This window comes from Sphingomonas sp. BT-65, from assembly GCF_026107375.2.
Lineage (GTDB): Bacteria > Pseudomonadota > Alphaproteobacteria > Sphingomonadales > Sphingomonadaceae > Sphingomonas.
In genome coordinates, this window is the sequence record NZ_JAPCIA010000001.1 from 391,202 (window position 1) to 1,302,168 (window position 910,967).

General features: G+C 67.4%; 855 protein-coding genes, 8 tRNA genes, 5 pseudogenes and 1 riboswitch (2 of these 869 running past the window's edge). Of the genes and pseudogenes, 417 read left to right on the forward strand and 451 right to left on the reverse strand.

What is annotated here, in order from left to right; genetic code table 11:
- A protein-coding gene (locus OK349_RS01930; RefSeq protein WP_265116148.1) for a prolyl hydroxylase family protein crosses the window boundary here: on the reverse strand, window positions 1-239 show its beginning. It extends 406 nt beyond the left edge of the window; the window shows 239 of its 645 coding nt (coding positions 1-239); the start codon lies at window positions 237-239; the stop codon falls past the left edge of the window.
- 108 nt (window positions 240-347) lie between these two features.
- Between OK349_RS01930 and OK349_RS01935 the strand changes: the two genes are divergently transcribed.
- The 4 genes from OK349_RS01935 (at window position 348) to OK349_RS01950 (ending at window position 4,356) form a co-directional block, all read left to right on the forward strand.
- The gene (locus tag OK349_RS01935) at window positions 348-1,445 is read left to right on the forward strand and encodes an ATPase, T2SS/T4P/T4SS family (protein WP_265116149.1); all 1,098 of its coding nucleotides are present in this window, start codon (window positions 348-350) and stop codon (window positions 1,443-1,445) included.
- Window positions 1,423-1,499 (forward strand) — tRNA-His (locus tag OK349_RS01940). Before OK349_RS01935 ends, OK349_RS01940 begins: the two co-directional genes overlap by 23 nt.
- A gap of 103 nt (window positions 1,500-1,602) precedes the next feature.
- Complete coding sequence (locus OK349_RS01945) at window positions 1,603-2,655, forward strand: Leu/Phe/Val dehydrogenase (protein WP_265116150.1); 1,053 nt, start codon at window positions 1,603-1,605, stop codon at window positions 2,653-2,655.
- Window positions 2,656-2,859: 204 nt separating this feature from the next.
- On the forward strand, window positions 2,860-4,356 hold the full coding sequence (locus OK349_RS01950; RefSeq protein WP_265116151.1) for a PQQ-dependent sugar dehydrogenase: 1,497 nt from the start codon (window positions 2,860-2,862) through the stop codon (window positions 4,354-4,356).
- An 84-nt stretch (window positions 4,357-4,440) separates the two neighbouring features.
- On the opposite strand, the gene OK349_RS01955 is transcribed toward OK349_RS01950, so the two are convergent.
- A complete protein-coding gene (locus OK349_RS01955) occupies window positions 4,441-4,845 on the reverse strand; it encodes a hypothetical protein (protein ID WP_265118509.1) in 405 nt (134 codons plus the stop codon).
- 166 nt (window positions 4,846-5,011) lie between these two features.
- Here OK349_RS01955 and OK349_RS01960 point away from each other — a divergent pair, with 166 nt between their 5' ends.
- The 3 genes from OK349_RS01960 to OK349_RS01970 all read left to right on the forward strand — a co-directional run bounded on the left by OK349_RS01960 (window position 5,012) and on the right by OK349_RS01970 (window position 7,055).
- Window positions 5,012-5,215, forward strand: a complete 204-nt coding sequence (locus OK349_RS01960; protein ID WP_265116152.1) for a hypothetical protein — start codon at window positions 5,012-5,014, stop codon at window positions 5,213-5,215.
- Between the two features lie 456 nt (window positions 5,216-5,671).
- Window positions 5,672-6,145, forward strand: coding sequence for a hypothetical protein (locus tag OK349_RS01965; RefSeq protein ID WP_265116153.1), 474 nt, complete (start codon window positions 5,672-5,674; stop codon window positions 6,143-6,145).
- Window positions 6,146-6,314: 169 nt separating this feature from the next.
- Complete coding sequence (locus OK349_RS01970) at window positions 6,315-7,055, forward strand: hypothetical protein (RefSeq protein WP_265116154.1); 741 nt, start codon at window positions 6,315-6,317, stop codon at window positions 7,053-7,055.
- A 7-nt stretch (window positions 7,056-7,062) separates the two neighbouring features.
- Here the strand turns inward: OK349_RS01970 and OK349_RS01975 are convergent.
- A tRNA-Ser gene (locus tag OK349_RS01975) sits at window positions 7,063-7,152 on the reverse strand.
- Window positions 7,153-7,420: 268 nt separating this feature from the next.
- Between OK349_RS01975 and OK349_RS01980 the strand changes: the two genes are divergently transcribed.
- The 10 genes from OK349_RS01980 (at window position 7,421) to mazG (ending at window position 16,792) form a co-directional block, all read left to right on the forward strand.
- Window positions 7,421-8,473 (forward strand): lytic murein transglycosylase, encoded by a 1,053-nt coding sequence (locus OK349_RS01980; RefSeq protein WP_265116155.1) that lies wholly within the window; start codon window positions 7,421-7,423, stop codon window positions 8,471-8,473.
- Between the two features lies 1 nt (window position 8,474).
- Window positions 8,475-9,314 carry an SPOR domain-containing protein gene (locus tag OK349_RS01985; protein WP_265116156.1) on the forward strand — a complete coding sequence of 280 codons (840 nt, stop codon included), beginning with the start codon at window positions 8,475-8,477 and terminating at the stop codon, window positions 9,312-9,314.
- A gap of 28 nt (window positions 9,315-9,342) precedes the next feature.
- Window positions 9,343-10,521: a D-alanyl-D-alanine carboxypeptidase family protein gene (locus OK349_RS01990; RefSeq protein WP_265116157.1), complete on the forward strand. Its 1,179-nt coding sequence runs from the start codon at window positions 9,343-9,345 to the stop codon at window positions 10,519-10,521.
- Window positions 10,518-11,141, forward strand: coding sequence for a dTMP kinase (tmk, locus tag OK349_RS01995; protein WP_265116158.1), 624 nt, complete (start codon window positions 10,518-10,520; stop codon window positions 11,139-11,141). Before OK349_RS01990 ends, tmk begins: the two co-directional genes overlap by 4 nt.
- Window positions 11,138-12,121, forward strand: a complete 984-nt coding sequence (locus tag OK349_RS02000) for a DNA polymerase III subunit delta' (RefSeq protein WP_265116159.1) — start codon at window positions 11,138-11,140, stop codon at window positions 12,119-12,121. The genes tmk and OK349_RS02000 overlap by 4 nt, the downstream gene beginning before the upstream one ends.
- A gap of 132 nt (window positions 12,122-12,253) precedes the next feature.
- A complete protein-coding gene (gene metG, locus OK349_RS02005) occupies window positions 12,254-13,807 on the forward strand; it encodes a methionine--tRNA ligase (RefSeq protein ID WP_265116160.1) in 1,554 nt (517 codons plus the stop codon).
- A complete protein-coding gene (locus tag OK349_RS02010) occupies window positions 13,804-14,583 on the forward strand; it encodes a TatD family hydrolase (RefSeq protein WP_265116161.1) in 780 nt (259 codons plus the stop codon). Before metG ends, OK349_RS02010 begins: the two co-directional genes overlap by 4 nt.
- Window positions 14,584-14,592: 9 nt before the next feature.
- Complete coding sequence (locus tag OK349_RS02015) at window positions 14,593-15,357, forward strand: MBL fold metallo-hydrolase (RefSeq protein ID WP_265116162.1); 765 nt, start codon at window positions 14,593-14,595, stop codon at window positions 15,355-15,357.
- The gene (locus OK349_RS02020; RefSeq protein WP_265116163.1) at window positions 15,354-15,971 is read left to right on the forward strand and encodes a retropepsin-like aspartic protease family protein; all 618 of its coding nucleotides are present in this window, start codon (window positions 15,354-15,356) and stop codon (window positions 15,969-15,971) included. The genes OK349_RS02015 and OK349_RS02020 overlap by 4 nt, the downstream gene beginning before the upstream one ends.
- A 32-nt stretch (window positions 15,972-16,003) precedes the next feature.
- A complete protein-coding gene (gene mazG / locus OK349_RS02025) occupies window positions 16,004-16,792 on the forward strand; it encodes a nucleoside triphosphate pyrophosphohydrolase (protein ID WP_265116164.1) in 789 nt (262 codons plus the stop codon).
- Here mazG and OK349_RS02030 read toward each other — a convergent pair.
- The 11 genes from OK349_RS02030 to OK349_RS02080 all read right to left on the reverse strand — a co-directional run bounded on the left by OK349_RS02030 (window position 16,779) and on the right by OK349_RS02080 (window position 28,142).
- A complete protein-coding gene (locus OK349_RS02030) occupies window positions 16,779-17,132 on the reverse strand; it encodes a WYL domain-containing protein (RefSeq protein ID WP_265116165.1) in 354 nt (117 codons plus the stop codon). The two genes, mazG and OK349_RS02030, sit on opposite strands and share 14 nt — an antisense overlap.
- Window positions 17,133-17,207: 75 nt before the next feature.
- Window positions 17,208-17,858, reverse strand: a complete 651-nt coding sequence (locus tag OK349_RS02035) for a peptidylprolyl isomerase (protein ID WP_265116166.1) — start codon at window positions 17,856-17,858, stop codon at window positions 17,208-17,210.
- Complete coding sequence (gene hflX, locus OK349_RS02040; protein ID WP_265116167.1) at window positions 17,855-19,147, reverse strand: GTPase HflX; 1,293 nt, start codon at window positions 19,145-19,147, stop codon at window positions 17,855-17,857. Before hflX ends, OK349_RS02035 begins: the two co-directional genes overlap by 4 nt.
- A 24-nt stretch (window positions 19,148-19,171) precedes the next feature.
- On the reverse strand, window positions 19,172-19,654 hold the full coding sequence (gene hfq / locus OK349_RS02045; protein WP_372340530.1) for an RNA chaperone Hfq: 483 nt from the start codon (window positions 19,652-19,654) through the stop codon (window positions 19,172-19,174).
- A gap of 267 nt (window positions 19,655-19,921) precedes the next feature.
- Entirely contained in the window at window positions 19,922-21,298 is a 1,377-nt protein-coding gene (locus OK349_RS02050) for a nitrogen assimilation response regulator NtrX (RefSeq protein WP_265116169.1), read from the reverse strand.
- Between the two features lie 5 nt (window positions 21,299-21,303).
- Window positions 21,304-23,553: a sensor histidine kinase gene (locus OK349_RS02055; RefSeq protein ID WP_265116170.1), complete on the reverse strand. Its 2,250-nt coding sequence runs from the start codon at window positions 23,551-23,553 to the stop codon at window positions 21,304-21,306.
- Between the two features lie 60 nt (window positions 23,554-23,613).
- Complete coding sequence (gene ntrC / locus OK349_RS02060) at window positions 23,614-25,059, reverse strand: nitrogen regulation protein NR(I) (RefSeq protein ID WP_265116171.1); 1,446 nt, start codon at window positions 25,057-25,059, stop codon at window positions 23,614-23,616.
- The gene (locus tag OK349_RS02065; RefSeq protein ID WP_265116172.1) at window positions 25,056-25,307 is read right to left on the reverse strand and encodes a CBU_0592 family membrane protein; all 252 of its coding nucleotides are present in this window, start codon (window positions 25,305-25,307) and stop codon (window positions 25,056-25,058) included. The genes ntrC and OK349_RS02065 overlap by 4 nt, the downstream gene beginning before the upstream one ends.
- Window positions 25,308-25,309: 2 nt before the next feature.
- Window positions 25,310-26,410 carry a two-component system sensor histidine kinase NtrB gene (locus OK349_RS02070; RefSeq protein WP_265116173.1) on the reverse strand — a complete coding sequence of 367 codons (1,101 nt, stop codon included), beginning with the start codon at window positions 26,408-26,410 and terminating at the stop codon, window positions 25,310-25,312.
- A complete protein-coding gene (gene dusB / locus OK349_RS02075) occupies window positions 26,386-27,423 on the reverse strand; it encodes a tRNA dihydrouridine synthase DusB (protein ID WP_265116174.1) in 1,038 nt (345 codons plus the stop codon). The genes OK349_RS02070 and dusB overlap by 25 nt, the downstream gene beginning before the upstream one ends.
- A gap of 62 nt (window positions 27,424-27,485) precedes the next feature.
- Complete coding sequence (locus OK349_RS02080; RefSeq protein WP_265116175.1) at window positions 27,486-28,142, reverse strand: trimeric intracellular cation channel family protein; 657 nt, start codon at window positions 28,140-28,142, stop codon at window positions 27,486-27,488.
- Window positions 28,143-28,399: 257 nt separating this feature from the next.
- Between OK349_RS02080 and OK349_RS02085 the strand changes: the two genes are divergently transcribed.
- The 3 genes from OK349_RS02085 to OK349_RS02095 are packed head-to-tail and all read left to right on the forward strand — an operon-like array spanning window position 28,400 to window position 30,601.
- Window positions 28,400-29,542 carry a bifunctional 2-C-methyl-D-erythritol 4-phosphate cytidylyltransferase/2-C-methyl-D-erythritol 2,4-cyclodiphosphate synthase gene (locus OK349_RS02085; protein ID WP_265116176.1) on the forward strand — a complete coding sequence of 381 codons (1,143 nt, stop codon included), beginning with the start codon at window positions 28,400-28,402 and terminating at the stop codon, window positions 29,540-29,542.
- Window positions 29,543-29,546: 4 nt separating this feature from the next.
- The gene (locus OK349_RS02090; RefSeq protein ID WP_265116177.1) at window positions 29,547-30,068 is read left to right on the forward strand and encodes a hypothetical protein; all 522 of its coding nucleotides are present in this window, start codon (window positions 29,547-29,549) and stop codon (window positions 30,066-30,068) included.
- Window positions 30,065-30,601 carry a CinA family protein gene (locus tag OK349_RS02095; protein WP_265118510.1) on the forward strand — a complete coding sequence of 179 codons (537 nt, stop codon included), beginning with the start codon at window positions 30,065-30,067 and terminating at the stop codon, window positions 30,599-30,601. The genes OK349_RS02090 and OK349_RS02095 overlap by 4 nt, the downstream gene beginning before the upstream one ends.
- Here OK349_RS02095 and OK349_RS02100 read toward each other — a convergent pair.
- Together OK349_RS02100 and lipA are read right to left on the reverse strand one after the other, a co-directional pair.
- Window positions 30,529-31,023 (reverse strand): type II toxin-antitoxin system RatA family toxin, encoded by a 495-nt coding sequence (locus tag OK349_RS02100; RefSeq protein WP_265116178.1) that lies wholly within the window; start codon window positions 31,021-31,023, stop codon window positions 30,529-30,531. The two genes, OK349_RS02095 and OK349_RS02100, sit on opposite strands and share 73 nt — an antisense overlap.
- Window positions 31,023-31,961, reverse strand: a complete 939-nt coding sequence (gene lipA / locus OK349_RS02105) for a lipoyl synthase (protein WP_265116179.1) — start codon at window positions 31,959-31,961, stop codon at window positions 31,023-31,025. Before lipA ends, OK349_RS02100 begins: the two co-directional genes overlap by 1 nt.
- 65 nt (window positions 31,962-32,026) lie before the next feature.
- Between lipA and OK349_RS02110 the strand changes: the two genes are divergently transcribed.
- From OK349_RS02110 to OK349_RS02120, 3 genes are read left to right on the forward strand one after another with little or no spacing between them, the layout of a single operon-like run.
- The gene (locus OK349_RS02110) at window positions 32,027-32,662 is read left to right on the forward strand and encodes a carbonic anhydrase (protein ID WP_265116180.1); all 636 of its coding nucleotides are present in this window, start codon (window positions 32,027-32,029) and stop codon (window positions 32,660-32,662) included.
- 55 nt (window positions 32,663-32,717) lie between these two features.
- Window positions 32,718-33,056: a hypothetical protein gene (locus OK349_RS02115; protein ID WP_265116181.1), complete on the forward strand. Its 339-nt coding sequence runs from the start codon at window positions 32,718-32,720 to the stop codon at window positions 33,054-33,056.
- Between the two features lie 39 nt (window positions 33,057-33,095).
- Window positions 33,096-33,257 carry a hypothetical protein gene (locus OK349_RS02120; RefSeq protein ID WP_265116182.1) on the forward strand — a complete coding sequence of 54 codons (162 nt, stop codon included), beginning with the start codon at window positions 33,096-33,098 and terminating at the stop codon, window positions 33,255-33,257.
- A gap of 69 nt (window positions 33,258-33,326) precedes the next feature.
- Here OK349_RS02120 and OK349_RS02125 read toward each other — a convergent pair whose 3' ends face one another.
- Window positions 33,327-34,103, reverse strand: coding sequence for a polyphosphate kinase 2 family protein (locus tag OK349_RS02125; RefSeq protein WP_265116183.1), 777 nt, complete (start codon window positions 34,101-34,103; stop codon window positions 33,327-33,329).
- A 137-nt stretch (window positions 34,104-34,240) separates the two neighbouring features.
- Between OK349_RS02125 and OK349_RS02130 the strand changes: the two genes are divergently transcribed.
- A complete protein-coding gene (locus OK349_RS02130; RefSeq protein ID WP_265116184.1) occupies window positions 34,241-34,516 on the forward strand; it encodes an acylphosphatase in 276 nt (91 codons plus the stop codon).
- A gap of 13 nt (window positions 34,517-34,529) precedes the next feature.
- Here OK349_RS02130 and OK349_RS02135 read toward each other — a convergent pair whose 3' ends face one another.
- Window positions 34,530-34,871: a DUF2794 domain-containing protein gene (locus OK349_RS02135; protein ID WP_265116185.1), complete on the reverse strand. Its 342-nt coding sequence runs from the start codon at window positions 34,869-34,871 to the stop codon at window positions 34,530-34,532.
- Window positions 34,868-35,566 carry a serine O-acetyltransferase EpsC gene (gene epsC / locus OK349_RS02140; protein ID WP_265116186.1) on the reverse strand — a complete coding sequence of 233 codons (699 nt, stop codon included), beginning with the start codon at window positions 35,564-35,566 and terminating at the stop codon, window positions 34,868-34,870. Before epsC ends, OK349_RS02135 begins: the two co-directional genes overlap by 4 nt.
- Window positions 35,567-35,727: 161 nt before the next feature.
- Between epsC and OK349_RS02145 the strand changes: the two genes are divergently transcribed.
- From OK349_RS02145 to OK349_RS02160, 4 genes are all read left to right on the forward strand, one after another.
- Window positions 35,728-36,492 carry a sulfite exporter TauE/SafE family protein gene (locus OK349_RS02145; RefSeq protein ID WP_265116187.1) on the forward strand — a complete coding sequence of 255 codons (765 nt, stop codon included), beginning with the start codon at window positions 35,728-35,730 and terminating at the stop codon, window positions 36,490-36,492.
- 137 nt (window positions 36,493-36,629) lie between these two features.
- Complete coding sequence (ahpC, locus tag OK349_RS02150; RefSeq protein WP_265116188.1) at window positions 36,630-37,193, forward strand: alkyl hydroperoxide reductase subunit C; 564 nt, start codon at window positions 36,630-36,632, stop codon at window positions 37,191-37,193.
- 103 nt (window positions 37,194-37,296) lie between these two features.
- Complete coding sequence (ahpF, locus tag OK349_RS02155) at window positions 37,297-38,874, forward strand: alkyl hydroperoxide reductase subunit F (protein WP_265116189.1); 1,578 nt, start codon at window positions 37,297-37,299, stop codon at window positions 38,872-38,874.
- 98 nt (window positions 38,875-38,972) lie between these two features.
- Window positions 38,973-39,908: a hydrogen peroxide-inducible genes activator gene (locus tag OK349_RS02160; protein WP_265116190.1), complete on the forward strand. Its 936-nt coding sequence runs from the start codon at window positions 38,973-38,975 to the stop codon at window positions 39,906-39,908.
- On the opposite strand, the gene OK349_RS02165 is transcribed toward OK349_RS02160, so the two are convergent.
- Genes OK349_RS02165 through pgsA form a run of 3 tightly spaced genes read right to left on the reverse strand, consistent with a single transcriptional unit; the run spans window position 39,863 to window position 41,123 of the window.
- Window positions 39,863-40,321 (reverse strand): molybdenum cofactor biosynthesis protein MoaE, encoded by a 459-nt coding sequence (locus OK349_RS02165; protein ID WP_265116191.1) that lies wholly within the window; start codon window positions 40,319-40,321, stop codon window positions 39,863-39,865. The two genes, OK349_RS02160 and OK349_RS02165, sit on opposite strands and share 46 nt — an antisense overlap.
- Window positions 40,318-40,569 (reverse strand): molybdopterin converting factor subunit 1, encoded by a 252-nt coding sequence (moaD, locus tag OK349_RS02170; protein ID WP_265116192.1) that lies wholly within the window; start codon window positions 40,567-40,569, stop codon window positions 40,318-40,320. The genes OK349_RS02165 and moaD overlap by 4 nt, the downstream gene beginning before the upstream one ends.
- Complete coding sequence (pgsA, locus tag OK349_RS02175) at window positions 40,569-41,123, reverse strand: CDP-diacylglycerol--glycerol-3-phosphate 3-phosphatidyltransferase (RefSeq protein WP_265116193.1); 555 nt, start codon at window positions 41,121-41,123, stop codon at window positions 40,569-40,571. Before pgsA ends, moaD begins: the two co-directional genes overlap by 1 nt.
- A 156-nt stretch (window positions 41,124-41,279) precedes the next feature.
- On the opposite strand from pgsA, the gene OK349_RS02180 reads away from it, so the two are divergent.
- Window positions 41,280-42,569 (forward strand): MFS transporter, encoded by a 1,290-nt coding sequence (locus tag OK349_RS02180; protein WP_265116194.1) that lies wholly within the window; start codon window positions 41,280-41,282, stop codon window positions 42,567-42,569.
- Window positions 42,570-42,588: 19 nt separating this feature from the next.
- Here OK349_RS02180 and OK349_RS02185 read toward each other — a convergent pair whose 3' ends face one another.
- Window positions 42,589-42,756, reverse strand: coding sequence for a hypothetical protein (locus tag OK349_RS02185; protein ID WP_265116195.1), 168 nt, complete (start codon window positions 42,754-42,756; stop codon window positions 42,589-42,591).
- Between the two features lie 177 nt (window positions 42,757-42,933).
- On the opposite strand from OK349_RS02185, the gene OK349_RS02190 reads away from it, so the two are divergent.
- On the forward strand, window positions 42,934-45,027 hold the full coding sequence (locus tag OK349_RS02190; RefSeq protein WP_265116196.1) for a TonB-dependent receptor domain-containing protein: 2,094 nt from the start codon (window positions 42,934-42,936) through the stop codon (window positions 45,025-45,027).
- The gene (locus OK349_RS02195) at window positions 45,027-45,800 is read left to right on the forward strand and encodes a hypothetical protein (RefSeq protein WP_265116197.1); all 774 of its coding nucleotides are present in this window, start codon (window positions 45,027-45,029) and stop codon (window positions 45,798-45,800) included. Before OK349_RS02190 ends, OK349_RS02195 begins: the two co-directional genes overlap by 1 nt.
- Window positions 45,801-45,861: 61 nt before the next feature.
- Here the strand turns inward: OK349_RS02195 and OK349_RS02200 are convergent.
- Both OK349_RS02200 and OK349_RS02205 read right to left on the reverse strand, forming a co-directional pair.
- A tRNA-Ala gene (locus tag OK349_RS02200) sits at window positions 45,862-45,937 on the reverse strand.
- A 76-nt stretch (window positions 45,938-46,013) separates the two neighbouring features.
- On the reverse strand, window positions 46,014-46,334 hold the full coding sequence (locus OK349_RS02205; protein ID WP_265116198.1) for a TIGR02300 family protein: 321 nt from the start codon (window positions 46,332-46,334) through the stop codon (window positions 46,014-46,016).
- 109 nt (window positions 46,335-46,443) lie between these two features.
- Here OK349_RS02205 and aroA point away from each other — a divergent pair, with 109 nt between their 5' ends.
- A complete protein-coding gene (gene aroA, locus OK349_RS02210; RefSeq protein ID WP_265116199.1) occupies window positions 46,444-47,781 on the forward strand; it encodes a 3-phosphoshikimate 1-carboxyvinyltransferase in 1,338 nt (445 codons plus the stop codon).
- Complete coding sequence (gene cmk / locus OK349_RS02215) at window positions 47,778-48,422, forward strand: (d)CMP kinase (RefSeq protein ID WP_265116200.1); 645 nt, start codon at window positions 47,778-47,780, stop codon at window positions 48,420-48,422. The genes aroA and cmk overlap by 4 nt, the downstream gene beginning before the upstream one ends.
- Here cmk and OK349_RS02220 read toward each other — a convergent pair whose 3' ends face one another.
- The 19 genes from OK349_RS02220 to pyrH form a co-directional block, all read right to left on the reverse strand.
- Window positions 48,423-49,079 carry a tetratricopeptide repeat protein gene (locus tag OK349_RS02220; RefSeq protein WP_265116201.1) on the reverse strand — a complete coding sequence of 219 codons (657 nt, stop codon included), beginning with the start codon at window positions 49,077-49,079 and terminating at the stop codon, window positions 48,423-48,425.
- Window positions 49,076-49,453, reverse strand: a complete 378-nt coding sequence (locus OK349_RS02225) for a cytochrome c-type biogenesis protein (RefSeq protein WP_265116202.1) — start codon at window positions 49,451-49,453, stop codon at window positions 49,076-49,078. Before OK349_RS02225 ends, OK349_RS02220 begins: the two co-directional genes overlap by 4 nt.
- Entirely contained in the window at window positions 49,450-49,977 is a 528-nt protein-coding gene (locus OK349_RS02230; RefSeq protein ID WP_265116203.1) for a DsbE family thiol:disulfide interchange protein, read from the reverse strand. Before OK349_RS02230 ends, OK349_RS02225 begins: the two co-directional genes overlap by 4 nt.
- Window positions 49,974-51,908, reverse strand: a complete 1,935-nt coding sequence (locus OK349_RS02235; RefSeq protein ID WP_265116204.1) for a heme lyase CcmF/NrfE family subunit — start codon at window positions 51,906-51,908, stop codon at window positions 49,974-49,976. Before OK349_RS02235 ends, OK349_RS02230 begins: the two co-directional genes overlap by 4 nt.
- Window positions 51,905-52,339, reverse strand: coding sequence for a cytochrome c maturation protein CcmE (gene ccmE / locus OK349_RS02240; protein ID WP_265116205.1), 435 nt, complete (start codon window positions 52,337-52,339; stop codon window positions 51,905-51,907). The genes OK349_RS02235 and ccmE overlap by 4 nt, the downstream gene beginning before the upstream one ends.
- Window positions 52,336-52,467, reverse strand: a complete 132-nt coding sequence (gene ccmD / locus OK349_RS02245) for a heme exporter protein CcmD (RefSeq protein ID WP_265116206.1) — start codon at window positions 52,465-52,467, stop codon at window positions 52,336-52,338. The genes ccmE and ccmD overlap by 4 nt, the downstream gene beginning before the upstream one ends.
- Entirely contained in the window at window positions 52,464-53,180 is a 717-nt protein-coding gene (ccmC, locus tag OK349_RS02250) for a heme ABC transporter permease CcmC (protein WP_265116207.1), read from the reverse strand. Before ccmC ends, ccmD begins: the two co-directional genes overlap by 4 nt.
- A gap of 56 nt (window positions 53,181-53,236) precedes the next feature.
- Window positions 53,237-53,653, reverse strand: a complete 417-nt coding sequence (locus OK349_RS02255) for a hypothetical protein (RefSeq protein ID WP_265116208.1) — start codon at window positions 53,651-53,653, stop codon at window positions 53,237-53,239.
- A 64-nt stretch (window positions 53,654-53,717) separates the two neighbouring features.
- Complete coding sequence (locus OK349_RS02260) at window positions 53,718-54,044, reverse strand: PilZ domain-containing protein (protein WP_265116209.1); 327 nt, start codon at window positions 54,042-54,044, stop codon at window positions 53,718-53,720.
- A 57-nt stretch (window positions 54,045-54,101) separates the two neighbouring features.
- Window positions 54,102-54,332, reverse strand: a complete 231-nt coding sequence (gene rpmE / locus OK349_RS02265; protein WP_265116210.1) for a 50S ribosomal protein L31 — start codon at window positions 54,330-54,332, stop codon at window positions 54,102-54,104.
- A gap of 95 nt (window positions 54,333-54,427) precedes the next feature.
- Window positions 54,428-54,922 carry a 3-hydroxyacyl-ACP dehydratase FabZ gene (fabZ, locus tag OK349_RS02270; protein WP_265116211.1) on the reverse strand — a complete coding sequence of 165 codons (495 nt, stop codon included), beginning with the start codon at window positions 54,920-54,922 and terminating at the stop codon, window positions 54,428-54,430.
- Window positions 54,919-55,533, reverse strand: a complete 615-nt coding sequence (locus OK349_RS02275) for an OmpH/Skp family outer membrane protein (RefSeq protein WP_265116212.1) — start codon at window positions 55,531-55,533, stop codon at window positions 54,919-54,921. The genes fabZ and OK349_RS02275 overlap by 4 nt, the downstream gene beginning before the upstream one ends.
- Window positions 55,533-58,313 (reverse strand): outer membrane protein assembly factor BamA, encoded by a 2,781-nt coding sequence (gene bamA, locus OK349_RS02280; RefSeq protein ID WP_265116213.1) that lies wholly within the window; start codon window positions 58,311-58,313, stop codon window positions 55,533-55,535. Before bamA ends, OK349_RS02275 begins: the two co-directional genes overlap by 1 nt.
- Before the next feature lie 68 nt (window positions 58,314-58,381).
- Entirely contained in the window at window positions 58,382-59,515 is a 1,134-nt protein-coding gene (gene rseP / locus OK349_RS02285; protein WP_265116214.1) for an RIP metalloprotease RseP, read from the reverse strand.
- Window positions 59,512-60,669 carry a 1-deoxy-D-xylulose-5-phosphate reductoisomerase gene (locus tag OK349_RS02290; RefSeq protein ID WP_265116215.1) on the reverse strand — a complete coding sequence of 386 codons (1,158 nt, stop codon included), beginning with the start codon at window positions 60,667-60,669 and terminating at the stop codon, window positions 59,512-59,514. Before OK349_RS02290 ends, rseP begins: the two co-directional genes overlap by 4 nt.
- Window positions 60,666-61,373 carry a phosphatidate cytidylyltransferase gene (locus OK349_RS02295; protein ID WP_372340564.1) on the reverse strand — a complete coding sequence of 236 codons (708 nt, stop codon included), beginning with the start codon at window positions 61,371-61,373 and terminating at the stop codon, window positions 60,666-60,668. The genes OK349_RS02290 and OK349_RS02295 overlap by 4 nt, the downstream gene beginning before the upstream one ends.
- 68 nt (window positions 61,374-61,441) lie before the next feature.
- Window positions 61,442-62,182 carry an isoprenyl transferase gene (locus OK349_RS02300; RefSeq protein ID WP_265116217.1) on the reverse strand — a complete coding sequence of 247 codons (741 nt, stop codon included), beginning with the start codon at window positions 62,180-62,182 and terminating at the stop codon, window positions 61,442-61,444.
- Entirely contained in the window at window positions 62,179-62,736 is a 558-nt protein-coding gene (frr, locus tag OK349_RS02305) for a ribosome recycling factor (RefSeq protein ID WP_265116218.1), read from the reverse strand. Before frr ends, OK349_RS02300 begins: the two co-directional genes overlap by 4 nt.
- 13 nt (window positions 62,737-62,749) lie before the next feature.
- Window positions 62,750-63,478, reverse strand: a complete 729-nt coding sequence (pyrH, locus tag OK349_RS02310) for a UMP kinase (protein WP_265116219.1) — start codon at window positions 63,476-63,478, stop codon at window positions 62,750-62,752.
- A gap of 259 nt (window positions 63,479-63,737) precedes the next feature.
- On the opposite strand from pyrH, the gene OK349_RS02315 reads away from it, so the two are divergent.
- Entirely contained in the window at window positions 63,738-63,926 is a 189-nt protein-coding gene (locus OK349_RS02315) for a hypothetical protein (protein ID WP_265116220.1), read from the forward strand.
- Between the two features lie 60 nt (window positions 63,927-63,986).
- On the opposite strand, the gene tsf is transcribed toward OK349_RS02315, so the two are convergent.
- Both tsf and rpsB read right to left on the reverse strand, forming a co-directional pair.
- Window positions 63,987-64,919 (reverse strand): translation elongation factor Ts, encoded by a 933-nt coding sequence (tsf, locus tag OK349_RS02320; RefSeq protein WP_265116221.1) that lies wholly within the window; start codon window positions 64,917-64,919, stop codon window positions 63,987-63,989.
- Between the two features lie 113 nt (window positions 64,920-65,032).
- On the reverse strand, window positions 65,033-65,929 hold the full coding sequence (rpsB, locus tag OK349_RS02325) for a 30S ribosomal protein S2 (protein ID WP_265116222.1): 897 nt from the start codon (window positions 65,927-65,929) through the stop codon (window positions 65,033-65,035).
- Window positions 65,930-66,228: 299 nt separating this feature from the next.
- On the opposite strand from rpsB, the gene OK349_RS02330 reads away from it, so the two are divergent.
- Both OK349_RS02330 and OK349_RS02335 read left to right on the forward strand, forming a co-directional pair.
- On the forward strand, window positions 66,229-66,450 hold the full coding sequence (locus OK349_RS02330; RefSeq protein WP_265116223.1) for a hypothetical protein: 222 nt from the start codon (window positions 66,229-66,231) through the stop codon (window positions 66,448-66,450).
- A 66-nt stretch (window positions 66,451-66,516) separates the two neighbouring features.
- Window positions 66,517-66,927 carry an endonuclease domain-containing protein gene (locus OK349_RS02335; RefSeq protein WP_265116224.1) on the forward strand — a complete coding sequence of 137 codons (411 nt, stop codon included), beginning with the start codon at window positions 66,517-66,519 and terminating at the stop codon, window positions 66,925-66,927.
- Window positions 66,928-66,979: 52 nt separating this feature from the next.
- On the opposite strand, the gene OK349_RS02340 is transcribed toward OK349_RS02335, so the two are convergent.
- The gene (locus tag OK349_RS02340) at window positions 66,980-67,735 is read right to left on the reverse strand and encodes a CDP-alcohol phosphatidyltransferase family protein (protein WP_265116225.1); all 756 of its coding nucleotides are present in this window, start codon (window positions 67,733-67,735) and stop codon (window positions 66,980-66,982) included.
- Window positions 67,736-67,759: 24 nt separating this feature from the next.
- Window positions 67,760-68,491 carry a phosphatidylserine decarboxylase gene (locus tag OK349_RS02345; protein WP_265116226.1) on the reverse strand — a complete coding sequence of 244 codons (732 nt, stop codon included), beginning with the start codon at window positions 68,489-68,491 and terminating at the stop codon, window positions 67,760-67,762.
- 303 nt (window positions 68,492-68,794) lie between these two features.
- Here OK349_RS02345 and OK349_RS02350 point away from each other — a divergent pair, with 303 nt between their 5' ends.
- Both OK349_RS02350 and OK349_RS02355 read left to right on the forward strand, forming a co-directional pair.
- Entirely contained in the window at window positions 68,795-70,018 is a 1,224-nt protein-coding gene (locus OK349_RS02350) for an NADP-dependent isocitrate dehydrogenase (protein ID WP_265116227.1), read from the forward strand.
- A gap of 124 nt (window positions 70,019-70,142) precedes the next feature.
- Window positions 70,143-71,915, forward strand: a complete 1,773-nt coding sequence (locus tag OK349_RS02355) for a cation:proton antiporter domain-containing protein (RefSeq protein ID WP_265116228.1) — start codon at window positions 70,143-70,145, stop codon at window positions 71,913-71,915.
- Here OK349_RS02355 and OK349_RS02360 read toward each other — a convergent pair.
- The 5 genes from OK349_RS02360 to OK349_RS02380 form a co-directional block, all read right to left on the reverse strand.
- Entirely contained in the window at window positions 71,912-73,726 is a 1,815-nt protein-coding gene (locus OK349_RS02360) for a DUF885 domain-containing protein (RefSeq protein WP_265118511.1), read from the reverse strand. The two genes, OK349_RS02355 and OK349_RS02360, sit on opposite strands and share 4 nt — an antisense overlap.
- A 29-nt stretch (window positions 73,727-73,755) precedes the next feature.
- Window positions 73,756-74,037, reverse strand: a complete 282-nt coding sequence (locus OK349_RS02365) for a hypothetical protein (RefSeq protein ID WP_265116229.1) — start codon at window positions 74,035-74,037, stop codon at window positions 73,756-73,758.
- 85 nt (window positions 74,038-74,122) lie between these two features.
- A complete protein-coding gene (alaS, locus tag OK349_RS02370) occupies window positions 74,123-76,783 on the reverse strand; it encodes an alanine--tRNA ligase (RefSeq protein ID WP_265116230.1) in 2,661 nt (886 codons plus the stop codon).
- An 88-nt stretch (window positions 76,784-76,871) separates the two neighbouring features.
- Window positions 76,872-77,201, reverse strand: a complete 330-nt coding sequence (locus OK349_RS02375) for a low molecular weight protein tyrosine phosphatase family protein (protein WP_265116231.1) — start codon at window positions 77,199-77,201, stop codon at window positions 76,872-76,874.
- Between the two features lie 8 nt (window positions 77,202-77,209).
- Entirely contained in the window at window positions 77,210-78,466 is a 1,257-nt protein-coding gene (locus OK349_RS02380) for a M24 family metallopeptidase (RefSeq protein ID WP_265116232.1), read from the reverse strand.
- Between the two features lie 72 nt (window positions 78,467-78,538).
- Between OK349_RS02380 and OK349_RS02385 the strand changes: the two genes are divergently transcribed.
- The gene (locus OK349_RS02385) at window positions 78,539-79,918 is read left to right on the forward strand and encodes a dicarboxylate/amino acid:cation symporter (RefSeq protein ID WP_265116233.1); all 1,380 of its coding nucleotides are present in this window, start codon (window positions 78,539-78,541) and stop codon (window positions 79,916-79,918) included.
- Here the strand turns inward: OK349_RS02385 and OK349_RS02390 are convergent.
- From OK349_RS02390 to recA, 3 genes are all read right to left on the reverse strand, one after another.
- Window positions 79,909-80,550: a glutathione S-transferase family protein gene (locus OK349_RS02390; RefSeq protein WP_265116234.1), complete on the reverse strand. Its 642-nt coding sequence runs from the start codon at window positions 80,548-80,550 to the stop codon at window positions 79,909-79,911. The two genes, OK349_RS02385 and OK349_RS02390, sit on opposite strands and share 10 nt — an antisense overlap.
- A gap of 60 nt (window positions 80,551-80,610) precedes the next feature.
- On the reverse strand, window positions 80,611-81,138 hold the full coding sequence (locus OK349_RS02395; RefSeq protein ID WP_265116235.1) for an FKBP-type peptidyl-prolyl cis-trans isomerase: 528 nt from the start codon (window positions 81,136-81,138) through the stop codon (window positions 80,611-80,613).
- Window positions 81,139-81,365: 227 nt separating this feature from the next.
- Entirely contained in the window at window positions 81,366-82,445 is a 1,080-nt protein-coding gene (gene recA, locus OK349_RS02400) for a recombinase RecA (protein ID WP_301531109.1), read from the reverse strand.
- 143 nt (window positions 82,446-82,588) lie between these two features.
- Here recA and OK349_RS02405 point away from each other — a divergent pair, with 143 nt between their 5' ends.
- The 5 genes from OK349_RS02405 to OK349_RS02425 are packed head-to-tail and all read left to right on the forward strand — an operon-like array spanning window position 82,589 to window position 85,923.
- Window positions 82,589-83,146, forward strand: a complete 558-nt coding sequence (locus OK349_RS02405) for a DNA-3-methyladenine glycosylase I (protein ID WP_265116236.1) — start codon at window positions 82,589-82,591, stop codon at window positions 83,144-83,146.
- Window positions 83,147-83,190: 44 nt separating this feature from the next.
- Complete coding sequence (locus OK349_RS02410) at window positions 83,191-83,655, forward strand: Rrf2 family transcriptional regulator (RefSeq protein WP_265116237.1); 465 nt, start codon at window positions 83,191-83,193, stop codon at window positions 83,653-83,655.
- Window positions 83,645-84,340: a class I SAM-dependent methyltransferase gene (locus OK349_RS02415; RefSeq protein WP_265116238.1), complete on the forward strand. Its 696-nt coding sequence runs from the start codon at window positions 83,645-83,647 to the stop codon at window positions 84,338-84,340. The genes OK349_RS02410 and OK349_RS02415 overlap by 11 nt, the downstream gene beginning before the upstream one ends.
- Before the next feature lie 51 nt (window positions 84,341-84,391).
- A complete protein-coding gene (locus OK349_RS02420) occupies window positions 84,392-85,405 on the forward strand; it encodes an adenosine deaminase (RefSeq protein WP_265116239.1) in 1,014 nt (337 codons plus the stop codon).
- Window positions 85,405-85,923 carry a phosphoribosyltransferase gene (locus OK349_RS02425; protein ID WP_265116240.1) on the forward strand — a complete coding sequence of 173 codons (519 nt, stop codon included), beginning with the start codon at window positions 85,405-85,407 and terminating at the stop codon, window positions 85,921-85,923. The genes OK349_RS02420 and OK349_RS02425 overlap by 1 nt, the downstream gene beginning before the upstream one ends.
- Here OK349_RS02425 and OK349_RS02430 read toward each other — a convergent pair.
- The 6 genes from OK349_RS02430 to dapA all read right to left on the reverse strand — a co-directional run bounded on the left by OK349_RS02430 (window position 85,920) and on the right by dapA (window position 92,829).
- Complete coding sequence (locus OK349_RS02430; protein ID WP_265116241.1) at window positions 85,920-86,270, reverse strand: response regulator; 351 nt, start codon at window positions 86,268-86,270, stop codon at window positions 85,920-85,922. The two genes, OK349_RS02425 and OK349_RS02430, sit on opposite strands and share 4 nt — an antisense overlap.
- Window positions 86,271-86,311: 41 nt before the next feature.
- Window positions 86,312-88,699, reverse strand: a complete 2,388-nt coding sequence (locus OK349_RS02435; protein WP_265116242.1) for a hybrid sensor histidine kinase/response regulator — start codon at window positions 88,697-88,699, stop codon at window positions 86,312-86,314.
- Between the two features lie 38 nt (window positions 88,700-88,737).
- Complete coding sequence (locus OK349_RS02440; protein WP_265116243.1) at window positions 88,738-90,792, reverse strand: M13 family metallopeptidase; 2,055 nt, start codon at window positions 90,790-90,792, stop codon at window positions 88,738-88,740.
- A 70-nt stretch (window positions 90,793-90,862) separates the two neighbouring features.
- Window positions 90,863-91,372, reverse strand: a complete 510-nt coding sequence (locus OK349_RS02445; RefSeq protein ID WP_265118513.1) for a DUF2062 domain-containing protein — start codon at window positions 91,370-91,372, stop codon at window positions 90,863-90,865.
- 43 nt (window positions 91,373-91,415) lie between these two features.
- Window positions 91,416-91,898 carry an SsrA-binding protein SmpB gene (gene smpB / locus OK349_RS02450; protein WP_066575278.1) on the reverse strand — a complete coding sequence of 161 codons (483 nt, stop codon included), beginning with the start codon at window positions 91,896-91,898 and terminating at the stop codon, window positions 91,416-91,418.
- A 49-nt stretch (window positions 91,899-91,947) separates the two neighbouring features.
- Window positions 91,948-92,829 carry a 4-hydroxy-tetrahydrodipicolinate synthase gene (gene dapA, locus OK349_RS02455; protein ID WP_265116244.1) on the reverse strand — a complete coding sequence of 294 codons (882 nt, stop codon included), beginning with the start codon at window positions 92,827-92,829 and terminating at the stop codon, window positions 91,948-91,950.
- Between the two features lie 71 nt (window positions 92,830-92,900).
- Between dapA and OK349_RS02460 the strand changes: the two genes are divergently transcribed.
- The 4 genes from OK349_RS02460 (at window position 92,901) to OK349_RS02475 (ending at window position 98,070) form a co-directional block, all read left to right on the forward strand.
- Window positions 92,901-94,910, forward strand: coding sequence for a lytic transglycosylase domain-containing protein (locus OK349_RS02460; protein ID WP_265118514.1), 2,010 nt, complete (start codon window positions 92,901-92,903; stop codon window positions 94,908-94,910).
- A 1-nt stretch (window position 94,911) separates the two neighbouring features.
- The gene (locus tag OK349_RS02465) at window positions 94,912-95,328 is read left to right on the forward strand and encodes a GNAT family acetyltransferase (protein WP_265116245.1); all 417 of its coding nucleotides are present in this window, start codon (window positions 94,912-94,914) and stop codon (window positions 95,326-95,328) included.
- Window positions 95,325-95,807 (forward strand): transcription elongation factor GreB, encoded by a 483-nt coding sequence (gene greB / locus OK349_RS02470; protein ID WP_265116246.1) that lies wholly within the window; start codon window positions 95,325-95,327, stop codon window positions 95,805-95,807. Before OK349_RS02465 ends, greB begins: the two co-directional genes overlap by 4 nt.
- Window positions 95,808-95,940: 133 nt before the next feature.
- Entirely contained in the window at window positions 95,941-98,070 is a 2,130-nt protein-coding gene (locus tag OK349_RS02475) for a TonB-dependent siderophore receptor (RefSeq protein WP_265116247.1), read from the forward strand.
- Between the two features lie 41 nt (window positions 98,071-98,111).
- Here OK349_RS02475 and OK349_RS02480 read toward each other — a convergent pair whose 3' ends face one another.
- From OK349_RS02480 to aspS, 4 genes are read right to left on the reverse strand one after another with little or no spacing between them, the layout of a single operon-like run.
- Window positions 98,112-98,630: a CPBP family glutamic-type intramembrane protease gene (locus OK349_RS02480; protein ID WP_265116248.1), complete on the reverse strand. Its 519-nt coding sequence runs from the start codon at window positions 98,628-98,630 to the stop codon at window positions 98,112-98,114.
- Between the two features lie 6 nt (window positions 98,631-98,636).
- Window positions 98,637-99,287 carry a DUF2971 domain-containing protein gene (locus tag OK349_RS02485; protein ID WP_265116249.1) on the reverse strand — a complete coding sequence of 217 codons (651 nt, stop codon included), beginning with the start codon at window positions 99,285-99,287 and terminating at the stop codon, window positions 98,637-98,639.
- Window positions 99,288-99,290: 3 nt separating this feature from the next.
- The gene (locus tag OK349_RS02490) at window positions 99,291-100,664 is read right to left on the reverse strand and encodes an L-serine ammonia-lyase (RefSeq protein ID WP_265116250.1); all 1,374 of its coding nucleotides are present in this window, start codon (window positions 100,662-100,664) and stop codon (window positions 99,291-99,293) included.
- A gap of 27 nt (window positions 100,665-100,691) precedes the next feature.
- Window positions 100,692-102,485 (reverse strand): aspartate--tRNA ligase, encoded by a 1,794-nt coding sequence (gene aspS / locus OK349_RS02495; RefSeq protein ID WP_265118515.1) that lies wholly within the window; start codon window positions 102,483-102,485, stop codon window positions 100,692-100,694.
- An 89-nt stretch (window positions 102,486-102,574) separates the two neighbouring features.
- Between aspS and rnd the strand changes: the two genes are divergently transcribed.
- Together rnd and OK349_RS02505 are read left to right on the forward strand one after the other, a co-directional pair.
- Window positions 102,575-103,753, forward strand: a complete 1,179-nt coding sequence (gene rnd / locus OK349_RS02500; RefSeq protein ID WP_265116251.1) for a ribonuclease D — start codon at window positions 102,575-102,577, stop codon at window positions 103,751-103,753.
- 11 nt (window positions 103,754-103,764) lie between these two features.
- Entirely contained in the window at window positions 103,765-104,046 is a 282-nt protein-coding gene (locus OK349_RS02505) for an I78 family peptidase inhibitor (RefSeq protein ID WP_265116252.1), read from the forward strand.
- 16 nt (window positions 104,047-104,062) lie between these two features.
- On the opposite strand, the gene OK349_RS02510 is transcribed toward OK349_RS02505, so the two are convergent.
- The 5 genes from OK349_RS02510 to OK349_RS02530 form a co-directional block, all read right to left on the reverse strand.
- Entirely contained in the window at window positions 104,063-105,085 is a 1,023-nt protein-coding gene (locus tag OK349_RS02510) for a serine hydrolase domain-containing protein (protein ID WP_265116253.1), read from the reverse strand.
- Between the two features lie 138 nt (window positions 105,086-105,223).
- Window positions 105,224-106,708, reverse strand: a complete 1,485-nt coding sequence (locus tag OK349_RS02515) for a Ppx/GppA family phosphatase (RefSeq protein ID WP_265116254.1) — start codon at window positions 106,706-106,708, stop codon at window positions 105,224-105,226.
- Between the two features lie 14 nt (window positions 106,709-106,722).
- Window positions 106,723-108,888: an RNA degradosome polyphosphate kinase gene (locus OK349_RS02520; RefSeq protein ID WP_265116255.1), complete on the reverse strand. Its 2,166-nt coding sequence runs from the start codon at window positions 108,886-108,888 to the stop codon at window positions 106,723-106,725.
- 9 nt (window positions 108,889-108,897) lie between these two features.
- Window positions 108,898-109,521: a P-loop NTPase family protein gene (locus tag OK349_RS02525; protein ID WP_265116256.1), complete on the reverse strand. Its 624-nt coding sequence runs from the start codon at window positions 109,519-109,521 to the stop codon at window positions 108,898-108,900.
- Window positions 109,518-110,795 carry a heavy-metal-associated domain-containing protein gene (locus tag OK349_RS02530; protein ID WP_265116257.1) on the reverse strand — a complete coding sequence of 426 codons (1,278 nt, stop codon included), beginning with the start codon at window positions 110,793-110,795 and terminating at the stop codon, window positions 109,518-109,520. The genes OK349_RS02525 and OK349_RS02530 overlap by 4 nt, the downstream gene beginning before the upstream one ends.
- 62 nt (window positions 110,796-110,857) lie before the next feature.
- Between OK349_RS02530 and purM the strand changes: the two genes are divergently transcribed.
- From purM to OK349_RS02610, 16 genes are all read left to right on the forward strand, one after another.
- The gene (gene purM / locus OK349_RS02535; protein ID WP_265116258.1) at window positions 110,858-111,952 is read left to right on the forward strand and encodes a phosphoribosylformylglycinamidine cyclo-ligase; all 1,095 of its coding nucleotides are present in this window, start codon (window positions 110,858-110,860) and stop codon (window positions 111,950-111,952) included.
- A gap of 165 nt (window positions 111,953-112,117) precedes the next feature.
- Window positions 112,118-112,639: a phosphoribosylglycinamide formyltransferase gene (gene purN, locus OK349_RS02540; protein ID WP_265118516.1), complete on the forward strand. Its 522-nt coding sequence runs from the start codon at window positions 112,118-112,120 to the stop codon at window positions 112,637-112,639.
- A complete protein-coding gene (locus OK349_RS02545) occupies window positions 112,624-113,013 on the forward strand; it encodes an MmcQ/YjbR family DNA-binding protein (protein WP_265116259.1) in 390 nt (129 codons plus the stop codon). Before purN ends, OK349_RS02545 begins: the two co-directional genes overlap by 16 nt.
- 274 nt (window positions 113,014-113,287) lie before the next feature.
- Window positions 113,288-113,983 (forward strand): endonuclease/exonuclease/phosphatase family protein, encoded by a 696-nt coding sequence (locus tag OK349_RS02550; protein WP_265116260.1) that lies wholly within the window; start codon window positions 113,288-113,290, stop codon window positions 113,981-113,983.
- Between the two features lies 1 nt (window position 113,984).
- On the forward strand, window positions 113,985-116,276 hold the full coding sequence (locus tag OK349_RS02555; RefSeq protein ID WP_265116261.1) for a patatin-like protein: 2,292 nt from the start codon (window positions 113,985-113,987) through the stop codon (window positions 116,274-116,276).
- A gap of 68 nt (window positions 116,277-116,344) precedes the next feature.
- Window positions 116,345-116,695 carry a LapA family protein gene (locus OK349_RS02560; protein ID WP_265116262.1) on the forward strand — a complete coding sequence of 117 codons (351 nt, stop codon included), beginning with the start codon at window positions 116,345-116,347 and terminating at the stop codon, window positions 116,693-116,695.
- Entirely contained in the window at window positions 116,692-117,366 is a 675-nt protein-coding gene (gene pyrF, locus OK349_RS02565; protein WP_265116263.1) for an orotidine-5'-phosphate decarboxylase, read from the forward strand. The genes OK349_RS02560 and pyrF overlap by 4 nt, the downstream gene beginning before the upstream one ends.
- A 20-nt stretch (window positions 117,367-117,386) precedes the next feature.
- On the forward strand, window positions 117,387-117,839 hold the full coding sequence (locus OK349_RS02570; protein ID WP_265116264.1) for a hypothetical protein: 453 nt from the start codon (window positions 117,387-117,389) through the stop codon (window positions 117,837-117,839).
- A gap of 10 nt (window positions 117,840-117,849) precedes the next feature.
- The gene (locus OK349_RS02575; RefSeq protein WP_265116265.1) at window positions 117,850-118,350 is read left to right on the forward strand and encodes a GNAT family N-acetyltransferase; all 501 of its coding nucleotides are present in this window, start codon (window positions 117,850-117,852) and stop codon (window positions 118,348-118,350) included.
- Between the two features lie 59 nt (window positions 118,351-118,409).
- Window positions 118,410-119,048 (forward strand): phosphoribosylanthranilate isomerase, encoded by a 639-nt coding sequence (locus tag OK349_RS02580; protein ID WP_265116266.1) that lies wholly within the window; start codon window positions 118,410-118,412, stop codon window positions 119,046-119,048.
- A gap of 42 nt (window positions 119,049-119,090) precedes the next feature.
- Window positions 119,091-120,302 (forward strand): tryptophan synthase subunit beta, encoded by a 1,212-nt coding sequence (trpB, locus tag OK349_RS02585; RefSeq protein ID WP_265116267.1) that lies wholly within the window; start codon window positions 119,091-119,093, stop codon window positions 120,300-120,302.
- Window positions 120,299-120,511 (forward strand): hypothetical protein, encoded by a 213-nt coding sequence (locus OK349_RS02590; protein WP_265116268.1) that lies wholly within the window; start codon window positions 120,299-120,301, stop codon window positions 120,509-120,511. Before trpB ends, OK349_RS02590 begins: the two co-directional genes overlap by 4 nt.
- Window positions 120,508-121,311 carry a tryptophan synthase subunit alpha gene (gene trpA, locus OK349_RS02595; RefSeq protein ID WP_265116269.1) on the forward strand — a complete coding sequence of 268 codons (804 nt, stop codon included), beginning with the start codon at window positions 120,508-120,510 and terminating at the stop codon, window positions 121,309-121,311. The genes OK349_RS02590 and trpA overlap by 4 nt, the downstream gene beginning before the upstream one ends.
- Before the next feature lie 12 nt (window positions 121,312-121,323).
- Window positions 121,324-122,184, forward strand: coding sequence for an acetyl-CoA carboxylase, carboxyltransferase subunit beta (gene accD / locus OK349_RS02600; RefSeq protein ID WP_265116270.1), 861 nt, complete (start codon window positions 121,324-121,326; stop codon window positions 122,182-122,184).
- Window positions 122,185-122,198: 14 nt separating this feature from the next.
- Window positions 122,199-123,530 carry a bifunctional folylpolyglutamate synthase/dihydrofolate synthase gene (locus OK349_RS02605; RefSeq protein WP_265118517.1) on the forward strand — a complete coding sequence of 444 codons (1,332 nt, stop codon included), beginning with the start codon at window positions 122,199-122,201 and terminating at the stop codon, window positions 123,528-123,530.
- A 69-nt stretch (window positions 123,531-123,599) separates the two neighbouring features.
- Window positions 123,600-124,028, forward strand: a complete 429-nt coding sequence (locus tag OK349_RS02610; RefSeq protein ID WP_265116271.1) for a DUF6628 family protein — start codon at window positions 123,600-123,602, stop codon at window positions 124,026-124,028.
- Here OK349_RS02610 and OK349_RS02615 read toward each other — a convergent pair.
- The 3 genes from OK349_RS02615 to OK349_RS02625 all read right to left on the reverse strand — a co-directional run bounded on the left by OK349_RS02615 (window position 124,025) and on the right by OK349_RS02625 (window position 127,076).
- On the reverse strand, window positions 124,025-124,777 hold the full coding sequence (locus OK349_RS02615; RefSeq protein ID WP_265116272.1) for a tetratricopeptide repeat protein: 753 nt from the start codon (window positions 124,775-124,777) through the stop codon (window positions 124,025-124,027). The two genes, OK349_RS02610 and OK349_RS02615, sit on opposite strands and share 4 nt — an antisense overlap.
- A complete protein-coding gene (locus OK349_RS02620; protein ID WP_372340565.1) occupies window positions 124,774-126,171 on the reverse strand; it encodes an AmpG family muropeptide MFS transporter in 1,398 nt (465 codons plus the stop codon). Before OK349_RS02620 ends, OK349_RS02615 begins: the two co-directional genes overlap by 4 nt.
- 473 nt (window positions 126,172-126,644) lie before the next feature.
- Window positions 126,645-127,076, reverse strand: coding sequence for a response regulator (locus OK349_RS02625; protein ID WP_265116273.1), 432 nt, complete (start codon window positions 127,074-127,076; stop codon window positions 126,645-126,647).
- Between the two features lie 114 nt (window positions 127,077-127,190).
- Here OK349_RS02625 and OK349_RS02630 point away from each other — a divergent pair, with 114 nt between their 5' ends.
- From OK349_RS02630 to OK349_RS02650, 5 genes are all read left to right on the forward strand, one after another.
- Complete coding sequence (locus OK349_RS02630) at window positions 127,191-128,393, forward strand: pseudouridine synthase (RefSeq protein WP_265116274.1); 1,203 nt, start codon at window positions 127,191-127,193, stop codon at window positions 128,391-128,393.
- Window positions 128,390-128,929 (forward strand): 16S rRNA (guanine(966)-N(2))-methyltransferase RsmD, encoded by a 540-nt coding sequence (gene rsmD, locus OK349_RS02635; protein WP_265116275.1) that lies wholly within the window; start codon window positions 128,390-128,392, stop codon window positions 128,927-128,929. Before OK349_RS02630 ends, rsmD begins: the two co-directional genes overlap by 4 nt.
- Before the next feature lie 17 nt (window positions 128,930-128,946).
- Complete coding sequence (locus OK349_RS02640; RefSeq protein WP_265116276.1) at window positions 128,947-129,141, forward strand: type II toxin-antitoxin system RelB family antitoxin; 195 nt, start codon at window positions 128,947-128,949, stop codon at window positions 129,139-129,141.
- Window positions 129,116-129,391 carry a type II toxin-antitoxin system RelE/ParE family toxin gene (locus OK349_RS02645; RefSeq protein WP_265116277.1) on the forward strand — a complete coding sequence of 92 codons (276 nt, stop codon included), beginning with the start codon at window positions 129,116-129,118 and terminating at the stop codon, window positions 129,389-129,391. The genes OK349_RS02640 and OK349_RS02645 overlap by 26 nt, the downstream gene beginning before the upstream one ends.
- A gap of 101 nt (window positions 129,392-129,492) precedes the next feature.
- Complete coding sequence (locus OK349_RS02650) at window positions 129,493-129,768, forward strand: hypothetical protein (protein ID WP_265116278.1); 276 nt, start codon at window positions 129,493-129,495, stop codon at window positions 129,766-129,768.
- Here the strand turns inward: OK349_RS02650 and OK349_RS02655 are convergent.
- From OK349_RS02655 to OK349_RS02665, 3 genes are read right to left on the reverse strand one after another with little or no spacing between them, the layout of a single operon-like run.
- Entirely contained in the window at window positions 129,765-131,033 is a 1,269-nt protein-coding gene (locus tag OK349_RS02655) for an MFS transporter (RefSeq protein WP_265116279.1), read from the reverse strand. The two genes, OK349_RS02650 and OK349_RS02655, sit on opposite strands and share 4 nt — an antisense overlap.
- 34 nt (window positions 131,034-131,067) lie before the next feature.
- Complete coding sequence (locus OK349_RS02660; protein ID WP_265116280.1) at window positions 131,068-131,280, reverse strand: hypothetical protein; 213 nt, start codon at window positions 131,278-131,280, stop codon at window positions 131,068-131,070.
- A gap of 33 nt (window positions 131,281-131,313) precedes the next feature.
- The gene (locus tag OK349_RS02665; RefSeq protein ID WP_265116281.1) at window positions 131,314-132,417 is read right to left on the reverse strand and encodes a retropepsin-like aspartic protease; all 1,104 of its coding nucleotides are present in this window, start codon (window positions 132,415-132,417) and stop codon (window positions 131,314-131,316) included.
- Between the two features lie 130 nt (window positions 132,418-132,547).
- Between OK349_RS02665 and OK349_RS02670 the strand changes: the two genes are divergently transcribed.
- The 4 genes from OK349_RS02670 to OK349_RS02685 all read left to right on the forward strand — a co-directional run bounded on the left by OK349_RS02670 (window position 132,548) and on the right by OK349_RS02685 (window position 137,016).
- Window positions 132,548-134,830, forward strand: coding sequence for an ATP-dependent helicase (locus tag OK349_RS02670; protein ID WP_265116282.1), 2,283 nt, complete (start codon window positions 132,548-132,550; stop codon window positions 134,828-134,830).
- Window positions 134,831-134,840: 10 nt separating this feature from the next.
- Complete coding sequence (locus OK349_RS02675; protein ID WP_265116283.1) at window positions 134,841-135,605, forward strand: hypothetical protein; 765 nt, start codon at window positions 134,841-134,843, stop codon at window positions 135,603-135,605.
- A 260-nt stretch (window positions 135,606-135,865) separates the two neighbouring features.
- Window positions 135,866-136,255 carry a SpoIIAA family protein gene (locus OK349_RS02680; RefSeq protein WP_265116284.1) on the forward strand — a complete coding sequence of 130 codons (390 nt, stop codon included), beginning with the start codon at window positions 135,866-135,868 and terminating at the stop codon, window positions 136,253-136,255.
- A 311-nt stretch (window positions 136,256-136,566) separates the two neighbouring features.
- Window positions 136,567-137,016 carry a hypothetical protein gene (locus OK349_RS02685; protein WP_265116285.1) on the forward strand — a complete coding sequence of 150 codons (450 nt, stop codon included), beginning with the start codon at window positions 136,567-136,569 and terminating at the stop codon, window positions 137,014-137,016.
- Between the two features lie 21 nt (window positions 137,017-137,037).
- Here OK349_RS02685 and OK349_RS02690 read toward each other — a convergent pair whose 3' ends face one another.
- Together OK349_RS02690 and tpiA are read right to left on the reverse strand one after the other, a co-directional pair.
- Window positions 137,038-137,439 (reverse strand): GFA family protein, encoded by a 402-nt coding sequence (locus tag OK349_RS02690; protein ID WP_265118519.1) that lies wholly within the window; start codon window positions 137,437-137,439, stop codon window positions 137,038-137,040.
- A 5-nt stretch (window positions 137,440-137,444) separates the two neighbouring features.
- On the reverse strand, window positions 137,445-138,191 hold the full coding sequence (gene tpiA, locus OK349_RS02695) for a triose-phosphate isomerase (protein ID WP_265116286.1): 747 nt from the start codon (window positions 138,189-138,191) through the stop codon (window positions 137,445-137,447).
- 125 nt (window positions 138,192-138,316) lie between these two features.
- Here tpiA and OK349_RS02700 point away from each other — a divergent pair, with 125 nt between their 5' ends.
- Window positions 138,317-140,278 carry a peptidylprolyl isomerase gene (locus tag OK349_RS02700; RefSeq protein ID WP_265116287.1) on the forward strand — a complete coding sequence of 654 codons (1,962 nt, stop codon included), beginning with the start codon at window positions 138,317-138,319 and terminating at the stop codon, window positions 140,276-140,278.
- 5 nt (window positions 140,279-140,283) lie between these two features.
- Window positions 140,284-141,798, forward strand: a complete 1,515-nt coding sequence (trpE, locus tag OK349_RS02705) for an anthranilate synthase component I (protein WP_265116288.1) — start codon at window positions 140,284-140,286, stop codon at window positions 141,796-141,798.
- Window positions 141,799-141,801: 3 nt separating this feature from the next.
- Here trpE and OK349_RS02710 read toward each other — a convergent pair whose 3' ends face one another.
- Window positions 141,802-142,215 carry a hypothetical protein gene (locus OK349_RS02710; RefSeq protein WP_265116289.1) on the reverse strand — a complete coding sequence of 138 codons (414 nt, stop codon included), beginning with the start codon at window positions 142,213-142,215 and terminating at the stop codon, window positions 141,802-141,804.
- Window positions 142,216-142,591: 376 nt separating this feature from the next.
- Here OK349_RS02710 and OK349_RS02715 point away from each other — a divergent pair, with 376 nt between their 5' ends.
- The gene (locus OK349_RS02715) at window positions 142,592-143,956 is read left to right on the forward strand and encodes a class II 3-deoxy-7-phosphoheptulonate synthase (protein WP_265118520.1); all 1,365 of its coding nucleotides are present in this window, start codon (window positions 142,592-142,594) and stop codon (window positions 143,954-143,956) included.
- A gap of 4 nt (window positions 143,957-143,960) precedes the next feature.
- On the opposite strand, the gene OK349_RS02720 is transcribed toward OK349_RS02715, so the two are convergent.
- Window positions 143,961-144,548, reverse strand: coding sequence for a DUF1579 domain-containing protein (locus OK349_RS02720; protein WP_265116290.1), 588 nt, complete (start codon window positions 144,546-144,548; stop codon window positions 143,961-143,963).
- Window positions 144,548-145,630, reverse strand: a complete 1,083-nt coding sequence (locus tag OK349_RS02725; protein WP_265116291.1) for a hypothetical protein — start codon at window positions 145,628-145,630, stop codon at window positions 144,548-144,550. The genes OK349_RS02720 and OK349_RS02725 overlap by 1 nt, the downstream gene beginning before the upstream one ends.
- Window positions 145,631-145,777: 147 nt before the next feature.
- Between OK349_RS02725 and OK349_RS02730 the strand changes: the two genes are divergently transcribed.
- Window positions 145,778-146,671, forward strand: a complete 894-nt coding sequence (locus tag OK349_RS02730; protein WP_265116292.1) for a LysR substrate-binding domain-containing protein — start codon at window positions 145,778-145,780, stop codon at window positions 146,669-146,671.
- A gap of 4 nt (window positions 146,672-146,675) precedes the next feature.
- On the opposite strand, the gene OK349_RS02735 is transcribed toward OK349_RS02730, so the two are convergent.
- From OK349_RS02735 to OK349_RS02745, 3 genes are read right to left on the reverse strand one after another with little or no spacing between them, the layout of a single operon-like run.
- Window positions 146,676-147,326 (reverse strand): CoA transferase subunit B, encoded by a 651-nt coding sequence (locus tag OK349_RS02735; protein WP_265116293.1) that lies wholly within the window; start codon window positions 147,324-147,326, stop codon window positions 146,676-146,678.
- Between the two features lie 18 nt (window positions 147,327-147,344).
- The gene (locus OK349_RS02740; protein WP_265116294.1) at window positions 147,345-148,337 is read right to left on the reverse strand and encodes an HAD family acid phosphatase; all 993 of its coding nucleotides are present in this window, start codon (window positions 148,335-148,337) and stop codon (window positions 147,345-147,347) included.
- On the reverse strand, window positions 148,334-149,053 hold the full coding sequence (locus tag OK349_RS02745) for a CoA transferase subunit A (protein WP_265116295.1): 720 nt from the start codon (window positions 149,051-149,053) through the stop codon (window positions 148,334-148,336). The genes OK349_RS02740 and OK349_RS02745 overlap by 4 nt, the downstream gene beginning before the upstream one ends.
- 203 nt (window positions 149,054-149,256) lie before the next feature.
- Between OK349_RS02745 and OK349_RS02750 the strand changes: the two genes are divergently transcribed.
- Window positions 149,257-149,481, forward strand: a complete 225-nt coding sequence (locus tag OK349_RS02750) for a hypothetical protein (protein WP_265116296.1) — start codon at window positions 149,257-149,259, stop codon at window positions 149,479-149,481.
- Between the two features lie 54 nt (window positions 149,482-149,535).
- Here the strand turns inward: OK349_RS02750 and OK349_RS02755 are convergent, their stop codons facing one another.
- Window positions 149,536-149,808, reverse strand: coding sequence for a GlsB/YeaQ/YmgE family stress response membrane protein (locus OK349_RS02755; protein ID WP_372340531.1), 273 nt, complete (start codon window positions 149,806-149,808; stop codon window positions 149,536-149,538).
- A 108-nt stretch (window positions 149,809-149,916) separates the two neighbouring features.
- On the opposite strand from OK349_RS02755, the gene OK349_RS02760 reads away from it, so the two are divergent.
- Window positions 149,917-150,441: a gamma carbonic anhydrase family protein gene (locus OK349_RS02760; protein ID WP_265116297.1), complete on the forward strand. Its 525-nt coding sequence runs from the start codon at window positions 149,917-149,919 to the stop codon at window positions 150,439-150,441.
- An 84-nt stretch (window positions 150,442-150,525) separates the two neighbouring features.
- Window positions 150,526-151,530 (forward strand): NAD(P)H-dependent flavin oxidoreductase, encoded by a 1,005-nt coding sequence (locus tag OK349_RS02765; RefSeq protein WP_265116298.1) that lies wholly within the window; start codon window positions 150,526-150,528, stop codon window positions 151,528-151,530.
- On the opposite strand, the gene OK349_RS02770 is transcribed toward OK349_RS02765, so the two are convergent.
- Together OK349_RS02770 and OK349_RS02775 are read right to left on the reverse strand one after the other, a co-directional pair.
- A complete protein-coding gene (locus OK349_RS02770; protein WP_265116299.1) occupies window positions 151,513-151,977 on the reverse strand; it encodes a DUF1465 family protein in 465 nt (154 codons plus the stop codon). The genes OK349_RS02765 and OK349_RS02770 overlap by 18 nt on opposite strands.
- A gap of 92 nt (window positions 151,978-152,069) precedes the next feature.
- The gene (locus tag OK349_RS02775) at window positions 152,070-152,267 is read right to left on the reverse strand and encodes a YdcH family protein (RefSeq protein WP_265118522.1); all 198 of its coding nucleotides are present in this window, start codon (window positions 152,265-152,267) and stop codon (window positions 152,070-152,072) included.
- Between the two features lie 171 nt (window positions 152,268-152,438).
- Between OK349_RS02775 and OK349_RS02780 the strand changes: the two genes are divergently transcribed.
- Window positions 152,439-152,594 carry a YdcH family protein gene (locus OK349_RS02780; RefSeq protein WP_265116300.1) on the forward strand — a complete coding sequence of 52 codons (156 nt, stop codon included), beginning with the start codon at window positions 152,439-152,441 and terminating at the stop codon, window positions 152,592-152,594.
- Between the two features lie 86 nt (window positions 152,595-152,680).
- Here OK349_RS02780 and OK349_RS02785 read toward each other — a convergent pair whose 3' ends face one another.
- The 4 genes from OK349_RS02785 to OK349_RS02800 all read right to left on the reverse strand — a co-directional run bounded on the left by OK349_RS02785 (window position 152,681) and on the right by OK349_RS02800 (window position 155,474).
- Window positions 152,681-153,082 (reverse strand): PilZ domain-containing protein, encoded by a 402-nt coding sequence (locus OK349_RS02785; RefSeq protein WP_265116301.1) that lies wholly within the window; start codon window positions 153,080-153,082, stop codon window positions 152,681-152,683.
- A 91-nt stretch (window positions 153,083-153,173) separates the two neighbouring features.
- Window positions 153,174-153,638, reverse strand: coding sequence for an RNA polymerase-binding protein DksA (gene dksA, locus OK349_RS02790; protein WP_265116302.1), 465 nt, complete (start codon window positions 153,636-153,638; stop codon window positions 153,174-153,176).
- A gap of 686 nt (window positions 153,639-154,324) precedes the next feature.
- Complete coding sequence (locus OK349_RS02795) at window positions 154,325-154,897, reverse strand: hypothetical protein (protein WP_265116303.1); 573 nt, start codon at window positions 154,895-154,897, stop codon at window positions 154,325-154,327.
- Window positions 154,898-155,030: 133 nt separating this feature from the next.
- Window positions 155,031-155,474 (reverse strand): host attachment family protein, encoded by a 444-nt coding sequence (locus OK349_RS02800; RefSeq protein ID WP_265116304.1) that lies wholly within the window; start codon window positions 155,472-155,474, stop codon window positions 155,031-155,033.
- Between the two features lie 89 nt (window positions 155,475-155,563).
- Here OK349_RS02800 and serS point away from each other — a divergent pair, with 89 nt between their 5' ends.
- From serS to OK349_RS02820, 4 genes are all read left to right on the forward strand, one after another.
- On the forward strand, window positions 155,564-156,838 hold the full coding sequence (gene serS / locus OK349_RS02805; protein WP_265116305.1) for a serine--tRNA ligase: 1,275 nt from the start codon (window positions 155,564-155,566) through the stop codon (window positions 156,836-156,838).
- Window positions 156,835-157,599, forward strand: coding sequence for a 5'/3'-nucleotidase SurE (gene surE / locus OK349_RS02810; RefSeq protein ID WP_265116306.1), 765 nt, complete (start codon window positions 156,835-156,837; stop codon window positions 157,597-157,599). The genes serS and surE overlap by 4 nt, the downstream gene beginning before the upstream one ends.
- A gap of 11 nt (window positions 157,600-157,610) precedes the next feature.
- Window positions 157,611-158,678 (forward strand): M23 family metallopeptidase, encoded by a 1,068-nt coding sequence (locus tag OK349_RS02815; protein ID WP_265116307.1) that lies wholly within the window; start codon window positions 157,611-157,613, stop codon window positions 158,676-158,678.
- An 83-nt stretch (window positions 158,679-158,761) separates the two neighbouring features.
- The gene (locus tag OK349_RS02820; protein ID WP_265116308.1) at window positions 158,762-159,781 is read left to right on the forward strand and encodes an NADP-dependent oxidoreductase; all 1,020 of its coding nucleotides are present in this window, start codon (window positions 158,762-158,764) and stop codon (window positions 159,779-159,781) included.
- A gap of 34 nt (window positions 159,782-159,815) precedes the next feature.
- Here OK349_RS02820 and OK349_RS02825 read toward each other — a convergent pair whose 3' ends face one another.
- On the reverse strand, window positions 159,816-160,220 hold the full coding sequence (locus tag OK349_RS02825; RefSeq protein ID WP_265116309.1) for a DUF1761 domain-containing protein: 405 nt from the start codon (window positions 160,218-160,220) through the stop codon (window positions 159,816-159,818).
- 75 nt (window positions 160,221-160,295) lie between these two features.
- Entirely contained in the window at window positions 160,296-161,030 is a 735-nt protein-coding gene (locus OK349_RS02830) for a DUF1980 domain-containing protein (protein ID WP_265116310.1), read from the reverse strand.
- A gap of 440 nt (window positions 161,031-161,470) precedes the next feature.
- Between OK349_RS02830 and rimO the strand changes: the two genes are divergently transcribed.
- Genes rimO through OK349_RS02850 form a run of 4 tightly spaced genes read left to right on the forward strand, consistent with a single transcriptional unit; the run spans window position 161,471 to window position 166,893 of the window.
- Window positions 161,471-162,799 carry a 30S ribosomal protein S12 methylthiotransferase RimO gene (gene rimO / locus OK349_RS02835; RefSeq protein WP_265116311.1) on the forward strand — a complete coding sequence of 443 codons (1,329 nt, stop codon included), beginning with the start codon at window positions 161,471-161,473 and terminating at the stop codon, window positions 162,797-162,799.
- 53 nt (window positions 162,800-162,852) lie between these two features.
- On the forward strand, window positions 162,853-163,764 hold the full coding sequence (locus tag OK349_RS02840) for a hypothetical protein (RefSeq protein ID WP_265116312.1): 912 nt from the start codon (window positions 162,853-162,855) through the stop codon (window positions 163,762-163,764).
- 40 nt (window positions 163,765-163,804) lie between these two features.
- On the forward strand, window positions 163,805-165,190 hold the full coding sequence (locus tag OK349_RS02845) for a leucyl aminopeptidase family protein (protein WP_265116313.1): 1,386 nt from the start codon (window positions 163,805-163,807) through the stop codon (window positions 165,188-165,190).
- Window positions 165,187-166,893, forward strand: coding sequence for a thiamine pyrophosphate-binding protein (locus OK349_RS02850; protein WP_265116314.1), 1,707 nt, complete (start codon window positions 165,187-165,189; stop codon window positions 166,891-166,893). The genes OK349_RS02845 and OK349_RS02850 overlap by 4 nt, the downstream gene beginning before the upstream one ends.
- Window positions 166,894-166,901: 8 nt before the next feature.
- On the opposite strand, the gene OK349_RS02855 is transcribed toward OK349_RS02850, so the two are convergent.
- Window positions 166,902-167,168: a helix-turn-helix domain-containing protein gene (locus OK349_RS02855; RefSeq protein ID WP_265116315.1), complete on the reverse strand. Its 267-nt coding sequence runs from the start codon at window positions 167,166-167,168 to the stop codon at window positions 166,902-166,904.
- Between the two features lie 337 nt (window positions 167,169-167,505).
- Here OK349_RS02855 and OK349_RS02860 point away from each other — a divergent pair, with 337 nt between their 5' ends.
- Window positions 167,506-168,102: a class I SAM-dependent DNA methyltransferase gene (locus OK349_RS02860; RefSeq protein ID WP_265116316.1), complete on the forward strand. Its 597-nt coding sequence runs from the start codon at window positions 167,506-167,508 to the stop codon at window positions 168,100-168,102.
- Here the strand turns inward: OK349_RS02860 and thiS are convergent.
- Complete coding sequence (gene thiS, locus OK349_RS02865; RefSeq protein ID WP_301531110.1) at window positions 168,099-169,109, reverse strand: sulfur carrier protein ThiS; 1,011 nt, start codon at window positions 169,107-169,109, stop codon at window positions 168,099-168,101. The two genes, OK349_RS02860 and thiS, sit on opposite strands and share 4 nt — an antisense overlap.
- Window positions 169,110-169,171: 62 nt before the next feature.
- Here thiS and aroQ point away from each other — a divergent pair, with 62 nt between their 5' ends.
- The 3 genes from aroQ to accC all read left to right on the forward strand — a co-directional run bounded on the left by aroQ (window position 169,172) and on the right by accC (window position 171,545).
- A complete protein-coding gene (gene aroQ / locus OK349_RS02870) occupies window positions 169,172-169,606 on the forward strand; it encodes a type II 3-dehydroquinate dehydratase (protein WP_265116317.1) in 435 nt (144 codons plus the stop codon).
- A gap of 99 nt (window positions 169,607-169,705) precedes the next feature.
- Window positions 169,706-170,182, forward strand: a complete 477-nt coding sequence (gene accB / locus OK349_RS02875; protein ID WP_265116318.1) for an acetyl-CoA carboxylase biotin carboxyl carrier protein — start codon at window positions 169,706-169,708, stop codon at window positions 170,180-170,182.
- 4 nt (window positions 170,183-170,186) lie between these two features.
- Complete coding sequence (accC, locus tag OK349_RS02880) at window positions 170,187-171,545, forward strand: acetyl-CoA carboxylase biotin carboxylase subunit (RefSeq protein WP_265116319.1); 1,359 nt, start codon at window positions 170,187-170,189, stop codon at window positions 171,543-171,545.
- Window positions 171,546-171,590: 45 nt separating this feature from the next.
- Here the strand turns inward: accC and OK349_RS02885 are convergent, their stop codons facing one another.
- Entirely contained in the window at window positions 171,591-172,490 is a 900-nt protein-coding gene (locus OK349_RS02885) for a cyclase family protein (RefSeq protein WP_265116320.1), read from the reverse strand.
- A 74-nt stretch (window positions 172,491-172,564) separates the two neighbouring features.
- On the opposite strand from OK349_RS02885, the gene arsC reads away from it, so the two are divergent.
- Entirely contained in the window at window positions 172,565-172,900 is a 336-nt protein-coding gene (arsC, locus tag OK349_RS02890; protein WP_265116321.1) for an arsenate reductase (glutaredoxin), read from the forward strand.
- Here arsC and OK349_RS02895 read toward each other — a convergent pair.
- Together OK349_RS02895 and OK349_RS02900 are read right to left on the reverse strand one after the other, a co-directional pair.
- Window positions 172,897-173,274 (reverse strand): PAS domain-containing protein, encoded by a 378-nt coding sequence (locus OK349_RS02895; protein WP_265116322.1) that lies wholly within the window; start codon window positions 173,272-173,274, stop codon window positions 172,897-172,899. The genes arsC and OK349_RS02895 overlap by 4 nt on opposite strands.
- A gap of 67 nt (window positions 173,275-173,341) precedes the next feature.
- Complete coding sequence (locus tag OK349_RS02900; protein WP_265116323.1) at window positions 173,342-174,097, reverse strand: energy transducer TonB; 756 nt, start codon at window positions 174,095-174,097, stop codon at window positions 173,342-173,344.
- A gap of 95 nt (window positions 174,098-174,192) precedes the next feature.
- On the opposite strand from OK349_RS02900, the gene purL reads away from it, so the two are divergent.
- Entirely contained in the window at window positions 174,193-176,454 is a 2,262-nt protein-coding gene (purL, locus tag OK349_RS02905) for a phosphoribosylformylglycinamidine synthase subunit PurL (protein ID WP_265116324.1), read from the forward strand.
- Here purL and OK349_RS02910 read toward each other — a convergent pair.
- Window positions 176,446-177,972: a GGDEF domain-containing protein gene (locus OK349_RS02910; protein ID WP_265116325.1), complete on the reverse strand. Its 1,527-nt coding sequence runs from the start codon at window positions 177,970-177,972 to the stop codon at window positions 176,446-176,448. The genes purL and OK349_RS02910 overlap by 9 nt on opposite strands.
- Before the next feature lie 217 nt (window positions 177,973-178,189).
- Here OK349_RS02910 and OK349_RS02915 point away from each other — a divergent pair, with 217 nt between their 5' ends.
- From OK349_RS02915 to bfr, 5 genes are all read left to right on the forward strand, one after another.
- On the forward strand, window positions 178,190-178,606 hold the full coding sequence (locus OK349_RS02915; RefSeq protein ID WP_265116326.1) for a DUF3052 domain-containing protein: 417 nt from the start codon (window positions 178,190-178,192) through the stop codon (window positions 178,604-178,606).
- A gap of 16 nt (window positions 178,607-178,622) precedes the next feature.
- The gene (locus tag OK349_RS02920; protein WP_265116327.1) at window positions 178,623-179,063 is read left to right on the forward strand and encodes a hypothetical protein; all 441 of its coding nucleotides are present in this window, start codon (window positions 178,623-178,625) and stop codon (window positions 179,061-179,063) included.
- Window positions 179,064-179,086: 23 nt separating this feature from the next.
- On the forward strand, window positions 179,087-180,346 hold the full coding sequence (locus tag OK349_RS02925; RefSeq protein WP_265116328.1) for a DUF418 domain-containing protein: 1,260 nt from the start codon (window positions 179,087-179,089) through the stop codon (window positions 180,344-180,346).
- 55 nt (window positions 180,347-180,401) lie between these two features.
- Window positions 180,402-180,572 carry a (2Fe-2S)-binding protein gene (locus OK349_RS02930; protein WP_265116329.1) on the forward strand — a complete coding sequence of 57 codons (171 nt, stop codon included), beginning with the start codon at window positions 180,402-180,404 and terminating at the stop codon, window positions 180,570-180,572.
- Window positions 180,573-180,675: 103 nt separating this feature from the next.
- Window positions 180,676-181,158, forward strand: a complete 483-nt coding sequence (bfr, locus tag OK349_RS02935) for a bacterioferritin (RefSeq protein ID WP_265116330.1) — start codon at window positions 180,676-180,678, stop codon at window positions 181,156-181,158.
- A gap of 15 nt (window positions 181,159-181,173) precedes the next feature.
- Here bfr and OK349_RS02940 read toward each other — a convergent pair whose 3' ends face one another.
- The 6 genes from OK349_RS02940 to panB all read right to left on the reverse strand — a co-directional run bounded on the left by OK349_RS02940 (window position 181,174) and on the right by panB (window position 186,213).
- Window positions 181,174-181,566 carry an Hpt domain-containing protein gene (locus OK349_RS02940; RefSeq protein WP_265118524.1) on the reverse strand — a complete coding sequence of 131 codons (393 nt, stop codon included), beginning with the start codon at window positions 181,564-181,566 and terminating at the stop codon, window positions 181,174-181,176.
- A gap of 103 nt (window positions 181,567-181,669) precedes the next feature.
- Window positions 181,670-181,873, reverse strand: coding sequence for a sulfurtransferase TusA family protein (locus OK349_RS02945; RefSeq protein WP_265116331.1), 204 nt, complete (start codon window positions 181,871-181,873; stop codon window positions 181,670-181,672).
- Window position 181,874: 1 nt separating this feature from the next.
- Entirely contained in the window at window positions 181,875-183,230 is a 1,356-nt protein-coding gene (gene der / locus OK349_RS02950; RefSeq protein WP_265116332.1) for a ribosome biogenesis GTPase Der, read from the reverse strand.
- 26 nt (window positions 183,231-183,256) lie between these two features.
- On the reverse strand, window positions 183,257-184,579 hold the full coding sequence (locus tag OK349_RS02955) for a PQQ-like beta-propeller repeat protein (RefSeq protein ID WP_265116333.1): 1,323 nt from the start codon (window positions 184,577-184,579) through the stop codon (window positions 183,257-183,259).
- Window positions 184,576-185,247 carry a tetratricopeptide repeat protein gene (locus OK349_RS02960; protein WP_265116334.1) on the reverse strand — a complete coding sequence of 224 codons (672 nt, stop codon included), beginning with the start codon at window positions 185,245-185,247 and terminating at the stop codon, window positions 184,576-184,578. The genes OK349_RS02955 and OK349_RS02960 overlap by 4 nt, the downstream gene beginning before the upstream one ends.
- Window positions 185,248-185,352: 105 nt before the next feature.
- Window positions 185,353-186,213, reverse strand: coding sequence for a 3-methyl-2-oxobutanoate hydroxymethyltransferase (panB, locus tag OK349_RS02965; RefSeq protein WP_265116335.1), 861 nt, complete (start codon window positions 186,211-186,213; stop codon window positions 185,353-185,355).
- A 126-nt stretch (window positions 186,214-186,339) separates the two neighbouring features.
- Between panB and OK349_RS02970 the strand changes: the two genes are divergently transcribed.
- Both OK349_RS02970 and OK349_RS02975 read left to right on the forward strand, forming a co-directional pair.
- On the forward strand, window positions 186,340-186,804 hold the full coding sequence (locus OK349_RS02970) for a hypothetical protein (RefSeq protein ID WP_265116336.1): 465 nt from the start codon (window positions 186,340-186,342) through the stop codon (window positions 186,802-186,804).
- A 7-nt stretch (window positions 186,805-186,811) separates the two neighbouring features.
- A complete protein-coding gene (locus tag OK349_RS02975; RefSeq protein WP_265116337.1) occupies window positions 186,812-187,027 on the forward strand; it encodes a helix-turn-helix transcriptional regulator in 216 nt (71 codons plus the stop codon).
- A 3-nt stretch (window positions 187,028-187,030) separates the two neighbouring features.
- On the opposite strand, the gene OK349_RS02980 is transcribed toward OK349_RS02975, so the two are convergent.
- The 17 genes and pseudogenes from OK349_RS02980 to OK349_RS03060 all read right to left on the reverse strand — a co-directional run bounded on the left by OK349_RS02980 (window position 187,031) and on the right by OK349_RS03060 (window position 213,209).
- Window positions 187,031-187,468: a hypothetical protein gene (locus OK349_RS02980; RefSeq protein ID WP_265116338.1), complete on the reverse strand. Its 438-nt coding sequence runs from the start codon at window positions 187,466-187,468 to the stop codon at window positions 187,031-187,033.
- A gap of 70 nt (window positions 187,469-187,538) precedes the next feature.
- Window positions 187,539-187,886 (reverse strand): ArsC family reductase, encoded by a 348-nt coding sequence (locus OK349_RS02985; RefSeq protein ID WP_265116339.1) that lies wholly within the window; start codon window positions 187,884-187,886, stop codon window positions 187,539-187,541.
- Window positions 187,883-188,491 carry a hypothetical protein gene (locus OK349_RS02990; RefSeq protein WP_265116340.1) on the reverse strand — a complete coding sequence of 203 codons (609 nt, stop codon included), beginning with the start codon at window positions 188,489-188,491 and terminating at the stop codon, window positions 187,883-187,885. The genes OK349_RS02985 and OK349_RS02990 overlap by 4 nt, the downstream gene beginning before the upstream one ends.
- A 102-nt stretch (window positions 188,492-188,593) precedes the next feature.
- Window positions 188,594-189,654 (reverse strand): annotated as a pseudogene (locus OK349_RS02995) (substrate-binding domain-containing protein).
- On the reverse strand, window positions 189,651-190,067 hold the full coding sequence (locus OK349_RS03000) for a hypothetical protein (RefSeq protein ID WP_265116341.1): 417 nt from the start codon (window positions 190,065-190,067) through the stop codon (window positions 189,651-189,653). Before OK349_RS03000 ends, OK349_RS02995 begins: the two are co-directional and overlap by 4 nt.
- 8 nt (window positions 190,068-190,075) lie before the next feature.
- Entirely contained in the window at window positions 190,076-190,654 is a 579-nt protein-coding gene (locus tag OK349_RS03005; RefSeq protein ID WP_265116342.1) for an OmpH/Skp family outer membrane protein, read from the reverse strand.
- On the reverse strand, window positions 190,651-191,412 hold the full coding sequence (locus OK349_RS03010) for a SapC family protein (protein WP_265116343.1): 762 nt from the start codon (window positions 191,410-191,412) through the stop codon (window positions 190,651-190,653). Before OK349_RS03010 ends, OK349_RS03005 begins: the two co-directional genes overlap by 4 nt.
- On the reverse strand, window positions 191,409-203,819 hold the full coding sequence (locus OK349_RS03015) for a filamentous haemagglutinin family protein (protein ID WP_265116344.1): 12,411 nt from the start codon (window positions 203,817-203,819) through the stop codon (window positions 191,409-191,411). Before OK349_RS03015 ends, OK349_RS03010 begins: the two co-directional genes overlap by 4 nt.
- Before the next feature lie 29 nt (window positions 203,820-203,848).
- Entirely contained in the window at window positions 203,849-204,418 is a 570-nt protein-coding gene (locus OK349_RS03020; protein ID WP_265116345.1) for a nucleotide exchange factor GrpE, read from the reverse strand.
- 13 nt (window positions 204,419-204,431) lie between these two features.
- Entirely contained in the window at window positions 204,432-205,985 is a 1,554-nt protein-coding gene (locus OK349_RS03025; protein ID WP_265116346.1) for a putative porin, read from the reverse strand.
- A 40-nt stretch (window positions 205,986-206,025) separates the two neighbouring features.
- On the reverse strand, window positions 206,026-206,739 hold the full coding sequence (locus OK349_RS03030; RefSeq protein WP_265116347.1) for an energy transducer TonB: 714 nt from the start codon (window positions 206,737-206,739) through the stop codon (window positions 206,026-206,028).
- Between the two features lie 3 nt (window positions 206,740-206,742).
- On the reverse strand, window positions 206,743-207,150 hold the full coding sequence (locus OK349_RS03035; protein WP_265116348.1) for an ExbD/TolR family protein: 408 nt from the start codon (window positions 207,148-207,150) through the stop codon (window positions 206,743-206,745).
- Between the two features lie 10 nt (window positions 207,151-207,160).
- Window positions 207,161-208,975 (reverse strand): DUF2341 domain-containing protein, encoded by a 1,815-nt coding sequence (locus OK349_RS03040; protein ID WP_265116349.1) that lies wholly within the window; start codon window positions 208,973-208,975, stop codon window positions 207,161-207,163.
- Between the two features lie 22 nt (window positions 208,976-208,997).
- Window positions 208,998-210,584 (reverse strand): ShlB/FhaC/HecB family hemolysin secretion/activation protein, encoded by a 1,587-nt coding sequence (locus tag OK349_RS03045; RefSeq protein WP_265116350.1) that lies wholly within the window; start codon window positions 210,582-210,584, stop codon window positions 208,998-209,000.
- A 381-nt stretch (window positions 210,585-210,965) separates the two neighbouring features.
- The gene (locus tag OK349_RS03050) at window positions 210,966-211,919 is read right to left on the reverse strand and encodes a FecR family protein (RefSeq protein ID WP_265116351.1); all 954 of its coding nucleotides are present in this window, start codon (window positions 211,917-211,919) and stop codon (window positions 210,966-210,968) included.
- Window positions 211,916-212,392 carry an RNA polymerase sigma factor gene (locus OK349_RS03055; protein WP_265116352.1) on the reverse strand — a complete coding sequence of 159 codons (477 nt, stop codon included), beginning with the start codon at window positions 212,390-212,392 and terminating at the stop codon, window positions 211,916-211,918. Before OK349_RS03055 ends, OK349_RS03050 begins: the two co-directional genes overlap by 4 nt.
- A 148-nt stretch (window positions 212,393-212,540) precedes the next feature.
- Window positions 212,541-213,209, reverse strand: a complete 669-nt coding sequence (locus tag OK349_RS03060) for a hypothetical protein (protein ID WP_265116353.1) — start codon at window positions 213,207-213,209, stop codon at window positions 212,541-212,543.
- A gap of 283 nt (window positions 213,210-213,492) precedes the next feature.
- On the opposite strand from OK349_RS03060, the gene OK349_RS03065 reads away from it, so the two are divergent.
- From OK349_RS03065 to OK349_RS03090, 6 genes are all read left to right on the forward strand, one after another.
- Window positions 213,493-214,248: a response regulator gene (locus tag OK349_RS03065; RefSeq protein ID WP_265116354.1), complete on the forward strand. Its 756-nt coding sequence runs from the start codon at window positions 213,493-213,495 to the stop codon at window positions 214,246-214,248.
- On the forward strand, window positions 214,248-215,501 hold the full coding sequence (locus OK349_RS03070; RefSeq protein WP_265116355.1) for a HAMP domain-containing sensor histidine kinase: 1,254 nt from the start codon (window positions 214,248-214,250) through the stop codon (window positions 215,499-215,501). The genes OK349_RS03065 and OK349_RS03070 overlap by 1 nt, the downstream gene beginning before the upstream one ends.
- A 137-nt stretch (window positions 215,502-215,638) precedes the next feature.
- Window positions 215,639-216,463 (forward strand): MipA/OmpV family protein, encoded by an 825-nt coding sequence (locus OK349_RS03075; protein ID WP_265116356.1) that lies wholly within the window; start codon window positions 215,639-215,641, stop codon window positions 216,461-216,463.
- Window positions 216,460-217,596 (forward strand): efflux RND transporter periplasmic adaptor subunit, encoded by a 1,137-nt coding sequence (locus tag OK349_RS03080; protein WP_265116357.1) that lies wholly within the window; start codon window positions 216,460-216,462, stop codon window positions 217,594-217,596. Before OK349_RS03075 ends, OK349_RS03080 begins: the two co-directional genes overlap by 4 nt.
- Window positions 217,593-220,739 carry an efflux RND transporter permease subunit gene (locus OK349_RS03085; RefSeq protein ID WP_265116358.1) on the forward strand — a complete coding sequence of 1,049 codons (3,147 nt, stop codon included), beginning with the start codon at window positions 217,593-217,595 and terminating at the stop codon, window positions 220,737-220,739. Before OK349_RS03080 ends, OK349_RS03085 begins: the two co-directional genes overlap by 4 nt.
- Entirely contained in the window at window positions 220,732-221,154 is a 423-nt protein-coding gene (locus OK349_RS03090; RefSeq protein WP_265116359.1) for an EF-hand domain-containing protein, read from the forward strand. Before OK349_RS03085 ends, OK349_RS03090 begins: the two co-directional genes overlap by 8 nt.
- Window positions 221,155-221,462: 308 nt before the next feature.
- Here the strand turns inward: OK349_RS03090 and OK349_RS03095 are convergent, their stop codons facing one another.
- From OK349_RS03095 to OK349_RS03130, 8 genes are all read right to left on the reverse strand, one after another.
- Window positions 221,463-222,986, reverse strand: a complete 1,524-nt coding sequence (locus OK349_RS03095; protein ID WP_265118525.1) for an amidase — start codon at window positions 222,984-222,986, stop codon at window positions 221,463-221,465.
- Between the two features lie 2 nt (window positions 222,987-222,988).
- Complete coding sequence (locus OK349_RS03100) at window positions 222,989-226,210, reverse strand: amidohydrolase family protein (RefSeq protein WP_265116360.1); 3,222 nt, start codon at window positions 226,208-226,210, stop codon at window positions 222,989-222,991.
- A gap of 11 nt (window positions 226,211-226,221) precedes the next feature.
- Window positions 226,222-229,161, reverse strand: coding sequence for a TonB-dependent receptor (locus OK349_RS03105; protein ID WP_265116361.1), 2,940 nt, complete (start codon window positions 229,159-229,161; stop codon window positions 226,222-226,224).
- A gap of 162 nt (window positions 229,162-229,323) precedes the next feature.
- Window positions 229,324-230,349, reverse strand: a complete 1,026-nt coding sequence (locus OK349_RS03110; protein WP_265116362.1) for a FecR family protein — start codon at window positions 230,347-230,349, stop codon at window positions 229,324-229,326.
- Window positions 230,346-230,855, reverse strand: a complete 510-nt coding sequence (locus OK349_RS03115) for an RNA polymerase sigma factor (RefSeq protein ID WP_265116363.1) — start codon at window positions 230,853-230,855, stop codon at window positions 230,346-230,348. The genes OK349_RS03110 and OK349_RS03115 overlap by 4 nt, the downstream gene beginning before the upstream one ends.
- A gap of 170 nt (window positions 230,856-231,025) precedes the next feature.
- Window positions 231,026-232,354: a cytosine permease gene (locus tag OK349_RS03120; protein WP_265116364.1), complete on the reverse strand. Its 1,329-nt coding sequence runs from the start codon at window positions 232,352-232,354 to the stop codon at window positions 231,026-231,028.
- Window positions 232,351-233,454, reverse strand: coding sequence for a DUF917 domain-containing protein (locus tag OK349_RS03125; protein WP_265116365.1), 1,104 nt, complete (start codon window positions 233,452-233,454; stop codon window positions 232,351-232,353). Before OK349_RS03125 ends, OK349_RS03120 begins: the two co-directional genes overlap by 4 nt.
- Window positions 233,444-235,066, reverse strand: coding sequence for a hydantoinase/oxoprolinase family protein (locus OK349_RS03130; RefSeq protein WP_265116366.1), 1,623 nt, complete (start codon window positions 235,064-235,066; stop codon window positions 233,444-233,446). The genes OK349_RS03125 and OK349_RS03130 overlap by 11 nt, the downstream gene beginning before the upstream one ends.
- 228 nt (window positions 235,067-235,294) lie before the next feature.
- Here OK349_RS03130 and OK349_RS03135 point away from each other — a divergent pair, with 228 nt between their 5' ends.
- From OK349_RS03135 to OK349_RS03145, 3 genes are all read left to right on the forward strand, one after another.
- Entirely contained in the window at window positions 235,295-237,994 is a 2,700-nt protein-coding gene (locus OK349_RS03135) for a helix-turn-helix transcriptional regulator (protein WP_265116367.1), read from the forward strand.
- Window positions 237,995-238,172: 178 nt separating this feature from the next.
- Window positions 238,173-240,272, forward strand: coding sequence for a TonB-dependent siderophore receptor (locus OK349_RS03140; protein WP_265116368.1), 2,100 nt, complete (start codon window positions 238,173-238,175; stop codon window positions 240,270-240,272).
- Between the two features lie 60 nt (window positions 240,273-240,332).
- Window positions 240,333-242,066 (forward strand): amidohydrolase, encoded by a 1,734-nt coding sequence (locus tag OK349_RS03145; RefSeq protein ID WP_265116369.1) that lies wholly within the window; start codon window positions 240,333-240,335, stop codon window positions 242,064-242,066.
- A 57-nt stretch (window positions 242,067-242,123) separates the two neighbouring features.
- Here OK349_RS03145 and OK349_RS03150 read toward each other — a convergent pair whose 3' ends face one another.
- Complete coding sequence (locus tag OK349_RS03150) at window positions 242,124-242,993, reverse strand: alpha/beta hydrolase (protein ID WP_265116370.1); 870 nt, start codon at window positions 242,991-242,993, stop codon at window positions 242,124-242,126.
- A gap of 246 nt (window positions 242,994-243,239) precedes the next feature.
- Here OK349_RS03150 and OK349_RS03155 point away from each other — a divergent pair, with 246 nt between their 5' ends.
- Entirely contained in the window at window positions 243,240-243,866 is a 627-nt protein-coding gene (locus OK349_RS03155; protein WP_265116371.1) for a hypothetical protein, read from the forward strand.
- Between the two features lie 11 nt (window positions 243,867-243,877).
- A complete protein-coding gene (locus OK349_RS03160; RefSeq protein ID WP_265116372.1) occupies window positions 243,878-244,549 on the forward strand; it encodes a Fe2+-dependent dioxygenase in 672 nt (223 codons plus the stop codon).
- Here the strand turns inward: OK349_RS03160 and OK349_RS03165 are convergent.
- Window positions 244,546-245,934, reverse strand: coding sequence for an amidase family protein (locus OK349_RS03165; RefSeq protein ID WP_265116373.1), 1,389 nt, complete (start codon window positions 245,932-245,934; stop codon window positions 244,546-244,548). The genes OK349_RS03160 and OK349_RS03165 overlap by 4 nt on opposite strands.
- A 91-nt stretch (window positions 245,935-246,025) precedes the next feature.
- A complete protein-coding gene (locus OK349_RS03170) occupies window positions 246,026-247,066 on the reverse strand; it encodes an ornithine cyclodeaminase (RefSeq protein ID WP_265116374.1) in 1,041 nt (346 codons plus the stop codon).
- Window positions 247,067-247,251: 185 nt separating this feature from the next.
- Between OK349_RS03170 and OK349_RS03175 the strand changes: the two genes are divergently transcribed.
- On the forward strand, window positions 247,252-247,671 hold the full coding sequence (locus OK349_RS03175; RefSeq protein ID WP_265116375.1) for an Lrp/AsnC family transcriptional regulator: 420 nt from the start codon (window positions 247,252-247,254) through the stop codon (window positions 247,669-247,671).
- On the opposite strand, the gene OK349_RS03180 is transcribed toward OK349_RS03175, so the two are convergent.
- The 4 genes from OK349_RS03180 to OK349_RS03195 all read right to left on the reverse strand — a co-directional run bounded on the left by OK349_RS03180 (window position 247,668) and on the right by OK349_RS03195 (window position 252,100).
- Window positions 247,668-248,981: an MFS transporter gene (locus OK349_RS03180; RefSeq protein WP_265116376.1), complete on the reverse strand. Its 1,314-nt coding sequence runs from the start codon at window positions 248,979-248,981 to the stop codon at window positions 247,668-247,670. The two genes, OK349_RS03175 and OK349_RS03180, sit on opposite strands and share 4 nt — an antisense overlap.
- Window positions 248,982-249,048: 67 nt before the next feature.
- Window positions 249,049-249,777, reverse strand: coding sequence for an IclR family transcriptional regulator (locus OK349_RS03185; RefSeq protein ID WP_265116377.1), 729 nt, complete (start codon window positions 249,775-249,777; stop codon window positions 249,049-249,051).
- Between the two features lie 66 nt (window positions 249,778-249,843).
- Complete coding sequence (locus tag OK349_RS03190) at window positions 249,844-250,608, reverse strand: SDR family NAD(P)-dependent oxidoreductase (RefSeq protein ID WP_265116378.1); 765 nt, start codon at window positions 250,606-250,608, stop codon at window positions 249,844-249,846.
- 10 nt (window positions 250,609-250,618) lie between these two features.
- Entirely contained in the window at window positions 250,619-252,100 is a 1,482-nt protein-coding gene (locus OK349_RS03195; protein WP_265116379.1) for an aldehyde dehydrogenase, read from the reverse strand.
- A gap of 168 nt (window positions 252,101-252,268) precedes the next feature.
- Here OK349_RS03195 and OK349_RS03200 point away from each other — a divergent pair, with 168 nt between their 5' ends.
- Complete coding sequence (locus tag OK349_RS03200; RefSeq protein WP_265116380.1) at window positions 252,269-252,700, forward strand: CoA transferase; 432 nt, start codon at window positions 252,269-252,271, stop codon at window positions 252,698-252,700.
- Here OK349_RS03200 and OK349_RS03205 read toward each other — a convergent pair.
- From OK349_RS03205 to OK349_RS03230, 6 genes are read right to left on the reverse strand one after another with little or no spacing between them, the layout of a single operon-like run.
- Window positions 252,690-253,655, reverse strand: coding sequence for an alpha/beta hydrolase (locus tag OK349_RS03205; RefSeq protein ID WP_265116381.1), 966 nt, complete (start codon window positions 253,653-253,655; stop codon window positions 252,690-252,692). The two genes, OK349_RS03200 and OK349_RS03205, sit on opposite strands and share 11 nt — an antisense overlap.
- Window positions 253,637-256,828 carry an amidohydrolase family protein gene (locus OK349_RS03210; protein ID WP_265116382.1) on the reverse strand — a complete coding sequence of 1,064 codons (3,192 nt, stop codon included), beginning with the start codon at window positions 256,826-256,828 and terminating at the stop codon, window positions 253,637-253,639. The genes OK349_RS03205 and OK349_RS03210 overlap by 19 nt, the downstream gene beginning before the upstream one ends.
- 38 nt (window positions 256,829-256,866) lie before the next feature.
- Window positions 256,867-257,646 (reverse strand): pyrroline-5-carboxylate reductase, encoded by a 780-nt coding sequence (proC, locus tag OK349_RS03215; protein WP_265116383.1) that lies wholly within the window; start codon window positions 257,644-257,646, stop codon window positions 256,867-256,869.
- On the reverse strand, window positions 257,646-258,902 hold the full coding sequence (locus OK349_RS03220; RefSeq protein WP_265118526.1) for an amidohydrolase family protein: 1,257 nt from the start codon (window positions 258,900-258,902) through the stop codon (window positions 257,646-257,648). Before OK349_RS03220 ends, proC begins: the two co-directional genes overlap by 1 nt.
- A complete protein-coding gene (locus OK349_RS03225) occupies window positions 258,902-260,296 on the reverse strand; it encodes an amidohydrolase family protein (RefSeq protein ID WP_265116384.1) in 1,395 nt (464 codons plus the stop codon). The genes OK349_RS03220 and OK349_RS03225 overlap by 1 nt, the downstream gene beginning before the upstream one ends.
- A complete protein-coding gene (locus OK349_RS03230; RefSeq protein ID WP_265116385.1) occupies window positions 260,266-260,880 on the reverse strand; it encodes an FMN-binding negative transcriptional regulator in 615 nt (204 codons plus the stop codon). Before OK349_RS03230 ends, OK349_RS03225 begins: the two co-directional genes overlap by 31 nt.
- A 197-nt stretch (window positions 260,881-261,077) precedes the next feature.
- On the opposite strand from OK349_RS03230, the gene OK349_RS03235 reads away from it, so the two are divergent.
- From OK349_RS03235 to OK349_RS03265, 7 genes are all read left to right on the forward strand, one after another.
- Window positions 261,078-262,538 carry a MocR-like pyridoxine biosynthesis transcription factor PdxR gene (locus tag OK349_RS03235; protein WP_265116386.1) on the forward strand — a complete coding sequence of 487 codons (1,461 nt, stop codon included), beginning with the start codon at window positions 261,078-261,080 and terminating at the stop codon, window positions 262,536-262,538.
- Between the two features lie 82 nt (window positions 262,539-262,620).
- Window positions 262,621-263,115 carry a hypothetical protein gene (locus OK349_RS03240; RefSeq protein WP_265116387.1) on the forward strand — a complete coding sequence of 165 codons (495 nt, stop codon included), beginning with the start codon at window positions 262,621-262,623 and terminating at the stop codon, window positions 263,113-263,115.
- Window positions 263,115-264,779 (forward strand): amidohydrolase, encoded by a 1,665-nt coding sequence (locus OK349_RS03245; protein ID WP_265116388.1) that lies wholly within the window; start codon window positions 263,115-263,117, stop codon window positions 264,777-264,779. Before OK349_RS03240 ends, OK349_RS03245 begins: the two co-directional genes overlap by 1 nt.
- Before the next feature lie 239 nt (window positions 264,780-265,018).
- Window positions 265,019-267,121, forward strand: a complete 2,103-nt coding sequence (locus OK349_RS03250) for a TonB-dependent receptor (protein WP_265116389.1) — start codon at window positions 265,019-265,021, stop codon at window positions 267,119-267,121.
- A 289-nt stretch (window positions 267,122-267,410) separates the two neighbouring features.
- Window positions 267,411-268,499 carry a PepSY-associated TM helix domain-containing protein gene (locus OK349_RS03255; protein ID WP_265116390.1) on the forward strand — a complete coding sequence of 363 codons (1,089 nt, stop codon included), beginning with the start codon at window positions 267,411-267,413 and terminating at the stop codon, window positions 268,497-268,499.
- On the forward strand, window positions 268,496-269,764 hold the full coding sequence (locus OK349_RS03260; protein WP_265116391.1) for a putative porin: 1,269 nt from the start codon (window positions 268,496-268,498) through the stop codon (window positions 269,762-269,764). The genes OK349_RS03255 and OK349_RS03260 overlap by 4 nt, the downstream gene beginning before the upstream one ends.
- Window positions 269,764-270,963: a carbohydrate porin gene (locus OK349_RS03265; protein WP_265116392.1), complete on the forward strand. Its 1,200-nt coding sequence runs from the start codon at window positions 269,764-269,766 to the stop codon at window positions 270,961-270,963. The genes OK349_RS03260 and OK349_RS03265 overlap by 1 nt, the downstream gene beginning before the upstream one ends.
- Before the next feature lie 24 nt (window positions 270,964-270,987).
- Here OK349_RS03265 and OK349_RS03270 read toward each other — a convergent pair whose 3' ends face one another.
- Complete coding sequence (locus OK349_RS03270) at window positions 270,988-272,292, reverse strand: MFS family transporter (protein WP_265116393.1); 1,305 nt, start codon at window positions 272,290-272,292, stop codon at window positions 270,988-270,990.
- Window positions 272,289-273,536: a CaiB/BaiF CoA transferase family protein gene (locus OK349_RS03275; RefSeq protein ID WP_265116394.1), complete on the reverse strand. Its 1,248-nt coding sequence runs from the start codon at window positions 273,534-273,536 to the stop codon at window positions 272,289-272,291. Before OK349_RS03275 ends, OK349_RS03270 begins: the two co-directional genes overlap by 4 nt.
- Window positions 273,537-273,701: 165 nt before the next feature.
- Here OK349_RS03275 and OK349_RS03280 point away from each other — a divergent pair, with 165 nt between their 5' ends.
- The 5 genes from OK349_RS03280 to OK349_RS03300 all read left to right on the forward strand — a co-directional run bounded on the left by OK349_RS03280 (window position 273,702) and on the right by OK349_RS03300 (window position 277,789).
- The gene (locus OK349_RS03280) at window positions 273,702-274,622 is read left to right on the forward strand and encodes a LysR family transcriptional regulator (RefSeq protein WP_265116395.1); all 921 of its coding nucleotides are present in this window, start codon (window positions 273,702-273,704) and stop codon (window positions 274,620-274,622) included.
- 32 nt (window positions 274,623-274,654) lie between these two features.
- A complete protein-coding gene (locus OK349_RS03285; RefSeq protein WP_265116396.1) occupies window positions 274,655-274,969 on the forward strand; it encodes a hypothetical protein in 315 nt (104 codons plus the stop codon).
- A gap of 117 nt (window positions 274,970-275,086) precedes the next feature.
- Window positions 275,087-275,983 carry a CDP-alcohol phosphatidyltransferase family protein gene (locus OK349_RS03290; protein WP_265116397.1) on the forward strand — a complete coding sequence of 299 codons (897 nt, stop codon included), beginning with the start codon at window positions 275,087-275,089 and terminating at the stop codon, window positions 275,981-275,983.
- The gene (locus OK349_RS03295; RefSeq protein WP_265116398.1) at window positions 275,983-277,074 is read left to right on the forward strand and encodes an inositol-3-phosphate synthase; all 1,092 of its coding nucleotides are present in this window, start codon (window positions 275,983-275,985) and stop codon (window positions 277,072-277,074) included. Before OK349_RS03290 ends, OK349_RS03295 begins: the two co-directional genes overlap by 1 nt.
- Window positions 277,028-277,789 (forward strand): phosphocholine cytidylyltransferase family protein, encoded by a 762-nt coding sequence (locus OK349_RS03300; RefSeq protein WP_265116399.1) that lies wholly within the window; start codon window positions 277,028-277,030, stop codon window positions 277,787-277,789. The genes OK349_RS03295 and OK349_RS03300 overlap by 47 nt, the downstream gene beginning before the upstream one ends.
- A 244-nt stretch (window positions 277,790-278,033) precedes the next feature.
- On the opposite strand, the gene OK349_RS19510 is transcribed toward OK349_RS03300, so the two are convergent.
- The 5 genes from OK349_RS19510 to OK349_RS03320 all read right to left on the reverse strand — a co-directional run bounded on the left by OK349_RS19510 (window position 278,034) and on the right by OK349_RS03320 (window position 281,460).
- The gene (locus OK349_RS19510; RefSeq protein ID WP_372340532.1) at window positions 278,034-278,306 is read right to left on the reverse strand and encodes a GNAT family N-acetyltransferase; all 273 of its coding nucleotides are present in this window, start codon (window positions 278,304-278,306) and stop codon (window positions 278,034-278,036) included.
- Window positions 278,293-279,153: an SDR family oxidoreductase gene (locus OK349_RS03305; protein WP_265116400.1), complete on the reverse strand. Its 861-nt coding sequence runs from the start codon at window positions 279,151-279,153 to the stop codon at window positions 278,293-278,295. The genes OK349_RS19510 and OK349_RS03305 overlap by 14 nt, the downstream gene beginning before the upstream one ends.
- Before the next feature lie 9 nt (window positions 279,154-279,162).
- Window positions 279,163-279,930 carry an SDR family NAD(P)-dependent oxidoreductase gene (locus tag OK349_RS03310; protein WP_265116401.1) on the reverse strand — a complete coding sequence of 256 codons (768 nt, stop codon included), beginning with the start codon at window positions 279,928-279,930 and terminating at the stop codon, window positions 279,163-279,165.
- A 63-nt stretch (window positions 279,931-279,993) separates the two neighbouring features.
- Window positions 279,994-280,551 (reverse strand): nuclear transport factor 2 family protein, encoded by a 558-nt coding sequence (locus OK349_RS03315; protein WP_265116402.1) that lies wholly within the window; start codon window positions 280,549-280,551, stop codon window positions 279,994-279,996.
- 72 nt (window positions 280,552-280,623) lie between these two features.
- Complete coding sequence (locus OK349_RS03320) at window positions 280,624-281,460, reverse strand: helix-turn-helix domain-containing protein (protein WP_265116403.1); 837 nt, start codon at window positions 281,458-281,460, stop codon at window positions 280,624-280,626.
- 106 nt (window positions 281,461-281,566) lie between these two features.
- Here OK349_RS03320 and OK349_RS03325 point away from each other — a divergent pair, with 106 nt between their 5' ends.
- Window positions 281,567-282,469: an alpha/beta hydrolase gene (locus OK349_RS03325; RefSeq protein WP_265116404.1), complete on the forward strand. Its 903-nt coding sequence runs from the start codon at window positions 281,567-281,569 to the stop codon at window positions 282,467-282,469.
- A gap of 93 nt (window positions 282,470-282,562) precedes the next feature.
- Here OK349_RS03325 and OK349_RS03330 read toward each other — a convergent pair whose 3' ends face one another.
- Window positions 282,563-283,423, reverse strand: coding sequence for an aldo/keto reductase (locus OK349_RS03330; RefSeq protein WP_265116405.1), 861 nt, complete (start codon window positions 283,421-283,423; stop codon window positions 282,563-282,565).
- Between OK349_RS03330 and OK349_RS03335 the strand changes: the two genes are divergently transcribed.
- On the forward strand, window positions 283,385-283,627 hold the full coding sequence (locus tag OK349_RS03335; RefSeq protein ID WP_265116406.1) for a hypothetical protein: 243 nt from the start codon (window positions 283,385-283,387) through the stop codon (window positions 283,625-283,627). The genes OK349_RS03330 and OK349_RS03335 overlap by 39 nt on opposite strands.
- A gap of 105 nt (window positions 283,628-283,732) precedes the next feature.
- A complete protein-coding gene (locus OK349_RS03340) occupies window positions 283,733-284,608 on the forward strand; it encodes an AraC family transcriptional regulator (RefSeq protein WP_265116407.1) in 876 nt (291 codons plus the stop codon).
- Window positions 284,609-284,961: 353 nt separating this feature from the next.
- On the opposite strand, the gene guaA is transcribed toward OK349_RS03340, so the two are convergent.
- The gene (guaA, locus tag OK349_RS03345; RefSeq protein ID WP_265116408.1) at window positions 284,962-286,518 is read right to left on the reverse strand and encodes a glutamine-hydrolyzing GMP synthase; all 1,557 of its coding nucleotides are present in this window, start codon (window positions 286,516-286,518) and stop codon (window positions 284,962-284,964) included.
- Between the two features lie 145 nt (window positions 286,519-286,663).
- On the opposite strand from guaA, the gene OK349_RS03350 reads away from it, so the two are divergent.
- The 4 genes from OK349_RS03350 to OK349_RS03365 are packed head-to-tail and all read left to right on the forward strand — an operon-like array spanning window position 286,664 to window position 289,639.
- The gene (locus OK349_RS03350) at window positions 286,664-287,242 is read left to right on the forward strand and encodes a CHAP domain-containing protein (protein ID WP_265116409.1); all 579 of its coding nucleotides are present in this window, start codon (window positions 286,664-286,666) and stop codon (window positions 287,240-287,242) included.
- Window positions 287,243-287,280: 38 nt separating this feature from the next.
- Complete coding sequence (locus OK349_RS03355) at window positions 287,281-288,459, forward strand: vWA domain-containing protein (RefSeq protein ID WP_265116410.1); 1,179 nt, start codon at window positions 287,281-287,283, stop codon at window positions 288,457-288,459.
- Window positions 288,456-289,160 carry an immunity protein Imm33 domain-containing protein gene (locus OK349_RS03360; RefSeq protein ID WP_265116411.1) on the forward strand — a complete coding sequence of 235 codons (705 nt, stop codon included), beginning with the start codon at window positions 288,456-288,458 and terminating at the stop codon, window positions 289,158-289,160. The genes OK349_RS03355 and OK349_RS03360 overlap by 4 nt, the downstream gene beginning before the upstream one ends.
- 14 nt (window positions 289,161-289,174) lie before the next feature.
- Window positions 289,175-289,639, forward strand: a complete 465-nt coding sequence (locus OK349_RS03365; protein ID WP_265116412.1) for a nuclear transport factor 2 family protein — start codon at window positions 289,175-289,177, stop codon at window positions 289,637-289,639.
- A 147-nt stretch (window positions 289,640-289,786) separates the two neighbouring features.
- Here the strand turns inward: OK349_RS03365 and OK349_RS03370 are convergent, their stop codons facing one another.
- Complete coding sequence (locus tag OK349_RS03370) at window positions 289,787-290,080, reverse strand: Hpt domain-containing protein (RefSeq protein WP_265116413.1); 294 nt, start codon at window positions 290,078-290,080, stop codon at window positions 289,787-289,789.
- 81 nt (window positions 290,081-290,161) lie between these two features.
- Between OK349_RS03370 and OK349_RS03375 the strand changes: the two genes are divergently transcribed.
- Complete coding sequence (locus tag OK349_RS03375; protein ID WP_265116414.1) at window positions 290,162-292,462, forward strand: hypothetical protein; 2,301 nt, start codon at window positions 290,162-290,164, stop codon at window positions 292,460-292,462.
- Between the two features lie 3 nt (window positions 292,463-292,465).
- Here the strand turns inward: OK349_RS03375 and OK349_RS03380 are convergent, their stop codons facing one another.
- From OK349_RS03380 to OK349_RS03415, 8 genes are all read right to left on the reverse strand, one after another.
- Window positions 292,466-293,632 (reverse strand): serine hydrolase domain-containing protein, encoded by a 1,167-nt coding sequence (locus OK349_RS03380; RefSeq protein ID WP_265116415.1) that lies wholly within the window; start codon window positions 293,630-293,632, stop codon window positions 292,466-292,468.
- A gap of 12 nt (window positions 293,633-293,644) precedes the next feature.
- Window positions 293,645-294,904 carry a class I SAM-dependent methyltransferase gene (locus OK349_RS03385; RefSeq protein ID WP_372340566.1) on the reverse strand — a complete coding sequence of 420 codons (1,260 nt, stop codon included), beginning with the start codon at window positions 294,902-294,904 and terminating at the stop codon, window positions 293,645-293,647.
- A gap of 62 nt (window positions 294,905-294,966) precedes the next feature.
- Complete coding sequence (locus tag OK349_RS03390) at window positions 294,967-295,998, reverse strand: 2-oxoacid:ferredoxin oxidoreductase subunit beta (protein WP_265116417.1); 1,032 nt, start codon at window positions 295,996-295,998, stop codon at window positions 294,967-294,969.
- Window positions 295,995-296,288 (reverse strand): hypothetical protein, encoded by a 294-nt coding sequence (locus tag OK349_RS03395; protein ID WP_265116418.1) that lies wholly within the window; start codon window positions 296,286-296,288, stop codon window positions 295,995-295,997. The genes OK349_RS03390 and OK349_RS03395 overlap by 4 nt, the downstream gene beginning before the upstream one ends.
- Entirely contained in the window at window positions 296,278-298,161 is a 1,884-nt protein-coding gene (locus OK349_RS03400) for a 2-oxoacid:acceptor oxidoreductase subunit alpha (protein WP_265116419.1), read from the reverse strand. Before OK349_RS03400 ends, OK349_RS03395 begins: the two co-directional genes overlap by 11 nt.
- Window positions 298,162-298,755: 594 nt before the next feature.
- On the reverse strand, window positions 298,756-300,624 hold the full coding sequence (locus OK349_RS03405) for an ABC-F family ATP-binding cassette domain-containing protein (protein ID WP_265116420.1): 1,869 nt from the start codon (window positions 300,622-300,624) through the stop codon (window positions 298,756-298,758).
- Between the two features lie 124 nt (window positions 300,625-300,748).
- Window positions 300,749-301,918, reverse strand: a complete 1,170-nt coding sequence (locus tag OK349_RS03410) for a carboxynorspermidine decarboxylase (RefSeq protein ID WP_265118527.1) — start codon at window positions 301,916-301,918, stop codon at window positions 300,749-300,751.
- A 196-nt stretch (window positions 301,919-302,114) separates the two neighbouring features.
- Window positions 302,115-303,320 (reverse strand): saccharopine dehydrogenase family protein, encoded by a 1,206-nt coding sequence (locus tag OK349_RS03415; protein WP_265116421.1) that lies wholly within the window; start codon window positions 303,318-303,320, stop codon window positions 302,115-302,117.
- 97 nt (window positions 303,321-303,417) lie between these two features.
- Here OK349_RS03415 and OK349_RS03420 point away from each other — a divergent pair, with 97 nt between their 5' ends.
- The 5 genes from OK349_RS03420 (at window position 303,418) to OK349_RS03440 (ending at window position 307,009) form a co-directional block, all read left to right on the forward strand.
- Window positions 303,418-304,410, forward strand: a complete 993-nt coding sequence (locus tag OK349_RS03420; RefSeq protein ID WP_265116422.1) for an alpha/beta hydrolase — start codon at window positions 303,418-303,420, stop codon at window positions 304,408-304,410.
- 46 nt (window positions 304,411-304,456) lie between these two features.
- Complete coding sequence (locus OK349_RS03425; protein WP_265116423.1) at window positions 304,457-305,527, forward strand: PA0069 family radical SAM protein; 1,071 nt, start codon at window positions 304,457-304,459, stop codon at window positions 305,525-305,527.
- A gap of 45 nt (window positions 305,528-305,572) precedes the next feature.
- On the forward strand, window positions 305,573-306,001 hold the full coding sequence (locus tag OK349_RS03430; protein ID WP_265116424.1) for a response regulator transcription factor: 429 nt from the start codon (window positions 305,573-305,575) through the stop codon (window positions 305,999-306,001).
- Between the two features lie 48 nt (window positions 306,002-306,049).
- A complete protein-coding gene (locus OK349_RS03435) occupies window positions 306,050-306,325 on the forward strand; it encodes a hypothetical protein (RefSeq protein ID WP_265116425.1) in 276 nt (91 codons plus the stop codon).
- A gap of 114 nt (window positions 306,326-306,439) precedes the next feature.
- On the forward strand, window positions 306,440-307,009 hold the full coding sequence (locus OK349_RS03440; RefSeq protein WP_265116426.1) for a DUF4199 domain-containing protein: 570 nt from the start codon (window positions 306,440-306,442) through the stop codon (window positions 307,007-307,009).
- Here OK349_RS03440 and OK349_RS03445 read toward each other — a convergent pair.
- Window positions 306,957-308,552 carry a long-chain fatty acid--CoA ligase gene (locus tag OK349_RS03445; protein WP_265116427.1) on the reverse strand — a complete coding sequence of 532 codons (1,596 nt, stop codon included), beginning with the start codon at window positions 308,550-308,552 and terminating at the stop codon, window positions 306,957-306,959. The two genes, OK349_RS03440 and OK349_RS03445, sit on opposite strands and share 53 nt — an antisense overlap.
- 214 nt (window positions 308,553-308,766) lie before the next feature.
- Window positions 308,767-312,249 (reverse strand): DNA polymerase III subunit alpha, encoded by a 3,483-nt coding sequence (dnaE, locus tag OK349_RS03450; protein ID WP_265116428.1) that lies wholly within the window; start codon window positions 312,247-312,249, stop codon window positions 308,767-308,769.
- 179 nt (window positions 312,250-312,428) lie between these two features.
- Here dnaE and OK349_RS03455 point away from each other — a divergent pair, with 179 nt between their 5' ends.
- Entirely contained in the window at window positions 312,429-313,949 is a 1,521-nt protein-coding gene (locus OK349_RS03455) for a calcium-binding protein (RefSeq protein ID WP_265116429.1), read from the forward strand.
- A gap of 43 nt (window positions 313,950-313,992) precedes the next feature.
- On the opposite strand, the gene OK349_RS03460 is transcribed toward OK349_RS03455, so the two are convergent.
- The 7 genes from OK349_RS03460 to OK349_RS03490 all read right to left on the reverse strand — a co-directional run bounded on the left by OK349_RS03460 (window position 313,993) and on the right by OK349_RS03490 (window position 321,254).
- Window positions 313,993-314,472, reverse strand: a complete 480-nt coding sequence (locus OK349_RS03460) for a glutathione peroxidase (protein WP_265116430.1) — start codon at window positions 314,470-314,472, stop codon at window positions 313,993-313,995.
- Complete coding sequence (locus OK349_RS03465) at window positions 314,472-315,068, reverse strand: DUF937 domain-containing protein (protein WP_265116431.1); 597 nt, start codon at window positions 315,066-315,068, stop codon at window positions 314,472-314,474. Before OK349_RS03465 ends, OK349_RS03460 begins: the two co-directional genes overlap by 1 nt.
- 99 nt (window positions 315,069-315,167) lie before the next feature.
- The gene (locus OK349_RS03470; RefSeq protein ID WP_265116432.1) at window positions 315,168-315,701 is read right to left on the reverse strand and encodes a hypothetical protein; all 534 of its coding nucleotides are present in this window, start codon (window positions 315,699-315,701) and stop codon (window positions 315,168-315,170) included.
- A gap of 17 nt (window positions 315,702-315,718) precedes the next feature.
- A complete protein-coding gene (gene lepB, locus OK349_RS03475) occupies window positions 315,719-316,327 on the reverse strand; it encodes a signal peptidase I (RefSeq protein ID WP_265116433.1) in 609 nt (202 codons plus the stop codon).
- Entirely contained in the window at window positions 316,324-316,998 is a 675-nt protein-coding gene (locus OK349_RS03480) for an ABC transporter ATP-binding protein (protein ID WP_265116434.1), read from the reverse strand. The genes lepB and OK349_RS03480 overlap by 4 nt, the downstream gene beginning before the upstream one ends.
- Window positions 316,991-318,241, reverse strand: a complete 1,251-nt coding sequence (locus OK349_RS03485) for a lipoprotein-releasing ABC transporter permease subunit (protein ID WP_265116435.1) — start codon at window positions 318,239-318,241, stop codon at window positions 316,991-316,993. Before OK349_RS03485 ends, OK349_RS03480 begins: the two co-directional genes overlap by 8 nt.
- A gap of 565 nt (window positions 318,242-318,806) precedes the next feature.
- Entirely contained in the window at window positions 318,807-321,254 is a 2,448-nt protein-coding gene (locus tag OK349_RS03490; protein ID WP_372340567.1) for a TonB-dependent receptor, read from the reverse strand.
- Between the two features lie 272 nt (window positions 321,255-321,526).
- On the opposite strand from OK349_RS03490, the gene OK349_RS03495 reads away from it, so the two are divergent.
- Window positions 321,527-322,000 (forward strand): Hsp20 family protein, encoded by a 474-nt coding sequence (locus OK349_RS03495; RefSeq protein ID WP_265116437.1) that lies wholly within the window; start codon window positions 321,527-321,529, stop codon window positions 321,998-322,000.
- Between the two features lie 225 nt (window positions 322,001-322,225).
- Complete coding sequence (locus OK349_RS03500) at window positions 322,226-323,296, forward strand: winged helix-turn-helix domain-containing protein (protein ID WP_265116438.1); 1,071 nt, start codon at window positions 322,226-322,228, stop codon at window positions 323,294-323,296.
- Window positions 323,297-323,433: 137 nt separating this feature from the next.
- Here the strand turns inward: OK349_RS03500 and OK349_RS03505 are convergent, their stop codons facing one another.
- Both OK349_RS03505 and secG read right to left on the reverse strand, forming a co-directional pair.
- Window positions 323,434-325,071, reverse strand: a complete 1,638-nt coding sequence (locus tag OK349_RS03505) for a CTP synthase (protein WP_265116439.1) — start codon at window positions 325,069-325,071, stop codon at window positions 323,434-323,436.
- Between the two features lie 83 nt (window positions 325,072-325,154).
- On the reverse strand, window positions 325,155-325,523 hold the full coding sequence (gene secG / locus OK349_RS03510; RefSeq protein ID WP_265118528.1) for a preprotein translocase subunit SecG: 369 nt from the start codon (window positions 325,521-325,523) through the stop codon (window positions 325,155-325,157).
- Window positions 325,524-325,722: 199 nt separating this feature from the next.
- Between secG and OK349_RS03515 the strand changes: the two genes are divergently transcribed.
- The 8 genes from OK349_RS03515 (at window position 325,723) to eda (ending at window position 333,278) form a co-directional block, all read left to right on the forward strand.
- Window positions 325,723-326,073 carry a MarR family transcriptional regulator gene (locus OK349_RS03515; RefSeq protein WP_265116440.1) on the forward strand — a complete coding sequence of 117 codons (351 nt, stop codon included), beginning with the start codon at window positions 325,723-325,725 and terminating at the stop codon, window positions 326,071-326,073.
- Window positions 326,030-326,383, forward strand: coding sequence for an SH3 domain-containing protein (locus tag OK349_RS03520; protein ID WP_306310655.1), 354 nt, complete (start codon window positions 326,030-326,032; stop codon window positions 326,381-326,383). Before OK349_RS03515 ends, OK349_RS03520 begins: the two co-directional genes overlap by 44 nt.
- Window positions 326,380-327,312, forward strand: a complete 933-nt coding sequence (gene argC / locus OK349_RS03525) for an N-acetyl-gamma-glutamyl-phosphate reductase (RefSeq protein WP_265116441.1) — start codon at window positions 326,380-326,382, stop codon at window positions 327,310-327,312. The genes OK349_RS03520 and argC overlap by 4 nt, the downstream gene beginning before the upstream one ends.
- Before the next feature lie 75 nt (window positions 327,313-327,387).
- Window positions 327,388-328,845: a glucose-6-phosphate dehydrogenase gene (gene zwf, locus OK349_RS03530; protein ID WP_265116442.1), complete on the forward strand. Its 1,458-nt coding sequence runs from the start codon at window positions 327,388-327,390 to the stop codon at window positions 328,843-328,845.
- 171 nt (window positions 328,846-329,016) lie between these two features.
- Window positions 329,017-329,724 (forward strand): 6-phosphogluconolactonase, encoded by a 708-nt coding sequence (pgl, locus tag OK349_RS03535; protein ID WP_265116443.1) that lies wholly within the window; start codon window positions 329,017-329,019, stop codon window positions 329,722-329,724.
- A 130-nt stretch (window positions 329,725-329,854) separates the two neighbouring features.
- Complete coding sequence (gene edd, locus OK349_RS03540; protein WP_265116444.1) at window positions 329,855-331,681, forward strand: phosphogluconate dehydratase; 1,827 nt, start codon at window positions 329,855-329,857, stop codon at window positions 331,679-331,681.
- Between the two features lie 20 nt (window positions 331,682-331,701).
- Window positions 331,702-332,673, forward strand: coding sequence for a glucokinase (gene glk / locus OK349_RS03545; RefSeq protein WP_265116445.1), 972 nt, complete (start codon window positions 331,702-331,704; stop codon window positions 332,671-332,673).
- 14 nt (window positions 332,674-332,687) lie between these two features.
- Entirely contained in the window at window positions 332,688-333,278 is a 591-nt protein-coding gene (eda, locus tag OK349_RS03550) for a bifunctional 4-hydroxy-2-oxoglutarate aldolase/2-dehydro-3-deoxy-phosphogluconate aldolase (RefSeq protein ID WP_265118530.1), read from the forward strand.
- 9 nt (window positions 333,279-333,287) lie between these two features.
- Here the strand turns inward: eda and OK349_RS03555 are convergent, their stop codons facing one another.
- Window positions 333,288-333,695, reverse strand: coding sequence for a winged helix-turn-helix transcriptional regulator (locus tag OK349_RS03555; protein ID WP_265116446.1), 408 nt, complete (start codon window positions 333,693-333,695; stop codon window positions 333,288-333,290).
- A gap of 57 nt (window positions 333,696-333,752) precedes the next feature.
- Between OK349_RS03555 and OK349_RS03560 the strand changes: the two genes are divergently transcribed.
- Window positions 333,753-334,361 (forward strand): NAD(P)-dependent oxidoreductase, encoded by a 609-nt coding sequence (locus tag OK349_RS03560; protein ID WP_265116447.1) that lies wholly within the window; start codon window positions 333,753-333,755, stop codon window positions 334,359-334,361.
- A gap of 43 nt (window positions 334,362-334,404) precedes the next feature.
- Here the strand turns inward: OK349_RS03560 and OK349_RS03565 are convergent, their stop codons facing one another.
- The 7 genes from OK349_RS03565 to fabD form a co-directional block, all read right to left on the reverse strand.
- Window positions 334,405-336,159 carry a cellulase family glycosylhydrolase gene (locus OK349_RS03565; RefSeq protein WP_265116448.1) on the reverse strand — a complete coding sequence of 585 codons (1,755 nt, stop codon included), beginning with the start codon at window positions 336,157-336,159 and terminating at the stop codon, window positions 334,405-334,407.
- Between the two features lie 89 nt (window positions 336,160-336,248).
- Complete coding sequence (gene mltG, locus OK349_RS03570; protein WP_265118531.1) at window positions 336,249-337,217, reverse strand: endolytic transglycosylase MltG; 969 nt, start codon at window positions 337,215-337,217, stop codon at window positions 336,249-336,251.
- A 27-nt stretch (window positions 337,218-337,244) separates the two neighbouring features.
- The gene (fabF, locus tag OK349_RS03575; RefSeq protein WP_265116449.1) at window positions 337,245-338,504 is read right to left on the reverse strand and encodes a beta-ketoacyl-ACP synthase II; all 1,260 of its coding nucleotides are present in this window, start codon (window positions 338,502-338,504) and stop codon (window positions 337,245-337,247) included.
- Window positions 338,505-338,669: 165 nt separating this feature from the next.
- Window positions 338,670-338,906: an acyl carrier protein gene (locus OK349_RS03580; RefSeq protein WP_066575645.1), complete on the reverse strand. Its 237-nt coding sequence runs from the start codon at window positions 338,904-338,906 to the stop codon at window positions 338,670-338,672.
- Between the two features lie 102 nt (window positions 338,907-339,008).
- Window positions 339,009-339,746 carry a 3-oxoacyl-[acyl-carrier-protein] reductase gene (gene fabG / locus OK349_RS03585; protein WP_265116450.1) on the reverse strand — a complete coding sequence of 246 codons (738 nt, stop codon included), beginning with the start codon at window positions 339,744-339,746 and terminating at the stop codon, window positions 339,009-339,011.
- On the reverse strand, window positions 339,746-340,180 hold the full coding sequence (locus tag OK349_RS03590) for a GxxExxY protein (protein WP_265116451.1): 435 nt from the start codon (window positions 340,178-340,180) through the stop codon (window positions 339,746-339,748). The genes fabG and OK349_RS03590 overlap by 1 nt, the downstream gene beginning before the upstream one ends.
- Before the next feature lie 48 nt (window positions 340,181-340,228).
- Window positions 340,229-341,164, reverse strand: a complete 936-nt coding sequence (gene fabD / locus OK349_RS03595) for an ACP S-malonyltransferase (RefSeq protein ID WP_265116452.1) — start codon at window positions 341,162-341,164, stop codon at window positions 340,229-340,231.
- A gap of 192 nt (window positions 341,165-341,356) precedes the next feature.
- Here fabD and OK349_RS03600 point away from each other — a divergent pair, with 192 nt between their 5' ends.
- From OK349_RS03600 to OK349_RS03620, 5 genes are all read left to right on the forward strand, one after another.
- Window positions 341,357-341,722 carry an RcnB family protein gene (locus OK349_RS03600; RefSeq protein WP_265116453.1) on the forward strand — a complete coding sequence of 122 codons (366 nt, stop codon included), beginning with the start codon at window positions 341,357-341,359 and terminating at the stop codon, window positions 341,720-341,722.
- A 362-nt stretch (window positions 341,723-342,084) separates the two neighbouring features.
- Complete coding sequence (gene rpsF / locus OK349_RS03605; protein WP_265116454.1) at window positions 342,085-342,483, forward strand: 30S ribosomal protein S6; 399 nt, start codon at window positions 342,085-342,087, stop codon at window positions 342,481-342,483.
- 12 nt (window positions 342,484-342,495) lie between these two features.
- Entirely contained in the window at window positions 342,496-342,720 is a 225-nt protein-coding gene (gene rpsR / locus OK349_RS03610) for a 30S ribosomal protein S18 (RefSeq protein ID WP_066575653.1), read from the forward strand.
- 11 nt (window positions 342,721-342,731) lie between these two features.
- Window positions 342,732-343,331 carry a 50S ribosomal protein L9 gene (rplI, locus tag OK349_RS03615; protein WP_265116455.1) on the forward strand — a complete coding sequence of 200 codons (600 nt, stop codon included), beginning with the start codon at window positions 342,732-342,734 and terminating at the stop codon, window positions 343,329-343,331.
- Window positions 343,332-343,694: 363 nt separating this feature from the next.
- Window positions 343,695-344,093, forward strand: a complete 399-nt coding sequence (locus tag OK349_RS03620; protein ID WP_265116456.1) for a CAP domain-containing protein — start codon at window positions 343,695-343,697, stop codon at window positions 344,091-344,093.
- A 5-nt stretch (window positions 344,094-344,098) separates the two neighbouring features.
- Here the strand turns inward: OK349_RS03620 and mutL are convergent, their stop codons facing one another.
- The gene (gene mutL, locus OK349_RS03625) at window positions 344,099-345,877 is read right to left on the reverse strand and encodes a DNA mismatch repair endonuclease MutL (protein ID WP_265116457.1); all 1,779 of its coding nucleotides are present in this window, start codon (window positions 345,875-345,877) and stop codon (window positions 344,099-344,101) included.
- Window positions 345,878-346,027: 150 nt separating this feature from the next.
- On the opposite strand from mutL, the gene OK349_RS03630 reads away from it, so the two are divergent.
- The 6 genes from OK349_RS03630 to OK349_RS03655 all read left to right on the forward strand — a co-directional run bounded on the left by OK349_RS03630 (window position 346,028) and on the right by OK349_RS03655 (window position 351,812).
- Window positions 346,028-347,068 (forward strand): rod shape-determining protein, encoded by a 1,041-nt coding sequence (locus OK349_RS03630; protein ID WP_265116458.1) that lies wholly within the window; start codon window positions 346,028-346,030, stop codon window positions 347,066-347,068.
- Between the two features lie 15 nt (window positions 347,069-347,083).
- Window positions 347,084-347,965, forward strand: coding sequence for a rod shape-determining protein MreC (gene mreC, locus OK349_RS03635; protein WP_265116459.1), 882 nt, complete (start codon window positions 347,084-347,086; stop codon window positions 347,963-347,965).
- Window positions 347,962-348,474, forward strand: a complete 513-nt coding sequence (gene mreD, locus OK349_RS03640) for a rod shape-determining protein MreD (protein WP_265116460.1) — start codon at window positions 347,962-347,964, stop codon at window positions 348,472-348,474. The genes mreC and mreD overlap by 4 nt, the downstream gene beginning before the upstream one ends.
- Entirely contained in the window at window positions 348,471-350,504 is a 2,034-nt protein-coding gene (mrdA, locus tag OK349_RS03645; protein WP_265116461.1) for a penicillin-binding protein 2, read from the forward strand. Before mreD ends, mrdA begins: the two co-directional genes overlap by 4 nt.
- Window positions 350,501-351,634: a rod shape-determining protein RodA gene (gene rodA / locus OK349_RS03650; RefSeq protein ID WP_265116462.1), complete on the forward strand. Its 1,134-nt coding sequence runs from the start codon at window positions 350,501-350,503 to the stop codon at window positions 351,632-351,634. Before mrdA ends, rodA begins: the two co-directional genes overlap by 4 nt.
- 102 nt (window positions 351,635-351,736) lie before the next feature.
- Window positions 351,737-351,812, forward strand: a tRNA-Lys gene (locus tag OK349_RS03655).
- Between the two features lie 144 nt (window positions 351,813-351,956).
- Here OK349_RS03655 and OK349_RS03660 read toward each other — a convergent pair.
- The 3 genes from OK349_RS03660 to OK349_RS03670 form a co-directional block, all read right to left on the reverse strand.
- On the reverse strand, window positions 351,957-352,406 hold the full coding sequence (locus tag OK349_RS03660; protein WP_265116463.1) for a hypothetical protein: 450 nt from the start codon (window positions 352,404-352,406) through the stop codon (window positions 351,957-351,959).
- 115 nt (window positions 352,407-352,521) lie between these two features.
- Window positions 352,522-353,376 (reverse strand): hypothetical protein, encoded by an 855-nt coding sequence (locus OK349_RS03665; protein ID WP_265116464.1) that lies wholly within the window; start codon window positions 353,374-353,376, stop codon window positions 352,522-352,524.
- A gap of 89 nt (window positions 353,377-353,465) precedes the next feature.
- Window positions 353,466-354,335, reverse strand: a complete 870-nt coding sequence (locus OK349_RS03670; RefSeq protein WP_265116465.1) for a glycosyltransferase family 61 protein — start codon at window positions 354,333-354,335, stop codon at window positions 353,466-353,468.
- Between the two features lie 562 nt (window positions 354,336-354,897).
- Between OK349_RS03670 and OK349_RS03675 the strand changes: the two genes are divergently transcribed.
- Window positions 354,898-356,907 (forward strand): ParB/RepB/Spo0J family partition protein, encoded by a 2,010-nt coding sequence (locus tag OK349_RS03675; protein ID WP_265116466.1) that lies wholly within the window; start codon window positions 354,898-354,900, stop codon window positions 356,905-356,907.
- Between the two features lie 40 nt (window positions 356,908-356,947).
- On the opposite strand, the gene OK349_RS03680 is transcribed toward OK349_RS03675, so the two are convergent.
- The gene (locus tag OK349_RS03680) at window positions 356,948-358,126 is read right to left on the reverse strand and encodes a PLP-dependent cysteine synthase family protein (RefSeq protein ID WP_265116467.1); all 1,179 of its coding nucleotides are present in this window, start codon (window positions 358,124-358,126) and stop codon (window positions 356,948-356,950) included.
- Between the two features lie 381 nt (window positions 358,127-358,507).
- Here OK349_RS03680 and OK349_RS03685 point away from each other — a divergent pair, with 381 nt between their 5' ends.
- From OK349_RS03685 to OK349_RS03810, 25 genes and pseudogenes are all read left to right on the forward strand, one after another.
- The gene (locus OK349_RS03685) at window positions 358,508-358,804 is read left to right on the forward strand and encodes a DUF736 domain-containing protein (RefSeq protein ID WP_265116468.1); all 297 of its coding nucleotides are present in this window, start codon (window positions 358,508-358,510) and stop codon (window positions 358,802-358,804) included.
- Between the two features lie 51 nt (window positions 358,805-358,855).
- Window positions 358,856-359,200, forward strand: coding sequence for a DUF2958 domain-containing protein (locus OK349_RS03690; RefSeq protein WP_265116469.1), 345 nt, complete (start codon window positions 358,856-358,858; stop codon window positions 359,198-359,200).
- Between the two features lie 192 nt (window positions 359,201-359,392).
- Entirely contained in the window at window positions 359,393-360,127 is a 735-nt protein-coding gene (locus tag OK349_RS03695; protein WP_265116470.1) for a DUF2285 domain-containing protein, read from the forward strand.
- 84 nt (window positions 360,128-360,211) lie between these two features.
- On the forward strand, window positions 360,212-360,433 hold the full coding sequence (locus OK349_RS03700) for a helix-turn-helix transcriptional regulator (RefSeq protein WP_265116471.1): 222 nt from the start codon (window positions 360,212-360,214) through the stop codon (window positions 360,431-360,433).
- Window positions 360,434-360,439: 6 nt separating this feature from the next.
- Complete coding sequence (locus tag OK349_RS03705; RefSeq protein WP_265116472.1) at window positions 360,440-361,312, forward strand: replication initiator protein A; 873 nt, start codon at window positions 360,440-360,442, stop codon at window positions 361,310-361,312.
- 187 nt (window positions 361,313-361,499) lie between these two features.
- Window positions 361,500-362,138, forward strand: coding sequence for a ParA family partition ATPase (gene parA / locus OK349_RS03710; protein ID WP_265116473.1), 639 nt, complete (start codon window positions 361,500-361,502; stop codon window positions 362,136-362,138).
- Window positions 362,135-362,377: a ribbon-helix-helix protein gene (locus OK349_RS03715; protein ID WP_265116474.1), complete on the forward strand. Its 243-nt coding sequence runs from the start codon at window positions 362,135-362,137 to the stop codon at window positions 362,375-362,377. The genes parA and OK349_RS03715 overlap by 4 nt, the downstream gene beginning before the upstream one ends.
- Window positions 362,374-362,838, forward strand: coding sequence for a DUF2840 domain-containing protein (locus OK349_RS03720; RefSeq protein WP_265116475.1), 465 nt, complete (start codon window positions 362,374-362,376; stop codon window positions 362,836-362,838). Before OK349_RS03715 ends, OK349_RS03720 begins: the two co-directional genes overlap by 4 nt.
- Window positions 362,835-363,335, forward strand: a complete 501-nt coding sequence (locus tag OK349_RS03725; RefSeq protein ID WP_265116476.1) for a S26 family signal peptidase — start codon at window positions 362,835-362,837, stop codon at window positions 363,333-363,335. Before OK349_RS03720 ends, OK349_RS03725 begins: the two co-directional genes overlap by 4 nt.
- On the forward strand, window positions 363,329-363,946 hold the full coding sequence (locus tag OK349_RS03730; protein ID WP_372340533.1) for a lytic transglycosylase domain-containing protein: 618 nt from the start codon (window positions 363,329-363,331) through the stop codon (window positions 363,944-363,946). Before OK349_RS03725 ends, OK349_RS03730 begins: the two co-directional genes overlap by 7 nt.
- A 179-nt stretch (window positions 363,947-364,125) precedes the next feature.
- A complete protein-coding gene (locus OK349_RS03735; RefSeq protein WP_265116477.1) occupies window positions 364,126-366,033 on the forward strand; it encodes a DUF3363 domain-containing protein in 1,908 nt (635 codons plus the stop codon).
- Between the two features lie 122 nt (window positions 366,034-366,155).
- Window positions 366,156-366,665, forward strand: coding sequence for an RNA polymerase sigma factor (locus tag OK349_RS03740; RefSeq protein WP_265116478.1), 510 nt, complete (start codon window positions 366,156-366,158; stop codon window positions 366,663-366,665).
- A complete protein-coding gene (locus OK349_RS03745; protein ID WP_265116479.1) occupies window positions 366,662-367,711 on the forward strand; it encodes a FecR family protein in 1,050 nt (349 codons plus the stop codon). The genes OK349_RS03740 and OK349_RS03745 overlap by 4 nt, the downstream gene beginning before the upstream one ends.
- Window positions 367,712-367,818: 107 nt before the next feature.
- The gene (locus OK349_RS03750) at window positions 367,819-370,995 is read left to right on the forward strand and encodes a TonB-dependent receptor (protein ID WP_265116480.1); all 3,177 of its coding nucleotides are present in this window, start codon (window positions 367,819-367,821) and stop codon (window positions 370,993-370,995) included.
- A gap of 25 nt (window positions 370,996-371,020) precedes the next feature.
- Window positions 371,021-373,369, forward strand: coding sequence for a S9 family peptidase (locus tag OK349_RS03755; RefSeq protein WP_265116481.1), 2,349 nt, complete (start codon window positions 371,021-371,023; stop codon window positions 373,367-373,369).
- 545 nt (window positions 373,370-373,914) lie between these two features.
- Window positions 373,915-375,657: pseudogene (gene traG, locus OK349_RS03760) on the forward strand (IncP-type conjugal transfer protein TraG); the annotation flags it as partial.
- A 119-nt stretch (window positions 375,658-375,776) separates the two neighbouring features.
- Window positions 375,777-376,136 carry a TrbC/VirB2 family type IV secretion system protein gene (locus tag OK349_RS03770; protein WP_265116482.1) on the forward strand — a complete coding sequence of 120 codons (360 nt, stop codon included), beginning with the start codon at window positions 375,777-375,779 and terminating at the stop codon, window positions 376,134-376,136.
- Window positions 376,133-376,396, forward strand: a complete 264-nt coding sequence (locus OK349_RS03775) for a VirB3 family type IV secretion system protein (RefSeq protein ID WP_265116483.1) — start codon at window positions 376,133-376,135, stop codon at window positions 376,394-376,396. Before OK349_RS03770 ends, OK349_RS03775 begins: the two co-directional genes overlap by 4 nt.
- Complete coding sequence (gene trbE, locus OK349_RS03780) at window positions 376,396-378,849, forward strand: conjugal transfer protein TrbE (RefSeq protein ID WP_265116484.1); 2,454 nt, start codon at window positions 376,396-376,398, stop codon at window positions 378,847-378,849. The genes OK349_RS03775 and trbE overlap by 1 nt, the downstream gene beginning before the upstream one ends.
- Window positions 378,846-379,568: a P-type conjugative transfer protein TrbJ gene (gene trbJ / locus OK349_RS03785; protein WP_265116485.1), complete on the forward strand. Its 723-nt coding sequence runs from the start codon at window positions 378,846-378,848 to the stop codon at window positions 379,566-379,568. Before trbE ends, trbJ begins: the two co-directional genes overlap by 4 nt.
- Before the next feature lie 11 nt (window positions 379,569-379,579).
- Window positions 379,580-379,846 carry an EexN family lipoprotein gene (locus tag OK349_RS03790; RefSeq protein WP_265116486.1) on the forward strand — a complete coding sequence of 89 codons (267 nt, stop codon included), beginning with the start codon at window positions 379,580-379,582 and terminating at the stop codon, window positions 379,844-379,846.
- 5 nt (window positions 379,847-379,851) lie between these two features.
- Entirely contained in the window at window positions 379,852-381,057 is a 1,206-nt protein-coding gene (gene trbL, locus OK349_RS03795; RefSeq protein ID WP_265116487.1) for a P-type conjugative transfer protein TrbL, read from the forward strand.
- Between the two features lie 3 nt (window positions 381,058-381,060).
- Window positions 381,061-381,780 carry a conjugal transfer protein TrbF gene (trbF, locus tag OK349_RS03800; RefSeq protein ID WP_265116488.1) on the forward strand — a complete coding sequence of 240 codons (720 nt, stop codon included), beginning with the start codon at window positions 381,061-381,063 and terminating at the stop codon, window positions 381,778-381,780.
- The gene (gene trbG / locus OK349_RS03805) at window positions 381,777-382,757 is read left to right on the forward strand and encodes a P-type conjugative transfer protein TrbG (protein ID WP_265116489.1); all 981 of its coding nucleotides are present in this window, start codon (window positions 381,777-381,779) and stop codon (window positions 382,755-382,757) included. Before trbF ends, trbG begins: the two co-directional genes overlap by 4 nt.
- Window positions 382,754-383,980: a TraB/TrbI/VirB10 family type IV secretion system protein gene (locus tag OK349_RS03810; protein WP_265116490.1), complete on the forward strand. Its 1,227-nt coding sequence runs from the start codon at window positions 382,754-382,756 to the stop codon at window positions 383,978-383,980. The genes trbG and OK349_RS03810 overlap by 4 nt, the downstream gene beginning before the upstream one ends.
- Window positions 383,981-384,007: 27 nt before the next feature.
- Here the strand turns inward: OK349_RS03810 and OK349_RS03815 are convergent, their stop codons facing one another.
- Entirely contained in the window at window positions 384,008-384,517 is a 510-nt protein-coding gene (locus OK349_RS03815) for a hypothetical protein (RefSeq protein ID WP_265116491.1), read from the reverse strand.
- A gap of 79 nt (window positions 384,518-384,596) precedes the next feature.
- On the opposite strand from OK349_RS03815, the gene OK349_RS03820 reads away from it, so the two are divergent.
- Complete coding sequence (locus OK349_RS03820) at window positions 384,597-385,616, forward strand: LysR family transcriptional regulator (protein WP_265116492.1); 1,020 nt, start codon at window positions 384,597-384,599, stop codon at window positions 385,614-385,616.
- A gap of 148 nt (window positions 385,617-385,764) precedes the next feature.
- Here OK349_RS03820 and OK349_RS03825 read toward each other — a convergent pair whose 3' ends face one another.
- From OK349_RS03825 to OK349_RS03860, 8 genes are all read right to left on the reverse strand, one after another.
- Entirely contained in the window at window positions 385,765-386,913 is a 1,149-nt protein-coding gene (locus tag OK349_RS03825; RefSeq protein WP_265116493.1) for a DNA cytosine methyltransferase, read from the reverse strand.
- Window positions 386,914-386,987: 74 nt separating this feature from the next.
- Window positions 386,988-389,177 (reverse strand): ATP-binding protein, encoded by a 2,190-nt coding sequence (locus tag OK349_RS03830; RefSeq protein ID WP_265116494.1) that lies wholly within the window; start codon window positions 389,175-389,177, stop codon window positions 386,988-386,990.
- Window position 389,178: 1 nt separating this feature from the next.
- Complete coding sequence (locus OK349_RS03835) at window positions 389,179-389,913, reverse strand: hypothetical protein (protein ID WP_265116495.1); 735 nt, start codon at window positions 389,911-389,913, stop codon at window positions 389,179-389,181.
- A gap of 1 nt (window position 389,914) precedes the next feature.
- Window positions 389,915-390,730, reverse strand: a complete 816-nt coding sequence (locus OK349_RS03840; protein WP_265116496.1) for a hypothetical protein — start codon at window positions 390,728-390,730, stop codon at window positions 389,915-389,917.
- Window positions 390,720-392,534 carry a hypothetical protein gene (locus OK349_RS03845; RefSeq protein WP_265116497.1) on the reverse strand — a complete coding sequence of 605 codons (1,815 nt, stop codon included), beginning with the start codon at window positions 392,532-392,534 and terminating at the stop codon, window positions 390,720-390,722. Before OK349_RS03845 ends, OK349_RS03840 begins: the two co-directional genes overlap by 11 nt.
- A 2-nt stretch (window positions 392,535-392,536) precedes the next feature.
- Entirely contained in the window at window positions 392,537-392,791 is a 255-nt protein-coding gene (locus OK349_RS03850; protein WP_265116498.1) for a hypothetical protein, read from the reverse strand.
- A gap of 178 nt (window positions 392,792-392,969) precedes the next feature.
- A complete protein-coding gene (locus tag OK349_RS03855; RefSeq protein ID WP_265116499.1) occupies window positions 392,970-393,392 on the reverse strand; it encodes a very short patch repair endonuclease in 423 nt (140 codons plus the stop codon).
- A 57-nt stretch (window positions 393,393-393,449) separates the two neighbouring features.
- A complete protein-coding gene (locus OK349_RS03860) occupies window positions 393,450-394,001 on the reverse strand; it encodes a hypothetical protein (RefSeq protein WP_265116500.1) in 552 nt (183 codons plus the stop codon).
- On the opposite strand from OK349_RS03860, the gene OK349_RS03865 reads away from it, so the two are divergent.
- A complete protein-coding gene (locus OK349_RS03865; protein WP_265116501.1) occupies window positions 393,985-394,275 on the forward strand; it encodes a hypothetical protein in 291 nt (96 codons plus the stop codon). The genes OK349_RS03860 and OK349_RS03865 overlap by 17 nt on opposite strands.
- Window positions 394,276-394,339: 64 nt before the next feature.
- Here OK349_RS03865 and OK349_RS03870 read toward each other — a convergent pair whose 3' ends face one another.
- The 6 genes and pseudogenes from OK349_RS03870 to OK349_RS03890 all read right to left on the reverse strand — a co-directional run.
- Window positions 394,340-395,605: a tyrosine-type recombinase/integrase gene (locus tag OK349_RS03870; RefSeq protein WP_265116502.1), complete on the reverse strand. Its 1,266-nt coding sequence runs from the start codon at window positions 395,603-395,605 to the stop codon at window positions 394,340-394,342.
- A 211-nt stretch (window positions 395,606-395,816) separates the two neighbouring features.
- The gene (locus OK349_RS03875; protein WP_265116503.1) at window positions 395,817-396,917 is read right to left on the reverse strand and encodes a tyrosine-type recombinase/integrase; all 1,101 of its coding nucleotides are present in this window, start codon (window positions 396,915-396,917) and stop codon (window positions 395,817-395,819) included.
- A 77-nt stretch (window positions 396,918-396,994) separates the two neighbouring features.
- Window positions 396,995-397,123: pseudogene (locus tag OK349_RS19515) on the reverse strand (helix-turn-helix domain-containing protein); the annotation flags it as partial.
- Window positions 397,124-397,130: 7 nt separating this feature from the next.
- Window positions 397,131-397,361: a DUF2274 domain-containing protein gene (locus OK349_RS03880; protein ID WP_265116504.1), complete on the reverse strand. Its 231-nt coding sequence runs from the start codon at window positions 397,359-397,361 to the stop codon at window positions 397,131-397,133.
- Between the two features lie 2 nt (window positions 397,362-397,363).
- On the reverse strand, window positions 397,364-398,593 hold the full coding sequence (locus OK349_RS03885) for a TraB/TrbI/VirB10 family type IV secretion system protein (RefSeq protein ID WP_265116505.1): 1,230 nt from the start codon (window positions 398,591-398,593) through the stop codon (window positions 397,364-397,366).
- Window positions 398,590-399,000, reverse strand: a pseudogene (locus OK349_RS03890) (TrbG/VirB9 family P-type conjugative transfer protein); the annotation flags it as partial. The pseudogene OK349_RS03890 and the gene OK349_RS03885, both read right to left, overlap by 4 nt.
- Before the next feature lie 36 nt (window positions 399,001-399,036).
- Between OK349_RS03890 and OK349_RS03895 the strand changes: the two are divergent.
- Window positions 399,037-399,810, forward strand: a complete 774-nt coding sequence (locus tag OK349_RS03895) for a TonB-dependent receptor domain-containing protein (RefSeq protein ID WP_265118533.1) — start codon at window positions 399,037-399,039, stop codon at window positions 399,808-399,810.
- Entirely contained in the window at window positions 399,804-401,933 is a 2,130-nt protein-coding gene (locus OK349_RS03900; RefSeq protein WP_265116506.1) for an Atxe2 family lasso peptide isopeptidase, read from the forward strand. The genes OK349_RS03895 and OK349_RS03900 overlap by 7 nt, the downstream gene beginning before the upstream one ends.
- On the opposite strand, the gene OK349_RS03905 is transcribed toward OK349_RS03900, so the two are convergent.
- The 10 genes from OK349_RS03905 to OK349_RS03950 all read right to left on the reverse strand — a co-directional run bounded on the left by OK349_RS03905 (window position 401,854) and on the right by OK349_RS03950 (window position 410,036).
- Window positions 401,854-403,647 (reverse strand): asparagine synthase-related protein, encoded by a 1,794-nt coding sequence (locus OK349_RS03905; RefSeq protein ID WP_265116507.1) that lies wholly within the window; start codon window positions 403,645-403,647, stop codon window positions 401,854-401,856. The genes OK349_RS03900 and OK349_RS03905 overlap by 80 nt on opposite strands.
- Window positions 403,644-404,312, reverse strand: a complete 669-nt coding sequence (locus OK349_RS03910; RefSeq protein ID WP_265116508.1) for a lasso peptide biosynthesis B2 protein — start codon at window positions 404,310-404,312, stop codon at window positions 403,644-403,646. Before OK349_RS03910 ends, OK349_RS03905 begins: the two co-directional genes overlap by 4 nt.
- A gap of 61 nt (window positions 404,313-404,373) precedes the next feature.
- Window positions 404,374-404,499, reverse strand: a complete 126-nt coding sequence (locus OK349_RS03915) for a benenodin family lasso peptide (protein WP_265116509.1) — start codon at window positions 404,497-404,499, stop codon at window positions 404,374-404,376.
- 335 nt (window positions 404,500-404,834) lie between these two features.
- Window positions 404,835-405,821: a hypothetical protein gene (locus OK349_RS03920; RefSeq protein ID WP_265116510.1), complete on the reverse strand. Its 987-nt coding sequence runs from the start codon at window positions 405,819-405,821 to the stop codon at window positions 404,835-404,837.
- A 19-nt stretch (window positions 405,822-405,840) separates the two neighbouring features.
- Window positions 405,841-406,290, reverse strand: coding sequence for an OsmC family protein (locus tag OK349_RS03925; protein WP_265116511.1), 450 nt, complete (start codon window positions 406,288-406,290; stop codon window positions 405,841-405,843).
- A gap of 150 nt (window positions 406,291-406,440) precedes the next feature.
- On the reverse strand, window positions 406,441-407,145 hold the full coding sequence (locus tag OK349_RS03930; protein WP_265116512.1) for a glutathione S-transferase family protein: 705 nt from the start codon (window positions 407,143-407,145) through the stop codon (window positions 406,441-406,443).
- A 25-nt stretch (window positions 407,146-407,170) separates the two neighbouring features.
- Window positions 407,171-407,452 carry a GNAT family N-acetyltransferase gene (locus OK349_RS03935; protein ID WP_265116513.1) on the reverse strand — a complete coding sequence of 94 codons (282 nt, stop codon included), beginning with the start codon at window positions 407,450-407,452 and terminating at the stop codon, window positions 407,171-407,173.
- Window positions 407,449-408,291, reverse strand: coding sequence for an alpha/beta fold hydrolase (locus OK349_RS03940; protein ID WP_265116514.1), 843 nt, complete (start codon window positions 408,289-408,291; stop codon window positions 407,449-407,451). The genes OK349_RS03935 and OK349_RS03940 overlap by 4 nt, the downstream gene beginning before the upstream one ends.
- Before the next feature lie 115 nt (window positions 408,292-408,406).
- Window positions 408,407-409,042: a hydrolase gene (locus OK349_RS03945; RefSeq protein WP_265116515.1), complete on the reverse strand. Its 636-nt coding sequence runs from the start codon at window positions 409,040-409,042 to the stop codon at window positions 408,407-408,409.
- A 127-nt stretch (window positions 409,043-409,169) separates the two neighbouring features.
- Window positions 409,170-410,036: a pirin family protein gene (locus OK349_RS03950; RefSeq protein ID WP_265116516.1), complete on the reverse strand. Its 867-nt coding sequence runs from the start codon at window positions 410,034-410,036 to the stop codon at window positions 409,170-409,172.
- A 117-nt stretch (window positions 410,037-410,153) separates the two neighbouring features.
- On the opposite strand from OK349_RS03950, the gene OK349_RS03955 reads away from it, so the two are divergent.
- Window positions 410,154-411,182, forward strand: coding sequence for a LysR substrate-binding domain-containing protein (locus tag OK349_RS03955; protein WP_265116517.1), 1,029 nt, complete (start codon window positions 410,154-410,156; stop codon window positions 411,180-411,182).
- Between the two features lie 199 nt (window positions 411,183-411,381).
- Window positions 411,382-412,290 (forward strand): LysR family transcriptional regulator, encoded by a 909-nt coding sequence (locus OK349_RS03960; RefSeq protein WP_265116518.1) that lies wholly within the window; start codon window positions 411,382-411,384, stop codon window positions 412,288-412,290.
- A gap of 299 nt (window positions 412,291-412,589) precedes the next feature.
- Here OK349_RS03960 and OK349_RS03965 read toward each other — a convergent pair whose 3' ends face one another.
- Window positions 412,590-413,087: a nuclear transport factor 2 family protein gene (locus OK349_RS03965; RefSeq protein ID WP_265116519.1), complete on the reverse strand. Its 498-nt coding sequence runs from the start codon at window positions 413,085-413,087 to the stop codon at window positions 412,590-412,592.
- A gap of 512 nt (window positions 413,088-413,599) precedes the next feature.
- On the opposite strand from OK349_RS03965, the gene OK349_RS03970 reads away from it, so the two are divergent.
- A complete protein-coding gene (locus OK349_RS03970; RefSeq protein WP_265116520.1) occupies window positions 413,600-414,340 on the forward strand; it encodes an SDR family NAD(P)-dependent oxidoreductase in 741 nt (246 codons plus the stop codon).
- A gap of 117 nt (window positions 414,341-414,457) precedes the next feature.
- Complete coding sequence (locus OK349_RS03975) at window positions 414,458-415,726, forward strand: alpha/beta fold hydrolase (RefSeq protein ID WP_265116521.1); 1,269 nt, start codon at window positions 414,458-414,460, stop codon at window positions 415,724-415,726.
- A 41-nt stretch (window positions 415,727-415,767) separates the two neighbouring features.
- Here OK349_RS03975 and OK349_RS03980 read toward each other — a convergent pair whose 3' ends face one another.
- The 7 genes from OK349_RS03980 to OK349_RS04010 all read right to left on the reverse strand — a co-directional run bounded on the left by OK349_RS03980 (window position 415,768) and on the right by OK349_RS04010 (window position 421,100).
- Window positions 415,768-416,169 carry a RidA family protein gene (locus OK349_RS03980; RefSeq protein WP_265116522.1) on the reverse strand — a complete coding sequence of 134 codons (402 nt, stop codon included), beginning with the start codon at window positions 416,167-416,169 and terminating at the stop codon, window positions 415,768-415,770.
- Window positions 416,170-416,227: 58 nt separating this feature from the next.
- Window positions 416,228-417,121, reverse strand: coding sequence for a pirin family protein (locus OK349_RS03985; RefSeq protein WP_265116523.1), 894 nt, complete (start codon window positions 417,119-417,121; stop codon window positions 416,228-416,230).
- An 8-nt stretch (window positions 417,122-417,129) separates the two neighbouring features.
- Entirely contained in the window at window positions 417,130-417,420 is a 291-nt protein-coding gene (locus OK349_RS03990; protein WP_265116524.1) for a GNAT family N-acetyltransferase, read from the reverse strand.
- A gap of 33 nt (window positions 417,421-417,453) precedes the next feature.
- Complete coding sequence (locus OK349_RS03995; protein WP_265116525.1) at window positions 417,454-418,323, reverse strand: SDR family NAD(P)-dependent oxidoreductase; 870 nt, start codon at window positions 418,321-418,323, stop codon at window positions 417,454-417,456.
- Complete coding sequence (locus tag OK349_RS04000; protein WP_265116526.1) at window positions 418,323-419,393, reverse strand: LLM class flavin-dependent oxidoreductase; 1,071 nt, start codon at window positions 419,391-419,393, stop codon at window positions 418,323-418,325. Before OK349_RS04000 ends, OK349_RS03995 begins: the two co-directional genes overlap by 1 nt.
- A 35-nt stretch (window positions 419,394-419,428) precedes the next feature.
- Window positions 419,429-420,163, reverse strand: a complete 735-nt coding sequence (locus OK349_RS04005) for a nuclear transport factor 2 family protein (protein WP_265116527.1) — start codon at window positions 420,161-420,163, stop codon at window positions 419,429-419,431.
- Window positions 420,164-420,449: 286 nt separating this feature from the next.
- Window positions 420,450-421,100: a hydrolase gene (locus OK349_RS04010; protein ID WP_265116528.1), complete on the reverse strand. Its 651-nt coding sequence runs from the start codon at window positions 421,098-421,100 to the stop codon at window positions 420,450-420,452.
- Window positions 421,101-421,237: 137 nt separating this feature from the next.
- Between OK349_RS04010 and OK349_RS04015 the strand changes: the two genes are divergently transcribed.
- The 4 genes from OK349_RS04015 (at window position 421,238) to OK349_RS04030 (ending at window position 425,151) form a co-directional block, all read left to right on the forward strand.
- The gene (locus tag OK349_RS04015) at window positions 421,238-422,131 is read left to right on the forward strand and encodes a LysR family transcriptional regulator (RefSeq protein ID WP_265116529.1); all 894 of its coding nucleotides are present in this window, start codon (window positions 421,238-421,240) and stop codon (window positions 422,129-422,131) included.
- 216 nt (window positions 422,132-422,347) lie between these two features.
- Entirely contained in the window at window positions 422,348-423,328 is a 981-nt protein-coding gene (locus tag OK349_RS04020; RefSeq protein ID WP_265116530.1) for a retropepsin-like aspartic protease, read from the forward strand.
- A gap of 167 nt (window positions 423,329-423,495) precedes the next feature.
- Window positions 423,496-424,077, forward strand: a complete 582-nt coding sequence (locus OK349_RS04025) for an LOG family protein (protein WP_265116531.1) — start codon at window positions 423,496-423,498, stop codon at window positions 424,075-424,077.
- A gap of 87 nt (window positions 424,078-424,164) precedes the next feature.
- On the forward strand, window positions 424,165-425,151 hold the full coding sequence (locus OK349_RS04030) for an alpha/beta hydrolase (protein ID WP_265116532.1): 987 nt from the start codon (window positions 424,165-424,167) through the stop codon (window positions 425,149-425,151).
- A gap of 481 nt (window positions 425,152-425,632) precedes the next feature.
- On the opposite strand, the gene OK349_RS04035 is transcribed toward OK349_RS04030, so the two are convergent.
- From OK349_RS04035 to OK349_RS04050, 4 genes are all read right to left on the reverse strand, one after another.
- Window positions 425,633-426,364: a class I SAM-dependent methyltransferase gene (locus OK349_RS04035; protein WP_265116533.1), complete on the reverse strand. Its 732-nt coding sequence runs from the start codon at window positions 426,362-426,364 to the stop codon at window positions 425,633-425,635.
- A 137-nt stretch (window positions 426,365-426,501) separates the two neighbouring features.
- Window positions 426,502-427,350 (reverse strand): NAD(P)-dependent oxidoreductase, encoded by an 849-nt coding sequence (locus tag OK349_RS04040; RefSeq protein ID WP_265116534.1) that lies wholly within the window; start codon window positions 427,348-427,350, stop codon window positions 426,502-426,504.
- A 69-nt stretch (window positions 427,351-427,419) separates the two neighbouring features.
- On the reverse strand, window positions 427,420-428,202 hold the full coding sequence (locus OK349_RS04045) for an NAD(P)H-dependent oxidoreductase (RefSeq protein WP_265116535.1): 783 nt from the start codon (window positions 428,200-428,202) through the stop codon (window positions 427,420-427,422).
- Window positions 428,203-428,232: 30 nt separating this feature from the next.
- Window positions 428,233-429,240, reverse strand: a complete 1,008-nt coding sequence (locus OK349_RS04050) for a zinc-dependent alcohol dehydrogenase family protein (RefSeq protein WP_265116536.1) — start codon at window positions 429,238-429,240, stop codon at window positions 428,233-428,235.
- A 120-nt stretch (window positions 429,241-429,360) separates the two neighbouring features.
- On the opposite strand from OK349_RS04050, the gene OK349_RS04055 reads away from it, so the two are divergent.
- Window positions 429,361-430,254 carry a LysR family transcriptional regulator gene (locus OK349_RS04055; RefSeq protein ID WP_265116537.1) on the forward strand — a complete coding sequence of 298 codons (894 nt, stop codon included), beginning with the start codon at window positions 429,361-429,363 and terminating at the stop codon, window positions 430,252-430,254.
- A 403-nt stretch (window positions 430,255-430,657) separates the two neighbouring features.
- Here the strand turns inward: OK349_RS04055 and OK349_RS04060 are convergent, their stop codons facing one another.
- From OK349_RS04060 to OK349_RS04080, 5 genes are all read right to left on the reverse strand, one after another.
- Window positions 430,658-431,419 (reverse strand): HvfC/BufC N-terminal domain-containing protein, encoded by a 762-nt coding sequence (locus OK349_RS04060; protein ID WP_265116538.1) that lies wholly within the window; start codon window positions 431,417-431,419, stop codon window positions 430,658-430,660.
- Window positions 431,416-432,246, reverse strand: a complete 831-nt coding sequence (locus OK349_RS04065; RefSeq protein ID WP_265116539.1) for an MNIO family bufferin maturase — start codon at window positions 432,244-432,246, stop codon at window positions 431,416-431,418. The genes OK349_RS04060 and OK349_RS04065 overlap by 4 nt, the downstream gene beginning before the upstream one ends.
- 58 nt (window positions 432,247-432,304) lie before the next feature.
- Complete coding sequence (locus tag OK349_RS04070; protein ID WP_265116540.1) at window positions 432,305-432,577, reverse strand: BufA2 family periplasmic bufferin-type metallophore; 273 nt, start codon at window positions 432,575-432,577, stop codon at window positions 432,305-432,307.
- Between the two features lie 83 nt (window positions 432,578-432,660).
- Complete coding sequence (locus OK349_RS04075) at window positions 432,661-433,302, reverse strand: DUF1109 domain-containing protein (RefSeq protein ID WP_265116541.1); 642 nt, start codon at window positions 433,300-433,302, stop codon at window positions 432,661-432,663.
- Window positions 433,299-433,838: a sigma-70 family RNA polymerase sigma factor gene (locus OK349_RS04080; RefSeq protein ID WP_265116542.1), complete on the reverse strand. Its 540-nt coding sequence runs from the start codon at window positions 433,836-433,838 to the stop codon at window positions 433,299-433,301. The genes OK349_RS04075 and OK349_RS04080 overlap by 4 nt, the downstream gene beginning before the upstream one ends.
- Before the next feature lie 205 nt (window positions 433,839-434,043).
- Here OK349_RS04080 and OK349_RS04085 point away from each other — a divergent pair, with 205 nt between their 5' ends.
- From OK349_RS04085 to OK349_RS04095, 3 genes are all read left to right on the forward strand, one after another.
- Window positions 434,044-434,319, forward strand: a complete 276-nt coding sequence (locus OK349_RS04085; protein WP_265116543.1) for a BufA1 family periplasmic bufferin-type metallophore — start codon at window positions 434,044-434,046, stop codon at window positions 434,317-434,319.
- A 54-nt stretch (window positions 434,320-434,373) separates the two neighbouring features.
- A complete protein-coding gene (locus OK349_RS04090) occupies window positions 434,374-434,850 on the forward strand; it encodes a DoxX family protein (protein WP_265116544.1) in 477 nt (158 codons plus the stop codon).
- A 73-nt stretch (window positions 434,851-434,923) separates the two neighbouring features.
- A complete protein-coding gene (locus tag OK349_RS04095) occupies window positions 434,924-435,976 on the forward strand; it encodes an alpha/beta fold hydrolase (protein WP_265116545.1) in 1,053 nt (350 codons plus the stop codon).
- Window positions 435,977-436,075: 99 nt separating this feature from the next.
- Here OK349_RS04095 and OK349_RS04100 read toward each other — a convergent pair whose 3' ends face one another.
- The 4 genes from OK349_RS04100 to OK349_RS04115 form a co-directional block, all read right to left on the reverse strand.
- A complete protein-coding gene (locus OK349_RS04100; protein WP_265116546.1) occupies window positions 436,076-436,321 on the reverse strand; it encodes an Arm DNA-binding domain-containing protein in 246 nt (81 codons plus the stop codon).
- Between the two features lie 485 nt (window positions 436,322-436,806).
- A complete protein-coding gene (locus OK349_RS04105; protein ID WP_265116547.1) occupies window positions 436,807-437,811 on the reverse strand; it encodes a zinc-dependent alcohol dehydrogenase family protein in 1,005 nt (334 codons plus the stop codon).
- Between the two features lie 59 nt (window positions 437,812-437,870).
- Window positions 437,871-438,827 carry a zinc-binding dehydrogenase gene (locus OK349_RS04110; RefSeq protein WP_265116548.1) on the reverse strand — a complete coding sequence of 319 codons (957 nt, stop codon included), beginning with the start codon at window positions 438,825-438,827 and terminating at the stop codon, window positions 437,871-437,873.
- A gap of 26 nt (window positions 438,828-438,853) precedes the next feature.
- The gene (locus tag OK349_RS04115) at window positions 438,854-439,714 is read right to left on the reverse strand and encodes a pirin family protein (RefSeq protein ID WP_265116549.1); all 861 of its coding nucleotides are present in this window, start codon (window positions 439,712-439,714) and stop codon (window positions 438,854-438,856) included.
- Between OK349_RS04115 and OK349_RS04120 the strand changes: the two genes are divergently transcribed.
- Window positions 439,713-440,102, forward strand: a complete 390-nt coding sequence (locus OK349_RS04120) for a hypothetical protein (protein ID WP_265116550.1) — start codon at window positions 439,713-439,715, stop codon at window positions 440,100-440,102. The two genes, OK349_RS04115 and OK349_RS04120, sit on opposite strands and share 2 nt — an antisense overlap.
- Window positions 440,103-440,110: 8 nt before the next feature.
- Here OK349_RS04120 and OK349_RS04125 read toward each other — a convergent pair whose 3' ends face one another.
- A complete protein-coding gene (locus OK349_RS04125) occupies window positions 440,111-441,010 on the reverse strand; it encodes a LysR family transcriptional regulator (RefSeq protein WP_265116551.1) in 900 nt (299 codons plus the stop codon).
- A gap of 105 nt (window positions 441,011-441,115) precedes the next feature.
- On the opposite strand from OK349_RS04125, the gene OK349_RS04130 reads away from it, so the two are divergent.
- From OK349_RS04130 to OK349_RS04160, 7 genes are all read left to right on the forward strand, one after another.
- Complete coding sequence (locus OK349_RS04130) at window positions 441,116-442,276, forward strand: NAD(P)-dependent alcohol dehydrogenase (RefSeq protein WP_265116552.1); 1,161 nt, start codon at window positions 441,116-441,118, stop codon at window positions 442,274-442,276.
- A 27-nt stretch (window positions 442,277-442,303) separates the two neighbouring features.
- Window positions 442,304-443,383: an MBL fold metallo-hydrolase gene (locus tag OK349_RS04135; RefSeq protein ID WP_265116553.1), complete on the forward strand. Its 1,080-nt coding sequence runs from the start codon at window positions 442,304-442,306 to the stop codon at window positions 443,381-443,383.
- A 454-nt stretch (window positions 443,384-443,837) separates the two neighbouring features.
- Window positions 443,838-444,794 (forward strand): LysR family transcriptional regulator, encoded by a 957-nt coding sequence (locus OK349_RS04140; protein ID WP_265116554.1) that lies wholly within the window; start codon window positions 443,838-443,840, stop codon window positions 444,792-444,794.
- Window positions 444,795-444,879: 85 nt separating this feature from the next.
- Complete coding sequence (locus tag OK349_RS04145; protein ID WP_265116555.1) at window positions 444,880-446,028, forward strand: Gfo/Idh/MocA family protein; 1,149 nt, start codon at window positions 444,880-444,882, stop codon at window positions 446,026-446,028.
- Between the two features lie 16 nt (window positions 446,029-446,044).
- Complete coding sequence (locus OK349_RS04150) at window positions 446,045-447,061, forward strand: aldo/keto reductase (protein WP_265116556.1); 1,017 nt, start codon at window positions 446,045-446,047, stop codon at window positions 447,059-447,061.
- 137 nt (window positions 447,062-447,198) lie between these two features.
- Window positions 447,199-447,921, forward strand: coding sequence for an alpha/beta fold hydrolase (locus OK349_RS04155; RefSeq protein ID WP_265116557.1), 723 nt, complete (start codon window positions 447,199-447,201; stop codon window positions 447,919-447,921).
- 156 nt (window positions 447,922-448,077) lie between these two features.
- Window positions 448,078-449,235, forward strand: a complete 1,158-nt coding sequence (locus OK349_RS04160) for a Gfo/Idh/MocA family protein (protein WP_265116558.1) — start codon at window positions 448,078-448,080, stop codon at window positions 449,233-449,235.
- Here the strand turns inward: OK349_RS04160 and OK349_RS04165 are convergent.
- From OK349_RS04165 to OK349_RS04175, 3 genes are read right to left on the reverse strand one after another with little or no spacing between them, the layout of a single operon-like run.
- Entirely contained in the window at window positions 449,147-449,473 is a 327-nt protein-coding gene (locus OK349_RS04165) for a LysR family transcriptional regulator (protein WP_306310657.1), read from the reverse strand. The genes OK349_RS04160 and OK349_RS04165 overlap by 89 nt on opposite strands.
- Before the next feature lie 53 nt (window positions 449,474-449,526).
- Entirely contained in the window at window positions 449,527-449,652 is a 126-nt protein-coding gene (locus tag OK349_RS04170; RefSeq protein WP_265116560.1) for a hypothetical protein, read from the reverse strand.
- Between the two features lie 22 nt (window positions 449,653-449,674).
- Window positions 449,675-450,139 (reverse strand): NADPH-dependent F420 reductase, encoded by a 465-nt coding sequence (locus OK349_RS04175; protein WP_265116561.1) that lies wholly within the window; start codon window positions 450,137-450,139, stop codon window positions 449,675-449,677.
- Between the two features lie 100 nt (window positions 450,140-450,239).
- On the opposite strand from OK349_RS04175, the gene OK349_RS04180 reads away from it, so the two are divergent.
- Window positions 450,240-451,169 (forward strand): LysR family transcriptional regulator, encoded by a 930-nt coding sequence (locus tag OK349_RS04180; RefSeq protein WP_265116562.1) that lies wholly within the window; start codon window positions 450,240-450,242, stop codon window positions 451,167-451,169.
- A 294-nt stretch (window positions 451,170-451,463) separates the two neighbouring features.
- Here OK349_RS04180 and OK349_RS04185 read toward each other — a convergent pair whose 3' ends face one another.
- Both OK349_RS04185 and OK349_RS04190 read right to left on the reverse strand, forming a co-directional pair.
- A complete protein-coding gene (locus OK349_RS04185) occupies window positions 451,464-452,264 on the reverse strand; it encodes an SDR family NAD(P)-dependent oxidoreductase (RefSeq protein WP_265118534.1) in 801 nt (266 codons plus the stop codon).
- Between the two features lie 497 nt (window positions 452,265-452,761).
- Window positions 452,762-453,430: a helix-turn-helix domain-containing protein gene (locus OK349_RS04190; RefSeq protein ID WP_265116563.1), complete on the reverse strand. Its 669-nt coding sequence runs from the start codon at window positions 453,428-453,430 to the stop codon at window positions 452,762-452,764.
- Between the two features lie 223 nt (window positions 453,431-453,653).
- Here OK349_RS04190 and OK349_RS04195 point away from each other — a divergent pair, with 223 nt between their 5' ends.
- The 7 genes from OK349_RS04195 to OK349_RS04225 all read left to right on the forward strand — a co-directional run bounded on the left by OK349_RS04195 (window position 453,654) and on the right by OK349_RS04225 (window position 463,990).
- Window positions 453,654-454,487: a PhzF family phenazine biosynthesis protein gene (locus OK349_RS04195; RefSeq protein WP_265116564.1), complete on the forward strand. Its 834-nt coding sequence runs from the start codon at window positions 453,654-453,656 to the stop codon at window positions 454,485-454,487.
- A gap of 140 nt (window positions 454,488-454,627) precedes the next feature.
- Complete coding sequence (locus OK349_RS04200; protein ID WP_265116565.1) at window positions 454,628-456,808, forward strand: TonB-dependent receptor; 2,181 nt, start codon at window positions 454,628-454,630, stop codon at window positions 456,806-456,808.
- Window positions 456,809-456,958: 150 nt separating this feature from the next.
- A complete protein-coding gene (locus OK349_RS04205; RefSeq protein WP_265116566.1) occupies window positions 456,959-458,359 on the forward strand; it encodes an MFS transporter in 1,401 nt (466 codons plus the stop codon).
- Window positions 458,356-459,315, forward strand: a complete 960-nt coding sequence (locus OK349_RS04210) for an ornithine cyclodeaminase family protein (RefSeq protein WP_265116567.1) — start codon at window positions 458,356-458,358, stop codon at window positions 459,313-459,315. The genes OK349_RS04205 and OK349_RS04210 overlap by 4 nt, the downstream gene beginning before the upstream one ends.
- A 7-nt stretch (window positions 459,316-459,322) precedes the next feature.
- The gene (locus OK349_RS04215) at window positions 459,323-460,831 is read left to right on the forward strand and encodes a S10 family peptidase (RefSeq protein WP_265116568.1); all 1,509 of its coding nucleotides are present in this window, start codon (window positions 459,323-459,325) and stop codon (window positions 460,829-460,831) included.
- A gap of 58 nt (window positions 460,832-460,889) precedes the next feature.
- Window positions 460,890-462,542: a S10 family peptidase gene (locus OK349_RS04220; protein ID WP_265116569.1), complete on the forward strand. Its 1,653-nt coding sequence runs from the start codon at window positions 460,890-460,892 to the stop codon at window positions 462,540-462,542.
- A gap of 11 nt (window positions 462,543-462,553) precedes the next feature.
- The gene (locus tag OK349_RS04225; RefSeq protein WP_265116570.1) at window positions 462,554-463,990 is read left to right on the forward strand and encodes an alpha/beta fold hydrolase; all 1,437 of its coding nucleotides are present in this window, start codon (window positions 462,554-462,556) and stop codon (window positions 463,988-463,990) included.
- Window positions 463,991-464,346: 356 nt separating this feature from the next.
- On the opposite strand, the gene OK349_RS04230 is transcribed toward OK349_RS04225, so the two are convergent.
- Window positions 464,347-464,817 (reverse strand): Lrp/AsnC family transcriptional regulator, encoded by a 471-nt coding sequence (locus OK349_RS04230; protein WP_265116571.1) that lies wholly within the window; start codon window positions 464,815-464,817, stop codon window positions 464,347-464,349.
- A gap of 96 nt (window positions 464,818-464,913) precedes the next feature.
- Between OK349_RS04230 and phhA the strand changes: the two genes are divergently transcribed.
- Genes phhA through OK349_RS04275 form a run of 9 tightly spaced genes read left to right on the forward strand, consistent with a single transcriptional unit; the run spans window position 464,914 to window position 472,727 of the window.
- Window positions 464,914-465,777, forward strand: coding sequence for a phenylalanine 4-monooxygenase (gene phhA, locus OK349_RS04235; RefSeq protein WP_265116572.1), 864 nt, complete (start codon window positions 464,914-464,916; stop codon window positions 465,775-465,777).
- Window positions 465,774-466,985: an aromatic amino acid transaminase gene (locus OK349_RS04240; RefSeq protein WP_301531111.1), complete on the forward strand. Its 1,212-nt coding sequence runs from the start codon at window positions 465,774-465,776 to the stop codon at window positions 466,983-466,985. The genes phhA and OK349_RS04240 overlap by 4 nt, the downstream gene beginning before the upstream one ends.
- 12 nt (window positions 466,986-466,997) lie before the next feature.
- Window positions 466,998-468,056 (forward strand): 4-hydroxyphenylpyruvate dioxygenase, encoded by a 1,059-nt coding sequence (gene hppD, locus OK349_RS04245; RefSeq protein ID WP_265116573.1) that lies wholly within the window; start codon window positions 466,998-467,000, stop codon window positions 468,054-468,056.
- A 53-nt stretch (window positions 468,057-468,109) separates the two neighbouring features.
- Window positions 468,110-469,426, forward strand: a complete 1,317-nt coding sequence (gene hmgA / locus OK349_RS04250) for a homogentisate 1,2-dioxygenase (protein WP_265116574.1) — start codon at window positions 468,110-468,112, stop codon at window positions 469,424-469,426.
- Entirely contained in the window at window positions 469,423-470,739 is a 1,317-nt protein-coding gene (gene fahA, locus OK349_RS04255; protein ID WP_265116575.1) for a fumarylacetoacetase, read from the forward strand. The genes hmgA and fahA overlap by 4 nt, the downstream gene beginning before the upstream one ends.
- The gene (gene maiA / locus OK349_RS04260; RefSeq protein ID WP_265116576.1) at window positions 470,739-471,377 is read left to right on the forward strand and encodes a maleylacetoacetate isomerase; all 639 of its coding nucleotides are present in this window, start codon (window positions 470,739-470,741) and stop codon (window positions 471,375-471,377) included. The genes fahA and maiA overlap by 1 nt, the downstream gene beginning before the upstream one ends.
- Window positions 471,374-471,760, forward strand: coding sequence for a Rieske (2Fe-2S) protein (locus tag OK349_RS04265; protein WP_265116577.1), 387 nt, complete (start codon window positions 471,374-471,376; stop codon window positions 471,758-471,760). The genes maiA and OK349_RS04265 overlap by 4 nt, the downstream gene beginning before the upstream one ends.
- Window positions 471,751-472,410 carry an SDR family oxidoreductase gene (locus OK349_RS04270; protein WP_265116578.1) on the forward strand — a complete coding sequence of 220 codons (660 nt, stop codon included), beginning with the start codon at window positions 471,751-471,753 and terminating at the stop codon, window positions 472,408-472,410. The genes OK349_RS04265 and OK349_RS04270 overlap by 10 nt, the downstream gene beginning before the upstream one ends.
- Before the next feature lie 11 nt (window positions 472,411-472,421).
- Complete coding sequence (locus tag OK349_RS04275) at window positions 472,422-472,727, forward strand: 4a-hydroxytetrahydrobiopterin dehydratase (RefSeq protein ID WP_265116579.1); 306 nt, start codon at window positions 472,422-472,424, stop codon at window positions 472,725-472,727.
- Here OK349_RS04275 and OK349_RS04280 read toward each other — a convergent pair.
- The gene (locus tag OK349_RS04280) at window positions 472,714-472,935 is read right to left on the reverse strand and encodes an Lrp/AsnC ligand binding domain-containing protein (RefSeq protein WP_265116580.1); all 222 of its coding nucleotides are present in this window, start codon (window positions 472,933-472,935) and stop codon (window positions 472,714-472,716) included. The two genes, OK349_RS04275 and OK349_RS04280, sit on opposite strands and share 14 nt — an antisense overlap.
- Between OK349_RS04280 and OK349_RS04285 the strand changes: the two genes are divergently transcribed.
- On the forward strand, window positions 472,925-473,107 hold the full coding sequence (locus tag OK349_RS04285; protein WP_265116581.1) for a hypothetical protein: 183 nt from the start codon (window positions 472,925-472,927) through the stop codon (window positions 473,105-473,107). The two genes, OK349_RS04280 and OK349_RS04285, sit on opposite strands and share 11 nt — an antisense overlap.
- A 261-nt stretch (window positions 473,108-473,368) precedes the next feature.
- On the opposite strand, the gene OK349_RS04290 is transcribed toward OK349_RS04285, so the two are convergent.
- Entirely contained in the window at window positions 473,369-474,271 is a 903-nt protein-coding gene (locus OK349_RS04290; protein ID WP_265116582.1) for a LysR family transcriptional regulator, read from the reverse strand.
- A 167-nt stretch (window positions 474,272-474,438) separates the two neighbouring features.
- On the opposite strand from OK349_RS04290, the gene OK349_RS04295 reads away from it, so the two are divergent.
- The 6 genes from OK349_RS04295 (at window position 474,439) to OK349_RS04320 (ending at window position 481,619) form a co-directional block, all read left to right on the forward strand.
- Window positions 474,439-476,757 (forward strand): TonB-dependent receptor, encoded by a 2,319-nt coding sequence (locus OK349_RS04295; protein WP_265116583.1) that lies wholly within the window; start codon window positions 474,439-474,441, stop codon window positions 476,755-476,757.
- An 84-nt stretch (window positions 476,758-476,841) separates the two neighbouring features.
- Window positions 476,842-477,318, forward strand: coding sequence for a hypothetical protein (locus OK349_RS04300; RefSeq protein WP_265116584.1), 477 nt, complete (start codon window positions 476,842-476,844; stop codon window positions 477,316-477,318).
- Window positions 477,318-477,779, forward strand: coding sequence for a hypothetical protein (locus OK349_RS04305; RefSeq protein ID WP_265116585.1), 462 nt, complete (start codon window positions 477,318-477,320; stop codon window positions 477,777-477,779). The genes OK349_RS04300 and OK349_RS04305 overlap by 1 nt, the downstream gene beginning before the upstream one ends.
- A 46-nt stretch (window positions 477,780-477,825) precedes the next feature.
- On the forward strand, window positions 477,826-479,181 hold the full coding sequence (locus OK349_RS04310) for an amidohydrolase (protein ID WP_265116586.1): 1,356 nt from the start codon (window positions 477,826-477,828) through the stop codon (window positions 479,179-479,181).
- Window positions 479,171-480,484: an MFS transporter gene (locus OK349_RS04315; RefSeq protein ID WP_265116587.1), complete on the forward strand. Its 1,314-nt coding sequence runs from the start codon at window positions 479,171-479,173 to the stop codon at window positions 480,482-480,484. The genes OK349_RS04310 and OK349_RS04315 overlap by 11 nt, the downstream gene beginning before the upstream one ends.
- Before the next feature lie 13 nt (window positions 480,485-480,497).
- On the forward strand, window positions 480,498-481,619 hold the full coding sequence (locus OK349_RS04320; protein ID WP_265116588.1) for a M14 family metallopeptidase: 1,122 nt from the start codon (window positions 480,498-480,500) through the stop codon (window positions 481,617-481,619).
- 233 nt (window positions 481,620-481,852) lie between these two features.
- On the opposite strand, the gene OK349_RS04325 is transcribed toward OK349_RS04320, so the two are convergent.
- Window positions 481,853-482,473, reverse strand: coding sequence for a gamma-glutamyltransferase (locus OK349_RS04325; RefSeq protein WP_265116589.1), 621 nt, complete (start codon window positions 482,471-482,473; stop codon window positions 481,853-481,855).
- 581 nt (window positions 482,474-483,054) lie between these two features.
- Between OK349_RS04325 and OK349_RS04330 the strand changes: the two genes are divergently transcribed.
- Complete coding sequence (locus OK349_RS04330; protein ID WP_265116590.1) at window positions 483,055-484,344, forward strand: hypothetical protein; 1,290 nt, start codon at window positions 483,055-483,057, stop codon at window positions 484,342-484,344.
- A gap of 540 nt (window positions 484,345-484,884) precedes the next feature.
- Window positions 484,885-485,259, forward strand: a complete 375-nt coding sequence (locus tag OK349_RS04335) for a MarR family transcriptional regulator (RefSeq protein WP_265116591.1) — start codon at window positions 484,885-484,887, stop codon at window positions 485,257-485,259.
- A gap of 58 nt (window positions 485,260-485,317) precedes the next feature.
- Here the strand turns inward: OK349_RS04335 and OK349_RS04340 are convergent, their stop codons facing one another.
- Window positions 485,318-486,106 (reverse strand): SDR family oxidoreductase, encoded by a 789-nt coding sequence (locus OK349_RS04340; RefSeq protein WP_265116592.1) that lies wholly within the window; start codon window positions 486,104-486,106, stop codon window positions 485,318-485,320.
- Window positions 486,103-486,432: a YybH family protein gene (locus OK349_RS04345; protein ID WP_265116593.1), complete on the reverse strand. Its 330-nt coding sequence runs from the start codon at window positions 486,430-486,432 to the stop codon at window positions 486,103-486,105. Before OK349_RS04345 ends, OK349_RS04340 begins: the two co-directional genes overlap by 4 nt.
- Before the next feature lie 96 nt (window positions 486,433-486,528).
- Between OK349_RS04345 and OK349_RS04350 the strand changes: the two genes are divergently transcribed.
- Window positions 486,529-487,440 carry a LysR family transcriptional regulator gene (locus OK349_RS04350; RefSeq protein ID WP_265116594.1) on the forward strand — a complete coding sequence of 304 codons (912 nt, stop codon included), beginning with the start codon at window positions 486,529-486,531 and terminating at the stop codon, window positions 487,438-487,440.
- An 834-nt stretch (window positions 487,441-488,274) separates the two neighbouring features.
- Window positions 488,275-490,458, forward strand: a complete 2,184-nt coding sequence (locus OK349_RS04355; protein ID WP_265116595.1) for a calcium-binding protein — start codon at window positions 488,275-488,277, stop codon at window positions 490,456-490,458.
- 8 nt (window positions 490,459-490,466) lie between these two features.
- Here OK349_RS04355 and OK349_RS04360 read toward each other — a convergent pair whose 3' ends face one another.
- Window positions 490,467-495,332 (reverse strand): beta strand repeat-containing protein, encoded by a 4,866-nt coding sequence (locus OK349_RS04360; protein WP_265116596.1) that lies wholly within the window; start codon window positions 495,330-495,332, stop codon window positions 490,467-490,469.
- 364 nt (window positions 495,333-495,696) lie between these two features.
- Here OK349_RS04360 and OK349_RS04365 point away from each other — a divergent pair, with 364 nt between their 5' ends.
- From OK349_RS04365 to OK349_RS04380, 4 genes are all read left to right on the forward strand, one after another.
- The gene (locus OK349_RS04365; protein ID WP_265116597.1) at window positions 495,697-497,850 is read left to right on the forward strand and encodes a type I secretion system permease/ATPase; all 2,154 of its coding nucleotides are present in this window, start codon (window positions 495,697-495,699) and stop codon (window positions 497,848-497,850) included.
- Window positions 497,847-499,238 (forward strand): HlyD family type I secretion periplasmic adaptor subunit, encoded by a 1,392-nt coding sequence (locus tag OK349_RS04370; protein ID WP_265116598.1) that lies wholly within the window; start codon window positions 497,847-497,849, stop codon window positions 499,236-499,238. Before OK349_RS04365 ends, OK349_RS04370 begins: the two co-directional genes overlap by 4 nt.
- A 457-nt stretch (window positions 499,239-499,695) precedes the next feature.
- Window positions 499,696-501,273 (forward strand): patatin-like phospholipase family protein, encoded by a 1,578-nt coding sequence (locus OK349_RS04375; RefSeq protein ID WP_265116599.1) that lies wholly within the window; start codon window positions 499,696-499,698, stop codon window positions 501,271-501,273.
- A complete protein-coding gene (locus tag OK349_RS04380; protein WP_265116600.1) occupies window positions 501,227-503,146 on the forward strand; it encodes an amidohydrolase family protein in 1,920 nt (639 codons plus the stop codon). Before OK349_RS04375 ends, OK349_RS04380 begins: the two co-directional genes overlap by 47 nt.
- A 138-nt stretch (window positions 503,147-503,284) precedes the next feature.
- On the opposite strand, the gene mtnA is transcribed toward OK349_RS04380, so the two are convergent.
- The 10 genes from mtnA to OK349_RS04430 form a co-directional block, all read right to left on the reverse strand.
- Window positions 503,285-504,352 (reverse strand): S-methyl-5-thioribose-1-phosphate isomerase, encoded by a 1,068-nt coding sequence (mtnA, locus tag OK349_RS04385; RefSeq protein WP_265116601.1) that lies wholly within the window; start codon window positions 504,350-504,352, stop codon window positions 503,285-503,287.
- Window positions 504,349-505,035 carry an acireductone synthase gene (gene mtnC, locus OK349_RS04390; protein WP_265116602.1) on the reverse strand — a complete coding sequence of 229 codons (687 nt, stop codon included), beginning with the start codon at window positions 505,033-505,035 and terminating at the stop codon, window positions 504,349-504,351. The genes mtnA and mtnC overlap by 4 nt, the downstream gene beginning before the upstream one ends.
- Window positions 505,032-505,580 (reverse strand): 1,2-dihydroxy-3-keto-5-methylthiopentene dioxygenase, encoded by a 549-nt coding sequence (locus OK349_RS04395; RefSeq protein ID WP_265116603.1) that lies wholly within the window; start codon window positions 505,578-505,580, stop codon window positions 505,032-505,034. The genes mtnC and OK349_RS04395 overlap by 4 nt, the downstream gene beginning before the upstream one ends.
- Window positions 505,577-506,203 carry a methylthioribulose 1-phosphate dehydratase gene (gene mtnB / locus OK349_RS04400; RefSeq protein ID WP_265116604.1) on the reverse strand — a complete coding sequence of 209 codons (627 nt, stop codon included), beginning with the start codon at window positions 506,201-506,203 and terminating at the stop codon, window positions 505,577-505,579. Before mtnB ends, OK349_RS04395 begins: the two co-directional genes overlap by 4 nt.
- Window positions 506,200-507,357, reverse strand: coding sequence for an aminotransferase (locus OK349_RS04405; RefSeq protein ID WP_265116605.1), 1,158 nt, complete (start codon window positions 507,355-507,357; stop codon window positions 506,200-506,202). Before OK349_RS04405 ends, mtnB begins: the two co-directional genes overlap by 4 nt.
- Window positions 507,358-507,421: 64 nt before the next feature.
- Window positions 507,422-507,925 (reverse strand): hypothetical protein, encoded by a 504-nt coding sequence (locus OK349_RS04410; RefSeq protein ID WP_265116606.1) that lies wholly within the window; start codon window positions 507,923-507,925, stop codon window positions 507,422-507,424.
- Window positions 507,926-508,004: 79 nt separating this feature from the next.
- Complete coding sequence (locus tag OK349_RS04415) at window positions 508,005-508,862, reverse strand: NPP1 family protein (protein ID WP_265116607.1); 858 nt, start codon at window positions 508,860-508,862, stop codon at window positions 508,005-508,007.
- Window positions 508,863-509,072: 210 nt separating this feature from the next.
- The gene (locus OK349_RS04420; RefSeq protein WP_265116608.1) at window positions 509,073-512,087 is read right to left on the reverse strand and encodes a TonB-dependent receptor; all 3,015 of its coding nucleotides are present in this window, start codon (window positions 512,085-512,087) and stop codon (window positions 509,073-509,075) included.
- Window positions 512,088-512,177: 90 nt separating this feature from the next.
- The gene (locus tag OK349_RS04425) at window positions 512,178-513,134 is read right to left on the reverse strand and encodes a FecR family protein (protein WP_265116609.1); all 957 of its coding nucleotides are present in this window, start codon (window positions 513,132-513,134) and stop codon (window positions 512,178-512,180) included.
- Complete coding sequence (locus OK349_RS04430) at window positions 513,131-513,667, reverse strand: RNA polymerase sigma factor (RefSeq protein ID WP_265116610.1); 537 nt, start codon at window positions 513,665-513,667, stop codon at window positions 513,131-513,133. Before OK349_RS04430 ends, OK349_RS04425 begins: the two co-directional genes overlap by 4 nt.
- A gap of 802 nt (window positions 513,668-514,469) precedes the next feature.
- Here OK349_RS04430 and OK349_RS04435 point away from each other — a divergent pair.
- The 21 genes from OK349_RS04435 (at window position 514,470) to OK349_RS04535 (ending at window position 542,647) form a co-directional block, all read left to right on the forward strand.
- Window positions 514,470-516,422, forward strand: a complete 1,953-nt coding sequence (locus tag OK349_RS04435) for a phage tail sheath C-terminal domain-containing protein (protein WP_265116611.1) — start codon at window positions 514,470-514,472, stop codon at window positions 516,420-516,422.
- A 10-nt stretch (window positions 516,423-516,432) separates the two neighbouring features.
- Entirely contained in the window at window positions 516,433-516,960 is a 528-nt protein-coding gene (locus OK349_RS04440; RefSeq protein WP_265116612.1) for a phage tail protein, read from the forward strand.
- A gap of 5 nt (window positions 516,961-516,965) precedes the next feature.
- On the forward strand, window positions 516,966-517,637 hold the full coding sequence (locus OK349_RS04445; RefSeq protein ID WP_265116613.1) for a hypothetical protein: 672 nt from the start codon (window positions 516,966-516,968) through the stop codon (window positions 517,635-517,637).
- On the forward strand, window positions 517,634-518,398 hold the full coding sequence (locus OK349_RS04450) for a hypothetical protein (protein ID WP_265116614.1): 765 nt from the start codon (window positions 517,634-517,636) through the stop codon (window positions 518,396-518,398). Before OK349_RS04445 ends, OK349_RS04450 begins: the two co-directional genes overlap by 4 nt.
- Window positions 518,395-519,711, forward strand: coding sequence for a Pvc16 family protein (locus tag OK349_RS04455; protein ID WP_265116615.1), 1,317 nt, complete (start codon window positions 518,395-518,397; stop codon window positions 519,709-519,711). The genes OK349_RS04450 and OK349_RS04455 overlap by 4 nt, the downstream gene beginning before the upstream one ends.
- Entirely contained in the window at window positions 519,708-519,911 is a 204-nt protein-coding gene (locus OK349_RS04460) for a hypothetical protein (protein WP_265116616.1), read from the forward strand. The genes OK349_RS04455 and OK349_RS04460 overlap by 4 nt, the downstream gene beginning before the upstream one ends.
- Window positions 519,908-520,579 carry a hypothetical protein gene (locus OK349_RS04465; RefSeq protein ID WP_265116617.1) on the forward strand — a complete coding sequence of 224 codons (672 nt, stop codon included), beginning with the start codon at window positions 519,908-519,910 and terminating at the stop codon, window positions 520,577-520,579. The genes OK349_RS04460 and OK349_RS04465 overlap by 4 nt, the downstream gene beginning before the upstream one ends.
- Complete coding sequence (locus OK349_RS04470; protein WP_265116618.1) at window positions 520,576-520,929, forward strand: hypothetical protein; 354 nt, start codon at window positions 520,576-520,578, stop codon at window positions 520,927-520,929. The genes OK349_RS04465 and OK349_RS04470 overlap by 4 nt, the downstream gene beginning before the upstream one ends.
- Before the next feature lie 4 nt (window positions 520,930-520,933).
- A complete protein-coding gene (locus OK349_RS04475; RefSeq protein WP_265116619.1) occupies window positions 520,934-522,061 on the forward strand; it encodes a hypothetical protein in 1,128 nt (375 codons plus the stop codon).
- Complete coding sequence (locus OK349_RS04480) at window positions 522,058-522,573, forward strand: phage baseplate assembly protein V (RefSeq protein WP_265116620.1); 516 nt, start codon at window positions 522,058-522,060, stop codon at window positions 522,571-522,573. Before OK349_RS04475 ends, OK349_RS04480 begins: the two co-directional genes overlap by 4 nt.
- On the forward strand, window positions 522,573-522,896 hold the full coding sequence (locus OK349_RS04485) for a hypothetical protein (RefSeq protein WP_265116621.1): 324 nt from the start codon (window positions 522,573-522,575) through the stop codon (window positions 522,894-522,896). Before OK349_RS04480 ends, OK349_RS04485 begins: the two co-directional genes overlap by 1 nt.
- Complete coding sequence (locus OK349_RS04490; RefSeq protein WP_265116622.1) at window positions 522,893-523,267, forward strand: GPW/gp25 family protein; 375 nt, start codon at window positions 522,893-522,895, stop codon at window positions 523,265-523,267. Before OK349_RS04485 ends, OK349_RS04490 begins: the two co-directional genes overlap by 4 nt.
- Complete coding sequence (locus OK349_RS04495; RefSeq protein WP_265116623.1) at window positions 523,264-525,795, forward strand: baseplate J/gp47 family protein; 2,532 nt, start codon at window positions 523,264-523,266, stop codon at window positions 525,793-525,795. Before OK349_RS04490 ends, OK349_RS04495 begins: the two co-directional genes overlap by 4 nt.
- Window positions 525,795-528,491, forward strand: a complete 2,697-nt coding sequence (locus OK349_RS04500; RefSeq protein ID WP_265116624.1) for a putative baseplate assembly protein — start codon at window positions 525,795-525,797, stop codon at window positions 528,489-528,491. The genes OK349_RS04495 and OK349_RS04500 overlap by 1 nt, the downstream gene beginning before the upstream one ends.
- Window positions 528,488-530,575 carry a hypothetical protein gene (locus OK349_RS04505; protein WP_265116625.1) on the forward strand — a complete coding sequence of 696 codons (2,088 nt, stop codon included), beginning with the start codon at window positions 528,488-528,490 and terminating at the stop codon, window positions 530,573-530,575. The genes OK349_RS04500 and OK349_RS04505 overlap by 4 nt, the downstream gene beginning before the upstream one ends.
- A gap of 36 nt (window positions 530,576-530,611) precedes the next feature.
- On the forward strand, window positions 530,612-533,917 hold the full coding sequence (locus OK349_RS04510; protein WP_265116626.1) for a DUF6519 domain-containing protein: 3,306 nt from the start codon (window positions 530,612-530,614) through the stop codon (window positions 533,915-533,917).
- A gap of 26 nt (window positions 533,918-533,943) precedes the next feature.
- Window positions 533,944-534,330, forward strand: coding sequence for a hypothetical protein (locus OK349_RS04515; RefSeq protein WP_265116627.1), 387 nt, complete (start codon window positions 533,944-533,946; stop codon window positions 534,328-534,330).
- A gap of 3 nt (window positions 534,331-534,333) precedes the next feature.
- Window positions 534,334-536,265: an ATP-binding protein gene (locus tag OK349_RS04520; protein WP_265116628.1), complete on the forward strand. Its 1,932-nt coding sequence runs from the start codon at window positions 534,334-534,336 to the stop codon at window positions 536,263-536,265.
- On the forward strand, window positions 536,265-538,973 hold the full coding sequence (locus OK349_RS04525; protein ID WP_265116629.1) for an eCIS core domain-containing protein: 2,709 nt from the start codon (window positions 536,265-536,267) through the stop codon (window positions 538,971-538,973). The genes OK349_RS04520 and OK349_RS04525 overlap by 1 nt, the downstream gene beginning before the upstream one ends.
- Window positions 538,974-539,146: 173 nt before the next feature.
- Entirely contained in the window at window positions 539,147-539,626 is a 480-nt protein-coding gene (locus OK349_RS04530) for a hypothetical protein (RefSeq protein WP_265116630.1), read from the forward strand.
- A gap of 27 nt (window positions 539,627-539,653) precedes the next feature.
- A complete protein-coding gene (locus tag OK349_RS04535; protein ID WP_265116631.1) occupies window positions 539,654-542,647 on the forward strand; it encodes an eCIS core domain-containing protein in 2,994 nt (997 codons plus the stop codon).
- A gap of 10 nt (window positions 542,648-542,657) precedes the next feature.
- Here OK349_RS04535 and OK349_RS04540 read toward each other — a convergent pair whose 3' ends face one another.
- Window positions 542,658-543,605 (reverse strand): hypothetical protein, encoded by a 948-nt coding sequence (locus tag OK349_RS04540; RefSeq protein WP_265116632.1) that lies wholly within the window; start codon window positions 543,603-543,605, stop codon window positions 542,658-542,660.
- A gap of 77 nt (window positions 543,606-543,682) precedes the next feature.
- Between OK349_RS04540 and OK349_RS04545 the strand changes: the two genes are divergently transcribed.
- A complete protein-coding gene (locus tag OK349_RS04545) occupies window positions 543,683-548,926 on the forward strand; it encodes a hypothetical protein (RefSeq protein WP_265116633.1) in 5,244 nt (1,747 codons plus the stop codon).
- A 60-nt stretch (window positions 548,927-548,986) separates the two neighbouring features.
- Here OK349_RS04545 and OK349_RS04550 read toward each other — a convergent pair whose 3' ends face one another.
- Window positions 548,987-550,579, reverse strand: a complete 1,593-nt coding sequence (locus OK349_RS04550; protein WP_265116634.1) for an amidohydrolase — start codon at window positions 550,577-550,579, stop codon at window positions 548,987-548,989.
- A 93-nt stretch (window positions 550,580-550,672) separates the two neighbouring features.
- The gene (locus OK349_RS04555; protein WP_265116635.1) at window positions 550,673-553,696 is read right to left on the reverse strand and encodes a TonB-dependent receptor domain-containing protein; all 3,024 of its coding nucleotides are present in this window, start codon (window positions 553,694-553,696) and stop codon (window positions 550,673-550,675) included.
- Between the two features lie 147 nt (window positions 553,697-553,843).
- On the opposite strand from OK349_RS04555, the gene OK349_RS04560 reads away from it, so the two are divergent.
- Together OK349_RS04560 and OK349_RS04565 are read left to right on the forward strand one after the other, a co-directional pair.
- Complete coding sequence (locus tag OK349_RS04560) at window positions 553,844-554,494, forward strand: Lrp/AsnC family transcriptional regulator (RefSeq protein WP_265116636.1); 651 nt, start codon at window positions 553,844-553,846, stop codon at window positions 554,492-554,494.
- A 41-nt stretch (window positions 554,495-554,535) separates the two neighbouring features.
- Window positions 554,536-557,034 carry a zinc-dependent metalloprotease gene (locus tag OK349_RS04565; RefSeq protein WP_265116637.1) on the forward strand — a complete coding sequence of 833 codons (2,499 nt, stop codon included), beginning with the start codon at window positions 554,536-554,538 and terminating at the stop codon, window positions 557,032-557,034.
- A gap of 4 nt (window positions 557,035-557,038) precedes the next feature.
- Here OK349_RS04565 and OK349_RS04570 read toward each other — a convergent pair whose 3' ends face one another.
- The 13 genes from OK349_RS04570 to OK349_RS04630 all read right to left on the reverse strand — a co-directional run bounded on the left by OK349_RS04570 (window position 557,039) and on the right by OK349_RS04630 (window position 568,216).
- Window positions 557,039-557,386, reverse strand: a complete 348-nt coding sequence (locus OK349_RS04570; protein ID WP_265116638.1) for a UrcA family protein — start codon at window positions 557,384-557,386, stop codon at window positions 557,039-557,041.
- A 224-nt stretch (window positions 557,387-557,610) separates the two neighbouring features.
- Complete coding sequence (locus OK349_RS04575) at window positions 557,611-558,195, reverse strand: hypothetical protein (RefSeq protein WP_265116639.1); 585 nt, start codon at window positions 558,193-558,195, stop codon at window positions 557,611-557,613.
- On the reverse strand, window positions 558,186-558,641 hold the full coding sequence (locus tag OK349_RS04580; protein WP_265116640.1) for a hypothetical protein: 456 nt from the start codon (window positions 558,639-558,641) through the stop codon (window positions 558,186-558,188). The genes OK349_RS04575 and OK349_RS04580 overlap by 10 nt, the downstream gene beginning before the upstream one ends.
- Window positions 558,642-558,649: 8 nt before the next feature.
- Window positions 558,650-559,963, reverse strand: coding sequence for a FliI/YscN family ATPase (locus tag OK349_RS04585; protein ID WP_265116641.1), 1,314 nt, complete (start codon window positions 559,961-559,963; stop codon window positions 558,650-558,652).
- Window positions 559,953-560,558 (reverse strand): FliH/SctL family protein, encoded by a 606-nt coding sequence (locus tag OK349_RS04590; protein WP_265116642.1) that lies wholly within the window; start codon window positions 560,556-560,558, stop codon window positions 559,953-559,955. Before OK349_RS04590 ends, OK349_RS04585 begins: the two co-directional genes overlap by 11 nt.
- Window positions 560,555-561,049, reverse strand: a complete 495-nt coding sequence (locus tag OK349_RS04595) for a hypothetical protein (RefSeq protein ID WP_265116643.1) — start codon at window positions 561,047-561,049, stop codon at window positions 560,555-560,557. Before OK349_RS04595 ends, OK349_RS04590 begins: the two co-directional genes overlap by 4 nt.
- The gene (gene sctJ / locus OK349_RS04600; protein WP_265116644.1) at window positions 561,046-561,786 is read right to left on the reverse strand and encodes a type III secretion system inner membrane ring lipoprotein SctJ; all 741 of its coding nucleotides are present in this window, start codon (window positions 561,784-561,786) and stop codon (window positions 561,046-561,048) included. The genes OK349_RS04595 and sctJ overlap by 4 nt, the downstream gene beginning before the upstream one ends.
- Window positions 561,787-561,805: 19 nt before the next feature.
- On the reverse strand, window positions 561,806-562,207 hold the full coding sequence (locus OK349_RS04605; RefSeq protein WP_265116645.1) for a hypothetical protein: 402 nt from the start codon (window positions 562,205-562,207) through the stop codon (window positions 561,806-561,808).
- Window positions 562,208-562,212: 5 nt separating this feature from the next.
- Window positions 562,213-562,533, reverse strand: coding sequence for a hypothetical protein (locus OK349_RS04610; RefSeq protein ID WP_265116646.1), 321 nt, complete (start codon window positions 562,531-562,533; stop codon window positions 562,213-562,215).
- 34 nt (window positions 562,534-562,567) lie between these two features.
- Entirely contained in the window at window positions 562,568-563,704 is a 1,137-nt protein-coding gene (locus OK349_RS04615; protein WP_265116647.1) for a hypothetical protein, read from the reverse strand.
- Window positions 563,701-565,500, reverse strand: coding sequence for a type III secretion system outer membrane ring subunit SctC (gene sctC, locus OK349_RS04620; protein ID WP_265116648.1), 1,800 nt, complete (start codon window positions 565,498-565,500; stop codon window positions 563,701-563,703). The genes OK349_RS04615 and sctC overlap by 4 nt, the downstream gene beginning before the upstream one ends.
- Before the next feature lie 59 nt (window positions 565,501-565,559).
- Window positions 565,560-567,530 carry a flagellar biosynthesis protein FlhA gene (locus tag OK349_RS04625; RefSeq protein WP_265116649.1) on the reverse strand — a complete coding sequence of 657 codons (1,971 nt, stop codon included), beginning with the start codon at window positions 567,528-567,530 and terminating at the stop codon, window positions 565,560-565,562.
- The gene (locus tag OK349_RS04630) at window positions 567,527-568,216 is read right to left on the reverse strand and encodes a lytic transglycosylase domain-containing protein (RefSeq protein ID WP_265116650.1); all 690 of its coding nucleotides are present in this window, start codon (window positions 568,214-568,216) and stop codon (window positions 567,527-567,529) included. The genes OK349_RS04625 and OK349_RS04630 overlap by 4 nt, the downstream gene beginning before the upstream one ends.
- A 499-nt stretch (window positions 568,217-568,715) precedes the next feature.
- Here OK349_RS04630 and OK349_RS04635 point away from each other — a divergent pair, with 499 nt between their 5' ends.
- The 17 genes from OK349_RS04635 (at window position 568,716) to OK349_RS04715 (ending at window position 580,125) form a co-directional block, all read left to right on the forward strand.
- Window positions 568,716-569,843, forward strand: a complete 1,128-nt coding sequence (locus tag OK349_RS04635; protein WP_265116651.1) for an EscU/YscU/HrcU family type III secretion system export apparatus switch protein — start codon at window positions 568,716-568,718, stop codon at window positions 569,841-569,843.
- Window positions 569,840-570,154, forward strand: a complete 315-nt coding sequence (gene fliO / locus OK349_RS04640) for a flagellar biosynthetic protein FliO (RefSeq protein WP_265116652.1) — start codon at window positions 569,840-569,842, stop codon at window positions 570,152-570,154. Before OK349_RS04635 ends, fliO begins: the two co-directional genes overlap by 4 nt.
- Entirely contained in the window at window positions 570,151-570,786 is a 636-nt protein-coding gene (locus tag OK349_RS04645) for a hypothetical protein (RefSeq protein WP_265116653.1), read from the forward strand. Before fliO ends, OK349_RS04645 begins: the two co-directional genes overlap by 4 nt.
- 14 nt (window positions 570,787-570,800) lie before the next feature.
- On the forward strand, window positions 570,801-571,130 hold the full coding sequence (locus OK349_RS04650; RefSeq protein ID WP_265116654.1) for a FliM/FliN family flagellar motor C-terminal domain-containing protein: 330 nt from the start codon (window positions 570,801-570,803) through the stop codon (window positions 571,128-571,130).
- A 4-nt stretch (window positions 571,131-571,134) separates the two neighbouring features.
- Window positions 571,135-571,785, forward strand: coding sequence for a type III secretion system export apparatus subunit SctR (gene sctR, locus OK349_RS04655; protein ID WP_265116655.1), 651 nt, complete (start codon window positions 571,135-571,137; stop codon window positions 571,783-571,785).
- 27 nt (window positions 571,786-571,812) lie between these two features.
- Entirely contained in the window at window positions 571,813-572,079 is a 267-nt protein-coding gene (gene sctS, locus OK349_RS04660; RefSeq protein WP_265116656.1) for a type III secretion system export apparatus subunit SctS, read from the forward strand.
- Window positions 572,079-572,867 (forward strand): type III secretion system export apparatus subunit SctT, encoded by a 789-nt coding sequence (sctT, locus tag OK349_RS04665; RefSeq protein ID WP_265116657.1) that lies wholly within the window; start codon window positions 572,079-572,081, stop codon window positions 572,865-572,867. Before sctS ends, sctT begins: the two co-directional genes overlap by 1 nt.
- A complete protein-coding gene (locus OK349_RS04670) occupies window positions 572,864-573,226 on the forward strand; it encodes a helix-turn-helix domain-containing protein (protein WP_265116658.1) in 363 nt (120 codons plus the stop codon). The genes sctT and OK349_RS04670 overlap by 4 nt, the downstream gene beginning before the upstream one ends.
- A gap of 282 nt (window positions 573,227-573,508) precedes the next feature.
- Window positions 573,509-574,108, forward strand: coding sequence for a hypothetical protein (locus OK349_RS04675; protein ID WP_265116659.1), 600 nt, complete (start codon window positions 573,509-573,511; stop codon window positions 574,106-574,108).
- A 93-nt stretch (window positions 574,109-574,201) separates the two neighbouring features.
- Window positions 574,202-574,519: a hypothetical protein gene (locus OK349_RS04680; protein ID WP_265116660.1), complete on the forward strand. Its 318-nt coding sequence runs from the start codon at window positions 574,202-574,204 to the stop codon at window positions 574,517-574,519.
- A gap of 33 nt (window positions 574,520-574,552) precedes the next feature.
- Window positions 574,553-574,837: a hypothetical protein gene (locus tag OK349_RS04685; protein ID WP_265116661.1), complete on the forward strand. Its 285-nt coding sequence runs from the start codon at window positions 574,553-574,555 to the stop codon at window positions 574,835-574,837.
- A gap of 221 nt (window positions 574,838-575,058) precedes the next feature.
- Window positions 575,059-575,496 carry a hypothetical protein gene (locus OK349_RS04690; RefSeq protein ID WP_265116662.1) on the forward strand — a complete coding sequence of 146 codons (438 nt, stop codon included), beginning with the start codon at window positions 575,059-575,061 and terminating at the stop codon, window positions 575,494-575,496.
- Between the two features lie 41 nt (window positions 575,497-575,537).
- Window positions 575,538-576,410, forward strand: coding sequence for a DUF1521 domain-containing protein (locus tag OK349_RS04695; protein WP_265116663.1), 873 nt, complete (start codon window positions 575,538-575,540; stop codon window positions 576,408-576,410).
- A 32-nt stretch (window positions 576,411-576,442) separates the two neighbouring features.
- Window positions 576,443-577,639 (forward strand): DNA/RNA non-specific endonuclease, encoded by a 1,197-nt coding sequence (locus OK349_RS04700; protein ID WP_265116664.1) that lies wholly within the window; start codon window positions 576,443-576,445, stop codon window positions 577,637-577,639.
- Window positions 577,636-578,040 (forward strand): hypothetical protein, encoded by a 405-nt coding sequence (locus tag OK349_RS04705; protein WP_265116665.1) that lies wholly within the window; start codon window positions 577,636-577,638, stop codon window positions 578,038-578,040. The genes OK349_RS04700 and OK349_RS04705 overlap by 4 nt, the downstream gene beginning before the upstream one ends.
- Window positions 578,041-578,264: 224 nt before the next feature.
- Window positions 578,265-579,686, forward strand: coding sequence for a hypothetical protein (locus tag OK349_RS04710; protein WP_265116666.1), 1,422 nt, complete (start codon window positions 578,265-578,267; stop codon window positions 579,684-579,686).
- A 10-nt stretch (window positions 579,687-579,696) separates the two neighbouring features.
- Window positions 579,697-580,125: a hypothetical protein gene (locus OK349_RS04715; RefSeq protein ID WP_265116667.1), complete on the forward strand. Its 429-nt coding sequence runs from the start codon at window positions 579,697-579,699 to the stop codon at window positions 580,123-580,125.
- A gap of 276 nt (window positions 580,126-580,401) precedes the next feature.
- Here the strand turns inward: OK349_RS04715 and OK349_RS04720 are convergent, their stop codons facing one another.
- Both OK349_RS04720 and OK349_RS04725 read right to left on the reverse strand, forming a co-directional pair.
- Complete coding sequence (locus OK349_RS04720; RefSeq protein ID WP_265116668.1) at window positions 580,402-581,274, reverse strand: ankyrin repeat domain-containing protein; 873 nt, start codon at window positions 581,272-581,274, stop codon at window positions 580,402-580,404.
- Window positions 581,275-581,303: 29 nt separating this feature from the next.
- Window positions 581,304-582,191 (reverse strand): Tle-like phospholipase domain-containing protein, encoded by an 888-nt coding sequence (locus tag OK349_RS04725; RefSeq protein WP_265116669.1) that lies wholly within the window; start codon window positions 582,189-582,191, stop codon window positions 581,304-581,306.
- Window positions 582,192-582,349: 158 nt separating this feature from the next.
- Here OK349_RS04725 and OK349_RS04730 point away from each other — a divergent pair, with 158 nt between their 5' ends.
- Window positions 582,350-583,669 carry a phage tail tip lysozyme gene (locus OK349_RS04730; protein WP_265116670.1) on the forward strand — a complete coding sequence of 440 codons (1,320 nt, stop codon included), beginning with the start codon at window positions 582,350-582,352 and terminating at the stop codon, window positions 583,667-583,669.
- A gap of 24 nt (window positions 583,670-583,693) precedes the next feature.
- Window positions 583,694-584,038 (forward strand): hypothetical protein, encoded by a 345-nt coding sequence (locus tag OK349_RS04735; protein WP_265116671.1) that lies wholly within the window; start codon window positions 583,694-583,696, stop codon window positions 584,036-584,038.
- On the opposite strand, the gene OK349_RS04740 is transcribed toward OK349_RS04735, so the two are convergent.
- From OK349_RS04740 to OK349_RS04755, 4 genes are all read right to left on the reverse strand, one after another.
- Window positions 584,032-584,415, reverse strand: coding sequence for a hypothetical protein (locus OK349_RS04740; protein ID WP_265116672.1), 384 nt, complete (start codon window positions 584,413-584,415; stop codon window positions 584,032-584,034). The two genes, OK349_RS04735 and OK349_RS04740, sit on opposite strands and share 7 nt — an antisense overlap.
- Window positions 584,416-584,520: 105 nt before the next feature.
- Entirely contained in the window at window positions 584,521-586,302 is a 1,782-nt protein-coding gene (locus OK349_RS04745; protein WP_265116673.1) for a D-apionate lactonase family protein, read from the reverse strand.
- A 13-nt stretch (window positions 586,303-586,315) separates the two neighbouring features.
- Window positions 586,316-587,143: a phosphogluconate dehydrogenase C-terminal domain-containing protein gene (locus OK349_RS04750; RefSeq protein ID WP_265116674.1), complete on the reverse strand. Its 828-nt coding sequence runs from the start codon at window positions 587,141-587,143 to the stop codon at window positions 586,316-586,318.
- Window positions 587,144-587,250: 107 nt separating this feature from the next.
- On the reverse strand, window positions 587,251-590,766 hold the full coding sequence (locus OK349_RS04755) for a malectin domain-containing carbohydrate-binding protein (protein ID WP_265116675.1): 3,516 nt from the start codon (window positions 590,764-590,766) through the stop codon (window positions 587,251-587,253).
- A gap of 96 nt (window positions 590,767-590,862) precedes the next feature.
- On the opposite strand from OK349_RS04755, the gene OK349_RS04760 reads away from it, so the two are divergent.
- Window positions 590,863-593,208, forward strand: coding sequence for a glycoside hydrolase family 95 protein (locus OK349_RS04760; protein ID WP_265116676.1), 2,346 nt, complete (start codon window positions 590,863-590,865; stop codon window positions 593,206-593,208).
- A 63-nt stretch (window positions 593,209-593,271) separates the two neighbouring features.
- On the opposite strand, the gene OK349_RS04765 is transcribed toward OK349_RS04760, so the two are convergent.
- The 5 genes from OK349_RS04765 to OK349_RS04785 all read right to left on the reverse strand — a co-directional run bounded on the left by OK349_RS04765 (window position 593,272) and on the right by OK349_RS04785 (window position 601,724).
- A complete protein-coding gene (locus OK349_RS04765; RefSeq protein ID WP_265116677.1) occupies window positions 593,272-594,567 on the reverse strand; it encodes an oligogalacturonate lyase family protein in 1,296 nt (431 codons plus the stop codon).
- 59 nt (window positions 594,568-594,626) lie between these two features.
- Window positions 594,627-597,551, reverse strand: coding sequence for a TonB-dependent receptor (locus OK349_RS04770; protein ID WP_265116678.1), 2,925 nt, complete (start codon window positions 597,549-597,551; stop codon window positions 594,627-594,629).
- Between the two features lie 156 nt (window positions 597,552-597,707).
- Window positions 597,708-599,123, reverse strand: coding sequence for a glycoside hydrolase family 28 protein (locus OK349_RS04775; RefSeq protein WP_265116679.1), 1,416 nt, complete (start codon window positions 599,121-599,123; stop codon window positions 597,708-597,710).
- Window positions 599,120-600,205 (reverse strand): PKD domain-containing protein, encoded by a 1,086-nt coding sequence (locus tag OK349_RS04780; RefSeq protein WP_265116680.1) that lies wholly within the window; start codon window positions 600,203-600,205, stop codon window positions 599,120-599,122. The genes OK349_RS04775 and OK349_RS04780 overlap by 4 nt, the downstream gene beginning before the upstream one ends.
- Before the next feature lie 178 nt (window positions 600,206-600,383).
- The gene (locus OK349_RS04785) at window positions 600,384-601,724 is read right to left on the reverse strand and encodes an oligogalacturonate lyase family protein (protein ID WP_265116681.1); all 1,341 of its coding nucleotides are present in this window, start codon (window positions 601,722-601,724) and stop codon (window positions 600,384-600,386) included.
- A 181-nt stretch (window positions 601,725-601,905) separates the two neighbouring features.
- On the opposite strand from OK349_RS04785, the gene OK349_RS04790 reads away from it, so the two are divergent.
- The 5 genes from OK349_RS04790 to OK349_RS04810 are packed head-to-tail and all read left to right on the forward strand — an operon-like array spanning window position 601,906 to window position 603,901.
- On the forward strand, window positions 601,906-602,739 hold the full coding sequence (locus tag OK349_RS04790; protein ID WP_265116682.1) for a caspase family protein: 834 nt from the start codon (window positions 601,906-601,908) through the stop codon (window positions 602,737-602,739).
- 10 nt (window positions 602,740-602,749) lie between these two features.
- Entirely contained in the window at window positions 602,750-603,004 is a 255-nt protein-coding gene (locus OK349_RS04795) for a hypothetical protein (RefSeq protein ID WP_265116683.1), read from the forward strand.
- A 27-nt stretch (window positions 603,005-603,031) separates the two neighbouring features.
- Window positions 603,032-603,277 (forward strand): hypothetical protein, encoded by a 246-nt coding sequence (locus OK349_RS04800; protein ID WP_265116684.1) that lies wholly within the window; start codon window positions 603,032-603,034, stop codon window positions 603,275-603,277.
- A 16-nt stretch (window positions 603,278-603,293) separates the two neighbouring features.
- The gene (locus tag OK349_RS04805; RefSeq protein ID WP_265116685.1) at window positions 603,294-603,524 is read left to right on the forward strand and encodes a hypothetical protein; all 231 of its coding nucleotides are present in this window, start codon (window positions 603,294-603,296) and stop codon (window positions 603,522-603,524) included.
- Window positions 603,521-603,901 carry a hypothetical protein gene (locus OK349_RS04810; protein WP_265116686.1) on the forward strand — a complete coding sequence of 127 codons (381 nt, stop codon included), beginning with the start codon at window positions 603,521-603,523 and terminating at the stop codon, window positions 603,899-603,901. The genes OK349_RS04805 and OK349_RS04810 overlap by 4 nt, the downstream gene beginning before the upstream one ends.
- 40 nt (window positions 603,902-603,941) lie before the next feature.
- Here the strand turns inward: OK349_RS04810 and OK349_RS04815 are convergent, their stop codons facing one another.
- Both OK349_RS04815 and OK349_RS04820 read right to left on the reverse strand, forming a co-directional pair.
- A complete protein-coding gene (locus tag OK349_RS04815) occupies window positions 603,942-605,774 on the reverse strand; it encodes an FAD-binding protein (RefSeq protein ID WP_265116687.1) in 1,833 nt (610 codons plus the stop codon).
- A gap of 146 nt (window positions 605,775-605,920) precedes the next feature.
- Window positions 605,921-606,106, reverse strand: coding sequence for a hypothetical protein (locus OK349_RS04820; protein ID WP_265116688.1), 186 nt, complete (start codon window positions 606,104-606,106; stop codon window positions 605,921-605,923).
- Window positions 606,107-606,304: 198 nt separating this feature from the next.
- On the opposite strand from OK349_RS04820, the gene OK349_RS04825 reads away from it, so the two are divergent.
- On the forward strand, window positions 606,305-608,077 hold the full coding sequence (locus tag OK349_RS04825; protein ID WP_265116689.1) for a hypothetical protein: 1,773 nt from the start codon (window positions 606,305-606,307) through the stop codon (window positions 608,075-608,077).
- On the opposite strand, the gene OK349_RS04830 is transcribed toward OK349_RS04825, so the two are convergent.
- The 6 genes from OK349_RS04830 to OK349_RS04855 form a co-directional block, all read right to left on the reverse strand.
- Window positions 608,070-609,038 (reverse strand): nitroreductase family protein, encoded by a 969-nt coding sequence (locus OK349_RS04830; RefSeq protein ID WP_265116690.1) that lies wholly within the window; start codon window positions 609,036-609,038, stop codon window positions 608,070-608,072. The two genes, OK349_RS04825 and OK349_RS04830, sit on opposite strands and share 8 nt — an antisense overlap.
- Window positions 609,031-610,146 (reverse strand): GNAT family N-acetyltransferase, encoded by a 1,116-nt coding sequence (locus tag OK349_RS04835; protein WP_265116691.1) that lies wholly within the window; start codon window positions 610,144-610,146, stop codon window positions 609,031-609,033. The genes OK349_RS04830 and OK349_RS04835 overlap by 8 nt, the downstream gene beginning before the upstream one ends.
- On the reverse strand, window positions 610,143-611,312 hold the full coding sequence (locus tag OK349_RS04840; RefSeq protein WP_265116692.1) for a hypothetical protein: 1,170 nt from the start codon (window positions 611,310-611,312) through the stop codon (window positions 610,143-610,145). Before OK349_RS04840 ends, OK349_RS04835 begins: the two co-directional genes overlap by 4 nt.
- Window positions 611,309-612,184: a ThiF family adenylyltransferase gene (locus OK349_RS04845; protein WP_265116693.1), complete on the reverse strand. Its 876-nt coding sequence runs from the start codon at window positions 612,182-612,184 to the stop codon at window positions 611,309-611,311. The genes OK349_RS04840 and OK349_RS04845 overlap by 4 nt, the downstream gene beginning before the upstream one ends.
- Window positions 612,171-613,121 carry a hypothetical protein gene (locus OK349_RS04850; RefSeq protein ID WP_265116694.1) on the reverse strand — a complete coding sequence of 317 codons (951 nt, stop codon included), beginning with the start codon at window positions 613,119-613,121 and terminating at the stop codon, window positions 612,171-612,173. Before OK349_RS04850 ends, OK349_RS04845 begins: the two co-directional genes overlap by 14 nt.
- A gap of 117 nt (window positions 613,122-613,238) precedes the next feature.
- Window positions 613,239-614,885 carry an ArnT family glycosyltransferase gene (locus OK349_RS04855; protein WP_265116695.1) on the reverse strand — a complete coding sequence of 549 codons (1,647 nt, stop codon included), beginning with the start codon at window positions 614,883-614,885 and terminating at the stop codon, window positions 613,239-613,241.
- Between the two features lie 29 nt (window positions 614,886-614,914).
- Here OK349_RS04855 and rfbF point away from each other — a divergent pair, with 29 nt between their 5' ends.
- Window positions 614,915-615,688: a glucose-1-phosphate cytidylyltransferase gene (gene rfbF / locus OK349_RS04860; RefSeq protein ID WP_265116696.1), complete on the forward strand. Its 774-nt coding sequence runs from the start codon at window positions 614,915-614,917 to the stop codon at window positions 615,686-615,688.
- A complete protein-coding gene (gene rfbG / locus OK349_RS04865; protein ID WP_265116697.1) occupies window positions 615,673-616,758 on the forward strand; it encodes a CDP-glucose 4,6-dehydratase in 1,086 nt (361 codons plus the stop codon). The genes rfbF and rfbG overlap by 16 nt, the downstream gene beginning before the upstream one ends.
- Here rfbG and OK349_RS04870 read toward each other — a convergent pair.
- From OK349_RS04870 to OK349_RS04915, 10 genes are all read right to left on the reverse strand, one after another.
- Window positions 616,716-617,666 (reverse strand): class I SAM-dependent methyltransferase, encoded by a 951-nt coding sequence (locus OK349_RS04870; RefSeq protein WP_265116698.1) that lies wholly within the window; start codon window positions 617,664-617,666, stop codon window positions 616,716-616,718. The genes rfbG and OK349_RS04870 overlap by 43 nt on opposite strands.
- Window positions 617,663-618,070 (reverse strand): GtrA family protein, encoded by a 408-nt coding sequence (locus OK349_RS04875; protein ID WP_265116699.1) that lies wholly within the window; start codon window positions 618,068-618,070, stop codon window positions 617,663-617,665. The genes OK349_RS04870 and OK349_RS04875 overlap by 4 nt, the downstream gene beginning before the upstream one ends.
- A 178-nt stretch (window positions 618,071-618,248) precedes the next feature.
- The gene (locus OK349_RS04880; RefSeq protein WP_265116700.1) at window positions 618,249-620,072 is read right to left on the reverse strand and encodes a thiamine pyrophosphate-binding protein; all 1,824 of its coding nucleotides are present in this window, start codon (window positions 620,070-620,072) and stop codon (window positions 618,249-618,251) included.
- A complete protein-coding gene (locus OK349_RS04885) occupies window positions 620,069-621,082 on the reverse strand; it encodes an NAD-dependent epimerase/dehydratase family protein (RefSeq protein ID WP_265116701.1) in 1,014 nt (337 codons plus the stop codon). Before OK349_RS04885 ends, OK349_RS04880 begins: the two co-directional genes overlap by 4 nt.
- Window positions 621,079-622,371 carry a hypothetical protein gene (locus OK349_RS04890; RefSeq protein WP_265116702.1) on the reverse strand — a complete coding sequence of 431 codons (1,293 nt, stop codon included), beginning with the start codon at window positions 622,369-622,371 and terminating at the stop codon, window positions 621,079-621,081. Before OK349_RS04890 ends, OK349_RS04885 begins: the two co-directional genes overlap by 4 nt.
- Window positions 622,368-623,315, reverse strand: coding sequence for a glycosyltransferase family 2 protein (locus tag OK349_RS04895; RefSeq protein WP_265116703.1), 948 nt, complete (start codon window positions 623,313-623,315; stop codon window positions 622,368-622,370). The genes OK349_RS04890 and OK349_RS04895 overlap by 4 nt, the downstream gene beginning before the upstream one ends.
- Window positions 623,312-624,415 carry a capsule biosynthesis protein gene (locus OK349_RS04900; RefSeq protein WP_265116704.1) on the reverse strand — a complete coding sequence of 368 codons (1,104 nt, stop codon included), beginning with the start codon at window positions 624,413-624,415 and terminating at the stop codon, window positions 623,312-623,314. The genes OK349_RS04895 and OK349_RS04900 overlap by 4 nt, the downstream gene beginning before the upstream one ends.
- Complete coding sequence (locus tag OK349_RS04905; RefSeq protein ID WP_265116705.1) at window positions 624,412-626,265, reverse strand: polysaccharide biosynthesis/export family protein; 1,854 nt, start codon at window positions 626,263-626,265, stop codon at window positions 624,412-624,414. The genes OK349_RS04900 and OK349_RS04905 overlap by 4 nt, the downstream gene beginning before the upstream one ends.
- Window positions 626,262-627,092, reverse strand: a complete 831-nt coding sequence (locus OK349_RS04910) for an inositol monophosphatase family protein (RefSeq protein WP_265116706.1) — start codon at window positions 627,090-627,092, stop codon at window positions 626,262-626,264. The genes OK349_RS04905 and OK349_RS04910 overlap by 4 nt, the downstream gene beginning before the upstream one ends.
- 5 nt (window positions 627,093-627,097) lie before the next feature.
- Window positions 627,098-627,910 (reverse strand): HpcH/HpaI aldolase/citrate lyase family protein, encoded by an 813-nt coding sequence (locus OK349_RS04915; protein WP_265116707.1) that lies wholly within the window; start codon window positions 627,908-627,910, stop codon window positions 627,098-627,100.
- A gap of 141 nt (window positions 627,911-628,051) precedes the next feature.
- Here OK349_RS04915 and OK349_RS04920 point away from each other — a divergent pair, with 141 nt between their 5' ends.
- From OK349_RS04920 to OK349_RS04940, 5 genes are all read left to right on the forward strand, one after another.
- Window positions 628,052-628,720: a M23 family metallopeptidase gene (locus OK349_RS04920; protein ID WP_265116708.1), complete on the forward strand. Its 669-nt coding sequence runs from the start codon at window positions 628,052-628,054 to the stop codon at window positions 628,718-628,720.
- 103 nt (window positions 628,721-628,823) lie between these two features.
- On the forward strand, window positions 628,824-629,339 hold the full coding sequence (locus OK349_RS04925) for an RNA polymerase sigma factor (RefSeq protein ID WP_265116709.1): 516 nt from the start codon (window positions 628,824-628,826) through the stop codon (window positions 629,337-629,339).
- 33 nt (window positions 629,340-629,372) lie between these two features.
- Window positions 629,373-630,341 (forward strand): FecR family protein, encoded by a 969-nt coding sequence (locus OK349_RS04930; protein WP_265116710.1) that lies wholly within the window; start codon window positions 629,373-629,375, stop codon window positions 630,339-630,341.
- 37 nt (window positions 630,342-630,378) lie between these two features.
- Window positions 630,379-632,811: a TonB-dependent receptor gene (locus OK349_RS04935; RefSeq protein WP_265116711.1), complete on the forward strand. Its 2,433-nt coding sequence runs from the start codon at window positions 630,379-630,381 to the stop codon at window positions 632,809-632,811.
- Between the two features lie 56 nt (window positions 632,812-632,867).
- Window positions 632,868-633,087, forward strand: a riboswitch (cobalamin riboswitch).
- A gap of 184 nt (window positions 633,088-633,271) precedes the next feature.
- Window positions 633,272-635,146 (forward strand): TonB-dependent receptor plug domain-containing protein, encoded by a 1,875-nt coding sequence (locus OK349_RS04940; protein ID WP_265116712.1) that lies wholly within the window; start codon window positions 633,272-633,274, stop codon window positions 635,144-635,146.
- A 185-nt stretch (window positions 635,147-635,331) separates the two neighbouring features.
- Here the strand turns inward: OK349_RS04940 and OK349_RS04945 are convergent, their stop codons facing one another.
- Window positions 635,332-636,171 carry an ABC transporter substrate-binding protein gene (locus tag OK349_RS04945; RefSeq protein ID WP_265116713.1) on the reverse strand — a complete coding sequence of 280 codons (840 nt, stop codon included), beginning with the start codon at window positions 636,169-636,171 and terminating at the stop codon, window positions 635,332-635,334.
- Window positions 636,172-636,224: 53 nt separating this feature from the next.
- Here OK349_RS04945 and OK349_RS04950 point away from each other — a divergent pair, with 53 nt between their 5' ends.
- Genes OK349_RS04950 through cobU form a run of 5 tightly spaced genes read left to right on the forward strand, consistent with a single transcriptional unit; the run spans window position 636,225 to window position 640,239 of the window.
- A complete protein-coding gene (locus tag OK349_RS04950) occupies window positions 636,225-637,217 on the forward strand; it encodes a FecCD family ABC transporter permease (protein WP_265116714.1) in 993 nt (330 codons plus the stop codon).
- Window positions 637,211-637,996 (forward strand): ABC transporter ATP-binding protein, encoded by a 786-nt coding sequence (locus tag OK349_RS04955; protein ID WP_265116715.1) that lies wholly within the window; start codon window positions 637,211-637,213, stop codon window positions 637,994-637,996. Before OK349_RS04950 ends, OK349_RS04955 begins: the two co-directional genes overlap by 7 nt.
- On the forward strand, window positions 637,993-639,009 hold the full coding sequence (gene cobT / locus OK349_RS04960; RefSeq protein ID WP_265116716.1) for a nicotinate-nucleotide--dimethylbenzimidazole phosphoribosyltransferase: 1,017 nt from the start codon (window positions 637,993-637,995) through the stop codon (window positions 639,007-639,009). The genes OK349_RS04955 and cobT overlap by 4 nt, the downstream gene beginning before the upstream one ends.
- Window positions 639,010-639,016: 7 nt before the next feature.
- On the forward strand, window positions 639,017-639,736 hold the full coding sequence (cobS, locus tag OK349_RS04965; RefSeq protein ID WP_265116717.1) for an adenosylcobinamide-GDP ribazoletransferase: 720 nt from the start codon (window positions 639,017-639,019) through the stop codon (window positions 639,734-639,736).
- Window positions 639,733-640,239: a bifunctional adenosylcobinamide kinase/adenosylcobinamide-phosphate guanylyltransferase gene (gene cobU, locus OK349_RS04970; RefSeq protein WP_265116718.1), complete on the forward strand. Its 507-nt coding sequence runs from the start codon at window positions 639,733-639,735 to the stop codon at window positions 640,237-640,239. Before cobS ends, cobU begins: the two co-directional genes overlap by 4 nt.
- Window positions 640,240-640,244: 5 nt before the next feature.
- Here cobU and OK349_RS04975 read toward each other — a convergent pair whose 3' ends face one another.
- The 8 genes from OK349_RS04975 to OK349_RS05010 all read right to left on the reverse strand — a co-directional run bounded on the left by OK349_RS04975 (window position 640,245) and on the right by OK349_RS05010 (window position 651,237).
- Window positions 640,245-642,512 carry a fused MFS/spermidine synthase gene (locus OK349_RS04975; protein ID WP_265116719.1) on the reverse strand — a complete coding sequence of 756 codons (2,268 nt, stop codon included), beginning with the start codon at window positions 642,510-642,512 and terminating at the stop codon, window positions 640,245-640,247.
- Window positions 642,513-642,536: 24 nt separating this feature from the next.
- On the reverse strand, window positions 642,537-643,064 hold the full coding sequence (locus tag OK349_RS04980) for a GNAT family N-acetyltransferase (RefSeq protein ID WP_265116720.1): 528 nt from the start codon (window positions 643,062-643,064) through the stop codon (window positions 642,537-642,539).
- A gap of 12 nt (window positions 643,065-643,076) precedes the next feature.
- The gene (hemB, locus tag OK349_RS04985; protein WP_265116721.1) at window positions 643,077-644,066 is read right to left on the reverse strand and encodes a porphobilinogen synthase; all 990 of its coding nucleotides are present in this window, start codon (window positions 644,064-644,066) and stop codon (window positions 643,077-643,079) included.
- A gap of 17 nt (window positions 644,067-644,083) precedes the next feature.
- Window positions 644,084-645,532, reverse strand: coding sequence for an MATE family efflux transporter (locus OK349_RS04990; RefSeq protein WP_265116722.1), 1,449 nt, complete (start codon window positions 645,530-645,532; stop codon window positions 644,084-644,086).
- A 135-nt stretch (window positions 645,533-645,667) separates the two neighbouring features.
- On the reverse strand, window positions 645,668-648,460 hold the full coding sequence (locus tag OK349_RS04995) for a valine--tRNA ligase (protein ID WP_265116723.1): 2,793 nt from the start codon (window positions 648,458-648,460) through the stop codon (window positions 645,668-645,670).
- 47 nt (window positions 648,461-648,507) lie between these two features.
- Window positions 648,508-648,984: a DUF2497 domain-containing protein gene (locus tag OK349_RS05000; RefSeq protein WP_265116724.1), complete on the reverse strand. Its 477-nt coding sequence runs from the start codon at window positions 648,982-648,984 to the stop codon at window positions 648,508-648,510.
- Window positions 648,985-649,051: 67 nt separating this feature from the next.
- Window positions 649,052-650,560 carry a TolC family outer membrane protein gene (locus OK349_RS05005; RefSeq protein ID WP_265116725.1) on the reverse strand — a complete coding sequence of 503 codons (1,509 nt, stop codon included), beginning with the start codon at window positions 650,558-650,560 and terminating at the stop codon, window positions 649,052-649,054.
- A gap of 14 nt (window positions 650,561-650,574) precedes the next feature.
- Window positions 650,575-651,237 (reverse strand): protein-L-isoaspartate O-methyltransferase family protein, encoded by a 663-nt coding sequence (locus OK349_RS05010; protein ID WP_265116726.1) that lies wholly within the window; start codon window positions 651,235-651,237, stop codon window positions 650,575-650,577.
- A 165-nt stretch (window positions 651,238-651,402) separates the two neighbouring features.
- Between OK349_RS05010 and OK349_RS05015 the strand changes: the two genes are divergently transcribed.
- Window positions 651,403-651,476: transfer RNA gene (locus OK349_RS05015), tRNA-Cys, on the forward strand.
- Between the two features lie 6 nt (window positions 651,477-651,482).
- On the opposite strand, the gene OK349_RS05020 is transcribed toward OK349_RS05015, so the two are convergent.
- From OK349_RS05020 to recR, 5 genes are all read right to left on the reverse strand, one after another.
- Window positions 651,483-651,743: a hypothetical protein gene (locus tag OK349_RS05020; protein ID WP_265116727.1), complete on the reverse strand. Its 261-nt coding sequence runs from the start codon at window positions 651,741-651,743 to the stop codon at window positions 651,483-651,485.
- A gap of 18 nt (window positions 651,744-651,761) precedes the next feature.
- Complete coding sequence (locus tag OK349_RS05025) at window positions 651,762-652,634, reverse strand: DUF3011 domain-containing protein (RefSeq protein WP_265116728.1); 873 nt, start codon at window positions 652,632-652,634, stop codon at window positions 651,762-651,764.
- A 107-nt stretch (window positions 652,635-652,741) separates the two neighbouring features.
- Window positions 652,742-654,097, reverse strand: coding sequence for a DNA recombination protein RmuC (locus OK349_RS05030; protein WP_265116729.1), 1,356 nt, complete (start codon window positions 654,095-654,097; stop codon window positions 652,742-652,744).
- A gap of 350 nt (window positions 654,098-654,447) precedes the next feature.
- Complete coding sequence (gene def / locus OK349_RS05035) at window positions 654,448-654,975, reverse strand: peptide deformylase (protein WP_265116730.1); 528 nt, start codon at window positions 654,973-654,975, stop codon at window positions 654,448-654,450.
- Between the two features lie 143 nt (window positions 654,976-655,118).
- A complete protein-coding gene (recR, locus tag OK349_RS05040; protein ID WP_265116731.1) occupies window positions 655,119-655,715 on the reverse strand; it encodes a recombination mediator RecR in 597 nt (198 codons plus the stop codon).
- A gap of 76 nt (window positions 655,716-655,791) precedes the next feature.
- On the opposite strand from recR, the gene fmt reads away from it, so the two are divergent.
- Window positions 655,792-656,754 (forward strand): methionyl-tRNA formyltransferase, encoded by a 963-nt coding sequence (gene fmt / locus OK349_RS05045; protein WP_265116732.1) that lies wholly within the window; start codon window positions 655,792-655,794, stop codon window positions 656,752-656,754.
- On the forward strand, window positions 656,751-657,491 hold the full coding sequence (gene truA / locus OK349_RS05050; RefSeq protein WP_265116733.1) for a tRNA pseudouridine(38-40) synthase TruA: 741 nt from the start codon (window positions 656,751-656,753) through the stop codon (window positions 657,489-657,491). The genes fmt and truA overlap by 4 nt, the downstream gene beginning before the upstream one ends.
- Here the strand turns inward: truA and OK349_RS05055 are convergent.
- The 8 genes from OK349_RS05055 to OK349_RS05090 all read right to left on the reverse strand — a co-directional run bounded on the left by OK349_RS05055 (window position 657,488) and on the right by OK349_RS05090 (window position 665,997).
- Entirely contained in the window at window positions 657,488-658,684 is a 1,197-nt protein-coding gene (locus OK349_RS05055) for a class I SAM-dependent RNA methyltransferase (RefSeq protein ID WP_265116734.1), read from the reverse strand. The two genes, truA and OK349_RS05055, sit on opposite strands and share 4 nt — an antisense overlap.
- On the reverse strand, window positions 658,681-660,099 hold the full coding sequence (locus tag OK349_RS05060; RefSeq protein ID WP_265116735.1) for an NAD(P)H-hydrate dehydratase: 1,419 nt from the start codon (window positions 660,097-660,099) through the stop codon (window positions 658,681-658,683). The genes OK349_RS05055 and OK349_RS05060 overlap by 4 nt, the downstream gene beginning before the upstream one ends.
- The gene (locus OK349_RS05065) at window positions 660,099-660,806 is read right to left on the reverse strand and encodes an N-acetylmuramoyl-L-alanine amidase (protein WP_372340535.1); all 708 of its coding nucleotides are present in this window, start codon (window positions 660,804-660,806) and stop codon (window positions 660,099-660,101) included. Before OK349_RS05065 ends, OK349_RS05060 begins: the two co-directional genes overlap by 1 nt.
- Before the next feature lie 78 nt (window positions 660,807-660,884).
- On the reverse strand, window positions 660,885-661,751 hold the full coding sequence (locus OK349_RS05070; protein ID WP_265116737.1) for a CheR family methyltransferase: 867 nt from the start codon (window positions 661,749-661,751) through the stop codon (window positions 660,885-660,887).
- Window positions 661,748-662,806 (reverse strand): chemotaxis protein CheB, encoded by a 1,059-nt coding sequence (locus tag OK349_RS05075; RefSeq protein ID WP_265116738.1) that lies wholly within the window; start codon window positions 662,804-662,806, stop codon window positions 661,748-661,750. Before OK349_RS05075 ends, OK349_RS05070 begins: the two co-directional genes overlap by 4 nt.
- 11 nt (window positions 662,807-662,817) lie before the next feature.
- Entirely contained in the window at window positions 662,818-663,183 is a 366-nt protein-coding gene (locus OK349_RS05080; protein ID WP_265116739.1) for a response regulator, read from the reverse strand.
- Window positions 663,184-663,259: 76 nt separating this feature from the next.
- On the reverse strand, window positions 663,260-663,691 hold the full coding sequence (locus OK349_RS05085; protein WP_265118536.1) for a chemotaxis protein CheW: 432 nt from the start codon (window positions 663,689-663,691) through the stop codon (window positions 663,260-663,262).
- Window positions 663,691-665,997 carry a chemotaxis protein CheA gene (locus OK349_RS05090; RefSeq protein ID WP_265116740.1) on the reverse strand — a complete coding sequence of 769 codons (2,307 nt, stop codon included), beginning with the start codon at window positions 665,995-665,997 and terminating at the stop codon, window positions 663,691-663,693. Before OK349_RS05090 ends, OK349_RS05085 begins: the two co-directional genes overlap by 1 nt.
- 241 nt (window positions 665,998-666,238) lie before the next feature.
- On the opposite strand from OK349_RS05090, the gene OK349_RS05095 reads away from it, so the two are divergent.
- On the forward strand, window positions 666,239-667,147 hold the full coding sequence (locus OK349_RS05095) for a cobaltochelatase CobT-related protein (RefSeq protein ID WP_265116741.1): 909 nt from the start codon (window positions 666,239-666,241) through the stop codon (window positions 667,145-667,147).
- Window positions 667,148-667,155: 8 nt separating this feature from the next.
- Here the strand turns inward: OK349_RS05095 and OK349_RS05100 are convergent, their stop codons facing one another.
- Complete coding sequence (locus OK349_RS05100; RefSeq protein ID WP_265116742.1) at window positions 667,156-668,178, reverse strand: oxidoreductase; 1,023 nt, start codon at window positions 668,176-668,178, stop codon at window positions 667,156-667,158.
- Window positions 668,179-668,204: 26 nt separating this feature from the next.
- Window positions 668,205-668,849, reverse strand: coding sequence for a histidine phosphotransferase family protein (locus OK349_RS05105; RefSeq protein ID WP_265116743.1), 645 nt, complete (start codon window positions 668,847-668,849; stop codon window positions 668,205-668,207).
- Window positions 668,850-668,966: 117 nt separating this feature from the next.
- On the opposite strand from OK349_RS05105, the gene OK349_RS05110 reads away from it, so the two are divergent.
- Window positions 668,967-670,244, forward strand: coding sequence for a serine hydrolase domain-containing protein (locus OK349_RS05110; protein ID WP_265116744.1), 1,278 nt, complete (start codon window positions 668,967-668,969; stop codon window positions 670,242-670,244).
- Window positions 670,245-670,247: 3 nt separating this feature from the next.
- Here the strand turns inward: OK349_RS05110 and OK349_RS05115 are convergent, their stop codons facing one another.
- Window positions 670,248-670,631, reverse strand: coding sequence for a winged helix-turn-helix transcriptional regulator (locus tag OK349_RS05115; protein ID WP_265116745.1), 384 nt, complete (start codon window positions 670,629-670,631; stop codon window positions 670,248-670,250).
- Window positions 670,632-670,731: 100 nt separating this feature from the next.
- On the opposite strand from OK349_RS05115, the gene OK349_RS05120 reads away from it, so the two are divergent.
- A complete protein-coding gene (locus tag OK349_RS05120; RefSeq protein ID WP_265116746.1) occupies window positions 670,732-671,493 on the forward strand; it encodes an SDR family oxidoreductase in 762 nt (253 codons plus the stop codon).
- Window positions 671,494-671,511: 18 nt separating this feature from the next.
- On the opposite strand, the gene OK349_RS05125 is transcribed toward OK349_RS05120, so the two are convergent.
- Window positions 671,512-671,913: a M67 family metallopeptidase gene (locus tag OK349_RS05125; protein WP_265118537.1), complete on the reverse strand. Its 402-nt coding sequence runs from the start codon at window positions 671,911-671,913 to the stop codon at window positions 671,512-671,514.
- A 22-nt stretch (window positions 671,914-671,935) separates the two neighbouring features.
- Between OK349_RS05125 and OK349_RS05130 the strand changes: the two genes are divergently transcribed.
- The 3 genes from OK349_RS05130 (at window position 671,936) to mtgA (ending at window position 674,606) form a co-directional block, all read left to right on the forward strand.
- Complete coding sequence (locus OK349_RS05130) at window positions 671,936-672,889, forward strand: RluA family pseudouridine synthase (protein WP_265116747.1); 954 nt, start codon at window positions 671,936-671,938, stop codon at window positions 672,887-672,889.
- An 83-nt stretch (window positions 672,890-672,972) separates the two neighbouring features.
- On the forward strand, window positions 672,973-673,878 hold the full coding sequence (rpoH, locus tag OK349_RS05135) for an RNA polymerase sigma factor RpoH (RefSeq protein ID WP_265116748.1): 906 nt from the start codon (window positions 672,973-672,975) through the stop codon (window positions 673,876-673,878).
- 77 nt (window positions 673,879-673,955) lie between these two features.
- Window positions 673,956-674,606, forward strand: a complete 651-nt coding sequence (mtgA, locus tag OK349_RS05140; protein WP_265116749.1) for a monofunctional biosynthetic peptidoglycan transglycosylase — start codon at window positions 673,956-673,958, stop codon at window positions 674,604-674,606.
- 82 nt (window positions 674,607-674,688) lie between these two features.
- Here the strand turns inward: mtgA and OK349_RS05145 are convergent, their stop codons facing one another.
- From OK349_RS05145 to OK349_RS05160, 4 genes are all read right to left on the reverse strand, one after another.
- Entirely contained in the window at window positions 674,689-675,003 is a 315-nt protein-coding gene (locus OK349_RS05145; protein WP_265116750.1) for a hypothetical protein, read from the reverse strand.
- A 73-nt stretch (window positions 675,004-675,076) separates the two neighbouring features.
- Complete coding sequence (locus OK349_RS05150) at window positions 675,077-675,400, reverse strand: YbaB/EbfC family nucleoid-associated protein (RefSeq protein ID WP_265116751.1); 324 nt, start codon at window positions 675,398-675,400, stop codon at window positions 675,077-675,079.
- Complete coding sequence (locus OK349_RS05155; RefSeq protein WP_265116752.1) at window positions 675,397-677,010, reverse strand: DNA polymerase III subunit gamma/tau; 1,614 nt, start codon at window positions 677,008-677,010, stop codon at window positions 675,397-675,399. Before OK349_RS05155 ends, OK349_RS05150 begins: the two co-directional genes overlap by 4 nt.
- A gap of 64 nt (window positions 677,011-677,074) precedes the next feature.
- A complete protein-coding gene (locus OK349_RS05160) occupies window positions 677,075-678,217 on the reverse strand; it encodes a hypothetical protein (RefSeq protein WP_265116753.1) in 1,143 nt (380 codons plus the stop codon).
- 171 nt (window positions 678,218-678,388) lie between these two features.
- Between OK349_RS05160 and OK349_RS05165 the strand changes: the two genes are divergently transcribed.
- From OK349_RS05165 to OK349_RS05175, 3 genes are all read left to right on the forward strand, one after another.
- Window positions 678,389-678,673: a type II toxin-antitoxin system Phd/YefM family antitoxin gene (locus tag OK349_RS05165; RefSeq protein WP_265116754.1), complete on the forward strand. Its 285-nt coding sequence runs from the start codon at window positions 678,389-678,391 to the stop codon at window positions 678,671-678,673.
- Window positions 678,633-679,064: a hypothetical protein gene (locus OK349_RS05170; protein ID WP_265116755.1), complete on the forward strand. Its 432-nt coding sequence runs from the start codon at window positions 678,633-678,635 to the stop codon at window positions 679,062-679,064. The genes OK349_RS05165 and OK349_RS05170 overlap by 41 nt, the downstream gene beginning before the upstream one ends.
- A gap of 63 nt (window positions 679,065-679,127) precedes the next feature.
- Window positions 679,128-679,337, forward strand: coding sequence for a DUF433 domain-containing protein (locus tag OK349_RS05175; protein WP_265116756.1), 210 nt, complete (start codon window positions 679,128-679,130; stop codon window positions 679,335-679,337).
- Window positions 679,338-679,422: 85 nt separating this feature from the next.
- On the opposite strand, the gene OK349_RS05180 is transcribed toward OK349_RS05175, so the two are convergent.
- Together OK349_RS05180 and uvrA are read right to left on the reverse strand one after the other, a co-directional pair.
- On the reverse strand, window positions 679,423-680,988 hold the full coding sequence (locus OK349_RS05180) for a hypothetical protein (RefSeq protein WP_265116757.1): 1,566 nt from the start codon (window positions 680,986-680,988) through the stop codon (window positions 679,423-679,425).
- A 76-nt stretch (window positions 680,989-681,064) separates the two neighbouring features.
- Window positions 681,065-684,103 carry an excinuclease ABC subunit UvrA gene (gene uvrA, locus OK349_RS05185; protein ID WP_265116758.1) on the reverse strand — a complete coding sequence of 1,013 codons (3,039 nt, stop codon included), beginning with the start codon at window positions 684,101-684,103 and terminating at the stop codon, window positions 681,065-681,067.
- Window positions 684,104-684,406: 303 nt separating this feature from the next.
- On the opposite strand from uvrA, the gene OK349_RS05190 reads away from it, so the two are divergent.
- Window positions 684,407-685,162, forward strand: coding sequence for a 3-keto-disaccharide hydrolase (locus OK349_RS05190; protein WP_265116759.1), 756 nt, complete (start codon window positions 684,407-684,409; stop codon window positions 685,160-685,162).
- 12 nt (window positions 685,163-685,174) lie between these two features.
- Here OK349_RS05190 and OK349_RS05195 read toward each other — a convergent pair whose 3' ends face one another.
- Together OK349_RS05195 and OK349_RS05200 are read right to left on the reverse strand one after the other, a co-directional pair.
- Entirely contained in the window at window positions 685,175-686,356 is a 1,182-nt protein-coding gene (locus tag OK349_RS05195) for a serine hydrolase domain-containing protein (RefSeq protein ID WP_265116760.1), read from the reverse strand.
- A 14-nt stretch (window positions 686,357-686,370) separates the two neighbouring features.
- A complete protein-coding gene (locus OK349_RS05200) occupies window positions 686,371-688,776 on the reverse strand; it encodes a penicillin acylase family protein (protein ID WP_265118538.1) in 2,406 nt (801 codons plus the stop codon).
- A gap of 256 nt (window positions 688,777-689,032) precedes the next feature.
- On the opposite strand from OK349_RS05200, the gene OK349_RS05205 reads away from it, so the two are divergent.
- The 5 genes from OK349_RS05205 (at window position 689,033) to OK349_RS05225 (ending at window position 697,241) form a co-directional block, all read left to right on the forward strand.
- On the forward strand, window positions 689,033-689,650 hold the full coding sequence (locus OK349_RS05205; protein WP_265116761.1) for an RNA polymerase sigma factor: 618 nt from the start codon (window positions 689,033-689,035) through the stop codon (window positions 689,648-689,650).
- Window positions 689,651-689,872: 222 nt separating this feature from the next.
- Window positions 689,873-690,859, forward strand: coding sequence for a FecR family protein (locus OK349_RS05210; protein WP_265116762.1), 987 nt, complete (start codon window positions 689,873-689,875; stop codon window positions 690,857-690,859).
- 286 nt (window positions 690,860-691,145) lie between these two features.
- Entirely contained in the window at window positions 691,146-694,397 is a 3,252-nt protein-coding gene (locus tag OK349_RS05215; RefSeq protein WP_265116763.1) for a TonB-dependent receptor domain-containing protein, read from the forward strand.
- Between the two features lie 73 nt (window positions 694,398-694,470).
- Window positions 694,471-696,096 (forward strand): alkaline phosphatase D family protein, encoded by a 1,626-nt coding sequence (locus tag OK349_RS05220; RefSeq protein ID WP_265116764.1) that lies wholly within the window; start codon window positions 694,471-694,473, stop codon window positions 696,094-696,096.
- Window positions 696,093-697,241, forward strand: a complete 1,149-nt coding sequence (locus OK349_RS05225; RefSeq protein WP_265116765.1) for a hypothetical protein — start codon at window positions 696,093-696,095, stop codon at window positions 697,239-697,241. Before OK349_RS05220 ends, OK349_RS05225 begins: the two co-directional genes overlap by 4 nt.
- 34 nt (window positions 697,242-697,275) lie before the next feature.
- Here OK349_RS05225 and OK349_RS05230 read toward each other — a convergent pair whose 3' ends face one another.
- Both OK349_RS05230 and OK349_RS05235 read right to left on the reverse strand, forming a co-directional pair.
- Window positions 697,276-699,984 (reverse strand): TonB-dependent receptor, encoded by a 2,709-nt coding sequence (locus OK349_RS05230; RefSeq protein ID WP_265116766.1) that lies wholly within the window; start codon window positions 699,982-699,984, stop codon window positions 697,276-697,278.
- A 316-nt stretch (window positions 699,985-700,300) separates the two neighbouring features.
- Entirely contained in the window at window positions 700,301-700,690 is a 390-nt protein-coding gene (locus tag OK349_RS05235; RefSeq protein ID WP_265116767.1) for a DUF1244 domain-containing protein, read from the reverse strand.
- Between the two features lie 167 nt (window positions 700,691-700,857).
- Here OK349_RS05235 and pyk point away from each other — a divergent pair, with 167 nt between their 5' ends.
- On the forward strand, window positions 700,858-702,312 hold the full coding sequence (pyk, locus tag OK349_RS05240; RefSeq protein WP_265116768.1) for a pyruvate kinase: 1,455 nt from the start codon (window positions 700,858-700,860) through the stop codon (window positions 702,310-702,312).
- Here the strand turns inward: pyk and OK349_RS05245 are convergent.
- The 3 genes from OK349_RS05245 to OK349_RS05255 all read right to left on the reverse strand — a co-directional run bounded on the left by OK349_RS05245 (window position 702,309) and on the right by OK349_RS05255 (window position 703,590).
- Entirely contained in the window at window positions 702,309-702,926 is a 618-nt protein-coding gene (locus OK349_RS05245) for an HAD family hydrolase (RefSeq protein WP_265116769.1), read from the reverse strand. The genes pyk and OK349_RS05245 overlap by 4 nt on opposite strands.
- Window positions 702,927-702,937: 11 nt before the next feature.
- Complete coding sequence (gene ykgO / locus OK349_RS05250; protein ID WP_066575973.1) at window positions 702,938-703,063, reverse strand: type B 50S ribosomal protein L36; 126 nt, start codon at window positions 703,061-703,063, stop codon at window positions 702,938-702,940.
- A gap of 113 nt (window positions 703,064-703,176) precedes the next feature.
- The gene (locus OK349_RS05255; protein WP_265116770.1) at window positions 703,177-703,590 is read right to left on the reverse strand and encodes a VOC family protein; all 414 of its coding nucleotides are present in this window, start codon (window positions 703,588-703,590) and stop codon (window positions 703,177-703,179) included.
- 106 nt (window positions 703,591-703,696) lie between these two features.
- On the opposite strand from OK349_RS05255, the gene OK349_RS05260 reads away from it, so the two are divergent.
- From OK349_RS05260 to OK349_RS05280, 5 genes are all read left to right on the forward strand, one after another.
- On the forward strand, window positions 703,697-704,293 hold the full coding sequence (locus OK349_RS05260; RefSeq protein WP_265116771.1) for a DUF4136 domain-containing protein: 597 nt from the start codon (window positions 703,697-703,699) through the stop codon (window positions 704,291-704,293).
- Entirely contained in the window at window positions 704,290-705,408 is a 1,119-nt protein-coding gene (locus tag OK349_RS05265) for a M14 family metallopeptidase (RefSeq protein ID WP_265116772.1), read from the forward strand. The genes OK349_RS05260 and OK349_RS05265 overlap by 4 nt, the downstream gene beginning before the upstream one ends.
- A gap of 4 nt (window positions 705,409-705,412) precedes the next feature.
- A complete protein-coding gene (locus tag OK349_RS05270) occupies window positions 705,413-705,985 on the forward strand; it encodes an AlbA family DNA-binding domain-containing protein (RefSeq protein ID WP_265116773.1) in 573 nt (190 codons plus the stop codon).
- The gene (locus OK349_RS05275) at window positions 705,982-706,455 is read left to right on the forward strand and encodes a GNAT family N-acetyltransferase (RefSeq protein ID WP_265116774.1); all 474 of its coding nucleotides are present in this window, start codon (window positions 705,982-705,984) and stop codon (window positions 706,453-706,455) included. Before OK349_RS05270 ends, OK349_RS05275 begins: the two co-directional genes overlap by 4 nt.
- 87 nt (window positions 706,456-706,542) lie before the next feature.
- Complete coding sequence (locus OK349_RS05280; RefSeq protein WP_265116775.1) at window positions 706,543-707,190, forward strand: hypothetical protein; 648 nt, start codon at window positions 706,543-706,545, stop codon at window positions 707,188-707,190.
- On the opposite strand, the gene OK349_RS05285 is transcribed toward OK349_RS05280, so the two are convergent.
- From OK349_RS05285 to ndhC, 24 genes are all read right to left on the reverse strand, one after another.
- On the reverse strand, window positions 707,178-707,438 hold the full coding sequence (locus OK349_RS05285; RefSeq protein ID WP_265116776.1) for a DUF1467 family protein: 261 nt from the start codon (window positions 707,436-707,438) through the stop codon (window positions 707,178-707,180). The two genes, OK349_RS05280 and OK349_RS05285, sit on opposite strands and share 13 nt — an antisense overlap.
- 4 nt (window positions 707,439-707,442) lie before the next feature.
- Complete coding sequence (locus OK349_RS05290; protein ID WP_265116777.1) at window positions 707,443-709,080, reverse strand: ribonuclease J; 1,638 nt, start codon at window positions 709,078-709,080, stop codon at window positions 707,443-707,445.
- 24 nt (window positions 709,081-709,104) lie between these two features.
- Window positions 709,105-709,893, reverse strand: coding sequence for a type III pantothenate kinase (locus OK349_RS05295; protein WP_265116778.1), 789 nt, complete (start codon window positions 709,891-709,893; stop codon window positions 709,105-709,107).
- Between the two features lie 10 nt (window positions 709,894-709,903).
- Window positions 709,904-710,599 (reverse strand): biotin--[acetyl-CoA-carboxylase] ligase, encoded by a 696-nt coding sequence (locus tag OK349_RS05300; protein WP_372340568.1) that lies wholly within the window; start codon window positions 710,597-710,599, stop codon window positions 709,904-709,906.
- A gap of 8 nt (window positions 710,600-710,607) precedes the next feature.
- Window positions 710,608-712,062: an NADH-quinone oxidoreductase subunit NuoN gene (nuoN, locus tag OK349_RS05305; RefSeq protein WP_265116779.1), complete on the reverse strand. Its 1,455-nt coding sequence runs from the start codon at window positions 712,060-712,062 to the stop codon at window positions 710,608-710,610.
- The gene (locus OK349_RS05310; protein WP_265116780.1) at window positions 712,062-713,621 is read right to left on the reverse strand and encodes an NADH-quinone oxidoreductase subunit M; all 1,560 of its coding nucleotides are present in this window, start codon (window positions 713,619-713,621) and stop codon (window positions 712,062-712,064) included. Before OK349_RS05310 ends, nuoN begins: the two co-directional genes overlap by 1 nt.
- Window positions 713,618-715,690 (reverse strand): NADH-quinone oxidoreductase subunit L, encoded by a 2,073-nt coding sequence (gene nuoL, locus OK349_RS05315; RefSeq protein ID WP_265116781.1) that lies wholly within the window; start codon window positions 715,688-715,690, stop codon window positions 713,618-713,620. The genes OK349_RS05310 and nuoL overlap by 4 nt, the downstream gene beginning before the upstream one ends.
- Complete coding sequence (gene nuoK / locus OK349_RS05320) at window positions 715,690-715,995, reverse strand: NADH-quinone oxidoreductase subunit NuoK (RefSeq protein WP_265116782.1); 306 nt, start codon at window positions 715,993-715,995, stop codon at window positions 715,690-715,692. The genes nuoL and nuoK overlap by 1 nt, the downstream gene beginning before the upstream one ends.
- Window positions 715,992-716,618, reverse strand: coding sequence for an NADH-quinone oxidoreductase subunit J (locus OK349_RS05325; RefSeq protein WP_265116783.1), 627 nt, complete (start codon window positions 716,616-716,618; stop codon window positions 715,992-715,994). Before OK349_RS05325 ends, nuoK begins: the two co-directional genes overlap by 4 nt.
- A gap of 30 nt (window positions 716,619-716,648) precedes the next feature.
- On the reverse strand, window positions 716,649-717,134 hold the full coding sequence (nuoI, locus tag OK349_RS05330; RefSeq protein ID WP_265116784.1) for an NADH-quinone oxidoreductase subunit NuoI: 486 nt from the start codon (window positions 717,132-717,134) through the stop codon (window positions 716,649-716,651).
- On the reverse strand, window positions 717,131-717,607 hold the full coding sequence (locus OK349_RS05335) for a hypothetical protein (RefSeq protein ID WP_265116785.1): 477 nt from the start codon (window positions 717,605-717,607) through the stop codon (window positions 717,131-717,133). The genes nuoI and OK349_RS05335 overlap by 4 nt, the downstream gene beginning before the upstream one ends.
- A complete protein-coding gene (nuoH, locus tag OK349_RS05340) occupies window positions 717,604-718,653 on the reverse strand; it encodes an NADH-quinone oxidoreductase subunit NuoH (RefSeq protein WP_265116786.1) in 1,050 nt (349 codons plus the stop codon). The genes OK349_RS05335 and nuoH overlap by 4 nt, the downstream gene beginning before the upstream one ends.
- Before the next feature lie 161 nt (window positions 718,654-718,814).
- Window positions 718,815-720,821, reverse strand: coding sequence for an NADH-quinone oxidoreductase subunit NuoG (gene nuoG / locus OK349_RS05345; RefSeq protein WP_265116787.1), 2,007 nt, complete (start codon window positions 720,819-720,821; stop codon window positions 718,815-718,817).
- Between the two features lies 1 nt (window position 720,822).
- Entirely contained in the window at window positions 720,823-721,491 is a 669-nt protein-coding gene (locus tag OK349_RS05350) for a hypothetical protein (RefSeq protein WP_265116788.1), read from the reverse strand.
- A 2-nt stretch (window positions 721,492-721,493) separates the two neighbouring features.
- Complete coding sequence (gene nuoF, locus OK349_RS05355; protein ID WP_265118540.1) at window positions 721,494-722,798, reverse strand: NADH-quinone oxidoreductase subunit NuoF; 1,305 nt, start codon at window positions 722,796-722,798, stop codon at window positions 721,494-721,496.
- A 144-nt stretch (window positions 722,799-722,942) separates the two neighbouring features.
- Window positions 722,943-723,113 (reverse strand): hypothetical protein, encoded by a 171-nt coding sequence (locus OK349_RS05360; RefSeq protein WP_265116789.1) that lies wholly within the window; start codon window positions 723,111-723,113, stop codon window positions 722,943-722,945.
- Window positions 723,110-723,292 carry a hypothetical protein gene (locus tag OK349_RS05365; protein ID WP_265116790.1) on the reverse strand — a complete coding sequence of 61 codons (183 nt, stop codon included), beginning with the start codon at window positions 723,290-723,292 and terminating at the stop codon, window positions 723,110-723,112. Before OK349_RS05365 ends, OK349_RS05360 begins: the two co-directional genes overlap by 4 nt.
- Window positions 723,285-723,959: a complex I 24 kDa subunit family protein gene (locus OK349_RS05370; protein ID WP_265116791.1), complete on the reverse strand. Its 675-nt coding sequence runs from the start codon at window positions 723,957-723,959 to the stop codon at window positions 723,285-723,287. The genes OK349_RS05365 and OK349_RS05370 overlap by 8 nt, the downstream gene beginning before the upstream one ends.
- On the reverse strand, window positions 723,959-724,303 hold the full coding sequence (locus tag OK349_RS05375) for a nuclear transport factor 2 family protein (protein WP_265116792.1): 345 nt from the start codon (window positions 724,301-724,303) through the stop codon (window positions 723,959-723,961). The genes OK349_RS05370 and OK349_RS05375 overlap by 1 nt, the downstream gene beginning before the upstream one ends.
- A complete protein-coding gene (locus OK349_RS05380) occupies window positions 724,296-724,616 on the reverse strand; it encodes a hypothetical protein (RefSeq protein ID WP_265116793.1) in 321 nt (106 codons plus the stop codon). The genes OK349_RS05375 and OK349_RS05380 overlap by 8 nt, the downstream gene beginning before the upstream one ends.
- Window positions 724,613-725,848 (reverse strand): NADH-quinone oxidoreductase subunit D, encoded by a 1,236-nt coding sequence (locus OK349_RS05385; protein ID WP_265116794.1) that lies wholly within the window; start codon window positions 725,846-725,848, stop codon window positions 724,613-724,615. The genes OK349_RS05380 and OK349_RS05385 overlap by 4 nt, the downstream gene beginning before the upstream one ends.
- Window positions 725,848-726,756, reverse strand: a complete 909-nt coding sequence (locus tag OK349_RS05390) for an NADH-quinone oxidoreductase subunit C (RefSeq protein ID WP_265116795.1) — start codon at window positions 726,754-726,756, stop codon at window positions 725,848-725,850. The genes OK349_RS05385 and OK349_RS05390 overlap by 1 nt, the downstream gene beginning before the upstream one ends.
- A complete protein-coding gene (locus tag OK349_RS05395) occupies window positions 726,753-727,274 on the reverse strand; it encodes a NuoB/complex I 20 kDa subunit family protein (protein ID WP_265118541.1) in 522 nt (173 codons plus the stop codon). Before OK349_RS05395 ends, OK349_RS05390 begins: the two co-directional genes overlap by 4 nt.
- 47 nt (window positions 727,275-727,321) lie before the next feature.
- Window positions 727,322-727,696, reverse strand: a complete 375-nt coding sequence (gene ndhC / locus OK349_RS05400; RefSeq protein WP_265116796.1) for an NADH-quinone oxidoreductase subunit A — start codon at window positions 727,694-727,696, stop codon at window positions 727,322-727,324.
- Between the two features lie 400 nt (window positions 727,697-728,096).
- Here ndhC and OK349_RS05405 point away from each other — a divergent pair, with 400 nt between their 5' ends.
- Window positions 728,097-728,327, forward strand: coding sequence for a YbjN domain-containing protein (locus tag OK349_RS05405; protein ID WP_265116797.1), 231 nt, complete (start codon window positions 728,097-728,099; stop codon window positions 728,325-728,327).
- 20 nt (window positions 728,328-728,347) lie between these two features.
- Here the strand turns inward: OK349_RS05405 and OK349_RS05410 are convergent, their stop codons facing one another.
- From OK349_RS05410 to OK349_RS05440, 7 genes are all read right to left on the reverse strand, one after another.
- Window positions 728,348-729,163, reverse strand: a complete 816-nt coding sequence (locus OK349_RS05410; protein ID WP_265116798.1) for an inositol monophosphatase family protein — start codon at window positions 729,161-729,163, stop codon at window positions 728,348-728,350.
- Window positions 729,164-729,323: 160 nt separating this feature from the next.
- Window positions 729,324-729,887, reverse strand: coding sequence for an elongation factor P (gene efp / locus OK349_RS05415; protein WP_265116799.1), 564 nt, complete (start codon window positions 729,885-729,887; stop codon window positions 729,324-729,326).
- A gap of 41 nt (window positions 729,888-729,928) precedes the next feature.
- Window positions 729,929-730,528 carry a M23 family metallopeptidase gene (locus OK349_RS05420; RefSeq protein ID WP_265116800.1) on the reverse strand — a complete coding sequence of 200 codons (600 nt, stop codon included), beginning with the start codon at window positions 730,526-730,528 and terminating at the stop codon, window positions 729,929-729,931.
- Window positions 730,525-731,556, reverse strand: coding sequence for a L,D-transpeptidase family protein (locus OK349_RS05425; RefSeq protein WP_372340536.1), 1,032 nt, complete (start codon window positions 731,554-731,556; stop codon window positions 730,525-730,527). Before OK349_RS05425 ends, OK349_RS05420 begins: the two co-directional genes overlap by 4 nt.
- 57 nt (window positions 731,557-731,613) lie before the next feature.
- Window positions 731,614-732,042 (reverse strand): low affinity iron permease family protein, encoded by a 429-nt coding sequence (locus OK349_RS05430; RefSeq protein WP_265116801.1) that lies wholly within the window; start codon window positions 732,040-732,042, stop codon window positions 731,614-731,616.
- A 15-nt stretch (window positions 732,043-732,057) separates the two neighbouring features.
- On the reverse strand, window positions 732,058-732,741 hold the full coding sequence (thiE, locus tag OK349_RS05435) for a thiamine phosphate synthase (protein WP_265116802.1): 684 nt from the start codon (window positions 732,739-732,741) through the stop codon (window positions 732,058-732,060).
- 15 nt (window positions 732,742-732,756) lie between these two features.
- Complete coding sequence (locus OK349_RS05440; RefSeq protein ID WP_265116803.1) at window positions 732,757-734,337, reverse strand: MFS transporter; 1,581 nt, start codon at window positions 734,335-734,337, stop codon at window positions 732,757-732,759.
- Window positions 734,338-734,412: 75 nt separating this feature from the next.
- On the opposite strand from OK349_RS05440, the gene OK349_RS05445 reads away from it, so the two are divergent.
- Entirely contained in the window at window positions 734,413-734,793 is a 381-nt protein-coding gene (locus tag OK349_RS05445; RefSeq protein ID WP_265116804.1) for a hypothetical protein, read from the forward strand.
- Here OK349_RS05445 and OK349_RS05450 read toward each other — a convergent pair.
- Together OK349_RS05450 and OK349_RS05455 are read right to left on the reverse strand one after the other, a co-directional pair.
- Window positions 734,771-735,295, reverse strand: a complete 525-nt coding sequence (locus OK349_RS05450; protein ID WP_265116805.1) for a hypothetical protein — start codon at window positions 735,293-735,295, stop codon at window positions 734,771-734,773. The two genes, OK349_RS05445 and OK349_RS05450, sit on opposite strands and share 23 nt — an antisense overlap.
- 23 nt (window positions 735,296-735,318) lie before the next feature.
- Window positions 735,319-736,224: a fructose bisphosphate aldolase gene (locus OK349_RS05455; protein ID WP_265116806.1), complete on the reverse strand. Its 906-nt coding sequence runs from the start codon at window positions 736,222-736,224 to the stop codon at window positions 735,319-735,321.
- Between the two features lie 231 nt (window positions 736,225-736,455).
- On the opposite strand from OK349_RS05455, the gene OK349_RS05460 reads away from it, so the two are divergent.
- Together OK349_RS05460 and OK349_RS05465 are read left to right on the forward strand one after the other, a co-directional pair.
- Complete coding sequence (locus tag OK349_RS05460) at window positions 736,456-737,757, forward strand: hypothetical protein (protein ID WP_265116807.1); 1,302 nt, start codon at window positions 736,456-736,458, stop codon at window positions 737,755-737,757.
- Window positions 737,758-737,760: 3 nt separating this feature from the next.
- Window positions 737,761-738,219 carry an immunity 70 family protein gene (locus tag OK349_RS05465; RefSeq protein ID WP_265116808.1) on the forward strand — a complete coding sequence of 153 codons (459 nt, stop codon included), beginning with the start codon at window positions 737,761-737,763 and terminating at the stop codon, window positions 738,217-738,219.
- A gap of 16 nt (window positions 738,220-738,235) precedes the next feature.
- On the opposite strand, the gene pgk is transcribed toward OK349_RS05465, so the two are convergent.
- From pgk to tkt, 4 genes are read right to left on the reverse strand one after another with little or no spacing between them, the layout of a single operon-like run.
- The gene (pgk, locus tag OK349_RS05470) at window positions 738,236-739,429 is read right to left on the reverse strand and encodes a phosphoglycerate kinase (protein ID WP_265116809.1); all 1,194 of its coding nucleotides are present in this window, start codon (window positions 739,427-739,429) and stop codon (window positions 738,236-738,238) included.
- Window positions 739,426-739,878 (reverse strand): MOSC domain-containing protein, encoded by a 453-nt coding sequence (locus tag OK349_RS05475; RefSeq protein ID WP_265116810.1) that lies wholly within the window; start codon window positions 739,876-739,878, stop codon window positions 739,426-739,428. Before OK349_RS05475 ends, pgk begins: the two co-directional genes overlap by 4 nt.
- Window positions 739,878-740,888: a type I glyceraldehyde-3-phosphate dehydrogenase gene (gene gap, locus OK349_RS05480; protein WP_265116811.1), complete on the reverse strand. Its 1,011-nt coding sequence runs from the start codon at window positions 740,886-740,888 to the stop codon at window positions 739,878-739,880. Before gap ends, OK349_RS05475 begins: the two co-directional genes overlap by 1 nt.
- 14 nt (window positions 740,889-740,902) lie before the next feature.
- On the reverse strand, window positions 740,903-742,879 hold the full coding sequence (gene tkt, locus OK349_RS05485) for a transketolase (RefSeq protein WP_265116812.1): 1,977 nt from the start codon (window positions 742,877-742,879) through the stop codon (window positions 740,903-740,905).
- Between the two features lie 134 nt (window positions 742,880-743,013).
- Between tkt and OK349_RS05490 the strand changes: the two genes are divergently transcribed.
- The 4 genes from OK349_RS05490 to OK349_RS05505 all read left to right on the forward strand — a co-directional run bounded on the left by OK349_RS05490 (window position 743,014) and on the right by OK349_RS05505 (window position 744,464).
- Window positions 743,014-743,199 (forward strand): hypothetical protein, encoded by a 186-nt coding sequence (locus tag OK349_RS05490; RefSeq protein WP_265116813.1) that lies wholly within the window; start codon window positions 743,014-743,016, stop codon window positions 743,197-743,199.
- On the forward strand, window positions 743,199-743,501 hold the full coding sequence (locus OK349_RS05495; RefSeq protein WP_265116814.1) for a cell division protein ZapA: 303 nt from the start codon (window positions 743,199-743,201) through the stop codon (window positions 743,499-743,501). Before OK349_RS05490 ends, OK349_RS05495 begins: the two co-directional genes overlap by 1 nt.
- A gap of 196 nt (window positions 743,502-743,697) precedes the next feature.
- Entirely contained in the window at window positions 743,698-744,249 is a 552-nt protein-coding gene (locus OK349_RS05500; protein ID WP_265116815.1) for a 5-formyltetrahydrofolate cyclo-ligase, read from the forward strand.
- Window positions 744,246-744,464, forward strand: coding sequence for a DUF2842 domain-containing protein (locus OK349_RS05505; RefSeq protein WP_265116816.1), 219 nt, complete (start codon window positions 744,246-744,248; stop codon window positions 744,462-744,464). The genes OK349_RS05500 and OK349_RS05505 overlap by 4 nt, the downstream gene beginning before the upstream one ends.
- Before the next feature lie 108 nt (window positions 744,465-744,572).
- On the opposite strand, the gene OK349_RS05510 is transcribed toward OK349_RS05505, so the two are convergent.
- A complete protein-coding gene (locus tag OK349_RS05510; RefSeq protein ID WP_265116817.1) occupies window positions 744,573-744,935 on the reverse strand; it encodes a PRC-barrel domain-containing protein in 363 nt (120 codons plus the stop codon).
- A gap of 45 nt (window positions 744,936-744,980) precedes the next feature.
- Entirely contained in the window at window positions 744,981-745,784 is an 804-nt protein-coding gene (locus OK349_RS05515) for a helix-turn-helix domain-containing protein (protein WP_265116818.1), read from the reverse strand.
- Window positions 745,785-745,867: 83 nt separating this feature from the next.
- Here OK349_RS05515 and OK349_RS05520 point away from each other — a divergent pair, with 83 nt between their 5' ends.
- Complete coding sequence (locus OK349_RS05520) at window positions 745,868-747,739, forward strand: M1 family metallopeptidase (RefSeq protein ID WP_265116819.1); 1,872 nt, start codon at window positions 745,868-745,870, stop codon at window positions 747,737-747,739.
- Between the two features lie 6 nt (window positions 747,740-747,745).
- On the opposite strand, the gene OK349_RS05525 is transcribed toward OK349_RS05520, so the two are convergent.
- From OK349_RS05525 to OK349_RS05555, 7 genes are read right to left on the reverse strand one after another with little or no spacing between them, the layout of a single operon-like run.
- The gene (locus tag OK349_RS05525; protein WP_265116820.1) at window positions 747,746-749,368 is read right to left on the reverse strand and encodes an acyl-CoA dehydrogenase family protein; all 1,623 of its coding nucleotides are present in this window, start codon (window positions 749,366-749,368) and stop codon (window positions 747,746-747,748) included.
- A 27-nt stretch (window positions 749,369-749,395) separates the two neighbouring features.
- A complete protein-coding gene (locus OK349_RS05530; RefSeq protein WP_265116821.1) occupies window positions 749,396-750,910 on the reverse strand; it encodes a DUF4403 family protein in 1,515 nt (504 codons plus the stop codon).
- A 17-nt stretch (window positions 750,911-750,927) separates the two neighbouring features.
- On the reverse strand, window positions 750,928-751,431 hold the full coding sequence (locus OK349_RS05535; protein ID WP_265116822.1) for a hypothetical protein: 504 nt from the start codon (window positions 751,429-751,431) through the stop codon (window positions 750,928-750,930).
- A gap of 9 nt (window positions 751,432-751,440) precedes the next feature.
- On the reverse strand, window positions 751,441-751,773 hold the full coding sequence (locus OK349_RS05540; RefSeq protein ID WP_265116823.1) for a DUF423 domain-containing protein: 333 nt from the start codon (window positions 751,771-751,773) through the stop codon (window positions 751,441-751,443).
- Window positions 751,774-751,783: 10 nt separating this feature from the next.
- Window positions 751,784-753,601, reverse strand: a complete 1,818-nt coding sequence (locus OK349_RS05545) for a cation:proton antiporter domain-containing protein (protein ID WP_265116824.1) — start codon at window positions 753,599-753,601, stop codon at window positions 751,784-751,786.
- A complete protein-coding gene (locus tag OK349_RS05550) occupies window positions 753,601-754,035 on the reverse strand; it encodes an iron-sulfur cluster assembly scaffold protein (RefSeq protein ID WP_265116825.1) in 435 nt (144 codons plus the stop codon). Before OK349_RS05550 ends, OK349_RS05545 begins: the two co-directional genes overlap by 1 nt.
- Complete coding sequence (locus OK349_RS05555) at window positions 754,032-754,607, reverse strand: CvpA family protein (protein WP_265116826.1); 576 nt, start codon at window positions 754,605-754,607, stop codon at window positions 754,032-754,034. The genes OK349_RS05550 and OK349_RS05555 overlap by 4 nt, the downstream gene beginning before the upstream one ends.
- Window positions 754,608-754,769: 162 nt before the next feature.
- Here OK349_RS05555 and OK349_RS05560 point away from each other — a divergent pair, with 162 nt between their 5' ends.
- A complete protein-coding gene (locus OK349_RS05560; RefSeq protein WP_265116827.1) occupies window positions 754,770-755,285 on the forward strand; it encodes a DUF2975 domain-containing protein in 516 nt (171 codons plus the stop codon).
- Complete coding sequence (locus OK349_RS05565) at window positions 755,285-755,494, forward strand: helix-turn-helix domain-containing protein (protein WP_265116828.1); 210 nt, start codon at window positions 755,285-755,287, stop codon at window positions 755,492-755,494. Before OK349_RS05560 ends, OK349_RS05565 begins: the two co-directional genes overlap by 1 nt.
- A 203-nt stretch (window positions 755,495-755,697) precedes the next feature.
- Here the strand turns inward: OK349_RS05565 and radA are convergent, their stop codons facing one another.
- Together radA and OK349_RS05575 are read right to left on the reverse strand one after the other, a co-directional pair.
- Entirely contained in the window at window positions 755,698-757,065 is a 1,368-nt protein-coding gene (gene radA, locus OK349_RS05570) for a DNA repair protein RadA (RefSeq protein ID WP_265116829.1), read from the reverse strand.
- 29 nt (window positions 757,066-757,094) lie between these two features.
- Window positions 757,095-757,787, reverse strand: a complete 693-nt coding sequence (locus OK349_RS05575; protein WP_265116830.1) for a helix-turn-helix transcriptional regulator — start codon at window positions 757,785-757,787, stop codon at window positions 757,095-757,097.
- 273 nt (window positions 757,788-758,060) lie between these two features.
- Here OK349_RS05575 and OK349_RS05580 point away from each other — a divergent pair, with 273 nt between their 5' ends.
- On the forward strand, window positions 758,061-758,660 hold the full coding sequence (locus tag OK349_RS05580) for a glutathione S-transferase family protein (protein WP_265116831.1): 600 nt from the start codon (window positions 758,061-758,063) through the stop codon (window positions 758,658-758,660).
- Between the two features lie 210 nt (window positions 758,661-758,870).
- On the opposite strand, the gene OK349_RS05585 is transcribed toward OK349_RS05580, so the two are convergent.
- Window positions 758,871-759,566: a glutathione S-transferase N-terminal domain-containing protein gene (locus tag OK349_RS05585; RefSeq protein ID WP_265116832.1), complete on the reverse strand. Its 696-nt coding sequence runs from the start codon at window positions 759,564-759,566 to the stop codon at window positions 758,871-758,873.
- A gap of 66 nt (window positions 759,567-759,632) precedes the next feature.
- Between OK349_RS05585 and OK349_RS05590 the strand changes: the two genes are divergently transcribed.
- Window positions 759,633-760,787, forward strand: coding sequence for a glycosyltransferase family 4 protein (locus tag OK349_RS05590; protein ID WP_265116833.1), 1,155 nt, complete (start codon window positions 759,633-759,635; stop codon window positions 760,785-760,787).
- Window positions 760,788-760,907: 120 nt separating this feature from the next.
- On the opposite strand, the gene OK349_RS05595 is transcribed toward OK349_RS05590, so the two are convergent.
- A complete protein-coding gene (locus OK349_RS05595; protein ID WP_265116834.1) occupies window positions 760,908-761,222 on the reverse strand; it encodes a DUF2218 domain-containing protein in 315 nt (104 codons plus the stop codon).
- Between the two features lie 2 nt (window positions 761,223-761,224).
- Complete coding sequence (locus OK349_RS05600; RefSeq protein WP_265116835.1) at window positions 761,225-761,785, reverse strand: PadR family transcriptional regulator; 561 nt, start codon at window positions 761,783-761,785, stop codon at window positions 761,225-761,227.
- 145 nt (window positions 761,786-761,930) lie between these two features.
- Here OK349_RS05600 and OK349_RS05605 point away from each other — a divergent pair, with 145 nt between their 5' ends.
- Entirely contained in the window at window positions 761,931-763,253 is a 1,323-nt protein-coding gene (locus OK349_RS05605) for a replication-associated recombination protein A (RefSeq protein ID WP_265116836.1), read from the forward strand.
- Between the two features lie 8 nt (window positions 763,254-763,261).
- Here OK349_RS05605 and OK349_RS05610 read toward each other — a convergent pair whose 3' ends face one another.
- Complete coding sequence (locus tag OK349_RS05610) at window positions 763,262-763,654, reverse strand: RidA family protein (RefSeq protein ID WP_265116837.1); 393 nt, start codon at window positions 763,652-763,654, stop codon at window positions 763,262-763,264.
- Between the two features lie 128 nt (window positions 763,655-763,782).
- Window positions 763,783-764,151 (reverse strand): OmpA family protein, encoded by a 369-nt coding sequence (locus tag OK349_RS05615; RefSeq protein WP_265116838.1) that lies wholly within the window; start codon window positions 764,149-764,151, stop codon window positions 763,783-763,785.
- 194 nt (window positions 764,152-764,345) lie between these two features.
- Here OK349_RS05615 and OK349_RS05620 point away from each other — a divergent pair, with 194 nt between their 5' ends.
- The 6 genes from OK349_RS05620 (at window position 764,346) to OK349_RS05645 (ending at window position 769,771) form a co-directional block, all read left to right on the forward strand.
- Window positions 764,346-765,713, forward strand: coding sequence for a serine hydrolase domain-containing protein (locus tag OK349_RS05620; protein WP_265116839.1), 1,368 nt, complete (start codon window positions 764,346-764,348; stop codon window positions 765,711-765,713).
- 10 nt (window positions 765,714-765,723) lie between these two features.
- A complete protein-coding gene (locus OK349_RS05625) occupies window positions 765,724-766,065 on the forward strand; it encodes an MmcQ/YjbR family DNA-binding protein (protein WP_265116840.1) in 342 nt (113 codons plus the stop codon).
- Window positions 766,065-766,925: a hypothetical protein gene (locus OK349_RS05630; RefSeq protein ID WP_265116841.1), complete on the forward strand. Its 861-nt coding sequence runs from the start codon at window positions 766,065-766,067 to the stop codon at window positions 766,923-766,925. Before OK349_RS05625 ends, OK349_RS05630 begins: the two co-directional genes overlap by 1 nt.
- A gap of 66 nt (window positions 766,926-766,991) precedes the next feature.
- The gene (locus OK349_RS05635) at window positions 766,992-768,194 is read left to right on the forward strand and encodes a GGDEF domain-containing protein (RefSeq protein WP_301531112.1); all 1,203 of its coding nucleotides are present in this window, start codon (window positions 766,992-766,994) and stop codon (window positions 768,192-768,194) included.
- 88 nt (window positions 768,195-768,282) lie between these two features.
- Window positions 768,283-768,358: transfer RNA gene (locus OK349_RS05640), tRNA-Thr, on the forward strand.
- A 99-nt stretch (window positions 768,359-768,457) separates the two neighbouring features.
- Window positions 768,458-769,771 carry a sugar MFS transporter gene (locus OK349_RS05645; protein ID WP_265116842.1) on the forward strand — a complete coding sequence of 438 codons (1,314 nt, stop codon included), beginning with the start codon at window positions 768,458-768,460 and terminating at the stop codon, window positions 769,769-769,771.
- A gap of 58 nt (window positions 769,772-769,829) precedes the next feature.
- On the opposite strand, the gene OK349_RS05650 is transcribed toward OK349_RS05645, so the two are convergent.
- Window positions 769,830-769,916 (reverse strand) — tRNA-Leu (locus OK349_RS05650).
- A 317-nt stretch (window positions 769,917-770,233) separates the two neighbouring features.
- Here OK349_RS05650 and OK349_RS05655 point away from each other — a divergent pair.
- Together OK349_RS05655 and OK349_RS05660 are read left to right on the forward strand one after the other, a co-directional pair.
- Entirely contained in the window at window positions 770,234-773,257 is a 3,024-nt protein-coding gene (locus OK349_RS05655; protein ID WP_265116843.1) for a glycosyl hydrolase, read from the forward strand.
- Window positions 773,258-773,515: 258 nt separating this feature from the next.
- Window positions 773,516-774,727: a hypothetical protein gene (locus tag OK349_RS05660; protein ID WP_265116844.1), complete on the forward strand. Its 1,212-nt coding sequence runs from the start codon at window positions 773,516-773,518 to the stop codon at window positions 774,725-774,727.
- Between the two features lie 27 nt (window positions 774,728-774,754).
- On the opposite strand, the gene OK349_RS05665 is transcribed toward OK349_RS05660, so the two are convergent.
- The 6 genes from OK349_RS05665 to OK349_RS05690 are packed head-to-tail and all read right to left on the reverse strand — an operon-like array spanning window position 774,755 to window position 780,538.
- A complete protein-coding gene (locus OK349_RS05665; RefSeq protein WP_265116845.1) occupies window positions 774,755-775,954 on the reverse strand; it encodes a GDSL-type esterase/lipase family protein in 1,200 nt (399 codons plus the stop codon).
- The gene (locus OK349_RS05670; RefSeq protein ID WP_265116846.1) at window positions 775,951-776,592 is read right to left on the reverse strand and encodes a 2-dehydro-3-deoxy-6-phosphogalactonate aldolase; all 642 of its coding nucleotides are present in this window, start codon (window positions 776,590-776,592) and stop codon (window positions 775,951-775,953) included. Before OK349_RS05670 ends, OK349_RS05665 begins: the two co-directional genes overlap by 4 nt.
- Window positions 776,589-777,320 (reverse strand): SDR family NAD(P)-dependent oxidoreductase, encoded by a 732-nt coding sequence (locus tag OK349_RS05675; RefSeq protein ID WP_265116847.1) that lies wholly within the window; start codon window positions 777,318-777,320, stop codon window positions 776,589-776,591. Before OK349_RS05675 ends, OK349_RS05670 begins: the two co-directional genes overlap by 4 nt.
- The gene (locus OK349_RS05680) at window positions 777,310-778,377 is read right to left on the reverse strand and encodes a DUF4432 family protein (RefSeq protein ID WP_265116848.1); all 1,068 of its coding nucleotides are present in this window, start codon (window positions 778,375-778,377) and stop codon (window positions 777,310-777,312) included. The genes OK349_RS05675 and OK349_RS05680 overlap by 11 nt, the downstream gene beginning before the upstream one ends.
- Window positions 778,374-779,594, reverse strand: coding sequence for an MFS transporter (locus tag OK349_RS05685; protein ID WP_265116849.1), 1,221 nt, complete (start codon window positions 779,592-779,594; stop codon window positions 778,374-778,376). Before OK349_RS05685 ends, OK349_RS05680 begins: the two co-directional genes overlap by 4 nt.
- Window positions 779,591-780,538: a 2-dehydro-3-deoxygalactonokinase gene (locus OK349_RS05690; protein ID WP_265116850.1), complete on the reverse strand. Its 948-nt coding sequence runs from the start codon at window positions 780,536-780,538 to the stop codon at window positions 779,591-779,593. The genes OK349_RS05685 and OK349_RS05690 overlap by 4 nt, the downstream gene beginning before the upstream one ends.
- 157 nt (window positions 780,539-780,695) lie before the next feature.
- Between OK349_RS05690 and OK349_RS05695 the strand changes: the two genes are divergently transcribed.
- From OK349_RS05695 to OK349_RS05705, 3 genes are all read left to right on the forward strand, one after another.
- Window positions 780,696-781,418 carry an IclR family transcriptional regulator gene (locus tag OK349_RS05695; RefSeq protein ID WP_265116851.1) on the forward strand — a complete coding sequence of 241 codons (723 nt, stop codon included), beginning with the start codon at window positions 780,696-780,698 and terminating at the stop codon, window positions 781,416-781,418.
- Window positions 781,419-781,518: 100 nt separating this feature from the next.
- A complete protein-coding gene (locus OK349_RS05700; protein ID WP_265116852.1) occupies window positions 781,519-782,445 on the forward strand; it encodes a dihydrodipicolinate synthase family protein in 927 nt (308 codons plus the stop codon).
- A 16-nt stretch (window positions 782,446-782,461) separates the two neighbouring features.
- Complete coding sequence (locus OK349_RS05705; RefSeq protein WP_265116853.1) at window positions 782,462-783,631, forward strand: mandelate racemase/muconate lactonizing enzyme family protein; 1,170 nt, start codon at window positions 782,462-782,464, stop codon at window positions 783,629-783,631.
- A gap of 186 nt (window positions 783,632-783,817) precedes the next feature.
- On the opposite strand, the gene OK349_RS05710 is transcribed toward OK349_RS05705, so the two are convergent.
- The 4 genes from OK349_RS05710 to OK349_RS05725 all read right to left on the reverse strand — a co-directional run bounded on the left by OK349_RS05710 (window position 783,818) and on the right by OK349_RS05725 (window position 791,173).
- Window positions 783,818-786,628: a hypothetical protein gene (locus OK349_RS05710; RefSeq protein WP_265116854.1), complete on the reverse strand. Its 2,811-nt coding sequence runs from the start codon at window positions 786,626-786,628 to the stop codon at window positions 783,818-783,820.
- 58 nt (window positions 786,629-786,686) lie between these two features.
- A complete protein-coding gene (locus tag OK349_RS05715; protein WP_265116855.1) occupies window positions 786,687-789,422 on the reverse strand; it encodes a TonB-dependent receptor in 2,736 nt (911 codons plus the stop codon).
- 300 nt (window positions 789,423-789,722) lie between these two features.
- Window positions 789,723-790,310 (reverse strand): TetR/AcrR family transcriptional regulator, encoded by a 588-nt coding sequence (locus OK349_RS05720; RefSeq protein ID WP_265116856.1) that lies wholly within the window; start codon window positions 790,308-790,310, stop codon window positions 789,723-789,725.
- Window positions 790,311-790,375: 65 nt separating this feature from the next.
- Window positions 790,376-791,173, reverse strand: a complete 798-nt coding sequence (locus tag OK349_RS05725; protein WP_265116857.1) for a LytTR family DNA-binding domain-containing protein — start codon at window positions 791,171-791,173, stop codon at window positions 790,376-790,378.
- 131 nt (window positions 791,174-791,304) lie between these two features.
- On the opposite strand from OK349_RS05725, the gene OK349_RS05730 reads away from it, so the two are divergent.
- The 8 genes from OK349_RS05730 (at window position 791,305) to OK349_RS05765 (ending at window position 810,056) form a co-directional block, all read left to right on the forward strand.
- Entirely contained in the window at window positions 791,305-792,123 is an 819-nt protein-coding gene (locus OK349_RS05730; RefSeq protein ID WP_265116858.1) for a MipA/OmpV family protein, read from the forward strand.
- A 133-nt stretch (window positions 792,124-792,256) separates the two neighbouring features.
- Window positions 792,257-793,294: an efflux RND transporter periplasmic adaptor subunit gene (locus OK349_RS05735; RefSeq protein WP_265116859.1), complete on the forward strand. Its 1,038-nt coding sequence runs from the start codon at window positions 792,257-792,259 to the stop codon at window positions 793,292-793,294.
- A complete protein-coding gene (locus OK349_RS05740) occupies window positions 793,294-796,350 on the forward strand; it encodes an efflux RND transporter permease subunit (protein WP_265116860.1) in 3,057 nt (1,018 codons plus the stop codon). The genes OK349_RS05735 and OK349_RS05740 overlap by 1 nt, the downstream gene beginning before the upstream one ends.
- Complete coding sequence (locus OK349_RS05745) at window positions 796,347-797,735, forward strand: efflux transporter outer membrane subunit (protein ID WP_265116861.1); 1,389 nt, start codon at window positions 796,347-796,349, stop codon at window positions 797,733-797,735. The genes OK349_RS05740 and OK349_RS05745 overlap by 4 nt, the downstream gene beginning before the upstream one ends.
- 298 nt (window positions 797,736-798,033) lie before the next feature.
- Window positions 798,034-802,188: a DNA-directed RNA polymerase subunit beta gene (rpoB, locus tag OK349_RS05750; protein ID WP_265116862.1), complete on the forward strand. Its 4,155-nt coding sequence runs from the start codon at window positions 798,034-798,036 to the stop codon at window positions 802,186-802,188.
- An 83-nt stretch (window positions 802,189-802,271) separates the two neighbouring features.
- The gene (gene rpoC, locus OK349_RS05755; protein WP_265116863.1) at window positions 802,272-806,552 is read left to right on the forward strand and encodes a DNA-directed RNA polymerase subunit beta'; all 4,281 of its coding nucleotides are present in this window, start codon (window positions 802,272-802,274) and stop codon (window positions 806,550-806,552) included.
- 181 nt (window positions 806,553-806,733) lie between these two features.
- Entirely contained in the window at window positions 806,734-808,962 is a 2,229-nt protein-coding gene (locus OK349_RS05760) for a TonB-dependent receptor (protein WP_265116864.1), read from the forward strand.
- Window positions 808,963-808,967: 5 nt separating this feature from the next.
- Entirely contained in the window at window positions 808,968-810,056 is a 1,089-nt protein-coding gene (locus tag OK349_RS05765) for a PepSY-associated TM helix domain-containing protein (protein ID WP_306310658.1), read from the forward strand.
- 9 nt (window positions 810,057-810,065) lie between these two features.
- On the opposite strand, the gene OK349_RS05770 is transcribed toward OK349_RS05765, so the two are convergent.
- Window positions 810,066-811,574 (reverse strand): YifB family Mg chelatase-like AAA ATPase, encoded by a 1,509-nt coding sequence (locus tag OK349_RS05770; protein ID WP_265116865.1) that lies wholly within the window; start codon window positions 811,572-811,574, stop codon window positions 810,066-810,068.
- A gap of 126 nt (window positions 811,575-811,700) precedes the next feature.
- Here OK349_RS05770 and OK349_RS05775 point away from each other — a divergent pair, with 126 nt between their 5' ends.
- From OK349_RS05775 to yihA, 6 genes are all read left to right on the forward strand, one after another.
- Window positions 811,701-811,961, forward strand: coding sequence for a hypothetical protein (locus OK349_RS05775; protein WP_265116866.1), 261 nt, complete (start codon window positions 811,701-811,703; stop codon window positions 811,959-811,961).
- Window positions 811,962-812,048: 87 nt separating this feature from the next.
- Window positions 812,049-812,183 carry a 50S ribosomal protein L34 gene (gene rpmH / locus OK349_RS05780; RefSeq protein WP_219239405.1) on the forward strand — a complete coding sequence of 45 codons (135 nt, stop codon included), beginning with the start codon at window positions 812,049-812,051 and terminating at the stop codon, window positions 812,181-812,183.
- Entirely contained in the window at window positions 812,180-812,521 is a 342-nt protein-coding gene (gene rnpA / locus OK349_RS05785) for a ribonuclease P protein component (protein ID WP_265118545.1), read from the forward strand. The genes rpmH and rnpA overlap by 4 nt, the downstream gene beginning before the upstream one ends.
- Entirely contained in the window at window positions 812,518-812,730 is a 213-nt protein-coding gene (gene yidD, locus OK349_RS05790; protein WP_265116867.1) for a membrane protein insertion efficiency factor YidD, read from the forward strand. Before rnpA ends, yidD begins: the two co-directional genes overlap by 4 nt.
- Window positions 812,731-812,751: 21 nt before the next feature.
- Window positions 812,752-814,497 (forward strand): membrane protein insertase YidC, encoded by a 1,746-nt coding sequence (gene yidC, locus OK349_RS05795; protein WP_265116868.1) that lies wholly within the window; start codon window positions 812,752-812,754, stop codon window positions 814,495-814,497.
- Window positions 814,494-815,135 carry a ribosome biogenesis GTP-binding protein YihA/YsxC gene (gene yihA / locus OK349_RS05800; RefSeq protein WP_265116869.1) on the forward strand — a complete coding sequence of 214 codons (642 nt, stop codon included), beginning with the start codon at window positions 814,494-814,496 and terminating at the stop codon, window positions 815,133-815,135. Before yidC ends, yihA begins: the two co-directional genes overlap by 4 nt.
- Window positions 815,136-815,147: 12 nt before the next feature.
- On the opposite strand, the gene OK349_RS05805 is transcribed toward yihA, so the two are convergent.
- Window positions 815,148-817,070, reverse strand: a complete 1,923-nt coding sequence (locus tag OK349_RS05805; protein WP_265116870.1) for an alpha/beta hydrolase family protein — start codon at window positions 817,068-817,070, stop codon at window positions 815,148-815,150.
- A 103-nt stretch (window positions 817,071-817,173) separates the two neighbouring features.
- On the opposite strand from OK349_RS05805, the gene OK349_RS05810 reads away from it, so the two are divergent.
- A complete protein-coding gene (locus OK349_RS05810) occupies window positions 817,174-817,839 on the forward strand; it encodes a glutathione S-transferase family protein (protein ID WP_265116871.1) in 666 nt (221 codons plus the stop codon).
- Here OK349_RS05810 and OK349_RS05815 read toward each other — a convergent pair.
- Window positions 817,836-818,282 carry a cupin domain-containing protein gene (locus OK349_RS05815; RefSeq protein WP_265116872.1) on the reverse strand — a complete coding sequence of 149 codons (447 nt, stop codon included), beginning with the start codon at window positions 818,280-818,282 and terminating at the stop codon, window positions 817,836-817,838. The two genes, OK349_RS05810 and OK349_RS05815, sit on opposite strands and share 4 nt — an antisense overlap.
- Window positions 818,283-818,312: 30 nt before the next feature.
- Between OK349_RS05815 and dapE the strand changes: the two genes are divergently transcribed.
- Entirely contained in the window at window positions 818,313-819,434 is a 1,122-nt protein-coding gene (dapE, locus tag OK349_RS05820) for a succinyl-diaminopimelate desuccinylase (RefSeq protein ID WP_265116873.1), read from the forward strand.
- Here the strand turns inward: dapE and OK349_RS05825 are convergent.
- The 4 genes from OK349_RS05825 to OK349_RS05840 all read right to left on the reverse strand — a co-directional run bounded on the left by OK349_RS05825 (window position 819,431) and on the right by OK349_RS05840 (window position 823,671).
- Entirely contained in the window at window positions 819,431-821,116 is a 1,686-nt protein-coding gene (locus OK349_RS05825; RefSeq protein ID WP_265116874.1) for a putative bifunctional diguanylate cyclase/phosphodiesterase, read from the reverse strand. The two genes, dapE and OK349_RS05825, sit on opposite strands and share 4 nt — an antisense overlap.
- A 67-nt stretch (window positions 821,117-821,183) precedes the next feature.
- Complete coding sequence (locus tag OK349_RS05830; protein WP_265116875.1) at window positions 821,184-821,747, reverse strand: Smr/MutS family protein; 564 nt, start codon at window positions 821,745-821,747, stop codon at window positions 821,184-821,186.
- A gap of 19 nt (window positions 821,748-821,766) precedes the next feature.
- Window positions 821,767-822,999, reverse strand: coding sequence for a murein transglycosylase A (locus tag OK349_RS05835; RefSeq protein ID WP_265116876.1), 1,233 nt, complete (start codon window positions 822,997-822,999; stop codon window positions 821,767-821,769).
- Window positions 823,000-823,023: 24 nt separating this feature from the next.
- Window positions 823,024-823,671 carry a Tim44/TimA family putative adaptor protein gene (locus tag OK349_RS05840; protein ID WP_265118546.1) on the reverse strand — a complete coding sequence of 216 codons (648 nt, stop codon included), beginning with the start codon at window positions 823,669-823,671 and terminating at the stop codon, window positions 823,024-823,026.
- A 188-nt stretch (window positions 823,672-823,859) separates the two neighbouring features.
- On the opposite strand from OK349_RS05840, the gene secB reads away from it, so the two are divergent.
- From secB to trpS, 3 genes are read left to right on the forward strand one after another with little or no spacing between them, the layout of a single operon-like run.
- Window positions 823,860-824,372 carry a protein-export chaperone SecB gene (secB, locus tag OK349_RS05845; RefSeq protein WP_265116877.1) on the forward strand — a complete coding sequence of 171 codons (513 nt, stop codon included), beginning with the start codon at window positions 823,860-823,862 and terminating at the stop codon, window positions 824,370-824,372.
- Window positions 824,373-824,394: 22 nt separating this feature from the next.
- Window positions 824,395-825,960 (forward strand): murein biosynthesis integral membrane protein MurJ, encoded by a 1,566-nt coding sequence (gene murJ, locus OK349_RS05850; protein ID WP_265116878.1) that lies wholly within the window; start codon window positions 824,395-824,397, stop codon window positions 825,958-825,960.
- 23 nt (window positions 825,961-825,983) lie between these two features.
- The gene (trpS, locus tag OK349_RS05855) at window positions 825,984-826,991 is read left to right on the forward strand and encodes a tryptophan--tRNA ligase (protein ID WP_265116879.1); all 1,008 of its coding nucleotides are present in this window, start codon (window positions 825,984-825,986) and stop codon (window positions 826,989-826,991) included.
- Window positions 826,992-826,995: 4 nt separating this feature from the next.
- Here the strand turns inward: trpS and OK349_RS05860 are convergent, their stop codons facing one another.
- The gene (locus OK349_RS05860; RefSeq protein ID WP_265116880.1) at window positions 826,996-828,324 is read right to left on the reverse strand and encodes an alginate export family protein; all 1,329 of its coding nucleotides are present in this window, start codon (window positions 828,322-828,324) and stop codon (window positions 826,996-826,998) included.
- A gap of 183 nt (window positions 828,325-828,507) precedes the next feature.
- Between OK349_RS05860 and gntA the strand changes: the two genes are divergently transcribed.
- On the forward strand, window positions 828,508-829,203 hold the full coding sequence (gene gntA / locus OK349_RS05865; RefSeq protein ID WP_265116881.1) for a guanitoxin biosynthesis heme-dependent pre-guanitoxin N-hydroxylase GntA: 696 nt from the start codon (window positions 828,508-828,510) through the stop codon (window positions 829,201-829,203).
- Window positions 829,193-829,774, forward strand: coding sequence for an urea carboxylase-associated family protein (locus tag OK349_RS05870; RefSeq protein ID WP_265116882.1), 582 nt, complete (start codon window positions 829,193-829,195; stop codon window positions 829,772-829,774). The genes gntA and OK349_RS05870 overlap by 11 nt, the downstream gene beginning before the upstream one ends.
- On the opposite strand, the gene OK349_RS05875 is transcribed toward OK349_RS05870, so the two are convergent.
- Window positions 829,771-831,144, reverse strand: coding sequence for a glutamate--cysteine ligase (locus OK349_RS05875; RefSeq protein WP_265116883.1), 1,374 nt, complete (start codon window positions 831,142-831,144; stop codon window positions 829,771-829,773). The two genes, OK349_RS05870 and OK349_RS05875, sit on opposite strands and share 4 nt — an antisense overlap.
- A 168-nt stretch (window positions 831,145-831,312) precedes the next feature.
- Window positions 831,313-832,056, reverse strand: a complete 744-nt coding sequence (locus OK349_RS05880; protein ID WP_265116884.1) for a 16S rRNA (uracil(1498)-N(3))-methyltransferase — start codon at window positions 832,054-832,056, stop codon at window positions 831,313-831,315.
- Window positions 832,057-832,134: 78 nt separating this feature from the next.
- On the opposite strand from OK349_RS05880, the gene OK349_RS05885 reads away from it, so the two are divergent.
- Genes OK349_RS05885 through OK349_RS05900 form a run of 4 tightly spaced genes read left to right on the forward strand, consistent with a single transcriptional unit; the run spans window position 832,135 to window position 835,389 of the window.
- A complete protein-coding gene (locus OK349_RS05885; protein ID WP_265116885.1) occupies window positions 832,135-832,317 on the forward strand; it encodes a hypothetical protein in 183 nt (60 codons plus the stop codon).
- A complete protein-coding gene (gene ubiA, locus OK349_RS05890; RefSeq protein ID WP_265116886.1) occupies window positions 832,310-833,227 on the forward strand; it encodes a 4-hydroxybenzoate octaprenyltransferase in 918 nt (305 codons plus the stop codon). The genes OK349_RS05885 and ubiA overlap by 8 nt, the downstream gene beginning before the upstream one ends.
- Before the next feature lie 31 nt (window positions 833,228-833,258).
- A complete protein-coding gene (locus OK349_RS05895) occupies window positions 833,259-834,605 on the forward strand; it encodes a TldD/PmbA family protein (RefSeq protein WP_265116887.1) in 1,347 nt (448 codons plus the stop codon).
- Window positions 834,598-835,389, forward strand: a complete 792-nt coding sequence (locus tag OK349_RS05900; RefSeq protein ID WP_265116888.1) for an inositol monophosphatase family protein — start codon at window positions 834,598-834,600, stop codon at window positions 835,387-835,389. Before OK349_RS05895 ends, OK349_RS05900 begins: the two co-directional genes overlap by 8 nt.
- Here the strand turns inward: OK349_RS05900 and OK349_RS05905 are convergent.
- Both OK349_RS05905 and OK349_RS05910 read right to left on the reverse strand, forming a co-directional pair.
- The gene (locus OK349_RS05905) at window positions 835,379-836,092 is read right to left on the reverse strand and encodes a hypothetical protein (RefSeq protein ID WP_265116889.1); all 714 of its coding nucleotides are present in this window, start codon (window positions 836,090-836,092) and stop codon (window positions 835,379-835,381) included. The two genes, OK349_RS05900 and OK349_RS05905, sit on opposite strands and share 11 nt — an antisense overlap.
- 6 nt (window positions 836,093-836,098) lie before the next feature.
- On the reverse strand, window positions 836,099-837,307 hold the full coding sequence (locus tag OK349_RS05910) for a toxic anion resistance protein (RefSeq protein WP_265116890.1): 1,209 nt from the start codon (window positions 837,305-837,307) through the stop codon (window positions 836,099-836,101).
- Between the two features lie 174 nt (window positions 837,308-837,481).
- On the opposite strand from OK349_RS05910, the gene OK349_RS05915 reads away from it, so the two are divergent.
- The 3 genes from OK349_RS05915 (at window position 837,482) to OK349_RS05925 (ending at window position 840,809) form a co-directional block, all read left to right on the forward strand.
- Window positions 837,482-837,652 carry a hypothetical protein gene (locus OK349_RS05915; RefSeq protein WP_265116891.1) on the forward strand — a complete coding sequence of 57 codons (171 nt, stop codon included), beginning with the start codon at window positions 837,482-837,484 and terminating at the stop codon, window positions 837,650-837,652.
- Window positions 837,653-837,694: 42 nt separating this feature from the next.
- Entirely contained in the window at window positions 837,695-839,509 is a 1,815-nt protein-coding gene (typA, locus tag OK349_RS05920; protein WP_265116892.1) for a translational GTPase TypA, read from the forward strand.
- A 376-nt stretch (window positions 839,510-839,885) separates the two neighbouring features.
- Window positions 839,886-840,809 carry an OmpA family protein gene (locus OK349_RS05925; RefSeq protein WP_265116893.1) on the forward strand — a complete coding sequence of 308 codons (924 nt, stop codon included), beginning with the start codon at window positions 839,886-839,888 and terminating at the stop codon, window positions 840,807-840,809.
- A 194-nt stretch (window positions 840,810-841,003) separates the two neighbouring features.
- Here OK349_RS05925 and OK349_RS05930 read toward each other — a convergent pair whose 3' ends face one another.
- The 11 genes and pseudogenes from OK349_RS05930 to OK349_RS05980 form a co-directional block, all read right to left on the reverse strand.
- A complete protein-coding gene (locus OK349_RS05930) occupies window positions 841,004-841,264 on the reverse strand; it encodes a hypothetical protein (protein WP_265116894.1) in 261 nt (86 codons plus the stop codon).
- Between the two features lie 144 nt (window positions 841,265-841,408).
- Window positions 841,409-842,140 carry a DUF6683 family protein gene (locus tag OK349_RS05935; protein ID WP_265116895.1) on the reverse strand — a complete coding sequence of 244 codons (732 nt, stop codon included), beginning with the start codon at window positions 842,138-842,140 and terminating at the stop codon, window positions 841,409-841,411.
- Between the two features lie 638 nt (window positions 842,141-842,778).
- Entirely contained in the window at window positions 842,779-844,581 is a 1,803-nt protein-coding gene (locus OK349_RS05940; RefSeq protein WP_265116896.1) for a serine hydrolase, read from the reverse strand.
- A 518-nt stretch (window positions 844,582-845,099) separates the two neighbouring features.
- A complete protein-coding gene (ruvB, locus tag OK349_RS05945) occupies window positions 845,100-846,128 on the reverse strand; it encodes a Holliday junction branch migration DNA helicase RuvB (protein ID WP_265116897.1) in 1,029 nt (342 codons plus the stop codon).
- Between the two features lie 34 nt (window positions 846,129-846,162).
- A pseudogene (locus tag OK349_RS05950) lies at window positions 846,163-846,492 on the reverse strand (GIY-YIG nuclease family protein).
- A 102-nt stretch (window positions 846,493-846,594) separates the two neighbouring features.
- Complete coding sequence (gene ruvA, locus OK349_RS05955) at window positions 846,595-847,191, reverse strand: Holliday junction branch migration protein RuvA (RefSeq protein ID WP_265116898.1); 597 nt, start codon at window positions 847,189-847,191, stop codon at window positions 846,595-846,597.
- A 207-nt stretch (window positions 847,192-847,398) separates the two neighbouring features.
- Complete coding sequence (gene ruvC / locus OK349_RS05960; RefSeq protein WP_265118547.1) at window positions 847,399-847,884, reverse strand: crossover junction endodeoxyribonuclease RuvC; 486 nt, start codon at window positions 847,882-847,884, stop codon at window positions 847,399-847,401.
- An 11-nt stretch (window positions 847,885-847,895) separates the two neighbouring features.
- Window positions 847,896-848,432: a hypothetical protein gene (locus OK349_RS05965; RefSeq protein ID WP_265116899.1), complete on the reverse strand. Its 537-nt coding sequence runs from the start codon at window positions 848,430-848,432 to the stop codon at window positions 847,896-847,898.
- A 59-nt stretch (window positions 848,433-848,491) separates the two neighbouring features.
- Entirely contained in the window at window positions 848,492-849,235 is a 744-nt protein-coding gene (locus OK349_RS05970; RefSeq protein ID WP_265116900.1) for a YebC/PmpR family DNA-binding transcriptional regulator, read from the reverse strand.
- A 177-nt stretch (window positions 849,236-849,412) separates the two neighbouring features.
- Window positions 849,413-849,739 (reverse strand): heavy metal-binding domain-containing protein, encoded by a 327-nt coding sequence (locus tag OK349_RS05975; RefSeq protein WP_265116901.1) that lies wholly within the window; start codon window positions 849,737-849,739, stop codon window positions 849,413-849,415.
- Between the two features lie 30 nt (window positions 849,740-849,769).
- Window positions 849,770-850,009, reverse strand: coding sequence for a DUF2312 domain-containing protein (locus OK349_RS05980; protein ID WP_265116902.1), 240 nt, complete (start codon window positions 850,007-850,009; stop codon window positions 849,770-849,772).
- A gap of 200 nt (window positions 850,010-850,209) precedes the next feature.
- On the opposite strand from OK349_RS05980, the gene OK349_RS05985 reads away from it, so the two are divergent.
- Complete coding sequence (locus tag OK349_RS05985; RefSeq protein WP_265116903.1) at window positions 850,210-850,605, forward strand: hypothetical protein; 396 nt, start codon at window positions 850,210-850,212, stop codon at window positions 850,603-850,605.
- Between the two features lie 148 nt (window positions 850,606-850,753).
- On the opposite strand, the gene OK349_RS05990 is transcribed toward OK349_RS05985, so the two are convergent.
- Window positions 850,754-851,857: a S41 family peptidase gene (locus OK349_RS05990; protein ID WP_265116904.1), complete on the reverse strand. Its 1,104-nt coding sequence runs from the start codon at window positions 851,855-851,857 to the stop codon at window positions 850,754-850,756.
- A 75-nt stretch (window positions 851,858-851,932) separates the two neighbouring features.
- On the opposite strand from OK349_RS05990, the gene OK349_RS05995 reads away from it, so the two are divergent.
- Together OK349_RS05995 and OK349_RS06000 are read left to right on the forward strand one after the other, a co-directional pair.
- On the forward strand, window positions 851,933-852,457 hold the full coding sequence (locus OK349_RS05995; RefSeq protein ID WP_265116905.1) for an Lrp/AsnC family transcriptional regulator: 525 nt from the start codon (window positions 851,933-851,935) through the stop codon (window positions 852,455-852,457).
- 11 nt (window positions 852,458-852,468) lie between these two features.
- Complete coding sequence (locus OK349_RS06000; RefSeq protein ID WP_265116906.1) at window positions 852,469-852,918, forward strand: DoxX family protein; 450 nt, start codon at window positions 852,469-852,471, stop codon at window positions 852,916-852,918.
- Here the strand turns inward: OK349_RS06000 and OK349_RS06005 are convergent.
- Window positions 852,907-852,983 (reverse strand) — tRNA-Asp (locus OK349_RS06005). The genes OK349_RS06000 and OK349_RS06005 overlap by 12 nt on opposite strands.
- 44 nt (window positions 852,984-853,027) lie before the next feature.
- Window positions 853,028-854,275: an AI-2E family transporter gene (locus OK349_RS06010; RefSeq protein WP_265116907.1), complete on the reverse strand. Its 1,248-nt coding sequence runs from the start codon at window positions 854,273-854,275 to the stop codon at window positions 853,028-853,030.
- Window positions 854,276-854,370: 95 nt separating this feature from the next.
- Here OK349_RS06010 and OK349_RS06015 point away from each other — a divergent pair, with 95 nt between their 5' ends.
- Entirely contained in the window at window positions 854,371-855,843 is a 1,473-nt protein-coding gene (locus OK349_RS06015) for a glycerol kinase (protein WP_265116908.1), read from the forward strand.
- Here OK349_RS06015 and OK349_RS06020 read toward each other — a convergent pair whose 3' ends face one another.
- Window positions 855,844-856,380, reverse strand: coding sequence for a TetR/AcrR family transcriptional regulator (locus OK349_RS06020; RefSeq protein ID WP_265116909.1), 537 nt, complete (start codon window positions 856,378-856,380; stop codon window positions 855,844-855,846).
- A gap of 134 nt (window positions 856,381-856,514) precedes the next feature.
- Between OK349_RS06020 and OK349_RS06025 the strand changes: the two genes are divergently transcribed.
- Window positions 856,515-857,429, forward strand: a complete 915-nt coding sequence (locus tag OK349_RS06025) for an SDR family oxidoreductase (protein WP_265116910.1) — start codon at window positions 856,515-856,517, stop codon at window positions 857,427-857,429.
- Window positions 857,430-857,537: 108 nt separating this feature from the next.
- Here OK349_RS06025 and OK349_RS06030 read toward each other — a convergent pair whose 3' ends face one another.
- Together OK349_RS06030 and OK349_RS06035 are read right to left on the reverse strand one after the other, a co-directional pair.
- Window positions 857,538-858,404 carry an oxidoreductase gene (locus tag OK349_RS06030; RefSeq protein WP_265116911.1) on the reverse strand — a complete coding sequence of 289 codons (867 nt, stop codon included), beginning with the start codon at window positions 858,402-858,404 and terminating at the stop codon, window positions 857,538-857,540.
- 55 nt (window positions 858,405-858,459) lie between these two features.
- Window positions 858,460-860,214: a class I adenylate-forming enzyme family protein gene (locus tag OK349_RS06035; protein ID WP_265118548.1), complete on the reverse strand. Its 1,755-nt coding sequence runs from the start codon at window positions 860,212-860,214 to the stop codon at window positions 858,460-858,462.
- Between the two features lie 299 nt (window positions 860,215-860,513).
- On the opposite strand from OK349_RS06035, the gene OK349_RS06040 reads away from it, so the two are divergent.
- The 6 genes from OK349_RS06040 (at window position 860,514) to OK349_RS06065 (ending at window position 867,512) form a co-directional block, all read left to right on the forward strand.
- Window positions 860,514-862,544: a 3-hydroxyacyl-CoA dehydrogenase NAD-binding domain-containing protein gene (locus tag OK349_RS06040; protein WP_265116912.1), complete on the forward strand. Its 2,031-nt coding sequence runs from the start codon at window positions 860,514-860,516 to the stop codon at window positions 862,542-862,544.
- The gene (locus OK349_RS06045; RefSeq protein WP_265116913.1) at window positions 862,537-863,889 is read left to right on the forward strand and encodes an amidase family protein; all 1,353 of its coding nucleotides are present in this window, start codon (window positions 862,537-862,539) and stop codon (window positions 863,887-863,889) included. Before OK349_RS06040 ends, OK349_RS06045 begins: the two co-directional genes overlap by 8 nt.
- Window positions 863,886-865,067: an acyl-CoA dehydrogenase family protein gene (locus OK349_RS06050; protein WP_265116914.1), complete on the forward strand. Its 1,182-nt coding sequence runs from the start codon at window positions 863,886-863,888 to the stop codon at window positions 865,065-865,067. Before OK349_RS06045 ends, OK349_RS06050 begins: the two co-directional genes overlap by 4 nt.
- A gap of 89 nt (window positions 865,068-865,156) precedes the next feature.
- Entirely contained in the window at window positions 865,157-866,284 is a 1,128-nt protein-coding gene (locus tag OK349_RS06055; protein WP_265116915.1) for an acyl-CoA dehydrogenase family protein, read from the forward strand.
- The gene (locus tag OK349_RS06060) at window positions 866,284-867,177 is read left to right on the forward strand and encodes an acyl-CoA thioesterase (RefSeq protein WP_265116916.1); all 894 of its coding nucleotides are present in this window, start codon (window positions 866,284-866,286) and stop codon (window positions 867,175-867,177) included. The genes OK349_RS06055 and OK349_RS06060 overlap by 1 nt, the downstream gene beginning before the upstream one ends.
- A gap of 98 nt (window positions 867,178-867,275) precedes the next feature.
- On the forward strand, window positions 867,276-867,512 hold the full coding sequence (locus OK349_RS06065; RefSeq protein WP_265116917.1) for a DUF6894 family protein: 237 nt from the start codon (window positions 867,276-867,278) through the stop codon (window positions 867,510-867,512).
- A gap of 11 nt (window positions 867,513-867,523) precedes the next feature.
- On the opposite strand, the gene OK349_RS06070 is transcribed toward OK349_RS06065, so the two are convergent.
- From OK349_RS06070 to OK349_RS06095, 6 genes are all read right to left on the reverse strand, one after another.
- Window positions 867,524-868,252 (reverse strand): TonB-dependent receptor, encoded by a 729-nt coding sequence (locus tag OK349_RS06070; protein WP_265116918.1) that lies wholly within the window; start codon window positions 868,250-868,252, stop codon window positions 867,524-867,526.
- A 19-nt stretch (window positions 868,253-868,271) separates the two neighbouring features.
- On the reverse strand, window positions 868,272-869,009 hold the full coding sequence (locus OK349_RS06075) for a TonB-dependent receptor (RefSeq protein ID WP_265116919.1): 738 nt from the start codon (window positions 869,007-869,009) through the stop codon (window positions 868,272-868,274).
- Between the two features lie 50 nt (window positions 869,010-869,059).
- Complete coding sequence (locus OK349_RS06080; protein WP_265118549.1) at window positions 869,060-869,860, reverse strand: SDR family NAD(P)-dependent oxidoreductase; 801 nt, start codon at window positions 869,858-869,860, stop codon at window positions 869,060-869,062.
- On the reverse strand, window positions 869,857-870,921 hold the full coding sequence (locus tag OK349_RS06085) for a phosphotransferase family protein (protein ID WP_265116920.1): 1,065 nt from the start codon (window positions 870,919-870,921) through the stop codon (window positions 869,857-869,859). The genes OK349_RS06080 and OK349_RS06085 overlap by 4 nt, the downstream gene beginning before the upstream one ends.
- Entirely contained in the window at window positions 870,918-872,003 is a 1,086-nt protein-coding gene (locus OK349_RS06090) for a Zn-dependent alcohol dehydrogenase (RefSeq protein WP_265116921.1), read from the reverse strand. The genes OK349_RS06085 and OK349_RS06090 overlap by 4 nt, the downstream gene beginning before the upstream one ends.
- 117 nt (window positions 872,004-872,120) lie before the next feature.
- Window positions 872,121-873,404: an acyl-CoA dehydrogenase family protein gene (locus OK349_RS06095; protein WP_265116922.1), complete on the reverse strand. Its 1,284-nt coding sequence runs from the start codon at window positions 873,402-873,404 to the stop codon at window positions 872,121-872,123.
- Window positions 873,405-873,560: 156 nt separating this feature from the next.
- Between OK349_RS06095 and OK349_RS06100 the strand changes: the two genes are divergently transcribed.
- The 3 genes from OK349_RS06100 (at window position 873,561) to OK349_RS06110 (ending at window position 876,306) form a co-directional block, all read left to right on the forward strand.
- On the forward strand, window positions 873,561-874,805 hold the full coding sequence (locus OK349_RS06100) for a TetR/AcrR family transcriptional regulator (RefSeq protein WP_265116923.1): 1,245 nt from the start codon (window positions 873,561-873,563) through the stop codon (window positions 874,803-874,805).
- A gap of 223 nt (window positions 874,806-875,028) precedes the next feature.
- Window positions 875,029-875,178 (forward strand): hypothetical protein, encoded by a 150-nt coding sequence (locus OK349_RS06105; protein WP_265116924.1) that lies wholly within the window; start codon window positions 875,029-875,031, stop codon window positions 875,176-875,178.
- Between the two features lie 54 nt (window positions 875,179-875,232).
- Window positions 875,233-876,306 (forward strand): alpha/beta hydrolase family protein, encoded by a 1,074-nt coding sequence (locus OK349_RS06110; protein WP_265116925.1) that lies wholly within the window; start codon window positions 875,233-875,235, stop codon window positions 876,304-876,306.
- Here the strand turns inward: OK349_RS06110 and OK349_RS06115 are convergent.
- Both OK349_RS06115 and OK349_RS06120 read right to left on the reverse strand, forming a co-directional pair.
- On the reverse strand, window positions 876,285-877,475 hold the full coding sequence (locus tag OK349_RS06115; RefSeq protein ID WP_265116926.1) for an adenylosuccinate synthetase: 1,191 nt from the start codon (window positions 877,473-877,475) through the stop codon (window positions 876,285-876,287). The genes OK349_RS06110 and OK349_RS06115 overlap by 22 nt on opposite strands.
- Window position 877,476: 1 nt before the next feature.
- A complete protein-coding gene (locus OK349_RS06120; RefSeq protein WP_265116927.1) occupies window positions 877,477-878,367 on the reverse strand; it encodes a hypothetical protein in 891 nt (296 codons plus the stop codon).
- Window positions 878,368-878,457: 90 nt separating this feature from the next.
- Here OK349_RS06120 and OK349_RS06125 point away from each other — a divergent pair, with 90 nt between their 5' ends.
- On the forward strand, window positions 878,458-879,126 hold the full coding sequence (locus OK349_RS06125) for an NUDIX hydrolase (protein ID WP_265116928.1): 669 nt from the start codon (window positions 878,458-878,460) through the stop codon (window positions 879,124-879,126).
- 81 nt (window positions 879,127-879,207) lie between these two features.
- Entirely contained in the window at window positions 879,208-880,740 is a 1,533-nt protein-coding gene (locus tag OK349_RS06130) for a hypothetical protein (RefSeq protein WP_265116929.1), read from the forward strand.
- A gap of 34 nt (window positions 880,741-880,774) precedes the next feature.
- Here OK349_RS06130 and OK349_RS06135 read toward each other — a convergent pair whose 3' ends face one another.
- Window positions 880,775-882,049, reverse strand: coding sequence for a spinster family MFS transporter (locus tag OK349_RS06135; RefSeq protein WP_265116930.1), 1,275 nt, complete (start codon window positions 882,047-882,049; stop codon window positions 880,775-880,777).
- Window positions 882,050-882,326: 277 nt separating this feature from the next.
- Window positions 882,327-885,176, reverse strand: coding sequence for a TonB-dependent receptor (locus OK349_RS06140; RefSeq protein WP_372340537.1), 2,850 nt, complete (start codon window positions 885,174-885,176; stop codon window positions 882,327-882,329).
- A gap of 404 nt (window positions 885,177-885,580) precedes the next feature.
- On the opposite strand from OK349_RS06140, the gene OK349_RS06145 reads away from it, so the two are divergent.
- Window positions 885,581-886,375, forward strand: a complete 795-nt coding sequence (locus OK349_RS06145; protein WP_265116932.1) for a phytanoyl-CoA dioxygenase family protein — start codon at window positions 885,581-885,583, stop codon at window positions 886,373-886,375.
- A gap of 123 nt (window positions 886,376-886,498) precedes the next feature.
- Here the strand turns inward: OK349_RS06145 and OK349_RS06150 are convergent, their stop codons facing one another.
- Both OK349_RS06150 and OK349_RS06155 read right to left on the reverse strand, forming a co-directional pair.
- Window positions 886,499-887,581, reverse strand: a complete 1,083-nt coding sequence (locus OK349_RS06150; RefSeq protein WP_265116933.1) for an acyl-CoA dehydrogenase family protein — start codon at window positions 887,579-887,581, stop codon at window positions 886,499-886,501.
- Window positions 887,582-887,632: 51 nt separating this feature from the next.
- Complete coding sequence (locus tag OK349_RS06155; protein ID WP_265116934.1) at window positions 887,633-888,844, reverse strand: acyl-CoA dehydrogenase family protein; 1,212 nt, start codon at window positions 888,842-888,844, stop codon at window positions 887,633-887,635.
- Between the two features lie 237 nt (window positions 888,845-889,081).
- Between OK349_RS06155 and OK349_RS06160 the strand changes: the two genes are divergently transcribed.
- Together OK349_RS06160 and OK349_RS06165 are read left to right on the forward strand one after the other, a co-directional pair.
- Window positions 889,082-890,314, forward strand: coding sequence for a TCR/Tet family MFS transporter (locus OK349_RS06160; RefSeq protein WP_265116935.1), 1,233 nt, complete (start codon window positions 889,082-889,084; stop codon window positions 890,312-890,314).
- 68 nt (window positions 890,315-890,382) lie between these two features.
- Entirely contained in the window at window positions 890,383-891,090 is a 708-nt protein-coding gene (locus tag OK349_RS06165; RefSeq protein ID WP_265116936.1) for a glutathione binding-like protein, read from the forward strand.
- A gap of 138 nt (window positions 891,091-891,228) precedes the next feature.
- Here the strand turns inward: OK349_RS06165 and OK349_RS06170 are convergent, their stop codons facing one another.
- Window positions 891,229-892,020, reverse strand: a complete 792-nt coding sequence (locus tag OK349_RS06170) for an SDR family NAD(P)-dependent oxidoreductase (RefSeq protein ID WP_265116937.1) — start codon at window positions 892,018-892,020, stop codon at window positions 891,229-891,231.
- An 81-nt stretch (window positions 892,021-892,101) separates the two neighbouring features.
- On the opposite strand from OK349_RS06170, the gene OK349_RS06175 reads away from it, so the two are divergent.
- From OK349_RS06175 to OK349_RS06200, 6 genes are all read left to right on the forward strand, one after another.
- Window positions 892,102-893,616, forward strand: a complete 1,515-nt coding sequence (locus tag OK349_RS06175; RefSeq protein ID WP_265116938.1) for a class I adenylate-forming enzyme family protein — start codon at window positions 892,102-892,104, stop codon at window positions 893,614-893,616.
- Window positions 893,613-894,383 carry a thioesterase family protein gene (locus tag OK349_RS06180; protein WP_265116939.1) on the forward strand — a complete coding sequence of 257 codons (771 nt, stop codon included), beginning with the start codon at window positions 893,613-893,615 and terminating at the stop codon, window positions 894,381-894,383. Before OK349_RS06175 ends, OK349_RS06180 begins: the two co-directional genes overlap by 4 nt.
- A 174-nt stretch (window positions 894,384-894,557) precedes the next feature.
- Entirely contained in the window at window positions 894,558-895,274 is a 717-nt protein-coding gene (locus tag OK349_RS06185) for an EF-hand domain-containing protein (RefSeq protein ID WP_265116940.1), read from the forward strand.
- A gap of 116 nt (window positions 895,275-895,390) precedes the next feature.
- Entirely contained in the window at window positions 895,391-896,113 is a 723-nt protein-coding gene (locus tag OK349_RS06190) for a response regulator (protein WP_265116941.1), read from the forward strand.
- Window positions 896,110-897,474 (forward strand): sensor histidine kinase, encoded by a 1,365-nt coding sequence (locus OK349_RS06195; RefSeq protein WP_265116942.1) that lies wholly within the window; start codon window positions 896,110-896,112, stop codon window positions 897,472-897,474. The genes OK349_RS06190 and OK349_RS06195 overlap by 4 nt, the downstream gene beginning before the upstream one ends.
- A 32-nt stretch (window positions 897,475-897,506) precedes the next feature.
- Window positions 897,507-898,118: a hypothetical protein gene (locus OK349_RS06200; RefSeq protein ID WP_265116943.1), complete on the forward strand. Its 612-nt coding sequence runs from the start codon at window positions 897,507-897,509 to the stop codon at window positions 898,116-898,118.
- Window positions 898,119-898,189: 71 nt separating this feature from the next.
- On the opposite strand, the gene ndk is transcribed toward OK349_RS06200, so the two are convergent.
- Window positions 898,190-898,612 (reverse strand): nucleoside-diphosphate kinase, encoded by a 423-nt coding sequence (gene ndk, locus OK349_RS06205; protein WP_265116944.1) that lies wholly within the window; start codon window positions 898,610-898,612, stop codon window positions 898,190-898,192.
- A gap of 137 nt (window positions 898,613-898,749) precedes the next feature.
- Here ndk and OK349_RS06210 point away from each other — a divergent pair, with 137 nt between their 5' ends.
- A complete protein-coding gene (locus OK349_RS06210; protein WP_265116945.1) occupies window positions 898,750-899,781 on the forward strand; it encodes an SMP-30/gluconolactonase/LRE family protein in 1,032 nt (343 codons plus the stop codon).
- Here OK349_RS06210 and OK349_RS06215 read toward each other — a convergent pair.
- Both OK349_RS06215 and OK349_RS06220 read right to left on the reverse strand, forming a co-directional pair.
- The gene (locus OK349_RS06215; protein WP_265116946.1) at window positions 899,778-900,218 is read right to left on the reverse strand and encodes a DNA polymerase III subunit chi; all 441 of its coding nucleotides are present in this window, start codon (window positions 900,216-900,218) and stop codon (window positions 899,778-899,780) included. The two genes, OK349_RS06210 and OK349_RS06215, sit on opposite strands and share 4 nt — an antisense overlap.
- Before the next feature lie 8 nt (window positions 900,219-900,226).
- A complete protein-coding gene (locus tag OK349_RS06220) occupies window positions 900,227-901,714 on the reverse strand; it encodes a leucyl aminopeptidase (RefSeq protein WP_265116947.1) in 1,488 nt (495 codons plus the stop codon).
- Window positions 901,715-901,872: 158 nt separating this feature from the next.
- On the opposite strand from OK349_RS06220, the gene OK349_RS06225 reads away from it, so the two are divergent.
- From OK349_RS06225 to rsmA, 4 genes are all read left to right on the forward strand, one after another.
- The gene (locus tag OK349_RS06225; protein ID WP_372340538.1) at window positions 901,873-904,125 is read left to right on the forward strand and encodes an LPS-assembly protein LptD; all 2,253 of its coding nucleotides are present in this window, start codon (window positions 901,873-901,875) and stop codon (window positions 904,123-904,125) included.
- Window positions 904,126-904,392: 267 nt separating this feature from the next.
- The gene (locus OK349_RS06230) at window positions 904,393-905,658 is read left to right on the forward strand and encodes a peptidylprolyl isomerase (protein WP_265116948.1); all 1,266 of its coding nucleotides are present in this window, start codon (window positions 904,393-904,395) and stop codon (window positions 905,656-905,658) included.
- Window positions 905,659-905,669: 11 nt separating this feature from the next.
- Window positions 905,670-906,668, forward strand: a complete 999-nt coding sequence (pdxA, locus tag OK349_RS06235; RefSeq protein WP_265116949.1) for a 4-hydroxythreonine-4-phosphate dehydrogenase PdxA — start codon at window positions 905,670-905,672, stop codon at window positions 906,666-906,668.
- The gene (gene rsmA, locus OK349_RS06240) at window positions 906,665-907,483 is read left to right on the forward strand and encodes a 16S rRNA (adenine(1518)-N(6)/adenine(1519)-N(6))-dimethyltransferase RsmA (RefSeq protein WP_265116950.1); all 819 of its coding nucleotides are present in this window, start codon (window positions 906,665-906,667) and stop codon (window positions 907,481-907,483) included. The genes pdxA and rsmA overlap by 4 nt, the downstream gene beginning before the upstream one ends.
- Here rsmA and OK349_RS06245 read toward each other — a convergent pair.
- Complete coding sequence (locus tag OK349_RS06245) at window positions 907,480-908,001, reverse strand: tetratricopeptide repeat protein (RefSeq protein ID WP_265116951.1); 522 nt, start codon at window positions 907,999-908,001, stop codon at window positions 907,480-907,482. The two genes, rsmA and OK349_RS06245, sit on opposite strands and share 4 nt — an antisense overlap.
- 29 nt (window positions 908,002-908,030) lie before the next feature.
- On the reverse strand, window positions 908,031-909,215 hold the full coding sequence (locus tag OK349_RS06250; protein ID WP_265116952.1) for an RsmB/NOP family class I SAM-dependent RNA methyltransferase: 1,185 nt from the start codon (window positions 909,213-909,215) through the stop codon (window positions 908,031-908,033).
- Between the two features lie 137 nt (window positions 909,216-909,352).
- Between OK349_RS06250 and OK349_RS06255 the strand changes: the two genes are divergently transcribed.
- The gene (locus tag OK349_RS06255; protein WP_265116953.1) at window positions 909,353-910,528 is read left to right on the forward strand and encodes a low temperature requirement protein A; all 1,176 of its coding nucleotides are present in this window, start codon (window positions 909,353-909,355) and stop codon (window positions 910,526-910,528) included.
- Here the strand turns inward: OK349_RS06255 and OK349_RS06260 are convergent.
- Window positions 910,503-910,967, reverse strand: partial view of a hypothetical protein gene (locus OK349_RS06260; RefSeq protein ID WP_265116954.1) — the 3' portion only. Its footprint extends 297 nt past the window's final position; the window shows 465 of its 762 coding nt (coding positions 298-762); its start codon lies beyond the right edge, outside the window; the stop codon is at window positions 910,503-910,505. The two genes, OK349_RS06255 and OK349_RS06260, sit on opposite strands and share 26 nt — an antisense overlap.

The following is a 910,967-nucleotide window of genomic DNA, read 5'->3' on the forward strand; positions in this document are numbered from 1 at the left end:
CTGGCCGAGAGGTCGCAGGTCTCGCTCGTCCGGAACGCATTGTCGCCATTATAGTCGGACACCAGCGACGGCCGCCGGTCGTGGTCGATCAGCGCCATCAGTTCGGCGCATAGTTCCGGCTCGAGGAAGTTCTTGCGGACGAACAGCGTGAGCTTGGGGCTCGGCACTTTCTGGATACCCGGCTGGCGCGACAGGCGCTCGATGACCGGTTCAATGGGAAAGCCGGAGGGGGTGATCATGGGAGGCTAGATGCCAGAAGCTTCCCTGGATCGCCAGTCGCAGCAATCGTCTCAAAAGAGTCATGAAATAGAAGTCAAATTGTCACTCAAGCGACATAGCTGCGACACATGACACCTGCTCCGGCTCTGGAAGACCTGATCGGCGCCGCGGCGCGGGATGGCGCGACCGCACTGCATCTGCAGATCCAGCGTAACTCCGTCGCGGCGATGGCGCGGCAGGGCCAGGCACTCGCGCCGCTCGGCAGCTTCCGGGCGCCCGGTGGCTGGCTCAATCAGGCGGCCGCGCACCCGCGGGCGACGCGGATGGCGGACCGGATCGTGATCCGGATCGAGCCGCATTTCATTCCGCATGACATGCTGGCGCGGCTCGGCATGCCAGGCGCTATGCGCGATAGGCTCGCCCCGGTCCTCGCGCTGCCGGGCGGTGTGGTCCTCGCTGCTTCCCCTTCGCGCGACGATCGGCTTCGCCTGGCCGAAGCGCTTGCCGGCAGGGCAAGCTATGCGCCCGTGGTGACCGGTCAGCGGCAGGCGTTGCAGGCGGCGGCGGGCATGGATTGCGACGCGATCCTGCTCGACGGTCTCGCCGACCGCGATACCGCCGTGCTCGCGTTCGACCTGGCCCGTGCCGGACAACGGATCGTGATCGCGGTCGATGCGATCAGCGCGATCGCGGCGATCGGTGAATTGCGCGCACTGCGTGTCGAGCGCCACCTCCTCGGGGCAGGGCTGCGTGCGGCGGTCGCGGTTCACGGCGCGCAGCGGCTATGCCCCGGCTGCCGCTTGCCGGCCCAGGCGCGCGCGTCCGAGTCCGCGCTGCTCGGGATCGATCCCGGAACCGTGATCCACCGCCCGGCGGGTTGCGGTGGTTGCGACGGCACTGGCTATGTCGGCACCGCGCTGGTGTTTGAGGCGATCGCGGTGGACGGCGCATTGCATGGGCTGCTGGCGAAGGGCGCCGATGCAGCGTTGCTCGCGCGGCACGCGTTCGTTGCCGCGCCGACCCTGGCGGCTTCGGCGCGCATCCTGGCGCGTGAAGGCCGGATCACGCCGGAAGAAGCGATTCGAATCACCCGAACCACCGCGGCGGCGGTAGGGGCGGAGGCGCCGCATCCGCACATTTTGCCATCGTCGGGGGATTTGCTTGACGATAGGGGCCTCGCTTCGCTAAGCGCGCGCCTCCACGGCGACCGTAGTTCAATTGGTTAGAGCACCGGCTTGTGATGCCGGGGGTTGCGGGTTCAAGTCCCGTCGGTCGCCCCATTTCTTCCATCGGTGACTTTAGGGCTGGCGCTCCGCCGCGCGGAACAATATTACGCGCTTCGGAAATTTTGTTAGCCCGGAAATTTGGGCGCTGGAGCGGTGTATGAGCGCGGTTTGGGACCTCCCCGATTTCGACGAGCACGAGGGCGTGCACCTGATCTGCGATCCGCAGAGCGGACTCAAGGCGGTGATCGCGATCCACTCGACCAAGCTCGGCCCGGCGGCGGGTGGCGTGCGCTTCTGGCACTATGCCGATAGCGGCGCGGCGGTCACCGATGCGCTGCGCCTGTCGCGCGGCATGTCGTTCAAGAACGCGATGGCCGGGCTCCCGCTCGGCGGCGGTAAGGGCGTGGTGCTCGCGCCCGAGCGCGGCGCGACGATCAGCGAGGCGCAGCTCCTCGCATTTGGCGAGGCGGTCGAATCGCTCGGCGGCCGCTACGTCACGGCCGAGGATGTCGGCATGTCCGAGGCGCGAATGAAGGTCATCGCGACGCGCACGCGCCACGTCTCGGGCTTGCCGGTGCAGGGCGGCAATGCCGGGGGCGATCCCGGCCCGTTCACCGCACTCGGCATCTATCTCGGCGTCAAGGCCGCGGCGAAGCGCGCGCTCGGCGCGGACAACATGGCCGGCATCCATGTCGCGATCCAGGGCGTCGGCAGCGTCGGCGGCGGCCTTGCCCGCCGGCTCGCGGCCGATGGCGCGAAGCTGACGCTGGCCGACGTCAACGCCGACAAGGCCGCCGCGCTCGCGAAAGAGCTCGGCGCCGACACGGTAGCCGCCAACGAGATCCTGCGCGTCTCGGCCGATGTCGTCAGCCCCAATGCGCTTGGCGCGATCCTGACCGAAGCGTCGATCGCCGCGCTCGACTGCAAGGTCGTGGCGGGCGGCGCCAACAATCAGCTCGCCACCCCGGCGGACGGCGCGCGCATCCATGCCCGCGGCATCCTCTACGCGCCCGATTACGTCATCAACGCCGGCGGCATCATCAATGTCGGCCTGGAGTATCTCGGCAAAGGCGACCGCGCCGAGGTCGAGGCGCGGATCGCCAAAATCCCCGCGCGGCTCGACGAGGTGTGGGACGAAAGCGCCCGCACCGGCGCGCCGTCGAGCGAGGTGGCGGACACGATCGCCAAGCGGCTGATCGGGCGGGGGTAACCGGCACCACGCACGTTCCGCACCCCACGCGACGCGACCCATTTCGGTTGGCGCCGCCACGCCGTGGCGAACGCGTGTAAGCCGATGATCGGCATGCCGGAGCTCGCCAACTCCCTATCCTGGATCAACTTGCCGCATCCTGGTCATTGACCATCCCGCAAGGGCTTGAGACAGCTGATGCTGCGGCCTGCAAGAGGGATTCCGATGCGTAACATTGCCCTAGTCGTGATGCTCGGCCTCACCGCTTGCGGGGGCAATGGAGGCGGCGGCACTCCGACGCCAACGCCAACACCCGTCAATGCAGCGCCCGTCTTCACCTCGGCCGCGACCGCGAGCGTTGCGGAGAACGGCACGGGCGTCCAGTATCAAGCCGCAGCGACCGACGCGAATGGCGATGCAATCACCTTCTCGATTGCTGGCGGCGCGGATGCCGCGCGCTTCGGCATCACGACGGGCGGCGCGCTCAGCTTTTCCGCAATCCCCAATTATGACCTTCCGGCGGACGCGAATGGCGACAATATCTACGAGGTCCAACTCCGCGCCAGCGACGGCACGCTGTCAAACACGCTCAATCTGCAGATAACCGTCACCAACAGCGTTGAGGGCATACGCGTCCGCCGCATTTTGGGTGCCCTTTGGGAACCGTTCTTCGCCGCTCCCGATCCCAGGGATAGTGGGCGTCTCCTCTTGGGTAGTCACGGGGGTCGCGCCTATCTGATCTACCCTGCTACCGGCGGGCGTGCTGATTACACTGGTCCTTCGGGCGGTTCTGGCGCTGGAAACCAGGAGATGGGCCTGCTGGCGGTGGCTGGGTTTCCCAACCCTGCATCGTCTCGCTGGATCATGGTTCATCGGACACAAACGGATTTTTCGTCCGAGATCATCGAATTCAATATTGATACGCGAATCCAGCGCCAGATAATGGTGATCCCGCATCGTGCGGGGAGCCCGAACAACTATGGCGGGTGGATGGCGTTCGGACCAGACGGCTTTCTCTATATCGCAACGGGCGATGGCGGCGGTCTCGGCGACCCGGACAACAATGCGCAGAATCCAAACAGCCTTCTCGGCAAAATTTTGCGCGTCAAGGTCGAGGGGACGGGGGGATCAACGAGCTTCTCGCCCGCCCCCGGCAATCCGTTCATCGGTGGAGGGGGCAACCCGTTCGTATTCGCCATGGGCCTGCAGAATCCCCGCCGGGCCGCCTTTGACGGGAACCGGCTCATCATCACCGATCTCAGCGAAGTGGGGTTCGAAGAGGTCAATCTGATGCCGCTCGACCAGCCCGGCATCAATTTCGGCTGGCCCTATCTGGATGGAACCACAGCCTATAAGGGCACCGCGCCGTCCGGTCTCACGCCTCCCGTGTTGCTGTATCCGCATAGCGCCGGTCCCTGGCGGGCTGATTCCGACATCGGTTCGATCGTCGGCGGCTTCGTCTATCGCGGACCGATCGCATCCCTGCAGGGACACTATGTCTTCGCGGATTACTGGTTTGAGAACGTATACAGCATTCCAGTGAGTTCATTCGTCCAGGGCCAGACCTTGCCCTTTACCAGCGTGGAGCGCCGCACCGCGGACTTCAGACCGGATGCAGGGACGTCGCTCCAGCAGATTACGGGATTCGGTATGGATGGCGCCGGCAATCTCTATGTTCTCGATCTGCTCGGTGGTGAAATCTATATCGTCGAGCCTCGCTGACGCCGCGTCCGCCTATGGCGGGCCATTCGCTGGCGTTGGCGGACCATGCCCGATGATGATGAGCACTATGCCTGCGCTGTAGCGCTACGATCGGCCCGCAATGCGTGGAAGCGGACCTGCATCTGGCAGGCTCGCGGCCTCGTGATGGCCTGAACGCGATGCTGCGAGATAGGCGTGGCACATACGCGGCAGTTCGCGACGCAGGCATGCCAGATCAACTTGCGAACCCTTGCCCTCCATGACCACGCGCACCGAGCCCCCCAGCAAGGCCGCCAGCATGAAGGCAACGGCGTCGCGATCGGCAAAGCGCGCGTCAGGAATGGTGCCGAGCAAGGCGCCGATCAACTGCGTCATACGGGTCGCGGCCCGGCTGAGCGGCTCTGAAAGGTCGAACTCGGCAGCAATGCCGTAGATCGCGCGCGAGGCGACAATGTCTGCCGTCTTGGCGTCGAGCCAGCTCAGGGCCAAGCCCTCCGCGACCGTTGCCAGGTCGCATCCGCCAAGACGCCCGCGAGGTGGCGACGCAACGCGAAATCCAAGACGGCTTCACCCGCCGCCACCTCGCCGAAGCGGCGTTCGCGCGGACCTACCTCGCGATTCCTCCGCGCGGGACCGACGTTCGCTGCGAAGCTGCGCGGCGGCTGACCACGTGGCGGTGCGCAGCCTCCTGTCGCGCGTCGCGAAGCTGGAACAGTCTCGGAGTCCCGCCTCGCCAATCGAGCTTTGGTTCGGGTCGCTCGGAGCCTTCAGCGACGGTCTGCGCGCCGGGATCGCGGCGGGCGAGTACGACCCGGCCGACATGCCGGTGGTCATGGCTGGCATCGAACGCTGGCACCGCGACGGAGCTTGGGCGCGGTGAGCCAGTCGGTCCCCGCGTGGCTGGCAGCTTGGCGCGCCGGGCAGCAGCCGCTGAATCAACGCGAGCAGCCCGCAGCACCGTCCGCCGCGCCCACCGTCGCAGCAGCCCCGGCGCAGGTGGCCCCATCACCAGCCCCGCCCAAGGTGCACCCGCTGTCGAAGGGCTTCTCCGAGCCGCAGCCGTGGGAGTTCGACGGTTGCGCGCGGCGAGAGGCCGTCCTTGACCACGACCATCACCCGCCTCGCGTCGTCAGGCGAGTCGGCTGGCAGCGGTGCATGAGGTGCAGGGATCCTTTTTGGTCCGAGGACGTGATCAGGCTGCGCCTGTGCAGTGCGGGCCACGGGTGCCGCGAGAACGAGGACCGGTTCGCGCAGGGCGAGCGGGGCGGGTCTTACCGACAGGCTCGCCGCTGACGACCGCGTGGCTTTCGCGCCGTCCGCTTGATATGTCTGCCGGATGGCATTCTCGAACCCCCAAGTGTACCTAAGCGATCTCGCGCTACCTCTCTGTCGTCGCTTCGAAGCTGAGCCGACGAGCTACGAACTGGCGATTTCGAGCTGCATCATCCTGTACCATTTCGCTGACGTGGTTGCCCATGTCCGGGGCCGCAAAGCTCATGAGGTGGCGGACGAGATTTCGGCGACCATTCCCGAGTTCCATACCGTTCGGGCGATTGCGAACGCGGGCAAGCACGTCGAACTCATACGTCATCCGAAGTCCGCGCTTGTGGGACTTCGCGCGGAGCATCTCACGAGGGGCAAGGGCGCAGCCTTCAGCGATGGCTCGTACTTCTCGGATGGGACGACTTGGTCGGATATGCCGGAGACCGTGGTGGTGGAGACACCGGACGGTACGAAGCATGACGTCTTGCACGTGTGCCGTTCAGTCCTGAAATCCTTGGGCGAAAATCCAGAGTATTTTCAGGTCTAGCGCCGAACCAGCCTTCTCCGACAAATATCATAGCTGCTGCTGGACCCGCTTAAGCGAGTTCAACCGCTGCGCATTGATGCCCGATGGTCGCAAGCGTAAGCATGTCGTAAGCCATATGTTACCACACGACTCCCAACTGCGCCGCCTACCAGCGGCAGTCGCACCTGACTTGCGTATCAGGCTTGAGACGCTGGTGTTTGCGCACGACCAGATGGAAATCGCATATCGGAGGTTGTTCCAACACCTGAGCGATCTTGTCGGTGCGCCGCCATACGATATTCGCGCGCTGCTTTTTTCGGATGCTTGGACAATTGTGAGCCAAGTCCATGTCGTGCGGAAGATATTAAAATCGCTTACGGATGAAGAGAGGAGCGTGGAGGTCCAATCCTACCTCGACGACTTTCAGAGCGCGAAGCACCTTAGAGACAAAATCAGCCATTTGAACGAGCAAATTCCGAACTTAGTGAATGGACAAGGGAACAGCGACTCCATCTTCGGAACCATTAGCTTTTTCCGACCGGACCCAGAAAGATGCGTATTGAATTTGCCCTCCTCGGCTCATCTTGAGGGAAGTTTAGTTCTGATACCCAGCGGAACGTCCCCAAGAAATCTCGTCTCTAAGATTTCGACGGATGAGATGGATTACGGCCTGCCCGTCTGCGGGTTAAGATTGCTGGCATTTGACACGATGCTACGTCTCAATGAGCCGGTGCTACGCTTGCGAGGGATAATGGCGCGCATCTCGGAGCAGACAGCCACGCAACTGGAAGCGCATTTCGAAATGCTGGAAGCAGAAGGGGGTAGCGACATCCCGGCGTTGCGAGCGGCGGTACCTGGGGGGCAGTTCATTATGGGTCTGGAGATGCAATTGGACTACACCGATGGCCGCGAAGACGGGCCATCGAGATAGCTAGCGTTGGCGGAAGAGGTGGGATTCGAACCCACGGACGGCTTGCACCGTCGCTGGTTTTCAAGACCAGTTCCTTAAACCACTCGGACACTCTTCCATACCGATCACCGGCGTGCAGCTTACGACAGGCTTACGGGCGAACCCACCGCCCGAATCGGACTGTCGCTAACCGGCTGTAACATTTCTCCATTCCTGCACCTGCGACGGCAAGCTCCAGCAGCTTTCAAGACCGCTGCCTTAAACCACTCGGCCACCCTTCCGCACCGGGGCACGCCTTTGGGCGTTTGCCGTGTTTTCTGCAAGGGGCCTGCGTTTTCGCCAAGCAGGGGGTTCATGCCCGCGAAACGCTGTGGCAGAGAAGCGGAATGCGGGAAATCAAGGGCCTGTTACGGCGTATCGGTTTGGCGGGAACGGTGGTTGCGGCGTGTACGCTCGCAGGTGCCCCCGCCGCAGCTCAGGACGAGGCGGGGTTCCAGGCCTATATCAACGGCCCCCTCCGCCAGCAGGCACTGCGCGAGGGGGTGAGCGCGCGGACGCTCGACCGGGTGCTCCCGACGCTCACCTACAATCCGCGCGTGGTCGAGCTCGACCGCGACCAGCCCGGCGGCACCAATCCCAACGCGCCGATTCCCAGTTTCGCGCCCTACAAGGCGCGCCATGTCGATGCCGCGCGGATCAGCCGCGGCCGCGCGACCTATCGCCGCTTGCGTCCGCTGCTCGCTCGCGTCGAGCGCGAGACGGGGGTACCCGAATCGATCATGGTCGCGATCTTCGGGCACGAGACCAATTATGGCAGCTACACTGGCGGTTTCGACCTCCCGCGCAGCCTGGCGACGCTCGCTTATGAGGGCCGCCGCCGCACGCTGTTCGCGGGTGAGTTCATCGCGACGATGAAGATGGTCGACCGCGGCGTGCCGCGCGAGCGGCTGCTGGGCAGCTGGGCCGGGGCGTTCGGCTATCCGCAATTCCTGCCCTCGATCTATCTCCGCCTCGCGCGCGATGGCGATGGCGATGGCGTCGCGAACATCTGGTCGAACGAGGCGGACACGCTCGCGTCGATCGCCAATTATTTCGTCAACGCCGGATGGCGGCCCGGCCAGCCCTGGGGCGTCGCGGTCAACGTACCGTCGGGCTTCGATCGCACGCGGATCGTCAACCGCACCAGCTCGCCGCGCTGCGGGCGCGTGTTCGACCGGCATTCGGGCTGGAAGACGATGGCCGAATGGCGCGCGCTCGGCATCGTCCCGCAATCGGGAAGCTGGCCCGACGCCAATATCCAGGCGACCTTGCTCGAGCCCGACGGTCCGGGCAGGACCGCCTATCTGCTCACCGGAAACTATCGCGTGATCCTCGACTATAACTGCTCGAATTTCTATGCGTTGTCCGTGGGGTTGCTCGCCGATGAAGTCGAACTTTAGCTTGGTCCTGCCATTGGCGCTGCTCGCCGCATGCAGCGGGAGCGGGGGGAGTCTCGATGAGCTTCCGCCGGCGCCCGTCGCCGATGCCGGGCCCCAGGCGCAGCTTCCGCCGGCAACGGCCGGGGAGGGCGCGCCGCCGCCGATGGAGGGGCCGCAGGGCTCCTCGCAGCTTCGCCCCGGCGAAGACCGTTACGATCGCGTCGGTTATGCCGGCTATGCGGGAGCGGGCGAGGGGGTGTTCGCGCTGAGCGGTGAATTGCAGCCGGGCAGCTTCGCCGAGGTCACCGCGCTCGATACCGGCAGAACAATCCTGGTGCAGGTCCGCGGCGAGGGGCGTGGGCTGCTGGAGCTGTCCGGCGGTGCCGCAAAGCAGCTCGGCGTCACTGGCAATCCGGCCGTGCGCGTCCGCCGGGTGACCGTCACGCCGCAGGATTCGGCGCTGCTCTCGACCGGACAGGCCGCGCCGACGCGCGCCGATGCGCCGCAAGCGTTGCTCGTCGGCCTGCGCAAGCAGCTCGCCGAGCGCGTTCCGGCCGAAACCAAGCCCGCTCCCGTCGCAGCACAGCCGCGCCCGCCGCGCCGCGCTGCCCCGCCTGCAAAGACACCCGCACAGACCCAGCCAGCCCGTGCCGCGCGCGGCCTGTTCGTGCAGGTCGCCGCGCTGTCCAACGCCCAGCGCGCCCGCGCCCTCGCCGGGCAGCTCGGCGGCACCGTCCGCAGTGCGGGCAGCCTTCACCGCGTCCAGCTCGGCCCGTTCCCCAACCGTACCGCCGCCGAACGCGCACGTGCCGATGCCGCAAAACGTGGCTATGGCGATGCCCGCGTGATTTCCGTTCCCTGAACCCCTGCTTTCGGACTTGAAGAGATCCATGAAGAAGTTCCTGCTTACCTCCGCTGCCGCCTCTGTTCTTGTTGGGGCCACTGTCATCGCGCCGACCGCAGCGCAGACCCCGCCGTTCGAGACCGCGGCGCCGGTCGCGTTCATGGAGGATCTCTCCTCGGGCGCGGTGCTCTATGCGAAGGACGCCGATCGCCGCATGCCGCCCGCTTCGATGGCGAAGATGATGACCGCCTATGTCGCGTTCGACCTCATTAAGCAGGGCAAGCTCAAGCTCGACCAGATGGTCGATGTGCGGCCAGAGACCTGGGCGAAATGGCATGGTCCTTCAGCAGGTTCGACGATGTTCCTGTCACCGGGTCAGAAGGTCAGCGTCGAGAATCTGCTCAACGGCATCGTTGTCGTTTCGGGCAATGACGCGTGCGTCGTGCTGGCCGAGGCGGTCGCGGGGACCGAGCCGGCCTTCGTCAACCTGATGAACCAGAAGGCGCAGGAGCTCGGCCTGTCGAACAGCCGCTTCGGCACCTCGAACGGCTGGCCTGACGAGGGGCGCACCTATGTTACTGCGCGCGACCTCGCCAAGCTCGCCAAGGCGACGATTTCCAACCATCCCGACCTCTACAAACGCTTCTACTCGCGCGAGAGCTTCACTTTCGGCACCACCATGGGCGGCGCGCCGATCACCCAGGCCAATCGCGATCCGCTGCTCGGCAAGGTGCAGGGCGCCGACGGGCTCAAGACCGGGCATACCGAGGAGGCGGGCTATGGCTTCACCGGCTCGGCGCAGCAGAATGGCCGCCGTCTTGTGATGGTCGTCGCGGGGCTCGGCAGCTTCAACCAGCGCATCGACGAATCGGTCAAGTTCATGAACTGGGGCTTCCGCGCCTGGTCCTCGCAGAAGGTGGTGAGCAAGGGCCGCAAGGTCGACGCCGCGCAGGTCCAGCTCGGCGACGCCTCCGAGGTCGGCCTGGTCGCCCCGCGCGACCTCGCCATTGCGATCCCCGCCGGCACCAGCCCGCAGCTCAGCGCCAAGGTCGTCTATCAGGGCCCGATCAAGGCGCCGATCAAGGCCGGCACCCACATCGCCGATCTCGTCGTCACCGCGCCCGGCCTGCCCGAGCAGCGCATGCCGCTGGTTGCCGATGCAGATGTCGGTGAGGCGGGCTTCTTCGGCCGCGCCTGGGCCGGCCTCATGTCGCTGTTCGCGTGAGAGGGCGCTTCCTCAGCCTCGAGGGCGGGGAGGGCGCCGGCAAATCCACCCAGGCACGCCGGCTGGCGGAGGCGCTGGAGCAGCGCGGCATCCCCGTGGTGCTGACCCGTGAGCCGGGCGGTACCGAAGGGGCGGAGGCGATCCGCGGCCTGCTGATGCAGGGTGCGATCAACCGCTGGAGCGCGCATGCCGAGGCCCTTCTTTTCGCAGCGGCGCGCGCGGATCATGTCGAGAAGCTAATCCGCCCCTCGGTCGAATCCGGCAGCTGGGTGATCTGCGACCGCTATATCGATTCGACCCGCGCCTATCAGGGGGCGCAGGATATCGACGACGCCGCGATCCTGGCGTTGCACGGCTTCGGCTCCAAGGGCCTGTTGCCCGACCGCACCTTCATCCTCGACCTGCCCCAGGGGGCGGGGGCGGCGCGCGCGCTGGCGCGGGACGGCGGCGCGAACGACCGGTTCGGCGCGCGCGGTCCGGACTTCCACACTGCCGTCGCCGCGCACTTCCGCCGGATCGCCGCAGCCGAGCCCGATCGTGTCCGCGTGATCGATGCCACGCGCGACAAGGATGACGTCACGACGTCACTTCTCGACGCGCTCGCTGACCTGCTGCCATGACGTCACTTGCCGGCAATGCCGCGGCAAAGGCCGCGTTCCGCGCTGCCATGTCCGGCGCGCAGCTCCACCATGCCTGGTTGTTCGCGGGACCGGAGGGCGTGGGCAAGGCGAGCTTCGCGCGCCAGGCGGCGATGCGCATGCTGGCAGAGGCGGCGGGGAAGGGGGACCTCTCCGGCGAGTTCGACGTGCCCGAGGATCATCCCACACGGCGGATGATCGAGGCTGGGTCGCATCCCGATTATCGCGAGATGGCGCGGCTGCCCAAGGATCCCGACAAGCCCGGCGAGAATCTCGCGCGCTCGATTCCGATCGCGCAGGTCCGTGGCCTGGGGCCGATGTTCGCGACCAAGCCGAGCATGTCGGCGCGTCGCGTGGTGGTGATCGACTCGATCGACGACGTCGAACGCCCCGGCGCCGCCAACGCGCTGCTCAAGAATCTCGAAGAGCCGCCCCAGGGGACGATCTTCCTGCTCGTCAGCCATTCGCCGGGCCGGCTGCTCCCCACGATCCGCTCGCGCTGCCGCCTGTTGCGCTTCGATCCGCTGAGCGACGCCGAGGTGGGCGCGGTGCTGCGCGCAGAACTGCCCCAGGCCAGCGCGGCCGAGATCGACGCGCTGGTCAAGGCGGGCGGGGGCTCGCCAGGCAAGGCGCTGGGCTTCGCGGGGCTCGATCTCGCCACGCTCGATACCGAGATGTCGGCGATCGCCGCGCGCGGCGACCCTGACAATATGATCCGCTCGCGCCTCGCCAAGACGCTCGGGCCCAAGGCCGCGCAGCCGCGCTACGAAGCTTTCCTCGCCCGCGTCCCTGCCTTCATCGCCGCCGAGGCGCGGGGCAAGCAGGGAAGGGCCCTCGCCGACGCGCTCGATGCCTATGAGCAGGCAGCGCAGCTCGGCCCGCTCGCGCTCGCTCAGTCACTCGACGCGCAGGCGACGGTGTTCGAGATGGGCGGCATCCTCGCGCGATTGGCGGCGCGCTAGTCACCCTCACCCTCCGCGGCTTCGCCGCTCCTCCCTCTCCCATTGGGAGAGGGAAGGGGCCCGCGAGCGTAGCGAGTGGGAAGGGTGAGGGTGAGCCTTCTATCCGATCGCGCATTGCTCTAGAGCCCCCGCATGGCCGAACCCTATTACATCACCACCGCGATCCATTACCCCAACGGCAAGCCGCATATCGGCCACGCCTATGAGATGATCGCCGCCGACGCGATCGCGCGCTTTCAGCGCCAGGCGGGGCGCGACGTGCGGTTCATGACCGGCACCGATGAGCATGGCCTCAAGATGGCGCAGACCGCGCGCGCCCGCGACCTGACGGCGCGCCAGCTTGCAGATGAAATGTCAGCCTATTTCAGTGATATGGCGCGCGACCTGAATATCTCATATGATCGCTTCATCCGTACTGTCGACCCCGATCACTATGCCGCCAGCCAGGCGATTTGGAAGGCGATGGAGGCCAATGGCGACCTTTATCTCGATCGCTACGAGGGCTGGTATTCGGTCCGCGACGAAGCGTTTTACGAGGAGAAGGAGCTGACCGAGGGGGAAGGGGGCGTCAAGCTCTCGCCCCAGGGAACGCCGGTCGAATGGACCGCCGAGGAGACCTGGTTCTTCAAGCTCTCCAACTACCAGCAGAAGCTGCTCGACCTCTATACCGCACAGCCCGACTTCATCCGGCCCGAGCGGTCGCGCAACGAGATCGTGAAGTTCGTCGAGGGCGGGCTGGTCGACCTGTCGATCTCGCGCACCAGCTTCGACTGGGGTGTGCCGGTGCCGGATGCGCCGGGCCATGTCATGTATGTCTGGGTCGATGCGCTGACCAACTATCTCACCGGCATCGGCTATCCCGACGCAAGCAGCGCGCTCGCACATTACTGGCCGGCGAACCTGCACCTGATCGGCAAGGACATCACCCGGTTCCACACCGTCTACTGGCCGGCCTTCCTGATGTCCGCCGGCATCGCCTTGCCCAAGCAGGTGTTCGCGCATGGCTTCATCCTCAACCGCGGGGAGAAGATGTCGAAATCGACTGGCAACGTCGTCGATCCGATGGAGCTGGCGCGGCTCTACGGGGTGGATGCGCTGCGCTACTTCCTGCTGCGCGAGGTCAATTTCGGCAGCGACGGCAGCTTCAGCGACGAGGCGATCGTCACCCGCGCCAATGCCGACCTCGCCAACAGCTTCGGCAACCTGGCTCAGCGCACCCTCGCGTTCATCGCCAAGAACCTCGAGGGCGAACTGCCCGACAACGGCCGCGGCGAGGCGGCGGATGCCGAACTGCTGATCGCGGTTGCCGACGCCGGCCGCGAGTTCCGCGAGGCGTTCGAGGCGCTCGCGCTCGGCCAGGCGCTCGAGGCATGGATGCGCGCCGTCTTCGCTTGCAACCAATATATCGACGCCCAGGCGCCTTGGGCGCTGCGCAAGACTGATCCCGAACGGATGCACGCCGTGCTCGGCACCTTGGTCCGCGCGATCCGCGATCTCGCCATCCTCGTGCTGCCGGTGATCCCCGAATCCGCCGGCAAGATCCTCGATCAGCTCGGTCAGGATGCGCGCGACCATGCGGCCCTCGAGGACAGGAGCTGGTACGACGCCTTGACGTCCTCGGGCTTCCGCCTAGCACCGCCGACCGGCGTGTTCCCGCGGCTCGAGCTCGCGGAGGCGGCCGTATGAGGCTCGCCGACAGCCATTGCCACTTGAACTACAAGGGGCTGGGCGAGCAGCAGCCCGAAGTGCTGGCCCGCGCTCGCGAGAGCGGCGTGGTCGCGATGCTCAACATCGCCACGCGCGAGCGCGAATGGGACGAGGTGCTCGCCACCGCCGAGCGCGAGCCGGACGTCTGGGCGACGGTCGGCATCCACCCGCATGAGGCCGACGAGCATCCGCACATCGACACCGCCAAGCTCGTCGACCGCGCCCGGCATCCGCGCGTCGTCGGCATCGGCGAGACCGGGCTCGACTATTATTACGACCACAGCGACCGCGCGCGCCAGCAGGCGAGCTTCCGCGCCCATATCGCCGCGAGCCGCGAGACCGGCCTGCCGCTGATCGTCCACACCCGCGATGCCGAGCAGGACACGGCGAACATTCTCGCCGAGGAGATGGGGAAGGGCGCCTATCCCGGCGTGATCCATTGCTTCACCGCCAGCGGCGGCTTTGCCGACAAGGCGATGGCGCTCGGCCTCTACATCTCGATCTCGGGCATCGTGACCTTCAAGAATGCCCGCGACCTGCAGGAAACCGCCGCCCGCCTGCCGCTCGATCGCCTGCTGATCGAGACTGACGCGCCCTTTCTCGCTCCCGTTCCGCACCGGGGGAAGACCGGCGAGCCGGCCTTCGTCGCCGATACCTGCCGCTTCCTCGCGCAGCTGCGCGGCGAGGATCCCGAGGAGCTGGCCGACGCGACGCGCGCCAACTTCCACAAATTGTTCACGAAAACCCTGGCGTAGGGCGGGGGCGTGAAGGTCCGCATCCTCGGTTCCGGGACTTCCTCGGGCGTACCGCGGATCGGCGACGACTGGGGGGCATGCGATCCCGCCGAACCACGCAACCGCCGCACCCGCGCCTCGATCCTGGTCGAGAGCGCAACGACCCGTATCCTGGTCGACACCAGTCCCGACATGCGCGAGCAGTTGCTTGCCGCCAATGTCGCCGATGTCGACGCGGTGATCTGGACGCATGAGCATGCCGATCACACCCACGGAATCGACGATCTGCGTCAGCTGATGCATGCGCGCGGGGAACCCGTGCCTGGTTTCGCGCCGGAGGCGACGATACGTGGCCTATCCGAGCGCTTCCGCTACGTGTTCGAAGGCGGGGGGCCATATCGTGCGACCGCGACGATGGACCTGCTCGTCGACGGCATGACGATCGGCGACATCCGTGTCCGCACGGTGGATCAGCCGCATGGCGGCATCACCTCGGCCGGCCTGCGCTTCGAGCATGATGGAAAGTCGGTCGGATATGCGACTGATTTCAATGAATTTACACTGGATATGGAACGCCTCTACACCGGCCTCGACCTGTGGGTCGCCGACGCGCTCCGGCACGAACCGCATCCCACCCATCCGCATCTTGCCCAGACGCTCGCCTGGGCGCGCAAATGCGGTGCACGTCACACCGTCCTCGTGCATATGGACAAGACGATGGACTATAGAAGGCTGCTGGCCGAGCTGCCCCACGGGGTCGAGCCCGGCTATGACGGCATGGAGATGCAGGTTTGAACGAATCGCAGATCGTTCAGCTCGTCGCGCTGGTCGGGTTTCTGGTGCTGGTGCTGGGTTCGCTCAGCATCCGGCGGCTGCCCTTGGGCTTCATCCTCAAGACAATCATCGGCTGGGCGGTGATCGGCGGTCTGCTCTACCTCCTGGTCGTCAACCGCCACGCGATCCTCGATCAGCTCAACACGCTCGGTGCGCAGATCGGCGTGTCCGAGGCGCCGCAGGTCGCCGAGGGCGAGACGGTGCGCATCCGCCTGTCGCCCGACGGCCATTTCTGGGCGCGCGCGACGATCAACGGGATCGAACGCCGGATGTTGATCGACAGCGGCGCCACGGTGAGCGCGATCAGCGCGACCACTGCGCAGGCCGCCGGCATCGACTATGACCGCGGTGCGCCGGTTCGCGTCTCGACGGCCAACGGCATGGTCGAGGCACGCCGCGCACGCGCCGAGCGAGTCGAGGTCGGGCCGCTCGGCACCGACGATCTCGTCGTGTTCGTTGCGCCGAGCTTCGGCGATCTCGACGTGCTGGGGATGAACTTCCTGTCGCGGCTGCGTTCGTGGCGGGTGGAAGGGAACGTCCTGATCCTCGAGCCGCAACCGCGAACCACAGTGTGATTTAACATAATGTATATTATCGGACTTACGGAATGAGTGATCGGGAGGACTCCCCCGCAATCCAATTCGCCGCGATCGAGCCCCCCGGCATCGAGCGGCTGATGGCGATCATGGCGCGGCTGCGCGATCCAGTGACTGGCTGCGAATGGGATACCGTCCAGACCTTCGCGACGATCGCGCCGTACACGATCGAGGAGGCCTATGAGGTCGCCGACGCGATCGCGCGCCACGACATGCCCGACCTCAAGGACGAGCTTGGCGACCTGCTGCTCCAGGTGATCTTCCACAGCCGCATGGCGCAGGAAGCCGGACATTTCGCGCTGGCGGACGTCATCGCCGGCATCTGCGACAAGATGGAACGCCGCCACCCGCACATTTTCCGCGGCGCGGTCGAGGGCGGCCATCATCTGTGGGAACAAATCAAGGCCGCGGAGCGGGGGAATAAGGGGGCGGCGGGCGCGCTCGACGGCGTGGCGATCGGCCTCCCCGCCCTCACCCGCGCCGAAAAGCTCCAGAAGCGCGCCGCGCGCACTGGTTTCGACTGGCCCGATCCCAGCGGCGCGCGCGCCAAGATCGACGAGGAACTCGCCGAGGTCGAGGACGCGGACGACAACGAGCGCGCCGAGGAGATCGGCGACCTGCTGTTCGCCGTGGTCAACTGGTCGCGCAAACTGGGCATCGATCCGGAAGCGGCCTTGCGTGCGGCCAACGCCAAGTTCGAGCGCCGATTCCGATCGATGGAAGCCGAGGCTGGCGATGCCTTCGCCGGACTCTCGCTCGACGCGAAGGAGGAATTGTGGATAGCCGCTAAGCGGCGCTAACCGCCACCGCGTTGGGGTCCACCGCCATCAGCGCGGTTCCGGCATATTTCTCGGCTTCCGGCTCGAACAGCTTGCTGATCGCAAAGCTGCGCTCGGTTAGCGTCAGCCCCTTGAGCCCGTCAATCTTGAACGTGCCGATCTTCTCCTCGCGCGGGATCACGAAATCGCGCGACACGACCTGCGCGTCGACATAGAGCGCCCCGCCCCGCTGGTACAGGATGTGCGGTGCCAGCACCATGCGCGTGCGGTTATAGATCGCGGTCAGGCAGAGCTGCCTGACGATCCCCTCCAGCACGATCGGCGTCGGGTTGGCCGGCGAGTCGGCCCCGTTGGTATCCATCACGACAATCTGCCGACGATGCTGCGTTGCAGCAAGGAAAAATCGCCAGATCGGGTGGAAAAGCTGACAATTGGGTCAGTTGTCCCGCCATGGCATCTTGATCAGCCATGGCTTGGGCCGCCCGCTCGGGCGCGGTGTGCCGTCGAGCCGCTCGGCGCGCAGGATGCGGACTGACTTGAGGATCATCTGCCCGCGCATCACCCCGCGCCCGCCGCCGCTGGGCAGCGCGAGGATGCGACGCACCACATCCATCCCGCCCACGACCTTGCCGAACGCCGCGAAGCCCGGATTGCCCGGCCGCGCGTCGAGCGCGGGATTGTCGCCGACCATGATCGAGAAATTGCCGTTCGCCGAATTGGGATCGAGCCCGTGCGCCATCGAGATCGCGCCGCTCAGATGCTTGATGCCGGTGCGACTGGTGGACTCGAGCGGCAATGCCGGCAAGATCCGCCGGGCATCGGTGCCGATCCCGCCCTGGACGAAGCCCAGCTTGGGATCGCCCTTGCGCCGCGCCGCGCGGTAGAAGGTCGTTCCCTCGAGCCGCCCGTCGTCGACATAGAGCAGGAAATTGGCGACCGTCCTTGGCGCGCGCCGTGCATCCAGCGCCAGCGTGATGTTCCCCGCCGAGGTCACCAGCCGGACCCGGACGGTCGCGGGTTCGGGCGGCGCGGCGGCGAGCAGCGCGGCACCAGCCAGCACAAGAAACGCACGACGTTTCAACGTCATCCGCCCCGAACCTCGAACCTCTCATGATCCTTGGGCGCCATCCGCACTTCATAGATGGCGCGGTCGCCGTCCATCCAGTGCTCGACGACGTCGCCATGCTGGTGAAGCCATGCCGCGCCGGCGCCATCGCTCGGGTCGAGCGTGATCGTGTAGCGGCGGTGGCCCTGGGTGAGCAGCCCCGCGACTTTGTCGATCAGCGTAGCGATCCCCTCCCCGCTCAGTGCCGACACCGCCACGACATCCTCGCGCTTCGCCGCCTCGGCGAGCAGCTCGTCGCGGCGCTCGCCGTCGATCAGGTCGAGCTTGTTCCACGCCTCGAACCGTGGTGTGGCGGGATCGACTCCGATCTCGCCCAGCACCTGCTCGACATCGTCCTTCTGCGCCTGGCTGTCGGGATGCGCGATGTCGCGGACATGGATCAGCAGGTCGGCCGACACCACTTCCTCCAGCGTCGCCTTGAACGCCGCGACGAGCTGGGTGGGCAGCGCGGAGACGAAGCCCACCGTGTCCGAGATGATCGCCTTGTCGATCCCGGGCAGCGAGATCTGCCGCAGCGTCGGGTCGAGCGTCGCGAACAGCAGGTTCTCCGCCATGACGTCTGCGCCGGTCAGGCGATTGAAAAGCGTGGACTTTCCGGCGTTGGTATAGCCGACCAGCGCGATCACCGGCCACGGCGCACGCTGGCGCCGGCCGCGGTGCAGCCCGCGCGTGCGGCTGACCGATTCGAGCTCGCGCTTCAGCCGCGCCATCCGGTCGCGGATCAGCCGGCGGTCGGCCTCGATCTGCGTCTCGCCCGGGCCGCCGAGGAAACCGAAGCCGCCGCGCTGGCGCTCGAGGTGGGTCCAGCTGCGCACCAGCCGGCCCGCCTGATAGTCGAGATGCGCGAGCTCGACCTGCAGCCGGCCCTCGGCCGTTCGCGCCCGCTCGCCGAAGATCTCGAGGATCAGACCAGTGCGGTCGATCACCTTGCAGCCGAGCCCGGTCTCCAGATTGCGCTGCTGCACCGGGGTCAGCGCCGCGTCGAACACGGCAAGCCCCAGCTCGCGGTCGCGCACCGTCTCGGCCAGCGCCTGGACCTGACCCGATCCGATCAGCGTGCCTGGCTTGGGCGCGCGGATGCGCAAGGGCACGCGCTCGACCACCTCGACGCCGATCGCGAGCGCGAGGCCAGCGGTCTCCTCCAGCCGCGCCTCGGCGTCGCGCGTGCTGCCGCCGAGGTCGGGATAGACCACGACCGCGCGTGCACCGCGCGCAAACTCGTCCTGGTCGCGATCGAAGCCAGTACTCATGGGTTGCCTAGGCGGGTCCGCCCCTCACGCCTCCTCGCCGTCGTCGGCGAGGTTCAGCGGATGCGCCGGCTGGATGGTGGACACCGCGTGCTTGTAGACCAGCTGATAGACCCCGTCGCGCTGGAGCAGCATGCAGAACAGGTCGAACGCCGCGATCCCGCCCTGCAGCATCACGCCGTTGACCAGGAACATCGTCACATTCTCCTGCTGCCGCTTGACGGCGTTCAGGAAAATCTCCTGCAGGACCGGGTTCTTGGAGGCGTTCTCGGGCACGGCGTCGACGATCGACGCGACATCGACCGAGCCCGAAGGCATGATCGTCGAGATGGCGTGCTTGTAGATCAGCTGCGACTGGCCGTCGCGGCGCAGCAGCACGGAGAAATTGTCGAACCAGGTGACGATGCCCTGGAGCTTGACGCCCTTGACCAGGAACATCGTGACGGGGGTCTTGGATTTGCGGAGCGCGTTCAGGAAGAGATCCTGGAGCGAGGTCTGCTTGTCGGCCATATTTACGGTCCTGTTCTTGGCGGAATTTTTCCCGCAATGGCGCCGTTTCCCGGCGTCGGAGCGCGCCACCCGAGGCGCGTACGGCAATGTAGGGCGTCGGGGTACGAAGGTCTATAGCATTGCCCTCTCCCATCGGGAGAGGGAGGGGCCCGCGAGCGCAGCGAGTGGGAGGGTGAGGGCGACGCGCGTCAACGCGTCAACATGAATCGCCCTCACCCTTCCGCGCCTTCGGCGCTCCCTCCCTCTCCCAATGGGAGAGGGAAAGACCTATTCCTCGCGGCCCTCGTGGATGCCGAGCAGCTTGAGTTTCCGGTGCAGCGCCGAACGCTCCATGCCGATGAAGTGTGCGGTGCGCGAGATGTTGCCCGAGAAGCGCCGGATCTGGATGCGCAGATATTCGCGCTCGAACGTCTCGCGCGCTTCTTTTAGCGGCGCGCCCATCATCGCCGTCGCGCCGGCGCCATCGCCCTCGCCGCTGCGCCGGCCGAGCACTTCGGTCGGCAGCATGTCGATGTCGATCCGCCCGATCCGGTCCCCCGGCGCGAGGATCACCGTTGCCTCGACCACGTTGCGCAACTGGCGGACATTGCCCGGCCATTCATAGCTTTGCAGCGCGACCATCGCATCGGGCGCGACCTCGGGGGTCGGTACCCGGCGCTCATTGGCGTAATGCGCCACGAAATGCTCGACCAGCGGCGGGATGTCCTCGCGCCGCTCGGTCAGATGGGGGATCGCGACGGGCACGACGTTGAGCCGGTAGAACAGGTCCTCGCGGAACCGCCCCTCACCGATCTCCTCCATCAGGTCGCGCGCCGTGGCTGAGACCACGCGGACATCGACCTTGACCTGGCGCTGTCCGCCGACGCGGTTGAACTTCTGCTCGGTCAGCACGCGCAGGATGCGGCCCTGCGTCGCCATCGGCATGTCGGCGATCTCGTCGAGGAACAGCGTGCCGCCATGCGCCTGCTCGAGCAGCCCGGGATGGACCAGATCGCCATCCTCGACCCCGAACAGCTCCTCCTCGACCCGCTCGGGCGTCATCCGCGCCGCGCTGACGATCACGAACGGCCCCGTGACCCGGTTGCTCCATTCGTGGAGCAGCCGCGCAGCGACTTCCTTGCCGGTGCCCGGCCCGCCAGTGATCATCACCCGGCTGCCCGTCGCCGCCACGCGCTTGAGCGTCGCGCGCACTCCGTTGATCGAGCCCGAATTGCCGGTGAGGTCGGTCTCGCGCCCCACGCTGGCGCGCAGCGAGGCGACCTCGCGCCGCAGCCGCTCGGTCTCGGTCGCGCGTTCGACCAGCAGCAGCAGCCGCTCGGCCTCGAACGGCTTCTCGATAAAATCCGATGCGCCGCGCCGGATCGCCGCCACCGCGGTGTCGAGATTGCCATGGCCCGAGATCACCAGCACCGGGATCGACGCGTCGCGCCGCTTGATCTCGTCGAGCAGTTCGAGCCCGTCGAGCCGCGATCCCTGCAGCCACACGTCGAGCAGCACCAGGCTCGGCCGCCGCTGCGCGATCGCCTCGAGCGCTGCGTCGCTGTCCGCCGCGCCACGCGTCTCATAGCCCTCGTCCTCGAGCACGCCCGCGACCAGCTCGCGGATGTCGCTCTCGTCGTCGACGACCAGAATGTCCAACGTCATACGCTTTATCCGTTCTTCGTTCTTGTAAGTGCGGCGGGCACGGCGCCTCCCGGCGCCTCTCCGTCCTCGCCGCCGGTTCCCGTCAGCCGCTCGAGCGTCGCCGTGTCGAAGCAGAGCGTGACGAGCGTGCCGCCGCCCGGCCGGTCGGCGAACGCCATCGTCCCGAAATGTTCCTCGACGATCTTCTTGACGATCGCGAGCCCCAGCCCTGTGCCCCGCGCGCGCGTCGTCATATAGGGCTCGACGATCCGCTCGCGCTCGGCGGGCAGGCCGATGCCATTGTCGGCCACGTCGATGAACAGCTGCCCCTCCTCGCCTTCGCGGATCGTCATCGCGACCTCTTTCGCCTCGCCGTCTTCACGCGCTTCCACCGCCTCGATCGCGTTCTTGACGAGGTTGGTCAGCGCCTGGCCCAGCTGGCGGCGGTCGCACACCAATGTCGGCACCGGGTCCGGATGGGTAAGCGTGAAGCGGATCTCGGGCTTCGCGACCTCGTGCAGGAACATCGTTTGCCGCGCGATGTCGAGCAGCGATTCCTCGCGGAAGACCGGCTTGGGCATCCGCGCGAAGGACGAGAATTCGTCGACCATGCGCCGCAGGTCGCCGACCTGCCGCACGATCGTGTCGGTCAGCTTGGCGAAGGTGCCGTCCTCGGCATCGACCTGCTTGCCATAGCGGCGCTGGAGCCGCTCGGCAGCGAGCTGGATCGGGGTCAGCGGGTTCTTGATCTCGTGCGCGATGCGGCGCGCGACGTCGGACCAGGCCGCGCGCCGCTGGTCGAGCAGCTGCTGGGTGATGTCGTCGAAGGTCAGCACCTGCCCCGCCTCGTCGTGGGTGATCTTCACCGCCAGCGTGCGCGCCTCGCCACCGCTGGTGAGCTGGACGATATCCTCGTGCGCCTCGCCGTCGAGCATCCCGTCGAGCTCGGGCGACACCTCCGCGAGCAGCCGCCCGACCGGCGCCTCGCCCGGATTGAGCAGCGCCATGGCGCTGCTGTTGATCAGGCGGATGCGGCGCTTGGCATCGATCGACAGCACGCCCGCGGTGACGCCCGACATCACCGCCTCGATCAGCGCGCGGCGGCTCTCCGACTGGGCATTGGCGTCGACCAGCGCGTTGGTCTGGTCCTGCAAGCGGTCGGTCATGCGGTTGAACGCGGTGGCGAGGATGCCAAGCTCGTCCTGGGACTTCGGCGTCGGCACGCGCGTGCCGAGATCGCCTTCCGCCACGTCATGCGCTGCCTTGACCAGGTCGCCCACCGGCCGAACGAGGCGGTCGGCGATCTCCAGCGCCACCCACACCGCCAACCCCACAATCAGCAGCGACAGCACCAGCAGCGCAACGTTGAACTGGAGCTGCAGTGATCGCGACCGCTCCGTGAGCGAAGTGAAGTCCCGCACCACGGATTCCGAGCGAGTCTTGCGGTCAAGTAGAATGGGATCAATGACGCGGGCCGCGTACAGATAGGTATTGTCACTTCCCGGGAAACGCGTGAGCGCCCGGAACCGTCCCCCGGCGTCCTCGACTACCACCGCTGTGGTGCCAGCCTTCAACTGCCGGATCGCGCTCGGACTAATTTGTTCTTCAATCAATCGGTCATACGGATTGAGAATGACAACAGTCAGGATTTCCCCTGAATCCGCCTGACGAACAATAGCGGCCTCAGATAGCTCGCGCTGTGTTGTCTGGACGAACAGATAGTTGAAAAACTCTCGACTCTCGATCGGCACACCCTCCGAGATCGCTCCCGCGAGGTCCAACGACATCTTCTCCGCGTTCGCGCCTACACGTTGCTTAAGGTCCTCTAGGCTCCCTGCTGCTATCGTCGACGCATTCTCCAGCATCGAGCGAGCGCGGTCGGAGTACCAGAACTCGACGCCGTACTGGAACAGCAGCGAGGCAACGATCGACACGAAGATGGTCGGCACGCTGGCGAGGATCGAGAAGATCGCCACCAGCCGTACGTGCAGCCGCGCCCGTCCCCCGAGTGGCGAGCGCGCCGCGCGCCGCATCGCGATGCGGCGGCCCATCAGCACGATCAGCGCGACCAATGGGACGAGGTTCGACACCAGCAGCAGCGCGACCAGCGGCGGGGTGAGCAGGCGCTGCGATCCGGTATTGCCGCTGATCACGAGATAGGTGGTCAGCATCACGCCGACCGCGATCCCGAACACCGCCAGCTCAAGGATCGGCGTAACCGAGAAGCGCCGCGCGGGCGCTTCAGTCTCGGCAATCGGCTTGGCGACGGCGGTCATCGTTGCATGGCTACAACAAGACCGTTGCCTTGAAAACACACTTATTCGAACAGGCTGCCGCTAGGGCATATCGTCCTGCCGCGCACCGCCGACATCGATCCCCAGCGTATCGAGCCGCTTGCGCAGCGTATTGCGGTTGATCCCCAGCGCCCGCGCCGCGCGCAGCTGGTTCTGGCCGTGGCGCGCGAGCATCGCTTCGATCAGCGGCCGCTCGACCTCGCCGATGATGCGGTCGTAGAGCGTGCCGTCCTCCAACACGTGCGGCTCCTCGATCGCGATCCGCGCCAGCCGCGCATGCACCGCCGCCTCGATCCCCTCGTCGCGCGCCGCCGGAAGCAGCGCCGCCCCCTCGCCCAGCATCGTGCGCACCGCGGCGGCGTCGATCCACTCGTCGCGGTGGAGCGCGGCCATCCGCCGCATCAGATTCTCGAGCTCGCGGACATTTCCCGGCCAGTCATGCGCCTCGAGCGCCGCGATCGCGTCGTCGCCGATCGCCTTGCGCGGCAGCCCGTCCTCCACCGCCCGATCGAGGAAATGGCGCGCGAGCAGCTTGATGTCCTGCCGCCGCTCGCGCAGCGCCGGCAGCGCGATCGGCACCACGTTCAAGCGGTAGAACAGATCCTCGCGGAACGCCCCGGCCACCACCTGGCTCATCAGGTCCTTGTTGGTCGCCGCGACGATGCGCACGTCCGCACGGATCGCCCGCGCCCCGCCCACCGTGGTGAACTCGCCCGATTGCAGCACCCGCAGCAGCCGCGTCTGCGCCTCCATCGGCATGTCGCCGATCTCGTCGAGGAACAGCGTGCCGCCCGACGCCTGCTCGAACTTGCCCGCAACCCGCGCCGCCGCACCGGTGAACGCGCCCTTCTCGTGTCCGAACAACTCGGCCTCGATCAGCTCGCGCGGGATCGCCGCCATGTTGAGCGCGACGAACGGCGCACGGCGCCTTGGCCCCAGGTCGTGGATCGCCTGCGCCACCAGCTCCTTGCCGGTGCCGCTCTCGCCGCTGATCAGCACGGTCAGTTCGTTGGAGACGACGCGCGCGATCACGCGATACACGTCCTGCATCGCCGGCGAACGCCCGATCAGCGACAGCGCATGATCCTCCGCCGCGGGCAGATCGTCGACCAGCCGCCGCCCCCGCGCCAGCGCGCTCCCGACCGCGGTGGTCAGCGCGTCGAGGTCGAACGGCTTGGGGAGATAGTCGAACGCCCCCGCCTCGGTCGCGCGCACCGCGGTCGCCAGCGTGTTCTGCGCCGACAGCACGATCACCGGCAGGTCGGGATATTCCCCGGTCAGCGTCGCCACGAAGTCGAGCCCGTTGCCGTCGGGCAGCACCACGTCGGTGATCACCACGTCGGGGATCGCGCTGCGCATCTCGCGCTTGAGCTCGCCGAGCGACGCGGCGGCGGTCACGCGATGCCCCGCACGGCGCAGCGCCTGGGTCACCACCGTGCGGATCGCGGCATCGTCATCGCAGATCAGGATGGCGCCGGTCACGCTCATGCGTCGCGCTCCCGCCGGCGCCAGACCTTGGCCAGCACGTAAACCCCCAGCCCGATCCAGATCACATTGACCGCCGCCGAAGGCAGCGCGCCGCGGACATAGGTGTTGATCAGCATCCCCGCGGCGCCCAGGACGTTCATCGTCTGATAGATGACGCTCTCCCCATCGAGCCGTTTGGTCGAAACCAGGCCATAGGCCGCCAGCACCAGCACCGCGCCCGCCCAGCCGACGATATCGACCCAGTCCATTGTCATCCGTCGGCCCTCGGCAAATTGACGCGGAACACGGTCATCTCGGGGTCTCCGGCGCGCGCATATTCGACCACCCCGCCCATGTCGCGCACCAGCTTCTCGACCAGCGGCAGCCCCAGCCCCTTGCCCTCGGGCTTGCCCGACACGAACGGCTCGAACAAATGGCTGGCGATGTCCGCCGGCGCGCCGGGGCCGTTGTCGCTCACCGAGAATTCGATCGGCAGCCAGCGCCGCGGCTGGTCGGGCGCGGGCCGCATCGCGACGCCATGCCGGTACTGCGTCGTCAGCACGATCTTCGGCTCGGGCGTGTCCTTGAGTGCTTCGGCGGCATTCTTGAGCAGGTTCATCGCCACCTGCTGGAACGCGTCCTTGTCCATCATCACCGGGGGCAGCGAGGGGTCGAACCGCTCCTCGATCATGATCCCGCGCGCGAACCCGGCCAGCGCCACCCGCCGCGCATGGTCGAGCAGCGGATAGATATTGTGCGGCGCCAGCTTGGGCGGGCGGGTATCGGTGAAGTCCTGCATCCGGTCGATCAGCGCGGCGATGCGATCGACCTCGGTGGTGATCAGCTGGGTGAGCTCCGCCCTGCCTTCTCCACTGTCATCGGCCAGCAGCTGCGCTGCCCCGCGGATACCTGAAAGGGGGTTCTTGATCTCGTGCGCCAGCATCGCCGCCGCGCCGATCGCCGCGCGCGCGCCCGCACTGCGATCCGCCCCCACCGACAGCCGGCGCGAGGTCGGCGCCTGGTGCAGCGTCACGATCCGCCAGCCGGGATGCTCGGCGATCGGTTGCTCGACGAAGTCGACGCGGGTGCGCGGGCTCCGCGTCGGCTCGATCTCGACGTCGAACGCGGCAAAGCCATGCCCGTCGCGCCGCCCGGCATAGCCCTCGGGCGGAGTCACGATGCGGTCGAGCCGCTGGCCGAGCATCGCCTTTTCGCTATGGTTGAGCAGATGCTCGCACGCCATGTTGGCGCGCACCACCCGGTCCTGCGGATCGAGCACCAGAGCGGCCACCGGCAGGCCGCCGAAAATCTCGGTCAGGTCGGGCTCGCCGGGCTGCGGCGGTGGCCTCAGGCCGCTTCTTGGCGGGGCCATGCTTCTTGCGGCTGCCCGCGGAACTGCGCATAGAATTCGTCGAGCATCGCCAGCACCGTTGCCGCCTTCGGCTCCTGGTTCACCTTGTTGCGGAACTCGGCCGAGCCGTGCAGCCCCTTGGTGTACCAGCCAATATGCTTGCGCATCATGTTGACGCCGGTCTCTTCGCCATAGTGGTCGAGCATCATCGCGTAATGCTCTGCGATCAGGGCATATTGCTCGTCGATGCTCGGGTCCGGCCGTTCGCGCGCCTTTTGCTCATCTGGCCCGGACAGCGCGTCCATCACCTGGCGCAACAGCCACGGCTTGCCATAGGCGCCGCGCCCGATCATCACGCCATCCGCGCCGGATTGCTCGAGCGCCATGCGCGCATCGTCGGGCGAACAGATGTCGCCATTGACGATCACCGGGATCGACACCGCGTCCTTGACCTTGCGGACAAAGGCCCAGTCCGCCGATCCCTTGTACATCTGGTTACGGGTGCGCCCGTGAACCGTGATCATCTTCGCGCCGATATCCTCGGCGACGCGCGCCAGTTCGGGCGCGTTGAGGCTGTCATGGCACCAGCCCATGCGCATCTTGACCGTCACCGGCACCTTGACCGCCTTGACGCATGCCTCGATCAGTTGCGCGGCAAGCTCCGGCACGCGCATCAGCGCCGACCCGGCATCGCCATTGGTCACCTTGCGCACCGGGCAGCCCATGTTGATGTCGATGATCGCAGCGCCGCGGTCCTCGTTGAGCTTCGCCGCCTCGCCCATCTCATAGGGGGTGCAGCCGACCAGCTGCATCGACACCGGCTCCTCGATCGGGTCCCATGCCGCCTTCTGGATCGACTGGCGCGTCTCACGGATCGCCGCCTGGCTCGCGATCATCTCGGTGACGTTGAGCCCGGAGCCGTAACGGCGCACGAGCCGGCGGAACGGCAGGTCGGTGACCCCCGTCATCGGCGCGAGCAGCACCGGCGTCTCGATCCGCACCGGGCCGATCTGGATGGGCTTCAACATCGTCATGATTGCCTGAAAAATAGGCAGTGGCCTCTACAGGCGCAATGGCATTGATGCAAGAGAAGGCGCTAGCGCAGATGCGGCAGCCGCCATTCGCCGATCAATGCGGCGGTGCGCAGCGCGAAGATCGTGACGCCGGCAATTGGTTCGGCGACGTCCTGGCGAACCTCGAACCGCCTGACCAGCAGGACGAGCAGGATCGCCCCGGCGACCGCGGCGGTGGCGTAGAAATCCTCGTGCAGGACCGAGGGGACGCGCGCCGTGAGCACGTCGCGAAGCATGCCCCCGCCGCATCCATTGACCGTGGCGATCACCACCACGGCCGCGCTGTTGAGCTTGTAGTCGAGCGACTTGCGGGCGCCCGCCACCGCTGCCAGTGCGAGGCCGACCGCTTCGAAGACGTCGACCGCAAGCGGCGGGGTGAAATCGCCGACATGACCCAGCATCAGCGATGCGGTGATAACCCCCAGTGTCGCCGCCACCGCCAATGCCGCATAGCGCCAGTCGCGGAAGGGAGCCGGCGGATGCTCGCCAAGAAGGAGGTCGCGAATGACCGCTCCGCCGACCGAACCGACGAACGACAGCACGAGGATGCCGAACAGATCCAGATCCGCCTGAACCCCCTTCAGGGCGCATTCGGTCGCCAGCACGAAGGTCGCGGCGAGATCCACACCGTCGAGCACCTTGTCGCGAATGCGATCAGTGGCGGAGTCGTCGGCCTTCATCGTGGCGCCGGCCGGCCGTTGATCTGCGCCATCTTTGCCCTCCACAAAATGTCGCGTTCCTTGCGGTCGAAGCTACTTGGGTGCGCAAGCCGCGCAAGGCCCTAACAACTTTCCTACACGTCCCCCAATCGCTACGCAGCACCGATGCGAAGCGCTGCCTCCCGTTCCTCACGCCACGCCCCGCGACCGCCCTCGCAGCTTCGCGCGCGCGGAGGTGTGACTTTTGGGACTTTCCGTACCGCGACGGTCCGCGCGCCGTGACAACCGCCGCGCTCATTGTTGCTGCCGGAAAGGGCGAACGCGCCGGCGGGACTGTCCCCAAGCAGTTCACCCAACTCTGTGGAAAACCTATGCTTGTGCATAGTGTTACTGCCATGTCCTCGCACCCGGCGATAACCGAAACCACCGTCGTCATCGGCGAGGGGCAGGAAGATCAGGCCCGCTCGGCGTTCGGGGAATCTGTCAACTTCGTCACCGGCGGCGCCGAACGCCGCGACTCGGTCCGCGCCGGCCTTGAGGCGCTGGTCGGCAAGGGCGTCACCCGCGTCCTCATCCACGACGCCGCCCGTCCCTTCCTCCCCGCCGCCGTCATCGACGCCTTGCTCGAAGCGCTCGATCGCGCTCCTGGCGCCGTTCCCGTCCTCCCCGTCGCCGACACGCTCGCGAAAGGCGACACCATTTTGGGCGACAATGTCCCCCGCGCTGGCCTCAACCGCATCCAGACGCCCCAGGCCTTCCACTTTGACGCCATCCTCGCCGCGCACCGCGCCTGGCCCGCAGGCGAGGAAGCCACCGACGACGCCCAGATGCTCCGCCGCATGGGCCAGGACGTCATGCTGGTGCCCGGAGACCCGATGCTCGAAAAGATCACCCACCCAGCTGATTTCGCTGCTGCCGAGGCGCGCCATGCCGCCACCTTGATCTCCCGCAGCGCGACCGGTTTCGACGTCCACCGGTTCGAGGCCGGTCAGGAACTCTGGCTCGGCGGCATCCTCATTCCCCACGACAAGGGCCTGTCGGGCCATAGCGACGCCGATGTCGCGCTCCATGCGATCACCGATGCGCTGCTCGGCACCATCGGCGCGGGCGATATCGGCATGCACTTCCCGCCCGGCGACCCCAAATGGCGCGGCGCCGCCTCGGCGCAGTTCCTCGAGCACGCCGCGGGCCTGGTGCGCGAACAGGGCGGGATCATCGATTTCATCGACCTCACCCTAATCTGCGAGGCACCCAAGATCGGCCCGCACCGCGAGGCGATCCGCGCCAGCATCGCCGCGATCTTGAGCCTGCCGGTGTCGCGGGTTAGCCTCAAGGCGACCACCACCGAGCGCCTTGGTTTCACCGGCCGCGGCGAAGGCATGGCCGCCCAGGCCACCGCCACGGTCCGTTTGCCGGAGTAACCCTATGCGTATCCCCCGTCTCGCCGCCACGGCCCTGCTCTGGGCCGGCCTCGCCGCGTCCACCGCCGCCTCGGCTCAGTCCGCCCGTCCCTGCCTCACCGACAGCGAGGCCGAAGCGCTGTTCCAGGTGATGCTGCCCGACGTGATTCGCGAGCTGGGCCGCGCCTGCCCGCAGCAGCGCTTTCTGCGCCAGCCGAGCGCTGCCTTCATGGCACGGATCAATGCCGGCGTGGCACCCGCGATGCCCGCGGCGCAGGGCGGCATCCGCAAGCTGCTCGGACCCGAAGGCCAGTTCATCGCCGAATCACAGCTCGCGATCCCCGCCGTGCGTTCGATCGTCGTCCCCGCGATCGCCCAGCAGATCCAGCCCGCCGACTGCCCGGGACTCGACAAGATCGTGAGCAATCTCGCACCACTTCCGCCGCGCAATCTCGCCGCCGTGTTCGCCGCGTTGCTCCAGCTCAGTCAGAACGACGAAAAGCGCGCGCCAAGGCTTCCGATATGCCCTATGGCCCGCCCGCGATGATGGACACGATTCTCCCGAGCCAACTGGTCGAGGCCGGCCGCAAGGTCGTCGACGCGAACCGGCTCGCCGGCCGCACCGTGGCGGTCGCCGAAAGCTGCACTGGCGGCCTGGTCTGTGCTGCGATCACCGAAATCCCCGGTTCGTCCGAAGTGCTGACCGGCGGCTTCGTCACCTATTCGAACGACGCCAAGATGGCCGAGCTCAAGGTCAGCCGCGACGTGCTGGAGACCTTCGGTGCGGTCTCGGTGGCCACGGCCTGGAGCATGGCGCAGGGTGCGCTTGAGGAAAGCGGCGCCGATGTCGCGGTGGCGATCACCGGCATCGCCGGTCCCGGCGGCGGGAGCGACAAGAAGCCGGTCGGCCATGTCGTCTTCGCCCGAGCCGAGAAGAATGCCGATCCTGATGTGATCGTCGCGGACACCCGCGAATTCGGCGATATCGGCCGCGGCGGCGTGCGGCTTCAGGCGGCGCTGTGCGCGCTCGAGCTGCTGCTGCCCGGCGAGCCCGCCGCACCCGACGCCGAATCGCCATAGAGCCGCGCCGCGCGCTCCTCGAACGCGTTGATCATCATCCGCAGCGCACGGTCGAACACCTGCCCCGCCAGCATCTCGAACACCCGGCTCTTGAAAGCGAAGTCGACCTCGAAATCGACCAGGCAGCCGCCCTGCCCGTCCGGCCGGAACTGCCAGTCATTGTGCAGATGCCTGAGCGGCCCGTCGAGATAGTCGACCCGGATATGCCCCGGCCGCTGCTTCTCGACGCGGCTGCTGAACGTCTCGCGCAGCCCCTTGAAGCCGACGATCAGGTCCGCGACCATCTCGGTCTCGCTGTCCGAACGGACGCGCACTGCGCTGACCCAGGGCAGGAACTCGCTATAGCGCCCGACATCGGCGACCAGGTCGAACATCTGCTCCGGCGTATAGGGCAGCCGCCGGGTCTCCGAGTGCTTCGGCATCAGGCCGGAACCGCCGCCTTCGCCAGCTTGGCCTCTCGTGCGGCCCTCATCTTCGCGAAGTCGTCGCCGGCGTGATAGCTCGACCGCGTCAGCGGCGAGGACGCGACCAGCAGGAAGCCCTTGGCACGCGCGATCGCGGCATAGGCATCGAACGCCTGCGGGGTGACGAAATCCTGCACCTTGGCGTGACGCGGCGTTGGCTGAAGATACTGGCCCATCGTCAGGAAATCGATGTCGGCCGAGCGCATGTCGTCCATCACCTGGTGCACTTCCAGCCGCTCCTCGCCGAGCCCGAGCATCACGCCCGACTTGGTGAAGATCGACGGATCCAGCTTCTTGACCGTCTCCAGCAGCCGGATCGAGGCATAATAGCGCGCGCCGGGGCGGATCGTCGGATAGAGCCTAGGCACCGTTTCCAGGTTGTGGTTGTAGACGTCGGGCCGCGCCGCGACGATCATCTCGATCGCCTGCTCATGCTTGTTACGGAAATCGGGGGTCAGGATCTCGATCGTGGTCGCCGGGCTCGCCTTGCGGATCGCCTCGATCACCTTGACGAACTGCTTCGCCCCGCCGTCGGGCAGGTCGTCGCGGTCGACCGAGGTGATCACGATATGCTCAAGCCCCATCTGCACCGCCGCTTCGGCGACGTTGTTGGGCTCCATCGGATCGACGGCGCGCGGCATGCCGGTCTTGACGTTGCAGAAGGCGCAGGCGCGGGTGCAGGTGTCGCCCAGGATCATCACCGTCGCGTGCTTCTTGCTCCAGCACTCGCCGATGTTCGGGCAGGCCGCTTCCTCGCACACCGTGGTCAGGCTCTTCGATCGCATCAGCGCGCGGGTTGCTGCAAAGCCGGCCGAAGTCGGCGCTTTCACGCGGATCCAGTCGGGCTTGCGCTGGCGTTCTGGACGGGCTTCGGGGATCGGGGCCATTTCGCTCATGGCGCGCAGATAGCGATCCCGCCCGCGGCTTGCCAGCCCCCACGGCCTGCGCCAATGGGACGCGCATGACTCACACCCACTTCTCCGATCTCATCGCCGGCTATCACCGGTTCCGCGCCGAGGAGTGGCCGCGCGAACATGCGCGCTGGGCGGAACTCAGCCGCGGCCAGAGCCCCAAGGTCATGGTCATCGCCTGCTCGGACAGCCGCGTCGATCCCGCTACGATCTTCGGCACGCACCCCGGCGAGGTGTTCGTGGTGCGCAACGTCGCCAACCTCGTGCCGCCGTTCGAGCTCGGCGGCGGACGCCACGGCGTCAGCGCGGCGCTCGAATTCGCGGTGACCCAGCTCGAGGTGGAGGAGATCGTGGTGATGGGCCATGGCGCGTGCGGCGGCGTCCATGCCGCCTTCTCGCGCCGCTTCGCGGGGGCTGCGCCCGGCGCGGGCGGCTTCATCGACCATTGGGTCGATCTGCTCGACGATGCGCGTACCCGGATCGTGGCCAAGCATGGCCATGGCGCCGAAGCGATCCACGAGCTGGAGCTCGAGACCGTCCGCGTCTCGATCGCCAATCTGCGCACCTTCCCCTGCATCCCCGAGCGCGAGTCGAAGGGATTGCTCACCATCCACGGCGCCTATTTCGCGATCACCGATGGTGTGCTTCACGTCATGGACGAGGGCGGAGCCTTCGCCCCGGCCTGAGCGTCCGCGCACAAAGCATGTGCGAAAAGAACACGGTTCGCGTACGGTCGCCGCGATGACGCAACCTGCGTGGACTCGTCCCTTGTTGTGGGTGCTGCTCGGCATTCTCATCGTCGTGCGGGCCGGGCCGCTTTGTGCGCCGGCCGCCGCGATGACACCGATCGCGCAGGGCACTCTCTCGGAAAGCGCCTGCCATGACGCGCCGGCAAAGCCACAGCCCGATCATCGCACGCCGGACGAGGCGAGATGCAATTCGATCTGCGCTCCGCTTCCCGCACCGATGGCGGCGTTCACGCCCCTGATCATGCCGCCCGCGGCACCCGTCGCGTACATGCCCCCGTTGCTGACCGGCCAGTCGCAGGCTCCGCCACTGCCGCCTCCTCGAACCGCCTAGATCCTCAAAATCGGTTCATTCAACGAAGGACTAGGCAACATGAAGATGATCAAGCTCGCCGGCGCTGCGCTGGCGCTCACCCTTTCGACCACTGCGATGGCCGCCTCCGGCGAGATGGCCTGCTGCAAGGACGGCAAGTGCTGCTGCTGTCAGGAAAAGAAGGAGCAACCCGGCGATCACAAGGATCACCGGGGTAAATAACCCAAGCGTGTGACTGGATGGGTGTCGCGGCCGGACGGCGGCGGCACCCATCTTTTCCGCGGCGTCAAGCTACTTCCCCGCCAGCGCCGCCAGCGCCATCTTCTCGAACGCGAGGTCGATCGCAGGCGGCTTCATCGGCACCTTGGCCTCCAGCTGGTCGGCGATCGCGGTGAGCGCGGCGATCCGCGCCGCCTTGCGGCTGTTGCCGTCGATCACCGTCCATGGCGCGTGCCGGGTGCTCGTCCGCTCGAACATCTCCTCGATCGCGTCGAGATAGTCCGCCCGCCGCGCGCGGTTGCGGAAATCGTCGGGGCCCGTTTTCCAGCGTTTCCACGGATCGTCGAGCCGCTCCGTCAGCTCCTTGTCCTGCTTCTCCTGCGTAATATGAACGAACAGCTTCACCATCGTCGCGCCAGCCTCGATCTGCTGCGCCTCGAAGTCGTTGATCTCGTCATAGCCGCGCTGCCACTCGGCTTTGCTGGCGTAGCCTTCGACCCGCTCGACCAGCACGCGGCCGTACCAGCTGCGATCGAAGATCGCGATGTGGCCCTTGGCCGGCAGCCGCGTCCAGAAGCGCCACAGGAAATGATGCGCCAGCTCATTCTCGCTCGGCGCGCTGATCGGCATCACCTCGAAGAAGCGCGGGTCCCATTGCCCGGTCAGCCGCTTGATGATCCCGCCCTTCCCCGCCGCGTCCCACCCTTCGAGCACCAGGATCGCGGCGCGCTCGTGCACGATATGCGCCACCTGGATGCGCTCCAGCCGCTCCTGCACCTCGGCCAGGGCCTGGTCATAGTCGCCGACGAACTTGTCGCCCTTTTCATAGTCGCTGAGATCGATTTTCATGCGCGGCACCCTAACATCCCTGAATCCGCGCTGAAATGCCCTGCATTTGCGCCTGAGCGGCCTTCGCAGCCGCCCCTTCCCTGAATTATGACAGTTGCATGCGCCGCATTGGTGCATGTGTGCGGGGTTAAGCGAATATGAGTGCTCAGCGTTTGGTGATCGAGGGGCGCGTGCAGCGCGTCGGCTATCGGGATTGGGCAGTGCGCACTGCGCACCAGCTCGGCGTGATCGGGTGGGTCCGCAATCTTCAGGACGGGCGGGTCGAGATTCTGGCGGACGGCGAGGACATGGCGCTCGACACCTTTGTCGACCGCTGCCGCGAAGGGCCGGTGATGGCGCATGTCGAGCGGGTCGACGCGATGCCGGCGGAAGCGGGTAATGTGAAGGGCTTCACCAAGCGCTTCACCGCCTGACGGGTATAGGCCCCTAATCCTCGACCAGTTTCAGCAACCTGCGCTCGACCGGGGCAAGCACCGGGCCGAGCTCGTGTCCGCGCTTGAGCACCGCGCCGGCTTCGTTGACCAGCGCCCACATGCCCTGGCGGTTGCGCAGCGCGGGACGCTTCTCGACGCGGAACTCGGGGCGCTCGGCGGCACGGCGGAAGGCGGCGAAGATCGCGGCGTCGCGGCCGAGTTGGATGGCATAATCCCGCCAGTGCCCGGCTGCGACCATGCGGCCGTAAAGATCGAGGATGCGGGTCAGCTCGACGCGCTCGAACCCCACTTGAGCGGGGCCGCGGAGCGGGAAAGGCGTTACGATCCCCGTCACGCGCGGTCGCGCTGCTCCTCGGTGCCGCGCGTGGTTTCGCGCTCGGCGAGCAGCTCGTCGACGCGCTTGCGCATCGCCTCCAGCTCGCAGCGCATAAGCTCGAGCTTCTGGGTCGCCGGATCGTAGAGCTCGCTGCACGGCGTGCCATAGGGCACGAAGTCCTTCTTCCACTTGCCCGCCTCGACCAAAGTCGCCTTGGCGGGGATGCCGACCATCACCGCGCCCTCGGGCACGTCCCTGGTTACCACCGCATTGGCGCCGATCCGCGCGCGCGCGCTCACCGTGATCGGCCCCAGCACTTGCGCGCCCGATCCGATGATCACGCCGTCCCTCAGCGTCGGATGCCGCTTGCCCGCGACGCCGTTATCGGGGCTAGTGCCGCCCAGCGTCACGCATTGGTAGATGGTCACGTCGTCGCCGATCTCGGCGGTCTCGCCGATCACCACGAAGCCATGGTCGATGAAGAAATTGCGCCCGATCTTCGCACCCGGATGGATGTCGATCCCGGTCAGCCAGCGCGAGGTGTGATTGACGAAGCGCGCGAGGAAGAACAGGTCGGCGCGATACAGCCGGTGCGCGACGCGGTGCCAGAACACCGCCCAAACGCCTGGATAGAGCAGGATTTCCGCACGACTCCGTGGCGCGGGATCCCGCGCGCGAATCGAATCGAGATAGGCTCCGAGACGACGGAACATGCAACAGGCCCCTTTGGTCTGTTCAGCTATTTAGGCTCGGAATGCTGGCTTTTCCAGCTTGGCGCATTTTTCCCGCTTGTCTCGTCTAAACACGATGTATCTTGTAGGGATTGAAACGCCGGGCCACACCCCGGGGCCGCAACCAGCGTGAAAGAGGATTGATGTTCGAAGCCATCGACTTCCAGGCATTGCTTCCCTTCATCGCAGTCGGTTTCGCCGCGCAGATCGTCGACGGCGCGCTGGGCATGGCGTTCGGGGTGATCTCCAGCACCTTGCTGGTCAGCGTTCTCGGCGTTCCGCCCGCCACCGCATCGGCCGGCGTCCACCTCGCGGAATGCTTCACCACCGGCGTTTCGGGCATCAGCCACGCGATTCACAAGAATGTGAACTGGAAGCTGTTCTTCCGCCTCCTCATCCCGGGGGTGATCGGCGGCGTCACCGGCGCTTACCTCCTCACCTCGCTCGACGCCTCGGTCACGCGGCCGTTCGTGATGACCTATCTCGCCGCAATCGGACTCTATCTGCTGTGGCGCGGAATCAGCTTTCCGACCCGCCACCACAAGGAGCCCAGGATCGTCGAGCCGCTCGGCCTCGCTGGCGGTTTCCTCGATGCGGCGGGCGGCGGCGGCTGGGGCCCGGTCGTCACCAGCAACCTGCTGATTCAGGGAACGCAGCCGCGCTACGTGATCGGTACGGTCAACAGCGTCGAGTTCTTCCTGACGCTGTCGGTGTCGATCACCTTCATCCTCCATCTCGGCTTCGCGGCCTTCACCGAAGCCGTGGTGGGGCTGCTGATCGGCGGCGTGATGGCGGCGCCCTTCGGGGCATTCCTCGCCAAGCGCGTACCGACCAAGACGCTGCTGATCCTTGTCGGCATCGTGCTGACGGTCACCAGCAGCTACAGCGTCTATCGCGCTCTCGTCTGATCCGCTCGATCAAATTTAAATCATTGAGTGATTGTCTCGATCAAACCGAACGAGACTTCCTGTTTCACTTGTGCGGCGCTGCAACGTAGATGCGGCGCTGCACAAGCTGCACTGCATCATAACGGAGACACCAGAACATGGCCCTCATCGGAAGCTCGCTCAAGCCGTTCACCGCGACCGCCTTCAAGGAAGGCAAGTTCGTCGACGTCACCGACGCCGACGTGCGCGGCAAATGGGCCGTTTTCTTCTTCTATCCGGCCGACTTCACCTTCGTCTGCCCGACCGAGCTCGAGGACCTCGCCGACGTCTACCCGACTCTCCAGAAGATGGGCGTCGAGGTATATTCGGTCTCGACCGACACGCATTTCAGCCACAAGGCATGGCACGACACCTCGCCCGCGATCGGCAAGATCAACTATTACATGCTGGGTGATCAGAACCACACGCTGTCGACCAATTTCGACGTGCTGCGCGAAGGCCAGGGCCTCGCCGATCGCGGCACCTTCGTGATCGATCCGGAGGGCGTGATCCAGATCGTCGAGATCACCAGCGAGGGCGTCGGCCGCAACGCGCAGGAGCTGCTGCGCAAGATCAAGGCGGCGCAGTATGTTGCAGCGCACCCCGGCGAAGTCTGCCCGGCCAAGTGGGAAGAGGGTGAAGAGACCCTCGCCCCGTCGCTCGACCTCGTCGGCAAGATCTAACACTTCGGCGCCCGCCCCCTCCCCTTGTGCGGGCGCCCAAGCGGCCCAGGGCTAACTTCCCGTAGCCCTGGGCCGTATTGTTTCTGGAATTCAGGAGATTCCGATGCTCGACGCACATCTCAAGCAGCAGCTCGAGGGCTACCTCGTGCACATCCGCGAGTCGGTGGAGCTCGTCGCCAGCCTGGGTGACGATGCCAAGTCGCGCGAGCTCGAAACCCTGCTCACCGAGATCGCCGAGCTGAGCGGCAAGATCACGCTCGTCCGCAGCGACGACAAGCGCAAGCCCAGCTTCATGATCCGCCGCGCTGGCACCGATATCGGCGTCCGCTTCGCCGGCATCCCGATGGGGCACGAATTCACCAGTCTCGTCCTCGCCCTGCTCCAGGTCGGTGGCCATCCGTCCAAGGCGGCGCAGGACGTGATCGAGCAAGTGAAGGGGCTCGAGGGCGAACTGCACTTCGAGACCTATTTCTCGCTGTCGTGCCAGAACTGCCCGGACGTGGTGCAGGCGCTCAACCTGATGGCGGTGCTCAACCCGAACGTCAGCCACGTCGCGATCGACGGCGCGCTGTTCAAGGACGAGGTCGATGCCCGCCAGGTGCTCGCCGTCCCTACCGTGTTCCTCAACGGTGAGCCGTTCGGCTCGGGCCGCATGGAGCTCGAGCAGATCGTGGCGAGGCTCGACAGCGGCGCCGAGGCCAAGGCCGCGGCAAAGCTCGAGGCCAAGGAGCCGTTCGACGTGCTCGTCGTCGGCGGCGGTCCCGCCGGCTCGGCCGCGGCGATCTACACCGCGCGTAAGGGGCTTCGCGTCGGCATCGCCGCCGAGCGCTTCGGTGGCCAGGTGCTCGACACGATGGGCATCGAGAACTTCATCTCGGTCCCCTACACCGAAGGCCCCAAGCTCGCCGCCCAGCTCGAAGGCCACGTCAAGGAAAACGAAGTCGACATCATGAACCTCCAGCGCGCCGACAAGCTGATCCCGGCAACGCGCGAAGGCGGGCTGCACGAGGTCGTGCTGGCCAATGGCGCCAGGCTCAAGGCGAAGACCGTCATCCTCTCCACCGGCGCGCGCTGGCGGCAGATGGGCGTGCCCGGCGAGGACGCGTATCGCAACAAGGGCGTCGCCTATTGCCCGCACTGCGACGGGCCGTTGTTCAAGGGCAAGCGCGTCGCGGTGATCGGCGGCGGCAATTCCGGCGTCGAGGCGGCGATCGATCTCGCCGGGATCGTCGCACACGTCACGCTGATCGAATATGACAGCCAGCTGCGCGCCGACGCGGTGCTCCAGCGCAAGCTCGGCAGCCTGCCCAACGTCAAGGTCATCACCTCGGCGCTCACCACCCGCGTGAACGGCGGCGAGAAGGTGACCGGCCTCACCTACAAGGACCGCAACTCGGGCGCGGAGCACGACATCGAGCTGGAGGGTATCTTCGTCCAGATCGGCCTGGTGCCCAACACCGAGTGGCTCAAGGATTCGATCGCCCTTACCTCGCGTGGCGAGATCGAGATCGACGCGCGCGGCGAGACAAGCCAGCCCGGCATCTTCGCGGCAGGCGACGCGACCACCGTGCCCTACAAGCAGATCGTGATCGCGATGGGCGCCGGCTCGACCGCCGCGCTCTCGGCCTTCGACTATCTCATCCGCCTGCCTGCGGAGGAGATCGAGGCGGCCGCGGCTTGAGTTTCCGGCCGCCGTCCCGGTGCGAAACCGGGACGGCGGCTCTGGAATATATTCACCGCCCCACTTATATCGGCGCCATTCATCGCTTGGATCGATCAATGGCGCAGACCTATCTCCCCACGCTCAAGCAGCTTCAATATCTGGTCGCGCTCAAGGATCACGGCCATTTCGGCCGCGCGGCAGAGGCCAGCTATGTCACCCAGTCCACCCTGTCCGCGGGCCTGCGCGAGCTCGAGACGCTGATCGGCGTCGTCCTGGTCGAGCGCACCCGCCGCGTCGTCCGCTTCACGCCGCTCGGCGAACGGATCGTCGACAAGGCCCGCCGCGTACTGCGCGAGGCGGAAGAACTCGCCGATCTCGCTCGCGCCGCCGGGCGCCCGCTGTCGGGCGAGATGCGGATGAGCGTCATCCCCACTATCGCGCCTTTCCTGCTCCCACGCATCCTCCCTCGGCTCCGCGCCGACTATCCTGATCTCAAGCTGTTCCTGCGTGAGGAGCCGAGCGGGGCGGCGTGCGAGAGCCTGCACACCGGTCGCACCGATTGCGTGCTGCTGGCCCTCCCCTACGCCTGTGGCGACGTCGAGACCGCGCCTTTGTTCGACGACAGGCTGTTCGTCGCCTTCCCCGAGGGCGAGTATGAGCCGGATCACGCCTCGGTCACCCCGGGCGAGATCGACGAGACGCGCCTGCTCCTTCTCGAGGACGGTCATTGCCTCAAGGATCACGCGCTCGCCGCGTGCAACCGGCCCGAATTGCGCGCCGAGGCGACGATGCTCGGCACCTCGCTCCACACCATGGTGCAGATGGTCGACAATGGCCTCGGCGTGACGATGCTCCCCGAAATGGCGCTCGACGCGGGCATCCTCGACCACACCCATGTCGCCGCGCGCCCACTTCAGGCCGACAACCCCGCGCGCCGCATCGCCCTGGTGTGGCGCAAGGCGTCTCCGCGCGAGCGCGATTTCCGCTTGCTCGCCGAGGTGCTGGCTCAGTCGGGCTTGCCGTCCGATCCGCTCCAGCGCGCCGCGGCCTGATCGTCGCCCGCCCGGGCTTCGACCCAGTTCGCCGTCCCGCCGCGCGTTTCGCGCTTCCAGAACGGCGCCTCTGTTTTCAATCGGTCGATCAGGAAGGCGCAGGCATCCAGCGCCTCGCGCCGGTGCGTCGCTGCGGTCGCGACCAGCACCACCCGGTCGCCGGGTTCCATCGGCCCGATTCGATGCACGATCACCGCCGAGAGCAGGCTCCAGCGCGTCATCGCCTGCTCGGCGAGGTCGCACAGCACGCCCTCGGTCATCCCGGGATAATGTTCCAGCTCGAGTCCCGTCACGCCGTCATCGGCGCGCACGATCCCGATGAAGCTCGCCACCGCCCCCGCCCCGGTCTCCTCGATCCCGGCGAGTTCGGTGCCGATATCGATCGGCGCGGGATCGACCGAGACGCGGATCATCCGCCGGTCACCGGCGGGAAGAAGGCCACTTCCGCGACATTGCCCAGCTCGCTGTCGGGCGGCACGAAGCGCTGGTCCACGGCAGCGCGCAGCTTCGTAAGGTCGCCTAGCGCGTCGGCGTGGCCGTCGCTCCGTCCCTTCAGCCAATCCGCGAGATCCGCGACGGTGCGCACGGCCTCGGGCGGCTCGACCGTCTCCTCTCCGGTGCCGATGCGCTCGCGAACCCAGGCGAAATAGAGCAGCCGCATCAGCTGTCCATATGCTTCAGGCCGACGCGGAGGTAATCCCAGCCGGTGATCAGCGTCAGCAGCGCCGCAGCCCACAACATCACCAGGCTCACGTCATGCACCCATGGCCAGCCGGGCACTGCCCCCGCCAGCACCAGCCCGCCGAGCGACGCCAGCTGCAACGCCGTCTTCCACTTGGCCAGCGCCGAGACGGGCACCGACACCTGGATTCCGCCCAGGAACTCGCGCAGCCCAGACACCGCGATCTCGCGCAGCAGGATGACCAGCGCGGCGATCATGTGCAGGTCGGCGATGATCCCCTTGGCGCACAGGATCAGGATCACCGCCGCGACCATGATCTTGTCGGCGATCGGATCGAGGAAGATGCCGAGCTTCGACACCGTCCCGCGCGAGCGCGCGAGATAGCCGTCGAAATAGTCGGTGATCCCCATCAGGCAGTAGGTCGCGAAGGCGAGCGCATAGCCCGTCTCCCATTCCCGCCACCACAGGAAGAAGACGAGCAGCGGCACGGTGACGATCCGCGACAGGGTCAGGATATTGGGCAGGGTCAGCATCGGCCCCTGCTCTAGCATCGCCGGCGCCCGCAATCATCCCCCGGGATGCGCGGGCGCTGACACCGGTTTGTCACATCGCGCCGATAGCGGTTGCCGCCACCTGCCCCGCCCGGCTATGCCCGGCTCAGTTTCGACGGACGAAGGCCCGCCAACCACATGATCAACGCGCTCGGATTGCTCAAGGAGCGCCGGTTTCTCCCCCTTTTCACCACGCAGTTCCTGGGGGCGTTCAACGACAATCTGTTCAAGACCGCGCTGGTTCTGTTCGCCACCTATCAGGTGTTCAACGATCCCCAGCAGGAAAGCTATTTCAACGCGCTGGCGACGGGCCTCGCGATCCTGCCCTTCTTCGTCCTCTCCGCGCTCTCGGGGCAGCTCGCCGACACCTATGACAAGGCGCGCATCATCCGCATCGTCAAGACGGTCGAGATCGGCATCATGCTGTTCGGCGGCGCGGGCATCTATGTCGCGAAGATCGGCTACACCAATCTCGGCATCGGCATGATGCTCGGCGCGGTGTTCATGCTCGGCACCCACTCGACCTTTTTCGGCCCGATCAAATACGCGATCCTGCCCCAGCATCTGAAGGATGACGAGGTGCTCGGCGGCACCGGCCTGGTCGAGGCCGCGACCTATCTCTCGATCCTGCTGGGTACGGTGATTGCGGGCTGGGTCTCGGTCGAAACCGCGGGATTCCTGACGCTGGCGGTCGCCGCGATCGGCTGGTTCACCGGACGCCTTGTGCCGCCCGCGCCGCGCGCCGGACCGATGCTCGACATCAACTACAACCCGGTCACCTCCTCGTGGCGCCTGGTCGCCGCGACGATGCACATCCCGCGCCTGTTCCTCGCGATCTGCGCGATCAGCTTCTTCTGGACGATCGGATCGGTGCTGATCGTGATCTTCCCCCCGCTCGCCAAGAACCTGCTCACCGCCGACGAGCGCGTCGCTAGCCTGATGATCGCGATCTTCTCGGTCGGCGTCGCGATCGGATCGATCATCATCAACGCCATGCTCAAGGGCAAGATCTCCGCCAAATACTCGCCGATGTCGGTGATCCTGATGGCGGTGATCGTCGGCATCCTCTCGATCGAGGCGCGCTTCTGGGTGCCGGCGCCCAATGGCGGCCTCTACGGCGTGCTCGAATTCGTGGTGATGCCGCAGGCCTGGCTGTTGCTGCTGACGCTGATGGGCATCTCGATCACCGGCGGCATGTTCGTGGTGCCGCTCTACGCCTTCCTCACCACCACCGTGACCAAGGACCAGACTGCGCGCACCGTCGCCGCCAACAACATCGTCAACGCCGGTGCGATGACGATCGGCGCGATTGTGGTGATCGCGATCACCGCCGCCGGGGTTGGACCCGAGGATATGCTGCTACTGGTGTGCGCCATGTGCCTCGTCTCCGCCTGGATCGCGCAGAAGCTGCACCTCGCCTGCGACTAGGCGGCGTGGACGACCTTCTTCAGAGGAAGAAGGTGTAGAAGCAGACGAAGAACGCGCAGTAGCTCAGCACGAACAGCTTGAGGTCGCTGTCGTCCTCGCGCTTGCGGACGTTCGCGCGGATCACGGGCAGCGTGGCCCGGAACGGGTGCCCTTCGCTCGGGCGGCCGAGGATCGCCTGGTCTCGCATCGCCGACAGTTAACGTTTTGTTTACGATTTCGGCCATGCCGGATGATGGTTAACGCCGTCCGGATTTGGGACGCGAGGCGCCGTCCCCTGTCCAACCCGTCAATCTTCGCCAGCCTATTGCGTGATGTTATACTATATCCTATCCGGCTCACGGTTCAGACAGCAAATGGGGTAATCGTGATCAGTCGCATCCATCTCTACAGCGCAGCCTCGTTCCTCGCGTTCGCGCCGGGCGAAGCGCTCGCCAACAGCAGTGCCAGCACCGCCGGCCAGGCAGGCAGCCATGCTGAGGGCGAGGTGGTGATCACCGCCTCGCCGCTGCAGCAGACCGCCGACGAGACCGCGACTCCCGTGATCACGCTGAGCGGCGAGGAACTGGTCCATCGCCGCCAGGCGACGCTCGGCGAGACGCTCGCTGGCCAGCCTGGCATCCAGGTCGAGAATTTCGGCGGCGGCGCCAGTCGGCCGGTGATTCGCGGCCAGACCGCACCGCGCGTCCAGGCGCTGAGCGACAGCTCGGCGATCATGGATGCCTCGACCATCTCGCCCGATCACAATGTCACCACCGAGCCGCTGCTGCTGCGCGGGATCGAGGTGCTGCGCGGCCCCGCCACCCTGCTCTACGGCAGCGGCGCTGCGGGCGGCGCGATCAACCTGCTCGACGACAAGGTGCCGACCGAACTGCCCAAGGGCGGAATCTCCGGCGTTGCCGAAGGCCGGCTCGGCACCGCCGACGCGGAACGCGCGATCGTCGGCGGCGTCACCGCGGGCCTCGGGCCCTTCGCCTTCCGCGTCGAAGGCGTGCGTCGCAAGTCGGACGACTATCGCGTGCCCGATGCATTCGGCAGCGACCATGTCGAAGGCTCGTACAATGACACTTCGACGCTCAGCGCCGGCCTCTCCTGGATCGGGCCGCGCGGCTATCTCGGCGTCGCCTATACCCGCCAGCGCAGCGAATATGGCCTCCCCGGCCATAGCCACGAGTATGAGGACTGCCACCCGCACGGCACCAGCCTGCACTGCGGCGGTCACGGCCATGACGACGGCGATCACGATCATGATCATGACCATGATCACGGCGCGCCTTATGTGAAGCTGCGCAGCGACCGCTTCGACATCCGCAGCGACTATCGTGATCCCCTGCCAGGGTTCGAGAAGATGCGCTTCCGGATGTCCTTCACCGATTACGAGCATGACGAGCTCGACGACGGCGAGGTCGCCACGACCTTCCGCAACAAGGGTTTCGACGGGCGTTTCGAGCTCACTCACAAGCCGATCGCGGGCCTGCGCGGCGTGATCGGGGTACAGCATTGGGAGAGTGAGTTCAGCGCCGAAGGTGCCGAAGCGTTCCTGATCAGCACCGAGACCAGGAACACCGCGCTCTTCCTGATGGAAACGCTCTCGCTCGGACCGGTGCGGCTCGAGCTCGCGGCGCGACAGGAATGGCAGCAAGTCGAGCCGGCGGGGACGCGTTATCCCGGGATCAAGCACAGCCCCTTCTCGGCTTCAGGCGCGGCGATCTGGGATGTGGACGGCGACTATTCGGTCGCGCTGTCGCTTGCCCGGTCGCAGCGCGCGCCCAGCGTGCAGGAGCTTTACGCCTATGGTGTCCACCTCGCGACCAACACGTTCGAGATTGGGATGGTCACCGGCAACACCCGCCTGCCCGACGACGTCTCGCTCGGCGTGGAGACCTCGAACTCGATCAACCTGACGCTGCGCAAGACGCGCGGGCCGACCACCTTCACGATCGGCGCCTACCACCAGGATTTCGATAACTATATCTACGCCAAGACGCTCGACCAGTTCGAGGATTTCCGCCTGATCCGCTATGTCGGCGCCGACGCGACCTTCACTGGCGTCGACGGCGAGATCCGCCACGAGTTCACCCCCCAGTTCGCCGCGTCGATCTTCGGCGACTATGTCCGCGCCGAGCTCAAGGACGGGCTCGGCAACCTGCCGCGCATCCCCGCCGGTCGGCTCGGCGGCCGCGTCGACGCGCATGTCGGCCCGCTCACCTTCGATGCGGAATATTATCATGTGTTCGAGCAGGGTAAGGTCGCCGCGTTCGAGACCAGCACCCCGGGCTACGACATGGTCAACGCAACCCTTGCCTACCGGCTCGAGCTGGGCGGATCGGCCAATGCCGAGCTGTTCGTGCGCGGTACCAACCTCACCAACGAGCTGGCCTATAACCATGCCTCGTTCATCCGCGACGCGGCGCCGCTGCGCGGTCGCAACCTTGTGTTCGGCCTGCGCACCGCATTCTGATGGCAGAGGGAGCCGGCGCCGGATCCTCGCTGTTCGCGCATATCGAGGATCTCCAGGGCGATCTGCCTTGGGGATCTCTGCTCGATGCCGGCACCGGCACGCATTCGGTCCGCTGGGTCTCCTCGATCGCGACCGATCGCTGGGTCGCGGTCACCGGTGCCACCGCGCATGCGGTGCAGGTGCGCGACGCCGTTGAAGCCGCCCGCCGGCCGCAGGATCGGCTCATCGCAGCCAATTGGGCGGATCCCGAGCTGCTCAAGGGCGAGCGCTTCGATACCGTGCTCGCCGACTATCTAATCGGCGCAGTCGAGGGCTTCGCGCCTTATTTCCAGGGCGCGATGTTCGCCCGGCTGCGCGCGCTCACCGCCCGCCGCTTCTATCTCGTCGGGCTCGAACCCTATGTCACGCACGATCCAGCCACCGAAGCCGGGCGGTTGGTCTGGGAGATCGGGCGCTTCCGTGACGCTTGCCTGCTGCTTGCCGGCGAGCGGCCCTATCGCGAATATCCGATGGGCTGGGTGCTCGATCGCATGGCCGAAGCGGGCTTCAAGCCGATCGCCGCGCGGCGCTTCCCGATCCGCTACAAGGCGCGCTTCGTGAACAGCCAGATCGACATGTGCGCCGCGCGAATCGCCCGGCTCGGCGACCCGGCGCTGACGTCCGCGCTCACCGCGCGTGGCGAGGAGCTGCGCGCCCGTGCACTCGCCTTCGCTGCGCGCAAGGACGGCATCCGTCACGGTTTCGACTATGTGATCGCCGCCGAGCCGGGCTGAGCGTTAGTCATACGAAAAAGGACGGCTTTCGCCGCCCTTGCCTCGTCCCGTTTGGAAGGAATGGTGGAGCCGAGGGGGATCGAACCCCTGACCTTCGCAATGCCATTGCGACGCTCTCCCAGCTGAGCTACGGCCCCATCCGTTCCGGGAAGGCGATGGCCTCTAGCAGCCATCGCGTGGTTTGCAACCGGGTTTTTTTCGAGTTTCCGGTTCTCAGGTCTCTTCGTCGTCGTCGCCGGTGTCGACCCCCAGGTCGTCGTCGCCGCCCAGGTCGACATCGTCGTCGGGCGAGCCCTCAGCGTCCTCATCGACGTCCAGATCCTCATCGCCCAGATCCGCGTCCTCGACCTTGACCTTGTCGACCTCGCTCTTCACCACCTCGAACGGCAGCGGCTGCTTCGACTTGAGGACCGGCTCCGGCTCCCAGGCAAAGCCGCAGCTGATGCAGGTGACCGGCTCGTCCTTGGTCAGGTCATAGAAGCGCGTCGCGCATTTCGGGCAGGTCCGTTTCGTGCCCCATTCCGGCTTCACCATGTGCCGCTCTTACCTTTTCTTCGATTTAGCAGGGTGACGGGAAGCTTGTCCCCGTTTGAAGTGGCGCGCGCCTTGCCATAGCGCAAGCCCCCTGTCAAAGCCGCCGCCAATGAGCGCTGCAACACCCCTCCCTCTCGCCGTTTCCGCCCGCGGTCCACTGCGCGGTACTCTCACGGTGCCCGGCGACAAGTCGATCAGCCACCGCTCGCTGATGTTTGCCGGCCTTGCCGTCGGAGAAAGCCGGATCGAGGGACTGCTGGAGGGCGAGGATGTGCTCGCCACTGCCGCGGCGATGCGAGCGATGGGCACCACGATCGAGCGCCGCGACGACGGCGTATGGCACGTCTGGGGCGTCGGCGTCGGCGGGCTGCTCCAGCCCGAGATGGCGCTGGAGATGGGCAATTCGGGTACTTCAACGCGGCTGCTGATGGGCCTCGTCGCCAGCCACCCGATCACCGCGACCTTCACCGGCGATGCCTCGCTCTCCAAGCGCCCGATGGGCCGGGTGATCGATCCACTGTCGCGGATGGGCGCTGATTTCACATCGAGTCCCGGCGGCCGCCTCCCGCTCACCATGCGCGGCCTCTGCCCCGCGGTGCCGATCGAATACACGCTCCCCGTCGCCTCGGCCCAGGTCAAGTCGGCGGTGCTGCTCGCGGGGCTCAACACGCCGGGCATCACCCGCGTGATCGAGCCGGTCCCGACGCGCGACCATAGCGAACGCATGCTCACCGGCTTCGGCGCTGATCTGACCGTCGAGGAGACGCTGCAGGGCCGAATCATCTCGATCCGCGGTGAGGCCGAGCTCAGACCCCAGCAGATCACCGTCCCCGGCGACCCTTCCTCCGCCGCCTTCTGGATGGTCGCCGCCTCGATCGCCCCCGGCTCGGACATCACCATCGCCAATGTCGGCCTCAACCCGACGCGCACCGGGCTGATCACTGCGCTCAAGATGATGGGCGCTGACATCGCCCAGGTGAACCCGCGCATCGTCGGCGGCGAGCCGGTCGCCGACCTGCGCGTGCGCCACGCACCGCTCAAGGCGATCGAGGTGCCGCACGATCTCGCGCCGAGCATGATCGACGAATATCCCGTGCTGTTCGTCGCCGCTTCCTTTGCCGAGGGCCGCACCGTCGCACGCGGTGCCGATGAGCTCCGCGTCAAGGAATCGGACCGCATCGCCGCGATGGTCGCTGCGCTCCGGCCCAACGGCGTCGCACTCGAGGAGTATGAGGATGGCCTCGCCATCACCGGCACCGGCGGCGATCCTATCCCCGGCGGCGCTCCGGTCGCCTCGAAACTCGACCATCGTATCGCGATGAGCATGGCGGTGGCTGGACTCGGCGCGAAGGCCGACGTGAGCATCGACGACATTGCCCCGGTCGCCACCAGCTATCCGGGGTTCTTCTCGACCCTCGATTCGCTTACCGGCCGCACCGAACCATGATCATCGCCGTCGACGGACCCGCAGCATCGGGCAAGGGCACCATCGCCCGTGCCCTCGCGCGTCATTACGAGCTTCCCCATCTCGACACCGGGCTGCTCTACCGTGCGGTCGCCGCCACCGTACTGCGCGAGGAGCTGAACCCGGAGAAGGAAGCCGACGCCGTCGCCGCGACCGGGTTCGACGACCTGCTGCTTGCCGACGAATGGCTGCGCACCGATGAAGTGGGCAAGATCGCGTCCGTCGTATCAGCCCACCCGCTGGTCCGCGCCGCGCTGCTTCAGCGCCAGAAGCGTTTCGCCCACCAGCCCGGCGGCGCGATCCTCGATGGGCGCGATATCGGCACGGTGATCGCGCCCGACGCTGACGCCAAGCTGTTCGTCAAGGCGACTCCCACGATCCGTGCCCAGCGCCGCCACGCCGAGCTGCGCCGCAACGGCATCATGGCAAGCCTCGACAAGGTGCTTGCCGACATCCGTGCGCGCGACGAGCGCGACACCAAGCGCGCTGACGCGCCGCTGGTCGCCGCGCCCGATGCCGCGGTGCTCGACACCAGCTTCCTATCGATCGAGGCCGCCGTGCAGAAGGCGATCCAGCTAGTCGAGACGCAACGCGCGAAGAAGGCGGCCGCAACCGCCCGCTGATCAGCTGGCCGGGGGCGTCCCCTGCCCTTCGCTCGCCTGGATCGCCAGGAACTGCTCGAGCAGCGCCACCCGCGTCGCGATGTCCTTGCGATAGCTTGCATCGGGCGGGGTCAGCGTCAGCGCGCGCTTCCACCACGGCAACGCCGCGGCGAACTGCCCGGCGCGCACATGCGCGAGGCCATAGAAGAACGCCGGCCCCGGATGCTTCGGCGCCAGCGCCACCGCGCGCCGGAACGCCACCCCCGCCGCTGGCGACACCGTTCGCCCGTCGGCCTCGACCAACGTCATGCCGTACCAGGTCCACAGCGCGGCGTCGTTCGGCGAGGAGCGCACCCCGCCCTGCATGAACCTGGCGGCCTTCTCGGGATCGCCCCCACGGACCAGCGCATCGGCCGCGAAGAAATAGCCGTCAATATAGGTGAAGCGGCCGAACATCGCGCCGCGCAGGTCGCGCAGCATCGGCTCGTCGGGCTGCGCCTTCTTCGCTGCCTCGACCAGGGCGCCGGAGAGCTCGGGCCGCGCCTGCAGCGCATAGCCCGCTGCGCCCAGCATCAGCGCCGCGCCGGCGAACGACCACAAGGTCCGCGGCAGCCCGAGCAGCCACAGCAGCGCGAACGCCGCCGCACCAATCCCGGCGAGCACGATCCAGCCTATCATTTGCGCCGCCTCCGCAGCGTGCTACGCGCCAGCCACAGCCCGGCACCCAGCAACAACAAGGGCGCCAGCCACAGCGGCGCGGTCATCCAGCTCAGCGGCGGGTCATAGGTCACATAGCTGCCATAGCGCTCGACCAGCCAGTCGCGCACCGCTCCGGGCTTCTCCCCCGCCGCGATCTTCTGGCGCACGATTCGCCGCATATCGGCCGCCATGTCGACGTCGCTGTCGGCGATCGACTGGCCCTGGCAGACCAGGCAGCGCAGCGTCTCCATCAGCGCCGCGGCCTCCGCCTCTTTCGCGGCATCGGGCAACTGTGCATAGCCCAGATTCGCAGGCACGCTCGCGGCCAGCGCCACACCGAGCAACAGGCTCATCGCGCCGCCTCCAGCGCCTTGAGCAGCTTCGGCACATCCTCCGCGCGGATGTCGCCGATATGCTGCGCCGCGATCCGCCCCTGGCCGTCGATCACGAAGGTCTCGGGAACGCCCGCCGACCCGATCCCGATCTGCACCCGCCGCTCCTGATCGTTGCCGATCCGCGCGTAAGGATCGCCGTTCCGCGCCAGGAACGCCGCCACCGCCTCGGGCCGGTCCCTGATCGCCACCGCATCGATCTCGACGCCTGCCTGTTTGAGCCGCATCAGCTGAGGCGCCTCGGCGATGCACGGCACGCACCAGCTCGCGAAGACGTTGAGCAGCCGCGGCTTGCCGGTCGCGAGATCGGCGCGGCTGAGCCCCGGCTTGCCCTCGACCATCGCCGGCAGGCTGAATTCGGGCAGCGGCTTGCCGACCAGCGCGGACTTGACCACCGTCTCGCTCGTGCCGGTCAGCCGCCACGCCCCGAGCGCGACGACGCCCAGGAACACCACCAGCGGCACCCAAAGAGCCCAGCACCTCACCACTCCGCCTCCTCGCGCCGCCGCGCATTGCGCCGCTCGCGCTTCACCCGCCCGAGCAGCGAGAGCGCACCGCCGAGCGCGACCAGCCCGCCGCCGAACCAGATCAGCGTTACGAACGGCTTCCACCACAGCCGCAGCTGCCAGCGCCCCTGCGCATCCTGCTGCCCGAGCACGGCATAGAGCTGCCCATCGATCCGGGTCGAGATCGAGGCCTCGGCGGTGTCCGTCGGCGGCGAGGAATAATAGCGCCGCTGCGGACGTAACAGGAGCATCGGCCCGTCCACCGGCCCGCGCGAGGCTGTCACCCGCCCCTCGACCGCCGACCAGTTGTCACCGATCACCGGCGCTACACCGTTCAGAACCACGCGCCACGGCCCGACATAATAAGGCTGGCCATAGCGCGCCGCGACCAGCCGCTCGCTGGTGAAGGCGCTGTCTGCCGCCATCCCCGCGACGCTCACCGCCACCCCGAAATGCGCGATCATCATGCCCCAGGTGAACAGCGGCACGCGGCGCAGCTTGCGCTTCCACAGCGGCGCGAAGCTCGCCACCGCGAGCCCCGCGGCAAGCCCCAGACCGACGATCTCCATCCACCCGGCGTCCGGCGCCGCCGCGAACGTTCCGGCCATCACCAGCACCGCCAGCGTCGCCGGCACGGTCAGCTTGGCCAGCAGCGGGTTGAGATGATCCCGCCGCCAGTTGAGCAGCGGCCCCGCCGCCATCGCCGCCACCAGCGCCAGCGCGATCGGCCCCGCCGCCTTGTTGAAGAAGGGCGGCCCGACCGAGAGCTGCTCGCCCATCGCTTGCGCGACGATCGGATAGAGCGTCCCGATCAGCACGATGCCGAGGATCACGCTGAGCAGCAGATTGTTGAGCACCAGCCCGCCCTCGCGGCTGAGCAGGTCGAACCCCTGCCCCGCTTTCACCCGCCCGACCCGCAGGCCGTAGAGCGCCAGCGCACCGCCGATATAGAGGGCGAGCAGCACGAGGATGAAGCTCCCCCGTGTCGGATCGACCGCGAAGGCATGCACGCTGGTCAGGATGCCCGAGCGGACGAGGAAGGTCCCGACCATCGACATCGAGAAGGCCACGACGGCCAGCATCAGCGTCCAGGCGCGCAGCCCATCGCGCGCCGCCAGCACGTTGACCGAATGAAGCAATGCCGTCGCCGCGAGCCACGGCATCAGCGAGGCATTCTCGACCGGATCCCAGAACCACCAGCCGCCCCAGCCCAGCTCGTAATAGGCCCAATAGCTACCCGCGGTGATGCCGATCGTCAGGAACACCCAGGCGCCCAGCACCCAGGGCCGCATCGCCCGCGCGAACGCCGCGCCCACCTCGCCCGTCAGCATCGCGCCGACCGCGAAGGAGAAAGCGATCGAGAGCCCGACATAGCCGAAATAGAGCGTCGGTGGATGGAAGGCCAAGCCCGGGTCCTGCAGCAGCGGATTAAGCCCCATCCCGTCCAATGCCGGCGGATCGAGCCGGGTGAACGGGCTCGAAGCGATCAGCAGGAAGGCATAGAAACCGAGCGCGATGAAGGCCTGCGCGCCCAATGTCGCGGTCAGCGTCGCACGGTCGAGCTTCTTCTCCAGCAGCGCGATCGCCGCCCCGGCCAGCGCCAGCACCGTGACCCACAGCAGCATCGAGCCTTCATGGTTCCCCCACGCGCCCGCGAACTTGTAGAGCCACGGCTTGGCCGAATGGCTGTTCTGCGCGACCAGCAGCACCGACATGTCGGACCGCAGGAACAGCAGGATCAGCAGGCCGAACGACAGCGCCGCCAGCGCGCCCTGTACGATCGCCACCGGCCGCACCGCTTCGACCAACTGGTCCTGCTTGAGCCGCAACCCCAGCGCGGCCATCGCCAGCTGCATCAGCGCCATCGCCGCGGCGAACCACAGCGCCGCCAGCCCCGCCTCGGCGATCATTTAACGAGCGTGTCCGGCGATGGCATCTTGTCGGCGATCTCGGGCGGCATGTAGCGCTCGTCATGCTTGGCGAGCAGATTGTCCGCCACGAAGCCGCCATCGCTGGTGAACTTGCCCTCGGCGACCACGCCCGAACCTTCCTTGAACAGGTCGGGGGCGACGCCGGTGAAGCGCACCGGTACCTTCGCGTCCTTGTCGGCCACGACGAAGCTGATCGTCACGCCATCGGAAAGCCGCTTGAGCGACCCCGTCTCGACCATCCCGCCCAGCCGCACCGCCCTGCCGGCCGGGGGTTTCTTGGTCGCGACATCGCCGGGCGTATAGAAGAACGCCGCCTGGTCCTGGAGCGCGGAGAGCGCCAGCCCGCTCGCCCCGCCGATCGCGACGAGCGCGACGAGGCCAAGGATCAGCCGTTGATGCTTGCGCTTCATCGCCGGTCTCGCAGCGCGTCGGCCGCTTGCTCGGCCTTGCGCATCGCACGCCAGCTCGCCAGCGAAATCCCGCCGACGCCCGCGACGACCACCGCATAGGCGGCAAGGATGAACGGCCAATGGTTCATGCCGCCATCCGCCGCAGCCGCGCCTCGACGCGCTGGTTGGCCAGCGCCGCGCGCATCCGCATCAGCACGATCCCGCCGAACAACAGGCTAAAGCCGGGCAGCGTCAGCAGCAGCGGCCACAGCATCGAATCGTCGATGGTCGACTTGGTCAGCGTCAGGCTCTGTCCCTGGTGCAGCGTATTCCACCAAACCACGGAGTAGCGGATCACCGGCAGCAGCACCGTCCCCGCGATCCCGAACAGCGCCGGGATGCGCCCGTCCCCGCCGCGCTCGCGGTCGGCGCGCTCGAGCGCGATCCACGCGATGTAGATGAAGAACAGCAGCAGCATCGAGGTCAGCCGCCCGTCCCACTGCCACCAGGTGCCCCAGGTCGGCCGCCCCCAGATCGATCCGGTGATCAGGCACAGCGCGGCAAAGGTCGCCCCCACCGGTGCGATCGCGCGCGCGGCGACATTCGCCAGCGGGTGCCGCCACACGAGATAGGCGAAGCAGGCGATCGCCAGGCTGGTCCACCCGCCCATCCCCAGCCACGCGCTCGGCACATGGATATATAGGATCCGCACGCTCTCCTTCTGGAGATAGTCGGGCGGCGTCTGCGTGAGGCCACCCCAGCAACCCACGAGCACCAGCAGCAGCCCGCTCCAGAACAGGATGGGCGTCAGCGGTCGCGCGATCTTGAGGAAGCGCGTGGGGTTGGCGAGTGCGTGGATCACGGCGTTTCGCCGCCTTTAGGCGGATTCGCCCGCCAAGTCCAAATCCTTCCCGCCCCTCAGCGCTGCCTGGATGCCCCGAGCAGTCTGGGCGCGATCCCGCCGACGCGCGCGGGCGCATCCAGATCGTTCGTATCGAAGGTAAGCGACATCATCGGGCGGAAGGCAAAAGCGCGTGGCCGGCGCCCGACCATTGCCTCCACTTCCGATCGCATCCGGTTCTCGGCGAATGGCGCTCTGGCCACGCGGAAATCCTCCGCTCCCCCTCGATTCAGCCGCCCGGCGGCCGCGGGACGGGCCGGCAGGGCGGACTGCAGGGGTGCGGGCAAGTTGATGTACACGGGCTGGCGGGCAGCTCCGGTCGCCGCTGGCCGGTCCGCGATGATCAGGGCGCGCGCGTCGGAGCGGTCTTGTGCTGCCGTATCGGCGGCACCTGGACCGGTTGCGATCAGGCCGGCCAGCAACCAGGCACGCATCGCTCATCCCCTTCGCCGCGAAGCATGAGGGATTTGCGCGGAGCTGGCAAGTTTGTTGCGCCCCTTAGTTTTCGACCAGCTTCTCGAACTCGTCCTCGGTCAGCGGGATCTGGAATTCGAGGCCGGCCTCGAAGTCGCTGGCCCAGGCGACGCGCGCGGCCCAGTGGCCGAGATGCGGCAGCGTCAGCCAGATCATGGAGTCGCGGCGCAGCGCCGAGAAGGTCTCGATCTTGGCGCCGTGGATCGACAGGTCGACCACCTTGCACAGCGCGCGGTCGAGGCCGCCCCGGCCCACCTTCGCATCGAGCGAGACCGGCGCACGCGGAGCGCGCCGCCGGCCGAGCACCGCGGGTTCAAATTCGGCTGCAAAGCTGCGTCCCGATGACATCATCGGGCAAGCCTAGGCTGCGATGGCTAACGGCGCGTTAATGCCGTTAGCCTGCCCGCCTTACTTCTTGGAGAGCGAAAGCCCGCCGAAGCGCTTGTTGAAGCGCGCCACCTGACCGCCGGTATCCAGCATGGTGCCGCGGCCGCCGGTCCAGGCCGGGTGCGCCAGCGGATCGATGTCGAGCTGCATCGTGTCGCCTTCCTTGCCCCAGGTGGAGCGGGTTTCGAACACGGTGCCGTCGGTCATCTGCACCTTGATCATGTGATAGTCGGGGTGCGTGTCTTTCTTCACGGGTCAGTTCCTTGCGATACGCCGCCGGTTTCCGACCGGCAGCAAGAGGCGCGGCCCCTAACAGAGCCGCGCCGATGTTGCAATGCGAAGGGTGTTCAGGCTGAGGGCGGGTCCGCGATCATCGCGGTGAACTCGCACTCGGTGGCGAGATCGTCGCCGAGATATGCCTTGCCGGCGAACTTGCAGATGCGCGCGCGTTTCTGCAGGAACTCGACCTCGAGCCGCAGCAGCACGCCGGGCTCGACCGGCTTGCGGAACTTCACGCCGTCGATCGACATGAAATAGACGAGCTTGCCTGACCCCGCGAGGCCCAGGCTCTCGACCGCGAGCACGCCCGCCGCCTGCGCCAGCGCCTCGACCTGGAGCACGCCGGGCATGATCGGCCTTCCCGGGAAATGCCCCTGGAAGAACTCCTCGTTGATGCTCACCGCCTTGATCGCGACGATGCGCTGGTCGGGGATCAGTTCCTCGACCCGGTCGACCAGCAGCATCGGGTAGCGGTGCGGGAGCGCCGCCATGACCCGCCCGATATCGAGCGGGGCCCCGGCGGAGGCCGGGGTGGAGCCTCCCGTCACTGCCGGATCGCTCACCGGCCCGGCGTTGCGGGCTGCGTGGGCTGCTGCGCCGGCTGCTGCGGCGGCGGCGGGGCGGTGGTGCTCACGCTCGGCAGCTGCTGGTTGAGCGTAGTCAGCACCGCATCGGTGATGTCGACCGACGCCGCCGAGAAGAGCAGGCTCTCCTTGGCGATCGCCGCGCTCGCGCCGCGCTGCTGGGCGATCTGCTGGACCACCGGCACCATGCGCTGCGCGATCTGCTGCTGCACGAACTGCACGTTGCGCTGGAAAGTCTGCTCGCGCTCGGAGACTTGGCGCTGGGCGCCCTGCGCCTTGGTCTGGAACGCCTGCACGCGCTGCTGAAGCGCCGCGTCGGGCTTGCCGGCGGCGGCCTTGAGCGCGGCTTCGAGCGAGCTCTGCTCGGTCTGCAGCGGCTGGCCCTGCTGCTGCGCGAACTGCTGGAGCGCGGTGCGCTGCTGCTGGAGCTGGGTGTTGGCCGCGACACAGGCGGTGCACTGGCTCATCACGCGATCGACGTCGACGACGGCGATCTTGGCATCCGCCAGCGCCTGCGCCGCGGCGGTACCGGCGCCCAGGGTCGCACCGGCGACCGCGAGCGCGGCGAGAATGGTCTTGGTGTTAGACATCAGAATGCAGTCCCTACGTTGAAGCTGAAGAGTTTGTCGTCGTCGCCCTCTAGCTTGGTGAGGGCGTAGGCGAGATCGAGCCGCAGCGGGCCGAACGGTGAGTTCCAGTTGGCGCCGATGCCGACCGCCACGCGCGGCCTGGGCGAGTTGCCCAGGAAGCGTTCGACGAATGGATCGGTCGTGACGTTATAGACCGCGTTGATCGACGTGCCCGAACAGGCGCCGCCCGCCGTGGACGAATAGCCCACCGAACAGGTGGTGAGCTGACCCGGCGCGACCGCGTCGGTGAGCGGAACCTGGAAGAGCGGGCGGCCTTCCGAATCGAACTGCGGCGTCAGGATCGGCAGCAGCGAGGGCGAGCCGTCGGCGTTGAACAGCGGGTTGCCGCTGCCGTCGGTCGCCTGGGTGAAGTTCGCGGTCGGGTTGGGCCGCCGCACGCCCCAGTTCGCGCCCGCCATCGCGAAGATCGACGGGCGAATGCCCATCTCGCGCGCACCCGCGCCGAGCGGGATCTCGAGTTCGAGCTTGGCCAGATAATAGGCGCGGCCGCCGATCGCGTCGTCGAAGATCTGGTCCTCGTCGGTGATCAGCGTCTGGTTGCCCGCGGCGACGCTGCCGGTGAAGCCGATGCGCTGGATACGCGGGCCCACACCGCGGATGTCGAAGCCGCGGAACTGCGGCTCGCCGAGGAAGAAGCGGTCGGTGATGCGCACCGGATCGACGCCCGCCGCGGAGCTCTCCAGGCTGTGGATATAGCCGCCCTCGAGCCCGGCCGAGAAGACCCAGCCGCCGCCGATGTTCCAGTATTTGTCGGCGTCGAAGCGCCCGCGCAGATAGCGCACGTCGCCGCCCAGACCTGCGAAGTCGCCGCCGATCACCAGCCGCTGGCCCGCGGTCGGGCGCAGTCGGCTGTTGAGGCTGTCATAGATCAGCGACAGGCCGACCGCCGACGTCCAGCGCTTGCCCAGCGCCTCGCAGAGATAGCGCCCGGCCTTGAGCGGGTCGCACGCGCCGTTGGTGAAGAAGGTGCTCTCGTCGAGGCCGACCGAATCATGGGTGAGCGAATAGCGGCCCGAAGCGGTCCAATATTCGGTCAGCGGCACGCCGAGCACGAGCTGCCCGCCGGTCGACACCTGCTCATAGGTGGTGCGGCGATCGGTGCCGAGATAGTTGAACGAATTATAGTCGCGCCGGAAGATCGTGCCGCCGAGCGCGATGTTCTGGTCGAACAGATAGGGCTCGGTGAAGCCGACCTCGACCGACTTCGAATAGCTCGAATAGTCGGCGGAGAGCCGCAGGTCCTGGCCCCTGCCGCGGAAGTTGCGCTGGCGGATCGAGCCCTGGAAGATGAACCGCTCGAGGCTCGAGAAGCCCGCCGAGAGCGTCAGCTCGCCGGTCGATTTCTCCTCGACATTGGCGGTCAGGATCACACGGTCGGGCGCCGAGCCTTCCTTCTGCTCGATCTCGAACTTGTCCTGGAAATAGCCGAGCGAGTTGATGCGGTCCTGCGAACGCTTGACCAGGAAAGTGTTGAACGCGTCGCCTTCCGCCAGGCGCATCTCGCGGCGGATCACCTTGTCCTGGGTCTGGGTGTTGCCGGTGATGTCGATTCGCTCGACATAGGTGCGGCGCGCCTCGGCGATGTTGAAGTTGATCGTCATCGTCAACTTGTCGCGGTCGCGCTGGAACTCGGGCGAGACGTTGGCGAAGGCATAGCCGAACATGCCGGCGGTTTCGGACAGGCTGTCGACCGTGTCCTCGACCAGCTTGGCGTTGTACCAGGCGCCTTCCTTGATCGTCAGGTTGGAAGCGAGGCGCTTGTCGTCGAAGTCGCGGATGTTGCTGTCGACCGTGACCGGACCGAATTTGTAGCGCGGCCCCTCCTCGACGACATAGGTGATGATGAAGTCGCGCTTGTCCGGCGTCAGCTCGGCGACCGCGGAGACCACGCGGAAATCGGCATAGCCCTGGGTCAGGTAGAATTGGCGCAGCTTCTGCTGGTCGTAGGCCAGCCGGTCCTGGTCATAGCTGGTGTTCGAGCTGAAGATGCTGGTGAGGCGCGCCTGCTTGGTCGCCATCTCGCCGCGCAGCTTGCCGTCGCTGAACACCTCGTTGCCGATGATGTTGATCTGGCGGACCTTCGACTTCGGGCCCTCCTGGATCTCGAAGATGATGTCGACGCGATTCTGGTCGAGGCTCACCATCTTGGGCTCGACGCTCGCGGCGAAGCGGCCCTGGCGGCGATACAGCTCGACGATGCGCGCGACGTCCGCGCGCACCGCGGTGCGGGTGAACATCTGGCGCGGCGCCAGCTTGATTTCCTTGACGATCTTGTCGTTCTTCAGCCGCTTGTTGCCCTCCAGCACCACGCGGTTGATGATCGGGTTCTCGCGCACGCGAACGACGATGTCGCCGGTCTCGACGCCCTCGATCGTCACGTCGGCGAGCAGCTCGCTCGCCAGCAGGTCGCGGATCGCCTGGTCGAGGCTCTCGGTGGTGTAGGACTGGCCCACGCGCAGGCGGGTATAGGACAGCACCGTCTCGGGCTCGAGCCGCTGGGTGCCCTCGACGCGCAGCGTGCGCACGGTACGCACCGGCGCGGGAATCGCCACCGGCGTCACCGGCTGCTGCGCGGCGGGCGCGGGTTGCTGCGCTGCCGGGGCTGGCTGCTGCTGCGCGGGCGCCTGCTGCGCACAGGCCACGCCCGACAGAATCGTGCCCGTCAGGAGCAGCGCGGTGGCGCGCACGCCGAGAGTTGTCACCTTGATTGCAGTCACCATCCTACCCCAGGATTCGAGAATATTTCAGGCCGAAGCTCGGGTCGGCGAACCGCCCTGCCCCAACCGCGTCAGCCGATCAACCCGGCCAGATTCCTCCACACGCCAAAGGCGCCCAGATCGTTGAACGTCACCATCAAAAACAGCGCCAGGATCGCCACCATCCCGCCGCGGAACGCCCATTCCATCACCTCCGGCTCCACGGGTTTCCGGCGCACCGCCTCGATCGCATAGAACAGAAGATGGCCGCCATCCAGCACCGGGACTGGCAACAGGTTAATGAATCCCAGATTAATCGACACGAGCGCGATCAGGAACACGAACTCCACCGGTCCCAGGACGAAGCGCTCGCCGGAAACCTGTGCGATTCGCAGCGGTCCGCCCAATTCCTTCACTGACCGGCGGCCGGTGATGATCTGACCGAGCCCATCGATCTGCATCTGGATGACCCGGCCGGTATCGCGAATGCCGGCCATCGGGGCTTCCCACAGGCTGACCGGCACCAGCTCGACCGGGCCGGAGCGCACGCCCAGCACACCCAGTCGATACACGTTGCCGAAGCGGTCCTTTTCCTCACGCACGCCGGTGGTGATGTTGAGGTCGAGCCTGCGGCCGTCGCGCTCGATCCCGATACGGATTGGCTCGGCAGGGCGCATGATCACATAGCGCGCGATCTCGTTGAAGCCTTCGACGGAACGCCCGCCGACCGAGAGGATCCGGTCCCCCGGCTGAAGTCCCGCGGCTGCCGCGACGCTTCCCTTGTCGACCGTTCCGATCACCGGCGCCGTGCTGGGCCGGCCATAGGCGACGGCGAACGCTGCCAGAATCAGGATCGCCACCACGAAATTGGTCACCGGCCCCGCCACCACCACGATCGCGCGCTGCCACACGGGCTTGGCCTGGAAGGTCCGCGCACGCTCGGCGGCGGGCAGCGACAGCCATTCGGGGCTGGGCTGGCTCGCCGGGTTCATGTCGCCGGCGAACTTCACATAGCCGCCGAGCGGCAGCCAGCCGAACTTCCAGCGCGTGCCGCGCTTGTCGGTGAACCCCGCGATCTCGCGCCCGAACCCGATCGAGAAGATGTCGGCCTTGATCCCGAACAGGCGTCCCGCCGCGTAATGACCCAGCTCGTGCACAAAGACGAGCGGCCCGATCACCAACAGGAAGGCGAGGATGTAGAGAAAGAAACCGGGATTCTCGGTCAAGCTACGCAGTCCTTCACACGCTCGCCCGCAATGTTCCGCGCCTCCGCGTCGATCGCAAGCACTTGATCGAGCGTCGCCGGTGCGGCCGGATCATAGCGTTCAAGCGTATCCGCGACGATTGCGGCAATTTCAAGAAAGCCGATACGCCGTGCGAGGAACGCGGCAACCGCCACTTCGTTCGCCGCGTTGAGCACCGCCGGGCGCGCCCCGCCTGCCGCCAGTGCCTCGCGCGCCAGGCGAAGGCATGGAAAACGCGCATGGTCGGGCGCCTCGAAATCCAGCCGCCCGATCCTGGTCAGGTCGAGCCGCTGGCACGGCGTCGCCATCCGCCGCGGCCAGGCGAGCGCGTGCGCGATCGGCACGCGCATGTCAGGGGAGCCGAGCTGCGCCAGCACCGAGCCGTCGGCATATTCGACCATCGAATGGATCACCGACTGGCGGTGCACGATCACATCCAGCTGCTCGGGCGCCACCGGGAACAGGTGGAACGCCTCGATCAGCTCCAGCCCCTTGTTCATCAGCGTCGCCGAATCGACGCTGATCTTCGCGCCCATCGACCAGTTGGGATGCGCCACCGCCTGCTCGGGCGTGATGCCGCGCATCTCGTCGAGGCTGCGCTCGCGGAACGGTCCGCCGCTCGCGGTCAGGATGATTCTTGATACTTGATCGGCGTTATCGGACTCAAAGCACTGGAAAATAGCGTTATGTTCCGAATCGACCGGGAGCAACGTGGCGCCGTGCCGTGCGACTTCGCGTGTCACCACCTCGCCTGCCGAGACGAGCGATTCCTTGTTGGCGAGTGCGACCGTGCCGCCGCCTTCGAGCGCCGCCAGCGCCGGCTTCAGGCCCGCGGTGCCGACAATCGCCGCCATCGTCCAGTCCGCGTCCATGCGCGCGGCCTCGCACACCGCCCGCGCGCCGCCCGCCGCCTCGACCCCGCTCCCCGCCAGCGCCTCGCGCAGCGCGGGCAGACAGGTCTCGTCTGCCACCACCGCCAGCTTCGCCCGCACCCGGCGCGCCGCCGCCGCCAGCCGCCCGACGTCGCAATTGGCGGTCAGCGCCACCACCTCGAACGCGTCGGGTTCGCGCTCGATCAGGTCGAGTGTCGAGGTGCCGACCGATCCGGTCGCGCCGAGGATCGACACGCGCCTCATCGGATCGCCAGTACCAGCAATGCCGCGAGCGGCGCCACCGGCACCAGCCCGTCGAGCCGGTCGAGCAGGCCGCCGTGACCCGGCAGCAGATTGCCCGAATCCTTGACCCCCGCACACCGCTTGAGCCAGCTCTCATAGAGGTCGCCCGCCTGCGCCAGCGCCGCCAGCAACGGCGTCGCCGCCGCGAGCCGCCAGTCGAGCCCCAGGCCGATCAGAACGAACGCGAACAGCCCTGCCGCCGTCACCCCGCCGAAGAAGCCGGCCCAGGTCTTGTTGGGGCTCACCGCGGGCAGCAGCTTGGGCCCGCCGATCGCGCGTCCCGCGAAATAGGCGCCGATGTCGCACGCCCAGACCAGCGCCATCGCCCAGAAGGCGAGCAGCAAGCCCTGATCCTGCGCGCGCAGCACCAGCAAAGCGAGCACCGGCAGCCCGACATAGACCTCGCCCGCGCCCAGCATCCCGTTGCGCGTGACGATCGCGACGAAGAACATCGCCCCGAGCACCAGCCCGAAGGCGAGGAACCCCGGCCCTGCCGCGATCGGCGCCATGATCGCGAGCGGCACGGTCAGCGCATATTGCGCGAGCTTGCGCTGCCGGGCATCCGCGCCGTGCAGCCCGCCCCATTCGTGGATCATCAGGATCCCGACGACCGCCAGCAGCAGCCAGAAGGCGAAGCCGCCCCACCACAGCGCGGTCGCCGCCATCGCGACCAGCACCGCGCCGACCAGCGCGCGCGTCGGCAGATCGGCATTCTTCCGGGGCGGAACTTCGTTCACAAGCCTCCGAACCGGCGCTGCCGCTTGCCGAACTGCGCGATCGCATCGGCCAGCGCGGCACCGTCGAAATCGGGCCACAGCGTATCGACGAACAGCAGCTCGGCATAGGCCGCCTGCCACAGCAGGAAATTGGACAGCCGCTGCTCGCCTGAGGTACGGATCAGCAGGTCGAGCGGGGGCAGTCCGTGCGTGGTCAGCGCGTCGCCGAACATCGCGTCGTCGATCTGCGCCGGATCGAGCTCCCCGGCCTTGGCCGCCACCGCCAGCCGCCGCGCCGCCGCCACGATCTCGGCCTGCGCGCCATAGTTGAGCGCGATCACCAGCGTCGCCCCGCTATTCGCCGCCGTGCGCGCGATCGCATCGTCGATCATCGCCACCAGGTCGTCCGACAGCGCATGATAGTCGCCGATCACGCGCAGCCGGACATTCTCGCCGACCAGGTCGCGCAGCTCGTTCTTGAGGAAGTGGCGCAGCAGGCCCATCAGGTCGCGCACTTCCTCCTCTGGCCGCCGCCAATTCTCCGACGAGAAGGCATAGAGCGTCAGCACCTCGATGCCGAGCTCGCGCGCCGCCTTGGACACGCGCCGCACCGCCTCCACGCCTTGCTTGTGCCCGGCGAGCCGCGGCAGCCGCTTGGCCTTCGCCCAGCGGCCGTTGCCGTCCATGATGATCGCGACGTGGCGGGGAATCGCTTCGCCTTCCGGGTTGGCCGGGGCAGGCGCGGAGAGTGCGGTCACTTGCCGAGAATTTCCTTTTCCTTGGCCGCCGCCGCCGCGTCGATCTCGGCGATCGTGCTGTCGGTCAGCTTCTGCACGTCGCCCTCGTGGCGCTTGCGGTCGTCCTCGCCGAATTCGCCCTTCTTCTCGTCGTTCTTGAGGTTGTCCATGCCGTCGCGGCGCACGTTGCGCGCGGCGATACGGGCCTTCTCGGCATATTGGCCGGCGAGCTTGGCCAGCTCCTTGCGGCGCTCCTCGGTCAGGTCCGGGATCGGCAGGCGCAGATTCTGCCCGTCGACGATCGGGTTGAGGCCGAGCCCGGCCGAACGGATCGCCTTGTCGACCGGCCCGACATTGGACTTGTCCCACACCTGCACGCTCAGCATGCGCGGCTCGGGTGCGGAAACCGTCGCCACCTGGTTCAGCGGCATCATCGCGCCATAGACCTCGACCGTCACCGGATCGAGCAGCGACACGTTGGCGCGGCCCGTGCGCAGGCCGGAAAGGTCGTGTTTCAGCGCCTCGACCGCGCCGTGCATGCGGCGCTCGAGGTCGGCCTTGTCATATGCGGCCATTGTCAGGCTCCTCTTATACAGATTGCGGATTGCGGACGATCGTCGAGGTGCCCTGTCCCTGCAGCACCGCCGCCAGATTGCCCTCGTCGCGGATGTTGAACACCACGATCGGAATGTCGTTGTCGCGGCACAAGGCCACCGCGGTCGCGTCCATGACCTTGAGGTTGTCGACCAGCACGCGGTCGAAGCTCAGCTCGTCGTAACGCGTCGCGTCGGGCACCTTCTTGGGGTCGGCATTGTACACGCCGTCGACACTGGTGCCCTTGAACAGCGCGTCGCAGTTCATCTCGGCCGCGCGCAGCGCCGCGGTGGTGTCGGTGGTGAAGAACGGCAGGCCGGTGCCCGCGGCGAAGATCACCACGCGGCCCTTCTCCATGTGCCGCATCGCCTTGCGCCGGATATACGGCTCGGACACGCTCGCCATCGGGATCGCCGACTGGACGCGCGTGTCGACGCCGAGCCTTTCCAGCGTGTTCTGCATCGCCAGCGCGTTCATCACCGTCGCCAGCATGCCCATGTAATCGGCGCTCGCCCGCTCGAAGCCCTGCGCCGCGCCGGCGAGGCCGCGGAAGATGTTGCCCCCGCCCACCACCATGCAGATCTCGAGGCCGGTCTCGGTCGCCGCCTTCACCTCGCGCGCGACGCGCTCGCAGGTTGCGGGGTCGATGCCGAACTGGCCCTGACCCATCAGCACCTCGCCCGACAGCTTGAGCAGGATTCGTTTGAAGCGCGGAGCGGTCATCTGGCCCTTGATTCTGTGGGTTGGTGGGAAGCGGCGCGGACCTTAGATGCGGCCTCGCGCAAAGCCAAGCGCAAGCCCGATTATTTGATCGCGGCCAGGGTGCGCCGATGCTAGCTTCCCGGCAGGGAGACTATCCGGATGATCCGCCAGCTGCTCGCCGTCTCGATGCTGTTCGCCGCCACGCCGCTCCTCGCGCAGCACGGCAAGAACGAGATCGCGCGCTGCACGCTGGCGATCGGCATCCAGTAGGAGCGGCGTGATGCCCACCCACGCCCAGCTCGCCGCCAAGCTCCTGCGCGATGCCGCCACCTTCTTCCGCAACGTCGGCGCGCAGAACCCCGATCTCGCCGAGGCGATGGACGAGAATGCCGCGGTCTATGAGCAGGTGGCCGACCTCACCGAAGCCGATCCCCTGCGCGAGCTGCCGCTCGACGACGATCCGGACTGACGCAAAAAGGGCGCAGCCGCCGCAGCGGCCACGCCCCTCTTGTTCGCAAGCGAAGAGAGCTTAGCGGGTGATGCCCGCCGTCGCCGCGACTTCCGCGGCGAAGTCGCTCTCTTCCTTCTCGATGCCTTCGCCGAGCTGGAAGCGGACATAGTCCTTGAGCACGATCGAGGTGCCCGCGTCCTTGCCCGCCTTGGCGATGACGTCGGCGACCGGGGTCTTGCCGTCCATCACGAACAGCTGGCTGAGCAGCGCGTTCTCCTTGGCGAACTTCTTGACCGCGCCCTCGACCATCTTCTCGATGATGTCGGCGGGCTTGCCGCTCTCCGCTGCCTTCTCGCGGCCGATCGCGCGCTCGCGCTCGAGCACGTCCTGGTCGAGGCCGCTCTCGTCGAGCGCCAGCGGGAAGGCCGCGGCGATGTGCATCGCGATCTGCTTGCCCAGCGGCTCGAGCACGTCGACGCCGGCGTCGCTCTCGAGCGCGACCAGCACGCCGATCTTGCCGAGGCCCGGGGCAGCCGCGTTGTGGACGTACGGGATCACCGCGCCGTTGGTCACGTCGACCTTCTTCGCGCGGCGCAGCACCTGGTTCTCGCCGATCGTCGAGATGTTGGCGGTCAGCACGTCCTCGACCGTGCCGCCCTGCGGCAGCGCGGCCGCCTTGAGCGCGTCGATGTCGTCGATGCCCTGCTCCAGCGCCACCGCGGTCACGTCGCGCACGAAGCCCTGGAAGATCTCGTTCTTGGCGACGAAGTCGGTCTGCGAGTTGACCTCGACCGCCACGCCCTTGGTGCCCGCGACGGCGACGCCGACCAGGCCTTCCGCGGCAGTGCGGCTCGACTTCTTGGCGGCAGCGGCCAGGCCCTTGGCGCGCAGCCAGTCGGCCGCGGCCTCGATGTCGCCATTGGTTTCCGCAAGCGCCTTCTTGCAGTCCATCATGCCGGCGCCGCTCTTCTCGCGCAGTTCCTTGACGGCTGCTGCAGTGATCTCGGCCATGTCTAGTTCCTTGAGGTTAGCTGTTTGCTTCGAATATGGTGCGGGCGGGGCATTGCGAAAACCGCCCTGCCCCGCCCCCATTACGGTTCGATGACGTGGTAGGCGCCGGGCGCTTACGCGTCGATCTGGCGCTCGCCCTCGGCGGCCGTCTCCGGCTCGGTCGAGGCGGCCGGGGCTTCCGGCTCGGCTTCGACAACCGGGGCCGGCTCGGCCACCGCCTCGGCGGCAGGCGCCGCTTCCGGCTCGGCAGCCGCGGGCTCGGCCAGCGCGGCCTCGACCGGCGGCTCTTCCGCCGCGCCGAAGTCGGCGCCGCTCACCACCTGGGCGTGCTGGTTGCCGCGGGTCGCCGCGATGGCGATCGCTTCGCAGTACAGGCGGATCGCACGGCTGGCGTCGTCATTCGCCGGAACCGGGAAGGCGATGCCGTCGGGCGACACGTTCGAATCGAGGATCGCGACGACCGGGATGCCCAGCGTGTTGGCTTCCTTGATCGCCAGCTCTTCCTTGTTGGCGTCGATCACGAACATGATGTCGGGGATGCCGCCCAGGTCGCGGATGCCGCCGAGCGACAGCTCGAGCTTGTCCTTCTCGCGGGTCAGGTTCAGCACTTCCTTCTTGGTCAGGCCGTGCGTGTCGCCCGAAAGCTGCTCCTCGAGCGTCTTGAGGCGCTTGATCGACTGGCTGATCGTCTTCCAGTTGGTGAGCATGCCGCCCAGCCAGCGGTGGTTGACGAAATGCTGGTTCGACTTGCGCGCCGCCTCGGCGATCGCGTCCTGCGCCTGGCGCTTGGTGCCGACGAACAGCACCTTGCCGCCGGCCGCGACGGTCGAGCTCACGAACTCCAGCGCGCGCGCGAACAGCGGCACGGTCTGCGAGAGGTCGATGATGTGGACGCCGTTGCGCTCGCCGAAGATGTAGGGCTTCATCTTCGGGTTCCAGCGGTGGGTCTGGTGACCGAAGTGCGCGCCCGATTCGAGCAGCTGCTGCATGGTGACGACAGGTGCCGCCATAGGGATAACTCCTTCCGGTTGAGCCTCTGGGAAGCGAGTGACCGTGAGCCGAACGGCTCGCAGCACCGGGTTATGATGCTTCCCATGTGGGGTTGAGGCGGCGCCCTTAGCGGAGGCGGCGGAGAAAGGCAAGCGGGGCGCGCCACTCACGGCGATCCACTTTTGTTCCAAATCCGCATTGACATTGGAACATCAGCGGAACATAACGCGTCCAACAGGCGGACATGGAACATGCGCCGCGCTCGAGCCCTCGGAGACCTTCAGGGATTCCAATGGCTTGATGAATCCGGGAGGCTCACATGGTCGCGCTGCTCGTTGCCCTGCTCTTCACCGCCGCCTTCGCGGTTTCGCTGTGGTCGATGTGGATCACGATCCAGCCGCGCCTCTCCTATATGCGTGCGCTGCTCGCCGGCGACACCGTCCCGGCCCTCGCGCCTGCCGTGGCGCCACGCGTCCGCGCGGTCACGCGCCCTGTCACGGTCTCGACCATCGGCGCCCGCCCGCTCCGCGCGGCCGCCTGATTCCCCTCCCTGGAAGGGAGGGGTTAGGGGTGGGTTGGCGCGCAGCGCCATTCGGAGGCTGGTTTCATGCTCCGCCGCATCGATCCAGAGCTAACCCGCCGCGCCCGCGAACTGCGCAACAACCCAACACCGACCGAACTCGCCGTCTGGCATCGCATCTCCCGCTACCGCCCAGCCTTCACCCGACAGCTCGTCGTAGCGCCATTCATCATCGACCTCGTTTGCCGTTCCGCGCGTCTGGGAATCGAATTTGATGGCAGCCAACATCGCGATATGGCCGAAGCCGACGCCCGGCGAACCCGCTATCTCCAACGCAAGGGCTGGCGCATCATCCGCCTCTGGAATTCGGACGTTCTCGCCAATCCCGACGGCGCGACCCTGCACATTCTGGCGCAAGCCGCCGAGTGCCTCGGCGGTACCCACCCCCTACCCCTCCCTTCCAGGGAGGGGAGAGTCAGAGTTCCGCGTTACAAGTAATCGCTCCCCTCCCTGAAAGGGAGGGGCCGGGGATGGGTTGGCGCGCAGCTCCTTAACCGCTCGCCACCCGCCCACTCCGCCGATACGCCCGTACGCTGAACGGCAGCGTCACCAGATAGGCCACCGACACCACCGTCAGCGTCTGCCACGGCGCCGTCACCAGCGCCGCGAGCAGGATCGCGAGCCCCACCAGCGCCTCGAACCGCACATTGCGCCGCAGCCGCAGCGACTTCCACGAATAGGTGGCGAGGCTCGAGACCATCAGCAGCCCGACGAATGCCACCCACGGCGTGACGATCCATGGCGAGCGCGCCAGCTCCTCGCCGCTCCACAGCCACACATAGAGCGGCAGCATCGCTAGCGCCGCGCCCGCCGGCGCCGGGATGCCCGTGAGATATCCCGCCAGCTTGCGCGGCTGCTCGGAGTCGATCTGCGAGTTGAACCGCGCCAGCCGCAATGCGCAGAACACGGCGAACAGCAACGCGATGATCCAGCCCAGCCGCGGCACGACCATCAGCGACCATAGATAGAGAATCAGCGCCGGCGCCACGCCGAACGAGATCGCGTCGGACAGGCTGTCGAGCTCCGCCCCGAACTTGCTCTCGCCATGCATCATCCGCGCGATCTGGCCGTCGATGCCATCGAGCGCGGCGGCAAGCATGATCATCAACACCGCGCGTTCCCAATCCTCCGCGATCGCGAAACGCACCCCGGTCAGGCCCGAGCACAGCGCCAGCGCGGTGATCGCATTGGGAAGCACCGCGCGCAGCGGAATGCCGCGCCGTTGCGATCGCGCCCTCAAAGCCATCGGCGCAAGCTCATCGAAGCTGCCTCACTGGGCGATGCCCTCGGCCACGATGCCGCCCTTGCGGCCGACCACCGTCTCGCCCGCGATGCAACGCTGGCCCAGCGCCACTTGCGCCGCATAGTCGTCGGGCAGGAACACGTCGACGCGGCTGCCGAAGCGGATCAGGCCGATGCGCTGCCCGGCCGCGACCATGTCGCCGGTCTTGACGAAGGTCACGATGCGCCGCGCCACCAGGCCGGCGATCTGGGTGAAGCCGACGCGCAGCCCGTCGCGGGTCTCGACCACGAAATGCTGGCGCTCATTCTCCTCGCTCGCCTTGTCGAGGTCGGCGTTGAGGAACTTGCCCGCGATATACACCACCTGGCGGATAGTCCCCGCTACGGGCGTGCGGTTGATGTGCACGTCGAACACGCTCATGAAGATCGAAACGCGCACCCGCGTCGCTTCGTTCAACCCGTCGGGTCCGGCGATCTCGCGCGGCACCGGCACGCGCTCGATCATCGTGACGAGGCCGTCGGCGGGCGAGACGATCAGCCCCTCCCCCTGCGGCGTCACGCGCACCGGATCGCGGAAGAACGCCGCGACCCAGATGGTCACGCCGACCAGCAGGAATCCGAGCTCGTCCCAGATCGCGAACAGGAACAGCAGGGTGACCGCGGCGGAGATAAGGACGTATTTGCGCCCCTCGGGGTGCACGGCGGGAAAGCGCCACTTGACCGTGTTGGTGACGACGGGCGGCTTGTCGAGTGAAGGCATGCTGGGGCTTTAGCCGCGTTCGCCTCCGCCTGACAATCGCTCGTCCCAACTTCCCTGTGCATGCCGCGGCTTGCAATGTTGGATTTGGCTTGCTTGGCTCGCCGCGCGGACGGCCGTGTCCGCCGCTCTTTGATATTCGAATGCGGATCAAGGCACGCTTGACGCCCGCGTTTAACCCCCGCGTTTTCGTCAACCTTGTCAATTTACTGAACGCTTGCGTATGTCAATTACCACTGGCTTGATCGCCCCGCCCCTTCCTCCTAGACGCACGGCCAAACCTCCCTCACGAACAGGAAAGCGAGCATGGCGAAGATCAAGGTGAAGAACCCGGTCGTCGAGATCGATGGCGACGAAATGACGCGGATCATCTGGGAATGGATCCGCGAGCGCCTGATCAAGCCCTATCTCGACATCGACCTCAAATATTACGATCTCGGCGTCGAGAAGCGCGACGAGACCAACGACCAGATCACGATCGATGCCGCCAACGCGATCAAGGAGTTCGGCGTCGGCGTGAAGTGCGCCACGATCACCCCGGACGAGGCGCGTGTCGAGGAATTCAACCTCAAGGAGATGTGGAAGTCGCCCAACGGCACGATCCGCAACATCCTGGGCGGCGTCGTGTTCCGCGAGCCGATCGTGATCTCCAACGTGCCCCGCCTGATCCCGGGCTGGACCAAGCCGATCGTCGTCGGCCGCCACGCGTTTGGCGACCAGTATCGCGCGACCGACTTCAAGGTCCCCGGCGCCGGCAAGCTGCGCCTCGTGTTCGAGGGCGCCGACGGCCAGGTGATTGACCGCGAGGTGTTCAACTTCCCCGGCTCGGGCGTCGCGATGGCGATGTACAATCTCGACGATTCGATCCGCGACTTCGCCCGCGCCTCGTTCAACTACGGCCTCAACCTGAAGTGGCCGGTCTATCTCTCGACCAAGAACACCATCCTCAAGGCCTATGACGGCCGCTTCAAGGACCTGTTCCAGGAAGTGTTCGAGACCGAGGGCTTCGCCGAGAAGTTCAAGGAAGCCGGCATCGTCTATGAGCATCGCCTGATCGACGACATGGTCGCCTCGGCGCTCAAGTGGAGCGGCGAGTTCGTCTGGGCCTGCAAGAACTATGACGGCGACGTCCAGTCGGACCAGGTCGCGCAGGGCTTCGGTTCGCTCGGCCTGATGACCTCGGTCCTGCTCTCGCCGGACGGCAAGACCGTCGAGGCCGAGGCGGCGCACGGCACCGTCACGCGCCACTATCGCCAGCACCAGCAGGGCAAGGCGACCTCGACCAACCCGATCGCCTCGATCTTCGCCTGGACCGGCGGCCTCAAGTTCCGCGGCAAGTTCGACGACACGCCCGATGTGGTGCGCTTCGCCGAGACGCTCGAGAAGGTCTGCATCGCGACCGTCGAGAGCGGCAAGATGACCAAGGACCTGGCATTGCTGATCGGCCCCGACCAGCCGTGGATGACCACCGAGCAATTCTTCGAGGCGATCCGCGCAAATCTCGAAGTCGAAATGGGAAAATGGCAGTAAGCCGCTGAAATTCCGGCCCGGGCGCCAAGACCGGCACCCGGGCCGATTTCATTTTCCTACAGCGGTGCAAATCGGCATAGACTTGCCGGTGACAAACCATTCCACCGCTGCTTAGAGTGCCGATATGGCGCTCGATCTATCAAATAGTGGCTTCAGCGACGCGCTGGTGATTCTCGGCGCGGCGGGCATCGTCATCCCCGCCTTCGCCCGCTTCCGGATCAGTCCGGTGATCGGCTTCATCCTCGTCGGCGCACTGGTCGGCCCCGCGGGGCTAGGCCAGCTCGTGCAGCAATTCCCCTGGCTCTACTATCTCACCATCACCAACCCGCATTCGATCGAGCCATTCGCCGAATTCGGCATCATCCTGCTGCTCTTCTCGATCGGGCTCGAACTCTCCTTCCGGCGATTATGGACGATGCGGACGTTGGTGTTCGGAGTCGGCGCCGCCGAACTGCTCGGTGCCGGACTGCTGATCGGCGCGGGCCTTTATTTCCTCGGTCAAAGCTGGTCCGGCGCGCTGGGCCTTGGCCTTGCGCTCGCGCTTTCCTCCACCGCGCTCGTCCTGCCCATTGCCGGCACCACCAGCCCCGTCGGCCGGTCGAGCTTCGCGATGCTGCTGTTCGAGGATCTGGCGCTGGTCCCTATCATCTTCCTCCTCGGCGCGCTCGCGCCCGCCGCCGGGAATGTCGGGATCGGCGAGTTGGCCGGCGTCCTCGGCCGCGGTGCGATCATCGTCGCGCTCCTCTATCTCGGCGGCCGGCTCTATCTGCCGCGCCTGTTCGGCCAGGCCGCGCGCACCAAGTCGCCCGAGCTGTTCCTCGCCGCCAGCCTGCTCGTCGTCATCGTCGCGAGCATGGCCACCACTGCGGTCGGCCTCTCGCCGATCGTCGGTGCGCTGCTCGCCGGACTGCTGATCGCCGAGACCGAATATCATAGCGAGGTCGAGGTCATCACTGCGCCGTTCAAGGGCCTCGCACTCGGCGTCTTCCTGATCACCGTCGGCATGCGGCTCGATTTGCGCATGGTGGTGCAGGATTGGCCGCTGCTGCTCGCCGCGATCCTCGGCGTGATGACGGTCAAGGTCGCGGTGACGACCCTGTTGCTCAAGCTGTCGGGTGCGCGCACCGCCACCGCGGCCGAGGCCGGGGTGCTGATGGCGAGCCCGTCCGAGACCACGCTGATCGTGCTGGGCGTCGCGGCGGCGGCCGGCCTGATCCTCCCTTCGACCGCCGCCTTCTGGACCACCGTCACCGCGATCGGCCTCACCATCACCCCGCTGCTCGCCAAGGCCGGGCGCTTCGCCTCGCGCAAGATCGAGGATCGCGACCACGAGAAGACCGTCGACCTGCAGGAAGTGACGATCGGCGGCTCGGTGATCATCGGCTTCGGCCGGGTCGGCCGCACGGTCGCTGACATGCTGCACGCGCATGGCAAGCCCTACATCGCGGTCGACGCCGATATCGACGGCGTCGCCGAGGCGCGGCGCGAGGGCTATACCGTGATGTTCGGCGACGTTTCGCGCAGCGAACTGGTCGATCGGCTCAACCTCGGCCATGCCGACGCGCTGATCCTGACGATGGATGACCCCGTCCTCACCGTGCGCCTCACCCGTCGCGTGCGCAGTTGGGTGCCCGACATCCCGATCATCGCCCGCGCCCGCGACGCCGCGCACGCCGCCGAGCTCTACAAGGCCGGCGCTACCGACGCGGTGCCCGAGACGCTCGAAAGTTCGCTGCAATTGTCCGAGGCGGTGCTGGTCGATCTCGGCGTCGCGGTCGGCCCGGTCATCGCCTCGATCCACGAGAAGCGCGACGAGATGCGCAAGTCGATCAAGGAAGCCGCCGCCCTCGAACGCGAACCCCGCCTGCGCCGGGTACGCAAGGAGGCGGAGGCCTAGGCCATCCGCGCCTTCACCACTCGTTCCAGCACGTCGAGCGGCATCGCGCCCTTGCGCAGCACCTCGTGGAACTGACGCGGATCCCAGTTCGCGCCCGCCTTCGCCTTGGCCTCGTCGCGCAGCCGCACCCAGACGGTGTGTCCGATCTTGTAGCTGCAGGCCTGGCCCGGCCACACCGTGTAGCGATCAATCTCGCCCTGGCTGCGGCCGCGGGCGATGCCGGTGGTGGCGATGAAATAGTCGGTCGCCTTCTCGCGGCTCCAGCGCTTGGCGTGCATGCCGCTATCGACTACCAGCCGCGTCGCCCGGAACAGCAGCGACTGGAGATAGCCGACCTGCCCCAGCGGGTCGCCTTCGAACATCCCCATCTCGTCGGCGAGCTGCTCGGTATAGAGCGCCCAGCCCTCGCTATAGGCGCTGAAGCCGCCGCGCCGCCGGATCAGCGGAATGTCGGGCGATTCGAGCGCGAGCATCACCTGCAGATGATGCCCCGGCACCGCCTCGTGGTGCGTCAGCGTCGCCAGTCCGAACTTGGGCCGGTCGAACGTGTCGCGCAGGTTGATGTAATAGATGCCCGGCCGCGAGCCATCGAGCGTCGCCGCCTGGTAATAGCCGCCCGGCGATCCCGCCTGGATCGCCGGCGGCACCCGGCGGACCTCGACCGGCGCCTTGGGCAAGGTCGCGAACTGCTCGGACAGCCGCGTCTCCATCGCCCGGATCTGCTTGTTGAGCTCGGCGAGCAGCGCCTCGCGCCCCGGATCGGTGTTGGGGAAGAGCTGGTCGGGCCGCTCGTTCAATGCCACGAGCCGCGCGCCGACGGCGCCCTCGCCCATCCCCTGCGCCTTGAGAATCGTATCGATCCGCGCGCTGATCTCGGCGACCTGCTCCAGACCCAATTTGTGGATCTCGTCCCCCGACAGCCGGGTGGTAGTCGCAGCCTCCGCCGCAGCTGCATAGTAAGCCTCGCCGTCGGGCAGCCGCCACACGCCCGCATCATGCACCGCCTTGCCGCGCAGCTCGGTCACCAGCGCGCGCTGGCGGTCGAGCGCGGGGAACACCTTCTCCGTCACGATTGTCGCCGCCGCACCGGCGCGCTCGGGCGGCAGGTTCGCCGCCTTGAGCTTCGCCGCAAAGCCGGTGACCAGCCCCGTCTCCGCCGCCGGCTTGTCGCGCAGCGCCGCATATTGCTTGAGCGCGGTGTCGAGGACATAGTCGGGCGCGAACACGCCCTTCGCCGCGTCGGTGCGCTGGCGCTCGGTCTCCTGGTCGATCACCGTCGCGAAGGCGCCGAGGCGCGCGAGATAGGCGTCGGCGTCCGCCGCGTCCTTCACCCGGTGCTGCGTGTCGAGGAAATCGGGCACATCCTGATAGGCGCCCGAGAGCTGGCTCAGCCGATAGGGGATGAAGCGCCCGCCGGTCTCACCATAGGCGAAGCGTTCGCGCCCGGCGATGCCGCGCTCGAGCTGATAGGCGACCACATCCTGGTCGAGCCGCGCATCCTCGCCGAGCGTTCCTGGATCGATCGCGCGGATCGCGGCCAGCTCGCGCTTCGAACGGGCGAGGTCGCGCGAGCTGTCCGCCGGGCTGCGTCCCGACAGCCGCGACTTGAGTGCGGCGTTCTTGCCGGTGTCGAGCCCGAGCGCGGTCGCGCCCTCCGGATTCTCCGCCAGGCGATCGGCGAAGATCTGGTCGAGCAGCGTCCGCAGCCTCGCATCACCCGCGCCCGCGGAACTCGCCTGCACGGCCCGGGCCGGAACAACACCAGCCAGCGCCGCTGCGCCAACCGAACATACGAACGAACGGCGGCGCATCGGCATCAGGCTTCCCCCTTTGTTTCGGATCAGTCGTTGAGCGCGGGAACGCGGCGGACACAGTCTGCCAGTGCCGCGGCGGTCGCGCCATCCTGCGAACGCAGCCGCGCCTCGGCCGCGGTCGAATCGCGTCCGACCTCGGTGTCGACGGCCCGCGCCGCCTTGCCCGCCGCGCGGCCCGAATCGGCGGCGGCCATGCTCCAGTAGATCTGGTGGTCGAACAGCTGCGACGCCTGTGGCGTGCCCTTGCCGAGCTTCGCGGCGGCGCTGGTCAAGGCGGCGCAGCGCAGCGCCTCGGGATAGGGCGGCAATTTCCCCTGCGGCGCTCCAGCAGAAGCCAGGGCGCCGGGGCTCACGAACAGGGCCGCAGCGGCAGCGGCGGCCAATAGAACACGATCAGGCAGCTTCTTTCTCCTCGGCAAGCGCCCCCTTCACGGCATCGATCGCGGCGGGGCCGTTTCCGCCCTCCGGTCCGCCACCCTGCGCCATGTCCGGGCGCCCGCCACCGCCCTGCCCGCCCAGTGCGGCAACGCCGCGCTTGACGAGTTCGACTGCGCTCAGGCTCCCAGTCAGGTCGTCGGTGACGCCGACCGCGATCGCTGCACGCCCTTCATTTACCGCGACAAAAGCTACCACACCTGAACCGATGCGGCCCTTGGCCTCGTCCACCGCGCCGCGCAGCGCCTTGGGATCAAGCCCATCGAGGATCTGGCCGATGAAGTTGACACCGCCGACCTGCTCGGGCCCGGCCTGCGCCGCCGCGCCACCGCCTCCGCCAAGCGCCAGCGCCTTCTTCGCCTCGGCCAGCTCCTTCTCGAGCCGCCGCCGCTCCTCGACCAGCGACAGCACGCGCGCCGGCACCTCGTCGGGCGACGCCTTGAGCGCCGCGGCGACCTCGCGCAGTTTCTCGTCGCGACCCTGCAGCCACAGCCGCGCCGCCTCGCCGGTCAGCGCCTCGATCCGCCGCACGCCGCTCGACACCGCGCTCTCGCTCACGATCTTGAAGATGGCGATGTCGCCGAGCGCCCGCACATGCGTGCCACCACACAGCTCGACCGAATAGGTCCGGTCGGCGTCATGACCCATCGAGAGCACGCGCACTTCGTCACCATATTTCTCACCGAACAGCGCAAGCGCGCCCGCCGCCACCGCATCGTCCGGAGTCATCAGCCGCGTGCCGACCGCATCATTCTCGCGGATATGGCGGTTCACGTCCGCCTCGATGTCCGCGATCTCTTGAGCGCTCAGCGCCGACGGATGCGAGAAATCGAAGCGCAGTCGATCCGGCGCCACCAGGCTGCCCTTCTGCGTGACGTGCGGCCCGAGCCGTTCGCGCAGCGCCGCATGCAGCAGGTGCGTGGCGCTGTGGTTGGCCCGCAGCTGATCGCGCCGCGCCACATCGATGGCGAGCTTCACCGTATCGCCAACCGCGATCTCGCCGGTCTCGATCGTTGCATGATGCGCATGCAGCCGGCCGAGCGGCTTGGAGGTGTCGTTGACCACCGCCCGCGCCTTGTCGCTGGCGATCAGGCCGGCATCGCCCATCTGGCCACCGCTCTCGCCGTAGAAGGGAGTCTGGTTGGTCAGGATCACGACCTCGTCGCCCTGCCCGACCTTCTCAACCCGCGCGCCTTCCTTGACGATCGCCACGACCTGGCCCTCGCCATCGGTCGCGGTGTAGCCGGTAAACTCGGTGCCGCCGAGTTCCTCGGCGATGTCGAACCACACATCGTCCGAAGCCTTGGCGCCCGAACCCTTCCACGCCGCGCGCGCCGCCGCCTTCTGCTGCGCCATCGCCGCGTCGAAGCCCTCGCGGTCGACGCTCATGCCCTGCGGGCGCAGCGCGTCCTCGGTCAGGTCATAGGGGAAGCCGAACGTGTCGTAGAGCTTGAACGCGGTCTCGCCGGGCAGCGTGTCGCCCTCGCCCATCCCCGCCGTCGCCTCGTCGAGCAGCTTGAGGCCGTTCGCCAGCGTCTGGCGGAACCGCGTCTCCTCCTGCAGCAACGTCGCCTCGATCAGCGGCTGCGCGCGGACCAGCTCGGGATAGGCGCCGCCCATCTCCGCGACCAGGCTCGGCACCATGCGGTGCATCAACGGCTCCTTGGCACCCAGGATATGCGCATGGCGCATCGCACGGCGCATGATCCGCCGCAGCACATAGCCGCGGCCCTCGTTCGCGGGCAGCACGCCGTCCGCGACCAGGAAGCCCGACGAGCGCAGATGGTCGGCGATCACGCGATGGCTCGCCTGATGCTCGCCCGTGGTCGAGGCACCGGTCAGCGCCCCGCTCTCGGCGATCAGCGCCTTGAACGTGTCGGTGTCGTAATTGTCGTGCACGCCCTGCAGCACCGCCGCGACGCGCTCCAGCCCCATGCCGGTATCGATGCTCGGCTTGGGCAGCTCGCTGACGATCTCGTCATTCTCCTGCAGATACTGCATGAAGACGAGGTTCCAGATCTCGACGAAGCGGTCGCCATCCTCCTCGGGCGAACCCGGCGGGCCGCCCCAGATATGGTCGCCATGGTCGTAGAAGATTTCCGAGCACGGCCCGCACGGCCCGTCCGATCCCATCGCCCAGAAATTGTCCTTGGTCGCGATGCGGATGATCCGCTCTTCGGGCAGGCCCGCGATCTTCCGCCACAGGTCGAACGCCTGGTCGTCGGTGTGATAGACGGTCGCGGTCAGCTTGTCGGGCGACAGGCCCCATTCCTTCGTCAGCAGCGTCCACGCATGCGTGATCGCCTGCTCTTTGAAATAGTCGCCGAACGAGAAGTTGCCGAGCATCTCGAAGAAGGTGTGGTGGCGCGCAGTGTACCCCACATTGTCGAGATCATTGTGCTTGCCGCCCGCGCGGACGCACTTCTGGCTCGACGCAGCGGTCTTGTACGGCCGCGTCTCCAGGCCGGTGAACACGTTCTTGAACGGCACCATACCGGCGTTGACGAACATAAGCGTCGGATCATTGTGCGGCACCAGCGGCGCCGACTGCACGCGCGCATGCCCCTGGTCCTCGAAATAGTCGAGGAAGCTGCGGCGGATATCGTTGGTCGAGGTCATGGCTGCGACTTAGGGGGTGAGCGGGTTCCGCTCAAGCGAAACGGTTCGATCAGGGTGATTGGGCAATCGCCGCCTTGAAACGAACATCTCACGAAGTGGGAAGATATCGGGCCATACGCGCTTCGAGCAGACGGACGAGGACCGGATCCATGTATTCATACTCGTCGGGAATATCGAGGCACACGATCCTTTGGCGGTCCAACGAAGAACGAAAATGCTTCTGGATCTTGTTTCGGTGAGCCCTTTCCATAACGAAGATGTAATCGGCCCATTCAACGAGTTCGGGGGTAAGTGGATTTTCAGCGTCGTGATTGGTACCGGCCGACGCGACGCGAATACCCTCACGACCTGCAAATAGCTGTTCGGCGGTCGGACTTCGGAGCCGGTTCTGACTGCAAACGAAGAGAAAATTCTTCATTTCAGCCCTCACCCGATCGGCTCTTCAAGCGACCTGGGCGGCACGCTGAACCATTTCGGCCCACTCGCGGTCATATGGAAGCAATCCTCCAGCCGCACCCCGAACTTGCCCGGGAGATAGATGCCCGGCTCGTTCGAGAAGCACATCCCCGGCGCCAACTTCGTCGTCTCGCCGCGCACCAGGTTGATCGGCTCATGCCCGTCCATCCCGATGCCGTGCCCGGTGCGGTGCGACAGGCCGGGCAGCTTGTAGTCCGGCCCATAGCCAAGCGATTCGTAGTAGCGCCGCACCGCGTCATCCACCGCTCCCGCCGGCGTGCCGATCTTCGCCGTGGCGAAGGCGATGTCCTGCCCCTTCCGCATCTCGTCCCACACCTTGCGCTGCTCGGCGGCCGGCTCGCCATGGACGAAGGTGCGCGAGATGTCGCTCTCATAGCCATGGACCCGCGCGCCGCAGTCCATCAGCACCACCTCATCCTTCACCACCCTCTGCGGCTTGCCGGTGCCGTGCGGATAGGCCGAAGCCTCGCCGAGCAGGATCAGGTTGAACGCCACCTCCCCGCCCAGCTTGCGCGTCGCGGCGGTCATCAGCGCGGCGATGTCCGGCGGCGTCATCCCCGCCTCGACCCGCGGATAGGTCCAGCGATAGGCCGCCATCGTCACATCCGCCGCCTTCTGCATCAGCGCGAGCTCGGCCGGGGTCTTGATCATCCGGCACCCGCGCACCACCGAATTGGCCGAAACGATCAGCCGCGCGTCCCCGATCGCCTCCGCCAGCCCCGCGACCGCGAAATGGCGCACCGTCTCCTCGATCCCAATACGGTGGTTATGCAGCTTCTTCTCGCGCAGCCAGCCCGCGATCACCGCGAACGGGCTCTCATGCTCCTGCCACACCCGGACCTGCGCCGGCACGCCGAGCGATTCGCGCACCGACGGTTCCTCGAAGAAGGGCGTGACGATCATCGGATCGCCCTCGATCGGGATCACCGCCGCGGTCAGCCGCTCGCTGCGGCTCCAGCGCACCCCGGTGAAGTAGAGCAGGCTCGCCCCAGGCTCGATCAGCACCGCGCCGATCCCGTTCGCCTTCATCAGCGCCTGCGCCCGGGCAAGCCGCGCGCGCCGCTCGTCCAACCCGATCGGCTTCACGTCGCCGGTGATGTTCGAGAGTGCCGACAAATCGGGCTCGGCGGCGCGGAGCACCCCGGCGTGCGCGGCGAGCGGGGCGACGGCGGCTGCGGCCAGCAGCGAACGGCGGGACAGGATCATGGTCGCCAGCGATACGGCCCTTGACCCGCGCGCCGCAATCCCCTGTCTAGGCGCCGCAACGAGGGGAGCCCAATGGCCAAGAGACTGACGACCTTCATCCTGATCGCACTGGTACTGGGCGCGATCCTTGGCCTGGGGCTGCATTACGGCGTCCACAATAGCTACGGCGCCGATTCGGCGGGTGCCGAGGCGCAGCTCAAGACGCTCGCCGGTTATTTTTCGATCGTCACCACGATCTTCCTGCGCCTGATCAAGATGATCATCGCCCCGCTGGTGTTCGCGACGCTCGTCGCCGGCATCGCGCATATGGGCGACACCGCGGCGCTCGGCCGCGTCGGTGGCCGCGCGGTCGGCTGGTTCATCTGCGCCAGCCTCGTCTCGCTCACGCTGGGCTTGATCCTCGTCAACCTGTTCCAGCCCGGCGTCGGGCTCAACTTCCCGCTGCCCCCCAGCGATGCCGTGAGCGGAGTCGAGAAGGCCGCTTTCAACCTCAAGGACTTCTTCACCCACGTCTTCCCTGCCTCGGGGGTCGAGGCGATGGCAAAGAACGAGATCCTCCAGATCGTGATCTTCTCGCTGTTCATCGGCGTGGCGATCACCGCGGTGGGCGAGAAAGCCAAGCCGCTGGTCAGTGCGATCGAGGCGCTGGTGCACGTGATGCTGCAGGTGACCAACTACGTCATGCGCTTCGCCCCGGTCGCGGTGTTCGCGGCGGTGGCGGGCACGCTGGCCGAGCGCGGACCGACGATCATCGGCAACCTCGCCTATTTCATGGGCACCTTTTACCTTGCGATGTTCCTGCTATGGGCGGTGCTCATCGCCGTCTGCTTCCTGATCGTCGGCAAGCGCACCGGGCTGCTCGTCCGTTACATCCGCGATCCGCTGCTGCTCGCCTTCTCCACCGCCTCGTCCGAAGCCGCCTATCCGCGCACGCTCGAGGCGCTCGACCGGTTCGGCGTGCCGCCGCGCATCGCCAGCTTCGTGCTGCCCTTGGGCTACAGCTTCAACCTCGACGGCTCGATGATTTACATGACCTTCGCGACGATCTTCATCGCGCAGGCCTATGGCATCGATCTGACCCTCGGGCAGGAAATCACGATGCTGCTGGTGCTGATGATCACCAGCAAGGGCATCGCCGGCGTTCCGCGCGCCAGCCTGGTGGTGATCGCCGCGACGCTGAGCTTCTTCGACATTCCCGAGGCCGGCCTGCTGCTGATCCTCGGCATCGACCATTTCCTCGACATGGGCCGTTCGGCGACCAACGTCGTCGGCAATGCAGTGGCGAGCGCGGTGGTCGCGAAATGGGAGGGCGGCCGCCTCGACCCGATCGAGCCCGCCGATATCGAGCCGCCGCACGCACCGACCGGCCATGGTCCGGCGGAGGATGTGCAGAGCTTCAGCGAGGTCGGCGAGCACCCACCCCGGCATCAGGCCCCCGAAAATCAGGCATAGGCATAGGGCCCGCCCGCGGCGACCGCGGCCTGATAGGCCGGGCGGGCATGCACTTTGTTCAGCCACGCGATCGTCGCGGGGCGCGACCCGTCAAGTCCCGCGCGGCTGCGCGCCGCCTCGAGCGGAAAGCTCATCATCACATCGGCGGCGCTGAACTCGTCCCCCGCGAACCAGTCATGCTCGGCGAGATGCGCCTCGACATAATCGAGATGCACGTCGATCATCGGCTGGATCTTCTTCTGCGCGGTCTTGCCGAGCAGCGGCACGCGGCCGAGCACCAGCTTGACCAGCAAGGGCGGCATCAGCGAACCTTCGGCATAGTGAAGGAAGTGGCGGTAGCGCAGCACGGACTCGCGATGCGCGGGTGGGCCGAGTCTGCCATCGGCCTTCTCGACCAGATACTCGATGATCGCGCCGGTCTCGGCGATCGTCCGGCCAAGCCCGCCATCGGCCTCGTCATCGACGATCACCGGCGACTTGCCGAGCGGATGCACCGCCCGCAGCTCTGGCGGCGCGAGCATCGTCGCCTTGTTCCGCTGGTAGAACTCGATTCGGTACGGCAGTCCGAGTTCCTCGAGCAGCCACAGGACACGTTGCGAGCGCGAATTCTCCAGATGGTGGACGGTGATCATCGTCAGCCTCTCCTCATTGATCTCCGCCTGCCCGCTGCGCCGCTGGCCGCAGCAGGTCCCTCAAGAACCCCCGGCCGGATCGATCGCGATCAACTCCACGGTGAACAGCAAGGTCGCGCCGCCCGGAATCGGGCTTCTCCCCTTCGGCCCATAGCCAAGCTCCTGCGGAATCGCGAACTCGACCTTGTCGCCGATGCCCATCAGCTGAACGCCCTCCTGCCACCCCCGGATCACGCGATTGAGCGGGAACGTCGCGGGCTCGCCGCGTTTGACCGAGCTGTCGAACTCCGCGCCGTCGCTGAAGGTGCCGACATAGTGCACGGTCACCTCATCGCTCGGGCCTGGCCGCGTGCCGCTGCCATTGCCGGCAATGCGGCGCCATCGCAGCCCGCTCGCAGTGACGTGCCATCCTGTGGCGCCCTGGCGCTCGGCGAGCGCAAGCATCTGCCGGTTATGCCAGGCCGTATCCTGCGAAAGGTCGGGCACGGCGGCATCTTGACCGGCAACGGAGGCCGGAATGGCGGCAAGCGCATAACCAAACGCAAGCAAGGAAGCTCCTGAAATCCCCCGTCCCAACCCGTTCTCCATTCTTCGCAGTTGTTTCGTCCGAGCAGCTATCACATCGTGCGGTCAATCACATCCTCGTGAAACCGAAAGACCCGGCGCGTGGGGCGCCGGGCCTTCCGATGGGAAACTAGTCCCGTGACCGCCGCCGCTCCATCTCGGTGCGGCGCGGCCCAATCCTGTTCGCGCGGGCCTGTCATCGCCCGAAGTTGACCAAGTTACGCGTAACGGCGCGCAACCTGTCGCCTTTGTCAGAGCTCGCCGTCGTCGTCCTCGGCGTCTGGTCCGGTCATCATCTCCTCGGCGACCTGCTCGGTGCGGTTGCGGATCGCGGCCTCGAGCCGGGCGCAGAGGTCCGCATTCTCCTTGAGGAAGGTCTTGGCGTTCTCGCGGCCCTGGCCGATCCGGACGCTGTCATAGCTGAACCACGCGCCCGACTTCTCGACCAGCCCGGCCTTGACGCCGAGATCGAGGATCTCGCCGATCTTGGAAATGCCCTCGCCATACATGATGTCGAACTCGACCTGCTTGAACGGCGGTGCGACCTTGTTCTTCACCACCTTCACGCGGGTGGTGTTGCCGATGATGTCGTCACGGTCCTTGATCTGGCCGGTGCGGCGGATGTCGAGGCGGACCGAGGCGTAGAATTTCAGCGCATTGCCGCCGGTCGTGGTCTCGGGGTTGCCGTACATCACGCCGATCTTCATGCGCAGCTGGTTGATGAAGATCACCATGCAGCGCGAGCGGCTGATCGAACCGGTGAGCTTGCGCAGCGACTGCGACATCAGCCGCGCCTGCAGGCCGACATGGCTGTCGCCCATCTCGCCCTCGATCTCGGCACGGGGCACCAGCGCGGCCACCGAATCGACCACCAGCACGTCGATCGCGTTCGAGCGCACCAGCGTGTCGACGATCTCGAGCGCCTGCTCGCCGGTGTCGGGCTGCGAGACGATCAGCTCGTCGATATCGACGCCGAGCTTCTTGGCATAGACTGGATCGAGCGCATGCTCGGCGTCGACGAATGCGGCGACGCCGCCATTCCGCTGCGCTTCGGCGATCACGTGCAGCGCGAGCGTGGTCTTGCCCGAGCTTTCGGGGCCGTACACCTCGATCACGCGGCCGCGCGGCAGCCCGCCAACGCCCAGCGCGATATCGAGCCCGAGCGAACCGGTCGAGATCGCCTCGACCTGCATCGTCTCCTTCGAGCCCAGCCGCATGGCGCTGCCCTTGCCGAAGGCGCGGTCGATCTGCGCGAGTGCGGCGTCGAGCGCCTTCTGCTTGTCCGAAGAAATCGCCATGTTTCCGTCGATCACCTTGAGGGAAGCTGCCATCCGAAGTCTCCGTCGCTAGAGGCTTTGCGTGTCCTCTTCAACACGCTCTGTTCAATCTCTGTCTGCCACTTGTGTATATCGTTTGTTCCGATAGAACAAGAGTGGAACGATCTTTTTTTGTTCTCCTTTTCGGAGTGCCGCCGATGACCGAGCCGAAACGCTGCCGCTGGGCCGAGGGCGATCCGCTGATGACGGCCTATCATGACGCCGAATGGGGCGTGCCCGTGCGCGATTCGCGCCTGTTGTGGGAGATGCTGATGCTGGAGGGGTTCCAGGCCGGCCTGTCCTGGTCGATCATCCTCAAGCGCCGCGAGAGTTTCCGCGCTGCGTTTGCCAACTGGGATCCGGCGAAGGTCGCCGCATTCGGCCCGGCGGACATCGAACGCCTGATGGCCGACCCCGGCATCATCCGCGCCCGCACCAAGATCGAGGCGGCGACCGGCAATGCCAAGGCCTATCTCGCCTTTGCCGAGCGGGGCGAGGATTTCGGCGCCTGGGCGTGGGAGCTGGCGGGCGGTGCGCCGGTGAAAGGCGACGGCATCAGCCTTCCCGCCAAGACGGAGACGTCCGAGGCGATTTCCAGGGCATTGAAGAAGCGCGGGTTCAAGTTCGTGGGACCGGTGATCGTCTATGCCTGGATGCAGGCGGTGGGGATGGTCAACGACCATGCGAAGGACTGCTTCCGGCGAAACGCGGTGTGACCGGCGGGTTGACGCGCGCCATTTCATGCATCATTTAAAGTTACATGATTCGTGACAGCCGCCTGTCGGGCGTTCTTCATCTACTATTGCATCTCGCCGACCATGACGGGCCGATGCCGTCGGAACTGCTGGCCAAGGCGATGGACACGAATCCCGTGGTCATCCGCCGCATCCTCGCTGGCTTGCGTGAGCGCGGCCATGTGCGCTCCGAGAAGGGCCATGGCGGCGGCTGGACACTCGCAAGGGGGCTCGACGAGCTTACCCTGCTCGATGTCTATGAAGCGCTGGGCCGCCCTGCCCTGCTCGCCATCGGCAACCGGTCGGCACAGCCCCGCTGTCTGGTCGAGCAGGCGGTCAATGCAGCGCTGGACGAGACGTTCGCCGCCGCCGAGGCGCTGATGCTGGCGCGATTGAAGCACGTAACGCTGGCTGATCTCCAGGACGATTTCCGCGCCCGTCTCGCGGCGCTTCCCATGCCTTGCGAAAAGGATCACCCCCATGACCACTGACGGCGCCCAGCAGTTCCTCGACAAGTTCGCCGATCCCGCCGCCGTCGCCAACTATGCCGAGAACCCGCCGCGCTACGTGCCCGGCTTCGCCGACCTCCACCGCATGACCGGCATCCTGCTCGCCGAGCGGGTGCCGGGGGACGCGCATATCCTGGTGCTAGGCGCGGGCGGCGGGCTGGAACTCAAGGCGCTTGCAGCGGCTTATCCCGGCTGGTGCTTCACCGGGGTCGATCCCGCCGCGGCAATGCTCGACCTGGCGGCGAGGACCCTCGGACCCGATACGCACCGCGCCGAGCTGATCGACGGCTATATCGACGATGCCCCGCCCGGCCCGTTCGACGGCGCGGTGTGCCTGCTGACATTGCACTTCCTCCCCGCGGACGAACGCTCGCGCACCGCCGCCGCGATCCGTGCCCGGCTCAAGCCCGGCGCGCCGTTCGTCGTGGCGCACAGCAGCTTCCCGCAGGATGCCGAGCGCGGGCGATGGCTGGACCGCTATGCCGCCTTCGCCATCGCCTCCAGCGCGGATCCGGAACAGGCGCGCGGCGCGCGAAACGCGGTCGATACCAGCCTCAACATGCTCTCGCCCGAGGCGGACGAGGCCGTGCTCAACGTTGCAGGGTTTCATGACGTGACGCTCTTCTACGCAGCGTTCACCTGGCGTGGCTGGGTCGGCTACGCCTGATCGCAACTAGGCGCTTGCCCTGCCCCCGGCTTGAGGCGATCCTGCGCGGCCATGAGCGACCTCTCCGCCTTCATCGCGGGCCTGCCCAAGGCCGAGCTGCACCTGCATATCGAGGGCAGCCTCGAGCCCGAGCTGATGTTCGCGCTGGCGAAGCGCAACAGGGTCGCGATCCCGTTCGACAGTGTGGAGGCGGTCCGCGCCGCCTACAGCTTCTCGCGGCTGCAGGATTTTCTCGACATCTACTATGCCGGCGCCGACGTGCTGCGGACCGAGCAGGACTTCTATGACCTTGCCGATGCCTATTTCGCGCGCGCCGCGGTGGACGGCGTGGTGCATGCCGAGATCTTCTTCGATCCGCAGACCCACACCGATCGCGGCATCCCGTTCCAGGTCGTGGCCGACGGCCTGCTCGCGGCGATGCATGATGCGGAGGCCCGGCATGGGCTCAGCTCGAAGCTGATCCTGTGCTTCCTGCGCCACCTCGACGAAGAGGCGGCGTTCGCCACGCTGAACGCGGCAGAGCCCTGGCTCGACCGGATCGAAGGCGTCGGTCTCGATTCGTCCGAAGTTGGACATCCGCCCGAAAAATTCGCGCGCGTGTTCGCCGCGGCGGGCGACATGGGCCTCAAGCGCGTCGCGCATGCCGGCGAAGAGGGGCCGCCCGATTATGTGTGGCAGGCACTCGACCTGCTCAACATCGACCGGCTCGACCATGGCAACCGCAGCCTCGAGGACCCGGCGCTGGTGCGGCGGCTGGCGGACGAGGGGATGACTCTCACCGTGTGCCCGCTCTCCAATCTGAAGCTGTGCGTGGTGGGCGACATGGCCAGCCATCCGCTCGACCGGATGCTCGCGGAAGGTCTCAACGCCACGGTCAATTCGGACGATCCGGCCTATTTCGGGGGCTATGTCGCGGACAATTACCGCGCGGTCGCCGCTGCACGCGGCCTGGGCAAGGCCGAGCTGGTCACGCTGGCGCGCAACAGCTTCACCGGTTCGTTCCTCGACGATGCGGCCAAGGCCGCACACCTCGCCCTTCTCGACGCGTTCGTGGCGGCGCATTGATGCCGGTCTTCACCCCGATCCCGCACGAGCAGTTCGTCGCCGACGTGCTCGCCATTGCCGCGGCAATCCATGCGGACGTGGAGTGGAAGCCCGACTTCATCATCGGTATCGGCCGCGGCGGTCTCGCGCCGGCGGTCTATCTGAGCCACGCGACGGGCATGTCGATGCTTTCGGTCGACCACAGTTCGCAAGTCCACGACTTCGCTGATGCCCCGCTCGAGCGGCTCGCGGCACGCACCCGGGCTGGCGAGCGGCTGCTGTTCCTCGACGACATCAACGACAGCGGCGCGACGATCGCCAAGCTGCGCGCCAAACTCGCCACGGCTGGCGCGGCGCCGGGGGCGGTGCGCTTCGCGACGCTGCTCGACAATGCGACCTCCAGCCAGCGCGTCGAATATGCGGCGCGGACGATCGACCGTGCGGTGACCAAGGACTGGTTCGTCTTCCCCTGGGAAGCGGTGGCCCCCGCCGCCGCCATTGCGGCGGACGCTGCGGAAGTGCCCGAGCGAACCGCCTAGAGCGCGTCGAACGCCTGTTCGATCGCATCCATGGTGAAGGGCTTGGCCAGCACCGGGCGGTGCTTGTGCCCGGCGGCGATCGTGTCGTCACTGCCCCCGGTCGCGACGAGGAACGGGATCCCCGCTTCCGCCAGCGCGTCGGCGACGGGCCAGCATTTCTCGCCGCCGTTCAGGTGGACGTCGACGATCGCCGCATCGATGCCGCCCGCGGCCACCAAAGGCAGCGCGGTCGAGACGCTGTCGGCGACGCCCGCGACCTGCTTGCCGAGGATGCCGAGGAAATCCTCGAGCATCATGGCAATCAGCGGTTCGTCCTCGACGACAAGGATGCGTAACGGGGCGGTCATCGCGCTCGGCTTTGCCGGAAAAATCGCCTTATGCCAAGAACTTATTTCGTAGTCAGCGCGGCGCGCGCGGCCTCCGCAAGCTGCTGTACCGAAAAGGGTTTGGGGAGGAACGCGACATTGTCGAGGTCGATCGACTTGCGCAGCTGCTCCTCGGCATAGCCCGACATGAAGACGATCTTGAGATCGGGATAACGCTTGCGCGCGTGGCGCACCATCGTCGGCCCGTCCATCGTCGGCATCACCACGTCGGTGATGAGCAGGTCGGGCTTCTGGCTGGTGGCGAGGAGTTCGAGCGCGGCCTCGCCATTCTCGGCGGTGAGCACGGTATAGCCCTGCCGCGCCAGCGCGCGCTCGGCGACGGCGCGGACCATCGCCTCGTCCTCGACCAGCAGCACGGTGCCGCTGCCCCACAGGTCGCCCTGGACGGGCTTGGCTGCCGGGACCTTGGCGGCGACATCCCCCGCTGCGTTGGCGGGCAGGTAGATGGTGAACACCGCCCCCTTCCCCTTGGGACTTTCGGCGAAGATGAACCCGCCCGACTGTTTGATGATGCCATAGACGGTCGACAGGCCGAGCCCGGTGCCCTTCCCCACTTCCTTGGTGGTGAAGAACGGCTCCCAGATATGCGCGAGCACGTCGGCGGGAATGCCGGTGCCGGTGTCGGAGATGCGCAGCGCGGTATAGTCGCCGACCGGCAGCACATCATCGTCCATCGCGCGGACTTCGTGCGCGGGAACGCCGAAGGTCTCGATGGTGAGCGTGCCGCCGCCGTTCGGGCTCTTGGTCAGCATCGCATCGCGCGCGTTAACGGCGAGGTTCACCACGACCTGCTCGAGCTGGCCCGGGTCGGCGCGCACCGGCCCCAGGTTGCGGCCGTGGCTCACCACCAGATCGACCGTCTCGCCGAGCAGGCGCTTCAAGAGGTTCGAAACCTCCGAGATCACGTCGGGCAGCTGCAGCACCTGCGGGCGCAGCGTCTGCTGGCGCGAGAAGGCGAGCAGCTGGCGGGTGAGCGCGGCGGCGCGGTTCGAGTTGATCAGGATCTGCTGGATGTCGTCATAGTCGCTGTCGCCCGGCGCGTGGCGCATCAGCATCAGGTCGCAATGGCCGATGATCGCGGTGAGGATGTTGTTGAAATCGTGCGCCACGCCGCCGGCGAGCTGGCCCACCGCCTGCATCTTGGTCGCCTGCGCCACCTGGCGCTTGAGGCGCCCCTCCTCGCCCGCATCCTTGAGGCTGAGCAGCACCGCCGCCTCGCCGAGCCCGCGCGCGGCGGCGATCGAGATCGCGACCCCCTCGTCGGGCGCATCGGCGAATCGCACCGTCATGTCCATCGAATGCACCGCCCCCGCGGCGAAACGGCGGATCGCGTCGGCCAGCGCGGTCTTGTCCTCGCGCACCACCAGGTCGCCGGGATAGAGCGGCGGGTTGGCGGGGTTGACGTGCGCGGCGCGGACGAACGCGTCGTTCATGTGCACGAAGCGCCCGTCGCCGCCGACCAGCGCGATGCCCGAGGGCAGCAGCGAGATCAGCGAGCGGACATGCGCGCCGGCGGTATCGCCGATCGCCGGATGCGGGATCGCCAGCTCGTCGTCGAGCAGCGCGACCAGCATCGGCGCGTTCTCGCCATCGAGGAAGGGGATCTCGAGCACGCGCAGCGGCGTGCCCGACAGGCCCTCGCGCTCAAAGCGCACGATGCCGAGATTGTCGGTGATCAGGAAGCGCGTGAAGTCGCGCCCCTCGATCATCGCATTCTCGTCGCCCATCGCGCGCTGGCGCACCACGCGGTTGGCGGCGCGCACGCGGCCGTCGCCGCCGAGCAGCGCCATCATGATCCCGGCGCTGCCCAGGCGGTCGCCCGAAGCGCCTGCGACCAGCGACTGCGCCTGCTTGGTCAGGTCGACCACGTCGGTGCCGGCGAAGCGCCACACCAGCATCGAATCGCCCACGCGCGTGATGTGGGCGGTGAGCTTGGTGCCCGCCGTCTCGAACGTGCCGCTCGAGGCGTTGCCGTCGCGCCACGCCGCGCGCCCTGCGGTGCCGAGCTGCGCCGAGACCCATTCGCTCGGCACCACGCCCGGCGGGGCGGGATAGCTGGGGAACAGCGCGCCGAACCGCTCATTGGCGCAGACCAGGCGCCCGGCACGATCGGTGACGGCGAGCGCGTCATTGCTCATCGACGCCAGCGTATGCGCGACCGACCAGTCGACCGCCGGTTCGTCGGCCTTCGCGGAGGGAAGCAGACGCACGGCGAGGAACACGGCGCCCGCGATCACCAGCGCCCCCGCGAGGAACCCCGCCGCAACCAGCGTCGAACCGGTCAGCCAGAGGATGATCCCGGCCGCCGCCGCGCCTGCCGCAAGCGCGACGATCAGCGGCGGGAGGGCGGAGCGGCGGTCTTCATCGGAGGGAGCGGGACGCGAGGCCATCGTTCCCTTTCCCGCCCCCCTGTCAAACCGTCAAGCACTCACCAGATACGAACGCGCTTTGCCGGGTCGAGATACAGCTTCTGCCCGTCCTTGGCGCCGAACGCGCCGTACCAGGGGTCGAGGTTGCGCACGACCCAGGCGCGCTGGATCGACGGCGCGTGCGGATCAGTCAGCAGCCGCTGGCGCAGATTCGCCTCGCGATAGTTGCGCCGCCAGATCTGCGCCCAGCCGAGATAGAAGCGCTGATCCGCCGAGAAGCCGTCGATCACCGGCGGCTTCTTCCCGCCCAGCGAATGCTGGTAGGCGTCATAGGCGATGGTGAGGCCGGCGAGGTCGCCGATATTCTCGCCCAGCGTGAACTCGCCCTTCACATGCTCGCCCGGCAGCGCCTCATAGGCGTCGTACTGCGCGACCAGCGCCTTGCTCGCCGCCTCGAACGCCTTGGTGTCCTCGGGCGTCCACCAGTCGGCGAGCTCGCCCTTCTCGTTATACTTGGCGCCCTGGTCGTCGAAATGGTGGCTGATCTCGTGGCCGATCACCGCGCCGATGCCGCCATAGTTGACCGCCGGATCGGCCTTGGGGTCGAAGAAGGGCGGCTGCAGGATCGCGGCCGGGAACACCACCTCCATCATGCCGAAATTGGCATAGGCGTTGATAGTCTGGGGCAGCATCCCCCATTCCCATTTGCGCACCGGCCCGCCCAGCTTGTCGATCATGTACTGGAAGTCGAACTGGTTCGAGCGCACCGCGTTGCCGAACAGGTCGTCGGCCTTGACCTCCAGGCCCGTATAGTCGCGCCAGCGGTCGGGATAGCCGACCTTGACGGTGAAGTTCTTGAGCTTGGCCTTGGCGCGCGCCTTGGTCTGCGGCTGCATCCATTCGAGCGCGTCGATCCGCCGGCCCATCGCGTCGAGCACGTTGGCGACCAGCTTGTTCATCTCCGCCTTGTATTCGGGCGGGAAGTAGCGCGCGGCATATTCCTTGCCGACCGCCTCACCCAGCGCGCCCTCGGTGAAGCCCACCGCGCGCTTCCAACGCTCCTCGCGCTGTGGCGTGCCCTGCAGTGCGGTACCGTAGAAAGCGAAATTCTCGTTCGCCACCGCATCGGGCAGATAGTTGGAGAGGCCGTCGAGGCTGCGCAGCAGCATCTGGTCCTTGAGCACCTCGAGCGGCGCCTTGTCGAGGATCTCGGCGGTGCCCTTCACCGCGCTCGGCTGGCCGATCAGCACCTCGGTGATCTTCGGGCTGATCGCTTTGAGCATTGCCGGCATGTCGAGCGTCGGGCTGGAGAACTCGGCGGTCTGCGCCAGCGTGAACTTGTTGTAGGCCTTGACTGCGTCCGAGGCATCCTCGCGGGTCCACTGGACCTTGGCGATCTGCGTCTCCAGGTCCATCACCGCCTTGGCGCGCGCCTCGCCATTGCCCTCGCCCGCCAGCGTCAGCATCCTGGCGAGATGCGCCACGTAAGCGGTGCGGAGCGCCGCCATCTTGGGATTGTCGACCAGGTACATGTCACGGTCGGGAAGGCCGGTGCCGCCCTGGTAGATGGTGAAGATGTAGTTCTCGGGAAGCTTGTCGTCCTGGCCGACATAGCCGCCGAACGGGCCGTTGATCCCCATCTTCGCAGCTTCGACCACCAGCGCCGGATAGCCGGCCTTGCTGTCGAGCGCCTTGACCTTGCCGAGCCAGGGTTGGATCGGCGCCAGCCCCCTGGCCTCGACCGCCGCGGTGTCGAGATAGCTCGTATAGGCGCGGCCGATCGCGCTGTTCTTGTCATCCTTCACTGCATCGAGAATGCCGCGTACGCGCTGCTTCGACAGGTCGTCGAGCGCGGTGAACATGCCGTAGTTGGACTTGTCGGCCGGGATCGGCGTGGCCTTGGCCCACGCCCCATTCGCGAACGTGTAGAAATCGTCGCCCGGTGCGACAGCCTTGTCCATGCCCTTCTCGTCGAAGCCGAAGCTGCCGAGCTGCGGCTTGGAGCCGGTTTCCGCGGCGGGAGCCGGCGCAGGCGCCTCGCGCGCCGAAAGCGCGGTGGCGGTGCCGGCCAGCGCAGTGCCGGCGAGGAGGACAGACGTGAGGAAGAGACGCATCGATGCACCTTTCGGGAGAGTCGGATGCGCGTGTCTTACGCCGATGATACGCCCGATCAAGTGTCGGCGGTTACTTCCCCGCCCGCGCCGCGATCCGCTTGCGCCATTTGCGCGCGATCCACAGCCGCCAGCCCACTGCGCTCAGCACATAACCCAGGATCGAGGCGATGATCGTGATCGTCACCAGCCCGGTGATCAGCGCAGGCCCCGCCTCCGACCACAGCCAGTTGAGCCAGCTGTCGTTCGCGACATGAGTCGCGATCGGCTGGCCCGGCACGGTGGCGTCGAAATGCAGGATCTTGCGCCCGACCCAATAGGCGAAGGCCCAGAGCGGCGGGGTAGTGAATGGATTGGTGAGGAAGGTGGTCAGCGACGCGACCGGAATGTTGGCGCGGAACGGCAGCGCGAGCAGCGCGGAGAAGAAGATCTGCGCGACCGGGATCATGATCCCCGTCACCATGCCCAGCGCTACGCCGCGCGGCACCGAGCGGCGGGTGAAGCGCCAGAGCTCCGGGGCGAGCACGCGATGCGCGACGGGGCGGAGCCACTTGTTCTGCTCCATCGACTCGCGCGTCGGCATGTTGCGGTCCGCCCAGGCCCGCATGCGGTCCCAGAAGGTCGGCTTAGCCACGGTCGCGGAGGAGCCTTCCCTGTTCACGCTTCCAGTCCCGCTCCTTGATCGACTCGCGCTTGTCGTGAGTCTTCTTGCCCTTCGCCAATGCCAGCTCCACTTTCGCGCGGCCGCGCGAGTTGAAGTAGATCGACAGCGGCACCAGGGTCATCCCCTCGCGTGCTACCGCGCCGTGAAGCTTCTCTATCTGCCGCAGATGAAGGAGCAATTTACGGGGCCGCTTGGGTTCGTGGTTGAAGCGGTTGCCGTGGCTGAATTCGGGGATGTTGGCGTTGACCAGCCAGGCCTGCTCGCCGCGGATCTCGGCATAGCTCTCAGCGATCGAGCCCTCGCCGAAGCGCAGCGCCTTCACCTCGGTGCCCTGCAGCGCGATGCCGGCCTCGTACACGTCCTCGATGAAATATTCGAAGCGAGCCTTGCGGTTCTCGGCGACGATCTTCTTCTTGTCGAATTCGGTGGGACGCGGGCGGGCCATAAGGAGGCGCGATGTAGGCCTGCGCGCGCTTAAAGGGAAGCGGACGGCGTCAGATAATCCCCGCCGCCGCCATCGCCGCGTCGACCGCCGCCTTGCTCGCCGCGCTCGGCTCGACCATCGGCAGACGCAGCTCGGCCGAGATCTCGGGTCGCAGCTTGTTCACCGCATACTTCACCGGCCCGGGCGAGGCATCGGTGAACAGCGCGAGATGCAGCGCGAACAGACGGTCGTGCAGCGCCAGCGCGACCGCGGTGTCGCCCTGCGCCCAGGCCGCCTGGAACTGCGCGCACAGTCTGGGCGCGACATTGGCAGCGACCGAGATGCACCCCACGCCGCCCATCGCGTTGAACGCGAGCGCGGTCTCGTCATTGCCCGATAGCTGGGCGAAGCCGGCCCGCAGTGCTGCGCGGTGCTTCGACACGCGCGCGAGATCACCGGTAGCGTCCTTGATCGCGACGAACTTGCCCGGGAACGCCTGGACGATGCGGATCACCGTCTCGGGCTGGATGTCGGTCGCGGTGCGGCCGGGGACGTTGTAGAGGATGATCGGCAGCTCGCACGCTGCAGCCACCGCCTCGAAATGGCGGAAGATGCCTTCCTGGCTCGGGCGGTTGTAATAGGGCGGCACCATCAGCACCGCATCGGCTCCAGCTTCCTTCGCGGCCTTGACGTTGCCGATCGCGACGCGCGTGTCGTTGGAGCCCGTCCCCGCGATCACCGGCACGCGTCCACGCACCTGATCGGCGCACACGCGCACGACCTCGAAATGCTCGTCCTTGGTCAGCGTCGCCGCCTCGCCCGTGGTGCCGACCGGCACCAGCGCGGACGAGCCCTCGGCGATCTGCCACTCGACGAAATCGCGGAACACGTCCTCGGCGAAGTCGCCATTACGGAAAGGGGTAATCAGGGCGGGGATCGATCCGGTGAACATCTGCGCGAAAAAGCCCCAATCGTCCGAAATTCGGGGTGGCCAATAGGCTTGGCTTGCGTATCATGTCCAGCATGCTTGCCTCTTTGTTCAGAAGCGGGCTTCTGCTCGCCGGCGTATCGGGTGTCGCGGTCTCATCCCAGGTCGTGCAGGACGGAGTCGAATTGTACGGGGCGCAGCTCGCCGGGCTGACCGCCTCGCAGCAGTTCGTCCCTGCGGCCGGGTCCTCGCTCCAGTATAATCTCGACCAGTGGAAGCGGCTGCAGCAGTCCGACCGCTGGCCGTTCACCGACTATGCGAATTTCCTGCTCGCGCATCCCGGCTGGCCGGGCGAGACGAGCCGGCGCGCGGCAGCGGAGACCGCGCTGGCTTCGGGCGCCGAGGCACCTGCCCTCGTTGTTCGATTCTTCGAGCGTTTCCCGCCCCTCACCGCCGCGGGCCGGGTGCGTTTCGCCGAGGCGCTCGCCGTCTCCAGCCGCCGCGCCGACGCCGACGAGCAGGCGCGCCGGGCGTGGCGCAGCGGGGCGTTGCGGCCGACCGACGAGAGCGCGATCCTCTCGGGCTTCCCGGGCGCGCTGACCGCCGCCGATCACGACGCGCGCATGGACGCGCTGCTCTGGCAGGACGCCCGCACCGCCGCCGCGCGCCAGGTCGCCTTCACCTCGCCGCAGAACCGCGCGCTGTTCGATGCGCGACTGGCGATGCAGAACAACTGGCCCGACGCGGCGTCCCGAGCGGCGGCGGTCGAGGCGGCCGGCGCGCGCGATCCCGGCTTCATCGCCGACCGCGCGATGTGGTTCCGCAACAACGGCGCCAGCGGCTCGGCGCGCTCGCTGCTCGCCCGCCCCCGCACCCTCGCCACCCTGCCGAGCAATGTCGGGGAATGGTACGAGGTGCTGCTCGTCAACGCCCGCGCGGCGGAGAGCGATGGCCAGTACAGCATCGCCTACGCCATCGCCTCACAGGTCGACGATGCGCTCCCGCCCGGCGCCGACGTCGCGGCGATGGGGCTCGGCATCCGCGACGACTATACCAGCCTCGTGTGGCTCGCCGGCACGGTCGCGATGCAGAAGCTGCGGCGACCCGCTGACGCGGTGATGATGTTCGACCGCTATTCGCGCGGCAGCCGCACACCGACCACGCAGTCCAAGGGCCTCTACTGGGCCGGCCGCGCCGCCGAAGCCGCGGGGCAGAGCGACGCCGCGCAGGGCTATTACCGGCGCGCGACGGCGTTCTCCGACCTCTATTACGGCCAGCTTGCCGCCGAACGGCTCGGCCTGGTGTTCAAGGCGCCGCCACCCGTGGATCTCACCCGCGCAACCCCGGCGGGGCGCAGTGCCTTCTACAATCGCGAGGTCGTCCGCGCCGCGCAGATGCTCGGCACGCTCGGCCGCTGGCAGGACCAGAGCCTGTTCGTCCGCCAGATCGCCGCGGACGCCACCACCGGCGAGGATCACGCCCTCGCCACCGAGCTCTCGCGCACGCTAGGCCGTCCCGATCTCGGCGTGATGGTCGGGCGCAGCGCGCTGCTCAACGGGCTCACCGACTATACCGTCGCCGGCTACCCGTCGGTGCGCGTGCCCTCGGGCCAGGAAAGCTATTTCACGATCATCCACGCCATCGCGCGGCAGGAGAGCCAGTTCGACAAGGCGGCGGTGAGCCATGCCGGGGCGCGCGGCCTGATGCAGCTGATGCCGGGCACCGCACGCGAGACCGCGGGCAAGCTCGGCCTTGGCTACAACATGGCCTCGCTCACCAGCGATACCGATTACAACATCCGGCTCGGCTCGACCTATTTCCAGCGCATGCTGAGCTATTATGGCGGCAGCTATCCGCTCGCGGTCGCCGCCTATAATGCCGGGCCCGGCAATGTGAACAAATGGCTGCGCGCCAATGGCGATCCGCGCACCGGCAGCATCGCGATGGTCGACTGGGTCGAGGCGATCCCGATCTACGAGACCAAGAACTATGTTCAGCGCGTGCTCGAGAATGCGGTGGTCTACGACCTGCTCCACCCCAATTACGCCCGGTCGCGCGGCCCGGCGCATCTGAGCTGGTATCTCGGCAAGAGCCGCCCGGGATGACGTGATCGAGGTCCTTCCGTATCAGGAGGCGCAGTTCGGCGAGGTCGATGCGCTGTGGCGCGCCGTCTTTCCCGAGGACCCGCCGCACAGCCACGCCGCCGCCGCGGTGCCACAGAAGCTCGCTGTGCAGCGTGAGCTGTTCCTCGTCGCGGTCGAGAGCGGGCGTGTGCTCGGCACGATCCTCGCCGGCTATGACGGGCACCGCGGCTGGCTCTACAAGCTCGCGGTCCACCCCAATGCCCGCCGCTGCGGGATCGGCGAGAAGCTGGTCCGCGCCGCCGAGAGGCGCCTCGCCGTGCTGGGCTGCGCCAAGGTCAACCTCCAGGTCCGCGACACCAACCACGAAGCTGCGCGCTTCTGGGCGCACATGGGCTATGCCGAGGAACCGCGCATCTCTATGGGCCGCAACCTCGCATGACCGACCGCCCAAACTACATCACCCCCGCCGGCTATACCGCGCTCAAGGCCGAGTATGACGCGCTGTTCGGCGGCGAGCGGCCCAAGCTGGTCGAGACGATCGCCTGGGCTGCAGGCAATGGCGACCGCTCGGAGAATGGCGACTATATCTACGGCCGCAAGCGGCTGCGTGAGATCGACCGGCGGCTCGGCTGGCTGTCCAAGCGGATGAAGGCGGCCAAGGTGATCGACCCGTCGCGCCAGGAGGACAGGACGCGCGTCTGGTTCGGCGCCACCGTCATCATCGCCGACGAGGATGACAATCACCGCACCCTGACCTTCGTCGGCGACGACGAGGCCGATGCCGGCAAGGGCCGCGTCGGCTGGAACGCTCCACTCGCCCGCGCCCTGCGGGGCGCAGCGATCGGCGACCTCCGCCGCGTGACGCTGCCGGCGGGCGAGAAGGAATATGAGGTGATGGAGATCACCTACCCCGTCTGATTTGAAGGGGAAATTCCTGCAAATAATATTGACTCGCAATAGCGGTCATGCTGTGGGCGCCCGCATCGCGCCGCGCTGACCCGCACCCCGACCCCGTGACGGTGATCCGGCGCCGACCTGGAAGGGGAATTTCATGAAGACGACGTATCGCTTTCTCACCACCGCGGCGCTGGTGCTGATCCCGACCGGCGCGCTGGCCCAGGAGGAAGCGGCGGACGAGAAAGCGAAGACCGACGAGATCGTCGTCTATGGCCGCGGCGAGCAGGACAATAATCTCGCCACCGGGCTCTCGCTCTCGCCGCGCGAAACGCCGCAGTCGATCAGCGTCATCACCCGCGAGCAGATGGAGGACCAGGCGGCTACCAACATCGCCGACGCGCTCGCCTACACCACCGGCATCTCGGTCAAGGCGGTCGATCGCGGCCGCAACATGCTCGCCGCACGCGGCTTCGAGATCACCAACTTCCAGATCGACGGCGCCCCCTTCACCACCGGCAATATCGGGCTCGAGGAGAATAGCAGCGCGATCTACGAGCGGATCGAGGTGATCCGCGGCGCCAACGGCCTGACCCAAGGCGCGGGCGAGCCTTCCGCGACGATCAACCTGGTGCGCAAGCACGCCGATTCGCGCGAGCTCGCGCTCGATTTCAGCCTGGAGGCCGGGTCGTGGGGCCGGATGGCGGTCACCGGCGACATCAGCACGCCGCTCACCAGGGACGGATCGGTGCGCGGGCGCCTGGTCGCGCAATATTACACGCAGGACTCGTTCATCGATATCGAGCAGACCGACGGCTATCTGCTCTACGGCGTGATCGACGCCGACCTCGGCGCCAACACGCGCATCAGCCTGGGCGCGAGCTATTCGCGCGACGATCGCGACGGCATCCTGTGGGGCCAGCTCCCCTATTGGCACAGCGACGGTTCGCGCACCGACTGGCCGCGTTCCAAGACCACCGGCGCGCAGTGGAATCTGTGGAACACGATCGAGACCACCGCCTTCCTGACGGTCGAGCAGCGGCTGGGCAGCGACTGGTCGCTGCGCGGCGACGTCAGCTATCACCAGCAGGACGAGGAATCGAAGCTGCTGTGGACCACCGGCTATCCCGATCCGGTCACCGGCATCGGCATCGACGCATCGGCTTATTGGTACAAGTCCAAGCCCAAGCAGTGGCACGCCAGCGCCTCGCTCAAGGGTGGCTTCAACCTGTTCGGGCAGCGGCACGAGCTGATCCTGGGCGGCACCTATCGCCACCTCACGGGCGGCTGGACCAATCGCGATCCCGATCCGGCAACCGTCGCGCCGATCGGCGACTTCAACCTGTGGGACGGCAACACCTATCCCGAGCCTTCATGGGGCGACCGCTACCGCATGAGCGGCTTCGGCACGACCGAGCAATATGCAGTCTATGGCGCCACCCGCCTGCAACTGCTCGACCAGCTCAAGCTGATCGCGGGCGGCCGGTTCAGCTGGTGGGAGCGCAATGAGGAAGTGGCGCTCTACACGCCCGCCCCGTTCACGATCAGCCACAAGGCCCGTTTCACGCCCTATGCCGGCCTGATCCTCGACGTGACGCGCAACATCTCCGCCTATGTGAGCTACACCAGCATCTTCAATCCGCAGGATTACAAGGACGTCAACCGCGACTACCTCCCTCCGCTCGTCGGCAACAATTACGAGGCCGGGCTGAAGGGCGAGTGGATGGGCGGGCGGCTGCGCGCCTCGGCGGCGATCTTCCGCATCGAGCAGGACAATTTCGCGCGGTTCGCCGGGAATTATCCCGGCACTGCCGACCCCTATTACGAGCCCGCGCAGGGCACGGTGTCAGAAGGCTATGAAGCCGAGATCGCGGGCGAGATCGTCAAGGGCTGGGACCTGAGCCTGGGCTGGAGCGCCTTCCGCGCCGAGGATGCCGACAGATTGCCGGTCCAGGCGCATCACCCGCGCAAGGTGCTGCGCATGGCGACGCGCTACGATTTCCGCGGTGCGCTCGAGGGGTTCAGCCTCGGCGGTTCGGCACGCTGGGAGAGCCGCCCGCCCAAGACCGCGGTCAACCCCGCGACCAACGCGACCGAGAATGTCGGGCAGCCGGCCTATCTGCTGGTCAACGCCATGGCGCGTTACGCGCTGGACGAGCATGTCTCGCTCCAGCTCAACATCAACAACCTGTTCGACAAGCATTATTTCAACAATAATTTCTGGTTCGACGGCTTCGTCTATGGCGAGCCGCGCAATGTCCGTGCGACGCTGCGCTTCACCTTCTGACCGGCCCGCCGGGCGCCGCGGTACGGCGCCCGGTGCGGTTGCTAGCCGTTCCACGGCGACGGCGCACCGAACAACGATTTCCACAGGACGACGATGGTCCAGTGCAGCAGGACCGCGGGCCAGATTGACGCCGTCTTCCAGTACAGCCGTGCGCAGGCCAGCCCCAGCGCGCCGGCCGACAACAGAAACCACGGATTGAGCACAAGTTCGGACCAGCGCGGTCCGAACAAGGGAGCTTGCAGGGGGTGCCACAGGACGAAGAGCAGCGTGGAAATCGCCGCAGCCCGCCACGGGAAGCGCTTCGGCGGATCCGGCGATGGCAGGAGCGCCGCGCGGAAGAATAACTCCTCGCCGAGCGACGGCACGGCAATGGCGAGCAGCGCGAGCTTCAGTGTGGCGACATTGAGAGCGGGTGCCCAGTTCAGCAACCCGCCTGCCGTCCCCAGAACCGCCAGCAGCGGAACCAGCCATGCCAGCTCGATCAGGCAAAGCCCGAGATGCGTTCGTGCGGGCGGCGTGGAGAGAGCCGCAGCCACCTTGCGAGTGATCCGATTGAGCATGGCGCGCTATGTCGCTGCCGCGATCTTCTTCCCCGCCGCCTTCCACCGGTCGCTGTTGGTCAGCGCCGAAGCCTCGATCTTGAGCTTGGCGCAGCCGGGCAGGCCGCGGATGATCGCGCGCAGATTGTCCGCCAGCACCGGCGGCATCCAGGGATTGAGCACCAGCCGCGTGATCGAGCCGAGGTCGATTCCGATCGGCAGCGAGAGCTTGGGCTCGTCGAAACAGGTCGCGACGATCCGCCATTCGCGCTCGTCGCTATAGCCCTCGCGCTTGACGAACGGCAGCCGGTGCGCGTCGGCCGGCGTCAGCTCTTCCAGTTGCTTGACCTGCAGATAGTCGACCGGCCGGGCGACAAGGCGAGGACCAGCGCCCACCGCGGTTTCGAGCGCGGCCTTTTCGAACTCGATGCACACGCCCTCCATCCCCTGGGTGAAGACGCGCCAGTGATGATAGGTCTCGCTCGCCATCGCGAAGCACAAAGCCAGCACCGACTTGGCGTCGGCATGCGCACGGTAGAGCTCCATGAACTCGACGTCGTTGGTGTCGTCCCATTTGGCAGGGCTGAGCAGCACGAGCCGCTGGTGGACGAGCGAGTCGAGCGCGCTCGACAGTGTCGTGTAGCGCCGCACGAACTTGTCGAGCGTCCGCGTGGCCATGCCTCAGCAGGCCACCACGTTCACTGCCAGTCCGCCCTGCGCGGTCTCCTTGTATTTGGAGCGCATGTCCTCGCCGGTCTGGCGCATCGTCTCGATCACCGCGTCGAGGCTGACGACATGGCTGCCGTCGCCGTGCATCGCGAGATAGGCGGCATTGATCGCCTTGATCGCGCCCATCGTGTTGCGCTCGATGCACGGGATCTGGACGAGCCCGCCGATCGGGTCGCAGGTGAGGCCGAGATTATGCTCCATCCCGATCTCGGCGGCATTCTCGATCTGGGCATTGGTCGCGCCGAGCGCCGCCGCCAGGCCCGCCGCCGCCATCGAGCAGGCGACGCCGACCTCGCCCTGGCAACCCATCTCGGCGGCCGAGATCGACGCGCGCTTCTTGTAGAGGAAGCCGATCGCCGCCGTGGTGAGCAGGAAGGTGCGCGCGCCCGCGGGCGTGGGTGAGGCGCAGAAGGTCTCGTAATAGCGCAGCACCGCCGGGATCACGCCCGCCGCGCCATTGGTCGGCGCGGTGACGACGCGGCCGCCCGCGGCATTCTCCTCGTTCACCGCCAGCGCCCACAGGCTCACCCAGTCGAACACCAGCGAGGGATCGGACCGCGGGCCGCGCGCGATCAGCCGGTTGTGCAGGTCGCGCGCGCGCCGCTTGACGTTGAGCCCGCCCGGCAACTCGCCCTCGCCGCGCATCCCGCGCTCGATGCACGCCGACATCGCCGCGCGCAGCGAATCGAGGAACGCGTCGGTCTCGGCATCGTCGCGCCATGCCGCCTCATTGGCGCGGACGATGTCGGCGATCGTCGCGCCCTTCTCCTCCGCCACCGCGAGCAGCTCCGCGCCCGAGGAGAAGTTCATCGGCAGCGTCACGTTCGAGCGCGGCGGCTCGCACCCGCCCTCGACCACCGCGCCGCCGCCGATCGAGTACCAGAAGGTCTCGTAGGGCTCGCCATCGGGATAGTGCGCGACGAAGCGCATGCCGTTGGGGTGCGCGGGCAGAAACTTGTCGGCGCGGAAGATCAGGTGCGTGCCCTCGACGAACGGCACCGGCACCAGGCCGCCAAGCGACAGCCGCCGTTCGGACCGGATCGTCGCCACGATGCTCGCCACCGCGTCGGGGTCGACGTTCTCGGGCTGATGCCCGGCGAGTCCGAGGATGATCGCGGTGTCGGTCGCGTGCCCCTTGCCGGTCAGCGCGAGCGAGCCGAACAGCTCGCACGACACCGACACCGGCGTGCCGCGATCGAGCGCCGCATCGGCGAAGGCATGGGCGGCGCGCATCGGCCCCACGGTATGCGAGCTCGACGGGCCGATGCCGATCGTGAACAGATCGGCCAGGCCGATCGTCGCCTCGACGCGCGAACGCGCCGCCATTCCTGAACCGTCGAGCATTCCGCCTTATCAGGCGGGATCGACGCCCGGCGCAAGGCGAATGTGAAGCTCCTTCAGCTGCTTGTCGCTCACCGTCGAGGGTGCCTGCATCATCAGGTCCTCGGCCTTCTGGTTCATCGGGAAGACGATCACCTCGCGGATGTTGGGCTGGTCGGCCAGCAGCATGACGATGCGGTCCACGCCCGGCGCCGAACCGCCGTGCGGCGGCGCGCCATATTTGAACGCGTTGATCATGCCCGCGAAGTTGGTGTCGACCTGCTCCTTGGAGTAGCCGGCGATCTCGAACGCCTTGTACATGATCTCCGGCCGGTGGTTGCGGATCGCGCCCGACGACAGCTCAATGCCGTTGCAGACGATGTCATACTGCCAGGCGAGGATGTCGAGCGGGTCCTTGGTCTCCAGCGCCTCCAGCTCGCCCTGCGGCATGCTGAACGGGTTGTGGCTGAAGTCGACCTTCTTGGCGTCCTCGTCATATTCGAACATCGGGAAGTCGACGATCCAGCAGAATTCGAAGCGGCTCTTGTCGATCAGCTCGAGCTGCTCGCCGACGCGGGTGCGGGCGAGGCCGGCGAGCTTCGCCGCCTGCGCTTCCTTGCCCGCGGCGAAGAAGATGCCGTCGTTGGGGCCGAGGCCGAGCGCATCGGCGATCGCCTTCATGCCCTCCTGGCCGTGGTTGTTGGCGATCGGTCCGCCGAACACGCCGTCCTTCTGCGTCGCATAGCCGAGTCCCGGGAAGCCCTCGCTCTGCGCCCAGCTGTTCATGTCGTCGAAGAATTTGCGGCTCTTCTCGTGCGTCCCCGGCGCGGGGATCGCGCGCACCACGTCGCCCGCCTCGACCATCGAAGCGAAGCGGCTGAAGCCCGAGCCCTTGAAGAAGCCGGAGACGTCGCCGATCACGATCGGGTTGCGCAGATCGGGCTTGTCGTTGCCGTATTTCAGCATCGATTCGCGATACGGAATGCGCTTGAACGGCAGCGGGCTGACGGTACGGCCCTTGCCCTGCCAGTCGGCGAACTCCTCGAACACGCCGTGCAGCACCGGCTCGATCGCCGCGAACACGTCGTCCTGCGTGACATAGCTCATCTCGAAGTCGAGCTGGTAGAATTCGCCCGGCGAGCGGTCGGCGCGCGCATCCTCGTCGCGGAAGCAGGGCGCGATCTGGAAGTAACGGTCGAAGCCCGCGACCATCAGCAGCTGCTTGAACATCTGCGGCGCCTGTGGGAGCGCGTAGAACTTGCCTGGATGCACGCGGCTCGGCACCAGATAGTCGCGCGCGCCTTCCGGCGACGACGCGGTCAGGATCGGCGTCTGGAACTCGGTGAAGCCCTGCTCGACCATGCGCTTGCGGATCGACGCGATGACATGGCTGCGCAGCAGTATGTTGGCGTGCAGCTGCTCGCGGCGCAGGTCGAGGAAACGGTAGCGCAGGCGGATATCCTCGGGATATTCGCTGTCGCCGAACACCGGCATCGGCAGTTCCTGTGCATGGCTCTGCACCGTCACGCCCTTGGCGAACACCTCGATCTCGCCGGTGGCAAGGTTCGCGTTCACCGTCGCGTCCGACCGCGCCTTGACCACGCCATCGATCGTCACGACCGATTCGACGCGCAGCCCCTCCAGCACCGGAAGCGCGGGCGAATCGCTGTCGGCGACGATCTGGGTCACGCCGTAGTGATCGCGCAGATCGACGAACAGCACGCCGCCGTGATCGCGCTTGCGGTGGATCCAGCCCGAAAGGCGGACGGTCTCACCGACCTGCGCGGCGTTGAGCTGGCCGCAAGTATGCGAACGATAGGCGTGCATGGTGACTTTCAACATCTTTGGTGAAAGTGGCGCGCTTCCCCTCCACACAGCCCTTTGTCAACCCGCGCGCACGCGTCTATGGGCCTGCGATGCACATTCACGGCCTGATCGAAGACTCAGCAAGTCTCGCCAATCTCTGCACCCGCCTCGCGCAGCAACCGTTCATCACGGTCGATACCGAATTCATGCGCGAGAACACCTTCTGGCCCGAGCTGTGCCTGATCCAGATCGCCGACACCAACGAGGCGGCGGCGATCGATCCGATGGCGGATGGCATCGACCTCGCCCCCCTGCTCGACCTGCTCGTCAACAACGAGGAGGTGCTCAAGGTCTTTCACGCCGGCGGGCAGGACATCGAGATCGTCTACAACCTCACCGGCAAGACCCCGCACCCGCTGTTCGACACCCAGGTCGCGGCGATGGCGCTCGGCCAGGGCGAGCAGATCGGTTACTCGAACCTGGTCGAGACCTATCTCGGCATCACGGTCGACAAGGGCGCGCGCTTCACCGACTGGAGCCGCCGCCCGCTCGACAAGCGCCAGATCGACTATGCCATCGCGGACGTGACGCATCTCTCCGAAATCTTCCCCAAGATGCTGGAGAAGCTGCGCAAGACCGGCCGCGGCGGCTGGCTCGACGAGGAGATGGAGCGGATCGCCGATCCCGAGAACTACCGCAACGACCCCGACAAGGCCTGGCAGCGCATCCGCGTCTCCAGCCGCAAGGCCGATGTGCTCGGGCGCCTCAAGGCGCTGGCGGCGTGGCGCGAGAAGGAAGCGCAGGGCAAGAACCTGCCGCGCGGCCGCATCGTCAAGGACGAGACGATCGCCGATCTCGCCGCCAACCCGCCGCGCAAGCAGGGCGACCTCACCCGCGTCCGCGGCCTCTCCGCCTCATGGGGCGGCAACGATATCGGCGGCCGGCTGATGGCGGCGCTCGAGGGCGCGACCGCGATGTCAGCGTCCGAGATGCCCGCGCGCGACGACCGCAAGCTCCCGCTCGGCAAGGAAGGCGCGCTGGTCGCCGACCTATTGAAGCTGCTGCTCAAGATCCGCTCGCGCGATATCAATGTCGCCGCGCGCCTGCTCGCCCGCTCGGACGATCTCGAGGCGCTCGCCGCGGGCCAGCGCGACGGGCTCTCGATCCTCGAGGGGTGGCGGTTCGAGCAGTTCGGGCGCGACGCGCTCGCGCTCGTTGAGGGTCAGTTAGGATTTACAGTGCGCAATGGTAAGCTCAAAATGACTCGGACCGAACAGCCACAAGAGTAGGAGAAGACGCCATGATCCGCTTCACCGTTCTGCTGTTGCCCGTCAGCCTGATTGCCTGCACGTCTTACCCCCGACCGCTCCCCGGCCCGGTCCGCTGCGACGCCGGCCGCGTGCAGGCCCTGGTCGGACGCGAGGCGCGTCCGGGTGTCGTCCAGCGTGCTCGGGTCCGCGCCGGCGCCCGCGACGTCCGCCTGATCCGTCCCGGCCAGCCCGTGACGATGGATTTCCGTTCGGACCGGCTGAACATCGAGGTCGATCACCGCAACCGGATCCGCTCGGCGCGCTGCGGGTGATGCGGACTGCCCGGCTTCAGGCCGGTCGGGGCGCAGCGCCGAACATCTGATCGGCGAAATCGTCGAGCAGCTTCTGTGACAGGCCGGTGTTGTTGAGGATGACCACGGTCGAGCCGTCGTCATAGCGATGACCGAGAACCGACCGGAATCCGGCGGTTCGGCCGGTCTCCCACGCTGCCTGGACCGGCTTGCCGGCAATCGTCAACATCCGCACCCGGCCGCCCAGCGAATAATCCTGCTCCGGCACGCGGATCATCCGCAGCGCGGCCAGCGATTCGGGCCTGAGAAACCCGAGGTCGAACACCCCGTGCGCCGCGCGCACCAGATCGCCGGCATTGCTGAAATAGCCGCCTCCGGCAGCCATCACCGGCGTGCGCGGGTCGGGCCATATGACTGGCGGTTCGGTCGTGCGATAGGACAATGCCGTGCCCGGCGCGGCCGGTGCGGCGGCATCGGCACGGGTGTGGCGCAGCCCGAGCGGATCGAGGGTGATCGCGCGCATTGCGTCCTGGAACGCCTTGCCGGTGAGCCGCTCGACGATCGCCACGAGCAGGAACCAGTTGGTCATCGCATAATCGAACCTGCTCCCCGGCTCGAACACCAGATCGCCCTGGCAGAAGCGGCGCACCGATTCGGCAGTCCCCAGATCGGTGGTGACCAGCGAGGAATCGAGCTTCGCGGCGGCGATGAAGCCATTTGGAATGCCGCTGGTGTTGGAGAGCAGGTGGACGAGCTTCACCCGCGCACCGGTATCGGCGCGAAACTCCGGCAACAGCGCGGAGATCGGGGTTTCGAGGGTCATGCGCCCCTGCTCGACCAGCTTGAGCGCCGTCACGCTGGTCAGCCATTTCGAGATCGAGGCGATCCCGTAGATCGTGTCCACCGTCGCCGGCCGCCCGGCTGCGATGTCCGCCATGCCGAATGCGCGGGCATAGGTGATGCGCCCCCCGCGCGCGGTGACAACCACGCCATGGAAGTTGTTGGCGCGCACGAAGCTGTCGACGCGTGGATCGTCCTCTCCTGCGGCAGGAAACGCCATGGCGGATCGGAATGCGGCGGCGCCGCAGAGGCAGCCGGCCAGCATGGTGCGGCGGTCGAACATGCAAACCCTTTCGGCTTCAAACGCTAGGTTCGTTTCGGATGAGAAACATGAATGACACCTGACGGCCGTGGCCGGCTAGACGTCCACCGCCGCGGTCAGCCCGAGCGCGCCCGCCAGCGCGCGATGGCGCTTCTCGACTGCCTCGCCGTAGAGTGCAGCATCGTCACCTTCGAGCCGCAGCACCAGCGCCTCATCCTCGATCGCCAGCGCCGAGCGCTTGAGCGGCCCGGCGACACCGCCGCTCAGCCGCTGGCCCAGGCGCATCGCCAGGCCCCACAGCTTGGCGTGCTCGAGATCGTCGAGACCGGCGAGCTGGCTGATCGGCGACGGCGATTCGAGTCCGCCGCCCAATGAGGTGAACAGCGCCTGCGCCAGCAGCGCCCGCCCGCGCGCGTCGATCCCGACCCAGTTGCCGTGCAGCGCGATCTCGAGGCCGCGCTCGGCACGGAACTCGGGGTTGGCGCGCCAGCCGACATCGGCGAGCAGGCATGCCGCGTGCCGCAGCCGCGCCAGATCGTCGTGATCCTCGAACAGCGGCGCGATCCATGCGTCGAGCAGGTCACCATGCTCGGGAAAGCGGCCCGATCGTTGCGCTTCGTCGCGCGCGGCGGCGATCAGCGGGTCCTCGCGGCGTTCCTCCGCCGTCAGGTCGCTGAACAACAGGCCTTCGCGCAGCCCGAAGGCGGACGCCACCGTCTCGCTGCTGCCGAGATGCTTGATCAGCACGCCGAGCAGCGCGGCCGCATCCTCCATCGTCGCGACACGCCCGGACGAAAGGTTGGGCACCGCGCGGATCTTGCCCTTGCCGAGTTGCGCGATCGTGCGCTGGAGCCGCGCCACGGTCGCCGCCGGCATGGTGTATTCGTGGATCACGGGCAGCGGATAGCCGGTGAGGTGCATGTCGAGCCGCGCCAGCGCGCGCCACGACCCGCCGACGAGGTAGAAGGGCAGCCCGCTCCCTCGCCCCGCCCAGCCCGCATCATCGAGCAGCTTCGCCACGATGCGGTCGAGCGTTCCCTTGCCCTTCGCGCGAATCGCGCCGATCCGCAGCACGCCGAGCGGGAAGGACGCGCGGTCGGTCACCGTCCCCGCCACCACGCGCACCAGTTCGAGCGAGCCGCCGCCCAGGTCGCCGACGATCCCGTCCGCCTCGGGGAGGCCCGACAGCACGCCATAGCCCGCCGCCAACGCCTCCGACTCGCCCGAGAGCAACTCGACCTCGAGCCCGAGCCGCCGCGCGATCGCGATCAGTTGCGTGCCGTTGGAGGCTTCGCGCACCGCGGCGGTCGCGACGGTGCGCAGCGAATCGACTTCCATCTCGCGCGCCAGGCTGGCGAAGCGGGCGAGCGCGGTGGCCGCGATCACCAGCGCCGCCTCGTCGATCGCGCCGGTCTCGGCGAGCGAGCTGCCAAGGCCCGCCATCACCTTCTCGTTGAACAGGATCGCGGGCAGCCGCGCCGCGCCGTCATAGACGACGAGGCGGATCGAGTTGGAGCCGATGTCGATGATGCCGGTGCGACGCGTGACGGGCGCGACTTCGGCGCGGGGTTTGCGGAGCAACAGCGTGGACACGCTCACCCGCTACGCTCGGCGCGCCAGCGACGCAACGACAGCTTGGGCACCGCCTCGCTCGTCTCGAGCGCCGCGCCGCGGCCCGAGAGCGACGGGTTGGTCATGAAATAGCGGTGCAGGTTGAACGGCTTGGGGCCGGGATCTTCGCGCACGTAGCGGCCATCGCTTTCCAGCTCCCAGCTCTGCTCGGTGTCGATCAGATTGGCGACCATCACCTGGTCGAGCACCTGATCATGCACCGTCGGGTTGAGGATCGGTAGCATGAACTCCACGCGCCGGTCGAAGTTGCGCGGCATCCAGTCGGCCGACGAGATGAACATCCTGGCACCGTCATTGGGCAATGCCTTGCCGTTGCCGAATGCCCAGATGCGGCTGTGCTCGAGGAAGCGGCCGACCACCGACTTGACCGTGATGTTCTCCGACATGCCCGGAATGCCCGGGCGCAGGCAGCAGATGCCGCGGATGATCAGGTCGACCTCGACCCCGGCATTGCTCGCCTCATACAGCTTCTCGATCATCGCCGGGTCGACCAGGCTGTTCATCTTGCCCCAGATCGCCGCCGGCTTGCCCGCCAGCGCGTTGGCGATCTCGGCATCGACCAGCTCGATCAGCCGGTCGCGCAGGTGCCGCGGCGAGACGGTGAGCAGCTCCAGGTCCTCCGGCTCGACATAGCCGGTGACGTAGTTGAAGATCTTGGCCGCATCGCGCCCGATCCGCGGATCGGCGGTGAAGAAGCTCAAATCGGTATAGATCCGCGCGGTCACCGGGTGATAATTGCCCGTGCCGAAATGGCAGTAGGTGCGGAACTCGTCGCCCTCGCGCCGCACCACCATCGAGACCTTGGCGTGGGTCTTCCAGGTGGTGAAGCCATAGATCACCTGAACGCCCGCGCGCTCGAGCGCTGAGGCCCAGAGCAGGTTCTGTTCCTCGTCGAACCGCGCCTTGAGCTCGACCACCGCGGTCACCGACTTGCCCGCCTCGGCCGCGGCGATCAGCGCCTGGATCACCGCCGACTGCTTGCCCGCGCGGTAGAGGGTCTGCTTGATCGCGAGCACATCGGGATCGCTCGCCGCCTGCTTCAAGAAGGCGAGCACCACGTCGAACGTCTCGTACGGGTGGTGGACGACGATGTCCTTGGCCTTGATCGCCGCGAAACAGTCGCCGCCGAACTCGCGGATCCGCTCGGGGAAGCGCGGCGAATAGGGCGGGAATTTGAGGTCGGGTCGGTCTTCCTCGACGATCATCGAAAGGTCGCCGACGCCGAGGAACCCACCGGTCTCGGTCAGCAGCGCCTCGCTCCCGCCCAGCTCTTCCTTGAGCACCGCCTCGAGCTCGGGATGGATGCCTTCCTCCATCTCGAGACGGATGACGCGCCCGCGCCGCCGCCGCTTGATCGCGGTGCGGAAGTAGAGGACCAGATCCTCGGCCTCTTCCTCCAGCTCGATATCGCTGTCGCGCAGCACCCGGAAGGTCGCTGCCCCCTTGATGTCATATCCAGGAAAAAGCAGCGGTGAGAAGCGCTTGAGCAGCGTTTCTACCGGCACGTAGCAGGCCCGATCGCCCGGCACGCGCACGAAGCGGGGGCTCGCCGGAGGCAGCAGCACCAGTTCGCGGATCGGCTCGCCGTCGCTCTGGCGGACAAGGTCGAAGATCACGCTCAATCCCTTGTTGGGGATGAACGGGAACGGATGCGCCGGGTCGAGCGCCTGGGGGGTCAGGATCGGGAAGATCTGGGTGCGGAAATGCGCCTCGACCCATTCGGCGACGTCACCGGTGATCGCATCGGCGTCGAGCACCTTGATCCCGCGCTCGCCAACTTCGCGGCGGATGTCGTTCCACACCGCCTGCTGGCTGTCGACCAGGTCGCTCGCATCCTCGACGATCGCGATGAGTTGCTGCGCCGGGGTCAGCCCGTCAGCGGAATGCGCCTCCACTTCCTGCATCTGCTGGCCCTTGAGGCCGGCGACGCGCACCATGAAGAATTCGTCGAGGTTGGAGCCCGAGATCGACAGGAAGCGCAGCCGTTCGAGCAGCGGATGCGCGGTGTTGCACGCTTCCTCCATCACCCGCCGGTTGAACGCCAGCCACGACAGCTCGCGGTTGAAATAGCGCGCGCCCGGTTCTGCGGGAGATTCATCTTCGGTCTTGATTTGCGCGCGGCTGGACATGGTTCCTCGTCAGGGTTGCGCGCCCGGTTCCTTGAGCAGGCCGGACGCGGTCAATGTGGCCTTCGCCGCCGGGATCGACAAGCGCCGGTTGCGGCGGCGGCTGGCATCCTCCTCCAGCGCCTCCGCGGTGCGCAGGATTGTCAGATAGTCCCGCTCGATCCGCCGCATCACCCAAGCCACTACATCGGGATTTGCGACGATCTCGTGACGATCGAGCAACTGTTGCAGGATGTCCGATGCCAACGCGTCATCAGGCTGCTCGATCCGTGCGATCGGGCTGGCATTGAGCCGCGAGCGCAGGTCGGGCAGCTTGACCTGCCAGATTGGCGGCGCATCGTCGGCGACCAGGAACAGCGGCCGATGCGCCGCCTGCGCGTCGTTCCAGGCATGGAACAGCAACGTCTCGCTCTGCCGGTCGGCCTCGTCGATCATCGTCCCGCCGCTGCGCACCGCCATGGTCCGCGCGAGCAGGCTGCGGCCGGACTTGCGCGGGCCGGTGATGATCGCCGCCATCACCGGCCAGGTCGCCCAGTGCTCGAGGATATGGACGGCTTTGGCGTTGCCCTCACCGACCAGGAACTTGTCCTCACGCGCGCCGGCCGGCCGGTCGAGCGGCAGAGCAAACTGGCTCATCCGTCGCTGTCGTTCCCGGCTTCGGCCGGTGGCGTCGCGGCCGCCGCCGGCGCGCTGCCCCCGCCCCGGCGGATGCGCAGCACGCCCGGCCCTTCCTCGACCTGCCAGCCGCGCGCCCGCAATGCCGCGGTCAGCGACGCCTGATTGCCCTCGAAGGTCACGCGCATCACCGAGATCCCGCCCAGCGCCATGCTAGTGGTGCTCGCGGACGTGACGCCGGGCACGCCGCGCACCGCCGATTCGCCGCTGGTCAGCGCCGCGACGTTGGGCGTGTCGAACTGGACGGTAAAGGCCGCCCCGGCGGTCGCCCCCGCGACGATCTCGCCGGTATCGACCAGCGCTTCCTCGCCGGTCTCCTCCACTGGCAGCTCGGGCCTGGGCGGCTCGGTGACGAGCAGCCGGTCGGTGCGCAGCAGCCCGGCGCGCATCGCGTCCTGATAGGCCTTGTCGATCCGCTGGATCCCGGCATCGATCAGCGCGGGCAGCGCATTGCCGTCGTTCACGCGCAGCACGAACTGCGCGATGCGGCGATTGTCGGGCCCGTGCCCCGCGGTGAACACCCCGACGATCGGCCCGCCGGGATAGCTCCGGCGCAGCTCCACGGTCGGGATCAGCACGTCGTCGGCGCCATATTGGTCGAGGATCGCGCGCCACCAGCCGCGCCCGCGCCGCGCCGTCTGCCCGGCGTTCATCAGCAGCCGGTCGGGCCCGCCGCCCGCCGGACGCACATAGTCGATCGCGCTGTTGCCGGTGCGGAATCGCTTCCACCCGTCGAGGAACACGCTGTTCCCCTCGAACACGCGATGCGCGCCGCCCGAGACCTGCACCGGGATCAGCAGCATCGGCGGCGAGCGCGTCATCTGTGCCGCGACGCCGAGCAGCGATGCCGCGCGGTTGCGGTCGAACAGCACGCCGAGCTTCGCGACATAGCGGTTGGGGCCGATCTGCTCGCGCTCGACGATGATCCCGGTGACCATCCCATCGAGCGCCGAATCGCCCAGGGTGGAACCATGCCCGGTGAGCCGTTGGGCGAGCATGCCCCACGCCTTGCGCTGCGCCAGCCGCCAGCCGCCGAGCCGCGCCGACTCCGCGTCCTTGGCGCGGACATCGACGGTGACGCCGCTCACCTCGAAGCTGCCCGAGCTGTCGCCCGAAGCGGGCCCCGCCTCGGCCTTGCCCGTGCTCTTGCCGACTTGCGCGAGGGCAAAACCTGCCGTCGCGAGCAGGGCAACCGCGGCCGTGGCGGCGAAAACGGGGGAGATGCGACGCGACATTCGCCGCCCTTTTGGCGAAGCAGGCGTGGAAATCCAAGCGCGATATCGCTAGGCGCACGCGCATGACCGATCCCAAGCCCTATACCTATGCCCAGGCGGGCGTCTCGATCGATGCCGGCAACGCGCTGGTCAAGGCGATCGCCCCGCTCGCCCGCTCCACCCGCCGCCCTGGCGCCGACGCCGATCTCGGCGGGTTTGGCGGGTTGTTCGACTTGAAGGCCGCAGGCTTCACCGATCCGCTGCTGGTCGCGGCGAACGACGGCGTCGGTACCAAGCTCAAGCTCGCGATCGAGCATGACCACCACGACGGTGTGGGGATCGATCTGGTCGCGATGTGCGCCAACGACCTGGTCGTGCAGGGCGCCGAGCCGCTGTTCTTTCTCGACTATTACGCCTCGGGCAAGCTCGTCCCCGGCGTCGCCGAGCGCGTGATCGCCTCGATCGCCGAGGGCTGCCGCCAGGCCGGCTGCGCGCTGATCGGCGGCGAGACCGCCGAGATGCCCGGCATGTACGCCGATGGCGACTATGACCTCGCCGGCTTCTGCGTCGGCGCGGTCGAGCGCGACCGGCTGCTCGACGGCACGAAGATCGCGCCGGGCGACGTCCTGCTCGGCCTCGCCTCGACCGGCGTGCATTCGAACGGCTATTCGCTGGTCCGCCGCCTCGCCGCGGACAAAGGCTGGAAGCTCGATCGCCCCGCGCTGTTCGACCAGGAGACGCTCCTGCTCGACGCGCTGATGGCGCCGACCCGCATCTATGTGAAGAGCCTGCTCCCGCTGCTGCGCGACGGCGCGATCAACGGGCTCGCCCATATCACCGGCGGCGGCCTGCTCGAGAATATCCCGCGCGTGCTGCCCGAGGGCTGCCATGCCCGGGCCGACGCCGACGCCTGGACCCAGCCGCGGCTGATGGCCTTCCTCCAGGCGCAGGGCAGCATCGAGCCCGAGGAAATGGCGCGCACCTTCAACTGCGGGATCGGCATGGTCGCGGTGGTTTCACCCGACAAGGCCGACGCGGTCGAGCAAGCGCTCGAAGCCGCGGGCGAGACCGTCCACCGCATCGGCACGATCGAGGCGGGCCAGCGCGGCTGCACTGTCGCCGGCAGCGCCGAGACTTGGAGCGCCCGCGCGGCCTGGTCCGCCACGCATAATGCCTAAGCGACATAATCTCCCCTCCCGCTTGCGGGAGGGGTCGGGGGAGGGTCTGTCCTCCTTCCTTCCGTTCGCCGCTTGCCGACACGCCCTCCCCCAGCCCCTCCCCCAAGCGGGAGGGGGGCGGTGAAGCGCCGTCTCGGTATCCTGATCTCCGGCCGCGGCTCCAATATGATGGCGCTGGCCGAGTTCGCGCGCGACCCGGCCAACCCCTACACAGTCGCGCTGGTCGCCTCGGACAAGCCCGAAGCCCCCGGCCTCGCCTGGGCCGAAACGAACGGCATCGCCACCTTCGCGCAATCGCCCAAGGGCATGCCCAAGGCCGAGTACGAGGCGAAGATCGACGCCGCGCTCCGCGAAGCCGGCGTCGAAGCCATCGCCCTCGCCGGCTATATGCGCCTGCTCAGCGACGCGTTCGTCGCGCGCTGGCGCGGGCGGATCGTCAACATCCACCCCTCGCTGCTGCCTAAATACAAGGGCCTCGACACCCACGCCCGCGCCATCGAGGCGGGCGACGCTGCGGGCGGCTGCTCGGTCCATATCGTCACCGAGGAGCTCGACGGGGGCGAGGTGCTCGGCCAGGCTGAAGTGCTGATCCTCCCCGGCGACACGCCCGACAGCCTCGCGCAGCGCGTACTCGCCGAGGAACATCGGCTCTATCCCCGCATTGTCGCGGAATGGCTGAGCAGATGAACCCCGAGGCGGCAGCGGCGCTCGACAAGCTCCGCGCCGCCGCGCTCGCACTGCCCGAGAGCGACGAGAAGCTGTCGCACGGCATGCCCGCCTTCTTCATCCAGAAGGGCAAGATGTTCGCCTATTTCTGGCACCATCATCACGGCGACGACGTCACCGCGGCGATCGTCAAGACCAGCGGGCCGGAGGAACAGGCGATGCTGATCGAGATGGAGCCGGACCTCTATTATCGCCCGCCCTATTTCGGCCCGTCGGGCTGGGTCGGTATGCATCTCGACCGAGACGCCACCGACTGGGACCGCGTCGCCGATCGCGTCGCGATCAGCTGGGAACTCGTCGCCCCGCGCCGCCTGTTAGAGGTTGGCGGACGTTAGATGGTTCACGCGAAGGCGCTACGGCGCGAAGAAGGGTAGTTCGCGCAGAGCCGCGGAGACGCAGAGGTGTTCAGAGCTTGGCGCGAAGCGCCGAACATCACCAATGGAACGGAAAGCGGCATCGTTGGAAGAATGAGAGCCGCTGACGCGGCGGCGTAAGCTCTCCGCGTCTCCGCGGCTCTGCGCGAGCAATTTCTTGCTTCTCTTCGCGCCTTAGCGCCTTCGCGTGAACCACTCTCTTGCTCTCTTAGCCCCCGCCCCCCAAACAGGGCCGATGCTGAAGGTCGCCAGCTACAATATGCGCAAGTCGATCGGCACCGACCGGCGGCGGCGGCCCGAGCGCACGCTGGAAGTGCTGCGCGAGATCGACGCCGACGTGGTCGCGCTGCAGGAGGCCGACCGCCGCTTCGGCGCCAAACAGGGGGTCATCACCCCGCACCTGCTCGAGGAACACAGCCCGTGGAAAGCGGTGCAGTTCGGCGTCCGCACGGGCAGCATGGGCTGGCACGGCAATGCGATCCTGGTGCGCAAGGAGGCGCAGGTCCTCGATTGCGAGATCCTGCACCTGCCCGCGCTGGAGCCGCGCGGCGCGGTGATGGCTGACCTGCGCGTCAATGGCGAACTGCTCCGCGTGGTCGGCATGCACCTCGACCTGTCAGGCCTGTGGCGCCGGCGTCAGGCGCACGCGATCCTCGCCCATCTCGACGCCAGCGCGCGACGGTTGCCGACGGTGATGATGGGCGACCTCAACGACTGGACCGCCCAGTCGGGCTGCCTGCGCGATTTCGGCCGGCATTTCACCTTCGCCGAGACCGGCCGCTCGTTCCACGCCCGCCGTCCGGTGGCGCGGCTCGACCGGATCATGGTTTCATCCGAGCTGTCGGTGTCCGAGAGCGGCGTGCATGACAGCGCCGCGGCGCGCACCGCATCCGATCATTTGCCCGTCTGGGCAGCTGTGGCACGGAGCTGAGATGCGCGACCGCGAACTCCGCCTCGCCCTGGTCTGCTATGGCGGCATCAGCCTCGCCGTCTACATGCACGGCATCACCAAGGAGATCTGGCACCTCGCCCGTGCCAGCCGCGCGCATCATGACGGCGACGCGCCGGGAACGGGGACCGAGGCAATCTATCACGCGCTGTTCGACGAGATCGGCGAGGCGACCGGTATCCGCTTGCGCACGATCGTCGACATCGTCGCCGGAGCGAGCGCGGGCGGCATCAACGGCATCTTTCTGGCCCAGGCGATCGCCACTGGCCAGTCGCTCGACCCGCTCACCGATCTGTGGCTCGAGGTCGCCGATGTCGAGGCGCTGCTCAACCCCGAGCACGGCCCCTCCCACAAGCTCGCCAAGATCTGGGCGCTGCCGATCGCCTGGATGCTCGCGCGCGACGGTTCGACCGTCGACCAGACCGTCGAGAGCGGCGCGCGCGAGGAGGTCCGCGCCAAGCTCGAGAAGTTCGTCCGCTCGCGCTGGTTCGAACCGCCCTTCGGCGGCAAGGAACTGCTCGGCATGATGCTCGACGCGCTCGACGCGATGGCGAAGACGCCCGCCGGCCCGCGGCTGCTGCCGGCCGGACAGCCGCTCGACCTGTTCGTCACCGTCACCGATTTCCGCGGCCATCCCGAGCGGCTCAAGCTCAACTCGCCGCCTGAGGTGGTCGAGACCGAGCACCGCCTCGTCTTCTCCTTCAGCGATCATGGCGATGCGGCGGCCGAGCTCGCGCATCCCGCCGAACTCGCCTTCGCCGCGCGCGCCACCTCCAGCTTCCCCGGCGCCTTCCCGCCCGCGACCGTCGGCGAGCTCGACGCGCTGCTCGCCGCGCGCAGCATGGCCTGGCCGGGCCGCGAGGCGTTCCTCGAACATGTCCTGCCGCGCCAGTACGCCGCCGGTGCCGCGGACAAGGCCGCGCTGATCGACGGCTCAGTGCTCGCCAACGCGCCCTTCCGTCCGGCGATCGACGCGCTCAAGGAACGCCCGGCGCGCCGCCAGATCGACCGCCGCTTCGTGTTCGTCGACCCGACGCCCGGCCACCGCCTCGGCTTCTACAGCGAGGCGCCGGACAATCCCGGCTTCTTCCAGACGATCATCGGCGCGCTCTCCGAACTGCCCCGCCAGCAGCCGATCCGCGACAATCTCGAAGCGCTCAGCCTGCGCTCGGCGCGGATCGAGCGCATGCTGGCGATCGTCGAGCGCATCCGCGCCGAGGTCGAGGGGCAGGTCGAATCGCTGTTCGGCTACACGCTGTTCCTCGACTATCCGACACCCAAGCGCCTCGCCGCCTGGCGCAGCCGCGCGCAGGTCGCCGCGGCGGCCAAGGCCGGCTATGGCCATGCCGCCTATGGCATGCTCAAGGTCGAGGGGGTCGCCGACCGCATCGCGACGCATCTCCACCAGATCGGCGACCAGCCCGGCCCCGACCGCTGGCGGCGCCTGCGCGACGCGGTCGGCGCGGAGATCCTGCGCCGCCGCGCCGACGATTTCGGCACCAGCCACCCCGGTTCGGCCAGCCCGGCGACGCTCGACCTGCTGCGCGCGCACGATCTCGGTTTCCGCATCCGCCGCCTGCGTCTGCTCGCGCGGCGCATGACCGAGCTCGACCAGGAGCATGAGAATGCCGAGCTGACCCCGATGCGCGACGCGATCTACGAATCGCTCGCCGCCTATCTCGAATGCCAGCGCGCCGATCCGTTCCTCGGGCTGCGCGAGGCGGTGCGCGCCGCCGATCTCGACATCGCCGCGCTGCTCGACGCGCTCGCCGGCCGGATGGAGCTGCGCACGCTCGACCGCGAGACCGACGAGCGCCTCTCCGCCGGCCTTTCCGCGCTGTCGAAGGACATGCGTCGCCCGATGCTGCTCGCATATCTCGGTTTCCCCTTCTTCGACATCGCGACGCTGCCGCTGCTCCAGGGCGAGGGGCTCAACGAATTCGACCCGATCCGCGTCGACCGCATCTCGCCCGACGACGCCACCTCGATCCGCAAGGGCGGGGCGCAGGCGACCTTGAAGGGCATCCAGTTCAACAATTTCGGCGCCTTCTTCAGCCGCGCCTATCGGGAGAATGACTATCTCTGGGGACGCCTCCACGGTGCCGAGCGGCTCGTCGACATCCTGCTCTCGACTCTCCCCGCCAATACGACGCTCGAGCCCGGCCGGGTCGCCTCGGTCAAGCGCGAGATCTTCCTGGCGATTCTCGATGAGGAGGAACCGCGTCTGAAATCGATCCCCTCGCTCTTTGCGCAACTGCGCGCCGAGATCGGCTGAGGCTGGCCAATCCGCTGCGCCCAGCTTAAAGCTACCCGAAACGACAAGAACAAGGGCGCGCACCGCGAATGCAGTTTCTCAAGGCATTGTTCTGGTTCCTGATCCTCGGTCTCGTCGCGGCCTTTGCGGTGACCAACTGGCATCCGGTCGAAATCCAGCTGTGGAGCGGCCTCGTCGCCGATGTGAACCTGCCGTTCCTGCTGTTCGTCGTGTTCCTCGCCGGCTTCCTGCCCATGCTGCTGCTGTTCCACACGGTGCGCTGGCGGCTGCGCCAGCGGATCGGGATGCTCGAACGGACGGTCGAGGAGATGCGCAACCTCCATGCCGCTTCGCCCGCCGCATCGGGCATGCCGATCCAGCCCGATCCCGGGCTTGAGCCGGCAGAAACCCCCGCCGCCCCGCCGCTGGTGGCGCCATGAGCTCCCCGATCTACGTCGCCCTCGACACTCCCGATCTCGACCGCGCCAAGGCGATCGCCAAGCGCGTCCGCCACCATGTCGGCGGGATCAAGCTCGGGCTCGAATTCTTCATGGCCAATGGCCGCGCCGGCGTGCACGAGATGGCCGATATCGGCCTGCCGATCTTCCTCGACCTGAAGTTCCACGACATCCCCAACACCGTCGGCAAGGCGGTGCAGGCCCTGCGCCCGCTCGAGCCCGCGATCATCACCGTCCACGCCGCCGGCGGCCGCGCGATGCTGGAGGACGCCAAGGCCGCCGCGCCCAACGGCACCAAGGTGGTCGCGGTGACGATGCTCACCAGCCTCGACGCCAGCGACTTGCGCTCGATCGGCCTTTCGCCCGATCCGCATGAGCAGGTCGTGCGCCTCGCCGAGCTCGCCAGATCGGCGGGCGTCGACGGCATCGTCTGCTCGGGCGCGGAAGTGAAAGCCGCACACGATGCATGGAAGGACGGCTTCTTCGTCATCCCCGGCGTGCGCCCGTCGAACGGCAATTCGGGCGACCAGAAGCGCGTCGTCACGCCACGCGCCGCGCTCGACGCCGGCGCCTCGATCCTCGTCATCGGCCGCCCGATCACCCAGGCGGCCGATCCCGACCTCGCCGCACGCGAGATCGAGGCGACGCTTTGAGGCTCGCGCTGGCTGGGCCGGTGCTGCTCACCGCCTGCGCTCACGGCACGACAGGCGGCCAGGCAATAGGGGCGGATATTGCCATTCTCCCGCCAGCGACCATTGCCGAGATGTTGCACCAGTGCTCTCGCGAAGCTCCCGCCAGCGGTACCGGCAGCTGGCAACCTACAATATCCGACATTGCGAAGCTTGAAGCCGCCCTGCCTGATGCGCTTGCATCTACAAACCCTCGGGGCGGTGAGGATCTTCGCAACGCGCCAACCGGCTGGAGGCGCCAATATGTCGGTATCGTTCGTGATGGACGTCGTTACATCTATGGCAACTTCATACCGAAGGGTGTCGTTGAGCCGTCGATGATGAACTGGCGGCGCGAGCCCGTGCGAATCTGCGATGGTGGCCCAACGTTCTTTGGGGTCGAGTATGATGTTGCGAACGCGCGAGTCACTCACTTGGCCTTTAATGGTGCTATCTGAAAATCATCTGATGGAAATTCGCCCCGCGACCCCGGCCGATCTCTCGCGCCTCCACCCGGTCGTCGAGCGCGCCTATCGCGGCGACAGCGCCCGTGCCGGCTGGACGCATGAAGCCGATCTCGTCTCGGGTGAGCGCACCGATCTCGAAACCCTCCGCTCGCTGCTCGACGGCGACAGCCGCCTGCTGATCGCGCTCGACGAGGATACGATCCTCGGCTGCGTCAACGTCGCGAACCGTGGCGACGGCCTCGCCTATCTCGGCCTGCTCTGCGTCGATCCGCAGCTCCAGGCCGGCGGCATCGGCAAGCAGCTGGTCGCCGCCGCCGAAGCCACCGCGCGCGATAGCTTCGCCGCGACCCGTATCGAGATGACGGTGATCGAGCGCCGCGCCGAACTGATCGCCTGGTATCTCCGCCATGGCTATGCCGCTTCGGGCGAGATCCGTCCCTTCCCGGTCCCGCTCGATCCACCGCTGTCGATGACCGTGCTGGTCAAGCAATTGGCCGCCTGAGCCGCCCCGCACCAACTTCCGCTTGCCGAATCGCCTCCGCCGCCCGATGGACGGTGGCAATGCCGGTCACCGCCAAGATCTGTGGCCTCTCCACGCCCGCGACGCTCGATGCGGCCGTGGCCGGCGGCGCGAGCCATGTCGGCTTGGTCTTCTTCCCGCCCTCGCCGCGCCACGTGACCTTCGACCAGGCCGCCGCGCTCGCCGCGCGCGTGCCGGCGCAGGTGGGCAAGGTCGGCGTGTTCGTCGATCCCGAGGATGCGCTGCTCGACCAGGCGATCCGCGCCGCCCGGCTCGACGCGATCCAGCTCCACCGCACCACCCCCGAGCGCGCCGCAGAGATCGGTGCCCGCACGCGCCTGCCCGTCTGGGCGGCCGTCGCGGTCAAGACCCGCGCCGATCTCGACATCGCCAACGCCTATCGCGGCGCCGTCCAGCGGTTGCTCTACGACGCCAAGGTGCCCGACGACGCCAAGCTCCCCGGCGGCATGGGGCTGCGCTTCGACTGGACCTTGCTCCAGGGCTTCACCCACCCGTTGCCCTGGGCGCTGTCCGGCGGGCTCGACCCCACGAACGTCGCCGAAGCGGTGGGGATCACCGGCGCGCGGCTGGTCGACGTCTCGTCCGGAGTCGAGTCCGCGCCGGGCGTCAAGGACGAGGCGAAGATCGCGGCGTTCCTCAAAACCGTCGCGTCACTGTAACGGCTTGGCGCAGCGCGAGGACGCGCCTAAACGCCCTTCACGATGAACGTCCCCAACTCCCTTCGCGCCCAGCCTGACGAGCGCGGGCATTTCGGCCAGTTCGGCGGCCGCTACGTCGCCGAGACACTGATGCCGCTGATCCTCGACCTCGAGCGCGAGTATCGTGCGGCCAAGGTCGATCCGGCATTCAAGGCGCAGTTCGACGGCCTCATGACACATTATGTCGGCCGCCCCTCGCCGCTCTACTTCGCCGAGCGGCTGACCGCGCATTACGGCGGCGCGAAGATCTACTTCAAGCGCGAGGAGCTCAACCACACCGGCGCGCACAAGATCAACAACTGCATCGGCCAGATCCTGCTCGCCATCCGCATGGGCAAGACGCGGATCATCGCCGAGACCGGCGCGGGCCAGCATGGCGTCGCTACCGCCACTGTCGCCGCGCGCTTCGGGCTGCCCTGCACCATCTTCATGGGCGCCAAGGATATCGAGCGTCAGCAGCCCAACGTGTTCCGCATGAAGCTGCTCGGCGCCGAGGTGCGGCCCGTCACCAGCGGTTCGCAAAGCCTCAAGGATGCGATGAACGAGGCGCTGCGCGACTGGGTCGCGACCGTCCACGACACCTTCTACATCATCGGCACGGCGGCAGGCCCGCACCCCTACCCTGAGCTGGTACGCGATTTCCAGAGCGTGATCGGCACCGAGAGCCGCGCGCAGATGCTCGAGGCCGAGGGTCGCCTGCCCGACCTGCTGATCGCCGCGGTCGGCGGGGGCAGCAACGCGATCGGCCTGTTCCACCCCTTCCTCGACGATCCCGACGTCGCGATGATCGGCGTCGAGGCCGCGGGCAAGGGCATCGATACCAATGAGCATGCCGCCAGCCTCACCGGCGGCGCGCCGGGCATCCTCCACGGCAACAAGACCTATCTGCTGCAGGACGAGGACGGCCAGATCACCGAGGCGCATTCGATCAGCGCCGGCCTCGACTATCCCGGCATCGGCCCCGAGCATAGCTGGCTGCACGAGAGCGGCCGGGTGGAATATCTGCCGATCACCGACACCCAGGCGCTCGACGCGTTCCAGCTCTGCTGCAAGCTCGAAGGCATCATCCCCGCGCTCGAAAGCTCGCATGCGCTGGCAGCATTGGAGCTCAAGGCACGGGAAATGAACGAGGATCAGATCATCCTGGTCAACGTCTCGGGCCGCGGCGACAAGGATATCTACACCGTCGCGCAGGCGATGGGGGCGGAGATATGAAGAGCAGGATTGCCGCTGAATCTGCATTTCAGATCGGGCTGTTTTTGGGAATCGTTACAATTGGCTTTGCGGTTTCGACGATACTCGCACGCGCTGAAGTGCCAGGCGCTCGACTGATCGGAACCGCAGTGACGATAACGCTGATTTTCACAATCCTGTTAAAGTGGGAGCGTTTCTTCAACCGCTTCTGGCCGCGAGCGAAGAGATGACCCGCCTTACCTCCGCCTTCGCCGCTGCCGCGTCCCAGCATCGAGCCGCTCTCGTCACCTTCGTCACCGCGGGTGACGGCGATACCGCCGCGATCCTCGACGCGCTCGTTGCGGGCGGCGCCGATGTGATCGAGCTCGGCATGCCCTTCACCGATCCGATGGCCGATGGCCCGGCGATCCAGGCCGCCAACCTGCGCAGCCTCGCCGCGGGCACGCGCACCGCCGACGTGCTCGCCATCGCCGCCGCCTTCCGTCAGCGGCACCCGGAGGTGCCGCTGGTGCTGATGGGCTATGCCAACACCATGACCCGCCCGACGCCTGAGGCTTTCGCCCAGAGCGCCGCGGACGCGGGGGTGGACGGCACGATCATCGTCGATATCCCGCCCGAGGAGGCCGACGAGATCGCGCCCTTCGCCGCGCACGGCATCGCCACGATTCGCCTCGCCACCCCGACCACCGACGCCGCACGCCTGCCCGCAGTGCTGAACGGCGCGAGCGGCTTCCTCTACTACGTCTCGGTCGCGGGCATCACCGGCCTGCAACAGGCCGCGCAGGACAGCATCGAGGCCGCGGTCGCGAAGCTCAAGGCCGCCACCGACCTGCCCGTCGCAGTCGGTTTCGGCGTGCGCACCCCCGAGCAGGCCGCGGCGATCGGCCGCGTCGCCGATGGCGTCGTCGTCGGCTCGGCGATCATCGACCTGATCGCGCAGCACGGCGCCGATGCGCCCGCCGCGGTCCGCACCTATATCGAATCTCTCGGCGACGCCTTGAAGGCCGCCCGAAAGGACGCTTATGTTTAAGGAGAATTGGGCATGAGCTGGCTCACCCGCGTCCGCAACGCGATCTCCCTCGTCATCCCCAACAAGGCGGAGACGCCCGACAATCTCTGGCACAAGTGCAAGGGCTGCGGGCAGATGGTGTTCACCAAGGAACTCCAGGAAAATCTCTCGGTCTGCCCGATCTGCGACCATCATGAGCGCATCGGCGGCAAGACGCGCTTCGACCAGCTGTTCGACCCGGGCTACACGGTGCTGCCGAGCCCGCGCGCGACCGAGGACCCGCTCAAGTTCCGCGACCAGAAACCCTATCCCGCGCGCCTCAAGGCCGCGCGCGCCAGCACCGGCGAGCAGGACGCCTTCCTCAACGCCAGCGGCACGATCCTCGGCCACAAGGCGGTGGTCGGCGTGCAGGATTTCGCCTTCATGGGCGGATCGATGGGCCAGGCGGTGGGCGAGGCGTTCATCGCCGGTGTCGAGGCCGCGATCGCCGCACGCGCGCCGTACATCGTGTTCACCGCCAGCGGCGGTGCGCGCATGCAGGAGGGCATTCTCAGCCTGATGCAGATGCCGCGCAGCACCGTCGCCATCTCGATGCTCCACGATGCGGGCCTGCCCTATATCGTGGTGCTCACCGACCCGACTTCGGGCGGCGTGATGGCGGCGTACGCGATGCTCGGCGACGTCCAGATCGCCGAGCCCAAGGCGACCCTCGCCTTCACCGGCCGCCGCGTGATCGAGAACACGATCCGCGAGAAGCTGCCCGACGATTTCCAGACGTCGGAATATTATCTCGACCACGGCCTGATCGACATGGTCGTCCACCGCAAGGCGCTACGCGAGAAGCTGGGCCAGCTGATCGGGCTGCTGTGCGGCAAGGAGAAGGCGGCGGCCTGACCCTCGCGGCGCATATGCCCGACCACGCCACCTCCACCCATTCCGGTGTCCAGCGCCAGCTCGATCGCCTCTGGGCGCTCGGCCCCGGCGCCGACATCCTCGGGCTCGAGCGCATCACGCAATTGCTCGATCGCGTCGGCAACCCGCACCTCGCGCTCCCGCCGGTGCTCCATGTCGCGGGCACCAACGGCAAGGGCTCGACCTGCGCCTTTCTCCGCGCGGCGATCGAAGCCGCCAGCCTCACCGCGCACGTCTATTCGAGCCCGCACCTCGTCCGCTTCAACGAGCGCATCCGCCTCGCCGGCAAGCTGATCGACGACGACGCGCTCGCCGCGCTGCTCGAGGAAGTGCTCGATACCGGCGGCGATATCGGCGCCAGCTTCTTCGAAGTCACCACCGCCGCCGCCTTCCTCGCCTTCTCGCGCACGCCGGCCGACGCCTGCGTGATCGAGGTCGGCCTCGGCGGCCGGCTCGATGCCACCAACGTGATCCCCGCCCCCGCCGCTTGCGCGATCGCCCAGCTCGGCATCGACCATCAGGCGTTCCTGGGCGACACCGCCGAAGCCATCGCCGCAGAGAAGGCCGGCATCGCCAAGCCCGGCATCCCGCTCGTCACCATGTCCTATCCCGGCCTGGTCGCCGCCCGCATCGCCGAGGTCGCGACGGCCGCGGGCGCTCCACTGCTCGCACGCGGCGAGGCCTGGGACTTCGAGATCGCAAACGACCGCCTCCGCTATCGCGACGCCAGCGGCTCCCTCGAAACGCCGCTCCCCACCCTCGCCGGTCCGCACCAGCCCGCCAATCTCGCACTCGCCCTCGCCACGCTGCGCCACCAGCGGCGGCTCCAGCTCCCGCCCGCCGCGCTCATCGCGGCCGCAACCACCGCCCGCTGGCCCGCGCGCATGCAGCGCCTGACCGATGGCCCCTTGCTCGCCCTGCTCCCGCCCGGCAGCCAGTTGTGGCTCGACGGCGGCCACAACGAGGCCGCGGCCCACTCGGTCAGCGCCGCGCTCGCCGAGGTCGCGGGCGAGCGCCCCGTCCACCTCGTCCTCGGCATGCTGTCCAACAAGGACGCGACCGGCCTGCTCGCCCCCTTTGTCCCGCTGGCTGGATCGCTCACCGCGATTCCCGTGCCGGGCCACGCGCATCACCCGCCGGCGGACCTCGCCGAAGCCGCCCGCCGGCTCGGCATCGCGACCGCCGACACCGCCGAAAGCCCCGAATCCGCCCTCCACCTGATCGCATCCCGGCTTCCTCCACGCGAAGCACCGCCGGTCATCCTCATCCTCGGCTCGCTCTACCTCGCAGGTGAAGTGCTCCGCGCGAACGATGAGCTGCCCGACTGATCCTTATTGCGATTGACTATCAATAACAGCCTGTCAGGATAGCCGGACGAATCGACTCCGGAGTCCCGCATGACCGCACTCGCCACGCTTGGCCACGCCCTGCCCCGCATCCAGCCGGAGGATCCGGGCGCGCGGCTGTTGCTGTTCGGCATCCGTCAGCTCGGCGCCAACGGCCTGTCGGACGCCGCCGCGGCGCACGCCTTCGTCACCGCCTTTGGCAAGGGTTTCCGCCGCCCGCTCCTGCTGCTGCGCACCCTGATGGCCGAGATGTCGGCGGCCTCGTCGGGCCCGATCCAGATCGCGCCCTGGTGCTGCGCGCGGATGACCGGGGCCGAGGGCGCGCTGCTCGACGTCATCGCCTGCGCCCCGCTCGATCCCGAGCGTGCACGCCTGCTCCTCGCCGACCTGCTCGGCGCGCGGCGCGTCGACGGGGTGCTCGCCACCGCCCACGCACTGTCCAACGCCTTCGCCGACGCCGGGCTTCCGCTCGAAGCCTAGCCCGCCTTCGCGCGCAGCCGCGCCAGCGTGTCCGCGACCCAGCGGTACATCTCGGCCTCCGCCGCGCGCTGCTGCCGGTCGAGCCGCTTGGCCCGCACCTCGACCTCCTCCAGCACCTTGCGTGCCTTGTTCTCCCAGCCCTCGGCGAGCAGCAGCGCGGCATAGCGGCACCGCGCCTCCTCGCCCGGGAGTCGGGTCACGACATCGGCATAGAGCGCCAGCGCCTCCGCGTTGCGTCCGACATGCTCGAGCATCCGCGCGCGCAGCAGTCCCTGCCGGTCGCGCTCGCTCTGCCCGGCGGGCGGCTCCAGTGCATCGAGCAGCGCCAGCGCCTCACCCGCATGCCCCTGCTCGAAGATCGTGCGCGCCAGCTTGGCCTGCGTCCGCGCGTCGGGCGGTGCCTTGGCCACCGCTGCACGATAAGCCGCCTCCGCCTCGCTCCACCGGCCGAGATCGCTCGCGGCGTCGCCCAGGCGCACCTGGTTCGCGGCGGTATCGGTCAGTTCCAGCGCCTCACGCGCCGCGCGCAGCTCGCGCTCGGGGTCGAGCGCCGCGGCCGCCTTGGCCTGCACCGTGCGCACATGCCGGTTGCCCTGCAGCCCGGGCAGGATCTCGACGATGAAATAGGCGATCGCGCCGACCATCGGCAGGAAGATCAGCGCGGTCAGCCACAGCGGGTTGCGCCCGGTCTTCACTAGATGCACCACGCATGCGACCTGGATCGCGATGATGCCGAGCCAGGCGATCATGCCGGGTTGCGGATCACCGGCGGCTCGGGCGCGTCCGGTTCCGCGTCGGCGCGCGCGTCGCCCTCGCCCGCGGTCCCGGCGTCGCCGATCGAGCGGTCGACCAGCCCGGTGCGCATCATCCACCAGAAGATGACGATCCCCGGCACCGCCACCAGTCCGGTGAGCAGGTAGAAGTTCACATAGCCCATCGCCTCGATCAGCGATCCCGCGCTGGTCCCGGTGATGAAGCGCCCGACGATGCTCGCCGCGGCCGAGATCAGCGCGTACTGCGCCGCCGTGTAGCGCAGATCGGTCAGCGCCGAGAAATAGGCGACCAGCACCACGCCGCCGATGCCGCTCGCGAAATTCTCGAAGCACATCGATGCCGCCATCACCACGTTGGAATGGCCGATCGCGGCAAGCCCGGCGAAGGAGAGGTTCGAGATCGCCATCAGCACCAGGCTGATCAGCACCGACCGCTTCATCCCGATCCGGACATAGAGGATGCCCCCCACGAAAATGCCGATCATCAGCGCGAAGAAGCCGAGCCCGACATCGTAGAAAGCGATCTCGTCGTTGCTGAAGCCAAGGTCGTCGAACAGCAGCCGCACGGTGAGCTGGCTCAGCGTGTCGCCGAGCTTGTGGACGAGAATGAACAGCAGCACGATCAGCGCACCCTCGCGCGTGAAGAACTGCTGGAAGGGTCCCCAGATCGACTTGGCGACCTGGCCGATACCCTTCCGCTCGGCGGGGGCGCGATGGCGCGGCGGCTCGCCGACCACCAACCCGGCGATCACCGCGGGCAGGACGAACAGCGCGCAGGCGATATAGGCCGCCTCCCAGCCCGCGCGCGCCGCGATCACCAGCGCCAGCGCGCCGGCGCTCGCCGATCCGATCCGCCAGCCATATTGCGACATGCCCGAGCCGACGCCGAGCTGGCGCGGCTCGAGGATCTCGATGCGGAAACCGTCGATCACGATGTCATAGGTCGCGCCCGCCACACCGACCAGGATCGCCGCGGTGATGATCGGCATGATGTTGCTGGGGTCGGGCGGCGTCAGCGCCAGGTTGATCACGGCCGCGGCGACCAGCACCGCCGAGACGATCAGCCACGACACGCGCTGGCCCAGCCGGCCGAGCAGCGGAATGCGCACGCCGTCGACCACCCATGCCCAGATCCATTTGAGGTTGTAGACCAGGATCGCCAGCGTGAAGGCGGTGATGGTCGACTTGTCGATCCCCTCCTGCGCCAGCCGCGAGGTCAGCGTCGCGCCGATCATCGCATAGGGAAAGCCCGACGAGATGCCGAGCGCCAGCGCGGCGAGCGGCGCGGTCTCGAAATAAGGGCGCACGGCATCGGGCAGCTCCTCGCGCCAGCTCGCCGGCGCCGCGGCGCGCGCGGCGAGGAACGCCACGATCAGCGCACCCGCGCCGACGAACAGGCCGAAGGACGGCGCGAACACCGCACCCGCCTCGCGCAGCGCCTTGGGCGGGGCATAGATCGTGTAGAGCGATGCGATCAGCACCAGCGCCAGCGCGACGACGCTGCCCGCCACCAGCATCGATGCACCGCCGCGCCGCCGCCACACCAGGCTCGCACCCAGCGTGATCAGGATGATCAGCAGCGCGATGTTGAAGGTCATCGACGGGGCGAGCGTCACGCCGGGCCCGGTCACCCCGCGCGCGATGTCGAACCCGCGGCCGACGATCGCCTGCGCGCCCTGCAGCGTCACTGACATCCACGGCAGCAGCAGCGATGCCAGCGCGCCGAGCAGCGCGAGCTGCGCGATCACATAGCCGAAGCCGCTCTTGTCCTCAGTCCGCTCCATCCCCGCCCCTTTTTTCGACAAGCGCCGACCCTAGCGGCAAAAACGGCGAAGCAAAGCCCTCAGGCGGCGGGCTGAAACAGCTTCATGCTGGCGGGCAGGCGGCGCGGCGGCTTGCCGTCGAGCAATGCCTCGATCGCGGCGATCGCGGCGAGCAGGTGACGTTGCGGATAGGGCTTGGAGAGGCACCCGATCGCGATCGCCTCGACCTCGTCGAGCGGCCGGCCGGTCACCAGCAGCGCCGGTACGTTCCGTGCCCGCGCCGCATGCGCGACATCCGCGCCGTTGCCGTCGCGCAGGCCGAGGTCGACCAGCACCAGGTCGATCGCGTTCGGCGCGATGATGTGGCCGATCGCCTCGCCCACCGAATCGGTGGTGGCGACCACCACGAACCCCTCCTCGGTCAGGAAATGCTCGGTGTCGAACGCGAGCAGCGGCTCGTCCTCGACGATGAGGAGCCGCGTGATCCGCCGCTTCTTCTTCCCGAACAACATACGCCACCCACCTTGCGGTTCGACGAGAAGCTACGCCCGCCGCCCGGTTCCGCCGCACAAGAATTTTTACGGTCCAGCTACAAAGACGCGCCGACCCGCTGTATCCCGCCGCAAATGCCCACCTCATCGCCCACCCCGCCGCCCAAGCAAGGCGAGCGCATCGCAAAGCTGCTCGCCCGTGCCGGAATCGCGTCGCGCCGCGAGGTCGAGCGCATGATCGCCGAGGGCCGCGTCGCGATCGACGGCGAGGTGCTGACCACGCCCGCCACCGTGCTCCCCTCGCTGCGCGGCGTCACCGTCGACGGCAATCCCGTCGCCGCTGCCGCCCCCGCGCGCCTGTTCCGCTTCCACAAGCCCGCCGGCCTGCTCACCACCGAGCGCGATCCCGCCGGCCGCCCGACGATCTACAGCAAGCTGCCCAAGGGCTTGCCGCGCCTGATGCCGGTCGGCCGCCTCGATCTTTCGACCGAAGGCCTGTTGCTGATGACCACCGACGGCGAGCTCAAGCGCCAGCTCGAGCTCCCCGCCACCGGGGTCGAGCGCAGCTACCGCGCCCGCGCCTACGGCAATGTCAGCCAGGACCAGCTCGAAGATCTCATGCTGGGCGTGGAGATCGAGGGGGTGCGCTACGGCTCGATCGACGCCAATCTCGAACGCCGCACCGGCGCCAATGTCTGGATCGAGCTCACCCTGACCGAGGGCAAGAACCGCGAGGTGCGCCGCGTGCTCGAGCATCTCGGCCTCAAGGTCAGCCGCCTGATCCGCACGCGCTACGGCCCGTTCCACCTCGCCGACATGCCGGTCGGGGCGGTCGACGAGGTGCGCCAGCACGACCTCATCCTGTTCCGCAAGGCGCTCGCCGGCCCTGGCGGCGGCAAGGCCGCGTCGAGCCTGCAATTGTCGAGCAAGGTGAAGGCGGTCGCGACGGAAGCCCCGGCCGAAACTGCGCCCGCGCCCGCGCCTGTGACGGTTCCGAACCGCGCCGAACGCCGCAAGGCGGTCGCGCAGCAGGCTCCAGTCAGGAAGGACGGCGCACCAAAGGAGGAGCGGGCAAGGCCCGCGCTCCGCTCGAAGCCCGCCGGACCGGAGAAGTTCGGCGTCGGCCAACGGCGGCGCCAGCGCGCGGCCTCCAGCAGTGCGTCAAAGCGTGAGACCGATCCCCGCGGCGGCTCCGCCCCGGCAAAGGCAGCCAAGCCGAAACCCGCCCGTCCCCGCGTGGATGACGATGCCGGCCCGCTGCTCGATCGCCCCAAGCGCCGCTATCGTTCCAGTGACCGCCGCCCGCGTCCTCCCGCCAAGCGGGGTCCGCGCAAATGAGGATCATCGCCGGCCAGTGGCGCGGCCGTCCGCTCGTCGCGCCCAAGGGCGACGCCACCCGCCCCACCGCCGACCGCACGCGCGAGGCGCTGTTCTCGATGCTCGCCAGCCGCATCGGCAGCTTTGAGGGACTTGCCGTCGCTGATCTCTTCGCCGGCTCGGGTGCGCTGGGGCTCGAGGCGCTGTCGCGCGGCGCCGCCTCGTGCCTGTTCGTCGAGCAGGATCGCGCCGCGCTCGACGCGCTGCGCGCCAATGCCGAGAAGCTCGGGGTGCGCGCCGATGTCCGCGCCACCTCGGTCCTCGCGCTCGGGCCCGCGCCGAAACCGATGGACTTGATCCTGATGGACCCGCCCTATGGCACCGGCGCAGGATCGGTCGCGCTCGACAAGCTCGCCCGGCTCGGCTGGACCAGCCCCGCCACTTGGATCAGCATCGAGACCGCCAAGGCCGAAACCGTCGAAGTGGCGGGATTTATCTCCGAAACGGAGAGAATCCACGGCAAGGCCAAGCTCACGATCTTGCGCGCGGCGAACTAGCGGCGCATATTTGGGGCATGGGAAAGCTCGACCCAATCTACTCGGAATTCGAGACCGACGAGGAAGCGGAAGCCCACGACAAGTGGTTCCGCGCCCAGGTCGAAGCTGCGCTCGCGTCGAACAAGCCGCGGATTCCGCATGCGGAGGTGATGGCGAGGGCCGAAGCGATCATCGAGAAGCATCGGCGTGCGCAAGCCAAATTGGGAAGCTGACGCCGAGCTTCAGCTCCTCAATCTCCTGGAATTCGTTGGCGAACGAAATGCCTCGGCGGCTGCGCGGCTCAAGGCCACCATTGATGAAGCCATCGGAAGGAGCTGCCAGTTCCCCGAAATAGGTCGTCCTGGCCGAGTGGCAGGCACCCGCGAACTGATCGTCCATCCCAACTACATTGTCGTCTATCAGATCACTGAAACCGCAATCGATGTGCTGCGCCTGCTTCACGCTCGCCAGCTTTACCCCTGAGCCGTTGACGGAACCAAATCAGGCCCCGCGTCATTGTCTCCCGACAAACGGGAGGAGCCCCAGCGATGACAGGCAAGTTTCTAGCGATTTGCGCAGCCGCCATGCTCTTCGCCGGCCCCGCGCCGGCACAGGCGCAATGGCTCGATTCACATCTCGAGGCGCAACGCTGGAATAATCTGCGCAAGCACCAGCAGCGCCAGCGGCAGCGCGCGCAGCAGAAGCACAGGCGGGGCCAGCAATCCTCCCGCGTCACCCTCGCCGAGCGTCAATCCGCCTGGTCGCGCAACAAGGCCGAGTATCGCCGCCGCATGCTGCGCAACGGCACTGCCAGCGCCGACCGCTGGCTCGACAGCCTCGTCCTGGCGAGCCGCCGCTAGACCGCTTGGCGCCGTTCCCGGAGCAGCAGCAGCGCCACCAGACTCAGCGCCGCCGCCGCGCTCAGATACCAGCCGACCGGCATCAGCCCACCCCGCAGCGCCAGTGCCTGCGCGATCAGCGGGGTCAGCCCGCCGCCGATCACGCCCGCGATGTTGAAGGTCATCGACGCGCCGGTGTAGCGCACGCGCGGCGGGAACAGGTCGGTCAGCCACGCGCTCAGCGGCCCGTACACGAAGCCCATCGCGAACAACAGCAGCGCCAGGAACACGAACACCCCGCTCAGGCCACCCGCCATCAGCGGTGCCATCACGAACCCGCTCGCCGCGACCAGCACGCAGCCACCCGTCAGCACGCGCCGCGGATCATATCTCGCGTCCGCCATCCACGCCGCGAGATAGATGCCGCCGGCCATGAACAGGATCGCGACCAGCTGCACGCCCAGGAAAGCCCCCATCGGATAGCCGAGCGACTTGGTCCCCCAGCCGAGCAGGAACGCCGTCGCGATATAATAGGTCGCGAAGCACGCCACCGCGCCGATCGTCCCGCCGAGCAGCGCGCCGCCATGCCGCGTGAGGACCTCGCCCAGCGGCACCTTGGGCGGCGGCGCCTCGGCGAGGCTCGCCTTGAATTCGGGCGTCTCGCCCAGCTTGAGCCGCACCCACAGTCCCACCGCGACCAGCCCCGCCGAGAGTAGGAACGGGATTCGCCAGCCCCAATCGGCGAACTGCTCGGATGTCATCACCGAGCACAGGATCAGGAAGAGGCCATTGGCAGCGATGAATCCCGCCGGCGCGCCCATCTGCGGCGCGCTCCCGAATCGCGCGCGCCAGCCCGGCGGCGCATTCTCCACCGCCAGCAGCGCCGCCCCGCCCCATTCGCCGCCCAGCCCGAAGCCCTGCCCGAAGCGCAGCACGCACAGCGCGAATGGCGCGATCCACCCCGCCATCTCATAGGTCGGCAGGAACGCCACCAATGTCGTCGAAAGCCCCATCGTCAGCAGCGACGCGACCAATGTCGCCTTGCGCCCGATGCGGTCGCCATAATGGCCGAACACCGCCGCCCCCACCGGCCGCGCGAAGAATGCCACCGCCAGCGTCGCGAACGCCGCCATCTGCTGCACGCCGGGGTCGCCCTTGGGGAAGAAGATCTGACCGAACACCAGGCTCGCGGCGGTCGCGTAGATGTAGAAGTCGTAGAACTCGATCCCCGTCCCCACGAAGCTCGCCCAGAGCGCGCGGCGTTGCCGTGCCCGGTCAGCGTCCATCAAGCATCCCCACCAGACCGGCGCGCCCCCGCGCCTACTTCTTCGCGTCGAAGCAGGTCGTGCGAGTCACCTGCACCACCTTGCCCTTGTCGTCCTTGACCTCGTTGCGCCCCGCGACGCACGGCTTCTCTTCGGGTTTCTGCTCGAACCCGCCGGTGCGCCACCCGACATAGAGCGCCACCCCGGCCAGCGCGGCGAGCAGCACCAGACGGCGCTTGTCGAACCGGCTCTTGATCTTGTCCCACATGCCGCCCCTCCTGCATCAACCCGCGCGCCCGCGCTACAGGAAATCGGCGAGCGTGAGATCGACCGAACGCGCGCTTCCGCCGCTCTCGACCGTAAGCGGAATTACCGTGCCCGGAGCGCCATAGGTCCGCTCGATCAGCACCTCGAACGCCGGTGCCGTGATCCGGTCGCCCGGCTTGATGCCCGCGGCGGCCGCCGGGCTGCCCGGCCCGACCACCGCCACGACCGACGCCGTCCCTGCCCGATCGACCCACATGCCCCCGCGATTGTAGCTTTCCCCCTGCGGCGCCTGCCGGTTGCGCTTCAGCAGGAGCGCGCCGTCGCGATTGCTCGTCGCGAGGTTGAACAGGCGCAGGATCGGCAAGCCGATCAGGCCGGTATCGAATTCCTTCCAGTCCACCTCCTCGCGGATCTGGATCAGCGGACGCGGGATCGTCGCCCCGGCAATCTCGAAGCTGTCGGGGCGGACCAGCCGCGTCTTGCCGCCCGGCGCCCCCGGGGACCAGCGCGGCGCATTCCACAGCCCCGCCGCCTCGGCCGTCTTGCGGTAGATACGCATCATGCTCGGCATGCCGGTGTCGAGCCCGAAGCGGAGCGATTTACCGTTGATCGTCGCGTCGGCGAACAGGAACCGCGTGTCGTCGTTCTTGCCGCGCTGCACGATTGCCTTCTCGAACCGCGTCCAGCCCGAAAGCTCGCTCAGCCCCTCCGGGTGGATGCGCCACGCCCCGGCGTCGAGGTCGAGTTCGCCGTCGGTCACCGTCAGCACGCGTGCGGGCAGCGCCCCCACCGCGCCGTTACCCAGCTTGCGCTCGATCCCGCCAAGCGCGAGCACCGGCATCAGGAACCGCCCGCCCAGCAAGACTTCGGATGCCTGGAAGATCGGATAGTTCTTGTCGCCGAACGAGAGTCGCAGCCGGCGGGTACCCACTTGCCGCAGCTTCAGCTTCTCCGCGGCAGCAAGATCGATCAGCCCGATCTCGCCGCCCGTATCGAGCACGAACGGCATCATCGCGCTTCCCCCGATCGATCCGCCGACCACGATCCGGTTGTCGGTCAGGGTGATCGGAATGCTGGCCGCATCGGGCGCCGCCAGCGCCCGCCCGCCCCACAGTGCCGCCACGCTGGCCCCGATCATAGCTTGCCGCCGTCCGATCCGCATCGCCGTCTCCCGCCTCGGGAATCGATCATCCCGATCGCGATGATGGCCGAACATGCGGCCTTAAGCCAGCTTGCCCGCAGCGCCCACGTTCTCTAACTGTTCACCGATGTCCGTACCCGTGCCTTCACCCGACGACCCTCCCTATCTGCGCGGCCTCAACGCCCCGCAGCGCGAAGCCGTGCTCACCACCGACGGCCCGGTCCTCGTCCTTGCCGGCGCGGGCACGGGCAAGACCGCCGCGCTCACCGCGCGCCTCGCCCATCTCCTCTGGACCCGCCGCGCCTACCCGTCGGAGATCCTCAGCGTCACCTTCACCAACAAGGCCGCGCGCGAGATGCGCGAGCGAGTCCGCGGCCTGGTCGGCGACGCGGTCGAGGGCATGCCGTGGCTCGGCACCTTCCACGCGATCGGCGCCAAGATGCTGCGCCGCCACGCCGAGCTCGCCGGCCTGCAGACCAACTTCACCATCCTCGACACCGACGACCAGCTGCGCCTGTTGAAGCAGCTCATCCAGGCCAACGACCTCGACGAGAAGCGCTGGCCTGCGCGCCAGCTCGGCGGGCTGATCGACCAGTGGAAGAACAAGGGCCTCACCCCCGACATGCTCGAAGCCGGCGACTCCGAGGCATTCGCCAACGGCCGCGGCCAGTCGCTCTACCAGCAATATCAGGACCGCCTGCGCACCCTCAACGCCTGCGACTTCGGCGACCTGCTGCTCCACATGCTGACGATCCTGCGCAAGCACCGCGACGTGCTCGAACAATATCAGCAGCGCTTCCGCTACATCATGGTCGACGAGTATCAGGACACCAACACCGTCCAGTATCTCTGGCTCCGCCTGCTCGCGCAGGAGCGCAGGAACATCTGCTGCGTCGGCGACGACGACCAGTCGATCTATTCGTGGCGCGGCGCGCAGGTCGAGAATATCCTGAAGTTCGAGAAGGATTTCCCCGGCGCGAAGGTGATCCGCCTCGAGCAGAATTACCGCTCGACCCCGCACATCCTCGCCGCCGCCAGCGGCGTCATCGCCAACAATGGCGGCCGCCTCGGCAAGACCTTGTGGACCGAGGCCGACGAGGGCGAGAAGGTCCGCGTCGTCGGCGTGTGGGACGGCCCGGAAGAAGCCCGCCGCGTCGGCGAGGAGATCGAATCCGCCCAGATCCGCGAGGGCAAGTCCCTCGAAGCCTTCGCCATCCTCGTCCGCGCCCAGCACCAGACGCGCGAGTTCGAGGACCGCTTCATCGCCACCGGCCTGCCCTATCGCATCGTCGGCGGCTTCCGCTTCTACGAGCGCGCCGAGATCCGCGACGCGCTCGCCTATCTCCGCCTCGTCCACCAGGGCGCCGACGATCTCGCCTTCGAGCGCATCGTCAACGTCCCCAAGCGCGGCCTCGGCGACAAGGCGATCGCCCGCATCCACATGCTCGCCCGGGCCGAGGGCATCCCCCTGCTCGCCGCCGCCGCGCGCATCCTCGACACCGACGAGCTGACGCCCCAGGCCCGCCGCGCGCTCGGCAGCTTCGTCGGCGACGTCGCGCGCTGGCGCGACCGCGCGAGCCAGCTCCCGCATACCGAGCTCGCCCAGATCATCCTCGACGAAAGCGGCTACACCGCGATGTGGCAGGCCGACCGCACCGCCGAAGCCGCCGGCCGCCTCGAAAACCTCTCCGAGCTGGTACGCGCGATGGAGGAGTACGAGACGCTCGGCGCCTTCCTCGAGCATGTCAGCCTCGTCATGGACAACGACGCATCCGCAGACGAGCCCAAGGTCACGATCATGACCATCCACGCCGCCAAGGGGCTCGAGTTCGACACCGTCTTCCTCGCCGGCTGGGAGGAAGGCCTGTTCCCCAGCCAGCGCGCGCTCGACGAAGGCGGCCTCGCCAGCCTCGAGGAGGAACGCCGCCTCGCCTATGTCGCGATCACTCGCGCCCGCCGCCTCGCCGTGATCCTCCACGCCGCCAACCGCCGCATCTACGGCCAGTGGACCAGCTCGATCCCCAGCCGCTTCGTCGGCGAGCTGCCCAAGGCGCATGTCGAGGAGGAATCGACCATGACCGGCGGCGCCTCGCTATGGCGCGCCAACTGGAGCGAGCACGCCGACCCCTTCGCCAACGTGGGCAGAGGCACCGGCCGAGGCCCCGGCTGGCAACGCGCCGCCGCCCCGTCGTCGAGCTTCACCACCGCCCCCAAGCGGGTGGTCGAGAGCCGCGCCAGCGCGGTAAGTTTAGGGAACAAGGGCCGCGACGACCTGTCGCTCGGCATGCGCGTCTTCCACCAGAAGTTCGGCTATGGCGAAATCGTCGAGATCGAAGGCAACAAGCTGGAGATCGAGTTCGAAGCCGCCGGGCGGAAGCGGGTGATGGATAGTTTTGTGTCGGTGGGGTGAGGGGGAATCAGTGGCGGATTGGTTGAGAAGGCTCATCGGCCCGCATGCAGAAACTACAGCTACGGACGACAGATCACCGTCTGTTTTTACGAAGGATTCCAACGAGTTTCTTGAGGCGACAGCCAAGGATTTCTACAAATCTCAGACCGACCTAGACGAATCGATATGGCGCTCCCTGCCATTCTTCGCAGCAGCGTTCATATTTGTTGCAACTGTGATCGGTCAGTCGGCCACTAGGCTTCCAAAGCTGGCTACGAACTTTTTCGAGATCGTAACTCACCTTCTGTTTCTTGTTTCCTGCTTGCTTTGTGCGTGGGTGTTGCGTTGGTTTTACACGCTGTTGAAGCCAAGGGAGTATGAATTCCCTGCTAGTTTTGAGAGCCTCAAATCATATGCTACGGAGCTAGAAAATTACCATTCTTCTAATGGACTTAGCGACGAATCTCGTGATGCAGCCGTAACTAACGATTTGCGGGAGTTTCTGGCGGAGCAATATGGTACGGGTGCTAGCGCGAACCTGCGGCACAATGCGGAGCGACTCAAAGCGAGAAGCAAAGTGCTGCTATTCATGCTTCTCGCCTTTCTGCTCGCATTTTTATGCCATGCTACTATCTTCATAGTGGAGCGTTATCGAACCGCCTCGTTGGAGCGGAGAACTGTAAGCGATGAGCAACAAAGCAACCGAGCAAAAGCGGAAAGCTCCGACAAACGGCACGGTTCTCCACGTGCCAAAAGCGGGCCCGCCCCCAAAGCCTCCCAAAGCTCTTCTCGTTAGAGACGGTGCAGGGTTCTGGGGTGTCAAATCGGATAATCCGGTGAGGGTGAAAGCGTGACTAAACCGCCAACCACGTCGAAGCCAGGAATCGGACCTCAACGGCCACTCCCTCCTACAAATCAGGTGGTTATGAAAGGGTCTCGGGAACTTGGAACGACTCGCCCGTCCTTTAATCAAGCGCGGCCGCCCGCACCTAAAAAGTGATCGGGCATGATCGGCGCCGTACGAAGAGCCGCTCCGATTAGTCTCGTGCATTCCCCATGCTAACCTTCACCCCCCTCTCCCCCCGCGCCATCGCCATCGTTGCGGAAGGCCATTTCACCGCCGCCGACGTCGCGCCTGCGCTCGACAGGCTCGCCGCGATCCTCGACACCACGCCACAGCTCGATATCCTCGCCGATGTCCGCGGCTCGCCTTCGGTCGCGCTCGGCGCGATCGTCGAGGAGCTGAAGCACCTCCCCCTGCTCATCCGCCTGATCCGCGCGGTCGATCGCGTCGCGATCGTCGCCGATGCGGAGTGGGTGCGCACCGCCAGCCGGATCGAGGGCGCGCTGATCCCCGGCGTCCATTACGAGGTGTACGAGCGCAAGGACGAAGCCCATGCCCGCGCCTGGCTGCTCCGCGAGACCGACCGGCCGCGGCCCTCCTAGAAGAGTTGGTTCACGCGAAGGCGCGGAGGCGCGAAGAAGGTTTTTCGCGCAGAGACGCAGAGATGATGCGCCCGCCGCGCTAGCGGCTCTCAACCCGGGTCGGCGCGACAAACATCTATGTCGAGGATGAGCTGGCGCTTCGCGCGGCAGAACGCCCTCTCTGCGTCTCCGCGTCTCCGCGCGAACCAACTTCCTTCTTCTTTGCGCCCCCGCGCCTTCGCGTGAACCAATCTCATCCACGCCCGGAAAGGAACACACCAGGAACAAAAACAACTTTCCTACACGCCCGCCATATGCCCATAGACTGGCGGATGAACGACTCACGCACCCCGCCCGCCGCGTCAGACGAGGCCGATATCCTCGCCTTCACGCCCGTCCCCACGTCCAAACGCTATGACGGCTGGACCCCGCGCCGCCAGCGTGACTTCATCGATGCGCTCGCCGTGATGGGCGTGGTCCGCCGCGCCGCCCGCGCCGTCGGCATGAGCCGCCAGTCCGCCTACAACCTGCGCGAGCGTCCCGGCGCGGAGAGCTTCGCCGCCGCCTGGGACAATGCCCTGTCGCTGAGCTACGACCGCACCTTCGCGATGGCGATGGACCGCGCGATCAACGGCATCACCATTCCGCGCTACTACAAGGGGCGGCAAGTCGGCACGATCACCCGCCCCGACCTGCGCCTCGCCATGGCCGTCCTCGCCGAGCGCCCGGCGGCGCCATCCAAGGCACCGCCCCCGACAAAGCCGACCAAGTTGACAGGATGAGGCGCGTCACGCGCAACTTGGTCAACTTGTGCGGGCGCCCGGTGCCTCGCCCGTCGCCACCTCGACCCAGCCGAACTTGCGCTCCCGATACACCTCCGCCCACGGCGCCGGGAACGCGTCGGGATCGGCAAAGGCCCCGATCGGCACCGCGACCACATCGGGGATCTCGCGCTGGACATAGGCGACCGTCGATCCGCATCCGGGGCAAAAGCGATAGTCGATCGCCGCCCCGCTATCCCCGGTCCGCGCCCACACCCGCGTCTCCCCGGTCACCGTCACCCGCTCCGCTGGAAACCGCACCTGCGCAGCGAAGGCGCTGCCCGTGCGCTGCTGGCAGGCGAGGCAATGGCAGACCGAGATGCGCACGGGCTCGCCCTCGCACGCAACGCGCACTGCGCCGCAGCGGCAGCTCGCCTCACGCATGTTGGTCACAGCCCCGCCGCCGCCTCGATGATCGGCACGAACTTCTCCGCGGTCAGGCTCGCCCCGCCGACCAGCGCGCCGTCCACGTCCGCGCAGCCGAGCAGCGAAGCCGCATTGGCCCCGTTCACCGACCCGCCATACAGCACCCGCATCGCCGCCGCGGTCTCGCCGCCGAGCAGTTCGGCCAGCTTCGCCCGGATCGCCCCGTGCATCGCCGCGACATCGGCCGCGGTCGGCGTCCGTCCCGTGCCGATCGCCCAGACCGGCTCATAGGAGATCGCAAGCCAGTCCGCCGCCGCGCCGTCCGGCAACGATCCGGTGAGCTGCGCGGTCACCACCGCCTCGGCCTGCCCCGCGTCGCGCTGCTCCAGCGTCTCGCCGACGCACAGGATCGCGTTGAGGCCATGCCGGTGCGCCGCCTCGGCCTTGCCCTTGACGTCGGCATCGGTTTCGCCCTGGTCGGCGCGCCGCTCGCTATGCCCGACGATGGTCAGCGCAGCGCCCGCCTCGGCCAGCATCGCGGCGGAGATGCAGCCGGTATGCGCGCCCTGGTCCGCCGCGTGGCAATCCTGCCCCCCGACCGGCATGCGGCCCGCGACCTCGACCGCCGAAGCGATCAGCGTCGCCGGCACGCACAGCGCGACATCCACCCCGGGGTTTGCCACCGCGGCGCGTGCGATCGCCGCCACTTCGGGCAGCGCGGCCTTGAGGCCGTGCATCTTCCAGTTCCCCACCACCAGCTTGCGCCGCATCCCCTGCTCCCTGCTGTCCACTATTGGACAAGGCCGATACGCAGCCCCTGCACGCTGCACAAGCTTGATGGCAGCGCATTGGGACCCTAAAGCACCGTTCCATCTTTCCCATCGAACGGGTCTTCATGCTCACCTTCCTCCGCCGCGTCCTCTTCTCGACCGCCGGCAAGATCATCGCCCTGGCGCTGCTCGTCATCATCGCCGTCGCCTTCGCGCTCGGCGACATCACCAATCTCGGTGGAGGCGGCGGCCCGACCGGCGGGGCGCTGGTCCAAGTCGGCAACCGCAAGGTGACCGAGGCGGAGCTGCAGCAGCGGCTCAAGAACGCGCTGGAGCGCGCGCGCCAGCAGCAGCCGACGCTCGACATGGGACAGTTCGTCGCGATGGGCGGGTTCGACCAGGTGCTCGACGATATCATCAGCCGCCTCGCGCTCGAACAATATGCCACCGAGCATGGCATGGCGGTGTCGAAGGCCGCGGTCGACGGCGAGATCGCCAGCAGCCCGGCCTTCGCCGATCCGATCACCGGCCAGTTCAACCAGAAGGCGTTCGATCAGCTGCTCGCCCGCCAGGGCGTCACCGCCGATCAGGTCCGCGCCGATATCCGCCAGGGCACGCTCGCCCAGTGGGTCGCCGCCCCCGCGCTCGGCGCCGGCTATGTGCCGTCGGAACTGGTGATGCCCTATGCCTCGCTCCTGCTCGAGCGGCGCAAGGGCTCGGTCGGCTATGTCCCGATCACCGCGATCGACAAGGGCGCCGCGCCGACCGACGCCGAGCTCACCGGCTTCTACAACCGCCACCGCGCCCGCTACACGCTGCCCGAGCGCCGCGTGATCCGCTACGCCGTGGTCCGCCCCGAGCAGTTCGCCGGGAGCGCCAAGGCGACCGAGGTCGAGATCGCCGCCGCCTACAAGCAGGACGCGGCGAAATACGCCGCCTCGACCAAGCGCACGCTAGCGCAGCTGATCGTCGCCGATCAGAACGCCGCCAACGCGCTCGCCGCGAAGATCAAGGGTGGCGCGACGCTCGCCGCCGCGGCGGCTGGCGCAGGGCTCCAGCCCTCGACCATCGACAATGCCGAGAAGGAGAGCTTCGCCCGCGCGAGCAGCCCGCAGATCGCCGACGCCGCCTTCGCCGCGGCGCCGGGTGGGGTGGTCGGCCCGCTGCGCTCGCCGCTCGGCTGGCACATCGTCCGCGTCGAGAAGATCGAGCAGATCGCGGGCAAGTCGCTCGATCAGGTCCGCGGCGAGATCGCGGCCGAGATCACCAAGCGCAAGGAGGCCGAGGCGCTCGCCAATCTGCGCAGCCAGATCGACAGCGCGATCGCGGGCAACGCCACCTTCGACGAGGCGGTCGCCGACGCCAAGCTCAAGGCCGAGACCAGCCCGCCGCTGTTTGGCGACGGCCGTGTCGATCAGAACAATCAGGGCGCCGAGCCGACGCCGCCCGATCCGGTGCTGGCGCAGGTCGCACAGGGCGGGTTCGCGATGGAGACGAGCGACGATCCCCAGCTCGTGCCCGTCGGTCAGGACGGCAGCTTCGCGCTGATCAAGACCGAGCGCGTGGTCGCCGCCGCGCCGCGTCCGCTCGCACAGATCCGCGAGTTGGTCGCCGCCGACTTCATCCGCGACCGCCAGCTCCAGGCCGCGCGCAAGGCCGCCGTCGCCATCCTCGCCGACGTCAACAAGGGCACGCCGATCACCGACGCGATGAAGAAGACCGGCCTCGCGCTCCCGCCGCTTCAGCCGCTCGACGCGGTGCGCGGCCAGCTCTCGCAGGCCAGGATGCAGATCCCGCCGCCGGTGCAGCTGATGTTCAGCATCGCAGCGAAGAAGGCCAAGATGACCGAAGCGCCCAATGGCGGTGGTTACTGGGTGGTGTGGCTCGACGAGATCCAGCCGGGCAATGCCCGCGGCAACCAGGGGCTGGTCGCGCAGACCCGCAGCGGCCTGTCGCAGATGATCGGCTCCGAATATCTTGAGCAGTTCGTCGCCGCGGCGCGCAAGTCGGTCAACGTCAAGCGCGACGAGGCGGCGATCGCGCGATTGAAGGCGCAGCTCGGCGGCCAGTCGACCGGCGGCAACTGATCGCGATGGCGCCGGGAGTAGAGGGCCTCGATGCCGCACGCGCGGCGCTTGCCGAGGGCCGTCCGGCGCTGGTCTGGCGGCGGCAGCTCGCCGACACCGACACGCCGGTGGCGGCGGCGCTCAAGCTGATCGAGCCCGGCCGCGGCGATTTCCTGCTGGAGTCGGTCGAGGGCGGCGCAGTGCGCGGCCGCCACAGCCTGATCGGCCTCGCCCCCGACCTCGTCTTCCGCGCGCAGGGCGAGGCGGCGGAGATCAACGCGAACTGGCTCACCGACCGCGCGGTCTTCGCTCCGGCGGCCCAGCCGACGCTCGACGCCTTCCGCGCGCTCGTCCAGAGCTGCCGCATGGAGGTCCCGGCCGAGCTCCCTCGTGCGCTCGCCTGCCTCGTCGGCTATTTCGGTTACGAGACGATCGGGCTGGTCGAGAGGCTGCCGCGCGCCGCCAACGACGCGCTCGGCCTGCCCGACATGATCTTCGTGCGGCCGACGGTGATCCTGATCTTCGACCGGCTGGCGGATTCGCTGTTCCTCGTCGCTCCGGTCTGGCCCGATGCGGCGCGCGATGCCGAGACGCTGCTGGCGACCGCCGCCGAGCGCCTCGACGCCACCGCAGCGCGCCTCGCATCCGCGCCATTGCCTCCCAAGGCAGCCGCCGATGCCGCGGAGGTCGCCGCGCAGCCGACGATCCCCGCCCTCGACTATGCCGCGATGGTGGCACGCGCGAAGGACTATATCGCCGCCGGCGACATCTTTCAGGTCGTGCTCGCCCAACGCTTCACCGCACCCTTCGCGCTGCCGCCGATCGAGCTCTACCGCGCGCTGCGCCGGGTGAACCCCTCGCCCTTCCTCTATTTCCTCGACCTGCCCGGCTTCGCGCTCACCGGATCGAGCCCGGAGATCCTGGTCCGCGTCCGCGACGGCGACGTCACCATCCGCCCGATCGCCGGCACCCGACCGCGCGGCAAGACCCCGGCCGAGGACGAGGCCAACCGCTTGAGCCTGCTCGCCGATCCCAAGGAACGTGCCGAGCATCTGATGCTGCTCGATCTCGGCCGCAACGACACCGGCCGCGTCGCCGAGGCGGGCACGGTCAAGGTCACCGACAGCTACACCGTCGAATTCTATAGCCACGTGATGCACATCGTCTCGAACGTGGTGGGCAGGCTGCGTCCCGACGCCGATGCGCTCGACGCGCTGTTCGCCGGGTTTCCCGCGGGCACCGTCAGCGGCGCGCCCAAGGTGCGGGCATGCGAGATCATCGCCGAGCTCGAGCGCGACCAGCGCGGTCCCTATGCCGGCGGCGTCGGCTATTTCTCGCCCGACGGGTCGATGGACAGCTGCATCGTCCTGCGCACCGCGATTGTGAAGGACGGCACGATGCACGTCACCGCGGGCGCGGGCATCGTCGCCGACAGCGATCCAGCCTATGAGCAGCGCGAATGCGAGGCCAAGGCCGGCGCGCTGTTCGCCGCCGCGCGCGAAGCGATCGCGCGCGCGGCAGAACCCGGCTTCGGCCAGTAAAGCCTAGTCCTCGCCGCCCGGGATCGCCGCTTCCGCGGCCTTCTGCTCGGCGCGTTCGGCGCGCCATTGCTGAAGCATCTGGATCGTGCAGCCGGTGTGACCGAAGCTGCCGATCGGCGAACAGCTGCCGGGCAGCGTCACGCGGTTCACCTCGTCGACCAGCTCGGCGCGCCGCGTCCAGCTCACGCTGTCCGGCGAAAACTTGCTCTTCCGCAGCTTCTTGGGGATGCGATAGGGCGACTCCCCGACCTTCGAGCAGATGACGACCTCGTCCTCGCTCTCCGCCTTGGGGCACTGATCGTCGCCATAGAGCAGCACGCTGCGCACGCGCTGCGGCGGCGCGTTCCCGTCTTCCGCTTCCTGCGCCAGCACGGGGGTCGCGACGACCAGTGTCGCCAGCAGCATCATCCGGATCATCACGCAACTCCCGTACAAGCAAGACGCCCGATATAGGTATCGCACGGGGCCGCATTAAGGCGGGCTGAACCGTTACGGCCACGCAATTCGTGATTTACCCCATGAGGGTGAATTTAGCGCTTGCCTCGATTTACCCGGCAGGGGTAAGGGCACCGCTATGACGACTTTAGCCGGTTCCAAAATCCGCCGCTTCCGCGAGGAACGCTCCCTTTCCCGCGCCGCCTTCGGCGCCTGGTTCGATACGCCCGGCTCGACCGTCCAGGGCTGGGAGGAGGACGGCAAGCGCGCCTCCCCCGCGGTGCTCAACCAGATCGCGGCCAACGGCATCGCGCATCATCAGGACTGGTACGTCCATGTCCGCAACCTGGAGCAGGACATGGGATGGAGCCCTGACAGCTGGAAGAACGCCGAAGCGCGCCAGCTCCCGATTTACCCCGATGCCGCCGCACTCGACGCCGCGACCACGCAGCTGTCCAGCTTCCCGCCGCTCGTCTTCGCCGGCGAGGCGCGCGCGCTGACGCAGGAGCTGGCCAAGGTTGCGCGCGGTGAGGCCTTCCTGCTGCAAGGCGGCGACTGCGCCGAGAGCTTCGCCGAGTTCCACCCCAACAACATCCGCGACACGTTCCGCGTCATCCTGCAGATGGCGGTGGTGCTCACCTTCGCCTCGAAGCTGCCGACGGTGAAGCTCGGCCGCATGGCCGGCCAGTTCGCCAAGCCGCGCTCGGCCGATACCGAGACGATCGATGGCGTCACCCTGCCGAGCTACCGCGGCGACAACGTCAACGACATCGCCTTCACCCCCGAGGCACGAATCCCCGATCCGCAGCGGATGATCCAGGGCTACAGCCAGTCCGCCGCGACGCTCAACCTGCTGCGCGCCTTCGCCAGCGGCGGTTATGCCAATCTGCACCAGGTCCACAAATGGACGCTCGACTTCATGGGCAAGAGCCCATGGAGCGCCAAGTTCGCCGACGTCGCCGACCGCATCGGCGAGGCGCTGGACTTCATGCAGGCCTGCGGCATCGACGCCGACAGCGTCCCCCAGCTCAAGGGCACCGATTTCTACACCAGCCACGAGGCGCTGCTGCTCCCCTATGAGCAGGCGCTGACCCGGCAGGATTCGCTCACCGGCGACTGGTACGACACCAGCGCGCACTTCCTGTGGATCGGCGACCGCACGCGGTTCGACGGCTCGGCGCATGTCGAGTTCCTGCGCGGTATCGGCAATCCGATCGGCATGAAATGCGGCCCGAGCCTCGAGCCCGACGCGCTCATCCGCCTGCTCGACACGCTCAACCCGGCGCGCACGCCGGGCCGCATCACGCTCATCACCCGCTACGGTCACGACAAGATCGAGGACGGACTCCCCAAGCTGGTCCGCGCGGTGAAGCGCGAGGGACATCCGGTGGTGTGGAGCTGCGACCCGATGCACGGCAACGTCGTCAAGGCCGCCAATGGCTACAAGACCCGCCCGTTCGAGCGCATCCTCGCCGAGGTCCGCGGCTTCTTCGCCGTGCACCGTGCCGAGGGCACCTATGCCGGCGGCATCCATGCCGAGATGACCGGCCAGAACGTGACCGAGTGCACCGGCGGCATGATCGACATCGGCGAGCACGACCTTGCCGATCGCTACCACACGCATTGCGACCCGCGGCTCAACGCCGGGCAGAGCCTCGAGCTGGCGTTCCTGCTGGCGGAGATGCTCAACGACGAGATGGCGGAGCGGCGCAAGGCGGCGTGAGGGTTCAGCTTGGGGGCGCGGTGCGAAGGTAGCGCATCACCCAGTTGGTCTCCCAGCTCGCACCATCGTCGGTCGAGAATGCCTGTTCCCAGCGTGCCTCGTCGCGATTGACCGACGAGAAGCGGCCCCGCACCAGCACCGGCCGCCCCTCGAAGGTCTCGCGCGCGTAGAAGGTGCCGACGCCGTCGGCGAAGCGGCCGTAGAGCGGCGGATCGATCTTGCTGAGGTCGCTTGCCGCCAGATACCAGTCGGCCCAGCGCCCGCCCGGCTCGTCGAGTGCCCGCAGACCCATGCCGTAGGACGTCCTTCCGCCCCGGTAGGAGACGCTCTCGTTCAGATTGACCAGTCCGCCGAACAGCTGCTGGCAATGCGTGCGGCCCGCGAACTCTTCCCAGTCATTGCTGCCCGCGAGGCGCTTGCGCAGGCGGCGATGCTCGACGCGCCAACTGCCGAGGAAATAGTCGAAATCATGCTTGGATGCGGCACCGTCGGGCAGCGGCACCGGCGCCTCCTGCGCCAGCGCTCCGCGTGTTCCCGCGGCCGTAATCATCAGTGCCACGCCCTTCATCAGCGCGCGCCGGTTGCTCTGCATCACGCGATCCTCGTGAAATCGGAGGTCCAGTTGACCTCCCAGCTCTGTCCACCGTCTGCCGAGAAGGCCTGTTCCCACCGCGCGGTCTTGCCGGTGATCCGCGACCAGGTGACGCGCGCCTTGACCGGGCGGCCCTCATGGACGTCATCGGACAGATAGATCCCGATCCCATCGACGAACCGCCCACGCAGCGGCGCGCCGATCCGCGAGGGATCGCGCCCGTCAAGCCACCAGCTCAGCCATTCGCCCGTCGCCGGATCCCAGGCGCGGAAGCCGACCCCGCGAAATGCACCCGTCGGCGCTTCCATCAGATTGTCGCCGACATTGCCGTTGCCGCCCAGCACCGGCCAGTTGACGAAGGTCCCGCCGAACTCGTCCCAGTCGCGGGTGCCCGCCAATCTCCGGCGCAGCTTGCGGTGATGCACCTTCCAGCGCCCGGCGAGGAACGCCCAGTCGTCCGGTGCCCTTGCCGCATCTCCCCGCGGCAGCAGTGGCAAGGGCTCAGGCGCAGTGGAGGTGCGCGTGAAGAAATTCTCCCAGTTCATCTCCCAGGTCGCGCCGCCATCGGGCGAGAAGCTCTGCTGCCAGTGCGGCCGCGCGCCGTGGATCGCCTGCCAGTGGAAGCGCACGTCGATCGGCCGCCCTTCGAACGTGTCCGTGCCGGTGAAAGTGCCGGTATCGCCGTCGAACCGGCCCGTGACCGGCGGGTCGATCCGCGTCGGGTTGCGCCCGTCGAGCCACCAGATCGACCAGCGATCGCTCGCCGGATCATAGGCACGGATCCCCATCGCGCGATAATCCCCGCCCGGCAGGTGAAGCAGGTTGTCGTCGATCGTGCCCAACCCATCCAGCGTCATCCACACCGCACTGGTGCCGGCGAAGCGATCCCAATGCGTGTCCTGCGCCAGCCGCCGTCGCAACCGGCGGTGCTCGACTCGCCAATTGCCCTCGAGCCATGCCCAGTCGCGGCGCCGGTCCGCCGCCTGTGGCATCGCGCGGCCGCGCGAGCCCGCCAGGATCAGCCCCGAGCAACCCAGGCCAGCCAACACCCCGCGCCGATCCATGTTGCCGAACATCCGCATCGCACTCGCCCTTCTGAAGAGACACGCAAACTCTGCTGCCTTCGTGGCCCCTGCGGGACTCGAAAAATGGCAGTCCAGACTCAGTTTGACTTAGGGTATTGTGGCGCAGCTCTATCTTAACGGACACTGAGACAATAAGCTGAACTCATGGTAGCGCCCGGCCTTCCTTCATTGATCGCGATCCGCGCCTTCGAGGCGGCCGCGCGGCTCGGCGGCTTTGCGCCTGCCGCGCGCGAGCTGCAGACCACCGCCGCCGCGGTCAGCTATCATGTCCGCCAGCTCGAGACGCATCTGGGGGTCGCCCTGTTCCAGCGGCACGCCCAACGCGTCGAGCTGACCGCGGCGGGCGAGGTGCTCGCCGCTGACGCCCTCGCGGCGTTCGCGACGCTCCGCGCGGGCTTCGCGCGCGCGATCGATGCCGATCAGACTCGGCTCCGCGTCACCGCCTTGCCCACATTCGGAACCGTCTGGCTCGCGCCCCGCCTCGGCCGTTTCCGGGCGCTTCACCCCGAATTGCGCGTCGAGCTCGACCTCTCGCCGGACCCGCGCGACCTCTCCGGCGGCGGCTATGACATTGCGATCCGCAACGGGCATGGCAGCTGGCCGGGCCTGCGTACCGTGCCGCTCTTCCCCAGCGTATTTACGCCCTTGTGCGCGCCTGGGCTGGTCGAGGCGGTGCGCGGCCTCGATGATCCCCGCCACGCCCTCCGCGCGCCGCTGCTTGGCCGTCCGGACTGGTGGGAGCTCTGGTACAGGGATCTGGGCCACCCGGCAGGCCCGGGGCCGGAACGCTTTGGCACCACCTTCTCCGCCGAGCATCTCGATATCGCCGCAGCGATCGCCGGTCATGGCATTGCGATCGGCTCGCCGATCCTGTTCGCCGCCGATCTCGCTGCCGGCCGCCTCGCGCGCGTTCACCCGCATGCCGCCACCGACGGGCGCGCCTTCTGGCTCGCCTATCCCGCGATGCACCAGCCCAGTTCGAAGGTCATCGCCTTCCGGGACTGGATCGTGTCCGAAGTCTCGACGGCGAGCGTTTGAAGGCTCAGGCGGTGACCAGCGCCACCTCGTAGCTCGCGGTCGTCTTCGCCGCGACCTCTTCCTCGGTCACGCCCGGCGCCAGTTCGATCAGGCGGAAGGGCGAGCCGTGATCCAGGCGCTGGAACACCGCCAGGTCGGTGATGATCATGTCGACCACGTTCTTGCCGGTCAGCGGCAGCGTGCACTCGGGAATGAACTTGGGGCTGCCGTCCTTGGCGTTGTGCTCCATCACCACGATGATCTTCTTGACACCGGCGACCAGGTCCATCGCGCCGCCCATGCCCTTGATCATCTTGCCGGGGATCATCCAGTTGGCGATGTCGCCATTCTGCGCGACCTCCATCGCGCCCAGCACGGTCAGGTCGATATGCCCGCCGCGGATCATCGCGAAGCTGTCCGCGCTGCTGAAATAGACCGACTGAGGAAGCTCGCTGATCGTCTGTTTGCCCGCGTTGATCAGGTCGGGATCCTCCTCGCCCTCATAGGGGAAGGGGCCGATGCCGAGCATGCCGTTCTCCGACTGCAACGTCACCTCGACGCCTGCGGGGATGTGGTTGGCCACCAGCGTGGGGATACCGATGCCGAGATTCACGTAGAAGCCGTCGCGCAGTTCCTGCGCGGCGCGAGCGGCCATTTCATCGCGAGTCCAGGGCATCAAGTCTCTCCGTCAGGGTCACTGGGATGGGGTTGCGGCGGTGCTGCGCACGGGGTTAGGCAGGATGAACCAGCCCGCGCCCCATAACGGCGCCACCATCGTCTCGGTTGCCGCGGTCTGGCGCTTGCCGGAATCGCCGACCGCCTCGAACTGGCTGCTGAAGTCATTGAGCGAGTCGCCGACCAAGGCGACCACGCAATAGCCTGCCGCGATCACCTGGCGGACCTGCTCGTCGCCCTTCCCGGCTTCAGCATCTCCGCGCAGGATCAGCGTGCGGCCCGGCTGGAAACCGTCAAAACCGAGCCGGTCGAGCAATGCAGTCACGCCGGGGGCGCTCTCGGGCGAGCGGTGGCTGGTGAAGATCACCGCGATGCCTTCGCGCCGCGCGGCGTCGACCCCCTCGACCGCGCCGGGCGTCGCTGCGACCAGATCGGTCCCGTCGCCTTTCCAGCGGCGCCAGGGCGCACCGGGATCCGCCGCCTTCTCGGCGCTTTCATCGATGTCGAACACCACCGCCAGTGGCTTGCCGTCGCAGCTGGCATAGCGCGGCGCGTCCAGCGTCGTGCCCGGCGCAAGCACCACCGACTGGAGCGGTTCGCCGCGCTGGCGCCGGCCGGCCTGCGCGGCAAGGTGGTTCCACAGCGCTTGATAGGCCTGCAGGCTGAAGGCGGCGGCTTCGCCCGCACCTGCGCCGCCGATACCGGGATTTGCCGCCCCGTTCGCGATGGGCGGCAGTGCGCCACTCGGCGGGGGCAACTCGCCAGGCTGGGGCTGGCTCGCTCGCCGCGCCTCGATCGCGCGCATCATCGCCTGCCCCTCGGCGGTCTTGAGCTCACTCGGTGCCCGCTGCGCCTGCTCGGCTTCCTTGCGCTTTTCCGGCCCGCGCTTGCCGAACCCGATCTTGTCGCGCGCGATCATGCCGCCCGCGGCAATCGGGATCGCCGCCGCAACGCAGCCGCCCACCGCCACCGGCAGCAGCGCCAGCAAGGCGGCGGCGCACAGCCGGCTCACGCCGCCCCGGCGCTTTCGGCCCGCGGGCGCACGGTGCGGAACTCGATCTTCTTGTCGTACGGTGCGCCGACGATCATCCGCTTCACATAGATGCCGGGGAGATGCACCGCATCGGGGTCGAGCGTGCCGACCGGCACCACTTCCTCGACCTCTGCGACGCAGATGTTCGCCGCGGTCGCCATCGGCTGGTTGAAGTTGCGCGCCGTCTTGCGGAAGATCAGGTTGCCGGCCTCGTCCGCTTTCCACCCCTTGATGATCGCGATGTCGGCGCGGATGCCACGCTCCAGGATGTATTCCTCGCCGTCGAACACCTTGACCTCCTTGCCCTCGGCCACCTTCGTGCCGACGCCGGTCTTGGTGTAGAAGCCCGGGATCCCCGCCCCACCTGCGCGGCAGCGCTCGGCGAGCGTACCCTGGGGGCAGAATTCGACCTCGAGCTCGCCCGCCAGATACTGCCGCTCGAACTCCTTGTTCTCGCCGACATAGGAGGAGATCATTTTCCTGACCTGGCGGCTGCGCAGCAGCTTGCCGAGCCCTTCATTGTCGATCCCGGCATTGTTGCTCGCGATGGTCAGATCCTTGACGCCCGCCGCCTGGATCGCATCGATCAGCCGCTCCGGGATGCCGCACAGCCCGAACCCGCCGGCGCAGATCGTCATGCCGTCGTGGAGCAGTCCCTCGAGCGCGGCTCCAGCACTGGGATAGAGCTTCTTCATCGCGGCGATTCTCTCCTATATGCTGTCGCCCGTGGCGATAGTCACGCGATCCACTGTCGGTCAAGCGAACCTGAATCGACTTTCAACTCCAATCGATCCGGCAGTAAACGCGCTGCGTTGCAGCAAGAATGCGGCGGGCTGCGTTGAAGCGTTAACCTTCCCGACTTAGAGATGACGATGAACCCGGGGCGGGATTGCGCGCAATGATCGAGTTTTCCGTTTTCATCTATGGGCTGCTGTCGGCCTTCGTCCTGCTCTCCGCCGAGCAGAATCGCCGCCTTGCCCGCCCCAATCCCGCAATGGTCACCGCAGTCGGCTGGGGCCTGTTCTCGATGTCCTCGACGCTCGCGGTGCTGCTTGGCGGCGTCGCGCTCGCGCTGGTGCTGGGGGTCAACGTCCCCGAACTCGCCCAGTCCGCGCTTCGCTGACGCACAAAAATAGGGCGGCCGGAGCCGCCCAGTTGCTTGGGAAGGTTATCAGGTTCAGCGCACGGAACCGCGGCGCACCAGGTTGACGATCGCCAGCAGCACGACCGCGCCCAGGAACGAGATCAGCAGCGAAGTGATGCTGAACGAACCTTGGGTGATCGTTCCGCCGCCGACCAGCGGCGTGATGAGAAGCCCTGCCAGCAACGCGCCGACGACCCCAACCACGATGTTGAGGAATAGGCCCTGCTGGGCATCGGTGCGCATGACGATGCTGGCCAGCCAGCCGAGCACGCCGCCCACGATAAGAAGCACGATGAGGTTGATCATCCGTCGTCTCCCGCAATCCGGCTCGGCACTACCGAGTCATGCGGATATACGGTTGAAACGGCGGGACGTTCCGCCTGCGGACAATTTAGCCTGGGATAGGAAGCGGCGATGGCGATCTATGCATTCGACGGCATCGAACCCTCCATCGACGCCGACGCCTGGATCGCGCCGAGCGCCGATGTGATCGGCGACGCGCGCCTCGCGGCCGGCGCCAGCCTGTGGTTCGGCGCGGTCATCCGTGCCGACAACACGCCGATCATCGTCGGTGAGCGCAGCAACATCCAGGAAGGCGCGATGCTCCATTCCGATCCCGGTATCCCGCTCACCATCGGCGCCGACTGCACGATCGGCCATCACGCGATCCTGCACGGCTGCACGCTCGGCGACCGCGTGCTGGTCGGCATGGGCGCGATCGTCCTCAACCGCGCGGAGATCGGCGACGATTGCCTGATCGGCGCTGGCGCGCTCGTCACCGAGGGCAAGATCTTCCCGCCCGGGAGCCTGATCGTCGGCAGCCCGGCCCGCGCGGTGCGCGAGCTCGACGCTACGGCACGCGCCACCTTGCTCATCTCCGCACACAGCTACGCCGATCGCCAGCGCCGCTTCCGCGCCGGCCTGACCCGCATCGACTAGCGATTTCAAAGATCGGGTATGGCGATCCATGCCCGGTTGCGGTGCGCCGCTGGACAGGAACATCAGTTCGGGTATGAAACGCGAATGGCCCTACCCGCACTCTTCGACCGCCTGCGCCTGCCCGTCATCGGCTCGCCGCTGTTCATCGTCTCCGGCCCCGAGCTGGTGATCGCCCAATGCAAGGCGGGGATCGTCGGCTCGTTCCCCGCGCTCAACGCGCGACCGCAGAGCCAGCTCGACGAATGGCTCCACCAGATCACCGAGGAACTCGCGGCGTGGAACCGCGACAATCCGGGCCGCCCCGCCGCGCCCTACGCGGTCAACCAGATCGTCCACCGCTCGAACGACCGGCTCGAAGCCGACCTGACGACTTGCGCCAAGTGGCAGGTGCCGATCGTCATCACCTCACTGGGCGCGCAGGAGGCGGTCAACCAGGCGGTGCACGGCTGGGGCGGCATCACGCTACATGACGTGATCAACGAGCGGTTCGCGCACAAGGCGGTGGAAAAGGGCGCCGACGGCCTGATCCTCGTCTGCACCGGCGCGGGCGGCCATGCCGGTCAGCTCAGCCCCTTCGCCTTCATCCAGGAAACACGATCGTGGTTCGACGGCCCGGTCATCCTCTCGGGCGCGATCGCCAATGGCGGGGCGATCCTTGCGGCGCAGGCGATGGGCGCCGACCTCGCCTATATCGGCTCCCCCTTCATCGCGACCGCGGAGGCCAATGCCGGCGAGGCCTATAAGAACGGCATCGTCGAGGGTTCGGCGTCGGATATCGTCTACACCAACCTCTTCACTGGCGTGCATGGCAACTATCTGCGCGCTTCGATCACGAGCGCCGGCCTCGACCCGGACAATCTGCCCGTGAGCGATCCGAGCACGATGAACTTCGGCTCGGGCGGTAACCAGAAAGCCAAGGCATGGCGCGACATTTGGGGCTCGGGCCAGGGCATCGGCGCGGTCCACGCGGTGACCCCGGTCGCAGAATATGTCGACCGGCTGGACGGGGAGTATCGCGCGGCGCGCGCGCGAATCGCGTCGCTCCCCGAAGGCGGCTGGGCCGGGGCCGCGCTAGAAGGCGTGGGATAAGCGGTCGAGCATCCGCCGCGCCGGGCTGACCGGCACCGGCGCATCGTCGTCCTGAGTCGAGTCGATCCGCGCCACGCGGCGATACAGGTCCTGGCTCGCCGCGATCAGCCCCTGCGCGGCGAGCGGCATCGCGTCGAACGAAGCGCTGTCGGTCTCGGGTGCCTGGCCGAGCCGCCGCGACGGATCGAGCGCGTCGCCGAGCGCGATCTCCCCGGCATTCACCGCACGCTGGGTCAGCAGCCAGGCGATGACGTGCATCAGCCGCGTCGTCACCTTGAGCGACTCGCACGAGAAAACGACTCGCGTCATCGCATCGAGCGTATCCCGCTCGTCGCGCCCCATTTCGTCGAAATAGCCGCGCGCCTCGTCCGCCAGCAGCATCGCCTCGGTATAAAGCGAGTCGATCAGGCGCTGATGGATCTGCGCGGTAGTCTTGCCCCCAGTCATAATGAGCAACGCTGACAGAAACCTCCCGAGAGCGGAATAGCCAATCCGCGCAAGGCGATGTCCCAAAGCGATGCGCTGTGGATAGCGCAGGCTCAAGCGATGATGTCAGGGATCAGCCGGTCCTCGAGCATCGAGATCTCGTCGCGCAGCCGCAGCTTGCGTTTCTTGAGCCGCGCGATCTGGAGCTGGTCCGGCGCATTGCCGCTCGCCAGCGCCTCGATCGCCGCGTCAAGATCGCGATGCTCGATGCGCAGCAGTTCGAGGCGGCGCAGAATCTCGGTCTCGTCCATCACGCCACCCCATCCCCGGGCCATCCCCGGCATCCGTCATCCGGACCGGCCGGATCGGCCTGTCGCAGTTCGCCGTTGCCCCGTCGATGCCGTGATTCGCAAGGGGCGACAAGCGCCGCGAATCGTGATTTACTCCTTGATCCCCCAACCCTGAGCAGGAGGATTGCTTCCATGCAAAACGCGCATCTCTCGGCACTCGCGGCCAAGCACGCGACTCTCGATCGCAGGATCAGCGCCGAGTCGCAACGGCCCCTTCCCGATCAGATGATCATCGCCGACCTGAAGCGCCAGAAGCTCCGCGTAAAGGAGGAAATCGCGCACCTGTAAAGCGCGCTGTCACGGTGTCGCCCTGGCGCCCGCCAGGGTGACGCCCTAGCGACTCGCCGGTTGTTCAATACCGGCAAGCACGCACATCATTTTCGAAAGAGCGGACGGGACGGCGGCGGCGCGGTCTCCGTGGCCTTTGCATAACGCGGCGTCCGGGTGCCGTTTCCAACCGGCTTGCGCGCGGACATCGGGTCGATCTCGCGGTCGAACGCGATCCCGATCCGGCCCTCCGCCGACCAGGCAATTCGCCCACCGATCCAGCCCACGCCGCGCACATCGACCTGGACGCGCGTGCCGGTGGTCACCGGCTCGGCATATTCCGCCATCAGCCCGCCGGAGGAGAGATTGCGGACCCGCACCGTCACTTCCGGCTCGTCGTCGATGCGCAGCTGCGCGGAGAGCAGCAGGCTGTCGCGCGAGCCGCTGCGCTGGCTCGACGGATCGTCGCTGGTAATGGCGTTCAGGGGGTTGTTGGAAAACTGGTCCATCTGCCGCTCTGCAATTCACCTGCGCGCGGATTAGAGCAGGTAGGGCTATCCAAAGCGTTAATCGGCGCGGCGATTCGCAGCCATTCCGGCGCTATTCGTCGCGCGAAACCTTTTCGTTGCGCTCGTGACGTTCCTGCGCCTCGACGGTCATCGTCGCGATCGGCCGCGCTTCGAGGCGGCCGAGGCTGATCGGCTCGCCGGTCACTTCGCAATAGCCGTATTCGCCATCCTCGATCCGGCGCAACGCCGCATCGATCTTGGCGATCAGCTTGCGCTGGCGATCGCGCGTGCGCAGCTCGATCGACCAGTCGGTCTCGCTCGACGCGCGGTCGGTGAGGTCCGCCTCGCGCAGCGAATCAACCTGGAGCTGCGAGAGCGTGCCCGCGGCCTCGCGATGGATCGCGTCCTTCCAGGCGAGCAGCTTCTCGCGGAAATACTGGAGCTGGCGCGGGTTCATGAAGGGCTCGTCGGCGCTCGGCCGATAGCCATCGGGCAGATCATTGGCCGCCGGCGGGGCCTTTTCGGGGTCGTCGCGATGCTCGTAAACCGTCGCCATGCCACTCTCCACACCGGACTGCGACGGCAATGCCTATCGAAATCCGACTTTTGCCCGACGGCGCTATAGGGAGGTGCGCCCGGCTCCACAAGCGTCCGAATCCACAGATTCAAGCGCCAAGCCGTTCTTGCTGTGGAGGAAATTGCGCGAGACTGAACCAACCCGCACACTGACGTTCATATTAACCATATTCGTTAAGTAAAACGCGGGGCATTCAGCAAGATTTGTCCCTCTGCGGAACATTAACCATGTTGCGGCTGGCTGAGTGAGACAAAAACTCCCGCAACGATACCAAAGCATGGTTAACGCCATTGCGCTTAATAGTTTGTTCTGCACTTTCTGGGCATGAGCCTGTGCAGGCGCTGCATCATGCAGCATCGGGGCAGCCTCTGGGGATAAGAGAGAACGACCATGTCGGTTCGGATGGCCTTGGCGAAATTGTGCGCATGTGCATGCGGCGGCGCCGTGATCGGCGGCGGCGCGGTGCATGTCGCCGAATCCCGTGCTGAACGCACCTATATGTCCAAGCAGGCGGTGGCGAAGAAGCGCGTGATCACCAAGCGGGTGGTCAAGCGGCCGCTCCGCAAGCGGATCGTGCGGCGCACCGTCACCACCACGGCGCAGTGCCAGCCCCAGGTCGTCACGGTCACCACGCAGGGCGCGCCCGTTCCCCTGCCCCCGCCCGTCTACGCGGCCGAGATGCCCGCGGTCGGCGGCGGTGGCGGCGGCGCGGCGGCTGCGACCGGCGGCGGCTTCGGCGGCGGTGGCGGTTTCGGCGGCGGCTTCTTCGCGGGCGGCTTCTTCGGCGGTTCGGGCGGCGGTTCGAGCAGCGGCGGGATCGTGATCTCGTCGACCTCGTCCTCCTCGGGCGGTTCGACCAGCACCTCGGGCGGTTCGACCTCCTCCGCCTCGGGTGGCTCGGGTGGTTCATCGACCTCAACCTCGACCGGCGGCGTGTCGAGCACGAGCACCTCCTCGACGGGCGGTTCGTCCTCATCCACCTCGTCGGCGTCGGGCGGTTCGTCGGGCAACGTCTCGACCTCCGCCTCGTCCTCAGGCGATGTTTCATCCTCGTCGAGCGGCAACGTGTCGACCTCGACCTCGTCGAGCTCGTCGGGCAATGTTTCGACCTCGACGTCCACCTCGGCCTCCTCGTCGGGCGACGTCTCGTCGTCGACCTCGAGCGGCTGGAGCACGTCGAGCGGCTGGAGCAGCACGTCGTCGACCAGCACCTCGACCTCGACATCGAGTGGTTCCACCGGCTCGTCGGGCGGACCCGATCCGGTTCCGGCGCCGCCGATGGTGCTGCTGTTCGGTGCAGCCGCCGCGGCCCTGGTTGCGCGCAAGCGCTTCCAGAACCGCAAGGCGAAGGACGCGGCCCCGGCCGAGTAACTATCCGGCGGCGACCAGCGCCGCTTCGATTTCCGGAATCGTATGGCGGGTGAGATCCTTGTCGATCTCGCCCGCCAGTCGTTCCTCGACCTCCTTGTGATAGTGCCGGCGCAGCTCGCCCAGCGTCCTGGGCGGCGCAATGACGATCAGCGACTCGAAATCATTGTTCAGCGCCCGCGCCCTGAGCAGGTCCGCGGTGTCGGCCGCGAACCGGTCTTCCTCGAGCTGATGGAAGTCGGCTTCCTCATAGGCGCTGCGGCCATCACCGACGCTCGAGAAGGCACGCCCCGGAGCATCGGTCTTCTGCTCGCCATTCGCCGGATTCGCCTGCACGCGCTTGCGCTCGACCTGGAGGTTGGGATGCACCGCATCGCCCTCGTTCCTCAGGAACAGCATCTTGCGGCCGTCGGCGACCACGACAAAGGCGTTGTGCGGAACCTGCATCGCTCATCTCCTCATTTGTTGCGGAGGGGAACGCACAGGATGCGGAGCGGGTTGCGCCCGCCCGGCCGCCCCGCCATAGCCTGCGCGCCATGCACGACATCCGCCTGATCCGCGAAAATCCCGAAGCTTTCGATGCGGCGCTGGTCCGCCGGGGCGGCGAGCCGGAATCCGCCACTCTGGTCGCGCTCGACGAGGCGCGCCGCACGCTCACCACGCGCCAGCAGGAGGCGCAGGCCCGCCGCAACGACCTGTCGAAGCAGGTCGGCCAGGCCAAGGCCGCGAAGGACGAAAAGCGTGCGCAAGAGCTGATGGCCGAGGTCGCGAACCTCAAGGACGAGCTCGAAGCGCTCACCCTCTCGCAAGGGGCCGCGGACGAAGCGCTCAAGGTGGCGCTCTCCGCCATCCCTAACCTTCCCGCCGCGGATGTCCCCGACGGTGTGGACGAGGAAGAGAACCAGCTCGTCCACACCGTCGGCACCCAGCCCAGCTTTGCCTTCGAGCCGAAGGAACACGACAGCTTCGGCCCCGCGCTGGGCCTCGATTTCGAGACCGGTGCGCTACTCTCCGGCGCGCGCTTCACCCTCGTCCGCGGCCATGCGGCGAAGCTCGCCCGCGCGCTCGGCCAGTTCATGCTCGACACGCTGACGATCGAGCACGGCTATGAGGAGGTAAACCCGCCGCTGCTGGTGCGCGACGAGGCGGTCTACGGCACCGGCCAGCTGCCCAAGTTCGCCGAGGACCTGTTCCGCACTACCGACGGCCGCTGGCTGATCCCGACCGCCGAGGTCAGCCTCACCAACATCGTGCGCGAGCAGATCCTCGCCGCCGATGCGCTGCCGCTGCGCTTCACCGCGCTCACCCCCTGCTTCCGCTCGGAGGCGGGCGCCGCGGGGCGCGACACGCGCGGCTATATCCGCCAGCACCAGTTCGACAAGGTCGAGATGGTCTCGATCGTCACCCCCGAGACGTCCGAAGCGGAGCACGAGCGCATGACCGCCTGTGCCGAGGATGTGCTGACCCGGCTCGGCCTCGCCTTCCGCCGCATGAAGCTCTGCGCCGGCGACATGGGGTTCAGCGCCGCACGGACTTATGACCTCGAAGTGTGGCTGCCCGGTCAGGGCCGCTATCGCGAGATCTCGTCCTGCTCGACCTGCACCGACTTCCAGGCGCGCCGCATGAACGCGCGCTACCGGGCCGAGGGCGGCAAGCCCGCCTTCGTCCACACGCTCAACGGCTCGGGCCTCGCGGTCGGCCGCACGCTCGTCGCGGTGCTGGAGAACTACCAGCAGGAAGACGGCTCGGTCGCGGTGCCGGAGGTGCTCCAGCCCTATCTGCGCGGCCTCAACCGCCTTGAGCCGGCATGAGAATCCTCCTCACCAACGACGACGGCGTCCACGCCCGCGGGCTCGAGGTGCTTGAGCGCATCGCCCGCACCCTCTCCGACGACATCACCATCGTCGCCCCGCTCGAGGAGCAGTCGGGCAAGGGCCGCTCGCTCTCGCTCACCGAGCCGGTGCGCCTGCGCAAGTTCGGCGAGCGCCGCTTCGCCGTCACCGGCACCCCGACCGACGCGGTGATGATGGCGCTGGCGCAGATCATGAAGGACGCCAAGCCTGACCTCGTCCTCTCCGGCGTCAATCGCGGCGCCAACCTCGCCGAGGACGTCAGCTACTCCGGCACCGTCTCCGCCGCGATGGAGGGTGCGCTCGCCGGCATCCGCTCGATCGCGCTGAGCCAGCGCTACGCCGACCTCGCGCCGGGCGAGCGCGTGAGCTTCGACGCCGCCGAGCAATGGGGCGAGCGCGTGCTGCGTCCCCTGCTCGACGCCGATTGGGCGCCGCGCACGCTGATGAACATCAACTTCCCGCCCATTCCGGCGAGCGAGGTCGCTGGGATCAAGCCGGTCAACCAGGGTCTGCGCGACTATGGCCGGCTCAAGCTCGACAAGCGCACCGACCCGCGCGGTTTCGACTATTACTGGTTTGGGCTCGGCCGCGTCCCCTACACGCCGCTCGCCGATACCGATCTCGAGGCGATCGAGCAGGGCTACATCACTGTAACCCCGCTGCATTTGGACCTGACGCATCGTGAATCGCTTGATATGCTGGCCCGCGTTTATGGTTAATGCCGGGGGGCATGATCGGGATGGGGGACTATTGCAGGGGAGTCGCTGCGCTGGCGCTGGTCGCGCTGGCCAGTGGGTGCGTCCCGCAGGGTAGCGGTCCGCCGCTCGGCCGCGGCTACGTGCACGATCCGGACCCGACGGCCACGCCGCGGCACGAGACGGAGGTCGTCGCCCTGCCCGCGCCGCCGCCCGCCTGGGAAGCGCGCCCGGTCACCCCCGATGCGCGCACAGTTGCTGCATCGGTTTATGTCGTGCGCTCGGGCGACACGCTGCGTGGCATCGCCATCAAGACCGGGGCCGGATCGGAAGCGATCGCGCGCGCTAACGCGATCCCGCCGCCCTTCACCATCCGCGCCGGCCAGCGCCTGTCGATCCCCGGCGGCCGCTATCATCTCGTGCGCGAAGGGGAGACAGGGATCGCCATCGCGCGCGCCTATGGCGTCGCCTGGGACCAGATCATCGCCGTCAACGACCTGACCGAGCCCTATATCCTGCGCGTCGGCCAGCGCGTGCTGATCCCCGGCGCCGAGCGCCCGCGCACGCGCGAGGAGCGCGCCGCCGCCTTCCGCATCGACATCGACGACATCATGACCGGCGGCCAGCCCGCGATCGCCGAGCGCACCCGCCCGGCCCGCGCCACCGCCTCGTCCGCCCGCGTCCTCCCCTCGACCACGCCGGTGGCGCCGCCCGCCGCGCTCAGGGGCCAGTTCCAATGGCCGGTACGCGGGCAGATCGTCCGCCGCTTCGGCCCGGTGGCGAGCGGCGAGCGCAGCGACGGGCTCAAGATCGCGGTGCCGCACGACACGCCCGTGCTCGCCGCCGCCGACGGCACCGTCGCCTATGTCGGCAGCGACATCCCCTCCTTGGGCGGACTCGTCATCCTCCAGCATGGCGGCGGCTGGACCACCGTCTACGGCCATGCCGGCCAGCTCCTCGTCCAGCGCGGCCAATCGGTGAAGCGCGGGCAGATGATCGCGCTCTCGGGCGACAGCGGTGCCAGCCGCGCGCAGCTGCATTTCGAGATGCGGCAGGGCCGAACGCCGGTCGATCCGATCCCGAGGCTTCCTGCCCGCCCTTAGGGCGCGCGGCGAATGGCGATTGGCGCCGGGGCTGGCCGGGGATACGATCAACCAGGTTGTTCGGATGAGCGGGAGGGTCCGGCATGACGGCCGAGATGCGCGCGCTTCTGCTCACCCGCTATGGCGGCCCGGAAGCGGCCGAGCTGCGCTCCGCTGCCCGGCCCATTCCGGGTCCAGGTCAGCTGCTGGTCCGTGTCCGCGCCGCGGGCCTCAACCCGGTCGATTTCAAGACGCGCGAAGGCAAGCTCAAAGTCATTCAGCGCTATTCGCTGCCCGTCGTGATGGGCAACGAACTCGCTGGAGTGGTCGAGGCCATGGGCGCGGGCGTCACGCGCTTCGCCATCGGCGATCGCATCTTCGCGCGCGTGCCCAAGAGTTCGATGGGTGCCTTCGCCGAATATGCGGTTCTGCCTGAACCCGTAGCGGCGGCGATACCTCCTTCGCTGGATTTCGAAACTGCGGCGGGCGTCCCCCTCGCCGGTCTCACTGCGCTTCAGGCATTGCGCGACGAACTCGATCTCAGGCCTGGCAGCCGCGTGTTCATCCCCGGCGGTGCAGGCGGCGTCGGCACCTTCGCGATCCAGATCGCCAAATGGCTTGGCGCCGAAGTTACCACCACGGCGTCACTCCGCGGCAAAGCGCTGGTCGAGCGGCTCGGTGCCGATGTGGTGATCGACTATACGGCGCAGGATTTCGCCGATCAGGTCCGCGATATGGACGGCGTGTTCGACTTGGTCGGCGGTGACACGCTCGCGAAATCCTTCGGCGTGGTGAAGCCCGGCGCAAAGGTCGTCTCGGTCGCTGCCCTGCCTGAACCGCAGACCGCCTTCAAGGATCTGAACCGCGGCCCCGCCCTCGCCGCCCTATTCTGGTTGGCCAGCTACACCCTGCGCGCCCGTGCCCGCAGGCACGGCGCGACCTACCGCTACCTGTTCATGCACCCAAGCGGCAGCGAACTCACCGAACTCGCCCGGCTGATCGAGCAGGGCAAGCTCGAACCCGTCATCGACCGCGTCTTCCCCTTCGATCAGATCGGCGAGGCCTTCGCCCATCTCGAATCCGGCCGCGCCAAGGGCAAGGTCGTGGTGCGGATAGCGGATTGAAAGCCGTGCTCGCCAAAAGGGGAAAGCGTCCGGCCTAGCGGAGAAGCTGAAGCACCACGCCCATCACGCAATAGATCACCAGCCAATAGCCGGCGTCGATCAGGAACAGCCGCATCGACTGCCGCGAGAACAGATAGTTCACGCCGAGCGATGTCACGATGAAGCCGAGCGCGATCCCGCCCGCGATCATCACGCTGAGGCCCAGGTCGGGGGCGCCATAGGTCCCCAGCACATGATCGAGCACGAAGGACGCGATCAGGTTGAGCACGAATGCCGTACCGAAGATCAGCGGCATATTGGCCTTCGCCGCATCTTCCTGCGTGATGCCGCGCTCGGCCATCCATGCCTTGCCGAACAGCGGCCCATACCACAGCGCACCGACCGCAAACCCCGCGATCGCCGCCGCCAACACCGCGAGCCAGTGTATCTCCGTTCCCATGCAACCCTCCCCTGCTACACTTGTAGCGAAGGTATCGCAGTTACGGGTTGCTGGCAATTGCCAGAAGTTCCCGCGTCACCGCGGGGCGAGGGGCACGAAGCCGTTGTCGGTGAGCTCCATTGCATTGAGATCAAGTCCCGAAGCGCGTGCGCCCTGGCGCACCGCTGCGGCAAGCTGGCGAAGCATCGCCGGCTTGCCTTCTGCTTGATCCATATGGGAACCGATCAGCGCTGCCTGGATCAGATGGGCCTCGGCCATCTCCTGCTTTGCGGCATCGCTCGCAGTCGCCATTTCGGGGACCGATGCCATCGCACGCGCGGCTTGGGCGCGCACCGCGGCGATCTGGTTGGCCGGTGGCGTGTCGTTGCGTTGGCGTGAGGCAAGCCAGGCGTTGAGCCACCAGATCGCATAGGCATCGGCGATGTTGTCGGTCCGCATGCCATAAGCGGAGAGCGCCCGGCCCATCTTTGCGATCACATCGACGGAGGCGAACTCCTTCTCGAGCATCGCCGCGCCCTTGGGATCCTTCCTGCGCGACTTTTCCACGAACTGCGCGAAATTGGCGCGGCGCCGCTCGATCGACGGCTTGTAGGTCAACTGCACCGCCGGCGCGGGGACCCCGCGCGTACCCCCGCGCCGGGTGGACGAGACCGTCTCCTTGGCGGCCTCCGTCACGCTGTCCTCCATCGCGTAGATACCCATTCCGGTCATATCCATCGCGCTTGAATCCTGCGCCGCGGCCGGAACCGCGAGCCCGGTGAACAACGGGAAGAGCACGACCGAGCAGCGTTGGAGGTTCTGGAATCGCATCGACAATCTCCTGATAGCCCCACTCGACAACCTGGCCTCTGGCCCCTGACCCCTGACCTCGCCAGGCGAAAGGCGATTCCTGCGGACAAACTGATTTCGGCAGCGATGTTTCCCACTCACCATTGAGGAACGCGAAGAATGCGCCGCAAGCCCTCCCAATGTTGGATTTCATCTGCTCCATACTGCGCGATGGAACAGCGCATCGCTCGACCCGATTCCTGCCGCCGCGGCTCCGCGGCTCCGCAGGCGGCCCGCTGCAGCCTCGCGCCAACTCGCTCCACGCGTCGTCTGGCTTCGACCAACCCGCTCGGGACTTGGGGAGAGGGCAAATCGGGGGGGACGTAGTATGAACTTTGACAACTTCCAGCGTTTCCGCGCTCCGGCCGCTGGCGCCTGCCCTCTATCTTTTTCCGCGGAAATCCTTATGTGCGCGCCCGATCATGGCAACGCGACTCCCCGAAGCCCCCAAGGTGGGCATGGTGTCGCTCGGCTGTCCCAAGAATCTGGTCGACTCCGAGCGTATCCTGACCAAGCTCCGTTCCGACGGCTATGCCATGTCGGCCGACTATGTCGGTGCCGACGTGGTGCTGGTCAACACCTGCGGCTTCCTCGACAGCGCCAAGGAAGAGAGCCTTGAGGCGATCGGCGAGGCGATCGCAGAGAATGGCCGCGTCATCGTCACCGGCTGCATGGGCAAGGAAGCGGAGGTGATCCGCGCCCGCTTTCCCAATGTCTTGGCGGTCACAGGTGCGCATCAGTATGAGGAAGTCGTTGGTGCCGTCCACGACGCCGCGCCGATGCCGCCCAACGCCTTCCTCAACCTGGTGCCCGACAGCGGCCTCAAGCTCACCCCACGCCACTACAGCTATCTGAAGATCTCGGAGGGCTGCAATCACCGTTGCTCCTTCTGCATCATCCCCAGCCTGCGCGGCGACCTCGTCAGCCGCCGCCCCGACGCGATCCTGCGCGAGGCCGAGAAGCTGGTCGAAGCGGGCACCAAGGAGTTGCTGGTGATCAGCCAGGACACCTCGGCCTATGGCGTCGACATCCGCAGGGAGCCGCGGATGTGGAAGGGCGCGGAAGTGGTCCCGCACATGACTGATCTCGCTCGCGAGCTGGGCAGGATCGCCCCCTGGGTGCGGCTCCACTATGTCTACCCTTACCCGCATGTCGACCAAGTCATCCCGCTGATGGCCGAGGGGCTGATCCTCCCCTATCTCGACATCCCCTTCCAGCACGCCAGCCCCGCGGTTCTGCGCACCATGAAGCGCCCAGCGAACGAGGCGAAGGTGCTGGAGCGCTTGCGCAACTGGCGCAGCATCGCGCCCGACATCACGATCCGCTCGACCTTCGTCGTCGGCTTCCCCGGCGAGACCGAGGCGGATTTCCAATATCTCCTCGACTGGCTCGACGAGGCCCAGCTCGACCGCGTCGGCGCCTTCCGCTTCGAGCCGGTCGAGGGTGCGGCCGCCAACGACCTGCCCGGCGCTGTGCCGGAAGAGGTCAAGGAAGAGCGCTACGCCCGCATCATGGAAAAGACCGCCGCGATCAGCGCGGCCAAGCTTCAGGCCAAGGTCGGCCGTACGCTCGAGGTGATCGTCGACGAGGTCGAGGATGAGGGCGCCAACGCCCGGTCGCAGGCCGACGCGCCGGAGATCGACGGCCAGGTATTCCTGCGCGACGCCGGCCACTTGAAGCAGGGCGATATCGTCCGCGTGCGGGTCGAGGACGCCGACGATCACGATCTCTACGGAGTCCCCGTGACCTGAGGACATGGCGGTTCGCGCTTGAACCGTCATTAACCGGGTTTAGGTGCGTAACGATGCGTGCCCGAGCTCTCGTTACTACTGCCCTCGCTCCCGCTCTGTGGCTGGCGCTGGGCGGGATCCGGCAGGAAGAGGGCATCCGCAGCACTCCGATCGATCCCCTGACGATCGCCGACGACGATTTCGCCCGCCACCGCGACCCCGCCGAATGGCGGGGGCTCGCCGTCACCCAGATCGAGTTCCGCGAGGAGCGCGGCGCCTGGCGCCTGTTCCGCATCGCCAATCCGAAGAAACCCCGCGGCCCCTTCTGGTTCGTGCCGCACGACAATGAGAATGCCGGGTTTGAGGCCGCACTCGCCGGCGTGCGCAAGCATGGCGGCGTGGTGATTGCCGTCGATTCGGGGATCGCCGAGGACGGCAAGCGCCGCAATGCCGCGGTCGATCGCGGCCGCCCGATCGATCCCAACCGCAATTTCCGCGACGGCTATCCGCGCTACGCCAACGCCATCCTTGCCGATTATGCCCGCGGCGCCCGTCCGATCATCGCGCTCCACACCAACTCGCCGGGCTTCGACACGGGGGCTTCGCGCTGCAACCAGTCCGACCGCCCCGGCCGCGGCGAGGTCTCGATCCGCTTCTGCGACGATGTGATGCAGCCGCATCCCTCCCAAGGCCGCGCCTGGCCGTTCGACGATGACGACACGCTCGCCTATGTCGCCTGGCGCAGCGGCACCTCGCCCTCTACCGCCTGGTGCGGGCGGGCGTTGGTCAATGCCGACTTCAACCTGGTGTTCGAGCGCGTGGCGGTCAGCGACGGTTCGCTGTCCAACTATGCGCTGCTGCGCGGGCTCGACTATGTGAATTTCGAGACGCAGGAACGCGGCCTCGAGCCCGCCGCGCTGGCGGAAAGCCGCAACCGCCTCACCGCGATGATCGACCGCGCGCTCACGCTGTGCATGCGCCGATAAGCGCTTGGCGGCGATGCCCCAGGATGCTTACATCGCCGCAATGACCGACCTGTCTCCGCTGCTTCAGCCCGATCGCGGCCAGCCCGCGCGCACCATCCACCTCGTCCACCCCGACAAATGGCCCGAATGGCTCAAGGCCCAGCCGCCCCGCGTGCGCACCGCGATCGCCGCGCATAAGCTCACCGGCAAGGCGGGCAACCGCGCGGTCCTGCCCGGCGACAAGGACGACGTTTGGTCGATGCTGCTGGTCTGCGACGAAGCCGAGACCTCCCCCTTCCGCATCGCTTCGCTCGGCGAGCAGCTGCCTGCGGGCACCTATCGCCTGGCCGAGGGCGAGCCCGGCGCCGCGATGCTCGGCTGGGTGCTCGCGCAATACCGGTTCGAGCGTTACCGCAAGGAGGAGAACCCCGCCGGCCCGCGCACGCTGTTGACCGGCGAGCCGGGCCGGATCGAGGAGACGTTGCGCCTCGCCGCCGCAACCTTCAAGGTCCGCGATCTGGTCAACACCGCCGCCGCCGACATGGGGCCCGCCGAGCTGGAAGCGGAGGCCGCGGCGCTCGCCAAGGCGCACAAGGCCACACTCACTGTCACCCGTGGCGACGCGCTGGAGCAGGGCTATCCGATGATCCACGCGGTCGGCATGGCCGCCGCGCGCGGGCGCGAGCCACGGCTGATCGAGCTCGAATGGGGCGATCCCAAGCATCCCCGCATCACGCTGGTCGGCAAGGGCGTGTGCTTCGATACTGGCGGGCTCGACATCAAACCCTCGGCCGGCATGCGCCTGATGAAGAAGGACATGGGCGGCGCGGCGCACGCGCTGGCGCTCGCCGGCGTGGTGATGGCGCAGCGCCTGCCCGTGCACCTCCACCTCCTCATCCCCGCGGTCGAGAATGCCGTCGCGGGCAACGCCTTCCGTCCCGGCGACGTGCTCAAGACGAGGCTGGGGCTGACGGTCGAGAACACCAACACCGACGCCGAGGGTCGCCTCATCCTCGGCGACGCGCTCGCCAAAGCGGTCGAGGCCAAGCCCGTGCTGATCCTCGACTTCGCCACGCTCACCGGCGCCGCCCGCGTAGCGCTCGGCCCCGACCTCCCCGCGCTGTTCGCTAATGATGACGACCTCGCGAACGACCTGCTCGACCACGGCATCGCGCAGAAGGACCCGCTGTGGCGCCTGCCGCTGTGGGACGGCTATGACGAGATGCTAAAGTCCGACATCGCCGATATGGTCAACGCGCCCGACGGCCCCTTCGCTGGTCCGATCACTGCCGCGCTGTTCCTGCGCCGCTTCGTGCCCAAGGAGATCGCCTGGGCGCATCTCGACCTGTTCGCCTGGCGCCCGGCGGCAAAACCGGGACGGCCGAAAGGCGGCGACGCGATGAGCCTGCGCGCCGCCTGGGCGATGCTGAAGGGGCGGTACGCATGACGAACTTTCGCAACGGCGGCCGCATCCTGGTCGACAACCTCGTGGTCCAGGGCTGCGACCGCATCTTCCACGTCCCCGGCGAAAGCTTCCTCGCGGTGCTCGACGCGCTGCACGACACGCCGCAGGTCGACCTGGTCACCTGCCGGCAGGAGGGCGGCGCCGCGTTCATGGCCTGCGCCGACGGCACGATGACCGGCAAGCCGGGCGTGTGCTTCGTCACCCGCGGTCCGGGCGCGACCAACGCCAGCATCGGCGTGCATGTCGCGATGCAGGATTCGCAGCCGATGCTGCTGTTCATCGGCGACGTCGATCGCTCGATGCGCGACCGCGAGGGATTCCAAGAGGTCGACTTCCCCGCAATGTTCGCCCCGCTCGCCAAATGGGCGACGCGGATCGAGGACGCCCGCCGCATCCCCGAATATATCGCCCGCGCCTGGAACGTCGCGACCAGCGGCCGTCCGGGCCCGGTAGTGATCGCTTTGCCCGAGGACATGCTGCTCGACGAGGTCGAGGCGGTGGATCGGCCTCGGCTGGAGCGAATCGCGCAGGCTCCCGACGCCGATGCGCTTGCGTCGTTAGGCGAATTGCTGTCGCGCGCGGAAAATCCGATCGCGATCGTCGGCGGCGCGGGGTGGTCGCAGGCAAGCGGTGCGGCGTTCGCAGCGTGGGCCGAGAAGCTCGATTTACCGGTCGCTTCGGCCTTCCGTCGTCAGGATGCGCTGCCCTCAGGTTGCGGCGTCTATGCGGGAAACCTGGGCTATGGCCCTAGTCCACGATTGGTCGAACGTGTCCGCAACGCAGATCTGATCCTGGCCGTGGGTGCGCGGCTCGGCGAGGCAACGACCGACGGCTATACGCTCATCGCTCCCGATCCGGACGCGGGCGCCACGATAATCGAACGCCTGCCCGGTGCAGTGGCGATTGCCCCTGCGGATCCGGGCCGCAAACTCGTTCACATTCACCCTGATCCCAATGAACTGCATCGCGTTTATCGAACCGATCTCGCGATCTGCGCAGACATGAACCAGTTCGCCGCGGCGCTTGACGAAGTTCCAGTCGATCGCCTGTTCGCCGGAAGCATGGCAAACGAAGAATGGCGCACCTGGTCCACCCCGCAACCGCGCGAGGGCGTCACGCTCGACCTTGGCCAGTGCGTCGCGGCGATGCGCGAGCGGCTCGGGCCGGACGAAGCGATCATCTGCAACGGCGCGGGCAACTTCTCGGGCTGGTGGCACCGCTACTGGCATTATGGCACGCAGCCCTCGCAACTCGCCCCCACCGCCGGTGCGATGGGCTATGGCACGCCCGCCGCGGTCGCCGCGGCGCTGCGCCACCCGGAGAAGCTAGCAGTCGCACTCGCCGGCGACGGGGATTTCCTGATGAACGGGCAGGAGCTGGCGACCGCGATCCAGCACGGCGCGAACATGCTCGTGCTGGTGATCGACAACGGTGCCTATGGCACGATCCGGATGCACCAGGAGCGCGAGTTCCCCGCCCGCCTCTCCGGCACCACGCTGCACAATCCGGACTTCGCCGCGCTCGGCCGCGCCTATGGCTGCTGGGCCGAGACCGTCGAGCGCACCCCAGACTTCGCGCCTGCGCTCGATCGCGCGCTCGCGCAGAGCGGCGTCCGCCTGCTGCATCTCAAGACCGATGTGGAGTTCATCACCCCCGGCACCACGATCAGCGCGATCCGGGGCTAGGGACTGGATCAGGCCGCGGCCAGCGACCGCTTCTCCGCCATCGCGGCGGTGATCGCCTCGCCGGCCCAACGATCGCAGAGACCGACCGAACGGGCAAAGGCCTTGACAAAGCCCTTGGCGTAGATCCGGCCGGGGATCACGTCGAACCGCTCCGCCTCGATCGCGATCAGGTAGCGGATCGGCACGCGCGTTACGGCGGCGACCTGTTCGATCGTCATGTCGCGTTCGAGCCGCGCCCGCGCGAGAGTGTCGCCGAGGCTGCCGCGCGGCTCCATGCGCCATTCGCCTTGCGCGAAGGGAAGAACTGGATGTTCTGCGACCACATCTATGTTCATTGAGTCGAGCCCCCCGGAATGGCTGACTATGCCCCGGGGAAACCACCCCGGAAAGACAGGATAATGCACAGCGAAGGTTAACGAGTCGAATCAGCCCATCGGCGAAAAAGGGCCGCTTCCCGCAGGAAACGATCCTAATCCCGAATTCATACCGTTTTGTGTCAAGTACCCCGTGCCGGCTACCCCATTTGCCCCATCGGGCCGAGCGCCTCAGCTTGCCTTTGACTTGCCGGTCCGATCGCTCATGATGGTGGCCGGATGGACAGGGGGATGCGGCATGCCTGATCGTATCGCCGAGCTGTATCAGCGCCATGCGCTCGCCTTCGACGCCGCGCGCCGCCGCGGCTTTCCCGAGCGCGCCTGGTTCGACCGCTTCATCCGCCACATTCCCGCGGGCGGCGAGATTCTCGATCTGGGATGCGGTGGCGGCGAGCCCGTCGCCCGCTACCTGGTCGACCGCGGTTACCAGCTCACCGGCGTCGACATCGCGCCCTCGATGATCAAGCTGGCCCGCACCCGCTTCGCCCGGCATCGCTGGATCGAGGGGGACATGCGCAAGTTCGGCGCCGAATCGAGCGCCTATGACGGCATCATCGCGTGGAGCAGCCTGTTCCACCTCGACCCGCAAGCACAGGAGAAGCTGATCCCGCGCATTTCGATATGGCTCAAGCGCGGCGGTGTGGCCCTGTTCAACACCGGCCCTGCGAACGGCGTCGCGATCGGCGAGATCGAAGGCGAGGAGCTGTTCCACGCCAGCCTCGATCCCGGCGAGTATCGCGCGCTGTTCGCCCGCAGCGGCCTCGCCGTGATCGGCAATATCATCGAGGATGCGAACTGCGGCGGGATGACCGTCTGGCTGGTGGGGAAGGTCTAGATCAGCCCCGCCAGCGGGCTCGACGGATCGGCGTAACGCCGCTTTCCCATCCGCCCGGACAGATAGGCCAGCCGCCCGCTTTCCACCGCCAGCTTCATCGCGCGCGCCATCAGAATCGGGTCCTTGGCCTCGGCGATCGCGGTGTTCATCAGCACGCCGTCGCACCCGAGCTCCATCGCTACCGCCGCGTCGCTCGCGGTGCCGACGCCCGCATCGACCAGCACTGGCACCTTGGCGCCCTCGACGATCAGCCGGATTGTCACGAGGTTCTGGATGCCGAGGCCCGACCCGATCGGCGCGCCCAGCGGCATGATCGCCACCGCGCCGGCGTCCTCCAGCCGATTCGCAGCGATTGGATCGTCGACGCAATAGACCATCGGCTTGAAGCCCTCGTTCGCGAGGACCTCGGTCGCACGCAGCGTCTCGACCATGTCCGGATAGAGCGTCCTGGCCTCGCCCAGCACCTCGAGCTTGACCAGCTCCCAGCCGCCCGCCTCGCGCGCCAGCCGCAGGGTGCGGATCGCGCTTTCGGCGTCGAAGCAGCCCGCGGTATTGGGGAGGTAGGTGATCTTCTTGGGATCGATATAGTCGGTCAGCATCGGCGCATTTGGGTCGCTGACGTTCACCCGGCGCACCGCGACGGTCACGATCTCTGCGCCGCTCGCCTCAACCGCGGCGGCGTTCTGCTCGAAATCCTTGTACTTGCCAGTCCCGACGATCAGCCGCGAGCGGAAGGTCTTGCCCGCCACCGTCCAGCTGTCGTCCGCCATCGTCCCGGCATGATCGCCACCACCAACGAAATGCACGATCTCGATCTCGTCGCCATCCTCAACCAGCACCTGTGCCAGCGTCGAGCGCGGCACCACCTCCAGGTTGCGCTCGACCGCAACCTTCTCCGGCACCAGCCCGAGCTCGCCTGCCAGCTGCGCGAGCGTGATCCCGCCCCCGACGCGGCGATGCTCGCCATTGACTGTGATCGTGATGGTGCCGTCGCTGTGAGTCTGCATGCTGGTCCTTTCGCTCCGCGGCGATATAGGGATTTCGGCGCAACGCTCAAACGGAGTCGGACTTGGCCGATATCATCTATGTCCTCAACGGCCCGAACCTGAACCTGCTCGGCATGCGCGAGCCGGAGATCTACGGTTCGGACACGCTCGACGATATCGCCGGCCTGCTCGAGGATCGCGCCCGCGAGCTCGACCTTGCGATCGACATGCGCCAGTCGAATCACGAGGGCCATCTGGTCGACTGGATGCACGAGGCGCAGGCGCGCGGCGCGAAGGCGGTGCTGCTCAACGCTGGCGCCTACACCCACACGTCGCTCGCTCTCCACGATTGTATCAAGTCGATCCGCACCCCGGTGATCGAGGTGCATCTCTCCAACCCCCATGCGCGCGAGGGATTCCGGCGTTCGAGCCATGTCGGCCGTGCCGCCAAGGGAACAATCGCCGGGTTCGGGGCGCTTTCGTACCTCCTTGCGCTTGAAGCCGCCGCGCGGCTCTGACAGCCGGGACCCGTTTGCAAGCAGGTCCATCTTCACTAAGAGGCCCGTTTCCAAGCGGGCCCAGATAAACTAAAGGCGCGCTCTGATTTTCGAGGTCGCATGAGCGAAGATAACAAAGGGAACATGCACGTGGATATCGAGCTGGTGCGCCAGCTCGCCGCGGTGCTCGACGAAACCAACCTGACCGAGATCGAGGTCGAGGACGGCGACCGCAAGGTCCGCGTCGCGCGCAAGATCAGCGCCGCGCCGGTCACCTATGCTGCGCCCGCACCGCTCGCCCCGGCGCCGGCCGCTGCGCCCGCCGCGATGCCGTCCGATCCCGCCGCGATCACCCCGGCGCACGAGAATGCGGTCAAGTCGCCGATGGTCGGCACCGCCTATCTCTCCGGCGAACCCGGCGCCAAGCCGTTCATCGCGGTCGGCCAGCAGGTCAAGGCGGGCGACACGCTGATCATCGTCGAGGCGATGAAGGTGATGAACCCGATCGCCGCGCCACATGGCGGCACGGTCAAGGCGATCCTGATCGAGAACGGCCAGCCGGTCGAGTTCGACCAGCCGCTCGTCCTCGTCGAGTAAGCGCGTGCCGCAGATCAAGAAGCTTCTCATCGCGAACCGCGGTGAGATCGCGCTGCGCATCCATCGTGCCTGTCACGAGATGGGGATCAAGACCGTCGCGGTGCACTCGACCGCCGACGCCGACGCGATGCACGTCCGGCTTGCGGACGAGGCGATCTGTATCGGCCCGCCCGCCGCGGCCGACAGCTATCTCAACATCCCCAACATCATCTCAGCGGCCGAGATCAGCGGTGCCGACGCGATCCACCCGGGCTATGGCTTCCTCTCGGAAAACGCCAAGTTCGCCGAGATCGTCGAGCTGCATAACCTGATCTTCGTCGGCCCGAAGCCCGAGCATATCCGCGTGATGGGCGACAAGGTCGAGGCGAAACGCACTGCCGGCGCGCTCGGCCTGCCGCTCGTCCCCGGCTCGGACGGCGCGATCAGCGACGTGACCGCGGCGAAGAAGCTCGCCGCCGAAATCGGCTATCCGGTGATCATCAAGGCCGCCTCGGGCGGCGGCGGGCGCGGCATGAAGGTGTGCACGTCCGAGGATCAGTTCGAGACGCTGATGCAGCAGGCGGGCAGCGAGGCGAAGGCAGCGTTCGGCGACGCCACCGTCTATCTCGAGAAATATCTCGGCAACCCGCGCCACATCGAGATCCAGGTGTTCGGCGACGGCAACGGCAACGCCATCCATCTCGGCGAGCGCGACTGCTCGCTCCAGCGCCGTCACCAGAAGGTACTCGAGGAAGCCCCCTCCCCGGTGCTCGGCCAGGCCGACCGGGATCGGATCGGCGGCATCTGCGCCAGAGCGATGGCCGATATGGGCTATCGCGGCGCGGGCACGATCGAGTTCCTGTGGGAAGACGGCGAGTTCTACTTCATCGAGATGAACACCCGGCTTCAGGTCGAGCATCCGGTGACCGAGGCGATCACCGGCCTCGACCTCGTCCGCGAGCAGATCCGCATTGCCGAGGGTCATCCGCTGACGCTGCGCCAGGAAGACGTGCAGTTCCGCGGCCACGCCATCGAATGCCGCATCAATGCCGAGGATCCGCGCACCTTCGCGCCCTCGCCCGGCCTGGTGAAGCAGTATCACGCGCCGGGCGGCATGAACGTGCGCGTCGATAGCGGGCTCTACGCGGGCTACAAGGTACCGCCCTATTACGACAGCATGATCGCCAAGCTGATCGTCTATGGCACTACGCGCAACGGCGCGCTCCGCCGCCTGCGCCGCGCGCTCGAGGAGTTCGTGATCGAGGGGATGAAGACCACCATTCCCCTGCATCAGGCGCTGCTCGACGACCCGCAGTTCCAGCAGGGCGATTATACGATCAAGTGGCTCGAAGAGTGGCTGGCGCGCGAGGAAGAGAAGGGCTGAACCCTTCGCGGTGCGGCCGAGGCGAACGGCACCGGACGCACCGCCTCAACCTGGCAGGATCGCCCAGGGCCGGACGGGAAAGGTTCCCATTCGCCTGACCTTTGGCGGAACGGCGGAAAAGCGGAATCCGCTTGGAGGCAACTCGCCCAAGCGGGTCATATGCTCGACGATCGGGATTCCGGCGGCGAGCAGCACGCTGTGCACCGGCCGCGTGTTCTCCGAGACATTGTCGATGTTGAACGAATCGATCCCGACCAGCCGCACGCTCTGGTCGCGCAGATACGCCGCCGCCGCCTCGGTCAGATGCGGGTGCCCCTCGAAATACTGGTCGGTGCGCCAGTGCTGGTCCCAACCCGTGTGTACCAGCACCGCCCTGTCGCGCACCTCCTGCGCCGCGAACACCGTCCAGTCGATCGCGCGCTCCGTGGCGCCCTCGACCCGAACGACGACACCCTCGCAATCCGCCACGCGCGCCAGCGGCAGATCGGCCAGATCATGCCCGTCGGCGTAGCGGTGATAGGGCGTGTCGAGATAGGTGCCGGTGTTCCCGACCAGCTCGATCCGGTCGATCTGGAATTCGGTTCCCTCGGCGTAGATCGCCCGCGAAGCCTCGCGCGACAGATGGTCGCAGATCAGCGGCGCAGGCAGCCCCTTGTAGGTGATCATTCCCGCCTCGATCACATGGCTGAGGTCGATCAACCGCTGCCCTGGCGCGACCGTTGCGTCCGTCACGACCCCGCGCTTGTGCCGCTCCTCGACGATTCGCTTGTTGAGGATGCGCACCTCGCCGACCATCAGCAGCCGCAAGTCGCTGATCACGTAGCGCGCCAGCGCGGCGTCATCGATGTCATCGCCGTCGATGTCGAGCCGGAAATCCTGCCCCTGCACGCCGCCGCCATTGGTGAAGCTCACCTCGAAATCGAAGCACACCCGCTTTTCGGTCATCGCCGCTCCTTCGCTGCTGGCACCCGCGAAATTCCGCTCTATCTACGCACTCTGTCCAGTCCGGGAATCTGAGAATGAAGGCGACCATCTACCACAACCCTCGCTGCTCCAAGTCGCGCGAGGCGCTGGCGATCCTCGAGGATGCCGGGGTTGAGGTGACGGTGATCGAATATCTTAAGACCCCGCCCAGCCGGGCCGAGCTCGCGCGGCTCTACGCCAAGGCCGGCATCTCCCCGCGCGACGGCCTGCGCAAAGCCGAGGACGGCGCCAAGGCGCTCAAGGACGCCTCCGACGACGCGATCCTCGACGCGATGGCCACCGACCCGATCCTGATCGAACGTCCGCTGGTCGAGACCAAGAAAGGCGTGCGCCTCGCCCGCCCGCCCGAGAAGATCCGCGAGATCCTCTAGGCGGCGCGGTCGCGCGCGGCCATCTCCTCGGTCACGTCGATCTTGGTGCCGTAGAGATAGCGCGCAACGCCGCCCTCGCGCATCACGTCGGCGGTGACGCGCATCCAGCGCAGCTCGCCATCGGCGCGCCGGATCTGCGCTTCGAAGGTGAAGCTGCCGCAGCCCGCGATCGCGGCGCTGCGCAGCCGGGCCAGCTCGACCCGCGACTCCGGCAGATACATGGCGACGATGGCGTCGCGGTCCAGCACGCTCCCGCGCGGGAGGCCGAACAGGTCGTAGACCCCGTCACTCCAGATCAACGAATCGTCGCGCAGATCGCATTGCCATGCCGCCTGGATCGGCATCACCTGCGGCGTCGGATCGTGTCCCTGCATGATCCCGGGTTAGCAGCCGACATTGCAAAGTCCAGCCAACCGCTGCGTGACGTCGCGGGTGCGCATCCTAATCCGGCTCGGGCGGCAATCGCTCGAACACCCATTCGTGCGTCTCGCGCACATAGGCGGGGACCGGCCTGCCCTTGCCGTCACGCGACGGCCGGAAGCGGAAGCGCTCGCGGATCAGCCGGCAAGTAAGCGCATCGAGCCGCGCGATCCCGCTCGATCCGTCCACCTCGCATTCGGTCACCCGCCCGTCGGTCTGGACCAGGAACACCACGGTTACCCGCCCGCCGATCCCCGCGTCCGCCAGTTCCTCGGGATAGTCCGAATCGCGGATCCGCCCACGGATCTGGCGTGGGGGCGTCGCATCCGGATCGCCCGCGCCGTCGCCATCGCCGCTGCCGCCGCCGCCAAAGCCGTCGCCCTCGCCGCCCGCGCCGGTGCCCGGCCCGGCTACGTCCGCGGCACCACTTGTCGCCTGAACCCCGTCGGCCGCCTTCTCCGCCACGATCACCAGCGGCGGCACGATGATCGGCACCACCGGCTTCGGCACCACGACTTCGGTCGCGCGCGAGCGAAGGTTGGGCGGCGCCGCCTCGCCCGCAGGCCGCGTGTTGCGCTCGGGCATGCGCTCGGCTTTCGGTTTGGGCTTGGGCTCCGGCAGGACCTCGAACATCGCCACCTCTTCGCCCTCGGCGATCAGCCGCTCGCGCACCGCCAGCCCAAGGGCGAGCACCAGCCCGAGCCCCACCGTCGCCACCAGCGCCGCCACCGCGCCGCCAATCCGCTCGCGCCGGTTCGAAAGGGCAATCGACGTCATGCCCGCCTAAACGCACAAATCGCCTGAACCGGCGCTTTCCCTATTGTTCGATGGTCAGGGGTGACGAACCGTCTCGCCCCCGCTATGCGCGCGCCATGACTCAGACCACCGCCCAGATCACCCCCCAGAAGATTACTGGCGAGATCGTCGCCGAGCATGGCCTATCCCCCGAGGAATATGCGCGCGTCCTGCACGCGCTCGGCCGCGAGCCCAACCTCACCGAGCTGGGCATCTTCTCGGTCATGTGGTCCGAGCATTGCAGCTACAAGTCGAGCCGTATTCATCTGAAGAAGCTTCCGACCGAAGCGCCCTGGGTGATCTGCGGCCCCGGCGAGAATGCCGGCGTGATCGACATCGGCCCAGATGAGCAAGGGCGGGGCCAGGCCGCCATCTTCAAGATGGAGAGCCACAACCACCCGTCGTACATCGAACCCTATCAAGGCGCGGCGACCGGCGTCGGCGGCATCCTGCGCGACGTGTTCACGATGGGCGCGCGCCCGGTCGCAAACATGAACGCGCTGCGCTTCGGCCGTCCCGATCACCCCAAGATGAAGCATCTCATCGCCGGCGTGGTCCACGGCATCGGCGGCTATGGCAATTGCGTCGGCGTCCCGACCGTCGGCGGCGAGGTCAATTTCCACAAGGCCTATGACGGCAACATCCTGGTCAACGCGATGACCGTCGGCATCGCCCAGACCGACAAGATCTTCTATTCCGCCGCCTCGGGCGTCGGCAATCCGATCGTCTATGTCGGCTCCAAGACCGGCCGCGACGGCATCCATGGCGCGACCATGGCCAGCGCGGATTTCGGCGAGGATGCCGATGCCAAGCGCCCCACCGTCCAGGTCGGCGATCCATTCACCGAGAAGCTGCTGATCGAGGCGTGCCTCGAACTGATGGCCAGCGACGCGATCGTCGCGATCCAGGACATGGGCGCGGCCGGCCTGACCTCGTCCAGCGTCGAGATGGCGTCCAAGGGCGGCGTCGGCATCGAGCTGATCATGGACGACGTCCCCCAGCGCGAAACCGGCATGACACCCTATGAGATGATGCTGAGCGAGAGCCAGGAGCGAATGCTCATGGTCCTCAAGCCCGGCCGCGAAGCCTTTGCCGAAGCGATCTTCCGCAAATGGGAGCTGGATTTCGCAGTCATCGGCCATGTCACCGACACCGGTCGCATGGTGCTCAAGTGGAAGGGCGAGACCGTCGCCGACATTCCGCTTGCCCCGCTCGCCGACGAAGCCCCGCTCTACGACCGCCCGCACGTGCCGACACCCAAGCCCGCGGAGTTGTCGGACGAGCCGGAATCCACCAACATCACCGCCGACCTGCTCAAGCTGATGGCCTCGCCCGACATCGCCTCGCGCCGCTGGATCTGGGAGCAGTACGACCACATGGTCGGCGCCGACACCGTCCAGCGTCCGGGTGGCGACGCCGCGGTGGTCCGCGTCCATGGCACGCAAAAGGGCCTCGCGATCACCACCGATTGCACCCCGCGCTATTGCTTCGCCGACCCGGTCGAGGGCGGCAAGCAGGCGATCGCCGAAGCGTGGCGCAACCTGACCTCGGTCGGCGCCACCCCGCTCGCGGTCACCAACTGCCTCAACTTCGCCAACCCACAGCGCCCTGAGATCATGGGCCAGATCGTCGGCTGTCTCGAAGGGATGGGCGACGCCTGCCGCGCGCTCGACTTCCCGATCGTCTCGGGCAACGTCTCGCTCTATAACGAGAGCAAGGCAACCGGCGGCGGCTCGGCGATCCTGCCGACCCCCGCGATCGGCGGCGTTGGCCTGCTCGCCGACTGGTCGAAGTCGATGACGATTGGCTTCAAGGCGACCGGCGACGCGATCATCGCGGTGGGCGAGCGCGGCGGCCATCTCGGCCAGTCGATCTGGCTGCGCGAGATTCACGGTCGTGAAGAAGGCCCGCCTCCGCCCGTCGACCTCAAGGCCGAGAAGCGCACCGGCGACTTCGTCCGCGCGATGATCGATCGCGGCCTCGTCAACGCCGTTCATGACGTGTCCGACGGTGGCGTCGCCGTCACCCTCGCCGAGATGGCTCTGGCGTCCGGCATCGGCGCGATGGTCGATCAGGCGCAGCCGTTCGGCGTCGCCGGATCGTTCTTCGGCGAGGATCAGGGCCTCTATCTCGTCACCGTTCCCGACGAGGCACTGACCGAGTTCCTCACTGCGGCCGCCGAAGCGGACGTGCCCGCCGATCCGCTCGGCCGCACGATCAAGGACCGGCTGATCTTCGAGCTCGACGAGGGTGACTGGTGCGTCAGTCTCGCCGATCTGCGCGAGGCGCATGAAGGCTTCTTCCCCAATCTGATGGGGCCGGCCGACCAGCTAGCCTAGCAGAGCCCGCGGCGGTTCCTCAACCGGCCATGCCGCAGTCACGCGATTGCGTCCCGCGCGCTTGGAATCGTAGAGCGCGCGATCCGCGCGTTCGACCAGCCTGTGCTCGGTGTCGGTCTCGATGTCCGATATCCGCGCCGCGCCGATGCTGACGGTGACCCGGCCATCGGGTGCGGGGGATGCCAGGTCCAGCTCCTCGATCGTCGCGCGCATCGTCTCCGCCACCATCAGCGCCTCCGTCGGGCTCGCGCCGGGCAGGATCGCGACGAACTCCTCGCCGCCATAGCGCGCGACGACGTCGGTCGCCCGCGTCGCGCAGTCCTGCAGTGTCGCCGCGATGTCGCGAAGCCGCTCGTCGCCCACGCGATGACCGAGCGTATCGTTGAGCAGCTTGAAATGATCGACGTCGATCATCAGCAGCGCCAGGCCCTGGCCCGACCGCCGCGCCCGCGTCAGCTCGCGCCGCAGCGCCTCGTCGAACTGCCGGCGGTTGGGCAGCCCGGTCAGCGCATCGATCTGCGAAAGCTGCGCGAGCTGGTCGCGCTCGCCCAGACCGTGGAGCTGGACCAGCACCGCCCGCAAGCCATAGCCGAGCGTCGCCGCAACGCAGCCGGCGATCGCGAGCGCGGGCATCCGCGGCACCAGAGCTGCGGAGACGATCAGCAAGGCGATCGGCAGGATCAGCGGGCTGCCCGTGACCACCACCCGTTCGAACATCCGCCCGCGCCGCGGCACGCTGGCCAATCGGATGTCGCGCAGGGCAAGCGCAGCGAGCAGCACGAAGGGCATGCCGACCAGCGGACTCGCCAGCACGCCGAGCGTGCCGTCATCGACGAAGTGATTGTAGAAGCCGGCCACGGCCATGTAGACCAGCGCATAAGCCGTTAGAATGCCGAAGAGCAGCCGTTCGCGTTCGATCGAGCTGGCGCGGAACCGAACCAGCGCGAACACCGCGATGAACGCGTTCTGGATGTCGAACGTCCATGCCAGCGTCATCGCCCCCGCCTCGTCCGCCCCCGCCAGCGCGACGAAGCTGAAGATGAAGGCGCCGAACAACGCGCCCAGGACCAGCGCCAGCGCCCCGTCCACCAATCGCGCTCGCCACGGATCACCGCCGGGGCTGGCCAGCACGAAGGTCAGCGGGACGCCGTAGAGCACGAACAGCAGCATCGACAGCGCGCCGCTTCCGCTCGTGCCTGCGGGTGTCAGCGATCCCAGGAATTGGCAGCCGACCCCGGCCATCCAGCACAGCATCGCCGCCGCGACCGCAAGCCAGCCTTGCCGCGCCCGTCCGCGCGAGCGCGACGCTCGCCACGCGCTCGACGCGCAGGCGATGAAGGCGGCCATCGTCTCGAACAACAATGGCGGCCAGGCGACGGGATTCCAGCTTGCCAGTGCCGTCACGAGATGCGCGGGCACGAACAGCAGCGGCAGTATCACCGCGAAATACCCCGCGATTCGGTCGCCGGCGGCTCCCGCGTCGTCGCGCTGGTGCCCGGCAGTATGTGGCCCACGCACACCCATCGCCAAGGCTATACGCGGGCGTGGTTAACGTTTGCTCCCACGCGCGTCGTTCCGAACGGCGGAATCCGGCCCCTGGCGCAGTCATTTCCTACGGTGCGGATTTGTGCCACGTTCCGCTCGCGGTCCGTCAAATGGCCGCCAGGGCGGACTCGCGCGTTGGTGGTGAGACCTTTGTGACTTTCTGAACGGATCACGGGAGGAACGAGAGCAAATGACCGCCGGCTATTCCACCACTCCGCTCGCGGAAAAGCTCGGCTTCAAGCCCGGCATGCGCGTCTTCATCGCCGACATGCCCGGGGAGGTCCGCGCCTTGATCGCGCTCGACGCGCTCGGGCTCGAGCTGCTCGCGGCGCCGGGCGCCGGCATCGACGCCGCGCACGTCTTCGTCACGCAGCGCGCGAAGCTCGAGTTCGAGCTCGCCGCGCTGCGCCAGCTCATCGCACCGAGCGGCTTCGTCTGGGTCTCCTGGCCCAAGAAGGCCGCCAAGGCGGATACCGACATCACCGAAGACACGATCCGCGAGGTCGCGCTGCCGCTGGGGCTGGTCGACGTGAAGGTCTGCGCGGTGGACGAGACCTGGTCGGGGCTCAAGCTCATGGTCCGCAAGGAACTGCGGGCGGCGGAATAACAAGAAGGGGGAAGCCATGCAGAACTGGAGCACCGTCAAGCGCATCGGCGTGGCCACGCTGGTCGCCGGCACGCTCGATATCCTCGCCGCGATCGGCTTGACGCTGGCTTTTGGCCGCAAGGTCGATGCGATGCTGCGCTATGTCGCCTCGGGACCCTTTCCGGGTGCGAAGGATTGGGGCGCCGCCGGGGCTGCGACGGGGCTTGCGGTGCATTTCGCATTGATGGTGATCATGGCGGCCGTCTTCGTCCTCGCCGCCGACCGTATGCCGCAGCTCAAGACAAAACCGATCCAGTGGGGCGTGATCTACGGGCTCGTCACCTATGTCGCGATGAACCTCATCGCGGTGCCGCTGCGCTTCGGTACCTTCCCGGTGAGCGCGATCGGCATCTCGACTCAGCTTTTCTGCCACATCGTGCTCGTCGGCATCCCGATCGCGCTGATCGCGCGGCGCTAGCACTAGCATCTACGGGGGACCTCATGGCAACCACGACGGGCGACCGCATCCTCACGCTCGATACCGTACGCGGCGTCGCCGTGATGGGCATCCTGCTGCTCAACATCATCGCCTTCGCGATGCCCAGCCCGGCCTATTTCAACCCGGCTGCCTATGGCGGCGACACCGGGATCGACCTTGCCGTCTATCTCGCAAACTTCATCCTGTTCGACGGCAAGATGCGCGGCCTCTTCTCCTTCCTGTTCGGGGCATCGCTGCTGCTGGTGATCGATCGCGCCGAAGCGAAGGGCGAGAACCCGGCGCGTGTCCACTATGCGCGGATGGTGTGGCTGCTCGTCTTCGGCCTGCTCCACTGCTGGCTGATCTGGTGGGGCGACATCCTCAACCATTATGCGATGGTCGGCATGGTCGCCTTCCTGTTCCGCAAGGCGCGGGTGAAGACGCTGGTGACCGTCGGCGTGATCCTGCTCGTCGTCCACCTCGGGATTGCGGCGCTCATTCCCTTTACCGCGGCGGTCGCCGAGGCGATGCCGGCCGAGCCGGGCATGGCGGAGGCCGCCCAGGCGCTCGAACGGGGCTTCGGCAAGCCTTCTGCGACCTGGCTCGCCGAGCAGGTGGCGATCTATCGCGGCAGCTGGTGGCAAATCGCGGTCCATCGCTTCGCCGAGGCGCGTTTCCTGCCCTTCGCCGGCCTCTTCCAGTTCGGAAGTGAGACGCTGGCCTATATGCTGTTCGGCATGGTCGGGCTGAAGAGCGGCATGCTCACCGGAAGCTGGGACCGCCGCCGCTATCGCAAGTGGCTCCTGATCGGTTTCGGCATCGGCATCCCCGCTTATGCCCTGCTCGCCGCCTTCATGCTCGCGAAGGACTTCAGCCTTGTCGCAGTGACGACCGGCGTGTGGTTCGCTACCGTGCCGTTCCGCCCCTTGATGATCACGGGCTGGGCCAGCCTGATCATCCTTCTCATGCGGCCCGGCGGCGCGCTCACCGCACGCATCGCCGCGGCGGGGCGCATGGCCTTCACCAACTATCTCGCCACCAGCCTCATCTGCACGACGCTCTTCTACGGCTATGGCCTCGGCTGGTTCGGCGAGTTGTCGCGCGCGGAAGTCTATCTCGTCGTGTTCGCGGTCTGGGCGCTGATGCTGATCTGGTCGAAGCCGTGGCTCGAGCGATTCGCCTATGGCCCGCTCGAATGGCTGTGGCGCAGCCTGGCACGCGGGAAGCTGCAACCGATGGCTGGCGGTGCGCTCACCCGATCAGTTGCGAACGCCACGCAATAACCATTGCGAATCACTCGCAGTCGCCCTAACTGTTGCGAACTGCGAGAGGGTTTCGATGGTCGTCTGCGTCTGCAATGCTATTCGCGAGAAGGATGTGCGGGCGGCCGCACGTGAAGGCGCAATGAGCGCTTGCCAGGCCTATCGTGCGCTCGGACGCCAGGCGAAATGCGGCCAATGCGTGCCGTTCGCGCGAGCGATTATCGATGCGGAGCGTGCGGCTGCGTAGCGTTCGCAAGTCCGGAAACCCGCAGAAATCCGCCATTTTTTAACTGTCTGAAACGCTCTTTCAGCGCTATACTCGCGCGCCTGAACAACAAGAGGCGCATCCCATGAAGGGCGACCAGAAGGTCATCGACTATCTCAACGAGGTGCTCAAGAACGAGCTCACCGCGATCAACCAGTATTGGCTGCACTACCGCATGCTCGACCACTGGGGCGTCAAGAAGCTCGCCGAGTTCGAGCGCCACGAGTCGATCGACGAGATGAAGCATGCCGACATGGTGTCGGAGCGCATCCTGTTCCTCGACGGGTTGCCCAATTTCCAGCTGCTCGGCCGCCTGCGCATCGGCGAGACGGTGGAGGAGATCCTCAGGGCCGATCTCGACCTCGAGATGGAAGCGGTCGCGGTGCTCAAGGACGCGATCGAGCATTGCGAGAAGGTGCGCGACTATGTCAGCCGCGACCTGTTCCGCCAGATCCTCGACAGCGAGGAAGAGCATGTCGACACGCTGGAAACCCAGTTCGAGATGATCGAGCGCATGGGCATCCAGAATTACGTGCAGCTCAATTCGAAGCCCGAAGAGGGCGAGTAACCCCCCACCCGCTGGTCAGATCGGGCGGCGTCCAAAGGCGGCAGCCGGGCGCCGTTCGACCAGCGGGTTGGCCTCGCGCTCGAGCAACGCCAGCGTCGCCTCGAACAGCGGGCGCAGCTCCACCACATGGGGAAGCGCCTCGTTGGGCTCGTAGCGGTTCTCGATGCAGTGCCGGGCGATCGTTTCGATCGCCGCGGCGCATTCGGACAGCGGCTCCGCGCCGAACTGGCGCGATTCGCCCTTCAGCGTGTGCGCCGGCAGGACGAGCGCAGCGGCGTTGTTTGAACGCATCGCTTCCTCGATCTGCGCGACCGATTTGACGCCGTCTTCATGGAAGTAACCGAGGATGCGCACGAAGTTGGCGCCAAGCTCGGTACGAGCCTGCGAGAACGCAGTCCAATCCACCAGCCCGTTCGGATCCTGCGACGCCAAATTCACCCTCCCGCGGAATGCGGTATCATCTGTATGATGAATAAGGGCAAATCGGTAAACGTCCGGTTGACGCGGGCGATCATCCGACGCGGAATGCGGGGCTTCCGTCGATCGACAGCGCCGTCACCGTCGCGCCACGCGCTTCCGCCAATGCCCTGATCTCGCGTTCGGCAGCAGGATCGTCGGCGAGGATCTCGAGCGGCGTTCCCTGCTGCCGCAGCGCGCGCGCCAGTCGCAGCGCCGGCCACGGGCAGCGCAACCCGCGCGCGTCGATCCGCGTCATCTCATTCACGATCGAACGGGTTCTTCGACGGCCGCATCGTCAGCCGCACCGGCACCGCGCCGAAGTCGAACTCCTTGCGCATGCTGTTCACCAGGTAACGCTCATAGCTTTTGGGCAGCAGGTCCACCCGCGTGCCGAACAGGATGAAGCTCGGCGGCCGCGTCTTGGCCTGGGTCACATAGCGCGGCTTGATCCGCTTGCCGCCGGGCGCGGGCGGCGGATTGGCCTCGATCGCGCGTTCGAACCAGCGGTTGAGCTGGCCCGTGGTGATGCGCCGCGACCACGCCTCACGCGTCTCGAACGCCACCTTGAGCAGTGTATCCAGCCCCTTCCCCGTTGCCGCGGAGACCGTGAGCAGCGGCACGCCCTTGACCTGCGCCAGCCCTTCGTCGAGCGCGCCCTTGACCCCGTTGAACAGGCTTGAGGCGTTCTCCGCCACGTCCCATTTGTTGAGCGCGATCACCAGTGCGCGGCCTTCCTGGAGGACCTTGTCGGCGATCTTGAGGTCCTGCACCTCCAGGCCCCGCGTGGCGTCGAGCAGCAGCACGACCACCTCGGCGAAATCAATCGCGCGCAGCGCATCGACGACGGACATCGACTCGAGCTTCTCCTGCACCTTCGCGCGCTTGCGCATCCCCGCCGTGTCGATCAGGCGGATCGGGCGCATATTGCCCTCGAAATCTTCCCACTCGTAGTCGATCGCGATCGAATCGCGGGTGATCCCCGCCTCGGGTCCGGTGATCAGCCGATCCTGCCCGATCATACGATTGATCAGCGTCGATTTGCCCGCATTGGGCCGGCCCACGACCGCGAGCTTGAGGGGCCCCTCCTCGTCCGGATCGTCCTCGGCTTCTTCCTCACGATCGATGAACGGCAGCAACGCTTCGAACAGATCGCCGATGCCTTCGCCATGTTCGGCGGAAAAGGGCACTGGATCGCCGAGCCCCAGCGCCATCGCCTCGTGGATGCCGGGCTCCGCAGCGCGGCCTTCAGCCTTATTGGCAAGCAATACGATGGGCGTGCCCGAGCTACGCAGCCAGCGCGCCACCTCTTCGTCGAGCGGGGTGATGCCGGCACGCGCGTCGATCATGAACAGCGCGACATCGGCCTCGCGCACCGCGGCCTCGGTCTGCACGCGCATGCGACCGGGCAAGCTTGCGGGATCCTCGTCCTCGAAGCCTGCGGTATCGATGATCCGGAACGGCACGCCGAGCAGATCGGCATCCCCTTCACGCCGGTCGCGCGTCACGCCGGGCTGGTCGTCGACCAGCGCCAGCCGCTTGCCGACGAGGCGGTTGAACAGCGTCGACTTGCCGACATTGGGCCGGCCGATGATCGCAACGGTAGGACGGGACATCCGCGCCCTCTAACCCAAGCCGCGCCTCAGCGATAGGCGGTGATCTCGCCCTTGTCGGTCAGGACGTAGAGAACGCCGTTCGCGATCACGGGGCTCAGGCTCACCGCGTCGTCGCCCTTGAGCGTCGCGCCGACGCTGCCATCGGTCGGCGACGCGGAGACGAGCTCGCCACGCGAGTTGGACAGCCACAGCCGGTTGCCCGCGAGAAGCGGTCCGACCCAGGTGATCGGCCCCTTCTTGTCTTCCTCGTTGCGGAACGCGCGAAGCTGCGAGATCCAGCGGATCTTGCCGCTGCCGCGCGCGATGCAGACGAGACGCGCATCGTCGGTCACCACGAACAGCCACTCGCCCGCGATCCACGGCGTCGAGATGCCGGCGATATTCTGCTCCCACAGCCGCTGGCCGCTGGTGAGCTCGACTGCCGCCATGCGTCCGCCCTGCCCCACGGCATAGACACGGCCCTGGTCGATCACCGGTTCGGCATCGATATCGGCCAGGCTCGACACCGAGGTCGACATGGTCGAGCTCGACAACGTGTCGCTCCACAGCGTGCGGCCATTCTCGTAGCGATAGGCGTTGAGCTCGCCCGACGAGAAGCCGGCGACCACCGTGCCTTGCGCCGAAGCCGGCGCCGCGACGCCGAACACGCCCTGCGATTCGAGCGTGCCCGACTGAGTCCAGGTGACGTTGCCGTCGGCCTGGGTCAGCGCGAACAGCTGGTTGTCCTGCGAGACGACGTAGAGATTCTCGTTCGCCACGGTCGGTGCGCCGCGCAGCGGGCCGCCGGGCTTCTTGCGCCACACCTCGCTGCCCGCGGCAGCGTCGATCGCGACCACGTCGCCCAGGCCGTTGGTCGCATAGACCCGCCCGCCGTCGATGCTCACGCCGCCGCCGAACGCTGCGCGCCGATTCTCCTCGCCCTTGACGGTCGACAGCTGCCAGCGCCGCGCGCCGGTCGCCGCGTCGAACGCGTGCACCACGCCCTCGGTATCCATCACGTACAGCGCGCCGTTCGCCACCACCGGCGCGGCGCCGAGCCGCGTGCGGCCGCTGGTGCCCGGGATCTTCGCCGACCACACCCTTGCCGGCATCTCGCTCAGCGTCAGATGGCCCATCACCTTGGTGGCGTTGCCGCCCGGCTGGTTCCACGCCGCATTGGTCTCGGGCGCGGGCAGCACCACCTGCACTTCGGCGATCGTCTTGTCGGCGACGATGCTCGTCTCGGCGGCCAGGATCGGCACGCGCTGGCCGAGCACCGGCGTCTTCTTGTCGCCGCCCCTGAAGATGCCACAGGCACCCAGCGCGACCAGCGCCGCGATCGCGACGGGAATCCGAACCGACTTCATCATTTCGCCTTCTTGTCCTCACCTTCGTCCGGAACCGCATCGACGCCAAGTACGCCGGCCATCTGAACCGCGCGTTGACGGATCGCGCGCGGCACGCCCTCGCCCTTGGCGATCTCGCCATAGAGCTTGCCGGCTTCGTTTCGCTTGCCCTGCCGCAGATAGGCCACGGCGACCATTTCGCCGGCGCTGCCGAACCAGGCGCTGTCCTTGACCGCCAGTGTGCCGAGCCGTGCCACCACCTGCTCCGGCTTCAGCGAATCATATTCGGCAGTGGTCTGACGGATCAGCGCCAGGTCGCGAAGCTCCTGCGGCACGTTCGTATCCGCGGCGATCGCCGCCAGGGCCGCAGCGCCGCCCTTGAGATCGTTCTTGGCCAACAGAATATCGGCCTGGGCGAAACGCGCCGCCGCGCTGAACCCCTGCGAGTTTGACGCCGCCAGCTCCTTGAGCGGCGCCTCGGCCTCCTGTGCCTTGTTCTGGCTCAGCGATTTGATCGCGGCCTTGAACTTCTCGCCTTCCTCGCCCCGGCGCCCCTCGCTGTGGCTTTGCCAGTAGAGCCAGCCGCCGAACGCGATCAGACCGGCGATCACCGCCGCGATGATCCAGCGGCCGTAATTCTGCCAGATGTGCAACGCCTGGTCCTTGCGGAGTTCTTCATCGACCTCGCGCATAAAGGCTTCGTTGCTTTGCGGGCTCAGCGCCAAGGGTAACTCCATCGGGGATATGGGACGTGCGGGCGCGGACCTTAGCCGCGGTCACCGGGAAACGAAAGCGGATCAATCCTTGGGCTTGTACACCTGCTCGTCGCCCGGGAAGCTCCGGTCACGCACGGCGGCGGCATAGGTCTCAACCGCGGCGGAAATGCGGCCGGCCATGTCGTCGAACTTCCGCACGAAGCGCGGCGTGCGCTCGAACATGCCGAGCATGTCCTCGGTCACCAGCACCTGCCCGTCGCACTGTGCCGAGGCGCCGATTCCGATCACCGGACACGACACCGCCGCGACGATCTCGTTCGCCAGCGTCTCGACCACGCCCTCGGCGACGATCGAAAAGGCGCCGGCCTCGGCCACCGCCTTCGCGTCGCCGATAATCTTGGCATATTCGGCGTTGCCGCGGCCGCGCGCTCCATAGCCGCCCAGCGCGTTCACCGCCTGTGGGGTGAGGCCGATATGCCCCATCACCGGGATGCCGCGGCGCGTCAGGAACGCGACCGTCTCGGCCATCGCCTCCCCGCCTTCTAGCTTGACCCCCGCCGCGCCGGTTTCCGCCAGGATACGCGAGGCGGAAGCGAACGCCCGTTCCGGGCTCGCCTCGTAGCTGCCGAACGGCATGTCGACGACCACCACCGCATGATAGCTGCCCCGCACCACCGCAGCGCCATGCGCGCACATCATGTCGAGCGTGACCGGAAGCGTCGAGGGCAGGCCATAGATCACCTGCCCCAGGCTGTCGCCGACCAGCAGCACGTCGCAATGCGGATCGAGCAGCTGCGCCATGCGCGCGGTATAGGCGGTCAGCATCACCACCGGATCCTTGCCCTTGCGCGCCTGGATCGCCGGTACGGTCATCCGTTTCATCGGCGCCGGAGTCGGCGTGACGCGGCTGGTGGCGGTGTCGATGGTGAAGGTCGTGGACATGGCCGCGCGATAGCCGATCGTTTCAGGCCATTCCAGCGAAACGGCGGAATGGATGTTCGAGATAATTGACTCTATGTTATATAAACTTTACATTATGTCGTATTCAACGAACATCTGGGAGGCATCATGGCCTATCGGGAAAAAGTGCAGTGGGTGTCACTCGCGACCTCGCTGGTCGTCTGGGGCCTCTATTTCGCGCAGCTTGCGGCATCGCTGACGGCGGGACGGCCCGCGCCGGCCGATACGCTGGGCGGTTTCATCGGCGCCGTAATCCTGCTCGTCGTCATCCAGGTCGCGGCGATCATCGCTATCGCGATCCACCGGCCGTCCGAGGCCGAGCTTCCCGCCGACCCGCGCGAGCGCGAGATCGAGCAGAGCGCCGGCAAGGGCGCCTATGCGGTACTGAGCCTTGCGGTCGTCGCGATCATGCTCGCCACACCGGTGCTGACGATGGCCGCGCCCGCGGCGCTCGGTCAGCCAACGGGAGTGGTCGCGGCGATGCTGGTCGGCAATGCCCTGCTTGCCGCACTGGTGCTGGCATCGATCGTCCATTCGATCTGGCAGATCATCCTCTATCGTCGTCAGGCGTGAGCGCGTCATGGCCCGATCATCGATCGCCAACCAGATCCGGACGCTGCGCTTCATGGCGGGCGAGATGACCCAGGCCGAGCTCGGCGAGCGTGTCGGCGTCACGCGTCAGACGATCGCCGCGATCGAGCAGGGGAAATACTCCCCTACCCTCGAAACCGCGTTCCGCATCGCCCAGGTGTTCGGCAAGCCGCTGGAAGAGGTCTTCCAGTGGCAGAGCGGCTAGCGTTCAGCGCAGCCAGCCGCGCTTCTTCGCCATGCTCGAGAACCAGACCTGGAACAGCGCCATCGCGAAGATGAAGGCCGGGAAATAGGTGGTCCACACACCCTTCACCGCGATGATGTCGGTGGCGAGGAAGATGTAGCCGAACTGGATCACCACAGCGATCAGCGAGATCCAGTAGAGCGTCACCGCCCATTTCGCGCGCATCAGCAACCCGATCGAGCCGAGCACGCCGGCGCCGACCGCGATGACATAGTCGATGTTCAGCCACATCGGCAGCGACGCATAATATTGACGGTCCCATTCGGTCGCCTTCGGATCCATGTCCGGGCCGATCACGAAGTGCATGTAGAGCGAAGCGCAGCCTGCCAGTCCCCACAGCAGCAAGAGCGCTGCGACGATCGTGAACCAGACGGGCGGCTTTTGCGCGAAACTGCTTGCCATCAGAACACCTCCTATGGGTCGTTCGATATGGCCCACCCTACCCTAAATGGTGATTTTGCCAATCGTTTCGTTACAGTAACGCCGTCGCCCATTCCTCGGCCTTGAATCCCACCAGCACACCGCCGCGATACTCGACCACCGGGCGCTTGATCACCGACGGGTGCGCGGCCATCAGCTCCAGCGCCTTGGCCTTGTCGATATCGGCCTTGTCCGCCTCGTCGAGCTTGCGAAAGGTCGCGCCGGCACGGTTGAGCAGACGCTCCCATCCGACCGCCTCGGCCCATTTAGCCAGCCGCGCGGGATCGACGCCTTCCTTCTTGTAGTCGTGGAAGTCGTACGCGACGCCGTTGGCGTCGAGCCACGTCCGCGCCTTTTTCACCGTGTCGCAATTGGGGATGCCGTAGAAGGAAACGCTCATCGGAAGTTGCACACCTGTCCTGACCAGATCGCCGTCACCTTGGCAGCCGCGCCGGTCCCGCTCAACAGGCCCGAGAGTTCGCCCGCAGTGAATTCCTCGCCCAGCGAGCTTTCCGAGATCTCCGCGGCATAAGCGCCGGTCAGCGCCTTGCGCGTCGAACCGATGCCGATTCCCGAAGCCGTGGTCAGCGTCGCTCCATCGCGCTGATCGAGGAACCAGCCGACGAACTTGCCCTCCTGGAACCACACCAGCAGGCCGCCCGGCATCCGCGCAAAGTCCATCGCGCCCTCGCCGCATTCGCCGTTCGATCCACGCTCAGCCGGCGCGCCAAGCGCCGCCCCGACCGCGCGCTCGACCATTGCCCGCTCGGTCCCGAACGCCAGCTCTCGCGCGCGGCCGCTATTAGGGTCGACGAAGCTCAGCGCACCGGGCGCGAGATTGACCAGCGGCTTCGCCTCGGCAGGCGGGGTGCCAGCAACCGGACTGGCTGGCGGCGTCGCGACCTGCTCGGGCACGGTCGTCGATGGTTCGAAAACAACGTTCGTCGGTTCGCCACCGCACCCGGCCAACAGGCACAACGCTGCCACGGCATAGAGGGTTCGCATCGATCTCTCCCAGCTTTATGACCCGTTGTTGCACGAAAAAAGCCACCCCGGCCAGCATGGCGCGGGGTGGCAGGCCGACTTCGCTTGGGGACGAAGCGAGGGCTATTTGAGCTGTGCGGGATCGAGCGGTGTCATGTTGCTGACGATTTCGGCATTGGCGGTACGCACGGCGTCGGGGGCGACGACCATGCCGCGCTTGACGAGGTATCCGTCCGGGCCCCAGGCGTCGGCGAACGCGCTCACATACTCCTTGAGCCCGCGCACCGCTTGGAGATGCGCCTTCTTGACGTAGAGGTAGAGCGGCCGCGCGCCCGGATAGCTCCCGCCCGCGATCGCGTCATAGGTCGGCTCGACCCCGTCGATCGCGATCCCGCGTACCCATCCGGCATTCTCCTCGAGATAGCTGTAGCCGAAGATCCCGATCGCATTGGGGTTGGCGGTCAGCTTCTGGACGATGAGGTTGTCGTTCTCGCCCGAATCGACGAACGCGCCGTCGTTGCGCAGCGAGGTGCAGACCTTCTTGTGGGCGTCCTCGTCGCTTTTCTTGAGCTCGGCCATCCTGGGATCGCTGTCGCAGCCCTTGGTCAGGATGAGCTCGGTCAGCGCGTCGCGCGTGCCCGAGGTGGCGGGCGGGCCGAGCACCAGGATCGGGATCGCGGGCAGCGAGGGATCGACGTCCTTCCAGGTTTTGGCGGTCTGCGCTTCCCCGAACGGCGTCTCGGCGAGCGCGGCGTAGATCTGCTTGACCGTCAGCTTCATCGCGGGTCCCTCGACCGATTCGGCCAGTGCGATGCCGTCGATGCCGATCTGGATCTCGACGATCTCGTTGACGCCATTCTTGGCGCATTCGTCATATTCGGACTTCTTGAGCCGGCGCGAAGCGTTGACGATGTCGGGGTGCGAGGCGCCGACCCCGGCGCAGAACAGCTTGATGCCCGCGCCCGTGCCGGTCGATTCGACGATCGGCGAGCGCGCATCCTGCTGGGTCTTGACCCAGGTCTCGGCCACCAGCGTGGCGAACGGATAGACGTCGAGGAGCCCACAGAACGGATCTGGTCGCGCGAACCGCCCGCCTGGGCGCTACCGCCACCGGATTGCCCGCCACACGCGGACAGCGACAGGGCCAGCGCACCACCGGCGATCGAAGCGAAAAGACGATTCATTGGATTTCCCTTTTGCTGTTCGTGTCGGGTTCGGGCGGTGCGGGCGCAACCGTCACCGCCAGACGCATCGGCTGGCGCATCCCCACCGGCGGTGTCCCCGGCAGCTTGCGGCCAAGCAGCAGCGTCTTCAGTTGCGCATCGGCGCCTACCGGCACAGGCGTGACGGAGGCGGCGATCTCGGCACGCTCGATCTGGCTGGCTGCGTCGACGCCGATGATCAGCACCAGTTCGCGTTGCGCGGCGGTGCCGTCGGCTGCGGTCACCAGCGTATCGCGCAGCGCGACAGCGCCCGGCTCATCGCCGTTCAGCAGCGCATCGATATCGGTTTGCGCCAACGCGGCATAGGCCTGCCAGGCCGCAGGCGCCTGTTCGGCCGCGACGACCTGAACCGGTGCAGCAATCAGCAGGATCACGGCAAGGATCATTGCGTCCCGGCCGGCGCAGGCGGCAGCGTCTCGCGGTTGAAGCTGAACGGCGCGACCTTTGCGTCAAGCGCGGTGACCACATCGGGCGTCAGGTCGTTGGCGAGATTGCCGCCCATCACGCTGTTGCGGTCGAGCAGCAGCCCGCATTTGCGCGCGCGATAGGCCTCGGCGATCAGCGGCTGCGCGCGATCGGAGATCTGCGCCAGCACCTTGGCGCGCGTCGCCTCGATCTCGCGGCTGCGCTGCTCGGCCTTGACACGGATCGGCTGCATCCGCGCTTCCAGCGCCTGCTGGCGCTGCGCGCGCTGCTCGGGCGTCAGCTTGGCGAACTCGGCCTGGAACGCCGCTTGCTCCTTGTCGAGCGGCGCGCGCTCGTTGTTGACCTCGGTCTGCGCCTCGGTGGCGAGCTGCTGGAGCCGCGCCGTCGCAGCGGTCGCCACCTTGGCGTTGCCGAACACCGCCTGGCGCGAGAGCAGGCAGACGCCGGGCACCACCGGTCCGCCGAGCGGCTCGGCAGCAGGGCTCGCGGCGGGAGCGGCTTGCGCGGCGAGCGCGATGAAGAGCATAAAGATCATGCGTCCTGTTCCTCAGGATCGAGCCCGGCCTGGCGCGCGAGCAGCAATTGAAAACGGTCGAGCGAAGCGAGGTGGAAATGCACCAGCGCCAGCCACCCGCGCTTGTGCCAGTCGAGCACGGTCGCATCGTCGAGCGCATCGAACTTCGCCGGATCGACGATCTGGAACCCCTGCAGGCCGAAGGTGCGGCCATCGGGCAGTGTCGCGTCGGCGCGGCGTTCGGTCAGCAGATCCTTCTCGGCGAGCGCGGCGCAAAAGGCGCGCGTCATCTCAGATTCGGCGTGATAGGCGTCGCAAAAGGCGAGCGCCTGACGCGTGCGCTCGGTCGGCTCGCCGCCCTCGAACAGCGCAATCCCCGCCTCGCCCGTCTCGACGACTTGGCCCGATCCCGCATCGATCGCGAGGATGAAATGACCCGGCTCGCCGGTCGCGACGAAGCCGAACGGATAGCGACGGACATAGGCGGGAACATAGCTTTCGCGCGTCCATTCGCCGTCGCGGACGAACAGGTTGCGCCGCTCCAGCCCCAGCACCGCCACGGGCACCGCGCCCGGCATCGCGAACACCAGCGGGTAGCTTTGCGCAGAGCGCGCGAACTCGCTGGCGACGACCGGCACATAAGCCGCTTCCGCCGCGAAACCCGCATCACCTTCCAACAGCCGCCATGCCGCATGCGCCTCGCTCGAAAGCGGGCGGGGGTCGCGGTAGAAGGGCGGCAGCGCCGTCTGCGGCCGCTCGTCGGTCATTACTTCGGTCACGAACGCCCTCCCTTGCGGACCGGCCCCTTGAGCAGGAAGCTGTTGGGCCCGATCCGGCGTACCTGCACATTCTGTCCGCGAGTCAGCGCGCGCAGCGCCGCTTCGGTGGTCATCGATCCGCGCACCGGGCGCACGTTGACGCCCTCCAGGTCCTTGGGATCATAGACGATGTTGGCACGCGACAGCCGCCCCACTGCTAGCACCGCCTCGGCGACGGTCGGCTCGCTCACGTCGAAGCTGTAGCGGTTGTCCGCCACCCGCACGGGCTGGACCGCAGTGTCCATTGCCGCCGCCAACGCAGGCCCCGCGCGCGGCGTGACACTGTTGCTGGCGCCGGTGCCGCCGCTGTCCTGCGGGCATTGGCGCGGGTCGGTGCAGGCCTCGCCGAAGCCGGTCACCCGCACCTCGATGATCGAGGGCGAGCCGATCGCGGAGTTGCGGCGCACCTGACGTACCTGCTCGGTCACCATCGCCACCGCCTCGCGCGATTGCGCGTCGGCCTCGGTCGGCTGGATCAGGTTGAGCGGTGCCGCGGGCGGCGTCGGCAGGCCGATCGCGATGCCAGCGACGTCGATATTGTCGGTGCCCAGGATCTGCACCGCGAACACGTTGAAGTTGCCCGACACGCGGATGCCCGCGTCACCCGCATCAACGATGCCGTTGGGCGCGATCAGGTCGACGTCCGCCACCGGCGCGCCGGGGATCGACGCCACCGTACCGATGCCGGCACCGGTCGGCAGGCCGGCCGGCGTGCGGCCCATGGTGAACAGGTCGGGATGGAGCGTATAGTTGTAGAAGGTCGGCGAGATCGAGGTCTTGGCCCCCTTGCCCGCCGCGATGTCGCCATAGCTCGACCAGATCAGCATGTTGCCGCCCAGCGCGGTGAGGACGCGCGATTGGTTCACGGTCACATCGTCATAGGCGAAGATATTGATCGCGCCGCCATTGGCGGTGACGATCCCGGCGCGTAGCGCGTTGCCGCGGCCGCCATTGCTCGGCGGCTGGCCCGTCGCGTCGGCCGGCGCTGCGATGTTGGCGAGCTTGAGCGCGCCGCCCGGGATCATGAAGTCGATCTGCCCCCCGCCGTTTGAGAGCACGCGGCTGGCATAGGTCTCGAAATCGCCCTTCCAGCGCGATTCCCCTGCGGCCAGCGCTTCGCTCGCGCGCTTCTGGGCGCCGGGGAACAGCGTCTTGATCGCGTCATAGCCGCGGAAGGTGGTGTCGTTGCGCTCGCTCTCGGGGTCGTTGGCCTCGCGGCCCGTGGTGCGCAGCTCGAGATAGAGCACGTCGCGCAGGAACGGCGACTTATAGTCCTCACCCAGCCCCTCCCAATATTTCCACGCGGTATCGAGATATTCGAGCTGCTCCGCCTGGGTTTCGAGCGGTTCGAGCCCCTGGAGCTTGCGGACGTAATTGACGAGGCCCTGGCGCTGCTCGGGCAGGTAGAATTCGACGCCGATGTCCGCCGCCCGCGCCTTGCTCGGGAAGAACTGGTCGAACGGCGTCGCCTGCCCGTTGGGCAGCCCCATCCAATATTCGACCGCGCTCTCCATGTAATCGGCCTGCTGCGCCGCGGTCTCGAGCGGCGGCAGGCCCTGCAGCCCGCGCATATGGTTGACGAAGCCGGCGCGCAGTTCCTCGGTGAAGAAGATGCTGTCGGGGCGCACGTCGCCGCGCGTGTAGAGCCGGTCGAAGAGGTAATAGGAGAGCTCCTTCCCGCCGCCCGCGTCCTTGAGCAGGTAGGAGATGACCGAGCCGTTGGGGTCGAGATAGCTGGTCTCGAACGCCGCGACGTCGGGCCGCTGGTTGAAGCCGACGCTGATCGCGATGTCCGCCGCCTTCTGCCCCGGATTGAGCACCTCCGCCGGATTGGTGTCCCACGGCACGGGGTCGGGCAGCATCAGCCAGTTGCTGGTGATGCCGTTGGCGTTGCTGGGGATCCACAGATCGCCGCCGGTCTCGATCTCGAGGCGGCCGGGGCCGTTGACCGTGATGTAGTTGCTGCCGTTGAAATACATGCCGGCACCCGCGCGCACGATGCTGAGGTCGAGCGCATTGTTGTGCTGGAGCGTCAGGTTGGGGAAGTAGACGTCCCCGCCCGCCTGGATCCATGCCGCCTTGGGCAGGTCGATCGCGGCTGACGTGACGATGTCGTTCCCGGCATAGATGCGCACCGGCTGGGTGTCGCCGACGTGCAGCACCGGCGGATTCTCGCGCGTGAAGGCGATATTCGGCCCCGCGGTCAGGAAGTGCTGACGCTCGAACCGGCCGAGATTGTTGTTGGTGCTGAACGGATGCAGCGGTGTCTTGTGCAGCTCGACATAGGATTGACTCAGGATGATCCCGCCGAACCCGCTGCGGAAGTTGGACGCGTTGGCGTAGTTCGGGTCGAAGATGAACTGGTCGACGTTGCGCGTCGCGTTGCCGATATGCACGTCGCCGCGCGCGAGCAGGTCGAGCGTCCCGGTCGGCGACGGCGCGAGCAGCAGCCCGCCCAGCACGTTGATGTCGCCCGACGCCGCGACCACGCTGACATTGGCCGGCCACAACTCGAACGCGACGTTGCTCGTGCCCGCATAGGCACGGGTCGAGGTCCAGCCGCCGACATTGGTCGGGTTGAGGACGTCGCCGAACAGCCGCTCGATGTCGATGTTGCTGCCGTTGTTCCACAGCTTGATGTCGCCGCCGGCCGAGAACAGGCTGACCTTGGCGTCGGGCGTGTAGCTGAAGAAGCCGTTAGCGTCGTCGGGGCTGGGCATCAGCGGATCGAGCACCGCCTCGATGTTCATGTCGCCACCGCTGGTGACGCGGAACTCGCCCGACGAAGTGTAGAGCAAGGTGTAGATGTCGTTCGCCACCAGCTTCAGCATCGGATCGATGTAATAGTAGATCTGGCCGGTCGTCTGGCCCGGCAGGCCGCCGCCCGACGTGCCCGGCTTCCAGCCGATCGCCTTGTCGCTGGAGATGAACGCGCCGCCCGCGCTGATCACGCCCAGACCCTCGGCGACATAGAATTTGCCCGAGCCGATATTACCGCCGGCGCGGATGTTGAGGTCGCCGCCGCCGGTGACGGTGAGCGCCATCGGCTCGCCGATCTTGGTGTTGCCGACGACGCGGCCGGTGGTGGGCAAGTTGACCGCGAGGTTGAGGATGTCGCCCCCCGCGCTGATGTCGATATTGCCGCCGCCCAGCGCGCCGATGCCCGCCTGGTAGGTCGGGAAGTTGACGTACCAGGTGCTCTGGTCGAACGCACGGCCATTGGCCTGCGCGAACACGCCGTCGGTGCGGACCGAGCCCAGCGCGACGAGCCAGCCGCTCGGCAGCTGCGGACTACCCGAACCGAAGATCGTCCCCGCGACATTGACCGAGATGTCCCCGCCGTTGATCGGATAGGACGCACCCGCCGGAGCGTAGAAGCCGGCCAGCGTCGGCGCATTCTCACCCGCGGTGTAGATCACCGAAGGCCGGTACTGCAGCACCAGGTCCTTCGCGCTGGCGAGGTTGATGCCCGCAGTGCCGGTGCGCACCAGATAGCCGGTCGAGTTATCCCACTGGATGATCTCGCGTGCCGTCAGCGGATTGAGGTTGAAGGTGTTGGTCAGCGTCGAACCGTCGGCGCGCAATCGGGCATAGCCGCCGCCATCGTCGAACGCGAGCGTCGGCAGCGGGCGCCGGGCATAGTTATCGGTATCGACATAGTCGCCGGTCACCGGATCCTTGAGGATCGGCTGCCCCGTCTGCGGGTCGAGATACCGCCCCTGCGCATTGCGCGTCAGCTCGACCCAGCCGAGGTGGTAGTTGTTGGGCTGGCCAGTCCGCACGAAGCGGCCGGTCGTCGGGTCCTTGAGGTAGAGCCGGTTCTCGTTGCCACGCGCCGGATCGTAATAATATTCGATCGTGTCGGGCGTACCGCCGACGATGATCGAACCCTTGCCCTGATCGAGCAGCCCGCCCGGCAGCACCGCCAGCGAGTTCGGGCTCAGCACATTGGCGCCCGCGGTCAGGTTGAACGTCCAGCTCGGGCCGTTGAGCAGCAGGCCGTTCGCCTTGGGCGTGGTGAACCCGTCCGAGAGGTTGGCGTTGATCTTGAGGTCGCCCTTGGCGCGCAGCGTCAGCACGCCCGCCGCGCCGTTGAAGCGCACATTGTGGAGATCCCAGTCGGTCTTGAGCTCCATGTCGCCGTCGGAGCGCAGCTCGATCCCGGGCGCCACGGTGACGCCGCCGCCGAGCCGCGCCTGGATCGCCTGGGCGTTGTTCATGAACGCCGCCGCGTCGGCCTGGACCATGTTGATCACCGGCTGATCGATCACCGTCACGCCCTCATAGACGCGGAACGCCTCGGCCAGCACCTGACGCGCGCCGGTGATCGTGCCCGCGACCTGGCCGACCGCCATGTCGTTGCCGATCTGTGGCGCGCGCAGCCGCACTAGGCGGCCGCCGTCCCCCGTCCCCGACACGTCGATCAGCGATCCCGCCGCCAGGTCGATCCGTCCGCCGCCGCGGCCCTGCGTCTCGAGCAGCACCGTGCCGCCCGATCCGTCCGCGGCATTGGCCTTCGCCAGGATCTTGCCGCTCGCCAGCAGGTTGACGTTCTCCGCCGCGGCGAGCTGCACGCGGCCACCATTGGCACCGACCGTCTCGATCGTGCCGGCGAGATTGATCGAGCCGTCATTCGCCACCACGGCGAAGTCGCGCACCCGGATCGTGCCGGTGATCGTGGCGTCGCCCTGGTTGAACTCGAAGCGCCGCGATTCGCGGAACCCGCCCGCATCGAGCGCGGCGTTGAGGGCGGTGAAGTCGCCCAGCGTCGCGCTCAGCACCGAGAAGCTGCCCGAGCGGTAGCCGTCGATCGCGCTACCCTTGACGCCCGAACCCAGCGTCACGTTGCCGAGTCCGGCAAAGGCGTTGAGCGCGCCGGCATCGCCGCCCGCGCTCGAGCCCGACACGTCGATCACCGCGTTCTGCGCGAGCGTGATGTTGCCGCGATCCGAGGTCAGGTTGACCGTTCCCGCGCCAACGCCGACCTCGACGTCGAAGATGCGGCTGACATTGCTGGTCACGTCGATCGACGATCCGCTCGCCAGCACCACGTCGCCCTGGCGGGCGCGCAGGTTGACGATGCCGCCGGTCAGCCCGATGCGACCGCTGCTCGTGATCGAGGAACCGGTGAAGCCGATCGTCGCGCCGAAGGTCGAGAAGGGATCGAGCGTGCCGCCCGCACTGGCAAGCGAGATCGCCCCGCCCGCATCGAAGAACAGCCGCGCGCCGCTCTCGGCGGTCACCGCGCCCGCGTCGATCGTCAGCGCGCCGTTGGTGAACAGCGCGCCGTCGTCATGGCCGATCACTCGCTTCGCCGCATCGATCGTCAGCGTGCCGACGCCGGAGATGCGCTTGTCGCCGCCCGAGAAATGGATGTTATCGCCAGCGAGCAACATCGCGACGTCGCCGCTGCTACCCGCCACCGCGCCGCCATTGGCGTTGGCGATGGTCAGCGTGCCGGCCGAGACGGTGACCTTGTCCCCGCCGTCGCCGATCGCGCGAATTTCGCGCGCATCGAGCGTCAGGCCGTTGTCGGCGTCGAGCGTCACCGTGCCATGGAAGTCGATCGTGCTGTAGCTCTTGAGCGCGATGTCCTCGGCCGCCGCGAGCGCGCCGAGCGACCCGCCGGCGAAGACCAGCCCGGAGGTTCCCGCAGGCACCTCGCCCACGCTGACGCGCGAGGCGGCGGCGGCGATCTGCTTCGCCGCCAGCGACGCCTTGCCGCTGAGCGCGATGTCGCCGGTCGTGTCCATCGCCAGCGAGCGGCTCGAGCTGAGCTTCGCGCCGTCGGCGATGATCAGGTTGCCGCCCGGGGTCAGCGGCGCGAGGCCGCTGGCGACGCGCGAGGCGTTGACGATCGCGAGTTGGGCCGGATCGGCCAGCAGCGCGCTCAGCGCATCGACCGCGGTCAGGTTGCGCAGGATGTCGACCTGCCCGCTCGACGACAGGCGCAGCACCGTGCCCTGGTCGTAGATCGGGTGGATGATGTCGTCGGTGGTCGCCGGCGTGCCGCGCGTGTCGGTGAAGCCGGGATAGAAGGGCAGTACGCGCAGGTCGCCCGAGCTGCCCGTGATCTGGCCGCGCGTCTCGACTGCGGCACCTTCGGCGAGCCGCACCGTGTTGGCCGCCGCGAACAGTAGCTCGGGGCCGGCCAGCACCGATCCGACATTGTCGATGACGACATCGGTGGCGCCGACGCTCAGCTCGAGATTGACCGCGCCCTGGCGACGCACGCCGCCGAGCAACAGGCTCTCCGCGCCGAACGCGTTGAGCGCATTGCTGTCGAGCAGCAGGTAACCGGCATAGTTGCTGGTGTCGGTATCGGCATCGATCACCGCGATCTTCGGTGCGCTGATGTCGGCGAAGCCGCCGCGTCCGCCCTTCGCCGCGCCCGACTTGAGCGTCGCGTTGAGCTTCAGGTCCTTGCCCGCGGTGAGCACGACGCTGCCGCCGTCGATCGGGATCCGCGGGATGTCGCCGATCGGCTGGTTGGTGCGCAGCGCCTTCTTGAGGAACGCCTCGGAGGTGAAGAAGGTGCTCGCGAACGCTTCGGCATATTCGCTGCGCATGCGCAGCGCCTTGCCGTCCATCACCAGGAAGCCGGTGTTGCGCTGGTCGCGCACCGCCTGCCCGGCGATGAAGCGATAGCCCGCCTGGATCGTCGAGCCGTCGGGATTATACGCGACCTCGCCCAGCGGCATGTCGGCATAGTCGCCCTGGTAATGGTGCTTCGCCGTCACGCGATACGCGCCCGGCAGCGCGGCATAGGAGGCCGGCAGCAGCGTGTAATAGCCCGCTGCGAGGCCGTTGCCGCCCGAGAGGTAGATCTTGCTGCCGACCGCGAGCCCGGTGCCCTCGCCCAGCCCGACCGGCGCGATGTCGCCCTCGAAGCCGGGGATCACCGCGAAGATCTCGCCGGGCGCGCTCACCCAGTTATAATCGGCGTCGCGATAGCCGGTCAGCCAGTCGGTGCTGCCGCCAAGGCCCGGGACGAACTCGCGGGCGTAGAGGTCGCCGCTGCCCGCGACGTCCATCACCGCGCCGAACTGGAGATCGATGACCGCGGCGTTGACGTTGATTGTCTTGGCCGGCAGCGAGCGCAGCTCGACCGCACCCTGCGTCACCAGCGGATCGAGCCAGGTGTCGCCGTTCGACAGCCAGCCATAGGGAATGACATGCCCGTCGGCGTTGACCGAGGTGATGCTGCCCGGCAGCAACCGGACGCGGCCATCGGGGCCGGTCGCCTGGAAGGTAATCGAGCCGAGCGGCGAGCGGACCGTGCCGCCCTGGTCGATCTCGGGCGCGCGGAAGATCAGCTCGGCCGCGGCCTCATAAGGCGTGCCGTTGAGCGGGCCACCATCGTCCTGCTTGAGGATGGTGATCTTCTGGTCGGAGCTGACCGTGAACTGGCGCGCGGTGGCGGCGTAGATCTGGTCCGCCTTCAGCGTTAGCTTGCCCGGGGTGACGATCGAGCCGCTGTAGCGGCTGGTCGAATTACCCGCGCCGAGCAGGCGGATGTCGCCGCCACTGCTGATCGTCGTGTCGCCGAACCCATAGAAACTGGCGTTCACCACATCCACCAGCGTGCCGGCATGGACGGTGATGCGGCTATTGGGGTTGGCGGCCGGGATCACGTTGCGCAGCGCCGCCTCATGAAGCGTGCCGTCGACCTGCGGCGAACCGGTGATGTTGGAGGCGCTGTCGAGGCGGATGATGTTCGCCTCAAGCTTCACGTCGGCGCCGTTCGCGCCGATCAGCCGCGGTGTGTTGATCGTCAGGCGATCGAGCACGAAGCTGCCGTCCGCCTTGCGCCCGCCGAGCGTCGAGCTGCCGACGAACATGATGCCCGGCGACGCGTTGAGCGAGAGCGAGCCGAACCCGCCGCTCGCCAGGACGCGGTTCGCGTCGAAGCGCGGCATGATGTTGAGCCTGTTGGCCGGTGCGGGCAAGTCGTAACGGGCCTGCGACGACCGGAAGATGTCGGCCATCGCCGGATGCAGCCCGGGCAGTGCCGGCATCGCCGTCCCGGCATCGGCGGGAATGTTGTCGCCGATCAGCAGTGCGGTCGGATTGCCCGCAGCGTTGACGACATAATTGTTGAGCCAGGCGGTAAGCTCGGCGGCGTCCTTCACCATGAAGCCCGCCGGGAACGACGCGATCGCGTTGGTCGCGTATTGCGAGCTGTAGCGCGCCCAGTCGATCGTGTTGAGATCGATCCCGTACATGGTGGTCGGGCGCGTGTTGCCGCCCTTGAGATAGACGCGCGTGCGTAGGTTATTGAACAGCGAGACCGCGCTCGACACCGGCGTGAAACTACCTTGCGGCTGATAGCCCGCAGCGAGGCTCAGCGACAGCGCGCCGCCGCGCGCCGTGTCCCCGCCGGCGTGCGCGAGCAGCGTCGCGTCGTTCATGTCGGCGAGCAGGCTGGAGATTGAGATCGACCCGCCATCGGACGCCATCAGCGTCGGCGTGCGCACCGACACGCCGTTCGCGTCGGCCGGCGCCGGCACGTCGAAGGTGAAGCTGGTCCCCGACACGTCGAGCACCGCACCCTTCTCGATCGTGATGAAGTCGCGGCCCGAGATGCCGATCGATCCCCCCGCGAGCACTTCGCCGTCGAGCAGCTCGCGGCCGTCCTTGATCGTGCGGTCAGTCACCAGCACCACGCCCGGCGCCAGCAGCTTGGCGGTGCTGCGCAGCTTGTGGTTGTCGCCGATCAGGTCGATCGTGCCCGCCGGTGCCAGGATCGTCCCGGCGATGTCGCTGGCGGCGCCCAGGCGGATCGAGCCGCGCGCCTCGGTCGCGAGCAGCGCGCCCTCGCCCATGAGCAGGGCGGGCAGGTTGAGTTCCATGCCGTGGCGCTGCGCCGCGGGCCGCTGCTCAAGCGGCACGAAACCGATATCAGCGACCGCGTAGATGTCGGTACCCGAGGCGAAGTCGAGATAGGACGGCCCGCCGGAGAGCCCCGGCACCTTGAGCACCAGCGAGGCGGCGCTCGCCTTCACCTGCACGCCATCGTTGATGGTGACGCCCGGCGCCTGCAGCGAGATCTTCGAGAAGCCGCTGCGCTCGAAGAATTCGGGCGCGATCAGCATCGCGCCATCCTGTTCCTCGCTCAGCGAGTCGCCGATCACGATCTGCGCCAGCGTGCTCAGCGAATAGGCGCCGTTGCCGCCCAGGCCATAGGCGCGGGCATTGGCGAGGCCGCTGAGGTCGAGCGTGTCCTGCGGCTGGATGCTGGCGTTGACCGAGAGGTCGCCGGCCTTGCCCGCGCGCAGCACGCCCTCGCGATCGACCCAGGCGCCGCCCGAGGTGTCGATCACCATGCTCTCGGGCAGGATCAGCGAGACGTCCTCGAAGATATCCTGGCCGGCATTGGTCGCCGAGATGCTCACCGATCCGCCGTCGATGCGCGGCACCGCGGCGATCGCCACCGGCTCGTCGCGCTCGAAATCATTGTACCAGGCGCCGCGCGTCTCGATCCGGCTGTTCTCGCCCATCACCAGGCTGAGCCCGCTCAGCGAGACGTCGCCGCCCTGCGTGCGGATGCTGCCCAGGAACTCCATGCGGTCGCCGGCTTCGAGCTCGAACGACGCGCCGTTCTGGAGGTTCAGGTTGACGCCCGCCTCGACGCGCACCGCAAGGCCGTCGCGCGGCGGGAACGGATTGAAGTCCGCGCTGCGATTGTCCTGCCGGGCATAATAGCTGCCCATGGTCGAGCGGTTGAAGAAGTCCTGCGACACGAGCATGCCGTTGTCGCTGCGCCGCCCGTTCTGGCCGCGCTTGGTGCCCTGCTCATATTCCTCGCCGAAGAAGTCGCCGTAAACGTCGGACAGTGTGCCCTCGATCCCGAAATTGTCGGGCAGCAGCTGCTCCATCGCCGTGATCAGGATGTTGTTGCTGACATACTCGCCTTCGCTCTCGCCGGCATTGTTCAGAATGAACTGGCCGCCCTTGGGCTGGTTGGCGCGCTGATACTTGCCGATCGTCGTCGCGCCCTTGACCGTGCCCTGCAGCACCACGTCGGGCGCCAGCACCGCGATCGTGCCGCCCGCCCCGCCCTCGACATAGCCGTCCTCGTAGCGGCCGAGCGTGCTCGACATGAACGGGATATAGTAGGTCTTCTGCCTGCCCCATTTGACGTCGTACTGAACCCATTCGTTGGCGAGGCCCATATAGAGCTCGTCCGGACTCGCCTCGCGAATGTCGATGATGCGGTTGTCGAGCGTGCGGATCAGGGTCGTGTTCACGAACCCCGCCTGATAGGTGATCTTGCCGCCCGAGACGTCGATCACCGAGCCCGACTTCATGATGAAGTCGTCGTCGACATCGATATTGAACGAACCACCGTTGAGCAGGAACTGGGCGAGCGTGCCCTGATTGAGGTTGTCGAAGCTCTCCCAGTTGGCGAAGTCGGTGCCGTAGCGGCGGTCGACGGTGATCTCGCGGCGATAGAGCGGCCCGTCGCGCTGCAGCGGCGAATCCGCGAGCTGCGCGGCGAACAGCTTGCCGGTGACCTGGTGGAAGCCCATCGGCAGGACGGTGCTCTTCCAGCCCGACAGGTCGATCGTCGCGCCCTTCTCCATCAGGAAGCGCACGCCGCTCTCATTGTCGAGATTGGCGCTGTTGCCGCGGTTGCTGCCGATCGCCATCGCGGTCGCGTCGAGCAGCACGTTCATCGTGCCACTCGGCATGTAGATCATCGAATCCTCCTGCATGTGCAGGCGGGCGCCGAGGATGTCGAGCGTGCCGACGCTCTGCGCGCCGGAGGTCAGCGGGATCTTGTCGCTCGCCTCGAGATCGGGCGTGATCTGGGTCAGGCTGCCCTTGCCGAAGATCACATCGCCATTGCCGTAGGACGGGCCGTCGACCTCGTTGTTCACGAACTCGCGATAGTCGTAGATCGCGGTCTTGAACTCGATCGCGCCGCGGAACAGCGCGGTCGAGGTCATCTCGATCGCGCCCATCTGCTCGAGGCTGTAGCCGCGGAAGTCGACGCGCCCGCCGCGCTCGGCGCGGATGATGCCCTCGTTGCGCGCGTGGAAGCCGAGATCGGCGACGCGTTTCGCCTGGATCTGGTTGAGATAGGCCTCGACGCGCTGGACCGCGTTCGGAACGGTGGCGCCGATCGCATAGGTCTCGCCGAACGCCTGCTTCCAGAAGTTCTGGCGCGCGACGGTATTAACGGTACCGAGGCTCATATACGGCAGGTTCGCGCGCATGAACGAGATCGGGTTGTAGGCGCCGGCATAGGCGGTGACGTTCTTGCCGTCGCCGACCAGATAGATGTTGTCGCCCGCCGCCAGGATCACCTGACCCTCGTCCTTGACCGAGAGCAGGCCGCGATTGGTCACCGCGGGACCGAACAGCATGATCTTGCCGTGGCTGCCGGTCTCGACCGAGCCGGTCGCGCCGACGGTCATCTTCCAGCGCAGCGGGTCGTTGGGATCGTCGATCGATGGCGCCGGGCGCAGCAGGTCGACCATCGGGTCGCTGCCGTTGATCCCCTTGTAGTTCCAGGTGTTGCTGAAGGTCGGATCGAGGCGGTTGTTATAGTCGCGGGCATAGGAGACCAGGCCCGCGTCGTCGCGGAAATCCAGGGCCGAAAGCACGGCCTGATGCGCCTTGACCTTGCCGTTGAGCACCAGCCCCTGCGGCCCGGCGAGCACGACCTGGCCCTCGGCCTCGATATCACCGTTGAGCACGGTCGTCCCCTGCTTCAGGGAACGGTTGAACAGCGTCCATTCCTTCTGCGCCTGCTTGATGCGCAGCACCTCGCCGGCCTGGCTCGAAAGGTCGCTCCAGTTGAGCCGCGCAACCCCGGTCGACTGGGTGATGGTGGTGACGTTGCCCGCGACGTCGACGTCCTTGACCCCGGTCCCGGTCACCAACTGGCGGACATTGACCTTGGCGTCCGGCCCCATCAGCACGCCATTGTCGTTGAACACGAACACACGGCCCTGCGCGCGGATCTCGCCGCCGATGAACGACGCCTGGGTGCCGTGCACGCGGTTGACCGCGATCCAGTCCGCCGACTGCTGCTGGAACTCGAGGATCTCGTTGGTCTGGAGCCGGAAATTCTCCCAGTCGAGCAGCGCCTTCTGCTGGTTCTGCTTGATCGACATCAGCGGCCGCCCGTCCGACGCCGATCCGATCACCGGCCGGTCCGCGCCCGACCATTGCGACATGGTGCCGTCGGGCAGCTTGACCCGCCCGGCCTGCATCGCCGTCATCGACTGGAACGGTGCCTGCTGCGCGTGCGCCACCGGCGCGGCAAAGCTCGCGGCCAGTGCCAAGGCGGAGAGGCTGCAGGTGCCGAACAGCCGCGTGGGGCGATTGGCGATCGGGGCGGTGCGGGTCGGTTGCATCGGGCTCTACTCCGGACGGGTCGGTCGGATTACGGGTTGTTCGGCTCGGGCTGGGACGCGGGCTTGGCCTCGGCAGGCGCGGCCAGCTCGGCGCGCATCCGCGCCTCGACGCTCGGCGGCAGCGTGTCCTTGGTGAAGCGCTGGGCGCGCAGCTTGTCCTCATAGTCCTGGACAAGGTTCTCGAGGCGCACGCGCGACGACTGGACGAAGGGCTCGCTTCCCCCGACCAGCGCGAAGAAATCCTTGCGCGCATAGCGGTCGAGGATCTCGCGGCCGAGCTTGAGCAGCTCGGCGTTGCGCGTGCGGCCGAGCTCGATCAGCTCGTCCTTGAGCTTCGCCTCCGCGCGCGCGCGGTCGAGCTGGCCGCGAGCATTGTCGGCGATCAGCATCTGGCGGCCGAGCTGGCGGCGCAGCGTCTCCACTTCGGCGCGCAACCGTTCGGCCTCGGTCGGCGGCTTGGCGGGGATTTCCGGCGCGGCGGGTTGCCCCGCCGTGGCGGCGGTGGGCGCCGCCACGGCGGTATCCTGCTCCTGCGCCGCCGCCAAAGGGGAAAAGGCAGCGGTGAGGGCCAGGACGAGTGCGGACGTACGAAAAGCCATGATCATGCCCTCCTCAGAAGCCCGAAGTCAGGTTGATCTGGAGGACGTCGACGTCGAACGGCGCGCGGTTGATCGACTTGGTGCTGTACCAGTTCACGCCGATCGCGGTGTTGGTGAACACGCCGAGCTGGCCCTCGATGAGGTAGCCCTTCACGTCGGTGCCGCCGAGGCCGAAGTCGCTGTCGGTGAAGATGTCGAGCACCGCGTCGGTGCCGATCCGCTTGTAGCCAACCCCCAGCTGCCAGTCGCCGAGCTTGGCGATCTTGTCGTGGCCGACATCGAGGCGGACCTGATAGCCGTAATTCTCGGGCGGCACGCTCGCCGGCTCGCCCACCCGCCGCGCGGCGATCTCGGCCCGGTTGAAGCCGATATTGTGGACATATTCGCCGGTCAGCCTGACCCCGATGTCGCCGAAGCCCGAATAGGCGATGCTGCCGGTGCCTGCGACCAGCTCGAACTTCGAGGCGAGGCCGGGCAGCGAGGTCACGCCGTCGGTGCGCAGGTCGAACAGCGAGTTGCCCTGCGACAGGAACAGCGGCGCGGTGAAGTCGTTGAGCCGCGAGCCGTCGGGCGCGTTGCGGATGCCTTGGACGTTGCGGAAGTCGTAATAGGCGCCGGCGACGGTCAGTTTGAGCTTCTCGGCAGGCTCGAACTCGACGCCCGCCTGCCCCGCGACGAGGTTGCGGTCATAGGGATCGAGCTCGCGCTCCTGCAGCGGGAACCAGCCGCCGGTCAGGAACAGCCTGGTGTTGAGTGTCTCCTCGCCGAACTGGTAGCTGAGCTTCGCCGCCACACCCTCTGGGTTGATATCGGTGTCCCACACCATGTCGGTCGAGACGAACGGATTGGGCATGCGCCCGCCGACCAAAGTCACCTGCTCGAGCGGCGACAGCTCGACGAACGCGCGGTCGATATAGATGCCGTCCTTCTGGAAGAAGTCGCCCAGCGTCTCGTTGGTCGAGACCGGCCCCGGATTGTCGCCCGAGGCGAGGCGGAAGCCGACCTTCACCTGATCGGTGATCTTCGCCTCGACTCCGAGCCGCGCGCGGTAGCGCAGCATGTAGCGGTTGATCGTCGAGTTGAGCAGCGGGAAGTCGTTGCGCGGCGATCCGCCGGCCTGGACGATCGCGTTGACGTCCGGGAATTGCGGGAAGTTGGTGTCGGAGAACAGGTTCGCCTGGTAACGCAGCCGGAAATCGCCCGAGAGGGTGATGCGATCGAGCCAGCCCGGCATCTTGTTCGGGGCGATCCAGCGCTTGGTTTCGGCCTCGGCGATCACCTCGGCCTTCACCTGGTCGCGGATCTGGTTGCGCACGGCCTCGGGCACATAGGGCACGTCGATCGTCGAGGACGTCTTGGGCGCCTCGCGCTGGGCGCGGAGTTCGGCCGCCTTCTTGGCGCGATCGAGCAGCTGCTGCGCCTTCTCGAGCGGGATCACCCCCTCGTCGACCAGCAGCTGGAGGATCTCGACGCCGACATCGTCGGTCTGCGCCTGCGCCGGCTGGGCGGCGAGCGCGATCACGGCCAGCGCGGTACCGCTGCGCAGGAGATTGGAAACGAACGGCATTTGGGTCTTCCCCCTCAGTTCGAATTGATTGCGGGAGGCGTCAGCCGCCCGTGCGTCGCATGTTGATCGTGGCGTAGGTCCGCCCGTTCTGGTTGGCCGGCAGCCCGCGGGTGAGCGGCGGCAGCGTCGCCAGCACCCGGCGCACCGCGTCGTCGAGCTCGGCATTGCCGGTCGAGGAGCGCAGCCGCGCGCCGGTGAACCTGCCCGTGCCGTCGATATCGACCATCACGTTCAGGAAGCCCTGCGCGGTGCGGGTCTTGGGATCCCGCTGCAGCGCACGCCGGATGTGCGTTTCGACGAACGCGCCCCAGCTGCCGCCGCCCAGGCCCCCGCCGCCACGCCCGAACAGGCCGCCACCGCCGCCCGCCGCGAGGCGGAAGCTGTCCGATCCCGCGTCCGCCGGCCGGTCGAGCCCGGCGGGCTCGCTGGTCGCGGGCGCCTCGGACGGCGCTTCGGCAGGCTGCTCCGAGGGCTGCTCGACGTCCTTCTGGATCTCGGGCTCCTCCTCGGGCGGCTCGACGATCTCGGGCTCCTCCTCCATGATCTTCTCTTCGGGCGGCGGAGGCGGTGGCGGGGTGACCACGCTGATCTCCTGGATCACCCGCTCACGCTCGGTCAGCGTGCCGCTGGGCCAGAAGTACCAGATGAGCAGTCCCGCCGCGGCGAGCAGGAGCAGGGCGAACCCTGCATTCCCGGCCCATTCCGGCAGGCGGCGGCCGTCACGCCGGTCGCCCGCGGGTGCGGTGGCGGCCATGGCTCAGGCCGCCTTCTGCCGCTCGGACACCAGCCCGAGCTGGGTGATGCCCACGCGCCCGCACACGTCGAGCACTTCCATGATGCGCCCGTATTGCGAGACCCGGTCGCCCTTGATCACCACCGGGAACTCGGGCGTCACCGCCTTGAACGAGCGCAGCTGGCTCTCCAGCTCGTCGATCGTCACCGGGATGGTGTCGAGGTAGATCGCACCCGAGCTGTCGATCGCGATCGCCTTGGTCGTCGGCTTGGCGAGGCTCACCGAGGACGACGCCTTGGGGACGTTGACCTTGATCCCCTGCACCGCCGCCGTCGTCATGATGATGAAGATGACGAGCAGCACGTACGCCAGGTCGAGCATCGGCGTGATGTTGATGTCGTCGTACGGCTTCTTCTTGGTGTGGACGCGCATGGTCCCCTCCTCACTCGGCCGCGACGGGCATAGGGGTGGGAACCGGCGCCGGGGCGCTGCGGTGAGTCTCGGCGATGCGCTTCTCGAGCTCGTCGACGAAGACGTCGGCGTCGGAGGCGATCTCCTCGAGGCGGCTGACGAGATAGTTGTAGCCGAACAGCGCCGGGATCGCGACCGCGAGGCCGGCGACCGTGGCGAGCAGCGCCGCGGCGATGCCGGGCGCAATCGCATTGATGTTGACGTCACCCGCGGCGGCTACGCCGGCGAAGGTGATCATCACGCCGATCACCGTGCCGAGCAGGCCGAGGAACGGGCCGCCCGAGATGGCGATGGTCAGCAGCACCATCCACTTGTTGAGCCGCTGGTTCTCGCGCACCTGCCCGGCGTCCATCGCCGAGCGGATCGCCTCGACCGATTCCCGGCCAAGGCCGGTGCGGTGCGCCAGGCTGCCCGGCGCCATGCGGTCGGCAAGCCCCTGGTCGGCGATCGCGAACAGCCGCGCCAGCGTCGAGTCAATGCCCATGCGGTTGAGCTCCTCACCCGGGATCGCACCCTGGATGCGGCCATTGGCGGTGGCGTGGCGATAGGCGGCGAGGAAGCGGCGGTTGGCCGACACCGTGCGCCCGACCAGCCGGCCCTTGGCGAACATCACCCACCAGCTGATCGCCGCCATGAACCCGAGCAGGATGATCACCGCCCAGGCGTCGGGCGTCAGCGCGTTGACCAGGATACCGAAGTAATTGTGGCCGCCGCTGCCCGCCGCATCCGGCTCGCTCGCGACGTTGACCAGCGTCGCGGAACGGCCCTGGCTCTGCGCGGCGAGCGCGATCGCCGCCGGGCTGCGCGCCGCATTGGCGCGGCCGAGCTCGTCGATGTCGCCGGTGAAGGCCGGGATCGGCCCGAGCGAACCGATCACTTCCTCGCCGTCGAGCTGGGGCAGCGCGGCCTGGATCGTGCCGATCGCGGCGCCGTTGAGGTAGAGCGTGACCACGCCCTCGCTCGCGGTGACCGCGAGATGAGCCCAGCTCCCCGGCGCGAGTGCGGTCGATGCCGCCGCTTCGCCCGTGGTGCCGTCGGCACCGGTCAGGCGGACATAGGGCACGCCGCCGCGCAGGCCGACCGCGAGCCGCGCCGGAGCCGCCTCGCCGCCCGCCGAGAGCTTGGTGAAGACCAGGCCTTCCTGCGGCCCGCCCGCCTGCGGACGCACCCAGGCCGACCAGGTCATCGACCCGCCCGCCGGAATGGCCAGCGATTGCGACGGCGCGATGCGCAGCTGGCTCTCGCCGGCGAAGGTCGCGCCGCCGGCGATCAGCCCCTCGACGCTCGGCTTCGCGGTGAACGCCGCGATGCGGTTGCGGTTGGCGGTCTGGTCGGCCGGCGCATTGCTCTCCGAGAAGTGCAGCACCAGACTCTGCTCGCCGTCATAGCTGCCATTGGCATTGGCGGCGGGCGTCGCGGCCTGATTGCCGTAGTAGAGCCAGATCTTCTGCGGCGAGCCGGCATCGACCTGCGGCATGTCGACCCAGATCAGCGCCAGCTCCGCGGTCGCGTCGTAGCGCTCGATATGATAGGTCAGCGCGGTCTTGTCGTCCGCCGCGACGAAGCGGATGTCGCCGCCGTCCGGGCGCGCCTTCGAAAAGTCGAAGATTCCCGAATGGAGCCGCACCAGCACCGGGACGCGGGTCAGCGAGCCCTGCACGCCGCGCATGCCCGACGCGTCGAGCGTCACTTCGCGGCGTTCGGTCCAGTCCTTGTTCCACCACGCCATGGCGGAGGACGGAAGCAGCGCGAGCCCCAAAAACAGCGCGCCGAGGATTTTCTTCATGATCACAACCCCCTCAGGAAATTCAGAATGCGAACCACAGGCGGAACTGCCCGCGCAGCTTGCCGTCGAAGTCGGTGAGCGTGTCGCCCGGATCGATCAGCGGCGCCGCCAGCAGCGCGTCGATGTTGACGTATTTGGCCAGGCGCAGGCGCGTGCCGAGGCCCAGGCTGGCGAGCTTGCCGTCGGCCTTGATGTTGCCGTCGATGTCGGGAAGCGCGTCGAGGATGCGCGTGTAGCCCCAGTCCGCGAAGCCGTAGAACCGCCACTCGTCGACGCCCTTGCCGATCAGGCCCGCCAGCGACGGCGAATAGAGGTCGAACTGGCTCGACACGCCGATGTCGCCGAGCTCCTGGCTCTCGAAATAGCCGCGCACGCTGTCCCACCCGCCGATCGAGAACTCCTCGTTCGAGATCAGCGGCTCGTCGGCGAGCTGGCCCGCGACGCGCCACGAATAGCGGATGTCGTTCTTGAAGGTGTAGCTGTACGATGCGTCGAGCCGCAGCGACGACCAGCTCGCGCTGGCGTTGAAGCGCTTGAGGCGGAACTCGAGCTCGTCGGCGTCGAGCCCGCGCAGGCCGACATTGACGCCCGCGGTGAACGAGAATTCGGAGCGCTCGCCGGTCCGCCCGGTGGCATATTGCAAGGTCAGCGGCATGTAGCTGATCGGCGTGCGGCCAAATTCGGGGCCGAGCACGAGATCTTCCTGGAAGTTCTTGTAGTCGAGACCGAGCGTCAGCGTGTGCTTCCAGTCGCCCTGCGAGAAATTGTAGATGCCGCGCACGCCGACAATGTCGCCCGAGCCGAGCACGTTGATCCCGCCGACCGCGGCGACGTCGCTGTCCGAATGCACGCCATAGACAACCACTGCGAAGGGTGTGCCCTGGATCGGCGCGACATAGCTGCCCGAGACGATCCACGACTGCGCCGGGTCCTGCGGGGTGAACTGGCCCTGCACGCTGAGGCTGTGCCCCAGCTGCCAGAGATTGGCGTAGATCAGGCTGGCCGAGAGGCGCAGCCGCTCGGTCTGCGCGCTGGCGCGGTCGTTGAGCTCGAGCGTGCCGTGGAGCGGCGCCTGGTCCTCGACCTGCAGGTCGACATCGACCGTGCCCGGCGTGTCGCCCGCGCGCAGCGCCGGGGTGATCGTCCGCTCGCCGCTCTTGTTGAGCGCGGCGATCTCGTCCGACACCTGCTTGTAATTGGGGACATTGCCCTCGGCGAGCGACGGGGCGCGCTTCTTGATGTCCTCGGACGAGAAGAAACGGGCGCCGGTGACGCGCAGGCGGCCGACCGCGAGCTCGGTGACCTGCAGCCGCACCACGCCGTCGCGCACTTCCTGCTCGGGGATCTCGACCGCGACGGTCTCATAGCCCTTGTCGCGATAGACCTTCTCGAGCGCGGCGCGGGCCTTCTCGACATCGTCCTGCGGGCGCTGCGGGCCGAGATAGGGCAGCACCGCCGTCTCGACCTCGACGCGCGAGAGCACGCTGTTGCCCTCGATCCGGTAGTTGAGGATGTCGACCGGCCGCGCGGTCGCGACCGGCTCGGCCGCCGGCGCATCCTGCGCCGCCGCCGGAGTCGCCAGCGCGACAAGCGCGCAACCTACGCACAATACGCCCTTACGAACCGCAAGACCGGCAATTCCCACCGTCACCCCCCAAACAAACCGAATCGCCGGATAGATAGTATTTGTTACGTATCAGAGACTCGTATTACTTTAATACTTGAATGACTTACGCGCACAGACGGGATCACACCGGAAATACTATTCCGATATGCGCGTGTATTATTCTGTAGTTGTTATTCTGTTCTAGGAACTGAACTTGAGCGCTACTAACGAACGCGCGGCACCGGACACTTCCGGCACCGCCACGGTCGATTTCATTTGCCTACTCATGAGACGCCCGGCACCGGCGACTCCATCAGTCATCGGCGAAAAAATTCGGCACCCGCGAAATGGCGGGCGAAACGTTTCACGCCGGCTGGCCGCCGATCAGCGCTTCTCCGCGCCGCCCTCGGCGATCACCGCGCCGTCCGCGTCCTCGCGATACGACCAGCCGTAAAGCTCCGCGACGAGTTCGCCGAACTGGCGCCCGCCATTGGTGGCGAAAATCCCGCTCAGCCGCTTGTCGCCCGGGGCGGCGGACAAGTGGATCGGCTTGCGCGTATAGCGGTTCATCTCGGTCACCGCCTCGTTCAGCGGCGTGTCGCGGAACACCAGCTCGCCGCGGCGCCATGAGGTGATCGAATCGATCGCGGGCCGGTCGACCCCGACCGCGCCATTGTCGCGCAGGATCATCCGCTGGCCGGGCAGCATCATCCGCGCCCCAGCCGAACTCTCGACCTTCACCTTGCCTTCCATCAGCGTCACCGACACTCCATTGGGAAGGCGCCGCACCAGGAAGATCGTGCCGACCGCCGTCACGCGCCGCCCGGCGGCCTCGACGACGAACGGCCGCTTGGCGTCGCTCTCGACCTCGAACATCGCCTCGCCGCGATCGAGGATCACGGTGCGCTCGGCGCCTGCGAAGGCGACGCGCAATTCGGTATCGGTATTGAGCGTGACGCGCGACCCGTCGGACAGCGTCGCGATCTCGCGCCCGCCGATTTCGGTGGTGAAGCGCTGGCCGCCGTCGCGCTGCCACAACAGCACGCCGGTAAACAGCAGCAGCACGGTCGCGGCGATCGCGGCGAATTGCGGGATGCCAGGACGCGCGAACCATGACGTCTTGGCGCGCGGCTTCTGCGCTGGCGCGAGCAGGCCCAGATCGTCCCAGATCGCCTGGGTGCGCGCGAAGGCGTCCTGATTGGCTTCGGATTCCGCAAGCCACGCCTCGAGCGCGCGCAGGTCCCCGTCGCCCGAACCGCGGTCCGTCCGCAAGGTCCAGTCGGCAGCCGCGTCGAGCGCCAGGGCCGGATTGCCCGCCATGTTTCCGTTCGCCGTCATTCCGTGTCCATCTCAGCCAGCAGGGTCAGTCCGCGCCGCAGCCGCCGCTCCACCGTCGCGGTGCCGACATTCTCGCGCTTCGCGATCTGCTCGATCGTCAATCCCTCCAGCCGCTTGAGGACGATCACCGTCCGAATCTCCTCCGGCAGCGCGTCGAGCGCAGCCCTCACCCGATCTAGACGTTTGCGCGCGCCAATCACATCATCGGGCGTCGGCGCGGGGTCGTGCAGGTCCATTTCCTCGACCGGAACGGGTTCGAACCGCCAGCGCGCATGGCGGCGCACGATGTCGGCGGCGAGGTTGAGCGCGACGCGCACGACGAAGCCTTCGGGGGCCGCGATCTCCTCCGACCGGCGCGCTTCCTCGAGCCGCAGGAATGCCTCTTGTGCGACCTCGTCCGCATCGTTGGCGGAAAGGCCGCGGCGCATCACCAGCGCCCTGATCCGTCTTGCCGTCGCGTCGATCGATCGCATGGGTCAGGCTTGGATAAAGGCGGCCGCGCCCCAGTGGTCGGCCCTCGCCCGGACACGCGCCGGTTACCGACCCCTGCCCAAAACGGCGAGTCCCGTGGCAGCGCCGCTGCCGTTCGTCAAGCGGGCCGCGCCCGAGACTGTCCCAGCTTCAATCGCCCAGCATATGGTCCGCCACGCTGTAGCTATGGCTGGCCTGATAGGCGTTCCGCCCCCGGTTCATGTGCGTCAGGTTGAACCGCCGAATCGCGCGCAACGCGCGGGGCGAGGCAAGGAACGCGCGGATCGAGGCGGCACCACGTACATTGACGCCGAAGATGTCCGCGCCGCGCGGAAGAAAATAGCTGACATCCTGTGGCGCCACGACGCAGCCCTCAAGGAAGGCGTGATCCAGATGCTCCTGCAGGAGCGATCGGTCCGTGGTGAAATCCGACAGATGGACGATGAATCTCGAACGCACGTCCTCGCCGTCCGCGTAGAGCGTGAAAAGCTCCATCCAGCTCGCATTGACGCGGACCAATGGCTTGTCGGAGGTCGACGGCAAACAGGAGACCGACCAATAGTAACGCTCAGTCATCCGCGGTATTGGAATACAGTTCTGGCCGTAGCGTCCTAGAATCTCCAGAACCTCGTCCGCCTGCGGCCGGCCAAGCAGCTTCTGAAAGCGCGCGGCATATTTGAACCGGTGTTCGAGCGATTCCGAGCGCTCGTCGGCGTCGGACAGGCCCGCCTCGCCCTCCATCCATTCGCGCTGCTGCTCGAGATCAACGAACTGGCGCAGGCCCTTGGGGCCGCTCATCGCTTCACCGGCTCGCGCCATCCGTCACTCCCACTCGATTGTTCGGGACTATACCAACCATCTGAATTCATTGTAGAAAATATTTTCGTGTTCAAATACTACCGGCCCAGCCGTCAGAAACCTAAGCCGTCGGCTGGATGCCGATCTGAAGCAGTTGGCACGCAAAGCCCAGATCGCCGACTTATTTACAGCGGCCATCAGATGTTTGGTGCCGGACCCCGCCGATCACACCCTTGGAAATGCCTTAACAAAAAAACATATCTGAGTTGCTGACGCGACTCGCATCACTCATCAAAAGAATCTCATGGCGGAAAAGGCGCACTGTCCGGCACTCACACGGTCGTTGGCACCAACGCCCCACGTCCTGCTTGTAGAGGACGATCCGGAACTCTCTCGCCTGCTTGTAGACGTGCTATCCGACAATGACGTCCGTGCATCGGCCGTTCGATCGGCTCGGGAGATGGACGGATTGCTGAATCGCGAGCCGGTAGATCTTATTGTGCTGGATTTGATGCTTCCGGGGGAGAACGGGCTGAGTATCTGCCGTCGCCTTCGTGCGTCATCCGACATACCGATTATCATGGTGACCGCGCGGGGCGAAGATGTCGACCGCATCATCGGTCTCGAGATCGGCGCCGACGACTATCTCCCCAAACCGTTCAATTCCCGCGAGCTCGTAGCGCGAATCCGCGCTCTCCTTCGCCGCGCGAGAGGCGAGATGGGGTCTGCTCGAGAAAGAGCGAAGCCGCTGACGTTCGACGGCTGGACCATCGATCCCGCCGCACGCCGGCTGCATGACCCCGAAGGTGTGAGAGTCGCGCTGACCAGCGTCGAATTCGATCTCCTGCTCGCGTTCTGCCGCAACCCCGGCCGGATTCTCTCGCGCGAGCAGTTGAGCGAAAGCGTTCACGGCGGCCGGGCGGGGCCGATCGACCGCAGCATCGACGTTCACGTGAGCCGGATCAGGCAGAAGGTGGAAGCGAATCCACGCGATCCCACACTGATCAAGACGGTACGGTTGGGAGGGTACATGTTCACTCCCGACGTGAGGGAGGGGTGATGCGGTGGCCAGAGCTGAGATTCGATAGGGTCCAGACGCAAATCAGCCTGCTTGCCGTCGTTTCGATCCTGCTTGGCATTTTGCTGACGGTTACCGTCGTTCTCCTATTCGATGTGCGGGTTCCCGATCGCGATTCGTCGAGAGAGATCGAGCGGATGGACACCGTCGCCCAGCTCGCGGAGGCTGCGGAGGACCCTGCCGAAGTTGCACACATCGTCGAGGCAGCGCAGCGCGCGAATGTCAGGGTGCGACTTGGGGATCGGGCGGCCAGGTCGTCCGAGGATGGCGTCAAGCTCGTTCGGGGGTCTTCCGGCAGCCGGTGGTCGGCGCAGCTCAGCAACGGCATGGTGCTCGTGTTCGAGCCCAAGGCCGCTCACATCTGGGGGTTCGTCGGGGCGTTGGCGGCCCTCATGTTGCCCATGGTGCTGCTCCTGGTCCTGGTGCTGTCGATCTATGCGGTTCGCCGGATCATCGCGCCGTTGTCCACGCTTGCAACGGCCGCGCAATCCTTCGGGCGCTCGCCGCACGACGATCGGCTGATCGTCCGCAAGGGGCCGATCGAAATCGTTCAGCTGGCGGACGGGCTGAGCGAGATGCGCTCGCGCATACGCGCTCTCATCGATGACCGCACGCGGATGCTCGCCGCGGTCAGCCACGATCTGCGCACGCCGCTGACGCGGTTACGGCTGCGCGTGGAGCGTGTCGCCGATCAGCCGATGCGCGAGGGCATGCTGCGCGAGCTCGAGCGCGTCGACCGCATGCTGCGCGAGACCCTGGATTTCCTGCGCGACGACGCCGGTGGCGAGGAACCGTCCCGCGCGGATCTGCCGAGTATCCTCCAAACCATTTGCGCCGACTTCGCGGATATCGGCCACGACGTGCGCTACGAGGGTCCGAAGCGCCTCACCTGGACATGCCGGCCCGGCACATTGGCGCGAGCCATCAGCAACATCGTGGACAATGGCTTGCGGCACGGCTCGAAAGTGCGCCTCCGCCTCCGTGTCGGCGAAGATGCTGCGGCGGAAATCGATGTCACCGACGACGGTGCGGGCATTCCGGAGTCGCTGCACGACCAGGTGTTCGCTCCCTTCTTCAAGGTCGATGACGCCAGGAGCGACGGCCCCGGGGGCTTTGGATTAGGCCTTTCCATTGCGAGAGCGACCGTGCGATCGCACGGCGGAGACATTTTCCTAAGGCAAGAAACACCGCGCGGTTTCACGGTCAGGATCGTCATCCCCGGTACGAACCCGTAGTCGCATCGGAAACCCTTGGGTCAATGCCCTGCACGTCGCGGGCGACGAAACAACTCTTCACACAAGTTAAAACTACGCCGTCGCGGCCTCCTCTAGCTCTGCTGCTCCCACAGCACGAAGCAGATGAGGTGTGAGCGATGTCCACGGTCGATGCGCAGAGGCAGCCCCATCTCCGCCTGAAAATCTCTTCCGCATCCACGCTGGCCATGCTGGCGCTCATGCCGGTTCCCGCCGAAGCGCAGGACGACGATGAAGGCGCGCTGGAGACCCGCGTGACGCTCGGACCGCGGCTGGCGCCCAGTTTTCCGGGTTCCGACCGCGTGCGCTTGCGCCCCTATGTCAATATTTCGCGCAGGCGCGGAGACCAGCGGTTTCCTTTCAGGGCGCCCGACGAGAACCCGAGCAGGGCAGTCTACGACCGGGGCGGCCTGTCATTCGGTCCGGTGCTCGGTTTCGTGGGCAAGCGCAGCCGCGACGACGTCGGCGGACTCGACGAAGTCGGCTTCACCGTAGAGGCGGGTGTTTTCACTCGCTACTGGATCAGCCCGCGTTTCCGGCTGTCGGCCCAGACACGACAGGGAGTCAGCGGGCACCGCGCGCTGACCGGCGTGATCGGTGCCGACTATGTCGCACGCGACGGTGACCGATGGCTATGGTCGCTCGGACCGCGACTGACCGTGGCGAGCCGCCGCTACGCCAAAGCCTATTTCGGCGTCACGCCGCGTGAGGCGGCTGCGACGGGCGTGGCCGCCTATAGCCCCGATGGCGGCCTGCACGCTGCAGGGGCGGTCGTCGGGGTCCAGCGGCAGCTGAGCCGGCGCTGGGGTGTCTTCGGCTATACCAAGTATGACCGGCTGCTGGGCGACGCGGCGGACTCGCCCGTCGTCGACCGTTTCGGATCGCGGGATCAATGGTCCGGCGGCCTGGCGGTGAGCTACGTCTTCGGACGCCGCCGCAAGTGATCCATTGCGATGAGACCGCGGCGCCGCGCTCGCGCCGCCGGATGCTGGTTTGCCTTGCGATCATCCTCGTCGGTCTCGCCGGCTTTGGCGCTTTCGGCCTTGCACGCCGCGCGTCCCCGCCCCCGGCGGCGAAGCCCAAGCCAGCCCTCACCGTGACCGTGGCTGCGCCGCGCCGGACTGTCTGGCCGGTGAGCTTCTCCGCCCAGGGCTCCATCGCGCCCTGGCAGGAGACCAGCGTCGGTGCGCAGGTCGGCGGCTATCCGCTGATCGACGTCCGCGCGAACGTCGGCGACCGCGTGTCGAAAGGCGACGTGCTCGCGCGTATCGACCCCGCGCTGCTGAAGACCGAAGAGGCGCGGCTGGAGGCGAACTACGCCGAGGCCGAAGCCAATCGCCAGCGCGCGCTCGACCTTCAGCTCCGGGCCAGCGGCGCGATCAGCGCGATGAATGTCCTCCAGCTTGTCACCAAGGCCAGGATGGCGGCCGCCGAGCTCGCAGCCAACCGCCTTCAGCTGCGCCATACCGTCGTCGTCGCGCCCGATGACGGCACCATCAGCGCACGCACCGCCACATTGGGCGCGGTGGCGGGCGTCGGCCAGGAGCTGTTCCGATTGATCTGCCGGGATCGCCTGGAGTGGCGCGGGGAACTGACCGCCGCGCAGATCGCGCAGGTCACGCGAGGCCAGACGATCGCACTCGACCTTCCCGACGGCAGCCGCGCGGTCGCCCGCGTGCGCCAGACCGCGCCCGGCCTCGACCCGCGATCCCGCCTCGGCATCGTCTATGCCGATCTCGAGCCTGGAAGCCGGGCGCGCGCGGGCATGTACGCCAAGGGCTCGGTGAAGCTGGGCGACAGCCCGGCGCTCGTCGTGCCTGCGACGAGCGTCATCATCCGCGACGGCCGCAACTATGTGGCGAAGCCCGCAGACCCGGGACTGACGCCTCGCGTGATCCTGGCGGAGGTGACAGTCGGCCGTCGCAATGGGACCGATGTCGAGATCGTCCAGGGGCTGGCCGACAGCGACCGCGTGGTCGCACGGGGGACGGCCTTCCTCAACGACGGCGATGTCGTTCGCCTGGCGACGGCAGAAGGACCACGAACATCGGGCGCAAGCGGGAAGCGCACTCCATGAACCTCGCCACATGGTCGATCCGCAATCCGATTCCGGTCATCCTGTTGTTCACGCTGCTCGCGGTCGGCGGCCTTTTGGGATTTCTCCGTCTCCCTATCCAGGACTTGCCGGATCTCGACCGGCCGACGGTCACGGTGACGCTCGTCCAGCCGGGCTCCGCACCGGCGCAGCTCGAGACAGAGGTGGCACGCAAGGTCGAGGATTCGATCGCAACCGTCGCCGGCGTCAGGCACATCACCACCTCGATCAGCGACGGGCAGGTCGCGATTACCGCTCAGTTCACTCTCGAGGCCGAGATCTCCCAGGCACTCATCGGGGTGAAGGACGCCGTCGACAGGGTTCGCTCCGATCTGCCCGCCGACGTGCTCGAACCCAGGGTCAGCGCGGTGCAGACCAGCGGCGGCGCCATCCTGGTCTATGCCGCCGGCTCCTCGCGAATGAACGAGGAGCGGCTGTCGTGGTTCGTCGACGACACGCTGGCCAAGGCGATTCTGGCGATTCCGGGCGTCGGGCGCTTCGAGCGGGTCGGCGGCGTCAATCGCGAGGTGCGCGTCGAAGTCGATCCGGTGCGAATGGCAGCGCTCGACGTGACGGCCGCCGACGTCTCCCGCGCGCTTCGCCAGGTCCAGCAGCAATCCTCGGGCGGCCGCGGCCAGATCGGCGGCCAGGAACAGTCGGTCCGCACCATCGCGACCGTGCGGCAGGCCGCCGATCTGGCCGCCTTGCCGGTCGTGCTTCCGGGCGGGCGCCATCTGCGGCTCGATCAGGTCGCCACCGTCCGCGACACGATCGCCGAGCGGACACAGCTCGCGCGCCGCGACGGCAAGCCCGCGGTCGGCTTCCAGATCTATCGAGCGAGGGGGTTCGACGAGACCAGGATCGCCGAAAAGGTGCGGGCGGCACTGGATCAGCTCAAGGCGCAAGACCCCTCGCTGAGCTTCTACCAGGTCTCGGGCACGGTCGATTTCACGCTCGAGCAATATCACGGTTCGATGGACATGCTCTACGAGGGCGCCGGCCTCACGGTCCTCGTGGTGTTCCTGTTCCTGCGCGACTGGCGCGCGGCGCTGATCGCATCGACCGCGCTGCCGCTCTCGATCCTGCCGGCATTCGCGGGCATGGCGGCGCTCGGCTACAGCCTCAATGTCGTGACCTTGCTGGCGCTCGCGATCGTCGTCGGCATCCTGGTCGACGATGCGATCGTCGAGATCGAGAATATCGAGCGTCATGCGCGGCCGGGCAAGCCGATCCGCGAGGCTGCCGAGCATGCGGTGTCCGAGATCGCGCTCGCGGTGATCGCCACGACGATGAGCCTGGTGGCGGTGTTCCTGCCGACCGCGATGATGAGCGGCGTGGCGGGCCTCGTCTTCAAGCAGTTCGGCTGGACCGTGGTGATCGCGGTGCTTTCCTCCCTCGTAGTGGCCCGCCTGCTGACGCCGATGATGGCCGCCTACATGCTGAAGCCGCGTTCGTCCGGGGAAGCCCCCAAGGAAGACCGGGACGGCTGGGTGATGACTCGCTACCTGGCGGCGGCGAATTGGTGCCTCCGTCATCGGGGCGTCACGATCGCCGCCGCCGCCTTGTTCTTCGTCGCCTCGCTCGGGCTGGCGCCGCTCATTCCATTCGGCCTGCTGCCGACGACGGATCGCGGCAACACGTCGATCAACATCGAGCTTCCGCCCGGAAGCTCGCTCGACGACACGCTCGCCGTTGCCGAGGCGGCGCGGCTCGCGATCAGGGACGTGCCCGGAATACGGACGATCCTCACGACAATAGGGCAACCGCAGCAAGCAGGAGGGGGGCGTCAGCAGGCTGGCACGATCGGCCGGGGAACGCTGATCCTGGCGCTCGATCCGTCCGGCGAGCGCGCGCCGCAGGCCGAGATAGAGCGGCAGGTCAGCGCCCACCTGAAGACCATTCCGGGCGCGCGCTTCTCGATCGGAGCGGGCCGTCCGGGCGAAAAGCTGCAGCTCACGCTTTTCGGCGACAACTCCCAGGCGCTCATCGCGACCGCGGAGCAACTTGCCCGCGAGCTGCGGGACGTCGCGGGGCTTTCCAACGTCCAGACCACCGCCAGCCTTGATCGGCCGGAAATCGTGATCCGGCCGGATCCCGCTCGCGCCGCCGAGCTGGGCGTCAGCACCGAGACGATCGGGGACGTCGCGCGGATCGCGACCGCGGGCGACCGGGACCAGAATGTCGCGCGCCTGAACCTCGACAATCGACAGCTCTACATTCGGGTGCAGTTCCCGAACCTCGACCGGCGTGACCTCGACGGTTTCGCCGATCTGCGCGTCAACGCGCGCGGCGGGCTGGTGCCATTGTCGAGCGTAGCCAATCTCTCGATCGAGAGCGGGCCGGCGCAGATCGACCGCTATGACCGCCACCGTTACGTGACCGTCAACGCCGATCTCGGCGGCGTCCCACTCGGCACGGCGCTCAAGCAGGCCGCGGCGCTTCCGGCATTACAGCACCTCTCGTCGGGGGTGCGGTTGATGAAGACCGGCGACGCCGAAATTCAGTCGGAGCTCGTCTCGAGTTTCGGCATCGCGATCCTGGCCGGCATTCTGTGCGTGTCCTCCGTGCTCATCCTGCTGTTCGCGGATGTCTTCCAGCCCGTCACAATCCTGTCGGCGCTGCCGCTGTCGCTGGGCGGCGCATTCCTGGCGCTGCTCGTCGCCGGCAGCGAATTCGATATCCCGTCGATGCTCGGCCTGGTGATGCTGATGGGCATCGTCGCCAAGAATTCGATCCTGCTCGTCGAGTTTGCAATCGTCGGCATCCGCGATCGCGGCCTTTCACGCCACGACGCGCTGATCGATGCCTGCCACAAACGCGCCCGGCCGATCGTGATGACCACCGTCGCCATGATCGCGGGCATGGCGCCGATCATGCTTGGGTTCAGTTCGGGGGCGAGCTTCCGACAGCCGATGGCCGTCGCGGTCATCGGCGGCCTGCTTAGCTCGACCGCGCTCAGCCTGCTGATCGTGCCGGTCGTGTTCGCCTATCTCGACGATCTCGAGAAATGGATCGGACGACACCTCCGTTCTACCGGCCGCTCGGGTCCGAAAGAACCTGACTCCAAGCCCGAAGGCGTCGTCGGATCATCTCAAGACCCACAATGGAGGCCCCGCAATGCGTGATACTATCCGTGCAATTCTACCCGCGGTGATCTTCGCCACTGCTGCTCCGGGTGCGGCTGCGGAGAAGATTCAGGCCGGCAGCCTCGCGGCACTCGATCGCGATGGCGACGGCTATGTGGATCGCGCCGAATTCCGGGACGCCGTCCGCATTCGCTTCAGCGCGATCGATAGTGACCGGAGCGGGTCGATTACGAGGCGTGAACTCCGCAGCTATGCCTTTAAGCATCTGCTCTTCAAGGCCCGCGATCCTATTCTTTCTCTTCGGCATCGCCCGAAGAACCCGCCGTTCGACGCCAATGGAGAAATGTCGTTCAACGCCTTTGCCCATATGCTGGCCACGCAGCGTTTCGACGCGGCCGATACCGACCATAACGGTCGAGTGTCTCGCGCAGAAGCCCGTGCCGCTGAACGCTAGGTCATCGATGCGCCGTTCCGCGGTAACCCGTCTCACAGACCGATCCGAGAAGGGGCGATGGAGCCGATCAGTTCGGTCGCCACGTCGAGCGATACCGCCGGATCCTATTGTGTCACCCGCTACGGCCCCGCTCCCTACGGTCACGGTCGCCGCCCCATAAACGATCAAAATAGCTGCCGCCCCAACATCCCTGAACGAACGTCAGCTTTCAGGACCACCTGCGAGAGGGCTGGACGACCGGAGATGGGGCGCGTTCCCGCCACTGAGCCTAGCGGGCGATTCTGTGCCTTCGAAACATGTCGACAACATTATGTCCCGATTGCCTCGGGTAGCGCTTGCCGGATCCAGGATGCGGCCTGTTCATAAGCGTGACCGACTTGCAGCACGGCCAGGTCGGCGTGGGCCGGGCCGATGATCTGCATGCCGATCGGCAGTTTGTGCGGACCGCCAAATCCGGCTGGCACCGACAAGGCGGGGAGGCCTGCCATGGTCACCGGAAAGGTGACTTCCATCCAGCGATGGTAGCTGTCCATCCTCCGCCCAGCGATCTCGGCCGGCCAGTGCAGATGGCCGTCGAACGGGAAAACCTGCGCGGTGGGGAGGATCAGGAAATCGAAGGTCGCGAACGCCTTGCGGAACGCCTCGTAAATGCGCGTCCGGCCCATCTGCGCCTGCGTGATCTGGATCGCGGTGAGCTTGCGATAGCCCTCGACCTCCCATAGCGCCTCGGGCTTCATCTGCGCGCGCTTTGCGGGATCGTCGGCAAAGGCAATGAGGTCGGGACCGACGGATCCGTGGCGCAGCGTCACCGCGGTCCGCCACATCGCATCGGCCGGTTCGTCCAGACTGGCGGCATCCACCGTCATGCCGATCGCGCGGAATGCGGCCAGCGCTTTCTCGCAGGTTTCGAGCACGCCCGGCTCCATCGGCAACGCACCGCCCAGGTCCCCGAGCCAGCCGATCCGCTTGCCCTTCCACTCGCGATCGAGCGGTCTGGCGAACACCGCAGGGTCGTCCTTCAGCGAAAAGGGCGCGCGCGGATCGGATCCCGCCTGAACCGACAGCAGCAGTGCCGCGTCGCGCACCGTCCGCGCCATCGGACCGGAGGTGGCAAAGGTCTGTCCGAACACGTCGCTCGATGGCGCCGACGGCACGCGCCCGAACGACGGGCGGAAGCCGAACACATTGTTCCATGCCGCGGGGTTGCGCAGCGATCCGCCGAAATCGCTGCCGTCCGCCAGCGGCATCATGCGCAGCGCCAGCGCGACCGCGGCGCCGCCCGAGCTGCCGCCCGCCGACTTGCGCGGATCATAGGCGTTGCGGGTAACGCCGAAGACCGGGTTGAAGCTGTGCGACCCCAGCGCGAACTCGGGCACGTTGGTCTTGCCGGTGAAGATCGCGCCTGCCGCGCGCATCCGTCCCACCACCAGCGAATCCGCTGCCGCGATATTGTCGCGCAGCAGCGGTGAGCCCTGGGTATGCGCGATCCCCTTGGCGGGCGCGGTGTCCTTTACGGCGTGAGGGAAGCCATGCAGTGCGCCGCGAAACCTGCCCTTCGCCGCATCCTCGTCCGCAGCCACTGCCTCGCGCAGCAGCTGCTCGCCATCGACGCGCGAGACGATGGCGTTGAACATCGGATTGAGCGCATCGACCCGCGCCAGATGCGCTGCCATCACCTCGCGGCTCGACACCTCGCGCCGCCGGATCGCGGCGGCGAGATCGACCGCGCTCATCGCGAGAATGTCGCTTCCCGCGATCGTACGCGCGGAGCCTGCCGCGGCTTGACTCACGATCGCCGCCGGAGCGGTTGCCAGCAGCTCGCGCCGCGTCATTCTCACTTCGTTGATCCTCCATCGGGCCGCGCCCTGGCAAACCAGCGATCCGGCAGCGCCTGCTTGCGCGGCCATTCCTCGCTCAGCGTCGCCGCGTTATAGATGCGGCCATTCTTCATCACCTTGTCGATCGCCGCGGCATTCTCGATCTTTTCCAGCGGGTTGGCGCTCATGATCAGGATGTCGGCATATTTGCCCGGCTCGATGCTGCCGATCATGCTCTTGCGGCCGATCGCCTCGGCGCTGTCGAGCGTCGCCGCGCGCAATACCTCGTGCGGCGTCGCGCCGCCCTCGGCATAAGCGCGCATCTCGTAATGATAGCCCAGCCCCTGGATCACCGCATGGCTCCCCATGCCGACCAGCCCGCCGGCCCTGCGGATTCGCAGCGCGTCGGCGGCGAACGATGCCGATGTGCGGTCCATCGGCGGCACCCACACGCGGTCCCGCATCTTGCTCTCGATGATTCCCTGGGGAACGAAGTGCGCGAGCTTCGCGTCCCGATCGACCTCGCCCGCGATCACCTGATCGTCGTACGGGGCGAACCCGCCATAGAGCACGCCGAAAGTGGGTGTGTAACCGATCCGCGACGACGCATAGAGCTTCACGACATCCTCGCGCAGAGGCGTGATCGGCAGATTATGCTCGTTGCCCGCCATGCCGTCGATGGCGTGGGTCAGGTTGAGGTTGAAGTCGCTGGCGCCCTCGGTCGTCGCCATCATCGCCATCTTGTCCGACGCTTCGACCACCAGCTTGCGCTGCGTGCGGTTGCCGACGAGATAAGCCTTGAGATTGCTCGTGCGGTAATAGTCGCGATAGCGCGTCAGCACCGCCTCCGCCTCGGCCGCCGAGTTGATCTCGCTGTTTACGAAGATCCCGGGTCCGGTCGAAAAGGCACGCGGACCCACCATGATCCCGGCGTCGATCATGTCCTGATAGCCGAACACGTCGATCGTGAAGGGCTGGACGTCGAGCCCGCTGGTCACGCCATAGGCAAGGTTGGCGAGCAAGCTCCAATGGTTCGCCTCCAGTACTTGGCGGGGCAGTTCGAACCAGTGGGCATGCGTGTCGACAAAGCCCGGCGTCAGATATTTGCCGCTCACGTCGATCACGGTCGCACCCGTCGGTACGGTCACCTCACCGGTCTTGCCGATCGCGACGATGCGATTGGCGGTGACCACCACGTCGGCTCCAGCGATCGTCTCGTCGCCGCGCATCGTGATCACGGTGCCGCCGCGCAGCACGGTCGAGCCCTGCGGCACGTCACGCGGAAGTTCGACCACCGCTTCGATCTTCGCCGCCTGCTTCTCGGCAAGACCCTTGGTGAGGGTGGCCGCCTGCGCGGCGTCGATCGTGCGCACGGTTGCGCCGAGCGACCACATCAAGGTCTTGCCGTCCCGCGACCAGTCGACATAGTCCGCGCCAATATCGGTCAGCCGCACCCCGAACACCACCGGCCGTGCCAGTTCCAGCGCCTGCGGATCGGCGGAGAAGGATGGCGGCACGTCGAGCAGCCAGGCCTGCGATGCTGCCTTGACCAGCATGCGCGTGCCGTCAGGACTCAGCCGGATATCTTCGGGCGGCGTCTGGATGTTGTTGAAATAGCGATTGGAGTTGGGCACGCGCAGGTCGAAGACGCGCCGCAGCATCCCGCTTTGTACCGCCACCGCCTCGATCGACGGCCCGCCCATATAGCGCAACCATTCACCCTTGGCGTCGAACGACAGCGACTTGATCCCCGACTTGCTGGCGATCACGCGGGCTTCGCCGCCAGCCAGCGGAAGCAACACGACATCGGTCGGCCGGCTGGCCTGAAGATCGGACGCCGACTGCAGCCGCTCGATGCTCGTCGCTCGCAGCACCGCGACCGAGCGCCCGTCCGGCGATACTGTAGGTTCGCTGTAATAGGCTGAAGCCTGTAACAGTCTCCGCGGCTTGCCGCCCGCCGTCGGGATCGACCACAGCGTTCCGCCGCCATCGCCCTCACCGGTCCAGGTCACATAGACCAGAGTCCGTCCGTCCGGCGACCAGGCGGGCTGGAACGCCATGCCCTCGACGCCCGCCACTGCGCGCGGCGTGCCGCCGGTGCGATCCTGCACATAGAGCTTGCCCAGCGCGGCAAAGGCGATGCGCGATCCATCTGGCGATAACCGCGGCGCCTGGATCACGCGCACGCGCACCGGGCCTGTCTCGTCTGGCACCTCGACCCGGGTGTTACGGCGCACCGCCAAGTCGACCGCAGCAGTGAACGGCACCGGCGAGCGCACGCCGTCCGCAATGCGGATGCGCGTCAGTTTACCGTCGATCGCGGTCAGCACCTCCCTGTCACCGGGCAGGAACGCCACCCGCGGCACCAAGTCGTTGTAATAACCTCCCATCTGGCTGTCGTGATCGACCGGAAAGCTCAGCCAGCGGTCGGCGCCGGTCTCGAGGTCTCGGATGCGCAGTCCCGTCTGCGCGCCCCAGCGGCTGGCATACACGATGCGCGTCCCGTCGCGCGACAGCGCCGGCCGCATGGCCGCGCCGGGCGAGGTGATGATCCGGTCCTCGGCGCCGGTTGCCAGCGTGCGCCGCATGATCTCCCAATGCGGCAGCACCTTGTCGGACCATAGCCCGCCGGTCTTGCGCGCATAATAGAGATATTTGCCGTCCGGCGATGCCGCCGCGCCCATCGCGTTGATGCGGTCGGCATTGCCCTCGTTTCCGGTCGGCCGCGCCTGCGTGACCTTGACCCCCGATCCGCCGCGCGGGTCATAGGCGAAGAGCTCGAACGCCAGGATGTTGTGGATCGTGCGCGAGACATAGACGAAGCGGCTGTCCGGCGACCAGGCGGGCGAGGTGTAGATCGCCGGATCGGTATCGCCCGACAGCTTGCGCGCATTGCTGCCATCGGCGTTGGCGACCCACAGATTGGCCGCGCCGGACCTGTCGGAAATAAAGGCGATCTGCCTGCCGTCGGGCGAGAAGACCGGCTGGGTCTCGAACGCGTCGCCCGTCAGCAGCGGCCGTGCCGTCCCGCCCGCCGCGTCCAGCGCATAGATGTCGCCGAGCAGGTCGAACAGGATCGTCCGGCCATCCGGAGCGATGTCCGGCGCCATCCAGGTCGCCTCCCGCGCCTCGAACTGGAGCCGGCCGGTCGCCGCTTGCTGAGTTTGCGCCACGCCGGGGATGGCGAATGCCGCTACCCCCAGTATGGTCGCGCGAACGAGCGAACAGCGCCCCTGCATTCCTGTCCCCCTTACAGCCGGATGCGCGCGCCCACCGTCACGAACCGTCCAACGGTATCGTAGAAGGGCGAGAACAGCGAGGCGATCGGCGGATCCTTGTCGAACAGGTTCGACACATTGGCGTAGATATCGAACTCGTGCCCATCGGCCTTGAGTGTCTTGCTCAGCTGCAGATCGACGTAGGTATAGGCCGGCACCCGGTTGTTCGTGATGTTCTGGTTCCGGTTGTAGAAGCCCGGCGCGATGTAGCGCGCGCGCACCACCGCGTTGAAGCCGTTGTCGGCGTAGCCGACGCTGCCGTTGATCCGCCAGTCGGGCATGCCCGTCACGAAGGCATAGCTGGTATTCTTGACATATTCGATCTTGGCGAGGCCGTCGTCGATGCTCAGGCTGTTCACCCATGTGCCGACCACGCGGAAGTTGAGCCTGCGGCTCGGATCGCCGTTCAGCGAGGTCGTATAGGCGATCTCACCGTCGACGCCGTTGGTGTTGTAGCGCTGCAGGTTCACCGAGTTCGACTGCACGCGCAGCAAATTGCCGCCCGCGTCGCGGAACACGCGCGCGCACAGTTCCTGGTTGCCGCCGCGGCAGCGATTGACCAGATCCTGCGCGCCGACCGAGGCGATCACCCCGTTGATCGTGATGTCGAAATAGTCGATCGACGCGGTCAGCCCGTGCAGCGGCGAGGTGGTGACGCCCGCGGTCCAGGTGTCGGCCTCCTCGGGCAGGAGGTCGGGATTGCCGCCGCCGTGGATCAGCACATTGACCGTCGAGCTGACATTGGTGACCGGGTTCACGTCGACGATGTTGACGTAGCTGATCGTCTGCGTGCTGTAGAGTTCGCTCAACGATGGCGCGCGGATGTCGCGCGAGCGCGTCACGCGGCCGATCACGCCGGGGACGAACTCGTTCGTCGCGCCCAGCTTCCACGACCAGATGCCGCCGCTGTTGCGATAGTCGGAATAGCGCACCGCACCGTTGAGTTCGAGCTTGTGGAAGAACGGCACGTCCTTGAGCAGCGGGATCACCACCTCGCCGAATGCTTCCTTGACCGAATCCTTGCCGGCCAGCTCGCCGAACTGGAAGGTGGTGAACGCCCGCGCCCGGTCGAGCTCGCCGGACACCGACCGCACCGATTCCCAGCGGCCTTCGACGCCGACCGCGATCGAGACCGGGCCCGCCCACAGATCGAATGGCTCGCCGCGCAGGCTGACCCCGAACGTGTCGAGCTTGGTCGTCGAGCGCGACGACGGCGTGCCGGTGACATAGTCGATCGCCGCAGCCGAGGGCGCGCCATAGCCGAACAGGTTGAGCGGCACGCAGTTGGTCGACGGGTTGGCCAGCGCGATCCGGCAGACCGGCGTTCCGCCCGGCCCGATCACCGAATCCACCGCATTGGCGAACTCGGTCGTCAGGCGGAAACCGGGCGTGTCGATGTTGTTCTGATACTCGCCATGGCTGTAATAGAGACCATAGCGCCACTTGCCGCCGCCGAAGCTGCCATCGAGCGCGATCGTTCCCTGATAGGCTTCGCGTTCGAGATCGATCGTCGTGTACGAAAGGTCGGAGTTGAACCGTCCCATGGTGAAGCTGGTCTGGCCGGCCGCCAGCATCTGCGCCTGGATTTCCGGGCGCAGGAACGCGTTGTCGCGCTGAATCGTGATGCCGCCGCGATTGTGATCGCCGAACCAGGTGTAGTTGCCCCAATAGCGCGAATAGCGGCCTTCGACAGTCAGCTTGGCATTGTCGAAGATTTCGTAGGAGGCATTGATCAGGCCCGCGACCCGCTTTTGCGGCGTGGCGAGCGGGCTGTAGTCGTCGTCCGAAGGCGATTCACCGCCGATCATGTTCGCGCCGACCGTCGTGCCGAGCGACGGGTTGCGCAGCGTGCCGTCGGGATTGAACCCCTTGCCTGCATTGACCCCGCTCAGGATGATGCCGCCGATCAGGGCATTGGCGTACCCGACATTGGGCGTCAGCGTGGAGACGCCGTTCTGCGTGATCAGCACCCAGCGGCCGGTGTTTTCACGCGCCGTCTTGGTCATCAGGCCGTCATTCTCGAGATATTCGCCGCCGACCATGAAGTGGCCGCGGCCACCCGCGAATTCCGTGCCGAACGCGGCTTCGAGCCGGCGCTGGCCGGCGTCACCATAAGTGGAGATACCTGCCTCGACGCCCAGCTTCAGGCCTTGGAGATCATGGTCGAGCAGGATGTTGACCACGCCCGCGACCGCGCCGGAACCCCATGCCGCCGACGCGCCGCCCGTGACGATGTCGACATTCTTGACCAGCACCGACGGGATCGTGCTCAGGTCGTTGTCGCTGGCGAAGCGGCGCCCGTCGAGCAGCACCAGCGTGCGCGCCGCGCCGAGGCCGCGCAGATCGACCGGCATGCGGCCTGCCTGCGCGTTGGTGCCCGAGGTCTGGGGCGACTGACCGGCCTTGAACTGCGGCAGGTCGGCCAGCGCCGCACCGACATTCGCGCGGCTGGCGATGCCGAGCTCCTGGGAGCTGACGCGGGTGAGCGGCGTCGGCGATTCGAACCCAGGCCGGTCGATGCGCGAGCCGGAGATGACGATCTCGGTATCGCCCGCATCGGCATCGCTTGCCTGCTCCTGCGGTGCAGCAGCGCTGTCCTGAGCGCGCACGAACGAAGGCTGGGCCGACACCGACGACAGAACCGGCTTCGCCTTGTGGATCACCAGCACGCGGCCGGTGCGGCGAACCGTGAGACCGGTTCCACGCAACAGGATCGCCAAGCCGCCATCGACGCTATGCGCACCCTGCAGCGGCACGCTGCGTATCCCGCGGACGACCTCGCCGCTGAACGAGACCTGCTGGCGCGAAACCTGCGCGAACTGCCGCAGCGCGGACGCCAGATCCTGCGCCGGGATATTGAAGCTGTAGGTCTGCACCTGCGCGACCGCCGCTACCGGCATGACCAGCGCCATCGCCGTCGCCGAACATGCGCCCGCTCTAAGGTTTCTCGTCATGATCATCGCCATATCCCTGAAACCGGCGTCTTGTTGCGCCTGAGGGGATAAGACGCGCCATCCTTGAAATTCCGACTGGTCCAATTCGAAAAAAATATGCGGACCAGCGGCGGCGTAACTTTATTGCGGCGCGATCGTGACGACGTCACGGTCCCGTATCACGCGAACAGGCAGCGTTTCCTCCACACCCGTGGCAAAGGCCTCGACATCGCCGGTGTTGAACACCCCGTTCACCCGTATCCGACCGGCCGTACCCTTGAGTTCGACGCGCCGCGCCGAATAGCGGTTGATCCGTCCGACCGCGAGGCTCAACGGCTCGTCCTCGAACACCAGCTGGCCGCCCTCCCATGATAGCGAGCGCACCGGATCGGCCTTGGCGAGTTGTGCTTGCGACACACCCGAGATGCCCACGACCAGTTCACTGCCTGGAATCAGCGCTGCGTCCTCGCCGCCGCTCTTTAGGGCGGGCAGCACTTCGGCGGCTGTCCGCGCTCCCGCCGGTAGATCGAGCACTACCACCCGGCCCTCGTAGAGGATCACCCGCAGCTTGCCGTTGACCATCTCCACGCTGAACGACGTGCCCGTCGCCACCACCAGCTTGTCGCCCGCCCGTACGCTGAACGGCTTCAGCGGATCCTTGGCGACATCGAATTTCGCCCGGCCGGATACCAGGCGCAGCTCGCGCCGGTCGCCGCGCATTCGCACATCGACTTCGGTCGCGGCATCCAGCGACGCGCGCGATCCGTCATCGAGCATCACCACGCGGCGCTCGCCGATACCGGTACGGTAGATATCCGGTGCGCTCTGCCACCACCATGCCGTCCCGCCGAGAGCGAGCAGCACCACGGCGAGCAGGGCCACCGTACGACCGGTCACCGCGCGCCGCGCCCAGCGCCATTGGTTGCGGCGCCGGAACGTCGCCAACGCGCGCTCGCGCAGATCGACCAGCTCGGGTGAGACAGCCGCCTCACCCACTTGCCGCCACAGGTTGCTCGACCGCTCGAACGCAGCGAGATTGTCCGTGCTCCCGGCCAGCCACGAATCGAACGCTTCCTGCCGCTCGTGTGACAGCGGACCCTCCGCCAATTCGAGGCACCAGGCCGCGGCGGCTTCAAACCGCTCGGGCGAAGGTTCGCGCGGGCTCAAATCGCGTCTCCCAGCCGCACCGTGAGCCGCGCCATCGCCTTGGTCAGATGCTTCTCGACCGTGCGCACGGTAATGCCAAAGCCCTCAGCGATCACGTCCTTGCTCATATATTCGAGGCGATACAGCACGAAGATCGCAGACGTCGTCGGATCGAGTTCGTCGAGTGCCGCGCGCAGTGCCGCCATCGAGCTGCGCGCTGCGGTCACGCGAAACGGATCGATCAGCTCGACCGCCTCGCCGTCGATCTGTCCCAGCGTCTCGCGATAGTTGCGCCGCACCTGATGGCGCCGCGCCCGGTCGCGCAGAAGGTTTGCCGCGATCTGGAACAGATAAGCGCTACCCGAGCGCAGCTCCATGTCCGGTTGCGCGGAGAGGCGCGAGAATACTTCCTGCGTCAGGTCCTCGGCCTCGGCGTGATCGTGTACGCGACGGAGAAAGAATGCCATCAGCGCGGGACGGAATTCCCGGCTGAGTTCGACAATATCCTTTCCATATGCAGCGCTCACGCGGCCTCACATCGTTATCTGACCGCTATTAGACGCGCGACCGCAATTTGACCGCCCCATTTTTCGCGGCTTCCTTCGAACGATGGTGAGAAAATGCCTGCAATCTGCTGCGCGCATATCGGCTGGAACCGCGCAGAGTTACTAGACGCCCTGTTGCGAGAAACCCGGATCTAGTTGTCATCCAAGCTTCGCACCCGCCCTTCCAAGCCATCCGGGCAGGATCGGCGAGCGCCGCCGCGCCCAGCTCCTACGACAGCCAAATAGGCTGCAGTGGCGATGACCGTTGCATCGATCATCGGTACCGTGGTGAACGTCATGCCATAGCGTTCCAACAACAAGGCGATCGCGATCGAACCGACCCAGGTGAGCACCGCCGGCCAGCGTACCCATGTCAGCGCTTCCAGCGTCTCGGCGGCATCTCGGTCGCGAAAGGTGACGAAGGTATCGATGACATAGATCGCGGCAATCGGCGGGATCAGGATGCCGAGAAACAGCAGGAACGGCACGAAGGAGTCGATGATTCCCATGATCGAGAAACTGCCCCCTAGCGCTCCGCCGATGCAGATGAACACCCATTCGCGGACCTTGGGGAAGGTCGCGCTCATCGACAGGCTGGCCGAATAGAGATTGGCCGCGTTGATCGTCCAGATCGACAGGATCAGGATAAGCAGCACCGGCAGGCCGAAGCCCAGCATCGTCACCAGCTTCATGATGTCGGTCTCCCCCGTCGCCAGCGCGGGCAAGGCAGCGGCGATCAGCAGCAGCGGCGTGGCGACCGGGAAGGACAGGATCATCGACGAGACCGCGCCGCGCGCCGTGCGGATATAGCGCGACAGATCGGGCATCGCCGCGACGGTCAGCATGTTGCCCCCCACGATCGCCGAGAGCGCGATGCCGAAGCTCATCGGCACCGGCGGCTTGTCCGCGGGCACCAGTTCTACGCCGTAGCGCCGCACGGCGAGGATAGCGACGGTGGCGAGGATCACGCCAAGCAGCGGCACCGCGACCAGCGCCAGCCGGTCGAGCGCGCGAAAACCGTAGATAGTCGAGACGATCATCAGCACGCTGCCCGCGATCACGAACGCGGTGAAGTCGCCGGGGATCGCGTAGCCCTGCTCTACCAGGGCGACGATCGCCCCGGCGAAGAACGAGACGTTCACCCCGAACCAGCAATAATGGACGATCGCGACGACGATGTTGACCAAGGCCGCGCCCCAGCGCCCGAACGAGCGCTGGATCAGCAGATAGGTGGTGAGCCGCGTGCGTACGCTCGTCCACGCCGTCAGGCACGCGCCGCCGCACAGGATCAGCCCGGCAAGGAACGCCGCCAGCGCCGCGGGCCAGAAGCCCAGCGCCATGCCCGTCTGCGCCCCGTTGAGGAATCCCGGCAGCGCGATGTTGAAGCTCGCGACGATCAGCGCGACGCGCCATCCCGCGACGGTCAGATGCTCCGGAAGCGGCGCGTTCGCATATTCTCCGCCCGGTGCGCCTGAACTCATCCCTTGTCCCACCCGTTCAATGTTTCGATTGGCTTATAGGCCTCGCCGAACCCGAAGGCCGCCGGTCCGACGAACGCCAGCGCGCGCGCCTCGCGTAGCATGGCGGGCGCCGCCGCGCCGACCACCTTTACGCGCTGGCCGTACTTCAGCCGTTCGGTCGTGATCGAGTCCGCCGTCTCTAGGTCCATCACCGTGATGAGATCGGGCACCAGTGCCAACACCTCACCGTCGCGGCGCGCGATGAGGTTCTCGTTCTGGAACTCGAGCTCCATCCGCCCCACTCCGCCGAACCCCTCGATCGCGACCCGCCCGACCGAGAAGCCGCCCCGTGTCTCGCGTTCGAGATCGACGATCTTGCCGTCGAACAGCCCGCCCGCGAACGGATAGAGGCCCGATGCCGCGAGCGCCGTGTAGAGCGCCTCGAACGGATCCTCACCCTGCTCCCGCGCTTCCCGGATCGCCGCGCCCGCCGCGATCGCCGCCGACACGCTCCCGCCGATGGCATGTGCCTTGGCCTGCGCCCCGGTCAGCGGATATTCGACCATGTGCGCGATCCCGCCCAGCGCGACCGAAAGGGCGCGGGCGACGCGCTCGTGGACGAGATTGTCGTCGGTCTCGATCACGTTCAATGATCCGCACGCCGCAGTCAGCACCGAGGGGCAGGCCGACAGGCCGTGGATGTTGAAGATCGCCATCTGCGATTCCGGAAACGCCCGGCCCATGCCGTCGGCATCGACCACCGGCACCCCCAGCCGCGCGGCGCTCATCAGCGGGGCAAGGCCATTGCCCCCGCCGATCTCGATCGGCAGCACTGCATCGATCTTGCGCCCCAGCTCCTTTTCCAGCCGTGCTAGGCCCGCCAGCGCCTCGCGTCCGCTCGGCAATTTCTCGACCGACACGGTCGGCGCGCCGATCCAGCCGCACGGCACGACCAGCGCGTCGTCGTTCAGGCTGTCGAGCGGCACCAACTCAAATGTCGCGCCGCGCGCCAATTCTGCCTCGCCCAGCAGCAAGCTGTAATAAGGGTCGCCGCCGCCGCCTGATCCGAGGAAGGCGGCGCCGCGGGCGAGGTCGGCCAGCGCCGTACGATCAATGCGCATGCTGGGCCGATCGCTTGCTCGCGGCTTCGCTGCGCGGTTCGGCGGCAAGGTCGCCGACGGCGCGCACCCGCAGCTGCGCCGCGCGGCCGGGCAGGTAGCTCAGAAACACTTCGTCCACCTCCACGATCTGAATAGTCTTCGGGTCACCGCCCGCCGCCGCGACTCGCGCGGTGACGTCGGCGCGCATCTGTTCGATGGCGGCGGTGCGCGGGGTCTGGTCGTAGGCGACGATCTGCTCGACCTGCGCGCCCACCTGCGCGATCGCCGCGCCCACCGCATTGGCCACGGCGGCGTGCGGCGGGCGAACCACCTTCGCCGCCCCTTTCAGCGTATCGGCGATCAGGAAATTGCCGCCGCCCACCGCCAGAATGGTGACGTCGCCGCGCGTCGTCTTCATCCGGTCGACGCCGTCCTCCAGCATCGCCTGGAACCGGTCCCACACCGCGGCGACTGTCGCCGCGCTGAGGCCGGGCAGCTTGCCGGCATCGCCGAACGCAGCCTTGCCTGCCGCCCCCGCGACATCGCTTGCGGTCAGCGTATCGCCGCCGAACAGCATCGCATCCTCGGCGATACGGTAGCCGACCGAATCCGGCCCGACGCGCAACGCCTCCTCGGGCAGCGCCCGCGCGCCATAGAGCGCCGGATCGAGATGCACCCGCGTGCCGCCACCCAGCCCGATCGCGAGGATGTCGGGCATGCGGAAATTGGTGCGCACCCCGCCGATATCGACCGCGACCGAGGATTCGCGCGGAAAACCGTTGGCGAGCGCCCCGATATCGGTGGTGGTACCGCCGACATCCATCACGATGCCGTCCTGCACTCCCGTCAGGAACGCAGCGCCGCGCATCGAATTGGTCGGCCCGGACCCGATCGTCAGCACCGGATGCGCCGCCGCCTGGCTCGCCGAGATCAGCGTCCCGTCGTTCTGCGAGATGTAGAGCGGCGCCGCGATGCCGAGATCCTTGAGCGCCCGCTCGAACGCGGCGACAACCGACGCCGCCAGCGTCGACAGCGCCGCGTTGAGGATCGCCGCATTCTCGCGCTCGATGAAGCCGATCCGCCCGATCGCGTTGGACCGCGTCACCGCCGCCTCGGGATGCACCGCGCGGACGATTTCCGCGGCCTGCTCCTCCATCGTCGCATTGACCGGAGCAAAGGCGCTGGTGATCGCCACCGCCTTGATCCCGCGGACCTTCAGCGCTTCTGCCGCCGCGCGCACCTTCGCTGCGTCGAACGGCGCGATCTCGCGCCCGTCGACCTCATATCCGCCGGGCAGCAGGAACACGTTGCCGCCCACGCAATCCGCCAGGTCCGCGGGCCATCCGGTCAGCGGCGGCAGCGCCTCGCCCGAGGGGCTGGCAAGGCGCAGCACGCCCACCGGCTCCAGCCGCTTGCGCTCGATCAGCGCGTTGGTGAAATGGGTGGTGCCGACCATCACCGATCGCACCGAAGTTGCGGCGATTCCACCCTGCGCCAGCACCGCGGCGATCGCCGCGGCCACGCCCGAACTGACATCGGCGGTGGTCGGCTGCTTGGTCGAGGCGAGGATCGCACTCCCGTCCATCAGCACGGCGTCGGTGTTCGTCCCGCCCACATCGACACCAATCCGCACGCAACACTCCCGGCCTGTTCGAAAATTCGTGCCTTGAGGGTGCGGAGCCAAGCCCTTGTCCGCAACGCGTAAAACGGGTGCCCGGCCCTGCCGAACGGGTAACGGGGGATGGTTTCCGGGTAACCATCGAACCGCCGCTTGAGCGACATGATCGTGTAACATACCCTGTCCGGGCACGCCGCGAATTGCGGTGGGCAAAAGAGGGAGGCCGCAACGGGAAAACGCCCGATGGATGCGTTGATCCATACCAAGCTCGCGCCGCCCATGTGGATGGGTAATCAGATCAGGCGCGATCAGCTGCTCGCCCGCCTCGACGCGGCGCTGGAGCGGCGGCTGACGCTCATCCAGGCGCCGGCCGGGTACGGCAAGACCAGCCTGCTGTCGCAGTGGAAGGACCGGCTCGATCCCGATGCGGTGCGCGTCGCCTGGCTGACGCTGGAGCGCGACGATTCGGACCTGCGCCGTCTCACCCGCTACATCGTCCGCGCGCTCGATGGCGCCGGACCGCACGACGGCGAGGAGGGCGAACATCTTGCCGCTGCCCTGCCTCCGCGCGCCGCGGTCTCGGCGATCGTCAACCGGCTGGCGCAGGAAAGCCGCCGGGTGGTGCTGATCCTCGACGATTACCACCGCGCCGAAAGCCCCGAGGTCGACGCCTTCGTACGTACGCTGATCCAGCTCGCGCCCGAACACTGCCATTTCATCATCGCCTCGCGCGATTATCCTTGGCTCGGCCAATCGATCCTCGCCGCCGAGGAGCAGCTGGTCGAGCTGACCGCCGACGATCTCAAATTCGCCGCGCATGAGGCAGAGGCGCTGCTGTCGCGCTTCCAAGGGCTGGGCGAGGCGGACGTGCGCAGCATCGTCGAGCGGACCGAGGGCTGGGCGATCGCGCTCCAGCTCGCCTCGTTGTCGCTCAAGCGCGGCGCCGATCACCGGCGGCTGGTCGAGGAATTCCACGGCCCCAGCTCGGACCTTGCCCGCTACCTCTCTGAACAGGTGCTGATGACGATGCCTGCGGAGACGCAGGAGATCGTGCTGCGCACCGCGTTGCTCGACCGGCTGACCGGCGACCTCGTCAACCTGCTGTGCGACCGCCAGGACGGCTGGATGATCCTCGAACGGCTCGAGGAGCAGGGTGTGTTCCTGACCCCGCTCAGCGCCGAGCGGAAAGCCTATCGCTACCACCAGCTCGTCGCCGAGCACCTGCGCGACCGCCTCGCCCGGCGCGACGCGGCGCAGTTCCGCGCGCTCCACCGCCGCGCCGCACAGTGGTTCGCCGAGCGTAGCGAAACCGCCGAGGCAGTGAGCCACGCCATCCAGGCCGATGACGACGCGATGCTCGCGACGATCCTCGAGGATGCGGGCGGCTGGCGGCTGATTCCGCTTGGGCATCAGGCGATGGTCGAGCGCGGCCTTGGCAAGCTGCCCGCCACGCTGATCGCCGCGCGTCCGCGTCTCGCACTCGCGCGCGTCTATCTCGAGATCAAGCGCGGCGAGATGGCGACCGCGCGCGCCGACTATGACCGCTTCGTTGCCGAAGCCGAGCGGGCGGGCCTTTCCGCTGACCAATGGGCCGAAATCCGTGTCGTCGGCGACGTGCTCGCCGATTACGAGAACGAACCCGTCACGCTCGACGATCTGCTCGCGCGCGAATCGCTGCTGCGCACCCTCCCCGCCAACGACCATCTCGTCCTCGCCAACATCAGCGAGACGCTCGGCGCGAAATATTTCGAGGGCGGCTGGCTCGAACGCGCGCTGGAGCCGACGATCGCCGCGCGCGAGCATTATCTGGCGATGGACTCGCTCTACAGCGACGTCTTCACCCGTTTCCTCGAAGCGCGCATCCGCCAGGCGCAGGCGCGGATGAAGGATGCCGCGGGCATCCTCGCCGCGACACGCGAGCAGATCGAGGCGAATTTCGGTCCGCGCTCGGACCTCGCCGCCAATTGCGCCGCGTTCGAGGCCGAGCTGCTCTACGAACAGGATCAGCCCGCCGCGGCGCTCGCTTTGCTCGACTGGGCGGTGCCGCATATGGAGCTGTCCGACGGCTGGACCGATGTCTACGCCGCGGCCTACCTGACCGCCGCGCGCGCCGAGGCATCGGAAGACACGCTCGACGCCGCGCAGGCGATCCTTGCACGGGCGCGGCGCCTCGCGGGACGGCGGCGGCTGCGCCAGCTCGATCTGCGCGCAGCACTGTGCGAGCTCGACCTGCTGATTCAATATGGCGACGATCCGGCGGAGGCCCATAAGGCCGCGGAAGCGCTCGACCTCGATGTGCTCGCCGACCGGGACGAGGAGGATTCGACGGTCCACCGCCCGGTCGTCACCGCCGCGCGCCTGTGCCGCGCGCGGCTGGCGCTGACCGGCGGCGATCATGCCGCCGCGCTTGCCGATCTCCAGAAGCTCAGGCGCTGGGCTGCGCAGCACGGTGCCGGGCGCCTGCTCGTCGATACCAATATCCTGCTCGCTTACGGCCACCGCGCTGCGGGCGACGCCGCCAAGGCGCGTGCCTGTTTCGACGATGCCGTCGGCACCGCGATGTTCCAGAATATCGCGCGTCCCTTCATCGACCAGCGCCGCTTCGCCGAACCGCTGCTGAGCGAGACGCTGGGCGGCACCGCGCAGCTCGACCGCTTCCGCGCGCAGTTCCTGAAGGGCATCGCCCGCTCGCTCGCGGCCCGGCCCATCGCCGGCCCCGCGCCCGGCCTGCTCAGCGACGCCGAGGCGGAGATCCTCGAGCATCTCGGCTTCGGCTACTCGAACAAGGAAATCGCACGGCTGATCGGCATGTCGCCCGATACGGTCAAATACCGGCTCAAATCGGTGTTCCGGAAGATCGGCGTGCACAAGCGCCGCGATGCCGTGCGGGTGCTGCGTGAGCGCGGACTCATTTCCGACGGCGCGGGTCAATCGGCCGCCTGAAGCGGCTTTCCCCGTTGCTGCCTACCCACTTACCCGTCTTGCGCTTCTCTTACCCCGATAAACGCGTGGCTCGACGGCCGATCCGGGTTTGAATGCTGCGGGAGGATCGAACCGCGCAACATAGGTGCGGAAGAACGATCCCGTCGGACATATAAATTTCGGGGAAGGGCTTTTGATCATGAGCACACGGATCGGACTTTACGGCTCGGCGCGCAGGCTGCGCGGCGCGCTGCTTGCGGCATGCTGCCTCGCGGCGCTGCCCGTTGCGGCCCAGGAAGCGGAGCCCGCGGTCGAGAACGAGGACGTCACCGTCATCGGCACGCGCGCGCAGACCGGTACCAAGACCGACGCCGCGCTCACCGAAATCCCCCAGTCGATCAGCATCATCACCGCGCAGGAGTTCAACGATCGCGCCGCGGTGAACCTGCAGGACGTGATCCGCTACAGCGCGGGCGCCGCCAGCGAGCTCAACGGCGTGGACACCCGTGGCGATTTCCTCGCGGTGCGCGGCACCGGCGCCGAACAGTATCTCGACGGCCTCAACCGCATGCCCGGCTTCATCTATGGCGGGCGGCTGGAGATCTTCACCGTCGAGCGCGCCGAACTGCTGCGCGGTCCCTCCTCGACGCTCTATGGCGGCGGCGGCGCGGGCGGCATCCTCAACTCGGTGAGCAAGCGGCCGAAAACGACTTTCGGCGGCGAGGTCGGGCTGATGTACGGCACCGATGATCTCAAGCAGCTTCAGTTCGACATCACCGGCCCGCTCGCACCCGGACTGTCCGCGCGGTTTGTGGGTCTCGTCCGCGACGGCAATCTCCAGCAGGAATCGCAGCGGAACGACCGCATCACGGTGATGCCCGCGATCACCTTCAAGCCCGGCCCGGATACTGAAGTCACGTTCATCGGCGTCTATCAGCGCGATCGCCTGGGCAGCCAGACTTATTTGCCGACAAGCAAGACGATCGACGCCACTGGCCCTGAGCGCATCTCGCACGACTTCTATCTCGGCGAGCCGGGCTTCAACCACACCCTCGCCGATTATTATGCGGCGACTATCCTGCTGACGCACAATTTCAGCGACCGGTTCAGCTTCAACAGCCGCAACCGCTTCTTCGAGCAGGACGTCGATTATCAGGAGGTGTTCGGTTACACCGGCTTCGGCGGCGCCTATGCCGATGCGGCGCGCACCATCGCCAACCGTGCCTGGTACCTCAACCGCGCCCAGTATAACGGCTTCAACAGCGACAATAACTTGGTACTGAGCTTTGACACCGGGCCGCTGACCCACCAGATCCTCGCTGGCTTCGACTATACCTCGTTCCGCGAGGACAAGGAGGAAGGCTTCGGCCAGGCCCCAGGCCTCAATCTCTACGATCCGGTCTATGGCGTCCCCTTCGTCACCGGCGTGGGCTGGAAGACGGACACCAAGAACTCGCAGCTGGGCTTCTACTTCCAGAACCAGATCCGTGCATGGGATCGTGTCTCGCTCGTCTTCGGCGCGCGGCACGACAATGTCCGCTCCAACGTCAACGGCGTCCAGCTCGAGGACAACAAGGCGTGGAGCTTCCGCGCTGGCATCATCGCCGATGTGGTCAAGGGCGTGTCGCCCTATTTCAACTATTCCGAGTCCTTCCTGCCGGTGTTCGGCTCGAACTTCTTCGGCGTCCCCTATGTGCCGCGGACCGGCCGCCAGTATGAAGCAGGCATCAAGTTCCAGCCTTCGTCGCGCATGCTGTTCACCGTCGCGGCGTACGACATCAAGGAACAGAACATCCTGATCGCCGACCCGAACGAGCTGCAGAACTTCATCCAGGGCGGTTCGTCGCGCTCGCGCGGTGTTGAAGCGGAAGCGAACATTCGCCTGCCGGGAGATTTCAGCCTAACCGCCTCCTACAGCTACACCCGCGCCGAATATCTCGTCGTCGACGGCCGCCGGCGCGGCGATCGGCGCGAGAACCTGCCCGAGCATCAGGCCTCGGCCTGGGCGACCAAGGGTTTCGACCTCGGCGGCGATCTCGGGGCCAAGGTCGGCGCGGGCGTGCGCTACCAAGGCGACAAGGTGAGCTTCGACCAGCTCTACCGCATCGCTCCGGTGACGCTGGTCGATGCGATGGTCGAGCTCAACTATCAGGATTGGACGCTGTCGGTGAACGGCGCCAACATCTTCGACAAGAAGGTCTACACCAACTGCAGCTACTCCGGTCCTCCGATCGACGAGGGCTATTGCTACATGGGCAAGGACCGCACGATCATGGCCTCGCTCCGCCGCAAATTCTGAACCACGCCTCCCGGGTCGGCCATCGCGCCGGCCCGTTCTTGTCAGCGTACCGGAGAGACCATGTTGAACCTGACCCGTCCCGCCCGCTTCGCCGCGTTCGCGCTGCTGATGGCGGGGATCACCGGTGCCGCGCAAGCACGCGACCGCGTGACCGCCGACACAATCCTGACCAATGCCCGCATCTACACCGTCGACAAGAAACAGCCCTGGGCCCAGTCGGTCGCGATCAGGGACGGCAAGATCGTCGCGGTCGGCCCCGCAGCGGCAGTGGCGAAGACCAGGGGCGTGAAGACCCGCATCGTCGATCTCGGCGGCCGCCTCGTCCTCCCCGCCTTCGGCGACGCCCATGCGCACCCGCTGTTCGGCGCGCTCTCCAAGACGCGCTGCTCGCTCCACGACGGCAAGACAATCGAGGATTACAAGCGCATCATAGCCAAATGCGTCTCCGACACGCCGGGCACCGGCACTGTCTATGGCGTGGGCTGGGAGGATTCGCTGTTCCCGCCCAACGGCGTGCCGAACAAGGCGATCCTCGACGCGATCTCCACCACCCGCCCGTTGATCTTCGACTCGGTCGGCGGCCATACCAACTGGGTGAACTCGAAGGCGCTCGAGCTGGCGGGCATCACCAAGGATACCCCCAACCCGGTCAACGGCACGATCGACCGCGATCCCGCGACCGGCGAGCCGGTCGGCAGCCTTCAGGAATCAGCGCAGGCGCTGGTCGCCGAGCTGATCCCGCCGCCCACCGACGCCGATTACCAGAGTTCGATCCTCTACACCGCCAGGCTGTTCAATAGCCTCGGCATCGTCGCCTGGAACGATGCGGGGGTCGAGTTCGACGATGCCGGCGGCAGCCGCATGGTCGACGCGTACAAGGCGGTGAAGGACGCGGGCAAGCTCACCACCTATGTCTCGGTCTCGCTCAAATGGAAGAATGAGCGCGGGATGGATCAATTCCCCGGCCTGCTCAAGGCGGCGGAACGCGCCAACGCGCTCGGCATCCCGACCCACACGGTCAAATTCTATGTCGACGGCGTGATCCCGCAAAAGACCGCGTACATGCTCGCGCCCTATGAGGGTGATACCCAGCGCGGCGCCCCGCAGATCGCGCCCGACACGCTCAAGCAAGCCGTCACCGCGACCGACGCGAAGAGCATGCACGCCTTCCTCCACGCGATCGGCGACGGCGGGGTGCGGCTCTCGCTCGATGCGGTCGAGGCGGCGCGCAAGGCGAATGGTGCGAAACCGACCTACCACATGGTGACGCACCTCAATGTCGTCGATCCGGCCGACCAGCCGCGTTTCGGCCGGCTCGACACCTATGCCCAGTTCCAGCCGACCTGGTCGTCCTGGTACCCCTATATGGAGCTGACCGAGGCGGCGATCGGCAAGAAGCGGATGGAATATATCTATCCCGCGGGCAGCATCGTCCGCGCCGGCGGCAAGCTCGCTTATGGCGCCGACTGGCCGGTCGCGACCGCCAACCCGCTCGAAGGGCTGGAGGTCGCGATCACGCGTCAGGTGGCGGGCGACCCCAAGGCGAAACCGCTGGTCGCCAGCGAGGGCGTGTCGCTCGCCGAGGCGATCGAGAGCCACACGCTCAACGTCGCCGCCGTCAACGGCATGGCGAAGTTCACCGGATCGCTGGAGGCCGGCAAGAACGCCGACCTCGTCGTGCTCGACAAGGACATCTTCAAGCTGCCGGTGCACCAGATCAGCAAGGCGAAGGTGCTGGTCACCCTGTTTCAGGGCAAGGCGGTGTACGGCGATCTGGGGGCGTTGAAGCCTTGATCCTCCCCCTCCGTCAGCTGCGCTGACACCTCCCCCTGGCGGGGGAGGATTCCCCCCTCACGGCCAGTTGACCGAAAACCGCAGCGTCGCGGGCACCGCGCGCACCGGCACGGTCATATGCCCCTCACCCGCGAAGATCTCCGATCGTGTGCGCAGGCCATAGGCCGACAGCGGCGCCGTGCGCTGGACGAAATCCTCGGCGTCCCAACGCTCGAGGATCGCTTCCTCGCGGTCGCCCGTCACGACCAGCAGCCGGCTGACCTTCGGCACCGTCCCGGCCTGAAGCCGGGCGGCGAAGTCGCGCTCTTCCTTCAGCGTCAGCGCCTCGTGCCAGAAGATCGACGGGCTCGCCGCGATGATCGCATGGAAGGCGCCGGGCCGCGTGTAGAGCGTGTGCAGCGCGAACAGCCCGCCCAGCGAATGGCCGAACAGCGACTGGCGGTCGGGGTTGGTCTTGTAGCGCCTGCCGATCTCGGTGCGCAGCTCGCCGGTCAGGAAATCGAGGAACCGGTCCCAGCCGCCGCTCTTCTCCCTGGCGAACTTGGCATAGGCGCCCGAGGTGGTTGGCGCGCCGGTGAAATCGTCGATCCGCCGCACGTCATAGGCTTCGTCGGTGGGATAGCCGACGCCGACAACGATCGCCTTGTCGCCCGGTGACCATTCCATCATCCGCCGCGTCTCGGCGAAGGACGCGAACAGCGCGTTGCCGTCGAGCACATAGAGCACCGGATAGCCGCCCTCGGGCGGAGCCGCCTTGGGGAAGGATACGAAAATGCGATAGATCTGGCCGTTCGCGGCCTTCATGTCGAACGCCGCGGTCTGCGGCATGGTGTAGCCGGGCGCGGTAGACGCCGCTTGCTGCGCTTGCGCCGCCACCGGAAATGCCAGCGCCATCGCACCCGCCAGCCTGATCCATTTGCGCGCCATCGCCAACTCCCCGGCCTGTTTCGTGTCACCTCAGGCTAGCCCCGCCGCCGCGCCGGCCAAACCCCGCCTGCGGGTAATGCCGGGATGAGCCGGGTAAGCCCTACCAGCCTTACCCGCCTTGCCCGGTCGTTACCCCGCGCGCGGGCGTGACGGCGCGGCCGCGCTGTGATGCCCTGTCGCCGGGGACTATTCGGCGCGGGCGCGGGCTATGAAGTACTGCCACGCCATCCCCGAGGAGGGACAGATATGCAGAAATTTACGGTGAAGCTCTGGTCGGCCGCCGGTGCCGCCGCAGCGGCCACCACGCTCGCCGCCCCGGCTGCTGCGGAGGATGGCCCGCCGCCCGCCATCCCCGCTCCGACCGACACCGTCTACCCCACCGGCTTCGATAAGGCGCTGTCGCTGATGCTTGCGGGCGAGGGCGGCGAGAACGGCATCGGCGTGCACAAGGTGTGGCCGACGCTGATGTTCCCCGCGCTCACCACCGATCAGATCAGCAAGGCGGTGACCGGCAACTCGCTCGTCATCGCGTATCACTACACCCACCAGTACGGCGCGGACGGACGCGTCGGCGGCTACAATATCCGCTACGATGCCGTCGACGTGAAGAAATGCCCCAAGATCGAAGTGCCCGGCGACGGGCTGCTGCTCTACGAGGGCGTGTGCAGCGCACAGGTCAGGGAACCCGTCACCGGCAGCTGGAAGGCGCAGGACCACAAGCTCTGCGTCGACATCCGCTGGGGCAAGGACGGGAAGATCGACGGCTGCTATTCGATGTTCTTCGTGATGGACAGCGTGGCGATGGTGAAGCCCGACGGCGGCGTCTCGGGCAAGGCTCATGCGCTGAAGAAGGGCGCGGCGCCAGACATGTAGAGGGGAGCGCCATGTTCATCTGCATCCCGGATATCCTGAGTTCCGCGCAGCTCGCGGAGCTTGCCGTGCAGATGGACCGGCAGTCCTTCATCGACGGGCGCGAGACCGCGGGCTGGGCCGCCGCCGGGGTCAAGGAGAACACCCAGGTCGCCGCCGACTCCCCCGGCTATGCCGCGATGCAGGCGATGGTCGCGGGGGCGCTGGCGGCCAGCCGCATCTTCGCGATGGCGGCGATGCCGCGGCAGATGCGGCCGATCCTGTTCAGCCGTTACGGCCCTGGCATGGGCTATGGCCCGCATGTCGACAATGCGCTGATGGGCGAGGCGCCGCAGATGCGGATCGACCTCGCCTTCACCCTCTTCCTTTCCGATCCGGAGCGCTATGAGGGCGGCGAGCTCGAGATCGACGAGCCCGCGGGCACGCGCAGCTTCAAGCTGCCCGCGGGCGCTGCGATCCTCTATCCCGCCAATTCGCTGCATTGGGTGACGACCGTGACCGCGGGCCGCCGCGACGTCGCGGTCGGTTGGCTGCAGAGCCTGGTGCGCGAGCACGACAAGCGCCGCGTGCTGTTCGAGCTCGAGAGCCTCCGCGCGACGATGTTCGCCGAGAGCGGCAAGACGGCGGCCTTCGACACGCTCTCGCGCAACACCAGCAACCTGTGGCGGATGTGGGCCGAACCCTAGGCGCCGAACGCCATCGGCGGCCAGCGATCGGCCCAGGGGCTCGCCACTTCCAGTTCTTCCCCGAGCCCCAGCAGCAGCTCGTCTCCGCCATGCCCGGCGGAGAACATCGCGCCCACAGGCAGCCCGCTCTCCCCCGCGAATAGCGGCAGCGAGATGCTCGGCGTCCCCGTCATGTTGTGCAGCGGGGTGTAGTTCACATAGCCGAACAGGGCGTCGAACAGCGCGTTCACGGGGCGCGTCGGCGCGAGATGGCCGAGCGGCGGCGGCACGCTCGCGGTGACGGGCGAAAGCACCACATCGAAGCGCGCATGAAACCCGGCCAGCGCCGCCGATGCGCGATCGACCTGCGCCAGCGCCTCGGCGAGCAGCTCGGGTGTCACGCGCGCGCGCCGCTCGGCAAGGCCCAGCGTCCACGGCTCGAGCACCTCGCTCGCCCGTGCACCATAGTGATCGACGGTCTCGCCACCGAGATAGTCCCACAAAGTCGTGAAGCCGGCACGCAACGCCGCGCGGTCGATCGGCTGGGTAACTTCCTCGACACGATGCCCCTGCGCCTCGCACAGCGCCGCCGCGCGCCGTACCACCGCCTCGACCTCTGTCTCTGGCTCGGTGCCGTCCATGCCAGTCAGGTCGAGCGCGATCCGCAGCTTGCGGCCCGGCGGCATCACCGCGCCCTTCTCCGCTGGGCGCAGCAGCCGCGCCGCCCAGACCGTGTCGCGCATCGAGCGGCCGTAGAGGCTGTCCGAGCAGAGGATGTCGTCGACCAGATTATAGGCCCGCGCGCGCACGTTCCAGCCGCGGCTGGGCTTGAAGCCGATGATCCCGCAGTTGGATGCCGGGATGCGGATCGATCCGCCCGCGTCGCTCGCGGTGGCGAAGGGCACCAGCCCCGCCGCCACCGCCGCGCCCGCGCCGCTGCTCGATCCGCCCGAGCTGCGCGACAGGTCCCACGGGTTGCAGGTCGGGCCGTAGAGCAGCGCCTCGCCGCTCGCGTTCAGCCCGAATTCGGGCATGGTCGACATGCCGACCGGCACCATTCCCGCGCGGTCGAGCGCCTGCGCCAGCGCAAAGGCGCGGCGGGCGACCTCGCCCTTCTTCGCACGCGACCCGGCCTCGCACGGGAAACCGGGATATTCGAGCGACGCCTTGAGCAGATAGGGCACCGCCGCCATCGGCGCGTCGCGATCGACCCGCGCCGCCGCCGCACGGGCATGGCCGAACGCGCGCACCGCGAGCGAATTGAGCGCGCCGTCGATCGCCTCGATCCGCGCGATCGCGGCCTCAACCAGCGCCTCGGGCGGCACGTCGCCGCGCCGCACCAGTTCGGCTTGGCCATGCCCGTCGAGCCGCGCGATCGCGTCGGCCTGCGCAAGCGTCATCGACATGCGTATTTCATCCCAAAATTGCTGATCGATCTGCACAACGGGCTGGGCGATTCGTCCAGTCCGTCACCCATTTGCCCGGCCGCGTTACCCGTCAGGCCGCCTGCGCCGCCTCGGCCATTGCCGGGGCGATCAGCCCGAACAGGTCGCGCGGATCCGCAGGCGCGGTGATGAGGTCGAGCGTCTCATACTGCCCGGTCTCGGTCGCGAGATCGCGCAGCAGCCGCAGCGCCGCGAAATCCTCGACGGCGAACCCGACCGAGTCGAACAAGGTGATCTCGTCGCGCCGCGTGCGCCCCGGCGCCTCGCCACGGATCACCTGCCACAGCTCGGTCACCGGGAAGTCGGCGGGCATCTGCTGGATCTCACCCTCGATCCGCGTCTGCTCGGTCAGTTCGACGAACACGCTGGCGCGGGAGAGGATGTCCTTCTGCAGCTCGGTCTTGCCCGGGCAATCGCCGCCCACTGCGTTGAGGTGCACGCCTGTACCGACCATGTTGTCCGAGAGGATCGTCGCCTGGACCTTGTCGGCGGTCACGGTGGTGACGATGTCCGCGCCCGTCACCGCACTCCCCGGCTCCTCGCACACCGTCACGCGAACGCCGCGCCCGGCCATGTTGCGCACGAACTTGGCGGTCGCGGCGGGATCGACGTCGTACACGCGCAAAGTCTCGATCCCCAGCACCGCGCGGAACGCCGCCGCCTGGAACTCGGACTGCGCGCCCAGCCCGATGATCGCCATCGTCTTCGCATCGGGCCGGGCGAGGTGCTTCGCTGCCAGCGCGGACATCGCCGCGGTGCGCAGCGCGGTCAGGATCGTCATCTCCGACAGGAACACCGGATAGCCGGTGTCGACCTCGGCCATCAGCCCGATCGCGACCACCGTCTGCAGCCCACGCTCGAAATTATACGGGTGCCCGTTGACGTACTTGAAGCTGTAGAGCGCATCGTCCTGCGTCGGCATCAGCTCGATCACCCCGCCGGGGCTGTGGCTGGCCAGCCGCGGGATCCGCTCGAACCGGTCCCAGCGGCGGAAATCGGCCTCCAGATAGTCGACCATCCGCGTCAGTACCGCGTCGATCCCCACCTGCGCCACGATCCGCCGGATCTCGCTCACGCCCACAAACTGCACCATCGCCGCCTCCCTTGATCTTTCGACGATGCTAGGGCGCGCGCGGGTGCAGGCGACAGGCGCATGCTGCGCAACTTCGCGCGGCCATTTGGTCAATCTGCCGGCCCGATCCGCACAGATTGCGGACCCGTCACCGTGCACAAACTGGCCCGTGACAAGCCCACGCAAGCGGTGTGGAGAATAAGCGGATGCACGAGCTCGACGATCTCGACCGGCGGCTGATCGCCGCGCTGCGCGAAGATGCGCGGATGCCGATCACCCGGCTCGCCGCGGTGCTCAAGGTATCGCGCACCACCGCGCAGGCGCGGCTTGACCGGCTGCTGGAGAGCGGCGCGGTGCTCGGCTTCACCATCCGCGCGCGTCAGGCGAACGATCAGGTGCGCGCGGTGATGATGATCGAGATCGAGGGTCGATCGACCATCGCGATCATCAAGCGGCTGCGCGGCTTTCCCGAGCTGGCGGCGCTGCACACCACCAATGGCGGCTGGGATCTGGTCGCGGAAATCACCGTCGCCAACCTCGCCGCTTTCGATCGCATCCTGCGTGAGGTCCGCCAGATCGACGGCGTGCTCAACAGCGAGACCAGCCTGCTGCTGAGCAGCCTCTAGGCGGCCCCGCGCCGCTGCGCCCAAGGCAGCAGGAACACCATCGCCGCGGCGATCAGCCCGCCCAGTCCCATCGTCAGCGACACCGCGAGCAGGCTGCTCCCGCTCGCGAACAGCGCGCCCGCGACCACCGGCCCCACCGCCGATCCGCCGCGCCCCATGCCGATCACGAACCCCGTCCCGCTCGCGCGCAGCGCCGCGGGATAGGTTTGCGCCAGGATCGGATAGAGCCCGACCACGCCGGCATTGATGAAGAAGGCCGCGACCGCCGCGGTCAGCGACAGCCGGACCAGGTCTGCGCCCGCCAGCCCGAACGCGCCGATCGCGATGAACCCGAGCAGCATCGCCCCGCCGACCAGCGGCCGCAAGTTGAAGCGCTGGCTGAGCAGCCCGATCAGCACCGCGCCGGTGAGGTTGCCGACATTGGCCCACACCAGCGCCCGCCCGGCCTGCGCTGCGTCGAACCCCAGATCGACCACGATCTTCGGGATCCATTTCTGGATGTAGTAGAAGAACAGGATCTGCGCGAAATACGCGATCGTCAGCAGGATGGTGATCCAGCGGAAATCGCGTGAGAAGAGCGAGAGGATCGACGGCCTGACCGTCTCCATCGGCACGGGGGGCAATGCGTCGGCCGGCGCATGGCCCAGCCGCACCAGCGTCCGGTTGACCGCCTCGAGCGCGCCCGCCGGCCGCCGCGCGATCAGCGATTCGATCGATTCGGGCAGGAACAGCACCGCCAGCGGGATCATCGCCGCGCTCGCCACCCCGCCCAGCATGAACACCGACCGCCAATCCCCGGTCGAGGCGAGTAGCGCTGATGCGACCAGCCCGCCCAGGATCGCCCCGGTCGAATAGCCCGCGATGTTGAGCGCGACGTTGAGTCCTCGCCTCTTGTCGTTCGAGAACTCGGCGACCATCGCGCTGGTCGACGACAGCATGCCCCCGATGCCGATTCCGGTGAGGAAGCGGATGACCGACAGCATCTCCACCCCGCTCGCGACCGTCGCCGCGAACATCCCCGCGGTCATCACCGTCAGGCAGCCGAGGATCGTCGGCCGCCGCCCGATCCGGTCGGCGACGTTGCCGATCAGCACCGATCCCGCCGCCATGCCGAGCAGCTCCATCGACAGCACGATGCCCAGCGTGGCCTTGTCGACGCCCCACTCGGCGGCGATCCCGGGCGCGGCGAAGCTGATCGCCAGCACGTCGAAGCCGTCCAATGCGTTGAGCGCGATGCACAAGGCCACCACCACGATCTGCAGCCGGTGCATCGGCGCAGCCGCAATCGCCGCGCGCGGGTCGTGGGTCATATGCCTCTCCCGCCGGCCGCGGTCCGCAATGGCCGCCCGGTCGTTTCGTTGAGCCTGTGTGTTTGGCCTAGCCCAGCGTCGCGAGGTGCTTCGCGACGATCGCCGCCATCTCCGGTCGCCGCTCGAGGCAGCGTGACACCGGCCCCACCACCACCACCGACAGCCGCCGCTCGCTGCCCGGCAGCGCCATCGCGACACCCGCGAGGTCCGGCGTGTATTCGATGTTGCTCTGGTGCCAGCCCATCGCCGCCGCCTCGGCCAGCCGCGCCTCGACCGCTTCCGGCCCCACCGGGGTGGTCGGCGCATAGGCGACGAAGTCGATCTTGCGGTAGAGCTTCTCGCGCTCCTCGCGCGGCATCTGCGCCAGCAGCGCGCGCCCCGCCGAGGTCGCGTGGATCGGCACCCGGTCGCCCACCTTGGCGAAGTAGCGCACCGGCTGGCGCGATTCCGCGACGTCGACGAAGGTCGCGAAGATCCCCGCCGGCGCCGCGATCGCCACCGTCTCGCCGGTCGCTTCCATCAGGTCCTTCGCCAGCCGCTGGAATTTCGCGGGCAGCGGCTCTGCCGCCGTCACCGCCTCGGCCAGCACCAGCCAGCGCGGGCTCGGATAATAGGCGCCGCGCCCGCGCGGCTCGTAGAGATAGCCCATCGAAGCGAGCGTGCCGATCAGCTTGAACGTGCTCGATCGCGGCCAGCCTAACTCGTCGGCCATTTCGGCCGGCGTCGCCGGGCGCAGGCGGCGCGCGAAATACTCCAGCACTTCGAGCGCGTTGGCGGCCTGACGGACGGTGTTCATGCCCGCCATATGGCGCAAGCGCCGCGCCCGGAAAAGCGTCCTGCCTGTCCGGGCGCCGGGCCACGCTCAGCGCGCCGTAAAGCCGCCATCGACCGGCAGCGCCACGCCGGTGACGAAGCTCGCCTCGTCCGAAGCCAGCCACAATGCCGCATCGGCAATCTCCCCCGCCTGCACCAGCCGTCCCATCGGCACGTTCGCGATCAGCCTGGCCTCGTTCGCCGCCGCCTCCGCCGGGTCGCCGCTGCGTCCCGTGAAGCCGATCTTCATCGGCGTGTCGGCAAGCCCCGGACACACCACGTTGACGCGGATCTTGTCGGCGGCCAGCGCGAGCGCGAGGCTCTTGGTCAGCCCGACCACGCCCCATTTCGCGGCCGAGTAGATCGGGCTCATCATCGATCCGACCAGGCCCGAGACCGATGCGGTGAAGATGATCGAACCGCCGCCGCGCTCGCGCATGTACGGCGCGACCTGCCCCGCACCCAGCGCCGCCGCGGTGACGTTGAGGTCGATCGCCTTGCGATAGGCGTCGAGGTCCAAATCCTCGACCGACGCCGGCCCCGGCATCCCGGCATGCGCCCACAATATGTCCGCGCCGCCCAGCCATTCGGCCGCCGTATGAATGCTGCCCTTGGCGTCCGCGGGATCGAGCAGGTCGGCGGTGATGCCCGTCACCCTGTCCGCGCCGAACTCGGCGACCAGCGCGTCGAGCGCTTCGCGGTTGACGTCGATCGCCGCCACCTTCGCCCCCTCGCGCACGAAGCGTTCGACCCCTGCGCGGCCCATGCCCGATGCGGCGGCGGTGACGATGGCGAGCTTGCCGTTCAGGCGCATGTCTTCTTCCTCAAGCAGCGAAGGGATCGGGGAACTTCCCCGTGGTCGAAACAATGGTGGTCTTGGTCTCGAGGAACGGATCGAGCCCCTCGATCCCGTTCTCGCGGCCCCAGCCGCTCGCCTTCACCCCGCCATAGGGGGTGGACCAGCGGATGTAGCGATAGGTGTTGACCCACACCATGCCGGCCTGGATCCGCGCAGCGACGCGATGCGCGCGCCCGGTATCGCCCGACCACAGCCCGGCGGCGAGGCCGTAGGGCGTCGAATTGGCGATCGCGACTGCTTCGTCCTCGCCCTCGAACGACATGATCGCGGCGACCGGCCCGAAAATCTCCTCCTGCGCAATCCGCATGTTCGCCGAGACCCCCGCGAACACCGTCGGCTCGACGAAATAGCCGCCCGAGAGGCCATCGCGGTCGATCCGGCTCCCGCCCGTGACCAGCTCGGCACCCTCGTCCCGGCCGATGCCGACATAGGACAGAGTCTTGTCGAGCTGCTGCGCATGCGCCTGCGGCCCCATATGCGTCGCGGGGTCGAGCGGCATGCCGACCCGCACTCGCCCGGCGCGCTCGCGAAACGCCTCGACCACGCGATCATAAATCGAGCGCTCGACCAGCACGCGGCTCCCCAACGCGCAGCTCTGCCCGCACAATGCCCAGGCCGATCCGGTCGCGGCATTGAGCGCGTTCTCGATATCGGCGTCGGCGAAGATGATGTGCGGCGCCTTGCCGCCCAGCTCGAAGGTGCAGCGAGTCAGCGTATCCGCCCCCGCCTTCAGGATCGCCTTCGCGGTCGATCCCTCGCCGGTGAAGCTGATCTTGGCGACATCGGGATGCTCGACCAGCCGCGCGCCTGCCACCGTCCCGTCGCCCGGCACGACATTGACCACGCCCGGTGGAAATCCCGCCGCCTCGAACAGCTTCGCCAGCGCGAGCGACGAAGCCGGCGTCGATTCCGCGGGCTTCAACACCACCGTGCATCCCGCCGCCAGCGCAGGGCCGAGCTTCCACGCCGCCGCCATCATCGGCACGTTCCACGGCGTGATCGCCCCGACCACGCCGACCGGATGGCGCGTGGTGAAGGCATGGACGCTGTCGTCCATCGGGATGGTGCGCCCGCCCAGCTTGTCGGCGAGCGAGGCGAACCAGTGATAATATTGCGCGTGCAGACCGATATCGCCGCGCGATTCCCGCACCGCCCGGCCATTGTCGCGCGTCTCGATCTGCGCGAGCGCGTCGACCTGCGTCGTATAGAGATCGGCGAATTTCCGAAGCAGCGCGGCGCGCTCCCACGGCGGCATCTTGCGCCAGGGACCCTCGAACGCCGTCTTCGCGGCGGCCACCGCGCGGTCGATATCTGCCGTCCCGCCGTACACGACATCGCCCCACGGCTCGCCCGTCGCCGGATCGATGCTCGGCCGCATGCCGCCATCAATCGGCGCCACCCATTCCCCGCCGATGAATAGCCTGTCGAACGTAAATCCGTCGAGCATCCCGACTCCATAAATTTCTATTTATGGACACATTAGTCTCTGCGTATGAATTTAAGTCAAGAAGGAGAGACGGGTAATGCTGCCGCTGCTGGAGGGGATTCGGGTCGAGGTCGGCGCGGTGGTGCTCGGCACCTATGCAGGGCAGATCCTCGCCGACTTGGGCGCGGGGTGATCAAGGTCGAGCCGCTCGAAGGCGACATCGCCTGCAACGCCCACTCCTCGGGCAGCGGCGGCGGCGCGCTGTTCGTGAACAACAAGCGCATGCTCGCGCTCGACCTCAAGGCGCCCGCAGACCGCGCCGCGCTGGCCCGGCTGATCGGCACCGCCGACGTCCTCTTCCACAACATGCGCATCGACGCCGCCAAGCGGTTCGGCCTCGGCTTCGACGCGGCCGCGGCGATCAACCCGCGCATCGTCCATTGCGCCGCGATCGGCTTCGGCCCTCGCGGCCCCTATCGCGACCGACCGGCGTTCAACGACATCATCCAGGCGACGAGCAGCATCGCAACCTCACCTGGCATCGCCCCGCGCGGGGCGGAATGCGGGTTCGACGAGGACGAGATCGAGGCGCTGATTGCTGGTGGCATCGCTAACGGCTGAGCCGCCCCGCCACGAACGCCGCCCCGTCGGCGATCCCCTGGCGCGCCACCGCCGCAACCGACATCGCCTCGAGGAAGCTGTGCGTCGCGCCGGTATAGACGATGGCGTCGGTCGCCACGCCGGCAACCCGCAGCCGCGCCACCATCGCCAGCGACTGCTCGGTCAGCAGGTCGCATTCGGGAATCACCAGCAGTACTCGCGGCAATCCGGCGAGATCCGCCAGCAACGGACACGCCATCGGATCGCTGCGCTCGCGCTCGAAGTCGGTCAGGTAGTTGGCATAATAGGCCACCGCCTCAGCGCGATCCATGATTGACCCTGGCCCGCCGAACGCCGCCTCCGCCGCATCCGACACCGCGGTCGAGAAATAGCCGTAGTTGGACAGGATACCCCGAACGATCCCGCCTTCGCCGCGATCCCGTAGCCGCAGCGCGGTGGCGAAGGACAGGTTGGCCCCCGCCGAATCCCCGCCTATCGCGAGTCTGCCCGGGTCGATCCCCAGCTCCGCCCCATGGTCCCTGAGCCACAGCATCAGCGCCTCGATCCGGTCGAGCGCCACCGGATATTTATGCTCGGGCGACAATGGATACTCGACCCCGATCACCGCGAACCCGCCCGCTGCCGCATATTCGCGCATCAGCCGGTCGTGCGTGTCGATCGAGAACAAGGTGAACCCGCCGCCGTGCAAATACACCAGCGCAGGGGCCGGCTCGGCCATCCCCAAGGGGAAATGCACCCGCACATGCAGCTGGCCCGCGCCCGGATCGAACACTCGCTCGATCGTCCGCGCCATCTCCGGCCCGCCCTGGGCCCAGCGCGCCCGCACCGCCTCGCACACCGCGCGCTGCCCGGGGAAGTCGAGCGTGTCGAACGGAGGATGCTGTGTCCAGCGCGCCTTCATCTCGGCCAGGAACGCCGCGATCTCCGGGTCGAGCGTCACTTGACCGGCAGCCACTGCGCGTCCTTGGCTCGTGCGAACCACGGCGTCGGGAGCTTGCGCGCCACCGGCCACAGTTCGTCGAGCGTGTCGGCATCGAACAGCTGCCCGCCGCGCATCACCAGCTTCACCGATCGCGTGTTGCGGATATCCGCCACCGGATCGCGGTCGAACACCACCAGATCGGCGTACTTGCCCGCCTCCAGCGTCCCCATGTCCTGCAATCGCCCGATCGTCTCCGCCGCGCCTGCCGTCGCCGCGTGCAGAACCACCATCGGCGTCATCCCGCCCAGCGTGTGCGCCTCCATCTCGTAGTGGAAACCGATCCCCGGCTCGTCGCCATGCGATCCCATGCCGACGAGCGCGCCGCTCTCCGCGAGTCGTCTCACATCCGCCGCCAGCACCGGCATGCGCGACGCATCGAGCGAACCCCATTCGCGATGCCCAAGCTTGTGCGCGATCGCCGGCGGCGACCAGAAGCGCTTCACCTTCGCGTCCAGCGCCGGATCGTATTTCGCGACATAATAGTGCCGCCCCGCCGGTCCACTGGTGTTGACCAGCAACGTCGAGACATAGCTGGTCCGCGTCAGTGCATAGAGCTTGAGCACATCCTCCTGCAGCGGCGCGACCGGCAGCGCATGCTCGTTCCCGGCATAGCCGTCGAGGATCTGGGTCAGGATCAGCTTGGGGTTGTGGCTCCCCTCGGTCGTTGGGACGATGCCTTGCTCGCGCGCGGCCATCGCGATCCATTGCCGCACCGTGCGGCTCTCGCCACGATACTGTTTGATGTTCCTGAGGCCCCAGGCCTCGCGATAGCGCCGCAGGATCGCTCGCGCTTCGTCGAGCGACGCGATCCGCTCCTTGGAGAACAGCGCCGGCCCGGTCGAGCGCAGGCGCGGCCCCACGATCAGTCCGGCGTCGACCAGGTCCTGATAGGCCACCTGATCGATCCCCAGCGTCGAGGGATCGAACGAGGTCGTAACGCCATAGGCCAGCCGCGCGCGCAGCCCCCATTCCTCGTACGAAATGACGTTGCGCCGTACGCCGCCGATATGATCGTGATCATCTATGAACCCCGGCGCGACCGTCTTGCCGCCAAGCTCGCGCACGGGCGTCCCGGCCGGCACCGCGAAGCTCCCGCGCGGTCCGATCGCGGCGATGCGGTCGCCGGTGATCAGGATGTCGGCGTCGCCGATCACCTTGTCCCCGCCGGCCATCGTCAGCGCGCGCGCTCCCCGCAGCAACAAGCTTCCGGCAGGCCGGGCACGCGGCAACTCAGCGACAAGTTCAACATGCCTCTTCGGCACCGTCGCGCCCGCATCAGGCAGCACCTGCACGAAATTCCCGACCGACCAGATCAGGCTCCCGTCGGCGCGCCAGTCGAAAAAGTCGGCGCCCAGGTCGGTCACGCGCCGTCCCGGATTGCTCGGCGCGGTCAGGTCGATCTCGACCTTGGGATCGGCGGGCGTGGGAATGACATAGAGCTGCTCGCTGGTCTGCGCCGCGATCCATTTGCCGTCTGGGCTGATGCGCATGTCGTCGACGGTCGCGAGCAGATCGGTGAAATAATAGCCCTGCGCCTTGACCATCGCGGCGCGGCGCCTCGCGCCAGACGCCAAATCCACCGCCGCCAGCCCGTCGTCGCTCATCACATACGCAGTGCCTGGCTGTTCATTCACGAAATGCGGCTTCTGCCCGAGCCGTCCGCTGGTTACCACGCGCGCCGCCCCGCCGCCCGCCGGAATCGCCACCAGTTCGCCCGGCCGCACCGTCCCGAACTCGAAGCTCGTCTGCTGCCGCGCCGCCGCGGGGGAACGCACCGCGAGGATCGTCCTGCCGTCGGGCGTGAAGGCCGGATGCGTGTAGAAGGCCGAAACGTCGCTCACCTTGACCGGTTTGCCCGATCCGTCGACGGCCACCGTCCATACCGCCCCGCCCGCGCCCTCGCTCCACGTCACATAGGCGATCCGCTTGCCGTCGGGACTCCAGCCCGGCAGCGACGGCGGGTCGCCCGCGATCGGCAACCGCATTGCCGCACCACCGTCGAGCGGCCGCACATAGATGCTCCCAAGCGCCGCGAATGCCACGCGCTTGCCGTCGGGCGAGGGAGTCGTCCCCTGCGGCAGTTTCGCCCGCACCACGCCGGTCTCCTCGCGAAAGCCGATCCGCGTGCCCGGCCCCACCTCGAGATCGAGCTTCGCGGTGAACGGAATGCGCGTTGCCGCCGATCCGTCGACCGGTCGCCGCTCGATCTTGCCGTTCACCGCGATCAGGATCGCCTTGCCGTCGGGGGTGAAGGTGTAGCGCGGGATCAGGTCCATCCATGCCGCGCCGTTCATCAGGTCGAGCGGCGCCGCACCGAGATCGCGATCCACTCCCGTCGCCAGCTCGCGCACGCGCAGCCGCGTCTGCGCCATGCGCCGCGAGGCATAGGCGAGCAGCCTGCCGTCGGGCGAAATCGCCGGGCGAAAGAAGGTCTCGCCCCCCGCCTCGCGCCCGCCCGAGCTGCCGATCACCGTCTCCTCCGCCCCGCTCGCCAGATCGCGCCGCATGATCGTCCACGGCACCGGCTCATCGAACGACAAGTCACCTACCCGCCGCGCGAAATAGAGCCACTTGCCGTCCTTCGACGCAGCCGCGCTGAGCGTGCTCTGCCAGGCCGAGCGCGGCGCATCGGGTTTGAGCTTGGCCGGCGCGACCAGCTCGCCCGGCCCGCCGTCCACCGCATGCTTCCACAACTCGTAGCGGTCCCAGCGGATGCGGTAGCGGCTCACATAGACATGCTTGCCGTCCGCGCTCCATTCGGGCGAGGTGCGCACCGCCCCCTCATCCTCGTCGGTAATCCGCCGCGCCCCACTCCCGTCCGCGCGCACGATCCAGACATTGTCGCCGCCCGAGCGGTCGCTGACATAGGCGATCCACTTGCCGTCGGGCGAGAAGACCGGCTGCACCTCGAACGCGATGCCCTGCGCGATCGGCACCGCGCGCCCGCCGCTCGCCGGCATCGCGTAGAGCTCGCCCAGCATGTCGAACAGGATCGTCTTCCCGTCGGGCGAGACCGCCAGCGACATGAAGCTGCCGCTCGACACCTCGTAGCTCAGCGTGCGGCGGTCCTTCATCGGCAGCGCGTCGTCGGCCAGCGCCGGCATCGCGAACGCGATCATCGACACCAGGCCCAATACGCGCTTCATACCCAACTCCCGCCGAATGATCTCGACTCCCCGCGCTGCTATCCGGCGAGTTCGCGCGAGCGCGCCGCCGCTGCTTCGACCACCGACTGGACGAGCCGGTCGATCGCATCCGTTTGGTCCATCTGCCCAAGGCCCGCGGCGGTCGTCCCGCCCGGGCTGGTCACTTGCCGCCGCAGATCCGCCAGCTCGGCCGGGTCCGCGCCCGCCAGCGCCGCCGCGCCGGTGAAGGTCGCGCGCGCCAGCTGCATCGCGAGCGCCGGCGGCAGCCCCTCCTCGGTCCCTGCCTTCGCGAGCGCCTCGGTGAAGCGGAAGAAATAGGAGGCCGGGCCGCTGCCCGACACCGCCGTCACAGCGTCGATCTGCGCCTCGTCATCGAGCCACACCACCTGCCCGGTCGGGCCGAGCAGTTCGTTGACCGTGGCGAAGTCGCTCATCCGCACGTCGCGCCCGGCGACCGCGGCGGTGATCCCCTGCCCGATCGCCGCGGGCGTGTTGGGCATGGTCCGCACCGCGCGCCCGCTGCCCAGCGCATCGCTCAGCCCCTGAAGCGTGATCCCGGCCATGATCGACACGAACAGCGCGTCGGCCCGCGCCAGCGGCCGCAGCGACTCCGCGATCGACGGGAACACCTGCGGCTTCACCGCCAGCACCACCGCCAGTTCGCCCCCGGCCTCGACATCGTCGAGCGAGCCCGCCCGCTCCGCCCCTTCGGGCAGTTCGGCCGCCAGCGGATCGAACACCAGCACGCGGTGCGCACCCTGCCAGCCGCGCGCCATCGCGCCGCCCATCCGTCCGCACCCGACCAGCAACACGTCCATCACCGAATATCCCTGTAGCGCTCGGCAAGCAGATCCTGCCGCGAGCGCGCCGATACCCAACGTCCCTCGACGATCACAGCCGTCGCGTTGGTTGACGGCTCGAGCGGGTCGCCGTCCCACACCACCAGATCGGCCTCGCTACCGGGCGCCAGCGTCCCGCCGCCCTTGCTCCAGATGCTCAGCGGATTGACCGTCACCGCGCGCAGCGCATCGGCATAGGGCAGCCCGTTGGCCACCGCGATCCCGGCGCCCTCGCGCAACGCCATCCCGGCATTGTAGTTCGAATGAATCCGCCCGCCCGCGAGGCCGAAGGCGACCTTCACCCCCGCCCGCGTCAGGATCGCGGCATTGTCCTGCCGCGCGCCCAGCTCGTCGAAGCTGCCGGGCAGGTTCGTCGAAGGATCGAGCACCACCGGGATCTTCGCCGCTGCGAGCGCGTCGGCGGCGCGCCATGCTTGGACGCCCTCGACGATGATCACGCGGATGCCGAAATCGCTGGCCAGCTTGACGGCCTCGCGAATGTCGGACTCGCGGTTGGTGTGGATCGCCAGCGGCGTCTCGCCCGCGATCACGCCGCGGATCAGTTCCTCCCCCGCGCGACGGCCACGACCGGGCGGCGGACCGTGGCGATCGCGTTTCTTGGCGTCACCCGCATCGCGGGCCGCCATCGCGCCCTTGGCATCGCTCAACACCTTGCGCAGCACGGTCCATTGCTGCGCGCGCGAGCCGAGCTTGTCCCACGCCCCGCCGCCGATCACGGCATAGACCGCCACCTCGCGCTCGCCCAGGATATCGACGCCCTCGCGGAAGCGCGCGATCACCGGCTCCCCGGCGAACACCGGGATGCGCGATTGCGCGGGATAGACCAGCGCGCGCGTGATGCCATCGGCGCGGATCAGGTCGACCAGGGTCGAATTGCCGTTGAGCGCGCGCGCCGGATCGAAGCCGGGATTGCGGTCGTCGGCCGATCCCTGATCGCGCGTGTCGGCCGACGCGGTCTCGATCAGCCCGACCTGGGTCGCGCCGTTCATCAGCCCCGGCGTCACGGGCTTGCCGCGCGCGTCGATCACGCTCGCATCCTGCGGCACGCTACCGCCCGGCGTGACCGAGACGATCTTGCCGTTCTCGATCAGGATGGTGGCGTCCTTCACCGGCTCGCCCGATTCCATCGTCCAGGCTTCGGCATGGGTGACCGCGATCGTCTGGGCGGCGGCGGGCGTCGCGGCGAGCGCCAGCGCCAATGCGATCATCCTCATCACCGCACGCCTCCCCGCCCGAGTTCGAAGTCGGACACAGGCGCGGCGGGCGGTTTTGCCCGGTCCCACGCCACCGCGCCGTCGATCAGCACGAGATCGGCCTTGGTGTAGATGCTGAACGGATCGCCCGACCACAGCACCAGGTCCGCGCGGTATCCCGGCGCCAGTGTCCCCACCTGCCTGTCCAGCCCCAGTAGCCTAGCCGGGTTGCTGGTGGTCCATTTGATCATCGTCTCGGGCAGGGTCTCGATCCCAATGCGCCGCCCCGCCGCCGCCGCCTTGGCCGCGGTGATGTTGAGTCGCTGGCCGTCCGCCGCCGAGTCCGAATGCATCATCACGCACACCCCGGCGCGTTCGAGCAGCGGCGCCTCGGCACGCACCGCGTCCTGCGCTTCCATCTTGAAGCCCCACCAGTCGGCCCACACCGCCGCGCACGTCCCGCTCTCGCGCAGCAGCCCCGGCACCTTGTACGCCTCGGTCGCGTGATGGATCGCGCCAATGCGGAAGCCGAACTCCTTCGCGACCGACAGCACCGCGGCGATATCCCCCGCGCGGTAGCAATGCAGGTTCACCCGCACGTCGCCCGCCAGGATGCCGAGCAGCGCTTCCTTCCTGAGGTCGCGCCCCGCCTTCCCCGCGGCACGGTCGCGGCCATAGGCCTGCGCGTCGAGGAACGCCTGCCGCATATAGGCGACCACCCCCTGCCGGCTGGTCGGCCCGTCATTGTCCTTGCTGGCGCCCCAACTCTTGGGGTTCTCGCCGCACGCCATCTTGAAGCCCTGCACGGCCCCCGCAGCCTTCATCCCCCACACGGTCGACGCGCGCACCGGCTTCACCACCACTGAGCGTCCCGCAAAGATCGGGGTCGAGCCGGGCAGGATCTGGATGGTCGTCACCCCCGCCGCGAGCGCACGGTCGAACGCCATGTCCTGCGCGTTGACTGCAGTCTCGATCCAGGTGTCGGCAGCGTTCGGCGTCGCGACCTCCGCTACGTCGGATGCCTCGCGATCGATGTCGGTGAGCGGGAGCACATAGGTGCCGTCATGGCTGTGCACATCGATCACGCCGGGCGTGATCCAGCGCCCCTTGGCATCCACCTCGCGCACGCCGGGATTGGCCAGCGCCTTGCCCACCGCGACGATCCTGCCGCCGCGCACCAGCACGTCGCCGCCGTCGATCCGCCCGCCCGCGCCGTCGAGGATCGTCGCCCCGCGCAACAGCATGTCGTCGGGCGCGGCGGGCTTGTAGCGGCTCGGGAACGGATCGCTCTTCCACGGTGCCTGCCCGGTCTGCGCCGCACCCGGCGCGGCCAGCATCGCCGCCATCGCAACCGCCGCCCCGAACCGAACCCCCTTCATCATCATCACCGCCCCCGGTTGAATCGCTTCATCCACGCCACGCTCCCGGCGTCGGGCAGTGCGCCCAGAATTGCGTGCAGCGTCGCGCTGTCCTCGTCCTGTCCGAGCTTGAACTTGCCCGAAAGCCCGGTCACGCGCGCCCGGAAGCCGATGATCCGTCCGAGCATCGCCTGGTAGCGCGAACCCAGCTCCTCGACGCCCCAGGGCCGCGCACGCGCCGCCTCCATCGCGTCGATCAGCACCTTGAGCGAATATTCGGTCAGCGTCTCGTCGAACGCGATCTCGGCGCTCACCTTGACCTGCGCATAGTTCCAGGTCGGCGCCCAGTCGCGCCGCCCGGCATGCTCGGGGCTGACATAGGCGTCCGGCCCGCTGAACAGGATCGTCGCGCGCGAATCCTCGATCAGTGCACGGTGGAGCGGATTGGACCGCATCAGATGCCCGATCAACTCGATCAGCCGGCCCTCGCCATCATAAACACCGACCAGCGGCAACAGGCTCGCCTCGAGCGCCCCTGCCCCGCCGCCGCATACCCAGGCGAGCGGATAGCCCTCGATCAGCGCGCGCACATCGGCATCGTCGAACCGCTCGAACAGCGGCCGCTTGTCCCGTGTCTCCACCGCGTCTGCGCTTGCTTCAGCCCCGTCCATCTGCCCCGACGCCTGTGATTGATGGCCCCCTTGTTCCCCAGCGTTCGGGTAGCAGCAAGCACCAAGACCGAAAAGCATCGGGGTCCAGCCCGGCGTTGCCAGCGCGGGTTTGCCGTATTAGCCTTGGCCCCTCATCATCGTTTTCAACATCGGGAGTAACCGGTCCAATGCTGCGTCCATGGCAAGTCAGCCTGGGGGAGCGAATCGATCCCGCACGCGACGTTCCGATCTACATGCAGATCATCCAGGCGCTGATCCGCGACATCGAGCGCGGGCGCCTCACCTCGGGCACCTACCTTCCCTCCAGCCGCGAGCTGGCGCAGGTTCTCGGCGTCAACCGCAAGACCGTGGTGCTCGCCTATGAGGATCTGATCGCGCAGGGCTGGCTCGATTCGGCCGGCACGCGCGGCACGATGGTCTCCGCCTCGCTGCCCGAGCCCGCCAACAAGCAGCGGACCGAGGCCGAGGCGACGATGAGCAACGCGCCGATCGACTATCGCTACGCCATCCCGCCCGAGCGCCCGCTCGCCTTGCCCTCCGGCCCCGGCCTCAAGCTCGACGAGGGCGCGCCCGATGGCCGCCTCTTCCCCGCCGAGCTGCTCGCCCGCGCCTATCGCTCTGCCGCGCACCGCGCCTCGCGGGAGAACCGCTTCCAGTACGGCAACCCGCGCGGCACCCCTGCCCTGCGTGAGAGCATCGCGACAATGCTCAAGAGCCAGCGCGGCCTGCCCGTCACGGCCGAGAATATCTGCATCACCCGCGGCAGCCAGAACGGCATCTTCCTCGCCGCGCATGTCCTGGTCCGCCCCGGTGACACGGTGATCGTCGAGGCGCTGACCTACGAACCGGCGATCGCCGCCTTCCGTGCGCTCGGCGCCAATGTCGTCGCGGTCGGTCTCGACGAGGACGGCATCGACATCGAAGCGGTCGAGCATGCCTGCCGCCGCAACGCGGTACGCGCGGTGTTCGTGACGCCGCACCACCAGTTCCCTACCACCGTCTCGCTCCGCCCCGAGCGCCGGCTGCGCCTGCTCGAGCTCTCGCACCAGTTCGGCTATGCGATCATCGAGGACGATTACGACCACGAATTCCACTTCGAATCGCAGCCTTTGCTCCCGATGGCCGGCTATGGCCCGGGCCATGTCATCTATGTCGGCTCGATGTCGAAGCTGCTGCTGCCGGCGCTGCGCATCGGCTATGTCGCAGCGCCGCCGCCGGTGATCGATGCGATCGCGCACATGGTCTCCTTGACCGACGGCATGGGCAATGCGCTGACCGAAGACGCCGCTGCCGAGCTGATCGAGAATGGCGAGCTCAGGCGCCACGCGCGGAAGGTGCGTCAGGTCTATGCCAAGCGCCGCGAGAGCTTCGCCGCCGAGATCGACCGCACGCTCGGCGACATCGCCGATTACAAGATGCCCGATGGCGGCCTCGCCTTCTGGCTGCGCTTCCGCACCGATCTCGACGCGATGGAGGCGCGCGCCGCGGCGATGGGGCTACGCTTTGCATCGTCGCGCTCGTTCATGACACGCGACGATGCCCCGCGCGGCCTGCGCATCGGCTTCGCCAGCCTGAATGAGCACGAGGCGCGCACCGCGGTCGCTGCGCTGCGCGAGGCGGCGGGGTGATTGGTCCCGTCACGGGATCAACAGTTGGATGTTTTCCGATCCATGACGAAGGCGGAGCTTCGGGCAAAAGGGAGGACAACATATGAAGCATCTCGCTCTCACTCTCGCCGCCTTGGCCCTGCCGCTGGCTCCCGCCACGGCGCAGGAGGCACCCAATCCCGCACACGCTCCGGCCACGCCCGAGGCCTGGCCCGAGGCATGGTTCGAGATCTTCAAGCTCGCGCCGGGCAAGCAGGAGGAGTTCATCCGTCGCATCGCGCAGGCGGACGAGGTCGCCGCGGCCGGCGGCCAGCCGCCGATCCAGCTCTTCTTCCATGAAAATGGCGCGGACTTCGACGTCATCATCTTCAAGCCCGTCACCGGCTTCAAGCCGACCGCGGCGCAGCAGGCGGCGATGGACGCCAAGCGTAAGGAACTGGGCATGGAGAGCGGCCCGGCCTATTTCGTCGGCATCCGCGAGCTGATCGCCGAACATACCGATTCCAAGACCTATGGCCCGCTCTCCGCCGCCAAATGGCTCGCGCGGCTCGACAAATGGCGGGCGGAGAACCCGCCGCGCAAGAAGGGAGGCAAGTGATGCTCGGCCGCCGCGGACTTCTCGTGCTGGGCGCCGGCACCGCGGCCGCCGCGGTCACGCACCATGCCTTCGCAGCCGAGGGCGACCTCGACACCGCCTATATCAATGCCCGCGTCTGGACCGGCGCAGGCCCCACCGTCCGCAGCGATGCGATCGGGGTGAAGGGCGACCGCATCGCCGCGATCGGCGCCGATGCGGTCCGCGCGCGCACCGGCAAGCGCACCCGCGTGATCGACCTCAAGGGCGCGTTCGTCACCCCCGGCTTCATCGATCCGCACGTCCATTTCGTGATGGCCTCGACGATGCTGTCGCAGCCCTCGCTGCGCGACGCCGCCAACCCGAAGGAGTTCGTCGAGCGCATCGCCGCAGCGGCCAGGACATTGCCCAAGGGCCAATGGCTCGAGGGCGGCAACTGGGATCAGGACCGCTGGGGCGGCGAGATGCCGCACCGCAAGTGGATCGATGCCGTCACCCCCGACACGCCGGTCGCGGTGGTGCGCTACGACCTCCACATGATGTTCCTCAACTCGCTGGCATTGAAGCTCGCGGGGATCGACCGCAACACCGTCGCCCCGCCGGGCGGGGTGATCGAGAAGGATGCCGACGGCGAACCTACCGGGATTATCAAGGACACCGTCAAGGAAATGGTCCTGCGCGCGATCGGCACCCCGACGCCCGAGCAGATCGACGCGACGACGCGCAAGGGGATCGACCTCGCGCTGAGCAAGGGTGTGACACAGGTCCACCCGACCGAGCTCGAGACGATCAGCTTCGATTCGACTCGCCGCCTGCGCGAAAAGGGCGAGACCGGGCTGCGATTCCGCCACTATCTCCCGCTCAAGGATTGGGAGACGCAGGCCGCTCTGATCAAGGAACAAGGCCGCGGCGACGACTGGGTCCAGTGGGGCGCGTGCAAGGTGGTGTTCGACGGCTCGCTCGGCTCACGCACCGCGCGCTTCTACGAACCCTATCATGACGAGCCGGGCACGCGCGGCGTGATCGTCACCGATCCGGGCGATCTCAGGCGCTGGATCACCGGCGCGGACAAGGCCGGCATCCAGGTCACCGCGCACGCGATCGGCGACGAGGCCAACGACATCGTCCTCGACACCTTCGCCGCCGTCGCCAAGGCCAACGGCCCGCGCGACCGCCGCTTCCGCGTCGAGCATGTCCAGCACATGAAGCCCGCCGCGATCCCGCGTTTCAAGGCGCAGGATGTGATCGCCTCGGTCCAGCCCTATCACGCGATCGACGACGGCCGCTGGGCGGTGCGCCGCATCGGCGAGAAACGGCTCGAGACCAGCTTCGCCTTCGGCTCGCTGGTCCGTTCGGGCGCGCATGTCTGCATGGGCTCGGACTGGCCGGTCGCGCCGATCGACCCGTTGACGGGGCTCGAGGCCGCGGTCGACCGCGAGACGATCGACGGCAAGAACCCGCGGGGTTGGTATCCCGAGCAGCGCGTCACGCTCGCCCAGGCGATGCGCTGCTACACGCGCGAAGGCGCTTATGCCGGCTTCAACGAGAAGAAGACGGGCCTGATCGCGCCCGGCCTGCTCGCCGATTTCGTGGTCTGGGATCGCGACTTTTTTGCGATTGACTCGCATTTACTTCTCAAGGCAAAGGCCCTCCGGACCATCGTGGGTGGCGTGCAGCGTTACGGTTGAAGCGCTTACCCGCCGTTGTTGCAAGATTACCCGATTGGACCCTTGCACATCGCCAAACTGGATGTTTCACGGCCCAATCCCGACTCGCATGTTACCCTCGCGATATCGAGCCTGGCCCAGAAGCAGGCCGTATCGGGAGGGACACGCAACACCAGCTCGGGGGAAGTTTTAATATGGTTGCCCATCGCACCGCAGCTCGAGGCGCCGGCCTTACGGCAGTCGCCGCCGCACTCGTCGCCATGCCGGCACTTGCACAGGAAGCCGAGAGCGAAGACGTCGTCATCACCGCACAGCGCGACAATCAGACTCAGGTCAGCCGCAACGGCTCGCTTGGCGCGCTGGGCGACAAGGACGCGATGGACACCCCGTTCGCGGTCAAGAGCTACAACGAGGCGCTGATCCTCAACCAGCAGCCGCTGACGCTGGGCGCGGTGCTCGAAAACGATCCCTCGGTGCGCACCACGCTCGGCTTCGGCAACATGTCCGAGCAGTTCGTCGTCCGCGGCTTCAACCTGTTCGGCGAAGACATTGCGATCGACGGCCTGTTCGGCATCACGCCGCGCCAGCTGGTCTCGCCCGAGCTCTACGACCAGATCCAGATCCTCAACGGCGCCAGCGCCTTCCTGTTCGGCGCCGCGCCGGGCGGCTCCGCGCTCGGCGGCACGGTCAACCTCACGCCCAAGCGCGCGAAGGACCAGGACACCAACCGCCTCACTGTCAACTATCTGTCGGACAAGCATTTCGGCGGCGCGTTCGACTTTGGCCGCCGTTTCGGCGAGGGCAAGGCGTTCGGCGCGCGCATCAACGGCGCGTTCCGCTCGGGCGACATCGCGATCGACGACGAATTCCGCCGCTCGGCGGTGGTCGGCGGCAGCTTCGACTATCGCACCGACAATCTGCGCGTCAGCCTCGATCTCGCCTATCAGAACGTCAAGGCGCAGCACATGCGCCCGATGGTCCAGCTCAACAACGCGTTCGGCACCGCGACCACGCTCCCGCGCGTCCCGCGCGCCGACATCAATTACGGCCAGTCCTGGTATAACCAGACGATCCGCGACGTCTTCGGCATCGTGAAGCTCGAATATGACGTGACCGACAACCTCATCTTCTACGCCTCGGCCGGCGCGCGCGACACCGCCGAGCGGGGCGTCTATCAGGGCTTCCAGGTCACCAATTCGGCCACCGGCGCGGCGTTCGTCACCGGCTCCAACATCCCGCGCAACGACAATAACGAGGCGGCGCAGGCCGGCCTGCGCTTCAAGGGCGAGGGCTGGGGCATCACCCACCAGCTCAACATGGGCTATTCGCACAGCCGCTACGTCAATCGCAACGCGTTCGAGTTCAGCACCTCGGTGCCGGCCACCTCGCCGCAGAATAATCTCTACAATCCGGTGCAGGTGGCGCGGCCGGCGTTCAATGGGTTCATCTCGGGCAATCTCGCCGACCCGAACCCGGCGAACCGCACGCGCCTCGACAGCATCTTCGTGTCCGATACGCTGGGCTTTGCCGAGGATGTGGTGCAACTGACGCTCGGACTGCGGCATCAGAGCATCCACTTCCGCGCCTACAACATCAACACCAACGTCCAGACCAGCCAGTATAAGGAGAGCACGACGACGCCGGTCGTCGGCCTCGTGATCCGTCCGAGCGAGAACATCTCGCTCTATGCCAACCGCATCGAGGGCCTGGCGCAGGGACCGGTTGCGGGTGCCGGCACGCTCAATGTCGGCCAGGTGTTCCCGCCGTTCCAGACGGTGCAGTATGAGATCGGCGGCAAGGTCCAGTTCGGCCGCTTCAATGCGTCGATCGCAGGATTCCAGACCGATCGCCCGCAAGGGATCAACGTCCCGACGCCGCCGGGCGTGACCCCGGCGGGCACCATCTTCACCGTCGATGGCCTGCAGCGCAACAAGGGCATCGAGGTCAGCGTCGATGGCGAGCCGATCGACGGCCTGCGCATCATTGCTGGTTTCTCCGTCACGGACGCCAAGCAGCGCCGCACGCAGGGCGGGCTGAACGACGGCCGCGACGCGGTGGGCGTGCCGGAATATACCGCCAACGCCAATGTCGAATGGGACGTCTATGGCGGCCTGACGCTCACCGGCCGCGTGATGCAGACCGGCAAGCAGGCGTTCAACGTCACCAACACCATCATCCTGCCCGAATGGACTCGCTTCGATCTCGGCGCGCGCTACGTGATCGATGCGGGCGGCGCGCCGCTCACCTTCCGTTTCAACGTCGATAACGTCGCCAACGAGCGCTACTGGGCTTCCTCGCTCGGCGGCTATCTCGTCCAGGGCATGCCGCGCACCTTCAAGGCCTCGGCGACGATCGACTTCTAGCTATCTCTCAACACTCCCTCCCCCGCCGGGGAGGGAACGCCTCCGAGCTGCAAGTTTGAGAACAAGCACCGCAAGGAACCTCAGGCCGGGCTGGCGACGGCCGGGCCTTTTCCTTGCCCACGCCTGCACATGGACGGGGCCAGCCCGCGCCGCGGGGCCACTGACGCAAATGCCTCTCAACCGCATAGAATCGCACTGAAATTGCGAATGTCCCGCAACACCACTGGCCCCTTCCCTTTGGCAAAAGTGGATGTTTAGCGGACCCAGCCCGCGAGACACACCGGCGGGCATGACCGCTCCCGTCCCACCCGCGCGGCCCTCGCTGCGTCGAAGCCTGCTCAAGCTCCACCGCTGGCTCAGCCTCGGGGCGGCGATATTCTGGCTCCTCCAGGCGATCACCGGAGTGCTCATCGTCTTCCATTGGGAGATCACCGATGCCGGCATCCCCGGCGCGCACCGCCCCACCGATCTGGCCGCGATCGAGCGCCGCATCGCCGCCATCGCGCCGCGTGACAGCGGGGTGACAGTCAAGTCGGTGTGGACTGCCGCCGGCTATGCCGACCGCTACAACATCATCGTCGAGGATGCCGAGGGGAACGGACTCACCGTCCGCGTCGCGGGCGACGGGACCCAGCTGCGCAACACGCGCGACGGCGAGACCACGCTGATGGGCTTCCTCGTCGGCTTCCATCACGACCTGCTCGGCGCCTGGGGCAGCTGGATCGTGTCGATCAGCGGCATCCTGCTGTGCACCAACCTCATTCTCGGCCTGGTCGCCGCCTGGCCCAGGCGCGGCACCTGGCGCCTGGCGCTGCGCCCGGCGACGCGCGGTCCGGCGGCCGCACGCCTCTATTCGTGGCATCGCGCGCTGGGCCTGTGGGTAGCAGCGCCCGCGCTGATCATCGCGGCCACCGGCACGCTTCTCAAGTTCGAGGGCGGGGTTGGCGACCTGGCCGGCGTAACGCCGGTCGCACTGCCGCCCAATCCACCGGCCGGCGATCCGATTGGATTCGCCGCCGCCGCCCGCGCCGGGCTCGCCGCGATCCCCGGCAGCACGCTGACGCAGGCCGCCTGGCCCAAGCCCGACGACGCGACCTGGCGCATCCGCGTTCGCGCACCGGGCGAACTCCGCCGCGCCTATGGCGGCAGCTATGTGCTGGTCGACGCCAATAGCGGCGCGGTCCGCGGCATCTTCCCGGCCGCGCAGGCCGCCCCCGCCAATGCCTTCATGAGCGCGCTATTCCCGATCCACACCGGCGAGGCGGGTGGCCTCCCCGGCCGCATCCTCTCGATCGCGATCGGCCTGTGGCTGATCACGATGATCGTCGCGGGCTCGCTGCTCTGGTTCCGGCGCCGCAAGCCCAGGAAGCCCGCATGAGGCCGATCGCCCTCCCGCTCGCCGCGATGGCGATGGCCAGCCCCGCACTCGCGCAGGATTCGCGCCTCGACGCACTCGAGCGGCAATTGGCCGATCAGCAGCAGCGCATCCGGCAGCTCGAGGCGCTGGTCGCGCAGCAGGCCGCGCTGATCGAGCGGATCGGCGCCACAGCCCCGGCGCCCGTCTCCGCCCCGTCACCCCAGCTCGTCGCCGCAACCGCCACGCCCGCTACCCCTGCCACGATCTCGGCCATGCGTATCCCCGGCCTCGACGTCAGCGGCGACTTGCGCATCCGCCAGGAGTGGAATTACGGCAGCGCCCGCGATCGCTCGCGCTCGGTGCTCCGCGCCCGCTTGCGCGCCAGCTATGCCGTCACCGAAAAGCTCGCGATCGGCACCCAGATCGCGACCGGCGATCCCGACGATCCCAACTCCACCGATGTCACGCTCGGAAATTTCCTCGACGATTTCGCCGTGTCGCTCGACCAGGCTTTCATCCGCTACGCCGATGGCGGGCTTACCGCGGTTGCCGGCAAGTTCCCGCAGATCTTCCAGCGCACCGACATGGTGTGGGACGGCGACGTCTCGCCCCAGGGCCTCGGCGCCAGCTACGCCGTCGATCTCGGCGGCGGCGCGAAGGCCGATGCCCGCGCGCTCTATTTCGTGATCGACGAGGCCTCGACCGCACGCGACAGCGACATGCTCGGCGGCCAGGTCACGCTCACCGCCCCGCTCGCATCCGATCTCAAGCTCGGCTTTGCGGGCAGCTATTATCATTATCGCCTCGGCTCAGTCGCGGGCGCGGATGCCGGCGACTTCCGCGGCAACCTCCTGTCAGGCGGCCGCTACCTCTCCGACTTCCACTTGGTCGAGGGGCTCGGCAGCCTCACCTACGCCGGGCTCTCGCCGCGCTGGCCGCTCACCTTCACCGCCGACTATGTCCGCAACCTCGGCGCAGCCGTCCCCGGCGACACCGGCTTCAACCTCGAATTCGCCGCCGGCCGTACTGCGCAGCGCGGCGACTGGCGCATCGCGTACAATTATTCGGAGGTCGAGGTCGACTCGGTCTTCGCCGCGTTCAGCCACGACAATCTCGATCTCTCGACCAACTATCGCCTCCACGGCTTCGGCATTGGCTATGTCCCGGCGTCGAACCTGCTGCTCGACCTCATTTGGTATCACTACCAGCCGCTCGACGCGCGCTACACCACCGCGCCGCTCACTTGGCTCGACCGCATCCGCCTCAACTTCATGGTCAGCTTCTGATGCTGCTCCCCGCGCTCGCGCTCGCCGCCGGGATCGCCGAGGCGCCACCCGAGCCGCCGCAGGACGGCACCCGCCCGCACAGCCACACCCACGCCCCGGCCGAGATCGAGGAGACGCACGGCCCGCTCCTCCTCCAGATCACCTATACCAGCGAGCTGATCGGCAACGCCGCGGGCGGCCTCGAGCGCGGGGCGCGCTATCTCGACAATCTCGACCTGGTGTTCGAAGCGGATCTGGAGCGCGTCGCCGGCTGGACCGGCGCGCAACTCCATCTCTACGGTCTCTACAACAACGGCAATTCGATCAGCGACCTGGTCGGCGACAGCCACGCCGTCAGCAACATCGAAACCGGCGTCCGCGCCCTGCGCCTCTACGAGGCATGGATCGACCAGAAGTTCGGCGAGCGCGTCTCACTCCGCGCCGGACTCTACGACCTCAACTCCGAATTCGACGCGCTCGACGCCTCGGGCCTGTTCGTCGGCAGCGCGCATGGCATCGGCACCGATTTCAGCCAGACCGGGCGGAACGGCCCGTCGATCTTCCCCTCGACCTCGCTCGCCGCGCGGGTCCAGGTCGAACCGGCCGCGGGCTGGGCGGTGCGCGCCGCGGTGCTCGACGCCGTGCCCGGTGACCCCGCCCGCCCCGGCCGCACCTTCATCCGCCTCAACAAGGACGAGGGCGCGCTGCTCGTCGGCGAAGTGCAGGCCCCGCTCGGCAAAGGGGGCAAGCTTCTTCTCGGCCGTTGGCGCTACACCGCCCGCTTCGACCTCACCGACGGCAGCGGCACCGCGACCGGCAACGCCGGCACCTATCTCCGCGCCGAACTCCCGCTCAGCGCCGCGCCCGGCCGCAAGCTCGACGGCTTCGCCCGCGTCGGTACCGCGAGCGGCCGCTTCAATATGTTCGATTTCTTCCTTAGCACTGGCCTCAAATTCACCGGCTGGCTCCCCGGCCGCGACGAAGACGAGTTCGGCATCGCGCTCGCCACCGGCTTCACCGCCGAGCCCTACCGCACCGCCACCGGCGCCTCGGCATCGGAGATCGCGGTCGAGGCCACGTACCGCACCCAGCTCGCCCCATGGCTCGCGGTCCAGCCCCATGCGCAATATATCCGCCGCCCCTCGGCCGACCCGACGGTCCCCGACGCGCTCGTCCTTGGCATCCGTACCGAAATCGGCGTCGACCTGTTCGATTTCTAGCGGACCGCTCGGCGCCCTCAGTCGCTAAAGGCGCCCCTCGCGGCTCGGCTCGGGCATGAGCAGCGCGGTCAGGAACGCCGTGCCTGCGGCGAAAGCGACATACCAGTAGAAGGCGCTCTCGACGCCCATCTGCTTGCAGAGCAGCGCGACCCATTCCGCCGTCCCGCCGAAAATCGCAGCGGCGACGCTGTGGGCGAAGCCGACGCCGAGCGCGCGGATATGCGCCGGGAACAGCTCGGCTTTGAACAGCCCGGAGACCGAGGTGTAGAAGCTGAGGATTAGCAGCGCCGTCACGACAAGGCCGAACGCCGCGCCCGGCGTCGCGCCCGCACCCGCGATCAGCGACAGCAGCGGCACTGCGCCGATTGTCATCAGGCCCGAGAAGATCAACAGGCAGGTGCGCCGCCCGATCGTGTCCGACAGCCGGCCGATGATCGGCTGGAGCAGCATGAACACGACGACCGCCGCGGTCATCACGCCGCTTGCACCCTGGGCCGTCATCCCGGCGGTGTTGACCAGGAACTTCTGCATGTAGGTGGTGAACGTGTAGAGGCAGATCGCCCCGCTCGCGCTCAACGACACGACGAAAAACACCGATTTGGGGTGCGCTGCGAGCGCCCGGAACGTGCCGGCGTCGACGTCGGGCGTGCCGATCTCGCCGGTCTCGTGCATGTGCTTGCTGAACAGCAGCACGGTGAGCGCCAGCACCGCGCCGATCGCGAACGGCACGCGCCATGCCCAAGCCCGGATCGCCTCGTCGCCCAAGGTCTGCTGCAGCCCGACGAGCACCAACAGTGCGCTGAGCTGCCCGCCGATCAGCGTGACGAACTGGAACGAGGCGATGAACCCGCGCCGGCCCTTCTTGGAGATTTCGCTGAGATAGGTCGCCGCCGCACCATATTGCCCGCCGGTCGAGAAGCCCTGCACCAGCCGCGCGACCAGCAGCAGCGCGGGCGCGAGCGCGCCGGCCTGCGCATAGATCGGCAAGGCCGCGATCATGAGCGAGCCGAAGCCCATCATCAGCACCGACAGCACCATGCCCGCGCGCCGCCCCTTCCGGTCTGAGAAGCGGCCGAAGAACCATCCGCCGAGCGGACGGATCAGGAAGCCCGCGGCATAGATGCCCGCGACGTTGAGCAGCTGCGCGGTCTGGTCGCCCGCCGGAAAGAAGGCTGAGGCAAAGTAGAGCGAGGTGAAGGCGTAGACGTAGAAGTCGTACCATTCGATGAGATTGCCCGCGGACCCCGCGACCACCGCGCGGATGCGCTGTGCGGGGGTCAGATGCTCGGTCGACGAGCTTGCGACGGCTGCACTTCCGGCAACGCTCACGCCGTTTCTCCCGCCGCAGCGCTGGATCGGCTGCCGTGGACGGCGGCTCCGGCGCGGATGAGGCTGTCGACCTCGCTCTCAGCCATCCCGCACTCGCGCAGCACGTCGCGCGTATCTTGGCCCAGCCCGCCCGGCGCCGTGTCGCGCAGGTGTGCGATTCCCGCGAACTCCACCGGTTGCGGCAAGCTGCGGCAGATCTCATCGGGATAGGACGGGTCCACGTCGAAGAAGCCGACATCGGCAAGGTGCGGATCGCGCAGCAGGTCGTCGAGCAAATTGACCTCAGCGCAGGGCACGTCGCGCGCCGACAGTGCGGCGATCCATGCCGCAGTGCTCCGCTCGGGCAGCACCTCGGCGACGATCGCGTACAGGTCGTCGATGCGCGACTGGCGCATCCGGGCGTCGGCGAACCACGGTTCCTCGCTCACGCCGTTGCGGCCGGCCTCGTCGAGGAAGCGGCGCCATTGCTCGCCGGTATAGGGCAGCACGGCGATCCATCCGTCCGCGGTGCGATACGGCCGCCGATCGGGCGACATGACGCGCGGATAACCGAGCGCGCCGTCGGCGGCGAAGGTCGCGCCGGCGAGATGCTCGTTGAGCACGAAGGAGGCGAGCGCCTCGAACATCGGCACCTCGACGCGGAACGGGCCGGGATGGCCATTGCCGCGCGCGACGAGCGCCGCGAGCACGCCGTAGACGACATGCAGCGCGGCGACCTTGTCGGCCAGGATCGTCGGCATGAACTGCGGCTCGCCGCCGCGTGCCGTGGACAGTCCGGCGATCCCGCTCGCGGCCTGAATGATGTCGTCGAACGCGGGCCGATTGCGGTATCGCCCGCGCTGCCCGAAGCCGATCGCGGCGCAATGCACGATGCGCGGGTTGGTCGCGGCGACGCTGTTATAGTCGAGGCCGAGCCGTGCGGCGGCGTCGATGCGCATATTGTGCAGCAGCACGTCGCTCCTGCCGATCAGCCGGTCGAGCGCCGCCCTGCCCCGCGGCTGCTTGAGGTCGAGCGCGATCATCCGCTTGTTGCGGTTGTTGTTGACGAACAGCGCCCCGCCGCTGTCGGCGCTGGGGTGGGAGTCGCGCGCGACGTCGCCGGTCAGCGGCTCGACCTTGACCACCTCGGCGCCAAGGTCGGCCAGGATCTGGCCTGCCAGCGGGCCGAGCACGACTGCGCCGACTTCCACGACGCGGATATCCTTGAGCAACGGGATCACGCAGCCGCCTCTTGTCCGCGGCATCTTGCATCCAGCACCATCCTCACCCCTACCCGTGATCGTCGCTTATTGCGTTCGGCGTCAGCGTAGATGAAGCGGACGGGCGCTCAATGTCGCCGATGATATGATTTGATGTCGGCGGAGAGGCCGGGTTTGACGAGCGCGAAGCGGGCGATACTCTCGCGCGACATGCACCAGCGCCTGACCCTTCCCCAGCTCGAGGCCTTTTTGCAACTCGAGGCGACCGCGAGCTTCCGCGACGCCGCGCTCGAACTCGGCGTTTCGCAGCCGGCGCTGAGCCGGACCATCCAGCAGATCGAGACGCGGCTCGGCGTGCGCCTGTTCGACCGCGACACAAGGCATGTGCGGCTGACCGCGGCGGGCGAGCAGCTGCGGCCGATCGCCGTCCGGCTGCTCAAGGACTATGAGGACTCCTTCAGCGACTTCGAGGCTTATGTCGAGGGTCGCGCCGGGCGCGTGCGCATTGCCGCATTGCCATCCGTCGCGGCGACATTGCTGCCCGGCGCCGTGCGGCGCTTCCGCCAGTCGCACCCCGGCGTCACCGTCGACATCTGGGAAGATGTCGGCGCGCCGGTGCACCGTGTTGTCGAGGAAGGGGAAGCGGACATCGGCATCGCGCCGCCGCCCGCCGAAACGCGCGGTCTGAACTTCCGCGCGATCTATCAGGACCGGCTGGTGCTGGTGTGCCGCGGCGATGATCCTCTGGCGAAAGCCGCGCGTCATGACTGGACGGTGTTCCGCCAGCGGCCGTTCATCGCCATGTCGCCGGACACAGGGCTGCGCAGCCTGATCGACCGCGCGTTCGCCGAGGCCGATGTGACCGTCGACCCCCTGTTCAATTGCAAGCAGCCGGCGACAGCGGGCGCGCTGGTCGTGGCCGGACAGGGCATCACCGTGCTGACGCGGCTGACCATCGAGCAGATCCGCGCGCCCGAGCTGGCGTGGTGCGCGCTCGACAATCCCGAAGCGTCGCGCCCCATCGGGTTGGTCACCTGCCCCGCGCGGTCGATGATGAGCCCGGCGCGCGACTTCATGCGCGACCTCGAAATCGAGGCGCGCTCGCTCGCGCTGGCTGCCGAAGGAAGCTGACGCTCGGCGACGGCGACGCTCACGCGAGCGTTATGAATAGAGGCTGCGGTTCGGGCGAGGATGTGCTCAACTGCCCTTGGGGCCAACCGCTCGGTGCACAGGTGCTCTATTTCGCGCTGATGGAGGGCCGGGACGGCACGATGAAGCCGCCCTATGATTTCCTCCACGGCACCTCCCCTGACGCGATCATCCTATTTCGGCGCCGGTTCCTGTCGCGGATGCGCGGCATCCGCGCGTTCGACATACGCACCGGCCGCACGATCTGGGACCGGCCCTTTGGCAGCCGACGTAGCCAGCTTTCAGAATCAGCGACCGGCTTCCTGAATAGCAAGGATTGGGGCGCGTAACGGATACGGATGCGGGCCTCCCAGCCGCGGCCGTATCCAAGCTCCGTGCCTCATGGCTCAGCGACACGCCGCAAATCGCTTGCTGAACTGCCAGGGAGCGAGGTACGTGACACTTTGATGACTCTTCCTCCGCCGGACCAGTCACGGGATCGCCGGATCGAGGATCCGACCAACCTTTGGCTCATACATCCTGCAGGCCGCCTGCTCTTGCCGTGGTTCGTCGCGCGCGGAATCCCGGCGAACGCCGTTTCATTGATCGGGCTGACGCTCGGCGCCCTGGCGGCGCTTGCCTATGTCCGCTGGGACGCATGGCCGTTCGCCTTCGCGGGACTATTGCTGTCGGTCGGTTGGTTGATCGCCGACGGGCTGGACGGAATGATCGCCCGGGCAACCGGTACGGCCAGCCCGCTCGGCCGAATATTGGACGGCTTGTGCGATCACGGCGTATTCGTCCTGATCTACGTCATGCTCGCAACGTCGATCGCTACGTTGGAAGGATGGGCGTTGGCCGTGGCGGCGGGCGCGGCGCATGCCTTGCAGTCCAACCTCTACGAAAGCGAGCGCGCCCGTTTCCATCGCCGCTGCAGAGGGGGCGTGATCACCGATCCGGTGCCGAGCCGCAATCCACTCGTGCGGCTCTACGATCATGTCGCAGGAGCGCTCGATCGCGCCGCCTTCCCTCTCGACCAAGCGCTTGGCAGTCACCGCGATCCGGCTGCCCACGATGCATATCGCGCCGCGGCCACCGGGCCAATGCGACTGATGAGCCTGCTGACCGCCAATGTGCGGGTATTGGCGATCTTCATCGCCTGCCTGGTGGGCGATCCCCGGCTATTCTGGTGGTTTGAGCTCGTCCCGCTCACGGCGGTGCTCGTCTCTGGGCTCCTCTGGCACCGTCAGGTTGAAACCGGCCTCATCCAGCGTCTGGCACGATCTCCAATTAGCCTCACCTACTCCACGGACGGAGCAATTCGTCAAAGCCCAATCGATCATCTAAAGGACATGAACAAATAATGTCGAGCATCAACATCGCCGTGGTCGGCGTCGGAAACTGCGCCAGCTCTCTCGTTCAGGGTCTCTCCCACTACCGCGACGGTGCGAACGATACCATCGGCCTGATGCACTGGGACCTGGGCGGATACCGCCCCAGCGACATCCAGGTCGTCGCCGCGTGGGATGTAGACCCGCGAAAGATCGGTAAGGACGTGTCCGAAGCGATCTTCGCCAAGCCCAACTGCACCGCAATTTTTTGCCAATCGGTTGAGCCTACCGGCACGAAAGTTCGCATGGGCAGGATTCTCGATGGCGTCGCCGATCACATGTCGGAATATGCCGCCGATCGCACCTTTCTGGTCGCTGACGAGCGGGAACCGACCAAGGAGGAAGTCGTCGCGGCGCTCCGCGAGGCCAAAACCGACGTGCTGATGAACTATCTGCCAGTCGGTTCACAGGCCGCGAGCGAGTTTTATGCCGAATGCGCCCTCGAGGCAGGCGTGGCGTTCGTCAACAACATCCCAGTCTTCATCGCCAGCAACCCCGAATGGGCGGATCGCTTCACTAAGGCAGGCGTGCCGATCATCGGAGACGACATCAAGGCGCAACTGGGCGCGACCATCGTCCATCGCGTGCTGACCGACCTTTTCGCCAAGCGCGGCGTGAAGCTGGAGCGCACCTACCAGCTGAACACCGGCGGCAACACCGACTTCCTCAACATGTCCAACCACCGCCGCCTGGCCTCCAAGAAAATATCGAAGACCGAGGCGGTGCAGTCTGTCGCGGCGGAGCGGCTCGACGACGAGAACGTGCATATCGGTCCGTCTGACTATGTGCCGTGGCAGAACGACAACAAGGTCTGCTTCCTGCGCATGGAAGGCTCGATGTTTGGCGGTGTACCGATGAACTTGGAGCTGCGCCTTTCGGTCGAAGACAGCCCTAACAGCGCGGGGGTGGCAATCGACATGATCCGCTGCGCCAAGTTGGCGAAGGACCGCGGCCTGGCCGGCCCGATCGACGCGGCCTCGGCCTATTTCTGCAAGCATCCGCGCGCGCAGATGACCGATGACGTCGCTGCCGGAGCGGTTGAAGAATTCATCGCTGTCCATTGAGGTGATCGAGACCGCGATCCTGTTAGCGGCGGGCGAAGGCAGCCGCCTGCGTTCGGCAGCGCCGCTCAAGCCGCTCTGCTGTGTAGCCGGCCGGACTCTCCTCGCGCATGCGATCTCCGGCTTGGCTGAGGCCGGCCTCGCGCGGGCGGTGGTCGTGCTCGGTTACGGCGCTGGCCGGATCGAGGCGCATATCGCCGGCCGGTCGTGGCCAATCACGGTGGAGACGGTCAGGGTTGATGACTACCGCAAGCCCAATGGCATGTCGGTGCTGGCGGCGCAGCACCACGTCACGGGCGGCGAGGCGCTGCTGGCGATGTGCGACCACCTTGTCGATCCGGCGCTGTATCGTCGTATGGCGCAGGCGGGCGCGGCCGGACATGCTCGGCTTGCCGTCGATCGGCGGATTGAGAACGATTGGGTCGATCTCGACGACGTTACGCGTGTGCGGACCGTCGATGAGCGGATCGTCGCGATCGGCAAGGGCCTCGATCCCTACGACTGTTTCGATACGGGCGTTTTCGCGGCGGGGCATGGCCTCTTCGCAGCGCTGCGCAGTCTCGAGGCGCCGTCCTTGACTGAGGGAATGCGTGTTCTCGCGTGCCAGGGAACCGCACTGACCGCAGACTGCAGCGACTTGGACTGGATCGACGTCGATGATCAGCGGGCTCTCGAGAAAGCTGAACGCTGGCGCGGTGCATCCGCCCCGCAGGCATAACGGGCGAGCCTGTCGAGTTCTGGGCGGGCGCTCTGCGACCTAAAGCCCCGGCCGCTCCTGACGAGGTCGTTCTAGCCTTCCGACAATCCCGAATCGGGCGCGCTCGGCCGCCCCACTTCATGTTGAATGGATGTCCAACTTCTGTCTCATCCATTTCGGATCTAAAACCCACCGCCTCGTAAAGTCGCATCGCAGCGTGATTGTCCAAAGGTAGTTCGATGGTGAGCTTGCGGCATCCTTCGGCTCAATCCTGATGCGCTGTCGCCTCGATCAACGCGCGTCCGATGCCCGAGCCACGTAGTGGCGCCACGACAAACAAGTCGTGAATGTGTAGAGTGCGACATGCACTGAATGTCGCGAAGCCGAGATAGCATGTCGCGATCCCGGCAGGCTCACCGATATGGCGCGCCACGAAAACCCTCGCGCCCGAATGAGCCCGAAGCATCGTCGTCATTTGTTCAAGTTGCCCGGGATCCATCGGCTTAGCCTGGCTTGCAGCCGGTTCACGGCGCGACATATCCGCCGTTGACGAAGATCGTCTGGCCGTTGACCCACTGCGCAGCGGGCGAAGCGAGGAAGCGCACCATTGGCACGACGTCTGCTACCGCGCCGAGCCGTCCCGCCACGGCGAGCCGCGTCGCATAGGCGATGGCCGCGGCGTCTTCGGGCGCGCGATAGAAAGGCGTGTCGATCGGCCCCGGTGCAAGCGCATTGACGGTCACGCCCCGCGGACCGATCTCGCGTGCCATCGAGCGGGTGAACTGCTCGAGCGCGGCCTTGGAGCCTTGGTAGAGCGCATAGTTGGGCATGAACCCGATCAGCAGGGAGGAGCAGATGTTGATGATGCGCCCGCCCTCGCCGAGATTGGGTGCCGCGGCCTGCATCAGGAAGAAGGGCACACGGGCGTTCACCTCAAACACATCGTCATATTCGGAACCGGCAATGTCGGCGATCGGCTTCTTCACCATCCGCCCGGCATTGTTCACGAGTATGTCGAGGCGCCCGAACGCCTCCCGCGTCGCAGCGACCAACCGCGCCGGTATGGCCGGGTCGCGCAGTTCCCCCTCGATGATCTCCGCTCGCGCGCCCGCGGCGCGGACGAGCCGGGCGGCCTCTTCCGCGTCGGCCCGGTCGCCGGCGTCGTGATAGTGGATCATGAGGTTGGCGCCGTCCTCGGCCAGCGCGACGGCATAGCCGCGGCCAAGATTGCGCGGCGCGCCCGTGATGAGCGCCGCCTTGCCGGCGAGCGGACGGTCCGAGCGCGCCTCCCCGCCTTGCGCCCGCGCCGTCGGCGCGGCCATCAGCCCCGCTGCCGTGATCGCCCCGATCGCCTCGCGCCGGCCGATGTTCGCGCTTGAGGTCATGCCATTCTCCTAGAGGTGATATCCGCCGTCGACCGGCAGCACCGCGCCGCTCATGAAGCGCGCTTCGGGCGAGCACAGGAAGGCGACTGCGTCCGCGATATCGCCGGGCGTTCCGACGCGGCCGAGCGCGGTGTTCTGCGCGATATAGTCGCGTGTCCCGGGCATCGAACGGAACAGCTCGGCATTGAAGTCATCGTCGAGGCCGCCAGGGGCAACGGCGTTGACGGTGATCCCGCGTGAACCGAAGTGGCTGGCGAGATAGAGCGTCAGGCTCTGCAGTGCGGCCTTGAACGGGCCATAGCTGACGAGAGGCGCGAAGGCGATCCGGGCGGTGCCCGAGCCCATGTTCACGATGCGCCCGCCATCGGCGATCAACTGGGCGAGCTGCTGGGTGAGGAAGAAAATGCTCTTGTAGTTGGTCGCGTAAACGGCATCGAGGTCTTCATCGGCGATCGTATCGAAGGTCCCGAGGCGCAGCGTGCCCGCGTTGTTGACGAGGATGTCGAGTTGCCGCCGGTCCCACGCGGCAAGCCGCTTGCGCAGCTCTGCGACGAGCCGCGGAATGTCCGCGCAACCGGCTAGGTCGGCCTGGATGGCGGCGCCACGGCAGCCGGCCGCCTCGACCTGTGCGACGGTGTCGGCTGCGCCAGCCGCCTGGACGCGGTAGGTGACGATGACGTCGGCGCCGCGGCGCGCGAGCGCAAGCGCGGTCAGCTTGCCGATGTTGCGGCTCCCGCCGGTGACGAGCGCGACTTTGCCAGCCAGGCTTCCTTGCATTGCTGCTCGATCCTCCCGCCACTCATTGCGTGTCGCAAGCTAGTCGCGGGCACGCGCGCTCCGTCAGGTCGATTCCTGCTGTCTTGCCGCGTCCCCAGCGGCTTCAGTCGGCTGCGCGGACAGGCACGGTCCGTTCGGGGGGACGAGGCCGAAATATTCGCGGAACTCCACGATCCGGTCCGCGCTCCCCTTCATGAAGATCGCGTGCAGGCCATCATACGGCGCACCGTCGATGACCCCGCGCCCGCGATCGCAGACCACGCCCCACTCGCCGTCCTGGAGCCGGAGGATCTCGCTGCTGTCATGGACGCGATTGCCCGCCCGAGCATGCCCCCGGCACCAGGCCTCCATCGCCGCCCTGCCGGCCCGGCCGACGTGGCGACCGGCCTGGGGGCCCGCAGGGAACTGGAAGACCAAGTCGTCGGCGCAGAGCGCGAGGAACGGCCCCCAGTTGCCGCTGCGCCAGCCGGCGAAGAAGGCGGCGAAGGCGCGATCGAGCAGGGCGGACCGCGTGGGCTCCGCGGCACCCGCTCGTCCGCCGAGGAACAGGGTAGCGACAGCCGCAAGGCCGCGCCGCGTGATGGCGTACGCCGGGCGGCTTCCCGGCAATGCGCTGGTCATGGTTCACCTTTCGAAGCCAGTTTTCCCGACGCTAGTCGCCCGGAGGAGCGTCTCGCAGGTCGATTCCTGCGGTCATTGGCCGGCTCGGATCTGCGACGGGAGCAGGCCGATGCGGGCGCGAAACAGGCGCCGGAAATGCCCCACATTGGTGTAGCCGATCTCCGCGGCGACGACCTCGAAGCTGTCGCTCGAGCTGCGCAGCCGCAGGCGCGCCCATTCAAGGCGCCGTGCCGTGACGAACTGGTGTGGGGCAAGCCCCGTTGCCCCCTTGAACGCGCGCGCGAAATGGAATGTGCTGAGGCAGGCCACCTGCGCCAGGCACTCGAGGGTCAGCTCCTCGGCGAGGTGCGCTTCGATGAAGTCTATCACCCTGGTGAGGCGTACCGGATCAAGCGCCCCCTTGTGCCGCTCGACCAAGCGCCCGCCGAATTTACCGGCAAGCGCGACGGCGTAGAGCTGTCGCAGCAACGTGTCGCGCGAGACATCGGCAAGCGGGCGCGAACCATCCGACACGGCCCGCAGGCGGTCGACGATCGCCCAGGCGTGGAGGTTGCTCCAGCCATGGAGGTCGGCGAGGTCGGCATGCGCCTCGACGCCGAGTTCGCAGGCAACCGCCTGACGCAGCGCCGCGCTTGCGCACACCTCGACCACTTCGGTTGGGGCATTGGTTCGTACCCATTCGACGGGCTCGCCGCCGGTCATGCCGACCGACCCCGGCGCGACATCGCGCCCGATCGTGCGGCCGCTGGCGAGCCGGACAATCGCGCCGCGCAAGCCGTTGTAGCCGATCGCGATCGCACCCGGCAGGGCGACGGTCTTGTGCGTTTCCTGAAGCACGGGCGGCATGCGCAGATGGGCGATACGGCCCTGGCTCCACTCGAGCCGCCGGATGTCGGGGCGATCGAACACGCTAGGTGGGTAACCCAGCGACTACGCGCGACGAACAGCAATTTTCGACCCTCCGGTGCTGGTTGGAACGGCCTAAGAGCGGGGCGCAGAAATGAGGGAGGCTGTCTTGACCGAGATATTCCGCACGCCGGTGCTGATCCCCGCCGCGGGCGGCCTGCTGGCGGGCCGGCTGCATCGCAATGTCGCGGACCTTCTCGAGCCGCAGCCCGGCATCGTCGCGAGCGGGTCGTGGCTTACCGTCAAGGAGCAGATGGCGGACGGCTACGCCGCCGAGCTCGCCGCCCGGGGCTATACGGTCCTGACCTTCGATTTCGCCGGCTGGGGCGAGAGCGGTGGCGGCCTGCCGCAGGTCGAGCTGCCCTTGCGCAAGGCGTCGGATATCGTCGCGGCTAGTCAATTCCTGCGTTCGCTCTCCTGCGTGCGCGGCGGCGACGTCGGGTACCTCGCGGTCTGTGCGAGCGCGATGTATGCGTGCGCCGCAATCGAGCGGCGCGCGCCGATCGGCGCGCTCGCCAGTGTCGCAGGCTGGTTCCACGACACGGCGACAGTCTCCGCATTTTATGGCGGGCCAGCGGGCGTCGCTGACCGCGTCGGTCGGGCGGCCGCCGCCGTCGAACGTTTCCGTGGGACGGGCGACCTCAGCCTCGTGCCAGCCTATGACGAAGGCAACGACCGCGCGGGCATGTTCATCCACATGGACTATTACGCCAACCCCGTCCGAGGCCGAATCCCCGCGTGGCGGAACGAGATGTCGGAGATCAGCTGGCTCTATTGGCTCACCTTCGACGGGCTCCGTGCGGCACGGCGCCTGGAACTGCCGACGCTGTTCGTGCACGGTGACGAATGCGCGCTGCCCGAGAATGTGAAGCAAATCCACGCCGCTGCCCAAGGGCCGAAGGAGCTGGTGTGGCAGTCGGGCTTCCAGGCCGACTTCTATGACCGTCCGGACCTGGTCGAGCTCGCCGTGGCGGCGGCCGACACGCATTATCGTCGATATCTGGAGGCGTGACCATGGAAGAGGGCTTCGAAATCGAGCGGGCGCGCGAACGCATCGTGCGATCAGGCGTCGCCGCCGTGGCGCAGGCGGAATGACCGGCATGCTCTAGCTCCGGGCGGCGCGCGCTCGGGCGATCACGCCGGGATAACGCTTGCCAGGATACCAGGGCGCGCTCAGCACCGCATCGAACCCGGGGAGCGCCCGCACATGCTTGGCCATCCGCTCGCGTAGCGCAGGATCGGGCAGCGGGCCGCGAAGCGCCGCGACATTCTCGGCGGCATGGTCGGGGTTGGCGGTGGCGGGAAGGGCGCAGGTGACGTCAGGGTGCGAGATCACCCATTTGAGGAAATAGGCAGCCCAGCTTTCGATGCCGATCTCGCGCGCGAACTGCGGCACCGGGCGCCCCTCGACGAGTGTGAAGAGCCGCGCCTTCTCGAAAGGCATGTTGACGAGCACGCCGACCCCCCGATCCCGCGCAGCCGGGAGGATGCGTCGCTCGGCGTCACGCATGGCGATCGAATAGTGGACCTGCACCAGATCGACCTCGCCCTGCTCGACCCAGCGCGCCAGGGGTTCGAAATGGTCGGGCTCGTGGTGGGTGACACCAACATGGCCGACCAGCCCGTCCTGCTTCCATTCGCGGATCAGCGGCAGGACGAAATCGACATTGACGAGGCTATGGCACTGCATCGCATCCAGCCGGGATCGCCAGAGCCGCTGCATGGACTGCTCAAGGCTGCGCCACGCATGCGACGCGTCAGCGAGATACTCGCCGGTCGACCAGATCTTGTTGGCGATGAACAGCTGTTCGCCGATGCCGGAGGCCGCGGCGAAATCGCCGACGTTCACTTCCGCCATCCCATAGAGCGGCGAGGTGTCCACCAGCGTGCTGCCCGCCGCAACATGGCGGGCGAGAACCTGCGCGAGATGCCGGCGATCAGCACCCGGCACCAGGTCGAAGGTCATGAACGTGCCAAGGCCGATCGCTGGAACCTCGATTGCCGTCTTGGGAATGCGGCGGAGATGGATGCCAGGAACTTGGGTGCGGGCACCGGCTCCGAGCTGTCCAAGGGCAGCGGCGGCGGCACCCCCCGCGATGAAGCGGCGGCGGTCAGTGACGGTCGCGAGCACGAGTTGTCTCTCCTGATTGAGAGCTGGCTTGCTACGTGAACTTCACTCCTGTCCGCGCGCGCGATCCTGACCTCCCGCCCGCAATCGTGACAATTTTTGCAGAGGGCGGCACAATCGCCCGAGCCCGACAAGGAGCAGCCCCCCATGGATGCACTTTCAGGAGATTACCGGCGCGTCGAGCCGCTCGCGGACGGGCATCGCTGGTTTGGATTTCGTCATGGCCGCTTCGATACCGGGCATCGGACCGGCGCGCCGCTTGTCGAAGGTGTCATTCGATCATCGCACCATATTGTCATGGTGACGCTCACCGGTAGCGCACGCCAGCTTGAGGTTCATTCTGATTGCGGACACCGCTTTGCGGGGCGGGAGCGCGCAGGCGCTGTATCATTCGTTCCTGCCGGGTGCGAACGTAGGCTCGTGCTCCGTGACGTTTCTTCGCAATGGGGCTCGATCGAGATTGCGCCCGGACTGGCAGCGGAAATCTGGCCGGAGGAGACCCGGAAAGTACCGAACTTCGCCTTCACCAATGCGCACCATCCCTTGATTGCTTCGATCGTCGGCGGGTTCGACCAATTCCACCGGAGCTTCGGCACGATCGATGCCGCATATTGCGAATCGATGATCCTCGCATTGACGCATTACCTCGCTTGGCAGTCGACGGGTGGGATGCCGGAGCGGCGGACACCCCATCGCCTTTCCCCAAGCCAGCTGCGGCGGGTGCGGGACCTGGTCGAGGCGAAGCTTGACCAAAGCTTGTCGGTCTCAGACTTGGCCGGGGCGGCGGGGGTTTCTACGGGGCATTTCCACCGCGCTTTTCGCGCAACCACGGGCATCACCCCACTTCAATATCTTCAGGAGGTGCGAGTAGATCGCGCCGCAAGACTGATCGTGGCCGGAGCAGGAGACATCACCCAAATCGCCTTTCAGGTCGGGTTTGGAAGCTCCGGCCACTTCGCACAGCTTTTCGCGAGGAAGATGGGCCTTAGTCCTTCGACATATCGCCGCCTGCATCTACAGTGAGAGTCCTCTCGCAAAAGTCCGCACGGCTCAAAGCGGATGCAGGGCAAACCACCCCCATAGCGGAAGCTCGACCATCACCCGAACCAACGGCAACTTTCGGGGCCACCCCAAGATTGTCTGAACGGCGGCTACGAGGGCGCAAAGCAGGCCCGCCTTTGTGCACGCTATTCTACGCCAGAGCACTCCCGCCCATCGAAGCGGCTTTACATCATCCGGGTAGTGCGCGCAGATCGGTCCTGCGAGACAGAGATGAAGCAGGCTAGGATAATGGGAGTGAAAGACGGACGAGAACAGCAATCATGCGGCGGCGAAAACCACCGCCAAACCTACGCTATTGCCGCTGTTCGTATCCGTCACTCCCACTCGATTGTCCCCGGCGGCTTCGAGGTATAGTCGTACACCACGCGGTTGACGCCCTTCACCTCGTTGACGATCCGCGTCGCCACCCGCGTCAGGAAGCTCGCGTCGAACGGATAGACGTCCGCCGTCATCCCGTCGGTGCTGGTCACCGCACGCAGCCCGCACACGCTGTCATAGGTGCGCCCGTCGCCCATCACGCCGACGGTCTTGACCGGCAGCAGCACCGCGAAGGCCTGCCAGATCGCGTCGTAGAGCCCGGCGTTGCGGATCTCCTCTAGATACACCGCGTCGGCCTTGCGCAGGATGTCGCAGCGCTCCTTGGTCACCTCGCCGGGGATACGGATCGCGAGGCCCGGCCCAGGGAAGGGATGCCGCCCGACGAAGACGTCGGGTAGCCCCAGCTCGCGGCCGAGCTCGCGGACCTCGTCCTTGAACAGCTCACGCAGCGGCTCGACCAGCTTCATGTTCATCCGCTCGGGCAGGCCGCCGACATTATGGTGGCTCTTGATCGTCACCGACGGCCCGCCGGTGAAGCTCACGCTCTCGATCACGTCGGGATAGAGCGTGCCCTGCGCCAGGAACTCCGCCCCGCCGATCTTGCGCGCCTCTTCCTCGAACACGTCGATGAAGGTCTTGCCGATGAACTTGCGCTTGGCCTCGGGATCGGTGACCCCCGCCAGCCCGTTGAGGAACAGCGTCTCCGCGTTCACATGCACCAGCGGGATGTTGTAATGCCCGCGGAACAGCGAGACGACCTGATCCGCCTCGCCCGCGCGCATCAGCCCGTGATCGACGAACACGCAGGTCAGCTGCTCGCCGATCGCCTCGTGGATCAGCACCGCCGCGACCGCGCTGTCGACCCCGCCCGACAGGCCGCAGATCACGCGCCCCTTGCCGACCTGCTTGCGGATCTCCTCGATCTTGGCCTGGCGGAACTCCGCCATCGTCCAGTCGCCCTTGAGCCCGCACACATGGCGCACGAAATTCGCCAGCAGCTTGGCCCCGTCCGGCGTGTGCACCACCTCCATGTGGAACTGGGTCGCGTAGTAGCGCCGCGCGTCGTCGGCCACGACGGCGAAGGGCGATCCGGGGCTGGTCGCGACCGAGCGGAAGCCGGGCGCCAGTTCGGTCACCTTGTCGCCATGGCTCATCCACACCTGATGCGTCTCGCCCTCGGCCCACAGCCCGTCGAACAGCACGCAGCTGTCCTCGATCTCGATGAAGGCGCGGCCGAACTCCCCGCTGTCGCCCAGCGTCACCGTGCCGCCGAGCTGGTGCATCATGACCTGCTGGCCATAGCAGATGCCAAGGATCGGCAGCCCCGAATCGAAAATCGCCTGCGGCGCCCGCGGCGACCCTTCCTCGAGCACCGAGGCGGGCGAGCCCGACAGGATCACCCCGCCCGGCTTCATCCGCTCGAAGGCCTCGGCGGCGCTGCTGAAGGGAGCGATTTCGCTGTAGACGCCCGCTTCGCGCACGCGGCGCGCGATGAGCTGGGTCACCTGGCTGCCGAAATCGACGATGAGGATGGATTCGCCCGGCTGTGTCATGGCGAGCCGATAGGCAGGCGCGCCCAGCGTGTAAAGGCGCGGAACCAATCCGGCCGCCGCGGATTCCTCCCGCCGCTATGGTCACCGGCCTCTTAACCCAGTCCGCAAACCGTTCCGAAGCGCGCAAACGCGTATGTCCGGTGGCATGACGACGAACCGGACCCCCCGCCGGATCGCGCTTCCGATGCTCGGCGCCGCCTTCCTTCTCGCGGTCCCGGCCTCGGCGTCGATCCTCGATTATGTCGGCGAGTGCGTGCCGTTCGCGCGCCAGGCCTCGGGCATCCAGATCTGGGGCGACGCCTGGACCTGGTGGAGCCAGGCCGCTGGCAAATACCAGCGCGGCGACCTGCCTGAGGTCGGCGCGGTGGTCGCCTTCGCCAAGTCGCGTCCCCTCCCCCTCGGCCATGTCTCGGTGGTCAGCCGCGTGATCGAGCCGCGCGTGGTGATGGTCACCCATGCCAACTGGTCGCGCTTCGACGGCAAGCGCGGCAAGGTCGAGCAGGACGTCACCTTGTTCGACGTCTCCCCACAGGGCGACTGGAGCCAGGTCAAGGTCTGGTACCGCGACACGCATGGCCTCGGCTCGACCACCTACCCCGTCCACGGCTTCATCTACGGCCGCCCCGCGAGCGGCGCCAAGGTCGCCAGGGCCCGCCCCACCCCCGAACTCACCGGCGACCGTCCCGACTATGTCGGCTCGCTGATCGACGCCTACGCGCGCTGACGCTGGACGCGGGAGCCCGCCCGCGCCAAACTCCGCCGATGTTCTTTTCCTTCGTCGACGAGCTCCGCGCCGCGGGCATCCCCGCCAGCATGAAGGAGCACCTGATCCTTCTCGAAGCGCTCGACCGCGACGTGATCGAGCGTACGCCGGAGAGCTTCTACTATCTCGCCCGCGCCACCTTCGTGAAGGACGAGGGGCTGCTCGACCGCTTCGACCAGGTCTTCGCCAAGGTGTTCCGTGGCATCTCGACGACCTTCGGCAACGCCACCGCCGCGATCCCCGAGGACTGGCTCAAGGCGATCGCCGAGAAATACCTCACCCCCGAGGAGATGGCCGCGATTCAGTCGCTCGGCTCGTGGGAAGAGATCATGGAGACGCTGCGCAAGCGGCTCGAGGAGCAGCAGGGCCGGCACGAGGGCGGCAACAAATGGGTCGGCACCGGCGGCACCTCGCCCTATGGCAATTCGGGCTACAATCCCGAGGGCGTGCGCATCGGCGGCGAGGGCCAGCACAAGCGCGCGCTCAAGGTGTGGGAAGGCCGCGAGTTCAAGAATCTGGACGCGACGCGCGAGCTCGGCACGCGCAATATCAAGGTCGCGATGCGCCGCCTGCGCCGCTTCGCGCGCGAGGGCGCGGCGGACGAGCTCGACATCGACGCGACGATCGACGGCACCGCGCGCCAGGGCTGGCTCGACATCCGCATGCGCCCCGAGCGGCACAATGCGGTGAAGCTGCTGCTCTTCCTCGACGTCGGCGGCTCGATGGACCCGTGGGTCAAGCTCTGCGAGGAGTTGTTCAGCGCCGCCACCTCGGAATTCAAGAACCTCGAATTCTTCTACTTCCACAACTGCCTCTATGAGGGCGTGTGGAAGGACAATCGCCGCCGCTTCCAGGAGCGCACGCCGACCTGGGACGTGCTCCACAAGTTCGGCCACGACTATAAGGTGATCTTCGTCGGCGACGCCTCGATGAGCCCTTACGAGATCAGCCACCCAGGCGGCTCGGTCGAGCATTACAACGAGGAAGCCGGCGCCGCGTGGATGCAGCGCGTGACCAATACCTATCCCGCATCGGTGTGGCTCAACCCGATCCCAGAGGAGCAATGGGGCTATTCGCAGTCGGTGCGCATCCTCCGCGAGCTGATGAGCGACCGCATGTACCCGCTCACGCTCGCGGGGCTCGACGATGCGATGCGCGAGCTGAGCCGGAAGGCATGAAGCTGCTTCCCCACGCCGCGCGGCAAATGCTCCGCCGGCACTTCGGCACTGTCTCGGTCGATGACCCGCGCGAGAATGCGGCCCGCGCGCCATATACCTACTTCCTGCCGTCGGAAAACGAGTTGCTCGCTCTCGCGCCTGGCGATCAGGTCAAGATCATCGTTCGCTCGCACCCGCCTTCGCCGGAATGGGATGCTGAGCGCATGTGGTTCCTGGTGACGGCAGCTTCGGGTGACAATCTCGCCGGCACGTTGGAAAATCAGCCGTCCGACATACCGCAACTTCGTCCAGGCGCCGCTCTGCAGTTTCACCGAAGCGACGTGACCGACATCATCTGGGCCGATGATCGATCGGTTCCGCCGCCCGGAATGACGCCGCGTCGGGAATATTGGGATCGTTGCCTCGTCGACCAGTGCGTGCTCGACGGAGAGATGCTCGTCCATTTCCTGTACCGCGAGGAGCCTGACCCCGATACGGTCCATGACGAGTATCGCGATAGCGGATGGCGGATCCGCGGGGATTATCGAAACATCGGCGATGCGGAGCTGGATGACCGCGAAGTGGCTTATGTCGCGCTCGGCGCCGTTCTCAATCGCGATGACAGCTGGATTCATCTGATCGATGCGCCCGCCGGCTCCCGCTTCCTTCGCGACTGGACCTCGAACAGGTTCGAGCCGCTGAGCGATGACGAACTGGACTGACTTGGGGAGGATTCATGTACATTCGCATCGCCATGGCGGCCGTGACGTGCTTGGCCGCAGCGGCCGCTGCGCCGGGAGCCGCAGCCGGCGAAACCGTGGTGACCGGCCCGCGGCACGGTGATCTGCTCGCTGTCGCCGATGCCTTCGACCGTGCCCAGCTCACCCAGGACCGCGCGGCACTCGAACGGATGGTCGATGACGGCCTCGTGTTCATCCAGTCGAGCGGCAAGCGGGCCGGGAAACAGGTGTTCATCGACGGCTGGACCACGCCCGGCGACAGCTACGATCCGATCACGCTGGTCGATCGCGTCGTGATCCGGCTCGGGCCCGATGCGTTTCTGGTTTCCGCCAGCACGACGCTGAGCGGCATCTCGGGCGGCAAGCGCTTCTCCAGCAGCTTCCGCTTCACCGACACCTTCCGCCGCGTCGGCGGCGAATGGCGTGCCGTTCACATCCAGGTGACGCGAACCGCCAGCTGACAGCCGCCATCTTCACGCTTGAAATGTTGGATTTCAATTGCTTGGCTCTACGCCGCTCTTTGAAATCGTCGGGTCCAGCCGGTTGACACCGTCCGCGTGACACCCCTCGAAACCGTCAACTTTGTTTGTCAACTTCGTCGGGTTGGCTCAGAGCCGCTCCACCGCGCGCTGCAGCTTGCGCAGCACGCCCGGATCGCCCGCGGGTGCATCGGCCGCTTCCTGCGCCAGCGCCATCAGCCGTACCGCGCCGAAGCTCGCCGCGAGGCCCTTGAGCCGCAGCGCGGCCCCGCGCCAGCTTTCCGGGTCGTCGGCGGTCGCGAGCGATTTCAACGATCGTTTCGCGCTGTCGAGAAACGCCTCGCGCAGCTCGGCGATCAGCCCGGGCTCGTCGCCCACCGCCGCCGCCAGCGTCGCATCGATTGCACCGGGATCATACGCCATGCCGTGCGTCTAACGCGCCGTGCTTAATGACTGGTTTCCCAGCGCTATCCCATTGTCGCGAAACCGTGCTAGACTGGGACAATGAACGGGGGAAGCAATGCAGCCGGCTTTGCGGCGAACGAGCGCGACGAGCTGATGCTCGTCGAGGAAGCGGCGCCGGCAAGCGCCGCCCATCCGGAATATGACCCGGTCGAGGAGATCGAGCCGGAGGAGCCGTACCGCGCGCCGGGCGAGTTGCTCGTGCCCTTGCTCGCCGCCGGCATCACCCTCGCCTGGTTCGGCGTGATGGGCTGGCTGCTCCAGCCGACGCTCGCCGCGCCGATGCCGCCGGTCCAGCTCGTCCAGCTGATCGCCGCCTTGTGCGTGCCGCCGATCCTGATCGGCATCCTGTGGCTGCTCTCCCGCCGCTCGAGCCGTGCCGAAGCACGCCGCTTCGCCAACACCGCGCGCGCGATGCGAGCCGAGGCCGCGACCCTCGAAAGCGTCGTCGCCACGCTTTCGCGCAAGATCGAGGCGAACCGTGCCGCGCTCGCCGCGCAGACCACCGCACTGATGGCGATGGGCGATGGCGCCGCCGAGCGGCTCCAGGCCGTCTCCAACGGCATGGCCGCGGAGGCGCGCTCGATCGACGCCAGCGCCAAGACCCTCATGGAGAGCGCCGCGACCGCCGAAAAGAGTGTCGCGATCGTCCTCGCCTCGCTGCCCAAGGCGCATGAGGGGATGACCGGCATGGCCGCGACGCTTGACGCCGCGGGGCTCAAGGCTGGCGAGCACGCCGCCGCGCTCGATGCGCAGCTCACGGTGCTCGCCGAACGCGGGCGCGAGGCGGACAATGTCGCCGGCGGCGCCGCCCAGCGCCTCGCCGCGCATATCGCCAAGATGGAGGCGACCAGCGAGACCGCCGGCGCGCGGCTCGAAGGCGTGGCGGGCGAGATGTCGGCGACCGTCGACGCCATGCTCGACCGCGCCGCCGCAGCGGTGGACGAGGCGCGCAAGGGCATCGCCGCGCAGGGTGAGGCGATGATGGCGATGCTCGCCGCCAACCAGGCCTCGCTCGACGCCGCGGGCCGCGAAAGCGTCGAGACGGTCGGCGCGCGCATCGCGCAGGTCGAGGAGACGATCGCCCGCATCGCCGACAAGCTCGGCGAGGAGCAGACTCGCGTCGACATCCTGCTCGCTTCGGTCACCGGCGGCATCGCCCAGGCCGATGGCGCGATGGCCGCGCTCCATTCGGCCGGGATGGAGCGGACCCAGACGCTGTCCGCCTCGATCAGCGCGCTCGACAGCTCGACCGCGGCGATGACCGAGACGCTCAAGGTCGGCGACGAGACCGCGCGCCGCGTCATCGCCACCGCCGAGGAGCTGCTCGTGGCGCTCGATTCCTCGGCACGCGAGATCGACGAGACGATGCCCGAGGCGCTCGCCCGGCTCGAGGACCGGATCGGCGCCACCCGCCAGGTCATCGCCGGCTCCAAGCCCGAGCTGCTCGCCCTCGTCACCGCTGCCGAGAGCACGCACGACGCGATCGAGGCGATCGCCGACGTCGTCTCGAAGCAACGCGACACGCTCGCCAAGACCCAGGCCTCGCTCCTCGAAAGCCTCGAATCCGGCCACGCCAAGACCGACCAGCTTGAGGAGATCGTCGACCGCGCGATCACCAACGCGCGCCGCTTCGCCGACGAGGCCGCGCCGCAGCTGGTCGACGCGCTGCTCCGCATCCGTGAGACCGCCAGCGCCGCCTCCGATCAGGCGCGCGCCACGCTCGCCGGCCTCGTGCCCGAGGCCGAGCGCCGGCTGGAGGAAGCAGGCAGCGCCGCGATGCGCCGCGCGCTCGATAGCGGCCTCCGCCAGCAGCTGTTTGAGCTCGGCGAGGTCTCGGAGGCGGCGGTGACCGCCGCGTCGCTTGCCTCGGACCGGCTCACCCAGCAGATGCTCAGCATCGGCGAGGCGACGGCCGCGGTCGAGCGCCGCATCGAGGAAGCCCGCGCCGAGCGCGAGGAGGCCGATCGCGACAATTTCGCCCGCCGCGTCTCGCTGCTGGTCGAAGCGCTCAACTCCGCGTCGATCGACATCAGCAAGGCCTTCGCGCACGAGGTGTCGGACAGCGCCTGGTCGGCCTATCTCAAGGGCGATCGCGGCGTTTTCACCCGCCGCGCCGTCCGCCTGCTCGACACCGGCGACGCACGCGAGATCGCGACGCTCTATGACAACGACCCCGGCTTCCGCGAGCAGGTCAACCGCTACATCCATGATTTCGAGGCGATGCTGCGCCAGGTGCTGGCGCTGCGCGACGGCTCACCGCTCGGCGTGACCTTGCTTTCGTCGGACATGGGCAAGCTCTACGTCGCGCTCGCCCAGGCGATCGAGCGGCTGCGGACCTGACGGCTACTTCTTCGCCGCTTCGAGAACCTTGAGCGCGAACGCCAGCCGCTCCTGGCGCATCGCCTGGTCGGTCGCCTTGGGCCAGGCGCTGCTGGTGACCATCACCAGCTTGGTCGCCGGATCGACCAGGATGACCTGCCCGAAGATGCCCTGCGCGGCGTAATAGCCGCCGGGCAGCGTCCACCACTGATAGCCATAGCCGCCGCCGGGGAAAGTGGCGTGGGTGCGGGTCGCGTCGGCGAACCAGCCTTCCGGCACGATCCCCTTGCCGCCGTCGAGCGTCATCTGCCCGATCCGGGCGTAGTCGCGCAGCGAGACCGAGAGGCAGCAGCCGCTCACCTCCGCGCCGCTCTGGTCGGTCATCCAGAAGGCGTCGCGCTCCATGCCGTAGCGCCGCCACACCTTCTCGGTCAGATAGTCCGCCAGCTTCTTGCCCGTCGCGCGCCGCACCAGCACGCCGATCAGGTTGGTCTCGCCGGTCTTGTAGACGAACTTGCTGCCCGGCGGATCAACGCGGGGCAGCTTGCGCATATAGGCGACGGTCGGGTCCTGCCCCGCCGGCACCGCCTCGGCGAACATGCGTGCGACGTCGCTATTGGGATCGGTATAATCCTCGTTCCATTTGACCCCCGAGGTCATGGTGAGGATCTGCTTGATCGTGACTCCGTCATAGCCCGCACCGGCGAGGTCGGGGATGTATTTGGTCACCGGCTCGTCGAGCGACTTGATATAGCCGTCCCTGATCGCCGCACCGACCAAGGTCGAGGTCACCGACTTGGCGACCGAGAAGCTGGTCCACCGCCCCTCGCGCGAATAACCCAGCGCATAGCGCTCGAGCCGCACCTTGCCGTCCTGCAGCACGATCAGCCCGGCGACGTTCTGCGCCTTCATGAAGGCATCGACGTCGGTCGCGGCAATCGGTAGCGGGGCGCCGTCGGGCAGCGGTTTCACCTTGCCGCCCGCCCTGACGGTGTTGCCGGGGAAGATCTTCTCCATCGCCGGGAAGTTCTTGAGCCGCTCCTCTTGCGACCAGAACAGCACTGCCGCGCCGACCTGGCGCAGCCGGGCTTCGTCCTTGGCAGCCGCGGCAGGAGCCGGTGCGGGAGCCTCGGCCCTGGGCGCGCAGCTCCACAGTGCCACCGCCGAAAGCGCGATCCAGGCCGTCCGCATGCCCCTCTCCCTTCAGTCTTTTATGAGCGTAACCTGCGCCACCCAGATCCCACCGCCGCGGAACCCGCCTTCACAATACATGAGATAGTAGCGCCACAAATCCAGGAAATGCGGGTCGAATTCGGCCGGAATGCGCCCTGCTGCCACCGCCATATTGAACCGCTCGTGCCAGCTTTTCAGCGTCTCGGCATAATCGAGCCCGAAGACGTGCTGGTCATGCCAGCTCAGCCCCTGCTCCGCGGCGATCGCGCGGAAGCGGCTTTCCGACAGCAGCATGCCGCCCGGGAAGACATAGGTCTGGATGAAGTCGACGTTGCGCGCGTACGCCTCGAAGATCGCGTCGTCGATCGCGATATACTGGATCGCGGCGCGCCCGCCCGGCTTCAGCGCGCGGGAGATCGCGCCGAGATAGGCGGGCCAATATTCCTCGCCCACCGCCTCGACCATCTCGATGCTGGCAACGGCGTCATATTGCCCCGAAATGTCGCGATAGTCGGTCAGCGACACCTCGACCCCGTCGAGCGCGGCCGCGGCCATCCGCGCCTCGACATGCGCCTTCTGCTCGGTCGAGAGCGTGATGCCATGCACGCGCCGCCCGCCCCGCGCCGCGACCTCGGCGAACGGGCCCCAGCCGCAGCCGATCTCGAGGATGCGCTCGCCCGGCGCGGTGCCGGTCCGCGCGAGGATCGCGGCAAGCTTGGCCTGCTGCGCCGTCTCCAGCGTCATGCCCGGATCGGCGAACAGCGCGCTCGAATAGGTCATGCTGGCGTCGAGCCAGGGGGCGTAGAAGTCGTTCCCCAGGTCATAGTGATAGGCGATGTTGCGCCGCGCCCCGTCACGATCGTTGCGGCGCATCCAGTGCCACACGCGCTTCGCCAGCCGCGTCACCCCATGCGCCCGCCCGGCATTCCCCAGCGTCGCGCGATTGCGCATGAACAGGTCGAACAGCGGCACCGGATCGGGGCTGGTCCATTCGCGCGCCTGCCACGCTTCGTACCAGCCGATCGAGCCGCCCGTGGCGAGCCGCCAGAGCGCCCGCCAGCTGCGGATATCGACAATCGCCTGCGGGCCGGCGCTGCGACCGCCCAGCCACCGCCGGCTTCCCCCGGGCAGCGTCACGTCGATCGCTCCCTCGGCGAGCCCCGCGTCGATCCGGTCGAGCAATTTGCGCAGCAGCGGCGTCAGGAGCGTCGCGAGCACGCCTCCGCCCAGCGCCCTGGCGCCGTCGCCCCAGCCATCCCGGCGGCCCCTGTTTCGTGCCGGCGCCTGCATCGTCGCGCACAAACCACGCATGATTGAGTCGGGCAAGCGGCAAGTTGCCGTTTGCGTAACGATCACATCGCGTGCGGTTCCTTCTCGACCATCCAGGTCTGGCCCTTGCTGACGAGCTTCTGGAGATCGGCGACCTTGCCTTCGCTGGCGGCGCGGTTCTGCGCCACCACCGCGCTCTCGAAGGTCGGTGCGGGATCGTCGTAGAGTACGCCCAATGCCATCGGGAACGGGCCGAACGGCATCTCGACCAACATGTGGGCGACCGTGCGGTTGGCGACGTTATGGACGATCACGCCGGCGGCCTGCCAGTCACCTTCGACCACATCTACAATTTTCAACGTAAGCCGTTCAGTATCAAGCGCAATTCCCTTGGTTCCGCCGGCAAAGAGCATCGGCTGGCCATGCTCGAGCCAGAGCTGGTGCCCGGCATTGGCCTTCTCGGTGAAGGGCGCGAAGACGTCGTCATTGTAGACGATGCAGTTCTGGAAGATCTCGATGAACGCCGCGCCCTGATGGGCATGCGCCGCCTTGAGCACGCTCGGCAGATTCTTGTGCACGTCGATCCCGCGCGCGATGAACCGCGCGCCGCTGCCCAGCGCATAGGCGCAGGGCTTGGCCGGGTGATCGACCGAGCCGAAGGGGGTGGAGGGCGAGCGCGTCCCCTCGCGACTGGTCGGCGAATATTGGCCCTTGGTCAGGCCGTAGATCTCGTTGTTGAACAGCAGCACCTGGCAATTCAGGTTGCGCCGCAGCAGGTGCATCGTGTGGTTGCCGCCGATCGACAGGCCATCGCCGTCGCCGGTGATGATCCACACGTCGAGATCGGGATTGGCGAGCTTGACCCCCGTCGCCACCGCCGGCGCGCGGCCGTGGATGGTGTGGAAGCCATAGGTCTCCATATAATAGGGGAAGCGCGACGAGCAGCCGATGCCGCTGATGAACACGGTGTTCTCGGGCGTCGCGCCGATCTCCGGCATCGTCCGCTGAACCGCCTTGAGGATCGCATAGTCGCCGCAGCCCGGGCACCAGCGGACCTCCTGATCGGTCTCCCAGTCCTTGGGCGTCGAAGGCTTGATGGTGGTGATCTCGTTCATGGCAGGTCCCGTTCCGTCCGATTGCCGCGAAGCCAGAGCGCCAGAAGCGTCGCCAGGCCGACAACGACCGCACTGATGCAGATGTGCATGACTATGGCGAGGCCATGGAGAGGGCCGTAGTTGAAGTCCGGATTGGCGATCCTGAAAACAATCTCCGAAGCGGCCATCGCGAGGCCGATCGACGCAAAGAATATGGCGCCGCCGTTGAGTCTCGAAAATCGAGCAAGAACCGGTGGGGCCACCGCGGACACCACGAAGACGGACCCGGTCAGCAAGGGTTCAATCGCCACGGAGCGCCTCCTCGATGGCAGCCTCGATCTCATGGATGCGGAAGGGCTGACCGCTGACCTTGTTGAGCGGCTTGGCATCGACCAGGAACTGGTCGCGCAGCACTGTCTTGAGCTGGCCGGTGTTCATTTCCGGTACGAGGATACGCTCGTAACTCTTTAGCAACGGCCCAAGATTCTTCGGCATCGGCCAGATATGGCGGATATGGACATGGCTGACATCCAGCCCCTTGCGGCGCGCGCGGCGGACCGCCTGGGTGATCGGGCCATAGGTCGAACCCCAACCGACCACGACGAGCTTGCCGCCCGCCTCGCCCTGCTCGATTGCCTGATCGGGCACGTCGATCCCCTCGACCTTGGCCTTGCGGATGTCGGTCATCGCCTGATGCGTGTCGGGGGAATAGTCGATATTGCCCGTCCCCAGTGCCTTCTCGATCCCGCCGATGCGGTGGAGCAGGCCCGGCGTGCCCGGCTTGACCCAGGGGCGCTTCAATTTCTCGTCGCGGGCATAGGGCAGGAATTTCTCCCCCTCGGCCGGAAGCTCGGTGTGGAACTCCACCGGGAACGGCTTGTAGTCGCTCATGTCCGGCACCTTCCACGGCTCGGCCGCGTTCTGGAGATAGCCGTCGGTGAGCAGCATCACCGGGGTCATGTATTGCGTGGCGATACGCACCGCCTCGATCGCGCAATCGAAGCAGTCCGCGGCCGAGCGCGTCGCGATCACCGGCACCGGGGAGTCGCCGTTGCGGCCATAGACCGCCTGATAGAGATCCGACTGCTCGGTCTTGGTCGGCAGGCCGGTCGAGGGCCCGCCGCGCTGGGCGTTGACGATCACCAGCGGCAGCTCGGTCATGATCGCCAGCCCGATCGCCTCGGTCTTGAGCGCGATGCCCGGCCCCGAGGAGCAAGTGACGCCAAGGCTTCCCGCATAGGAGGCGCCCAGCGCCGAGGCGACCGCGGCGATCTCGTCCTCCGCCTGGAATGTGGTGACGCCGAACTCCTTGAGCCGCGCGAGATGGTGAAGGATCGCCGAGGCCGGCGTGATCGGATAGCCGCCATAGAAGAGCGGCAGCCCCGCGAGCTGCGCGCCAGCGACCAGCCCCAGGCTGATCGAATCCGCGCCGGTGACGGTGCGATAGAGGCCGGGCTCGACCGGCGCAGCGGGAACATGGAGCTGCCCGACGCCCTGCGCACCGAGCTCGGCGGTCTCGCCATAGGCATGGCCGGCGTTGAGTGCGGCGATGTTCGCCTCGGCCAGCTCGGGCGCCTTGGCGAATTTGGTGCGCAGCCAGTCGACCAGCGGCGCGCGGTCGCGGTCGAACATCCACAGCGCGAGGCCCAGCGTCCACATATTCTTGCAGCGCAGCGCTTCCTTGTTGCCGAGGCCGAACGGCTTCACGGCTTCCAGCGTAAGCTGCGAGATGTTGAGCTTGAGCAGCTGCCATTTGGCGAGGCTGCCGTCCTCGAGCGGGTTCTCGGCGTATTTCGCCTTGTCGAGATTGCGTTTGTTGAACTCGCCCTCGTCGGCGATGATCAGGCCCCCGGGCTTCAAATCGCCGACATTGGTCTTGAGCGCCGCCGGGTTCATCGCGACCAGCACGTCCGGCGCGTCGCCCGCGGTCTCGATCGCGGCGGAGCCGAAGTTGATCTGGAACGCCGAGACGCCGAACAGCGTGCCCTGCGGCGCGCGGATCTCGGCGGGGAAATCGGGGAAGGTCGCGAGATCGTTGCCCGCCAGCGCGGTCGACAGCGTGAACTGCCCGCCCGTCAGCTGCATGCCGTCGCCGGAGTCGCCGGCGAAGCGGACGACGACCGCCTCGGGCTGGGGATTGGCTGAAGCTTCTTCGGGCGTCACCTGGTGGACGGCGGTGGCCATTCAGTCTCTTCCTGCAATTTTCCCGCACCCTCTACGCATCGGGGGCTGACTCCAAGGTAGAATGACAGGGCGTGGTTGCAATCGCTTCTTTCATAACGCTTTGCGTGCGGGAAAGATCGATTGTTTCCACTTTGTCTCCGGCTGTGTCCTTGTTTGTTCGAGTATAGGCAGGATGAGGGTGTGTAGGAAAGCGAGGTGGGGTTTTTGGCGGATTTCTGCGGGTTTCGGGCGGTGTCTTGCGGGCGGCGAAGCTCCGGGAAGAGTGGCTGGCGGCGGGCTGGGGCCAAGGCCGAGCGAACCTTAAAACGGAACAAGTCGATGCCGATGTTTGGGAATCGGGGATTCCATTGTTCCGCGATTGGGTGGCGAGGCGGGCAGGTTGTCGACGCAGGCGGATAGAGGCCGGGTTGATCGAGTCGATATTGTGACGGGAGGATCCTCCCCCTCCGGGGGAGGTGGCATCGCACAGCGATGACGGAGGGGCGGCCGCGGAGACGGCCGAAACATCGTCAAGAATACCGCCCTCTGCGGGGCGGCCCCTCCACCAGCCTTCGGCTGGTCCCCCTCCCCCGTTGGGGGAGGATTCAATCCCTATCAGGCCGCCAGGGCCTCCAGCGCCTCGCTGGCTTCCATCCAGGTCAGCTCGGCCGCCTCGATCTGCTTCGCCACGGCGTCACGCTGCTTCATCAGCTCGGTCATGGTGAGCTTGGCGAGGTCGGGGGCGGCGCTCGCGGGATCGAACATCGCGCGGTCGATCGCGGAGAGCTTCTCGTTGAGCTTGGCGAGCTCGGCCTCCGCCGCCTTGGCCGACTTGCGCAGGGCGTTGCCCTTCTCGCGCGCCTCGGCGGCTTCGCGGCGGGCGTCCTTGCGGTTGACGCCCCCCTTCCCGCCTTCCGGCTTGGGCTCCTTGGCCAGCACGAAGGCGATATAGTCGTCGAGATTGCCGTCGAACGGCCGCGCCGTCCCCTGATCGACCAGCACGAGGCGATCGGCGGTCATCTCGATCATGTGGCGGTCGTGGCTGACGATCACCACCGCGCCGGTATAGGCGGCGAGCGCCTGGATCAGCGCCTCGCGCGCGTCGACGTCGAGGTGGTTGGTCGGCTCGTCGAGGATCAGCATGTGCGGCGCGTCGCGCGTGATCAGCGCGAGCGCGAGGCGAGCGCGCTCGCCACCCGAGAGCTTGCCGACCTGAGTCACCGCCTTGTCACCGGGGAAACCGAAGCGGCCGAGCTGGGCGCGGACAGCGGCGGACTTCTGGCCCTCCATTAGGCGCGCCATATGGTCGTAGGGCGTTTCGTCGCTGTGCAGTTCCTCCACCTGATACTGGGTGAAATAGCCGACGCGCATCTTGCCCGAGGCTGCCTTCTGCCCCTCGATCGGCGCGAGCTGCGCGGCGAGCAGGCGGGCGAGCGTGGTCTTGCCGTTGCCGTTGCGGCCGAGCAGCGCGATGCGGTCGTCCGGATCGATGCGCAGGTTGAGCCGCTGGAGGATCGGCACGCCGTCATAGCCGACGCTGGCGTGATCGAGCGTGATCAGCGGCGGGCGCAGCTGCTCGGGATCGGGGAAGCCGAAGGAGAGCGTGGGATCGTCGACCACCGCCGCGATCGGCTGCATGCGGGCGAGCGCCTTGGCGCGCGACTGGGCCTGCTTGGCGGTGGACGCGCGGGCCGAGTTGCGCGCGACATAGTCCTGCAGCTTGGCGCGCTCGGCGAGCTGCTTCTCGCGCGCCGCGGCCTGCTGCGCCTGACGCTCGGCGCGCTGCCGCTCGAACGAGTCGTAGCCGCCCGGGTAGAGGGTGAGCTTGCCGCGCTCGAGGTGGAGGATATGGTCCACCACATTGTTGAGGAAATCGCGCTCGTGGCTGACGATGACGATCGTCGCGGGATAGCTCTGGAGGAAATCCTCGAGCCACAGCACGGCTTCGAGATCGAGGTGGTTCGAGGGTTCGTCGAGGAGGAGCAGGTCGGGCTGGCTGAACAGGAGCGCGGCGAGCGCGACGCGCATGCGCCAGCCGCCCGAGAAGCTGTCGAGCGGGCGGTGCTGCGCGTCCTCGTCGAAGCCGAGGCCGACCAGGATGCGCGAGGCGCGCGAGGGCGCGGAATAGGCGTCGATCGCGCCCAGCCGCTCGTGGATCTCGCCGAGGCGGTGCGGGTCTTCGAGCCCCTCGGCCTCGGCCATCAGCGCGGCGCGCTCGATGTCGGCGGCGAGCACGGTCTCGAACGGGGTGGTCTTTCCGGCGGGAGCTTCCTGCGCGACATAGCCGAGGCGCGCGCCGCGCGGCATCTCGGCGCTGCCCTCGTCCGGGTCGATCTGGCCGGCGATCACCTTGACCAGGGTCGACTTGCCCGCGCCGTTGCGCCCGACCAGCCCGATGCGGCCGCGCGGGGGCAGCGCGGCGCTGGCGCGGTCGATGATGACGCGGCCGCCGAGACGGACGGTGATGGCGGAGAGGTTCAGCATGGACTGGTCAGATTGCTCGACTAAAAATTGATCCGTTCGCCCTGAGCTTGTCGAAGGGCTGTTCTTCTCGCTCGCCTAGGAAAAGAACGGTGCTTCGACAAGCTCAGCACGAACGGGGGTTGGACTAGGACAACCGGCCCTCGAAGTCTTCGTAGCCGAAGGACTTCACGATGCGCAGGCTGTCGTCGCGGCTGTCCCATAGCGCGATGCTCGGCAAGGGCACGCCGTTGAAGGTGGTGGTCTTGACCATCGAGTAATGCGCCTGGTCGAGGAAGGCGAAGCGCTGGCCGGGCTGCGGGCGCTCGGGGAAGCGATAGTCGCCGAGGATGTCGCCGGCGAGGCAGGAGGGGCCGCCGAGGCGGATCAGGACATCGCCGCCTTCGCCGAGCATCGCAGGACGGTACGGCGCCTCGATCACGTCGGGCATGTGGCAGGTGGCGGAGATGTCGACCACGCCGATCGGCATGCCGTTGTCGAACAGGTCGACGAACTCACCGACGAGGATGCCGGTGTCGAGCGCGATCGCCTCGCCCGGTTCGAGGACGATTTCGAGGCCGGTTTCCACGCGGACCTGCTTGAGGAACGCGACCAGATCGTCGCGCTGATAGTCGGCGCGGGTGATGTGGTGACCGCCGCCGAAGTTGAGCCATTTGAGCTGGCCGAGATAGGGCGCGATGCGGGGCTTCAATGCCTCCCAGGTGCGACGCAGCGGGGGGAAATCCTGCTCGCACAGCGAGTGGACGTGGAGGCCGTCGATGCCTTCGAGATGCTCAGGCTTGAGCTGGTCGGCGGGGAAGCCGAGGCGGCTGTGCGGTTGGGCTGGGTCGTATTTCTGGACCTCGCCCTCCGAATGCATCGGGTTGAGGCGGAGGCCGACGTCGAAGGTCTCGCCGCGAGCGCGGGCGGCGGCGAGCTCGGCCTTCATCGCTTCGTGCTGGCTCGGGGTGTTGAAGATGACGTGGTCGGAGAGCTTGCACACCTCGGCCATGTCCGCGGCCTTGTAGCCCGAGCAATAGGTCGCGATCTCACCGTGATAGTGATCCGCGGCGAGCTTGGCTTCCCACAGCCCAGAGGTGGCGACGCCGTCGAGATATTTGCCGATGAGGTCGCCGAGCGACCACATCGAGAAGGCCTTGAGCGCGAGCAGGATCTTGACCCCCGCGCGGTCGCGGACCTCGGCGATGACCTGGAGGTTACGCTCGACCGCCGCCGCGTCGACGACGAAGCAGGGCGACGGCACGCGCGACAGGTCGAACCGGGCGAAGGCGCCGGGGTCGCCGGCCTTGGTGGACATCACGGGCGGTGCGGCGCGGGTTTCCATGGCTTACTCCAGTCCTCCCCCGGAGGGGGAGGGGGACCAGCCAAAGGCTGGTGGAGGGGTAGTCTCCCCAAGCGAACCGGTGCTTTTGTGGAGACCTACCCCTCCACCACCGCTTCGCGGCGGTCCCCCTCCCCCTCCGGGGGAGGAATTGGGAGACGCCGCGTGTCGATCAGAACTTCAGCGGTTCGGCCAGCTCGTGGACCTGCCACGGCAGGCCGTGCTGGTTGAGCATGTCCATGAAGGGATCGGGATCGAACTGCTCCATGTTGAACACACCTTCCCCGCGCCACGTGCCATCGAGCATCAGCGCCGCGCCGATCATCGCCGGCACGCCGGTGGTGTAGCTCACCGCCTGATTGCCGGTCTCCTCGAACGCGTCCTCATGGTCGCAGACATTGTAGACGTAGAAGGTCTTCTCTTCGCCGTCCTTGGTGCCGGTCGCGATGTCGCCGATATTGGTCTTGCCCTTGGTCGTGGTGCCGAGCGTCGAGGGCTCGGGCAGCACGGCCTTGAGGAACTGGAGCGGGACGATCTCGCGGCCCTCGAACATGATCGGCTCGATCGAGGTCATGCCGACATTCTGCAGCACGCGCAGGTGTGTGAGATACTGCTCGCCGAAGGTCATCCAGAAGCGCGCGCGCTCGAGTCCCGGGAGGAACTTGACCAGGCTCTCCAGCTCCTCATGGTACATGAGGTACATGTTCTTGGCGCCGACCTGATCGAACTCGAACACCTGGCGCGACGACAGCGCCGGGGTTTCGACCCAGTCGCCATTCTCCCAGTGCCGCGCGGGCGCGGTGATCTCGCGGATGTTGATCTCGGGATTGAAGTTGGTCGCGAAATGCTGGCCGTGGTCGCCGCCGTTGCAGTCGAGGATGTCGAGCGTGCGGATCGTGTCGAGCAGGTGCTTCTTGATGTACATCGCGAACACGCTGGTGACGCCCGGATCGAAGCCCGAGCCGAGCAGCGCCATCAGGCCGGCGTTCTTGAAGCGGTCCTGATAGTCCCACTGCCAGCCATAATGGAACCGCGCCTCGTCGCGCGGCTCGTAGTTCGCGGTGTCGAGATAGTCGGTGCCGGTGGCGAGGCACGCGTCCATCAGGTTGAGGTCCTGATAGGGCAGCGCCAGGTTGACCAGGAGGTTGGGCTTGACCTGCTCGATCAGCTTGCTGGTGGCGGCGACGTCGTCGGCATCGACCTCGGCCACGTCGATCGTCACGCCGAAGCGCGCCTTCACCGATTCGGCGATCGCATCGCACTTGAAGCGGCGGCGGCTGGCCAGCGTGATCTTCCCGAACAGATCGGGGTTCTTCGCCATCTTGTGCACCGCGACCGATGAAACGCCGCCTGCGCCGATTACGAGAACGTCCTTCACGCCTTGTCCTTCCTCAAAATGTCCCGGGGAAATGGCGCTCCCATATTTGACCAACGCCCCGGATGCAAAGGGCGATCCTGTCGGCTAGCATTATGACATGGGCACGACGATCGATCGCAGGGCATTCATCGGGGGCGCCGCTGCGCTTGGTTTCGCGGGTGAGGCGCACGCGCAGATCAGACCGCCCCGGATCTTCGCCCCCGCCCCGCCCTGGCCGCCGCGCGAGCATTTCATGCTGTGGCCCGGCCTGGCGCCGGGCACGCCGCCGGGGATCCCGCGCTCGAACGTGCCCGTCCCGCTCCCGCTCGGCGCCGCGCAGCGCTGGGAGAAGGGCATCCGCTATCCCTATGTCGGCGTGTTCCGCCCCGTCCGGCCCGACGGCCGCGCGGTGCTGGTGATGCCCGGCGGCGGCTATGTGTTCGTCAGCCTGATCAACGAGGGGGTGAACGTCGCCCGGGCGCTCAACCCGCGCGGCATCACCGTGTTTGTGCTCGCCTATCGTCTGCCCGGCGAAGGCTGGCTCAATCGCACCGACGTGCCGCTGCAGGACGCGCAGCGGGCGATGCGGCTGATCCGCGCGCGGGCAACCGAGTTCCGCATCGATCCGGCCAAGCTCGGCATTTGCGGATTCTCGGCGGGCGGGCACCTCGGCGGCACGCTGACCGTCGGGCATGAAGATCCGGTCTATCGCCCGATCGATGCCGCCGACCGGCTCTCGGCGCGGCCCGCCTTTTCCGGGCTGATCTATCCCGTCACCCAGTTCGCCAGCGCCGGACCGAGCAGCGTATCCGGGCCCAATCTGCTGGGCCCCGCCCCGCCACCGGGCGGCGCCGCGCGTTTCGATATCCTCGCCCGCGTCAGTGCCGCGCTGCCGCCCCTGTTCCTCTGCCACGCGATGGACGACCGCACCGTGCCAGTCAGCCAAAGCATCGCGCTGATGGAGGCCGCGCGGCGCCATCGCGTGCCGGTCGAGGCGCATTTCCTCGAGCGCGGCGGCCATGGTTTCGGGGCGCTCAACCTGCCCGCGGCCAATCCCGGCGCGAAGTGGCTCGACTGGTTCGCGGCGTGGACCGCGACGCACGTCCGATAGCATCAATGTTCTTGAAATGTTCCGTCCGCGAGCGTAGTTTCAGCGGATGGCAAAGACCCGCCCCGTGCGCGGGGCCACGCATAACCGCGAAAGTATTCGCTTCAACCTGCCCGAGCGGGAGGCCGATGGCGACTGGCTCGACGCGCGCGAGGATATCGACGGCGAGCTGCCGCCGCTGCGCACCACGGTGACGGTCGAGAAGCCGAAGACGATCCTGACGCGCAACCAGTCGCCCGACATCGCCTTCGACCGGTCGGTGAACCCCTATCGCGGGTGCGAGCATGGCTGCATCTATTGCTTCGCGCGGCCGACGCATGCCTATCACGACCTGTCGCCGGGGCTGGATTTCGAGACCAAGCTGTTCGCCAAGCCCGACGCCCCCGCCCTGCTGCGCGACACGCTGGCGAAGCGCGGCTATGTCTGCCAGCCGATCGCGTTCGGCACCAACACCGATCCCTACCAGCCGATCGAGGCGGAATGGCGGATCACGCGGGGCTGCATCGAGGTGCTGGCCGAGTGCAACCACCCGATCACCATCACCACCAAGTCCGACCGGGTGACGCGCGACATCGACCTGCTCGCCCCGATGGCGGCGAATGGGCTGGCGGCGGTGATGATCTCGGTCACCTCGCTCGATCCGAAGGTCGCGCGCACGGTCGAGCCGCGCGCGCCGCATCCCGAGCGGCGGCTGGCGGCGGTGGCGAAGCTGCGTGCGGCGGGCATCCCGGTCTATGTCTCGCTCTCGCCGGTGATCCCGCAGATCACCGATCACGAGATGGAGCATATCATGGAGCGCGCGGCGGAGGCCGGGGCGCTGGGCTGCTTCTACCTCCCCGTGCGGCTGCCGCACGAGGTGGCGCCGCTGTTCCGCGCGTGGCTCGACACGCATTTCCCCGACCGCGCGGGCAAGGTGATGGCGACGATCCAGTCGATCCGCGGCGGGCGCGACAACGACCCCGATTTCCACACGCGCTTTCGCGGCCAGGGACCCTGGGCTGAGCTGCTGCGCACCCGCTTCAAGCGCGCGGCGCGGCGCTATGGCCTCGACAAGGAATATATCCCGCTTCGCCGCGACCTGTTCCGGCCGCCGGCAGGGGCGCAGGGGGAGCTGTTCTAGTTGCGTCACGGCGACCGCCGCGCGATGTTCGCGGCGATGCGGTCAATGCGGCTTCCCTCCTGGTGGCGCCAGGCGCTGCTCTATGGCGCCTTGCTGGCGCTCGGCACGGCATTGCTGCAATGGCTCGACTATCGCTGGCTCGCGCGCAGCCATTCGATCGAGCTCTACCTGCTGGTCGTTGCGGCCGCCTTTCTCGCGATCGGCCTCCTGATCGGCGCGCGCGTACTCGGCCGTAGCGCCCCGCCCCGCCCTGATGGCAATCCCGCCGCGCAAGCATCGCTCGGCATCAGCGAGCGCGAGATGACCGTGCTGCGCGAGCTCGCGGCGGGCCATGCCAACAAGCAGATCGCGCGCAATCTCGGCATCTCGCCCAATACCGTGAAGACGCATGTCGCGCGCCTGTTCGAGAAGCTCGGGGCCAGTCGTCGCACTGAAGCGCTTGCCCGCGCCCGCGAGCTGGGGCTGCTCGGCTGAGCAACCGTGTCCGGCCGCAGGCGTTGTGTCGCGATCCGGGAGGATGGAATGCGCTGGAACGATCGAACCCTGGCAATGCTGTGGATCGCCGCGATGCTCGGCTGCGGTGTCACGCCCGCAAGTGCGCAATATACCATCGATACCGCGATCCAGGGCTCGGTGCTGGGCGAGACCCGCAAGATCGATGGGAAGGCGAGGCCAAGCCAGCGCATGACGGCGGAGCAGCGCGCCTTCTGGAAGAAATATTGCGCGCGCTGGCCTGAGGGCGGTTCGTGCGACCGCTATCGCCGCGAAGTCGCGCGCTATCCGGATCGCAGGCGCTAGCTTCCCGTCATTCCTTCGGGCGAGATGCGGCAAATCACCCATTCAGGCGATTGCCCCGCCGCGCGCGCTGGCTGATCACCCGCCGCATCGAACGCATGCAACAGGGGATATGACATGCAGCGCCTGATCCTGATCTATGGCCTCATCGCCGGCGTGGTGGTGAGCGTTCCGCTTTTCCTGATGGGCACGCTGATGGCCGACAATCCGCCGACCGGCGCGGCCGGCATGGCGATCGGCTATCTCACCATGCTGATCGCGCTCAGCGCGGTGTTCGTCGCGATCAAGCGGCGGCGCGACCACGATCTCGGCGGCGCGATCCGCTTCTGGCCGGCCTTCGGGCTCGGCGTCGCCATCTCGGTGGTCGCGGCGCTGCTCTACGTGCTCACCTGGGAGGCCGTGCTCGCGATCAACGGCGGCGACTTCATCGCTGACATGAGCGCGAAGATGCTCGAACAGAAGCGCGCAGCGGGTGCCAGCGCAAGCGAGCTCGCAGCATTCCGGGCGCAGATGGACCAGATGCGCGAACTCTACGCCAATCCCATCCTGCGCATGCTGATCACGCTCACGGAGATCCTGCCGGTCGGCCTGCTCGTCTCGCTCGTCTCGGCCGCGCTGCTGCGCAATCCGCGCTTCATGCCGCTGCGAACTGAAACCCGCGATACTGCTCCCGAATCGCGGTCTTGAGCAGCTTGCCGGTGGCGGTGTGCGGCAGTGCCTCGACGAAGTGGATCTCGTCGGGGAGCCACCATTTGGCGACATGCTTGGCGAGGTGCTGCTGGACCTCCTCGGCGGTCACCATGCTGCCCGGCTTGCGGATCACCAATAGCAGCGGACGCTCGTCCCATTTGGGGTGATGAATACCGATCGCCGCCGCCTCAGCCACGCCCGCGCAGCCGACAGCGGCATTCTCCAGCTCGACCGAGCTGATCCACTCGCCGCCCGACTTGATCACGTCCTTGGCGCGATCGGTGATCTGCATCACGCCGTCGGGATGGAGGATCGCGACGTCGCCGGTGTCGAACCAGCCGTCCCCGGTGAGGCACGGGCCGCCCTCATCCTGGAAATATTGCTTGATGATCCAGGGACCGCGCACCTGCAGCCGGCCCGAGCTCTCGCCGTCGCGCGGCAGGACGACGCCATTGTCGTCGACCGTGCGCAGCTCGACGCCGAACGGCGCGCGGCCCTGGAACACGGTCTTGTCGACCTTGGCGTCGAAGTCGAGCTCGTCCCAGTCATAGCTCGGCGCGCCCATCGTGCCGATCGGGGAGGTCTCGGTCATGCCCCAGGCGTGGTTGACCCGCGCGCCCATCTTCATGATCCGCTCGATCATCGCGCGCGGCGCGGCCGAGCCGCCGATCGTGACGACCTTCAAATATTTCGGCGTCTCGCCGGTCTCGTCCATGTACTGGAACATCGCGAACCACACGGTCGGCACGCCGGCGGTGTGCGTGACCTTCTCGCGGTTCATCAGCTCGCACAGCACCTTGCCCTCGTTGATCGCGGACATGACGAGCTTCACGCCGACCATCGGCGCGGCGAAGGGCAGGCCCCAGCCGACCGCATGGAACATCGGCACCACGGGCAGCACCACGGCCTGGGTCGACAGGTCGAACACCGCCGGCTGCAGCTCGGCCATGGCGTGGATCACCGAGGAGCGGTGCGAGTAGAGTACGCCCTTGGGGTTGCCCGTCGTGCCACTGGTGTAGCAGAGCATGCAAGGCTCGCGCTCGTCGCCCTCGACCCAGCGATAGTCGCCGTCCTCGGCGCCAATCACCGCCTCGAAGCTGTCGAGGCCGTCGCCATCGAAGACGATGTAATGCTCGATCGTCTTCCATTCGGGCTTCATCTTGTCGACGATCGGCTGGAACATGCGGTCGTAGATCAGCACGCGGTCTTCGGCGTGGTTGGCGATGAAGGCGAGCTGGTCGGCGAACAGCCGCGGGTTGATGGTGTGGATGATCCCGCCCATGCCGATCGTGCCGTGCCAGGCGACGAGGTGGCGGCTGTGGTTCATCGCCATCGTCGCGACGCGATCCCCCGGCATGATCCCCATGCGTTCAAGGGCTTGCGCCAGCTTGCGTGAATCGCGCGCGATCCCGGCCCAGTCGGTGCGCGTCTCGCTGCCGTCGGCCCAGCGGCTGATGATCTCGCGGCTGCCGTGCTCGCGCTCGGCATGCTCGATCAGCCGCGGTACCCGAAGCTCGAAATCCTGCATCGCGCCCAGCATGATCCTCTCCTTATCCGCACGGGTTTCCGTGTCCGTAAGGGCATCCTGCGGATTTGAAGGGTGGGATGCAAGGGGGACGAATTGATCCTCCCCCGCAAGGGGGAGGTGGCGCCGAAGGCGACGGAGGGGGAGGAAACGATGCGGCCCGCCGTCCTCCCCCTCCGTCAGGCTGCGCCTGCCACCTCCCCCTGGCGGGGGAAGATAAAAAAACGGATCAACTCGCCAGCGCGAGCCTAGGCTGTTCGGTGGGCTTGAGCTCGGCGGTGACCACGCCGGGGAGCGCCTCGATCCGCGCCGCGAGCTCGCCGTCGAGGCGGAAATTGCGCCCGAGCACCAATTCCGCCTCGCCGCCGCCGGGCAGCGGGGCGTCGAGGATCACCTCGCAGCGTCCGCCACGCGCATCCTCGAGCAGGCGGGCGATCATCGGCAGCACGCTGGAATCGTTCACCGCCACGCGCAGGGTCAGGCGAACGTCCTTGGCCATTCCCTCGAACAGCTGGACCTTGCGGACGGTGACGCGCGCGCTGTCCTCACCCGCGCGGCGGTCGAGTTCGAGCGTCAGGATGCCGCAGCCGCCGGTACGCGAGGCGTCCTCCATGTCCTTGGCGGTGAGGTCGTCGAAGCAGGTACAGGGCACGGTACCGCTCGCGTCGGACAAGGTCGCCATCAGGTAGCGCTTGCCCCGCGCCGAGGTGCGCCAGCGCGCATCCTCGATCAGCGCGGCGATCGTCGCGCCGGCGCGGCCGCCCTCGGCGATTTCGATGTCGTTGAGGCTGACGATGGTGCGCGCCGAATGCAGCCGGGCGAGATGCTGGTAGCGGTCGAGCGGGTGGGCGGAGAAGAAGAAACCGAACGAATCCTTCTCCGCCTCGATCCGCTGGCCGAGCGTCCAGTGCGCGCTCTTGGGGAGCTGGATCGCGGCGCCGACCGGCTCGGCCTCGCCGAACAGGCCGCCCTGCCCGCTGGTGCGGTTCTCGTGCGTGCGCTGCGCCACCGCGAGGATCGTCTCGGCCGCGGCATGCACGCCGGGCCGGTCGGGCGCGATGCTGTCGAAGCCCCCCGCCCCGGCCAGTGCCTCGACCTGGCGCTTGTTGAGCAGCCGCGGATCGACGCGCCGCGCGAAATCGTCGAGGCTCTGGAAGCGGCCCTTGGCGTGGCGCTCCTCGACGAGCAGCTCCATCGCCTTCTCGCCCACGCCCTTGAGCCCGGCGAGCGCGTAGCGCACTGCGAACCCGTCCTCGACCGCCTCGACCGAGAACTCAGCCTCGCTGGCGTTGATGTCAGGGGGCAAGCACGGAACGCCGAGCCGCTTCATGTCCTCGACGAACACCGCGAGCTTCTCGGTCTGGCCGAGTTCGAAGCACATCGAGGCGGCGTAGAATTCGTGCGGGTAATGCGCCTTGAGCCAGGCGGTGTGGTAGGCGAGCAGCGCATAGGCCGCGGCGTGCGACTTGTTGAAGCCATAGCCCGCGAACTTGTCGATCAAGTCGAACAGCTCGTTCGCCTTGGCCTCGGGGATCGCGTTCACCTTGGCGCAGCCCTCGACGAACAGTGCGCGCTGCGCGTCCATTTCGGCCTTGATCTTCTTGCCCATCGCGCGGCGCAGCAGGTCGGCGCCGCCGAGCGAATAGCCGGCCAGGATCTGCGCGGCCTGCATCACCTGTTCCTGGTAGACGAAGATCCCGTAAGTCTCCTGCAGGATCCCCTCGAGCAGCGGGTGCGGGTATTCGATCGGCTCCTGCCCCTGCTTGCGCCGGCCGAACATCGGGATGTTGTCCATCGGGCCGGGGCGGTAGAGCGAGACGAGCGCGATGATGTCGCCGAAATTGGTGGGCCGCACTGCGGTCAGCGTGCGGCGCATGCCCTCCGATTCGAGCTGGAACACGCCGACCGTGTCGCCGCGCTGGAGCAATTCGTAGACCGCGGGATCGTCCCAGCCGAGCGTGGCGAGATCGATCTCGATGTTGCGCGCGGCGAGCAGCTCGACCGCCTTCTGCAGCACCGACAGCGTCTTGAGGCCGAGGAAGTCGAACTTCACCAGGCCCGCACCCTCGACATATTTCATGTCGAACTGCGTGACCGGCATGTCCGAGCGCGGATCGCGGTAGAGCGGGACCAGCTCGGCGAGCGGGCGGTCGCCGATCACCACGCCCGCGGCGTGAGTGGACGAGTGGCGCGGCAGACCCTCGAGCCGCATCGCGAGGTCGATCAGGTGGCGGACGCCCTCGTCACCGTCATACTCGGCCTTGAACTCGCTGACGCCGTTGAGCGAGCGCGGCAGCGTCCACGGATCGGTCGGGTGGTTGGGGACGAGCTTGGCGAGGCGGTCGACCTGGCCGTAGCTCATCTGCAGCACGCGCCCGGTGTCCTTGAGCACCGCGCGCGCCTTCATCGTTCCGAAGGTGATGATCTGCGCGACCTGGTTGCGGCCGTATTTCGCCTGGACGTAGCGGATCACCTCGCCGCGCCGGGTTTCGCAGAAGTCGATGTCGAAGTCGGGCATCGACACGCGTTCCGGGTTGAGGAAGCGTTCGAACAACAGGCCGAGCTCGAGCGGATCCAGATCGGTGATGGTGAGCGACCAGGCGACCACCGAGCCCGCGCCCGAGCCGCGGCCCGGGCCGACGGGAATGCCGTTGTTCTTGGCCCATTTGATGAAGTCCGCGACGATCAGGAAATAGCCGGGGAAGCCCATCTGGATGATGATGTCGGTCTCGAACGCGAGCCGCTCGAAATACTCGCGGCGCCGCTCGGGATCGGTGATCCCGGCCTTTTCCAGCCGCGCTTCGAGCCCCGCCCGCGCGTCCTCGCGCAGCTGTGCCGCCTCGCCCTCGAGATCGCCGGCGAGGCTCGGCAGGATCGGCTTGCGCTTGGGCGCGGCATAGGCGCAGCGCTGCGCGACGACGAGCGTGTTCGCGATCGCCTCGGGCAAGTCGTCGAACAGCCGCTTCATCTCCGCGGCGGGCTTCATCCACGCGTCGGGCGAGGAACGCGCGCGCTCGTCGCTCGCGACATAGGCCGAGCCGGCGATGCACAGCATCGCGTCATGCGCCTCGTGGAAATTGGGCTCGGCGTAGCAGGCGGGGTTGGTCGCGACGATCGGGATGCCGCGATCATAGGCGAGGTCGAGCAGTTTCGGCTCCGCCTTGCCCTCGACCTCGTCGAGCCGCCGGACGATCTCGATATAGAGCCGGTCGCCGAACAAAGCCTGCAGCCGGTCGGCATAGGCGAGCGCAGCGCTGTCCTGCTCCTCCGCGAACAGGCGGGCGAGCGCGCCTTCCTTGCCCGCGGTGAGCGCGATCACCCCGTCGGAGCGGCCCTCTAGATCGGAAAAGAGGACGTGCGCGTCCTTCTCGATCGGGCGTTCGAGATGCGCGCGCGACACCAGCTCGCACAGATTCTCGTAGCCGCGCTGGTCCTGCGCGAACAGCGCCAGCCAATCGAGCGGCGGCTCGACGCCGTCGGGCATGTCGGGCCGCGCCACGCTGAGCAGCGTGCCGACGATCGGCTGCACGCCCGCCTTCTTCGCCGCATCGCCGAACGGCATTGCCGCGTAAAGCCCGTTGCGGTCGCACAGCGCCGCCGCCGGAAAGCCAAGCTCGCGCGCCCGCGCCGCGATCGCCTTGGGCTCGATCGCGCCCTCCAGCATCGTGTAGGCGGAGAAGATGCGCAGGGGGACGAAGCCGGAATGGGGCATGACGCCAACCTAAGGACCGGAGGCAGAAATGGCCAGCCGGGGGCCCGGCTTACCCACAGCTTTCATCATGCCGTGGCATGGCTCGGGCGGCGCGACCATTAACGTCGGATTCGGTCTTTTCCGCTGTCGACTTGTTGGAAACAGATCGCTCTGATGCCGCCGCAGCAAGGAGGGTGGTCATGGCAGTCTACAACGGAACGAGCGGCAACGATTGGTACGGCGGCACCGCCGGATCCGATTCGATCTACGGCTTCGGCGGCGCCGACAACCTGCTCGGCGGGGACGGCGCCGACTATATCGATGGCGGCGACGGCAACGACAATGTCCTCGACTTCGACAGCATGGGCCCCGACCTTTATTCGGACACGCTCAGCGGCGGCGGCGGCAACGATTTCATCTACGGCGGATATCTGGACAATATCTATGGCGGCTCGGGGACCGATACCCTGATCATCCGCCTCGACTATGCCCCCAGCGGGATCGTGTTCGATTTCACCGCGCTGTGGACCGGGGCCACCTACACGCTCGCCGGCGCGACGATCCAGGGCATGGAGAAGCTGCAATATTGCGTCGGCAGCGCCTATAGCGACATCCTGACGACGGGCACGCCGGCGGGACAGATCGCCGAGATCCGCGGCCTCGGCGGCAGCGATCTGCTCACCGGCGGCGCCGGCACCGACTATCTCGCCGGTTATAGCGGGGTCGGTCCCTATGGAGTGGGCTACGACACCAGCTACGACGAACTTTATGGCTTGGGCGGAAATGACTTCCTGTCCTGCGGAATCGGCGACTATGTCGACGGCGGAAGCGGGACCGACCGGCTCAGCCTCGATCTGAATACGAGCAGCACCGGGGTCACGATCGATTTCACCACCCTGGTGACGAGCGGTAGTGACACGATCCTCGGCAGCACCTTCATCAGCCTTGAAGACATCGGCTACATAATGGGGTCGAGCGGCGACGACACCATCTACGCGTGGGCCGATCCGACCGCGACATTTCTCTATGGCCGCGACGGCAACGACACGCTGATCACCGGCAACGGCAACGACGTCCTCGATGGCGGCACCGGCGCGGATGCGCTCTACGGCGGCGGCGGCGACGACGAATATCGTGTCGATAATCTCGGCGACACCGTCGTCGAGAATGGCGGCCGGGACACGGTCGTCACGACAATCTCGCTCACCCTGGCGAACGATGTCGAGATCCTGAATCTCGACTATAGTGCCGGCGCGATCGACGGCACCGGCAACGGCCTCGCCAATATCATCAACGCCAACAGCTCGGCCAACGTCCTGAACGGCGCGGGCGGCGACGACTGGTTGAGCGGTCAGGACGGCGACGACGTACTGATCGGCGGTACCGGTCGGGACGAGTTGATCGGCGGCAGCGGCGCCGACCGGTATGTGTTCGACGATGGCGATATGGCCAGCACCAGCTGGGGCACCACCGATCGCATCTTCGGCTTCAACAGTGCGCAAGGCGACCGCATCGACTTGTCCCGAATCGATGCGATTGCGGGCGGGGCGGACGACGCCTTCAGCTTCATCGGCACCGCGGCGTTCAGCGGGGTGGCGGGCCAGCTGCGCTACGACACCGGCGGGGTGATCTATGGCGACCTCAACGGCGACGGCCTCGCCGATTTCGCGATCGGCTACAACACGGCGGTGACGCTGACGGGGACCGACTTCTTTCTGTGACGGATGCGGGAGCCGGTCGCGGCCGGCTCCCGTTTTCCGATCCTCAAAGCAGCTTCTCGATATCCCCCGTGATTTCCTCGGGCTTGGTCTGCGGGGCGTAGCGGTCGACCACCTTGCCGTCGCGGTCGATCAGGAACTTGGTGAAGTTCCACTTGATTCCCTCGGTCCCGAACAGGCCGGGCGCCTCGCGCTTGAGCCAGCGATAGAGCGGCGCCGCATCCGGCCCGTTGACGTCGATCTTGCCGAACACCGGGAAGGTGACGTCATAGGTCAGCGAACAGAAATTCGCGATCTCCGCCGCGTCGCCCGGCTCCTGCGCGCCGAACTGGTTGCAGGGAAAGCCCAGCACCTCGAACCCGCGACCGGCATAGCGGCGGTGCAGCGCCTCCAGCCCTTCATATTGCGGGGTGAAGCCGCATTTCGACGCGACGTTGACGATCAGCAGCACCTTGCCAGCATAGGCCGACAGGTCGATCTGCGTCCCTTCGGGCGTCGTGACCGGAATGTCGGTGATCGCCGTCATCAGCGCGCGAACTTGCCGGCCATGCCGATGATGTCGTCGAGCGGGTTGCCGTCGCCGTCGAGGTCGATGAGCTTGCCGAGGCCGCCGAGCCCGCCGCCCGCCGGTGCCGCGGCGCCGCCACCCCCGCCGAGGATGCTGCCGAGCAGCCCGCCAAGGCCGCCGAGCCCACCGCCCGCGCCTGCCTGGCCGCCTTGCCCGCCCTGCTTGGCGAGATAGCCCGCCACCAGCATCGCGAGGATCGGCAGCATCTTCTTGAGCAGTCCGGAATCGAGCCCGGTCTGCGCCGAGGCCTGGCCGGCGACGGTGCGGCTGACGTCCTTCGATCCGAAGATCTGCCCGAGCACGTCGTTGCCCTGATCGACCGGCGTCGGCTGCGCGCCCAGCACCGCGTCGAGCAGGCCGCCGCCGCCGAGCTGACCGAGCAGCCCGCCCAACCCCTCGAGGCCGCCGCTGGCCTGCGCCTGCTTCTTGAAGCCGCCGAGGATCGCGGGCAGCAGCGCGTCGGCGCCGGTCTTCGCCACTTCGGGCGACACGCCCAGATCCTTCGCCATCGATTCGATGCCGCCCGCCTGGGCGAGGATGTCGGTGAGATTCATGCGCTTTTCTCCTCAGGGTCGGGAATGGACGAGGATTGGCCGTGAACCACTATAGCACCCCAGCGCCGCGCCGCGAGCCATTCCCGCGCCGACGCCGCGTCATTCGGACCCGGCGCGCCCCTTCTTCGCGGGGCGATAGGTGAAGTCGAAGCTCGGCGTCCAGGTTGCGCCCTTGTCGCTCGAATTCTCGCCCAGCTGCCGCACCGACCCGTCCGGGTTGCGGCGATAGGTCATCCGCGTCAGCGCGCCGTTGGCGGCGAAGCCGGTGCCGGTCAGCACCATCGCCTTGCCGTCGAACGCGCCGCGGAACTCCGCCCAACTCGCCGATGAATCGGTCCAGAGCTGGCGCCATTCCTTCGCGCCCGCAACATAGGTATTGAGGCTGCCGCCGTCATTGCCATTGAGCGGCATCCAGTTCTCGCGGATCGCGCAGCCATTGTAGAGCTTCTCGATCCGGCTGTGCGCGACCAGCTTGTCGCCGCCGGTGGGATAGACGTCCCACTCGCCCACCCAGAAATCGAATTGCGCGAACTCGGGCGCGGTGCAAGCGGGTGGCGAGGCGGCCGGCGACGCGGTTTGCGCCGATGCGGGGATCGAGAGAAGCATCGTCCCCAGGACCATCATGCCACGCATCCTCGCCTCCTCTGGCTTCAGCCCTCCACATCCTCCGGCTGTATGGTGCCGTATACATCGTCGAACGCGACCATGCCCCCGCCCATACTCCCCGCCGTCGCCGGGAATCGGCTGTCCATCGAATTGTCGCGGTTGTCGCCGAGCAGGAAGAGCCTGCCCGGCGGCACCATCACCGCCGCCATCTCGTCGCCCGGCGTCGCGCCCTGATCCAGCACCTGGTGCGCCGCGATTTCGCCGGGCAATTGCTCGGAACGGATCGCGGCCGCCTCTCCCTCGATCTCAATCCTTCCGGCATCGGTCTGGGGCACCGGCTTCCCGTTGAGGAGGACAAGCCCGCCACGCATCTCGACCCGGTCGCCGGGCAAGCCGACCACGCGCTTGATCCACATCGTGTCGCCGACCGCAAAGGCGATCACGTCACCGCGTTGCAGTTTCGAAGCCGGCCTGGGCCACGCGGTCAGCCGCTGACCCTCCCGGATGGTCGGCGCCATATTCTCTGATGCCGCGCGCAAGAACTTCCATGGCGGCCAGCCCGCATCACCTCGGGCGATCGTGACCGCGCCATAGGACGCCACGCCCAGCACCGCGGCGCCCGCGAGCCCGGCGGGAACGGCCCACCATTTCATTCCAGCACGCCCTCGTGCAGCCGCACCACGCGGTCCATCTTCGCCGCCAGCCGCTCGTTATGCGTGGCGATCAGCGCCGCCGCGCCCTCGCCGCGCACCAGCCGGAGGAATTCGGCGAGCACCACGTCGGCGGTCTTCTCGTCGAGATTGCCGGTCGGCTCGTCGGCGAGCACCAGCTTCGGCCGGTTGGCGAGCGCCCGCGCCACCGCGACGCGCTGCTGCTCGCCGCCCGAGAGCTGGCTCGGCCGGTGCGTCAGCCGCGCGCCGAGGCCGAGCGCGGTGAGCAGCGCTTCGCTCCGTTCGCGCGCATCGGTGAAGGTCGCGTCCTGGATCAGCTGCGGCAACTCGACATTCTCGAGCGCGTTGAAGTCGGGCAGCAAATGGTGGAACTGATAGACGAAGCCCAATTTGTCGCGCCGCGTGACGGTGCGCTGGTGACTTTCGAGCTTGGCCACCTCGATCCCGGCGATGCGGATCGATCCCTCGAACCCGCCCTCGAGCAGGCCGACGGCCTGGAGCAAGGTCGACTTGCCCGAGCCCGAGGGGCCGAGCAGCGCGACGATCTCGCCCTGCCCCACCGTCAGGTCGACGCCGCGCAGCACATGGATCACCGCCTCGCCCTGCTTGAAGGCGCGCTTGAGGCCGATCGTCTCTAGGACTGGCTCACTCATAGCGCAGCACCTGAACCGGATCGGTGCTCGCCGCCTTGAAGGCAGGGTAGAGCGTGGCGAGGAAGCTGAACACCAGCGCCATCAGCGCGATCCCCGCCACCTCGACCGGATCGGTCTTGGCGGGCAGCTCGGTGAGGTAGCGCATCGACGGGTCCCAGATTTGCTGCCCGGTGACGAAGCCGAGGAAACCCAGCACGCCCTGGCGGAAATAGAGCAGGATGAACCCCAGGATCAGCCCGGCGAGGATGCCGAGCGAGCCGATCACGGTGCCGACGGTCACGAAGATCTTGATGAGCCCGCTGCGCGTCGCGCCCATCGTGCGCAGGATCGCGATGTCGCGCGTCTTGGCACGCACCAGCATGATCAGCGAGGACAGGATGTTGAACACCGCGACCAGGATCAGGATCGAGAGTACGGTGAAGGTGACGAGCCGGTCTACCGCCAGCGCCTCGAACAGGGTCGCGTTGAGCGTGCGCCAGTCGGTGAGCTGGCCTGAGCCCGCCACCTGCTGCGCGAGCGGGCGAAGGATGTCGCCGACCTTGTCAGGATTGTTCGTGTCGATCTCGACCATCCCCACCGTGTCGCCCATCAGCAGCAGCGTCTGCGCGTCCTGCATCGGCATCACGACGAAGGCCTTGTCGTAATCATAGACGCCGACCTCGAAGATCGCGGCGACGCGGTAGGAGACGATGCGCGGCACCGTGCCGAACGGGCTGGTCAGCCCCTGCGGGCTGAGCAGCGAGACGCTGCTGCCGGGCGAGGCGCCGAGCGACTGCGCCAGCCGCGATCCGATCGCGATGCACTCGCAGCCCGGCGTGAGCCGCTTCAGGTCGCCGATCAGGACATTCTTGTTGAGCGTCGGATTGGCGCGGATGTCGGCGACGTTCATGCCGCGCACCAGCACGCCCTCGACCCGGCCCTGGAAGCTCGCCATCAGCGGCTGCTCGATCAGCGGAGTGGCGCTGGTGACGCCGGGGGTCTTGCGCGCCTGTTCGACGATCTCGCGCCAGTCGCGTAGCTGCCCGCCATAGCCCTGCACCACGGCGTGGCCGTTGAGCCCGGTGATCTTGTCGAACAGCTCGGCGCGGAAGCCGTTCATCACGCTCATCACGATCACCAGCGCGGCGACGCCGAGCATCACCGCGATCAGGCTGATCGACGCGACCAGGAAGATGAACGCCTCCCCCCGCCCGGGCAGAAGGTAGCGGCGGGCGATCATCCGCTCATATCGGGAAAGCAACATATGGAGGGGTTGTTAGGGCCGCGCGAGGGTGGGCGCAATCCGCCCTGTTGCCAAATAAACACAGGATGAACGCAAAGCGTTGCGGGTGACGTCATAGCCCCGTGACAAGCGGCCGAGGCCATCCTAGCACGTCCCTACGAAGCGCAGGCAATGGCCGTGGTTCGGGGAGGCTCCTTCGCCCCGTCTTTCTCGAAAGGCGCGTGGGCAGAGGTGGCCACAAGGGGGCTGACGAGGCATCGTCACGCAGGCGCCCGGGCTGGAAACGGCCCGGGCGTTTCCGCGTTTGTAGCCCATCGCTAGACGAGATCGTGAAACCTGTTGGCTCTGGATTTGGGCCAGACGGAACCGAAAAGTGTGATTTGCGAGCACCGGAGCGCAGCGTACTTCAGTACGTGAGCACCGGAGCACAGCAAATCGCGCTTTGCAGGCCCGTATGGCCCAAATCCAGAGCCAACAGGTCGGGGAGGAGCCGCAGGAGCCTGGTTGCGGCCCCTCCCCTGGCATCTGTCGTCCGCGCTGGCCTGTTGCTGTTCAATCGCGGCGGCAGATACGTCTCTTGTCGGGGCTAGAAGCTCAGCCCCACGGTCACGCCATAAGTGCGCGGGTCGCCGACATTGCCGGAGATCAGGCCGGTGTTGCCCGGGGTGGTCGCCAGCACGTCGAAATATTGCTCGTCGAACGCGTTGCGCACCCAGCCGAAGATGTTCAACCCCTCGTCGGTGCGGAAGCCGAGGCGGAAGTTGGCCAGCGTGTAGCCGTCGATATCGGTGTAGATCGAGCGCGAGGCGTTGGACGAGAATTTGGACCGCGAGTTCGCGTCCACGCCCAGATAGACCTCGCCATCCTTGCCGAAGATCTTCGCGGGCACGTTGTATTCCGCGCCGTAGGAGAAGGCCCAGTTGGAGATGCCGGGCAGCCACTGGCCGGAGATGTCGCACACAACCGGGCTCGGCGCCCCCGGCACGCCCGGCGCGCCGACCGGATTCGCCGCGGTTGGAGCCGGGCCGCCCGACAGTTCGGGCGGGCACGGCGCGTTGGTGAACTCGACATATTCATGGTCGGTATAGGCGCCGTTGACATAGAGGTTGAGCCGCTCGCTCGGGCGGATCGAGAAGTCCGCCTCGATCCCGCGCACGCGCACCTCGCCGGCATTGGCGAGATAGCCGCGCAGCGTGGTGTTCTGCCCGTCGTTCACCAGCGCCTGGTAATCCTTGATGATCGTCCAGAAGCCGGTGATGTTGAAGGTCGCCTTGCGGTCCCAGAACTGGGTCTTGGCGCCGATCTCGAAGTGATCGACCTTCTCGGGATCGACCTGGGCGAGCTGAGTCTGCGCGACGCCCGCCACCACCGGCACGCCGTTCAAGTTGAGGCCGCCCGATTTGAAGGTGTGGGCATAGGTCGCATAGAGCAGCACGTCACGCGACGGCTTGTACGACGCGGTAAGGTCGTAGGAGACGTTCCACGCGCGATAGGCCTCGTCCTCGAACGCCTGCGGCTGGAGCGCGGTGCGCTGCTCCACCTGGCGCGGGGTGCCGCCGGTCGCCGGGACCAGGTTGCCCTGCCCGTCGCGCACGATCGAGATATAGCTGCCGACCTTGTCGTCATAATTGACGCGGATGCCCGGCGAGAGCGTGATCTCGTCGGTCACGTTCCAGTTGAGCTTGCCGAACAGCGCGCCGCTGAAGTTCTTGAGGCGGATGTCGTTCTCGGCGGTCAGCCCGTCGAGCACGGTCGGGTCGTTCGACAATGCATTGCTCGGGTTGATCAGCCAGCGGCTTGCCGCCGGGCCCTGCCGCTGCGTGCCGGTGGTGTGGATGTCCTGGTAGAAGGCGAAGGCGCCGATCACATAGTCGAACCCTTTGCCCTCGCCGGCAAAACGGAATTCCTGGGTGAACTGGTCCTGCCGCGTCGGGTTCTGCGACAGCGTGGTGATCGGGAGACCCGTGAAGTCGCGGTCGTTCGCCGGCAGCCAGTCCCAGAAGCGCCACGCCGTCACCGAGGTCAGCGTGCCCGGCCCGACATCCCACTCGGCGCGCAGCGAGACGCCGCCCAGCGTGTTCCGGGCGTTGAGATCGGCGTCGAGGTCGGTCAGCCGGTCGAACGGATTGGTGCTCGGCGGGGCATAGCCGAACGCCGCAGTCAGCGCCGGATATTGCCGGTTCGCGGCGCGCTGGGTCGGCCCGTATTTCACATAGATCTGGGCGCAGCATTCGGGATTCTGGCGACTATAGTCGGCGCTCAGCGTCAGGTTGAGATTGTCGGTCGCACGCCACAGCAGCGCGCCGCGCAGGCCGATATTGTCCTGCTCGTTGACATAGTTGCCGGTGGCGACGTTGAACACGGTGCCGCGCCGGCTGGTCGCCGCGACGCCGAGGCGCACCGCGACGTCCTTGCCCAGCGGGCCGGAGATCGAGGCCTTGGCCTGCTTGAACTCGAGATTGCCGACCGACAGCTCGGCGCGCCCCTCGAAGTTGAAGCTCGGCGCCTTGCTGGTGATGTTGATCGCGCCGGCGACGGTGTTCTTGCCGTAGAGCGTACCCTGCGGCCCGCGCAGCGTCTCGATCTGCGCGACGTCGAGGAAGTCGAGCGTCGCGACCGCCACGCGGCTCAGATACACCTGGTCGATATAGACGCCGACCCCTTGGTCGATGCCGTCGTTGGTGAGGCCGAGCGGCGCGCCGAGGCCGCGGATGTTGACCGACGAGTTGCGCGGGTTGGTCGAGTAGAATTGCAGCGTCGGCTGAAGCTGCGCGAGGCGCGCGACGTTGAAGCTGCCGGTGTTGTCGAGCTCCTTCACGCCGACCACGCTGATCGGGATCGGCACGTCCTGCACCTGCTCCTCGCGGCGGCGCGCGGTGACGACGATGTCGGCCGACGCCGAGCTTCGCTGCACGTCCTCGGGATCGCGCTGAGTCTCGCCCGGCACCGTCGGGCGCTGGGCTTCCTGCACGGTTACGTCCGGCGGCGTCTCCTGCGCGAGCGCGGCGGGCGATGCGCCGGCGAGCAGCAGCATTGAAAGTGTGTTCAGGCTCACTTTGATGGCTCCCCTTGTGGTGTCCCAGGCAAACTCCACTAAGTTGATAGGTTTTAGCTACAAAGCGATTCTATTCCTATCTGATTGATGGGCTTTACATCGCGATCCAGGCACAGTTCGTCGCGCCCTTGAAACCGCCGGACGGCACCCCAGATCAGCGCAGCACGGCGCCTTCGGGGTCGCGCGAACCGGCATCGCAGCCAAGCTGGATGCCACAAGACGTTGAAATTGCTCATTGGAGGATTCAGACCATGCGTCAGATTGATCTCACCCCGTTCCGCCGCTCGACGATCGGCTTCGACCGGCTCTTCGACATGCTCGAAGCGACCGCGCGCCAGTCCAGCAGCGAGAATTATCCCCCCTTCAACCTCGAGCGGATCTCCGACGACCGCTACCGGATCACGATCGCCGTGGCCGGCTTCAAGCCCGACGAGATCGACATCACCGCGCAGCAGAACCTGCTGCTGGTCACCGGGAAGAAGGCCGAGTCGCAGGACAACAACGCCGCGCAGATGCTGCATCTCGGCATCGCCAATCGCGGGTTCGAGCGCCGTTTCGAGCTGGCCGATTTCGTCCGTGTCGAGAGCGCCAACCTCAACGACGGTCTGCTCGTGATCGCGCTGGTGCGTGAGGTGCCCGAGGCGATGAAGCCCAAGAAGATCGCCATCGGCGCCGGCGACGAGACCGGCGGCGACGGCGCAATCGAGCACCGCTCGGTCGCCTGAGCGACACACCAAAGGCGGCGCGACCTACCCCCTTGCGCGCCGCCCCTGGGGGCGTCCGGACGACAGTCCGGGCGCCCTTTTGCTTGCTCGAGGAGCAATGGGATAACAATTCCTCCCTCGGAGGGGAGGAATTGCATGCCTCTCATCTGCTTGTCACCCGGCTGTGGCTGATGCATCCCTCACCTGCCGGACCAGCGGCAGGACGAGGCAAGGGTTTCCAGAAGAATGTCCTCGGCAAGCTATCGCTTCGAAGGCTTCCACCTCGATCCCGGCAACCGCCGCCTGACGCGTCACGGCGAAGCGATCGAGCTCAACGCGCGCTATCTCGACGCCCTGACCCTGCTCGTCCGCGAGCCGGGCCAGCTCGTGTCCAAGGACAGCTTCATGAGCGAGGTGTGGCGCGGCGTGCCCGTCACCGACGAGGCGCTGACGCAGTGCATCCGCACGCTGCGCCGCCAGCTCGGCGACGATGCTGCCAGCCCGCGCTTCATCGAGACGGTGCCCAAGCACGGCTATCGCTTCATCGCCGCGGTCGAGGGAGATGCAGTGCCCTTGCCTCCCGCATCGCCCACTATTTCCGCCCCCTCCACCCGCCGCGACGACGCGGCGCTCACCGCCGGGTTCGGCATCGTCGGGGGTAGCATCGCCGGGGTGATCGGCGGGCTGGTCTACGGCTTTGCCGGGGCGTCGCAGCCCTTGCAGGCGAGCATGGGGGCGGCGTCGGTGATGCTCGTGCTGCTCAGCGTCACCATCCTGATCGGCACGATCGGCGCGGCAGCGGTGAGCATCGGCATCGCGGCGGCCAATGCGCTGTCGGCCAAGCCGTGGCGGTGGAGCGTGGTCGGCGGCGCAGCGGGCGGCTTGGTCATCGGCGCGATCGGCAAGCTGGTCGGGCTCGACGCCTTCACCTTGCTGCTGGGCCAGTCGCCCGGCGACATCACCGGCGCGGCGGAGGGAATGCTGCTCGGCGGCGGAGTCGGCCTCGGCGCCTGGCTCGCGCATCGCGTGCCCGCGCCCTCGCCGCGCCGCGGCCTGGCGCTCGGCGCGCTGGCGGGCGGCGCGGCCGGGCTGGCGGCGTCATTGCTCGGCGGACGGCTGCTCGCGGGAAGCCTGGCGTTGCTCGCCATGCACTTCCCCAATTCGCGCCTGCGCCTCGATCAGATCGGCGCGCTGTTCGGCGAAGGCAGCTTCGGGCCGGTCAGCCATGCCGTCACCGCCACCTTCGAGGGCGCGCTGTTCGGCGCCTGCATCGTCGGGGCGATGATCCTCGCCCGGCGCGAGCGCGGGAACAGCTAGCCCACCTTTCTGCCGTCATGCTGAACTTGTTTCAGCATCCATCTCTCCAGAGGCGACGGAGCCGATTGGGGCACAATGGACCCTGAAACAAGTTCAGGGTGACGTAATGAAGGGAATAATGAAGAGAAGGCGGCGTCTCAGACCAGCCGCGACTGCCGCACTGCCGCCTCGATGAAGCTCGCGAACAACGGGTGCGGATCGAACGGCTTGGATTTCAGCTCCGGGTGGAACTGCACACCGACGAACCAGGGATGGTCGGGCCGCTCGACGATCTCGGGCAGCATGCCGTCGGGCGACATGCCCGAGAACACCAGCCCGCCCTGCTCGAGCGCATCGCGATAGCCGGTGTTTACCTCATAGCGGTGGCGGTGGCGCTCACTGATCTCGTCTTCGCCATAGATCGACGCGACCACCGAATTGCCGGTGAGCTTCGCGGGATAGGCGCCGAGCCGCATCGTGCCGCCCAGGTCGCCGCCCTCCTCGCGCTTCTCGATCCCCGCGGCGCTCATCCATTCGGTGATGATGCCGACTACCGGCTCCGGCGTCGGGCCGAACTCGGTCGAGGAGGCGTTGGCCACGCCCGCCAGGTTCCGCGCACCCTCGACGCACGCCATCTGCATGCCGAAGCAGATGCCGAAATAGGGCACTTTCCGCTCGCGCGCAAAGCGGACGCTGGCGATCTTGCCCTCGGCGCCGCGCGATCCGAATGCGCCAGGCACCAGGATCGCGTGGCACGGCTCCAGGCTCGCGGCGACCTCGGCATCGTCGCCGGTCTCGAACAGCTCGGCGTCGATCCAGCGGATGTTGACCTTCACCCTGTTGGCGATGCCGCCATGGACCAGCGCCTCGTTGAGCGACTTGTAGGCGTCCGGCAGGCCGACATATTTGCCGACCACGCCGACCGTCACCTCGCCCTCGGGGTTGAACAGCCGGTCGGTGATCTCGGTCCAGCGCGACAGGTTAGGCTCGGCACCCGGTTCGATGCCGAAGGCACGCAGCACTTCGCCGTCCAGCCCCTCGGCATGATATTGCAGCGGCACCGCGTAGATGCTCGGCGCGTCGAGCGCGGGAATGACGGCGCTGGCCGGCACGTTGCAGAATTGCGCGATCTTGGCGCGCTCGCCCGCGGGCAGCGGCTTCTCGCAGCGGCACACCAGCACGTCGGGCTGAACGCCCAATGAGGCGAGCTCGCGCACGCTGTGCTGGGTCGGCTTGGTCTTGAGCTCGCCCGCGGCGGCGATGTACGGCACCAGCGTCACATGGATGCTGATCGAGCGGCCGCGGCCGAGCTCGTTCTTGAGCTGGCGGATCGCCTCGATGAACGGCAGCGATTCGATGTCGCCGACGGTGCCGCCGATCTCGCACAGCACGAAATCGAGATCCTCGGTCTCGGTCTGGGCGAAGTCCTTGATCGCGTCGGTGACGTGCGGGATCACCTGCACCGTCGCGCCGAGATAGTCGCCGCGCCGCTCGCGCTCGATGATCGTCTTGTAGATCCGGCCCGAGGTGACGTTGTCCGACTGCCGCGAGGCGACGCCGGTAAAGCGCTCGTAATGGCCGAGGTCGAGGTCGGTTTCGGCTCCGTCGTCGGTCACATAGACCTCGCCGTGCTGATACGGGCTCATCGTGCCCGGATCGACGTTGAGATAGGGGTCGAACTTCCGGATGCGGACCTTGTACCCGCGCGCCTGGAGGAGCGCCGCGAGGCTCGCCGCCATCAGGCCTTTTCCAAGCGAGGAGACCACGCCGCCGGTGATGAAAATATACCGCGTCATGGGAGTCACCGCTTAGCCTCTATGCACGAGTTGGGGCAAGCGCCCGAATCCGGACGCTGCCGAAAAAGTTGTTCGAAAGCCGCTTAGTTCGCGAGCGGAACAGCGCCGTTGTCGGCCGGGGCGGCCGGTACGGCGGTCGGCTGCGTCGCGGGAGCGGGGCCGCCGGTGACCGGGCCGGGTGCGGTCTGCGCGGGCTGGGTCACCCGGCTGGTGTCGATCGTGTCGGCGCCGCGAGTCGCCGCCAGCACCGCGAGCACGATGCTCATCACCACGAACAACGTCGCGAGGACCGCGGTCGCGCGCGTCAGGAAGTTCGCCGCGCCGCGCGCCGACATCAGGCCCGACGGGCTGCCGCCCGTGGTCAGGCCGCCGCCCTCGGACTTCTGCATCAGGATCACCGTCACCAGCAGCGCGGCGATGATGGCATGGACGACGAGGAGGAAGGTGAACAGCATGTCGATCTTTCGCGGGAAAGCGGCGACATAGTGGAGGTAACCGGCGCGATCAACCGTCCAGAGCTCCGGAAAACGTCACAGAAGCGGAACATTTCGGCGCAGCACTGAAACCCCTTGGCTAGCGGGGCGTTAATGCCCCGGAAAGCCCGGCTCCTTGCGGGCCTGTAACTAACATGAGTGCAGCGCGATGAACGCCATGAGCGACCAGTCGCTATACAGCTGGAAGAACACGCTGATCGACTATGTCCGGTCGGGCGAGCCGGATCTCACCAACCGACAGATGGCGCTGATGCTGCTCGTCTACCTCGATCCCGGCCCGCATACGGTGCGCGGATTGGCCAAGGCGCTCAACGTCTCCAAGCCCGTGGTCACGCGCGCCTTGAACAGGTTGGGCGCCCTCGGCTATCTGCGCCGCCAGCGCGACGAGACCGACAAGCGGAACATCTTCGTCGCACGTACACCGGAAGGGGCGGACTTTCTTGCAGAATTCGGGCATTTCGTCAGTGGCGACAACGGGGCAGGACAAGCAGTCAGGCGCAGCGCGTAACCGATTCGCGCTGACCGGCCGTTCGGTCCTGATCGACCCGCGCACCGACGCTGCCCGCCGCGATCTCGCGGATGTCCGCCTCGCCGATCGCGTCTTCGCGCCGCATTATGCCGCACCGGTCGCCTATGTCGTCGCCGCGTCTGTCGCGCTGCGTGCCGCCAAGGAAGCCGATGCGGAGGCACTGGCACAACTCGCCGCCGGCGACGTCTTCGAGGTGCTCGAGCTGTCCGCCGGCACCGCCTGGGGCCGCGCGCCAGGCGTCGGGCTGGTCGGCTATGTCGACGCCGCCAAGCTGAGGGCCGCCGCATGAAGGTCAGCGTGTTCATCGACGGTGCCGCCGGCACCACCGGGCTCGAGATCCGCGAGCGGCTCGCCACGCGCGCCGAGATCGAGCTGATCGCGCTCGACGACGCCGACCGCAAGGACCCGGCGAAACGCTCCGAAGCGCTCAACACCGCCGACTTCGTCATCCTCTGCCTGCCCGACGACGCCGCACGCGAGGCGGTCGAGCTCGTTACCAACGAGCGCACGCGGATCATCGACGCCTCGACCGCGCATCGCGTCGCCGAGGGCTGGACCTATGGCTTCGCCGAGCTCGAACCCTCTCAGGGGGCCGCGATCGCGGAGGCGCGCTATGTCAGCAACCCCGGCTGCTGGCCGACCGGCTTCCTCGCGCTGGTGCGGCCGCTGGTCCGCGCCGGCCTGATCCCGCCCGACTGGGTGCTCACCACCGGCGGCGCCTCGGGCTATTCGGGCGGCGGCAAGTCGATGATCGCCGAGTTCGAGGATGGCGGCGAGACCAGCGGCTTCCGCGCCTATGGCCTCAATCTCGAGCACAAGCACCTGCCCGAGATGCAGAAGCATGCGCGCATCGATCACGCCCCGATCTTCCAGCCCGCGGTCGCGCGCGTCTATCGCGGCATGCTGATCGAAGTGCCGCTGCCGCTCCAGGCGCTGCCGCGCAAGCCCTCGCCCGCCCAGATCGAGGCGGCGCTGACCGACGCCTATGCCGATTCGCCGATCGTGCGCGTGCTGCCCGCCGACGACGTCTCGCTGGTGCGGATCGAGGACGATGCCGGGACCGATCGGTTGACGATCCGCGTGTTCGGCAACGCCGAGCGCGGCCAGGCGCGGCTCGTCGCGACGTTCGACAATCTCGGCAAGGGTGCGGGCGGCGGCGCGGTGCAGAACCTCAACATCATGGCGGGGTTCGACCAGACCGCGGGGCTGGTGCTTTAGCGGAGAATAGCTATGCGCGCTTCGCACAGCGCGCATCCGCTGCTAGGGGGAGCCCGCAAGACATTGGGAGGATCGATGCGACAGCCATTCGGCAAGCTGCTGCTCTTCGGAGCCACCGGAGATCTCTCGCAGCGCATGCTGATTCCGTCGCTCTACGGCCTCCATGCGGACGGCTTGCTGCCCGACGGCCTGACGATCACGGGAACCGCACGGTCAACGCTGTCAGATGCCGAGTTCCGCGATTTCGCCGCCAAGGCGCTCGACACGCATCTGCCCGGGGACCGCAAGGACAAGGGCGCGATCGCCGCCTTTCTCGAACGGCTGCAGTACCAGGCGCTCGATGCCGCCAATATCGACGGCTATGCGGCGCTCGCCGAAAAGCTGGGCGACATCTCCAACGGCCTCGCCATCTTCCTGTCGACCGCGCCCAAATTCTTCGAGCCGACGATCAAGGGCCTCGCCGCCGCGGGGCTTGCGGGCAGCAATGTCCGCATCGGCCTCGAAAAGCCGCTCGGCACCGATCTCCAGTCCAGCCGCGAGATCAACGACGCGGTCGCCTCGGTCTTCCCCGAGGACCGCACCTTCCGCATCGATCACTATCTCGGCAAGGAGACGGTCCAGAACATCCTCGCGCTGCGCTTCGGCAACTCGCTGTTCGAGCCGATCTGGAACGCCGCGGGGATCGAGCATATCCAGATCACCGTCTCCGAGACGGTCGGCCTGGAGGGCCGCGCGGGCTATTATGACGATGTCGGTGCGCTGCGCGACATGGTCCAGAACCATATCCTCCAGCTGCTCGCGCTGATCGCGATGGAGCCCCCCGCCCGCTTCGATGGCACCTCGATCCGTGACGAGAAGGTCAAGGTGCTCCGCTCGCTCCGCCCGATCGCGGGGCAGGAAGCCGCCAACCTTACCGTCACCGGGCAATATACCGGCGGCGCCTCGACCGGGAAGATCGTCGCCGGCTATGCCGAGGAGCTCGAAAAACCCTCGCGCACCGAAACCTTCGTCGCGATCAAGGCGCATGTCGACAATTGGCGCTGGCAGGGCGTGCCCTTCTACCTGCGCACCGGCAAACGCATGACCGAGCGGCGCTCGGAAATCGTCGTCCAGTTCAAACACGTGCCCCACTCGATCTTCGCCGAGCGCGGCGGGGTGCTCCAGTCGAACACGCTGATCATCCGCATCCAGCCCGAGGAATATGTCCGCCTGCTGGTGATGGCCAAGGAGCCGGGCCTCGACCGCGAGGGCATCCGCCTGCGCGAGGTGCCGCTCAATCTCAGCCTCGAGCACGAGTTCGCCGGCACCCGCCGCCGCATCGCCTATGAGCGCCTGCTGCTGGACTTGCTCGAGGGCGACCCCACATTGTTCGTGCGCCGCGACGAGGTGGAAGCGCAATGGACCTGGATCGACGCGATCCGCGCCGGCTGGGACCAGGCCGACGTCAAGCCCAAGCCCTATGCCGCCGGCACCTGGGGTCCGAGCGCCGCGATCGCGCTGACCGAGCGGGATGGCGTGACATGGAACGAGTAGTGGCGGCAACCATTCCTCCCCCGGAGGGGGAGGTGGCATCGCGCAGCGATGACGGAGGGGTATTCTCCCCACGGGACATCGCTTGTGGTGACTACCCCTCCACCGCTTCGCGGTCCCCCTCCCCCTCGGGGGGAGGATTTGAAACCTACATCCCACCGGAGAACGACTAGAATGGCCGAAGAAATCGAATGGTGGGAGTATGAGGAAGCCGGGGAGTGGAGCGATGCGCTCGCCGGCGACATCGGCTTCATCATCGAGAGCGCGATCGATGCGCGCGGCGGCGCGGTGATCGCGCTGGCGGGCGGGCGCACCCCTGCACCGGTCTATGAGAAGCTCGTCGCGGCCAAGATCGACTGGAAGCGCGTGACGATCGTCCCGACCGACGACCGCATCGTCCCGCTCGGCGATGCGATGTCCAACGTCACTGGCCTCGGCAAGACCTTCCTCCCCAAAGGCGCGCGCGTGATCCCGCTCGTCAGCGAGAAGGCCGAGGACTACAAGGCCGCCGGCCGCGCCGCCGATGCCCGCCTCGCCGATTTCCACTGGCCGCTCGATCTCGTCCTGCTCGGCATGGGCGCCGACGGGCACACCGCGTCGATCTTCCCCGGCCCCGACCTCAACGAGGCGCTGAACGGCCCCAAGGAGCGCCGCGCGCTCGGTGTGATGCCCGATCCGCTGCCGCCCGAGGCACCCGTCGCCCGCGTCACCCTCTCCGGCACCGCCATCGCCAACGCCAAGTCGCTGATGATCGCGATCACCGGCGCCGAGAAGCGCAAGGTGCTCGAAGCCGCGATCAAGCAGGGTGCGTCGAGCGCCTACCCGATCGGCCGCGTGCTCGCCGAGACCGAACTGCCGGTCGATATCCACTGGCTGGGATGACCATGTCACCCTCACCCTTCCCACTCGCTACGCTCGCGGGCCCCTTCCCTCTCCCATTGGGAGAGGGAGGGAGGCGCCGAAGGCGCCGGAAGGGTGAGGGTGACCCGCTCTCCGAAGTGCGAGACGAAGCATGACCAACCTCCACCCCGAAGTCGCCGCGGTCACCGATCGCATCATCACCCGCTCGAAGAAGCGCCGCGACGCTTATAACGCGCTGATGGTCGCGCAGCGTGAGGCCGGCAGCAGCACCCGCGGGCGGCTCGGCTGCGCCAACCTCGCCCATGCCTATGCCGGCACCGACGAGCAGCGCGACCTGCTGAAGCCGGCGAACCGGATGAACATCGGCATCGTCACCGCGTACAACGACATGCTCTCGGCCCACGCGCCCTATTACCGCTATCCCGAGCAGATGAAGATCTGGGCGCTGGAAGCCGGCGCTACTGCGCAGGTCGCGGGCGGCGTGCCCGCGATGTGCGACGGCGTGACCCAGGGCTATGCCGGGATGGAGCTGTCGCTGTTCAGCCGCGACACGATTGCGCTCTCCACGGCGGTCGCGCTGAGCCACAACACCTTCGAGGGCGCGGCTTTGCTCGGCATCTGCGACAAGATCGTGCCGGGCCTGCTGATGGGCGCGCTGCGCTTCGGCCATCTGCCGATGGTGCTGATCCCCGGCGGCGCGATGCGCACCGGCATCGCCAACAAGGAGAAGGCCCGCGTCCGCGAGCTCTATGCCGAGGGCAAGGCGAACCGCGAGGAACTGCTCGAATCCGAGATCGCCGCCTATCACGGCAAGGGCACCTGCACCTTCTACGGCACGGCCAATTCCAACCAGATGATGGTCGAGGCGATGGGCCTGCACATGCCCGGCGCCGCGTTCGCCAATCCGCTGACCAAGCTGCGCCAGGAACTCACCCGGGCGGCGGTGCAGCGGCTTCCCGAGATCGGCTGGGACGGCAACGACTATCGCCCGATCGGCGAGATCGTCGACGAGCGCGCGATCGTCAACGCCGCGGTGGTGCTGCTCGCCACCGGCGGATCGACCAACCATCTCATCCACTTGCCCGCCATCGCGCGCTGCGCCGGGGTGCTGATCGACTGGGAGGATTTCGACCGGCTGTCGCGCGTCGTGCCGCTGCTGGCGCGCGTCTATCCCAATGGCTCGGCCGACGTGAACGGGTTCGAGGATGCGGGCGGCCCGACCTTCGTGATCCGCGAGCTGCTCAAGGGCGGCATCCTGCACGGCGACACGCTTACCGTCGCGGGCGGGAGCCTCGCCGATTATGTCAAGCGCCCGGTGCTGGAGGAGGACAAGCTCGTCTGGGTCGAGCACCCCGAGAAGAGCGGCGACGATACCATCCTGCGCACGATCGATGCGCCCTTCTCGCCCGAGGGCGGCTTCCGCATCCTTTCGGGCAATCTCGGCCGCGCCTGCATCAAGGTCAGCGCCGTCGAGCGCGACCGCTGGACGATCGAGGCGCCATGCCGCGTGTTCAGCGACCAGCAGGCGGTGCAGGACGCGTTCAAGGCCGGCGAGCTCGACCGCGACGTGGTCGTGGTCGTCCGCTTCCAGGGCCCGCGCGCCAACGGCATGCCCGAGCTGCACAAGCTCACCCCGCCGCTCGGCGTGCTGCAGAACAAGGGCTTCCGCGTCGCGCTCGTCACTGACGGCCGCATGTCGGGCGCGTCGGGCAAGGTCCCGGCCGCGATCCATCTGTCGCCCGAGGCGATCGGCGGCGGCCCGATCGGCAAGCTGCGCGACGGCGATATCGTCCGCCTGTGCGCCGAGGAGGGCGTCCTCCAGGCTCTGGTCGATCGGGCCGAATGGGACGCGCGTGAGCTGGCAGCAGCGCCGCCGCCCGCGATGGGTTTGGGACGCGAATTGTTCGCGATGATGCGCGCGGGCGCGAACGAGGCCGAAGCCGGCGGCTCGGCGATGCTCGCCGCCGCGGACCTATAAGAGAAGAGCGAGGGGTAGCCATGGAAGTCGTCGCGGTCGATATTGGCGGAACGCATGCGCGCTTCGCCATCGCCGAGGTCGAGGGCGGCCGCGTCGTCTCGATCGGCGAACCGGTCACCCAGAAGACCGCCGAGCATGGCAGCTTCCAGCTCGCCTGGCAGGCCTCGGCGCGCGAGTTCGGGCGCGACATGCCGCGTGCCGCGGCGATCGCCATCGCCTCGCCGATCAACGACGAGCTGATCAAGCTCACCAACAACCCGTGGATCATCCGCCCGCCGCTGATCAAGGAACGGCTCGACGTCGACAGCTATTCGCTGATCAACGATTTCGGCGCGGTCGGCCATGCCGTCGCCCAGCTCCCCTCGGAGCATTTCCTGCACCTGTCCGGCCCTGACGAACCCTTTGCCGAGAAGGGTTCGATCACCGTCTGCGGTCCCGGCACCGGGCTCGGTGTCGCGCAGGTCTTCCGCACCGGCACGCTCAGCTACCACGTCATCTCGACCGAGGGCGGGCATATGGACTTCGCCCCGCTCGACGGAATCGAGGACGCGATCGTCAAGCGCCTGCGCACCACCTACACCCGCGTCTCGGCCGAGCGGATCTGCGCCGGGCCCGGCATCGTCCCGATCTACGAGACGCTCGCCCAGCTTGAGGGCAAGCCGGTCAAGAGCCGCAATGACAAGGAGATCTGGAGCCTCGCGCTGGAGGGGCAGGACAGCCTCGCCGTCGCCGCGCTCGACCGCTTCTGTTTGAGCCTCGGCGCGGTCGCGGGCGATCTCGCGCTCGCGCACGGGCCGACCGGCGTGGTCATCGCCGGTGGCCTCGGGCTTCGGCTCAAGGACCATCTGCTCGCCTCTGGCTTTGCCCAGCGTTTCGTCGCAAAGGGCCGGTTCCAGGGATTGATGGCCTCGATCCCGGTCAAGCTCATCACCCACCCCCAGCCCGGCCTCTACGGCGCCGCGGCCGCCTACGCGCAGGAGCATACGCAGTGAGCATCGAAACCATCATGCGCACCAGCGCGGTCATCCCCGTGCTGGTGATCGAGGACGCCGCCACCGCCCGCCCGCTTGCTGAGGCGCTGGTGAAGGGCGGCCTCAAGGTGCTCGAGGTGACGATGCGCACCGCCGCCGCGCTCGACGCGATCCGCGAGATGAAGAAGGTCGAGGGCGCGATCGTCGGCGCCGGCACGGTGGTCAACACCGAGCAGTTCGCGCAGGTGATGGATGCGGGCGCCGAGTTCATCGTCTCCCCCGGCCTGACCATGCGGCTCGGCGAAGTGATCGTGCAGAGCGGCGTGCCGTTCCTGCCCGGCGTGACCAATGCCGGCGATATCATGCGCGGCTATGACCTGGGTCTCCGCCACTTCAAATTCTTCCCCGCCGAGACCAGCGGCGGCCTCAAGGCGCTGAAAGCCCTCGCCGCGCCCTTCTACGAGGCGAAATTCTGCCCCACCGGCGGCATCAGCCCCGCCACCGCGCCCGACTGGCTCGGCTTTGATCCGGTGTTGTGCGTCGGCGGCAGCTGGGTCACGCCCAAGGGCGCGAGCTATGACGAGGTCGAGCAGCTCGCCCGCGACGCGGCGGGGCTGGCGCGCTGACGGTTCGTCTCAGTTCAACGCGTCGTCATGGGCGCGCTGCGCTGCGGCCACGTCCGGCATATGGGTTTCGGCCCAATCGATCATCGATTGCAACGATCCGATCAGCCCGTAGCCGAGCGGCGTGATCGCATAGGTGACGGTCACCGGCACGGTCGCCACCACCGTCCGGCTAACCAGCCCGTCGCGCTCTAGCGACCGCAGCGTCTGGCTCAGCATCTTCTGCGAAACGCCTTCGACCCGCCGCTTGAGCGCGTTGAAGCGCATCTCCTCCTGCCCGAGCAGCAGCAGGATCAGCACGCTCCATTTGTCCGCGATCCGGTCGAGCAGCTTCCGCGTCGGACAATCGGCGGCATAGACATCGCCGCGCACGCCGGTTTCCCCAGGGTGACCAGCTATCCTCGAAGTGCCTTCTTGCATGATTAGTATCTATACCCGACTTGGTATCCATTGGAAACCTAAACAAGGGAATCGAGCATGAAGGTGGCAGTTGTCGGCGCGAGCGGACGCGCGGGATCGGAGATCACGAAGGAGCTTGCGGCTCGCGGCCATACGGTTGTCGCGATCGCGCGCAAGCCGCAGGCCATCCCGCAGGTGCCGGGCGTCACGCCGCGCGCGGGCGACGCCGCCGCGCCGGAAGCTCTCGCTGATCTCATCCGCGGCAGCGACGCCCTCATCAGCGCGCTGCACTTCGACGTCTCCGCCGAAACCTTGCTGTCGGCGCTGAAGCTGGCCGGGGTTCCGCGCCTGCTCGTTACCGGCGGCGCGGCGGGCCTTGAAGTCGCGCCCGGAGTCCGCGTGATCGACGACCCGGCGTTCCCGGAGGAATGGAAGGGCGCGGCGCTGGGCGGTATCGCCTTCCTCGAAGCGCTGCGCAGCGAGACGGAGATCGACTGGACCTATTTCTCGCCCGCCGCGCTGCTGTTCGAAGGCCACCGCCTCGGCACTTATCGCGGCGGCACCGACCAACTCGTCACCGATGCGAATGGCGAGAGCAAGATCAGCTTCGCAGATTATGCGATCGCGATGGTCGACGAGCTGGAACAGCGCCGCCACAGCCACGCGCGCTTCACCGCCGCCTATTGACCCCGCCCAGGCGCGGCGCGCTCGGCGGCGAGCCGCGCGCTCATCACTTGTCTGCGAATGCGAGGCTATCGATCTCGCAATCGGTGCAGGAATCTGCCTTCAGCACCAGCCGGTTCCGGCCCTGCATCAGCTCGACACCGGCGAACCGGACCGTCGTCCACGCGCTCCCGGCGGGGATGGCGATCGATACCGGTGCCCGTCCGTTCACCGCGAGTGAGAGCGTGCCGCCCGCGCCCCCTCGCGCACGGACGCTCAGGCTCCGCACGCCCGCCTGCTCGGCATCGACGGTATATTGCAGCCATTCGCCCGCCTGCACGCTAGTCACGTAGGGTGCGCCCTTGGCATCGACGGCGATATCGACGCCGTCGTTGCGGTAGGTCGTGCCCGAATTCCACGTCACTCGCTCGGCCCCGGTCGCGACATGGTAATTGGCGTCCTCGCGGTCCCAATAGGCATAGCCAGCCCGGCCAAGGTCGAAGTCCACCGCCGCGATCCTTCCGCCCGCCCGGCCAATCCGGTTCGCCTTGAACGCCAGCGTCGCATTGGTGTGCGGCTGGCGGAACATCGCGTCGATCACATCGGGATGCTGCAGGTTGTTCGCATAGCGCACGTCATGCGTCGCCAGCCGCATCAACGCCGCCTCCGCCGCCGCCCCGCTCGGTTTCGGCCCCTTGCCCAGCCAGTACGCAACCAGCGCATGCCACCCGGGATTGGCGTTCACCTGCAGCGGGTTGTTGTAGCGGATCTTCTTGAGCGGCCACCACGCCCAGCCGATCCCCTCGCCCTCGACCAGCGCGATCGCATCGCGGAACCAGGTGTTCGAATTCTCGCCCGTCTCCCCCAGCCACAGCGGCAGATCCAGCTTGTCGCGCAGCGCCAGATGCCCTTCGATCGACACGCGATCGTTGCGGTTCCAGTATTTGTGGAAGCTCAGCGCGGAGTTCGCATCGAGCGGCGCGTCGAGGCCGCCATAATTGTTGCCCCAGCAATTGCCCTCGATGATGATCATGTGGTTGCGGTCGACCGAGCGGATCGCCGCGATCACCTCGCGATAAAAGTCCCACAGCTGCACATTCGCCTTCGACGTGCAGCCATGCCCCTGTTTCGGCCCGTCGAAATCCCAATTGGGCTCGTTGAGCACGTCATAGGCGGCGATCCCCGGCTCGTTCGCATAGCGCTCGGCGAGCTTCTTCCACAGCGCCACCGTCTTGCGCCGGTTCTCCGCGCTCTCCCATAGCGAGGGCTTGGCGGGGTCGCGGTCGCTGATCGGCAGGTCGTTGCCCTGTCCGCCCGGCGCCGCGTGCAGATCGAGGATCAGGTGCATGTTGTTGGCACGCGTCCATTCGAGCAGCCGGTCGACCCGCGCGAAGCCGTCCTCGATCCACGTGTCCCGCCCCGCCACCGGCTCGCGTTCGATCGGCAGCGTGAACAGGTTGTAGTGCATCGGCAGCCGCACCGAGTTGAACCCCCAGCGCGCCATCGCGTCGATATCCGCCTTGGTCGTGAAATTATCGAGCCAGGCGCGATAGAAGGCCGCGGCCTTCTCTTCGCCGACCAGCTCGGTGATCCTGCGCCGGATCACATGCTGCTGACCTTTCTCGAGCCCGCCGAGCTCGAGCATATAGCCCTCCTGCAGCATCCAGCCGCCCAGCCCCATGCCGCGCAACAGCAGCGGCCGCCCCTCGGCATCGACGATCTGCTTGCCCTCGCGATGGACGAACCCCTGGGCGGCCGCAGGCGCAGCTCCGCCGAGCATCGACGCCGCCAGCGCCGCCATCATCCAACGCGTCCACGCCACCGGCCGTCCCCTCCAACGATTCTGTGTCGTTGGGAACGTTATCAATCCCGGAAAACCGCGTAAACGGCTTAGTCGGTCAGCGCCTCAGGTCACATCTCGCCGCGCGCGCGGCGCAGCGCATACCATTTCTGGACGTTGGCGTTGTGCTGCTCGAGCGTGTCGGCGAACACATGCCCGCCGCTCCCGTCCGCGACGAAGTAGAGCGCGTTGGTCTCCGCCGGGTTGAGCACCGCGTCGATGCTCGCGCGGCCCGGATTGGCGATCGGCCCCACCGGCAGCCCGGCGCTGGCATAGGTGTTGTAGCCGTTCCTGTCCTGCAGCTCCGAGCGCAGGATGCGCCGCCCCAGCGGCTTGCCCCTGGTCACCGGGTAGATCACCGTCGGATCGGCCTGCAGCGGCATGCCGCGCTTCAAGCGGTTGGAATAGACTCCCGCAACCATCCGCCGCTCCTCGGGCTTGCCCGTCTCCTTCTCGACGATCGAGGCGAGGATGATCGCCTGTTCGGGCGTGCTCACCGCGATCCCCGGCTTCCGCTTGGCCCAGGCCTGGGCGAGATATTTGCGCATCGCCGCCTGCATCCGGTCGAGCACCGCCTGCCGGCTGTCGCCGCGGTTATAGGCATAGCTGTCGGGCAGCACGCTGCCCTCGGCGGGCGCCGCCACCTTGCCCCCCATCTGCGGCGCCGCGTTCAGCCGCTCCTGCACCAGGATCGAGGGCATCCCCTCGGGCACCATCACGAAGCGCTGGAGCGTCTTGCCGCCCTGCAGCATCTTGAGGATGTCTGCCTGGCTGAGGCGAGCCGGCACGCGATACTCGCCCGCCTGGATCGGCTCGCCGCCGCCGAAGATGCGCGCCATCCACAGGAAGGTGCCGGCGTCCTCGATCGCGCCTGCCTTCTCCAGCGCCTCCGCCGCAGCGGTCATCGTCGCGCCAGCGGGCACCTCGACCGTCACATTGGCCTTGGCCGGCCCCGGCCCGCCCCATTGGTTCGCCGCCCAGAAGGCCGCGCCCACCACGAGGAGGACGGCGATGACACCCAGGCACCCAAGCTTGCGCAGCATCGCCGTGTTTCTCCTATGGAGAGATCAGACCGCTTTCATCACCAGCGACGCGTTGGTCCCGCCGAAGCCGAACGAGTTGTTCAGCACCGCCTTGACCTTACGCTCCTTGGCGGTGTGCGGCACCAGGTCCACGCCCGCGCAATTCTCGCTCGGATTGTCGAGGTTGAGCGTGGGCGGCACCACTTGGTCGCGCAGCGCGAGGATGCAGAAAATGCTCTCCACCGCGCCCGCGCCGCCCAGCAGGTGCCCGATCGCCGACTTGGTCGAGCTCATCGACAGGTCGCCGATCGCATTGCCGAACAGTTTCCGGACTGCGCCCAGCTCCAGCTCGTCGCCGAGCGGGGTCGAGGTGCCGTGCGCGTTGATATAGTCGATGTCGGAGAGGCTCAGCCCCGACTTCCGCATCGCCATTTCCATCGAGCGGAACGCGCCCGAGCCCTCGGGATGCGGCGCGGTCACGTGATAGGCGTCGCCCGACAGGCCATAGCCCACCACCTCGGCATAGATCTTCGCGCCGCGTGCCTTGGCCCGCTCATATTCCTCGAGCACCACCACGCCCGCGCCCTCGCCCATCACGAAGCCGTCGCGGCCCTCGTCCCACGGGCGGCTCGCCCGCCACGGCTCGTCGCGAAAGCCGGTCGACAGCGCGCGCGCCTGGCCGAAGCCGGCGATTCCGATCGGGCAGATCGCGCCCTCGGCGCCGCCCGCGAGCATCACATCGGCATCGTCCATCGCGATCATCCGCGCCGCGTCGCCGATCGCATGCGCGCCGGTCGAGCAGGCGGTGACCACCGCATGGTTCGGCCCCATCAGCCCGTATTTGATCTGCACCTGGCCGGTGATCAGGTTGATCAGCCGCCCATGGACGAAGTGCGGCGAGACGCGCTTCGGCCCCTTCTCGGCCAGCACCAGCGATTCGCTCTCGATCCCCGGCAGACCGCCGATGCCCGAACCGATCGAGCAGCCGGCGCGCAGCCGCTCGGCCTCGCTCATTTCGGTCAGGCCCGCATCCTCCAGCGCCTGGCCGGCGGCGTCGATGCCATAGACAATGAACGGATCGACCTGGCGCTGGACCTTGTGGTCGACGCGCTTGCCCGGATCGAAGCCGTATTCATGGTCCGCCGGCTTCACCTCGCACGCATAGTTGCTGTGGAAGTCGGTGGCGTCGAACCGGGTGATCGTCCCCGCGCCCGATTTGGCCGCGATGATGTTCTTCCAGGCGGTCTCGACATCGGCACCCAGCGGGGTCACGAGGCCAAGGCCAGTCACGACGACGCGGCGCATAATCTGTCTCCGTTAGGGCATCGTGCTGAAAGCTGGGTAGCGGTTTTCAGCGACAACGATGCGGCATCCAATAGTCTCAAAACCGAAACGGCTCCCCGCCCCTTTCCGGGACCGGGAGCCGTTCGTCAATTCCTGCCCGCAAGGGCGGCCATGCGGTTTGCCCGCTTAGCCCTGATTCTCGTCGATATAGGTGATCGCGTCCTTGACGGTCGTGATCTTCTCGGCGGCATCATCGGGGATCTCGACGCCGAATTCCTCTTCGAACGCCATCACCAGCTCGACGATGTCGAGGCTGTCCGCGCCCAGGTCGTCGATGAAGCTCGCGTCCTCGGTCACCTTCTCGGCCTCGACGCCGAGGTGCTCGACGACGATCTTCTTCACGCGATCGGCGGTCTCGCTCATACCCTGTTCCTTCTTAAATTGGGCCGTTGGATTGCTGTTTCCTGAACGCACGTAGAACGCCGCCCGGCCCCGCGCAAGGGGGCGCGAGCGGTTCGCAGCGCGTCAGATCATCGCCATGCCGCCATTCACGTGCAGCGTCTGGCCGGTGACGTAACCGGCTTCCTTGCTCGCCAGATACACCACCGCCGCGCCGATATCCTCACCGGTGCCGAGGTCGCCCGCAGGGATGCGGCCGAGCAGCGCGGCCTTCTGCGCCTCCGGCAGCACATCGGTCATCGCCGAGCGGATGAAGCCGGGTGCGACGCAGTTGACGGTGATGTTGCGGCTGGCCAGCTCCTGCGCCAGCGCCTTGGACATGCCGACCAGCCCCGCCTTCGACGCGGCATAATTGGCCTGCCCCGGATTGCCGGTCGCGCCGACCACCGAGGTGATCGAAACGATACGGCCATAGCGCGCCTTCATCATCGGCTTGGCGGCGGCGCGCATCAGGCGGAACGCAGCCTCCAGATTCACCCGGATCACCGTATCCCACTCCTCGTCCTTCATCCGCATCGCGAGGTTGTCGCGGGTGACGCCGGCATTGTTGACGAGGATGTCGAGCTTGCCCAGCGCCTCCACCGCCGAGGGCACCAGCGCGTCAACCGCCGCGCCGTCCGACAGGTCGCACTGGAGCGCGACATGATCCCCGCCGAGCTCCGCGCGAAACGCCTCCAGCTTCCCGGCATTGGACCCGGACACCGCCAGCCGCGCCCCCTGGCTGGCAAGCGCCCTGGCGATCGCCGACCCGATCCCTCCCGAAGCGCCGGTCACCAGCGCGGTCATGCCTGTAAGGTCGAACATCATGTCATTCCTTGATTTTGGTTCACGCGAAGGCGCGAAGGCGCAAAGGGCTTGTAGTCGTTGACGACCCGCTTCAGCCCTTCCTTGAGCGTTTCGCCGCCAAAGTTGATGAGCAGCCCAAGGGGCTGCTTGGTTAGTCGTAGATACGTCAGCAGTTGCTTCGAGTGAGCGCCGGTCAGGCGCTCCTCTATCGATTTGATCTCGATGAGGAGGCGTCCATCAATCAACAAATCGATCCGAAACGCATTCTCGAACCGTAAACCGTCGAACTCGATATCGACCGGTTGCTGCCGTAGCGCGACATAACCCATCTGGGTCAATCTACCTGCAAGTAGCACCTCGTAAACGCTCTCAAGTAGTCCCGGACCCAGTTCACGGTGCAGTTTCAGCGCAACGTCGATGACGTCGGATGCGATCGCCTCCAGGTCTGACATCTTCGCGCCTCCGCGCCTTCGCGTGAACCAATCCTTCTTCTTACCGCTTCAAAGCGCCTTCTCCAGCGCCTCGATATCATCCATCGTCACCACGCTCGTGACCGCGGCATCCGGCGCAATGCGCTTGACCATCGCGCCCAGCACCTTGCCGCCCAGCTCGACGAACTCGCCTACGCCCGCGTCGAACATCGCCGCCACCGACTCGCGCCAGCGCACCATGCCGGTCACCTGCTCGACCAGCAGCGTGCGGATCGTATCCGGGTCGTGCACCGGCGAGGCGGTTACGTTCGCATAGACCGGCACCAGCGGCGGACGGATCGCGACCTGCGCCAGCGCCTTCTCCATCGCGTCGGCCGCGGGCTGCATCATCGGGCAGTGGAACGGCGCCGAGACCGGCAGCAGCACCGCGCGCTTGGCGCCATGATCCTTGGCAAGTCCCACCGCGCGGTCGATCGCGCCCTTGGCGCCCGAGATCACCACCTGCGAAGGATCATTGTCATTGGCGACGGTGCAAACCTCACCCTCGGCCGCGGCATCGGCGATCGCCTGCGCCTTGACCAGATCCGCGCCGAGCAAGGCCGCCATCGCGCCCTCGCCCACCGGCACCGCCGCCTGCATCGCCTGCCCGCGCAGCTTGAGCAGCTTTGCCGTCACGCCCAGATCGAGCGCCCCCGCGGCGCACAGCGCGGTATATTCACCCAGCGAGTGCCCCGCGACGAAATCGGCCTTCTCCGCCAGCCGCACGCCGCCTTCCCTCTCCAGCACGCGCAGCACCGCGATGGCATGCGCCATGATCGCCGGCTGGGCGTTCTCGGTCAGCAGCAGGTCGCCCTCCGGCCCCTCGGTCATCAGCTTGAACAGCTTCTGTCCCAGCGCTTCGTCCACTTCCTGGAACACTTCGCGCGCCGCCACGCTCGCCTGCGCCAGCGCAAGGCCCATGCCGACCGACTGGCTTCCCTGCCCCGGAAAGATGAAGGCACGCATGTTCAGGCTCCTCTCGAAATCAGGCGGCTGCCCTAAGACCCGCGCTCGCCGACCGCAAGATGAACGAACGCGACAGGCTTGCGACAATCGGTGACCATTTTCGGGAGCGCGTGCGAAACTTCCGCGACACGCCACCCCCAAACATGTCCCTGTGGCCGCTGAGGGCGACTGCATGAAGTGAGGAGACAGGATATGAAGAAGTTCGTGCTCGCGGCGGTCGCCGCCTCGATGATCGCCAGCCCGGTGCTGATGGCCACCCCTGCCGCCGCCGCGCCGCAGCGGCAGACCACCACCGTGGTCAAGCACAAGCCGAACGGCAAGGTCGTGGTCAAGAGGACCACGGTGAAGAAGGCGCCGGTCCAGTATCGCAGCTGGAAGCGTGGCCAGCGCTTCGACAGCCGCTACGCCCGCAACTACCGGCAGATCGACTATCGCCACTATCGCGGCCTCAAGGCGCCGCCCCGCGGCTACCGCTACGTCCAGTCGGGCAATGACGCGGTGCTGGTCGGCGTCACCAGCGGCATCGTCGCCGCGGTGATCGCGAACATCATCCGGTAAGCCCGCACAGGCCTACCAAACTCAGCTTCCTCCGGGCGGCGGGGTGTCAACCACCCCGCCGCCTTCGCGCATGCGTGATTTTCTGCTTTCAATGTTGGAATTCAGATGCTTGCATCACTTCATGTAGAGATGATGCGAGCTCGCGAATGACACCGACACCCCTCAAAACTGTCAACCGATCTTGTCAACTTCGTCAACTTTGGCGTGAAGAATCAACCTTCCCTTGCAATTCGCCGCACCCCGGCGTAGAGGCGCCACCGTTGAGCGGCAGCCTCGGCTGGCCGCTTTTCGTATTTGGAACGACAGCCGGAGGGGCGTCGCACGGTGCGGCGTCAGCGATCGGCCAACAGTGAGAAAGACGCATGGCTCTGTACGAGCATGTGTTCCTTGCGCGCCAGGATCTGGCACAGGCGCAGGTGGACGCACTGGCGGAAACCGCCACCAAGATCGTCGAGGACAACGCCGGCAAGGTCGTCAAGACCGAGACCTGGGGTCTTCGTTCGCTCGCCTACAAGATCGCGAAGAACCGCAAGGCGCATTACGTGATGCTCGAGATCGACGCCCCCGCGGGTGTCGTCGCCGAGCTCGAGCGCCAGACGCAGATCAACGAGGACGTGATCCGCTACATGACCGTCCGCGTGGACGAGCTGGAGCAGGGCCCGACCGTGATGATGCGCAAGGGTCAGGACCGCGAGCGCGGCCGCGGCCGTCGTGATCGTGAAGAAGGTGGCAACACCGGCTTCGGCGGCCAGGGCGAGTAAGGAGAGAGTATCATGGCACGACCCTTTTTCCGCCGCCGCAAGAGCTGCCCCTTCTCCGCGAAGGACGCGCCCCGGATCGACTATAAGGACGTCCGCCTGCTGCAGGGCTTCGTCTCCGAGCGTGGCAAGATCGTCCCCTCGCGTATCACCTCGGTGAGCGCGAAGAAGCAGCGCGAGCTCGCCATCGCGATCAAGCGCGCCCGTCACCTGGGCCTGCTGCCCTTCATCGTTAAGTAAGGAGCGGACCCATGGAAGTCATTCTGCTCGAGCGGGTCGAGAAGCTCGGCCATATCGGCGACGTGGTGAAGGTGAAGGACGGGTTCGCCCGCAACTTCCTGCTCCCGAACAAGAAGGCGCTGCGCGCCAACGAGGCCAACCGCAAGGTCTTCGAAGCCAATCGTGATCGCCTGGTCGCCGAGAACGCCGCCAAGCGTAGCGAGGCCGAGAAGGAATCGAAGGGCCTCGAGGGCGTTTCGGTCACCCTGATCCGCCAGGCGTCGAACACCGGCCAGCTCTACGGCTCGGTCGCGGTGCGCGACATCGTCGAGGCGCTGGTCGCCGACGGCCACAAGGTCAACAAGTCGCAGGTCGTCCTCGACAAGCCGATCAAGGCGATCGGCCTGTCCGAGGTCAAGGTCGCGCTCCACGCCGAGGTCGCGGTGACCGTCAAGGTCAACGTCGCCCGCTCGCCCGAAGAGGCCGAGATGCAGGCGCAGGGCGTCGACGTCATGGCCGCGATGTTCGAGAAGGACGAGACCGGCTTCGTGGAAGCCCGCGACCCCAACCTCGAGCCCGGCGAGATCGCCGCGGATGAGGCCCCGGCCGCCGAGGAGCAGGCCGAGGGCTGACCCCTCGCCATTCCGGCACGAAACAGAGAAGGCCGTCCGGCAAACCGGGCGGCCTTTTCCGTTTCCGGCCGCTTGCAATGTTGGATTTCGCTTGCTCAACTGGTCTTGTGGCTGACGCCATCGCTCTTTGACTTGTCGATCAACCGATGATCTTCGCCATTCACTTCATTGTCGCCCTTTCTCTGCTCGCCTCACCCACCGCTGCCAGTTCGGCGCTGGAACGCGAGATCATCGCCGAGCTCAACCGTGCTCGCACCGACCCGGACGGCTATGCCGACCGACTCGCCGTCTATCGCCGCTATTTCAACGGCAAGATCGCCCGCTACCCCGGCAATCCTGACGGACTGCGCACCGCCGAAGGGGTTGCGGCGGTCGACGAAGCGATCCGCGTACTGCGGCGGCAGCCGCCCGTCCGGACCGTCAGCGCCGCTGCGTTGCTCGCTCGCGCCGCGCGACCACGTCGAGGAACAGGGGCCGCGCGGCGTCACCGGCCACCCTTCGGCCAATGGCGACCGCGTCCGCCAGCGGCTCGTCCGCCGTGGGGGCGGCGCCTATGTCGCGGAGGTCATCACTTACGGCCCGCCCAGCGCGGTCGAGGTAGTTCGGCAGCTGATCGTCGACGACAATGTGCCCGATCGCGGGCATCGCCGGTCGGTCTATGCCGCACAATGGGCCTATGCCGGTGCCGCCTGCGGACCGCACAAGCGCTACAAGGTGATGTGCGTCGTCACCTTCGCACGAACGGCGAACGGTCACCCCTGACGTGACTATTTCCGCCCGAACAGTTTCTCGATGTCGCCATGCGCCAGCTTCACCCAGGTCGGGCGGCCGTGGTTGCACTGGCCCGAGTGGGGCGTGACCTCCATCTCGCGGAGCAGCGCGTTCATCTCCGCCACCGACAGCACCCGCCCTGCGCGCACCGATCCGTGGCACGCCATCGTCGCCGCGACATGGTCGAGCCGCTCCTTGAGGCTCAGCGCCTCGTCGAACGCCGCCAGCTCGTCGGCGATGTCGGTGACCAAAGCGGTCACGTCGCCCCCGCCGAGCATCGCCGGGGTCGCCCGCACCAGCATCGCCCGCGGCCCGAAGCGTTCAAGCTCGAGACCGAACTCGGCCAGCTCCGCCGCCCGCGCCTCAAGCCGGTCGCAGGCCGGCTCGTCGAGCTCGACTACTTCGGGCAGCAGCAGCGCCTGGCTCGCCACCCCGCCATTGCTCATCGCCCGCCGCATCCGCTCGAGCACCAGCCGCTCGTGCGCGGCATGCTGGTCGACCAGCACCAAGCCATCCTCGGCCTCGGCGACGATATAGGTGCGCGCCACCTGCCCCCGCGCCACGCCGAGCGGGAAGCTGGTGACACCCGGCACTGGCTCAGCCGCCGGTTCGGCGCGGGCCTGGGGCGGCGCGATGAAGCTCGCCCGGCGGTCGAACACGGCATGGGGTCGCACGAGCGTCGTGTCACCGGCGCCCACGCCCCACAAATTTTGCTGCGGCTCAGGCGTTGGTGCCGGCTGCTCGGACTGCCACAGCCCCATCACGGCGGCATCGGCCCGCTGCACGCTGCGGTGCCCCGCCTCGTCCAGCGCGCGCCGCAGCCCGCTGACGATCAGCCCGCGCGCCAGCTGCGGATCGCGGAAGCGCACCTCGGTCTTGGCCGGATGCACGTTCACGTCGACCTGGTCGGCGGGCACGTCGAGGAACAGCGCCACCACCGGATGCCGGTCGCGCGCCAGCATCTCGGCATATGCGCCGCGCACCGCTCCGGCGAGCAGCCGGTCCTTCACCGGCCGCCCGTTGACGAACAGATATTGATGGTCCGCCACGCCACGGTTGAAGGTCGGCAGCCCGGCAACCCCGCCCAGCACATGCCCCTCGCGCTCGAAATCGACCCCGACGCTGTTCGCCGCCAGCTCGCGATCGGTCAGCGCCGCCACCCGCTCCGGCCGGGTCATCCCCTTCTGTACGCTGAGCACGCGCCGCCCGTCATGCTCGACCGAAAAGCCGATATCCGGCCGCGCCATCGCCAGCCGCTTCACCACGTCGAGGCACGCCGCATATTCGGCGCGAGTCGAGCGCAGGAACTTGCGCCGCGCCGGCACCTTCTCGAACAGCCCCTCGACCCGCACCCGCGTGCCTGGCGGGAGCGCGGCGGGGCCCTCGCCCGCCAGTGCGCCATTGTCGACGGTACGCGCCCAGCCTTCCGCTCCACGCACCCGGCTCTCGATCGTCAGCCGCGCGACGCTGGCGATCGACGGCAGCGCCTCGCCACGAAAGCCCAGGGTCGTCACCGCTTCGATCGCGTCATCGGGCAGTTTCGAGGTCGCGTGCCGTTCCAGCGCAAGTGCCATTTCGGCGCGGTCCATGCCGCAGCCGTCATCGGTCACCTCGATCAGGTCGATACCGCCGCCCGCGAGCCGCACCGCGATCCGCGAGGCGCCGGAATCGATCGCATTTTCCACAAGTTCCTTGAGCGCGCTGGCAGGGCGCTCCACCACTTCGCCCGCGGCAATTCGATTGACAAGATGCTCCGGGAGACGGCGTATTGACATGGACGCCGGTGTAGCCCAAGCGGCGCCATTCCGCGACCCGTATCCGCCAGATTTCCCCGGCCGGAGTCGATCCGCCGGGGCGGGTCAGGATTATAGTATCAGTGCGAATCCGCGGCTTGGGCCACGCCGCGACAGGACGGTGCGATCAAGATGGTATTTTCCCGCCTTTTCAAGTTCATGTCCCACGATCTTGCGATCGATCTGGGAACCGCGAATACGGTTGTCTACCTGCGCGGGCGCGGGGTCGTCCTGAATGAGCCGTCGGTCGTGGCGGTCGAGACGCTGAACGGCATCAAGCGGGTCAAGGCGGTCGGCGACGACGCCAAGCTGATGATGGGCAAGACCCCCGGCACGATCGAGGCGATTCGTCCGCTGCGCGACGGCGTCATCGCCGACATCGACGTCGCCGAGCAGATGATCAGCCACTTCATCCGCAAGGTCACCGGGCAGCGCAAGTTCATGCGCTGGCCGCAGATCGTGATCTGCGTCCCCTCGGGCTCCACCTCGGTCGAGCGCCGCGCGATCCGCGACGCCGCGTCGAATGCGGGCGCCAGCCAGGTGTGGCTGATCGAGGAGCCGATGGCCGCGGCGATCGGCGCCGACATGCCGGTGACCGAGCCGATCGGCTCGATGGTCGTCGATATCGGCGGCGGCACCACCGAAGTCGCCGTGCTCTCGCTACGCGGCCTCGCCTATTCGACCTCGGTGCGTGTCGGCGGCGACAAGATGGACGAAGCGATCGTCTCCTATGTCCGCCGCAACCACAATCTGCTGATCGGCGAGAGCACCGCCGAACGGATCAAGCAGGAAGTCGGCGTCGCCAAGCCGCCGGCTGACGGCATCGGCCGCACGATCCACATCAAGGGCCGCGACCTCGTCAACGGCGTGCCCAAGGAAATCCAGATCAATCAGGGCCAGATCGCCGAGGCGCTGAGCGAGCCGGTCGGCACGATCGTCGAGGGCGTGCGCATCGCGCTCGAGAACACCGCGCCCGAACTCGCGGCGGACATCGTCGACCAGGGCATCGTGCTCACCGGCGGCGGCGCGCTGCTCGAGGGGATCGACGAGGTGCTGCGCGACGAGACCGGCCTCCCGGTCACCGTCGCCGAGGACCCGCTGACCTGTGTCGCGCTCGGCACTGGGCGCGCGCTGGAGGATCCGGTGTTCCGCGGCGTGCTGATCCAGGTTTAACGGGGACGAGAGGAAATGGCGCCGCCACGTAACCGGCGCCCCGGATTTTCACGGCGGGCGCAATACGGCCTCTTCATCAGCTATGTCCTCGCGGCTGGCGGCGCGCTGGTCGGCGTGGTGTTGCTGGTGCTCTCCTTCCTCCACCCGCCGGCCTATGCGGTGGCGCGCGGCACGCTGGCCGAGCTCGTGACGCCGATCGCCTCGGGGCTCGACTGGACGCGGCGCGGCATCTCCGGCATCCCTGAGGGCATCGGCAGCTATTTCGGCGTGCGCGGCGAGAATGCGCGGCTGCGCGCCGAGGCCGAAGCCAACCGCAAGCTGGTCGACGAAGCGCGCACCATCGCCTATGACAACAAGCGTCTGCGGGCCGTGCTCAAGCTGCGCGACCGCGTCGCCCAGCCCGTGGCGACCGCGCGCCTCGTCTATTCGACTGGATCGAGCACCCGGCGCTTCGCGACGCTCAACGCCGGATCGTGGCAGGGCGTGCGCGCTGGCCAGCCCGTGCGCGGGCCCGACGGGCTGATCGGCCGGGTGATCGAGGTCAGCCCCAACACCGCACGCATCCTGCTGATCCTCGATCCCGAGAGCATCGTCCCGGTGCGCCGCGTCCGCGACGGCCTGCCGGCGATCGCCGCGGGCCGCGGCGACGGGCTGATCGAGATCCGCTCGGCCGGCGCGGCGCAGGTACTGTTCGAGCCGGGCGACGCCTTCGTCACCTCCGGCACCGGCGGCATCTTCCCGCCCAACATCGCAGTGGCGCAGGTGCGCCGCCGCTCGCGCGACACCGCGGAAGCGGCGACCTTCGCCAGCCCGGATTCGCTCGACTATGCGATCGTGCAGCAAGCCTATTTCCCGGAGGCGGGCGACATCCGTGTCCGCGAGGCTGCACCACAGTGAGCGGATCGCCCTATGCCGGCCTCGGCAAGGCCGACACCTCGACTCGCGCCCGCTGGCTCGCTCCCCTGACGATCGTCATCGGCTCGCTGATGACGATCGTGCCGTTCAAGGCCTCCTTCCCGATCCTCCCGCCCTTCGGGCTGATGATGCTGCTCGCCTGGCGGCTTCATCGCCCTGACCTGCTCAAGCCGTGGGCGCCGGTGCTGCTCGGCTTCGTCGATGATTTGATCAGCGGCCAGCCGCTCGGCAATTCGATGCTGTTCTGGACGGTGTCGTTCATCGCCATCGATGTGCTAGATACCCGGATCGTGTGGCGGGATTTCCTGCAGGATTGGCTTCTGGCCGCGGGTGCGATCGGCTTCTGCCTGATCGGCGGCCGCCTCGTCGCGTCGCCGCTCGGCGCGCATGTCGATACCGTACTGCTGATCCAGATCGTCATCGCGGTTGCGCTGTTCCCGGTGTTCTCGCGCCTCGTCGCCCGCCTTGACGGCAAGCGGAGAGGGCGATGAACGGCCCGGTCCGCATGATTACCGAGGCGCAGCAGGGCTACAGCTTCTCGCGCCGCGCGCTGTTCCTCGGCGGTGCGCAGGTGGTCGGCGGCCTGATCCTCGCCGCACGCATGACCTGGCTCTCGGTCTATGAGAACGACAAGTACAAGCTGCTGGCCGAGAGCAACCGCGTCAATCTGACGCTGATTCCACCGCGCCGCGGCTGGATCGTCGACCGGGCCGGCGTGCCGATCGCCAACAACCGCACCGATTTCCGCGTCGACATCATCCCCGACCGGATGGAGAAGGAAAGCCGCGACCGCGTGCTTGGCCAGCTGCGCGACCTGCTGGCGCTGACCGCCGAGGATGTCGCGCGGATCCAGGAGGACCTCAAGGGCGCTGCCGGCTTCCAGCCGGTGCAGGTCGCCGAGAATCTCGACTGGGAGCGGTTCGCCGCGGTCAGCGTGCGCCTGCCCGAACTGCCCGGCGTCGCGCCGACGCGCGGGTTCGCGCGTAACTATCCCGCGGGCGCCGCGGTCGCCCATCTCATCGGCTATGTCGGCGCGGCGACCGCCGAGCAGTTCAAGGAGACCAAGGACCCGCTGCTCGTCACCCCGGGGTTCAAGCTCGGCAAGGACGGGCTCGAGAAGGTCCTGGAGAGCCCGCTGCGCGGCAAAGCCGGCGCCAAGCGGGTCGAGGTCACCGCGCGGGGCAAGCTGGTGCGCGAGCTCGCCACGCGCCCGGATGACCCGGGCAGCACGGTGCGCCTCACCATCGATGCCGGGCTCCAGGAATATACCGCGCGGCGCCTCGGCAACGAATCCGGCTCGGTCACCGTGTTCGACGTCACCAATGGCGACATCCTCGCGATGGTGTCGATGCCGGCTTACGACCCCAACGCCTTTTCCGACGGGATCAGCCGCACCGAGTGGAAGATGCTGTCGGAGGACGACCATCTTCCACTGACCAACAAGACGCTCCAGGGCCTCTACCCGCCCGGATCGACCTTCAAGCCCGCGACCGCGCTCGCCATCCTCGGCGCTGGGGTCGATCCCAAGCGCGTGGTCTATTGCAATGGCGGCTATCAGCTCGGCAATCGCCGCTTCGGCTGCCTCGGCCGCCACGGGCCGATGACGATGCACACGGCGATTGCGCGCAGCTGCAACACCTATTTCTACACGATGGGACGCGAGATCGGGATCGAGGCGATCGCCGCAGCCGCGCGCAAGCTCGGCTTCGGCGCCGAGTTCGATCTTCCCCTGCCCTCGCAGCGCTACGGCACGGTGCCCGACAGCGCGTGGAAGCTGCGCCGCTACAAGCAGGAATGGACTCAGGCGGACACGCTCAATGCCGCGATCGGCCAGGGCTATGTGCTCGTCAGCCCCTTCCAGCTGGCGCTCTCGGCTGCGCGCGTCGCTTCGGGCCGCGCGCTGATCCCGGCGCTGCTCACCAGCCGGCGGCAGACCGCGCAGCATCTCGATTTCCCCGAGGAGCATCTCGCGATCGTCCGCGCCGGGATGGACGAGGTGGTCAACGGCCACGGCACCGCCGGCGCCTCGCGCCTCCGGCTCGACGGGATCCGCATGGGCGGCAAGACCGGCACGGCGCAGGTCCGCCGCATCATGGACCGCAATCGCGGCCAGGGCGGCGAGTGGAAATATCGCGACCATGGTCTGTTCGTCTGCTTCGCGCCGGTCGACAATCCGCGCTACGCCGCCTCGGTGGTGATCGAGCACGGCATGGGCGGCGCCCGCGCCGCCGCGCCGGTGGCGAAGGACGTGCTCACCTGGCTGTTCGACCGGCAGCAGGCGATGGACACGCTGGCGCGCTTCGAGACCGAATGGGGCGGCGATATCCGCGCGCGCATGGCGGCGAAGGAGCTTGCCTATCGCGCGGCGCAGGGCCTGCCCGCCGCGGCGCCGACGCCGGGGGCCTCTCCCCTGCCCGCGCCGACCGCGACGCCCTCGCCTGGCGCGACGCCTGTGCCAGGCCCCTCACCCTCCGCGACGCCGCCTGCGGCTGCCGCGACGCCAGGGATCATTGCCGAATGACCCGCTCCGGTTCCAGCTCCGGTTTCGTCCCTGCGCCGCTCGCGCAATTGCCATGGCTGGTGATTCTGCTGATCTGTGCGATCGGTGGGTTCGGGGTGCTCGTGCTGTTCTCGGCAGCGGGCGGCGACCCCAAATGGGCGATGCCTCAGGGGATCCGCTTCGCCGGCTTCCTCGTCATGGCGCTGGCGATCTCCTATGTGCCGATGCGCTGGTGGTCGTCCGCAGCCTTTCCGCTCTATGGCCTGTTCCTCGTCATGCTGATCGGCGTCGAGCTGCTCGGCGCGGTCGCCGGTGGCAGCCAGCGCTGGCTCGACCTCGGCATCATCCGCATCCAGCCGTCGGAGATGATGAAGGTCGCCATCGTCCTTGCCTGCGCCAAATTCTACGAGATGCTGCCCGCAAGCGAGATCCGCAAGTTCGGCGCGATCTGGCCGGCCGCGGTGATGATCGGCCTGCCCGCGGCGCTGGTGATGCTGCAGCCCGATCTCGGCACCGCGCTGATGATCACTGCGGGCGGGCTTGCCGTCATGTTTCTCGCCGGGGTACCGCTGCGCCTGTTCATCGGCGGCACGCTCGCGCTCGCGGTGTCGGTGCCGATCATCGTCAACTATGTGCTGCACGACTATCAGCGCAACCGCGTGCTCACCTTCCTCAACCCCGAGAACGACCCGCTCGGCACCGGCTATCACATCAGCCAGTCCAAGATCGCGATCGGCTCCGGCGGGTGGTTCGGCAAGGGGTTCCTCAACGGTACGCAGAGCCATCTCGATTATCTGCCCGAGGGCCACACCGATTTCGCGCTGGCGACGATGATGGAGGAATGGGGGCTGATGGGCGGCCTGTTCGTGATCATCGCCTATGGCCTGCTGATTCGCTGGGGGATCGCCGTCGGCGTGCGCAGCCAGACGCGCTTCGCCAAGCTGACCGCCGCAGGCATCTCGACCACCATTTTCTTCTACGTCTTCATCAACATGGCGATGGTGGTCGGCTTGGCGCCGGTCGTCGGCATCCCCTTGCCGCTGATCAGTTTCGGTGGATCGGCGCAGATGACGACGCTGATCTGCGTCGGGATCCTGATGTCGCTCGATCGCGAGAACCGGCTCAACCGGCGCACGTCGAGCTGGCAGTGAATTTTTGCGGCAAAGAGTGTTGCAATCGCAAAACCCCGATGCTAGGCGCGCCGCTCCCGACCGAGGCAGCGCTCTCCAACAGCGCTCCTGATCGCCCGGAATGGACGCATAGCTCAGTTGGTAGAGCAGCTGACTCTTAATCAGCGGGTCCTAGGTTCGAGCCCTAGTGCGTCCACCACCATTTTCAATGACTTAGCCGGAAAATTGACCTCTCTCAGAGGCTCTATTTTCGCCACGTAATCACCACGTAATCAAACACGCGCGATGGCTATTTGCGGGTGAATCGTTGCGCGATTGCGACTAATTGCGACCGAGGCGGCGCCTAAGCCGGATCGGTCGAGACGGCTCGCAACGCCTTCAACGCGTCGACAAATGGCTGGACGAGCTGCCGGACGGATTGCCGAATCCCGTCGATCAATGCGCGCATCGCATCCGTTTGCGCGTCCTCACCATGCACCATGATGAATTTGGAATAGGCCCTTGCCAGCATGAAGAAGCCGTCAAGGGGCGTGAGTTCACGTTCGTTGCCCGGAGCATCGTGCTTGAGCCAGTCGCGAACGTGATTCAGGTGCTGCGCGATGACCTGCTTTTCCGGGATTTGCAGCGCTTCGGCGCCAGCGACCTTGAGCCACCCGAACAATGTCCCGCCCTCGGGTTCCGGCAGCGAGCTCTCGGCCGCGCCGGCCAGGGTCACCGACGATGCGTAGAATCCCTCCTGCCAAAGCCTGATTGCCTGATCGATCTGCTCCGCGGCGGCTGCCTTCTTCGTCATTGGCATGGTGTAAACTTCCATGGAACGCGCTTGGATCGAACCGTGACGCAGGCAGGCAGTGCCCGCAACCGGACGAGCATGCGGCAATGTCTTTCGGTTCTCTCCAAGACGTTTTTCAAGGCACTCGCTGATCGAAGCGCCGAAGCAGCAGCCGGGCGGTCACCAGATTGATCTGGAGACGGAAGGTCGCATCCTCCTCCTCGGAGAGACCGGGATGTCCTCCATGGGGATGCATCCGGCTCATCAAGCCCTGAATATATTGCGGCTTCTGATTGTTGACGTTCCATTCGTTGTAGTCGGACAGCAAGAACGGCGGATTGAGCTGGCCGAGAAAATCGCGTTTCAACTTGCTGTCCTGTGGCCCGCTGTAGCCAAGCCTCTCCGCAATTTCGTTGAGGTAGGACTCATAGAAGTTCCGCAATGCGCCATTGGCGGACGCCCATTCTCCCCGGCCGAAGGCGGACAGGGCTTGCTTCAGATGCCCTTTGGTCACGGTCAGGCAGTACCGATCGATCAGCAGCATGACTTCGCTTTCCGCTTCCCGAAAATCGAGTTCGGGAATGTCCGCGGGCAACATGCGGACCAGGTTCAACGAGGTGCTGGTTCTCCCGCTCTGCCAGGAGAAATCGGACTCGCCATCGGTTTGGTCTTCGACCAGCTCAAATCCATCGAAGCGCAATCCGGCGACCAATCTGGTCCATTCGGGCTTGGCTTTCGTCTTGGGAGGCGCCTGGATGGCGGTCTCGATCAAGGCTCTCCCCAGCGGGACAGGCCCATGTTCTGTGAACGCCTCGATGTCTTCCTCGATGGCGATCTTCGCCAGGCTCGCCACGCGTCCAGCCTTACTCGAGGCGTCGCATCGCCCATCGATCCCCCATTGAACTTCAAGAACGTCCATGTCGCTGTGCGACTTGAAGTCGGCCACGACTTCGGCGGCCGCCACGAGGGTCAGGCGATTGAATTTGGTCATGACACCCGTCTGCCCGAACGGGACGCGGAGAGGGAGGAAAAATCCACGGGCCGATCGGCGGCGATCCGTCATGGGCTGACGTTGCCGTGCTAAGCCCGGTCGGTCTCCGGCGCCGGCGCCGCATTGTCATGGATGGCGACCGCGAGGCGCTGCAGGCTCGGCGAGCCGCCGAGCGCCTGGCCGATGGACAGCAACTCGAAATAGAGCCCTTCCGTCTTGTCGCAGGCGATCCGCTGCTCGAGCTCGGCCACCAGTTCGAACAGCGCGCGCTTCTCGGCATTGGCATTGCCCGCCGCGCGGTCGAGATGGACGCCGCCGGCATAGTTGGCGAAATAGTCTATGATCTGCTTGCGCGAGATCGTCTGGCCGCGCCGGACCGCCGCGGGCGTATCGAGATAGGCGCTCAAGCGCCATTCGCGTTCGACGAGGGGTTTGAGGGCATTGTCCTCGCTCTCGCCGCGCGTGTCGCGCAGGATCGCGCCGGTGCTCACGGCGAATCCTTCCTCGGCATCGGCCGGCACGCCGGTCTTGGGATGGTCCACGCGCCAGACGCCCACCATGCTCATCTGCGCATGATCGACCGTCGCGCCGCCCGCGACCAGCGAAGCCGCGTGCCGCAATTCCATATGCTCATGGGCAGCGATTGCGGCCAGGTCCGGTGCGACGACCGTAGGGACGCCCTCCAAGCCGTGATGGCGCCAGGCGCGCTGGATCATGTTCTCGTTCAGCAACCGCCGCAGGGTCGCGCTGCCTCGGCGAAGCTCGCCGTCCGATGGCGGCTTGGGTGCGTGCAGCCAAGTGTCGCGGAGCCAATCGAGATCCTCGGCGATAGGTAAATAGGGCGACGCGGGAACCCGCTCGGCGCCGGAGCGCAGGACGTTGCGGAAGCGCATGGGCTTGGGTTCCGGCGCAGCCGCTTCATGGGGCGGCGCAATGCCTGCGGCTTCTTCCTCATCCATATCGCTTCCTTCCGATCCCGGTTCGGCGGGTTTAGCTCAGAAGCATTGTGAAAGGACAATTTGGCGCTTCCCTTCGGGACCGACGCTCTATCTCCGCTCCGCTCCGACCGAACCCCTGGCGGGTTTCGGCCTGCCGGTGACGATCACCGTAGCGCGGCGGCGATGGTCTCGCCGCTGAATGCACGCGGGGTCCAGAGGAGCGCACACTGACGGCCTTCTTGCGAAGGCCGCAGGGGTCGCGCGTTTTCGTGGCCGCGTGGCACTCTTGCTCTGGCCGGAGGGCGCGGCGGCGGCTGGCCCCCAGGTCCGCGCGCACGCCGCCGCGCCGGCCGTCCGCCGCAAGGGTGCATCTGTTTGCGGGCGCCGCCAGGGCGGCGCGGTGCTTGGGGCTCCGCCCCCGGCGCACTTCGGAGCGTCTTCCGCCCAGCTTCCTCCGCGCGTGCCGCGCTCCGTGCAGCCGGTTCCCCGCGAAGCCGCCTCTCCGTTTGCACCCCCGGTCTCGCCGACGGGCAGGGTTTCAGCGCGGCGCTTCCCGCTGCGCGGAAACCCAAGGAGTAGGAAGATGACCAAGATTGTTCAGATCGAAACCACGGCTGCCGAGCCTGTGTCGGGCGTCGAAATTTTCGTGCCGCTCAACAAACTCAAGAAGTCGCCGAAGAACGCCCGCAAGGTGCCGCATGGCGAGGCCGCCATCGAGGCGCTGGCGGCGTCCATCCAGCACAAGGGGATGATCCAGAACCTTGTGGTGGAGCCGGAGACGAAGGACGGTGAGCCGACCGGCTGCTATTTCGTCACCGCTGGCGAAGGCCGCAGGCTCGCGCAATTGCTTCGCGCCAAGCGCAAGCAGATCAAGCGGACGCAGCCTATTCGCTGCTATCTCGACACCGAGAACGACGCGGCGGAGATCAGCCTTGACGAGAACGTCACCCGGACGCCGATGCACCCCGCCGACCAGTTCGAGCGGTTCCATGAACTGTCCCGCGACAAGGGATGGGGCGCGGAGGAAATCGGCGCGCGGTTCGGCGTCAGCCCCGAGATCGTCAAGCGGCGGCTGAGGCTTGGCGCGGTCAGCCCGAAGTTGATGGAGATTTACCGGCAGGACGGGTTGACCCTCGACCAGCTTGCCGCGTTCGCCATCACCGACGACCATGCCCGGCAGGAGCAGGTGTTCGAGAAGCTGTCCTACAACAAGGAGCCGTGGATCATCCGGCGCGACCTGACCGCCGACAAGGTTCCGGCCGACGACCGACGCGCGGTGTTCATCGGCGCGGATGCCTATATCGAGGCGGGCGGGTCCATCATCCGCGACCTGTTCACCGACGATGCGGGCGGCTTCTTCGAGGATGCCGCGTTGCTCGATACGCTCGTGATCGAGCGGTTGCGCGAGATCGCCGGCGACGTGCTGGCCGAGGGGTGGAAATGGGCCGATGCGTCCATCGACTTCCCGCACGACCATGGCTTGCGGCGCTACTATCCGCAGTCCGTTCCCCTGTCCGACGAGGACGAGGCGCGGCTTTCGGAAGCGGCGGCGGAGCATGACGCCCTGACCGAAGGCTATTCGTCCTATGACGAAATGCCGGAGGACGAGCGCGGGAAGGCGCAGGCGTTGCTGGCGGAGATCGAGGCGATCAGCGCCAAGCGGTCGGCCTTCGACCCCGAGGTGGTCGCGCGCGGCGGCGTTTTCGTCTCGCTCAATTCGCAAGGGCGGGTGCGTGTCGAGGCGGGTTTCGTGCGCGCCGAGGACGAGCCGCAACCCGAGCCGCAGCCGGAGGCCGAGAACGCCGAAGGCGTCGAGCCGGAGGACGACGGCGACGGGAACGGTCTTGAGCCGGAGGATGAGGACGAAGTTGCGGGCAAGCCGCTTCCCGACAGCCTCATTCGCGACCTGACCGCGCACCGGACGCTTGGCCTTCGCCTCGCGCTTGGCGAACAGCCGGAGGTGGCGATGGTGGCGCTGACCCATGCGATGGTGACGCAGGTGTTCTATCGCGGCTACGGTCGATCCTGTCTCGATATTGCGGCCAAGAGCGAAGCCTTGGGCGGACATGCCGAGGGCATCGCTGACACCAACGCGGCGGAGGCGCTGGCGGAGCGGCACGACCGTTTCGGCGCGCAGCTTCCGACCGAGGCGGCGGACCTGTTCGGCCATATCGCCGGGCTGGACGCCGACGAGCGGACGGCCTTGCTCGCGCATTGCGTGTCGCTGACCGTCAATGCGGTGAAGGTGCCGTGGGAGCGTTCGACCGCCAATGTCGCCGCGGGCGACGTGCTGGCCGGCGCGCTCGACCTCGACATGACGGCGCACTGGACGCCGACCGCCCGCAGCTATTTCGGGCGGATCACCAAGGCGCAGATCGCGGAGGCGGTGAGCGAGGCGGTATCCCCGGAGGCGGCGGAACGCATCCTGCCGATGAAGAAGCCGGACATGGCCGAGGCGGCGGAGCAGTTGGTCGCAGCCACCGGATGGCTGCCCGAGGCGCTGCGGACGGTGCCGCCCGTCGCAGCCGCGCCTGAACAGGCGCCCGAGACCGAGGAACGGGAAGCGCCCGAAATGGCGGTCGCTGCCGAATAACAATCTGTCGGGCCGCGCGCCGACCGGCGCGCGGCATTTTTTAGCCCGGCAAGGCCGGAAATGCGAACGCGGCGAGCTTCGCGGGCAGGTCCGCCCAGGGACGCAGGTCGAAGCGCCGCACCGCGCACCACTTGGCATCATAGATCGTCTCGGCGTACCGCGCGCCGGTGTCGCAGGCGAGCGTGACGACGCTCCCGGTCCGTCCCTGCCGCTGCATCGCCTGGCCGAGCAGCAGCGCCCCCACGACATTGGTGCCGGTCGACGGACCGAACGCCTCGCCAAGCCGATCGCGCAACCAATGCGCGCCCGCCACCGACGCCACGTCGGGCACCGCCAGCATCGCGTCGATCAGCTTGGGATTGAACCCCGGCTCCACGCAGGCGCGCCCGATTCCCTCGACCACCGGGCTGGTTCGGCCGATCGCCGCCCGATCTCCGGCGCTATAGGCGGCGAAGAACGCCGACCCCTCCGGATCGACCACGCACAGCCGGGCTCGCGCGAGCTCGGGACGCAGGCGGATATAGCGACCAATCGTCGCACTGGTGCCGCCGGTCCCGGCGCCGACCACGATCCACGCCGGAACGGGATGCTCTTCGCGCTGCATCTGCGCGAACAGACTCTGCGCGATATTGTTCGACCCGCGCCAGTCGGTCGCTTCGGCGGCGCGCGCGAACTGATTCATGAAATGCCCGCCGCGCTGGTCGGCGAGGTCGGCAGCGAACACGCAGAGATCGGTGCCGGGTGCGACGCACACCACCTCGCCGCCCGCCTCGCGGATAGCAATGATCTTCGCCGGCGCGGTGGCCGCCGGTATCACGGCGACGAACGGCAGTCCGAGCCGGTGCGCGAACCAGGCCTCCGAAATCGCGGTCGAACCCGACGACGCTTCGACAATCACCGTGCCGGGACCGATCTCGCCGCTGCAGATCGCATGCGCGAACAGCGCGTGGGCGAGCCGGTGCTTGAGGCTTCCCGAGGGGTGTGCGGTCTCGTCCTTCAAATAAAAGTCGACGCCCGCGATCTCGGGGACCGGCAACCGGATGAGCGGCGTGTCGGCGGCGCGCCGGCGCTCGTCGGCGAGGATCGCCATCGCCCGGGCGACCCAGCTACGATCGATCGGGCTGGATGCATTGTCGTTGAGTGCCGCGCCACTTGCTCGGATGTCGCACGTTCCTTTCTCCGCAGCGCCATCGACCTTGTCGCGATAACCTGAATTCACGCGCCTTTCCCCTGTTGTCCTATCGTCTCTTATGACGCGCGAGCCGAGGCCGGGGGCAGGCGACCGCCGAAATCCGTCCGTGGCGGCGATACGCCGAGGATCGTGACGAGTCCCAGTTCGACCATGCCCGCACCTACACGGCCTCTCTTGGATGGCGGATGGACGAAGCCGGCTGACGCCTCGCCCGGCTGAGCCGCAACGGCTGCATGACGGCCATTTTCCGCCGCGCGCCATGCGCGCTTTGCATCGCGAAGCAAAATGCCCGGCCCTCCGCCGTCCTCCGCTCGCGCTTCGGTCCTCCGGATGCGGCGCCGGCCGCTTCGTCCCTGTCACCGCCATCGAGGCCGCGATGGGCGCGGGCTCGATCGACAGGAGACTATCATGGCTACCATCGGCACCTTCACCAAGACTGCGGACGGCTTCACCGGCACGGTCAAGACCCTCACCCTCAACGTCAAGGCGACTTTCCGTCCGTCCGAGAAGGACAATGAGAAGGCCCCGGATTTCCGCATCTATGCCGGCACCGTCGAATTCGGCGCGGCCTGGAGCAAGACCTCGCGCGAGGGCCGGGACTATCACTCGTGCAAGCTCGACGATCCGAGCTTCCCCGCGCCGATCTACGCGTCGCTGGTCGCGGCCGAGGACGGCGAGACCTTCAACCTCATCTGGTCGCGCTGAGCGCGCCCGCCCCGGCCGTAAGGCCGGGGCGCCCTCTTTCGGAGACGGATCATGATCCTCCTCACATCTGAAATCCGCGCCGCGCTCCTCGCCAACGGCGAGAAGACCAAGACCGGCAACGACCACGATCCCCGACCGGTCGTGAAGCTGTTCACCCCGGACGCCGGCGCCACCTGGCTGCTGACCGAGCTCGATCCCGACGATCCCGACATCGCCTTCGGACTATGCGATTTGGGCCTGGGTTGTCCCGAGCTCGGCAGCGTCTCGATCGCCGAGATCGAGAGCGTCCGCGGCCGCTTCGGGCTGCCGGTCGAGCGCGACCTCTGGTTCGAGGCCGACAAGCCGCTCAGCGTCTATGCCGACAGCGCCCGCACCGCTGGCTACATCCAGACCTGAGCATCGCGCGCCCTGCCTGCGGCGGGGCGCGCTTCCCAATTTGCGGAAAAGCGCAAAACCGCAAATCTGCAGAAACGGATCATCGCAGAATCGCACCGGCTTACGGCGGGTCAGCTGGTCCAACGCTGTCCGATACTGAAGGCGCCGCGTCTGAGAGGTGGCGGGGGCTCTCCGGCAGCGAAGGGAGCCGACATGCACGGCTTCGCTGCCTGGCAGGCGATCGCCGCCTATCTCTACGTGCTCGGCCTCGACGATCCCGCGATGGCCTGGGAATATCTGCGCCGCAACGCCGACTATCGCGCCGCGTGGCGCCGCCGACGCGGGGTGCCCGACGATTGGGGCCTCACCGCCTGGGAAGACCCGCGCCGGGATGCCCGCGGCGCCGATCCGCTCTGGCGCCAGCTTGATCTGCCGATGCGCATCGTACCGGCAATGCCCCCGGCGGGGCCGTTCGGGTTCTGGCGGCTGCCGGGGATCAAGCGCATCCTCCACGACGGCGCGCGGCTGCGCGTCACCAGCTGGATCGCCGGCACGCCGCGGCGCTTCGCCATCTCGCCGCAGCTCGCCGAGGCGGCGCCGCACGCTTATCAGCTGGACGCCGGGTTCGAGGCCGAGCCCAGCCGCCGCGCCGCGCTCGCGACCATCGCCGCGCTCGAACGGCCGGCGCCGGCGCGCGCGCGGGCCGCGCGCCGCGACGCGATCGTGCGGATGCGCATACTCGCCGCGCTCGACGGCGAGGATGCCGGCGCCTCGCACCGCGAGATCGGCGCGGCATTGTTCGGCGAGGCGCGCGTCGCGTCGCGCTGGTCGGCCGACGGCGAGCTGCGCGCCCAGGTTCGCTATCTGCTCGCGCGCGGCCACGCCCTTGTCGCCGGCGATTATCGCGCACTGATCGCGCCGCCCGGAGGTTCGGGCGGAGCGTCCTAACCTCCCTGCCGAGCGCGCCCGGCTCTGCCCAACCTGCTTCCACGCCCCGGCACCGCGCCGGGCCTTGGCAGCACGAGGCGCAGTATGAGCGATATCCTGTCCGATTCCCGCCCCCGTTACCTCGACAATGACGAGGCGGCGGCGTTCCTGAAGCTGTCCCCGCGCACCCTCGAAAAGCAGCGCGTGCGCGGCGGCGGGCCGGTGTTCCGCAAGTTCGGACGGCGCGTGGTCTATGCGCTCGCCGATCTCGAGCGCTGGGCGGACGCCCGCGCCTATTCCTCGACCTCGCACGCCGACGCGCGCTGACCCGCGATGGCGCTGCACCGCGACCGCGGCCGCCCGGCCCAGCTCGACCTGTTCCGCGCGATCGGCGGCGACATCGCCGCGCGCGACGCGCAGGATCTCATGGCCTATCCCTTCTTCAGCCTCGCCAAGACCCCGCGCACTCGCCCGATCGACTATAGCCTGGGCGGCGTCACCGTCCGCGTCGAAGCCACCCACGAGCACGGCATGGCGACGATCTGGGACGCCGACGTGCTGATCTGGGCGGCGAGCCAGATCGTCGAGGCGCGCGACCGCGGTCTGACGCCGTCGCGGCTGATGGCGGCGACGCCCTACGAGATATTGACCTTCACCGGGCGCGGCACCTCGCTGCGCGCCTATCAGCGGCTCAAGGCCGCGCTCGACCGGCTCCAGTCGACCAGCATCGCCACTTCGATCCGCCAGCCGACGACGCGCCGGCTGCACCGGTTCAGCTGGATCAACGAATGGAAGGAGACCGCCGACCACAAGGGCCGGCCGCTCGGGCTTGAGCTGATCCTGCCCGACTGGTTCTTCGCCGGCGTCGTCGACGCCGCGCTCGTCCTCACCATCGACGAGGACTATTTCGAGCTGACCGGCGGGATCGAGCGCTGGCTCTACCGGCTGGTGCGCAAGCATGGCGGCCGCCAGCCCGCGGGGTGGAGCTTCGACTTCCGCCACCTCCATATGAAGTCGGGCAGCCTGGCGCGCTATTCCGACTTCGCGCTCGACCTGCGCGACATCGCCGCGCGCCAGGCGCTGCCCGGCTACGCGCTCGACGTCAGCCGGTCGGACGCGGCCGAGCTGCTGAGCTTCCAGCCCATTCCCGAACATCCCTTCGACCGGCACCTGCGCCGGCTCGCGCGGCGGGGGATAAGCGCGTGACGCTGTCGTGCTATCAGGCGCAGCGACTATCGTGCCATCAGGCGCACGCGCCTCGTGCTATCGGGCGCACGGAATCCCACGCGACTCGCGCAAAGCCGCGGAAAACCGCGCCCTCTAACCTTTCTAACAGATTCCTTCGGAATCCTTCTAACGCCGAGCGCGCCCGGCTTGCTGTGGACAAGTCCCGGTGATCGTCGCGCTGCTCAACCAGAAAGGCGGGGTCGGCAAGACCACGCTCGCGCTCCATCTCGCCGGAGCCTGGGCGGCCGAAGGGCGGCCCGTGCTGCTGGTCGACGCCGATCCGCAGGCGTCGGCGCTCGACTGGTCCGACGCCCGCGCCCGCGAGGGGCTCGACCGCCGGTTCGGCGTCGTCGGCCTGCCGCGTGAAACGCTCCACCGCGAATTGCCCGCGCTCGCCCGCGGCGCGGCGCATATCCTGATCGACGGTCCGCCGCGCGTCACCGGCGTCGCGCGCGCGGCGCTGCTCGCCGCCGATCTGGTGCTGGTCCCCGTCCAGCCCTCGCCGCTCGACGGCTGGGCGTCGGCCGAAATGCTCCGGCTGATCGAGGAGGCGCGGCTGTTCCGGCCCGAGCTGGCCGCGCGCTTCGCGCTCAACCGCTGCGCGCCCCGCACCCATCTGCTGCGCGACACTGCCGCCGCGCTGGCCGCGGCCGATCCGCCGCGGCTCGACAGCCGGATCGGACAGCGCGTCGCGTTCGCCGAGGCGATGCGGACCGGCCGGCTCGCCGACGAGCTCGACCCCGCCGGCCCGGCCGCGGCGGAGATCGCCGCGCTCGCCGCCGAAGTCGAGGCGCTGGCGCCATGACCGGCGCGCCCGCCGATCGCGGCTTCGCCGCGCGGCCGCGCGATTCCGACGCCTGGGTGCGCGCGCCGGAAGCGGCGCCGCGCACGCCGCGCGCCGACATCTACACCGCGCGGCTGACCCTGGATGTGACGCCGGCGCTGCGCGGGCGGATCAAGCTCGCCGCCTTCGCGCAGGGACAGACCGTCGCCGAAATGCTGCGCGCGTTGCTCGACCGCGAATTCCCGGAAGCCGCGCCATGACCCTGGCCCTGACCGCCGTGCATCTGCTTCATCGACGCGAGCGCGCCGACCGCTGGCTGCGCTTCGGCGCGCCGGTCGCCGAACGGCGACGCGGCCGGCATTCGCTCGCCCTGTTCGCGCCAGGCCAATGCTTCGGCCTGGTCGATTGGGAAGCGAACGAATTCGGCACGATCCGCTGGCGCTTCGCAGTGCTCCGCGCCGCCTCGCCGGGCGCGCTCGTCGTCACGCTGCGCGGCATCCAGCCCGGCGCCGAACTGCTGATCGACGCTGCCGGCAAAGGCCCGGCCAAACGCGCGCTGGCGTTCGTCGACGCGATCGAGGCGGCCGGCGGCGACCCCGCCGCGCTCGACCCCGACCACTGGCGCGCGGCCGGCACCCGGCTTGCGGTGCGCGACGATCCGCGGCCGTTCGATCGGCTGGCGCAGGGCGCGGCCGCGGCGCGGCGGAGCCTCGCGCCATGACTCGCCGGAGCACTTTGGCGCTCGCTGCCGGCGGCCTCGCCCTGCTCGCCGCGGCGGCTGCGGGGAGCTTCCCGATCCGGCTCACCTACAATCCTTCCGCCAGCGCGCCGCGCGGCTGGTACGCGGCCGCGCCCGCAGATCGGCTGCGCGTCGGCGACCAGGTGCTCGCCTGGCCGCCGCCCGCGGCGGCGGCGCTGGCCGACCGCCGCGGGTATGTTCCCAGGACCGTCCCGCTGCTGAAGCGCGTCGCGGCGACCGCGGGCGCGCGCGTCTGCCGCGCCGGCATGTGGCTGAGCATCGACGGCCACACGGTCGCGCTGGCGCGTCCGCGCGACCGCGCCGGCCGGCCGCTGCCGCGCTGGTCGGGATGCCGCCGGCTCGCCGCCGACGAGCTGCTGCTCCTCGCCGCTGCGACGGACTCGTTCGACGGGCGCTATTTCGGCCCGGTCCGGCGGTCGCAGATCATTGCACGCGTCCGGCCGCTCTGGACATGGTGAAGGCCGCGCTTCTGGCGCTGCTCCTTGCGGCGAGCGCGGCGCGGGCGCAGGCCCCTGCGGCCCCGGCCGGCGATCCCTGGGCCGCCTATGTCGCCGAGGCGTCGCAGCGCTTCGATATGCCCGAAGCGTGGATCCGCGAGGTGATGCGCGCCGAGAGCGGCGGGCGCACGCACCGCAATGGGCTGCCGATCGTCAGCCGCGCCGGCGCGATGGGGCTGATGCAGGTGATGCCCGCGACCTATGCGGAGATGGCGCGTCGGCACGGGCTCGGCCCCGATCCGTTCGCGCCGCGCGACAACATCCTCGCCGGCGCCGCCTATCTTCGGCTGATGTTCGACCGGTTCGGCAGTCCCGGCTTCCTCGCCGCCTACAACGCCGGGCCCGGCCGCTACGCCGACTATCTCGCCGGGCGCCGCAGGCTGCCGCTCGAAACGCGAACCTATCTCGCCACGGTATCGGCGCGGCTGGCGATCGGCGCATCGGCCGCCGCTGCGCCGCCAGCCGCGCCCGCGCCCCAGACGCTGTTCGCGACCGCGCGGGCGCCCGACGATCGCCTGTTCTTTCCGTTGCGCGCGCAGCGGCGGGATCGGGGCCAGGACGTGCAGCAATGAAGGTTGCGGAGCTGGGCAAGATAGAAGGCCACGGCACGCGCCGGCGCGTTTGCGGCGGTCTGCACATCGGTTGGCGCGGCACGCGCCGAGGAACGCGCGGTGCCGCCGATCGCCGTTTTGGCTGCTGTTCTCCCACGTCCCGCGTGCCGTGCGCGCCGGGCTGCGCCGGGGCATGACCGATGGCCGGCGCTGACGACGACTTCCGGCTTCGGCCGCGTCCGCCGAGGCGGCCTCGCCGGGGACCGTCGGCGAAGTTCGTCACCCGCGTGCTGCGCGCCGCGGGCAAGGCCGGACCGCTTCGCCCGCCGCAGCGCCGCCGCGCGTCCGCGGCGCGGCTCGCGCGCGGCGCGATCGCCGCGCGGCTGGTCGGATCGCAGCTCGGCCGGCAGGCGCGGCGCGTGGTGATCAAGACCCGGTTGATGGTGCTGGCCGACGCCGGCGCGCGCTCGACGATCACCCATCTCGCCTATCTCGAGCGCGACGCGGTCGGACCCAATGGCGAGCGCGGCCATGCCTATGGCCGCGACGCCGAGCAGATCGACACGGGCGATTTCGAGGCGCGCGGCCGCGGCGACCGCCATCAGTTCCGCATCATCGTCGCGCCGGAGGACGGCGCGGCGCTTGGCGATCTCAAAGCCTTTACCCGCGGGCTGATGGCGCGGATGGAAGCGGACCTCGGCACGCGGCTCGATTGGGTCGCGGTCGATCATCACGAAACCGCCAATCCCCATAGCCATGTCGTGCTGCGCGGCGTCGACCAAGCCGGCGCCGACCTAGTCATCGCCCGCGACTATATCGCACACGGCATGCGCATGCGCGCCTCCGGGCTCGCCACCGAATGGCTCGGGCCGCGCACCGAACGCGAGATCGCCCAGGCGCTCGATCGCGACGCGGTCGCCGATCGCTGGACCGGACTCGACCGCGCACTCGTCCGCGCGGCGGGCTCGGAACGCGAGGTGACGCCGTCCGGGCCGCTGCGAAGCGCTCAGGGGCGCCGGCTGCACCACCTCGAAACGCTGGGCCTCGCCGAGCCGGTGGGACGCGGCCGCTGGCGGCTCGCGGCGCAGCTCGAACCGACGCTGCGCGCGCTCGGGGAGCGCGGCGACATTGTCCGCACGATGCAGCGGGCGTTCGGCGCCGGCCAGCGCGCCTTGGTCCTGCCCGGCGAGGACGAGGCGCAAGGCGCGGTGACCGGCTGCATCGCCGCCAAGGGCCTTGCCGACGAGCTCGGCGATCAGGGCTATCTGGTGATCGACGGCGTCGACGGCCGCGCCCACTACGCGCGGCTGCCCCGCGGCAGCGACCTCGCCGCCTGGCCTGTCGGCGGCATCGTCGAGCTGCACCGTGCCGGCGCGGCCGATCGGACGATCGCCGCCGTCGCTGAGGACGGGATCTACTCGGTCGCGCGGCATCGCGCGCGCGCCGCGAGCGAGCGCAATCCCGACGGCTTCGTTGCCGCGCACGTCCGGCGGCTTGAGGCGCTGCGGCGCGCGGGCCTGGCCGAACGGCTCGACGGCGATCGCTGGCGGGTGCCGCCGGACTTCGTCGCGCGCGGCGCGGCGCACGACCGCACGCAGGACGTGGCGCCGCGGCTGCGGTCGACCTTGCCGCTCGACGCGCAGGTCCGCGCGATCGGCGCCACCTGGCTCGACCAGACCCTGGTCGAGGGCCGCGACCGGCTTGCGCTTGGCGGGTTCGGCGCCGAAGTGCGCGACGCGCTCGGCCGGCGCGAAGCCGTGCTCGAGCGCGAAGGCTTGGCTCGGCGCGCGAACGGACGGTTGATCCTCGCGCGCGACCTGCTCGCGCAGCTGCGCGTCCGCGACCTCGACGCCGCGGCGCGGACGATCGCCGCCGACACCGGGCTGGCGTATCGCGGCGCTGCGCATGGCGCCGTCGCCGGTACCTATGTCGGTGCGGTCGACCGTCCGAGCGGCCGCTTCGCCATGCTCGACGACGGTGCCGGCGGGTTCGCGCTCGTGCCTTGGCGGCCGGTGATCGAACAGCGGCTCGGTCAGTGGATTTCGGGCGTCGCGCGCGGGTCGGAGATCAGCTGGAACCTCGGCCGCACGCGCGGCATCGGGCCGTGAATCCCCGAAACGGCGATCGCCGTGGCCAGATCCGAACCATTTTGGCAGAGTCGCTGTCCCGGCGTTCGCCTGCTGCGTCTTATGCGATATCATCATCCCGCCGATTGGAAGGCGTCGGACCGGTGCAGACGGAGCAGGTCAGTGATCAGGTGCAGTTCAACCGCCGCTGGCGGCCCGCGCTCATGTCGTTTTTCCTGCGCCGCGTCCGCGATCATGCGGAGGCCGAGGACCTGACCCAGGAAGTGTTCGCGCGCCTCCTCGGCAGCAGCGAAACCATCACCACGTCGCCCGACGCCTATGTGTTCCAGGTGGCGGCGAACCTGCTCACCGACCGCGCGCGGCGGGCGCGGGTGCGAGCCGACTATCGCGAGAGCCTCGGCCAGGTCGACGACCTGGGGGTCGAGCCGCTCGACCCGCATCGCATCGCGGTTGGCCGCGCCGCCATGGAGAGCTTCACTCGGAGCCTCGACGAGCTGCCTGAGCGGACCCGCATCATCTTCGTCCTCTACCGCATCGAGCAGATGGGCCAGGGCGAGATCGCCGACGCGCTGGGCATCACCAGCAGCGCGGTCAAGAAGCATGTCGCCAAGGCGATGGCGTTCTTCATGGCTCGGCTGAGGGACGCGCCATGAGCCGCGTCGACCCCCAGGACATGCCCGAGGGGCGCGACGAGGAGGCCGCGATCTGGTGCATGCGGCTCGCCGAGGATCGGCTGTCGCCCCACGAGCAGCGCGAGTTCGACGCTTGGCTCGCGGTGCCCGGCAATGCCGAGGCGTTCGACGACGCAGTGCTGGTCTGGCAGACGGCGGAAGCAGCCGCGCATCGCCCCGAGGTGATCCACGCGCGCACCGAAGCGCTCGACGCCTTTCGCGACGGCAATAGCCGCCGTTGGGTGCGCCGCGCCTCGCGACGCTGGTATTGGCCGGTCGGCACCGTCGCGGCGATCCTGCTGGTGGCGCTAACCAGCCTCATGCTGCTTCACGACCCGGTCCAGGTCTTCGAGACCGGCATCGGCGAGCGGCGCATCGCGATGCTTCAGGACGGTTCGCGCCTGTCGCTAGATGCCGCCACCAAGGTCGATGTCCACTTGGCGAGCAACCGCCGCGAGCTCACGCTGCTTAGCGGGCGCGCGAAGTTCGATGTCGCCAGGGATCCACTCCGCCCGTTCAGCGTGCTCGCCGGCGATAAGCTGATCGTCGCCACCGGCACCTCGTTCAGCGTCGAGATCCTCCGCGGCCAGGTCCGCGTGCTGCTCTACGAGGGGCATGTCGACGTGCTCGACCAGCCTTCAGGCGGTGCCGCGCCCCGGCAACTTGAGCTCAAGCGTGCTGGCGGCGCGCCGCCGCTTCCGGCCGCCCAGGCGCTGACGCCCGGCCGTGAGCTGGTCACGCCGATCAGCGCCGGGACCGCGACGATCGCGCTGGCCGATCTGCCGCGCAGCCTCTCTTGGGAGGGAGGCCAGCTGAGCTTCGACGGCGAGGCCCTGCCCGCCGCAGTCGAGCGTATGAACCGCTACGCGGCGAAGAAGCTCGTTGTGGGAGATTCCTATGTCGCGTCGCTCAAGGTCGACGGCGTCTACACCGCCGGCGACACCGACGCCTTTGTCGAAGGCATGTCAGCGCTTTACGGCGTCAAGGCGGTTCCCGGGGCCGACAGCGTGACGCTGAAACGCGACTGATCGTTAACAAATTCAGCGGGCGGCGCTGTCCCTGCCCGTGCGTGGCGCGTCCTACCCTCCGCATTTCGCCGAACGCGCGGCGGACGCTAAACGGGGGGTACGAAACGATGGCGATGGGGAATTCGAAGCAGTTGCTCAGGAGTGGCATCGCCGCGACCGCGACGCTGATGTTCGCGCAGGCGGTGCCCGCCTATGCGCAGGAGCAGACCTACAGCTTCGACATTCCTGCTCAGGACATGGGGCCGGCGCTGCGCGCGTTCGCGCGCGCGTCGCGCCAGCAGGTCGCTTTCGACGACAAGGCCGTGCGTGGCAGGCGTAGCACCGCCATCAAGGGCCAGATGTCCGCGCGGCAAGCCCTCGAGCGCCTGATCGGTGGCTCGGGACTGACGGTCGAGCGCGGCACCTCGGGCTTGTTCATTGTCCGGCCTTCAGCCGCAGGGGCGCAAGCTGACACTGTGGCGTCTTTGGGGGATGGCGCAGTTTCCAATGTGGACGATTCGGATCGGTCGGCCGGCGCCACGCCTGATATTCTTGTCGTGGGGCGACGGACGATCAACGCCGACATCAAGCGCACGGAGGATGACGCACAGCCCTATGTCGTGTTCAGCGGCGATGATGTCAGGCGCTCTCAGGCAACAAACCTGGAAGACTTTCTGAAGACCCGTCTTCCCATGAATTCTCTCGACATGTCGTTCAGTCAGGCTGCGGCAAATGGCAATCGCAGCACGATCAACCTGCGCGGCCTCGGAGCCAATCAGACCCTGATTCTCGTGGACGGCCGCAGGTTTCCGGGCGCGGTCCAAAATGCGTCCGTTCGCCAGCCGGACATCAACGGCCTGCCGCTTTCGGCGATCGAAAGGATCGAGGTTCTGCCTGCGACGGCTTCGGGCATTTATGGTGGAGGGGCCACCGGCGGCGTCGTAAATATCATCACGCGGAAGGATTATACAGGGCTCGAAGGAAATTTGACCTTCGGGCTCACCGATCGCGGCGACAGCGGAACCTACCGGATCGATGCCAGCGCCGGCATTGCCCTCGAAGGCGGTCGCACCCGAATCTTGGTCGCCGCCAGCCATGAGCGATCTGAGCCTCTGTACACCGGGGACCGGGATTTCGTGGAGCGCGCCCGCGCGCTGCAGTTCGCGAACAATCCCAATGCGTTCTATAACCTTACATCGCCGCCATCCGGCTATACCACCAACATCTGTTCGGCCGCTTCGCCAACCGCGACAACCTGCAGCAATGCACCACTTGTTCTGGACAGTGGAGCATCGCTGGGATCGAACCGCACCTTTGTCCCGATCGGATATGCGGGTTCTGATGGTGGCGCCGCGCTGGTCGGCAATGCCGGCCAATACAGCCTCGGCATTCCCAACGATGTCAGTGCCGCCCGACGCGCCCTGTTCTCGGGGATGACGACCAACTCGGTGTCCGTCAATGTGAACCGGAAGTTCAATGAAAAGCTCGATGTCTTCGCCGACTTCACATGGCTGGACAATGGCGCTGACGGTCTGACCGGATTCCCGACAAGCATCGTGACTATTCCCGGGTCGGCACCAACCAATCCGTTCCAGAACGCGATCCTGGTGCGGTATCCGGTGACCGGTCCTGGATTCCCGTTCATCAATGACTCGACTACCGTCCGAGCGACGGGTGGGCTGATTCTGCGGCTACCGAGCAACTGGTCCGCAGCCGCAGACTTCACCTGGGGTTTCGGCGAACTAAAGCGGCGCGCAACGGAACAGTTCCTCGGCGATCCCGATGGGAGCGGCCCGGGCATCTCGCTGCTCACGGCACTTCAGAATGGCACATTGAATCCCATCAAGGACCTCAATGCATTTCCCCTCGATTTTGGCCCGTACTTGCTTCCTACGCCAACGCTCCAGAGCACAAACAAGACGATTTTCCGGAATGCCAGCTTCCGGCTGTCGGGACCAATCGCTACACTTCCGGCCGGAAAGGCTACGGTCACGGGTCTGCTGGAGTGGAGAGAGGATGAGGCGGAAGACATTTTCACAACTTCCGTGAACGCAAGCGCTGCGCGCAATACCATGTTCTTTCCTGCACGGCGGCAGTCCGTTCTGGCTTCCTATGCGGAAGTCCGTGTTCCTCTGTTTTCCGAAGCGAACTCCATCTCGTTGATCAACGAACTCGAGCTTCAAGGCTCTGTCCGTTATGAGCGCTACCGCACAGTGGCACCGAGCCCGACCTCCGCCACCGTGCCGTCACCCGAAGGTCCCCTCCCAGACTTGACCTACAGCACCAACAGAGTGTCGGCGACAAGCTACACAGCCGCCGTCAAATACTCTCCCTTCAAGGGGCTGTCGCTTCGCGGGAGTTATAACACCGGCTTCCTGCCACCATCGATAACGCAGATTGTGCCGAATATCGTGACCGGTTTCTCGCTGGCCCTAGTCGATCCCAAACGTGGGAATGGGACCTCCACTTTCGCCTTCACGCAAATCACGAGCGGAAATCCTGATCTTTCGCCTGAACGCTCGGAGAGCTGGTCGATCGGTGCGGTGCTTTCGCCTCCTTCGGTTCGTGGCCTCCGTTTGTCGGTGGACTACACCAATATTCGGAAGACCGATGAATTGTTCAGCCCAGATTTTCAGACGATCCTGAACCTCGAAGATGCGCTGGCCGGCCGTGTAATACGAAAGCCCCTGACGCCTGACGACATCGCTCGCGGCTACACCGGCGGCGTTGTTGAAAGCATCGACCGGAGCCTGCTCAACGTGACCGGCAGCAAGGTCGAGGCGGTCGACATCCAGGCGGACTATGAGTTCGACCTCGGAAAGGCCGGGGCGGTTCAACTCTACGCTGTGGCGACATGGCAGCCGACCTTCGAGCGGCAGACGCTTCCGACATTGCCGTTCGTCAGCTCGGTGGGCTTCAGCGGCGGTATCCTCGAATGGAGAGGAAACGTCGGCCTTGACTGGACGATCGGCGGAACCACTTTGAGTTGGAACGCGCAATATTATGATTCCTATTCGATCTGTGTAGCCACTGATCTTGCGAACCCCTGCTCCCAGAAAACGCTGAACCAGGGATCGGCAACAGTTCCCTCCCAGATGTACCATGACCTCTCATTTCGGCACCGCTTCTCGGGCAGCGAGCTAGGAGGAAGCATCTTGGAGAATGTGGAGGTGCTCTTCAGCGTCCTTAACGTATTCGACAAGCGCCCCCCGATCTTGGCGACCATAGCTGCAGCGGACGGCTACAGCACATACGGCGACCCACGCATGCGCCGCTTCCGCCTGAGCCTGCGCAAGGCCTTCTAGGTTCCAGTCAACTGGATGATTTCTTATGCAAGTAGCGCGCGCGCTTCGAGTCGTCTGGGTCTCGGTGGCTCTCATTCTAACCTGTGCTGGACCGGCTCAATCCGAAGGCAATCTGGAAGCAAAGGAGGAGGCACCGCCTAGACGGCTGGAGCGAATATCAAATTCCTCCATCTCCCCGGATGGCACCTATGTCCTTTATCGGATGGCCGCGGATCGAAACGGGGAGCCGGTGCTGGCGACTTACCATCTCATCAACGTGATGACGGGTGCCACGATCCAGCTACCCGGCGCCGCGTATCTGGTAAACGCGAAGGATCACGTAAACCCGCCAATCTGGGCGCCGGACAGCTCAAAGATTGCCTATACGGCAGTGGAAGGTGATATCTGGCGGCTGATCATCTGGGATACGAAGCGTGGCCGCTTGTCGCTTGGGGACAGTGGTGCGGTCTGCGGACGGGCGGAACGAGCCCGTGAAGGCGGGTGCGTTGTTCAGTCCCTTGAGTGGACACCCGATTCTCGAAGCGTGATATTTCTTGCTCCGCCTTCAGGGACGCCCCTCTCCGAGCTTTCAATTAGGAGCGCCAAAGGACATCGGCTGCCGTGGGAGCGGCTTTTGATGTCCGATCCAGAAAACGACGGCGCAACGCGAATAAGCTCACGCGACACTGCTGGATTGAAAGCCGTTAATACTACTAGCGTCGTGGAAGCGCGTTTGATCAGTACAGAAGACGGCGAAATATCGACGATCGCTTCACGATCCCTACTACAGAGTATTAAAGTTTCCCCAGACGGCCGCTCAATTCTGATCGCATATGAAGGCCCGCGCAATGATGTCATTCCGCAGAGGCATGTTTATTATGAAGTGCTTTCGATCAAGCAGCCGGACGCCAGCAAACGTCAGCCACTGCTGATGAAAGCGTATCCGGAGCGAACGTCCTGGTCACCGGACAGCAGGAAAATCGCGTTTGTCGAAAGCGGGCCGACCACGGATGGCGACATCATCCTCTATGAACTGCAATCGGGGACGCTGACAAATCTGACCGGCAAGATAGATCTTCCCGGAGAAGCTCCCGAAGCGGATCGAACTGTTGAGGGAAGGGATGCAACCTATGCGGGGCGCAAATTCGGCGCAAGCGACAGAATTGATTGGACGGCCAACGGCGCGGAGCTTCTTGTTTCCCGCCAGGTGCTGATGAACGGCAGTTGGAGACGGCAACTGTGGGTAGTCTCGGCGCGTTCCGGCGCGGCGCGTAGCCTTTCAGGCAAGTTCGCGTGCGACGTTGCACAGAATTCGCTGACACTGTCTCTTGGGACGATAGTAGGCATGTCGTGCGATGCGTCGATCGCGTTTGCCGACGTTGACGGCCGCGCAGAGGACGCTTCCCGGAAGCTCTCCATTCCCGGCAGATTGACCTCAAGGCGGCTCCCCACCGTGTCCAAGACGGGCCGTATCGCCTTTGTGATTGAGAGCGCGGAGAATGGCGAGGAGATCAACCTGTTTGACCCGCGGTCGCATGCGCTGCGACGGCTTACATCGGTAAACACCGATCTGGCCGCAGCCGGCTCATCACGGATTGTAAGATGGAGCTACAATTCACAGCCCCGAGCCGGCAGGATTTTCCTTCCAGCGACAGCAGGTCAAAATTTCGCAAAACCGCCACTGATCATACAACTGTATCCGCGCGATGAGCACTACATTAAAGTCGATGATCAGCAATTTGTGACTGCCGACACGGAACTCCACATTCCGCTCGCGGATTTGGTTCGCCGCGGATATTCAGTGTTCAAACCAGAGTTTCCTACTCAAGGAGGAGGGAACAGTTGTTCCGCGCTTGCGGATGAAGTCAGGGCTGCAATTCGTCAGGTCGAAGCGCTTGGTTACGCCGACGTGCGGCGTGTTGGAGTATTCGGTCATAGCTTTGGTGGCTGGGCCGCGACCTGCATCATGACTCGCCTGCCCGATATTTCGGCCGGGGTCAGTGTGGCTGGCATTTCAGATTGGATATCCGGCGCCTTCTCTCCAATTACGAACTCTTCCCCGACGGGGGGACAGTTGAGAATTGGGAAAACCATCTGGGAAGACCCCGAGGCTTTTTGGAGAGAGTCTCCGTTGTCCGGGGTACATAATATCCAGGCCCCTTTGCTACTACTTCATGGAAAACGGGATGATGCCGTCGCGATGGAGCAATCGCTGCATATGTATTTTGCCATGAAATCCGTAGGCAAGGACGTTACGTTGATTGCCTACGACGACGCTGATCACTCTTCGATCTTCAGGAACCCTCATTATTCGAGGCATGTGATTGATTGGTTCGAGCGGTTGGTACCGATCCCACGTACAGTCGGAACGTCAGCGTCAGGCGCGATACGCTAAGGGATGTGTCGAATATCGCGGGCTCCAAATGGATGGGGTTGATTCCCCAGCACCTAAACCGCGCTGAGCGGGAAAACACAGCGCCGCTTCCCGTTGACGACGCGACGATTGCGCGTTTCTTCAATCGGATTCGGTGTGGGCTCACGAAAGCGGAACGCGGGGATTAGCGGAGCGCACACTGACGCCTTCTGGCGAAGCCGCCAGGGGTCGCGCCTTGTGGGTCCGCGTGGCACACTTGCTCGGACCGGAGGTCGCAGCGGCGGCTGGCGCCCAAGCCCGCGCGCACGCCGCCCCGCCGGCCGGTCCTCCGCAAGAGTGCATCCTGTTGTTGCTCCTTACGGAACGGGGAGCGCCGAAATTTCGTCGCACGCTGTAGCGCGTTGATCTGCGCTCTTCTTTCGGCGGCTGCGCTCAGACCGGAATCAATACCTTTGCGGTTCGTGCTCATATCCCGCAAGTCTTTGACCGAGGACGCTTTGTTCGCCGAACCTTGAGCCGCGGGCGACGCACGAGGTGCCGCCCGCCTGTTCAGGGAGGCGCGGAGCATGCAGCCTACCACGGTGCTGTTCGGTCAATTGTCGCTGGTGCTGGCCTGCGTTCTCGCGGGCCTGGTCGCCGCGACCCAATGGACGGCCGCCGCGCTCGGCTATCAACCCGCCTTGGGGGCGCCTCTGTTCCTGTGGCGCGGCACGCCGATCTACGAGCCCTGGTCGATCTTCATCTGGTGGTTCCTCTACGAGGCCTATGCGCCGCGCATTTTCGCGATCGGCGGCGGGATCGCGGCGGTCGGCGGGCTCACCGGCACGCTGACCGCGGTCGCGGGATCGGTGTGGCGCGCGCGGCAGGCGCGCAACGTCACCACCGACGGCTCGGCGCGCTGGGCGGGGCCGCGCGACATCGCCGCGGCCGGGCTCGCGGCGGCCGACGGCGTGTTCCTCGGACGGTCGCGTTCGGCCTATCTGCGCCACGACGGACCCGAGCATGTCATGGCGTTCGCGCCGACCCGCTCGGGCAAGGGCGTCGGCCTGGTCGTGCCGTCGCTGCTCGGCTGGACCGGCTCGGCGGTGGTCCACGACATCAAGGGCGAGAATTGGCAACTGACCGCCGGCTGGCGGGCGCGCTTCTCGCACTGCCTGCTGTTCAATCCCACTGACGACCGCTCCGCCGCCTACAATCCGCTGCTCGAGGTCCGCCGCGGCGCGCACGAGGTGCGCGACGTCCAGAACATCGCCGACATCCTGGTCGACCCGGAAGGCGCGCTCGAGCGGCGCAACCATTGGGAGAAGACCAGCCATGCGCTGTTGGTCGGCGCGATCCTCCATGTGCTGTACGCCGAGGAGGAGAAGACGCTCGCGCGGGTCGCCGCCTTCCTCTCCGATCCGGCGCGCTCGTTCGAGCGGACTCTGGCGGCGATGATGACCACGCCGCACCTGGGCGACGCCGGCGTCCATCCGGTGATCGCCTCGGCAGCGCGCGAGCTGCTCAACAAGAGCGAGAACGAGCGCTCGGGCGTGCTCTCGACCGCGATGTCGTTCCTAGGACTCTATCGCGATCCGACCGTCGCGGCCGTCACCTCGCGCTGCGACTGGCGGATCGCCGACCTGATCGAAGCCGACGCGCCGGTCTCGCTCTATCTGGTGGTGCCGCCCTCGGACATCTCGCGGACCAAGCCGCTGGTGCGGCTGATTCTCAACCAGATCGGCCGCCGGCTGACCGAGAGCCTCGACGGCGCGGACGGCATAGCCCGGCGGCACCGCGTGCTGCTGATGCTCGACGAGTTTCCGGCGCTGGGGCGGCTCGACTTCTTCGAGTCCGCCCTCGCCTTCATGGCAGGCTACGGCCTGCGCGCCTTCCTGATCGCGCAGTCCTTGAACCAGATCGAGAAGGCCTACGGCCCCAACAACGCGATCCTCGACAATTGCCACGTCCGCGTCGCCTTCGCGACCAACGACGAGCGCACCGCCAAGCGCATCTCCGACGCGCTCGGCACCGCCACCGAGCTGCAGTGCGCCGCGCACGACACCGTCGCGCTGCGCACCAAGCCCGGCATTGCCAGCATGACCGAGCTGGTCCGCTCGACGCTGCGGCTGCGTCCCGACCGGATCATCGTCGGCGAAGTGCGCGGTCCCGAAGCGCTGGACCTGCTCAAGGCCTGGGGCACCGGCCATCCCGGCGGCATCGCCACGCTCCACGCCGGCTCGGCGGCGGGCGCGCTGTTGCGGCTCGAGCAGCTCATCCAGGAAGCGGTCATCACCGTACCGCGCGCGCTGATCGCCGAGACCGTCGACCTGGTCGTGTTCATCGCCGGGCGCGGGCGCGACCGCCGCGTCGAGGATCTGGTCCGCGTCCGCGGGCTCGATGCCGCCGGCCAGTACGACCTCGAACCGCTGCTCCAAGGAGGCAAGCCATGACCTGTTCGCGTAGTCCCGCAGTTCCCCGGAAGCGGATTTACGGAAATCTCCGAAAGCGGATTTACGTATCGGCGCTCGTGCTGGCGGCGGCGCTGCTCGCGGCGCCGGCGCACGCCGGCGGCTCGTCGATGCCGTGGGAGGCGCCGCTCCAGTCGATCCTCGAATCAGTCGAAGGCCCGGTCGCGAAGATCGTCGCGGTGATCATCATCATCACCACCGGGCTGACGCTGGCGTTCGGCGACACCTCGGGCGGGTTCCGCCGCCTCGTCCAGATCGTGTTCGGCCTGTCGATCGCCTTCGCGGCGTCGAGTTTCTTCCTGTCCTTCTTCAGCTTCTCGGGCGGAGCCTTGGTGTGACTTTGCCCGACGGCTTCGAGGTGCCGGTCCACCGCGCGCTGACCGAGCCGATCCTGCTCGGCGGCGCGCCGCGCGCGCTCGCGATCGTCAACGGCACGCTCGCCGCCGCGATCGGCATCGGCCTCCAGCTCTGGGTGGTCGGCGTCGCGGTGTGGGCGATCGGCCATGCCGTCGCGGTGTGGTGCGCGCGGTCCGATCCCGACTTCGTCGAGGTGCTCTCGCGCCACCTCAAGCACAAAGCCCACTTGGGGGCCGGGTGATGCTCAACCTCGCCGAATATGCCCGCCGCCCGACGCGCCTCGCCGACTATCTGCCTTGGGCGGCGCTGGTCGCGCCGGGCGTGGTGCTCAACAAGGACGGCAGCTTCCAGCGGACGATGCGCTTCCGCGGACCCGACCTCGACAGCGCGACCGATTCCGAGCTGGTCGCGGCGACCGCGCGGCTCAACAACGCCTTGAAGCGTCTCGGCTCGGGCTGGGCTCTCTATGTCGACGCCGATCGGCGGCCTGCGCCCGCCTATCCCGACAGTGATTTTCCCGATGCGCTGTCGGCGCTGGTCGACGCCGCGCGCCGCGCTGCCTTCGCCGGCGAGGACGAGGACATGCCCGCGCGGCATTTCGAGAGCGGCTATCATCTGACCCTCGCCTGGCTGCCGCCTGCCGAGACCCGCGCCAGGGCGCGCGGGCTGCTGGTCGAGGGCGGCGACCGCCGCTCGGTCGACTGGCGCGAGCAGTGCCAGGCGTTCGCGGCCGAGAGCGACCGGATCGCCGCGCTGGTCGAGACGATCATGCCCGAAGCCGCCTGGCTCGACGACGCCGAGACGCTCACCTATCTCCACGGCGCGGTATCGGCGGCTCCGAAGCCGGTCGCGGTGCCCGAGACGCCGGTCTATCTCGACGCGCTGCTTGGCGCCGACGACTTGGTCGGCGGGCTGTCGCCGATGCTCGGCGACCGGCATCTGCGGCTGCTGACCGTGCGCGGCTTCCCCGCCTCGACCTGGCCGGGGCTGCTCGACGATCTCAACCGGCTCGGCTTCCCCTATCGCTGGACCACGCGCTTCCTGTGCCTCGGCAAGGACGAGGCCGAGCGCCAGCTGGTCAGGCTCCGCCGCCAATGGTTCGCCAAGCGCAAGGGCGTGGTCTCGCTGCTGCGCGAGGTGATCTACCAGCAGGAAGTCGTGCTGGTCGACAGCGACGCCGCCAACAAGTCGGCCGACGCCGATCTCGCCCTGCAGGCGCTCGGTTCCGACGCGGTCGCCTTCGGCCATGTCACCGCCACACTGCTGGTGAGCGCGCGCGACGAAGGCATCGCCGCCGAGCGCGCGCGGGCGGTCGAGCGGATCGTCCAGGGCCGCGGCTTCGTCACCATGAACGAGACGCTCAACGCGGTCGAAGCCTGGCTGTCGACCTTGCCCGGCCACGCCTATGCGAATGTCCGCCAGCCTTTGATCTCGACCGTCAACCTTGTCCACATGCTGCCGGTCTCGGCGGTCTGGGCCGGCCCCGAGCGCAACGCGCATCTGGACGGCCCGCCGCTGATCGTCACCCGCACCGACGGCGCGACGCCGTTCCGCTTCAGCCCCCATGTTGGCGACGTCGGCCATACGCTGGTGGTCGGCCCGACCGGCGCCGGCAAGTCGGTGCTGCTCGGGCTGATCGCGCTCCAGTTCCGCCGCTACCCCGGTGCCCGGATATTCCTGTTCGACAAAGGCGGCTCGGCGCGCGCGACGATCCTCGGCATGGGCGGCGAGCATTACGACCTCGGCGCCGGCGACGAGGAGTCGGCGCTCGCCTTCCAGCCGCTCAGCGGCATCGACGCCGACCCCGAGCGGATCTGGGCGGCCGAGTGGATCGCGGGCTTGGTCGCGCACGAGGGCGTCGCGCTCGATCCGCCGGTCAAGGACGCGATCTGGGCGGGGTTGATGAGCCTTGCCTCGGCACCGCGCGAGGAGCGCACGCTGACCGGCCTGTCGGCGCTGCTCGCCTCCAATCCGCTCCGCCAGGCGCTCGCCCCCTACACGCTCGCCGGCCCGCACGGCCGGCTGCTCGACGCCGACCATGACCGGCTCGGAAGCGCCCAAGTGCAGGCGTTCGAGATGGAGGAGCTGATGCACGCGCGCTCGGCAGTGCTTCCGGTGCTCACCTATCTGTTCCACCGGCTCGAGCAGCGCTTCGACGGCGCGCCGACATTGCTGATCCTCGACGAGGCCTGGGTGTTCCTCGACGATCCGCTGTTCGCCGGCCGCATCCGCGAGTGGCTCAAGGTGCTGCGCAAGAAGAACGTCGCGGTGATCTTCGCCACCCAGAGCCTCGCCGACATCCAGCGCTCCACGATCGCGCCGGCGATCGTCGAGAGCTGCCCGTCGCGGCTGTTCCTGCCCAACCCGCAGGCCACCGAGCCGCAGTTGAAGGAAATCTACCAGGGGTTCGGGCTCAACGCGCGCCAGATCGCGATCATCGCCCAGGCCACGCCCAAGCGCGACTATTACTATCAGTCGCCGCTCGGCAACCGGCTGTTCGATCTCGATATCGGACAGCTCGCGCTCGCCTTTCTCGCGTCGGCCGGCCCCGCCGACCAGCGTGTCATGGACAACATCCTCGCCGAGCACGGCGCGGCCGGCTTCGCCGCCCAATGGGCGCGCCATCGCGGCCTCGCCTGGGCCGCCGACCTCCTCGCCCCCTCCCCCCACGAAGCCAAGGAGACGTCCCCATGAAGAAGCCCGTCCTCATCGCCGCGGCGGTCGCGCTGCTGTGCGCCGCACCGGCATCTGCCATCCCGGTGTTCGACGCATCCAACTATGCGCAGAACATCCTCACCGCCGCGCGCACGCTCACCATGATCAACAACCAGGTGCAGCAGCTCCAGAACGATGCGCAGTCGCTGATCAATCAGGCGCGCAACCTCACGTCGCTGCCGTCGAACGTGATCGGCGAACTCCAGGCGCGGCTGCGCGAGAGCGAGCGGCTGATCCAGCAGGCCAAGGGCGTCGCGTTCGACGTTGCCGAGGCCGACGCCGCGTTCCAGCGCGCCTATCCGCAGGCCTATGCCGGGCTGACCCGCGAGCAGATGACCGCAAACGCGCGCGAGCGCCTAGAGAATTCGCTCGAGGCCCTGCGCACTGCGACCCAGGTCCAGGCGCAGGCCGCGACCGGCCTCGCCGGCGACGACGCGACGCTCGCCGACCTTGTCGCCAAGAGCCAGAGCGCGGTCGGCACGCTGCAGGCGACCCAGGCGACCAACCAGCTGCTCGCGCTCCAGGCCCAGCAGGCGATGCAGGCGCAACGGCTCGAGCTCGCCAACGGCCGCGCCGCCGCGCTCGAGGCCGCGCGCGGCCTCGCCGCGGAGGCCGAGGGCCAGGAGAACCGGCGGCGGTTCATGGGCGGCTCCGGCGCGTCCTACACGCCCGCCAGCGTCACCTTCTACCGCAGCTGAAAGGCCCCGCCATGCTCCGCCACCCTTCCGCCGCCATCCTGCTCTTCCTGCTTGCCGGCTGCGGTTCCAAACCCGCCGACCCGCCGGCGAAGGCGGTCACGCGTGACGGCGACGACCCGCTGGTGGCGGAGCTGGCGGCCGATCCCGAGCGTCTCGCCGAGCTGCGCCGCCGCTGCCGCGCCGACCGCACGGCCGTCGGCGCCGCGACCTGCGAGACGGTGGCGCAGGCGAATCGGCGGCGGTTCTTCGGACCGCCGCCGGCCGAGCCGGGGAACTGAGGCATATGAACGACTTGAACGTCATCGACCGGTTCCTCGACACCTTCGCCCGCTATATCGACAGCGGGTTCGGGCTGCTCGGCGGCGAGGTCGGCTGGCTGTCGGCGACGCTGATCGCCATCGACGTCACGCTCGCCGCCCTGTTCTGGGCGTTCGGCGGCGCCGACGACCTGTTCGCGCGGCTGATCAAGAAGGTGCTCTATGTCGGCGCCTTCGCGTTCATTCTGACCAACTTCAACAGCCTCGCCTCGATCCTCTTCCGCTCGTTCGCGGGGCTCGGTCTGCAGGCCTCGGGTTCGGGCATGACCGAGGCGCAGCTGCTCCAGCCCGGCCGCCTCGCCGCGGTCGGAGTCGACGCCGGGCGGCCGCTGCTCGATCAGATCGGCGAGATGTCGGGGCTGTTCGAGGTCTTCTCCAACATCGACATCATCGTCGTGCTGTTCTGCGCCTGGCTGGTGATCATCATCGCATTCTTCATCCTGGCGGTGCAGATGTTCGTGACTCTGATCGAGTTCAAGCTCACCACGCTTGCCGGCTTCGTGCTCGTCCCCTTCGCCTTCTGGAACAAGACCGCGTTCCTCGCCGAGCGCGTGCTCGGCAATGTCGTCTCGTCGGGCATCAAGATCCTCGTGCTCGCGGTGATCGTCGGCATCGGCTCGGGGCTGTTCGCCGAATTCCGCGTGCCTCCCGGCACCGAGATGACGATCGACCATGCGCTCGCCATCGCGCTCGGATCTCTCACCCTGCTCGGCCTCGGCATCTTCGGCCCGGGCATCGCGACCGGACTGGTGTCGGGCGCGCCGCAGCTCGGCGCGGGCGCAGCCGCCGGCACCGCGCTCGGCGTCGCCGGGCTGGCCGCCGCAGGCGGTGCCGTCGTCGCAGGCGGCGCGGGCCTCGCCGCCGGGGCGGCCGGCTCGACCCTGCGCGGCGCAACCTCGCTCGCCGCCGGAGCCCGCGCCGCCTATGCCGAAGGCGGCATGACCGGCGTCGCGCGCGCCGGCGCAAGCGCGGTCTCAGGCGCTGCCCGGTCGACCGCGGCGCGCGTGTTCGGTGAGCGCGGCGCCGAATCCGGCGACGGCCCGCCCGCCTGGGCAAAGCGCATGCAGCGGCGCCAGGCCGCCACCCACGGCGTCACCGTCGCCGCGCATACGCTGCGGTCGGGCGATCGCGGCGGCCCCGGCGCGTCCCCTACCCTGCCCAAGGAGGATTGACCGATGCGCTGGAAACGCCCCGGCGTGCGCTACGCCGCCTCGCCCGAACCCGAGACGCCCTATCAGCGCGCCGGTCAGGTCTGGGACGAGCGGATCGGATCGGCCCGCGTCCAGGCCCGCAACTGGCGGCTGACCGCCTTCGGACTGATCGGGCTCGCCAGCCTGGTCGCGCTCGACAATATCCGGCTGCGCTCCACCGCGACGATCACGCCGTGGATCGTCCGGGTCGACCAGGTCGGCGCGGCCACCGCCATCGGCCCGGCGAGCGACGCCGAGCCCAACGACCGTGAGATCGCCTACAGCCTTGCGCGCTGGATCGAATGGACCCGCTCGGTGTCGATCGACCCGGTCGTGCTGCGCGAGAACTGGCTGCGCGCTTATGCCTTCGTCACCGACCGCGGCGCCGCCACCTTGAACGAGCAGGCGCGCGCCAACGACCCGTTCGCGCGCGTCGGCGAGCGCGCGGTGACGGTCGAGGTGCAGAGCGTGATCCGCGCCTCGCCGTCGAGCTTCCGCCTCGCCTGGACCGAATGCCGCTACGAGCGTGGGCAGCTCGCCGGTGCCGAGCGCTGGAGCGCCATCCTCACCATCGTCCACCAAGCCCCCAAGGACGCCGACACCATCGCCCGCAACCCGCTCGGCCTCTACGTCCACGGCCTCGACTGGAGCCGTGAGCTCGGTGCGGCGGCGGTGCCGGCGCAATGCGGAGGACCCGCCCAATGACCCGAACCGCTCCGATCCTGCTGCTTCTGCTCGCCGGCTGCGCCGGTCAACCGCGGCCCGCGCCCGCCATCGCGCTCGACGATCCGCCGCCGGCGGTGCCGGCCGAGTCGGTGCCCGAACCGCCGCGGCCGGTGGAGGTCGTCGCCGTGCCCGAGCCGCTGCCGCTGCCCGGCCAGCTCAAGCCGCGTCCCGGACCCGCTTTGCCCGAGACCGGCGATCCCAAGGCGCGCATCGCCCGCGCCCATGCCGCGGCGCGGGTCGAGCCCGCGGGCGATCTTTACATCAACGCCACCCAGGTCTGGCCGTTCGCGCCCGGCGCGCTCTACCAGCTCTATCTGAGCCCTGGCCACGTCACCGACATCGCGCTCGAGCCCGGCGAGCAGCTCGTTTCGGTCTCGGCGGGCGACACCGTGCGCTGGATCGTCGGCGACACCACGAGCGGCAGCGGCGCGGCCGCCCAGGTCCATATCCTCGTCAAGCCGATCGCGGGCGGACTTTCCACCAACCTCGTCATCAACAGCGACCGCCGCACCTATCATCTCGAGCTGTCCTCTGCGCCGGCGAGCTGGATGGCGTCGGTCAGCTGGAGCTATCCGACGGACGCGCTGCTCGCACTGCGCCGGGATGCCGCGCGCTCTGCTGCGGCGGCACCGGTCGCCGAAGGCGTCGCGCTCGACCGGCTCAACTTCCGCTACCGGATCAGCGGCGACGATCCGGCGTGGCGGCCGCTGCGCGCGTTCGACGACGGCGTGCATGTCTACGTTCAGTTTCCCGCCGGCATCGCCCAGGGCGACATGCCGCCCCTGTTCGTGATCGGACCGGCCGGCGAGACCGAGCTGGTCAACTATCGCGTCCGCGCGCCCTATTACATCGTCGACCGGCTGTTCGGCGCGGCCGAGCTGCGCCTGGGCGGCAAGCGCGCCGAGACCGTCCGCATCGAGCGCGACGACGCGAAGCGCCGCGAGCGCCGGCCATGAGCGAGGAACGGGCCACGCCCCCGCCGCCCAAGCTCGATCCCGACCGGCTCGCGCTGCGCGTCCAGCCCCGCCCGGTGCTGCGGATGAGCCGGCGCATGATCGCGGCGGTCGCCGGCGTGGCCGGAATCGGCCTCGCCGGCACGGCGATCTGGTCGCTCTCGAGCCGGCACGCCGGCCCGGCCGCCGGCAGCGAGCTCTACAATGTCGACCGCGTCCAGACCGCCGAGGGGCTCGAGCGGCTGCCGCCCGACTATCGCGTGACCGCGAAGACGCCGCCCGGCGTGCCGCAGCTCGGCGCTCCGATGCCCGGCGACCTCGGTCGGCCGATCGTGCGCGCGCAGGAGGAAGGCCGGCTCGACCCCGCCGTGCCGCCGGTCGCGGCGGACCCGGAGGCGGAAGCACGGCGGGCACGCCTCGAGCAGGCGCGCCGCGAACGCGAGGCGGTGCGGCGTTCGGACGTGCTGTTCCAGAGCGCGCAGGCCGAGCGCGGCCCGGCGATCGCGATGCCGGCGATCGGCGAAGCCGCGGCCCCAGGAGCCGCTCTTACGGCCGCCCCGTCGCCCGCCGACGGCACCCAGGCCGCGAAGCGCGCCTTCCTCGCCGCCGAACCGGGCAAGCGGATTTACGGAACTGCGGATTTGCAGGAACCGCGCTCGCCCTATCAGCTGATGGCGGGCACCGTCATTCCGGCGGCGCTCGTCACCGGCATCAGCTCGGACCTGCCCGGCCAGGCGATCGCCGCCGTCACCGCCAATGTCTACGACAGCGTCACCGGCCGCCATCTGCTCGTACCCCAGGGAACGCGGCTGATCGGCCGCTACGACAGCGCGGTGGGCTATGCCCAGAGCCGGCTTCTGCTGGTGTGGGAGCGGCTGATCTTCCCCGACGGCAGCTCGATTCTGCTCGACGCGCTCCCCGGCGTCGATGTCGGCGGCCGCGCCGGGCTCAAGGACCGGACCGACAATCATTTCGATCGGCTCGCCGGCGGCGCGTTGCTCGCGACTTTGCTCGGGGTCGGCGCCGACCTGGGCACGAACAATGTCGGCAGCAACGGCTCGGTCGTGATCGCGCTGCGCTCAAGCGCGCAGGATGCGGTTGCGCAGGTCGGCCAGGAAATCACCCGGCGCAATCTCGACGTGCAGCCGACGCTGACGATCCGGCCGGGGTTTCCGCTGCGCGTCCTCGTTCAACGCGATTTGGTGCTGCGGCCTGTTGCGCAATGACTTTACGGGAACGAGAAACGACGTTGATCACTTCCCCTTGCTTCGCGCCCGATCCTGGATGTCGAATCCGGGCTGCGACAAGCCAACGATAATGTCGATGAAGCGCTTTGCCTCGGCGATAACCTCACCCGCCTCTGTGGCGTTGCTGAAGCGCCCCTGGTGCACAACCTCGTTACGGACCTTGTTGATCTTCTCGGCCGAAGCGATCAGCGCCTTCGCGGTCTTGCTCTTTTTCGGGCGCGCAAAATAGATCGGCACGAACAGCCGTTCGACTTTCCCTCTGAGGCCGTTTGCCCAGAACAGGAATTGGTCGACGACGACGGCATCAAACTGAGTTTGCTCGGCCCACTCATGCCTGATCGCGTAGTTCGCCGCGATCTCCGCCGCAGTCGAGCACCGCACGATTGCCGCCGACGGTTCGTCCCGAAGATGAAGTCCGGAAAGCTTGTTCCACTGCGACTGCAGCTTATCGAGATCTGAACGCTCGTTGTAGGGCGTCTTCCGTTTCGCCCGATGCTCGTCATCCGACTTCGTCATATGGCCCCCACATCTTCCGTGCTTCACTTTAGGAAGCCGCGCCGGACGGGAAAAGGGCCTTCCCTATGCCGGGTTCCTGGTGCGACGCTATGTGATTTTTCTCCAAATCGGAGCGAATAGATTTCAGTTTTATGTCAGGTTTTGCTGCCCGGCCGAGATTCCGGTGCGTCTCACCAGTGAGAAGACGGCCAGCGGTTTGCCCGTCGAGGGAGGCCGCATGGAGCTTCGGCACCTTAGATACTTTGTCGCCCTCGCCGAAGAACTGCACTTCGGGCGCGCGGCGGCGCGGCTCGGCATCGAGCAGCCGCCGCTCAGCCGGCAGATACGCGATCTCGAAGCCGAATTGGGCGTGGTGCTATTCAATCGCAATTCGCGTTCGACCTGGCTCAGCCCGCACGGCGAGCGCTTCCTGCGCGATGCGCGCCGAATCCTCTACGACGTCGACCAATCGATCACCGAGCTGCGCGCGCGCCCGGCCGACGCCGTGCGGCTGCGCATCGGCTTTGCCGAAGGCCTGTCGGGCATGCCGTTCGGCGACCTGCTGCGCGCCGCCGACGCGGCGGAGCCGGGCCTGCGCATCCGGCTGGTCGAGCGCCCGCTTGCCGAGATGGTCCAGATGCTCAGCCGCGGCACGCTCGACGCCGTGTTCGCGCCCGAGCAGGCCAGTACGCAGGACACGGTGTCGTCGGTCGCATGGGAGGAGCCGATCGCGGCGATCCTTCCCAGGTCCGACCGCCGCTTGCGCTCACCGATGGCGCTCCGCGACCTGTCGTTGCCGCTGATCCTGCCCGATCGCGAGCTGCTGCCGGGTCTCGCCGCGCAGATCGAGCAGCTGCTGACCTCTGAGCAGAAGGCGCAGGCCGCGCCGTCGCGCTTCGCCGCGCTGGCGATGCTCTATGCGTTGGTCGCCTCCGGCCACGGCGCGGGATTGATGCCGGCGTCGCTCCTCACGGAATCCGAATGGAACGACGTGCGCCCGATCGGCGATTCCGGAGCCCGCGTCACGATCTGGCTGACCGTCCGGCGCGACTGCACCGTGCCGGCGCTCGCGACCCTGCAGGCGCTGCTGCGCGCTTCCAATGCGGCGCGCGGGTCCTAGGTGCGGAGCGTGGTCAGAGGTGCTTGGTCAGCACGTCGAACCCGCCTGCGGTCAGCGCCGCGACCAGCGTCTCCCCGTGCGGGCGGCGCGGGCGTGGCGGAAATCAAGTCGGGCGAGCTGACGGTTGCGGCATCGAAACGGCGGGCGATCAATGGCGCGCGCGGAACTCGGCTTGGAGCTGGACCGCGCGCTTAAGGTGCGATCGCACGCTCGTGGTCAAATGCTCGAATTCGGGCAATTTGCTCAGCTCGTGAATGGTGTCGCGGGGATCCGACCCGCACTCACGTCCAGCGAGCAGCTTATCCACTCGACGCAGCCGCGACAGCACGTCGCCGATAGATGCCGGCGTCATTCCCCTCTCTTCGGAGAGCCACCGACGAAAATCGTCGTCGCTGTCGGCCAATCCACGGCTCCGTTCGTAGATGGCGATCGACTCGCCCACTCGCTGCGCGAGCGCAAGAGGCACCGCATTCGCAACCATCGTGTCGATATCCGTCCTTGTGCCGCTGAAGGCGAACTCGCGCGCGAACGTCTGAATGCGGGCGCGTTCCTGCGGCGTCAACTGTCTGACCCCCTCCAGCGTATCCGACGCGTCATTCTCGTGAAGGCGGTATTTCGGCGAGATCGGCCGATTGGTGGATCTCACGGTGGCGGACGGCTCGTCGATTGAGTAGATCGCCTTCCGCCCCCAATTGCGGGGATGGCGGTAATAGACGTCGATGCCGAACTCGTCGCCGAGATAGTCCCGGACCGACATCCGATTTTCGCGCCGCACATCTTCGAGCTGCCGCTTCAGGAAGCCATCTTCCTCGCCGAGGCAACCGATGCAGAAGAACCGCTTTCGAATCTGCGGCACGCCGAAAAAGGATGCGTCCAGAACCACTTCGGTCAGACCGTAGCCGGCGCTGGACAGCGTCGGGCGCGCGTGGCTGTAAGCCGCGCTGCCGACCACCGCCCCCACGTTCTCCATCACGAACCACTGCGGACGAACCGCGCGCACGATCTCGGCGAACACCATCGTGAGGTCCGCGCGGTCCGTTTCACGGCGCTGACCCGCCGCCGAAAAATCCTGGCAGGGCGGCCCGCCGACGATGATGTCGGGATTTTCGCGGTTCACGCGATACGTCGCCTCGACGAGGTTCGATAAATCGATAGCGCTCGCGTCGTGATCGAAATTGGCGTTGTAAACGTCGCGGGCCGCGTCCCACTTCTCGGCCGCCATCACGACTTCGTAGTCGGCGCTCTGAAAGCCGGCGGACATGCCGCCGCATCCGGCGAATAAATCTGCAACCCGCATCGTAGCTCCCGACCCCTGTGGGAGGGAGCTATAGCGTTCAATTCGGCGGCGTCAATAAATTGACGCCGCCCGCCTCAGCCATCTTTGGACGGCGCGGGGAGCCCTTTGGCGGGGGCGGGGAGCGCCGCGGCGGGCTCGAGGAGATGATCGAGCTTGTCCATCGTCGCCCGTAGCCGGCCGTCGTTTTCAGCGATTTTGCGCAGCAGGCCCCAGACCTCGTCGCCGGCGAAGCGTTGCACAAGTTCGATCCGGCTGTCGTCGGCCTCGGGCTCGGCCCGGGTCAACATCGCGGCGAGCATGTCCACATACGCCGCCTGCCCCTCGCGGAACACCTCGTTCCAGCTCTTGACGGTAGTCCGCGTGTCGGTCGTGCGGAAGGCCGGCGCGCCCGGATTGCCGACCAGGAGCCCGGTGACCGCCGCATCGGGGTGATTGGCTTGGACGAAATGCAGATAATCGCTCAGCTGCCGGTCGTTTTCGGCGTTGAGCTCCGGTTGCCAAGGCGACTTGAGCTCGACGACCTCGATCGTTCTCTCGTCGACGCTGGTCAGAAAAACCACGTCGGCGCGCTCGGCTTCGGTCATTCCCTTGATGATCCGGCCGATGCGCCAAGTCTTGTCGTCGAGCAGGTCCGCCGCCTTCTCAACCGAAGTCTTCAGCTGCTGATTGGCGGTGAGCAGTTCGCCGCGCGGCTGCAGGATCCAAGGAAACACCTCGATCAGCTTCTGCAAGCGGGTTTCGGACGTTCTGTTCTTCAACTCCTGCAGCATCGTCAACGCATAGGCCCGCTGCGCGAACGTCAGCGCCAAGTTCATCGCCTCGGGAACGGCGTGCTGATCGAGCCGCAACACGAAAGCCGCGAGCTGCTCCGGTGCGGCTCCGGCCTTGACGAAGTCCTCCCAGACTTCCTTGATGAGTTTCCGAGCGGGCAAATTGGTCCAGGCCTTGGAGACGGCAAGCAGCAGATCGCCGCGCGCCTTTTCCACCTCCGACTTGGGGAGGTCGCGCGTAGCATCGGCGACCAATTGATCCACGGCCTCGTTCTCCGCGGCTGAAAACACCGGGATTTTCTTCGCGTCGCGCAACGCGCCCGCCGTCGTTCGAGTCTCCTTGCCGTGCTTGCCCGCCCGATGCTTGGTGTAGGCATCGAGCCATTTCGACACCTTGTCCTTGCCCCAGGCCGCCAAATCCTGCGCGGCCGCGGCATCCCAGTCGATGCTGGTCCGATCCGTCGACACCAGGTCTTCGTCGAGCTCGTCGAGCCAATCCGCTTCGACGACCGCGTAAAGATATCGCTGGAACACTTCTTTGCCGGTCGATTTGAAGAAGAAGGGCCGGTCCTGCGCGATCTTGCCATGCACGAACACGCCGACCCCGGCCTCGTCGGTCGTGGGCCCCGCCTTCTCGAAAAAGCCGGCCCAGAAGCGGACGTCCTTGCCGTCGATCTTTTCCGTGACCGTCGCGCCCGGTTCGGGCGGTATGCGAAGTTCAAATTCCGGCAGGGCCTCGGCCTCTTCGATCTTCGCGCCGTCGACGTGAACCTCGAAGTCGGGCCGCGCCAGGATGACGGTGAAGCGCCGCGACAGTCCCGACACGGTGGCGGCCCTGTCGGGAAGCGCGTTCGGTGTCAGCTGCGTCATCAACACGAGCGTGCCGTGACCGACGGGGCGAACTTTCGCGAGGAATTCGGCGACCTTGGCGCGTATCGCGGGGTCGCCGCCGACGGGATCCGCGGCCGCATCCACATCCTCGGCGGGAAAGTCCGGTTCGTACCGCCCCGTCGCGCCGGCTTTTTTCAGGCCGGGAAGCTCGAGCGTGAACCAATTGAGCTTGCCGTCGGCGAACGTCGCCACGTCCACCCGCCCGGCGATCCCGAACGGCGCGAGCTTGCCGATGCCCTTCCGGCCCATCGGCGGCCGCCCGCCGTCGGACCGGTCCTTGGGGTTGGCGCGCTTCGCCTTGCCGATCACGAGATACCGCTCGTTGATCGTCGGGAGGGTCATGCCGCTGCCGTCGTCGGCGACCGCGATGTACGCGTCCTGTCCGGGAGCGGCCTCCCGGACATCGACCCAGACATGCTTGGCATCCGCGTCCCAGCTGTTCGCCACCAGCTCGGCCAACACGTTGGACGGCTTGTTCTGGTAGAGCTTGATGCCGAGATGTTCGATGACGTTGTGGTCGAACAGAAGCGCCGGTCGGGGCGGAGGCGCGCCGTCGGGCTGCGCGCCCGCTGAGGAAGCGCCGTCGGTCGTAGGATCGGACATGCTAGGCGGCGACCTTGAATTCGGGCTGCGGCAACAATTGCTCGATCTGCTCCGCGCCCAACGACTGCACGTCGAAAGTCACGTCCAAATGGTGCATGATCTCGATCACGCGCATGATGCTGCCTTTCCCCTGTCCCTTGGCCCCTTTTCGGACCGCGTTCTTCTTGGGATCCCAATAGAGTCGATGCAGCAATCGCACAAACTCGGTCGACCCCGCTAGGCCGAGCTCGGCCGTGCGGCTCATTACTTGCTCTTCCATCTTCGTCTGCTCGGACGCTTTGCCCAGCAGCACCCGCGCGTGCGGGCCGAAGCGATGCACCGCGACCACGCCGCCTCGAACGAGGTGTCTATGGCTATGGTCTTGGTTTCGCCCGGCAATTTTCTCGACGATGTGTCGCGAGCGAGCGCCGATGATGTAGTGGCCCTTCTCGAAGGGGAAGGTCGACCGCCAAAAGAACAACGACAGCCAGGGCCAGACGTTCGGTTCCGCGAGCATCTTGGTGAGGTTGTCCGTACCCACGTTGCCGGCGACCGACATGGCCAGATCGAACTTGGTCTCGAAGACGTTCTTGGAGAGCTTCCCGACGTGCAGATCGGCCGCGTACTTCGCGTCGTGCAGCAGCTCGACGGGCGGCGGCGCTGCCGTTCGCCGTTCATCGTCCGTGCGCTTCTCAAGATAGTCCGAGAACCTCTTCAGCCCCTCCGCCGTGAAGGCGCGGATCGGATAAGCGCTCATGTCATGCCTCCGCGGCGGCCATGAGCCGCTCGTTGGTTTTCTCGGTCAATTTGTAGCGCGCCGCGAACGCGACCGCCGCCTCACGCACCCATTTGTCGGCCAGGCCGAGTTGCGACGGGCCGTGCTCCAGCTGGGGAATGGGCTCGTCGTGAAAGCGCGAGACGTGCTCGATCCACTTCTTCCCCCACGCCGCTTGCTGCAGGTCGTCGCGCAGGCACAGTCGAAAGAGCACCTCGCGAAACACCTGCGGCACGATCGCGCCGGCCAAGGCCGGATCATGCGTGAGATAGTTCGCGTGATCGACCATCTCGCGATTGACCAAGACGACGGGTCCGGCCGCGTCCTCCTCCGACCAATCGATCATCCACGGCAGCTCGCCGAGATCCTCCGGACGGACGACGATGAGCTCCGCGCGGTCGGCCGGCGGAGCGTCGCCGTCGGAGGTGATCTTGTCGGCCTCGGCCAGCAGCCGACGGTCGTCCTTGTCGACGATCTTCAGCCGAAAGCTGATTCCCGCCGCGCCCTCGAAACCGTCGAGCGGCGCCTCGAATAGCGGGGCGGCCTTCCCCGTCAAATCCTTCACCGATCCGACGACCTTCCGGAAATAGGAGGAGGTCGACATCCGCCACGCTTCGATCACCACATCGGCCGCGAGCCATATCGCCTGATCGTGCGGATGCTCGTCGGGCAGCTCCAGTCGCGTGAGTTGCGCGACGGCACCCCCGGATTCCGCTTCCTCGACGGCGAAGGTGAGCGCGTGCTGCGGAATGCGGACGCGATCCGTGAAGTTGAAGCGGCGCTGAACCTTACGCGGCATGCGCGCCCTCCTCTTCGTCGATGTCGACCTCGACGAACAAGTCGCGCGACGGCAGGAATCCCGTGACCTTGACCTGGAAGCCCGGCTTCGCCTGCTCGATGATCAAGCCGCCCGGCTCCGCGGCGAAGGCACCGTCGCCTTCGGCCTCGATCGCGATTCCGCCCTTCGTGAGGTCGAAATCGTCCGGACTCCATCTCGGTTTGCCGCGCCGGCGGTCGTAGGCGACGGCCACCTTCGCGGCCAGCGCGCCGCCGCCTACCGCGGTCCGCTTGACCGTGAAACCGCCGGCGATGCGGGCGAGCTCGAAGGATTCCCCGCCCTTCTTGTCGATGTCGATCTTCTTCTTGTCGTCCTTGTCCTCGTCCTTTTTCTCCTTTTCTGGCGGCTTCCGCGTCCAGAAAAAGTCTTTGAGAGCGTCCTTGATCGCCGCGGGGCCTTCGGCGTGCGCGGCGATCTGATGCAGGTCGCGCAGCGCCATCCGAACGGTGCGCAGCACGTCTCCCGCCCCCTTGTACGAGTTCTTGACGCGATCGGCGATCCAGCGAGCGTGCGCCGGCCCCTCGGAATCCCCCAGGATTCGGGAGGCGGCGCCTTCGTCCGCGACAAGCAGCGCGACCGCAGATTTGCCGATGATCTTGGGCGTTTCGGGAACGCTGACGCGCCCGCGCACATAGGTCTCTCGGGCGTCCTCGGCGCTGCCGGCGCGCCGGAGATACAATTTGACGGTCCCGATCTGCTCGGCTTCGCCCGTGGGGCGAACCGGTATCGGCAGCTCGACGGCCACGATTTCGTTGTCGGCCCAGGCCTTTCGGATCGCCGCCAGACCTTCTTCATCGAAATCGCTCGCCGCCAGACCGGCCTTGATCGAGGAGGCCGCCGGCTTGATCAGCGGCGGCGGCTGGTCCGAGGTGACGATCCGACTGAGTTCGACGGCCGCGGACAATTGCGGCAGCGAGGCCGCCGCCGCCGCCGCGATCGTATCCCGGTCGAGCACGACGTCGTCGACCTCCACGATCAGGCGCCCCGACAGTATCTGGTGAAAGCAATGCTCTATGGCGGCGGCCACGAGCTTTTCCGCCGTCAACGCCTTCGACGGAAAGGGGACCACGACGGAGAGACCCGGCTCGTCGTCCCGCGCCAGGTCGAAATCGGCGATGAACGTGTCGGCCTCGTCGCCCTGGAACGGGCGGGGCCACTCATCGAGATTGGCGGGGGAAAACAGCCCGTATGCGTCGTAATGCGCCTCATCGCCTGGAATGCGATGGAATTTCAGGGCGGCCTGGCCGTACAACAGCTTCTCGCCGTCGTCGGACCTGCGCGTCACCCCGAAGACGAAACGCAGCTGCGACCCGGCGGCGATGGTGCTCTTTCCCACGCCGTGACGGCCGCCCGAGACCCCGCCTTTCCCGGAGTCGCCGTAGCGCTTCCAAAAGCGGATGAAGCCGCTGTCGTCGTCATCGTCGGAATCGTAGGCTCCGAGCAGGCCCGACGTCCCGAAATCCTCAATGGCGAGAAATGGGACCGCCCCGGTTGCGTCGAGCGTCGATGCGGCCGCCTCGTCGCAAGCCTCGAGATGGACCCGCAACCCTTTCAAATAGTGGTTGTGGAAGACGTCGCGGTCGATCTCGCCGAACCGAAACTTCAATCGGACGGCATCGACGCCCTTGCGCGCCGCGTCGCCGCTGTTCTGGCTGACCTCTCGGACCAGAGACTGCGCTATATCGCGGTTCTCATCGACGAAAAACTCGTCGTGCTTAGGGTTGGAGGCGACGCTCCATTTGCCGAGAGGGTTGAAGTTCCACATCGTTAGAGCTTGAACTCGATCTTGTTTTTCACGGGCGTGTCGCTGAAGCGGCGCTGCATGCTATCGATTTCCTTGCCCAGCGCAGCCGCAATCTTCTTCACATCGGCGTCGTTGAATTCGTAAGCCGCTCGATTGGACAGGTTGCCGATCAGGCGGATCGCCCGGATCGCGTTGCCCACGCGCTTCTCGGCGATACGAACGAACTTGGCGCGCCGGTCGTCGCCGCCCTCTTTCGCGGCGCCTTTGGATGTAGCCATTTCGCGTCTCCTTTCGCATCGGGGCGATAACGAGGATCGCAGGGATTGTCAAATATACGCGATAATTTTTACGATATATTGCGTGTATTGCCCAGCAATGGGTCGCGATATTCCCACGATAAATTGTCGATTATACGCGGAGATTTGCGCTTCCTGGATGGCGCGCCTGGCGCTTTCTCTAGCGCGCGGAATCGAGGAATGCGGCTGCGCAGGCTAGCGTTGCGGCCGTGTCGCGCAGCTCGCATTCCCAGATGACGAGAGCCTCCCAACCAAGCGCTTGAAGGCGCTCCAGCGCGGCTTTGTCCCGAGCCTCATTCGCTTCGAGCTTCGCCGACCAATAATCGGTTCTTGATTTGGGCACGCGCGCGCGCCGGCAGGAAGGATCGCGATGGGAGTGCCAGAAGCACCCATGAATGAAGATGACTTTTCGCCGCGCCGGGAAAACGAGGTCGGGTCTGCCGGGAAGATTCTTTCGGTGCAGGCGGAAACGATATCCCGCCCGGTGCAGGAGGGAGCGCACGACGAGTTCGGGGCGGGTGTCCGCGCTCCGCACCGCCCGCATGATGGCGCTTCTCTTTTCAGTGTCGAATGTGTCGGCCACGTTCCAGGCCCTCCACCTCCGAGCTAGGGATCAAACGATCGGCGGCGCGCCGCCGCGTCACGCGGGCGCGGCCCGCGCCTCGATCCAGTCGTGAACGGCGAACAGGAAATCGTTGTGGGTGAGATCGTCGGGGTCGATCCGGCGCGGCGCCAGCAGCGCCCCGGCCTCCGCCTGAAAGGCCCGATAGTCCGCTTGCAGCGCCGCCGCTCCGCGGAGCGGCGGCGCATTGCGCGGCCGATGCTCGGACAGCCAGTTGCGGACGCAGCGGATCGCTTCGTCCGGGTCCTTTCCATGCGCCTCGATGTCCTGGCCGCTGATGTCGGAAATGGCGGCATCGTAGCGATGGCGCTCGGCGTCGAGGATCAGCGCGCGCTTGCGCCGGTGCCGCTTCTCACCGAGCAGGCGGGCGCCGAGATGAAGCCCAAGTTCCAGCGGCATGTTGAAGCGCGGCAGGCCACCCGGATCGACCTCGATGCGAGACAGGTCGTGAATGCCCCAATCGCACTCACCGATCATCGCTGCGATCTTGGCGACGCGAACCTCCGCGCCGTCCGTTGAGTCGAGCGCACAACGCGGATGATAGCCCGACGCGATGACGGTAAAGACCATCGCGCGGAAGATCGGCTTGAACCCGTCGTCGAACGGACAGTTGATGAAAACCGACTTGGAAGCGGGGGGCTTACGCCTGGGCGGGTTCGCCACGCGACCGCTCGGCGTTGCTCCGAAAGCCCTCACGGATCGCCTGGGCCAGCGGCGAGCGCCGGCCCGTCACTGGGGCGATCTTGATTCCGTGATAGACTACGGTGCGATCGGGCTGCGAAGCCCGTCGCGTGCGAGTCTTCTTTTTCGCCGTCGTCGTCATATCCCCTATATGCGGTTTTAGGTCTCGGCAGACAAGATCGCCTGCACTGGATTCGACGCACGAACGCGCCCGTGGGGCAGCACGTTCACGCATAGCGCGCGAACGGAATCACGTTGGTGGTCGGCTCGCGCCCTTCGATCAGATTTCCGAGATGGAGCGCCCAGATGTCGAGCGCCTTCCGCTTCTCGGGATCATAGCGATAGCGGTTGTAAACGCCGGCCACGCCCGCGCGTGTGCCGCTGATATGGTTGAGCACCGCTTCGGTCACTTCCACCGGAACGCCCAGCGCCTGCATGTTGGTGGCGCCCGTCCGGCGGAGATCGTGCAGGCGCCAAGGCGCGAATTCGACCTCGTCCGGATCTTCGCCGCGCTTCTCGGCGCGCTCGCGCATGATCTCTAGCATCCGTGCGTCGAGCGCCTTCTTGGCCTTGGAGAAGCCGGAGACCGCTGTGGTGCCGGTGGTGGTGAACACCAGCCCCTTCCGCTTCGGGCCGAAGCACTCAAGTTCGGCGATCGCAAGCGCGCTCAAATGGACGCGATGCGCCTCATCGTTCTTGGCCCGTTCGTCCGGCAGCTCCCACATGGCTGCGTCGAGCTCGATCTCGCGCCAGTCGACCGCCGCCACCTCCTCGCGCCGCTGCAATGTGAGGATGAGCAGCCGGAAGCAGCCCCGCCACACATCGGCCAGATCGGCGGCCGCCAGCCAGGCGCAGATCAGCTCCTCGCGATTTAGCACGCGCTTACGAGCGGGCACGGGCTTGGGGCCTTTCATCCCGGCGATGGGCGACGCCTCAAGGTCGCCTTCGTCGACCGCCCAGTTGAAGAATTTGCGCAAGACGGAATGAACGAGCTTCTTCTGGCCAGGCCGATCGCTGTAGCTGTCGAGCAGCTCGGTCACGTCCTTGCGCTTGAGCGCGGTGATGGGCTTGTTCTCGAAGTGGGGCTTGGCCGCGTTCATCACGCTCTCGCCATCCTCCCAACTGTCGACCCAATGGACCTTCAGATAGAGTTCGACGAACCGATCAGCGTAGCCGTCGAACGCCAGGAGTTCGGCCTGCTTCTTCGCCTCCCGCTTTTCCTCGATGGGATCGACACCCTGCTTGACCTTGAACAGGAAGCCTTCGGCAAACTCCCGAGCGGTCGCCGGCGTCCAGGGACTGCCATGAATGCCGATCGTGGTCCGGCGAGCCGGCCCGCCGTCGATGCGATATTGAATGACGTAGGATTTGACGGCTCGGGGCGTGATCCGCAGACCAAAGCCCTTGAGCTCAGTGTCCCATAGGAACGTATCGCCTTGCGCAGCCGGCTCGGCAGCATCTACGACCCGTTTCGAGATTTTCTCGTTCGCCATCTTACAGAACCCACGTAATCGCCACGTAATCAATTGGGCGGCAACCGAGGCTCAACGTAGCAAACTTCGTCGTAGAAATCCACTGTAGTTTCAATGTCTTGTCCCGCTCCAGCGTAGGCAGTCGCGTCCAAGACAAGGCCAAAATTCAACTCTTAATCAGCGGGTCCTTGGTTCGAGCCCAAGTGCGTCCACCATCCTTTCTCCTTATATCTCAACATCTTACGCCGTCTTGTGACGCCAAAATCAGCACGCCCTTGCGCGGGGCTGTGGGTGATTTTGCACCATCGACTTCCGCAGTTTTCCGCGCCTCTCCGTCTTCGCGGATTTTCGGCACAAAAGTCAGCTGGTCGGCATAGGGCTGAAGGTGCTTCACCGACATGTGCGCATAGCGCCGCACCATCGATTCCGACTTCCAGCCGCCCAGCTCCTGCAGCACCCAGGTGGGCACGTCGCTCTGCCGAAGCCAGCTCGCCCAGGTGTGCCTCAGATCGTGCCAGCGAAAATCGGTGATCCCGCATTTCGCCAGCGCGGCGCGCCAGGTGCGTGTGTTCGCCGAGCGAAGCGGCTTGCCCCGATAGGTGAACACATGCGTCTTGTGCTTGCCGGCCTGCCGTTCGAGCACGGCCATCGCGACGTCGTTGAGCGGGACCCCTAAGGCGTCGCCGTTCTTGGTGTCGCCATGCGCGATCGTCGCCATCCGTCTGCCAAGCTGCACCCGGTCCCAGGTGAGACCCAGCACATTGCCCTGACGCAGCCCCGTCGCGAGCGCAAACACGACCACGTCACGCTGATGCTCGGGCAATTCCTCGAGCAGCCGTTCGGCCTGCTCCTCGGTGATCCACCGAACCCGGACCTTGCCGCCGCGGCTGTAGGTCTTGAACGCCGGCACCCGATCGATCCATTCCCATTCCCGCATCGCCCGCCGGAAGATGGCGCGGATGAGCGCCACGTAGAGATCCTTGGTGCGATCCGAGCATCGGATATGCTTCTCGATCAGCCGGTCGATCAGCTCCCGGTCGATCTGGTCGAGAAGCTTGCCTCTCAAATGACCAGTGAACCAACGGATGCGCTGCACATCGTCCCGATAGGACTTCTTGCCCGCCTTCTCCTTGAGCCATCGGACTGCCGCGTCATCCCAGCTGCGCTGGGGCTTGCGCTTCAGCCTGAGCTGATCCCACATCTCGGCCTTCAGCCTGTCGTGGTATTCCTTCGCCTTCTCCCGGTCGGTGGTGCCAGTAGAATGTCTAACTCGGCTTCCGTCCGGGCCTGTGAAGTCGACGTAATATCGACCTGCACGTTTCCAGAGTGCCATATTGCCTCCTTGGTTGAGGCACTCGGCTGCATTCGTGCAGCCGCAGAATAGGTCGCCCGAGTCGCCGCCACAAGGTCGGCCTCAACGAACCGCCAGGCACGGCCGATGCGTGCGCCGGGAACGAGACCGAGCCGCACCCAGCTGCGCAGGGTATTCGGGTGCACCTTGAGCATGGCGGCTGCGTCGCGGAGCGTGAGCAGACGCATGGGACTCTCATCCCGCCTTGCCGGGGCCCCCGCCCTTCCTCGCCCTGGCGAATGCGCGGTCGCTCTCGAGGAACGCGGCGAGCATCGCCGGCACGAGCTCGGCGACCGGCTCGCCGCGGCCATAGGCCTGCTCGTACATCGCGGCATAGTCGGCGAGCGCGGCGGCAAGCTCCGGCGCGACGCTGATCGACATCTTGACTGGCGTGCGGTCCGGCAGCCTGGGAAGCTTGAGGTCCATCGCTACCGCTCCGCCCTTTGCCAAGGCCGAAGCACGATATCCTTGTGCACCACCACGCGCAGCGGCCATCCCGGCCGCACCCGGATGGTGGGCTGGACGTCGAGGCTGCGCCCGACGAGCTTATCTCCCGCCCTGGCGCCGCTCTGCTGCGCGGACTCCCGGATCGCCTCGACCAGGCCGCTTTCGCCGGTGAAGCTCAATTCGGTTCCGACGCCGAGCAGCGTCGACAGGGCGACCCCCTTCAGGAGCTGCCAGGTATGGCGATCGATCCGGTCGGCGAGCCCGGCATAGCCTGCCGTGTCGGTCGCCGGCACATTGTCGATCCGGATCGAGCCGCCGTCGGGCAGGATGATGCGCTGCCAGACAACCAGCGCGCGGTTCTGGCCGAAGGCGACCACGCTGTCGTAGCGCCCGATCAGCCGCGAGCCCTGCGGGATCAGCACGGTCCGACCCGTCACGCTGTCGTGGACGTTCTCCGTCACCTGCGCGGTCACCAGGCCCGGCAGGTCGGAATTGAGGCCGGTGATCAGGCTCGCGGCGATGATGCTGCCGGCGTGAAGCGTCCAGGGCGAGATCGGAGCCGCGAGGCCATGCGGGTTGATGTTGCCATCGCTGTTGGCGCGGCCGACCAACGCGTTCTTGCGCTGCTGGCCATTGGGATCGCGATCAGGATCGGGTGCAGCCGGTGCCGTCTGCGCGGACGGGCCTTCGCTTGCTCCGACGGGCGGACCGGCAGGTGCGGCTTCTGCTCTCGTCCCGGCCAGCTGAAGCATCACGCCGGATTCGCGCGCCGCCTTCCGCTCGGCCGCGATGCGCTGCCGCTCGGCTTCGGCTTGCTGCGCCGCCCGAGCTACCGCGTCGGCGGCGGGATCGGTGGGCATCGGCGCTCCCATCTCGCGCTGATGGTTGAGGATCGGTCGCCCGAGGTCGCCGGGCAGCGGCGGTCCGAGCTGCGGCACATCGCCATAATTGGCCGGCGCGCCCGCCAAGGCATCGGGTGGGGCTTTTGCGGCGACGTGCTTGTCGTCGCTTGGCGCGACCAGGCTCAGGCTCGGCGGCTTCAGCGCCAGCCACGCGACCCCGGCGATTGCGGTCGATCCGCCCGCGGCGATCGCAATGATCGCGCCGCGGCGGAAACGCGTCACCCTCCCCGGCGCCGCGCGCAGGACGAGGGTCTCCGGGTCGGCCTTGGGCGGCGCCGCAGCACCGGACGGGGCGGGCGTGTCGGTCACGACGCCCTCCCCGCCCGGCCCAGCGCCCGCCGCTCGGGAGCACGTTCGATGCGGACGATCTTCTGGCGCTTGCCGCCGAGCCGTAGCTCCGCGGCGCCGAACAGGCGGTCGACCACATAGTAGCGGCCGGCGACGCGGTAGTTGACGAGCTGGGCATCGCCGTCCTCGCCAAGGACGAACAGTGGCGGCGCCTCACCGACCGCGAGCGAGGCTGCGAACTCGATATAGGTCTGCCGCCCGTCGTCGAAGGCGCGAAGCGGCCGCCATGCTGGCCGGTCCCCCGAAATGGCATAGTCGAAGTTGAGGCTTTCGACCGCGAGGCCGGTTGCGACCGGCGCTGCCGCCTCGGCTGCCTCGCGCTGGCGCTTCACCGCGATCAGCTCGTCCTGCGGATAGGTGGCGGCAATCCCGATCTCGACGCCGAGCGCGCCACCAACACGACCCTGTCGGTCGAGCTCCGGCCGCGGTTCCTCGAGGGCCTGAGGATCGAGGCGAGCTGGTTCGACATCAAGTATCGCGGGCGCATCGCCTCGCCGATCACCAACACGCTGGCGTCGCTCGCGGACCCGCTGGCTGCGAATTTCGTCGACCTGTCCCCCACCCCGCAGCAGGTGCTCGACTATATCGCCACGCTGCCGCTCGGCCTCGGCAACCAGACCGGGCAGCCGTTCGATCCGGCACGCGTCGCGGCGATCGTCGACACGTCGCTGCGCAACACCGCGTACGAGCATGTCCAGGGCGTCGACATCGCACTGGACTATCGCGCGGACCTCGGCGGCGGCAGCCAGCTACGGCTCGCCGCCTCGGCGAGCTATCTCGATATCGACCGGCAATTGCAGCCTGGACAGCCCTCGGCGCCCCGTACCGGCGTGATCTTCACCCCTCCGCACTGGCGCGCACGCGGCTCGGCGAGCTGGGAAGCCCGCGAAACCCAGCTTGCCATTGCGTTCAACTATCTGGGCAGCACGCTCGACAACACCTTCCTCGACGTCCGGCCGATCGGCACCTTCACCACGCTCGACCTCAGCGGGTCGTGGCGGCCGGCTGTCGATCATGGCCTCTTGCGCAATCTCGAGCTGCGCCTCAGCGTCCAGAACCTGCTCAATGAGGAGCCTGACCCGATCCGCAACACGGATCCCGCCGGTATCCCCTTCGATTCGACCAACCAGTCGCCGATCGGCCGGTTCGTCAGCGTCTCGGTGACCAAGCAATGGTGAGCCTCACGCACATCGCGCTGATCGGCGCAGCGGCCGCGGCGCTGCCGCAATTCGCCTATGCCGCCGATAGCTGCGCGGACGTGCTCCCCGCGGGCGACATGGCCGGGCCGGTGCGGGCGCTGGCGCCGGAGGATCTTGTCCGGCTGCGCGATATCGGCCCGGTGGAGCCGGGCCCGCAGGCGTCCGGCCTGCTCACCCTCTCGCCGGACCGCACGCGCGCCGCCTTCCAGGTCCGCCGCGCGGATCCGGTCCGCAACACCTATTGCCTCGCGATGGTGGTGGTCGAGCTGCGCCCGGACGGGCCGTGGCGCGTGGTCGATCGCGGCGGCGAGGCGATCCGGCAATCCTATACCGCCCGGGGCAAAGCGAACTTCCCGATGGGCGTTGCGAAGCCGATCACGCCGCGCTGGTCGCCCGACGGCAAATCGATCGTCTTCCTGCGGCGCGACGCCGGCACGGTGCAGCTCTGGCGCGCAAATGCCGATGGCAGCGGCAGCATGCCCATCACGCAGAGCGCCGACGATATCGAGGATTTCCGTATCGCGCCCGACGGACGCAGCATTATCTATGCCGCGCTGACAGGCTTGAAGCCGGGCCTCGCAGCCCTGGAGCAGGAGGGCCGGTCGGGCTTCCACTATGACGATCGCTTCGGGCCGGCGTCGAGCTCGCTCCCCTGGCTGCGGCCGCCGATCCCACGCACGGTCCATGTCCTGGACCTGGCCGGCGGCGCGACCCGCCCGGCCACCGACGAGGAGGCAGCCATGCTGAAAGCAAGCAGCATGGCAGAAGGCGACTGGACCAACGCATCCTCATCCCATGGCAGCGCGTCGATCGAGGTGCCGCGAGGTCCCATGGGCGCCGCATCCGCGCGTCTGTCGATCACCACCGATGGGCGCACCCTGACCTGCACCGCGGAAGCGTGCACGGGGGCGAGCCGTCCCTGGTGGACGAGCGACGGCAGGGTCCGCTTCCGGCGTCGGGAGGGATGGGCGAAGCGCAGCACCGCCATCTACGAATGGCAGCCCGGCCGGCGGCACGTCCGGCGCCTATATGCCACGGACGACCTGCTGCTCTCGTGCGTTCTCGATCGCGACACGCTCATCTGCCTGCGCGAGGGTTCGTTGCAGCCGCGCCGGCTCGAGCGGCTCGATCCGGCGACCGGGCGCAGCCGCGTCCTTTTCGATCCCAATCCGGAATTCGCGAGGCTCGCGCTCGGCCGGGTCGAGCGGCTGGAGCAGCGCAACAGCTTCGGCCTCGAATCCTTCGCCGATCTCGTCCTGCCGGTCGGCTACAGGCCGGGCACGCGCTATCCTTTGGTCGTGGTCCAATATTCGTCGCGCGGCTTCCTGCGCGGCGGCACCGGGGACGACTATCCGATCCAGGCCTTCGCCAATCGCGGCTTCGCGGTGCTCAGCATTGACAAGCCGATATCGGTCGGCGCGCTCCACACGACCGACTTCCTCGAGGGCGACCGGATCAACCTCAAGGATTTCGCCGATCGCCGCAGCACATTGGAATCGCTCGAGATCGCAGTGAGGGCCGCTATCGATCGCGGCATCGCGGATCCGGCGCGCATCGGCATCACCGGCTTCAGCGACGGCGCGTCCACCGCCGGCTTCGCGCTGCTGCATTCAAAGCTGTTCGCGGCCTATGCGATGAGCAACTGCTGCTGGGACACCATGCTGGCGATGCGGGTCGGGCCGGCAGCGGCACGGCAGTTCCACTTCATGGGCTATCCCAGGCTGACCGACGACAGTCCTGCCGCGAGGGAGTTCTGGAGCAAGATCGCCATCTCGCCCAACGCGAGGAAGATCCGCGCCCCGATCCTGCTCCAGCTGTCGCAGCACGAGCTGCTCACATCCCTGCAGAGCTACACCGCCCTCAAGGAAGTCGGGGCTCCGGTCGATCTCTTCGTCTTCCCGGGCGAATATCATGTGAAATGGCAGCCGGCGCATCGGCTGGCGCTCTACGAGCGTTCGATCGACTGGTTCGACTATTGGCTCAACGGGGCCCGCGACCTCGGCCCGGAACGCGAGAGCGAGGTCAGGCACTGGGACGCGCTGCGCAAGGGCCAGGCTGGACCGGGCGTCCCTGCCCCACCGGACGCGACGTCCAGGCCCTGACCCACGCCTCGATATTGGCGAGCTCGAGCAGGCGCATATGCTCCTCGCCCGTCGTCTGCCGGTCGGGGGCAAGCGCCTGCTCGAGCGCGGCGCGATCGAGCAGGCCGCGCCCGGCGAGCGCGCCGTCCAGCAAGCGCTCGCGAAGCGCGCCGCGATTGTGCCGGACGATTACCCCAAGGAACGGGTCCGGCGTACCCTTGCTCCGGCGCTCGACGATCGCTGACGGAAGCAGCCCGGCAAAGGCCGTGCGGGCGGCGGCGCGGTCGCGTCCGCCCGCGCGCCATTCCCAGCTCGGGATGGCGAGGCAGGCCTCCATCACCGGCTGGGCGAGCAGCGGATTGACCACCGGCGCGCGCAGGCTGCGGTCGGGCTCGATCGTGAGCTGGACGCGGACGAGACCTGCGATGTGCGCCGCCTTGCCGGGCAACGCGCGCTCGGGCGCGTCGAGCCAGGGATGGCTGAGGTCGCTCCGGCCGGCCGCCTCCACGAGATCGGGATGGAGCAAGGCGAGCTTGGGCTTCCACCGATAGGCCGCCGGCCGTCTTGCGACCCTCAGCGCGGCGCCCAGCACGCGCATCGGTCCGGCGCCGGTCTGGGCGCAGATGTCGCGAAACGTGCGAAACGCACCAACCCCCAGCCCCTCGTGCAGCACGCGGTCGGCGAGCGCTGCGGCGGACTGGGAATAGCCGAAGACATTGTCGCCGCCGTTGCCCGTGAAGAAGACATCGGCCGATTCGCGTTCGGCCACCGCCATATGCGCGCGTTCATAGGCCTGGTTCTGGGCGCGGCCCGCGGGGCGCGGCAGATGGAGTCCCTGTGCCCGGGCGATGTCGACGGCATCGAGATCGTAAGGACATTCGGCGAGCGGCAACCCGAGATGCGCGCACAGCGCGCGCGCATAGCTGCGCTCGTCGCCGGCGGGATCGGCGGTGTACATCGTGGCGCAGCGCACGTCGGAACCGGCCTCGGCCAGGCATGCCGCGACGATCGAGGAATCGAGCCCGCCCGACAGGCTGACGAGCGGCCGCTGCGAGAGCGACGCCCAGCCGGCGACGCATTGCTGCACGACACGGCGCAGCCGGACGGCCCGCTCCTCCTCCGGCAAGCCGTCGGGCTCGGCATGGTCCCAGGGCGACCAGCGCATCGCCACCCGCTCGCCCGCACCGGTCAGCGCCACCGCGGCGCCGGGCAGCAGCGCGGTCACGCCGGCGAGCGCGGTCTCGCGCGTCGGAAGGCCGCCCGACCAGAGGAGGCGCGCGAGCGCATTCCAGTCGATGCCCGGGACGATCGCACCGCCCGCGAGCAGCAGGTCGAGGTCCGAGGCGAGCAACAGGCCGTCCGCGCTTTCGCCACGGTAGCAGGGAAGCGCGCCGGATGGATCGCGCATAATCTCGACCGTGTCGCCGCGGCGCTGCACGGCGACATAGCCGCCCCACCAGGCGCCGAGCAGATGATCCATGCCGCGTTGCGCAAAGGCGCCATGGTCGCTGGCGCGCAATGCCGAGACCGCGCGCGCAGGCCCATGGCGGTGGAACAGGGCGCCGACCACCGCGCCGAAACCCGGGATCTCAAGGCAGCCGCAGCTGCCGTTGACGAGCAGCGCCAGCCGCTCCTCGGACCATGCGAGCCGCAGCCCCGTCGCGCTCTCAACGCGCTGCGCCCACCCGGCAAGGTTGTCGCCGCCAGAGATCAGGAGAAGGTAGCGCGGCCTCATGGCACCACCAGGATCGGCGTGTAGAGGCGCACCTGCTCGAGGTCGCCGACGATCACCGCATCGCCAGCCTGCACCCAGCTGTGCGCCGCGAAGGGATTCAGCCGGACCCCGAACGCCAGGGCGGCGTCGAGCTTGTACCGGTCGCACATCCATCGTGCCGCGATCGCGCGGGGCAGACATTGATCCTCGGCGCGCAGAACCGTCGCGGCCGCGCGGAAGGCGTCGGCGACCGCCCGCGCCCGGGCCTCGTCGGAGATCGGATCGCGGACGGGACCGACGAGCTTTGCGCTTCGCGCAGCGGCGATGCGCGCGAGCAGGATCGCGACCGGCACCCGGCGCAGCGAAGCGCGCGCACGGAGCTGACCGGCGGCCGCGGCCATGACGCCAAGCGCGCGCATCCTTCCCGGTCGCTCTTCGGCAAGATCGCGCAGCGCCGGCGGGCAGGCCGCCGGCCCGCGGCTGCCGCCCTCGCCCCCGGCAAGAACGCCGCGTGCCACGAGACGGTCGAGCGCGGATGCGCATGCCGCCTCGCCCGCGGCCCAGGCCTGGAACGCGCGGTCGCTGTCGCGCGGCAGGCAGAAATAGCGGTCGCGCGCGAGGTCGAGAAACACGCTTCGCCCTCCGCAAGGACACCAGCTGAGGCCCGCGCGCAGGCGCAGCGACATGGCGCTTGCTCCCTTGGATGGAAAAGGTGCGCGCGTCCGGACGGGCACGCGCCCATAGGGATCAGTCGTCGGACAGGCCGGGGAGGATGCGCTCGCCGTCCTCGATGTCGGCGAAGCCGACCTGAACGCCCTTGGTCTCGGTGCTCACGGCACCGAGCTCGATCACGTCTTCATGCTCGCGGTTCATGGCAATTCTCCTTGGTTGAGAAATGTCATGGCCATGACCCGCACGACGATAGCGGCGCAGCCGATTATAAGAAGATTATAATCCGCAAATAATCCGATTGTTTGCGCTGGGGCGCCCTAGGCTCTCGCTCGACAGGCGAGCCGGGTGTGAGAACATGCGATGGGGTCGCATGCGCCACCGCCTTTAGCCGTGGGGCCTGGACATGCGCGGCGGCCACCCGGCCATTCGTTTCGCGGACAGCTCCGTCATGCCGAGCGACAGGCCGAGATGGCGCGTCGAGAAGCTTCTCGACCCGCGGAAGCGTTCCTGGATGGACGCGGATGCTGAAAGGCGTCTCATGGCGCCAGCAGATAGATGCGCTTGCCACGATAGTCCCAGACGGTCTTGTACTGGCGAAGCAGGCCATAGCCGATGGTCAGGAGGTGAGGCTCGTTGATCCCGATCGGGACTGCGGCCGGGGACCGCGCGGCTTCCACCTCCATTGCGGAAATGATGGGCAAGGACTGGCCAGCAAGCTCCAGCCCGGCGAGGTCATAGGCGCCTTCCCTGTCGGAAGAGACGGTCAGGTGTCGCGACCGCAGCAGCGCCGCCTTGCCGGCAGCGTCCGTGAACAACGAACCATATTGGCCTGTGTCCCAGGCAGCGATGATGGCCATGCCGCCTATCCGGCCCGGCATCAGCGGGTGGTTGGGGAGCTTGCGCGTCTCGAACGGCAGCTCGGCTATGACCCTTTCACCCTTCAGGTAAGCGCCTGGTCCGCCTTTGTAGAAGGTTGCACGCGAGGCTCTGTAGTCGAGCTTCATGGCGTAGCCGGCCCAGGCGTGATGGCCGAGCCAGCCAAGAAAATCCGGCGTGATGCCTTCGAGCTGGCGCGCGTCCTGGGCCTGCACGGTCGTCGCCCGGGCGAAGTGGAGGGCACCGATCCGTATCGCCATCAGCTCCGGCACGAGCCGCACCGCGAACGTCTCTCCGCTGCCGAAATGCCCGGTCCCGATCGTTCTCCCTTTCGCGACCGGAACGCGATGATCATTGATCGCAAGCGCCTGTTCCGCGCCCGTGTCGAGCATGAGCTTGCCCTTCACACCGGCAACCGAACCTTCGATGAAAGGATATTCGCCCACCATCACGATGGGCAGCGACACCGTCTCGCCAGCGAGGCGGACTTCCGGCGCCCGCTGCGATTTGGGCGGAACGGTCTGAGCGCTCGCGTCCACCGCCGAACCCGGGACGAGAGCAGGAATCGCGAGCAGCATCGCGTTCCAGCACTTGCGGACGGCGCGCCTCGTCCACGCGCGAACCGGACATTTGTCGGTGCTCAGCATGGAACGGATATCCATGTGGCTAGCTGTCGAACGCTTCATCGAGCGGGGTTCCAGCTTTGGTCATGATGGTGGGTGCCCCCTCCAACACACGCTGGATCGGACATTTGGTCGCGATCTCGAGGAGGCGTGCACGCTGGCCCTCGCTCAGTCGCGATCCACGAAGGATGACGGTCTTGTCGAAGACATCGACCGGCTCGGACGCTCCCGCCGGCAACTTTTTCGCGCGATCGACCGTCACTTCGACATGATCGAGTGGCCAGTCGTGCTGGAGGGCATACCATCGAACGGTCATGGCGGTGCATTCCGCAAGCGCGGCCGTCATCAAGTCGAATGGCGCAGGACCAAGGTTCCAGCCGCCCGCGTCGACCGGCTCGTCGCCCGTCAGGAGATGGGCACCCATCTCGATACGCACGGCGTAGGGGCTCTCGCCTGTTTCCTTCACGAACACCCGGGTGCGTCGCAGCGCCATTCTCGTTCCTTCAGATCGTCACAGCAGGCAATGGCCTTTTGATCACGGCCCGGCCCGGCCAACGGGCAAGCTCGCCCCATCGAAAGCGGGTCGGTCGCCGGAGCCAGGGGATTTTCCGGGCCCACCGGGACTGCCCCATCAAGCCGACGATCAGCTCGGCGGCGCCGGTATCTTCAAGCCCCGTTGGACGGCCGGCCTCGCGAGAGCCCTGCCAAGCCAGGCGGCAAGGTTGCGATACTCGCCCGCGCCGATCTGCTCGCCCAGCCCGGACTCCACCAGCGCGTTGATCCAGCCGACGAGGGCGATATCGGCAATTGAGTACCCGCTCCTCAGCATCCAGTCCTGCCCGTTCAAAGCCTGGTCGAGCACATCGAGGAGGCGGCGGCTCTCGTTCGCATAGCGCTCGCGCGGACGCTTATCCTCCCAATCCTTGCCGCCGGTCACCGAGAAGAAGCCGAGCTGCCCGATCATCGGGCCTACGCCGCCCATCTGGAACATAACCCATTGTGTCGCGTGCCAACGATCGGCGGCGGTGTCCCCGATCAGCCTGCCGGTCTTGTCCGCGAGATAGAGCAGAATGGCGCCACTCTCGAACAGCGTCAGCGGCCTGCCGTCAGGCCCATCAGGATCAATGATCGCGGGGATCTTGCCGTTGGGATTGAGCGACAGAAACTCGGGCGTCTTCTGATCGTCCGCATCGAAGCGCACCCAATGCGCTTCATAGGGCAGCCCGATCTCCTCGAGCATGATCGATGCCTTGACCCCGTTCGGCGTGTTGACCGAGTAGAGCTGGAGCCGCTCGGGATGCGTTGCCGGCCAACGCCCCGTGATCGGAAAGGATGAAAGATCCGCCACGAGCGAAGTCCCGCCTCGATCGCCGCTAGCCATCGACGATGTCCGCATATTCGGGATGACGGGCATAGAAGCCGCCCATGAACCTGCAGCGAAGAACGGCCTTGCGACCGCTCGCGCGGATCGCATCGAAAACCCCTCGCGCGAGCTCGGAACCGATGCCGCGCCCCGCGAAGGCCTGCGGTACCTCGGTGTGCGTGAGCGTGAGGCGATCGCCGTCGACCTGGTAATAGGCGACGGCGGGCTCGTCGGAGCCCTCGATCGCAAGCTCGAAGCGATGCTCGGCCGGGTTGTCCCTGACCTTGCTCATGCGCGCGCTCTCTGCTCGATGAAGGCCAGCAGGTCAGCGTTGATGATGTCGGGATGGGTCGCAAACAGCCCGTGCGACAGGCCAGGATAAGTTTTGAGAATGCCGTTCGACAGTAGCTTGATCGCCTCGCGTGCCGATGCGTCGATCGGCACCACCTGGTCGTCCTCGCCATGCAGCACCAGGACAGGCACGGATACGGCCTTCAGGTCATCGGTAAAGTCGGTTTCCGAAAACGCGGCCACGCAATCATAGTGCGCCTTGGCGCCACCGCTCATGCCCTGGCGCCACCAGTTGCGGATCAGCCCCTCGCTGACCTCCGCGCCGTCGCGGTTGAAGCCGTAGAAGGGACCGCTCGGCACATCGAGGAAGAACTGCGCGCGATTGCGGCTGAGCGCGTCGCGAAAGCCGTCGAACACGGACATTGGCAGGCCGCCGGGGTACCGGTCGGTGGCCAGCATGATGGGGGTGACCGCGCCGATCAGCACCGCCTTGGCAACCCGGTTCGGCGCGCTGCGCGCGACATAGCGGATGACCTCGCCGCCGCCGGTCGAATGGCCGATGTGAACCACGTTGCTGAGATCGAGCGCGCGCACCAGCGCCGCGACATCGGCGGCGTAGGTATCCATGTCGTTTCCGGTATCGGTCTGGTCGGAACGACCATGGCCACGCCGATCATGGGCGATCACCCGAAATCCCTTGCCGAGGAAGAACAGCATCTGGTTGTCCCAGTCGTCTGCGCTGAGCGGCCATCCATGGTGGAACATGATCGGCTGGCCGTCCTTCGGGCCCCAATCCTTGTAGAAGATGCTGACGCCGTCGCTCGTGACGATCGTGGACATGAGAGGGTCTCCCTGATGTTGATTGGGTCGGAGGAGGAAGGCCGCCGTGGCCTGCCAGATGCCTTTGCGGGCAAGTGGCGGCGATCTGAGCCGCCGCCACTTGCCGCGCTCGCCGTCAGGCGGCCTGCGCCGCCTTTTCGGGGTTGAAGCCGTCGAAGCTCTCGAAGACGCCCATGAAGCCGGGAACGGTGGCTTCCCGCGCCCAGTCGCGCTGGAGCTCGCAATACATCTGCACGCGGCTGATCAGCTTCGCGCCCGCCTGCTCGACCCGGCGCAGCGCGGCCTCGTGCGCGGCCACCGACGTGCCACCGACCGCATCGACGGGCACATAGACCTCATACCCCTCCTGGATCGCATCCAGCGCGGGGAAAGTGAGGCAGGCCTCGGTCCAGAGCGCGGTCATGATCAGCTTGCGGCGGCCGAGCGCCTTGACCGCATCCTTGAAGCCCGTGTCCTCCCAGCTGTTGATCGAGGTGCGATCGTAGGTCGGCAAATGGCCCAGGACGTTCTGCAGCTCCTGGATCGGCGGCTTGTTGCGGCCGGTCGCGACGTTGACCGTCGAGTGGACGATGGGGAGATTGTAGTTCACGGCCGCCTTGGCGGTGCTGACGATGTTGAACACAAGCTCGTCGCGCGGCATCGAGCGGATCGAGGAGACCTGGATCGGCTGATAATCGATGATGATGAAGGCCGCGTTGTCAGGGGTGAGAAGGTGATCGGTCTGCGGGTTGCGGATGGTCTCACTGGCCATGGTTGGTCCCTTTCCTGTTCAAGTCGCGCGTCGGGGGCGGGCTGGCGCCCTTGTTCAAGCGGAGAGTCGCGCGCCAACCGCTCCGCAGGAAGAAGGGGCCGGATGCGCTCTGCATCCGGCCCCTTGATCATGTTGCTGCGGCGACGAAGCGCCCGCTGTTGAAGTCTTCGGCGGCCTGCCGGATTTCTACTTCGCTGTTCATCACGAACGGGCCGTATCCTACGATCGGCTCGTCGATGGGCTCGCCTGTCAGCACCAGCAGCTTGGCATCGCCATCGGCGTGAATGGCAATGTCGCCGCCTTCGCGACCGAGGAGCACCATTTCCGCCTCGCCTGCCTCCTGGCTGTCTGCGATGGTGACATGACCCGTGAGGACAACGATCATTGCCGTGTGCCCCGCAGGCAGATCGAGGTTCACGTCCGCCCCGGCGTTCACGCTGAGGTCCCAGACATTGATCGGCGTGAAAGTGCGCGCAGCTCCCTTCGTCCCCCGATAGTCGCCCGCGATGATCCGGATCGTGCCAGCACGGTTGGGGAGCTTCACGACCGGAATATCGGCCTTCAGAATGCCCTGGTACCCGGCCGGCGCCATCTTGTCCTTGGCAGGCAGGTTCACCCACAGCTGCACCATGCGGAAAGGTCCGCCAGCCCGGGCGAAGCCGGGCGAATGATACTCCTCGTGGATGATGCCGCCTGCGGCAGTCATCCACTGGACGTCGCCCGGTCCGATCACGCCGCCGTTGCCGGCAGAGTCGCGGTGCTCGACCTCCCCTTCGTAGACGATCGTGACCGTCTCGAAGCCTCGATGCGGGTGCTTGCCGACGCCGCGACGCTGGCTTGTCGGCTCGAACAGATGCGGCCCGGCGTAGTCGAGCAGCAGGAACGGGCTGACGTGGGCGCCCAGGTCGTTGTACGAAAAGAGCGAGCGAACGGGAAAGCCGTCGCCGACCCAATGCTGCCGGTCGTTACCGTACCGGCCGATGACCTTGGCCATGTGCGTTCTCCGATTCCGACGCGCCGCCCCTGCGGCTGCGTGTTGGATCGTAGATTATGGCGGGACGACAAAATGAAAAGATTGCCAGAAGCGACACAGCGTCCTACGCAAAGGACGATGAAAGATCTCAACGATCTCTATTATTTTGCCGCGGTCGTTGATCATGGCGGATTTTCCGCGGCCGGGCGGGCGCTCGGCATCCAGAAATCGCTGCTCAGCCGCCGGGTTCTGGCGCTTGAGGAGCGCCTCGGCATCAGGCTTCTCAACCGATCCTCCCGGCGCTTCTCCGTCACGGAGGTCGGGCGCGAGTTCTACGATCGGTGCATCGCGATGCTGGTGGAGGCGGAAGCCGCGGAGCAGGTAGCGGCGCAGGTCCAGGGCGAACCGCGCGGCGTCGTGCGGATGAGCTGCCCCACCGCATTGCTGTCGTTCCAGTTCGGCGAATTGGTCGCGCGCTTCATGATGATCAATCCGCGTGTCCAAATTCTTCTGGAGAGCACCAACCGCCGGGTCGACGTGATCTCCGAAGGATTGGACCTCGCGATACGGGTGCGGTTTCCGCCGCTGGACTCGATCGGTCTGGTGATGCGGCGCCTTGATGAGAGCGCCCAATGCCTGGTTGCTGCTCCGAAGCTGGTAGGTGGCCAGCTGCAATCGCCGGCCGACCTTCATGGCCTTCCAAGTCTGGATCAGGTGCGTCCAACCCGCGAGCATAGCTGGGGACTTCACCATGCCGACGGAAAGGTGGCGACGGTTCCGCATACGCCCCGCCTGGTAACTGACGACATGTCGGTGCTCCGCGATGCGGCGATGGTTGGCGCGGGAGTGGTGCAGTTGCCGACGATCTTCGTCTCCGATGACGTGAAGAAAGGACGGCTCGTCGACGTGCTCCCGGATTGGCGACCTCAGTCCGGGATCGTTCATGCCGTCTTCCCGTCGCGCCGCGGGCTGCTCCCGTCCGTACGCGCGCTGCTGGACTTCTTCGCGCGTGAATGCGCGATCCAGCGCACTCGCGCGGAAAAGATCGTGCCGCCCGGGTTGCAGCCCCGAGGCTGGAGCGATGGAACGACGGCCAGCGAGGATAGCGCTCAAAAGACAAGAGGGCCGTACGAGGAGTTGCCCCCGTGGCTGAGCCAGGTTCGATAGCAGATAGTACTAATAAGAGTCGGAAGGATGTCACCGGAGCAGCCCGGTGTCTTTCCATCTCAGATCATTGCTCGTCTTGAGCTGAGCGCAGTGCACGCATCCGACCATCGGAGCGTCGCGGGGTGGTGCCAGCGGCATTTCGGAAAACGCACGGTTGGCAATGTTCTGGCCTGCCGTGTCGCGTAACGGGGAACGATAAATGGATATCGAGGGCTTGCGAACATTTGTGGAGGTTGCCGATGCGGGCGGCGTGACTGCCGCTGCTTTGCGTCTCGGCGTGTCCAAATCCATCGTAAGCCGGCGGCTCGCGAGGATCGAGACCGAACTGGGCGTTCAATTGCTCGCGCGGACCACACGCGGTGCTGCCCTCACAGAGGCAGGTATCACCTTTCGGGGTCACGCCGCCAGGATCTGCGCGGAGTACGACATCGCCTTGGAAACAATCCTGCCGGCAGGCGAGCTGCGCGGGAGCTTCAGAATTGCCGCGCCACTGACCTTCGGTCCGACACATTTCGCGTCCGTCATCGCCGATATGGCGCGCCTCAATCCCCAGCTGCAGATTCGATCTTCTTACTCTGACCGCTTCGTCGATCTCATCGCGGAAGGCTTCGACTGCGCGATCCGGATCGGCCATTTGACCGACTCGAATCTGATCGCGAAGAAGGTCGGATATACGCCCGCGATCTACGTCGCGACCCCCGAATACATCGAGCGCCACGGCGCACCGGAAACGCCGGAGGAGTTTGGCGCCCACGATGTCGTGATGCACGGGACCGAGACCTGGCTTGCCATGGATGGCGATAAGGTGATCCACCTGAAGCCGCAGGGGCGGTTCAAGGCCGACAATGCCGTGGCTCTCGTTGCGGCGGCGGTCGCTGGCGTGGGCGTAGCCGGAATTCCCAAGGAGCTGATCATCGAGCACCTCGATTCCGGGGCACTCGTTCCGGTGATGAAGCGCTATCCACCACCCAACCTCGGCATCTATGTGGTGCGGCCGCCAGGACAGCATCCAGAGCGCAAGGTGCGGGTTCTGACAGAGATGATGATCGCATGCTGCCAGAATCTCTGCAAAGCGATCATGCTGCGTGACGCGCATCGGCTGGGCTAGCCGCGGCGGAAATTGCGGCCCCTGCGTTCGTTCCTGAAGCCGCAACACAGCACGACATGATGTGAAGCTACCGCCGCTCCGGTGCGAATGGCACGATCGAAAGCAGTCGCCGCGCGACCGCCAGATCGATGCCTTTGGCGCCGCCTACCACCAGGGCAACCTTGCGCGCCATTCGATCCATCTAAAGCTCCTGATCGCAACGAAGCTGTGAACCCGCACGAGCCGGTCGAATCCGGAAAGTCGCCCAACGTGACCCCGGCTCTCGACTCAAATGATCGCGCTTTATCCTTGGCGGAGCCTCAGACGCTGGTCTCCGATCCGTCGGGATTTGCCTTGATGAGATACTCGCCGCTTTCCCGGAAGCTGCGGACGGTCGCGAAGGTATCTTCCATAAACTGCACGTAGGACAGCTTGCCGTTCTCGCCGCGCGCCAGAACCGCGAAGGGTGATGTCACCGTTTTACCCAACACGGTCGATGTGTAGGTAAAAGAACCGAAAATCGCAGCGCCGTTCTCATTTTCAAAGCTGTCCTGAATTTCGAAAGCGTCTGTCCTCCAGTACCGGCCGACGTCGATAAAGGTCTGAACCAGCCCCTCGGTGCCTTTGTTCGTGCCCGCCCAAGGCATGATCTGCTTCAGTTCAGCGTGCTCATAGTTGAGCGAGACATAGATGAAGTCATCCGTGGTGAACTGCTTGACGAAGTCGAGATCGGTCGGGTTCGACAGGATTGACTGCAGTACCGCCAAAGGCGATGCCGTCGACGCGGGTTGAGCTGTGGAGTGTGCAGCAGGGGACATGATGGATTCCTCGTTTGGGCATTTCAGAAATTGAGGTGCCGGCGCGCTTCAAACCTGGCACCCCCGTCCCGCTCTCACGCGCCGCGTCGCGCCTCCCCTCGGTGATAGGAATTCCGCCCCCGGCTCTCTAGCCACGACCTATGAGGAGCTGTGTTGCACGACCCGGAACATCGTCGTTGAAGTCCCGCAATCGGCGACCTCGGGACGTGTTCTGACGTTCTCTGCTGAACTGCCGTGAGCGCTCATGGCGACAGGATATGCCCCACGCTCCCCGCGTGGCCGTGCCACCAGCGCCTTTGTCCCCGAGAGGATGAGGCAGAGCATCGGCTCGAATGCCGAGATTCCACGCCTGGCGCCGCGTTCCACTTCACGCAACACAGCTTGGCACTTCCCGAAGCTAAGAAACGCTGATCGCGACCGCTAAGTTCGCGGATCAGGAAATCGTGCGCCTTTCCCATCCCGCGACAACACGCGGGTGACCTGGGCCAGATAGGGTAGAAAAGGACGAGTATATGATTGATCTTAAAGGCAAGCGGGCGCTGGTAACCGGTGGATCCCGCGGCATCGGCGCAGCGATCGCGCTGGTGCTTGCCGAGAATGGTGCGGACGTCGCCTTTACGTATCAGAATGCGGCTGAAAAGGCGCAGAGCGTCGTCAAGTCTATCGAGGCGGCAGGACGCCGCGCAGTCGCGATTCAGGCGGATAGCGCCGATCCGGAGGCGATCGCCCGTTCCGTGAACGAGGCGGTCACCGCGCTCGGCGGCATCGACATTCTGGTGAACAGCGCCGCGATCGGCCACTCCGGCATGATCGCCGATATCGACCTTGGCGAGTATCAGCGCGTGATGGACGTCAACGTTCGTGCTCCCGTGCTGTTCGCAAAGGCTGTGATCCCGCACCTGAGCGAAGGCGGCCGTATCATCACGATCGGCTCGGCGCTTGGCGAGCGCGTTCCGTTCCCGGGCATCACGACCTATGCGATGTCGAAGGCGGCACTGACCTCGTTCACCCGCGGCCTCTCGCGCGAGCTCGGGCCCAAGGGCATCACCGTCAACCTGATCCAGCCGGGCGCGACCAACACGGATTCGAACCCGGCGGACGGCGAGGCGGCCGACTTCCAGCGCAGCCTGACGTCGCTGGGCCGGTACGCCGAACCGCGCGAGATCGGTAACGCTGTCGCCTATCTGGCCAGCCCGGCCGCAAGCATCATCACCGGCGCGACGCTGACCGTCGACGGTGGTGCGATCGCTTGAATCGTGACGGTGGCGGCGCGCATGACGGCTATGGTGGCCGGAAGGCGCGCCGCTCCGGAACAGGGCGACCGCTTGATCGCCATACCGTCGTAAGAAGATTGCATCACGAGGATCTGTATGACTGCAGTGCATTACCGGACGCAGAAGGTCGGCGAGGTCGAGCTATTCTATCGCGAAGCGGGTCCGGCCGACGCTCCCGTGCTGCTGCTCCTTCATGGGTTCCCCACGGCCAGTCACATGTTCCGCGACCTGATCCCCGAGCTTGCGGACCGCTACCGGGTGATCGCGCCCGACCTCCCCGGGTTCGGACAGACCAGGGCGCCGGACCGCGGCGAATTCACCTACAGCTTCGACAAGCTGGCCGAAGTCATCGAGGGGTTCGTCGATGCCCTCGGGCTAGAGCGCTTCGCGCTTTACATCTTCGACTATGGCGCGCCGACTGGCCTGCGGATGGCGATCAGGCACCCAGAGCGGATCACCGCGATCATCTCGCAGAACGGCAACGCCTATGAGGAGGGCTTCAGCGACCAATGGGGCGCCTGGCAGGCCTATTGGCGCGATCCCAGCGAGGCGAACCGCGAAGCGTGCCGCGACTCTCTGTCACCCGAGACGATACGCGATTGGCAATATGGCACCGGGGCCGATCCCGAGCTGCTGAGCCCTGACGGCCAGGAGCTCGACATCGCCTATATGGCGCGACCAGGAGCGGAAGAGGTGCAGCTCGACCTCATTCTCGACTATCGCAGCAACGTCGCGCTCTACCCCCGATTTCAAGCCTATTTCCGAGAGCATCAGCCGCCGTTCCTCGCCGTGTGGGGGCGGCACGACCCTGCGTTCGTTCCGGCCGGCGCGCTTGCCTACAAGCGGGATCTCCCGGGTGCCGAGATCCACCTGCTCGACACAGGACATTTCGCGCTCGAGACGCACCATCGTGAAATCGCGCAGCACATCCGCGACTTTCTCGGACGCGTCCTTCCCGAGCGCGCGGGCTCGCCTGGTGCGCCGCTCAGGCTACCGGCCGATATCGACTTTGCCGCCCTAATGGGCGCCAATCTCGAGCGCGTCTTCGGCGAGCATGACCCCGCTCGCCGGATCGAGGCTATCCGCGAACTCTATGCCCCCGATGCCATCCTGCACGAGCCCGACCGATCGGTGCACGGCCACGAAGCCATCTCCCAGGCCGTGACCGAGCTTTTGGGCCATCTGCCCCGGGATTTCGTCTTCACGCCTGTCCGGCCGGCGCTCGGCCACAATGGCGTCGGGCGTCTGCAATGGACCGCCGGACCGCCCGATGGCCCGGTGGCGGTCACCGGGCTGGACGTGGCGCACATCGAGCACGGCGTCATCAAGGCGCTGCATGTCTTCCTTGATCCGCAAGGCGCTTAGCGCGTCCGGCGAAGCCTGCGCCGCACCCGTGGCCGGACCCGTCAGTCGATGATCGCCGTTACCCTGATTTCGATCCGCATCTCCGGCAGGCCGAGCGCCTCGACGCCGGTTTGCGTCCAGATCGGCGCCCGGTCAGGCATATAGTGGCGATACAGGCGCGCGATCGTCGCGTTCACCTCAGGCGGGAAACCGCCGACGTGATAGCTATTGACGTGCACCACATCCTTCCAGCTGGCGCCGGCAGGCGCGAGCACCTTCTCGACGTTGCGGAAGGCCTGCGCGATCTCGTCCTCGATCGAGGCGGGTATGTTCAGTTCATCGTCCCACCCGCCCTGTCCCGACGTCTCCACCCGATTCCCGATCTTGAGCGTCTGTGACATATGCAGCGCGTCGAACAGTTTCTGCCCGGCGCCCTCTGTTACGAACATTTCCGGCTTCGCCATTAGAAGAACCTCCTGACGTCAATTCGTACCGATCCGCCGGCGGGGCTTTCGTCTCTCTTCATGACATCGGCGGCGCCGGAGGAGCCGCTTCGTCCGGGAGCGGGATGAACTCGGCGTTGTCGGCGTCGGGCAGCTTCATTCGCCCTGCCTTCCAGTCTGCCGCCGCCTGCGCGAGCCGCTCCTGCGAGGACGAGACGAAGTTCCAGTAGATGTGGCGCGGGCCGACCGGCTCGCCGCCGAGCAGCATAATCGTGGATTGCTCGATCGCGGTCACGCGCGAAGCGGAGCCGCCCACGACCAGCATTTGTCCGGCATCGAAGCGCCGGCCGTCCACCTCCAGCGCGCCCGAAGCGATATAGACCGCGCGCTCGCTGTGACCGCTCGGGATTTCGGCGCTCGCGCCGGGTGCCAGGTCGAGGTGGGCGTAGAAAAGCGGCGAGTGCGTCTGCGCCCCTGCGGTGAGCCCATATGCGCTGCCCGCGATCAGGTGGCCCGTGACCCCGCTTTCGGTCCACTGCGGAAGGTCGCTGCCGCTATGGTGGGAGAAGGACGGTTCGGTCTCCTCGACTTCGCTTGGGAGCGCCACCCACGCCTGGATTCCATGGATCCTGTCCCCCTGTGCGCGGGCGCGCTCCAGCCGCTCGCTATGGGTGATGCCGCGCCCGGCCGTCATCCAGTTGACCTCCTGGGGACGGATCGCCTGCGCATAGGCCAGGCTGTCGCGGTGCATGATCTCGCCGGCGAACAGGTAGGTGACCGTGGAGAGACCAATATGCGGATGCGGGCGAACATCGACGCTGCGATCAACGCCGCGCGGGATGTCGATCGGCCCGATATGGTCGAAGAAGATGAAGGGCCCCACCATCCGGCGCTTTGCGAAGGGCAGGACCCGGCCCACCTCGAAGCTGCCACCAAGGTTCCGCCGCCGTTGTTCGATGACCAGCTCGATCATTGTCTTTCCTACTCTGCCGAAGTGTCCACGACGTCTGCATATTCGGGATGGCGCGCGTAATAGGCTGCCATGAACGGGCAGCGGAGGACCGCCTTGCGGCCGCTTGCTCGCAGCAGCTCGAACACGCCTCGCGCCAGCTTCGAACCGATCCCCTGCCCCGAGAACCGTTCCGGCACGATGGTGTGGGTGAGGGTGAGCCGCTCACCCTGCAGCCGATAATAGGCGGCAGCGATCTCGTGGCTGCCATGGATGGCAAGCTCAAAACGCCTTTCGGCGGGATTGTCGTCGACTGTGCTCAAGGGGATCGTCTCCTGTTGCTTCGGTGATGCCGGCTAACCCAGGCCGACCAGGCTGAGGCGGAAAGCGTCGAGTTCGGCATCAGTCTTCGATCGCGCCGCCGCTATGATTTCGCTCGCGCGGTCGCCGACGGGCATGTGACTGGCTGGCGCGCGCGCCTGCGCGATCTGCACCACCCGCGCCGCAACTTCGGCGATACCCGTGCCCCCAATCGCAAGCTCCTCCAGCCGTGACGCGGTCGTGATCATGCGTTTGCCGTAGAGGTCGCGCTGCGCGGGCGTCAGCTTTGCCGCGGCGCGCACCGCCCTGGTGGCTCGGTCCGTGTCAGCGGCCGGCCGGATGAGGTCTGTGGTGATCACCACCACATCCATCCCTGAAGGCTGCACCTCCGCCCGATATGCTGAGGAGAGCGCCTCGAGCGCCGCCATCGAGGCTGCAGACGGCCCGCAGAACGGAACCGCCAGGCTGGCGATCCACGAGCTGACCAGGATGACCCTGCCCCGCGCTATCCGCAGCGAAGGCAGGAATGCGTTGATGACAGAGAGGGAGCCAAGCACATTCAGCTCGAGCTCTCGCCTGACGGCATCGAGCGGAAAGACCTCCAGCGGGCCGCTCTCGAGGCGCTCCGGAACGATCATCAGGGCGTCAAGCCCGGCGCCGTCGAGCGCGTCCGAGACGCCCTCAGCCCAAGCCGTCAGCCCTTGTGTGTTGGTGATATCGCAGGCTGCGAGGCTCACGCGCCCGCCCGATGCCGCTTTCAGGTCCTGAACCTGGGCCGCCGACTCTGCGGTACCGAAGACCACGCTTCCTTCACTGGCGAACTCGAGCGCGACTTCCCGACCCAGCCCGGCGCCAGCGCCGGCGATCACAACGGATCGAAGCCGCTTGGAGGAGGGGCGTGACATTACCGGCCGGCGGAAAGGGTGATGCGGCCCCCTTCCCTCGCAGCGCGCTCACGCACTATGGGTGCGACTTCCGTGCCCAGAAGTTCGATCGATCGCTTCATTGCGGCCGTCTCGAGCGAGGCAGTGCTCATCTGGAAGGTCACGCGGGCAATGTCGCCAAGCGCCCCGCTCGCGCGGAGGATCTTGGCGGCAACGGTATCCGGGGCTCCGACGAGGAAGGCACCTTCCGGGCCAGCCAGGGCGTCGAAGTCGCGACGCGTGGGCGGCGCCCAGCCGCGCTCGCGTCCGATCGTCCCGGTCAGGTGCGACCAGCCAGGATAGAAGGCGTCGGCCGCGGCGATATCGGTCTCTCCGACGAAGCCCATCGCGTGAACGCCGACCTTCAACCTTTCGGGGGCAACGCCGGCCTCGGCACCGGCCTCGCGATAGAGGTCCACAAGGGGACGAAAGCGTTCGAAGCTTCCTCCGATGATCGCGATCATCAACGGCAGACCAAGGGCGCCAGCCCGCACGAAAGACTGAGGCGTCCCGCCCACGCCGATCCAGACCGGCAGCTGCGCCTGGTGAGGACGCGGAAAAACGCCCTGCCCGCGCAGCGCGGGTCGGAAGCGACCCTCCCAATCTGGATTGGGTGTCTCGCGCAGCTCCAGAAGAAGATCGAGCTTTTCGGCGAAAAGGTCATCATAGGCGTGCAGGTCGAGGCCAAAGAGCGGGAAGGCTTCCGTGAAGGAACCCCGGCCGACGACCAGTTCCGCCCGGCCTTTGGAGATCAGGTCGAGGGTCGCGAACTCCTGAAAGACGCGGACCGGGTCTGCGGCGCTGAGCACCGTGACCGCACTGGTCAGCTTGATCTGCTTCGTGCGAGCCGCTGCCGCAGCGAGAATGACGGTCGGCGCGGAGTCGAGGAACTCGGCGCGGTGGTGCTCGCCGATGCCAAACAGGTCGAGACCGACGCGGTCGGCGACCTCGACCTCCTCGAGGAGGTCAGCCATCCGATCGCTTGCGGACGGAAGCCGGCCCGTGGCCGGGTCGGGAAGGATCGCGGCGAAGCTGTCGATGCCGATTTCCATCTGTTGTCCTTTCAGCGTCGGTCCACCACCGATGCTCAGATTCTTGCCGGTACCTGACGCGCCCGCTCATCCGGTTCGAACATCGGTCGCCCGCCTGCCGCGGGCTTCGCCTCGTCCTGAAGTACGTCCCAATGCTCGGCGAGCCTGTTGTTCTCGACACGGAAAATGTCGACCACGACCTGCGGCGCGGGAGCCCAACCGCGGATGCGGCCATGAATCGCGACGTAATTGCCCTCGGCGATCATCATGCCCGGCTCGTAAAAGACTTCGTCCGTCAGCTCCGAGACGAGCTTTTGAAGCGCTGCGCGTCCCTGTGGGATGCTGGGGTTATGCTGGACATAATCGGGTGCGTAGAGCCGCGCGACCGCCGAGGCGTCGCGGCGCTGAAAGAGCGCGGTCATTGCCTCGAGCACCAGCGCCTTGTTGCGCTCGGGACGATCATCGCCCGGAAGGTCCGCAGGCCTGGTGACCTCGATCGATCCTTCCATCCTTAAAAATCGCCCACCCGGCAAGGTGACGAACGAGTGCACGACCCCACGATCGAAGTCCTGCACGTTCGTGACCGTGGCACCGCTCTCCTCTACCCAGCTCACCAGGAAGATGCCGTTGCCCAGCGGCTGCACCTCGATGGAGACGGTCTCCTTGTGCGCGAATGGCCCCTCGGCGATGTCGAACGCCATCTGCGTGAGTGAGTGAAGCTTCAGGCTGACTTTGAAGTCGGGATAGGTGACATTCATCTCCTGTCCGACCGGAAAACCGGCGATCGACATTGTCATTCTCCTTGGTTGCGCGGTTGCAGCCTCGCCAGGTTCGACAAAGGAACCAGGGCAGGAAGAGTGAAGTCCCATCGAGAAAAGCGGCAGGTCGCCATCACGCCCGCGACCCGCATGGTGCGCATCGACCCGGTCTCCCGAGTGGAGCGCACCCGGTCGGGAGCGCCTGAGGAAGCCCAAGATTGAGCCGGCAGCGCTCCACTGTCGGGACCGCGGGGATGGCAGGGGCCGACGAGGAACACGGCCTGCGGCCGCATCCCGCCGGCTTCGCCATCCGGCCTCATCAGCCCGCCGCCGGGACCGCCGTATTCAGCAGCTGCTGTTCCCACATATAGGCGACGCCGCTGCCACCGACATGGTCGATCATGACTTGCGTCAGCGGGCCGGCCGTCTCGAGCCGGGCCCAGTCGCGCTGCCATTCCGCGGCCAGCGCTACCCACGTCATCATGTTGATGCCGGCCGCGATCATGCGCTGAATGGCGACCGCGTGCGCCTCAACCGAGGTGCCCCCTGAGGCGTCGGTGATCACCGTCACGTCCCAGCCTTCCCCCGCCGCCTGGATGGCCGGCATCGCGACGCAGATCTCTGTCCAGAGGCCGGCGATGATCAGCTGCTTGCGCCCGGTCGCCTTCACGGCATCGACGACCGCCTTGTCCTCCCACGTGTTGATGAACGTGCGATCGATCACCTCCTGGCCGGGGAAGACATCGGTGACGTGCTTGAAAATCAGGCCGCCGCGGCCCGCCAGGACGCTCGTCATGATCGTCGGAACGCCGAAGACTTTGGCGGTCTTGGCGAGAGCGGTGGTGTTGTTCACGACCGCCTGAGGATCGTGACTGTTCAGGTTCGCGAGCTGGTAGGGCTGGTGATCGATGAGCACGAGCACTGAGTCTTCGGGGCGAAGAAGCGAGTCGAGGCCGTTGCGAAAGGTCATGTCGGTTCCCTTGCTGCCGTAATCGGCTTACGGGAGACACCAGGACTGGGCATCACCCAAGGAGGGTGTGCCATCGCCTTTTCCGACGCGGTAGCTCCACATCATGCTATGCTGTGTTGCGCATCTGGGAACACCGCATGGATATCGAGGAACTTCGGACGTTCGTGGAGGTCGCGGATGCAGGCGGTGTAACTGCCGCGGCGCTGCGATTGGGGGTGTCGAAGTCGATCGTCAGTCGGAGGCTGGCGCGGCTCGAGGCAGATCTGGGCATCCAGCTGCTTGCGCGCACGACGCGGGGCGCAGCGCTGACGGAGGCCGGGATTACCTTCCGGGATTACGCAGCAAGGGTTTGCAGCGAAATCGACATAGCCCGCGAGACCATCCTCCCAGCCGGCGCCCTGCGGGGGCGCTTCAGGATCGCGGCTCCGCTCACCTTTGGACCCACCCACTTCGCGTCTGTCATCGCGGAGCTGGCGCGGCGCAATCCCGAATTGCAGGTTCAGACATGCTATTCAGACCGGTTCGTTGACCTCATCGCAGACGGGTTCGACTGCGCCATCCGCGTAGGCCACCTCAGTGACTCCAGCCTGATGGCCAGAAGGGTGGGCTGGACGACCGCCAAATATGTCGCCGCTCCGGGATACATAGAGAAGCATGGCGCGCCGCAAACGCCCGAAGAGTTTGGGACTCACCAGGTCGTCATGCAGGGCACCGAGAGTTGGCTGGCGAAGGACGGCGACAAGGTCGTCCTGATGAAGCCGCAGGGGCGGTTCAAAGCCGATAATGCGGTCGCGCTTGTCGCCGCGGCACTTGCAGGCATTGGCCTCGCCGGGCTGCCCGAGGCGCTGATCACCGAACATCTCGCATCGGGTGCCCTCGTAGAGGTGATGCCGCGCTATCCGCTACCCGAACTGGGAATATATGTGATCCGTCCGCCGGGGCAGCACCCTGCCCGCAAGATCCGCGTGCTCACGGAGATGCTGATCGAGTGCTTCGGCGAGTCCGCCCTGAACACGCAGGAAACGCGTTGACCGATGCTTGGCGTTCCGGGTCGTGCAACACAGCACCACCCAAGGCAGCACTACCCTGAGCGCCACTGAGGCGACACATTGGCGGCAGACCGACGCCCGGCCGCCTCCGGGCGGCACCGTTCGGATGACAGCGCGTCGTTTCATGATCTGCGTTCCCGCGCGGGTCGCATCACGCATCAGGTCGCGGCGCGCCAAACGGCAAAGATAGGAACATCAGTGCAGATCAACTTCAGGCTCATGCTCGGCGCGGCGCTTGCGGCCGGAACCTGGGTTGGACCCGCGAATGCTCAGACCTCCGCGAAGCAGGATCAGCAGGAGCAGTGGCAGTCAGAGGCCAACCAGCGCGATCGTCCTACAGAGACGCCCGACAAGCCCGTCAGCATCGCGTTCAAGCTCCGCGACAACCTTGTCGCACTCGACGTGACGCTGAACGGCCGGCGACAGTCGGCGGTACTCGACAGCGGTGCCGGTGCTCTTCTGGTGGATCAGCGGACGACTGCAGCGCTCGGTCTCACAGCGGCAGAGTCGATCGGGGACGTTGCGGGTGCTGGTGCTCAGGCGCAGCAGCTACGGCCGATCGATATCGCAGCTCTGAACGTCGGGCCACTCGGCTTTGAGAAGCTGCCCGGGCTCTCCGCGAACCTCGGGCAACTCTCCTTGTCGGCGGGATTCCCCATTGAGGTTCTGATCGGCGCTCCCGCTTTCAAATATGGCGCGGTACGAGTCGATTACAGGCGAGAGCTGATCACTTTCGGCCCGAGCGGGAGCATAGGCAAGTGCGCAGCTCCGATCCCGATCACGATCGTCTCTGACGTCCCCATGGTTGAAGCCGAGATCAGGCCAACGCCGGCCGCCAATCCGGTAAAGCTCAAGCTCGTCGTGGATCTTGGCACACGGCACCATGCTTTGATGATCGGCGGTCCCTTCGTGCGCAGCGAAGCGGGCAAAGTGCTGATTGCTTCGGGCAAGGTGCAGCAGGTGGGCCATGGCACAGGCGGGCAAGTGCAGGGCAGCGTTGCTCCCATCGCGGAAATGCGCCTTGGCGGAACAGTCATCACCGGCGTTGAGGCAGCGCTCTCATCCGGAGTGGGAGCGTTTGAAGCGGGCCTGTTTGACGGGTCGCTCGGCGTTCCGTTGTGGAAGGCAGGCGCGATCACCTTCGACTACCCGGCCAAGACCCTTTGCATCGAAGGGTAAAGCGCCGGCTCGGTATCGAGAGACATGATGCACCGACGCCCGCTCCGGTATCGCGCGCGCTTATGTCCCGCCAAGCCGTCCTGATCATCGATTGACCCGGCGCGGCCGCTGGATCCGGGCGTTACCAGCCGCGCAGGCCCCTCCCCGCCACCGATGGAAGTAGACCCTTGAAACGTATCTGTGTCTTTTCCGGCTCGAGCGCCGGCCGTCTTGGACAATATCGTGTTGCCGCTACCCGGCTGGGCACGCTTCTGGCGGAACGCGGCATCGGTCTGGTCTATGGTGGCGCGGCGGTCGGACTGATGGGAGCCGTCGCGGACGCGGCGATAGCGGCGGGCGGCTCGGTGACCGGCGTGATCCCCCAAGCCTTGGTCGATCGGGAGGTCGCCCATACCGGATTGCCGGACCTGCGGGTGGTCGGCTCTATGCACGAGCGCAAGGCGCTGATGGCCGAGATGTCCGATGCGTTCATCGCTCTGCCGGGCGGTATCGGCACTTTCGAGGAGATCTTCGAGGTGTGGACGTGGACCCAGCTCGGCAGCCACGCCAAGCCCTGCGCGGTTTTGAACATCGAAGGCTTTTACGACAAGTTGCTCGGGTTTCTCGATCACGTCGTCGACGAGGCTTTCCTTAAGCTTGTCCACCGTGGCATGCTCCTCGCCTCGACCGATCCTGCGGCACTGCTCGACATGATCGGAAGCTATCAGGTTCCGAGCGAAACGAAGTGGATCAGCTCTGACGAGCGCTGAAGACCGGCGCCTGACGCGCGGTTTTGAGCCGACCCGAATGCTGGCGCCGCAGGTGCAGCGCCGGTGGGGAAGGAGTTATCGAGCGACATGACCGATCAAGAACATGGGGTGGCCGTGCCGGCGCGCCGCATACCGTTTCCCACCTCCATCAGTGCCGAAGCGCGGGCCAGGCTTGAACAGCTCGTCGGGGCGGATGGCGTCCCGCTGAATGCGCGCTACACGATGCCACTGCCGGAGGATCATGCCGGATGGATGGCGGTCAAAGCCGCGGCCGATGGGCACTATGCCGCTGCGGTAAAAGGGCTGGCCGGCACGCTCCGCTCACAGGTCGAGACCGTCCACACGGACGGTGCGACGCTTCACGTCGCGACACCGGAGACCATATCGAATCCGGAATGCGCCTATCTGGACTTTCACGGCGGCGCGCTGGTGTTCGGCGGCGGGGATGCATGCATCGCCCAGGCGCGGATGCAGGCGGATCAGCATGGGGCACTATGCTACGGCGTCGACTACAGAATGCCGCCGGAACATCCCTACCCCGCCGCACTCGACGATGCGATGGCAGCGTACCGCCACGTTCTGGCGCGCCATGCACCAACCCGCATCGTCGTGGGCGGGCGATCGGCAGGCGGTAATCTGGCCGCGGCCATGCTCCTGCGCGCCAAGGACGAGGCGCTTCCGATGCCGGCAGGGCTGGTCCTGCTTTCACCTCAGGTCGATCTGACCGAGTCCGGCGACAGCTTTCAGGTCAACCAGATCGTCGATGTTGTGCTGCCCGGCTCGCTGATGCGGAACAACGAGTTGTACGCCGGCGGGGCTGACCTGTCGCATCCCCATCTGTCTCCCCTGTTCGGCGATCTCGCGGGATTCCCCCCGAGCTTCCTGCAATCAGGCACGCGGGACCTCTTCCTGTCCAACACGGTACGGATGCACCGCGCATTGCGCCGGGCGAGCGTGGACGCGGAACTGCATATCTTCGAGGCTATGCCGCACGGTGGCTTTCAGGGAAACGCACCGGAGGACCACGACCTGGCGGCCGAGATGTCCCGGTTTGTCAAAGCCCGTTGGCGATGACGCGCGCTCCCGAAACTCGATCGTTTCGAGACAACTGGCGGCCTGACGAGCGGCCGCTATCCGCTTCGGGATTCCCGATAGATGCGGGGCGGCAAAGTCCTAATTTCGGCCATTCCGGTCGCCGCGTCGAGCAAGGTGAACGAACGGCCGCTTTCAGAGTCGTTGAGCTATCTCGCACGACTGCTAATGGGGCGCATAGCCGCCGGCACCACGAGCGGGAGCTAAAACGGCTATTCACAATCATTAGCGGTCAGGAAACATATTGCGGGTGGAGAGCGTGCTGGAGGCCGCCGTGATGATCTGGCTCGCAAAGATATTCGGCGCTTGGCTGCTCACAATCGTGGCCGTGCCGATCATTGGCGATCTGCTGCTAGGCAAACGCGGTGCGTCGGCGCCCTCATGGGGATACGGCCATCGACGTCCGGCCGCCGTCCTGTCACCCACGCCTAGGTTGTGGAAGTTCAGGGACGACAGCGCGCCCTCAACGGGGTTTGCGGAAGCGGTAAATGATGCGGTCAGTCTTTCCGCGGATCGCGGGATCGAGCGACAGCTTCGAATGATCGTCGGCGGAATTGCGCAGCAGATCGGACTCGGCTTCGAGCTTAAACCCCGCGCGCTCGAAATCCGCGCGGAGCACCGCCGGGTCGATGCGGTGGAGCTTTCTGACGACCGCGCGTGTGTCGCCGCCGGGCGCGGCGACGTGATCGACGACGCCGACAATCCCGCCTGGCTTGGTCGCCGCGAAGATTTTGGCGAGGAACGCGTGCGGGTCCATCCGCGGAAACTGGAACTGTTCGTTCTCCCAATAGGCGTCGTGATAGACGAGGTGCATTAGCACAAAGTCGAAGCTCGCAGGATCAAGCGTCAGATCGGCGGCGGTGCTCGAGATCAGGTGGACGCTGGGAACGCGCGCGATCAGGCCGGCAAAGTTCTTCTTGCCTGCATCGTCGAGCAGATTGGCGGGCTCCCACGCGACCACCGCACCCTTGGGACCGACCGCGCGGCCCATGATCTCGGCATAATAGCCGACGCGCGTGAACGGGGCCGCGGTCCCGGTGAACAGGTCGAGCGCGCGGTCGCCCTGTTCAAGCCCGAGAAACTTCAGCACCTCGACGGGCTTGCGGCTTTCGTCGAGCGCGACCGCCTCGGCCGGCCTCCCGGGAGCGGCGACGGCCGCCCGCACATCGGCGGGAGCGGCTTGGACTGTCGCCATTGGCAGTGGCGCGGCGAGTATAAGCGGCAGCAGGAGCGGTTTCAGAATGCGCATTTGGTTTTCTCCGATGGTGACGCTCACTGGAGGACGAAAGCGCTTTCCGTCTCAGTCCGGAATCAGGTGAGGTTCCTCGACGTCTAATCTGTCTGGCCGACCGCAGACCAATCGCGCTCCCCACCGCCAGCACCGATGATCGCGTCCATGCGCGAGGCGATCAGCTCAGTCAGCGGCAGATCGGCGTCGCCTGCCGCCGCGAACGCCAATCCCACGTCCTTGCGGCCCAGCCGCATCGGGAACCCCGCCGGCTCGAACCGCTGCTCCGCGATGATCGGGCCGTAGCTCCCGATCAGGCGATTGCCGTAGTTCACGTCGAGCAGCAGCGCCGCCATCCGATCCGCGGCGATGCCGTGGGCGGCGACGATGCGGAACTGTTCCGTCAGCATCTGCATGATGGCCGGGATGCCGGCGTTGAGCGCGACCTTCGCTGCCGCGGCCATCACCGGGCGGTCGCCGACCCGTTGCGTCCCCGCCCCGATCGCGTCGAACAAGGGCTGTGCGACATCCAGATCCTCCGCCGCGCCCGCCGCGATCACCGACAGCTTGCCTGCCGCCGCGACGTCCGGGCGGCCCAGCACCTGCGCCGACACGAAACGCTGTCCCGCCGCGGCGTGCGCCGCCGCCAGTCTGGCGGTGAGGTCCACGCTGACCGTGCTGCACGAAATATGGAGCAGGTCGGGACCTGCCGCGAGCAGTCCGCCGTCCCCGAACACGACCGCCTCGACGGCCGCGTCGTCGGCCAGCATGGTCATGACGGTGCCGGCCCGGGCGGCCGCGGCGAGGTCGGCGGCGACTTTCGCACCCCGAGCGGCGAACGGCTCGGTCTTGGCCCGGTCCCGGTTCCAGACGGTGACCTGGTGACCGGCCGCCACGAGATTATCGGCCATGCCCGAGCCCATCTGCCCGAGCCCGATAAGTGATACATCCATTTTCAACTCCTCTAGCTCCGAAGGCCATGGCGATCTGAGCTGACCAACCAGGCGACATCGGCGTTGCTCTTATGCGTCGACCATATCGGCAACGTGCGCGACGAGGCCGGTTTGGCCCGGCGCAACATGGTCGGCCATGGTGTGGCGATCGGGGAAGTCACCGCCATTTTGCGACCGGAAGGGGATCGGCGTGTCGGAGAACAGCCCGGTGAGACGCACACGCCATGCTGCCTTGATCACCTCCACTTCTTCCGCCGTGGAAACGTGACCCGCGCCATAGACCGCGTGCGTAGGGAGCACGTCCATGCCGGGGTAAAACAGCGCGCCATGGGTCAGCGGGAACAGCAGTTGCTCGATCGGCCCGTTGATACCCCGCGGGCCATAGTCGGCCGCTGGGCCGCCTGCCTGCACGTTGACCAGCGCTCGTTTGCCCTTGAGGATGCCTTCGCCAAAGCGGAACTCGTTGGAGCCATTCTGATAGCCGTAGGCAAAGCCGAAGGCATAGACCCGCTCGATCCAGCCCTTCAGGATCGCGGGCACGCCGTACCACCACAGCGGGAATTGCAGGATCACAGCATCGGCCGCGAGCAGCTTCTGCTGCTCAGCGATCACGTCGGGCGTCTGATGTCCGCTTCCGTAAGCATGGCCCGATTCCATGATGAAAGACAGCCGCTCGGGGTTGTCACGCACTGGAAAGTCATCGGCATCGTACACCGCCTTCCACTTCATGCCGTAGAGGTCCGAATGAATCACGGTGTGCCCCGCTGCCGACAACGTCTCAGCAGTCACATCGACCAACTGCCGTGTCAGCGAAGTGGGTTCGGGGTGCGCGTAAACGATGAGAACTTTCATGATGATCTCTTCTTGATAGTTGGGGGGTAGTCAGTATTCGACGACGATCTTGCCGAAATGGCCGCCAGATTCCTGGAGCCGGAAGGCGTCCGCGATTTCGGCCAGCGGAAAGGAGTGGTCGATCACCGGGTGGCCGTGAACGGCGTCGATACCGCGGATCAGGTCCAATTGGTGTCGGCGACTGCCGACGATCAGGCCCTGGAGCCGTTGCTGCCGCACCATGAGCATGGCTGTTGGCACGTCGCCCGCCATCCCGGTCAGCACGCCGATCAAAGAGATGTGGCCGCCGACACGTGCGGCCTTGATCGACTGCGTTAGTGTGCCTGGGCCGCCTACTTCCACGACATGGTCCACGCCCGTGCCGCCCGTCAGGTTCCGCACCCGGTCGCCCCAGTTCTCGTCCTGGCGATAGTTGATGACGTGCGCAGCGCCCATCGTGCGAAGCCGCTCCAGCTTCTCGTCGGAGGAGGAAGTCGCGATCACCGTGGCTCCCATGGCCCGCGCGATCTGCAGCGCGAAGATCGACACGCCGCCCGTGCCGAGGACCAACACGCTGTCGCCGACCTTGAGGCCGCCGTTGACCACCAAAGCCCGCCAGGCTGTCACACCGGCCGTAGTCAGGGTCGCGGCGGCGGCGTGGCTCCATCCTGCCGGCGCGCGCGTGAAGGACGTGGCGGGCGCCACCACGACCTCCCGGGCGAAGCCGTCGATCCCGTCGCCCGGCGTGGTGGTGAAATCGGCAAGGGTGGCCTCACCGTCCAGCCAGGTCGGAAAGAAGGTGGATACGACATGGTCGCCGGGCTTGAACTCCGTGACCCCGGAACCGACCGCCTCCACTACCCCGGCGCCATCCGCCATGGGGATGCGTCCATCAGCGCATGGCAGCCGTCCTGTCACTACGCCTAGATCGTGAAAGTTCAGGGAGGTGGCATGCACACGCACGCGGATGGCGTTCGGTCCGGGATCGCCGGGGTCGGGAAGGTCCACCAGCGCCAGGCCGTCGAGTCCTTGCTGTGGATGAGCATGAATAGCTTTCATAGGTAAACTGATATCCGTGCCGTCGATTGAAGCGCCGCGGGATTTAGCCCGCTCCGAGCCTAAATGGTGCGGCCACCCTGGGTATTGAAATCGAACGTTTTATGTGTCGTTATCGACACGATGGATACCAGGAACCTCGATCTCGGACTTCTCGTGACGCTTGAGGCCCTGCTTGCGGAGCGCAACGTCACACGCGCTGCGCGCCGGCTGAACCTCAGCCAGCCTGCTTTGTCGGCACGGCTGGCGCGGCTCCGCGAAGCGCTGGGCGATCCGCTCCTGATCCCGGGCCAGCGCGGAATGATCCTGACCCAGCGGGCGCTCGAGATGATGCAGCCACTGCACGAGGCACTGGAGGGTGTTCGCCGCGTTGTCGAGCAAGGAGCGACGATCAATCCGGAGACCCTGCGTGCGACCGTGGTGATCGCGGCGAGCGACTACGTCCAGTATGCGCTGCTGGCACGCTACTCGGTTGCCTTGCGGGCCGAGGCGCCGATGATCCGCATCGCCTGGCGGGCGTTGGACGTGATGGCACTCACGACACAGTTGGAGCGTGGCGAGGTGGACCTGGCCTTGGCAGCGCCCCAACACGCGCCGGCGGCGATGCGCCAGCGCCGACTCTACGAGGAGGAGTATGTGGTCATCGCGCGACAGGGGCATCCAGCCGTAGGCGGTACCCTTGATCTGGACTTGTTCTGCGCGCTGGACCACGTCGTGGTTTCACCTCAGGGCGGCGGCTTTGCCGGGCCCACCGATGCGGCTCTTGAGGCGATCGGCCGCCGTCGTACCGTCGCCTTGTCCACATCGGGCTTCCTGATCGTGCCGGAGATCGTGTCACGATCCGATATGATCGCGCTGATCCCACGCCGGATCGCAGACGGTTGGTCAGACCGGGTGCAGGTGCTGGAACCGCCGCTCCACATACCCGGATTTGTCATCACCAGTATCTGGCACGAACGCACGACCAACCATCCAGCACAAAGCTGGCTACGAGACAGGCTCGCTGCGTTGGCATGACGTTCCGCCCAACGTGTAAAGACTAGGCCAATTTTCCCAAAACACGATCGAGTGCCGGGACGCGCAAATAACAGCTCTCGACCGAGTCCGTCGTTCGACGAAATCTTTGTAAACTGCGGCTTCGTCCCAGACCCGACCTTTGAGACCGTCGGCAAGTATGTCCGCTTTCAGGTGATCGTCAGACGATCCGCTATGATTGGCATTAGGGCACTATGCCGACTTAAGATCGGCGGGAACGAACGGCAGCTTCCAGGCAGCGCTCGATCCACTTCGAAGGGCCGAAATTGGGGCGCATTGCTGCCTGGCTGCTCACGCCGAAAGCGGTCCGACTGATCTTTGGCCGTTAGCCGACCGTCGGCTTTCGGAATCGAATCGGCCAAAGCCGTCGATGACGTGGTAGTTCTCACGCGCCGTGTCGCTCCTGAAAGCCGACAACCAGGCCTTCGTTGACCCAACAAGCGAGCCACCGTCCGGCGCGCGCTATGCCCTCCTGCTCGCCGAAAGCATCCACTGCGCTCTGGCATAATTCCGCGAAGGAAAGCCCCGCGCGTAGTTGGACAAGTGCCTGACGCTCATAGTGATCGACAGCACGGAAGCATGAAACCTGGTCCCGCCGCCAGACGAGCACCGCGCCGGCCGCGTCGAGACGCTCGGCCGCGGGGGGCGTCTCGCCGGCGGCCAGCGCGGACCATATCGCCGGGGCATCGGTCGCCATATCACCAAGATCGAGCGTCGGTGTCAGGTGGAGAATCGCCCTGTCCCAGTCGATTTCGGCGAGGTCCGCCATCGTGAGCGCCCGCGCGTCCGGGCCGACAAAGGCTTCTTCCAGCGCGAGTTCGAGCCAGGCCAGCTCCACTATTTCCGGATCATCGGGATAGAGAATGCGCAGCGTCGCCGGAAAATCGCGTGCATAGGCATCCAGCGTCCAGCTGCTCGGAGGCACGCGATCGATATGAGTCACGGCTGCGACGACGAACGCCTCGTACCCGATCCACGCCCGCGTCCGCGCGAAACTTGCCTCCAGGCAACCGACGAGCTGCGCGCGATAATTGTTCTGGTAGACACGAAGGCCCGGGCCTGCGGAAGCGCCGAACCGGCGGGCAGCGCCGCCATTCTCGTCGACTAGCCAGGCGCGGAAGTCGCGTTGAAGTGCGAGCAGCGTCATGCCGCGTCTGCCAAAGCGCCCGCGGCGATCCGCCGTGCGACGCTCAATTCGCCCAGCAGGTCGGCGAGCGGCGGGATGTCATCGTCACGCTCGATCATCGTGGCGACGGACCCGAGGCGCGGGAGGACATGGGCGTAGAGATCCCAGACCGACGCCGGCACGGCGCGGTCGTGCGTATCGATCAGCAGCTCCGCCCCCTGGCTGTGGCCGGCGAGATGGATCTGGCGCACCCGCGCGTGCGGCACGCCATCGAGATAGGCGAGCGGGTCGAAGCCATGGTTGCTCGCGCTGACGAACACATTGTTGACGTCGAGCAGCAAGTCGCAGCCGGTTCGCGCGCACATCGCGTCGAGAAACGCCCATTCGGTCATGTCCGCGGGTGTGAAAGCGATATAGCTCGACGGGTTCTCGATCAGCATCGTGCGGCCCAGCGCGTCCTGCGCGCGGTCGATATTGGCGCAGACAATGTCGAGCGCTTCCTCAGTATAAGGCAGCGGCAGCAGGTCGTGCGAGCTGAACCCCTCGCTCCGCGTCCAGCTCAGATGGTCGGACACGAGCAGCGGCTCGATCTCGTCGATCAGCAGGCGGAGGCGCTGCAGATACGCGCCGTCGAGACCGTCGGCCGAGCCGATCGACATCGAGACGCCGTGCAGCGCCACCGGATAGCGCATGCGGATGTCGCGCAGGATCTGGCGGGGGCGACCGCCGTCGACCATGAAATTCTCGGAGATCACCTCGAGGAAATCCACCGCGACGCGGTGTTCGAGGAACTCGGCATAATGCGGCTTGCGCAGGCCAAGGCCGAAGCCGGCGAAGTTAGTGCTCATCGGATCATCCCTGAAGGGCAGGATCGGCCCGGCGACGCGATCGCCGGGCCGGACTGGATCATTTGGCCTCGGTCAGGCTGCCGCCGGCGGCCTTGCACGCCTTGGCGGTCATCGCCTTGAAGCCGTGGCCCTTGCACTCGTTCTGGCCCTTGCACTCGTTCTTCGCGGTCTTGCAGTCCGACGTGCCCTTGCAGGTGTTGATGCCATAGCAATGGACCGTCTTTGCGCTCACGCCATCCTTGGCGATGGCGGCAGTGGGGACGGACGCCGCTGCGATGGCGACGATGGCGGCGGAAGCGGCGACGCTGAGGCCGGTGCGGGTGATGATCATGATGGGAAACTCCAGAAAGGGTTCAGCCGGAATGGCTTCCCTCATTCGCGGTGGCTCGTCCCCCGGTTACAGCCGACGCGAAATTACCAGCGGAGGAGACGCGGCCCGAGTAACGCCCCGAGCAATGTCGCGAGCAGGATGCCGAGCGAATACCAGGTCAGCACGAAGACCGCCGATACTTCCGGACAGTGGAGGCAATAGACCGTCGCGGCGAACGCCCCTGCTGCGAGACCCGCCGCCGCGCCGGCCGCGCGTAGCCGCGTCGGCGCAAGCCGGCGGAAGGACCAGAGCAGACCGATGAAAATCGGAACAGCCAGTCCGAGGACACGCGTCGGACATGTCCTCCAGCTATGTCCCAGCCACATCGCCAGCCAGTCGGCAGGCGGCGTCCGCGCCAGCTCGAGCAGGCCGACGCACGCAAGCAGCACGATGGGGATCGCCGTCAGCCAAAGGGCCCGCAGCGGACGGCGTTCGGGTCGGGCGAGCTGCACGATCAGGGCCAGCGCCGCGACGGAAAGCGAGAGCGTGTAGCCCCACTTCATCCAGAACGGAAAGCCGTGCATTGCCGTGGCGAGATCCGGGCGGATTCCCATCCAGGCGATCACCAGAACGACGGATGCGAGCCCCCCCAGGCCCACACCTGCCAGAACCCGGCGCCCTACCGCGCCGCGTCGTACCGGCCCGGCATCGTGCACCAGCCGGGAGATGAGATCGTCCGTCTTCATCGCGCGGCCCCCTGGATGCGTACCATCAGGGCTTTCAACCCGCGGTGCACCGACACCTTTACGTCGGATTCGCCGATACCGTCAGCCTGCGCGGCCTCTGAAACGCTGAGTCCTTCGATCCGCGTGGCACGGATCATCCGGGCCTGCTTGAGCGGCAATTCGGCGAGGAGTTGTTCGACATCCAGTCTTGCGAGCGTACCGCTCTCGAAATCCTCCGCGACCAGCATCTCTTCCAGCCCCTCGATCGGACGCAGGCGGCCCGCTCGCCGGAAGTGGTCGATCATCTTGTAGCGTGCGATCGCGAACAGCCATGCCGTGAAGGCGCGATCCCGATCATAGGTGGAGCGGCGCGTGTGCACCGCGATCAACGTTTCCTGCACCAGATCCTCGATGTCGTCGTCGGAGCCGTTCGCGCGCCGCCGATAGAAGCCCCGAAGCAGGGGAACGAGCAGGCGCAGCAATGTCGCATGGGCCGCGGCGTCGCCGTCGAGCCCATCCGCCATCAATCCGCGCAAGACTTCCTCACTCGCCCGCATTCGTGCTCCTCAGCCCCTGTTCGGCGAAGCCGGCAACGAGGTTACAGGCCCGCGCAAATTTTTTTCTGCGCTTTGGCTGTAACGCATGCTCCGCGCCGCCCGAATTATCCGGCGTGACACGGGCATGCCGCCTCCTCCCCGGTCACCGCGCGGCCCGGCTCCCCTGTCCGGGCCGCGCGCAGAGGCATCAGACAAGGAAAGACCCATGCGTACTACCCATGCCACGCTTGCCGCCACTCTGGCGATCGCTTCGGCGGCCGCCCTCGCCGCTCCGGCATCCGCCCAGACCAAACCCGCGATGGAAAAATGCTACGGCGTGTCCCTCGCCGGCAAGAATGACTGTGCCGCCGGCCCGGGCACCAGCTGCGCGGGGACCTCGAAGGTCAACTATCAGGGCAATGCCTGGAAGCTGGTCAAGGCCGGTACCTGCACCACGATCAAGACGCCCAAGGGCAACGGCTCGCTGAAGCCCAAGGCCTGATGCCGGCAGGCCGGGCCGCCGATGGCGCCCGGCCGCGCCCTGCCGGAGATGATCATGACTTCTCTTCTCGCACTCCATGACCGCCTTGCGCGGCATATCGCCATGCTGATGCCCGACGCGTTGCTGCTGTTCGTCGCACGGCTTGGTATCGCTGGCGTGTTCTTCCTGTCGGGCCGCACCAAGGTCGATGGCATCCTGCACATCACCGACGGCACCTATGAACTGTTTCAGACAGAATATGCGCTGCCGCTGATCCCGCCGGGCGTCGCAGCCGTCGCCGCGACAGGGGCCGAGCATCTGTTTCCGATCCTGCTGGTGATCGGCCTGATGACTCGCGCCTCGGCGGTGGCACTGTTCGTCATGACGCTGGTCATCCAGCTTTTCGTCTATCCCGACGCATGGTCGACGCATCTCAGCTGGGCGGCGATCCTGCTGGTGCTGATCGCTCGCGGCGGTGGCGCCTGGTCGACGGACGCGGCACTATCGAAGATGGCGGGGGAAGCGATCGATCGAAAGGCACGGCGCGCCTGACCCATCGGATCGAGGATCTCGGCGCAAATGCGGAGCGACCGGTAAAACGGGCTCCCCGGGCGAACACAGAGCCATGACCACGTCTCTGACCTTTCTGGGTTTTGGATCGCTCGCAACGATAAAACTGACATGGCTCGATCGAGGATTTTTCATGATTTGCCACCTGCTTATTCGCCTGAAGAATTGGTTACCTGGCGTGGCGGCAGCTGCTACCTTGTTAGCCAGCTTCACACCAACGGCGTGGGCGGCTCCACAGGCGTCTTCCAATTCGACTACGACCTATCACAGGATGCAGATCGACGGCGTCGGGGTTTTCTATCGCGAAGCCGGACCGAAAGATGCGCCGACAATCGTCTTGCTGCATGGTTTTCCGACCTCGTCTCGCCAGTACGAAGCGCTGATCCCGCTGCTGGCCACCCGATACCACATCATCGCGCCGGATTACCCGGGCTTCGGACAAAGCGACGCACCCGAACCGTCCGCCTTCCCCTATACGTTCGATCATCTCGCGAAGGTGATGGATGACCTGCTGGTACGCCTCAAGATCAGCCGCTACAGCCTGTACATTCACGATTACGGCGCTCCAGTAGGTTTCCGGATGATGCTCGCACATCCAGAGCGATTGGACGCGCTAATAACGCAGAACGGCAATGCTTATCGAGAAGGCTTAGGCAAGAAATGGCCCGGCATTGCTAAATTTTGGGCTGATCCGAAAGGTCATCCGGAGGTCCTTGATACCTTCTTGTCTTTCGAGACCACGATGCAGCGTCATACAGCGGGCACAACGCATCCAGAGCGCTATAATCCGGACGCTTGGATAAACGAGTTTGCGTACCTTGCAAAACCAGGTCAACGCGCGATCCATTCGGCGTTGCTCTACGACTATCGGAACAATGTCGCGGCCTACCCGCAGTGGCAGGCCTGGCTTCGCGAACGTCAGCCGCCGACCCTGGTTGTATGGGGAGCCAATGACCCTTCCTTCATCGCCGCAGGGGGCGCGGCGTTTAAGAGAGATTTGCCTGACGCGGAAATTCACTTGCTCGATGCGGGCCACTTTGCGCTCGACGAGAAGACCGACGAAATTGCCCACCTAATCCTCGATTTTATGGCCCGGCGTTCGGAGTAAGTTTCGATAAACTAGGTTATTTCCTTCTGTTGGCGAGTTTGCGAGAAAGCATTTGCGGCTGAAATAACCTTCTCTCCTAGCCGCCGACCCGGCGTTCACTCAAAAGTGCCATTTGCTCACCGCCAAGTGAGCGGCCGCCTCGCGTTTCTGACGCGCGGCAGCGAGGCCCACATCGGGATATTTGCAGAAGCTGAGCAGCTTCTCCTTGCCGTCGAACCGGTATTTCAGGCGCCACAGCTTCGATCCGCTGGGCTGGACGAGAAGGTGCAGGCCGCCCCCGTCGGATAGCTTGAAAGGCCGCTGCCGACGCTGGGTGTATTTGACCTCGAGGTCCTTCAACGGCACGTGGGGGTATCGCCTGTTTTCGAACAGGCCGAAAATACCCCAAAAAATGCCCCCATTAGACGAGTCGTTTCAAGTATCAGACTAGTTGAGCTGATGAAGGACGGGCATGCCCTCAGCGACCGCAAGCCTCGAAGTCGTTGCGCGGCACCGACGAGCGCGCCGTAGCCGCTGTAGTCGACACGGGCACGAAGCAGCCATTCGAGAAGCGGCTGACCAACTTCGCCGAACAGGATGCCCGTCGCCGTGACGACGCCTGTCCAGAGCAACGTCGACCGCCAACCGTGTCGCCGTAAGCCGACCGGTGCCAGCCTTCCCGCCTCCACGAAGGTCCACATGAGCGCCAGGCCGGCAAGCAGCAGGACGTGAAGCGGGATGGCGGCCGGGAGGAAGACAAAGGCGACCACCTGGCCGCACACGAGAACACCGTGAAGGTTGCGCGAACGTTGCGATCATCGTCCAAGAAATGGCAGCCGAGCCGACGGCGGTCAGCGGCGCGGCGGAAGTGAAACCGTGTCCCCCACCACGTCTATCGCCACCTTTCCGCGAAGCGCGTACGCGCTTCTGCCCTCCAGGAGCCCGTGCGCTTCTCCCATCCGGGCCAGCGGCAGGATCGCACCGACGACAGGCCGGACGAGGCTGCGCTCCGCGAGGTCGGTGAGCAGGTCGAGCTTGCCTCGGTTCTGCCGTGTGAAGACGAAGTGATACGCGGCGTTCCGGCCCCATGCTTCAAGCAGATTCTGCGGCTGGGGGATGTCGACGATACTGACAACACGTCCCATGTCCGCGAGCACCAGCGGACTGCGCGTCAGAGTATCGCCGCCGATGGTATCGAACACGACGTCGACGCCCCGGCCGCCCGTCAGCCGCGTTACGGGTTCGACATAATCCTCCGCGCCATGGTCGATCGCGTCGTCGGCGCCGAGCGACCGCACGAACTCGTGATCCGCAGCACGCGCGGTGGTCAGCACGCGGGCGCCGATCGCCTTGGCGACCTGGATCGCGATCGTTCCTACGCCGCCGGCACCGCCGTGTATGAGGACGGTTTCGCCCAAGGCAAGACGCGCGCGCGTCACGAATGCCTCCACGACGGTGCCCCCGACCAGCGTCAGGCTGGCTGCCTCGATATGGCTAAGGTTCGCGGGCTTGCGGCCCACCAGATCGACGTCGACGACGTGCCGTTCCGCATAGGATCCGGGGCCCCCGAAGATCCGGGGCGTGTAATAGACCTCGTCGCCTGCGGCGAACTCCGTCACGTCTGCGCCCGTTTCCTCGACGAGGCCGGAGACATCGTGCCCGATGATTGCAGGCAAGGTTACCAGATCTGCATAGTCGCCGCGACGGATCTGATAGTCGAGCGGATTGACAGCCGACGCATGCACCCGGACGCGTAGCTGCCGCGGGCCGACCGGCGGCACGGGAACGTCGCGCAATTCGAATGCGTCACGCCCACCAAAGCGAGTTAAAACGACGGCCTTCATGGTCTCGGTCATCGGATTATCCTAGAAGAGCGATATTGGGCGCGCACCAAGCGCGCATCCCGGCATGGGGGTCAGACGGTGATGACTGGAAGGCCGGCGAGCCGCCGCGCCTCCATGTCCTCGTGTGCCACGGCAATCCGGTCGAACGGATAACGGGCGATGGGGAGGTCGCCGAACAGGCCGGCTCGAATCGCGTCCCAGAGCTGGGCAGTAGCCGAGACGACGGTTTCGCCCCGGACATATTGCGGCGTGCCGCCGCCCCGGAGTTGGACGGCGCGGGAGCGGAGCTGATCGGCCGCGGGAGGCGCCTGTCCCGACGCGGCGCCGATCGTGGCGATCACGCCGCCATCCCGCACACAAGCGACCGCCAACGGAAAGGTCGCGCGTCCGACGAAGTCGTAGACCACGTCGACGCCGGCGAGTGCGAGCGCGCGGATCCTGTCGGAAAGCGCGGGATCGTCGGCGACGAATGCATGGTCGGCGCCCGCCGCGACCGACGCCAGTTTGCCGGCCGATCCTGCCACGCCGATTACCGTTGCTCCAAGCGACCTCGCCCAGCGCGACAGGATCGACCCGACGCTACCCGATGCCCCGAGCACGAGGGCGACCTCACCCGCCTTCAACGGGTGCAGGGCGTACAATCCCATCCAGGCCGTCAGTCCCTTCGCAAGGAAGATCGCCGCCACCTCGTTAGAGATGTCGGCCGGCAGGCGAACCAGCGCCTCGGCGGGGACGAGCGAAGCGGTGGCGTATGCTCCCTCGACGAAGAAATAAGCGACGCGGTCTCCCGGTGCAAAGCCGATCACCCCAGGGCCGACGGCGTCGACCTCACCCGCCGCTTCGAAGCCCGGCGTGGCGGGAAGCCGCATCGGGTATAGGCCCTTCCGGACCATGACATCGACATAGTTGATGCCGATCGCTGTTTGCACCAGCCGTACCTGCCCGGCGCCGGGCAATCCGACCTCCGTCTCCACCACTCTCAGGACGGCAGGCGTGCCGGTCGTCCGCATCTCGATTTTCCTGGCCATGCTCGGCTCCTCCGGATTTGACCGCTTCATGCGAGGGCGACCGGCCGCATCGTGCCGGCGTGCGGGAACCTGCCGTGGCGATAAGCGGCGTAATATCCCGCCAACTCGTCGCGGGAGCCGGCGATGAAAGGCCCCTGCGCCACGACCTCAATGTTCTGGGGCTGTCCGGCGTACAGCAATATCCGGGCGCCTTTCGCGCCGGCTCGTAGCGCAAGCGTGCTGGAACCGCCGCCGGCGGGACCGGTCCAGCCGACCATGCTCTTCGACAGCGGTTCGCCACCGGCACCGGCCGCCGCCTCACCATCGATCATCACCGTGAAGGCGTTGTAGGCGGCGGGCAGTTCCGGCGCGAAGTTAGCACCCGGCTCCAGCCGGATGTCCGCCAGCGTGACGGGCACCGCATTCTTCGTCGGCGCCGCCGCGTCACCCAGCCGGCCGCTGTAGACCGTCGCCTCGACCCCCGGTTCGACATGGACCGGCATCGCCGCGCGCTGCAGGATTTGCACCCGCGGCGGCATGTTGCGCTGTTCCTCAGGCAGGATCAGCCACAGCTGGAACAATCGCATACCGGTCGACACCATCGCATCCTCCGAATGGACGATGCCGCTGCCCGCCGTCATCCATTCGACGTCGCCTTCCGCCAGCCGGCCGCCGGTGTCCTCCATCGTCCCGTTCAGCATGAAGGTTACGGTTTCCAGCCCGGCATGGGGATGCGCCTCGCCGAAGCGCCCTTCCAGCGTGATGTGATCGTCCGCCATCAGGAAGAACGGGTCGGTGGCGTGGAAATCTCCCGGAGCCACCACCAGCGCCGCCTTGTGCCGTTCGCCATCGAAGCCGGGTCCGAGCGGCGGTATGGTGGTGACGCGATCGATCGATCTGTGAAGCATGGTCCATCCCTTCGAGGTTAAGCTCGACAACCGCCAGCGCAGTTATCGTGCCGGTTCGTGCCTCATCATCTCGAAATGCCCTCGCCACGATCAAGACGGGGATCGAAGAACCCAGCGTTGCTGGACGCGCAACCCGACGATGCGGCTCGCAGCGATGCTTGGTCTTGCCGCGACCCTGTACCTTGCGGTGCTCCTCTTGTTGCGCGCACGGCGGCGCCTTGCCGAGCTACGGACCGAAGTAGGTGCCGGTGCGGCAAGTAAGGAAGAAGCGCCTGCCGCCGGTTCGGGATGGACACAGCCGCGCGTCGTTCCGGCGATCGGAGCGATCATGGCGGCGCTGGCGATCGGGGGCGTCGTGCTGATTTTGGCAGCGTTCGGACGGGCCTGACGCGTACATCAGATTTCGCGGTCGAACTTCTCGTAGAGAAAGTCGACGAGTGCCCGCACCCGTGCGATACCGGCGCGTGCCGGCGGCATGAAAATCTGCAGATCGCCGCCCTCGTGCGGGAAGTCCGGCAGCACCGCCTCGAACTCGCCGCGTGCCAGCGGCTCTTCAACCATGAACATGGGGACGAGCACGATGCCGAGACTCGCGCGCGCCGCGGCCAGCAGCATCTGCCCGTTGTCGGTGCAGAAGCGCGAGTTTATCCGCACGTGCTCCCAGCCGTCTGGTCCCTGTAGTCGCCAGCGGCCGGGATCGAGCGCATACAGGATGGTATCGTGGTCGGCCAGGTCCGCCGGCCGGGCGGGACGCCCCCGCGCATCGAGATAGGCCGGGCTCGCCACCATCGCCCATCGCACCTTGGCCAGTTTGCGCGTGATGAGGATCGAGTCCGGCACGGCACCCGGCCAGATCGCCAGATCATAGGCCTCCGCGATCATATCCACCTGGCGATCGGTGAACCGGACGTCGAACTCGATGCGCGGATAGCGCGCCGCGAACTCGGCAAGGATCGGTGCCAGCAGGAACTCGCCGAAGGCGGCGGGCACCTGGATGCGAAGCTGCCCGAAGATCTCGCTGGTCGACTTGGTGACGACCTCGCGCGCCGACTCCAGCTCCGACAGGCCGGCGGCGGCCCGCTCGTGATACTCGCGGCCGATATCGGTCAGCGTCGTGCCGCGCGGGGTGCGCGTCAGCAACTGGGCACCGAGCACCCCCTCCAGGCGGCTCACGCGGCGGCTGACGATCGATTTGGCGATGCCCAGGCGCGTCGCTGCATTGGCGATGCTCCCCGTCTCCACCACGCGGACGAACGCGATGACATCGAGCAGATCGACCGGCGCGGGTTCCGGCATGCGCAACTCCAGGTTCCTGCCTTGGCGGCTATTGCAACAGGGCACGAGGGGTAAACCAGACGGCGACGCAGCGGAAGACCGCTTACGAACCTCATGGAGGACCCGATGAACCAGCCAGCACTTGCCAGTGCCGCACAGCAACAAGCCACGATCACCCATGCCCGCGCGGCCGTGGTCGAGCAAAAGGATGGACCGTTCATCATGCAGGACATCGCTCTCGAAGCGCCGCGAGCCGACGAAGTTCTAGTTCGCATGGTCGCGACCGGCATCTGCGCAACCGACTCGCATGTCCGCCAACAACTGATGCCGTCGCCGTTGCCCGCCATTCTCGGTCACGAAGGCGCCGGCGTCGTCATGCGGACCGGCGCATCGGTCACCCATCTAAAGCCGGGCGACCATGTCGTGTTGTCCTATCATTCCTGCGGACAGTGCAAGCCGTGCCTGTCCTCTCATGCCGCCTATTGCGAGAAGGTCTGGGAGGCGAATTTTGCGGGGGCGCGGCTGGACGGCACCATCGGCGTCGAGCGACACGGCGCCGACGACCTCCACGCGCATTTCTTCGGACAGTCGTCCTTTGCGACCTATGCGCTGGCACACCAGCGCAACACCGTCAAAGTGCCGGATGATCTCCCGCTGGAGATTATGGGGCCGCTAGGCTGCGGCTTCCAGACGGGCGCGGGTGCGATCCTCAAGGCGATGAAGGTGCCAGTGGGCGCGAGCGTCGCCGTCTTCGGCGTCGGCGCGGTCGGCCTTGCCGCCATCATGGCGGCGAAGGTCGCGGATGCCGCAACCGTCATCGCGATCGACGTGAATGCCGAACGGCTCGAGCTCGCAAGCGAACTCGGCGCGACACACATCGTGAACGTCTCCGAAGAGCCGGATGTGACGGCCGCGATCCGCGCGATCTCGCCACGCGGGGTCGAATTCGTCCTCGACACCAGCGGGCGCGCCGCCAACCTCGATGCCGGTATCGGCGCGCTGGCGCCGATGGGGCATTTCGGCTTCGTCGCCTTCAACGCGCATTCGGGCGCGTTCGTCGACGCATCGCGCCTGACCATCGGGCAGACGCTGCAGGGCATCATCCAGGGCGACGCAATTTCCGCACTGATGATCCCCGAGCTGATCGGCCTCTATCGCACCGGTCGCTTCCCGTTCGACCGCCTCATCACCTTCTACGACTTCGGGGACATCAACCGGGCATTCGACGACGTAGTCGCCGGCCGCGTCATCAAGGCGGTGCTGCGGTTCGACGCCGCGCACGCCTGAGCCACACAGCAGAAAGGAAACAAAGCCATGTGCAACAATCACCAGAAGGCGATCGTCGCCGACGACACGCCAGCGTTCTTCGCGATCGACCGCTACGGCTTTCCCGAAGCGGGCGAGCATCCGGCCGATCCGCCGCACTACTATCCACCCTATTTCAGCAGCGAGAAATTTCAGACCCTCGGCTACCATGTCGAGGAGCTTCGCGACGGCTTCTACTGGGTCACCAGCGGTGGGTACGACGCGGCCTTCGTCGTGACGGAAGACGGCGTGATCGCGATCGACGCACCTCCGACGATCGGCGAAAACATGCTGGCGGCGATCGAGGAGGTCACCGACAAGGCGGTGACACACGTCATCTACAGCCATTGGCACACCGACCATATCGGCGCCGCATCGGTGTTCGGCTCCGGCGTGGAGATCGTCGCGCACGCGATCACCAAGGAATTGCTCGAACGCTTTCCCGACCCGAACCGCCCGATCCCGACTCTGACGTTCGACAAGGATTACACGCTGAACGTCGGCGGCGTGACTCTGGAGTTGTCGTACAAGGGCGAGAACCACTGCCCCGGCAACATCTTCATCTATGCGCCGGCCCATAGAGTGCTGACCGTCATCGACATCATCAGCCCCGGCAGCGCCACCTTCATGCATTGCGATGCGTCGCAGAACATCATGGGCTGGTATCAGGCGCAACAGCAGTTGACGGAGTTCGACTTCGACTTCCTGGTCGCCGGTCACCACATGACTTACGGCACACCCGAGACGGTGAAGGCCTCGATCGAATACTTCGCCGACGTCCTCGACGGCGCACAAGCCGCGGTCGACCGCTTCTCCCGCTCCGACGCGCTGATCGGCATCCTCGACGGTGCGGGCTGGGACAAAGTTTTCGTGGGAACAGAGAACTGGATCAACTCGATGGCGAACTACGCCACGAAGTATGTGCTCGAGAAGCGCAGCAGCAACGGGCAGCTGTGGTCGGAACGGCTGGCCGGGGTGACCACCCAGACGAAATATCACGCCTACACGGTGCTGGAGTCGATCAGGCTCGAGCGCCCGCGGCCGAACTATCGCCTGCGCGGCGAGAACGCGCCGCCCTTCCTGACCTGATCCGCCAAGGCCTCGCGGCAGCCGAAACTACCGCAGGCCGTCTCCTTCCGGACACGCGCCACGGCGCGCGTGCCACGGATCGGCACGCCCGCTCCCCTCCGCAAAGGACGATGCGATGACGAACTCTCCGGCCCGGAACTGGATCAACGGCGCCTTCGCCGCGCCGATGGCGCCTCCCGCAGCGCCCGCTCGATACGGGGGCAGCGAAAGCGATGCAGTCGATCGGTCCGGATGCGCGGACGCCTGACGGAGATATGGAGACGGACGCATGTTGAATCTTACGCTCGGCCACGATCTCACGCTGGGTCTTGGGGCGGCTTTGCTTTCCCCAAGCGGCGCCGACGCAGATGTACCGCCATCAGACGCCCAGGCATGGTTTCGCACTCTGGAGAAGACCACGGGCGGTGCGGCGGTCGCTTGCCGACGTTGGCTTCTGCGACGATAGGGTCGCGTGATGGACTTGCATGGCATCGATCTCAACTTGCTGGTGGCATTCGACGCGTTGATCGCCGAACGAAACGTCACCCGCGCCGGCCTGCGAATTGGCCGCACCCAGCCGGCGATGAGCGCGGCGTTGGGCCGCCTGCGCGATCTGCTCCAGGACGAACTGTTCGTCCGGGGACCCAAAGGCCTGCAGCCTACGCCGCGTGCGCTCGAGCTGGCGGAACCGATTTCGCGCGCGTTGCGCGATATCCAACACACGCTGGTCTTCACGCAGGCGTTCGAGCCGAGCGCTGCGTCGATTACTTTCTCGCTCGGCTTGTCGGGCCATGCCGAAAGCGTCGTGTTGCCGCCGCTGTTGCAGATCCTCGCGGCCCGCGCACCGCTTATCGATCTCCGCGTCCGCGACTACGCTACGCGGGACGAGGCAACGCGGATGCTCGATGCCGGCGAAGTCGACGTGGCAATCGGCCTGCCGCCCGTCGATCGTGGGCGCATTCTGTCCGCCCGCCTGTTTCAGGAACGGTTCGTCTGCATCCTGCGGAGGGACCATCCCGCCGCGAGCCGGGCACTCGACCTTGAACGTTTCCTGTCGCTCCCGCACATCCTCGTCTCGCCGGAGAACGAAGGGCTGGACGTGGCCGATGCGGCGCTCGCCAGCAAGGGTCTGAAGCGTCGGGTGGCGCTGACCATACAGCATATGGCGAGCGCGCCCGCACTGGTCGCCGCCTCCGACATGGTCGCTACGGTTCTTGAAAGTGTCGTACGGCGGTCGGGCTGCGCGGAGCAGCTGAATGTCAGCGACTTCCCGCTGCGCCTGAACCCCGTACCCTTCGTCCTCAACTGGCACCGCCGGAACGACCAACACCCCGCCCAACGTTGGTTCCGCGCCTGCCTGTCCGGTGCTTTCCCCCATGTTTGGCAGAGATCGGAGCAGGTCTGTGCGGATCTCCGACAGCAATATTATTGATTGGGAGCAAGCGACGCCGCCATCCATGCGGTGGATGATGATGCATACTGGATATCGATTTAGATTGATTATTCCCGTCACCTAAATGTCCGGCAACGGCGCGACTTCATGCGCCAATGGCTGGAGCATCATCATCATGACGGACGGTAAGTTTCGTGTCGGCATTATCGGCGCGGACACGCAGGCAAGCTGGGCGGGCGCATCCCACATTCCCGCCCTCGCGGCGCAACCCTCGCTGGTCCTCGCTGGCGTTGCCACACGTCGCGAGGAAAGCGCCAAGGCAGCCGCCGAGGTGTTCGGCGCCGAACGCTGGTATGCCGACCCTTTCAAGCTCATCGAGGACAAGGGGATCGACGTCGTCACCGTCGCCGTGAAGGTGCCGGCGCACCATGATCTGGTGATGGCTGCGCTGGCCGCGGGCAAGGCGGTTTACGCGGAGTCTCCCCTGGGCGCGACGCTCGCAGAAACCGAGGCGATGGCGGCAGCGGGCAGATCTCTTCACACCGCGATCGGATTGCAGGGCCGGCACAATCCCGCGGTCCGCCGCGCGGCCGAACTGGTCGCTTCGGGCAAGCTCGGCCGCCTGTTGTCGGCGCGCGTCGATGCGACGACGTTCGGCTATGGGCCGCAAGTGACGAGCAACTACGACTATTTCAACAAGGCCGCGTCCGGCGCCAGCTTCATGACTATCACCGTCGGCCACGTCCTCGACGTGATCGAAGCCGTGCTCGGCGACATCACGCAGGTTGATGCGCGCACCGCGTTGCACTGGCCGCAGATCGAGGTGGTCGACACCGGCGAAACTTCCACTCGCGAGATCCCCGACCATCTGGACCTGATCGCCGCGACGGCGACCGGCACCCCGGTATCGGTCCAGGTGCTGGCCGGCGTGCCCGCAGACGAAGCGCGGTTCCGCTTCGATATCCGCGGCACGGAAGGACGCCTGACGCTGACCGGCGATCACCTCGCCGGCGTGCAGGTCGGCGATCTCCGCCTGACGGCCTCCGTCGATTTTGCCGCTCCCGACGCGCCCATCGCGACCGGCGTCGGGCCTACAGCGGCCGACTTCTGGGCCGGCGCGGCGATCAATGTCGGCGAGGTCTATGCCTCGCTCGCGCGCGATCTGGTGGCGGGCACCTACCACACGCCCGGCTTCGACCACGCGCTCCATAACAGCCGCCTCGTCGCTGCCGTCGAGCGTGCGGCGCAGTCCGGCGAGCGGCAGTCGATCTGATCCAGGGAGACATGTCATGCGCTTGCGCAAACTTGGCAGCAGTGGGTTGTTCGTGTCCGAACTCTGCTTTGGCGCGATGACCTTCGGCGGCACGGACGGCCTGTGGGGACAGGTCGGCAAATTGGGACAGGAGGATGCCGATGCGCTGGTCGGCGCTGCGCTCGACGCGGGCGTGAACCTGTTCGACACGGCGAATGTCTACGCGCATGGCCGGAGCGAAGAGATTCTCGGCCGCTCGCTGAAAAACATCGGCGTCGCCCGGGATCACCTGATCGTGGCCACGAAGGTGGCCTCGTCGATGGGCGAAGGGCCGAACCAGGGCGGCGCATCGCGCCGACACATCCTTAGCGAATGCCATGCCAGCCTGCGCCGGCTAGCGCTCGACCATATCGACCTCTACCAGGTTCACGCCTTCGATCCCGCGACTCCGGTCGAGGAGACGCTGGAGGCGCTCGACACGCTCGTGCGTGCCGGTGACGTTCGATACATCGGGCTTTCGAACTGGGCCGCCTGGCAGATCATGAAAGCGATCGGCATCGCGCGGGCGCGTAACCTGGCCCCGATCACCTCGCTCCAGGCCTATTACACGCTCGTCGGCCGCGACGCCGAGCGCGAGATCGTGCCGCTGCTGACCGCCGAACAGGTCGGCATGATGGTCTGGAGCCCGCTTGCCGGTGGTTATCTCAGCGGCAAATATGCCGATGGCGGCAATCTTGAAGCGGCACGGCAGACCGAGCTCGACTTTCCACCGATCGATCGCGTCCGTGGAGAACCGCTGATCGGCGTGTTGAAGGAAGTCGCGATCAAGCATGGGCGCCGGCCCGCGCAGATCGCTATAGCATGGCTGCTAAAACAGCCCGTGGTGTCCACCGTCATCATAGGCGCAAAGCGCGTCGAGCAATTGCACGAGAATCTACAGGCAGCGGAGGTCGAACTCGATCCGGACGACATGGGTCGCCTGGGCGCAGCCAGCCGCCTTCCGATAGAGTATCCGGGCTGGCTGCTGAACCGGACGGCGGAGCGAGATATGTGATCAATGTTGCCAGCGTTCACACAGAGCGCACGACGGCAAGGGTTCCGCTAATGGCAACGCCGGGTTTCTCCAACGCCGGCTTCCGCAACGCCTCCACCGCCCTATTCTCCTGATAACAATCATCAGGAGATCGCGACATGCCTGCAGTCCTCGTCCACGGCGTACCCGACACTCACCGGCTCTGGGACACCGTCCGCTCTCATCTTGAGCGCAACGACATTATCACGGTCGATCTCCCCGGCTTTGGCAATCCGTTGCCGTCGGACTTCAGGTCAACAAAGGAAGAGTATCTCGACTGGCTTATCAACCGGATCGATGAGATCGGCGAACCCGTAGATCTGGTCGGTCATGACTGGGGATGCCTGCTGACAGGCCGTCTCACGTCAATCCGACCGGATCTGGTGCGGACCTGGACCGGCATCAGCGGACCCATCGATCCAGAATACCCATGGCACTATCTCGCCAAGATCTGGCAGACGCCAGGTGAGGGCGAGCAATGGATGAAGGATCTCGACCTCGAGGAATTTGCGGCGAAACTCGTCGAGGCACAGATGCCGAAAGATGCGGCGGATGAATCGGTTCGGCATCTCGATGCCACTATGCGGACAAGCATTCTCGCACTTTACCGTTCCGCAATCGAGGTCGGGGCGGAGTGGAAACCGGGTTTGAGCGGCATAACCGCGCCAGCGCTGGTGATCTGGGGTCTGGACGATCCGTTTCTGCCGCACCGCTTCGCCGACGAGCTCGGCAATGCCACACACGCACGCGCCGTCGTGAAGCTGCGCGCCTCGCATTGGCCGATGATAGAGCGTCCGGCCGATGTCGCGCGCGAACTCGAGGCCCATTGGACTCAAGCTTAATTCCCTGCGCGTGCGTGGGCTCAAATCCACGCAGGCGCAACGCGAACGGCAATGCCTGGTCACTCGCTATGCGCCCGAGCATTTGTCCGGAACGAAACCATGGTGAAGCAGCACGGCGCGCCTTGCCCGGGCTCCACCAGACAGGAGCGCGCCTACATGACCAATTCAGCAAACACCCGGATCGGCGTCGGCATCGTCGGCGCCAGTGCCGATCGAGGCTGGGGCGGAATCGCTCACGTCCCGGCGCTGCGGGCGCTCGATGCGTTCCAGATCCGCGCCGTCAGCACGACTCGTATGGAGAGCGCGAACGCGACCGCCAGCCGACTGGGCGCCGATCTCGCCTTTGACACACATCAGGCGCTGGTCCTGCGGCCGGAGGTCGACCTGGTGGTGGTTGCGGTTAAGGTGCCGGAGCACAAGCAGATCGTTTCCGATGCGCTCGCCGCGGGCAAGATGGTCTATTGCGAATGGCCGCTCGCGCGAAACCTATCGGAAGCCGAAGCGCTGGAGGGGCTTGCCCGCGAACGGCGGCTGCGCACGGTCATCGGGTTGCAGGGCGGCCTGCACCCGCCGATCCGCTACCTTCACGACCTCGTCCGGCAGGGCGTGATCGGCCTGCCGCTCAGCACGAGCGTCCGAGCGCATCTGAACGAAGACATGTGGGTCGGCCGATATGACCCGCCATTCGAATACATGGCTCGCGCCGAGAATGGCGCCACGCTTCAAAGCATCATGCTCGGCCACGCGCTCCAACCGCTCGCGCACGTACTCGGCGCATTCGAGAGCCTGTCCGCCGTCGTCGCCAATCAGCGCGGCGACGGCGTCCGCCTCTCGGATGGCACGTCCCTCCCGAAGGACGCGCCGGACGAGATCGTCGTCGCCGGCGTTCTCGAAGGCGGGATCGTCACTTCGCTGCACTTCAGCGCCGGGCAGCCCGCCGGCTCGGCGATGGTGTGGGAGATCCAGGGCACGGGAGGCAGTCTGCACGTTGAGACGGCGTCGGGCTACATCCACTTCGGCGATGTGACCATCACGTTGCGCGACAGCGAGCCTGTCCAGCAGCTACAGGTCCCGCCCGCATATGCGGCTCCCGACCTGCAACTCGAAGCGCCCGCGGCGGGCGTCGCCCGCCTCTACGCCCAGCTCGCTGCCGACCTCCGCGACGGAACCGCAGATGCGCCGGACTTCGCGGTCGCGCTCGATCGTCACCGGGTGCTCGAGGCGATCACAGAGGCCGCTGAAACGGGGCATCGCCAGCATCTGTCCCCCTCAGCGGAGTCAACTCCGATCCCTGAAACCCAGGAAGCGCCCTGATCCGCCCCGCCGTCGCCCATCTACGCGCCTGCACTCGCCTGCTGACCGACGATTGCGGGAGATCAAGCGCGGCAGCAGCCTGGCGAAAGCTGCCGGTTTCGGCAGCGGCAAGTGCGCAACGCAAATTGCGCAGGTCGAGCGTCATATTGGGCACAATCAGCTTCCGACAGGGTTGGTCAAAGAAAAGGGATGAAGGGCTTCGAAAAGGCCCATCTCCCTCTAATCCTTGTTCTTTCATCGACAGATCGAGCTACTGCGCATTCTTGATGAAGGTCTTGGTCAGACGACGAGTCAGCCGAACTTGACGAGGTTCAGCGCCGGCAGGGGCCCACCGGGAAATTGTACGAGTTGACCGCCAATTGAAATCGAGCCGAGATCGATGTCGAAAAAGCCGATCCTGTCGATGATGACGGCCACTTCAGCCTTGGCCCGCTGATCGTCACCCGAATAAAAGAGGACGCGCCTGCCGCCTTCCGATTTGCGGATCGCCCGACAATTGGGCGGGGGTGAGATGGTTGAACGCCTTCACGACCCGCGCACCGGGAACGATGTCCGCGAATACATCTGACGAGATGCGGCCACCCAGATCCACCGGGCGATAGAGCGGCGCCTCAACGGGGTTATTGGCATCGATCACGACCCTGCCGCCGAAATCCAGATCCGCGAGCGCGCCGGGAATTTTCGACCACTGGACAGCCACAAGAACGATGTCCTGTGCTGCCGCTTCCTTGACCGTTCCAGCCCGAATTGACCCTCCGAACGTCGAGACGAGCTCCGCAATGCTGTCAGGTCCGCGGCTGTTCGCGATGACGGCCTCAATGCCTGCCTTGCCTAACGCCTTCGCGAACGCACCGCCGAAGTTGCCTGCGCCGATAATACCAACCGTCATGAGCCAGTCCTTCAACCACGTGTTTCCGTTGACCAGAGAATGGACCCTGCATAGGCATATCAACAGTCGTAGATGGATTGTTTGAGTTTCAATTCTCGCTTGAAGGTTGATTCACATGGAGACACTCGCCAACCTGGAAGCGTTCGTCCGTAGCGCGGAGGCAAACAGCTTCTCGGGCGCGGCTCGCCGACTCTCCCTCACGCCGGCGGCAGTCAGCCGGAACGTCGGCATGCTCGAACGAAATCTGGGCGTGCGGCTATTCCATCGCTCGACACGCAAATTGGCCCTGACGGAAGAGGGTGAAGCCTTCCTGCAAAGCATCGGCGACAGCCTTGCCGATCTTCAGAGCGCAATCGACGGCGCCTCGCAGGTCAAGGGCGAGCCAGTCGGCGTCCTGAAAGTGAGCATGAGCCTCTCCTTCGCCATGGGCTACGTGCTTCCCGCGTTGCCAGAATTTCTCAGCAGGTATCCGGGCATCCGGCCCGATTGGCATTTCGACAGCCGCCAAGTCGACCTGGTTGCGGAAGGCTTCGACGTCGCGATCGGCGGAGGCTTTGATCTAAATCCTGGAATTGTTGCCAAGGCACTAGCGCCCGTTCACGTCGTCGCCGTCTGCGCGCCCAGCTATTTCGGCAGAAGAGCTCTACCGACGAGCCCGGCGGATCTCGCTGAATACGATGGGATTCTCATGCGCTTCTCGACATCGGGTCGCATCCGGCAATGGATGATGCGGAATGCTCAGGGTGATGAGGAGCGCGCGCTGTTGAAGGAGACAATCGTTATGAGCGATTCCGCCCCGATGATCCAAGCGGCCCTTGCGGGGCTTGGTATCGCAATGGTGGCTATGCCGGACGCGCTTCCGCATCTGGAGAGCGGCGCGCTGAAACGCATCCTACCGAAATGGTATGCAGATGCGGGATCAATATCGCTCTACTACTCAGGTCGCGCCTTACAACCGCTCAAGACTAGAGCATTCATCGACTTTTTCACGGAGCACTTTCGTCGAGAGCGCATCAGCGCACGGTTCGCTGGAAGCCTCAAATAAGCGAGCGCACTCCATTGCCCTGACTATTGTCTCAGGAAAAGATGGGCACCTCCACTGTCTCTTTCCAAACAGGCGCCGAAAGGTCCGATGCTGATGGAGCGGAGCGAGGTGCCCAATAGGGATGTATGCGCGGGGTTCTGTTAGCCCATAGCCCTTAGGGTGCCGTTGATCATACCTTGGCATCAGCCTTTGGGCGAACACAGGAGATTTTGACTGAGGTGGCTGCGAGCGCCGGGAATCTCACCCGGTTTCGCGATAGAACGATCGCAGCCCCTCCCTGTAATGGGCTAGGTTTTAGGTAAGCGTACCTCCATCAACCGTCAGGATGGTGCCCGTTATCTGGCGCGCGGCATTCGACGCGAGAAATGCGACCGCCGCTGCCACGTCCTCCGGCTCGCCATACCGCCCCAGTGGGATCAGCGCCCGCTGGAAATCACCGAACTCGCCTTCGGCCGGGTTCATTTCCGTATTCGTTGAACCAGGCTGCACCAGATTGACGGTGATATCACGAGGACCCAGTTCGCGCGCCAAACCTCGCGTAAATGACTGGAGGGCGGATTTCGTCATCGAGTAAACCGTCGATGGCCCGACAATTCGCTCGGCGCCGGCGGACCCGATCGTGATAATGCGCCCCCCGGCAGTGAGGTGGGGCATGGCCGCCTGAGATGCCAGGATGGGGGACCGCGCATTGACGGCAAAGAGCGCGTCGATCTCGTCGACTGTGAAGTCCGCCACGTCCTTGTAGGTAGCGATCGCGGCGTTGTTGACGAGGATATCAAGACCGCCAAGGGCGCTCACCGCCTCGTCCACCGAGCGCTTGATTGCAATCGGATCTGCGCTATCGGCTTGGATTGCAACGGCGGCACGGCCCTTCCTCTTTATCAATTCCACCACTTCTGCCGCACGGCCGGCGGAATGCGAGTAGGTGATGGCAACGTCTGCGCCTTTTTCCGCCAGCGCAACTGCGATAGCCGCACCAATCCCGCGTGACCCTCCGGTCACCAGTGCGCGTTTTCCAGTCAGCTCGGTCATCGAATATTCCTTCCTCAGTATTTGCGCGACGTGCGCGCTGCCATGGCGATTTTCGCCGATCATCACGCGATCGATGTTGGCGCCGCACCCTGAAGATGGACGGGATACCGCTTCACAATAAGCGGGAAATCAATTGATTTATCTTCAACGGATCGTTTGCAATAGGTAGGAGTGTCGGCCCGCGACCGCTTGCCATATCCGCCTCGGTTACCGGCAGCGTCTCGCCAGAAGCTGCCAGTCTGCTTCCACTCAATAGCGGCGCCCGGCCGCTGCCTGGACGAACGGCCGCTTTCGGGATCGTCGGCAGTTCGGTTGATCGGCCGAAATTGGGGCGCAAAACAGGCCCGCGCTGCGGATAATTTCGATCTCAATCGATCGATCAATTGGGTGGGCCGGCGAGCGAAAGGCCGCCCCTCTCGGGACGACCCTTCCATTGTCATCCGAACGCGGGCAGCTCAGGCGAGCCGGACCCCCGCGGTGGAGGTCATTCTCAGAGATTCTGCCGCGCGGCATGTGACAATGAGACATCAGACCACTTCCTCCGACGCGCCCGCGTCTTCTCAGCCCGGCGGCGGTGCGGCGCCCTGCGAATCCAGGCTATGTTCCTTCACCAGCCGCAGCGCGTCGCGGTGCGAGCAGACCCATAGCACCAGCGTCTCGCCCTCGTCCGATCCGGTGAGCACATGTCTCGACCGGCTGTCGAAATAGACGCTGTCGCCGCTCGCCAAGACCAAGGGTTCGTAAAGCTCAGTGTGGAGAGTCGCCTCGCCCTTGATCACATAGATGAATTCCTCGCCTTCATGCGCGGTGAGGTCGCTGGACTGGACCTTCGCGCCCGGCTTGATGACCGTCAGCAGCGGCAGGAATTCCTTGTTGGAGACGTCGGCCGCTAACGCCTCATAGATGTAGCGCGGCGTCTCGAGCTTCGCGCCAGTGCCCTTGCGGGTGATACCGCGCCGACCGGTCGAGCTGTTGCGGACATTGGGACGGAACAGTTCGGCGACATCGACGCCGAGTCCGATCGACAGGCTGAGGAGCGTATCGTAGCCGGGCGACAGCTGGCCGCTCTCGACCTTCGATATCGTCGAAGTGGAAAGGTCACCGCGTTCGGCGACTTCGCGCAAGGTCAGCCCGGCCTGGGTACGGAGCGCCCGCACGACATTGCCGATGCTCGACGTCGCCGCGCCGCGGCTGGGCGTTTCGGACGGAAGGGATTTCGGACTGGCCACGCTGCCTCGCAATCATGAAATTCGGTTTGTCGAACCGCCCGCCGAACCGTTCGTCCGAGCAGCCTCAAGATTCTCCGCCACACTCTTCACCCGGCACGATCGTCGCGAGGCCTTGTGAGACTGCATTGACAATCATACACAAAAGTTTCCAGTCCGAAAACATTCGTGCTTGAATCCCAAATGCACCACCCCGTCGCACCAGACAAGGAAAGACGGCGCTATCATGTCCGATGTGATCGAAATCTCTTATATTAATGCCTTCACCCGCCGGGCCGGCGGGGGGAATCCCGCTGCGGTCTGCCGACTCGACGCCTGGGGACCCGACGCGCGGCTGCGCGCGATCGCGACGACGGCAGGCCCATCGGTCACCGCCTTTGTCCTGCCCGACGTAGATGGCGTCTATCCGCTGCGGTGGTTCACGCGGGGAGGCCGCGAGGTCGACAGCTTCTGTGGCCATGCGACCTTCGCCGCGGCCCATCTCCTGTCGCTCGAACACCAGGCGGCCGATGGTTTTGATCTGCGGTCGCCGACCGGACAATATCGCATCGGCCGCGAGGGCGCGTTGCTGACGATGGCGGCGCCGCGCTGGCGCGTCACGGACGCCGAACTGCCGCCGGAGCTGGCCGAGTCTCTGGAGGTGCTGCCGCAGCATTGCGCGCGGTCGGACCGCGACTGGCTGGTCCGCTACGACTCGATCGAGACGGTCCGCGACCTGGCGCCGCGCTTCGACGTAATGAAGCGGCTCGGCGATGTCGGCATCATTGCCATGGCCAGGGCCGACGACAAACTCGCCTTCCGCTTTTTCTGTCCCGGCTTCAGCATCGGCGAGAACGAGGATCCCGCGACGGGCTCGGCGTTGAGTAGCCTGATTCCCTATTGGCACCCACGCCTCCATTGGGGCCTCTACTCGGTGACCCAGCCTTCCGCGCGTGGCGGGGAGTTCGCGTGTTGGCTGAGAGGGGACGAGATCGTCGTCGGCGCGCCGTCGGTGCTCTCGCACCGAGGGTCGGTAACCGTCGCGCCCGCCGGCGGGCAAGCGCGCACGGGCGGATTATAAGAAAGTTTCGTATAATACTTGTATTTTCCAATCATACATATATTCGTCACAAACTGCGCCGGTCCTGAAGCCGGTGATCAGGGAGAATGAACATGGGGTGGTTGGGGAAACCGGAAAAATGGCGGTTCATTGCGACCGCGATGATGGCGGGGTCTTCGCTGGCCGCGATGTCCGCCGCGCACGCCCAGGACAAGCCCCAGGGCCAGACGGCCGCCAGCGCCGATCCGCAACCCTATTCCGACGATATCGTGGTGACCGCACAGAAGCGCGAGGAGCGCCTGCTCTCGGTGCCGGTGCCGGTGACGGCGGTGTCGGCCGACCGGCTGCTGAGCGAAGGCCGCACCCGCATCGAGGATTATTTCTCGCAGGTCCCCGGGCTCAGCCTGCTGGCGTCGGGCAGCGGGCAGAACACGCTGGCGATCCGCGGCATCTCGACCAGCTCGTCGACGAATCCGACCGTCGGCATCGTCATCGACGACGTGCCCTTCGGCGCGAGCAGCGTCACCTCCTATTCGTCGCGGCTAATCCCCGATCTCGACCCGTCCGACCTTGCGCGCATCGAAGTGCTGCGCGGGCCGCAGGGCACGCTCTACGGCGCGAGCAGCATGGGCGGCCTGCTCAAATATGTAACGGTCGCGCCCTCGACCGCGGGCGTGTCCGGCCGGGTACAGGCCAATATCGAGCAGATCGACGGCGGCGGCCTCGGCTATGGCGCGCGCGCGGCGCTCAACCTGCCGCTCGGCGACGACATTGCCCTCAGGGTGAGTGGCTTCGGCCGCCGCACCGCCGGGTTCGTCGACAATCTCACTACCGGCGAAGACAATGTCGACCGGTCGCGCAGCTTTGGTGGGCGGGCGGCGTTGCTGTGGCAGATCGCCGACAACGTCTCCTGGACCGTGTCCGCGCTGGCGCAGGATACCAAGGGCAATGGCGCCAACAATGTCGACGTCGCCAATATTTCTGTGCTGAACGCGCCGCTGACCCAGACCCGGATGCCGGGCACCGGCCAGTATCGCAGCAAGGTCACCCTGGTCACGTCGAACCTGCAGATCGACTGGGGAGACACCAGCCTCGTCATCAGCTCGGGCTATAATCGCAGCGTCTACCGCTCGATGGCCGACTCCAGCCCGGCCTATGGCCCGATCGCCGCGCAGATCGTCGGCGTGTCGGGGGCGACCTTCGCGGTGGACTACAATACCGAGAAACTGACCCAGGAAATCCGCGTCGAGCGCAAGTTCGGCGAACATGCCGATCTGACCCTGGGGGGCTATTTCGGCAACGAACGGACGCATGGCGCGCAGATCATCGACGCGCGGGTGGCGAGCACCGGCAGCTTCTTCGCCAATCTCGCGACGATCAAGTCGCAGACCAAGCTCGACGAACTGGCGGGCTTCGGCACCTTGACCCTGCATTTCGGGCGGTTCAGCCTGCAGGGCGGCGGGCGTTACGCCCGCAACGAGCAATCCTATCCGCGCGACGCGCGCGGGCCGTTGATCGGCAACGGCTTCAGCAATGTCCATTCCGAGAGCGGGCTGTTCAGCTATCTGATCTCGCCGCAGTTCAACATCACCGACAAGGTGATGCTCTATGGCCGGGTGGCGACCGGCTATCGGATCGGCGGGCCCAACCCCAATGCCGCGGCGGGCGCGCCGGCGAGCTACGCGCCGGACAAGACGACCAATTACGAGCTGGGGCTGAAGGGCACCTTCTTCGATCGCCTCGCGACGGTCGACGCCTCATTGTTCCATATCGACTGGAACAACATCCAGCTGTCGCTGAGCAATCCGCTCAATGGCCTGACCTATTTCACCAACGGTCCGCGCGCCAAGAGCGAGGGCGCGGAACTGGCCTTGACCCTGGCGCCCGGCGGCGGCCTCACGGTGGCGGCGACCGGCACCTACAATGTCGCCGAGCTGACCACGAACCTGCCGGCCGGCGGCGGCTACGGCCTGGACGGCGACCGCCTTCCCTTCAGCAGCCGCTATGCCGGCTCGGTCTCGGCCGATGAAAGGTTCGCGATCGGCGGCAGCGCGCAAGCCTTTGTCGGCGCGACGCTGACCTATGTCGGCAAGCGCTATGGCGACTTCCAGCGCACCGCCGCGCTGGTCCGGACCGTGATGCCGGCCTATACCACGGTCGATCTGCGCGCGGGGGTGGACGTGGACAAATGGTCGCTCAGTCTCTTCGCGTCGAACGTCGGCGACAAGCGCGGGATCATCGGCGGCACCACCAACGGGCTCCAGCAGACCCCGACCGGCCCGTTCAACTATATCTATATCCGGCCAAGGACATTCGGTGTTTCCGTGGCAAAACGCTTCTGATGCCGGCGCGGGCACGGCCGGGATCCGCCGGCGGCGCCCGGCCCGTCGCCACGGGCCTCGAGAACAGGATGGCCGGACGATGCGATATCAGCCTGCACGGAATCGCCCGGCACTCGCCCGGTCCGTTGCTCCTTTAGGGACAATGCGCGCGTGACAGTCTCCCCCGCCCCGTCGATCCCGCTCAGCGCCCGTCTCGGCTGGGCGATCGGCGAGTTCGCCATTGCCGGGCACATGGCGATCATCTCGATCTATCTGCTCTACTACCTCACCGACGTGCACCATTTCCCGGGGGCGCTGGCCGGCACGCTGATCTTCGTGCCGCGCTTGTGGAACGTCATCACCGATCCGCTGATGGGCGGCCTGTCGGACCGGGTGAAGAGCCGCTGGGGGCGGCGGCGCCCCTTCCTGTTCGCCGGCGCGATCCTGTGGGGCGGCGCCTATGTCGCGATGTTCTGGATTCCGGCCGACTGGAGCCTGAGCCACAAGGCGATCTGGTTCCTGGTCTCCTTCCTCGCGGTCAATACCGGCCTCAGCCTCTATCACGTCCCCTATTCGGCGATGCTCCCCGAAATGACCCGCGATGCGAGTCTGAGGATCAAGCTCAGCGCGCTCAAGGAGATCGCGGCGCGGCTGGCCGTGCTGATCGCGGTGCTCGCCAGCCCGCTGATCGCGTCGGCGGCGCCGGACGCGCTGACCGGCCATCGCTGGGTCGGCCTCGCGGCCGGCCTGTTCATCTTCGTATCGGGCCTGACCGCCTTCTTCACCACCGCCAAGGCGCCGTCGGTCGCCTTCCAGCCGCAGACGCTGAGCCTGGGAGAGCAATGGCGCACCTTCCGCGCCAATCGTCCGCTGTTCCGCCTGTCGGGGGCCTATCTGTTCGCCTGCGCGTGCGACGCCTTTTACAGCGCGCTGATGATCTATTTCCTGACCGTCTCGCTGCGCGCGGACGGCCGGCTGGTCGGCGCCTTCTACCCCATAGGCTCGCTGACCGCGATGGCGATGACCGCACTCTGGGCCTGGTACGGCGTGCGGGTCGGGCGCAAGCGGGGGGCCGAGATCGCGTTCGGCGCGGCCGCCGCGATCTTCTGCTGCGCGCTGTTCCTGCCCTCGAGCAACGTCTTCTGGATGATCCCGTTCATGGTCGCGCTGGGCGCGGCGATGGCGGGTGTCTTCCTGTTCCCCAGCTCGATCGCGCCGGACGCGGCGGAATATGACGAGGCGATCAGCGGCCAGCGGCGCGAGGGCGCCATTTTCGGCGCGTGGATCTTTACCCAGCAGACCGGCATGGCGCTCGGCTCGCTGATGACCGGGATATTCCTCGACCTGGTCGGCTATGATCCGACGGTGACGACGGCCGTTCCGCCCCATGTCGCCGACGGCATCCGGCTCGGATTTGCGCTGCTGCCCGCCGCGCTGCTGCTCATCGGATTCCTCTTCCTGCGCGGCGTGACGATCGGCGGCCGCGCCTCTGCCGTGCGGCCCGACATCGCGCTTGCCCAGCCCGCTGCGCTTTCCGCGCCGGCGGCGACAACCCCTAAAGGTGCCCTTTGATCCAGCTCACCGACCAGCAGGTTCGCGCCGCGCTCGATTGGCGCGCCCTCGCCGCCCGGATCGAGGACATGGTCGCGCGCGACGAAGTCGATTGCGCGCCGCGCGCCGCCTATGACCTGCCCGGCTCGGGCACCTTGCTGCTGATGCCAGCCTGGCGGGATTCGTCGGTGATCGGCCTGAAGACGGTGACGGTCTGGCCCGACAACCATTTGTTCAACCAGGCCTCGCACAGCGCCACCTATATGCTGATGGACGCACGCTCGGGGGTCCTGCTGGCGGTGATGGAAGCGCATGAACTGACCGTGCGCCGGACCGCCGCCGTCTCGGCGATCGCGACCCGGCGGCTGATGCGGCCCGATGCGCGCCAGCTGCTGGTGATCGGCACCGGACCGGTCGCCGCGGCGTTGATCGACGCCTATGCCGCGCTGCTGCCGTTCGACCGGGTGCAGCTCTACGGGCGCGATCCCGCCAAGGCGGCGGCGCTCGCGGCCGCCGCGCGCGATCGCGGCCTGGCGTGCGAGGCGGTCGCCGATCTCGAGACCGCCGCGCGCGCGGCCGATGTGATTTCGATGGCGACGAGCGCGCAAGCGCCGCTGCTGCGCGGCGACTGGCTGCGTCACGGCACCCATGTCGATCTGGTGGGCAGCTTCACGCCGGCGATGCGCGAGGCCGACGATCGGGTGATGGCGCGCGCCACCGTCTGGGTCGACACGCTTGCCGCGTTCGACGCCTGCGGCGACCTGCTCGACCCGATCGCCAGCGGCGCGCTCGACCGCGACCGGCTGGGCGGCACGCTACGCGACCTGATCGTGCGGCCGCCGGCACGTCCCGATGAGGCGATCACCGTATTCAAGGCGGTCGGCTATGCCGTCCCCGATTTCGCCGCCGCGCAATGCGCATTGGACGCAGCGACCCCGGTCGCGCGCCCGGCGGCACATCTGACCGAGGGGGTATAAGATGCGCGTGCGGAACCTTGTCCTGACCGGCGCCCTGCTCGCCGGCGCGGCGTCCCTCCTTCCGGCTGCGGCCCCTGGAGCGGCAGCACAGGCGGTCCCCGCTCCGCGCGATGCGGCGGACGATGCGCTGCCGAGCGCGGTCGAGGCGCAGGCGGTCACCACGCACCGCATCGCGATCGGCGGCAAGACGCTCGCTTACAAGGCGATCGCCGGCACGCTCACGCTGCGCGACGATGCCGGCAAGCCCAAGGCGAGCATGTTCTACGTCGCCTATGTCCGCGACCCCCTAGACCCGCGCCGCCCCCTGACCTTCTTCTACAATGGCGGCCCGGGCTCTTCCTCGCTGTGGCTGCACATGGCCTCGTTCGGGCCGCGTCGCGTGATGCTGAACACGCCCAATCCGGCTGCCGGCGCCCCCAGTCGCCTGGTCGACAACGAGGCGACCTTGCTGCCCGAATCGGACCTCGTCTTTCTCGACGCGATCCATACCGGCTTTTCGCGTCCGCTGGGCGAGAGCGGCGCGGACGCCTTCCTCTCGGCCGATGCCGATATCGACATCTTCACCCGCGGCATCGAGCGTTTCCTGACGGTCCAGAACCGGTGGAACGCACCGGTCTACCTGCTCGGCGAATCCTACGGCACCAGCCGCTCGGCCGGGGTGGCCAATCTCCTCCAGAAGCATGGCGTGCAGCTCAGCGGCGTGATCCAGCTCGGCACGATCCTCGATATCGCGCGCGAGCTGACCCATGGCGACCGGTCCTTCATGACCGCCGTCCCGACCCTTGCCGCGACCGCGGCCTATCACGGCGTCACCCATCCGCCGGGCGACCGCGACGCCTATCTACGCGAGGTCGCGGCCTGGGTCGAAGGGCCCTATTCGCAGGCGCTCGCCAAGGGCAACACGATCGGCGACGACGAGAAGCAGGCCATCGCCCGCCAGCTGGCCGCTTATATCGGGCTCGATCCGGCCTTCGTCCTGCGCGAGAATCTGAGGATCAGCCATGCGGCGTTCCGGCGCGAGCTGCTGCGTCCCAGCGGCAAGATCGTCGGCGAGATCGACACGCGCTTTTCGGCTGCGGTCGGCACGGCCGGCAACGACGCATCGCTCGATCCCTCCTGGACCGGCATCTTCCGCCCGATGGTCTCGCTGTGGAACGACTATGTCCGCAACGAGCTCAAGTTCGACACCGGGCCGAGCTATCGCCGCGCCTATTCCGGCGCCTTCGAGAAATTCGACTTCCGGCGCGGCAACGGCGCCGGCTGGGGCAATTACGGCAAAGACCTTGCCGAGGCGATGATCGAGAACCCGAAGTTGAAAATCCTCTCGATCAACGGTCTCTACGATCTGTCGACGGTCTATTACGGCGCCGATTACGACTATCGCCATCTCGCCATTCCGCCCGCGCTGCGCGGGAACATCGCCTATCTCTATTACCCCTCGGGTCACATGCTCTATATCGACGACCAGGTTCGCCGGGACATGGTCCGCGATATCCGTCCCTTCTATGCGCAATGACCCCGAGCAGGCGCCCGCCGGGTCGCGCGCGGCCGTCCCCTCCAGCCGAAAGACGCGGATGACCAGGACCCTGGCCTTTGGATCGCATTGCAGCGCGACGCTCGCCGCGGTGCTGCTGCTCGGCCTCGCCGCGCCGGGCTTGGCGCTCGCGCAGGCCGCACCGCCGGCCAAGCCCACGCCGCCGACCACGCCCGCTTATGTCACGCGCGAGAGCGACACGCGCCTCAGCCTCGCCGACCTGCCCGCCCCGCGCCAGTTCGTCACCCGGCATGAGCAGGTCATCGGCGGCCGCAGGATCGCCTACAAGGCGACCGCGGAAGAGTTGTACATCACCAATGGCGAAGGCGAACCGGTCGCCAGCTTTTTCAACTTCAGCTATGTCGACGAGGGCACGGCGGCCACCCAGCGGCCGGTCATCTTCGTGTTCAACGGCGGACCCGGCTCGGCCTCCCTGTGGCTGCACCTCGGCGTGCTCGGGCCGACCCGCATGGTCTTCGACCGCGACGTCGACCCCCGCAACATCCCGCCGTTCCGGACCGCGCCCAACCCGGACAGCCTGCTCGACGTCGCCGATCTCGTCTTCATCGATCCCGTCGGCACCGGCTTCAGCCGCGCGCTCGGACGGGCCAAGCAGGCCGATTTCAACGGCGTCGACGCCGATGCAGACAGCGTGGCGCGCTTCATCGAGGCGTGGCTCACCAAATATGGCCGCTGGAGCTCGCCGAAGTTCGTCATGGGCGAAAGCTATGGCGCAAGCCGTGCCGCGATCCTGCCGCGCGCCTTGCTCGGCGGCGTCAACTATGCCGGCTCGCTGCGCGGCATCACGCTCGACGGCATCATCCTGGTCGGCGGCGACATCAACGGCGGCGCGAACGTCCCCGCGACCGATCCCGAGACGCGGGTCCGCGGCGTCGGCGCGCTGATCCCGGGCATGGCGGTCACCGCGCGCTATCACGGGCTGGTCGCCCCGCTCGGCGCCACCGTCGCCGACCATTATGCCGCGGTCGAACGCTTCGTGCGCGACACGTTCGTGCCCGCCGCCTTGCGGTTCGAAGCGGGCACGCTCCCGCCGGCCGAGGCGCAGGCGCTGGCCGACAAGCTGGCCGCCTATACCGGCGTGCCGGCCAAGACCTGGCTCGAGCGCAAGTTCGCGATCTCGCAGCCCGATTACGGCGCGCTGGCGTTGGCCGCCGGCGGCCGACGGATCGGGCTGTACGACAGCCGCTACACCTTGCCGGCGGCCGGCGATGGCGGCGATTTCGTCGCCGACGATCCCGCGATGACGCAATATACCCCGCCGATGGTCGGCGCCTTCCAGGATGTGCTGCGCAACGACCTCAAGGTCCGGATGGACGTGCCGTACAAGACCATCAACTGGGAAGGCGTCTTCAACCATTGGGACCGCCGCCGGGCCGGTGTGACGCCGACCCAGACCGCCGCCGACGACCTGCGCATCGCGATGCGCCGGCAGCCGCGACTGCGCGTCCTGTTCATGAGCGGCCTGTACGACATGCTGGCGACGCCGATGGGCTTTGAAAGCGCGATCGTGCGCAGCTACCTGCCGCGGGACCGGGTGACCGCCCGGCGCTATGAATCGGGCCACATGTCCTATCTCGGCGGGACCGCCAAGGCCTTTGCCGGCGACGTGCGCGCCTTCGTACGCACCACCCTGTCGGCATCGGCCGACCAGCCCGCCCCCCAAGCCAAATGATTGGATCGAGGATGACCCGGACCGGCCTGATTGCCCGCTTATGCGTCGTTGCGCTGGCGACGGCGACCCCCGCCGCCGCCCAGATCGCGCCGCCCCCGCTGGTGCCGCTGGTGATGACCGCGGAGCCCGGCCCGCGCCGCTTCGTCGCGCAGCACCGGGCCGTGGTGAACGGCAAGAAGCTCGCCTATCGCAGCGAGGTTTCCGAGACGATCGTGCGCGAGAAGGCCGGCGGCAAGGCGGCCGCCAGCCTGGTCGCGATCGCCTATCTTGCCGACGGCGTCCGCGACCCGGCCAAGCGTCCCGTCATCTTCGCCTTCAATGGCGGGCCGGGCGGCGCCTCCGGGTTCGTGAACCTGCTGGCGCTCGGCCCGCAGGCCTGCGCCCGCCCGGCGGCCTGCCAGCTGGCGCCCAATCCGAACTCGCCGCTCGACGCGGCCGATCTCGTCTTCGTCGATCCGCCCGACACCGGATACAGCCACATCCTGCCCGGCGTGGACCGCCAGCAGTTCCTGTCGATCGACGGCGATTCCGCCGCGCTGACCGCGCAGGCGATCAGCTGGCTGCGCGACCATGGCCGGCTCGACTCGCCCGTCTATCTGCTCGGCGAAAGCTATGGCACGATGCGCGTGGTCGCGATGGCGCGCGACCTAAGGCGCAGCGCGCCGTCGGTCCGCGTCGCGGGGCTGATGCTGGCCGGGAACAGCCTGGGCTATTTCCAGAAGGGCCAGATGCCCGACATCCTCTACACCGCCAACGCGCTGCCGATGATGGCGTCGATCGCCTGGTATCATGGCCGTATCGACAACCGCACGCAGAGCTGGACCGAGGCCGTGGACAAGGCCCGGTTGTTCGCGCGGACCAACTATATCGCGGCGCTGATGCAGGGGCGCGAACTGGCGGCCGGCGAGAAGCGCGCGATCATGGACGCGCTGCCTGCGATCACCGGGATCGACCGGTCCTATTTCGAGAAGAACGACACCATCGTCGTCGACGATTTCAACAAGCGCCTGCTCGAGGACAAGGGACTGGTGCTCGACTCCTATGACGGTCGCGAGACGCACCCGGCCGGCTACAAGGACGATTTCTCCATGATGGCGTTGTTCGGGGCGTCGCTCGACCGCTATGCGGCCGAGCAGCTGCAGTCCCCGGGCCTGGGCCCCTATCTCGCCTTCAACCTGAAACTCTATCCCACCTGGAACTATTATACGAGCGGAGCGATGGCGCTCGACCGCACGCTCGCCGAGGAAATGCGGGGGAGCGACCGCCTGCGCGTGCTGCTGGTCCAGGGCAAATATGATACCATGACGACGCTGGGGAACAGCGAATATATCATGCGGCAAACCAATGTCGTGCCGCAGCGCTACGCGGTCGCCTACTATGAGGGCGGCCATATGCTCAGCCCGACGACGGAATTCATGAACCGGCTGCGCGCCTTCGTCACCCCCTGAGACCCTCGATCAGGGGACAGGCGCGTAGCGCGCCCATCACGCCGATCGACCTGGAGGCCGGCAGGAGCGCCGCGGCGGTCCTGCCGGCTATGCGCTGCTACGCCTTGGCCATGGCGTTCATCGGAACAGAATGGATCTCCGACGTCACCCTCGAGGTAACGGTGGGGGGAACCGGCATCCCGCCCGCATCGCTCCTACGCCGTTCGCCAAAGCCTGAAGAGGCCATAGCGCGCAAGACTCGAGCAAAGGTGCGGGTAGCCATGCGCGATCGCCCGCAAGGGCGTCGTATCGACTGGTCATGGCAGGCCATGACGCCCCGCATTGCGCCTGCGCGGCGGCGGGAGGACCTCGTGCCCCTAGACCGGCAAGGCGGTGGTATATTTCGTCATCGACAGCGCGAAATGCGACGACGCGCCGGCGACCGAGCTGTGGGCAAGCAAGGTCTGCATCAGGAAGTCGTTATAGTCGGCAACGTCGGCGACGACGATCCGCAGCAGATAGTCCCAATCCCCCGACATCGAGAAGCACTCGATGATTTCGGGCCGGCTGTCGACGAACTGCTCGAACGCTTGCCGCGCCTCGACCGCATGGCTGCGCATGCGGATGTTGCACAGCACATTGACGCCGCGGCCGACCGCCACCGGGTCGACCAGTCGTACCGTGCGACGCAGCACGCCTGCGGTTTCCAGCGCCTTGACCCGTCGCCAGCACGATGCCGATGACGCGCCGACACGGTCGGCCAGGTCCGCATGACTGAGCGTCGCGTCCTCCTGGAGCAGCGTCACGATTCGCGTGTCGACGGCATCTAGAGGATGAGAATATTTCATTTTCTTCTCTTATGGTTGAAAATCGTTTCTTTTTTATGCCGAAAAATCGAAAGAAAGATAGGCATTATCCACTGAAGTGATGCGATCATACATCGCATGGCACACGCAGACCTTACCCGCCCCGATGGGACCGCCGAAGACTGGACCATTCCACAGGACTGGACTGCCTATACGGCCGAGGAGCATGCGACCTGGGACAGGCTGTTCGAGCGCCAGGCAAGGATGCTGCCCGGACGCGTGACCCCCGAATTCATGGAGGGGCTCGACGTGCTGCGCCTGACCAAGCCCGGCATTCCCGATTTCGAAGAATTGTCGGAACGGCTGATGAAGGCGACCGGATGGCAGGTCGTCGCGGTGCCGGGGCTGGTCCCCGACGATGTGTTCTTCGAACATCTCGCCAATCGCCGCTTCGTCGCCGGCAGTTTCATCCGCACGCCCGGGCAGCTCGACTATCTGCAGGAGCCGGACGTCTTTCACGACGTATTCGGCCATGTCCCGCTGCTCGCGCATCCGGTCTTCGCCGATTATATGCAGGCTTACGGCATCGGCGGACAGCGCGCCGCCAAGCTCGGCGCGATCGAGCGGCTGTCGCGGCTCTATTGGTACACGGTCGAGTTCGGGCTGGTGCGCTCCGGCAATGAGCGCAAGCTCTACGGCGCCGGCATCGTCTCCTCCTACACCGAATCGGTTTTCGCGCTGGACGATCCATCGCCCAATCGCATCGGCTTCGATCTCAAGCGGCTGATGCGCACCAAATATCGGATCGACGATTTCCAGCAGAATTATTTCGTCATCGACAGTTTCGAGGACCTGCTCGACCAGACGCTCAATACCGATTTCGAGCCGCTCTATGCCGCCTTGGAAGACGAGCCCGATATCGAGATCGAAGCAATCCTGCCTACCGACCTCGTCTATACCAGAGGCACCCAAGCTTATGCCCGCGCGAAGGCAGCCGAATGACGCTCCTGCTCGACGAGCCGTCAGCGGCAGCCTTGTTCGACGGGCTGGATCGCCAGCCGCCCGACGCGCTGCTTGCGGTGATCGGGATGCATCGTGCCGATCCGCGCGCCGACAAGATCGACGTGGGCGTCGGTGTCTACCGCGATGCCGCCGGCACGACGCCGGTGATGCGGGCGGTCAAGGCGGCCGAGGCGCGGCTGCTCGCGGGACAGGACAGCAAGAGCTATCTCGGCGCCGAGGGCGACCAGCATTATACCGACCTGCTCGCCACGGTCGCGCTCGGGCCCGGGCTGGCGACGGATCCGCGGATCACCGGCATCCAGACTCCGGGAGGCACCGGTGCGCTGCGGCTGGCCGCGGAACTGATCGCGCGGTCGGGCAAGGCGCCGACCATTTGGGTAGGCACGCCGACCTGGCCCAACCATGGACCGATCTTTCGCGAGGCCGGCCTGACGGTCCGCACCCATGCGTATTTCGATGCCGTACGCTCCGACCTCGATTTCGACGCCTTTGTCGCGGGCCTGGCCGAGGCCAAGGCGGGCGACGTGGTGCTGCTGCACGGCTGCTGCCACAACCCGACCGGCACGGCCTTCACCACCGAGCAATGGCATGCGCTGGCGGCGCTGGCCGCGGGTCGCGGGCTCATTCCGCTGATCGACCTCGCCTATCAGGGGCTGGGGCGCGGACTGGACGAGGACGCGGCGGGGATGCGCGCGATACTCGCGGCGGTGCCCGAGGCGCTGCTCGCCTATAGCTGCGACAAGAATTTCGCGCTCTATCGCGAACGGGTGGGCGCTTTGTGGGTGCAGGCCGCCACACCGGCGGCCGTGGTTCCGGTCCGTGAGACGATCCTGGTCCTGGCACGCAGCCTTTGGTCGATGCCGCCCGATCACGGCGCGGCGGTCGTGCGCCTGATCCTCGAAGATGCCGATCTCGCCAGCGACTGGCGCGCCGAACTTGCCGAGATGTGCATGCGGATCAACGGCCTGCGTACGGCGCTCGGCGACGCGCATCCGTCGCTCGCCCTGCTCGCGCGCCAGCAGGGGCTGTTCGCGCTGCTGCCCATCGACCGCGACGCTGTCGCCATGCTGCGCGCGCAGCACGGCATCTACATGCCCGACGCGGGCCGCATCAACATCGCCGGGCTGCGCGCCGAGACTGTCGCGCCGTTCGTCGCCGCGCTCTCGCCCCATCTTCCGCACCGTTGAAAAGGCAAGACCATGACCGATCCGAACAACCCGCTGGGCCTCGACGGCTTCGCTTTCTGCGAATTCACCTCGCCCGATCCCGACACCCTCGCGCAGCAGTTCGAGCAATTGGGCTTCGTGCCCACGCACCAATATCCGGCCAAGGCGGTGACGCGCTACAAGCAGGGCCGCATCACCCTGTTGCTGAACCGCGCACCGGTTGGGCAGGCCGCCGACTTCCGTGCCGCGCACGGTCCGTCGGCGAGCGGCATGGCCTTTTATGTCGCCGATCCGAAAACCGCCTATGACCATGCGATCGCCGAGGGCGCGACCGCGGTCGATGCCGCCGCCGGCACGCTCGGCGACGGCAGCTTTGCCATCGAGGGGATCGGCGGTTCCTACCTCTATCTCGTGAAGGCGGGCGACGATCTCTTTGCAGACTGGACCGAGATTCCCGGCTGGCAGGAAGCGGAAGCGGCGAACAATGTCGGGCTCGACCTGCTCGACCATCTCACCCACAATGTCCGGCGCGGCGAGATGCGCACCTGGTCAAGCTTCTATGGCCGGCTCTTCGGGTTCGAGGAGCAGAAATATTTCGACATCAAGGGCCAGGCCACCGGCCTGTTCAGCCAGGCGATGATCGCGCCCGACAAGGCGATCCGCATCCCCTTGAACGAGAGCCAGGACGACAAGAGCCAGATCGAGGAATTCATCCGCGAATATAATGGCGAAGGCATCCAGCATCTCGCGCTGACCACGCCGGACATCTTCGACACGGTCGAGAAGCTGCGCGCGCGCGGCGTCCGTCTGCAGGATACGATCGAGACCTATTACGAGCTGGTCGACAAGCGCGTGCCTGGCCATGGCGAGGATCTCGAGCGCCTCCGCCGGAACCGCATTCTGATCGACGGCAATGTCGGCGACGAGGGTATCCTGCTCCAGATCTTTACCGAGAACATCGTGGGTCCGATCTTCTTCGAGATCATCCAGCGCAAGGGCAACGAAGGCTTCGGCAACGGCAATTTCCAGGCGTTGTTCGAATCGATCGAGCTCGACCAGATCCGGCGCGGAGTCATCACCGTCGACGCCTGACATCGAACTGGCGCCGCCCGTCCGTCCGCACGGCTATCGACAAAGAGGAAAAAATGAACGTCCAGACCGCGATCGCGAGCGCCGACGCCGGCTACGTCCCGGGTTTCGGCAACCATGTCGCGACCGAAGCCGTCGTCGGTGCGCTGCCGATCGGCCGCAACTCGCCACAGCAGGTGCCGTTCGGGCTGTATGCCGAGCAACTCTCGGGCAGCGCGTTCACCGCGCCGCGCCAGGAGAACCGGCGCTCGTGGCTCTACCGGATGCGCCCCGCCGCCAGCCACGACGCGTTCGTGCCCTATGCCGGCGCGCCGCATCTGCGCTCGGCGCCGTTCGCCGAAATGCCGCCATCGCCGAACCGGCTGCGCTGGGATGCGCCGGCGATCGACGCAGGCAGCGACTTTGTCGACGGCCTGACAACCTATGGCGGCAACGGCGATGTCGGTGCCGGTGCGGGCATCGCCATCCACCTCTACGCCGCCAGCCGCGACATGAAGGATCGGGCCTTCTTCTCGGCCGATGGCGAACTGCTGATCGTACCCCAACAGGGTCGACTTGAAATCACCACCGAACTGGGACGGATCGACCTCGCGCCGCTCCAGATCGCGGTGATCCCGCGCGGCGTCCGGTTTAAGGTGGTGCTTCCTGACCGCGCCGCGCGGGGCTATGTTTGCGAGAATTACGGCAGTCCGTTCCGCCTGCCCGATTTGGGGCCGATCGGCGCGAACGGCCTCGCCAACCCGCGCGATTTCGAGACACCCGCCGCCTGGTTCGAGGATCGCGAGGCGCCGTTCGAGCTGATCCAGAAATTCCAGGGCGGACTCTGGTCGACCCGGCTCGGCCATTCGCCGTTCGATGTCGTCGCCTGGCACGGCAACCTCGCGCCGTATCGCTACGACCTCACCTGCTTCAACACGATCAACACGGTGAGTTTCGACCATCCCGACCCGTCGATCTTCACCGTGCTGACATCCCCCAGCGAGATCGCTGGTACCGCCAATTGCGATTTCGTGATCTTCCCGCCCCGCTGGATGGTCGCCGAGGACACGTTCCGCCCGCCCTGGTTCCATCGCAACGTGATGAGCGAGTTCATGGGGCTGATCGAGGGCGCCTATGACGCCAAGGAGGGCGGTTTCGTCCCAGGCGGTGCGTCGCTCCACAACCAGATGAACGGCCACGGCCCCGATGCGGCAAGCTATGCCAAGGCGGTCGCGGCGGAGCTCAAGCCCCACAGGATCGACGGGACCGTGGCGTTCATGTTCGAGAGCCGTCACGTCATCCGCCCGACCCGCTGGGCGATGGAGAGCCCCGCGCTGCAATCCGATTATGACGATTGCTGGGCCGATTTCCCCAAGGCGACGCTCCCGCGATGACGGTTGCGATCGACGAGACGCACGATCCGGCACGCACCAGCTGGGTCGCGAGCGCGCAAGGCCATCCCGATTTCCCGATCCAGAACCTGCCGCTGGGCGTGTTCTCGAACGGCAACGGCGCACCGCGCGGCGGCATCGCGATCGGCGACTTCATCCTCGACCTCGCCGCACTGGCGCGAAGCGGGCTTCTCGATGGCGCCGCGCTCCAGGCGGCAGAGGCTGCCTCGGGCGATACGCTCAATCCGCTGCTGGCGCTCGGCACCGCGCCGCGCCGCGCGCTGCGGCGTTCGGTATCGGCGTTGCTCGCCCGCGATCGCCCCCATCGCGATGCGGTCGCGCCGATGCTGCATCCGGCGCACACCTGCGCGCTGCACCTGCCCGCACGGGTCGGCGACTATACCGACTTCTATGTCGGCATTCATCACGCCACCAATGTCGGGCTGCTGTTCAGGCCCGACAATCCGCTCCTGCCCAATTACAAGCATGTGCCGATCGGCTATCACGGACGGGCATCCTCGGTGCGCGTGTCGGGGACACCGGTCCTCCGCCCGCACGGCCAGCTCAAGGCGCCGGATGCCGTCGCCCCCACGCTGGCGGCCACGCGCCGGCTCGATTACGAACTCGAACTCGGCGTCTGGATCGGAACCGGCAACCTGCCCGGCTCGGCGATCCCGATCGAGGAGGCGGGCGAGTATGTCGCGGGCCTGAGCCTGCTCAACGACTGGTCGGCGCGCGACGTCCAGGCCTGGGAATATCAGCCGCTGGGTCCGTTCCTCGCCAAGAATTTCCTGACCACGGTGTCGCCCTGGATCGTGACCGCCGAGGCGCTGGCGCCCTTCCGGATCGCCCAGCCGCCACGGCCCGAAGGTGACCCCGCGCCTCTTCCCTATCTGCTCGACGCCGGCGATCAGGCACAGGGCGCGCTCGCCATCACGCTCGAAGTCACGATCAGCTCCGAACGGATGCGCGCCGAAGGGCGTGCCCCGCTCCGGTTGAGCCGGGGTCCGGCATCGAACATGTATTGGACGATCGCCCAGATGGTCGCCCATCACAGCGTCAACGGCTGCGACCTGAATCCCGGCGACCTGCTGGGTACGGGCACCATCTCCGGGCCGACCCGCGACACCTTTGGCAGCTTGCTCGAGCTGTCGCGCGGCGGCGTCGAGCCGGTGACGTTGCCGACCGGCGAGACGCGCGCGTTTCTCGAGGATGGCGACCTGCTGTCGATGTCCGGCCGGATGGAAACGGAAGGCCTGGTCAGCATCGGCTTCGGCCCCTGTACCGGCACTGTCGAACCGGCGCGGAAAAGCTGATGCGGCTGCACGACTATTGGCGCTCGGGCGCTTCCTATCGGGTCCGGATCGCGCTCAATCTGAAGAATCTGCACTACGAACAGGTGGCGCACGATCTACGCACCGGGGCGCAAGCCGATCCCGCCTATGCGGTGATCAACCCGCAAAGGCTCGTGCCCGCGCTCGAGATGGAAGGCCAGGTGCTGACGCAGAGCCTGGCTATCGTCGAATGGCTCGAGGAACGACATCCGGCACCGGCATTGCTGCCCACCGATCCGGACTCCCGCGCGATCGTCCGGGCGATGGCGGGGGTGATCGCCAGCGATATTCATCCGCTCAACAACCTGCGCGTTCTCGTCGCGCTGCGCCGGGACCTCGACGCCGGCGAAACCCGGATATCGGCATGGATCGCCCGCTGGATCGGCGAAGGCTTCGCCGCACTCGAGACGATGATCGTCCGGCACGGCGGCGCCCATGCCTTTGGCGACGCGCCCGGCCTAGTCGATTGCTGTCTCGTGCCGCAGCTCTACTCGGCCGAGCGGTTCGCGATGCCGTTGGATGCTTTTCCGCGCGTCGTCGCGGCGGGCGCGGCTGCGCGCGGGCTACCTGCCGTCGCCGCCGCGCATCCCGATCGCCAACCGGATGCCGACGCGCGATGAGCGAGCCCGCCCGCCTCTCCTCCATCCCCGCCGGCGTCGCGCTGGGGCCGGTGACGCTGGTCGCCGATGGTTGCGCGCGCAACTTTGTGATCCAGACGAAAGCGGGCCGATTCCACGGGTTCGTCGTGCGCCGCGGCGAGCACGTCCACGGCTACGTCGATCGCTGTCCGCACGCCGGTTTGCCGCTGGCGCAGCATCTCGACGAATATCTTACCCAGGATGCCCGTTTCATCGCCTGCAGCTGGCACGGAGCGCTGTTCGATCCCACCAGCGGCGTCTGCGTAGGAGGGCCGTGCGTCGGTCTGCGCCTGACGCCTTGGCCCGTTGCCATCATCGACCGAGAAATCCGGACGATCGAGAAAGAGGATTTGCCATGCACCTGATCATCACTGGCGCCGATGGCGCACTGGGCAGCGCGGTCGTTGCTCGCCACGTCGAAGCGGGCGACCGCGTCGCGGCGCTCCACGGCGCAGCGCCCGCGGACCCGTCAAGCGGGCGCTTTGCGGCGGGCGACCTTGCCGATGAAGCAAATGCTCGGGACGTTATGGCGCAGGCGGCGCGGTGGTTGGGCACGGTCGATGCGCTGATCCACCTTGTCGGCGGGTTTCAATGGGCCACGACCGCCACGACGACGCTTGCCGACTGGCGCGCGATGTTCGATGCCAATATCGCGACAGCCGTCGCCAGCGTGAATGCGGCGTTACCATATTTCTCTGACGGTGGCGCCATCGTACTAATTGGCGCCGTCTCCGCGCAGCCGGCCAAGGCGGGCTTTGGTCCGTACGGCGCCGCCAAAGCAGGCGTGGCGCGCCTTACCGAAGCACTGGCGGCCGAACTGGCCCCGCGCGGCATCCGGGTCAATGCGGCGCTGCCCTCCATCATCGACACGCCCCGCAATCGCGCCGACATGCCTGATGTCGACCCGGCAAGCTGGACCACGCCGGCCGCTGTTGCCGACACGATCGCCTTTCTGGCCTCGCCTGCCGCGCGAGGGGTGACCGGCGCATTGCTGCCCGTCACCAACCCTGCCTGAGGATAAAGATAATGCAATTACGCTCCCGAGTTACGCCGGCGGAAATTGCCGCCCTGGCGGCGTGGACTGTCGATCCCGTCCGGCAAGCGCTCCACCGCCGCCTCCAGTTCGCGACCTTTGGCGAGGCGCTGGGGGCGATGGTCCGGATCGGCGTCGAGGCGGACAAGGAGGACCATCATCCCGAATGGTCGAATGTCTTCGGTACAATCGACATCTGGCTGACGACGCACGATGCCGGCGGGATCTCCGCACGTGATCTGGCGCTGGCACGCACGATCGATCTCATGTTTCCGCCCAAGACCGTCACCGCGGTGTGAAATTGCTGCTGAAGGAGATCGCGGCCTGGATAAGTGGCAGGCCGCTAGGGCCGGCGCAGATGATCGGCCAGGACGACATGGTCGTCACCTCGCCGACCCCCGGCAATGCGCGCACCGCATCGGCGATGCAGCCCAGATCGGCGGCATCGACTGCGCTGACCTGCACCAGCAGGTCGGGGTCGCCGGCCAGCGCCTGGATGCTGCGCACCTCCGGAAACCTTTTCAAAGGGGCGACCGAACGTGCGCAATTCCCGCCCGCGCCATGGCGGATCGCTGAACTCCTTGAGCGTCGTATCCTTGCGCGCATTTTCGAGTTGCTGGCGCACGCTCAGGTCACGCCAATGCCAGAGCATCAAGCCGATCGGCAGGCCAAAGATTAGGAGCAACGCTTGGAAGAGGTCCCGCCACTCGGGGCCCTCGCCATGTTTCGGAGTGAAAAAGCGCCAGACCAGATGGCCTTGATCAAAAGCCAGATAGAATGGCAACGAATACCGCGCAGCAGACCGCCACGCTCATCAACTTGATGGGGCGTCCAGCCCGGCCACCACCGGGTGCCAAGGCACGTGCCAAAGCAGGTATCGTCCATACCGAGCGCGTGCCATCCGCATCGGACCGGCTCGTGAACCGAACGTGAGCGGCGATCACTTGCCACCCTCGGCGTCGGGCACGAAGCATTGCATGAAATGCTGGGAGACGACCGAATTGATTGCCGTTTTTCGCGTCAGCAGGACGGCGTGAAGACTGGGTAGCGTTTCGCGCACGGGAACGGCGGTCAGGCCGAACCGCTCGAACTCCACATCTGCGAGCGGCTTGGAGAAGAAGCCGACGACGTCCATCTCGGCGAACAGATTCAATGCTGCCGCGATTGAATCGCAGTGGGTGAGGCATTTGGGCTGTGGAAGACCGTTTGCGACGAAGACCTGTTGAAACAGCGTGCCGGGGATGCTGTCGCTTGAGGGCGGAAGCAGCCAGTCCGCATCGACGAGATCGGCGACCGATCGAACCGCCGCAAGCGGGTGCGACGCGCGCACTCCAATGACATAGGGCATGGCCGATAGGAATTGCCGGGAAATGTCATCAGGGCACTGAAAGCTCGGCAGTACGTGCATCAGCGCAAAATCGACGGACCCTTCCCGCAATGCCGTCAGCGCGTGGGCGTAGGTCGCGTCGCGCAGGTTGACATCGACATAGGGCAGCGTGGCGCGAAACCGCTGAAAGGCTCGGGGCAGCAGGGCGCATGCCGTCGCGGTCGACACGGCGACGGCCACCGATCCGGTCTTCCCCAAGGCCAGATGCTTCATCTCGTCGTCGAGCCGATTCAGGTCGGACAACAGCGCCCGGCCACGCGTCAGCAAAAGCTCGCCGAATTCGGTCAGCTCGATGCCGCGCACCGCCCGGCTCATCAGCGGCACGCCGAAATGTTCTTCTAGATGGCGGATCGTGGTCGACACGGCCGGTTGCGAAATTCCGATCCGCCGGGCGCCCGAATGGATACTGCCCTCTTCTGCCACCGCAAGATAGATCTTGAGTTGATTGACCTTCATGGCGTCGCTCCAGGGTCGCGGGGGATACAAGAATCCTATCGCATGTAATCAAGAATTATTATTTTCTAATCATTGATATTCGTCAATCCTCTACCCGTGAACGAACGGCGCGAGTCGGACCGGGATGCGACACCGACAAGAAGAGCAATGATCAGAGGGGAAATCCGTTGAAGCAGCCGAACAACAAGCACTTTGGCGTCCAGTCATCGCTCATTGCATTGGCATGCACGTCGCTTGCGATGCCGGCCCTTGCGCAGGCGCAGGCTGAAACGGCGCAAGTGCCCCCGGCCGCTGCGACCTCCGACGAGGTGGTCGGTGACGGCGATATCGTCGTCACGGCCCTGCGCCGGGACACGAGCCTCCAGCGTACCCCGATCACGATCAGCGCAGTGACGGGCGAAAGCCTGGCGCAGGCAGGTGTCACCGATGTGACCGGCATTACGCAGGCGGTGCCCAATCTGGTGTTCGTCGATGGCGGCGCGGATCGCACCCGCGTCGTGATCCGCGGCATTCAATCGGTCGGTGAGCCGACTGTCGGCTTATATTATGACGAGACCGCCGTGACGGGCGTCGTCAGCGCCGGTAACGATGCCGGCCTCTCGACGCCGCGCATTAAGATGTTCGACGTCGATCGGGTCGAAGTGCTTCGCGGTCCTCAAGGCACGCTGTATGGGGCCGGCTCGATGGCCGGTACGGTCCGCGTTCTCTTCAACAAGCCGTCTCAAAAGCTGGAAGGGGCATTCGAGGGCGATGTCGGCTTCATCAAGGGCGGATCGACCCGCCACGACGTAGAAGGGATGATCAACGTCCCGATCATCGGCGACGTGCTTGCCACCCGCCTGGTCCTGTTCGATGCGAACAGCGGCGGTTTCATCCGTAACACCTTCCTCAACCTCGATAATACCGGCGCCGCGCACAGCCAGGGTGGACGCCTGCTCGTTCGACTGACGCCGTCCGATCGGCTGACCATCGACGCATCGGCCATCTACCAAAAGATCGAGGGGGAGTCGCCGCTGTGGTTCCTGGGCGGGCCGGCTTATGAAAACCGCTTCAGGACCCGGCTTTCGCTTGACGATAAAATTCAACTGTACAGCGCAACGGCGCGCTGGGACGCGGGCGGTATCAACATCACGGCAGTCGGATCCTATTCCGATCGCGAGTTGAACAACGTCTCCGGTGACTTGTCCGACCTGCTCACGACGAACATCAACAACGCGGCGGTATGTCAGCGGCTGCGCGGCAATGGGGCGCCTTGCAGCGCGGCAACCCAGGCAACTTTCAACAGCTATGTCCGCAGCAATATCCCGAGCGGGGTGACGCCGCGTCTGAGGACGACCGGTCCGACGTTCGAACTGCGTGTCGGTTCGAGTGGGCGGCGGTTCTTCGAATGGACCGTCGGCGGCTTTTATTCCGATCGCCGTGGGACCGTGAACAACGGTGCGACACTGGCAGACGCTGCGACCGGCGAATTTATCCGGCCGTCCGTATACCTCTACCAGCGGTTCGTGCAGGACACGCTGACGCAAAAAGCGATCTTCGGTGAGGGCAGCCTTCATCTCACCGACAAGCTGACGCTGACCGCCGGTGCTCGCTACTTCAAATTCGATCGGTCGATCAGTGGCGAAACCGTAAAGGGCTTCGATCTCCTGAACATCAACGTCCAGCCCTATGCCAGGACCTCGTCTTCGGACAAGGGCTGGATCACCAAGTTCAACGCGGCTTACCAGGCGTCCGACACGATCCTCTTCTACGCATCGGCCGCTCAGGGCTTTCGGCCGGGCGGGGTGAATCAGGTCTTGGGGCTTCCGGCGGCGCTTGCCCCCTACGCCGCCGACAGCCTGTGGAATTATGAAGTCGGCCTCAAGACCAGTTGGTTCAGCAATCGCCTGAACTTCAATATCGACGCATATCGGATTGACTGGAAGGATATGCAGGTCACGGGGCGCACGCCGACCGGCACCTTCGCATTCATCTCGAATGCGGGTGCGGCACGTTCGCAAGGCATCGAGGCGGAATTGTCCGCGCGCCCGCTGCAGGGCCTGAGCATCCAGGCGAATGCCGCCTTCTCGTCGTCAAAGCTGACCGAGGACCAGATCAATTCGTCGTTGCTCGCAGCTGGTCGGAAGGGTGATCGCATTCCGTACACGCCGAACGTCACGATCGGCGGCTCGGTGAACTATACGCGCTCGTTGACCGATGCACTCAATCTCACCGCGCATGTCGATTTCAACCATGTCGGGCAGTCCTATTCCGAGTTCAGCCCAACCAGTGTGTTTCGCCGCAACCTTCCGGCCTACACGCTGACCAATCTGCGCATCGGTCTCGACAACGAAACCGCGCGCTGGGGTATCTACGCTTATATGAACAACGTCTTCGACACGGTCGCAGTCACCTACACCACCCAGACCGCATCGACGGGCGGGAATGCCTATACGTCCAGCGCCGCGCCGCGCACCGTCGGGCTTGGCGTCCGTGGCCGCTTCTGATTCGACCGGGGCCGGGGAAGCGGCCTCGGATCCAGGTTGGTTCGACGGCGTGATCCGAATCCGATTGCTGTGAGAGGAAGACCCATGACCTACAAGCTTGTCGTTGCCGCCGCCATTCTGGCCATGGGTGTCCCCGCGCACGCGAAGCAAAGCAACGGCACCGGCACATTTGAGGAAACCGGCGCCTACTGGAGCAACGGCGAGCTTCCAAAGAGTTTCAAGCTCAGGATAACGATGACCGTCGAAGGTGACACCCTCCGCTATCACGGCGAGAATACGACCGATCCAGCGAAGCCGATTGTGTCGGACTGGTCCGGCAAGGCGGACGGCAAGGTCTATCCGTTCAACGGCGGCTATTTCGATCAGATGGCGATCCACAAGGTTTATGAGGATCAGTATCTTGTCGAGAAATATCGCGGCGGTGAGCTGGTCATCGGGGAGTTCTGGCGCTTTGTGCCAAAGACGGATCAGTGGATCCGGCACGGTGTGGTCGCGAAGTCGATCCTTCCGAACGGTACCAAGACCTACATTGAATATTTCAAGCGGGCGGGACGCAAGTGATGCGAATGCTGGCTGCCCTGCTGCCCTTGGCGCTGATCTCAAGTCCGATGGCCGCTTCGCCGCAGCGCATGAGCGGCGCGTTTTCCGAGCGGCAGGTATACTTCAACGACGGCGCCCCGCCAACGCTCAAGATCGATATGGAGATCAAGGTCGACAAGGACACGCTGACGTATCGCGGCGTGAACACCATGGATCCCGCCAACCCGATCATTACGGAATTCTCCGGAAAATTCGATGGCAAGGTCCGACCCTATGTCGGCCGACATTTCGATCATCTGGCGATCCACAAGCTTCATCACGACGAATTCCTGGTCGAGAAATATCAGGATGGTCAGGTCGTGATCGGAGAATTCTGGCGTTACGCGGCGGATACCGACGAATGGATCCGGCATGGTGTCGTCGCCAAGATGCCGGGCGGCAAGACCCGGACTTATGTCGAATATTATCGCCGCCAAAAGTGATTGTCCGCCGGCCGGGCGCTTCAATAATGCAATCGAGGAGACGAGAATGCCGCGCGCATTGATGAGCCTGGTCATGGGTGTCGCAGTGGCGGCACCGGGTGTGGCCCAGGCGTCGGACCCTGCCGCGCAGCGCGCGCGCATCGATGCGACGGTCGCCGCAGAATATCCGGCGCTAGAAGCGACGTACAAGGATTTGCATCGCAATCCGGAGCTGGCATTCGCGGAAACGCGCACCGCCGCGATCCTGGCGAAGCAGATGCGTGCGCTCGGCTTCGAAGTTACGGAAAAGGTCGGCAAGACTGGGGTCGTCGCGGTTCTGCGCAACGGCGCCGGACCGACTGTTATGGTGCGTACCGACATGGATGCGCTGCCGATGCAGGAGAAGACCGGCCTGTCCTACGCAAGTAAGGTTCAGACACAGATCGACGGTAAGCCGGTCTTCGTCGCCCACAGCTGCGGACATGACGTGCACATGGCGTGGTGGCTGGGCGCGGCGGAGGCCCTGGCTTCCATGAAGTCGGAGTGGCGCGGGACGCTGGTATTCGTGGCTCAGCCGGCAGAGGAAACAGGCAAGGGGGCCGCTGCCATGATCACGGACGGTCTGTTCACTCGCTTTCCCAGGCCGGATTACGGCTTCGCGGCGCATATTGGCAATCGAACCGCCGGCACGGTGCTGATCAAGGACGGACCGCATTCTTCGGCGGCCGATCTTTTCCGTGTGACGTTCATCGGCAAGGGAGGCCATGGCGCAAGACCGCACCTCGCGATCGACCCCATCGTAATGGGAGCGCATTTCGTCTCTGACATCCAGGCTGTCGTCAGCCGCGAGAAAGATCCCAACGTTGCTGGCGTTTTGACCGTCGGCAGCTTCATCTCCGGATCGGCCGGAAACATCATTCCGGACCAGGCCGTACTCGAACTGACCACACGCACATTCTCAGCAGACGCTCGCAGGATCATGGCGACCGGCGTGCAACGCACCGCGAAAGCGGCAGCGGACATGGCCGGGGCCGGCGCGCCAAAGGTGGAGCTGATCGCTGGGACACCCGCTTTGTTCAACAATCCGGAACTGACGCCGCGGGCCGCGACGGTGCTGAAGGCCGCATTCGGTGATAACCGCATCAACTACATCGCGCCTGCCGAACCCGGCAGCCCCACGAGCGAGGACTATGCGGAGTTCGCGGCCGCGGGTGTCCCGTCGGTCTATTTCAACATCGGCGGCGGCGATCCCGAGGCGAACGCCAGGGCAAAGGCCGGGGGGCCGCCCTTACCCGCCAATCACTCGCCCGAGTTCACGGTGCTGCCAGAGCCGGCGATCAAGACCGGCGCCGCGGTCCTGTCACTCGCCGTTCTGATGGTCGCCGGACGCGACGTCCCGCAGGTGGCGGCCGATGGCAAGTAACGCGGCCAGTATCGTCTTTGCCGATCAGGCCTCGGTTTATCGGCGCGGTGAACGGGCGAAGCTCGTCGCGGGCGTGACGATCGGCAATGCGCTCGAATTCTTCGACATCACGGTCTACAGCTTCGTCGCGGTCACGATCGGCAAGGTATTTTTCCCCAATCTTGGCGCTTACGAGCAACTGCTGCTTTCGGTTGCCACCTTCGGCGTCGGTTTCGTGACCCGCCCGCTGGGTGGATTGGTGCTTGGCGCATATGCCGATCGAGCAGGGCGCAAGGCGGCGATGACCTTGACCCTCGCGTTAATGGCGTTGGGCTCGGCTATGATCGGGCTTGCGCCAACCTATGAGCAGATCGGTATCCTGGCCCCGCTCTTGGTCGTGTTCGCACGGCTGTTGCAAGGGTTTTCGGCCGGGGGCGAGGTGGGCGCATCGACCGCGTTGCTGGTCGAGCTGTCCGGCCCCAGAACCCGCAGCTTCTACACTAGCTGGCAGCTGGCTAGCCAAGGCCTCGGCGTGGCATTCGGCGCGCTTGTCGCGACCGCGACGTCGAGCCTGCTTGATCCGGCCGCGTTCATCAGCTGGGGGTGGCGAGTACCGTTCCTGATCGGTACGCTCATCCTGCCGATCGGGCTTTATATCCGGCGGACGCTCAAAGAGCCTGCTACGCCGGCGGTAAACAGCGGCGACGCGGCGGCGCATCCATTCCGCAGCCTATTCACTTCGCACAAGCGCGATCTCGCGCTGGCGGTCATGTTGACCATCGGCGGGACTGTCAGTGCGTACATGATCACATTTTACCTGCCCACCTACGGCATTGCGGAACTGAAACTGCCGATGGCTTCGGCGCTCCAGGCCGGCATCCTTGGTGGCGTCATGACGTTCCTCGTCGCACCGCTAGGGGGTATCGCCGCGGACAGGCTTTCGCCCAAGAAGATCGCGATCACCGTGCGCTCCATTCTCGCGCTGCTGATGGTCCCCGCGTTTCTGTTGATCAACGCCGTGCCGACCCCGCTCATGCTGATGGTCACAGTGGGTGTGCTGGCCAGCCTGCAGGCGCTGGGATCAGGCGCGACTATGGCGATCATTCCGTCGCTATTGCCGCGGCACTTGCGAGCGAGTGGGCTCGGCACCGTCTATGCGATCGGCGTGGCTATCTTCGGCGGCTTCGCACAATTCGCCGCGACGTGGCTTGTTCACAATACCGGGTCGAAGATCAGTCCGGCCTGGTACGTCATCGCCTGCATTGTGATTTCACTTATAGCGCTGTGGGCGATCGAAGATCGCACTTCCGGCGAAATCGATTAAGAAGGTTCAGTCGGTGCTGCTCGAAAATATGTTTCCTGAGAGCTATCAGGAAAGTCGCGAGACTTTCGCTCGGAAGATCGCCGCACTGAATGGGCGACTTGACAGCTTCGTCCTGCCGAATGCCGTCGGTGCTGCAGGCGAACCGTTGGCGATGGATGTCGCACGCCTAGGTGCGGCGGGCGGCGCTAAAGTGCTGCTGATAACCACGGCGACGCATGGGGTTGAGGGCTTCTGCGGCGCCGGATGCCTCAACCTGCTTCTAGACGACGAGCATCTTCGCGGACAGGCTGCAAGGGCCGGCATCGATCTGTTGCTAGTGCATGGGGTTAACCCTTACGGCTTTTCCCACCTTCGCCGTGTGAATGAGGACAATATCGATCTCAACCGGAACTGGGTCGATTTCGCGGCCGGCGTCCCTGAAAACCGGGTGTATGAGGACCTGGATCCCTATCTGGTTCCTGAAGCTTGGCCGCCCACGCCGGCGGCCGACGCAAGGCTCGATCGGATTATAGACCAGATGGGCTTTGAGCAATTCCGGCGCGCGATCGCGGCAGGGCAGTATAGCAGCGACAGCGGCCTCTACTTCGGAGGGCGGCGAAAAAGCTGGAGTCTTGAGACACTCTCGGCGGCGCTCCAACATCATCTGGTCGAGCAATCGTGTGTGGGCTGGATTGACATACATTCTGGACTAGGCCCTCCCGGCCATGGCGAGAAGATGTACGTTGGCCGCGCCGATCCTGAAGAAGAAGCGCGAGCCCGGAGATGGTGGGGCCAGGACGTTTCGAGCCTCCACGGCAACGATGCAGCATCGGGACGTGTCTCAGGGTCACTCGCCCAACTGATCTATGACCTCGCTATCCCGCTGCAATCTACCTCGATCGCGTTAGAATACGGGACGATCGGCTCCCGCGGCGTGCGGCACGCGTTGCGCGGTGATCAATGGTTGTACCGCAATCCGTCGGCTCCGCCCGCACAAGCCTATGCGATAAAGAAGGCGATCAAGGACGCGTTCTTCTGCAACGATGCCGTTTGGAAGGGGATGGTTCTGGCGCAGTTTCGCGCGACAGCCCTTCAGGCGATCAACGGCATGGCCACGGAAGAGTTTTCCGATGTGAGCCTTGCGGGTTTTCGATGAGAGAAACGGACCTGCTATCGGACCTCCCTGCACTGATAGCTGCCCACCCCAGACGGCTAGGTTGAAGGTGTTCTGACGGTGACAGCTTTCGCGCCCACGCGACCAGAAGCCGCCGGTCGGCCAACGGCCCAGGAGCCGCTAGGCTGGTTCCGGCGTGAACTGCCGGTCGGCAACACGCCCATTTCGGCCGCTCAGGCCTAAACTTGTCGGTGCCCGAAGCCGTCGTTCGCGCATCATTCGGTTTCCGCGAACGCCAAGACTTCGGGCACCTCGGCGGCTTCGCGAACCCCTTTTGATCCTAGCCGGACCGCCGCCACCGTGCCGCGCAGCGCACCGGCTCGCTGACTATCGACGGTGCGAAACCGGAAGCCCATGGCGCGCAACGCGGTAACGACCTGCTCGGGATAGGCACCGGTCGGGATCAATTCATCCTGCTCGGCGAGCGGCAGGCCCGCTTGCTCGAAGTTCAGCAACAGCGGGGGCGCCGCCAGCCAATCGGTCATCGCTTCCCCGCGGCTGAAACCGATCATCAGCCGGACCGATTCGGGCACCACCGACGACCCCAAACCCGCAATTGCGACGCTGGGCCTGCCGTCGCGCAGCAGCATGAGCGGCGCCATATCGCTGGGAAGCCGCCCACCGGGCACGATCGCCGCCAGGCGCTGCTGATAGATGCCTGCTGCCATGGGGATCGGTATGCCGCCCACCACCATCCCGCTGTCGCCCCAGATCATCGTGTTGCTCGAATGGACCAGCGCCGCGACATTGCCCCAGCGATCCACCGCGACGACCGTCGCGGTGTGATGCCCGGTCGGCTGTGGTGACGCGATGCCGGCGAGCGCATCGAGCCTCACGCGCCATGCGACGCGCCGGCCTGCGCCGATGCGAGCCAGCCCTGGTGGGTGGGAAGCAAGGTCCGCTTCCTGCGGCACGAAGGCTGGGCATGACGAGGAGGAACAGGGAGCGCTCGTCGGCGAGCTTGTAGGGCTTCGCTCGAGGCTTGGCGTTACGGATCGCGAGTGCGGTAAGGCCCATGGGGTATCTCCATCCAAAAAGCGGGTGGATTGGGGGCCGAATATACCCTCAAAAGCGGGGGTATATGGGCGAACCCACCCGAACCATGTCGGACAAGATATTTGAAAAAGGCGTTTGGCCCCAGCCACTTACGCGACGCTGACAGTCTGCTTCTAGAGGCAAGTTTCGAGTAGCAGACATCCGCATCTTGATGATCCACATTTCGATGCGAGCATCGAGAACCTTATTAGATAACGCGTCGATCCAACGGGCTGGGACGCCGAGCTGTTTCGGCTGCTCGGGGCAAACCATCGAACACCGGCGCTTGCAGTACCGCGGGATTGCCCCTTTATACGAGGCCCGCACTCCGCCGATTTACCCCGCGAATTGTGCGAAAACATTCTGACGGCGGACAATATCCATGTTGATGCAAAGCGAATCCTCATCGACCGCGCCGAAGGCCAGATTCAACCCGCGCCGCTTCCTCTTTCTGGCGGCGCTGTGGATGACGATCGGAGCATTTGCCGGCTTCATAGTCGCCGGGGCGAACGGGGTGGCGCCCGATTCATGGATACCGTTCGTGGTGATCGGATTCATCGCGGCAAGCTTCCTGTTCACCGGCGTGTTCGTGGCGAGCATAGCGCGCAATCTGAAACCGATGATCGAGTCCGCACAGGGCGGCATCGCGAACCGAATTCTCGAGTCCGCCAAGGGCGGAGCTACGCCCGACAGGCGCGTGTTGGCGCGCGTCGGCAAGCTTGAAGAGGCGGGGCTGACGGTCTCGAACTTCAATCACCTGTTCATCTTCACGCTGACGGTGTTTCCGGAACATGACGCCCCTTACGAAACGGTGATCCGCCAGTTCATCACGATGGGCGAGTTGCCCAATTTCCACACTGGACGCTTTGTCGTGTTCGTCGAAGATCCGGAGAACCCCGGCTACGGTCTCATCGACAAAGATCCGCCAGAGGATTGGCAGCAAAAGGCCGCCGAACCGCCCAGCACATACAAGACGCAGAAAGCCGAGAAATCCTATCCCGACAAAGGCACGGGGTTGTTGGGCGGCCCGTTGCATCTGTCCGCTCGGATGTCACCGCTGAGGTTGATCGCCAATTTAATCGCGACGCTGGCCTTCCTCGTGCTTGGTTTCTTGGCCCCCTTCGCCCTCGTGACGGGCGGGATCGAGACGGTGACGACATTCGTGCAGGACTTGCCGAAAACGCTCACCGGACGGGACGAGGGAAACTTCGATCAGGAGAAGCTTCGCAAGGCATATGAGCGTGCAGTCGCCTATGCGGGCAACCGGCAAATCTATCGCATGAATATCTATAAGGATTATGTGAAGCTGACGATCGCAAATCCAGCTCGCGAAAATGCTTATGACGACATCACCATGCGCGGCGCAGTCGTTGATTCCCGGCCGGACGGGACAAGTGCTTCGATCAAGCCCGAAGAGACTTTCCGTGTCTCCGATACGAATTTCGCGATGCTCGAACATGCGCTGGGCGATGCGCTGGTGCACGGCGACAAAAATCGGCTTTCCTATATTGGGTTCCGCAATCGATCGGCCATCTCGACGATCAGGATCAATGGCGCGTCCGGCATGACGATATATGAGAAGAAATCCATTGTTGTTACAGTTGGGTTCGATAGCGATTATGGATCGACTTCCCGAACATATGATGCCGCGACCGGACAGCTTCTGAATTAAATCCGCCAGCCATTGCTCCCCGAAGACGATCTAGTTCGGAGCCAGCAACCGCAATCGCAGACCTTCAGAAAAACTGATCGCTCGGAGAACTGCCACTAGCTTGACCGGAGTCGGAGGCGCGGTTTCGGAGTACGAATTCGAGACGGTGCTCGGAATGGGCGTGGGATCCGCTGAATGATGGACTTGGGCGTTCGTCGAAACTGCTGGTTCTGGGCCGCAACCGGACCGGCGGCTTCCGGCGCAACGGGCGAACTTAGCCACCGTTTGGCACATGAGTATCGCTTCCGCCTAATCCGATTGCTCCCCCAGCGCACATCGGGCGTCTCACCAACGCATCGGGGTGTTGCGGCTCAATCAGTGCGTTGAGATGTGGGAGAAAGTTTAGGTGATCGCAGACACTATCAGCTTGGATTAGAGTTGAAGGCCGAGATGGGGCGCCCGCGGCTTCTTCGGCTTGGTCGCCGCGACGGCCTTCATGTACGGCTTGGTCTCGACCGGAACGAAGCGCAGGACGATTAGCCGCTGCTCGATGCGCTGGGTTTGACCTATCCGCAGTATCTTGTCCTGAATGTCCTCTGGCGGGAGGACAGTCAGACGGTTGGCAGCGTCGCAAACCAGCTTGCGCTTGAATCCAGCACGTTGACGCCACTGCTCAAGCGACTCGAGACCGCCGGCCTCATTCAGCGCGCCCGCAATCCAGAAAATGAGCGGCAAGTGATCGTATCGATAACCGACAAAGGTGCCGCACTCCGCTCGAAGGCAGCATGTCTGGGAGACACGCTTCTAACGGCGTCTGGTGAAACTCCCGCCGCCTTGGGCAAGCTCAACCGCCAGGTGGCGGAGCTCCGAGATGCGGTTTATGATCACATCGGGGGTTGGGCGTCACCCGAAGCTCATTCGCCTGGTCGGCCTTAGAGGTCCCATTCCGACGCCTGCACCTCCGAGAGCGAAGTGACGAACGTCGTAGCGAGCCTTAAACTGTGCGGATCGTTCCCCCGTCTATGACAAATTCGGCGCCATGGATGGCAGCGGCCCGGTCGGCTGCGAGGTAAGCGATGAGGTCGGCCACCTCCTCAGGCTCGGCTCCCCGCCCGATCGGGATTCCGCCCAGCGCATCGAGCACGGACTGACGCGCGTCCTCGATCGTGCCGCCATTGGCAGTCCGAAGCGTTTCAAGAAAGTCTCCGGTAGCCTCCGTCATGATCCAGCCGGGCGAGACGGAGTTGACCCGCACGCCCTTCGGCCCGAGTTCCCTGGAGATAGACTTGCTGTAGGTTCTGAGGGCAGCCTTGGCGGCGGCATAGCCGGTCGTCGATTCCGGCAGCGGCAGGACGGACTGGATCGAGGTCACGTGCACCACGGTGCCTTTGCCTCGCTCGAGCATCTGCGGGATCAGCAGGCGGTCGAGCCGGACGGTCGCGAGCAGATTGAGGTTCAGCTCAGCAAGCCAGTGCTCGTCCGTCAGCGCGACGAAGCCACCGGCCGGCGAGGCCGAGCCGCCGACGACATGGGCAAGGATGTCGATCCCGCCCAGCCGCTCGATCGCTGCGTTAGCTAGCGTTTCGCCGCCCTCTGGCGTGGTAAGGTCCGCCTGGACGTATTCGACGCCCTCGATGGTGTCCTTGATCGCCCGGGCAGCGGTGATGACACGCGCTCCGCCTGCCATGAAGCGCTCGACTGTAGCGCGGCCCAGACCCTTGGTGCCACCGCTGACAAGTACACGCTTGCCGGTGAACTCGGTGGGATCGACCTTGATGCTCATACCGTGGTCTCCAGCGTCTTGATGGCGCCGTGCACCAGCGTGAAGCGATAGGTGAAGCGGAGCGGGCTGCCCGGGAAGTCGCCGTGCGCGGGGCCTTCGACCACGACATCGTCGCCCTCTTCCCGAACGATATCAGGCGTGAAGATCGCCTTCACCGGGATCACTTCGTCCTCGAACAGCTGGCGGATCGCCGCCTGTCCCTCGAAAAGCTTGCCATTGTCGATGAAGACGGCGTCGCGCAGGAAGGGCTTCAACATGCCGTCGATATCGAGACGCGCATTTGCCTCGACATAGTCGGCGATCGGTTTTGGTAGGTCCATTGACATGTTCATCTCCTCGACGGTGACGAGGCATCTTTAGCGATGGACTTTCCGCCCGATAATCGAGACAAATTGGTATAGCGTGTCACGGAAATCGGGATAATGAGTCGCCATTCGCTGATCGAGCTCGAGGCGGTTCTAGCCATCGTCCGGTGCGGCTCTTTTCGCGCCGCGGCGATCGATCTCGGCATGTCGACTACGGCCATCAGCAATGCGGTGGGCAAGCTGGAGCGGGAGCTTGCCGTGCGGTTGTTCAATCGCACCACGCGAAGCGTCTCGCTCACTTACGCCGGGCGGGTTTTCGTCGCGCAGATCAAGCCAGCGCTCGAGGACATCCGGAAGGCGATGAACACGGCGCGCTCGCAGCAGGAGGTGCCGTCCGGCACCTTGCGCATCAATGCGTTCGCGACAGCGGCGCGTGAGATCATGGCGCCGCTGGTCCTGACCTACCTGCAACGCTATCCGCAGGTTCATATCGACCTCGTCACCGAAGGCCGCCTTGTCGATGTCGTGGCGGCGGGCTTCGATCTGGGCGTGCGCAGCGCGGATCTCGTGCCCAGCGACGCGATTGCCATACCGCTGGGTCAGACGCGACGCATGGCGGTTGCCGCATCCCCTGCCTTTTTCGAAAGCAGGGCTGTCCCCCAGGTGCCGCAGGAGTTGCTCACTTACCCCTGCCTCCGCGTGCGGCTCCCCAACGGCGCCTTGTTCCGATGGCGGTTCGAGAAGGGCGGCGAGGAATTGCAGCTCGACGTCGAGGGCCCGATCACCCTCGATGAAGCGTCCCTGGCCCGGATCGCGGCAACGAACGGCGTCGGGATTGGCTATTTCATGGAAACTGATGTCCGCGAGGACATCGCGGCAGGTAGGCTCGTCCGCATTCTCGAAGACTGGACGCCGCCGCTCGCGCCGCTGTGCCTCTATTATTCCAATCGGCGCAATTCATCAGCGGCCTTCCAAGCCTTCATCTCGCTCGCGCGCGATTTCGCCGCCGGACGGCTCCCACAGCCTTGAGCGCCACTACTGCGGGTTACCGCAATGGCCTCTTTCCTACCAATGGACGATGGCCGAACGTGACGCGATCAGCGGCAGCTTTCGGGCTTGCGATTGGCCTGCGCGAACGACCGCTAGTGGGGCGCAAAGCTGCCTATGATCCAAAAAATTCAATGTAGGTGATTTTGTGTCGGTGTGGATTGTCGCGGATTATAGCCCATTGTGACATATTGAGCAGCTGATCATACACGGATGCAGCCAAGTACCTGTTAATACTGAACAATACGCCACGCCGGGAGCGCCTCTTAATCAGCGGGTCCTAGGTTCGAGCCCTAGTGCGTCCACCATCTTTTCAATTACTTAGTGGCTGGTTTTGCGAATTTCCAACAGAGGGAGATTTGCAAAGTAAGCACCGGGTAAGCATGCAAATCGTCTGTCGCGCCCGCGGACCGTAAGCGGACATCGACCATGTGAGCATGGGAATCACTGGATCTGGGGCGGTAGTGGACCGGCGGCTTTGGGATCGAAAGCACGCGAGCGGACCTACGACCCGCAAGGCGCGATGTCTTGCGGCAAATCGATCAGCCCCCTTGGGTACGATCATGCCGTCCTCGAATCGGCTGCCCGGTCTCCAAAGACCCTTCCTAACCCAATGCCCCGAAGCGTTGGATGAGATTGCACCCCAGCGAATTTCCATGCCGGGCAGCAAGCCCCGCTATCGAAGTCAGACGTCCACGACGGTCCATCGCAATAACCTCTCCGATGATCAGCATAATGCTGGCTTAACCTTACTGCAGCGCAACATGATGCCTTGATCGATGCTAACCTCGCCACAACAGCAAGGGGTTGTTCGCTATGCCAAGCCTGTACATCTCGCCTGCCGGATCCGGGGACAAAAGCGGCAGCGACATCAACAACGCAGCGTCGATCGGTTCGCTCAACACCCTGATCGGAAGGGCGGGCCCCGGGGGCGAGGTGCTGCTGCTGGCCGACCAGGGCGACTACAACGTCACCGGCATCCTCGGTATCACCCGCGGCGGAGCTGAGGGCCAGCCGGTGGTGGTGCGCGGCATCGATTCCGGCGGCAATGCCATGGCCGCGCATTTCATAGGCTCGCGCCCTGCCGACTGGCAGGCGGGCGATGCCTCCGGCAACGAGCTGTTCAAACTCGGCACCGGCGCGGACGATCTCGAATTCCGCGACCTGCGGATCGATAATGTCGGCACCGCCTTCCGCGTCACCGCCGACCTCGCCAACCTCCACATCGAGGATGTCGACGCGAACAATGTCCGCCGCTTCTTCGAGGATTATTCCAGCGCGCCCTCGGGCACCGCGACGATCACCGGGCTGACGATCCGCAACGTCGACGTGCACGGCTTCTCCAAGGTCGCGATCCGCCTCCAGTACGACACCAATGGCGTGGTGATCGACAATGTCACGGCGGACATGGCCGGGCAGACCGGCGACGACCTGCCTGCGGGCATCCATCTCGACGATACCGTCCACAACGTCACGCTCAGCCAGGTGGTGATGGAGAATGTCCAAAGCACCGCCGGCGCCTATTTCAACGGCGACGGTTTCGCGAGCGAGCGCGGCGTCTATGACGTGCGCTTCATCGACACGGTCGCGCGCGGCAACAGCGACGGCGGCTACGACCTCAAGTCGAGCGGCACCGTGCTCGTCCGCGCGCTGAGCGAGGAGAATGGCCGCAACTACCGGCTCTGGGCCGAGGCGACGCTGATCGACTCGGTTGGCCTCAACCCCGTGCTGCGCGGCGGCATCTCCGAGCAGAACCAGCTCTGGCTCGACAGCGCCGCCGACGTCGCCGTGATCGGCGGGCGCTTCGATGATGCCGGATCGCGCACCAAGGTGATCTCCTCGCAGGGGCGGCTCACCTTACAGGACGTCGAGATCACCCGGTCCGAGCTCTCGACGCTTGCCACGCGCGATTCGCTCCCCGGCCTCATCGGCGCCGAGACGATCCGCGAAACGCTGACCGTCGATCAGGGCGACGCCTCGCCCGGCGCGACCAACTATATCGCGCTGCTTCCCCTGCCCGCCACCGCCACGGCGGATGCGCTGCTGGGCACCGCGGGCGACGACATCTTCCTTGTCGACGACACCGGCGACCGGATCACCGAGGCCGCCGGCGCCGGGTTCGACCGGGTCGAGACGACGCTCGACAGCTACACGCTCGCCGGCAATGTCGAGCAACTGATCCGCCGCGGCGCCGCCGATTTCACTGGCAATGGCAACGCACTCGCCAACGCGGTGATCGGCGGCGCCGGCAGCGATACGCTGGGCGGGCTCGACGGCAATGACGACATCGCCGGCAATTCGGGCGACGATTCACTCGCGGGCGGCAATGGCGAGGATCTGCTCTCGGGCCAGTCCGGCGCCGACACGCTGCTCGGCGGCTGGCAGTCCGACACGCTCACTGGCGGCACGGGCGCGGACCGGCTGGTCGGCGACCAGGAATGGCTGAGCAGCCAGGGCGCCAACGACCGGCTCGACGGCGGCGACGATGCCGACCTGCTGATCGGCGACGCGACCAATATTTACGGCAGCGGCAAGGGCGGCAACGACCGGCTGACCGGTGGCGCGGGCGACGACGTGCTGATCGGCGACGGCGACGTGATGAAGGACAGCGCCAGGGGCGGCGCCGACACGCTCGAAGGCGGCGACGGCAATGACTGGCTCTATGGCGACGGCCGGGAGTCGACCGGGACGGTGGCTGGCGGCGCCGACAAGCTCTATGGCGGCGATGGCCCCGATTACCTGATCGGCGGCGGCGGCAACGACCTGCTTACGGGCGGCGCGGGTGCTGACTGGTTCGTTTTCGCGCCCGGCTCGGGTGCCGACGAGATCAGCGACTTCGCCTCGGGCGCAGACCATATCGATCTCAGCGCCTTCGACATCGCCTATGAGCAACTCGGGTTCACGGCGAGCGCGGACGGAGTCCGCATCACCATGGGCACGGACAGCATCTTCGTCCGCGGCGCACAGGGGTTTTCGCCCGACGATTTCGTCTTCGGCTGACGCGAGGCTCAGCCGAAGACGAAGTCCGCCTGATCGAGCGCGGTGACGCCGCGCACGAAGATCGTATCGGTGCCGCCCAGCTGGATCGTTACCCCCGCGCTGCTGATGGTGAAGCGCAGCGCCTCATAGGCGATGTCGAAGGCGCTGAGGTCGATCCGGTCGGCCTCGGCGCCGCCGCGGGTGAAATCGCTGATCTCGTCGCCTCCCGATCCCGGGGCGAACACGAACCGGTCGCCGCCCGCGCCGCCGGTCAGCTTGTCCGCCCCACCCCGCGCGCCAGCCGTCATGTTCATCGCGTCGCCGTACAGTATGTCGTTGCCGAGCCCGCCGATCAGCGTGTCCGCGCCGCCGACACCGCTTGCGGTCATGCTCATCCCGTCACCGACCAGCACGTCGTCGCCGTCGCCGCCGTCCAGCGTGTCCCTGGCGGCGAGCGACGAGACCCAGTCGGTATCCCCGACCAGCATGTCGTTGCCCGCGCCACCATAGAGCCGGTCGGTCTGCTGGCCGCCGTACAGCGTGTCGCCACCGTCCTCGCCGTAGAGCGTATCCTCGTTCTTGCCGCCATCGAGCCGGTCGGCGCCGACGCCACCCCGCAGCGTGTCGTTGCCGTCGTCGCCGGAGAGCGCGTCGTCCCCGTCCCCGCCGGTCAGCACATTGGCTCCGACGCTGCCCAGCAGCACATCCGCAAAGGCTGAGCCCTGCGCATTCTCTATACTGACCAGCCTGTCGCCCATGGCATCGCCACCGGTGGCAGTCTGGGCGCGCAGATTGACCAGCACGCCGCCGAGCGAGCCGGCATATTCCACGGTGTCCGATCCCGTGCCGCCGTCGAGCACATCGCCGCCCGCCCCGCCGCGCAGCACGTCCGCGCCGTCTCCGCCGCTCAGCCGATCCTCGCCACCGCTGCCAACGACGAAATTGTCGAGCGCATTGCCGGTCATCGTCGCGCCGATCGTCCCGGTATAGACCAGCTCCTCGACATTGGCGCCGAGCGTGTAGCTGGTCGCGGCGGTGCGGATGCGATCGCGGCCCTCCCCCGCCGCCTCGATCACCTGGTCGCCCGCCTCGTAGACGACATAGAGATCATTGCCCGTGCCGCCGCGCAGCACATCGCTGCCGCCGCCGCCATCGAGCTGATCGTCCCCCGCCCCGCCGGCCAGCAGATCGTCGCCGCCCCGCCCATAGAGGATGTCGCCGACCAGCGGATCGTTGCCACCGGTGATGGTGTCGGAATGGTTGGAACCGATCACGATCTCGATGCCGACCAGCCGATCCCCCTCGGCCTCGCCGCCGTGATTGACGTTAGTGGCAAGGTTCACGGTGACCGCGGCGGACTTGGTATAATCGACTTGGTCGCGCCCCGCCCCGCCGTCGAGCAGGTCCGCGCCCGCGCCGCCGACCAGCTTGTCGTCGCCATCGAGCCCGTAGAGCGCGTCGTCCAGCGCCTTGCCGTACATGCTGTTATCGAGCGCATTGCCGGTGCCGGCAAAGCCGCCGCCGCCGGTATAGCTGAGGTCCTCGACCCCGTCGGTCAGCGTCAGCGAGGACAGGCTCGTACGCACGATGTCGAGCCCGCCGCCGACCGTCTCGGTCACCTGGTCGCCGGCATTGTCGACCACATAGGAGTCGTCGCCCGCGCCGCCGATCATCACATCCGCGCCCGCGCCGCCGTCGAGCGCGTCGTTGCCCGCGCCGCCCTCGATCCGGTTGGCGTTCGCGTCGCCCGTCAGCGTGTCGGCGAAGGCGCTGCCCACGACGCCTTCGATCCCGGCGATATTGTCGCCCTGCGCATCGCCGCCCGACAGGATATTGGTCGCCAAGTTGACCTTCACGCCCGCGGCGCTGCCCGCATAGACCACGATGTCGAAGCCGCCGGCACCGTCCAGCCGGTCGCCCGCCGCGCCGCCGACCAGTATCTGGTCCGCCCCGTCGCCGACGATCGTATCGACGAAGCCTGTGCCGATGAAACGCTCGATCCCGTCGAACCGGTCGCCTTCGGCATCGCCGCCGCTGCTCGCGCCGGTCTGGAGGTTGATCGAGACGGCGCCCGCATTGGCGCTATAGTCGACCGTATCGACACCGTCCCCGCCGACCAGCACATCGGCGCCCGCGCCGCCCTGAAGCAGATCGTCACCGCCGCGCCCTTCGAGCCGGTCCGCGCCCGCGCCGCCATACAGCGCCTCGGCGGCGCCCACCCCGGCCAGCGAATCGTCGAAGGCCGAGCCGACCAGCGCCTCGACGCTCACCAGCCGGTCGCCCGCCGCATCGCCGGTGCCGCCCTGCACCGACAGGGCAAGATCGACCTGCACCGCTGCCGTCGAGCCCGAATAGTCGGCGGTATCGAACCCGTCGCGCCCATTGATCAGGTCCGCGCCCTTGCCGCCGACCAGCAGGTTGCCGCCTGCATCGCCGTTCAACACATCGTCGAACGCCGAGCCGATCAGGCCCTCGATCGCGACCAGGCCCACCCCGCCCGAAGCCGTGCCCGCCGCAAGGTCCGCCGTCACCGTGCTCGCGCTGGTCGAGAAGTCGGCAACGTCGATCCCCGCTCCGCCGTCGAGCCGGTCCGCCCCGCCCTTGCCGGCCAGCCGGTCGTCCCCGCCGCCGCCCGACAGCGCATTGGCCGCACCATCGCCGACCAGCACGTCGCCAAAGCCGCTGCCGACCAGATTCTCGATCCCCGCCAGTACATCGCCCTGGGCATCCCCGCCGCTGCCGGTGCCACCCAGCACCGCGTTCATCGCAGCGCCGCTCGCCGAATAATCGGCGGTGTCGATCCCGGCGCCGCCGGTCAGCCGGTCCGCGCCCGCGCCCCCGGTCAGCACATTGTCGAAGCCATCGCCGGTCAGCACATCGCCGAAGCCCGAGCCGATCAGCCGCTCGATCCCCTGGAGCCGGTCGCCCTGGGCATCGCCGCCAACCCCGGTGCCGGCGACAAGATCGACCGTGACCGCGCCGCCGCTGCCCGAATAATCCGCGCTGTCGAACCCGGCGCCGCCGATCAGCGTGTCGGCGCCTGCCCCGCCGACGATCAGGTCATCGCCGCCGCGCCCGTCGATCCGGTCGTCGCCCGCGCCGCCGGCGATCCAGTCCGCGCCGTCATTGCCCGACAGCGTATCGGCAAAACCCGAGCCTTCGATCCCCTCGATCCCGACCAGCCGGTCGCCCGCCGCCTCACCGCCGCTCGCCGCGCCATTGGCGAGATCGACGACCACCGCCGCGCTGCTGCTGCCATAGTCCACCCGATCGAGCCCGGCGCCCCCGTCGAGCAAATCCGCGCCCGCGCCGCCATCCAGCATGTCATCGCCGGCACCGCCCGAAAGCGCGTCGTCGCCCGCCCCGCCGAACAGCTGGTTCGCGCCCGCGTCGCCCGCAAGGACATCGGCGAAGGCCGAGCCTTTGACCCCCTCGAACCCGTCGAACAGGTCGCCCTCGGCGTCCCCGCCACTCGCGGTGAGGCGCAGCAGGTCGATGCGCACTCCAGCGACGCTGCCGGCATAGCTAAGCAGGTCGTGCCCCGCGCCGCCGACCATGATGTCCCGCCCGGCGCCGCCTTCGACATGGTCGTCGCCGGCATCGCCGACCAGCATGTCGTTGCCCGCGCCGCCGGCGAGCAGATCATCGCCCGCCCCGCCGCTCAGCATGTCGCGCCCCTCGCCCCCCGCCAGCGCATCGGCCGCGGCCGTGCCCGCCAGCAGGTCGTCGCCGATGGTCCCCGCCGTCACCGCGACGCGTTGCCCGGTCAGGGTCAGTACCGATCCGGTGCCGCGCAGCGACTGGGTCGTGCCCGGCCCGGTGACGAGCCCGAAATCTTCGACCACCAGCCTGCCGTTCCGCTCCGCCAGGTTGAACAGCGTCGGCGAACCGGGGTCGGAGAAGAACGCCCCGTCGATCGTCGCGCTTGCGCCTTCGGCCAGCCAGATATGCTCGCGATTGCCGCCCGCCAGCGGCGCGCCCGCGTCCAAGCTGACGATGTTGCTGAGCTGCGCGCCCGTGCCCCACAGCCGGATGTTGCGGCCATTGCCCGAGACGATCGCGCCGTCGACCACGATGTTATCGCTCTTCAAGTCGAGTCCGCCATCGCTGTTGCCCGTGGCGATCACGTCGCGCAGCGTGATGTTGTAGGTGCCGCGCTCCGTCGCGAAGCCGTCGCCGTTGCGATAATCGTTCACCGTATCGAGCGCGTTGCGCATGGCGACACGATCGATCGTCACGTCGTGCGCGGTGCCGGTGATATGGACGCCGATCGCGAAATTGTCGCCGTCCTGGAACTGGCTGTCGCCGCGCACATCCTCGATCAGCACGTTGCTGCTGTCGTACTGGATGCGGATCGCGCCCTTGGAATAGCCGTTCACTGCGACGTCGCGGATCGTCAACCCGGTGATCGTCGCGCTGGCATTGGCCCCCGAGACCATGTTGTCGAAGAAGCGGGCGACGTTCGTGGCGTCGACATGCTCGATCGCCAGGTTGCGCACATCCGCGCCGACGCGGAAGGCCGTGCCGACATTCTGGAAGGCAAGATCGCTGAAGCGCAGATTGTCCGCGCCGCCGAGCAGCCGGAATATCTCCTCACCCGAAGGGCTGGCCGGGTCGAAGGGCTCGCGCCGCGTGCCGGTGATCGTCGCCGCCATCGCATTGCCCGCGCTATCGACCCCGCGGATCGTCACCGGCGCGCTCGCCGTCCCTCCCGCGACGATCGCCAGCGCCCCGGTCGGCGCGGTATAGGCCCCCTGGTCGGCGAGCAGCAGCACCTGCCCGCCCGGCCCCGCCGCCGCGATCAGCTGCGGCAGGTCCTCCAGCGTCGCTGCGTTCGCGGCGCTCGAGCCGTCGCCCGAACCGCTGCCAGTCGGCGAGATGTAGAGCGTAGGCATGGCAAGGCTCCCGTCATAGGCTCGAAAAGGTCACCCCCAACGAAATCACGCGCCCGCCCTGGCGTCGCGCCCAAGCTCGAAGCTCGCGCGATCGCCGCTTCTCCGTTCCGCACGGGTGTGACGAGGGCTGCTTGAGACATGGATACGCCTGTTCAGTGCAGTCGCGACCAGACAGCCCGCGGCGGCACCCGGGTCAACCATATGCCGCGCCTGCGAACGCTGAATCGCCCCTTTGCTCCGACGACCGGAGCCGCCGACGCCTTCGCTCTCCAGGCTTTGGCCGCTACCAAGGATCGCGCCGGACGATTCAGGTTGCTGCACCGCAAAAAGCAAACGCCTGAGGGACCCGATCGGGAGACTCGCCGTGCAGCAGGACCTTTCCCTAGGTACGTCCCCACCGCCCGCGGACAACGGGCTCGCCGCCTTCGCCATGATCCTCGCCATGCACCGCATCGCCGCGGACCCGGCCGAGCTGCGCCACAGCCTGGGCCATGCCGAACCCGTCACGGCATCCGATCTGGTGCGCCTGGCAAAGCGCATCGAAGGCGCCCGCGCCCGCGCCACGACCGGCGACTTCGAGCGGCTGAGGCGCCTTCCCATGCCGGTGCTGGCCAGCGGCGCCGAGGGCTGGTTCGTGATTGGCCGCGTCGGCGAGGATGCCGTGGCGATCCAGCGCCCCGGCGCCGAAATCGAGCGCTGGGACCGCGCCGCGCTGGAGGCCCGCTGGTCGGGGGCGCTGCTCCTCGTCGCCACCCGCGATTCCGCGCAGGTCGCCGCGCCCGCCTTCGACATGACCTGGTTCGTTCCCCAGATCGTCAAATACCGGAAGCTGATCGGTGAGGTGCTGCTGATCACCCTCGCGCTCAACCTGCTCGGCCTCGCCGCGCCGCTCTTCTTCCAGAATGTCGTCGACAAGGTGCTGGCGCACAACAGCCTGGCCACGCTGCAAGTGCTCAGCATCGGGCTCGTGCTGGTCTCGCTCTGGGAAGTCGCGTTCGGCTGGCTGCGCACCCGGCTCTATTCGGAGACCAGCCAGAAACTCGACGTCGAGCTGGGCAGCCGCCTCTTCCGCCACCTGCTCCGCCTCCCGCTCGCCTATTTCGAGAATCGCCGCGTCGGCGACACCGTCACCCGCGTCCGCGAGCTGGAGACGGTGCGCGAGTTCATGACCAATGCCTCGCTCACTGTGCTGGTCGATCCGCTGTTCACGATCGTCTTCCTGGTGGCGATGTGGCTCTATTCGCCCACGCTCCTCGTCATCGTCGCCCTGACGCTCCCCGCCTATGTGATCGTCTCGCTCGTCGTCACCGGTCCCTTGCGCCGCCGGCTCGACGAGAAATTCGCGCGCGGCGCTGCCAACAACGCGCTGCTCGTCGAGAGCGTCTCGGGCATGCAGACGCTCAAGGCCGCCGCGGTCGAGCCGCAATGGCAGGATCGCTGGGAACGCCAGCTGGCCGCCTACAGCGCCGCCAACCAGCGCGTGATCAACCTCGGCAATTCGGGCAGCCAGGCGGTCCAGCTCATCTCCAAATTGAGCCTCGCCGCGATCCTGTTCTTCGGCGCGCAGCAGGTGATCGCCGGCGCGCTGACCATCGGCGGGCTGGTCGCGTTCAACATGTTCGCCCAGCGCGTCTCCGGCCCGGTGATCCGCATGGCGCAGCTCTGGCAGGACTTCCAGCAGGTCCGCCTCTCGGTCCAGCGCATGGGCGACATCCTCAATGCCGGCCCCGAACCCGGCGCCGGATCGCGCACCGCGCTGCCGGCGCTCCAGGGCCATGTCCGCTTCGAGAATGTCCGCTTCCGCTATGCCGCCGACGGCCCCTGGACGCTCGACGACATCAGCCTCGATCTGCCCGCCGGCACCACGCTCGGCATCGCCGGCGCCTCGGGATCGGGCAAGTCGACGCTGACCAAGCTGCTCCAGCGCCTCTACTTGCCCGCCGCCGGCCGGGTGCTGGTCGATGGAGTCGATCTGGCGCAAATCGACCCCGCCTGGCTGCGCCGCCAGATCGGGGTGGTGCTGCAGGAGAATATCCTGTTCAACCGCTCGATCCGCGAGAATATTGCGCTCGCCGACCCCATCACGCCGATCGAGCGAGTGACGACCGCCGCCCGCCTCGCCGGCGCGCACGACTTCATCCTGGAACTGCCCCGCGGCTATGACACGATCGTCGAGGAACGCGGCGTCAATTTCTCCGGCGGCCAGCGCCAGCGCCTCGCCATTGCTCGCGCGCTGATCACCAATCCGCGCATCCTGATCCTCGACGAGGCGACCTCCGCGCTCGATGCCGAGAGCGAGGAGATCGTCCAGCGCAACCTCAAGGCGATCGCCGCCGGCCGCACCGTGCTGATCATCGCGCATCGCCTCTCCGCGATCCGCCAATGCGACCGCATCCTGACGCTCGACAAGGGGCGCATCGTCGAGAGCGGCACGCATGACGAGCTGCTCCGCCTCGGCGGCCGCTATGCCGCGCTCCACCACCGCCAGATTGGCGTCCAGGCAGGGGCCGCCGCATGAACGCGCTCACCCATCACTGGACTGCCGTCCGCGACGCGCTCGACAACGAGCGGGCGCGATCGCGCGTTCTGCGCACCAGGGAGACCGATTTCCTCCCCGCCGCGCTCGAAGTGGTCGAGCGCCCGGTCTCGCCGACCGCGCGGGTCACCGCCTGGGTGCTTCTCGGCCTGCTCGTGGTGGCCCTGCTCTGGCTGTTCCTTGGCCGGGTCGACGTCGTCGCCTCGGCACCGGGCAAGCTGGTCCCCGCCGACGACGTCAAGCTGATCCAGCCCGGCGCGGCGGGGATCGTCCACGCCATATTGGTTCGCGACGGCCAGCGTGTCCGCGCCGGCCAGCCTCTGGTCGAGCTCGATCCCACCGTCTCCGATGCCGACACGGCGCAAGCCAGCAAGGCGCTGGAGACCGCCGCGCTCGACGCCGCCCGGCTGCGCGCGATCCTCTCGGCGCTCGACGGCCAGGGCCTGCGCTTCACCCCGCCCGCCGGAACCACAGCCGACGTCGCCGCTACCCAGATCGCGCTCGCCAACGCCCAGCTCGCCGAGATCCAGGCGGCTGGCCAGACGCGCGCCGCAGACACCCAGGCTGCCCGCGCCGCCCGTGCCGAGGCGCAGATCCAGGCGGCCAAGCTCAGCGAGACGCTGCCCCTGCTCGACGAGCAGATCGCCGCCAACGAGACGCTGCTCGAGAAAGGCTATGTCTCGAAGCTGCGCGTGATCGAGATGCGCCGCCAGCGCCTCGCCGCCGCGCGCGACCGCGACGCCGCGCTCGCCACGGCGCGCAAGGCGGAGGCGCAGATCGCGGTGGCCGGCGGCAATTCGAGCCAGTCCACCGCCGAGGCGCGCGCCCGCGTCCTCGCCGATCTCGCCAAGGCCGAGAGTGACGCGCGGCTGCGCAAGGAGGAGCTGACCAAGGCGGCCAGGCGCGGCAGCCTGCAGCGCCTCGTCAGCCCGGTCGATGGCACCGTCACGCAACTCGCCATCCACACCATCGGCGGCGTGGTCGAGGCGGCCAAGCCGATCATGGTGATCGTGCCCGCGCGTGGAAAGCTGGTCGCCGAGGTGATGATCGCCAACAAGGATGTCGGCTTCGTTGGCGCCGGCCAACCGGTCGCGCTCAAGGTCGAGGCCTTTCCCTTCACGCGCTACGGCGCAGTGCCGGGCAGGCTCGAGCAGATCAGCTCGGACGCGGTGCAGGACGAGAAGCGCGGACTGATCTACACCGCGCGGGTGACGCTGGACCAGACGACGATCCTGCGGGATGGTGCGCAGATCCCCCTCACCCCCGGCATGGCGGTCACCGCCGACGTCCGCACCGGCCGCCGTTCGCTCGCTTCCTATCTGCTGAGCCCGATCGACGAGATCCGCAGGACGGCGGCGCGGGAGCGCTAACGCCTTCTCCCCTCTGGAGAGAGGGGGAGTGCCGCACCGTCGAAGCCGAGCTCACGCGCGATCTCGCCGAGTAGGCTCTTCAAGCCACAGGCGCGGCCCCGTGATCAACGCGCTACGCATACAGGCATTGGACGACTACCGGGCGGCGACGGATGAACTTGGTCCCGACTAGAACGCTCAGTCGACGAGCCAGATGATCACGAATCCGTAATCTCGATCGACGCCATCACACTGCCCATGTTATTGAAGTAAAACAGCCAAGCATCGTTCGCGTAGAGATAGAGGCGTCCGTCCCGGCCAGCGATAAACTCGCCCTGGCTTCCGATCCTGAAGCAGGGGCGCTTCATATGTCCAACCACGGCGATCAAGGCGAACCAGGGGGATCTCGGATCACGCCGCGTCCATTTCACCGGCTCGAGCCAAGGGCGCTCGAAGCCGTCGGGCGTGCACCTAATGGTTGAATCAATCCACTCTCCGGTCGCGCTCACTGACACGCGTTGCCCGCGCGTTACGTCCAGAAGCGTGTCGTTCCAACGTTGACGCGCCAAAACTTGAACGTCATGCTTCATCATCAAATCCACAAGATTTCAGTGCTGCTTATACTCTATTCGTCTTCTGGGGGAGAGACGTCATGAGGCGCAAACTACGTATTTTGTCCATTCTGGCTTTTTCTTTCGTTTGCGCTGCCTGCCAAATCAAACCCGTGCAATATGCGGGAACGCCGGCACCGCAACCGCGATGCAGCGAGATCAGGACACGTATCGCGATCGATCCGCCGGTAAAGGCGCTCGGCGGGGAAGCGGAGCTGATCGAGAGCCGCGATCCATTGTCCCGCGCGATCCTCGAAAGCTACCGGCGCGCGGCATCATCTCCGCTGATGCGCAAGCAGGACGAGACGGATCGCGGACCGGTATCGGACTCGATGCTGTTTCTCTCCGGCGGCAGCCAGAATGGCGCCTTTGGCGCGGGCTTTCTCGATCAATGGGCGGAACTTCGCACCCAGGCCGACAAGCCCGGCAACCTGCCGCGTTTCCGGGTCATCACCGGCATCAGCACCGGCGCCCTCCAGTCGACCTTCGCCTTTCTCGGCGACACCGATGAAATCGTCGGGCAATACACCATCACCAAGGAAAGCGAGCTGCTTCACCCCTTTGCGAAGAGTGGCCTCAAGGGCGGCTCGACGATTCAGAAGGCGGGCGCTGCCCTTGCGGTGATACGCCGCGGGGCCATCGCCGAGCTCGAACCCCTCCGCGAGACGCTTCGCAATCTCATCAATCCCAAACGGCTGGAAGCTGTTGCGCGCGAAGCCGCGGCCGGGCGCTTCCTGCTGGTCGGCGCGGTCGAGATGGATACGGGCGATGCATATGTCTTCGATCTCACAAAGGCCGCGACGAGTTTCGTCGCCGGCGATGCCACGATGCGCGATTGCTACATCGAAGCGCTGATGGCCTCCTCGTCCGTGCCGTTGGCGGCGCTCCCGGTGTTCATCGACGGCAAGATGTACATCGATGGCGGTGCGCGTTTCGGCGTTCTGTCGGACTATAGTGGCGCGCTGCTCGAGGCTGCGGCGCTCATCCCGGCGCAGACAAAGAAGAATCTGTTCATCATCGTCAACGGCACGCTGGAGGCCGGAACCGTCTGCCACTTGCGCGATTGCGAAGGGGCACCTCTTCCCGAGACGCCCGCCGGGACCGTTCCGCAGCACGCGAAATGGAGCTTCGATGGATTGGCATTCCGCTCGATGTCGATCCTGATCAACCAGTCCTATCGCGCATCGGTCTATTGGGCGACCGATCAGGCCAAGGAACGCGGCTTTGCCCCGCACTTCGTGCGGATCGACAGCGAATCGCTGAATGCGCATCAGGCCGTGGTCGGGATCGGACCCGAAGCGGATACGCGGCAAAGCTGCGCTTACTGGCGCAAGCTCGACAAGCAATTGGACGCGCCGCTCGAGTTCCACCCACGCTTCATGCGCTGTCAAATCGACTATGGCCGCAACCGGCGGGAAATCGCCGATTGGGCGGAGCTGGAGTGAACCCGTCTCCGGCGGGATAGCACCGGACATTCCAGGCAAGCCGGGGGGCGGCAGCATGAAATCGACAGGGGTGTCAGCGCGGATTGGACGTCGCGAGCTGTTGAGCACAGGAGCGGCGCTTCTGGCGGGTGGATGCGTCCATTGCCGCTTCCCTCCGCCCGCAGGCGTCGAACTTGCCGCGATCAGCGACGCGCACGCGCATTTCTTCAATGCCGCCGACCTTCCAGTGGCCGGCTTCACCAAATTCGTCCTCATTCCCCGCTATTTCCCCTCGCTGCCGGACTTCGCGCTGGCGCTCGTCGACATCATTGCCTTCGTCGCCAAGACGCTGAGCTTGTCGGCGAGCGAGGAACTGCGTCAGCTCTCGCGTGCCGGCTCGATCGGCGGACAGGCGCCGTCCCAGGCCGATTTCGCGAAACGCGCGGCGCAGGCGCATCGCATCGGCCTTGGCGACGTTGCGCCCGTCGCCGATCGCCTCAGCGCATTTACCGTGCGGGACGGCCCGGGCCGTCGCGCCAGCCATCAGGCGCTCGCCCGGCTGTTCGGGGCCGAAGAGAGCAGCCTGGAGACCCGACGAGCCGCCCATCTCGAAGAGCGGGATTTCTTGGCGATCATCGCGCGGGACAGCGACGCCAGACCAAGCGCGACGCCCACCGCGCCGAACCGCCCCCGGCCACAACCCGCCGCCGAGCCGGAGGATGGGCTCCAATGCCCCGCAGGCCGCGATGAAGCTCCTCCCGCCTCGCAGGCACAGCAGCAGGAATCCGTGCGCACGCTGCTGCGCTGGGCATGGCTCATGTGCCAGCCGCGCTGCGCGCATGTCGAAACCTACCTCAAGACCATTGCCAAACCCGAGGCTCAAGTCCGCGACGCGATCAACCTGCTGGTCGATTTCGACCGCTGGCTCGATGATCGGCCCGCTCGCGGATCGGGCATGCGGGAGCAGGTCGAATATTGGACGCGCTACGGAGACGTCTCGGCGAACCTACCGGGACGCATTCGGCTGCACAGCTTTGCGGGCTTCGACCCGTTGCGCGATGCGGAAGAACGAGTGCTCGAAGGAAGGGAAGCCGGGCAAACCTCGCTCGCCGCGATGAAGCGCTGGGTGCTCGCCGGGCGCGATCCGAGCTCGGTCGAGCGCCATCGCATCACGGGCTTCAAGCTCTACCCGCCAATGGGATTCCGGCCCGACAGCAATGCCGGGCTCGAGATCGGCGAGGCGCGCGGCGGTATCGCGATCCATGCGCGCTGGCGCGATGCAGGCGTCGGGCGCGTCGGGGCAGAGATCGACCGCTCGCTCGAGGATTTCTTCGAATTTTGCGTGCGCGAGAACGTCCCCGTGTTCACGCACGCGCGCGAAAGCAACATTGCGCTGCCGGGGCAGGAGTTGGCGCCCTCCCCGGCTTACTGGCTGACCCGGATCGAGGAGATCGTCCGGCGCTATCCCGGCATGCCGCCGCTGCGGCTTTGCATTGGCCATTTCGACATGTTCAGTTGCCATAAGGGCCCGTCGACCGATCATGACGTTCTGCGGCGGGCGCTTGCGCTCAATCGTCCCGACACTGCCGGCAGGCGCAAGGCGCGCATCTATTTCGATTTCAGTTTCGACGTGCGCATTCTCCAGGGCGACGGCCGCACGTTGCTCGAGGAACTCGCCGGGATCTGCAAGAGCGCCGGCGACGATGGCGACGCGATCATGTTCGGGTCCGACTGGATCATGCTCGCCAACCAGTCGAACGCTGCCGACTTCCTCGCCGCGGCCCATGCGGCGGCGATGCAGGTCGATTTCTGGCGCGAGCGTGCCGACAAGCTTTTTCGGGCAAACCTCATCTCCTATCTGACACCCGCCCCAGGTCCCGGCCGCAGGGTTTAATCTGCTGGCGGTACCTTATGCCCAGTCCAGACGGTTTCATGCTTTGTCGGTTTGCTGACTATAGGCCGCTTTTGGTCCTCGGCGTGGTCAATCTAAGCGGCCGCTATGAAGGCGCAAAGCTGCCATGCCTGCCACGCTTCACTTCCTGAGCATCTCCGACAATTGTTGCGGAGAAGCCATCACGCCGGCCTCGGTCAGGTAGCCAGACACCAAGGCGGCAGGCGTGATGTCGAACGCGGGATTACGTGCTGGAGACCCGACGGTAGCGACGCGGCGCATGATGCCCTCTTCGTCGGGCCCTTTCAGGAAACGCACTTCTTCTTCGGAGCGCTCTTCGATCGGAACGCTGGCTCCGTCGGCTGTGTCGGGGTCAAAGGTGCTTGACGGAAGCGCGACATAAAAAGGCACGCCATGCGCCGCCGCGGCCAGTGCCTTCAGGTAAGTCCCGATCTTGTTGCAGACGTCGCCATTGGCGGTGACGCGATCGGTCCCGACGATCACCATGTCGACCTCGCCGCGCTGCATCAGCAGCCCGCCGGCATTGTCGGTGACGAAGCTGTGCGGAACGCCGTGGCTGGCAAGCTCGAAGGCGGTCAGTGCGCCCTGGTTGCGCGGCCGCGTCTCGTCCACCCATACGTGGAGCGGGATTCCCCTGTCGTGCGCGAGATAGAGCGGCGCGGTCGCGGTGCCCCAGTCGACCGTGGCCAGCCATCCCGGATTGCAGTGAGTCATGACGTTGACCGCGCCGCCCTTCCTTCGCGCCATCTCCTCGATCAGCGGCAGCGCGGCCTCGCCGATCGCCCGGTTCACGGCGACATCCTCGTCACAGATCGCGGCGGCGCAGGCATAGGCGGCGGTGGCGCGCTCGGCAGGAGCAAGCGGGAGCACGGCCGCGCGGACCCGGTCGAGCGCCCAACGCAGGTTCACGGCCGTCGGACGGGTTCGCAGCAGCGTGGCGAAGGCGGTCTCCAGCCCCGCATCGGACGGATCCTCGCGCAGCGCGAGCGCGAGGCCGTACGCGGCCACCGCGCCGATCAGCGGCGCCCCGCGCGTCGCCATGTCGGCGATCGCTTCGGCGGCGTCCTCCATCCGGATCAGCCGCATCCGCCGGACCTCCCACGGAAGATGCCGCTGGTCGAAGATGCCGACGCTCCATCCGTCCGGCTCGAGCCAGATCGAACGCGTTGCGTGACCCTCGATCTTCATGCGTCAATTTCCTGCGGCAAGATGGTGTCGAAGCTCGACGCGACGGGATAGCGGTCCGCGGCCGCGGCGCCGTCGCGCGCGAGCAGCGTGACCGACAAGCCTGCCTCATCGGCGGCGTCGAGTTCCTCGATCACATCGGACAGGAACAGGATCGCGCGCGGTTCCACGCCGATCGCGCGGGCGATGGCCACGTAGGAGTCAGCCTCGCGCTTGGCGCCGATGGCGGTATCGAAATAGCCGGCGAAGAGCGGCGTCAGGTCGCCCGCATCGCTATGGCCGAACAGCAGCTTCTGCGCGGCGACCGATCCCGACGAATAGACGTAGAGCGGGACCCCGCGCGCATGCCAGCGCCGCAGTCCGGCAACGGCGTCGGGATAGACATGGCCGGTGAAGGCGCCCGCCGCATAGCCATCCGCCCAGATCATGCCCTGCAGCGTCTTGAGCGGGCCGATCTTGCAGTCGGCGTCATGCCAAGCGTGGAGTTGCGCGATACAGCCCTCAAGGTCGAGATGCGGCAGGGCCGCCTCCGCGCGGACCTGCTCCAGCACCGGCGCGACGGCCTCAGGGTTCTCCCGCACGAACTCGGCGAGCCGCGCGCGCGAATAGGGAAACAGCACCTCAGCGACGAACGCGATGCTGGAGGTCGTCCCCTCGATATCGGTGACGATCGCGCGCGGACTCATGCAGCGCCTGCGTAGCGCGGGATCGACTCCGCGATGGGATCGCCGGTGAAGCGCGCGACCCAGCCGTCCGGCGTGGTGAACAGCCGGATCGCGGTGAAGCTTGGCCGCTCCCCGGTATCGAACCAATGCCGCGTGCCGGCCGGGAGGACGATCAGGTCGCCGGCGGTGCATTCGAGGGCATGCACCGCCGCGCCGCTGCGGATGTAGAACAGGCCGGCCCCCTCGACGAAGAAACGAACCTCGTCGTCGTCATGGACATGCTCGGACAGGAACTTGGCGCGGAACTCGACGCGTTGGGGATGATCGGGCGTCAGCCGCACCACATCGCACGAACGGTACCCGCCCCGCGCCTTGAGCCGGTCGATCTCGTCGGCGAACAGCGCGAGGATCGCGGCGTCGCTCCGATCGTCGCCCAGCGCGGCGGCGGGCCAGCGTTCGAGATGCACGCCGGTCGGCGCGAGCGCCGCCACGATCGACGCATGATCCTCGATCGCCTCCTCCGCCTCGAACGGCGCCGTGTCGCGATACCGCGTCAGTCTGGTCACTGCCTCACTCCTTCGCCCTTCGCCGCTTCCCACTCGCAGGCCAGCAGATACTCGCTGCCCTCGGCGACCGCCTCGGCAGCCGCCATCGTCGCGCCCCAGGCGTAGAGACCGTGCCCGCGGATGTAGAAGGCCGGCAGGATCGGCGACTGCGCGGTGAGCAGCGGGCGAAGCTCGTCCGACAGGGCCATCATGTCCTGGCTGTTCTCCACCAGCGGCATGGCCACGGAGGTCGCATGTGTATCGACGCCCGGATAGATTTTGAGCAGTTCGTAGCCGGAGAGCACGATCGCACGCGCCTCCGCCAGCCTGCGGCTCAACACCACGCCGGGAATCGAATGCGTATGCAGGATCGCGCCCGCGCCCGGATCCACAGCATAGATCAGACAGTGCAGCAGCGTTTCCGCCGACGGCTTCTTGCCGTCGAGCGGGGAACCCTCGGCGGAGACGCGCATGATCTGGTCGAGCTCGAGACGCCCCTTGTGCGCGCCGGAGACGGTGATCGCCAGCGTGCCGTCTGCGAGCCGCATCGAATAATTGCCCGCGGTGGCAGGCGCGAGGCCGCACTGATCCAGCCGGTTGCCTGCGGTGACGATCGCTTCGGCGGCTTCGGCGAAACTGGTCACGCGATCCTTCCTCGAAAATCACTCAGCCGTTCGATGGCGGTATCCAGCACGCCGCTCTCCTTGGCAAAGCAGAAGCGCAGATAATTTTTCTGCGCCCGCTCGGCATAGAAGGCCGATACGGGAATGGCGGCCACGCCCGCTTCATCGATCATCCGCTCGGCAATGACGACGTCGTCGGGAGGCAGGCCCGACGCCGCGAGATCGACCGTGACGAACCATGTGCCGCGCGCGGGCAGGACCCGATAACCCGCCGCGCCCAACCCGGCCGTCAGGTGATCGCGTGCCGCCGAGAATCGCGCGCGATGGGCGTCATGCCAGGTCTCGGAAAGCGCCAGGCCGTCCGCCACCGCCCATTGCAGCGAAGGGGCGGTGGTGAAGGTCAGGAACTGGTGGCGCGCGGCAATCGCATTGGCGAGCGCGGGCGCGGCAACCGCCCACCCCACCTTCCAACCCGTGAGCGCGAAGATCTTGCCCGCCGATCCGATCTTCACCGTGCGGTTGCGCAAGCTGGCGACGTGCAGCGGCGAAACATGCGGTGCGCCGTCGAGAAGCGTGGCTTCCCAGACTTCGTCGCACAGGAGCAAGAGGTCGTGGCGCTCGCATAGCGCACCGATTGCTTCGAGCGTGCCGGAGTCGAGCGCGGTGCCGGTCGGATTGTGCGGGGTGTTGAGCACGATCAGCCGGGTGCGCGGCGAAATGGCTGCTTCCAGCGCATCGATCGGCAGCGTCCAGCCCGGCGGCTGCAGGTCGACCAGCCGTGCAGTCGCGCCTGCCAGCTCGACCATCGGCAGGTAGGAATCGTAGAGCGGCTGGACCAGGATGACTTCGTCGCCAGGTTCGAGGAGCGCGAGGAAGGCGGCCGCCAACGCCTCGGTCCCGCCCGAGGTCACCACGATCTCGTCGTCCGCGATGGCGAGGCCCTGCGTCCGGCGGTAATAGGCCGCGATCGCTTCGCGCAACGCAGGCAGCCCCCGCATGGCCGGATATTGATTGGACCGGCCCCGCACGGCACTCGCCGCAGCCTCCAGCAGCTCGGCCGGTTCGGGAAAGTCGGGAAAGCCCTGGCCCAGATTGATCGCGCCGCGCGCTTGCGCGCGCCGCGATGTGCTCTCGAAAATCGTGGTTACGGGCGAGCTGGCGGGGCCTCGGATCACGGCGTCGCTCTTTGAGCTGTTACATGACGATTTGATGACACTAGCAAACGTTATGCCCGCACACCTACTTCGCCCGTTCTTGCGCCTCCACGACCGATGCGCGGATCTGGAACAGATTATCGTCGACTTCGTCCATCTGGACCGGACCGAGCATCTCGTAGCCGTCCGCCTCGACCAATTTGGCGAGGCCGCCGACCAGCATCTCTTGCCGCTTCTTGAGAAATTCATCCCCGGTCGGCGGCGGTATCGTTGCCGTGATCGCACATCCGCGGGCATCGCACCCGAAGTCGACGTCGAGGAGCAGAGGATAGGCCTGGCGGACATGCGCGACCAGCTTGGCCGGTAGCACCGGGACAGTTGTCGTCCGCGCTTGTGCGCCTGCGGGAGATGGGGGAGGAATGCCCGGTACGGCCGGCGCGTTCACAGCCACCACGCCCTCAGTCGCGGGTTTTTCGCCACTCTCGGCGCCCCACTGGAAGAACCAGAATGCTGCCGCGGCGATGGCGACGGCAAGAACCACGCCGCCGATGGTCGATATCCGCTTCGGTATCTCTCGATCCTCTCGCATGTGCGCCTCGATAGCTTAAGCGTCCGCCCACCGGGGTGCCCCACGCCGCCGGATTGCGGCGGCGCGGGGCGGGGGCCGATCAGCAGATGGTCGAGCCGGCCGGGCAGCCGGGCGAGTTCGGACCCGAATCGACGGTGGGGTTGAAGCCCGGCGTGATGCTGCTGTTCACCGTTGCTTGCAGCACGCCCGTGAAACGGGAATCCTTGTTGTCGAAGTTCGCGCCGCTGAAATTATAGTTCGACACGGCGTCACGGACGCTGACCGACGGATAGCCGTTCCAGCTGATCAGCGGCTGGATCAGCCACTGGCCGGTGCCGTTTTCGGGCGGCTCGTCGCCATTGTCGGTCTTCGAGAAGCGCCAGAGATGCGAGAAGCCCCAGGTCTCGTAGTGATAGACCATCTTGACGTGCTGGCCGCTCGCATCGTTGAGGAAGCGCAACTGGCCGCCGCTCGTCGCCCGGGTCTCCCAACCACCGTGATTGCCGCGGGTGACGCCCACCACGGTGCTGTTGGTGCCCTGGTCGGTGGTCCAGACGATGACCGATTCCCAATCATAGGCGTGCGAGAAGTCCGACTGCCAGAAATAGCTGTAGACGCGCGCGCAATAGCCGTTGTTGCAGCGGGCACGCACATAGACGTTGCTGGTCGTGCGGTAGTTCGGGTTGCGGCACGAGGCCGGCGGGCGGGTGGCGTAGGTCGACGCGCCCGGGCTGATCGCGCCCGCCGCGTTGACCGCCGGCACGTTGAAACAAACGTCGGTGTCGAAATCGATCGCCGGCTGGAACCTTTTGTCGAGCGCAGTCGCCAGTTCCGGCAGCGGCGCCACCGGGGCCGGCCAGCCCTGCGCATGCGCCGGCTGAACCAGCATGAGCGCGCCGAAAGCAGCGATGGCGAGCGTGTAAACGGGGGATATGCTGAACCTGAATTGATCCTTCATAAGGCCTCCTGTTGTAAGCCGGGCACTCGAGCTGTTGGGCTGCGAGCGTCGGCAACGGGGAGCGGTCGCGGTTTCGAACACCCCCAAATGGAAGACGGACGGCGGCGGCGATCAGGACAGAGTTTTTTCGCTACGTGCCGTATCCGCCGGCGCGTCGCTGGACCCGACAACGGGTTCCAGTGACGCGCCGGCTCTACGTCCTGTGCGGGGTCAGAACTCGGCGCTGATGCCGAGGGTGAAGGTCCGGCCGCTGGTGGTGTAGACCTCGGTCCGATAGGCATCGACGCTGGCGAACTGGCGGATCGGCTCGTTCGTCAGGTTGATGCCCTCGGCGATCAGCCGGACGCCCGGGCGGATGTTGAAATGGGCCTGGAAGTCGACATTGTTCGTCGCCCGGATGCCGCCGCCCGAATTGGCGAGCGCGTTGCCGGCGCCCGTCAGATACTGGCTGCGATAGGCGTTCGAGACGCGCACGCCCCACACCGGATTCTCGTAATAGAGCGTCGCGTTGAACGCCCATTTCGAGAGGTTGTCGAGCGGCAGCACGCGCGAGCTCGTCACACCATTGGTGGTGTAGAAGGCCGTGCGCTGGCCGTCGAACCAGGTGCCGTTGGCGACGATGCCGAGATTCTTGAGCGCGCCCGGCAGGAAGGTGAAGTCGTGCTGGAACGCGACCTCGATCCCCTTGATGTCCGCGCCTGGGCCGTTGATCGGCTGGGTCACGTCATAGGGCGTGCTGGCATCCTGGCCCTGGATCAGCAGCGACAGCGGCAGACCGGTCTCGCCATAGGGGATCTGCTTCGACGAGGAGGTAATGAAGCTGTCCATGCTCTTGTAGAAGAAGCCGATCGAGGCGAAGCCGTGGCGGTCCATATACCATTCCACAGAGCCTTCGACCGACGTGGCCTTGTACGGCTTGAGGAAGGGGTTGCCGAGGCTGAGCGAGCCGCCGTTCGGGCGCGTGGTGATCGAGCCGGCCGCCGCGAGGTCGCCCAGGCCCGGACGGTTGACGTTGCGGCTGGCGCTGAGGCGCACCACCACGTCCTTGGTCACATCGAGCGCGAGATTGGCCGCGGGCAGCCAGCCATTGCTATTGGTGCTGATCGCGACCGGCTGGAAACCGGAGGCGGTCGCCAGGTGACCCGACGAGGTGAGGTCGGTCGAATAATAGCGCAGGCCGGCATTGGCGCGCAGCCGCATGCCGCCGACCTGCGTGTCGAGATCGAGCTGCGCGAAGCCGGCCCAGGTCGCTTCTTCGACGCGATAGTCGCTGCCGGCCTGAAGATTGGCGGCGGTCAGGTCGCGCTTGTCGCCGATAAGGGCATAGGACCCGTCGACATCGCCGACGATGTACTGGAGCAGCGTGTCGACCGCGACGAGCTGCTTGAGATCGTTGGGGATCGTCGTCAGCGTCGGCGTGTTGTGGAACACCTTGTTCGCCCAGATGTATCCGCTGTTGACGAAGTGTTTGTACGCGCCGCCGGCCCTCAGCGTGAGCGCGTCATTGAGCTCATAGGCGGCGTCCAGCTTGCCATTGGCGTAGGTGCTGGTGACCTCGTTCTCCTGCACGTCGAGGCGCTGGAGCTGCCAGTTGTTGGGATCGGTCAGATCCTTGCCATAGGTGTTGACCGGGATCGTCGGTCGCGTGTCGTAGCTGAAGGCCATGTTCCTGGCCTCCATGAACACCTTGTCGAACACCGGCTGGGCGAAGTCCGACTGCTCATAGCCGCCCAGCGCGCGGATCGTCAGGCGATCGGTGAGCTTCCATTCGAGGTTCGCCACCGCCTGATAGAAATCGGTGTGGTTCTCGACGATATGGTGCTCGGAGCGCTGGTCGATGCCGGTGAAGCTCGCCGCGCGCAGGGTGTTGGTGTCGTCGATCACCGCGCTCTGGATGATCTGCGTGCCGCCGATCGAGGTGCCGGTCAGCGGGTTGGCACCGGCGCTGGCGATCGCATAGTCGTTGCGATAGTCCCAGAGCCGGCCATAGAGCAGGTCGACGTCGAGCTTGAAATTGTCGCCCGGGTGGTATTGCAGCGCGGAAGTGATGCCGAGCCGCTTGCGGTCGGTGTACCAGCTCGAGGGCGACTGGGCGGTGGGCTGCCACACGCCGTTCAGCAGCTTGGTGCGGGTGTCGGCATCGATGTTCGGGCCGATGTTCGCCGCGGCATATCTGGTGAGGCCCCAGCCCCAGTTGCGATAGCCATATTCGTTGCTGCGGATCTGGCTGTAGGCGACCGAGACCAGCGCGCCCAAATCGCCCCAGCGGCCCGAGGCGAGAGCGACCACGCGCGGCGTGACACCGGTCGTGTTGGTGTTGGTCTGGCCCTTGGCCGAGACCACGAACTTCGAGCCGGCATAGTCGAACGGCTTGGCGGTATAGAGCTGCACGGTGCCGGCGATGCCGCCCTCGTCCTGCTCGGCCGCATAGGATTTCTGCACCGACACGCGGTTGAACAGCTCGGAGGCGAACAGGCTGTAGTCGAACGAGCGCGAACGGCTCACGCCGCCGCGATTGTCCATACCCGAGGCGGTGTTGCCCAGCACTTCCATGCCGTTGAGCTGGGTGCGGGTGAAATCGGCGCCCAGGCCGCGCAGCGCGATCTGGCGGCCTTCGCCGCTGTCGCGGGTGATGGTGATGCCGGGAACACGCTGCAGCGATTCCGCGAGGTTCAGGTCGGGAAAGGCGGCGATATCGGTGGCGACGATGTTATCCTGCGCGCCCACCGCGGCCCGCTTGAGCTCCTGGGCCTCGGTGAGGCTCTGGCGGTAGCCATTGACGACGATTTCGCTCACCGGCTCTTCCACCGGCGCAGCGGCGGTGGCGTCGGGCACCTCCTGAGCCGCCGCGACCGCACGCGGCGCAGCAACGGCGGCTGCGCGCGGAGCCGGCGGCCTGGTCGCGGGCTTGAGCACCACCACACTGCCGCGCATCGAGGCGACCAGGCCGGTGCCGCGGAGCAGCTGGTCGAGCGCCGCCCGCGTGGTCAGCGCGCCGCGGACGCCGCCGGTGCGGCGGCCGGAGACGGCCGACGGCGCGACCACCACCTGCAGGCCGGTGACGCGCGAGAACTCCGTCAGCGCCGGGCGCAGATCCGACGCGGCGATGTCGAACCGCATCTCGCGCCTGGCCGCGGCTTCACCCGATGGCTGCGCCTGCGCAATGGCCGGCATCGCCAGCGCGACGGTCAGCGAGAACAACGATACCCCCTTGATATGCTTCATGACTTCCTCCGCTCCGGCGCAAATGCGCCTCTGAGCGGAAGACGAGGGCTTGGTTCCATCTGGACAAAAGAATTTTGTTGCAGTGCAGCGTCAATTGGATGACATTTTTGCGTCGCCGTCCGCGGTGGGGACAAGGCGGAGCCGATCGCGCTCGCGAACGACCCGGAAGCGGTGAATTTCGCCCATCGCGCCAAGCAGCTCCTCCGCATCGTCGAGCTTGACGCGGCCGGCCAGCGGGACGCGGGCAAGGCTCGCCGGCGGCGGTGCGATCACCGGGCCGCTGCGCCGGTTGAGCGCCTCGATGAGCTCGCCAAGCACCATGTCGTCGGTATCGACCCACGCCTGGCGCCAATCCTGCTGCGCCGTATCGAAACGCGTCGGCGTCATCGCGGCGCCGCCGGCGAAGCTCGACCGCCAGCCGGCCGGCACCACGACCCCGCCCTCCCCACTGCCGGTGCCGCCGAACTGCACCTTGCCGCGATAGACGGCGAGCTTCACTGCCCGCTGGCTGAGATCGATCGAGAAGGCCGTGCCGAGCACGCGCGTGCTCGACGCGCCGGCGCGCACGACGAACGGGCGCTCCGCCTCGTGCGCGATGTCGAAATAGGCCTCGCCGCGCCGCAGCTCGACCAGGCGCGACTTGCCGTCGATGGTGACGTCGAGGCTGGTCGCGCCATCGAGCTCGACTCTGGATCCGTCTGCGAGCTGCACGCTGCGCTGTTCACCGCGCTCGGTCTCGATGTGCTGCACGACAGGCGCGGGGGACAGGAACGCCCCGCTCTGCCAGGCACCGACCCCCACCACGGCCACCAGCACCGCTGCCAGCCCGCTACCAAGCGCGCGGCGGCGCCCTTGGCGCATCGCGCGCACCTCTTCGTCGGAGAGGCGGCGCACCGACGCGACTTCGGAGAGCGCCTCGGCCAGCGCCGGATCGTCGAGCATCGCCTGGATATCTGCGGCGGCGGCCGGCGGACGCTCGGCGAGCACCGCCTCGTCCTCGCGCATCGCCCATTGGGCGGCCTTGCGGAGCGTGGCGCGGCGGCTCATGCGCCGCCTCCGATGGCGAGACCGCGGCGTTCCAGTGCGTAGCGCAGGTCGGCGAGCGCACGCGTGCAATGCTTGTCGACCGCCGCCAGGGTCATGCCGAGATCGGCCGCCACCACTGCACCCGGAACCCCGTCGAGCCTGCGCCGGAGGAATATCTCGCGGCGCAGCGGCGGCATGACATTGAGCGCACGCACCAGGATCTCGACGCGCTGGCGATAGTCCAGCACCTCGTCGACCCGCGGCAGCGGGCAGGCGATGTCCTCGGCCAGTTCGGCAGCGGGCGGCTGAGCGCGCAGGCGGCGGAAATGGTCATGCACCAGATTGCGCGCGACGGCGAAGCAGAAGGCGGCGGTGTCCGCGATGGGCCGCTTGCGGCGATAGTCGTAGAGCCGGACATAGGTTTCCTGGACGATGTCCTCGCCCTCGATCCCGTCGCGCAGCCGGCCGGTGACGAACCGGTGTAACGCCTGGCGCAGCGCCACGTCCTCCGCCTGCGCCTCGCGGCGGGTGAGGATCGGCGTAATCTGGTTCACGCGACGCGAGCCGTGGCCCGGGCGGTGCGCGGCGATCGCGATACTATCATGCCGCTCATTGCGCGCTCCCACACGAATCGCCAACGACCCGCATTCCGGCTAGGCCGGCTCCGTGAAGCGGAAATGACAGTCCGCGGATCGACGCTGGCGCCATCCCGGCGCCCTGCCTATCGCGTCGCCGAGTCGAGTACGGCGGAGGCGGTGGACGATGCGGTTCGGATAGCTCCGCTTGTCCGATTCCATCGAATGGGTTGGGCCGGCTTCACGCTGTTCGACGTGAGCCGCATGAACGCCATCGGGTGTCGTATAGTGGCGAGCGGGCATAACCGCCCACTGCCCTCGCTCTTGTCAATACGTCTCTCGAGAAATTCGCCTAAGTTTCCGGAACCACTGGATTGTAATAGGCATACCATTCGTTCCAACATTTCCCGATATGTCAGAACATAACCGATATCTCACTCGCTTTTCTTTACGTTACTTATATGAATCTTCAAAGAAATTTCAGGCAAGGTTTGCTTACCGGAATTGCAACCATAGTGGAGGGACTTGCTGCGATGAGTCGAGCCTTATGAGCGATAGTTTCATGTTTAGCTCCGTACCAATCTGCACTATGGTCAAGTTACGAGTCGCAGAACAACGTTTCCGTTCTGTACTAAAATAAGAAAAGCCGGTCGCCGTTGGCAAGAGGATTAACTTCGCATCAATAGTGATGCGAGGATGGGGCAATTTGTCCTTACTCCCGGCTTCCTCATTCCAGCGAATGCACGTTCGATTGTTCGGCATTGCAGGATGAGGTGAAGCGATGAGCTTTGTTCCTTCTTTTCCCGGCGTCTATATTCGCGAGGTTCCCAGCGGCTCGCGCAGCATCGCCGGCGCATCCACATCGATCGCCGCGTTCGTCGGCAGCTTTGCCCGCGGACCCGTGGACAGTCCGGTGCGTCTGTTCTCGCTGGCCGATTTCGAGACGCATTTCGGCGGCATCGCCGGCGACCACCCGGCGAGCTTCGCGGTCTCGCAATTCTTCGTCAATGGCGGCGGTACGGCCTATGCCGTGCGGGTCGCCAACGGGGCCGATGCGGCTTCGGTGACGATGCAGGACTGGGGCGGCGCGGGCCCGGTGCTGCGCGCCACCGCCGGGCGGATGATCGGCGACCGCGTGATCGCCAACCCGGGCGCCTGGGGCAATGCGCTGCGCATCGACATCGACTATCGCACCGCCGATCCCACGACTCAGTTCAACCTGATCGTCAGCGAGGTGCGGCTGCAGGACGGCGTCGCCCAGGCGGTGCGCACGGAGGTGTTCCGCAACCTGACGATGGCCGCCGGCCCAAACAACGCGATCGCGGTGGTCAATGCCGGCTCGGCGCTGATCACGCTCGATCGCGACGCGGGATGGGCGACCGACCGGCCCGGACCGACCGGCTTCTATTCGGACGACCTGGTCGCGACGCCGCCCAATCTCGCGCTGCTCACCGGGCAGGGCGAAATCGACATCGACTTCGGCACAGGTGCGGAAACTGTCGAGGTCGACTACGGCGCCGGCTCGCCCGCGACCCTCGCTGCCGCCGCCGCGACGCTGCAGGACGCGATCCGCGCGGCGCAGCCCGCCAACCGGCTGTTCGCCCAGGCGACCGTCACGGTCGAGGGCGATCGCCTGCGCGTCGCGCCCGGGCGCACCTCGCCCGACTATGCCCCCGGGACCATCGTCAGCATTGCCGATGCGACCGGCACCTTCGCGGCGACGTTGCTGCTCGATCCCGGCGTCCCCAATGTCGAGCAATATTTCCCGGCCGCCGCGCCGGTCGGACTGATCGACGCTGCGATCGTCGGCGACGACGGCAACGCGATCGACGCCCCGACCCTGTCCGGCAATCGCGGACTGCGCACCAGCTTCTATGCGCTCGACAATATCGACGCGTTCAACATGCTGGCCATTCCCCAGGCGGCCGAGCTCGGCGATACTGCGCTCCAGGCCGGCGTGATGGCCCCGGCGCTCGCCTATGTGATCGAGAAGCGAGCGATGCTGTTCGTCGACCCGCCGCCCGGCACCGATACGCTCGATGAGGCCGAGGCGTGGCTCGACGAGATCGCCGGCGCCGGCCTGCGCTCGCCCAACTCGGTGGCCTATTATCCGCGGCTGCGCGTGTCCGACCCGACCGATGGCGGCCGGCTGCGCGAGGTCGCGCCGTCCGGGACGATGGCCGGGGTGTGGGCGCGGACCGACGGCGAAAGCGGAGTGTGGAAGGCCCCCGCGGGAACCACCGCCTCGCTGCGCGGGGTGCCCGAGCTGACGCATGTGCTGAGCGATCCGCAGAATGGCGTGCTCAACCCCGTCGGGCTCAACGCGCTGCGCAGCTTCGACATCCCCGGCAACATCGCCTGGGGCGCGCGCACGCTGATGGGCGCGGACCTGCTGGCGTCGGACTGGAAGTACATCCCTGTCCGAAGGACCGCGCTGTTCATCGAGAGCTCGCTGTTCGATGGCCTGCAATGGGCGGTGTTCCAGCCCAATGCGGACCCGCTGTGGCTCGAGATCCGCGGCGCGGTGACCGCCTTCATGCAGCGATTGTTCCGCCAGGGCGCCTTCAAGGGCACCTCGCCGCGCGACGCCTATATCGTCCGCTGCGGTCCGGACACCACGACCCAGGCCGACATCAACGCCGGGATCGTCAACGTGTTCGTCGGGTTCGCGCCGCTCCAGCCGGCCGAATTCGTCGTGGTGAGCCTGCAGTTGCAGCTCCAGCAAGCAGCCTGAGGAGGGGTCGATGACGCAGCTCAACACTGCCGGGCAGCGGGTGATCCCCTATGCCGGCTACAAGTTCCGCATCAAGGAAGTCGGCGGCGACTATTTCTTCGCGGTCAACAAGGTCAGCGCGCTCAGCCGCACGGTCGAGGTGATGGAATATCGCGAGGGCGGCGACCCCTCGCTGACCCGCAAGTCCCCCGGCCAGGTCAAGTATGAGGCGATCACGCTCGAGCGCGGGGTGACTCACAACGCCCAGTTCGAGCAATGGGCCAACAAGGTGTGGAACTACGGCTCGGCGCTCGGCGGCGAGGTCTCGCTCGGCGACTTCCGCAAGGACCTGCTGCTTGAAATCTACAACGAGGCCGGGCAGCTCGTACTGGGCTACAACATCTATCGCGCCTGGGTGTCGGAATTCCGCGCCTTCCCCGAGCTCGACGCCTCGACCTCCTCGTTCGCGATCCAGACCATCAAGCTCGAGCATGAGGGCTGGGAGCGCGAATATTCGATCAACCAGCCCGCGGAGCCCGCCTTCACCGAGCCGGAGTAAGGGCGATGCATGAAGGAGGTCCCGATTTCCTCGCCCTCTGGGAGGAGGGCGCAGGCGAGCACCCGCTCGACCGGGCGCTCGGGCTGATCTCCGCGGTCGAGGGCATGCCGCGCGGCGAGGCGGCGGCGCTGCCGCTCGATCGGCGCGACCGCGCGCTCTACCGGATCGCCGCGCGGCTGTTCGGCAATCGCATCAGCCTGATCGCGACCTGCCCGGACTGCGCCGGCGAGACCGAGCTGAGCTTCTCCGCGACCGACGCGCTCGCGGTTCCTCTCCCCGCCGAGCGGATCGCGCTGGCCGACGGCAGCGCGTGCCGACTGCCGGATTCACGCGACCTGGCCGCTGCGTTGCGCGCGCCCGATCCCGAGGCCGCGCTGCTCGCGGCGGTGCTCGACACGACCGCGGACCCAGTCCGCGCCGCCGAAGCCGAGGCCGCCTTGGCCAGCGCTGGCGGGCTGGCCGACCTGACGTTGGCCCATCATTGCGACACCTGCGGCACCGATAGCGAGACGGCGTTCGACATCCTCGATTATCTCTGGCGGCGGATTTCCGCCGAAGCGCAGCGGCTGCTGCGCGACATCCATGTCATCGCCCGCGCTTATGGCTGGAGCAGCGAGGCGGTGCTGGCGCTCTCGCCAAGCCGTCGTGCGGCGCACATCGCGTTGATCGAAGGATGAGCGGCGCGCGTCCCTCTGCCGGCCTCGCCGCCCGGCTCCTCGATCGTGCCGATGGCGGAGTCAGCACGCTGCGCCCAAGCATCGCGCAGACCTTCGCCGCCGAACAGGCGCGCGGCGCGCCGGTGCTGGAGCGGACCGAGGAGGTCGCGGCACCTCCGCCGGTTTCACCGCAGCGCCGGGACGCGTCCGCCCCTGTTGTATCCGCTGCGCCGACTGCCTCACCGGCGCTGCAGCGCTTGATGCCGCCGCTTGCCCCTCTCGCCCCGCTGGTGGCCACGCAAGCGAGTGAGGCTGCGATCGAACCGAGCTCCTCCGCGCTGCCCGCGGCTGCCGCCCCCGCCGCCCCTCAGGATCCGATTGCGCAGGCCCACGCCGGAGCCGCATCAAGTCCCGTTCTGCTGCCTCCGCACGGCGTCCAGCGCGCGCAACCTCACCCGCGCCAGACCGACAGCCTCTCGGCCGCGGTGATGCAGCTGCTCGCGCCCGATTACGTGCCGCCGGCGGCAGCGCCCGGAACCACGTCACCGCCCGTGCGCGAGGACGTGCAGATGCGGAGCGACCGCCCCGCCGTGCCCGCGGTGTCCGCCCCCATGCCGGCGTCCGCGCGCGCTCCCGAGCCCGGTCTCACCATCCATATCGGCGAGATTGTCGTCGCGCCCGAGCCGCGCCCCGCCGCGCGCGAGCCTGCCCCGCGGCCCGTCTGGCAGCCGCCGCTGTCGCTCGCCGAATATCGCGCGACCCGCGCACGGGAACGCCGATGAGTACCGCGCTCGCCATCGCCGGGGTCACGCAATTGCTGCGCGACCTGCTCAACGACGGGTTGGTCGACAACGACGTCGCCGCCAACATCGGCACCAACGTCGTGGTTCACGCCCGCGCGCCCGATCTGCTCGATCCGGTCACCGACGAGAATTCGGTGCTCAACGTGTTCCTCTACAAGGTCGACCCGCAACCCAACTGGACCAACGAGATCCTCGCGACGCGCGGCCCCGACGGGCGCCGTGTCGCCAACACCCCGCTCGCGCTCGACCTCTACTATCTGGTCAGCGCCGCTTCGGGCGAGGATCTCCACGCCGATATCCTGCTCGGCCACGCGATGCAGATCCTCCACGAGCATCCCGGGTTCGACCGCGACGAGATCATCGCCGGGCTCAACCCCTCCCCGGTGATCGCCGGCGGACTACCCCCGGTGCTCCAGGCACTGGCGCAGACGGGGCTGGCGAACCAGATCGAGCAGTTGGCGATCGCGCCGATCTACCTCGGGCTCGAGGAGATGTCGAAGCTGTGGACCGCGTTCCAGACGTCGTACCGCAGCTCGATGGCGTATCGCGTCTCCTCGGTGATCATCGCGATCGAGGAGCCGACGGTGCAGCCGCTTCCTGTGCTGACGATCGGCCCCAACAACACCGGCCCCGATGTCGCGCCCTCGCTCACCGCGGGACCGCCCTTCCTGCGCGCGGTGACGCTGCCACAGGGCCAGCCGAGCGCGCGGATCGGCGACACGATCGTGCTGTGGGGCCAGGGGCTCGACGGCGCCGATCAGCTGATCCGGTTCGAGAGCCCGGCGCTCGATGACCCGATCGACCTGCCGCCCGATCCCGGCGGGGGCGCGCGGATGCGCAGCGTCACCATCCCCAATGCGCCCGCGGTGTGGGCGGCCGGGCAGTTCACCGTGCGCTTCCTCGCCGCCCCGGCGCCCGCCGAGCCGCAGCGCCTATCGAACAGCGTCGCGGTGCAGATCGCGCCGCGCCCGCAGCTCCCGCCGGTCAGCGTGACCCGGCCCGACGCCGACACTGTGCAGGTGACGCTCGGCATCCGCCCGCGCATCCGGCCCGGCCAGCAGGTCGAGCTGATCCTCGGCGGCACCGCCGCGCTCGCCCCGCCGCGCGACACCGCACAGACCCAGGCGGTGTTCGACTTTCCCGCGCTGCCGGCCGGCAACTACCCGCTGCGGCTGCGCGTCGACGGAGTCGAAAGCTGGCTGGTCCAGCGCGAGCTCCCCCCGATCGGCCCCGATTTCGCGCCGCGCCCCCCCGCCTTCGATCCTGCGCAAGCGCTCACGGTGCCGGTATGACGCGCCCGACTGACATCCGCGTCGACCGCCTGGTGCTCCCGGCCAGCGAGCGTCACCGCGCAGAGGCGTTCCGCACTGCGCTCGAGCAGGGCCTTGCCGCCCGGCTCGGCGGCGCCCCGCAGCCGGCGGGCGGCGATCACCCGCTCGCGGCGCGCACTGCGCAAGCCATCGCGCGGCGCATCCAGGGAGGCGGCGCATGAACCCGGTACAGCCGCATTTCCTCAAGGCGGGGATCGTCTGCTACGATCTCGCCGCGGGCCGCGCGGTGCGGACGCTTCCCATGCTGGTCAATCCGGCGACGCTGCGGCGCTCGTTCGAGATCAAGGAAAGCGCGGTCAGCTCGTACAGCACCGGACCGCTGCGGCTCACTGCGCCGGCGGTCGAATCGATCGACGTCGAGATCAAGCTCGATGCGGCCGACGCGATCCTGCGCAGCCTCGACGGCGCATCGCTGTCGGGCGCGGCCGGCGCGGCAGCAGCCGAAGGCGTGCGGCCGTGGATCGCGGCGCTCCAGATGCTCATCACGCCTACCGCCGACACGCTGCAGAGCAACGACGCGCTGCGCCAGTCGGGCGCGCTCGAGATCGTGCCGATGGAACAGCCGCTCACGCTGTTCGTGTGGGGGGCGGGCAACATCCTGCCGGTCAAGCTCGCCTCGCTGTCGTTCAACGAGGATCTGTTCGATCCGCGGCTGGTACCGGTCACCGCCACCGCCACCCTCGGGATGCGCGCGCTCAGCGTGGCCGATCTCGGCGTCACGACGCGCGGCGGCGCGCTGTTCATGGCCTATCTGCGCGGGGTCGAACGCCGTGCCGCGATGGTGCCCGACGGGTCCGCCGCCGAACTCGGCATCGCGGGGGCGCTATGAGCGAGATCGCTCGCCTGCTCGCCCCGCCGACCGCGGACAAGGCGCCCTTCCCGCCCGACAGCCGCTACCATGGGCTGCCGCTGCTGCGGATGGAGCTGCCCGACGGCCGCGAGGTCGCCTGTATCGGCCGGCGCTTCCTTCCGCCGCTCGACGCCTATGAGCGGATCGCGGTGCACGAGGTGCAGGGCGCCGACCGGCTCGACCTGCTCGCCGCACAATATTTCGCCGATCCCGAGCAGGGCTGGCGGCTGCCCGAGGCCAATGCGGTGCGCGATCCGCGGACCTTGCTGGACACGGCAGGGTCGCGCATCGCGATCGCCATCGCCTCGACCCTGACGGCGGGAGGCTGAGGCGATGTCGGTCCGCCTCAAGCTGTTCATCGGCCCCGCGGTGCCGCTGCCCGCCCCGCCCGAGGTGCTCGACGCGTTGGTCTCGGCCTCGGTCACCAGCGCTTCGGCCGAGGCGCCCGGGGTGTTCCAGCTGGTCTTCGAGCTCGACCGGCGCTCGCCGCTCAACCTGCTGTTCCTGGTCAGCAGCGGTGCGACGATCCCGCTGGTCCGGGTGGTGATCGCAGCGCAGGTCAATGGCCGCGAGAGCGTGCTGATCGACGGCGTGAGCACCAACCACTCCCTCTCCGCCGGCGAATCCCCGGGCACCACGCGGCTCACCGTGACCGGCGAGGATCTGAGCCGCGTGCTCGACTATATCGAGCTGCCCGACCTGCGCTATCCGGCCATGCCCGATTTCGCGCGGGTGGCGCTGATCGTCGCCAAATACGCCTTTCTCGGGATCATCCCCAAGGTCATCCCCTCGATCCTGCTCGACGTCCCGCTGCCGACCGGCACGATCCCGCAGCAGCAGGGCACCGACCTCAAATACATCCAGAAGCTCGCCGACGACGTCGGCTACATCTTCATGATGCAGCCGGGCCCGGCGGTGGGGATGAGCTTCGCCTATTGGGGGCCGGACCTGCGCGTCGGCGAGGTCCAGCCGGCGCTGTCGTTCGACATGGATGCGCACCGCAATGTCGAATCCGCCACCGGCAGCGTCGATACGCAGAAGGCGAAGCTTCCGATCGTCGTCATCCAGAATCCGGAGACCAAGGTGCCGATCCCGATCCCGGCGATCGCCAATCCAGTACTCAATCCGCCGCTCGGCCTGATTCCGCCGATCCCGCTGCAGGTCGAGCGGATCACCGGATCGGCCAAGCACAATCCCGTGCAGGCGGCGCTGATCGGCATGGCCAAGGCGGCGCGCGCGCAGGTCGGCTATTCGAAGGTCTCGGGCAAGCTCAACCCGCTGCGCTACGGCCGCCTGCTCGAGCCGCACAAGCTGGTCGGGCTGCAGGGTGCCGGGCCGGCCTATACCGGCCTGCATTATGTCGAGAAGGTCACGACGAGCTTTTCCGAGGGCGAGGTCTCGCAGGAGTTCGAGCTGACGCGCAACGGCGTGCTCTCCACCGTTCCGAAGGTGGCGGCATGACCGGGCCCTATTACGGCAAATACCGCGGGACGGTGATCAACAACGTCGATCCGTTGCAGGTCGGGCGGCTGATGGTGACCGTGCCCGACGTCACCGGACTCGCGCCCAGCACTTGGTGCAACCCATGCTTCCCGGTCGCGGGCATGCAGATGGGGATCTGGGCGGTGCCGGTGATCGGCTCCGGCGTCTATGTCGAGTTCGAGCAGGGCGATCCCGATTACCCGATATGGACCGGCTGCTGGATCGCCACCGCCGCCGAAAAGCCGCTGCTCGCCAACACCGCGCCGCCGCCGACCCCGGCGATCACGCTGCAGACTCCGCTCAAGAACGGCATCGTCATTTCCGACGGGCTTGGGCCGATGGGAGTCGGCGGGATCGTCATCCAGAGCTCGACCGGGGCGATGATCGCGGTGAACGATACCGGGATCACGATCACCAACGGCAAGGGCGCGGTGATCACGATGGTGGGCCCCACCGTCGACATCAACCTCGGCGCGCTGACGGTGACGTGATGCCTGGGCCCCTCCTCCATGTCGGCGCGACCGTGCTCTGCGCCCATGCCGGCCAGGCCACGCCGACCGTGCCCAATCCGCGCGTGATGGTCTCCGCCCAGCCGACCGTGACTCAGCCGGGACCGTGGCTCATCGCCGGTTGCACGCTGCCGCCTCCCCCGGCCGCGAACGGGCCCTGCGTCACCGCCAGCTTCGTCACCGGCTCGGTCCGCGTCCTGTCGCTCGGCCAGCCTTTGCTGCTGATGGACAGCGTCTCGATCGCCGCGCCGACCGGCACGCCGCTGACCCCGACCGTCGTCCAGCCGCGGGTGATCGCGACATGACCGCGCCGCTCTACACCGACTATCCCTATCGCTTCGGCGCCGACGGGCTGACCGCGCGGACGAATCGCGCCGACCATGTCCGCGACCTGCTCGAGCAGCTGCTCTTCACCCGCCCCGGCGAGCGGCTGACCCGGCCGCAGCTCGGCGTAGGGCTGGGCGACCTGCTGTTCGGCCCGTTGAGCGAAGATGTCGCCGCCACCGCGCAGATGCTGGTCGAGCTGGCGATCCAGCAGCATCTCTCGCGCGAGATCTCCGAAGCGCGCGTGGCGGTGCGGATCGACGGCTCGGCGCTGCTGATCGACATCGCCTACCGGATCATCGCCACCGGCGAGGCTGGCGAGACCATTTTGCGAGCGGAGGGCGTGGCATGATCCAGCATTGCTGCGACCTGCGCCGCCGCGAAGCGACGCGCCAGAGCACCCTCAACGGGATCGACTTCCTCGAGGTGATCGACAACGCCGCGCCGTCCGAGGCCGACCGGCAGCGCTTCCTGCACGTGCACCTGCTCAAGGATCCCGCGCCCGTGGTCTATGACGAGACCAACCTGGTGGTCGAGGGCCCCGGCGGGACGCTCCCGATCGTCGCCGTGCAGACCGGGTTGCCGCCGCAAGCCAACATCGTGGTGATCGAACTCCTCGCACCCGGCGACTTCACCATCCATCGGCTGCGCTTCCGCCGCGGCCTGCTCGACGAGCGGCCGCCGCTCGAGCTCGATCCGCAGCTCGCGGCGATCGACTTCTCGTTCAAGGTCGAGTGCCCGTCGGACTTCGATTGCCTGCAGCCGTGCGGCTGTTCCGATCCACCGCGTCCCCTGCCCGAGATCGACTATCTCGCGCGCGACATTGCGAGCTTCCGCCGGCTGATGATCGGGCGGCTCGCAACCGTCCAGCCCGACGCGCCGCCGCCGCACGTCGCCGACTTGCGCATGGCGCTGGTCGATGGGCTGGCGGTGATGGCCGACCAGATCGCGCAGCTGCAGGACGCGGCGCACACCGACGCGTGGCTGGCGCATGTCCGCAGCCGGGTATCGGCGCGGCGGCTGGGGCTCGCGGTCGACTATGCGCTCGACGAAGGCCGCAACGCACGCTGCTTCGTCCATCTCGCGGTGGGCGCCGATTTGCTCCCCGTCGCGCCGGACTTCGACCCTGTGATCCCGGCCGGCACCGCCTTCGCTACGCGGATCGGCGGCGAAGGCGGGGTGTTGTCGGGCCCGGCCGCGCTCGCCCAGGCTGAAGTGGTATTCGAAGCGCTCCTGCCGCTGGCCGAGTTGCGCAGCGCGCATGGCGAGATGGCGTTCCACACCTGGTCCGATCAGGCCTGCTGCCTGCCGGCGGGCGCCACCACGGCGACGCTCGCCGGGCATTTCCCCAACCTTTCGCCCGGCCAATTCCTCGCCTTCGAGGAGGTGCTGGGCCCGCGCACCGGCAATCCTGCCGACCGCGATCGTGCGAACCGGCCGGTGGTCCGGCTGGAGGAGGTCATCGCCTTCGCCGGCGCCGTGCCGCTCACCGATCCGGTCACGGGGGCGCTGATCACCGAGATTCGCTGGGTCGGCGAGGACGCGCTGGTGCGCCCGCTATGCCTGTCGGCCGAGACCGACGCCGCCTATGGGCGCGTCTATCTGCCGCAGGTCTCGGTCTCGCGCGGCAATATCGTGCTGGCCGACCATGGCCGCACGATCGCCGACGAGCCGCTCGGGAGCGTGCCCGAGCCGGTGCGCGCCTGGGCGCCCGGACGCGGGCCGCTGGCGCTGGCCGATGCCGGGGCCCGGCCGCGCAGCTGCAGCGAGACGATCTGCGACCGGCCCGAGGCCGAGGCGATCATCCCGCGGTTCGCGCCGACGCTCGCCGCCGCGCCGCTGACCTTCGCCGCGCCGCTCGACCCGCTCGCCGGGGCCGTCGCGCTGCTCGCGCCGCCGGGGCTGCCGCAACCGGCGATCACGCTGATCGGCACGCTCGACGGCGACCCGCGCGACTATTCCGCGCAGCGCAACCTGCTCGGCAGTGGTCCCGACACGCCCGATTTCGTTCCCGAGATCGAAGCCGATGGGCGCGCAACCCTGCGCTTCGGCGACGACGTCAACGGCCTGCGGCCCAACGCGCGCACCGCCTTCGTCGCCACCTATCGCGTCGGGCTGGGCCCGCTCGGCAATATCGGCGAGGACCGGCTGGTCCATGTGCTGGGGCCCGCCGGGATCGACGCGGTGCGCAATATGACCGCGGCGGTCGGCGGTCGCGCGCCCGAGAGCGTGGCGGCGATGCGCCGCCGCGCCCCCTTCGCCTATCGCCGCCAGGACCGCGCGGTGACCCGCGACGATCACGACGTCATCGCCGCCCGCTTCCGCCCGCCCGAGGGGCCGCTGCAGGGCAGCGTGACCGACATCATGCACACCGGATCGTGGCATACGGTCAAGATCACCGCCGACCGCACCGGGGGGCTCGCCGTCGACGACGCGTTCCGCGACACGCTGCGCGCGTTCATCGAGCCCTATCGCATGGCCGGCCGCGACCTCGAGGTCGATCAGCCGATCGCGGTCCCGCTCGAGATCGATCTGCAGGTATGTGTGTCCGAGCGCTACCAGCGCGGCCAGGTCAAAGCGGCGCTGCTCGAGGTATTCTCCAACCGCGTCCTGCCCGACGGCACGCTCGGCGCCTTCCATCCCGACCGGATGCGCTTTGGGGCGACCGTCTACCTCTCGCCGCTGATCGCGCTGGCGCGGGGCGTCGCCGGGGTGGTCGAGGTCAAGGCGACGCTGTTCCAGCGCTTCAACGATCCCGACAGCAGCGGCCTCGCCGCCTCGAAGCTGCTGTTCGGCCGGCGCGAGATCGCGCGGCTCGACAATGATCCCAGCCACCCGGATCGCGGCGTGCTGCGGCTCGCCATGCGGGGAGGACGCTGATGGCCGGCCCGACGATCTGCGGCTGCTGCGGCGGGCTTGCGGTCACCGCGCCGAGCGCCAGCTTCGCGCGCGCCGGGCTCACGCAGGTCCCGCTGCGCGCGGGCGGTTATTGGAGCTATCGCGATTCGCTGATCGCGCGGCTGACCGCGGCCGAACACGGCCCGCTCGCCGAACTCAAGTCGCGCGATCCGGCGGTCGATTTCTCGATCGCGCTGATCGACGCCTGGTCGACCACGGGCGAGGTGCTGAGTTTCTATGCCGAGCGGCTGACCAACGAGACGCTGTTGCCGACCGCGCAGGAGCGGCTGTCGCTGCATATGCTCGCCGAGCTGGTCGGCTACCGGCCCGGCCCGGGCGTCGCGGCATCGGTCAAGCTCGCCTTCACCATGGCCGAAGCGCCCGGCGCGCCGCGCGCGGTCACCTTGCCCTCGGGCATCAAGGTCCAGTCGACGCCCGGCCCCGACGAGAAACCAGTACTGTTCGAAACCGGCGCCGCGATCCCCGCGCGGCCCGCCTGGAACGCGATGCGGCCCCAGCTCGCGGCGGTCCAGCCGCTGCTCGCGACCACCACCCAGCTCTATCTCAGCGGAACGCAGACCGGCCTCAAGCCGGGCGACGCACTGTTCTACCGTGCCGACAACAACAGCCCGGTCTTCGCCCGGATCACCACGGTCACCCCCCTGCCCGCCGATCCGGCCAAGGATCCCGACCGCCCCGACCTGACCTTGCTGCGCCTCGTGCCGCTGGCCACCAGCCCGCTGGAAATCGGCATTGCCGGCCCGCCGCCGTCGATCGCGCCCAACTTCCCGCCCGCGCTCGCCGCGGTGCTCGGCGACACGATCGACGCCGGCGAGCTCACCGAGCTGCTGGCGGCCGAAGGCATCAGCGAGGACGCACTGTTCGATCCGCTCGCCGCGGCCGATCCGCCGCCCAAGCGCGTGCTCGCCTTCCGTGCCAGCGCCGGGACCTTCGGCAAGACCGCACCCGCGCTCGACATGCTGCCCACGACCCTGACCGGCACGATCCCGATCTACGACACTAACGATGACGGCAACATCGTGATCGACCACACCATCGATGCGCCCTATGCCGACCGCATCGAGGCGACCTGGGCCGATTCCGGCACGCTCCAACTGCTCGCCGCCAACGAGAACTACGTGTTCCTCGATCGCGTCGTCGAGGGCGTCGGCGCGGGCAGCGCGGTGGCGCTGGTCGACGGCGATGCCTGGGGCATCTACCTGGCGGAGACGGTGACCGAGACCGCGGTCTCCGACTTCGCGATCACCGGCAAGTGCACGCGGATCAAGCTGCACGACGACGCCGGCTTCGGCGACTTCAGCATCCGCGGCGCCACCGCCTGGGTAATCAGCGAATGGCTGGACCTTCCGCCGGCGCCGCTGTTCGCCAAGCTGCCCGCCGGTACCGACACCATCGCGCTCGACGGCTTCCGCCCGGGGCTGCAGCCGGGACAGCTGCTCGCGCTCACCGGGTTGCTCGCCGACGGAGTCGACGCACCGGCCGCCGAACATGCGACGATCGCCGAAGTCGAGCACCAGATGACCCCCGGGGCACGGACGACGATCACCCTCGCCACGGGCCTGACGCAGGATTTCGACCGCCGCGCGCTGCGCATCAACGCCAATGTCGCGCCGGCGACGCATGGCGAGACGCGCTTCGAGATACTCGGCAGCGGCGGCAGCCGCGCCGCCTATCCCGCATTCGCCGCGAAACAGGGGCCGCTGACCTTCGTCAGCGCCGAAGTCCCGGGGGGCGGCCGGCCCGAGCTGACACTGCGGATCAACGGGATCGCCTGGCACGAGGCGCCCGACCTGCTCGACGCCGGTCCCGCCGACCGCATCTACACGCTCGCGCTCGACGAGACGGGCAAGCCGCGGATCGGCTTCGGCGACGGGCTGCAGGGCGCGCTGCCCCCGGCCGGGCAGGATAATATCACGCTCGACTATCGCGTCGGGCTGGGTCTGGGCGGGCGGGTCAAGGCGGGGCAGCTCGACACGCTCTTGTCACGCCCGCTCGGGCTCGAGGGGGTGCGCAACCCGCTGCCCAGCGAAGGCGGCGCGGATCCGGTCGGGGTGGACGCGCTGCGTGGCGAGCTGCCGCTCTACTGCCGCACGATGGACCGGGTGGTGTCGCTCAGCGACTTCGCCGATTTCGCGCTGACCTATAGCGGGATCGCCAAGGCGCGCGCCGAGCGGGTCAAGGTCCCGGGCCTCCCCGCCCCCGGCGTCGCGCTGACCGTAGCCGGCGAGCTCGGCGCCCCGGTGCCGGCGAGCGGCGAGCTCCACCAGAAGCTGCGCAAGGCGCTGGCGGGCAGCGGCATCCCCTTCGCGCGCTTCGCGCTGCGCGATTTCCGGCTCACCTACTTCCGCCTCGCCGCCAAGCTGGTCCCGCATCCCGACCATGTCGCCGCCGATGTGCTCGCCGCCGCCGAAAAGGCGCTGCGCACGGCGTTCGGGTTCGACGCACGCGAGTTCGCGCAGACCGTCTATGATTCGCAGGTCGTCACGGTGCTCCAGGGCGTGCCCGGGGTGGTCGCGGTGATGCTCGACCGGCTCTACACCGGCGCCGTCCCGCTGCGGCAGGCAATGCTCCCGGCAGCGAGCGCGACCGACACGCTCGGGGCCGAGCTGCTGCTGCTCCATCCTGGACCACTCGACTGGCTGGAGGTGGCGGCATGAACGCGAACCTGCCGATGGGCGACTGGCTCTACGACACGCTGCCCGAGGTCTACCGGCTGCGCGACGCCGAGCAGGGCTATCCGCTGCGCGCCTATCTTGCCGTGCTCGGCGAGCAGGGCGACGCGCTGTGGGACGAAGCCCAGCGGCTCTACGACAACCAGTTCCTCGAGACCTGCGAACCGTGGCTGGTGCCCTATCTCGCCGCGCTGCTCGGCTATCGGCCGGTGCACGAGATCGGCCCGGTCAGCCAGCGCGCGCTGGCGGCGCAGTGGATCGCGCTGGTCCGCTCGAAGGGCACCGCCGCGACGCTCGAGGAGGTCGCGCGCGGCGCCACCGGATGGCCGGCGCGCGTGGTCGAGTTCTTCCAGCTGCTCTCCCATCCGCAATATCTCAACCACGAGCGTGCGCAGGTTCACGGCGCGCTCGACCTGCGCAACGCCCAGCGGCTCGAGGACCTCGGCACCGCCTTCGACAGCGCGCATTACAGCGTCGACGCCGGCCGCATCGTCCGCGGCGAAGGGCTGCACAACATCGCCAATATCGGGCTCTACCTATGGCGGCTGCGCCCCGGCCCCTGGCCGCGGCATCTGGCGCTGCGGATGGGGACGCGGCGCTATGCCTGCCACCCGCTGGGCCTCGACACGCAGTGCTTCAACCTGCCGCTGACCGAGGCCGACCGGCGTTCGCTGGCGGGGCCGCAGCATCTGCCGATCCCCTTGTCGCGCCGCCGGCTGCATGAGGATCTCGCCGGCTATCACCCCCGCGCCTTCCGCATCTGGATCGACGGGATCGAGGTGGATCCGGCGGCTTTGTGCATCTGCAACCTGTCGGACCAGGGCGCCGGATGGGCGCATATGCCCGATATTTTGGTCGCCTTCGATCCGGTGCTCGGCCGGATCGCCACCCCCGCCTCGCAAGCCGCGCCGAACCGCGTCGAGGTGCTGTTCCACGACGCCTTCCCGGGCGATGTCGGCGGCGGCGCCTATGAGCGCGCGGCGGGCTTCGCCGAAGCGCTCGCGCCGCTCGTGCCGGTCAATCTCGGCGACAACCTCCAGGCCGCGATCGATTCGGTCCAGACCGGCGGTGTGGTCGAGCTGCGCGACAGCGAGCGTTTCGACGGCGCCTTCACGATCGACGCTGCCGCTGACGAACGGATCGAGCTGCGCGCCGCCAATGGCGAGCGCCCGGTGCTCGGTCTGACCGCCGATTGCACGATCACCGGCGCCGCCGAAAGCGAAGTGACGCTCAACGGCCTGCTGATCGCCGGCGGGGCGCTGGTGGTGCCGGACAACGGCACCAATGCGCTGCGCCGCCTGACGCTGCGCCACATGACATTGCTCCCGGGGATCACCGCCGACCCCGATGGCACGGCGCAGCAGCCGCAGGCGCCGTCGCTGGTGATCGAGGCGCCGGGCGTGCTGGTCGAGATCGAGCGCTCGGTTCTGGGCGGCATCCGCGCACACCCGTCGACCGTGATCGTGATCCGCGACAGCGCCGTCGACGCCACCGAGCGCCACCATATCGCCTTTGCGGCGCTCGACGGGATCGCCGCCGCTGGGCTGGTGACGATCGAGGATTCGACCGTGATCGGAAAGGTTCACGCCCGGGTCTTCACATTGATTTCGAACTCGATCCTCGACGCTGCGCTCGACCCGGCGGGGGACACGTGGCCGCTCGCGATCCATGCCGAGGATACCCAGCAGGGCTGTGCGCGGTTCAGCTGGATTCCTTCGGGCTCACGCGTGCCGCGCCGCTATCGCTGCCAGCCGAGCCTGGCGCTGGGCGAGGCGCTGCGCGCCGCCAAGGAAGCCAATCCCGCGCTCTCCCCGCTCGCCATCGCGACGATCGAGCGCCGCATCGTCACTCCGCTCAAGCCGGCCTACACCGCCCGCCGCTACGGCCGCCCGGGCTATCTGCAGCTGCTCACCGCCACCCCCCTCGCGATCCGCACCGGCGCCGACGACGAGAGCGAGATGGGCCTGTGGAGCCACGTTCACCAGCCGCACCGCGAAAGCAACCTCGCGGTGCGGACCGAGGAGTTCCTGCCCAGCGGGCTGGAGGCAAGCCATGTCTATGCAACCTGAGCGGCGCCCGGCGCCGCCGACGGGAAGGATGGGAAGATGACCGTCGACATCAGCCGCAAGACCTTCGATCCCCGGCGCCATACCGCGTGGACGACGGAGATGCAGGGCCGCGTCGCCACCGATGCGCCCAGGAACGAGAATCAGGCGCAGCGCGACCGCCGGGTCCGGGCGTTGATGACCGATCTTGCCGGCCGCTGCGGCTATCCGGAGATATTGCCCGGCAGTTTCGAGATCGGGATCGCCGGCGGCGGGCTGACGATCGCGCCGGGCCGCTATTATGTCGACGGGCACCTGGCCGACAATTTCGGCGCCGGGAATCCGCTGTTCGATACCGTGCTGTCCGAGGAGCGTGGTTCCGATCCGGTCGCGTTCGCCGACCAGCCCTATGGCACCGGCGGCGCCGCAGCGCCCGCCGATGGGCTGCACATCGCCTATGTCGACGTCTGGCAGCGCGACGTCACCTTCCTCGAGGACCTGTCGATCCTCGACCCGGCGATCGCCACCGACACCTTCGCGCGGCGCCAGACGGTGTGGCAGGTGCGCACCTTCGGCCCGGTCGACCCGGACACGAGCTGCAGCACCGATCCAACCGGCTGGGATGTCTTCATCAGCCCGTCGCGCGCGCGGCTGACCACGCGAGCCAACCCGGCCAATGCGGTCACCGATCCGTGCCTGCTGCCGCCCGGCGCGCTGTATCGCGGGATCGACAACCGCACCTATCTGGTCGCGATCCACGGTTTCGACGCGGCCGGCGCGCCGCTGGTCAAATTCTCGCGCACCAATGGCAGCGTCGCCACGGCGATCCTCGCCCAGCCGCAGGGCGACGTGCTCGAGGTGGCGCAGGTCGCGAAGGACGATTTCCTGCGCTTCAACCCCGGCGACTGGGTCGAGATCACCGACGAGGCCCGCCTGCTCGCCGGAGAGGCGGGAACCATGGCGCGCGTGCTCAGCGTCGACGACCCGTCGAACACGATCACGCTCGAGGATCCGCTGCCCGCCGGCGCACTGCTGCTGGTCGGCCCTGGACCCGATGCCGACCAGACGGTGCATCCCGTCCTGCGCCGCTGGGACCAGGCCGGCGAGATCCGCGACGAGAACGGGACGGTGCTCGCCGACCTCGACGCGCCCGGCGCGACCGGGCTGATCCCGGTGCCGACCGACGGCACCTTCGTCTCGCTCGAGGACGGGGTCGAGGCGGCGTTCACGCTCGCCGCCGGGATCGGCGACGCGCATGTCAACGACAATTGGAGCTTCGTCGCGCGTTATGCCGACAGCTCGGTCGAGGAGCTCTCGGCCGCGCCGCCGCAGGACTATCACCATCATTATTGCCGGCTGGCGATGGTCGAGGCCGCGGGCGGGGTCTTCACCGAGGTGGTCGAGGATTGCCGCGATCCGCTCGACGGCGATTGCGACTGCTGCTGCACGGTGACGGTCGAGGTCGGCGATTCGATCCAGGCGGCGATCGACAGCCTCCCGGTCGCGACCGGCGGCTGCGTCTGCCTGGTCGCGGGCGAGCACCAGCTCGACGGCGCGCTGTCGCTCACCACCTCGAATGTCCATCTGGTCGGCGAGAGTCGCGGGGCGATCGTCCGCCGGATGGGTGGCGGAACGGTGCTGCGGGTGGACGACGCGCGCAACATCGACATCGACATGATCGACTTCCGCCACGACAGCGGCGGCGACGGCGACGCGCTGCTGGAGATCACCGACTGCGATAGCGTGAACGTCGCCCGCTGCGCCTTCTCGGCGCTCAGGGGCACGACCTCCACCGGCGTGGCGGTCAGCGGTTCCGAGGACGTGTCCATTCGCGACTGCGACTTCACCGCGCTCGCCAACGGCGTCCTCACGATCGGCGAGAACGGGCTGCTGACCATCGCCGACAATATGTTCGACCTGCGCGGCGAGCAGCTGGCCGGCCTGATCGGGGTGGGCGCATTTAAGTCCACCGCACAGCTCAGCATCACGGGCAACACCATCGCCGGCGTGCTGAGCGGGATCGTGATCAACGACGATCCGGCGTCCGAGACGCGGCATTCGCTCGCTACCGGATCGCTGATCGCCGACAACCGGATCCGCCTCAGCGCCGCCGAGCAGCAGGGTACCGACCAGCCGCTGCGCGGGATCGACAGCGCTGCCGACGAATGCACGGTGCGCGGCAACCACGTGAGCCTGGAAGGGCGAGTGAGCCTGGGCATCGTCGTCTCGGGCAACGACCTGGTGGTGGTCGAGAACCAAGTCGAGATCGACCCCGACGAGCAGGGCGGCGCATCGGGCGGGATCGTGGTTGGCGCGACCGACGACGACGCCTCGCACCTGACCGACGGCGTCACGGTGGCGCACAATTCGGTGCGCGGCACCACGATCGGTATCGTGATCGGCCATGCCAGCGCGGTGACCGTCACCGACAACCGGCTTCATGCAGGCGAGGAGCCGTTCCTGATGGCGCTGGCGCTGAACGACACCGTATCCGCCACGGTGCGCGACAACGCGTTCGACCGGGCGGCGATCGGGCTGTTCGGAAGCGACGGCCGCTACACGCTCGTGGCGGACAACGGTTTCGCGCCGGGCGGGCTCGCAATCGCGCTGACGCAGGATTTCGCCGCGACGATCGAGGGCAACGTCATCGACCAGTCGCGCAGCTTCGGCATCGCGCTGCTCCAGGCGAGCGGGCGCACCGCGGTGACCGGCAATCGCCTGCGCAACTGCGGATATGACGGAGCATTCGCCGGCGGGATCGGCGCGCTCTATGTGCTCGGCGAGCTGGCGGTCTGCGGAAACGAGGTGGTCGACACCGGCCTCGGCCCGGACGGCAAGGCCAACAACGCCGCGGTTTTCGGGATCCTCGGCGCGCTCGTGCTCGAGGCGCTCGTCAGCGAGAACCTGGTCACCACCACGCTGGCCGAGGCCCGCCCCAACGGGCTCGAGGACCGGGCGCTGGGGCTGCTCGGACTGTTCGAGTTCTCGACGGGGCAGAACGAACTGACGGTCGGCTACCCCTGCACGATCGTCAACAACAAGTTCTACGGCAAGGGCTTCTCCGCGCTCGTCCAGCTCTCCCAGATCCAGGCAAGCGACAGCTTCCACCTGCGGTTCGAGCGGGTGTTCTTCACCGGCAACTATTGCAACCATTGGGGCACGCGCGATCCCGCGCGCGCGACGGTGGTGCTCGTGGGCAGCGCCGGCGTGGTGATGGGCAACCAGGTCAAGGGCATGCCGCGCAGCGCGCCGTCGATCGATCTCAACGGGATGGCCGGCACCGTGATCGGCAACATCACCGCCGGCGACATCGTCAACGACCCCAACTTCCCGGCCCCCGAACCCCAATTCAACCGCCGGTTGTGACCCGGCGCTGCGCATAGGAGACAGTGATGAAATTCGCCGACCTCGTCGCCACCCGCATGAAGGCGATCGACGCGCTCGAAAAGCGCATGTCCGCCCGGCCCACGCGCGAGCTTGCCGATCAGCTCGGCAAGGCGACCGCCGCGGCCCAGATCGAACGGATCGAACTGCGCATCGCGCGGCTCGACCGGCACAAGGCCGCCACGCTCGCCCGGATCGACGCGGCGCTCGCGAATGAGAACGAAGCGCTGACGGCCGCCCGCAAGCGCGCGAAGGAGCAACCCGGCATGGTGTCCAAGGGCGGAAGCGACGTGGCGTCGCCGAAGTCCGCAAAGCCGGCCAAGCCCGCCGCCAAGGCGACGCGGTCCAAATCCGCCGCCAAGGCGACGCGATCCAAATCCGCCAAGCCGCGCTGAGCGATGCACAATTTCGGCACCATCACGCTGCCCAAGGCGATCGACCGGCCGCTCGCCGACGGTGACCGGATCGCCCGCGCCGCCGACCTGCTGCGCGCGCACATCGCTTTCGAACCGCAACCGGCAATCACCCCGGTCGATCTGGACCGGCTGCTCGGCGAAGCCGGATCGGCACCATGGTCGGCGCTGGACCGGGTGGCGCGCGTGTTCGAGCTGGACCGTTTCGAGACCGCATTGCTCCTGACGCTTGCGGCAGCCTCGGTCGACCCGGCGCTCGCCGCGACCTGCGCGGCGCTGCAGGGGCAGGAGCGCAGCGGCGCGATCTCCTTCGCCCTCGCCGGGCGGCTGCTGCCCGAAGCGCGCCTCGCCGCGCTGCGCCCCGATGCACCGCTGCGCCTGTGGCGGCTGATCGTGCCGGCCGGCCCGGCCGAAGCGGCGAGCGTGACTCGCTTTCAAATCGACGAGCATGTGCTGTTCCATCTGGCCGGCGCCGAGATCGCATCCGAATATCTGGCGCCGCTGCCCGCCGACGGCTGGCTTGCGCCGAGCCAACGGGCCTGCGTCGAACAGGTCGCCGCGCTGCTCGATCTCGACGATCCGCGCGGCGGCACCGCGGTGCAGCTGTGCGGCGAGGATGGCGGAACCCTGCGCGCGCTGGCGGCCGCGACAGGCGGGCGGCTTGGACTTCCGGTGCTCGCACTGACCGCCGCGGCGTTGCCCACGGCGCGGACCGAGCTGATCGAACTGGCGCGCGCCTGCAGCCGTGACCTCGCGCTGGCCGAGGCAATGCTGCTGCTCGACGCAAGCGGCGCTTCCGCCGATGCGGGCGGCGCGGCCGCGCAGTTCGCTGCGCTGGTGGAAGCCCCGGTGATGATTGCCGCCCCGGCTCCGCTGGCGGTATCCGGACGGCCCGCGCTGCGGCTGGATGTCCCGCCCCCGACACTGGCTGAACGGCGAGAGCATTGGCGTGAACTCGCACCGCAGCTTGCTCCGTCCGAGATCGGCTTGCTGGCGCGCACCTTTCTGCTCGACGGCGCTAGCCGCACCGCTGCGGCCCGGCTGGCCGGCGCCAGCGCCGATCGCGCCGCGTTGTGGCAGGCATGCCGGATGCAGGCGCGCGACCGGCTCGAGGGCCTCGCCGAGCGCATCGTCTCACCGGTCGGCTGGGAAGACCTCGTGCTGCCCGATGCCCAGCACGAGCTGCTGCGCGACATCGTCGATCACGTGACCTTTGCCGGCCGGGTGTTCGAGGACTGGGGCTTCGACACCCGTCTCAGCCGCGGCACGGGGGTCGCGGCGCTGTTTGCGGGCCCCTCCGGCACGGGCAAGACGCTCGCCGCCGAAGTCCTCGCCAACGCGCTGGAGCGCGATCTCTACCGGATCGACCTCAGCCAGGTGGTGAGCAAATATATCGGCGAGACCGAAAAGAACCTCTCGCGCATTTTCGCCGCAGCCGAGGGCGGCGGCGCGATCCTGCTGTTCGACGAGGCCGATGCACTGTTCGGCAAGCGCAGCGAGGTGCAGGACAGCCATGACCGCTACGCGAACATTGAGGTCAGCTACCTGTTGCAGCGGATGGAGACCTATGCCGGTCTCTCGATCCTCACCACCAACCTCAAGGATGCGCTCGACAAGGCCTTTCTCCGCCGGCTGCGCTTCATCGTCCAGTTCGCCTACCCCAATGCCGAGCAGCGCGGCCGCATCTGGGAGCGCGCCTTTCCGGCCGAGCTGCCGCGCGAGGGGATCGATTATGCGCGGCTCGCCCAGTATGATCTGACCGGCGGGGCGATCCGCAACGTCGCGCTCGCCGCCGCCTTCCTCGCGGCGCGTTCGGGCGGCCCGCTGACCATGGCCCATTGCGCCGCAGCCGCCGCGCGCGAATATCGCAAGCTCGAAAAGCCGCTCGGCGCGCGCGAACTCGGGCGGGGGCGCTGATGGGCGCGCCGGCGGCCGCCGTCCAGGCGCGGGCCGGCCCGGCGCAGCAATCCGCCTCGCCCGCGCAGGCGCAGACCGCCACATCCGAGATCGAGCCCGAGCGCCGGCGCAGCCGGACCCAGACCCAGCAATGGCTCGCATTTCTGGGCGGACAGGGCGTCCGCCCCGCACTGGCGGTCGGCGGCGCGGACACGCCGGAGGAACGCGCGGCGGATCGCCTCGCCGAAGCGGTGCTCAAGGTCCAGCAATCGAGCGGCTTGGCGGGCGCGAGCTGCCCCGAATGCGCCGCCAAGCTCGCCGCGGGCCGGCCGGAGGACGAGACCTGCCCCACCTGCGCCGCCGGCCGGACGCGCACGGTCCGCCGCATGCCCCTCGCCCGGCCGGGCGGCGCATCGCGCGCCGGCGCGGCGGCGCCGCCCAGCGTGCACCGAACCCTCGCGCGCCGCGGTGCGCCGCTTTCGCCATCGACGCGAGCCTATTTCGAGCCGCGCTTCGGCGCCGCGCTCGATCATGTCCGGGTCCATACCGACCAGGTCGCCGCGCGGTCCGCGGCCGAGGTCGGGGCGCATGCCTATGCCGTGGGCAGCGACCTGGTCTTCGCCAAGGGCCGTTACGCGCCCGGGACCACCCGCGGCAACCGGCTGCTCGCCCATGAGCTCGCGCATGTCGTGCTCGAGGGGAATGCCGGCCTGCTCCGGCGCGATCCGGACGAGGAAGCGCCGCTGACCCGCACGCAGGAAATCGCCCAGTCGCGGACCAGCCCGGGGATGATCTCCGGGCAGGCGCGGCCGATGACGCTGAGCCTGTGGAACTTCGGAATCGACGTGGCGACACTCAAGCCCGAGCACCGCGCCGTGCTGCAGGAGCTCGGCCACCTGATCCAGACGCACGGCGCCCGCACGCTGATGCTGCGCGCGATCGGCTTCACCGACGAAACCGGGCCCGAAGAGCATAATCTCGATCTCTCGCGGCGCCGGGCACAGGCCGTGTCGGCGCTGCTGACTCCGATGACCGGCCGGGTGCGGGTTACCGCGGTCGGCGAAGCCAACCCCGCCGCCGACAACGCGACCGTCGACGGGCGCTCGCGAAACCGCCGGGTCGACTTGCGCCTGACGCTGCCGCCGCCGCCGATCCCGGATCCGACGCCGGACCCCGATCCCGACCCTGATCCGGAGCCTGATCCCACCCCCGATCCCGACCCGGACCCCGATCCAGACCCCGATCCGCCGGACGAACCGGAACGGCCGCGCCCCGACGATCCTTCCTTCTGCGAGGAGCATCCGATCCTGTGCGGCTTGCCGATCCTGCCGGGCCTGCCGCTCCTTGCGCCGCTGATCTGCATCATCGCGCCCGAGCTGTGCATCGGCGCGGTCTGCCTGGCCTTGCCTGAGCTCTGCGCGATCCCGGTCGTCCCGGACCCCCCGGGCGGTCCGCCGGAGCCCCCCGACCGTCCGGAGCGCCCGCGGCCTGAGGAGGAAGGCGGGCCGCGCGTCCACTTCGTTCCGGATGTCGCGGCCGACAACTCGCCAGCGGGGATGCCCGACCGGATCGGCCTGCGCGATCCGGTGCTGGTGACGGCGGTGGTCGAGAACCCGCCGCCGGTCACGCAGCCGATCACGATTTCGGTCAGTGCGCCCAACACCGCCGCAGGCGACGCCACGATCGACGGCGCCGCGACCGCCAGCATCACCGGCACCACGATACTGTCTATCCTCGGCTCGCAGATGACCGAAGCCGGGATCGGGCCCCAGCTGCAGCTCGGCGCCGAGTGGCAATCGAGCCTGGTCGGATGGAGCAACAGCTTCGCTGTGTCCTCGATCTCGCAGAACTGGACGGCGGAGCTCGATTCGACCGACACCACCCAATATGGCTGCGCGTTCTACGCGAAGATGAACTGGGGATCGGACAGCGGCAGCCAGCGCGATCTCGACGAATGCTATTATGTCGAGGCCGTTGCCGTCGATGTCGAGCGCGGCGGGTTGCGGGGCATGGGCACCGGCGGCGTCAACAACCCGGCCGATGCCGAGCCGAGCGACTTCGGCCCGACCTTCGACCAGCACGGCACGCCCTATCGCTGGATCAGGCGCCCCGGCTACGCACGGATCAAGCAGCTGTTCCGCATCTACGACGCGCGCTCCGGATCGGGATGGGTCGCCTCGCCCGCATCGGGCTACACCATCGAACGGATCGTCGAGCGCGACACGCGCAACCCCCGCTGTTGGCAGCTCACGGTCAAGAAGAAGGGCGCGGCCGTCAGCGCCCTCGGACTGTCGTCGAGCGCCGGCAGCGGCGACATCGAGCATAGCTTTCACGGCATCAACTGCGCGTCGCCGCCGCGGCCGCCCGATCCGCCGCCAGAACCGGAACCCGAACCTGAGCCCGAGCCGATACCCGAACCCGAGCCGGAGCCCGAACCGCAGGCCGAACCCGAGCCCGAATGCGATCGCGCCGAACTGTCGCGGCGGGTCGATGCATGCATCGAGGAGGCGCGCGAGGGTGCGATCGCCTGCACGCTCGAAGCGGTGATCCCGCCGCTGGGCGGATGGGGCGGCGTGGGATCCGGCATCCGATATTATCAGTGCCTCGACGACGTGCGCGAGCGGTTGCTCGAATGCGATCGCGAAGCCAAGCGCGACACCAATTGCCCCGATCAGCAATTCGCCCAGACCGACGACGAGGAGGGGGGCGAAGGCCCCGCGCTGGCATGACGTCGGACGGCCAGCCCGCGGTCGTCGTTTCGGGCGGACTGCTGCTCGCACTGCTCCCTCCGCTCGGCGGGCGCGCCGTCGGACCCCAGGCCTGGCTCAAATGGGCGGGTCCCGGACCGCTGATAATCGGAGAGTCACGCCTTTCCACGCCGGACGGAGCCCCAGGCGAAGGATTGGACGATGCGTTCGATCTGACGCGCGGCACGTCGATCGACCCGCCGGGCAGCCTGGCGCTCGTCGAACCGCGGCCGCCGCGTGGGCTGACCTGCTGGACCCTCGATGGACTGCGCGTGACGGCGCAGCCCGTCGAGCCGGAACGATCGCTCATCGTGCTCTGGCTTCCCCTGCTGGTCCCTGTGCCCGACGACCCGCACTTCATCGTCGCGATCGTCAATTACGGACCGGATCCGCTTTCCCTGCCCGATCTCGTATTCGAAAGCCGGCTGCGGATCGATCGCGCGGACCACGTCTTCGCCGAGCCGGGCCTATGGGACGGCCGCGCGCTTGTCGACGCCGGCGCCGCCGCGGTCCTGCGCTTGCGTTTCGATCATTTCGGCGCGACCGTGCCCCGCAGTTCAGCGGTGATGGAATTCGCCTGTGGTGCCTGGTCGAGCGATCCGCTCCCGGTCGCGTGGCGGCAAGCCGATGCGTGATCCACGCAATCGCGAAGGAGCCTTGTGATGCGCGCCTTCCCCGGTCGATCCGTGTTCCGGCCCGGCGTGGGGCCGGCCGTGCCCGCACCCGCGCCAGCCGAGACGCAGGCGCAGCCGGTCCGCGACCGGCCCCCGGCCGATCGCTGGCTGGCGTTCCTCACCGGACAGGGGGTTCATCCCAAGCTCGCCGTCAGCACGCCAGGCGACGCGGACGAGCGCGAGGCCGATGCCCTGGCCGATCGGGTCATGCGCATGACCGCGCCCGCGCCCGGGCCGCTGCCGGTCTCGGCCACAAATGGCGCCGCGCTCGCCCGCGCCTGCTGCGCGAGTTGCGAAGCGGATGACGACGAAACACCGATCGCCCGCAAGGCAGCGGACGGCGGCGGCGTAGCCCAGCGCTCGGCGCACAGCGCAGCGGCCGCGGTCGCCAACGGCGGCGCGCCGCTCGCGTCCGCCGAACGCGCCTTTTTCGAGCCGCGCTTCGGACACGACCTGTCGGGCGTGCGGATCCATACGGACGCGCGCGCCGCGCAGGCGGCCCGGGGGATCAACGCACTCGCCTACACGCACGGCCAGAACATCGCCTTCGCGCCCGGCCACTACCGGCCGGGCACGTCGGAGGGCCGGCGCCTGCTGGCGCACGAGCTGGCCCACACCCTCCAGCACAGCGGCGGCGCGCCGCTGCTGGGCGGGCATGCCGATACGCCCGGCGCGATGACGATCCGCCGCCAGACCGCCGACACGATCTATCGCCAGTGCCCTCCTCCGGAAATGCGCCGCGGTGGCGCGGCCGGATGCGGGATCTGCATGGGCGGCAATTTCGGCGCGATCGGCGCGATCGTCCATCAGCTGATCCAGTATCAGTTCTTCTTTGCCGATCCCACGCTGGTGCCCTCGGGGCCGGGCATGGAGCTGGTCGTCCCGACCGTTCCGGAAGGGGATACGCCCCCGTTCAACCCCGAGGTCGATCTGTCGCGGATCAGCGACTGGCATGGCCTGCGCACGATCGAGATCGCCGAGATCAAGCCGTTCGACGATGCCGGCGTCCAGATCGAGGAGGCGCGCCACAAGCTGGACGACTATGGCCGCGAACTGCGCGAAGGCGGCTTGTTCGATGACGTGCGGCTGCTCGAAGCGCCTCCGCCTGCCCCCTTCCCGCTTGCCGAGCCGACGCGTCCGCCTGGCTGCCCGCCGCAGATGATCCATGTCTGCCAGATCGAGCCCGGCATCTATCAATATTATTGCAGCCCCTCATGGGCAGAGGCGCAGCGCAACCCGGCTTGCCGTTGCGGCCGGCGCGAACGCCGCGAGCGTGAGCGTGAACGGGTGCGCGACCGGGTTCGCGAGCCCTATGACGTGCCGATCGCGCCGCCAGTCGGCGTCCCCGATGCCCCGGGCGTGCCCGAAGGCCACCGGCCGCCGGTCGGCGTGCCCGACACGCCGATCCCCGTGAACCCGCCCGTCGTCGTCCCGGCGCCGCCCGTCACGGTGCCCGAAGGCCCCGTCTCGGTACCTGAGGGTCCGGTCGAGGTGCCAGAAGGCCCGGTTTCGGTGCCCGAGGGCCCGGTCGAAGTGCCGGAGGGACCGGTCTCCGTTCCCGACGGGCCGATCTGGCTGCCGGGCTGGGATGGCGAGCCGGCCAACGACAATGTCGAGGCCGGCGACGAGGGCATGCAGGAAGCGGCGCGGGTCGCGCTGGCCGCAACGGCTGCAGCCGCGGCCTTGTGGGCGATACGCCGGCTTGGCGGGGCGGCCGCGCGCCGATTCCTCGCACCGCTCGAGGCGGCCGCGCTCGCGGCGCTGGTGATCTTCTATTCCGACCGTGCCGAGGCCGGTGTCGGCCCCGGGGATTCACCCCTCGAATCGCTGTTCGACGCGATGGAGCAGGACGGCATCCCGATCGACGACGAGATGCGCGCGCGGATCGAAGCCGATCCGGCGCTCAGGGACGCGCTCGAGAACGCCGCGCGCTCCGGCGACCTGACCGAGGCGCAGCGCGCGATCGCGCAGCGGACGATGGAGATCATCGCGGAGAATCCCGACGCGTTCTCCGACGAGGACCTGCGCATCCTGGCCGAAGGCATGGAGGCCGCGACCAACAGCGACCCCGCGACCCAGCCCACCGTCGAAAGCTTGCGCCGTGCGATCGAGGCGCGCCGTCGCGGCGAACCGATCGGGCCGATCATCGACCAGGGCCTGCAGGATGCCCGCGAAGGCGTGTCGCGCGCGCCGGAGGCCGAGCCGGATCCGGCGAGCAGCGAGGCCGAGGGCGGCGTCTCCGAGCCGGTGCCGGAGCCGGCACCCGAAACGCCCGCGGAGCCGCTGCCGATCCCGCAGGAGTATCGCGACCGGCTCGCCGCCACGCCCGAGCGCGAGCGGCTGTTCCGCGAGATGACCGCGCATCATGACGGCCTGCCGCTGACCGACGCGATGATCGAGCGCTTCCTCGCCACCGTGCCCGAGGACCTGACCGCCGAGCAGGCCGACGCGCTGATCGACCGGGTGGTCGCGGCGCTCGACGCCACCGAGGACGAGATCTTCGCGCAGCTCGAGCAAGCCGTCGCCGAGGTCCGCGCCGCAACGCCGGACGAGCCGGGCGAGGTCATCGAGGCCCCCGCGCCTGGACCTGTGCCGGAGGCCCCCGCCCCCGAGGAACCCGCGCCGGTACCCGCCGAAACCGCTCCGGCCGAACCGGACGCCGCGCCCGCGCCGCGCGGGCTGACCGAGGCGCAGCTGACCCGGCTCCGGGAATTCATCGCCGGAAACCCCCGTCCGGGCCGGATCAGCCCTCTGCCCTCCGCCGAGAACCGTGTGCCGCACCATCGCTTCACGCGACTGGTCGCGATGGCGGCCGGCGACGGCACCCTGGTGGCCGGCTTCATGACCATGCGGATCACGACCGTGCGCAGCGTCAACGATTTCGATGTGATCATGAGCCCGACGGTCTTCTACCGCGCCGACGGGCGGCGGCGCGGCATCTGGCCGCCGACTCCGACCAGCACCGACATCCAGGGCGAATAGTCCCGGCGGATCATCGGCTCCGGCTGATTGCCGCAACCAGATCGGTCGACGACAGCGAGGCGGCCACCCAGCGCGCGAAGTCGTCGCGCAGCAGCCGCGTCGCACGCACGCGGACATCCGGCGCCTCGGTGATCTCGACATAGCCCAGCAGCGCCGCCGCGCGCAGCATGTTGCGGACATGGACGCGCGTCGTCGCGCTGCGCTCGGCAGCGGTCGAGTAGAAGCCGGGCGGGGACCAGCCGTCCGGATTGTCGCGCATCGCCTGCATCAGCGTCGTCAGCACCCGCGCGCCGGCCGCCTGATGCAGGAACGAATCAACCGCCGGGTGCTCGGAAATGGTGCGGCGCGCGACCTCGAGCGTCTGCAGCGACATCTTCCGATAGACGCGGTGATATTCCGGGTCGCGCGCCAGCGCCGGGCGATAGCGCGGTTCCTCGGGCATCAGCAGCGCCAGCGGCGCGTGGAACACCGCCACCCATTCGCGGTCGATCGCGAGCATGAGTTCGGAAGGGCGCAGCCGGTGGCGGCGCCGGTCGCCGGGCATCGCTTCGTGGAGCAGATGACCGTCGCTGCGCATCTCCTCGACCATGCGCCGCACGCGGCGCGCGGGGCCGATGCCCATCTGCGCCGCCCCCCCGGCAAGCGTCGCCACGCTGAGCCAGGTCGCGGGATCCTCGTCGCGCTCGTTCATCGCGATGCAGATCGCGAGCATGAACGTCACCGCGCGATCATATTCGAACAGGTCGCGGACCAGGCGGCGCGCATCGCCGTGGAGCCGGGCCAGGCCATCGATCAGCAGCGAGGCCGCGCTGTCGAAACGGGGATGCGCCAGCAGGGTTTCCGTCGAAATGAAATCCGGAACCGTTCCCGGTCCCCCCTGCCCGTCAAACACGCACGTCACCCGTCGAATCGCCTGTCCTGCTGGGAAGAGATCGTACCAACTTGTTTCGTTGAACACGAAAATTTCCGCCATAGAAACCCGGCCAGAGAGACCGGCTCGCGGAGACGCCGCCGAGCCGCCGCAGGGGGAATTACGTGACCGGACTGAATTCGACGAACGCCCGTTTCGGGCGGCGCCATCGTGCGCCCAAGCTTGCGGGGACCACTGCGATGGCGGCCGCGCTCGCCTGCATGCTGGCATCCGAACGTGCCCAGGCCCAGGCCGTCGAAGCATGCGGCGCGGTCGCGGACGACGGCTCGGTGCAGTGCACCGGGGCCGGCAATCCCTATCGGCGCGGCATCGCCTATGAAACCTCGGTCGATGCCGAGGGACGGCCGATCGGCCTGATGGTCTCGCTCGACGCCGATGTCGCGGTACGCCCCGGTGAGGCCCGGCCGATCCCGGCTGCGGTGGACCTGACCGGCTATGGCGATGCCGCGGTCACCCTGCGCGCCGCCGAAGGCAGCAGCGTGCGGACGCGGGGGCTGCAGCAGGCGGGCATCCAGATCCTCACCGAAGGCGGCCATATCGACATCGTGGCGCCGAGGATCGTTACCCATGGACTAGGCAGCGACGGCATCTTCGCCCGCTCCACCGCGGGCAGCGACATTTCGATCGAAGCGAGCGCGGTGCGCACCCGCGGCGATCAGTCATGGGGGATTTATGCCCAGGCGGCGAACGGCGGCGACGTGTCGATCGTCGCTTCGGGCACGGTCCGCACCGACGGGCACGCCAGCACGGCAATCGGCGGTAGCAGCCCCCTGGGCAGCGTGCGGATCGAAGCGGGCGATGTGCGCACGCTGGGTACCGGGTCGGACGGCCTCGCCGCCCGCGGCCAATCGGTCTCGGCCTTGATCAGCGGCACGGTGCGGACCGAGGGGGACATTTCCCACGGCGTCTGGCTACGCGGCACGACCGGCGACGCGGCGGTGGTGCTGGACGGCCGCATCCGCACGTTCGGCCATGGCTCGAACGGCGTGGACATCCATGGCGAGGCCGGCGCCAGCCTCACCGGCAGCGGCGAGATCCGGGTCGATGGCGATCTCGCCAGCGGCGCCATCGTCTCCAGCACGCAGGGCGATGCGGCGATCGACCTCGCGCGGGTGATCGCAACCGGAGCCAGCTCGCAGGGGGCGTCGGCGTCTTCCACCTATGGCGACGCCTGGGTCAGGCTCGACGAGGCGCGTGCGAACGGCGCCTTTTCCACGGCGGTAGCGGCGCTCAGCACCTATGGGAACGCATCGGCGGTCGTCACCGGAAACGCGCGCGTCGATGGCGAGTTCGGCACCGCCGTGATGACCATCGCCCCCGATGGCTTGGCCCGGGCCGAGGTCCAGGACGCCGTCGCCACGGGGAATAGCGCGACCGCGATCGTCGCGCTGGGAAGCGCAGTCGAGGTGACGGTGAACGGAACCGCCACCTCGCGCGGCGATGCGATCGAGGGGAGCTATGCCGGAGCGGTCGTCGCGGTCGGCATCGCCGGCGCCGCGGGGACCGGCGGCAATGTGCTGGTGACCAACAACGGGCGCATCGCCGCGCGCGGCGACAACAATGCCGGCCTGGTCATCCTGGCGGACGATTCGGCTGCCATCGGCGGCGCCGGGAGCTTCGTCACGCATGGCGCGAACAGCGCGGCGATCATGACAAGGGCCCTCAACGCCATCGCGATCGACATCGGCGAGGTGCGCACGACGGGCGACGCTTCGATCGGAATCGAGGCGGTGAGCCTGGGCGGCGGCGCCGTGAGTATCGGTGTCGAAGCGCTCGAGACATGGGGGGCGGGCTCGACCGGAATCCATGTGCAAACCGCGGGTGACATCGATCTCCAGGCGGACTGGATCTTGACCGGAGGCGATCAGGCCATCGGCGCGCTGCTGGCAACCAGCGGCGATGACGCGGCCATCCGTGCATCGCTGGGTGAGGTGTGGACGTCGGGCACGCGCAGCTACGGCGTCAGCCTGGCGGGCGGACAGGCGCTGGACGCCACGGTCGCGGCGGACCGGATCGTCACCGCCGGCGACCTCAGCAGCGGCGTCCATATCGTCCGCAACATCGGCGGAACGGGCAATTACGACATCACGCTGGGATCGTTCACCAGCTTTGGCGCAAACTCCCATGGCGTCGCCCTCGTCACCGACGATACCGGACGGGCGACGATCCGCGCCGGCCGGCCCGAGGTTCATGGTCCGGGCTCCATCGGCATCTATGCGAGCGCAGCGAACCTCGACCTCGACCTCACGGTCGGCTCGGCGCAGGCCGACGGCGCCGGCTCGGTCGGCATCTATGCCTCGGGCGCCAATGTCGCCCTGCACAGCACCGGCACGATCGCGAGCACCGGCGAGAATGGATTCGGCATCGCCGTCCAGGCCCAGCAGGATGCGCACCTGACCATCGCGGGCGATGTCATCGCGACGGGCGCCAGGTCCACAGCGGTCGCCGTGGAGAATCTCTCGTCCGACAGCGTAACGACCGTGGAGATGACCGGAAACATCGTCACGTCGGGCTATTTCGGGTACGGATTCAGCGCGGGCGGGAACGGCAGCCTCGTCGCCAGGCTCAATAACGTATCGAGCCTCCTCTCGGACGAGGGACCGCTCGCCGGCTTCGCCATCATCACGACGCTCATCGGCGACATCGATCTGACGGTGAACGACGTCATGGTGGAGGGATATGCGATCAATTCGACCACGATACACAGCCGCACAGGCAACGCGTCGATCGCGGTCACCGGGCTCTACCAGACCCAAATGGCCGGCGGCATCTTCGTCAGGGCCGCGGGCCTGGCGAGCGTGTCGGTGAACGACATGGAAATCGCCGGCGACTTCGCCCCGTCCATCGTCGTGGACGGAGCCGACGCGTATGTTGGCATCAGCGGCACCATCAACGACTATGTTCTGCCGATGGGCGGCGATTCCGCGGTCCACGTCTTTGCCGGGGGCGGTTCCTTTCCCGGCATCGCCAGCGTGGAGAATGACGGAAGCGTCAATACCTTTGCGGATACGCGATCCGCGGTCTTCGTCCATGCCACCGGAACCGCGTCGCTCACCGGCGCTGGCTCCGTCCATACACGAGGCTTGAGCGCCGCGGGGGTGACGATGACGGCCGAGACCGGTGAGGTCAGGCTCCGGCAGAGCGAGATCGTGACCGAGGGCGCCTTCTCCAACGGAGCCAGCCTCACCGGGTCGGACGCAGACGTTCTGGTCGATCTGGAGCGGGTCGCTACAAGCGACCTGTTCTCGGACGGCGTCCATATCAGCTCCAAGGGGCGGGTCGCGGCCAATATCGGTTCGATCGAGACCGGCGGCGCGCAGTCCGCGGGCCTCTGGATCACGACCTCCGGCGAGATCGATGCCGATCTGGGCAGCGTCACCACGACCGGCAATCGCGCGACGGGGCTCTGGCTCGTGGCCGATGGCGGAATCGACGTAGCGGCCGGGCGGATCTCGACCGCTGGTGACCAGGCGGCTGCGATTCGCGCGTCGACCTCGGGCGACCTCGCGATCGTCGCCGGGAATCTCGCGACGCAGGGCGCGCAGTCCCATGGCGTTTTCGGCTCGGCCGGGGGCGATGCGATGCTTCATCTGGGAACGGTCGCGGCATCCGGGGCGAACGCCGACGCGATCCGCCTGACCGTGGCAGGCGCCGCGGAGATTGAGGTGGCGCAGGACGGCAGCATCTGGGGGGCGAATGACGCGTTCGCGCTGTCGACCGGGGAAGGCGTGACTCTTGTCAACCACGGCGCCATCGCCGCCGGCCTTGGCGCCGCGATCCGTGCCAGCGGTGGCGCAGCGACGATCTGGAACGGCGGCGGCATCGACGGGTCGATCCTCCTCACCGATGCCGGAGATCACGTCGTCAATGCCGGTGTCATGCGGCTGACCGCGGTGCAGCTCGGCGCCGGCAACGACCGGCTGGAGAATGACAGCGACCTGGTGCTGGCGGGCGATCTCGATTTCGGCGACGGCGACGACATACTGGTGAACCGCGGCACCCTCTCGCTGACGGCGTCAGGGGACGCGGGCATTGGCCTGCGCGCGCTCGCGCCAGCGCCGGTGGCGCGATCGATCGCCGGCCTGAACGGCTTCACCAATAGCGGGGTAATCGACTTGCGCAGCGGCGCGGCTGGCGACACGCTGGCGATCTCAGGGAGCTTCGCGGGCAGCGGCGACAGCGCCGCCGCGCTCGACGTGCGCTTCGGCGGGACGCCGGCTGCCGACCGGCTGACGATCGCGGGCGCGGCGACCGGATCGACGCGGATCGTGATCAACCCGCTCGACGCCCCTACGGCATTCCAGTCCGGCATCGTGCTGGTCAGTGCGGGCGCGGGTACGCAGCCGGACGCATTCCGGCTCGACACGCCGTCCGGCCCCGGCTTCTTCGCCACCGGTCTCGCCTTCGACGCCGGCGCGGGCAGCGTCCGGCTCGTGACCGCGCCGTCCGCCGCCGCATACCGGCTGCTCAAGGTCAGCGAAGGCGCACGATCGGCGTGGCTCGATTCGAACGAGACGATCGCCGCGCATCTTGCCTCCGGGCAAGGCGGCGGCTTCTGGATGGCGGCTGGCGGCAATGTGAGCCGGCGGGATCAGACACGCCGCTTCGACAGCTTCGGCTTCAGCCAGGCCGTCGATCTCGGATACCAGCAGGACTCATTCTCGACCCAGTTCGGCTACGGCGCGGGCGGTGGCGCCCTCACCCTCGGCGTCACCGCGGGCTATGGCAATTCGAGCCTGACATTCGATGGCAGCGCCGACCGCGCGCAATATGATGCGTGGAACGGCGGCGCCTATGCAGCGCTGCGCACGGGACGCTTCCACGCCAGCGCGATCGCCAAATATGATCATTATGCGATTGATCTGTCGCTGCCCTCGCTGGACGGAAAGGCCGAAACCAGCGGCAGCGCCTTCGGCGCCCGGATCGAGGCGGGAATGCGCCTGGGATCGGCGCGCTTCCATGCCGAACCGCGCGTCAGCCTCTCGTACCAGCGTGTCGCGATCGATCCGCTGGCCTTGTCCGCCCTTACCCGGTTCGACGCTTGGGACGGCGGCCGCGGGACAGCCGGCCTGCGTATCGCCAGCCTTCATCCGGCGCGGCGTGCCACAATGAAGCTCTACGCCGAGGCGGACTATGTGAAGGCGCTGGGCGAAACGGCCGCGCTGTCCTTCACGACCGGCACCGTGACGGTGGACGCGAAGGACGGCCGCTTCCCCGATTATGGCGCCGGCAAGCTCGGCTTCGAAGTCGCGGGCCGGCGGGCATCGGGCTTCATCGAGGCGACGATCCGCTATGGCGGCGACTATCGCGGCGCCGGCGCGAGAGCGGGCATGCGGATCGCATTCTGATACTGCTCACCAAGCGTCCCGGCCCTTCTGAGTGGGCCGGGAGCAAGGTGCTATGGAATGCTACTCCTTGACCGGAGCGAGCGTCGGATACTTGACGCCGAGCTGGTCGAGATAGCTCGGGTACTTGGCCGGGTCGTAATAATATTTGGTGAGCTCGGGCCGGATGCGCTCCATCAGTTCCTTGTTGAGATGGATCGCCGGCTGATCGGCAGCGGTCAGGACCGGATCATATTTCTGGTCCTTGGTCTGGACGTCGCGGAAATAGGCCTTGGCGTCGGCAACCAGCTTGGGCGTGGTCATCGCGTCGAGCACGGTCATCGCCACCGCCTTGGCGCCCGCCACCGCGCCCTTGTGCGCGACCGGCGTCGCCATCGCGATCGCCGCGGTGACGTTGTGGCCGATCATGCTGGGAATGTTCGACGGGAAGCGGATCGTGATCGTCGGCACGGTCCACATGATGTCGCCGATATCGTCCGATCCCCCGCCGAACGAGCGGTCGCGATTGGCCGGGGTCGACAACGGCTCGACCTTGTCCTTGAGCGGTTCGACCTTGAACTTCAGCCCCTCCTGCACCGCCTTGGTGAAGGCCTGGTCGTCCGCGCTCCATTTGGGCATGCCGACCAGCTCGATATTGGCCTGCGCCGCCTCGGCCAGCGGGCGGTTGGAATGGTTGGGCGCGGCATAGCCCAGGATGCGACGGGTGACGGTGGTGCCGGTCGCCTTGGCCGCGGCCTCCGAAATCTCGTTGCCGGTCTCGAACAGGTTGCGGATCTTGTCGAAGGTCTGCTCGCGGAAATAATACCAGACGGTCGCTTCGCCCGGCACGATGTTCGGCTGGCCGCCGCCATTGGTGATCACATAATGCGAGCGCTGGGTGAGCGGGAGATGCTCGCGGCGCATGTTCCAGGCGATGTTCATCACCTCGACCCCGTCGAGCGCGCTGAGGCCAGCCCAGGGCGCGCCCGCGGCATGGCTGGTACGGCCTTTGAAGTTATACTCGACCGAGACCATGCCGTTGTTGCCCGAATCCCCCCAGCCCGTGCCGAAGCTCGAGGCGACATGGGTGAAGATCGAGACGTCGACGTCCTTGAACAGCCCGGCGCGGACATAATAGGCCTTGGTCGCGAGCAGTTCCTCGGCGACGCCGGGCCACAGCATCAGCTTGCCCTTGATGTTGTGCTTGGTCATCGTGTCCTTGGTGGCGAGCGCCGCGGCGATGATCAGCGGCATGCCCGAATTATGCCCCTCGCCATGGCCCGGCGCACCGGGAACGATCGGCTTGATCTGGGGAAGGCCGGGCATCTGCGACAGGCCGAGCAGCCCGTCCACGTCCGAGCCGAGCGCCACGACCGGCCCCTCGCCATTGCTCCACGTCGCGGTCCAGGCGGTGGGGATGCCGGCCACCCCCTTCTCGATCGTGAACCCGTTCTTCTCGAGGATCGCGGTCAGATATTCCATCGTCTGGAATTCCTGGAACCCCGGCTCCTGGAAGCTGAACACCGAATCGACCATCTCCTGGACGAGCTTGGCGCGGGCGTCGACGCCCGCGGCGACTTCCTTCTTGAGCGCGCCGGATGCCTTGGCGTGCGCGCCCGACATCGGCGTGGTGACGAGCAACGCGGCAACGAGCGACTTCATGACGAGTTTGGACATGGCCTTCTCCCGGATCGAATGATGGTCTTGAAGCAATGACTAGGGACAGAACCACGGGAGGCGCTAGGGGTGCGCCTCCCGTGGAGGGGAAGTTCAGATTGCGAGTCTGAACCCCATGCGGAACACGCGACCGAGCACGTCGTAGAGCGCGCGGTTGGTCTGCGGATAGGCGGGCGTGTTGTTGCCGGTGGGGCCGTTGCCGACCAGCACCGGATCGCGATCGGTGATGTTGCGGATCGCCAGGAACACCTCGGCCTTCGCGTTCTTCACCTCGAACCGGTAGTTGAAGTTGAGGTCGAAGAAAAAGGCGCCCGGGATCGAGTTGGTGTTCACCGTCCGCCGGTCCGCGGTCGATGCCGGACAATCGGTCGTGCACACGATGTAGTTGTTGTTGTACACGCCGCCCGAGACGCCGCGCGCGATCCCCTGCACCGAGAAGCCGCTGTCCATGTCGTAGCCCGCGGAGAAGCGATAGGTCCAGTCGGGCAGGCCGCCGGTGTTCTGCCCCGCGGAATCGGTCGCCAGCGTGACGCCGTTCTCGGTCTTGAGCTCGAACGCGCGGCTGACCAGCGCGCGCAGCGCGAAATTGCCCGGCCCGATCTCGCGCCGGTAGCTCGCCTCGAGGTCGATGCCGCTGGTCTTCACGCTGACGAAGTTGGTCGGCTTGATCTCGATGCTGGTGACCGGGAGCCCCGGCGTGGTCACGCCGCGCCCGCCGGTGGTCGAGATCGCCGAGCAGGCCGCCGTGATGCCCTGCAGATAGCATTGGTCGACCAGCGTCTGCGCGGCGAGCGAGTCGATCGCGCCGGTGAGGTCGATCTTGTAATAGTCCACCGACAGGGCGAAGCCCGGCAGGAACGTCGGCGTCAGCACCACGCCCGCGCCATAGGTCAGCGCCTCTTCGGGCACGAGATCGGGATTGCCCACCGTCGATTCGTTGAACTGGTTCGCCGCGACGGTGCCGTTCGGCTGGGGCACGTTGACCGTGTTGGTGCGGCCGGTGCCGGGCGCGAACAGCTCGGACAAATTGGGCGCGCGGATGTCGCGCGAGATCGTGCCGCGGAACTTGATGTCCTCGATCACCTGCCAGGTCAGGCCCGCCTTCCACGTCACCACGCTGCCCGAGGTCGAATAGTCGGTCAGCCGCGCGGCGCCGTTGAAGTCCATCCCCTTGAAGATCGGGATGATCGTCTCGACGAAGCCCTCCTTCACCGTATAGTCGCCCGTGGTCGGCAGATAATTGCCGTAGATCCACGTACCGGTGGTGACGCCGTTGGAGACGATCGGGCGGAACAGCGCATCGACGGTGCCGGTCACCTCCTCCTTGCGCCACTCGCCGCCAAAGGCGAGGCTGACCGGTCCCGCAGGCAGGCGGAACAGGTTGTTGGTGGAGAAGCTCAGCGCCGCGACCTGCTGCTTCAAATGCTGGCGGCGCAGCGGCTGCAGGCCGTCGTAGAGCACATATTGGATCGCCTCGGGCGAGGCGCCGTTGGTGCCGATGCGGTTGAGCGGAACACAGGCGCGGTCGTCATTGGCCGCGCTCGCGTCGACGTTGATGCGGCAGACGATCGAGCCCGCCGCATAGCCCCCCGGATTTCCGGCCGCGGCGACCACCGCGTCGGTCGCATTGGCCATGCGCTGGTTGTGCCAGGCATTGGTCAGCCGCTCGACCGTGTCGGTCTTGCCGAGCTGGTAATAGCCGTCCCATTGCCACCGGATCCCGCCGGTCGCGAACTCGCCGCTGCCCCCGACGACATAGCGCTGGACCTGGCGGCTGTTGTCGCTGCCCTGCGGCGGCAGGAAGATGTTGCTGGTGCCGATCTCCAGCGCCGTCAGGCCATTGGCGATCATGGCGGTACGCACCGAATCAGGCAGAAAGGCGTTGTCACGCTCGATCCGCACGCCCGTGGTCGGCGTCTGCTGATAGTAGCTCTGGCCATTATAGTGGCTGATCGACGCTTGCGCGAACAGCTCGATTGCGGGCGAGAATTCGTAGCTTATCCGGCCAAAGCCGCTGACGCGCTTTTCGCTGGGGAGCAGTGTCGCACTGCCTGCATGGCCTTCCGTGGTGATCAAGCGATCCCCGCCGACCATCCACTGGCCGCTGGTCGCCCCGAACAACAGCTGGTTGACCGTCGCCTTGCCCGTCGCGGGGTTGATCATTCCGAAATAGTTGCCGCGAACCGCCGCGAGCGCAGTGCTGCTCGGGCGCGTCGCCGGGGTGCCCATGGCGTTGGTGAAGGCCCCGTAGACCAGGCCGCCTGGTGTGAACTGCCCCGTGCCGATGTTCGAGGCGATCAGATATTCGTTGACGCACGGCGTCGCAGTCGAGGCATCGGTACAGGCGGCCGCGCTGTAGGCGGGATTGTTGGCGAGGAAGAAGCCGCTCTCGTTCCAGTCACGGTCGATCGACTGGATGCCCTTCTGGGTGAAATATTCGCCCGACAACAGGATATGGCCCTTGCCGTCGGCGAAGCTCTTGCCGCCCGTTGCGGAGAATTTGTGATTGGGTCCGTCGCCATAGGTGGTGACGCCATATTCATACTCGGTCTTGAAGCCGGTGAAGGTCTTGTCGAGGATGAAGTTGACGACGCCCGAGACCGCGTCCGAGCCATAGGCCGAGGATGCGCCGCCCGTCACCACCTCGACGCGCTGGATCAGCGCCTGCGGGAAGGTGTTGACGTCGACCGACCCGGTGGTGGTCGATGCGACCGAGCGCTGCCCGTCGAACAGCACCAGCGTGCGGTTCGCGCCGAGGTTGCGCAGGTTGACGCTGTTGATGCCGGCGGCGCCGTTCGACAGCGATCCGTTGGTGCTCGCCGCCGTGCCCGATCCGCGCACCGCCGGCAGCGTGTTGACGAAGTCGGAGATATTGGCGGGCGCTTCGGCCTTCAGCTCCTTGGTGCTGATCACGCTGACCGGGGTCGGCGCGTCATAGCCGTCGCGGACGATGCGCGATCCGGTGACGGTGATCTCGGGACCGGCCGGATCGGCCTCGGTCGTCTGTTCCGGCTCGACCGTCTCCACCGTCTCGACCGGTTCGGTCTGGGCGTGCGCCGTCCCGGCAATCAGTGAAACGGCGAGAATGACTGCGCTGCCCAGCAGCTGCGCGCGCAATGTTCCGGTATTTCCGCCCTGAAACTCGTTTTTTTCTGAACCCACGTTAGCCCCCAAATCTAGTTTGATAGGGCCAGCCAGGATCCTCTTCCTTGAACTGTTCTGGTTCGTTCGGGTCTCTGCGGAAATATCCGGCCATCTTCCGGCATGATTGCCGGCGCGGCCATTCGGCGATCTGTGATCGGCATGAAGCCTAACAGATTCGCCAGGACGATAGTGACTAAAATCACGCCATACACAAGGGTCTTGATTCAATTTTCTGCGCATTTATGCATTCAGGTGATGAATATCGAACCTGAGTCGCTTGACGCGATCGATTATCGAATCCTGAAAGCGCTGTCGGAAGACGGCCGAATCTCCGACGTCGCGTTGGGCGAGATGATCAACCTGTCGAGCACCGCCGTGGCGCGGCGGCGGCGCATGCTCGAGGAGACGGGCGTGATCGAGGGCTATTCCGCCCGGCTCTCGCTCAAGGCGCTGGGCTTCGCCGGCACCGTGGTGGTGATGGTCGAGCTGGGCTCGCAGGCGGAGAACATCCTCGTCGAGTTCGAGCGCGAGGTGGTCAAATGCCCCTCGGTCTCGTTCTGCGGGTTCGTGTCGGGCGACACCGACTTCATGATCCTGATCCACGTCAGTTCGCTGGACGAGTACGACAAGATCTATCGAGAAGAGCTGTCCAATCTTCCGCACGTGTCGCGGATCCGGAGCAGCTTCGTGTTGCGGGAGGTTGCCCGCCGTTCGAACGTGCCGGTCATCTTCGAACGGGGAAAGGCAGGTGCAACCGGGCCGCGCCGTTAGCGACAAGCGAGCGTCGCGTCCCCCATCTGTCGGGGAAAGTGATGACCAAGATCGACTCGCGCAGGCCCGTCCTGCGGCGTTCCGTTGCGCGGACGCTGCTGGGCGCCGCATCCATTTCGCTCGCGGTGGCGGCAGGCATGCTGCTTCCGCACACGGTGAAGGCAGCGCCGGCGCAGGCGGCCCCGCCGGTGCTGGCCGACGGCTATATCCCGCTCAGCTGGGACACGGCGCGCGGCAAGTTGCTGCTGCAGGTTCCGGCGTTCGACACGGACGTGCTCTATTACGTCTCGGCGGCGACCGGGGGCGGATCGGTCGAGCTGCCGTTCGACCGCGGCATCATGGAGACCGCGGTGATCCGCTTCCAGCGCGCCGGCAATCGCGTGCTCGTGGTCGAGACGAACACCGGCTATCGCGCGACCGGCAATGCGGCGACCGCGCAGGGCGTCGCCGATTCCTTCCCGACCTCGGTCCTCGCCAGCCTGCCGATCGAATCGAGCGCGGGCGGCAAGGTGACGGTCGACGCGACCGCGCTGTTCATGCGCGACGCCGCCAATATCGAGGGGACGCTGCGCCGCACCAACCAGGGCAATTTCAAGCTCGATCCCGCGCGCAGCACCTTCTTCGCGCCACGGATCAAGGCCTTTCCCGAGAATAGCGAGGTCGAGACGATCGTCACCTTCGCCGCGGACACGCCCGGCGCGCTGGTGCGCAACGTAGCGCCCGATCCCCGCGCGCTGACGTTGCGCGTCCACCACAGCTTCCTCCGGCCCCCGACCGGCTATGTCCCGCGCGAAGCGGACCCGCGCATCGGGGTGAGCGAGCTGCGCTTCCGCGACTATTCGAAGCCGTTCAGCGAACGCACCGACGTTTCGTGGGTCACGCGCTGGCGGCTGGAGAAGAAGAACCCCGCGGCGGCGATGAGCGATCCGGTCAAGCCGATCCGCGTCTATTTCGACCCGGCGATCCCGACGCCGATCCGCACGGCGATGAAGCAGGGCCTGCTGTGGTGGAACAAGTCGTTCGAGGCGGCCGGTTTCAGCAACGCGATCGAGGCGATCGACGCGCCGGCCGACATGGACCCGATGGACATCCGCTACGCCTATATCCTGTGGATCAATCGCGACGAGCGCGGCTTCTCCTCGGGCGGCACCTATCGCGATCCGCGCACCGGCGAGATCCTGGGCGCCAAGGTGCGGATGGACACCCACCGCATCCGCACGATCGGCAATTACTGGGACGCCTATCATGCGGGGCTGCCCGGCGATGGCGCGGGCGTGACGGTGGCCGATCCCGGCCTGCTGACCGAAGGCGCGCTGGCCGGCATGCCGGCGGGACAGCGCGACATGGCGCTGCTGCGCCAGGCGCTGTTGATGGCGCACGAATATGGCCACTCGCTGGGCTTCGGCCACAATTTCGCGTCGAGCCTGAACGACCGCGCCTCGGTGATGGAGTATCCCACGCCGCGCGTGAAGGTGACGGACGGCAGGCTCGACCTGTCCGAATCCTTCATGAAGGGGATCGGCGCCTATGACACGATGATGGTGCGCTATGCCTATACGCCCTTCGCTCCCGCGGCCGAGAAAGCGGGGCTCGAGGGGGTGATCGCCGACATGCGCGGCCAGGGTCTGCTCTACGTCCCCGACACCGATCCGCGCTGGACCTGGTACGACGATCGCGCGACGCCGGGGGAGAATCTGCGCGAGGCGATGGCGGCGCGGCGGATCATGCTGGCGGGCTATGGCCAGAGCGCGCTGACGCCGGGCGAGCCGGTGGGCGCGTTGCGCGATGCGCGGCTGTGGATGGTCTATCTCCACCACCGCTACGCGATCGAGAGCGCGCTCAAATATGTCGGCGGGCTCTACCAGAACATCGTCGTCAAGGGCGATACGGTCCCGCCGACCGAGTTCATCCCGGGCGAGGTGCAGCGCGACGCGCTCGGCCTGCTGCTCGACGCGGTCGAGCCGGCCAACATGACGCTGCCCGAGAGCCTGCTGGCGCAGCTGACGCCCGATCCGGGGAGCAATCTGGAGGATCTGTCCGACGATGCCGCGTTCGATCAGCTCAAGGCCGCGCGCATCCTCGCCGCCTTGGTGTTCGAACCGATGTTCGACGCGGCACGTGCGAACCGCATGCTCGCGCTCGAAGCGCGCAAGCCGGACACGCTGACGCTGCCGCAGATGGTCGATGCGGCGCTGGCGCGCACCTGGGATGCGCCGCGCGACGGCAATGCGTCGGCCCGGGCACTGCGCCGGGTGAGCCAGGGCGTCGCGCTCGACGCGATGATGGCGCTGGGCGCGAGCGACGCCGCCTCGCCCGAGGTGCGCGCGTTCATCCTCGAGACCCTGGCGAAGCTTGGCACGAGCATCGGGCGCCGGAGCGATGCCGACCCGGTGACCGCAGCCTTCCATCGCCAGAGCGCGCGGCGCATCGCCGCCTATCTCGACGATCCCGCGGCCAATGCGCCCAAGAAGCTGGCGCCCGACTGGGGCAAGGGGCCGCGCTCGCGCTTCCCGATGCCCCCCGGGCCGCCGCTCGGCTGAGCCGTCAGCCGCCGCGCGCCAGCGCCACGTGGCGATCGAGGTCGCTGCGGGCGCTGGTCAGCGCTTGATCGAAGCACAGGCCGTAATCGCGCTTCTGGTAGAGACCCTGCGTCGCGCTCGTGTCGCAGACTTGCTTCGAGGCGAAGCGCAGGCGGCTGTCGGCGCGCGCGACATGCGCGTCGCGGCGCAGGTCGAGACCGGCGAGCGATACGATTTGCGTCCGCGTGACCCCGCGCATCGCGCCGGTCACCGTCATGTCGGTTCCGATTTCACCCGTCCGCGCCGCCGCCGCCGGGGCCAGCGCACAACACACCACCCCGACGATCGCCGGGGAGACCAACAGCCTAACCATCCTCGTTCCTTTCCTGCTCCGCCTCTAACGGACGGCCGCCACTAAATGGGGCATGCGCAGGGCAATTCCAAGGGTGCTGTCGGAGGTGAGCAGCTGCCCGCTTGCACCTCCGGCGAGGCCAACCGGCTCGCATCGGATTTTTCCGGTGCTGGCGAAGCTCGCATGAAACCAGTCGATCGCAACAGTCCCTCAAGCTTGACCGAGCGTCGCGGACATCGCTTCGATCAGGATCGGCTGATCTCAATCGAGCTGACGCGGTGACCACGCGCTTCGAGGCGCGAGCGCAGCGCCTCCCGCTGCTGCTGATCGGCATCCGAGTCCGAGCGAGTCTGAACCTCGACCGACAGCCCGCCGGCGTCGTCGCGGCGCACGACGGCATGAGAAGCGATCCAGCGCTGATCGGTCATGGTCAGCTGAGACTCGGAACTCGTGGCCTGGGCCGGCAGGCTGATCCGGTTCGCAAACTCATGATGGCTCGAAGCGATTTCAGCCGGACTGCTGGCGGCTACCGCGCCGCCGGCCGGTGCGACGATGGCCTGAGTCGAGCTTGAGGCGACCGTTCCGTGCGCATGATCACCCGCCCCCTGATCGCCGCCGCCATCCTTCGAGAATCGCTGCACGAACGGCAGCTCGAACGGCATCAGCCCTTCGCGGCTGGCCAGGCCAGGATCCGGCGCCTCGCCGTCGCGCATCCGGCGCATCGCCTCTTCGAACTTGGAGCGGGTTTCGGATTTCGGCGTGGCAGCGCCTTCACGCGCCGGCGTGGCGCGCGTGGACTGCGCCTCGCCGCTCGACGGAGTCACGCCCATGCCACCCTCCCTGCTGCTGCCGTGCGCTCATTGGCCTCGTCCGATAAGCGCCGGTCGCGAGCGCGCCGATCGGCGCTGCGCATCCGCTGAACCAGCGCGGCAAGTGCATCCTGGCGGGCCTTAGCACGCAGCCAGCGCCGACGTGTCTCACGCAGCCGTTGCTGCGCCTCGGCCAGCGCCTGGCGCGCGCTGGCGACGAGCTGCTGCGCTTCGGCGTACGCGGCCTCGCACGCCTCGACGAAGCTCCGCACGAATTCGTCCGCGGGCCGCAGCGCGCGATCGCGGACGGCCTGTGCGAGCCGCTCCCGCGCGCTGCGCTCGCGGCGCGCGGCGCGCTCGACCGCCGCGGCCTCGCGCTCGGCGCGGGCAACCGCCTCGGCGGTCGCGCGCGCGCAGCGCTCGACATCGCGGTCGCGCAGCTGCTGCAATTGCTCCATCTGGTTCATTCGGGCGGTCATGAGTCGAACCCTCTCAACAGCGCCAGGGTCACGGGAAAGCCGATCCGCTCGTCGAGCGGCTGGCGCAGGAACGCGTCGAGCGCCTCGCGCTGCGTCAGCGCGCGGTCGGCGGCGGCGTCCTGGCCTGGCTTGTAGTCGCCGACCTGGAGCAGGATCTCGATCTCGTCGAGCTTGGCGAGATGCGTGCGCAGCGCGGTCGCCGCACTCTGCTGGGCGTGTTCGGTGAGCTGGTTCATCAACCGGCTCTGGCTCGCGAGGATATCGATCGCGGGATAATGGCCGCGCGCGGCGAGCTTGCGCGAGAGGTAGATATGGCCGTCGAGCAGCGAGCGCACCTCCTCGCCGATCGGATCGTCCTCCTCGTCCTCGAGCAGCACGGTGTAGATGCCGGTGATCGCGCCGCACACATCGGTGCCGGTGCGCTCGAACAGGCGCGGCAGCTCGGCGAAGACCGATGGCGGAAAGCCGCGGCGCACCGGCGGCTCGCCGGTCGCCAGCCCGATCTCGCGCAGCGCGCGCGAGAAGCGCGTGACCGAATCCATCAGCAGCAGCACATGCTTGCCCTCGGCGCGCAACCCTTCGGCAACCGCCGTGGCGGCATGCGCGGCGCGCGCGCGTTCGAGCGCGGGCCGGTCGGAGGTCGCGACCACCACGACCGAGCGCGCGAGCCCCGCCTCGCCGAGATTGTCCTCGACGAACTCGCGCACCTCACGGCCGCGCTCGCCGATTAGCGCGATGACGATCGCGTCCGCCTCGGCCTGGCGCGCGAGCGTCGCGAGCAAAGTCGACTTACCCCCGCCCGCCGCGGCGAACACGCCGACGCGCTGGCCGCGGCCGAGCGGCAGCACGCCGTCGATCGCGCGAATCCCCGTTTCGACCTGCCGCTCGATGCGTTCGCGCTGCATCGGGTTCGGCGCCTCGCCATAGAGCGGGCGGTAAGTGTCGGCGCGGATCGGCGGGCCGCCGTCGATTGGCTGGAGGCGCGCATCGACGATGCGGCCGAGCAGGCTTTCGCCGACCGGCACCCGGTCCTCGCCGACGCGCACCACGACCTCGGTCTCGTTGGACAGGCCGCGCAGGTCGCCGAGCGGAGCGAGCAACGCCTCGCCATCGGCGATGCCGACGACTTCGGCCATCATCACCGTGTCACCCGCGGGGCCGAGCATCGCGCAGGTCTGACCGATCCGCGCCGAGATGCCGCTGACGCGGATCGAGGTGCCGACCGCGCCGCGCACGCGCCCGCGCTGTTCGAAGGCCGGGGCCTCGCCGAGCTGGCGGACGAGATCACTGACCCGTTCCTCAATCGACATGCGCGGTCCCCCAGCGGCCGGCGAGCTCATCGAGTTGATGGTCGAGGTCGGCGATGATCCGGCTGTCGGGCCCGGTGATGCGGCATTGCCGCTCGCCGAGCAGCGGATCGGCGCGCACCGTGATCGCCGCGTCGCCCTCGATCGTCGCGAGTCCGGCTTCGACCTCGGGCGCGAGCGCCGGCGCGACCTCCACCGTCACCGGTCCCTGCGGCACCACGGCGCGCGCAGCGCGCAGCGCCACGCCCTGCATCATCGCCGCATCGCCGAGCTCGCCCGCGATCTGGCGCAACGCGGCGAGTGCGAGCGAGGCGATCTCCTCCTCCTCGAACCGGCGATGGGCCTCTGCCTGGGCCGAGAGGCGCGCGACCGCGTCGACGAACTCGCGCCGCCCAGCTTCGAATCCCTCGCGATAGCCGCGCTCGCGCGCTTGCGTCTCCACCGCCGCGGCCGCGCTCGCGCGCCGGACCGCTTCGGCGCGAAGCCGCTCGAGCAGCGCCATGGCATCGGCCAGCGGCTGGCGATCGCGCGCCTTCACCACCGGCGTGTCGCTCGCGAGGAGCGAATGGCTGTCGCTGTAGAGCAGATGATAGCTCATGCGCGCGTCCTTCGGGCGATGCGCTCCGCCAGCGCGATCTGCCCGGCGGCTTCGGCGTCGGCTGCCGAGGCGAGTCCCATCGCCGCGGCGAGGGCGTGCGGCAATGCCCGTTCGGTGACCTGCCGGCCCTGCTGTGTGAGCTTGGCGGCGGGCGCGAGCGGCGCGGCACCGCCCGGAGGGAGGTCGAGCACCGCTTCCAGCGCCGCTTCGCCGACCGGCTCGGCATAGGCGCGCAACGCAGCGCCATCGATCATTTCGGGCAGCGCGTCACGCGCAGCTACCAACGCGGCGATGCGCCAGAAGCGCTCGATCTCGCCCCCCTCAAGCCCGGGCCAGGCCGGCCAGCGTCGCAGCTCGGCGAGCGGCACCCGCGCCGCCGGACGGTGTTCGGTCCGCGCCGCGAACCGGCCCGCGCGCGTTGCCGCCATCCCAGCCGCTTCTGCGGCATGCGCGATCTCGGCGAGCCGCAGCCGGGCGCCACGCGCACTCATCCGCCATGCTCCGCCTTGGCGGGGACGCCCGCGGGCCGACGCCGCCGGCGCCGCAGCAGCAGCCACACCGGCCAGGCGAGCGCCACGAGTACCAGCAAAACGCGCGTCAACGGGGTGTCGAACCGCGCGACCGTCATCTCCGGCGCCGACGGCGCTGTCTGGCTCGCGACCATCACGACCGAGACCTTGTCATATTCAAGCCCCTCGATCGCGTTGGTCACCAGGCTCTTGATCGCCCCGGTCTGGCTGCGCACGTCGAACCCCGGCCGGTATTTGACGAATACCGAGGCCGAGGACGGCTTGGTCTCCTTGGACAGCGGATCGGTCTGCGGAATAGCCAGGTGGACGCGCGCCTCGGCGACACCATCGATCGAGCTGACCGTCTGGCTCAGCTCCTGCGACAGGCCGTAGATCAAGCGCGCGCGCTCCTCGACCGGCGACGATACGAACCCCTTCTTGGCGAAGATGTCGCCGAGCGACTGGAACTCCTCGCGCGGCAGCCCGCTCGCCTTGAGCACCTCGACCGCCCGGCTGAACTGGTCGGGGCTCACCGTCACGCTCCACTCACCTTCGCCGCCCGCCTCCTTGCGCGCGCTGATGTTGGCGTTGCGCAGCGCTGCGATCATCTCGTTCGCCTGCTGCTCCTTGAGCTTGCCATAGACCTCTTGCTCGCTGCACGCCGTGAGCGTCGCGGCCGCGAGGACCGCGGCAAGCAGCGCGCGCCTGAAGCTCGTCATGACCTACTCCCTGGGCGCATCAGCTCTGCTGCCGGAACAGTTGCTGGATGCCGTCCGAGCTGCGGTTGGCGATGTTCGAGGTGAGCTGGCAGTGGAACATGAACTCCTGGCAGCGCATCGTCAGCTCGACGATCTCGCCCGGAGTCAGCTCCGAGCCCGAAGACTCGGCGGTCCGCGCATACTCGGACACGCTCTTCGCTTCGAGGTTCACCTTGTCGAGCGTGTCGAGCAGGCCCTTCACCGCCGGCGGCACGTCGGTGCCGGAGCCGACACGCTGGGTCTCGGCGGCGGCAAGCGCGCTGTCGAACCGGCCGGCCGCCTCGGGCCCGACCTGCTGCGGCATGGCGGGCGCGAGCTCGAACACGCGCACCGCGTCGGCGGCAGGCGCAGCGGCTTGCGCCGCAATGGCTTCGATCGACATCGCGATCAGCTCTTGCGCGCCATCGTCTCGAGCGCCTTGGAGACGCTGTCGAGCGAGGTGTGCGAGCTCTGCGAGAGGAAGCTCATCTTCATCGACTCGGCGGTAAGCTGGGTGATCGCCGACGGGGTGTCGCCGCCCTCGTTCGACATGATGTCCGAACGCTGTTCGATCTGTGAGGCTTGGCGGTCGAGCGCATTGCCCCAGGCGGCAGCAAACGCCTCGAACCAGTTGCCGGGCGCATTGCGGTTCATGCGCTGGCTGGTCAGCGGGCTCGCCGCCAGCGTGTTCAGGTCGGTGTTGACCGGGGTGTTGTCGATCGTCGTCATGTTACGCACTCCTTCATTCTGGCCTTTGGGCTGGTCACAATTTCAGTTCCTCGACACGCCCCCCCTTTTCGAAACGCACGCGGCCCGGCTCGATCGAGACGAGGCGATGGCCGGTCGGCAGGATCGAGCCGGGAAACCAGCGCGATCCGTCGGCGGTCACGATATGGCCCGGGTCCTCGACCACCGTGGCGAGGCCGGTGCCGCTGTTGGCGAACAGGCTTTGCAGCGCATTGCCGCCGCGCCTGTCGTCCACCCGGAAGCGGACGCGCTTGAGCGCGGGCAGGTCGCGCGTCAGGATCGCGCGCAGCGCGTCCTGCCGGTCGGCGGGAAGATAGGGCGCGGCGATGGTTACGCCGCCGAGCCCCGCGGGGGTCGCCTGCGCGTCGATGCCTTGCGCCGAGAGGATATCGGTCGCCGCGCTGGCGAGCGCGGCGGTGGAGGTCACGTCGACGATCACCGGGCCGGTCATCTGATCGGCGATCGCGCGGGTGCGGATCAGGTCGCCCTCGCTCTCGACCGTGCCCGCGACGATCAGCCCGCCCGCCGGATTCTCGGCCACGTCGACCGAGCGATAGCCGGCCTCGTCATACATCCGTTCGAGCGCGCGCGCGCCGCCGAACTGCTGCTCGATCAGCGAGCTGGTCGGCCCCGCCGCCGCGACGAGCAGGACGATCGCGGCGGTGCCTACCGCGACCTGGAGGACGCTGACCCGCTCGGTGATCCGCGTCAGATAGGTCCGCCCCATCAGCTCGACTCGGTCCTGCAGCCGCGGCGCCGGCAGCGGGTTGACCGGCGTCGCGCATGGGCTGATCGCGACGCTCGCGGCGTCCTCCCAGCGCGTCGAGGCGCGCTCGCCATAGGCGACGAGATGCTCGCCGAAACGGAAGGGCAGATAAGGCGGCAGCACCGCCTCCTCCCCCTCGCCCAACGAGCGGCCGAGCAGCTCGACCGTGCCCGACAGCACCCGCAGCTGCGCCGCGCCGTCGCCCAGCCGCAGCTCGACCGCGCCGTCACGCGTACCCGCGCCGCGCAGCACGACGTCGTTCGCGAGACCATGGCCGATGCATACGCGCCGCCCCGTGGCCAGCGGATATTCCTTGCCCGCGAGCCGCCCGCCGACGATGCGGAGTACGGGGGCGATGTCGATCGGCGTCTCGCGATGTTCGGTCATGGGGTTGGTCCTCCTGCAGGTCCCCCCGTTGCCGCCTGCGCCGCCCCCGGCGCAGGCAATCTCGCGGTCACTTCGTTCCCCACGGCCGCCGCCGCAGCACCGCCCGCCCGCGCCTGGTCCAGCCGGATGATGCGCGGCGTGATCAGAAACAGCCGCTCGGTCTGGCGGCGGCTGCGCGAGCGCGACTTGAACAGCTCGCCAAGCACCGGAATGTCGCCGAGCAACGGAATCCTCGATTCGGCATCGAAAGACGAATTTACGGTGAGGCCACCGAGCAGCAGCCCCTCGCCCTCGTTGATCATCGCCTGGGTGTTGACGCTGGCGCGCTCGACCACCGGGATGTCGTCGACCTCGCTGTCGAGAATCGTGCCGTCCTCGACGCCCACGACCATGCGGATGCGCGCCACGCCATTATCGACCAGCACGTGCGGATTGACGCGCAGCACGGTGCCCGCGGCGACGTTGAACAGATCGACCTGCCGGTCGCCGCGCACACGGACGTAGAAGGTGCGCGTGCGGTCGAACACCGCCTCGACGTTGGACAGCGTCACGATCTGCGGCCGCGACACGATCTTCGCCGCGCCCTTCTCCTCCAGCGCGTTGATGCGCCCGATGAACTCGCGATTGGCGCCGATCACCCCGCCCAGCGACAACCCCTGATTGACCGCGCCGAGGCGGCTGAGATCGTCTGCCGGATTGCCCGACGGACGCAGGATATTGCCCCCGAACAACGCGTCGAAGCCCTGGCTGCGGAAGCGCCAGTTGATCCCAAGCTCGCGCAATTTGTCGATGTTGAGGTCGATGATCGTCGCCTCGAGCTCGACGATCTGCGGCGCGATGTCGAGCGCGCGGACCAGCCCCTCATAGGCCGGCATGTTCTCCGGCCGGTCGCGCACGATGATCGCGTTGAGCGACGGGTCGATCGCGATGCGCGGCCCGCCCTGCGGCGGCAGCTCGCGTGCCGAGACGACAGGCACCGCGCTCATCGCCGGGAGCCCGAGATATTCGTCGTCATAGGGCTGGAGCTGCGACTGCTGCGACGCGTCGGGCGGGATCGCGTTGAGCCCGCGCCCGCCGAGCCGCGGCTGGCTCTGCCGCAGCGTGCGCCCGCCATAGGTCGTATTGATCGTGCCCGCGACCGCCGAGCCGTCACCCATGATCCGGCTGAGCGAGGTGCCAACGCCGGGGATGGTCAGCTCGCGTCCGCCCGCCACCAGCTTGGTGTCGTCGGCGCGAGCATAGCGCAGGTAGAAGACCCGCAGCTCATAGGGCTCGATATAGGCTGGCCCCTGTACCGACCGCGCCGGCTGGATCTGCGCCGTGTCGGGACGCATGCCATAGGTGCCGGAAGGCATCGCGCCTGCAAGCTGCTGCACCTGGTCGAGGAACTTGGGCACCCCGGTCGCGAGCACAGTCGCCTGGCCGCTCGGGCGCACGCGGTTGGTCGCGTCGGCGATCCCCGCCTGGGCGATGCTCGCGGCAAGCTCGTTCGCGCGGCCCGGCGGCACGGCGACCGTGCGGCTCTCGACCTGGTCGCTCGAATAGACCGTAACGACCGAGCCGTCATAATAAGCGATCAGGTTGAAGGCGCGCGCGACCTGCGTCCAGACGTCCGCCGGGCGCCCGCTGAAGCGGCCGTTGATCTTGCCCTTGACCCGCGCGTCGACCGAGACGCTGAGCCCCGCCGCGCCGAAGAATTCGCGCACGAACGCGGCGATCTCCTGGTTGCGCGGCGTCAGGCTGACGGACCGCGTTGGAAAGGGCGGGTCGGCGGCGAGCACTGCCGGCGGCGCCACGAGCGACAGAACAGCCAGGGCCGCGCCGTACCGGACAAAGGAACGAGTCATCCCAAAACTCACGCAGCGGCTCCCATGCTGTTCTCCTTCTCGATGGCGATCGGGGTGCGATCGAGCTGCCCGACGACGTCGAGCGGCACGGTCGGCGACAATTCGTTGAAGGCGAGGACCGGCACCTCGAACAGGTCGGGGCCGACCAGCCGGCGCAGCGGGCGGCGCAGCTCGAAGGCGGTGAGGATCGCGCGCGCGCCGCTCGCCTTGGTCTCGCGCTTGAGCATCGCGATCATCGTGCGGGCGTGGTCGGGCTCCATTGCGAGCCGCGCGACGCCGTCGACGGTGCGGACATTGTCGCGCAGGAAGCGCTCGAGCGCCGCGCCCACGACCAGCACCGGGAAGCGTCCCTCGACGCAGTGCGGCAGCGAGAGGTAGCGGCGCAGCGCGCAGCGCGTGAGGTCGGCGATCGGGATCGCGTTGCGTTCGGCCTGACCGGCTTCGGCAATCGCCTCGAGCACGTCGCGCATGTTGCGCAGCGGCACCTCCTCCTCGGCGAGCAGGCGCAGCACTTCGGCGATGCGCGCCGCAGGCACTGCGCGGACGACTTCCTTGACGACGTCGGGGTAGTCGATGCCGATCCGGTTGAGCAGCGCGGTGACTTCCTGGAGCCCAAGGAAACGACCGAGTTCGCGGCGCAGCGCCGTCTCGATCGCAGGCACGATCCGTGCGGGATCCTCGGGGTCGTCGAGCACCCCCGCGGCGATCGGCGCGTCATGGATATAGACCGCCCATTTGCCCGCCGCGCCGAACTCCACCGCCTTGGGCTCGATCTCGGCGGCGGGCAGCGGGAGGCCGGAGCGCTCCTGCATCCGCTCGAGCATCGCCGTGACCGCCGTCGTCAGCGCAGTCGCGCGTGCCGTATCCATTCCCGACGCCGCGACCTCGACGAGCAACGGGCGGACCACGCGCAGCGGCGCCGGCTTCGCCTCGATCATCTCGGGCAGCGGCGCGGGGCGGGTGTCGATCCGCCGCCACTTGGCGTTGATCCAGCCGCGCGAGGCGGGATGCTGCATCGCCCCCGATCCGGCGAGCAGCGTCGCGATTGAGAGGAAGACGAGCACCGGAAAGCCCGGGATCATCGCCATCACGACCGACACGCCAGCGGCGATGAACAGCACGCGCGGTTTGCCCGACATCTGGCGCGCGATCGCAGGCCCCAGGTCGCGTTCCTGCTCCTCGTCGGTGGTGCGCGTGACCAGGAGGCCCGCCGCCATCGCGCTGAACAATGCGGGGATCTGCGCGACCAGGCCGTCGCCGATCGTCAGGATCGAATAGGTCTCGATCGCCTCGCTCGCCGGCATGCCCTTGGAGAAGATGCCGATCGCGAGCCCACCGATCAGGTTGACGAGCACGATGATGATCGAGGCGATGGCGTCGCCCTTCACGAACTTCATCGCGCCGTCGAGGCTGCCATGGAGCTTGCTCTCGTTCTCCAGCGTGCGCCGCCGCGCGCGCGCCTCGTCCTTGGTGATCAGGCCGGAGCGCAGGTCGCTGTCGATCGACAGCTGCTTGCCCGGCATCGCGTCGAGGCTGAAGCGCGCCGCGACCTCGGCAACGCGCTCGGCGCCCTTCGAGATGACCACGAACTGGACGATGGTGATGATCAGGAACACGACCAGCCCAACCACCAGCTCGCCGCCCGCGACCATCTCGCCGAACTGCTGGACGATATGCCCGGCATGCGCCTCGGTCAGGATCATCCGTGTCGTCGCGATCGACAGCGCGAGGCGGAACAGCGTGCTGAGCAACAGCACCGCCGGGAAGGTCGAGAAGTCGAGCGGCTTAGTGACGTAGAGCGTGCTCAGCAGCAGCAGCACGCCGATCGTGATGTTCATCGCGACCAGGAAATCGATCGCGAGCGCTGGCAGCGGCAGGATCAGCAGCCCGACGATCGCGACCACGCCGATCGCGAGCAACAGGTCGGCGGTGCGCAGCCGCATCGGCGGCAGGCGCGACAGGATCGAATTGACGCTCATCGTGCGATCGTGGCCGCGCGATAACCGTTGTAGCGAGCCATGACCGACTTCACGTAGTTCTGGGTCTCGCGATAGGGCGGGATACGATTGCCGTATTTCGCGACCGCGCCCTCGCCCGCATTATAGGCGCTGAGGATCAGGTCGAAATTGCGGCCGTAGCGCTTCTGCAACCGCTTGAGCAGCCGCGCGCCGGCATCGACGTTGACCGCCGGATCGAACAGCGCCCCCTGCTCCACACCGAGCGTGCGGCCTGTCCCGGGCATGATCTGCATCAGCCCGCGAGCGCCGACCCGCGAGACCGCCTTCGGGTTGTGGCGCGACTCGGTCGCGATGATCGCGTGCAGGAACAGCGGATCCACCTTGTAGGCGGCGGCTGTGCGCAGGATGTGCGTGTCATAGGCCGACACCGGCGCGCCGCCGCGATAGGACGAGATCGCCTCGCTGTTGCGCTCGCGCTCACGGCGCTCGCGCGGGCTTTCCTTGACGCCCGTGATCCGCGCCACACCGGGATCGGCGGGAAGCGGTGCGGGAGCAATATGGATGATCTGTGCGTTGCAGCCGCTCAGCGCCTCGAACCGCTCCGACGCGCGCGCATCGGCGACACGGATGTTGTTGGTGACCGGGCAGTCGACGAAGTAGGATTCGCGCGACTTTTCTTTTGCGACAGCAGTATTGGTTGCAGTCATTGCCGCAGCCGTAGCAACGGCTGCGAACACACTATGAATAATTACCGTCTTCTTCACGATATCGCTCCTCCGTCCAGCAGGCCACGCCCGCCGTTGCGTCGGTCCGATTCGTGTCACGTGGCAGGTCCGGATACGCTGGACCGCCTGATCCCGATTGAGGCCACTAAGCCTCCAATGTTGCTCAAATGTTGCAGAAATCAGCCAAATGCAACGAGATGCCGGTGAAACGAGCCGAAAGGTCGATGAACCGAGCAACCCACCCTTTAGCTCTAAGGAGGTAGCCCGAAAGGACATAAAACATTCCGGATTCGAAACATCGACGCTCTGGCTCGCTTCGTCGCTATTTAATCTTTCTACTTGCAGCCAAATCGCACTGAGGCTCTTTTACTTCACATTACTGGATTCGTGTGACGCCGATCCCTCTCCGTCACGCCCCTGTTGGGCACAAGGACCAATAGCGCTTTTCGCTCATTTTGCGGAAGGCGGTCCGGAGTAATGGATGGCCGACAAGAACCAAGGCGGCGACAAGACCGAGAAGCCGACGCGCAAGCGACTCCGCGACGCCCGCAAGAAGGGTGATATCGCCAAGTCCAAGGACCTGAGCAGCGCGATCAGCATGATCGCCTGGCTGGTGCTGTTCGTGGCGGGCGCGGGCTTTGTCGGCATGCGCATTGCCGACTTCACCGAACTCAGCCTGGCGCACGCTACCGGCCAGCCGTTCGAGGCGACGCTGAGCACGCTCGGCGCGTCCGCGTTCGGGCTGGTCGTGCTGGTCGCCGGTCTCGTCCTCGTCCCCGCCGCGGTTGCCGGGCTGGTCGCCGAGTTCCTGCAGACCGGCGCGCTGATCACCACCGAGAAGATGAAGCCGCAGCTCGGCAATCTCGACCCGGTCGAGGGACTCAAGCGGATGTTCAACCCGGACAATTTGTTCGAGCTGTTGAAGACGCTGATCAAGGCGGCGCTGATCCTGGCGATCATCTGGGTCGTGCTGTCGGGATCGATCGACGAGTTCGCCGCGATCCTCCATGCCGCCGCATGGAGCACCGGCGCCGGCGCAGGCCCCAAGATGGCGGCGGCGGTGCTCGACCTGTCGCGCTCGCTGACGCTGCAGCTGATCGGCTGGACGATCGCCATCTTCCTGTTCGTCGCCTTCGCCGATCGCGCCTGGGTGCAGCACCGCTACATCAAGCGGCTGAAGATGAGCCGCCGCGACATCCGCCAGGAGCACAAGGACAATGAAGGCGATCCGATGCTCAAGCAGCAGCGGCGCCAGATGCACGAGGAATGGGCCAACCAGAACGCCATCGCCTCGGCCGGGAGCGCGAACGTGCTGCTCACCAACCCCACCCATCTCGCAATCGCGCTCGATTATGATCCGCAGGAATGCCCGGTCCCCGTGATCGCGGCCAAGGGTGAAGGGCCGCTTGCCGCGGCGATGCGCGCCGAGGCCGAGCTCCAGGGGGTGCCGATCGTGCGCAACGTGCCGCTCGCGCGCACCGTCTTCGCCACCGCTGGGCCCGGCGAGATGATCCCCGAGGACCATTTCGACGCGATCGCCGAGATCATCCTGTGGGCCAAGCGCGCCCGCTCCGGTGAGACATCGCTCGAGCGCGAGGATGCGGCATGAGCTTCTGGACCGTACTCTCAAGCCTGCTCGCGGTGGTCATCGCGCTCGCGATCGTGCTCGGGCTCGCCTATGTCCTGCTGAAGCTGCTGCGCCGCTGGCAGGACCGCGTGCACGGGTCCGCCGAGGAGGGCGAGAAACCGATCCGCTTCCTGCGCACGCTCCCGCTCGGCCAGAGCGAACGAGTCGTGCTGATCGAGGTGCGCGACGAGGTGATGCTGGTCGGCGTCACGCCCGGCGGGATCAGCCTGCTCAAGACCTGGCCGGCCGACACGTCCCCGGCGATGCCCCCGCAACCGGAGATCATACGATGAGCGCGGTACTGCGCGGCCTTCCGGCGATGGACGCGCGCGAGGCAGATCTGCGCCGCATCGTGCTGCGCGCGCTCACCGGCCGCCGTGTCGGCGGCGCGGTGCTCGCCGCGCATGTCGCGTCGCAACCCGACCTGCGGGGCGGCTGGCTGCGCTTCGAATCGGATGCGGCGCTGGCGCTCGACCGGCTCGACGATCTGGCATGCCGGTTCGAAGCGCAGGACGGCCTTGCCGCCGCGGCGCTGATCGAACACGCCGAGCCGCTGCTGCGTACGATCGAGATGGCGTTGGGCATCGATCTTGAGCCCGACGACATCGCGGACGCGCCGCCCGCGGACGCCCCGATCTTCACGCTTGCCGCCGCGGGCCTGACTGCCCGACTCGCATTGCCACTTAGCCTCACGATCCTTCCGGCACCTGCGGACTTCGCGCCCGAACTGGCCGCCAAGGCCGCCGTCGCGGCGAAGATCACCATCGCCGGCCCGCGCCTCGCCCCGCACGAGGCGGCCGGCCTCGCGCCCGGCGACTGCCTGCTGCTCGGCGGCGCACCGCTGCGCGCGAGCCTCGCCGCGGGCACGATCCGCGTGGCCGGCAGCTTCGATCCGCGCGCCCGGCAATTCCGCTCTCATCCCTGAAGGGAAATCTTTCGATGCAAGACACGATTCTGAGCGACCCGCTACCTGATTCGCCCGACGACGACGCCCCGCCGACGGAAAAAGCCCCCGCCGCGGCTTCACCCCCGCCGCCCGAGGAGAAGAGCGCGCTCGACGGGCGCTTCTCGGTGCCGATCACGATCGAGCTCGAATCCACCGCCGTCCCGCTCGCCGAGCTCCAGGCGATGCGCGAAGGCGCGGTGCTCCCGCTCGACACCGAGGCCGGATCGATCCCGGTCCGCATCCTGGCGAGCGGCAAGCCCTTTGCGCGCGGCACGCTGATCTCGGTCGGCGACGGCTATGGCGTGCTGATCGAGGCGGAGTGAGGTAATGGACCTTTCCGCCTTTACCCCGGGCACCGCGCTCGTCACTGTCGTCCTGATCTCGCTCGCGCCCTTCTTCGCCGTGATGGTCACCTCCTTCACCAAGATCGTCGTGGTGCTGAGCCTGATCCGCAACGCGCTCGGGCTACAGCAGGTGCCGCCCAATCTGGTGCTCAACGGGCTTGCGCTGATCCTCTCGCTCTACGTCATGTATCCGACGATCCAGCAGATGCAGGCGGCGTCGGGCGGCGAGAATGTGACTCAGCAGGCCGAGCAGATCTTTGACACCGCCGATCGCGCCAAGGAACCGCTGCGCGCCTTCCTGATCAAGCACAGCGATCCCGACGAGCGTCAATTCTTCCTGCGCACGCAGCAGCGCATCGCCGCCAACGCAAACACCGAGGCCGTGCGCGAGACTGACTTCATCGTGATCATCCCGGCCTTCGTGGTGAAGGAGCTGACGATCGCGTTCCAGATCGGCTTTCTGATCTTCCTGCCCTTCCTGGTCATCGATCTCGTCATCTCCAACATCCTGCTCGCGCTCGGCATGATGATGCTCTCCCCCGTCACCATATCCCTGCCCTTCAAGCTCCTGCTGTTCGTGCTGGTCGATGGCTGGGTGAAGATCAGCCACGGACTGGTGCTGAGCTATGTCTAGCGAGACAGAGGTTAGCGAGGTGGGGCGATGAGCAGCGACATCGTCTCGATCACGATGGAGGCGCTGTGGCTGGTGCTGCTGCTGTCGGCGCCGCCGATCATCGCCGCGTCGGCGGTGGGGCTGCTCGTCGCGATCGTCCAGGCCGCGACCCAGCTGCAGGAGCAGACGCTGCAATATACGCTGAAGTTCTTCGCGGTGGTCATCACGCTGTTCGTCACCGCGGGCCTGCTCGCGGGCAGCCTGTTCACCTTCACGGACAACATCTTCTCGAACTTCCCGGGGATGCTGCGCTGATGCTGGGCGCCGACGCGGGATGGGCCAATCAGCTGCTGCTCGTCGCGCTCGCCTCGGCGCGCTTCGCCTTCGCCTTCGTGCTGGTTCCGATCTTCTCGCGCGACACGATCCCGGCGACGGTGCGCAACTCGATCATCCTGACGCTCGGCGGGGTCGCCTTCCTGATGCAGCCGCAGGTCGATCCGACCGCGATGGGGGCGCTGCAATGGGCGCGGATGCTGCTCAAGGAAGCTGCGGCGGGACTCGTCATCGGCTTCTTCTTCGCCACGATTCTGTGGGCGATGGAGGCGGCCGGCGAGATCATCGACGCCAAGGTCGGCGCGACGATCGGCCAGATCATCGAGCCGATGGGCGGCACGATGACCTCGCTCAACGGCGCGCTGCTCGGCCGGCTCGCCAATGTCATCTTCGCCGCCTCGGGCGGGATCCTGCTGCTGATCGGCACGATCATCGAAAGCTATGCGATCTGGCCGATCGCCGCCGACTGGCCGAGCCTCAACATGGCGAGCCTCGCGGTGTTCGAGAACGAGTTCGGGCGGCTGATGATGCTCGCGCTGCTGATCGCCGCGCCGGTGATCATGGTGCTCTACGTGATCGACGCCGGGCTCGGCATCCTCAACCGCTTCGCGCAGCAACTCAACGTCTTCGCGCTGTCGCTGTCGATCAAGAGCTGGGCGGCGACTTTCCTGCTTCTCCTGCTCATCCCGGCGCTCGCCCAGGCCGTGGTCGGCGAGATGGGCGGGCGCAGCGACACGGTGCGCGCGGTGATCGAGGCATTGGCGCGATGAACGACGATCCGCTCGCCCCCGATCCCGACGAGGAGGCGCGGCTGCGCGAGCTGATGCGCCTGCTGCGCAAGGCCGATGCGGCGGCAAGTGGCGAGGAGGAGCTGATCGGCGAGTTCCGCATTCCGCGCTCGCGCATTCCCGAACGCCATCTCGAGTCGATCCACACCCTCACCAAGACCGAGGCGGCGGTGCTGCGATTCCTCGGCTGGGGCCGCGCCAATGCCGATATCGCGACCCTGCTGGTGATCAGCGAGAACACGGTGCGCGTCCACCTCAACAACATGTGCCGCAAGCTCGAACTCGACGGGGTGCGCGAGCTCAATGCGCTCGCCGGGCTGCTCTTTCACCCGCTTACATAGGGTCGGGTTCAGCTTCGCTGAATCGCGGCACCAGCCCGCTCCCCCACCCGGCCACCCAACGCCAGTATATTATGGGTGGCCGGGTGGGGGAGCGGGCTGGTGCCGCAACCGGTTCAGCCTTGCTGAACCAGAACTAAGCGATCCGACTAGACCTTTAATCGGATCGGTGAGTGTGGCGCGGGCAGCGATGCGCGAGAAGACTCGGCGACGACGGCGGTTTTGATCCCCCTTGCCGCCGTCCCGTCCCCGACGGTCTCGGGATCGAATTCGAAGGAGGTATCCATGTTCGGTGGTCTCAATCCCGTTTCGCTCCTCGCCACGTCGATGCTCGGCCCGGTCGGCGGCATCATCGCGCAGCTCGCGCAGCAGGTCGTGTCGCAACTCGGCCAGCAGCTGCTCCAAAACCTCGGCGACCAGATGGGTCTGCCGCAGTCGGCGATCGACATGGCGCAAGGCGCTTTCGCCGGCTCGCTCGGCGATATCCAGGGCAGCGCGCAGAATCTCGACGAGGCGATCGCAGCGCTCGGCCAGGAGACCGGCGCGAGCCCGGCGCAGATCGGCGACATGCAGCGCATGGTCCAGGACATCCTGCAGAAGGCCGGCGAAGACGCCATGCAGACCGAGGAAGCCAAGGAAGCCAAGGCCGGCGGCACCAAGAGCGGCGGCGGCTGGCTGCGCGCGCTGGCCCGGGCGCTCGGCGAGGCGGCCGACAAGGCTGCCGCCAACCTCGAGGAAAAGGCCAAGGGTCTCGACGACGCGACGCCGAGCGAGTCCGCCGAGTATTCGGCCGACGCGCAGGCCTTCGGCATGCTGATGAACGCGATCAACACCGCGATCAAGGCGATCGGCGAAGCGCTCAACACGGTCGCTCGTAAGCAGTAACCGCCTCGGCGCAAAGTCGCACCAACTGGGAAGGGGGCGGTTACTTCCGCCCCCTTTTCTTGTTATTGCATTGTCCAAGCTTGGAGATTGGCCATGATTAACAAGGCTTTCACCGCTGCGATGGCGCTGAGCATGACCGCGCCGATGATCTTGGCGGCCCCCGCCGCGAGCGCCCAGGACGTCTACGATACCGAAGTGCTCTCAAAGCATGCCGATCTCGAGCGCCAGCGCAATCTGCGCCGCACGACCACGGGGCGGAACCAGCCCTGGGGCTGGAACGGCAATCGCCAGGCCGCTTCGCGCAGCAACTCGCAAGCGATCTGCGCGAACAACCGCTCGATGATCCAGCAAGGCGCCAGCAGCGCGAAGGTTCGCCAACTCCGCGCGCTCTGCGCGCGCGCCGGCCTCTGACCCGGCGGCAACGCCCCTGAAGGGAGTTTCGTAATGGCCGATTCCATCCTTGGCGTGGTCAGCGGGCTGCGCTGGCACCTTCCGGTCCGGTCGCCTTCGGACCAAACCGTCGACGACCAGCGCGAATGCGAGGCGATCGACGCCGCAGATTCGATCACCCGCGAGAACCCGCTCGAATATCCCGGGCACGGAAAGCTCGGCCTTCCCAATGGCGGAGAGGTCGGAAGCGAGGGCGCCGTGCCCGCTTACTCCCCGATGCTCGGCGAGGCCGACGGGCGCGCGGCGGTGGCCGCGGCACAGCAGCCCGAGCCTCGCTGACACGAAGCAGCATCAATGACCGACCCGGCGCCGCCACAGGCTGGCGCCGGGTCTCGTTGCGTAAGCGCCGGGTTTTCGCGCGCGCACCGGCTGCTGATCCCGGTGCCTGTTTCGCTTGTCCAGGGTTGCGCCGGCCCCGCTAATCGATCCGACTAGCATCCTAAGCGAATCGCGGAGCGCGCCGCATTCGCCGCTGTGCTTTCATGCTGGAGAGAATTGACATGACGATCGACCGCATCTCGAACGGCCCGCTAGGCCCCATCGACCCCTCGGGCGGCCAGGGCCGCACGCCGGCGGCGATCGGCGAGGCGAGCGCGCGTTCGGTCGCGATCGCGGTGGTCGGCCGGATCGCCGCGGAGCTATCGGTGACCGGCGGCCAGGCGGACGTGCTCGGCGCCGATCCCTATCGCCTGCGCGAGCTGACCGATGCCGTCGCCGAAGCGCTGCCGGGGGCGAACCCCGCCGCGCTGGGCGAACTCGAGCGCGCGATCGAGGGGCTTGCCGGCGCGATTGCGGCCGACATGGCTGGATCGGTCGACGGACGGACGATCGAGCGACTGGATCACGCGGTCGCGGGCTATGCCCCGGCGCGCGAGGGTGTGGATGGCGTAACCGAATTTCTGAACGAAACCGCGCAGCGGGTGGCCGACGCGCACTGAGCGCGTCGCCGGTCGTCGCGCTCGAACTAGGGAGAAAGACGATGATCGGACAGGCACAAGCCAATGGCGTCGGGTTCGCGCGCGCCTTCGAAAACGGTGCCGGGGTGCTGATCGGCGCCAAGATCATGATGGAGGCCTCGCGCCCGCTCGGTGCGAGCCAGTTCGCCTTCGGCCAGCTCGCGATGAACTATCTGATCCAGGGCGGCGTGATGGCGAGCATGCTCGGCGGCGGCCGTTGCTTCCAGCCGGAACCCCAGGCGCAATGGTCGGCCTCGCTCAACGGCGAGCATACCGGATCGATCGACCTTGGCGACGGCTACACGCTGCAGCTCGACGAGCGGAGCTCGGAGATCACGATCCGCAACGCCGAGACCGGCGAGACCACGCGCATCTGGGGCGACCCGCATGTCGATGTCGACGGCAAGCGCGCCTTCGATTTCTGGGGCACGACCACCTTCACGCTCGAGAACGGCACCAAGATCACGATCGACACCGAGCAATGGGGCGGCAATCCCGACGCCTATGTCGCGAGCCAGGTGACGATCACCAAGGGCGATCAGGCGATCGTGGTCGACGGCATCAGCCAGAACCAGCTCGGCGATCTCGAAGTGACGATGTCCAACGATGGCCGCGCGATCGACCGCGCCACCCGCGACGGCTTCGTGCTCAACGAGAACGCGACCGGTTCAGGCTGGCGCTCCGACCTCACCGGTCAGGTCGCGACCCAGGCCGATCTCAACGCGACCAGGCCCGGCGAACTCTACGGCCCGGGCAGCACGATGCCGAGCTTCGACGAGATCCGCTTCGCGCTGTCCACCTTCCTGTTCTTCGGGATCGTGGCGGGCATGGCCGATGCGGTTGGCGGCGACTCCGCACCGATCGGACGCCCCTTCTTCCGCCCGATCGATCTCTGAACGGCGGTTTCCGCAGACAGACGAGGTGTGCGATGAGCGTTGATGGCGGTGTTGGCGGGGTCGGCGCGAGTGCGTCGACCCAGACGGCCGAAACCCCCGCGGAGAGTGTCGCCGGGCAGCTGGTGCGCGAGAATACGGTCGACGGCCAGCTCGACACCGCCGGCCTCGCCGCCGACCTGCGCGTGCAGACCGAGGCTGATCCCGAGCTCGGCGCCGGCGTGATCGCCGAGCTCGAGACGCAGCTCACCCCGGTCGAGCGCGGGCAGCTCGCCGCCGCGCTCGGTTCGGCGAACGACAACGGTCCGGACCGCACCGAGCTGATCGCCGACGTGGCCCAGATCGGGCTCGACATCGTCGGCATCGTCGACCCGACCGGCATTGCCGACATCTCCAACGCCGCGATCTCGGTTGCGCGCGGCAACTGGCTCGACGCCGCGATCTCGGTCGCGGGCGTGCTGCCGCTGGTCGGCGACGCCGCGAAGCTCGGCAAGCTCGGTGGCTGGGCGCAGACGCTGTCCAACGCGGTCGATCTCGCCAAGGTCGATGCGGGGTTCCGCGCCGCGGTCGAGCCCGGGCTGCGCCAGCTCGCCGACGCGCTCGACGCCGCGCCGCTCGACATGCTGCCCGCCAGCGCGCGCGAGACGCTCGAAGGCATCCGCACCAAGCTCGACGAAGTGCTCGACGGCAGCGCCGATGCCGCGGCGCGCGCCGCCAACAACCTGGTCGGCGCGGGCACGCGCACCGGCCGGGTCGGCAACAACAGCGCGACCTGGACGCTCGACGCCCAGGGCCGCCCGACCCGCGGCCAGGCGACGCTCACCGAGCTGCATGACGGCACGCCGCGCTCGAGCGCCGAGCAGCGTGCGCAGAGCGCCACGGGGCGATCGGGCATCGACGGCGATCAGGGCGGCCACATCATCGGCCATCGCTTCCTGCCCGATCAGGGCACGGTGAACATGTTCCCGCAGGCGGGGCAGTTCAACAACAGCGCCTATCGCACGATGGAGAATGAATGGGCCTCTTGGATCGAGGCCGGCGCCGAGGTGCGGGTCGACGTCCAGCTCAGCGGTTACAATGGCACGCGGCCGAGCGACGTCGATGTGAGCTACGAGGTGTTCAACGCCCAGGGCGAACGGGTCTACAGCAACTTCGAAATGTTCGAAAACCAGGCCGGCCAGACCTTTGATCGGGTGTCCACCGCCGATATACAGGCGATGCTGAACCAATGATCGTGAGCATGAGCATGGATTTCGACCAGGCGGCGGCCGACCGCGCGCTGCACGAGCTTGGGCAGATGGTGATCGCCGACAGCGAGTTCGCGGGCAAGGACTGGCAGGGCATCACCCTCGTCATCCAGGTCGAGCCGCGCAAGCGCATGTTCGGCTATCGCTACAAGAGCGACGGCAAATGGGAGGGGGCGACGCCGGAGGGCCGCCCGACCATCCTCAAGGCGCGCGAGCTCGCCGATGCGATGAAGATTGCGGGCAAGGAGGGATGGAAGACCTGCCTCGTGCAGATCTCGCGCCCCGGCCCGAACATCAAGGTCGATTTCGAATATGACGATCCCAATCGCTGGGACGTGACGCCCGCGAACCTCGAGGCCCGCGTCGAGGAACTGCGGCCCCGCTAGCCCCCGCACGCGGTCGCTGCTTCTAGCCCCTCCCGCTTTTGCGGGAGGGGTTGGGGAGGGTCTTCTTCTTCAACCGTGGCACGAGAAGGCCCTCCCACCGCGGCGCGCCAACCTCCCGGCCTAATCGATTCGACTAGACGCCTAGTCGGATCGCAGAGCGCGGCGCCCGGGCCGATCGGGCATTGCTGCCCGCACCCAACCCCCGTGCGACCCGGAGGAATGCGATGGCCGATCCCGTCACCGATGCCGCCAACTCGATCTCCAAGAGCCTGGAGACCGGCTTCCTCAACCCGGTCAGCAACGACGACATCAAGAGCGCGGTGGGCCAGATCACCAATCTGCCCGCGGCCGAGGCGAACCAGCTGATCGACCGCCTCGAGTCGAGCGGCCAGCTCGACCAGATCGCCGATGAGATCAACGATGGCAGTTGGTTCGGCAATGGCGGCCTTTCCGCCGACGAGCGCCGTTCCTTCTTCACCGACATGGCGGGCAAGCTGAGCGGCGAGAATCTTGCCGCCCTGTCCGAATCCTTCTCGCGCACCGATGATGGCGGCGGCGAGTTCGGCGCCGTCAGCGATCTCGGCAAGGAAATCGCCACCCACGCCCCGCCGCAGACCCGCGTCGACTACATCACCGCGATGAAGCCGCAGGTCGATGGTCAGAGCTATACCGACAGCTATTTCGGCGGCGCGGTCAGCCACGATACCGACGCCCAGGCGGCGGCGGTGGGCAACGTCCTCGGCTCGCTACGCGGTTCCTATGCCGAAGCGGGCTTCAACGCGATCGGCGACCGCCTGCCCCACGTCCTCACCACCGCGACCGACGGCGAGCTGCGCACCGGCATGGGCGGCCACGCCACCGCGACATGGGACGCGCAGGGCTATCGCAACATCATGGACGCAGCCGCCAGCATGGGCGACGCCGACTTGAAGGCCCGCGTGTTCGACGCCGGCGTCGACACGCTGCGCTCGGTGCGCGACACCAATTCGGTGATCGGCGGCCTGACCGTGATGGGCAAGGACGATGCGCTGCGCACGATGACCGACGGCTTGACCGCGCTGGTCAACAGCGACACCACCGGGGTGATGACCGAGCTCACTTACAACCGCGAAACCTCCGACGGGTCGGACTTCGCGGCCTATGCCAAGGAGATGCTCAACCAGGATCGCGGCGCCGAGCTCGGTCAGCAGATGGCGCGCCTGCAGCTCGGCAATGACGAGAATGGCGATCCGATCCAGCGCCTCAACGAGACGATCACCGTGCCCGGCACCAATCAGGAGCGCCGACCCAATGCCGGCGCGCTCGGCTATTTCGTCGGCGCGACCTATGCCGCGACCGCGTCGATCACCAAGGACGTCGCCGACCAGCGCGCGATGGCGACCTCGGTGCTCGATTCGGCGCTCGCGATCGTCGACAAGGCAGCGCGCAAGCACCCGGTCGCGGGCGCGGTGGCGAGCGTCGCCAAGGAATGGACGCATTATGCGATCAACCAGGCGATCAGCGATCCCACCGCCGACGCCGCGACCAAGCTCGAGAACGCCGCGCTGCCGGTCAACAAGCAGACCGGCGAGCTTGGGGTCGGCGATGACGTGCTGAGCGCATTTGAGGATACGCTAGCCTCGGTCCAGCGCCGGGCGCGGCCTTGAGGACGCTGCGTTGAGAACCAGGGCGGTCGCGGCGATGCTGACGCTCGCGGCCACCGCCTGCGGGGGCCCCGCGGCTGAAGCGCCGAGGCCCCCCGCGATGCTGATCGCCTCGCCCGAGGATCCGTTCGGCGACGCGGTGCGCAAGCGCGTCACCCGCGCGACGATCGCCAGTTACGACGCACTCGAGCCGCGCTTCGGCCGGTTGTCGAGCATGCCCTACGCCATTCCCGCCGAGAAGCGCGCCGCGCTCGTCGCGACGCTGGAGCATGATCTTCCGCCGGGCTGGTCGCGCGTGGATATGTCCGGCCCGCGTCCCGAGCATGGCGAGCTCTACGCCTATGCTGCCGGCGAAGCACTATTCGCGCTGCTGATCGTCAAGCCCGGTCAGGGCACGCTGATGCCGGTGATGGTCCTGCGCAACGATGCGGCGCGGCCTTGACTGCCCTCGGTCGTCCCGCGTCGCGATCGTGGACATTCGCTGACCCGGACGAGGAACCTGTCTGAAGTCGAAAACCGAACTTCGGTGTCGACTTGTTCTCTTTTCCCTTCTCCGTTCACCCGCGTTTCGTCACCGGACGATCACGCAAATCCACGCGATGCCGGGCATTCCCGACCATTTCACGTGAAACCTATTTGGTTATCTCAAGACCCTCAGGAGAACCTGATCCCTCGTTCGTCGGACATCGGCAGGGAAAATCGGGATCGGGCTGGCATCCTAACGCGCCCGCTCGCGGATCAGCTTGAGCACGGCTTCCGGGACCGGCGCCCCCTTCCCCCCCGGCGGCCAGCTTCCCTCCAGCGCCAGCCGCCGAATCGTGCGCGGATCGGGTGCCGGTTCGGGCCAGCCGAGCCGGTGCACGCGCTCGGCCAGCCGGCGCTGCGCGGTCGCTTCGTCGCGATCCTTGGTCAGCATCGGTGTCGCGACCGAAGTCGCGAGATTGGCGCCGCCGGCATCGATCGCCCAGGGATCAGCGCCGCGATCGAGCAGGAGCTCGGCGATGCGGAAGCGCTCCATGTCGAGCGCGGTGTGGAGCGGCCGCGTGCCGGTGCGCTCGGCGCGGTTCGGATCGGCGCCCGCGTCGAGCAGCATCGCCACCGCGCCCGGCGCATTGAGGCCGATCGCCGTGCGCATCGGCACGCTCGGCGCGCCCGGCGGATTGGGTTGCGCGCCCGCTTCGAGCAGCCGCCGGGCGAACCACGGATCGCGCGCGCGCAGCGCGAGGATCAGCGGCAGCCCCTTGCCCTCGCCGTCGAGCGGTACGCCCGCCGCGAGCGCGGCATCGACGATCTCGCGCTTGCAGCTCGCCACCGCGAGGCTCAGCACGTCCCCGCCGCCGCCCAGGCGCAGCCGGGAAAGCGCCGGATCCCCTGCGAGCAGCGCCCTGACCTCGTTGACATCGCTTTCGAACAGCGCATCGACAAGCGTCCGCGCGCTCTCGCCGATGCCAGGCGCGGCCAGCACCGCCGCGCGGTCGGGCAGCTCGGTTCCCGGCGCAAAGCAGCCCGCAGGGGCCGCGGCGGGGGCGCAGCCCATCGTCACGATCGCGCTGGCAATTGCCGGCAACACACGGCGCACAACATGTCGCACATGGGCACTCCCGGTCGATCGCGTGGGCCTCAATCGAGCGCCCGGGTTCCCGCGATCACCCAATCCATGCCGTGCCGGTCGACCGGGTTCAACCCGTCGAAGAAGCCCTTGCCCTCGGGCCGCACGTCGGGGAGCTCGTGCTGCGTGCCATAGGCTTCGGGCGCATCGGCGAGGAGCCCGCCCGGAATCCCGCCGATGAGGAAGCCGAGCGCGCGGTCGCCGCCATTCTGCAGCAGGTGCAGCGCTTCGCCCGGAACGTGATAGGCCTGGACCGGGGCGACGCCGCGGCCATTGGCGGTGGCGATGCCACGCGCGCTGTCGATTGTGTCGCCGGAGAGGCCCGCAGCATTGAACGTATCCGCCTCGCGCCCGCTGGCGATCGCCGCCGCCGACGCCATCCCGCCGCCGAGCGAATGGCCGGTGAAGGTCACCGCCTCGTCGCTGCGCGCGACCTGGCGACCGATCTCGAGCGCCTTGGCATAGCTCTCCGAATTGAGGCCGAGCGCCTGCTGGACATTGTTCTTCCAATCCTCGCCGCCCTGGGTACCGCGGAACGCCACGACATACTGCGTCGCGTTGCCCTCGCCTGTCGCATAGACCCGCGCGCGGAAGCTCGATCCCGGCTGCTCGAGCATCTCGGGGGTGAGCCCGAGCTTGTCGAGATCCTCGGCCGAGGCGACGCGATACCCCGCGGGCGGTGCGGGTTCGGCGCGATACACGTCCTCGGCGAGCAGCGCGTTGGTCTGCGCGCGATCGGTCAGCGAGACGTCGTTGGCCGCGGCTGCCTGCACGACGGGCGCAGGGGTGACCGGCTCGGCATTCCACCAGCCGGCGACATCGTTCGCTGGCTCGGGCGGCCCGGCCACCTGCGGTGCGGCGACTTGCTGCGGTTCGATCGAACGGACGGCCTCGACCATCGCCGGACTCCCTGATTGACCGCTACAGCCTAGGACCATCCGCACGCCGTCCGACATAGTCGCTTCGATTAGTTGAGGGCCGCCAGCTAGTCGGACCGACTATTCAGGCCGCGGATTCATGGGCCTAACCTCCTTCGACGCTTTCGGGAGGATTGCCAGTGACCCGCATCTCCGCCGCGCAGGACGTCCAGTCGCTTTCGACGCAGAAGGCCAACGAGTATCGCGTGCGCTCGGGCGACACCTTGTCCGAGATCGCACAGGCGCATGGCGTCTCGCTCCAGGCGCTGATCCGGGCCAATCCGCAGATCACCAATCCCAACCTGATCCACCCGGGCGAGGCGGTGACGATCCCGCCGGGCGGTGGTCAGAGCTACACCGTGCAGCCCGGCGACACGCTGTCGGGCATCGCCGCGCGCTTCGGCACCGACTGGCAGACGCTCGCGCGGCAGAACGGGCTCGACAACCCGCACCTCATCCACCCCGGCCAGCAGATAAACATCGGCGGCGGCACTGGCGGCAATGGCGAGGTCGGCGGACCTGGCGGCGTCGGGGGACCGGACGGCACGCCAGGCGGCGGCACCCCTAGCGTTTATGACGTCGCGCGCCAATATCTCGGTCGTAACGCATCGGACCTCAAGACCGACACGAGCGACGATCTGCCCATGAACCCCAATGTCCCCAACAATGTGTGCTGCGCCAACTTCGTCTCGGGCGTGCTGATCGAGGCGGGGGTGATGGACGCCTCGCTACGCACCGACTCGGTCGCGCAGCTCAACACCAACCTGCGCAACGCCGGCTGGACCCAGGTCGATCCGTCGCAGGCCAAGCCCGGCGACGTCGTGATCATCCAGGGCGGTGGCGTCTCGCACACCGAAATCTATGCCGGCAACGGCCGCATGATCGGATCGAACAACGTCAATGCCGACGGCAGCCAGCGCATCTCGGAGAACAACCTCTCCTGGGCGCTCGACCATGGCGCGGTGATCCTGCGTGCGCCGGGCGGCGCCAACAACGGCGCGGCGCCGGCCGAGGGCACCAACGGCCCGGCGCCCACCGGCGAGGGCACGCGCCAGCAGCGCATCGACCAGGCGATCGCCTATTTCGAAGGCCAGGGCTGGACCCGCGCGCAGGCAGTGGGCATCGTCGCCAATCTCGATGCCGAGAGCGGCATGGATCCCAACATCAACCAGATCGGCGGCGGACCCGGCTATGGCCTCGCGCAGTGGGAAGGGCCGCGCCAGGCCGATTTCCGCGAATGGGCGGGCAAGGACATCCGCCAGTCGACCTTCGCCGAGCAGCTCCAGTTCATCCAGTGGGAACTCAACAACACCGAGGCGGCGGCGGGGCGCGCGCTGCGCGGCGCCGACGATCCGGGCGAGGCGGCCTCGATCGTCACGCGGCGCTACGAGCGTCCCGCCGACAGCGCCGGCGAAGCGGTGCGCCGCGCCGATCGCGCGCGCGACATCTGGAACCGTTGACGCGCCGCGCGGTTCAGCCGTTGCATGAAGTCGATCATCATCCCGTTCGTCGCGCTGGCCGGGCTGGCACCCGCCGCGGTGCCGGCCCAGCAGTCCGAGCGCGTGCGCTGCGTGCTCGATGACGGCGCGCCCGAGCCGTGCAGCATGTCGATCGTGACGCGCGGCGGCGTGCGGCACCTGATCTTCCGGCTCGGCAATCGTCAGGTGAAGTTCGTCGGACGTGCGCAGACCGGCTGGTGGTCAGGCCGGCTCGACGGCAAGCCCGCAATGGGGTTCGAGCGCAATCGCGGCCATGTCGTCTACAGCACCAATGATCTGAGCCGCAGCTTCACCTGGTTCTATCCGGGCAGCGAGCACGGCACTTATTGAGCGGCGTCGAACGCGAACAGCTTGTCCGGCACCCCATATTTCGTCGCCCAGCCCTCCCACGCGGCATCGGTCGGGCCGATCGCCGCCTCGACCACGCGCCAGCCGCCGTCGTCTTTGCGCAGCAAGGCGGCATAGCTGCGCGAGACGAACCCCTGCCGCGCCGCCTCGGCCTTGCGCGTGCCGCCATAGTCGAACGGCGCGCCGCCCTGTTGCTGCATGTCGGCGAACAGGAACGCCCATTCACCATCGCGGTTGAGCTGGCGGACGACGAGCACCGGCGGCTTGCCGAGCTCCTCCACCACCGGAATCCGCGCCGCGTCGAGGATCGCGTTGCGCTCGGCGCTAGTCACGGTCTGCACCGTCGCCGACACGACCATCAATCCTGCCCATAGCATCTCGCCGCCCACCGTCGTTCAACCGTTCCCTGCGATAAGCGATATCGACATCCAATGTTCCACCGTTCGTCGGGCGGGTTGAGCGGATCAGCGGGGCGCGACTCGCAGCAGGCCGAACGCTTCGAGCATGATCGACCGATCCACAACCCGCACCGGACAGGACTGGTCGGCGAGGTTGGCGAGAAGCAGGCTGTCCCCCGCGCACAGGGCGGCCACGTGGCCGGGCCGGCTCACCACGCAAGCGTAGCGCGGCCGGCCGGCGAGCGCGGCAAGCTGCCGGATCGCCTCGAACACCGGACGCGGTCCGGAATCGCCGATCGCGCCGAGCGGGCCGGTGAGTGCGCCAAGCGTCAGCGTGTCGAGCCGGGCCTGTTCAGTGGCGGCGGCATAGCCGATCGTCCAGGCCGCGGCGAAACGCCCGTCCTGGCGCGGGTCCACCATTGCCATCGGCAAACGTTGGCGATCCGGGTTCGGCATCGTGCGCGAGCCATAGGGATTGTGCCGCATGCCGATCGTGATCGGGCCGAGGCGATAGGGCGTGCCGGGATAGATGGTGCGCGCCGAGCGCAGGATGTGGGGGATCGCGCCGAGCGATTCCATGACGCTGCGGTCGTCGGCGGCGTGGACGATCGGGCAGGTCGCGTGGGTGATGAAGTCGAGCGATTCCGCAGGCACGCGCTTGCGGTTGAGCTCGGTGAAATAGCTGAACATCCCGCCGCCAAGCTGCAGGTCCGGAAATGCGCGGCGCGCGGCGGCGTAGATTTGCTCGAGCGGCGGGCAATCCGGCCAGGCACTGCCGGGCGGCGTCGATTGCAGGTCGGGTTTGGGAAACACGGCGATCGCGTCGAGCGTGAGCCCGGCCGCGCGGACTTGCCCGGCGATCCGCTGCAACTCGGCATCGAGGTCTCCGTCCGCGGCGATGACGCATTCGAGCGTTCGCCGCGCGCTGCTTCGCTCAGCAATCTGCGCCAGCGCCTTCAGCTCAGCCTCGCCCTGCCCTGCCGAAGCGTCGAAGCCGAGCAGCAGATCCTGCACGCCGAGGGCGGCGATGCTGGCAGGGTTTGCTGCGCTCGATCGAGCGTCGTCGGGCGTGATGGCGATACCGATCCGCGGCATTGCACCGATCGCCTCGCCGATCTCCACCATCACCGGTCCGTCGGCACGCGCGGGCGCCGGCGGCGGGCCGGCGATGCGCAGCGACACCGCCTGCCGGCTGTGCGTGCCCGCGGGCATCACATAGGGCCAGGGCAAGCTCAACGGGCGCGAATAGGTCTTGTACGACGCGTCGGACCAATTGCGCTGGTCCTCCATCTCGAACGTCTCGCCCAAGAGCCTGCAATCGATCGTGTTCGCGCCCTGGACATGCGTCAGCGCGCGAATGTCGGTGAAAGGTTGCCAGGGATCGACCAGCACCGGGAACTGCGATTCCTCGACGCGCCCGTCGCCACGTGTAACCGTCAATGGAGAGCCTGCGAGATCCGCCGGATAGAGGATGCAGAAGCCGACGCGGTTGGTGGTGAAATCGTCGCGAGCTTCCGCTTCGACGACGAAATCCAGCGTCGTCGCGGTGGCGTCGATCGCGGCGGCATAGTCGATCCGCTCCCCTTCAGGGTTGCTGCAGGTGGCGCGCCAGCAAATGCGCAGCATATCCGGCTGCTCGACGACTGTCAGGCCGGTGATCGCCGGCGCCGGCGTGCCCCAGTCGCGGTCGCGCGCAAGATAGGCGATGCTGCGCAGCATCTCGACGCCACCGAAGCGCAGCGCACGCACTTCCCCGCCCGCGAACTCGAACGACAGCGCCCCGATCGCGAAGGTTTGCGTCGTGGTCTCGGCTTCCTCCGTTCCGTAGAGCTCGAGACGCGTGAGCATCGGCCGCTCCCGGTCAGGTGATCCGCCGGATGCTTTCGGTCAGCTCCTCGCGGTCGAACACGCGCTTCCAGTCGTCGCGCATCAGCGCGGGCTTGCCGAAGGCGATCGCCTTGTTGCACGCGTCCGAGAAGGCGCCTGGCACATGTTTGAAGATCACCGCGCCGAGGATGTTCATGTGCCCGAGCAGGAAGTCGCGCGCCGCTTCCTCGGGCACGCCGCGCGCAACCACTTCGTCCATCGCCTCGCGCATCACGTCGAGCAGCGAGGCGCAGACCGTCTCCGACAAACCTGGTTCGAGCAGCGCCATCTGGTCGACCGTCACGCGGTGCGAGCGCAGGATCGGAGCCCAGATCACCTTCGCGATCGCCTCGCCCAGTTCATAGTGTTCCTCCGGCCCCTGCATCATCGCGCTGACGATCGACTGGCGCGCATGGAGCCCGCCGAAGCGGTCGTCGCGTGCCGCCGGATCGGTCTCGTCGTTGAAGATCGGCGGATGGCAGGGATGAGTCACGAAATAGGTGAGGTCGGGCCTGTCGGGCAAATGACCGGCGAACGGCGCGGCGGCGTCGAGCGCCATGATCATCGTGCCGGACCGCAGCCGCGGCGCGATCTCGTGCGCCACGTTGCCGACATGCGTATCGGGCACGGCGAGGATGACCACGTCGACATCGTCGAGCGCCGCTGCCTGGCCGACACAGACGATGCCGAGCTCGTCTTTCAGCCGCGTGCGCCCCGCCTCACCGGGCTCGACATGGCGCACGTCGTAGTCGCTGCTCTGCAGGTTGCGCGACAGCCGCGCGCCCATCTTTCCACCGGCACCGAACAGCGCGATCGCGACCATTGCATTTCCTCCCAAGCGCATCTCAAATATAATATGATAATATGTTGGTATAGTGAGTGGCACAAGTTGCTCGGGGCGTAATTCAGCATGTCCCCTCTCCAATGCCCTCACTCGAATTTCAGCGAGTCGATCAGAACCCCTTCCGCGCTCAGCGCCACCGCATAGGTCCCGGCGTTGACGAAGCCCGGGGTGGAGACGGTGACGAGGCTCCATTCACCCGCTGTCGCGGCAAAGGCGACGGGGATGGTCGCGATGTCGATGCCGCTCGAGTCGCGCAGCATGAGGCGGCCGTTGCGCGCCGCGCCGGGCGACTGATAGCGCAGCTGCATCTGGCGCTTGCCCGCCGCGCCAGTTTCGACGGTCCAGCTGATCGTACCCCGCGCCACCGCCACATAGCCCGGGCCGGAATGGCCGCGGACAGAGTTGGCGCGCGCGGCGCCGTCGAGCCGGACCTTCTCATCCTCCGCCTCGTGCAAGCTACGGTCCTTGGCGAAGGTGAAGTTACCTGGCGCATAGGGCGACGGCAGCGCGCGGCGGACCAGCACGGGCATGCCCCGCGGCACCTCGGCCTTCTCCCCCTTGCCGAGCGTGCGCGTGACGAAGCGGACCGGCTGCAACGCGCTGCCCTTCAGCCATGCGCGCGCGTCGCTGGCGCGCCAGCCTGCGGGCATAGGGGTGTCGTCGGAGATCCCCGTGTAGAGCACCGCATCGTGGCGGACCGTGAGCCGCGTGGTTCCGCCTTGGCCAAGCGCAGCTGGAGTCAACTGATCGCTGTCGAGCAAGGCGGGAGGAAGCCCGGTCCAATGGGGTCCGTCGGGCACCGTGGTTGCCGCTACGCCATTGTCGACGAAGCTGGTGATCGACATGCCCGCGCTTGCATCAAGCGGCGCGACGAGATCGCTCGCGGGCTCGATCACCACCGGCGCCCCTCCGCGGCTCGCGATGGCGATGGCCGAGAGCACCGCCTGCCCCGCCTTTACCTCGGGAAAACCGATCTCGATCGCGCCACTGTGGACGTCCACTTCGACCACCTTGCGCAGGGCCCGACCGAACCCGGCTTCGGCGAAGATGTCGAAGTCGTCGAGCACCGTGGAGCCGTTGATCGCGACGTCGAACACCCGCCAGCCCCGCGCGTCGATCCCCGCGCGGCCATACCAGGGCTCGACGAAATAGAGCTCGACGCGATAACGGCCGTCGGGAACCGGGAAGCGCCAGCCGAGCTGCTCGCGCCCGTAGCGGAAGTCCTGGAACAGCGCTGGGGCATCGGTGCCCGCGATGGGATCGAAGGTCTTGCGCCGGCTGCCCAGCATTGGATCGAGCCCGGGATAGGCTTCGGCCCAGCTGCGCCAGCCCCAGCCCCCCGCATTCCCGGCGAGCTGCCGGTCAGCCGCCCAGCGATTGCCCGCAGTGTCCACCACGGCGTCGCCACCGACATTGACGCGATAGAGATAGCCATAACCGTTCGCGGGTGCGGTGACGGTGACCTTGTCGGTCAGCGATGCCGTGTCGGGCGCGGGCGGCAGGCTGTTGAGCACGATCCGGTCGCGCGCGGCGATCCGCCCGCCCTCAATGCACGCCGCCGACAAGATATTGTAGCGCAGCGGCACGTCGTTCCAGCGGAAGCGGCCCTCCCCGTCGGGCGTGCGTCGCGCGATCGAGATGCGCCCGCCGGCGTCGTTGAACAGCTCGACCGCAGCGCAGTTCGAATAGACCTCGATGCCGGAGACCCGTCCCGGCGCGCGCCAGCGATCGGGCCAGGTGTGCGAAACGATGTACACCATCGGCGCTACCGACGCGGAGACGTTGCGCGCGCGGTACATGTAATAGGCGTCGAGCGGTTCGCCCCACAATGTCATCAGCCCCTTGTTGTTCGACGGGCCGATATGGTCGAGCGCGCGCACCCCGTCCCAGATCTGGGTACCGTCCGAGCGCATCGGCCGCCCCGGATTCTCGTGCGTTGCGAGCAGCCACTGGAAATGCCCGACCGCGCGGTCGCGCACGCTCTCGGCAAGCCGCGCCTTGGTCTGCATCAGCTCGGCGAAATGGTTCTCGGACGTGGGCGGCGTCGCGCCATGCGGCGCCTCGTCATGCAGCTCGAGCGAGCGCCAGCCGCCATATTCGCCGACCAGCCCCTGCTTCGCCAGCTCCTCGCCGAACTTCGCCGGATCACCGCCATAGGTGCCCGACCAGTTCTGCGGCACGTTCCAGTCGGCACCCTCGCCGCCGTTGCAGGTCACCACCAGCCGCTCGACCGAGGCGGTCGGATCGAGCTGGCGGATCACCGCCACCATCTCCTCGGCAAAGGCCTTGGGCAGGCGGCTCTCGTTCTGCAGCCCCCACAGGAAGATCGCGGGATTGTTGCGGCGCTCGCGCACCCAATCCTCGAGCAGCGCACGGAAATTGGCGCGGAACGCGGGATTGTCGAACCAGATATGCGCGCTGAACTGCGGCCACCACATCATCCCCACGCGCGCCACCGCGTCGCCATAGCGAAGATTGTGCGGATAGTGCGCGTCGCGGAAGGCGTTGAACCCGGCCGCCTGCGCCTGCGCAACCCGCGCCGCCACCTGCATATCGGAAAAGGCGTGCGAGCCGCCGAGGAGATGCTCATATTCGGCGATCCCGCGCAGGAAGGCCGGCTTGCCGTTGACCAGCAGGCGCCGTTCCCCCTGCGCATCGGTGACGATGCGGACGGTGCGGATCCCGGTCGCCGTCTCCTGCCGGTCGATCTCGCGCCCGTCCGCAAGGATGCGGACTCGCAGCGTGTGGAGCATGGGACGCTCGGGCGACCAGAGCTGCGGCCGCGCGATCGCGGGCAAGTCCGCCTCGACTGTGCGCGCGCCGCCCGCCGCGAGCGTCTCCTCGCTGCGCCGCTGTGCGACGACCCTGCCCTTTGGATCGATCAACGCCGTTTCGAGCGTGAACACGCGGCTGACGGAGTCGCGGTTATCGAGCTCGACGCGAGTGGTCAGCGTCGCGCGGTCGGCAGTGATCGCGCCTTCCCGGCCCCAAGCATAGATGCCATGCGGCCGCACGCGCAGCGCATCGCTGCGTTCGACATGGACCGGGCGGAAGATGCCGAAGGGCTGCGAGCCCTCGGCGAACCCGTTCTCGGGCTGGTCGTCCCCCGATACCCAGGGCAGGTCGGTGATCCTCGCCGGGTGGTCGATCCGCACCGCGAGCAGATTGTCGCCCGCCTTGACGGCATCGGTCACATCGACCGCGAAGCCGGTCAGGCCGCCGCCATGCCGCCCCACTTGGCGGCCGTTCAGCCACACGGTCGCGTAGCTGTTCGCCCCTTCGAAGCGGATCGCGATGCGCTCGCCCGGACGCGGCGGAGCGATGTGGAGCTGCTTGCGATACCAGGCGACGCCGTGCCGCGCGCCGACCCGCAGCTGGCGGTTGTACGAATAGCCCTGCCAATTATGCGGCACCGCCATGCGCGACCAGCTCCGGTCGTCGAAGCCAGACCGCTCATAGCCTTCCGCAGGAGTCGCCGCGCCCTCGTCGATCACGATCGAGTTCCATGCCCCCGCGATCCGCTCGCTCTGACCGGCCATCGCCGGAAACACCCAGAAAAGGCAAAGAACAGCCAGGATGCGGACGGCGGCGCCAAGCGGCATGCGAAAAATCTCCCCGACAGCATCGGCCACTTGCCGACGAGATGTATGATATATTACGAACTTCCGGTCAGGCAAGTTGACGGGAGGATTGGCAGCATGAAACTTCGGCGGCGCGAGCTTCTTTCCGGCGGGTTGGCCACTGCACTTGCTGATCCCGCGGCCGCGCTCGCGCAGGCAGCGCCCACCGCGGAAGCGGTCCCGAATTCACTTCTCTGGTACACCAATCCCGCCCGCACCTGGGAGGAGGCCTTGCCGCTCGGCAATGGCCAGCTCGGCGCGATGGTGTTCGGCGGGATCAAGCGCGAGCGGATCCAGCTCAACGAGGAAACCTTGTGGTCCGGCGGGCCCTATCGCGCGGTCAATCCCCGTGCGCTCGCCGCCCTGCCCCGCGTTCGCCAGCTCATCTTCGAGGGCAAGTATCGCGAGGCGGAGGCGCTCGCCGCGCGCGATCTCCAGTCGGAGCCGATGCGGCAGATGTCCTACCAAGCGCTCGGCGACCTGCTGATCGACTTACCCGGGGTCAACGAGACATCGGCTGCCGACTATCGCCGCTCGCTCGACCTCGACGGCGCTATCGCCTCGACTCGCTTCACCAGCGAGGGAAAGACGGTCACGCGCGAAGCCTTTGCCAGCCTGACCGACGGGGTGCTCGTCATCCGCCTCTTGGCGGGCGGCGCGCCGTTCGACGCGGCCGTTACACTGAACTCCGGCCAGCGCGTGAGCCTGGCAGCCGACGGCGACACGCTCGTGATGGCCGGCCGCAACAATGAGGATCGCGGCATCGCGGGGCAGCTGCGCTTCGAGGCGCGCGTCGCGGGCCGCGCCGAGGGCGGCAAGGTGACCGTCGATGATGACGGCATCTCGGCGCAGGGCGTCCGTTCGCTGACCCTGCTGCTCGCCGCCGCGACCAGCCATCGCGGACCGAACGACGTCTCCGCCGATCCGGCCGAGCGCTCGCGTGCCTTGCTCGCCGGTGCGTTGGCGCGCAGCGACGGCAACTTGCTCGCCCGTCACCAGGCGGCGCATCGCAAGCTGTTCCGCCGCGTGTCGATCGATCTGGGCGCGAGCGGCCGCGGCGACCGGCCGACCGACCAGCGCGTGCGCCGCAATCCGGGGAACCCCGACCCCGCGCTCGCCGCGCTCTACTTCCAATATGGCCGCTATCTGCTGATCGCGAGCTCCCCGCCGGGCGCGCAGCCCGCCAACCTCCAGGGCAAGTGGAACGACAGCAACCAGCCGCCCTGGGGCTCCAAATACACGATCAACATCAATGCCGAGATGAACTACTGGCCCGCCGACTCGGCCAACCTCTCCGAGTGCTTCGATCCGTTCGTGCGGATGATCGAGGAGCTCGCCGTCTCGGGCGCGCAGACCGCGCGGAAGATGTATGGCGCGCGGGGCTGGGTCGCCCACCACAACACCGATCTGTGGCGCAACTCGGGTCCCGCGGACCACGCCCGCACCGGCATCTGGCCGTGCGGCGGCGCATGGCTCGCCTGCCAGCTGTGGGACCATTGGGACTATCATCGCGACGACGCCTATCTGCGCCGCATCTATCCAGTACTGCGCGACGCGGCGCTGTTCTTCGTCGACACGCTGCAGACCGAGCCCGGCACCGGGCTGCTCGTCACCAATCCCTCCAACTCGCCCGAGAACGAGCATCCGCACGGCAGCACGCTCTGCGCCGGGCCGGCGATGGATTCCCAGATCCTGCGCGACCTGTTCGACCGCACCTGCGACGCCGCGCGCCGGCTCGGGCGCGATGCGCAGCTCGCTGCGCAGTTCGCAGCGACCCGCCGCCAGCTTCCGCCGGACCAGATCGGCGCGGCAGGCCAGTTGCAGGAGTGGCGCGCGGACTGGGACGGTGCGGCGCCCGATCCGCATCACCGCCACGTCTCGCACCTCTATGCGCTCTACCCCGGCCAGCAGATCGATGTGGACGCCACCCCCGCTCTCGCCGTTGCGGCGCGCCGCTCGCTCGACATTCGCGGCGATGATGCGACCGGCTGGGGCCTAGGCTGGCGGCTCAACCTCTGGGCGCGGCTGCGCGATGGCGAGCGCGCCAATGCGATCCTCACCCGCCTGCTCTCGCCCGAGCGCACCTATCCCAATCTGTTCGACGCGCACCCGCCCTTCCAGATCGACGGCAATTTCGGCGGCGCGGCGGGGATCATCGAGATGCTCGCGCAGAGTCGGGACGAGCGCATCTTGCTGTTGCCGGCACTCCCCCGCGCTTGGCCGAGCGGTGCCATCCGCGGCATCCGCCTGCGCGGCGGGATCGGCCTCGATCTCAGCTGGCGCGATGGTGCCGTCGAGACGGCGACGCTGACCGCCGCGGTCGCGACCGGACGCACCACCGTCGCCGGTAGTGCGAAGCGGGAAGTAAGGCTTCGCGCAGGCCGGCCGCTCAGGCTCACCGGACCGGCGCTGGCGATCGCCTGAGCCATCGCCGGGTGTCGGAGCGCGCCGCTGGATCGGGAGGAACGGCGCTCCGACGAGGGAAGCTCACATGTCCTTGCCGTCCGGCACCGGCGCGATCACCAGCGACAGCCGCTCGCCATCGGTCATCATCCCCGACTGGAGCAGGATGCGCGTGCCGTCCGGGCTGAAGCTCGGATGGGCATGATCCGGCCGCATGCGGTGCCCGGCGGTGAGCAGGGTGCGCTTCGAGGTCTTGCGGTCGATCAGATGGACGTTGCCGTCGAAATCGTCGCCCGCCGCCCAGCGGCCGTCATAGGTGACCGCGTTATGCCAATAGCCGCCGGTGTTCGATTCATCCTGCGGGATGTTGACACTGTTGAAGTATTTGAGCTCGCTGCGGGTGACCGTGTAGCTGTCGGTCTGGCCGAGATTCTCGACGCGCCCGTCGCGCAGCGAGACCACCATCAGCCCCGATGGCTTCTGGCGCAGCTTCATCGTGTGGCCCATCAGGTTGAAGATGACGTGATCGCCGTCGGCGAACTGCTCGTGCGTCACCCAGTCGTCGGGACCCTCGACATAGATCGGGCGGTTGCCCGAGCCGTCGCCCTTGACCAGCCACATGCGCTGGGGCGCGTCGCCGCCGGTCTCATGGCAGTACATGATCTCACCCGGCCGGATCGGATTGGCCTGGATATGGCCGATCAGCCACGGCGTCGTGAGGATCGTCCTGGTCGCGCCGCTGGCGATGTTCACCGCGCGGATGCCGCTCGGCACCTGCGGCGCGAGCGCGCCCGGCGCGCGCGGCGGCGGCTTGCGCTGGTTGAAGCTGATGTACGCGGTCTTCTCGTCGGCATCGAGGCCGAAACCGGTGGTGATCGAGCCGTCCTTGGGCATCGTCGCGACGATCCGCTCATAGCCCTGCGCGCGCGGCGTGCCCTTATAGGCGTCGGCGAGCAGCGCCTCGAGGTCGATCTCGACCAGCTCGGCCCCGTCCTGCGCCCCGTCTGGCTGGCGCGTGTAATAGACCTTGTTCGACAGCCGCGCGACGTTGAGGCCGCCGGTGTTCACGCCGGGGCTGTCGGTGATCTGGATGATGTCACCGGTAATCTCGTTGACCACGAACGCCTGCGGACCCGAGGCGGCGCGGTTCGACGAGCGGAAGACGATGTGGTTGCCGTCCTTCGTCCATTGCCGGTGGGTGGGGTAGATCTTCGAATCGCTCGACTTGCCCGCGGTCAGCACCTTGAGCGGGCGGCCGGTGACGCGGTCGACCACGGTCTGCATTTCGGGCGCATAGCGCTTGCCGACATCGCTGGCGGCGGCGGGCACGACCCAGACAAGGGCGGCGAGCATCGCGCCGCCCAGAAGCTGCTTCATCATCCTATGCTCCCTGTTCGCGGCGCCGGCCGGCACGCGCCGGCCGGACGCCCGTCCGATGTTCAGAACTTGAACCGCGCGCCGACGAAGAACTGGCGGCCGGTCTTCGAATAGACCTGCTGGTCGCGGATCGTCTTGCCGTCCCAGAAGTCGGTCGCCTGGTCGGTGAGGTTCAGCATGTCGATGCTGATCCCGAAATTCGGCGTGACGTCGTAGGAGATCGAGGTGTCGAGGTTGAAGGTCGAGTAGCTGCCGGTCGCATCGGCCAGGCCCGCGCGCAGCGGCACGGTGCGCAGATACTCGCTGCGATAGGCGCCCGACAGGCGCGCCGAAAGCCCGCCGGCCTCGTAATAGAGCGTCGCGTTGAACGAATTGGGCGAGACGTTGACCAGCTGATCGGTCAGCTTCGGCCCGGCGGGATTGGAGGTCAGGAAGTAGGTGATCGCCGAATTGATGCGGGTGTAGTTGAACAGCGCGCCGAAATTCTTGAGGAACCCAGGCAGGAAGGTGAAGGGCTGCTGATAGTTGATCTCCAGGCCGCGGATCCGTCCGCCTTCGGTGGTCTGGAAGTTGGTGATGTTGATCGGCGCGTTGGGATCGGTTCCCACGGGGAAGGCGGAGATCGGGATGCCGCTGTTGGCGATCGTCGTCTGCGTGAGCAGCTGCTGCGCGAAGGTCTTGAGATCCTTCTGGAAGAACGCAACCGAGATCACGCCGCCACGCTGGAAATACCATTCGGCGCTGACGTCGATATTGGTCGAGCGGAACGGCTCGAGGTCAGGATTGCCGACAGTCGAGGAATAGTTGGTGCCGGTCACCGTGACCGCGCCGCCCGGGCTCAAATTGCCCAGCGCCGGGCGCGAGATCGCCTTGGCCCAGGCGACGCGGAGGATCAGATCGCGGTCGATCTCGAGGCCCAGGTTCACGGCGGGCAGGAAGTCCTCATATTTGCGCCGCGCTTCGACCGCAGGCAGCGCCGCCGAGATGAAGCCGCGCGAATATTGGTCGGTGAAGGCGTAGCGCGCGCCGACATTGCCGCGCAGGCGCAGCGTGTCGCTGAGCGGCAGGTTGAAATCGAGCTGCACATACGGGCTGTGATCGGTCTCGCTAACATAGCGATTGTTGCCCAGCGCCGCGCTCGTCGCGATGCGGAAATCGCCCAGCGCGTTCACACAATTGCAATTGAAATCATAGACTTCCTCGAACGCCTCGATGTTCGGCACGATGAAGTCGATCGTCGAGCCCTCGGGCAGGTTGAGGCCGCGGCCGAAGCCGTTGATCGGGGTGCTGAGGCTGGCGAGCGAGGTACCCGCGGGGATGTTGCCGTTGACGATCGTCGACGCGGTGCGCGAGAGGCTCACCGTCTCGAAGGTGAACTTCTTGTACGCGTATCCGATCTTGCCGGTGATCGCGTCGCTGAACTCCCAGCTCAGGTCGACCTTGGCGTTGCGGAACTGGTTGTCGACGCGCTGGCGCTGGACGCGGATGTCCGAATAGCCGTTGATGAAGCCCCAGTTCGCCGGATCCGACGCGTCGAACCCGAAATCGAGCAGCCCGCGGCGCTTGTCGGCGCGCGTGTCGTAGACGAAGCCGTCGCTGTCCAGCCGGTCGAACGAGATCAGCGTGAATTCGGGAATCTCGAACAGCGAGCGCGACTGGCCATAGAGCAATTTGAGCTCGCCGCGTTCACCGATCTTCTGATCGAGATTGGCCGAGACCTGCCAGAAATTGGTGCGCGACCGCTCGTACGCGTTGGTCATGCGGAAATCGACGTCGTCGAATACGCCGTAGCGCAGCAGGCCGTTGGCATCGACCTCGGCCTCGCGCACCTTCATGTTCGGGCGGCCGGTGGCCTGCGCCGCGGTGAGGCTGCCCTGGGCGGTGCCGTTGCCGCGGTTGAAGCTGATCGGATTGGTGGCGAGGTCGTTCTTCTCCTGGTCGTAACGCGAATAGGCCGCGTCGACCGTGAACAGCGTCGACTCGCTCGGCTGCCACTGGAAGGAACCGGTCAGGCCGAGCCGCTTCTGGCGGTTGATGAAGCGGCCATATCCGGGCAGGCGCGGGATGAACACGCCCTTCTGCGCGATCTCGTTATAGGCAGCAGGCGTCGAGCCCGGCACCGCGCCCGGCGCGGGCGTGCAGTTGGGGGTGAAGGGCTGGGTGGTGACGAGCGTGTTGATCGGCGTCACCGAGCTGCCCGGCACCACCGGGCAGAAGCCGTTGAGCTGCTCCCAATAGTCCGAAAGCGCGGTGTTCGAATAGGCCTCTTCCTCGACCGTGCGCTCGGAATAGGCGGCCGAGAACAGCACGCCGATCGTGTCGCCCGCGAAAGTATCGCTGACCAAAGCCGCGACGCGCGGCTGCACGTGCTTGCCCATCTCGTAATAGGCGCCCTGCACCGACACGGCGCCGCGGAAGCCCTTGCGGTCGAACGGGCGCGCGGTGGTGAGATCGACGGTCGCGCCGAGCGACCCCTCGTCGACCTCGGCCGATTGCGACTTGCGCACCGTGATCGAGTTGAACAGCTCCGAGGCGAACAGGCTGAAGTCGAATCCGCGGCCGCGGTTGATCGTCGAGCCGAGCGTCGAGCCGGTGGTGGCGGAGATCGCCTCGATGCCGTTGAGGCGCACGCGCGAGAAGTCGCCGCCAAGGCCGCGCACGGTGATGTTGCGCCCCTCGCCCGCGTCGCGCTCGATCGAGATGCCCGGCACGCGCTGCAGCGACTCGGCGACGTTCGCGTCGGGGAAGTCGGCCATGTCCTGCGCGTTGATGACGTCGACGATGTCGTTCGATTCGCGCTTCGCGTTGAGCGCGCTTTCGAGCGAGCCGCGCAGGCCGGTGACGACGATTTCCTGGGCCTGATCGGCCTGCTCCGCCGGCTGCGCCTCGGTCTGCGCGAGCGCGGCGCCCGACCAGCTGACACCGGTGACAAGCGCAAAAGCGGAAACAGCTTGCGCGAAACGGGCGCCACGATTCGAAGTCTTCATGAGTCTCCTCTCCATCACCTTGAGCGGCGCGGCCCCGAGTCTCCGAGGCGAGACTTTCTCTGCCGGTGCGCCTGCCCCCGACTCATGCACCGAAAAAGCCGGCATGTCAAAATAGTGGGGTTATGTTCCACATTCTGAGATTATACGATAAATCTGTCAGGCAGGAGGCATGGCTCCGTCAATCCGTATCGCCTCCATTCCGGCATGTGCCGCTTGACCGACGAAGCGCTCGCGGATCAGCCCCGGTGCGTCCTCGGCATGGAGCGCATGGGTGAAATAGTCGGGCGCGTTGGCGCCCCAGCGGATCGTGCAATCGCGCAGCGTCACGCGTTCGGCACGGCGGATGCTGATGCCGGGGGTTGGGTGTTTCTCTATTTCGACGGCGACCTTGGTCGGGCGGTTGTCGAACACGCCGCCGGGATATCTGGTCCAGCGCTCGAAGGTCACGTCCACCTTCTCGAGGGCGATGTCGCTGACGTGGCCGCGGGCGTGGCCGTCGATGCGAATACTGTTCTCGGCGCGGCCGCGGACATTCTCGACCATCACATTGTAGATGCGGCCGAGCCTGGTCTCGGGCGTGCGCCGGATCGCAGTGAATGAGATCGCCTCGCCGCGCCCCCACCATGGCGCCGAGAAATAGCGCGCGGTGAAGCGGATGTCGCGGAACAGGATGTTGAAGACATTGCCCTGGTCGCGCAGCTGGATGGTGAGGCCGCGGCAGCCCTGCTTGATCTCGCAGCGCTCGAACAGGATGTCGTGGATATCCTGCGTCGTCTCGGTGCCGATCTTGAGGCCCGAATCCTGCGTCTCCAGCACGCAATCATGCACCCAGATGTTTCGCGACGGACCATATTGCGGGAAGCGCGCGGTGGTCTTGATCACGATCGCATCGTCGCCGCAGACGATGCGGCAGTCGCGGATCTCGACCTCCTGGCAGTGATCGGGATCGATGCCGTCGCAATTGGGCACGTCCATCTGGTTGAGGATCGTCACATGATCGACCAGCACGCGCCGGCAGCCGACGAGGTGAACGGTCCAGCTCGGCGCCTGGCGCAGCGTCAGGTCGCGGATGCGCAGGTTGGCGCAATTCTCCAGCACGACGAGGCGCGGGCGGAAGCTCTTGGGCACCCACCATTCGCCCTCGGCATCATAGCTTTCCATGAACTCGGGGCTGCGCCCGTCGATCGTGCCGGTGCCGCTTATCGTGAGGTTGTCGGCACCGTTGGCGTGGAGCACGCCCGCGAGCGGATCGAGATAGTCTTCGGCACGCACGCTCACCAGCAGAAGCGCATCGCCCTGAAGGTGGAAGTCGATCCCGCCCCTGAGCGTGAGCGGACCGGTGAGATACTTCTTCCCTGCCCGCAGCAGGACGCGCGCGCCCTGTCCCGCCGCCGCCGCGGCATCGATCGCGCGCTGGATCGCAGCGGTGTCCGGGGTTACGCCGTCGCCTTTCGCGCCATGATCGTGGACGTCGAATGTTTGGGCAGGCTCCGCCGCACGAGCGGGAAGGCCCAGCAGCGAGCTTGTCGCGGCTGCCGCGATCAGCGCGCGACGGGTGAGCATATCGGTCATTTCGGCGGATCCCCCGTGAATGAGACGTCCCAGACCTTCTGGAGCCGGGCGCTGCCCTTCGGCCCCGCGGCCTCCAGCGTCACCACGAACTTGCCCGGCGTCGCATAGCGATGAACGGGATGCTGCTCGGTCGAGGTGGCGCCGTCGCCAAAGTCCCATTTCCAGCGCGTCGCGCCCGTAGACTCGTCGCGAAAGGCGACGGTGCGGCGATCGCGGTCGAGGATGCGGAACGACCATATCGCGGCGATCTGCGGGGATTCGAGCGGCATCAGCCGAAAGGGACAAAGCTGCGAGGCCTGGCCGTACATGGTGTGGTGCGGCGAGAGGTTCCAGAAACCACGCTTGCCGCCCGGCCCGTCATCGTCGATCACTGCCCAGGCCATAGCGATCAGCTTGTCCTCGGTCAGCTGGGTCTCGACCGATTTCGCGGGATCGTCAGGATCGGCATGGTCGAACGGCGTGATCCAGAATTCCATGACCAGCTTGCCGCCCTCGCCATGCTTGAAGCCATAGCGATAGGCGACGTTCGACCAGGGCAGCCGCTTGATCCACTGCGCCTGCGGCCCCCAGGCCATCGCCCAGTCCTTGTCCCCCGCGGGGGTGAAGATGTGGTAGTTCTGGGCATGGATGTTCTGGAACGCGAACCAGGCGTCGTGCGGCGAGAGCGACCGGCCGAGCTCGGGATGGAAGCGCGCGATCAACGGGCCGCCGGAACGGTCGCCATCCACCACCAGCTCGAAGATGTCGTTGGTGAGGCCGGGCCTGGCGAAGCTCCAGTAATCGTCCTGCGCCTCGTAGAGGAAATAGAGGCGGTTGAGCCCCTTCACCCAGCCGACGCGGACATTGACCTGAAGGCTCTTCGGATCGGGCCGGCGGCCGGAGCCGTCATCGGCGGCAATCGCATCCGTGCCGATCGCATAGCCGGAGCCGACCATCGCCCAATCGCCCGCGTCCCCGTCGATGCGCGGGATCGCATCGGCGGGGAACTGGAAGACGCGGAAGGCTGATCCCTGCCCGCCCGGCGCAGGCGGTGGCGCGGCGGCGCAGGCCGCGAGCGCGGTCAGGGCAGCGAACGCGGGCATCAGGCGTGGGTCTCCCGCCCCATGCCCTGCCCGTCACCCCGGCCGAAGTGCCGGGGTCCACTTCGCCGCCCACGTCGAAACCGGGGCGGCGCGGTGCCGTCTCCGCGCCTCCGCATCGTCAGCCGGGGCGGTGCGGTGGATCCCGGCACTTCGGCCGGTATGACGGTCGTGGGAGAAATCATCCCTGCGGGGTCTTGGCCACCTCGACCGCATAGACGTGGTTCGTCCCCTCCATGTTCGAGCGGAACACGATCCACTTGCCGTCGGGGGTGAAGGTCATGTTGGGCTCGAGCCGGTAGTCGTGCTTGCGCATGTCGACCAGCTTTTCCGAGGTGAAGAAGCCCGGCGAGATCAGGCTCTCGCTGTCCGGTGCATGGATGCCGGCGACGTCGGGGATGTCGTTGGGGGTGAAGAGATAGAGATACTTTCCGTCGGGCGCGTGCGCGACCATCTCGCTGTCGCCGCCGTCGCCCGAGAAACGCTTGAGATCGGGCGAGAGGTTGAAGTGCACCGACCATTCGTTGCGCTCGAGGTGGAACCACTTCCGCTTGCCGGTCGCGAGCTCATATCCCGCCACCCAGAAATCCTGGCCGCGCGGCAGTTGGAGATCGTACCAGATCCACTTGCCGTCGGGCGAGAAGAACTCGTGGCCGGCGATCTCCATGTTCATGACGCGCTTGTGGACCAGCTTCTTGCCGGTGCCGTCGGTGCGCACGATCCAGATGCGGTCGATCTTGTGCCACGGCCCTTCGTGGCAATACATGATCTGGTTGGGGTCGGTGGGCGAGAACTGGACGTGGTTGAGCCAGTCCTTGTCCGACGCGACCACGACCTTGCGCGCTCCGGTCTTCACGTCGATCGTGAAGATCTCCATCGGGATGCCGGCCTCGAGCCGCTCGTTCATCCGCACTTCCTTGGCCTCGGCGAAGGTCAGCGGCTTCCCGTCGGGGCCGAGCGCCTGATAGTTGGCCTGGCCGAACTGCTGGCGGTCCTGCGGCTTGCGTTCGGTGCCGGGCTGGAGGGGCTTGTCGCTCGCCGCCCATTGGCCGAGCAGCAGCGTCTCGTCGGCATTGATCGAGCCGACCGTGCCGCGCTCGACCTTGGCGATTTCGCGTACCTTGCCGGTGTCGATGTCGGCGGCGAAGATCGTCGATCCAGCCCCGGTGCGCTTTTGGAAATAGACCGAGCGGCTCTTGCGGCCGGTGAAGAGGAGCTGCGCGCCGGGATCGCGGACAAGCGGGGTGACTTTCCAGCTCTTGAGATCGACTGCGGCGATGCCCTCGGGCACCGACATCACCATCTTGTCGCCCTGCGGCGTGTAGCTGTTCTGATGGAAATAGAGGCTGGCGCTGCCCGGCGCCTCGCTGATGCGCACCACGCGGCGGCGGGTGAGCGGATCGACCCAGCTTTTGGGGCCCGGTTGCGGCGTGGCCGCCGTCGCGGATTCCTGCGCGAGTGCCGCGCCGGGTGACAAGGCAACCATAAGCAACAGGGATGCCAGCACCGCCCTTACCCGCATGCGACCTCTCCTTGCCGATGTTCTACATATTGCAGCGATGGCCTATCATATGAGCCAACCTGTCTGACTGGCAAGCGATTCCAGCGCATCTTTTCACGCTCTTCGGACGTCGGGCTCACGTTCGCCTGACGGGCGCTGCGTACAAGCGCGGCGATCCGAATTTCACGCGAAGGACCGCAGGATGAATCGAGCATTGGTCGTGGGCATCGGCGATTATGGCCGGCTGATGCAGCCCCTGCCCGGCTGCGCGAACGATCGCCAGGGCTGGAGCGAGTTGCTTCGTGGCGCACTCGGCGCAACGGGGGATGCGCTGCGCGTCCGGGCCGATGCGCAAGCCACGAAGCTGACCCTGCTCAACGACCTGGCGTGGCTGCTCGACGATGTCCGGCCCGGCGATCAGCGCGTGTTCTTCTTCGCGGGGCACGGCGCGCGGCTGCGGCGCCGCGATCCGGTGACCGGCATCGCCGACGACGTGATCGACGAGACGATCGTGGCCCATCCCGGCGCATCGGGCGACTATGAGAGCTTCATGCTGTTCGACGCCGATCTCGCGGCGATGATCGACCAGTCCGGCTTTCCGCCCTCGGCGCGGCTGACGCTGATCATGGACTCCTGTCACTCGGGCGGGATGATGCGCAAGATCCTCATGGAGGATGCGGACGTTCCCCTGCCGCGGTGCCTGATGATCCCGGAGGAGGACGAGTCCCCGAGCCGCGCGCCCGCCGCCGAACCGACGGTCCGCAGCTTCGGCAGCCTCGCGCGGGCGCAGGTCCAGGTGCAGCGGGTGATCCTGGCCGCGGCGCGCGCCGAACAGCCGGCGTGGGACGATCGCATGCCCAACGGGTTGCGGCACGGGGTGTTCTCCTACCACGCGCTGAACGCGCTGGCGGCGCAGCCCGCCATCTCCTTCAGCGACATGGTCGCCACGGTCGCGCCGCAGATCGCCGCGCGCTTTCCGCAAGTCCCCACCCTGCTTGGCGATTCTAGCAGATTTTCCAATCGCATGTTCAATTGAGGAGGACGTTATGAAGACCGATTTCTTCGACTGCCGATTCCGTTTCGAAGACGCCGACCTGACCGACATCCCGGCGTGCCGGTCGCGCATGATCGAGATCGTCAACGACCGCAATTTCGAGCAGCTGGTCAACGACCTCGCGGTCACCAGCAAGGCCGTGAAGGGCGGCCCCACCCCGCGCGGCGGCGGCGAGTGCGGCGCCCATGTTTCGGGGAATTCCGGCGGCGGCTGGTCCGTCGGCGGCGGCTGCTCCTGGCGCTTCTGATCAACCCAAGAGAACTGGAGACGAACAATGGCTGACACCAGCTTTCAATTCATCGTGCCCGATTGCGACCTCGGCGACGTGGGCGAGTGCCGCCGCAAGATGATCGCGGCGATCCACGATCCCGCGCTCGACCAGGTGATCGACAATCTGCGCGTCGCCCAGATGGCCGCCGCGAGCGGACCCACGCCGCGCGGCGGCGAGGCGTCGGTCACTGGCGAAGCCAAGAGCAACGGCGACTGGTCGGTCAAGGGTGAGGTCAAGATCACCTGGTAACCGAGGGAGAAGGCAGATGACCGAACGTCAGGACGCGTTCAACTTCACCGTCACCATCAACGACGTCGTGCTGGACCAGGAAACGATCGCCCGGATCGAGGAACGGCTCGGCAAGATGCTGCTGGAAGAGCTCGCCAAGCTCGACGGCAAAGGCGATCTGGTCGCGAAACCGCTGCCGACGGCGCGCTCGATCGGCGGCGGCCTTGACGGCGACCACACCGCCGGAATGTCGATCGGCCGCGGATGACCAAAGGCCGCGCCCTTTGCCCGAGTGCTCCCGCAGGGGCAAAGGCGCGGCTGATCGGCGTAGTCACCAGCGCGGGACAAGTCGCCTTTCTGGGCACCCCCCGTCCGGTCGACCACGCCTTTCTCGACGCGGCGGACGAGGGCCGTGAAGCGGAGCGCAGATTCCGCTTCACGGCCCCTTGCGCCGAACGCGGCTGCGCGAACTGGGACCAAGGCGGCTGCGCACTGCCGGGGCGCATCGCAGCCGACCTCGCGAGCGCCGCGCCGTTCGCCGCGGACTCGCCGGCGTGCGGCATCCGCGACCATTGCGTCTGGTTCAGCCAGACCGGCAGCAACGCCTGCGCGACCTGCCGGCTCGTGGTGACCAGGGCCGGCTGACGCCGGCCCACTCCCCTTTCGATGCGAGCGATCGCCGGCTTCAGCTCGAGCGCGGCGGGCGATCGAGCAGGCCGAGCGAGACCAGCCTCTCGTTCCAGAACAGACGCTTGCCCAGCGGCGAGAGCAGCTCGTCGCGCGTCGCGCGCCAGCGGCGGATGAGCGAATCCTGTTCGAGCGGATGGCCGAAATCGGCATAGACCTTGGCCTTGTCGAGCTCGCCCAGCTTGGCCCAGTGCATCGAATAGGGAATCCCTGCCGCATCCAGCGCCGCACGCACGGCCAATGCCCCTTTCTCCAGGGTCTGCTCCAGCGCGAGAAGTGCTCGCAGGATTTCCTCGGGGTTAGGCGTGTCGGCGTCGAGTTTCCCCGCGGCGAGCTTGCAGATGAGCGGCGACAGCCCGTCGATCTCGATCACGGCATTGTGGTCGAACCGGGTGAAGGCCAGCGTCCCCGCCGGCCTGGCGACGAACCGCAACGAGAAGACGAAGGAGGGATCGAGCTGGGCGACCGCCTTGCAAATGACGGGAACGGCGGCGGCGACGCGATCGAGTGGAATCGCATAGGATGCGTTGTAGAGTGCACCGGGGACATCGCCGGTGATTTCGTCGGCGTGGAGCCCGCTCCAGTAATAGCCCCTGCGCTTCGGATCCTCGGGATCGAAATCGCTCACATTGGGCTCGAATTTACCCTTCGCACGATAATAGGCGAACACCGAGTCAGGGCCGCCGAGCAGCATGCGCAGCGTACGGATGATCGACCGAGGGGGATCGCCGGGGTCAAACAGGCCATCCAGCTCCGGCTGCTCGTCGTGGTGCGTCGCGACAAAGCGGGTGAGCCACTCGCCGAGCTGCCCGATCGCGTCTGACGGCCGGACGATGCCGGCATCACCCGGCGGCAGCAGCGGCGATGTTTCGCGCGGGAAATACATCATGTGCGTCGCTTCGTCATCGAACGGCGCATGGGGATTGAGCGTCACCTCGTAGAATTCCGGCGCAGTCTTGCAGCGCAAGCGCGCGGCCGCCTTGTCGAACTCGCCCCTGCCGATCTCCTCCAGCCACGCCGGCTCGAGGCGCGCCGTGCGCTGCATCAGCGCGAGGAGCTGGTTCGGAACGAGCTCGATCGCCATGCCGTTGACGATACCCATGCCGCCAAGGTGGATCAGCGCGTCCTCGAACTGATCATCGTCGCGCACCACCCGGAGGTTGGCGCCGGGGATGGCGAGCCGGTCGAGACCCGCCTGACTGAGCACCGGGCAAGATTTGCGCTCGATCCAGACATGCTCCCGATCCCCAGTGATCAGGTGCATGCCCAGCACCATGTCCTGGATGCCGCCAAAGCCGAGGCGCGAGCCGTGGCTGGCCGTGCCCGCCCCGCCCGCAATCGTCGCGCCGAGATGCGTGCCGCTGGTCCTGATCGTCAGGTTGTGGCGTTCAGCCCAGCGCACGAGCTCGCGCAGCCGCGTCCCTCCGCTGGTGAGCGCGATCCGGTCCACGGGCACGCAGCAGCCCGGGTTCCATTCCGCATCGCCCAGCGTTCCCGTTCCCGCGAGACCGTCGCACTGGAGCTGCGACACGGCGGTCCCGATCAGTCCGCTGAAGCTCCAGCCGCGCCCGGTCATCCCCGCGGCGAACGAGCGGGGTTGCAGCGGGGGCTTGGGGTCGAGCATCTTCGCCAGCTTGCCGAGATGCTCGAACAGCGGCCCAGCTGTCGCGGCGAAGCGCTCGAGCCCGGTCATGCCGCCGCAATCAGCGGCGTGGAAACGCCCCAGGCTTTCGATGGTCATCGACGGGATGGGATTGGGATCGACGGTTCCGCCGAGCGTCAGGTGATAGTTGGACCAGGCGGCAAGACTGTCATAGCTGATGGACGGCATGCGATCCTCCAGTGGGTTCGGTTGGGCGGGTGATCAGCGCTTGTGGCGCCTCAGGGAAGCAATCAGCGCCGGCGGCGCTGCAGCGGCTCGATCTCGCTGAGTTCGATCCATTTCGCGGTCCGCGCCTTGGCGTCGCCCCAACGGATTCAGGCACGCCATGAAACCGGAGTGGAACACCGCCTCGGGCCGGGGACCGCGGGGATGCGGGTTGTCAACGCCGTGCCGGGAAGCGGATCGTCGTAGCCGGCGTCGCGCTGCAGCTCGTCGAACAGCGGGGTCGCGTGATAGATCTGAATGTTCTCCGCCAGCAGATTGCCGCAGGTGAACGTCATCGGCTTCGCGCCGAGCTTGATGCACCCGCCCAGCGCGAGCGCCAGTGGCAGAACCAGTATCGCGCATCTCCATTCTCCCTCGCCCGGAATCGGCCCCTCGATTGCCGCACGAAGCCTGGCCGCAACTGCATCCGAAAAGCGTGAAAACCATCTTTGACGGCGGATTCAATCTGATAGACTGAATTCGGGGGAAAGATCATGGAGCGCTACCGCCTCAATCTGGTGGGTCCGTTCGGCTTGTTCGCGCCGGACGGGCGCCGCATCGACATCAGCAGCCAGAAGGGCATGGCGCTGATCGCGCTGGTGGTGGTCTCGCCCGGCGGGGTGCGATCGCGCCGCAAGCTCGAGGCGATGCTGTGGGGCTCGCGCGGCGCCAAGCAGGCGCAGGACAGCCTGCGGCGCGAGCTCTCCAACTTGCGCAAGCAGCTGTGCGAGAACGGCGCCGGCGACCTGCTGATCCCGGAGACCAAGCGCATCGCGCTGGCGATCGACCGCATCGAGGTCGACATCTTCGCGCTCGGGCTCGGTCCGCCGGACGCGCGCATGCGCTACGCGGGCGACTTCCTCGAAGGGATCGACCTGCCCGATTGCGACGAGTTCGAGGAGTGGCTGCGCGAGGAGCGCGAGCGGGTGCGCGACATGATCGAGCTGCTCGTCCCGGAGTCACCGACTCCCCTGCCCGCCTCATCGGAGGTGTTCGGCGGCGCGGTGCCGGGCGCCGAGGAGACACTCAGGCGTGCGCCACGGCTTCCCCCCAAGCCATCCGTCGCGGTGCTGCCGTTCGCGGTGCCCGGCGACGCCGCACAGAGCTGGCTGGGCGCGGGCCTCGCGGACGAAGTCAGCGTCTGCCTGAGCGCGTTTCCGCAGCTGTTCATCGTGTCGAGCAACGCCGCGCGCACGCTCGCCGATGCCGGGCTGGCGCGCACCGAGATCGCGCACCGGCTCGGCGTCCGCTACCTGCTCGAGGGGAGCATCCTGCGCGACGGGGAGCGGCTCAGGGTGTCGGTCGCGCTGGTCGAGGGACGCAGCGGCGAGCAGTTCTGGGCCGAATCCTTCGTCGGCCAGTCCGACGCCAGCTTCACCCTGCAGCAGGAGATCGCGGCCCGCATCGCGCCGCAGATCTGGACCAAGGTCGATCACGCCGAACGCCAGCGCAGCCTGCGCCTGACCGGGCCGGTTTCGGGCGACTATGAACGCTATTGGCGCGCCAACGCGCTCTCGCGCAGCTGGGAGCGGGAGGCGATCGCGGAGGCGATCAGCCTGTCGATGCAGCTGGTCGAGAACGACCCGACCTGCCCCTGGGCGACCTCGCTCGCCGCCTATTGCAACAGCATCGCGTGGATGCTGCACCACAGCCCCGATCGCGAGGCGGTGCTGCGCCGGGCGATCCAGAACTATCAGGCGGCGATGCGCTTCGGCGCCGACAATGTCGAGGCGCTGGGCTATTGCGCCGGCACGCTGGTCAATATCGGCGGCGATATCGACATGGCGGACCGCATCATCGGCCGCGCGTTGCATCTGTTGCCGGCGCATCAGCCGGCCTTGTTCTGGGGCGGCTGGGTCGACGTGATCCGCGGCGACCCGGCGCGCGCCGCCGACCGCTTCGAGCTCGCGCTGCGCATCAATCCAGTGAGCGGTGCGCTTGGGCAGACGCTGACGGGAATCGGCTTCGCCATGCTCCAGCAGGGCAAGCCGGAGGAAGCGCTACGCCTGCTGATCGAGGCCGAGCGCGCCGCGCCGGGCTTTCCGCCGGCCCAGCTCGGCCTGTGCGTCGCGGCGCAGCTGGCGGGCAAGACCGACCTCGCGCATGTCTATGCGGTTCCCCTGCTCGCGCGCGGCGGGCTGGCGCTCGTCAACATGCTGCGCCGTCCCGAAGACGTGCAGATGTTCGCGCGGGCGCTGTGCGAGGCGGCCGGAGATGCCGGCGACGGATCGGTCGTGGCGTCGCTGAATACGGGCGAGATCAGGTGAGACCGACGCGGATCAGCTGATGTGGTGCCCAACGGGCGCGTCGCGCGGTGGCGGGACACGGGCGCGGTCCGATGCGGAACACGCTGATCAGCGCCTGCCCCGCCGGCATGCGATGATCGGCCGCAAGCAGCCGGTTGGTCTCGTCCCAGTCCGCCAGGACCGACATCGGACATGCCGCGAGCCCGTGGCGCTCGATCGCGAGCCATGCGCGATAGAACGCGCGGCCAGTGTCGATCGCCGACTCGTCCGCGGGCCGGACGAACAGTGCGATCGCGGCGGCACTGGCGGTCTTGGCGCGTTCAGAGAGAAGCGTGCGGGCGAGACCGATGCGGTCGAGCGGCTGGAACAGCGCACCGAGCACGAGCCCCGCGGCACGTGCCTCGATCGGGCTCAGTGCCATCGCTTCAGCGTTGAGGCCGTCATGCGCCCAGTTCGGATGCGCTCGCGTCAGGCGCATCCATTCGCGCAGTTCACGCCGGTGAGCGTCATCGCGCAGGAAATGCATCGATGCGTCGTCGCCGAACGATGCGACATGCGCGATCGCCTCGCGGCCGCGCACCAGCATGAGGTCGGCGCATTCGGCTTCGAGCCGGTCGAGTGCGGATGGGTCGGGCAATGGCGCAAAGCTTCCACGCCAGGTCGCACGGCTCTCCACCTCGGGCAGGGCGGCCGGGGTATCAGGTGTCGCGCAGATCGCCGCCAATGCGCCCTCGGCCTGCCCGACCTGCCCCGCCCATCCCTCGGCCGCGAGTGCGAGCAGCGTGCCCTCCAGCGCAGCACCGTGCGAGATCGCGATGTCGCGGCCGCTCGGATCGGCGACCGGCAAGCGGATCGCGGGCGTGTCGAGCAGCAGGATCCGCCCCTCGCCGTCCAGCGACCAGCGCGTCGGCTGGACGTTGTGGACGCTCGGCGCGAGGCTGGCGCGGGCGACGATGCGGGTGAGCAGGTCCGCTTCAATCATCGAGCTGTTTCCCGAAGATGGCGAGGTCGTGGAGCGGACGCGCGCCGATCTTCTCGGCCTGGCGCAGGCTCGCGCCGTTGACGTCGGCGATCCAGGTGCCGCCGACGCTGGCATAGCCAGCCTGTTTCAGCGCGGTCGCGAGCCGGAACAGCATCGCGCCGTTGAGCCCGCGATTCTGGTGCGCCGGGTCGACCGAATAGAGCAGGATCACCGCGCGCGTGCGCTTCAGGCAGTGGCGCAGGAAATGGAACGGTGTGGCAATGCCGAGCCGCGCGCGGGTGCCGCGGATGAACGGGTTCATGTCGGGCACGCAGAGCAGCGCGCCGACCGGAGCACCGCGATGATGGACGATCACCGGCAGGCGGTAGTCCATGATCCACATCATCTCGCCCGCCTGGAACGCGAACTCGGCCGGGGTGAGCGGCACGAACATCGGGTTGCGGTCGAACCCGGCATTGAGCACCAGCCGCGCATCCTCCATCCGCGCGGCGAAGGTGCGGCGCGTCACACCCAGCCACTGATAGTCGGGATCGTCGAGGATCGCGCGCTGCTTCGGGCCGAGCAGCATCGCTGGGTCGAGCCGGTCGAGATCATAGACGAAGGTGGTCATGTCGAAGACCGCGCGATAGCCGTTCGCCTCGAGCAGCCGCGGCAGATAGGGCGGCGACCACATCATGTCGGTATAGGGCGCGGCGTCGAACCCGGTGGTGACCACGCCGGCCATCTGCATCGCGGTGAGGTTGAAATTGCCGGCGATCTCGATCGCGCCGCGTTCCCGGCCCCAGCCTTCAGCCGCCCCGAGCAAGGCCGCCGCCACCTCCGCATCGTCGGCGCAGTCGAAGAAGCCGAACTGCGCCCGGCGCGTGCCGTGGCGCGCGTTCGAGGCGTCGTGGATCGAGGCGACGATGCGGCCGACCGGCGCGCCGTCGCGGTGCGCGGTGAACAGCTCGAACCGGCCATGCCCCTCGGTCACCAGCGGGTTGCGTGCCGGATCGAGAACGCGGTCGAGATCGGCCCGCATCGGCGAGACATAGGGGCTCGACGCCGGATAGATGCGGAACGGAACGTCGAAGGCGGCGGCGCGGTCGCCGGTGCGCAAGGCGATCATGAGCGTCCCTTTCCGGCAGTCGCGGCGAGCAACCGCTGCGCCAGCGCGAGGTCGGTCTCGGCGGAGAGATCGGCCGAAAGCCCCGGCAGGTTGATCGCGAGCAGCTCCAGCGGCGATTGGCACAGCGCGAGGAGGTGCGTGGCGTTGTGCGTCTCGAACAGCGCGGCGACGGCCTCGGCCAGCATCTCGTCGCGCGCCATTCCCCATGGTGCATCGCGACGGCGCAGCACGGGATGCTCCGTGACCAGCGTGGCGAGCGCATCGGCGTCGGCAACGTCGAGCAGTGCGTCCGACAGGATCGTGCCGCTGCCGAGCGTCTCGCTGGCGGTGATCGCCTGCAGCAGCGCTTCGCGATTCCCGGGCGGCGTCGCGGCCAGTGCGCGGCGCAGCGCGAGGCCAGCATCTTGCGAGGCGACTGCCTCGGCACTGATCGTCACCAGCAGCAATGCGGCGAGCACCACGAGACCGGATTGGACCCCGCTCAATCCGGACGCGCCGCTTGCGAGGCCGACGCCAGCGAGCGCCGCGACTGCAGCAAGAAAGACGAGCCACGCGATCCGCTCGCTGACGCGCCATGCCCCGATGGTCAGGCCGACCCAGCCGAGGAGCATCACCGCGAGCGGCGAGAGGCGCGCCGGCATGTCGAGCGGCAGCTCGCGAAAATCGGTGAGCGCTGCCGGGATCAGCGCGACCTGGCACAGCGCGAGCGCGATCACCGCGCGCCGCTCGGCGCGATCGAGCCCGCGCAACCCGGCGAGCGCGGTGACGACGCCGAGCGTCATGCCGAGCCCGATATGCGCGCCGAGCGCGAGCGTGGCCCAGCGCGCGTTGGCCAGGCTGGCGACCAGCACCGCGATCGTGCCGGCGAGGATGAGCAGCTTGACGCCGAGCGGCGCGTGCCGCCGGATCAGCCCCTCGACCAGGAGTAGCACGGCGAGCGGGATCCCCGCCGCCGCGATCGCCGTCACGGTGTTGAACCCGGCGCCGGCGCCGGCCCAGAACAGGCCGCGGCTGGCATACATCACGGCGACCAGCCCGAGCGCCAAGGTCCAGCGCCAGCGCATCGCCCCCTGCGCATCGCGGCGGCGCACGGCGAGCATCAGGGCGAGCACGCCGGCAAGGCCGAGCGCGTTGACCAGGCTGTCGGTGATCGCCTCGGCGGTCATCCCGCGATCATCCGTTGCAGCGCGCGGCGTACCAGGGGCCGCAGCACCGCGGCGACCGGACCGGGCAGCGGGCGCTCGACGTGCGGCTTGTGCACGTTGAGGAACCAGCCACGGCAATCGGTGCCGCTCGGCCGCCCGATCGCGAGGTGGATGGCTTCATAGGCCATCAGCATGCCCGTCGTGATCACCATCGGCGCGAACGACATCCGGCTGCGGCGCCCCGCCGCGACCTCGCCCGCGAGGTCGAGATCGATGTGATGCCGCGAGCTGCTGTTGAGCATGACATGCTCGGCCTCGCGCAGGAATGCCTCCGCGCGATCGGCATCGGTCACCGCCTCGATCGGCTTGCCGCGCGTCGGATAGCGCAGGCGCTCCTCGGGCATCGGATCGCCCGGGCGCGTCACATAGACCGAGGGCAGCGGCGAGGCATAAGCGTCGATCACCGTCCCGCCGCTCGCCCGCGCGCCGCGATAGAGGCGCAGGCCCGCCACCAGGTCGTCGGTGCCGTTGACCACGATCTTCGCCGTGCTGAGCACGCGGTCGAGATGATCGGACCAGTCGCGGTACAGCACCTCGATCTGCGCATCCGGGTTGATGCGCAGGCACTGGTCGCGGCTCGCCTCGGCCTTGTGCCGGCCAACGCTGTCGAGCGTCGCGAACAGCTGGCGGTTGAGGTTCGAAACCTCGAACTCGTCGAGATCCGCGATCACCAGCCGCGAGAAGCCCGCACGAACCAGCGCCATCAGGCACGCGCCGCCCATCCCGCCGACCCCGCACACGAACACCGGCGTTGTGCGCAGCATCGCCTGCTCGGTCTCGCTCACAAAGCCGATGTTGCGGGTGGTCATCTCGGCATAGTCAAACACGGCCATTCTCCCGCCACGGCCGCAGCCGCCCCCATTGGCGCGTGGGGCTCAGCCAGTAGATCATCGGTAGCACCGCGCGCTGGACGAGCAGGAACAGCGCAGCGCCGAGCAAGGCCGGCAGCGAATTCCGCGGCACGTCCTGCAGCAGATAGCGGCGCGCGGCGGCGAGGTTCATCTCGCCGACCTGCAGCACGTCGTCGCCGCGGTCATAGTCGAGCGTCGCGGCGCAGAAGTCGTTGAAGGCCGGGTCGCGATGCTTGGGCGCGTCGTCGAGCCGCTTCTTGAGATGGTCCGAGCCGCCGCGATAGGCATCCTCGATCACGAACCGCGCCTCGTCGAACCGTGCGTCTTCGCTCACCCCGAATACGGCACGATGGCGCTGCATGATCTGGCGGGCGAGCGCGAGGTGATCGAAGCGGCGGACCGCGCCGGCCGGCGATGGGAAGACGTTGCTGAAGCCCTCGCAGACCAGCCCCACCACGGCAGGAACCTGAGTCACGCTCGAGATCCAGAATGGGCGCAGCTGGTTGCGCACGAACAGCAGCAGTGTCGTCATGCCGTAGAGCGCCCAGGAAAACCCCTTCCCGCGCGCTTCGGGATCGATCAGCACCAGGCCGAGATGCGTGACGGTCTCGAGCCGGCCGCGATAGTTCACATCGAGCAGCGCGAGCGCGTTGAATGCGACTGGGCGGCCCGAACCGCGTTCGCGGATCAGCATGATCACCGCGCGGTCGAGTGCGCCCGAATCCTCTCGAAACACGCCATAGTCGAGCTGCCCGGCGGGTAGCGAGCGCGCCGCGATCTCGCGCAGCACTGCGGCAAGGGCGGCCCGGTCTTCCACCGGCATCCAGCGACCCGGCCGTTCATAGACATGCGCCACATGGCTGGCGGACAGCTTCACCGACAGGTTCAGGGAGGGCTGAAACAGCGCCTTCAGCCACATTGCGCGCTACTCGAGCAGGGAGAGAAATCGGCAGACATTCTTCCCCCATGGTCGCGCCACTACTCGGCCAGACGCTTCCATATAAGGCGCAAGTTACCGAATTCTGCAATCCGGGGACTAGCGGGGACGCAGCTCCACGATGTGGACGACCGGGCCGCCGCGCCTTCCCGCTTCGGGCCGGATGACCGCGCGGACGCGCCCGCCCGCCGCCATTGCCTGATAGACACGAAGCTGCGGCTCGAACCCCCGCGGGGCGGCGCGATAGACGTCATAGTGCGTGAAGATCGCGAAGTCGGCGCGGCAGCTCGGCAATCGCTCGGGCGCGACATGGCCGAGGTCGACGACGGCGCGGCCGGTGCGCTTCTTCTCGACTTCGCCATAGCTGATCTTGCCCGCGAGTGCGTCGCGCGCATCGATGCAGCCCGCCGTACCGAGCGGGAAGCGCAGGCGCCAGCCGTGCTGGATCAGGTCGATCGCGGCATGCTCGACCAGGATCGTGGCGCCGCGGGGGGCATGCGCCTCGATCCAGGCCGAGGCGGCCTGGCGGGTGTCGTTGGCGCGCTCGGTGTATCCGGCGTTGGTTGCGGCGACCATCGGCACGAGCAGCAGGAGCGTTGCGAGCGGCTCGAAGCCGGTCAGTGCGCGGCTCAGCCGTTTGCGCAGCAGATCCGCCAGCGCGCAGATCGTGCCCGCCGCGGCCAGCGCGAGGAAGGGCAGCAGCGGTACCAGCCAGCGCTCCCAGACAAGCGCCTGGGCGCAGATCACGAGCGCGAGTGCGACGACTCCGGGCAGCACGGCGATGACCGCCTGCCTACTGCGCAGGGTGAGAACCACGCCGGCCGCTACGGCCGCCATTCCGAGCCAGCCGAGGGACTCGAGCAAAGGCCCGCGCACGTACCAAGCGAGATTGGCAAGGAACTCGCCACCCGTTGCTCCCGGATGCAGCGGCCGCGCCTCGCCGGCGAGGTTCTGCGCGACCGTCGCATGGTCGAGCAGCAGATAGGGCGAGACGACCACCAGCGTCGCGGCGGCGCTGACCCCGAGCACCGCAAGCGGGCGCAGCAGGGGCCCGCGCGCCACTGCCCGCCACAGCGCTGCGACAAGCGGGTTCAGCGCGATCAGCGCCGCCGGCCATTTGGTCGCGATGCCGAGCGCGACGAACGCGCCCGCCGCAGCGTGATCGCGCAACCGCCCACGCTCCAATATGTCAAGCGCCGCCAGCGTCGCGAGCAGGATGAAAACGCTCGCCTGGACGTCGGTGCGGATCAGCTGCGAATATTCGACATGGATCGCGTTGGCAGCGAGCAGCGCCGCTGCGATCAGCCCGAGCCGCGGCCCGCCGAGCCGCCGGCCCAGCCGCCAGGTGAGGAATACGCACAGCACACCGCACGCGACGAAGAACAGCCGCGCGGGCACGAACAGGATCGCGGGATCGGCATAGACCGCAGCGACGAACGCATCGACATCGGCGAAGCGCCCGGTTGCGATCCCGATCCCGCCCACCGCCAGCGTCACCAGCGCGAGCGCGTAAAAGGTGAGCGTCGCGGGGTGGCCGAACCAGCCCGGATTGAGGCTGCCGCTGCGCAGCATGTCGATCGCGATCATCACGAACAGCGGCTCGTCGGGGTCGTTGAGCGCGGGCAGCCCGAACCCCACCCCGCGGACACGGATCGCCACAGCCCCGAACAGGATCAGGAGGAGGATCGCGCGCTCACCCCAGCCGGAGCGATGCGCGTTACGGGCGGGGAAGATCGGGTCCGTCATGCTGTCGAATGGCATGACGTGGAGTGACGATGCGAACCGTAATCCTGGCCGGTGGTCTCGGCACCCGGCTCGGCGAGGAAACCGCCGTTCGGCCCAAGCCGATGGTCGAGATCGGCGGGATGCCGATCCTGTGGCACATCATGAAGATCTATTCCGCCGCCGGCTTCAACGACTTCGTGATCTGCCTCGGTTACAAGGGCTATCTGATCAAGGAGTTCTTCGCGAACTACTTCCTCCACACCTCCGACGTCACGATCGACCTGCGCGGCGGCAACGGGATGGAGGTGCATCATGCCCGCTCCGAGCCGTGGCGCATCACCCTGGTCGAGACCGGCGCGGCGACGATGACCGGCGGGCGGCTGGGGGCGATCCGGCCCTATCTCGATGACGGCGAGCCGTTCTGCTTCACCTATGGCGACGGCGTGGCGGACATCGACATTGCGGACCTGGTGAGCTTCCACAAGGCGCATGGGCTGCGCGCGACGATCACTGCGGTGTCGCCGCCGGGACGCTTTGGCGCGCTTGAGTTCAAGGGCACGCAAGTCACGGATTTCAAGGAGAAACCTGCAGGTGACGGCGGGCAGATCAATGGCGGATTCTTCGTCGCCGATCCCTCGGTGCTCGACCTGATCGACGGGCCGGACAGCGTGTGGGAGCAGAAGCCGCTGGAAACGCTGGCGCGCGGCGGCGAGCTGATGGGATATCGCCATGACGGCTTCTGGCAGCCGATGGATACGCTGCGCGACAAGATGTACCTGGAAGAGCTGTGGAACGGCGGAAATGCGCCGTGGAAGCGCTGGTGAGCGGGTGGCGCGGGCGCCGGGTGCTGGTCACCGGGCATACCGGATTCAAGGGCAGCTGGCTGAGCCTCTGGCTGCATTCCATGGGGGCCGAGGTGACCGGTCTGGCGCTTCCCGCCCCCACCGAGCCGAGCCTGTTCGAGGCGGCGCGGATTCGAGACATCGCGGAACATGTCGAAGCCGATGTTCGCGATTACGCTTTGGTGCATTCCGTTTTCGCGAGGGCAAAGCCCGAACTTGTCTTCCATCTCGCCGCGCAGCCGCTGGTGCGGCAGTCCTATTCCGACCCCGTGGCGACCTATGCGACCAATGTGATGGGCACCGTGCATGTCCTCGAGGCCGCGCGGCAGGTCGGCGGGGTCGAGGGCATCGTCTGCGTGACCAGCGACAAATGCTACGCCAACCGCGAATGGGTGTGGCCCTATCGCGAGAGCGATCCGATGGGCGGGCACGACCCGTACAGCAGCAGCAAGGGTTGCGCCGAGCTCGCCGCGGCGTCGTGGCGCAGCTCGTTTTTCGAGAGTGACGGCCCAGCCCTTGCCACAGTGCGCGCGGGCAATGTCATCGGCGGGGGCGACTGGGCCACAGACCGGCTGATCCCGGACCTGGTGCGCGCGTTCGAGGCGGGCGTGGCGCCGCTGATCCGCGCGCCCGATGCGGTACGGCCGTGGCAGCACGTGCTGGAGGCGCTGGGCGGCTATATCGCGATCGCAGAGCGGCTGATGGCGGGCGACCGCAGCTTCGCCGATGCGTGGAACTTCGGGCCCTCGGACGAGGATGCGCGGCCGGTGAGCTGGATCGTCGAGCGGATGCGCGCGGCGTGGGGCGGCGGCGACGCGCCGCTGCTCGACAGCGGGCCGCGGCCGCACGAAGCCGGGCTGCTGCGGCTCGACAGCTCCAAGGCGCGCGCGGCGCTGGGCTGGCGCCCTGCCCTCACGCTCGACCGTGCGCTGGAGTGGATCGTCGACTGGCACAAGGCGGTGGGCGCGGGCGAGGACGCGCGCGCCGTCACCCTCGCCCAGATCGCCGATTATTCGGCGGCTTCGAGCATGGGCGAGCGCGCCGCGGCCTGAGCCGGCACCTTCGCCAGCGTCAGGATATTGCCGAGCTTGAGGCCGACCGGGACCGGCGGCAGCGGCACGCGCCTGATCCGGACCCCCGCCGCCCATGCCGCCTGGCGCACGAGGAAATCGAGCGGGAAGACGTTGCGGCTGCCCTCGACCGTCACGTCGGCGAACCCGGCGCGGCCGAGCAGCGCCTTCATCGTCGCCGGATTGTAGAGTTCGGGATGCTGGAGGCAGAAGGGCGGCCAGCGCTTGCCCATCACATGCCGCAGCAGCGAGCTTTCGTCGTGCGTGACGATCATCAGCGTGCCGCCGGGGCGTAGCTTGGCGCGGATCTGGGCGAGCATCGCCAGCGGATCGAGCAGGTGGTCGAGCACATGCACCATCACTGCGAGGCCGACCGAGCCGTCGAGCACCGGCGAGAGATCGTCCATGCCGGTCGAGAGCAGCGCCGGCTTGCCGCCCGCCGACGCACGAAGCTGATCGTGGATCGCGACATTGGGCTCGAACAGCCAGAAGCGGTCAAACCCGCCATGCTGCGCAGCAGAGCGTACGATATGGCCGACATCGGGGCCGATCTCGAGATAGCCGCCGGACAGGCCGCCGTTCGCGGCAGCGCGCGCGAAATAGCCCTGCTGCGTCGCGACGATCGCGGCGTCACCGACTGCGTCCATGTTGGGCGCCATGCGGGCGTAGAGCTCGCCGAGCTGGCCGGGGGTGAAGAACACCGGGTTATAGAGCTGCCCGCACGCAACGCAGCGGTGATAGGAAAAGAAGCATTTCTCCTTGAACAGCCCGGCCCAGAACGGGCGCAGCGCGTCGAGGCTCATCGTCTCGGCGGCCTTGCCCGCGCGGACTTCGCTGCGCGACTCGGACGATCCGCAGGCAGGGCAATCGCGGTGGAGAAACTCGCTCATGCCCCCCTCCCCGCCGCGCGGAAGGTGACGCGGCTGTGCCAGAACCAGCTGGTCACGATGATCACCAGCGCGAAGCCCAATTGCGCGATCACCGGCGCGATTCCGCCGACCTCGACCAGGATCGGCAGCGCGACCCAGTTGGCGGCATAGTTGGCGAGGTAGAAGCCGGCGAAGGCGCCGAATTCGCGCATCACGTTGCCGCGGGTGCGGAACACGCCGAGCTTGTAGGTGGTGAAGGCGAAGCACAGGCTGACCACCTGCGCGATGCCGAGCGCGAGCAGATAGTGCGTGTGGAACACCGGCACCGCCCATAGCAGCAGCGGGTAGATACCGACCCCGAAGATGGTGTTCGCCGCGCCCGCGGCGGCGAAGCGCAACGGGCGCTCGGCCCTCGTCCCGATCATGGCTGGAGCCTCCGCTTCTCAACCCACTTCGTCACCCCGGCCTTGTGCCGGGGTCCACCTGGACGCAAGCGATGAGAAAGAGGCTCAAGCTCAGCGCGTGAGGCTGAGTGGACCCCGGCACAAGGCCGGGGTGACGAAGGAAGAACTGCGCGTCCTTGTCTGAGGGCGACAGCGCTCATCACGACTCCTCCATCAGCGGAATCCGCATATTCGCGCGCAGCACCTCGCGCGGGAGGAAGGGCGACAAATCCTCCAGCGCGGGCGAGGTGATGCGACCGTCCGGGTGCGCCTTGGCGCCGAGCTTGGGCGCGAACGACACATGCTCGTCGATGATCAGCTCGCACAGCACCGGGCCATCGGCGGCCAGCGCCGAAGCGATCGCGCTGGGCAGATCGTTGTGCGATTCCGCGCGGAAATAGTTGAAGCCGAAGGTGGTGGCGACCTTGCCGAAATCGGGGAAGGTGACGTTGCTCTTGGGCCCGCCGCCGACCTCGACTCCGTTGAAGAAATTGCGGTGCGTCTGGAAGATCGAGACGTAACCGCTGTTGTTCACGAGGAAAATCTTCACCGGCATGTCGTAGCCGGCGATGGTCTGCAGCTCCTGGATGTTCATCATGATGCTGCCGTCGCCGGCGATGGCGATGATGCGTTTCTCGCCGTTCGTCGCCGCCCAGACGCCGATCGCGGCGGGGAGATCATAGCCCATCGTCGCGCAACCCGAATTGGTCCAGAGGCGCTGGCCCTGCTTCAAGTCCGCGGTCTGGAAGCTGACCACGCAGGCGCTGCCGTTGCCGGTGACGACGACATCGTCCTCGGCGAGCTGCGCGAAAAGCTCGTCCATCGCCACATAGGGATGGATGCTGGGGCCATGGCGGCGATATTCCGGCAGCACCGTGGGGAAATTGAAAACCCGCTCGCGCGACCAGTCGAGCCATTCGGTGTGGGCTTCGGTCGGGCCGGCATAGGGCCGCGCGCGCAACGCCGGGATGAGGTCGGCGAGATCGGCGACCACGGGCATGTCGGGGGTGACGGTGGGCTTGGCGAGCTCGACCGGGTCGATATCGACCCAGATCTTGTAGGCTTCGCGCGCGAAGCTCTTCCAGTTGTAGCTCACCTGACGGATGTTGAGGCGGCTGCCGAGGATGAGGAGCAGATCGGCGCTTTGCGTGACCATGTTGCCGCCGCGGTCGCCGACCGTGCCGGGGCGGCCGCAATAGAGCGGATGATCGTTCCACAGCACGTCGTGCGCGTTCCACCCGGTGACGACGGGGACGCCGAGCTTCTCGATCAGCGCAAGGAATTCGGCATGCGCGCCGGAGAGGCGCACGCCGCCGCCCGCCAGCACGACCGGGCGCTCGGCCGCAGCAAGCTTGGCGAGGATCGCGTCGGCGGTGTTGTCGAGGTCGGTCGCCTGCCACGGCTGGTCCAGCTCGGCGGGATCGAAGCCGGGGAGCAGGTCGTCCGGGTCGATCTTGGCCGCCTGCACGTCGAGCGGGATGTCGAGCCACACCGGGCCCGGGCGGCCGGTGGTGGCGAGGTGGATCGCCTTTTCGAGATGATAGCAGATCGAGCGCGGGTCGAGCACCATCGTGGCGTATTTGGTGACCGGGCGGACCAGTTCCTCGATATCGAGTTCCTGGTCGCCGAACTGGCGGAGCGGCAGGCCGGTGGCGCGGACAGTGGTCTCGGTCTTCACCTGGCCCGAGATGACCAGCATGCCGATCGAGTCGACATACGCGCCATAGACGCCGGTGATCGCGTTGGTGCCGCCGGGGCCTGAGGTGACGTTGACCACCGCGAGCCGGTTGGTGAGGCGATAATAGGCCTCGGCGGCCATCGCCAGCGCCTGCTCGTGATGGGTGAAGGTGGTCTTGAGCGCGGGATGCGTGCCGAGCGAGTGGTTGAGGTGCATCGCCCCTCCCCCGGTCAGCATGAAGACGTCGCGGATGCCGCGCTGTGCGAGCGTTTCGGCGACCCAGTCGGAAAGCTTGACGAGACTCATGGATTCCATCCGTTGTGAAGCGCGGTGCGGCGGATCGCCTCGTCGAGATCGACGGTGGACGCGACGCCGAGATCGCGGCGGACCTTCGCGGTCGAGGGGACGTAGCGGCCGGGATTCCAGCCGGGATCGGGGCGGCCGAGGATCTCGACCCCGGGGCCACCGAGGATCGCGGCGGTGCGGCGCGCGAGATCGGCGATCGAGACGGCTTCCTCCGAGCCGAGATTGTAGGTTTCGCCGGGGCGGCCTTTGAGCAGCAAGGTCCACAGCCACACGGTGAGGTCGGCGGCGTAGAGATAGGAGCGGACGGCCTGCCCCGAGCCCTCGACGCGAATGCGCGCGCCGGCCATCGCGTCGCGGATGAAGTTGCCGGCGGCGAAGTGGATGTCGAGCGAGAGCAGCGGGCCGAGCAGCGCGAAGATGCGCGCGCTGACGAGTTCGAGGCCGAACTGACGGACGTAGATCGCGCAGAGCATCTCGGCGGCGCGCTTGCCCTCGCCATAGGCGGAGCGCGGGTCGCGCGGGTCGGGGCCGCCGTGCCAGTCCTCCGCGACATGGATGATTTCGGGCGGCTGGGCACCATAGACCGCGCCGGAGCTCAAGTAGAGGAAGCGCGTCGCGCCACTGGTGCGGGCGAAATCGAGCGTGCGGCGGGTGCCGGTGACGATCGTGTCGACCATGCGCAGCGGATCGCGCGCGTTGAGCGCGGCGCTGGCGTCGGTCGCGGCGTGAACGATGTGGGTGAAGCGGCCCTTGGGCGGGTCGAACGCCAGGACATCGCCGGGGAGCAAGGTGGTGCGGGCGGCGAGATGGGGGGCCTTTTCGGCGAAGGCGTCGGGGTCGCGGGTGAGCACGACGATCTCGGTGTCGAGATCGGTACGGGCGAGCGCTTCGAGCATCCAGCGGCCGATGAAGCCGGTGCCGCCGGTCATGAAGATGCGCGCGCCGGCAAGGCGCGGCCAGAGCGGGGCGAGCGCGGCGTTCACCGCGTCGAGGTCGCGGTCGAGGATCATACCGCGGCGAGCCCCAACACCGGGCGGTGGCCGCGATGCGCGCGGACACTTTGGGCAATGGTGTCGAGCGCGAGCGCCCAGACGAGCAGCGCGATCACCCCGGGGCGGACGAAATGGCCGATGGTGAGGCCGAAGGCGGGCTCGACCGGGCGGCCGCTGAGCCAGCTGGTTGTCGAGAGCTCGAGGATGGTCGAGAGCGGCATGTCGCCGACGAGGCACAGGAGATAGGCGCAGACGATCGCGGCGATCGGGCCCGGGCGGCGCCACGGCTGGAGGAATACGAGGAAGATCAGGAAGACCTGCGTGTAGCCGCCGGGCGACTGGGTGACGAGATAGGCGCCGAGGAGGAGCGCGGCGATGCGCTCGCGCGACACCGCGCCGGGCTGCAGCCAGGCGGCGAGCAGGGCGGCGAGCGCGATGCCCTGCGTGGCGCGGATCACGCTCGAGGCGGCGAGAATGATCGTGTCGACGGTCTGCGAGGAGACGAACTGGAGCAGCGGGATCGGTGCCTTCTGCACCAGCATCAGCGGGGCGTAGCTGGTCGAATAGTTGATCTCGCCCCACACCTGCCCGCTCTGGAACACGACCCAGTTGGCGGTGTTCGAGACGATCTCGCCCGGAGTGCCGGCGCCGACCATGGCGAGCGTGACGAGGTAGAGCAGGATGGTGGCGATGCCGGCGATCTCGAGCGGGCGCCACTCGCGCTTCACGGCGTGGGCGAGCACGGGGAGCAGGAGATAGGGCTTGAAGTTGATCGTCGCGGCGGCGGCGAGCGCCCTGCCCCAGCCCTGACGCAGCAGCGGGCCGTGCGCGAGGATGAAGCAGGCGAACCCGGCGAGGATCAGGTTGCCGCGCTCGAGGGTGAAGAGCAGCGGGAGGCCGAGGGCGAGCGCGACGGTGCGCATCGGGGCGGTGGCGCGGTCGAGGCGGCGCAGGCTCAGCCAGATCAGGGCGACGTCGATCAGGTAGAAGGCGTAGATCGTGGCGCGGCCGAGCCAGTCGCAGTCGCGCGCGTGGAAGGGCGATTGAAGGTAGCAGCCGGGCAGGCTGAACGTGTCGAGGAACACGAACGACAGCGGCGGGTAGATCGTCCGCCACACATCGTAGGCGCCCGGGTTGTTCGCCCAATAGGCGGTGTTGAACCAGTCCATGAAGGTGTCGTTGGTGTCGAACACGAAGGGCTGAGGCAGATAGCCGGTGCGCTGGAAGGCGATCACGGTCGCGGCGAAGCTCGCCACCACCGCGGCGGCGAGGAGGAGTTCGGGGAGCAGGCGCAGGCGGCGGGTCACGGCGCCGGACGGTCGGCGGGGAAGTTGATCCGCTCCGCCTCGATCACCAGCGGCACGTTGCGCGTGCGCTCGGAGATCAGACGCACCTGCTCGCCGATCAGGCCGAGGAACAGGAGCAAGACGGCGAACATGCCGGTGACGATGGCGAGACCGAGCAGGAAGAGGCCGGGTCCGCCGAAGAGCGCTGCGATGATTGCCGCGAGGAAGAGCGCGAGCGCGGCGGCAGCTGCCCAGAAGGAGAGCAGGATGGGGAGACGCAGCAGCGACTTGGCCGATCCCGCCAGGCCCGAGAGGGCGAAGGCGAAGAGCGCGGCGAAGTCGTTCTTGCTCTCTCCCGCCGCGCGCTCGGGGCGGTCGAAGGGGACCACGGCGAGGCGGAAGCCGCTCTCGACCAGCATCGCGCGGAAGAACGGCTCGGGCTCGTTCCAGCGGGCGAGCGTGTCGACCACCTGCCGGTCGAACAGGCCGAAGCCGGTGGCGCCGGGGACCACGGGGTGGTCGCCGAAGCGGGCGAGGAAGCGGTAGCCGTGCTTGCGGGTCTGGCCGAGCAGCCAGGAGGTGCGCTCCGAACGGCGCTGGGCGAGGACGATCTGCGCGCCGGCTCGCCATTGCTGGACGAAGGTGCCGATCATCGCGGGCGGGTCCTGGAAGTCGGCGCCCATGCCGATCACCGCGGCGCCCGCGGCCTGGTAGATGGCGTAGGTCGGCGAGCGCATCTGGCCATAGTTGCGGTTGTTGAGGATCGCGCGGACGCGAGGGTCGGCGGCGCAGATCTCGCGCATCAGGTCGCGGGTGCCGTCGGTGGAGTCGTTGTCGATCAAGATGATCTCATGGCTCGCCACGTGGCGCTGGGCCTCGGCGGTGACGGCGGCGACGATGCCCAGCACATTCTCCGCCTCGTTGAAGCAGGGAATGACGATCGACAGTTCCGGAACGTCGCTCACGGCTCGGCCCGTTTCCACAGGCGGATGCCGGTCGCGGGGGCGTAGATCTCGGTGAACAGCGCCAGCGCGATGACCAGCGCGAGCAGCGCGACGGCGGAGATGTTGAACTTGCGGTCGTCGTCGAGGCGCGGGGCCTCGATGACCTGGACGTCGGTGGCGGTCTCGGCGGCGAGGGTCTCGACCGCGACCTCTTCCGAGGCGCGGGCGTAGACCTCATAGAGCGCCTGGGCGAAGCGGTAGTCGCGGTAGAGGTTGAGATACTCGCCGGAGACTTCGGAGAGGCCTGCGACATTGGGTCCAGCGGGGCCGGTGTCGGGGCGGGCGCTCTGGGCGATCTGAGCGCGCAGCTGCGAGACTTCGGAGCGGACCGCCATCAGCTGCGGGTTCTCGGGCCCCTGGAACTGCTCGAGGGTGCTGAGCTCCACCAGCTTGGCCTGGAGCTGGGCTTCGAGACCTGCGCGCAGCGACAGGGCGGAGCCGAGCTGCGCTTCAGGCGCGGCCAGGTTGTTGCGGCGACGGAACTCGCCGAGCGAGCCCTCGGCTGTGACCACGCGGCCGGCGGCTTCCTTGAAGCGGCGCTGGACCACCGCCTGCTTGCGCTTGACCCGGTCCTCGCCAAGCGCGGTGAGCCGGTCGCTGATCGCGCGGACATAGGTTTCGGTGAGGCGCTGGGCGAAGGCGGGGTCGTGGGTGCGGACCTCGACCTCGACGATCCCGCCGGTGAGCGAATGGACGTCCACGCGCTTCATCAGCGCAAGGCGCGCCTTCTCGACGCTGGGATAACCTCCCTCGCCCACCAGCTTCATGCGCGCGATGACACTGTCGGTTACCTCGGTCCCGCGCCCGATGGCGAGGTAAAGATCGACCGGGGTCTTCGCCCCGCCGAGCAACGCGGCAAAGCCCTGCATCTGTCCGCCGACGGCACTGGTCATCGAGCCGAGTCCGATGCTGCTGCTGTCCTGCGGCACCACTTTCGCACGGGCCACATAGGGACGCGGGACGACGCACAGCACCGCCAGCACCAGCGCCAGCAGCACATAGGCGATGCGGCGGCGGCGCGGATCGCCGATCCACGCGCCCATTTTTTGAATCACACTCATCTGACGATCGACGCGATCGACGCCGCGCCGACCAATCCGCCGAACAGCGTGCCGGTAATGTCGCGCAGCCGCGCCCAGAACTCGCCGCGATTGGCCTCGATCGGCACGTAGATGAGGTCGCCGGGCAAGGCGCGCGCGCGCAGCACGCGCTTGCCGTCGGACAGCACCGTTCCGTTGGCACGGACGACGAAGATCTCCTTCTTGTCGCCGAGCTTCTGCACCCCGCCCGCGGATTCGATATAGTGGCCGATCGTCCCGCCCGCGCGATAGGCGAAGGACGCCGGGCTCGGCACCGCGCCGAACACGCCGACCGTCACCGGGCGCGGCGGCACATGGATCGTGTCGTTGTTCTCAAGGATCAGGTCGCCGGGCAGCGCAGCGGCGTCGACCGGCAGGTCGAACACCAGCCGCCCGGTCGGCTCGCGCTTGCGCAGCTGGTCGACGACCGAATCCACCAGGGCGAGGTTCGACGGCTGGATCAGCTGCGCACGGTTGACCGAGGTCACCGGCTGCGCGGTGAGCTGCAGCTCGACATCGTCGATCGCACGATCGAAGCTCTCGCGCTGCTGCCGCTTGACACTCTCGCGCGTGATGACGCTGGCATAGGGGAAGGCCTCGGCGGTCAGCCCGCCCGCGGCGGACACCACGTCGGCGAGACGCGTGCCGGGCTTGAAATAATAGCGGCCGGGCTTGGCGACCTCGCCGCTGATCGTCACCAGTACGGATTGCTGGCCCATCGGCCGCGCGAGATCGATGTTGGAGAGCACGCGCACGACATCGCCGCGTTGCGCCTTGCGGGCCCTCGCATCGGCGGCGCTGACCTCGGTCCAGCCGGTCGCCGAGCGGCCGAGCGAATCGAGCATCATCAGCCGCGTGCCGTCGGCGATCGTGCTGATCCCGCCGGCATAGAGCAGCACATCGGACAGAGTTTCGTCGGGTGCGATCTCGAAGATCGCTTCGCGGTTGACGCTGCCGATCACCGCGACCTGGTCGCCCGCCGGGGCGACATAGAGCACGTCGCCATTCTGCAGCACCGCGTCGCCGCTGCGGTCGCCGCGCAGCAACAGATCGTAGAGATCGAAGTCCGAGACGAGCTTGCCGTCGCGGCGCAGCTGAATCGAGCGGAAGCTACCGCCCTCCGACGGCCCGCCCGCGGCGAGCACCGCGTTGATCAGGGTCGAAAGGCTGCCGACATTGTAGGCGCCGGGCTTGGCCGCGAAGCCGGTGACGTAGACGGTGACGCCGCGCAGCCTGGCGACCGCAACCTCTAGCGCGAAGCCGCGATACTGGCGCGCGACCTGGCGCTCGATCACCGCATGGACATCGCCATAGCGCACACCGCCGACACGGATCGCGCCGACGCGGGGGATGAAGATGCGGCCCTCGGGATCGATCGTCAGCCGCAGGCCCGACGCCTGCACCGATCCGGTGAGCCCGAGCAGCAGCTCGTCGCCGGGGTTGAGGCGATAGTCGGGCGGCACCGCGGCGACCGGGGAGACGGCGAAGCCCTTCGCCTCGGGCAGCAGCAGCTCGGTGCCGAAACGGCGCAGCGGCTTGCCCGCGACGGTCGAGACGAACGCCTCATATTCGTTGGCGGCGCGCGGCGCGGGCGGCTTGCTCCTGGCCTCGGGGTCGGGCGCGGCGGGCTCGGTCGGTGGTGTCTCGATCGTCTGCGGACGGAAAGGCGCGATTTCGGCCGGGGGGACGGCGACCTGCGCGCCGCCCGTCACCGGGGTGTCAGCGCCCTGCCCTCCGGCCGCGACGGGCGAGGCGAGCTGGGCAAACGCGGAAACGGGAAGAAGCATCGCCACCGCCGAGGCAGTGACGAGCCGGGTCGAACAAAACTTCATGCCGCACGGGTTTCCATGTCGATGAGCGCGCCGCCGGGGACCAGCAGCAGCTCGGCCGCCACCTCCCAGTGCCGCGCATCCGCCGCGACGAGCAGGCCGGCGCCCTCGCCGCCGACGCGATAGGGCGCGCGGTTCCAGTGCGTCGCATGGCCGCCGGCTTCGGTCAGGAACAGCACGCCCGGAGCGTGATCCCAGGGCAGGATACGCTGGAACAGCGCGACGTCGTTGCTGCCGAAAACCAGGCGCGGATAGCTTTCCGCCGCGCAGCGCGGGATCGGCACCTGCGCGAAACGGCGGCGGGCGGACGCATGGACTCGCTCGCGCCACGCCGTGCTCATGAATTGGGTCGCCAGCGCCGCGACCGGGCGGGCGCTGCCGCTGGTGCGGGCGTTGACCCGCGCGCCGTCACACCAGGCCCCTTTGCCGCGCTCGGCATGGCACAGGCGACCGCTCTGCGGATCGAGCATCCAGCCAGCGAGCGGCACGCCATCCTCGACCAGCGCGACCATCATCCCGAACGGGCCATGGCCCGCGGCGAAATTGGCGGTACCGTCGAGCGGGTCGACCAGCCACACCAGCCCCTCGCCGACGCGATCGAGCAGCGCCGGATCGCGCGAGGCGGCTTCCTCGCCGACGATGCGCGCGCCGAGGCCGAGCGCTTCGAGGCCTTCGCTCAGCCGCTGCTCGGATTCGCGATCGGCGGTGGTGACCACCTCGCCCGGGCTCTTCTCGGCGATCTCGTCCGTGGCGAGCGTGCGGAAGCGCGGCATCACCTCGTGCGCCGCGACGCGCCGCATCAGTGCGGCGACGTTTTCGGTAAGCGACATGACCGTCAGGCCGCCACGCTCGCCAGCTTGGCCGGCGCGGCGGCGCCAGCGCGCTCCTGCATCATGCGGATGCGCGCCGAATCCTCCTCGGCGGCGGCGCGGTAATAATCGCGCTTGTTCTCCAGCCAGGCGAGCTCGAAGGCGACGGCGTTGGCGATGCCGTCCTCGATGTCAGCCGCTTCCGCAGCGGCGCCGTCGAACACGATCTTGCGCGTCTCGAACCGGTCGAGCCGGATCTTGCGGAACTCGCGCAGAGCGTCGATCGCCTCGGGCGACACCGATCCGCCGACAACCAGCTCGAGGTCGTTGGCGCGGCACGCCTCGGCGACGATCAGCACCGCATCGCTGATCTCGCGCGTATTGACCGCCTTGCGCGGCAGGCCGCGCGACAGGGTGAAGTCGACGCGGCCGAACACGATGCCGTCGACGCCCTCCGCTGCGAGCGGCAGCATCGATTCGAGATTGCCGAGGGTCGATTCGGTCTCGAGGTTGAACAGGAACCTCGTCCCGCCCGCGTCCCCGCCATAGGTCTTGCCCTTGGCGTCGATGTATTTGGAGAGGGCGTAGCGCGTCTCGACCATCGGCGCGATGACGTGGTCGACGCCGTAGAGCTTCGAGGCGAGCAGGTCCGACACCGCCTCGCACCCGCCGATCTTGAGCGCGACCTTGAGGTCGGCGCGGCGGGTCAGTTCGAGCAGGCGGAGCAGTTCGTCGGGGCGCGTGCCCTCGGCTTCGAACTCCGCCTTGACGGCGACGACGCCATATTGGTCCCGGCCTTTCTTCAGCATGTCGAGCATGCGGCGTTCGGCGGAATTCATGGGCGAGTCTCCTCACAGGCAAGCAGTTACTGATGCTTGCCGAGACGGAGCGTGCCGCCGGTTCCCGCAACCGGGCCGCGACCACGAAAAAAATCGCGCGGTGGCATGCGGGTTGCCGCGCGCGGCTCCGTCTTGCGGGCGATGCCCGGCATTCTCACCCTCCCGATGCCATTGGCGCTGTCGCTGCTCGCGGCCGCCGATCGCACCGCGCCGGACATCGCCGAGCTGCCCCGCGGAAATGGCCCCGCCGTTCGCAACTGGGCAGCAGCGCAGCCCGGGTTCCAACCCGGGCCGGCCGCCGGCGCGCCCGCCCCCAATAAAGGCGCGCCGGCGGCATTGCCGCGCATCTCCTCGCGCTTCGGCGTGCGGTCGGACCCGTTCCACCGCGCCGCGCGGATGCATTACGGCATCGATATTCCAGGCCATGCCGGAACCCCCGTGCGTGCCGCAGAGACGGGATTCGTGCGCTTCGCGGGCCGCGCCGGGAGCTATGGCAATCTCGTCGAGATCGCGCATGGCGGCGGGATCGCGACGCGCTACGCACATCTCGCGCGCGTGCTGGTGCCCGCAGGCGCGCAGGTGACGCGCGGGGACGTGATCGCGCTGATGGGATCGACCGGACGATCGACCGGCAGCCACCTGCATTTCGAGCTGCGCGCCGACGGCCGCGCGGTGGACCCGCTGCCGCATCTGGGCGGCGCGGCGCTCCCGCGGGCGGCGGCGGTGATTGCACCCGCCGCGCCGCACCGCTCGGCCTTCGCCCGTGCGCGCGACGCCAGTTTGCCAGAGGACCGCGGACCTGAGCTTTGACGATAATCTCGCGTCCCTCGAAGACCCGACGCTCGGCCTGCAATCCGCCCCGCCCGACCGGGGCGGATTCGCATTCCGCGCGCAACATGGCTACCGGGCAGCCATGACTTCGGGCGAAGCGGTCAGCGGGCTCCAGCGCGTAATCCTGAACGAGCGCGCGCGGTTGCTGCGCTTCCTCGCCGCGCGCGGTGCGGGCGACGAGGCCGAGGACGTGCTCCATGACCTGTGGCAGCGAGTCGCCACCGCGCCGGCCGAGCCGATCGCGGACACGGTGTCCTATCTGTTCCGTGCCGCCGAGAATCTGATGCGCGACCGGCGGCGGTCGAGCGTCAGCCGCGCGCGGCGCCAGCAGGACTGGCACGAGGTGAGCGTGCCCGAGGTCGAGGCGCCCAAGGGCGAGCGTTCGCTGATCGCGCGCGAGCAGCTGCGCGCGGTGGAGGCGGCGCTGGCCGCGCTGGGACCGCGGCCGGGGCACGTCTTCCGCCGCTACCGGCTCGACGGCGTGGGCCAGGCGGTGATCGCGGGCGAATTGGGGATCAGCCTGAGCTCGGTAGAGAAGGATCTGCAGAAGGCGTACCGCGCGCTCGCGCAACTCAAGGCGACGTTCGATGCGGACTGAGCGGCGCGAGTCCGTCAAGGTGGCGATATGACGATGGAATCGAACGCCCTGCCGCCCACACCGGAGATCGAAGAGGCCGCTCGCGCCTGGGCGATCCGGGTCGATGACGCGGGTTTCGCCGACTGGGACGGCTTCACCGCGTGGCTCGAAGCTTCGCCCGCGCATCTCACTGCTTACGAGACGGCGCTGGCGCAGGTGGAGCATGCCGCTGCGCTGCTTGCGGCTGCGCCCAAGCCTGCCTGGCAGCCGGGTGACGGGAGCGAAGTGCGGGCGCCGCGCCGCCGCTGGTTCCCCGCGGCCGCCGCGATTGCCGCCGCCGTGGCCGCCGTTGCCAGCTGGGGGCTGATCGACCGCGGCAGCCCGGCCGAGCAGATCGCGACCGCACCGGGCGAGCGGCGCGCGATCGAGCTTGCCGACGGGTCGCGCATCATCCTCAACGGCGGCACGCGCGTGACGCTCGACCGCGACACGCCGCGCCATGTCGAGCTGGCGCAGGGCGAGGCGCTGTTCGAGGTCAAGCATGACGAACGCAATCCATTCGTCGTGGTGACCGGCGAGACGCGGCTGCTCGATGCCGGCACGGTGTTCAACGTCGTCGCCGATGGCGGCGCGCTCGATGTCGAGGTGGCGGAGGGCGCGGTGATCTACCAGCCGGGCGCGAACCAGGTGCGGCTCGACGCCGGCGACGCGCTCTCGCGCTCGCGCGCCGGGGCGGTGGTGCTGCGCAAGGCCAGCCCGCAGGACGTCGGCGGCTGGCAGCAGGGCGCGCTCCATTATGCCGGCGCCTCGCTCGACCGGATCGCGCGGGATCTCGCGCGCAATCTCGGCCGCCCGGTGCGCGTGGCCGAGGGCACCGCATCGCTGCAGCCGTTCAACGGCACGCTGGTGCTCAAGGGCGAGCCCGGCGAGGTTCTGAAGCGGGCCGGACCGCTGCTGGGCGTCCGGTTCACCGCGGACGGGGAAGGATGGGTGATGTCGCCTGCCAATGGTCCACCGCGCTAGCCCCCTTGCCCTGATCCCATTCATCCTCGCGTCTCCCGTGATCGCGCGGGAGCGAGCGGCCGATATTCGCCTGGCCGAAACGCGGCTCGACGCAGCGATCCGCATCCTCAGCAGCCAGTCGGGCGCGAGCATTGGCTTCCGCGATCCGGCGCTGGCCGGGATCCGGATCCGTCCGGTGCGCGGCCAGATGACCGCGGGCGAAGCGCTCGACCGGGCATTGCGCGGCACCGGGGCGCGGGCGCGGCGTGTCGCCGCTGCCACCTACCTCGTCGAGCGCGCCCCTGCCCTCGCGCGCCCTGCCCCGCGCCGGGCGCCGCCACCGCCCGCCATCGCCGGGCCATCCGAGCCGGAGGCGCCGATCGAGGTCGTAGTCACCGCGACCAAGCGCGACATCCCGCTCGGCGCCTATCCCGGCGGCGTGCAGATCGTCGCCGGGGACAGCCTCTCGGCGGCCGATGCGATGCAGGGCACCGGCGCGATCGAGGCGCGCATCGCCAGCGTGGTCTCGACCCATCTCGGCCCGGGGCGCAACAAGCTGTTCGTGCGCGGCATCGCCGATTCGAGCTTCGTCGGGCCGACCCAGGCCACGGTCGGCCAATATTGGGGCAACAGCCGCATCACCTATAGCGCGCCCGACCCCAATCTGCGGCTCTACGACGTGCAGAGCATCGAGGTGCTCGAAGGGCCGCAGGGGACGCTCTACGGCGCCGGATCGCTCGGCGGCGTGGTGCGTGTGGTGCCGCGCGCGCCGGACCTCATCAACTTTGGCGGCGCGGCGTGGGGTGGCATCACCGGGGTGCAGCACGGCCAGCCGACCGTCGATGGCGGCACGATCGTCAACGTGCCGCTGATCGAGGACAAGCTGGCGTTCCGTGGCCTTGCCTTCGGATCGATCGAGGGCGGCTATATCGACGATCTCGGCCGCGGGCTGCGCGATGTGAACCGCGTGCGCACGGTCGGCGGGCGCGGCGCGCTGCGCTTCGACCCGGGCGATGGCTGGATGGTCGACCTGAGCGGCGTCGGCCAGAAGATCCGCGGCGACGACAGCCAATATGCCGAGCGCGGCGCGGGCGACCTGGCCCGGGTGAGCAGCATCGCCCAGCCTTTCCGCAGCGATTACTGGCTCGCCGACCTCGTCGTGCGCAAGCGCTGGGACGATCTCGAGCTCACTTCCTCGCTCGGCTACGCCCGCCAGTATGTGTTCGAGATGTTCGAGGGGCAGGCGCTGGCCGATCCCGCGGCGCCCGAGGTCAAGCCGGTGTTCGACGCGCCGGGCACCGGCTATTCGCAGACCAACCGCATCTCGATGCTGACCTTCGAGACGCGGCTGGCGCAGCGCGGGCCGAACGGCACCGGCTGGCTGCTCGCGGCGAGCCTGCTGCGCAACGAGGCGCGCGTGCAGCGGCGCATGGACATCGCGCCGACATTGGCCGTGTCCGCGGGCGGCGTGACAAATGGCACCGTGGTTCCGAGCCGCGCCTATAGCTGGTCCGCCGCGATCTTCGAGCCGATGACCGGCGTCACCAACCGCGTCGAGGAAGCGACGCTCTATGGCGAAGTGACGGTCGAGCCGGCGCCGCGGGTGACGCTGACGCTCGGCAGCCGGCTCACCCATGCGAGCCTGGCCGGCTATTCGGAGGATGTGCCGGTGGCGCTGGCGTTCCGCGTCGACCCGAGCGCGCGCGGGACCCGCAGCGAGACGCGGCTGCTCCCCTCCGCCGCGCTGGCCTGGCGCCCGACTGACGAACTCACCCTGTTCGCGCGGCTCCAGCAGGGCTTCCGGCCTGGCGGGATTGCCGTCCGCCAGAACTTCATCCAGCGCTTCCAGGGCGACCGCGTCACCACGATCGAGAGCGGCGGGCGCTATATCGGCCATAATTTCGACCTCGCGCTCAGCGGATCATGGACCAACTGGAAGCATATCCAGGCCGACGTGATCGACGGCTTCGGCTTTCCCACCACCGCCAATATCGGCGACGGCGAGGTGTTCTCGCTGGGCCTCGCCGGGCGCTGGCGGCCGGTGCCGGGGCTGGAGCTCGACGCCTCGGTCTATCTCAACGACAGCAGCGTCACGCGCCGCGACGTGATCCTCCTGCCGATCGACGCCCCCGCGATCCCCGCCGACCGGCTCCCCAACGTCGCCGATGCGACCGCGCGGCTGGGCTTCGCCTACACCGCGGACCTGTCGAGCGACGCCGCGCTCTCGCTCACCGGTCATGCGCGCTATGTCGGCCAGTCGACCCTGGGCATCGGGCCGATCCTCGAGCGGCTTCAGGGCGACTATCTCGACACGATGCTCGAAGCGCGCATCGGCAATGACCGCCGCAGCCTCAGCCTCGCGCTCACCAACCTGGCCGATTCGCGCGGCAACCGCTTCGCGCTCGGCTCGCCCTTCCTGATCCGCGACCGCGACCAGATCACCCCGCTGCGCCCGCGCGCCATCCGGATCGGCTTCGACCTCGCGTTCTGAGTTGGCAACAAGCGGGATTGCGCGTAGGGCGCGCCTCGCAACCGGGAGAAATCCGGTTGTCCAATGATCGCGCCGGTGCCCCAACGGGGCTTAATCGGGAATGCGGTGCGGGTGGGCGACCATCCAAAACCGCGGCTGTCCCTGCAACTGTGAGCGGCGAGCGAGGCGCACTGGCTTCCCCTTGAGGAAGCAGCCACTGGATCATCGATCCGGGAAGGCCGTGCGCCAAGCGACGACCCGCGAGCCAGGAGACCTGCCAGCGCGAGTCGCTCTTGCCTGGGTCCAGGGATAGGCCAAGGCACGGTTTCTCTCCGTCTGAGCGACGAACCATGCGGCCGGGGCCGCACGGTTGCGCTTGCGCGGGTGCCTCCAGCGTCCGCCCGCGAGAGCGCGACGGCCGTTCGCGCGCGGATGGCACGCCCCAGCACATCCGTTGCTCCGACGCCGGGGGGATTACGCCGTGAACTACCGTTTCCTGACCCTATTGCTCGCCACCGCCGCCACGCCGGCCTTCGCGCAGGACACCAGCCCGCCCCAGGGCACCGACGACGAGGTCATCGTCACCGCCAGCCGCGTGCCGCTGACCGCGCGCGAAATCGGCAGCGCGGTGAGCATCGTCACCGCCGAGGACCTCGAGCGCGAGCAGATCATTTTCGCCAAGGACGTGCTGCAGGACCTGGCCGGCATCCAGATCAGCTCCGACCGGCCGGGCGACGCCACCAGCGTCAGCATCCGCGGATCGGACAATGACCAGGTGCTCTACCTGATCGACGGCATCGAGCTCGGCGACCCCAGCAACATCAGCACGCAATACCAGACCGACGACCTCACCACCCGCGACATCGCGCGGATCGAGGTGCTGCGCGGCAACCAGAGCTCGCTCTATGGCTCGGACGCGATCGGCGGGGTGGTGAACATCATCACCCAGCGCGCGACCGCGGATGGCATCACTGTGAACGCCGAGGGCGAAGCGGGATCGCACGACACGCTGAACGGCGGCGCCTCGCTGCTCGGCCGCACCGGCGCGCTCGACTTCCGCCTGACCGCGAGCGGCTATCGCCACAAGGGCCCGTCGCTGGCCGATACGCCGGCAGGTGACGCGGCGGAAGACGACGAATATTGGCGCTATGGCTTCAGCGGCCGGCTCGGGCTGGCGGCGAGCGCCAATGTCGACCTGCAGCTGATCGGCTTCTGGCAGGATTCGCACAGCGACCTTGACGACACGACCGCCGACAGCCTCGACACGGCGCGCGTCAAGGAATGGGCGCTGGCCGGTCAGGGCAGCTTCCGCAGCGACGACGGTGCGCTGCGCGCCACCGCGACGGCGAGCCGCTACAAGGCGCAGCGCCGTTATTTCGGGATGTGGAACCTGCCCGAAGGCGACTTGTTCGAGGGCACCAAGGACTCGCTCTCGCTCAACGCCAGCTATGACAAGAGCGGCGTGTTCGGTGTCGCAGCCGGGGCCAATTACGAGGAGGAATATACCGACCAGGTCACCAGCTTCTCGGGCGTGTTCGATGCCAAGATCACGACCAAGTCGGCCTATGCCGAAGCCGCGCTGCGGCCGGTCGCGGGCCTGACCATCACCGGCGCCGCGCGCATCGACGACAATAGTCGCTTCGGCAGCTTCGACACCTATCGCGTGACCGGCGCTTATGTCGTGCAGGACGCGATCGGCGGCGGCGACGTCAAGCTGCGCGCGAGCTATGGATCAGGCGCCAAGGCGCCCGGCCTCTACCAGCTGTTCGATCCGAGCTTCGGCAATCCGGAGCTGAAGGTCGAGACCAGCGAGGGCGGCGATGTCGGCATCGATCTCGGCTTCGGCGAGCGCTTTACCGCGCAATTCTCGTACTTCTTCACGCGCACGCGCAACGAGATCGTGTTCGACTGCACCCTCGCCGCGCAGGGCTGCTACACCCAGTTCGGCAAGACCCGGAAATCGGGCGTCGAGATCGCGCTGGACGTGCGCCCGACCGACTGGCTGTCGATCCGCCAGAGCTACACCTATCTCGAGGCCGAGAACGACCCGGCAGAGAACGACGTCTGGTTCGATCTCGGCCGGCCCAAGCATTCGGGCAGCACGTCGGTGACGATCACCCCGATCGAGCGCCTCTCGCTCACCGCGCGGGCGCGCTATCGCGATCGCAACGCGGCGAGCTTCGGCGGGATCACCGAGGGTTATGAGGTGGTCGACCTGCTCGGCTCCTACGGGATTACCGGGAATATCGAGGTCTATGGCCGCGTCGTGAACCTGTTCGACAAGGATTATCAGATGAGCTTCGGCAAGAACGCGCTCGGCCAGAGCTTCTATGGCGGCGTGCGGCTGAGCTTCTGAGGGTTGTGCGGGAGGCGCCTAGCGATGCCTCCCTTTTTTTCACGAGGCTCGCAGTGACCCACTCGTTCGATGAGCAGAGCGATCCGGCCACCGGGAATCGGGGTCTAGGCCGTATTGGCATTCAATCATTCCTCCCCCTCCGGGGGAGGAATGGAAACCGTCCTGATGCTGAATATCGACTGGGCCTAACGGTTACGCGCAGCCTGTTCGGCGATGCTGCGTGCGGCCAGCACGTAAGCCGGTCCGCCGCACACCGTCCATGCCTGCGGGATCGCGATGCGCGGGATGCGGCGCAGCGCCGGGTGGTGCAGCATCTCGGTGCCCTGGTCGACGACGCGGGCGGTGGCGCTCTCGACGATCAGGAAATCGGGCTGGGCGGCGACCATTTCCTCGAGGCTGACCTGCGACAGCGGCGGCTTGCCGAGCTTCGCGGCGAGATTGATGAGGCCGGTACGCGTCATCAGGTCATCGATCAGCGTGCCAGTGCCGGTCAAATAGCCGCGGCGCTGGTAATAAGCGGCGACCTTGCCGCGGCCGGCCGCAGGTATCCTGGCGAGTTCGGTCTCCATCCGGCGGATCAATGCTTCGCCCCGCGCGGGGTGGCCGATCGCGGCAGCGACAGTGCGGATCTGGCCGACGATCGCCGCATAGCTTTCCGCATATTCGAGATCGATCGTGCGATATGCGTTCGGATTGAGCGGCTGCAGCATCGGGTGGCTGCTCGCGGGCATGCCGAGAATCAGATCGGGCTTGGCCGCGAACAATTGCTCGGACGAGGCCTTGAGGATCGGCAGGCCCTGCGCCTTGGTGGCCGCGGCCGACATCCCGGCATCGCGGGCATGGCTGGTCAGCCCGGCGATCTGGTCGCGATCGGCGAGCGCCATGAGCAGCTGATCGGTGCAGAGGTTGAGCGAAACGATCCGCTGTGGTCGAACTGGCGCGCCGGACGGTTGCGGCTGAGTCGAGCTGGCCGAGGTGCCGACCCCGAGCAGGGCGATGGCCGCAAGATGAAGGAGATGCCGCATCACGCCCCCGTTCCTAGCTCCGATCCCGTGCCGGGCAAGCGGATCATGAAACCGTGACGCGCAGTTCCACCGCCCTGTCCCTCACGCTGCTGGCGCTGACCGCGCTCGCGGCGCTGGCGTCGCTCGGCTTCGGCACGGTCTCGCTGGCGCCCGATCGCGTGATCGCGGCCCTGTTCGGCCGGGGGGACATGATCGCGAGAACGATCGTGCTCGACCTGCGCATGCCGCGGATGCTGCTCGGGTTGCTCGTCGGGGGGATGCTCGGGCTGGCGGGCGCGGCGCTGCAGGGTTTCCTGCGCAATCCGCTGGCCGAGCCGTCGGTGCTCGGCGCATCGAACGCGGCGGCGCTGGGCGCAGTAATCGCGCTCTATTTCGGCCTCGCCGAGCTGCACCCTGCCCTGCTCCCGCTGCTCGCCATCGCCACCGGCCTCGTCGCGCTCGCCGCGCTGTTCGGGCTCTCCGGCGAGTCCGAAAGCGCGCTGACGCTGATCCTCGCGGGCATCGCGATCGCCACGCTGGCCGGTGCGGGGATCAGCCTGGCGCTCAACCTGTCACCCAACCCGTTCGCGGCGATGGAGATCATGAACTGGCTGCTCGGAAGCCTGGAGAATCGCTCGTCGCAGCATGTGTGGATCGCGCTGCCCTGTATCCTCGCGGGCGGTGCGCTGCTGCTGTGGGACGGGCGCGCCTTGGATGCGCTGACACTGGGCGAGGACGGCGCGCGGGCGCTGGGCGTCAACTTGAACGCGGTGCGCTGGCGGCTGCTGATCGGGGTCGCGATCGGCGTCGGCGGCGCGGTGGCGGTCTCAGGATCGATCGGCTTTGTCGGGCTGATCGTGCCGCATCTGGTCCGCCCCTTCACCGACCGCTCGCCGTCGGCGCTGCTGCTGCCCTCGGCGATCGGCGGGGCGTTGCTGCTCACCTTGTCCGACCTCGGTGTACGGCTGATCCCCGCCACCAACGAGCTCAAGCTCGGCGTGGTGACCGCATTCCTCGGCATTCCCGTGTTCCTCGTCCACCTGATGCGGGAGCGGCGGCTATGGTGAGCATGACCGCTGCGGCGCTGACCGTTGCGCTCGGCCGGCGGACCGTCGTCGACGGGGTCGATCTTGCGCTCGAGCCTGGGCGGCTGATCGGCATCATCGGCCCCAACGGCGCGGGCAAGTCGACGTTGATCCGGGCGCTGCTCGGGCTGCTCCCCTATCAGGGCAGGGTCGAGCTCGACGGAGCGGAGATCGGCAGCCTTTCGCGGGCACAGGTCGCGCGGCAGCTCGCTTATCTGCCGCAGGGACAGGCGCTGCACTGGCCGCTGTCGGTGGAACGCTTGGTGGGGCTCGGGCGGCTGCCGCATCTCGCGCCGATGTCGCGCATTTCGGATGCGGATGCTGCGATCATCGAGCGGGCGATGGCGCGCGCCGACGTGCTGCACCTGCGCGGCCGCGTCGCCACCGAGCTGTCGGGCGGCGAGCGGGCGCGGGTGCTGCTGGCGCGCGCGCTGGCGGTGGAGGCGCGCGGGCTGATCGTCGACGAGCCGCTCGCCTCGCTCGACCCGGGGCATCAGATCGATGTGATGGAGCTGCTGCGGCAGGAGGCCGCGGCGGGCGCGCTGGTCGTCACCATCCTGCACGACCTGACCATGGCCGCGCGCTATTGCGACCGGCTGCTGCTGATGGACCGCGGCCGGCTTGCCGCCGACGGCGCGCCGCTCGAGGTGCTGAGCGAGGCCAATCTGCGCGCCGTCTATGGCATCCGGGCGTGGATCGACGGGGATGGCGCGCCGCTGGTGGTGCCGACCGGACGGGTGCTGCGCGGAGACGGTGAATGATTGAATTCGACACGATCGATGCGTTCTCGGCCGCGCTTCGTGACCTGCCGGAGGCGGATCCGGTTGCCATAGCGGCGGCGGCGGCGCGCCAGGCGGAACTCACCAAACCCGCCGGATCGCTGGGGCGGCTGGAGACGATCGCGCTGTTCCTGGCGGGCTGGCAGGGCACTCCGCGCCCGGTGCTGGACAAGGGCCGCGCGGTGATCTTCGCGGGCAATCATGGCGTCGTGCGGCATGGCGTCAGCGCCTTCCCCGCCGAGGTGACCGTCCAGATGGTCGCCAATTTCGAGAATGGCGGGGCGGCGATCAACCAGCTCGCGCGGTACGCCGGCCTCGAGCTGCGCATCGTCGCGCTCGACCTCGACCGGCCGACCGCGGATTTCACCCGCGAGCCGGCGATGACGGAGGCCGAGTGCCTCGATGCCCTGTCGCAGGGCGCGGCGGCGGTCGATGCGGAGCTGGACCTGCTCGTGGTCGGCGAGATGGGGATCGGTAACAGCACCGCCGCGGCGGCGTTGTGCGCACGCAGCTTCGGGGGCGATCCGCGCGACTGGGTAGGGCCTGGAACCGGGCTCGACGCGGAGGGACAGGCGCGCAAGGTGGCGGTGGTCGCGCAGGCGCTCGCCATGCATGCGACCGCACCGCACGACGCGTTCGAGACGCTGCGCCGGCTCGGCGGGCGGGAGATCGCGGCGATCGCGGGCGCGGTGCTTGCCGCACGGCAGCTGCGCCTGCCGGTGATGCTCGACGGGTACATCGCCTGCGCCGCGCTGGCGCCGCTGTTCGCGCAGCAGCCGGGGATCATCGATCATTGCCTGGCCGGGCATTGCTCGGCCGAACCCGGGCACCAGCGGCTGCTCGAGCGGTTCGGGCTCGATCCGCTGCTCCGCCTCGGCATGCGGCTGGGCGAAGGGAGCGGCGCGGCGGTGGCGGTGCCGATCGTCCGCGCGGCGCTGGCGGCGCATAACGGCATGGCGACCTTCGCCGAAGCAAGCGTCGCAGGGCGGCTGTGAGCAGGCGATGAAGCGGCTGATTCTCGCGCTTCAGTTCCTGACCCGGCTGCCGATGCCGCGCGTGGCGGGCAGCGCGGAGGATTTCGCGGCGAGCATGGCGTGGTTCCCGGTCGCGGGGCTCGCGGTCGGTGCGGTCGTCGCGGGATCCTTCTGGCTCGGCGCGCAGGCCGATCCGTGGGTCGCGGCCCTGGCCGCGCTGACGGCCTGGGTGGCGGTGACGGGCGCGTTGCACCTCGACGGGCTTGCCGACCTGGCCGATGCCAAGGGCGCCGCGCATGGCGACCGCGCGCGCTTGCTCGCGGTGATGGCCGACCCGCATATCGGCAGCTTCGGGGTGATCGCGATCACGCTTCAACTCGCCGCCAAGCTGGTGCTGCTCCACCTGTTGTCGCCTGCCCAATGGCTCGCGCTGCTCCTGATCCCCGCCGTCGCGCGAATCGGGCCGCTGGTATGGACGCGCTGGCTGCCGCCGCTGCACGAGGGGCTGGCGGCGCGGTTCGCACATGCCGTGCGGCCTGTGCATCTGATCCTCTGGGCACTGGCCTGGCTTGCCGCCTGCTATTTCGCACCGGCGCTGATCGGTGCGCCGCTGCTGATCGGCGGCTGGTGCCTGTGGCTTCGCCGGTCGCTGGGCGGCGTGTCGGGGGATTGCCATGGCGCGGGGATCGAACTGCTCGAAACCGGGCTGCTGCTCGCGCTGGTCGTGGCTGGAGACCTGGCCAGATGAGCGCGCTCCTGGTCCTTGGCGGGGCGCGATCGGGGAAGAGCCGATATGCCCAGGCGCGTGCCGAAGCAATTGACGGCGAGCCGGTGTTCGTCGCCACTGCGCAGCCGTTCGACGACGAGATGGCGGAGCGGATCGCGCGCCACCGCGCCGATCGCGGGGCGCGCTGGTCGACGGTCGAGGCGCCGCTCGATCTCGCCGCGGCGATCCGGAATGAAAGCCGCCCGGGGCGCGTGCTGCTGATCGACTGCCTGACGCTATGGGCGTCGAACCTGCTCCTCGCGGGGCATGATATCCCCGCAGCGACTGAGGAACTCGTCGAAGCGCTCACCGCCGCCGAGGGGCCGCTGGTCCTGGTCAGCAACGAAGTCGGCCTCGGCATCGTCCCCGACAATGCACTCGCCCGGCGCTTCCGGGACGAGGCGGGGCGAGTCAATCAGCGTATTGCCGCCTGTGTGGACGAGGTGATGTTCGTCGCCGCGGGCCTGCCGCTCAAGCTCAAATAGCCCCGTCAGGGAAGATCCTTGTTGAGGCTGCGCAGCACGGGCAGGATCGTGGCATAATCGTCGGTCCATGGCGTGAAGCCGGGCGTCGTCCGCAACTTGCGCCACTCCCCGCCCATCGCCTTCAGCCGCGCGATTGTCTCGGGCGAGCGCGACAGTGCGATCCAGTCCGAGGTCGAGGCCTCGTCCATCTCTTCCATGATCGACGGGTAATAAGTGAGCTCGGCCGCGCTCCACCCGCCTGCCCTGGCCGCGGTCTCGACCACAGGTTCGAGCGACAGGAAGCGATTGGAGATGTGGACGAGGAGCAGGCCGTTCTTCGCCAGCACGCGATCATAGGTGGCGAACGCCTCCTGCGTCATCAGATGCACCGGCACCGCGTCCGACGAGAAGGCGTCGAGCACCAGCAGATCGAGGCTCGCGGACGCCGCCTCGGCAATACGAAGCCGGGCGTCGCCGAGCAGGATCGACGCGTCGGGCTTGCAGGTTTCGAGGAAACTGAACGTGTTGCGCGCAAGCCCGACCACTGCCGGATCGATCTCGTAGAAGCGCCACGACTGGCCTGGCTGCGCGTAGCAGGCGAGCGTGCCGGTCCCCAGCCCGACGACGCCGACGCGCGCGCCCGGCCCATAGAGGCTGCCCAGCGCCTGCATCGCCTGCCCCACACCCGAGCCCGGCACATAATAGGTCGTCGGCATACGCAGCCGCACCGGATCGCCGGTCAGCTGAACGCCGTGAAGCGTGGTGCCGTGCGCCAGCCGCTTCTGGTTGGGCAGTTCGGTGATCGTATAGACGCCGAAATAGCTGCGTGTGCGCACATCGCCTTCGAAGCTCATCGCCAGCGAGCGGTAGCCGCCGAACAGGAACAGCGCGCCGGTCAGCACGATCATGAACGGGATGCGGACGCCGACCGTCAGCAGGCCGATCGCGGCGATGACCAGATAGACGACGCCGCGCGTCTGCTTCTCCTCGATCGGGTTCGCGCCGAACAGGCCGAATCCGACCAGCGCGCAGATGACGATGGTGACCATCGCCACCCGCAGCATCATCCCGCCGCGGCCGGTCCGCCACAGCCGGCCCACCACCGGCAGCAGGAACGCCTGCGGTACGAGCAGACCGGCGGCGAGGATCAGGATCGGATATTCATAGGTCCAGTCGAACACGAGCGGTGCGATCAGCCCCGCGAACACGCCGCCCAGCGCGCCGCCGACCGACATGGCGAGGTAGAAGCCGGTGAGCCGGTCGGGCTCGGGCCGCAGGTCGTAGAGATGGGTGTGAAGCGCGACCGCGACCATGAACAGGAGGCCCAGCGCCATCAGCGCGTTGAGCTCGGGATTCTCGTTCTGCCCGGCGATCATCAGCCCGCCGAACATCAGGATCGTCACCGGCGCGAAGCGGGTGAGGATCTCCGCGAACCAGCGCCGTGCGGCGAAGGCGATGGTGAAGCTCAGCAGGTAGAGGCCAAGGGGCAGCACCCACAGCATCGGTACGGCAACGATATCGGTGGTGAGGAAGCTCGACGTCGCGAGCATCAGGCCCGACGGGGCGAGCGCAAGCACGATCCAGTGCGCGACGCGCGTCTTCGTCGGCGAGGGGCTGGTCGCATGGACATGCGGCTCGTCCGCCGCCTTGCGCGGCAGCGACAACGCGCACGCGGCCACCGCGACGAACACCAGCGCATAGCCGCCGGTCCACAGCCAGCTCTGTCCCTTGAGCGCGAGCCCGGGCTCGACCAGCAGCGGATAGGCAATCAGCCCGCCGAAGCTGCCCACATTCGACGCAGCGTAGAGCGCATAGGGATCACGCCCGCCCGAGGCGACCGCGAACCAGCGCTGGAGCAAGGGCGCCTGCGCCGAGATCGCGAAGAACAGCGGTCCGATCGAGGCGCCGAGCAGCCACGGCACCCAGAGCGCGGGTTCGGCATCGACCGGCAGCTGCATCGCCATCAGCCCGATCGGCAGCCACAAAGCGGCGAGCGCGAGCACGGCAAGGTGGATCATCGCCTGCTGCCGCACCGGCACGCGGCCCAGCCAATGGGCATAGGCATAGCCGCCGAGCAGCAGCGCCTGATAGACCAGCATCGCGCTGTTCCACACCGCCGGCGCGCCGCCGAGCCGCGGCAGCGCCATCCGCGCGATCATCGGCTGGACGAGGAACAGCAGGAAGCTGCCGAGCAGGATCGCGATGACGAACAGCGGGCCGCTGGCGCGCTGGAAGGCGGTGGTTGCACCCTCTTCCGCGGGCTGCGCCGGATCGGCGATTGCTTCGGCGCTCATCGCCTCCCCTTCGTTACGCGGCACTCACGGTCGAGTGATGCTGTAGGTAACCATGTGACGCAAGGGATCATCGATGGCGAAGGCGTGATGCTCGAAATCGCCCTCAGCGAGCCGCGTCATGCCGAGCCGCGCCATCATCGCCTGGCTGCGCAGGTTGCGCGCCGAGGTGATCGCGACGATGCGCGGCATGTCGAAGCTCGCCCAGGCCCAGCCGAACACCGCGGTCATCGCTTCGAGCGCATAGCCCTGGCGCCAATAGGGCTGCGCGATCATCCATCCCGCCTCGACCTCGCCGGCGATCGGATTGGGCGGATCGCCGCGCTTGAGCCCGCAAAAGCCGACCACGGCCCAGTCGGCCTTGCGCTCGACGGTGAGGAAGCCGAGCCCCTCGTGGCGATAGCCGTCGTGGCGGGCGATCGCGGCATCGCTCGCCGCCTCGTCCTTCACCGGGCCCAGGTCCGCCATCACCAGCGGATCGGCCCACATCGCGTGCAGCGCCGGGCGGTCCAGCGGCCGCGGCTTGCGCAGGATCAGGCGTTCCGTCTCGATCAAGAGCGATCTCGATCAGGCGCCGAGCAGCCGCGCCGCATGGGCGGCGTGATAGGTCAGCACGCCGCTGCACCCCGCACGCTTGAACGCCATCAGCGTCTCCAGTACCAGCGCGTCGCGCTCCCCTGCCCCCGCCGCGGCGGCGGCCTCGATCATCGCATATTCGCCGCTCACCTGATAGGCGAACACCGGCACCTCGAACCGCTCCTTCACGCGGCGGACGATGTCGAGATAGGGCAGCCCGGGCTTGACCATCACGCTGTCGGCGCCCTCGCCGAGGTCGAGCTCGACCTCGCGCAGCGCTTCCTCGGCATTGGCGGGGTCCATCTGGTAGGTTTTCTTGTCGCCCTTGAGCAGGCCACGCGAGCCGACCGCGTCGCGGAAGGGACCGTAAAAGGCCGAGGCGTACTTCGCGGCATAGGCCATGATCTGGACGTTGACATGGCCCTCGCCCTCCAGCGCCTCGCGGATCAGGCCGACGCGGCCGTCCATCATGTCGCTCGGCGCGATGATGTCGGCGCCGGCGCGCGCCTGGTTGAGCGACTGGCCGACCAGTATTTCGGCGGTGGCGTCGTTGAGGACATAGCCGGCGCCATCGACCAGCCCGTCATGGCCATGCGCAGTATAGGGGTCGAGCGCCACATCGGTAAGCACGCCGATGTCGGGCACCGCATCCTTGATCACGCGGATCGCGCGGCACATCAGATTGTCCGGGTTGAGCGCTTCGCCACCATCCTCGGTGCGAAGCTCGAGCGGGGTGTTGGGGAAGAGCGCGAGGCAGGGGATGCCGAGCGCGGCCGCTTCCTTGGCGCGCACCGCGACCTGATCGACCGACCAGCGCGACACACCGGGCAGCGAGGCGATCGGCTCCTCGATGCTCTCGCCCTCGGTGACGAACAGCGGCCAGATCAGGTCGGCCGGGGTCAGCACGGTCTCGGCATGCATCCGGCGGCTCCACGCGGCGGCACGGGTACGGCGGAGGCGAAGGGCGGGATAGTGGCTCATGGCAGCGCTGTGCCCCCTCAACCCGTGGGTTGCAAGCGCCCGGCTGGCTCGGTCGCGGCATGGGCATGCTCGGCGGCGTCCTCGGGCTCGGGCGGCACTTCGAGCACCGCGGCGCGCCACTTGCCGTAGCGATAATAGAGCGCGGCGAGCGTGAGCGAGCAGACCGAACCGATCGGGAAGGCGAACCACAGCGCATCGCTGCCGAGCCAGGGCTGTGCCCCGAACGCGAAGCCGAGGCGGACCGGGAACATGGTGATCGCGAGGATGACGAGCGGCGCGACCGTCGCGCCATTGGCGCGGACGGTGGAGAACATCACCATCGTCGCGCCGAACATCACGAAGGTCCAGCTCGCGATCAGCTGGATGTGGCGCGCGATCGGGATCGCCGGGCTGTCGCTGCCGACGAACAACGCCATCACCTCGCGGTCGAACAGGATGATGAGGACGATCACCGACAGCGTGATCGCGGTGTTGTAGATGAGGCCCGCGCGGGTGATCGCGCCGACCCGGTCCCAGCGGCCGGCGCCGATATTCTGCGCGGCCATGCTCGATACCGCGACGCCGATCGCCATCGCGGGCATCTGGATATAGGTCCAGAGCTGCTGCGAGACGGCATAGGCAGCGGCGGTATCGACGCCGAGGCGGTTGACCAGCCCGATCATCGACAGGCCGGCGGTGGACATCACCAGCATCTGCGCGCCCATCGGCAGCCCCTTGGCGACGATGGTGCCGACCAGCGCGCGCTCGGGCAGCAGGTAGCGCAGCTCGGGGCCGCGCAGGCGGATCGGCAGGTCGCGCCAATAGACATAGACGAGCAGCCCGGCCGAGGAGACGATGCCGGCGATCAGCGTGGCGGTCGCGGAGCCGGCGATGCCCATTTGCGGGAACGGGCCGATGCCCGCGATCAGCAGCGGGTTGAGGCCCGCATCGATCACCACGCTGAGCACCATAAACCAGAGCGGCGTGACCGAATCACCGGTGCCGCGCAGGCTCATCTGGATGAGCACGCCGAGCATCGAGAAGGGCAGGCCGAGGAAGATCACGCGGAGGTAGTCGCGGGCGAGGATTTCGGCATCGCCGGGGGTGGCGAGCAGATGGAGGATCTGGGGCGTGAACAGCCAGCCGAGGATCGCGATCACCACCGCTGCGCCGGTCACCAGCCCGATCGCCGAGCCGAACGCGCGCCGGGCCGCCTCGATGTCGTTCCGGCCGATCGACTGGCCGATCAGGATGGTCGCGGCCATGCCGAAGCCGAACACCGCCGAGAACATCAGGAACATGATGATGTTGGCGTTGCTGGTCGCCGCCAGCGCCTGCTCGCCGAGGAAGCGGCCGACCCAGATCGAGTTGATCGAGCCGTTGAGCGACTGGAGAATGTTCGAGCCGAGCGTCGGCAGCGCGAACAGCAGCAGCGTGCGGCCGATCGGACCCTGAGTCAGGTCGTGACGGTTGGGGGGTGGCGGCATCTTTTCCCTACCCCTTCATGCCGGACTTGTTCCGGCATCCACCGTGCGGCGAGCGCTGGACTGGAGCCTCCTGCCCCTCGTCCGGCCGCGCGGTGGACCCCGGCACGAGGCCGGGGTGACGGAGGTGGTGCCGGTTCACCCCAACCGGCCGAGCGCGGCCTGGAGCCGCGCCGCCTCGGCCGATTTCTCGGCATGATCGGCGCGGGCCTTTTCCACTGCCTCGGGTTTCGCCTTTTCGGTGAAGGCGGGGTTGGAAAGGCGGGCGTTGAGGCTGTCGCGCTCCTTCTCCGCCGCGGCGATCGCCTTGGTGAGGCGGGCGCGTTCGGCGCTCACGTCGATCAACCCTTCAAGCGGGATCACATATGTGGCTTCATCGACGACGATCTGTGCGGCGGCGCCCTGCCAGCCACCGACTTCCCGAACCTCAGCAATACGAGCAAGGCGAATGAGCGACTGATACTGTCGGTTGATGCGGTTCTGGGTCTCCCCCGATGCCTCGCGGTGAAGCAAGACAACCTGCGCACCTGGCGGCACGTTGAGCTCCGTCCGAGCACTGCGGATCTCGGAGATCAGGCGGATCAACCAGTCAATTTCCTGCGCTGCTTCAGGATCGAGCGCGCGGGCGTCGGCCATCGGCCATTTGGCGGTGATCAGCGGGTATTCGGGACGGTCGCCCAGCTTCGACCACAGCTCTTCGGTGATGAAGGGCATGAAGGCGTGGAGCAGGACAAGGATCTGGTCGAGCACCCAGCCCGCGACGAGGCGCGTCTCTTCCGCACCCTCGGCGCCTTCGGTCTGGAGCACCGGCTTGATCAGCTCGAGATACCAGTCGCAGAAGCGGCTCCACACGAACTGGTAGATCGCGTTCGCCGCCTCATCGAAGCGATAATCGGCGAAGGCGAGGTCCATCGCCTGCACCGTCGCCACCGTCTCCGCGACGATCCACTTGTTGACCGCGAGCGTCGCGGCGGGCGGCTCGATGTGCTCGCTGGCGCTTATGCCGTTGGACTGGGCGAAGCGCGCCGCGTTCCACAGCTTGGTCGCGAAGTTGCGATAGCCCTCGACGCGCTTCTCATCCATCTTCACGTCGCGGCCCTGGCTCTCCATTGCCGCCATGAAGAAGCGCAGCGCGTCGGCGCCATATTGGTCGATCAGGCCGAGCGGATCGACGACATTGCCCTTGGACTTGGACATCTTCTGCCCGTCCGCGGCGCGGACAAGTCCGTGCAGATACAGCGTCTTGAACGGCACTTCTTTCATGAAGTGCAAACCCTGCATCATCATCCGCGCGTCCCAGAAGAACAGGATGTCGAAGCCGGAGATCAGCACGTCATTGGGGTAGCGGCCGCCGAGCGTGGGATCGGTCTCGTCGGGCCAGCCCATCGTTGCAAAGGGCCAGAGGGCGGAGGAGAACCAGGTGTCGAGAACGTCCTCGTCGCGCTTGAGGGTAACGCCCTGCCCCGCCTGTGCCCGCGCCTCTTCCTCGGTCTCGGCGACGAAGATGCGGCCGTCCTCGGCATACCAGGCCGGGATGCGGTGCCCCCACCAGAGCTGGCGGCTGACGCACCACGGCTGGATGTTCTCCATCCAGTTGAAATAGGTCTTTTCCCATGACTTCGGCACGACCTTGGTCGCGCCCGAGCGGACCGCCTCGATCGCGGGTTTGGCCAGCGTCGCCGCGTCGACATACCATTGGTCGGTCAGCATCGGCTCGATCACCACGCCGCCGCGGTCGCCGAAGGGCTGCATGATCAGCTTGTCCTCGACCTTGATCATGAGGCCATCGGCATCGATGTCGGCGACAACGCGCTTGCGCGCCTCGTAGCGATCGAGCCCGCGATAGGCCTCAGGCACCAGATTGAGCGTGTCGATCTCGGCCGCGGTCGCGGTCGCGCCGCGGGCGATTTCCTGCGCGCGCGCCGCCGCCTCGGCATAGGGCGCACCGTCCGAGCGCATCGCCGCAGTATCGTCCATAAGCCGGTACATCGGGATGCCGTTGCGCTGCGCGACGCCATAGTCGTTCTCGTCGTGCGCGCCGGTGATCTTGACCGCGCCCGACCCGAAATGGGGATCGGGATAATCGTCGGTGATGATCGGGATCTGGCGGCGCAGCGCCTTGGGGCCGACCGGGATCTCGCACAATTTGCCGACGATCGGGCGATAGCGTTCGTCGTCCGGGTGCACCGCGACCGCGCCGTCGCCCAGCATCGTTTCGGGTCGGGTGGTCGCGATCGAGATGTAATCGCGCTCTTCCTCCAGCACGACGTTGCCGTCGGCGTCGCGCTCGACATAGGTGTAGGTCTCGCCGCCGGCGAGCGGGTATTTGAAGTGCCACATATGGCCCTGCACCGGGCGCGATTCGACCTCGAGGTCGGAAATCGCGGTCTTGAGCGCGGGGTCCCAGTTCACCAGGCGCTTGTCGCGATAGAGCAGGCCCTGCTTGTGCAGTTCGACGAACACCTTAAGCACGGCCTTCGAGAAGCCCTCGTCCATGGTGAAGCGCTCGTCGGACCAGTCCATCGAACAGCCGAGGCGGCGGAGCTGGCCGGTGATCGCGCCGCCGCTCTCCGCCTTCCACTTCCACACGAGGTCGACGAATTCCTCGCGCGAATAGTTGGTGCGCTTGTCCTGCCGCTCGGCGAGCTGGCGCTCGACCACCATCTGCGTGGCGATGCCGGCGTGGTCCATGCCGACCACCCAGCGCGCATCCTTGCCCTTGAGGCGCGCGTGACGGACGAGGATGTCCTGCAGCGTGTTGTCGAGCGCGTGGCCGATATGGAGCGAGCCGGTGACGTTCGGCGGCGGGTTGACGATCGTCCAGGGCTCGGCGCCGGGGCGATCGGGCCGGAACAGGCCGTTCGATTCCCAATGCGCGTACCAGCGCGCCTCGATTTCAGCGGGGTCGAAAGTCTTGGGTAGTTCGCTCATGCCCCGCCCTTAACGGGCGGAACACGCAAGGCAAGTCGTCGGACGCGTCAGTCGCGCGCCGCGGTGATCCGGGCGATCTCGCGCTGCACCATCTCCTCGACCATGCGCGGCAGGTTGGCGTCGAGCCATTCGCGCAGCATCGGGCGGAGCATCTCGCGCACCACGCCTTCGAGCGTGTCGCTGCCCGGAACATCGGGCTTCACGATCAGGCGCGACAGCGCCTCGAGCGGTCCGCGAGTCGCCTCGGCGGCGGTGGCCGACAGGATCGGCTCGGCAACCGGTGCGGGCTCGGCGGCGCTCGCCGGCTGCGCGGTCTCGGCGGCGGCGGGCGCTGCTTCAGGCTCGTCCACGACCGGATCGCTGAGCTCGAGGATCTCGTCCTCGTCATCGGCAACGGGGGGCGGTGCAGGCGCACGCGCGGCGCGGCGCGGACGGCTTGCCGCCGCCTCGCCTTCCTCGGCGATGATCCGTTTGATCGAGGACAGAATGTCCTCCATCGACGGTTCGTTACTGATGTCCCCCATTCGTCAACCCCGCGTTAGGGATAGCAGACCCGCCACCTGTCTGATTTTACGGGTGTCTGTCAACCTTTCAGCGCGGTTCGACCGGGTCGATCGGCCCCGAAACCACGGGGGTTTGCGCCGGGGTGTCGGTGGTGCGCGTCGCCTGCGGCTCGGGCGCAGGGCCGTCGCGCCAGTCGGACAGGCTGTTGCGGACGCGGTCGTAATTGGCGACCGGATCGTAGAGCGGCCCGCCATCGAGGCCAAGATCCTGCGCCTCCGCCCGGCCCATCGACGCGAGCACCGCGAAGCCGGCGACATAGGCGTCGCGCTCGGCGGTGACGAGCTGGACCTGGCTGTTGAGCAGCTCCTGCTCGGCGTTGAGGATGTCGAGGATGGTGCGGGTGCCAACGCTGTTCTCGGCGCGCACGCCCTCCAGGCTGAGGCGGTTCGCGCTGACCGCGAGCTTGCTGCTCTCGATCACGCGCAGCGCCGACTGCCACACGGCATAGGCCGAGCGCGTCTGCGCGATCACGCCGCGCTCGGTCGAGGTGACCTGCTCGATCGCGGCGGACTGGCGCGCCTGCGCCTGGCGGACCTGCGCCGCCGGACGGCCGCCCTGGAACAGCGGCAGCGAAAGGTTGACGCCCGCGGTGGTGGCGAAGCCGTCATTGGCGAGGCCGGCGAGCTGACCGGCACGGCCGACCGAGCCGAAGCGGTTGTAATAGTCGCCGCCGACGCCGACGCTGACCTGGGGGAGGCGGCCGGCGCGCGCGACGCGGACGTCATAGGCGCTGGCGTCGCGGGCCTTCTCCGCGGCGTCCAGCGCCGGATTCTCCTCGAGCGCCACACTCACCGCCTGGTCCGGCCCGGCGGGCAAGTTGGGCAGCGGCGGCGGCGGCGCGAGCGTGCCAGGCGGGGTACCGATCACGCGGATGTAATTCTCGCGGCTGCCGATCAGCGACGCCTCGGCGCCGCGCAACTGGCTCTGCGCGAGCGCGAGCCGCGCCTCCGACTGGGCGACGTCGGTGCGGGTGAGGTCGCCGACCTCGAACCGGTCCTGCGTCGCCTGGAGGTTGACCTCGAGCACGCGGACATTCTGCTGGTTCAATCGGACGATCGCCTCGTCGCGGGTCACGTCCATATAGGCGGAGACGACGTCGGTGAAGAGCTGCGCCTCGACGCTGCGCAGGCCCGCGCGTCCCGCCTCGACCCGGGTCTTCGCCGCGCGCACCGAATTGCGCACCGCGCCGCCCGAATAGACCGGAACGTTGAGGTTGACGCCGACGGTGCCCGTGCGCGGCGCGCTCACGCCGCTATCGTCGGAATCGTAGAGATTCTCGTTATAGGCCGCGGTCGAGTTGACGCCGGGAAGCCCGCGCGAGCGCGCGATCGGCACTTCCTCGTCGTCTGCGCGCAGATTGGCGCGCTCGCCGCTAAGGTCGGGATTGGTGTTGTAGGCCTTGACCATCGCTTCGCGCAGCGTCTCGGTCGGCGCCGCGGCCGGTGCCTGGGCGGCAGGCGGCGGCGTGGTCTGCGCCGCGGCGGGAATCGCCAGCCCGACAGCACTCACCCCGGCGAGGAAATGGCTCAATCGCATGCCTTGATCTTTCTTCAGAAGGTGAACCCGCGCGGCTTTTCGAACCCCGGCAGCACCGCGCACTCGATATCGGCGAAGGAAGTGAGGCCGAAGCCGCCCGCGCTGCGAACGCCTGAGGCGAGCCGCGTGACCCCGCGATCGACCAGTCCCGCGACGATCCGACCGCCCGGCCTGACCTGCTCGACCAGCGCCACCGGAACTTGCTCGACCGCGCCGTCGATGACGAGCACGTCATAGGGCGCGCCCGCGGCGTATCCGGCGTCCAGCGGCCCCTCGACCAGCTCCGCCTGACCCGCCAGCGCCGCGCGCGCGAGTCCGGCCAGCGCCGCGTCCGTTTCCACCGCCACGACCTGCGCGGCGAGCTTCGCCGCGACCGCCGCGGCATAGCCGCCCGCGGCGCCGACGATCAGCACCTTGTCCTCCGGCCGGATCGCCGCTTCGGTCAGCAGCAGCCCGGTGGCGAGCGGCGGGCTCTGCACCCGGCCATCGCCGAGGGGGAGCGAGCGATCGCGATAGGCGAAGGGGCGCTGCGATTCGGGCAGGAACTTCTCGCGTTCGACCTGCGCCATTGCCGCGACCACGCGCGCGTCATTGACGCCACTGGTGCGCAGCTGGCTCGCCACCATCGCGGCGCGCGCGGCCTGGGAACCGGGAAGATCGGCGGTTGCGGTCATCATTACTCCAGCCCTGTTCGCACAACTGTTATAGTCATGCAATACACTACGTCGATTGGCGCGCTTGTATCTTGTGGTGGCGCTATCGCCAAGCAAGCGCGGCAGCAATTTTCGCGGCGATGGTTGACATGGGCCACGGCCCCGCGCACAGCGCCCGCTCGCTCCCGAGGCCCGATGGCGGAGTGGTTACGCAGAGGACTGCAAATCCTTGCACGCCGGTTCGATTCCGGCTCGGGCCTCCAACTTCCTCACTCCTCGCGCGGCGGTGCGGTCAGGTCCATGAAGTTCCGGGCGGCCTCGCGGTCGGCCGGGTCCTCGAACGCAATGTCGAGATCGGGCGCGGCGCCGAGCATGTGCATCACCGCCCAGAGCGCGAAGCGGCGGGCGCGATCCTGCTCCAGCCCCAGATCGACCCGCATCCGCTCGACCCCCGCCTCGATCGCGCTGGGCGGGATCGAGGCGAGGTCGGCGGACCCGAAATAGCGGCGCAACTGGTCGTCGAAATCCATGCGCCGCCCTTGCGCCGGTCAGCTCGTGAAGTCGAGCTGGACGACCTTGGTCGGCGTGGCGCGGCAATAGAAGGGCGTCGACCGGTCGCCGTCGGGATAGCTCGCGGTCAGCTCGGCGCCGAAGCGCCATCCGCCATTGCCCGGCTCGATGCTGGTGATCCGGTCGAGCCGCAGGCGCGTGCCGCCGGTGACGCCGATCTGGCGCGAGGCCTCGAACAGGCAAGTTTGCAGCGAGGGCCGCGCCTCCGCGCGGACCAAGTTGAGATCGGCCGAGAGCGCCGCGGGCGGGCCGGGCGGATAGCTGGTCGGCGCTTCGGCGGCCGAATCGTTCGCCTTCTTGTTCCTGCTGGCGAGCAGCGCAACCAGGCCCGCGGCAACGGCGACGCCGCCGATGATGAGGCCGGTGCTCGGCCCCTTGTCGCGGTCGGGGCGCTCGGGACGCCAGCCGCCACCGCCGCCCCAATTGTTGCCATAGCCATAGCCGAACACGGCGCGGCAGTTGCGCACCCAGATCGAGCGCCGGTCATAGCCCCAGCCACGCCCCTGATTGCAGACCCCGCCGGTGGCGCGGAGCAGCGCGACACGGTTCTGGGTCGGGACGCTGCAAGAGCGGGTGCGGTTGTTGCGCGATTCGCAGGTGATCGTGCCGGCATAGCCCTGACCATAGCCGGGATTGGGCCGCGGCGGCCGGATGGGCGGCTGGGGGCGGCCGGGCCGCGGCGGCTGGATTTCGGGGCGAACCGGCTGCGGCAACGGAACCGGGCGATCAGGGACCGGCTGGGGCAGCGGGACCGGCCGCTGCTGCGCGGGCCTGGTCTGCGCCATCAGCGGCGCGGTGGTCTGGCCGATCATCGCGGCCGACAGGACCACCAGCTTGAACGTGCTCTTCATGCGCAGACTCCCCTATTTGGAACGCAGCCATCAAGTCGTTTCGCCGTCAGCATAGGCCCGATGCCGCGCCCCCGCAGCACAAATCAACGTAAAGAGAAGGTTGCCGCCTATTCCGCCGCCTGCGCTGGAGGTTCCTCCTCCGCTTCGGCATGGCTGGCGAGCAATTCGACCGGCGGGATGGCATCGATCTCGCGCGCGCCGGTCTCGACGTTGAGGTCTTTGAGCTTGCGCGCCGAGACCAGCGCACGCGTTTCAAGGCTGCTGGCGAACGCGTTGAAATTCTTGACCGCGGTGTTGAGACCACTGCCGACGACGCGCAGGTCGCCGAGCGCCTTGGCGAGCCGGTCGTAGAGCTCCTTGCCGAGCTCGCCGATCTGGCGCGCCTCCTTGGCCATTTTCTCCTGACGCCAGACCGCCGAAACCGTGCGGGCAATCGCGATGAGGTTGGTGGGAGTCGCCAGCAGCACGCGCTTCTCGAACGCGAAATCCCAAAGCCCGTGGTCATGCTCGAGCGCAGCGGACAGGAAATGCTCGCCGGGGACGAACATGATGACGTAATCCGGCGTCTCGTCGAACTGGGTCCAATAGGCCTTGTTGCCGAGCGCATTGACATGCGCCTTCATCGCCGCGGCGTGCTGGGCGAGGCCGGCCTGGCGCTCGCTCTCCTCGACCGCCCCGAACGCATCCTGATAGGCGTTCAACGACACCTTGGCGTCGATCACCAGCGCCTTGCCGCCGGGGACGCGGACGATCGCGTCGGGGCGGAGGCGCCCGCCCTCCTCCTGCGCGACGCTGACTTCGGTCTCGAAATCGGTGTGCTCGGAGAGCCCACAGGTTTCGAGCACGTTCTTGAGCTGCTGCTCGCCCCAGCGGCCGCGCGACTTGGGCGCGTTGCGCAGCGAGTTGACCAGCTTGGCCGCCTCGCTGCTCACCCGCTCCTGCCCGATCCGCATCTGCTCGATCTGGCCCTTGAGCTCACCGAACGCGTCGCGGCGCTCGGCCTCGACCTTCGCCACCCCCTCCTCGTAGCGCAGGAGACGTTCGTTGACCGGCTGGAGCAGCGCCTTGAGGTTCTGGCCTGCGGTGGTCTCGGATTGCTTGAAGCGGTCCTCGGCGCGCTTGAGGAAGGCCTCCTGCGTCTCGCTGAGCATCTGCCCGGCAAGCTCGCGGAACTGCCCGGTCAGCCGCTGCTCGAACCCGTCGGCCTTGACGCGCAGCTCGGTCAGCTGGAGCCGGGCGATGTCGCGCTCGTCACGGATCACACCGAGCTGGTCGCGCAGCTCGGGAAGCTCCTTGAGTCGCTCCTCGGCGCCCGCAAGGTCGACGATCGCCGCCTTGAAATCGGCTTCGCGCTTGTCGCGCTCGGCGCGGATCTCGGCGATGCGGCGGCTGGCGACGAACCAGCCGATCGCGCCGCCGAGCAGCAGCGTGAAGATCAGGGCCAGGGCGAATTCGAGCGTCACGGTTCCTCACGCGAAGTTGACAAAACTGACACAATTGACGGGTTCGGTTGACACAAAACACGTGTTTCGCGCGAAGGTGACAAGCGGTTGTCACCCTCCGACGAACGAGGAACATAGACCGAACGGACGCTGTAGGACAGGGTTAATTGCGACAACTTGTCGCCGCCTTCCATCTCGTCACCCCGGCCTTCTGCCGGGTCCAGCGGGAGGCAAGCGCCGGACACGAGGCTCTGGCTAAGCGCGCCGGGCGCCGTGGACCCCGGCACAAGGCCGGGGTGACGGTTCAGGATTTGGTGATTCAACTCGGCGCATCAGGCCAAATACCTGACTTTTCGCGCCGCACGCGCGCGTCAGGCCGCCGCTTTGCGGGCCTTGTTGAGCTTCTTCATGATCATGTCGCGCTTGAGACGCGAGAGGTGATCGAGGAAGACGATGCCCTCGAGATGATCCATCTCGTGCTGGATGCAGGTCGCGAGCAGGCCGGTGAAGACCTCGTCATGCGCCTTGCCGTTCTCGTCGAGCCATTTGACGCGGCACGTCGCCGGGCGATCGACATCGGCGAACTGGTCGGGGACCGACAGGCAGCCCTCGGTATAGGTGTTCATCTCCGCCGCGGGATCGAAAATCTCGGGGTTGATGAACACCCGCGGCTCGCGGATCGGCTTGCCTTCCTCGTCCTCCTGCTCCTGCAGGTCCATGACGATCACGCGCTTGGGCACGCCGACCTGGATCGCGGCAAGGCCGATGCCGGGAGCGTCGTACATCGTCTCGAACATGTCGGCGACCAGCGCGCGCAACTCGTCATCGACCTTGTCGACGGGCGCGGACACCAGCTTGAGGCGCGGATCAGGGACTTCGAGGATCGGTAGAAGGGACATGCGGGTAATTTAATCGAGCGCTCCCCTCCCTGCAAGGGAGGGGTCATGGGTTGCACCCCCGGAGGGGTGCCCGGCGCCGCAAGCGAGGACGCTCGCTGCGCTCGCAACCCACCCCTAGCCCCTCCCTTGCAGGGAGGGGAAGTTCAAGCGACCGGCCGCCGCGCGCGCAGGGCCTGGGCGAGCGTGCCTTCGTCGAGATAGTCGAGCTCGCCGCCGACCGGCAGGCCATGCGCGAGCTGCGTGAGGCGCACGGGATGCCCCTCCAGCCGCTCGGCGATGTAGTGCGCGGTGGTCTGCCCTTCGAGCGTGGCGTTCATCGCCAGCACCACCTCGTCAATCCCGCCCGCGGAAATGCGGGTGACCAGGCTGTCGATCGCGAGGTCTTCGGGCCGCACGCCGTCGAGCGCGGAGAGTTTGCCGCCGAGCACGTGGAAGCGGCCGGGGAACAGGCGCGAGCGTTCGAGCGCCCAGAGATCGGCGACCTCCTCGACCACGCAGAGCTGGCGCGTGTCGCGGCGCGGATCGGCGCAGATCGCGCACGGGTCGGACGTGTCGACATTGCCGCAGGTGCTGCACGTGGCGAGGCGCTGGCTGACCGCGGTGAGCGCGGCGAGCAGCGGATCGAGCGCGGTCTCGCGCTTCTTGAGCAGATGCAGCACCGCGCGCCGCGCCGACCGCGGGCCAAGGCCGGGCAGGCGCGACAGGGCTTGGGTGAGGGTTTCGATCTCGGGCGAGGCCATGCAATGTTCCCTACCCGTTCGCGGGGGCGAAGGGAAGGATGGCGCTGCGGGGCCGATTGCGGCTAGAGGCGCAGCGATGCGGATCATCTTCATGGGAACGCCCGAATTTGCGGTGCCGACGCTCGATGCGCTGGTCGATGCGGGGCATGACGTGGCGGCGGCATACAGCCAGCCGCCGCGCGCGGGCGGGCGGCGCGGCAAGGCGCTGACCCCCTCCCCCGTCCATGCGCGCGCCGAGGCGTTGGGGATCGAGGTGCGCACGCCGCTGTCGTTCAAGAAGGACCCCTACGCGGTGGCGGCGTTCGCGGCGCTGGAGGCGGATGTCGCGGTGGTCGCGGCCTATGGCCTGATCCTGCCGATGAGCGTGCTGGAGGCGCCGCGGCTGGGGTGCATGAACGTCCATGCCTCGCTGCTGCCGCGCTGGCGCGGGGCGGCGCCGATCCAGCGGGCGATCCTGGCCGGGGATGAAGAGACCGGCGTCGGGATCATGCAGATGGAGGCCGGGCTGGATACCGGGCCGGTGCGGCTGGAGGAGCGGACGCTGGTCGCGGGCAAGACCGCGGGTGCGCTGACCGACGAGCTGGCGGCGATGGGTGCGCGGCTGATGGTTCAGGTGCTGGCCGATCCGGAGGCCTATCCGGCGGTCGCGCAGGCCGAGGACGGTGTGACCTATGCCTCCAAGATCGACAAGGCCGAAGCGCGGCTGGATTTCAGCCAGCCTGCCGATGCGATTGCACGGCAGGTGCTGGCGTTCAATCCGCCGGGGGCATGGTTCGAATATGCCGGCGAGCGGATTCGAGTATTGGAGACAATCCGTCATCCCAGCGAACGCTGGGATCTTCCGTCGTCCGGCGCTGCGTCTGACGCAGGAAACCCCAGCGTTCGCTGGCGTGACGGAATGGTGGTGGATGACGCACTGACGATCACCTGTGCCGAGGGCGCGATCCGCCCTACCCTCGTCCAGCGCGCGGGACGTGGCGTCATGACCACCGCTGAGCTGCTCAACGGTTTCCCCATTCCCGCCGGGACTCAGCTTTGACCCGCTTCGCGCTCACCATCGAATATGACGGCCGCCCATTCATGGGCTGGCAGCATCAGGATCACGGGCCGAGCGTGCAGCAGGCGATCGAGGACGCGCTGCACGGCATCACCGGGGAGGACGCGCTGGTCCATGCCGCGGGGCGCACCGATGCCGGCGTGCACGCGCTGGCGATGCGCGCGCATACCGATGTGGAGAAGGATATCGCTCCGTTCCGGCTGATGGAGGCGCTCAACGCGCATCTGCGGTCGGTGCCGGTGGCGATCCTGGCGTGCGAGGCAGTAGCGGACGACTGGCATGCGCGCTTCTCGTGTATCGCGCGGCACTATGTGTACCGGATCGTCAACCGCCGCGCGCCGCTGACCTTCGACAAGGGGCTGAAATGGCGCGTGCCCGCTGAGCTGGACGCGGGGGCGATGCACGCGGCGGCGCAATTGCTGGTGGGACTGCATGACTTCACCACCTTCCGTTCGGCGCATTGCCAGTCGGCGAGCCCGCTCAAGACGCTCGACCGGCTCGACGTTGTGCGTGAGGCGGATGAGGTGACGGTGCACGCCTCGGCGCGCTCGTTTCTGCATCACCAGGTGCGCTCGATGGTCGGGTGCCTGGCGATGGTCGGGCGCGGGCAGTGGCGCGCGGACGATCTGCGCGATGCGCTGGAGGCGAAGGATCGCGCGGCGCTGGGGCTCAATGCGCCGCCCGATGGGCTTTACTTCGTGCGGGCCGATTATCCTTAGCGGCTGAAGCGCGCCGCCAGCTCGGCATGGGTGGACCAGCGGAACTGGCCGACCGGGAGGATCCAGTCGAGCCGATAGCCGCCTTCGCACAACATCTTCGCGTCGCGCGCGAACGTATTGGGATTGCACGAGACATAGGCGATCACCGGCACCTTTGACGCGGCGAGCTGCTCGGCCTGCTCTTTGGCGCCGGCGCGCGGGGGATCGAGGATCACCGCGTCGAACAGGTCGAGCTCCTTCGCCACCAGCGGGCGGCGGAACAGATCGCGATGCTCGGCGAAGACCTGGCGCTGGGCGCGGCCGGCCGCGGCCTTGAGCGAGAGGATCGCCTCGCGCGCGCCCTCCCCCGCATAGACTTTCGCCGCCGGGTCTATCGCCAGCGCGAAGGTGCCGAGGCCGGCGAACAGGTCGGCGACCGCGTTCGCACCGGCGACGGCCTCGCGCACCGCACCGACCAGCGCCGCCTCGCCCTCGGGCGTCGCCTGGAGGAAGCTCGCGGGCGGGAACGGCACGGGCACGCCGCTGAAGCTGACCGTGACCGGTTCGGGCTCCCAGCGCGGCTCGGGTCCAAGGCCGTCGTCGACCGACAGACGCGCAAGGCCGTGGCGCTGGGCGAAGCTGGTCACCGCCTCGACCGCGTTCAGGCTGTCGGTGACCAGCCCCTCGACCAGCACGTCGGGGCCCTGATCGGTGAGCGCGAGGTGGACGTTGACGCGGCGGTTGGCGGGGAGATGCGCGGCAAGCAGGCCGCGCAACGGCTGGAGCAATGCGAACAGGCGCGGATCGAGGATCTCGCATTGCTGGAGATCGATCAGCCGGTGACTCGACTGTTCGGTGAAGCCGAGATGCACCTGCCGCCCGCGCCGCTCGGCGTGGAGCGCGGCGCGGCGGCGGGTGCGCGGCGGGGAGAGGATGGGCGCGCGGATGTCGGTCTCGACGCCCTGCTGCGCGAGCGCGCCGGCGATGCGCGCGGTGAGGAACTCGGCATAGGCGGCATCATCGAGGTGCTGGAGCTGGCAGCCGCCGCATTCGGGGAAGTGGCGGCATGGCGGCGTCTGATGGCGCGGGCCTGGCGCCACGCTGCCGTCGGCACGCAGCGTGTCGCCCGGCGCGGCAAGTGGCGCGTGGCGGCCGTCGGCGGTGACGCCGTCGCCCCGTGCGGCGACGCGGACGATGGTCGCTGCCTCGTTCACAGGGTGCGCGCCAGGGCGTGCGGGAGCGCGTCCGCCAGCTCGTCGGCGAGGAAGCAGCGGTCGAGGAGGCGTGCGGCCTCGGCGTGCAGCCAGACGCCGGCGGAGGCGGCTTCGAGCAGCGTGGCAGTATTCTGGGCGAGCATGGTTGCGATGGCCCCTGCCAGAACGTCGCCCGTTCCGGCAACCGACAGCCACCCACTGGCGGGCAGCGCGACATTGGCCGAGCCGTCCGGGGCCACGATCACGGTGTCGGCACCCTTGAACACGACCACCGCGTTGCTCCGGCGTGCTGCGTGCTGCGTGCGGGCGATCTTGCTCCCCTCCACCTCACCAAACAAGGCGGCGAACTCGCCGGCATGCGGGGTGAGCACCGTCGGCGCCTCGCGTGTCACCAGCCGGTCGAGGTCGAGCAGATGCAGCGCGTCGCCGTCGATCACCAGCGGATGCGGGCTGGCCAGCGCCGCATCGAGCTTCTCGCGCGCACGATCGTCGCGGCCGAGGCCGGGGCCGATCACGACCGCGCCGACGCGCTTGTCGTCGAGAGCGTCTGCGCTCCAGCGCTGGCGGACGATGGCGTGTGGCGGGTGTGGCAAGCCGCCGGTGAGCAGCAGCACATAGCCCGCCCCGGCGCGATAGGCGGCAAGCGCGGCCAGCTCGGACGCGCCGTGCATCGGGCCGGAGATAATCGCGACCATGCCGCGGCTGTATTTGTGCGACGAGGGCTGCGGTTTGGCGAGGCGCGGAGCGGAAAGCGTCCGAACGGTTGGCTCGGCCAGGGTCTCGTCGCGTTCCAGGCCGATATCGATGGTGTGCACGGTGCCGCAATGCGCCGCCGCAGGCTGGAGAAGATGCGCGGGCTTGAGCGCGCCGAGCGCCAGCGTCACGCCGAAATTCGCGAGCCCGCGGTCGAAATCCCCGCCCGTGTCGGTCTCCACGCCACTCGGCAGGTCGACCGCAATCGACAACCGCGCATGATCCGCCAGCGTCTTGATTGCGGTCGCGACCGGCGCATCGACCGGCCGGGAGAGGCCCGTACCAAACACGGCATCGACGATGACCGGGGCAAATTGATGCGCCCCGGGCAGTTCGCCGGGAAACGCCTCAACCGGTCCGATCCAGCCGTTGCGGGCCTCCGCCGCGGCTTCGGTCCGCGGGTCGCCCAGCGCGGCGACGCGTACCCGCATTCCGTGGTTCGCCAGCACCCGCGCGGCGACATAGCCGTCGCCGCCATTGTTGCCCGGGCCGCACAGGATCAGCACTTCCCCGCCCGCGGCGAGGCGGTGGACCGTCTCCGCCACGCCCGTCCCGGCGCGCTCCATCAGCGTGGTGACGCTCGCGCCATCGGCGATCGCCCGATCCTCGGCCGCGCGCATCTGGGCCGCGGTGAGGATCGGCGCCCCTTCGGGCAGGCGCATCACGCGTCGCCTTGCGGCTTGGGCAGGAGCAGCGCGAGCAGGATCATGCGGCACTCGGCGTCGATCGTGCCGTCGACCAGCTCGGGCCGGAAGCGGCGCTGGAACGCCACGGTCGCGGCGAGCCCGTCGGTCACTTCGTAGCCGAAGCGTTCGAGCGCGAGCAGGAAGCCGGCATCAGTCCAGCCGGGATCCATCAGGTTCTTGGTCGGGCGCGGCAGCGCGAGCCGCAGCCGGGCGAGCTTGCCCCAGGGGAACAGCTCGCCCGGATCCTGCTTGCGCGCGGGGGCGATGTCGGAATGGCCGACGACGTTGCCGCGCGTGACGTGATAGCGATCCTTGATCGCCGCGGTCAGGCGGATCACCGAGTCGATCTGCTCATCCGGGAAGGGACGATAGCCGAACTCATGGCCGGGATTGACGATCTCGATCCCGACCGAGGCCGAGTTGATGTCGGTCACCCCGCGCCAGTGCGACTTGCCGGCGTGCCAGGCGCGCTTGCTCTCGTCGACCAGGCGCACGATCTGGCCGTCCTCGGCGACCAGCCAATGGCTCGACACCTTCGCCTCGGGATCGCGCAGCCGCATGATCGCTTCCTCAGCGCTCTGCATCCCGGTGTAATGGAGGACGATGATGCTGACCGGCAGCTTGCGCTCGTCGAAATTGGGCGACGGCGCGTCGATCCAGTCGAGTTCTGCCTTGTCCTGCATCATCGCTGCGAGGGATGCGGCGGCCCGCGCGGAAACGCAAGCCACGGTGCGCAGGGACGCGCCGAAACGCGGCTCGTTTCAGCCTGTACAGGCGCGGAACGGCGCGACGCGGGCGTCTCCGGCGAGATAGAGGCCGCGGAACTGGTCGCTCGGGCGGAAGGCGTCGGTCTGGCCGATCACGGTCTCGCCCGCGCCCAGCACCAGCAGGCCGCCGTCGCGGGTCGCGTCGCGCAGCGTGCGGAACACGCGCGTGCGCACGTCGGCGGCGAAATAGAGCAGCACGTTGCGGCACAGCACCAGATCGAACTTGCCCACGGGCGGCGGGTCCTTGGCGAGGTTCTGCTGGCGGAACACGATGCGCCGGGCGAGCTCGGGCCGCACGACCCACTCGCCATCGACGCTGTCGAACCAGTTCACCATGCGGCGCACCGGCAGGCCGCGCTGGATCTCGAACTGTGAGAAGCGCCCGGCGCGCGCCCGGGCGAGCGCAGCGGCGGAGACGTCGGTGGCGATGATCTCCGGCATCAGCATGCCGCGGCTCATCGCCGCCTCCTCGAACAGCATCGCCAGCGAATAGGGTTCCTGCCCCATCGAGCAGCCCGCCGACCAGATGCGCAGGCGGCGGCCCGGCGCATCGGCCTGCAGCGCCTGCGCCGCCTCGACCACCAGGTCGAGCACCGCCGCATCGCGGAAGAAGGACGTCTCATGGTTGAGCAGCGCATCGACCACCGCATCGGCGAGCGGACCGTTGCGGTCGGTGGCGAGCCGGCGGATCAGCTGGTCGAGCGAGTCGAGATCGTTGGCGCGCAGCACCGGCTTCAGCGCCGTCTCGATACGCCACGCGCGGTTGGCGGCGATCTGCTGCCCCGTGCGCTGCTCGAGCAGTGCGCCGATCGCGCCCATCGCGCCGGTCGAGGCGAAAGCCTGGGGGTGAAGCTGGATCATCCCGGCCTCCGCTGGCTCGCGATCATGCGCCCGATCTCGTCGGGCGGAAGCACTGCGCTGGCGCTCTCCGCGACCGCGCCGGGCATGCCCCACACCACCGAACTCGCCTTGTCCTGGACGATCACGCTTCCCCCGGCATCGATCAGCCGCCTGGCCCCGGTGGCCCCATCGCGGCCCATGCCGGAGAGGATCACGCCGAGCCCGCGCGCGCCGAACAGCTCCGCGACCGAATCGAGCATCGGATCGACCGAGGGCATGCAGCCGCTCGCGACGGTTTCGTGCGTCAGCCGGATCGCGCAGCCGCCGTCGCTGGTCCGCACGCAGCGGATATGTGCGTCGCCCGGGGCGACCACCATCCGGCCCGGGCGCACGCGGAGATGATCGGTCGCCACCTCGCACGAGCGCCCCGCGAGCACGGCGAGCTGCGCCGCGAAATAGCTCATGAACGACGCAGGCAGGTGCTGGGTCACCAGGATCGGCGCCTGAAAGGCCGGCGGGATCGCGCGCAGCATCTGGCTGAGCGCGTGGATGCCGCCGGTCGAGGCGCCCACGGCGACGATGTCGAACTCGCCCAGCGCCTGCTCGGCCTGGGCGGAGACGGCGGGACTTCCCTCAGCATCGAACAGGCGATCGAGGCGGTCCTCGAGCACCGCCGCGAATCGCCCGGCAAAGCTGCCGACGCCGGGTTTGACCAGCGTATCCGCCGCACCCAGCGCCAGCGCCTGGACGGCGGCCGCGGCGCCATCGTCGGCGGCGGAGGAGACCACGAGCACCTTGGCCCCCTTCCCCGCCAAGACCAGATCGGGAAGCGCGGTCAGGCCATGCGTGCCGGGCATTTCGAGATCGAGCAGGATCGCGTCGGCGCGCTCCTGCGCGAGAAAGGCGAGCGCGCTCTCGACATTGCTGACCGAGCCGGCGACGCGGAACCGCGCCATTCCCTCGATCATCCGCCCGATCACCGCGCGGGCGACCACCGAATCATCGACGATCAGGACGGGGATACCCTCGCTCGCGCGGTCCGGCGGAGGGCCGGCCGCGGCTGTGGTCCTGGCCATTGCCGCGGCCCTCAGGCGACGCCGACGATCTGGAGCTTGCTCTCGAGCGTCTCGCGGTCGAACGGCTTCATGACATATTCGTCGGCGCCCGCCTCGATCGCGGCGCGGATATAGGCCATGCCGTTCTCGGTAGTGCAGAACACCACCTTGGGCTTCTCGGGAATGCCGCTGTCCTTGAGCGCACGCAGGAAGTCCATGCCGCTCATCACGGGCATGTTCCAGTCGAGCAGCACCACGTCGGGCACCGAATCGAGGCAGGCGTCGAGCGCCTCGCGCCCGTCGCCGGCCTCGCGCACCTCGAAGTTGAGCGTTTCGAGGATGTGCCGCGCCACCTTGCGGATCACCTTGGAATCATCGACGACGAGGCAGGTCTTCATGTTGGTCCGTTCCCGGATTTAGGCGCGTTCACGGGTGGTTGTGCCCGAAAGATGTAAGCACGGCGTTAATGTCGATTTATGCGGCCTGGGCACTTGCCCCGGCCGGTACGAGCGCGGTCAGGTTGATCGCCAGGACCGGCTCGCCGTCGCGCTCGACCAGCCCGTGCCCGGCGCGCTGCCAGGCCGGCGAGAGCGGGATGCCCGAAGCCAGCGGCTGCAGCGCGAACGGTGCGACGTCGTCGAGCGCGTCGACCAGCAGCGCATAGTGATGTCCGTCGACGCGCGTGATCACGGCGCGGCTGGCGGTGCTGCCGCCCGCCATGCCGAGCGCGGCGACCGTGTCGATCACGGTGACGACCCGGCTGCGCAGCGCGGCGAGCCCGCGGACATGACCGCCAGCGCGCGGCACCGCCACGATCGTGCCGATATCGACCACCGATTCGACCTGGTCGGCGTCGATCGCCACCGCCTGGCCCGCGACATGCGCGATCAGGAAAAGCTTCTCCATCATGCCCCCCGCCGTGCCACGCTGGCGAGCGCGCCGAGCAGCGCGTCGCGATCGTAGCGATAGATGCTGCCGTCATCGCCACCGCCGCGCTTGCTGCGCAGGCGCACTACTGGCGCGCTTGCCGGATGCCCCGCCACGGGCCCGTCGAGCGCGAGCACGACATCGGCCGCCTCCCCCGGGTCGAGCGTCACGCGATAGCCCGCGTTTTCGAGCATCGGACGGACGAAGGTACGCATCCAGCCATCGTCGCCGCCGGTGAGCAGGCAGAGCGGCGCAGTGTCCGCCCAATCCTCCGGCTCGCCATGCTCGGCGAACAGCCAGTGCGGGTCGAGCAGCTCGACCGGCTCGTCGTTGAGCAGCACTGCGCCGGCGATTGGCCCCGGCTGCGCGGCGCGCGCGATCTCTGCCGGGAGCGTTACGATATCCGCAGCTTCGGCAATGGCATAGCCGATCTCGCTCACACCATCTTTCAGGCGAAGCACCGACCAGTGCGGCGCACCGGCCAGCTCGCGCCGGGCGACGAGCGGGAGGATCATCCCGTCGATCGTGAGCCGCATCCGTCCCGCGGCATGGCGGATCGCGTCGGGGACGACCTGCTCGATGCGGTCGACCACGGCGAGCGGCACCGCCCGCCGCGCGCCGTCGAGATCGACGAAGATCAGCGCGGCGATGCCCTCCGCCTCGGCCTCGGCGGCTTCATCGGCTTCGTCGGCGAGCACGTCGCGCACGAACTGCAGCCCTGCATCGCGCGCGATCCCCGCGCAATCGAGCAGCAGCATCGGGCAACCGCTGTCGGGCAGCGTCTGCCCCGCATAGATGCCGGTCGCCATGATCGCGGGCGCCGCGGGCTTGATCACCAGTTCCTCATTGTCGAGCACGTCGTCGACGCGCAGCGCGTAGCTGCCCTCGCCCACGCTGACGATCGCCAGCATGCTGCGCATCGCGCAGACATTGTCGGCGATGCCCAGCACCTGTGCGAGCTCGACCAGCGGCAGGCGGCGGTCGCGCACGGTGACCACCTCGGCGCTACCGATGCGGTCGATGCGGATCGATTCATTGGCCTCGCTGACGATCTCCTCGATCGCCTGGCGCGGCACGGCGAAACGCTGGCCGCCAGCCGCCACCACGATCGTCGGGATGATCGACAGGGTCAGCGGGACATGGATCAGGATGCGCAACCCCTTGCCCGGCTGGCTGTCGAGATCGACGCGGCCGCCGATCTGCTCGATGCCCAGGCGGACGATGTCCATGCCGACGCCGCGGCCCGAGACTTCGGACACCTCGTCCTTGCTCGTCAGGCCGGGCTCGAACACCAGAGCGAGCTTGGCGCGATCGCTGAGCGACCGCAGCGCGCGCTCGTCGCGGCCGCTATCGGCGAGTTTGCGGATCAGCCGGTCGGTGTCGATCCCGCGGCCGTCGTCGGCGATCTCGACCACGATCTGATTGCCCGACTGGCGCGCGCAGACGCACAGCCGCCCATTCTCGCGCTTGCCCGCGGCGCGTCGCGCGGCCGGCGTCTCGATGCCGTGATCGATCGCGTTGCGGATGATATGGACCAGCGGATCGCGCAGCACTTCGATCATCTCGCGGTCGAGCTCGACCTCGGCGCCCTCCATGTGGAGGCTGACCGACTTGCCGAGGCTCGCCGCGGTGTCGCGCACCATGCGCGGCAGTGCGGAGAACAGCGCGTCGATCTTCTGCATGCGCGTACGGGTGACGGTGTCGCGCAGGTCGGCGACGGTGGCCGACATGCGCTCGAGCGCCGCCTCCACCTGGGGATCGATCTCGACGTTGCGCAGCCGCCGCGACAGCTCGTTGCGCGCAAGCACCATGTCGGACATGCCGCTCATCATGCGGTCGAGCAGATCGACGTTGAGACGAACGCTGCGCGCCGGGGCGCGCTGTGCCGCGGGCGTGGCGGCCTGAATGACTTCGTCGGAACCCTCGGCGAGCGCGGCGATCAGCAGGTCCTCGCCATGCGCATCGAGCGCGCTGCCCGAATCGATCGCCTCGACCAGCTCGCCGATACGGTCGACCACCGCGAGCACGGCGTTGACCAGCGCGCGGTCGGGCGTGCGCTCGCCCGCGCGCACCGCGGCGAGCACATCCTCGGCGGCGTGGCTGAGGCGCGCGAGGCGCGGCAGGTCGAGGAAGCCGCAGCTTCCCTTCACCGTGTGGACGAAGCGGAAGATCGCGTCGAGCCGCGCGCGATCGTCCGGATTCGCCTCCCAGGCGACGATCTCGCCCGACAGCGTTTCCAGCGTCTCACGCGTTTCCGCGATGAACTCTTGCAGCAGGTCGTCCACGGTTCCCCCACATGTACAGGGCGGTCATGGACGGGCAGGCGTTAAGACGTGGTTAGCCAGAACGGGTTTTCGATTTCAGCGTGGCAGAGCGACCTTGAACCAATCGCAGGCTTGTCCGATGCAACCATTGGCGGCGGGGCGACGGCTCAGCTGCGCCGGCCGACCGGGGAGGGGGCGATGGATACGATGTTCGCGGCGGCGCTGGCCGGACCTCTTCTGCTGGCAGCGGGCATCATCCTGATTGTCTGGGATCGATGGCGTTCGCGACACCGCGAACAACCGGCTGTTGATGACGGCCCAGATGGGGAACCCTATCGCGTCTTCACGCGCGCGCACGATCTGGAAATACCCGCAGAACAGATTGCAATGCGCCTTCCCACAGCGAGCCGCGATCCCGGGTATGGGATGGACCGATCGCGGTCGAAAATGGGTGGCAAATCGCGCGCAGTTGCGTCGTTTCGACGCCATGCAAACTTCATCAAGGGACCTTGCACGGGCGCTGCGCACGGCCATTCCGAAGCCCGCAGACGTTGTTGTCTGCCTATTGATCGATCAATCCGGCTCGATGCTTGGCGCGCCGATTGGAGCGACGGCCAGCGCGGTGCGCGCGCTGGCTGAAGCGCTCGCGGAAATCGGGGTCGCTAGCGAGATTCTGGGATTTTCCACGGCGGGTTGGCACGGAGGTTTCGCCCGACAAGATTGGATCCGGCAGGATTCTCCCAAACGCCCCGGACGGCTCTGCGCGCTGCTGCATGTCGTGTACAAGGACGCCAACACGCGAGATTGGGATGAGGAGTCGCGCGACACATTCCTCAATCCAGACATCCTCCGCGAAAATCTTGACGGCGAGGCGATTGAATGGGCGGTTTCGCGGCTGGCAAGGCTGCCACACGCGCGCAAACTCCTGATCGTCCTGTCTGACGGTGCGCCGGTCGATGACTCGACGCTGGAGCAAAATGGACCAAGCTATCTTTGGCGGCATCTGCGCGACACGATCAAGCGAGTGAACGCTCGCGGGACAATCACCCTTGGCGCAGTTGGAATTGGGCACAGGGTCGACGAGCTGTATCCTCATTCGCGAGAGGCACTTCTCGGATCGATCGCCGATACGACCGTCGAACTCATCGGCGAACTCGCGGCGCAAAGCTAAAGACGGGCTCAGTCCAACTCGATCTCGCACCGCTGCTCCGCGCTGCGCAGCCCGGCGTCGAGCAGCTCCATCACTGCAATCGCGTCGGACGCGGGGACGGGGTTGGGCCCCTCCCCGCGTATCGCGGCAGCGAGCGCCTGCCAGAAGCGGCGATAGTCGCCCCTGGCGTTGGGCACCGCGACCGGCGCTTCGCCTGCGCGCGTCAGCACGCCGGGAAGCGCATCGTGCCCCCAGCCCTCGCCGCCCGGTACCTCGCCCGCGACCGTCGCGGCTTCCTGCGGGTCGATGCCGTGCTTGATCCAGCTTCCCTGCGTACCGTGCACCGCGAAGCGCAGCCCGTGATCGGCGACGAGCTTGCTCGCATGGAGCAGCACGCGCCGCTTAGGGTAGCGCAGCAGCGCGTGGAAATAGTCGGGCGCGGGCGCGCCCTGGCGCAGCGTCGCGATATCGGCGGTGATCGCCAGCGGGCGTCCGAACAGCTGCAGCGCCTGGTCGACCAGATGCGGCCCGAGATCGAGCCACACGCCGCCGGGGCGCGCTTCTTTCCACACGTCCGCCGCGACCGGGCGCCAGCGATCGAAATGGCTCTCGAACTGGACGACCTCGCCCAGCGTGCCTGCTTCGATCAACCCCTTGAGCGTCAGGAAATCGGCGTCCCAGCGGCGGTTCTGGAAGGCAGTGACCACCACGCCTCTCGCTTCCCCTTCGGCCGCGACGGCACGCGCATCCTCAAACGTCGTAGCGAAGGGCTTGTCGATCAGCACATGCTTGCCCGCGCGGATCGCGGCGAGCGCATGTTCGGCGTGCAGCGCGTCGGGGCTCGAGACGACGATGAGGTCGATGTCCGGCTCAGCCAGCAGCGCCGCGACATCGGGCACCACCGTCGTGCCGGGCAGGTCGGCATGCACCTTGGCCGGATCGCGCGACACCACCGCGCGCAGCGTCATGCCCAGCGTGACCCCGACATAGGGCGCGTGGAACGCCCGTCCGCCAAGGCCGTAGCCGATCAGTCCGACGCCAATCTCGCCCATGTCTGAATCTCCGCCGAAAACCTCGATCAGGCGGCCTTGAACGCCGCCCCGAACAGCAGCACCTCGGCCTCGGGCGGCGAGACCTGGAGCTCGCCCCCGCCGTGCTCGACCAGCTGGTGCACCAGATAGGCCGCGGCCGCGCGCGGGGTCACGGGCGCGTCACCGGTATCGCCGGTGAGCGCGCCGCGCAGCTCCTGGTCGAGCACGATGCGCGGCCCCTCGGCGCGGACCACGATCTCGACCACGCCGTCATGCGCCTCCGCGCCGATGTCGAGCTGCCCGCCGCGCACCAGCGCGTCGCCGCCGATCAGCGCGAGGTTGAGCAGCACCTTGATCACCTGCTTGGGCAGCACCGGATCCTCGACCATCCAGCCGATCGACACGCGGTGATTGTCGCCGAACAGCCCCTCGATCGCCGCCTGCGCCTCGCGCGTGTCGACCGTGTCGCCGAATCCGCCGGCCGCGCCGAACGCGAGGCGGAAGAATTTGAGCTTGTTGGCGCTCGCCTTGGCGCTCTCGGCGAGCAGCTCGAGGCACCGCGCGCGCATCTCCGGATCATGCTCGTCGGCCAGCAGCTCCAGTCCGTTGTTGAGCGCGCCGACCGGACTTAGCAGGTCATGGCACAGGCGCGAGCAGAGCAGGCTGGCGAAGTCGGTCGGTGAGATGTTCATGAATGCTCCGGTGATCCGCGCAACTCTTTGGCGCAGCGGCGGCACCGCTGCAAGCGAGCGATCTTTCGTCCCGACGCGAAGCCCGATAGCCTTGTCCGAAACCAACGGAGGGAATTCATGCGGAAACTGATGGTGACAGCGTTGACTGGCTTGCTCCTGCTTGCTGCGCCCGCATCGCTTGTGGCGCAGGAGCGGCCCGCGGCGGTGGAGACGCTGCGCATCGACAAGGCGCGGATCGACCGGATGCTCGCAGCGATGGTCGCCGACGGGCGCGCGGTCGGCGTCTCAGCGCTGGTGTGGAAGGACGGGCGCGAGGTCTATTTCGGCGCGCAGGGCTTCGCCGATCGCGAGGGCGGCAAGCCTTTCCGCCGCGACACGCTGGTGCAGATCTGGTCGATGACCAAGCCGGTCACCGGGGTCGCGCTGATGCAGCTGTGGGAACAGGGCAAGTTCCGGCTCGACGATCCGCTCGCCCGCTATCTGCCCGAGTTCGCGGCGATGCAGGTGCAGGACGGCACGGGCACGGACGGCAAGCCGGTGTGGCGCGCCGCGAGCCGCCCGATCACGATCCGCGACGTGCTGCGCCACACCGCAGGCTTCGCCTATGGCGGCGGGCCGACGGCAGCGCATGCGGCATTCTTCGCCGCCGATCCGCTCAACCTCGACAATGATCTCGCCAAGTTCGGCCGCCGTCTCGCCCGCGTGCCATTGCTGTCGGAACCAGGCACCGAATGGCATTACAGCGCCGCGGTGGACGTCCAGGCGCTGCTGGTCGAGCGGCTCTCGGGCATCAAGTTCGCCGACTATGTCCGCACCCGCATCTTCGAGCCGTTGAAGATGCGCGAGGCGGCGTGGCACCAGCCGATGGACCGCCTCCCCCGCTTCGCCGCGACCTATGTGAAGCAGGACGGCAAGTTCGCTCGCCAGGCCGATGAAATGACGCGCCGCGTCAACTTCCCGGGCGCGAAGCTGACCATGGGGGGCGCCGGCATCGTCGCGCCGATCGACGATTACATGCGCTTCGCCCGCATGCTGCTGAATGGCGGCGAGCTCGACGGTGCGCGAATTCTCAAGCCCGCGACGATCCGGCTGATGGCGACCGACCAGCTCGACCCCGCGATCAAGGAACGCGAGTGGCTGATGGGCAAGATCGACGGCGGGTTCGGCTTCGACTTCGCGGTGCGCACCGCACGCCCGGCGACGCCCGACCGCAACCGCGGCGCGGTGGGCGAATTCTTCTGGGACGGGATGGCCTCGACGCTGTTCTGGGTCGATCCGGCGAACCGCATGGCGGTGGTGTTCTTCACCCAGACCCTCCCGTTCGACGGCACGCTGCACACCGATATCCGCAAGGCGGTGTATGGCGCGGACTATCTCGGGCCGCCCGGCGACTGAGCCTCAGCGCTCCCGTCCGTCGAACGCCTCGCGCGCCGCGGCGACGCCCTCCAGGTTCGCCTCGGCCCATAGCCATACGCCGCAGAACGCCTCGCCCAGGCTCTCGCCCAGCGGGGTCAGGCGATAGTCGACGCGCGGCGGCACCACCGCATGCACGGTGCGCGTCACCATCCCGTCGCGCTCCATGCGCCGCAGCGTCTGGGTCAGCATCTTCTGGCTGATCTCCGGAATGAACTTCGAGAGCTGGGTAAAGCGCAGCTCGCCCTTATCCTCCAGCGTCTCCAGGATGATCATCGTCCATTTGTCGGCGATCGCGCCGATCAGGTCGTTCACCAGCGCATCGACCCGCGGATCGTCCGCGTGCCACTCGCCCACGCCAATCGCCATGCTTCAACACTCTCTTTCAGGTAAGTATAAATCTTTTGGGTGCCTTCTTTCTGTTGGTTAGTAATGCGCTACATCGCAGCCATCAAGCAAGGAGGCAGTCATGAAGCGCACTGGAAACACCATCCTCATCACCGGCGGCGGATCGGGTATCGGCGAAGCGCTGGCGCATCGTTTCCATGACGCCGGCAACACCGTGATCATCGCCGGGCGGCGCCGCGATGCACTGGAAGCTGCGATCGCGGGCCGGGCGAACATGCACGCGATGACGCTCGATATCGAGAGCACCGAGGCGATCGAGGCGTTCGCCAAGGAGTTGATCGAAGCGCATCCGGCGCTCAACGTCGTCGTCAACAATGCCGGCATCATGCGGTACGAGGACATCGGCACGCGCCGCGACCTGAGCGATGCCGAGGCCACGATCACCACCAACCTGCTCGGCCCGATCCGGCTCAACAACGCGCTGGTCGACCATCTGAAGCGCCAAGCGGATGCCGCGATCGTCAACGTCACCTCGGGCCTCGCCTTCGTGCCGCTGGTCGCCGCGGCCACCTACAGCGCGACCAAGGCGGCGATCCACAGCTACACCATCTCGCTGCGCGACGCGCTGGCCGGTCAGGTCGAGGTGATCGAGCTGGCGCCGCCCGCGGTCCAGACCGACCTGACGCCGGGCCAGCGCGAGCGCCCGGGCTATCAGCCGCTCGAGGAATTCGCGGACGAGGTGCTCGCGCTATTCGGTGGGACACCGACGCCGGCGGAGATCCTGGTCGAGCGCGTCAAGTTCCTGCGCAACGCCGAAGCCGAAGGGCGGTTCGATGCCGCGCTCGCGGCGATCACGCAGCTGGCGAAGGGGAGCGGGCACTGACCTGCACGCCCTCGCAGCTCAGGTGATGGCCAGCTCGACCGGATCGAAGCGGCCGTGCACCGCGCCAGCCGCAACTGCGCGCCATATCGCGGCTTCACCGCCGGCGAGGATCAGCCATAGCCGACCGTCGGGCGCCGCGCTGGCCGCATCGATTGCGGAAGGCCGCGCATCGCCCGATGGGTGCGAATGCCAATAGCCCGCGACCCGCGCTCCACCTTCACGCTCGGCGCGCAGCGCGGCGATCAGCGCGGCCGGGTCGATCTCGAAATGGCGATAGGGATCGGCCGCTACGTTCTCCGTCAGGGACCAGCCCGACACCACGCCCTCCCCGCCGAACAACAGGCCACACGCCTCGTGCGGCGCGGCGGTATTGCATTTCTGAACTATATCGTTCAGTATATCTCTTGAAATGGCCAGCATCGTTCCTATCTCCCCTATCAGAATGAGCCGGGGGGTTTCCACGTTCGAAGCACGCGTTTCTCCGCAAGCGGATGGCTGGCGGCTGGACCGGGCCCTCGCGGATGCGCTCCCCACGCTCTCGCGCGAGCGGATCAAGGCGCTGATCTCGACCGGCAACGTCACCGGCCCCGACGGCCAGGTGCGCGACCCCAAGAAGAGGGCGCCAGGCGGCGCGCTGTTCCGTATCGACGTCCCCGCCCCGGCCGAAGCGCATAACGAACCGCAGGCGATCGAGCTCAACGTGGCGTTCGAGGACGAGCATCTGATCGTCATCGACAAGCAGGCAGGGCTGGTCGTCCATCCCGCCGCGGGCAATTTCGACGGCACTTTGGTCAATGCGCTGCTGCATCACTGCCAGGGCAGCCTGTCGGGCATTGGCGGGGTCGCGCGGCCGGGGATCGTCCACCGCATCGACAAGGACACGTCGGGGCTGATGGTCGCCGCCAAGACCGATCGCGCGCATGTCGGCCTCGCCCGCCAGTTCAAGGCGCATTCGATCGACCGCCGCTACAAGGCGATCGTCTCGGGCCGGCCCAAGACAGGAAGCGGCACGATCGACGCACCGCTCGCCCGCTCGCCGCAGAACCGCAAGAAGATGGCGATCGTCGCCGGCGGCAAGCGCGCGGTGACTCGCTGGCAGGTCATGCCGGGCCCGCTTCTCGACGAAGCGGCGTTGGTCGAATGCCGGCTTGAGACCGGGCGCACCCATCAGGTACGCGTCCACATGGCCTCGATCGGCCACCCCTTGATCGGGGACCCGGTCTATGGCAGAACGAAGAAGGAACATCGGGCAGTATTGGAAACCCTGGGTTTCCGCCGTCAGGCCTTACATGCGGCGCATTTGGGGTTTATCCATCCCATTAGTAGCCACGCTTTGGCCTTCGATAGCGAAATGCCTGCCGACATGCAGGAACTGTTCGATAGGCTCGTCGTATAGCTTCATTGGCCCGTCTTCGGAGGGTCGCATACCGTCCTCGCCGCAACAGGGGGGAAGGTTCTAGCAAAGGGAGTAAGTGATCAATGGCAAGCGGAAGCAACGTCCCGGCGACGATCCCCGCACTGGGCGGTGAGGCGAGCCTCAACCGCTATCTGGCCGAGATCAAGAAGTTTCCGATCCTGGCGCCCGAGCAGGAATATATGCTCGCCAAGCGTTTTCAGGAGCATGGCGATCCCGAAGCTGCAGCGCAGCTCGTGACCAGCCATCTGCGCCTCGTCGCCAAGATCGCGATGGGCTACCGCGGCTATGGCCTGCCGGTGTCCGAGCTGATCTCCGAGGGCAATATCGGCCTGATGCAGGGCGTGAAGAAGTTCGAGCCCGACCGGGGCTTCCGCCTCGCCACCTACGCGATGTGGTGGATTCGCGCCTCGATCCAGGAATTCATCCTGCGCAGCTGGTCGCTCGTGAAGATGGGCACCACCGCCGCGCAGAAGAAGCTGTTCTTCAACCTGCGCCGGATGAAGGCCAAGCTCGACGCGTTCGAGGATGGCGACCTCTCCCCCGAACATCTCGCCAAGATCGCCAAGGACCTCGGCGTGACCGAGGACGAGGTCACCTCGATGAACCGCCGCATGGCGATGGGCGGCGACACCTCGCTCAACGTGCCGATGCGCGAGGACGGCGAGGGCCAGTGGCAGGATTGGCTGCAGGACGACAGTGCGCTGCAGGACGAGATCGTCGCCGAAGCGCAGGAAGCGGACGTTCGCCACGGCATGCTGGTCGAGGCGATGGACGAACTCAACGAGCGCGAGAAGCACATCCTGACCGAGCGCCGCCTGACCGACGATCCCAAGACGCTCGAGGAGCTCAGCCAGGTCTATGGCGTGTCGCGCGAGCGCGTCCGCCAGATCGAGGTGCGCGCGTTCGAGAAGCTGCAAAAGGCGATGATGCGGCTGGCGGGCGACCGCCGTCTGCTCACCGTCGGCTGACCGCGCGACTGGGGGTATAAGCGTTGGCGGCAGTGCGGAGGCGGTCCTGGGGCCGCCGGCTCGTGGCATGGGCCGGCATGCTCCTGCTCGGCTTCATCGGCCTGTCGCTGCTGATGGTCACCGTCTATCGCTTCGTGCCGCCCCCGGTCACCTGGACGATGGTCGGCGACATCCTCGCCGGCCATGGCGCGACCAAGCGCTGGGTGCCGCTCGACCGCATCGACCCCGACATGCCGCGCGCCGCGATCGCGGCGGAGGATTCGTCCTTCTGCACGCACGGCGGCTTCGACTATGATTCGATCGCCGCGGCGATGTATCGCAACGCCAAGGGCGGCAAGGTGCTGCGCGGCGGCTCGACGATCAGCCAGCAGACCGCCAAGAACGTCTTCCTGTGGCAGGGCGGCGGCTTTTTCCGCAAGGGCCTGGAGGCGTGGTTCACCGTCCTGATCGAGCTGATCTGGCCCAAGAAGCGGATCATGGAAGTCTATCTCAACGTCGCCGAGACCGGCATCGGCACCTATGGCGTCGAGGCGGGGTCGCAGCGTTACTTCAAGCACGGCGCGGCGAACATGACCCGCGCCGAGGCGGCGCGAATCGCCGCGGTGCTGCCGCTTCCCAAGAAAAGGGCGGGTGTCGCCCCGCGAGGCTTCACCCGCCGCTACGGCAATTCGATCGCCGCGCGGGTCGGCGTGGTGCAGCGCGAAGGACTCGACGCCTGCCTGCGCTGAACGGCGCAGAAAAGATTTTCCTACACGCCGCCGATCTGAAATCTTCCTCTGACGTTCTTTCTCATCGTCAGGAATTCGCGCGCTACTTGGTCGTGTCGTCCGCGCCCTTCTCGATGCGGTCGCCAGCCTTCTTGGCTGCGTCGCCGACCTTCTCGGCACCGTCGCCGACGCTCTTCGCGGCTTCGGCGATCGCGTCGTCCTTGCGCGTCTCGCTGCTGTTCTCGCTCAGGAACCAGAAGGCGCCGACCACGACGATGATCAGGGCGATGATCCCGAGGATCAGTCCGCCACCGCCGCCGCGGCGCTCAATCACCGTGGTGGTCCCGCCGGTATCGCGTTCGGTCACGCGCTCCGCGGTCACGCCGTCATCCCGTTCGACAATCCGTTCGTCAGCCATTTCGCATCTCCCTTGAGGATCAGATTGCGACTGTAACGGATGCGGCGAAGCGATTGTTCCCGTTGTGAAATGTTCAGAACGGCAGCTTGAACCCCGGGGGCAGCGGAATGCCGCTGGAAAGCTTGGACATTTCGGTCTGCGCCGCGGCATCGGCCTTGGTCCGCGCATCGTTGAGCGCGGCGGCGATCAGGTCCTCGAGCATCTGCTTCTCGCTCGGCGCGAGGAGCGATTCGTCGATGTCGACGCCGATGATGCGGCCCTTGGCGGTGGCCTTGACCTTGACCAGCCCGCCGCCCGAGGCGCCTTCGACCTCGATCGTGTCGAGATTGGCCTGGGCCTTGGTCAGCTCGTTCTGGACGTTCTGCGCCATGGCCATGATGTCTTCGATACTCTTCATGCGATCCTCCGGGTCGGGGTCCAGCCGATCAGCTCGGCTTCGGGAAATGCTTCGAGCGCGGCGGCGACGACCGGCGAAGCCAGCACCGCATCGCGCTCCGCCGCGGCTTCGGCCGCCTTGACCTCGGCGAGCGTCGCGCCGCCGGGCGCCGCCGTCACCTTGAGCGACCAGCGCCTTCCGAGATGGCGGCGGAGCGCCTGCTCGAAATCGCTGACCAGGTCGGCTGGCAGGCCCTGGCTGCTCACCTCGATCACCGGTGCATCGAACGCGATGACGCGGATCAGGTTGCGGGCGCGGGCCGCGACATGATGTTCGTGCGCCGCTTCGAGCCGCTCCAGCACCTCGGCGAGGTCACGCGGCGCCGGGGGTTCGGCGGGTGCCGACAGCGTAACGGCAGGAGCAGCGCCGACCGGCATGCCGTCGGCCAGCTTGCGCGCCAGCTCGCCCGGGTCGGGCAGCGTCGAGGCGTGGATGACGCGGAGCAGCGCCATCTCGCAGGCCTCGATCGGCAACGCCGCCTTCGCCACTTCGTCATGGCCGCGCAACAGCAGCTGCCAGAGCCGATGCAAGGCCGGGAAGCCGAGCTTCGCCGCCCATTCCGCCAGCGCCGCGGTCTCTTCGGCCGCCTGCCCCGGAATCGCTTCGTTGCCGAGCTTCGCGAGGGTCACGCGGTGGACGGTCTCCAAGAGCGACTTCAGCACCGCCTGCGGATCGACGCCGAGGTCGTACTGGTCGCGGAGCGCCGCAAGCGCGCCGGGGCCGTCGCCTTCGATCACCAGCCCGAACAACGCGCGGATCGCGTTGCGGTCGGACAGGCCGAGCATCGCGCGGACCGCCTCGGCGCTGACCGCCCCGCCCTCCATGCCGGCATGGGCGATCGCCTGGTCGAGGATCGACAGGCCGTCGCGCGCCGAGCCCTCCGCCGCCCGGGCGATCATCGCCAGCGCCTCGGGCTCCGCCTCGACGCCCTCGGCCGCGACCACCTCGGCGAAATGCGCGGCGAGCTTCTCGGCCGGGATGCGGCGCAGGTCGAAGCGCTGGCAGCGCGAGAGCACCGTCACCGGGACCTTCTGCACCTCGGTCGTCGCGAACAGGAACTTCACATGGCTCGGCGGCTCCTCGAGCGTCTTCAGCAGCGCATTGAACGCGTTCTTCGACAGCATGTGGACTTCGTCGATGATGTAGATCTTGTAGCGCGCCGACACCGCCGAATAGCGCGAGGCGTCGATGATCTCGCGGACGTCGTCGACGCCGGTGTGGCTCGCCGCGTCCATCTCGATCACGTCGATGTGCCGCCCCTCGGCGATCGCGCGGCACGGCTCGCACACCCCGCACGGATCGATCGTCGGACCGCCCTGCCCGTCCGGCCCCACACAGTTGAGCGCCTTCGCGATCAGCCGCGCGGTCGAGGTCTTGCCCACCCCGCGCACGCCCGTCAGCAGGAAGGCATGCGCCAGCCGGTCGCGCTTGATCGCGTTGCCCAGCGTCTGCACCATCGCATCCTGCCCGATGAGCTGGGCGAAGGTCTGCGGCCGGTATTTGCGCGCGAGCACGCGGTACGCCGCGTCGCGCGGCTGCGGAGGTTCGCCTAGATCGAGGGAGTCGGACATGAACCCCCAATCTAGCGGCTCGATCCGCGCTTCGCCATGCCCCGATGCGGCGGGACGCGCGATTTCAGGTCATTGCGGGTTCCTCCTCCTCCTCCTCCTCATCACCAAGACGCCCCCACCCCAACCCCTTCCCTGAAGGGGAGGGGCTGTTCTCCTCCTCGCGGCAGGCGGCGAGCCAGGCTTCGCGCTCGGCGAGCCCGGCGGCGATGAACGGGGCGAGATCGCGCGCGCGCAGCGCCTCGACCGCATCCTCCTCGTCGGGTGTGAGCTCGCGCTCATAGCCCTCATCGTCGGGCTCGCCCTCCTGCTCGCCATCGAAATCCGCGGGCGGGGGGAAGTTAGTGCGCCAGCCATTGGCATATTCGCACCACCACACGCGCTGGGCGCGGCGCTCGGCGTCAAGTTGACGAAGTTGATACAAATCGCGGGTGTCGGCGTCCATTTCGGGCTCGGCCGGCTGCGGCGGCGGCGCGGGGGCGAGCTGGACCAGTCCGGCGGCCTCGGCGCGCGCCCATTGCTCGCCGGTCCAGCTCGCGCGGTTCGCGGGATCGAGATCGGCGATCCCCTGCGCCACGTCCGTATGCGTGCGCAGCCAGCGGTCGGCGCGGGCGAGCGCGCGGATCGGGGCGAGATCGTCCTCGCTCGCCTCCGCCGCGCAAGCCCCGAGCCGCGCGGCGAGGAACAGGCCGGCGCGGGCGGGCGCGGCCTCCTGCGCGATCAGCTCGAGCAGCTGCTCGAAATCGGCGGCGGCGAGGCGCACCGCGACGACATTGGCATCGGTGCAGGCGGCGTCGGCGCGCTTGTCGAGCCGGTTGAGCATGCGCCAGGCGAGGAAATTGTCGTGGCGGTGGCGGGTGGTGATGCGGCCGTCATCGCTGGTGACGCTCTCCCGCACGCCGTTGAACGCGCGGTCCATCAGCTCGTCGGCGAGCGCGTCGCGCGCATGGAGCAGCGCCGCGTCCCAGCCGAGGCGGAAGGCGGCGCCCTTCGCGCTGGTGCGTAGCGCATAGGCCGACTGGCGCGACATATCGACGATGGCGCAGGCCTGAGTGACGTTGAGCCCGCGCGACAAGGCGGTGAGGAAGCGCTTCTGCTTCTCCGCGGTCCAGCCGTCATAGCGCGTGGCGTCGGGAACGCCGGGCTCGAGCTCGTGGAAGGCGGCGTGGTCGAAGGCGTAGTCGGCTTCGGTCGGTGTGATCGCGTTCATGTGTTGGTCCCCTCCGTGTGGTGCAGAGGACCGGTTAGGTATGCCGGAATGGGGGTTGTAGGAAAGTTCTATTTTTGTTCTCATTATTGCTTCATTGATTGTTAAGCTTATATCCACTATCCGTACTTTACGGCAAATACGCCGTGGTAACGAGACGCACGGGCTGTAACCATGAGCAACAAACCGCTTCTGGCGGTTTCGGCAAAGGAGGCGGCGAGTAAATTTGGTTTCTATACGGACGAAGCAATGCTGCGTCCGGTTGGAATCCAGCGTCACGGCACCACGCGGGTCGTGATGATCTCGCTAAACGAGTATGAGCGCCTTTTGCGTCGAGATCGCCAAGTAATCCGCACGGAAGACTTGGATGACGAAACGATCGAAGCCATCCTCAACGCCCAGCCGGGCGAACGATCGCGTGAAGCCGGCCGGCGGCTGGCCGATCCCGACGCCGGGTGACGTCATCAGCTACGCCTATCTGTGGGCGCGCGAGTCCGATGCCGGGCAGGAAGAAGGACTGAAGGACCGGCCCTCGGTGGTCATCCTGGCAACAACCACGCAGAATGACGATGTGTTTGTTCATGTCGTGCCGGTGACGCATAGCAAGCCGGAGGCGGACGATGGCGTGGAGATGCCGGCGATCGTCAAGCGCGATCTGGGTCTCGACAAAGAGCAGAGCTGGATCATGGTCACCGAGATCAATCGCTTCCGCTGGCCGGGTCCGGACATTCGTCTGGTAGATGGCGTGGCGCCGTATCACGGGGCCATCCCGGACTGGTTGTTCGAGCAGGTGCGCACAGCGTTCGGGAAGAAGGTCAGGCAGGTTCGGCTGGTGCGGCGGAGCGAGTAGCAGGGTTGGCGCTGGAATCCAGCGCCGGTTGCGATTTTCGCAGATTCAACACATCTTGATGCGATGACGCTGGCTGGCTTCTCGCGCATTTCGGTAGACCCGCAGGTTTGCGGTGGACGGCCGGTTGTGACCGGAACGCGTATGCGGGTGGGTGATGTGCTGGAGATGCTGGCGGGTGGCGCGACGCCGGCGGAGATCGCCGCGGACTTTCCCTATCTGACCGAGGATGATGTGCGCGCGGTGCTGGCCTATGCGGCGGATGCTACTCGCTAATATACGGTATTTAGTAAACTGTCACCGTAATCCGTAATCAAGACGCAAGCACCGACTTAATATGCTGTCCCCGCATTTTTGAATCTTATGGCAGCGATGGTTGAGGGTCCGCTTCCCTTAGACCAGCGTTGATAAATTCTTTGAGATCACCGAACCCGAAAACATCGTTGGTCACGTCCAGTTTTTCGAGCGCCGTCTTGTAATGCGTTTCAATCTCCGCGGGCGCTCGGGCATCCGCTGTTCGTTCAATATGGACATCCAAAATTCGCGCCGCTCCTAGGAACAGTTCGCGCTGTCCATCTACCTCCTTCTGATACGGCACCGGGCGTTGCGCCAGCACCGTCAATGTCCAGTCGCCGACTGAGGTAATGATAAATCCGAGAGCCGATGCGAACACCGGCGGACATTCCGGCGCGGGATTGAAAACAATCCGAACGGCGCGGTCACTGGCCAAAGCTGCAAGGTACTCTAGATCGACAGATGCAGCGCCGATGTCTTGCACAGAAACCGGTATATCGCTCATCATCGCAGCCGAGCACAATTGCCGCAGCAGTCGGGCCGCATGACCCACACGAAGCCACCATTCTCTACCCGAGGTTTCAGAAGAAATATCTAAATGACCGAGACCAATCCGGTTTCCATCCATCATTAGCAGAAGGTCAATAGGACCGTCCTCACCCCACTGCTGTAGAGTTCCAAACATCTCGGCATCTGCTAGTGACGACTTCTCCGGCAAAATCGTCGCATTGGCACGACTTATGCCGTTACCACGGACGATTTCCAAGCAACCAGCAACAACCCGAACTCGAAAGAGACCTCCGTTGCCATCGGGCAATTGAGCTTTTGTCACTACAGCGGGGATAATGCGCTCCTCCCCTTTGCCGCTACGCATCCGCAAAGTAGCTGAACTCGAATGAGGCTCTACGTAGAGTTTTGCCGGCCCCTCCGTGATTTCCTTGTCGCCAGCCGGGATTCCAAACCTCTCTGACGTAAATTCAAACCTGACAAGATCGAGACTTTCACGACGGCCCAGTAGAAAATCAAAAAAATCATCGTCGGTTTCAATCTCGAAAGTCACCTTCGCCGTGCCACGGCCATTCTCAAAACCTACGGTGTCAACGATTTTGCGTTTGGCTGCCGCGTAGTCCGCACCGGCGCCGTCAATCTCCAATTTGATAAACGGCAGCAAGTCAGAAGTGTGGTTGCTTTGATCGGCGAAGTTAATCGTAATCGACTGCCTATGAGTTGCTCTTTTACGCTGGCTATCGGCGATCCGGCCTGCCTTTAAAGCTTCGATGATAAACTCGGTCCAGACATGCCGGATGAAAATGCGCGGTTCACTGCCGCGCTTTGCGTGGATCAGCACAAGGAAAAATGGCTGGGGCGACTTCGCCATCCGGAGCGCGTTGGATAGCTTAAGTTTACAAGACATTGTCCTGTAATTACGTGTTGTCTTTACCTGAACCAACGCGGACCGGTGTGCCGGATGCATATCGAGCGGTGTGTTTGGCTTCTCTTCCGGTGGAAACTCTATAAAGAAATCCCACCCGTAATCGTCATCATAAGCCTTGTGACAGGTGACATCATAGTCGATGCAACGGTCACGAAAGACGCTTTCGCCTTTTCTGCCTGTGGTGGTGGTTTCTTTCATATTGCAGATTCTCGGACATCAGAGCTTTAAGAAGCGCGGATTCACAAGTTACTTAGCTGTTCTAAGCGAGAGAAGATCACTCCGCCGCCACCGACTCCCCCACCCTGCCCCGCTCCAGCAGCGGCGCGAGATACTTCCCCGTATAGCTGCGCGCCACCTTCACGACCATCTCCGGCGTGCCCTCGGCCACCACCTCGCCGCCCTTGACGCCGCCTTCCGGGCCCAGGTCGAGGATCCAGTCGGCGGTCTTGATGACGTCGAGATTGTGCTCGATCACCACCACGGTGTTGCCCTGTTCGACCAGTGCGTGGAGCACTTCGAGGAGCTTGCGCACGTCCTCGAAATGGAGGCCGGTGGTGGGCTCGTCCAAGATGTAGAGGGTTTGCCCCGTCGCGCGCCGCGCCAGTTCCTTGGCGAGCTTGACGCGCTGCGCCTCGCCGCCGGAGAGGGTCGTCGCCTGCTGGCCGACCTTGACGTAGCCGAGGCCGACTTCCGCCAGCATCGCCATCTTCTCACGGATCGGGGGGACGGCCTTGAAGAATTCGACCGCGTCCTCGACCGTCATGTCGAGCACGTCGGCGATGCTCATCCCCTTGAACTTCACCTCCAGCGTCTCGCGGTTGTAGCGCTGGCCGTGGCAGACGTCGCAGGTGACGTAGACGTCGGGGAGGAAGTGCATCTCGATCTTGAGCACGCCGTCGCCCTGGCACGCCTCGCAGCGGCCGCCCTTGACGTTGAAGCTGAAGCGGCCGGGCTTGTAGCCGCGCGCCTGCGCCTCCGGCAGGCCGGCGAACCAGTCGCGGATGTTGGTGAAGGCGCCGGTATAGGTGGCGGGGTTGGAGCGCGGGGTGCGGCCGATCGGCGACTGATCGATGTCGATCACCTTGTCGAGATGCTCGAGCCCGGTGACCTTGTCGTGCTTGCCGGCGAGCAGGCGCGCGCCGTTGAGCGAGCGCGCGGCGGCGGCGTAGAGCGTGTCGATGGTGAAGCTCGACTTGCCCGAGCCGGAGACGCCGGTGATGCAGGTGAAGGTGCCGAGCGGGATGCTCGCGGTGACGCCGGTCAGGTTGTTGGCGGTGGCGTTGTGGACGGTGAGCTTCTTGCCGGTGCCCTTGCGGCGCTTGGTGGGGAGCGGGACGGCGCGGCGGCCGGCGAGATAGTCGGCGGTGATGCTGTCGGTGCAGGCGAGCACCTGGTCGAAGCTGCCATGGGCGACGATCTCGCCGCCATGGACGCCGGCGCCGGGGCCCATGTCGATGACGTAATCGGCGGTGCGGATCGCGTCCTCGTCATGCTCGACCACCAGCACGGTGTTGCCGAGATCGCGCAGGCGGCGCAGCGTGGCGAGCAGCATGTCGTTGTCGCGCTGGTGCAGGCCGATGCTCGGCTCATCCAATACGTACAAAACGCCGGACAATCCCGAACCTATTTGGCTCGCGAGGCGGATGCGCTGGGACTCGCCGCCCGAGAGGGTGCCGCTGGTGCGGTTCAAGTTGAGATAGTCGAGGCCGACATTGTTGAGGAAGCCGAGGCGCTCGTCGATCTCCTTGAGGATGGCCTTGGCGATCTCCTGCTGCTGGGGGGTGAGGTCCTTGGGCAGCTCGGCGAAGAAGGGCAGCGCGTCGGTGACCGAGAGGCGGGTGACGCTGGAGATGTCGCGGCCGGCGATCTTGACCGCGAGCGCCTCGGGCTTGAGGCGCGCGCCGTGGCAGGTCTCGCAGGCATGGGCGGCCTGGTATTTGGACAGCTCCTCGCGCATCCACGCGCTCTCGGTCTGGAGCATGCGGCGGTTGAGGTTGCCGATCACGCCCTCGAACGGCTTCTTCACGTCGTAGGACTTCCTGCCGTCGACGAAGGTGAGCGTGACGGGCTTGCCGCCGGTGCCGTGGAGGATGATGAACTGGACCTCGGGCGCGAGGTCCTTCCACGGGGTGTCGAGGCTGAAGCCGAACTCGCGCGCGAGGCTGCCGAGGACCTGCATGTAATAGGGCGATGGCGGGTTGGACTTGGCCCAGGGGACGACCGCGCCCTTCTTGATCGTGAGGTCGTGGTTGGGGACGACGAGGTCCTCGTCGAACACCAGCCGCTCGCCAAGGCCGTCGCACGCCGGGCACGCGCCCTGCGGGGCGTTGAAGGAGAACAGCCGCGGCTCGATCTCGGGGATGGTGAAGCCGCTGACCGGGCAGGCGAACTTCTCGGAGAAGACGATGCGGTTGTCGGGGATGCCGGCGCCCTTCATCGAACCGCCGGTGACGTTGGTGGCCGTGGCTGCGGGCGACGCCGAGCCTTGCGGCTCGGCACCCACCCCCTGCCCCTCCCTTGCAGGGAGGGGAGTTTCGGCGGCGAAGGCCTGGGGGGCCTCCTTGACGCGGTTGGCGGTGACTTCGGCCACCGTGGTGTCGACCAGGTCGATATAGGCCAGGCCCTCGGCGAGCTTGAGCGCGGTCTCGAAGCTCTCGGCGAGGCGGGTGGCGATATCGTCGCGCACGACGAGGCGGTCGACCACCACCTCGATGTCGTGCTTGTACTTCTTGTCGAGCGCGGGGGCTTCCTCGATCAGATAGGTCTCGCCGTCGATGCGGACGCGCTGGAAGCCGGCCTTCTGCCACTCGAGCAGCTCCTTGCGATACTCGCCCTTGCGGCCGCGCACGACCGGGGCGAGGAGCAGGAGGCGCGTGCCCTCGGGCAAGGCGAGGACGCGGTCGACCATCTGGCTGACGGTCTGCGCGGCGATCGGGAGGCCGGTCGCGGGACTGTAGGGGATGCCGACGCGTGCCCAGAGCAGGCGCATATAATCGTAGATCTCGGTGACCGTCGCGACGGTCGAGCGCGGGTTGCGCGACGTGGTCTTCTGCTCGATCGAGATCGCGGGCGACAGGCCTTCGATATGCTCGACATTGGGCTTCTGCATCATCTCGAGGAACTGGCGCGCATAGGCGCTGAGGCTCTCGACGTAGCGGCGCTGGCCCTCGGCATAGATGGTGTCGAAGGCGAGGCTCGACTTGCCGCTGCCCGACAGGCCGGTGATGACCGTGAGCGTGTCGCGCGGGATGTCGATGTCCACGCCCTTGAGGTTGTGCTCGCGCGCGCCGCGGACGCTTATGTGAGTCAGCATTCGCTTACGCTCTGCTTCTGGATGTGAGTCAGCATAGTGGGTGAGTTCTAGCTTTGTTCTTGATGGGAAGCTAGAGGGGAGATAGGGGCACGGACGCGCGGATGCGAGGGGCAAGAGATGGCCCGGCGCCAATCCCGGACATTCGCTGAAAGGTTCGACCGGCACGGTTGCAGGTCATCTGGCCGGTTCGCCCGTCCGCCGCGCCGGCTCTGAATCGAGGAGTGCTTGCCATCGAGAAGCGAGGCGGGCACCCTCCGCCAGACGGCGGACATCAGCAACAAAGGGCTCCTACGCGTGCGATTCATGATTGTACCTCTGTTGGCGCTGCTCGGCGCCGCGCCCGCGCCCGAGGCCCGGTGGGAGCGCATCTTCGACGGCAGGACCCTCACCGGCTGGACGCCCAAGATCACCGGCCGCGCCGCGGGCGAGGACCCCCTGGACATGTTCACCGTGCATGAAGGCGCGATCCGGGTCTCGCATGCCAACTACAAGAAGTTCGAAGGCGAGTTCGGCCATCTCTTCTGGAAGATGCCGCTCAAGGCCTATCGCATCCGCTTCGAATACCGGCTGTTCGGCGATTCCCTGCCGGGCATCCAAAGCTGGCAGGCCAGCAATTCCGGGCTGATGTTCCATTCGCAGGCGCCGGAGACGATGCGGCGCGATCAACAATTTCCGGTGAGTCTGGAGATGCAACTCCTCGGGATTCCGCGTCCTGCGCAGGAGCCAACCGGCAACCTCTGCACGCCCGGCACCACCGTTGTGTTCGAGGGCAGGCGCGATCCCCGCCATTGCATCCTCTCCTCCTCGCCGCTGCTCCCGGTCGGCCGCTGGACCCGCGTCGAACTGGAGGTACTGCCCAATGGCGAGATCACTCATTTCATCGAGGGTAAGCCGGTGCTGCGCTATTCCGCGGCCGAGCTCGATCCTAAGGACAAGGACGCGCAGCCGCTGATCGCCGCTGCGGGGGGCAAGGTAGAGCTTCGCCAAGGCTATATCGCGCTGCAGAGCGAGGGCCACCAGATCGAGTTCCGGAACATCGAGCTGCAGCGGCTCGATTGAGGCGCATGCGCCCTACCCCGCCGCCCGGCACAGCGCATCCGTCGCCAGCGCCATGCGCGACTCCGCCGTCTCGCGGTTGCTCGGGTCGTTGCGCACGCCGCGCGTCTCGGTGTTGAACGCAAGCAATGTGCCGAGGCGCTGGTCGGGGCACAGGCTGAGATAGGCGCGGAAGCCGTTCTGGTCGCCATTGTGGCCGATGACGCGGATGCCGTCGGTGCGGTCGATGAAGAAGGACAGGCCGACTTGCGTGGTCGTCGCCATGCGGCCCTGGCTGAAGTCATCGCCCGCGGAGAGCTGGGGGCGCCACATCTCCTCGAGCGAGGCGCGCTTGAGGATCAGGTCGTATTCGGCCTGGCGCGCCGGGTCGCCAAGCAGGAACGCGACGTATCGCGCCATGTCGGGCATCGGCGCATTGAGGCCGCCGTTGGAGACCGTCACGCCGGTGTCGGCGTCGAACGGCGCGGCGGTGCGCTCGTCGTTGCGGATATAATAGCTGTGCGAACGATGGCGGAGCAGGTGCGGCGGGGTGCGGTCGAAATAGCTGGCGTGCATGCCGAGCGGCTTCAGAATGTTCTTGTCGATATAGACTTCGTAATCCTCGCCCGAGAGGCGCTCGATCACCTGCCCCAGATAGACGATGCCGGGATTGGAATAGCTGAAGCGGCTGCCGGGTTTGAACTGGACTTCGGTATAAGGGAGCATCGCCTCGAGCTGTTTCCAGCTCGGCGGCTCGAACGGCTGCCAGTCCTTGTCGCGCCACGGCCAGGTGCCGTTGCGGAAGCCCGCGCTGTGACTCATCAGCTGGCGGATCGTGATCGCGCCGGTGTCGCCGAACGGGTTGTGGACGCAAGCAAGCTCGGGGACGTATTTCACGATCGGGTCGTCGAGCGACAGCAGCCCGCGCTCGCGCAGCTGCATGATCGCGATACCGGTCATCGTCTTGGTGATCGACGCCCAGTGATAGATGGTCTGCGCATCGACCGGCACATGGGCGTCGGCATCCTGCTCGCCGAGATGGTCGGCGGCGAGCGTGCGGCCGTCACGCACGAGGTAGAAGCTGCTGCCGGCGATGTTCGCGCGCTCCACCTCGGCGCGGTGGAGCTTGCGGAAATCGGCAAGGGCACGGTCGAGCGGGGCATCCTGCGCGGCGGCGGGCGCAGCGAGCAGCAGAAGGACGGCGACGTGGCGGAGCATGGGCCCCTTTCCCCTCAGGACGGCTTCAGCGTGGTGCGCGCGGCTGCGGCCTTATCCACCGCGGCGCGGCTGTAGAGCAAGGGGAGCGTGTCGCCGGCGATCCACGAGCTATATTGGTCGCGATAATGCGGCGAGCGCGGATCGATCGACTGGCCAGGGATGATCAGGATCCGTGAATTGTCCCACGCGCCGACATCGACCACTTGCTGGTAGCTCGATCCGCCGCCGACGTTCCAGCCCGGGCCCGAGCCGAGCCAGCGCGCCATCACGGTGAAGCCGTCGCCGCCCGATCCCTGCCCCTCGATCGCCGGGAACGCCTTGGCGATGGCGGGGATCGCCGAGAGCGGGTGGCGCAGGCGGACCTGGTGGAGCGTGCCCCAGCGCCATGCGGCGGGATCAGGACCGAGCAGCTGCTGCGCCGATGCCCAGCCGGCGACGAGCGCCGCGTCGAGCAGCGCGTCACGCGCGCCCTGCGGATCGGCGCCGAGCCGCGCGTCGGGCTTGGCGAGCAGGCCGAGCAGGATCGAGGGGGCGATCTCGGTGACGAGGTTCTTCGCCTGCGCGGGCACGATCGCGGCGAGCATGCGCTTGGCGAGGTCGCGCCAGACGATCTCGAACAGGGCGGCGGGGGCGCTATCGGCGTCGAGCCGGGCGTTCCAGCCACGCAGCATGTCGACCGCGGGCTTTGCCGCCGCTGAGGGGTTGCGCGGGAGCAAAGCGAGGAACTGGCGCGCGGGGGTGGAGAGCGTGTCGTGCTGGAGCGCGACGCTGTCGGCGATGCTGTGCCTGGGCTGGGCCTTGAGCACGTCGGCGATGCGCTCGTAGCGGTACGGATCGCGGAACGAGAAGGCCGGGATGCGGTCGCGCGGCCAGTTATCGGGAAGATTGTTCTGGTTGGCCGAGGCGAACCAGCCCTTGGCCGGGTTGTACGCGCTGGGCAGCGCGCTGAAGTCGCGCATCCCGGTCCAGTCGTGGCTGCCGTCACCGGGCACAGGGAGCAGGCCGTCCCCGGCCTTGCGCACCGGCACGAAGCCGATCACCTGCCAGCCGGTATTGCCGTCGATATCGGCATAGTGGAAGTTGGTCGGCGACGGGTGGAAGGCGAACGCCTTGCGCAGGCTGGCCCAGTCCTTCGACAGGTTGATCGCGATCATCGCGAAGCAATCGGCGGCGCCCGGCTGCATCGCAACGGTGGTGAGCACGCTGGCGCGGCGGCGGGCGGGATCGTGCGCGATCACCGGGCCCTGCACGGCATAGCGATGCGTCACCATCTCGGCGGCGCCGCCCTTGACCGGGATCGTCTCCTGCACCGTCTCGAAGCGCTTCCAGCCGCCCCCGTGACGATATTGCTCGGGGTCCTCGGGGTGGAGCTCGAGGATGAACAGGTCGCTCTGGTCGATATGGAAATTGGTGCGGCCGAAGGCGAAGCGGTCGGTGTGCCCCTGCATGATGCCGGGCAGGCCGGGCGAACCGCCGCCGATCACGTCGAGGCCGGGCGCGGTCAGGTGCGCGACGTGGCGCGGGCTGAAGCCGCCGATGCCGAGATGCGGATCGTTGGCGAGGATCGGGCGACCGGTGGCGCTGCGCGACGGCGCGATCGTCCAGGCGTTGCTGCCGGCGTTGCCCCGATCCGCGGACGTAGCGCGATCGAGCGAGGAGACGCGGGGCGCGGGCGCGGCGGGATCGGCCGCGGGCGGCTCCCCGCCAAAGGGCAGCCGGCCGATGCGGAGCACGCCGAGATCGGCGTCGGTGACCGCGGCGGCGTCGAGCCCCTTGGGCACGGTCATCTTCCACGCCGGGCGCAGCGGCGCGACGATCGCGTCGAGATCGAGCAGGCCGAGCGCGGCGAGCTGGGCGCGGCGGACGCTGTCATCGGTATTGCCCTCCGACGCCTCGCGCTGGCGCACCAGATTCTCGAAGTCCCATTTGAGCGGGGCGATGCCGAGGATGCCGTATTCGAGCGGGAGCTGCGCAGGGTCGGCGGTCACCTCGTCGATGCGCGCGTTGATCCCGGCGACATAGGCGCGGGCGCAGGCGAGGACGCCGGCGGGGATGCGCGCCAGCTCGGCATCGAGATCGCCGCGGAAGCGGAACAGGCGTGCGACCGCGTCGTGCTTCGCGAATTTGGGGCCGAACGCCTCGGCGAGGCGGCCAAGGTCGCGGCGATAGGCGAGGTCGATCTGGAACAGCCGGTCGCGCGCGACGACATAGCCCTGACCGAAGAACGCGTCGGGGATGGCCGCGGCGCGGATATGCGGAATGCCGAATTGGTCGTCGACGATCTCGATGGGTGCGCTGAGGCCTGCGACGGTCCGGTTGCTTGCAACGGTCATCGGACGAACCCGTATCGATGCGCCGGCAGCCGGAACCGCGGCCAGCGTGGCAGCCGAACCCAGCAGGAATCCACGACGGTTGAACATCGGCAAATCCCCCACTGCCTCGGCCTGGACGCGGAAACTGGCGTCGCGCACCGGCGGTGTCCATGCCGCAAGCATGGGACGGGAATAGACGGCGGTTATAGGGTGGCGAAGAAATCGCGCCGGTCGCCCGGCTCGCGCCACCGCAAGCGCGGGCACGCTGCACAATCACTGTCACATTCGCCGACTAACCGGCCTCGACTCGCCGTTAGCGCTCCCCTCCGGAGCCGCGCGCGGCGGCACCATGCGGGGACGGGTGATGCACGCGATCGATCGGGACCGGACGCGATGGTTCCTCCGCAACATCCTGCCGCACGAGCAGGCGCTGCGGACCTGGCTCACGCGCCGCCAGCCGATGGGCCTCGACGTCGACGACATCATCCAGGAGGCCTATGCCATCCTCGCCGATCTCGAGACGGTCGAGGAGATTCGCTTCCCCCGCGCGTATCTGTTCCAGGTCGCGCGCTCGGTGATCACCAAGCATGTGCGGCGCGCCCGGGTGGTGTCGATCCGCACGATGGACGACCTCACCGAACTGGAACACGCCGACGACCGTCCGTCGCCCGAATGCATCGCGATCGACCGCGACCAGCTGCGGCGGCTGGCCGAGGCGATCGGCGCGATGCCCGACCGCACGCAGGAGGCGTTCATGCTGCGCCGCGTCGAGGGCCTGCCGCAGCGCGAGATCGCCGCGCGCATGGCGATTTCCGAGAATACCGTGGAAAAACACATCTCGCGCGGGCTCCGTTTTCTCGTCGATTGGTTTGGTCATGGCGGAAATGCTCTGGCAGAAGCCTCTAGGGTCCAAACCCGACCAGGACGTGGGCATGACAGTGGCGAAAAAAGTCTGTGGCAAGGCGGTCGCGAAGGCAGGTAGCGGTGCTACCTGACAAGCGACCAACGCAGTCCGCAGGGTTTTTTCGCCCTGCCCCTTCGGGGTGACGATCTGCAGGCCCGTGGCTGCGTCGCGAAATCTCGACGGGCCAACCGGCCCGCCTTCGTTTCCGCTCCTTGCCACGAACCCGCAGATCGTCATCATGCTCCACGTCCTGGTCGGGTTTGGACCCTTGGGTGAGAGATTCGGAGATTGCTTCCAGAGATGACCGAGCGCGAATCCAGTCGGTACATTGACGCGACGGCTGCCGACTGGATTGCGCGGCTCGACCGCGGGCCGCTCTCACAAGAGGAAGCACAGGCGCTCGAAGCGTGGCTGGACGGCGATCCGCGGCGGCGCGGCGCATTGCTGCGTGCCGACGCGCTGTCGCTGCTGAGCGAGTCCGCGGGTGCGCTCGGGTCGCAATTCGATCCCGCGCACTTCGCGCCGCCCGCACCGCCGCCATCCGTGCCAACGGTCTCGCGGCGCAAGCTGCTCGCCTGGACCGGCGCGGGCGGGCTGGCCGCGGCGTCGATCGGCGTGCTGGCGATCGGCATCCAACCCGCCGCGGCGATCACCACCGGGCTCGGCGAGGTGCGGCTGGTCACGCTCGACGACGGCTCGACCGTGATGCTCAACACCCAGAGCAGCATGCGGGTGCGCTATGGCGATCGCGTGCGCCGGGTCGAGCTGCTCTATGGCGAGGCCTATTTCACCGTGGTGCCGGACCAGCGCCGGCCATTCGTGGTCGACCTGCCCGGCCAGCCGCTGCGCGCCGCGCGCGGGACGTTCCGCGTGCGCAAGCTCGAGGGCAAGCCGGTCGACATCCTGGTCGACCAGGGCGGGGTGTCGCTGGGCGCGGCGGGAACCGCGGACGCGGTGTTCCTGCGCCCCAACATGCGGCTGACTTTGCCCGAGGCGGCGAGCGCCCCCCTCCCGGCGCCGGAGACGCTCTCGGCCGACCATGTCTCGCGCGCGCTGGCGTGGCGCGAGGGCAAGATCGCGTTCGAGGGCGAGCGGCTCGACGAGGCGGCGGCGGAGTTCGCGCGCTACAGCAAGACGCGGATCGAGATCCGCGATCCCGCGCTGGCGAGCGAGCCGGTCACCGGGCTGTTCGCAGCGAGCGACCCGGCGGGCTTCGGCCGGGCGGTCGCCAGCGTGTTCGACGCGCGGGTCGAGCAGCAGGGCGACGCAGTGATCCTGACGCGGTAGGGCTACTCGACGTTCGGCCATTCCTCCCCCGGAGGGGGAGGTGGCAGCGCGTCGCGCTGACGGAGGGGTAATCTCCACCAATGAGCCGGTTCGTGTGTGGAGATTACCCCTCCACCAGCTTCGCTGGTCCCCCTCCCCCTCCGGGGGAGGAACTATAGAAGCTCAAATCCTCGCTGGTCCTAGGCCTTGCCCATAAATTTTTTGCGGACCGGGGGCGGCAACCGCCGCGCCGGGACTCTCAGCCTCCGAACGGGGCGGCGATCGCCGCAAGCAAAGGGGCCAGAGCATGTTCATCCGCAATTCGATCCTGTCCGGCACGGCGGTCATCGCGCTCGTCGCGGCGGCGCCGGCGCAGGCACAGGACCGCGCATTCGACCTCGCCGCGCAGCCGGCGGTCAAGGCGATCCCGGAATTCGCGCGCCAGGCGCATATCCAGATCGTCGCCTCGGCGCGCGACCTGGAGGGCGTGCGCACGCCCGCGATCAAGGGCCGGATGGACGTGCGCGCGGCGCTGCGCCGCCTGATCGCCGGCACGCCGCTGCGGATCGCAAGCGACGACGGCCAGGTGGTGACGTTGCGCTCGACACGCGCGCCGGCTTCGCCGCAGTCGGGCCGGGCGGTGGGCCAGGGCACGCTGGCGGGGCGCGTGCTCAACACCGCGACCGGTGAGTATGTCCGCAATGCCGAGATCCGGGTCGAGGGCACGACGATCGTCGCCTATTCGGATGAGGGCGGTAACTTCCGCCTCGCCGGGCTTCCCGCCGGGCAGGTGACGCTGGTGGTCCGCTATACCGGCCTGCAGGAAGTGCGGACGACCGCGACCGTCGCCGCTGGCGAGGTCGCGACGCTCAATGTCGATCTCAACGCCCAGTCCTTCGCCGCGAACGACGAGATCGAGTCGGTGACGATCACCGCGGCGCGCGACGGTCAGGCGGCCGCGATCATGGAGCGCCGCGCGGCGATGAACGCCAAGACCGTGGTCGCCGCCGACAATTATGGCGGCCTCACCATGGGCGATGTCGGCGAGTTCATGAAGAACATGCCGGGCATCTCGCTCGACTATACCGAGGTCGACGCGACCGCGGTGCGCATCGGCGGGCTCGATCCCAAATATTCGACCTTCACCACCGACGGCGCGCGCATGGCGACCGCGACGTCGAACAACAACAATGGCCGCCAGAACTCGTTCGAGCAGATGTCGATCACCGGCATCGAATCGATCGAGCTCAACAACACGCTGACCGCGAACATGGACGCGGATTCGCCGGGCGGCAGCATCAACCTGCGCAGCAAATACGCGTTCCAGCGTAAGGGCCGCCAGCTGCGCTTCCAGGTGGGCGGCGTGGGCACCTCCGACTCCGCTTTCACCGCCGCCTATTTCCCCGACGACCGCAAGCACCCGCGCATCTACCCCTCGGCACAGGTCGGCTATAACGACGTGTTCCTCGACGGGCGGCTCGGCATCGCGTTCAACGCGAGCTACAACGCCAACTACGTCCAGCAGGACCGCATCCAGACCGACTGGTCCTACCTGCCCGACGGGCGCGTGATGCCCTATCAGGTGATGTGGCGCCCGGGCCCCAAATTCACCAGCCGCACCGCCGCGAACCTGGCGCTCGACTACAAGATCACCGACAAGCTCGCCTTCTCGCTGCGCAGCACCTATTCCTTCTACGACGTCGAATATTTCAACCAGTATACCTTCCTGATCTTCGGCACGACGACGGTGTCGCGCGCGACCGCGGATTCGACGCCGACGCACATCGTGGTCAACCCAAGCGGCACCAACACCCGCCTGCACACGCAATATTCGCACCGCTATGCCGGCACGCCGGCGTTCCTCGTCGCGCCCAAGCTGGAGTATCGCGGCGACACGTTCGAGGCGCTGCTGCGCACCAGCTATTCGAGCTCCGAGTTCAACTTCCGCGACAACAGCAAGGGGTTCTTCCAGCGCACCGACAGCTACCTGACGCGGATCGGCTTCACGCTCGACCGCGCGTCGGAGGACTCGAACGCCTGGACGCTGACCCAGACCGCGGGCCGGCCATGGGGCGATCCGCGCAGCTTCAACCGCGACGACGATATCGGCAACAATATCCGCACCGCCGAGTCCGACGCGGTGAACGAGATGTACGGGGTCAATCTCGACCTCAAGAAGAAGCTCGAGCTGGGCGGCGTGCCGGTCACGCTGATGGCGGGCGGCCTGGTGCGCACCAATGACTGGCGGACCAACGAAGGCTCGTTCGACCAGTTCCAATATGTCGGCCCGACCGGTGACCTGACCCAGCGCGCGCCCGAGGCGGTGATCCCCTGGACGCAATTCTACCAGTTCCAGATCCACGGCTTCGACGCGGGCAACATGAACGCCCAGAACTGGCGCGCCGACAACAATTACGCGATGTACGACATCTATCGCGAGCATCCCGAATATTTCGTGCCGGACACGCTCGGCAATTTGAAGCGCGACCTCGACAACAACAAGCGCGTCAAGGAAGACGTCTATGCCGGCTATGCCGAGGTGCAGGCGCGCGCCGGGCGGGCGTCGTTCGACCTGGGCCTGCGCTACGAGAAGACCAAGACCGCGGCGCGCGTCGCCAACATCCGCCCGCTCTCGGAGGTGGTGGCAGCCGGCTACCCGGTGAATGCGAGTGGCCCGACGACCACCCAGGGCCTGCTCTACCAGTATAATGGCGGCACCTATTCGACGCGCCACGGCGAATATCAGGACTGGTTCCTGAGCGGCGGGATCAAGTACGACTTCACCGACAAGCTGGTCGGGCAGATCTCGTTCAGCGATTCGATCCTGCGCCCCGACTACGGCAATCTCGGCGGCGTGGTCTCGGTCAACGACACCACGATGATCGTGACCGTGCCCAACCCGCTGCTCAAGCCCGAGCATTCGACCAAATATTATGCGCGGCTGCAGTACTTCCTCGAGCCGTCGGGCATCATCGCGGTGTCGGGCTTCAAGCTCGACATCAAGGACATGCAGATCACCGGGATCGAGGTGGATCCAGAGGATGTCGGCTTCGATCCCGACGACTATGCCGGCTACACCTTCCGCAGCGCGCAGAACGCGCCGGGCACCAGCACCAACAACGGCCTGACACTGGAATATGACCAGCAGCTCACCTTCCTGCCGGGCGCGCTCAAGGGCTTCGGCCTGCGCGGATCGTTCACGCTGGTCGATCCCGACGACGAGCGCCAGAACCTGCCCAAGCAGTCGGCGAACTGGGGCCTGCGCTACAGCCGCAGCGGGTTCGACTTCCAGCTCACCGGCAACTGGCAGTCGAGCTATCGCACCAGCGCGCTCAGCAACACGCCGACCACCGCCAACAACGGCATCCTCTATCGCGCCGAGCGCGAGCTGTGGAACATCAGCGCGAGCTACAAGATCAACAGGAATTTCGAGGTGATGCTGGCCGGCCGCAACATCTTCAACGCGCCCGACATCGTCTATTCGAACGTGCGCAGCCGGGTGCAGCAGTACAGCATCTATGGCTCGATGTGGAACCTCGGGATCAAGGGCAGCTTCTGACATCCCCCGCGGCTGCGCTGCCTCGGCCGCAGCGCAGCCGCACCCCATCCAGCGTGATTGCGGAGAAACCGACATGGTCCTGAACATCGATCGCCGGCAGCTGGTTCTGGGCGGCGGACTCGGGCTCGGCGCGCTGCTGCTGCCCGCGGGCCGCGGGCTCGCGGCGGAGCTGACCGGCGCGCGCGGCTTCACCCACAATGTCGCAAGCGGCGAGCCGGGGCAGGACTCGATGCTATTGTGGACGCGCTACGTCCCCGCGGACGGCGAGAGCATCGTGCGGCTCGACGCGGAGGTGGCGCTGGACCGCGAGTTCACGCGGAAAGTGTCAGGCGGGACCGTGCGCACCGGGGCGTATCGCGACTGGACCGCGAAGATCACGGTCGACGGGCTCGCACCGGGCACGGTCTATTGGTACCGCTTCGTCGGACCCGATGGAGCCAAGTCCCCAGTCGGGCGGACCAAGACGTTGCCCGGCGACAATGCTGCGCGCTTCGGGCTCGGCGTCTTCTCCTGTTCCAACCTGCCCAATGGCTGGTTCAACGCCTATGGCCATGCCGCGGCGCGCGACGATCTCGACCTGTGGCTGCATGTCGGCGACTATGTCTACGAGTACGGCAACGCGTCGTACGAGGGGAAGCGGGTCGAGGGGCGGATGCTCCAGCCCGACCACGAGATGGTCGCGCTGGCCGACTACCGGCTGCGCTTCGCCTGCTACCGCGCCGATCCGGACCTGCAGAAGCTGCACCAGATGGCGCCGATGGTCGCGCTGTGGGACGATCATGAATCGACCAACGACAGCTATGAATGGGGCGCGAACAACCACCAGCCGGCCAGGGAAGGCGAGTGGAACGCGCGCCGCGCCGCGGCGATGCAGGCCTATCGCGAGTGGCTGCCAGTGTCGGACGAGCCGTGGAAGGCTTATGAGATCGGCACGCTGGCGACGCTCTATCGTACCGAATCGCGGCTGCTCGCGCGGACCCGGCCGGCCGATCTCGACGCGGCGTTCAAGGCTGCCAATCCCGACGCCGCGCTGAGCGCGTTCCGCGACGGCGAATGGCAGGACCCCTCGGCGACGATGCTCGGCACCACGCAGGAAAGCTGGCTGGCGCATGCGCTCAAGGCCAATGCGAAGACCAGCGCATGGCAGCTGATCGGGATGGCGACGATCATCGGGCGGACGGTGATGCCGCCGGCCGCGGTCGAGTGGCTCAAGCCCGATGCGAGCGCGGGCACCGTCGCCAAGTTCCGCAACCATATCCGCGCGGCGAAGCATGGCGTGCCGATGTGGATGGACCGCTGGGACGGCTATCCCGCGGCGCGCGCGCGCCTGCTGCGTTCGGCGCAGCGTGCGGACGCCGATCTCGTCATGCTCTCGGGCGACAGCCACAATGCCTGGGGCTATGCGCTGGCCGAGGACGGCAAGCCCGCCGGCGTCGAGTTCGCCGGGCACGCGGTGACCTCGGGCGGGATGGAGGGCGGCATGGCGGCCGACCCGCGCACCGTGGCGCAAGGCTTCGTCGCCGCCAATCCCGAGCTCAAATGGGCCGACACCAGCCATCGCGGCTATCTGATGGTCGAGGTGACCCCGCAGCGCGTGACCGGCGAATGGCTGTTCCTCGATACGATCAAGGAGCGTTCGACCAAGCTCGCGGGAACGCACCGCATGCAGGTTCAGCGCGGGCGGAGGGCGTTCGCGTGAAGGCGCCGGCGCTGCTGCTCCTGCTGCTCGGCGCGGCCCCGGCGGCAGTGGGACAGCACGCCCCTCCCCTGACGCTGCCGCTCACCCAGAATGGCGGGACCTGGGCCTCGGGCCATGTGCAGGGCATCGCGGTCGATGTGCAGGGCGGGTATATCTATTACTCGTTCACCAATCTGCTCGTGAAATACGACTTCAGCGGCAGGCTGGCCGGCACGCTGACCGGCTGGACCGGGCATCTCGGCGACCTCGACTTCAACGCGGCGGACGGCAAGCTCTACGGATCGCTCGAGTACAAGAAGGACCGCGCCTTCTACATCGCGGTGATCGACGGCGCGAAGATCGACCGGGTGGGGATCGAGGCGGGTGCAAGCGACGCGCTGCGCACCGTCTATCTGCCCGAGGTCGCCAAGGACTATGCCGCCGACGTCAATAGCGACGGCCGGTTCGACGGCGACGACGGCAAGTTCCGCGACGATGCCGCCGCCTCGCCCGACCATCGCTATGGCTGCTCGGGGATCGACGGGGTGGCGTTCGGCCCGGCCTTCGGTCGCAGCGACGGGCGGCAGCTGTTGACCGTGGCCTATGGCATCTATGGCAACACCACGCGGCGCGACAACGACCACCAGGTGCTGCTCCAGTACGACGTCAGCGACTGGGCGCGGCTGGCGCGGCCGCTGGTCGAGAGCGCGCCGCACCGCAGCGGGCCCGCGACAGTGAACGGCAAATATTTCGTGCGCACCGGCAACACGACTTATGGCGTGCAGAACCTCGCCTATGACGCGACGTCGCAGCGCTGGTTCATGGGCGTGTACAAAGGCAAGAAGGCGGACTTCCCCAACTATCTGCTGTTCGCGGTCGACGCGAAGACCCGACCGGTTCGGGGCGACCTGACCGGTGTACCAGGCCCCGGCGGCAAGGGCTGGGAACGGGGATCGCTGCTCGCGCTCGCCGAGGACGGCCTCAAGGACACAGCGACCGGCCTCCGCGGCTGGAACCAGAAGGCCGATGTCGGGCTGCAGCCAGTCGGCGGCGGGCGCTTCTACCTCGCCCGCAACGGCGGCGGCAAAGGCGCGCAGACCGCGGACCTCACATTGGTGCGCTGGACCGGCGATGCGCGGGCGCCGTTCACGCCGGCGCGCGACTGACGCTACCGCCAGTCGCGCGGCAGGCACCGCCGCATCAGAAGCGCGCCCGGAAGCCGATCGCGTAGACGCTGTCGTCGGTGCGCACGTCGCGGATAAAATAATCCTCGTTGATATAGCTGCGATAGCGCGAGCGCAGCACGTTGGTGCCCTCGACCGTGAAGGTCAGGTTGCGCGACACGTCGTAGGACAGGCTGAAGTCGAGGCGGCCGTTCGGGCGGACATAGTTGAGCCACACCGGCTGATCGGCCGGACGGACATCACCCGCGCCGGTGCGGTTCTCGTCGAAATATTCCGAGCGATAAGTGTAGACGACGCGCGCCGAGATGCCGTTGCGGTCGTAAAGCAAGCCGGCGTTGAAGTTATACTTCGACACGCCCTGGAGCGGGAAGCCCGCCAGCTGGTCGCCGCCGCTCACCTCGCTGTCGGCATAGGTGAAGTTGCCGAACATGCCGAAGCCGGCGAGATCACCCGGCAGGAAGTCGAAGAACATCTGGCCGCTGACCTCGACGCCCTTGAGCTTGGCCTGGCCGACGTTGCGCGGGCGCGAGATGTTGTATTCGACGCCGTCGATCGTCTCGACAACGACCCCGTTGATCACGCGATCGGTGATGTCGCGATAATAGCCGCCGATCGCGATGTAGCCCGACTTCCAGTAATATTCGAGCGTCGCGTCGTAGCTGTCCGACTTCTGCGGCCGCAGGTCGGGATTGCCGCCCGAACCGCTGTTGCGGATGTTGGGGTTGGTCGAGACGAGATAGTTGAGGCCCGGGTTGAGCGAGCCGAAGGCCGGGCGCGCGAGCGTCTTGGAGTAAGTGAAGCGCGCCTGGAGTCCGCCGCCGAACTGGATGCGCGCGCTGGCGTTGGGCAGCCAGTCCTCGTCGCTGGTGTCGGCGGTGGTGGTCACCGGAATGCCATCGACCCGGCCGGTGCCGGTGATCGTGCGGTCGGTACGGGTATAGCGCACGCCGATCTTGCCATCGATGCTGACCGCGCCGCCGAGCGGAATGTCATACCCAGCCTGGAGATAGGCGGCATAGGTCTTCTCCGCCGCCTCGAACCGGCGGGTGGGGTCGAACGGCGGCTGGCCCGCGGGGGCATTGAAGAAGCCCCGCAGCAGCGCCTGCCCCTCATCCGAGAGCAGATATTCGCGGCTGGGCACGAGGAACGGGGCGCCCTGGTTGATCTGCGGGATGCCGGGCGCACGGATGAAGAAATCGTCGGGCACGCCAGCGGCGGTCACCAGCGTGTTGCCCGATCCGCCCGGGGGCGCGATGCCGAGCTGGACCTGCTCGAACAGCGCGCCGCGATCGGCGTAGCGGCCGCCGAACTCGATCGTCTTGAGGATCGAGCCGAGCTCGTACGACGCGTCGAGCTTTACCGCGAACAGGTCGCCCTGCGAGCGCGAATAGTCCTGGAACAGGCCGTTGACGAAGGTGTAGCCGTCGGCCGAGGCCATCGGGTTGCCGGGCACGGTGACCGCGGCGGTCCGGTCGGGATTGTCGAAGTCGACGATCGCCGAGGCGACCTTCTTGCCGGTATCGACGATGAACGTCTCATTGTTGACGATCGATTCCTGGTACGACGCGTCGAGTACCGCCTTGAACCGGCCGCCCTCATATTTGAGGCCGAGCGCGCCGAGATAGCTGTCGGTCTTGTGGTTCTTCGCCTGCATCGAGGTGAAGGAGCTGATATTGTTGAACGTGCCGCCGACCATGTTGCAGATCTCGCGGGTGGTGTAGCCGCCCGGCTGGTTCTCACCGGCGGCGAGTTCGTTCGAATTGGGATTGAAACCCGCGCCATTGACCCGTGCGGTGAAGCAATTGTCGTCGGTGGCGACGTTGCTCACGCTGGTCGAGTTGAACAGCTGGTATTCGTAGAAGGCGGTCGCGAATTTGCCGCGATAGGCCGAGTAGAGACCGTCGGCATAGACCTGAAGCTCGGGCGTCGCCTGCCATTGCAGCGAGGCATTGGCCTGGGGCCGCGAATAGCTGCCATATTCGTTGAGGCCGCCGGTCGAGATCGGGATCGCGACGTTGGGGTTGCCCAGCGCGCTGCCGGCGCGGCGTTCCGCGACATAGTTGGTGGGGCGGTTGAACTTGATGTCGTACCACGAGACGCCGAGCAGTGCGCCGATCTCGCCAATGCCGGTGTCCCAGCGATCGGTGATGAGCGCGCTGACCTGCGGGCTCAGCTTCTCGATGTTCGAGGCATAGCTGAGCTTGCCGCCGATCGCGATCGTCGGGTCCTTGTAGTCGAACGCCTTGTTGAGCCGCAGGTCGATCGCGCCGGCGACGCCGCCCTCGATCAGATTGGCGGTGTTGGACTTGAACACGTCGACCCGCGCCAGCGCTTCGGCGGGCAGGTCCTGGAAGGCGAAGCCGCGGCCCACGGCGGTGAAGATCTCGCGCCCGTCGAGCGTGGTGAGGATATCCCCCAGGCCGCGGATGAGCGGATTGACGATCTCGTTGTTGCCGCCGACCGTGACCTGCACGCCCGGCACGCGCTGGAGCGCGGCGGCGGTGGTGGGATCGGGGAACTTGCCGATATCCTGCGCGACGATCGAGTCGACGACTTGCGCGGCATCGCGCTTGATCTCGGCGGCGCGCGCCAGGCTGGCGCGGATGCCGGTGACGACGATTTCGTCCTGCGCCTGCTGCTCCGCTTCCTGCGCGGGCGGCGCCTGTTGTGGACTGGGTTGCTGGGGTTCCGCGGTCTGCGCCGAAGCGGCCGCGGGAATTGCCATGAGCGCCAGAGCCGACGCCGAGCTCGTCAAAACGATCGGGAAACGCAGCATCCGATCCTCCCTCCAAAAATGTGTACGCACCGCGCCTTCCGCGTGGCTGAACCTGTCTCCTAGTGAAAACGCTTCCAGCAGACAATTACTAATTATCTTATCTAAACGATAAATTTCGAACGGAGGTGAAACGATCGCTAGTTTTCCGGCTTTGCGGGACGCGCCGCGGCGGCGCCTCGACAGCCGTCGAACGCGGAAATGCACGCCTGGCGCTGCGCGGCGGCCGCGAACGGGCGGCGTGCGGGAATGAAGGGAGCGACCCCGTTTACCTGCCCGGATCGGTCATCGAGGGCGGGTCGCTCGCCGGGAAGCTGCCGTCGAGCGCTTCGTCGAGCTCGGCCTCGCGCTTGTTGCGGGCGATGCTGGCGTTCATGCGTGCGATCTGCTCCGGGGTCGCCTCGCCCTGGTGCTTCGCCTTCCACTCCGCATAGGGCATGCCATAGATCGCCTCGCGCGCGGCTTCCTTGTCCAGCTGGCCGCGGCTCGCTTCCTCGAGCCAGTCGGCGAGGCAGTTGCGGCAAAAGCCGGCGAGCCCCATCAGTTCGATATTCTCGGCATCGGTGCGGTGGCGCAAATGGCGGACGAGGCGGCGAAAGGCTTCGGCGGCGATTCGATCGTCGATTCGGTCCAGCCTAGTGATGTCTGGCGTTGTCATTGTTTCGCCTCCACGGTTGTATCGTCGGCATTTGCCGTTAGGGAACGGCCCGCACCAGTGCATTTTCGCGACGCGCAGCAAACGCACTGGTTTTTTTGCGGTCGCATTTTCCGAGTCGTTGGCCGCATACGGCCAACTCGAAAATGCTCTGGGATGGAGATAAGGCGATGAGCAAGGCAATGCACCCGCGATCGCGAAAGGTGCGCGTGCTGGCGACGCTCGGCCCGGCGAGCAACTCGCCCGAGATGATCGCCGCGCTCCACGCCGCGGGCGCCGACGCCTTCCGCATCAACATGAGCCATGGCGACCAGGAATCGAAGATTCCGGTGATCGAGGCGATCCGCGCACTCGAGAAGACCACCGGGCGGCCGACCACGATCCTCGCCGACCTGCAAGGGCCCAAGCTGCGCGTCGGCAAGTTCGCCGATGGCAAGGTGCTGCTCGAGACCGGCGCGACCTTCCGCCTCGACCGCGACAAGACCCCGGGCGACGCGACCCGCGTCGAGCTGCCGCACCGCGAGATCTTCGAGGCGGTGACCGAGGGCGCGCGGCTGCTGCTCGACGACGGCAAGATGGTGCTGCGCGTGACGCGCTACGGCATGGACTGGATCGAGACGCGGGTCGAGGTCGGCGGCACGCTGTCCAACTCGAAGGGCTTGAACGTCCCCGACATGATCCTGCCGCTGGCGGCGCTGACCGAGAAGGACCGCAGCGACCTCGCTTTCGCGGTCGAGCAGAAGGTGGACTGGATCGCGCTCTCCTTCGTGCAGCGGCCCGAGGATCTTGCCGAGGCACGGCGGCTGATCGGCGGCGGGGCAGCCCTGCTCGCCAAGATCGAGAAGCCGAGCGCGGTGACCCGGATCGAGGAAATCGTCGAGGCGTGCGACGGGGTGATGGTGGCGCGCGGCGACTTGGGCGTCGAGCTGCCGCCGCAGAGCGTGCCGCCGCTGCAGAAGCGCATCGTCGAAACCGCGCGCCGCATGGGCCGGCCGGTGATCGTCGCGACGCAGATGCTCGAATCGATGATCACCTCGCCCTCCCCGACCCGCGCCGAGGTGTCGGACGTCGCGACCGCGGTATATGACGGCGCGGATGCGATCATGCTCTCGGCCGAGAGCGCGGCGGGCCAGTGGCCGATCGAATCGGTGACGATGATGGACGCGATCGCCGATTCGGTTGAGCGCGACCCGGCGCATGGCGACCGCGTGCACTTCACCGTGACCCGGCCCGACCCGACCACCGCCGACGCGCTGGCCGAAGCCGCCAAGTCGATCGCGGCGACCGTGTCGGCAGTGGCGATCATCTGCTTTACCATGTCCGGATCGACCGCACGGCGTATCGCGCGCGAGCGGCCCTCGGTGCCGATCCTGGTGCTGACCCCCAAGCTGGAGACCGCGCGGCGCATGGGCCTGTTGTGGGGCACCCACGCGGTGCACACGCGCGACGTCGATTCGTTCGAGGACATGGTCGCCAAGGCCAAGCGCATGGCGCTGCGCCACGGCATCGCCAAGGCCGGCGACCGCGTGATCGTGTGCGCGGGCGTTCCGTTCGGCACGCCGGGATCGACCAACGTGCTGCACGTGGTGCGTATCCTCGGCGATGAGCTGAAAAACCGGGGCTAGGCGGTCAGCAGGCCTGCGGCGGCGAGTTCCGCGCGCAGACCCGGCGCATCCTTGAACAGCACCGAGCGGATGCCGACGGCTTCGGCACCGGCGACATTGGCGGCGTTGTCGTCGATGAAGATCGCCTCGCGGGGCTCGAGCCCGAAACGAGCGAGCGCGAGGTTGTAGATCGCCGCGTCGGGCTTGAGCAATTTCTCCTCGCCCGAGACGACGATATCGCGGAAACGATCGAACAGCCCGGGCCATTCCCGGCGGAAGGGCGGGAAGAATTCGTGGCTGAAATTGGTGATCGCGAACAGCGGGACGCCAGCCGAATCGAGCTCCGCCACGATCTCATGCACGCCCGGCACCGGGGGGCCGAGGCTTTCGTTGAAGCGCGGCCCCCAGGCGGCGATCAGCTCGGCATGCTCGGGGAATTCGGCGATGCGCTCGGCCGAGGTCTCGGCGAAGTCGCGACCGGCATCGTGCTGGAAATGCCACTCATAGGTGATGACATTGTCCAGAAACGCCGCGAGCGCCCGATCGTCCTCGATCAGGCGCTCGTAGAGAAAGCGCGGATGCCAGGTGAAGAGGACATTGCCGATATCGAAGATAGCGGCGCGGACCTCTCCCATGGCAGCAGGCTTCAGCCCTGGCGGGCCTTGAAGCGGCGCTGGGTCTTGTTGATGACGTACACGCGGCCGCGGCGGCGGATCACGCGGTTGTCACGGTGGCGCCCCTTGAGCGACTTCAGGCTGTTCACGATCTTCATGACCGGTCTCTTATATCTCGAATTGTGTGGCAGGTGCCGGAAAGAGGCGCTCGCCTAGAGTGGAAGCCCCGTGAAGTCAAGGAAGCGCGCGCGGTTTTGCGCGGATTCATCCGCTACCAGCGCCACGCAGCTTCGATATTGTTGCCGTCCGGATCGAGCACAAAGGCGCCGTAATAATTCCCTGCCCCCTCGCGCGGGCCCGGCGCGCCATTGTCGCGCCCGCCCGCGGCGAGTCCGGCACGGTGGAATTCGTCGACCATCTCGCGGCTCTGCGCGACGAAGGCGACGTGCATCTGGTTGATCCCGGCGCGCGAGCCCTCGACCCAATAGGATGGGCGCAGCGTGCCGACCCACAGATAGGGAATCGGCTCCTCCGCGCTCTTGCCGAACAGGAAGGCCTGGTCGCCATTGTCGGCGGTGGCGAGACCGAGCGCGGCCGCCACCGCATCGTAAAAGCGCCGCGCGGCGGCGAGATCGGAGACGACGATGCCGGTATGGTCGAACATGCGCGGGGCAACGAGCGGCACTTGCGCGGGGTTCCGACGAGAGGCTTGCGCTGCGCGGAACCTGCGGGCACGTACTGATGTTGACCGCGTTGAGCCGTTCGCTGCGGACGGCGGAAGGAGTGTTCCGATGAAGACCCGCGTGCTGATCGCCTTCACCGCCCTCGCCGCGCTGGCGGGCGGCTGCTCGACCACCGGCGGCGGGCGCGCGGCGCCGGTCGACGTGACGCGCTATCACCTCTCGCAGCCGATCCCCGCGGGCGCGGTGGCGATCCAGCCCAAGGACAATGCAGCGGGGCCCGAATTCCAGCTCTATGCCGATGCGGTCGGCGCCGAGCTGGGACGGATGGGGTTCAGCCCCGCCGCGGCCGGAGCGCGTGCGGACTATATCGCGACGGTCGACTTCGTGCGCACCGACCGCGGCCAGGTGCGCACGCGTCCGCCGGTGACGATCGGGCTGGGCGGCGGGAGCTTCGGCGGCAATGTCGGCGTCGGCGGCGGCGCGAGCTTCGGCATCGGGAGCAAGACGCGCACCGTCTATGGCGCCGAGCTGGCGGTGCAGCTGCGCCGCCATGGCGACAACACCGTGATCTGGGAAGGCCGCGCGATCACCGAGACGCTGGGCGGCGCGCCCGGCTCGCAGCCGGCGGATGGCGCAGGACGACTGGCCGCAGCGTTGTTCAAGGGCTTTCCGGGGCAGTCGGGCATCACTATCACGGTGAAATGAGCATCCACATCAACGCTGCGTTCGACAGCGGCAACATCCGCCTCATCAAGATCGAAGGCGACACCGTCGATCTCGAGATCGTTACGGACCACCTGTCCGACTTCTACCAGTGGTTCCACTTTCGCGTCGCGGGCGTGCGCGGGCGGAAGCTGACCTTCCGCATCGTCAATGCGGGCAGCGCGGCCTATGCGTTCGGCTGGCCGGGCTACCGCGCGCGGGTGAGCACCGACCGCGCGGCGTGGCGGCTGACCGACGGGAACTATGCCGACGGGGTGTTCAGCTTCTCGCACAACTTCGAGGGCGATGTCGCGTGGTTCGCCTATTTCGCGCCCTATTCGATGGAGCGCCACGCCGACCTGATCGCGCGGATGGCGGGCAAGCCCGGGGTGACGCATCGCGAGCTTGGCCAGACGCTCGACGGGCGCGCGCTCGACCTGCTGACGGTGGGCGAGGGACCGAAGCAGGTGTGGCTCTATGCGCGCCAGCACCCCGGCGAATCGATGGCCGAATGGTGGATGGAAGGCGCGCTGGAGAAGCTGACCGATTCCGATGACGCGGCTGCCACGGCGCTGCGGGCCAAGGCGACGCTGCACATCGTCCCCAACATGAACCCCGACGGCAGCTTCCGCGGGCATCTGCGCACCAATGCGGCGGGGGTGAACCTCAACCGCGAATGGCATTCGCCGAGCCTGGAGAAGAGCCCCGAGGTGTTCCTGGTGCGCGGGGCGATGGACGCGACCGGGGTCGACTTCGCGATGGACGTGCATGGCGACGAGGCGATCCCGGCCAACTTCCTGGCGGGGTTCGAGGGGATTCCGTCGTGGACCGATGCGCTGGGCGGCAAATTCTACGAATATGGCCGGCGGCTGGCGGCGGCGACGCCGTTGTTCCAGCTCGAAAAGGGCTATGAGAAGTCCGCGCCGGGCCAGGCCAATCTGTCGATGTCGACCAACCAGCTCGCCGAGCGCTTCGGCGCGGTGTCGATGACGCTGGAGATGCCGTTCAAGGACCATGACCCGAGCCCCGATCCCGAGTTCGGCTGGTCACCCGAGCGGTGCAAGGCGCTGGCACACGCCTGTCTCGACACGCTGGCCGGTTTCATCGACGAGGTGTGACGAGTTGGACATTGAGCATCTCAAGGACCTGATCTCCGGAGGAGAGTCGCAGATTGTCGAATTCAAATCCGCGATTCCGAAAACCGCAGACGATCTTGCCACTGAGATTGCAGCATTCAGCACCTCAGACGGGGGCTATCTATTCATCGGCGTAGCCGACGACGGTAAGATAATGGGACTGGGTGCACAGGACGCCACCTCCAGAACCTCTCTCAAACGTCTCGAAGGAATTGCGCAGTCGGTACAGCCGGCGCCCACATACAATGCCGAGTATGTGACCATAGATGGCGTTACGATTTTAGCGGTTCGCATCGAGAAGGGAAGCGAGCCTGTTTACTACGCCAAATCGAAACCCATGCATCGACGGCAGACAAGTTCCACCGTCGCTCCGCCGGATTTGGTGAAGTCGTTGGTACTGCGGTGGGATGCAATTATCCGCGCCTCCAAACTCAGTGAGCAGATCGAGGACGGAAATTTCATCGCAGGAGCAATCCTTGGTCAGGGCGAGCTGGCGACAATGAACAAGCGGGATATCGTGGATCACCTGCGCCGGCTCGAACGTCAACGGCTAGCGTGAGCCGGACGCGCTTTGAAATCCGCGAGGGCGGCCTCGACGACCCACAGGTGATCGCGCTGCTCGAAGTGCATGCCGGCGGGATGCTGGCCAACTCGCCGCCGGGGACCTGCCATTTCCTCGACCTGTCGGGACTCAAGACGCCCGACATCACGTTCCTCTCGGCGTGGGAGGGCGAGGCGCTGCTGGGCGTCGGCGCGGTGAAGCACCTCGATCAGGCGACCGGCGAGATCAAGTCGATGCGCACCGCCGGGACGGCGCTGGGGCGCGGCGTGGGCACCGCGGTGCTGCGCCACATCATCGCTCTGGCGCGCGAGCGGGGTTACGCCGCGCTCAAGCTCGAGACCGGCACCGGCCCGGCATTCGATGCGGCGCATACGCTCTACGCGCGGCACGGCTTCGTCCCCTGCCCTCCCTTCGCCGATTATAAGGCGACCGCGTTCAACCGCTTCTTCGCGCTGGCGCTCGGCTGATTTCCTAATCGCGCATTAGGGATAGGCGTTGGCAGCGGATTGACCTGATTCCGCTATCCCCGCCTCGGCAACCATCGGGGGCAAGCGATGAAGGAAATCATGTTCGGCGGCGCGGCCGTGGCGCTGGCGGCGGGCGCCTATTTCCATGGACCGCTCAAGACCGGCGAGACCTATGACCGGCCGGCGCTCGAAGTCTATCGCGTGGTCGAATCGACGCCGCTGCCCTCGCTGTTCGACAAGATGGTCTACAACCAGCGCGGCGGCGCGGTGACTCGCGGCGGCGAGCCCGAAAAGTCGATGATCTGGTATTTCCACGCCAACGGAATGCAGGTCGCCAAGTACACGGTGAACATTCTGCCGGCGGGCGAAGGCAAGACCCGTGTGCAGACCAGCTTCGAGATGTCGGACGATGCGGACAAGGCCCTGGGCAAGGGCTTCGCGATCAAGGGCGCCGATCAGTACAAGGTGATCGGCCGCGTCTCGATGAACGAGCAGATCGATTCGCGGCTCGACAAGCGGCCGTTCGACACCGCCAAAATCTCCGAGGCGATGTCGGCCTATATCATGACCAACATGAACAAGATCCAGGGCGAGGCGCTGGAGTCGATGGACAAGGCCGCCGAGAGCTTCAAGAAGATGGACGAGGAGCGCGCCTACCAGAAGGCGCAGGAAGATAACCGCAAGTACAAGGCCGGCCAGCCGATGACTCAGACCACGCCCAATCAGTTCCAGTAATCGAGCATGTCGGCGGTGATCCAGCCGTAGACATAGTTGAGATAGTAGAGCGCGAAGAGCAACGCGGAGAGCGCGGTGGTGCGCAGCGCGATCCGGCCCGCGGGGAAGGCGCGCGGCGCGCTTTCGGCCTGGCCGGGGATCAGCGGCTCGCCCGCCTCGACGCTGGTGCGCGCGGAGAAGGGCAGCACCAGGAACAGCGCCAGGAACCAGAACAGGAAATAGATCGCCAGCGCGCTCGGCCAACTCATTTGCTCAGACCTCGATCAGCAGAACATCGACGACCGGCTTCTTGCCGGTCCATTTGACCGCGACGCGGCGGGTGGCGAGGCGCACGGCCTCGCGCAGTTTCTCGCGGTCGCGCCCAGCCGCTGCGGCTGCCTTGGCGGCGGCTTCGCAAGCTTCCTCAAGGAAGGGCTCGCGATCTTCCTCGACGGGCACACCCTGGATGCGCACCTCGGGCTCGCCCGCGATGCTGCCGTCCTTGCGAAGCGCAACCGCGACCGACATCTGGCCGTAGAGGCCGAGTTTGCGGCGCTCGTTCATGGTGGAGCCGTCGGCGGGGAGGATCACGTCCCCATCGAGCACGAGGCGGCCGGCGGGCGCATGGCCGAGCTTCTCGGGGCCCTTGGGCGCGAGGCGGACGATCTCGCCATTCTGCTGGACCACGGCGCGGGCGATGCCCTGTTCGAGCCCGAAGCGCGCCTGTTCGGCCATGTGGCGCATCTCGCCATGCACGGGAACGAGGATCTCGGGGCGGATCCAGTGGTACATCTCGGCGAGCTCGGGGCGGCCGGGATGGCCCGAGACATGGACGAAGGCCTGGCGGTCGGTGACCATCTCGACGCCCTTCTCGGCGAGCGCGTTCATGATGCGGCCGATCGCGATCTCGTTGCCCGGGATCTGCTTGGACGAGAAGATGACGCGGTCGCCCTGATCGAGCTTGAGCGGGTGATTGCCCTCGGCGATGCGGGCGAGCGCGGCGCGCGGTTCGCCCTGGCCGCCGGTGGCGACGATCATCACCTTGTCGCGCGGGAGCGACATCGCGGTCTCGAAATCGACGGTCTCGGGGAAGCTGCGCAGATAGCCGGTCGCCTTGGCGACGCGCAGGATGCGGTCGAGTGAACGCCCGGCGACGCACATCGCGCGGCCGGTGTCGCGCGCGGCCTCGCCCAGCGTCTGGAGCCGCGCGGCATTGGAGGCGAAGGTGGTGACGAGCACGCGGCCCTTGGCGCCGGCGATCACCCGGTCGAGGCCCTCGCGCACCTCCTGCTCCGAGCCCGATGCCTCCGGATTGAACACGTTGGTGGAATCGCAGACCAGCGCGAGCACGCCGCCGTCGCCGATCTCAGTCAGCTCCTCGGCGGTCGAGGCGGAGCCCATGACGGGCGTGTCGTCGATCTTCCAGTCACCGGTGTGGAACACGCGGCCATAGGGGGTGTCGATGAGGACCGCGTTGCCCTCGGGGATCGAGTGGGCGAGCGGGACGTAGCGGATGCCAAACGGGCCGAGCTCGAAATTCTCCTCCTCACGCACCACGTTCAATTCGACGCGGTCGGCGATGCCCTCCTCGTCGAGCTTGCCGTGGATCAGGCCCGCGGTGAACGGCGTGGCGTAGAGCGGCACGCCGAGGTCGAGCGCGAGATAGGGCAAAGCGCCGATATGATCCTCATGCCCGTGCGTCAGCACGATGCCGAGCAGATCGTCGAGCCGCTCCTCGATGAACTGGAGGTCGGGCAGCATGAGGTCGATGCCGGGATAGTCGGGATTGCCGAAGATCACCCCGCAATCGACCATGATCCACTTGCCGCGGCAGCCATAAAGATTGACGTTCATGCCGATCTCGCCGGAGCCGCCGAGCGCGAGGAAGAGAAGTTCGTTGCCGGGGGTCACGTTGATCCTTCGTTGGTCGGGACGTCAGTTGGGACGGCGCTTGCCGCTCTGCTGCTCCCACAGCATCGCCAGCCCCTGGATGGTCAGGTCAGGCTCGATCACGTCGAACGCGTCGGTGTGCTTCTCGAACAGCACCGAGAGCCCGCCGGTCGCGATCACCTTGACCGGGCGGCCGATCTCCGCCTTCATCCGCGCGACCAGCCCTTCGATCATCGCGATATAGCCCCAATAGATGCCGATGTGCATCTGGTCGACGGTGTTGCGGCCGATCACCGAGAGATTGCCCTTGGGCGCCTCGATCGCGATGCGCGGCAGCTTGGCGGCGGCGGTGACCAGCGCGTCGAGCGACAGGTTGATGCCCGGGGCGATGATCCCGCCCTTGTAGGCGCCGGTATAGTCGGCGACGTCGAAGGTGGCGGCGGTGCCGAAGTCGATGATGATGAGATCGCCCGGATGCTTGTCGTGCGCGGCGATGATGTTGAGCGCGCGGTCGGCGCCGACGCTGTCCGGCTCCTCGACATCGAGCGCGATCGGCCAGCCGTCGGCGCCGGCGATCAGCGGATCGGCGCCGAAATATTTCTGCGCGAGCACCTCGAGATTGTGGAGCGCGCGCGGGACGACGGTGCCGATGATCACGCCGGTCACCGCGCTGCGGTCATAGCCTTCGAGACTGAGGAGCTGGCTGAGCCACACGGCATATTCGTCGGCAGTGCGGCGCGGATCGGTGGCGATGCGCCAGCGCGCACGGATCTCGCGGCCCTCAACGAGCGCGAAGACGACATTGGTGTTGCCGGCATCGATGGCGAGCAGCATGCGGACCCCCTCAGATCAGGAACACGTCGCCGGCGTGAATGACACGCCGTGCACCGCTCGCCAAGCGCAGGATGAGTGCGCCGTCGCTGGTGAGGCCGTCGAACAGGCCCTCGATCGCCTCGCCGTCGGGCAGGCGCGCGGTGAGCGCGGTGCCGGGGGCGTGGGCGCGGTCGAGCCAGCGCTGACGGACGGGGTCGAGGCCCTCCTGTCGCCAGCGCGCTAGCCAGCGGGCAAACGTCTCGGCCAGCACGTCGAGGAAAGTGGCGGGGTCGGTGGGGGCGGCGTGAGCTGCGAGGCTGGTCGTCGGACGATCCGGAAGATCGGGGTGATGGGCAAGGTTGACGCCGATGCCGATCACGATCGCGTCCTCGGCGCGTTCGAGCAGGATGCCGGAGAGCTTGGCACCGTCGACCAGCAGGTCGTTGGGCCATTTGATCGTGGCGCCGGCGGCGCGGAAGACGCGCACCGCCTCCTCCAGCGCCACAGCGGCGACCAGCGCCAGCGTCGCGGCGGGCGGATCGGCGGGGCGCAGGCGGACGAGCGTGCTGGCGTAGAGATTGCCCGGCGGCGAGTCCCACGCCCTGCCCTGCCGGCCCTTGCCGCCGGTCTGGCGCTCGGCGCGCAGCCAGCTGCCCTCGCTGGCCCCCGCCGTGGCGAGCGCGAGCATGTCGGCATTGGTCGAGCCGGTCTCCTCGACCGTGCGGATATTGCCGGTCAGAATAGCGTCCGTGCGGCGGCGAGCGACCAGGCGCCGAGCGCCGGGATCAGCAGATAGCCGAGCGGCGACACGAACAGCGCCGCGGCGGCGATCAGGCCGCCCTCGACCGGGCTGCTCTCACGCCCGAATTCGGGTGCGGGCGCGTCGAAGTACATCGTCTTGACGATCTTGAGATAATAGTAAGCGCCGATCACCGACGCCGCGATGCCGATCGCCGCCAGCGGGAACAGCCCGGCCTTCACCGCCGCCTCGAACACCGCGAACTTGGCCCAGAAGCCGAACAGCGGCGGGATGCCCGCGAGGCTGAACATGAACATCGCCAGCGCCGCTGCAAGCGCGGGCCGGGTGCGCGACAGGCCCGAGAGGCTGGCGATCGTCTCGACCGGCTGGCCCTCGGTATCGCGCATCTGCAGCACGACGAGGAAGCTGCCCAGCGTCATGACGATATAGATCGTCATATAGGTGAGCACGCCGGCCACGCCCTCGGCCGTGCCCGCGGCGAGGCCGATCAGCGCGAAGCCGACATTGTTGATCGACGAATAGGCGAGCAGGCGCTTGATGTTGCTCTGCCCGATCGCGGCGACCGCGCCGAGCACGATCGAGGCGAGCGCGGCGAAGACGACGATCTGGCGCCAGTCGCTGGTGACCGGCCCCATCGCCTCGATCGCGACGCGCACCGCGAGCGCGACCGCGGCGACCTTGGGCGCCGAGGCGAAGAAGGTGGTCACCGGGGTCGGCGCGCCCTCGTACACGTCGGGCGTCCACATGTGGAACGGAACCGCCGACATCTTGAAGGCGAGGCCAGCGAAGACGAAGACGAGGCCGAACAGCAAGCCGATCCTGGTGCTGCCGGCCGCGCCCGCATAGGCGGTGGCGATGTCGGCGAAGATCGTGGTGCCGCTGAAGCCGTAGACCAGGCTGATGCCGTAGAGCAGGATGCCGGAAGCGAGCGAGCCGAGGATGAAGTACTTCAGGCCTGCTTCGGCCGAGCGCACGTCGCGGCGCATGAAGCTGGCGAGGACGTACGCCGCGAGGCTCTGCAGCTCGAGGCCGACATAGAGGGTGAGCAGGTCGGCCGCCGAGACCATCATCCCCATGCCCGCGGCGGAGAAGAGGATCAGGACTGGATATTCGGGACGCAGATCCTCACCGCTGGTGCGCGCGAAGAAGCGCGGGGCGATGATGATCGAAACCGCGGCGGCGGCGAAGATCAGCACCTTGGCAAAGGCGGCGAACAAGTCGGCGCGATAGAGGCCGTCGAACGCCGTGCCGCCGGCCGAGGCCGGACCGAGCAGTGCGATACCGGCGCCGACCAGCACCACGACCGAGACCCAGCTCACTGCGCGAGACACCGCCTGGCCGCCCCAGGCGGCGACCATCAGCAGCGCGAGCCCGCCGGCCGAGAGGACGATCTCGGGCAGAACCATCGAGAGTTGTGCGGCGTAGTCCATCAGTGCGCCGCTCCATGTTCGGCAGTCTTGGGCTCGGCGGATTTATGTTCTTCGGCATGGGCCACGGGCGCGACCGGGTTGCCCGGCGTGGGCAGGCTGTCGCCTGCCGGCTTGGCGCGCTCGATCCGCGCGAGCAGCGTCGCGACGTCGTTGCGCATCGGGGCGAGGAAGCTCTCGGGATAGACGCCCATCCACAGCACCGCGGCGGCGATCGGGGCGAGCAGCGCCATCTCGCGCTTGTTGAGGTCGGGCATCGCCTTGACGTCGTCCTTGACGAGGTCGCCGAACACCACACGGCGATAAAGGTACAGCATGTAGGCGGCACCGAGGATGATGCCGGTGGTGGCGATCAGCGTGACCCAGGTCGAGACCTTGTAGGCACCCGTGAGCGCCAGGAACTCGCCGACGAAGTTGCTGGTGCCCGGCAAACCGACCGAGGCCATGGTGAACAGCATGAACAGCACGGCGTATTTGGGCATGTTGATCGCGAGGCCGCCATAGCGGTCGATCTCGCGCGTGTGCAGGCGATCGTAGATGATGCCGACGCACAGGAAGAGCGCGCCCGACACCAGGCCATGGCCCAGCATCACCATCATCGCGCCTTCGATCCCCTGGCGGTTGAAGGTGAACAGGCCGATCGTGACGATCGCCATGTGCGCGACCGACGAATAGGCGATCAGCTTCTTCATGTCATTCTGGACGAGCGCGATCAGGCTGGTGACCACCACCGCGACGCACGACAGGCCGAAGATCAGCCAGATCAGCTGCGCCGACGCCTCCGGGAACATCGGCAGGCTGAAGCGCAGGAAGCCGTAGCCGCCGAGCTTCAGCAGCACGCCCGCCAGGATCACCGAACCCGCGGTCGGTGCCTGGACGTGCGCGTCGGGCAGCCAGGTGTGGACCGGCCACATCGGCATCTTGACCGCGAACGAGGCGAAGAAGGCCAGCCACAGCCAGGTCTGGACGTGCGGCGGGAAGTCGTACGCCATCAGGTCGGGGATGTAGGTCGTACCCGCGGTGATGGTCATGTACATCATCGCGATCAGCATCAGCACCGAGCCGAGCAGCGTGTAGAGGAAGAATTTGTACGACGCGTAGATGCGGTTCGCCCCGCCCCAGATGCCGATGATCAGGAACATCGGGATCAGGCCGGCCTCGAAGAACACGTAGAACAGGAAGATGTCCTGCGCCGCGAAGGTGCCGATCATCAGCACCTCGGTGATCAGGAACGCCGCCATATATTCCTGCACGCGATCGGTGATCGCTTCCCAGCTGGCGCCGATACAGATCGGCATCAGGAACACCGAGAGCAGGATCAGCAGCAGCGCGAAGCCGTCGATGCCGAGCGCCCAGGCGAAGCGGCCGAACAGCGGCACGCTCTCGACGAACTGCCATTGCGGCCCGCCGATCTCGAAATTGGCCCACAGCACGCCGCCGAGCGCAAGGTCGACTAGCGTCGCGCCGAGCGCGATCCAGCGCGCCTGGTTCGCATTGACGAACAGGCAGACCAGCGCCGCGGCGAGCGGCACGATGAGCATGAGGGAGAGAATGCCGCTCATCGCGCGATCACCCAGGTAACGGCTGCGGTCAGGCCGATCAGCATGACGAACGCATAGCTATAGACATATCCCGACTGGAGCTTGCCGGTCAGCACGCTGCCGAGCTTGACCACCGCGGCCGAGCCGTTGGGGCCGAAGCGGTCGATCGTGCCCTCGTCGCCCTTCTTCCAGAAGAGGCGGCCGAACCAGAAAGCGGGCTTGACGAAGAGCATTTCGTAGAGCTCGTCGAAATACCATTTGTTGAGCAGGAAGCGGTACAGCAGGCGGAAGGTGCCGGTGAACCGCGCCGGGATATCCGGCTTCCAGATATAGGCCACCCAGGCGGTCGCGAGGCCGAGCAGCATCACGATCGTCGCCGAGAGCTTCACCCATAACGGCACCTCGTGCATCGCGTGCGCGAGATGCTCGTCGAATGCGACGGCACCCTTCCAGAAGATCGCGCCGCTCTCGGGCTGGATGAAATAATGGTTGAACGCGAAGCCCGCGAACACCGCGCCGACCGCGAGCAGCAGCAGCGGGATCATCATCGAGAGCGGGCTCTCGTGCGGGTGGTAGCCGCCAGTTCCATCAGCGGTCTTGCCGTCGCCGTGGTCGGCGTGCGCATGGGTCGGAGCGTGATCGCCATGGCCGTCCTCATGGCTCGGCTCGTCATGCTCGTGCGGATGGTGCAGCGCGTGCTGGATATGCTCCGACTGAGTCCAGCGCGGCTTGCCCCAGAAGGTCAGGAACATCAGGCGCCAGCTGTAGAAGCTGGTGAGCAAGGCGGCGAACACGCCGGTCCAGAACGCCGCGATCCCGCCGCCGCCCGAGGCATAGGCCGCCTCGAGGATCGCGTCCTTCGAGTGGAAGCCGGCAAAGCCAGCATGCAGCCAGTAGATGCCGACGCCGGTGATCGCGAGCGTGCCCGCCATCATCGTCCAGAAGGTGATCGGGATGTGCTTACGCAGGCCACCATAATAGCGCATGTCCTGCTCGTGGTGCATCGCGTGGATGACCGAGCCGGCACCCAGGAACAGCAGCGCCTTGAAGAAGGCGTGGGTGAACAGATGGAACATCGCCGCGCCGTACATGCCGACGCCCGCGGCGAAGAACATATAGCCGAGCTGCGAACAGGTCGAATAGGCGATCACCCGCTTGATGTCGGTCTGCGTCGTGCCGACGGTCGCGGCGAACAGGCAGGTCGCGGCACCGATGAAGGTGACGAAGCCGAGCGCGATCGGCGCCTGCTCGAACAAGGGCGACAGGCGGCACACCATGAACACGCCGGCGGTGACCATCGTCGCGGCATGGATCAGCGCCGACACCGGGGTCGGGCCCTCCATCGCGTCGGGCAACCAGGTGTGCAGGCCAAGCTGCGCCGACTTGCCCATCGCGCCGATGAACAGCAGCAGGCAGAGGATCGTCAGCGTGTCGACGCGATAGCCGAGGAAGCCGATCGTCGATCCGGCCATGTCCGGCGCGGCCTTCAGGATTTCGGGGATCGAAATGGTACCGAACACCAGGAACACACCGAAGATGCCGAGCATGAAGCCCAAATCGCCGACGCGGTTGACCACGAACGCCTTGATCGCGGCGGCGTTGGCGCTGGGTTTCTTGAACCAGAAGCCGATCAGCAGGTAGCTGGCGAGACCCACGCCTTCCCAGCCGAAGAACATCTGGAGCAGGTTGTCCGCGGTCACCAGCATCAGCATCGCGAAGGTGAACAGCGAGAGATAGGCGAAGAAGCGCGGCTGGTCCGGGTCTTCGTCCATGTATCCCCAGCTGTAGAGGTGGACGAGGCTCGACACGCTCGTCACCACCACCAGCATCACCGCCGTCAGGCTATCGACGCGCAGGCCCCAGCTGACATCGAGGTCGCCCGAGCGCATCCAGGTGAAGACCTGCGCGACATGCGGCTCGGCAGTGCCGGCCATATAGGCGAGGAAGATCGGCCAGCTGAGCGCCGCCGAGACGAACAGTGCGCCGGTGGTCACGATCTTCGGGAAGACCGTGCCGAACGCGCGGTTGCTGAAGCCGGCGACGGCTGCCGCGAGCAGCGGCAGGAACACGATGAAATGGATCGAAGACATCAGCCCTTCATCCGATTGACGTCGTCGACCGAGATCGTGCCGCGGCCGCGGAAGTAGATGACGAGGATGGCGAGCCCGATCGCGGCCTCACCCGCAGCGACGGTCAGCACGAACATCGCGAAGATCTGGCCGACCAGGTCGCCCAGCGCGGCGCTGAACGCCACGAGGTTCAAGTTCACCGACAGCAGGATCAGCTCGATCGCCATCAGGATGACGATCAGGTTCTTGCGATTGAGGAAGATGCCGAGCACGCCCATGGTGAACAGGATCGCGCTGACGACGAGATAATGAGTCAGGCCGATCACAGCTCCACCCCCTGCCCCACGGGCTGATTGACGTTGCGGGTCGCGTCCTTCTGGCGCCGGTTGACCTGGCGCGACACGTTCTGCTGCATCACCCCGCCGCGCTTGCGATGCGTGAGGACGATCGCACCGATCATCGCGACGAGCAGGACGAAGCCGGCGGCCTCGAACACATAGAGATAGCGGCTGTAGAGCAGCAGCCCCATCGCCTTGATGTTGGGCACCTGGCCGAGCGCGGTGTCCGCGTCGGTGGGCGCGATGCGGTTGGCGAGATCGACGCCACCCGCACTCCACGCGCCAACGCCGATCACCACTTCGGCGAGCAGCACGATCGCGAGCGCGAGACCGAACATCGCGTAGCGCACGAACCCGGCGCGCAGCTCGGCGAAGTCGATGTCGAGCATCATCACGACGAACAGGAACAGCACCGCGACCGCGCCGACATAGACGATGACCAGCAGCATCGCGATGAACTCGGCCCCGGCGATGACCATCAGCCCCGCGGCGTTGAAGAACGCCAGGATCAGCCACAGCACCGAATGCACCGGGTTGCGCGCGGTGATCGTCATCGCGGCGGAGAGGATCACCACCGCGGCGAACAGGTAGAAGGCGATTGCTTGGATCACGGAATCATGTGCCCCTTTGGTGCCGCGCGCTTACCGGTACGGTGCATCGGCGGCAAGGTTCGCGGCGATCGCGCGCTCCCAACGGTCGCCGTTCGCGAGCAGCTTGTCCTTGTGGTAGATCAGCTCCTCGCGGGTTTCGGTCGCGAACTCGAAATTCGGCCCCTCGACGATGGCATCGACCGGGCACGCCTCGGCGCACAGGCCGCAATAGATGCACTTGGTCATGTCGATGTCGTAGCGCGTGGTGCGGCGGCTGCCGTCCTCGCGCGGCTCGGCCTCGATCGTGATCGCCAGCGCCGGGCAGATCGCCTCGCACAGCTTGCATGCGATGCAGCGCTCCTCGCCGTTCGGATAGCGGCGCAGCGCATGCTCGCCGCGGAAGCGGGGCGAGAGCGGGTTCTTCTCGTAGGGGTAGTTGATCGTCGCCTTGGGCTTGAAGAAATACCTGAGCGTGAGGGCATGCGCCTTCACGAACTCCCACAGGGTGAACGAACGGACGAGTTGGGCGACGCTCATTTCGGACTTCCAATTCGGGTGCACTTGCCTTCGATCACAACGACGAATGGTTCGCGGGTTTTCTTTTCGCTGTCGGTAGCCAGCGCGGTCGGCATGACGATCACTTTCGCAGTGCCGTCTCCGAAATCGACCAGGCTTACCACCGACATACATCCCGATTCCGTGAACGTGCACGGTCCCATCGAGTACGCCGTCAACGCGATCGAACCATCCGCCGTCGGTAAGCCCGGAAACTTCCCAGCGATCTGTATCGGGTTGCCCGGCCAGATTATGTCACCGTTCACCCCCTTCTCGTTCCGCGTCACATTGATACGAAACTTCCAAGCCCCTTCGGCCACACCCGGAAACTGAATCGCATTCAGCGAGACTTGCGCGCCATCCTGATTGAGCGCTTTCGGGGCTTCCAGCACGCAATCGTAGGTCGCCGAGAACGCGGCGGAGGCAAGCGCGACGGATGCAAGCAAGGCGCTCACAGCCCCACCCGCTGAACCATCAGCCAGCCCGAGATCAGGAACACGAAGATCAGCGACAGCGGCAGGAATATCTTCCAGCCCAGCCGCATCAGCTGGTCGTAGCGGTAGCGCGGGACCGTGGCCTTCACCCAGCTGAACACGAAGAAGAAGAACAGGATCTTGGCGAACAGCCAGATGATGCCCGGCACCCAGTACAGGAACGGCAGGTCCAGCGGCGGGAGATAGCCGCCCCAGAACAGGGTCGCGTTGAGCGTGCACATCAGGATGACGTTGGCGTACTCGCCGAGCCAGTAGAGCGCGAAGGCCATCGACGAATATTCGGTCTGATAGCCCGCGACGAGCTCGCTCTCCGCCTCGGTCAGGTCGAACGGCGCGCGCTGGGTCTCGGCGAGCGAGGAGATCAGGAACACCACCGCCATCGGGAACAGCAGCGGGTTGAAGCCATAGCCGTTGACGATGCCGAGGATATGGCCCTTCTGCCCCTCGACGATGCCCGAGAGGTTGAACGTCCCCGCCCACAGCACCACCGCGATCAGCACGAAGCCGATCGAGACTTCGTAGCTCACCATCTGCGCCGCGGCGCGGATCGCCGAGTAGAAGGGGTATTTGGAGTTCGACGCCCAGCCCGCGAGGATGATGCCGTAGACGCCGAGCGACGAGGCGGCGAGGATGTAGAGCAGGCCGACATTGATGTTCGACAGCACCACGCCCGCCTGGAACGGCACCACCGCCCACACGATCAATGCTACCGTAAACGTGATTATCGGCGCCAGCAGGAACAGGCCCTTGTTGGCGCTCGACGGGATGATGGTTTCCTGCAGGAAGACCTTGAGGCCGTCCGCGAAGGACTGGAGCAGACCGAGCGGGCCGACCACATTGGGACCGCGGCGCAGCGCCATCGCCGCCCAGATCTTGCGGTCGGCATAGATGATCATCGCCACCGCCAGCATCAGCGGCAGCGCGATCAGCAGGATGCCCGCGATCGTCGCAACGAACCACGCCCATTCGAAGGGCAGGCCGACGATGTTCTGGAAGAAGGCGGTCATTTACCTATGCGCTCCACTCAACCGGCTATCACCCAGATCGCCACCAGGACCGACGTTGTCAGGATCACGAACAGGCATCCCCAGCTGTACCACCGCGGCGAATTTCGATCCGGTGCAAGGCCTGTAGTCAGGCCAGCTACGATTTCGTCCCACATAGCCGATCACTCCGCCGCCTCCGCGAAATCCTGGCCGTGAATCAGTTCGGCCGAGCAACGCTGCATCGTCGGCGAGGCGCGGCAGATGGCGTTGGTGAGGTAGAAGTCGGCGATCGGATAGGCGACCTCGCCCTCGGCCTTGGCGTCGAGCGCCGGGGGATTCCAGTCGAACGACGCGAGGCCTTCCTGCGCCAGCGCCGGGGTGTCAGCGAACATCTGCGCGCGGAGCTGCTCGAAGCTGTCGAACGGCAACGTCTTGCCGAGCTTCTCCGACAGCGCGCGCAGGATCGTCCAGTCCTCGCGCGCGTCGCCCGGCGCGAACACGGCCTTGTCGCCGCGCTGCACGCGGCCCTCGAGGTTGACATAGGTGCCCGCCTTCTCGGCATAGGTCGCGCCGGGCAGGATCACGTCCGCGGCATGCGCGCCCTTGTCGCCATGATGGCCGATATAGACGTTGAAGCTGTTGGCGAACTTGGCGAAATCGACCTCGTCGGCGCCGAGGAAGAAGGTCAGCTTGGGGCTCGCCGCGACGATGTCGGCGATGCCGCCCTTCATCGCGAAGCCGAGCATCAGGCCGCCCATGCGGCTCGCCGCCATGTGCAGCACGTTGAAGCCGTTCCAGCCCTCACGCACCAGGTTGAGCTGCTTGGCCAGCGCCAGCGCCGCGCCGTGCCCGTTCTTGAGCGCGGCGCCGCCGACGATGACCAGCGGGCGCTGTGCGTCCTTGAACGCGTCGGCCGCGGCCTTGGGCAGCTTGCCGAGCAGCGACAGATCGTTGCCGAGCCACTCGACCTTGTAGGTCAGGTCCACCTCTGGGCCGATCGCGAAGACCTTGGCGCCCTTCTTGATCGCCTTGCGCACGCGCGTGTTCACCAGCGGCGCTTCCCAGCGCAGATTGGTGCCGACGAGCAGGACGATGTCGGCCTCCTCGACCCCCGCGATGGTGGTGTTGAAGTTGACCGCCGCCATGCTGGTCGCGTCATAGGCCATGCCGGTCTGGCGCCCTTCGAGCAGGTCCGAGCCGAACGACTTGACCAGCGCCTTGGCGGCGAAGATCGTCTCGCAATCGAGCAGGTCGCCATGGATCGCGGCGACCTTGTCCCCCGCCCCCTTGGCGGCGACTGCGATCGCGTCGAACGCTTCGTCCCAGCTCGCTTCGACCAGCTTGCCGTCGCGGCGGACATAGGGCTTGTCGAGGCGGCGGAAGCTGAGGCCGTCGACATGGTGGCGCGTCTTGTCGTGCGCCCATTCCTCGTTCACGTCCTCGTTGATCCGCGGCAGCGCGCGCAGCACGCCGCGGCCGCGGCTGTCGATGCGGATGTTGGTGCCGACCGCGTCCATTACGTCGATCGCGAGCGTCTTCTTGAGCTCCCACGGCCGTGCCTCGAACGCATAGGGCTTGGAAGTCAGCGCGCCGACCGGGCAGAGATCGACGACGTTGCCCGACAGCTCGGACGTGACCGCCTTTTCGAGGTAGGAGGTGATCTGCATATTCTCGCCGCGATAGATCGCGCCGATTTCCTCGACCCCGGCGACTTCCTCGGCGAAGCGCACGCAGCGGGTGCACTGGATGCAGCGGGTCATCACCGTCTTGACGATGGGACCCATGTACTTCTCGGTCACCGCGCGCTTGTTCTCGGTGTAGCGGCTGTGCCCGCGCCCATAGGCGATCGACTGGTCCTGAAGGTCGCACTCGCCGCCCTGGTCGCAGATCGGGCAGTCGAGCGGGTGGTTGATCAGCAGGAACTCCATCACGCCCTCGCGCGCGGCCTTGACCATCGCGCTGTCGGTGCGGATCTCCTGATTGTCTGCGGCGGGCAGCGCGCACGACGCCTGCGGCTTGGGCGGCCCCGGCTTCACCTCGACCAGGCACATGCGGCAGTTGCCGGCGATCGACAGCCGTTCGTGATAGCAGAAGCGGGGAATTTCCTTCCCCGCCGCCTCGCACGCCTGCAGGACGGTGGCGCCCTGCGGGACTTCGACTTCGATCCCGTCAACGGTTACTTTGGGCATATCAGTTTCTCGAGGCCACTGCGGCCGTTGCGTTGATGCTGCGGAATGCGGCGGTCGCCAGCATCGCGCGCAGGCCGTCGGTCGAAATCTGGACCTGCGGGTTGTTGAGGCAGCGCGCCATCACCGGCTGGACCGCGCCCGCGGCCGCCTTCTCGCCATCGCTGGCGACATCGCTGGCGAACAGCTTGGCGACGTCGTCGGGAACCGAGCGCACCACGCACATCGCAGCGCTGTCGGTCGGCGAATAGGTCGAGGCAGCAGGCTTCGCTGCGGCCTTGGCGAGCTCGGCATTGACCGGACGCCCGTCGCGTTCGATCAGCCGCTCAGCGATCGCGCCGGCGAGCAGCAGCCGGCTCGCGCGCATGCGGTACCAGCCGCGCGACTGCGGGCAGAGGCGGTTGGCGTCGACCAGCTGGTCGATCGCGCGGCGATAGGCCGGGGTACGGAAATCGCCGGCGAGCGTGACCTTCGCCTTGGCGGTGCTGGCGTCCGCGATGCACGCGCCGAAGCGCTGAATGGTCTGCAGCGCCTCGGGCGTCGAGCGCGCCGGGGCCATGCGCTGGTCGAGATCCTCAATCCGGTCGTTGCGGGGACCCGGGTTCGGGTCGGCATTGGACAAGGGCGGCTGCTGGTCCTGCTGAACAGCCAGCATCAGAAGAAGCGCACTCAATATCATTCCGCCGCCTCCTGCATCGTGCCGAGCCCGCCACCCTGCTTCTCCGTGATCCGGCGCTCGATCTCCGGACGGAAATGCTTGATCAGGCCTTGGATCGGCCAGGCCGCCGCGTCGCCGAGCGCGCAGATGGTGTGACCCTCGACCTGCTTGGTGACGTTGTAGAGCGTGTCGATCTCGCTGATGTCGGCGTCGCCGGTGCGCAGCCGCTCCATCACGCGCCACATCCAGCCGGTTCCTTCACGGCACGGGGTGCACTGGCCGCAGCTCTCATGCTTGTAGAAGTAGGAGATGCGGCTGATCGCCTTCACGATGTCGGTGGACTTGTCCATCACGATCACCGCCGCGGTGCCGAGGCCCGAACCGAGCGCCTTGAGCCCGTCGAAATCCATCGGGCAGTCCATGATCTGCTCGGCCGGCACCAAAGGCACCGAGGAGCCGCCGGGGATCACCGCGAGGAGATTGTCCCAGCCGCCGCGGATGCCGCCGCAATGCTTCTCGATCAGCTCGCGGAACGGGATGCTCATCGCTTCCTCGACCACGCACGGCTTCTCGACATGGCCGCTGATCTGGAAAAGCTTGGTGCCGCGGTTGTTCTCCGCGCCGAAGCTCGCGAACCATTCGGGCGAGCGGCGCAGGATCGTGGGGACGACCGCGATGCTCTCGACATTGTTGACCGTGGTCGGGCAGCCATAGAGGCCGGCGCCCGCCGGGAACGGGGGCTTGAGCCGCGGCTGGCCCTTCTTGCCCTCCAGGCTCTCGATCATCGCGGTCTCTTCGCCGCAGATGTAGGCGCCCGCGCCGCGATGGCAGAACACGTCGAAATCATAGCCCGAGCCGCAGGCATTCTTGCCGAGCAGGCCCTTGGCGTAGGCCTCCTCGATCGCCGCGAACAGCGTCTCGGCTTCGCGGATATATTCGCCGCGGATGTAGATATAGGCCGCGCGCGCGCGCATCGCGAAGCCCGCGACCAGCGCGCCTTCGAGCAGCTTGTGCGGATCGTGGCGGATGATCTCGCGGTCCTTGCACGAGCCGGGTTCGGACTCGTCGGCGTTGATCACCAGGAAGCTCGGACGCTCGGGGGTCGGGTTCTTGGGCATGAACGACCACTTCATGCCGGTCGGGAAGCCCGCGCCGCCGCGGCCGCGCAGGCCCGAGGCCTTGACCTGCTCGATGATCGCGTCCTGGCCGATCTCGAGCAGCTTCTTGGTATTGTCCCAATCCCCGCGCTTGATGGCAGCGTCGAGGGTCCACGGCTGGTAGCCGTAGAGGTTGGTGAAGATGCGATCCTTGTCAGCGAGCACGCCCGCCTCCGATGCTAAAGCCATATTCACCGTCACCCTGAACTTGTTTCAGGGTCCATTTCTCCGCAGGCGACTGAGCCGCCTGTTGCACGATGGATGCTGAAACAAGTTCAGCATGACGGAAGGAAGGAGAAGCAAGAGAGATCATCGCGGCCCCCCGATGCGCTTGTTGTCCTTGACCGCGAGGTACACGGCCACGCCGATGCCGATCAGCAGCAGCGGCACGAACAGCTTGACGGCGAGCTTGAGCACCCAGCCGAGAACGACGATGCCGCCGATGATCGCGAGGATCGTGATGAGCGTGTTCTTGTTCATGCCTTGTGCTCCGGACCAGAGGCGCCAGACTTGCTCGATGGAAGGAGGCGAAGGGCGCCAAACAGGACGGCAAGAATCAGCCAGACGACCCAATTGTCCCCCTGCAGGAACTTGAAGAGTGCCAGCAACAGGAAGATGATGCCGATGACCGGCAGGCTCTTCTTGACGGGTTCAGGCATCACCATTCCCCCGGTAATCGTGGTTGGCATCAACCATCTGCTTGAGCGTAGTCGGCCCGCCGAGCGGCTCGACGGTGTGGCGGCCCGGCTCCTGCGTGCCGGTCTTGGGCTGCTGCCCGCTGGCCAGCGCATCGAGGATCGCGACCGTGCGGTCGTAGTCGAGGTCTTCGTAATTGTCGTCGTTGATCTGGACCATCGGCGCCGACGAGCAATTGCCCATGCACTCGACCTCGGTCAGCGTGAACAGGCCGTCGGGCGTGGTCTTGCCCTTGGCCATGCCGCGGTTCTTGCAGGCCGAGAACACGTCGTCCGACCCGCGCAGCCAGCACGGCGTCGTGCCGCACACCTGCACATGGTATTTGCCCACCGGGTGCAGGTTGAACATCGTGTAGAAGGTCGCGACCTCGAGCACGCGGATCACTGCAAGGTCCAGTTCCTTTGCGACGAACTCGATCACCGGGATCGGCAGCCAGCCCTGGGTGTCCGTCTCAGCCCCGACCTGACGCTGGGCGAGGTCGAGATAGGGGATGGTGCAGCTCTGCTGCCGCCCGGCGGGATAGCGCGCGCGGATGGTCGCGGCCTTGGCAGCGTTCTCGGCCGTCCAGGCGAACCCGCCCCAGCGTGCGCGGAGCTCCGGCGTATCTTCGATTGCGTTTGCGTCGGCCATTAGCGGATGAACTCCACGCGGCTCACCTTGTCGCCGCTGAAGGTGTAGATGGACATGACCTCGAACCGCTCGCCATCGGGCGCGCGCGAGACCGTTTCGTGGAGCAGCACCGTCTCACCCAGCTCGTAGCTGGCGAGGATGTCGGCGCGGTTCTGCGGGAACTGGGCGAACATGGCCGCGAGGCCCGAACGGACGCCTTCCCTGCCCTCGCGCAGCACCGCGCCGCGATAGCCCGCCTCGCAGGCATCGTCGGTCATCAGCTCGACATAGGCGTCGGCGTCCTGCGCATTGTAGCGCGCGATCATCTCATGCGCGGTGGCGATGCGAGTGGGAGCTTCAGTCATTGACGATCTCGCGATTGAACAAGGGCGAAACCGTCCAGATCGCCGAATAGACAGAGGTGCTGATCAGCGCCGTGAAGCAAAGCATCAGCAGCATGCCGAAGCCGTCCATCAGGCCGCCCTCGCCGCCCAAAGCGGCATAGCCGACGACCGTCGCACCCACCCATCCCGCATAGGAGATCAACATTGCAGGTAGTCGTACGGCGCGATGCGCAATCCCCAGCACACGAAGGGCGAGGAACGCCGTCACGAAGATCGCTGCCCCCTGCGCGGCCGCAAAAGCCACGACGAATGCGAGGCCCAGAACCGCGATCACCGGTCGCACTCCCCGAACACGATGTCCATCGCGCCCAAAATGGCGGTGATATCCGCCAGCATGTGGCCGCGCGACATGAAGTCCATCGCCTGGAGGTGGCTGAACGCGGTCGGGCGGATCTTGCAGCGGTACGGCTTATTGGAACCGTCGCTGACCATGTAGATGCCGAACTCGCCCTTGGGGCTTTCGGTCGCGACATAGACTTCGCCCGCGGGGACGTGGAAGCCCTCGGTATAGAGCTTGAAGTGGTGGATCAGCGCTTCCATCGAGCTCTTCATCTCGGCGCGCTTGGGCGGCACCACCTTGCGGTCGAGCGAGGCGATCGGCCCGCCGGGCATCTCGTTGAGGCACTGCTTCATGATGCGCGCGGACTGATAGACTTCCTCGACGCGGACCATGAAGCGGTCGTAGCAGTCGCCGCGCGTGCCGACCGGGATCTCGAAATCCATGCGATCATAGACGTCATAAGGCTGCGACTTGCGCAGGTCCCACGGGATGCCCGCGGCGCGGATCATCGGGCCGGAGAAGCCCCATTTGATCGCGTCGTCGCGATTGACGATCGCGATGTCGACGTTGCGCTGCTTGAAGATGCGGTTCTCCGCGACCAGGCTGATCGCATCGCCGAACAGCCGCGGCAGGCGCGTGTCGAGCCAGTCGGCGATGTCGGTGAGCAGCTTGAGCGGCACATCCTGATGGACGCCGCCGGGGCGCAGGTAATTGTGGTGCATGCGCGCGCCGGACATGCGCTCGAAGAAGTTGAGACAGTCCTCGCGGATCTCGAACATCCACAGGTTCGGCGTCATCGCGCCGACGTCCATCACGTGCGAACCGAGATTCAGCATGTGATTGCAGATGCGCGTCAGCTCAGCGAAGAACACGCGCAGATACTGGGCGCGGACCGGCACTTCGAGGTCGAGCAGCTTCTCGACCGCGAGCACGAAGCTGTGCTCCATCGCCAGCGGCGAACAATAGTCGAGGCGGTCCATATAGGGGAGCGCCTGGGTATAGGTCTTGTACTCGATCAGCTTCTCGGTGCCGCGGTGGAGCAGGCCGACATGCGGATCGATGCGCTCGATGATCTCGCCGTCGAGCTCGGTGACGAGGCGCAGCACGCCGTGCGCCGCCGGATGCTGCGGGCCGAAGTTGATCGTGTAGTTGGCGATCTCCGTGTCGCCGACGGTGGGGTCGCTGTCGCTGGTGCGGCCGGCGATTTCGTCGAGATACTCGGCCATTATGCTTCACCCTCCCCCTTCTTCGCGCGCGGCTTGGCGGGCTTGCGGGGCTTCTTCACGACATCGGGGTCGGCGGGCTTGGCACCGGCCTCGGGCGAGGCCTTGCCGGCGCCCGTGTCGGCGGGGCTGTCGCTGGTCTTGGGCTTGCGCACGCGCGCCCTGACCGGCTTGGCGGCAGCGTCGGCCTTGACCACCTGATCGGCGGTGACCGGCGAGGGCGCACCCTTCGCCTCGGGCACCGCGGCGACGGGTTTGGGAGGCGGCGGTGCGGGCGCGGCGGCAGTGGGCGGCGGAGGCGCCTTCTCGTCGCCCGGTAGCACGTACTGCGCGCCCTCCCACGGGCTCATGAAGTCGAAGTTGCGGAAATCCTGCGCGAGCTGGACCGGCTCGTACACCACGCGCTTGGCCTCTTCCGAATAGCGCAGCTCGACATAGCCCGAGAGCGGGAAGTCCTTGCGCTGCGGATGGCCGCGGAAGCCGTAATCGGTGAGGATGCGGCGCAGGTCCGAGTTACCCTCGAACAGCACGCCGTACATGTCGTAGACTTCGCGCTCGAGCCAGCCGGCGACCGGCCAGATGCCGGTGACGGTCGGCACCGGCTTCACCTCGTCAGTGGTCACGCGCACGCGGATGCGGTGGTTGCGGGTGTAGCTCAGCAGCATGTAGCAGACGTCGAACCGCTCGGGCCGCGCAGGATAGTCGACCCCGGCGATCTCCATCAGCGCCTGGTACTGCAGCATCGCGCCGTCGCGCAGCGCGATCATCGCCTCGACCAGGGACTCGCGCTTCACGGTCAGGTTGACCTCGCCAACCAGATCGGTCGCCTCGACCAGCATGTCGCCGAGCGCGGCCTGGGCAGCCGCGATCACGCCGTCATTGGCGGCATATTTCGGAGCGGGAGCCCTCACCGCGTCACCGTGCCCGAACGGCGGATCTTCCGCTGGAGCTGCATCACGCCGTAGAGCAGCGCCTCGGCGGTCGGCGGGCAGCCCGGGACGTAGATGTCGACCGGGACGATGCGGTCGCAGCCGCGCACGACGCTGTAGCTATAGTGGTAATAGCCGCCGCCATTGGCGCAGCTGCCCATCGAGATGACGTATTTGGGCTCCGACATCTGGTCGTAGACGCGGCGCAGCGCCGGGGCCATCTTGTTGCACAAAGTGCCCGCGACGATCATCACGTCCGACTGCCGCGGCGAAGCGCGCGGGGCGGCGCCGAAGCGCTCCATGTCGTAGCGCGGCATGTTGACGTGGATCATCTCGACCGCGCAGCAGGCGAGGCCGAAGGTCATCCACCACAGCGATCCGGTGCGCGCCCACTGGAACAGGTCCTCGGTCGAGGTGACAAGGAAGCCCTTGTCGCCGAGCTCGCCGTTGAGGTCGTTGAAGAACGTCTGGTCGGGCGCCACCATCGGCTGTCCGGCCATCGGTTGCCCTTGGGCGTTCAGGATCGAAGAAGTCTGGTTCACGTCGCTCATTCCCAATCCAGCGCCCCGACTTTCCACGCATAGGCGAGGCCCAGCGCGAGTTCGGCGATGAAGATCATCATCGAGATCCACGCCGCCCAGCCGAGCTCGAACACGGTGACCGCCCAAGGGTAGAGGAACGCCGCTTCGAGGTCGAAGATGATGAAGAGGATCGCCACCAGGTAGAAGCGCACGTCGAACTGGCTGCGCGAATCCTCGAACGCCGGGAAGCCGCACTCATATTCGGTGAGCTTCTCAGGGTATGGCTGGTGCGTGCCGGTGAAGCGCGCGGCGATCATCGGCAGGAACACGAAGGCGCTCGACAGCACCAGCGCGACCCCCAGAAACAGCAGGATCGGCAGATATTCTGACAGGTCGACCAAGACAGCTCTCGCGGTTGCGGAATCTCGGGGTCGCTTTAGGCCGATGGGTGGGGGGCATCAAGGGCGGAAACCCTTGAGAATCACTCGCAACTGGAGGGGTGGCAAAGCGCGTGCCGGGCACTATGGTCGCCCTTTGTTCGAATCCGGACTGGGGCGCTCATGGGGAAGTTCAAACTCGCGACGCTAATCGCCGCGACGATCGCCGGCACGATGCCGGCCGGGGCGCAGATCATGACCTCTAGCGACCCGGAACTGGTCGCCGAGCTGCTGCGCAGCGAGGGGTATCGCGCGGAACTGGTCCCCGCAAAGGGGGACGACGCCCCCCTGATCCGCAGTGGTGCGGGCGGAGTCAATTTCAGCATCTTCTTCAACGATTGCACGAAGGGCAAGGCGTCAGTCCGTGCAATTCTACGCCGGTTTCAGCAAGACGAAGATGGACGCCGCCAAGATGAACGAGTGGAATCGCGACAAGCGCTGGGGCCGTGCCTATATCGACAAGGAGGGGGATCCGGTCATCGAGATGGACATCAACATGGCTCCGGGCGGCATGGAGCGCGCGCTGTTTGCCGACAGTCTGGATATCTGGTCAAAGTTGCTCGGCGAATTTCGGACACGAGTGTTCGCCGACTAGCCCAAGCACCCGGTCAGGCGTCAGCGCAGCGAATTCGCCAGCAGCTTGTGCAGCTTGGAATGGAGCTGGTCGTTGGCGGCGAGCACCTCGCCCTTGGCCAGCGCATTGTCCTGCCCGCGAAAGTCGGTGACGAAGCCGCCCGCTTCCCTGACGATCAGGATGCCCGCGGCGATGTCCCAGGCGTTGAGCTTGCTCTCCCAGAAGCCGTCGAAACGGCCCGCCGCAACCCAGGCGAGATCGAGCGCGGCCGAGCCGAAGCGGCGGATGCCGGCGACCTCGGGCGCGACCGCGCCGAAGATGCGGCTCCACTCGGCGAAATTGCCATGGCCGAGGAACGGGATGCCGGTCGCGATCAGCGCGTCGGCCATGTCCTTGCGCGCCGAGACGCGCAGCCGCTGGTCCTGCAGCCAGGCGCCGCGGCCCTTCTCGGCCCAGAAGCTCTCGTCGGTGATCGGCTGGTAGATATAGCCATGCGTGATCTCGGGCTTGCCCTGCGCGCCGCGGGGGTCCTCGACCGCGATCGACATGCAGAAATGCGGGATGCCGTGGAGGAAGTTGCTGGTGCCGTCGAGCGGATCGATGATCCAGCGCGGCTTGTCGGGGTCGCCCTCGATCACCCCGCCCTCTTCGAGCAGGAAGCCCCAGTCGGGCCGCGCCTTGCGCAATTCCTCGACCAGGGTCTCCTCGGCGCGCTTGTCGGCCATCGACACGAAATCGGCCGGCCCCTTGCGGCTCACCTGGAGGTGCTGGACCTCGTTGAAGTCGCGTCGCAGCCGCGGCCCCGCCTTGCGCGCGGCGCGCTCGATGACGGTGATGAGGCCGGAGTGGGAAACCATGGCAACTTTCTCCCCCTCCCTGGCAAGGGAGGGGCTAGGGGTGGGTCAGCGACGGCAAAGGCTCGATGCCTCCGGCGGCGCTCTATACGGGTGAGGGCGGAAAGGCGAGCTGCACTCGCCACCCACCCCCGACCCCTCCCTTGCAGGGAGGGGAGTTCAATCAGTCAGCGCGCCGTACGTAGGTCTGCTCGTACACGTCAACGACGATGCGCGTGCCCGAAGCGATGTGCGGCGGGACCATGATGCGCACGCCATTGTCGAGGATCGCGGGCTTGTAGCTCGACGAGGCGGTCTGGCCCTTCACCACGGCATCGGCCTCGACGATCGTCGCCTCGATCGTGTCGGGCAGCTGGACACTGATCGCCTCTTCCTCATAGAGCTCCATGACCACGTCCATGCCGTCCTGCAGGAACGCCGCGGCGTCGCCGAGCAGGTCGCGCGGCAGCGTGGTCTGGTCATAGGTTTCCTTGTCCATGAAGACGAGCATGTCGCCCTCGGGATAGAGGAACTGGAAATCCTTGGTGTCGAGCCGGATGCGCTCGACGGTCTCGGCCGAGCGGAAGCGGACGTTGTTCTTGCGGCCGTCGCGCAGGTTCTTCATCTCGACCTGCATGTACGCGCCGCCCTTGCCCGGCTGCGTGTGCTGGATCTTGACCGCGCGCCAGATGCCGCCTTCATATTCGATGATGTTGCCGGGACGGATGTCCACGCCGCTGATCTTCATGGGATCGAACCTATAGTGCTGAGAAAGAACAGGCGCGCGCCTTAGCGGGGAGACGGCGCTCCCGCAAGCAGCGGATAAGGGTCCACCGGCGTTCCCTGCCACCAGCGCTCGCCCGGCGCCATCGTCGCGACCGCGAAATGGAGGTGATAATTGCCCGGCCCGGCATTGCCGGTGTCGCCGACATAGGCGAGCGTCTCGCCCGCGCGGACCTGCCGTCCCTCGGCCATGCCCGGCGCATAGCCGCGCAGATGGGCATAGTAGAGCATCCAGCGCCCGCCCGCGGCGCGCTGGTAGAGCGTCACGCCCCCGCCGCCCTTGGAGAAATAGAGCTTCTCCACCATGCCGTCGGCCGCGGCGACCACCGGCGTGCCGGCAGGCGCCATGATGTCGAGACCCTGGTGCCCGCGCATGCCGCCGCGCGCCTCGCCCCAATTGCTGTGCAGCGTCGCGACGTCGACGCCCTGCACCGGCACGAGGAAGGCGGGTGCGGGTCCGGCTTCCACGACGGGAGGCGGCTCAGCACTCTGTGCAGGCGGCGCTTCGGGCTGCGGCTCGATGACGCGGATCGTCGCAGCGAGGAACAGGATCACGCCCGCAGCACAGGCGAACACGGTCCAGCCGACGATCCGCAGCACGCTCATTCCTGGAACACCGCGGGCGTCCCCGGCTCGACCATCAGCGCCAGCCGCGCCGCGTCCCAGTTGGCCAGGCGGATGCAGCCATGGCTTTCGCTGCGGCCGATCAGATGGGGCTCGGGCGTGCCGTGGATGCCGTAATGCTCCTTGCTGAGATCGATCCACACCACGCCCACCGGACTGTTAGGGCCGGGCGGCAGCAACGCTTCAGGCTTCTTGTCGGAAACATCCCAGAAAAGCTTGGGATTATAGTGGAAATCCGGATTGGTCGCGATGCCGCGGACCTTCCAGCTGCCGATCGGCAGCGGATCTTTGGTGCTGCCCGTGGTGACGTTGAACTGCGCGGCGAGCTTGCCGTCCCTGCCGAACACGCGCAGCACCTTGTCGGACTTGTCGACGACGATGCGCCCTGCCTTGGGCTGGACGGCGTTGACGTTGAGGTCATCCAGCGTCTTGCGCCATTCGGGCTTCAGATCCGCCGGATAGTTGCGCGAGGCGGGGATGGCGTTGGGGAACTGCACCGGCACACCGGGCGCGAGATGGGTGTCGGGGCTGTTGAGCTCGATCAGCACCTCGGGCGTGGTGTGGAACATCTCCGCGAGCTTCTCCAGCGCCGAGCGATAGCCCATCGTCTTGAGCTTGGCCTGCGCCTGCGGGTCCTTGGGGAACGGCCGCACATAGGGGCCGGCGAGCATTTCGGGGGTGAGCCGGATGAAACGCGTCGGCCGGATCGCGCGGTGCTGATGCAGCGCCTGGAGCGTTAGCTGGTCGGCCTTGCCTGTCACCGGAAGCTGGCGCGAGATCTGGAAACCCTTGAGCGCGGCGGTGAGCGACTGGCCCTCGCGCCCATCGAGAACGCCGGGCGGGAAGCCGAGATGGTCGAGGATGACCTGCACATGCAGGATATCCTGGCTGAGCACTGGGCGCTGCGCGGTCGCGGTCGCGGTCTTTTTCGGTTGGCTTGCCTGTTGCCCAAGCGCCGCCGTTCCGGCCAGCGCCACCGTCCCGACGATCCCCGCAATCACGCTTCGCACGCAACCTCTCCACATTGTTTCAGGGAGATAACGAGGAAGCGCGCCCGCGGTTTCCCGTCAATAGCGCCGGCGCAGCCGCTCGACCGTCTCGGTGGGCTTGGGCTTGTGATAAACCTTTCCGCCCTCCTCCTCGATCCGGCACTCCTCCTCAAGGTCGTGGCGGATGCGCTCAATCTCGGTATCGCTCATATGCTCGATGCCGACGAACTGGCCGCGCGCCTTGTCGACCGCGCGGATCAGCTCGTCGAGCTTGGCCTGCATCGCCGCGGCGTCGCGATTCTGCGAGTTCTGGATCAGGAACACCATCAGGAAGGTGACGATCGTGGTCGAGGTGTTCACGATCAGCTGCCAGGTGTCCGAATAGCCGAACATCGGCCCGGTCGCGCCCCACACGATGATCAGCAGCACCGCGACGATGAAGGCGAGCGGCTGGCCGCTGAGCGCGGCGATGCGCCCGGCGACCACGGTGAAGATACGGTCGAGCAAGGGCGCCTCCTGCCGTTACGCCCCCGCAAGGACGCGATGGAACCGCTGAACGGCCTCGGCTTCGTCGAAGTTCCATACCGCGCCCGACACCGCGAGGAAATCCGCCCCGGCAGCAACCAGCGGCGCGGCATTGTCCGCCGTGATCCCGCCGATCGCGACGCAGGGCAACTCGAACAGCGTCGTCCACCACGACAGGATCGCCGGATCGGGGCGATGCGTCGTCTCCTTGGTCGTCGTCGGATAGAAGGCGCCGAACGCGACATAGTCGGCGCCCGCCTCCCCCGCTTCCATCGCGAGATGGCGGCTGTCGTGGCAGGTCACGCCGATCTGCGCCGAGGGGCCGAGGATCGCGCGCGCCTCGCGCGGGTCGCCATCGCCCTGCCCCAGATGCACGCCGTCGGCGCCGAGCCGCTTCGCCAGGCTGACGCTGTCGTTGACGATGAACGCGACCTCGCGATCGGCGCAGACGCGCAGCAGCGGCTCGGCGAGACGCGCCGCCTCGTGCTGGTCGATGTCCTTCACACGGAACTGGAACGCCGCGACTGGGCCGGCGTCGAGCGCGCGGGCGAGCCGGTCGGCGAACCCGCCCGTCACGTCGAGCGGCGAGATCAAATAGAGCTGGCAGGCCGGGCGCTTATCGTCGCGCACGAACTGCGCGGCGAATTCGGGGCCGAGCGGAGGCAGATCGTCTTCGTCCATCGCGCCGCCCTATCTTCAGTAGCCCGACTTGTCGAACACATGGCCCTCGGGATCGAGGTCGCGCAGGTCGCGCCCGCGCGTCTCCTTGCCGAAGCGCCATACCAGCAGCAGCGCGAGCGCGGTGGGCAGCGCGATCAGCCAGGCCGAGGTGCCGAGCGCGGGGATCATCGCCGCGATGCTGAGCAATTGCGCGAACACCCCGCCGAGCTTGCTGCACGCCGCGATCCAGCCGGTCGCCCGCCCGCGGATGCGCAGCGGGAAACTCTCGGCGGCATAGGGCAGCAGCATCGCGATGATGCCGTTGCTCCCGACGATCAGCAGCGCGACGGGGAGCACCGGGCTGCCCCCGCCCGAATGATCGAGCCACAGCACCCCGCCCAGCCCCGCCAGCGTCACCGCGATCGCCAGGATCAGCGAATATTTGGTGCTCCAGGCGTGATAGATCCACGCGACGAGGAACACCGTGGGCAGCGCGATCAGTGCCGAGGCGGCGAGCAGGCCGCTGGACAGCTCCATCGAATAGCCGCGCGCGACCAGCTCGACCGGGAGCCACAGCAGCAGTCCGAAATTGACCAGGCCCCAGCAGATCGCGGCGAGGCTCAACGCGGCGAGCTTGCCGGCGAAGGCGCGGCCGGTGAGCGGTGTGGCGGTACCGCGCGCGGCTGCCGGGACTGCGGCCGTCGCGACCTTCTGCACCGCCGACCCGAACTGCGCCATCACGCGCTGCGCCTCTTCGGTGCGCCCGCGCGCCATCAGGAACTTGGCGGATTCGGGGATCAGCCCGCCGAGCAGCACGAGCAGCAGCCCGCTCGGCAGATTGGCGAGCCACAGGATGCGCCAGCTGAACACCGGCTCGAGCCAGGTCGCGATCAGGCTCGCCGCGGCATAGCCGCCCACCGCGCCGAGCCCGCCGACCAGCACCAGGCTCCAGCCGCGGTGGCGGCTCGGCATCATCTCGGCGAGCAGCGCATAGGTGACCGGGAGCATGCCGCCCGCCGCCGCGCCCATCAGGAAGCACATGCCGACATTCCAGGCGAGCGAGGGCATCGCCCCGCAGATCGAGGTGCCGACGAACATCACCGCGGAGAGCAGGATCGAGGCCTTGCGCCCGTAGAGATCGGCGACCCAGCCCCACAGGAACGAGCCGACCACGGTGCCGCACAATGCGAAGAACGGCACCAGCGAGACGGTCGCGCGCGGCACGCCATATTCGCGGATCATGCCTGGAATGGTGAAGCCGAGGCTGGCTGGCTTCATGATGTCGATCACCAGCGCCACCACCAGCACCAGCATCAGCCGCCAATGCGCCCATGACAGCGGCGCATCCTCGGGCGCGGCAACCACCAGCCCCTCCGACGCGGCGCGCTGCGCGGCAAGGTTGCGCGGCAGCAGGCCATAGGCGGCGACGCCAATGCCGCCGATGATGATCCACATCCCCGCGATCATGCCGCTGTCCATCGGCATTCCGGCCATGTGGAAGCCCATCGACCGGCCCATCCAGAACATCGGCAGGTGCAGCACGACACCGATCGTCACCGCGATCACGCCGATCGCGAATGCCCATAGCCGCCGGTCCGAAAGTGCGATCCCTGCCATGCGTCTCCCCGTTCCCCAATTCGTTTCGAGCACGCATTCATGCGCGTGTCACCCGCGGCTGGCTAGACCCGTGCGATGCACAAAGCGCTTGTCCTCACCGCAATTGCTTCGTTCGCGCTGACGGGATGCGCCGCAACCGCGGCGAACCCGCGCGAGGGCCCGGCACGGCTCGGGCAGACCGTCTATGTCGACGGCCCACGCGTGACGCCGGTTCGCGTGATCGAGGACAGCCGCTGCCCGGTCAATGTGAGCTGCATCTGGGCGGGCCGCGTCGTGCTGCGCGCCACGGTGCGCGGCGGCGCTTGGGCGCACACGATCGACCTGACGCTGGGCGAACCAGTGCAGGTCGCCGACGGCGCGCTGACCCTGACGTCAGTCACGCCCGGACGCCATGCCGACCGGCGGGTCGCCCCGCGCGACTATCGCTTCGCCTTCACCTTCCAGGGCGGGCTCTAGCGTTCCGCTTCACGGCGCGCGAAACCAGTTGCGTGCCGAGCGCGGCAGCAAAGGCAGCCGGATCGTCGAGCCGATGCGCCAGATAGCGGACAGTGCGGCGCCCCATCCGTGCCGGCGGATCAAGCGTGATCACGATATTGGGATAGGCAAGCAGCGCGCCGTTGAGAACGCCCGCATGCTTGAGATCGGCCAGCGTCCAGTCCGGCCGCAACCCGGCGACCTGCGCGCGCGGCACGGTCAGGCTGCGCAGAGACCCGATGCGCCACGTCAGGCTGGCGGAATCCAGGAGCACCGGCCGCCGCTTGAAGGACCGGATCAGGAGGATGAGCCAGACCAGCGCGGCGAGGCTGAACAGCGAGAGGATCAGCGCGGCGCGGCCGCTCCAGAGCGCAACCAGCAGGTGGACGACCGCGGTCTCGACGACCATTAGGCCGACCAATATCCACAGCATCGGCGCGACCGCGCGATGATAGGAGAAGGCGGCGCCAGGCGGAAGTTCCACCCGCCCTGCGCCATCCATCGGGCTCAGGCCGCGACCGCCGTCTTGGCGGTCGACGCTGCGTGGATCTCGTCGATCGCGCCGCCGAGCGAGGCGTCGAACTCGCTCTCGCTCATGCCGTGGCGCAAATCCTCGAGCAGCGCGCGGCTGAAGCTCGCGATCATGCCGCGGTTCCTGGCCAGCTCGGCGCATGCCTCGGGCCGGCTGAACCCGCCCGAGAGGGCAACGACGCGCAGCACCTTGGGGTGGTCGACCAGCGCGTCGAACAGCCCGGCCTGGGCGGGGATCGACAGCTTGAGCATCACCTGCTGCCCCTCGGGCAGCGCGTCGAGCGCCTTCAGGATCTCGTCGCGCAGGATCGCGTCCGCCTGCGCCCGCTCGGGCGACTTGATGTTCACCTCGGGCTCGATGATCGGCATCATGCCGTGCGCGAGCACCTGCTGGCCGATCTCAAACTGCTGCGCGACGATCGCGGCGATGCCTTGCGGATTGGCGAGGTTGACCACCGAACGCTCCTTGGTGCCGAACACGCCGAGGCCCTTGGCGCGGACGAGCAGCGCGTCGAGCTCGGGCATCGGCTTCATCAGCTGCACGCCGTTCGCCTCGGCCTCCAGCCCCTTGTCGATCTTGATGAAGGGCACCACGCCGCGCTCGATCAGCGCCTGCGGGGTCGGCTTACCGTCGACCTTGCCGTCCATCGTCCGCTCGAACAGGATCGCGCCGATCACCTTGTCGCCGGTGAAGGCGGGTGAGGTGATGATGCGGCTGCGCATCGCGTGGATCAGGCCAAACATCTCCTCGTCGCCCGAATAGGCGTCTTCCTCGATGCCGTATCCCTTGAGCGCCTTGGGCGTCGACCCGCCGCTCTGGTCGAGCGCGGCGATGAAGCCGTTGCCCTGGGCGATCTTGGCGGTCATCTCGGCGGTGTTCATCTGGTCCGTCCCCTGCTCTCGGCTTGTTTCTCGTCGCGACCTCGTTGAGTCGCTGATGACTGCCCGGGCCTATTGCAGCGCAGCAAGCGGGTGAAAAGCCTGACAACGCTGGCCAGCGACGAACCGCGCTGGAACCCTAGTCGATCCGATTAGGAATTTAGTCCGATCGAGGAGCCACCCGCCGCGTCCGCTCGCGTAATTTCCATTCACCAGGCGAAGAGGACAAGTCCCATGGTGGATTCGGCAAGCGGCGCGGACCCAAGCTCCACCGGCCCCTCCCCGGGCGCTGCGACGAGCGTCGATCCGAATAGCGGCGCCTCGGTCTCCTCCCCGACCGAGGCCGCGGCCGGCATGGTCAGCGGCGCGACGTCGCCAGCCACCGGCACCGTCGATGTGAATGCGCTCGCCACCGATCTCCAGGCGCTCGACCCGCAGGACCCGCGCACGGCCGAGATCACGGCGGCGGTCGAGGCGCAGCTCTCCCCGGTGCAGCGCGGCGAACTCGCGGCGGCGCAGGATGCGGCGGCCGCCGCAACGGCCCAGACGGCGCCCGCGCGCCAGATCACGCTCAACGACCAGACGGTGGTCACCGCGTTCCAGGGCCAGGTCGAAGGCGTCAAGACGCTGGCCGAGCTGCGCGACAGCCCGGTGGCGGAGGATCGCGCGACCTTCCAGTCGATCATGGACACCTATGGCAGCATCGAGGCGGCCGAACAGGCGATGTTCGGCCAGCCGACCACGCCGGCGAACGAGACGATCGAGCTCGATCCGATCACCGTCACCGCCGATGCGCCGCCCGCCACGCCCACCGCTAGCCCGTCGCAGGAAGGCATAGGCTCCTTCTTCGAAGGGATGGTGATGGGCGACTTCTCCGACAATCGCAGCTGGTCGGCGACCGCCGGGCAGGTGATCGGCGGCTTCATCCCGGGCCTCGGACAGGCGGGTGACGTGCGCGACACCGTTGCCGCGGTGAACGCGCTGCGCAACGGCGAGCCCGGCGCCGGCTGGGGCCTCGCCGCGGCGATCGTCGGCTTCGCCCCCGGCGGCGACCTGGTGAAGGGCATGATCCGCGGCGAACGCGCGGTGGAGGGCGCGGGCGAAGTGCTGCAGGGCGCGGCGCGCAACGCCGATCCGGCCACGCCCGCCAGCCGGCCGACCTGGCGCCAGTCGGAGAACGACGTCGGCGCGGACCTCGGCCCCGGCTACGACGCGCAGCGATCGTTCCGCGGCGGCCAGGAGGTGCCCTATGGCTCGCCCGGCAGCACACGCCCCGACTTCTACACCTCTGGTCATAGCATCGAGGTGAAGAACTATCGCGTCGAGACCGCGGCACAGCGCAGCCGCCTTGTCGACAATATCTCGGCCCAGGCCATCACCCGCGCGCGCGAGATGCCCGCGGGCACGCGCCAGTCGGTCGAGATCGACGTCCGCGGCCAGCAGCTTTCGCCTTCCGATGCGGCCCAGCTTGCCCGCGACATTGAAAGCCGGTCGGGCGGCGCTATACGTGCGACAGACGTGACGATCCGGAGATAGTACATGGCCGTCGCACTCAAGGTCGACAGTGTCGCGACCGAGCTCGGCACCGACTCATTCGTGCACGCCTTCTTCTCGACCGCGTCCGCGCGGCTCGAGAACGGGACCTGGGGCTCGCGCTTCCCGGTCCTCATGAACGAACTCTATCAGGGCAGTCTGGCCAAGGCGCATGCCCAGGCCGCGCTCGACGAACTCGCCGTCATCCACCGCGAGCTTGCGGCGTTCCCCCCGGCCGACGTGGTATGGGACGTCGAGGATCGCACCGCCCGCCCGCCCTGGGGCGACAATATCGCGCCGACGATCACCAGCCTCGCCAATTATTTCGTGACCAGCACCGGCCGCGACATGTTCGAGGCGATCGAGGAGATGCTCGTCTTCCTGCGCGACGAGGGCGCGACTTGCGTCCTTACCAAGCTCCCCGCCGCCACCGCAGAGGCGCGCTGGTCGCCGTCCGCCGCCTAGGGCCTCCGCCCGGCCGCTAGCGCGACAGCGCCGCGACCCCGGGCAGTTCCTTGCCTTCCATCCATTCGAGGAACGCGCCGCCGGCGGTCGAGACGAAGCTCATGTCGCCCGCCACGCCCGCCTGGTTGAGCGCCGCGACGGTATCCCCGCCGCCGGCGACCGAGACCAGGCTGCCTTCCTTGGTCAGCGCCGCCACGGTGTGAGCGAGCGCCATCGTGGCGGTGTCGAATGGCTTGGTCTCGAACGCGCCGAGCGGGCCGTTCCACACCAATGTGCGGCAATTCTTGAGCACGTCTGCCAGCGCCTCGCTCGCCGCCGGGCCGATATCGAGGATCATCTCGTCGGGCGCGACCTCGTGGACGTTGCAGGTGCGCAGTGACGGCGGGTTGGCAGCGAATTCCTTCGCGACCACCACGTCGTAGGGCAGATGGATGGTGCAATTGGCCTTCTCGGCCGCGTCGAAAATCTCCTCGGCGGTGCCGGTGAGGTCATGCTCGGCGAGCGACTTGCCGACATTCACCCCGCGTGCGGCGAGGAAGGTGTTGGCCATGCCGCCGCCGATGATCAGGTGATCGACCCGGCCGACAAGGTGCTTCAGCACGTCGAGCTTGGTCGAGACCTTGGCGCCGCCGACCACCGCCGCGACCGGATGCTCGGGCTTGCCCAGCGCCTTGTCGAGCGCGTCGAGCTCGGCCTCCATCTGGCGGCCGGCGAACGCGGGAAGCTTGTGCGCCAGCCCCTCGGTCGAGGCGTGCGCGCGGTGCGCGGCGGAGAAGGCATCGTTGACATAGAGATCGCCGAGCGCGGCGAAGCGCTCGACCACGGCGGGATCGTTCTTCTCCTCGCCACCGAAGAAGCGGGTGTTTTCGAGCACCGCGATGTCGCCGGGCTGGAGCGTGGCGACCGCCTCGGCGTCACCCTCCCAGTCGACATAGCGCACCGGACGGCCGAGCACCTGGCTGAACGGGCGGACGAGCTGCGCGGTCGAGAGTTCGGGGCTCGGCACCTTGGGGCGGCCAAAATGCGCGAGGACGAGGACGATCGCGCCCTTGTCGGCGAGCTCGCTCACCGTCGGCACCGCGGCGCGGAACCGCGTGTCGTCGGTGACATGGCCGTCGCCCATCGGCACGTTCAGATCCTCGCGGACCAACACGCGTTTGCCGGTGACGTCGCCCATATCGTCGAGGGTCTTGAAGGCTCGCTCGGTCATTCTTCGATCCTGATCTCGTCGCCCACCCCGATCTCGCCGGGAGCGATCACCATCGTACATACCCCGCCGCGCCAGTCGGGCGTCAGCGCGGCGCGCAGCCCTTCGGCCAGGGCCTCCATCCGCTCGCACGGCTCGGTCTCGACCGTCACCTCGAGCACCACGTCGGCGCCGATGCGCAGCCGTTTGCCCGCAGCCTGCGGCAGGTCGAGCCCCTCGACCAGCAGATTGGCGCGGCGCTGTTCCCAGGGGATGTTGTGCCCCACCTGGTCTATCGCCGCGGCCCAGTCGCCCGCCTCGATCAGCGTGACCTGGCGCTTGTGGGGCTTGCCCTTCATCGCGCCGCGGAAATCGCCGGCAATGCCGCCCTCCAGCGTCACCCGGGCGCGATCGATGGTCTCGATCGGCGCCTTGGCGAACGCGTGGCGGGCGATGCCGGCGATCCAGCCCATCACCCCAGCTTCGCCATCGCGGCCGCGGTGTCGACCATGCGGTTCGAGAAGCCCCACTCGTTATCGTACCAGCTGACGACGCGCACCAGCTTGCCGTCGATCACTGCGGTCTCGAGGCTGTCGACGGTCGAGCTGAAGGGGGTATGGACGATGTCGATCGACACCAAAGGCTCGTCCGAGAAAGCGAGGATGCCCGCGAGCGGGCCGCTCTCCGACGCCGCCTTGAGGATCGAATTGACCTCCTCCTTGGTGGTGTCGCGCTTGGGCGTGAAGGTCAGGTCGATCAGCGAGCCGTCGGGCACGGGCACGCGCACCGACGAGCCGTCGAGCTTGCCCTTGAGCTCGGGCAGCACCTCGCCCACCGCGCGCGCGGCGCCGGTGGTGGTCGGGATCATGCTCATCGCGGCGGCGCGGGCGCGGCGCAGGTCCGAGTGGATCTGGTCTAGGATCTTCTGGTCGTTGGTATAGGCGTGGATCGTGGTCATCAGGCCGCGCTCGATGCCGATCGTGTCGTTGAGCACCTTGGCCACCGGCGCGAGGCAGTTGGTGGTGCACGACGCGTTCGAGACGATCGTGTGACCCGCCTCGAGCTTGTCGTGGTTGACGCCAAAGACGACGGTCAGGTCGACGCCCTTGCCCGGGGCCGAGATCAGCACCTTCTTGGCGCCGGCGTCGAGATGCTTCTGGCAGCTCTCGCGGTCGGTGAAGAAGCCGGTGCACTCCAGCACCAGCTCGACGCCGTTGGCGGCGTGCGGCAGGTTGGCGGGGTCGCGCTCCTTGGTCACCTTGATGCGCTTGCCGTCGACGATCAGGTCGTCGCCCTCGGCCGAGACTTCGCCGGGATAGCGGCCATGCACGCTGTCGCGGCTGAACAGCCAGGCGTTCGACTTGGCGTCGGCGAGATCGTTGATCGTCACCAGCTCGAGCCCGCTGTCGGGCCGTTCGAGGATGGCGCGCGCCACCAGCCGGCCGATGCGTCCGAACCCGTTGATCGCAACCTTCGTCATCAATATCCTCCTAGGCCTTAAATCGTTCGATGCGGGTCGTACGACGAAAGTCGTTCGACGATCTGCGGGGTGATCGCCGCGGCGGTCAGCCCGAAATGTTCGTAGAGTTTGGGTCCGGGGCCCGAGGCGCCGAACCGGTCGATGCCGAAGCGCAGCCCGTGGATGCCGGTGTAGCGCTCCCAACCCGTCGTGACGCCCGCCTCGATCGAGACGCGCAGCACGTCGCGGGGCAGGATGTCGTCGTGATAGGCCGCGTCCTGCGCGTCGAAGCGCGACCAGCAGGGCAGCGAGATCACGTCGGCGCCGATCCCCTGCGCTTCCAGCTCCGCACGCACCGCAACCGCGATCTCGACCTCGGAGCCGGTGGCGATCAGCACGACCTTGCGCTCAGCCCCGGCCGCCTGGAGGCGATAGCCCCCCTTCGCGGCGCCGCCCGAGCTGAGCTGCGGCAGGTTCTGGCGCGACAGCGCGAGCAGCGAGGGTCCGTCCTTGCGCGCCACCGCTTCGCCCCACGCCTCGGCGGTCTCGACCGCGTCGCACGGGCGCCACAGCTCGAGGTTGGGCATCAGCCGCAGCGACATGACATGCTCGACCGGCTGATGGGTCGGACCATCCTCGCCGAGGCCGATCGAATCATGCGTCATCACATAGACGACGCGCGCGTTCTGCAGCGCCGAGAGGCGGATCGCCGGGCGGGCATAGTCCGAGAAGACCAGGAAGGTGCCGCCATAGGGCAGCACGCCGCCGTGCAGCGCCATGCCGTTCATCGCCGCGGCCATGCCGAACTCGCGAATGCCGTAGCGGACATAGCGGCCCGCCGGGTTCTCGGCGGTGAAGTCCTGCATGCCCTTGGTCAGCGTGTTGTTCGAGGGCGTCAGGTCGGCCGAGCCGCCGATCGTCTCGGGCAGCGCGGCGTTGATCACCTCGAGCGCCATCTGGCTGGCGCTGCGCGTCGCGACCTTCCTGGGCTCGGCGAGCAGGCTTTCGATATAGGCGTCGAGCGCGAAGCCGTTGGGCAGGTCGCCCGCCATTCGACGCGAGAACTCATCACGATCCGAATGGCTTGACAGACGATTGTTCCACGCGGCGTGAGGTTCTGCGCCACGCTTGCCGGCGTCCAGCCAGGCGGCACGGATGTCCGCGGGCACCTCGAACGGCGGATGGTTCCATCCGAGTTCGACACGCGCCGCCGCAACCTCGTCCGCGCCCAGCGCCGCGCCGTGGGTCGCCGAAGTGCCCTGCTTGTTGGGCGCGCCCTTGCCGATGACCGTCTTGCAGCGGACCAGCGAGGGCCGCGAGTCGGCGAGCGCGGCGTCGAACGCGCGGGCAATGCTCGCCGGGTCATGCCCGTCGCATTCGACGGTGTGCCAGCCGGTCGCTTCGTAACGCGCCGGGATGTCCTCGCTCGACGACAGCCCGACCTTGCCATCGATGGTGATGTTGTTGTCGTCCCACAGCACGATCAGCCGCCCGAGCTGCAGATGCCCGGCGAGTCCGATCGCCTCGTGGTTGACGCCTTCCATCAGGCAGCCGTCGCCCGCCAGCACCCAGGTGCGGTGGTCGACCAGCGCGTCGCCGAACGCCGCGTTGAGATGGCGCTCGGCGATCGCCATGCCGACACCCATGGCGAGGCCCTGGCCGAGCGGACCGGTGGTGCATTCGACGCCCGGCAACTCGAAATTCTCGGGATGGCCCGCGCAGGGCGAGCCGACCTGGCGGAAGCTCGCAATGTCCGCGATCGTCGGGCGGGCATAGCCGGTGAGGTACAGCAGCGAATAGATCAGCATCGAGCCATGGCCCGCCGACAGCACGAAGCGGTCGCGATCGGCCCATTTGGGATCGGCCGGGTCGTATTTGAGGTAATCGCTGAACAGCACGGTGGCGACATCGGCCATGCCCATCGGCATGCCGGGATGGCCCGAATTGGCGGCCTCGACCGCATCCATGGAGAGCGCGCGGATGGCGTTGGCGCGATCAACGAACGAAACGGTCACGGCAGGTCCCCTGATGCCGGGCCCGCATCCCGCCTGACCCGGCGAATCGAATGTGGCGTGCCAATGCGGCGGGCAGGCGCGCGCGTCAACACCGGGGGGTTGCAGCGCCCCTAAAGCGTGCCTATCCACGCCGGATGGCGGAGGCGGTATCCCCTGCGCTCGACCGGATCGAGCGCGCAATCGCGCGGATCGAGGCAGCAGCGGCGAAGCGCGCCTTCGAGGCGGATCGGCTGGAGCACCGCCACGCCGCGCTGCGCGAGAAGGTCGAGAACGCGATCGAGGCGCTCGACGCGCTGATTGAAAAGCAGGCCGCGGAATAATGGGTCAGGTCACCCTCACCGTCGCCGGCCGCAGCCACAGCATCGCCTGCCGCGACGGCGAAGAGGTGCATCTCGAACGGCTGGAGCGCATGCTCAACCAGCATGCCGAGACCGCACTGCATGCATCGGGCGGACTCTCGGGCGAGCGCACGATGCTGTTCCTCGCGCTGATCCTCGCCGACCTGCTCGACGAGGCCGAGCGCAATCCGCCGGGCGGCGTCTCGCCGGTGCTGCTCGACAATCTCGCCGACCGGCTCGAATCGGTCGCCGTAGCCCTTGAGGATCGCGGCGAAAATACCTAGATTGCATCGTGGCGGGCACTGCCCGGTACGAGCTAACGATCATCCCTGAGGCTATTCATCATCCACGGGGGCTGTCCCTGCGCAGATCCAGGTCTGACGTATATGGTCCCCACCTGACGTTTTGGGCGTCAGTGGATATCACAGCAAACGGCCCACGGTGGTCCCGCCACACCTTCGATTGAGCATTCGGAACGCGATGGACGACAAACGGACCCTTCGCGCCCGCATGCGCGCCTTGCGCGACGAGTTCGCGATGACCATCGGCGGCGTGATCGAGCCACCCCCTGCCCTGCTCGCCCGCTTTGCGCCGGGCGTCACCGTCTCCAGCTACGTCCCCGTAGGCAGCGAGGCTGATCCCACCGCGATCGCCTTCGCCGCGCGCGAACGCGGCTGCGCGATCGTCCTGCCGCATGTCACCAGCCGCGAGTCGCCGGTGCGCTTCTTCCACTGGACCCCGGAGCACCCGCTGATCGACGGGCCGCTCGGCTTGCGCCAGCCCTCGGACGATGGGGTGGAGGCCGAGCCCGACATCGTCCTCACCCCCCTCCTCGCCTTTGACGGCGCCATGAACCGGCTCGGGCAAGGCGCGGGCCATTACGACCGCGTGTTCGAACGGCTGCCGGATGCCTGGCGGATCGGGATCGCCTGGTCGGTGCAGCAGGTCGAGGGACTCGTCACCGATTCCTGGGACGTGCCGCTCCACGGCGTCGTCACCGAAGCCGCGGCGTGGGGCGAGGCGGCGGCATGACGCCAGCCCCCTCCTGGCGCAAACCCGTCGGCGCGCTCGCGATCATCGCGCTGATCGTGATCTGGTGCGTGCTCGTGGCGAGCCTGTCCGCGAGGGTCGGCGCCTGGCCGGTGCTCGTCCAGCTCGCCTTCTACGTCTTCACCGGAATCGTCTGGATCCTGCCGCTGAAGCCGCTGCTGCGCTGGATGGAGACCGGCCGCTGGCGATCTCCTTGATGGCGGCGGCACCGGCCCGCTCCCCCACCCGGCCACCCAACGGCAGTATCATATGGGTGGCCGGGTGGGGGAGCGGGCCGGTGCCGCGGTCAGCGTAGCTGACCCTGCTCAGATGTAAGGGAAGCCGTAATAGGTGTAGACCTGCTCCTTGTAGTCGCGGTCGTATTTCGGCTCCTCGCCCTCGGCGTCATAGCCCGGCGCGCCCTCGATCTGCTCCTTTGTCACGTCAACCACATAGCCGCCCTTTTCGGGCACATAGGTCAGCGCCTTCCACGGCAGCGGATAGTGGCGGTTGCCGATCCCGAACAGGCCGCCGAATGCGAGCACCGCATATTCCGCCTGGCCCGAGACCTTGTCGACCATGAAGCGCTCGACCGTACCCAGCCGGTCGCCCGCGCGGTTGTACACCGCGGTACCCTCCACCCTGTCCGATGCGATCATCGGATTGGGGCTGTCGATCGTATCGTTCATCGCAATTCTCCTTCCGGAGAACAACGCATGAGCGGCCAGTAAGTGTCAGCGCCCCAGCGCCGCGCGGGTCGCGGCGTCGGCCGGGTAGAAGGCCTCGATCGCCAGCTCCGAAAGCGTCACGTCCTGCGGTGTGCCGAACACCGTTGTAGTCGAGAGAAAGGACAATTCGCCCACTTCTGAGCGCAATTTGAGCGGCACCACCGGGCTCGCGCTCACCACCGGCGGCTGGCGGCGCGGTTCGAGCGAGGGCATCGCTTCCAGCTCGGCCAGCAGCGCCTCGATCGCGGCGTCCCCCGTGGCCTTGGCCTCATGGCGCAGGCGCGAGAGGATATGCGCGCGCCATTCGCCATAGTTGACGATGCGCGGCCCCAGCCCTTCGCGATGCAGGCTGAGCTTGAGCACGTTGCACGGCCGCGCCAGCAGCCAGGGTGCCACGCCGACGAGCAGCGGCCCGACCGCATCATTATGCGCGACGAGGTTCCACGCGCGATCGACCACCAACGCCGGGAATGGCTCGTGCCCCTTGAGGATCAGCAGCATCGCCGCGCGCACGTCGGCCAGCGCCTCGTCCTCCAGCGCATGCTCGGCGAAATGCGGCGCATGCCCCGCGCCGAGCAGCAGCCGGTTGCGCTCGCGCAGCGGCAGCTCGAGGCGCTCGGCGAGCAGCAGCACCATGTCGCGCCCCGGCCGCGAGCGCCCGCTCTCGACGAAGCTCAGATGCCGCTGCGAGATGCCCGCCTCCATCGCCAGGTCGAGCTGGCTGAGGCGCCGCCGCGCGCGCCAATGGCGAAGCTGCTCGCCCACCGGCTGGATGGTCTGGTTGGCGGTTTGCTGGATAACGTGCTGCATGGGGAGGAAACTATCGCCGCGATCCGCGCCGCACCACCCTCAACGGTTGCGGTCGATACCAACCCGTCCTAGCAACGCCATCCATGCGTATCCTTGCCCTCGCAGCCCTGCTGCTCGCTTCCGCCGCTCCCGCATCCGCCCTTGCCCAGAAGGTCGCGCCGATCCTCACCACGCCCGAGGCGAAGGACGCCTGGACCCGTGCCCGCCCGGCCGAGGCGCGCGTGACTCATGTCGATCTCGACCTCGACGTGGATTTTGCGAGCAAGACGATCGCCGGCACCGCGACGCTCGACGTGCTGGCGGCCAAGGGCGCCAGGGAGATCGTGCTCGATACGCTCGACCTCGCGATCAGCTCGATCACCGACGAGAAGGGCCGCAGGCTCGTCTATAGGCTCGGCGAGAAGGACGAGCAGCTCGGTAGCGCGCTCACCATCCAGCTGGCCGGCGCAACGAAGATCCGCATCGCCTATGCCTCCAAGCCCGGCGCCCGCGCGCTGCAATGGCTCACGCCCGCGCAGACGTTGGGCAAGGCCAAGCCATTCCTGTTCAGCCAGGGCCAGGCGATCAACAACCGCAGCTGGATCCCGACTCAGGACAGCCCCGGCATCCGCCAGACCTGGCATGCGACGATCCGCGTGCCCGACGGCATCGTCGCGGTGATGAGCGCCCGCGCCGACACGCCGGAGGGCGTCGCGGCGGCAGGCGGCAAACGCGCCTTCCGCTTCACCATGGAGAACCCGGTCCCGCCCTATCTGATCGCGCTCGCCGCGGGCGACCTCGCGTTCAAGGCGATCGGCCCGCGTTCGGGCGTGTGGTCGGAGCCGGGCATGCTCGACGCGGCGGTCGCCGAGTTCGGCGACGTCGAGAAGATGATCGACGCGGCGCAAGCGCTCTACGGCCCCTATCGCTGGGGCCGCTACGACATGCTGGTGCTGCCGCCCTCCTTCCCGTTCGGCGGGATGGAGAACCCGAACCTCACGTTTCTGACGCCCACGATCCTCACCGGCGACCGCTCGAACACCGACGTCGTCGCGCACGAGCTGGCGCACAGCTGGTCGGGCAACCTCGTCACCAACGCGACCTGGGCGGACGGCTGGCTCAACGAGGGGTTCACCACCTATTTCGAGAACCGCATCATGGAGTCGCTCTACGGCAAGGAGCGCGCGGCGATCTATGCCGATCTCGACTATGCCGGGATGGTGCGCGACGTGAAGAATGCCGGCGGCGATGCCGCGCCCTCGACTCGCCTCCACGGCGAGCCGGGCGACAGCGCCGGGCAGCTCGATTACCTCAAGGGCTCGACCTTCCTGCGCACGATCGAGCAGGCGGTGGGGCGCGACCGCTGGGATCCGTATCTGCGCGGCTATTTCGACCGCCACGCCTTCCAGCCGCAGACCAGCGCCGGCTTCCTCGCCGACCTGCGCCAGCATCTGATCAAGGGCGACAAGGCGCTGGAGGCCAAGCTCCAGCTCGATCGCTGGGTCTATCAGCCGGGCATCCCGTCCAACGCGGTGCATGTGACGTCAGCGACGCTGGCGCAGGTCGATGCGATGCTCGCCGCATTCAACGCGGGCGGCCCGGCCTCCGCGATCAAGACCGAGGGCTGGCAGACGCAGCAGTGGAAGCGCCTGCTCGACAACCTCCCCCGCCAGCAGAGCGCCGCGCGCCTCAAGGAGCTCGACGACGCGCTCGGGCTGACCAAGTCGACCAACGCCTATGTCCAGTCGGCGTGGTTCGATCTCGCCATCGCCAATCGCTACGAGCCCGTGGTGCCCGCGCTCGAGGAATATCTGACGCGCGTCGGCCGCAACCTGCTGGTGACGCCGCTCTATCGCGGGCTAAAGGCGCGAGGCGAATGGGGCGAGCCGATCGCGCGCCGCATCTTCGCCAGGGCGAAGCCCGGCTACCACCCGGTGACGGTCGGCGCGGTGACCCGGATCCTCGACGGGAGCTGAGTGGATTCAAGCGATCGGCATCGCGCGCTCGATGATCGCGCGCGCGTCGATCGCCGCGTCGAACGCGCCATAGGCACTGCCACGCGGCGCCAGTCGCAGCCGGCAGAACGCCTCGGCCACCGGGCTCTCCCAGCCGAGCAGCACCGCCGCCTGCGCCGCGAGCGCGAGCCGCTCGACCAGCAGCCGCGCGTTCGCCTCATGCGCCGATTTGAGGTCGATCGCATCGATCCACGCGTCATAGAGCGGATCGCGCCCGCGCCGCACCTCGAGGAAACCCTGCAGCGCCTCGACGCCCTCCGGCTCGCGCGCGATGCCGCGGAGCAGGTCGAGCGCGATGACGTTTCCCGACCCCTCCCAGATCGCGTTGAGCGGCGACTGGCGGAACAGCCGCGGCATCGGCCCCGCCTCGATATAGCCCGCGCCGCCATGGCACTCCATCGCCTCGTAGATCAGGCCGGGCGCACGCTTGCACACCCAATATTTCGCGATCGGCGTCAGCAGCCGCGCAACCGGATCCTCTTCGTCGAACGCCTCGGCGAGCCGCAGCGCGAGCGCGGTTGCCGCCTCGCTCTCCACCGCCAGGTCGGCGAGCACCGCGGCCATCGCCGGCTGGTCGATCAGCCGCCGCTGGAAGGCCGAACGGTGCGCGGTATGCCACAGCGCCTGCGCCAGCGCACCGCGCATCTGCTGCGCCGAACCGATCACGCAGTCGAGCCGGGTGTGCTGCACCATCTGAATGATCGTCGCGACCCCGCGCCCCTCATCCCCCAGCCGTTGCGCCAGCGCGCCATGATATTCGATCTCGGACGAGGCGTTGGAGCGGTCGCCGAGCTTGTCCTTGAGCCGCATCACGCGAAACCCAGCGTTGCGCGTGCCGTCGGGCAGCCAGCGCGGGACGAGGAAACAGGTCAGCCCGCCCTCGGCATAAGCGAGCGTCAGGAAGGCATCGCACATCGGTGCCGAGCAGAACCATTTGTGCCCGGTGAGGGCGTACCAACCGGCCTCCCCCGCCGGCTCGGCGCGCGTCGTATTGGCGCGCACGTCGGAGCCGCCCTGCTTCTCGGTCATCGCCATGCCGATCGTGACGCCGGCCTTGTCCGAAGCCGGGCGGAAGGCGGGATCGTAGCGGCCAGCGGTGATCCGCGGCACCCACGCTTCCGCCACATCGGGCTCGGCGCGCAGCGCGGGAACCGCGGCATAAGTCATCGTCATCGGGCAGCTCGTCCCCGAATCCGCCTGCCCGGTGAGGAACAAGATCGCGGCATGCGCGACATGCCCGGCGGGCGTGCCGTCCCACGCCACCGACGCGAGGCCGCTCTCCAGCCCCAGCCGCATCAGCTCGTGATAGGCCGGGTGGAAGCGCACCTCGTCGATGCGCTGGCCATAGCGGTCGAAGCTCTCCAGCACGGGGAGGTTGCGATTGGCCTCGAGGCCCCACTCGATCACCTCGGCCGATCCGGTCCGCGCGCCCAGCGCCGATAGCCGCTCGGCGTGCCGCGACCCGCCCGCGCGCGCCACCGCATCGGCGAGCGCGCGGTCGCCGGTGAACAGGTTCACCTCCTCGAACGGCGGCGGCTGGTTGAACACCTCGTGCGTGTCGAGCTCGACGATCGGGCGGATGCTGGACATGGCTTCGATCCTCTACGATGGCGCAGCCTATCGCGCCGCCTTCGCCGCTTCCAGCGCCCGCGCCTTCTCGCGCGCCGCGCGCCTCGCCCGCCGCTCGGCGACCAGCACCGCGGCGCGGCGGGGATTGTGAGTCAAGCTCGCGGTCGCGGTGGCGTCGGCCTCGACCAGAAAGCCCTCGGGCGCGATGCGCACCTCACGGATTTCGGCACGGCCCATCTCGCCCTTGAATACGAAACCCTCGAACGGCTGCTCGGCCAGCCACCGATCGGCCTTGGCGAGGCCCTCGTCATAGTTCCTGGTGAAGTCATAGCGGATCGCCGCCATCATGCGCTGACGCAATGCGGTCTGGTTGACCATCTGCAGCAGCAGGTTGAACGCCTTGCTGTCCATGTCCCCCGCGACCACCAGATCGCGGACACCGACGATGCGCTTCTGGATATCGACCACCGGCGCGGCGACGAACCATACCGTCCCCTTGGTCGTCACCGTGCCGGTCTTGAGCGTCATGTCGACGCCCACCGCGACCTGGTTCTGCGGCGTGCCATAGATGGTGACGCTGTGATACTCCGCGTCCGCCTCCAGCCCGCCCTTGAGCTTGGCCGAAGCGAACTGGGGCTTCTGCAGCTCAGCCAGCGCGGCGCGTTCGAGCAGCGGGTAGAGCACCAGCACCGGCACATGCACGTTGATCCCGCGGCCGGGCAGATGGCCCATCAGATTAGGCAGTGGCGTCACCGGCGGATCGGCGGGACGCTCGCCCAGCACCGTCTCGGTCTTGGCCTGCGCGGCGAAGCCCACGACGAGATTGCCGCCCTGCACCGAATAGCCCGAGAAACCGACTCGCTCGGGCGTGAAGCGCGCCCAGATCTGCGGATCGGTCTTGACCCGCACCGAGGTGAAGCCCTTGGCCCAGACGTGCTGCACCTTGGACCGCGCCTGCACCTTGTCGAGGTGGCGCGGCAGCGTGCGTTCGAGATTGGCGAGCAGCTGGTGCAGCTTGGGATCGACCTTCGAGGCAAAGGTGATCCGCCGTCCGAGCAAGTCGATCCCGATCTTGTTGGTCCAGGCATAGTCCGCGGCGACCTTGGCATGCGGGCGCCAGTCCTTGCTCAGGCCAAGCGTTGCGCGAGCCGTCACGTTCATCGCGCCGGTCGCGGTCTCGTGCTTGATGATCTTGCCGATATTCTCCGCACGCACCGTGGCGTTCACCGGCATCGATATACGCAGGACATTGCCCGATCCGGTGAGGCGGATGTGTCCGCGGCGAACGCTGCCCACCAGCCGGCAGCTGATATCGGGCAGCAGCTTGCTCTTGGTCTTGATGCACGCCTGTTGCGGCTCGTCGATGCGATGCAGCTCCATCGGCACCTCGGCGTTGATCGCCTGCTCAAGCTCGGCCATCGGGATGGCGACGGGCAGGCGGATGGTCGACGCTTGTTCCTTGAGCACCAGCGGCTCGGTCAGACGCGGCGGCGCGGGATTGGATGCCTGGTCAGTGCACGCCGCCAGCTGCGCCGCGACGATCGCCAGCCAGCCGGGTCTCATCGCTGTTTCGCGCCAGCTCAACCGCGGCCACGCCCAGCCAGACGCTTCAACGCAGCAAGGTCTTTGGCCCTCACCTCGGGCCATGCTTTCGATTGACCGCAGGTATGGCGCACCTGCATTGCGTCCCGGGCCATCCTTGGTTTGCCCGGATGGGCCGGGATCCGGTTCAGAAACAGGAGGTAGCTGCCGCCGATGTCCGGCTTCATGCCCCGGTCCATGTAGAATGCTCCACTGTTCCTTTCCTGAAAAAACACGATCTCCCGCGGCGGTCTGCCCTTGTAGCTGTCCTGAACCCGGAGAACGTACCGGACGACCGGCCCTCCGTCGCCCCAAAGCCTGCGGTAGGTGGCGCCGGGATTGTCGTTGTAGCGGTTGATGGCGGAAACGACCCGCGCGCGCACCACCCACTCCGCCTCGCGATACTCACGTTGGACGGACGCTCCACTGCACAATGCCGAAGCCGATCCGGGAAGAAGCATCCCGAGCAATGATGACCACAGAAGCAGCACATTGCGTTTCATCGGTCGAATCTATCCCCTGACAGCACTCCACGCCAGCCACAGCCACCCGGCGATCAGCGCGGTTCCGCCGATCGGCGTGACCGCACCCAGCCAGCGCGGCCCGCCCAGCGCCATCGCATAGAGCGTCACCGCGAAAATCGCCCCGCCCGCGACGAACAGCCAGCCCGGCCCCTTCGCGCCCATCTGCGCCGCGACCAAAGCCGCCACCGCATGGATCATATGATATTGCGCGCCGGTCCTGAGCCACTCCTGCGCCTCGCCCGACGCACCGTGCGCGCCGAACGCGCCCGCGCCCACCGCCAGCGCGCCCGACAGCGCCGCCAGGATCACCAGCCAGTTCATGGCCGCCAACTCATGGCCGGTCGTCGTCCGACACTTCCTCGGACGGAAGTGGCTCGGGCTGCTCGCGCCGCGCCGAGAAGCGCAGCTCGGGCCGCTGCGTGATCGCTTCGCGCGCGGCGAGCATATCGCCCGCCTCATATTGCAGCCGCAGCCGTTCGCGGTCGCGCTTGCGGTAGAAATCCTCGGTCTTGTCGATCTCGCTCGGATCGACCCCGACCACCTCCATCGCCAGCCGCGCCATCTTGATCGCCGATTCGAGCAGCTCGCGCACCACCCCGGTGGCGGGCGAGTCCTTGAGCTTGAGCAGCGCGCGCCGGTCGAATGCGCGGACGAAGATCGATGCCTTGGGGAACGCCTCGTGCACCGCCTCGACCAGCTCGGCGCTGACCTGGTCCTGGTCGAGACAGAACAGGATCAGCTCGGCCTCGCCCGCGCCGGCCTGGCGCAGCAGGTCGATCCGCGTGCCGTCGCCATAATAGACCTTGGCGCCGAATTGCCCTGCGACGTCGATCATCTCGATATCGGTATCGACCAGGGTCACGCCGATGCCCTGGGCGCTGAGCATCTGGCCCACCGTCTGGCCGAAGCGGCCATAGCCGATGATGAGCGCATTCGACCCGTCCGACACCGGCCCCTCGCGTTCGCCCTGCGGCTCCGCTTGCTCGGCGCGGAAGCGGCGCGTGAGCATCATCAGGAACGGCGTGGTCGCCATCGACAGCGTCACCACCGCGCTGAACACGCTGACCCCTTCAGGGGCGATCAGCATCGCGTTCTGCGCCTGCGCGAACAGCACGAAGGCGAACTCGCCGCCCTGGCTCAGCAGCAGCCCCAGCCCGAGCGCCTGGCGCCAGCCCATGCGGAAGGCGAGGCCGAGCCCGAAGATCACCACCGCCTTGGTCGCGATCAGCGCCAGCGCCATCGCGATCACGAACAGCGGCCGCTCGGCGATCGCGGAGAGGTCGAGCAGCATGCCGACCGAGAGGAAGAACAGGCCGAGCAGGATCGAGCGGAACGGCTCGATGTCCGCCTCCAGCTCGTGGCGATACGGGCTGTCGGCGAGCATCACGCCCGCGACGAACGCGCCGAGCGCGGGGGAGAGGCCGAGCGCCTGCATCAGCGCCGCGCTCGCCACCACGGTGAACAGCCCGGCGAACACGAACAGCTCGCGCTCGCCCCAGTTACCGATCAGCCGGAACAGCGGGCGCAGCACGTAGCGCCCGGCGAGCACGAGGCCGGTGATCGCGAGCATGGTGTAGAGCCCGAGCAGCCAGCCCGGCGGACCGCCGGCGTCGGCCGGGTTGCGGCTCATCACCGCGATGATCGTGATCAGCGGGACGATCGACAGGTCCTGGAACAGCAGGATCGAGAAGGCGCGCTCGCCGAACGGGGTGCGCAACCGCCCGGCCGATTGCAGCATCGGCAGCACCTGCGCGGTCGAGGAGAGCGCGAGCGGCAGCCCCAGCGCCAGCGCAGCGGCGCCCGAGAAGCCCGCGCCGAACGCGATCACCGCGCTGATCGCGATCCCGCACAGCACCACCTGGAGCAGCCCGAAGCCGAAAATGTCGTTCTTCATCCGCCACAGCCGCGCCGGGCTCAGTTCGAGCCCAACGAGGAACAGCAGCAGGGCGATGCCGAACTCGGCGATCACCATCTTGTTCTCGGCATCGCCGACCAGGTCGAGCAGCTGCGGCCCGACCAGCGCACCCGCGACGAGATAGCCCAGCGTGGCGCCCAGCCCCAAACGGCGGAAAATCAGCACGAACACCAGCGCAAAGCCGAACAGCGGCGCATATTCGGCGATGTAATTGTGGGCGCCGCCGTGCTCCATCAGACGCGCTCGGCGGCTGCGAGCCGCGCGGCTTCGGCGATCGCCTCGAACCCGAGCCGGATCGACGGGTGACGCGCGCTGTGCGGCAGCGCCGGCGCGAAAATCTCCAGCCCCGGCCAGCCGGGCGGCACGTCTCGCTCACCGGCCAGCCAGGCGGTCAGCTCGTCACGCGCCGTCTCCAGCTCCGCGAGCGTCCGCCCCACCGCATGCGCCCCCATCAGCGCCGCGGAGGCCTGGCCGAGCGCACAGGCGCGCACGACCATCCCGATCGCGGCGACCCGGCCGTCGGCGTCGAGATTGACGTCCACCGTCACCCGGCTCCCGCACACCGGCGAGCGCTTCTCGACGCTCGCCATCGGGCTTTCGAGCCGCTCGTGGAACGGGATCGACGCCGCGAGCCGCAGGATCTGGTTATTGTAGAGCGGCGCGTTCATTCGCCCGATGTATCCCCCACAGCCTCATTAGCAAGGCCGTCGCCGTCACTCTCGTTGCCGAACACCGGTTCACCGCGCCGCCGCCGGTCGACGAACTCGGCGATGCTCGCGCTGGTCGCGTTGAGCAGCGGATAGGTGCGCGATTGCGTCATCCAGTCGGGCCGTTGCGCCGGACCGCCGCTCACCGTGTCGACCACCAACGTCACCAGCAGGAAGCCGAGGCTGACCAGAATCAGCCCCTTGAGCGCCCCGAAGCCGAATCCCAGCGCGCGATCGACCGGCCCGAGCAGCCCGCTGCGCACGCGCGACCCGATCGCGTTCGCCACCAGCCGCCCGCCGAAGAAGGTGATTCCCGCGATCAGCGCGAAGGCGAGCACCGCGGCGCCCTGCACCGTCCCCACCGCCCCCGCCAGCATCGCGGCCAGCGGCGTGTGGAGGAACTTCAGCGCCACCACCACGAACAGCCACGCCATCAGCGACAGCACTTCGGTGACGAAGCCGCGCATCACCCCCAGCACCGCCGCGCCGCCCACGGCGATCAGCACGATGATATCGATCGCGGTCAGTCCCATGCCCGTCCTGCCTTTGCCCAGTCAGGCTCATACCGCCCGTGCGGGACTTGTCGAAGCCCGTTTTGCCGCGAACCGTCGCAATATCGAATTTCGATAATATCGATTGACGATACGCCTGAGTGAGTATATCGATATTCGATATCGAGCATATTGGAGGTCGATATGAATGCCGTTCGAGACCGTGATCCGCTGCTGGCGATCACCCAGTTCCTGCTGCGCCTGGGCATCGGCCTGATCGCGCTCGCCGCCGTCATCGTGGCGTTCGCTCTCGTCGCGCTGATTCTCGTCCCCGACCAGCAGCTCCTCCCCCGCCTCTCGGCCGAGGGGACCCGGTGGTGGGTGGTCGCCGCCGTGGCGGTGAGCCTCGTCCTGCTCACGCTCTATCTGTTCTTCACGCTCAACCTCAGCCGGATCGTCGCCACCGTCGGCACCGGCGACCCCTTCCGGCCGGAGAATGCCGACCGGCTCGACCGCATGGCGTGGCTGACGCTCGGCAGCCAGGGCTGCCTGCTCGTGCTCGCCCCGCTGGTCGGGGTGATCGCGAGCCGGATCGACGAGCTGCGCGGCGATTTCGACCTTGGGCTCGACGGTTTCGTCATGGCGCTGGTGCTGTTCATCCTCGCCCGCGTCTTCCGCCACGGCACCGCGATGCGCGACGATCTCGAGGGGACGGTGTGATGGCGATCACCGTGTTGCTCGACGATCTGCTGATCGAACGGCGGATGACCCTCACCGAGTTTGCCGAGCGGATCGACCTGACCCTCGCCAACGCCTCGATCCTCAAAACCGGCAAGGCCAGGGCGATCCGTTTCTCGACGCTGGAGGCGATGTGCCGCGTGCTGGAGTGCCAGCCCGGCGACCTGCTGCGCTACGAGCCGGACGCTTGAACCCCGCCCGGACGGTCCTACGTGACCACCCGACGGCCACATCCTCCTCCCTGCCGCATGCAGGCATCAGGTCCGGGACGGCCCGGCAGCTGCACCAGGGGAGCTGGTGGAGGGGTAATCTCCACTCGCGGGCCGGTTCGTTTGTGGCAACTACCCCTCCACCGCCTGTGGCGGTCCCCCTCCGGGGGAGGAATGAGATGCCGTTACCGCCCCAGCATATGCTCGACGAAGCCGCCGAGGTTCTTGAACCCGGTCAGCGCCATCGTGCCTTCCTTGGGCTGGCTCGCCGGCACCAGCGCACGCGTAAAGCCGAGCTTGCCGGCCTCCTTGAGCCGCAGCGCGCCATGCGCGACCGGACGCACTTCGCCCGACAGCGCGATCTCGCCGAACGCCACCGCGTCGGCCGCGACCGGCCGTTCGGACAGCGCCGAGACCAAAGCCGCGGCGACCGCCATGTCCGCCGCCGGATCCTGCACACGATAGCCGCCGGCGATGTTCAAATAGACCTCGCTGGTCGAGAAGCTGAGGCCACAACGCGCCTCCAGTACCGCGAGGATCATCGCCAGCCGCCCCGAGTCCCAGCCCACCACCGCGCGCCGCGGCGTCGCGCCGCTCGCCAGCCGCACCACCAATGCCTGGATCTCGACCAGCACCGGCCGCGTCCCTTCCATCGCCGGGAACACCACCGTCCCGGTCACGCTCTCGTCGCGGCTGGTGAGGAACAGCGAGGAGGGGTTGCCGACCTCCGCCAGCCCGCCGGTCTCCATCGCGAACACGCCGATCTCGTCGGTCCCGCCGAAGCGGTTCTTGGTCGCGCGCAGGATGCGATACTGGTGGCTGCGCTCGCCCTCGAACGCCAGCACGGTATCGACCATATGCTCGAGCACGCGCGGCCCCGCGAGGCTGCCGTCCTTGGTGACGTGCCCCACCAGCACCACCGCGGTGCCACGTTCCTTGGCGAAGCGGATCAGCTCCTGCGCCGATGCGCGCACCTGGCTCACCGTGCCGGGCGCGCCCTCGATCAAGTCGCTGTGCATCGTCTGGATCGAGTCGATGATCAGCAGCCGCGGCGGCGCCCCGCCGCCCAGCGTGGTCAGGATATCGCGCACCGATGTCGCCGCCGCCAACTGCACCGGCGCATTGCCCAGCCCCAGCCGCCGCGCGCGCAGCCGCACCTGATTGGCCGCCTCCTCGCCCGAAACATAGGCGACGCCAAGGCCTTGCAGCGCCATCTTGGCAGCGGCCTGCAACAGCAAGGTCGACTTGCCGATCCCCGGATCGCCGCCGATCAGCGTCGCCGACGCCTCGACGAAGCCGCCGCCGAGCGCGCGGTCGAGTTCGGCGATTCCGGTCGGCATGCGATCGGGCAGCGGCACCTCAGCGTCGAGCCCGGAGAGCGAGATCATCCGCCCGCCGCCCTGCAGATTATGCTTGGCCTGGAACACCGTAACCACCGCGCCGGCATCCTCGACCAGCGTGTTCCACTCGCCGCAATCGACGCATTGCCCCGCCCATTTGGACGAGACCGATCCGCATTGCTGGCAGACATAGCGCTTCTGGAGTTTGGCCATCGCCGACCGCCTAGCAGAAACGGAACGATTCAGGAACGGTATTTCGCTTCCATCATCTTGCGCCAGCGGTTCTGCAGCGCCGCCGGACGATCGGGATAGCGCTCCTCACGGAACGCAGCGGTCTCGATCCGGTCGATGCGGAAGCTGCGGAAATCCTGGCGCAGCTCGCACCAGGCGAAGACCATGCGCACCGCGTCACGATAGCCGACCAGGAACGGCCAGATGGTGCGCTGCGAGCGCCGCCCCTCGCCGTCGCCATAGTCGAGGTCGAGCTTCATCCCGCGCCGGCACCACAACCGCAATTGCGCCATGTCGAGCGGCTCGACCGGCTCCTCCCAGCGCGGGGGCGCCGCCACCACGGGTTCGAGCACGAGGGCCCGCAGATTCTCGGGCACGGTCGCGGCGAGCTTGGCGATCAAATCCTCCGCCGCCCGCGATAATTCCCGGTCGCCCTGCGCCTTGACCCATTGCGCGCCGAGCACCGCCGCCTCGACCTCGTCGGTGGTCAGCATCAGCGGCGGCAGGTCGAACCCGCCGTCGAGCACATAGCCGATCCCCGCCTCACCGCGGATCGGCACGCGCTGCGCCATCAGCGTGGCGATGTCGCGATAGATGGTGCGCTTGGAGGTCTCCAGCTCCTCGGCAATCACCTCGGCGGTCACCGGCTTGTTGTGCCGCCGCAGCAGCTGGATGATCTGGAACAGGCGGTCGGCGCGGCGCATGGGTTAGATACCTTCCTACTCGATCGTCACCCCGGCCTCGTGCCGGGGTCCACCGGGCGGCACTCGATGCGCGAGCGGCTTGATTGCATCGCACTCGGCAACGTGGATCCCGGCACAAGGCCGGGATGACGGGAATTCAAAGTGCTCCGCATCTCCACCTCGATGTTCGTGAACTTAGTGCCATGCTGCTGACAGCATGTTGGCAGCAGCATGGCAGTAGTCAATGTCTCGACGGCAGCGACTTACCGCCCGCCGGACAGGAGGACCGGACCCATGCTTACTTTCTATCACGCCCCCGAAACCCGCTCGGGCCGCACCATGTGGCTGCTGGAGGAGAGCGGCCTCCCGTTCGAGACGCGCTACGTCAACGTCCAGCGCGCCGACGGCAGCGGCGCGTTCGACCCCGCCAATGTCCACCCCGACGGCAAGGTGCCGGCGATCGTCCATGACGGCGTGGTCATCTCTGAAAGCTATGCCATCGCCGTCTATGTCGCCGATCTCGCAACCGACTCCGGCCTCGGCGCCCCGGTCGGCTCGGCCGAGCGCGGCCCCTTCCTTGCCTGGCTGATGTGGCTCGCGACCGAGCTCGAGCCGGCGATCTTCATGCGCCTCTATGGCGGCGCCGAGGGCAATCCGATGGCCGAGAAGTCCTACCGCCAGGTCGTCCGGCGTCTCGAGCTCGCGCTCGCCAACGGGCCGTATCTGATGGGCCACCGCTTCACCGCGGTCGACGTCATGGCGGGCTCGACCGTCGCCTGGGCGCGCCACGTCTTCCCCGAAAGCGCCGAGATCGACGCCTGGCTCGCGCGTATCGCCGACCGCCCGGCGCACCAGCGCGCGTGCGAGAATGATGCGGAGCTGGTGGCGGCGTAAACAATGGCCCTCTCCCCTTGATAGGGGAGAGGGATAGCGCAGCTTGGCAGCTTGCTGCCTAGCGGAGGTTGGGTGAGGGGTAGAGCGGTGCGCCGCACCGCGCGGAGCTTTGCTCCGCACACCCCTCATCCAGCTCCGACTAAGGCCTTGCTACGCAAGACCTAAGTCTGCGCAACCCTCTCCCCTGAAGGGGCGAGGCAATGAAGATGCCTATCCCTTCGCCGTCACCACCAGCCCGCGCTGCACGGCCGGCCGCGCCAGCCCCCGCTCGAGCCAGGCAGCGACGTTGGTGAAGGCATCGAACCCGACCAGCTCGCGCGCCTCGTAGAAGCCGATCAGGTTGCGCACCCAGCCGAGCGAGGCGATGTCGGCGATCGAATAGTCGCCCATGATCCACTCGCGGCCTTCGAGACGGCCATCCAGAACGCCCAGCAACCGCCTGGACTCGTTGACGTAACGCTCGAGCGGTCGCTTGTCCTCGATCTCCCGGCCGGCGAATTTGTGGAAGAAGCCGAGTTGCCCGAACATCGGCCCGATCCCGCCCATCTGCCACATCAGCCACGCGATCGTCTCGTAGCGCTGCGCCGGATCGAGGAACTGGCCCGTCTTCTCGGCGAGGTAGATCAGGATCGCCCCACTCTCGAACAGCGCCTGCGGGCGCCCGTCCGGCCCGTCGGGATCGATCATCGCCGGGATCTTGCCGTTGGGGTTGAGGCTCAGGAATTCGGGGGTCTTCTGGTCGTCGACCGTGATGTCGACGAGGTGCGGCTCATAGGGCAGCCCGGTCTCCTCCAGCATGATCCCCGCCTTCACCCCGTTCGGCGTGTTAAGCGAATAGAGCTGGATGCGGTCGGGATGCTGCGCCGGCCAGCGGCGGGTGATCGGGAACTGCGACAGATCGGTCATTGGGGCGCCTCCTGCTTTGAGGCGGCGACATAGTAACGCCGCAATCGCCGCGCTATGGGCGCACCGATGAATCCGACCGACCTTCGTGTCGCCCTGTTCAGCGGCAACTATAATTATGTCCGCGACGGCGCGAATCAGGCGCTGAACAAACTCGTCCGCCATCTGCTCGACCGCGGCGTGCAGGTGCGCGTCTACTCGCCGACGACCAATACGCCCGCCTTCGCGCCGGAGGGCGATCTGGTCAGCGTCCCCGCCTGGCCCGTCCCCGGCGGGCGCGGCGAATACAAGATCGCGCTCGGCCTGCCCAAGGGGCCGCGCGCCGATCTCGAGGCGTTCAAGCCCAATCTCGTCCACGTCTCGGCGCCCGAATTCCTCGGCCACGCCGCCATCGCCTGGGCGCGCGATCGCGGCGTCCCGGCGGTCGCCTCGCTCCACACGCGGTTCGAGACCTATCCGCGCTATTACGGCATCGGCTTCCTCGAGCCCTGGCTGATCCGCCGCCTCACCCGCTTCTACAACAAGTTCGACCGCGTCGTGGTGCCCGGCAACTCGATCGCCGATCTGATCAAGGACTGGGGCGTCATCACGCCAATCAGCATCTGGTCGCGCGGCGTCGATCACGCGCGCTTCAACCCGGGTCGCCGCGACGATGCCTGGCGCCGCAGCCTCGGCATCCCCGACGACGTCGCGGCGATCGGCTTCCTCGGCCGGCTCGTGCTGGAAAAGGGCCTCGACATCTTCGCCGAGGTCGCGCGCGAGCTGAAGCGCCGTGACGTGCCGCACCGCATCCTGGTGATCGGCGAGGGCCCGGCGCGCGACTGGTTCGCCGAGCGCGTGCCCGACGCGATCTTCACCGGCTTCCAGTCGGGCGACGATCTCGGCCGCGCGGTCGCCGGGATGGACGTGTTCTTCAACCCGTCGATCACCGAGACCTTCGGCAACGTGACCTCGGAAGCGATGGCGTGCGGCGTGCCCGTGGTCGCGGCCAAGGCGACCGGGGCGATGGACCTGGTCGAAGAAGGCGTGACGGGCTTCCTGGTACCGCCCCGCGCGGTCGAAGCTTATGCCGACGCGATCGAGCGCCTCGCCCGCGACGGCGCGATGCGCCGCAGCTTCGGCGCGGCCGGCCATGCCAGGATGCAGTCCCATGTCTGGGACCGCGTCAACCAGGCCGTGCTGGATGCCTATCTGGAGGTGATGGCGGCGCGCACACCCCGATAACCAACCGTCACCCCGGACTTGTTCCGGGGCCCACCGCACCGCGAGCGATGCGCAAGAGCCTCTCGCGCATCGTCAGCCGCGCGGTGGATCCCGGCACGGAGGCCGGGATGACGATGGGAATTAGCCCCACGCGTAGCTCAGCGGCGCCTCGCGGAACGCGAAGCGGTCGACATGCCGCTCGACCGCGCCCTTCAACCCTTCGAGCTGCCCCTCGGCGCTGGCGTCCACGCGGATCGCCAGCCCGTCGGGCTTCGCGTCGAGCGTGACCAGCCCGTCGCCGGGCCAGTCGGCGCCGCGCGCGTCCTTCGGGAACACGATCGTGCCATGGTCGGGCGTGAACTCGACCTTGAGATTGTGCTCCCAATGCTCGCACAGCTGCTGGAGGTAGCGGCTCGCCTTGTCCGTCTTCGCGAACCCCGTCGAACTGAACGCCATGCTTACAGCCTCTCGATCTTGCGCGCCGCCTCGTCGATGATGTCGGCGACCGCATGCAGGGTCTCCTGGCTCACCTCGCCATCGCCCAGCCGGTGCTGGAGCACCTGGCGCAGGTTGCCCATCGCGCGCCGCACCGGGCTGCCATGGCTGCGCGAGCGCATCGTGCCGATCTCGGCCAGCCGCTCCATCAGCGCCTCGACCTCTTCCTCGCGCTCGGTCAGGTGCGCCTGGCCCGCGGTGGTGATCGCGAACACCTTCTTGGCGTCGTCGCTCGCCTGCTCGGCGATCAGCTCCATGTCGGCGAGCATCGTCAGCGTCGGATAGACCACGCCCGGGCTCGGCGCATAGGCGCCGCCGGTGCGCTCCTCGATCTCGCGGATCAGGTCATAGCCGTGGCGCGGCGCTTCCTCGATCAGCTTGAGCAGGATCAGGCGCAGTTCGTCGCCCTGGAACATGCGCCGCCGTCCGCGGCCGCCGCCCATGCCGTCGGTGCGCACGTCCCATTCCACCGTGAACGGCCCCCATTGGCGCCGTCCGCGCGGACCGAACCCGCCAAACTCCATGCCCCCACGCGGCCCGCAGCCGCGATGATGTCCTCGAAACATACAATACCTTTCATATTCGAGTCGTGATGCGTCTAAGATATATCTTGAGATAGCTTGCACAAGCCCCTTCGCGAAACTTTTGGAAGTTCCTATATCGTTCCGCATGGCCGACCTGTTCGGCGGGCTGGAGTCCGCCACCGCCCCTGACGATTCCGCCCCCGGCGGCCCGCTCGCCGACCGGCTGCGTCCGCAGCGGCTCGAGGACGTCGTCGGCCAGGATCACCTCACCGGCCCCGAGGGCGCGATCGGCCGCATGGTCGCCGCGGGCAAGCTCTCGTCGATCATCCTGTGGGGGCCGCCCGGCACCGGCAAGACCACGATCGCCCGGCTGCTCGCCGACGCGGTCGGCCTGCGCTTCGTCGCGATCAGCGCGGTGTTCTCGGGTGTCGCCGATCTCAAGAAGGTGTTCGCCGAGGCCAGGGAGCACGCGAAGCTCGGCAAGCGCACCTTGCTGTTCGTGGACGAGATCCACCGCTTCAACCGCTCACAGCAGGACGGCTTCCTGCCCTTCGTCGAGGACGGCACCGTCATATTGGTCGGCGCGACCACCGAGAATCCAAGCTTCGAGCTCAACGCCGCACTGCTCAGCCGCGCGCAAGTCCTCATCCTGCGCCGCCTTGACCACGCCGCGCTCACTCAGCTGCTCGACCGCGCCGAGGCCGTGGAGGAACGCCCCCTCCCCCTAACTCCCGAAGCACGCGACGCGCTGGTCGCCAGCGCCGACGGCGACGGCCGCTTCCTGCTCAACCAGGCCGAGACCCTGTTCTCGGTGGCCTTCGAGGCGCCGCTCGACCCGGCCGCGCTGGGCGACTTCCTCCAGCGCCGCGTCGCGGTCTACGACAAGGATCGCGAGGGGCATTACAACCTCATCTCCGCGCTCCACAAATCGATCCGCGGCAGCGATCCCCAGGCCGCGCTCTATTATCTCGCGCGGATGCTGACGGCGGGCGAGGAGCCGCTCTACGTGCTGCGCCGCCTCACCCGCGCCGCGGTCGAGGATGTCGGCCTCGCCGATCCCAACGCCCTCACCCAATGCATCGCCGCCAAGGACACCTACGAGTTCCTCGGCTCGCCCGAAGGCGAGCTGGCGATCGCCCAGGCTTGCCTCTACCTCGCCACCGCGCCCAAATCGAACGCCGCCTACACCGCGCAGAAGGCGGCATGGCGCTCGGCCAAGGAAACCGGCTCGCTGATGCCGCCGCAGAACATCCTCAACGCGCCGACCCGGCTGATGAAGGAGATCGGCTACGGCAAGGGCTATAGCTACGACCATGATGCCGAGGGCGGCTTCTCGGGCGACAATTACTGGCCCGAGGAGATGGAGCCGCAGACCTTCTACGCCCCCACCGACCGCGGCATGGAAAAGCGCATCGCCGAACGCATGGCGTGGTGGGACGAGCGGCGGCGGGAGCTCAAGGGCGACTAGGCGCGGGTTCAGCTTGGAATTCGCGCGATGACCTTGATCTCGAAGTCGAACCCGGCGAGCCAGTTGACGCCGATCGCCGTCCAGTTCGGATAGGGCTGGTCGGGAAATACCTCGCCCTTGACCTTCATGATCGTGTCGAACTGGTTCTCGGGATCGGTGTGGAATGTCGTCACATCGACGATGTCGTCGAGCCCGCATCCGCCCGCCTTCAGCGTCGCCTCGAGATTGGCGAAGGCCAGCCGGACCTGCGCCTCGAAGTCCGGCTCGGGCGAACCGTCGCTGCGGCTGCCGACCTGACCGGACACGAACAGGAGGTCGCCCGACCGGATCGCCGCGGAATAGGTGTGTAAGTTATAGAGGTCATGCCGACCGGCGGGAAAAACGGCGTCACGCTTGGCCATGTACAGTCTCCTGGAAAGGGGTGCCGGCAGGCCGATGCCCGCCGCGCGGTTTCAGATACGCGGCGTATGTAAGACGTGGCCTTCCGCCATCCAGCCCTGGTCACGGCCAATTTCTACTGGCTCATGGACTAGCTCGCCTTCGCCGCCCCCGATGGCGACGGACTCGGGCTCGCCCCCGTCGCCTTGGGCAGGATCACCTCGACCCGCCGGTTGCGCTGCCGGCAAGCCTCGTCGTCGCTGCCGTCCGACTTGGCGTTGGGCGCCACCGGGCGCAGTTCGCCGAGCCCGATCGTCCGCATCCGCGCCGCCTCCACACCCTTGCCGGCGAGATAGGTCTTCACCGCCTCCGTCCGCGCCTCGGACAATTTCTTGTTATAGGCGTCGTCGCCCTTGGCGTCGGTATGCCCCTCGATCGTGATCGCTCCGCCGCCGCCCGCCGCGATGAGCTGCGCCAGGCGGTCGAGCGTGCCCTGCGCATCGGCGCGGATTCGCCCCATCGCGGCCCGGCTTCGGCGGCGAGCCGGGGTCGCCGCAGGACGAGGCGAGCACGGCGCTTCCCCTTCCAATGTTGGAATTCATCTGCTCTCATCGGGGCATGACCGAACCAGCCCAGCCGAGCCTTCACCCGCATTCGCCGTCGCTTGACACGCCCCGCGCGACCCCTCGATTCCGTCAACTTTGTGAGTCAAGATTGTCAACTTTCCTGCTCGCGGCACTCGCGCTCGCTGTGCCCGCCGCTGCCCAACAGGCACCCGAGCCCACGCCGCACCAGCGCGCCATCGCCGCGGGGTACAAGGCGGCGATGCTGTGCAGCGGCATCTTCAACGCCGGCCGCACCCCCGAGCAGGTCGAGGCGCTCGAGCTGACCGGCATCTATCCCGACTATCAGGCGCTGGTCGGCCTGCCCGCCAAGGTTGATTCAAGCAGACGCCTCGTCACCGTCGAATGGGCCGACGCGATGCCGCCGCGCCGCGCCCAGTGGCGGCCCGGCACCGGCTGCACCAACGAACCGATCGGCGCGGTCGCCCCGCACGCAGCGACAAGCTATCCGCCGCTCGCCGCGGCGCAGCCCGATCCGCGCCCCTGGCCGCAGGGTGACGCAATACCCGCGATCCGCACCCCGCGCGCGCTCGAGCCCGTCGTTGCGGCGGCGTTCGACGGGACGAGCTACCGCGCCGGATCGCGCACCACCGGCGTCATCGTCCTCCGCGACGGACATATCGTCGCCGAGCGCTACGCTCCGGGTTTCGGGCCGCTCGTCTCGAACCGCACCTGGTCGGTGGCCAAGAGCATCAGCGGGACGCTCGTCGGGATCGCGGTACGCGACGGACTGGTCCGGGTCGATCGCGCCGCGCGCATCCCCGCCTGGGCCGACGAGCCGCCCGGCGACGTCCGCCGCACGATCACGCTCGACCATCTCCTGCGCATGGCCAGCGGCCTGCACAGCGACACCGCCGGCAACCGCACCGACGAAGTCTATTTCGGTGGCACCGCGGTGACCGAGGAGACGGTCGGCTGGCCCTCGATCGCCCGGCCCGGCACGCGCTTCCGCTACGCCAACAACGACACGATGCTCGCCATGCTCTCGCTGCGCACGGCGATGGGCGACGCGCGCTACCGTGACTTCCCGGCCAAGGGGCTGTTCGAGCCGCTCGGCATGGCGCGCACCGTCGCGGAGACCGACTGGCGCGGCAACTACATCCTCTCCTCGCAAGTCTGGTCGACCGCGCGCGACCTCGCCCGGCTCGGCGAGCTGTGGCGCAATGACGGGGTGTGGCAGGGCAAGCGCGTCCTGCCCGAGGGCTGGGTGAAATACATGACCACCCCCAGCGGACCGCAGCCGGCCGGCGACGGCCCGGGCTATGGCGCGACGCTCTGGCTGTTCGGCCCGAAACAGGGCCTGCCCGAAGGCAGCTATGCCGCGCAGGGCAATCGCGGCCAGTTCATCTTCGTCATCCCCTCCGCGAAGCTCGTCGTCGTCCGCCGCGGCGAGGACCCGGCGGGCAACGCGTTCGAAGCGCCGCGCTTCGTCGCCGATGTGCTCAAGGCGCTCGAATGAGGGACTGGCCATGAAAGACTGGGACGAAGCCTGCGCCTATGCGCTCTCGCTCCCCGACGTCGAGATGGCGCTGTGGTGGGGCACGCCCTGCCCCAAGGTCAACGGCAAGGGCTTCATGTCTCCCAGCCGCGAGCCGGGCAGCTTCGCGCTCGCGGTCACTCACCCCGAGAAGCAGATATTGTTCGAGACCGACCCCGAGACCTTCTGGCAGACCGATCACTATCGCAACTATCCGATGCTGCTCGTGCGCTACGGCACCGATGCCCATGAGCGGATCGAGCTCTATATCCAGCGCGCCTGGTGGGACCGCGCCAAGGCTCCCCAACGCAAGACGTTCGGCGAGCGGCCCTAGTGAACCGGCTTCGCTTCACCCGCTTCGCCGCGATCGACTGGTCGGGCGCCAAGGGCAGCCGCCATCCGGGCATCGCGCTGGCGGTCTGCGAGGCCGGGAACGCAGCGCCCGAACTCGTCCCCCCACCCGCTCGCCATTGGTCGCGGACCGCCATCCGCGACTGGATCCTCGCCCGCGCCGCCGAGCCGCTGCTGATCGGCTTCGACATGAGCTTCTGCGCCCCGATCCTCGACCGCGGCGCCTATCTCCCCGGCGAGAGCAGCGCGACCGACGGCCGCGCCTTCTGGGCCTATGTCGATGCCCGGAGCGATGACGAGGACCTGGGTGCCGCGTCGTTCCTGGACATCCGCCGCGGCCGTCATTTCTACCTCGGTGCCGCCGACGGCCCCAAGGCGGACTTCATGCACTTCCGCCGCTGCGAGCAGCATTTCAACGCCGGCGGCGGCGGCAAGGTCACCACCGTCTACGACGCGATCGGCGCCGCGCAAGTCGCCAAGGCGAGCTTCGCCGGGATGCGGCTGCTCCATGCGCTCGACGGCAAGGTCGCAATCTGGCCGTTCGATCCGCTGCCGCTTGCGGGCGCGGTGGTGGTCGAGATCTACACCGCGATCGCCGCGCGCGCCGCCGGGCTGCGCAAGGGCCGATCCAAGCTGCGCGACACCACGACGCTCGACACCGCGCTCGCCACGCTGGGCTCGCGCCCGCACGCGCCGCTCGCCCGCTACGACGATCATTCGACCGACGCGATCCTCACCGCCGCCTGGCTGCGCGCCAATGCCGGCCGCGCCGATCTCTGGCATCCGCCCGCCCTCACGTCGGAGATCGCGCGAACCGAGGGCTGGACCTTCGGCATCGCATGACACGGATCGCCGCAAAACCGGCCGGTCTTGCACCGGCTGTTAACCTTGCCGGTGCAGAGTCCGGCCATGCGACGTTCGGACCAGCAGCAGCGACTGAGGTCGCGTTGGAATCCGTTCCGCGAGAGCATCCCGCTCCCGCTTCCGGTCTATCGCGAGCTGATCGACACGCTGTTCGCCATGCGCCTGCCGATCATGGGACTGGGTCTGGTCTTCGCCCTTCTGGCGGGCCTCGTCGCCTACGAATGGCGCGATCCGGTGTTCGCTGCGATCGCCGCCGGCGCCTTGATCGTCACGGCGGGGCGCCTCGTCCTGCTCCAGGCCTATGCGCGCGAACCGCGCAAGAGCCAGGACGAGCTCGAGCGCTGGGAGCGGCGCTATGCGATCGGCAACTATGCGATCGCGCTGCTGCTCGCGGCGTTGAACCTGCAAGCACTCACCTATCATCTTCCGTTGCTTCACCTGCTCACCGTCAGCCTGGTGTTCGGCTTTGGCGCTGGGGTGGTGTCGCGAATCTCGGTGCGGCCGATGATCTGCGTCATCAGCCTGCTGCTCGCCACCGTGCCGACGGTGGCCGGGCTGCTCGCACACGCGCTCGTGCCGCACGCTGCGCCGCTCCATGCGGAGCTGTTCGCAATCGAGGGGGCGATGGTCGCGATGATCACCGGGCTCAGCCTCCATACCGTGGCACACCTCTACCGCTCGGCGGTCGAGCATCTCGTGGCACAGCATGACATGGCTCAGCTCGCCAAGCACGACGCGCTCACAGGCCTCGCCAATCGCCTGCTGCTGCGCGAGCGCTTCCACGACGCGAGCCAGGCCGCGCTGCGCGGCAACTCGCGGCTCGCCGTCCACTTCATCGATCTCGACGGCTTCAAGCCGATCAATGACGGCTATGGGCATCCGGCCGGCGACGCGGTGCTCCAGGAAGTCGCACGGCGGCTCGAATCCTCGCTCCGCATCGAGGACACGGTGGCACGTCTCGGCGGCGACGAGTTCGTCATCCTCCAGGCCGATGTCGCGCACGACAGCGAGGCCGAGATGCTGGCGCGCCGCATCATCCGCGGGCTCAGCGCCCCCTATGCGATCGACGATGCGACCGTGCATCTCTCGGCCAGCGTCGGGATCGCGCTCGCACCCGATATCGGCTTCGATTTCGAGCGGCTGCTCGCCTGCGCCGATGCCGCGCTGTACCGCTCCAAGCTGGGCGGCAAGGCAAGGCTCAGCTTCTGCACGCGCGAGGACGCGGCCAATACCGAACTCGCCGCGTGAGCCGCGCGCCTCCAGAATCCGCCTTGACCCGCGCCCATGGTTCGGCTCAAGACGCGCGGCCCGCGGAATTCCGTGGTTTGGTCTGAGTGCCGGTTTAGCTCAGCTGGTAGAGCAGCGGTTTTGTAAACCGAAGGTCGCGGGTTCGATCCCTGCAACCGGCACCATTTTATCGCTACCACCCCGCCTGCACGCATTTTGGTCTCGCCTTTCATCCCGCGCGCGGTATGTGTCGGTTAATTGACAACGTTATCAGGAGAGGGGCGTTGGCCGCACCCGTCACACCATTGAGCTCGACCGATCCTACGCTCGGCGAGGGGACTGCGCAGGGCATCAACGCGCCCGACCTCCAGGTCTTCGTCTTCGCGCTGTTCTTCATCTTCGGCGGCATCACCTCGCTCAACGACGTGATCATCCCGAAGCTCAAGGAACTGTTCACGCTCAACTACACCCAGGCGATGCTGGTGCAGTTCTGCTTCTTCACCGCCTATCTGCTGATCGGCATTCCCGGTGCGAAGCTGGTCAAGAAGCTCGGCTATATGCGCGGCGCGGTCGCCGGCCTGCTGACGATGATGGTCGGCTGCCTGCTGTTCATCCCCGCCTCGCAGAACGCCACCTACGGCCTGTTCCTGTTCGCGCTGTTCGTGCTGGCAAGCGGCGTGGTGATCGTCCAGGTCGTCGCCAACCCGCTGATCTCGCTGCTCGGCAAGCCCGAGACCGCGCACAGCCGCCTTACCTTCGCGCAGGCGTTCAATTCGTTCGGCACCTGGATTTTTCCGACTGTCGGCGCGGGCCTCATTTTGGGTTCGCTTCAGAATGTAAAAGCAGCCGACCTCTCGGGCCCCGCACTCGACGCATACCGTACCGCCGAGTCAGCAGTGATCCAGCACACCTATCTCGGCCTCGCCGCAGCGCTGATCGTGGTGGCAGGCGTGGTTTGGCTTTTTCGCAATCGCCTCAAGGGTGAACGCCATGAGGCCAGCGCTGGGCTTGCCGGCTTCGATCTACTCAACCGCAAGCGTTTTGCCTTCGGCGCGCTGTGCATCTTCCTCTACGTCGGCGCCGAGGTCTCGATCGGCTCGCTGATCATCAACTATCTCGCGCTCGAGCGCGTGCTCGGCCAACCGGAGTCTGTGGTGGGCTGGATGATTGGCCTATACTGGGGCGGTGCGATGATCGGACGGGTCATCGGCTCGCTCCTCATGTATCTGCGCGTCAGCCCAGGCAAACTGCTCGCCTTCGTCGCGGTGGGTGCGATCGCGCTGATCGTCATCAGCGCCAACTCGACTGGCAATGTCGCGGCCTACTCGCTGCTCGCGATCGGCCTGATGAACTCGATCATGTTCCCGACGATCTTCGCATTGGCGTCCGAGAAGCTTGGCGGCCGCGCGGCGGACGGATCGGGGATCATCAACATCGCGATCTTCGGCGGCGCTGTGGTCCCGCTCGCGACCGGCGCGCTCGCCGATCTTACCGGCAGCCTCGGCCTAGCGTTGATCCTCCCCGCGCTCTGCTACGCGATCATCGCCGGGTTCGGCTATTACGCCCGTCGGCCCTATGACGGTCCGGTGGCGGGATGATTCAACGGGCCGGCGAGTGATCCTCGCCGGCTTATCCGCGCCGCCGCGAAGTTCCGATTGGTACGGGTGGTCGGACTCGAACCGACAATCTGTTGCCAGAGGCGGATTTTGAATCCGCTGCGTCTACCAATTCCGCCACACCCGCATGCCGACTGGCACCTTGGTAGCCAATGATCGACGTCGGGTTGCTATAGGCAGCGCTGCGACCGATTTCCAGACTGTATTACCGAAGATTGCGCCCTCCCCGCTGAATTCCGCGCTACGACCGACAAGGGCCGATAGCGGAACGACCGCTTGACGCCTGCACCGACCAGGGCGGACGTAAAGGTCATGAACGTCTACCGCCTCGGCTGGACAGCGGACGTCTGGATTAACGCCAAGGATTCTTCCAATCAGCACCACGTTGCTAATTTAGCAATAATGTGATTTCTCTGCCGCATCGAAAGCTGGCGATAGGGCAATATGTTCAGGGACAACCGCGGCTGGAAAAGCGCTTTTGTGTTGGCTGCACTTGTGGTGACTGTTTGCCGACCCCTCTCTGCCAGCGAACTGGAGACCGGGTTCGCCTCGCCTCCACGCGAGGCCCGGCCGCTCGGCTGGTGGCACTGGATCAACGGCAACGTGACCATCGATGGCATCGATGCCGATCTCCAGGCCGCGAAGGCGGCGGGGATGGGCGGCGTGCAGATGTTCGATGTCGAGATCTACGCCCCTCCGGGGCCGGTGCGGTACGGCTCCGATCGCTGGTTCGCGCATGTGCGTCACGCGATCCGGCGCGCCGCGGCGCTCGGGCTCGAATTCCATGCGATGAACACCCCCGGCTGGTCAGCGAGTGGCGGGCCGTGGGTTACGCCGCAACGCTCGATGAAGCGCCTGGTCTGGAGCGAGACCGATGTTTCAGGTGGCGCCGTGTCGGCATCTCTTCCGCGCCCGGATCTGACCCTCGCTTACCCCGAGCGCGCGGTCCCGGCACAGCCCTTCTACGCCGACATCGCCGTGATTGCAGTGCCTGCCGGGGTTCCGCGCATCGCGGATATCGACAAGAAGATTGGCTGGGGCCGCAAACCCGTCACAAGGGACACGCGGACGCTGCCAGGGATCCCGGCGGATCGTGTCATCGTTCTTTCCGGCAAGATGGATGCTGCCGGAGGCCTAGTGACAAAGCTGCCGCGCGGAAACTGGACGATCCTCCGCTTCGGCTACACGACGACAGGCAAGACCAACCATCCTGCGCAACCCGAGGGCCACGGGCTTGAGATCGACAAGCTCGACGCCGCCGCCGTCGCCTTTCAGTTCGATCAATCGTTGGGGAGGATGATCCGCGAGGCCGGCCCGCTCGCTGGAAACACGTTCAACGCGATCCTGTTCGACAGTTTCGAAGGCGGATACCAGAACTGGACCGCCGCGATGCCGACGGAATTCGCACGGCTGAAGGGTTATTCGCTGCTTCGCTGGCTACCCGTTCTCACGGGGCGCGTCGTGGAATCCTCCGCGGCGAGCGAGGCGGTGCTGTGGGATTTCCGCCAGGTGATCGAGGAGCTGATCGCCGAAAACTATCTCGGCACGATGCATCGCCTGGCAGCCCGGCACGGGATGAAAATCTACTCCGAATCCCAGGGCGGTCCCCTCACGCCGATGTCGGCCAATCGACATGTCGACGTGCCGATGAACGAGTTCTGGATGCCCGACGCGACGCCACGCGCCGCCAGCATCCGGATGACGACCTCTGCGGCTACCTTCCTCGGCCGCAGGATAGTGGCAGCCGAGGCCTTCACCGCCACGCCAGAGAATGGACGATTCCAGAATACCCCGGCAAGCCTCAAGCGCGCGGGCGACCACGCCTTTGCGCTCGGGCTGAACCGGTTCGCCTTCCACAGCTACACGCACCAGCCAGTGACCGAGGCCGCGCCGGGGTTCGGCCTTGGCCGCTATGGCACGCATTTCGGCCGGCTCAACACTTGGTGGCCCTTTGCCGGCGCCTGGGTCGAATATGTCTCGCGCAGTCAGTTCCTGCTGCAGCAGGGCACCCGCGTCGCCGACGTCTGCTTCCTGGTCGACGAGGATCTGGGTTACGCGCTGCCCAAAGCCATTACGAGTTCACTGCCCGGCCACGACTTCGAGGTGGCTTATCCCGCCGACGTGCGCGCCATGTCGGTCGAGCGTGGCGTGCTCAGACATCCGCAGGGCGCAGCATTCCGCCTGCTCGTCACGCCCGAGCCACAGACCTCCGCGGGCTGGGTCGCGGAGATCGCGACGCTCCGAAAACTCGTGTCGCTGGTTCGGGCAGGCGCCACGCTTGCCGGCCCCGCACCGGCCGCCCCTGCCGGCCTCAATGACGTCGAACGCCGGGAAGAATATGACCAGCTCGTCAGCGAGCTGTGGAGCGGATTGCCGACGCGCGGCTTCAAGCGTGTGGGCGAGGGCAAGGTCTATGCCGGCCTGACGCCTGCTGAAATTCTGCGTGCCGAGAAAATCGCGCCCGACATTCGCTGGGACGCACCGATGGAGCAGCTGCGCTTCCTCCATCGCCGAACGGGCGATGCCGATATCTATTTCGTGTTCAACTACTCGGATCAGCCGCGGCAATCCCGGCTCGAATTGCGCATCCCCGATCGCGTGCCTGAGATCTGGAATGCGATGCATGGAACGCGGGCCGACGCGCCGACGTTCGGGCGCACCGCCACAGGCGTGTCGGTGCCGGTGCAGCTCGAGCCCTGGGGCTCGACATTCCTCGTTTTCCGCAGGCCGTTGGGAACCCGCTGGATTGCGGGCGCAAATGCCGCCGGCCTCAACTTGCTGGACCGGCCCGGCGCGATGCTGACGCAGGCGCGATCGGCACGGTTGAAGCTGTCGGATGGATCGGATCGCGACGTCTCGCTCCCCGCGCTTCCTGCGCCGGTGGCGCTCGACCGGGATTGGCGGGTGGAGTTTCCGACGCTGGGCACGGCAGGTGTATCTCGGCCCCTCGATCGGCTCGCATCATGGAGCGAAAACGCCGATCCGGCGATCCGCTACCATTCGGGAACGGGAGTCTACCGCACCCGCGTAGAGCTTCCGGCGGTGCGCGACGGAATCGTCGCGATGCTCGATCTCGGCCGCGTGGCGGACATCGCCCGCGTCAAAGTGAACGGACGCGATGCCGGAATCGCGTGGAGCCCACCCTTCCGCTTGGACGTCACGCCCTATCTGCGTGCAGGCACCAACACGCTCGAAATCCACGTCGCGAACCGCTGGGTCAACCGTCTGATCGGCGATGAGGCGATTCCCGTGAACCTGGAATATCAGAAAAATGGGAGCCGCTTCACCGACGGGCGCATCACCAGCCTTCCCGCTTGGCTTTATCGCCCAAATGGTCGCCGCGAATGGCCGCGGCACAGCTTCGCCACCTGGAAACACTATGAGGCCGGCGCATCGCTGCTGCCCGCTGGGTTGCTGGGGCCGGTGAAGATCGAATGGTGGCAGGAAATTTCGCCCGCCATCAAATAAATTGCTTTTATAGTCACATTTAAGATATGCTCCGATCGCGACCGGCACCACAAGCTGGCGCGAATCGGAGGAGAGGAAATGACTAAACGTGCTAAGCTGCTCGTTGCCGGCGCAGTGTGCCTGACCGGCGCCGCGCTCGCATCCTCTGTATCTATCATAGCGTCAAATACGACTGCGGACTCGGGCAGGATTGAGCTTCCGCCGTCGCAACCGCAAACAGCCTCGGCCGGTTCAGGGCCCGCCACCGGGGCGACCGCGATGTCCGTGACCAGCCTCGCGGCGCCCACACTACAAATCCCCAGCGGGTCGCCGATCGAGACCTTCCACGACGCCGATCTCGAGAAATGCGGGACGACGCCAGTCCGGCAGGACGGTCCGCTGCGCGTGTTCGAGGATCAGTTCAACGTTATCCACATGACGATGTCGAACGCCGACGCCAAGGGCTACCAGTGGACCGGATCGGTGACCGGTTTCACCAACAACCCCACGACCGCCGAACTCGACTGCACGCCAGTGATGATCGGCAATGTCGGCAACACCGACGTCTCCAAATTCGACCAGAAAACCTGGATTCAGGGCTTCTACTTCGACGGCACCACCGCCTGGGCCTATGGGCACCAGGACTTTTGGGGCGGTCCGCCGCGTTCCACCAATCCCAACTGCCATGCGTCGGGCGTCGAGGATGACAAGAACGGCTGCTGGTACGCTTCGATCGCGACGTGGAAGGCGAACCCGGTGTCGAGCGCGGACCGGCACTTGAACTTTACCCGCAACGGCACGGCGCCGAACCACATCGCCATCTATCCGCACGTTCAGTACCCCGGCGACTTGCAAACCCCGAAATCCGGCTGGATCGGCTATGGCGCGCCCTCCAACATCTTCCGCGGCCGCAACCAGGACGGCACGGTCGACGGCTATTGGTACATGTTCGTCTATACCAACTCCGGCCACGGCGGGCAGGCGAAGGGGCAGTGCCTGTTCCGCAGCAGCAATCCCGCCGACCGGACGAGCTGGCGGGCATGGAACGGCAACACGACCACGCCGGGGTTCACCCAGGTCATGGGTAATCCCTACACCACCACCAACTCGACCTGCGCAGTGGTGCAGCCGACGCTGTTCAATACCTATGTTCGCAGCGTCGTGTGGCATAAGCCGTCACGCCACTATATCGCGATCTACCGCGTCGGCGCCGACGGGGTCTATTGGGCGACCTCGCCCGACATGCTCAATTGGACCCAAGGCGGGGAGTTGCTCGCTTCGGACAGCGACGCCGCGAGCTACCCGGTGCTGATCGATTTCGACGGCGGCGATTGGGGCGACAGCAATTTCGACCGCGCCTATGACAACGGCAAGCTCTACCTCTTCTATCGCAAAAAGATCGCCGGGACGAACAACATCCGCATCACCCGGCGGCTGGTCGACGTGACCAACTATCCGGCCGATCCGCCCAGCTCGAGCAATCCGGGCTGACCGGGCAGAACCAACGCGCCCGCGCCCTTAGCGGCGCGGGCGTTTGGGATAGAGCAGGTCGAGCGGCACCGCCTGTGCCATTGCGCGATACCCGACGGGCCCCGGATGCAGCCGGTCGCCGCTGTCATAAGCCGGACGCAACGCCAGCGGATCAGCGGGATCGCCGCCGATCCGGTCGAAATCAATGACGGCGTCGTACAAAGGGCTCGCGCGGATGAACTGGTTGAGCGCGGCGCGCACCCCCTCGCGCTCAGCGGTAAAGCCTTGGCGGCGCGTGGGCAGCAGCGTCGCGCCGATCACGCGCAGGCCGCGAAGCCGCGCACGCAGCGCGAGCTGGGCATGCGCCTGGATCAGCGCCTCCGCGGCGATCGGCGTGCCGTAGATGTCGTTGATCCCCTCGAACAGCACAAGCGTGTGCACGCCGGGAAGCGCCGCGATATCGCGATCGAAGCGCGCGAGCGCGTTCGGGCCCGCACCTGGGCGCTGCGCCGTGATCCGATTACCCGAGATGCCGAGATTGGCGAGGCCCAGAGGCAACGCACCGGACGTTGCCGCCACGCGTCTGGCCAGGGAATCCACCCAGCCCTGATAGCCGCCGCGCGGCTCGGAGCCGCTGTCGGTGATCGAATCGCCGAGAAAGGCGACGGTGCCGGCATTGGACGCGCCCTCGCCCACCAGCGCATCGACGAAGAACCAGTGCGGCACGCGTGTCGGGAACGCCGCTGCGTCCTCCACCGCGTCGAAGTCGCCGGGCGCGGATAGCCACGACCAGTCCTTGGGACGCAGATGCCCGGTGACACCAGCCGGCCTTCCCCGCACCGCGACGCTCGCGAGCAGATCGCTCCCGGCTGCGACAGACAGCGGCGCCGGATCGCTAATCACGCTCGCGCCCGCGGGAATGAGGATCGAGCGGCGGCCGCCGAGGGTGAGCGGGAGGTTCGTGCCGGGCCGCACCGTCGCGTCGGTCTGGCGGAGACCGAGATGCAGCGAAGCGATCTCGAGCGGCTCGACGCCAAAAGCATTGCTGATCCGCAGCCGCACCTTCGGCGCGCCTGCGGTGGCGCGTAGAGCGAGTCGCACCGTCTGGTCGGCAATCGCATAATCGAGCCGGTCGGTCGCGGTCGCCCAGAGCGTGAAGGGTGCTGGACCGGAACGCGCCGGTACGCGCGCGGCGGCTGCAATCGGGCAAGCGGCAATGGCGACGAGCAGCGCCCGCCGGTCGATCATTGCGCCGGCTCGCCCAGCGCCCGCCAGCCGGCGACGACCGCCCGCGCACGCTCGGCGGTTTCCGCGACCGGCTGGTCCGGCCGGTAGAGCGCCGTGCCGATCCCGAAACCCGTGGCGCCCGCCTTGACGAACGCGGCATAGCCATCCTCGGATATGCCGCCGACGGCATAGATGGGAAAGTGCTGCGGCAGCACCGCACGCCAGGCGGACAGCGTCTCCGCGCCGAGCGCACCGGCCGGGAACAGCTTGAGCGCCGCCGCGCCGGAATCGATCGCGGCAAAGGCCTCGCTGGCGGTCGCGACACCCGGCATGGCGGCGAGACCCAGCGATGCGGCACGCGCGATCACCTGGCCATTTGTGTTGGGTGCGAGGATCAGCATGGCGCCCGCGTCAGCGGCGCGTTCAAGCGACGGCGTGTCCAACACCGTCCCCGCCCCGATCATCGCGCGATCGCCGAACGCTTCCGCCAGCGCCGCGATGCTAACGAAGGCATCGGGCGAGTTGAGCGGCACCTCGATCATGGTGAAGCCAGCGTCGAGCAACACTGCGCCCGTCTCTACCGCTGCGTTCGGCGTGATCCCTCGCAGGATGGGAATCAGCGGCAGCCGCGCGCTCGCCTGTTCGAAGGATGGAGTCACCGCCGCGTGATCCCCGCCCCGCCATCGATCCCGACCACGGTGCCGGTGATCCAGGCCGCGGCATCGGAGGACAGGAAGAGGATGAGGTCGGCCACTTCCTCCGCGGTGCCGAGGCGGCCCAACGGATGCCGGAGCACATTCGCGGCGCATGCCGCGGCGGGATCGGGCGCGCGAGCGAACGAGGCGCGGAGCATCGGGGTATCCACTGACGCCGGCGCGACTCCGTTGGCGCGGATGCCGCTGTCGGCGACTTCGAGCGCGAAGGTCTTGAGGAAGGTCTCGAGCCCGCCCTTGGAGGCGGCATAGGCGGCGAGCCCTGGCGCGCCCATCCGCGCATTGATCGACGAGACAAAGGTAAACACCCCCTTCCCCGCGCGCTGCATATCCGGCGCGAAGGCCTGCGCGAGGCGGAGGGCGCCGCCGACATTCACGTCGTACACGCGCAAGAAGGCGGCCGGCGACGACTGCAAGGTGCCCGCAAACTCGGTCGTCGCGGCGGCGTGGACGACGATCGTCGGCGCGCCGAGTCGTGCCCGGACCGTCTCTGCCGCAGCCGTCACCGCATCATCGTCCGCCAGATCGCAGGCAAGCGCCACATCGCCGACGGACGGTACCCGGAGGTCGAGCGCGGCGACGCGCGCGCCGGCGGCGGCGAACCGCGCGCAGACCGCTGCGCCGATCCCACCCGCGCCGCCGGTCACCACCGCAATCTCCCCGTCAAGCCGCATCGACATCCTTCCAGCTCAGCGCGCCGCCCCATGCCACATCGCGCACGGACCGCCCATCGGCCGTGAACAACGTGGCTTCGATCCGCGTCGCGCGGCGCTCGCCCGGAACGAGGGTGATCGCGGTCCCGCGCGCGGCAGCATCTGCCAAAGACGGCAAGTCACAGCATGGTTCGAGCGCCAGCATCGTCCGCGCGCCATACCATGGATAGCCGTCGCCGCCGCCGAGCAGACGCCAATAGCCGAGCAGCGGGAAGAGCGTCTCGTCCCAGCGCACCGCCACGCCCGCACCGCGCCGTGGATTTCGCACCGCGAACCAGCCGCTCGCCATCTCCTCGCAACGCACGAAGTCCTGGGCGTTGTCGCGGTCACCCGGGATGATCGACAAATCCTGGTCGACGAGCGTCGGCCAGGCCGCGCGCGTGCCCGGTTCGAGGGTTGCAGCAGGCGGCGGGGTCTCGGCAGTGACGATGGTGCAGGCGGGCAGGTCCACCGCGCTGCCCGCTTCGATCAACGGCGCGCCGAAGGTCGGATGATGCCCCCACAGTACCTCCAGCGGGTGCGCCGCTTCGCTCGAGACCGCCTCGTCGATGATCAGCGTGGCGCCCGCTCCATCCAGCGCGATACGCCGCTCAATCACCACCGGCGTCCGCCGGAGCCGCGCCCAGGTCCGAATAGCGACGCCGCATTCGTCGTCGCGTTCGATCGCATATTCCCAAGCGAGGAAGGTTGCTTCGCCGTGCTGCCCATAACTCGCGCCGCGATGCTCGCAAGGGCCGGGACCATTGGGTAGCATCACATACCAGCCGCCGGGGAACTGGTCGCGAAAGGCGCCGACCGCCAGCGATGACGAGGCAATGGCTCCAGGCGGCGCCAGCCCTGCGGGTGCCAGGTGAAGCGTCTCGGTGTCGCTGGGCTTGTGGGTGAGTTCGACGAGATCGCAACCCTTGTCGAGCACGAAGACCGCGCGCAGCAGCGCATTCTCAAGGCTGACGCAGCGATGGCCGCGCCAGACGAACTCGCGCAGCCGGGCGCCATGATTGCGGTGCGGACCGGTCACTGGCGTGCCTCCACCGGTTTGCCTGCAGTCGCGCGCGCGATCAGCCAGCCGATCGGGTGCAACGCCGCCATCACCAGAAAGACGGTGCCATAGTCGCGCGTCGCGGCGAAAGCGCCGACGAGCTGGGTCGAGATAATGCCGCCGATCCCGCTGCCGGCGGCGATCAGCCCGAAGATCGTCGCCACCCGCGCCTGAGGGAAACGATCGACCGCGAGCGTGGTCAGGTTACCGAGGAACATCATATGCGACAGCGCCACCAACGCGGCGAGCCCGTAGGTAACCGGAAGCGAAGGCTGGAATGCGATCAGCGCCCCCAGCGGCGCCAGGCAGGCGCCCATCCCCATCACCCTGAGGCGCGACGCGATCGGCGCCGCGCCACGGCGGACGAATCGGCCCGACAGCAGCCCACCGCCCACGCTCCCGATATCCGCGGCGAGATAGACGAGCCAGGCCGTCGCGGCGATCGCAGCGAGCGGAAGCCCGCGCGCGTCTCCCAGATATTTGGGGAACCAGAACAGGTAGAAATACCAGACCGGATCGGTGATCGTCCGCGCGAGCGCGAGACCCCAGACCGACTTGTCGCTGAGGATCGCCCCAATCGAAGGTTTCTCGGCCGCTGCGCCGACGGCCGTCTGGCTCGGCTGGCCATGGCGCAGCACCAGCCACGCCGCCATCCACACGAATCCCAGCGCACCGGTCGCCACGAACGCCGTGCGCCAGCCATAGCTGAGCGCGAGCCAGCCGATCAGCGGCGGCGCGATGGTCGCGCCCACCATTGCCCCGGCGGTATAGACGCCGACCGCGAAGCCGCGTTCGTGCGGCGCATAATGTTCGGAGACTGCCTTGGGCGCGGCGACGTAGTTGCCCGCCTCGCCAAGCCCGAGCGCGAAGCGCGCCGCGCCGAGCTGGCCGGCGCTATGGACCAGCCCCGTCACCATATTGGCAATCGACCACCAGCCGACGAACAGCGCCAATGCGAGCTTCGAATCGAGCCGGTCGGTGATCCATCCGACGACGAAATAGGCGAGCGTATAGGCGATCAGGAAGAGCTGGACGACATGCGCGTAGCCGATGTCGTCGATCCCAAGGTCAGCCTGGATCGTGGTCGCCAGGATCGAGAGCGTCTGGCGATCAACATAGTTGAGGACGGTCGAGAAGAAGAGCAGCGCGAGAATCGCCCAGCGCACCTTCGAACCTGGCTTGGCGCCAGCGCTCATGCCGACACCGGTTGCGTATGTCCGGCCAGCGCGGCAAGTCCCGCCAGGCTGGCTGCATGGACGTCCGCCATCGCGTGGACAACCCCGAGGCGATCGAGCACGGCCGCATAGAGCAGTGAGAGTGCCGGAGCGCCAATCAGGGTGACATGATCCACGGGCTCGCCCGCTGCCGCCAGTGCGGCGAGGGCGTCGCGTATCTCGCAGCCGATTAGCAGACCGGATAGATAGGGACGCGCGGCTTGAGGCGATAGCGATCCGGTGACGCGCAGGCTGCGCGCGGAAAAGATGGCGTGCTCGACTGCGAGCCGCGGGTCCGACACGGCGATCTCGACGCCGCGAACGAAGGCGGGGTCGCCTGCCTCGATTGCAGTCCCCGGCGTCATGTCGCGGCCGACCAGGCTGTGCGCGACGAGGATCTCGAACATCTCGCCGGTCATGCTGGTGAAGAAGCGCGTGACGCGCGCGTCCGTGACGCTGCACCACTTGGCATGAGTGCCGGGCAGGCACAGCGTCCGGCGCCCCCCTGCCCCGGCCTGCGCCAGCCACCCGAAGACCTGCGCCTCCTCGCCGCGCATCACGTCCGGCAGGCCGAAGATGTTGGTGCAGGACAGCCCCGGCACGATCGCCACCGGCACCCCTCGCACCTCGAAGCGCGTCATTCGCGCCGCAAGGTCGTCGAGGCCCGCCGGGCACGGCGCATAGGGGCAATCGACCCAGCCGATGTTCGATCCCACCATCCCGGCCAGCACGACCGGCAATGGACCATCGCGATCGATCCATGCACCCGCGACATCGAAAAACGCCGCTTCAGGATTGTCGCAGAATTTGATGCCCAGCCCGCTGGCGGTTTCGAGAATCCGTGCGGGCGCGCCGGTCTCGCAGAGGTACAGACGCATGAAGCTGGAGCCCCAGTCGCCCGCGATGAAACGCCCTGCTGCTGCCACGCACACCTCCCACATACGGCCCCAACGCCGGCCTCTGCGCGATAAATGTTGCGAATTTAGCGACAAGTCAATCCGAGCTTGCCATAGATCGATTGCGCTCGGCAGTCGCATGGATCATGTCTGCCGTGCGAGTGACCATGTGAAGGAAGCGCCGGCAGTGCGGCCCAAACCTAACGCCCAACCCAACCAGAGCCTTATCGACGGCATTGCCACGCTCCAGGCGCTGGCCGTCTCACCGGAGCCGATCGGGAATCGCGAGCTTGCCCGCAAGCTCGGCTTCAACCCCACTCGCGTCAACCGGCTGCTCAAGACGCTCGCCTATCTGGGGATCGCGCGGCAGACCGCGAACCGCAAATACACCGCGGGTCCTGGCATGCATGTGCTTGCGGCACAAAGCCTTTTCGCATCGCGCTTCGTGCAGAACGCCATGCCCGCGCTCGAGGAGCTGCGGCGCTTCGGACTCACCATTGCAATGGGCGTATTGTGGAACCACGATGTGAGCTACCTGTTCCACGCGCCGCCAGGGATGGAGACGGCGCAGGCGCTTGGCCGCATCGGCCTGCTTCCGGCAAGCGAGAACGGCATTGGCGTCGCCCTGCTTGCGGGGTTCGACGACGCGCACGTCGTCGAGCTCTACGAAGGCGAGGACGTCCCGGGCTATCCGCGCGGGGTAAACGACCTGCTCAACACCCTCGCCGAGACGCGCGCGCAAGGATATGCGCGCGTTCGCGTCGGCGAGAACCAGGACCGGCACACCATTGCGATCGGCGTCTCCGATCCAGCTTTCGCGGCGATCGGCATGTCGGGATGGATTCCAGAGGAAGCCACGCCCGAAATCGTCACCGCCTTGCGCGAGGCAGCCGCCAAGATCGCCGAATGAGCGTTCATTGTTGCGACCACTGAAACATTTTAATTGCTAATTTAGCAATAATATGATTGGACATCCCCGCGCCAGGGAGCGCACATGGTGAGGGATGAACATGTCGACGATCAACGGGGCTTTTCCGGTCTTGCCGACCATCTTCACCGACGAGGGTATGGTGGACGAAGCCGGGGTCCGCGCTGTCACCGATTGGGCACTCGATTGTGGTGTCGATGGCGTCGTCTTTCCCGGGCTTGCGAGCGAGTATGACCATCTCACGCTCGATGAGCGGCTACACCTGATCGGACTGATCGGCGAGCGCGTCGTGGGCCGTGCCGCGTTCGTGTGCGGCGCGGGCGGCAAGAGCGACGAAGAGAGCGAAGCGGTGATCGCCGCCGCGGCGCGCGCCGGTGCCAGCGCCGCGATGGTAGTGACCCCCGGTCGCGATGGCGTCGACAGGGACGGCCTTGCCGGCTTCTACCGACGGCTTACGGCCGCGGCGGACGTGCCGATCATGCTCCAGAACGCGCCGGCACCGATGGGCCTCGGCCTCTCCCCCGAGGCGGTGCTCGATATCGTGCGCGCAGCGCCGGGCATCCGTTATGTGAAGGAGGAGACCGTTCCCTGCGGTCAGCGCATCACTGCGTTGCGTGAGCAGGGCGAAGGACTGCTTGAGGGCGTGTTCGGGGGCGCCGGCGGCCGCTACATCACCGACGAGCTGGCACGCGGCGCGATCGGCACCATGCCTGCGGTCGAGATCGCGGATCTGCATGTCCAGCTCGTCGCGGCCCATCGCGCAGGCGATTGGGCGCGCGTGCGCTGGCTGTTTGAGCGCACGTTGCCATTGCTCAACATGCAGGCGATTTATCGCTGGCGGCTGACCAAGGAAGTGCTTCGCCGCCGCGGCCTGATCGCGAGCGCCTTCGTCCGTGCGCCGGGGCCGGCACTCGACAAGCACGACCTGCGCGAGCTCGACGAACTGCTCGAAAGCCTCGCAGACCTGTTGACGCCCACCGAGGCCATCGCCCAACGTCGCGCCGGCTGACCCGAGGAAGACACCGATGGACGACCGGATCGAACGCATCGAAGCCTTCGTGGTCACCATTCCACGCGACACGCCCTATCTCGGGCCGCTCGGCGCGGGCGAGCAGGTCAATACGCGCGGCTATTTCGTGCGCAAGTCCAATCGCACCATCTATCCGACGCAGGACCGTTCGGTGGTCGTCCGGGTCACCACGCGCAACGGCGTGGTCGGCTGGGGCGAGACCTATGGCCTCACCGCCCCGAAAGTGATCGGCACCTTCATCGATGACCTGATCGCGCCGATCGTCACCGGCCGCGACCCGTTCGACGTCGCGGTGCTGTGGGAGGACCTCTACGACATCCTGCGCGTGCGCGGCTATGGCGGGGGCTTCTACCTCGATGCGGTGGCCGCGGTGGACATCGCGCTGTGGGACATCTGCGGCCGCATCGCCGGCCTTCCGATCCGCAAGCTACTCGGTGGCGAGCGGCGCCAGTCGATCCCCGCCTACATCTCCGGGCTGCCGCGCGCGACGCTCGACGAGCGCGTGGCGCTGGCGAAGAACTTCGCCGACCAGGGCTTCACCGCGTTCAAGATCGCCGCGGCGGTGAGCTGGGACGGGCTCGACCGCGAACTCGGCGCGCTGCGCGAGGCGCTGGGTCCCGAGGCGCGGCTGATGGTCGATTTCCACTGGATGCACGGCCGCGGCGACGCCGCCCAGCTGATCCGGCGGCTCGAACGCCACGACCTCGCCTTCGCCGAAGCGCCGCTGAAGACCGAGGATGTGGCCGGGCTCGCTTATGTCGCGCGCTCGGTCACGACACCGATCGCTGCGGGCGAGGAGTGGCGCACGGTCTACGACGCCGAGCCGCGGCTCACCGCCGGCGCGGTCGCGATCGTCCAGCCCGAGATGGGCCATACCGGCATCACCCAGTTCATGCGTATCGCCCAGCTCGCAAGCGCGCACCACATTCCGACGATTCCGCACGCGACGATCGGAACCGGAATCTTCCTTGCCGCCAGCCTTCAGGCATCGGCGGCGATCCTCGATCTGCCGATGCACGAGTATCAGCATTCGATCTTCGACCGGAACGCGGCGCTGCTCGACGGCGCTCTGGCATGCGAGGCGGGCGCCTATCGCCTGCCCGAGGGACCGGGCCTGGGCGTGGCGCCGGGCGAGGGCCTCTGGAGCTACGCCGAGGCGATCTGAGCGACAGGACGCCCGGGCATCCATCCTAATTCCCCCGCCAGGGGGAGGTGGCGCGTGAAGCGCGGAGGGGGAGGAGGCACGCCGCCATCGTTCTGGCATCCGCCCCTCCGTCAGCCTGCGGCTGACACCTCTCCCTGGCGGGGGAGGATAGAAGCGATTCTCTGGCGTTGTCGGTGCCGATATTGCCTAGCGTCCCAGAACGCCGCGGCTCGTCTTGCGGCTTCCGTCCACGCGCTCGGCCGAAAGCTCGAAGTCGAAACCTCCGTTGCCCAGCCCCTCGACGGTGAACTCGAACGGATAAGCCGTGTCGGTCAGCCGCTGCTGCTTGCCTGAAGCGTCGCGATAGCTGAGCGTGACGCCGCGCACCTTGCTGTCGTCGTCGCGGCAATAGACGAACGCGCGTCGACCGAGACCGCCGAAGCCGAGCAGCGCACTGCGCGCGTCGCACGCGGCAAGCGCGACATGATCGTTGGGGATACGCTCGGCCTTGGCAAGCAGCTTCTTCTGAAAGGCGGCCTTGGGCTGCGCACCCTCGATCTTCAGCGCCGTGATCCCGCCCGCGGGAACCACGATCTCGAAACCTTCGGCTCCCTTGGATGCCGCCTCGCCCTCCGCTGAGAGCTTCACGATCCGGCCCGCCACCGATACACGCGCGGGGTCGAGCGTGACGCGGCTGCGCACCGGCTGCTGCGACTGGTTGGCGAAGGCGAGGTAGAGCGCGCCCCCACGATAGCCCGCGATATAGTTGAGCTCCACCGAGTCCGCGCGGACCAGCCCCCTGGGCATCCACAGCTGCACGCCTTGATCGTCGTAGAAGCGGCCCGGGCGATGCCCGTAGAAGCTGTTCTGCAGATAGGCATAGCCTTCGATATACTCGGCCGGGAAATCGATCTGACCGCGCGAACGGACGTGCGCGTCGCTCACCAGATAGTCGAGCAGCATCGTCGCCATCGGCCAGATATGGTTGTAGTGGAAGGAGTTGACGCTCAACTCCTCGTGGCGATGGAGCGGATAGTCGGCGCGCTCGTAGATGTTCGTCCGCGCGGTGTTGATGTGGTAGCCGGGGAAGCTGCGATAGCGCCCGATCGTCGCCGCCTTCGCAACCTGCTGGAGGAAGGCGTCCCCGGTCTCGGCGCCGATGCGCAGCATCCACGGTGCGTAATTGGCCATGAAGATGCCGCGGTGCCCGCTCGCCGTGCCCGAGGATTCGGGCGTGAGGCCGATCTCCGAGAGGCGCCAGGCCGGCACCTGTTCCTCGGGCGCGGTCATCGGCTTGAACCCCTTGGACTTGAGATACCAGTAGACCGGCGCCTTGCCGCCCGGATTGACCGTGACGTTTTCGTCGGGGATCCGCGGTGCCATCCAGGTGAACATGGTGTAGCGGCGCGCGGCGATGTGCGCAGCGTCGAGATAGCGCCGCTTCTTGGTCACCTCGTACAGCCGGAAGAGGTTGATGAAGTCCGGCACGAAGCCGGTCCAGAAGAACTGCGCCGAGCCGTCGAACGACTTCGACGGCGAATCCACGCGTTCCTTGAGATAAGCGTCGGCGCCCGCGACCGCGGCGTCGAGATAGCGCCTCTCGTCGGTCGCGAGATAGAGGTTGAGCGCATTCTGCCAACGGTCCCCCTGCTCGGCGACGTCGAGGTTGCGCACCCGCGTCGTGCCATAGGCCTCGCGCGCGAGATCGAGGAACAGCGGGTTGGCGCGGCCGAAGATGTTGTAGAGCGCGGTGAGCTCGGAGAGCGGCGCGGCCGGCCCCTTGAGCGCGCGCGACGGGTCCTGGATCTTCTGCTTGGGATCGAGGCTGAACAGGAATTTCTCGCGCGAAAGCTGATACTCGATCACCGGCGCCGCGCGCCCCTCGAACAGCTCGGGCCGGTCCGCGACCAGCGCCAATTCGAGCGGGTTGAGGCTGCTGACATTCTTCACCGCACCGGGCACGTCGGTCGAATAGGACGGCCCCTTCAGCTCGGCGATCCAGTTGGCATATTCGGTCAGCGAATAATCGACGATATTGTCGAACGCGGTGTTGAGCGAGGCGATCGAATTGTGGCGATAGTCGCGAAAGCCGTAGATGTCGCGGGCGAGCTTCTCATAGGTCCGGGTGATGTCGCTCGCGCGTTCGGCGACGGTGTAGAAGCTGAAGCTGGTGGTCTCGCCCGGCTTGAGCTGCGATCCCTTCCCGCCAATCACCGGCGCGAAGATTGTCGGCTGGGCGCGCCCGTCCTCGCCGCGCACCGCGATGCCGAAGCGGCTGTTGTCGGCGAGCGGCAGCGGCTGGAAGGGGAACTCCTCGGCCGCGGCGAGCGCGCCATAGACGCGGTCGCCCTTGCGGACGAGCGCGGTCGGCAGCGTCGCCTGATAGGCGAGCGTCAGGTAGCTGTTCGCCGGCATCCGGCGCTCCTGCCAGATCAGCGATTGCCAGACCTCGTCGGCCTTGGCTGCATCGTGCGCCGGCGCGCCGACATAGCCGACCGAAAAATAGCCCGGCCTCTTCGCCTTCAGCCGGTAACGGACGAGCGGGTATGGCTTGTCCTTGGTGACCACCTCCGCCTCGAGCGTGAAACGGGGGTCGTCGGGAAAGGCGAGCATCCAGCCCTGCGCGGTCCGCGTGACGCTGCTGGGCTTCAGGGAGATCCGTTCGCCGCTGTTGAAATAGTTCGCGGTGCGCGCTTCGGCCGAGGCATCGAGGATGCGATCGTCGAAGCCGTCGCCCTGCGTGGCTGCCGCGCGTTTCACGCCGGTCAGGTCGGCGCGCGCCGGATCCTGCGCAAGCCAGGTGGCGACATTGTAAGGCGTCCTGGGAATGCCCGCCGGACGCAATGCCATCTTCGGATCGGTCTCGCGGTAGAGCACGACGAACTCGAGCCCGAACTCGCCAAGCGGCGGTGTTTCGGCAACGGCATCGGTGCGCGGGCTCGCCTGGAGCGGGGTGGACGGGTGGAACATCGACACCGCGGCCACGCCCGCCGCCAACAGTCCCAGGTTACGCAGCATCACTTGCAATCCTCGGAAAAAAGCCGCGGCGCCACGGGGCGCCGCGGTAGAGGGGATGTTACTTGCCGAAGCGGACGCGCACGCCAGCGGTGAAGGTGCGCCCGCCGAGCCGGTAGGTTTGCGTCGCCTCCTCGAACACACTGTAGCGGCGGTTCGGCGTGTTGGTGAGGTTGGTCGCCTCGAGATAGAATTTCACATTCTTGTTGAGGTCGAAGTTCATCGACGCCGAGAGGCTGTCATAGGGACGATAATAGGTACCGCTGCCGCCAGACGAGATGCTGGAGAGATATTTGCTCCGCCAGTTCCAGGCGAGCCGCACGCCGATCGGCCCCTTCTCATAATAGCCGACGAGATTGACGTTGTATTTCGAAAGCCCCTGCAGCGGCAGATCCTCGCCGGTGCGCACGTCGGGGATACCGGTGCTGCTGTCGACATAGGTGAAGGTGGCATTGACCCCGAGCCCGTCGAGAGGACCCGGCAGGAAGCTCAGCGGCTGGCTCATCTGGGCCTCGAGGCCCTTGATCTTGCCGCCCTGGCCGTTGACCGTGCGGGTGATCGCGAAGAGGCCGTCGGGATTGTTCACCGGGTCCGGCGTGAAACCCGGAATCTCCTCAAAGAAGACACGCCGGTAGAGGAAGGTTTCGACGTCCTTGTAGAAAAGGGCGACCGAATAGATCGCGCCCTTTGTCGGATAGAATTCAAGCGAAGCGTCGAGAGAGTTGACGCGGAACGGCTCGAGAGCTGGATTGCCGGCCGTAGCGACGCCCGAGGATTCGACGACCGAAAAGGACGGCGTCAGGTCGGTGGTGTCGGCGCGCGCCATGCTGCGCGCGGCGCCCAGGCGGAGCAGCGTCCGCGGCGCCACCTCGAAGCGCAGCGACGCACTCGGCAGCCAGTCGTCATAGCGCACGAACTGGTTGTTGGGGCGCACGCTGTCGGGATCGTAGCGGACGCCGGCCCAGCCGAATGCGTCGACCTCGTTGCGCACATAGCGCAGCCCGACATTGCCCGAGAAGGGAATGCCGAACAGCGACGAGCGGAAATCGGCCTGGCCATAGGCCGCGTAGGTGGTCTCGACGAGCCGGTAGGACGAGGTCGGATCGAACAATTGGGGCTCGCACGTCGCCACGATCGCCTCGCACACATAGTCCGAGGTCCCGAGCGGCACGCCGGTCATGTAGGCGCGCGGGAAATTCCCCTCCACGCCCTCCAGGAAGTCGGGATATTCCGCGACGCGCCAGTTGCCCGGAAAGTTGGTCACCGGCGCCGAGGTGCCCGAGAAGATGACCTGATTGCGATAGGTGCCGCGATCGGAATCGACCCGGTTGTAGCGCACACCCAGCTTCACGTTGCGCAGGAAGCCGTCCAGTTCCTGGACGACATCGAGCTTCCCCGACACCTCCTTTGACGCATAGTCGAAGAAATTGTCGAACGAGGTGTTGAACACGAAGTTCGCCGGATTGGTGAGATCGAGGCCGTTGGGGAAGGTGACCGCCGGCACCAGCGCGTCGCGGAAATCGAAGGCGACGACCTGCTGGGTGCGCGTTTTGGTACTCAGATAGGACTGGGTATAGTCCTGACTCGCCTCGGAATAGGCGAACTCGCCCGAGATCGTCAGCCGGTCGGTCACGTCCCAGCTGCCGCCCACCGCGCCCGAATAGATGTTGGTGGGGAGTTGGATGACCTCGCCATTCCCCTGGATGTTGGTCGCGCGGAAGGTGCCGGCGATCAGGTTCTCATTCTCATCGACTGTGAGCTGGGTATAGGCGCTCCCGGTGGGCTGCAGGGGGATGGCGAGCCAGTTTCGGTCGCGCACGGTATTGGCGCGCGCATAGAGGAAATCGAAATAGCCACGGAACCGCGATGACGGCGTCCAGTTGACGCTCGCCACGAGGCCAAGCTTTTCGCGCTCTTCCTCAAGGACCTGGAACCGCAAGTCGTTGATCCAGTGAACCGGCGATCCGTCGCCGTTCGGGTCGAGTGGAATGCCCGCGGGATTGTTGTTGAAACGGCTGTCGAACGGCCGGAAGCCCGTGGCGCTGTCGAACGAATCAGTGCGGATATTGAGCTTCTGATAGTTGATGCCGAACGACACGCCGAGCGTGCCGTCGAACAGCGACTTGGAGACCAGCGCGGTGCCGCGCCCGGAGAATTTGCCCGACTTGTCCTTGTAGACACCCTCCACCGAGGCGCCGAAGAAGAACGGCCGGCTGGCCGAAGGCCGGCGCGTCATGATGTTGACGGTACCACCGATCGAACCCTCGATGTTCGACGCAGCTGGCGATTTGGTCACGTCCATCCGCCCCACGAGTTCGGACGGGATCAGCGTCATCACGCTATAGGCGCCTTCGTCTGGACCGTCGGGGCCGCGGCCATAGGGGCTGACGAGCGTGCGGCCATTGAATTCGAGCCGGTTCTGGCGAAGGCCGCGGATCGAGATCTCCTTGGCCTCGTCGATGCCCTGCTCGACCTGCACGCCGGAGACGCGCGAGAGCGATTCGGCGACGTTGCGGTCGGGGAGCTTGCCGATGTCCTCGGCGACGATCGAATCGACGATCTGGTCGGAATTGCGCTTGATGTCGATGCTCTGGGCAAGGCTCTCGCGGATACCCGTGACGATAACTTCTTCGGCGCCTTCGCCAGCAGCCGGCGCTGGCGTCGAGGTGCCATCTTGCTGCCGCGGCGCTGTCGCGACCTGACCAGGCTGCGCCGCGGTCTGAGCATAGCACAACGTTGAGGTCGAGCTCAGCGCCAGCCCAAAGACATTCAAAGCGATTACGCGGCCTTTAGCCATTTCAGCCTCCCCAATTGCAGCGATTACCCGCCACTTGAAGTGCATAATGTTGCTAATTTAGCCATCTGTCAATTGAGCATGAGTGAAGGGTGGGCAACGCTGCTTTCAAGGGGCCTCTGGCTATGCAACAGCGCTCCGGCTCTGCGCGGCACCTGCGCCGAGATCGCTACAGCCTGGGATTATTTGTGACTAATATAGCACCCATGGGCGTGGAGCGAAATACTCGGAGCACAGCCCCAGCCTCATTGGCCCACAGCGCGATATATTGCGATGCGCCGCCGCGTTGATCCGCAGCGCACCCTAGCCTTCAAGGCTTGACAGGCTGTCAGCCATTGCCAAGCGGCGCACACTGATCAGACCGAGCAACATTTCCAGCTGGCGCGCGGCGGTCTTAGTGACAGGAGGCTGAAGCCTGACGCGGCCCGCCAAGTGCAGCATGGCAAGACCGTGAAGCGCAGCCCAGATCACATGCCCGATCCCGTTCAGCTCGGCATCGTCCGCGCCGGGGTTCAGCCGCCGCAGCAGATCAATGAGCAGCTGCCAGCTGAGGGCATTCTGCAGCGCCCCCTCGGGCCGGAACTCGATATCGCCCAGCCATTCGTCGAACATCAGGCGATATTCGTGCTCGTTGGCGATCGCGAATTCGAGATAGGCCACGCCCGCGCCGTAGAGTTGCGCACGCGGTTCGCCGCTAGTCTCGGTGCCGGCGCGGAGCGCGTCGGTGAAACGCGTCGAGATCTCCGACTTGAGGTCGCGGAACAGTTCTTCCTTGTCGGCATAATAGCGATAGGCGGTCATCGGACTGATGTTCAGCGATGCCGCAAGCCCACGCATCGACACATTCCGCGCGCCCCGTTCGCGCAGCTCGCGAAGCGCCGCCGCGCGCAACACTTCGCGTGCCTGGTCGTGCCCGGCGGCGGCTGCCCATCGCGCGCCCAGTTCGCACCCGGCGCTCAATGCCCGAACGTCTCGCGCACGGTCTGCGAATAGGGCTTGGAGACCGGGACGGTCAGCCCGTTGTGCAGCTCAATCCGCAATGTCCTGCCCGCGCGGCCGCCGGCCTTTACCGCGGCATGCGCGACCCACCAGGACCGGTGGACCCGCAGCCCCCGTTCCCCCAACGCCGCCACGGCATCGCCCATGCGCATCAACACCATCGCCGAACCACGGGCGGTATGGATGCGAACATAATGGTCCTCCATCTGCAGGCAGAGGATCGGCCCGCGCAGATGCAGGGGCAGCCGCTCCTGCAGCGCGTCGACGACCGGCTCCGCGATGCGCGGCTCGGCGACGGGCACCTCCGCATCCGTGACGAAACGGTGGATGCGCGGCCGCCGCCCGATCATTGCGATCGAGACGAGCGTCATGCCGGCCCCGACCAGCAGCGTCTTGGGATAGAGGTGCAGGACCTTGTGCCAGGCAGGCGTGACGTGGAACAGCGCCTGGATGGCCGGGGCGACCGCCAGCAGCATCGGAAACGTGGCAAGCATCAGCTTCACCGCCAGCCGTTGCGACCAGGAGAGATGCCGGGCGAGCGGGCTGCGGTCGACCAACGCCTCCACGACCATCATCAATACGCACCAAACCGCACAAAGACCGATCCAGAAGCCGAGGCGCTGCAGCGGTTCGCTCTGATAGGTATGGAACGGGCCCCATAGAGCGAGCAGGAAGCCGCAGGCGACGGCGAGTCCCACCTCGGCCCAGAAACGCTCGGCCCATCGGGGCACTGGCAAAACCGCGAAATCACGCATGACCAACCTCCCGCGAACTCGTTTACACTGTAAATTCACGAAGTCGCCGACGCAACCGCGTAGTTGCGCTCGCGGCGCGATCCGGCCCCCCGATAGCGGACGGCACCCCCATGTTCGCCCGGAGTTGCCCGATGCCCGACAAGATGCTGCCGCCGCTGATGCCGATCGTCCTGCTCCTGCTGCCTGCTCCCGCGCTGGCGCAGGCGGCCGATGAAACCGCTCCGCCCGAGGAGGAAGGCTGGTCCGGATTCGTCGCGATCGGACCCGCGCTCGCGCCGCGCTTCGAAGGTTCGGACGAATATCGGCTGGTTCCGTTCGCGATCGGCACGGTACGCAACGGCGGCGTGTCGGTGGATCTCCGGGGATCGCAGCTCCGCGCCGATATCGTGCCTGCAGATCGGCTCGCGCTCGGCCCGCTCGTCAACGTCCGCCTCGGGCGCGATAGCGACGCGGGTGGCCGCGTCGGCGTACTCGACGAGATCGATGCGGCGGTCGAGCTCGGCGGCTTCGTCGGCATCCGGCTGGGCGGCGACCGCACGGGACAGGGCCAGCTCCAGCTCGATCTGACGGCGATCGCCGATGTCTCGGGAACGCATGACGGCGTGCTGGTCACCGGCGGCGTCACCTATCTCGCCTTGCGGACGCAGCGCTTCTCGCTCGCGCTCGACACCCAGGCGACCTGGGGCGACGGCGCCTATACGCGGACCTATTTCGGGATCACCCCGGGCGAAGCGACGCGCTCTGGTCTCGCAGCCTATGACCCCGGCGCTTCGCTGCGCGATGCCGGGGCAGGCGTGACGATCGGTTATCAGTTCGACCGGCGCTGGGGGCTGCTCGGCCGCCTCGGCTGGAGCTATTTGCTCGGCGACGCCGCCGACAGTCCGATCGTGCGCGACGAGGGTTCCCGCCATCAGGGCGTTGCCGGACTCGCGCTCTCGTACCGCTTCTAGCGCCGTGCCGGCCGATGCGCTGGTGGCAGCGGCTCCTGCTCGGTCTCGCCGGGCTCGCCCTGATCGCCTGCGGCATCGGCTGGACCTGCTCCTGCTCCGACATGCCAAGCGCACAAAGGGACGCCGACCACCAATGACCTTCTTCAGGCAAATCCCGCTGGTGACGTGCGCGCTGCTGCTTGCCGGCTGCGGCGCCGCGCAACCTCCCGCAACCGAGCCCGAGCCCCTCCCGGTGGAAGTGGTCGCCGCGAACCCGCAAGGCGATGCCGGCGCGATATCGGCGGTCGGGCGGATCGCGCACCAGCGCGAGATGACGCTGGCGTTCCGCGTCGCGGGAACGCTCGCACGGCTGGACGCCGATATCGGCGATCGGGTGGGGCGGGGCCAGGCGCTCGCCGCGCTCGATGCGCGCGATCTCGTGGCGCGCGTGGCGCAGGCCGAAGGCGATGTCCGCCGCTCCGAGCGGGCCGCGGCTCGCTATGCAGTGCTGAGCGAGAGCGGCGCGGTGGCGCGTGCCCGCTATGACGATGAACGCACAGCGCTCGACCAGGCGCGGGCGGCACTGCGCGCTGCCGCGTTCGATCGCGACTCCGCGCAGTTGCGTGCCCCGGCCGCGGGTGTGGTTCTGGAGCGCATCGCCCAGGCCGGCGAGACCGTGTCGCCCGGCCAGGCGGTCCTGCGCATCGCCGACACCGCCAGTCCCTTGCTGGTACGCCTGCCGGTGCCCGAGGGGCAGCTTGTCCGCGTCCGGTCCGGCGCGGCCGCGCGCCTGACAGCCGGGGACCGGATCGTCACCGGCACGGTGAGCCGCATCGGGGCACAGGTCGATGCCCGCACCGGCACCGCCGAAGTCGAGATCCGGCTCTCCGATGCCCGCGGGCTGGTCAGCGGCATGACCGGCACCGTCGAGATCGACGCCCCGGCCGCGGGTGGCGCGGGCATCGCCGCCATTCCGGCCGAGGCGGTGCTGGAGGCGAAGGGCAGCCAGGCCGCGCTGTTCCTGCTCGATCGCCAGACGCAGCGCGCGCGGCGGCGGATCGTGCGCTTCGTCGGCTTCACCGGTGACGAGGCGTTGGTCGCGGGGCTGCCCGCGGGCGCGCAGGTCATCACCTCCGGCGCGGGCTTCGCCGCCGACGGGCAGCGCGTACGCGTGACCGGAGGTGTGCGTTGATGCGCTTCAATCCCGCTACCTTCTTTGTCCGGCGCTGGCAGTTCACGCTGGTGCTGTTCGCGCTGTGCGCGCTGCTCGGCCTCAACGCCTTTTCGGCGATCCCGCGCACGGAGGACCCGCAATTTCCCTCGCCCTTCATGACCGTGCGCACGGTCATGCCCGGCGCGACCCCGGCGGAGATGGAACAGCTCGTCTCCAAGCCGATCGAAGACGCGCTCGACGCGCTCGACGATGTCGAGGAGGTGCGCTCGACCAGTGCCGACGGCAGCTCGCAGGTGCGCGTCGAGTTCACCTGGGGCACCAATTCCGACCGCAAATATGACGAGGTGGTGCGCGAGGTGAATGCGCTCCGTTCGCGCCTGCCCGCCGGCGTGACGCGGATGGACGTTCAGCGCGCGCGCACGATCGAGGTTTCGATCATGCAGGTCGCGCTGGTGAGCGAGCACTTGCCCATGCGTCGGTTGGAGAAGACCGCGGACCGGCTGCGCGAAGCGATCCAGCGCGTTCCGGGCGTGCGCGACGCACGCTATTGGGGCGTGCCGCCTTCGGAGATGCGCGTCGCGCTCGATCTCGGGAAACTGGCGCAACTGAGACTGCCAGCGAGCGCGGTCGCCGACGCGCTTGCCCGGGCGGGGGTGGAAGCGCCGGTCGGCGCGGTCCATGCCGGCGACCGGCGGCTGACCGTGCGCCAGGGCGGCGCGTTCGACAGCATCGCCGCGGTCCAGGCCGTGCCGGTGGCGAGCCTCAACAGCCGGGTGGTGCATGTGCGCGACGTGGCCGAGGTCTCGTGGAACACCGCCGAACTCGAGCACATCACGCGCTTCGGCGGCAAGCGAGCCGTGCTGGTCTCAGCCAACCAGAAGGAAGGCGGCGACGTCACTGCGATCACCCGCGACCTGCGTGCGACGCTCGACGCATTCGAGAAGACCCTGCCCGCCGGGGTGAAGCTCGAGCGGGCCTTCTTCCAGGCCGATAATGTCAGCCATCGCCTCGGCGGCCTCACGCGCGATTTCGTGCTGGCGCTGCTGATCGTCGCCGTCACGCTGCTTCCGCTCGGCTGGCGCGCAGCGGGCGTGGTGATGGTGTCGATCCCGCTTTCGCTGCTGATGGGACTGGCGCTGATCCATGCCCTCGGCTTCAGCCTCAACCAGCTCTCGATCGCCGGCTTCGTGCTCTCGCTCGGTCTGCTGGTCGACGATTCGATTGTGGTGACCGAGAATATCGCCCGGCGCCTGCGCGAAGGCGAGGACCGGCTGACCGCCGCAGTGCAGGGCACCGGCCAGATTGCGCTGGCGGTGATCGGCTGCACCGGCTGCCTCATGCTCGCCTTCCTGCCGCTGATGATGCTGCCCGAGGGGTCGGGCGCCTTCATCCGCGCGCTGCCGGTGACCGTGCTGGCGACGGTGGCGGCGTCCTTCGTCGTGTCGATGACGGTCATCCCCTTCGTCGCCAGCCGCCTGCTCTCGCGCCACGAGGATCACGACGGCAACCGCCTGCTGCGCGCGATCAATCAGGGCATCCACCGCCTCTACCGCCCGGTGCTCCACTACGGCCTGGAGCGTCCGTGGCGCGCACTGGCGGTGATCCTGGCGCTATGCCTGCTCACCGTGCCGCTGCTGGGCGCGATCGGCAGCAGCCTGTTCCCGCCCGCCGAGACCCCGCAGTTTCTGGTGCGCGTGGAAACGCCCGAGGGCACCGCGCTGGCCGCCACTGACCGCGCCGTCGCCCATGTCGAGCGCCGGCTGGCGCGCGAGCCGGGCATCGCCTGGTATGCCGCCAATAGCGGCCGGGGCAATCCGCAGCTCTATTACAATGTCGGCCAGCAGGAGCCGGCGCCCAATTTCGGCGAGGTGGCGGCTGCCTTTCCCGTCTGGCACGCGGGTGAGAGTGACGCCAAGATAGAGCAGCTGCGCCGCGAGTTCGCCGCCTATGCAGGCGCCAAGATCAGCGTTCTCGTCTTCGAACAGGGCGCCCAGACCGAGGCGCCGGTGGCGATCCGCATCAGCGGGCCCGAGCTGGCCACGCTGAAGACGCTCGCGCGCACCGCTGAAACGGCACTCGCCGCCACGCCCGGCGTGCGCGACGTGGGCAATCCGCTGCAGCTCGACCGCACCGACCTGTCGCTTGGCATCGACGACGACAAGGCGGCGGCGCTCGGCGTTGCGGCGGGCGATGCACGGCGCGTCACCCGGCTGGCGCTGAGCGGCGAACCCGCCGCGCGGTTCCGCGACGCCGACGGCGACGACTATCCGGTGATGGTGCGCCTGCCGATGGAGACGCGCAACGAGCTCGCCGTGCTCGACCGGATCTATGCCCCGGGCCGTGACGGCGCTGCCGTTCCGCTTTCCGCCATCGCCAAACCCTCGCCCCAAGGCGGGCCTGCCCGGATCGACCGGCTCAACCGCGACCGCACGGTCACCGTCACCGCCTATGTCCGCCCCGGCTTTCTCACTTCCCGCGTCACGGCGGATGGCGTCGCACATGTCCTGCAGGCACTCAGCCTGCCGCCCGGCTACCGCCTGTCGATCGGCGGCGAGGCCGAGGCCCAGTCGCGCAGCTTCGCGGGGCTTGGAGCCGCGATCGTAATCGCGGTGCTCGGAATCCTCGCGGTGCTGGTGCTCGAATTCGGCCGCTTCCGCACCGTTGCCGTGGTGGCGGGAATCATCCCGCTCGGGCTGCTCGGCGCCGTCGCCGCGCTGTGGGTGACCGGCTACTCGCTGTCCTTCACCGCCACGATCGGGCTGGTTGCGCTGATCGGGATCGAGATCAAGAACTCGATCCTGCTCGTCGACTTCACCGAGCAGCTTCGTGCCGAGGGAATGCGCGTCCGCGAGGCGATCGAGCGGGCAGGCGAGGTGCGCTTCCTGCCCGTGCTGCTCACCTCGGTCACCGCGATCGGCGGGTTGCTGCCGCTCGCGATCGAGGGGTCGGGTCTCTACTCGCCGCTGGCGATCGCGATCATCGGCGGCCTCGTCTCCTCCACCATCCTGTCCCGCATCGCCACACCGGTCATGTACCTGCTGCTCGCCGGCCGAGACGAGGAGAAACCGGCATGATCCGCCATATTGGCCTGCTGTTCCTGCTGCCGCTCGCGGCCTGCACCGCCGGCAGCGACTATCGCCCGCCCGCGATCACCACCGCGCCGGCGTGGCGCGGCCCGCCCTCCGTACCGCCTGGCGCGGAAGGGCCTTGGTGGAAGGGCTTTCGCGATCCGGACCTCGACCGCCTGATCGAGATCGCGCTCGCCCAGAATCTCGACATCGAACAAGCACTTGCGCGCGTCGATCAGGCCCGCGCGGCGCTGCGTGCCGCCGGCGTCGCGCGATTGCCCGGCGGCGCGATCGAGGCGAGCGCCGCGCGCACCCGCCAGTCGACCGAGACCGGGCTAGGTCAGCTTGTCGGACTGGCTCCGGGGATCGATCGCGGCGTGAGCCAATTCGATCTCTCCGCAGGCGCGAGCTGGGAGCTGGACCTTGCCGGCGGCCTGCGCCGCGGGCGCGAGGCGGCCGCCTATGAGTATGAGGCGGCCGAGGCAACCGGCGCGGCGATCCGGCTGACCGTCGCGGGTGAAGTTGCCGATGCCTATGCCCAGCTCCGCGCGTTCCAGGCGCAGCTCGCGATCGCGCGCGTTCAGGCCGATTCCGCCAGCAAGCTCGCACAGCTGGTTGGGCAGCGGCTCGCGTTGGGGGACGCCTCGCGCCGCGAGGCCGAGCAGGCCACCGCAGCGGCCGAAGGCGCCCGCGCGGCGATTGCGCCGCTCGATGCCGGGATCGAGGCGCAGCTCAACCGCCTTGCCGTTCTACTCGGCCGGGAGCCGCAGGCTGACCGGCTTGGGCTGGAGGCGCCGATGCCCGTCCCGCAAGCGGCGCTGGCCGGTGCGGGAGCGCCCGCCCAGCTACTGCGCCGCCGGCCGGACCTGGTCGCGGCCGAACGAAGGCTGGCGGCGTCGCACGCGCGGATCGGCGTCGCACTCGCCGAATATTATCCGCGCCTGTCGCTCTCCGCGCTGCTCGGATTCCGGTCGAATGCTGCCTCGAACCTGCTCAGCGACGGCGCCAATATGATCCAGGGTGCTGCCGGCCTGCGTTGGCGGCTGTTCGACTTCCCCCGCATCGATGCCGAGGTCGCCCGGGCGCGCGGTGTCGAGCGTGAAGCGATCGCGGCCTATCGTCAGGCGGCGCTGCGCGCGGCCGAAGAGGTCGAGACCAGCTTCGCCGCCTTTGCCCAGAACCGCGCCCGCACCGAACTGCTTTCTCGCCAAGTGGCCGCGCAACAGCGCGCTCGAAACCTCGCCAGGGCTGCCTGGCAGGCGGGCGAAATCAGCTTGATCGATCTGATCCAGGAAGATGACAGGTTGCTCGCCGCCCGCACCGCCCTAGCCGGCGCCGAAGCCGAGGCCGCACGCAGCCTGATCGCTTTCCACCGGGCATTGGGGGGCTAAGGTTGTCGGCGCTTCACGCAGACCAGCGGTACCAATCGCAATGTCCTTCGTCGTGCAGCGGCACATTTGACAGCGCCCGTCCCGCTTCCTATATCCCGCCTTCCCCCGATCGGTCGGGAAATGATGCGCCGTCGCGCAGCGCATCGGACGAATTGGCCGCCGGGATCCATAGACGCTTGAGAGGCTGAGCTTTCTTCTCTTTCGAAGAGGAAGTTGCTCGGCCCTTTTGGCGTCTGTTCGCGTGCCTGCCCCGGCGGATACCGGGACGAAATTCAGGCTGACGAGGCAAAAACCCAATATGGCAACCAAGGCGATCGAAGGCGGCACCGTAAAGCGCCGCATCCGCAAGGTGTTCGGCGACATCCACGAAGTGGTGCAGATGCCGAACCTGATCGAGGTTCAGCGCGAATCCTACGAACAGTTCCTCCGGTCCGATCCCTCGATCGGCTATGTCTCGGGCCTCGAGAAGACGCTGCGCAGCGTGTTCCCGATCCGCGACTTCGCCGGCACTGCCGAGCTCGACTTCGTCACCTATGAGCTCGAAGCGCCCAAGTTCGACGTCGAAGAGTGCCGCCAGCGCGGCATTACCTATGCCGCGCCGATGCGCGTCACGCTGCGCCTGATCGTTTTCGAGGTCGATCCCGACACGGAAGCCCGCTCGGTGCTCGATATCAAGGAGCAGGACGTCTACATGGGCGACATGCCCCTGATGACGGGCAACGGCACCTTCTTCATCAACGGCACCGAGCGCGTCATCGTCAGCCAGATGCACCGCTCGCCGGGCGTGCTGTTCGACCATGATCGTGGCAAGACCCACGCCTCGGGCAAGTATCTCTTCGCGGCGCGTGTGATTCCGTATCGCGGCTCGTGGCTCGACTTCGAGTTCGACGCCAAGGACATCGTCAACGTCCGCATCGACCGCAAGCGCAAGCTGCCGGTGACGACGCTGCTTTACGCCCTCGGGTTGAACAGCGAGCAGATCCTCAACCACTTCTACAACACTGTCACCTTCGTGCGCGGCCAGGGCGGCTGGCAGATTCCGTTCCAGCCGGAGAACTGGCGCGGCGCGAAGCCGATGTTCGACATCGTCGACGCCAAGACCGGCGAGGTGGTGTTCCCCGCCGCGCAGAAGATCAGCCCCCGCGCCGCCAACAAGGCGCAGAAGGACGGTCTCGAGACGCTGCTGATCCCGACCGAGGAGATCTTCGGCCGCTACTCGGCGTTCGACCTGGTCAACGACAAGACCGGCGAAATCTATATCGAGGCGGGCGACGAGGTGTCGGCCGACAATCTCGAGAAGCTCGACAAGGCTGGGATCGAGCGCATCGAGCTGCTCGACATCGATCACATCTCGACGGGTCCCTGGATCCGCAACACGCTCAAGGCCGACAAGGCCGAGGAGCGCGAGCAGGCGCTCAGCGACATCTACCGCGTCATGCGCCCCGGCGAACCGCCGACGCTCGAGACCGCGGAGTCGCTGTTCGGCGGCCTGTTCTTCGATCCGGAGCGCTACGACCTGTCGGCCGTCGGCCGCGTCAAGCTCAACATGCGCCTCGACCTAGACGCCGAGGACACCGTCACGACGCTGCGCACCGAGGACATCCTCGCGGTGGTCAAGACCCTCGTCGACCTCAAGGACGGCAAGGGCGAGGTCGATGACATCGACAATCTCGGCAACCGCCGCGTGCGTTCGGTGGGCGAGCTGCTGGAGAACCAGTATCGCGTCGGCCTGCTCCGCATGGAGCGCGCGGTGAAGGAGCGCATGAGCTCGGTCGACGTATCGACCGTGATGCCGAACGACTTGATCAACGCCAAGCCCGCGGTTGCCGCGGTCCGCGAGTTCTTCGGCTCGTCGCAGCTCTCGCAGTTCATGGACCAGACCAACCCGCTCTCCGAAGTGACGCACAAGCGTCGCGTCTCGGCGCTCGGGCCGGGCGGTCTCACGCGTGAGCGCGCGGGCTTCGAAGTCCGCGACGTTCACCCGACCCACTATGGCCGCATCTGCCCGATCGAGACGCCGGAAGGCCCGAACATCGGCCTGATCAACTCGCTGGCGAGCTTCTCGCGCGTCAACAAGTACGGCTTCATCGAGACGCCGTACCGCAAGGTGATCGACGGCAAGGTGACCAACGAGGTCGTCTATCTCTCGGCGATGGAAGAGGCGAAGCACACGATCGCGCAGGCCTCGGCCGAGGTCGATGGCGACCAGCGCTTCACCGAGGAGCTGGTCTCGGCGCGTCAGGCGGGCGAGTTCCTGATGGCGCTCCCCGAGACGATCACCCTGATGGACGTGAGCCCCAAGCAGCTCGTCTCGGTCGCCGCGTCGCTGATCCCGTTCCTCGAGAATGACGACGCCAACCGCGCCCTCATGGGCTCGAACATGCAGCGTCAGGCCGTGCCGCTGGTGAAGGCGGAAGCGCCCTTCGTCGGCACCGGCATGGAGGAGACCGTCGCGCGTGACTCGGGCGCGGCGATCGCGGCCAAGCGCGCCGGCATCGTCGACCAGGTCGACGCGTCGCGCATCGTCATCCGCGCCACCGGTGAGGTGTCGGCGGAAGAGAGCGGCGTCGACATCTACACGCTGATGAAGTTCGAGCGTTCGAACCAGTCGACCTGCATCAACCAGCGTCCGCTGGTGAAGGTGGGCGACGTCGTCAACGTGGGCGACGTGATCGCCGACGGCCCGTCGACCGAGTTCGGCGAGCTGGCGCTGGGCCGCAACGCGCTCGTCGCGTTCATGCCCTGGAACGGCTACAACTACGAGGACTCGATCCTCATCAGCGAGCGGATCGTGAAGGACGACGTGTTCACGTCGATCCATATCGACGAGTTCGAGGTGATGGCCCGCGACACCAAGCTCGGGCCGGAGGACATCACCCGCGACATCCCCAACGTCGGCGAGGAAGCGCTGCGCAACCTCGACGAGGCAGGCATCGTGTACATCGGTGCCGAGGTCGAGCCGGGCGACATCCTGGTCGGCAAGATCACGCCGAAGGGCGAGAGCCCGATGACGCCGGAAGAGAAGCTCCTCCGCGCCATCTTCGGCGAGAAGGCTTCGGACGTCCGCGACACCTCGCTCCGTCTGCCCCCGGGCGTATCGGGCACGATCGTCGATGTGCGCGTGTTCAACCGCCACGGCATCGACAAGGACGAGCGCGCGATGGCGATCGAGCGCGAGGAGATCGAGCGCCTGAAGAAGGACTCGGACGACGAGCGCAACATCCTCAATCGCGCGACCTGGTCGCGCCTGCGCGAAATGCTGCTCGGCCAGACCGCCACGGCGACGCCCAAGGGCCTCAAGAAGGGCTCGGTGATCGACGAGGACCTGCTCGACAGCGTCGACCGCCACGAGTGGTGGAAGTTCGCGGTGCAGGACGACAAGGTCCAGGGCGACCTCGAAGCGGTGAAGGGCCAGTATGACGAGGCCGTGAAGCGCATCAAGGACAAGTTCGAGGACCGCCGCGAGAAGCTGGAGCGCGGCGACGAGCTGCCGCCGGGCGTGCTCAAGATGGTCAAGGTGTTCGTCGCGGTGAAGCGCAAGCTGCAGCCGGGCGACAAGATGGCCGGCCGTCACGGCAACAAGGGCGTCATCTCGCGCATCCTGCCTGTCGAGGACATGCCGTTCCTCGAGGACGGCACCCCGGTCGATCTCGTGCTCAATCCGCTGGGCGTGCCGTCGCGCATGAACGTCGGGCAGATCTTCGAGACGCATCTCGGCTGGGCCGCGCGCAACCTCGGCATGCAGGTCGCCTCGGCGCTGGAGGACTGGCGCGAGGCCAATCCCGACGCCAAGGCGGGCGAGATGCCAGCCGCGGTCAAGGATCGCCTGGTCGAGATCTATGGCGATCACTACGCCAAGGAGATCAAGGCGCGCAGCGGTGAGCAGGTCGCCGAGCTGATCGAGAATGTCCGCACGGGCATCCCGATGGGCACCCCGGTGTTCGACGGCGCGCGCGAGAGCGACGTGACGGCGATGCTGGAGCTGGCGGGTCTCGACACCTCGGGCCAGTCGGACCTGTTCGACGGCCGCACCGGCGACATGTTCGACCGCAAGGTGACCGTGGGCATCATCTACATGCTGAAGCTCCACCACCTGGTCGACGACAAGATCCACGCGCGTTCGATCGGCCCCTACTCGCTCGTCACCCAGCAGCCGCTGGGCGGCAAGGCGCAGTTCGGCGGCCAGCGCTTCGGCGAGATGGAGGTGTGGGCGCTGCAGGCTTATGGCGCGGCGTACACGCTCCAGGAGATGCTGACGGTGAAGTCCGACGACGTGGTCGGCCGCACCAAGGTCTATGAGGCGATCGTCAAGGGTGACGACACGTTCGAGGCCGGCATCCCCGAGAGCTTCAACGTGCTCGTCAAGGAAATGCGCTCGCTGGGCCTCAACGTCGAACTCAAGACGATCGACGAGATCGAGGACGGCGACGGCCTGGCCGAGGCGGCGGAATAACGGGACCCAGAGCGCTGCAATTGCACTGTAGCGCTCTCCCCTCCCCGCCCCGACGAATTTGACCCTCCAGAGGGACACAGAGAATGAACGAACTGACCAACTTCGCGAACCCGGTGGCCAAGCCGGAGACCTTCGACCAGATCCAGATCGGCATTGCGTCGCCTGACCGCATCCGCTCGTGGTCGTTCGGCGAGATCAAGAAGCCCGAAACGATCAACTATCGCACGTTCAAGCCCGAGCGTGACGGCCTGTTCTGCGCGCGCATCTTCGGTCCGATCAAGGATTACGAGTGCCTGTGCGGCAAGTACAAGCGCATGAAGTACAAGGGCATCGTGTGCGAGAAGTGCGGCGTCGAGGTCACCGTCTCGAAGGTCCGCCGCGAGCGCATGGGCCATATCGAGCTCGCCGCCCCGGTCGCACATATCTGGTTCCTGAAGAGCCTGCCCTCGCGCATCGGCCTGCTGCTCGACATGCAGCTCAAGCAGCTCGAGCGCGTGCTCTACTTCGAGTCCTACATCGTCACCGAGCCCGGCCTGACTCCGCTCGAGAAGTATCAGCTTCTCAACGAGGACGAGCTGCTCGACGCGCAGGACGAATATGGCGAGGACGCCTTCTCGGCCGGCATCGGCGCCGAGGCGGTCAAGATCATGCTCATGGACCTCGACCTCGAGGGTGAGCGCCAGCAGCTGCTCGACGAACTCGCGACGACCAAGTCGGAGCTCAAGCCCAAGAAGATCATCAAGCGCCTCAAGGTCGTGGAATCGTTCATCGATTCCGGCAACCGCCCGGAGTGGATGATCCTCGACGTCGTTCCCGTGATCCCGCCCGAGCTGCGCCCGCTGGTGCCGCTGGACGGCGGCCGCTTCGCTACAAGCGACCTTAACGATCTTTACCGCCGCGTCATCAACCGCAACAACCGCCTCAAGCGCCTGATGGAGCTGCGCGCGCCGGACATCATCGTCCGCAACGAAAAGCGCATGCTGCAGGAGGCGGTCGACGCGCTGTTCGACAATGGCCGCCGCGGCCGCACCATCACCGGCGCCAACAAGCGTCCGCTGAAGTCGCTGTCCGACATGCTCAAGGGCAAGCAGGGCCGCTTCCGTCAGAACCTGCTCGGCAAGCGCGTCGACTATTCGGGCCGTTCGGTCATCGTGACCGGTCCGGAGCTCAAGCTGCACCAGTGCGGCCTGCCCAAGAAGATGGCACTCGAGCTGTTCAAGCCGTTCATCTACGCCCGTCTCGACGCCAAGGGTCTGTCGATGACCCTCAAGCAGGCCAAGAAGTGGGTCGAGAAGGAGCGCAAGGAAGTCTGGGACATCCTGGACGAGGTGATCCGCGAGCACCCGGTGCTGCTCAACCGCGCGCCGACGCTCCACCGTCTGGGCATCCAGGCGTTCGAGCCGGTGCTGATCGAAGGCAAGGCGATCCAGCTTCATCCGCTGGTCTGCTCGGCGTTCAACGCCGACTTCGACGGCGACCAGATGGCCGTGCACGTGCCGCTGAGCCTCGAGGCGCAGCTGGAAGCGCGCGTCCTGATGATGTCGACCAACAACATCCTCTCGCCCGCCAACGGCAAGCCGATCATCGTGCCGTCGCAGGACATGGTGCTGGGCCTCTACTACATCTCGATGGAGAAGGAGGGTGAACCCGGCGAAGGCATGATCCTGGGCGACATGGCCGAGGTGCACCAGGCGCTGTTCGCCGGCGCGGTCACGCTGCACACCAGGATCGTCAGCCGCGTGCCCCAGACGGACGAGGCCGGCAACACCTATATGAAGCGCTTCGAGACCACCCCGGGCCGCATGCTGCTCGGCGAGTGCCTCCCCAAGTCGCACAAGGTGCCGTTCGACGTCGTCAACCGCCTGCTCACCAAGAAGGACGTGGGCGACGTGATCGACGAGGTCTATCGCCACACCGGCCAGAAGGAGACCGTGCTGTTCGCCGACGCGATCATGGCATTGGGCTTCCGCCACGCGTTCAAGGCCGGCATCTCGTTCGGCAAGGATGACATGATCATCCCGGCGCAGAAGGAAGCGATGGTCGACGAGACCCGCGCCCTCGTGAAGGACTTCGAGCAGCAGTATCAGGACGGCCTGATCACGCAGCAGGAGAAGTACAACAAGGTGATCGACGCCTGGAGCCGCTGCGGCGACCAGGTGGCGGCCGCGATGATGGACGAGATCAAGGCGGTCAAGAAGGACCCCGAGACCGGCCGGGAGAAGCCCGCCAACGCGATCTACATGATGGCGCACTCCGGTGCCCGTGGTTCGGCGGCGCAGATCAAGCAGCTCGCCGGTATGCGCGGCCTGATGGCGAAGCCGAGCGGCGAGATCATCGAGACGCCGATCATCTCGAACTTCAAGGAAGGCCTGACCGTCCTTGAATACTTCAACTCGACCCACGGCGCCCGCAAGGGTCTCGCGGACACCGCGCTCAAGACCGCCAACTCGGGCTACCTCACCCGCCGCCTCGTCGACGTGTCGCAGGACTGCGTCGTGATGGAGGAGGATTGCGGCACCGAGCGCGCGCTCGAGATGAAGGCGATCGTCCAGGGCGGCAGCGTCATCGCGTCGCTGGGCGAGCGCATCCTGGGCCGCACCACGGCCGAGGACGTGGTCGATCCCAAGACCGGCGAGGTGGCGATCGCCACCGGCACGTTGCTCGACGAGGCGGCGGTCGCGCAGATCGAGGCGCTGGGCGTCCAGGGCATGAAGATCCGCAGCCCGCTCGTGTGCGAGGCCAAGATCGGCGTGTGCGCCAAGTGCTACGGGCGTGACCTCGCCCGCGGTACGCCGGTGAACATCGGCGAGGCGGTCGGCGTGATCGCGGCGCAGTCGATCGGCGAGCCGGGCACGCAGCTCACCATGCGTACCTTCCACATCGGCGGCGCGGCCCAGCTCAACGAGCAATCGAACCTCGAAGCCCCCGTGGACGGCAAGGTCGAGTTCCGCGACCTGCGCGTGATCGAGGATCAGCGCGGCCGCCGCGTCGTGCTGTCGCGTTCGGGCGAGCTGGCGATCGTCGACATGGACGGCCGCGAGCTGGCGGTGCACCGCATCCCGTACGGCGCCTATGTCATGTTCGACGACGGCCATGTCGTGAGCAAGGGCGATCGCATGGCCGAATGGGATCCGTTCACCATGCCGGTGATCACGGAAACCGGCGGCACCGTGAAGTATCAGGACCTGATCGACGGCAAGACGCTGACCGAGCAGGTCGACGAAGCAACGGGCATCGCCCAGCGCGTCGTCATCGAGAACCGCGGTTCCTCGGCCAAGAAGGAGGACCTGCGTCCGCGCCTCACCCTGACCGGTGCGAGCGAGGGCGAGGCTGCGCGCTACATGCTGGCGCCTGGTGCTGTGATCTCGGTCGAGGACGGCGCCACCGTCCAGGCCGGCGACGTGCTCGCGCGTGTCGCCCGCGAGTCCGCCAAGACCCGCGACATCACCGGCGGTCTGCCGCGCGTCGCCGAGCTGTTCGAGGCGCGCAAGCCCAAGGAGAATGCGATCATCGCCAAGGTCTCGGGCCGTGTCGTGTTCGGCAAGGACTACAAGGCCAAGCGCAAGATCGGCATCCAGCCCGAGGACGGCGGCGAGGTCGTCGAATATCTGGTGCCCAAGTCGAAGGTGATCGACGTTCAGGAAGGCGACTACGTCAAGCGTGGCGACAACCTGATCGGCGGCTCGCCCGATCCGCACGACATCCTCGAGGTGCTCGGCATCGAGCCGCTCGCGGAATATCTCGTGTCGGAGATCCAGGAGGTCTATCGCCTCCAGGGCGTGAAGATCAACGACAAGCACATCGAGGTGATCGTTCGCCAGATGCTGCAGAAGGTCGAGATCACCGACGGCGGCGACACCACCTTGCTCGCCGGCGAGCAGGTCGACCGCGACGAGATGGATGAGGCCAACAGCAAGCTCCAGCCGGGCCAGGCGCCTGCGCAGGGCAAGCCGGTGCTGCTCGGCATCACCAAGGCGTCGCTGCAGACTCGCAGCTTCATCTCGGCAGCGTCGTTCCAGGAGACCACCCGCGTCCTCACCGAGGCGGCGGTCCAGGGCAAGCAGGACACGCTGATCGGCCTCAAGGAGAATGTGATCGTGGGCCGTCTCATCCCCGCCGGCACCGGCGCGGGCATGAACCGGATGCGGATCGCGGCGACCAGCCGCGACGCCGCGCTCCGCGCCCAGCAGCGCAAGCTGCAGGAAGCGCTCATCGCCCCCAACTCGGCAGCGGAAGAGCGTGCGGCCGAGCTGGCGCAGGATCCGGTCGAAGCGATGGCCACCAGCGACGCGCTGGAGAAGGTCGAAGTCTCGGGCGACGGCAGCGACGAAGCCGCGGGCGACTACCTGAACAAGAGCGAATGATCGCTTTTTTCAGGAGCTTTCGCTGACAGAAAAGGCGCCGCCCGAAATGCCGGGCGGCGCCTTTTTCATGTTCTGCGCTGGACCAGCACGACTCAAAATCGAACCGGTCCAAACCAGTTAATGCGAGTAGTTTGCATTACCTCTCTTTCGCTGTTAGCGGGCGCAGCAAAGGGAGATTCCAATGATCCGCCGTCTGCGTTCGCCACTGCCTCTCCTCGCGCTGGTCTGGCTCGCGCCCGCCGTCGCGCATGCCGAGGAGGCAGCGCCCGCGGCCGAAGCACCGGCCGACGCGGAGGACGAGGGCCAGGTCGTCATCACCGCGGCGCGCACCGTGCTGCCCGCCAACGCGCTCCCGCTCACCATCGACGTGATCGACAAGGAGACGCTCGACCAGCAGATCGCGATCTCGGGCTCGGTCACCGATGCGGTGGCGACGCTCACCCCTTCCTTCTCCCCCACCCGCCAGAAGCTGTCGGGCGCAGGCGAGACGCTGCGCGGACGCTCGCCGCTCTACGCGATCAACGGCATCCCGCAATCGACCCCGCTGCGCGACGGCAGCCGCGACGGCTTCACCATCGACGGCTTCTTCGTCGACCGGGTCGAGCTGATCTACGGCTCCAACGCACTGCAGGGCATCGGCGGCACCGGCGGCATCGTCAACCAGGTGACGCTCGGCGCGCCGAAGCGCGAGGGGCTGTCGGGCCGCGTGCTGGTGCAGGGCACCGCGGACAATGATTTCCACAGCGCGGGCCTCAGCGGCAAGGTCGCCGGGCTGGTCCAGTACAAGGCAGGCCGGTTCGATGCCTCGATCGGCGCGGCCTATGAGGATCGCGGTCTGTTCTACGACGCCGAGGGCCGCCCGGTCGGGATCAACCTCACCCAGGGCGAGACGATGGCCTCCGAGGCGTGGTCGCTGTTCGGCCGTTTCGGTTATGCGCTGTCGGACAGCGCGCGGCTCGACCTGATCCTCTCGCGCTTCGATCTTCAGGGCAATCACGACTATGTGCCCGTCGCCGGCAGCCGCGCGACCGGCCTGCCGACCAGCACGCGCCGCGGCACGCCGCCGCTCAAGCCCGCCGCCAATCTCGCCGAAAGCGCGGCGCTGTCGCTCACTGACAGCGACCTGTGGGGCGGCAACTTCGTCAGCCAGATCTTCGTCAGCCGCACGCGCGACACGTTCGGCGCAGACGTCACCCCGCAGGTCACGCAGCAGGATCCGTCGATCGCGCCGGTGGGCACGCTGTTCGACCAGACCGAGAACCGCTCGCGCAAAATCGGTGCGAAGATCAGCTACGAGCGCGCGATCCCCGGCTTCGAGGCACTGACCTCGACGATCGGCTTCGACGCACTGTGGGACCGCACCGAACAGCGGCTGATCGCCACCGACCGCACGTATGTGCCGCCGACCGACTTCCGCAGCCTCGCGCCGTTCGGCCAGCTCAATTTGAAGCTGCTCGACGGCCTGGTCCGCCTTGCCGGCGGTGCGCGCTGGGAGAATGTCCAGATCAAGATCGACGATTATCACACGATTGCTTGGAACACCCTCGCGACGCTTGGCCGCTATGAGGGCGTCGACGTCGCCGGCGGCAAGCCGACCTTCGACGACGTGCTGTTCAACGGCGGCGTGATCGTCGAGCCATGGGAGGGCATCCGCGCTTATGCGAGCTATGCCGAGGGCTTCACCGTCCCCGATGTCGGCCGCATCACCCGCGCGATCGCCAATCCGGGCGTGGACGTCGACAATATCGACGTCGATCCGATCGTTTCGAACAACCGCGAGATCGGCCTCGAGGTGAAGCGCGGCCCCCTCGATGCCAGCGCCACCTATTTCTGGTCGTCGAGCGACAAGGGCCAGTTGCTGATCCTGGGTACGGATCGCAATTACGACGTGCAACGCCAGCGGATCGAAATCGAGGGTGTCGAGGTCAACCTGCGGGTCGCGATGCCGATCGAGGGGCTCAAGTTCGGCGTCGGCTATGCCCATATTCGCGGACGCTTCGACAGCGACGCCGCCCGCACCGGCCCCGATGGCCAGTCGCTGGCCGACGGCATCGTCGACACCGATCTCGACGGCGTCAACATCTCGCCCGATCGCCTCAACCTCTCGGCGAGCTTCGATCGCGGCCGCCTGTCCGCGCTGGTGCAGTCGAACTTCTACCTCTCGCGCACCTTCCACGCCGATCCGACCAAGCCGCGGCCCGACCCGCGCAACAATTTCGGCGGGTACAACGTCACCGACGCCACCATCCGCTACGAAACGGGGCTCGGCGGGCTTCGCCTCAGCGTGATGAACCTGCTCAACGCGCAATATATCGACTATTCGAGCGATACTCGGCTGCCGGCCGACAACCTCGCCTATTTCGCGGGCCGCGGGCGGACCTTCACGCTCGGCTGGGACTACCGGTTCTAAGCGGCATGATGCGCTGGATCGACCTCTTCCACCGCTGGACGGGCGGCATCATCGGGCTGGTGCTCGGGCTGCTCGGCCTCACCGGCGCGATCCTCGCGTTCAAGACCTGGTGGCTGGCGTGGCTGCCCGGCGCGGGCGACGCGCAGCGGCAGGACATCGCGGCGCTGGCGGCGCAGATGGAGACCGCGATGGCGGCGCCGGGCGGGCCGCCGCAGTCGGTCCTGTTCGCGACGCATGATTTCGGCCTCGCCCGCCTGACGCGCGACGAGGGCGCGGGCGCCTATGCCGACCAGTCGGGCCGCATCGTCGCCGAATGGGGCAGCAAGTGGGATCGAGTCGAGCTGTGGCTGTTCGACTTGCACCACCATCTCTTCTTCGGCGACACGGGCGAGACCGTGGCGGGCATCGCCGCCCTCATCGGCCTGCTGTTCGTCATCACCGGCGCGATCCTGTGGTGGCGGCTGCGCAAGACCTTCAAGTGGCGCCTGGTACCCAAGCGGATGAGCCGCCCGGCGATCGTCACCCACCACCGCGACATCGGCATCGTCTTCGCACCATTGCTATTCCTGTCGATGACGACCGGCATGCTGATGGTGCTCAAGCCGATCACCACCGCGATCTTCGCGCCAGGTACCGGCCTGACCGCGCCGTTCGAGGCGTCCAAGGTCGAAGGTGGACCGCTCGCCGCGAAACTCGACTGGGCGGCGATGTTCACCGCCGCTCGCGCCCGCTATCCGGACGCGGAGATCCGCCTCGTCTCGTTGCCGCGCAAGCCCGGCGGCCTGATCCTGGTGCGGCTTCGCCAGCAGCCCGAATGGCTGCCCAATGGCCGCACGCTCGTCTGGTTCCGGCCCGAGAATGGCGCACTGGTCGATACGCGCAACGTCCAGACGATGCCGGCGGGCATCCGCGCCTACAACGCGATCTATCCGCTTCATGCGGGCAAGGTCGGCGGCATTCTGTGGAAGCTCGTCATCGCCTCTACCGGCCTAGTCCTCGCGATGCTCGGCAGCTTCGCGGTGTGGACCTTCTGGTTCAAGCGGCCCAAGCCACGTGCGCGTCCGGCGCGCCCCGCCCCGCTGCCGGCGGAATAGCCTGGCGAATCAGCTCCGCGGCGCCTGGCGACGGTAGCTCAGTGCCTCGGCGACATGAATGCGTTCGACCGTCTCGCTTCCCGCCAGGTCGGCGATCGTCCGCGCCACGCGCAGCACGCGCGTATAGCCGCGCGCCGACATGCGCATCGCCTCCGCCGCCTGCGCCAGCAGCTTGCGGCCCGGCTCGTCGGGCGTCGCAGCGGAATCGAGCACGGGTCCGTCGGCCTCGGCATTGGTCCGCGTGCCGGTATCCCGGTAGCGCGCAGCCTGCACCGCGCGCGCCGTCGCTACCCGCGCGGCAACCTCGGCGGACCCCTCGGCAGGCGGCGGCAGCACCAGATCGGCGGCGGTCACCGGCTGCACCTCGACATGCAGGTCGATGCGGTCGAGCAGCGGCCCCGAGACCTTTGCCTGATAGTCCGCCGCGCATTTGGGCGCCCGCGCGCACGCCAGCGCCGGGTCCCCGAGATGCCCGCAACGGCACGGGTTCATCGCCGCGACCAGCTGGACGCGCGCCGGGAAGGTGACGTGGGCATTGGCGCGCGCCACGCTCACCGTCCCGCTCTCCAGCGGCTGGCGCAGCGAATCGAGCACCGCGCGCTGGAACTCGGGCAGCTCATCGAGGAACAGCACGCCGAGATGCGCCATGCTCACCTCGCCCGGCTTGACCTTGAGCCCGCCACCTGTGAGCGCCGCCATCGACGCCGAGTGATGCGGCGAACGGAACGGGCGCGCCCGTGTCAGCCGCCCGCCCTGCAGCGTCCCCGCGACACTCGCGACCATCGACACTTCCAGTGCCTCGGACGCGTCGAGCGGCGGCAAGATGCCGGGCAGGCAGCTCGCCATCAGCGACTTGCCCGCGCCCGGCGGCCCCACCATCAGCAGATTGTGCCCGCCCGCCGCGGCGATCTCGAGCGCGCGCTTGGCGGTCTCCTGACCCTTCACCTGTCTGAGGTCCGGGCCGAAGCCCGGCGCGTCCGCCTCGCCCGGCTCGGGCGCACCGAGCAGTTGCTGGCCCTTCAAATGATTGAGCAGGCCGATCAGGTCGGGCGCGGCCAGAACCGCCGACGACCCCGCCCACGCCGCCTCCGCCCCCTGCGCCGCGGGACAGATCAGCGCCTTCCCCTCTCCCGCCGCGTGCAGCGCCGCCAGCAGCACGCCCGGCGACGACGCGATCCGGCCGTCCAGCGCCAGCTCGCCGACTACGACATAATCCGCCAGCGCCTCGGCATCGGTCACGCCCATCGCCGCGAGCAGCGCCAGCGCGATCGGCAGGTCGAAATGCGACCCTTCCTTGGGCAGATCGGCGGGCGACAGGTTGAGCACGATATGCTTGGGCGGCATGGCGAGCCCGATCGCGGCCATCGCCGCGCGCACCCGCTCGCGGCTCTCCGCCACCGCCTTGTCGGGCAGGCCGACGATCATGAACTTGGGCAAGCCGGGAACGAGGTTGCACTGCACCTCCACGGCGCGCGCCTCCAGCCCCAGATACGCAACCGTGGATACGCTCGCGACCATATGCCCCCCATTTGTTCGCCTGCGTGTAACGGCTTTTCCGCGGCAGGGAACGGTTGATCGCGGCAGCGCCTTGTATCGGCAATACACGCTCCCCACGTCGGTTCCATGCGACGCAAGCCGCACCCGATGGTTCGTATCGCCCTGCTGGTGACGGGCTTCGTCCTGCTCGCCGCGGCGCCGCTGGTCGGCGTGGTGCCGGGCCCGGGCGGCGTCTTCCTCGCCGCGGCGGGGATCATCCTGATCCTGCGCAACTCGCGCTGGGCGCGGCGGCGTTTCGTGCGGTTGAAGGCGCAATGGCCCCGCGCGGGCGATTTCATCGACCGCATCCTGATCCGCGGCAGCGCGAGACGCCGCCGCCGGCGCGCGAAAGAGGTTGCGGCGAATTGACTTCCTGCACGGCTTTGGCTACGGGCGCACCTCACAAGGTCGCCCCTGTGGCGGCCCTTTTAGTTTCTAGATTTCAGGGAATGAGCGATGAAGCGGACCTTTCAGCCGAGCAATCTGGTGCGAGCGCGCCGGCACGGCTTCCGCGCGCGCATGGCGACTCCGGGCGGCCGCAAGGTGATTCGCGCCCGCCGCGCCCGCGGCCGCAACAAGCTGAGCGCCTGAACGCAAGCGCACTCGCGCGGCTGACGCTGCGCAAGGACTATCTCGCCGCCAACGCCGGCAAGCGCGCACCCATGCCCGGGTTCGTGCTGCTGGTCCGTGCGCGCGGCGATGATGACGCGACGATGCGAATCGGCATCACCGTTTCCAAGAAGGTCGGCAACGCGGTCGTACGCAACCGCATGAAGCGCCGCTTCCGGGAGCTCGCGCGCGCGATCCTGCCCGCCGAGGGCATCGCCGGCGCCGACCACGTGCTGATCGGCCGCAATTCGGGGATCGAACGCGATTTCGCCGCACTCCGCACCGACCTGACCAAGGCGCTGGCAAAGGTCCGCAAGTGATCGCTCGCGTCCTCATCCTGATCGCGCGCGGCTGGCAGCTCGGCCCGTCGCGCATCCTCCCGCCCAGCTGCCGCTACGCGCCAAGCTGTTCGGCCTATGCAATCGAGGCACTCTCCCGCTATGGCGCGCTCAAGGGCGGATGGCTCGCGCTCCGGCGCATCCTCCGCTGCCATCCGTGGGGTGGGCACGGCTATGATCCCGTGCCCTGATTTCCTGAACCGGGGACTGACGTGAAAGACGACCAGAAGAATTTCCTGCTCTTCGCCGTGCTCGCCGCGCTGCTGCTGTTCGGGTGGCCGATGGCCACCCAATGGCTGTTCCCGACCGCCAATCCCCCGGTGACGCAGGTCAAGGGCGGCAAGACCGAGATCGTCCAGAACCCCGGCGCCGATCCCGCGGCCGACAGCCCCGCCGCGATCCGCGACCGCAGGATCGTGCTCGCGGAAACCCCGCGCGTCGCGATCGAGACGCCGACCGTGCGTGGCTCGATCAACTTGAAGGGCGCGCGCATCGACGACCTGGTGATGGTCAAGCACAAGGAGACGATCGCCAAGGACAGCGCGCCGATCCGTCTGCTTTCCCCGTCCGGCACGCAGGACGCCTATTTCGCCGGCTTCGGCTGGTCGGGCCAGGGCCTGACCGCGCCGGGCCCCGACACGGTGTGGCACGCGAGCGGCAACCGCCTCACCCCCACCACCCCGGTCAAGCTCACCGCCAGCAACGGCACCCAGCGGTTCATCATCGAGCTGTCGGTGGACGAGGGCTATATGTTCACCGTCCGCCAGCGCGTCGCCAATCTTGGCGACAAGCCGATCGGCGTCGCGGGCTATGGCTATCTCTACCGCTACGGCCCGGGCAAGGACCATGATACCTGGACGATCCATGCCGGCCCGGTCGCCTCGTACAACGGCGCCGTCGACTATGACGTCAACTACGACACGGTGGCCAAGCCGGGCGCGCAGACCCGCTTCAACGCGACCGGCGGCTGGATCGGCTATACCGACATCTACTGGCTCACCGCGCTCGTCCCCGACCAGGGCATGGCGACCGAGCTGCAGTTCCGCCCGGCGGCGGGCACCGCGACCCAGGCGCAGTTCGCGCCGGCCACCCCGCGCCAGGTCGGCCCCGGCCAGATGGTCACCCAGACCTCGCGCTTCTTCGCGGGCGCCAAGGACATCAACCTGCTCGATCACTATGAGGAACAGGGTGGCATCCGCCAGTTCGGCAAGGCGATCGACTGGGGCTGGTTCGAGGTCTTCGAAAAGCCGATCTTCCACTATCTCCACTGGCTGTTCCGGATGGTCAACAATTTCGGTCTCGCGATCATCCTGCTGACGGTCACCGTCCGCCTATTGCTGTTCCCGATCGCGCAGCGCCAGTTCGCGTCGATGGCATCGATGCGCGCGGTGCAGCCCAAGATGAAGGCGCTGCAGGAGCGCTACAAGGACGACAAGCCGCGCCTGCAGCAGGAGATGATGAAGCTCTACAAGGACGAGAAGGTGAACCCGCTCGCGGGCTGCCTCCCCACCCTGCTCCAGATCCCGATCCTCTACGCGCTGTACAAGGTGCTGATGCTCTCGATCGAGATGCGCCACCAGCCCTTCATCCTGTGGATCAAGGACCTCTCCGCGCCCGATCCGCTGCACGTGCTCAACCTGTTCGGGCTGCTCGACTTCAACCCGCCGGCGTTCCTCGCGATTGGCGTGCTGCCGATCCTGCTCGGCGTGTCGATGTGGGCGCAGTTCAAGCTCAACCCGACGCCGATGGACGAGACGCAGAAGCAGGTCTTCGCGATCATGCCCTGGGTGCTGATGTTCGTGATGGCGCCGTTCGCGGCGGGTCTGCAGCTCTACTGGATCACCTCGAACCTGCTCACCATCGCGCAGCAGAAGCTGCTCTACATGCGTCACCCGGCGCTCAAGGAGCCGCTGCCCGCAGTGGTGAGCGGCGGCAACGGGAAGCCGGCGAAGAAGTGACAGCGTTCGACCCTGAGGCGATCGAGGCCGCGCGCAAGACCTTCGCCGGTCCGGTCGCCTTCCTCAAGTCCGCACCCGCGCTCCAGTTCCTGCCCGATCCGACGGTGCCGGAAGTGGCGTTCGCGGGGCGGTCGAACGTCGGCAAGTCCTCGCTGCTCAACGCGCTCACCGGCCGGAGCGCCCTCGCGCGCACTTCGAACACGCCAGGCCGCACGCAGGAGCTCAACTTCTTCGATGTAGGCGATCCGGTGCGGTTCCGCCTCGTCGACATGCCTGGCTACGGCTTCGCCAAGGCGCCCAAGGATGTGGTCAAGAAGTGGCGCTTCCTGGTCAACGACTTCCTGCGCGGCCGCCATGTGCTCAAGCGCGTGCTGGTGCTGATCGACAGCCGCCACGGCATCAAGGACGTGGATCGCGAGATCCTCGACATGCTCGACGCGGCCGCGGTGAGCTATCGCCTGGTCCTCACCAAGGGCGACAAGATCAAGCCGGCCGAACTCGCCGAGGTGACCGAGCGCACCATCGCCGAAGCGCGCAAACGCCCCGCCGCGCACCCCGACATCCTCGCCACCTCGAGCGAGAAGAGCGACGGCATCGCCGAGCTGCGCGCCGCGGTGCTCGAAACGGTCAGCGTCTGAACCGCGCCCGGCTCAGGCCGGGTTGTGCTTGGCGAGAAACGCCTCCAATGCCTTGAGGAACTCCAGCCGGTCCTCGGTCCGGCTGAAATGGTGATCGCCCTCGGGCTGGACGATATAGGTCACGTCCTTCCCCGCCGCCTTCAGCTTCTGCGCCAGCACTTTCGATTGCACCGGCGGCACCACCCGATCCTCGTCGCCATGCATGAGCAGCAGGGGAATCGAGAATTCCCCCGGAAAGTTGAGCGGCGACACGTTCTTGAGATCGGGCGCCTGCTTGCGCAGCCAGTCGCCGCGCGCCCCGCCATAGAGGAAATTGCGGTGGTGCTTCAGCATGCGGTTGAGGTCCGACACCCCGGCATAGGAGGCCGCGCAGCGATATTTCTTGCCGTCGCGCTGCGCCGCCCGGATCGCGGCGTAGCCTCCATAGGAGGCGCCGACCATGCACACCCGCGCCGGATCGGCGATGCCAAGGTCGGCCAGCGCCTTCACCGAATCGTCGAGATCGTCCTGCATCGCGAGGCCCCATTGACCCTCGCCCTTCTCGGTAAAAGGCGTGCCATAGCCCGATGAGCCGCGATAATTGGGTTGGATCACCGCATAGCCGCGGTCGGCCAGGAACTGGGTCCACCAGTCCCAGGTCTCGCTGTCGCGCGCGAACGGCCCGCCGTGCGGCATGACGATCAGCGGCAGTTTCTCCTTACGCCCGGCCGGCAGCGTCAGCACCGCGGCGATCTCCAGCCCGTCACGCGCCTTGTAACGGATCGTGCGCACCGGATGCATCCGCCGCATCCTGATCGTCGGGTTGTTCAACCCCAGCGGCTCCATCGTGTTGTCCGCGCGCGCGAAGATATAGTATCCGCCCGGCGCGTCGGCACCGCCGACCTGCACGATCGCACGCGAGCGGTCGCGGCTGGTCGAGACGATACGCACCTGCGCCCCTTTGACCAGGCCCGATACCGCTGCCTGCATCGCGATCATCTCGGGATCGACCCAGCGGATCTCGGGCCGGTTCTCGTTCACGGCCACGCCCAGATAGCCGAAGCCGCTGGCGTCGCGCACGATTCCGCCGATGTCATAGCCCTTGCTCGCGAAGAGCTGCTTGCCGCGTTCGAGCGTCTTGAGGTCGAGCTCGTAGAGCGCCGAATAGCCGCCCTCGTCATCGTCGACGATCAGCGCCTTGCCCATGTCGCGCAGAAACAGCGCGGGCACCGTCAGCCGTTCCTCACGCGTCCGGGCCTTGTCGATGGTGCGGAACGTCGCACCGTGCCGCTCGCGATAATGGACGCGGCGCGAGCGGCCGTCCTCGCTCACTCCGATTCCCATCCGCACCACGCCGTCGCCATCGGCATACCAGCTCGCGACCCCCGGCCTGCTCGGCACGACAGTGCGCCGCTTGCCGGTGGCGAGGTCGATCTCATCCACCTGGGGCCAGAAACCAGGGTTGTTGGTATAAATCGAGGTCTGGTAGGCGAGCATGACCCGTGCCGAACCGTCGCGCGCACTCCAGATGACGTCGTCGCCACGTTGCGCGGCGTTCCGGGGAAGCTGGACAACCTTGCCCGTGACCACCGAGTAGCCAAGCGCGCGAGTCACATACCAATTATCGCCCTCCACCGGCACTTCCTGGCCGATGCCGACGACCAGCCACTCGTCATTGACCCAGCTCCACCAGTTGAGATCGGCCTTGCCGGGATTGAGCAATTTGGGCGGCCCGCTCGAACCGGGGGTCAGTACTGCGAAGAACTGCTTGCCCTGGATCGCGACCTTGCCCGCGATCTGCTTGCCGTCGGGCGAGATCTCCGGATCGTCGATCTGGGGAACCTCGGCGAACGCCTCGGTGGGCAGGGGCGCGCGGGCCGCCGGTGCGGCGGTTTGCGGCGCTGCCGCCCCGCCAAGCGCAAGCGACGCGACGGCCAACACGAAAATGCGCGACATCATTACTCCCCCAAGCCCCCCGGATCGTGTCGCCAATCCCCGAGTCCCGCAAGCGATTCGTCGAATGGTTGCCCCCGCCCGGCGCCGCCGCTATCCCGCGCGCATGCTCAAGCTCATCATCGGCAACAAGGCCTATTCGTCCTGGTCGCTGCGCGGCTGGCTCGCCTGCAAGCTCTCGGGCCTTCCGTTCGAGGAGGTCGTCGTCCCGCTCTATGACGACGACTGGGACAAAAGGCGTGAAGGCGACGAGTTCGCCCCGTCCTCGGGCAAGGTGCCGATCCTGTGGGACGGCGACGCGGTGGTGTGGGACAGCCTCGCGATCGTCGAATATCTGAACGAGAAGTCGGGCGGCGACAAATTCTGGCCCGCCGACACCGCCGCGCGCGCCATGGCGCGATCGATGGCGGCGGAGATGCATTCGGGCTTCGCCGCGCTGCGCCGCAAGCACAGCATGAACATCCGCCAGGTCTATCCGCCCAAGACGCCGGACGACGACGTGATGCAGGACATCCAGCGAATCATGGAGCTGTGGGCGCAGGCCCGCGCCCGCTTCGGCGGCGAGGGCGAGTTCCTGTTCGGCCAGTTCGGTGCTGCGGACGTGATGTTCGCCCCGGTCGTCACGCGCTTCGTCACCTATTCGCTCCCGGTCGCTCGCTTCGCCCCCGCCTATATGAGCGCGGTGCTCCAGCACCCGTGGATGCAGGACTGGATCGCCGCCGCGCAGGAAGAGGAATGGGTGCTCGAGCAGTTCGAGCAGACGCCGGCCTAGAAGCTGCTTCCGTCCTTGCGGCGGAACCCCTCGCCCGGAAACAGGTGCAGGTCGATGTCGGGATAGTGGCACGCCGTCACCGACGGCCGCCCCACCGCGACATAGACGCATTCGGCATCGCTGCGGTTCTGCAGCACATGGCCGTTGCCGTCATTCTTGGCGAACGCCGCTACGTCGCCGGGGCGCATCACCGTCTCCCCCGAATCGTCGACCAGCACCGCCTCGCCCGCGATCATCACCACCAGCTCGTCCTCGCCCTCGTGCCAGTGGCGCTGCGCCGACCAGGCGCCCGGCTTCAGCACCACATGGCTCACGCCGAAATCTTCGAGACCCGCCGCGGGCGCCAGCCGTCGGTACCAGCGCCCCTCCACCACGCCCGCATGTTCGGGCGGATAGCCGGTCGCATTGGTCTGCGGGATTGTGTCGAGGTCGAGCTTGGGCAATGGAGCCTCCAGGGATAAGCGGAGACAATCTTGCCCGACGTCGTGGAACTGACCAAGGCCCTGATCGCCGCCGAGAGCATCACGCCCGCGCGCGGCGCGGTGTTCGACGTGCTCGAGGCCGCGCTGCTGCCACTCGGCTTCACGGTCGACCGCTTCGTGGCGGGCGAGGCGCCTGACGGCCCGGTCGAGAACCTCCTCGCCGTGCGCAGCGCCGGGCCGGGGCCGCATTTCGCCTTTGCCGGGCATCTCGACGTGGTGCCGCCGGGCCAGGGCTGGACCTCGGGCGCGTTCGAGCCCGAGATCCGCGGCGGCTTGCTCTACGGCCGCGGCGCGGTCGACATGAAGGGATCGATCGCCGCCTTCGCCGCCGCGCTCGCCGTCCTGCCCCCGTCCGGCACGCTCAGCCTGATCATCACCGGCGACGAGGAAGGCCCGGCCACCTACGGCACGCTCGCCTTGATGGAGCGCATGGCCGCGGCGAACCTCCGCCCCGACCTGTGCCTCGTCGGCGAGCCGACCTCCGCCCACCGCCTCGGCGACACCATCAAGATCGGCCGCCGCGGCTCGGCCGTGATCGATATCGAGGTGCCGGGGCGCCAGGGCCATGTCGCCTACCCGCACCTCGCCGACAATCCGGTCCCGCGCCTCGTCCGCGCCCTCGCCGAGATCGACGCCATCGTGCTCGACCAGGGCACCGACTGGTTCCAGCCCTCGAACATCGAGGTGATCGACCTCGAGGTCGGCAATCCCGCCACCAACGTCATCCCCGGCAAGGCCTCGGCGCGCATCTCGATCCGTTTCAACGACCAGCAGCGCGGCCCGGAGCTGGTCGAGCGGATCGAGCGCATCGTCCACGCCCATGCCCCCGCCGCGCATGTCCGCGGCCGCGTCTATGGCGAGGCGTTCCTGACCGAACCGGGCCCACTCTCCGCGCTGGTCGCGGACGCGATCGAGGCCGAGACGGGCCTGCGTCCCGAACTCTCCACCACCGGCGGCACCTCGGACGCGCGCTTCCTCTCGCGCATCTGCCCGGTGGTCGAGTTCGGCCTGCTCAACGCCACGATGCACAAGCTGGATGAGGCGGTCGCGCTCGACGACCTGTCCAAGCTGACAGCGATCTACGCGAACCTGCTGCGGCGCATATACGCCTAACCGGCGATCCGGACGCCCTCGATCCGCGGCGCACGCTGCGCCCAGGCGATGAACGCGTCTTCGGCCATCGGCTGCGCGATGACATAGCCCTGCAGCACGTCGCAGCCGATCACGCGCAGCACGTCGAGCTGCGCCTGGGTCTCGATCCCCTCGGCGACGACCTCGCAGCCCAGGCCATGGATCAGCCCGATCACCGCCTGCGCGATCGTCCGCGCCTCGGGATTGGTGGCGACATTCTCGACCAGGCTGCGGTCGAGCTTCACCCGATCGAGCGGCAGGTCGCGCAGCCGCGCGAGGTTCGAATAGCCGGTGCCGAAATCGTCGATCGCGATGCTGGCGCCGTCGGCGCGCAGCGCGGCGATCGCGTCGATCACCTCGCGCGAGCAATGCATCGCCAGCGTCTCGGTGATCTCGAGCTCGAGCAGCCGTGCGGGCGCCTCCGCGGCCTGCATCGCCTCGCGCAGCCGGCGGAAGAAGGTGGCGTGATCGAGCTGGCGCGGGCTGATGTTGACCGCCATGCGCTGTTCGACGCCGAGCTTGCCCCAGCGCGCGATGGTGTTGGCGACGCTTTCGACCACCCATTCGCCGATCTCGACGATCAGCCCGGTCTCCTCGGCGCGGCTGATGAAGCTGCCCGGCAGGCATAGCCCGCGCTCGGGATGCTGCCAGCGCAGCAACGCCTCGGCCGCGACGATGCGGCCATCGGCGGCGCTGATCTGGGGCTGATAGACCAACGCGAACTGGTCGCGCTCGACCGCGCCGCGCAGGTCGGTCTCGAGCTGCGCGCGTTCGGCGATCTCGGCCGCCAGCTCCTCGCTGAAATGCTCGGCACGCCCGCGCCCCTGCGCCTTGGCGTGATACATGGCGGCATCGGCCGCGCGCATCAGGTCGGTCAGCGTCGTGCCATGCTCGGGCCGCATCGCGATCCCCACCGAGGCGCCGATGCCCACTTCCTGATCGGCCAGGTCGAACGGTTCCGACAGCGCGAACAGGATGCCGCGCCCGATCCGGTCGGCGTCGCGGACATTGGAGATCGCCGGGAAGAAGATCGTGAACTCATCGCCCGACAGCCGCCCGATCAGCGGCTGGCGCATCTCGTCCTCGACCCCGAACCGGTCGGCGACCGCACGCAGCCGGTTGGCGACCATCCCCAGCAGCTGGTCTCCCATCGCATGGCCGAGCGTGTCGTTGACCGCCTTGAACCGGTCGAGATCGACGAAGAACAGCGCCGCCATCGTCTCGTGCGGCAGCTCGGTCAGCGCCCGCTCGCAGCTGCGCCGGAAATGGATTCGATTGGGCAGCGCGGTGACCGGATCGAACAGCGCGAGCCGCTGCACGCTTTCCAGGTTCGAATGGAGCTGCCGGAACAGCCCGTCCATCGCCTCCGCCAGCGGCGGCACGCATTCGCCCACTTCCTGCGGGATCTCGCTCTCAAGGTCGCCATTGGCCGCGCTGGTCAGCCGCCCGATCGCCGCATCGATCGCGGCCGCAGTCGAGGCGATGGTACGCTCGGCATAGGCCCAGCACATCGCCGCACAGATGATCGCCGCGATCAGCGCGATTGCGGCGTTCTCGGCGTCGAATTTGCCGCCCGAAGTGGCCGCGAGCGCCAGGATGAACACGAACGCTCCGGCGCAGATCGCAAAGACGATCGCGCGACTTTTGAGCGAAAACCCGTTCATCGCGGTTGCGTGATCCCCCAAGGCTCCCGCGAAGGCGGGCCGATGGTTCAGCATAGACCCAAAGTGGTTAAGAATTTCGCGCGCCGGCGTTTCGTTGCCTTTTCAGAACGATGTAGAGCGCGCCGTGCCCGCCGTGCCGCGGATGCGCATTTCGCACCGCAGCAATGCGATCCGCATGGCGCGACGCGGTAATCCAGTCGCCGACCGCCGCCCGAATCGCGCCCCGCGCATGCGGGCGTTCCGACTCGGGCCGGGGTGGCTTGCCCGTGATCAGCAGCAGCACGCGGTCGCCCCGCGCGATCGCCATCTCCAGCCCCAGGTCCAGGCGGGCATGCGCCGTGGCGAGCGTATGGCCGTGGAGGTCGATCGTGCTCTCGGGCGCCACCAGCCCGCGTGAAAGGCGACGGTCCCATCCGGCATCCAGCGTGTCCGCGGGGGGCGGTGCTGGCTTGGGTTTTGTTGAGGGAGCAGGCGGCACGCGCCCCTTCGCGCGAGCCATGGGCGTGGCTTCCGGCGGAACAGGCGCCGGGGCCTTTGGTGCGGGTGCCTTGGTGGGAACCCGCTCGCGCTCGATCGGCGTCACCGTCGCGATCACGCGCGCCCACAGCGCCCGTTCCTCGGGCGTCATCATTCGCGGCGGCCTGGTCATTCTAGTCCGCGCCGTGGCGCGCGAGCGTTCCCTTGGGCAGCAGCAGCCACGCGGTGCCGCGCGCCGCCATGCCGCCGGCGATCGCGCGCGCCTCGTCGCCCGCGCCCCAGAAGGTGTCGAAGCGGTTGCTGCCCTTGATCGCGCCGCCGGTATCCTGGTTGACCCAGATGCCGGTCGCGTCCTGGCGGTCCATCGACAGGAACACCGGCGCGCCCATCGGCACGAACTTGGGATCGGCCGCGACGCTGCCCCGCCCGGTCACCGGCAGCCCCATCGCGCCGAGCGGCCCCGGCCCGGTCAGCTCGCGGAAGAATACATAGCTCTTGTTCTCGCGCATGATCGCGCGGCCCTGCTCGGGATTGGCGTGCAGATAGCCCATGATTCCCTGCATCGACGCCTGCCCCTTGGGCAGGATGCCGCGGTCGAGCATCAGCTTGCCGATGCCGGTATAGTCGCGTCCGTTCTGGCTGGCATAGCCGATCCGCATCACCCCGCCATCGGGCAGCCGGAGACGCCCCGAGCCCTGGATCTGCAGGAAGAACAGCTCGACCGGATCCGCCGCCCAGGCGATCTCGAGCCCGCGTCCGGCGAGCGCGCCCTGCTCGATCGCGGTGCGGTCGTGATAGGGCACGAACTTGGTGCCATCGACTCGCCCGCGGATCGAGCGGCCCTTGAGATTGTCGGAGAAGGTGCCGAGGTCGACGTCGATCAGATCGGCGGGGCGGCCGTAGATCGGCGTCTCATAGCCCGAGCGCCGCGTGCGCGACCCGGCGATCTCGGGCTCGTAATAGCCGGTGGCGAAGGCCTTGCCGTCGGCGACCTGCACCGCCTCGAAATAGCGCGCGAAGAACGCCGTAGCGCCGCTCGCCTGCGTGGTCCGCGCCGCGTCGCACGCCGCGCCCCAGTCCTCGGCGCGGGTGAGACCGCTCGCGTCGGTGCGCTTGACGAGGCTCGGGCAACTGATGCGGAACGCCTCCAGCGCGCGGGCCGCGCCGGCGGCGGTGATCGGCAGTTCGGCGATCTCGGGACCGGCCAGCAGTCCCGCCGCCGCGGCGGTCGCGACGGTCGCGGAAGCAGCGGGCGCCGGCTTAGGCGCGAGCGGCGTCGCCGCGGTCGGCTGGCGGACGGGAACCGAGGAACGCGGCGGCGCGGAACGCACCGGTTCCGGCCCCGAGGACGACGGCACGCAGCCGCTCAATGCCACGGCCAGCGCCGCTACCCCCCAAGCGCGCATCGTCTACCCCTTATGCTTCGCCAATCACGCTTCGTCGGTGTCGCTCAGCTTCCAGTTGGGATCGTCGCTGTGCAGATCGCGGCTGAACGTCCACACATCGTGCGTCTCGACCGCGTCGCTCAGCGAGCCGGCGATGACGTTACCGTCCTTGTCGCGTGTCACCGCGGCGATGTCCGCGTCGAAGCGCATCGTGATGCGCGCTGTGCGGCCTTCCACCGCGATCTCGGAGATTGCCGCGCGCTCGATCGAGATCAGGCGGTTGTCGAGCGTCTCGCCCGCCGCCTCGCGCGCGTCGATCGCAGCGACGAAGCTGTCGCGCACCTCGTCCTCGACCAGCCAGCCGAGCGTGTCGCGGTCGCCCTTCCAGAATGCCTCGAGGATCATCTTGTAGGCCGATTTGGCGCCCTCGACGAACTGGCCCACGTCGAAGCTCGGATCGGCCGCGATCAGCGCGCGCAGGCCGCCCTCGGCGCCCGCCTCCACGCTGCGCGGGCCGGGTTCGCGGACCTCGGCCGGCATGTCGATCGTGCGCGGGATCGGCGGCGCGCCCACGCGCTCCTCGGCGGCACGCGGCAGCGGCTGCTGCTCATGGCCGGTGCGCTTGCCCAGCACCGAGTAGAGCCTCAGCGCCAGAAAGGCCGCGATCGCTGCGAACAATATGACCAGATACACTTGGGACACCTCGTTTCCACCCTTCACATAGGCAGGATACGCGCCCGATTCAAATATAGCATGAACGGGCGCTGCGATCAGCGTGCGCGCAGGCCCGTTGAAACGCTTGATCGCCCCTGCTAGGCGCGACCGTCATTCCAACGCGGATTGCCGCGACTTATATCCCAGACAAGAAGGACTTTCGAACGATGGACGAGCCGGAAAACGCAGCGCCGCAAGGTGAGCCGCTCGCGAACGGCGCCGACACCGCCCCCTCGGTGGGCGTGATCTCGCAATATGTGAAGGACTTCTCGTTCGAGAATCCGAACGCCCCGGCGATCTACCAGGTGCAGGGTCAGCCGCAGTTCGACGTCCAGTTCAACATCGGCTCGGCCGAGGTCGCGCAGGACGTGCATGAGGTGGTGCTCAAGATCGACGTGCGCGCCGAGACCGAGGGCCAGGTCGCGTTCGTCGTCGACCTCGCCTATGCCGGCCTCTTCGCGGTCCGCAACATCCCCGCCGACCATCTCCAGCCATTCCTGCTGGGCGAGGCGCCGCGCCTGCTCTTCCCGTTCGCCCGCCGCGTGCTGGCCGATGCCGTCCGCGACGGCGGCTTCCCGCCGCTGATGCTCGAGCCGATCGACTTCAACGGCCTCTACTTCCAGCAGCTCGAGCAGCGCGAAGCCGAGCAGGGCGCCGCCGGGGAAGCCGGCCAGGCCTGAGCTTGGCCTCCGGGGCGCATCCATGAACCTCGTCCGGGCACTCGGGTCGATCGGCGGGCTGACGCTCGCCAGCCGCGTGCTCGGGCTGGTCCGCGACTCGCTGTTCGCGCGCTATGTCGGGGCGAGCTTCGCGTCCGACGCCTTCCTGATCGCCTTCCGCCTGCCCAACCTGTTCCGCGCGCTGTTCGCCGAGGGTGCATTCAGCGCCGCCTTTGTGCCGATGTTCAGCAAGAAGGTCGGCGAGGCGGACGGCGACACGCGCTCCGCGCTGTCCTTCGCCGAGGAGGCGCTGTCGGTCCTCTTGCCGATCCTGCTGCTGCTCACCGCGATCATGGAGATCGCCGCCTATCCGGTCGTCTGGGCGCTGTCGGGCGGGTTCAACGACGTGACGCCCGGCCAGTTCGCCTTCGCGGTCGAGCTGTCGCGCATCACCTTCCCCTATCTCCTGCTGATCAGCCTCGTCTCGCTGCTCGGCGGGATCCTCAACTCGCTCCACAAATTCTGGGTCAATGCCGCAGCCCCGATCCTGCTCAACTTCACGCTGATCGCGGCGCTGCTGTTCTTCCACAACGACGACACGCTGCTCACCGCGCGCAACCAGGCGATCGCGGTCACCGTCTCGGGCGCGCTTCAGCTCCTCTGGCTGATCCTCGCCTGCCGCGCCAACGGCGTGAAGCTGCGCATCCGCATGCCGCGCCTCAGCCCGGACGTGAAGAAGCTGCTCGCGCTGATCGGCCCCGCCGCCGCGGGCGCAGGCGCGACCCAGATCAACCTGATCATCTCGACCGCGCTCGCCGCCAGCATGCTCGCCGAGGGCTCGGTCTCGTACATCTATTATGCCGACCGGCTGAACCAGCTCCCGCTCGGGCTGATTGGCATCGGCCTCGGCACCGTGCTCCTCCCCACCATCGCCCGCCAGCTCGGCGCGGGGAAGGAAGCGGAGGCGATGCACACCCAGAATCGCGGCGCCGAGCTCGCGCTGTTCCTCACCCTTCCCGCCACCGCGGCTTTGGTGATCTGTGGCGGCCCGATCGTCGCCGCGCTGTTCCAGCATGGCGCGTTCACCGCGGAGAACACCGTCAAGACCGCGCAGGCGCTCGCCGCCTTCTCGATCGGCCTGCCCGCCTATATCCTGGTCAAGGTGCTCACCCCCGGCTTCTACGCCCGCGCCGACACGAAGAGCCCGGTGCGCTACGCCACCGTCTCGATCGGCGTGAACCTCGCGCTCAACCTCGCGCTGATCGTGCCGCTCCAGCATATGGGTCCGCCGCTCGCCACCGCGATCGCCGCCTGGGTCAACGTCGCCATGCTCTACCGCGCGCTCGCCCAGCGCGGCCATTTCGTCGCCGACGCGCAGCTCAAGCGCCGCGTGTGGCGCCTGACCGGCGCTGCCGTCGCGATGGGCGCGGTGATGTTCTTCCTCAACGATCTGTTCACGCCGTACACCACCGGCGCCTGGACGATCCGCACCGGGGCGATGCTGGTGCTGGTCGGCGCGGGATGCATCGTGTACGCGGTCGCGTGCTTCGGCACCGGAGCGGTGCGGATCGGCGACCTGAAAGCGCTGTTCCGCCGCCGCGCCGCCTGAAAACTCAGTTCCAGAGAAGTCCCATGCGCGTCGTTTCCGGCATCAAGCCCACCGGCAATCTCCACCTCGGCAACTATCTGGGTGCCATCAAGCAGTGGGTGGAGATGCAGGCCGATGTCGACGCGGCGGGCGGCGAGAGCATGTACTTCATCGCCGACCTGCACGGCCTCACCGAATGGATCGACCCGCAGGCGCTGTATGCCAACACGTTCGAGATCGCCGCGGCGATGATCGCGTGCGGCATCGATCCCAAACGCTCGATCCTGTTCAACCAGACCCGGGTGCCTGCACATAGCGAGCTCGCCTGGCTGCTCAACAACGTCGCGCGCGTCGGCTGGCTCAACCGCATGACCCAGTTCAAGGACAAGGCGGGCAAGAACCGCGAGGGCGCGAGCGTTGGCCTCTATGACTATCCGGTGCTGATGGCCGCCGATGTGCTGCTCTACTCGACCACCCATGTTCCGGTGGGCGAGGACCAGAAGCAGCATCTCGAGCTGGCGCGCGACATCGCCGCCAAGTTCAACCAGGATTACGGCGTCGAGCTGCTCGTCCAGCCCGAGCCGCTGGTGAGCAAGGCTGCGCCGCGCATCATGAGCCTGCGCGACGCCACCTCGAAGATGTCCAAGTCCAATCCCTCGGACGCGGCGCGGATCAACCTGATCGACGACGACGACGCCATCGCCCAGAAGTTCCGCAAGGCGAAGACCGACCCCGAGCCGCTTGGTGACAGCTTCGAGGCGCTCAAGGACAGGCCCGAGGCGAAGAACCTCGTCACCATCTTCGCCGCGCTGTCGGATCGCACGCCCGACGACGTGATGGCGGAATATGCAGGCCAGGGCTTCGGCGCGTTCAAGCCCGCCCTCGCCGATCTCGCCGTGGCTAGGCTCGGCCCGATCCGCGACGAGATGGTCCGCCTCACGGCCGATCGCGCCGCGGTGGACGCGATCCTGCGCGACGGCTCGGAAAAGGCCGCCGCCCTCGCCGCGCCCCTGCTCCGCAAGGTGCAGGAGACGATGGGCCTGTTGGTCTGACGGGTCAGAAGCTCGCCGTCAGATTGAGCGAGTTGTAGACCGTGGTGCCCCCGCGCGGCGCGTTGGGGGCATCGCGCAGGAATCGTCCCTTCGCCAGCACCACGCCAGTCCATTCGAAGCGCAGCCGCTCGGGCCGCACCCACCAGCGCAGCCGCGCGTCGAACTGGTTTCCGGCAAAGCTGCCCGCGCGGCCGCTGGCGTCGCGGATGCCGGTGGTCGAGAAGCTGTCCGTTCGCTCCGCCAGCCACATCGCGTGCCAGGTCGCGGTCAAATCGACACGCTTCGACGGCGCGGTCTCGATCCGCGGCCCGAACGACACGATATTCGCCCGCCCCACTGCATTGTAGAGCCCCGCGGGGGCCAGATCGGCGCGGCGCATTCCGAACAGCGTGTCGAACCGGCCATAGCGTCCGCCCGCTCGATCGCCGCTGGCGCGGTCATACTCGAGCGACAACCGTGTCTTCCACGAATCGGTCAGCGTATAGCCGAGATCGGCGTGCACGAAGCTCGCGCTGACCGGCAGCCGCGCCGCATTGGCTGCCGCAGATGCGCTGACAGTCCCGGACTGATGGAACGCCTCGACTTCGAAATCCGCCTTCCCCGCCGCCGGATCGCGCATCACCCGCCCACCCCAGGTATTGAGCGAGCGATCGCGCGTCGACCGCCCCGGCGTGTCGCGCTCGCCGAGATGGAAGAAGCTCGCCTCGACGCTCACCGGCCCGATCGCCTTCGCCTTGGCGAGCGTGCCGCCCCACAGCACCTGATCGAACCCTTCATGATCCCATTCGACCCGCCCGCGCCGCAGCGCTGCATTGTCGTCGGGGCGCCGCTGCTGGGGCAGCACATAGACCGCCGTCGCACTCACCCCGCCGGGTGCCGCTATCTCGGCCCTGAGCCCGGTATAGCCATTGGTGGTGTTGCGATAATCGTCCGCCGCCACCAGCCGCCGCGATCCGATGTTGAGCGTGAACCGCCCGCCTTGCAGCGTCACGCGCGTCTTGCCGATCCCGGTGCGCCACGCGGCATGCACCTGCACCAGCTCGAAGGTGTTGACCTCCCCCGTGCTTACCGGCGTGCCCGGGTCGTCACCCCAGACGCGGCTGTCCCAGAGCTCGGCGGTCAGGGTCAGCGGCCCCTCGCGATAACTGGCGAGCAAGGTGGTGCGCAGGTTGACCAGCGTGTCGCTGGGATCGAACCCGACGCGAAGCTGGTTGTCGATCGCTTCGTAACGGAGCCGCATCGTGGCGGAGAGGTCGAGCCCCTCGCGCTGCTGGGCAGTGGCGGATTGAGCGGCACAAACGGACAGGCAGGCAAGGGAAATTGCACGCAGCATGACGCATCCTTCGAGACTTCGGTGGATGCGATGCTTCGGCTGACGCCTCATGAGGGGATCGCCGCCCCCATCGCCGGCGACAAGAAGGACGGCGGCAACGCTTGTCAAGGTTCAGCGACCCTAAACCACTGCGGCGACACGTAAACAATATGAACCTATTCGCGCGGGCACCGTTTTCATCCCATGCTAAAACCCGTCAACGAAGCGGCTCATCCGCTCGCCCAGCGTTTCCAAGCCTTTGTGAGAGACCCCGAATTCCCCTGTGTCGGCGCCAAGTCCGCGCTCGGCCGCGGCCAGATGCGCTTCGTCATCGGCCGCGATATCCGCTCGGCATGGGATGATCTTCGCATCCTCCCCAGCCTGCACGATCTCGCCGCCTCCTACCGCGCCGATCCGGTGCTGTTCCAGTCGCTCATCGTTTTGTTCGAGAAGGATGCGGACCTCGACGAGCTCGGCTTCGAGACCAACCTCTGGGCGCGGCTGCAGTCGCTCACCGACAAGGACGACTGGCTCGGCCAACAGCCCGACCCGCGCGTCAGCCATTCGCCCGATGATCCGCATTTCTCGCTGAGCTTCGGCGGCGAGGCCTTCTTCGTCGTCGGCCTTCATCCCGCCGCCAGCCGTCCCGGCCGGCGCTTCGAGCGCCCGGCGCTGGTGTTCAACCTCCACGATCAGTTCGAACGCCTGCGCGCCGAAGGCTCGTACGAAAAGCTGCGCGGCACGATCATCGAGCGCGACGTCGCCATCGCCGGCGAGCCCAATCCGATGCTCGCGCGCCACGGCGCCTCTTCGGAGGCGCGCCAATATAGCGGCCGCGCAGTCGAGGCCGACTGGGCCTGCCCCTTCTCGGGGCGTCAAAAGGCCGACCATGCCGCATAGGATCGCACCGCGTACCGGCGCGGGGTTCGAGCTCGGCAAGGGCCAGACGCTCACCGTCATCGATCCCACCGGCGAGCAGGTCGCCGATCTCCTCGCCTTCCGCCGCGACGATATCCGCGAGGTGATCTCCTCGGGCCGCACGCTCGACTATGCCAGCCGCATCTACCTCACCACTGGTGACAAGCTCTATTCCAACCGCAGCAACGTCCTGCTCGAGATCGTCGAGGACGATGTCGGCCGCCACGATTTCCTGCTCACGCCCTGCTCGAAGGACACCTTCCGCATCATCTATGGCGATACCGATCCGCACCGCGGCTGCTTCGGCAACCTTGTTGCAGCGCTGGAGCCATGGGGGATCGAGCCGGACATGATCCCGGTCGCGTTCAACTGCTTCATGAACGTGCCGGTCGACGGCGCCACCGGCGAGCTTCGCGTCGATCCTCCGCTGAGCAAGGCGGGCGACCGCATCGTCTTTCGCGCGCACGAAGACCTGGTGATCGGCCTCACCGCCTGCTCGGCGCTTCAGTCGAACAACGGATCGTTCAAGCCGATCGACTACGCAATCGGCTAGAACTTGGTCTCGCCATAGATCGCGCAAACATCGCCGTCCCATGCGCCGCGATAATGTTCGAGCAGCACCTCGGCCGGCACCTTGCCCGTCCGCACGATCTCACGCAGCGGGTCGAGGAAGCCGCTCTCATTGTCGCCCGCCGAATTGAGCCGCGCGCGCGCGGTGAGGCCGGCCCCGGCGATGTCGATCACCTGCCCCGCAATGTCGCGCAGCTTGCCCCCGCCCGGCAGCGGCGCGTCGAGCCCGAGCTTCGGCACGCTGTCGCGCAGCGCCTGCCGCTCGGCCATGTCCCAGTCCTTGACCAGATCCCACGCCGCATCGAGCGCGCCCTGGTCGTAAAGCAGCCCCACCCACAAGGCCGGCAGCGCACAGATGCGGTTCCACGGCCCACCATCGGCGCCACGCATTTCCAGGAACGTCTTGAGCCGCACCTCGGGGAAGGCGGTCGACAGATGATCCGCCCAATCGTCGATCGTCGGCTTCTCGCCGGGCAGCACCGAAAGCTCGCCCTTGAGGAAATCGCGAAAGCTCAGCCCCGCCGCGTCGATGTAGCGCCCCTCGCGATAGACGAAGTACATCGGCACATCGAGCGCGTACTCCATGTAACGCTCGTACCCGAACCCGTCCTCGAACACGAAGGGCAGCATGCCCGTGCGGTGCGGATCGGTGTCCGACCAGATATGGCTGCGGTAGCTCAAGAACCCGTTGGGCTTGCGCTCGGTGAAGGGCGAGTTGGCGAACAACGCCGTCGCCAGCGGCTGGAGCGCGAGGCCGACGCGGAACTTCTGCGCCATGTCCGCCTCGCTCGCATAATCGAGGTTCACCTGGATCGTGCAGGTGCGCAGCATCATGTCGAGGCCCAGGCTGCCGACGCGCGGCATATGGCGCAGCATGATGCCGTAGCGGCCCTTGGGCATCACCGGCAGGTCGCTGCGCGCCTTGTCGGGCCACATGCCAAGGCCCAGGAAACCGAGCCCGAGCTTCTCGCCGACCGCCTTCACCTGATTGAGGTGGCGGCCGGTCTCCGCGCAGGTCTCGTGGAGATTCTCGAGCGGCGCGCCCGACAGTTCGAGCTGCCCCGCGGGCTCGAGGCTCACCGTGCCGTCGGGGCCTGACAGCGCGATGACGTTGCCGCCCTCGGTCACCGGCGACCAGCCGAACTGGGTCAGCTCGGCAAGCAGGTCGCGGATGCCGCCCGGCTCGTCATAGCTCGGCGCGTGATTGTCGCGCGTCGAATAGACGAACTTCTCGTGCTCGGTGCCGATTCGCCAGCGCTCGGCGGGCTTCTCGCCCTTGGCGAAATAGTCGAGGAGCTGCTGACGGCTCTCGATGACTGGGGAGTCGGTTGCGGAAGCCGTCTTGGTGCTCATCCGCGGCATTTAGGCGTGCGTAACGATCCGCGAAAGAGGGATAAAAATACCCCATTTTCAGTGGGATTTTATATTCCTCCCCTTCAGGGGAGGGGGACCGCCGAAGGCGGTGGAGGGGCCGCCCCGCAGGGGGCGGGAACCTCCCCTGAGGGGAGAAATGAAGGAGAATTACCAATCCCCCGCCGCGCCCATCCACAGGCTCACCGCCGCCGCCGCCGCGGTCTCGGCGCGCAGGATCCGCGGCCCCAGCGAAATCCCCACCGCCTGCGGCACCGCGCGGATCGCGTCGCGCTCCTCGGCGTCGAACCCGCCCTCGGGGCCGACCAGGATCGCCGCCGGCCCGGGATGCGCGCGCATCGCCTTCAGCGCGGGCGCGCCACCGGTCTCGTCGGCGAAGAACAGCGCCCGATCCGCCGGCCAGTCGCGCAGCAACACCGCAAGCTTCACCGGCTCGGCCAGCTCGGGCAGCGCGGTGCGCCCGCATTGCTCGGCGGCCTCGATCATGTGGCTGCGCAACCGCTCGAGATTGAGCTTGTCGACCACCGCGCGCCGCGTCAGCACCGGCGCCAGCCGCGCGACGCCCAGTTCGCACGCCTTCTCCGCGACCCAATCGATCCGCCCCTTCTTGATCGGTGCGGCGCACAGCCACAGGTCGGGCACCGCCTCGCGCTCGCGCAGCCTTTCGCGCACTTCCAGCGTCACATCGCGCTTGCGCACCTCCGCAGCGACCGCGAGCCACTCCCCGGTCGCATCGTCGAACAGCTTGACCGGATCGCCCGCCTTGAGGCGCATGACGCTCGCCAGATAATGCCCCTGCGGCCCATCGATCCGACGCACCTCGCCTGCCGACAGCGAGGGCTCGACGAACAAACGCGGCGTCGATTGCGGCGGCCAGGCGGGAGTGGCGATCATCGGAGCCCCTTATCCCGCGCTTTCCCGCGAAGTCGAGCGCCGGACCGCCATTATTCATTTTCCTACAGCCCTCTGCCTGTGGCAGCAGAAAGCATGGTCTTCACCGTTTCGTTCCTCGTCCCGGCACCGCGCATGACATCCGTCAAACGTGTCAACTTCGTCAAACGCCGCGCAACGCCCCGTGAAATCGTCAACTTCGTCAGCCGGTGCCCGGAAGCCTCCAAACTCGTCAACTTCGACAAACGGCACGCATATGGTTGATCAGGCCCAGACAGTCCCCGACACCGAGCATCGCGGCCTGATCCGCCTGCTCCCGGCCGCCGCGCGTCCCTACGCCCTGCTCGCGCGGTTCGACCGCCCCATCGGCTGGTGGCTGCTCTTCTGGCCCGGCGCCTGGGCGATCGCGCTGGCCGGCGGCGCGGTGCAGCGCTGGGACCTGCTGCTGTGGTTCCTGCTCGGCAGTATCGCGATGCGCGGCGCGGGTTGCGTCTACAACGACATCGTCGACCGCGATCTCGACCGCCAGGTCGCCCGCACCCGCACCCGGCCGCTCGCCAGCGGCGCGGTAAGCCTCAAGGCCGCATGGATGTGGCTCATCGCGCTCTGCCTGATCGGCCTGGTCGTGCTCGTCCAGCTCAACCCGCTCGCCGCGATGATCGCGCTCGCCAGCCTCGCGCTGGTCGCGGCCTATCCCTTCATGAAGCGCATCACCTGGTGGCCCCAGGCGTGGCTGGGCCTCGTCTTCTCCTGGGCCGCGCTGGTCGGCTGGGCGGCGATCGCGCGCGAGCTGCCCGCCCCCGCCCTGCTGCTCTACGCCGGTTCGATCTTCTGGGTGATCGGCTACGACACGATCTACGCGCTGCAGGATATCGAGGACGATGCGCTGGTCGGCGTGCGCTCCTCCGCGCGGCGCCTCGGTGCCAATGTCCGGCTCGGCGTCGCCGCCTTCTATGCCGTCGCGCTCACCTTGTGGGGCGCGGCGCTGTGGCAGGTTCGCCCCGACAAGCTCGTCCTCGCCGCGCTCGCCCCCGCCGCGATCCATCTGCTGTGGCAGGTCGGCACGCTCGTCCCCACCGATGGCGAGAATGCGCTGCGCCGCTTCCGCTCCAACCGCTTCGCCGGCCTGCTCGTCTTCGCCGCCTGCTTCGTCGTCGGGACCACTGCCTTTTGACCTTCCGCCTCTCGCTTCCTAGATCGCCGCGATGCTGACCCCCGAACAGGCCCGAGATCGAGTCCAGGACGCCATCGCCCGCGCGCGCAAGGCCGGCGCCGACGCCGCCGATGCGATGCTCTCCGCCGGCGAATCGCTCTCGGTCTCGGTCCGCCTCGGCGCGCTCGAGGATGTCGGCCGCGCCGAGCATGCGGAACTTGGCCTGCGCGTCTTCTGCGGGAGCCGTTCGGCCAGCATCTCCTCGACCGATCTCACCCCCGCCGCGCTCGACACCCTTGCCGAGCGCGCCGTGGCGATGGCGCGCGAAGCGCCCGAGGACGAATGGGCCGGCCTCGCCCCTGCCGAGCGGCTGCTGCGCGGCAACGTCCCCGATCTCGATCTCGACGACGGCGATCTCGGCGACCCCGCCGCGCTCAAGGCCAGGGCGCTCGCCGCGGAGGATGCCGCCCGCGCCGTGCCCGGCGTCACCAACAGCGAGGGCGGCGGCGCCTCGGCCAGCCGCAGCATCTGGGCGCTCGCCACCAGCCACGGCTTCGCCGGATCCTATGCGATCACCAGCCATAGCCTCTCGGCCAGCGTGCTCGCAGGCGAAGCCGGCGCGATGGAGCGCGACTATGCCCATCACAGCGCCCGCCACGCCCGCCATGTCGAATCCCCCGAGGCGATCGGCCGCCGCGCCGGCGAGCGCGCCGTCGCCCGCCTCAACCCCGGCCGGGTCAGGAGCGGCGCCATGCCGGTGGTGCTCGATCCGCGCGTGGGATCGAGCCTGCTCGGGCACCTCAGCGGCGCGATCTCGGGCGGCGCGATCACGCGCAGGACCAGCTTCCTGCTCGACGCGATGGGCACGCGCATCTTCGCGCCCGGCATCCGCATCCAGGACGATCCGCACCGCCCCCACGGCCTGCGCTCGCGCCCCTTCGACGGCGAAGGCCTGCCGGTCTCTCCGGTCGCCTTGGTTGACGACGGCAGGCTCGAGACTTGGCTGCTCGACAGCGCCACCGCGCGCCAACTCGGGCTCGAGCCCACCGGCCATGCCAGCCGCGGCATTGGCGGCGCGCCCGCCGTCGGCCCCAGCAACCTGTTCCTGGAGAACGGCAAGCTGCCGGTCGAAACGCTCATTTCCGACATCAGCTATGGCGTCTATGTCACCGAATTAATTGGCCAAGGCGTCAACATCGTCACTGGCGATTACAGCCGCGGCGCCGCCGGCTTCCTGATCGAGAATGGCGAGATCACCCGGCCGATCTCCGAATTCACCGTCGCCGGCACGCTCCAGGCGATGTTCCGTGAACTCGTCCCCGCCAACGATCTCGAATTCCGCTACGGCATCAACGTGCCGACGCTGCGCATTGACGGGATGACCGTCGCCAGTGGCTGACACGCTCGCCTCCGCCGTCAGTGCCATCGCCGCCGAGGCCGCAGAGCTGGCGCTCGCCCGCTTCCGGACGGACGTGCGCAAATGGGAAAAGTCGCCGAACAATTTCGTGTGCGAGGTCGATCTGGCCATCGATGCGATGCTGCGCGAGCGCCTCTCCGCTTTGCTGCCCGATGCGGGCTGGCTGTCGGAGGAGACCGCGGACGACCTCGCCCGCCTCTCCGCCAACCGCGTATGGGTGGTCGATCCGATCGACGGCACGCGCGACTATCTGCGCGAGCGGCCCGGCTGGGCGGTGTCGATCGCGCTGGTCGAGAACGGGCAGCCGGTGATCGGTGTGCTCGCCGCCCCGGCCCGTGGCGAACACTGGCTCGCCGAAGCCGGCAAGGGCGCGACCCGCAACGGCACCCCGATCGCGGCGTCGGACCGCATCGAACTCACCGGCGCGCGTGTCCCGGCCGACGATCTCCCCAAGGTCGATCGCCACCTGACCATGGTCGAGAAGCCCAATTCGATCGCGCTGCGCATCGCCATGGTCGCCGCGGGCGAGGCCGATCTGCTCGCCACCTTCCGCTGGGGCAATGAGTGGGACATCGCCGCCGCCACGCTGATCGCGCGCGAGGCCGGCGCCACGATCACCGACGCGCTGGGCAAGAAATTGCGCTTCAACACGCCGGCGGGCGAGGCCTTCGGCGTCCTCGCCACCGCCCCCGGCATCCACCAGGCGGCGGCCGGTCACCTGCGCGAACGCGCCGTCGAAGCGCTGGGCAGACAGCCTAGCCGCTGACCTGGTCGTCGCCCCGGTACTTCACCTGAAGATACCGCCCACGCGTCGCCAGCGCATCGAGGTCGCCCTGGGCAAGCTGGGTGGACATCTGCGCGATCTCCTGGTCGATCAGGCCGAGCCCATCGACCAGCTGCTTGTCCGGCGACTGACCATAGCGGTCCTGCCCGCGCAGATTCTGCGGCACGCGCTGATAGCCCTTGACCAGCTCGGGCAACTGCTCGCCGACCAGCTTGCGCACTTCGGCGGCCGCCGGCTCGCCCTCGTTGAGCGTCTTGAGCTGCCCCGCCAGCAGGTCGAGCTTCATCCCGATCGAATCGAGCAGCGGCATCGCCGCACCCGGCAGCGTCGGCCGCTGGCGATCGAGCCATTCTTCGGTGCGCAGCGGCAGCGACGCCAGCGGCGCCTCTCCGAATTTCTCGGGCGCGACTTCCTTACTCGCCGGCATCAGCCCGAAGAACAGGGTCGCGGCGATCAGCAGCGCCATCACGACCAGCGCCCCGCCCATGCCGAGCGGGATGAACCAGCCGAGCACCATCGCCGCGACGATGATCACGCCCGCCGCGCCGGCGATCCGCCCGATCCGCGTCAGGATCTCCGCATCGCGCCGCTTCTTCGCGCGCGCGTTCAGCGTCGTGTAGCGCTCGCGCGAACGATTGAGCACTTCGTCGGCACGGGCGATTTCGCGATCGATCTCACTGGGCATCGCCGCTTACAGCGCCTCCAGCTTGAACTGCTCGGCATTGCCCGAGACCTGGTTCTGCGCTGCGCCTTCCGCCCGGGCGATATAGCCCTTCGACTTCTCGACCTCGCTCGACAGCACGTTGACCGTCGTCTTCATGCTATCGAGCGCCTTGAGCTTGAACACGTCGATCGCGTCCATCGTGTCATAGATGTTCTGGAAGGCGCGCTGCAGCGTCTCGATCGGGATCGTGCTCGACGCCGCCTGCTCATGGACCCGCGCCGTGTTTTCCTTGAGCAGCTTGCCGGTCGAATCGATGATGTTGGCGGTCGTCGTGTTGAGCGCGGTGATCTGGTCGAGCACCAGCCGCTGCGCGGTCAGCGCCTGCGCCACCGTCACCGCGGTGCGCAGCGCGCCGACGGTGGTGGTCGAGGCACGGTCGACGCCCTTCACCAGCTCGACATTGTTCTTCTTGACCAGGTCGAGCGCGAGATAGCCCTGCACCGTCACCGCCATCTGCGTCAGCAGGTCCTGCGTGCGCTGGCGGGTATAGAACAACGCAGTCTCGCGGATCGCCTTGGCCTTGGCCGGATCGGTATGATCCAGCTCGAGCGCCTTGTCCTCGAGCCTTTGATCCATCTCCTTGGAGATGTAGATCATCTGTTCGAGCCGCCCCATCGCCGCCCACAGATTCTGCCGCTCGACGTCGATCGCGGCATTGTCCATCAGCAGCTCGTCCTTGCCCGACTGCAGGCTCTTGAGGATCGCGGCGATGTGCGTCTGGCTCGACTTGTAGCTGTCGAAATAGTTGCGCAGCTTGTTGCCGAACGGAATGACGCCGAACAGCTTCTTGCGCTGGGTTAGGTCGCCTTTCTTGCCGGGATCGAGGTCCTCGACCACGCGGCGCAGCTCGGCCAAGTCCTTGCCGACCCCCACGTCCTTGTCCATCGCACGCACCGGCCGGTCGAGGAAGCGGTTGGACTGGCCCGCGGCGTCGCGAATCTCCTTCGATCCCATCGCGGTGATCGCGTCGACGCGCTTGCCGAACTCGGGCGAGTTCACGTCCTGCGCGACGAGCTCGTCGATGAAGCTCTCGACGCGAGTCACCAGCTCGTTCTTCTTGCCCTCGTCGACGGGGACCAGCCCGGCCATCTTCTCGGGCGCGCGCTCCTTCAGCGGCTCGGGTGCGGTCAGCACCAGATCGTCGGTCTTCTCGGCAGTCGCAGTCTCGGTCGCCATTTGCCCATCTCTCCAACACCAGATTTCTGGCGGTTCCCTGCAAGATGAACGGGAACCGCGCGCGCTTCAAGTGTATCGCCAATATAATACACTTGAATTATCGCGCAACCGACCGACGTTGTAGGGTGTTCCGATGTCGCGACCTGTTAACATGTCGCGGTTAGGATGGGTGGCATGGAACGCAGGCTGAAGATGATGATTGCCGGTTCGATCGCGGTGTGGGTGCCGGTGAGCACGGCCGCGCAGGCGTCGCCCGGCGTCGTCGATCTCGGCAAGGTGTATCGCTTGAGGGCCGAACCGGCCGGCGACTCGCCAGCCCTTCCCGCGCCGCACAATATCCGCTAAGGGCGCCGCCGAACCGCGCTCCCGCGGCATCCAGGACCTGTTATGAACCTTCGCAACGTGGCGATCATCGCACACGTCGACCACGGCAAGACCACGCTCGTCGACCAGCTCTTCCGCCAGTCCGGTACCTTCCGCGACAACCAGCGCGTCGAAGAAAGAGCCATGGATTCCAATGACTTGGAGAAAGAGCGCGGGATCACTATCCTCGCCAAGCCGACCTCGGTCGATTGGGAAGGCATCCGCATCAACATCGTCGATACGCCCGGCCACGCCGATTTCGGCGGCGAGGTGGAGCGCATCCTCTCGATGGTCGACGGCGTCATCCTGCTGGTCGATTCGTCCGAAGGCGCGATGCCGCAGACCAAGTTCGTGACCGGCAAGGCGCTGAAGCTCGGCCTGCGTCCGATCGTCGTGGTCAACAAGATCGACCGGCCGGACGAGCGCATCCAGGAAGTGCTGGACGAGGTGTTCGACCTGTTCGTCAGCCTCGACGCGACCGACGAACAGCTTGATTTCCCTGTCCTTTATGCCTCGGGCCGTAACGGCTATGCCAATGAGGACCCGACGCTGCGCGAGGGCACGCTGACCCCGCTGTTCCAGAAGATCGTCGACCATGTCCCGCCGCCCGCGCTCGACGTGGACGCGCCCTTCACCTTCCTCGTCACCCTGCTCGACCGCGACAACTTCCTCGGCCGCGTGCTCACCGGCCGCGTCACCTCGGGCAAGGTCAAGGTCAACCAGGCGATCCACGCGCTCGACATGGACGGCAACGTCATCGAGACCGGCCGCGCGTCGAAGATCATGTCGTTCCGCGGACTCGACCGCGTACCGGTCGACGAGGCGCAGGCGGGCGACATCATCAGCCTTGCCGGCCTCACCGTCGCGACCGTCTCCAACACCATCGCCGACACCTCGGTCAGCGTGCCGATCCAGGCGCAGCCGATCGACCCGCCGACGCTGTCGATGCGCTTCGCCGTCAACGACAGCCCGATGGCGGGCCGCGAGGGCACCAAGGTTACCTCGCGCATGATCCGCGACCGCCTGTTCCGCGAGGCCGAATCCAACGTCGCGATCAAGGTCACCGAGGCCGCCGACAAGGACAGCTTCGAAGTCGCCGGCCGCGGCGAGCTCCAGCTCGGCGTGCTGATCGAGACCATGCGCCGCGAGGGCTTCGAGCTCGGCATCAGCCGCCCGCGCGTGCTGCTGCGCGAGGAAGACGGGCAGAAGATGGAGCCCTACGAGACCGTCATCATCGATGTCGATGACGAGCATTCGGGCGCGGTGGTCGAGAAGATGAACCTGCGCAAGGCCGAGATGACCGACATGCGCCCCTCGGGCGGCGGCAAGACCCGCATCACCTTCAGCGCCCCGTCGCGCGGCATGATCGGCTATCATGGCGAGTTCCTGTCGGACACGCGCGGCACCGGCATCATGAACCGGCTGTTCGAGAAATACGGCCCGCACAAGGGCGCGATCGAGGGCCGCAAGAACGGCGTGCTGATCTCCAACGGCGCGGGCGAGGCCAATGCCTATTCGCTCAACACGCTTGAAGAGCGCGGCATCCTGTTCGTCGGCCATGGCGAGGCCCTGTATGAGGGCATGGTGATCGGCGAGAACGCCAAGCCGGAGGACCTCGAGGTCAATCCGATGAAGGCGAAGCAGCTGAGCAACGTCCGCTCCTCGGGCAAGGACGACGCGATCCGCCTGACTCCGCCCAAGAAGATGACGCTGGAACAGGCGATCGCCTATATCGACGACGACGAGATGGTCGAGGTGACGCCCAAGACGATCCGCCTGCGCAAGCGCTTCCTGGATCCGCACGAGCGCAAGCGCGCGAGCCGGGCCAAGGCGGCCTGAGGCCGCCGGGCTAGATCGAGATTTGGAAGGCGCCGGGGGAAACTCCGGCGCTTTTCTTTTGCGGTGGCCGGATCGCGCCCTTCCCGATGATTAACGACTGATTCAGGGGGGCCGAACGCGGAGCCTGAATCGGCCCGCCGCATGATGCGCTCCAATTACCGGCACAACTCCAACGCCACCGGGGCTGTTCATCTGCGCGAAAGGTTGGGCTGAACAACGCAGGCACTCCAGGGCGTGCAGATGCTGCATCTGTATCGCCCCAGGGATCGAGATGGAGGGGGTTTTGACGACCGGTTGCGTCAATCGCGGGGGCGGCGGTTGGACGCGAGGCTGCGATCACGCACGCCCGGCCGGTCGAGTTTGAAGGAGTGAAGTAATGCGTGTGATTTCCAACAGCCCAAAGTCTCTCTTGCTGCTCGCCCTGCTTGCCGGGGCAGCGCCCGTCAGCCTGGCCGCGCAGGAGCAGCCGCCGGCGCAGGAGCAGCCGCAGGACCGGCCCCCGGCCGACGTCTCCATCACGGGCACGCCCGAGCCCGCGCCCGTGGCGGCCGAGATGACCGAGGGCCCCGAGGTCAACGGCATCATCTCCGCACGCGACGGTGACCGGGTGCAGGTCACCACCGCCGACGGCAACAAGACGATCGTCGCGGTCAATGATTCCACGCGGATCCGGGCCAGCGGCGGGTTCCTGGGGCTCAATCGCAGCAAGCTCGCCGCGGACGCGCTGCTCAACGGTCTGCCGGTCAGCATCAAGACGATGCAGGCGGGCGACACGCTGGTGGCGAGCCAGATCAAGCTGCAGAACAAGGACCTCAAGACCGCGTCGATGATCCACAACGGCACCGACCAGCGCTTTGCCGAGCAGACCGCGGCGACCGAGGCGCTGCGCGGCCGCGTGGGCGATATCGACCAGTATAACGTCAAGGGCACGACCAACGTGAACTTCGACACCGGCAAGGCGGTGCTGTCCGAGCAGGCCAAGGCCGATCTCTGCACCGCGGCCAAGTCGGCCGAGGCGATGGACAACGCGCTGCTGCTGGTCGTCGGCTACACCGATTCGACGGGCAGCCAGGAGTTCAACCAGACGCTCAGCGAAAAGCGCGCGAGCAGCGTGATCAACTATCTGCAGCAGGCGTGCGGCTGGAAGCCCTACCGCATGCTGACCCCCACCGGCATGGCCGAAGCCGACCCGCTGGCGGACAACGAAACCCCCGAAGGCAAGGCACAGAACCGCCGCGTTGCGGTGAATGTGCTGGTGAGCAAGGCGGTCGACGGATTGCGCGAGGCGCGGGTTAATTGAGGGATGAGGAAAGCGCCGGGGGTGACCCCGGCGTTTTCTTTTTGGTGATGACGGGTTTGCGCCCTCAATTCTGCCTTCAGGGCAGCTTCAAGCGTGCCTGAAAGCGGTCATTAGGTTATCCCAGTTTCGTGTCCAAAACGAAGCCGTAGGGCCTGCGCCTGAAATCCCACATCGACGTTGCCTCAGTCCGAGGCTCAGGCACGCCAGGAAATCGATGCAGCGCTGACGTCGTCGGTCAGATAGGCCCGCAGGTAGCAGGCGAGGTCGCGATACCGGGACTCGCCGTTGGCATCATAAACCCAGAGCTCCGGCTCATCTTCGAAGTCCAGCCACAGCAGATAGATCTTTTCGTAATTATACTCGCTGCCGGCGAAGAGCGACAACCGCTCCGGCCGGAACAGGATGTAAGGATCGTTAGGCCAGCCTTCCGCACCGGCGCCGACATCCTCGGGCACAGCGCCTCGTCGGCATCCTCGCGATATTTCGCCGCCTTCGTGAAGGCCGCTTCGATCAGACCCTCAATCATCGCCCGTTCTTGGGAATAGAGTGAGGTCATATGGCCACCACGGCAGCCACTGAACCCTTCCAGGTGCAGCCGTTCAGTCTGCGAAGCCCGCCGGCGTCAGGCGCAGGCGGCGCAGATCGAGCTTAACATCGGCCCGAAAGCGCGCCACAGCGGCGTCGGACAGGCGTGTGGCGAGCGCTGCGTCCCTGCGGGCCGTCGCGTCGGAAAAGGCGCTGCCCTGCGCGATGAAATTGAGCATATAGGTCTCGGCCAATTCCTGCCGGGCGGCATCATTCATCCGCGCGAAGCCGGGACTGGTGCCGAGCGCACTCGCGATCTGGCCGCGCACCGCCTGCACCTGAGCGCGACTGGTGAACGGGACTTTGTTGGCGATCTGCCAATTCTGGACCCAATAGGCAGCCATCGCATCGGCCACGTCGCCGCGACGTAGGCCATCCGTCGCGACATGCCGTTCCCACAGGCCAAGCAGATCGTTCTGCTGGATCACCTGGCGCAGGCGCGCGGCATTGACCGGGTCGGCCTTCGCCACGAAATCGGCGAACTGTCCGCGCACGCGCGCCGAGACTGCAGGGGACGATTTGTAGCGCGTGCCGACAGTAGCGGTCAGAGCCGGCGGCCTGGTCGCAGCGCGGCGATCGCCGCCGCGACTCCGCACCGTCGCGCCCAGCACATTGTTCATCTGCCCGACCGAGGCCATGGACGCGCCGAAGTCGATATATTGGCTGCCGATGGCAGGGAAATCCTGCGCCGCTGCCGGCGCTGTAGCGAGAAGCAGGGCAGCGAAAACGGCGAGGCCATGTTGCATTGCGGACGCTCCGGTCTTTCCAGCAACTCTGGCGGGTGATCGTGACATTGGGAAGCCGCGCGACAGGGTGTGATATAGCAGCTGGCCCGGCGCGCGCCACGTTCTGCCGCCTAGTGCACGGATATCTCCTCGCGGCGCCGATGGCGGTCATGTTCGCTAGCATGATAGGCACTGGAATTCACGGATGTGCGCCAAATTTCTGCTTTTTCCGTAGCCCGCCCGCGACCTTGGGTTCGCTTCCCTCCACCCGCGGAAGGTCGACGCAGGCCGTCGTATTCGGAGATGCTCTGCGCGGTCGATCCGTTCCGGGCTATGGCTGGACGAAGGCGATTTGCCCAGAGCACCTCATGGCTTGCCATCGGGCGATGGAGGTCCGCTTTAGCGTTTCGGCGATCGAAACCGCGGACCGCTATCGATCCACAAGCGGCGGGGCGCTTTTGGCGTGAGCTGCCGGGCTGCTAAGCGCCCTCAAGTCAGTCATTCTATATCGTGGGGCCACTGCCCGGAAGCAGACGTTCACTCACGATCGAGGCAGGAGCCCTGTATGCGGGCAAGCAGGTCAGCTTTGCCCTTATTCTCTGGCCTCCGGCGCGTCGGCGTCGTTTGAGCGGGCGCATCGATCCAGCCTCGAGAGCTGCTCAGCTTCCGAGACCTGGCAGCTGGTTCCGCAGCCTCACCATGCGCAGGTTGATGACGCGGCCGTTCGACAAGGTGAGCTCGCTGACCTTCCGCCGGCGATCCCGCCGGAACTGAAGGGCGCCCGCCAGGGATTCGGTGTAGAATGCGTCGGGCTCGCGCAGGGCTGCGGGCTGCTGGTGGATGATGGTTTGGCCCATTGGGCCGCGCAACCGCATCCGGCCCGCGCGGACGGAGACTGTGTAGATCGCCTTGAGTTCCGGACTGTAATAATCGCCGACATATTCCGCCATGCGTGCGGGAGTGAGATCGGGGACGGCGCCCAGGGCGATGCGCCGGGCGATGCGGTCATGATCCGGCTCGTGGATGACGAGCGTCGATTCGTCGGGAAAGCTGAAAGTGACCGGCGCATTCGCCAGAAAGAAGTCGCCCTGTCCGAACGCAGTCATCTCGTCGCGTCCCTGCATGAACAGCTTGCCGCCGCGCAGGCTGACGGCGAACAGGACGCCAGGCTCTTCCTTGTAAGTGCCGACGAAACCCGCGAGGCGCTGCGCATCCAGAACAATGGGTCTGCGTTCGACCTTCGCCTCGGCAGCCAGAACGTCTCCCAGGTAGAGATCGGCGATCCTCCGGGCGAGCTCGACCGGGTTTGGCCCCTCGGCGTTGCAAAGGAGGCTGATCGCCAGATGGTGCTCCGGCAGCATCAGGAAATCGGCGACGTAGCCGGGATCGGTACCGCTATGCTCGACCGTCACGGCGCCGCGATAGCGCCCGATCTCGAAACCCGACGCATAGGGAATTGCCTTGCCCGTCTCGTCCCGTGTGATGGCGAGCATGGCGTCGATCATCGCCGGGGTTCCGATCCTGGGCTGATCGAGGTTCATCGCCCAGCGCGCCATGTCCTCGACATTGGTCTGCACGCCCGTCGCACCGTAGCTCGAATAGGGCAGCGAGCGGCGCTGGAATCCGTTCGCGCTAGGCCCATAGGGCTGCGCATGGCCGGCTCGCACCAGCCGGAAATCATCTTGTATCCAGGTATTTGCCATCCCCAGCGGCTCGAACACCCGCTTCGCCATGAACTGGCCAAAGGATTGCCCGGACGCGCGTTCCACCACCAGGGCGAGCAGCGTATAGTTGGAGTTGGAATAGGCGAAGCGGCTTCCGGTCGGGAAATTGAGCTCGCGCTGGGCCAGGATCGCCTGGACCACATCGTCCTGCGTGATCGTGTCCTCGAGGCGTCGGCCGCCCAGGGCCAGCAGGCTCCATTGGTCGCGCAGCCCGCTGGTGTGGTGGAGCAGGTCGGCAAGCCTGATCGGATGGCCGAAATCGTGCAGCTCGGGGACGTATTTACGAACGTCGTCGCCGATCGACAGCTTGCCGTCGGACTGGAGCAGATAGATCGCGAAGGCAGCGAACTGCTTGGACACGGAAGCGATGTGGAAGGTGGTGACCGGCGTGTTGGGCGTGCGGCTCTCGAGGATCGCGCTTCCATAAGCGCCCTTGAAGACCAACTCCTGCCGCTGTGTCACCGATACCGCGCAGCCAGGGCTGTCGGGCTGGTTCCAGCGCGCGAAGAGCGCGTCGATGGCGGCCGGCGCGGTCTGGTGCGGCGGCGACGCGCGCGCCTGCAGAGGGGGTGCCGCGACAATTCCGAGCGCGAACGCCAGCAGGAACCTCTTCATATCGATCCTCTCGCATCCAGATTGACTACAACTGTAATCAAAGTGGGTGCGGGAGCAATGGGTGCGTAGCTCTATTTGAGCACGCCTCGTCGGCGACGACCGAGAAGCCTGCGCTTCATGCACTGGTGTTGTTGGTGAAAGAACGCGCCGTCCGCGACGCCACGGGTCCGCTGCCAACGGCAGTTATGACGACTTCCACCTCTAAAACGGACTGGCGGCAAATGGATCGTAAGCGGTCGTGACCCGCGGGCTGCACGTGATGTCTGCTTTCAGGCTCTCCCGGCCGAAAGCTGTCAGGCTGAAATCGGCCCAATTTCAGCCAGCAGCCATAGAACAAATCAAAAACAAATCCCTTTCCTACACGCCCTGCCTACACACTGGCCGGTTGGGCGAATCGCAAGGAGGGGAAAGATGCAGAACCGGGTTCCCGTGAAGCGCGAGGAGCGGCCGGCGCTGCCCGACTTCACGCCGGTGCCGCGCCGGGCGCGCCATGACGGGTGGGCGCCCGAGCGGCAGCGGGCGTTCATCGAGGCACTCGCAGATACCGGCTGCGTCAGCCGCGCGGCGCCCCCGGCACGGACTTGGATTGCCGGAAGCAATCCAACCCAGCACTCCCTCCGGGAGGAATTTCTTCTCACTCCTCACTTACCGTCGAACAACCCGTCCTGCGCGCCCGCCGGCGGGTGGAGGCCGAGATGCTTCCAGCCGGCCGCGTTGAGGCAGCGGCCGCGCGCCGTCCGGGCGATCATGCCGATCTGGATGAGGTAGGGCTCGATCACTTCCTCGATCGTGTCGCGCGGCTCGGAGAGGCCGGCGGCGAGCGTCTCGACGCCGACCGGGCCGCCCTTGTAGATGTCGGCGATCATGGTGAGGTAGCGGCGGTCCATCGCGTCGAGGCCGAGCGCGTCGACCTCGAGCCGGTTGAGCGCAGCGTCGGCGGCCTTGGCGTGGACGGTGGTCTCGCCCGCGACATTGGCGAAGTCGCGCACGCGGCGCAGCAGGCGGCCGGCGATGCGCGGGGTGCCGCGTGAACGGCGCGCGATCTCGGCCGCGCCGTCGGGGGCGATGTGCAGGTCGAGCAGGCCCGCGGCGCGCGTGACGACGCGCTGCAGCTCCTCGACCGTGTAGAATTGCAGGCGCACGGGGATGCCGAAGCGGTCGCGCAGCGGGGTGGTGAGCAGGCCCTGGCGCGTCGTGGCGCCGACCAGGGTGAAGCGGGGAAGATCGATGCGCACGCTGCGCGCCGAGGGGCCCTCCCCGATCATCAGGTCGAGCGCGCGGTCCTCCATCGCGGGATAGAGCACTTCCTCGACCGCGGGCGCGAGGCGGTGGATCTCGTCGATGAACAGGACGTCGCCGTCCTCGAGATTGGTGAGCAAAGCGGCGAGGTCGCCCGACTTGGCGATCACCGGGCCGGAGGTGGCGCGGAACCCGACGCCCATCTCGCGCGCGATGATCTGGGCGAGCGTGGTCTTGCCGAGGCCGGGCGGGCCGAAGAACAGGACATGGTCGAGCGCGTCGCCGCGGGTGCGGGCGGCATCGATGAACACGCGGAGATTGTCGCGCGCCGCGCGCTGGCCGACGAACTCGTCGAGCGACTTGGGGCGCAGCGCCGCGTCGACGTCCTCGGGGCGGCGGGCGGCGGTGAGGATGCGGTCGGAGTCGGTCATGCCCGCCGCCTCATGCCGTCATGCTGAACTTGTTTCAGCATCCATCGTGCCGCGGGCGACTGGCTAGCGGTTCCAGTCCAAGTGCCGGAGCAAGGTCCACCCAGTCCGGGTTCTCGGATTCGACCAGGTTGATCTTCCATTGCTGGTGCCAGCGCTTGAGTTGCTTCTCGCGCGCAATGGCCTCCGGCATCGTGGCGTAGAATTCGTAGCGGACCAGGATGTGGACGTGGTGGCGCGAGGTGAAGCCCGGGATCTCGCCGGATCGGTGTTAATGCAGGCGGGCGAGCAGATCCGATGTCACGCCGATGCAGATCGTGCCCATCCGGTGGCTGGCGAGCAGATAGACGCAGGGTTGCTTGGGCATTGTTGCGCCCTTCTCGAAGGAACCGAGGATCAGTCGTCCGTGGCCCGGTGGATGCTGAAACAAGTTCAGCATGACGACAGAGAGGGTGGAGAGGGAGGCGCCTCACTTCGCCGCCTTCCGCAGCGCCAGCCGGACGAGCGCGTCGAGGCTGGCGCCCGGTCCCAGCTCGTCGCTGGCGGCGTTGACCGCGGCGCTTGCTTCGGCGGGCTTGAAGCCGAGGTTCATCAGCGCCGAGACCGCGTCGTTCGCCGCGCCGCTCGCCGGGAGCGCAGCCCCCGCCCCGCCGCCCAGTGCGATGCCGCCGGCCTTGTCCTTGAGCTCGTTGACGATGCGCTGGGCGAGCTTCGGCCCCACGCCGTTGGCCCGCGCGATCATCGCCGCATCGGCGCGGGCGACGGCGGTCTGGACTTCGGCGGGCGAGAGGATCGAGAGGATGGCGAGCGCGACCTTGGCCCCCACCCCCTGCACGCCGGTAAGCAGGCGGAACCAGTCGCGCTCCTCGGCCGACGCGAAGCCCATCAGGCGGATCGAGTCCTCGCTCACCAGCATCTCGGTATGCACCGTCACGAACTCGCCCAACGCGCCCAGCGCCGCCAGCGTCCTGGCCGAGGCGCCGACGAGATAGCCGACGCCGTTCACGTCGATCACCGCATGGTCGATGCCGGTCGCGGCGAGATGGCCGTTGAGATGCGCGATCATCGGCGGGTATCCGGATACCGGAAGTTATCGAAGCTCACACTACGTACCCCCCGGTTTCCCCTCCCCCGGAACTGCGCGCGCGAGGCCGAAAGGGTCGAGGCAGGGAAGCCGTGCGTCATGGCCGGTACATAAGCGGAACGGCGCCGTGTAGGAAAGTGAAAAGGAAACAGTCAGTTTACTTCAGCCCGCGAGGTCGATCCTTCGAGTTCAGCGCAGCGCCCGCGCGCTCGCCAGATGGTGCGCGTGGCAGATCGCCACCGCGAGCGCATCGGCGGCATCCGCGCCGGCGATCTTCGCGCCGGGCAGCAGCCGCGCGACCATCGCGTGGACCTGCACCTTCTCGGCATTGCCAGTGCCCACCACCGCCTTCTTGACGAGGCGCGGCGCATATTCGCCGACGTCGAGCCCCGCGCGCGCCGCGGCGCAGATCACCACCCCACGCGCCTGGCCGAGCTTGAGCGTCGATTGCGGGTTGGCGTTGACGAACACTTCCTCGACCGCGGCGGCGTCCGGCGCGTGATCGGCGATCAGCGCGGCGAGCTGTCCGTCGAGATGCGCGAGGCGGCGCGGCAGCGGCGCGGCGCTGTCGGTCTTGAGCTGCCCGTTGGCGAGGTGCGAGAGGCGGTTGCCCTCGGCACGGATCAGCCCCCAGCCGGTGGTGCCGAGGCCGGGGTCGAGACCCAAGATCACCAGGGGCTTGATCATCAATACCAGGCTTCGAATTGCGGATCGGTGTCGTCGGGGACTTCGCGCAGGTGCCCGGGCAGGCTGGCGCGCAGCAGCTGCTCCCAATTCTCCGTGGGCCAGGCGTTGCTCTTGCAGCGCAGCGTAGCGAGGTCGTTGCCGCCGCGGCTGACATGGATGCCCGACCATTGCTTGCCGGGGATTTCGGTATATTGCCCGCCAACACCCCAGAAGACGAGATAATGGTGGTCGCCGCGGGTGAAGCGCAGATATTCCTGCGACCCGCCCCCGCCGCCGACCACGCCGCCGCGATGGACATTGCCCCAGTTCGCGTCACTGGCGATCTCGATCTGCGGCCGTCCCGGCGGGCCAAAGCGGTAGTGAAGCGACCCGCGACCCGCGCAGACGCTGCCCAGCGACTTGCCGAAGCGGCAGCTATAGACCGTCTTCTCGCCCGCGCGGCACTGGCTGGCCGGCACCGCGGGTGAGGCGGTCAGCGGCACCGCGGCAGGCGCCGCCAGCGCCAGCGACAGGCCGGCAAGGAGAAAGGTCCGCATCTGCCCCTCCGCAATCGCGTTTCGTGCGAGCGCGGTATCGCGCGGAACGCAGCGCGCGGCTAGCCCAGCTTCTCCATCACCGCGTCGGAGACTTCGTAATTGCCCCACACGGTCTGGACGTCGTCATCGTCGTCGAGCGCGTCGATCAGCTTGAACAGGGTCGCGGCGTCGCTCTCGTCGACCTCGACCATGGTCTGCGGGCGCCAGGCGAGCTTGGCGCCCTCGGCCTCGCCCAGCACCGGCTCGAGCGCCTTGACCACCTCGTGCAGGTCAGCCTGCGCGGTCCAGATCTCGTGGCCGTCCTCGCTAGAGGTCACATCCTCGGCGCCAGCCTCGAGCGCCGCCTCGAACACCTTCTCGGCATCGCCCGCGCTCGCCGGATAGCTGATCAGCCCGACGCGGTCGAAGGCATGGCTGACCGAGCCCGACGCACCGAGGTTGCCGCCATTCTTGCTGACCGCGGTGCGCACGTTGGTGGCGGTGCGGTTGCGGTTGTCGGACAGCGCCTCGATGATCAGGCTGACGCCGCCGGGACCGAAGCCCTCGTAGCGGATTTCCTCGTAATTCTCGCCGTCGCCCCTGCTCGCCTTGTCGATCGCGCGCTGGATATTGTCCTTGGGCATCGACTGCGCCTTCGCCGCGTTGACCGCGGCGCGCAGGCGCGGGTTCATGTCGGGATCGGGCAAGCCCATCTTGGCCGCGACGGTGATTTCGCGGCTGAGCTTGGAGAACATGCCCGAGCGCTTCTTATCCTGCGCGCCCTTGCGGTGCATGATGTTCTTGAATTTGGAATGGCCTGCCATGGGTGGTCTCTATGGAATTGGGTGCGGGCGTCTCTAGGCGAGCCAGGGGTTTGCGCGCAAGTCGTCACCCCGGCCTTGTGCCGGGGTCCACCGTTCGGCTGGCGATGCGAAAGAGGCTGCAGGCGATCGCGCGCGGCACCGTGGATCCCGGCACAAGGCCGGGATGACGGTTAGGGATTACGCGCCGCTCACCGTCACCGCCGTGCCCGAGGCCGAGACCATCAGCATCGACCCGCCCTGCCCCAGCACCTCGTAATCGAAGTCGATCCCGATCACGCCGTTGGCGCCCAATGCGCGGGCTTCCTCCGTCAGCTCGTCGAGTGCGGTCTTGCGCGCTTCCTTGAGCGGGCGCTCGTAGCTGCCCGAACGCCCGCCGACGATGTCGCGGATGCCGGCGAACAGGTCGCGGAAGATGTTCGCGCCGATGATCACCTCGGCCGTCACGATGCCGTGATAGCGGGTGACGGCATGGCCTTCGACGGTGCTGGTGGTGGTGAGAATCATCAGGTGAGCCTCCGTTGGAGAGGCCCGACCTTATGCCATCCCGAGCGCGGCGCGATAGGTCTCGAGCAGCGCATCCTGCTCGTCGAGCTGGTGCTTCTCCATCTTGCGCAGACGGACGATCGTGCGGATCGTCTTGGCGTCGAAGCCGGTCGACTTGGCCTCGGCATAGACATCCTTGATGTCGTCGCTGATGCCCTTCTTTTCCTCTTCCAGCCGCTCGATCCGCTCGATCAGAAGGCGCAGCTGCTCGGCCGAAATCGAGTCGCTCATGTCCCGCTCCATATAGGGTGAACGGGCGCGTTTAGCGGCTGCGAGCGGGGGTGCAAGGGGGCGCGGCGCGGAACGCTGTGGATTGGCCCAAATGCCTGCGCCGCCGCCCATTACCTGTGACGTAATTGGAATGATTCGGCGGACCGGCGAACTTGCAATCACCGCGGCGGAGATGCCGCACGATCGCAAGGAGAACCACGATGATCCGCTTTCCGCTCACCGTTCGCCAGGCGCTGACGCTCGATTTCGTCGCGACCGGCGCCACCGCCCTGCTCGCGCTGACCGCTTCGGGTTTCACCGCGGGCCTGACCGACCTGCCCGAACCGCTGCTGCGCGGCGCCGGGCTGGTGCTGCTGCCCTTCCTCGCGCTGGTCGCGGCGATGGCATTCAAGCCGAAGCGCGGCGGCGTGATCGCGGTAATCGCGATCAACATCGCCTGGGTGATCGCGAGCATCGTGACGCTCGCCTTCTTCGTCAGCCCGAACGCGCTGGGCTATGCCTTCGTCGCCGCGCAAGCGCTGGCGGTTGGCGTGTTCGCGGAGCTCCAGATCCTGGCGCTGCGCGGCGAGGCCAAGGCTGACGGGGTGTATGCTTGAAGAAAATCCTCCCCTTCAGGGGAGGTGGCAGCGCGAAGCGCTGACGGAGGGGCGGCCGCGGCACGCGGCGGTTGCCCACCGCGCCCTTCCACCACCGCTTCGCGGCGGTCCCCCTCCCCTGAGCGAGCTCAGGGGAGGAATTGATTCCCTACGACTTCCGCGGCTTCCTGCGCTCCATCGAGCCGCTCGGCATATGTCGGGCCGACAGCGCCTCTGCCTCGGCGGGGGCGACGCCTTCGCGGGTGAGCGCCTCGACCAGCGCGCGCTCGGGCGCGACCTTGATGTCGGGCGCGACGCCCGTTCCCTCCCAGCCGTCGCCGCCCGGAAAATAGCTGCGGCCGAAGGGGATGAAGGCGGAATAGCCGCCGCCGACCGGCACGCCGCCGCCATAATGGCCCGCGCCGGCCGTGGTCTCGCCGATCAGCATGCCGCGCTTCGTCCCCTTGAATACCGATGCGAGATGCTCCGCCGCCGAGCCCGTGCGCGGCGAGGTCAGATAGTAGATCTTCGTCTTCGCCCATGGCCCCGCCGGGCTGGCGGGCGTCACGCGATGCTCGGTGCGGAACAGCTCCGCCGGCGCGTCGACCTTGACCAGCGAGCGAAACGGCAGCGGGCCGTTCGCCTCGGCGACCGAGGCGCGGGTGTCCATCACCATCACCGCCTGCGCCTTGTCGAAAATGCGCGGGAAGAGCACGTCCATTTCCTCCAGACCCCCGCCGCGATGCGTGCGCGCGTCGATGATCAGCGCCTTCGCCCCGGCGTTCCTGTCTAGGAATTCGGTGAAAGCCTTGAGCGTCGCCGGCTCGCCGTAGAAGCCGTTGAAGCGGACGAAGGCGATGCCCGGCGCGATCATCCCCGCCTGCTCCATCGGCGCGGGCGGCGGGCCGCTGGGTGCACGCTGCTGGCCGCCGTCGCGCTGCGGGCGCGGGCCGCCGGGCGGGAACATGGCGAGATGGCCGTCGGGCGCGACCGCCTGAAGATCCGCGGTCACCGCGCGGGCCAGCGCGTCGCCGTCGGTGAAGCCGTCATAGCCGCCCGCCGCGAGCTTGGCGCGCAATGCCGCGGAATAACGTTTCGCGACGTCGGGGAAGACGAAGTTCTTCTCAAGCTCGTCGGCGAGCTTGGCCACGGCCTTCTTCGCCTCTGTGGCGTCATAGGCCGGGGCCGCGGCGGGTGTGGGCGCTGCCGTCTGGCCCATCGCCAGCGGCGACAGCGCCGCCAGGGCCAGGGCCGCCAGAACTTCCTTACGCATCAACTCTCTCCATCGTTCAGCTCGGTAAGTGTTATATTTGACCAACACGCCTTTTGCAGCCGAACTGAAGGCGCTATGCGACTGAAATCGGCGCAAGCGGAGGATCAGGCGGCGGAAATGGGCAAGCTCGACGCGTTCGACATCCAGTTGCTCAACTTGCTCCAGGCCGACGCGCTGGCGACCGCGGAGAGACTGGCGCGTGAGGTGCCGCTGTCGGCCTCGGCGGTGACGCGGCGCGTGCGGCGGCTGCGCGCCGAGGGCTGGATCGCGGCCGACGTGGCGGTGGCCTCGCGCCAGCTCAGCGACAAAAGGCTGCGCGCGCTGGTGAGCGTTCAGGTGCACGAGCATGCCGAGGAGCGCGGCATCGCCGCGCTGCGCGCCCGGCTGGCGGCAGCGGACGAGGTGCAGATGATCCTCGACATCGCAGGTGCGGATGACCTCGCGGTGCTGGTCTCCGCGCGTGACATGAATGATTATAACGCGCTGACCGCCCGGCTATTCGAGAGCGACCCGGCAGTGCGGCGATACGAGACGCGCTTCGTCAAACGGGTGCACAAGCAGACGGCGGCGATCCCGCTGCAGCCCGGCGACGGCGACTAGGGGAGGAAAAGATGGACAAGAAGTGGCTGGTGCTGCCGCAGCTGGCGGGCGGCGCGGACCTCGCGCTGCTGCTCGCGCGGCTGGTGGTGGGCGCGTTCCTGATCTTCGGCGTGTGGGACAACATCGTCAGCGCCGAGCGCCTGGCCGAGTTCGAGAAGTTCCTGACGATCAAGGGGTTCGTCATGCCCGGGCTGATGGCGCCGCTGTCGGTCTACGCGCAGTTCCTGGTCGGCGTCGCGTTCATCGCCGGATTCGCGACTCGCTGGGCGGGCCTCATCTGCGCGTTCAATTTCGTCGTCGCGCTGGTGATGGTCGATGCGCCGCTCGGCATCCGCCCGGCCTTTCCGGCGACGGCTTTGGTGCTGTTCGGGCTGATCTTCGCGACAATCGGCGCGGGAGGGTTCGCTCTCGATGCGATGCTGTCGAAGGGGGCGCCGTCCGACAAGGGATGGCGCGAGTGACGGGGCTCGAACCCGCGACCTCCGGCGTGACAGGCCGGCGCTCTAACCAACTGAGCTACACCCGCTTGGCCTCAGCGCCGAAGCGCAGTCCCTTGCGAGAGCGCGGCACCTAGACGGGCGGTCCGGGGCTGTCAACCGCCGTTTCGCGCGCTTCGACACGATTGAAGTTCGCGCGCGGCGGCGGGGGGTTTCCGCCCGCCACCAGCGTGCCGTGCTCGAACAGGAATCCGGCGATGTCGGGCTTGCCCGCGGCGTTGAGCACGGTCTGGATGATGATCAGCAGCGGCACTGCCATCAGCGCCCCCGGCGTGCCCCACACCCAGCCCCAGAAGCTCAAGGAGATGAGGATCAGGATCGGATTGATCGTGAGGCGCCGCCCGACGATCAGCGGCGTCACCAGATTGGCCTCGATCAGATGGAACGCGATCATGATCCCCGCCGGGAGCAGCGCGGTCCACACGTCCTGGTAGGTCATGAGGCCCCCCAGCGCGAGCAGCATCGCGGCGAAGATCGGGCCGAGATAGGGGATGTAGTTGAGCAAAGCGACGATGCCGCCCCACATCAGTGGCGTCGGCATGCCGATCAGCCACAGCGCCCCCGCGACGAGCAGGCCGAGCGACACGTTGATCGCGGTGATCGTGCCCAAATAGGCCGAGGTGTCGTCGACCACGTCCTGGATCACGCGCGCGGTCGCCATCGCCCCGCCGAAGCTGTGGCGGCTGGTGATCGCCTTGCGCCGCAGCCGGGTCCAGCCCGAGAGGAAGAAGAAGATCACCAGGATCGCGAAGAACATCTCGATGAACGCCGCCGGCGCCGAGGTCGCGGCAAGCTCGAGGATCGAGCGCGGCGGCGATTCCGCCGCGGCCTCGGCCGGGCGGATCGGGCGCGACGCGGCAAGGTCCTGGATCGTCTTGTTCACGAAGGATTCGAGGTTGGCGTAGAAGTCGATCAGCGGCTTCACGTTTGACTGGATGTTGTCGATCCGCTCGGGAAGGATCGACAGCCAGCCCCAGGCGGGCACCACGATCGAGGCAAGCGCGGCGTTGGCGGCGACGAGGAACAGCAGCACGCAGGTGAGCGCGGCGAGCGGCGCGGGAACGCGGTGCCGCTCGAGCCATTCGAGCACCGGGACCAGCGCAATGGCGATGACGATCGCGGCGGTGAGCGGCAGGAAGAAGGGCGAACCCGCACGCAGCGCAAAGGGCAAGGCGAGGAACAGCCCAGCACCGATCATCAGCGTGAGCGCGGCGAGCAGCCGGTCGCGGCGGTCCTCGGCCTCGGCTTCGGTGGCGACGGCGGGGACCAGCGGTTCGAGCGGACGCGCGGGATGCGTGACCGCGCCTTCTTCCCGCTCCATTGCCGTGTCCTGCCCCTCGACCAAGTTTCGTCTGCCTTTCCAGTGGCTTTCTAGCGCGATTTGACCGCCGTGTAATCCCGGCTAGCGTGGGTCGCATGGGAGAGAAATTGCTGGTCATCGACGAGGGCACCACCTCGACCCGGGCGATGCTGTTCGCGCCGGACGGGACGTGCCTGGGGAGCGAATCCGCCGAGCTCATGCAGCATTATCCGGCGGCGGGATTGGTCGAACACGACGCGGCCGAGATCTGGGACAAGACGCTGCGGTGCGCGGCCGCGATGGTGGCGGAGGCAGGCGGCGCGGACGCGATCGCCGCGATCGGCATCACCAACCAGCGCGAGACCGTGGTGTTCTGGGACCGGACGACCGGCGCGCCGCTGGCGCCCGCGATCGTGTGGCAGGACCGGCGCAGCGCCGCGATCTGCCGCGAGATGAAGGAAGCGGGCGAGGAACCCGGCGTGCAGGCACGCACCGGGCTGCTGCTCGACCCCTATTTCAGCGGCACCAAGATCGCCTGGGCGATGGCCAACTGGCCGCAGCTGCGCGAGGCGGGCGAGCGGCTGGCGATCGGCACGATCGAGAGCTGGCTGGTGTGGAAGCTGACGGGCGGCCTGCATGTGACCGACGCCACCAACGCCTCGCGCACCCTGCTCATGGGCCTGGGCAGCGGCGGGTGGAGCGACGGGCTGATCGACCTGTTCGGCGCCCCCCGCGCGGCGCTGCCCGAGATCGTCGATTGCGCCGGGCACTTCGGCGAGACCACGCTGTTCGGCGGCTCGATCCCGATCTGCGGCATGGCCGGCGACCAGCAGGCCGCGACGATCGGTCAGGCCTGCCTGTCGCCCGGCGACACCAAGGCGACCTATGGCACCGGCGCCTTCGTGCTCACCAATGCCGGCGATCGCCAGCCGGCCTCGAAGCACCGGCTGCTCTCCACAGTGCTGTGCCAGCTCGGCGGGCGGCGCACCTATGCGATCGAAGGATCGGTGTTCGTCGCGGGCAGCGTGGTCAAATGGCTGCGCGATTCGCTGGGGCTGATCGAGAGTGCGGGCGAGACCGAGGCGCTGGCGCGATCGGTCGCGGACAATGGCGGCGTCTATTTCGTCCCCGCGCTCACCGGGCTCGGCGCGCCGTGGTGGGAGCCCGAGGCGCGCGGCGCGATCAGCGGATTGAGCCTCGCCAGCACCAAGGCGCATGTCGTGCGCGCCGCGCTGGAAGCGATGGCGCACCAGAGCCATGACCTCAAGACCGCCTTCGCCGCCGACGGCGCCGACTGGACGACGCTGCGCATCGACGGCGGCATGGTCGCCAACGACTGGATCGCGCAGGACTTGGCCGATGTGCTCGGTGTGACGGTCGAGCGGCCGGGCTTCACCGAGACGACGGCGCTCGGCGCGGCGATGCTCGCAGGCGTGGGATGTGGGATGTTCAAGAGCCTCGAGGACGCGGCGGCGATGCGCGGGAAGATCGAGACGTTCGAGCCGGGGATGGAGGCTGAGGCGCGGGTGGCACGGCTGGTGGGCTGGGCGGCGGCGATCCGCAGCGTTCGCGGCGACGCCGAGCGATAATCAGATCCCGGCGTCCAGCGCGTCGAACGCTTCGTTCAGCAGCTCGGTCAGCGCGCGCTTGCCACCCTCAAGGCTGAACCGTTCGGTTGAAAGGCGAAGCGCGCCGATCGCGGTCAATGCGACCAGCCGCAGCGCCAGCTCGCGCTCGGGCTGGGGCCAGCGATCACGAAGTGCGGCGAACAGCGTCAGCTCGTGCTCGACATAGCTCGCTTGCTTACGCGCCTGGACCGACGCACTCGATCGCATCAGCCGGTCAATCTTGATCATGTCCTCCGGAGGAACCGCGGCACAGGTGTCGATCACCGCCTGGCGGATCGCGTCGAGCGGGCGCGCATCGGGTGAAGCCTGCCGCACGGCCGCGGCGATCCCCTCCCCCATACCGCTTTGCAGCGCCAGCAGGATGTCGTCCTTCGACTTGAAATAATGGAAGAAGGTGCGGCGCGAAATGCCGGCTTCGGCGGCGATTTCGTCGAGCGTCGCCCCCTCGAACCCCTTCGCAACGAACAGGCGGATTCCCGCCTGGGTGATGCGCTGCATCGTCTCACGGCGCTTGCGTTCCCGCAGACCGGTTTCTCGTCCGCCATCAGCCAAAATAAATACCCTCAGTGTAATATTGCACTAGATGCAAATATATTCTACACCGAGTGCATCTTTCTGAAAAGGGCACGATCATGGCGAAATGGACAGCGGCAGACATTCCTCCCCAGACCGGGCGGACGGCGGTGATCACCGGAACCGGCGGACTTGGATTCGAGGATGCGGTAGAGCTGGCGCGGGCTGGCGCCGAGGTGATTCTGGCGGGGCGCAATCCGGACAAGGGAGCGGCAGCGGTGGCGCGTATCCGCGCGCTGGTACCATCCGCGATAATCCGGTTCGAGATGCTCGATCTCGCCAGCCTCGATTCGGTCGCGGCATTTGCCGCGCGCCTGAGCGAACGGCACGGCAGCCTCGACCTGCTGGTCAACAATGCCGGCGTAATGGTGCCGCCCCGGCGCGAGGAGACGGCGGACGGGCTGGAGCTGCAGTTCGGCACCAACCATCTCGGCCACTTCGCGCTGACGGGCCTACTCCTGCCACTCCTGCGCCACGGCCGGCAGCCACGTGTCGTCACCCTGTCGAGCGTCGCCGCGCGCGATGGCGCCATCGCGTTCGACGATCTGAATGCGGAGCGGCGCTATCGCCCGATGCCGGCCTACAGCCAGTCGAAGCTCGCCTGCCTGATGTTCGCGCTCGAACTGCACCGGCGGAGCGAGGCCAGCGGCTGGGGCGTCGCGAGCATGGCGGCGCATCCGGGCATCGCGCGAACCGACCTGCTGCACAATGCACCGGGACGGTGGAGCGCCATGGGCCTCACCCGATCGTTGCTGTGGTTTCTGTTCCAGCCCGCTGCACAGGGCGCGCTGCCGACGCTGTTCGCCGCCACCGCACCCGACGCACGATCGGGCGGCTATTACGGACCCCATGCGCTGAGCGAAGCGCGCGGCTATCCCGCCCCTGCCCGCATCCCCCCGCAGGCGTTGGACGTGGGTGCTGCGACGCGGCTATGGGAGGTGTCGGAGGAACTTAGCGGGGTTCGCTACGGCTAACGCTAGACCGTCGCTTCCTCCGCGAACAACCCCTTCAGATCCCTCTTCATGATCTTGTCATTGGCATTGCGCGGCAGCGTATCCCTGACGTTGCAGATGGATCAAACTCTAACCTTCACGCCCGCCGATCGGACGTATCTCGGCATCCGGGAAGGCCGTTGCCTCGCCCACCGCGCGCCACGCCGCGACATCGGTGTCGACCACCGCACGCTTCGCTTCCCACCCCGCCAGCGCATCGGCACCCAGCATCAGCCGGAGCGGCGGATCGTCGCTCTCGACTACGGCGATCATCGCCGCCGCCGCCCGCGCCGGGTCACCCGGCTGCTCGCCGTCGCCACCGTAGAGATAGGCTTCGATCGGATCGATCACGCCGCGATAGGCGTCGAGCCTCTCCACGGGCCGCATGTTCGCATCGCCGGCGAATTCGGTGCGGAAAGCGCCAGGCTCGACGATGGTCACATGAATGCCGAGCGGCCTCACCTCGTCGCGCAGCGCTTCGCTCCAGCCCTCGAGCGCGAACTTCGACGCGCAATAGACGGAAAAACCACCCATCGAGATCAGCCCGCCGATGCTGGTGAGGTTGAGGATATGGCCGCTTCGCTGGCCGCGCATCGCCGGCAGCAACGCCCGCGTCAGCTCGACCGGGCCGAAGAAATTGACCTCCATCTGGTCGCGCAGCTGGTCGGGCGCGAATTCCTCCGCGGCGCCGAGCGATCCGCGCCCGGCGATGTTGGCGAGCACGTCGACGCGGCCGAAGCGATCCAGCGCCGCGGCGATCGCGGCGCGCCTCGAGGTCTCGTCGGTGACGTCGAGCGTGACGGGAAGCGCCCGCTCGCCATGCCCCTCGGCAAGCGCACGCAGCGCATCGCCGCGCCGCGCGGCAAGCACGGCACTATCGCCACGTGCCAGCGCCGCCTCGGCCAGCGCCCGCCCGAAGCCGCTCGACGCTCCCGTGATGAACCAGGTCCTGGCCATGTCCTCCTTCCGTTCGTCGCGGACGAATGCCCCGCGAGCGATTCGGGCGAGAAGATTATGCCGCTTCCTGATCCGCGAACAGCGCCTTCAAGTCCTTCTTCATGATCTTGCCATTGGCGTTGCGCGGCAGCGTGTCCTTCACGAAGCGCACCGCCACCGGCACCTTGAAGCCCGCCAGCCGTTCGCGCACCCAGGCCTGAAGCTCGGCCTCGCTGGCATGCGTGCCGGGGGCGAGGTGGACCACCGCCACCGGCTCCTCGCCCAGCGTCTTGTGGGGGATGCCGATCAGCGCCGCGTCGGTCACCGCGGGGTGCGCGTAGAGCACGTCCTCGACCTCGGACGAATAGATATTCTCGCCGCCGCGGATGACGATGTCCTTGGCGCGGTCGACGATGAACAGGAACCCTTCCTCATCGATCCTGGCGAGGTCGCCGGTCCGCACCCAGCCGTCGATGAAGGTCTCGGCACTCGCCCCGGGCTGGTTCCAATAGCCCTTCACGATCATCGGGCCCCTCGCCCACAGCTCGCCGACCTCGCCGGCCGGCAACTCGCGCGCGCCCTCCGGGTCGACGATCTTGAGCTCCGCCACCGGCACGGGCGGGCCGGCGCTGGTCGGGCGGTTGAGATAATCCTCCCCCCCATGCTGGGTGACCGTCGCCATCGTCTCGGTCATCCCCCAGCCATTGCCGGGCAGCGCGCCGAATTCGGTATAGATGCGCTTGACCAGCTCGGGCGCCGACGGCGCGCCGCCATAGGCGATCGATTCGAGGCTGGAGAGGTCATATTTGTGGCGGTCGGGATGCTCGAGCAGCTGCCACGCGATGGTCGGCACGCCGCCGGTCAGGTTGACCTTCTCGCGCTCGATGATCGCCATCGCCTCGGCCGGATCCCATTTGCGCATGAAGACGAGCGTGTGCCCGGCGGCCATCGCACCCATCAGGCTGGCGGAGCAGGCGGTGACATGGAACAGCGGGATCACCAGCAGGCCGACGCGCGGCTGCGGCGCCGGCGGCATCTCGCCCCGCCGCAGATAGGCGCGCGCGGCGCAATAGGCGCTCGACATGATGTTGGTGGCGAGGTTGCGGTGCGTGCCGAGCGCGCCCTTGGGATTGCCGGTGGTGCCGCTGGTGTAGAAGATCGTCGCGTCGTCCTCGGGCGCCAGCTCGGGATCGGCGGGGAGCGGCAGGTCGGGCAGCGCCGCCCAGTCCGCGGGTGCGCCGATCAGCGACTCCAGCTGCAGCGTAGCCGCGGGTAGCTCACCCCGCGCGCGGCTGACGACGATGCGGCGCAAGCCGGGAAGCGCGGCGAGGTGCGGCGCGATCCGCTCGTAGCGCTGGCCATCGGTGAACAGCACGCTGCTGCCTGAATCGGCGAGGCCATATTCGAGCTCGCCGCCCGTCCACCACGCATTGAGCGGCACCAGGATCGCACCGATGCTGACCGCGGCGAAGAAGATCACCGGCCATTCGGGCAGGTTGCGCATCGCCAGCGCAACACGATCGCCCTTCTTCACCCCCATCTCGCGCAGCTTCGTCGCGAGATGCGCGACGGCGCGGAAATTCGCCTCGAAGCTGACGCGCTCGTCCTCATGGATCGTGAACAGCCGCTCGCCATGCGTGCGCGACAGCTGGATCAGCGCGGCGAGATTGGGCGGCGCGTTCTTCCACACCCGGGTCGGCACGCCGCGAATCGCGACCTCCTCCATCTCGAGCGGCTGACCCGGCGCGGTCATCAGCGCCTGTGCCTGCCCTAGCGTCATCTTCGGCCATGACGGGTCGAGCGGGATGATCGGTTCGGCGGCCACGTGCATCTCTCCAGCTTTGTAGAATGTGCGGTTTGGCATTTCCGCCGCGCCGCCTTCAGGTTATTCTTGATTCATACGTTGCCAAACGCAATAGGGAAGCGACAGGCGGAGCGAGCCGCCGGGAACGAGGATTCGAATTAGGGGTATGGACGCCGCGCACTTCGCACCGCCTGCCGGTACCGGCTTCGACGCCCTCCACCCATCATTCCCGCGCAGGCGGGAGGGCTGACGTTTTCGGCAGTAGCCGCGGCGCCAGCGACCATGGATCCCGCTCCGCGGGAATGACGACAAAAGAAGGAAGAGCAATGACCGGCCCCATCACCACCGAACGCCAAGGCGACATCCTCGTCATCACTTCGAACAACCCGCCGGTGAACGCGCTCGGCGCGGCGGTGCGGCAGGGTCTCGCAGCCGCGATCGCGGAGCTCGCGGGCGACGACAGCCTCAAGGCGGCGGTGATCCGTTGCGACGGGCGCACCTTCTTCGCGGGCGCCGACATCACCGAATTCGGCAAGCCGATGCAGGAGCCCTCGCTCCCGGTGCTAGTCGATGCGATTGAGGCGAGCGCGAAGCCCGTGATCGCCGCGGTCCACGGCACCGCGCTCGGCGGCGGATGCGAGGTCGCGCTGGCGTGCCATTACCGCATCGCCGTGCCCTCGGCGAAGTTCGGCCTGCCCGAGGTCAAGCTCGGCATCCTGCCCGGCGCGGGCGGCACCCAGCGGCTGCCGCGCGTCGCGGGCGTGGCGTTCGCGCTCGAGCTGGCGACGAAGGGCGATCCGGTCCCGGCGCAGGTCGCCAAGGATGCGGGCCTGGTCAATCGCCTGGCGGGCGAGGACAGCCTGACCGCCGACGCGGTCGCCTATGCCCGCGAAGTGGCGGACGCGCGCCCCCTGCCCCGCACCAGCGAGATGCCGGTGACGGTCGAGCCGGGCGTGTTCGACGAATTCCGTAAGACCAACGCCAAGCGCTTCCGCAACATGGACGCCCCCGCCGAGATCATCGCGGTGATCGAGGAGACCGCCGGCAAGCCCTATGCCGAGGGCGTGCAGCGCGAGCGCATGGGCTTCATGAAGCTGATCATGGGCGCGCAGAGTGCGGCGCTGCGCCACATCTTCTTCGCCGAGCGCAAGGCCGCGAAGATCGACGACGTGCCCGAGGACACCAGGCTCCGCCCGATCAAGCGCGTCGGCGTGATCGGCGCCGGCACGATGGGCGGCGGCATTTCGATGAATTTCCTGTCGGCCGGGATCCCGGTGACGATCGCTGAGATGCAGCAGGAAGCGCTCGACCGCGGCACCGGCGTGATGCGCAAGAACTATGAAGGCAGCGCCGCCAAGGGCCGGATGACCGCCGCGCAGGTCGAGGGCGCGATGGGACTCTTGAAGCCCACCCTCAACCTTGAAGACCTCGCCGATTGCGACCTCATCATCGAGGCCGTGTACGAGAATATGGACGTCAAGAAGGACATCTTCGGCAAGCTCGACAAGATCGCCAAGCCGGGCGCGATCCTGGCGTCCAACACCAGCTATCTCAGCATCGACGAGATCGCGGCGGCGACCAGCCGCCCGGGCGACGTGGTCGGCATGCACTTCTTCTCGCCCGCCAACGTCATGAAGCTGCTCGAGGTCGTGCGCGGCGCCAAGACCGACAAGGACGTGCTGGCGACGGTCATGGACCTCGCCAAGAAGATCAAGAAGGTCGCTGTCGTTGCAGGCGTCTGTTACGGCTTCATCGGCAACCGCATGCTGATCCCGCGCCAGATGGAGGCGATGAAGCTGCTCCACGAGGGCGCGACGCCGATGCAGGTCGACAAGGTGCACGTCGAGTTCGGCATGCCGATGGGCCCGTTCCAGATGAGCGATCTTGCTGGTGTCGACATCGGCTGGCACCGCGATCCCACCCGGATCGAGAATATCCGCGACGCGCTCGCCGCCGAGAACCGCTGGGGCCAGAAGACCAAGGCCGGCTTCTACGACTATGACGACAAGCGCAATCCCTCGCCCAGCCCGCGCGTCGCCGAGATCATCGAGGAGTTCCGCAAGAAGACTGGCACCCCGCAGCATGAGGTGACCGACGAGGAGATTATCGAGCGCACCTTCTACACGATGGTCAACGAGGGTGCGAAGATCCTGGAGGAGGGCATGGCCCAGCGCGCGTCGGACATCGATGTCGTGTGGATCTATGGCTATGGCTGGCCGCCCTATCGCGGCGGGCCGATGTTCTGGGCCGACACGGTGGGCCTCAAGACGATCGTCGCGGGGCTGGAGAAGCACGGCTTCGAGATCTCGAAGCTGCTCCGCGAGAAGGCCGAGAGCGGCGGGAAGTTCAATGGCTGACCTCGCCGCCCCGGCACCGCGTACAACCGACGCATGGGCCGGGGCGACCGCGCTGGACATCGCCGCAGCCATCGCGCGCGGCGAGACCAGTGCGCGCGAGCAATGCGAGCTGGCGATCGCGCGGATCGCGGCGGGCGACGGGGCGATCAATGCGGTGGTCGTGCGCGACTTCGATCGTGCGCTGGAGGCTGCCGACCGGGCCGACGGAGCGGTCGCGCGCGGCGAGCGGCTGCCGTTCCTCGGCGTGCCGATGACGGTCAAGGAAGCATTCGACGTCGCCGGGCTGCCGACCAGCTGGGGCCTCGCGCACGCCAGCGGCAACATCGCGACGAGTGACGCGGTGGTGGTGCAGCGGATCAAGGCGGCGGGCGCGGTGATCCTGGGCAAGACCAACGTCGCGCCCGGCCTTGCCGACTGGCAGTCCGACAATCCCGTCTATGGCCGCACCAACAATCCCGTCGATCCCGGCCGCACCGCGGGCGGGTCCTCGGGCGGATCGGCGGCGGCGTTGGCGGCCGGCTTCGTGCCGATCGAGATCGGCTCCGACATCGGCGGATCGATCCGCGTTCCCGCCGCCTTTTGCGGGGTGTGGGGGCACAAGCCGAGCTATGAGCTGGTCGACAGCTACGGCCACCGTTTCCCCGGCACCGACGGCGCGCCGTCGCCGCTGGGCGTGGTCGGGCCGATGGCGCGCGATGCCGCAGACCTTGCCGCGATCCTCGACGTGCTGGCGGATGCGCCGCCGCCGCGCCCGGTAGATATCTTGCGCAGCAAGCGCCTGCTGCTGCTCGACCGTCATCCCGCCGCACCGACCGATGCGGCGATCCGGGGGGCGGTGGACCGGCTCGAAGCCACTGCGCGCCGCGCGGACATCGATATCGCCCGGTCGAGCGACCTGCTTCCCGATCTCGCTGCGCAGCATCGCGCCTATTGCAAGATGCTGGCGATCACCTTCGCGCGCGGCGCCCCCGGCCCCGGCGGCCAGACCGCCAGCCTCGCCGGCTGGTTCGACCTGCTCGACGCGCAGGCCCGCAACCGCCGCGCCTGGGGCCGGCTGTTCGATGAATTCGACGCGGTGGTCACCCCCGCCAACGTCGTCACCGCCTTCCCCCACCGCGACGATCCCTACAACGAGCGGCGCCTGACCGTGGACGGGCAGGACACGTCCTACGACGCGCAGCTCGTCTGGGCCGGGCTGGCCACCTATCCCGGCCTCCCCGCCACCGCCTTCCCCGCCGGAACCGATGCCGATGGCATGCCCGTCGGCCTGCAGGTGATCACCGGTTACCGCGACGACCATCGCGCCATCGCGATCGCCGATCTTCTCCACGGAGTGCTGCCATGAGTGACCTCGACACCTTCCGCGCCGAGACGCGCGCCTGGCTGGAGGCGAACTGCCCCGCATCGATGCGCGAGCCGGTGCGCAGCGAGAAGGACACTGTGTGGGGCGGGCGCGACCAATCGGCACTCACTCCCGATCAAAAGACATGGATGGACCGGATGGCCGCACGCGGCTGGACCGTGCCCGACTGGCCCAAAGCCTATGGCGGCGGCGGCCTATCCCCGGCGGAGAGCAAGATCCTGCGCGAGGAAATGCGCGCGCTCGGCTGCCGCAACCCGCTCAGCTCGTTCGGCATCTCGATGCTCGGCCCGGCGCTGCTGAAGTACGGCAACGAGGAACAGAAGCTCGAGCACCTCCCCAGGATCGCGCGCGGCGAGATCCGCTGGTGCCAGGGCTATTCGGAACCCAATGCCGGCAGCGACCTCGCCGCGCTCGCCACGTCCGCGGAAGACATGGGCGATCACTTCCTGGTCAACGGCCAGAAGGTGTGGACCAGCTATGCCGACAAGGCCGACTGGATCTTCTGCCTGGTCCGCACCGACAAGAGCGTGAAGCAGGCCGGGATCAGCTTCCTGCTGTTCGACATGGCCTCGCCCGGCGTGTCGACCAAGCCGATCCTCCTGATCAGCGGCTATTCGCCCTTCTGCGAGACCTTCTTCGACGATGTGAAGGTGCCCAAGGCCAACCTGGTCGGCGAGCTCAACAAGGGCTGGGACGTCGCCAAATATCTGCTCGGGCATGAGCGCGAGATGATCTCGGGCATGGGGCTTGGCCTGTCGAGCGGCGGGACGCTGATCGGCAACACCGTCGCGCAGATGGGCCTCGATGCCGATGGCCGCCTCGCCGACCCGCTGCTGCGCGGCCAGATCGCGCTGCACGAGGTGCGCGCCCGCGCTTTCGCGGCGATGTCGGAACGCTTCCTCGACGAGCTCAAGGCCGGCCGCGCGCATCCCGCGCAGCCGAGCATGATGAAATATTACGGGACCGAGCTGAACAAGGCGCGGCATGAGCTGGAGATGGCCGCCGGCGGATCGGACTCGCTCGAATGGGAGAGCGAGGCCTCGAACAACGGCGCCGCGCCGCGCGCCTGGCTGCGTACCAAGGCGAATTCGATCGAGGGCGGGACGAGCGAGGTCCAGCTCAACATTATCGCCAAGCGGATTTTGGAATTGCCGTCGTGAAGATCGTCGCCCCGGCGCAGGCCGGGGCCGCCACGTCGCACTCCACCACCTAGCGGCCCCGGCTTTCGCCGGGGCGACGGAGCAAGAAAATGCCCCTCTACCTCAACGACGAACAGACCATGCTCCGCGATGCTGCGCAGCAATTCGTGGGCGAGGCCGCGCCGGTTTCGCACATGCGTGCGCTGCGTGATGCCGACGACGCCACCGGCTTTTCGCGCGATCTGTGGAAGCAGTTTGCCGAGATGGGCTTCACCGGCATTCTGATCCCGGAGAGCGACGGCGGCCTCGGCCTCGGCCATGTCGAGGCGGGCGTGGTGCTCGAGGAAATCGGCCGCAACCTCTCGCCCTCCCCGTTCCTGGCCACGGCGGTCGCGGCGGTCGAAGCGCTCAAAGGGAGCGCGCAGCGCGAGCGCTGGTTCCCCGGCATCCTCGCGGGCGAGACCGTCGCCGCACTGGCGATCGACGAGAAGGCGAAGCACGGCAATGCCATCGGCATGAAGGCCGAGCGTTCGGGCAACGGCTTCCGCCTCTCGGGCGCCAAGCAGTTCGTCACCCACGGTCATGTCGCCGACCTGCTGATCGTCGCCGCGCGCACCGCCGGGGCGCCCGAGGACGACGCGGGCGTCACCTTGTTCGCGGTGCCGAAGGATACCGCGGGGCTTACCGCGGACCCCCAACGCCTCGCCGACTCCAGCCTCGCGTCGCGCGTCACCTTCGAGAACGTCGAGGTCGATGCCGACGCGGTGATCGGCGAGGTCGATGGCGGCCGCGCCGTTCTCGACGCCCTCCTCGCCGCCGGACGCACCGGCGCCGCGGCGGAATCGCTCGGCGTCGGCGGCGGGGCGATGGACATGACCGTCCAATATCTCAAGGAACGCAAGCAGTTCGGCGTCCTCATCGGCAGCTTCCAGGCGCTGCAGCATCGTGCGGCGCATCTCTATGCGGAGCTGGAGGTCGCGCGCGCGGCGGTGCTCAAGGCGCAGCAATTGCTGGATGCGGGCGACGCCAGGGCGGCCGAAGCCGTGTCGGTCGCCAAGGCGATGGCGGGGCTTGCCTCGACGCTCGCGGTGCAGGAAGGGGTGCAGATGCATGGCGGCATCGGCATGACCGACGAATTCGACATCGGCTTCTACATGAAGCGCGGCCGCGTGCTGGCGGAGATGTTCGGCGACGCCAATTTCCATGCCGACCAGCTGGCGAGGGCAAGCGGCTACTGATGGCGGACGACGCGGAACCCAAACCCCGCCGCACCGATGCGGAGATCGTCGCCGAGCTGCTGACGCTGCTCGACGTCGAGGAGCTCGATGCCGATCTCTATCGCGGCCACCGCCAGCCGGGCGGGCGCGGGCGCGTGTTCGGCGGGCAGGTGATCGCGCAGGGGCTGCAGGCGGCGCAACGCTCGGTCGAGGGCAAGGCCGCGCACTCGCTCCACGCCTATTTCATGCGGCCGGGGAACGAGGATCATCCGATCACCTATCGCGTGGTGCGCGACTTCGACGGCGGCAGCTTCGCCAACCGCCGCGTGATCGCGATGCAGCGCGGCGTGCCGATCCTCAACATGACCGCCTCGTTCCAGCGCGAGGAGGGCGGGCTCCACCACCAGGACGCGATGCCCGACGTGCCGCCGCCCGAGGACCTGCGCTCCGAGCAGGAGCTGCGCCGCGAGAAGATCGGCGAGATCCCCGAAGGCATGCGCCCCTTCTTCCTGCGCCGCCGTCCGATCGAGATCCGGCCGGTCACGCCGCGCGACTGGATCAATCCGGAAAAGATGCCGCCGGTCTGGCACAGCTGGTTCCGCGCGATCGCCCCCTTGCCTGATGACCCGGCAATGCACCGCGCGGTGCTGTCCTACGCCTCGGACATGTCGCTGCTCGGCACGGCGCTGCTGCCGCACGGCCTCACCTGGCTGACCCCCAACTTCCAGACCGCGAGCCTCGACCATGCGGTGTGGCTGCACGAGCCGTTCCGCGCCGACGACTGGCTGCTCTACGCCACCGACAGTCCCTGGGCCGGCCATGCGCGCGGGTTCAACCGCGGCAAGATCTTCACCCGCGACGGACGGCTCGTCGCGAGCACCGCACAGGAAGGGTTGATGCGGCTGCGAAGCTGAGGTCCCCGCCGGAACCAACCCGTTTCGATCGGGGTTTTACCTACCGGCAGGACTGCGCCCCGCAGCCCGCTGAGGAGGGTCGCCGCCCGGCCGGTCCGATGCCGCTCTATTACTTCCATCGCCGCGACACGCCGCCCTGCCCCGCCGACCAGCGGCGCGAGCTGCACGACATCGGCGAGGCGCTGGCGGCGGCCAACCAGATGGCGCGAACGATCCTCGCGCAGACCACCGATCCTGCGCACCTCTCGCGTGCCGCGCTCGACATCGAGGACGAGCGCCGCGCCCTCGTCGCGCGCGTCATGTTCGCCGACGTGATGCGCCAGACGGGCTGCTGACCGCGCCGCCGCTATTGCTTCGAGCGCACCGTATAGGCCGCGGGAAGGAACAGGAACACTTCGGTCGCGCCCGCGCGCGCCCATTCCACCGGCCGGTCGAGCCCGATCACGTCCACGCCATAGCCCGGCCCGAACTTCGCCGCCTGCGCCGCGGCATCGGCGGCAATCAGGTCGATGATCGCGCCGCGATACTGATCCGGATTGACCACGCTCAGCGTCGGCTCGCCGGTCGCCGCCATCGACGTGCGCCCGGCCTTTGTCACCGCCGTGACGAAGCGGGTGATCTGGGCCTTCGCTGCACCGATATCCATGCCGGGCGTCAGCCGCACCTTGACCAGGAAGAGCGCGCGCGAGGTATCGGGCCGGCCGTCGCCGACATAGGTGAGGTTCTTGTAGTTGGTCAGCGTCAGCGGCTCGACCACATAGTCGCCGGTGGCGAGCTCGACTCCCGCCTTGCCCGCGCTGCCGATTGCATTGCGCAGCGTCGCCTCGAGCTCCTCCTTGCGCTTCGCCGCTTCGCGCGTGTCGCCCGCGATCCACACTTGCTGCACGACGTAATCGGCAGTGCGCTTGAGGTGAATGATCGGGCGTTGCGCGGGGATCACGCCGCTAAAGTCGACGACCCCGCCATAGTTGCCGGGCGCGCGGCGGGCAGCGGTGACGATCATCTCCTGTGCCAGCGCAGGCGCGGCGCTCGCAGCCAGGGTGAGGACGAGCAGGACTTTGGATGCGGTCCGCATGACTGTTCTCCCCTCGCGCTCAGTTCTTCGGCCGCATGGTGCTGTTCGAGGGCAGGAACAACTGCACCTCGGTCAAGCTCGCGCGCTTCCATTGCACCGGCTTGTCGAGCCCGGTGACCTCGACCCCATAGCCGGTGCCAAAGCGCCCGCTGGTAGCGGCGGTGTCCTTGGCCACCAGATCGATGATCGCCCCGCGATACTGCTCGGGGTCGACGACCGACAGGGTCAGCTCGCTATACGCCTTCATTTGGGCGCGGCCGGCGGCGGGGACCGCCTTGACGAACTTGTCGATGCGGGCGAGCGCGGCCTTGGCGTCGATGCCGGGCGCGAGCGGCACCTTGACGAGGAACTTCACCGCCTCGCCGCTGATCTCGTCCTCGTCGATCTCCTCGATCGCGAGGTCCTTGTAGTTGCCGGCGTTCAGCGGCTCGACGACGATCTCGCCGCTCGCGAGCTGCACGCCGGATCCGGCGGACAGGTCGATCGCCTTGCGGGTCATCGCCTGAACCTCTTTGCGCGCTTCCTCCTCCTCGACCGTGTCGCTTACCACGACCACCTGCTGGACGGCGAAGTCGGCGGTGCGGCGCAGCATCTGGACCGCGGCGGGGGTGAGCACGGGTTTCTCGACGGGGCGATCCTCGTCATCGTCGCGAACGAGCTTGCGCACTGCGGTGACGATGATCTCGTCCTGCGCGACCGCGGGCATCGCGCCAGCCAGAATGCCGGCAGCCGTCAAGCCGATGATGAGCCTGCGCATCACCCCTCCCCCTGTTTCGGCGGGCAGGGTGCTGGGAAATGAAGGGCCTGTCAAACGGCGGTCTTGCCATATTCCTGGCGGGTCACCGGATGGCTCGACGAGAGTCCGCCGTCCACCGCCAGCGCCTGTCCGTTGACATAGCTCGCGTCATCGGAGGCGAGGAACAGCGCCGCGCGCGCCAGCTCTTCCGCCTGCGCGCCGCGGCGCAGCGGATTGAGCCGCCCGACGCGGTCCATCTTCCCCGCCTCGCGCGCATAGTCGAAGGTCGGCTTGGTCATCCCGGTCTCGGTGAGGCCCGGGCACAGCGCGTTGACCCGCACGTTCGACCCCGACAATTGTTGCGCAGCAACCGAGGCGAGATTGATCACCCCAGCCTTCGACGCCGAATAGGCCGGGCTGCCCGCGCCCGAGCGGATACCCGCGACGCTGGCGGTGAGCACGATCGCCCCGCCGCCGCGCTCGGCGATCTTCGGCGCGCCATGCTTGATCGCCAGCAGCGGGCCGATCAGGTTGACGCGCAGCACCTCGGCGATCAGCTCGGGCGTGGTGTCGAAGATATTGGCCATCCCGCCCGAGATGCCGGCATTGGCGAACACCACGTCGAGGCCGCCATATTCGGAAACCGCCAGCTCGACCGTGGCGATCACGTCCGCCTCGCTCCCCGCATCCATGCGGATCGCCTTGGCGGTGCCGCCCGCCGCTGCGATCATCGCGACGGTCTCGTCCGCGCCCTCGGTCCTGTCGGCGGCGATCACCCGGCCGCCCTCGGCAGCGAACAGCAGCGCGGCCGCGCGCCCGATCCCGCTGCCCGCGCCGGTGACGATGATCGACTTGTCCTGAAAGCGCATCAGCTCGCTCCCGCCTTGCGCGCGAACTCCCATGCGCTCGCCGCCAGCCCGGGCACGCGCGCCGCGGTCTCCTGCGCGTGCGCATTGCTGGCATTGCCGTCGAGCAGCCGCTTCTTGATGCCCTGCACGATGCTCATCAGCCGGAACTGGCCGAAGGCGAAATACCAGTTGAGGTCGGGGATGCCGTCGCGCCCGGTCGCGGTGCAATAGCGCTCAACCATCGCCTCGACCGTCGGGATGCCGGTCTCCGGGCCGGTGATCCCCGCGATCCCCGACGCGCCGTTGGCCGGGATCATCCAGTTCATCAGCAGGTAGGAGAAGTCCGCCATCGGATCGCCCAGCGTCGACAGTTCCCAGTCGAGCACCGCCTTCACTTGGGAGCGCTCGGCGTCGAAGATCATATTGTCGATGCGATAGTCGCCATGCACCACGCTGGTGCGCGTCTGCGGCGGCAGCGTGCGCGGCAGCCATTCGATCAACTTCTCGACATCGGGCAGGTCATCGGTCTGCGCCAGCCGGTACTGCTTGGTCCAGCGCCCGACCTGCCGTTCGAAATAGCTGCCCGGCTTGCCATAGTCGCCGAGCCCCGCGCGCTCGCACTCGATATTGTGCAGCTGCGCCAGCCGGTCGCACATCTCGAAATAGATCGCGCTACGCTCATCCGGCGTCTTGTCCGGCAGCGACCCGTCCCAATAGGTCACCCCCTCGACCAGCTCCATCACATAGAAGGCCGATCCGAGCACCTCGTCGTCCTCGCACAGCCCGAACGTCCGCGCGACCGGGAAGCCGAGCGGGTGGAGCTTGGAGATCAGGAAATATTCGCGATCCACCGCATGCGCCGAGGGCAGCAGCGGCCCGAACGGCTTGCGCCGCAGCACATAGGCGCCGCTCGCGGCATCGATGCGATAGGTCGGGTTACTCTGCCCGCCCGGAAACTTGGCATAGCGCAGCGGCCCCGCGAACCCCGCGACATTGGCGTACATCCACGCCGTCAGCTTCGCGGTGTCGAGGTCGCTCACTGCCTCCATCGGCAGCCCGCCGCGATGTCCGGCCGGGGGCTTCATGCGAACTCGATCACCGATCGCACGGCATCACCCTTCCGCAGATTGTCGAACGCGTGATTGATCTCCTCGAGCCGGATGCGCTCCCCCACCATCGTGTCGAGGTCGAGCACACCGTCGAGATACATCTGCACCAGCCGCGGCAGGTCGATCGGGAACTGCATCGATCCGGCGAGGCTGCCCTGCAGCTTCTTGCCCGTCAGGAAAGTGGGGCCGGGAATGCTCACCGACTGGCCCGGGGCGATCATCCCCAGGATCGTCGCGGTGCCGCCGCGGCGCAGCAGGGTCCACGCCATCTCCGCGGTATTGGGCCGCCCCACAGCCTCGATCGCATAGTCGACTCCGCCGTCGGTGAGCTTGAGCACCTGCTTGACCAGATCCTCGCTCATCGCGTCGAAATCGTGCGTCGCCCCCATCTTGCGTGCCAGCGCGCGCTTCTCGGGCACCGGGTCGATCGCGACGATCTTGCCCGCGCCGGCGATCTTCGCGGCATTGACCGCCGCCAGCCCGATCCCGCCGCAGCCGATCACCGCCACGGTCTCGCCCGGACTCACCTTGGAATCGCGGAAGATCGAGCCCGCCCCGGTCATCACCGCGCAGCCGAGCAACGCCGCGCGGTCGAGCGGCATGTCCTTGCTGATCGCGACACAGGCATTCTCGTGCACCAGCATCGCCTCGGCGAACGCCGACAGGTTGAGGAAATGCGCGAGCGGGGTGCCGTCGGCGAGCCGCAGCTTGGGCTCGGCATCCTTGGGCCGCCTGGTCGAGCTGTCGACGCATAAAGAGGGCCGGCCGGAGACGCAGAATTCGCAGCTTCCGCAGAACACGGTGAAGAAGGTGATGACATGGTCGCCGGGCTTGAGCCGCGTCACCTCGCTCCCCACCGCCTCGACCACGCCTGCCGCCTCGTGCCCCGGCACGGTCGGCATGACGTGAGGATAGGCGCCGTCGACGAAGTGCAGGTCCGACCGGCACACGCCGCACGCCGCGGTGCGGATCAGCACCTCGCGCGGGCCGGGCTTGTCGATCGTGACGTCGTGGATTTCGAGGGGCCGTTTCGCCTCGAACAGGACCGCTGCCTTCACCTAATTCTCCCCTCCCGCTTGCGGGAGGGGCCGGGGGAGGGCCTGTCTTCCGCGAGCGGTCGTTACTGTTCGAGGGACACGCCCCCCTAACCCCTCCCGCAAGCGGGAGGGGGACTTTCACCGCGCCGCAGCCATGTCGCCGCTCGACGGACGATCCGCCTTATAGTCCCCGTACTTGCCGAACTCGGCCCGCGCGATCGCGCGGTTATGGACCTCGTCCGGGCCGTCGGCAAAGCGCAGCGTGCGCATGCCCGCCCAGGCGCTGGCGAGCGGCGTGTCGCCCGACACGCCCGCGCCGCCGAACGCCTGGATCGCGTCGTCGAGGATCTGCAGCGTGATGCGCGGCCCCATCGCCTTGATCATCGCGATCTCGCCCTGCGCCGACTTGTTGCCCGCCTTGTCCATCATGTCCGCGGCCTTGAGGCACAACAGCCGCATCATCTCGAGGTTCGAGCGCGCCTCGGCGACGCGCTGCTCCCAGATCGAATGGTCGGCGATGCGCTTGCCGAACGCGACGCGGCTGAGCAGGCGCTTGCACATCAGCTCGAGCGCACCCTCGGCGACCCCGATCGAGCGCATGCAATGGTGGATGCGCCCCGGCCCGAGGCGCCCCTGCGCGATCTCGAACCCGCGCCCTTCGCCGAGCAGCAAATTGTCGACCGGCACGCGGACATTCTCCAGCACGACCTCGCCATGGCCGTGCGGCGCGTGATCATACCCGAAAACCGAAAGCATCCGCTCGACCCTGACACCGGGCGCATCCATCGGCACGAGGATCTGGCTCTGCTGGGCGTGGCGCGAGGCGTCGGGGTTGGTCTTGCCCATCACGATCGCCACCGCGCAGCGCGGGTCGCCCACGCCCGACGACCACCATTTGCGCCCGTTGATGACGTAATGGTCGCCGTCGCGCACCATCGACGTCTGGATGTTGGTGGCGTCGGACGAGGCGACATCGGGCTCGGTCATCAGGAAGGCGGAGCGGATCTCGCCGTCCATCAGCGGCTTGAGCCAGCGGTCCTTCTGCGCGCGCGTGCCATAGCGGTGCAGCACTTCCATGTTGCCGGTGTCGGGCGCCGAGCAGTTGAACACCTCGCTCGCCCAGCCCGCGCGCCCCATCTCCTCGGCGCACAGCGCATATTCGAGGTTGGTGAGCTGAGTCCCCTCGAACTCGAACGTATCGTCGACATGGTTCTGCCCGGAGTGCGGCGGCATGAAGAAGTTCCACAGCCCTTGCGCCCTGGCGACCTGCTTCAGCTCCTCGATCACCGGCAGCACCTTCCAGCGCTCGCCTTCGCGCTCCTGGCGGTGGTAATCCGCGTCGCGCGGGGCGATGTGCTGGTCGATGAACCCCTTCACGCGGTCGCGGAAATAGGTCTCGCGCTCGGTCAGCGTGAAGTCCATGCGGCCTCTCCTCAAAATCCTGTTTCGAATCGAATACGCCATACCCGATTTTCGGTAAAGTGGGTCCCATCCCATTTTTCCGCCGCGGAAACCCTCCGCTTAACCCCTACCCGCTTTAGGACTGTTCCTTCGAATCAAAGCTGCTAATCTGATTCGATGGAAGTCGACGAGGTGCTCCCCGCCGAGACGCGGGGCGAGACGAAACGGTTCAAGGCGAAGCGCGACGCGATCCTCGCGGCCGCCGCCGACGTGATCAACGAGCAGAGCGCGAAGGGCATGACCTTCGCGGACGTCGCGCAGCGCGTCGGGCTCAACACCACCAGCGTCACCTATTATTTCAAGCGCAAGGAAGACCTTGCCGCCGCCTGTTTCGACGCGACGCTCGACCGGCTCGACGAGATGCTCGACGAGGCGCACCGCGAGGCGACGCCCGAGGCGCGCGTCGCGCGCTACCTCGCGATCAACATGGAGCGGCTCGCGCGCATCCATCGCGGCGAGGAGAAGGCGTTCGCGATCCTCTCCGACCTTCGCGCGATGGAGGGCGACGTCAAGACCGAGCTGCTCAAGCGCTGGCAGCACGTCTTCCGCCGCACCCGCGCGCTATGGGGCGAAGGCGGCACGCGCGCCGAGACCGACCTGTACGGCGGCCGCGCGCACGTGCTGCTCGAGAACACCTTCTGGCTCCCGGTCTGGCTGATCCGCTACGAGCTCGACGAATATCCGCGGGTCGAGGCGCGGCTGATGGACGTGTTCCGCCACGGCATCGCCGCCGAGGGCGCGGCGTGGCAGCCGCACATGCTCGACCTCGAGCATGACGAGGCCGAGCCGGGGCGCGAAGCGTTCCTGCTTGCGGCCACCCGCCTGATCAACGAACTCGGCTATCGCGGCGCCTCGGTGCAGAAGATCGCGAGCGAGCTCAACGTCACCAAGGGCAGCTTCTACCACCATCTCGACGCCAAGGACGAGCTGGTGATCGAATGCTACAAGCGCAGCTTCGACATCATCGCCGAAGCCCAGCGCGTCGCCGAGGAGGGGCCCGGCGACCATTGGCACAAACTCACCAGCATCATGGCGACTTTGCTCGACGTGCAATTCTCCGAGCGCGGTCCGCTGCTGCGCACCACCGCGCTCTCCGGCCTGCCGCCGCGCGTGCGCACGGCGATGGTCGACCGCTCGAACCGCATCGCGCGGCGCTATGCCGGCATGCTCTCGGACGGCATCGCCGAGGGATCGATCCGCGCGATCGACCCGCTGGTGGCGAGCCAGACGATGATGGCGCTGCAGAACGCCGCGTTCGACATGCGCAAATGGGCCGGCACCATGCCGCGCGACCGGGCGGTGGCCTTCTACGCCTCGACCATCGTGTTCGGCCTGTTCGACGATCGCGTGCTCGAGTCCTGACCTTCATCGCCGGGGCGGATGACGGCGCGCCGCGATCTTGATAGGCGGTGGCGATGTCTGCCGATTACCTGCCCGACGCCACCTAGTCCGCCACGATCGACGGCGACCTCGTCGTCACCGGGACCGAGGATCCCGCCTCGCCCGTCCTCACCGAGTTCTTCGCCGGCTATGACCGCGCCTTCGTGTTGCCCGACGAGCGCGAGGAGCTGGACGGGTTCCGCGAGTGCCTCGCCGCCAATCGCGGCGCCCGCTGCGCTTCGGCCGCCGCCACCGCGAGCTGGTGATCACCCTGCGCGACGCGGCCGGCGGTCCGGTGCTCGGCGGCGCCAACTTCCTCGCCACCGGCATGGGGGAGCGCAGGGACCAGGGTTGACGGGTCCGCCCGCGACGGCAACCTTGCCCCGCCCCACATTGGAAAAAAGCGACAATGCGTCCAACCGCCGCTCTCTGCGCACTCATGATGATCCTCGGCGCGCTCGCGCCCGCCGCGGCGGCGGCGCAGGAACCGCGCGCCCTGCCATGGAGCGCCCCCGCGACCGTCAAGGTCTCGGTCGAGGCGCATCGCTTCACCAGCGGCAGCACGACGCTGTCGGGTACACTCTACATGCCTGCGCGGCGCAAGCCGGTGGCGGCGGTGGTGGTGACGCACAGCGCCTCGTCGCCGCTGGCCGATGCGTCGCTCTATGATCACCTCAAGACCGTGCTCCCCGCGCTCGGCATCGCCGTCCTGACCTATGACCGGCGGGGCTCGGGCCGGTCGGGCACGCAGAGCGCCGGGGGCGATTTCACCGTCCTCGCCGACGACGCGATCGCCGCGGTGAAGAGCCTGAAGACCGATTCGCGCATCGATCCCAAGCGCATCGGCACCTGGGGGTTGAGCCAGGGCGGCTGGATCGCGCCGCTCGCCGCATCGCGCAGCCCCGACATCGCCTTCGTGATCGCGGTGGCCGGCCCCGTCGTCACGGCGGACGTCCAGATGCTCTTCTCCTCGACCAACCATCTGCGCGCCAACGGCTATTCGCAGGCCGACATCGACCAGATGGTCGCGACGCGCAAAGCCGTCGACAACTATATGCGCGGCACGGCGAGCAAGGAGGCCGCACAGCAGCGCATCGACGCCGCCAAGACCAAGCCGTGGTTCAAATATCTCTACATGGGCGAGACCGTGCGCGACCGCGAGGTGTCGGGCTGGCGCAGGGAGATCGAGAATGATCCGCTGACCAACCTCACAAAGGTCCGCGTGCCCACGCTCATCCTCTACGGCGCCAACGACGCGGTGGTGCCGGTCGCCTATTCGGTCGAGCGGTTGAAGACCGTCGCCGCGCGGATGCCGAAGATGCGGGTGCATGTGGTGGCCGGCGCGGACCATGCGATGCAGATATCGGTCGATGAGAAGACCTCGCTCGATCCCAAAAATGACGGTACCGAGCGCGCGGACTCGCCCGAATATATCGCAATCCTGTCGAGCTGGCTCGCCGCTCAGGGGCTGGTCACGAACTGATCGTTCGACGGCGCACGGAACGCGGCCTCGACCGGCAAACCGCCGGCCGTCTCCAGCGCACGAAGCAGCGCTTCCTTGCTCCCCGTCTTGGTCCGGCCGCGCTCCAGCCAGACCAGCTCCGCGCGTGCCTGATCGAGGCAGGTGACGGCGAGCGAGGGCGTCACCCGCACCTTCCCGGCGACACCGGCGATGTCCGCGGCGATCCGCGCCGCCAGGCGTTCAGGGTCGAGCAGCCCGAAGCGCAGCGTCTCCTGCCAGGGGTTGGCGATGTTGGTGCGGTCCTCGACCGCGAACCAGCGCGCGATCGGCCGCTCGTCCTCCATCGCCCCGCGTCCGTGGCGCGTCAGGTAACAGCGCGTGACATAGACCGGCGCGACCTCCTCGATCCCCGCCTCGGCGGCGATCGCGGCGATGTTGGCAAGCCCGGTGTTCGAGCGCGTGACGAAGGGAAACCCGGCGCAATTCTGGTCGAGGAGCAGGCCCTGCGCGCCCTCGAAGACGATCCCGTTCTCCGTCCCCAGCGCGGCGTCGTCGCGCAGCTCGACCTGGCCGATGAAGTCGCGGCATTGCGCCTCGAACCGGTCGAGCAGCGACACGCCGCGCGCGAAGGCAAGCGGGCCGGCGGCGGGATCGAGCTCCAGCGCCGCGATGCGCGCCGGCAGCCATTCGTCGCGGATCGCTTCGAGACGCCGGCGCAGGCCGGGCGCCGCGAGGTCACCGGCGGTCAGCGCGAACGCCGTCTCCTCGCACCGGCCGACCGCTTCCCCGAAGCCGAGCCCGCAGCTGCCGTGGCGCTTGCCCTCGCGGTTCAGTTCGAGCGCCTGGTTGACCATCATGTCCCACGGCGTGGTGACATAGCCGCGCGGATCGGCCGAGACTTGCAGGCAAGCGCCCAACCCGGCCAGCCGTTCGCGCTCCTCGCCGAACAGGATCGGATGCGAGACCATGAAGCGCGACAAATGCGTCCGCGCGCCGGCCAGCGCGCCCGCGCCGAGATGGTGGAATATGTGACGCACGCCCGCGGTACGCTCCACCGTGTGGCCGGCCTGCGCGCCGCCATTGCTGCGCACCACCAGCGCGGCGGCGCCGAGCGGGGCGGACAGCCAGTCGACCGTCCGCCCCTTGCCCTCGTCGCCGTAATTGGCGCCGATCACCGCCCGTGTGCGCATCTCAGCGGTCTCCCATCAGCGCGCGGGGCCAACGGCGCAGCGGCTGGGGAAGCAGCGCCGCGAGGCCACCCGTCGCGGCCCCCGCCGGCGCATGGCCGGTCGCCGCCTCGATCGTCGCCACGATCGTCTCGGCGAGGCGCGAAGGATCACGCAGGTGGATCACGCGGCCCGGCAGGATCCGGTCCCACGACCGCTTGACCTCGCCGAAATTGTGCGCGGCATAGGACCCGTCGACGATGATGTGGAACACCTCATAGGCTTCGCTCGCCAGGCGAACCGCTTCGCGCCCGGAGACGCCGCGCCGCGCGTCGATCCCCAGCACACGCGCGAGCTGGTCGCGCTCCACGCCGTCGAGCACCGGCTCGTCGCCGACCGTGAACAGGAAGCCCTTCTTGCCGCGCTGCTCCTTTGCATCGTGCACGGTCTTCAGCCCGGCGAAGACGTGCGCCAGCGAATAGCTCTCCCCCTGGTTGCCGCCGCCGCCGCCTTCGAGCCACAGCTGGCGCAACTGCTCGACGATACGCAGATCAGCTTCGAACTGGGTGACCTGGAGCGGCGCGCGATCGCAATAGGCATCGCCGATCGCCATCGCCATCACGTGCGGGTCGCTGACCGGCTTGCGTTCGATCAACGCGGTGAAGGTCTCGTTGAGACCGCGCACCACCAGCTCCTCGGCCAGCATCCCCATCGAACCGGTGACATCCACGCCGATGATAATCGGCGTGGATTCCGGATTCTCCGCGCTGTCGCGCGATTCGCGATAGGCGATGTTCTGCGGGTCATAGTCCGCGTGCATGCCCCGCGCGCCGAACAGCTCGCCGCGGCTGCGGCCATGGACCGAGCTCGCCGCATAGGCTTCCCAGTCGCGATTGCTCCAGTTGCCGTGTCCCATCTCTCGTCTCCTTGCTCGCCGGGGGCTGCCCGAGTCGGTTTCAATAAAATGCATTTTGCAGATTACTGCATAAGATGCAATATGCATTTTATGGAGACTGAATTTCCGCGGCCGATCCTGACGGTGGACATCGTTCCGCTGACCCTGTCAGACGACCGGTTGTGCGTGCTGCGCGCGGTGCGCCGCGCCGAGCCCTTTGCCGGCCGGCCCGCGCTGATCGGCGGCTATGTGCATCTCGACAAGGACGCGCATCTCGGGGAGACCGCGCGGCGCGTGCTCGCGGACAAGGCCGGGCTGACCCGCCTCTATGTCGAGCAATTGTCGACCTTCTCGGGACGCGATCGGGATCCGCGCGGCTGGTCGGCGAGCGTCGCCTATTTCTCGCTGTCGCCGCTCGAAACGCTCGCGCCCGCGCTGTCGCGCGAAGAGCTGGAGCTGGTTCCCGTGGAGGCTGCAGCGGGCATGCCCTTCGATCATGACCTGATGCTCGCGGCCGCACTGGAGCGGCTGCGCGGCAAGGGGGCCTATTCGGACCTCCCGGCCCGGCTGCTGGCACGCGATTTCACGCTGGCCGAGCTGCATCGCGTGTACCAGATCGCACTGGGCGAGACGATCAACGCCGATGCCTTCCGCCGCAAGGTACTGGAACGTGGTTTTCTGCAGGAGACCGAAGAAAAGCGCCGCATGCCCGGCGCGAACCGGCCCTCGGTGCTGTATCGGCTTAAGCGCGGCGCCGCGGTGTTCGACCGGCGGCTCTGATCGCCGCCCTAGTCGGTTCGATTATGGTGCAACGCGCGCGCGACCCTATCCTGACGCAACCTGCTTCAAGGAGTCTGCGCGATGCATATAGCTGGCGATGGTGGCAGCGTTTCGCCCACCAATTCGGCGCCTCCGGCCTGCACGGCCGGTGATCCGCAAGTTCAGGAGGCCGTCGATCAGACGGTCGCGGCGACCGAATTCGGCCAGCCGAACGACGGCGCGCAGGCCGCCTATCAGATCAGCGAGACGCTGGCGCGGACCGACCTGACCCAGGAGCAGAAGGACGAATATATCGCCGCGATCGTGCAGATGGCCGGCGGCCAGTCGACGCTCTGCGGATCGGTCGACGAGCGGACCGCCGACAAGCTGCGTACCGGGCTCAACGACATCGGCACGGCGTGGACCGACCCAGCGACGCCCGAACTGCGCGACCAGGTGACCGACTCGATCGCACGCGGCGTCGCCGATGGGCGCCTCGACGCCGACGATCTCTATGGCATCGTTTCCGAGCCCGGCTCGGCCGGTACGCGCCAATTGCTGACCGACGTACGCGACGGCAACGCGCTCGCCGCGGTCGCCGACCGGCTGGCCGGCGATGCGCGCGCGCAGGGCTATGACATCAACGACCATCAGACCGGCCCGGAGACGCTCACCGCCGCCGCCGACATCGCCAATATGGCGGCGGCGAACGGCAATCGTTCGGCGGCCAACGCCGTGCTCGCCGAAATCTCGCGGGTCGAGGCGCGGGGCCCCGTCGCCGGCGACGACATGACGCTCACCCAGGCGATGATGGCGACCACCGTCGGCGGCGGCCAGTGGAACAACCTCTACGAGCGCGATGGCTTCCACGCGCTGTCGGGCCTGCTCAACTCGGTCAGCCAGACTCCCGCCAACCAGCCGGCGCAGGACAAATTGTTCGGCGACCTCGTCCGTTCGGGCGGCGAGGGCTATGTCGGCGGGATCGACGAAGGCGGCAATCGCGGCCCGGCGCTCGACCAGCTCGGCATGTATTTCGATCGCAATGTCGGCCGGCTCTCCGAAACCGACTGGCGCATGGACAACACCGGCGACCCGCATCACGGCCTCGTGCAGGATTTCATGCGCAACGTGATGCTCGATCCCGACTATGGCCGGGCCGCGCAGACCCAGGACGCGCTCACCAACGAGATGACGCGCCTTGCCGTGCAGGTCGGCGACACCAGCCTGCCGCCCGAAACGCGCGAGAATGCCGCAAGCACGCTCGGCGCGATGATGGGCTCGCTGCAGCAGGCCGGCGCCGACTATATCGCCAACGCAGAGGGCGACGCGGAGGCCAAGGTCGCCTTTGTCCGCCAGTTCACCGACATCATCACCGACAAGCTGATCGGCAAGCTCGGCGAGCGCTTGCCCGAGGGCGACATACAGGATGGCGCGACGGGCGCGGCGAACAACTTCGTGGATGCGCTGTGGCAGAAGCTGGTCGACCACCAGACTCAGGCGGCGCGCGACCATGTCGACGAGACCACCGGCGGGCTGCTCGATCTGTCCCAGACGATCCGCACCACCATGGCGACCGGCGAAGCCAGCCTGCTGAATGCCTTCGACCTCAGAGTGGAGCTCTATTTCGACCATTGACGCGGCCGGCATGGTTGTTGCTGCCCGCTCGTCCCTAGCTCCGCTTGAGCCACACGCCCGCGCGCCAGTAGTGGAACAGCGCCCAAGGGGTCGCCGCGGCGAAGGTCAGCATCGCCCAACGCAGCGACTCCGCGTCGCCCAGCGAGGGCTTGAGCGCATCCGAGATCACCCCGATCAGCGTCGGCCCCAGCCCCAGCCCGATCAGGTTGATGACGAGCAAGGTCACTGCCGCCCATAGCGCGCGCATCCTGAGCGGCGCGAGCCCCTGGATCAGCGCGAAGGTGGGGCCGAGATAGGAGTTCACCAGCAGCAGCGAGGCCCAGTAGATCGGCACCGCGATCCACGGATCGCTCGACGCATAGAACAGGAACGACAGCGGCAGCCCGACGCTCTTCATCGCCAGCACCAGCCATGCCTGGCTGTGCAATCCCCAGCGCTCCGCCGCCTTGTTGGCGAGCCACCCGCCGAGCACCGCCGACAGCGTGCCGCACACCGCGCCCACCGGCGCGACGATCGAGGCGATCTGGAGCTTGTCGAGCCCGATCGTGCGGATCATGAAGCTCGGCCCGAACGCGGTGTGGCCGTAGCCGATCAGCGAGGTGATGGTGACGCCCATCACCAGGTGCACCGCCGCGCGGTCGGCGAACAGCGAGCGGAAACCTTCGCCGAAGCCCGGCATCGCGGTGTGCGTCTGGACATGCGCGGGGTCCGAGAGGCCGCGCCGCGGCTCGACCACGAACAGCTTGATGACGATGGCGAGGATGATGCCCGGCACGCCCACCGCGAACATCGCCACGCGCCAGCCGAAGAAATGGGCGAGCGTGCCGCCGAGGATCGTGCCGCCCGCCGCGCCCAGCACCACGCCCAGTGAGTAGATGCCCATCGCCCCGGCGCGCTTCTCGGGCGGGTAGAGGTCGGCGATGATCGAGTGGCTCGGCGGGCTCGACCCCGCCTCGCCGATGCCGACCCCGATCCGCGCGAGCAGCAACTGCACGAAATTCTGCGCCAGCCCGCACACCGCGGTCATTCCGCTCCACAGCGCCAGCGCGATCGCGATGATGTTGATGCGGTTACCGCGGTCCGCCCAGCGTGCCACCGGCAGGCCCAGCGTCGCGTAGAAGATCGCGAAGGCGAACCCCGCGAGCAGCCCGAGCTGGGTGTCGCTGAGCAGCAGCTCGCGGCGGATATCCTCCTGCAGGATCGCGAGGATCTGCCGGTCCATATAGCTGAAGAAATAGGCGGCGGTGAGCAGCGCCAGCGTCACGGTGCGGCGGCGGATCGCGACCGCGTCCGTCGAAAGCTCAGCCATCATCGTCCTTCATGCAAAAAGGGGTGAATCCTTGACCCGGACTCGCTCCCGATTTGTCTGCGCCCGTCCCGGTCGGCATTCACCCCATAGCGGCCGATGCGATACTCCTTCGTCACCCCGGCCCTGTGCCGGGGTCCACCGTGAGGCAAGCGTTGGACAAGAGGCTCTAAAGGCTGCCGATGCGGCACCGTGGACCCCGGCACAAGGCCGGGGTGACGGCTTGTCAATCGATACGCCCCTCGAACCTGCCTGAGTGTCGATCGATCCGGGCAATCTCTCAAAACTTCACGCGGCCGGTGATGCCGAAGGTCCGCGGCTCGGCGAGGAACTGCGAGAAGATCTGGCGGCCGCCCGGGAATTGCGGATCGACGAACGGCGCGAAGGTGAAGCCGGGCGCGAAGGGCGGCGTGGTCGATCCGCCCGCCTGGAACGGCGAGTTGAACGCCACCTGGGCATATTTCTCATTGAAGATGTTCTGCGCCCAGAACTCGATCGCCCAGCGCTCCTGGGGTCCGCGGATGCCGACGCGGCCGTTGAACACCGCGTAGGAATCCTGCTCCTTCTGGGGGAACAGGTCCGATCCGGTGTTGAAGTCGCCGGTCATGCGCGTGTCGAGGTAGAACAGGCCCGACAGCCCGGTCGAGCCCAGCTCCGGCGTCCACGCCACCGACGCCGTGGTGACGATCTCCGGCGCGTTCGACAAATTGTCGCCCGGCAGCATCCGCAGCGCGGGGTTGAGCGGCGCCCCGCTGTCGTTGCCGACCAGATTGTCGCGATACCGCGTATCGGCATAGGTCAGGCCGAGATTGACGGTCAGGAAGCGCGCGGGGCTGATCGACGCCTCCACCTCGACGCCGGTCGAGGTCACGCCATAGGTCACGTCGTCCGCGGCGCACGCCCCGGTGCCCAGCGCCGGATTGAAGTTGAACGCCGCGCCCGGCGCGATCACCGGGTTGAGGAAGTTGGCCGAGCCCGGGAAGAAGCTCTGGTCGCGGTCGGCGCCGCCGAGATCGGCCGAGCAGCCATTGACGTTCTGCACGATGAACACCGTGCCGTCGAAGGTGTTGAGCTGGAAGTTCTTGAACTGCTGGCGGAACGCCGCGACGCTGAGCGCGAACGGCCCCTTCGAATATTTGGCGCCGATCTCGAACGCGTCGACGATCTCGGGGTCGAACTGCAGATTGCCGACCAGCGCCTGCGCGCCGCCCATGCTGGCGAAGGACTGCGCCGGCGCCTTGAGCGCCGAACGATCGAGGTTGAAGCCCCCCGCCTTGTAGCCGCGCGAATAGCTCGCATAGACCAGCAGCTCGTCAACCGGCTTCCACGAGAGCACCGCGGTGCCGGTGAACTCGTCCTCCTTGCGCTCGTCGTTGATCGAGACGCCGTTGAGCTCGGAGGTCGAGTTGCCCTGGCAGGACAGGTTGAGGATCGACTGCGAGACCGCGAACAGCGCGGTGTTGAACGCCGGGCTGTTGGGATTGATGAAGGCGCCGACCAGCCCCTGGTTGGCGACGCATGCGGTGTTGTTGTTGCCGAAGGTCGCGTTGAACTTCTTGCGCTCGTTGGTGTAGCGCACGCCCAGCGTGACATCGAGCGTCGAGGTCAGGTGGAAGATGTTGTGCGTGAACAGCGCCCAGTTGCGGCTGTTCTGCTCATAGACGTCGAGCGTGGTGCCGCGATTGTTGATGCTGTCGAGATTGTCCATCGCCGCATAGATCAGCGGCGAGGCCGCGCCGAACACCGGCGGACGCGCGGCGAGACAGGCGGGCGAGGTCGGCGAATAGAGCGCGGAAAGCCCGCCCGGCGAGACGATGCGGCACGTGGCGAAGCGGCCATATTGGTTGCCGAACTTGAGGTTGTCGGTCGCGGTCAGGTCTTCGTTGGCGTAATAGGCGCCGATCAGCCAGTCGAGCTTGTCGCCGAACGCCGTGCCCTGCAGTCGCAGCTCCTGGCTGAACGTCTTGAACTGGCGGCTCGAATTGCCGTCGTCCGCGCGATAGAGGATGTCGACGGTGCTATAGTCGATGTCCCCGCCCTGGCTGCTCGTATAGTGGCGATAGCCGGTGATCGAGGTCAGCGTCGCGCCGCCCAGGTTCCAGTCGATCTGAAGCGAGGCGCCGTAATCCTCGGTCTCGCCGCCATAGGACCGGCCGGGCGTCACCGACAGCTCACGTGAATAGCCGGCGTGCAGCGCCGCGGGGTTCTGCCCCAGCGCGGTCATCACGTTGATGATGTTGTTGCCCGAATCGTTGGTGCGGCCGGGCACCGCGCCCGGCTGCTGCAGCGGGATCGCGGGGTTGTTGAGATTGCCGATATACGGGTTGACGCTGTTGTCGACATAGGTCGCGCCGCAGCACGCCTCGTCGCGCTTGGTATAGTCGCCGATGATGCGCACGGTGAGGTCGCTCGACGGCTCGAACATCAGCTGGCCGCGCAGGAACAGGCGGTCGCGGTCGTTGACCGTCGTGTTGTTGGCGGCGTCGTTGTAATAGCCGTCGCGCTTCACATAGACGCCGTCGATCCGCGCCGCGAAGTCGCCGCCCAGCGGCACGTTGACGTTGCCGCTCAGCCGCCACAGGTCGTAATTGCCATAGGTGACCTCTGCGCCCGCCGAGAAGCCGGAATAGGACGGGGCCTTGGAGACGATGCTGATCAGGCCAGCCGACGCGTTGCGGCCGAACAACGTGCCCTGCGGCCCGCGCAGCACCTCGATCCGCTCGATCTCGCCCAGCTCGCTGAGGCCGATGCCCGAGCGCGAGCGATAGACACCGTCGATGAACACCGCGACCGAGCTTTCGAGGCCGGGATTGTCGCCGACGGTGCCGATGCCGCGGATACGCGCCGACCCGTTCGCCTCCGATCCGGTCGAGGAGACGAGCAGCGACGGCGCGACCTGATTGAGCTGGCGGATGTCGCTCGCGCCGGTCAGCTCGAGCGCCTCGGAGGTCACCGCGGACACCGCGAGCGGCACGTCGGCGAGCTGCTGCGCGCGGCCCTGCGCGGTGATCACGATCTCGTTGGTGGTTTCGGCCGGCGGTTCCGGGGTCTCCTGGGCGAAGGCCGGCGCAGCGAACGCCGCCATCAATGCAGGAACCGCAGCCGCAGCCAGGTAACGACACCGCTTCATATCATCTACTCCCCTTTTCGGGCTGGAGCACTACGCGGCTCCATACCGCAAACTCGAATAGATCGAATATCGGGCTTTGGGTCAAGCCAACAAAACCGTTGCAAATTGCCACTTACCCTAGCGTGAAATTATCCCATCCCGCACCCGGCAGGTTTTCCGGGTATGCTGAACGATGGTTCGAAAGCAGTGACGGCACGGCGTCATCGCGGCCCCTCCGCCACGCCGGTTTCCGGGCCGCCGGCTTGCAATGCACGGCGCGGCGACTAACTTGCTCCCCACCATGACGATCACGTTCTTCAATCGCGCAGCTGCGTTCCCGCTCGTCTGAGCGGCCCGCGAGCAAGGGCTCGCCCCGCGGCGCCCCGGCGCCGCCCGAACGCCTGCATCATCGATAGGAGACCATCATGGGTCACACACACGCGCTGAGCGCTGCGCAGATCGCTTCCTTCATCGCCGACGGCTTCGTCCGCATCGACGGCGCCTTCTCCCCCGAAACCGCGCAAGCCGCGCGCACTATCCTGTGGCGCGACACCGGCTGCGACCCGCACGACCGCTCGACCTGGACGCGGCCGGTCGTCCGCCTCGGCCACTACGCCCAGCCGCCCTTCCGCGAGGCGGCGAACATGCCGGTGCTCCACGCCGCGTTCGACCAGCTCGTGGGCCCGGGCCGCTGGCTGCCGCAGGGCGCGCTCGGCACCTTCCCCGTGCGCTTCCCATCGCCCGAGGACCCGGGCGACGCCGGCTGGCATATCGACGTCAGCTTCGGCGACAGCGCGGACTTCATGGAGTGGCGCGCCAATGTCTTCAGCCGGGGCCGCGCGTTGCTGATGCTGTTCCTGTTCTCGGACATCGGCCCCGACGACGCGCCCACCCGCATCCGCGCCGGATCGCATCTCGACATCGCCCGCCAGCTCGCCCCCGCGGGCGAGGCGGGCCTGACATTGCGCGAGCTCGCCGCCGACGGCTTCGCCGGCTCCGCGCACCGGCCGGAGGTGCTGGCGATGGGCAAGGCAGGCACAGTCTATCTGTGCCACCCCTTCCTGGTCCATACGGCCCAGCCGCACCGCGGCACCGAACCGCGCTTCATGGCACAGCCCCCGCTGTTGCCGAGGGAGCCGGTCAGCCTGGATCGCGCGGACGGGGATTATTCACCGGTCGAGCAGGCGATCCGCGAGGCGATCGGCAGCGCTCCGGTGTAAGCCAGCACCTCCCTTCCCCCTCTCCCGCTTGCGGGAGCGTCGAGTTGGTCAGGCTCCCAGCCTGACCTGAACGATGCGGGGCATCGTTCACCCGACGCTGGCCGGGGTGAGGGCCTTCTCCCTCTAATACCCACTCAGCCGCGCGAACCGGTCGCGGTGATACGCCGTGTTCCCCCACATCTGCTCGAGCACGCGCATGCGCTTGAGCGTGAACCCGGCATCATATTCGTCGGTCATGCCGATCCCGCCATGCAGCTGGATCAGCTCGCGGCTCATCAGATGGCCGACCTCATTGGCCTTGCCCTTGGCCAGCGAGGCCGCCTGGCGCGTATCCCCGCCCCCGTCGATCGCCGCCAGCCCCGCCTCGACCGCCGAGCGCATCAGCTCGATCTCGCTGTAGAGATTGGCCATGCGGTGCTGCAGCGCCTGGAAGGTCGCCAGCACCTGCCCGAACTGCACGCGCTGCTTGAGGTAAGCCAGCGTCGTGTCGAACGCCGCGCTCGCCATGCCGAGCATCTCGGCCGCCGTGAGCACCGCCGCACGGTCGAGCACCGCGTCGAGCAGGCCCCCATTTTCGTTGGCGCCGCCCCCGGCGAGCTTGTCCGCCGCCGCGCCATTGAACGCCACCTCCGCATGGCTACGGAAATCGGCGAGATGCCGGCGCGAAACCGCCACACCCGCCCCCGCCTCGACCAGATACAGCCCATCCACCGCCGCGACCACGAACAGCCCGGCGCTGTCGCCCTCGGCGACGAATGCCTTGGTGCCGCTGAGCTTGCCACTCTCGACCTTTGCCGCGACGCCCGCCGGGTCGTGGCGCGGCCCCTCGTCCACCGCCAGCGTCGCGACCAGCTCACCGCTGGCGATGCGCGGCAGCCACTTGGCCTTCTGCTCCTCGCTCCCGCCGAGCAGGATCGCCGATGCCGCCGCGGCCGACGCGGCGAGCGGGCTCGCCGTCAGCGTCTTGCCGAGCTCCTCGATCACCAGCCCCAGGCTCAGCCAGCCGAAATCGCTGCCGCCCTGCGCCTCGGGGATGATGATCCCGGCCCAGCCCATCTCGGCCATCGTCGCCCAGGTGCCGGCGTCAAAGCCCATGGCTTCGTCCGCATCGCGCACCTTGCGCCATGCCGAGACGGGGCTTTCATTCTCCGCCCAGTCGCGCGCCATGTCGCGCAGCATCGTCTGTTCTTCGGTCAGAACGGCCATTTCTTTCTTCTTCCTTCTCCCCCCTCTCCCGCTTGTGGAAGAGGGAAGTCGTCACTGATGATCCAGCATCCCCAGGATCCGCTTGGCGATGACGTTGTTCTGGATCTCGGTCGATCCGCCATAGATCGTCGTCGCCTTGCCGAAGAGCCAGCCGCGCGTGCCCTTGAGCTGCGCCTCGCTGAAGCCCTCGCCTTCCCAGCCCAGCCCCTGCAGCCCCTGGATCTCGATCAGCAGCTCGGCGCGCTCCTGTCCGAGCTTGGTGCCCACCGTCTTGAGGATCGACGAGACCTCGGAGATGCCGCCCACTGCCTTGCTCTCCGCCTGCACCCGCATCGCGGTGAGCAGGAAGGCGCGCCAGTCCATCTCCCATTTGGCGATACGCGCCCGCAGGTCGGGATCGGCGACGCGCCCTTCCGCATCCGCGCCGGCATATTTCTTGGCGACATCGGCCAATGACGGCCCGCTCGGCATCAGCCGCGATCCGCCGCCCGACAGGTTCGTCCGCTCGTGCTGGAGCAGGCGCTTGCCGATCGTCCAGCCCTGCCCCTCCTCGCCGACGCGGTTCGCCTTGGGCACCTTCACATCGGTGAAGAAGGTCTCGCAGAAGGGCGACATGCCGCTGATCATCTGGATCGGCTTCACCTCGACCCCGGGTGAATCCATGTCGATCAGCAGGAAGGTGATGCCGCCCTGCTTCTGCGTCTTGTCGGTGCGCACGATGGCGAAGCATTTGTCCGCCCATTGCCCGCCCGACGTCCAGGTCTTCTGGCCGTTGACGACATAATGGTCGCCCCGGTCCTCGGCGAAGCATTGCAGGTTGGCGAGATCGGACCCGGCATTGGGCTCCGAATAGCCCTGGCACCAGCGCACTTCTCCTCGCGCGATCGCCGGGATATGCTCGCGCTTCTGGTCCTCGTTGCCATATTCCAGCAGCGTCGGGCCGAACATCATCACGCCCATGCCGCCGATCGGGTTCCACGCGCCGGCCCGCGCCATCTCCTCGGCCAGTATCTTGGCCTCGGCACGGCTGAGCCCGCCACCACCATATTCCTTGGGCCAGGTCGGCACCCCCCAGCCCTTCTCGCCCATCGCCTTGCGCCACGCCGCCTGCTCGGGCGTCTCCTCGGTCGGCCCCTCGACCGCGGACAGGGCATTGTCCTTGCCCTTAAGCGACGCGGGGAAGTTCGCCGTCAGCCATTCGCGCACCTCAGCGCGGAATTGGTCGATCCCGCTTGTCGTCGCCGGTTCAGCCAGGGTTGCCACCTTATTCTCCTCTCCACACCCATCCACGGACGCCGGTTTTGTCCGAAAGCCAACTTCGGCACCGACATGTTCCATCGCGTCCATGTTCCGGCGCTCCGCTAAGAGTCGCCGGAAATCGATGTTTCGAATTTGCGGTATGGTCTGGGGCGCGTCAAGCAGCGTTTTTGGCCGGTGCGGCACAATCCCCCGCGACACGCCGCCCCGCCCGGGCTAGAAGCGCCTCCCAAAGGGGATCCTATGCGCTTTGAACATCGAGCGGTGCCGATCGTGCTCGCGGCCGTCATGATCGATTCGATCGGCTTCGGCATCGTCCTGCCCGTCCTCCCCCGGCTGATCGTCGAGCTCGCCCATGTCAGCCTCGAGGATGCGGCGCGGATCGGCGGCTATATGCTCGTCGCCTTCGCGGTCGCGCAGTTCTTCGCCGGGCCGGTGCTCGGCACGCTGGGCGACGCGATCGGGCGGCGGCCGGTGCTGCTCTTCTCGATGATCGCCTTCTCGATCGACTATGCGCTGATGGCGGCCGCGCCGACGATCGGCTGGCTGTTCCTCGGCCGCGTCATCGCGGGAATCGCGGGCGCCTCGTTCGGTCCCGCCAACGCCGTGCTCGCCGACGTGACGCCGCCCGAAAAGCGCGGCGCCACCTTCGGGATGATGGGCGCGGCGTTCGGCATCGGCTTCATCCTGGGACCAGCCTTGGGCGGGCTGCTCGCCGGCTTCGGGCCGCGCACGCCGTTCATCGCCGCGGCGGTGCTGGCGGGGCTCAACGCCATCTGGATCCTCACCATGCTGCCCGAGACGATCAAGCCCGAGGGCCGCCGGCCGTTCCGCTGGGGCAATGCGCACGTCTTCGCGGCGTTCAAGCCGCTGTTCCACGCGGGCAATGCCGGCTGGCTGCTCGCGGCGATGTTCCTGTGGCAGTTCGCGCACATGGTCTACCCCTCGACCTGGGCATTCTTCGGCGAGATCACGCTCGGCTGGAACGAACAGATGATCGGGCTGTCGCTCGCCGCCTCGGGCCTGTGCATGGCCGCCGTGCAGATGCTGGTCACCGGCCGCGCGATCAAGGCATGGGGTGAGGAGCGCACCGTCGTGCTCGGCATGGCGGCGGGCGGACTCGCCTTCACCGCCTATATCTTCGCGCGCGAGACCTGGATGATCTATGTCATCCTCATGGTCAGCGCGTTCCAGGCGCTCGCCTTCCCGTCGATGAACGCCTTGCTCTCGCGCATGACCGATGCGAGCCGCCAGGGCGCGCTCCAGGGCGGCATCGCCAGTCTCAACAGCGTCGCGCTGATCGTCGCGCCGCTGGTGCTCACCCAGACACTGGCATGGGGCGCGGAACGCGGGTTCAAGGCGGGGAATTTCGTCCTCGCCGCGGCGCTCGCCTTCGGCGCGCTGACGATCATCGTGCTGCGCGTCGTGCCCAAGGTGCACCGGCATCCGGAAGCCGAATCCGAACCGGCCGCATAGCGCCGGTTGCGCTGGCGGGGCCGCTTCCTATCTCGCGGCGGCAACCCAAGCCGGAGGCTCCCCGCAACATGATCGACCTCTATTACTGGCCCACCCCGAACGGCCACAAGATCACGCTGTTCCTGGAGGAGGCCGGCGTCCCCTACACCATCCATCCGGTCAACATCGGCCAGGGGGACCAGTTCAACCCCGATTTCCTCAAGATCGCGCCCAACAACCGCATGCCCGCGATCATCGACACCGCCCCCGCCGACGGCGGCGAGCCGATCAGCGTGTTCGAAAGCGGCGCGATCCTGACCTATCTTGCCAACAAGACCGGCAAGTTCTTCGGTCCCGAGCCACGCGACAAGGTCGTCCAGATGCAATGGCTGATGTGGCAGATGGGCGGCCTCGGCCCGATGGCCGGGCAGAATCACCATTTCAACCGCTATGCGCCCGAGCCGATCCCCTACGCGCAGAAGCGCTATATCGACGAGACCAACCGCCTCTACGGCGTGCTCGACCGCCAGCTCGCGGGCAAGCCATTCGTGACCGGCGAGGACTATTCGATCGCGGACATGGCGATCTATCCCTGGATCGTCCCGCACGAGGCGCAGGGCCAGAATCTCGACGATTTCGCGCATGTGAAGCGCTGGTTCGAAGCGGTGAAGGCCCGCCCCGCCACGATCCGCGCCTATGAAAAGGGCGAGGAAGTCCGCCCGGGCAACCCGCCAATGACCGACGAGCAGAAGAAGATCCTGTTCGGCCAGACCGCGGAGAATACGGCGAAGGCGTAATTGAAATTCCTCCCCCCATCGGGGGAGGGGAACCAGCCGCAGGCTGGTGGAGGGGCGGCGGGCGTAGCCCGCCGTCTCGACGGCGGCCCCTCCGTCATCGCTTCGCGATGCCACCTCCCCTGAAGGGGAGGAGCCAGCTCAACCCCTCCCCGGCCTTCTCGACAGCCCCACGTCGAGATGCGCACCGGCGTCGAGCAGCACCGTCTCGCCGGTGATCACGCGGCTGGCGGGGTCGAGCAAATTGACCACCGGCCCCGCAATATCCTCGGCATGCGCCGCCATGGCCATTGGGGTCTGGCCGGCGATGAACTTCTCGAACGCCTCGAACGCCTCCTGCGTCATCCGCTCGCTGAACCAGCCCGTGCCGACATAGCCGGGCGCGACCGCATTGACCCGGATCACTGGAGCGAGGACGCGGGCGAGGCTCTTGGTCATCGTCACCAGCGCGCCCTTGGACGCGGCATAGGCGACCGACGAGCCGTTGCCGAACACCCCCGCGACCGAGGCGATGTTGACCACCGCGCTCGCCGGGCCCTCGCGCATTGCCGGGGCGCAGGCGCGGATCATCTGGAACGGCGCGACGGTGTTGAGCCGGTAGATGTCGAGGAAATCCTCAGCATCGAGCCCGTCGAGATCCTCATGATTGGCGAACTTGGTCTTGCCCGAATTGTTGACCAGCAGGTCGATCCGCCCGAACGCGTCGATCGCGGCCGCGGCGAGCGCGCGGCACTGCGCGTCGTCGGCGATGTCGGCCTGCACCGCGATCGCACCATTGCCGACCTCCGCCGCCAGCGCTTCGGCCGCGTCCCGGCTCGAGGCATAGTTGATCGCGCACCGCACCCCGCGCGCCGCCAGCCGCCGCACCACGGCCGCGCCGATCCCGGTGCCCCCGCCCGTGACGATCGCGGCCATGCCCTCCATCTGCGTCATGTTCCCGCTCCGTTTTAGAAGATCGCGTATGGCAGCGCGGACCCGTTTCGCATAGCCTCGCCGCCGAATCGAGGAAAGCGAATGCCCACCGCCGCCGAAATCCTGCTCCACCCCTTCGCCACCCTGCCCGAGCTGATCGCCGCGCATGCGCGCGAGCGCGGCGCCAAGACCGCGATCGTGTATGGCGACGCGCACCTGACCTATGCCCAGCTCGACGCGCGGATGGACGCCATCGCCGCAGCGATCCAGCACGACGGCGGCGGCAAAGGGCAGGCGATCGCGATCATCGGCGCGGCCTCGTTCGACTATGCCCTGGTGTTCCTCGCCGCGGTCCGTGCGGGCTGCGCGCCGGCGCCGATCGCCCCCTCCTCGACCGGCGACCAGATGGCGGCGATGATCGCCGATTGCGGCGCGCCGCTGGTGTTCCTCGATGCCGATGCCGCTGCGACGCTCGGAGACCGGCCGGTGGCGGCGAAGCGGATCCCGCTCGACGGCCTCCCGACGGACGCTGCGAAACCACAACCAGTCGAGATCGGCCCGGACGATCCGTTCAACATTATCTACTCCTCGGGCACCACCGGCACGCCCAAGGGCATCGTCCAGCCGCATGCGATGCGCTGGGCGCATATCGCGCGCAACGCCGCGGCGGGCTTCGGCGACGCGGTGACGATGATCGCGACCCCGCTCTATTCGAACACCACGCTGGTGAGCTTCATCCCGACGCTGGGCTGGGGCGGTACGGCAGTGCTGCTCGGCAAGTTCGACGCGCGCGGGTTCCTCGAGGCGGCGGCGAAGCATCGCGCGACGCACGCGATGCTGGTGCCGGTGCAGTATCAGCGGATCATGGCGGTCGCGGATTTCGACAGCTACGACCTCTCCGCCTTCCGCCTCAAGACCTGCACCAGCGCGCCCTTCCCGCCCGCGCTCAAGGCCGATGTGCTGGCGCGCTGGCCCGGCCTGCTCGTCGAATATTACGGGATGACCGAGGGCGGCGGCACCAGCGTGCTGATCTGCAACATGTTCCCGCACAAGCTCCACACGGTCGGGGTTCCAGTGGAGGGGCACGACATCCGCCTGATCGACGAGGAGGGGCGCGAGGTGGCGCAGGGCGAGATGGGCGAGGTGGTCGGCCGCAGCCCGGCGATGATGAGCGGCTATCACGGCCGCAAACAGGCCAGCGCCGACGCCGAATGGTTCGACGCCGAGGGCAACCGCTTCATCCGTCATGGCGATGTCGGGCGGTTCGACGAAGACGGCTTCCTGATCCTGATGGACCGCAAGAAGGACCTGATCATTTCGGGCGGGTTCAACATCTACCCGAGCGACCTCGAGACCGAGCTGGCCAAGCATCCTGGGGTGCGCGACTGCGCGGTGGTGGGCGTGCCGTCCGAGCAATGGGGCGAGACGCCGGTGGGGTTCTACGTCCCCTCTGACGCGACGGTGGCCGAGGACATCCTGGGCGCGGTCAACGCCGTGCTGGGCAAGACGCAACGGCTGTCTGCGCTGGTGGCGGTTGAGGAGCTGCCACGCAGCGCGATCGGCAAGGTGCTGAAGCGCGAGCTGCGCGATCGCTACGCGGAGACGGCGCCGGCATGACTTCGCTCCCCGCGCTGCTGGCTCAGGCGCAGCGGACCGATACCGGCTTCACCACCGCGATCCCGTCCAACTGGCTGCAGGGGCGCACTGCCTATGGCGGGCTGTCGGCCGCGCTGGCGCTCGCCGCGGCCAAGCAGATCGAGTCCGAGCTGCCCCCGCTGCGCTCGGCGCAGGTCGCGTTCGTCGGGCCGCTCGCCGGACCGGTCACCGTCACCGCGACCAAGCTGCGCCGCGGGCGCAACGCCGCGTTCATCCAGTCGGACATCGTGTCGGAGGCAGGGTTGGGGCTGCGCACGACCTTCGTGTTCATGGCGGCGCTGTCCTCGGCGATCGATCACGACACGACCACACCCGCGCGCCATGCCCCGCCGCCTGCGGATGCGCAGCTCTATACGGGTCCGCCCGGATTCTTCACTGGCAACTTCAACTTCTACGACATCAAGGACGCGGCCGGGCCGACCGAGTGGCTGCGCTGGGGACGCTTGATCGAGCGCGAGGGGCTCGATCCCGAGGTCGAGCTGATGGCGCTGGGCGACGCGCTGCCCCCTGCTGCGTTCAAGCTGTTCGAGAAGATGACGCCGCTCTCCTCGCTCAGCTGGATCGTCAACTTCGTGCGCCCGCGGCCGGTCACGACCGACGGCTGGTGGCTGCTGCATGCCGAGACCGACGTCGCGCGCGAGGGCTATTCGAGCCAGGCGATGCGCATGTGGAATGCCGACGGCACGCTCGTCGCGGAGGGGAAACAGGGCGTCGCCATTTTCGGCTGAGTTCAGCACCTTCCCTCGTCACCCCGGGCTCGACCCGGGTGACGAATGGATAGGGTTCGCCCCTCCTGATACAAGTTGCGACACTTTCGGAGCGGCCTGACATAGGACTGCGACAGGCGGCGTTCAGAGAGGGCGTCATCGCGGCACCCCTTCGCCGCTCGAGAGGAGCCTGCCATGAAGAATCTTCTGACTGCCACGGCGATCGGCGCGATGCTGGTGGCCGGCGTCGCGATCGCGATGCAGAGCGAAACCCCGATGGCGCCCAAGCAGCCGCTCACCAAGACGCAGATGCTCGAGCGCGCCGATGCCCGCTTCGACCGGATGGACGCCAACAAGGACGGCCAGCTGAGCGCCGAGGAGCGCAAGGCCGGCGCCGAAGCCGCGCGCTCTGCGATGGCGGAGCGAAAAGGCGGCGAGATGGCGGACTTCATGCCCGGCGCCCGGCGTGGCGGCGGCATGGCCGATCGCGCCATGGAGCGTGCCGACACCAATGGCGACGGCATGATCAGCAAGGCCGAGAACCGCACCATGGTCGAGGCCCGCTTCGCGCGCATGGACGCCAATGGCGACGGCACGATCAGTGCCGATGAGCGCCGCATGGGCCGCGGCATGGGCAAGGGCAAGCGCGCCCGGGCGCAGGCCGCGGGCGAGACGATGGGCGCCATGCCCGGCAAGATGAAGGCCGGCCGCGCGATGAAGAGCGCCGATGGCGACGGCGACGGCGCGATCAGCAAGGCCGAGTTCGACGCCCAGTCGGCGGAGCGCTTCACCAAGCTCGACGCCAATGGCGACGGCAAGATCGACGCCACCGAGATGCAGGCGCAGCGCGGCAAGAAGCGCGGCGCCAGCGGGACCACTCCGCCCTCGCCTGCTACCCCCCAGGACGAGTGAGCGGCATGCCGGGCGGGCTTTACGACCTCCTCCGTGCCCGCCCGGCACTCGCGGCACGGCTTTCCGCGCGGGCGCGGGGTATTCCGGCTGGCGGCGAATCTGCTACGCCAGCGGAGATGACCGCAGAGACCCCGCACTTGCTGCTCGTCGACGACGAGCGCTCGATCCGTGAGCCGCTGGCGCAATATCTCACCAAGCAGAATTTCCGCGTCACCCAGGTCGGCGACGCCGAGGCGGCGCGCGCCCGGCTTTCGGCCTATGCGATCGACCTGGTGGTGCTCGACATCATGATGCCGGGTGAGGATGGCCTGAGCCTGTGCCGCCACATCCGCGCGACCAGCGAGACCCCGGTGATCCTGCTGACCGCCAAGAGCGAGGAGACCGACCGCATCGTCGGGCTCGAAATGGGCGCGGACGACTATGTCGTGAAGCCCTTTTCCCCGCGCGAACTCGCCGCGCGGATCAAGGTGGTGCTGCGCCGCATGCATGCCGGCGGCACCCGCCAGCATGCGCCGGAGAGCGGCAGCTACGCCTTTTCGGGCTGGGTACTGAAGACCGGCGAGCGTGCGCTGGTCGATCGCGACGGCGTCTCAGTGCCGCTCTCGACCGGCGAGTACAACCTCCTGCTCGCGCTGGTGATGCGTCCGCGCGCGGTGCTCACCCGCGACCAGCTGCTCGACCTGACGCAGGGGCGCGAGGCCGCGGCGTTCGATCGCGCGATCGACAACCAGGTCAGCCGCCTGCGCAAAAAGATCGAGCCCGACGCCAAGAACCCGACCCTCATCAAGACCGTTTGGGGCGGCGGCTACACGCTGGCGAGCGACGTCACCAAATTGTGAACCGGCTGGTCCCTCGCAGCCTCACCGGCCAGATCGCGCTGCTCGTCGCGGTCGCGCTGTTCGTGGCGCAGGCGATCAACTTCGCGCTGCTGCTGCGCGAGCGCCGCGCCTATCGCTTCAGCCAGGTCACCGCGCCGGCGATCACCCGGGTGGTCGACGCCGCCGAGCGGCTGCGCGACGGCCGTTTCCGCGAACCGACGGGGGACGGGCGCGAGCGGCAGAAGGGACGCTTGCGGCTGCAGCCGGCCAACCCGATCGAATCCGGGCTGGAGCCGCGCCTCGACGTCGAGGAGGGCATCCGCCAAGCGATGCGCGAATCGAACTTGCCGGTCGGCCGGGTCATCACCGGGCTGCGCCCGATCTCCCCCACCGACCCGCGCTTCGCGCGCATGAACGCGCTGCGTGCCGAGCGGATGAAGCGGATGGGCGCCGAGCTCAGCGTCGCGGTCGAGATTCCGGGCAAGGGCTGGCTGACGATGACCACCGGCTGGCCGCGCACCGAACGCTCGCTGATCTGGCAGCTGATCGCGCAGACGCTGATCCTCTATGCCGTGGTGCTGATCCCGGTGCTGTGGATCGGCCACCGCGTCGCACGCCCGCTGCGCAAGCTCGCGGCGGCGGCGCGGGACTTCAAACCTTCCGATCCGGGCGAGCCGGTCGAGGAGCGCGGCCCGGGGGACGTGCGCGCGGTGATCGCCGCCTACAATACGCTCAGCCGCCGCGTCACCGCGATGCTCGACGAGAAGGACCAGATGCTCGGCGCGATCGGGCACGACCTGCGCACCCCGCTCGCCGCGCTGCGCGTGCGCATCGAGTCGGTCGAGGACGACGAAGACCGCGAGCGGATGGCGGACACGATCGACGAGATGAACCGCACGCTCGAGGATATCCTCAGCCTCGCGCGCCTCGGCCGGCCGAGCGAGCCGCCGACCGAGACCGACCTGTCGGCACTGATCGACGCGGTGGTCGACGACTTCCGCGACCTCGGTCATGCGGTCGAGTATCAGGACGGGCAGCGGCTGATCGTCAGCTTGCGCCCCGCGCTGATGCGGCGGGCGGTACGCAATCTGATCGAGAACGCGGTCAAATATGGCGGCGGGGGCGAGGTGCTGCTGACCTCCGACAAGGACGCCGTGCAAATCGAGGTCGCCGACCGCGGCCCCGGCATCCCGCCCGACCAGCTCGTTGCGGTGTTCGATCCCTTCACCCGGCTCGACCCCTCGCGCAACCGCACCACCGGCGGCGTGGGCCTCGGCCTCACCCTCGCACGCGCGATCGTGCGCGAGGCCGGCGGCGACATCGCTCTGGCCAACCGCGAGGGCGGCGGGCTTTCCGCGACGATCACGCTGCCGCAACGATGACTCGCGCGCCGCGGATCGCTATTCCGTAGCGCATGAACGAAACCCCAGCAGAGAAAGCCGAAGCCCGCGCGATCCGCCGCCGCTGGCTGACGATCGGCGAGATCGTCGCGGTCGCGGGCGTGATCATCGCCGGCGTATCGCTGTGGATCAGTTGGGCCGACAAGCGGAACGAGGCGAGCGAGAAGGCAGCGGAGGCGAGCAAGGCGAAGGCCGCCGAGACCCGGCTCGACCTGCGCGCGAGCGTGAGCGACGGCGGGCAGCAGGTCGTGCTGAGCGATCCCGCGCACGAAATCCTCGACACCGCCATCGCCTTCCCCGAGGCGCTGAACATCGGCGCGCAAGCGCCAGTGCTCCCGCGGATCGAGGCGAGCTGGTTCGGCAGCCCGGTGCTGGGGGCGACCGACAAGGGCGCGGACGAGCGCGAGGGACGGCTGCCGGTGCTGGTGACGGTCAGCTACCGCGCGGGCGACGTAACGAAGCAGGATCGCGCGATCGTCGAGCTGGTATGGCGCACCAGCGGACGGATGCTCGCCGGCCGCGAGCTGCGCATCGAGGCGGCGCGGGTGCGCGAACGCGGCGGCGACCAGGCGCGCATCGACGCAATGTGGGCGCAGGAGCTGGCGCGGCTGAAGGCGCCAGCCTGAAGCAAAAAGAAAGGCCCCTCCCCGGTGCGGGGAGAGGCCTGTCCCTGTCTCGTGGGCTTCCCCTCGAAAAATCAGCCGACGATCTCTTCCGGCTTGAAGAAATAGGCGATCTCGATCGCCGCATTCTCGTCCGAGTCCGAACCATGGACCGAGTTCGCCTCGATCGATTCGGCCAGCTCCTTGCGGATCGTGCCGGCGTCGGCATTGGCCGGGTTGGTCGCGCCCATGATGTCGCGGTTGCGCTGCACCGCGTTCTCGCCCTCGAGCACCTGCACGACGACGGGGCCTGAGATCATGAACTGGACCAGGTCGTTGAAGAAGGGGCGCTCCTTGTGAACCGCGTAGAAGCCCTCGGCCTGCTCCTGGGTCATCTGGATGCGCTTGGAGGCGACGACGCGGAGACCCGCTTCCTCCAGCATCTTGGTGACCGCGCCGGTCAGGTTGCGGCGGGTGGCATCGGGCTTGATGATCGAAAAGGTCCGGTTCGCGGCCATGGCCGTGCGGCTCCTGTACTTGGGGGTGGGGATTGCGCGGGCCTCTAGTCGGGCGCGGCGGCGGTGGCAAGGGGAAGCGGCGCCGGCGGCGGACATTGCTCCCGCGCCGCGGCGATCCTATCGTTTCGGCCGAACCAATGCAGAGGAAGAGCATGCACAATCCCGGCCGACGCGCCGTTATCGCCGGGCTTGGGGCCGGCCTCGCCTGTTCCACCGCGCTGGCACAGCTGCCCGCCGCAAAGAGCGCAGGCATCACCCGGCTCGACCCGCGGCTCGACCGCATCATTCCCCCGGATGCGAAGATCGAGGTGTTGGCCAGCGGCTACACATGGAGCGAGGGGCCGCTATGGGTACCGCAGGGCGAGTATCTGCTGTTCTCCGACGTGCCGAAGAATGTCGTGTATCGCTGGAGCCGCGCGAGCGGGGCGAAGCCGTTCCTCTCGCCCTCCGGCCTGCAAGGTGCCGTGCCCGCGACGATCCGCGAGCCGGGCGCCAATGGGCTGGCGCTCGACCGGCAGGGCCGGCTGCTGCTCGCCGACAGCGGTTCGCGTGCCCTGGTTCGGGTCGATCTCGCCACGCGGCGGCGCACCGTGGTGGCCGACCGGTTCGAAGGCAAACGATTCAACAGCCCCAACGATCTGGTCGTCTCGAAGTCCGGCGCGATCTACTTCACCGACCCGACCTATGGGCTGGAAGGCATGGACGAATCGCCGGTGCGCGAGCTCGAATTTGCCGGGCTCTACCGGCTCGATCCGGACGGCACGCTGACCGTGCTCGACCGCACGCAGCGCAAGCCCAACGGGGTCGGTCTCTCCCCGGACGAGCGCACGCTCTATCTCGCGCTGTCGGATCGCGAGCGGCCGCATGTCCTGGCCTATGCGCTCGACGCGCGCGGCATGCCGGAGGGCGTGCGCGTGTTCCGCGATATGCGCCGCGAGCAGGATGCCGGGCTGCGCGGCGCGCCGGATGGCATGGATGTCGCACCCGACGGGCATTTGTTCGCGAGCGGGCCTGGCGGCATCCACGTCCTGACGCCCGGCGGCGATCTGCTCGGCATCATCGGCACCGGCAAGCCGATCGCCAACGCCTGTGTCGGCGAGGGCGGGAAGAGCCTGTTCATCACCGCATCCGACCAGCTCTGCCGGGTGCCGCTGTCGACGGGTTCCTAGGCCGCCTGCGCCCAGCGCCCGCTCTCGTCCTGCTTCCAGTAGCGCCGCTCGACGCCCTCGCGGTCGGCCAGCCCCTTCCACGCCGCGCGCGCCTCGGCGATCTTGTCGCCGTCGAAGAAATGGAAGGCGCGATCGAATTCCAGGGCCGCGTCGCGCCACTCGCCGTCGATCAGCGCGACGAAGCGCGCGCCGTTGGCGGGCGCCACCTCACCCGCGATCAGCACCGGCTGGAGGCTGTCGTCCCCCGCCCCTGCCTGGGCATGCGGCAGGAAGCTCTCGATCTGCCAGGTCCATAGCGAACCGTCGATCCGGCGGCGCTGATGTTCGTCGGCCGAGACGATCAGCAGCCGCTGGCCGCTCTCGACCACCTTCACCGCGATGCCGGGGAGCGCCCGCTCCAGCGGCGTCACGGTGAGGTGGTAGAAATCGACCTGCACCTTAGGTCTCAGCCCTCGAAATTGTCGCGGACGAAACGGTCGATCAGGCGCACGCCAAAGCCGGTCGCGCCCTTGTCATAGGTGTTGCCGGCCTTGTCCGCCCACACCATGCCGGCGATGTCGAGATGCGCCCAGCGCACCCCCTCGTCGACGAAGCGCTGGATGAACTGCGCCGCGGTGATCGATCCCGCGCCGCGCGGCCCGACATTCTTCATGTCCGCGATCGGGCTGTCGATCAGCTTGTTGTATGCGTCGCCGAGGGGGAAGCGCCACAGCAGGTCGCCAGTCGCGCGGCCCGCGGCGAGCAACTCGTCGGCGAGGCCGTCATCGTTCGAAAACAACCCGCCATGCTCGCTGCCCAGGCTGATGATCATCGCGCCGGTCAGCGTCGCGAGATCGACGATCGTCTTGGGCCCATGCGTCTTCTGCACCCAGGTGAGCGCATCGCACAGCACCAGCCGCCCCTCGGCGTCGGTGTTGATCACCTCGATCGTCTGGCCGGACATCGAGGTGACGATGTCGCCCGGCCGCTGGGCATTGCCGTCGGGCATGTTCTCGACCAGCCCGCATACGCCGATGACATTGGCCTTGGCCTTGCGCGTGGCGAGCGCCTTCATCGCGCCCGCGACGGCACCGGCGCCGCCCATGTCCCACTTCATGTCCTCCATGCCCGCGGCCGGCTTGATCGAGATGCCGCCGGTGTCGAAGGTCACGCCCTTGCCGACGAACGCCACGTCGACACCCCCATCTGATTCTTTGGCCCCCTTGCCGTTCCAGCGCATCACCAGCAGCCGCGCCTCGCGCACCGAGCCCTGCGCCACGCCGAGCAGCGCGCCCATGCCGAGTTTCTCCATCGCCGCGCGATCGAGCACCTCGATCTCCACGCCGAGGTCCGTCAGATGGCGGCAGCGCTCGACGAAGCTCTCAGGATAGACGATGTTGGGCGGATCGGAGACGAGGCCGCGCGTCAGGTCGAGTCCGGCGGTCACCGCTTCGAACTGAGTCCAGGCTGCCTCGCTGCCGTCGGGCGCGCCGGCCAGCACGATCTCGTCGAGCGTCGGCTTCTGCTTGTCGGTGAGGCGCGTGCGATAGACGTCATGGCGCCAGCCGCGCTGCATCGCCGCCGCCGCCAGCCGTGCCACCGCGCGTGCGGCCGGTGCGCCGCCCAGGCTTGCAAAATCGACCGCGATCGAGGTGACGCCCGAGGTCAGGAAGCGCCCGGTCAGCGCGCCGCCCGCGCGTTCGTAATCGGCCTCGCCCCCCGCGCCGACGCCGAGCAGCAGCAGACGGTTGGCGCCCTCTGCGCCGGGGACGAAGATCTCGACGATCGAGCCCGCCTCGCCGTCGAACCGCCCGGCCTTGGCCGCACCGCGCGCCAGCGCCAGCGTGGCGTCGTCGAGCGTGCCGGCGGGCATGCGATCGAGCCCGTCCTTCTCGACCGGCAGAGCGATCACGGCCGCATCGGCGGGCCGGGTGGCGGAGAATGTTACGCGCATGAAGCTTCCTGTTCCTGTGGGCTGGTGGTCGTGATTTGAGGTCTCTCTAGGCCAGTGCATGGCGAACGGCAAAGCCCGGCGATTGCGAAGCCGGGCGCGGGGTGCGATAGGGCCGAAGGCGGCTGCTGCAGCGGCGTGTTTAAGGGGTTGGTTCGAAGGTGACGCGCAAGGCTCTGCTTCTCGCCGGGATTCTGCCGTTCGCGTTTTGCCTCGCGCCCGCCGCCACCGCCGCGCAGGACCTGCAGGACCGGCCGACCGAGCCGCCGCCCCCGTCGGAAGCGCCGCTGCCCGACGATCCCGACCAGATCCAGTTCTCCGCCGACCTCGCCGAATATGATTCGGAGGGGGATATCGTCACGGTCAGCGGCGACGTGCGGATGTTCCGCGAGGGCAACCGGCTGCGCGCCGACAAGGTGGTGTGGAACCGCAAGACCGGCCAGGTGCTCGCCACCGGCAATATCGCGATGACCAATCCCGAGGGCGACACCGCCTATGGCGACCGTGTCGAGCTGACCGATTCGCTCAGGGACGGCGCGATCGAGAACATGCTCGTCGTGCTCGAACAGGGCGGGCGCCTCGCCGCCGAGCGCGGCACGCGCGATGCGGGCGGCGTGATCAGCGTCGAGCGCGCCGCCTATACCCCGTGCGCGGTGGTCGATTCGAACAATTGCCCCAAGGAGCCGTCGTGGAAGATCACGGCGGTGCGCGTGATCTACGATCCCGCCAAGCAGCGCATCCGCTACAAGGGCGCGCGCGTCTCGCTGTTCGGCTTCGCGACGCTGCCGCTGCCGGTATTCTCGCACTCGGTCGGCGCGGGCAATGCGAGCGGCCTGCTCGCCCCCGAGATCCGCTACGACGCGGTCAACGGGTTTGAGGTCGGACTGCCCTATTACTTCAGCCTCGGCCCCGATCGCGACTTCACCATCACGCCGCGCGTCTTCACCGGCGCGCTGCCGATGCTGCAGGCCGAATATCGCCAGCTTACCTCGAACGGCGCGTTCCGCGTCACCGGCTATGGCACCTATAGCCGGCGCAGCGACGATTTCGTTTCGCCGACCCCCGACGTGTCGAGCGAGAATGCGTTCCGCGGCTATCTCGACGCTAGCGGGCGCTTCCAGCTCGATCCCTATTGGAGCGTCAGCGGATCGATGCGGATCGCCAGCGACCGCACCTTCCTGCGCCGCTACGACATTTCTAGCGACGACCGGCTGCGCAACAATGTCCGGATCGAGCGGATCGACCGCGATTCGATGCTTTCGATCAATGGCTGGGCGGTGCAGACGCTGCGCCCGACCGAGAGCCAGGGCCTCCAGCCGATCGCACTGCCCGAGATCGACTATCGCTTGCGCTTCGGCCAGTCGCTGATCGAGGGCGGCCGCTTCGAGCTCCAGGTTAACAGCCTCGCGATCGGCCGCGCGAGCGGCCAGGACACGCAGCGCGCCTTCGCCTCGCTGCGCTACGACCTGCGCAAGCTCACCGCCTGGGGGCAGGAGATCACGCTGACCGCCTATGGCCGCGGCGACCTCTACAACACCACCGATACCGCGGCGACCAGCCAGATCAGCTATCGCGGGCTCGAAGGATTCCGCGGCCGCGCGATCGGCGCGCTCGCGATCGACATGAAATGGCCGCTGATCGGCGAGGCGTTCGGCGGCGTGCAGCGCATCACCCCGCGCTTCCAGATCGTCGCCGCGCCGCGGCTCGAGAATTTCGACGTGCCGAACGAGGATGCGCGCTCGGTCGATCTCGAGGATTCGAACCTGTTCGCACTCAACCGCTTCCCCGGCTACGACCGGTTCGAGGATTCGACGCGCTTCACCTTCGGGCTCGACTATGCGCTCTACCTGCCCGGTCTCTCGGTCGAGGCGAATATCGGCCAGAGCTATCGCCTCGATTCGCGCGCGACGATTCTGCCCGACGGCACCGGGCTGACCGACCGGCTCTCCGACATCGTCGGCCGCACCGTGGTGCGCTATCACGACTTCCTGTCGTTCACGCACCGCTACCGGCTGGACAAGGACAATTTCGCGATCCGCCGCAACGAGATCGACGCGACCGTGGGCTCGCGCGATACTTTCGCGACGATCGGCTATCTGCGGCTCAACCGCGATATCGGCTTCGCGCTGGAGGATCTCCAGGACCGTGAGGAGGCGCGGGTCGGCGCGCGGGTGAAGGTTGCGCGCTTCTGGTCGGTGTTCGGCTCGGCGGTGATCGACCTCACCGACCGCGAGGAGGACCCGACCTCGCTCTCCGACGGGTTCGAGCCGGTGCGCCATCGCCTCGGCTTCGAATATGAGGACGATTGCCTGCGCCTCGGCCTCACCTGGAAGCGCGATTACCAGACCACCGGCGACGCACGGCGCGGCAGCAGCTATCTGTTGACGCTGGCATTGAAGAATTTGGGGCGCTAGGTTGAATTGCGGCGCCAGCCCGCTCCCCCACCCGGCCACCCGTAGGATACTGCCGTTGGGTGGCCGGGTGGGGGAGCGGGCTGGCGCCGCAACTAAAAACAGGTAAAGCCCCAGTTCAGGCACAATTGGCGAGTAAACGCCCCACGGCCCGCTGACGGGAACTGGTTTCAGGTACAGGTGAAGATGACTTCGAAAGTCGTAGGTTTCTGCCGTTCGGCGGTTCTGGTTCTTGGTATCGCGGGGAGCGCGGCGATCGCTGCGCAGACGGTGAGCGACGACCAGGTGCCCTCGAGCGCCGCCAATCTCGATCTGCCCGAGAATCTCCAGATCTTCGGCAAGGTCGATCCCAACATCCGCAAGCCGACCGCGATCGTGAACGGCTATGTCATCACGCGCACCGACGTCGACCAGCGCTTCAACCTGTTCGTCGCGCTCAACCAGCTCAAGCTGAATGCCGAGGAGCAGGACCGGCTGCGGCTGCAGGTGCTGCGCCTGCTGACCGACGAGACGATCCAGATCCAGGAAGCCAAGGCGAACGAGGTCACCATCCCCGCCGACCAGATCGACCGCAGCTTCGCGTCGATCTCCAGCCGCTACCAGCGCACGCCTGAGCAGATGCGCGCCTGGCTGCGCGAGATCGGCTCGTCCGAACGCTCGTTCAAGCGCCAGATCGAAGGCGAGCTCGCCTGGCAGCGCGTGATCCAGCGCAAGATCGGCGCGTTCATCAACGTCGGCACGGAAGAGGTCCAGTCGATCATCCAGCGACTCGAGGAAGCCAAGGGGACCGAGGAGTTCCACCTCCGCGAGATCTACCTCTCGGCGACCCCGGAGACGTCGGGCGAAAAGTTCAGCGCGATGCAGCAGATGATCCAGCAGATGCAGCAGGGCCGTCCGTTCGAATATTTCGCGCGCTTCTCCGAAGCGACGACGGCCTCGCAGGGCGGCGACCTCGGCTGGGTGCGCGCCGCGATGCTTCCGGCGGCGCTCGCCCAGGCGGCGCAGCAGATGCAGGTCGGCCAGGTCGCCGGTCCGATCGAGGTGCCGGGCGGCTTCTCGGTCCTCTATCTCGTCGACAAGCGTCAGGTGCTGACCGCCGATCCGCGCGACGCCAAGCTCAGCCTGCGCCAGCTGACCGTCAAGTTCCCCACGGGCATCACGCAGGCGCAGGCGCAGGAAAAGGTCGCTGAATTCGCCAAGGTGCTGCAATCGACCGCGGGCTGTGGCGCGGTGAGCAAGGCGGCGGAGACGCTGGGCGCCGAAGTTGTCGACAATGATTCGGTGCGCGCGCGCGACCTGCCGCCGCAGCTGCAGGAGATCGTCCTCAAGCTCCAGGTCGGCCAGTCGACCCCGCCGTTCGGCACCCCGACCGAGGGCGTCCGCGCGCTGGTGCTGTGCGGCCGCGATGATCCCAAGACCGCCGCGCTGCCCAGCGCCGACCAGATCCGCGAGGGGATCGAGGAGCAGCGCACCAACCTTCGTGCCCAGCGCCTGCTCCGCGACCTGCGCCGCGACGCGATCGTGGACTATCGCTGAAGGCCGATCCGATGCCCCCTAGCCCCCTTGCGGTCGCCATGGGCGATCCCGCCGGGATCGGGCCGGAGATCGTTGCCAAGGCGTGGCGCAGCCGTGACTTCCAGGCGCTGCCGACCTTCTTCGCGGTGGGTGACCCGCGCGCGGTCGCGGCGGTGTGGGACGGCCCGGTCGCGTCGATCGGCAGCCCTGACGAGGCACGCGCCGTGTTCGCCGAGGCCTTGCCGGTACTCGTCGTCGCGGACGCCGAGGCGATCGTCCCGGGCCAGCCCGACGATGCCGGCGCGCGCTGCGCCCTCGACAGCCTCGAGCTTGCCACCGGGCTCGCCCGCTCCGGCGCGGCGGGCGCGCTGGTCACCGGGCCGGTGTCCAAGGCGCGGCTCTACCGCATCGGCTTCACCCATCCCGGCCAGACCGAGTTCGTCGCCGAGCGTTGCGGCATCGCGCCCGAGAACACCGTGATGATGCTCGCCGGGCCGACGCTGCGCGTGGTGCCGGTGACCACCCACATCGCGCTCGCCGAGGTGCCGCAGGCGATCTCGATCGAGCTGGTGGTGGCCAAGGCGCGAGTCACCGCGCGCAGCCTGTCGCGCAATTTCGCGATCGAATCGCCGCGCCTCGCCTTTGCCGGGCTCAACCCGCATGCCGGCGAGGGCGGCGCGCTCGGGCGCGAGGAGATCGATATCCTCGAACCCGCGATCCGGCAGTTGCGCGAGGAGGGGATCGACGCGGTCGGCCCGTTCGCCGCCGACACGATGTTCCACACCCGCGCGCGCGCCACCTATGACGCGGCGATCTGCCTCTACCACGACCAGGCGCTGGTGCCCTTGAAGACGCTGCATTTCGACGAGGGCGTCAACATGACTTTGGGCCTGCCGATCCTGCGCACCTCGCCCGATCACGGCACCGCTTTCGGCATCGCCGGGCACGACCAGGCCGAGCCCGGCGCGATGATCGCCGCGATCCGCATGGCGGGCCAAGCGGCGGAGAAGCGGGCATTGGCCGACGCGTGACCGCGCTACCACCGCTTCGTGAAGTCATCCGCAAACATGGGCTGAGCGCCAGCAAGGCGCTGGGGCAGAATTTCCTGTTCGATTCGCAGCTGCTCGACCGCATTGCACGCGTGCCCGGCGATCTCGACGGGCAGGAGGTGTTCGAGGTCGGACCCGGCCCCGGCGGCCTCACCCGCGCGCTGCTCCAAGCCGGCGCGAAGGTGACCGCGGTGGAGCGCGACCGGCGCTGCATCCCCGCGCTGGCCGAGCTGGGCGAGGCGTTTCCGGGCAAGCTCACTGTGATCGAGGGCGATGCGCTGGCGGTGGACGCCCCGTCGCTGTTCGCGGGCAAGCCGCACATCGCCTCCAACCTGCCCTATAATGTCGGCACGGCGCTCACCGTCGGCTGGCTGTCGGCGAAGTGGCAGCCCTGGTGGGCGAGCCTCACGCTGATGTTCCAGAAGGAGGTCGCCGAGCGGATCGTCGCGGCGCCCGGGGCCGATGCCTATGGCCGGCTCGCGGTGCTCGCACAGTGGCGCAGCTCGGCCCGGATCGCGATGCCGGTCCACCGCTCTGCCTTCACCCCGCCGCCCAAGGTGATGTCGGCAGTGGTGCATATCGTGCCCAGCGAAGAGCCGCCCGGCGTTCGCTTCGCGGTGCTGGAGAAGCTGACCGCGGCGGCGTTCGGGCAACGCCGCAAGATGCTGCGCCAGAGCCTCAAGGCCGTGTCCGGCGCGGTCGAGGCCGCCGAGGGGATCGGGATCGATCCCACGCGCCGCGCCGAAACGGTCAGCGTCGACGAGTTCGTCGCGCTGGCGCGGACGCTCTCGGCTTAGTTCTTCTTCGTTTCGACCTTGGGCGGCGGCACAACTTGCGCGCTCGCGCTCGCGGTCGCCGTCGCCGGCGGACCCTTGGCGATCACCGCGGCGAGCTGGGTCGCGTCGGCGCAGCTGGCGCCGCACAGCGTCTTCACCCGCGCGAGATTCTCCTTGGCACGCTCGATCGCGCCCTTCTGCACCATCGCCTCGCCCTGCCCGCGCAGCGCGGCGACGTCGTTGGGCTCGAGCGTCAGTGCCTCGCGGTAGAAGCGGATCGCCTTGCCCGGCAGGCCCTGCGTGCGCGCGACTTCGGCCAGCACGAGATAGGCTTGGCGGTTGCGCGGGTCGACCGCGAGCGCGCTTTCGATCAGGTCGTTGGCGCCGTCGAGATTGCCCGCCGCCTTCGCCGCCTTGCCGCGCTCGAGCAGCGCCACCGATCGCGCATCGATCTGGTCGTCGGCGCGCTGGCCGTAGAGCGAGGTCGACACGCTGAGCAACGCAAGCGCTGCGGCGGCGGACACGAGGGTGATACGCATGACGGTCTCCGGACGTGGAATGCGCAGCGCTAACACGTGCGCACCAGCTTCGCGACAAAAAAGCCGTCGGTGGAGTGGGACAGCGGGGTGAGGCGCATCCCCGGTCCATGCGGGGTTCCGGCGGGAAGCGCAAGCGGCGCGGCTGCCCAATCCGGGTGGCGGGTGAGGAACGCCTTGGCCTGCTCCACCCCCTCAGCGTCGAGCAGCGAGCAGACGATGTGCACCAGCGCGCCGCCCGGCCTGACCAGCGCAGCGCCGACATCGAGCAGCCGCCTCTGGGTCTCGGCGAGTTTGGCGAGCCGCGCCGGGCTGAGCCGCCAGCGCGCCTCGGGATTGCGCCGCCAGGTGCCGGTGCCCGAGCAGGGCGCATCGATCAGCACGACGTCCGCGCTGCCCACCCAGTCCGCCAGCGGCTCGGCTTCGCGGCCGGGATCGAGCAGCCGCGTCTCGACGATCGTTGCGTTGGCGCGCTCGGCGCGCGGCATCAGCCGGGACAGCCGCGCCCGGTCGGCATCGGTGGCGAGCAGCGCGCCGCGATTGTCCATCGCCGCGGCCAGCGCCAGCGTCTTGCCGCCCCCGCCCGCACAGAGGTCCACGACGCGCATGCCGGGCTGCGCGTCAGCGGCCATGGCGACGAGCTGGCTGCCCGCATCCTGCACTTCGATCCAGCCGTCGAGCCAGGGCTGGCTCTTCTCGACCGGCGTATCGGGCGGCAGCCGCAGCACGGCGGGCACGCCTTCGACCGGCACGGCCTCGGGCAAGGCCGCGCGGACCTGCGCGACATCCGCCTTGAGCGTGTTGACGCGCAGGTCGAGCGATGCGCGGTCGAGCAGCGCCGCCGCCTGATCTGCGTCGATTCCCGACCCGCCAAGCGCGTCGAGCAGCCAGGCGGGCGCGACACCGGGCTCCGCGGCCGGTTCGTCGCCGATCGGCGCAGGGCCATAGGGCGAGCCGTCGAAGGTCGCCGCCAGCTCCGGATCGCGCTTCGCCAGCGCGAGCATCGCGGCGCGGCCGGATTCGGGCCGCTCGCCGCACAGCCGGATCGCGTCGTACACCAAGTTGCGGATCGCGCGGCGGTCCTTCGATCCGGCATAGCGGCGCGCGGCGAACCCGCGCTGGATCAGCACGTCAGCCGAGGCCCCCGCATCGCGTGCGGCGGCGATGATCTGGTCGAGCAGCTCGATCGCCGTCTGGGTGCGCGCGGCGGGGGTCATGGTTGACGCCCAGGTTGACGAAGTTGACATTTTGCGCGTGTGTTGACGGCAAGCGCGCGGGGAAGCGGAAGGGCGGGTTCGAAACGGATCACCCGAATGGCAAAGCAGATGGGTTCCAACATTGGAAGGGGGCAGGAATGACGGGGCACGCAGCGATCCGGCCGATGGCACCGCGCGACCCGCACGAACCGCACCGCGTCGCGACGCCCCTGGAGCTGCTGTTCGACCTCGTGACGGTGATCGCCATCGCGGCCGCGGCCGCCGCGCTGCACCACGCGATCGCGGCGGATCATGCCGCCGACGGGATCATCGGCTATGCGGTGACCTTCTTCGCGATCTGGTGGGCGTGGATGAACTATACCTGGTTCGCCTCGGCCTATGACAATGACGACGCGATCACGCGCCTGCTGACGATGCTGATCATGGGCGGCGCGCTGCTGCTCGCGGCGGGCATCGAGCGCTTCGCCGCCAAGCTCGACTTCAGCCTGGTGGTGGGCGGCTATGCCGTAATGCGGCTCGGCATGATCGCCATGTGGCTGCGCGCCGCCTGGAACGACCCGCCGCGCCGGGCCGGCGCCTTGCGCTACGCGGGCGGAATCGCGCTGGCGCAGCTCTACTGGGCCGGACTCTATTTCAGCCTGCCTCCGCAGTCACCGGCGCTCCTGCCGTTGATTCTGCTGGGCTGGGTGATTGAGCTTTCGGTGCCCGCCATCGCCGAGCGCGCGGCGGAGACGCCGTGGCACCGCCACCATATCGTCGAGCGCTACGGTCTGCTCATGATCATCGTGCTCGGCGAGGTGCTGCTCGCGGCCACGCTCGCGCTCGAAAAGGCATGGGACGGCAGCTTCGACATGCGGCTGGCGCATACTGCCCTCTCCGCGCTCGTCATCGCCTTCGCGATGTGGTGGCTCTATTTCGCGCGCGAGCCGCAGCTGTCGAGCAACCGGCTGAGCCGGTCGCTGCAATGGGGCTATGGCCATCTGATCGTGTTCGCCTCGGGTGCCGCGGTCGGCGCAGGCTTTGCCGTGCTGGTCGAGATCCTCACCGGCCATGCCAGGTTGAGCCTGCGCGCCGGCGATCTCGCGGTCGCGGTGCCGCTCGGCATCTACTTGCTCAGCCTGTGGCTGGTGCGCGACCGGTTCGAGCTGCACGGCGCAGCGCGCTGGGTGCTGCCGCTGTTCGCCGCGGCGATCGTCGCCCTGCCCTTCGCCTTTCCGGCGCTGGAAGCGATCGCGGCGCTCGCCGTCGCGGCGGTGGCGGTGCGGGCGTGGCTCGCCGCGCGCGACCTCAGGGAGGCGGCGGCTGACGCCTGATCTCATAATCGATCTTGATCCGCACCCACTCGCCATATTTGAGCTGTCCGCCGAGGCGCGGCGGCCGGACGCGGAACTGCCACGCGGCGGCTAGCGCAGCGCGAGCGATGTGCGAGCCCTCGGGATATTCGTCGACCAGCACGCAATCCTGGACGCGGAAATCGGGCACGGTGCGGCACGCGATCATCCCCCAGCCTGGCCCGCTCGCGGTGGAGAGATAGCCCCTAAGCTCGCTGTCATAGGGCTCGCGATACCAGGAAGCGGCATAGAGCGGCTCACCACGCGGCCCCCTGCCCTCGACCCGCTGCGTGTCGCCGGGGAGGCTGGCGAGATTGGGCGGGCCCGCGGCAGCCCGGCGCGGCGCGGCGGGCGTGGCGCTGCGCGGGAGCGCGGCGATGTCGGGCATGCGGCTGAGGGGGATGTCGAGCATCACTGGCGG

Bases quoted from the DNA above. Each gene is read 5' to 3' on its own strand.
- OK349_RS01935 (WP_265116149.1), top strand. From the start codon at position 348: ATGACACCTGCTCCGGCTCTGGAAGACCTGATCGGCGCCGCGGCGCGG.
- OK349_RS01945 (WP_265116150.1), top strand. From the start codon at position 1,603: ATGAGCGCGGTTTGGGACCTCCCCGATTTCGACGAGCACGAGGGCGTG.
- OK349_RS01950 (WP_265116151.1), top strand. From the start codon at position 2,860: ATGCGTAACATTGCCCTAGTCGTGATGCTCGGCCTCACCGCTTGCGGG.
- OK349_RS01965 (WP_265116153.1), top strand. From the start codon at position 5,672: ATGGCATTCTCGAACCCCCAAGTGTACCTAAGCGATCTCGCGCTACCT.
- OK349_RS01980 (WP_265116155.1), top strand. From the start codon at position 7,421: ATGCGGGAAATCAAGGGCCTGTTACGGCGTATCGGTTTGGCGGGAACG.
- OK349_RS01990 (WP_265116157.1), top strand. From the start codon at position 9,343: ATGAAGAAGTTCCTGCTTACCTCCGCTGCCGCCTCTGTTCTTGTTGGG.
- OK349_RS02000 (WP_265116159.1), top strand. From the start codon at position 11,138: ATGACGTCACTTGCCGGCAATGCCGCGGCAAAGGCCGCGTTCCGCGCT.
- metG (WP_265116160.1), top strand. From the start codon at position 12,254: ATGGCCGAACCCTATTACATCACCACCGCGATCCATTACCCCAACGGC.
- OK349_RS02010 (WP_265116161.1), top strand. From the start codon at position 13,804: ATGAGGCTCGCCGACAGCCATTGCCACTTGAACTACAAGGGGCTGGGC.
- mazG (WP_265116164.1), top strand. From the start codon at position 16,004: ATGAGTGATCGGGAGGACTCCCCCGCAATCCAATTCGCCGCGATCGAG.
- OK349_RS02030 (WP_265116165.1), bottom strand. From the start codon at position 17,132: ATGGATACCAACGGGGCCGACTCGCCGGCCAACCCGACGCCGATCGTG.
- OK349_RS02035 (WP_265116166.1), bottom strand. From the start codon at position 17,858: ATGACGTTGAAACGTCGTGCGTTTCTTGTGCTGGCTGGTGCCGCGCTG.
- hflX (WP_265116167.1), bottom strand. From the start codon at position 19,147: ATGAGTACTGGCTTCGATCGCGACCAGGACGAGTTTGCGCGCGGTGCA.
- hfq (WP_372340530.1), bottom strand. From the start codon at position 19,654: ATGGCCGACAAGCAGACCTCGCTCCAGGATCTCTTCCTGAACGCGCTC.
- OK349_RS02050 (WP_265116169.1), bottom strand. From the start codon at position 21,298: ATGACGTTGGACATTCTGGTCGTCGACGACGAGAGCGACATCCGCGAG.
- OK349_RS02055 (WP_265116170.1), bottom strand. From the start codon at position 23,553: ATGACCGCCGTCGCCAAGCCGATTGCCGAGACTGAAGCGCCCGCGCGG.
- ntrC (WP_265116171.1), bottom strand. From the start codon at position 25,059: ATGAGCGTGACCGGCGCCATCCTGATCTGCGATGACGATGCCGCGATC.
- OK349_RS02065 (WP_265116172.1), bottom strand. From the start codon at position 25,307: ATGGACTGGGTCGATATCGTCGGCTGGGCGGGCGCGGTGCTGGTGCTG.
- OK349_RS02070 (WP_265116173.1), bottom strand. From the start codon at position 26,410: ATGGCCCCGCCAAGAAGCGGCCTGAGGCCACCGCCGCAGCCCGGCGAG.
- dusB (WP_265116174.1), bottom strand. From the start codon at position 27,423: ATGACGATGTTGAAGCCCATCCAGATCGGCCCGGTGCGGATCGAGACG.
- OK349_RS02080 (WP_265116175.1), bottom strand. From the start codon at position 28,142: ATGAAGGCCGACGACTCCGCCACTGATCGCATTCGCGACAAGGTGCTC.
- OK349_RS02090 (WP_265116177.1), top strand. From the start codon at position 29,547: ATGCGTATCCCCCGTCTCGCCGCCACGGCCCTGCTCTGGGCCGGCCTC.
- OK349_RS02095 (WP_265118510.1), top strand. From the start codon at position 30,065: ATGATGGACACGATTCTCCCGAGCCAACTGGTCGAGGCCGGCCGCAAG.
- OK349_RS02100 (WP_265116178.1), bottom strand. From the start codon at position 31,023: ATGCCGAAGCACTCGGAGACCCGGCGGCTGCCCTATACGCCGGAGCAG.
- lipA (WP_265116179.1), bottom strand. From the start codon at position 31,961: ATGAGCGAAATGGCCCCGATCCCCGAAGCCCGTCCAGAACGCCAGCGC.
- OK349_RS02110 (WP_265116180.1), top strand. From the start codon at position 32,027: ATGACTCACACCCACTTCTCCGATCTCATCGCCGGCTATCACCGGTTC.
- OK349_RS02115 (WP_265116181.1), top strand. From the start codon at position 32,718: ATGACGCAACCTGCGTGGACTCGTCCCTTGTTGTGGGTGCTGCTCGGC.
- OK349_RS02120 (WP_265116182.1), top strand. From the start codon at position 33,096: ATGAAGATGATCAAGCTCGCCGGCGCTGCGCTGGCGCTCACCCTTTCG.
- OK349_RS02125 (WP_265116183.1), bottom strand. From the start codon at position 34,103: ATGAAAATCGATCTCAGCGACTATGAAAAGGGCGACAAGTTCGTCGGC.
- OK349_RS02130 (WP_265116184.1), top strand. From the start codon at position 34,241: ATGAGTGCTCAGCGTTTGGTGATCGAGGGGCGCGTGCAGCGCGTCGGC.
- epsC (WP_265116186.1), bottom strand. From the start codon at position 35,566: ATGTTCCGTCGTCTCGGAGCCTATCTCGATTCGATTCGCGCGCGGGAT.
- OK349_RS02145 (WP_265116187.1), top strand. From the start codon at position 35,728: ATGTTCGAAGCCATCGACTTCCAGGCATTGCTTCCCTTCATCGCAGTC.
- ahpC (WP_265116188.1), top strand. From the start codon at position 36,630: ATGGCCCTCATCGGAAGCTCGCTCAAGCCGTTCACCGCGACCGCCTTC.
- ahpF (WP_265116189.1), top strand. From the start codon at position 37,297: ATGCTCGACGCACATCTCAAGCAGCAGCTCGAGGGCTACCTCGTGCAC.
- OK349_RS02160 (WP_265116190.1), top strand. From the start codon at position 38,973: ATGGCGCAGACCTATCTCCCCACGCTCAAGCAGCTTCAATATCTGGTC.
- OK349_RS02165 (WP_265116191.1), bottom strand. From the start codon at position 40,321: ATGATCCGCGTCTCGGTCGATCCCGCGCCGATCGATATCGGCACCGAA.
- moaD (WP_265116192.1), bottom strand. From the start codon at position 40,569: ATGCGGCTGCTCTATTTCGCCTGGGTTCGCGAGCGCATCGGCACCGGA.
- pgsA (WP_265116193.1), bottom strand. From the start codon at position 41,123: ATGCTGACCCTGCCCAATATCCTGACCCTGTCGCGGATCGTCACCGTG.
- OK349_RS02180 (WP_265116194.1), top strand. From the start codon at position 41,280: ATGATCAACGCGCTCGGATTGCTCAAGGAGCGCCGGTTTCTCCCCCTT.
- OK349_RS02185 (WP_265116195.1), bottom strand. From the start codon at position 42,756: ATGCGAGACCAGGCGATCCTCGGCCGCCCGAGCGAAGGGCACCCGTTC.
- OK349_RS02195 (WP_265116197.1), top strand. From the start codon at position 45,027: ATGGCAGAGGGAGCCGGCGCCGGATCCTCGCTGTTCGCGCATATCGAG.
- OK349_RS02205 (WP_265116198.1), bottom strand. From the start codon at position 46,334: ATGGTGAAGCCGGAATGGGGCACGAAACGGACCTGCCCGAAATGCGCG.
- aroA (WP_265116199.1), top strand. From the start codon at position 46,444: ATGAGCGCTGCAACACCCCTCCCTCTCGCCGTTTCCGCCCGCGGTCCA.
- cmk (WP_265116200.1), top strand. From the start codon at position 47,778: ATGATCATCGCCGTCGACGGACCCGCAGCATCGGGCAAGGGCACCATC.
- OK349_RS02220 (WP_265116201.1), bottom strand. From the start codon at position 49,079: ATGATAGGCTGGATCGTGCTCGCCGGGATTGGTGCGGCGGCGTTCGCG.
- OK349_RS02225 (WP_265116202.1), bottom strand. From the start codon at position 49,453: ATGAGCCTGTTGCTCGGTGTGGCGCTGGCCGCGAGCGTGCCTGCGAAT.
- OK349_RS02235 (WP_265116204.1), bottom strand. From the start codon at position 51,908: ATGATCGCCGAGGCGGGGCTGGCGGCGCTGTGGTTCGCCGCGGCGATG.
- ccmE (WP_265116205.1), bottom strand. From the start codon at position 52,339: ATGAAGCGCAAGCATCAACGGCTGATCCTTGGCCTCGTCGCGCTCGTC.
- ccmD (WP_265116206.1), bottom strand. From the start codon at position 52,467: ATGAACCATTGGCCGTTCATCCTTGCCGCCTATGCGGTGGTCGTCGCG.
- OK349_RS02255 (WP_265116208.1), bottom strand. From the start codon at position 53,653: ATGCGTGCCTGGTTGCTGGCCGGCCTGATCGCAACCGGTCCAGGTGCC.
- OK349_RS02260 (WP_265116209.1), bottom strand. From the start codon at position 54,044: ATGATGTCATCGGGACGCAGCTTTGCAGCCGAATTTGAACCCGCGGTG.
- OK349_RS02275 (WP_265116212.1), bottom strand. From the start codon at position 55,533: ATGTCTAACACCAAGACCATTCTCGCCGCGCTCGCGGTCGCCGGTGCG.
- bamA (WP_265116213.1), bottom strand. From the start codon at position 58,313: ATGGTGACTGCAATCAAGGTGACAACTCTCGGCGTGCGCGCCACCGCG.
- OK349_RS02290 (WP_265116215.1), bottom strand. From the start codon at position 60,669: ATGAGGCGCGTGTCGATCCTCGGCGCGACCGGATCGGTCGGCACCTCG.
- OK349_RS02295 (WP_372340564.1), bottom strand. From the start codon at position 61,373: ATGGCGGCGACCGCGCTGTGGTGGGGCGGCTTCGCCTTCTGGCTGCTG.
- frr (WP_265116218.1), bottom strand. From the start codon at position 62,736: ATGGCCGCATATGACAAGGCCGACCTCGAGCGCCGCATGCACGGCGCG.
- pyrH (WP_265116219.1), bottom strand. From the start codon at position 63,478: ATGACCGCTCCGCGCTTCAAACGAATCCTGCTCAAGCTGTCGGGCGAG.
- OK349_RS02315 (WP_265116220.1), top strand. From the start codon at position 63,738: ATGCCCACCCACGCCCAGCTCGCCGCCAAGCTCCTGCGCGATGCCGCC.
- tsf (WP_265116221.1), bottom strand. From the start codon at position 64,919: ATGGCCGAGATCACTGCAGCAGCCGTCAAGGAACTGCGCGAGAAGAGC.
- rpsB (WP_265116222.1), bottom strand. From the start codon at position 65,929: ATGGCGGCACCTGTCGTCACCATGCAGCAGCTGCTCGAATCGGGCGCG.
- OK349_RS02330 (WP_265116223.1), top strand. From the start codon at position 66,229: ATGGTCGCGCTGCTCGTTGCCCTGCTCTTCACCGCCGCCTTCGCGGTT.
- OK349_RS02335 (WP_265116224.1), top strand. From the start codon at position 66,517: ATGCTCCGCCGCATCGATCCAGAGCTAACCCGCCGCGCCCGCGAACTG.
- OK349_RS02340 (WP_265116225.1), bottom strand. From the start codon at position 67,735: ATGGCTTTGAGGGCGCGATCGCAACGGCGCGGCATTCCGCTGCGCGCG.
- OK349_RS02345 (WP_265116226.1), bottom strand. From the start codon at position 68,491: ATGCCTTCACTCGACAAGCCGCCCGTCGTCACCAACACGGTCAAGTGG.
- OK349_RS02350 (WP_265116227.1), top strand. From the start codon at position 68,795: ATGGCGAAGATCAAGGTGAAGAACCCGGTCGTCGAGATCGATGGCGAC.
- OK349_RS02355 (WP_265116228.1), top strand. From the start codon at position 70,143: ATGGCGCTCGATCTATCAAATAGTGGCTTCAGCGACGCGCTGGTGATT.
- OK349_RS02360 (WP_265118511.1), bottom strand. From the start codon at position 73,726: ATGCGCCGCCGTTCGTTCGTATGTTCGGTTGGCGCAGCGGCGCTGGCT.
- alaS (WP_265116230.1), bottom strand. From the start codon at position 76,783: ATGACCTCGACCAACGATATCCGCCGCAGCTTCCTCGACTATTTCGAG.
- OK349_RS02375 (WP_265116231.1), bottom strand. From the start codon at position 77,201: ATGAAGAATTTTCTCTTCGTTTGCAGTCAGAACCGGCTCCGAAGTCCG.
- OK349_RS02380 (WP_265116232.1), bottom strand. From the start codon at position 78,466: ATGATCCTGTCCCGCCGTTCGCTGCTGGCCGCAGCCGCCGTCGCCCCG.
- OK349_RS02385 (WP_265116233.1), top strand. From the start codon at position 78,539: ATGGCCAAGAGACTGACGACCTTCATCCTGATCGCACTGGTACTGGGC.
- OK349_RS02390 (WP_265116234.1), bottom strand. From the start codon at position 80,550: ATGATCACCGTCCACCATCTGGAGAATTCGCGCTCGCAACGTGTCCTG.
- OK349_RS02395 (WP_265116235.1), bottom strand. From the start codon at position 81,138: ATGGAGAACGGGTTGGGACGGGGGATTTCAGGAGCTTCCTTGCTTGCG.
- recA (WP_301531109.1), bottom strand. From the start codon at position 82,445: ATGGCAGCTTCCCTCAAGGTGATCGACGGAAACATGGCGATTTCTTCG.
- OK349_RS02405 (WP_265116236.1), top strand. From the start codon at position 82,589: ATGACCGAGCCGAAACGCTGCCGCTGGGCCGAGGGCGATCCGCTGATG.
- OK349_RS02410 (WP_265116237.1), top strand. From the start codon at position 83,191: ATGATTCGTGACAGCCGCCTGTCGGGCGTTCTTCATCTACTATTGCAT.
- OK349_RS02415 (WP_265116238.1), top strand. From the start codon at position 83,645: ATGACCACTGACGGCGCCCAGCAGTTCCTCGACAAGTTCGCCGATCCC.
- OK349_RS02420 (WP_265116239.1), top strand. From the start codon at position 84,392: ATGAGCGACCTCTCCGCCTTCATCGCGGGCCTGCCCAAGGCCGAGCTG.
- OK349_RS02425 (WP_265116240.1), top strand. From the start codon at position 85,405: ATGCCGGTCTTCACCCCGATCCCGCACGAGCAGTTCGTCGCCGACGTG.
- OK349_RS02430 (WP_265116241.1), bottom strand. From the start codon at position 86,270: ATGACCGCCCCGTTACGCATCCTTGTCGTCGAGGACGAACCGCTGATT.
- OK349_RS02435 (WP_265116242.1), bottom strand. From the start codon at position 88,699: ATGGCCTCGCGTCCCGCTCCCTCCGATGAAGACCGCCGCTCCGCCCTC.
- OK349_RS02440 (WP_265116243.1), bottom strand. From the start codon at position 90,792: ATGCGTCTCTTCCTCACGTCTGTCCTCCTCGCCGGCACTGCGCTGGCC.
- OK349_RS02445 (WP_265118513.1), bottom strand. From the start codon at position 91,372: ATGCCGACGCGCGAGTCGATGGAGCAGAACAAGTGGCTCCGCCCCGTC.
- smpB (WP_066575278.1), bottom strand. From the start codon at position 91,898: ATGGCCCGCCCGCGTCCCACCGAATTCGACAAGAAGAAGATCGTCGCC.
- dapA (WP_265116244.1), bottom strand. From the start codon at position 92,829: ATGTTCACCGGATCGATCCCCGCCCTGATTACCCCTTTCCGTAATGGC.
- OK349_RS02460 (WP_265118514.1), top strand. From the start codon at position 92,901: ATGCTTGCCTCTTTGTTCAGAAGCGGGCTTCTGCTCGCCGGCGTATCG.
- greB (WP_265116246.1), top strand. From the start codon at position 95,325: ATGACCGACCGCCCAAACTACATCACCCCCGCCGGCTATACCGCGCTC.
- OK349_RS02475 (WP_265116247.1), top strand. From the start codon at position 95,941: ATGAAGACGACGTATCGCTTTCTCACCACCGCGGCGCTGGTGCTGATC.
- OK349_RS02480 (WP_265116248.1), bottom strand. From the start codon at position 98,630: ATGCTCAATCGGATCACTCGCAAGGTGGCTGCGGCTCTCTCCACGCCG.
- OK349_RS02485 (WP_265116249.1), bottom strand. From the start codon at position 99,287: ATGGCCACGCGGACGCTCGACAAGTTCGTGCGGCGCTACACGACACTG.
- OK349_RS02490 (WP_265116250.1), bottom strand. From the start codon at position 100,664: ATGGCGGCGCGTTCGCGCGTCGAGGCGACGATCGGCCTGGCCGATCTG.
- aspS (WP_265118515.1), bottom strand. From the start codon at position 102,485: ATGCACGCCTATCGTTCGCATACTTGCGGCCAGCTCAACGCCGCGCAG.
- rnd (WP_265116251.1), top strand. From the start codon at position 102,575: ATGCACATTCACGGCCTGATCGAAGACTCAGCAAGTCTCGCCAATCTC.
- OK349_RS02505 (WP_265116252.1), top strand. From the start codon at position 103,765: ATGATCCGCTTCACCGTTCTGCTGTTGCCCGTCAGCCTGATTGCCTGC.
- OK349_RS02510 (WP_265116253.1), bottom strand. From the start codon at position 105,085: ATGGCGTTTCCTGCCGCAGGAGAGGACGATCCACGCGTCGACAGCTTC.
- OK349_RS02520 (WP_265116255.1), bottom strand. From the start codon at position 108,888: ATGTCCAGCCGCGCGCAAATCAAGACCGAAGATGAATCTCCCGCAGAA.
- OK349_RS02525 (WP_265116256.1), bottom strand. From the start codon at position 109,521: ATGAGCCAGTTTGCTCTGCCGCTCGACCGGCCGGCCGGCGCGCGTGAG.
- OK349_RS02530 (WP_265116257.1), bottom strand. From the start codon at position 110,795: ATGTCGCGTCGCATCTCCCCCGTTTTCGCCGCCACGGCCGCGGTTGCC.
- purM (WP_265116258.1), top strand. From the start codon at position 110,858: ATGACCGATCCCAAGCCCTATACCTATGCCCAGGCGGGCGTCTCGATC.
- purN (WP_265118516.1), top strand. From the start codon at position 112,118: ATGATGGCGCTGGCCGAGTTCGCGCGCGACCCGGCCAACCCCTACACA.
- OK349_RS02545 (WP_265116259.1), top strand. From the start codon at position 112,624: ATGGCTGAGCAGATGAACCCCGAGGCGGCAGCGGCGCTCGACAAGCTC.
- OK349_RS02550 (WP_265116260.1), top strand. From the start codon at position 113,288: ATGCTGAAGGTCGCCAGCTACAATATGCGCAAGTCGATCGGCACCGAC.
- OK349_RS02555 (WP_265116261.1), top strand. From the start codon at position 113,985: ATGCGCGACCGCGAACTCCGCCTCGCCCTGGTCTGCTATGGCGGCATC.
- OK349_RS02560 (WP_265116262.1), top strand. From the start codon at position 116,345: ATGCAGTTTCTCAAGGCATTGTTCTGGTTCCTGATCCTCGGTCTCGTC.
- pyrF (WP_265116263.1), top strand. From the start codon at position 116,692: ATGAGCTCCCCGATCTACGTCGCCCTCGACACTCCCGATCTCGACCGC.
- OK349_RS02575 (WP_265116265.1), top strand. From the start codon at position 117,850: ATGGAAATTCGCCCCGCGACCCCGGCCGATCTCTCGCGCCTCCACCCG.
- OK349_RS02580 (WP_265116266.1), top strand. From the start codon at position 118,410: ATGCCGGTCACCGCCAAGATCTGTGGCCTCTCCACGCCCGCGACGCTC.
- trpB (WP_265116267.1), top strand. From the start codon at position 119,091: ATGAACGTCCCCAACTCCCTTCGCGCCCAGCCTGACGAGCGCGGGCAT.
- OK349_RS02590 (WP_265116268.1), top strand. From the start codon at position 120,299: ATGAAGAGCAGGATTGCCGCTGAATCTGCATTTCAGATCGGGCTGTTT.
- trpA (WP_265116269.1), top strand. From the start codon at position 120,508: ATGACCCGCCTTACCTCCGCCTTCGCCGCTGCCGCGTCCCAGCATCGA.
- accD (WP_265116270.1), top strand. From the start codon at position 121,324: ATGAGCTGGCTCACCCGCGTCCGCAACGCGATCTCCCTCGTCATCCCC.
- OK349_RS02605 (WP_265118517.1), top strand. From the start codon at position 122,199: ATGCCCGACCACGCCACCTCCACCCATTCCGGTGTCCAGCGCCAGCTC.
- OK349_RS02610 (WP_265116271.1), top strand. From the start codon at position 123,600: ATGACCGCACTCGCCACGCTTGGCCACGCCCTGCCCCGCATCCAGCCG.
- OK349_RS02615 (WP_265116272.1), bottom strand. From the start codon at position 124,777: ATGATCGCCTGGCTCGGCATCATCGCGATCCAGGTCGCATGCGTGGTG.
- OK349_RS02625 (WP_265116273.1), bottom strand. From the start codon at position 127,076: ATGTTGTTCGGGAAGAAGAAGCGGCGGATCACGCGGCTCCTCATCGTC.
- OK349_RS02630 (WP_265116274.1), top strand. From the start codon at position 127,191: ATGCCCACCTCATCGCCCACCCCGCCGCCCAAGCAAGGCGAGCGCATC.
- rsmD (WP_265116275.1), top strand. From the start codon at position 128,390: ATGAGGATCATCGCCGGCCAGTGGCGCGGCCGTCCGCTCGTCGCGCCC.
- OK349_RS02640 (WP_265116276.1), top strand. From the start codon at position 128,947: ATGGGAAAGCTCGACCCAATCTACTCGGAATTCGAGACCGACGAGGAA.
- OK349_RS02650 (WP_265116278.1), top strand. From the start codon at position 129,493: ATGCTCTTCGCCGGCCCCGCGCCGGCACAGGCGCAATGGCTCGATTCA.
- OK349_RS02655 (WP_265116279.1), bottom strand. From the start codon at position 131,033: ATGGACGCTGACCGGGCACGGCAACGCCGCGCGCTCTGGGCGAGCTTC.
- OK349_RS02660 (WP_265116280.1), bottom strand. From the start codon at position 131,280: ATGTGGGACAAGATCAAGAGCCGGTTCGACAAGCGCCGTCTGGTGCTG.
- OK349_RS02665 (WP_265116281.1), bottom strand. From the start codon at position 132,417: ATGATCGGGGCCAGCGTGGCGGCACTGTGGGGCGGGCGGGCGCTGGCG.
- OK349_RS02670 (WP_265116282.1), top strand. From the start codon at position 132,548: ATGTCCGTACCCGTGCCTTCACCCGACGACCCTCCCTATCTGCGCGGC.
- OK349_RS02680 (WP_265116284.1), top strand. From the start codon at position 135,866: ATGCTAACCTTCACCCCCCTCTCCCCCCGCGCCATCGCCATCGTTGCG.
- OK349_RS02685 (WP_265116285.1), top strand. From the start codon at position 136,567: ATGAACGACTCACGCACCCCGCCCGCCGCGTCAGACGAGGCCGATATC.
- OK349_RS02690 (WP_265118519.1), bottom strand. From the start codon at position 137,439: ATGCGTGAGGCGAGCTGCCGCTGCGGCGCAGTGCGCGTTGCGTGCGAG.
- tpiA (WP_265116286.1), bottom strand. From the start codon at position 138,191: ATGCGGCGCAAGCTGGTGGTGGGGAACTGGAAGATGCACGGCCTCAAG.
- OK349_RS02700 (WP_265116287.1), top strand. From the start codon at position 138,317: ATGCTCACCTTCCTCCGCCGCGTCCTCTTCTCGACCGCCGGCAAGATC.
- trpE (WP_265116288.1), top strand. From the start codon at position 140,284: ATGGCGCCGGGAGTAGAGGGCCTCGATGCCGCACGCGCGGCGCTTGCC.
- OK349_RS02710 (WP_265116289.1), bottom strand. From the start codon at position 142,215: ATGATCCGGATGATGCTGCTGGCGACACTGGTCGTCGCGACCCCCGTG.
- OK349_RS02715 (WP_265118520.1), top strand. From the start codon at position 142,592: ATGGGATGGAGCCCTGACAGCTGGAAGAACGCCGAAGCGCGCCAGCTC.
- OK349_RS02720 (WP_265116290.1), bottom strand. From the start codon at position 144,548: ATGCAGAGCAACCGGCGCGCGCTGATGAAGGGCGTGGCACTGATGATT.
- OK349_RS02725 (WP_265116291.1), bottom strand. From the start codon at position 145,630: ATGCGGATGTTCGGCAACATGGATCGGCGCGGGGTGTTGGCTGGCCTG.
- OK349_RS02730 (WP_265116292.1), top strand. From the start codon at position 145,778: ATGGTAGCGCCCGGCCTTCCTTCATTGATCGCGATCCGCGCCTTCGAG.
- OK349_RS02735 (WP_265116293.1), bottom strand. From the start codon at position 147,326: ATGCCCTGGACTCGCGATGAAATGGCCGCTCGCGCCGCGCAGGAACTG.
- OK349_RS02745 (WP_265116295.1), bottom strand. From the start codon at position 149,053: ATGAAGAAGCTCTATCCCAGTGCTGGAGCCGCGCTCGAGGGACTGCTC.
- OK349_RS02750 (WP_265116296.1), top strand. From the start codon at position 149,257: ATGATCGAGTTTTCCGTTTTCATCTATGGGCTGCTGTCGGCCTTCGTC.
- OK349_RS02755 (WP_372340531.1), bottom strand. From the start codon at position 149,808: ATGATCAACCTCATCGTGCTTCTTATCGTGGGCGGCGTGCTCGGCTGG.
- OK349_RS02760 (WP_265116297.1), top strand. From the start codon at position 149,917: ATGGCGATCTATGCATTCGACGGCATCGAACCCTCCATCGACGCCGAC.
- OK349_RS02765 (WP_265116298.1), top strand. From the start codon at position 150,526: ATGGCCCTACCCGCACTCTTCGACCGCCTGCGCCTGCCCGTCATCGGC.
- OK349_RS02770 (WP_265116299.1), bottom strand. From the start codon at position 151,977: ATGACTGGGGGCAAGACTACCGCGCAGATCCATCAGCGCCTGATCGAC.
- OK349_RS02775 (WP_265118522.1), bottom strand. From the start codon at position 152,267: ATGGACGAGACCGAGATTCTGCGCCGCCTCGAACTGCTGCGCATCGAG.
- OK349_RS02780 (WP_265116300.1), top strand. From the start codon at position 152,439: ATGCAAAACGCGCATCTCTCGGCACTCGCGGCCAAGCACGCGACTCTC.
- OK349_RS02785 (WP_265116301.1), bottom strand. From the start codon at position 153,082: ATGGACCAGTTTTCCAACAACCCCCTGAACGCCATTACCAGCGACGAT.
- dksA (WP_265116302.1), bottom strand. From the start codon at position 153,638: ATGGCGACGGTTTACGAGCATCGCGACGACCCCGAAAAGGCCCCGCCG.
- OK349_RS02800 (WP_265116304.1), bottom strand. From the start codon at position 155,474: ATGCAGGTTCCGCACAACGCCTTTGTCGTGGTCGCCGACGGCCGCAAG.
- serS (WP_265116305.1), top strand. From the start codon at position 155,564: ATGCACGACATCCGCCTGATCCGCGAAAATCCCGAAGCTTTCGATGCG.
- surE (WP_265116306.1), top strand. From the start codon at position 156,835: ATGAGAATCCTCCTCACCAACGACGACGGCGTCCACGCCCGCGGGCTC.
- OK349_RS02815 (WP_265116307.1), top strand. From the start codon at position 157,611: ATGATCGGGATGGGGGACTATTGCAGGGGAGTCGCTGCGCTGGCGCTG.
- OK349_RS02820 (WP_265116308.1), top strand. From the start codon at position 158,762: ATGACGGCCGAGATGCGCGCGCTTCTGCTCACCCGCTATGGCGGCCCG.
- OK349_RS02825 (WP_265116309.1), bottom strand. From the start codon at position 160,220: ATGGGAACGGAGATACACTGGCTCGCGGTGTTGGCGGCGGCGATCGCG.
- OK349_RS02830 (WP_265116310.1), bottom strand. From the start codon at position 161,030: ATGCGATTCCAGAACCTCCAACGCTGCTCGGTCGTGCTCTTCCCGTTG.
- rimO (WP_265116311.1), top strand. From the start codon at position 161,471: ATGGCAACGCGACTCCCCGAAGCCCCCAAGGTGGGCATGGTGTCGCTC.
- OK349_RS02840 (WP_265116312.1), top strand. From the start codon at position 162,853: ATGCGTGCCCGAGCTCTCGTTACTACTGCCCTCGCTCCCGCTCTGTGG.
- OK349_RS02845 (WP_265116313.1), top strand. From the start codon at position 163,805: ATGACCGACCTGTCTCCGCTGCTTCAGCCCGATCGCGGCCAGCCCGCG.
- OK349_RS02850 (WP_265116314.1), top strand. From the start codon at position 165,187: ATGACGAACTTTCGCAACGGCGGCCGCATCCTGGTCGACAACCTCGTG.
- OK349_RS02855 (WP_265116315.1), bottom strand. From the start codon at position 167,168: ATGGAGCCGCGCGGCAGCCTCGGCGACACTCTCGCGCGGGCGCGGCTC.
- OK349_RS02860 (WP_265116316.1), top strand. From the start codon at position 167,506: ATGCCTGATCGTATCGCCGAGCTGTATCAGCGCCATGCGCTCGCCTTC.
- thiS (WP_301531110.1), bottom strand. From the start codon at position 169,109: ATGCAGACTCACAGCGACGGCACCATCACGATCACAGTCAATGGCGAG.
- accB (WP_265116318.1), top strand. From the start codon at position 169,706: ATGAGCGAAGATAACAAAGGGAACATGCACGTGGATATCGAGCTGGTG.
- OK349_RS02885 (WP_265116320.1), bottom strand. From the start codon at position 172,490: ATGACCGAAAAGCGGGTGTGCTTCGATTTCGAGGTGAGCTTCACCAAT.
- arsC (WP_265116321.1), top strand. From the start codon at position 172,565: ATGAAGGCGACCATCTACCACAACCCTCGCTGCTCCAAGTCGCGCGAG.
- OK349_RS02895 (WP_265116322.1), bottom strand. From the start codon at position 173,274: ATGCAGGGACACGATCCGACGCCGCAGGTGATGCCGATCCAGGCGGCA.
- OK349_RS02900 (WP_265116323.1), bottom strand. From the start codon at position 174,097: ATGACGTCGATTGCCCTTTCGAACCGGCGCGAGCGGATTGGCGGCGCG.
- purL (WP_265116324.1), top strand. From the start codon at position 174,193: ATGACTCAGACCACCGCCCAGATCACCCCCCAGAAGATTACTGGCGAG.
- OK349_RS02915 (WP_265116326.1), top strand. From the start codon at position 178,190: ATGACCGCCGGCTATTCCACCACTCCGCTCGCGGAAAAGCTCGGCTTC.
- OK349_RS02920 (WP_265116327.1), top strand. From the start codon at position 178,623: ATGCAGAACTGGAGCACCGTCAAGCGCATCGGCGTGGCCACGCTGGTC.
- OK349_RS02925 (WP_265116328.1), top strand. From the start codon at position 179,087: ATGGCAACCACGACGGGCGACCGCATCCTCACGCTCGATACCGTACGC.
- OK349_RS02930 (WP_265116329.1), top strand. From the start codon at position 180,402: ATGGTCGTCTGCGTCTGCAATGCTATTCGCGAGAAGGATGTGCGGGCG.
- bfr (WP_265116330.1), top strand. From the start codon at position 180,676: ATGAAGGGCGACCAGAAGGTCATCGACTATCTCAACGAGGTGCTCAAG.
- OK349_RS02945 (WP_265116331.1), bottom strand. From the start codon at position 181,873: ATGACGCGGATCGACGCGCGCGGGTTGCGCTGCCCGTGGCCGGCGCTG.
- der (WP_265116332.1), bottom strand. From the start codon at position 183,230: ATGTCCCGTCCTACCGTTGCGATCATCGGCCGGCCCAATGTCGGCAAG.
- OK349_RS02955 (WP_265116333.1), bottom strand. From the start codon at position 184,579: ATGATGAAGTCGGTTCGGATTCCCGTCGCGATCGCGGCGCTGGTCGCG.
- OK349_RS02960 (WP_265116334.1), bottom strand. From the start codon at position 185,247: ATGCGCGAGGTCGATGAAGAACTCCGCAAGGACCAGGCGTTGCACATC.
- panB (WP_265116335.1), bottom strand. From the start codon at position 186,213: ATGTCCACGACCTTCACCATCGACACCGCCACCAGCCGCGTCACGCCG.
- OK349_RS02970 (WP_265116336.1), top strand. From the start codon at position 186,340: ATGGCCTATCGGGAAAAAGTGCAGTGGGTGTCACTCGCGACCTCGCTG.
- OK349_RS02975 (WP_265116337.1), top strand. From the start codon at position 186,812: ATGGCCCGATCATCGATCGCCAACCAGATCCGGACGCTGCGCTTCATG.
- OK349_RS02980 (WP_265116338.1), bottom strand. From the start codon at position 187,468: ATGGCAAGCAGTTTCGCGCAAAAGCCGCCCGTCTGGTTCACGATCGTC.
- OK349_RS02985 (WP_265116339.1), bottom strand. From the start codon at position 187,886: ATGAGCGTTTCCTTCTACGGCATCCCCAATTGCGACACGGTGAAAAAG.
- OK349_RS02990 (WP_265116340.1), bottom strand. From the start codon at position 188,491: ATGCGAACCCTCTATGCCGTGGCAGCGTTGTGCCTGTTGGCCGGGTGC.
- OK349_RS03005 (WP_265116342.1), bottom strand. From the start codon at position 190,654: ATGATCTTTATGCTCTTCATCGCGCTCGCCGCGCAAGCCGCTCCCGCC.
- OK349_RS03015 (WP_265116344.1), bottom strand. From the start codon at position 203,819: ATGCAACCGACCCGCACCGCCCCGATCGCCAATCGCCCCACGCGGCTG.
- OK349_RS03020 (WP_265116345.1), bottom strand. From the start codon at position 204,418: ATGGCTTTTCGTACGTCCGCACTCGTCCTGGCCCTCACCGCTGCCTTT.
- OK349_RS03025 (WP_265116346.1), bottom strand. From the start codon at position 205,985: ATGCCGTTCGTTTCCAATCTCCTGCGCAGCGGTACCGCGCTGGCCGTG.
- OK349_RS03030 (WP_265116347.1), bottom strand. From the start codon at position 206,739: ATGGCCGCCACCGCACCCGCGGGCGACCGGCGTGACGGCCGCCGCCTG.
- OK349_RS03035 (WP_265116348.1), bottom strand. From the start codon at position 207,150: ATGCGCGTCCACACCAAGAAGAAGCCGTACGACGACATCAACATCACG.
- OK349_RS03040 (WP_265116349.1), bottom strand. From the start codon at position 208,975: ATGAAGAAAATCCTCGGCGCGCTGTTTTTGGGGCTCGCGCTGCTTCCG.
- OK349_RS03050 (WP_265116351.1), bottom strand. From the start codon at position 211,919: ATGACGGCGAACGGAAACATGGCGGGCAATCCGGCCCTGGCGCTCGAC.
- OK349_RS03055 (WP_265116352.1), bottom strand. From the start codon at position 212,392: ATGCGATCGATCGACGCGACGGCAAGACGGATCAGGGCGCTGGTGATG.
- OK349_RS03060 (WP_265116353.1), bottom strand. From the start codon at position 213,209: ATGGCGCGAGCCGGTGAAGCGATGAGCGGCCCCAAGGGCCTGCGCCAG.
- OK349_RS03065 (WP_265116354.1), top strand. From the start codon at position 213,493: ATGGCGGAAAAGGCGCACTGTCCGGCACTCACACGGTCGTTGGCACCA.
- OK349_RS03070 (WP_265116355.1), top strand. From the start codon at position 214,248: ATGCGGTGGCCAGAGCTGAGATTCGATAGGGTCCAGACGCAAATCAGC.
- OK349_RS03075 (WP_265116356.1), top strand. From the start codon at position 215,639: ATGTCCACGGTCGATGCGCAGAGGCAGCCCCATCTCCGCCTGAAAATC.
- OK349_RS03085 (WP_265116358.1), top strand. From the start codon at position 217,593: ATGAACCTCGCCACATGGTCGATCCGCAATCCGATTCCGGTCATCCTG.
- OK349_RS03090 (WP_265116359.1), top strand. From the start codon at position 220,732: ATGCGTGATACTATCCGTGCAATTCTACCCGCGGTGATCTTCGCCACT.
- OK349_RS03095 (WP_265118525.1), bottom strand. From the start codon at position 222,986: ATGACGCGGCGCGAGCTGCTGGCAACCGCTCCGGCGGCGATCGTGAGT.
- OK349_RS03100 (WP_265116360.1), bottom strand. From the start codon at position 226,210: ATGCAGGGGCGCTGTTCGCTCGTTCGCGCGACCATACTGGGGGTAGCG.
- OK349_RS03105 (WP_265116361.1), bottom strand. From the start codon at position 229,161: ATGGCGCTGGTCATGCCGGTAGCGGCGGTCGCGCAGGTGCAGACCTAC.
- OK349_RS03120 (WP_265116364.1), bottom strand. From the start codon at position 232,354: ATGAGTTCAGGCGCACCGGGCGGAGAATATGCGAACGCGCCGCTTCCG.
- OK349_RS03125 (WP_265116365.1), bottom strand. From the start codon at position 233,454: ATGCGCATTGATCGTACGGCGCTGGCCGACCTCGCCCGCGGCGCCGCC.
- OK349_RS03135 (WP_265116367.1), top strand. From the start codon at position 235,295: ATGGATGCGTTGATCCATACCAAGCTCGCGCCGCCCATGTGGATGGGT.
- OK349_RS03140 (WP_265116368.1), top strand. From the start codon at position 238,173: ATGAGCACACGGATCGGACTTTACGGCTCGGCGCGCAGGCTGCGCGGC.
- OK349_RS03145 (WP_265116369.1), top strand. From the start codon at position 240,333: ATGTTGAACCTGACCCGTCCCGCCCGCTTCGCCGCGTTCGCGCTGCTG.
- OK349_RS03150 (WP_265116370.1), bottom strand. From the start codon at position 242,993: ATGGCGCGCAAATGGATCAGGCTGGCGGGTGCGATGGCGCTGGCATTT.
- OK349_RS03155 (WP_265116371.1), top strand. From the start codon at position 243,240: ATGCAGAAATTTACGGTGAAGCTCTGGTCGGCCGCCGGTGCCGCCGCA.
- OK349_RS03160 (WP_265116372.1), top strand. From the start codon at position 243,878: ATGTTCATCTGCATCCCGGATATCCTGAGTTCCGCGCAGCTCGCGGAG.
- OK349_RS03165 (WP_265116373.1), bottom strand. From the start codon at position 245,934: ATGTCGATGACGCTTGCGCAGGCCGACGCGATCGCGCGGCTCGACGGG.
- OK349_RS03170 (WP_265116374.1), bottom strand. From the start codon at position 247,066: ATGGTGCAGTTTGTGGGCGTGAGCGAGATCCGGCGGATCGTGGCGCAG.
- OK349_RS03175 (WP_265116375.1), top strand. From the start codon at position 247,252: ATGCACGAGCTCGACGATCTCGACCGGCGGCTGATCGCCGCGCTGCGC.
- OK349_RS03180 (WP_265116376.1), bottom strand. From the start codon at position 248,981: ATGACCCACGACCCGCGCGCGGCGATTGCGGCTGCGCCGATGCACCGG.
- OK349_RS03185 (WP_265116377.1), bottom strand. From the start codon at position 249,777: ATGAACACCGTCCGTCAGGCCGCCAACGCGCTCGAAGTGCTGGAGTAT.
- OK349_RS03190 (WP_265116378.1), bottom strand. From the start codon at position 250,608: ATGCGCCTGAACGGCAAGCTCGCCATCGTCACCGCCGCCGCATCGGGC.
- OK349_RS03195 (WP_265116379.1), bottom strand. From the start codon at position 252,100: ATGCTCGACGGATTTACGTTCGACAGGCTATTCATCGGCGGGGAATGG.
- OK349_RS03210 (WP_265116382.1), bottom strand. From the start codon at position 256,828: ATGAAGCGCGTATTGGGCCTGGTGTCGATGATCGCGTTCGCGATGCCG.
- proC (WP_265116383.1), bottom strand. From the start codon at position 257,646: ATGGACGTGTTGCTGGTCGGGTGCGGACGGATGGGCGGCGCGATGGCG.
- OK349_RS03220 (WP_265118526.1), bottom strand. From the start codon at position 258,902: ATGAGGATGATCGCATTGGCGCTGGCGCTCGCCGCGACGCCCGCCGCC.
- OK349_RS03235 (WP_265116386.1), top strand. From the start codon at position 261,078: ATGCTGCGTCCATGGCAAGTCAGCCTGGGGGAGCGAATCGATCCCGCA.
- OK349_RS03240 (WP_265116387.1), top strand. From the start codon at position 262,621: ATGAAGCATCTCGCTCTCACTCTCGCCGCCTTGGCCCTGCCGCTGGCT.
- OK349_RS03245 (WP_265116388.1), top strand. From the start codon at position 263,115: ATGCTCGGCCGCCGCGGACTTCTCGTGCTGGGCGCCGGCACCGCGGCC.
- OK349_RS03250 (WP_265116389.1), top strand. From the start codon at position 265,019: ATGCCGGCACTTGCACAGGAAGCCGAGAGCGAAGACGTCGTCATCACC.
- OK349_RS03255 (WP_265116390.1), top strand. From the start codon at position 267,411: ATGACCGCTCCCGTCCCACCCGCGCGGCCCTCGCTGCGTCGAAGCCTG.
- OK349_RS03260 (WP_265116391.1), top strand. From the start codon at position 268,496: ATGAGGCCGATCGCCCTCCCGCTCGCCGCGATGGCGATGGCCAGCCCC.
- OK349_RS03265 (WP_265116392.1), top strand. From the start codon at position 269,764: ATGCTGCTCCCCGCGCTCGCGCTCGCCGCCGGGATCGCCGAGGCGCCA.
- OK349_RS03275 (WP_265116394.1), bottom strand. From the start codon at position 273,536: ATGCCGCGGACAAGAGGCGGCTGCGTGATCCCGTTGCTCAAGGATATC.
- OK349_RS03280 (WP_265116395.1), top strand. From the start codon at position 273,702: ATGCACCAGCGCCTGACCCTTCCCCAGCTCGAGGCCTTTTTGCAACTC.
- OK349_RS03285 (WP_265116396.1), top strand. From the start codon at position 274,655: ATGAATAGAGGCTGCGGTTCGGGCGAGGATGTGCTCAACTGCCCTTGG.
- OK349_RS03290 (WP_265116397.1), top strand. From the start codon at position 275,087: ATGACTCTTCCTCCGCCGGACCAGTCACGGGATCGCCGGATCGAGGAT.
- OK349_RS03295 (WP_265116398.1), top strand. From the start codon at position 275,983: ATGTCGAGCATCAACATCGCCGTGGTCGGCGTCGGAAACTGCGCCAGC.
- OK349_RS03300 (WP_265116399.1), top strand. From the start codon at position 277,028: ATGACGTCGCTGCCGGAGCGGTTGAAGAATTCATCGCTGTCCATTGAG.
- OK349_RS19510 (WP_372340532.1), bottom strand. From the start codon at position 278,306: ATGTCGCGCCGTGAACCGGCTGCAAGCCAGGCTAAGCCGATGGATCCC.
- OK349_RS03305 (WP_265116400.1), bottom strand. From the start codon at position 279,153: ATGACCTCAAGCGCGAACATCGGCCGGCGCGAGGCGATCGGGGCGATC.
- OK349_RS03310 (WP_265116401.1), bottom strand. From the start codon at position 279,930: ATGCAAGGAAGCCTGGCTGGCAAAGTCGCGCTCGTCACCGGCGGGAGC.
- OK349_RS03315 (WP_265116402.1), bottom strand. From the start codon at position 280,551: ATGACCAGCGCATTGCCGGGAAGCCGCCCGGCGTACGCCATCACGCGG.
- OK349_RS03335 (WP_265116406.1), top strand. From the start codon at position 283,385: ATGCCGGCGATCAGCACCCGGCACCAGGTCGAAGGTCATGAACGTGCC.
- OK349_RS03330 (WP_265116405.1), bottom strand. From the start codon at position 283,423: ATGACCTTCGACCTGGTGCCGGGTGCTGATCGCCGGCATCTCGCGCAG.
- OK349_RS03340 (WP_265116407.1), top strand. From the start codon at position 283,733: ATGGATGCACTTTCAGGAGATTACCGGCGCGTCGAGCCGCTCGCGGAC.
- guaA (WP_265116408.1), bottom strand. From the start codon at position 286,518: ATGACACAGCCGGGCGAATCCATCCTCATCGTCGATTTCGGCAGCCAG.
- OK349_RS03350 (WP_265116409.1), top strand. From the start codon at position 286,664: ATGACGACGAACCGGACCCCCCGCCGGATCGCGCTTCCGATGCTCGGC.
- OK349_RS03355 (WP_265116410.1), top strand. From the start codon at position 287,281: ATGTTCTTTTCCTTCGTCGACGAGCTCCGCGCCGCGGGCATCCCCGCC.
- OK349_RS03360 (WP_265116411.1), top strand. From the start codon at position 288,456: ATGAAGCTGCTTCCCCACGCCGCGCGGCAAATGCTCCGCCGGCACTTC.
- OK349_RS03365 (WP_265116412.1), top strand. From the start codon at position 289,175: ATGTACATTCGCATCGCCATGGCGGCCGTGACGTGCTTGGCCGCAGCG.
- OK349_RS03370 (WP_265116413.1), bottom strand. From the start codon at position 290,080: ATGGCGTATGATCCCGGTGCAATCGATGCGACGCTGGCGGCGGCGGTG.
- OK349_RS03375 (WP_265116414.1), top strand. From the start codon at position 290,162: ATGAACGGGGGAAGCAATGCAGCCGGCTTTGCGGCGAACGAGCGCGAC.
- OK349_RS03380 (WP_265116415.1), bottom strand. From the start codon at position 293,632: ATGCGGACGGCCTGGATCGCGCTTTCGGCGGTGGCACTGTGGAGCTGC.
- OK349_RS03385 (WP_372340566.1), bottom strand. From the start codon at position 294,904: ATGCAGGCGCCGGCACGAAACAGGGGCCGCCGGGATGGCTGGGGCGAC.
- OK349_RS03390 (WP_265116417.1), bottom strand. From the start codon at position 295,998: ATGAACGAGATCACCACCATCAAGCCTTCGACGCCCAAGGACTGGGAG.
- OK349_RS03400 (WP_265116419.1), bottom strand. From the start codon at position 298,161: ATGGCCACCGCCGTCCACCAGGTGACGCCCGAAGAAGCTTCAGCCAAT.
- OK349_RS03405 (WP_265116420.1), bottom strand. From the start codon at position 300,624: ATGCTGAACCTCTCCGCCATCACCGTCCGTCTCGGCGGCCGCGTCATC.
- OK349_RS03410 (WP_265118527.1), bottom strand. From the start codon at position 301,918: ATGTCCACCAAGGCCGGCGACCCCGGCGCCTTCGCCCGGTTCGACCTG.
- OK349_RS03420 (WP_265116422.1), top strand. From the start codon at position 303,418: ATGGGCACGACGATCGATCGCAGGGCATTCATCGGGGGCGCCGCTGCG.
- OK349_RS03425 (WP_265116423.1), top strand. From the start codon at position 304,457: ATGGCAAAGACCCGCCCCGTGCGCGGGGCCACGCATAACCGCGAAAGT.
- OK349_RS03430 (WP_265116424.1), top strand. From the start codon at position 305,573: ATGCGGCTTCCCTCCTGGTGGCGCCAGGCGCTGCTCTATGGCGCCTTG.
- OK349_RS03435 (WP_265116425.1), top strand. From the start codon at position 306,050: ATGCGCTGGAACGATCGAACCCTGGCAATGCTGTGGATCGCCGCGATG.
- OK349_RS03440 (WP_265116426.1), top strand. From the start codon at position 306,440: ATGCAGCGCCTGATCCTGATCTATGGCCTCATCGCCGGCGTGGTGGTG.
- OK349_RS03445 (WP_265116427.1), bottom strand. From the start codon at position 308,552: ATGCTGGGCGCGATGCAGGATTTCGAGCTTCGGGTACCGCGGCTGATC.
- dnaE (WP_265116428.1), bottom strand. From the start codon at position 312,249: ATGCCCCATTCCGGCTTCGTCCCCCTGCGCATCTTCTCCGCCTACACG.
- OK349_RS03455 (WP_265116429.1), top strand. From the start codon at position 312,429: ATGGCAGTCTACAACGGAACGAGCGGCAACGATTGGTACGGCGGCACC.
- OK349_RS03460 (WP_265116430.1), bottom strand. From the start codon at position 314,472: ATGACGGCGATCACCGACATTCCGGTCACGACGCCCGAAGGGACGCAG.
- OK349_RS03465 (WP_265116431.1), bottom strand. From the start codon at position 315,068: ATGAATCTCACCGACATCCTCGCCCAGGCGGGCGGCATCGAATCGATG.
- OK349_RS03470 (WP_265116432.1), bottom strand. From the start codon at position 315,701: ATGCGTGGCATGATGGTCCTGGGGACGATGCTTCTCTCGATCCCCGCA.
- lepB (WP_265116433.1), bottom strand. From the start codon at position 316,327: ATGAAATGGTGGGCCGTTCCCGCCGGGCTCGCGGGCGCCGCGGTGCTG.
- OK349_RS03480 (WP_265116434.1), bottom strand. From the start codon at position 316,998: ATGAGTGAGCCAGTCCTAGAGACGATCGGCCTCAAGCGCGCCTTCAAG.
- OK349_RS03485 (WP_265116435.1), bottom strand. From the start codon at position 318,241: ATGTTGCTTTCCCGATATGAGCGGATGATCGCCCGCCGCTACCTTCTG.
- OK349_RS03490 (WP_372340567.1), bottom strand. From the start codon at position 321,254: ATGCTGCTGCTCGCCGGCGCATCGCCCGCCGCGCTCGCGCAGGAGACG.
- OK349_RS03495 (WP_265116437.1), top strand. From the start codon at position 321,527: ATGCGTCAGATTGATCTCACCCCGTTCCGCCGCTCGACGATCGGCTTC.
- OK349_RS03500 (WP_265116438.1), top strand. From the start codon at position 322,226: ATGTCCTCGGCAAGCTATCGCTTCGAAGGCTTCCACCTCGATCCCGGC.
- OK349_RS03505 (WP_265116439.1), bottom strand. From the start codon at position 325,071: ATGACGCGGTATATTTTCATCACCGGCGGCGTGGTCTCCTCGCTTGGA.
- OK349_RS03515 (WP_265116440.1), top strand. From the start codon at position 325,723: ATGAGCGACCAGTCGCTATACAGCTGGAAGAACACGCTGATCGACTAT.
- argC (WP_265116441.1), top strand. From the start codon at position 326,380: ATGAAGGTCAGCGTGTTCATCGACGGTGCCGCCGGCACCACCGGGCTC.
- zwf (WP_265116442.1), top strand. From the start codon at position 327,388: ATGCGACAGCCATTCGGCAAGCTGCTGCTCTTCGGAGCCACCGGAGAT.
- pgl (WP_265116443.1), top strand. From the start codon at position 329,017: ATGGCCGAAGAAATCGAATGGTGGGAGTATGAGGAAGCCGGGGAGTGG.
- edd (WP_265116444.1), top strand. From the start codon at position 329,855: ATGACCAACCTCCACCCCGAAGTCGCCGCGGTCACCGATCGCATCATC.
- glk (WP_265116445.1), top strand. From the start codon at position 331,702: ATGGAAGTCGTCGCGGTCGATATTGGCGGAACGCATGCGCGCTTCGCC.
- eda (WP_265118530.1), top strand. From the start codon at position 332,688: ATGCGCACCAGCGCGGTCATCCCCGTGCTGGTGATCGAGGACGCCGCC.
- OK349_RS03555 (WP_265116446.1), bottom strand. From the start codon at position 333,695: ATGCAAGAAGGCACTTCGAGGATAGCTGGTCACCCTGGGGAAACCGGC.
- OK349_RS03560 (WP_265116447.1), top strand. From the start codon at position 333,753: ATGAAGGTGGCAGTTGTCGGCGCGAGCGGACGCGCGGGATCGGAGATC.
- fabF (WP_265116449.1), bottom strand. From the start codon at position 338,504: ATGCGCCGCGTCGTCGTGACTGGCCTTGGCCTCGTGACCCCGCTGGGT.
- OK349_RS03580 (WP_066575645.1), bottom strand. From the start codon at position 338,906: ATGAGCGAGACCGCCGATCGCGTGAAGAAGATCGTCGTCGAGCACCTC.
- fabG (WP_265116450.1), bottom strand. From the start codon at position 339,746: ATGTTCGACCTTACAGGCATGACCGCGCTGGTGACCGGCGCTTCGGGA.
- OK349_RS03590 (WP_265116451.1), bottom strand. From the start codon at position 340,180: ATGTCAGACCTGGAGGCGATCGCATCCGACGTCATCGACGTTGCGCTG.
- fabD (WP_265116452.1), bottom strand. From the start codon at position 341,164: ATGCGTGCCTTCATCTTTCCGGGGCAGGGAAGCCAGTCGGTCGGCATG.
- OK349_RS03600 (WP_265116453.1), top strand. From the start codon at position 341,357: ATGAAGAAGTTCGTGCTCGCGGCGGTCGCCGCCTCGATGATCGCCAGC.
- rpsF (WP_265116454.1), top strand. From the start codon at position 342,085: ATGGCTCTGTACGAGCATGTGTTCCTTGCGCGCCAGGATCTGGCACAG.
- rpsR (WP_066575653.1), top strand. From the start codon at position 342,496: ATGGCACGACCCTTTTTCCGCCGCCGCAAGAGCTGCCCCTTCTCCGCG.
- rplI (WP_265116455.1), top strand. From the start codon at position 342,732: ATGGAAGTCATTCTGCTCGAGCGGGTCGAGAAGCTCGGCCATATCGGC.
- mutL (WP_265116457.1), bottom strand. From the start codon at position 345,877: ATGTCAATACGCCGTCTCCCGGAGCATCTTGTCAATCGAATTGCCGCG.
- OK349_RS03630 (WP_265116458.1), top strand. From the start codon at position 346,028: ATGGTATTTTCCCGCCTTTTCAAGTTCATGTCCCACGATCTTGCGATC.
- mreC (WP_265116459.1), top strand. From the start codon at position 347,084: ATGGCGCCGCCACGTAACCGGCGCCCCGGATTTTCACGGCGGGCGCAA.
- mrdA (WP_265116461.1), top strand. From the start codon at position 348,471: ATGAACGGCCCGGTCCGCATGATTACCGAGGCGCAGCAGGGCTACAGC.
- rodA (WP_265116462.1), top strand. From the start codon at position 350,501: ATGACCCGCTCCGGTTCCAGCTCCGGTTTCGTCCCTGCGCCGCTCGCG.
- OK349_RS03660 (WP_265116463.1), bottom strand. From the start codon at position 352,406: ATGACGAAGAAGGCAGCCGCCGCGGAGCAGATCGATCAGGCAATCAGG.
- OK349_RS03665 (WP_265116464.1), bottom strand. From the start codon at position 353,376: ATGACCAAATTCAATCGCCTGACCCTCGTGGCGGCCGCCGAAGTCGTG.
- OK349_RS03670 (WP_265116465.1), bottom strand. From the start codon at position 354,335: ATGGATGAGGAAGAAGCCGCAGGCATTGCGCCGCCCCATGAAGCGGCT.
- OK349_RS03675 (WP_265116466.1), top strand. From the start codon at position 354,898: ATGACCAAGATTGTTCAGATCGAAACCACGGCTGCCGAGCCTGTGTCG.
- OK349_RS03685 (WP_265116468.1), top strand. From the start codon at position 358,508: ATGGCTACCATCGGCACCTTCACCAAGACTGCGGACGGCTTCACCGGC.
- OK349_RS03690 (WP_265116469.1), top strand. From the start codon at position 358,856: ATGATCCTCCTCACATCTGAAATCCGCGCCGCGCTCCTCGCCAACGGC.
- OK349_RS03695 (WP_265116470.1), top strand. From the start codon at position 359,393: ATGCACGGCTTCGCTGCCTGGCAGGCGATCGCCGCCTATCTCTACGTG.
- OK349_RS03700 (WP_265116471.1), top strand. From the start codon at position 360,212: ATGAGCGATATCCTGTCCGATTCCCGCCCCCGTTACCTCGACAATGAC.
- OK349_RS03705 (WP_265116472.1), top strand. From the start codon at position 360,440: ATGGCGCTGCACCGCGACCGCGGCCGCCCGGCCCAGCTCGACCTGTTC.
- OK349_RS03715 (WP_265116474.1), top strand. From the start codon at position 362,135: ATGACCGGCGCGCCCGCCGATCGCGGCTTCGCCGCGCGGCCGCGCGAT.
- OK349_RS03720 (WP_265116475.1), top strand. From the start codon at position 362,374: ATGACCCTGGCCCTGACCGCCGTGCATCTGCTTCATCGACGCGAGCGC.
- OK349_RS03725 (WP_265116476.1), top strand. From the start codon at position 362,835: ATGACTCGCCGGAGCACTTTGGCGCTCGCTGCCGGCGGCCTCGCCCTG.
- OK349_RS03730 (WP_372340533.1), top strand. From the start codon at position 363,329: ATGGTGAAGGCCGCGCTTCTGGCGCTGCTCCTTGCGGCGAGCGCGGCG.
- OK349_RS03735 (WP_265116477.1), top strand. From the start codon at position 364,126: ATGGCCGGCGCTGACGACGACTTCCGGCTTCGGCCGCGTCCGCCGAGG.
- OK349_RS03745 (WP_265116479.1), top strand. From the start codon at position 366,662: ATGAGCCGCGTCGACCCCCAGGACATGCCCGAGGGGCGCGACGAGGAG.
- OK349_RS03750 (WP_265116480.1), top strand. From the start codon at position 367,819: ATGGCGATGGGGAATTCGAAGCAGTTGCTCAGGAGTGGCATCGCCGCG.
- OK349_RS03755 (WP_265116481.1), top strand. From the start codon at position 371,021: ATGCAAGTAGCGCGCGCGCTTCGAGTCGTCTGGGTCTCGGTGGCTCTC.
- OK349_RS03770 (WP_265116482.1), top strand. From the start codon at position 375,777: ATGACCTGTTCGCGTAGTCCCGCAGTTCCCCGGAAGCGGATTTACGGA.
- trbE (WP_265116484.1), top strand. From the start codon at position 376,396: ATGCTCAACCTCGCCGAATATGCCCGCCGCCCGACGCGCCTCGCCGAC.
- trbJ (WP_265116485.1), top strand. From the start codon at position 378,846: ATGAAGAAGCCCGTCCTCATCGCCGCGGCGGTCGCGCTGCTGTGCGCC.
- OK349_RS03790 (WP_265116486.1), top strand. From the start codon at position 379,580: ATGCTCCGCCACCCTTCCGCCGCCATCCTGCTCTTCCTGCTTGCCGGC.
- trbL (WP_265116487.1), top strand. From the start codon at position 379,852: ATGAACGACTTGAACGTCATCGACCGGTTCCTCGACACCTTCGCCCGC.
- trbF (WP_265116488.1), top strand. From the start codon at position 381,061: ATGCGCTGGAAACGCCCCGGCGTGCGCTACGCCGCCTCGCCCGAACCC.
- trbG (WP_265116489.1), top strand. From the start codon at position 381,777: ATGACCCGAACCGCTCCGATCCTGCTGCTTCTGCTCGCCGGCTGCGCC.
- OK349_RS03810 (WP_265116490.1), top strand. From the start codon at position 382,754: ATGAGCGAGGAACGGGCCACGCCCCCGCCGCCCAAGCTCGATCCCGAC.
- OK349_RS03815 (WP_265116491.1), bottom strand. From the start codon at position 384,517: ATGACGAAGTCGGATGACGAGCATCGGGCGAAACGGAAGACGCCCTAC.
- OK349_RS03825 (WP_265116493.1), bottom strand. From the start codon at position 386,913: ATGCGGGTTGCAGATTTATTCGCCGGATGCGGCGGCATGTCCGCCGGC.
- OK349_RS03830 (WP_265116494.1), bottom strand. From the start codon at position 389,177: ATGTCCGATCCTACGACCGACGGCGCTTCCTCAGCGGGCGCGCAGCCC.
- OK349_RS03835 (WP_265116495.1), bottom strand. From the start codon at position 389,913: ATGAGCGCTTATCCGATCCGCGCCTTCACGGCGGAGGGGCTGAAGAGG.
- OK349_RS03840 (WP_265116496.1), bottom strand. From the start codon at position 390,730: ATGCCGCGTAAGGTTCAGCGCCGCTTCAACTTCACGGATCGCGTCCGC.
- OK349_RS03845 (WP_265116497.1), bottom strand. From the start codon at position 392,534: ATGTGGAACTTCAACCCTCTCGGCAAATGGAGCGTCGCCTCCAACCCT.
- OK349_RS03850 (WP_265116498.1), bottom strand. From the start codon at position 392,791: ATGGCTACATCCAAAGGCGCCGCGAAAGAGGGCGGCGACGACCGGCGC.
- OK349_RS03865 (WP_265116501.1), top strand. From the start codon at position 393,985: ATGACGGTAAAGACCATCGCGCGGAAGATCGGCTTGAACCCGTCGTCG.
- OK349_RS03860 (WP_265116500.1), bottom strand. From the start codon at position 394,001: ATGGTCTTTACCGTCATCGCGTCGGGCTATCATCCGCGTTGTGCGCTC.
- OK349_RS03870 (WP_265116502.1), bottom strand. From the start codon at position 395,605: ATGGCGAACGAGAAAATCTCGAAACGGGTCGTAGATGCTGCCGAGCCG.
- OK349_RS03875 (WP_265116503.1), bottom strand. From the start codon at position 396,917: ATGGCACTCTGGAAACGTGCAGGTCGATATTACGTCGACTTCACAGGC.
- OK349_RS03880 (WP_265116504.1), bottom strand. From the start codon at position 397,361: ATGGACCTCAAGCTTCCCAGGCTGCCGGACCGCACGCCAGTCAAGATG.
- OK349_RS03900 (WP_265116506.1), top strand. From the start codon at position 399,804: ATGGTGAGCCTCACGCACATCGCGCTGATCGGCGCAGCGGCCGCGGCG.
- OK349_RS03905 (WP_265116507.1), bottom strand. From the start codon at position 403,647: ATGAGGCCGCGCTACCTTCTCCTGATCTCTGGCGGCGACAACCTTGCC.
- OK349_RS03910 (WP_265116508.1), bottom strand. From the start codon at position 404,312: ATGTCGCTGCGCCTGCGCGCGGGCCTCAGCTGGTGTCCTTGCGGAGGG.
- OK349_RS03915 (WP_265116509.1), bottom strand. From the start codon at position 404,499: ATGAACCGCGAGCATGAAGACGTGATCGAGCTCGGTGCCGTGAGCACC.
- OK349_RS03920 (WP_265116510.1), bottom strand. From the start codon at position 405,821: ATGCTGAGCACCGACAAATGTCCGGTTCGCGCGTGGACGAGGCGCGCC.
- OK349_RS03925 (WP_265116511.1), bottom strand. From the start codon at position 406,290: ATGGCGCTGCGACGCACCCGGGTGTTCGTGAAGGAAACAGGCGAGAGC.
- OK349_RS03935 (WP_265116513.1), bottom strand. From the start codon at position 407,452: ATGAGCAAGGTCAGGGACAACCCGGCCGAGCATCGCTTCGAGCTTGCG.
- OK349_RS03940 (WP_265116514.1), bottom strand. From the start codon at position 408,291: ATGTCCACGATCGTCACGAGCGACGGCGTCAGCATCTTCTACAAGGAT.
- OK349_RS03945 (WP_265116515.1), bottom strand. From the start codon at position 409,042: ATGGCCAGTGAGACCATCCGCAACCCGCAGACCGATCACCTTCTCACC.
- OK349_RS03950 (WP_265116516.1), bottom strand. From the start codon at position 410,036: ATGGCCAAGGTCATCGGCCGGTACGGTAACGACCGGCAGCATTGGGTC.
- OK349_RS03955 (WP_265116517.1), top strand. From the start codon at position 410,154: ATGAAAGATCTCAACGATCTCTATTATTTTGCCGCGGTCGTTGATCAT.
- OK349_RS03960 (WP_265116518.1), top strand. From the start codon at position 411,382: ATGGATATCGAGGGCTTGCGAACATTTGTGGAGGTTGCCGATGCGGGC.
- OK349_RS03965 (WP_265116519.1), bottom strand. From the start codon at position 413,087: ATGTCCCCTGCTGCACACTCCACAGCTCAACCCGCGTCGACGGCATCG.
- OK349_RS03970 (WP_265116520.1), top strand. From the start codon at position 413,600: ATGATTGATCTTAAAGGCAAGCGGGCGCTGGTAACCGGTGGATCCCGC.
- OK349_RS03975 (WP_265116521.1), top strand. From the start codon at position 414,458: ATGACTGCAGTGCATTACCGGACGCAGAAGGTCGGCGAGGTCGAGCTA.
- OK349_RS03980 (WP_265116522.1), bottom strand. From the start codon at position 416,169: ATGGCGAAGCCGGAAATGTTCGTAACAGAGGGCGCCGGGCAGAAACTG.
- OK349_RS03985 (WP_265116523.1), bottom strand. From the start codon at position 417,121: ATGATCGAGCTGGTCATCGAACAACGGCGGCGGAACCTTGGTGGCAGC.
- OK349_RS03995 (WP_265116525.1), bottom strand. From the start codon at position 418,323: ATGTCACGCCCCTCCTCCAAGCGGCTTCGATCCGTTGTGATCGCCGGC.
- OK349_RS04000 (WP_265116526.1), bottom strand. From the start codon at position 419,393: ATGGAAATCGGCATCGACAGCTTCGCCGCGATCCTTCCCGACCCGGCC.
- OK349_RS04005 (WP_265116527.1), bottom strand. From the start codon at position 420,163: ATGTCGATCGCCGGTTTTCCGGTCGGACAGGAGATGAATGTCACCTAT.
- OK349_RS04010 (WP_265116528.1), bottom strand. From the start codon at position 421,100: ATGACCTTTCGCAACGGCCTCGACTCGCTTCTTCGCCCCGAAGACTCA.
- OK349_RS04015 (WP_265116529.1), top strand. From the start codon at position 421,238: ATGGATATCGAGGAACTTCGGACGTTCGTGGAGGTCGCGGATGCAGGC.
- OK349_RS04030 (WP_265116532.1), top strand. From the start codon at position 424,165: ATGACCGATCAAGAACATGGGGTGGCCGTGCCGGCGCGCCGCATACCG.
- OK349_RS04035 (WP_265116533.1), bottom strand. From the start codon at position 426,364: ATGGCGACAGTCCAAGCCGCTCCCGCCGATGTGCGGGCGGCCGTCGCC.
- OK349_RS04040 (WP_265116534.1), bottom strand. From the start codon at position 427,350: ATGGATGTATCACTTATCGGGCTCGGGCAGATGGGCTCGGGCATGGCC.
- OK349_RS04045 (WP_265116535.1), bottom strand. From the start codon at position 428,202: ATGAAAGTTCTCATCGTTTACGCGCACCCCGAACCCACTTCGCTGACA.
- OK349_RS04050 (WP_265116536.1), bottom strand. From the start codon at position 429,240: ATGAAAGCTATTCATGCTCATCCACAGCAAGGACTCGACGGCCTGGCG.
- OK349_RS04055 (WP_265116537.1), top strand. From the start codon at position 429,361: ATGGATACCAGGAACCTCGATCTCGGACTTCTCGTGACGCTTGAGGCC.
- OK349_RS04060 (WP_265116538.1), bottom strand. From the start codon at position 431,419: ATGACGCTGCTCGCACTTCAACGCGACTTCCGCGCCTGGCTAGTCGAC.
- OK349_RS04065 (WP_265116539.1), bottom strand. From the start codon at position 432,246: ATGAGCACTAACTTCGCCGGCTTCGGCCTTGGCCTGCGCAAGCCGCAT.
- OK349_RS04070 (WP_265116540.1), bottom strand. From the start codon at position 432,577: ATGATCATCACCCGCACCGGCCTCAGCGTCGCCGCTTCCGCCGCCATC.
- OK349_RS04075 (WP_265116541.1), bottom strand. From the start codon at position 433,302: ATGAAGACGGACGATCTCATCTCCCGGCTGGTGCACGATGCCGGGCCG.
- OK349_RS04080 (WP_265116542.1), bottom strand. From the start codon at position 433,838: ATGCGGGCGAGTGAGGAAGTCTTGCGCGGATTGATGGCGGATGGGCTC.
- OK349_RS04085 (WP_265116543.1), top strand. From the start codon at position 434,044: ATGCGTACTACCCATGCCACGCTTGCCGCCACTCTGGCGATCGCTTCG.
- OK349_RS04090 (WP_265116544.1), top strand. From the start codon at position 434,374: ATGACTTCTCTTCTCGCACTCCATGACCGCCTTGCGCGGCATATCGCC.
- OK349_RS04095 (WP_265116545.1), top strand. From the start codon at position 434,924: ATGACCACGTCTCTGACCTTTCTGGGTTTTGGATCGCTCGCAACGATA.
- OK349_RS04105 (WP_265116547.1), bottom strand. From the start codon at position 437,811: ATGACCGAGACCATGAAGGCCGTCGTTTTAACTCGCTTTGGTGGGCGT.
- OK349_RS04110 (WP_265116548.1), bottom strand. From the start codon at position 438,827: ATGGCCAGGAAAATCGAGATGCGGACGACCGGCACGCCTGCCGTCCTG.
- OK349_RS04120 (WP_265116550.1), top strand. From the start codon at position 439,713: ATGGTCCATCCCTTCGAGGTTAAGCTCGACAACCGCCAGCGCAGTTAT.
- OK349_RS04115 (WP_265116549.1), bottom strand. From the start codon at position 439,714: ATGCTTCACAGATCGATCGATCGCGTCACCACCATACCGCCGCTCGGA.
- OK349_RS04125 (WP_265116551.1), bottom strand. From the start codon at position 441,010: ATGCCGGAACCCGCGCCGGTCGATCTGCTCGATGTCATCGCGTTCGTC.
- OK349_RS04130 (WP_265116552.1), top strand. From the start codon at position 441,116: ATGAACCAGCCAGCACTTGCCAGTGCCGCACAGCAACAAGCCACGATC.
- OK349_RS04135 (WP_265116553.1), top strand. From the start codon at position 442,304: ATGTGCAACAATCACCAGAAGGCGATCGTCGCCGACGACACGCCAGCG.
- OK349_RS04140 (WP_265116554.1), top strand. From the start codon at position 443,838: ATGGACTTGCATGGCATCGATCTCAACTTGCTGGTGGCATTCGACGCG.
- OK349_RS04145 (WP_265116555.1), top strand. From the start codon at position 444,880: ATGTCCGGCAACGGCGCGACTTCATGCGCCAATGGCTGGAGCATCATC.
- OK349_RS04150 (WP_265116556.1), top strand. From the start codon at position 446,045: ATGCGCTTGCGCAAACTTGGCAGCAGTGGGTTGTTCGTGTCCGAACTC.
- OK349_RS04155 (WP_265116557.1), top strand. From the start codon at position 447,199: ATGCCTGCAGTCCTCGTCCACGGCGTACCCGACACTCACCGGCTCTGG.
- OK349_RS04160 (WP_265116558.1), top strand. From the start codon at position 448,078: ATGACCAATTCAGCAAACACCCGGATCGGCGTCGGCATCGTCGGCGCC.
- OK349_RS04165 (WP_306310657.1), bottom strand. From the start codon at position 449,473: ATGAAAGAACAAGGATTAGAGGGAGATGGGCCTTTTCGAAGCCCTTCA.
- OK349_RS04180 (WP_265116562.1), top strand. From the start codon at position 450,240: ATGGAGACACTCGCCAACCTGGAAGCGTTCGTCCGTAGCGCGGAGGCA.
- OK349_RS04185 (WP_265118534.1), bottom strand. From the start codon at position 452,264: ATGATCGGCGAAAATCGCCATGGCAGCGCGCACGTCGCGCAAATACTG.
- OK349_RS04195 (WP_265116564.1), top strand. From the start codon at position 453,654: ATGTCCGATGTGATCGAAATCTCTTATATTAATGCCTTCACCCGCCGG.
- OK349_RS04200 (WP_265116565.1), top strand. From the start codon at position 454,628: ATGATGGCGGGGTCTTCGCTGGCCGCGATGTCCGCCGCGCACGCCCAG.
- OK349_RS04220 (WP_265116569.1), top strand. From the start codon at position 460,890: ATGACCAGGACCCTGGCCTTTGGATCGCATTGCAGCGCGACGCTCGCC.
- OK349_RS04225 (WP_265116570.1), top strand. From the start codon at position 462,554: ATGACCCGGACCGGCCTGATTGCCCGCTTATGCGTCGTTGCGCTGGCG.
- OK349_RS04230 (WP_265116571.1), bottom strand. From the start codon at position 464,817: ATGAAATATTCTCATCCTCTAGATGCCGTCGACACGCGAATCGTGACG.
- phhA (WP_265116572.1), top strand. From the start codon at position 464,914: ATGGCACACGCAGACCTTACCCGCCCCGATGGGACCGCCGAAGACTGG.
- OK349_RS04240 (WP_301531111.1), top strand. From the start codon at position 465,774: ATGACGCTCCTGCTCGACGAGCCGTCAGCGGCAGCCTTGTTCGACGGG.
- hppD (WP_265116573.1), top strand. From the start codon at position 466,998: ATGACCGATCCGAACAACCCGCTGGGCCTCGACGGCTTCGCTTTCTGC.
- hmgA (WP_265116574.1), top strand. From the start codon at position 468,110: ATGAACGTCCAGACCGCGATCGCGAGCGCCGACGCCGGCTACGTCCCG.
- fahA (WP_265116575.1), top strand. From the start codon at position 469,423: ATGACGGTTGCGATCGACGAGACGCACGATCCGGCACGCACCAGCTGG.
- maiA (WP_265116576.1), top strand. From the start codon at position 470,739: ATGCGGCTGCACGACTATTGGCGCTCGGGCGCTTCCTATCGGGTCCGG.
- OK349_RS04265 (WP_265116577.1), top strand. From the start codon at position 471,374: ATGAGCGAGCCCGCCCGCCTCTCCTCCATCCCCGCCGGCGTCGCGCTG.
- OK349_RS04270 (WP_265116578.1), top strand. From the start codon at position 471,751: ATGCACCTGATCATCACTGGCGCCGATGGCGCACTGGGCAGCGCGGTC.
- OK349_RS04275 (WP_265116579.1), top strand. From the start codon at position 472,422: ATGCAATTACGCTCCCGAGTTACGCCGGCGGAAATTGCCGCCCTGGCG.
- OK349_RS04285 (WP_265116581.1), top strand. From the start codon at position 472,925: ATGCTGCGCACCTCCGGAAACCTTTTCAAAGGGGCGACCGAACGTGCG.
- OK349_RS04290 (WP_265116582.1), bottom strand. From the start codon at position 474,271: ATGAAGGTCAATCAACTCAAGATCTATCTTGCGGTGGCAGAAGAGGGC.
- OK349_RS04300 (WP_265116584.1), top strand. From the start codon at position 476,842: ATGACCTACAAGCTTGTCGTTGCCGCCGCCATTCTGGCCATGGGTGTC.
- OK349_RS04305 (WP_265116585.1), top strand. From the start codon at position 477,318: ATGCGAATGCTGGCTGCCCTGCTGCCCTTGGCGCTGATCTCAAGTCCG.
- OK349_RS04310 (WP_265116586.1), top strand. From the start codon at position 477,826: ATGCCGCGCGCATTGATGAGCCTGGTCATGGGTGTCGCAGTGGCGGCA.
- OK349_RS04315 (WP_265116587.1), top strand. From the start codon at position 479,171: ATGGCAAGTAACGCGGCCAGTATCGTCTTTGCCGATCAGGCCTCGGTT.
- OK349_RS04330 (WP_265116590.1), top strand. From the start codon at position 483,055: ATGTTGATGCAAAGCGAATCCTCATCGACCGCGCCGAAGGCCAGATTC.
- OK349_RS04340 (WP_265116592.1), bottom strand. From the start codon at position 486,106: ATGAGCATCAAGGTCGATCCCACCGAGTTCACCGGCAAGCGTGTACTT.
- OK349_RS04345 (WP_265116593.1), bottom strand. From the start codon at position 486,432: ATGTCAATGGACCTACCAAAACCGATCGCCGACTATGTCGAGGCAAAT.
- OK349_RS04350 (WP_265116594.1), top strand. From the start codon at position 486,529: ATGAGTCGCCATTCGCTGATCGAGCTCGAGGCGGTTCTAGCCATCGTC.
- OK349_RS04355 (WP_265116595.1), top strand. From the start codon at position 488,275: ATGCCAAGCCTGTACATCTCGCCTGCCGGATCCGGGGACAAAAGCGGC.
- OK349_RS04360 (WP_265116596.1), bottom strand. From the start codon at position 495,332: ATGCCTACGCTCTACATCTCGCCGACTGGCAGCGGTTCGGGCGACGGC.
- OK349_RS04370 (WP_265116598.1), top strand. From the start codon at position 497,847: ATGAACGCGCTCACCCATCACTGGACTGCCGTCCGCGACGCGCTCGAC.
- OK349_RS04380 (WP_265116600.1), top strand. From the start codon at position 501,227: ATGGCCGCAACCGGCGGGAAATCGCCGATTGGGCGGAGCTGGAGTGAA.
- mtnA (WP_265116601.1), bottom strand. From the start codon at position 504,352: ATGAAGATCGAGGGTCACGCAACGCGTTCGATCTGGCTCGAGCCGGAC.
- mtnC (WP_265116602.1), bottom strand. From the start codon at position 505,035: ATGAGTCCGCGCGCGATCGTCACCGATATCGAGGGGACGACCTCCAGC.
- OK349_RS04410 (WP_265116606.1), bottom strand. From the start codon at position 507,925: ATGCGAGAGGATCGAGAGATACCGAAGCGGATATCGACCATCGGCGGC.
- OK349_RS04415 (WP_265116607.1), bottom strand. From the start codon at position 508,862: ATGAAGGATCAATTCAGGTTCAGCATATCCCCCGTTTACACGCTCGCC.
- OK349_RS04420 (WP_265116608.1), bottom strand. From the start codon at position 512,087: ATGAAGCATATCAAGGGGGTATCGTTGTTCTCGCTGACCGTCGCGCTG.
- OK349_RS04425 (WP_265116609.1), bottom strand. From the start codon at position 513,134: ATGAGCCGCCGCGCCACGCTCCGCAAGGCCGCCCAATGGGCGATGCGC.
- OK349_RS04435 (WP_265116611.1), top strand. From the start codon at position 514,470: ATGAGCTTTGTTCCTTCTTTTCCCGGCGTCTATATTCGCGAGGTTCCC.
- OK349_RS04440 (WP_265116612.1), top strand. From the start codon at position 516,433: ATGACGCAGCTCAACACTGCCGGGCAGCGGGTGATCCCCTATGCCGGC.
- OK349_RS04445 (WP_265116613.1), top strand. From the start codon at position 516,966: ATGCATGAAGGAGGTCCCGATTTCCTCGCCCTCTGGGAGGAGGGCGCA.
- OK349_RS04450 (WP_265116614.1), top strand. From the start codon at position 517,634: ATGAGCGGCGCGCGTCCCTCTGCCGGCCTCGCCGCCCGGCTCCTCGAT.
- OK349_RS04455 (WP_265116615.1), top strand. From the start codon at position 518,395: ATGAGTACCGCGCTCGCCATCGCCGGGGTCACGCAATTGCTGCGCGAC.
- OK349_RS04460 (WP_265116616.1), top strand. From the start codon at position 519,708: ATGACGCGCCCGACTGACATCCGCGTCGACCGCCTGGTGCTCCCGGCC.
- OK349_RS04465 (WP_265116617.1), top strand. From the start codon at position 519,908: ATGAACCCGGTACAGCCGCATTTCCTCAAGGCGGGGATCGTCTGCTAC.
- OK349_RS04470 (WP_265116618.1), top strand. From the start codon at position 520,576: ATGAGCGAGATCGCTCGCCTGCTCGCCCCGCCGACCGCGGACAAGGCG.
- OK349_RS04475 (WP_265116619.1), top strand. From the start codon at position 520,934: ATGTCGGTCCGCCTCAAGCTGTTCATCGGCCCCGCGGTGCCGCTGCCC.
- OK349_RS04480 (WP_265116620.1), top strand. From the start codon at position 522,058: ATGACCGGGCCCTATTACGGCAAATACCGCGGGACGGTGATCAACAAC.
- OK349_RS04485 (WP_265116621.1), top strand. From the start codon at position 522,573: ATGCCTGGGCCCCTCCTCCATGTCGGCGCGACCGTGCTCTGCGCCCAT.
- OK349_RS04490 (WP_265116622.1), top strand. From the start codon at position 522,893: ATGACCGCGCCGCTCTACACCGACTATCCCTATCGCTTCGGCGCCGAC.
- OK349_RS04495 (WP_265116623.1), top strand. From the start codon at position 523,264: ATGATCCAGCATTGCTGCGACCTGCGCCGCCGCGAAGCGACGCGCCAG.
- OK349_RS04500 (WP_265116624.1), top strand. From the start codon at position 525,795: ATGGCCGGCCCGACGATCTGCGGCTGCTGCGGCGGGCTTGCGGTCACC.
- OK349_RS04505 (WP_265116625.1), top strand. From the start codon at position 528,488: ATGAACGCGAACCTGCCGATGGGCGACTGGCTCTACGACACGCTGCCC.
- OK349_RS04510 (WP_265116626.1), top strand. From the start codon at position 530,612: ATGACCGTCGACATCAGCCGCAAGACCTTCGATCCCCGGCGCCATACC.
- OK349_RS04515 (WP_265116627.1), top strand. From the start codon at position 533,944: ATGAAATTCGCCGACCTCGTCGCCACCCGCATGAAGGCGATCGACGCG.
- OK349_RS04520 (WP_265116628.1), top strand. From the start codon at position 534,334: ATGCACAATTTCGGCACCATCACGCTGCCCAAGGCGATCGACCGGCCG.
- OK349_RS04525 (WP_265116629.1), top strand. From the start codon at position 536,265: ATGGGCGCGCCGGCGGCCGCCGTCCAGGCGCGGGCCGGCCCGGCGCAG.
- OK349_RS04535 (WP_265116631.1), top strand. From the start codon at position 539,654: ATGCGCGCCTTCCCCGGTCGATCCGTGTTCCGGCCCGGCGTGGGGCCG.
- OK349_RS04550 (WP_265116634.1), bottom strand. From the start codon at position 550,579: ATGTCCAAACTCGTCATGAAGTCGCTCGTTGCCGCGTTGCTCGTCACC.
- OK349_RS04560 (WP_265116636.1), top strand. From the start codon at position 553,844: ATGATTGCCGGCGCGGCCATTCGGCGATCTGTGATCGGCATGAAGCCT.
- OK349_RS04565 (WP_265116637.1), top strand. From the start codon at position 554,536: ATGACCAAGATCGACTCGCGCAGGCCCGTCCTGCGGCGTTCCGTTGCG.
- OK349_RS04570 (WP_265116638.1), bottom strand. From the start codon at position 557,386: ATGGTTAGGCTGTTGGTCTCCCCGGCGATCGTCGGGGTGGTGTGTTGT.
- OK349_RS04575 (WP_265116639.1), bottom strand. From the start codon at position 558,195: ATGGGCGTGACTCCGTCGAGCGGCGAGGCGCAGTCCACGCGCGCCACG.
- OK349_RS04580 (WP_265116640.1), bottom strand. From the start codon at position 558,641: ATGAACCAGATGGAGCAATTGCAGCAGCTGCGCGACCGCGATGTCGAG.
- OK349_RS04585 (WP_265116641.1), bottom strand. From the start codon at position 559,963: ATGTCGATTGAGGAACGGGTCAGTGATCTCGTCCGCCAGCTCGGCGAG.
- OK349_RS04590 (WP_265116642.1), bottom strand. From the start codon at position 560,558: ATGAGCTATCATCTGCTCTACAGCGACAGCCATTCGCTCCTCGCGAGC.
- OK349_RS04595 (WP_265116643.1), bottom strand. From the start codon at position 561,049: ATGAGTGCGCGTGGCGCCCGGCTGCGGCTCGCCGAGATCGCGCATGCC.
- sctJ (WP_265116644.1), bottom strand. From the start codon at position 561,786: ATGACGAGCTTCAGGCGCGCGCTGCTTGCCGCGGTCCTCGCGGCCGCG.
- OK349_RS04605 (WP_265116645.1), bottom strand. From the start codon at position 562,207: ATGTCGATCGAAGCCATTGCGGCGCAAGCCGCTGCGCCTGCCGCCGAC.
- OK349_RS04610 (WP_265116646.1), bottom strand. From the start codon at position 562,533: ATGACGACGATCGACAACACCCCGGTCAACACCGACCTGAACACGCTG.
- OK349_RS04615 (WP_265116647.1), bottom strand. From the start codon at position 563,704: ATGACCGAACATCGCGAGACGCCGATCGACATCGCCCCCGTACTCCGC.
- OK349_RS04625 (WP_265116649.1), bottom strand. From the start codon at position 567,530: ATGAGCGTCAATTCGATCCTGTCGCGCCTGCCGCCGATGCGGCTGCGC.
- OK349_RS04630 (WP_265116650.1), bottom strand. From the start codon at position 568,216: ATGACTGCAACCAATACTGCTGTCGCAAAAGAAAAGTCGCGCGAATCC.
- OK349_RS04635 (WP_265116651.1), top strand. From the start codon at position 568,716: ATGGCCGACAAGAACCAAGGCGGCGACAAGACCGAGAAGCCGACGCGC.
- fliO (WP_265116652.1), top strand. From the start codon at position 569,840: ATGAGCTTCTGGACCGTACTCTCAAGCCTGCTCGCGGTGGTCATCGCG.
- OK349_RS04645 (WP_265116653.1), top strand. From the start codon at position 570,151: ATGAGCGCGGTACTGCGCGGCCTTCCGGCGATGGACGCGCGCGAGGCA.
- OK349_RS04650 (WP_265116654.1), top strand. From the start codon at position 570,801: ATGCAAGACACGATTCTGAGCGACCCGCTACCTGATTCGCCCGACGAC.
- sctR (WP_265116655.1), top strand. From the start codon at position 571,135: ATGGACCTTTCCGCCTTTACCCCGGGCACCGCGCTCGTCACTGTCGTC.
- sctS (WP_265116656.1), top strand. From the start codon at position 571,813: ATGAGCAGCGACATCGTCTCGATCACGATGGAGGCGCTGTGGCTGGTG.
- sctT (WP_265116657.1), top strand. From the start codon at position 572,079: ATGCTGGGCGCCGACGCGGGATGGGCCAATCAGCTGCTGCTCGTCGCG.
- OK349_RS04670 (WP_265116658.1), top strand. From the start codon at position 572,864: ATGAACGACGATCCGCTCGCCCCCGATCCCGACGAGGAGGCGCGGCTG.
- OK349_RS04675 (WP_265116659.1), top strand. From the start codon at position 573,509: ATGTTCGGTGGTCTCAATCCCGTTTCGCTCCTCGCCACGTCGATGCTC.
- OK349_RS04680 (WP_265116660.1), top strand. From the start codon at position 574,202: ATGATTAACAAGGCTTTCACCGCTGCGATGGCGCTGAGCATGACCGCG.
- OK349_RS04685 (WP_265116661.1), top strand. From the start codon at position 574,553: ATGGCCGATTCCATCCTTGGCGTGGTCAGCGGGCTGCGCTGGCACCTT.
- OK349_RS04690 (WP_265116662.1), top strand. From the start codon at position 575,059: ATGACGATCGACCGCATCTCGAACGGCCCGCTAGGCCCCATCGACCCC.
- OK349_RS04695 (WP_265116663.1), top strand. From the start codon at position 575,538: ATGATCGGACAGGCACAAGCCAATGGCGTCGGGTTCGCGCGCGCCTTC.
- OK349_RS04700 (WP_265116664.1), top strand. From the start codon at position 576,443: ATGAGCGTTGATGGCGGTGTTGGCGGGGTCGGCGCGAGTGCGTCGACC.
- OK349_RS04705 (WP_265116665.1), top strand. From the start codon at position 577,636: ATGATCGTGAGCATGAGCATGGATTTCGACCAGGCGGCGGCCGACCGC.
- OK349_RS04710 (WP_265116666.1), top strand. From the start codon at position 578,265: ATGGCCGATCCCGTCACCGATGCCGCCAACTCGATCTCCAAGAGCCTG.
- OK349_RS04725 (WP_265116669.1), bottom strand. From the start codon at position 582,191: ATGGTCGAGGCCGTCCGTTCGATCGAACCGCAGCAAGTCGCCGCACCG.
- OK349_RS04735 (WP_265116671.1), top strand. From the start codon at position 583,694: ATGAAGTCGATCATCATCCCGTTCGTCGCGCTGGCCGGGCTGGCACCC.
- OK349_RS04740 (WP_265116672.1), bottom strand. From the start codon at position 584,415: ATGGTCGTGTCGGCGACGGTGCAGACCGTGACTAGCGCCGAGCGCAAC.
- OK349_RS04745 (WP_265116673.1), bottom strand. From the start codon at position 586,302: ATGCTCACGCGTCTCGAGCTCTACGGAACGGAGGAAGCCGAGACCACG.
- OK349_RS04750 (WP_265116674.1), bottom strand. From the start codon at position 587,143: ATGGTCGCGATCGCGCTGTTCGGTGCCGGTGGAAAGATGGGCGCGCGG.
- OK349_RS04755 (WP_265116675.1), bottom strand. From the start codon at position 590,766: ATGCCGCTTGGCGCCGCCGTCCGCATCCTGGCTGTTCTTTGCCTTTTC.
- OK349_RS04760 (WP_265116676.1), top strand. From the start codon at position 590,863: ATGAAACTTCGGCGGCGCGAGCTTCTTTCCGGCGGGTTGGCCACTGCA.
- OK349_RS04765 (WP_265116677.1), bottom strand. From the start codon at position 594,567: ATGATGAAGCAGCTTCTGGGCGGCGCGATGCTCGCCGCCCTTGTCTGG.
- OK349_RS04770 (WP_265116678.1), bottom strand. From the start codon at position 597,551: ATGAAGACTTCGAATCGTGGCGCCCGTTTCGCGCAAGCTGTTTCCGCT.
- OK349_RS04775 (WP_265116679.1), bottom strand. From the start codon at position 599,123: ATGACCGATATGCTCACCCGTCGCGCGCTGATCGCGGCAGCCGCGACA.
- OK349_RS04780 (WP_265116680.1), bottom strand. From the start codon at position 600,205: ATGCCCGCGTTCGCTGCCCTGACCGCGCTCGCGGCCTGCGCCGCCGCG.
- OK349_RS04785 (WP_265116681.1), bottom strand. From the start codon at position 601,724: ATGCGGGTAAGGGCGGTGCTGGCATCCCTGTTGCTTATGGTTGCCTTG.
- OK349_RS04790 (WP_265116682.1), top strand. From the start codon at position 601,906: ATGAATCGAGCATTGGTCGTGGGCATCGGCGATTATGGCCGGCTGATG.
- OK349_RS04795 (WP_265116683.1), top strand. From the start codon at position 602,750: ATGAAGACCGATTTCTTCGACTGCCGATTCCGTTTCGAAGACGCCGAC.
- OK349_RS04800 (WP_265116684.1), top strand. From the start codon at position 603,032: ATGGCTGACACCAGCTTTCAATTCATCGTGCCCGATTGCGACCTCGGC.
- OK349_RS04805 (WP_265116685.1), top strand. From the start codon at position 603,294: ATGACCGAACGTCAGGACGCGTTCAACTTCACCGTCACCATCAACGAC.
- OK349_RS04810 (WP_265116686.1), top strand. From the start codon at position 603,521: ATGACCAAAGGCCGCGCCCTTTGCCCGAGTGCTCCCGCAGGGGCAAAG.
- OK349_RS04815 (WP_265116687.1), bottom strand. From the start codon at position 605,774: ATGCCGTCCATCAGCTATGACAGTCTTGCCGCCTGGTCCAACTATCAC.
- OK349_RS04820 (WP_265116688.1), bottom strand. From the start codon at position 606,106: ATGACGTTCACCTGCGGCAATCTGCTGGCGGAGAACATTCAGATCTAT.
- OK349_RS04825 (WP_265116689.1), top strand. From the start codon at position 606,305: ATGGAGCGCTACCGCCTCAATCTGGTGGGTCCGTTCGGCTTGTTCGCG.
- OK349_RS04830 (WP_265116690.1), bottom strand. From the start codon at position 609,038: ATGATTGAAGCGGACCTGCTCACCCGCATCGTCGCCCGCGCCAGCCTC.
- OK349_RS04835 (WP_265116691.1), bottom strand. From the start codon at position 610,146: ATGATCGCCTTGCGCACCGGCGACCGCGCCGCCGCCTTCGACGTTCCG.
- OK349_RS04840 (WP_265116692.1), bottom strand. From the start codon at position 611,312: ATGACCGCCGAGGCGATCACCGACAGCCTGGTCAACGCGCTCGGCCTT.
- OK349_RS04845 (WP_265116693.1), bottom strand. From the start codon at position 612,184: ATGGCCGTGTTTGACTATGCCGAGATGACCACCCGCAACATCGGCTTT.
- OK349_RS04850 (WP_265116694.1), bottom strand. From the start codon at position 613,121: ATGTGGCTGAAGGCGCTGTTTCAGCCCTCCCTGAACCTGTCGGTGAAG.
- OK349_RS04855 (WP_265116695.1), bottom strand. From the start codon at position 614,885: ATGACGGACCCGATCTTCCCCGCCCGTAACGCGCATCGCTCCGGCTGG.
- rfbF (WP_265116696.1), top strand. From the start codon at position 614,915: ATGCGAACCGTAATCCTGGCCGGTGGTCTCGGCACCCGGCTCGGCGAG.
- OK349_RS04870 (WP_265116698.1), bottom strand. From the start codon at position 617,666: ATGAGCGAGTTTCTCCACCGCGATTGCCCTGCCTGCGGATCGTCCGAG.
- OK349_RS04875 (WP_265116699.1), bottom strand. From the start codon at position 618,070: ATGATCGGGACGAGGGCCGAGCGCCCGTTGCGCTTCGCCGCCGCGGGC.
- OK349_RS04880 (WP_265116700.1), bottom strand. From the start codon at position 620,072: ATGAGTCTCGTCAAGCTTTCCGACTGGGTCGCCGAAACGCTCGCACAG.
- OK349_RS04885 (WP_265116701.1), bottom strand. From the start codon at position 621,082: ATGATCCTCGACCGCGACCTCGACGCGGTGAACGCCGCGCTCGCCCCG.
- OK349_RS04900 (WP_265116704.1), bottom strand. From the start codon at position 624,415: ATGAGTGTGATTCAAAAAATGGGCGCGTGGATCGGCGATCCGCGCCGC.
- OK349_RS04905 (WP_265116705.1), bottom strand. From the start codon at position 626,265: ATGAAGTTTTGTTCGACCCGGCTCGTCACTGCCTCGGCGGTGGCGATG.
- OK349_RS04910 (WP_265116706.1), bottom strand. From the start codon at position 627,092: ATGTCGCTTACCGAAAACGTCGCCGCACTGATGCGGCGCGTCGCGGCG.
- OK349_RS04915 (WP_265116707.1), bottom strand. From the start codon at position 627,910: ATGAATTCCGCCGAACGCCGCATGCTCGACATGCTGAAGAAAGGCCGG.
- OK349_RS04920 (WP_265116708.1), top strand. From the start codon at position 628,052: ATGCCCGGCATTCTCACCCTCCCGATGCCATTGGCGCTGTCGCTGCTC.
- OK349_RS04925 (WP_265116709.1), top strand. From the start codon at position 628,824: ATGACTTCGGGCGAAGCGGTCAGCGGGCTCCAGCGCGTAATCCTGAAC.
- OK349_RS04930 (WP_265116710.1), top strand. From the start codon at position 629,373: ATGGAATCGAACGCCCTGCCGCCCACACCGGAGATCGAAGAGGCCGCT.
- OK349_RS04945 (WP_265116713.1), bottom strand. From the start codon at position 636,171: ATGCGGCATCTCCTTCATCTTGCGGCCATCGCCCTGCTCGGGGTCGGC.
- OK349_RS04955 (WP_265116715.1), top strand. From the start codon at position 637,211: ATGGTGAGCATGACCGCTGCGGCGCTGACCGTTGCGCTCGGCCGGCGG.
- cobT (WP_265116716.1), top strand. From the start codon at position 637,993: ATGATTGAATTCGACACGATCGATGCGTTCTCGGCCGCGCTTCGTGAC.
- cobS (WP_265116717.1), top strand. From the start codon at position 639,017: ATGAAGCGGCTGATTCTCGCGCTTCAGTTCCTGACCCGGCTGCCGATG.
- cobU (WP_265116718.1), top strand. From the start codon at position 639,733: ATGAGCGCGCTCCTGGTCCTTGGCGGGGCGCGATCGGGGAAGAGCCGA.
- OK349_RS04975 (WP_265116719.1), bottom strand. From the start codon at position 642,512: ATGAGCGCCGAAGCAATCGCCGATCCGGCGCAGCCCGCGGAAGAGGGT.
- hemB (WP_265116721.1), bottom strand. From the start codon at position 644,066: ATGAGCCACTATCCCGCCCTTCGCCTCCGCCGTACCCGTGCCGCCGCG.
- OK349_RS04990 (WP_265116722.1), bottom strand. From the start codon at position 645,532: ATGCCGCCACCCCCCAACCGTCACGACCTGACTCAGGGTCCGATCGGC.
- OK349_RS04995 (WP_265116723.1), bottom strand. From the start codon at position 648,460: ATGAGCGAACTACCCAAGACTTTCGACCCCGCTGAAATCGAGGCGCGC.
- OK349_RS05000 (WP_265116724.1), bottom strand. From the start codon at position 648,984: ATGGGGGACATCAGTAACGAACCGTCGATGGAGGACATTCTGTCCTCG.
- OK349_RS05005 (WP_265116725.1), bottom strand. From the start codon at position 650,560: ATGCGATTGAGCCATTTCCTCGCCGGGGTGAGTGCTGTCGGGCTGGCG.
- OK349_RS05010 (WP_265116726.1), bottom strand. From the start codon at position 651,237: ATGATGACCGCAACCGCCGATCTTCCCGGTTCCCAGGCCGCGCGCGCC.
- OK349_RS05020 (WP_265116727.1), bottom strand. From the start codon at position 651,743: ATGGATTTCGACGACCAGTTGCGCCGCTATTTCGGGTCCGCCGACCTC.
- OK349_RS05025 (WP_265116728.1), bottom strand. From the start codon at position 652,634: ATGAAGAGCACGTTCAAGCTGGTGGTCCTGTCGGCCGCGATGATCGGC.
- def (WP_265116730.1), bottom strand. From the start codon at position 654,975: ATGTCCCTTCTACCGATCCTCGAAGTCCCTGATCCGCGCCTCAAGCTG.
- recR (WP_265116731.1), bottom strand. From the start codon at position 655,715: ATGGCCTCGCCCGAGATCGAAACCCTCACCCAAGCCCTGTCGCGCCTG.
- fmt (WP_265116732.1), top strand. From the start codon at position 655,792: ATGCGGATCATCTTCATGGGAACGCCCGAATTTGCGGTGCCGACGCTC.
- OK349_RS05060 (WP_265116735.1), bottom strand. From the start codon at position 660,099: ATGCGCCTGCCCGAAGGGGCGCCGATCCTCACCGCGGCCCAGATGCGC.
- OK349_RS05065 (WP_372340535.1), bottom strand. From the start codon at position 660,806: ATGCAGGACAAGGCAGAACTCGACTGGATCGACGCGCCGTCGCCCAAT.
- OK349_RS05070 (WP_265116737.1), bottom strand. From the start codon at position 661,751: ATGATCCAGCTTCACCCCCAGGCTTTCGCCTCGACCGGCGCGATGGGC.
- OK349_RS05075 (WP_265116738.1), bottom strand. From the start codon at position 662,806: ATGGCCAGGACCACAGCCGCGGCCGGCCCTCCGCCGGACCGCGCGAGC.
- OK349_RS05080 (WP_265116739.1), bottom strand. From the start codon at position 663,183: ATGAAGACCTGCCTCGTCGTCGATGATTCCAAGGTGATCCGCAAGGTG.
- OK349_RS05085 (WP_265118536.1), bottom strand. From the start codon at position 663,691: ATGGAGAAGCTTTTCCTGATCGCGCATGTCGCGGGCCAGGCGGTGGCG.
- OK349_RS05100 (WP_265116742.1), bottom strand. From the start codon at position 668,178: ATGGGCGAGATTGGCGTCGGACTGATCGGCTACGGCCTTGGCGGACGG.
- OK349_RS05105 (WP_265116743.1), bottom strand. From the start codon at position 668,849: ATGAACATCTCACCGACCGACTTCGCCAGCCTGCTCTGCTCGCGCCTG.
- OK349_RS05110 (WP_265116744.1), top strand. From the start codon at position 668,967: ATGCGGAAACTGATGGTGACAGCGTTGACTGGCTTGCTCCTGCTTGCT.
- OK349_RS05115 (WP_265116745.1), bottom strand. From the start codon at position 670,631: ATGGCGATTGGCGTGGGCGAGTGGCACGCGGACGATCCGCGGGTCGAT.
- OK349_RS05120 (WP_265116746.1), top strand. From the start codon at position 670,732: ATGAAGCGCACTGGAAACACCATCCTCATCACCGGCGGCGGATCGGGT.
- OK349_RS05125 (WP_265118537.1), bottom strand. From the start codon at position 671,913: ATGCTGGCCATTTCAAGAGATATACTGAACGATATAGTTCAGAAATGC.
- OK349_RS05130 (WP_265116747.1), top strand. From the start codon at position 671,936: ATGAGCCGGGGGGTTTCCACGTTCGAAGCACGCGTTTCTCCGCAAGCG.
- rpoH (WP_265116748.1), top strand. From the start codon at position 672,973: ATGGCAAGCGGAAGCAACGTCCCGGCGACGATCCCCGCACTGGGCGGT.
- mtgA (WP_265116749.1), top strand. From the start codon at position 673,956: ATGCTCCTGCTCGGCTTCATCGGCCTGTCGCTGCTGATGGTCACCGTC.
- OK349_RS05145 (WP_265116750.1), bottom strand. From the start codon at position 675,003: ATGGCTGACGAACGGATTGTCGAACGGGATGACGGCGTGACCGCGGAG.
- OK349_RS05150 (WP_265116751.1), bottom strand. From the start codon at position 675,400: ATGAAGAGTATCGAAGACATCATGGCCATGGCGCAGAACGTCCAGAAC.
- OK349_RS05155 (WP_265116752.1), bottom strand. From the start codon at position 677,010: ATGTCCGACTCCCTCGATCTAGGCGAACCTCCGCAGCCGCGCGACGCG.
- OK349_RS05160 (WP_265116753.1), bottom strand. From the start codon at position 678,217: ATGAACGCGATCACACCGACCGAAGCCGACTACGCCTTCGACCACGCC.
- OK349_RS05165 (WP_265116754.1), top strand. From the start codon at position 678,389: ATGAGCAACAAACCGCTTCTGGCGGTTTCGGCAAAGGAGGCGGCGAGT.
- OK349_RS05175 (WP_265116756.1), top strand. From the start codon at position 679,128: ATGACGCTGGCTGGCTTCTCGCGCATTTCGGTAGACCCGCAGGTTTGC.
- OK349_RS05180 (WP_265116757.1), bottom strand. From the start codon at position 680,988: ATGAAAGAAACCACCACCACAGGCAGAAAAGGCGAAAGCGTCTTTCGT.
- uvrA (WP_265116758.1), bottom strand. From the start codon at position 684,103: ATGCTGACTCACATAAGCGTCCGCGGCGCGCGCGAGCACAACCTCAAG.
- OK349_RS05190 (WP_265116759.1), top strand. From the start codon at position 684,407: ATGATTGTACCTCTGTTGGCGCTGCTCGGCGCCGCGCCCGCGCCCGAG.
- OK349_RS05195 (WP_265116760.1), bottom strand. From the start codon at position 686,356: ATGCTCCGCCACGTCGCCGTCCTTCTGCTGCTCGCTGCGCCCGCCGCC.
- OK349_RS05200 (WP_265118538.1), bottom strand. From the start codon at position 688,776: ATGTTCAACCGTCGTGGATTCCTGCTGGGTTCGGCTGCCACGCTGGCC.
- OK349_RS05205 (WP_265116761.1), top strand. From the start codon at position 689,033: ATGCACGCGATCGATCGGGACCGGACGCGATGGTTCCTCCGCAACATC.
- OK349_RS05210 (WP_265116762.1), top strand. From the start codon at position 689,873: ATGACCGAGCGCGAATCCAGTCGGTACATTGACGCGACGGCTGCCGAC.
- OK349_RS05215 (WP_265116763.1), top strand. From the start codon at position 691,146: ATGTTCATCCGCAATTCGATCCTGTCCGGCACGGCGGTCATCGCGCTC.
- OK349_RS05220 (WP_265116764.1), top strand. From the start codon at position 694,471: ATGGTCCTGAACATCGATCGCCGGCAGCTGGTTCTGGGCGGCGGACTC.
- OK349_RS05230 (WP_265116766.1), bottom strand. From the start codon at position 699,984: ATGGCAATTCCCGCGGCCGCTTCGGCGCAGACCGCGGAACCCCAGCAA.
- OK349_RS05235 (WP_265116767.1), bottom strand. From the start codon at position 700,690: ATGACAACGCCAGACATCACTAGGCTGGACCGAATCGACGATCGAATC.
- pyk (WP_265116768.1), top strand. From the start codon at position 700,858: ATGAGCAAGGCAATGCACCCGCGATCGCGAAAGGTGCGCGTGCTGGCG.
- OK349_RS05245 (WP_265116769.1), bottom strand. From the start codon at position 702,926: ATGGGAGAGGTCCGCGCCGCTATCTTCGATATCGGCAATGTCCTCTTC.
- ykgO (WP_066575973.1), bottom strand. From the start codon at position 703,063: ATGAAGATCGTGAACAGCCTGAAGTCGCTCAAGGGGCGCCACCGTGAC.
- OK349_RS05260 (WP_265116771.1), top strand. From the start codon at position 703,697: ATGAAGACCCGCGTGCTGATCGCCTTCACCGCCCTCGCCGCGCTGGCG.
- OK349_RS05265 (WP_265116772.1), top strand. From the start codon at position 704,290: ATGAGCATCCACATCAACGCTGCGTTCGACAGCGGCAACATCCGCCTC.
- OK349_RS05280 (WP_265116775.1), top strand. From the start codon at position 706,543: ATGAAGGAAATCATGTTCGGCGGCGCGGCCGTGGCGCTGGCGGCGGGC.
- OK349_RS05285 (WP_265116776.1), bottom strand. From the start codon at position 707,438: ATGAGTTGGCCGAGCGCGCTGGCGATCTATTTCCTGTTCTGGTTCCTG.
- OK349_RS05295 (WP_265116778.1), bottom strand. From the start codon at position 709,893: ATGCTGCTCGCCATCGATGCCGGCAACACCAATGTCGTCTTCGCGCTC.
- nuoN (WP_265116779.1), bottom strand. From the start codon at position 712,062: ATGGACTACGCCGCACAACTCTCGATGGTTCTGCCCGAGATCGTCCTC.
- OK349_RS05310 (WP_265116780.1), bottom strand. From the start codon at position 713,621: ATGAGCGGCATTCTCTCCCTCATGCTCATCGTGCCGCTCGCCGCGGCG.
- nuoL (WP_265116781.1), bottom strand. From the start codon at position 715,690: ATGTCTTCGATCCATTTCATCGTGTTCCTGCCGCTGCTCGCGGCAGCC.
- nuoI (WP_265116784.1), bottom strand. From the start codon at position 717,134: ATGAGCGTCGCCCAACTCGTCCGTTCGTTCACCCTGTGGGAGTTCGTG.
- nuoH (WP_265116786.1), bottom strand. From the start codon at position 718,653: ATGACCGCCTTCTTCCAGAACATCGTCGGCCTGCCCTTCGAATGGGCG.
- nuoG (WP_265116787.1), bottom strand. From the start codon at position 720,821: ATGCCCAAAGTAACCGTTGACGGGATCGAAGTCGAAGTCCCGCAGGGC.
- OK349_RS05360 (WP_265116789.1), bottom strand. From the start codon at position 723,113: ATGAACAAGAACACGCTCATCACGATCCTCGCGATCATCGGCGGCATC.
- OK349_RS05365 (WP_265116790.1), bottom strand. From the start codon at position 723,292: ATGCCTGAACCCGTCAAGAAGAGCCTGCCGGTCATCGGCATCATCTTC.
- OK349_RS05370 (WP_265116791.1), bottom strand. From the start codon at position 723,959: ATGGCCGACGCAAACGCAATCGAAGATACGCCGGAGCTCCGCGCACGC.
- OK349_RS05375 (WP_265116792.1), bottom strand. From the start codon at position 724,303: ATGACTGAAGCTCCCACTCGCATCGCCACCGCGCATGAGATGATCGCG.
- OK349_RS05385 (WP_265116794.1), bottom strand. From the start codon at position 725,848: ATGGCCGAGTATCTCGACGAAATCGCCGGCCGCACCAGCGACAGCGAC.
- OK349_RS05395 (WP_265118541.1), bottom strand. From the start codon at position 727,274: ATGGCCGGACAGCCGATGGTGGCGCCCGACCAGACGTTCTTCAACGAC.
- OK349_RS05410 (WP_265116798.1), bottom strand. From the start codon at position 729,163: ATGGTTTCCCACTCCGGCCTCATCACCGTCATCGAGCGCGCCGCGCGC.
- efp (WP_265116799.1), bottom strand. From the start codon at position 729,887: ATGAAGATCAGCGGCGTGGACATCCGTCCCGGCAACATCATCGAATAT.
- OK349_RS05420 (WP_265116800.1), bottom strand. From the start codon at position 730,528: ATGAGCGTGCTGCGGATCGTCGGCTGGACCGTGTTCGCCTGTGCTGCG.
- thiE (WP_265116802.1), bottom strand. From the start codon at position 732,741: ATGGACGAAGACGATCTGCCTCCGCTCGGCCCCGAATTCGCCGCGCAG.
- OK349_RS05440 (WP_265116803.1), bottom strand. From the start codon at position 734,337: ATGGCAGGGATCGCACTTTCGGACCGGCGGCTATGGGCATTCGCGATC.
- OK349_RS05445 (WP_265116804.1), top strand. From the start codon at position 734,413: ATGCACAAAGCGCTTGTCCTCACCGCAATTGCTTCGTTCGCGCTGACG.
- OK349_RS05455 (WP_265116806.1), bottom strand. From the start codon at position 736,224: ATGAACACCGCCGAGATGACCGCCAAGATCGCCCAGGGCAACGGCTTC.
- OK349_RS05460 (WP_265116807.1), top strand. From the start codon at position 736,456: ATGGTGGATTCGGCAAGCGGCGCGGACCCAAGCTCCACCGGCCCCTCC.
- OK349_RS05465 (WP_265116808.1), top strand. From the start codon at position 737,761: ATGGCCGTCGCACTCAAGGTCGACAGTGTCGCGACCGAGCTCGGCACC.
- pgk (WP_265116809.1), bottom strand. From the start codon at position 739,429: ATGACCGAGCGAGCCTTCAAGACCCTCGACGATATGGGCGACGTCACC.
- OK349_RS05475 (WP_265116810.1), bottom strand. From the start codon at position 739,878: ATGGGCTGGATCGCCGGCATCGCCCGCCACGCGTTCGCCAAGGCGCCG.
- OK349_RS05490 (WP_265116813.1), top strand. From the start codon at position 743,014: ATGGCGGAGGCGGTATCCCCTGCGCTCGACCGGATCGAGCGCGCAATC.
- OK349_RS05495 (WP_265116814.1), top strand. From the start codon at position 743,199: ATGGGTCAGGTCACCCTCACCGTCGCCGGCCGCAGCCACAGCATCGCC.
- OK349_RS05500 (WP_265116815.1), top strand. From the start codon at position 743,698: ATGGACGACAAACGGACCCTTCGCGCCCGCATGCGCGCCTTGCGCGAC.
- OK349_RS05505 (WP_265116816.1), top strand. From the start codon at position 744,246: ATGACGCCAGCCCCCTCCTGGCGCAAACCCGTCGGCGCGCTCGCGATC.
- OK349_RS05510 (WP_265116817.1), bottom strand. From the start codon at position 744,935: ATGAACGATACGATCGACAGCCCCAATCCGATGATCGCATCGGACAGG.
- OK349_RS05515 (WP_265116818.1), bottom strand. From the start codon at position 745,784: ATGCAGCACGTTATCCAGCAAACCGCCAACCAGACCATCCAGCCGGTG.
- OK349_RS05520 (WP_265116819.1), top strand. From the start codon at position 745,868: ATGCGTATCCTTGCCCTCGCAGCCCTGCTGCTCGCTTCCGCCGCTCCC.
- OK349_RS05525 (WP_265116820.1), bottom strand. From the start codon at position 749,368: ATGTCCAGCATCCGCCCGATCGTCGAGCTCGACACGCACGAGGTGTTC.
- OK349_RS05530 (WP_265116821.1), bottom strand. From the start codon at position 750,910: ATGAGACCCGGCTGGCTGGCGATCGTCGCGGCGCAGCTGGCGGCGTGC.
- OK349_RS05535 (WP_265116822.1), bottom strand. From the start codon at position 751,431: ATGAAACGCAATGTGCTGCTTCTGTGGTCATCATTGCTCGGGATGCTT.
- OK349_RS05540 (WP_265116823.1), bottom strand. From the start codon at position 751,773: ATGAACTGGCTGGTGATCCTGGCGGCGCTGTCGGGCGCGCTGGCGGTG.
- OK349_RS05545 (WP_265116824.1), bottom strand. From the start codon at position 753,601: ATGGAGCACGGCGGCGCCCACAATTACATCGCCGAATATGCGCCGCTG.
- OK349_RS05550 (WP_265116825.1), bottom strand. From the start codon at position 754,035: ATGAACGCGCCGCTCTACAATAACCAGATCCTGCGGCTCGCGGCGTCG.
- OK349_RS05555 (WP_265116826.1), bottom strand. From the start codon at position 754,607: ATGGGACTGACCGCGATCGATATCATCGTGCTGATCGCCGTGGGCGGC.
- OK349_RS05560 (WP_265116827.1), top strand. From the start codon at position 754,770: ATGAATGCCGTTCGAGACCGTGATCCGCTGCTGGCGATCACCCAGTTC.
- OK349_RS05565 (WP_265116828.1), top strand. From the start codon at position 755,285: ATGGCGATCACCGTGTTGCTCGACGATCTGCTGATCGAACGGCGGATG.
- radA (WP_265116829.1), bottom strand. From the start codon at position 757,065: ATGGCCAAACTCCAGAAGCGCTATGTCTGCCAGCAATGCGGATCGGTC.
- OK349_RS05575 (WP_265116830.1), bottom strand. From the start codon at position 757,787: ATGCGCCGCGCCGACCGCCTGTTCCAGATCATCCAGCTGCTGCGGCGG.
- OK349_RS05580 (WP_265116831.1), top strand. From the start codon at position 758,061: ATGCTTACTTTCTATCACGCCCCCGAAACCCGCTCGGGCCGCACCATG.
- OK349_RS05585 (WP_265116832.1), bottom strand. From the start codon at position 759,566: ATGACCGATCTGTCGCAGTTCCCGATCACCCGCCGCTGGCCGGCGCAG.
- OK349_RS05590 (WP_265116833.1), top strand. From the start codon at position 759,633: ATGAATCCGACCGACCTTCGTGTCGCCCTGTTCAGCGGCAACTATAAT.
- OK349_RS05595 (WP_265116834.1), bottom strand. From the start codon at position 761,222: ATGGCGTTCAGTTCGACGGGGTTCGCGAAGACGGACAAGGCGAGCCGC.
- OK349_RS05600 (WP_265116835.1), bottom strand. From the start codon at position 761,785: ATGGAGTTTGGCGGGTTCGGTCCGCGCGGACGGCGCCAATGGGGGCCG.
- OK349_RS05605 (WP_265116836.1), top strand. From the start codon at position 761,931: ATGGCCGACCTGTTCGGCGGGCTGGAGTCCGCCACCGCCCCTGACGAT.
- OK349_RS05610 (WP_265116837.1), bottom strand. From the start codon at position 763,654: ATGGCCAAGCGTGACGCCGTTTTTCCCGCCGGTCGGCATGACCTCTAT.
- OK349_RS05615 (WP_265116838.1), bottom strand. From the start codon at position 764,151: ATGGGGCGAATCCGCGCCGATGCGCAGGGCACGCTCGACCGCCTGGCG.
- OK349_RS05625 (WP_265116840.1), top strand. From the start codon at position 765,724: ATGAAAGACTGGGACGAAGCCTGCGCCTATGCGCTCTCGCTCCCCGAC.
- OK349_RS05635 (WP_301531112.1), top strand. From the start codon at position 766,992: ATGCGACGTTCGGACCAGCAGCAGCGACTGAGGTCGCGTTGGAATCCG.
- OK349_RS05655 (WP_265116843.1), top strand. From the start codon at position 770,234: ATGTTCAGGGACAACCGCGGCTGGAAAAGCGCTTTTGTGTTGGCTGCA.
- OK349_RS05660 (WP_265116844.1), top strand. From the start codon at position 773,516: ATGTCCGTGACCAGCCTCGCGGCGCCCACACTACAAATCCCCAGCGGG.
- OK349_RS05665 (WP_265116845.1), bottom strand. From the start codon at position 775,954: ATGATCGACCGGCGGGCGCTGCTCGTCGCCATTGCCGCTTGCCCGATT.
- OK349_RS05675 (WP_265116847.1), bottom strand. From the start codon at position 777,320: ATGCGGCTTGACGGGGAGATTGCGGTGGTGACCGGCGGCGCGGGTGGG.
- OK349_RS05685 (WP_265116849.1), bottom strand. From the start codon at position 779,594: ATGAGCGCTGGCGCCAAGCCAGGTTCGAAGGTGCGCTGGGCGATTCTC.
- OK349_RS05700 (WP_265116852.1), top strand. From the start codon at position 781,519: ATGTCGACGATCAACGGGGCTTTTCCGGTCTTGCCGACCATCTTCACC.
- OK349_RS05705 (WP_265116853.1), top strand. From the start codon at position 782,462: ATGGACGACCGGATCGAACGCATCGAAGCCTTCGTGGTCACCATTCCA.
- OK349_RS05710 (WP_265116854.1), bottom strand. From the start codon at position 786,628: ATGCTGCGTAACCTGGGACTGTTGGCGGCGGGCGTGGCCGCGGTGTCG.
- OK349_RS05715 (WP_265116855.1), bottom strand. From the start codon at position 789,422: ATGGCTAAAGGCCGCGTAATCGCTTTGAATGTCTTTGGGCTGGCGCTG.
- OK349_RS05725 (WP_265116857.1), bottom strand. From the start codon at position 791,173: ATGCGTGATTTCGCGGTTTTGCCAGTGCCCCGATGGGCCGAGCGTTTC.
- OK349_RS05730 (WP_265116858.1), top strand. From the start codon at position 791,305: ATGCCCGACAAGATGCTGCCGCCGCTGATGCCGATCGTCCTGCTCCTG.
- OK349_RS05735 (WP_265116859.1), top strand. From the start codon at position 792,257: ATGACCTTCTTCAGGCAAATCCCGCTGGTGACGTGCGCGCTGCTGCTT.
- OK349_RS05740 (WP_265116860.1), top strand. From the start codon at position 793,294: ATGCGCTTCAATCCCGCTACCTTCTTTGTCCGGCGCTGGCAGTTCACG.
- OK349_RS05745 (WP_265116861.1), top strand. From the start codon at position 796,347: ATGATCCGCCATATTGGCCTGCTGTTCCTGCTGCCGCTCGCGGCCTGC.
- rpoB (WP_265116862.1), top strand. From the start codon at position 798,034: ATGGCAACCAAGGCGATCGAAGGCGGCACCGTAAAGCGCCGCATCCGC.
- rpoC (WP_265116863.1), top strand. From the start codon at position 802,272: ATGAACGAACTGACCAACTTCGCGAACCCGGTGGCCAAGCCGGAGACC.
- OK349_RS05760 (WP_265116864.1), top strand. From the start codon at position 806,734: ATGATCCGCCGTCTGCGTTCGCCACTGCCTCTCCTCGCGCTGGTCTGG.
- OK349_RS05765 (WP_306310658.1), top strand. From the start codon at position 808,968: ATGATGCGCTGGATCGACCTCTTCCACCGCTGGACGGGCGGCATCATC.
- OK349_RS05770 (WP_265116865.1), bottom strand. From the start codon at position 811,574: ATGGTCGCGAGCGTATCCACGGTTGCGTATCTGGGGCTGGAGGCGCGC.
- OK349_RS05775 (WP_265116866.1), top strand. From the start codon at position 811,701: ATGGTTCGTATCGCCCTGCTGGTGACGGGCTTCGTCCTGCTCGCCGCG.
- rpmH (WP_219239405.1), top strand. From the start codon at position 812,049: ATGAAGCGGACCTTTCAGCCGAGCAATCTGGTGCGAGCGCGCCGGCAC.
- OK349_RS05805 (WP_265116870.1), bottom strand. From the start codon at position 817,070: ATGTCGCGCATTTTCGTGTTGGCCGTCGCGTCGCTTGCGCTTGGCGGG.
- OK349_RS05810 (WP_265116871.1), top strand. From the start codon at position 817,174: ATGCTCAAGCTCATCATCGGCAACAAGGCCTATTCGTCCTGGTCGCTG.
- OK349_RS05825 (WP_265116874.1), bottom strand. From the start codon at position 821,116: ATGAACGGGTTTTCGCTCAAAAGTCGCGCGATCGTCTTTGCGATCTGC.
- OK349_RS05830 (WP_265116875.1), bottom strand. From the start codon at position 821,747: ATGATGACGCCCGAGGAACGGGCGCTGTGGGCGCGCGTGATCGCGACG.
- OK349_RS05835 (WP_265116876.1), bottom strand. From the start codon at position 822,999: ATGCGCGCTTGGGGGGTAGCGGCGCTGGCCGTGGCATTGAGCGGCTGC.
- secB (WP_265116877.1), top strand. From the start codon at position 823,860: ATGGACGAGCCGGAAAACGCAGCGCCGCAAGGTGAGCCGCTCGCGAAC.
- murJ (WP_265116878.1), top strand. From the start codon at position 824,395: ATGAACCTCGTCCGGGCACTCGGGTCGATCGGCGGGCTGACGCTCGCC.
- trpS (WP_265116879.1), top strand. From the start codon at position 825,984: ATGCGCGTCGTTTCCGGCATCAAGCCCACCGGCAATCTCCACCTCGGC.
- OK349_RS05860 (WP_265116880.1), bottom strand. From the start codon at position 828,324: ATGCTGCGTGCAATTTCCCTTGCCTGCCTGTCCGTTTGTGCCGCTCAA.
- gntA (WP_265116881.1), top strand. From the start codon at position 828,508: ATGCTAAAACCCGTCAACGAAGCGGCTCATCCGCTCGCCCAGCGTTTC.
- OK349_RS05870 (WP_265116882.1), top strand. From the start codon at position 829,193: ATGCCGCATAGGATCGCACCGCGTACCGGCGCGGGGTTCGAGCTCGGC.
- OK349_RS05875 (WP_265116883.1), bottom strand. From the start codon at position 831,144: ATGAGCACCAAGACGGCTTCCGCAACCGACTCCCCAGTCATCGAGAGC.
- OK349_RS05880 (WP_265116884.1), bottom strand. From the start codon at position 832,056: ATGATCGCCACTCCCGCCTGGCCGCCGCAATCGACGCCGCGTTTGTTC.
- ubiA (WP_265116886.1), top strand. From the start codon at position 832,310: ATGGTTGATCAGGCCCAGACAGTCCCCGACACCGAGCATCGCGGCCTG.
- OK349_RS05895 (WP_265116887.1), top strand. From the start codon at position 833,259: ATGCTGACCCCCGAACAGGCCCGAGATCGAGTCCAGGACGCCATCGCC.
- OK349_RS05905 (WP_265116889.1), bottom strand. From the start codon at position 836,092: ATGCCCAGTGAGATCGATCGCGAAATCGCCCGTGCCGACGAAGTGCTC.
- OK349_RS05910 (WP_265116890.1), bottom strand. From the start codon at position 837,307: ATGGCGACCGAGACTGCGACTGCCGAGAAGACCGACGATCTGGTGCTG.
- OK349_RS05915 (WP_265116891.1), top strand. From the start codon at position 837,482: ATGGAACGCAGGCTGAAGATGATGATTGCCGGTTCGATCGCGGTGTGG.
- typA (WP_265116892.1), top strand. From the start codon at position 837,695: ATGAACCTTCGCAACGTGGCGATCATCGCACACGTCGACCACGGCAAG.
- OK349_RS05925 (WP_265116893.1), top strand. From the start codon at position 839,886: ATGCGTGTGATTTCCAACAGCCCAAAGTCTCTCTTGCTGCTCGCCCTG.
- OK349_RS05935 (WP_265116895.1), bottom strand. From the start codon at position 842,140: ATGCAACATGGCCTCGCCGTTTTCGCTGCCCTGCTTCTCGCTACAGCG.
- ruvB (WP_265116897.1), bottom strand. From the start codon at position 846,128: ATGACCGACTCCGACCGCATCCTCACCGCCGCCCGCCGCCCCGAGGAC.
- ruvA (WP_265116898.1), bottom strand. From the start codon at position 847,191: ATGATCGCGCATCTCAACGGCCATCTCGCCGCGACCGGCATCGACCAT.
- OK349_RS05965 (WP_265116899.1), bottom strand. From the start codon at position 848,432: ATGCGGACCTTTCTCCTTGCCGGCCTGTCGCTGGCGCTGGCGGCGCCT.
- OK349_RS05970 (WP_265116900.1), bottom strand. From the start codon at position 849,235: ATGGCAGGCCATTCCAAATTCAAGAACATCATGCACCGCAAGGGCGCG.
- OK349_RS05975 (WP_265116901.1), bottom strand. From the start codon at position 849,739: ATGATTCTCACCACCACCAGCACCGTCGAAGGCCATGCCGTCACCCGC.
- OK349_RS05980 (WP_265116902.1), bottom strand. From the start codon at position 850,009: ATGAGCGACTCGATTTCGGCCGAGCAGCTGCGCCTTCTGATCGAGCGG.
- OK349_RS05985 (WP_265116903.1), top strand. From the start codon at position 850,210: ATGATCCGCTTTCCGCTCACCGTTCGCCAGGCGCTGACGCTCGATTTC.
- OK349_RS05990 (WP_265116904.1), bottom strand. From the start codon at position 851,857: ATGCGTAAGGAAGTTCTGGCGGCCCTGGCCCTGGCGGCGCTGTCGCCG.
- OK349_RS05995 (WP_265116905.1), top strand. From the start codon at position 851,933: ATGCGACTGAAATCGGCGCAAGCGGAGGATCAGGCGGCGGAAATGGGC.
- OK349_RS06000 (WP_265116906.1), top strand. From the start codon at position 852,469: ATGGACAAGAAGTGGCTGGTGCTGCCGCAGCTGGCGGGCGGCGCGGAC.
- OK349_RS06010 (WP_265116907.1), bottom strand. From the start codon at position 854,275: ATGGAGCGGGAAGAAGGCGCGGTCACGCATCCCGCGCGTCCGCTCGAA.
- OK349_RS06015 (WP_265116908.1), top strand. From the start codon at position 854,371: ATGGGAGAGAAATTGCTGGTCATCGACGAGGGCACCACCTCGACCCGG.
- OK349_RS06020 (WP_265116909.1), bottom strand. From the start codon at position 856,380: ATGCAGCGCATCACCCAGGCGGGAATCCGCCTGTTCGTTGCGAAGGGG.
- OK349_RS06025 (WP_265116910.1), top strand. From the start codon at position 856,515: ATGGCGAAATGGACAGCGGCAGACATTCCTCCCCAGACCGGGCGGACG.
- OK349_RS06030 (WP_265116911.1), bottom strand. From the start codon at position 858,404: ATGGCCAGGACCTGGTTCATCACGGGAGCGTCGAGCGGCTTCGGGCGG.
- OK349_RS06035 (WP_265118548.1), bottom strand. From the start codon at position 860,214: ATGCACGTGGCCGCCGAACCGATCATCCCGCTCGACCCGTCATGGCCG.
- OK349_RS06040 (WP_265116912.1), top strand. From the start codon at position 860,514: ATGACCGGCCCCATCACCACCGAACGCCAAGGCGACATCCTCGTCATC.
- OK349_RS06045 (WP_265116913.1), top strand. From the start codon at position 862,537: ATGGCTGACCTCGCCGCCCCGGCACCGCGTACAACCGACGCATGGGCC.
- OK349_RS06050 (WP_265116914.1), top strand. From the start codon at position 863,886: ATGAGTGACCTCGACACCTTCCGCGCCGAGACGCGCGCCTGGCTGGAG.
- OK349_RS06055 (WP_265116915.1), top strand. From the start codon at position 865,157: ATGCCCCTCTACCTCAACGACGAACAGACCATGCTCCGCGATGCTGCG.
- OK349_RS06060 (WP_265116916.1), top strand. From the start codon at position 866,284: ATGGCGGACGACGCGGAACCCAAACCCCGCCGCACCGATGCGGAGATC.
- OK349_RS06065 (WP_265116917.1), top strand. From the start codon at position 867,276: ATGCCGCTCTATTACTTCCATCGCCGCGACACGCCGCCCTGCCCCGCC.
- OK349_RS06070 (WP_265116918.1), bottom strand. From the start codon at position 868,252: ATGCGGACCGCATCCAAAGTCCTGCTCGTCCTCACCCTGGCTGCGAGC.
- OK349_RS06075 (WP_265116919.1), bottom strand. From the start codon at position 869,009: ATGCGCAGGCTCATCATCGGCTTGACGGCTGCCGGCATTCTGGCTGGC.
- OK349_RS06085 (WP_265116920.1), bottom strand. From the start codon at position 870,921: ATGAAGCCCCCGGCCGGACATCGCGGCGGGCTGCCGATGGAGGCAGTG.
- OK349_RS06095 (WP_265116922.1), bottom strand. From the start codon at position 873,404: ATGGACTTCACGCTGACCGAGCGCGAGACCTATTTCCGCGACCGCGTG.
- OK349_RS06100 (WP_265116923.1), top strand. From the start codon at position 873,561: ATGGAAGTCGACGAGGTGCTCCCCGCCGAGACGCGGGGCGAGACGAAA.
- OK349_RS06110 (WP_265116925.1), top strand. From the start codon at position 875,233: ATGCGTCCAACCGCCGCTCTCTGCGCACTCATGATGATCCTCGGCGCG.
- OK349_RS06115 (WP_265116926.1), bottom strand. From the start codon at position 877,475: ATGCGCACACGGGCGGTGATCGGCGCCAATTACGGCGACGAGGGCAAG.
- OK349_RS06120 (WP_265116927.1), bottom strand. From the start codon at position 878,367: ATGGGACACGGCAACTGGAGCAATCGCGACTGGGAAGCCTATGCGGCG.
- OK349_RS06125 (WP_265116928.1), top strand. From the start codon at position 878,458: ATGGAGACTGAATTTCCGCGGCCGATCCTGACGGTGGACATCGTTCCG.
- OK349_RS06130 (WP_265116929.1), top strand. From the start codon at position 879,208: ATGCATATAGCTGGCGATGGTGGCAGCGTTTCGCCCACCAATTCGGCG.
- OK349_RS06135 (WP_265116930.1), bottom strand. From the start codon at position 882,049: ATGGCTGAGCTTTCGACGGACGCGGTCGCGATCCGCCGCCGCACCGTG.
- OK349_RS06140 (WP_372340537.1), bottom strand. From the start codon at position 885,176: ATGAAGCGGTGTCGTTACCTGGCTGCGGCTGCGGTTCCTGCATTGATG.
- OK349_RS06145 (WP_265116932.1), top strand. From the start codon at position 885,581: ATGGGTCACACACACGCGCTGAGCGCTGCGCAGATCGCTTCCTTCATC.
- OK349_RS06150 (WP_265116933.1), bottom strand. From the start codon at position 887,581: ATGGCCGTTCTGACCGAAGAACAGACGATGCTGCGCGACATGGCGCGC.
- OK349_RS06160 (WP_265116935.1), top strand. From the start codon at position 889,082: ATGCGCTTTGAACATCGAGCGGTGCCGATCGTGCTCGCGGCCGTCATG.
- OK349_RS06165 (WP_265116936.1), top strand. From the start codon at position 890,383: ATGATCGACCTCTATTACTGGCCCACCCCGAACGGCCACAAGATCACG.
- OK349_RS06170 (WP_265116937.1), bottom strand. From the start codon at position 892,020: ATGACGCAGATGGAGGGCATGGCCGCGATCGTCACGGGCGGGGGCACC.
- OK349_RS06175 (WP_265116938.1), top strand. From the start codon at position 892,102: ATGCCCACCGCCGCCGAAATCCTGCTCCACCCCTTCGCCACCCTGCCC.
- OK349_RS06180 (WP_265116939.1), top strand. From the start codon at position 893,613: ATGACTTCGCTCCCCGCGCTGCTGGCTCAGGCGCAGCGGACCGATACC.
- OK349_RS06185 (WP_265116940.1), top strand. From the start codon at position 894,558: ATGAAGAATCTTCTGACTGCCACGGCGATCGGCGCGATGCTGGTGGCC.
- OK349_RS06190 (WP_265116941.1), top strand. From the start codon at position 895,391: ATGACCGCAGAGACCCCGCACTTGCTGCTCGTCGACGACGAGCGCTCG.
- OK349_RS06200 (WP_265116943.1), top strand. From the start codon at position 897,507: ATGAACGAAACCCCAGCAGAGAAAGCCGAAGCCCGCGCGATCCGCCGC.
- ndk (WP_265116944.1), bottom strand. From the start codon at position 898,612: ATGGCCGCGAACCGGACCTTTTCGATCATCAAGCCCGATGCCACCCGC.
- OK349_RS06210 (WP_265116945.1), top strand. From the start codon at position 898,750: ATGCAGAGGAAGAGCATGCACAATCCCGGCCGACGCGCCGTTATCGCC.
- OK349_RS06220 (WP_265116947.1), bottom strand. From the start codon at position 901,714: ATGCGCGTAACATTCTCCGCCACCCGGCCCGCCGATGCGGCCGTGATC.
- pdxA (WP_265116949.1), top strand. From the start codon at position 905,670: ATGCCCCCTAGCCCCCTTGCGGTCGCCATGGGCGATCCCGCCGGGATC.
- OK349_RS06245 (WP_265116951.1), bottom strand. From the start codon at position 908,001: ATGCGTATCACCCTCGTGTCCGCCGCCGCAGCGCTTGCGTTGCTCAGC.
- OK349_RS06250 (WP_265116952.1), bottom strand. From the start codon at position 909,215: ATGACCCCCGCCGCGCGCACCCAGACGGCGATCGAGCTGCTCGACCAG.
- OK349_RS06255 (WP_265116953.1), top strand. From the start codon at position 909,353: ATGACGGGGCACGCAGCGATCCGGCCGATGGCACCGCGCGACCCGCAC.